732 protein-coding genes, 17 tRNA genes, 2 other RNA genes, 6 pseudogenes and 1 riboswitch are annotated in these 839,574 nt (G+C 67.0%); of the genes and pseudogenes, 242 read left to right on the top strand and 515 right to left on the bottom strand.

What is annotated here, in order from left to right:
* Positions 1 to 14: 14 nt before the first annotated feature.
* Positions 15 to 785, bottom strand: coding sequence for a PKD domain-containing protein (locus ACFQQD_RS09260; RefSeq protein ID WP_378088559.1), 771 nt, complete (start codon positions 783 to 785; stop codon positions 15 to 17).
* Positions 786 to 1,030: 245 nt separating this feature from the next.
* Positions 1,031 to 1,795 carry a DUF6318 family protein gene (locus ACFQQD_RS09265; protein ID WP_378090072.1) on the bottom strand — a complete coding sequence of 255 codons (765 nt, stop codon included), beginning with the start codon at positions 1,793 to 1,795 and terminating at the stop codon, positions 1,031 to 1,033.
* A 371-nt stretch (positions 1,796 to 2,166) separates the two neighbouring features.
* On the opposite strand from ACFQQD_RS09265, the gene ACFQQD_RS09270 reads away from it, so the two are divergent.
* The 3 genes from ACFQQD_RS09270 to ACFQQD_RS09280 are packed head-to-tail and all read left to right on the top strand — an operon-like array spanning position 2,167 to position 4,566.
* Positions 2,167 to 3,258 carry an S-(hydroxymethyl)mycothiol dehydrogenase gene (locus tag ACFQQD_RS09270; protein WP_378088561.1) on the top strand — a complete coding sequence of 364 codons (1,092 nt, stop codon included), beginning with the start codon at positions 2,167 to 2,169 and terminating at the stop codon, positions 3,256 to 3,258.
* Positions 3,258 to 3,905: an MBL fold metallo-hydrolase gene (locus tag ACFQQD_RS09275; RefSeq protein ID WP_378088564.1), complete on the top strand. Its 648-nt coding sequence runs from the start codon at positions 3,258 to 3,260 to the stop codon at positions 3,903 to 3,905. Before ACFQQD_RS09270 ends, ACFQQD_RS09275 begins: the two co-directional genes overlap by 1 nt.
* Positions 3,906 to 3,909: 4 nt before the next feature.
* Positions 3,910 to 4,566 (top strand): uridine kinase, encoded by a 657-nt coding sequence (locus ACFQQD_RS09280; protein WP_378088566.1) that lies wholly within the window; start codon positions 3,910 to 3,912, stop codon positions 4,564 to 4,566.
* Here ACFQQD_RS09280 and ACFQQD_RS09285 read toward each other — a convergent pair.
* From ACFQQD_RS09285 to nrdH, 7 genes are all read right to left on the bottom strand, one after another.
* A complete protein-coding gene (locus ACFQQD_RS09285) occupies positions 4,563 to 5,396 on the bottom strand; it encodes a biotin/lipoate A/B protein ligase family protein (protein ID WP_378088568.1) in 834 nt (277 codons plus the stop codon). The two genes, ACFQQD_RS09280 and ACFQQD_RS09285, sit on opposite strands and share 4 nt — an antisense overlap.
* Complete coding sequence (locus tag ACFQQD_RS09290) at positions 5,389 to 6,258, bottom strand: thioesterase family protein (RefSeq protein WP_378088570.1); 870 nt, start codon at positions 6,256 to 6,258, stop codon at positions 5,389 to 5,391. The genes ACFQQD_RS09285 and ACFQQD_RS09290 overlap by 8 nt, the downstream gene beginning before the upstream one ends.
* 43 nt (positions 6,259 to 6,301) lie before the next feature.
* Positions 6,302 to 9,244 carry an S-layer homology domain-containing protein gene (locus ACFQQD_RS09295; RefSeq protein WP_378088572.1) on the bottom strand — a complete coding sequence of 981 codons (2,943 nt, stop codon included), beginning with the start codon at positions 9,242 to 9,244 and terminating at the stop codon, positions 6,302 to 6,304.
* 259 nt (positions 9,245 to 9,503) lie between these two features.
* Positions 9,504 to 10,478 carry a class 1b ribonucleoside-diphosphate reductase subunit beta gene (gene nrdF, locus ACFQQD_RS09300; protein WP_378090074.1) on the bottom strand — a complete coding sequence of 325 codons (975 nt, stop codon included), beginning with the start codon at positions 10,476 to 10,478 and terminating at the stop codon, positions 9,504 to 9,506.
* A gap of 61 nt (positions 10,479 to 10,539) precedes the next feature.
* Positions 10,540 to 12,708 (bottom strand): class 1b ribonucleoside-diphosphate reductase subunit alpha, encoded by a 2,169-nt coding sequence (gene nrdE / locus ACFQQD_RS09305; protein WP_378088574.1) that lies wholly within the window; start codon positions 12,706 to 12,708, stop codon positions 10,540 to 10,542.
* The gene (gene nrdI, locus ACFQQD_RS09310) at positions 12,705 to 13,181 is read right to left on the bottom strand and encodes a class Ib ribonucleoside-diphosphate reductase assembly flavoprotein NrdI (protein ID WP_378088576.1); all 477 of its coding nucleotides are present in this window, start codon (positions 13,179 to 13,181) and stop codon (positions 12,705 to 12,707) included. Before nrdI ends, nrdE begins: the two co-directional genes overlap by 4 nt.
* Before the next feature lie 16 nt (positions 13,182 to 13,197).
* On the bottom strand, positions 13,198 to 13,440 hold the full coding sequence (nrdH, locus tag ACFQQD_RS09315) for a glutaredoxin-like protein NrdH (protein WP_378088578.1): 243 nt from the start codon (positions 13,438 to 13,440) through the stop codon (positions 13,198 to 13,200).
* Between the two features lie 482 nt (positions 13,441 to 13,922).
* Here nrdH and ACFQQD_RS09320 point away from each other — a divergent pair, with 482 nt between their 5' ends.
* The 5 genes from ACFQQD_RS09320 to ACFQQD_RS09340 are packed head-to-tail and all read left to right on the top strand — an operon-like array spanning position 13,923 to position 18,886.
* Entirely contained in the window at positions 13,923 to 14,552 is a 630-nt protein-coding gene (locus ACFQQD_RS09320; protein WP_378088580.1) for an isochorismatase family protein, read from the top strand.
* The gene (locus ACFQQD_RS09325; RefSeq protein ID WP_378088582.1) at positions 14,549 to 15,895 is read left to right on the top strand and encodes an MFS transporter; all 1,347 of its coding nucleotides are present in this window, start codon (positions 14,549 to 14,551) and stop codon (positions 15,893 to 15,895) included. Before ACFQQD_RS09320 ends, ACFQQD_RS09325 begins: the two co-directional genes overlap by 4 nt.
* A gap of 18 nt (positions 15,896 to 15,913) precedes the next feature.
* On the top strand, positions 15,914 to 16,900 hold the full coding sequence (locus ACFQQD_RS09330) for a LysR family transcriptional regulator (RefSeq protein WP_378088584.1): 987 nt from the start codon (positions 15,914 to 15,916) through the stop codon (positions 16,898 to 16,900).
* A 9-nt stretch (positions 16,901 to 16,909) separates the two neighbouring features.
* Positions 16,910 to 18,631: a ubiquinone-dependent pyruvate dehydrogenase gene (gene poxB / locus ACFQQD_RS09335; protein ID WP_378088586.1), complete on the top strand. Its 1,722-nt coding sequence runs from the start codon at positions 16,910 to 16,912 to the stop codon at positions 18,629 to 18,631.
* Positions 18,632 to 18,886, top strand: a complete 255-nt coding sequence (locus tag ACFQQD_RS09340; RefSeq protein WP_378088588.1) for an NINE protein — start codon at positions 18,632 to 18,634, stop codon at positions 18,884 to 18,886.
* Between the two features lie 108 nt (positions 18,887 to 18,994).
* Here the strand turns inward: ACFQQD_RS09340 and ACFQQD_RS09345 are convergent, their stop codons facing one another.
* The 4 genes from ACFQQD_RS09345 to ACFQQD_RS09360 all read right to left on the bottom strand — a co-directional run bounded on the left by ACFQQD_RS09345 (position 18,995) and on the right by ACFQQD_RS09360 (position 26,894).
* The gene (locus tag ACFQQD_RS09345) at positions 18,995 to 22,135 is read right to left on the bottom strand and encodes an ExeM/NucH family extracellular endonuclease (RefSeq protein ID WP_378088590.1); all 3,141 of its coding nucleotides are present in this window, start codon (positions 22,133 to 22,135) and stop codon (positions 18,995 to 18,997) included.
* Positions 22,136 to 22,333: 198 nt separating this feature from the next.
* On the bottom strand, positions 22,334 to 25,102 hold the full coding sequence (locus tag ACFQQD_RS09350; protein WP_378088592.1) for a 5'-nucleotidase C-terminal domain-containing protein: 2,769 nt from the start codon (positions 25,100 to 25,102) through the stop codon (positions 22,334 to 22,336).
* 189 nt (positions 25,103 to 25,291) lie between these two features.
* Positions 25,292 to 25,789: a DUF4282 domain-containing protein gene (locus ACFQQD_RS09355; protein ID WP_378088594.1), complete on the bottom strand. Its 498-nt coding sequence runs from the start codon at positions 25,787 to 25,789 to the stop codon at positions 25,292 to 25,294.
* A 58-nt stretch (positions 25,790 to 25,847) separates the two neighbouring features.
* The gene (locus ACFQQD_RS09360) at positions 25,848 to 26,894 is read right to left on the bottom strand and encodes a zinc-binding dehydrogenase (RefSeq protein WP_378088596.1); all 1,047 of its coding nucleotides are present in this window, start codon (positions 26,892 to 26,894) and stop codon (positions 25,848 to 25,850) included.
* Between the two features lie 165 nt (positions 26,895 to 27,059).
* On the opposite strand from ACFQQD_RS09360, the gene ACFQQD_RS09365 reads away from it, so the two are divergent.
* Positions 27,060 to 27,815, top strand: a complete 756-nt coding sequence (locus tag ACFQQD_RS09365; protein WP_378088598.1) for a hypothetical protein — start codon at positions 27,060 to 27,062, stop codon at positions 27,813 to 27,815.
* 23 nt (positions 27,816 to 27,838) lie between these two features.
* On the opposite strand, the gene ACFQQD_RS09370 is transcribed toward ACFQQD_RS09365, so the two are convergent.
* The 9 genes from ACFQQD_RS09370 to mftD all read right to left on the bottom strand — a co-directional run bounded on the left by ACFQQD_RS09370 (position 27,839) and on the right by mftD (position 37,625).
* Positions 27,839 to 28,318, bottom strand: a complete 480-nt coding sequence (locus ACFQQD_RS09370; RefSeq protein WP_378088600.1) for an aconitase X swivel domain-containing protein — start codon at positions 28,316 to 28,318, stop codon at positions 27,839 to 27,841.
* Positions 28,315 to 29,595, bottom strand: a complete 1,281-nt coding sequence (locus ACFQQD_RS09375) for an aconitase X (protein WP_378088602.1) — start codon at positions 29,593 to 29,595, stop codon at positions 28,315 to 28,317. Before ACFQQD_RS09375 ends, ACFQQD_RS09370 begins: the two co-directional genes overlap by 4 nt.
* A complete protein-coding gene (locus tag ACFQQD_RS09380; RefSeq protein WP_378088604.1) occupies positions 29,582 to 30,955 on the bottom strand; it encodes an FAD-dependent oxidoreductase in 1,374 nt (457 codons plus the stop codon). Before ACFQQD_RS09380 ends, ACFQQD_RS09375 begins: the two co-directional genes overlap by 14 nt.
* Complete coding sequence (locus ACFQQD_RS09385) at positions 30,955 to 32,661, bottom strand: dihydroxy-acid dehydratase (RefSeq protein WP_378088606.1); 1,707 nt, start codon at positions 32,659 to 32,661, stop codon at positions 30,955 to 30,957. Before ACFQQD_RS09385 ends, ACFQQD_RS09380 begins: the two co-directional genes overlap by 1 nt.
* Positions 32,662 to 33,456: an ABC transporter permease gene (locus ACFQQD_RS09390; protein WP_378088609.1), complete on the bottom strand. Its 795-nt coding sequence runs from the start codon at positions 33,454 to 33,456 to the stop codon at positions 32,662 to 32,664. It abuts the gene before it with no gap.
* A complete protein-coding gene (locus ACFQQD_RS09395) occupies positions 33,446 to 34,297 on the bottom strand; it encodes an ABC transporter ATP-binding protein (RefSeq protein ID WP_378088611.1) in 852 nt (283 codons plus the stop codon). The genes ACFQQD_RS09390 and ACFQQD_RS09395 overlap by 11 nt, the downstream gene beginning before the upstream one ends.
* A 26-nt stretch (positions 34,298 to 34,323) precedes the next feature.
* Positions 34,324 to 35,397, bottom strand: a complete 1,074-nt coding sequence (locus ACFQQD_RS09400; protein ID WP_378088613.1) for an ABC transporter substrate-binding protein — start codon at positions 35,395 to 35,397, stop codon at positions 34,324 to 34,326.
* Positions 35,398 to 35,506: 109 nt separating this feature from the next.
* Positions 35,507 to 36,247 (bottom strand): IclR family transcriptional regulator, encoded by a 741-nt coding sequence (locus ACFQQD_RS09405; RefSeq protein ID WP_378088615.1) that lies wholly within the window; start codon positions 36,245 to 36,247, stop codon positions 35,507 to 35,509.
* A gap of 91 nt (positions 36,248 to 36,338) precedes the next feature.
* The gene (gene mftD, locus ACFQQD_RS09410; protein WP_378088617.1) at positions 36,339 to 37,625 is read right to left on the bottom strand and encodes a pre-mycofactocin synthase MftD; all 1,287 of its coding nucleotides are present in this window, start codon (positions 37,623 to 37,625) and stop codon (positions 36,339 to 36,341) included.
* Between the two features lie 192 nt (positions 37,626 to 37,817).
* Here mftD and mftR point away from each other — a divergent pair, with 192 nt between their 5' ends.
* The 3 genes from mftR (at position 37,818) to ACFQQD_RS09425 (ending at position 40,100) form a co-directional block, all read left to right on the top strand.
* Positions 37,818 to 38,477 (top strand): mycofactocin system transcriptional regulator, encoded by a 660-nt coding sequence (gene mftR, locus ACFQQD_RS09415; protein ID WP_378088620.1) that lies wholly within the window; start codon positions 37,818 to 37,820, stop codon positions 38,475 to 38,477.
* Positions 38,478 to 38,592: 115 nt separating this feature from the next.
* Positions 38,593 to 39,084 carry a transporter substrate-binding domain-containing protein gene (locus ACFQQD_RS09420; protein WP_378088622.1) on the top strand — a complete coding sequence of 164 codons (492 nt, stop codon included), beginning with the start codon at positions 38,593 to 38,595 and terminating at the stop codon, positions 39,082 to 39,084.
* Complete coding sequence (locus tag ACFQQD_RS09425; RefSeq protein WP_378088624.1) at positions 39,081 to 40,100, top strand: cation transporter; 1,020 nt, start codon at positions 39,081 to 39,083, stop codon at positions 40,098 to 40,100. Before ACFQQD_RS09420 ends, ACFQQD_RS09425 begins: the two co-directional genes overlap by 4 nt.
* 76 nt (positions 40,101 to 40,176) lie before the next feature.
* On the opposite strand, the gene ACFQQD_RS09430 is transcribed toward ACFQQD_RS09425, so the two are convergent.
* From ACFQQD_RS09430 to arsB, 7 genes are all read right to left on the bottom strand, one after another.
* On the bottom strand, positions 40,177 to 40,932 hold the full coding sequence (locus ACFQQD_RS09430) for a TSUP family transporter (RefSeq protein WP_378088626.1): 756 nt from the start codon (positions 40,930 to 40,932) through the stop codon (positions 40,177 to 40,179).
* Positions 40,933 to 41,009: 77 nt separating this feature from the next.
* Positions 41,010 to 42,239: a N(5)-(carboxyethyl)ornithine synthase gene (locus tag ACFQQD_RS09435; protein WP_378088628.1), complete on the bottom strand. Its 1,230-nt coding sequence runs from the start codon at positions 42,237 to 42,239 to the stop codon at positions 41,010 to 41,012.
* 62 nt (positions 42,240 to 42,301) lie between these two features.
* Positions 42,302 to 43,162, bottom strand: a complete 861-nt coding sequence (locus ACFQQD_RS09440; protein WP_378088630.1) for an NAD(P)H-binding protein — start codon at positions 43,160 to 43,162, stop codon at positions 42,302 to 42,304.
* A gap of 135 nt (positions 43,163 to 43,297) precedes the next feature.
* Positions 43,298 to 43,957, bottom strand: a complete 660-nt coding sequence (locus ACFQQD_RS09445) for a low molecular weight phosphatase family protein (RefSeq protein ID WP_378088632.1) — start codon at positions 43,955 to 43,957, stop codon at positions 43,298 to 43,300.
* Between the two features lie 12 nt (positions 43,958 to 43,969).
* On the bottom strand, positions 43,970 to 44,437 hold the full coding sequence (locus ACFQQD_RS09450; RefSeq protein WP_378088633.1) for an arsenate reductase ArsC: 468 nt from the start codon (positions 44,435 to 44,437) through the stop codon (positions 43,970 to 43,972).
* A 3-nt stretch (positions 44,438 to 44,440) separates the two neighbouring features.
* Positions 44,441 to 44,935 carry a low molecular weight phosphatase family protein gene (locus ACFQQD_RS09455; RefSeq protein ID WP_378088635.1) on the bottom strand — a complete coding sequence of 165 codons (495 nt, stop codon included), beginning with the start codon at positions 44,933 to 44,935 and terminating at the stop codon, positions 44,441 to 44,443.
* Positions 44,932 to 46,074 (bottom strand): ACR3 family arsenite efflux transporter, encoded by a 1,143-nt coding sequence (gene arsB / locus ACFQQD_RS09460; protein ID WP_378088637.1) that lies wholly within the window; start codon positions 46,072 to 46,074, stop codon positions 44,932 to 44,934. The genes ACFQQD_RS09455 and arsB overlap by 4 nt, the downstream gene beginning before the upstream one ends.
* A gap of 81 nt (positions 46,075 to 46,155) precedes the next feature.
* On the opposite strand from arsB, the gene ACFQQD_RS09465 reads away from it, so the two are divergent.
* Complete coding sequence (locus tag ACFQQD_RS09465; protein ID WP_378088639.1) at positions 46,156 to 46,530, top strand: ArsR/SmtB family transcription factor; 375 nt, start codon at positions 46,156 to 46,158, stop codon at positions 46,528 to 46,530.
* A 7-nt stretch (positions 46,531 to 46,537) separates the two neighbouring features.
* Here ACFQQD_RS09465 and ACFQQD_RS09470 read toward each other — a convergent pair whose 3' ends face one another.
* A complete protein-coding gene (locus ACFQQD_RS09470) occupies positions 46,538 to 47,404 on the bottom strand; it encodes an alpha/beta fold hydrolase (RefSeq protein WP_378088641.1) in 867 nt (288 codons plus the stop codon).
* Between the two features lie 57 nt (positions 47,405 to 47,461).
* Here ACFQQD_RS09470 and ACFQQD_RS09475 point away from each other — a divergent pair, with 57 nt between their 5' ends.
* Together ACFQQD_RS09475 and ACFQQD_RS09480 are read left to right on the top strand one after the other, a co-directional pair.
* Complete coding sequence (locus ACFQQD_RS09475) at positions 47,462 to 47,932, top strand: MarR family winged helix-turn-helix transcriptional regulator (RefSeq protein ID WP_378088643.1); 471 nt, start codon at positions 47,462 to 47,464, stop codon at positions 47,930 to 47,932.
* A gap of 230 nt (positions 47,933 to 48,162) precedes the next feature.
* On the top strand, positions 48,163 to 48,555 hold the full coding sequence (locus tag ACFQQD_RS09480; RefSeq protein WP_378090076.1) for a VOC family protein: 393 nt from the start codon (positions 48,163 to 48,165) through the stop codon (positions 48,553 to 48,555).
* Between the two features lie 227 nt (positions 48,556 to 48,782).
* Here ACFQQD_RS09480 and ACFQQD_RS09485 read toward each other — a convergent pair.
* The 11 genes from ACFQQD_RS09485 to ACFQQD_RS09535 all read right to left on the bottom strand — a co-directional run bounded on the left by ACFQQD_RS09485 (position 48,783) and on the right by ACFQQD_RS09535 (position 60,052).
* Positions 48,783 to 48,855 (bottom strand) — tRNA-Ala (locus ACFQQD_RS09485).
* A 129-nt stretch (positions 48,856 to 48,984) separates the two neighbouring features.
* Entirely contained in the window at positions 48,985 to 49,464 is a 480-nt protein-coding gene (rsfS, locus tag ACFQQD_RS09490) for a ribosome silencing factor (RefSeq protein ID WP_378088646.1), read from the bottom strand.
* Positions 49,465 to 49,548: 84 nt separating this feature from the next.
* Positions 49,549 to 50,655 carry a hypothetical protein gene (locus ACFQQD_RS09495; protein WP_378088648.1) on the bottom strand — a complete coding sequence of 369 codons (1,107 nt, stop codon included), beginning with the start codon at positions 50,653 to 50,655 and terminating at the stop codon, positions 49,549 to 49,551.
* Positions 50,652 to 51,290 carry a nicotinate-nucleotide adenylyltransferase gene (gene nadD / locus ACFQQD_RS09500; protein ID WP_378088650.1) on the bottom strand — a complete coding sequence of 213 codons (639 nt, stop codon included), beginning with the start codon at positions 51,288 to 51,290 and terminating at the stop codon, positions 50,652 to 50,654. Before nadD ends, ACFQQD_RS09495 begins: the two co-directional genes overlap by 4 nt.
* Positions 51,291 to 51,313: 23 nt before the next feature.
* Positions 51,314 to 51,574 carry a hypothetical protein gene (locus ACFQQD_RS09505; protein WP_378088652.1) on the bottom strand — a complete coding sequence of 87 codons (261 nt, stop codon included), beginning with the start codon at positions 51,572 to 51,574 and terminating at the stop codon, positions 51,314 to 51,316.
* 113 nt (positions 51,575 to 51,687) lie between these two features.
* Positions 51,688 to 53,034, bottom strand: a complete 1,347-nt coding sequence (locus ACFQQD_RS09510) for a glutamate-5-semialdehyde dehydrogenase (protein ID WP_378088654.1) — start codon at positions 53,032 to 53,034, stop codon at positions 51,688 to 51,690.
* 10 nt (positions 53,035 to 53,044) lie between these two features.
* Positions 53,045 to 54,205 (bottom strand): glutamate 5-kinase, encoded by a 1,161-nt coding sequence (proB, locus tag ACFQQD_RS09515; RefSeq protein WP_378088656.1) that lies wholly within the window; start codon positions 54,203 to 54,205, stop codon positions 53,045 to 53,047.
* Complete coding sequence (gene obgE / locus ACFQQD_RS09520; RefSeq protein ID WP_378088658.1) at positions 54,198 to 55,835, bottom strand: GTPase ObgE; 1,638 nt, start codon at positions 55,833 to 55,835, stop codon at positions 54,198 to 54,200. Before obgE ends, proB begins: the two co-directional genes overlap by 8 nt.
* Positions 55,836 to 56,018: 183 nt before the next feature.
* Complete coding sequence (gene rpmA / locus ACFQQD_RS09525) at positions 56,019 to 56,279, bottom strand: 50S ribosomal protein L27 (RefSeq protein ID WP_378088660.1); 261 nt, start codon at positions 56,277 to 56,279, stop codon at positions 56,019 to 56,021.
* 92 nt (positions 56,280 to 56,371) lie between these two features.
* Positions 56,372 to 56,680, bottom strand: a complete 309-nt coding sequence (gene rplU / locus ACFQQD_RS09530) for a 50S ribosomal protein L21 (RefSeq protein WP_378090078.1) — start codon at positions 56,678 to 56,680, stop codon at positions 56,372 to 56,374.
* Positions 56,681 to 56,911: 231 nt separating this feature from the next.
* On the bottom strand, positions 56,912 to 60,052 hold the full coding sequence (locus tag ACFQQD_RS09535) for an Rne/Rng family ribonuclease (protein ID WP_378088662.1): 3,141 nt from the start codon (positions 60,050 to 60,052) through the stop codon (positions 56,912 to 56,914).
* Between the two features lie 449 nt (positions 60,053 to 60,501).
* Here ACFQQD_RS09535 and ACFQQD_RS09540 point away from each other — a divergent pair, with 449 nt between their 5' ends.
* Entirely contained in the window at positions 60,502 to 61,128 is a 627-nt protein-coding gene (locus ACFQQD_RS09540; protein ID WP_378088664.1) for a vitamin K epoxide reductase family protein, read from the top strand.
* On the opposite strand, the gene ACFQQD_RS09545 is transcribed toward ACFQQD_RS09540, so the two are convergent.
* A complete protein-coding gene (locus tag ACFQQD_RS09545) occupies positions 61,125 to 61,646 on the bottom strand; it encodes a GyrI-like domain-containing protein (protein ID WP_378088666.1) in 522 nt (173 codons plus the stop codon). The two genes, ACFQQD_RS09540 and ACFQQD_RS09545, sit on opposite strands and share 4 nt — an antisense overlap.
* 273 nt (positions 61,647 to 61,919) lie before the next feature.
* Between ACFQQD_RS09545 and ACFQQD_RS09550 the strand changes: the two genes are divergently transcribed.
* Complete coding sequence (locus ACFQQD_RS09550) at positions 61,920 to 63,059, top strand: hypothetical protein (RefSeq protein WP_378088668.1); 1,140 nt, start codon at positions 61,920 to 61,922, stop codon at positions 63,057 to 63,059.
* A gap of 82 nt (positions 63,060 to 63,141) precedes the next feature.
* On the opposite strand, the gene ndk is transcribed toward ACFQQD_RS09550, so the two are convergent.
* From ndk to mdlC, 8 genes are all read right to left on the bottom strand, one after another.
* Complete coding sequence (gene ndk, locus ACFQQD_RS09555) at positions 63,142 to 63,564, bottom strand: nucleoside-diphosphate kinase (protein ID WP_378088670.1); 423 nt, start codon at positions 63,562 to 63,564, stop codon at positions 63,142 to 63,144.
* Between the two features lie 70 nt (positions 63,565 to 63,634).
* Entirely contained in the window at positions 63,635 to 64,126 is a 492-nt protein-coding gene (locus ACFQQD_RS09560; RefSeq protein ID WP_378088672.1) for a DUF4233 domain-containing protein, read from the bottom strand.
* On the bottom strand, positions 64,123 to 65,760 hold the full coding sequence (locus ACFQQD_RS09565) for a bifunctional folylpolyglutamate synthase/dihydrofolate synthase (RefSeq protein WP_378088674.1): 1,638 nt from the start codon (positions 65,758 to 65,760) through the stop codon (positions 64,123 to 64,125). Before ACFQQD_RS09565 ends, ACFQQD_RS09560 begins: the two co-directional genes overlap by 4 nt.
* On the bottom strand, positions 65,757 to 69,215 hold the full coding sequence (gene ileS, locus ACFQQD_RS09570) for an isoleucine--tRNA ligase (RefSeq protein WP_378088676.1): 3,459 nt from the start codon (positions 69,213 to 69,215) through the stop codon (positions 65,757 to 65,759). The genes ACFQQD_RS09565 and ileS overlap by 4 nt, the downstream gene beginning before the upstream one ends.
* A 271-nt stretch (positions 69,216 to 69,486) precedes the next feature.
* Positions 69,487 to 70,029, bottom strand: a complete 543-nt coding sequence (locus ACFQQD_RS09575) for a hypothetical protein (protein WP_378088678.1) — start codon at positions 70,027 to 70,029, stop codon at positions 69,487 to 69,489.
* Between the two features lie 16 nt (positions 70,030 to 70,045).
* Positions 70,046 to 70,822 carry an SDR family oxidoreductase gene (locus ACFQQD_RS09580; RefSeq protein WP_378088680.1) on the bottom strand — a complete coding sequence of 259 codons (777 nt, stop codon included), beginning with the start codon at positions 70,820 to 70,822 and terminating at the stop codon, positions 70,046 to 70,048.
* A gap of 31 nt (positions 70,823 to 70,853) precedes the next feature.
* Positions 70,854 to 72,311, bottom strand: a complete 1,458-nt coding sequence (locus ACFQQD_RS09585; protein ID WP_378088682.1) for a benzaldehyde dehydrogenase — start codon at positions 72,309 to 72,311, stop codon at positions 70,854 to 70,856.
* Positions 72,312 to 72,368: 57 nt separating this feature from the next.
* A complete protein-coding gene (mdlC, locus tag ACFQQD_RS09590; protein ID WP_378088684.1) occupies positions 72,369 to 74,039 on the bottom strand; it encodes a benzoylformate decarboxylase in 1,671 nt (556 codons plus the stop codon).
* Between the two features lie 256 nt (positions 74,040 to 74,295).
* On the opposite strand from mdlC, the gene valS reads away from it, so the two are divergent.
* A complete protein-coding gene (gene valS / locus ACFQQD_RS09595; RefSeq protein WP_378088686.1) occupies positions 74,296 to 76,971 on the top strand; it encodes a valine--tRNA ligase in 2,676 nt (891 codons plus the stop codon).
* Positions 76,972 to 77,098: 127 nt separating this feature from the next.
* Here the strand turns inward: valS and ACFQQD_RS09600 are convergent, their stop codons facing one another.
* From ACFQQD_RS09600 to ACFQQD_RS09625, 6 genes are all read right to left on the bottom strand, one after another.
* On the bottom strand, positions 77,099 to 77,671 hold the full coding sequence (locus ACFQQD_RS09600) for a disulfide bond formation protein DsbA (protein WP_378090080.1): 573 nt from the start codon (positions 77,669 to 77,671) through the stop codon (positions 77,099 to 77,101).
* Between the two features lie 115 nt (positions 77,672 to 77,786).
* Positions 77,787 to 79,088, bottom strand: a complete 1,302-nt coding sequence (clpX, locus tag ACFQQD_RS09605) for an ATP-dependent Clp protease ATP-binding subunit ClpX (protein WP_378088688.1) — start codon at positions 79,086 to 79,088, stop codon at positions 77,787 to 77,789.
* A 228-nt stretch (positions 79,089 to 79,316) separates the two neighbouring features.
* Positions 79,317 to 79,985 (bottom strand): ATP-dependent Clp protease proteolytic subunit, encoded by a 669-nt coding sequence (locus ACFQQD_RS09610; protein ID WP_378088690.1) that lies wholly within the window; start codon positions 79,983 to 79,985, stop codon positions 79,317 to 79,319.
* Between the two features lie 69 nt (positions 79,986 to 80,054).
* The gene (locus tag ACFQQD_RS09615; protein WP_378088692.1) at positions 80,055 to 80,681 is read right to left on the bottom strand and encodes an ATP-dependent Clp protease proteolytic subunit; all 627 of its coding nucleotides are present in this window, start codon (positions 80,679 to 80,681) and stop codon (positions 80,055 to 80,057) included.
* 266 nt (positions 80,682 to 80,947) lie between these two features.
* Complete coding sequence (tig, locus tag ACFQQD_RS09620) at positions 80,948 to 82,363, bottom strand: trigger factor (protein ID WP_378088694.1); 1,416 nt, start codon at positions 82,361 to 82,363, stop codon at positions 80,948 to 80,950.
* Positions 82,364 to 82,468: 105 nt separating this feature from the next.
* Positions 82,469 to 82,542 (bottom strand) — tRNA-Pro (locus ACFQQD_RS09625).
* A 253-nt stretch (positions 82,543 to 82,795) separates the two neighbouring features.
* Here ACFQQD_RS09625 and ACFQQD_RS09630 point away from each other — a divergent pair.
* A tRNA-Gly gene (locus ACFQQD_RS09630) sits at positions 82,796 to 82,869 on the top strand.
* Between the two features lie 242 nt (positions 82,870 to 83,111).
* Here ACFQQD_RS09630 and ACFQQD_RS09635 read toward each other — a convergent pair.
* Both ACFQQD_RS09635 and ACFQQD_RS09640 read right to left on the bottom strand, forming a co-directional pair.
* Positions 83,112 to 84,041: an Fpg/Nei family DNA glycosylase gene (locus tag ACFQQD_RS09635; RefSeq protein ID WP_378088696.1), complete on the bottom strand. Its 930-nt coding sequence runs from the start codon at positions 84,039 to 84,041 to the stop codon at positions 83,112 to 83,114.
* Positions 84,042 to 84,068: 27 nt separating this feature from the next.
* Positions 84,069 to 84,542: a ribose-5-phosphate isomerase gene (locus tag ACFQQD_RS09640; protein WP_378088698.1), complete on the bottom strand. Its 474-nt coding sequence runs from the start codon at positions 84,540 to 84,542 to the stop codon at positions 84,069 to 84,071.
* A gap of 163 nt (positions 84,543 to 84,705) precedes the next feature.
* Here ACFQQD_RS09640 and pepN point away from each other — a divergent pair, with 163 nt between their 5' ends.
* Complete coding sequence (gene pepN, locus ACFQQD_RS09645; RefSeq protein WP_378088700.1) at positions 84,706 to 87,276, top strand: aminopeptidase N; 2,571 nt, start codon at positions 84,706 to 84,708, stop codon at positions 87,274 to 87,276.
* Between the two features lie 9 nt (positions 87,277 to 87,285).
* Here the strand turns inward: pepN and fdhD are convergent, their stop codons facing one another.
* On the bottom strand, positions 87,286 to 88,185 hold the full coding sequence (gene fdhD, locus ACFQQD_RS09650) for a formate dehydrogenase accessory sulfurtransferase FdhD (RefSeq protein ID WP_378088702.1): 900 nt from the start codon (positions 88,183 to 88,185) through the stop codon (positions 87,286 to 87,288).
* A gap of 149 nt (positions 88,186 to 88,334) precedes the next feature.
* Here fdhD and ACFQQD_RS09655 point away from each other — a divergent pair, with 149 nt between their 5' ends.
* From ACFQQD_RS09655 to ACFQQD_RS09675, 5 genes are all read left to right on the top strand, one after another.
* Positions 88,335 to 89,453: a ThiF family adenylyltransferase gene (locus tag ACFQQD_RS09655; protein WP_378088704.1), complete on the top strand. Its 1,119-nt coding sequence runs from the start codon at positions 88,335 to 88,337 to the stop codon at positions 89,451 to 89,453.
* The gene (glp, locus tag ACFQQD_RS09660) at positions 89,446 to 90,801 is read left to right on the top strand and encodes a gephyrin-like molybdotransferase Glp (RefSeq protein ID WP_378088706.1); all 1,356 of its coding nucleotides are present in this window, start codon (positions 89,446 to 89,448) and stop codon (positions 90,799 to 90,801) included. Before ACFQQD_RS09655 ends, glp begins: the two co-directional genes overlap by 8 nt.
* A 158-nt stretch (positions 90,802 to 90,959) precedes the next feature.
* A complete protein-coding gene (moaC, locus tag ACFQQD_RS09665) occupies positions 90,960 to 91,421 on the top strand; it encodes a cyclic pyranopterin monophosphate synthase MoaC (protein ID WP_378090082.1) in 462 nt (153 codons plus the stop codon).
* Positions 91,411 to 92,457 (top strand): NTP transferase domain-containing protein, encoded by a 1,047-nt coding sequence (locus ACFQQD_RS09670; RefSeq protein WP_378088708.1) that lies wholly within the window; start codon positions 91,411 to 91,413, stop codon positions 92,455 to 92,457. Before moaC ends, ACFQQD_RS09670 begins: the two co-directional genes overlap by 11 nt.
* Entirely contained in the window at positions 92,457 to 92,696 is a 240-nt protein-coding gene (locus tag ACFQQD_RS09675) for a MoaD/ThiS family protein (protein ID WP_378088710.1), read from the top strand. Before ACFQQD_RS09670 ends, ACFQQD_RS09675 begins: the two co-directional genes overlap by 1 nt.
* 53 nt (positions 92,697 to 92,749) lie before the next feature.
* On the opposite strand, the gene moaA is transcribed toward ACFQQD_RS09675, so the two are convergent.
* Genes moaA through ACFQQD_RS09690 form a run of 3 tightly spaced genes read right to left on the bottom strand, consistent with a single transcriptional unit; the run spans position 92,750 to position 94,966 of the window.
* Positions 92,750 to 93,904, bottom strand: a complete 1,155-nt coding sequence (gene moaA / locus ACFQQD_RS09680) for a GTP 3',8-cyclase MoaA (protein ID WP_378088712.1) — start codon at positions 93,902 to 93,904, stop codon at positions 92,750 to 92,752.
* A complete protein-coding gene (locus tag ACFQQD_RS09685; RefSeq protein WP_378088714.1) occupies positions 93,901 to 94,446 on the bottom strand; it encodes a molybdenum cofactor biosynthesis protein MoaE in 546 nt (181 codons plus the stop codon). Before ACFQQD_RS09685 ends, moaA begins: the two co-directional genes overlap by 4 nt.
* Positions 94,433 to 94,966, bottom strand: a complete 534-nt coding sequence (locus tag ACFQQD_RS09690) for a molybdenum cofactor biosynthesis protein B (RefSeq protein WP_378088716.1) — start codon at positions 94,964 to 94,966, stop codon at positions 94,433 to 94,435. The genes ACFQQD_RS09685 and ACFQQD_RS09690 overlap by 14 nt, the downstream gene beginning before the upstream one ends.
* Before the next feature lie 170 nt (positions 94,967 to 95,136).
* On the opposite strand from ACFQQD_RS09690, the pseudogene ACFQQD_RS09695 reads away from it, so the two are divergent.
* Both ACFQQD_RS09695 and ACFQQD_RS09700 read left to right on the top strand, forming a co-directional pair.
* Positions 95,137 to 95,478 (top strand): annotated as a pseudogene (locus ACFQQD_RS09695) (OsmC family protein); the annotation flags it as partial.
* Between the two features lie 78 nt (positions 95,479 to 95,556).
* Positions 95,557 to 96,066 (top strand): globin, encoded by a 510-nt coding sequence (locus ACFQQD_RS09700; RefSeq protein ID WP_378090084.1) that lies wholly within the window; start codon positions 95,557 to 95,559, stop codon positions 96,064 to 96,066.
* A 42-nt stretch (positions 96,067 to 96,108) separates the two neighbouring features.
* Here the strand turns inward: ACFQQD_RS09700 and ACFQQD_RS09705 are convergent, their stop codons facing one another.
* Complete coding sequence (locus ACFQQD_RS09705; protein ID WP_378088718.1) at positions 96,109 to 96,867, bottom strand: hypothetical protein; 759 nt, start codon at positions 96,865 to 96,867, stop codon at positions 96,109 to 96,111.
* 143 nt (positions 96,868 to 97,010) lie between these two features.
* Between ACFQQD_RS09705 and ACFQQD_RS09710 the strand changes: the two genes are divergently transcribed.
* Complete coding sequence (locus ACFQQD_RS09710) at positions 97,011 to 97,997, top strand: acyl-CoA thioesterase (protein ID WP_378088720.1); 987 nt, start codon at positions 97,011 to 97,013, stop codon at positions 97,995 to 97,997.
* Between the two features lie 22 nt (positions 97,998 to 98,019).
* Here the strand turns inward: ACFQQD_RS09710 and ettA are convergent, their stop codons facing one another.
* Both ettA and ACFQQD_RS09720 read right to left on the bottom strand, forming a co-directional pair.
* Positions 98,020 to 99,702, bottom strand: a complete 1,683-nt coding sequence (gene ettA / locus ACFQQD_RS09715) for an energy-dependent translational throttle protein EttA (RefSeq protein WP_378088722.1) — start codon at positions 99,700 to 99,702, stop codon at positions 98,020 to 98,022.
* A 93-nt stretch (positions 99,703 to 99,795) separates the two neighbouring features.
* Positions 99,796 to 100,341, bottom strand: coding sequence for a single-stranded DNA-binding protein (locus ACFQQD_RS09720; RefSeq protein WP_378088724.1), 546 nt, complete (start codon positions 100,339 to 100,341; stop codon positions 99,796 to 99,798).
* A gap of 206 nt (positions 100,342 to 100,547) precedes the next feature.
* On the opposite strand from ACFQQD_RS09720, the gene ACFQQD_RS09725 reads away from it, so the two are divergent.
* Together ACFQQD_RS09725 and ACFQQD_RS09730 are read left to right on the top strand one after the other, a co-directional pair.
* Positions 100,548 to 100,620: transfer RNA gene (locus ACFQQD_RS09725), tRNA-Arg, on the top strand.
* A 47-nt stretch (positions 100,621 to 100,667) separates the two neighbouring features.
* Entirely contained in the window at positions 100,668 to 102,221 is a 1,554-nt protein-coding gene (locus ACFQQD_RS09730) for a DUF2079 domain-containing protein (protein WP_378088726.1), read from the top strand.
* Positions 102,222 to 102,276: 55 nt separating this feature from the next.
* Here ACFQQD_RS09730 and ACFQQD_RS09735 read toward each other — a convergent pair whose 3' ends face one another.
* Positions 102,277 to 103,611 (bottom strand): fatty acid desaturase family protein, encoded by a 1,335-nt coding sequence (locus ACFQQD_RS09735; protein ID WP_378088728.1) that lies wholly within the window; start codon positions 103,609 to 103,611, stop codon positions 102,277 to 102,279.
* 140 nt (positions 103,612 to 103,751) lie between these two features.
* On the bottom strand, positions 103,752 to 104,813 hold the full coding sequence (locus tag ACFQQD_RS09740) for a ferredoxin reductase (protein ID WP_378088730.1): 1,062 nt from the start codon (positions 104,811 to 104,813) through the stop codon (positions 103,752 to 103,754).
* Between the two features lie 203 nt (positions 104,814 to 105,016).
* Between ACFQQD_RS09740 and ACFQQD_RS09745 the strand changes: the two genes are divergently transcribed.
* On the top strand, positions 105,017 to 106,186 hold the full coding sequence (locus ACFQQD_RS09745) for a PucR family transcriptional regulator (RefSeq protein ID WP_378088732.1): 1,170 nt from the start codon (positions 105,017 to 105,019) through the stop codon (positions 106,184 to 106,186).
* Positions 106,187 to 106,227: 41 nt separating this feature from the next.
* Here the strand turns inward: ACFQQD_RS09745 and ACFQQD_RS09750 are convergent, their stop codons facing one another.
* The 3 genes from ACFQQD_RS09750 to mptB (ACFQQD_RS09760) are packed head-to-tail and all read right to left on the bottom strand — an operon-like array spanning position 106,228 to position 110,740.
* On the bottom strand, positions 106,228 to 107,556 hold the full coding sequence (locus ACFQQD_RS09750) for a glycosyltransferase family 87 protein (RefSeq protein WP_378088734.1): 1,329 nt from the start codon (positions 107,554 to 107,556) through the stop codon (positions 106,228 to 106,230).
* Positions 107,553 to 109,142 carry a polyprenol phosphomannose-dependent alpha 1,6 mannosyltransferase MptB gene (gene mptB / locus ACFQQD_RS09755; protein ID WP_378088736.1) on the bottom strand — a complete coding sequence of 530 codons (1,590 nt, stop codon included), beginning with the start codon at positions 109,140 to 109,142 and terminating at the stop codon, positions 107,553 to 107,555. The genes ACFQQD_RS09750 and mptB (ACFQQD_RS09755) overlap by 4 nt, the downstream gene beginning before the upstream one ends.
* Entirely contained in the window at positions 109,139 to 110,740 is a 1,602-nt protein-coding gene (gene mptB / locus ACFQQD_RS09760) for a polyprenol phosphomannose-dependent alpha 1,6 mannosyltransferase MptB (RefSeq protein ID WP_378088738.1), read from the bottom strand. Before mptB (ACFQQD_RS09760) ends, mptB (ACFQQD_RS09755) begins: the two co-directional genes overlap by 4 nt.
* Positions 110,741 to 110,824: 84 nt before the next feature.
* Between mptB (ACFQQD_RS09760) and orn the strand changes: the two genes are divergently transcribed.
* The 6 genes and pseudogenes from orn (at position 110,825) to ACFQQD_RS09790 (ending at position 113,620) form a co-directional block, all read left to right on the top strand.
* Positions 110,825 to 111,445 carry an oligoribonuclease gene (gene orn, locus ACFQQD_RS09765; protein WP_378088740.1) on the top strand — a complete coding sequence of 207 codons (621 nt, stop codon included), beginning with the start codon at positions 110,825 to 110,827 and terminating at the stop codon, positions 111,443 to 111,445.
* 120 nt (positions 111,446 to 111,565) lie between these two features.
* Positions 111,566 to 111,641 (top strand) — tRNA-His (locus ACFQQD_RS09770).
* A 117-nt stretch (positions 111,642 to 111,758) separates the two neighbouring features.
* Positions 111,759 to 111,890 carry a DUF2200 family protein gene (locus ACFQQD_RS09775; protein WP_378088742.1) on the top strand — a complete coding sequence of 44 codons (132 nt, stop codon included), beginning with the start codon at positions 111,759 to 111,761 and terminating at the stop codon, positions 111,888 to 111,890.
* Positions 111,846 to 112,120, top strand: a pseudogene (locus ACFQQD_RS09780) (DUF2200 domain-containing protein); the annotation flags it as partial. The gene ACFQQD_RS09775 and the pseudogene ACFQQD_RS09780, both read left to right, overlap by 45 nt.
* Before the next feature lie 42 nt (positions 112,121 to 112,162).
* A complete protein-coding gene (locus tag ACFQQD_RS09785) occupies positions 112,163 to 112,789 on the top strand; it encodes a hypothetical protein (protein WP_378088744.1) in 627 nt (208 codons plus the stop codon).
* 72 nt (positions 112,790 to 112,861) lie between these two features.
* A complete protein-coding gene (locus tag ACFQQD_RS09790) occupies positions 112,862 to 113,620 on the top strand; it encodes a GntR family transcriptional regulator (RefSeq protein WP_378088746.1) in 759 nt (252 codons plus the stop codon).
* A 44-nt stretch (positions 113,621 to 113,664) separates the two neighbouring features.
* Here ACFQQD_RS09790 and ACFQQD_RS09795 read toward each other — a convergent pair whose 3' ends face one another.
* From ACFQQD_RS09795 to ACFQQD_RS09805, 3 genes are all read right to left on the bottom strand, one after another.
* Complete coding sequence (locus ACFQQD_RS09795; protein WP_378088748.1) at positions 113,665 to 115,248, bottom strand: GntP family permease; 1,584 nt, start codon at positions 115,246 to 115,248, stop codon at positions 113,665 to 113,667.
* Between the two features lie 13 nt (positions 115,249 to 115,261).
* Positions 115,262 to 116,470 carry a zinc-binding dehydrogenase gene (locus ACFQQD_RS09800; RefSeq protein WP_378088750.1) on the bottom strand — a complete coding sequence of 403 codons (1,209 nt, stop codon included), beginning with the start codon at positions 116,468 to 116,470 and terminating at the stop codon, positions 115,262 to 115,264.
* Positions 116,471 to 116,583: 113 nt separating this feature from the next.
* The gene (locus ACFQQD_RS09805) at positions 116,584 to 118,086 is read right to left on the bottom strand and encodes a CoA-acylating methylmalonate-semialdehyde dehydrogenase (protein ID WP_378088752.1); all 1,503 of its coding nucleotides are present in this window, start codon (positions 118,084 to 118,086) and stop codon (positions 116,584 to 116,586) included.
* A gap of 271 nt (positions 118,087 to 118,357) precedes the next feature.
* Here ACFQQD_RS09805 and ACFQQD_RS09810 point away from each other — a divergent pair, with 271 nt between their 5' ends.
* Together ACFQQD_RS09810 and def are read left to right on the top strand one after the other, a co-directional pair.
* Positions 118,358 to 119,197 carry an aldo/keto reductase gene (locus ACFQQD_RS09810; protein WP_378088754.1) on the top strand — a complete coding sequence of 280 codons (840 nt, stop codon included), beginning with the start codon at positions 118,358 to 118,360 and terminating at the stop codon, positions 119,195 to 119,197.
* Positions 119,198 to 119,239: 42 nt separating this feature from the next.
* The gene (gene def, locus ACFQQD_RS09815) at positions 119,240 to 119,869 is read left to right on the top strand and encodes a peptide deformylase (RefSeq protein WP_378088756.1); all 630 of its coding nucleotides are present in this window, start codon (positions 119,240 to 119,242) and stop codon (positions 119,867 to 119,869) included.
* Between the two features lie 84 nt (positions 119,870 to 119,953).
* On the opposite strand, the gene ACFQQD_RS09820 is transcribed toward def, so the two are convergent.
* Positions 119,954 to 121,408: a glyceraldehyde-3-phosphate dehydrogenase gene (locus ACFQQD_RS09820; protein WP_378088758.1), complete on the bottom strand. Its 1,455-nt coding sequence runs from the start codon at positions 121,406 to 121,408 to the stop codon at positions 119,954 to 119,956.
* Positions 121,409 to 121,754: 346 nt separating this feature from the next.
* Here ACFQQD_RS09820 and ACFQQD_RS09825 point away from each other — a divergent pair, with 346 nt between their 5' ends.
* Complete coding sequence (locus ACFQQD_RS09825) at positions 121,755 to 123,716, top strand: BCCT family transporter (RefSeq protein ID WP_378088760.1); 1,962 nt, start codon at positions 121,755 to 121,757, stop codon at positions 123,714 to 123,716.
* Between the two features lie 145 nt (positions 123,717 to 123,861).
* Here ACFQQD_RS09825 and rnpB read toward each other — a convergent pair.
* Positions 123,862 to 124,253: RNase P RNA component class A (gene rnpB / locus ACFQQD_RS09830), an RNA gene on the bottom strand.
* 40 nt (positions 124,254 to 124,293) lie between these two features.
* On the opposite strand from rnpB, the gene ACFQQD_RS09835 reads away from it, so the two are divergent.
* Positions 124,294 to 125,100 carry a YaaA family protein gene (locus ACFQQD_RS09835; RefSeq protein ID WP_378088762.1) on the top strand — a complete coding sequence of 269 codons (807 nt, stop codon included), beginning with the start codon at positions 124,294 to 124,296 and terminating at the stop codon, positions 125,098 to 125,100.
* A gap of 118 nt (positions 125,101 to 125,218) precedes the next feature.
* Here ACFQQD_RS09835 and ACFQQD_RS09840 read toward each other — a convergent pair whose 3' ends face one another.
* The 3 genes from ACFQQD_RS09840 to ACFQQD_RS09850 all read right to left on the bottom strand — a co-directional run bounded on the left by ACFQQD_RS09840 (position 125,219) and on the right by ACFQQD_RS09850 (position 128,067).
* On the bottom strand, positions 125,219 to 126,289 hold the full coding sequence (locus tag ACFQQD_RS09840) for a reverse transcriptase-like protein (RefSeq protein WP_378088764.1): 1,071 nt from the start codon (positions 126,287 to 126,289) through the stop codon (positions 125,219 to 125,221).
* 5 nt (positions 126,290 to 126,294) lie between these two features.
* Positions 126,295 to 127,044, bottom strand: coding sequence for a zinc ribbon domain-containing protein (locus ACFQQD_RS09845; protein WP_378088766.1), 750 nt, complete (start codon positions 127,042 to 127,044; stop codon positions 126,295 to 126,297).
* A gap of 87 nt (positions 127,045 to 127,131) precedes the next feature.
* Positions 127,132 to 128,067, bottom strand: a complete 936-nt coding sequence (locus ACFQQD_RS09850) for a Nif3-like dinuclear metal center hexameric protein (protein ID WP_378088768.1) — start codon at positions 128,065 to 128,067, stop codon at positions 127,132 to 127,134.
* A 24-nt stretch (positions 128,068 to 128,091) separates the two neighbouring features.
* Here ACFQQD_RS09850 and msrA point away from each other — a divergent pair, with 24 nt between their 5' ends.
* The 3 genes from msrA (at position 128,092) to epsC (ending at position 130,387) form a co-directional block, all read left to right on the top strand.
* Positions 128,092 to 128,727, top strand: a complete 636-nt coding sequence (gene msrA / locus ACFQQD_RS09855) for a peptide-methionine (S)-S-oxide reductase MsrA (RefSeq protein ID WP_378088771.1) — start codon at positions 128,092 to 128,094, stop codon at positions 128,725 to 128,727.
* Between the two features lie 58 nt (positions 128,728 to 128,785).
* Positions 128,786 to 129,721: a cysteine synthase A gene (cysK, locus tag ACFQQD_RS09860; protein ID WP_378088773.1), complete on the top strand. Its 936-nt coding sequence runs from the start codon at positions 128,786 to 128,788 to the stop codon at positions 129,719 to 129,721.
* An 81-nt stretch (positions 129,722 to 129,802) separates the two neighbouring features.
* Positions 129,803 to 130,387 (top strand): serine O-acetyltransferase EpsC, encoded by a 585-nt coding sequence (epsC, locus tag ACFQQD_RS09865; RefSeq protein WP_378088776.1) that lies wholly within the window; start codon positions 129,803 to 129,805, stop codon positions 130,385 to 130,387.
* 84 nt (positions 130,388 to 130,471) lie between these two features.
* On the opposite strand, the gene gndA is transcribed toward epsC, so the two are convergent.
* The 6 genes from gndA to ACFQQD_RS09895 form a co-directional block, all read right to left on the bottom strand.
* Positions 130,472 to 131,950 carry an NADP-dependent phosphogluconate dehydrogenase gene (gndA, locus tag ACFQQD_RS09870; RefSeq protein ID WP_378088779.1) on the bottom strand — a complete coding sequence of 493 codons (1,479 nt, stop codon included), beginning with the start codon at positions 131,948 to 131,950 and terminating at the stop codon, positions 130,472 to 130,474.
* A gap of 108 nt (positions 131,951 to 132,058) precedes the next feature.
* Complete coding sequence (gene ppk2 / locus ACFQQD_RS09875) at positions 132,059 to 132,970, bottom strand: polyphosphate kinase 2 (protein ID WP_378088781.1); 912 nt, start codon at positions 132,968 to 132,970, stop codon at positions 132,059 to 132,061.
* A 139-nt stretch (positions 132,971 to 133,109) separates the two neighbouring features.
* A complete protein-coding gene (gene panD, locus ACFQQD_RS09880; protein WP_378088784.1) occupies positions 133,110 to 133,526 on the bottom strand; it encodes an aspartate 1-decarboxylase in 417 nt (138 codons plus the stop codon).
* Between the two features lie 55 nt (positions 133,527 to 133,581).
* Complete coding sequence (locus tag ACFQQD_RS09885; RefSeq protein WP_378088786.1) at positions 133,582 to 134,295, bottom strand: response regulator; 714 nt, start codon at positions 134,293 to 134,295, stop codon at positions 133,582 to 133,584.
* Complete coding sequence (locus ACFQQD_RS09890) at positions 134,292 to 135,473, bottom strand: sensor histidine kinase (protein WP_378088789.1); 1,182 nt, start codon at positions 135,471 to 135,473, stop codon at positions 134,292 to 134,294. The genes ACFQQD_RS09885 and ACFQQD_RS09890 overlap by 4 nt, the downstream gene beginning before the upstream one ends.
* Positions 135,470 to 136,150 carry a DUF2306 domain-containing protein gene (locus ACFQQD_RS09895; RefSeq protein WP_378088791.1) on the bottom strand — a complete coding sequence of 227 codons (681 nt, stop codon included), beginning with the start codon at positions 136,148 to 136,150 and terminating at the stop codon, positions 135,470 to 135,472. Before ACFQQD_RS09895 ends, ACFQQD_RS09890 begins: the two co-directional genes overlap by 4 nt.
* A gap of 134 nt (positions 136,151 to 136,284) precedes the next feature.
* Here ACFQQD_RS09895 and ACFQQD_RS09900 point away from each other — a divergent pair, with 134 nt between their 5' ends.
* Genes ACFQQD_RS09900 through ACFQQD_RS09910 form a run of 3 tightly spaced genes read left to right on the top strand, consistent with a single transcriptional unit; the run spans position 136,285 to position 139,312 of the window.
* Positions 136,285 to 137,256, top strand: coding sequence for an alpha/beta hydrolase (locus tag ACFQQD_RS09900; RefSeq protein WP_378088793.1), 972 nt, complete (start codon positions 136,285 to 136,287; stop codon positions 137,254 to 137,256).
* Positions 137,253 to 138,650 carry an alcohol acetyltransferase gene (locus ACFQQD_RS09905; protein WP_378088795.1) on the top strand — a complete coding sequence of 466 codons (1,398 nt, stop codon included), beginning with the start codon at positions 137,253 to 137,255 and terminating at the stop codon, positions 138,648 to 138,650. The genes ACFQQD_RS09900 and ACFQQD_RS09905 overlap by 4 nt, the downstream gene beginning before the upstream one ends.
* Positions 138,647 to 139,312, top strand: a complete 666-nt coding sequence (locus ACFQQD_RS09910) for a DUF6320 domain-containing protein (RefSeq protein WP_378088797.1) — start codon at positions 138,647 to 138,649, stop codon at positions 139,310 to 139,312. The genes ACFQQD_RS09905 and ACFQQD_RS09910 overlap by 4 nt, the downstream gene beginning before the upstream one ends.
* 165 nt (positions 139,313 to 139,477) lie before the next feature.
* Here ACFQQD_RS09910 and ACFQQD_RS09915 read toward each other — a convergent pair.
* The 3 genes from ACFQQD_RS09915 to ACFQQD_RS09925 form a co-directional block, all read right to left on the bottom strand.
* Positions 139,478 to 139,553: transfer RNA gene (locus ACFQQD_RS09915), tRNA-Val, on the bottom strand.
* A 46-nt stretch (positions 139,554 to 139,599) separates the two neighbouring features.
* Positions 139,600 to 140,076 carry a redoxin domain-containing protein gene (locus tag ACFQQD_RS09920; RefSeq protein WP_378088799.1) on the bottom strand — a complete coding sequence of 159 codons (477 nt, stop codon included), beginning with the start codon at positions 140,074 to 140,076 and terminating at the stop codon, positions 139,600 to 139,602.
* Complete coding sequence (locus ACFQQD_RS09925; protein ID WP_378090086.1) at positions 140,073 to 140,456, bottom strand: DUF3052 domain-containing protein; 384 nt, start codon at positions 140,454 to 140,456, stop codon at positions 140,073 to 140,075. Before ACFQQD_RS09925 ends, ACFQQD_RS09920 begins: the two co-directional genes overlap by 4 nt.
* A 390-nt stretch (positions 140,457 to 140,846) precedes the next feature.
* On the opposite strand from ACFQQD_RS09925, the gene aceE reads away from it, so the two are divergent.
* The 6 genes from aceE to fabF all read left to right on the top strand — a co-directional run bounded on the left by aceE (position 140,847) and on the right by fabF (position 148,835).
* Entirely contained in the window at positions 140,847 to 143,597 is a 2,751-nt protein-coding gene (gene aceE / locus ACFQQD_RS09930; RefSeq protein ID WP_378088801.1) for a pyruvate dehydrogenase (acetyl-transferring), homodimeric type, read from the top strand.
* 144 nt (positions 143,598 to 143,741) lie between these two features.
* Positions 143,742 to 144,935 (top strand): PucR family transcriptional regulator, encoded by a 1,194-nt coding sequence (locus ACFQQD_RS09935; protein WP_378088804.1) that lies wholly within the window; start codon positions 143,742 to 143,744, stop codon positions 144,933 to 144,935.
* A 119-nt stretch (positions 144,936 to 145,054) separates the two neighbouring features.
* Positions 145,055 to 145,987 (top strand): ACP S-malonyltransferase, encoded by a 933-nt coding sequence (locus ACFQQD_RS09940; RefSeq protein WP_378088806.1) that lies wholly within the window; start codon positions 145,055 to 145,057, stop codon positions 145,985 to 145,987.
* Between the two features lie 33 nt (positions 145,988 to 146,020).
* Entirely contained in the window at positions 146,021 to 147,073 is a 1,053-nt protein-coding gene (locus ACFQQD_RS09945) for a beta-ketoacyl-ACP synthase III (protein ID WP_378088808.1), read from the top strand.
* Positions 147,074 to 147,176: 103 nt separating this feature from the next.
* Positions 147,177 to 147,422, top strand: a complete 246-nt coding sequence (locus tag ACFQQD_RS09950) for an acyl carrier protein (protein WP_378088810.1) — start codon at positions 147,177 to 147,179, stop codon at positions 147,420 to 147,422.
* Between the two features lie 165 nt (positions 147,423 to 147,587).
* A complete protein-coding gene (gene fabF, locus ACFQQD_RS09955) occupies positions 147,588 to 148,835 on the top strand; it encodes a beta-ketoacyl-ACP synthase II (RefSeq protein ID WP_378088812.1) in 1,248 nt (415 codons plus the stop codon).
* A 103-nt stretch (positions 148,836 to 148,938) separates the two neighbouring features.
* Here fabF and ACFQQD_RS09960 read toward each other — a convergent pair whose 3' ends face one another.
* The 17 genes from ACFQQD_RS09960 to ftsY form a co-directional block, all read right to left on the bottom strand.
* Positions 148,939 to 149,442 (bottom strand): DUF3145 domain-containing protein, encoded by a 504-nt coding sequence (locus ACFQQD_RS09960; protein ID WP_378088815.1) that lies wholly within the window; start codon positions 149,440 to 149,442, stop codon positions 148,939 to 148,941.
* 313 nt (positions 149,443 to 149,755) lie between these two features.
* On the bottom strand, positions 149,756 to 150,820 hold the full coding sequence (locus ACFQQD_RS09965; protein ID WP_378088817.1) for a tyrosine recombinase XerC: 1,065 nt from the start codon (positions 150,818 to 150,820) through the stop codon (positions 149,756 to 149,758).
* A gap of 29 nt (positions 150,821 to 150,849) precedes the next feature.
* The gene (gene dprA / locus ACFQQD_RS09970; protein WP_378088819.1) at positions 150,850 to 152,073 is read right to left on the bottom strand and encodes a DNA-processing protein DprA; all 1,224 of its coding nucleotides are present in this window, start codon (positions 152,071 to 152,073) and stop codon (positions 150,850 to 150,852) included.
* Positions 152,070 to 153,686, bottom strand: a complete 1,617-nt coding sequence (locus ACFQQD_RS09975) for a YifB family Mg chelatase-like AAA ATPase (protein WP_378088821.1) — start codon at positions 153,684 to 153,686, stop codon at positions 152,070 to 152,072. The genes dprA and ACFQQD_RS09975 overlap by 4 nt, the downstream gene beginning before the upstream one ends.
* Positions 153,683 to 154,087, bottom strand: coding sequence for a YraN family protein (locus ACFQQD_RS09980; RefSeq protein ID WP_378088823.1), 405 nt, complete (start codon positions 154,085 to 154,087; stop codon positions 153,683 to 153,685). Before ACFQQD_RS09980 ends, ACFQQD_RS09975 begins: the two co-directional genes overlap by 4 nt.
* A gap of 140 nt (positions 154,088 to 154,227) precedes the next feature.
* Positions 154,228 to 154,554 carry a DUF2469 domain-containing protein gene (locus tag ACFQQD_RS09985; protein WP_378088825.1) on the bottom strand — a complete coding sequence of 109 codons (327 nt, stop codon included), beginning with the start codon at positions 154,552 to 154,554 and terminating at the stop codon, positions 154,228 to 154,230.
* On the bottom strand, positions 154,551 to 155,321 hold the full coding sequence (locus ACFQQD_RS09990) for a ribonuclease HII (RefSeq protein WP_378088828.1): 771 nt from the start codon (positions 155,319 to 155,321) through the stop codon (positions 154,551 to 154,553). Before ACFQQD_RS09990 ends, ACFQQD_RS09985 begins: the two co-directional genes overlap by 4 nt.
* Positions 155,318 to 156,058: a signal peptidase I gene (gene lepB / locus ACFQQD_RS09995; RefSeq protein WP_378088830.1), complete on the bottom strand. Its 741-nt coding sequence runs from the start codon at positions 156,056 to 156,058 to the stop codon at positions 155,318 to 155,320. The genes ACFQQD_RS09990 and lepB (ACFQQD_RS09995) overlap by 4 nt, the downstream gene beginning before the upstream one ends.
* A gap of 34 nt (positions 156,059 to 156,092) precedes the next feature.
* Positions 156,093 to 156,710: a signal peptidase I gene (lepB, locus tag ACFQQD_RS10000; RefSeq protein ID WP_378088832.1), complete on the bottom strand. Its 618-nt coding sequence runs from the start codon at positions 156,708 to 156,710 to the stop codon at positions 156,093 to 156,095.
* A gap of 161 nt (positions 156,711 to 156,871) precedes the next feature.
* Positions 156,872 to 157,279, bottom strand: a complete 408-nt coding sequence (rplS, locus tag ACFQQD_RS10005; protein ID WP_378088834.1) for a 50S ribosomal protein L19 — start codon at positions 157,277 to 157,279, stop codon at positions 156,872 to 156,874.
* Positions 157,280 to 157,471: 192 nt separating this feature from the next.
* Complete coding sequence (trmD, locus tag ACFQQD_RS10010) at positions 157,472 to 158,212, bottom strand: tRNA (guanosine(37)-N1)-methyltransferase TrmD (protein ID WP_378088837.1); 741 nt, start codon at positions 158,210 to 158,212, stop codon at positions 157,472 to 157,474.
* Entirely contained in the window at positions 158,209 to 158,823 is a 615-nt protein-coding gene (rimM, locus tag ACFQQD_RS10015) for a ribosome maturation factor RimM (RefSeq protein WP_378088839.1), read from the bottom strand. The genes trmD and rimM overlap by 4 nt, the downstream gene beginning before the upstream one ends.
* Positions 158,824 to 158,995: 172 nt before the next feature.
* Positions 158,996 to 159,235 (bottom strand): RNA-binding protein, encoded by a 240-nt coding sequence (locus ACFQQD_RS10020; RefSeq protein WP_378090088.1) that lies wholly within the window; start codon positions 159,233 to 159,235, stop codon positions 158,996 to 158,998.
* 2 nt (positions 159,236 to 159,237) lie between these two features.
* Positions 159,238 to 159,699: a 30S ribosomal protein S16 gene (gene rpsP / locus ACFQQD_RS10025; protein WP_378088841.1), complete on the bottom strand. Its 462-nt coding sequence runs from the start codon at positions 159,697 to 159,699 to the stop codon at positions 159,238 to 159,240.
* Positions 159,700 to 159,873: 174 nt separating this feature from the next.
* Positions 159,874 to 161,466, bottom strand: a complete 1,593-nt coding sequence (ffh, locus tag ACFQQD_RS10030) for a signal recognition particle protein (protein WP_378088843.1) — start codon at positions 161,464 to 161,466, stop codon at positions 159,874 to 159,876.
* A 156-nt stretch (positions 161,467 to 161,622) separates the two neighbouring features.
* The gene (locus tag ACFQQD_RS10035; protein ID WP_378090090.1) at positions 161,623 to 162,933 is read right to left on the bottom strand and encodes an ammonium transporter; all 1,311 of its coding nucleotides are present in this window, start codon (positions 162,931 to 162,933) and stop codon (positions 161,623 to 161,625) included.
* A 219-nt stretch (positions 162,934 to 163,152) separates the two neighbouring features.
* Entirely contained in the window at positions 163,153 to 164,370 is a 1,218-nt protein-coding gene (gene ftsY, locus ACFQQD_RS10040; RefSeq protein ID WP_378088845.1) for a signal recognition particle-docking protein FtsY, read from the bottom strand.
* Between the two features lie 35 nt (positions 164,371 to 164,405).
* On the opposite strand from ftsY, the gene ACFQQD_RS10045 reads away from it, so the two are divergent.
* Entirely contained in the window at positions 164,406 to 165,716 is a 1,311-nt protein-coding gene (locus ACFQQD_RS10045; protein WP_378090092.1) for an MFS transporter, read from the top strand.
* Here the strand turns inward: ACFQQD_RS10045 and ACFQQD_RS10050 are convergent.
* Complete coding sequence (locus ACFQQD_RS10050) at positions 165,673 to 169,443, bottom strand: AAA family ATPase (RefSeq protein ID WP_378088848.1); 3,771 nt, start codon at positions 169,441 to 169,443, stop codon at positions 165,673 to 165,675. The genes ACFQQD_RS10045 and ACFQQD_RS10050 overlap by 44 nt on opposite strands.
* Before the next feature lie 182 nt (positions 169,444 to 169,625).
* Between ACFQQD_RS10050 and ACFQQD_RS10055 the strand changes: the two genes are divergently transcribed.
* Positions 169,626 to 170,663 (top strand): hypothetical protein, encoded by a 1,038-nt coding sequence (locus tag ACFQQD_RS10055; protein WP_378088850.1) that lies wholly within the window; start codon positions 169,626 to 169,628, stop codon positions 170,661 to 170,663.
* On the opposite strand, the gene ACFQQD_RS10060 is transcribed toward ACFQQD_RS10055, so the two are convergent.
* Both ACFQQD_RS10060 and ACFQQD_RS10065 read right to left on the bottom strand, forming a co-directional pair.
* Positions 170,644 to 171,636 (bottom strand): ABC transporter ATP-binding protein, encoded by a 993-nt coding sequence (locus tag ACFQQD_RS10060; RefSeq protein WP_378088852.1) that lies wholly within the window; start codon positions 171,634 to 171,636, stop codon positions 170,644 to 170,646. The two genes, ACFQQD_RS10055 and ACFQQD_RS10060, sit on opposite strands and share 20 nt — an antisense overlap.
* Positions 171,633 to 172,535 (bottom strand): ABC transporter permease, encoded by a 903-nt coding sequence (locus ACFQQD_RS10065; RefSeq protein ID WP_378088854.1) that lies wholly within the window; start codon positions 172,533 to 172,535, stop codon positions 171,633 to 171,635. The genes ACFQQD_RS10060 and ACFQQD_RS10065 overlap by 4 nt, the downstream gene beginning before the upstream one ends.
* 158 nt (positions 172,536 to 172,693) lie before the next feature.
* Here ACFQQD_RS10065 and wecB point away from each other — a divergent pair, with 158 nt between their 5' ends.
* The gene (wecB, locus tag ACFQQD_RS10070; protein ID WP_378088856.1) at positions 172,694 to 173,857 is read left to right on the top strand and encodes a non-hydrolyzing UDP-N-acetylglucosamine 2-epimerase; all 1,164 of its coding nucleotides are present in this window, start codon (positions 172,694 to 172,696) and stop codon (positions 173,855 to 173,857) included.
* Positions 173,858 to 173,862: 5 nt separating this feature from the next.
* Here wecB and ACFQQD_RS10075 read toward each other — a convergent pair whose 3' ends face one another.
* From ACFQQD_RS10075 to coaD, 15 genes are all read right to left on the bottom strand, one after another.
* The gene (locus ACFQQD_RS10075; RefSeq protein WP_378088858.1) at positions 173,863 to 175,062 is read right to left on the bottom strand and encodes a polysaccharide pyruvyl transferase family protein; all 1,200 of its coding nucleotides are present in this window, start codon (positions 175,060 to 175,062) and stop codon (positions 173,863 to 173,865) included.
* Complete coding sequence (locus tag ACFQQD_RS10080) at positions 175,049 to 176,245, bottom strand: glycosyltransferase (RefSeq protein WP_378088860.1); 1,197 nt, start codon at positions 176,243 to 176,245, stop codon at positions 175,049 to 175,051. Before ACFQQD_RS10080 ends, ACFQQD_RS10075 begins: the two co-directional genes overlap by 14 nt.
* A 3-nt stretch (positions 176,246 to 176,248) precedes the next feature.
* Positions 176,249 to 178,069 carry a glycosyltransferase family 4 protein gene (locus ACFQQD_RS10085; protein ID WP_378088863.1) on the bottom strand — a complete coding sequence of 607 codons (1,821 nt, stop codon included), beginning with the start codon at positions 178,067 to 178,069 and terminating at the stop codon, positions 176,249 to 176,251.
* A 146-nt stretch (positions 178,070 to 178,215) separates the two neighbouring features.
* Positions 178,216 to 179,493 carry a glycosyltransferase gene (locus tag ACFQQD_RS10090; protein WP_378088865.1) on the bottom strand — a complete coding sequence of 426 codons (1,278 nt, stop codon included), beginning with the start codon at positions 179,491 to 179,493 and terminating at the stop codon, positions 178,216 to 178,218.
* Positions 179,494 to 179,495: 2 nt separating this feature from the next.
* A complete protein-coding gene (locus tag ACFQQD_RS10095) occupies positions 179,496 to 181,472 on the bottom strand; it encodes a glycosyltransferase family 4 protein (protein WP_378088867.1) in 1,977 nt (658 codons plus the stop codon).
* A 5-nt stretch (positions 181,473 to 181,477) separates the two neighbouring features.
* Positions 181,478 to 183,247: a glycosyltransferase family 4 protein gene (locus ACFQQD_RS10100; RefSeq protein WP_378088869.1), complete on the bottom strand. Its 1,770-nt coding sequence runs from the start codon at positions 183,245 to 183,247 to the stop codon at positions 181,478 to 181,480.
* Positions 183,244 to 184,494, bottom strand: coding sequence for a UDP-N-acetyl-D-mannosamine dehydrogenase (gene wecC, locus ACFQQD_RS10105; protein ID WP_378088871.1), 1,251 nt, complete (start codon positions 184,492 to 184,494; stop codon positions 183,244 to 183,246). Before wecC ends, ACFQQD_RS10100 begins: the two co-directional genes overlap by 4 nt.
* Positions 184,491 to 185,771, bottom strand: coding sequence for a glycosyltransferase family 4 protein (locus tag ACFQQD_RS10110; protein WP_378088873.1), 1,281 nt, complete (start codon positions 185,769 to 185,771; stop codon positions 184,491 to 184,493). Before ACFQQD_RS10110 ends, wecC begins: the two co-directional genes overlap by 4 nt.
* A 3-nt stretch (positions 185,772 to 185,774) precedes the next feature.
* Positions 185,775 to 187,040, bottom strand: coding sequence for an LCP family protein (locus tag ACFQQD_RS10115; RefSeq protein ID WP_378088875.1), 1,266 nt, complete (start codon positions 187,038 to 187,040; stop codon positions 185,775 to 185,777).
* Positions 187,041 to 187,179: 139 nt separating this feature from the next.
* Complete coding sequence (gene mutM, locus ACFQQD_RS10120; protein WP_378088877.1) at positions 187,180 to 188,067, bottom strand: bifunctional DNA-formamidopyrimidine glycosylase/DNA-(apurinic or apyrimidinic site) lyase; 888 nt, start codon at positions 188,065 to 188,067, stop codon at positions 187,180 to 187,182.
* A complete protein-coding gene (gene rnc / locus ACFQQD_RS10125; RefSeq protein WP_378088879.1) occupies positions 188,060 to 188,806 on the bottom strand; it encodes a ribonuclease III in 747 nt (248 codons plus the stop codon). The genes mutM and rnc overlap by 8 nt, the downstream gene beginning before the upstream one ends.
* A gap of 7 nt (positions 188,807 to 188,813) precedes the next feature.
* Entirely contained in the window at positions 188,814 to 189,017 is a 204-nt protein-coding gene (gene rpmF, locus ACFQQD_RS10130) for a 50S ribosomal protein L32 (protein WP_378088881.1), read from the bottom strand.
* Positions 189,018 to 189,019: 2 nt separating this feature from the next.
* The gene (locus tag ACFQQD_RS10135; RefSeq protein ID WP_378088883.1) at positions 189,020 to 189,547 is read right to left on the bottom strand and encodes a YceD family protein; all 528 of its coding nucleotides are present in this window, start codon (positions 189,545 to 189,547) and stop codon (positions 189,020 to 189,022) included.
* 236 nt (positions 189,548 to 189,783) lie between these two features.
* The gene (gene galU / locus ACFQQD_RS10140) at positions 189,784 to 190,695 is read right to left on the bottom strand and encodes a UTP--glucose-1-phosphate uridylyltransferase GalU (protein ID WP_378088885.1); all 912 of its coding nucleotides are present in this window, start codon (positions 190,693 to 190,695) and stop codon (positions 189,784 to 189,786) included.
* A 35-nt stretch (positions 190,696 to 190,730) separates the two neighbouring features.
* Entirely contained in the window at positions 190,731 to 191,201 is a 471-nt protein-coding gene (coaD, locus tag ACFQQD_RS10145; protein WP_378088887.1) for a pantetheine-phosphate adenylyltransferase, read from the bottom strand.
* Positions 191,202 to 191,224: 23 nt separating this feature from the next.
* Between coaD and ACFQQD_RS10150 the strand changes: the two genes are divergently transcribed.
* Positions 191,225 to 192,475 carry an aminotransferase class I/II-fold pyridoxal phosphate-dependent enzyme gene (locus ACFQQD_RS10150; RefSeq protein WP_378088889.1) on the top strand — a complete coding sequence of 417 codons (1,251 nt, stop codon included), beginning with the start codon at positions 191,225 to 191,227 and terminating at the stop codon, positions 192,473 to 192,475.
* Here ACFQQD_RS10150 and rsmD read toward each other — a convergent pair.
* The 5 genes from rsmD to ACFQQD_RS10175 are packed head-to-tail and all read right to left on the bottom strand — an operon-like array spanning position 192,469 to position 198,923.
* A complete protein-coding gene (gene rsmD, locus ACFQQD_RS10155) occupies positions 192,469 to 193,032 on the bottom strand; it encodes a 16S rRNA (guanine(966)-N(2))-methyltransferase RsmD (RefSeq protein WP_378088891.1) in 564 nt (187 codons plus the stop codon). The two genes, ACFQQD_RS10150 and rsmD, sit on opposite strands and share 7 nt — an antisense overlap.
* A gap of 32 nt (positions 193,033 to 193,064) precedes the next feature.
* Positions 193,065 to 195,245 (bottom strand): ATP-dependent DNA helicase RecG, encoded by a 2,181-nt coding sequence (locus ACFQQD_RS10160; RefSeq protein WP_378088893.1) that lies wholly within the window; start codon positions 195,243 to 195,245, stop codon positions 193,065 to 193,067.
* On the bottom strand, positions 195,245 to 196,285 hold the full coding sequence (locus ACFQQD_RS10165; RefSeq protein WP_378088895.1) for a DAK2 domain-containing protein: 1,041 nt from the start codon (positions 196,283 to 196,285) through the stop codon (positions 195,245 to 195,247). The genes ACFQQD_RS10160 and ACFQQD_RS10165 overlap by 1 nt, the downstream gene beginning before the upstream one ends.
* A gap of 10 nt (positions 196,286 to 196,295) precedes the next feature.
* Positions 196,296 to 197,795 carry a polysaccharide biosynthesis tyrosine autokinase gene (locus ACFQQD_RS10170; RefSeq protein WP_378088897.1) on the bottom strand — a complete coding sequence of 500 codons (1,500 nt, stop codon included), beginning with the start codon at positions 197,793 to 197,795 and terminating at the stop codon, positions 196,296 to 196,298.
* Positions 197,796 to 197,822: 27 nt separating this feature from the next.
* Positions 197,823 to 198,923 carry an LCP family protein gene (locus tag ACFQQD_RS10175; RefSeq protein WP_378088899.1) on the bottom strand — a complete coding sequence of 367 codons (1,101 nt, stop codon included), beginning with the start codon at positions 198,921 to 198,923 and terminating at the stop codon, positions 197,823 to 197,825.
* A gap of 200 nt (positions 198,924 to 199,123) precedes the next feature.
* Here ACFQQD_RS10175 and ACFQQD_RS10180 point away from each other — a divergent pair, with 200 nt between their 5' ends.
* A complete protein-coding gene (locus ACFQQD_RS10180) occupies positions 199,124 to 199,609 on the top strand; it encodes a DUF3515 family protein (protein ID WP_378088901.1) in 486 nt (161 codons plus the stop codon).
* Between the two features lie 8 nt (positions 199,610 to 199,617).
* Here ACFQQD_RS10180 and ACFQQD_RS10185 read toward each other — a convergent pair whose 3' ends face one another.
* The 6 genes from ACFQQD_RS10185 to leuC all read right to left on the bottom strand — a co-directional run bounded on the left by ACFQQD_RS10185 (position 199,618) and on the right by leuC (position 206,041).
* Positions 199,618 to 200,733: a D-alanine--D-alanine ligase family protein gene (locus ACFQQD_RS10185; RefSeq protein ID WP_378088903.1), complete on the bottom strand. Its 1,116-nt coding sequence runs from the start codon at positions 200,731 to 200,733 to the stop codon at positions 199,618 to 199,620.
* A complete protein-coding gene (locus ACFQQD_RS10190) occupies positions 200,730 to 201,785 on the bottom strand; it encodes an NAD(P)H-dependent glycerol-3-phosphate dehydrogenase (RefSeq protein ID WP_378088905.1) in 1,056 nt (351 codons plus the stop codon). Before ACFQQD_RS10190 ends, ACFQQD_RS10185 begins: the two co-directional genes overlap by 4 nt.
* Positions 201,782 to 202,504: a lysophospholipid acyltransferase family protein gene (locus tag ACFQQD_RS10195; RefSeq protein WP_378088907.1), complete on the bottom strand. Its 723-nt coding sequence runs from the start codon at positions 202,502 to 202,504 to the stop codon at positions 201,782 to 201,784. Before ACFQQD_RS10195 ends, ACFQQD_RS10190 begins: the two co-directional genes overlap by 4 nt.
* Before the next feature lie 10 nt (positions 202,505 to 202,514).
* A complete protein-coding gene (gene murA, locus ACFQQD_RS10200) occupies positions 202,515 to 203,843 on the bottom strand; it encodes a UDP-N-acetylglucosamine 1-carboxyvinyltransferase (RefSeq protein WP_378088910.1) in 1,329 nt (442 codons plus the stop codon).
* 115 nt (positions 203,844 to 203,958) lie between these two features.
* Positions 203,959 to 204,561, bottom strand: coding sequence for a 3-isopropylmalate dehydratase small subunit (leuD, locus tag ACFQQD_RS10205; RefSeq protein ID WP_378088913.1), 603 nt, complete (start codon positions 204,559 to 204,561; stop codon positions 203,959 to 203,961).
* A 1-nt stretch (position 204,562) separates the two neighbouring features.
* Positions 204,563 to 206,041: a 3-isopropylmalate dehydratase large subunit gene (leuC, locus tag ACFQQD_RS10210; RefSeq protein WP_378088915.1), complete on the bottom strand. Its 1,479-nt coding sequence runs from the start codon at positions 206,039 to 206,041 to the stop codon at positions 204,563 to 204,565.
* Between the two features lie 117 nt (positions 206,042 to 206,158).
* Between leuC and ACFQQD_RS10215 the strand changes: the two genes are divergently transcribed.
* Both ACFQQD_RS10215 and ACFQQD_RS10220 read left to right on the top strand, forming a co-directional pair.
* The gene (locus ACFQQD_RS10215; RefSeq protein ID WP_378088917.1) at positions 206,159 to 206,944 is read left to right on the top strand and encodes an IclR family transcriptional regulator; all 786 of its coding nucleotides are present in this window, start codon (positions 206,159 to 206,161) and stop codon (positions 206,942 to 206,944) included.
* Positions 206,945 to 207,116: 172 nt separating this feature from the next.
* Positions 207,117 to 208,592, top strand: coding sequence for a UDP-glucose dehydrogenase family protein (locus tag ACFQQD_RS10220; RefSeq protein ID WP_378090094.1), 1,476 nt, complete (start codon positions 207,117 to 207,119; stop codon positions 208,590 to 208,592).
* A 21-nt stretch (positions 208,593 to 208,613) separates the two neighbouring features.
* On the opposite strand, the gene ACFQQD_RS10225 is transcribed toward ACFQQD_RS10220, so the two are convergent.
* From ACFQQD_RS10225 to ACFQQD_RS10245, 5 genes are all read right to left on the bottom strand, one after another.
* A complete protein-coding gene (locus ACFQQD_RS10225) occupies positions 208,614 to 209,699 on the bottom strand; it encodes a thiamine-monophosphate kinase (RefSeq protein WP_378088919.1) in 1,086 nt (361 codons plus the stop codon).
* Entirely contained in the window at positions 209,696 to 211,348 is a 1,653-nt protein-coding gene (locus ACFQQD_RS10230) for a GTPase family protein (protein WP_378088921.1), read from the bottom strand. The genes ACFQQD_RS10225 and ACFQQD_RS10230 overlap by 4 nt, the downstream gene beginning before the upstream one ends.
* Before the next feature lie 3 nt (positions 211,349 to 211,351).
* Positions 211,352 to 213,130 carry a dynamin family protein gene (locus tag ACFQQD_RS10235; RefSeq protein ID WP_378088924.1) on the bottom strand — a complete coding sequence of 593 codons (1,779 nt, stop codon included), beginning with the start codon at positions 213,128 to 213,130 and terminating at the stop codon, positions 211,352 to 211,354.
* 99 nt (positions 213,131 to 213,229) lie between these two features.
* Positions 213,230 to 213,302, bottom strand: a tRNA-Glu gene (locus ACFQQD_RS10240).
* Between the two features lie 98 nt (positions 213,303 to 213,400).
* A tRNA-Gln gene (locus ACFQQD_RS10245) sits at positions 213,401 to 213,472 on the bottom strand.
* A 128-nt stretch (positions 213,473 to 213,600) separates the two neighbouring features.
* Between ACFQQD_RS10245 and ACFQQD_RS10250 the strand changes: the two genes are divergently transcribed.
* Complete coding sequence (locus tag ACFQQD_RS10250; RefSeq protein WP_378088926.1) at positions 213,601 to 214,941, top strand: APC family permease; 1,341 nt, start codon at positions 213,601 to 213,603, stop codon at positions 214,939 to 214,941.
* Here the strand turns inward: ACFQQD_RS10250 and gltX are convergent.
* Both gltX and ACFQQD_RS10260 read right to left on the bottom strand, forming a co-directional pair.
* Positions 214,938 to 216,482, bottom strand: a complete 1,545-nt coding sequence (gene gltX, locus ACFQQD_RS10255; RefSeq protein WP_378088929.1) for a glutamate--tRNA ligase — start codon at positions 216,480 to 216,482, stop codon at positions 214,938 to 214,940. The two genes, ACFQQD_RS10250 and gltX, sit on opposite strands and share 4 nt — an antisense overlap.
* A 49-nt stretch (positions 216,483 to 216,531) precedes the next feature.
* Positions 216,532 to 217,326 (bottom strand): fumarylacetoacetate hydrolase family protein, encoded by a 795-nt coding sequence (locus tag ACFQQD_RS10260; RefSeq protein WP_378088931.1) that lies wholly within the window; start codon positions 217,324 to 217,326, stop codon positions 216,532 to 216,534.
* A gap of 123 nt (positions 217,327 to 217,449) precedes the next feature.
* Between ACFQQD_RS10260 and ACFQQD_RS10265 the strand changes: the two genes are divergently transcribed.
* Both ACFQQD_RS10265 and ACFQQD_RS10270 read left to right on the top strand, forming a co-directional pair.
* Complete coding sequence (locus tag ACFQQD_RS10265; protein ID WP_378088933.1) at positions 217,450 to 220,314, top strand: polysaccharide pyruvyl transferase family protein; 2,865 nt, start codon at positions 217,450 to 217,452, stop codon at positions 220,312 to 220,314.
* 67 nt (positions 220,315 to 220,381) lie between these two features.
* Positions 220,382 to 222,238, top strand: a complete 1,857-nt coding sequence (locus ACFQQD_RS10270; RefSeq protein ID WP_378088935.1) for an FAD-dependent oxidoreductase — start codon at positions 220,382 to 220,384, stop codon at positions 222,236 to 222,238.
* Between the two features lie 46 nt (positions 222,239 to 222,284).
* On the opposite strand, the gene ACFQQD_RS10275 is transcribed toward ACFQQD_RS10270, so the two are convergent.
* Positions 222,285 to 225,188, bottom strand: a complete 2,904-nt coding sequence (locus ACFQQD_RS10275) for a glycosyltransferase (protein WP_378088938.1) — start codon at positions 225,186 to 225,188, stop codon at positions 222,285 to 222,287.
* Between the two features lie 154 nt (positions 225,189 to 225,342).
* Between ACFQQD_RS10275 and ACFQQD_RS10280 the strand changes: the two genes are divergently transcribed.
* Complete coding sequence (locus tag ACFQQD_RS10280; RefSeq protein WP_378088940.1) at positions 225,343 to 227,121, top strand: polysaccharide pyruvyl transferase family protein; 1,779 nt, start codon at positions 225,343 to 225,345, stop codon at positions 227,119 to 227,121.
* Here the strand turns inward: ACFQQD_RS10280 and ACFQQD_RS10285 are convergent, their stop codons facing one another.
* The 8 genes from ACFQQD_RS10285 to ilvD form a co-directional block, all read right to left on the bottom strand.
* Positions 227,122 to 228,270: a branched-chain amino acid aminotransferase gene (locus ACFQQD_RS10285; RefSeq protein WP_378090096.1), complete on the bottom strand. Its 1,149-nt coding sequence runs from the start codon at positions 228,268 to 228,270 to the stop codon at positions 227,122 to 227,124. It abuts the gene before it with no gap.
* Between the two features lie 11 nt (positions 228,271 to 228,281).
* The gene (locus tag ACFQQD_RS10290) at positions 228,282 to 229,397 is read right to left on the bottom strand and encodes a 3-isopropylmalate dehydrogenase (RefSeq protein WP_378088942.1); all 1,116 of its coding nucleotides are present in this window, start codon (positions 229,395 to 229,397) and stop codon (positions 228,282 to 228,284) included.
* 155 nt (positions 229,398 to 229,552) lie between these two features.
* A complete protein-coding gene (gene metG, locus ACFQQD_RS10295) occupies positions 229,553 to 231,196 on the bottom strand; it encodes a methionine--tRNA ligase (protein ID WP_378088944.1) in 1,644 nt (547 codons plus the stop codon).
* Between the two features lie 6 nt (positions 231,197 to 231,202).
* Entirely contained in the window at positions 231,203 to 232,801 is a 1,599-nt protein-coding gene (gene serA, locus ACFQQD_RS10300; protein ID WP_378088946.1) for a phosphoglycerate dehydrogenase, read from the bottom strand.
* 156 nt (positions 232,802 to 232,957) lie between these two features.
* The gene (ilvC, locus tag ACFQQD_RS10305) at positions 232,958 to 233,986 is read right to left on the bottom strand and encodes a ketol-acid reductoisomerase (RefSeq protein WP_378088948.1); all 1,029 of its coding nucleotides are present in this window, start codon (positions 233,984 to 233,986) and stop codon (positions 232,958 to 232,960) included.
* Between the two features lie 73 nt (positions 233,987 to 234,059).
* A complete protein-coding gene (ilvN, locus tag ACFQQD_RS10310; protein ID WP_378088951.1) occupies positions 234,060 to 234,572 on the bottom strand; it encodes an acetolactate synthase small subunit in 513 nt (170 codons plus the stop codon).
* A 3-nt stretch (positions 234,573 to 234,575) separates the two neighbouring features.
* The gene (locus tag ACFQQD_RS10315; protein ID WP_378088953.1) at positions 234,576 to 236,414 is read right to left on the bottom strand and encodes an acetolactate synthase large subunit; all 1,839 of its coding nucleotides are present in this window, start codon (positions 236,412 to 236,414) and stop codon (positions 234,576 to 234,578) included.
* Positions 236,415 to 236,814: 400 nt separating this feature from the next.
* Positions 236,815 to 238,572 (bottom strand): dihydroxy-acid dehydratase, encoded by a 1,758-nt coding sequence (gene ilvD, locus ACFQQD_RS10320; protein WP_378088955.1) that lies wholly within the window; start codon positions 238,570 to 238,572, stop codon positions 236,815 to 236,817.
* A gap of 124 nt (positions 238,573 to 238,696) precedes the next feature.
* Here ilvD and ACFQQD_RS10325 point away from each other — a divergent pair, with 124 nt between their 5' ends.
* The 8 genes and pseudogenes from ACFQQD_RS10325 (at position 238,697) to ACFQQD_RS10360 (ending at position 248,304) form a co-directional block, all read left to right on the top strand.
* Positions 238,697 to 239,176: a hypothetical protein gene (locus ACFQQD_RS10325; RefSeq protein WP_378088958.1), complete on the top strand. Its 480-nt coding sequence runs from the start codon at positions 238,697 to 238,699 to the stop codon at positions 239,174 to 239,176.
* A gap of 86 nt (positions 239,177 to 239,262) precedes the next feature.
* Positions 239,263 to 239,335, top strand: a tRNA-Lys gene (locus ACFQQD_RS10330).
* Positions 239,336 to 239,625: 290 nt separating this feature from the next.
* Positions 239,626 to 241,239, top strand: a complete 1,614-nt coding sequence (locus ACFQQD_RS10335; RefSeq protein WP_378088960.1) for a M23 family metallopeptidase — start codon at positions 239,626 to 239,628, stop codon at positions 241,237 to 241,239.
* A gap of 22 nt (positions 241,240 to 241,261) precedes the next feature.
* Positions 241,262 to 241,738, top strand: coding sequence for a thioredoxin-dependent thiol peroxidase (gene bcp / locus ACFQQD_RS10340; protein WP_378088961.1), 477 nt, complete (start codon positions 241,262 to 241,264; stop codon positions 241,736 to 241,738).
* 79 nt (positions 241,739 to 241,817) lie between these two features.
* Positions 241,818 to 241,902, top strand: a tRNA-Leu gene (locus tag ACFQQD_RS10345).
* 25 nt (positions 241,903 to 241,927) lie between these two features.
* Positions 241,928 to 243,631 carry an ABC transporter substrate-binding protein gene (locus ACFQQD_RS10350; RefSeq protein WP_378088963.1) on the top strand — a complete coding sequence of 568 codons (1,704 nt, stop codon included), beginning with the start codon at positions 241,928 to 241,930 and terminating at the stop codon, positions 243,629 to 243,631.
* Between the two features lie 45 nt (positions 243,632 to 243,676).
* Positions 243,677 to 245,161: a malate:quinone oxidoreductase gene (locus ACFQQD_RS10355; RefSeq protein ID WP_378088965.1), complete on the top strand. Its 1,485-nt coding sequence runs from the start codon at positions 243,677 to 243,679 to the stop codon at positions 245,159 to 245,161.
* A gap of 13 nt (positions 245,162 to 245,174) precedes the next feature.
* Positions 245,175 to 248,304: pseudogene (locus ACFQQD_RS10360) on the top strand (efflux RND transporter permease subunit).
* Here ACFQQD_RS10360 and ACFQQD_RS10365 read toward each other — a convergent pair.
* Positions 248,274 to 251,363 (bottom strand): AAA family ATPase, encoded by a 3,090-nt coding sequence (locus tag ACFQQD_RS10365; protein WP_378088967.1) that lies wholly within the window; start codon positions 251,361 to 251,363, stop codon positions 248,274 to 248,276. The pseudogene ACFQQD_RS10360 and the gene ACFQQD_RS10365 sit on opposite strands and share 31 nt — an antisense overlap.
* Positions 251,360 to 252,565: an exonuclease SbcCD subunit D gene (locus ACFQQD_RS10370; RefSeq protein WP_378090098.1), complete on the bottom strand. Its 1,206-nt coding sequence runs from the start codon at positions 252,563 to 252,565 to the stop codon at positions 251,360 to 251,362. The genes ACFQQD_RS10365 and ACFQQD_RS10370 overlap by 4 nt, the downstream gene beginning before the upstream one ends.
* An 83-nt stretch (positions 252,566 to 252,648) precedes the next feature.
* On the opposite strand from ACFQQD_RS10370, the gene ACFQQD_RS10375 reads away from it, so the two are divergent.
* Entirely contained in the window at positions 252,649 to 253,737 is a 1,089-nt protein-coding gene (locus ACFQQD_RS10375) for an ADP-ribosylglycohydrolase family protein (RefSeq protein WP_378088969.1), read from the top strand.
* Between the two features lie 27 nt (positions 253,738 to 253,764).
* On the opposite strand, the gene ACFQQD_RS10380 is transcribed toward ACFQQD_RS10375, so the two are convergent.
* The gene (locus ACFQQD_RS10380) at positions 253,765 to 255,225 is read right to left on the bottom strand and encodes an NAD-dependent succinate-semialdehyde dehydrogenase (protein WP_378088972.1); all 1,461 of its coding nucleotides are present in this window, start codon (positions 255,223 to 255,225) and stop codon (positions 253,765 to 253,767) included.
* A gap of 84 nt (positions 255,226 to 255,309) precedes the next feature.
* Here ACFQQD_RS10380 and ACFQQD_RS10385 point away from each other — a divergent pair, with 84 nt between their 5' ends.
* Entirely contained in the window at positions 255,310 to 256,566 is a 1,257-nt protein-coding gene (locus ACFQQD_RS10385) for an aspartate aminotransferase family protein (RefSeq protein WP_378088975.1), read from the top strand.
* Between the two features lie 25 nt (positions 256,567 to 256,591).
* Here ACFQQD_RS10385 and ACFQQD_RS10390 read toward each other — a convergent pair whose 3' ends face one another.
* The gene (locus tag ACFQQD_RS10390; protein ID WP_378088977.1) at positions 256,592 to 257,974 is read right to left on the bottom strand and encodes an amidase; all 1,383 of its coding nucleotides are present in this window, start codon (positions 257,972 to 257,974) and stop codon (positions 256,592 to 256,594) included.
* Between the two features lie 53 nt (positions 257,975 to 258,027).
* Positions 258,028 to 259,386, bottom strand: a complete 1,359-nt coding sequence (locus tag ACFQQD_RS10395; RefSeq protein ID WP_378088979.1) for a Glu/Leu/Phe/Val dehydrogenase dimerization domain-containing protein — start codon at positions 259,384 to 259,386, stop codon at positions 258,028 to 258,030.
* On the opposite strand from ACFQQD_RS10395, the gene ACFQQD_RS10400 reads away from it, so the two are divergent.
* The gene (locus ACFQQD_RS10400) at positions 259,385 to 260,326 is read left to right on the top strand and encodes a LysR substrate-binding domain-containing protein (RefSeq protein WP_378088982.1); all 942 of its coding nucleotides are present in this window, start codon (positions 259,385 to 259,387) and stop codon (positions 260,324 to 260,326) included. The two genes, ACFQQD_RS10395 and ACFQQD_RS10400, sit on opposite strands and share 2 nt — an antisense overlap.
* 30 nt (positions 260,327 to 260,356) lie before the next feature.
* Here the strand turns inward: ACFQQD_RS10400 and ACFQQD_RS10405 are convergent, their stop codons facing one another.
* From ACFQQD_RS10405 to clpS, 7 genes are read right to left on the bottom strand one after another with little or no spacing between them, the layout of a single operon-like run.
* Positions 260,357 to 261,409 (bottom strand): exonuclease domain-containing protein, encoded by a 1,053-nt coding sequence (locus tag ACFQQD_RS10405; protein WP_378088984.1) that lies wholly within the window; start codon positions 261,407 to 261,409, stop codon positions 260,357 to 260,359.
* A complete protein-coding gene (gene rdgB, locus ACFQQD_RS10410) occupies positions 261,409 to 262,038 on the bottom strand; it encodes an RdgB/HAM1 family non-canonical purine NTP pyrophosphatase (RefSeq protein ID WP_378088987.1) in 630 nt (209 codons plus the stop codon). Before rdgB ends, ACFQQD_RS10405 begins: the two co-directional genes overlap by 1 nt.
* Entirely contained in the window at positions 262,035 to 262,814 is a 780-nt protein-coding gene (gene rph, locus ACFQQD_RS10415) for a ribonuclease PH (protein WP_378088990.1), read from the bottom strand. The genes rdgB and rph overlap by 4 nt, the downstream gene beginning before the upstream one ends.
* A gap of 31 nt (positions 262,815 to 262,845) precedes the next feature.
* Positions 262,846 to 263,661 (bottom strand): MBL fold metallo-hydrolase, encoded by an 816-nt coding sequence (locus ACFQQD_RS10420; protein WP_378088993.1) that lies wholly within the window; start codon positions 263,659 to 263,661, stop codon positions 262,846 to 262,848.
* Positions 263,658 to 264,584: a glutamate racemase gene (gene murI, locus ACFQQD_RS10425; protein ID WP_378088995.1), complete on the bottom strand. Its 927-nt coding sequence runs from the start codon at positions 264,582 to 264,584 to the stop codon at positions 263,658 to 263,660. Before murI ends, ACFQQD_RS10420 begins: the two co-directional genes overlap by 4 nt.
* A 31-nt stretch (positions 264,585 to 264,615) precedes the next feature.
* On the bottom strand, positions 264,616 to 265,254 hold the full coding sequence (locus tag ACFQQD_RS10430) for a DUF2017 family protein (protein ID WP_378088997.1): 639 nt from the start codon (positions 265,252 to 265,254) through the stop codon (positions 264,616 to 264,618).
* The gene (gene clpS / locus ACFQQD_RS10435) at positions 265,254 to 265,631 is read right to left on the bottom strand and encodes an ATP-dependent Clp protease adapter ClpS (RefSeq protein WP_378088999.1); all 378 of its coding nucleotides are present in this window, start codon (positions 265,629 to 265,631) and stop codon (positions 265,254 to 265,256) included. The genes ACFQQD_RS10430 and clpS overlap by 1 nt, the downstream gene beginning before the upstream one ends.
* Positions 265,632 to 265,708: 77 nt before the next feature.
* Between clpS and ACFQQD_RS10440 the strand changes: the two genes are divergently transcribed.
* Together ACFQQD_RS10440 and ACFQQD_RS10445 are read left to right on the top strand one after the other, a co-directional pair.
* A complete protein-coding gene (locus ACFQQD_RS10440; protein WP_378089001.1) occupies positions 265,709 to 267,049 on the top strand; it encodes a nicotinate phosphoribosyltransferase in 1,341 nt (446 codons plus the stop codon).
* 43 nt (positions 267,050 to 267,092) lie between these two features.
* The gene (locus ACFQQD_RS10445; protein ID WP_378089003.1) at positions 267,093 to 267,764 is read left to right on the top strand and encodes an isochorismatase family protein; all 672 of its coding nucleotides are present in this window, start codon (positions 267,093 to 267,095) and stop codon (positions 267,762 to 267,764) included.
* A gap of 8 nt (positions 267,765 to 267,772) precedes the next feature.
* Here ACFQQD_RS10445 and ACFQQD_RS10450 read toward each other — a convergent pair whose 3' ends face one another.
* From ACFQQD_RS10450 to ACFQQD_RS10460, 3 genes are all read right to left on the bottom strand, one after another.
* Entirely contained in the window at positions 267,773 to 268,627 is an 855-nt protein-coding gene (locus ACFQQD_RS10450; protein ID WP_378089005.1) for an enoyl-CoA hydratase/isomerase family protein, read from the bottom strand.
* Positions 268,624 to 269,889 (bottom strand): CaiB/BaiF CoA transferase family protein, encoded by a 1,266-nt coding sequence (locus tag ACFQQD_RS10455; protein ID WP_378089007.1) that lies wholly within the window; start codon positions 269,887 to 269,889, stop codon positions 268,624 to 268,626. The genes ACFQQD_RS10450 and ACFQQD_RS10455 overlap by 4 nt, the downstream gene beginning before the upstream one ends.
* Before the next feature lie 85 nt (positions 269,890 to 269,974).
* Positions 269,975 to 271,363 carry an SLC13 family permease gene (locus ACFQQD_RS10460; protein ID WP_378089009.1) on the bottom strand — a complete coding sequence of 463 codons (1,389 nt, stop codon included), beginning with the start codon at positions 271,361 to 271,363 and terminating at the stop codon, positions 269,975 to 269,977.
* Positions 271,364 to 271,557: 194 nt separating this feature from the next.
* On the opposite strand from ACFQQD_RS10460, the gene ACFQQD_RS10465 reads away from it, so the two are divergent.
* Positions 271,558 to 272,262 carry a FadR/GntR family transcriptional regulator gene (locus ACFQQD_RS10465; protein WP_378089011.1) on the top strand — a complete coding sequence of 235 codons (705 nt, stop codon included), beginning with the start codon at positions 271,558 to 271,560 and terminating at the stop codon, positions 272,260 to 272,262.
* Between the two features lie 2 nt (positions 272,263 to 272,264).
* Here ACFQQD_RS10465 and ACFQQD_RS10470 read toward each other — a convergent pair whose 3' ends face one another.
* From ACFQQD_RS10470 to ACFQQD_RS10495, 6 genes are all read right to left on the bottom strand, one after another.
* Positions 272,265 to 274,073 carry a DEAD/DEAH box helicase gene (locus ACFQQD_RS10470; RefSeq protein ID WP_378089013.1) on the bottom strand — a complete coding sequence of 603 codons (1,809 nt, stop codon included), beginning with the start codon at positions 274,071 to 274,073 and terminating at the stop codon, positions 272,265 to 272,267.
* 109 nt (positions 274,074 to 274,182) lie between these two features.
* Positions 274,183 to 274,533, bottom strand: coding sequence for a DUF3039 domain-containing protein (locus tag ACFQQD_RS10475; protein ID WP_378089015.1), 351 nt, complete (start codon positions 274,531 to 274,533; stop codon positions 274,183 to 274,185).
* 42 nt (positions 274,534 to 274,575) lie between these two features.
* Positions 274,576 to 276,150 (bottom strand): hypothetical protein, encoded by a 1,575-nt coding sequence (locus tag ACFQQD_RS10480; RefSeq protein WP_378089017.1) that lies wholly within the window; start codon positions 276,148 to 276,150, stop codon positions 274,576 to 274,578.
* The gene (locus ACFQQD_RS10485) at positions 276,135 to 276,941 is read right to left on the bottom strand and encodes an ABC transporter ATP-binding protein (RefSeq protein ID WP_378089019.1); all 807 of its coding nucleotides are present in this window, start codon (positions 276,939 to 276,941) and stop codon (positions 276,135 to 276,137) included. The genes ACFQQD_RS10480 and ACFQQD_RS10485 overlap by 16 nt, the downstream gene beginning before the upstream one ends.
* A 78-nt stretch (positions 276,942 to 277,019) precedes the next feature.
* Positions 277,020 to 277,985, bottom strand: coding sequence for a co-chaperone YbbN (locus ACFQQD_RS10490; RefSeq protein WP_378089021.1), 966 nt, complete (start codon positions 277,983 to 277,985; stop codon positions 277,020 to 277,022).
* Positions 277,986 to 278,032: 47 nt separating this feature from the next.
* Positions 278,033 to 279,694: a hypothetical protein gene (locus ACFQQD_RS10495; RefSeq protein WP_378089023.1), complete on the bottom strand. Its 1,662-nt coding sequence runs from the start codon at positions 279,692 to 279,694 to the stop codon at positions 278,033 to 278,035.
* Positions 279,695 to 279,845: 151 nt separating this feature from the next.
* Here ACFQQD_RS10495 and ACFQQD_RS10500 point away from each other — a divergent pair, with 151 nt between their 5' ends.
* Positions 279,846 to 281,162, top strand: coding sequence for an AI-2E family transporter (locus ACFQQD_RS10500; protein WP_378089025.1), 1,317 nt, complete (start codon positions 279,846 to 279,848; stop codon positions 281,160 to 281,162).
* Positions 281,163 to 281,176: 14 nt separating this feature from the next.
* On the opposite strand, the gene ACFQQD_RS10505 is transcribed toward ACFQQD_RS10500, so the two are convergent.
* Positions 281,177 to 281,479: a hypothetical protein gene (locus ACFQQD_RS10505; RefSeq protein ID WP_378089027.1), complete on the bottom strand. Its 303-nt coding sequence runs from the start codon at positions 281,477 to 281,479 to the stop codon at positions 281,177 to 281,179.
* 60 nt (positions 281,480 to 281,539) lie between these two features.
* On the opposite strand from ACFQQD_RS10505, the gene nucS reads away from it, so the two are divergent.
* Together nucS and ACFQQD_RS10515 are read left to right on the top strand one after the other, a co-directional pair.
* Positions 281,540 to 282,235: an endonuclease NucS gene (nucS, locus tag ACFQQD_RS10510; protein WP_378089029.1), complete on the top strand. Its 696-nt coding sequence runs from the start codon at positions 281,540 to 281,542 to the stop codon at positions 282,233 to 282,235.
* Between the two features lie 196 nt (positions 282,236 to 282,431).
* Complete coding sequence (locus ACFQQD_RS10515; protein WP_378089031.1) at positions 282,432 to 283,424, top strand: N-acetylglucosamine-6-phosphate deacetylase; 993 nt, start codon at positions 282,432 to 282,434, stop codon at positions 283,422 to 283,424.
* Here the strand turns inward: ACFQQD_RS10515 and ACFQQD_RS10520 are convergent.
* The 20 genes from ACFQQD_RS10520 to argS form a co-directional block, all read right to left on the bottom strand.
* Positions 283,418 to 283,864, bottom strand: coding sequence for a DUF2550 family protein (locus ACFQQD_RS10520; RefSeq protein WP_378089033.1), 447 nt, complete (start codon positions 283,862 to 283,864; stop codon positions 283,418 to 283,420). The two genes, ACFQQD_RS10515 and ACFQQD_RS10520, sit on opposite strands and share 7 nt — an antisense overlap.
* A gap of 1 nt (position 283,865) precedes the next feature.
* Positions 283,866 to 284,162, bottom strand: coding sequence for a F0F1 ATP synthase subunit epsilon (locus ACFQQD_RS10525; protein ID WP_378089035.1), 297 nt, complete (start codon positions 284,160 to 284,162; stop codon positions 283,866 to 283,868).
* A 4-nt stretch (positions 284,163 to 284,166) separates the two neighbouring features.
* Positions 284,167 to 285,624 carry a F0F1 ATP synthase subunit beta gene (gene atpD / locus ACFQQD_RS10530; RefSeq protein WP_378089037.1) on the bottom strand — a complete coding sequence of 486 codons (1,458 nt, stop codon included), beginning with the start codon at positions 285,622 to 285,624 and terminating at the stop codon, positions 284,167 to 284,169.
* 61 nt (positions 285,625 to 285,685) lie between these two features.
* Positions 285,686 to 286,579 carry a F0F1 ATP synthase subunit gamma gene (locus ACFQQD_RS10535; protein ID WP_378089039.1) on the bottom strand — a complete coding sequence of 298 codons (894 nt, stop codon included), beginning with the start codon at positions 286,577 to 286,579 and terminating at the stop codon, positions 285,686 to 285,688.
* A 55-nt stretch (positions 286,580 to 286,634) separates the two neighbouring features.
* Positions 286,635 to 288,272: a F0F1 ATP synthase subunit alpha gene (atpA, locus tag ACFQQD_RS10540; protein ID WP_378089041.1), complete on the bottom strand. Its 1,638-nt coding sequence runs from the start codon at positions 288,270 to 288,272 to the stop codon at positions 286,635 to 286,637.
* 86 nt (positions 288,273 to 288,358) lie between these two features.
* Positions 288,359 to 289,180: a F0F1 ATP synthase subunit delta gene (locus ACFQQD_RS10545; RefSeq protein ID WP_378089043.1), complete on the bottom strand. Its 822-nt coding sequence runs from the start codon at positions 289,178 to 289,180 to the stop codon at positions 288,359 to 288,361.
* Positions 289,180 to 289,737, bottom strand: coding sequence for a F0F1 ATP synthase subunit B (locus tag ACFQQD_RS10550; RefSeq protein ID WP_378089045.1), 558 nt, complete (start codon positions 289,735 to 289,737; stop codon positions 289,180 to 289,182). The genes ACFQQD_RS10545 and ACFQQD_RS10550 overlap by 1 nt, the downstream gene beginning before the upstream one ends.
* A 70-nt stretch (positions 289,738 to 289,807) precedes the next feature.
* Positions 289,808 to 290,023, bottom strand: a complete 216-nt coding sequence (locus ACFQQD_RS10555) for an ATP synthase subunit C (RefSeq protein ID WP_002857264.1) — start codon at positions 290,021 to 290,023, stop codon at positions 289,808 to 289,810.
* A gap of 181 nt (positions 290,024 to 290,204) precedes the next feature.
* Positions 290,205 to 291,017 carry a F0F1 ATP synthase subunit A gene (gene atpB, locus ACFQQD_RS10560; RefSeq protein WP_378089048.1) on the bottom strand — a complete coding sequence of 271 codons (813 nt, stop codon included), beginning with the start codon at positions 291,015 to 291,017 and terminating at the stop codon, positions 290,205 to 290,207.
* A 222-nt stretch (positions 291,018 to 291,239) separates the two neighbouring features.
* Positions 291,240 to 291,641 (bottom strand): hypothetical protein, encoded by a 402-nt coding sequence (locus ACFQQD_RS10565; protein WP_378089050.1) that lies wholly within the window; start codon positions 291,639 to 291,641, stop codon positions 291,240 to 291,242.
* Positions 291,638 to 292,726, bottom strand: a complete 1,089-nt coding sequence (locus ACFQQD_RS10570; protein ID WP_378089052.1) for an MraY family glycosyltransferase — start codon at positions 292,724 to 292,726, stop codon at positions 291,638 to 291,640. Before ACFQQD_RS10570 ends, ACFQQD_RS10565 begins: the two co-directional genes overlap by 4 nt.
* An 11-nt stretch (positions 292,727 to 292,737) precedes the next feature.
* Positions 292,738 to 293,388 carry an L-threonylcarbamoyladenylate synthase gene (locus ACFQQD_RS10575; RefSeq protein ID WP_378090100.1) on the bottom strand — a complete coding sequence of 217 codons (651 nt, stop codon included), beginning with the start codon at positions 293,386 to 293,388 and terminating at the stop codon, positions 292,738 to 292,740.
* Between the two features lie 2 nt (positions 293,389 to 293,390).
* Positions 293,391 to 294,260 carry a peptide chain release factor N(5)-glutamine methyltransferase gene (gene prmC / locus ACFQQD_RS10580; protein ID WP_378089054.1) on the bottom strand — a complete coding sequence of 290 codons (870 nt, stop codon included), beginning with the start codon at positions 294,258 to 294,260 and terminating at the stop codon, positions 293,391 to 293,393.
* Positions 294,253 to 295,332, bottom strand: coding sequence for a peptide chain release factor 1 (gene prfA, locus ACFQQD_RS10585; protein ID WP_378089057.1), 1,080 nt, complete (start codon positions 295,330 to 295,332; stop codon positions 294,253 to 294,255). The genes prmC and prfA overlap by 8 nt, the downstream gene beginning before the upstream one ends.
* A 128-nt stretch (positions 295,333 to 295,460) precedes the next feature.
* Positions 295,461 to 297,542: a transcription termination factor Rho gene (gene rho / locus ACFQQD_RS10590; protein WP_378089059.1), complete on the bottom strand. Its 2,082-nt coding sequence runs from the start codon at positions 297,540 to 297,542 to the stop codon at positions 295,461 to 295,463.
* Between the two features lie 231 nt (positions 297,543 to 297,773).
* Entirely contained in the window at positions 297,774 to 298,733 is a 960-nt protein-coding gene (gene thrB, locus ACFQQD_RS10595; RefSeq protein WP_378089061.1) for a homoserine kinase, read from the bottom strand.
* 11 nt (positions 298,734 to 298,744) lie between these two features.
* The gene (gene thrC, locus ACFQQD_RS10600; RefSeq protein ID WP_378089063.1) at positions 298,745 to 299,857 is read right to left on the bottom strand and encodes a threonine synthase; all 1,113 of its coding nucleotides are present in this window, start codon (positions 299,855 to 299,857) and stop codon (positions 298,745 to 298,747) included.
* A 5-nt stretch (positions 299,858 to 299,862) separates the two neighbouring features.
* The gene (locus tag ACFQQD_RS10605) at positions 299,863 to 301,200 is read right to left on the bottom strand and encodes a homoserine dehydrogenase (protein WP_378089065.1); all 1,338 of its coding nucleotides are present in this window, start codon (positions 301,198 to 301,200) and stop codon (positions 299,863 to 299,865) included.
* Between the two features lie 48 nt (positions 301,201 to 301,248).
* Positions 301,249 to 302,706 carry a diaminopimelate decarboxylase gene (gene lysA, locus ACFQQD_RS10610; protein ID WP_378089067.1) on the bottom strand — a complete coding sequence of 486 codons (1,458 nt, stop codon included), beginning with the start codon at positions 302,704 to 302,706 and terminating at the stop codon, positions 301,249 to 301,251.
* A complete protein-coding gene (argS, locus tag ACFQQD_RS10615) occupies positions 302,706 to 304,367 on the bottom strand; it encodes an arginine--tRNA ligase (protein ID WP_378089069.1) in 1,662 nt (553 codons plus the stop codon). The genes lysA and argS overlap by 1 nt, the downstream gene beginning before the upstream one ends.
* A 104-nt stretch (positions 304,368 to 304,471) precedes the next feature.
* Here argS and ACFQQD_RS10620 point away from each other — a divergent pair.
* Positions 304,472 to 304,547: transfer RNA gene (locus ACFQQD_RS10620), tRNA-Arg, on the top strand.
* 4 nt (positions 304,548 to 304,551) lie between these two features.
* Here ACFQQD_RS10620 and putP read toward each other — a convergent pair.
* The 5 genes from putP to ACFQQD_RS10645 are packed head-to-tail and all read right to left on the bottom strand — an operon-like array spanning position 304,552 to position 309,433.
* Positions 304,552 to 306,093 carry a sodium/proline symporter PutP gene (gene putP, locus ACFQQD_RS10625; protein WP_378089071.1) on the bottom strand — a complete coding sequence of 514 codons (1,542 nt, stop codon included), beginning with the start codon at positions 306,091 to 306,093 and terminating at the stop codon, positions 304,552 to 304,554.
* A gap of 29 nt (positions 306,094 to 306,122) precedes the next feature.
* Positions 306,123 to 306,914, bottom strand: coding sequence for an ABC transporter ATP-binding protein (locus ACFQQD_RS10630; RefSeq protein WP_378089073.1), 792 nt, complete (start codon positions 306,912 to 306,914; stop codon positions 306,123 to 306,125).
* The gene (locus ACFQQD_RS10635; protein ID WP_378089075.1) at positions 306,914 to 307,849 is read right to left on the bottom strand and encodes an ABC transporter permease; all 936 of its coding nucleotides are present in this window, start codon (positions 307,847 to 307,849) and stop codon (positions 306,914 to 306,916) included. The genes ACFQQD_RS10630 and ACFQQD_RS10635 overlap by 1 nt, the downstream gene beginning before the upstream one ends.
* 7 nt (positions 307,850 to 307,856) lie before the next feature.
* The gene (locus ACFQQD_RS10640) at positions 307,857 to 308,948 is read right to left on the bottom strand and encodes an ABC transporter substrate-binding protein (RefSeq protein WP_378089077.1); all 1,092 of its coding nucleotides are present in this window, start codon (positions 308,946 to 308,948) and stop codon (positions 307,857 to 307,859) included.
* A complete protein-coding gene (locus ACFQQD_RS10645) occupies positions 308,945 to 309,433 on the bottom strand; it encodes a hypothetical protein (protein ID WP_378089079.1) in 489 nt (162 codons plus the stop codon). Before ACFQQD_RS10645 ends, ACFQQD_RS10640 begins: the two co-directional genes overlap by 4 nt.
* On the opposite strand from ACFQQD_RS10645, the pseudogene ACFQQD_RS10650 reads away from it, so the two are divergent.
* A pseudogene (locus ACFQQD_RS10650) lies at positions 309,320 to 309,826 on the top strand (DUF222 domain-containing protein); the annotation flags it as partial. The gene ACFQQD_RS10645 and the pseudogene ACFQQD_RS10650 overlap by 114 nt on opposite strands.
* 64 nt (positions 309,827 to 309,890) lie before the next feature.
* Positions 309,891 to 310,559 (top strand): HNH endonuclease, encoded by a 669-nt coding sequence (locus tag ACFQQD_RS10655; protein ID WP_378089081.1) that lies wholly within the window; start codon positions 309,891 to 309,893, stop codon positions 310,557 to 310,559.
* A gap of 1 nt (position 310,560) precedes the next feature.
* On the opposite strand, the gene ACFQQD_RS10660 is transcribed toward ACFQQD_RS10655, so the two are convergent.
* From ACFQQD_RS10660 to ACFQQD_RS10670, 3 genes are all read right to left on the bottom strand, one after another.
* A complete protein-coding gene (locus ACFQQD_RS10660; protein WP_378089083.1) occupies positions 310,561 to 310,932 on the bottom strand; it encodes a PKD domain-containing protein in 372 nt (123 codons plus the stop codon).
* Positions 310,933 to 311,284: 352 nt separating this feature from the next.
* Positions 311,285 to 311,647 carry a hypothetical protein gene (locus ACFQQD_RS10665; protein WP_378089086.1) on the bottom strand — a complete coding sequence of 121 codons (363 nt, stop codon included), beginning with the start codon at positions 311,645 to 311,647 and terminating at the stop codon, positions 311,285 to 311,287.
* Positions 311,648 to 311,649: 2 nt separating this feature from the next.
* Positions 311,650 to 312,138 carry a hypothetical protein gene (locus tag ACFQQD_RS10670; RefSeq protein ID WP_378089088.1) on the bottom strand — a complete coding sequence of 163 codons (489 nt, stop codon included), beginning with the start codon at positions 312,136 to 312,138 and terminating at the stop codon, positions 311,650 to 311,652.
* Between the two features lie 343 nt (positions 312,139 to 312,481).
* Between ACFQQD_RS10670 and hrpA the strand changes: the two genes are divergently transcribed.
* Positions 312,482 to 316,519: an ATP-dependent RNA helicase HrpA gene (gene hrpA / locus ACFQQD_RS10675; RefSeq protein WP_378089090.1), complete on the top strand. Its 4,038-nt coding sequence runs from the start codon at positions 312,482 to 312,484 to the stop codon at positions 316,517 to 316,519.
* Here the strand turns inward: hrpA and ACFQQD_RS10680 are convergent.
* From ACFQQD_RS10680 to ACFQQD_RS10690, 3 genes are all read right to left on the bottom strand, one after another.
* A complete protein-coding gene (locus ACFQQD_RS10680) occupies positions 316,516 to 316,950 on the bottom strand; it encodes an HIT family protein (RefSeq protein WP_378089092.1) in 435 nt (144 codons plus the stop codon). The genes hrpA and ACFQQD_RS10680 overlap by 4 nt on opposite strands.
* A gap of 77 nt (positions 316,951 to 317,027) precedes the next feature.
* A complete protein-coding gene (locus ACFQQD_RS10685; RefSeq protein WP_378089094.1) occupies positions 317,028 to 317,948 on the bottom strand; it encodes a sulfurtransferase in 921 nt (306 codons plus the stop codon).
* Positions 317,936 to 318,607, bottom strand: coding sequence for an MBL fold metallo-hydrolase (locus ACFQQD_RS10690; RefSeq protein WP_378089096.1), 672 nt, complete (start codon positions 318,605 to 318,607; stop codon positions 317,936 to 317,938). The genes ACFQQD_RS10685 and ACFQQD_RS10690 overlap by 13 nt, the downstream gene beginning before the upstream one ends.
* Positions 318,608 to 318,665: 58 nt before the next feature.
* Here ACFQQD_RS10690 and ACFQQD_RS10695 point away from each other — a divergent pair, with 58 nt between their 5' ends.
* The gene (locus ACFQQD_RS10695) at positions 318,666 to 319,079 is read left to right on the top strand and encodes a Fur family transcriptional regulator (protein WP_378089098.1); all 414 of its coding nucleotides are present in this window, start codon (positions 318,666 to 318,668) and stop codon (positions 319,077 to 319,079) included.
* Here the strand turns inward: ACFQQD_RS10695 and ACFQQD_RS10700 are convergent.
* The 6 genes from ACFQQD_RS10700 to ACFQQD_RS10725 all read right to left on the bottom strand — a co-directional run bounded on the left by ACFQQD_RS10700 (position 319,046) and on the right by ACFQQD_RS10725 (position 325,817).
* Complete coding sequence (locus ACFQQD_RS10700) at positions 319,046 to 319,855, bottom strand: metal ABC transporter ATP-binding protein (RefSeq protein WP_378089100.1); 810 nt, start codon at positions 319,853 to 319,855, stop codon at positions 319,046 to 319,048. The two genes, ACFQQD_RS10695 and ACFQQD_RS10700, sit on opposite strands and share 34 nt — an antisense overlap.
* The gene (locus ACFQQD_RS10705) at positions 319,852 to 320,712 is read right to left on the bottom strand and encodes a metal ABC transporter permease (protein ID WP_378089102.1); all 861 of its coding nucleotides are present in this window, start codon (positions 320,710 to 320,712) and stop codon (positions 319,852 to 319,854) included. The genes ACFQQD_RS10700 and ACFQQD_RS10705 overlap by 4 nt, the downstream gene beginning before the upstream one ends.
* 10 nt (positions 320,713 to 320,722) lie before the next feature.
* Positions 320,723 to 321,733 (bottom strand): metal ABC transporter solute-binding protein, Zn/Mn family, encoded by a 1,011-nt coding sequence (locus ACFQQD_RS10710; RefSeq protein WP_378089105.1) that lies wholly within the window; start codon positions 321,731 to 321,733, stop codon positions 320,723 to 320,725.
* Positions 321,734 to 321,826: 93 nt separating this feature from the next.
* Positions 321,827 to 322,897 carry a hemolysin family protein gene (locus tag ACFQQD_RS10715; RefSeq protein WP_378089107.1) on the bottom strand — a complete coding sequence of 357 codons (1,071 nt, stop codon included), beginning with the start codon at positions 322,895 to 322,897 and terminating at the stop codon, positions 321,827 to 321,829.
* Positions 322,894 to 324,204, bottom strand: coding sequence for a hemolysin family protein (locus tag ACFQQD_RS10720; protein WP_378089109.1), 1,311 nt, complete (start codon positions 324,202 to 324,204; stop codon positions 322,894 to 322,896). The genes ACFQQD_RS10715 and ACFQQD_RS10720 overlap by 4 nt, the downstream gene beginning before the upstream one ends.
* Positions 324,205 to 324,380: 176 nt before the next feature.
* Positions 324,381 to 325,817 carry a GuaB1 family IMP dehydrogenase-related protein gene (locus ACFQQD_RS10725; RefSeq protein WP_378089111.1) on the bottom strand — a complete coding sequence of 479 codons (1,437 nt, stop codon included), beginning with the start codon at positions 325,815 to 325,817 and terminating at the stop codon, positions 324,381 to 324,383.
* Between the two features lie 201 nt (positions 325,818 to 326,018).
* On the opposite strand from ACFQQD_RS10725, the gene ACFQQD_RS10730 reads away from it, so the two are divergent.
* The 3 genes from ACFQQD_RS10730 to ACFQQD_RS10740 all read left to right on the top strand — a co-directional run bounded on the left by ACFQQD_RS10730 (position 326,019) and on the right by ACFQQD_RS10740 (position 330,704).
* Positions 326,019 to 329,855 (top strand): multifunctional oxoglutarate decarboxylase/oxoglutarate dehydrogenase thiamine pyrophosphate-binding subunit/dihydrolipoyllysine-residue succinyltransferase subunit, encoded by a 3,837-nt coding sequence (locus tag ACFQQD_RS10730; RefSeq protein WP_378089113.1) that lies wholly within the window; start codon positions 326,019 to 326,021, stop codon positions 329,853 to 329,855.
* 78 nt (positions 329,856 to 329,933) lie between these two features.
* Positions 329,934 to 330,536, top strand: a complete 603-nt coding sequence (locus tag ACFQQD_RS10735) for a GDSL-type esterase/lipase family protein (protein WP_378089116.1) — start codon at positions 329,934 to 329,936, stop codon at positions 330,534 to 330,536.
* Between the two features lie 93 nt (positions 330,537 to 330,629).
* Complete coding sequence (locus tag ACFQQD_RS10740) at positions 330,630 to 330,704, top strand: 50S ribosomal protein bL37 (protein WP_371858574.1); 75 nt, start codon at positions 330,630 to 330,632, stop codon at positions 330,702 to 330,704.
* A gap of 64 nt (positions 330,705 to 330,768) precedes the next feature.
* On the opposite strand, the gene rsrA is transcribed toward ACFQQD_RS10740, so the two are convergent.
* On the bottom strand, positions 330,769 to 331,035 hold the full coding sequence (rsrA, locus tag ACFQQD_RS10745) for a mycothiol system anti-sigma-R factor (protein ID WP_378089118.1): 267 nt from the start codon (positions 331,033 to 331,035) through the stop codon (positions 330,769 to 330,771).
* Complete coding sequence (locus ACFQQD_RS10750; RefSeq protein ID WP_378090102.1) at positions 331,032 to 331,712, bottom strand: sigma-70 family RNA polymerase sigma factor; 681 nt, start codon at positions 331,710 to 331,712, stop codon at positions 331,032 to 331,034. Before ACFQQD_RS10750 ends, rsrA begins: the two co-directional genes overlap by 4 nt.
* 165 nt (positions 331,713 to 331,877) lie before the next feature.
* Here ACFQQD_RS10750 and aroA point away from each other — a divergent pair, with 165 nt between their 5' ends.
* From aroA to ACFQQD_RS10775, 5 genes are read left to right on the top strand one after another with little or no spacing between them, the layout of a single operon-like run.
* Entirely contained in the window at positions 331,878 to 333,239 is a 1,362-nt protein-coding gene (gene aroA, locus ACFQQD_RS10755; protein ID WP_378089120.1) for a 3-phosphoshikimate 1-carboxyvinyltransferase, read from the top strand.
* Positions 333,236 to 334,312 carry a ribosome small subunit-dependent GTPase A gene (gene rsgA / locus ACFQQD_RS10760; protein WP_378089122.1) on the top strand — a complete coding sequence of 359 codons (1,077 nt, stop codon included), beginning with the start codon at positions 333,236 to 333,238 and terminating at the stop codon, positions 334,310 to 334,312. The genes aroA and rsgA overlap by 4 nt, the downstream gene beginning before the upstream one ends.
* A 10-nt stretch (positions 334,313 to 334,322) precedes the next feature.
* Entirely contained in the window at positions 334,323 to 335,144 is an 822-nt protein-coding gene (hisN, locus tag ACFQQD_RS10765) for a histidinol-phosphatase (RefSeq protein ID WP_378090104.1), read from the top strand.
* Positions 335,145 to 335,147: 3 nt separating this feature from the next.
* The gene (locus tag ACFQQD_RS10770; protein ID WP_378089124.1) at positions 335,148 to 335,597 is read left to right on the top strand and encodes a CrcB family protein; all 450 of its coding nucleotides are present in this window, start codon (positions 335,148 to 335,150) and stop codon (positions 335,595 to 335,597) included.
* On the top strand, positions 335,597 to 335,950 hold the full coding sequence (locus ACFQQD_RS10775) for a fluoride efflux transporter FluC (RefSeq protein WP_378089127.1): 354 nt from the start codon (positions 335,597 to 335,599) through the stop codon (positions 335,948 to 335,950). Before ACFQQD_RS10770 ends, ACFQQD_RS10775 begins: the two co-directional genes overlap by 1 nt.
* A gap of 25 nt (positions 335,951 to 335,975) precedes the next feature.
* Here the strand turns inward: ACFQQD_RS10775 and ACFQQD_RS10780 are convergent, their stop codons facing one another.
* The 36 genes from ACFQQD_RS10780 to ACFQQD_RS10955 form a co-directional block, all read right to left on the bottom strand.
* Positions 335,976 to 336,419: a DUF2568 domain-containing protein gene (locus ACFQQD_RS10780; protein ID WP_378089129.1), complete on the bottom strand. Its 444-nt coding sequence runs from the start codon at positions 336,417 to 336,419 to the stop codon at positions 335,976 to 335,978.
* 70 nt (positions 336,420 to 336,489) lie between these two features.
* Positions 336,490 to 336,860, bottom strand: a transfer-messenger RNA (tmRNA) gene (gene ssrA, locus ACFQQD_RS10785).
* 128 nt (positions 336,861 to 336,988) lie between these two features.
* Positions 336,989 to 337,495 (bottom strand): SsrA-binding protein SmpB, encoded by a 507-nt coding sequence (gene smpB / locus ACFQQD_RS10790; RefSeq protein WP_378089131.1) that lies wholly within the window; start codon positions 337,493 to 337,495, stop codon positions 336,989 to 336,991.
* Positions 337,496 to 337,564: 69 nt separating this feature from the next.
* Complete coding sequence (locus tag ACFQQD_RS10795) at positions 337,565 to 339,109, bottom strand: peptidoglycan DD-metalloendopeptidase family protein (protein ID WP_378089133.1); 1,545 nt, start codon at positions 339,107 to 339,109, stop codon at positions 337,565 to 337,567.
* A gap of 48 nt (positions 339,110 to 339,157) precedes the next feature.
* Positions 339,158 to 340,072 (bottom strand): permease-like cell division protein FtsX, encoded by a 915-nt coding sequence (gene ftsX, locus ACFQQD_RS10800; protein WP_378089136.1) that lies wholly within the window; start codon positions 340,070 to 340,072, stop codon positions 339,158 to 339,160.
* On the bottom strand, positions 340,069 to 340,794 hold the full coding sequence (ftsE, locus tag ACFQQD_RS10805; protein ID WP_378089138.1) for a cell division ATP-binding protein FtsE: 726 nt from the start codon (positions 340,792 to 340,794) through the stop codon (positions 340,069 to 340,071). Before ftsE ends, ftsX begins: the two co-directional genes overlap by 4 nt.
* Positions 340,795 to 340,946: 152 nt before the next feature.
* Positions 340,947 to 341,591, bottom strand: a complete 645-nt coding sequence (locus ACFQQD_RS10810) for a 3-oxoacid CoA-transferase subunit B (RefSeq protein ID WP_378089140.1) — start codon at positions 341,589 to 341,591, stop codon at positions 340,947 to 340,949.
* Positions 341,588 to 342,367, bottom strand: coding sequence for a CoA transferase subunit A (locus ACFQQD_RS10815; protein ID WP_378089142.1), 780 nt, complete (start codon positions 342,365 to 342,367; stop codon positions 341,588 to 341,590). Before ACFQQD_RS10815 ends, ACFQQD_RS10810 begins: the two co-directional genes overlap by 4 nt.
* 36 nt (positions 342,368 to 342,403) lie before the next feature.
* Positions 342,404 to 343,207 carry a 3-hydroxybutyrate dehydrogenase gene (locus ACFQQD_RS10820; RefSeq protein ID WP_378089144.1) on the bottom strand — a complete coding sequence of 268 codons (804 nt, stop codon included), beginning with the start codon at positions 343,205 to 343,207 and terminating at the stop codon, positions 342,404 to 342,406.
* Positions 343,208 to 343,240: 33 nt separating this feature from the next.
* Positions 343,241 to 344,440 carry an acetyl-CoA C-acetyltransferase gene (locus tag ACFQQD_RS10825; protein WP_378089147.1) on the bottom strand — a complete coding sequence of 400 codons (1,200 nt, stop codon included), beginning with the start codon at positions 344,438 to 344,440 and terminating at the stop codon, positions 343,241 to 343,243.
* 42 nt (positions 344,441 to 344,482) lie between these two features.
* Positions 344,483 to 345,943: a GntP family permease gene (locus tag ACFQQD_RS10830; protein ID WP_378089149.1), complete on the bottom strand. Its 1,461-nt coding sequence runs from the start codon at positions 345,941 to 345,943 to the stop codon at positions 344,483 to 344,485.
* A gap of 120 nt (positions 345,944 to 346,063) precedes the next feature.
* Positions 346,064 to 347,239, bottom strand: a complete 1,176-nt coding sequence (locus tag ACFQQD_RS10835; RefSeq protein WP_378089152.1) for a PucR family transcriptional regulator — start codon at positions 347,237 to 347,239, stop codon at positions 346,064 to 346,066.
* Between the two features lie 6 nt (positions 347,240 to 347,245).
* Positions 347,246 to 347,716, bottom strand: a complete 471-nt coding sequence (locus ACFQQD_RS10840; RefSeq protein WP_378089154.1) for an SRPBCC family protein — start codon at positions 347,714 to 347,716, stop codon at positions 347,246 to 347,248.
* Between the two features lie 9 nt (positions 347,717 to 347,725).
* The gene (prfB, locus tag ACFQQD_RS10845) at positions 347,726 to 348,832 is read right to left on the bottom strand and encodes a peptide chain release factor 2 (protein ID WP_378089156.1); all 1,107 of its coding nucleotides are present in this window, start codon (positions 348,830 to 348,832) and stop codon (positions 347,726 to 347,728) included.
* A gap of 13 nt (positions 348,833 to 348,845) precedes the next feature.
* Complete coding sequence (locus ACFQQD_RS10850; RefSeq protein WP_378089158.1) at positions 348,846 to 350,771, bottom strand: cytochrome c oxidase assembly protein; 1,926 nt, start codon at positions 350,769 to 350,771, stop codon at positions 348,846 to 348,848.
* Positions 350,771 to 351,184, bottom strand: coding sequence for a hypothetical protein (locus tag ACFQQD_RS10855; protein WP_378089160.1), 414 nt, complete (start codon positions 351,182 to 351,184; stop codon positions 350,771 to 350,773). Before ACFQQD_RS10855 ends, ACFQQD_RS10850 begins: the two co-directional genes overlap by 1 nt.
* Complete coding sequence (locus ACFQQD_RS10860) at positions 351,181 to 352,149, bottom strand: cytochrome c-type biogenesis protein CcmH (RefSeq protein ID WP_378089162.1); 969 nt, start codon at positions 352,147 to 352,149, stop codon at positions 351,181 to 351,183. The genes ACFQQD_RS10855 and ACFQQD_RS10860 overlap by 4 nt, the downstream gene beginning before the upstream one ends.
* Positions 352,101 to 352,625: a TlpA family protein disulfide reductase gene (locus ACFQQD_RS10865; protein WP_378089164.1), complete on the bottom strand. Its 525-nt coding sequence runs from the start codon at positions 352,623 to 352,625 to the stop codon at positions 352,101 to 352,103. The genes ACFQQD_RS10860 and ACFQQD_RS10865 overlap by 49 nt, the downstream gene beginning before the upstream one ends.
* Entirely contained in the window at positions 352,625 to 354,598 is a 1,974-nt protein-coding gene (locus ACFQQD_RS10870) for a cytochrome c-type biogenesis CcmF C-terminal domain-containing protein (protein WP_378089166.1), read from the bottom strand. Before ACFQQD_RS10870 ends, ACFQQD_RS10865 begins: the two co-directional genes overlap by 1 nt.
* The gene (locus tag ACFQQD_RS10875) at positions 354,595 to 354,990 is read right to left on the bottom strand and encodes a cytochrome c maturation protein CcmE (RefSeq protein WP_378089168.1); all 396 of its coding nucleotides are present in this window, start codon (positions 354,988 to 354,990) and stop codon (positions 354,595 to 354,597) included. Before ACFQQD_RS10875 ends, ACFQQD_RS10870 begins: the two co-directional genes overlap by 4 nt.
* The gene (ccsA, locus tag ACFQQD_RS10880) at positions 354,987 to 355,688 is read right to left on the bottom strand and encodes a cytochrome c biogenesis protein CcsA (protein WP_378089170.1); all 702 of its coding nucleotides are present in this window, start codon (positions 355,686 to 355,688) and stop codon (positions 354,987 to 354,989) included. The genes ACFQQD_RS10875 and ccsA overlap by 4 nt, the downstream gene beginning before the upstream one ends.
* Positions 355,685 to 356,098, bottom strand: a complete 414-nt coding sequence (locus ACFQQD_RS10885; RefSeq protein WP_378089172.1) for a c-type cytochrome — start codon at positions 356,096 to 356,098, stop codon at positions 355,685 to 355,687. The genes ccsA and ACFQQD_RS10885 overlap by 4 nt, the downstream gene beginning before the upstream one ends.
* The gene (locus ACFQQD_RS10890) at positions 356,098 to 356,466 is read right to left on the bottom strand and encodes a hypothetical protein (protein WP_378089174.1); all 369 of its coding nucleotides are present in this window, start codon (positions 356,464 to 356,466) and stop codon (positions 356,098 to 356,100) included. The genes ACFQQD_RS10885 and ACFQQD_RS10890 overlap by 1 nt, the downstream gene beginning before the upstream one ends.
* A gap of 1 nt (position 356,467) precedes the next feature.
* The gene (ctaD, locus tag ACFQQD_RS10895) at positions 356,468 to 358,978 is read right to left on the bottom strand and encodes a cytochrome c oxidase subunit I (RefSeq protein ID WP_378089177.1); all 2,511 of its coding nucleotides are present in this window, start codon (positions 358,976 to 358,978) and stop codon (positions 356,468 to 356,470) included.
* A gap of 3 nt (positions 358,979 to 358,981) precedes the next feature.
* A complete protein-coding gene (gene coxB, locus ACFQQD_RS10900) occupies positions 358,982 to 360,085 on the bottom strand; it encodes a cytochrome c oxidase subunit II (protein WP_378089179.1) in 1,104 nt (367 codons plus the stop codon).
* Positions 360,082 to 360,396, bottom strand: coding sequence for a plastocyanin/azurin family copper-binding protein (locus ACFQQD_RS10905; protein ID WP_378089181.1), 315 nt, complete (start codon positions 360,394 to 360,396; stop codon positions 360,082 to 360,084). The genes coxB and ACFQQD_RS10905 overlap by 4 nt, the downstream gene beginning before the upstream one ends.
* A 150-nt stretch (positions 360,397 to 360,546) precedes the next feature.
* Positions 360,547 to 362,316 (bottom strand): GMC family oxidoreductase, encoded by a 1,770-nt coding sequence (locus ACFQQD_RS10910; RefSeq protein ID WP_378089183.1) that lies wholly within the window; start codon positions 362,314 to 362,316, stop codon positions 360,547 to 360,549.
* 9 nt (positions 362,317 to 362,325) lie between these two features.
* On the bottom strand, positions 362,326 to 363,324 hold the full coding sequence (locus tag ACFQQD_RS10915; RefSeq protein WP_378089185.1) for a gluconate 2-dehydrogenase subunit 3 family protein: 999 nt from the start codon (positions 363,322 to 363,324) through the stop codon (positions 362,326 to 362,328).
* A gap of 156 nt (positions 363,325 to 363,480) precedes the next feature.
* Entirely contained in the window at positions 363,481 to 363,681 is a 201-nt protein-coding gene (locus ACFQQD_RS10920; RefSeq protein WP_378089187.1) for a hypothetical protein, read from the bottom strand.
* A gap of 10 nt (positions 363,682 to 363,691) precedes the next feature.
* Positions 363,692 to 364,138 (bottom strand): pilus assembly protein TadG-related protein, encoded by a 447-nt coding sequence (locus ACFQQD_RS10925; protein WP_378089190.1) that lies wholly within the window; start codon positions 364,136 to 364,138, stop codon positions 363,692 to 363,694.
* A gap of 22 nt (positions 364,139 to 364,160) precedes the next feature.
* Positions 364,161 to 364,589 carry a hypothetical protein gene (locus ACFQQD_RS10930; RefSeq protein WP_378089192.1) on the bottom strand — a complete coding sequence of 143 codons (429 nt, stop codon included), beginning with the start codon at positions 364,587 to 364,589 and terminating at the stop codon, positions 364,161 to 364,163.
* Positions 364,573 to 364,917: a TadE family protein gene (locus ACFQQD_RS10935; protein WP_378089194.1), complete on the bottom strand. Its 345-nt coding sequence runs from the start codon at positions 364,915 to 364,917 to the stop codon at positions 364,573 to 364,575. The genes ACFQQD_RS10930 and ACFQQD_RS10935 overlap by 17 nt, the downstream gene beginning before the upstream one ends.
* Positions 364,918 to 364,946: 29 nt before the next feature.
* Positions 364,947 to 365,159, bottom strand: a complete 213-nt coding sequence (locus tag ACFQQD_RS10940; RefSeq protein ID WP_378089196.1) for a hypothetical protein — start codon at positions 365,157 to 365,159, stop codon at positions 364,947 to 364,949.
* Positions 365,160 to 365,218: 59 nt separating this feature from the next.
* Positions 365,219 to 366,154: a type II secretion system F family protein gene (locus tag ACFQQD_RS10945; protein WP_378089199.1), complete on the bottom strand. Its 936-nt coding sequence runs from the start codon at positions 366,152 to 366,154 to the stop codon at positions 365,219 to 365,221.
* Positions 366,154 to 367,005, bottom strand: a complete 852-nt coding sequence (locus tag ACFQQD_RS10950; RefSeq protein WP_378089201.1) for a type II secretion system F family protein — start codon at positions 367,003 to 367,005, stop codon at positions 366,154 to 366,156. The genes ACFQQD_RS10945 and ACFQQD_RS10950 overlap by 1 nt, the downstream gene beginning before the upstream one ends.
* Positions 367,005 to 368,228 (bottom strand): CpaF family protein, encoded by a 1,224-nt coding sequence (locus ACFQQD_RS10955; RefSeq protein ID WP_378089204.1) that lies wholly within the window; start codon positions 368,226 to 368,228, stop codon positions 367,005 to 367,007. Before ACFQQD_RS10955 ends, ACFQQD_RS10950 begins: the two co-directional genes overlap by 1 nt.
* Positions 368,229 to 368,469: 241 nt before the next feature.
* On the opposite strand from ACFQQD_RS10955, the gene ACFQQD_RS10960 reads away from it, so the two are divergent.
* On the top strand, positions 368,470 to 371,559 hold the full coding sequence (locus tag ACFQQD_RS10960) for an FtsK/SpoIIIE domain-containing protein (protein WP_378089206.1): 3,090 nt from the start codon (positions 368,470 to 368,472) through the stop codon (positions 371,557 to 371,559).
* Positions 371,560 to 371,567: 8 nt separating this feature from the next.
* A complete protein-coding gene (locus ACFQQD_RS10965; protein ID WP_378089208.1) occupies positions 371,568 to 372,152 on the top strand; it encodes a dienelactone hydrolase family protein in 585 nt (194 codons plus the stop codon).
* Between the two features lie 27 nt (positions 372,153 to 372,179).
* Here ACFQQD_RS10965 and ACFQQD_RS10970 read toward each other — a convergent pair whose 3' ends face one another.
* Together ACFQQD_RS10970 and ACFQQD_RS10975 are read right to left on the bottom strand one after the other, a co-directional pair.
* Complete coding sequence (locus ACFQQD_RS10970) at positions 372,180 to 373,550, bottom strand: MFS transporter (RefSeq protein WP_378089210.1); 1,371 nt, start codon at positions 373,548 to 373,550, stop codon at positions 372,180 to 372,182.
* Between the two features lie 72 nt (positions 373,551 to 373,622).
* Positions 373,623 to 374,204, bottom strand: coding sequence for an LURP-one-related/scramblase family protein (locus tag ACFQQD_RS10975; protein ID WP_378089212.1), 582 nt, complete (start codon positions 374,202 to 374,204; stop codon positions 373,623 to 373,625).
* A gap of 139 nt (positions 374,205 to 374,343) precedes the next feature.
* Here ACFQQD_RS10975 and ACFQQD_RS10980 point away from each other — a divergent pair, with 139 nt between their 5' ends.
* From ACFQQD_RS10980 to ACFQQD_RS10990, 3 genes are read left to right on the top strand one after another with little or no spacing between them, the layout of a single operon-like run.
* Positions 374,344 to 375,501: an LLM class flavin-dependent oxidoreductase gene (locus ACFQQD_RS10980; protein WP_378089214.1), complete on the top strand. Its 1,158-nt coding sequence runs from the start codon at positions 374,344 to 374,346 to the stop codon at positions 375,499 to 375,501.
* Positions 375,498 to 376,178: a CE1759 family FMN reductase gene (locus tag ACFQQD_RS10985; RefSeq protein WP_378089216.1), complete on the top strand. Its 681-nt coding sequence runs from the start codon at positions 375,498 to 375,500 to the stop codon at positions 376,176 to 376,178. The genes ACFQQD_RS10980 and ACFQQD_RS10985 overlap by 4 nt, the downstream gene beginning before the upstream one ends.
* Entirely contained in the window at positions 376,153 to 376,671 is a 519-nt protein-coding gene (locus tag ACFQQD_RS10990; RefSeq protein WP_378089218.1) for a MarR family winged helix-turn-helix transcriptional regulator, read from the top strand. Before ACFQQD_RS10985 ends, ACFQQD_RS10990 begins: the two co-directional genes overlap by 26 nt.
* Positions 376,672 to 376,679: 8 nt before the next feature.
* On the opposite strand, the gene ACFQQD_RS10995 is transcribed toward ACFQQD_RS10990, so the two are convergent.
* Genes ACFQQD_RS10995 through ACFQQD_RS11025 form a run of 7 tightly spaced genes read right to left on the bottom strand, consistent with a single transcriptional unit; the run spans position 376,680 to position 381,310 of the window.
* Positions 376,680 to 377,537: an SseB family protein gene (locus ACFQQD_RS10995; protein ID WP_378089220.1), complete on the bottom strand. Its 858-nt coding sequence runs from the start codon at positions 377,535 to 377,537 to the stop codon at positions 376,680 to 376,682.
* Complete coding sequence (gene priA / locus ACFQQD_RS11000; protein WP_378089222.1) at positions 377,534 to 378,301, bottom strand: bifunctional 1-(5-phosphoribosyl)-5-((5-phosphoribosylamino)methylideneamino)imidazole-4-carboxamide isomerase/phosphoribosylanthranilate isomerase PriA; 768 nt, start codon at positions 378,299 to 378,301, stop codon at positions 377,534 to 377,536. Before priA ends, ACFQQD_RS10995 begins: the two co-directional genes overlap by 4 nt.
* Before the next feature lie 41 nt (positions 378,302 to 378,342).
* Positions 378,343 to 378,498, bottom strand: coding sequence for a hypothetical protein (locus ACFQQD_RS11005; protein ID WP_378089224.1), 156 nt, complete (start codon positions 378,496 to 378,498; stop codon positions 378,343 to 378,345).
* Positions 378,498 to 379,139 (bottom strand): imidazole glycerol phosphate synthase subunit HisH, encoded by a 642-nt coding sequence (gene hisH / locus ACFQQD_RS11010; RefSeq protein ID WP_378089226.1) that lies wholly within the window; start codon positions 379,137 to 379,139, stop codon positions 378,498 to 378,500. The genes ACFQQD_RS11005 and hisH overlap by 1 nt, the downstream gene beginning before the upstream one ends.
* Complete coding sequence (gene hisB / locus ACFQQD_RS11015) at positions 379,139 to 379,756, bottom strand: imidazoleglycerol-phosphate dehydratase HisB (RefSeq protein ID WP_378089228.1); 618 nt, start codon at positions 379,754 to 379,756, stop codon at positions 379,139 to 379,141. The genes hisH and hisB overlap by 1 nt, the downstream gene beginning before the upstream one ends.
* A gap of 6 nt (positions 379,757 to 379,762) precedes the next feature.
* Complete coding sequence (locus ACFQQD_RS11020) at positions 379,763 to 380,932, bottom strand: histidinol-phosphate transaminase (RefSeq protein ID WP_378089230.1); 1,170 nt, start codon at positions 380,930 to 380,932, stop codon at positions 379,763 to 379,765.
* Between the two features lie 9 nt (positions 380,933 to 380,941).
* Positions 380,942 to 381,310: a LysM peptidoglycan-binding domain-containing protein gene (locus ACFQQD_RS11025; RefSeq protein ID WP_378089232.1), complete on the bottom strand. Its 369-nt coding sequence runs from the start codon at positions 381,308 to 381,310 to the stop codon at positions 380,942 to 380,944.
* 192 nt (positions 381,311 to 381,502) lie between these two features.
* Between ACFQQD_RS11025 and lexA the strand changes: the two genes are divergently transcribed.
* Together lexA and ACFQQD_RS11035 are read left to right on the top strand one after the other, a co-directional pair.
* The gene (gene lexA, locus ACFQQD_RS11030; RefSeq protein ID WP_378089234.1) at positions 381,503 to 382,243 is read left to right on the top strand and encodes a transcriptional repressor LexA; all 741 of its coding nucleotides are present in this window, start codon (positions 381,503 to 381,505) and stop codon (positions 382,241 to 382,243) included.
* A gap of 5 nt (positions 382,244 to 382,248) precedes the next feature.
* Complete coding sequence (locus ACFQQD_RS11035) at positions 382,249 to 383,124, top strand: hypothetical protein (protein ID WP_378089236.1); 876 nt, start codon at positions 382,249 to 382,251, stop codon at positions 383,122 to 383,124.
* Positions 383,125 to 383,139: 15 nt separating this feature from the next.
* On the opposite strand, the gene ACFQQD_RS11040 is transcribed toward ACFQQD_RS11035, so the two are convergent.
* Together ACFQQD_RS11040 and hflX are read right to left on the bottom strand one after the other, a co-directional pair.
* Positions 383,140 to 385,218, bottom strand: a complete 2,079-nt coding sequence (locus ACFQQD_RS11040) for an ATP-dependent DNA helicase (protein WP_378089238.1) — start codon at positions 385,216 to 385,218, stop codon at positions 383,140 to 383,142.
* Positions 385,215 to 386,786 (bottom strand): GTPase HflX, encoded by a 1,572-nt coding sequence (gene hflX / locus ACFQQD_RS11045; RefSeq protein WP_378089240.1) that lies wholly within the window; start codon positions 386,784 to 386,786, stop codon positions 385,215 to 385,217. Before hflX ends, ACFQQD_RS11040 begins: the two co-directional genes overlap by 4 nt.
* A 264-nt stretch (positions 386,787 to 387,050) precedes the next feature.
* Here hflX and ACFQQD_RS11050 point away from each other — a divergent pair, with 264 nt between their 5' ends.
* On the top strand, positions 387,051 to 387,686 hold the full coding sequence (locus tag ACFQQD_RS11050; RefSeq protein ID WP_378090106.1) for a class I SAM-dependent methyltransferase: 636 nt from the start codon (positions 387,051 to 387,053) through the stop codon (positions 387,684 to 387,686).
* Positions 387,687 to 387,701: 15 nt separating this feature from the next.
* On the opposite strand, the gene dapF is transcribed toward ACFQQD_RS11050, so the two are convergent.
* The 12 genes from dapF to dapA form a co-directional block, all read right to left on the bottom strand.
* Complete coding sequence (gene dapF / locus ACFQQD_RS11055; RefSeq protein ID WP_378089242.1) at positions 387,702 to 388,655, bottom strand: diaminopimelate epimerase; 954 nt, start codon at positions 388,653 to 388,655, stop codon at positions 387,702 to 387,704.
* On the bottom strand, positions 388,652 to 389,584 hold the full coding sequence (miaA, locus tag ACFQQD_RS11060) for a tRNA (adenosine(37)-N6)-dimethylallyltransferase MiaA (protein ID WP_378089245.1): 933 nt from the start codon (positions 389,582 to 389,584) through the stop codon (positions 388,652 to 388,654). The genes dapF and miaA overlap by 4 nt, the downstream gene beginning before the upstream one ends.
* The gene (gene miaB / locus ACFQQD_RS11065; RefSeq protein ID WP_378089247.1) at positions 389,581 to 391,062 is read right to left on the bottom strand and encodes a tRNA (N6-isopentenyl adenosine(37)-C2)-methylthiotransferase MiaB; all 1,482 of its coding nucleotides are present in this window, start codon (positions 391,060 to 391,062) and stop codon (positions 389,581 to 389,583) included. The genes miaA and miaB overlap by 4 nt, the downstream gene beginning before the upstream one ends.
* A 9-nt stretch (positions 391,063 to 391,071) precedes the next feature.
* The gene (locus ACFQQD_RS11070) at positions 391,072 to 391,671 is read right to left on the bottom strand and encodes a regulatory protein RecX (RefSeq protein ID WP_378089249.1); all 600 of its coding nucleotides are present in this window, start codon (positions 391,669 to 391,671) and stop codon (positions 391,072 to 391,074) included.
* Positions 391,671 to 392,735: a recombinase RecA gene (gene recA / locus ACFQQD_RS11075; RefSeq protein ID WP_378089251.1), complete on the bottom strand. Its 1,065-nt coding sequence runs from the start codon at positions 392,733 to 392,735 to the stop codon at positions 391,671 to 391,673. Before recA ends, ACFQQD_RS11070 begins: the two co-directional genes overlap by 1 nt.
* 162 nt (positions 392,736 to 392,897) lie before the next feature.
* Positions 392,898 to 393,152 carry a DUF3046 domain-containing protein gene (locus tag ACFQQD_RS11080; RefSeq protein ID WP_378089253.1) on the bottom strand — a complete coding sequence of 85 codons (255 nt, stop codon included), beginning with the start codon at positions 393,150 to 393,152 and terminating at the stop codon, positions 392,898 to 392,900.
* A 76-nt stretch (positions 393,153 to 393,228) separates the two neighbouring features.
* Positions 393,229 to 393,690 (bottom strand): helix-turn-helix domain-containing protein, encoded by a 462-nt coding sequence (locus ACFQQD_RS11085; RefSeq protein WP_378089255.1) that lies wholly within the window; start codon positions 393,688 to 393,690, stop codon positions 393,229 to 393,231.
* A 203-nt stretch (positions 393,691 to 393,893) separates the two neighbouring features.
* Positions 393,894 to 394,382, bottom strand: coding sequence for a CinA family protein (locus ACFQQD_RS11090; protein ID WP_378089257.1), 489 nt, complete (start codon positions 394,380 to 394,382; stop codon positions 393,894 to 393,896).
* On the bottom strand, positions 394,379 to 395,038 hold the full coding sequence (gene pgsA, locus ACFQQD_RS11095; protein WP_378089259.1) for a CDP-diacylglycerol--glycerol-3-phosphate 3-phosphatidyltransferase: 660 nt from the start codon (positions 395,036 to 395,038) through the stop codon (positions 394,379 to 394,381). The genes ACFQQD_RS11090 and pgsA overlap by 4 nt, the downstream gene beginning before the upstream one ends.
* Positions 395,039 to 395,056: 18 nt before the next feature.
* Positions 395,057 to 398,107: a DNA translocase FtsK 4TM domain-containing protein gene (locus ACFQQD_RS11100; protein ID WP_378089261.1), complete on the bottom strand. Its 3,051-nt coding sequence runs from the start codon at positions 398,105 to 398,107 to the stop codon at positions 395,057 to 395,059.
* Between the two features lie 73 nt (positions 398,108 to 398,180).
* On the bottom strand, positions 398,181 to 399,866 hold the full coding sequence (locus ACFQQD_RS11105) for a ribonuclease J (RefSeq protein WP_378089263.1): 1,686 nt from the start codon (positions 399,864 to 399,866) through the stop codon (positions 398,181 to 398,183).
* Between the two features lie 15 nt (positions 399,867 to 399,881).
* On the bottom strand, positions 399,882 to 400,793 hold the full coding sequence (dapA, locus tag ACFQQD_RS11110; protein ID WP_378089265.1) for a 4-hydroxy-tetrahydrodipicolinate synthase: 912 nt from the start codon (positions 400,791 to 400,793) through the stop codon (positions 399,882 to 399,884).
* A 71-nt stretch (positions 400,794 to 400,864) separates the two neighbouring features.
* Between dapA and ACFQQD_RS11115 the strand changes: the two genes are divergently transcribed.
* Positions 400,865 to 402,097, top strand: coding sequence for a heparan-alpha-glucosaminide N-acetyltransferase domain-containing protein (locus ACFQQD_RS11115; protein ID WP_378089267.1), 1,233 nt, complete (start codon positions 400,865 to 400,867; stop codon positions 402,095 to 402,097).
* Here ACFQQD_RS11115 and ACFQQD_RS11120 read toward each other — a convergent pair.
* From ACFQQD_RS11120 to ACFQQD_RS11260, 29 genes and pseudogenes are all read right to left on the bottom strand, one after another.
* A complete protein-coding gene (locus ACFQQD_RS11120; RefSeq protein ID WP_378089269.1) occupies positions 402,094 to 402,540 on the bottom strand; it encodes a hypothetical protein in 447 nt (148 codons plus the stop codon). The two genes, ACFQQD_RS11115 and ACFQQD_RS11120, sit on opposite strands and share 4 nt — an antisense overlap.
* Positions 402,541 to 402,548: 8 nt before the next feature.
* Positions 402,549 to 403,319, bottom strand: a complete 771-nt coding sequence (dapB, locus tag ACFQQD_RS11125) for a 4-hydroxy-tetrahydrodipicolinate reductase (protein WP_378089271.1) — start codon at positions 403,317 to 403,319, stop codon at positions 402,549 to 402,551.
* Between the two features lie 9 nt (positions 403,320 to 403,328).
* Positions 403,329 to 404,843, bottom strand: a complete 1,515-nt coding sequence (locus ACFQQD_RS11130) for an alanine/glycine:cation symporter family protein (RefSeq protein WP_378089273.1) — start codon at positions 404,841 to 404,843, stop codon at positions 403,329 to 403,331.
* A gap of 74 nt (positions 404,844 to 404,917) precedes the next feature.
* Positions 404,918 to 406,240: a M16 family metallopeptidase gene (locus tag ACFQQD_RS11135; RefSeq protein ID WP_378089275.1), complete on the bottom strand. Its 1,323-nt coding sequence runs from the start codon at positions 406,238 to 406,240 to the stop codon at positions 404,918 to 404,920.
* Positions 406,237 to 407,736 carry a DUF222 domain-containing protein gene (locus ACFQQD_RS11140; RefSeq protein WP_378089277.1) on the bottom strand — a complete coding sequence of 500 codons (1,500 nt, stop codon included), beginning with the start codon at positions 407,734 to 407,736 and terminating at the stop codon, positions 406,237 to 406,239. The genes ACFQQD_RS11135 and ACFQQD_RS11140 overlap by 4 nt, the downstream gene beginning before the upstream one ends.
* 228 nt (positions 407,737 to 407,964) lie before the next feature.
* The gene (locus ACFQQD_RS11145) at positions 407,965 to 408,483 is read right to left on the bottom strand and encodes a DUF2809 domain-containing protein (protein WP_378089279.1); all 519 of its coding nucleotides are present in this window, start codon (positions 408,481 to 408,483) and stop codon (positions 407,965 to 407,967) included.
* 200 nt (positions 408,484 to 408,683) lie between these two features.
* Complete coding sequence (locus ACFQQD_RS11150; protein ID WP_378089282.1) at positions 408,684 to 410,975, bottom strand: polyribonucleotide nucleotidyltransferase; 2,292 nt, start codon at positions 410,973 to 410,975, stop codon at positions 408,684 to 408,686.
* 231 nt (positions 410,976 to 411,206) lie between these two features.
* The gene (gene rpsO / locus ACFQQD_RS11155) at positions 411,207 to 411,476 is read right to left on the bottom strand and encodes a 30S ribosomal protein S15 (protein WP_378089284.1); all 270 of its coding nucleotides are present in this window, start codon (positions 411,474 to 411,476) and stop codon (positions 411,207 to 411,209) included.
* A gap of 123 nt (positions 411,477 to 411,599) precedes the next feature.
* Entirely contained in the window at positions 411,600 to 412,391 is a 792-nt protein-coding gene (locus tag ACFQQD_RS11160) for a class I SAM-dependent methyltransferase (protein WP_378089286.1), read from the bottom strand.
* On the bottom strand, positions 412,388 to 413,362 hold the full coding sequence (locus ACFQQD_RS11165; protein WP_378089288.1) for a bifunctional riboflavin kinase/FAD synthetase: 975 nt from the start codon (positions 413,360 to 413,362) through the stop codon (positions 412,388 to 412,390). Before ACFQQD_RS11165 ends, ACFQQD_RS11160 begins: the two co-directional genes overlap by 4 nt.
* A 32-nt stretch (positions 413,363 to 413,394) precedes the next feature.
* Positions 413,395 to 413,775, bottom strand: a complete 381-nt coding sequence (locus tag ACFQQD_RS11170) for a hypothetical protein (protein WP_378090108.1) — start codon at positions 413,773 to 413,775, stop codon at positions 413,395 to 413,397.
* A gap of 58 nt (positions 413,776 to 413,833) precedes the next feature.
* Positions 413,834 to 414,193 (bottom strand): hypothetical protein, encoded by a 360-nt coding sequence (locus ACFQQD_RS11175; protein ID WP_378089290.1) that lies wholly within the window; start codon positions 414,191 to 414,193, stop codon positions 413,834 to 413,836.
* A complete protein-coding gene (truB, locus tag ACFQQD_RS11180; RefSeq protein ID WP_378090110.1) occupies positions 414,190 to 415,107 on the bottom strand; it encodes a tRNA pseudouridine(55) synthase TruB in 918 nt (305 codons plus the stop codon). Before truB ends, ACFQQD_RS11175 begins: the two co-directional genes overlap by 4 nt.
* Before the next feature lie 32 nt (positions 415,108 to 415,139).
* A complete protein-coding gene (gene rbfA, locus ACFQQD_RS11185) occupies positions 415,140 to 415,592 on the bottom strand; it encodes a 30S ribosome-binding factor RbfA (RefSeq protein ID WP_378089292.1) in 453 nt (150 codons plus the stop codon).
* 44 nt (positions 415,593 to 415,636) lie between these two features.
* A complete protein-coding gene (gene infB / locus ACFQQD_RS11190) occupies positions 415,637 to 418,573 on the bottom strand; it encodes a translation initiation factor IF-2 (protein WP_378089294.1) in 2,937 nt (978 codons plus the stop codon).
* 131 nt (positions 418,574 to 418,704) lie between these two features.
* Entirely contained in the window at positions 418,705 to 419,016 is a 312-nt protein-coding gene (locus ACFQQD_RS11195) for a YlxR family protein (protein ID WP_378089296.1), read from the bottom strand.
* A gap of 58 nt (positions 419,017 to 419,074) precedes the next feature.
* Positions 419,075 to 420,043, bottom strand: a complete 969-nt coding sequence (nusA, locus tag ACFQQD_RS11200) for a transcription termination factor NusA (RefSeq protein ID WP_378089298.1) — start codon at positions 420,041 to 420,043, stop codon at positions 419,075 to 419,077.
* Positions 420,044 to 420,640, bottom strand: coding sequence for a ribosome maturation factor RimP (gene rimP / locus ACFQQD_RS11205; RefSeq protein ID WP_378089300.1), 597 nt, complete (start codon positions 420,638 to 420,640; stop codon positions 420,044 to 420,046). It abuts the gene before it with no gap.
* 18 nt (positions 420,641 to 420,658) lie between these two features.
* The gene (locus tag ACFQQD_RS11210) at positions 420,659 to 421,450 is read right to left on the bottom strand and encodes a sulfite exporter TauE/SafE family protein (protein WP_378089302.1); all 792 of its coding nucleotides are present in this window, start codon (positions 421,448 to 421,450) and stop codon (positions 420,659 to 420,661) included.
* Positions 421,451 to 421,501: 51 nt separating this feature from the next.
* Entirely contained in the window at positions 421,502 to 423,271 is a 1,770-nt protein-coding gene (locus ACFQQD_RS11215) for a proline--tRNA ligase (RefSeq protein WP_378089304.1), read from the bottom strand.
* A gap of 57 nt (positions 423,272 to 423,328) precedes the next feature.
* Positions 423,329 to 424,180 carry a hypothetical protein gene (locus ACFQQD_RS11220; RefSeq protein WP_378089306.1) on the bottom strand — a complete coding sequence of 284 codons (852 nt, stop codon included), beginning with the start codon at positions 424,178 to 424,180 and terminating at the stop codon, positions 423,329 to 423,331.
* A 90-nt stretch (positions 424,181 to 424,270) separates the two neighbouring features.
* On the bottom strand, positions 424,271 to 425,194 hold the full coding sequence (locus ACFQQD_RS11225) for a GNAT family N-acetyltransferase (RefSeq protein ID WP_378089308.1): 924 nt from the start codon (positions 425,192 to 425,194) through the stop codon (positions 424,271 to 424,273).
* Positions 425,148 to 426,329, bottom strand: coding sequence for a flavodoxin-dependent (E)-4-hydroxy-3-methylbut-2-enyl-diphosphate synthase (gene ispG / locus ACFQQD_RS11230; RefSeq protein ID WP_378089310.1), 1,182 nt, complete (start codon positions 426,327 to 426,329; stop codon positions 425,148 to 425,150). The genes ACFQQD_RS11225 and ispG overlap by 47 nt, the downstream gene beginning before the upstream one ends.
* A 40-nt stretch (positions 426,330 to 426,369) precedes the next feature.
* A complete protein-coding gene (locus ACFQQD_RS11235) occupies positions 426,370 to 427,368 on the bottom strand; it encodes a hypothetical protein (protein WP_378089312.1) in 999 nt (332 codons plus the stop codon).
* Between the two features lie 10 nt (positions 427,369 to 427,378).
* Positions 427,379 to 427,693 (bottom strand): YciI family protein, encoded by a 315-nt coding sequence (locus ACFQQD_RS11240; protein ID WP_378089314.1) that lies wholly within the window; start codon positions 427,691 to 427,693, stop codon positions 427,379 to 427,381.
* Between the two features lie 33 nt (positions 427,694 to 427,726).
* Positions 427,727 to 429,079, bottom strand: coding sequence for a M50 family metallopeptidase (locus ACFQQD_RS11245; protein ID WP_378089316.1), 1,353 nt, complete (start codon positions 429,077 to 429,079; stop codon positions 427,727 to 427,729).
* Positions 429,080 to 429,081: 2 nt separating this feature from the next.
* Positions 429,082 to 430,347 carry a 1-deoxy-D-xylulose-5-phosphate reductoisomerase gene (gene dxr / locus ACFQQD_RS11250; protein WP_378089318.1) on the bottom strand — a complete coding sequence of 422 codons (1,266 nt, stop codon included), beginning with the start codon at positions 430,345 to 430,347 and terminating at the stop codon, positions 429,082 to 429,084.
* Positions 430,348 to 430,455: 108 nt separating this feature from the next.
* Complete coding sequence (locus ACFQQD_RS11255; protein WP_378089320.1) at positions 430,456 to 432,075, bottom strand: cation acetate symporter; 1,620 nt, start codon at positions 432,073 to 432,075, stop codon at positions 430,456 to 430,458.
* Between the two features lie 146 nt (positions 432,076 to 432,221).
* Positions 432,222 to 432,557 (bottom strand): annotated as a pseudogene (locus ACFQQD_RS11260) (DUF485 domain-containing protein); the annotation flags it as partial.
* Positions 432,558 to 432,784: 227 nt separating this feature from the next.
* Here ACFQQD_RS11260 and ACFQQD_RS11265 point away from each other — a divergent pair.
* Complete coding sequence (locus tag ACFQQD_RS11265; RefSeq protein WP_378089322.1) at positions 432,785 to 433,249, top strand: GNAT family N-acetyltransferase; 465 nt, start codon at positions 432,785 to 432,787, stop codon at positions 433,247 to 433,249.
* 4 nt (positions 433,250 to 433,253) lie between these two features.
* On the opposite strand, the gene ACFQQD_RS11270 is transcribed toward ACFQQD_RS11265, so the two are convergent.
* The 6 genes from ACFQQD_RS11270 to rpsB all read right to left on the bottom strand — a co-directional run bounded on the left by ACFQQD_RS11270 (position 433,254) and on the right by rpsB (position 438,563).
* Positions 433,254 to 433,898, bottom strand: a complete 645-nt coding sequence (locus ACFQQD_RS11270) for a DivIVA domain-containing protein (protein ID WP_378089324.1) — start codon at positions 433,896 to 433,898, stop codon at positions 433,254 to 433,256.
* 106 nt (positions 433,899 to 434,004) lie between these two features.
* The gene (locus ACFQQD_RS11275) at positions 434,005 to 434,913 is read right to left on the bottom strand and encodes a phosphatidate cytidylyltransferase (RefSeq protein WP_378089326.1); all 909 of its coding nucleotides are present in this window, start codon (positions 434,911 to 434,913) and stop codon (positions 434,005 to 434,007) included.
* Positions 434,914 to 434,933: 20 nt separating this feature from the next.
* A complete protein-coding gene (gene frr / locus ACFQQD_RS11280) occupies positions 434,934 to 435,491 on the bottom strand; it encodes a ribosome recycling factor (protein ID WP_378089328.1) in 558 nt (185 codons plus the stop codon).
* Between the two features lie 96 nt (positions 435,492 to 435,587).
* Entirely contained in the window at positions 435,588 to 436,406 is an 819-nt protein-coding gene (pyrH, locus tag ACFQQD_RS11285; RefSeq protein WP_378089330.1) for a UMP kinase, read from the bottom strand.
* A gap of 191 nt (positions 436,407 to 436,597) precedes the next feature.
* On the bottom strand, positions 436,598 to 437,434 hold the full coding sequence (gene tsf, locus ACFQQD_RS11290) for a translation elongation factor Ts (RefSeq protein WP_378089332.1): 837 nt from the start codon (positions 437,432 to 437,434) through the stop codon (positions 436,598 to 436,600).
* Positions 437,435 to 437,561: 127 nt separating this feature from the next.
* Positions 437,562 to 438,563: a 30S ribosomal protein S2 gene (rpsB, locus tag ACFQQD_RS11295; protein ID WP_378089334.1), complete on the bottom strand. Its 1,002-nt coding sequence runs from the start codon at positions 438,561 to 438,563 to the stop codon at positions 437,562 to 437,564.
* 450 nt (positions 438,564 to 439,013) lie between these two features.
* Here rpsB and ACFQQD_RS11300 point away from each other — a divergent pair, with 450 nt between their 5' ends.
* Complete coding sequence (locus ACFQQD_RS11300) at positions 439,014 to 439,529, top strand: M23 family metallopeptidase (RefSeq protein WP_378089336.1); 516 nt, start codon at positions 439,014 to 439,016, stop codon at positions 439,527 to 439,529.
* Here the strand turns inward: ACFQQD_RS11300 and ACFQQD_RS11305 are convergent.
* The gene (locus ACFQQD_RS11305; RefSeq protein ID WP_378090112.1) at positions 439,488 to 440,621 is read right to left on the bottom strand and encodes a glycosyltransferase; all 1,134 of its coding nucleotides are present in this window, start codon (positions 440,619 to 440,621) and stop codon (positions 439,488 to 439,490) included. The two genes, ACFQQD_RS11300 and ACFQQD_RS11305, sit on opposite strands and share 42 nt — an antisense overlap.
* A gap of 153 nt (positions 440,622 to 440,774) precedes the next feature.
* On the opposite strand from ACFQQD_RS11305, the gene ACFQQD_RS11310 reads away from it, so the two are divergent.
* Entirely contained in the window at positions 440,775 to 441,923 is a 1,149-nt protein-coding gene (locus tag ACFQQD_RS11310; protein WP_378089338.1) for an S-layer homology domain-containing protein, read from the top strand.
* Positions 441,924 to 442,146: 223 nt separating this feature from the next.
* Here the strand turns inward: ACFQQD_RS11310 and ACFQQD_RS11315 are convergent, their stop codons facing one another.
* The 17 genes from ACFQQD_RS11315 to ACFQQD_RS11395 form a co-directional block, all read right to left on the bottom strand.
* Positions 442,147 to 442,734 (bottom strand): hypothetical protein, encoded by a 588-nt coding sequence (locus ACFQQD_RS11315; protein ID WP_378089340.1) that lies wholly within the window; start codon positions 442,732 to 442,734, stop codon positions 442,147 to 442,149.
* Between the two features lie 451 nt (positions 442,735 to 443,185).
* The gene (locus ACFQQD_RS11320; RefSeq protein ID WP_378089342.1) at positions 443,186 to 443,377 is read right to left on the bottom strand and encodes a hypothetical protein; all 192 of its coding nucleotides are present in this window, start codon (positions 443,375 to 443,377) and stop codon (positions 443,186 to 443,188) included.
* Between the two features lie 765 nt (positions 443,378 to 444,142).
* Positions 444,143 to 444,757: a hypothetical protein gene (locus ACFQQD_RS11325; RefSeq protein WP_378089345.1), complete on the bottom strand. Its 615-nt coding sequence runs from the start codon at positions 444,755 to 444,757 to the stop codon at positions 444,143 to 444,145.
* A gap of 259 nt (positions 444,758 to 445,016) precedes the next feature.
* Positions 445,017 to 445,646 carry a hypothetical protein gene (locus ACFQQD_RS11330; protein WP_378089347.1) on the bottom strand — a complete coding sequence of 210 codons (630 nt, stop codon included), beginning with the start codon at positions 445,644 to 445,646 and terminating at the stop codon, positions 445,017 to 445,019.
* 59 nt (positions 445,647 to 445,705) lie between these two features.
* Positions 445,706 to 446,755 (bottom strand): phage minor head protein, encoded by a 1,050-nt coding sequence (locus ACFQQD_RS11335; RefSeq protein WP_378089349.1) that lies wholly within the window; start codon positions 446,753 to 446,755, stop codon positions 445,706 to 445,708.
* Entirely contained in the window at positions 446,746 to 447,039 is a 294-nt protein-coding gene (locus ACFQQD_RS11340; protein ID WP_378089351.1) for a hypothetical protein, read from the bottom strand. Before ACFQQD_RS11340 ends, ACFQQD_RS11335 begins: the two co-directional genes overlap by 10 nt.
* On the bottom strand, positions 447,026 to 447,787 hold the full coding sequence (locus ACFQQD_RS11345; protein WP_378089353.1) for a hypothetical protein: 762 nt from the start codon (positions 447,785 to 447,787) through the stop codon (positions 447,026 to 447,028). The genes ACFQQD_RS11340 and ACFQQD_RS11345 overlap by 14 nt, the downstream gene beginning before the upstream one ends.
* 23 nt (positions 447,788 to 447,810) lie before the next feature.
* A complete protein-coding gene (locus ACFQQD_RS11350; RefSeq protein ID WP_378089355.1) occupies positions 447,811 to 448,680 on the bottom strand; it encodes a hypothetical protein in 870 nt (289 codons plus the stop codon).
* A 277-nt stretch (positions 448,681 to 448,957) separates the two neighbouring features.
* Positions 448,958 to 449,428, bottom strand: coding sequence for a hypothetical protein (locus ACFQQD_RS11355; protein WP_378089357.1), 471 nt, complete (start codon positions 449,426 to 449,428; stop codon positions 448,958 to 448,960).
* On the bottom strand, positions 449,425 to 450,036 hold the full coding sequence (locus tag ACFQQD_RS11360) for an HGGxSTG domain-containing protein (protein WP_378089359.1): 612 nt from the start codon (positions 450,034 to 450,036) through the stop codon (positions 449,425 to 449,427). The genes ACFQQD_RS11355 and ACFQQD_RS11360 overlap by 4 nt, the downstream gene beginning before the upstream one ends.
* 4 nt (positions 450,037 to 450,040) lie before the next feature.
* The gene (locus tag ACFQQD_RS11365) at positions 450,041 to 450,238 is read right to left on the bottom strand and encodes a hypothetical protein (protein ID WP_378089361.1); all 198 of its coding nucleotides are present in this window, start codon (positions 450,236 to 450,238) and stop codon (positions 450,041 to 450,043) included.
* Positions 450,239 to 450,249: 11 nt separating this feature from the next.
* Positions 450,250 to 451,017, bottom strand: coding sequence for a hypothetical protein (locus tag ACFQQD_RS11370; RefSeq protein ID WP_378089364.1), 768 nt, complete (start codon positions 451,015 to 451,017; stop codon positions 450,250 to 450,252).
* Positions 450,995 to 451,213 (bottom strand): hypothetical protein, encoded by a 219-nt coding sequence (locus ACFQQD_RS11375; protein WP_378089366.1) that lies wholly within the window; start codon positions 451,211 to 451,213, stop codon positions 450,995 to 450,997. The genes ACFQQD_RS11370 and ACFQQD_RS11375 overlap by 23 nt, the downstream gene beginning before the upstream one ends.
* A 9-nt stretch (positions 451,214 to 451,222) precedes the next feature.
* Complete coding sequence (locus tag ACFQQD_RS11380; protein ID WP_378089368.1) at positions 451,223 to 451,402, bottom strand: helix-turn-helix domain-containing protein; 180 nt, start codon at positions 451,400 to 451,402, stop codon at positions 451,223 to 451,225.
* Positions 451,402 to 451,974, bottom strand: a complete 573-nt coding sequence (locus ACFQQD_RS11385) for a hypothetical protein (protein ID WP_378089370.1) — start codon at positions 451,972 to 451,974, stop codon at positions 451,402 to 451,404. The genes ACFQQD_RS11380 and ACFQQD_RS11385 overlap by 1 nt, the downstream gene beginning before the upstream one ends.
* A 22-nt stretch (positions 451,975 to 451,996) precedes the next feature.
* Positions 451,997 to 452,161, bottom strand: coding sequence for a hypothetical protein (locus ACFQQD_RS11390; RefSeq protein WP_378089372.1), 165 nt, complete (start codon positions 452,159 to 452,161; stop codon positions 451,997 to 451,999).
* Positions 452,158 to 452,382, bottom strand: a complete 225-nt coding sequence (locus ACFQQD_RS11395) for a helix-turn-helix transcriptional regulator (protein ID WP_378089374.1) — start codon at positions 452,380 to 452,382, stop codon at positions 452,158 to 452,160. Before ACFQQD_RS11395 ends, ACFQQD_RS11390 begins: the two co-directional genes overlap by 4 nt.
* A 112-nt stretch (positions 452,383 to 452,494) precedes the next feature.
* Between ACFQQD_RS11395 and ACFQQD_RS11400 the strand changes: the two genes are divergently transcribed.
* From ACFQQD_RS11400 to ACFQQD_RS11410, 3 genes are all read left to right on the top strand, one after another.
* A complete protein-coding gene (locus ACFQQD_RS11400) occupies positions 452,495 to 453,154 on the top strand; it encodes a helix-turn-helix domain-containing protein (protein ID WP_378089377.1) in 660 nt (219 codons plus the stop codon).
* Positions 453,147 to 454,316, top strand: coding sequence for a tyrosine-type recombinase/integrase (locus ACFQQD_RS11405; RefSeq protein ID WP_378089379.1), 1,170 nt, complete (start codon positions 453,147 to 453,149; stop codon positions 454,314 to 454,316). Before ACFQQD_RS11400 ends, ACFQQD_RS11405 begins: the two co-directional genes overlap by 8 nt.
* A gap of 110 nt (positions 454,317 to 454,426) precedes the next feature.
* Positions 454,427 to 454,993, top strand: coding sequence for a hypothetical protein (locus ACFQQD_RS11410; RefSeq protein ID WP_378089381.1), 567 nt, complete (start codon positions 454,427 to 454,429; stop codon positions 454,991 to 454,993).
* 79 nt (positions 454,994 to 455,072) lie between these two features.
* On the opposite strand, the gene ACFQQD_RS11415 is transcribed toward ACFQQD_RS11410, so the two are convergent.
* The 8 genes from ACFQQD_RS11415 to ACFQQD_RS11450 form a co-directional block, all read right to left on the bottom strand.
* Positions 455,073 to 455,146 (bottom strand) — tRNA-Ile (locus tag ACFQQD_RS11415).
* Positions 455,147 to 455,207: 61 nt separating this feature from the next.
* The gene (locus ACFQQD_RS11420) at positions 455,208 to 456,701 is read right to left on the bottom strand and encodes a lipase maturation factor family protein (RefSeq protein WP_378089383.1); all 1,494 of its coding nucleotides are present in this window, start codon (positions 456,699 to 456,701) and stop codon (positions 455,208 to 455,210) included.
* A gap of 48 nt (positions 456,702 to 456,749) precedes the next feature.
* Complete coding sequence (locus tag ACFQQD_RS11425; RefSeq protein ID WP_378089385.1) at positions 456,750 to 457,949, bottom strand: glycosyltransferase; 1,200 nt, start codon at positions 457,947 to 457,949, stop codon at positions 456,750 to 456,752.
* A gap of 51 nt (positions 457,950 to 458,000) precedes the next feature.
* Positions 458,001 to 458,918 (bottom strand): DMT family transporter, encoded by a 918-nt coding sequence (locus tag ACFQQD_RS11430; protein ID WP_378089387.1) that lies wholly within the window; start codon positions 458,916 to 458,918, stop codon positions 458,001 to 458,003.
* Positions 458,915 to 459,559, bottom strand: a complete 645-nt coding sequence (locus ACFQQD_RS11435) for a CDP-alcohol phosphatidyltransferase family protein (protein WP_378089389.1) — start codon at positions 459,557 to 459,559, stop codon at positions 458,915 to 458,917. The genes ACFQQD_RS11430 and ACFQQD_RS11435 overlap by 4 nt, the downstream gene beginning before the upstream one ends.
* A gap of 30 nt (positions 459,560 to 459,589) precedes the next feature.
* Positions 459,590 to 460,477: a phage holin family protein gene (locus ACFQQD_RS11440; RefSeq protein ID WP_378089392.1), complete on the bottom strand. Its 888-nt coding sequence runs from the start codon at positions 460,475 to 460,477 to the stop codon at positions 459,590 to 459,592.
* A gap of 217 nt (positions 460,478 to 460,694) precedes the next feature.
* A complete protein-coding gene (locus tag ACFQQD_RS11445; RefSeq protein WP_378089394.1) occupies positions 460,695 to 461,213 on the bottom strand; it encodes a ferritin in 519 nt (172 codons plus the stop codon).
* 51 nt (positions 461,214 to 461,264) lie between these two features.
* Positions 461,265 to 462,485 (bottom strand): MFS transporter, encoded by a 1,221-nt coding sequence (locus tag ACFQQD_RS11450; RefSeq protein ID WP_378089396.1) that lies wholly within the window; start codon positions 462,483 to 462,485, stop codon positions 461,265 to 461,267.
* 268 nt (positions 462,486 to 462,753) lie between these two features.
* Here ACFQQD_RS11450 and ACFQQD_RS11455 point away from each other — a divergent pair, with 268 nt between their 5' ends.
* A complete protein-coding gene (locus ACFQQD_RS11455) occupies positions 462,754 to 464,394 on the top strand; it encodes an ABC-F family ATP-binding cassette domain-containing protein (RefSeq protein ID WP_378089398.1) in 1,641 nt (546 codons plus the stop codon).
* Here ACFQQD_RS11455 and ACFQQD_RS11460 read toward each other — a convergent pair.
* Positions 464,391 to 465,929 (bottom strand): MFS transporter, encoded by a 1,539-nt coding sequence (locus ACFQQD_RS11460; protein WP_378089400.1) that lies wholly within the window; start codon positions 465,927 to 465,929, stop codon positions 464,391 to 464,393. The two genes, ACFQQD_RS11455 and ACFQQD_RS11460, sit on opposite strands and share 4 nt — an antisense overlap.
* 131 nt (positions 465,930 to 466,060) lie before the next feature.
* On the opposite strand from ACFQQD_RS11460, the gene ACFQQD_RS11465 reads away from it, so the two are divergent.
* Positions 466,061 to 466,132, top strand: a tRNA-Asn gene (locus ACFQQD_RS11465).
* A 175-nt stretch (positions 466,133 to 466,307) separates the two neighbouring features.
* Complete coding sequence (gene hisD / locus ACFQQD_RS11470) at positions 466,308 to 467,621, top strand: histidinol dehydrogenase (protein ID WP_378089402.1); 1,314 nt, start codon at positions 466,308 to 466,310, stop codon at positions 467,619 to 467,621.
* Positions 467,622 to 467,639: 18 nt separating this feature from the next.
* Here the strand turns inward: hisD and ACFQQD_RS11475 are convergent, their stop codons facing one another.
* Positions 467,640 to 468,542: a LysR family transcriptional regulator gene (locus ACFQQD_RS11475; RefSeq protein WP_378089404.1), complete on the bottom strand. Its 903-nt coding sequence runs from the start codon at positions 468,540 to 468,542 to the stop codon at positions 467,640 to 467,642.
* A 120-nt stretch (positions 468,543 to 468,662) separates the two neighbouring features.
* Here ACFQQD_RS11475 and ACFQQD_RS11480 point away from each other — a divergent pair, with 120 nt between their 5' ends.
* The 4 genes from ACFQQD_RS11480 to ACFQQD_RS11495 all read left to right on the top strand — a co-directional run bounded on the left by ACFQQD_RS11480 (position 468,663) and on the right by ACFQQD_RS11495 (position 473,874).
* Complete coding sequence (locus tag ACFQQD_RS11480; RefSeq protein ID WP_378089406.1) at positions 468,663 to 470,099, top strand: APC family permease; 1,437 nt, start codon at positions 468,663 to 468,665, stop codon at positions 470,097 to 470,099.
* A 197-nt stretch (positions 470,100 to 470,296) separates the two neighbouring features.
* Complete coding sequence (locus ACFQQD_RS11485; protein WP_378089408.1) at positions 470,297 to 471,409, top strand: NDMA-dependent alcohol dehydrogenase; 1,113 nt, start codon at positions 470,297 to 470,299, stop codon at positions 471,407 to 471,409.
* A 56-nt stretch (positions 471,410 to 471,465) separates the two neighbouring features.
* Positions 471,466 to 472,914 carry an aldehyde dehydrogenase family protein gene (locus ACFQQD_RS11490; RefSeq protein ID WP_378089410.1) on the top strand — a complete coding sequence of 483 codons (1,449 nt, stop codon included), beginning with the start codon at positions 471,466 to 471,468 and terminating at the stop codon, positions 472,912 to 472,914.
* Positions 472,915 to 473,037: 123 nt separating this feature from the next.
* Entirely contained in the window at positions 473,038 to 473,874 is an 837-nt protein-coding gene (locus tag ACFQQD_RS11495; protein WP_378089412.1) for a formate/nitrite transporter family protein, read from the top strand.
* 42 nt (positions 473,875 to 473,916) lie between these two features.
* On the opposite strand, the gene ACFQQD_RS11500 is transcribed toward ACFQQD_RS11495, so the two are convergent.
* Both ACFQQD_RS11500 and dnaG read right to left on the bottom strand, forming a co-directional pair.
* Positions 473,917 to 475,098, bottom strand: a complete 1,182-nt coding sequence (locus ACFQQD_RS11500) for an FAD-dependent oxidoreductase (RefSeq protein ID WP_378089414.1) — start codon at positions 475,096 to 475,098, stop codon at positions 473,917 to 473,919.
* Between the two features lie 47 nt (positions 475,099 to 475,145).
* Positions 475,146 to 477,035 (bottom strand): DNA primase, encoded by a 1,890-nt coding sequence (gene dnaG, locus ACFQQD_RS11505; protein WP_378089416.1) that lies wholly within the window; start codon positions 477,033 to 477,035, stop codon positions 475,146 to 475,148.
* Between the two features lie 84 nt (positions 477,036 to 477,119).
* Between dnaG and ACFQQD_RS11510 the strand changes: the two genes are divergently transcribed.
* Positions 477,120 to 477,935, top strand: coding sequence for an NAD-dependent deacylase (locus tag ACFQQD_RS11510; protein ID WP_378089418.1), 816 nt, complete (start codon positions 477,120 to 477,122; stop codon positions 477,933 to 477,935).
* Positions 477,936 to 477,948: 13 nt separating this feature from the next.
* Here the strand turns inward: ACFQQD_RS11510 and ACFQQD_RS11515 are convergent, their stop codons facing one another.
* Positions 477,949 to 478,575 carry a carboxymuconolactone decarboxylase family protein gene (locus ACFQQD_RS11515; RefSeq protein ID WP_378089420.1) on the bottom strand — a complete coding sequence of 209 codons (627 nt, stop codon included), beginning with the start codon at positions 478,573 to 478,575 and terminating at the stop codon, positions 477,949 to 477,951.
* Positions 478,576 to 479,949 carry an aminomethyl transferase family protein gene (locus tag ACFQQD_RS11520; protein ID WP_378089423.1) on the bottom strand — a complete coding sequence of 458 codons (1,374 nt, stop codon included), beginning with the start codon at positions 479,947 to 479,949 and terminating at the stop codon, positions 478,576 to 478,578. It abuts the gene before it with no gap.
* A 101-nt stretch (positions 479,950 to 480,050) separates the two neighbouring features.
* Between ACFQQD_RS11520 and ACFQQD_RS11525 the strand changes: the two genes are divergently transcribed.
* The 11 genes from ACFQQD_RS11525 (at position 480,051) to ACFQQD_RS11575 (ending at position 490,750) form a co-directional block, all read left to right on the top strand.
* The gene (locus ACFQQD_RS11525) at positions 480,051 to 480,986 is read left to right on the top strand and encodes a LysR substrate-binding domain-containing protein (protein WP_378089425.1); all 936 of its coding nucleotides are present in this window, start codon (positions 480,051 to 480,053) and stop codon (positions 480,984 to 480,986) included.
* A 79-nt stretch (positions 480,987 to 481,065) separates the two neighbouring features.
* The gene (locus ACFQQD_RS11530; RefSeq protein WP_378089428.1) at positions 481,066 to 482,043 is read left to right on the top strand and encodes a helix-turn-helix domain-containing protein; all 978 of its coding nucleotides are present in this window, start codon (positions 481,066 to 481,068) and stop codon (positions 482,041 to 482,043) included.
* Positions 482,044 to 482,151: 108 nt separating this feature from the next.
* On the top strand, positions 482,152 to 482,577 hold the full coding sequence (locus ACFQQD_RS11535) for a carboxymuconolactone decarboxylase family protein (protein ID WP_378089430.1): 426 nt from the start codon (positions 482,152 to 482,154) through the stop codon (positions 482,575 to 482,577).
* Between the two features lie 67 nt (positions 482,578 to 482,644).
* Positions 482,645 to 483,526, top strand: coding sequence for an NAD(P)-dependent oxidoreductase (locus ACFQQD_RS11540; RefSeq protein WP_378089432.1), 882 nt, complete (start codon positions 482,645 to 482,647; stop codon positions 483,524 to 483,526).
* Positions 483,523 to 484,095 carry a TRAP transporter small permease gene (locus ACFQQD_RS11545; protein ID WP_378089435.1) on the top strand — a complete coding sequence of 191 codons (573 nt, stop codon included), beginning with the start codon at positions 483,523 to 483,525 and terminating at the stop codon, positions 484,093 to 484,095. The genes ACFQQD_RS11540 and ACFQQD_RS11545 overlap by 4 nt, the downstream gene beginning before the upstream one ends.
* An 11-nt stretch (positions 484,096 to 484,106) precedes the next feature.
* The gene (locus ACFQQD_RS11550) at positions 484,107 to 485,468 is read left to right on the top strand and encodes a TRAP transporter large permease (protein ID WP_378089437.1); all 1,362 of its coding nucleotides are present in this window, start codon (positions 484,107 to 484,109) and stop codon (positions 485,466 to 485,468) included.
* Between the two features lie 164 nt (positions 485,469 to 485,632).
* A complete protein-coding gene (locus ACFQQD_RS11555) occupies positions 485,633 to 486,778 on the top strand; it encodes a TRAP transporter substrate-binding protein (protein WP_378089439.1) in 1,146 nt (381 codons plus the stop codon).
* Between the two features lie 20 nt (positions 486,779 to 486,798).
* Positions 486,799 to 488,226 (top strand): aldehyde dehydrogenase family protein, encoded by a 1,428-nt coding sequence (locus tag ACFQQD_RS11560; protein ID WP_378089442.1) that lies wholly within the window; start codon positions 486,799 to 486,801, stop codon positions 488,224 to 488,226.
* 72 nt (positions 488,227 to 488,298) lie between these two features.
* On the top strand, positions 488,299 to 489,228 hold the full coding sequence (locus ACFQQD_RS11565) for a fumarylacetoacetate hydrolase family protein (RefSeq protein WP_378089444.1): 930 nt from the start codon (positions 488,299 to 488,301) through the stop codon (positions 489,226 to 489,228).
* On the top strand, positions 489,225 to 489,722 hold the full coding sequence (locus ACFQQD_RS11570; protein ID WP_378089446.1) for a nuclear transport factor 2 family protein: 498 nt from the start codon (positions 489,225 to 489,227) through the stop codon (positions 489,720 to 489,722). Before ACFQQD_RS11565 ends, ACFQQD_RS11570 begins: the two co-directional genes overlap by 4 nt.
* A 365-nt stretch (positions 489,723 to 490,087) precedes the next feature.
* Positions 490,088 to 490,750, top strand: coding sequence for a VOC family protein (locus ACFQQD_RS11575; RefSeq protein ID WP_378089449.1), 663 nt, complete (start codon positions 490,088 to 490,090; stop codon positions 490,748 to 490,750).
* Here ACFQQD_RS11575 and ACFQQD_RS11580 read toward each other — a convergent pair.
* Positions 490,747 to 492,069, bottom strand: coding sequence for a deoxyguanosinetriphosphate triphosphohydrolase (locus tag ACFQQD_RS11580; protein WP_378090114.1), 1,323 nt, complete (start codon positions 492,067 to 492,069; stop codon positions 490,747 to 490,749). The genes ACFQQD_RS11575 and ACFQQD_RS11580 overlap by 4 nt on opposite strands.
* A gap of 40 nt (positions 492,070 to 492,109) precedes the next feature.
* Entirely contained in the window at positions 492,110 to 493,318 is a 1,209-nt protein-coding gene (gene dusB / locus ACFQQD_RS11585) for a tRNA dihydrouridine synthase DusB (RefSeq protein WP_378089451.1), read from the bottom strand.
* A gap of 101 nt (positions 493,319 to 493,419) precedes the next feature.
* On the opposite strand from dusB, the gene ACFQQD_RS11590 reads away from it, so the two are divergent.
* The 3 genes from ACFQQD_RS11590 (at position 493,420) to ACFQQD_RS11600 (ending at position 496,717) form a co-directional block, all read left to right on the top strand.
* Entirely contained in the window at positions 493,420 to 494,445 is a 1,026-nt protein-coding gene (locus ACFQQD_RS11590) for an LLM class flavin-dependent oxidoreductase (protein WP_378089453.1), read from the top strand.
* A gap of 116 nt (positions 494,446 to 494,561) precedes the next feature.
* Complete coding sequence (locus ACFQQD_RS11595; RefSeq protein WP_378089455.1) at positions 494,562 to 495,740, top strand: hypothetical protein; 1,179 nt, start codon at positions 494,562 to 494,564, stop codon at positions 495,738 to 495,740.
* Positions 495,741 to 495,823: 83 nt separating this feature from the next.
* Entirely contained in the window at positions 495,824 to 496,717 is an 894-nt protein-coding gene (locus tag ACFQQD_RS11600) for a hypothetical protein (RefSeq protein WP_378089457.1), read from the top strand.
* Here the strand turns inward: ACFQQD_RS11600 and ACFQQD_RS11605 are convergent.
* From ACFQQD_RS11605 to ACFQQD_RS11615, 3 genes are read right to left on the bottom strand one after another with little or no spacing between them, the layout of a single operon-like run.
* Positions 496,711 to 498,054, bottom strand: a complete 1,344-nt coding sequence (locus ACFQQD_RS11605; RefSeq protein ID WP_378089459.1) for a YibE/F family protein — start codon at positions 498,052 to 498,054, stop codon at positions 496,711 to 496,713. The two genes, ACFQQD_RS11600 and ACFQQD_RS11605, sit on opposite strands and share 7 nt — an antisense overlap.
* Positions 498,038 to 499,039: a GNAT family N-acetyltransferase gene (locus ACFQQD_RS11610; protein WP_378089461.1), complete on the bottom strand. Its 1,002-nt coding sequence runs from the start codon at positions 499,037 to 499,039 to the stop codon at positions 498,038 to 498,040. The genes ACFQQD_RS11605 and ACFQQD_RS11610 overlap by 17 nt, the downstream gene beginning before the upstream one ends.
* Before the next feature lie 13 nt (positions 499,040 to 499,052).
* Positions 499,053 to 500,444 carry a glycine--tRNA ligase gene (locus ACFQQD_RS11615; protein ID WP_378089463.1) on the bottom strand — a complete coding sequence of 464 codons (1,392 nt, stop codon included), beginning with the start codon at positions 500,442 to 500,444 and terminating at the stop codon, positions 499,053 to 499,055.
* A gap of 108 nt (positions 500,445 to 500,552) precedes the next feature.
* On the opposite strand from ACFQQD_RS11615, the gene ACFQQD_RS11620 reads away from it, so the two are divergent.
* Positions 500,553 to 500,807 (top strand): RNA-binding S4 domain-containing protein, encoded by a 255-nt coding sequence (locus ACFQQD_RS11620; protein ID WP_378089465.1) that lies wholly within the window; start codon positions 500,553 to 500,555, stop codon positions 500,805 to 500,807.
* A 14-nt stretch (positions 500,808 to 500,821) separates the two neighbouring features.
* Here the strand turns inward: ACFQQD_RS11620 and ACFQQD_RS11625 are convergent, their stop codons facing one another.
* On the bottom strand, positions 500,822 to 501,526 hold the full coding sequence (locus ACFQQD_RS11625) for an alpha/beta hydrolase (RefSeq protein ID WP_378089468.1): 705 nt from the start codon (positions 501,524 to 501,526) through the stop codon (positions 500,822 to 500,824).
* 59 nt (positions 501,527 to 501,585) lie between these two features.
* Here ACFQQD_RS11625 and ACFQQD_RS11630 point away from each other — a divergent pair, with 59 nt between their 5' ends.
* Positions 501,586 to 502,527 carry an SGNH/GDSL hydrolase family protein gene (locus ACFQQD_RS11630; RefSeq protein WP_378089470.1) on the top strand — a complete coding sequence of 314 codons (942 nt, stop codon included), beginning with the start codon at positions 501,586 to 501,588 and terminating at the stop codon, positions 502,525 to 502,527.
* Positions 502,528 to 502,549: 22 nt separating this feature from the next.
* Here the strand turns inward: ACFQQD_RS11630 and ACFQQD_RS11635 are convergent, their stop codons facing one another.
* Together ACFQQD_RS11635 and ACFQQD_RS11640 are read right to left on the bottom strand one after the other, a co-directional pair.
* Entirely contained in the window at positions 502,550 to 503,671 is a 1,122-nt protein-coding gene (locus ACFQQD_RS11635; RefSeq protein ID WP_378089472.1) for a homoserine O-acetyltransferase, read from the bottom strand.
* 16 nt (positions 503,672 to 503,687) lie between these two features.
* On the bottom strand, positions 503,688 to 505,052 hold the full coding sequence (locus ACFQQD_RS11640) for an O-acetylhomoserine aminocarboxypropyltransferase/cysteine synthase family protein (protein ID WP_378089474.1): 1,365 nt from the start codon (positions 505,050 to 505,052) through the stop codon (positions 503,688 to 503,690).
* Between the two features lie 71 nt (positions 505,053 to 505,123).
* Positions 505,124 to 505,238: riboswitch (SAM riboswitch) on the bottom strand.
* A 131-nt stretch (positions 505,239 to 505,369) separates the two neighbouring features.
* On the opposite strand from ACFQQD_RS11640, the gene ACFQQD_RS11645 reads away from it, so the two are divergent.
* Positions 505,370 to 506,026 carry a VOC family protein gene (locus ACFQQD_RS11645; protein WP_378089476.1) on the top strand — a complete coding sequence of 219 codons (657 nt, stop codon included), beginning with the start codon at positions 505,370 to 505,372 and terminating at the stop codon, positions 506,024 to 506,026.
* Between the two features lie 11 nt (positions 506,027 to 506,037).
* Here ACFQQD_RS11645 and ACFQQD_RS11650 read toward each other — a convergent pair whose 3' ends face one another.
* On the bottom strand, positions 506,038 to 506,862 hold the full coding sequence (locus ACFQQD_RS11650) for a CPBP family intramembrane glutamic endopeptidase (protein WP_378089479.1): 825 nt from the start codon (positions 506,860 to 506,862) through the stop codon (positions 506,038 to 506,040).
* A 57-nt stretch (positions 506,863 to 506,919) separates the two neighbouring features.
* Between ACFQQD_RS11650 and ACFQQD_RS11655 the strand changes: the two genes are divergently transcribed.
* Positions 506,920 to 507,951: an aminoglycoside phosphotransferase family protein gene (locus ACFQQD_RS11655; protein ID WP_378089481.1), complete on the top strand. Its 1,032-nt coding sequence runs from the start codon at positions 506,920 to 506,922 to the stop codon at positions 507,949 to 507,951.
* 22 nt (positions 507,952 to 507,973) lie between these two features.
* Here ACFQQD_RS11655 and ACFQQD_RS11660 read toward each other — a convergent pair whose 3' ends face one another.
* The 9 genes from ACFQQD_RS11660 to ACFQQD_RS11700 form a co-directional block, all read right to left on the bottom strand.
* Positions 507,974 to 509,596 (bottom strand): S-layer homology domain-containing protein, encoded by a 1,623-nt coding sequence (locus tag ACFQQD_RS11660; RefSeq protein WP_378089483.1) that lies wholly within the window; start codon positions 509,594 to 509,596, stop codon positions 507,974 to 507,976.
* Between the two features lie 278 nt (positions 509,597 to 509,874).
* The gene (locus ACFQQD_RS11665) at positions 509,875 to 511,911 is read right to left on the bottom strand and encodes a CocE/NonD family hydrolase (RefSeq protein WP_378089486.1); all 2,037 of its coding nucleotides are present in this window, start codon (positions 511,909 to 511,911) and stop codon (positions 509,875 to 509,877) included.
* Between the two features lie 56 nt (positions 511,912 to 511,967).
* The gene (locus tag ACFQQD_RS11670; protein ID WP_378089488.1) at positions 511,968 to 513,287 is read right to left on the bottom strand and encodes an acetyl-CoA carboxylase biotin carboxylase subunit family protein; all 1,320 of its coding nucleotides are present in this window, start codon (positions 513,285 to 513,287) and stop codon (positions 511,968 to 511,970) included.
* 120 nt (positions 513,288 to 513,407) lie between these two features.
* Positions 513,408 to 514,367: a phosphotransferase gene (locus ACFQQD_RS11675; protein ID WP_378089490.1), complete on the bottom strand. Its 960-nt coding sequence runs from the start codon at positions 514,365 to 514,367 to the stop codon at positions 513,408 to 513,410.
* A 127-nt stretch (positions 514,368 to 514,494) separates the two neighbouring features.
* Positions 514,495 to 516,009, bottom strand: coding sequence for an Asp-tRNA(Asn)/Glu-tRNA(Gln) amidotransferase subunit GatB (gene gatB, locus ACFQQD_RS11680; protein WP_378089492.1), 1,515 nt, complete (start codon positions 516,007 to 516,009; stop codon positions 514,495 to 514,497).
* Complete coding sequence (gene gatA / locus ACFQQD_RS11685; protein ID WP_378089494.1) at positions 516,009 to 517,595, bottom strand: Asp-tRNA(Asn)/Glu-tRNA(Gln) amidotransferase subunit GatA; 1,587 nt, start codon at positions 517,593 to 517,595, stop codon at positions 516,009 to 516,011. Before gatA ends, gatB begins: the two co-directional genes overlap by 1 nt.
* Before the next feature lie 5 nt (positions 517,596 to 517,600).
* Entirely contained in the window at positions 517,601 to 517,897 is a 297-nt protein-coding gene (gene gatC / locus ACFQQD_RS11690) for an Asp-tRNA(Asn)/Glu-tRNA(Gln) amidotransferase subunit GatC (RefSeq protein ID WP_378089497.1), read from the bottom strand.
* Between the two features lie 65 nt (positions 517,898 to 517,962).
* Positions 517,963 to 518,532 (bottom strand): GNAT family N-acetyltransferase, encoded by a 570-nt coding sequence (locus ACFQQD_RS11695; protein WP_378089499.1) that lies wholly within the window; start codon positions 518,530 to 518,532, stop codon positions 517,963 to 517,965.
* Between the two features lie 65 nt (positions 518,533 to 518,597).
* Positions 518,598 to 519,263, bottom strand: a complete 666-nt coding sequence (locus tag ACFQQD_RS11700; protein WP_378089501.1) for a SagB/ThcOx family dehydrogenase — start codon at positions 519,261 to 519,263, stop codon at positions 518,598 to 518,600.
* Between the two features lie 48 nt (positions 519,264 to 519,311).
* On the opposite strand from ACFQQD_RS11700, the gene ACFQQD_RS11705 reads away from it, so the two are divergent.
* Positions 519,312 to 519,455, top strand: a complete 144-nt coding sequence (locus ACFQQD_RS11705; RefSeq protein ID WP_378089503.1) for a hypothetical protein — start codon at positions 519,312 to 519,314, stop codon at positions 519,453 to 519,455.
* Between the two features lie 34 nt (positions 519,456 to 519,489).
* Positions 519,490 to 520,398 (top strand): class A beta-lactamase, encoded by a 909-nt coding sequence (bla, locus tag ACFQQD_RS11710; RefSeq protein WP_378089505.1) that lies wholly within the window; start codon positions 519,490 to 519,492, stop codon positions 520,396 to 520,398.
* A 31-nt stretch (positions 520,399 to 520,429) separates the two neighbouring features.
* On the opposite strand, the gene ACFQQD_RS11715 is transcribed toward bla, so the two are convergent.
* From ACFQQD_RS11715 to ligA, 4 genes are read right to left on the bottom strand one after another with little or no spacing between them, the layout of a single operon-like run.
* Positions 520,430 to 521,293 carry a hypothetical protein gene (locus ACFQQD_RS11715; protein WP_378089507.1) on the bottom strand — a complete coding sequence of 288 codons (864 nt, stop codon included), beginning with the start codon at positions 521,291 to 521,293 and terminating at the stop codon, positions 520,430 to 520,432.
* Positions 521,294 to 521,297: 4 nt separating this feature from the next.
* Entirely contained in the window at positions 521,298 to 521,762 is a 465-nt protein-coding gene (locus ACFQQD_RS11720) for a glutaredoxin domain-containing protein (protein ID WP_378089509.1), read from the bottom strand.
* Between the two features lie 4 nt (positions 521,763 to 521,766).
* Positions 521,767 to 522,612 carry an inositol monophosphatase family protein gene (locus tag ACFQQD_RS11725; RefSeq protein ID WP_378089512.1) on the bottom strand — a complete coding sequence of 282 codons (846 nt, stop codon included), beginning with the start codon at positions 522,610 to 522,612 and terminating at the stop codon, positions 521,767 to 521,769.
* Positions 522,609 to 525,005 (bottom strand): NAD-dependent DNA ligase LigA, encoded by a 2,397-nt coding sequence (gene ligA / locus ACFQQD_RS11730; protein ID WP_378090116.1) that lies wholly within the window; start codon positions 525,003 to 525,005, stop codon positions 522,609 to 522,611. Before ligA ends, ACFQQD_RS11725 begins: the two co-directional genes overlap by 4 nt.
* A gap of 201 nt (positions 525,006 to 525,206) precedes the next feature.
* Between ligA and ACFQQD_RS11735 the strand changes: the two genes are divergently transcribed.
* Positions 525,207 to 526,550: a DUF222 domain-containing protein gene (locus ACFQQD_RS11735; RefSeq protein ID WP_378089514.1), complete on the top strand. Its 1,344-nt coding sequence runs from the start codon at positions 525,207 to 525,209 to the stop codon at positions 526,548 to 526,550.
* Between the two features lie 16 nt (positions 526,551 to 526,566).
* Here ACFQQD_RS11735 and ACFQQD_RS11740 read toward each other — a convergent pair whose 3' ends face one another.
* The 14 genes from ACFQQD_RS11740 to ACFQQD_RS11805 form a co-directional block, all read right to left on the bottom strand.
* Positions 526,567 to 528,174 (bottom strand): arylsulfotransferase family protein, encoded by a 1,608-nt coding sequence (locus ACFQQD_RS11740; RefSeq protein WP_378089516.1) that lies wholly within the window; start codon positions 528,172 to 528,174, stop codon positions 526,567 to 526,569.
* 32 nt (positions 528,175 to 528,206) lie between these two features.
* Positions 528,207 to 528,968, bottom strand: coding sequence for a hypothetical protein (locus ACFQQD_RS11745; RefSeq protein WP_378089518.1), 762 nt, complete (start codon positions 528,966 to 528,968; stop codon positions 528,207 to 528,209).
* Between the two features lie 24 nt (positions 528,969 to 528,992).
* Positions 528,993 to 530,711 (bottom strand): serine/threonine-protein kinase, encoded by a 1,719-nt coding sequence (locus tag ACFQQD_RS11750; RefSeq protein WP_378089520.1) that lies wholly within the window; start codon positions 530,709 to 530,711, stop codon positions 528,993 to 528,995.
* Complete coding sequence (locus ACFQQD_RS11755; RefSeq protein ID WP_378089522.1) at positions 530,708 to 532,609, bottom strand: FHA domain-containing protein; 1,902 nt, start codon at positions 532,607 to 532,609, stop codon at positions 530,708 to 530,710. The genes ACFQQD_RS11750 and ACFQQD_RS11755 overlap by 4 nt, the downstream gene beginning before the upstream one ends.
* Positions 532,606 to 533,532 carry a PP2C family protein-serine/threonine phosphatase gene (locus ACFQQD_RS11760; protein ID WP_378089525.1) on the bottom strand — a complete coding sequence of 309 codons (927 nt, stop codon included), beginning with the start codon at positions 533,530 to 533,532 and terminating at the stop codon, positions 532,606 to 532,608. Before ACFQQD_RS11760 ends, ACFQQD_RS11755 begins: the two co-directional genes overlap by 4 nt.
* A complete protein-coding gene (locus ACFQQD_RS11765) occupies positions 533,529 to 534,782 on the bottom strand; it encodes an RDD family protein (protein WP_378089527.1) in 1,254 nt (417 codons plus the stop codon). Before ACFQQD_RS11765 ends, ACFQQD_RS11760 begins: the two co-directional genes overlap by 4 nt.
* A 6-nt stretch (positions 534,783 to 534,788) precedes the next feature.
* Entirely contained in the window at positions 534,789 to 537,320 is a 2,532-nt protein-coding gene (locus tag ACFQQD_RS11770) for a DUF3488 and DUF4129 domain-containing transglutaminase family protein (RefSeq protein WP_378089529.1), read from the bottom strand.
* On the bottom strand, positions 537,320 to 538,546 hold the full coding sequence (locus ACFQQD_RS11775; protein ID WP_378090118.1) for a DUF58 domain-containing protein: 1,227 nt from the start codon (positions 538,544 to 538,546) through the stop codon (positions 537,320 to 537,322). The genes ACFQQD_RS11770 and ACFQQD_RS11775 overlap by 1 nt, the downstream gene beginning before the upstream one ends.
* Before the next feature lie 58 nt (positions 538,547 to 538,604).
* On the bottom strand, positions 538,605 to 539,672 hold the full coding sequence (locus tag ACFQQD_RS11780) for an AAA family ATPase (RefSeq protein ID WP_378089531.1): 1,068 nt from the start codon (positions 539,670 to 539,672) through the stop codon (positions 538,605 to 538,607).
* A 77-nt stretch (positions 539,673 to 539,749) separates the two neighbouring features.
* Positions 539,750 to 545,962: an Ig-like domain-containing protein gene (locus ACFQQD_RS11785; protein ID WP_378089533.1), complete on the bottom strand. Its 6,213-nt coding sequence runs from the start codon at positions 545,960 to 545,962 to the stop codon at positions 539,750 to 539,752.
* Positions 545,963 to 546,117: 155 nt separating this feature from the next.
* Positions 546,118 to 552,393: an Ig-like domain-containing protein gene (locus tag ACFQQD_RS11790; RefSeq protein ID WP_378089535.1), complete on the bottom strand. Its 6,276-nt coding sequence runs from the start codon at positions 552,391 to 552,393 to the stop codon at positions 546,118 to 546,120.
* A gap of 115 nt (positions 552,394 to 552,508) precedes the next feature.
* On the bottom strand, positions 552,509 to 553,585 hold the full coding sequence (locus ACFQQD_RS11795) for an adenylate/guanylate cyclase domain-containing protein (RefSeq protein WP_378090120.1): 1,077 nt from the start codon (positions 553,583 to 553,585) through the stop codon (positions 552,509 to 552,511).
* A 169-nt stretch (positions 553,586 to 553,754) separates the two neighbouring features.
* Entirely contained in the window at positions 553,755 to 554,372 is a 618-nt protein-coding gene (locus tag ACFQQD_RS11800; protein ID WP_378089537.1) for a PH domain-containing protein, read from the bottom strand.
* Between the two features lie 45 nt (positions 554,373 to 554,417).
* Positions 554,418 to 555,263, bottom strand: a complete 846-nt coding sequence (locus tag ACFQQD_RS11805) for a biotin--[acetyl-CoA-carboxylase] ligase (protein WP_378089539.1) — start codon at positions 555,261 to 555,263, stop codon at positions 554,418 to 554,420.
* Positions 555,264 to 555,457: 194 nt separating this feature from the next.
* Here ACFQQD_RS11805 and ACFQQD_RS11810 point away from each other — a divergent pair, with 194 nt between their 5' ends.
* From ACFQQD_RS11810 to ACFQQD_RS11820, 3 genes are read left to right on the top strand one after another with little or no spacing between them, the layout of a single operon-like run.
* Positions 555,458 to 557,071 carry an acyl-CoA carboxylase subunit beta gene (locus tag ACFQQD_RS11810; RefSeq protein ID WP_378089542.1) on the top strand — a complete coding sequence of 538 codons (1,614 nt, stop codon included), beginning with the start codon at positions 555,458 to 555,460 and terminating at the stop codon, positions 557,069 to 557,071.
* Positions 557,068 to 557,316 (top strand): acyl-CoA carboxylase epsilon subunit, encoded by a 249-nt coding sequence (locus ACFQQD_RS11815; RefSeq protein WP_378089544.1) that lies wholly within the window; start codon positions 557,068 to 557,070, stop codon positions 557,314 to 557,316. The genes ACFQQD_RS11810 and ACFQQD_RS11815 overlap by 4 nt, the downstream gene beginning before the upstream one ends.
* Before the next feature lie 13 nt (positions 557,317 to 557,329).
* On the top strand, positions 557,330 to 558,076 hold the full coding sequence (locus tag ACFQQD_RS11820) for a ZIP family metal transporter (protein ID WP_378089546.1): 747 nt from the start codon (positions 557,330 to 557,332) through the stop codon (positions 558,074 to 558,076).
* On the opposite strand, the gene ACFQQD_RS11825 is transcribed toward ACFQQD_RS11820, so the two are convergent.
* Complete coding sequence (locus ACFQQD_RS11825; RefSeq protein WP_378089548.1) at positions 558,061 to 558,327, bottom strand: hypothetical protein; 267 nt, start codon at positions 558,325 to 558,327, stop codon at positions 558,061 to 558,063. The two genes, ACFQQD_RS11820 and ACFQQD_RS11825, sit on opposite strands and share 16 nt — an antisense overlap.
* 221 nt (positions 558,328 to 558,548) lie before the next feature.
* Between ACFQQD_RS11825 and ACFQQD_RS11830 the strand changes: the two genes are divergently transcribed.
* From ACFQQD_RS11830 to ACFQQD_RS11845, 4 genes are all read left to right on the top strand, one after another.
* A complete protein-coding gene (locus tag ACFQQD_RS11830) occupies positions 558,549 to 560,231 on the top strand; it encodes a DUF885 domain-containing protein (protein ID WP_378089550.1) in 1,683 nt (560 codons plus the stop codon).
* Positions 560,228 to 560,902 (top strand): Maf family protein, encoded by a 675-nt coding sequence (locus tag ACFQQD_RS11835; RefSeq protein ID WP_378089552.1) that lies wholly within the window; start codon positions 560,228 to 560,230, stop codon positions 560,900 to 560,902. The genes ACFQQD_RS11830 and ACFQQD_RS11835 overlap by 4 nt, the downstream gene beginning before the upstream one ends.
* Before the next feature lie 161 nt (positions 560,903 to 561,063).
* Positions 561,064 to 562,887, top strand: coding sequence for a biotin carboxylase N-terminal domain-containing protein (locus tag ACFQQD_RS11840; RefSeq protein ID WP_378089554.1), 1,824 nt, complete (start codon positions 561,064 to 561,066; stop codon positions 562,885 to 562,887).
* A gap of 190 nt (positions 562,888 to 563,077) precedes the next feature.
* Complete coding sequence (locus tag ACFQQD_RS11845; RefSeq protein ID WP_378089556.1) at positions 563,078 to 564,526, top strand: MFS transporter; 1,449 nt, start codon at positions 563,078 to 563,080, stop codon at positions 564,524 to 564,526.
* A 94-nt stretch (positions 564,527 to 564,620) separates the two neighbouring features.
* Here ACFQQD_RS11845 and ACFQQD_RS11850 read toward each other — a convergent pair whose 3' ends face one another.
* Entirely contained in the window at positions 564,621 to 565,970 is a 1,350-nt protein-coding gene (locus ACFQQD_RS11850) for an alkaline phosphatase PhoX (protein ID WP_378089558.1), read from the bottom strand.
* Positions 565,971 to 566,109: 139 nt separating this feature from the next.
* The gene (locus ACFQQD_RS11855; RefSeq protein ID WP_378089560.1) at positions 566,110 to 567,516 is read right to left on the bottom strand and encodes an NAD(P)H-quinone dehydrogenase; all 1,407 of its coding nucleotides are present in this window, start codon (positions 567,514 to 567,516) and stop codon (positions 566,110 to 566,112) included.
* Positions 567,517 to 567,642: 126 nt separating this feature from the next.
* On the opposite strand from ACFQQD_RS11855, the gene ACFQQD_RS11860 reads away from it, so the two are divergent.
* The 5 genes from ACFQQD_RS11860 (at position 567,643) to ACFQQD_RS11880 (ending at position 572,420) form a co-directional block, all read left to right on the top strand.
* Positions 567,643 to 568,449 (top strand): purine-nucleoside phosphorylase, encoded by an 807-nt coding sequence (locus tag ACFQQD_RS11860; protein ID WP_378090122.1) that lies wholly within the window; start codon positions 567,643 to 567,645, stop codon positions 568,447 to 568,449.
* A gap of 40 nt (positions 568,450 to 568,489) precedes the next feature.
* On the top strand, positions 568,490 to 570,289 hold the full coding sequence (locus ACFQQD_RS11865; protein ID WP_378089563.1) for a phospho-sugar mutase: 1,800 nt from the start codon (positions 568,490 to 568,492) through the stop codon (positions 570,287 to 570,289).
* A 23-nt stretch (positions 570,290 to 570,312) separates the two neighbouring features.
* Positions 570,313 to 571,005, top strand: a complete 693-nt coding sequence (gene deoC, locus ACFQQD_RS11870) for a deoxyribose-phosphate aldolase (RefSeq protein WP_378089565.1) — start codon at positions 570,313 to 570,315, stop codon at positions 571,003 to 571,005.
* Between the two features lie 78 nt (positions 571,006 to 571,083).
* Entirely contained in the window at positions 571,084 to 571,356 is a 273-nt protein-coding gene (locus ACFQQD_RS11875; RefSeq protein WP_378089567.1) for a hypothetical protein, read from the top strand.
* Between the two features lie 77 nt (positions 571,357 to 571,433).
* Positions 571,434 to 572,420: an acyltransferase family protein gene (locus ACFQQD_RS11880; protein WP_378089569.1), complete on the top strand. Its 987-nt coding sequence runs from the start codon at positions 571,434 to 571,436 to the stop codon at positions 572,418 to 572,420.
* Between the two features lie 20 nt (positions 572,421 to 572,440).
* Here ACFQQD_RS11880 and mfd read toward each other — a convergent pair whose 3' ends face one another.
* A complete protein-coding gene (mfd, locus tag ACFQQD_RS11885) occupies positions 572,441 to 576,148 on the bottom strand; it encodes a transcription-repair coupling factor (RefSeq protein ID WP_378089571.1) in 3,708 nt (1,235 codons plus the stop codon).
* 107 nt (positions 576,149 to 576,255) lie between these two features.
* Between mfd and ACFQQD_RS11890 the strand changes: the two genes are divergently transcribed.
* Positions 576,256 to 576,762, top strand: a complete 507-nt coding sequence (locus ACFQQD_RS11890; protein ID WP_378089573.1) for a DUF2505 domain-containing protein — start codon at positions 576,256 to 576,258, stop codon at positions 576,760 to 576,762.
* Between the two features lie 36 nt (positions 576,763 to 576,798).
* Here ACFQQD_RS11890 and ACFQQD_RS11895 read toward each other — a convergent pair whose 3' ends face one another.
* Together ACFQQD_RS11895 and glmU are read right to left on the bottom strand one after the other, a co-directional pair.
* On the bottom strand, positions 576,799 to 577,779 hold the full coding sequence (locus ACFQQD_RS11895; RefSeq protein WP_378089575.1) for a ribose-phosphate diphosphokinase: 981 nt from the start codon (positions 577,777 to 577,779) through the stop codon (positions 576,799 to 576,801).
* Between the two features lie 83 nt (positions 577,780 to 577,862).
* A complete protein-coding gene (glmU, locus tag ACFQQD_RS11900; RefSeq protein ID WP_378089577.1) occupies positions 577,863 to 579,344 on the bottom strand; it encodes a bifunctional UDP-N-acetylglucosamine diphosphorylase/glucosamine-1-phosphate N-acetyltransferase GlmU in 1,482 nt (493 codons plus the stop codon).
* 291 nt (positions 579,345 to 579,635) lie between these two features.
* On the opposite strand from glmU, the gene ACFQQD_RS11905 reads away from it, so the two are divergent.
* Positions 579,636 to 583,730 (top strand): DUF4082 domain-containing protein, encoded by a 4,095-nt coding sequence (locus ACFQQD_RS11905; protein WP_378089579.1) that lies wholly within the window; start codon positions 579,636 to 579,638, stop codon positions 583,728 to 583,730.
* A 5-nt stretch (positions 583,731 to 583,735) separates the two neighbouring features.
* Here ACFQQD_RS11905 and ACFQQD_RS11910 read toward each other — a convergent pair whose 3' ends face one another.
* From ACFQQD_RS11910 to ACFQQD_RS11920, 3 genes are read right to left on the bottom strand one after another with little or no spacing between them, the layout of a single operon-like run.
* Entirely contained in the window at positions 583,736 to 584,797 is a 1,062-nt protein-coding gene (locus ACFQQD_RS11910) for a hypothetical protein (RefSeq protein ID WP_378089581.1), read from the bottom strand.
* Positions 584,776 to 586,038 (bottom strand): MFS transporter, encoded by a 1,263-nt coding sequence (locus ACFQQD_RS11915; RefSeq protein WP_378089583.1) that lies wholly within the window; start codon positions 586,036 to 586,038, stop codon positions 584,776 to 584,778. The genes ACFQQD_RS11910 and ACFQQD_RS11915 overlap by 22 nt, the downstream gene beginning before the upstream one ends.
* 22 nt (positions 586,039 to 586,060) lie before the next feature.
* Positions 586,061 to 586,822 (bottom strand): hypothetical protein, encoded by a 762-nt coding sequence (locus tag ACFQQD_RS11920; RefSeq protein WP_378089585.1) that lies wholly within the window; start codon positions 586,820 to 586,822, stop codon positions 586,061 to 586,063.
* Between the two features lie 334 nt (positions 586,823 to 587,156).
* Here ACFQQD_RS11920 and ACFQQD_RS11925 point away from each other — a divergent pair, with 334 nt between their 5' ends.
* The gene (locus ACFQQD_RS11925) at positions 587,157 to 587,810 is read left to right on the top strand and encodes an acyltransferase (protein WP_378089587.1); all 654 of its coding nucleotides are present in this window, start codon (positions 587,157 to 587,159) and stop codon (positions 587,808 to 587,810) included.
* Positions 587,811 to 587,929: 119 nt separating this feature from the next.
* Entirely contained in the window at positions 587,930 to 590,764 is a 2,835-nt protein-coding gene (locus ACFQQD_RS11930) for a WecB/TagA/CpsF family glycosyltransferase (RefSeq protein ID WP_378089589.1), read from the top strand.
* On the opposite strand, the gene ACFQQD_RS11935 is transcribed toward ACFQQD_RS11930, so the two are convergent.
* The 18 genes from ACFQQD_RS11935 to ACFQQD_RS12020 all read right to left on the bottom strand — a co-directional run bounded on the left by ACFQQD_RS11935 (position 590,731) and on the right by ACFQQD_RS12020 (position 614,423).
* Positions 590,731 to 592,110 (bottom strand): hypothetical protein, encoded by a 1,380-nt coding sequence (locus ACFQQD_RS11935; protein ID WP_378089591.1) that lies wholly within the window; start codon positions 592,108 to 592,110, stop codon positions 590,731 to 590,733. The genes ACFQQD_RS11930 and ACFQQD_RS11935 overlap by 34 nt on opposite strands.
* Complete coding sequence (locus ACFQQD_RS11940) at positions 592,073 to 592,930, bottom strand: chain-length determining protein (protein ID WP_378089593.1); 858 nt, start codon at positions 592,928 to 592,930, stop codon at positions 592,073 to 592,075. The genes ACFQQD_RS11935 and ACFQQD_RS11940 overlap by 38 nt, the downstream gene beginning before the upstream one ends.
* Before the next feature lie 3 nt (positions 592,931 to 592,933).
* Positions 592,934 to 594,319: an O-antigen ligase family protein gene (locus ACFQQD_RS11945; protein ID WP_378089595.1), complete on the bottom strand. Its 1,386-nt coding sequence runs from the start codon at positions 594,317 to 594,319 to the stop codon at positions 592,934 to 592,936.
* Positions 594,316 to 595,239 (bottom strand): DUF6492 family protein, encoded by a 924-nt coding sequence (locus tag ACFQQD_RS11950; RefSeq protein WP_378089597.1) that lies wholly within the window; start codon positions 595,237 to 595,239, stop codon positions 594,316 to 594,318. Before ACFQQD_RS11950 ends, ACFQQD_RS11945 begins: the two co-directional genes overlap by 4 nt.
* A complete protein-coding gene (locus tag ACFQQD_RS11955; protein WP_378089599.1) occupies positions 595,236 to 596,495 on the bottom strand; it encodes a glycosyltransferase family 1 protein in 1,260 nt (419 codons plus the stop codon). The genes ACFQQD_RS11950 and ACFQQD_RS11955 overlap by 4 nt, the downstream gene beginning before the upstream one ends.
* Before the next feature lies 1 nt (position 596,496).
* The gene (locus ACFQQD_RS11960) at positions 596,497 to 597,627 is read right to left on the bottom strand and encodes a glycosyltransferase family 2 protein (protein WP_378089601.1); all 1,131 of its coding nucleotides are present in this window, start codon (positions 597,625 to 597,627) and stop codon (positions 596,497 to 596,499) included.
* Positions 597,624 to 599,213 (bottom strand): lipopolysaccharide biosynthesis protein, encoded by a 1,590-nt coding sequence (locus ACFQQD_RS11965; RefSeq protein ID WP_378089603.1) that lies wholly within the window; start codon positions 599,211 to 599,213, stop codon positions 597,624 to 597,626. The genes ACFQQD_RS11960 and ACFQQD_RS11965 overlap by 4 nt, the downstream gene beginning before the upstream one ends.
* Positions 599,210 to 600,265 carry a glycosyltransferase family 2 protein gene (locus ACFQQD_RS11970; protein ID WP_378089605.1) on the bottom strand — a complete coding sequence of 352 codons (1,056 nt, stop codon included), beginning with the start codon at positions 600,263 to 600,265 and terminating at the stop codon, positions 599,210 to 599,212. The genes ACFQQD_RS11965 and ACFQQD_RS11970 overlap by 4 nt, the downstream gene beginning before the upstream one ends.
* Positions 600,262 to 601,485, bottom strand: a complete 1,224-nt coding sequence (locus ACFQQD_RS11975) for a DegT/DnrJ/EryC1/StrS family aminotransferase (protein ID WP_378089607.1) — start codon at positions 601,483 to 601,485, stop codon at positions 600,262 to 600,264. The genes ACFQQD_RS11970 and ACFQQD_RS11975 overlap by 4 nt, the downstream gene beginning before the upstream one ends.
* On the bottom strand, positions 601,482 to 602,678 hold the full coding sequence (locus ACFQQD_RS11980; protein WP_378089609.1) for a glycosyltransferase family 4 protein: 1,197 nt from the start codon (positions 602,676 to 602,678) through the stop codon (positions 601,482 to 601,484). The genes ACFQQD_RS11975 and ACFQQD_RS11980 overlap by 4 nt, the downstream gene beginning before the upstream one ends.
* Positions 602,675 to 603,346: an acetyltransferase gene (locus tag ACFQQD_RS11985; protein WP_378090124.1), complete on the bottom strand. Its 672-nt coding sequence runs from the start codon at positions 603,344 to 603,346 to the stop codon at positions 602,675 to 602,677. The genes ACFQQD_RS11980 and ACFQQD_RS11985 overlap by 4 nt, the downstream gene beginning before the upstream one ends.
* A 2-nt stretch (positions 603,347 to 603,348) precedes the next feature.
* On the bottom strand, positions 603,349 to 604,533 hold the full coding sequence (locus ACFQQD_RS11990; RefSeq protein ID WP_378089612.1) for a DegT/DnrJ/EryC1/StrS family aminotransferase: 1,185 nt from the start codon (positions 604,531 to 604,533) through the stop codon (positions 603,349 to 603,351).
* Complete coding sequence (locus tag ACFQQD_RS11995; protein WP_378089614.1) at positions 604,530 to 605,561, bottom strand: dTDP-glucose 4,6-dehydratase; 1,032 nt, start codon at positions 605,559 to 605,561, stop codon at positions 604,530 to 604,532. The genes ACFQQD_RS11990 and ACFQQD_RS11995 overlap by 4 nt, the downstream gene beginning before the upstream one ends.
* The gene (locus tag ACFQQD_RS12000; protein WP_378089617.1) at positions 605,558 to 606,715 is read right to left on the bottom strand and encodes a Gfo/Idh/MocA family protein; all 1,158 of its coding nucleotides are present in this window, start codon (positions 606,713 to 606,715) and stop codon (positions 605,558 to 605,560) included. The genes ACFQQD_RS11995 and ACFQQD_RS12000 overlap by 4 nt, the downstream gene beginning before the upstream one ends.
* Positions 606,715 to 608,205, bottom strand: a complete 1,491-nt coding sequence (locus ACFQQD_RS12005; RefSeq protein ID WP_378089619.1) for a sugar transferase — start codon at positions 608,203 to 608,205, stop codon at positions 606,715 to 606,717. The genes ACFQQD_RS12000 and ACFQQD_RS12005 overlap by 1 nt, the downstream gene beginning before the upstream one ends.
* A 442-nt stretch (positions 608,206 to 608,647) precedes the next feature.
* Positions 608,648 to 611,305 (bottom strand): LuxR C-terminal-related transcriptional regulator, encoded by a 2,658-nt coding sequence (locus tag ACFQQD_RS12010; RefSeq protein WP_378089621.1) that lies wholly within the window; start codon positions 611,303 to 611,305, stop codon positions 608,648 to 608,650.
* Entirely contained in the window at positions 611,302 to 613,827 is a 2,526-nt protein-coding gene (locus ACFQQD_RS12015; RefSeq protein ID WP_378089623.1) for a LuxR C-terminal-related transcriptional regulator, read from the bottom strand. The genes ACFQQD_RS12010 and ACFQQD_RS12015 overlap by 4 nt, the downstream gene beginning before the upstream one ends.
* Positions 613,828 to 614,351: 524 nt before the next feature.
* Positions 614,352 to 614,423: transfer RNA gene (locus tag ACFQQD_RS12020), tRNA-Gln, on the bottom strand.
* Between the two features lie 182 nt (positions 614,424 to 614,605).
* Between ACFQQD_RS12020 and ACFQQD_RS12025 the strand changes: the two genes are divergently transcribed.
* The 9 genes from ACFQQD_RS12025 (at position 614,606) to ACFQQD_RS12065 (ending at position 624,013) form a co-directional block, all read left to right on the top strand.
* On the top strand, positions 614,606 to 615,193 hold the full coding sequence (locus ACFQQD_RS12025; protein ID WP_378089625.1) for a UGSC family (seleno)protein: 588 nt from the start codon (positions 614,606 to 614,608) through the stop codon (positions 615,191 to 615,193).
* The gene (locus tag ACFQQD_RS12030) at positions 615,190 to 616,308 is read left to right on the top strand and encodes a hypothetical protein (RefSeq protein ID WP_378089627.1); all 1,119 of its coding nucleotides are present in this window, start codon (positions 615,190 to 615,192) and stop codon (positions 616,306 to 616,308) included. The genes ACFQQD_RS12025 and ACFQQD_RS12030 overlap by 4 nt, the downstream gene beginning before the upstream one ends.
* 85 nt (positions 616,309 to 616,393) lie before the next feature.
* Positions 616,394 to 617,239 (top strand): SDR family NAD(P)-dependent oxidoreductase, encoded by an 846-nt coding sequence (locus ACFQQD_RS12035; protein WP_378089629.1) that lies wholly within the window; start codon positions 616,394 to 616,396, stop codon positions 617,237 to 617,239.
* 78 nt (positions 617,240 to 617,317) lie between these two features.
* Positions 617,318 to 618,175 carry an IclR family transcriptional regulator gene (locus ACFQQD_RS12040; RefSeq protein WP_378089631.1) on the top strand — a complete coding sequence of 286 codons (858 nt, stop codon included), beginning with the start codon at positions 617,318 to 617,320 and terminating at the stop codon, positions 618,173 to 618,175.
* A gap of 413 nt (positions 618,176 to 618,588) precedes the next feature.
* Entirely contained in the window at positions 618,589 to 619,644 is a 1,056-nt protein-coding gene (locus ACFQQD_RS12045; protein ID WP_378089634.1) for an ABC transporter permease, read from the top strand.
* Positions 619,645 to 619,865: 221 nt separating this feature from the next.
* Positions 619,866 to 620,651 carry an ABC transporter permease gene (locus ACFQQD_RS12050; RefSeq protein WP_378089636.1) on the top strand — a complete coding sequence of 262 codons (786 nt, stop codon included), beginning with the start codon at positions 619,866 to 619,868 and terminating at the stop codon, positions 620,649 to 620,651.
* Entirely contained in the window at positions 620,648 to 621,556 is a 909-nt protein-coding gene (locus tag ACFQQD_RS12055; protein ID WP_378089638.1) for an ABC transporter ATP-binding protein, read from the top strand. The genes ACFQQD_RS12050 and ACFQQD_RS12055 overlap by 4 nt, the downstream gene beginning before the upstream one ends.
* Positions 621,546 to 622,322, top strand: coding sequence for an ATP-binding cassette domain-containing protein (locus ACFQQD_RS12060; protein WP_378089640.1), 777 nt, complete (start codon positions 621,546 to 621,548; stop codon positions 622,320 to 622,322). Before ACFQQD_RS12055 ends, ACFQQD_RS12060 begins: the two co-directional genes overlap by 11 nt.
* A gap of 98 nt (positions 622,323 to 622,420) precedes the next feature.
* Complete coding sequence (locus ACFQQD_RS12065; RefSeq protein WP_378089642.1) at positions 622,421 to 624,013, top strand: ABC transporter substrate-binding protein; 1,593 nt, start codon at positions 622,421 to 622,423, stop codon at positions 624,011 to 624,013.
* A 24-nt stretch (positions 624,014 to 624,037) separates the two neighbouring features.
* Here ACFQQD_RS12065 and ACFQQD_RS12070 read toward each other — a convergent pair whose 3' ends face one another.
* The 5 genes from ACFQQD_RS12070 to ACFQQD_RS12090 all read right to left on the bottom strand — a co-directional run bounded on the left by ACFQQD_RS12070 (position 624,038) and on the right by ACFQQD_RS12090 (position 630,086).
* The gene (locus ACFQQD_RS12070; RefSeq protein ID WP_378089644.1) at positions 624,038 to 625,888 is read right to left on the bottom strand and encodes an ABC-F family ATP-binding cassette domain-containing protein; all 1,851 of its coding nucleotides are present in this window, start codon (positions 625,886 to 625,888) and stop codon (positions 624,038 to 624,040) included.
* Entirely contained in the window at positions 625,889 to 626,854 is a 966-nt protein-coding gene (locus tag ACFQQD_RS12075; protein WP_378089646.1) for a 4-(cytidine 5'-diphospho)-2-C-methyl-D-erythritol kinase, read from the bottom strand.
* Positions 626,851 to 627,792, bottom strand: coding sequence for a 16S rRNA (adenine(1518)-N(6)/adenine(1519)-N(6))-dimethyltransferase RsmA (rsmA, locus tag ACFQQD_RS12080; protein ID WP_378089648.1), 942 nt, complete (start codon positions 627,790 to 627,792; stop codon positions 626,851 to 626,853). The genes ACFQQD_RS12075 and rsmA overlap by 4 nt, the downstream gene beginning before the upstream one ends.
* An 85-nt stretch (positions 627,793 to 627,877) precedes the next feature.
* A complete protein-coding gene (locus ACFQQD_RS12085; protein WP_378089650.1) occupies positions 627,878 to 628,900 on the bottom strand; it encodes a transglycosylase family protein in 1,023 nt (340 codons plus the stop codon).
* Between the two features lie 178 nt (positions 628,901 to 629,078).
* Positions 629,079 to 630,086: a TatD family hydrolase gene (locus ACFQQD_RS12090; RefSeq protein ID WP_378089652.1), complete on the bottom strand. Its 1,008-nt coding sequence runs from the start codon at positions 630,084 to 630,086 to the stop codon at positions 629,079 to 629,081.
* Positions 630,087 to 630,175: 89 nt separating this feature from the next.
* Between ACFQQD_RS12090 and ACFQQD_RS12095 the strand changes: the two genes are divergently transcribed.
* Complete coding sequence (locus ACFQQD_RS12095; RefSeq protein WP_378089654.1) at positions 630,176 to 630,790, top strand: low molecular weight phosphatase family protein; 615 nt, start codon at positions 630,176 to 630,178, stop codon at positions 630,788 to 630,790.
* Between the two features lie 3 nt (positions 630,791 to 630,793).
* Here ACFQQD_RS12095 and pth read toward each other — a convergent pair whose 3' ends face one another.
* Positions 630,794 to 631,417 carry an aminoacyl-tRNA hydrolase gene (gene pth / locus ACFQQD_RS12100; protein ID WP_378089656.1) on the bottom strand — a complete coding sequence of 208 codons (624 nt, stop codon included), beginning with the start codon at positions 631,415 to 631,417 and terminating at the stop codon, positions 630,794 to 630,796.
* 9 nt (positions 631,418 to 631,426) lie between these two features.
* Positions 631,427 to 632,038 (bottom strand): 50S ribosomal protein L25/general stress protein Ctc, encoded by a 612-nt coding sequence (locus tag ACFQQD_RS12105; protein ID WP_378089658.1) that lies wholly within the window; start codon positions 632,036 to 632,038, stop codon positions 631,427 to 631,429.
* 207 nt (positions 632,039 to 632,245) lie between these two features.
* On the opposite strand from ACFQQD_RS12105, the gene ACFQQD_RS12110 reads away from it, so the two are divergent.
* From ACFQQD_RS12110 to ACFQQD_RS12120, 3 genes are read left to right on the top strand one after another with little or no spacing between them, the layout of a single operon-like run.
* A complete protein-coding gene (locus tag ACFQQD_RS12110) occupies positions 632,246 to 633,265 on the top strand; it encodes an AAA family ATPase (protein ID WP_378089660.1) in 1,020 nt (339 codons plus the stop codon).
* A gap of 26 nt (positions 633,266 to 633,291) precedes the next feature.
* Positions 633,292 to 634,473 (top strand): DUF58 domain-containing protein, encoded by a 1,182-nt coding sequence (locus ACFQQD_RS12115; protein ID WP_378089662.1) that lies wholly within the window; start codon positions 633,292 to 633,294, stop codon positions 634,471 to 634,473.
* Entirely contained in the window at positions 634,470 to 636,773 is a 2,304-nt protein-coding gene (locus tag ACFQQD_RS12120; protein WP_378089664.1) for a transglutaminaseTgpA domain-containing protein, read from the top strand. Before ACFQQD_RS12115 ends, ACFQQD_RS12120 begins: the two co-directional genes overlap by 4 nt.
* A 5-nt stretch (positions 636,774 to 636,778) precedes the next feature.
* Here the strand turns inward: ACFQQD_RS12120 and ACFQQD_RS12125 are convergent, their stop codons facing one another.
* The 6 genes from ACFQQD_RS12125 to ACFQQD_RS12150 form a co-directional block, all read right to left on the bottom strand.
* Positions 636,779 to 638,272 (bottom strand): NAD-dependent succinate-semialdehyde dehydrogenase, encoded by a 1,494-nt coding sequence (locus ACFQQD_RS12125; protein WP_378089666.1) that lies wholly within the window; start codon positions 638,270 to 638,272, stop codon positions 636,779 to 636,781.
* Between the two features lie 203 nt (positions 638,273 to 638,475).
* Complete coding sequence (locus ACFQQD_RS12130; protein ID WP_378089668.1) at positions 638,476 to 638,847, bottom strand: VOC family protein; 372 nt, start codon at positions 638,845 to 638,847, stop codon at positions 638,476 to 638,478.
* A 95-nt stretch (positions 638,848 to 638,942) separates the two neighbouring features.
* Positions 638,943 to 639,830: a 16S rRNA (cytidine(1402)-2'-O)-methyltransferase gene (rsmI, locus tag ACFQQD_RS12135; RefSeq protein WP_378089671.1), complete on the bottom strand. Its 888-nt coding sequence runs from the start codon at positions 639,828 to 639,830 to the stop codon at positions 638,943 to 638,945.
* A 215-nt stretch (positions 639,831 to 640,045) separates the two neighbouring features.
* Complete coding sequence (locus ACFQQD_RS12140; RefSeq protein ID WP_378089673.1) at positions 640,046 to 640,246, bottom strand: hypothetical protein; 201 nt, start codon at positions 640,244 to 640,246, stop codon at positions 640,046 to 640,048.
* Positions 640,247 to 640,534: 288 nt separating this feature from the next.
* Positions 640,535 to 641,572 (bottom strand): hemolysin family protein, encoded by a 1,038-nt coding sequence (locus ACFQQD_RS12145; protein ID WP_378089675.1) that lies wholly within the window; start codon positions 641,570 to 641,572, stop codon positions 640,535 to 640,537.
* Complete coding sequence (locus tag ACFQQD_RS12150; protein WP_378089677.1) at positions 641,569 to 642,993, bottom strand: hemolysin family protein; 1,425 nt, start codon at positions 642,991 to 642,993, stop codon at positions 641,569 to 641,571. Before ACFQQD_RS12150 ends, ACFQQD_RS12145 begins: the two co-directional genes overlap by 4 nt.
* Positions 642,994 to 643,336: 343 nt before the next feature.
* Between ACFQQD_RS12150 and ACFQQD_RS12155 the strand changes: the two genes are divergently transcribed.
* Positions 643,337 to 644,983: a dolichyl-phosphate-mannose--protein mannosyltransferase gene (locus ACFQQD_RS12155; RefSeq protein WP_378089679.1), complete on the top strand. Its 1,647-nt coding sequence runs from the start codon at positions 643,337 to 643,339 to the stop codon at positions 644,981 to 644,983.
* A 116-nt stretch (positions 644,984 to 645,099) separates the two neighbouring features.
* The gene (locus ACFQQD_RS12160) at positions 645,100 to 646,914 is read left to right on the top strand and encodes an AMP-dependent synthetase/ligase (RefSeq protein WP_378089681.1); all 1,815 of its coding nucleotides are present in this window, start codon (positions 645,100 to 645,102) and stop codon (positions 646,912 to 646,914) included.
* Positions 646,915 to 647,024: 110 nt separating this feature from the next.
* On the opposite strand, the gene ACFQQD_RS12165 is transcribed toward ACFQQD_RS12160, so the two are convergent.
* The 3 genes from ACFQQD_RS12165 to ACFQQD_RS12175 all read right to left on the bottom strand — a co-directional run bounded on the left by ACFQQD_RS12165 (position 647,025) and on the right by ACFQQD_RS12175 (position 650,683).
* Positions 647,025 to 648,410 (bottom strand): TIGR01906 family membrane protein, encoded by a 1,386-nt coding sequence (locus ACFQQD_RS12165; RefSeq protein WP_378089683.1) that lies wholly within the window; start codon positions 648,408 to 648,410, stop codon positions 647,025 to 647,027.
* A gap of 172 nt (positions 648,411 to 648,582) precedes the next feature.
* A complete protein-coding gene (locus ACFQQD_RS12170; RefSeq protein WP_378089685.1) occupies positions 648,583 to 649,566 on the bottom strand; it encodes a hypothetical protein in 984 nt (327 codons plus the stop codon).
* Positions 649,567 to 649,690: 124 nt separating this feature from the next.
* Positions 649,691 to 650,683 (bottom strand): stage II sporulation protein M, encoded by a 993-nt coding sequence (locus ACFQQD_RS12175; protein WP_378089687.1) that lies wholly within the window; start codon positions 650,681 to 650,683, stop codon positions 649,691 to 649,693.
* A gap of 32 nt (positions 650,684 to 650,715) precedes the next feature.
* On the opposite strand from ACFQQD_RS12175, the gene ACFQQD_RS12180 reads away from it, so the two are divergent.
* A complete protein-coding gene (locus tag ACFQQD_RS12180; RefSeq protein ID WP_378089689.1) occupies positions 650,716 to 651,519 on the top strand; it encodes an RDD family protein in 804 nt (267 codons plus the stop codon).
* A gap of 214 nt (positions 651,520 to 651,733) precedes the next feature.
* Here the strand turns inward: ACFQQD_RS12180 and ahcY are convergent, their stop codons facing one another.
* Positions 651,734 to 653,323 carry an adenosylhomocysteinase gene (gene ahcY, locus ACFQQD_RS12185; protein WP_378089691.1) on the bottom strand — a complete coding sequence of 530 codons (1,590 nt, stop codon included), beginning with the start codon at positions 653,321 to 653,323 and terminating at the stop codon, positions 651,734 to 651,736.
* 1,075 nt (positions 653,324 to 654,398) lie between these two features.
* Positions 654,399 to 654,878, bottom strand: a complete 480-nt coding sequence (locus ACFQQD_RS12190) for a DUF3499 domain-containing protein (protein WP_378090126.1) — start codon at positions 654,876 to 654,878, stop codon at positions 654,399 to 654,401.
* 136 nt (positions 654,879 to 655,014) lie between these two features.
* Here ACFQQD_RS12190 and ACFQQD_RS12195 point away from each other — a divergent pair, with 136 nt between their 5' ends.
* Positions 655,015 to 655,554: a metallopeptidase family protein gene (locus ACFQQD_RS12195; protein WP_378089693.1), complete on the top strand. Its 540-nt coding sequence runs from the start codon at positions 655,015 to 655,017 to the stop codon at positions 655,552 to 655,554.
* A gap of 3 nt (positions 655,555 to 655,557) precedes the next feature.
* Here ACFQQD_RS12195 and ACFQQD_RS12200 read toward each other — a convergent pair whose 3' ends face one another.
* Genes ACFQQD_RS12200 through ACFQQD_RS12210 form a run of 3 tightly spaced genes read right to left on the bottom strand, consistent with a single transcriptional unit; the run spans position 655,558 to position 661,669 of the window.
* On the bottom strand, positions 655,558 to 657,324 hold the full coding sequence (locus ACFQQD_RS12200; RefSeq protein ID WP_378089696.1) for a DUF5719 family protein: 1,767 nt from the start codon (positions 657,322 to 657,324) through the stop codon (positions 655,558 to 655,560).
* Positions 657,321 to 661,037, bottom strand: coding sequence for a glycosyltransferase (locus ACFQQD_RS12205; protein ID WP_378089698.1), 3,717 nt, complete (start codon positions 661,035 to 661,037; stop codon positions 657,321 to 657,323). Before ACFQQD_RS12205 ends, ACFQQD_RS12200 begins: the two co-directional genes overlap by 4 nt.
* Positions 661,038 to 661,054: 17 nt before the next feature.
* Positions 661,055 to 661,669, bottom strand: coding sequence for a WhiB family transcriptional regulator (locus tag ACFQQD_RS12210; RefSeq protein ID WP_378089700.1), 615 nt, complete (start codon positions 661,667 to 661,669; stop codon positions 661,055 to 661,057).
* Between the two features lie 373 nt (positions 661,670 to 662,042).
* Between ACFQQD_RS12210 and ACFQQD_RS12215 the strand changes: the two genes are divergently transcribed.
* Together ACFQQD_RS12215 and ACFQQD_RS12220 are read left to right on the top strand one after the other, a co-directional pair.
* Positions 662,043 to 662,876 (top strand): TIGR03089 family protein, encoded by an 834-nt coding sequence (locus tag ACFQQD_RS12215; RefSeq protein ID WP_378089702.1) that lies wholly within the window; start codon positions 662,043 to 662,045, stop codon positions 662,874 to 662,876.
* 51 nt (positions 662,877 to 662,927) lie between these two features.
* On the top strand, positions 662,928 to 663,479 hold the full coding sequence (locus ACFQQD_RS12220) for a hypothetical protein (protein WP_378089704.1): 552 nt from the start codon (positions 662,928 to 662,930) through the stop codon (positions 663,477 to 663,479).
* Positions 663,480 to 663,513: 34 nt separating this feature from the next.
* Here ACFQQD_RS12220 and ACFQQD_RS12225 read toward each other — a convergent pair whose 3' ends face one another.
* Complete coding sequence (locus ACFQQD_RS12225) at positions 663,514 to 664,164, bottom strand: GtrA family protein (protein ID WP_378089706.1); 651 nt, start codon at positions 664,162 to 664,164, stop codon at positions 663,514 to 663,516.
* Between the two features lie 219 nt (positions 664,165 to 664,383).
* On the opposite strand from ACFQQD_RS12225, the gene ACFQQD_RS12230 reads away from it, so the two are divergent.
* Genes ACFQQD_RS12230 through manA form a run of 4 tightly spaced genes read left to right on the top strand, consistent with a single transcriptional unit; the run spans position 664,384 to position 669,072 of the window.
* The gene (locus ACFQQD_RS12230) at positions 664,384 to 665,547 is read left to right on the top strand and encodes a 5-(carboxyamino)imidazole ribonucleotide synthase (RefSeq protein ID WP_378089709.1); all 1,164 of its coding nucleotides are present in this window, start codon (positions 664,384 to 664,386) and stop codon (positions 665,545 to 665,547) included.
* Entirely contained in the window at positions 665,544 to 666,113 is a 570-nt protein-coding gene (gene purE / locus ACFQQD_RS12235) for a 5-(carboxyamino)imidazole ribonucleotide mutase (protein WP_378089711.1), read from the top strand. Before ACFQQD_RS12230 ends, purE begins: the two co-directional genes overlap by 4 nt.
* Positions 666,113 to 667,762, top strand: a complete 1,650-nt coding sequence (locus ACFQQD_RS12240) for an LCP family protein (protein WP_378090128.1) — start codon at positions 666,113 to 666,115, stop codon at positions 667,760 to 667,762. The genes purE and ACFQQD_RS12240 overlap by 1 nt, the downstream gene beginning before the upstream one ends.
* A gap of 26 nt (positions 667,763 to 667,788) precedes the next feature.
* Positions 667,789 to 669,072: a mannose-6-phosphate isomerase, class I gene (manA, locus tag ACFQQD_RS12245; RefSeq protein WP_378089713.1), complete on the top strand. Its 1,284-nt coding sequence runs from the start codon at positions 667,789 to 667,791 to the stop codon at positions 669,070 to 669,072.
* 100 nt (positions 669,073 to 669,172) lie between these two features.
* Here the strand turns inward: manA and glpX are convergent, their stop codons facing one another.
* Positions 669,173 to 670,189: a class II fructose-bisphosphatase gene (gene glpX / locus ACFQQD_RS12250; RefSeq protein WP_378090130.1), complete on the bottom strand. Its 1,017-nt coding sequence runs from the start codon at positions 670,187 to 670,189 to the stop codon at positions 669,173 to 669,175.
* A 166-nt stretch (positions 670,190 to 670,355) separates the two neighbouring features.
* On the opposite strand from glpX, the gene ACFQQD_RS12255 reads away from it, so the two are divergent.
* From ACFQQD_RS12255 to ACFQQD_RS12285, 7 genes and pseudogenes are all read left to right on the top strand, one after another.
* Positions 670,356 to 670,946, top strand: coding sequence for a DUF4245 domain-containing protein (locus tag ACFQQD_RS12255; RefSeq protein ID WP_378089715.1), 591 nt, complete (start codon positions 670,356 to 670,358; stop codon positions 670,944 to 670,946).
* Between the two features lie 4 nt (positions 670,947 to 670,950).
* A pseudogene (locus ACFQQD_RS12260) lies at positions 670,951 to 671,574 on the top strand (carbonic anhydrase); the annotation flags it as partial.
* Positions 671,575 to 671,790: 216 nt separating this feature from the next.
* Positions 671,791 to 672,258 (top strand): ArsR/SmtB family transcription factor, encoded by a 468-nt coding sequence (locus tag ACFQQD_RS12265; RefSeq protein WP_378089717.1) that lies wholly within the window; start codon positions 671,791 to 671,793, stop codon positions 672,256 to 672,258.
* Positions 672,255 to 673,187 (top strand): cation diffusion facilitator family transporter, encoded by a 933-nt coding sequence (locus ACFQQD_RS12270; RefSeq protein ID WP_378089719.1) that lies wholly within the window; start codon positions 672,255 to 672,257, stop codon positions 673,185 to 673,187. Before ACFQQD_RS12265 ends, ACFQQD_RS12270 begins: the two co-directional genes overlap by 4 nt.
* 62 nt (positions 673,188 to 673,249) lie before the next feature.
* A complete protein-coding gene (locus ACFQQD_RS12275; RefSeq protein ID WP_378089721.1) occupies positions 673,250 to 673,585 on the top strand; it encodes an ArsR/SmtB family transcription factor in 336 nt (111 codons plus the stop codon).
* The gene (locus tag ACFQQD_RS12280; protein ID WP_378089724.1) at positions 673,582 to 675,492 is read left to right on the top strand and encodes a heavy metal translocating P-type ATPase; all 1,911 of its coding nucleotides are present in this window, start codon (positions 673,582 to 673,584) and stop codon (positions 675,490 to 675,492) included. The genes ACFQQD_RS12275 and ACFQQD_RS12280 overlap by 4 nt, the downstream gene beginning before the upstream one ends.
* Positions 675,493 to 675,503: 11 nt before the next feature.
* Entirely contained in the window at positions 675,504 to 676,943 is a 1,440-nt protein-coding gene (locus ACFQQD_RS12285) for a class II fumarate hydratase (RefSeq protein ID WP_378089726.1), read from the top strand.
* 97 nt (positions 676,944 to 677,040) lie between these two features.
* Here ACFQQD_RS12285 and ACFQQD_RS12290 read toward each other — a convergent pair whose 3' ends face one another.
* Positions 677,041 to 677,535 carry an NUDIX domain-containing protein gene (locus ACFQQD_RS12290; protein ID WP_378089728.1) on the bottom strand — a complete coding sequence of 165 codons (495 nt, stop codon included), beginning with the start codon at positions 677,533 to 677,535 and terminating at the stop codon, positions 677,041 to 677,043.
* Positions 677,536 to 677,591: 56 nt separating this feature from the next.
* Positions 677,592 to 678,098 (bottom strand): prepilin peptidase, encoded by a 507-nt coding sequence (locus ACFQQD_RS12295; protein ID WP_378089730.1) that lies wholly within the window; start codon positions 678,096 to 678,098, stop codon positions 677,592 to 677,594.
* Positions 678,099 to 678,155: 57 nt separating this feature from the next.
* Here ACFQQD_RS12295 and ACFQQD_RS12300 point away from each other — a divergent pair, with 57 nt between their 5' ends.
* On the top strand, positions 678,156 to 678,893 hold the full coding sequence (locus tag ACFQQD_RS12300) for a GNAT family N-acetyltransferase (RefSeq protein WP_378089732.1): 738 nt from the start codon (positions 678,156 to 678,158) through the stop codon (positions 678,891 to 678,893).
* A 9-nt stretch (positions 678,894 to 678,902) separates the two neighbouring features.
* Positions 678,903 to 679,550, top strand: coding sequence for a rhomboid family intramembrane serine protease (locus ACFQQD_RS12305; RefSeq protein WP_378089734.1), 648 nt, complete (start codon positions 678,903 to 678,905; stop codon positions 679,548 to 679,550).
* A gap of 409 nt (positions 679,551 to 679,959) precedes the next feature.
* On the opposite strand, the gene ACFQQD_RS12310 is transcribed toward ACFQQD_RS12305, so the two are convergent.
* Entirely contained in the window at positions 679,960 to 681,258 is a 1,299-nt protein-coding gene (locus ACFQQD_RS12310) for a PhoH family protein (RefSeq protein WP_378090132.1), read from the bottom strand.
* A gap of 382 nt (positions 681,259 to 681,640) precedes the next feature.
* Positions 681,641 to 682,414, bottom strand: a complete 774-nt coding sequence (locus ACFQQD_RS12315) for an isoprenyl transferase (protein ID WP_378089737.1) — start codon at positions 682,412 to 682,414, stop codon at positions 681,641 to 681,643.
* Between the two features lie 216 nt (positions 682,415 to 682,630).
* Here ACFQQD_RS12315 and ACFQQD_RS12320 point away from each other — a divergent pair, with 216 nt between their 5' ends.
* The 3 genes from ACFQQD_RS12320 (at position 682,631) to ACFQQD_RS12330 (ending at position 684,851) form a co-directional block, all read left to right on the top strand.
* Positions 682,631 to 683,290, top strand: coding sequence for a hemolysin III family protein (locus ACFQQD_RS12320; RefSeq protein WP_378090134.1), 660 nt, complete (start codon positions 682,631 to 682,633; stop codon positions 683,288 to 683,290).
* Between the two features lie 36 nt (positions 683,291 to 683,326).
* Positions 683,327 to 684,049: an MOSC domain-containing protein gene (locus ACFQQD_RS12325; RefSeq protein WP_378089739.1), complete on the top strand. Its 723-nt coding sequence runs from the start codon at positions 683,327 to 683,329 to the stop codon at positions 684,047 to 684,049.
* A gap of 136 nt (positions 684,050 to 684,185) precedes the next feature.
* Positions 684,186 to 684,851 carry an NADPH-dependent F420 reductase gene (locus ACFQQD_RS12330; protein ID WP_378089741.1) on the top strand — a complete coding sequence of 222 codons (666 nt, stop codon included), beginning with the start codon at positions 684,186 to 684,188 and terminating at the stop codon, positions 684,849 to 684,851.
* Between the two features lie 111 nt (positions 684,852 to 684,962).
* Here ACFQQD_RS12330 and ACFQQD_RS12335 read toward each other — a convergent pair whose 3' ends face one another.
* The gene (locus tag ACFQQD_RS12335) at positions 684,963 to 685,394 is read right to left on the bottom strand and encodes a hypothetical protein (protein ID WP_378090136.1); all 432 of its coding nucleotides are present in this window, start codon (positions 685,392 to 685,394) and stop codon (positions 684,963 to 684,965) included.
* Positions 685,395 to 685,449: 55 nt separating this feature from the next.
* Positions 685,450 to 686,544 carry a mycothiol conjugate amidase Mca gene (gene mca / locus ACFQQD_RS12340; RefSeq protein ID WP_378089743.1) on the bottom strand — a complete coding sequence of 365 codons (1,095 nt, stop codon included), beginning with the start codon at positions 686,542 to 686,544 and terminating at the stop codon, positions 685,450 to 685,452.
* Positions 686,545 to 686,701: 157 nt separating this feature from the next.
* Between mca and ACFQQD_RS12345 the strand changes: the two genes are divergently transcribed.
* The 3 genes from ACFQQD_RS12345 to ACFQQD_RS12355 all read left to right on the top strand — a co-directional run bounded on the left by ACFQQD_RS12345 (position 686,702) and on the right by ACFQQD_RS12355 (position 688,711).
* Positions 686,702 to 687,181 carry a DUF4307 domain-containing protein gene (locus ACFQQD_RS12345; protein WP_378089745.1) on the top strand — a complete coding sequence of 160 codons (480 nt, stop codon included), beginning with the start codon at positions 686,702 to 686,704 and terminating at the stop codon, positions 687,179 to 687,181.
* Positions 687,182 to 687,450: 269 nt separating this feature from the next.
* Positions 687,451 to 687,942: a transcription elongation factor GreA gene (greA, locus tag ACFQQD_RS12350; protein ID WP_378089747.1), complete on the top strand. Its 492-nt coding sequence runs from the start codon at positions 687,451 to 687,453 to the stop codon at positions 687,940 to 687,942.
* A 118-nt stretch (positions 687,943 to 688,060) separates the two neighbouring features.
* Positions 688,061 to 688,711, top strand: a complete 651-nt coding sequence (locus ACFQQD_RS12355; protein WP_378089749.1) for a GPP34 family phosphoprotein — start codon at positions 688,061 to 688,063, stop codon at positions 688,709 to 688,711.
* Positions 688,712 to 688,753: 42 nt separating this feature from the next.
* Here the strand turns inward: ACFQQD_RS12355 and ilvA are convergent, their stop codons facing one another.
* The 21 genes from ilvA to ACFQQD_RS12460 all read right to left on the bottom strand — a co-directional run bounded on the left by ilvA (position 688,754) and on the right by ACFQQD_RS12460 (position 713,791).
* Entirely contained in the window at positions 688,754 to 689,986 is a 1,233-nt protein-coding gene (gene ilvA, locus ACFQQD_RS12360; RefSeq protein WP_378090138.1) for a threonine ammonia-lyase, read from the bottom strand.
* A gap of 98 nt (positions 689,987 to 690,084) precedes the next feature.
* Positions 690,085 to 691,641, bottom strand: a complete 1,557-nt coding sequence (locus ACFQQD_RS12365) for an AI-2E family transporter (protein ID WP_378089751.1) — start codon at positions 691,639 to 691,641, stop codon at positions 690,085 to 690,087.
* Positions 691,638 to 692,597, bottom strand: coding sequence for an aldose 1-epimerase family protein (locus tag ACFQQD_RS12370; RefSeq protein WP_378089753.1), 960 nt, complete (start codon positions 692,595 to 692,597; stop codon positions 691,638 to 691,640). Before ACFQQD_RS12370 ends, ACFQQD_RS12365 begins: the two co-directional genes overlap by 4 nt.
* A gap of 41 nt (positions 692,598 to 692,638) precedes the next feature.
* Positions 692,639 to 693,571 carry a Bax inhibitor-1/YccA family protein gene (locus tag ACFQQD_RS12375; RefSeq protein ID WP_378089755.1) on the bottom strand — a complete coding sequence of 311 codons (933 nt, stop codon included), beginning with the start codon at positions 693,569 to 693,571 and terminating at the stop codon, positions 692,639 to 692,641.
* A 236-nt stretch (positions 693,572 to 693,807) separates the two neighbouring features.
* Complete coding sequence (locus ACFQQD_RS12380) at positions 693,808 to 694,857, bottom strand: integrase core domain-containing protein (RefSeq protein ID WP_378089757.1); 1,050 nt, start codon at positions 694,855 to 694,857, stop codon at positions 693,808 to 693,810.
* A 410-nt stretch (positions 694,858 to 695,267) separates the two neighbouring features.
* Positions 695,268 to 695,340 (bottom strand) — tRNA-Leu (locus ACFQQD_RS12385).
* An 87-nt stretch (positions 695,341 to 695,427) separates the two neighbouring features.
* Positions 695,428 to 696,843, bottom strand: coding sequence for an NAD(P)/FAD-dependent oxidoreductase (locus ACFQQD_RS12390; RefSeq protein ID WP_378089759.1), 1,416 nt, complete (start codon positions 696,841 to 696,843; stop codon positions 695,428 to 695,430).
* 49 nt (positions 696,844 to 696,892) lie between these two features.
* Positions 696,893 to 698,485: a DUF501 domain-containing protein gene (locus tag ACFQQD_RS12395; RefSeq protein ID WP_378089761.1), complete on the bottom strand. Its 1,593-nt coding sequence runs from the start codon at positions 698,483 to 698,485 to the stop codon at positions 696,893 to 696,895.
* Positions 698,486 to 698,537: 52 nt separating this feature from the next.
* Positions 698,538 to 699,479: a septum formation initiator family protein gene (locus tag ACFQQD_RS12400; protein ID WP_378089763.1), complete on the bottom strand. Its 942-nt coding sequence runs from the start codon at positions 699,477 to 699,479 to the stop codon at positions 698,538 to 698,540.
* Between the two features lie 170 nt (positions 699,480 to 699,649).
* Positions 699,650 to 700,936: a phosphopyruvate hydratase gene (gene eno, locus ACFQQD_RS12405; RefSeq protein ID WP_378089765.1), complete on the bottom strand. Its 1,287-nt coding sequence runs from the start codon at positions 700,934 to 700,936 to the stop codon at positions 699,650 to 699,652.
* Positions 700,937 to 701,043: 107 nt separating this feature from the next.
* A complete protein-coding gene (locus ACFQQD_RS12410) occupies positions 701,044 to 701,862 on the bottom strand; it encodes a MazG nucleotide pyrophosphohydrolase domain-containing protein (protein WP_378089767.1) in 819 nt (272 codons plus the stop codon).
* A 51-nt stretch (positions 701,863 to 701,913) separates the two neighbouring features.
* Positions 701,914 to 703,131, bottom strand: a complete 1,218-nt coding sequence (locus ACFQQD_RS12415) for an adenosine deaminase (protein ID WP_378089769.1) — start codon at positions 703,129 to 703,131, stop codon at positions 701,914 to 701,916.
* A complete protein-coding gene (locus tag ACFQQD_RS12420) occupies positions 703,124 to 703,780 on the bottom strand; it encodes a DedA family protein (RefSeq protein ID WP_378089772.1) in 657 nt (218 codons plus the stop codon). The genes ACFQQD_RS12415 and ACFQQD_RS12420 overlap by 8 nt, the downstream gene beginning before the upstream one ends.
* Positions 703,781 to 703,789: 9 nt before the next feature.
* Entirely contained in the window at positions 703,790 to 705,127 is a 1,338-nt protein-coding gene (locus ACFQQD_RS12425; protein WP_378089774.1) for a thymidine phosphorylase, read from the bottom strand.
* Entirely contained in the window at positions 705,124 to 705,567 is a 444-nt protein-coding gene (locus tag ACFQQD_RS12430) for a cytidine deaminase (protein ID WP_378090140.1), read from the bottom strand. Before ACFQQD_RS12430 ends, ACFQQD_RS12425 begins: the two co-directional genes overlap by 4 nt.
* Before the next feature lie 62 nt (positions 705,568 to 705,629).
* On the bottom strand, positions 705,630 to 706,946 hold the full coding sequence (locus ACFQQD_RS12435) for an ABC transporter permease (RefSeq protein ID WP_378089776.1): 1,317 nt from the start codon (positions 706,944 to 706,946) through the stop codon (positions 705,630 to 705,632).
* The gene (locus ACFQQD_RS12440) at positions 706,943 to 708,340 is read right to left on the bottom strand and encodes an ABC transporter permease (protein WP_378089778.1); all 1,398 of its coding nucleotides are present in this window, start codon (positions 708,338 to 708,340) and stop codon (positions 706,943 to 706,945) included. Before ACFQQD_RS12440 ends, ACFQQD_RS12435 begins: the two co-directional genes overlap by 4 nt.
* On the bottom strand, positions 708,337 to 709,884 hold the full coding sequence (locus ACFQQD_RS12445; RefSeq protein ID WP_378089781.1) for an ABC transporter ATP-binding protein: 1,548 nt from the start codon (positions 709,882 to 709,884) through the stop codon (positions 708,337 to 708,339). The genes ACFQQD_RS12440 and ACFQQD_RS12445 overlap by 4 nt, the downstream gene beginning before the upstream one ends.
* A gap of 88 nt (positions 709,885 to 709,972) precedes the next feature.
* Positions 709,973 to 711,127 carry a BMP family protein gene (locus ACFQQD_RS12450; protein WP_378089783.1) on the bottom strand — a complete coding sequence of 385 codons (1,155 nt, stop codon included), beginning with the start codon at positions 711,125 to 711,127 and terminating at the stop codon, positions 709,973 to 709,975.
* Between the two features lie 176 nt (positions 711,128 to 711,303).
* Entirely contained in the window at positions 711,304 to 712,650 is a 1,347-nt protein-coding gene (locus ACFQQD_RS12455) for an amidohydrolase (RefSeq protein ID WP_378089785.1), read from the bottom strand.
* A complete protein-coding gene (locus ACFQQD_RS12460) occupies positions 712,634 to 713,791 on the bottom strand; it encodes a mannose-1-phosphate guanylyltransferase (protein WP_378089787.1) in 1,158 nt (385 codons plus the stop codon). Before ACFQQD_RS12460 ends, ACFQQD_RS12455 begins: the two co-directional genes overlap by 17 nt.
* Before the next feature lie 210 nt (positions 713,792 to 714,001).
* Between ACFQQD_RS12460 and sdhC the strand changes: the two genes are divergently transcribed.
* Genes sdhC through ACFQQD_RS12480 form a run of 4 tightly spaced genes read left to right on the top strand, consistent with a single transcriptional unit; the run spans position 714,002 to position 717,522 of the window.
* Positions 714,002 to 714,409 (top strand): succinate dehydrogenase, cytochrome b556 subunit, encoded by a 408-nt coding sequence (sdhC, locus tag ACFQQD_RS12465; RefSeq protein ID WP_378089789.1) that lies wholly within the window; start codon positions 714,002 to 714,004, stop codon positions 714,407 to 714,409.
* Between the two features lie 3 nt (positions 714,410 to 714,412).
* Positions 714,413 to 714,898: a succinate dehydrogenase hydrophobic membrane anchor subunit gene (locus ACFQQD_RS12470; protein WP_378089791.1), complete on the top strand. Its 486-nt coding sequence runs from the start codon at positions 714,413 to 714,415 to the stop codon at positions 714,896 to 714,898.
* A gap of 48 nt (positions 714,899 to 714,946) precedes the next feature.
* Positions 714,947 to 716,734 carry a succinate dehydrogenase flavoprotein subunit gene (sdhA, locus tag ACFQQD_RS12475; protein WP_378089793.1) on the top strand — a complete coding sequence of 596 codons (1,788 nt, stop codon included), beginning with the start codon at positions 714,947 to 714,949 and terminating at the stop codon, positions 716,732 to 716,734.
* Positions 716,734 to 717,522 (top strand): succinate dehydrogenase iron-sulfur subunit, encoded by a 789-nt coding sequence (locus ACFQQD_RS12480; protein WP_378089795.1) that lies wholly within the window; start codon positions 716,734 to 716,736, stop codon positions 717,520 to 717,522. Before sdhA ends, ACFQQD_RS12480 begins: the two co-directional genes overlap by 1 nt.
* A gap of 105 nt (positions 717,523 to 717,627) precedes the next feature.
* Here the strand turns inward: ACFQQD_RS12480 and ACFQQD_RS12485 are convergent, their stop codons facing one another.
* From ACFQQD_RS12485 to ACFQQD_RS12510, 6 genes are all read right to left on the bottom strand, one after another.
* Positions 717,628 to 718,305 carry a hypothetical protein gene (locus ACFQQD_RS12485; RefSeq protein WP_378089797.1) on the bottom strand — a complete coding sequence of 226 codons (678 nt, stop codon included), beginning with the start codon at positions 718,303 to 718,305 and terminating at the stop codon, positions 717,628 to 717,630.
* A gap of 104 nt (positions 718,306 to 718,409) precedes the next feature.
* Positions 718,410 to 719,693: an ABC transporter permease gene (locus tag ACFQQD_RS12490; protein ID WP_378089799.1), complete on the bottom strand. Its 1,284-nt coding sequence runs from the start codon at positions 719,691 to 719,693 to the stop codon at positions 718,410 to 718,412.
* The gene (locus tag ACFQQD_RS12495; RefSeq protein WP_378089801.1) at positions 719,690 to 720,493 is read right to left on the bottom strand and encodes an ABC transporter ATP-binding protein; all 804 of its coding nucleotides are present in this window, start codon (positions 720,491 to 720,493) and stop codon (positions 719,690 to 719,692) included. Before ACFQQD_RS12495 ends, ACFQQD_RS12490 begins: the two co-directional genes overlap by 4 nt.
* Positions 720,494 to 720,668: 175 nt before the next feature.
* Positions 720,669 to 721,769, bottom strand: coding sequence for a tryptophan--tRNA ligase (gene trpS, locus ACFQQD_RS12500; RefSeq protein WP_378089803.1), 1,101 nt, complete (start codon positions 721,767 to 721,769; stop codon positions 720,669 to 720,671).
* Between the two features lie 55 nt (positions 721,770 to 721,824).
* Complete coding sequence (locus ACFQQD_RS12505; RefSeq protein WP_378089806.1) at positions 721,825 to 722,709, bottom strand: exodeoxyribonuclease III; 885 nt, start codon at positions 722,707 to 722,709, stop codon at positions 721,825 to 721,827.
* Between the two features lie 42 nt (positions 722,710 to 722,751).
* Positions 722,752 to 723,360: a hypothetical protein gene (locus tag ACFQQD_RS12510; protein WP_378089808.1), complete on the bottom strand. Its 609-nt coding sequence runs from the start codon at positions 723,358 to 723,360 to the stop codon at positions 722,752 to 722,754.
* A 162-nt stretch (positions 723,361 to 723,522) separates the two neighbouring features.
* Here ACFQQD_RS12510 and ACFQQD_RS12515 point away from each other — a divergent pair, with 162 nt between their 5' ends.
* Together ACFQQD_RS12515 and ACFQQD_RS12520 are read left to right on the top strand one after the other, a co-directional pair.
* Positions 723,523 to 724,716: an MFS transporter gene (locus tag ACFQQD_RS12515; protein WP_378089810.1), complete on the top strand. Its 1,194-nt coding sequence runs from the start codon at positions 723,523 to 723,525 to the stop codon at positions 724,714 to 724,716.
* On the top strand, positions 724,713 to 726,206 hold the full coding sequence (locus tag ACFQQD_RS12520) for an MFS transporter (protein WP_378089812.1): 1,494 nt from the start codon (positions 724,713 to 724,715) through the stop codon (positions 726,204 to 726,206). Before ACFQQD_RS12515 ends, ACFQQD_RS12520 begins: the two co-directional genes overlap by 4 nt.
* Positions 726,207 to 726,216: 10 nt before the next feature.
* On the opposite strand, the gene msuE is transcribed toward ACFQQD_RS12520, so the two are convergent.
* From msuE to ACFQQD_RS12540, 4 genes are all read right to left on the bottom strand, one after another.
* Positions 726,217 to 726,792 (bottom strand): FMN reductase, encoded by a 576-nt coding sequence (gene msuE / locus ACFQQD_RS12525; protein ID WP_378089814.1) that lies wholly within the window; start codon positions 726,790 to 726,792, stop codon positions 726,217 to 726,219.
* Positions 726,789 to 727,850 carry an LLM class flavin-dependent oxidoreductase gene (locus ACFQQD_RS12530; protein ID WP_378089816.1) on the bottom strand — a complete coding sequence of 354 codons (1,062 nt, stop codon included), beginning with the start codon at positions 727,848 to 727,850 and terminating at the stop codon, positions 726,789 to 726,791. Before ACFQQD_RS12530 ends, msuE begins: the two co-directional genes overlap by 4 nt.
* A complete protein-coding gene (locus ACFQQD_RS12535) occupies positions 727,847 to 728,221 on the bottom strand; it encodes a winged helix-turn-helix transcriptional regulator (protein WP_378089818.1) in 375 nt (124 codons plus the stop codon). The genes ACFQQD_RS12530 and ACFQQD_RS12535 overlap by 4 nt, the downstream gene beginning before the upstream one ends.
* Positions 728,222 to 728,380: 159 nt before the next feature.
* Entirely contained in the window at positions 728,381 to 728,974 is a 594-nt protein-coding gene (locus ACFQQD_RS12540) for a TetR/AcrR family transcriptional regulator (protein WP_378089821.1), read from the bottom strand.
* A 136-nt stretch (positions 728,975 to 729,110) separates the two neighbouring features.
* On the opposite strand from ACFQQD_RS12540, the gene ACFQQD_RS12545 reads away from it, so the two are divergent.
* Positions 729,111 to 730,397: an MFS transporter gene (locus tag ACFQQD_RS12545; RefSeq protein WP_378089823.1), complete on the top strand. Its 1,287-nt coding sequence runs from the start codon at positions 729,111 to 729,113 to the stop codon at positions 730,395 to 730,397.
* Here the strand turns inward: ACFQQD_RS12545 and ACFQQD_RS12550 are convergent.
* The 4 genes from ACFQQD_RS12550 to glyA all read right to left on the bottom strand — a co-directional run bounded on the left by ACFQQD_RS12550 (position 730,375) and on the right by glyA (position 735,466).
* Positions 730,375 to 732,177 (bottom strand): ABC transporter permease, encoded by a 1,803-nt coding sequence (locus ACFQQD_RS12550; RefSeq protein WP_378089825.1) that lies wholly within the window; start codon positions 732,175 to 732,177, stop codon positions 730,375 to 730,377. The two genes, ACFQQD_RS12545 and ACFQQD_RS12550, sit on opposite strands and share 23 nt — an antisense overlap.
* Positions 732,170 to 733,153 (bottom strand): ABC transporter ATP-binding protein, encoded by a 984-nt coding sequence (locus ACFQQD_RS12555; protein ID WP_378089827.1) that lies wholly within the window; start codon positions 733,151 to 733,153, stop codon positions 732,170 to 732,172. The genes ACFQQD_RS12550 and ACFQQD_RS12555 overlap by 8 nt, the downstream gene beginning before the upstream one ends.
* A gap of 74 nt (positions 733,154 to 733,227) precedes the next feature.
* Entirely contained in the window at positions 733,228 to 734,115 is an 888-nt protein-coding gene (locus ACFQQD_RS12560; protein WP_378089829.1) for a bifunctional methylenetetrahydrofolate dehydrogenase/methenyltetrahydrofolate cyclohydrolase, read from the bottom strand.
* Positions 734,116 to 734,203: 88 nt separating this feature from the next.
* On the bottom strand, positions 734,204 to 735,466 hold the full coding sequence (gene glyA, locus ACFQQD_RS12565) for a serine hydroxymethyltransferase (RefSeq protein WP_378090142.1): 1,263 nt from the start codon (positions 735,464 to 735,466) through the stop codon (positions 734,204 to 734,206).
* A 315-nt stretch (positions 735,467 to 735,781) separates the two neighbouring features.
* Between glyA and ACFQQD_RS12570 the strand changes: the two genes are divergently transcribed.
* The 3 genes from ACFQQD_RS12570 to ACFQQD_RS12580 are packed head-to-tail and all read left to right on the top strand — an operon-like array spanning position 735,782 to position 739,154.
* Positions 735,782 to 737,053 (top strand): NAD(P)-binding domain-containing protein, encoded by a 1,272-nt coding sequence (locus tag ACFQQD_RS12570; RefSeq protein ID WP_378089831.1) that lies wholly within the window; start codon positions 735,782 to 735,784, stop codon positions 737,051 to 737,053.
* Positions 737,054 to 737,081: 28 nt separating this feature from the next.
* Entirely contained in the window at positions 737,082 to 737,594 is a 513-nt protein-coding gene (locus ACFQQD_RS12575; protein WP_378089833.1) for a Fur family transcriptional regulator, read from the top strand.
* Positions 737,595 to 737,651: 57 nt separating this feature from the next.
* Positions 737,652 to 739,154, top strand: a complete 1,503-nt coding sequence (locus ACFQQD_RS12580) for a catalase (RefSeq protein ID WP_378089836.1) — start codon at positions 737,652 to 737,654, stop codon at positions 739,152 to 739,154.
* A 112-nt stretch (positions 739,155 to 739,266) separates the two neighbouring features.
* Here the strand turns inward: ACFQQD_RS12580 and ACFQQD_RS12585 are convergent, their stop codons facing one another.
* Complete coding sequence (locus ACFQQD_RS12585) at positions 739,267 to 740,040, bottom strand: hypothetical protein (protein WP_378089838.1); 774 nt, start codon at positions 740,038 to 740,040, stop codon at positions 739,267 to 739,269.
* A 237-nt stretch (positions 740,041 to 740,277) separates the two neighbouring features.
* Between ACFQQD_RS12585 and purU the strand changes: the two genes are divergently transcribed.
* Together purU and ACFQQD_RS12595 are read left to right on the top strand one after the other, a co-directional pair.
* Positions 740,278 to 741,210, top strand: coding sequence for a formyltetrahydrofolate deformylase (gene purU / locus ACFQQD_RS12590; protein WP_378089840.1), 933 nt, complete (start codon positions 740,278 to 740,280; stop codon positions 741,208 to 741,210).
* Positions 741,211 to 741,332: 122 nt separating this feature from the next.
* A complete protein-coding gene (locus ACFQQD_RS12595) occupies positions 741,333 to 741,863 on the top strand; it encodes a gamma carbonic anhydrase family protein (RefSeq protein WP_378089843.1) in 531 nt (176 codons plus the stop codon).
* Positions 741,864 to 741,869: 6 nt separating this feature from the next.
* Here the strand turns inward: ACFQQD_RS12595 and ACFQQD_RS12600 are convergent, their stop codons facing one another.
* The 4 genes from ACFQQD_RS12600 to ACFQQD_RS12615 form a co-directional block, all read right to left on the bottom strand.
* Positions 741,870 to 743,222, bottom strand: coding sequence for an ABC transporter ATP-binding protein (locus tag ACFQQD_RS12600; RefSeq protein WP_378089845.1), 1,353 nt, complete (start codon positions 743,220 to 743,222; stop codon positions 741,870 to 741,872).
* A 118-nt stretch (positions 743,223 to 743,340) separates the two neighbouring features.
* Positions 743,341 to 744,177, bottom strand: a complete 837-nt coding sequence (locus ACFQQD_RS12605) for a carbohydrate ABC transporter permease (RefSeq protein ID WP_378089847.1) — start codon at positions 744,175 to 744,177, stop codon at positions 743,341 to 743,343.
* Entirely contained in the window at positions 744,174 to 745,172 is a 999-nt protein-coding gene (locus ACFQQD_RS12610; protein WP_378090144.1) for a carbohydrate ABC transporter permease, read from the bottom strand. Before ACFQQD_RS12610 ends, ACFQQD_RS12605 begins: the two co-directional genes overlap by 4 nt.
* Positions 745,173 to 745,177: 5 nt before the next feature.
* Positions 745,178 to 746,485: an extracellular solute-binding protein gene (locus tag ACFQQD_RS12615; RefSeq protein ID WP_378089849.1), complete on the bottom strand. Its 1,308-nt coding sequence runs from the start codon at positions 746,483 to 746,485 to the stop codon at positions 745,178 to 745,180.
* A 171-nt stretch (positions 746,486 to 746,656) separates the two neighbouring features.
* On the opposite strand from ACFQQD_RS12615, the gene ACFQQD_RS12620 reads away from it, so the two are divergent.
* Both ACFQQD_RS12620 and ACFQQD_RS12625 read left to right on the top strand, forming a co-directional pair.
* The gene (locus ACFQQD_RS12620; protein ID WP_378089851.1) at positions 746,657 to 748,162 is read left to right on the top strand and encodes a glutamate--cysteine ligase; all 1,506 of its coding nucleotides are present in this window, start codon (positions 746,657 to 746,659) and stop codon (positions 748,160 to 748,162) included.
* Positions 748,159 to 749,139: a DUF2332 domain-containing protein gene (locus ACFQQD_RS12625; protein WP_378089853.1), complete on the top strand. Its 981-nt coding sequence runs from the start codon at positions 748,159 to 748,161 to the stop codon at positions 749,137 to 749,139. Before ACFQQD_RS12620 ends, ACFQQD_RS12625 begins: the two co-directional genes overlap by 4 nt.
* 114 nt (positions 749,140 to 749,253) lie before the next feature.
* On the opposite strand, the gene hrpB is transcribed toward ACFQQD_RS12625, so the two are convergent.
* Positions 749,254 to 752,034, bottom strand: coding sequence for an ATP-dependent helicase HrpB (hrpB, locus tag ACFQQD_RS12630; RefSeq protein WP_378090146.1), 2,781 nt, complete (start codon positions 752,032 to 752,034; stop codon positions 749,254 to 749,256).
* Positions 752,031 to 752,969, bottom strand: coding sequence for an SDR family oxidoreductase (locus ACFQQD_RS12635; RefSeq protein ID WP_378089855.1), 939 nt, complete (start codon positions 752,967 to 752,969; stop codon positions 752,031 to 752,033). Before ACFQQD_RS12635 ends, hrpB begins: the two co-directional genes overlap by 4 nt.
* A gap of 82 nt (positions 752,970 to 753,051) precedes the next feature.
* Between ACFQQD_RS12635 and ACFQQD_RS12640 the strand changes: the two genes are divergently transcribed.
* The 3 genes from ACFQQD_RS12640 to ACFQQD_RS12650 all read left to right on the top strand — a co-directional run bounded on the left by ACFQQD_RS12640 (position 753,052) and on the right by ACFQQD_RS12650 (position 756,765).
* Positions 753,052 to 754,077, top strand: a complete 1,026-nt coding sequence (locus ACFQQD_RS12640) for a D-isomer specific 2-hydroxyacid dehydrogenase family protein (RefSeq protein ID WP_378089857.1) — start codon at positions 753,052 to 753,054, stop codon at positions 754,075 to 754,077.
* 25 nt (positions 754,078 to 754,102) lie between these two features.
* On the top strand, positions 754,103 to 756,043 hold the full coding sequence (gene glsA, locus ACFQQD_RS12645; protein WP_378089859.1) for a glutaminase A: 1,941 nt from the start codon (positions 754,103 to 754,105) through the stop codon (positions 756,041 to 756,043).
* Between the two features lie 215 nt (positions 756,044 to 756,258).
* The gene (locus tag ACFQQD_RS12650) at positions 756,259 to 756,765 is read left to right on the top strand and encodes an Hsp20/alpha crystallin family protein (RefSeq protein ID WP_378089861.1); all 507 of its coding nucleotides are present in this window, start codon (positions 756,259 to 756,261) and stop codon (positions 756,763 to 756,765) included.
* Between the two features lie 106 nt (positions 756,766 to 756,871).
* Here the strand turns inward: ACFQQD_RS12650 and ACFQQD_RS12655 are convergent, their stop codons facing one another.
* The 4 genes from ACFQQD_RS12655 to ACFQQD_RS12670 all read right to left on the bottom strand — a co-directional run bounded on the left by ACFQQD_RS12655 (position 756,872) and on the right by ACFQQD_RS12670 (position 761,630).
* A complete protein-coding gene (locus tag ACFQQD_RS12655; protein WP_378089863.1) occupies positions 756,872 to 759,103 on the bottom strand; it encodes an NADP-dependent isocitrate dehydrogenase in 2,232 nt (743 codons plus the stop codon).
* A gap of 115 nt (positions 759,104 to 759,218) precedes the next feature.
* The gene (locus ACFQQD_RS12660) at positions 759,219 to 759,986 is read right to left on the bottom strand and encodes a MerR family transcriptional regulator (protein ID WP_378089865.1); all 768 of its coding nucleotides are present in this window, start codon (positions 759,984 to 759,986) and stop codon (positions 759,219 to 759,221) included.
* A 73-nt stretch (positions 759,987 to 760,059) separates the two neighbouring features.
* Positions 760,060 to 760,824 (bottom strand): ABC transporter permease, encoded by a 765-nt coding sequence (locus tag ACFQQD_RS12665; protein WP_378089867.1) that lies wholly within the window; start codon positions 760,822 to 760,824, stop codon positions 760,060 to 760,062.
* Positions 760,821 to 761,630 (bottom strand): ABC transporter ATP-binding protein, encoded by an 810-nt coding sequence (locus ACFQQD_RS12670; RefSeq protein ID WP_378089869.1) that lies wholly within the window; start codon positions 761,628 to 761,630, stop codon positions 760,821 to 760,823. The genes ACFQQD_RS12665 and ACFQQD_RS12670 overlap by 4 nt, the downstream gene beginning before the upstream one ends.
* A 488-nt stretch (positions 761,631 to 762,118) precedes the next feature.
* Here ACFQQD_RS12670 and ACFQQD_RS12675 point away from each other — a divergent pair, with 488 nt between their 5' ends.
* Positions 762,119 to 763,150, top strand: coding sequence for a hypothetical protein (locus ACFQQD_RS12675; RefSeq protein ID WP_378089871.1), 1,032 nt, complete (start codon positions 762,119 to 762,121; stop codon positions 763,148 to 763,150).
* Between the two features lie 474 nt (positions 763,151 to 763,624).
* Positions 763,625 to 764,131: a hypothetical protein gene (locus ACFQQD_RS12680; RefSeq protein ID WP_378089873.1), complete on the top strand. Its 507-nt coding sequence runs from the start codon at positions 763,625 to 763,627 to the stop codon at positions 764,129 to 764,131.
* A gap of 77 nt (positions 764,132 to 764,208) precedes the next feature.
* On the opposite strand, the gene ACFQQD_RS12685 is transcribed toward ACFQQD_RS12680, so the two are convergent.
* Entirely contained in the window at positions 764,209 to 764,538 is a 330-nt protein-coding gene (locus tag ACFQQD_RS12685; protein WP_378089875.1) for a recombinase family protein, read from the bottom strand.
* Here ACFQQD_RS12685 and ACFQQD_RS12690 point away from each other — a divergent pair.
* Entirely contained in the window at positions 764,514 to 765,092 is a 579-nt protein-coding gene (locus tag ACFQQD_RS12690) for a hypothetical protein (protein ID WP_378089877.1), read from the top strand. The two genes, ACFQQD_RS12685 and ACFQQD_RS12690, sit on opposite strands and share 25 nt — an antisense overlap.
* Before the next feature lie 54 nt (positions 765,093 to 765,146).
* Here the strand turns inward: ACFQQD_RS12690 and ACFQQD_RS12695 are convergent, their stop codons facing one another.
* A complete protein-coding gene (locus ACFQQD_RS12695; protein WP_378089879.1) occupies positions 765,147 to 765,788 on the bottom strand; it encodes an AbiV family abortive infection protein in 642 nt (213 codons plus the stop codon).
* 256 nt (positions 765,789 to 766,044) lie between these two features.
* Between ACFQQD_RS12695 and ACFQQD_RS12700 the strand changes: the two genes are divergently transcribed.
* Both ACFQQD_RS12700 and ACFQQD_RS12705 read left to right on the top strand, forming a co-directional pair.
* Entirely contained in the window at positions 766,045 to 766,419 is a 375-nt protein-coding gene (locus tag ACFQQD_RS12700) for a hypothetical protein (RefSeq protein WP_378089881.1), read from the top strand.
* A gap of 87 nt (positions 766,420 to 766,506) precedes the next feature.
* Positions 766,507 to 767,235 (top strand): hypothetical protein, encoded by a 729-nt coding sequence (locus ACFQQD_RS12705; protein WP_378089883.1) that lies wholly within the window; start codon positions 766,507 to 766,509, stop codon positions 767,233 to 767,235.
* 33 nt (positions 767,236 to 767,268) lie between these two features.
* On the opposite strand, the gene ACFQQD_RS12710 is transcribed toward ACFQQD_RS12705, so the two are convergent.
* From ACFQQD_RS12710 to ACFQQD_RS12735, 6 genes are all read right to left on the bottom strand, one after another.
* Positions 767,269 to 767,676, bottom strand: a complete 408-nt coding sequence (locus ACFQQD_RS12710) for a hypothetical protein (RefSeq protein ID WP_378089885.1) — start codon at positions 767,674 to 767,676, stop codon at positions 767,269 to 767,271.
* Between the two features lie 46 nt (positions 767,677 to 767,722).
* The gene (locus ACFQQD_RS12715) at positions 767,723 to 768,145 is read right to left on the bottom strand and encodes a hypothetical protein (RefSeq protein WP_378089887.1); all 423 of its coding nucleotides are present in this window, start codon (positions 768,143 to 768,145) and stop codon (positions 767,723 to 767,725) included.
* Between the two features lie 294 nt (positions 768,146 to 768,439).
* On the bottom strand, positions 768,440 to 768,841 hold the full coding sequence (locus ACFQQD_RS12720; protein ID WP_378089889.1) for a hypothetical protein: 402 nt from the start codon (positions 768,839 to 768,841) through the stop codon (positions 768,440 to 768,442).
* Positions 768,838 to 769,629 (bottom strand): ParA family protein, encoded by a 792-nt coding sequence (locus ACFQQD_RS12725; protein ID WP_378089891.1) that lies wholly within the window; start codon positions 769,627 to 769,629, stop codon positions 768,838 to 768,840. Before ACFQQD_RS12725 ends, ACFQQD_RS12720 begins: the two co-directional genes overlap by 4 nt.
* 650 nt (positions 769,630 to 770,279) lie before the next feature.
* Positions 770,280 to 772,004, bottom strand: coding sequence for a bifunctional phosphoribosylaminoimidazolecarboxamide formyltransferase/IMP cyclohydrolase (purH, locus tag ACFQQD_RS12730; protein WP_378089893.1), 1,725 nt, complete (start codon positions 772,002 to 772,004; stop codon positions 770,280 to 770,282).
* 72 nt (positions 772,005 to 772,076) lie between these two features.
* Complete coding sequence (locus ACFQQD_RS12735) at positions 772,077 to 773,798, bottom strand: CHAD domain-containing protein (protein ID WP_378089896.1); 1,722 nt, start codon at positions 773,796 to 773,798, stop codon at positions 772,077 to 772,079.
* A gap of 113 nt (positions 773,799 to 773,911) precedes the next feature.
* Here ACFQQD_RS12735 and ACFQQD_RS12740 point away from each other — a divergent pair, with 113 nt between their 5' ends.
* Together ACFQQD_RS12740 and ACFQQD_RS12745 are read left to right on the top strand one after the other, a co-directional pair.
* Complete coding sequence (locus tag ACFQQD_RS12740; RefSeq protein WP_378089898.1) at positions 773,912 to 775,294, top strand: MFS transporter; 1,383 nt, start codon at positions 773,912 to 773,914, stop codon at positions 775,292 to 775,294.
* A gap of 5 nt (positions 775,295 to 775,299) precedes the next feature.
* A complete protein-coding gene (locus tag ACFQQD_RS12745) occupies positions 775,300 to 775,878 on the top strand; it encodes a cysteine hydrolase family protein (RefSeq protein WP_378089900.1) in 579 nt (192 codons plus the stop codon).
* Here the strand turns inward: ACFQQD_RS12745 and ACFQQD_RS12750 are convergent.
* Both ACFQQD_RS12750 and ACFQQD_RS12755 read right to left on the bottom strand, forming a co-directional pair.
* Positions 775,862 to 776,983 (bottom strand): DUF418 domain-containing protein, encoded by a 1,122-nt coding sequence (locus ACFQQD_RS12750; protein ID WP_378089902.1) that lies wholly within the window; start codon positions 776,981 to 776,983, stop codon positions 775,862 to 775,864. The genes ACFQQD_RS12745 and ACFQQD_RS12750 overlap by 17 nt on opposite strands.
* Positions 776,984 to 776,988: 5 nt before the next feature.
* Positions 776,989 to 778,776 carry a gamma-glutamyltransferase family protein gene (locus ACFQQD_RS12755; RefSeq protein ID WP_378089904.1) on the bottom strand — a complete coding sequence of 596 codons (1,788 nt, stop codon included), beginning with the start codon at positions 778,774 to 778,776 and terminating at the stop codon, positions 776,989 to 776,991.
* Positions 778,777 to 778,822: 46 nt separating this feature from the next.
* Here ACFQQD_RS12755 and ACFQQD_RS12760 point away from each other — a divergent pair, with 46 nt between their 5' ends.
* On the top strand, positions 778,823 to 778,957 hold the full coding sequence (locus tag ACFQQD_RS12760; RefSeq protein ID WP_378089906.1) for a hypothetical protein: 135 nt from the start codon (positions 778,823 to 778,825) through the stop codon (positions 778,955 to 778,957).
* A gap of 35 nt (positions 778,958 to 778,992) precedes the next feature.
* Here the strand turns inward: ACFQQD_RS12760 and ACFQQD_RS12765 are convergent, their stop codons facing one another.
* Together ACFQQD_RS12765 and purN are read right to left on the bottom strand one after the other, a co-directional pair.
* On the bottom strand, positions 778,993 to 780,423 hold the full coding sequence (locus ACFQQD_RS12765) for an MFS transporter (protein WP_378089908.1): 1,431 nt from the start codon (positions 780,421 to 780,423) through the stop codon (positions 778,993 to 778,995).
* Positions 780,424 to 780,534: 111 nt separating this feature from the next.
* Positions 780,535 to 781,131 carry a phosphoribosylglycinamide formyltransferase gene (gene purN, locus ACFQQD_RS12770; protein WP_378089910.1) on the bottom strand — a complete coding sequence of 199 codons (597 nt, stop codon included), beginning with the start codon at positions 781,129 to 781,131 and terminating at the stop codon, positions 780,535 to 780,537.
* Between the two features lie 33 nt (positions 781,132 to 781,164).
* Here purN and ACFQQD_RS12775 point away from each other — a divergent pair, with 33 nt between their 5' ends.
* The 6 genes from ACFQQD_RS12775 to ACFQQD_RS12800 all read left to right on the top strand — a co-directional run bounded on the left by ACFQQD_RS12775 (position 781,165) and on the right by ACFQQD_RS12800 (position 785,648).
* Complete coding sequence (locus ACFQQD_RS12775; RefSeq protein WP_378089912.1) at positions 781,165 to 781,980, top strand: ABC transporter ATP-binding protein; 816 nt, start codon at positions 781,165 to 781,167, stop codon at positions 781,978 to 781,980.
* Between the two features lie 41 nt (positions 781,981 to 782,021).
* Entirely contained in the window at positions 782,022 to 782,660 is a 639-nt protein-coding gene (locus ACFQQD_RS12780; protein WP_378089914.1) for an ABC transporter permease, read from the top strand.
* Positions 782,657 to 783,340: an ABC transporter permease gene (locus ACFQQD_RS12785; RefSeq protein WP_378089916.1), complete on the top strand. Its 684-nt coding sequence runs from the start codon at positions 782,657 to 782,659 to the stop codon at positions 783,338 to 783,340. The genes ACFQQD_RS12780 and ACFQQD_RS12785 overlap by 4 nt, the downstream gene beginning before the upstream one ends.
* Positions 783,341 to 783,350: 10 nt before the next feature.
* On the top strand, positions 783,351 to 784,337 hold the full coding sequence (locus ACFQQD_RS12790) for an ABC transporter substrate-binding protein (RefSeq protein WP_378089918.1): 987 nt from the start codon (positions 783,351 to 783,353) through the stop codon (positions 784,335 to 784,337).
* A gap of 67 nt (positions 784,338 to 784,404) precedes the next feature.
* Positions 784,405 to 784,818, top strand: coding sequence for a hypothetical protein (locus ACFQQD_RS12795; protein WP_378089920.1), 414 nt, complete (start codon positions 784,405 to 784,407; stop codon positions 784,816 to 784,818).
* Positions 784,815 to 785,648: a spermidine synthase gene (locus ACFQQD_RS12800; RefSeq protein ID WP_378089922.1), complete on the top strand. Its 834-nt coding sequence runs from the start codon at positions 784,815 to 784,817 to the stop codon at positions 785,646 to 785,648. Before ACFQQD_RS12795 ends, ACFQQD_RS12800 begins: the two co-directional genes overlap by 4 nt.
* Position 785,649: 1 nt before the next feature.
* Here ACFQQD_RS12800 and ACFQQD_RS12805 read toward each other — a convergent pair whose 3' ends face one another.
* From ACFQQD_RS12805 to ACFQQD_RS12820, 4 genes are all read right to left on the bottom strand, one after another.
* Positions 785,650 to 786,975 carry an amidase family protein gene (locus ACFQQD_RS12805; RefSeq protein WP_378089924.1) on the bottom strand — a complete coding sequence of 442 codons (1,326 nt, stop codon included), beginning with the start codon at positions 786,973 to 786,975 and terminating at the stop codon, positions 785,650 to 785,652.
* Positions 786,972 to 788,423 (bottom strand): MFS transporter, encoded by a 1,452-nt coding sequence (locus ACFQQD_RS12810; protein ID WP_378089926.1) that lies wholly within the window; start codon positions 788,421 to 788,423, stop codon positions 786,972 to 786,974. Before ACFQQD_RS12810 ends, ACFQQD_RS12805 begins: the two co-directional genes overlap by 4 nt.
* A gap of 69 nt (positions 788,424 to 788,492) precedes the next feature.
* The gene (locus ACFQQD_RS12815; RefSeq protein ID WP_378089928.1) at positions 788,493 to 789,203 is read right to left on the bottom strand and encodes a response regulator transcription factor; all 711 of its coding nucleotides are present in this window, start codon (positions 789,201 to 789,203) and stop codon (positions 788,493 to 788,495) included.
* Positions 789,204 to 789,226: 23 nt separating this feature from the next.
* Positions 789,227 to 790,555: a DUF6350 family protein gene (locus ACFQQD_RS12820; RefSeq protein ID WP_378089930.1), complete on the bottom strand. Its 1,329-nt coding sequence runs from the start codon at positions 790,553 to 790,555 to the stop codon at positions 789,227 to 789,229.
* Positions 790,556 to 790,755: 200 nt separating this feature from the next.
* Between ACFQQD_RS12820 and ACFQQD_RS12825 the strand changes: the two genes are divergently transcribed.
* The 3 genes from ACFQQD_RS12825 to gdhA all read left to right on the top strand — a co-directional run bounded on the left by ACFQQD_RS12825 (position 790,756) and on the right by gdhA (position 794,554).
* On the top strand, positions 790,756 to 791,952 hold the full coding sequence (locus ACFQQD_RS12825) for a glycosyltransferase family 4 protein (RefSeq protein WP_378089932.1): 1,197 nt from the start codon (positions 790,756 to 790,758) through the stop codon (positions 791,950 to 791,952).
* 14 nt (positions 791,953 to 791,966) lie between these two features.
* The gene (locus tag ACFQQD_RS12830; RefSeq protein WP_378089934.1) at positions 791,967 to 793,034 is read left to right on the top strand and encodes an aldo/keto reductase; all 1,068 of its coding nucleotides are present in this window, start codon (positions 791,967 to 791,969) and stop codon (positions 793,032 to 793,034) included.
* A gap of 179 nt (positions 793,035 to 793,213) precedes the next feature.
* Complete coding sequence (gene gdhA, locus ACFQQD_RS12835; RefSeq protein WP_378089936.1) at positions 793,214 to 794,554, top strand: NADP-specific glutamate dehydrogenase; 1,341 nt, start codon at positions 793,214 to 793,216, stop codon at positions 794,552 to 794,554.
* 39 nt (positions 794,555 to 794,593) lie between these two features.
* On the opposite strand, the gene ACFQQD_RS12840 is transcribed toward gdhA, so the two are convergent.
* Together ACFQQD_RS12840 and ACFQQD_RS12845 are read right to left on the bottom strand one after the other, a co-directional pair.
* Positions 794,594 to 795,169, bottom strand: coding sequence for an acyl-CoA thioesterase (locus ACFQQD_RS12840; RefSeq protein WP_378089938.1), 576 nt, complete (start codon positions 795,167 to 795,169; stop codon positions 794,594 to 794,596).
* Positions 795,156 to 796,373, bottom strand: coding sequence for an App1 family protein (locus tag ACFQQD_RS12845; RefSeq protein WP_378089940.1), 1,218 nt, complete (start codon positions 796,371 to 796,373; stop codon positions 795,156 to 795,158). Before ACFQQD_RS12845 ends, ACFQQD_RS12840 begins: the two co-directional genes overlap by 14 nt.
* A 103-nt stretch (positions 796,374 to 796,476) precedes the next feature.
* Here ACFQQD_RS12845 and ACFQQD_RS12850 point away from each other — a divergent pair, with 103 nt between their 5' ends.
* Complete coding sequence (locus ACFQQD_RS12850) at positions 796,477 to 797,415, top strand: inositol monophosphatase family protein (protein WP_378089942.1); 939 nt, start codon at positions 796,477 to 796,479, stop codon at positions 797,413 to 797,415.
* A gap of 181 nt (positions 797,416 to 797,596) precedes the next feature.
* Here ACFQQD_RS12850 and ACFQQD_RS12855 read toward each other — a convergent pair whose 3' ends face one another.
* From ACFQQD_RS12855 to ACFQQD_RS12875, 5 genes are all read right to left on the bottom strand, one after another.
* Positions 797,597 to 798,046, bottom strand: a complete 450-nt coding sequence (locus ACFQQD_RS12855) for a hypothetical protein (protein WP_378089944.1) — start codon at positions 798,044 to 798,046, stop codon at positions 797,597 to 797,599.
* A gap of 4 nt (positions 798,047 to 798,050) precedes the next feature.
* Positions 798,051 to 799,376: an allophanate hydrolase gene (atzF, locus tag ACFQQD_RS12860; RefSeq protein WP_378089946.1), complete on the bottom strand. Its 1,326-nt coding sequence runs from the start codon at positions 799,374 to 799,376 to the stop codon at positions 798,051 to 798,053.
* A 94-nt stretch (positions 799,377 to 799,470) separates the two neighbouring features.
* Positions 799,471 to 803,115, bottom strand: a complete 3,645-nt coding sequence (gene uca / locus ACFQQD_RS12865; RefSeq protein WP_378089948.1) for an urea carboxylase — start codon at positions 803,113 to 803,115, stop codon at positions 799,471 to 799,473.
* Positions 803,116 to 803,117: 2 nt separating this feature from the next.
* Complete coding sequence (locus ACFQQD_RS12870; RefSeq protein ID WP_378089950.1) at positions 803,118 to 803,840, bottom strand: urea amidolyase associated protein UAAP2; 723 nt, start codon at positions 803,838 to 803,840, stop codon at positions 803,118 to 803,120.
* A 41-nt stretch (positions 803,841 to 803,881) separates the two neighbouring features.
* Positions 803,882 to 804,763 (bottom strand): urea amidolyase associated protein UAAP1, encoded by an 882-nt coding sequence (locus tag ACFQQD_RS12875; RefSeq protein WP_378089952.1) that lies wholly within the window; start codon positions 804,761 to 804,763, stop codon positions 803,882 to 803,884.
* A gap of 122 nt (positions 804,764 to 804,885) precedes the next feature.
* Here ACFQQD_RS12875 and ACFQQD_RS12880 point away from each other — a divergent pair, with 122 nt between their 5' ends.
* Positions 804,886 to 805,584, top strand: a complete 699-nt coding sequence (locus ACFQQD_RS12880; protein ID WP_378089955.1) for a helix-turn-helix domain-containing protein — start codon at positions 804,886 to 804,888, stop codon at positions 805,582 to 805,584.
* On the opposite strand, the gene ACFQQD_RS12885 is transcribed toward ACFQQD_RS12880, so the two are convergent.
* The 3 genes from ACFQQD_RS12885 to ACFQQD_RS12895 all read right to left on the bottom strand — a co-directional run bounded on the left by ACFQQD_RS12885 (position 805,581) and on the right by ACFQQD_RS12895 (position 808,099).
* The gene (locus tag ACFQQD_RS12885) at positions 805,581 to 807,152 is read right to left on the bottom strand and encodes a hypothetical protein (RefSeq protein ID WP_378089957.1); all 1,572 of its coding nucleotides are present in this window, start codon (positions 807,150 to 807,152) and stop codon (positions 805,581 to 805,583) included. The two genes, ACFQQD_RS12880 and ACFQQD_RS12885, sit on opposite strands and share 4 nt — an antisense overlap.
* Before the next feature lie 194 nt (positions 807,153 to 807,346).
* Positions 807,347 to 807,697 carry a DUF202 domain-containing protein gene (locus ACFQQD_RS12890; RefSeq protein WP_378089959.1) on the bottom strand — a complete coding sequence of 117 codons (351 nt, stop codon included), beginning with the start codon at positions 807,695 to 807,697 and terminating at the stop codon, positions 807,347 to 807,349.
* Positions 807,698 to 807,700: 3 nt separating this feature from the next.
* The gene (locus ACFQQD_RS12895; protein ID WP_378089961.1) at positions 807,701 to 808,099 is read right to left on the bottom strand and encodes a YidH family protein; all 399 of its coding nucleotides are present in this window, start codon (positions 808,097 to 808,099) and stop codon (positions 807,701 to 807,703) included.
* 75 nt (positions 808,100 to 808,174) lie between these two features.
* Here ACFQQD_RS12895 and ACFQQD_RS12900 point away from each other — a divergent pair, with 75 nt between their 5' ends.
* Positions 808,175 to 809,311: a VIT1/CCC1 transporter family protein gene (locus ACFQQD_RS12900; RefSeq protein WP_378089963.1), complete on the top strand. Its 1,137-nt coding sequence runs from the start codon at positions 808,175 to 808,177 to the stop codon at positions 809,309 to 809,311.
* 332 nt (positions 809,312 to 809,643) lie between these two features.
* Here the strand turns inward: ACFQQD_RS12900 and sucD are convergent, their stop codons facing one another.
* The 3 genes from sucD to pcrA all read right to left on the bottom strand — a co-directional run bounded on the left by sucD (position 809,644) and on the right by pcrA (position 814,506).
* Positions 809,644 to 810,558, bottom strand: a complete 915-nt coding sequence (gene sucD / locus ACFQQD_RS12905) for a succinate--CoA ligase subunit alpha (protein WP_378089965.1) — start codon at positions 810,556 to 810,558, stop codon at positions 809,644 to 809,646.
* Between the two features lie 16 nt (positions 810,559 to 810,574).
* Positions 810,575 to 811,753 (bottom strand): ADP-forming succinate--CoA ligase subunit beta, encoded by a 1,179-nt coding sequence (gene sucC / locus ACFQQD_RS12910; protein WP_378089967.1) that lies wholly within the window; start codon positions 811,751 to 811,753, stop codon positions 810,575 to 810,577.
* A 215-nt stretch (positions 811,754 to 811,968) separates the two neighbouring features.
* Entirely contained in the window at positions 811,969 to 814,506 is a 2,538-nt protein-coding gene (pcrA, locus tag ACFQQD_RS12915; RefSeq protein WP_378089969.1) for a DNA helicase PcrA, read from the bottom strand.
* A 113-nt stretch (positions 814,507 to 814,619) separates the two neighbouring features.
* On the opposite strand from pcrA, the gene ACFQQD_RS12920 reads away from it, so the two are divergent.
* Together ACFQQD_RS12920 and ACFQQD_RS12925 are read left to right on the top strand one after the other, a co-directional pair.
* The gene (locus ACFQQD_RS12920; RefSeq protein ID WP_378089971.1) at positions 814,620 to 815,333 is read left to right on the top strand and encodes a hypothetical protein; all 714 of its coding nucleotides are present in this window, start codon (positions 814,620 to 814,622) and stop codon (positions 815,331 to 815,333) included.
* Between the two features lie 48 nt (positions 815,334 to 815,381).
* A tRNA-Arg gene (locus tag ACFQQD_RS12925) sits at positions 815,382 to 815,455 on the top strand.
* Between the two features lie 30 nt (positions 815,456 to 815,485).
* Here the strand turns inward: ACFQQD_RS12925 and ACFQQD_RS12930 are convergent.
* The 4 genes from ACFQQD_RS12930 to ACFQQD_RS12945 all read right to left on the bottom strand — a co-directional run bounded on the left by ACFQQD_RS12930 (position 815,486) and on the right by ACFQQD_RS12945 (position 820,183).
* Positions 815,486 to 817,369 (bottom strand): ABC transporter ATP-binding protein, encoded by a 1,884-nt coding sequence (locus tag ACFQQD_RS12930; protein WP_378089973.1) that lies wholly within the window; start codon positions 817,367 to 817,369, stop codon positions 815,486 to 815,488.
* Between the two features lie 124 nt (positions 817,370 to 817,493).
* Positions 817,494 to 817,988, bottom strand: a complete 495-nt coding sequence (locus ACFQQD_RS12935; RefSeq protein WP_378089975.1) for an HNH endonuclease — start codon at positions 817,986 to 817,988, stop codon at positions 817,494 to 817,496.
* A gap of 277 nt (positions 817,989 to 818,265) precedes the next feature.
* Complete coding sequence (locus tag ACFQQD_RS12940; protein ID WP_378089977.1) at positions 818,266 to 819,129, bottom strand: C40 family peptidase; 864 nt, start codon at positions 819,127 to 819,129, stop codon at positions 818,266 to 818,268.
* Positions 819,130 to 819,382: 253 nt separating this feature from the next.
* Complete coding sequence (locus tag ACFQQD_RS12945; RefSeq protein WP_378089979.1) at positions 819,383 to 820,183, bottom strand: iron dependent repressor, metal binding and dimerization domain protein; 801 nt, start codon at positions 820,181 to 820,183, stop codon at positions 819,383 to 819,385.
* Positions 820,184 to 820,364: 181 nt separating this feature from the next.
* Here ACFQQD_RS12945 and serC point away from each other — a divergent pair, with 181 nt between their 5' ends.
* Entirely contained in the window at positions 820,365 to 821,492 is a 1,128-nt protein-coding gene (gene serC, locus ACFQQD_RS12950) for a phosphoserine transaminase (RefSeq protein WP_378089981.1), read from the top strand.
* On the opposite strand, the gene ACFQQD_RS12955 is transcribed toward serC, so the two are convergent.
* Together ACFQQD_RS12955 and ACFQQD_RS12960 are read right to left on the bottom strand one after the other, a co-directional pair.
* Complete coding sequence (locus ACFQQD_RS12955) at positions 821,489 to 822,067, bottom strand: DUF3027 domain-containing protein (RefSeq protein WP_378090148.1); 579 nt, start codon at positions 822,065 to 822,067, stop codon at positions 821,489 to 821,491. The two genes, serC and ACFQQD_RS12955, sit on opposite strands and share 4 nt — an antisense overlap.
* A gap of 7 nt (positions 822,068 to 822,074) precedes the next feature.
* The gene (locus ACFQQD_RS12960; protein WP_378089983.1) at positions 822,075 to 822,458 is read right to left on the bottom strand and encodes a cold-shock protein; all 384 of its coding nucleotides are present in this window, start codon (positions 822,456 to 822,458) and stop codon (positions 822,075 to 822,077) included.
* Positions 822,459 to 822,667: 209 nt separating this feature from the next.
* Between ACFQQD_RS12960 and ACFQQD_RS12965 the strand changes: the two genes are divergently transcribed.
* The 7 genes from ACFQQD_RS12965 (at position 822,668) to ACFQQD_RS12995 (ending at position 831,114) form a co-directional block, all read left to right on the top strand.
* On the top strand, positions 822,668 to 822,961 hold the full coding sequence (locus ACFQQD_RS12965; RefSeq protein WP_378089985.1) for a hypothetical protein: 294 nt from the start codon (positions 822,668 to 822,670) through the stop codon (positions 822,959 to 822,961).
* A gap of 16 nt (positions 822,962 to 822,977) precedes the next feature.
* Positions 822,978 to 825,404, top strand: a complete 2,427-nt coding sequence (locus tag ACFQQD_RS12970) for a helicase-associated domain-containing protein (protein WP_378089987.1) — start codon at positions 822,978 to 822,980, stop codon at positions 825,402 to 825,404.
* Complete coding sequence (locus ACFQQD_RS12975; protein ID WP_378089989.1) at positions 825,397 to 827,172, top strand: DNA repair helicase XPB; 1,776 nt, start codon at positions 825,397 to 825,399, stop codon at positions 827,170 to 827,172. Before ACFQQD_RS12970 ends, ACFQQD_RS12975 begins: the two co-directional genes overlap by 8 nt.
* 69 nt (positions 827,173 to 827,241) lie before the next feature.
* Complete coding sequence (locus tag ACFQQD_RS12980) at positions 827,242 to 827,949, top strand: response regulator transcription factor (protein ID WP_378089991.1); 708 nt, start codon at positions 827,242 to 827,244, stop codon at positions 827,947 to 827,949.
* A gap of 81 nt (positions 827,950 to 828,030) precedes the next feature.
* Positions 828,031 to 829,683, top strand: a complete 1,653-nt coding sequence (locus tag ACFQQD_RS12985) for an ATP-binding protein (protein WP_378089993.1) — start codon at positions 828,031 to 828,033, stop codon at positions 829,681 to 829,683.
* A 104-nt stretch (positions 829,684 to 829,787) separates the two neighbouring features.
* Positions 829,788 to 830,078, top strand: coding sequence for a WXG100 family type VII secretion target (locus ACFQQD_RS12990; protein WP_378089995.1), 291 nt, complete (start codon positions 829,788 to 829,790; stop codon positions 830,076 to 830,078).
* A gap of 100 nt (positions 830,079 to 830,178) precedes the next feature.
* Complete coding sequence (locus tag ACFQQD_RS12995) at positions 830,179 to 831,114, top strand: DUF4031 domain-containing protein (protein ID WP_378089997.1); 936 nt, start codon at positions 830,179 to 830,181, stop codon at positions 831,112 to 831,114.
* A gap of 138 nt (positions 831,115 to 831,252) precedes the next feature.
* On the opposite strand, the gene groL is transcribed toward ACFQQD_RS12995, so the two are convergent.
* The 3 genes from groL to ACFQQD_RS13010 form a co-directional block, all read right to left on the bottom strand.
* The gene (gene groL / locus ACFQQD_RS13000) at positions 831,253 to 832,899 is read right to left on the bottom strand and encodes a chaperonin GroEL (RefSeq protein WP_378089999.1); all 1,647 of its coding nucleotides are present in this window, start codon (positions 832,897 to 832,899) and stop codon (positions 831,253 to 831,255) included.
* Positions 832,900 to 833,129: 230 nt separating this feature from the next.
* Complete coding sequence (locus tag ACFQQD_RS13005) at positions 833,130 to 833,831, bottom strand: LytR C-terminal domain-containing protein (protein ID WP_378090001.1); 702 nt, start codon at positions 833,829 to 833,831, stop codon at positions 833,130 to 833,132.
* A gap of 92 nt (positions 833,832 to 833,923) precedes the next feature.
* Positions 833,924 to 834,262, bottom strand: coding sequence for a DUF3263 domain-containing protein (locus ACFQQD_RS13010; protein ID WP_378090004.1), 339 nt, complete (start codon positions 834,260 to 834,262; stop codon positions 833,924 to 833,926).
* A 120-nt stretch (positions 834,263 to 834,382) separates the two neighbouring features.
* Between ACFQQD_RS13010 and ACFQQD_RS13015 the strand changes: the two genes are divergently transcribed.
* Positions 834,383 to 835,069: a uracil-DNA glycosylase gene (locus tag ACFQQD_RS13015; protein WP_378090006.1), complete on the top strand. Its 687-nt coding sequence runs from the start codon at positions 834,383 to 834,385 to the stop codon at positions 835,067 to 835,069.
* 73 nt (positions 835,070 to 835,142) lie between these two features.
* Here the strand turns inward: ACFQQD_RS13015 and ACFQQD_RS13020 are convergent, their stop codons facing one another.
* Both ACFQQD_RS13020 and ACFQQD_RS13025 read right to left on the bottom strand, forming a co-directional pair.
* A complete protein-coding gene (locus ACFQQD_RS13020) occupies positions 835,143 to 837,158 on the bottom strand; it encodes a threonine/serine exporter family protein (RefSeq protein ID WP_378090008.1) in 2,016 nt (671 codons plus the stop codon).
* 282 nt (positions 837,159 to 837,440) lie between these two features.
* Positions 837,441 to 837,514 (bottom strand) — tRNA-Val (locus ACFQQD_RS13025).
* A gap of 207 nt (positions 837,515 to 837,721) precedes the next feature.
* Here ACFQQD_RS13025 and ACFQQD_RS13030 point away from each other — a divergent pair.
* Together ACFQQD_RS13030 and ACFQQD_RS13035 are read left to right on the top strand one after the other, a co-directional pair.
* The gene (locus ACFQQD_RS13030) at positions 837,722 to 838,396 is read left to right on the top strand and encodes an AzlC family ABC transporter permease (RefSeq protein ID WP_378090010.1); all 675 of its coding nucleotides are present in this window, start codon (positions 837,722 to 837,724) and stop codon (positions 838,394 to 838,396) included.
* On the top strand, positions 838,393 to 838,704 hold the full coding sequence (locus ACFQQD_RS13035; RefSeq protein ID WP_378090012.1) for an AzlD domain-containing protein: 312 nt from the start codon (positions 838,393 to 838,395) through the stop codon (positions 838,702 to 838,704). The genes ACFQQD_RS13030 and ACFQQD_RS13035 overlap by 4 nt, the downstream gene beginning before the upstream one ends.
* Before the next feature lie 38 nt (positions 838,705 to 838,742).
* On the opposite strand, the gene ACFQQD_RS13040 is transcribed toward ACFQQD_RS13035, so the two are convergent.
* Positions 838,743 to 839,471 (bottom strand): TIGR02206 family membrane protein, encoded by a 729-nt coding sequence (locus tag ACFQQD_RS13040; protein WP_378090014.1) that lies wholly within the window; start codon positions 839,469 to 839,471, stop codon positions 838,743 to 838,745.
* Positions 839,472 to 839,574: the final 103 nt, after the last annotated feature.

The raw sequence follows: 839,574 nt of genomic DNA on the forward strand, positions 1-839,574 counted from the left end.
TAGAGTTCCTGGGCTCAGTTGGCCTCGAAGGGGTCCCCGCACGCCCACCCCTCCGGGTTGGCATCACAATCCTCGGCCACATTCTTGGACTTCGAGCGCCAAATATCCGCCGAAGCCGGCTCACTGGCCACCGTCGCCATGCCCGGAATAGCAATCCACGGACCATCATTGACCGAGAACTGACCCCGATACGCCGTCGATAACGACACCGGAAACGTCCCGGTGTCCTCATACACATGACTGGTCGTGGTTTCTTGGTTGAACTCCCTCTGCGGGCCACCCGGGAACGGATTCGACACCGGCTCCGACCCATCCCCGTACTCCCAGGTCCACCGCACCGGCACCGCCTGGATCGCCACCTGCTGGCCCAACATCGTCGTGTTCAACGTCTGCGGCTCCTCAGTGGCAAAAAAGTTCGTATGCGCCCGAATCAGCCCGAATCCCCCAGAGTCCGACTCAATCGACGACGGCGCGATATCCAACGCCCGGAAATCCTCCAACGTCACCACCGGCATCGGCGGAGCATCCGGAGCATCCACGGCCGGATCCATCACGACTGGGTCGGTTGGTTCAGAACAAAATGGAGACCCTACCCGCTCCATGGCGTCGATGTTGTTCGCTGGATACTGGGCCTCAATGAGCCACTGACTAGAATCCCCACAAGCTGCCAGCTCCGCCTCAAAACAGTCCATATCGCCGACTCCCCTGAGGTCGAAGCAATACGGCTGCGTAATGGTGATGATTCGATCGGGCTTGGCCTTTTCTTGATTCGATCCAGAAATCATGCCGACGGGGCTTCCGTCATCCCTCCTAGACATTTCACCGCCTTTCGTCGGAAAGTCGTCTTGACGCCCACCGACTCCGAAATTCGGCGTTTCCTTCTCAGTATCGAAGATGCCTCCGCAGAAAGGCCCTCCACAATCATCGGCTGCAGCTCTGGGGGCTTGTACTACTGCCGCAAATATCACCAATACTGATATACATAGACTGACGGTATAAATAATTACTCGTGGCCTTATAGCCATTACGCTCAGCCCTGCGCTTCTATGTCGTCAATAGACCAATGCATAGACGACTTGTCGTAAATCGCCGAAAACACCCATGGTCGCTCATCTGAGCCGTCTCCAGTGGCAGCCGGAACACCGTCAGGCTTGTACATCTGACCCGGAGACTCCGAAACGAGCATGGCACCAGTACCGCCTGTCCCGCCGTTGTCGACACTTGTAAACTGAACTTCGACTTTGGCCGGGCCATTTTCAGCCCATCCGCCGAGTTCATACACTTCTGACCACCGATTTATTAGGCTTACACAGATACCACAATCATCAGTGGACATACTCTCGATCTCGGAAGATTCACCTGTGGCCTTGAGGTAGTACTCGGTCTCCCACCAGTACTCCACAGCAGCTTCGAGCCCCTCCTGCGTCGGCTCCTTGACCGCATCAGGCATCTCAGGCACCGGCACGTTCTTGGCCGGAGAGGTCGACGTCGCCGGCTCATACGGCCCCACGGACGGCGACCCACTCTCCGAACCAGAGCTAGAACCAGAACTAGAACCGGATTCACCAGGCTCCGGCGAACTACCGCCGGATTCACTCACTGTCTTCGTCGGACTGGCAGATTCCGAGGGATTCCCCTCGCCGCCCTCGTTGCCTTCCCCGCCATCGCCACTACACCCGGTCAGCGCCAGCCCCGCGACCAGCAGCGCGGAAACCGCCACGGTCCGACCAGCACGAATCATCGGAACGCCCAACTGGACCCCTCCATCACGGCACCAAAGCCATCGACACATCATCCAGAAAGGTGCTCCCAGATGAGCCGGCACACCGTCCCCACGGCGAAGCCTGATACAGCCATCAACAAGCGCCCAGCAATCTCGCCAGCCCGACACTGCACCACAGTCTATGCAGACGCCTTGATCTGCGTCACAGTTATCCACAACCAAGGACCGGATTCAAGCGTTGACCCGCCGCCGCCGCAGCAGCCAGCATCCACTCCGGATTCACCATCCCAGACTCGCCACGGACCACCACCACCGTGAATCAATCCGTGAGTCAACATGACCACTCTCCCTATGCATGACCGTGTCCGCCGGATGTGGTGGGATGGACTCAACCGCATCACCCAGTCCGCACTCATTGCCCAGAGCGCAAGAAGGAGCAGCACATGCCCCAGAAGGTCCAGGCCGTCGTCGCGAAGTCGAAGGACGCGCCCGTCAGCATCGAGACGATCGTCATCCCGGATCCGGGTCCGGGCGAGGCCGTGGTGGACATCCTCACCTGCGGCGTATGCCACACCGATCTGCACTACGTCCAGGGCGGCATCGGGGACAACTACCCCTACCTGCTCGGCCATGAGGCCACCGGAACCGTCTCCGCCATTGGGGCCGGCGTCACCGACGTCGCCGTGGGGGACAAAGTCATCCTCAACTGGCGCGCCGTCTGCGGTGAATGCCGGGCCTGCAAGAAGGGGCAGCTCCAGTACTGCTTCAACACCCACAACGCCTCCCAGAAGATGACCCTAGAGGACGGCACCGAGCTCGACCCGGCACTGGGGATCGGCGCTTTCGCCGAGAAGACGCTCGTGGCTGCAGGGCAGTGCACCAAGGTCGACGGAGTCTCCGAGAAACAGAATGCTGCCGCCGGACTGCTCGGCTGCGGCATCATGGCCGGCATCGGTGCGGCCATCAACACCGGTGAGGTCAAGCGCGGCGAGTCCGTGGCCGTCATCGGCTGCGGAGGCGTGGGAACCGCCGCGATCGCCGGCGCCAAACTGGCCGGGGCCACCACGATCATCGCCGTGGACCTGGACCAGCGGAAACTCGACAAGGCCATCGAGCTCGGAGCCACCCACACGGTCAACTCCAAGGACCAGGACGCCGTGGAAGCCATCCAGGAACTCACCGGTGGCTTCGGCGCGGATGTGGTGATCGACGCCGTCGGCCGCCCCGAAACCTATAAGCAGGCCTTCTACGCCCGCGATCTCGCAGGTCGAGTCGTCCTCGTAGGAGTCCCCACTCCGGACATGCAACTGGACCTCCCTCTGCTCGACGTCTTCGGCCGCGGCGGATCGCTGAAATCCTCCTGGTACGGCGACTGCCTGCCGTCCCGTGACTTCCAGATGCTGATCGACCAATACAACCTCGGCCGGCTCGATCTGGACGCCTTCGTCACCGAGACCATCGGCCTCGGCGACATCGACGCCGCCTTCGAGAAGATGCACTCCGGTGACGTTCTCCGTTCGGTGGTGGTGCTCTGATGGCACGCGTCAACAAGATCGTCACCTCCGGTACCTTCTCCCTCGACGGCGGCACATGGGACGTCGACAACAACGTCTGGATCGTCGGGGATGACGAGACCTGCGTGGTCATCGACCCGGCCCACGACTCGCAAGCGGTGCTCAAGGCGGTCAACGGCCGCCAGGTGGTCGCCATCCTGCTCACCCACGGCCACGACGATCACATCCGCGCGGTCCAGTCGTTCCGCACCATGGCGGACGCTCCCGTGCTGCTGCATGAGGCAGACCGCATGCTCTGGGACAGCGTCTATCCGAACGAGAGCCCTGACGGAACGATCACGGACGGGGACACCTTCTCCGTCGGCGGAGCCAAACTCACGGCGATCCACACCCCGGGGCACTCCCCCGGCTCCGTGTGCTTCTACTCCCCCGAGTTGGTCAGTCTGGGCGGAAACCAGGGTGTCGTCTTCTCCGGAGACACGCTCTTTCAAGGCGGCCCCGGCGCCACTGGTCGGTCCTATTCCGACTTCGACACCATCATCGACTCGATCAAGAACCGGTTGTTCACCTTGCCGCCGGAGACCACGGTGTACACCGGCCACGGAGATTCGACCACCATCGGTGCCGAGGCTCCACATCTGCAGGAGTGGATCCATCGCGGCAACTGAACCGGTGTCAGATGAGAACGCCGATGCGGCGGTGAACACCGAACTGGGCTCGACTTCTGGAGGCCTCGTCCTGTTGGGCGGGGCCTCCGGCTCGGGCAAGTCCTATCTCGCCCGCACCTACGGGCGTCCCCATCTCGTACTGGATTCGTTCTATCGCGAAGCCTCCGAGGACAGTGCCGTCGGCGGCCCCGGCCCGGAGTTCCCCCGAACGGCCTACGGAGAGATCGACTGGGACCACCCACTCACCTGGAACCTCCGCGCTGCTGTGGACACCATCATCGAGTTGCTGGAATCCGGCCGGGCGCGTGTTCCCCAGTACTCGATCGCCACCTCCTCGATCACCGGATACGAAGACTATGAGCTCGCCTCTGGGCCGATCGTGGCCGAGGGCATTTTCGCCGCCGAGCTTCCCGGCGTCCTCACGCAGCTAGGCATCGAGTTCCATGCCTGGTACATCGACCAACACCGGTTCCCGACGGCGGCCCGGCGGTTCGCGCGCGACGTCGCCGAACGCCGCAAGCCCGTTCCCTTCCTGCTGCAGCGTGGGTGGTCCCTGATGCGGAACGAGGCCGAGCTGCGCGAGCGCTATCTCCAGGCCGGATTCACTCCCGTGGCCAAACGGGAGCTCCATCAGCGGCTGAAACGGATGACGACGGCTTAGCCGGCCGGGACACTGGCCAACAAGTCCTCCCAGGGCCGGTCCACCACGGTCCCGTAGGACGCGCGCAGTCCGTCGGCGATGCACTCCACCGTCACGTCCACCTGAGCCTCCGTGGCAGCGCCGGCCGTGGACGGGTCCCAGTCGAGGCCCAGTGCGGCATAGACGTCTACCAGTACCGCCCGAATCGGTTCGGGGTCCTCCACGACGAGCGAGGAGGAGAACAGCCAGGCGCCCTTGACCACCCTCTGTGCCGTGCCGACCAGCTTGACCGGACCTCGTTCGATGTCGCCCCTGGCCTCCACGGCGCCACCGGCTCCGGGAACCCTCTGCCGCTGGGCGTGCACGGAGTACTCTCCGGCGCAATACTCGCCCGGGATCTCACCCACAGCGGCGGGCACGCCGGCAGCCCGGAACACCTCCGCGAACAGTTCACCGAACCCGGCAAAGCGGTCACGAAATCCATGAACGGCATCGGCATCACGCTGGAGGTGGTCCACCACGAGGCTTCCCCGGTGATATGCGGCGGCCCGGCCGCCCGCGCGTCGGACCACGGGGGTAAAGCCGTGCGCCAGACTAGCTTGCCGAGCGCGCTCAAATCCGGGCAGGCGCACATCACGCTGACCGAAGGCTACCGTGGGCGACGGACGATAGAGCCGGACCAGCGGCGCCGTCAGCACGCGCGACTGGAGCGCGCGCAGCAAGGTGATCCCGTAGTCCAGATCCGCCAGCGCACCCAAAGACGACTGCTGATGGACCCACTGAATCGCGGCATCGTCAGTACCCGCCTGCGCGCGGACCGGGCCGGAGGAACGGTGTCGTGGCTCAGGCATCGGACACAGGAACCCGGCGAACTGTCTGAAGCTGCTCTGCATGGCCGAACGGACCGGACTCGTCGTGAAGAACCGTCGACGTCAGGCCGATCCCGTCCGTCCCCAGATGGGAGGACGTCGCCAGGCCCAACCACCGCCCCACCGGCTCGCGGTACAGGTGGATCTGTAAATCCACGTTGGGGAAGGTGTAGCCGCCCGGCCCCGTGGGCAAGAAGGCTGCCACGCCGTTGGCCGTGTCCACCATCCCGATCAACCGCACCAAGTCCGCGGTCGGCTCACCGGCGATCATCTCGACCTCACTGGTGATCCAGCACCGGCCGTCGCCGGGGCGATGGTCATCGGCCACCCTGATGTCCAGCGACCGGATGAACCCGCCCGGCCAGCTCTGTGCCATGTCCGGATAGGAGTGGCACTCGGCCAACGGGGTCAGCCCGGGATCGCGGGTGGCACTCACCTCGGAGGTGTCCCCGGTGAGCAATCGCCACGCTCGGGCGATCAGCACGGAACGTCCCTGAGCCTCCACCGTCGACTCGATCAGCTCGATCGTGCGTCCCGGCCGGATGGTCTGCGTGCTGACGGTGAGCGGGCCATAGTGCAGGAGCCCGAGAATTTCGAAGGACAAACGGGCCAGGCGCAGCTCCGGTCGGGGTGCATGGGCGAGAATCTCGGCGGTCACCAGGCCAGAGACCGGCGCCATGTGCAGTTCATCGTCCCTCCACGCACCCTGGGCGTGGACGGTCGAGTCGAACGTCGAAATGCGGCACCCGTCCACGACGCGCGGTGGCGCGGTGCGCTGGAAGGCGGCACCGCCGTCGTCGTGCACGGGGATTCCGGGCCGCCCCGCCGCGGAGAGGGAAGTCATGGTTTCCATCTTGCCAGAGCGGTCGGAGCGGTCGCGGAGTTCCTCAGAGGAACCGCTGGGGCCCGTCGTAGAAGGACTCCAGGAAGGCCGCCGTCTCGGCTCGACTGATGGAGCGGCTGGGCTTGAACGTACCGTCCGCGTAGCCCGAGGTGATCCCCTGCGAACGCAGCCAGGTGATCGCGTCGTAGTTCGGAGACGTCGGCTTCAGGTCCTTGAACGGCGACGAGCTCGGTCCCTGGTAGCGGCTCCCCGACAATCCGTACAGGAACGCAGCCAGTTCGCCGCGACTCACAGCGCGGTTCGGGCGGAACGTGCCGTCGGTATAGCCCACCGAGATCTTCCGGGCAGCAAACCAGGAGATGGCGTTGACGTAGGCCGTTGAGACGTCCTTGAACGGCTTGCCCGTGGACTGCCGCGTCTGTTCGGTCATCTTGTACATGAACTGTGCCGTCTCGCCGCGCGTCACGTTCTGGTTCTTGCGGAAGGTGTTATCGGACGAGTACCCGACCGAGATGCCCTCGCAGGCCATCCACTGGATCGCCGTAAAGTGTCCGGAGCCGGGCTTGTTGTCCCGGAACTGCGGCCCGCAATTGCCGCGTTGGATGGCGACGGCGTCCCCGGTCTGTCCGGCCCGGGTGACTGCGGCGGACGTGAACGTGATCGCCGTGGTGCCGGACACCGAGACGCGGATGGCGCCCTGGCCTCCCGTCGGCAAGTCCACGCCTTGGTACTTGGTCCCACCGGCAGTGAACCGAAGGGTTCCATAGGACTTCCCGTCCTTGGTGACCTTGACCTTCGCGGTCCCGGAGGTCACCTTCGCACCGAGCACCAAGCGGTTCGCCGCTGCTGCGTCATTGATGCGGAACGCAACGCTATAGGTACGCGTGGGTTTCATTCCCTTGTTCCCGACGCCGCCGGACACCGTGACGCTCTTGAGTCCCGACGTGGAGATGGACGGGTTCGACCAGTACAGGGGACCCGTGTGCTGACCGAGATAGGTCTGGTCGCTGACCTCGCCCCCGCGCCGGGAACGCACCGCGAACTGGGCCGTCTCCCCCGGATCGGTGCTCAAGTTCAACGCCGTTCCCGTGGTGGTGCGGCCGGCCTTCCACGGCTGGCTGTTGATGCTGCCACCTCCGTGGGGGACAGCGCGATACATGATCTGGTAATCGTCCGCAGACCCTGCGCCCCAGGACGCCCGGGCCGTCAGTCCCGGCAGTGACAAGGAGTACGGATTGCTGGTGCGCGTTGGCTTGCTCAGCGTCCCGGGGTGCTCCCCGTGCGAACTCTTCGCTGCGGCGACCTTGGCTCCCACGTGTTGTCTGATGGAACCGAGCTTCGCGTACAGGTACTGGCCCGGGCAGGACGTGAAGTTGGTATCGCGATGGCCCAAGATCGTCCGCACGGTATGGCGAGAGCCGTCGGACCACCTCGCAGTACTCTTGCCCCTCTGGGTGAGCGTCACCGACCCCGTCGGATTGACGTCATAACGGTAGGCCTGCCACGCCAAGACCCGCTCGATGGCGCTCACCATGGCCGCCGGCGCGCCAACCTCCTCGTAGTTACCCATGGCGGAGACACCGATCGTGTCAGTGTTGAAGCCACCGGCCTGGGCACCCTGTACCGGCTTGTCGATCGAGCCCCGCCGGCCCTGGAAGATGTTGCCGTATTTGTCCACGAGGAACTGGTATCCGATGTCGCCCCAGTTCAGCGTTTTCGCGTGGTACGTGAAGATGCCCCGGATCTGGGCATAGGCTCCGGACTCCGAGTAGTTGTTCGACCCAGCGGTGTGGTGGACGTACATCGCCTGAAGATCAGTGGACGGGGTCCCCCAGTCCTGGACAATCGACTCGTCAGCGCCCCACTGGGCCCGAGTGATGATCTTGGGTTTGAGGATGTTGTCGTAATTGGTCGCGACCGGTGTCGCTTCGGCCGTCCCCGTGATGAGTCCGTCCTGCTGGTTGATCGCGGGCACGAATGTCGTTTCTGCGCCCACGGCCGGGCCCGAGACACCGGCCGCTTCCTCCACCTGTGCCAGTTGCGGTGATTCAGGGGAACCGGCCTCGAGCTTGCCGTCGGTCTCGGCCTCTCCCGGATCGATGAGATCCAGTTTCAGTCCGGCAGGCACGTCGCCGTCAACAGTGGTGATCCGCACTTGGATGGCATCCGCACCGTTCGTGACGAGCGGCTCTGTTCCGGTTCGTTCCAGACCAGGACGTTCATCCCCGTCGTGGATCTCCATGCTGTTCCAGTCGGTCCAGCCCGACTCCTCGCGGGCCCGCAATGAGACGTCGGTGACCTCGCCGGCGTCGACGATGTCCCACGTGACGCCTGCGACGACGAAATCGATCGTCTCGACCGGAAGGGTCAGAGCCGCGATGGTGGCCGTGTCCACGTCGTCCGCCAGCACGGAGTCCGCCAGCTCGGCGGATTCGGGCGCGACGGGAACATCGCTCGTCACCGCAGAAGCAGAGCCGGCGTCGGCTTCGGTGGAAGCGGTCGCCCTTTCTCGCAGTTGTTGCAGCGCGGCATCCGCAGCAGAGGCTGACTCTGGAGTGGAAGCCGAGGCCGTTACCGGCTCGACTGCCGTTGACGGCTCGGCTGGCTCGGAGGACGTGACACCCTCGGCTGAGCCGGCGTCCTCGGTCACGGCTGCTTCAGAGGTCGCTGATTCCGAGGGCGGAACCTCGGAAGATTCGGGCGCGGTTGGCTCGGGCGCAGCGGACTCGGTCGCTTCAGCGGACTCCGGTGCAGGCAATGCTGCGGCGTCGATGCCCTCGATCGCCATGGACTGCTCGTCCTTGCCCACCACCTCGGCAGCCTTCTGGGACTCGGGAAGGTCGGGCTCCGCCGTCATGGCCGGCATGCGGAGGGTATCCGTCATGGCGGGTTGCGCCGTTGCGGGTCCGACGGTGGTGGCCGTCAGCATCAGGGCCAATACTGCGGCCGCGCTGGACTTCAAAGCAGGATGAAGCGTCCGGGACATATCAATTTTCCCTCAAGAAGGTGCAAAGCGGTGGGAGCGGGCGCCATGATCGACCTCTGCGCCAGACCCAGACTAGCAAGGAAATATTGACTTCAGACCACTCCAGTCACATCTGAACCAATTTTCACACAAGGTTCACCCAATCCTGGGCGTGTCGTTGGTGCGCGATCAGAAGGCACCAAAAGAGGCCCGGAGCTGCAGAAAACTGCCGTTCCGGGCCTCTCATCTGCCCTGTCAGGACTGAGCTACATCAAGGGTCTTAGAAGTCCCAGTCTTCGTCCTCGGTGTTCTCGGCCGTGCCGATCACGTAGGACGAGCCAGAGCCGGAGAAGAAGTCGTGATTCTCGTCGGCATTCGGCGAGAGCGCGGACAGGATGGCGGGGCTGACGTCGGTCACGGCCGACGGGAACATTCCTTCATAGCCCAGGTTCATCAGCGCCTTGTTGGCGTTGTAGTGCAGGAACTTCTTGACATCCTCGGCCAAACCGACGGAGTCATAGAGATCCTGGGTGTACTGAACTTCGTTCTCGTACAGCTCGAAGAGCAAGTCGAAGGTGTAGTCCTTGAGTTCCTGCTGACGCTCAACGGACTCTTTCTCCAGGCCTCGCTGGAACTTGTACCCGATGTAGTAGCCGTGCACGGCCTCATCGCGGATAATCAACCGGATCAGGTCCGCGGTGTTGGTCAGCTTGGCGTGGGAGGACCAGTACATCGGCAGGTAGAACCCGGAGTAGAAGAGGAACGATTCCAGAATCGTGGAGGCGACCTTCTTCTTCAGCGGATCATCACCGTGGTAGTAGTCCAGGATGATCTGCGCCTTCTTCTGCAGGCTCGCGTTCTCCCGTGACCAACGGAACGCGTCATCGATCTGCTTGGTGTCGGACAGCGTGGAGAAGATCGAGGAGTAGCTCTTGGCGTGAACGGACTCCATGAACGCGATGTTCGTGTAGACCGCTTCCTCATGCGTGGTCAAAGAGTCCGGGATCAGCGAGACAGCGCCGACGGTTCCCTGGATGGTGTCCAATAGCGTCAGGCCCGTGAAGACGCGCATGGTGAGCGTTTTCTCGTCCTCGGTGAGGGTGGCCCAGGACTGAATGTCGTTGGACAGCGGCACCTTCTCAGGAAGCCAGAAGTTCGAGGTCAGGCGGTTCCAGACCTCGACATCCTTGTCGTCCTGGATCCGGTTCCAGTTGATTGCCTCGACAGTCTCGAGGGTCTTGACAGCGTCGGCCATCATCGTGGTGTCATCCTCACTTCAGGCGTAGAGATTCGGGGAACGGTACCGCGTCAGAGCGTCAGAGCATGCAAGAAACGCAGCCCTCAACCTCAGTGCCTTCCAGCGCAAGCTGGCGCAAGCGGATGTAGTAGATGGTCTTGAGGCCCTTGCGCCACGCGTAGATCTGCGCCTTGTTCAGGTCCCTCGTGGTGGCGGTGTCCTTGAAGAACAACGTCAGGGACAGTCCCTGGTCCACATGCTGAGTGGCGGCAGCGTAGGTGTCGATGACCTTCTCGTAGCCGATCTCGTAAGCGTCGTCGTAATACTCGAGGTTGTCGTTCGTCAGGTACGGCGCCGGGTAGTAGACGCGGCCGAGCTTGCCTTCCTTGCGGATCTCGATCTTCGAGGCCACCGGGTGGATCGACGAGGTCGAGTTGTTGATGTAGGAGATCGATCCGGTCGGGGGAACGGCCTGCAGGTTCTGATTGAAGATGCCGTGCTCCATGACGGAGGACTTCAGCTCTCGCCAATCGTCCTGCGTGGGGATGGTCACGCCGGCCTCGGAGAACAGCTCGGCAACTCGCGCGGTGGCCGGCTCCCAGGTCTGCTCCGTGTACTTGTCGAAGAACTCTCCGGAGGCGTACTTCGAGTCTTCGAAACCGCCGAACGCCGAGCCGGTCTCGATGGCCAGCCGGTTCGAGGTGCGCAACGCCTGGTACAGCACCGTGTAGAAGTACATGTTCGTGAAGTCCACGCCCTCTTCGGAGCCGTAGTGCACGCGTTCCCGCGCCAAATAGCCGTGCAGGTTCATCTGCCCCAGGCCGATGGCATGCGAGGAGTTGTTGCCCTTGACGATGGACGGCACCGAGTTGATCTCGGACATCGTGGACACGGCGGTCAGAGCCCGGATGGCGGTCTCGATGGACTTGCCGAAGTCCGGGGAATCCATCGTCTTCGCGATGTTCATGGACCCGAGGTTGCAGGAGATGTCCTTGCCGACACTGGCGTAGGACAGATCCTCGTTGAACTCCGATGCCTCGGAGACCTGAAGAATCTCGGAGCACAGGTTGGACATGGTGATCCGGCCCTTGATCGGGTTCGCCCGGTTCACGGTGTCCTCGAAGACGATGTACGGGTAACCCGACTCGAACTGGATCTCGGCCAAGGTCTGGAAGAAGGCGCGGGCGTTGATCTTCGACTTCTTGATCCGCGCGTCGTCGACCATCTCGTAGTACTTCTCCGTCACCGAGATCTCGGTGAACGGCTTGCCGTAGACCCGCTCGACGTCGTACGGACTGAAGAGGTACATGTCTTCGTTGCGCTTGGCCAGCTCGAAGGTGATGTCCGGGATGACGACGCCCAGGGAGAGCGTCTTGATCCGGATCTTCTCGTCGGCGTTCTCGCGCTTGGTGTCGAGGAACCGGTAGATATCCGGGTGGTGAGCATGCAGGTACACGGCACCCGCCCCCTGACGGGCACCCAGCTGGTTCGCGTACGAGAAGGAGTCCTCGAGGAGCTTCATCACCGGGATGACGCCGGAGGACTGGTTCTCGATCTGCTTGATCGGGGCACCGTGCTCACGGATGTTGGTCAGCGACAAGGCCACCCCGCCGCCACGCTTGGACAGCTGCAGGGACGAGTTGACGCTGCGTGCGATCGACTCCATGTTGTCCTCGATGCGCAGCAGGAAGCAGGAGACGAGCTCACCACGCTGGGCCTTGCCGGAATTGAGGAAAGTGGGGGTGGCGGGCTGGAAACGGCCGCCGATCATCTCCTCGACGAGGTCCACGGCGAGCTTCTCGTCACCCTGGGCCAGGTGCAGCGCCACCATGCAGACACGGTCCTCGTAGCGTTCCAGGTACCGCTTGCCGTCAAAGGTCTTCAGCGCATAGGACGTGTAGAACTTGAAGGCGCCGAGGAACGTGGGAAAGCGGAATTTGAGCTGGTAGGCCCGCTCCCAGAGCGAATGCTTGAACTCGGTGGAGTACTGCTCCAGCGTGGCCGCCTCGTAGTAGTCGTTGTCCACGAGGTAGGTCAGCTTCTCATCCAGATCATGGAAGAAGACCGTGTTGTTGTTGACGTGCTGGAGGAAGTACTGGCGCGCGGCGGCGTGGTCAGCCTCGAACTGGATCTGGCCGTCGGCCCCGTAGAGGTTGAGCATGGCATTCAGCTCGTGGTAGCCGAGATTCTGCCAAGCCGCCGGCAGCTGCTTGGCCGACTTGATCATGTCCTGTTCGGTGACTGTCATCTCCAAAACCTTTCCAATCCTTCGCGCACGGCCGTGACATCCTCCGGCGTGCCCATGAGTTCAAATCTGTACATGAGAGGGACATTGCACTTGCGCGAAATGATCTCCCCGGCGAGGCAGTACGCCTCGGAAAAGTTCGTGTTGCCTGCGCCGATGACGCCGCGGATCAAGTTCCGGTTCGACGGGACGTTCAGGAACGTGATGACCTGCTTCGGCACCGCTCCCTTGCCGTCTCCCCCGCCGTAGGTCGGCACGACGAGCACGAATGGCTCAGTGGCCAGTAGGGTGGGGTCCTTGGTTTTGAGCGGCAACCGGGCCGTGTCCGCTGCGGGCAGGTCCAGTTTGGTGACGAACCGATGGGTATAGCCGGAGACCGACGAGAAGTAGATCAGGCGGGCAGTGGTGTGACGCTGAGTGCCGGCCTCCCCGGCCTCAGCATCCACCGGCCTGCTCCGGCTGATCACGCTGCTCATGAAGCTCTGGGATTCCTCAGGCCACCGAGGAAACGGCGGAGGCCAGCTCGTCGATCTTGTCCGGGCGGAAACCGGACCAGTGCTCGGCACCGGTGATGACCACAGGTGCCTGCATGTACCCCAGGGCCCGAACGCGCTCGAGAGCGGCGGCGTCCTGGGACATGTCCACGGTCTCGTAGGCGATGCCCTTCTTGTCCAGAGCACGGTAGGTGGCGTTGCACTGAACGCAGGCCGGCTTGGAGTAAACGGTGACGGTCATGGTCATTCCCCTGTCCTCGATTACCGCGTCCGGACTGCCGGACTGGCGGGTGTTTGATGGCTGTGACGCGGTCCCACGTGGTCGTCCGACGTGGTGCCCGATGTGCTGATATCAATACTACATCTAGTGGTCGCCGAAGGGAACGACCACTAGATCCTGTTCTTACATCGATGTGATTAGTTTCCCCAACCGGTCCACAGGCGTGTGGATGAAGAGCAGGTGAACGGGGCCCCGCGAAACGGCGTGAACATGCCGATCGGCGGTTGCCTCCAAGAAAACGTCCACAGGATGTGGACCCCGAGCGGGCTGGTTGTGCACAGGCCCGAGCCGCTCTGGTCGGCACCTTCATCTCCGGCGAGCCACGGCGTGTCGCCCAGGGAACTCGCAGCGCGTCGTCCAGGGAACCCATAACTCTTCCTTATATCCACGGTGGCCCAACTCACTGTTAGCGTCCCGAAGAGTCACCCACCTGAGGAGGAACGATGTGGTCCATTGACCCCCGCCGGACGGCACATCTCGTGATCGACATGCAGCGCGATTTCGTCGAAGAGGGACGCCCCATGGAAGTCCCGATGGCCCGGCGACGACTGCCGCAGATGGCCGAGCTGCTGCAGCACTCGCGCCGGTATCAGATTCCCGTCATCTATACCCAGCACGTGCTGCTGGATTCCTTCGACGTCTCGCCGCTCGAGACGGCACGGCAGCCTCTGCTGAAGAAGGTCGGTATGCGCCACGGCACCGACGGCATCGAGATCGTCGATGAGCTCGCTCCCCTGGAGGGCGAGGTGAGCATCGTGAAGCACCGGTTCGATGCCTTCCACAACACTCAGCTCGAAACCGTCCTGAACACCATCCGTGGCTTCCGCGGCGTGGACACCCTGATCATCTCCGGAACGCTGACCGAAGTGTGCTGCGAGTCCACCGCGCGGAGCGGATTCATGCGTGATTTCAAGATCGTCTTCGCCTCGGAATCGACCGGCGCCCTCAGCGACGCCGCCCAGTCGGCGACCGAGGATGCCATGGGCAAGTTCTTCGGCCGGGTGATGACGAATCAGGAGATCATCCGCGAGACCAGCGATGAAGCCATGCGGCGTCAGGAGGGGCAGGCATGAGTGCCTCGTCGTCCCCCTCCCCTTCGTCCCCTTCGTCGCACGTCCGGCCCCGGCTGGACACCCCCGCCAAGAGACGCCGGTACGAGCAACAGGCCGTCATCGTGTTGGCCCTGGGCTTCGGGCTCGTCGGACTCGATCGTTGGATCATCTCCCCGCTCTTCCCGGCCATCATGGCGGACCTCGATCTCGGTTACGCGGACCTCGGCAACATCGTCGGCGCTCTCGGCCTGGCTTGGGGCATCTCCGCCCTGTTCATGGGCCGCCTCTCCGATCGGTTCGGCCGCCGACGAGTGATGGTCCCCGGGATCATGGTGTTCTCCCTGTTCTCCGTGTTCACCGGATTGGCCGGCGGGCTGCTGTCGCTCGTGCTGATCCGCGCCTTCATGGGCATCACCGAAGGGGCCTTCGGGCCCACTGCAGTGGCGGCCACGGCTGAGGCGTCCAGACCGGAGCGGCGCGGGTTCAACATGGGCTTCCAACAGAGCACCTTCGCCCTGTTCGGCATCGGTCTGGGCCCGATCATCGCCACCCAATTGCTCGAGGTGCTGCCCAGCTGGCGGTGGGTCTTCGCCGTGATGATCATTCCGGGACTGGTGCTGGCCTACTTCACCTGGCGCGTGATCCGCGAGCCCGGAGAACTCGAGGAAGACGCTCCCCCGCCCACGGAACTCCCCGACGCCGTGCTGGACGCCGCGGAGGAGGACACCCGGCGCTACCCCTGGTACGAGGTGTTCAAGCACCGCAACATCGTGGTCATCATGCTCGCTCTGTGCGGGGCCATGACGTGCATCTTCGTGCTGAGCTCCATGGTGCCGAGCTATCTGACGGACCACCAGCTGATGAATTTGCAGGACATGGGCCTGGCCACCTCTGGCATTGGTTTCGGCGCCTTCGTGGGACAGCTGATCATTCCCGGCATCTCAGACCGGATCGGTCGCAAGCCTGCCGCCCTCATCGCCCTGGCGTTCGGCGCCATCACGATGGTCGTGTTCCTGCTCCAGGGGCCGAATGTCTTGACCACCTTCCTCTTGCTCTTCGCGGTGGCACTGGGCGTCAACGGCACCCTGGCTCTGGTGGCGGCCACGGTCTCCGTGGAGTCGGTACCCCCGGCGCTGATGGCGACGGCGGCCGGTACCGTGATGGGCATCGGCGAGATCTTCGGTGGCGGCGTCGCGCCGGTGGTCGCCGGCCACCTGGCGGGTTCCTACGGAATCCAATCCCCGCTGTACTTGGCCATGGGCGGCATCCTGTTCGCCTTCATCATGGTTCTGTTCCTTCGGGAGACCGCCCCGTCCAAGGTGTCTCGCCGACGGCGCATCGCGGAGCAGTCGACCCCCGTCTGACCGCAGGAAGGACGACCGATGGATGCAGAGTCGCTGAGGACCTTCCTCACGGTGGCCCGGACCCGCAGCATCTCGAAGGCCGCCACTCAGCTGTTCGCCACGCAGCCCACGGTCAGCCAGCGGATCAAGCGGCTCGAGACGGAGCTGGGATTCGAGGTCCTGAAACGCAGTTGGCGCGGCGTGGAGCTCACGGCGCAGGGGCGGCACCTCCTGCCGACCATCGCGGAGTACCTCATCAGCCTCGAGACGGCGCGTGCCCTGTTGCTGACCGACGACGCCGACACGGCCGTCTCCTCCATCGCCCGCTGGCACGCCGGCCCGCTGATGGTGGGGATGGACGAGTGGCTGGTCGGGCGGCACCACGACGCATTGCTGGATCAACTGGCCGAGCGGTCGCTCGAGGTCAGCCTCACGGTGGCCAGTGCACCGCGGATCCAGGCCATGGTGCTGCACGACGTCGCTCCATTGGGAATCCAGTACGCCCCGGAAGACACCTCGGACGGCCCCATCCACAGCTCGGTCCTGTGGGACGAGCCGCTCGCGCTGGTCTATCCGTCCGGTGATCGAGCGCCAGACGGATGGACCGGCGAGGACCTGCACCACTTCTTCCAGGACAAGTCGTTCATGCTGATGGACGAGCCGATCTACACGCTGCACTCCGCGGTCACCGCGCCGTTCCTGGACACCATTCGGCCCGCCTCGATCCGAGTGGTGGACAACATCGAGGTACTCGCGAGCCTGTGCCGAAGGCCACGGCATGCCACCGTGCTCCCGGCCGGGATGCTGTTGCGACGTCCGTCCCTCGCCGACGACCGGCTGGATCATCGGATTCTCTCCCCGTCTTTCGGCCAGATCCCTGTGCGGCTGGCCGTCAACCGTCCCGTCCCGGAGGAGAAGCTCGACGCTGTCTCAGCCGCGGTGGTGGCGTGGGGTCGGCACGTGGGTGCGGAGGTGCGCGAGTCCTTTGCCCCGGACCTCTCCCCACAGCACCCGGAACAACCTTAGGGTGGCATCATGGTCACCGTTGCCGACAACCTCATCCAGACTCTGTCCCTGAACGGCGTCAAGCGCGTCTACGGCCTCCCCGGAGACTCGCTCAACGCTCTCACCGAATCCCTTCGCACGCATACCGAGCTCGAATGGGTACACGTGCGGCATGAGGAGACTGCGGCGTTCGCGGCGGGGGCCGAAGCCGCGATGACCGGCGAACTGGCCGTGTGCGCGGGCAGCTGCGGACCGGGCAACCTGCATCTGATCAACGGATTGTACGACGCTCAGCGCAGTCGCGTGCCGGTCCTCGCGATCGCCGCGCACATCCCGACCTCAGAGATCGGCACCAACTACTTCCAGGAGACCCACCCCCAGGACCTGTTCCGGGAGTGCTCCGAGTACGTCGAGTACGTCTCCGACCCGGTGCAGATGCCGCGCCTGCTGGAGATCGCCATGCGCACCGCGATCGAGAGGCGCGGGGTCGCCGTCCTGGTCATCCCCGGAGACGTCGCTTCGGCCGACGCCCAGAGCGACCGCCGCACCGTCATCCAGAAGACGCGCTCCGCCGTCGTGCCTCTGCCGGAGCAATTGGAACAGGCGGCCGACGCACTCAACGCGGCCAAGAGCGTGACCATCCTGGGTGGTGCCGGAACTGCCGGCGCGCACGCCGAGGTGATGCAGCTGGCTGAGCGGCTCTCGTCGCCGATCGTGCACGCGATGCGCGGCAAGGAATCCCTCGAGTATGACAACCCTTATGACGTGGGCATGACCGGCCTGCTCGGGTTCGCCAGTGGCTACAAGGCGATGTACGAGGCCGAGGCGATCCTCATGCTCGGCACCGACTTCCCCTATCCGCAGTTCTATCCGGAAGACGCGACCGTCGTGCAGGTCGACCTCCGGGGCGAACAGATCGGGCGGCGCCGCCCGGTCGATGTGGCCCTCGTGGGCGGAGTGCGCGAAACCTCAGCAGCCCTGATGCCGCTCCTGGACCAGAAGAAGGACAAGCACCTCAAGGACGCGCAACAGCACTACACCCGCACGCGGGAGAAGCTGGACGATCTGGCCACTCCCGCGCGCCGGGGCGCACCCGTGCACCCCCAGTACCTGATGCGGCGCATCAGCGAGCTGGCCGCGGAGGACGCGGTCTTCATTCCCGACGTCGGCTCGCCCGTGGTGTACGCCTCGCGGTACCTGCAGATGAATGGACGACGCCGGATGCTCGGCTCGTTCTCCCACGGCTCGATGGCCAACTCGGTTCCCCAGGCGGTCGGTGTGCTGGCGCAGGACCGCTCGCGGCAGACCGTGACCCTGTCCGGCGACGGCGGATTAACCATGCTGCTCGGGGACCTGACGACCCTGGTGCAGATGAACCTGCCGGCCAAGGTGGTGGTGTTCAACAACTCCTCGCTGAACTTCGTCGAGCTCGAGATGAAGGCCGCGGGACAGCTGCCGTTCGCCACCTCACTGGTGAATCCGAACTTCGCCGACGTCGCCGAGGCGATGGGCATCAAGGGCATCCGCGTGGAGGACTCCCGTGGGGTCGACGCGGCCCTGATCGAGGCCTTCGCCCACGACGGCCCGGCGCTGGTGGACGTGGTGACCGATCCGCAGGAGCTGACCATCCCGCCGGCCATCCAGTTCGAACAGGCCAAGGGGTTCGCGCTGTACACGCTGCGGACGGTGCTGTCCGGCCGGGGCGACGAGTTGTTCGATCTGGCCAAGACGAACCTGCGCCGGCTGTTCTAGGTGGGAAAGAGTGCGGAGAAGAGTCTCCCGGTCACCTATCTCTTGTGCCTCCTGCTGGGGCTGCTCGGCGCCCACAAGTTCTATCTCGGCCATCAGGCGGCCGGTGTGTCCTATCTGGTGCTGACAGGGCTGGCCTGTCTGGGGTCGTTCATGGACATCGGTTTCGTCCTGGCCGCCATCGTCATCGGCCTGTGCCTGCTGGACCTCTTCCTCATTCCACGGCATGTGCGGCAGGCCAACGGTCACTTCGGCTAGGGCCCCCGGCTCCACCAACGGCAGTGGCCCGTTCCCCGGGGAAGAATCCCTCGGGAACGGGCCACTGTCGATTCGGGCGCTAGGCCATCAGGCCGTCACACCCCGCCCTCAGCGCTGGGCCGTGAACTGATCGAACCGCTGCATGAACGCCGAGATCTCCGCACGCGTGATCTCATCCGACTGATGGAAATCACCCTGCGTGTCCCCCACCGTGATGCCCTCCGAAGCCAACCACGTGATCGCCTCGTAGTTCGCCCCACCGGCATTGAGATCCCCGAACGGGCTCTGCCCCGGAGCCACATGCTCCGGATCAGCCAACCGATACAAGAACGCCGCGAACTCCCCCCGCGTCACCGCACGCGAGGACTTGAACGTCCCATCAGCAAAACCAGCCGTCACCTGCTCGGCAGCAGCCCACGACACCGGACGGTAATACGCCCCACCGGCATTGAGATCACTGAACGGACTCTCGGACGGAGCCGCGAACTCCGGCTTCACATACCGGTACAAGAACGCCGTGGTCTCCCCACGAGTCACATCCTGCGTCTTCTTGAACGTCCCATCGGCATAACCGACCGAGATCCCGTTCGCCGCCATCCACTGCACCGGCGCATAGAACGCCGAGCCCGGCTCATTATCCGAGAACTCCGGAACCACCGGCTCACCCGGCTCCTCAGGATCGGTCGGTTCCTCCGGATCGGTGGCTTCGCCGTCGAACAGTTCAACTCCGACCAGGATGGGGTTGTGGTCCGAAGACCGCCACTGGTCCGGGGCGTAGAGATCCTCGGCGGTGTAGTTGTACCGCGAGTATTCCAAGGCCACGGACTCGTTGGCGTTGATCATCCAGATGTCGGCATCGGTGACGGCTTCGTCGGCGGTCGCGGAGGCGAACACGCCGTCCAGCGAACCGACGGCAGCGTCATAGGCGTAGCTGTACTCGCCCTCCGACTTGGCACCTTGATTGACGTATCCGGCCTCTTCCAGGACCTTGATCGGGTCTTCCTTCTCGTAGGAGTTGAAGTCACCCATGAGGAAGACCTTGTCCAGGCCGGACTCCGTCTTCAGATCCTCGGCGAAATCAACCAGAGCATTGGCCTGAGCCACGCGGTCGGCGTTGGAGTTGCCCTGGCCGTCCCCGCTGTCCTCATTGCCTTCGCCGCTGCCGGAGCCCTTGGACTTGAAGTGATTGGTGATCGCGATGAACTCGGAGCCCTCGACCGCACCGTCCTCACCGATGCCACGGAAGGTCTGTGCCAGCGGTTCGCGAGCATTCTCGAACGCCGCAGAACCGGTGAGGATGACCGACTCGCCGACCGGCTCGACCTGAGACGGCTGGTAGATGAAGGCGTTGCGAATGTAGTCCTCGTCTGCGGCGGCAGGCCGGTCTTCCGGAGAGGCGGCGAAGGCCCACTTCTCGGTGCCGGCGTCCTCGTTCAGAGCCTTGACCAAGGTGGACAGGGCCTCATCACGGTCCTTGCCGAACTTCACCCCGTTCTCGATCTCCTCGAGAGCGACGACGGACGCGTCCAGACCATTGATGGCGGTGACGATCTTCTCCTGCTGACGCAGGAAGTTCTCCTCGTTGTAGGCACCGCGCGGATCGCAGTAATCCGTGGCGACCGGATTGCCCTCGCGGTCCTCATATGCCTCGCAGTCCTCGAACTCGTCGCCGAGGGTGGTGAAGTAGTTCAGCACATTGAACGAAGCCAGGCGCACGTCGCCGCCGACGTCGTCCGGAGTCGCCTCCGACTCGCGATCGTTCTCGAACGTCGCCGGCTGGACGTCCTCGGCGTTCTCGTCAGTCAGGTACTGCTGCGGCTGGAAGTTCCAGGCATCGTAGCGGTAGTCGAGGATGACCGGCGCGACCATTTCCACGGCCGAGCCGACGCGCACCGGGTTGTCCATATCCAGGTACGGGATGGTCCCCTGGTTGGCCGGGTCGTTCATGTAGTTCGCGGAGCCGCCGTCGTCGAGGACGATCTTCTTTTCCTCGTTCTCGGCCATCACCGCCTGGGCTTCCTCGCCCGGGTTCGCGACCGACGTCGGGTTCGGCAAGGGAGAATCGCCGGGCGCCAGGCCCAGGGAACCGTACGCGTTGACGTCGTAGTTGTCGGTGATGGTCCAGTCGGTACCGGACGCATCGATCAGCATGCCCTCGTGGGCTTCCTTCGTCTCCTCGTCGGCCGGGAACTCGAGGACTGTCGGTTCCACGGTGCCTGGCTCGTCGAGCTTCTCGACGCCGCCTTCTCGCACCGTCACTTGCGTGCCACCCTGGTATTCCGACACCTCACCGGAAACCTTCACGTGGTCCCCCAGGGCGACCTCATCGACGGTGTCGCGGGAGTAGATGAACACAGCGTCTGAGGCGCCAGGGGTGGCGTCCTCGACCTCGCCGCCGGTGCCGGCGGTCTGCAGGTAGTAGCCGTTGAAGCCGCCCGTGGAATACACGGCGGCCACGACGCCCTGGGTCCGGACCGTCTCCCCGGCCATCGGAGTCTCAGCCCCGGTGCCCTGGATCTCGGCAATGGGGGTGACCTCACCGGGAACCTCGGGGTCCGGACCGGGCTCGGGGGCCGGGTCCGGTTCGACGGTGTCGCCGTCAGCGTTGGTGGGGGTGATCTCCTCCGACAAGGTGAAGTCGGCCGAGTTGTCGTCCGTGTCCGCACCTTCGGCCCGGTTGATCGAGCGCTGGTCCGAGGTGCTGCCGGGCCCTTCCGCCGCAGCGGTTTCGAAGGTGTTGGTGTCGCCGTAGCCGAGCAGATCGACGACGCCACTGTTCGTTCCATCCGCCTCGGTCACCGAGCCCGTGGCCAGTCCCTCCAGCTTCGAGGCTTGGTCCGACAACACCAACGTGCCCTTCGTCCCGGAGAAGGACACCCCGCCCGAGGCGTCCGCGGTCGGCAGCGTGTCCCCGTTGTCCGCATTATTGCTATTGCCTTCAACGAGGTAATACCCGTTCGGCTGGATGGTTCCCGACAGGGTGATGACCCCGGTGGGCGCCGCCTCACCCGTGGACGAACGGTACTGAAGGGACCATCCGTCCAGGTTCACGGGGGCGTCGGTCGGATTGTAAAGTTCGACGAATTTGTGAGCGAAGGCCGCCTCTCCCGAGCCTCCGTTGACATAGGCCTCGTTGATCACCACACCGGAGTTGTCCGGCACGGCCTGTGCTGGGACCACGACGGCGGCGGACAACAGTGCCAGTGAGGCACCGGCCGCAGCCGCTCGCAGGGAGTTCTTCTTGATCACTGTGCATTCCTTTGGACGTCAGGGACTGAGGTTGGACGGGACTGGTGGAAATCGGGCTGGCAGGAGACAGGCGCGGGCCCCGGAGCACCACAGTGGTCCGGGGCCCGCTGGCGTCAGCGTCGGTCCGTGAGGACGACGCCGGCGCAGGTGGAGAGATACATCGGTTCAGCTACCGTTCGGTCTCGTCGAGTGAGTCGATCACTCGGCGGCGGCAGCGGTGACGGTCAGCGGCGAACGCACCTCAGTGGTGGAGCTGAACTGATCGTCGTACTGGACGGTGAAGACCAGTTCGCCGTCACCTGCAGGGAGGTCGCCCGGGAGAGTGATGCCCTCGATCTGGACGGTCTCGCCCTCGGTCGGGACGTCGACTTCGCCGAGTTCGACCGGTTCGCCCTGCGCGCCCTGGAAGGCGACGGAGACCGTGGTGGCGTCACCGGCGCCGTCGGACTCCAGCTCCAGGTTGTCCAGAGTCAGCGACACAGCGTCGCCGGCTGCCAAGGAGTCGGGAGCCTCGTTGACCTCGACGGCCTTCTTGGCGAAGTCCGGCCGGATCGCCTCGTCAGCCGCGGTCTGCGCCTGGATGTACTCCTGGAAGGCCTGGTTGTCTGCGATACCCAGGTCCACATAGTTCTCCATGCCCTGGGCGAAGCCCTCATAGCCGTCCGGAGCGGAGTTCTCGGTGCCGACCCATGAGGTGTCACCCAGGAAGGAGAGGGTGGCGATGGTGTACATCTCGTCCATCTGCAACGGCTCGCCGTTGATCCAGATGCCGGTCACCTTCTCGCCCACGGGAGCGTTGTCGTCGTAGGTGTAGCTGAGTTCCTCGGACCAGCCGAGGTGCAGCTTGGAGCCGTCCTCGCGCCAGTTCTCCTCGATGACCTGCTTGATGGAGGAGCCGGGGATGTCGAAGGACACCAGCGTGTTGCCGAACGGGGCGAAGTCGAGCACCTCCCCGAGCGTCACCTTGCCCTCGAGGTCTGCCGGCTTAGGGCCGAAGGCGCCGCCCTCGGTGAACTGATCGAAGAGCAGCTCGGAGCGCAGACCGCCGGAGTTGGTGACGCCGAGGTCCACGTCCTCGTTCGTGAGCGACACGCGGTCCTTCAGAGCGTTGGCAGCCCAGTTGCCCAGGGTCGTCTCTGCGGCACGGGTGCCACCGGCACGCCAATCCTGACCATTCTCCAGTCGAGTCTGGTAGTCGGTGGTGATGGAGGCGTCGATGTCACCGATGACCGTGCCCTGGGCCTCCTCGAATTCGCCGATCGCCGAGCGCTCGATGTCACGGACGGCCTCGGTGATCTCGGAGTCCTGGTCGTCGAGCAACTGGTCGAAGGCCTCCTCGTCGAAGACCTCCTCGGCTTCCTCGCCTTCACCGACGGTCTTGGTGGGGGCGGCCTCGCGCTCGACCAGTTCGGCGGAGTAGTCGACGACCTCGTTGGTCTCCTCGTCGATCTTCAGTTCAACAGCACCCAGCAGGTTGCCGGACTGGCCGGCCTGCAGAACCGGTCGGCTGGTGCCCTCCACCTCGGTGTCATACAGGTAGGTCTGGTGGGTGTGTCCGTTGAAGATGACGTCGACCGAAGGGTCGGTCTTGTTGACGATGTCGTTGAAGCCGGAGGATGCGGCCGTCTCATCGGCCAGTTCTCCGTTGCCCACCGCGCCGTCGTGGTAAGAGGCGACGATGACCTCGGCCTCCTCGTTGCCCTCTCCCTCGACGCCGTCCGAAAGCTTCTCAGCGACAGCGTTGACGCCCTCGACCATGTCGATGACCTCGTTGCCCTGGAGTCCGGCGCCGGTGGTCGTGGCGTAGAGGTTGTTCGGCACCGCACCGATGACGGCCACGCGGACGCCGTCGACCTCCTTGATCTCATACGGCGGAAGCACCGGCTCCTTCGAATCCGGATTGACGAAGTTGGCGGCCAGGAAGCTGTAATCAGCGATCTCGGACACACGGCCGGTCAGGTCGTCGAGGCCCTTGTCGAACTCGTGGTTGCCGGCCGCGGAGACCGACAGGCCGAGCTCATTCATGATGCGGAGGGTCGGCTCGTCCTGCTGGACGTTGGACACCGACGCGGAGGCGCCGATCAGGTCGCCGGCCGAGGTCAAGAGCGTCGTGCCCTCGCCGTGCTCGGCTTCGAAGGCCGCGCGCTGCTCTTCAACCGTGTAGGCGAACATGGTGCCGGAGTACTGGTCCGAGAGGGCGCCGTGGAAGTCGTTGAACGAGTAGATCTCGATGGACTTGGTCCCGTCCTCGTCCGGTTCCTCCTCCTTCATCTGCGTGTAGGCCATCAGCATGGCCGACATCTCGGCGCGGGTGATCGCGTCCGACTGGTGGAACCGGCCCCACGTGTCGCCGACGGAGATGTCGTTCTCGGCCAGCCAGGAGATGGCCTGGTAGTTGGCGCCATCGACGTTGATGTCTTCGAAAGGCGCTTCCTCGGGAGCGGTGAACTCCGGGTCCTCCAGTCCGTACAGGAACGCAGCGAACTGACCACGGGTCACCGGCTTGGAGGTTCCGAAGTTCCCGTCATCCTGGCCGACGGTGATGCCCTCGGCCTCGGCCCAGGTGATGGGGCTGTAGTACGCGCCGCCGGCATTGACGTCACCGAAGGGGCTCTCGCTGGGAGCCTCGAAGTCGGCCGGCTTCACCATACGATGCAGGAAGGCTGCGGTCTCGCCGCGGGTGATATCCCGGCTCTTGCCGAAGACGTTCTCCGTCGGGTATCCCACGGAGATCTCTTCACACTGCATCCAGCGGACAGCCTGGTAAAAGGCGGACCACCGAGACTCGTTGTCAGCGAAGTTCGGCAGGTCACAGTCGTCAACGGCGGTGGTGACGGCGAGACCGGAATCGGCGGCCTTCTCGGTGTCAGTATGGGCGGCCGTGGCCGGCACTGCGGCGAACGGTCCGGCGAGCAGGCCTGCGGCCAGCGCTCCGGACAGAACGGCCTTGGACAGCTTGTTCTGCATTGGTGTCTCCTACGTTCCCCATGAGATCCGGCGCGAGTGCGAGTGCAACGGCCGGGTGGACGGACGACGCCGGCCACCTGAGTTCGGCACGGCCGGCAGCGTCGCGTTCACTACATCACTCCATGGTGACGTTTCAGTAACGTCAAGTGAACGTTAGGCATCCTCCCCGTCGGACGAGACGCCAGGGGCTCAGCGGCGGAGGCTCTCCTGGCGCAGGGCCTGTAGCTCGGCGACCGTTGCAGCCGTGTTCTGCGAGGTCCGCACCATGGCGATGTAGAACTCAATCATCACGCGGGCCAATACCAGCATGACGAAGCCCGGAATCCAGCCCATCAGCAGGGCGCCGAAGCCGAGCGCCGGATCGACCGCGAAGCCGGCGATGACATAGAACAGCCAGCCCAGGGCGATCAGCACGATCAGAATGATGTAGATGATCTTGGCGAAGGACACCGTGACGAAGCTGCGGAAGCTGAAGTCGAACAGTGCTCCGAAGAACCCCTTGTCCTCCACGGCATTCCCCGGCGAGGCGTATCCGCGCTGTCCGTGATCGGCGTAGGGATTCGCCGAAGGCCAGCCACCGGGCTGCTGTGGCGACTGGTGAGGTGGCTGCTGAGGTGGTTGCTGTGGTGGCGTCGGCGGCTGCTGCGGCGGGCGGGGAGCGTTCGGATCATTCGGGGTGTCGGACATGGTGACCTCCTGGTGCGACAGGGATGACGGGGCTGATGAGTATGACGGGTGCGGTTCCTCAGGGAACCAGCATCACCTTGAGCGCTTCGCGGGCGTCCATGGCGGCGTATGCGGCGGCGGCCTCGGACAGCGGCATGGACACGTCGAAGACCCGGCCCGGATTGATCGTACCCGCGACCACGTGCGGTATGGCCTGGTCCAGATAGCGGCGGACCGGCGCCGTCCCGCCCGTGATGGTGATGTTCTCCCGGAACAAGGGGTTGCCGATCGGGGCCTCCTTGTACTGCGGTACACCCACGCGGGAGATCACACCGCCGGGACGGACCACGCCCATCGCCTGTTCGTACGCCGGGAGGTGGCCCACGGCCTCGATCACCACATGGGACCGATCGCCTCCTGCCGCCTCCAGCACCCGGGCGATGCCGTCCTCGCCCCGTTCGGCGACGACATCGGTGGCGCCGAACTCGCGCCCCAGATCGGTCCGGTCGGTGTGCCGGCCCATGAGGATGATCCGCTCGGCGCCGAGTTGGCGCGAAGCGAGCACGGCGGACAGACCCACGGCTCCGTCCCCGATGACGGTCACGGTCTGCCCCGACTGCACGCGGCCCATGGTGGCGGCGTGGAAACCGGTCAGGTAGACGTCCGAGAGCGTCAACAGGCTGGCCAGGAGTTCCTCGGAACCGTTGCCGGTCTCGTCAACGTCCGGAACGGCGACCAGAGTGCCGTCGGCCAACGGGATTCTGACGTACTCCGCCTGCAGACCCACTCCGACGGCTCCGAAGAACCCGCCGTGCAGGCACGAGACGTGGAATCCCTCGCGGCAGTGGACGCAGGTGTTGTCCTGGTAGGTGAACGAGGAGACGACCAGGTCCCCGGTGTGCACCGTGGACACCGCGGACCCGGTCTCTTCCACGACGCCCAGGACCTCGTGGCCCATCGGACTTCCGGATTCGGAGTCGGGCATCGAGTGGTACGGGTGGAGATCCGACCCGCAAACACACGAGCGCACCGTACGAATGATCGCGTCCGTGGGCTCGACGATGGACGGTTCAGGGATGGATTCGACGCGGACGTCACCGGCGCCGTACATGAATGCAGCCTTCATGCGGCTTAGGCTACCCCGCGCCCACCGGGCATGATCTACTGACCTAGACCGTCCGACACGCCGACCGGCCATGCCCACCCCCAGCAGAGGCGCCTTGTGAACAGTCAGACCACGTCCACTCCTCGCTCATCGGCACCCGCACCCGCACCGCATCGTCGAACCATCATGATCAGTTCCGCGGCCATTGCCGCGGCGGCCACCATGCTCCAGATCCAGCTGCACGAATATGCTCACGCTGTGTTCGCCGTGTGGGAGACCGGGTCCGCCACCGTTCACGGCACTATGGAGACTCACCCGGAGCTGCCCGGCACCGACGAAGCGGCGATCGCCATCGCCGGCCCGGTGTTCTCCTTGACCCTGGCGGTGATCGTGTACGCCGTCTCCCGCCCTCTGCCTGGTGGATACCTGCGTGCGTTCCTCACGTGGATGTCCCTGTCCGCGGCTCAAGGAACCTTCGGTTACCTCATGATCGCCGCTTTCGTACCGGTCGGCGACACGGCCGTGGCCTTCGCCGAATGGGGCATTCCACTGGCCGGATACATCGTGGCCGGACTCATCGGCCTCGCCGGGATGTTGCTGAACTCCTTTCTGCTCTCCCGCGAGATCACCCGGTTCTTCTCCGACCCGGCCGATGTCCTCGCCGCGTCGGTGTGGACTTGGTTGCTCGCCACGGCCATCCTCGCGGTGGTGTACGTCAGCGTCGCGCTCATCTCTGGCCAGGAGGCCGAGATGTTCGTAGCGATCACCGTCGGCCCGACGACGGCGCTCGTCTTCGCCCCGATGGCCACCTTCTTCTGGCAGAAGACCCCACACCTGCGCCGGCCGTGGCGTCAGGGAACCGCGGGGGTGCAGGCGACCGTGCTGATCGTGGTCGTGGCCATCGTGCTGTGGCACGCGTTCTTCCCGGTCGCCATCGGCTGACCGTCACCGGTCAGCCATGATCGTCAGTTGCCCGTCAGGATCGACACCGTGCCGACGTCGGCGTCCACCTCCACCAGGTCTCCTGTGCGGATGATCTGCACCGGATCCTGGTCCAGCTCGCTCACCGTCGGCACCCGGGTGACCACAGCGCCCAGAACGGCCTTCGTGGTCACCGTGGTGAACACCATCGCGGCCGGAGCGGTACCTAGCAGGCGGGTGCTCTGGAAGAACCCGGCCCATCCCGAGGATCCCTTGGCTCCGGGAAAGACCAGCACCTTGTCTGTGAAACACACTCCGCACAGTGGATGGCGTCGCTCGATGACGGTGCCCTTGACCGGGTCGATGCCACCCCAGCCGGAAATGGTCTCGGACGAGACCAATGCCTCACCGCGCACCCGACCGGGCACGATGCCTCGGCCGTGCAGCACGGTTTTCGGGGCGGCGAGTTCCGGGGCGGCGAGTGGGGCTCGCGTGACCTGACCGCTCACGTTGGCAGTGCTCATGCCAGTTCTCCCTTCCAACGACCGGTCACGGCCGCTTGAACGCATTCCGCGGTGGTGCCGAACCAGGCCTCGATGCCGAGAATGGCCGGCAGGTAGTGGGCCTGCTTGGCGCTGTCGGTGGCGAACACCCGGGTGCCCTCGGGGGCAGTCCGGGACATGGCCGGGCAGGAATCGGTCAACAGCTTCCCGCCGGCGCGCTCGATGATCTCGGTGTAGCCGTTGCGGTCGGCCACAGCGCGCAGTGCCCTCGGCGTCATGATCCACAGTTCGGTGCCGGGGTGCAGCCGCCGACCGTCCAGCAGGCCGGCGATCTCGCCCAGCTGTTCCAGCGAGGCGTGCGGGCATCCCAACAGCACGAAGTCGACGTCCTCCGTGTCACCCTGGCTGTTCAGCAGCTCGTAGGCCTCTCGGCGGTCGGCCTCGGTGAACATCACGGGCTCGGGCACCCGGCCGGGGCCGAAGGCCGCCTTGATGGTGGGCGCCTCGGGGGTGACTCCGGGCAGGTGGAAGATCTCGACGCCGCCCGTCGTCGCCAAAGCTGCGCCGAGGTGCTTCAGGTCGGCTTGGCTGGGCAGTCCGAGCCGACCGGTCAACACCGGCCGTTCCTCCTGGACCACCTCACCGGTGAAGTACCCGAACAGCCCCCAGTCCTGGAAGGATTCAACGGGCACCTCTGAACGGATCAGGTGGGTGCCGTGCCGATTCTCATCGAGATGATTGCCCCAATACGGAACGCGCCCGGTCAGTCCTGCCGCTCCGGTCGACGCGGTGCCCTCACAGTTGGACTTGGCTCCGATCACCGAGTTGGCGTACACCACTGCCGACGATTCCATCCAGGCGATGTGCTCCCCGCGCACGGGCAGGTTGCCCACTTGATACGGAGTGCAGGTGGCCAGGATGTTGATGCCCCGGTCGCTGGCGAAGGACTCCGCCTCCGCCTGCAACTCCACCAGGTGCGGGTTGTACGGGGTCACGTTGAGCGCGTCCGCGCTGAACCCGTGCTGCAGCTGGCACGTGGGCACGCGCATCTTCGGAATCTCGATGTCGTCGTCGCAGTCCAGGTTGATGACGGCGTAGGCCTTGTTCCAGCCACCCTCGGCGGCGATCTTCTCCTTGGCCGGCGTCGGCTGGGTCGAGGTCCCGGCGACATTGCGCACACTGCACAATCGCTCGGCGTCCAGACCGTTCCCATACCGGATCAGGAGATCCATGGCCGCGGCCACGGCCTCGCCGTCCCGGCCGTCGCGCATGGCCTTGTCATCGTCAGTGAGCAGCATGGACCATCTCCGTATTCTCTGAGTGCTCTGGTTTGTCTGGATTGTCGGCTCCGCCACCGTCCTGGGGACGGTCCGGACCGATGTTGGCCCTGATGCGATCGCGCAGCTCGGCCGTGTCGATCTCGGCGACCGGTCCGCCGTCGGCCAGGTCCAGCGCGTGGGCGGCGGCCTCCCCCATGGCCGCGCACGGTCCCATCACGCGCACGCTGGACAAGGCCGCGGCGTCTCCGTCAACGCACCGACCGGCTGCCAAGAGATTGACGGCGCCGCGAGGAGTGATGCTGCCGAGCGGCACGTAGTGAACGTGGTCCGAGTCGAATTGTTCCCACACGTACCCTTCGGGCTGGTCGTGGAGCTCGATCGGCCACGCGGTGCGGGCGATGGAGTCCTCGAACCGGAATCCGGACCGCACCTCGTGTTCCGTCAATTGGTGTTCACCGGCGATCCACCGGGTCTGCCTTCGACCCGGAAGTCCGTAGAACCGCACCGTGGCGTTGCCGAAGGCCGCGGGATACTGGTCTTTCAGGAAGCGGATGACCCGGTCGGCTTGGTCCTTTCCGCGCAACTGGGCTTCGGAGGCGCCGACGGCTTCGAGCGGAGCCTCGATATGCGTCATGTTGAGGACGGCCGTGTCCCGTCCCGGGAAGAAGAAGGCCAGTCCGTCCCGCCGGATCAATCCGTAGTCCTCTGCGTGGTCGTGCACGCTTTGGGCCAGTTCCTTCGGCTCCGGTGCCGCGGCAGGGTTCAACCCTTCGATGCGGACTTGTTGTGAGCCCCAGATGGTCCGTTCGGGAACCCGGCACTCCAGTCCGGACTCCCAGGTCAGCGCCGCGTCTCCGGAGGCGTCGATGAAGGAGTCCGCGCTGACGCGCAGGAGACCGAAGCGGGTGGCGAACGTCACGGCACGGAGGTGGCCGGCGTCGTTCTCCACCTCAAGGATGGAGGCGCCGGTCACCGGCACCACGCCGGCCCGTTCCACTTCCTGCTCCATCCAGCGGCCCACCGCGTGCTCGTCATAGTTCACCGTGATGGTGTGCCGGTGGTTGTAGGACAGGTCCTGGGTCTGTTCCAGCGCGGGGAACATCCGGTCGAAGATCCCGTGGGTGAGCTGTCGGTAGTCCGGACCGTTGCCGTAGACGCCACAGAACAGCCCGATCAGGGAGTTAGCGCACTGGCCACCGAGCATGGGCAGGGCATCGACGAGGATCACTCGGCGTCCCAGGCCTGCCGCGGTCAGGGCGGCGGACATCCCGGCGATGCCGGCCCCCACCACGCACAGGTCGCCGTGGAGTTCTTCGACCGCTGCCGTGCGCGGCTTCGTGATCGTGTGGATTTTGACGTCGGTCAGTGGGTGAGGCATCAGGCGTCCTTGGCGTTGTGGGTGTGCGGCACGGTGGCCGGAGTGAGGGTGGCGCCGGCTTCCAGCGGAGTGACCGTTCGGGCGTACACGCCCAGCCATCCGGGAGTCCGGTTCTCTGCGGCGGCAGGTCGTTCCCGACGTCGGCGTTCGAGTTCGTCGTGGGGAACGACCAGGTCCACGGTCTGTGACGGAATATCGGCGGTGATCCGATCACCGTCCCGCACCAGGCCCAGCGGTCCTTCGAGGGCGCCTTCCGGCTTCACCTCGCCGACCACGATGCCTTGGTTGACCAGCCCGGAGAGCTGGCCGTCGGTGACCACGGCCACCTCCCCCGTCAGTCCGGCACCGTTCAGGGCGAAGACCACGTTGGAAGCCATCCCCATGCCGGGGGTTCCGGAGGGACCGAGTCCCCGCAGGACCAGGACGGTGCCCGCGGTGATCGTTCCGCCGTCGATGGCGTGGATGGCCTCGGCGGCATCCTCGAAGACGCGGGCGGTGCCGTCGAAGCGGTCCTGGCGCCGCTCGGTCGCCGAGAGCTTGACGATGGACCCGGCCGGAGCCAGGGAGCCGTACAGGATTTGAATGGTGGCGTGGGGCGCCCTCGCGCGGTCCAACGGTCTGATGACCGAGGCGTCCGGGTCAGGGGCCTCGTCGAGGAGTTCGCCGAGAGGGCGGCCGCCGATCGTGGCGGCGTCCAAGTCCAGAATCGTGCGCAGCTGGCGCAGCACACCGCGAGCGCCACCGGCGGCTTCGAGCATCTCAATGCTGTCCGGGCCACTGGGACGCACCGCAGTCAGCGGCCCGATCTGCTCACCCAGTTCGGCGAACAGCGCGCTGATGTCCACGTCCACTCCCGTCTCCACCGCGATCGCCTGCAGGTGTTTGACGCTGTTGATGGACCCGCTCACGGCCAGGACGGCAGCCACCGCGTTGCGGAAGGACCCGCGGGTCATGACGTCGCGCGGCCGCCGGTCCGTTCGGACGGCCTCGACGATGGCCCGCGCTGAGGCCTCGGCGTTGGCCCACATGGCCGGGCTGTTTGCGGCCACGGGTGCCGAGCCCGGCAGTGCCATACCGAGAGCCTCCGCCATGATGTGCATGGTGTTGGCCGTCCCCATGCCGGTGCATACTCCGGGTCCGGTGATGGCGCGATCGCTGATGGCACACAGGTCTTCCACGGAGATTCCTCCGCTGGCCACGTGGCCGGCTTTCATGAACACCTCTTCGATGTCCGCCGGCTCACCGTTGTCCAGGATTCCGCAGGGCTGGTAACCGCAGGGAACCACGATGGTCGGCACGTTGATCCGGCCGGCGGCCATGAGCTGACCCGGAGTCGTCTTGTCACACGAGGCCAGACAGATCATGCCGTCCAGCTGGCCCCCTTCGACGGCCGCCTCGATGTCATTGGCCAGCAGATCGCGGCTGGAGAGCACGTAGCCGCCCTTGCCTCCGGCGGCCATGATGAAGTCCGTGGGGGCCACGGTCCGGATCTCGAAGCCGACCGCCCCGGATTCACCGATGATCTCCACCACGCGGTCGGCGATGGCGTCCAGGTGACTGAAGCACGGCGAGAGCTTCGACGAGGAGTTGACCACGGCGATCTTCGGCTTGGCCACGTCCTCGTCGCTGAGCCCGAGGGCTTTCCACTGGGTCCGGCGGGTGGCCCAGCGGGGAGAGCCGACGGGGAAATTGCTGCGCAGCTCCATTCAGCCCACATCCTTCCGGCCGTAGACGGACTCGTGCCACGGAATCGCCACGCGTTTGAACGAGGTGACGATGAAGTACATGATCAGACCGAGGGCCGCCAACATCAGGATGACGGCGAACAGGGCCGGGGCGTTGAGCTCGTTGAGGGTCTTGACCACCATGTACCCCAGCCCTTCGTTCCCGCCGAGGTACTCACCGACGATCGTGCCGATGACCGCCAGGACGATGGCCGTCTCCATTCCGGCGAAGACGTGCGGCATCATGCTCTTGAACTCCAGATGCCGGAACGTCTGCCACCGGCTGGCGTTGATGCTCTGCATCAGGTCCCGGTGTCCCCGGTCCACGGAGCGCACGCCGAGCAGGACGTTGAGCATGACCGGGAAGAACGCCAGAAGTGCGGCGATGACGACCTTGGTGGTCATGCCGAAGCCGAACCAGATGACGAACAGGGGAATCAGCGCGACCTTGGGTACGACCTCGAGGGCGATGATCAACGGCCTGACGCTGGCCTCCACGAGGGGAAGTTTGCCCAGGATGACGCCGACCAGGACGCCGGCCAAGATACCGGCGACGAATCCGAGAACGATCTCGATCACGGTGACGCGCACGTTGTCCCAGGTCCCGGGCTGTCCGACGAGCTCCCCGAGGTTCTCGAAGATCAGCGTGGGCGGCGGAAGGATCAGCGGGGAGACCTCGAGTCCCTTCACGGTCAGCTCCCAGACCACGAACAGCACCACCAGCAGTGCCGGCGTGGTGATCCAGGGCAGGATCTTCATCAGCTTCTTACGATTCATCGGCGTCCTCTTCATTCAGGGAGGTGTGCAGGTCGCCGACCAGCTCGTGGAAGGCCGCTTCCTTCTTGATCTCGACGCCGCGGGGCCGGGTCAGGGGGACGTCCACGATGTCCTTGATGCGGCCAGGCCGCGGGGTCAGATGGACCACCCGGTCTCCCAGCGCCACGGCCTCGTCGATGTCATGCGTGACGAAGACGACGGTCGCGCGGGTGGCCAGCGCGATGCGCTGGATCTCCATGTTCATCTTTTCCCGGGTCAGGGCGTCGAGGGCCCCGAAGGGCTCGTCCATGAGCAGCAGCTCGGGATTGTCACTCAATGCCCGGGCGATGGCGACGCGCTGTCGCATGCCGCCGGAGAGTTCGCGGGGATAGTTGGGCAGGAAGTTCTGCAGGCCCACCAGTTCGGCGAGTTCCCTGGCCCGCTCCCGGCGTTCGGCCTTCTTCACCCCGCGCAATCGCAACGGAAGGGCGATGTTGTCCTCGATGTTGTACCAGGGGAAGAGGTTGGCGTCCTGGAACACGACACCCAGCCGGCGGATCACGGAGGAGTCCACCGTTTCGCGGTGCCATAGCGCCCGGCCGCCGACCTCGACCTGGCCGGCGCTGGGGGGAACCAGCCCGGCCATGATCCGCAGCAGCGTGGTCTTGCCACAGCCGGAGCGTCCGATCAGGGAGATGAACTCTTCCTTGCGGATCTCCAGGTTGATGTTGGAGAGCGCGTGAGTGGTTCCGCGTTCGGTCTTATACGTCTTCTCCAAGCCGGAGATGCGGATCTCGGCCGGTTGAGGCGCTGCGAGGTCCGCCTCAGGCGACGCCACGGTGGGCTGCGTCTGCATAGTCATGGTTGCTCCTTGGGGATCAGCGGGCATCAGGCGGACGGCAGGTAGCTGTTGTCCATCCACTCGGTCGGGTCCGCGCCGTCGTCGACCATCCCGGCGTCCACGAGCTCTGCGTATCCCTCCGACCAGTAGGCCTCATCGGTGGTGAGCAGCGGCTCGGTGCCTTTCGCGGTCCACAGGTCACGGCTCTGCCTCAGGGATTCCTTGGCCACCGCGTCGTCGTCCAGGGACCCGAAGGAGTATTTGGTCCGCATCGTCTCGATGACCGATTCCAGGGACTCGTCGTCGACGATCTCCTGAACGGCATCGTGGATGGCGGCCAGGTAGGCCTTGATGTCGTCACCGTGCTCTTCCAGGGACTGCTTCGAGGCGGTGTAGATCTGTGAGTCGGCGCGCACGGCATCGCCGGCGTCGAAGGCCTGGGCCTCTCCCTCGAATTGCTGCTGCGTGACGATGGACTGGTCGATGCTGACCATGTATCCGGCGATGTCGCCTCTCTTCACCAGCTCGAAGCTGCCCGGACCGAGGCCGACCACCTGGCGCGCGACGTCGTCGGGATTCAAACCGGCCTTGTGGAGCATCAGGGACAGAGACTTGTCACTGGTGCCGCCCTCGGACGGCACCCCGATGGTCTTGCCGAGGAAATCCTCCGGCTTCTCCAGCGGATTCTTCGTGGAGTTCAGGATGCGGATCGAGGAGCCGCGCACGATGCTGCCGACGTTGACCAGGGGCTGGCCATCGGCGGCCGCCGTCAACAGGTCGATCGCTCCCACGCGCGTCAGCGGCCCCGCGCCTGCCACCAGGGTCTGGATGGCCTGGGGCGAGCCCTTGGTCGACTGGAACGTGACTTGCAGGCCGTGATTCTCGAAGTGACCGCCGGCGTCGGCGAGCAGTTCGGGGGCCACCGAGAGCGTCTCCATCGGCAGGTAACTCAAGTAGGTGAACGCAGAACCACCGCCGGTGCTGCCGCCCGTGCCGCCAGTCGCGGCGGTGCCGCAGCTGGTGAGCAGACCGGTCGTGCCGAGGGCCGTCAAGCCCAGGGCGCCGGTGAGAAAGCCGCGCCGATTGACCTGGGGCCGCGTGCGAGAAGACTGTGGGGACATCGTTGACTCCTTGTTCGGTTGGATCACCGAACACGACTGTGCCAACCCCGGACGAGCCCGCTCTACGCCAATCCCAGCCAGTGAGATCTGGATCACACGCCGCGAGCCGTCACCGCTTCGTCTGCCCGTTCAAGGCCATCGACCTGGTGATGGCCAGTCCCGTGGTCTGCACGGCATGCGCCATGGTCTGCTCCTTCAGGCTCCCCAAGGGTGTATTCACGGAGACGGCCGCGATCACCTCTCCGCGCCCATCCCGGATGGGCGCGGCCACCGAAATCGCGTCCATCACCACCTGACGGTCACAGACGGCGAACCCGCGGGAACGGATCGAGGCCAGCCTGCGCCGCAGTTCGTGGGGACTGGTCACCGTCAACGGAGTCCGCCGTTCCAGCTCGCCCGAGAGGTACTCCTCCTGCACCTCCAGTGGTGCATGCGCCAACAGCATCAGTCCCACCGAGGTCAGGTGCAAGGGGTAATGGCTGCCCACGTACGGTCGAGCATTGCGGGCACGCCAATGGGACATCCGCTCGATGAAGACGGCCTGCAGTCCCTCCCGGACGGCCAGATGCACGGGGTGGCCGGTGATGTCCATGAGGTCCTGCATGAACGGCAGGGCGGCCTGTTGAACACCCCCGGACCGGGGTGCGTGAGCCGCCACCTCCCAGAGCCACAGACCGACGTGGTATCGGTGGTCCTCGCCGACCTCCAGCACTCCCTCCTCGGCCAGAGAGCGCATGATGCGGTGACAACTGGAGGCCGGCAGTCCGGTTCGGCGACTGACCTCCGTGGCGGTCAGCTCCTCGGACCCGCGGTCGAAGGCGCGAAGGATGGAGACCACCCTGGACAGCATGCTTCGTTGATCCTCGCCAGCCAGGGCTCCTCCTCGCGTTGTGCCTAGCGTCACACGATAGCCCGAGGAACAGCGGGTGGATTGTTTTCGGCTAGTACTTCAACGCCGGCTCCGAGCTAGGGCCCAGGCCGCCACCTGGCGCGTTCGTACCGGCCAGTCCGGAGCCGATCTCGGGAGCACCCCAGACGTGGCCGTCGTCGCCCCCAGCCGTGATGGCGAACTGCGAGGGGATCAGCAGATCGTCGGCGGAGATCTCCGCGAGAGTCGAGTGTCCGTTGCCCATCATGGCGGCCTTGAGGCCGTCCTTCATGATGTCCAGCACGTTCTCCACACCGGCCTGGCCGTTCGCACTCATGCCCCAGAGGTAGGCGCGGCCGATCAGGACTCCGCGGGCGCCCAGGGCCAGGGCCTTGTACACGTGGGAACCGCGACGGATGCCGCCGTCGAGGTAGACCTCGATGTCCTGCCCGACCGCTGCCGCGACGGCCGGCAGCAGGCGGATGGTGGCCGGCGTCGTGTCGAGGTTGTTGCCCCCGTGATTGGACACGGAGATGGCGGTGACTCCGGCATCCCGGGCGGCCTTGGCATCGTCCACGCGGGTGATGCCCTTGACCATGAAGGGACCGTCCCATTGCCGGCGCAGCCACGCGATGTCCTCCCAGGTGGGGATCTCTGTCTGCCGCCACCAGCCCATGGCTTCGAAGAATCCGGGCGCCGGCTCTCCCTTCGGCACCGCATTGGGCACGGAGAGCTCCGGGGGCCGAAGGGTCTTCGCCCAGTCCAGGGCATAGCTGAACTTCCGGCCGCCCACGATCTCCGGGGCGAACTTGAGAATCGTCTTGAGGTTCATCTCCTGCGGGATCTCCGGGCTGCCCCAATCGCGACCGTAGCCGTTGGTCCAGTCCAGCGTGATGATCAGGCCTGCCGTTCCGGCGTCCTTCGCCCGCTGTGCCAACGCCAGCATCTGGTCCCGGCCCCCGGACCAATAGAGCTGAAAGAAGGTCCGGCCAGGGTTCTCCGGCATGACGTCCTCCATGGCCTTCGAGGAGTAGGCACCGAGCCCCATGGCGGCCCCCCGATTGTTCGCAGCCCGCGCCACGGCGATCTCGCCATCGGGATGCACGGCCTGGACGCCAGTCGGAGAGATCATCACCGGCGATTCGACGGGAACCCCCATGATGGTCGTCGAGGTGTCCTGGCCGAGCGGATTGCCGGTGATCTTGGGCGCGAAGCCGAGTTCAGAGAACGCGTCGATGTTGTTCTGCACGGTCATGCCGCGCTCCGAACCCGCCACGAGCGCCATATACACGGATTGCGGCAGGCGCTTCTTCGCCCGGCGCTGGGCTTCCGCCACGCTCTCGAACCATGGGTTGGTCATAGTGATGCCGTCCTGTCTGTCGGATTGTGAGCCGAGTCACTCAACTGGTGAGAGACTAAATGACACCCGGTGCCAAAGCAATGGACCTTCGACACGGGGGAAGGCCGTGAAAGCGGCAGTGGCAGGGAGACGAGCAGGACGCGCTACGAGGGTGCAGAGTAGGACTTCACGAGGGTGAAGGGAGAAGAGGCGATGGCGAACCCCAACGAGGACGAGGGCTCGGAGCGGGTGCTCGGCAGGCCCCGAGTAACGACTCACGATCGTCTGGCCGAGGTGGGAGTGGACCTGTTCACCCGCCTGGGATACGCGAACGTGTCCGTGGAGCAGATCGCTGAGGCCGCCGGGGTGTCTCGTCGAACGTTCTTCCGTTACTTCCCCTCGAAATCTGACCTGCCATGGGGTGACTTCGAGAAGGAGGTCGCCCGCCTGCGCTCGGAACTCGCCCGGGTCCGCGATGACGTTCCGCTGATGGTGGCGCTGCGCCACGCGGTGGTGGAGTTCAACCGCGTGCCTGCTGCGGGGATCGACGATCACCGTGCTCGCCTCACACTCATCCTCACCGAACCTGAGTTGATCGCGCGCTCCCAGGTGAAGTACCAGCATTGGCGGGAGGCCGTAGCCGAATTCGTCGGCCGTCGACTGGACCACCCCACGGACTCCTTTCTCCCTCAGCTGGTCGGCGAGGTCGCCCTCGGTGCGGCGGTCGCGGCCTATCGACAATGGCTTCCTTCCCACAGCGCGGATCTGCCGGCTTTCATGGATGCCGCCTTCGAGGCAATCACCAACTTAGACAGCTTGGAGGGCGTGGAAACGGGCGACGGCGGCCAGAGACCATCGCTCCCACATGGCTGAACGTCCATCACCGGTGCTACGTTCAGTTGCGGCTGCCGCTGCGGCTATAGCCGCAGTCAGGAGGCGAGTCGGCCTGAGGCGAGTCGGCAGAGAAGAGTTGAGGAGAGAGGTGTTCATGCGAAGGGCCAGAGCGTCGATCGCGGGAGGGATGCTCGCCGGAGCGTTACTCCTGAGCGGATGCACATCGTCCGGTTATCCGGCAGATCCGGACCGCACCTTGGACCGGGCCTCGGACGGCACCCTCTCGGTGGGAGTCGTACACCATCCCCCGTACGTGGACGCCTCAGGTGCGGAGCCGACCGGCAGCGAGGTCGATCTCATCGAAGGCTTCGCTCAGAACATCAACGCAGATGTCGAGTGGACCGTCTCCGGCGAAGAGGCCCTGATGACGGCCATGCACGCCGGAGATCTCGATCTGGTGGCCGGTGGGCTGACCAGCCAGTCGCCGTGGACCTCCAAGGCCTCACTGACCCGCTCCTATGCAGAAGACACCGGGCCGGACGGCAAGACGGTCAAGCTCGTGATGGCTGTTCCTTTGGGAGAGAACCAGATGTTGAGCGAGCTGGAGCGCTATCTCGATGAGAACCACCCGGGGGCGACGCCATGACCACGACCGAGCGCCGCTTCGGCAGAACAGAGCTGACACCGGAGCTTCAACAGGCACTGCGCCGTGCCATGCGGCTGGAGTGGACCACCATCGGCGTGCTGGCCGTGACCGTAGCACTGGTGGCTCTGGTGATGGGCAGCTCTCAGGCCATGAAGGCGGCCTGGATCGAGGACATGCTCTCCTTCGTGCCTCCGGTGGCCTTCCTCGTGGCTGTGCGGATCATCAACCGGCCCCCCACGCACAATCGGCCCTATGGCAACCACCGCGCGATGGGTGTCGGGCACCTGGTGGCCTCGGTGGCCTTGCTGGTCATGGGCTCCTACCTCATCGTCGATTCGGCCATTGGATTGGTCACCGCAGAGCATCCCCCGATCGGGACCTTTCACCTGTTCGGCCACACCGTGTGGCAGGGCTGGTTCATGATCGTCATCATGATCCTGTCCATTCCAGGGCCCGTGATTCTGGGCCGCATGAAGATCAAGATCGCCGAGCAACTGCACGACAAGGTGCTCTACGCCGATGCGGACATGAACAAGGCGGACTGGCAGACCGGGGTCGCGACCGCCGTCGGCGTGGCCGGCGTGGGGCTGGGACTGTGGTGGTTCGACGCGGCAGCCGCCTTGTTCGTGGGTGTGAGCATCCTCAGGGACGGGGTGACCAACGTCGGCACGGCGATCACTGACCTGGCTGACGCCCGAGCACGCACGATCGAGGGCAATGACGAACACCCGCTCATTCGCCAGGCCGAGGAGCACGCCCAGACCTTCGATTGGGTCGAGTCGGCAGGGGCTCGGATTCGGGACGAGGGTCACGTGTTCCACACGGAGATGTTCATTGTCCCTGCGGCCGGACGTGAGCTGACCACGGCGATGATCGACGAGCTTCGGGCTTCACTGGCTGACGTGGATTGGAAACTCGAGGATGTGGTGGTGTCACCGGTCCGCGAGTTGCCCGCCGAGGTGCACGGAGGCGAACCGCAGGACAAGCAGTCCGAGGGCGGCCGCAACAGCGAGTGAGGGCCGCGCCGGTCTACTCCTCCCATGTACTCCTCCGGTCAACCACGCCGGTCGACGGCACGTCAGACTGGACAGGTCAGTTCGACGCGAGGGCGGCCACGCCGCGGACGATGGCCACGGCCGCCCCCAGGCCGGCGAGGGAGATGGCCAACGTGCGCGCCGACTCCAGGGAGACCCTCGTGCTGAGCCACGCCCCGATCCGGATGCCGACCACCACGGTGGTCACGATGATCGGGAAGAGCCACCACGGGGGCAACTGAGAGAACGTGGTGGCACCGACCATGAGTTTGGTTGCCACGGAGAACAGTCCCATGGTCATGAACGTCGGTTGCATGGTGGCAGCGAAGGAGCGCTGGTCCCACCGGGCGAATCGCGAGTACATCACCATGGCCGGCGCCGCAACGCCGGCACTGGTGTTGAGAAAGCCACCGACCATCCCGGTGGTCGCCGTCAGCGCGTGGGATCGAACGTAGGGCACCCGAGGCGCACCGAAGGTCAGCGCCAACGCCGCCAGGACCACCGAGCCGATCACGATGTTCAGCCAGGCGGGTCCGACGGCGCGCACCATGAACGCCGCGGGAACCGCGCCGAGCAAGGCCATCGGCATGAAGATGAGGTAGCGCTTCCAGTCCACGTCCTTGATCACGGCCAGCATGATCAGGAACCCGGAGACCACCGTCGTCGAGTTGGTGACGAACACCCCGAGGGCCGGTCCCATGAGCAACGCCAGAACCGGGGCCACCACCAGACCCACTCCGGTTCCTGAGAGTCGCTGCAGGGTCGAGCCGACGAGGATGGCAGCCACTGCGGCGAGGACGATCCCGACGGTCATGGGACGTCTCGCTCAGCCGGAAGGATCGCTAGAGGGCTCACCGGTCCGAGTCTAAGTCGTGCCGATGGTCTCGCGAGTCAGGCGCTCACTGCCGTACCGAGACCGGCGTCCGCGCCGACCGGCCCGTGGGGATAGGCCCCGGCACGCCCCTGAAAGGCGAGAATCGCCGGATTCTGGACGACGCCGTCGCGCACCTCGACGGCCCGCGTGATCGTCTCGCTGCCGGCCCAGGCTGCGGGGCCGCCCATGACCGTGTCCAGGAAGGGCAGCAGAGCGTCACTGATCTCCCAGCTCGCCGAATTCCACAGGTACGAGGGGCTGTGGTCCACGGAGTAGTAGGTCACGTTCGGACCGACGGTGAACATCGGATCGGCGAAACTGGTCGGCCGGGCCCATTCGAAAGCCATGCCCTCATCGCAGGACACGTCAATGATCATGCTGCCGGGATGGAACGCTTCCAGGTCGGCGGTGCGCAGATACAGCAGCGGGTCGTTGGGATCCTGCAGTGTGCAGTTCACGACGATGTCACTCTCGGCCAGGAACGGTGCCAACGGCAACCGGCCGTCGTCGGTGATGACCTCGCTGAGGTACGGGCCGCCGTCGTGATCGAACTGAATCATCTGAGCCGAGTGAATCGGCGCGGCCACGGACGCGACTTTGCGGTTCGTCAGGACGCGGACATCGGAGATGCCGTGGGCCTTCAGGGCGGTGACGGCCCCGCGAGCGGTGGCACCGAAGCCGATCACGACGGCGCTGAGCCGGCGACCGTAATCACCGGTGACCCCCGTGAGCGCCAGGGAGTGAAGGACCGAGGAGTAGCCGGCCAGTTCGTTGTTCTGGTGGAACACGTGCAGCGAAAAGCCGCCGTCGGTGGCCCAGTGGTTCATGGCCTCGAAGGCGATCAGGGTCAGCCGCTTGTCGATGGCCAACTGTGTCAGTTCGCGGTCCTGGACACAGTGCGGCCATCCCCAGAGGGTCTGCCCGTCCCGGAGCTCCGCCACATCCGCCAGCAGTGGCTTGGCCAGGACCACGATGTCCGCGGCGGCGATGACTCCGGCACGGTCGGTCACCGTGCCGTCGAGCTCCGCCAGCGCTGCATCCGAATAGCCGAACTTCTCCCCGTACCCCTCCTCGAACACCATCCGCTGCCGCACCGACGGGTCGATACGCTCCAGGTGGCGCGGGTGGATGGGCACACGATGCTCATCGGTCTTGCGCGTTCTGCCGAGGACGCCGAGCACGGCATCGCTTGCCGTGGACGCGGTTGAAGCGGGGCTGTTCGGTGTTGAGGTGTTCGGGCCTGACATGGTGCACATCCGTTCCAGGGCACCACAGTGGCACCGTACGCCTCAGGCTATACCGGTCCGCCTCAGGATTGGTCGGCGGCCCACTCCTGGACGACTTCGGCGAGAGGTGTGGTCGGACGGCCGATGAGCTGCTCGAGGTCAGTCGAATCCGAGTACAGCTCCCCCGCGGCCACGTGTGCGTCCAAGGTCACGACGAACTCGATGGTGCCGTCATCCAGGCCGGCGTCGCGGAGAGCCTGCTCGTGGGCGGCCGGGTCCAGGTTCTTGTACTCGACATCGCGGCCCAGAGCCTCGGCGAATAGGCGGGCGAATCCGGCCATCGTCGTGTCCTGGCTGCCGGCCAGTTCATAGGTCTGGCCCTCGTGACCCTGACTGAGCAGCACCGCGGCCGCGGCCTCTGCGTAATCGGCCCGAGTAGCCGGGGAAACCCGTCCGTCTCCCGCGCTACCACTGAACGAGCCTGTCGCCGCAGCCTGGTCGAAACTGCCGCGGTAGTTCTCCACGTACCAACCATTGCGCAGCAACGTGTACGGAACGCCGCTGTCTGCCAACGCCTGTTCCGTGTCACGATGCTCCGGGCCGAGGGCCAAGGCGCTCCGGTCCGCCCGCAACAGGGACGTGTAGATGATCCGGTCCATTCCGGCGTCACGGGCAGCATCGATCACGGCCGCATGCTGGCGAGACCGCTGACCCACCTCCGAACCGGAGACGAGCATCAGGGTGTCTCCAGCCGACAGCACAGCGGAGTCAGGGGCATCAAAGTCAAACCGGGCTGTGGCGACCCCCTGTGCTGAGAGGTCCTCGAGCTTCTCGACGGCGCGGCCGGTAGCCGTGATCTCAGCCGGGTCGGCCCCACGCCGCAGCAGCGATTCGACGATGAGGCGGCCCAACTGGCCGGTGGCCCCCGTGACAATGATGGACATAGCGAAACTCCTTTGGTCGGCAGATGCGGCGTGCACCCCGGGCATGAACCCCGTGTGCCTCCGCCCTACCGATCCAACACCGGGACGGCGGTTGAAACAAGCGCCTCAAGATCAACGGAGGCAACAAGAACTGGTTCAGCGAGTGACCTCACGCTGGATCTCACTCCAGAACTGGCGAACACGAACCTCCATGTCGTCGACAATGTCCCGAACACCATCAATGGTCTGATCAGCAGGATCGGAAACATCCCAGTCGAGGTAACGCTTGCCCGGGTAAACCGGACAGGCATCCCCACAGCCCATGGTGACGACATAGTCCGCGGCGCGGACGACGTCGTCGGTCAGGGGTTTCGGGTAGGCCCCCGTCAGATCGATACCCCTCTCCGCCAACACATCCACAGCGAGGGGGTGGACGTCTGACTGCGGCAGAGACCCGGCTGAGCGAACCTCGACATCGCCTGCCGCGTAGTGCGCGAGCAGCGCCGCAGCAATCTGCGAGCGGCCGATGTTGTGGACGCAGACGAACAATACTTGAGGGACCCCAGAATCGATCTTCCCCTGAGATTGGCCCAGAGCCCGGAGTCGGTTGTCAGCGAAGTGGGCGGCGATAGAGGCCAGGTGAGTGCGGACGCGCGCTGTGCGAGAGAGCGTGGCATAGGACTCGAAGACGTATCGTTCTACGGTTTCCGGAGAGAAGATTCCCGCGTACTTTTCGGCCAAGTGCTCGGCAGAGCGCTGCAGGACATGAGTGTCCAGCGCTGGAGTGGTCTGTGTGCTTTCGGCATGAGCGTCCACGGTGCCATCGCCTCAGACCGTGCTCGGACTCGTCGTCAGCAGCTCCGAGATCAGTTGCTCGATTCGAGCCCTGATCTCGTCGCGGATGGGACGGACGCCATCGATTCCCTGACCTGCAGGATCGTCCAGCTTCCAGTCTTCATAGCGCTTCCCCGGGTAGAACGGGCATGTGTCTCCGCAGCCCATGGTGACGACCACATCCGAATCCCGCACGGCCTCATCTGTCAGGACCTTCGGGGTTTCGGCTCTGAGGTCGATGCCCTCCTCGGCCATGGCTTCGACGGCGGCCGGATTGACCGAGTCGGCCGGCTCCGTTCCGGCCGAGCGAACCTCGATGCGCCCGTCCGAGAGGTGGTGAAGATACGCTGCGGCCATCTGGGACCGGCCGGCATTGTGAACACAGACGAACAGCACTGACGGGCGGTCCGTGGTCGCTTCCGGGGCAGGCGCTCCTGGGTGGTCAACTGGTTGGTCAGTCATTGTTCATCCGTTTCTCTTGGGCCGGTGATTGGCCGTGGTGGGAACGAGTTCTTCCAGCAGTGTCTGGACGCGGGCGTCAATGTCATCGCGAATCAACCGCATCCGCTCGATGCCCTCGATGCCTCGAAGCGACGGTTCGTCGGTGGTCCAGGTTTCGATCGTCCCGGTCATTTCCGCGACCGGCTTGACCTGGGCCTCCTGGCCAAGCACCACAATCCGGTCGACACGGGCCAGGAGGCTCGTATCGAGGGGCTTCGGAAATCCGGACGACATATCGGCGCCGGATTCCCTGATCGTCTCGGCGGAGAGGTCATTGATCCGCTTTCCCGGGGCCGTACCTGCGGAGTGAACCTCGACCGCTCCCCCAGCACGATGCTCCATGAGGGCGGCAGCCATTTGCGATTTGCCGCCGTTCTTGACGCAGACGAACAGCACGGAGGGTCGGCGGGTGGGGTATTCGGAGTGGTGTTCGGAAAGAGGCGATTTTGCCGACGTCATCGGGATGGATCTCCTGTCTGCACGTGCCTGCCGTCAACGCCTGAGGCGCGGGACGGAACGGTGGGGTCCCCGGGAAAGAGGGTTCTGCCGGCCCAGAGGGAGGCATAGACCAGAGCCACCAGGACGGGTACTTCGATCAACGGCCCGACGGCGCCCGCCAGGGCTTGTCCTGAGGTGACGCCGAAGGTGCCGATCGCCACGGCGATGGCCAGCTCGAAATTGTTTCCGGCAGCGGTGAACGCCACGGTGGTGGACTTGGCGTAGTTGAGTCCCACCATCTTGGAGGCGAGCAGGCTGATCCCGAACATGACCACGAAGTAGGCCAGCAACGGCACGGCGATCCTCGCCACCACCCAGGGCTGGGTGGTGATGGCTTCGCCCTGCAGTGCGAAAAGCACCACGATGGTGAACAAGAGCCCGTATAGGGCCCACGGGCCGATCTGGGGCAGGAACCTCTCCTCGTACCACTGGCGACCCTTGGCCCTCTCGCCCACGGTTCGGGTCAGGAATCCGGCCACCAGCGGGATTCCCAGAAACACCAGCACACTGAGGATGATGGACCAGACCGAGAAGTCGGCGCTGGTCGTCGGAAGGCCCAGCCAGGACGGGAGGATCTGGAGGTAAAACCAGCCCAGGCCTCCGAAGGCGAGAACCTGGAAGATGGAGTTGATGGCCACCAGCACGGCAGCTGACTCCCGGTCACCACAGGCCAGATCGTTCCAGATCAGCACCATGGCGATACACCGGGCGAGACCGACGATGATCAGGCCGGTACGGTACTCGGGCAGGTCGGGCAGTAGCATCCAAGCCAGGGCGAACATGAGGGCGGGCCCGACGAGCCAGTTCAGCACCAAGGACGTGGCCATCAGTCGCCGGTCTCCGGCCACGCGGCGGGTCTCGTCATAGCGGACCTTGGCCAGCACCGGATACATCATCACCAGGAGACCGATGGCGATCGGCAGGGAGACTTCGCCGATCCTGACGGCCTCGAGCGCGGTGTTCAACCCGGGAATGAAACGCCCCAGACCCAAGCCGGCGACCATGGCCAGCAGGATCCACGCCGGGAGCCAGCGGTCCAGAAAGGACATCTCGTTCATGACCCGTGGCCGGGTGCCCTCAGGCGCCATGGTGGCACTCATGCGCACCCACCTCTCATATAGATCTTCATCTATACGAACAGTACCGGGACATATCGACAGGCGTCAATGTATAGTGGAGTGATGGCGACGATCACCACTGTTCCTGACACCGAGGATCCCACGGCCCGGCCGACACTGCCCGCCGTCGAGTGCTGCACGCTGTCCGAAGGTCCCATCAGCGTCAACGACGCCCAGCGGGCCGCGGATCGCCTCAAGGCCCTCGCGGACCCCATGCGCCTGCGCCTTCTTTCCCATGTCGCCGCACAGGGCTGCGAATCGGTCTGCGCCTGCGACCTCACCGACGAGCTGGGGATCAGCCAGCCCACCGTCAGTCACCACCTGAAGAAGCTCGTGGATGCCGGTCTGCTCGTGCGCGACCAACGCGGCAAGTGGGCTCACTACAGCGTCGTGCCGGAGGCCTTCTCAGAGTTGCGGAAGATGCTCGAACTGGGCTGAGAGTGGGTCAGATGCCCTGTTCGCGCAAGAACTCCCGTACCTGACGGCCATAGTCCACGGGGTTCTCCAGATTGGGGCAATGAGCAGCGCCGGGAATCTCGCTGTACTGCCCATCCGGCACCGTTTCGGCGAGGCGGCGACCGTTCTCCAAGTGATCCGGAGAGTCCAGCTCCCCATTCAAGGCCAAGACCGGGACCGTGATTCCGGAAGCTCGCTCCCAGGTGTTGAGCACCGGCGTCGGGCCCTGCGGGGGCACGAGGTTGCCCTGGGGATCACGCGGCATCGCCGCGACCGTGTCGCGAACCATCGACTCCAAGAGCTCCACGACCTCCGGAGAGAGATCCCCACGATTCCGAGAGGGCCCGTAGTAGAACTGCATGAAGGCCTCAACCCATGCGTCGGGGTCATTTGCCTCTGCTGCGGCCGCCATGGCGGCGAACCGCGCGTGCGACCACGGGTCAGTGAAGGTCGGCTCGCTCGTGCCAGTCCCGCTGATAAGCAACCCCGCGCACCGCTCGGGAAATTCCAGCGCAAGATCGACAGCGGTCCCGCCTCCCATGGAGATACCGGCGACGACGGCCCGTTCAATCCCGAGACCATCCAGGAGCTCTACGAGGTCGTCTACCAGGCGATGCGACTCGGTCGCGCCCGTCGAGCCACCGTGTCCGCGAGCGTCGGGAATCACCACCCGCCGCTCAGGGAATGAGTGATACTGCCGGGACCACATGCGGTGGTCGCCGCCACCGCCGTGCAGCAAGACCAAGGGAGGCAAGGTTCGATCCGGCGATGACTGCCCCGACGAAGGTTCGGGCGGAAGATCCAGCAGGGTCACGGCATGGTCGGTCAGGCGGACCGTGTGCAATGCATCATTCATGACAACTAAGGTGTCATATTGACGGCGATTCGACAACCAAAGTGTCATGCTGGACTCATGACCACGCCACTAGATTCTCCAACCCTCGGTGCCCGGCTAGCGGAGGTTTATCTCCTCGTGGGTCCGGTGTATCGCAAGGCCTCTAAGATCGTTCAGCAGCAACAGGCCGGGATGAAGATGTCCATGGGTGTTCGGGCCGTGTTGGAGCAGTTGCAGCGCGAAGGTGACGTCACCGTCCCCAGGATCGCCGCCAGTCAGGAGTTGAGTCGCCAGTTCGTACAACGCATGGTCCATGAGGCGCACGAGGCCGGCTATGTGGAACTGGTGGAGAACCCCCGGCATCGACGCTCGTCACTCGTGCGGCTGACACCGGGTGGCCGCGCAGCCATCGAGGCCGTGATCCACCGAGAACATTCCCTCTTGGGGAACATGCCCGGCGAACTCACCCACGAGGACATCGAGACAACACTTCATGTCCTGCGATCGATGCTCCGCGGCATGGAGGACGTGGAAGCCGCCATGGAGTAGTCCATGGCGCAGGTCCCGGTGCCGAGACTGTGGTTTCGAGGCCGTCGCGTGGAGACCGTTGCTTCGAGGCAGCTGTGTCCGAACTCCAGAGCGTCCATCAGGCGTTCCAAACGGTTCGAGCAGGGTGTACTTTGGCCGCCAGGTTGGCACGACTCCACATCACGCATCCCCTTTGCTCACCCGCACGGTGAAAGGAATAGACCATGGCCGGTGTGCAAGGCCTCACCACGATGGTGCTCACAGCCGATGACGTGGACGCCGCCGCCGAGTGGTATGTCGACTTCTTCGGCATCCAGCCCTATTTCCGACGCCCGGAGTCCGGTCCGGCCGCATACGTCGAGTTTCGCATCGGACCGGACGAGGACGAGTTGGGCATCATGAGCCGCAGCTTTGCGCCTGCAGGATCGAGCGGTTCCGGAACCTCCATCACGTATTGGCAGGTGGAGGACGTGAGTGCGAGCGTGGACGATCTGATTCGGCGTGGGGCACACCCCCACACTCGGGGTCACCGATCGCGAGGCGGGTTTCACCACCGCTTCCGTGATCGATCCCTTCGGCAGGCAACGTGCTCGGCCTCATGCACAGCCCTCATTGGGCTCAGAGACACTAGCCGATCAGGCTGACGCTCCGACGATGGGTATCGTATTCTGCGGGTTTCGCGCCGTTTCTGACCGCTCGCAATCATGATGCATGCGACCCGTCAGGATCGGCACGACCCGCGAACACTGCCGCGGCGGATCGGCATGACTGCCCACAGAAACCCCGGCCCGGACCGCCCTCAGGCAAACGAAAAGCCCGGACCCATCATCGCGGGTCCGGGCTGTCCGGGATCTCTTGAGAGACCACATTGTGGAGGTAAGGGGATTCGAACCCCTGACCTTCTCCATGCCATGGAGACGCGCTACCAACTGCGCCATACCCCCAACTGGGTGTTGCCTGCGCTCTGCGTTTCCGCACCGCCCGAAGCAACTCCATAAATATACACAGGCCCTCAGTGCCTCTGCAAATCGGCCGGACGGCCGCCGTCGGCCAGTTCGGTCAGCCGACCTCGGCTAGTTCTGACCGTCGGTCTTCGGCGTCCAGTCGGCGTTCGACGAGGGTGTCCAGTCTCCCGCCGAGGCCTCGCCGCCGGGATCGACGGCCGATCCGCCCTCGTCTGCGGCCACCCCGTCGGCCAGACCGAGATCGATCAGCGGAGCGTCCTTCCACAACCGGTCGAGAGCGTAGAAGACCCGCTCTTCCTCGTGCTGAACATGCACCACGAAGTGCCCGTAGTCCAGCAGCACCCATCGGCCCCCGGCCCTGCCCTCACGACGGCTGACGTCCAGCGCGAGTTGCTGGGTGAGCACGTCTTCGATCTCGTCCACCACCGAGAGGACCTGGCGCTCGGAGCCCGCAGAGGCCATGAGGAACGCATCGGTCAGCCCCATCCGGTCGGCCACGTCGACGGCGACAATGTCCGTGGCCTGCTTGTCCGCTGCGGCTTGGCCAGCCAGTTTCAGCGCGGTCAGGGTGGTTTCGGGGACGGTCACAGGCAACTCCTGGGAGACAGTGGTGGATGGCGGTCGGCGGTAATCATGACGGGACTGCTGCGAGGTGGTCAGAAGACGAAGGTGTCAGAAAACTATGGCCAGGATGAGCGCGATCAGCAAGATCAGAACCACGATGCCGGCCACGATCATCAGCGTGCGTTCACGGGCCGACCATTCCGTCGCTTTGAGCGAGTCCAGCCCGTGGGCGGCCTGCGCTTCCACCGGCTCATGGACCACGGGAGCCTCAGATGCAGACCGTTCTGCGACCGGAGACTTCGGCCGCGGCTGAACGACGGTCTCGGCGGGCGGGACCTGACTGATGAGCCCGGTGTTGAGTTGACGCGCCTTTTCGGCCAGTCGCTCCTGTTGGCGAAGCAAATCGGGGTCCACTGCGGAAGGGTCGCCGCCGCCGGACGCCTGGATCTTCTCGGCCAGTTCGGCAGCCTCGGCCGCCAACGACTCGCGCGTGACCGGCTCGGCGTCCGTGGGGTTCGTTCCCTCGTCAGCCGTCCCCGACACGTCGTTCCCGGGAATGACGTCTTGGGGTACGACGGCGGCCGGGCCACCTGCCGGCGCTTCCGCGCGTCGGGCTCGGGTCGCCTTGCGTGGAGTGCCCTCCGTGGTGGGCTGCGAGGGGCTCGTTTCCGCTGACTCGGTTGGCGCCGCACCAGCAGACGCCGCACCAGCAGACACCGCGGATTCGGCGTCACGCTGCCGCCGCCATTCTCGAATCTCACGGCGGCTCAGTGGTTGACCGTCGGGGCCGACCGGGACGCCGTCGCGGTCCAGGGTGACATGCTCCGGCAAGCCCCCGGTGCCCGAGGCCGAGCGCGCGCGCCGTGCCCGGATGACGGGCAACTCAGCGGAATGGGCCCCCTGACTCACCGATGCGGGTCCCGAAGCGGCATGCGAGCCGACCCGGGAATTCTCCGCGCCGGTGCGCTTCAGCGCATAGCCGCCGTCGGTGGCGTCCTCTGCCGAATAGACCTGCGGAACCTGTCCGGTGAGCGGGCCGACGTCGGTGGGGCTGATCGCGTTGGCCGGCAGCTCGAGGATGGCGGCGACCGTGGTCTCGCCCTCCGGAGCACCGGCTTCTCGGTCGGCCCGGCGGTGTTGGCGCAAGGACCTCCGCGTCGGCAATGGCGGATCCGTCTTCTTGATGACCGGCTTCTTGATCTCTGGTTCCCTCATACCTCGGCCCCTCCGCCACCCAGTCCCCCACCGGGAGTGTGAGCGGTCGGCAAGTATAGGTTGTGTTTGGCAATGTACTGGACCACGCCATCCGGAACGAGGTACCAGACCGGTCTGTTGGCTTGCACTCGCGCACGGCAGCCAGTGGACGAGATGGACATCGCCGGGATCTCCATCAGCATCACTCCGGTCTCCGGACTGAGTTCCACCAGATCGTGGCCCGGCCGCGTGACCCCGACGAATTGGGCCATGTCCCAGAGCTGGTCGATGTCCTTCCACGTCATGATCTGGGCCAGGGCGTCGGCGCCGGTGATGAAGAACAAGTCCGCTTCAGGGCGCAGAGTCCGCAGATCCCGCAGGGTATCCGCGGTGTATGTCGGACCCGGTCGATCAATGTCCACCCGGGATACGGTGAACCGCGGATTGGCCGCGGTGGCCACCACCGTCATGAGATACCGGTGTTCGGCGGGGGAAACCTGGGTGGCGTCCTTCTGCCACGGCTGCCCGGTGGGCACGAAGACGACTTCGTCCAGTTCCAGCTCGGCCGCCACTTCCGAAGCCGCGACCAGGTGGCCATGGTGGATGGGATCAAAGGTGCCGCCCATAACTCCCAGGCGGAAACGACGTTGGGTCACAGTGAAAGGCGTCTCGACCGGGTTCAGTGGCCGGAGCGCTGGCCATCGCGGCCGGTGGAACCGTGGACGTCAACCGCCGTGGTCGGTGCGGGAAGACGCTCACTGACCGAACGCAGTGACATGGTGGCCAGCAGCAACAGCAAGAACACCACGAACGCCCCGACGCCGAAGACCCAAGCGGGGGCGATCAGCTCATTGACCACGTGGTGCGTCTCGGCAGCGAGGACGTTCGCGGCGGCGGTGATGTTCTGCATCAGGTGGTTCTCCTCGAAGCGGCCGGTCATTCCGGCCTGATATCGCTGTGGTCTCAGGTCGCTGTCGTCTCAGTGGGTCTTTCCGACCCATCCTAGTCCCTCCGCCGCCATCACCAGCACCTCACGGGGACGTGGCCGGGACCTCAGGGACGGACTTGTCCGTCACCCCGGAGCACCCATTTGGTGGTGGTGAGTTCCTCGAGCCCCATCGGACCACGGGCGTGCATCTTCTGCGTGGAGATGCCGACCTCCGCTCCCAGACCGAGCTGGCCGCCGTCGGTGAACCGTGTTGAGGCGTTCACGATGACCGCCGCAGAGTCGATCTCGGTGACGAACCGGTCGGCGTTGGCGAGGTCATTGGTCACGATCGCCTCGGTGTGTCCGGTGGACCACCGGCGAATGTGATCCATCGCCTCGTCCAGCGACTCCACCGTCTTGACCGCCATCTCCATCGCCAAGTACTCCGTGCCCCAGTCCTCGTCGGTGGCCTCCGTCGCCTGCACTTCGCTCGGCAGCCATGCGCGAGCGGCCTCATCGACGTGCAGCACCACGCCGGCCCGGGACAGGGCCCGCAGCACCTCCCGGCCGGCATCCTCGGCCTGGGCGTGCAGCAAGAGCGTCTCGGCCGCGTTGCACACGGAGACCCTCTGGGTCTTGGCATTCATCGCGATGTCCACGGCCATCTTCACGGGAGCAGTCCGATCGATGAACAGGTGGACATTGCCCTCGCCGGTCTCGATGACGGGCACGACGGCGTTCCGGACGACGGACTGAATGAGGTCACGTCCACCGCGCGGCACCAGCACGTCGACCGATCCCCGCTCGGACATCAGGGCAGTGGCGCCCTCGCGGCCGAACTCGTCGATCCCCTGGATGATGTCCGCTTCGAAGCCATAGGCCAGCGCCTGTTCACGCAGGATCTGAATCAGCACGGCGTTGGTCTCCCGTGCCGCAGAACCACCCCGAAGAATGACGGCATTGCCGGATTTGAGCGCCAAGCCGGCGATGTCCACCGTGACATTCGGACGGGCCTCGTAGATGGCTCCGATCACACCGAGGGGGACGCGGAGCTGGGTCATGTGCAGCCCATTGGGCAGATCGCGACCACGGACCACGTCTCCCACCGGATCCGGCAGTGCGGCGAGTTCCTCGAGTGCGGCGGCCAGTGCTCCGATGCGCTGCTCGTCGAGGCGAAGACGGTCCAGCAGCGCCTCGGACGTGCCCTTTTCCCGGCCCTGCTCCAGATCCTTCTCGTTCGCTGACAGGATCGCGGCAGCGGTGGCACGCAGGGCGTCGGCCATACCGTGCAACGTGTCGTCCTTGCGGGCGCGACGTGCGGTGGCCAGCTCCGGCCGTGCCTTGCGAGCTCGTTCGGCGACCTTTCGGACACCTTCACGGACCTCTTCGGACACGGCGTCAGAGGCAGCGTCAGACACAGCGGGCGACGCGGATTCGGCAATCCCGGAGGCGTTCTCGGCAGTCGTGGACATACCCCGAAGCCTACCGGTGGTACTGCGCCCGGCTCGAAAGACGAACACAATCGTCGGTGTGCACCACGGGACGCTGATACTCGGGACCGAGCTGATCCCGCAATTGTGCTGTGGTGCTGCCGAGCATGTCCGGCAGCTCGGACGAGGAGTAGTTCACGAACCCGCGGGCGACCACCAGTCCACGCTGATCCGCGAGCTCGATCGGGTCGCCGGCGTCGAAGACGCCATCGACTCCGATGATCCCGGCCGGGAGCAAGGATCTCTTGTTCTTCACCACGGCCGTGACGGCGCCGTCGTCGAGCACCACCCGGCCCTGCACTTCGGCGAGGAGTCCGAGCCAGATGCCGCGGGCGGAGCGGCGCTTGCCCGAGGCCTGGAACCACGTGCCCACGTCCTCACCGGCCAGCGCGGCATCCGCGTTCTCGGCGGAGGTGACCAGTGCGTGGATGCCGGATCCGCTGGCGATTCCGGCGGCATCCACCTTGGTGACCATGCCGCCCGTCCCGACGCCGGCCGGTCCGGTCCGTCCGATGGCCACATCTTCCAGATCGGCACGTGAGCCGACGAACGGAATGCGTCTGGAGTCCGGGCGGGACGGCGGACCGGTATAGAGCGCGTCCACGTCGGTCAGCAGCATCAGGGCGTCGGCGCGCAGCAGATTGGCCACCAGTGCCGAGAGGCGGTCGTTGTCCCCAAACCGAATCTCCGCCGTGGTCACCGTGTCATTCTCGTTGACGATCGGCACCACGGACAGTGCCAGCAACCGGTTCAGGGCCCGGTGGGCATTGGTGTACTGAATGCGGCGGATCAGGTCATCCGCGGTCAGCAGCACCTGCGCCACCTCGATGCGGTGCCGCGCGAAGGAGGCGGCGTAGTCGGCCAACAGTTTTCCCTGCCCGACGGCGGCCGCAGCCTGTTGCGTGGCCAGGTCACGCGGGCGTTTGGCCAAGCCGAGGGGGTGGATGCCAGCCGCGATGGTCCCCGAGGAGACCAGCACGACATCGGTGCCACGGGACCGCACGGCGGCGATCGTGTCCACGAGGGAGTTGATCGCCTCATGGTTGAGCCCCGTCGGGGTCGTCAGCGAGGACGAGCCGATCTTGATGACGAGGCGGCGTGCGCGGTGCAGGGTGTCGCGGCCCGTCACCGGGTTGGTCACATGATCAGCCATCGGCGCCGTCTCGCCGCTGCTCGCCCGCCTGACTCGTCTGGTCGGCGTCATCCGGCGCATCGTCGGCGGCGAGCCCGGCCAGCCGGTTGATCTCGCGATCCACAGACCACACACCAGTGCGGCGCTCGGCCTCGTCCTCGGCTTGAGCGGCAGCGCGGGCCGCCTTGCGCTCCTCGTACTCGCGGCGCTTCTGCTCGCGCGTGGGCCGGGCCTGTTCCTCCATTCGGAGGTCGGCGCCGCGGGGTCCACCGAGCAACTCGGCGCCGGCGGCCATGGTGGGCTCCCAGTCGAAGACCACGCCGTCGTCGTCGCTGCCGATCACCACGGCGTCGCCGGGCTTGGCACCCTGCTTGAACAGTGCCTCTTCCACCCCGATGCGGTTCAAGCGGTCGGCCAGATAGCCCACGGCCTCGTCATTCGTGAAGTCGGTCTGGGCCACCCAGCGTTCGGGCTTGGCGCCGCGGACGCGGAACAGCGGTTCGAGGTTGCGCTCTTCGCGGTGGATCTCGAAGTCCTTGCTGCGGCTCGAGCGGGCCGACCGGGGTCGGATGACGACGGGCTCGGCGACCTGTTCCGGCTCCGGCGTCCGCTCCCGGGCCTGTCGGACCAGATCGGCCATGGCGAACTTGAGCTGGTCGAGGCCCTGATGCGAGATGGCGGAGACCTCGAAGACGCGCAGACCCCGCTGTTCGAGGGTCGCGCGGACCATATCGGCCATGTCCTGGCCGTCGGGCAGATCGGTCTTGTTCAGGGCGACGATGCGGGGACGCTCGTTCAGCGGCACCACTCCACTGCCGCCCTGGGCGAAGATCGGCTCCACGGCGTAGGCGGCCAGTTCCGCCTCGATCGCGTCGAAGTCAGAGAGCGGGTCGCGGTCGGACTCCAGGGAGCCGCAGTCCAACACGTGCACCAGCGCGGCGCAGCGCTCCACGTGCCGCAGGAACTCCAGGCCCAAACCCTTGCCCTCTGAGGCACCCGGGATCAGACCGGGGACGTCGGCGACGGTGTAGCGGGTCTCCCCCGCCTGGACCACACCGAGATTCGGGACCAAGGTGGTGAAGGGATAATCCGCGATCTTCGGCCGCGCCGCTGAGAGGGCAGCGATCAGCGATGACTTGCCCGCCGAGGGGAATCCGACCAGGGCGATGTCCGCGACGGACTTCAGCTCCAGGACGATGTCCCTCTCGTCACCGGGGATTCCGAGCAGAGCGAAGCCGGGGGCCTTGCGCTTTTGCGAGGACAGGGAGGCGTTGCCGAGCCCGCCTTGTCCGCCCTCCGCGGCCACGAAGCTGGCCCCGTGGCCCACCAGGTCAGCGAGGATGTTGCCGTCGGCATCCTTGACGACGGTGCCGTCGGGAACCTTCAGAACCAGGGACTCACCATGAGCGCCGTTGCTGAAATCACCCTTACCCGGACCGCCGTTGCCGGCGTGACGGTGCGGAGCGTGGTGGAAGGACAGGAGCGTGGTGGTCTGGTTGTCCACGACCAGGGTGACATCGCCGCCGTTGCCGCCATTGCCGCCGTCGGGACCGCCCAGGGGCTTGAATTTCTCCCGACGCACCGAGACACAACCGTGGCCTCCGTGACCGCCGGAAACGTGCAGGACTACTCGGTCCACGAAAGCCGCCATGGCCGCCTCTCCTCATCAACACTGGGTGTTACTAGTGTGGCGCACGACGTGCTCCGCTGTACTCTTCAGCGGTCTGCAGTGCTGCGCCTTAACGACTCCGGCGGGGGCAGGCCGCAGTGGCCCGCCCCCGCCGGAGGGATGTCCTACTGGGGGAACATTCCCCCGGATGCCGTCAGTCTGAGATCACTCAGCAGCGGCAGGAACGATGTTCACGACCTTGCGACCGCGACGGTGACCGTACTCGACGGCACCGGCCGAGAGGGCGAACAGGGTGTCGTCCTTGCCGATTCCCACGTTCGAGCCCGGGTGGAACTTGGTGCCGCGCTGGCGGACCAGGATCTCGCCGGCGTTGACGGCCTGGCCGCCGAAACGCTTGACGCCCAGGAACTGCGGGTTGGAATCGCGGCCGTTCTTCGAGGAACTACCGGCTTTCTTATGTGCCATTGTTCAATCCTTCGATGTGTGTGCGGCCACGGGCTGTGTGCCTTGAACCGCGGGGCTGGGGCTCTGGAGTGGAACCGGCGCTGAGAACCGGATCAGGCGATCGAGGTGACCTTGACGGTGGTCAGCTCCGAACGGTGACCCTGGCGCTTCTTGTAGCCGGTCTTGCTCTTGTACTTCTGGATGACAATCTTCTTGCCACGGGACTCACCGACGACCTCGGCCGTGACGGTGACCTTGGCCAGGTCATCGGCACCGGTGGTCACCTTGTCCCCGTCCACCAGCATGACGGCGGGCAGCTCCACGGAGCTTCCGGCCTCAGCGGCGACGCGGTCAAGGGTAACGAGGTCTCCAACGGAGACCTTTTCCTGGCGGCCGCCAGCGCGGACAATCGCGTACACCACTTGGGACTCACTTCTCTCGACGTTCACGAATTTGTTCTGCTGCTGTCCCGGCCTGCCGAAACCAGCGGTGTCCGGCCGGCGAATGCGGACGGTACCGGACAGCGGGGGCAATGGCTCTGGGCGTACCGGCGGGCTTTCCTACACCCATTCACGGGGCAGACAGAAAACGACGGCGGCGCAGCACCGAGTATCCATCTTACCCGCCGGTTTGCCCAGGGCCAAATGACACACCTACTCCGAACGCGTGATGTCCTCCGCCCGAACGCCGACCCCGAGCATCATCGGTGCGGCCGAGTCGGCTGAGCTCTGCTGTCCGGCCTTCTCCGTCACCGCCGGACCGGAGACCGAGGCAGAGGCGCTGAATCGACGTCCGTTGCCAGCGTCCGCCGACGCGGCGCTGAGGTCCACCGTGCGGATGTCACCCGAGGTGCCATCCGAGGAGGCAGCACGACGCCGGCGCTGTGGCCGTGCCGTCCCGCTCGCCGGCGCGGTGGTCGCGGGTTTGGCCGAAGAGGTGCTCGCGGTGCGCTTGGCCGGCGCGCTGGTCGCCGGCTGGGCCGACGGGGTCGCGGAAGAAGTGGACTGCTCACTGCCCTGATCGCGCGGCGCCCTCTGGTCGAGCGCGCTTTCCAATGCGGCCAGATCGGGAGTGGAACTGGCACGCCGAGACTTCCGGCGTCCACGCGGCACCTCGACGGTCTCGCCACCGAAGTTCAACGTCGGTGATCCCTCGTCGCGCTTGCCGTTGTCCGGGCTGCTGTTCTCCTGGTCGGCATTCTTCTGGCCGCCCTTGTCCTGGCTGCCCTTGTCCTCGTGGGCATTGGCCGCAGCGGCCGCCATGTTCGCGAAGGCCGCGCGGGCCGCCTCGGCACGGGCCTGGCGCTCGGCCTCCTCCTCGGGGCTCAGGTTCTGCTCGGCCGAGCTGTCCGGCTGATCCTGACGATCGCGTTCGGCCTGGCGTTCGCGGCTGCGACGCCGCCGCTCACTGCGGGAGGACTTGCGGCCGCCGTCGTGATCGCCTCCACCCTGGGAGCCGCCACCGGCGGAACCACCCGAACCACCGGCGCTGTGCGCCCGAGGCTCGCCCTGGGCATGATGGGAACGGCGGTGCTCCACCGGCATGTCGTGCACGATGATGCCGCGGCCGTTGCAGTGCTCGCAGGTCTCCGAGAAGATCTCGACCAGGCCGGTGCCCATGCGCTTGCGCGTCATCTGCACGAGGCCGAGCGAGGTGACTTCGGCAACCTGGTGCTTAGTGCGGTCTCGGCCGAGGCACTCGACCAGGCGACGGAGCACGAGATCACGGTTGGACTCGAGCACCATGTCGATGAAGTCGATGACGATGATGCCGCCGATGTCCCGCAGCCGCAGCTGGCGGACGATCTCCTCGGCTGCCTCCAGGTTGTTCTTGGTGACGGTTTCCTCGAGGTTGCCGCCCGAACCGGTGAACTTCCCGGTGTTGACGTCAACCACGGTCATGGCCTCGGTACGGTCAATCACCAGCGAGCCGCCGGAGGGCAGGAACACCTTGCGGTCGAGGGCCTTCTGCAGCTGCTCGTCGATGCGGTGGGAGGCGAACAGATCTTCGCCGTCATGATCCTGGGGCTTCCACTGCTCCAGTCGCGGCAACAGGTCCGGCGCAACGTAGGTCACGTAGGCCTCGATGTTGTCCCAGACCTCTTCACCCTGGACGACCATGCTGGAGAAGTCCTCATTGAAGACGTCGCGGACGACCTTGATCGTCAGATCCGGCTCGAAATACAGCAGCTCCGGCGCCAGCGTCTTGGTCGACTTCGACTTCTCCTCGATGCCTTCCCACTGAGCGCGCAGACGGTTGATGTCATGCATCAGTTCCTGCTCGGACGTGCCCTCCGCAGCGGTGCGAACGATCACTCCGGCGTTCTCCGGAAGGTGGTCCTTGAGGATCTTCTTCAGCCGTGAGCGTTCCACGTCCGGCAGCTTCCGGGAGATCCCGGTCATCGAACCGCCGGGCACGTAGACGAGATAGCGCCCGGGCAGAGAGACCTGGCTCGTCAGTCGGGCGCCCTTGTGTCCCACCGGGTCCTTGGTGACCTGAACGACCACGGAGTCACCCGACTTCAACGCGTTCTCGATCTTCCGGCCCTTGCCCTCAAGGTTCGCGTTGTCCCAATTGACCTCGCCGGCGTACAGGACCGCATTGCGGCCGCGGCCGATGTCCACAAACGCCGCCTCCATGGACGGCAGGACATTCTGGACCTTGCCGACGTAGACGTTGCCGATCAGCGAATCCTGCGTCGTGTTGGACACGAAGTGCTCGGCGAGGACACCGTCCTCCAGCACCGCGATCTGGATGCGATGGTCCCGCTGGCGGACCAGCATCTTGCGATCCACCGACTCACGACGCGCGAGGAACTCGGCCTCCGTGACGACGTGGCGGCGCTGGCGACCGCCCGAACGCGAGTCGCGCCGGCGTTGCCGCTTGGCCTCCAGCCGGGTGGAGCCCTTCAGGGACGTGACGGCGTCCGGCCCGGTGGACGCGGCCTGACGCGGTGCGCGAACGCGGGTCACCGTATTAGCCGGATCTCCGTCGGTCGAACCTTCCAGCTCCAGGTCGGCGTCACCACGGCGACGCTTGCGACGCCGGCGTGAGCCACCGCCTCCGCCGCTGCCGTTGCCGTTGTTGCTGTCGTCGTCGTCACCCGCATGTGCGGTCCGGCCGTCATGGTCAGAGTCCTCGGTCGCGGTCTCCGCGCCGTTCTCGGCCGAGTTTCCCTCGGCACTGCCACCCGAACGGCCACGGCTGCGCCGACGACGGCGGGAACTGCGCTGGCTGGACTGACCGGCCTCGGCATCCCGGTCGCCTTCGCCGTCGAAGTCGCCGGAACGCTTGTTGTCATCGGTCTCAGCGTCAGACGCGTCCCGGTCTCGAGCGCTCTGGCCGCGTTGACCTCCACGATCGTCATTGCGCTGGCGGGGAGCGGATGCCACCGTCGACAGATCCGGCGCCTTGAAGATCAGCGCGAGCGGATCGGCGGGTATGGCGAACGGATCGTCCACGGTGCGCTCAGTGTCCGCCGAGTCCTCACCGGCCGGCGTCTCCTCAGGAGGCGAATCAGCCTCGGCGGCGGGGTTTGCCTCAGTCGCTGGACTGTCCGAGGACTCCGAGCTGTCCGCGTCCACGGGAGCGCTCTCGGCGCTGGACTCTGCCGAGTCGACCTCTGCGGTGCCGGAATCTGCGGTGCCGGACTCTGCGGTGCCGGACTCTGCAGTGCCGGACTCCGGGCCATGGGAGTCAGTATTGCTGGACTCCGTGCTGCTCGATTCGGTGTTCTGCTGTTCGTTCTGCTCGTTGTTGTCTTGTTCGTTGTTGTCTTGTTCGTTGGCTGCCATGGACAGCACCTCCTGCCCCACTGACACGCCACACTCGTGCCCGCGGAGCGGCTAGGTCCGCTCTCGGTGGCGTTTCCCCCGGTCCGACGATGCGGTACCCGGGGTGCCGCCGTCGACGGACTCCAAAAAGTCTCAGGTGAACCGTGCCTTCGGTCTCCGCTGGATGCGGGGCGCCGAACCCGGAACCATCGGCGGCCCTCTCGGTCTCACGCGTCTTGTCGCGTGCCATAGGCGGCTTTCGCAAGGCCAGGGACGCGTGGTCCGCGTCTCGCTGGCCGGGCAGTTTCCTTACACTGCCTCAGTCCTGTGCCGCCGGCCGGTGGCCGTCCAATGGACCCAGCCGACGGTGTGGCCATCGGCGGATCGATGTCCATTGTCTCACACGGGGGATCGAATGAGCGGGAAGCACGAGAACCGCGAGACCCTCACGACCGTTCTACGATGGAGCAGTGACTTCCACTGCGACGCACCGTCCCGAGCCCGATGCGGGCCATCATCTGAGTTGGTACGCCAGGCCGTTCGGCACGGCGTGGATGCTCGTGGTCACCGGATTCGTGGGCCTGTACGGCACCCTGATGCTCGTGATGGAACGGGTCATGCTCTGGAATGACCCGAACCACATCACCAGTTGCGACATCAATCCCTGGGTGTCCTGCGGCGAAGTCATGAAAACGTGGCAGTCGCAGCTGTTCGGCTTTCCCAACCAGTTCATCGGCATGGTGGCGTTCCCCATCGTCATCACCATTGCCATGGCGCTCTTTGCCCGGGCCCAGTTCTCCCGCTGGTACTGGATCGGGATGAACATCGGTGTCCTGGGCGGCTTCGTCCTGATCGTGTGGCTATGGAGCCAGGCGGTCTACGAGATCAACATCCTGTGCCTCTATTGCATGGTGGTCTGGACCGCGATGATCCCGATGTTCATTCTCTTGACGTCACGAAATCTGCAACACGGCGTCATCCCCGCCTCGGCAGGCGTGAAGAAGTTCGCCGCCGAATGGTCCTGGCCGATCATCGTCCTGCTGTACGTCGGCGTGCTGGCCTCGATCATGCTGCGTTTCTCCAACGCCTTCTTCTAGACCGTCAGGACGACCAGGTCTGTGCGCAGTGTCGCCGGATCGATGTCGGGGCTCGGCTCCGTGGTGTAGATCTCCCACAACGGCAGACCGGGCTGATGGCCGGCGTCGGCGATGGACTGCATCAATCGCTCCCAACCGGCGCCGATGCCGTCGTAGGGGCCGAAGTAGGACATGATGGCGATCCGGCCGGACGGCAGCTTGGAGGGCCGCAACGTCACACCGGAATCCGTGGAAATGGCCTCGGTCAACGGGCGGTCGACCGGCACGCCGACCTCCATGTCCACCGTCTCGGCCGGCATGCGCGTGTGCAGAGAGAATGCCGGACCCACCGGCTGGATTCCCTGGGTCCCGAGGGAGGGAAAGAGCGCGGTGAACGTCGAGTCGAAGACCTCTGCCATCTCGGACATCGGGTGATCGGCCACCGTGTTCACGACCGTCGGCACCTCTGGAGCCTCCAGGAAGGTCACCTCGCGGTATGGGTCGGCCAGAAAGTAGAGGGAGTCGGTGGTGCCGGTCATCGTGGCTCCTCGGTGTAGCGGGACTGCTCGGTGTAGCGGGACTGAAGTTGGCGGGCGATGCCCAGAGACTAGGGGCCGGCCGATACCAGTGGCCACTCCGATCGTGCGGTTCCGAACTGACCGTTCCAATCTCGCCGCTCTGCTCCCGCCGCTCCGATCGTGCAGCTACGTTGCGCTGTGGGACTCCTCCACAACCGCCCGACGCCGGCCTGCCATCCAGACTGGGTGCCGACGGTGCCCCGTCGTCCCCGGGAGGCCGACCAGGATGTAGCGGTGAGCACACTCAGAAATCCCGGACCGCTCGGAACGCCTGTGCTGTTCGGGGCTCGCGCAGCATCCGCGGCCCGCTCTGAGCGTAGTTGGCAGCGCGACGCGCGGCGGGGCCTGGCAGTGCGGCTGTCGAATGGCATCTATTGCTCGATCGACGATTGGTTTCGGCTGTCCCCGTGGGATCGGTACCTCGTAGCCGCCCTGGCTCATGCATTGTCACGGCGCCAACCGCCGGTCTTCATCGGTTTGACTGCCTTGGCGCTGCACGGACTGCCTCTCGCCGACGTCCCCGGGGCACTGCATCTCCGTGCCACGTCGGCGGGGAAATCGGGGCGGGAGAGGCAACCACTTCCCTACCTGAATCATCGCGCAGCGCTCGATGCCCACGTGAAGCACTACGAATCGCTGGGCAAGTACCCGACCGGACATCTGCCGGTATTGCCGGACCTGCGGCGCCGCTGGCTCGCAGAAGCATCGTCGCGTCCCGCTCAGAAGCTTCCGGTACAGCCTTCCGAGAAGGACTCTGGTGTACAGGGAACGGTGCTAGCCGACCCGGTTGACGTAGCCATGGCAGACCTGCTTGCCGGCGAGCCTCTGGACGTGGCGACCGTCCCGGCTGATGCCGTCAAACGTCGGCACGACGATGCGACCCGTGATCTCGTGGACCGAGCGATCGCGCGGAGATCGACATCCACTCAGCGACACAGGGCACGCGTTGCGTGGTCCTTTGCGGATGAACGGGCGGAATCGCCGGGCGAGTCCCTCAGCCGGGCCCGTGTTCATCAGCTGGGGTTCGTCGTTCCGAGTCTGCAGCACGCCGTCGTGGACGCTGCAGGGACGTTCGTTGCGCGCACTGATTGCTGGTGGGACGAGATCAACCTCGCCGGCGAATTCGACGGGTTGCCCAAGTACTCGAATGCCTATACCGACCCTGGAGAGACCTGGCGAGAGGTGCTGGAGCGCGAAAAATCACGTGAAGACGCCATCCGCCGGACCGGCGCCGGGATGATGCGTTGGGTGTGGAAAGACCTCACGCAGCCATCCAGATTCGAGAAGCTGCTTCTGCACCACGGGGTTCCACGCCGCCACGACGTCGATTCCACACCGGCACCGACCGGAGTCCCCTTTCCGCCGACAATCTGAGCTCCACAGCAGCTTTCAGCGTCGGCGGAAAGGGGAGTCACCAGAACCGCGGCGCGGAAGGGCTACTCGGGGCTCGTCGTGGTTAGGAGAACCAGAGGGCCAGTTCCCGCTCGGCGGACTCCGTGGAATCAGATCCGTGCACGAGGTTCTTCTGGACGGACTCGCCCCAGTCACGGCCCAGGTCCCCACGAATGGTGCCGGGGGCCGCAGTGGTCGGTTCGGTGGCACCGGCGAGGGACCGGAAACCCTCGATGGCGCGATGGCCCTCCACCCGGGCGGCCACCACCGGGCCCGAGCTCATGAACTCGACCAGCGGCTCGAAGAAGGGCTTGCCCTCGTGCTCTTCATAGTGCTTGACCAGCGTCTCGCGGGTCGGCACCAGCATCCTGAGGTCGGTGATCGTGTAGCCCTTGGCCTCAATGCGGGCCAGAATCTGGCCGGTGAGGTTGCGGGCCACTCCATCGGGCTTGATCAGGACGAGGGTCTTTTCAACAGAGGCGGTCACAGTCGCTCCTAGGGGTCGTGCCAGGGGGTCAGTTCTCATGGTCGCTCTCGCAACCTTTCCGGGGACCACCCTACTGGGACTCGGACTGCCACCGTGCCTCTGCCTGAGCACGGGCTCGGTTCTCGCGATCGATCTGCCGGCCCTTCGTCACGGCGTACCACCACGCCAGGCCGAAGCCGACTCCCACGAACGCCATCGAGTACTCGATGAAGGACGCCATGATCAACGCCAACTGCAGGGCCCAGCCGATCCAGATGCCGGCCGGTTTGCGGACCAATGCGCAGTCCAGGACCGCCACCACGGCCACCGCCAATGACACGGTGAGCGCCCACGGCGCCAACGGTTCACCGCGATTGATGCCGAAGACGGCCAGGCCGAAGAAGACGAGAACCAACGCCTCCATGACCAGCACGGAGGACATGAAGGTGGCCTGAATGGAACGGGGCTTCTTCTGCTGGCCCGGCCTCCATTCACGCTGGGACTTGGTCTCGCGCGCCGGACGCCAGGGCTCGCGGCCCGTAGTCTCCGGGTTCCCTTCCCCCACCGGGTTCTCCTCGCTCACGAGTCCCTGCTTCCCCGCTGATCATCGCCGTCGTCCAAACCGTCGTCCACGCCGTCATCGATGTCATCGTCGAAGATGTCCTCCTCGTCCGGTTCCTCGTCGAGGCCGTCGCCGAGCTCGAGCCCGAAGTCCTGGAGCACATCGAGCGCCGGAGGGACCGCCACCACGTCCGGTGTGCCCGGCTGGCCGGATCCAGCTTCCGGGGCGCCCAGCAGATCGCGAGCCTCGGCGACCAGGGTGACGGATCCGGTGATGAGGACCCCACCGCCGATTCCTGCCGCTCCGTCGTCCGTGGTCCCGGCGTTCTCAGCACGTCCGACGGCCCACTCGATGGCGTCGGGAATCGACTCGGTGGCGAAGAGGTCGTCCTCGGGCCAGCCGGCGTCGAGAGCGGTCTGGGCGAGCTCTCCGGCGGGGATGGCCCGTGGTGAATCCGACTGCGTGAGGCAGAGGTCCTCCACCAGGTCGCCGAACTCCCGGTACAGCTCCGTCAGCATCTCCAGGGAGTCCTTCTCCTGCAGGATCCCGACCACGAGCACGAGTTTCTCGAAGCCGAACGCCTCCTGCAGCGCTGAGGCCGTGGCCTTGATGCCCGCAGGGTTGTGCGCGGCGTCGACCACGATCGTCGGGGCACTGCGCACCACCTCCAACCGTCCCGGAGCGGACACCTCCGCCAGACCCTGGTGCAGCAGCTCGGACTCCAGCTCCTTCTCGCCGCCGAAGAAGGCCTCCAAGGCCACGATGGCGACCGCCAGGTTCTCCGCCTGGTGCTCGCCATGCAGCGGCAGGGTCAACCCCGGATACCGCCCGGCAATACCGCGGACGGTCACCTGCTGGCCACCCACCGCGACGGACCGGGATTCCACGCCGAAGTCCACGCCCTCGAAGCGGAAGCCGGCGTCCACGGCACGAGCGGCGTCGAGCAGCACCTGTGCGGCATCCGGGTCCTGCGCGGCCGACACCAGAAAACCGCCGGGCTTGATGATGCCGGCCTTCTCTTCAGCGATCTCGGCTTCGGTATCGCCCAGCAGGTCACTGTGGTCTAGCGAGATCGGCGTGACGACCGAGACGGCCCCGTCCGCCACGTTGGTCGCGTCTGTGATGCCGCCCAGCCCGACCTCGAGCACCACCACATCCACCGGCTCATCAGCGAAGATGGCGAAACCGAGGACAGTCACGGCCTCGAAATACGTCAGCGGATTCTTCCCTGCCGCTTCGAGTTCGGCATCGATCACCTGCACCACCGGCAGGATCTCGTTCCAGATCCGCACGAACGTCTCCTGTGGCACTGGCGCCCCATCGATGCTGATCCGCTCGGTGACGGAGCTCAGATGGGGCGAGGTGTAGCGACCGGTCCGCAATCCGTAGGCGCGCAGCACGGACTCGATGATCCGCGCCGTCGAGGTCTTCCCGTTCGTTCCCGTGAGGTGGATGACCGGGGCGGACTTCTGCGGTTCACCGAGGAGTTCCATGGCGCGCCACATCGGACCCATGCGCGGCTCCATCTTGTTCTCGGGCGCGCGCGCCAACAGGTCCTGATAGACGGCCTCGACGGTTTCGGGACCCCCGCTGGGCAAGGATGCTCCGTTGTCGTCCGCGGTGCTGCCGGTGGCAGACGAGTTCTTCTGGCTCATGCTTGGCTCCCGGTCGTCGAGTTCGAGGCGGCCGACTTGGACACGGCCACCTGGACGGTCTTGCTCGCATCATCCGCAGGGTCCCTCCGCGGATCCTCGGCGCCGGAATCCTCCAGCACCAGCTCCACGGTCAGCGTCTCGCCGGCCACCAGCTCACGGTGCGCCTCCACGGACTGCACGACGGCGGCCGGGCCCGTGACCGCGGTCCGCACCCGGTCCGCGACCTCCAGACCGGCGTCCTTGCGAGCGGCCTGGACCGCTCGGATGACATCGCGTGCTGTGCCCTCGGCTGCCAGCTCGGCCGGCACCCCGGTGTCCAGAACCAGGAACCCGCCGGGAATCGTGGTGACTACGCGATTTCTCATGTCCAAAGGTCCGCCGACGAATCCATTCTCTGCACCGGTGACTTGGGTCTCCAGGGAGTACTCCCCCTCGACGAGTTCGATGCCGCCGGAGACCACCGTGCCGTCCTCGGCCACGGACCAGTCACCGGACTTGGCGCCCTTGATCGCCGCCTGGACCTGCTTGCCGAGGCGTGGACCGGCGGCCCGGGCGTTGACGGCCAGCGACTGTGAGATGCCGAAGTCAGCGGCGGACACCGCGCCAGCGTCCTGCAGGTCGACCTCTTTGAGATTCAGCTCGTCCTTGATGATCTCCGTGAACGGCCCCGCCAGCCCGGCGGCGTCCGGCACGACGACGGTCAGAGACCGCAGCGGCAGCCTCACCCGCCGCTTCGCGGCTTTGCGCAGAGACGAACCGGCCGACGCGATTCGCCGCACCGTGTCCATCCGCTCCACGAGCTCCTCGGCCTCCGTCTCCGAGGCGAAGCCGGAGAAGAACGGAGCCGACTCCGGGTAGTCCGTCAAGTGCACGGATCGGCCGCCGGTCAGTCCTCGCCAGATCTCCTCCGCCACGAGCGGCATCAGCGGAGCCGCCGCACGGCAGAAGGCCTCGAGGCAGGTGTACAGCACGTCCAGGGCCTGGGTGTCCTCGTCGAAGAACCGCTGACGAGATCGGCGGACGTACCAATTGGTCATCGTGTCCATGTACCGGCGCAGGGCGTCGGTCGCGTCCGAGACCTCATAGTCGTCCAGGCCTGCCTTGACCTCGTTCAGCATCCGACCCGTGGCCGCCAGGATGTACTGGTCCAGCGGGTCGGTGGAGGCGTGCCGCGGCTGCGCACGGTAGCCCTCGGGGCGATGGCCGCCATCCACCGCCGAGTTCGCGTAGAGGCTGAAGAAGTGCCACACGTTCCACGCCGGCAGCAGCACCTGCCGGGTACCTTCGCGGATGCCCTCCTCGGTGACCACGAGATTGCCGCCGCGCAGGATCGGCGAGGCCATCAGGAACCACCGCATGGCGTCCGAGCCGTCACGGTCCAGCACCTCGGAGACGTCCGGATAGTTCTTCAGCGACTTGGACATCTTCTGCCCGTCGGAGCCCAGCACGATGCCGTGGCTGATGACGTTCGAGAAGGCCGGACGGTCGAACAGCGCGGTGGCCAACACATGCATCGTGTAGAACCAGCCCCGCGTCTGACCGATGTACTCGACGATGAAGTCGGCCGGGTTGTGGGTGTCGAACCAGTCCTTGACCGCACCGTCGTCGGCGAAGGGGTAGTGCACCTGGGCATAGGGCATCGAGCCTGAATCGAACCAGACGTCGAGCACATCCTCCACGCGGCGCATCATGGACGCCCCGGTGGGGTCGTCCGGGTTCGGGCGGACCAGCTCGTCGATCCACGGGCGGTGCAGGTCCACCTCCCCCTCGGCATTGCGCGGCAGGCGACCGAAGGCCTCCTCGATCTCGGCCAGTGAACCGTAGACCTCTTGCCGTGGGTACTCCGGGTTGTCGGACTCCCAGACCGGGATGGGCGATCCCCAATACCGATTGCGGGAGATGGACCAGTCGCGAGCGTTCTCGAGCCACTTGCCGAACTGGCCGTGCTTGACGTTGGAGGGGATCCAATTGATCTGCTCGTTGAGCTCGACCATCCGGTCCTTGAACGAGCTCACGGAGACATACCAGCTGGTGATGGCCCGGTAGATCAACGGCGTGCGGCAGCGCCAGCAGTGCGGGTAGGAGTGCTCATAGGAAGCCTCCCTGAACAGCCTTCCGGCTGCTTTCAGCGCACGGATGATCGTCCGGTTCGCCTCGAAAGCCTGCACACCGGCGATGTCCTTCAGTACCCCGCCGCCGCGCTGCTCGTCCGCGAACAGCGGCAGGAACTTCGCACCCTCATCGACGGAGAGGATGACGGGGATGCCATGGGCCTCGCAGATCCGCTGGTCGTCCTCACCGTAGGCCGGAGCCTGGTGAACCACGCCCGTACCGTCATCGGTGGTGACGTAGTCGTCCACGAGCAGTCGCCAGGCGCGTTCAGTGCCGTAGGTCTCGGCATCGGTGAAGTAGGTGAACAGCGGCTCATAGGTCAGTCCGCCCAGCCGGGATCCGAGATAGGTGGCCTCGACCGCCTCGGTTGCGGCGCCGGCGTCGGGGTATCCCAGCTCCTTGGCGTGGGCGCCCAGCAGGTCCTGCGCCAGCAGATACCGGTGGCCCGCGAGGTCCTCGGCGGCGTCCGGACCGGCGGGCACCACCGCGTAGGTGATCTCCGGCCCGACGACGAGTGCGGCGTTGGTCGGCAAGGTCCAGGGGGTGGTGGTCCAGGCGAGCACGCGCACGCCGGTGAGGTCGTCCGCCAAGGCAGCGTCCGCACCGCCGTCGGGCACCAGTGCGGGGTCCGTCGGCAGACCGGTGAGGGGGAACGCGACGGTGACCGAGGGGTCCTGACGGGACTGGTAGACGTCCTCGTCCATGCGCAGCTCGTGGTTGGACAGCGGGGTCTCGTCCTTCCAGCAGTACGGCAGCACGCGGAAACCCCGGTAGGTGAGGTCCTTGGTGTACAGGTCCTTGAAGGCCCAGAGAACTGACTCCATGAACTCGGGGTTCAGTGTCTTGTAGTCGTTCTCGAAGTCGACCCAACGGGCCTGACGATGAACGTAGTCCTTCCACTGGTCGGTGTACTTGAGCACCGAGGCACGGCAGGCGTCATTGAAGGTGTCGATGCCCATGGCTTCGATCTGGGCCTTGTCCGTCATGCCCAACTGCTTCATCGCCTCGAGCTCAGCGGGCAGGCCGTGGGTGTCCCAGCCGAAACGACGTTCGACTCTGCGGCCCCGCTGCGTTTGGTAACGGGCTACCAGGTCTTTGACGTAACCGGTGAGCAGGTGGCCGTAGTGCGGCAGCCCATTGGCGAAGGGCGGTCCGTCATAGAACACGAACTCGTTGCCGCTGCCGTCCTCGGCCACGGCGGGACGAGCGTCGATGGAGGCCTGGAAAGTGCCGTCGGCGTCCCAGTACTTCAGCACCCGTTCCTCGATCTCCGGGAACCGCGGAGAGACGGGAGTGCTGTTCTGGGTGTTCGCGTCCGGATCCGAACTGGCGAGGGGGTACACGGGCGTTCCATCCTTGCGTGAAGTCGACTGCGCTGCTCTGTCTGTTCCTACTGCAAGGACGCCGATGCGGCGCGGTACCACCCTGCTTGCCGCCCGTGCCGATAAAACACCACACCGGCGCAGGGTCCGGCGGTGCTCACCAGGGTCGAGGACGACCGCTCATGACAGCTGTGACGGGCCTACCCGTCCGGGTCTACTGGGGCGAAGGCCGGGAGGATGATCTCCTGATGGGTTCGCCTGTTCTTCCGGAAGCTCACCGGTGATGGCCGGGTCAGTGCTTTGACGGTGATTCTACGCCTTTTCTACGCCCTGTGCCCGTCCTGTGTCCGTCCTGTGCCGTGCCGTGCCGGGTTGAGGGATCGAGGTATTCCAGCACCGCGGTCCCGATGCCGGCCACCACGGCCAGAGTGGCCCGTGGCCGCTTCGCGCCCAGACGTCCGATGGCCTTCTCCGTCCAATGGTCCGTGACGGAAGACAACCACATGGACCCGGCCACCACCGAGCCGACGGCGATCCCGGTCAGCACCGGCGCACCGATACGGCGCGCCAGGCCGGTCTCCGAGACCTCCTCGCCCTGGACTCGGGCCTCCCGTTCGGCCTGGTCTCGGGCCAGGATCACGCCGGCGGTGGTGACCGAGGCCGCAACCACCCCGGTGACCGTCATCAGCGGCCGGCGTGGGATCTTCCAGAACTGGACGGCGGATCCCGCCCCGGTCACGGCGCCCAGGGTCAGGGCCCGCCGCAGTCGCGGCAACTGCGGCAACTGCGGCAACTGCGGCGAAGGGTGTGTGGATTCACGATGCTGCGGTGCCATGATCACGTCTTCCCGATCACTGTGACTTTCTGATCAATTTGAACTGAGAGGCCTGCGCCACGGGTCGCATCACCACCTGATCGAGGTTGACGTGGTGCGGTGCCGAGACGGCGTACGTGCACACATCCGCGACGTCGTCTGCGGTGAGCGGATTCTCCACGCCGGCATAGACCTTCTCCGCAGCCTGCTGGTCGCCCCGCAGCCGGTTCAGGCTGAATTCCTCGGTGTGCACCAGTCCGGGAAGGACCTCGATGACCCGCACATTGTGCTCGGCCTCCTCGAGCCGGAGTGCACCGGCCAGTCCGTGCTGTCCCATCTTCGCGGCGTTGTATCCGCCGCCGCCTTCATAGCTGGCCAGCGCCGCCGTCGACGTCAGGATCAACAGCGTTCCCCGGCCGGTGGCACGCAACATCGGCAGGAAGGCCTGGGTGACGTTGAGGGTACCCAGCACATTGACCCGGTACATCCAGTCCCAGTCCTCGAGCCGGCCGTCGGCGACTCGGTCGGTTCCGCGTGCTCCACCAGCGATGCACAGCACCGTGTCCACGCGCCCGGCGGCTTCCACCTGCTCCCGGACGCGCTCGACGTCGGCGGTGTCGGTGACATCGGCCGGCAGGGGAATGACCGTGCCGGTGCCCTCGGGCACTTCGTCTACCAGGCTCTGGAGCCGTTCGGCCCGCCGAGCGAGCGCATAGACGGTCCAGCCCTGGGCGGCGAGCCGGGCTGCAGTGGCCCGGCCGATGCCCGAGGAGGCACCGGTCACGACGGCGGCGCGATGATCGTTCTCAGTCATGCCACCACTGTAGGAGATCCTCAGGACAGGCTCAGAAGGGATACTCCGGCACATCCGCGCTGACGGTGATCCACTGCGTCTCGGTGAAGGCCTCGATGTTCGCCGTCGGTCCGCCGAATCGAGAGCCGGTACCGGAGGCTCCGACCCCGCCGAAGGGAGCGTTGGGCTCATCGGCCACGGTCATCTCGTTGATGTGGATCTTGCCCGAGTTGATCCGGTCGGCGATCTTCATCGCCTCCCCCACATCGCCGATGATGGACACGGAGAGACCGTACTCGGACCGGTTGGCCAGTTCGATGGCCTCTTCGGTGCTGGAGACCTTCATCACCGGTGCCACGGGTCCGAAGATCTCCTGGTTCCAGGCCTTCATCTCCGGCGTGAGGTCGGTCAACACGGTCGGGCGGTAGAACTGACCCTCATGCGTTCCGCCGGCAGCCACCGTGGCCCCGGCGATCAAGGTGTCCTGGACGATGGAGTCCACGTTCTTGAGCTGCTTCTCGTCGATGATCGGCCCCAGGTGGACCTGGCCCTCCCCCGGGTCACCCACGACCAGCGCGTCGGCACGCTCGGACAGCTTGGAGACGTAGTCCTCATGGACATCCGAGTGGACCACGTGGCGCCCGGTGGTCATGCAGATCTGACCCTGGTGGAAGAACGAGCCCATGGAGCCGACGCCGGCCGCCAGGTCGAGGTCGGCTCCGGGCAGGACGATGATCACGTTGTTGCCGCCCAGCTCGAGGTGGGTGCGCTTGAGGTGCTCGGCTCCCGCCTTGCCGACATGGCGGCCAGCGGCCGTGGAACCGGTGAAGGAGACCACGCGGACCTCGGGCGCATCCACCGTGGCGGCTCCGACGTCGCCTGCGCCGGGCAGGTACTGCAGGACGCCCGCCGGCAATCCGGCTTCCTCGAAAATGCGGGCGATCAGCGCGCCACCGACCACGCTGGTGCGCGGGTCCGGCTTGAGCAGCACGGCGTTGCCCAGGGCGAGCGCCGGAGCCACAGAGCGCATCGCCAGCAGCATCGGGAAGTTGAAGGGGGCGATGACGGAGACCACACCGGCCGGAACGCGACGGGCGAGGGACCAGTGGTTGTTGTCCGAGGGCAGGTACTCGCCGTGGGGATGCGTCGGCAGGGCGGAGGCCTCGAAGCACTCCTCAGCCGAGACGAAGACCTCCATGGCACCCTTGTCCGGGACGCCACCGGTCTCGGCCACCACCCAGCCGATCAGTTCCTCGGAGTGCGCCTGAAACAGGTCCCCGGCTCGGCGGAGCACAGCAGCACGCTCGGTCGGCTTCAGCGCCGCCCATTCCTTCTGCGCTGCAGCGGCCTTGCGAGCCGCGCCGTAGACGTCGTCGGGAGTGGCGAAGCCGATCTCGCCGATGGTCTCACCGGTCGAGGGATTGAGCACCGGCTGGGTTCCGCCGGAGCCGTTGACCCATCCGTCGGTGAAGATCTTTCCGGTCCAGACGGACTCGTCGATGAGTGTCATGGTGTCCTTCTTTCTGATGGTGCGTGATGTCGGAGAAGTCTAGAACCGATGAGGTCCCTACTGCGGCGCGGTCAGGGAGGTTTCGACCTCGATCAGGTACGGGCGGTCTCCCGCCATCGCCTCGGTCAGCACCGAGGCGAGTTCCTCTTCGTTGCTCACGGTGGACCCGGCGACGCCGTAGCCCTTCGCCAGGGCGGTGAAGTCGATCTCGGGAACATCCAGTCCGGGGGCGTCCGGCACACCGAGGACGTCTGCGAACCAGCGCAGCGCACCGTAGGTGCCGTTCTTGAGAATCACGAACACCACCGGCACGCCGTACTGGGCGGCCGACCACAGGGCCGTGATGCCGTAGTTGGCGGAACCATCACCGATGACGGCCAGCACCTGGCGGTCCGGCAGAGCCATCTGCACCCCGACGGAGGCGGGCATGCCGAAACCGAGGCCGCCCGAGGCCGGCCAGAAGTAGGAGGACGGCAGACGAAGGTCCATCTGCTTCCAGAAGGAGTCGTTGGTGGAGGTGGACTCGACCACATAGGTCACATCCTGCGGTGCGGTCTCCCGGAGGACCTCGAAGACCTTCTCCGGGTGGAAGACCCCGTCGGTCACCTCCGGCGCAGGCTCGGGATCCCGCCAGGCGTCGATCCGGTCGTTCGTGCGGGCCGCCACAGACCTGGCCAGAGCGGCGGTCGCCTCCGCGACGTCGGCCACGACGGCCTCGCCGAATGGCGCCCGAGTGGCGGCGCCGGTCTCCTCGGTGATCTGGATGAGCTCGACGTTCGGAGGCAGGTAGTCCCCGGGAACATGCTGGTGGTAGCGGAAGACCGGGGCTCCGAGCACGAGCGCGAGATCGTAGTCCTCCAGCGCGGAGCAGATGTCCGCGACGGCGGCCGGCAGCACCCCGGTGAACTGACCGTGGCGGTTGGGGAAGGGCAATCGGTACGGCGAGGGGGCGATCCAGACGTCCGCATTCAGCCGCTCGGCGAGGATACGGGCGTCCTCTGAGGCACCAACCGTGTCCACCGCCGAGCCGAGAATCAGCGCCACGCGGGGAGCCTCATCCAGACGACGGACGAGCTGTTCGACCACCGGAGCGGGCAGGCTGCGCGCCTCCGTCAGGGAACGGTCCAGCAGGAACCGATCATTGCTGGCCGAGGGCTGGTCCCAGTCGTCGTACGGCACCGAGAGATACACCGGGCCCTTGGTGCCAGTGACCGACTCCAGCACGGCTTCGTTGAACGCCCGGGGCACATCAGCGGCGCACGTGGGCTCACTGCTCCATTTGGTCAGCGGACGAGTCAGCTGAGTGGCATCGACATTGGACAGAAAGGACTCCAAGCCGATCGTGGAGCGCACCTGCTGTCCCGCGGTGACGACCAGCGGAGTCTGCGAGTAGACCGCGTTGCTCAGGGCGCCCATGGCGTTTCCGGTGCCGGAGCCGGCATGCAGGTTCACGAGGACAGGCCGGCCGAGGGCCTGGGAGTAGCCATCGGCCATTCCCACCACCACACCCTCGTGCAGCCCCAGGACGTAATTGACGTCGTCGGGCAGATCCTGAAGGAACGGGAGTTCGTTCGAGCCGGGGTTGCCGAAGATTGTGGTCAGCCCATGCTGAGCCATCAGCCGGTGGGTCATGGACCGCACGGTCGTTGTGGGCTGCTCCGACTCTGAGCCTGCTGTGCTTGCCGTCGGGGACGTCACTGCGTCCCGTGCTGTCTCGCTGGGAGTCATGATTCCTCCGTCAATGGCCTTCATGGATGTGTTGACACGAGAGTAGTGGCGTAACTCACGCGCGATCCAATGAATAGAATGCGGCAATCCATAGATAGCACCAATGGAAAGACAGATCTCGACATCGGCGCACGTCGGCCGGGACATGGCCCGGCCACCTGACGTTGGGCGCGTGGATTTGGCCGCCTGGTGTTGGCCGCCCGACGTTAAGCGCCCAGATTCGGGACCGACCGCGGGCCATGGGACAATCAACGTCATGGCTGAACAGACTCCGGGCACAGACGCGCCCACATCCTCGACCCCCGCCGTGACCGTTCCGGATCGTCCCGCACTGGAAGGGCTGGAGGAGAAGCTCTCGGCGAAGTGGCGTCGCGACGGCACCTACGCCTTCGACGAGAACACCACGCGCGAACAGGTGTACTCGATCGACACCCCGCCGCCCACCGCCTCGGGTTCGTTGCACGTGGGCCACATGTTCTCCTATACGCAGACCGACGTTCTGGCCCGCTATCAGCGGATGACCGGCAAGAACGTCTTCTACCCCATGGGCTGGGACGACAACGGCCTGCCCACCGAGCGCCGCGTTCAGAATTACTACGGCGTTCGCTGTGACCCCACCAAGCCCTATATTCCGGATTACACGCCGCCGGAGAAGCCGGCGAAGAATCAGCGCGATTGGGACGTCGTCTCTCGTAAGAACTTCATCGAGCTGTGCGAGGAACTGGCCGTGGAGGACGAGAAGGTCTTCGAAGACCTCTTCAGCCGACTGGGACTGTCCGTGGACTGGTCCATGACCTACCGCACCATCGACGACACCTCCCGCGCCGTCTCTCAGCGTGCCTTTCTGAGGAACCTGGACTCCGGTGACGCGTACATGGCCGAGGCGCCCACGCTGTGGGACGTCACGTTCCGCACGGCCGTGGCCCAGGCGGAGCTCGAAGACCGAGAGGTGCCCGGCGCCTATCACCGCATTCCGTTCTTCACCGCGTCAGGCGATCAGGTCATCATCGAGACGACCCGCCCCGAGTTGCTCCCCTCCTGTTCCGCCTTGGTGGCCCATCCCGACGACGAGCGCTACCAACCGCTGTTCGGCCAGACCGTGACCTCTCCCCTGTTCGAGGTGCCCGTCGAAGTGCGCGCGCACGGTCTGGCCAATCCGGAGAAGGGGTCCGGCATCGCCATGGTCTGCACATTCGGTGACCTGACGGACGTCACCTGGTGGCGTGAGCTGGAGTTGCCCACGCGCACCGTGGTGGGCCGAGATGGTCGGTTCCAAGCAGAGGTCCCGGAATGGATCACCAGCGAGGCCGGCCGTGCACAGTATGCGGCGCTGTCCGGCAAGACGGTGTTCTCGGCCAAGGAGACGGTGGTGTCAGCCCTGACCGAGGCCGGGCTGTTGGACGGAGAGCCGAAGAAGATCACCCACGCGGTGAACTTCTACGAGAAGGGCGACAAGCCGCTCGAGGTGATCTCCTCCCGCCAGTGGTACATCCGCAACGGCGGCCGCGATGCCGACCGTCGCGAGAAACTCATCGCCCGCGGTCGCCAGGTGAACTGGCACCCGGAGTTCATGCGCTCTCGCTATGAGAACTGGGTCGGGGGCCTCAACGGCGACTGGCTGGTCTCCCGCCAACGCTTCTTCGGCGTCCCGATTCCGGTCTGGTACGCCGTGGATTCTGCCGGCGATCCGGACTATGAACGCCCCATCCTGCCGGCCGACGATCAGCTGCCGGTGGATCCCGTGGCGGAACCGGCGCCCGGATTCGATGAGTCACAGCGAAATGTCCCGGGCGGATTCACCGGGGACCCCGATGTTCTCGACACCTGGGCCACGTCGTCTCTGACTCCCCAGATCGTGGGACGGTGGAGCCGCGACGAGGACTTCTTCGCCACGGTGTTCCCCTTCGATCTGCGGCCGCAGGGTCACGACATCATCCGGACCTGGCTGTTCTCCACCGTGGTGCGCGGTGAGTCACTGAACGACTCGGTGCCGTGGAACCACACCGCGCTGTCCGGCTGGATTCTGGACCCGGACCGCAAGAAGATGTCCAAGTCCAAGGGCAACGTGGTCGTGCCGACGGACGTTCTGGATGAGTACGGTTCGGACGCGGTGCGCTACTGGGCCGCCTCGGCGAAGCTCGGAGCGGACACCGCCTATGAGGTCGCGCAGATGAAGATCGGGCGTCGGCTGGCCATCAAGCTCCTCAACGCCTCGAAGTTCGTGCTGAACCTGGGCGCTTCCGTGGACACGGTGGTGAAGTCTGCCGACGCCGCCGCGGTCATCACGAATCCGCTGGACCGGGCCTTGATGGTTCGCCTGTACGAGACCATCCGGCAGTCCACCCGGGCCTTCGAGGGATACGACTACGCGCGTGCACTTAACGTGACGGAGTCCTTCTTCTGGCAGTTCACGGACGACTACGTGGAACTGGTCAAGGACCGCGCCTACGGCGGTCACGGTAGTCCCGAACAGGCCTCCGCGCTGGCCACGCTGGCGACCACCCTGGACGGCCTGCTGCGTCTGCTGGCACCGTTCCAGCCCTTTGCCACCGACGAGGTCTGGGGCTGGTGGCGTTCCGGCTCTGTGCACCGGGCTCCATGGCCGGGCCTGAACGAGGAGCTGACCGGGGTGGAGGCAGCCTCCAGCGGCGCGACCGCGGACGTCCTCGCCGCCGTGGCGCTGGCCCTGGGCGGCATTCGCAAGGCCAAGTCCGAGGCGAAGGTGAAGCAGCGCACCGAGGTGGTCTCCGCCGTCGTGACCGCCCCAGAGAGCCGGTTGGGCTCCCTGCGCGGCGGATTGGCCGATCTGAAGGCCGCCGGCAATGTTCGCGACCTGACCCTCAGTGCCGGCGCCCCGGGGGCTGACACCGAGGTCACCGTGTCCGAGGTGGAACTGGCCGCCCCCGAGGCCAGTGAGGCCCCCGCCGGCTGAATGTCGAGCGACGACTGAGATTCGACCGACGACTGAGATTCGACCGACGACTGAGGCCGGGCGCCCAGCGCCCGGCCTCAGTGCCGTGTTGTCGGTCGAACTCGATACTCAGTCGAGTTCGGGGTACTCAGTCGAATTCGGGCTTCGTGGTCCGGGACCGCTTGATCTCGTAGAAGTACGGGTACCCGGCCAGCGTGACGGCCGCGTCGAAGATCGTTCCGGCTTCCTCGCCCCGCGGGATACGGGTCATCACGGGACCGAAGAAGGCCGTGCCGTTGAAGGACACCACGGGCGTGCCGACCTCATCCCCGACCAGATCAATACCCGCCTGGTGCGAGGCACGCAGCTTCTCATCGAGGACGTCCGTCCGAGCCGCTTCCAGAATGTCCTCGGTCTCCAGACCGAGCTCGTCCAGGGCCTCTCGAACGGCGACCTCGAAGTCCTTCTGTCCCTCATTGTGGATGCGGGTCCCGACGGCGGTGTAGTACTTGCCGACCGCCTCGTTGCCGTGCCGGTCCCACACCTGGGTGGCCGCACGGGCGGGGAGCCAACCGCGCTCCACTGACTCCCGGTAACCGGCGTCGAGGTCCTTGTCCTCGTTGAGCACGCTCAGGGACATGATCCGCCAGTTCACGGTGATGGGGCGGACCTTCTCCACCTCGAGCATCCAGCGCGAGGTGATCCAGGCGAAGGGGCACATCGAGTCGAACCAAAAATCGACGGTCTGTGTTTCGGTCGTGGAGCTGTCAGTCACGTCTTGCCTCCTGGGCAGTTGTCGCTGAAATTCTGGTTCTTGCGGCTCAGTCTGGTGTCGCTCAGGCCGATTTGTTGCGGCGCTTGCGCTGAACCTCTCGGGAGATCAGAGTCGGTTCTGCACCCTCTCGAACCACGTCTCCGGTGATGACCACGGTCGCGATGTCGTCACGCGAGGGCAGATCGAACATGATCGGTTTGAGCACTTCCTCCATGATCGAACGCAGACCGCGAGCACCGGTACCCCGATCCTCGGCCTGCTCGACCACGGCGTCCAGCGCGTCGTCTTCGAACTGCAGCTCGACGCCGTCCATGAGGAACATCTTCTGGTACTGCTTCAGCAGCGCGTTCCGTGGCGACGTCAGGATGTTCACGAGCTGCTCATGGTCCAGATTGTCCACGGTGGTGATCACGGGCAGGCGACCGATGAACTCCGGGATCAGGCCGAACTTCAGCAGGTCTTCGGGACGGACGTCCGAGTAGGACACATCCCTCTTTCCAATGGTGTTGACCGGCGCACCGAAGCCGATGCCCTTGGAACCGGCACGCGAGGAGATGATCTCGTCCAGGCCGGCGAAGGCTCCGGCCACGATGAACAGCACGTTGGACGTGTCGATCTGCAAGAACTCCTGATGAGGATGCTTGCGCCCTCCCTGCGGGGGAACCGCCGCCGTGGTCCCTTCCAGGATTTTCAACAGGGCCTGCTGCACGCCTTCGCCGGAGACATCTCGAGTGATGGAGGGGTTCTCGGACTTGCGCGAGATCTTGTCGATCTCGTCGATGTAGATGATGCCCTGCTCGGCCTTCTTCACGTCATAGTCGGCGGCCTGGATCAGCTTCAGGAGAATGTTCTCCACATCCTCGCCGACGTAACCGGCTTCGGTCAGCGACGTGGCATCGGCCACGGCGAAGGGAACGTTCAGCTTCTTGGCCAGGGTCTGGGCCAAGTAGGTCTTGCCGGATCCGGTGGGCCCGACCAGCAGGATGTTCGACTTGCCCACCTCGACGTCGGCCAGAGCGTCATGCTCGGCGGCCCGGTCCACCAGCGAGCTCTCCTTGGACTGCTGCCCCGAACGGATGCGCTTGTAGTGGTTGTACACCGCGACGGCCAACGATCGCTTGGCCTCGGTCTGGCCGATCACGTACTCCTCGAGGAAGTCGTGGATCTCCTGCGGCTTGGGCAGCTCGACCTCGGCCGTCTCGGCGACCTCGGAGAGCTCCTCTTCGATGATCTCGTTGCACAGCTCGATGCACTCATCGCAGATGTACACGCCGGGGCCGGCGATCAGTTTCCGAACCTGCTTCTGGCTCTTGCCACAGAATGAGCACTTGAGCAGGTCGGCGCTTTCACCGATGCGGGCCATGCGGGACTCTCCTCGATAGGGGTCGGGCTACCAGACTGGCTGCCCGGGACACTGCCATTACAGCTTAGGGGGTGGACACGTTAGAGCCGTGGATTGCAACGGCGGCCCGCGCCCTGAGAATCCAGGGGGCGAGCCGCCGTCGGGACACCGAGTTCCTCTCGATGGAAGTGCGCCCTGTCGGCAGACGCACTTCCGCCGGACCTGCCGAGGTGTCAGCAGGTCAACGGATCAGTTCGAGATCTGAGGACGCGTGATCTTGCGGGACTCGAGGACCTCGTCCACCAGGCCGTATTCCTTGGCTCCAGCGGCCGAGAGGAACTTGTCCCGGTCGATGTCCTGACGAACCTGCTCGGCCGTCTTGTCCGTGTGGGACGCCAGGGTCTCCTCCATCCAGGTACGGATGCGGAGCAACTCGTCGGCGTGGATCTGCAGATCCGTCGCGGTGCCGCGGTCGCCGCCCATGGACGGCTGGTGAATCAGGACGCGAGCGTTCGGCAGTGCCAGGCGCTTGCCCGGGGCACCCGCGGCCAACAGCACCGCGGCGGCCGAGGCGGCCTGGCCCAGGCACACGGTCTGGATCTCCGGGCGCACGAACAGCATGGTGTCGTAGATCGCCGTCATGGCGGTGAACGAACCACCCGGAGAGTTGATGTACAGGGTGATATCCCGCTCCGAGTCCATGGATTCCAGCACGAGCAGCTGGGCCATGATGTCATCGGCTGAGGCGTCATCCACCTGCGAGCCGAGGAAGACGATGCGGTCCTCGAAGAGCTTGGCGTAGGGGTCCTGGCGCTTGAAGCCATAGGGCGTGCGCTCTTCGAACTGGGGCAGGATGTAGCGGTTGCTCGGCGCCGGCTGACCGGCACCGGAAGGCATTCCGACGGGTAACTGGTTCATGTCTGGTCTCTCCTGGGCGATGGGTCTGGGCGGTGGGGTGGACGGCTGGCCATCCGGCCTGAGGCCGGATCAGGCGTTGTCGTTCACGCCCCCGCCACCGGACACCGAGCCGGAACGTTCGGCGATGTGGTCGAAGAACCCGTACTCCAGGCCCTCTTGAGCGGTGAACCACTTGTCACGCTCGTTGTCCTTGAGGATCGTGTCCACGGTCTGCCCGGTCTGCTCGGCGGTGAGCTCGGCCATGACCTGCTTCATGTGCAGGATCAGCTGGGCCTGGATCCGGATGTCCGACTCCGTGCCGCCGATACCGCCCGAGGGCTGGTGCATCAGGATGCGGGCGTGCGGGGTCGCATAGCGCTTGCCCGGGGTGCCCGAGGACAGCAGGAACTGTCCCATGGAGGCGGCCATGCCGGTGGCGACCGTGACGACGTCGTTGGGGATGTACTTCATGGTGTCGTAGATCGCCATGCCCGCGGTGATGGAGCCGCCCGGGGAGTTGATGTAGAGGTACACATCCTTCTCCGGATCCTCGGCGGACAACAGGAGCATCTGCGAGCAGATCGCGTTGGCGTTCTCATCCATCACCTCGGAGCCCAGCCAGATGATGCGTTCTTTGAGCAGACGATTGTAGATGTAGTCCTCGCGGGACGCCGGATCAACCGACGCCATACGGGGAGCAGTGGACGATTCGGACATGACGCCCTGCCTTCCTTCGGATGGACTTCACATGCCTTGGGACACCGACGGTGCACCTGGGGCAATGGCCTGGGATCGAGACTACTGTTCCTCAGCGGCCTCCGTACCGTTCTGACGCGGCTGTTCGCTGTTGGCGTGGATCGTGCCGGTGGCGCCAACGCAGAACGCCCGGGCCTCCGTCGTCGGGTGACAACGGCCGGGCCCGGGCGTTCTGGGAACTCGGCGATCAGGTCCTGTGCGGACCGATCAGAGCTGGTGCTGACCGATCAGGACTCGGTGGACTTCTCGTCGGACTGCTCTGCGGGCTTCTCGTCGGACTGCTCAGCCTCGGCGGTCTCCTCAGGAGCCTCCGGAGCCTCGGCTTCTTCGACCTCGCCCTCGGCGCCGCCCGGGGTGACGAAGGAGGTCAGGTCGACCTCATTGCCCTCGGTGTCGGTGACCTCGGCGTACTCGAGGACCTTGGCCAGTGCCTTACGACGGCGGACCTCGCCCATGATCATCGGGACCTGGCCGGCCTGATCGAGCATCTGAGCGAACTGGTTCGGGTCCATGCCGTACTGCTGGGACGTGGAGACGATGTACTCGATCAGCTCGCCCTGGTCCACGCCGACCTCTTCGGCGTCGGCGACCTTGTCCAGGATGATCTCGTTGCGGAAGGCCTCGCGAGCGTTCTGCTCCACCTCGGCGCGGTGCTCCTCGGTGTCGTGCTCGTCGCCCTCGGTGTGGCCCTGCTGGGAGAAGTGCTGCTCCACCTGCTCGGCGACCACGGAGTCCGGGACCGGCACCTCGACCAGCTTCACCAGCTCCTCGAGAACCTTGTCCCTGGCCTCGACGCCCTGGTTGGTCACTGCGCCCTCGGCTGCCTTCTCCTTCAGGTCGGCCTTGAGCTCCTCGATGGTGTCGAACTCGGAGGCCAGCTGAGCGAACTCGTCGTCGGCCTCGGGCAGTTCGCGGTCCTTGACCGCGTTCACCACGACCTTGACGGTCGCCTGCTCGCCGGAGTGCTCGCCTCCGGCCAGGGTGGTCTCGAACACGGCATCCTCGCCGGCGGAGAGGCCCTCGAGAGCCTCGTCCAAGCCGTCGAGCATGGTCCCGGCGCCGACCTGGTAGGACAGGTCCTCGGCGTGGTCGACCTGCTCGTCGCCGACGGTGGCGGTGAGGGTGATCGTGACGAAGTCATCCGTCTGGGCCGGGCGGTCGACCTCCTTGAGCGTCCCGAAGCGGGAACGGAGCTCGTCCAGGGCCTTCTGCTCGTCCTCTTCGGACGCGGCGGCCGGCTCGACCGTCACCTTCAGTCCCTTGTAGTCCGGCAACTCGACCTCGGGGCGGACGTCGACCTCCACCGTGAACTTCAACGGCCCTTCAGCCTCGCCGTCGACGCCGGGCAGGGTGGTGATCTCCACCTCGGGGCGGGACATCGGCGTGGCCTCGGTCTGGGCCAGGGCCTCCTGATAGTAGTCGTTCAGACCCTCGTTGACGGCCGTCTCCACCACGTAGCCGCGGCCGATGCGCTGGTCGATGATCCGCGCAGGAACCTTGCCCTTGCGGAAGCCGGGGACCTGGATCTGGTTGGCCACTGTCTTGTAGGCCTCGTCCAGGCGCGGCTTGAGGTCCTCGAACGGGACCTCAACGTCGAGCTTGACCCGAGTCGGGCTGAGGTTTTCTGCGGTGCTCTTGACCACGTGGCACTCCTGTGTGGATTGTTCGTCTCGTCTGATGGGCGGATGGGCCCGGCCGCCGGGCATCCGGTGAATCAGGCCGCTCCGGCAAGCGGAGCGACCATGACGTCGGGGTGACAGGATTTGAACCTGCGGCCTCACGCTCCCAAAGCGCGCGCTCTACCAAGCTGAGCTACACCCCGCAGACGGCCCTGGCCGTTTCTGGCCAGGGACCAGTGTACGCACTCCCGTGCCATACTCCGCATTCGGGCGATTTTCAACCCACGTACGCGGCCTCTCGGGCTCACCACCGCGGTGACAGCCCGCCCGACGACGCCGCGCCGACGAGGTCTCTTTTGCGGCTCAGCCTGACGGCTTGGTAGGATCGTCCTCGCTGCCTCTGGCAATAGTCTTCTTCTGGAGCATTTTCTGGACGTCGACTCACCGGAGCGCTGCGGGGATGTAGCTCAATGGTAGAGCCCCAGTCTTCCAAACTGGCTACGCGGGTTCGATTCCCGTCATCCCCTCCACCGGCCACCTATGGGCCCGGTGAATCGTGCCGGGTCTCGCCATCTTCGCGGGACCCGGCACGATTCTCGTTTAATCAGGTCTCCAGCTCCTTGCCGATACCCCCCTTTCGTGGTGATCCTGACGGCTCGCACTGATTTTCACTGCGAGCCGTCAGGATCGGCACGAAGGCAAAGCACGAAGGCAGAGGGAGGGCCGTCACGCGAGTGCGACAACCTGAAGCGGCTGGCTCGGCTGGCTCCGGTTATAGAGACTGGCACCCCGGGCACCAGTAGAGCTTGCGCGCCTGCATGTCCGTCACCCGCACCTGAACGCCGCACACGCGGCAGCTCAGGCCATCGCGCTGGTACACGTAGTAGGCGTTGTCCGGCCACAGCGGCGCCGGCGCACCCGTCTCGTCGAGGCTGTCGCGGTGCTCGGGGCGCGTTGTGATGATCTTGCCGCGTCGCACACCGTCCCTCATCAGCGTCACGAGGTCCTCCCACAACGCCGTACCGGCCTCCTCGTTCAGGGACCGACCCGGCAGCCACGGATTCAGACCCTGCCGAAAGAGCGACTCTGCTCGGTAGATGTTGCCGACCCCGGCCACCACCGCCTGATCCATCATGAGCTGGCCGAGCGCCACCCTCCGCCGGCTCACCCGCGCCAGAAACTCCTCCGGCCCGGTGCCAGGCACCAGCGGATCCGGTCCCAGGCGAGCGACGACGGCGGCCGCCTCCTCTGGTGTGATCACCTCGCACGCCGTGGGGCCGCGCAGATCCGCCCAACCGCGGTCGGACACCAGCCGGACGCGCACCTGGCCGACGGGCGGCGGCGGGCCGGCATACGGTCGGGACGCGTCGGCGTCGTCCGTGAAGGTGTCCGTCTCCCCCATCTTCCGGGGCGCTCCGATGCTCGAGGCCCCACGGAAGGTCTCGTCTCCACCGAAGCTCCACGCTCCGTACAGGCCGAGGTGAACGCGCAGGACCGACTGGACCGCGCCGTCGTCGTGCGCTGGACCGAAGCCGAGGAACAACTGCTTGCCGTGCGCGCGGGCCTGCACCAGTGTGGCGCCGTCCAGCAGGCGAGCGCCGGCCTCGAAACGGCCTTGCGGCGAGCTGACGCGCAACCGTTCGCCGCCGAAGACGTCGGTGAACTGCCGGGCCAGGCGGTGGACCGAATGACCCTCAGGCATCCGTGGACTCCGTCGTCCGTCGGCGAATCAGTCCAGCACCTCGCCCGAGGTCTCGAAGTGAGCGATCTTGCTGATGCGGCGGACGTGGCGCTCGTCCCCGGAGAACGGTTCGGCCAGAAAGGCCTCGATGATGGCGGTGGCCTCCTCGCGGGAATGCTGGCGGCCTCCGACGGCGACCACGTTGGCATCGTTGTGCTCGCGGGCCAGTTTCGCCGTGTCCAGATTCCACGCCAGAGCAGCGCGAACGCCGCGGACCTTGTTGGCGGCCATCTGCTCGCCGTTTCCGGAACCGCCCAACACGATTCCCAGCGCATCCACTCCCGACTGCTGGTCGACCACGACGGCCTGAGCCGCCTTGATGCAGAAGCCCGGGTAATCGTCCTGCGGATCGAAGGACTGCGGCCCGTGATCGACCATCTCGTAACCCAGTCCGGTCAAGTGCTGGATGAGGTGGGCACTCAGTTCGAGGCCGGCGTGGTCAGTGGCGATGTGCACGCGCATGGGGCTGCTCCTGGTTCCGGTGGGATACGGTCGTGACCAGCGACCAGCCTACCGGCGGCGGGCCGAGCAAACCCAGCGGGATGCTGTCCCTTCCGGACAGGGCGGTGGCACAATGTCGTGATACCCAACACTTGTTTCACGCCCTGACTGCACCGGAGGCACTGTGCCCACTCTGAACATCACCCGCGCCGAGGCTGCCGAGCGCGCTGCCGCTCTATCCGTCGACTCCTACGAGGTCACTCTGGATCTGACCGACGGCGGCGACCAGTTCCGGTCCGCCACCACCGTGCACTTCTCGGCGGCTCCGGACGCGGTCGGCACGAGCACGTTCATCGACTTCATCTCCTCTCAGGCCCCGGCGGTCCGCCTCAACGGAGAGGATTTGAACGCCGAGGCCTTCGACGGCACGCGCATCACCATCGGCCCGCTGGCCGCCGAGAACGTCCTCGAGGTGGACGGGCTGGCGGATTACATGAACACCGGCGAGGGGCTGCACCGCTTCGTGGACCCGGTGGACGACGAGACCTACCTCTACACCCAGTTCGAGGTCCCGGATTCCCGCCGCATGTTCGCCGTGTTCGAGCAGCCCGACCTCAAGGCCACCTTCGCCTTCACGGTCACCGCGCCGGACCACTGGGCTGTGGTGTCCAACTCCCCCACTCCTGAACCGGTCCCCGCCACCGGCCAGACTGCCACCTGGACGTTCGAGCCCACCCCGCGGATCTCGTCCTACATCACCGCGCTGATCGCGGGTCCCTACCAGTCGACCCATTCGGAATTGACGAGCTCGGACGGACGCACCATTGACCTGGGCGTGTACTGCCGCGCCTCCCTGTTCGAGCACCTGGATGCGGACAACATCCTCGATCTGACCCGCCGCGGTTTCGAGTTCTACGAGGCCCAGTTCGGCACCCCGTACCCCTTCGCGAAGTACGACCAGCTCTTCGTGCCCGAGTTCAATGCCGGGGCCATGGAGAATGCCGGAGCGGTGACGTTCCTGGAGAACTACGTCTTCCGCTCCACCGTGCCGGAGGCCACCATCGAGCGCCGGGCCATCACCATCCTGCACGAGCTGGCGCACATGTGGTTCGGCGACCTGGTGACCATGAAGTGGTGGAACGACCTCTGGCTGAACGAGTCCTTCGCCGAGTTCATGTCCACCCTGGCCGCGGCGGAGAACACCCGCTACACCGGCTCCTGGACCACGTTCTCCTCGATGGAGAAGAACTGGGCCTATAAGCAGGATCAGCTGTCCACCACGCACCCGATCAAGGCCGAGATCCGCGATCTGGACGACGTGCTGGTGAACTTCGATGGCATCACCTATGCCAAGGGCGCCTCGGTGCTGCGCCAGCTGGTCGCCTGGGTGGGCCAGGAGAACTTCATGGCCGGCGTCCGCGCCTACTTCGGCAAGCATGCCTGGTCCAATACCGAGCTGCCGGACCTGATGCGTGAGTTGGAGGCCTCCTCCGGCCGGGATCTGGCCGAGTGGACCCGGCTGTGGCTGGAGACCTCCGGCGTCAACACCCTGTCCGTCGAGGTCAGCACCGAACAGCCCGACGGCGGCGCGATCACCTCCCTGGCCCTGCGCCAGTCCGCACCGGGAGATGACCGGCCCGGTGACGCGGTACTCCGTCCACATCGCATGGCAGTGGGCTTCTATTCCGCTGATGAGGACGGCCGGCTGGTGCGCACCGACCGTTTCGAACTGGACGTGGACGGCGAGCTCACCGAGGTGACCGAGGCCGTCGGCACGCAGCGCCCAGACCTGATCCTCCCCAATGACGATGACCTGGCCTACGCCAAGATCCGCCTCGATGACGCTTCATGGTCGTTCGTGGCCACGCGACTGAAGGACGTGGCCGAGTCCTTGCCCCGCACGCTGTTGTGGGGAGCCGCGTGGGACACCGTCCGCGACGCCGAGGCAACGGCCGGCTGGTTCGTGGATCTCCTGCTGACCAATGTGGGCTTCGAACGTGACTCCTCCGTGGTGCAGACCCTTCTCCGTCAGCTGACCACGACCCTGTCTCAGTACACGGCACCGGAACTCGCCCAACAGCGGCGCGAATCCACCGCAGACCGCCTGCTGGAGTTGGCCCGCGACGCCGAGCCGGGATCGGACAACCAGCTGCAGTTCGTCAAGGCCTTCGCACTCCACGCGCGATCGTCGCAGCAACTGGACACCCTGGCCGCATTGCATACCGGTTCCGAGACGCTGGCCGGGCTCGACCTGAATACGGATCTGAAGTGGGAGATGCTGACCGGTTTGGTCGCCGGGGGCCGGGCCGGTGAGGACGAGATCGCCGCCGCGGAGGCCGAGGATGCCACCGCGACGGGTGCCCTGGCCGCCTCTCAGGCTCGTGCCGCCGTCCCGTCCGCGGAGGCCAAGCGCACGGCGTGGGATCAGGTGGTGTCCGGCTCACTGTCCAACATGACGCAGCGCAGCGTCCTCGCCGGGTTCAACCGGGTCCACCGCACCGAGTTGCTGGCCCCTTTCGCTGAGGAGTACTTCCGCGTGGTCGAGGAACTGTGGGCCTCGCGCTCGCACGAGATGGCCGAGTCCGCCGCCATCGGGCTCTTCCCGGGTTCCCAGGTCTCTCAGGAGACCATCGACGCTAGCAACGCCTTGGTGGAGCGGTCCGCTGAGCGGCAGGCGGCCCTGTCCCGCACGGTGGCCGAGTCCCGCGACGAGATGGTCCGGGCCCTGGCCGCTCGGACCGTCGACGCCGGCTAGCGCGGACGGCTATTCAGACCCAGTCGTTCGGACCGCACCCGCTGCTACAGCGCGGGGTGTGGTCCGTTCGACTGGGTCTGCTGCGCGGATCCGGTGGTCGCCGGCGTAGATGACGAAGCGGTCGCCTCGGACGAAGCCCGCGAGCGTCATCCCGGCGTCCCGGGCCAAGTCCACCGCCAACGACGACGGCGCGGAGACCGAGGCGAGCATCGGCACCCCCGCCATCATCGCCTTCTGCGTGAGTTCGAAGCTGGCCCGGCCCGAGACCATGAGAATGTGGCCGCTGAGGGGCAGCTTTCCCTGCAGCAGTGCCCACCCCAGGACCTTGTCCACGGCGTTGTGGCGGCCCACGTCCTCGCGCACGGCCACCAGTTCTCCGGTGCCGGCGTCGAAGAGTCCGGCCGCGTGCAGGCCACCGGTGCGATCGAAGACCTTCTGCCGCTCTCGCAGCACCTCCGGCATCTCCAGGACGAAATTCTCGGAGACCTCCATCGGGTCCTCCGCCACCGGGAAGCGACTCTGGGTGCGGACGTTCTCGATGCTGGTGCGCCCGCAGAGTCCGCAGGCACTGGTCATCAGCACTTGTCGCTCGGTGTCCGGGGTCGGTGCGGCCACGTCCGGTCGCAGCACCACATCGACCGTGTTGTCCGTCTCCTCGGCGCCGGGGCCGAAGTCGCGACCGCAATACCGCACCGAGTGGACCTCCTCGGCCGCGCCGATGAGACCCTCACTGAGCAGGAACCCGACGGCCAGGGAGAAGTCCTCGGTCGGGGTGCGCATGGTGACGGCCAGCCGCCGTCCATTGACGCGGATCTCCAGCGGCTCCTCCGCGGCCAGCACATCGGCCCGCGCATCCCGTTGACCCGCCTTGACCCGCACCACCCGGACTCGTGACTCGCTTCTGGACATGCCCCCATCATCCTCCCTGCACCAGCCTCCGTGCATCCCGGCTCGGATAAAGATCCCGGCTCAGGCAAGGTTCCCGGCTCGGCCCAGCCTCTCTGCCCCCGCGTCCTCACGCTGAGTCCCGTCGGCCCGTGGCCGACTAGTGTTGAGACATGTCCACGGAACGCCTCTCCCCTGAGTCTTCTACCGACTCGCGGACCGTTCGCCAGCGGACGTTGCCTCAGATCGGGGACTCGGGACAGGAACTCCTCCGCGGAGCCACTGTCGCGGTCGTGGGAGCCGGCGGACTCGGTTCCCCGGTGATCCAGTACCTCGCGGCCGCGGGCATCGGCACGCTGCACGTCATTGACGACGACGTGGTCGAACTGAGCAATCTCAATCGCCAGACCCTGCACGGCGTGGACACTGTCGGCCGGGCGAAGACCGACGGTGCCGTGGCCGCCGCTCACCGCCTGTCGCCCGAGACCACCGTGGTTCCGCACCCCGTCCGCCTGACCGACGCCAACGCGGAGGATCTCCTGGCCGGTGCCGAGGTGGTCCTCGACGGCAGCGACTCCTTCACCACGCGCTTCGTCATCCACCGGGCCGCGACGGCTCTGGGCATCCCCGTGGTCTTCGGCGCCCTCATGCAATGGAACGCCCAGGTCACAGTCTTCTGGTCCGATCCGCCGGCCGAGGCGGGCCTGTCCCCCGTCGTGCTGACGGATGTCTTCGAGGACGACGACGCCACCCACGCCGCGCCCGGCTGCGCCGAGGCCGGGGTCCTGGGCGCCGTCGTCGGGATCACCGGCTCGCTGATGGCTCTGGAGGCCATCAAGCTCGTCTTGGGCACCGGTAACCCGCTCGTGGGCCGGATGATGGTGATCGACGGCCTCGCCGGCACTACCGCGGAGATCCCGCTCGCGGGCTCGGCCACTAGCACGTCACCGTCAGCTGGCCCGACGACGGCGGCTCACCCCGTGTCCCCGGACGCGATCGATCCGCGCGCCATGTGGATTGATGTCCGACGGACCGAGGAATCCCGCGAGCGCCCCGGCCCGCCCGGCACGGTGGAGTTGCCCCTGGACCGTCTGCTCCGCCTCGATACCGGACCGCAGACGCCTCTGCCGCACGATCATCCGCTGAGCTCCGTTTCACCAGACAGAGTGCTCTTGCCCTTCTGTGCCTCCGGACCCCGCAGTGCCGCTGCGGCGAGGCATCTCACCGCCCTCGGCTGGCCGGTCTTGGGCTATCTCGACGGCGGACTGCCCGAGGAGGCCCCGCGTGGCTGAGCTCCACTACCGCTCCGTCGAGGAGCACCAGCAGCGCATCCTCGATCGTGTTCCCCTCCTGCCGACCGAGGTCCTCGCGTTGGCTGACGCCTCCGGGCGCACGTTGGCCGCCGATGCCGTCGCGGGACTGGACCTGCCACCATGGGACAACTCCGCCATGGACGGTTACGCGGTGCGCACGGAGGACACCGCCACCGCCACTGCCGACCGCCACGTTCAGCTGACCATCACGGCTGAGCTGCCGGCCGGAGCGGACGCCGATCCCCCGCTGGCCGCCGGTGAGGCGGCCCGGATCATGACCGGAGCGCCCCTGCCCACGGACGCGGACGCCGTCGTGCCCCTGGAGGACGTGGTGGGCTGGGATCCGGCCGCTCCGACCGCCGGGAGCACCGCCCCGGAGCACGTCGTTCTGAACCGGGCGGCCACTGAGGGCCGGCACATTCGCCGCCGCGGCGAGGATGTGCGCGCCGGGGACCGGGTGGCGTTCGCGGGGGAGCCACTGACCCCGCATCGCGTCGCTGCCCTGGCGGCGGCTGGCATCGCCGAAGTGAGCGTGCGGCGCCGGCCGCGGGTCGTCGTCGTGAGTACCGGTTCTGAGCTGGTGGCGCCGGGCGAATCGGTGCGCCGTGGTCAGATTCCCGACTCCAACAGCCTGCTGCTCGCTGCCCTGGTTCACGCGACCGGCGCGGAGGTCGTCCACCGGGGTCAGGTGTCCGATGACTCTGCTGCCCTGCGATCGGTGCTTGATACCACGCGAGGGACCACCGATGCGGTCGTGCTGACCGGTGGCGCGAGCGTCGGTGCCCATGATGTCGCCCGCCTGGTGTTGGCGCCGTCTGCCCCGGGAGGGGTCCCGAAGGCCGGTCCCGACGACGGCGGCCCGGTTCCGGGCACAGTTTCGGCCCCCGTTCCCGACCTGGATGACTCGTCCGTGCGTTTCGACCGGGTGGCCGTCCAACCCGGGAAGCCTCAGGGATTCGGCGCCCTGCCCGACGGCCGCCCCGTGTGGTCGTTGCCGGGCAACCCGGTCAGCGCGTGGGTGTCCTACCTGCTGTTCGTCGAGCCGGGGTTGCTGGCCATGCAGGGCCGCACCACACCGCGGGCCCCGTGGCTGCCGGCCACCGCCGGCGACAGCTGGCGCTCACCCCACGGCCGCGAACAGTATGTCCCGGTCCGCGTGGTCTCCGCAGCCGGCGAGCCGTTGCGCGTCGTCCAGGCCACCGAGCGCGGTTCGGGATCCCACCTGGCCGGCCGCCTGGCACGGGCCACCGGACTGGCCCGAGTGCCCGCCACCACGGACGAGGTGTCCGCCGGGGACACTGTCCTGTACCGATCCTTGGAGGTCTGAGAGGTCTGATGGAACCCGCCGCGTCACCGAACCACCCGTCCAGCGCATCCAGCGAATCCAGCTCACCCCGCACATCCAGCACATCCAGCACATCCAGCATCCTTGACGATGCCGGCGCCGACGGCTTCACGCATCTCTCCGGCGATGGCTCCGCCCGCATGGTCGATGTGACTGCGAAGCAGCCGACGGTCCGCAGCGCCACTGCGGAGTCCACGGTGCTGGTGTCTCCCGAGGTCCTGACGGCGCTGGCCGCCGGCACCGTGGCCAAGGGCGACGTCTGGGCCGTGGCCCGCATCGCGGGGATTCAGGCGACCAAGAAGTGCGCGGAGCTGTTGCCCCTGGCCCATGTGATCGGTGTCCATGGAGCCTCCGTCGACTTCGAGATCGAGCAGGACCGCATCCGCGTCACCGCCACCGCCCGCACCGCCGATCGCACCGGGGTCGAGATGGAGGCCATGACCGCGGCCTCCGTGGCCGGACTCGCCATCGTGGACATGGTCAAGGGACTGGACCGATCGGTCGAGCTGACCGGCGTCAGGCTTCTGGAGAAGACCGGCGGACGCTCCGGGACCTGGCGCCGGGACGGTCTCGAGAGCCGGGACGGGCGCGGTGACTCCTGACCGCCTGGCCGCCGTCGTGCTCGCCGGTGGGGCCTCGTCCCGGATGGGCCGGGACAAGGCCTCCCTGGAGCTCGACGGCAGCACGTTGCTCGACCGGACCGTTCGGGCGGCCGTAGGGGCCGGGGCCACTCGGGTGGTGGTCGTCGGCGACCGGCCGGACCGTCCCGTGGCCCCAGCTGATGCGGAGGTGCTGTTCGTCCGGGAGGATCCCCCTGGATCGGGACCCGTCGCCGCCCTGGACACGGCACTGGCTCACGTGGAGGCGGACTGGTTGCTGGTCCTTCCCTGTGACCTCGCCCGGCCCGGGGAGGCGTGCCGGGAATTGCTGCGCGCGGCCGACATCGCCGGTTGTGAGGACAGCAGGAGCGAGGATGGCGCCCGTGAGGACGACAGGGATCCACTCGACGGTGTGGTCGCGGTGGACGCCGCCGGTCGACGGCAGCACCTCACCGCCGTGTTCCGCACCGCGCCCCTCCGCCGCGCCGCCACAGCGGGAGTCACTCGCGTGCGCGAGCGCGTCGCCGGACTGAACCTGAGGGAGGTCTCCGAGCCTGCGGACCGCCCCGGTCTCTGGGACGATATGGACACCCCCGAAGATCTGGAGCGCGTGCGGGCCGAGTCCACCCCTGCCGTTTCCTCACCAGAAGCACCACAGGAAGCACCGCGCGAAACCCCACAGGAAACCCCACAGGAAAGAGGAACCATGGCCGAGCAGGAGATTCCCGGTCTACGAGTCTGGCTGGAGACGGTGGCCACGGAACTGGACCTGCCGGAATCAGTCGTCGTGCCCGGTCCGCTGCTGGATGTCGCCCGGGATGTGGCCCGCGGCGTTGTCCGCCCGGGCGCACCGACCACCACGTATCTGGTCGGCGTGGCGGTGGGCCTGCAACTGGCAGGCGAGAGCTGGTCGGACGAGGCCGTGGCGAGCCTCATCGACCGTGTCTCCTCCCGGATCCAGGACCTTGCCCTGGACTACGATCCGTCACCGAACGAGACTTCACCGGAAAAGTCGTCAACCGAACAGGAGCGCCCCTGATGGCACGGGTTCGCTTGTTCGCCGGAGCCGCTGACATCCTCGGGGTGTCCGAGACCCAGATCGACGCGACCACGGCGGGAGCGCTGCGGCAGGCCCTCTTGGCCGACCACGGCGTCAGTGCCGAACAGGTCATCGCCCGCTGTTCCCTGATGGTGGATGGGGTACGGGCCGCCGACGATGACCACCCGGTCACACCGGATTCACTGGTCGACGTCCTCCCGCCCTTCGCTGGCGGGTGAGTGCCGCCGGCTAGCCGGACGTCGCTCGCTTCTGGCAGATCGCCACCTCAGGGTTAGCCGCCGATGGCGTTCATCCCTCGGCCCGGCTGAACGAAGCCCGGGTCGTCGATGCCGTGGCCGGCCTTCTTCGCCCCCACGGACAGTTTCATGGCCGCGGCCAGGTCTTCGTCGGGAGCCGAGGCCCCGAGCAACGTCCGCAGGTCGGTCTCCTCGCGGGCGAACAGGCAGTTCCGCAGCTGACCGTCGGCGGTGAGGCGCAGCCGGTCGCAGTCTGAGCAGAAGGGCGCTGAGACCGAGGCGATGACGCCCACGGTGTGTGGGCCGCCGTCGACGGTGTAGAGAGCCGCAGGCGAGGACCCGCGGCCGGGCACCGGCGCCAGTTCGAATCGTTCGGCCAACCGCTTGAGAATCTCCTCACCCGAGACGAGGTTGTCACGCTTCCAGGTGTGCCCGGCATCCAGGGGCATCTGCTCGATGAACCTCATCTGTGCGTCCTGCGAGACCGCGAAAGCGACCAGGTCCCCGAGCTCGTCATCATTGACCCCGCGCATGGCCACCGCATTGAGCTTGAGCGGCCGTAGTCCTGAGTCCCGCGCGGCGGCGATGCCGGCCAGCACGTCGCTGAGCCGATCCCGGCGTGTCAGTTCACGGAACCGATCAGGTTTCACCGTGTCCAAGGAGATGTTGAGCCGGGACAGTCCCGCCGCCTGCAGTGCGGGCAACCGTCGGTCCAGGGAGATCCCGTTAGTGGTCATGGACACCGGAAGCCGTCCGCCGACCGGGAGCTCGATCGCCGCGAGCCGAGCCACGATGTCCTCCAGATCCGCGCGCAACAGCGGTTCGCCGCCGGTCAGTCGGACACCGGTGATGCCGTGGTCCACGGCGATGCGCACGAGTCGCTCGATCTCGGCCGCCGAGAGCAACTGCTCCTTCGGAGTGAACGGGCCGGCGTCCTCCGGCATGCAATAGGTGCAGCGCAGGGAGCACTTATCCGTCAGCGAGACACGCAGATCGCGGTGAACGCGCCCGAAGCCATCGGTCAGATCGCGGGACGTCCCGACGCCGGCCAGCTCGTCCGCGGTGGGCAACAACCGGCGAGCCTCTGGGCCGGCTGCCAGGGCAGCGGCGGTGGTATCGGTGGCCTCGGCGGGAACGGCCCCGGGGCCACTCGCGGTCCGCGTGGCGAGGGTGATCGGCACGCCGCTCATGGAAGTCCCACCCAGTGCGCTTCGCCGGTCTGTGTCTGCTGCCTCTTCCAGATGGGCACCTCCGCCTTGATGTCCTCGACCACCGCACGGCAGGTGTCGAAGGCCTCGGCGCGATGAGCGGAGGCCACCGAGACCACCAGGGCCAGCTCGCCGACGGTCAGGTGGCCGATGCGGTGCACCGCGGCGATCCGCACCTCTCCGTCCGGGTGCTCGGGGCCGCGGGCATGATGCTCGACGATACTGCGCACGATGCTCTCGGCGTCGGGGTGGGCGGTGTAGTCGAGGGAGGCCACTGTGCCGGTGGCCTCGGGGTCATGGTCACGCACGACGCCGGAGAAGGTCAGCGCGGCCCCACAGCTCGGGCTCAGGACCGAGGCCTCCACCGCAGCTGGGTCCAACGGCGCCGTCGAGAGTCCCGAACGCTCGGTCGAATCTGCGATGGGATCTGCGGTGGAATCTGCGACCGGACTTGCGACCGGATCTCCGGTGGTCTGCTCCCGCGCGGGTGGCGTGACGTGAGACGCGTGATCAGTGGCGGTCATGGTCGCCTCCCTTGAGCTGGTTCATCAGGTGATCCAACAGTGGGGCCAGCAGTCTGATTCCCTGCTCGACGGCGCGGAGCGAACCCGGCAGGTTCACCACCACGGTCGGCTGACCGTGGACAACAGACCCGGAACCGTCGTCGGCTGGTGCTCTCCGGCCGATGATGCCGGCGCGCCCCCGGCTCAACGCGGCCGTCGGTGTCTGCGCGGCGCCCTCTCGGCGCAGCAGTTCGGCCACACCGGGCAGTTCGGTCTCGATGACTCCGTCCATCGCCTCGGGCGTGAGGTCGCGGGGCGAGACACCCGTGCCACCGAGGGTCAGTACGACGTCGGCCCCGGCCTCACGCGCGGCCTGGACCGCCCCGCGGACCGAATCCACGCCGTCGGGAACCAAGGAGTTCTCCGTCCTCGAGTCCGGCAGAAGGTCGGCGAGGAGCTCCAGCGCGCGCGGCCCTGCGGTGTCCGGTGCCCGGCCCGTGTGGGCGCGGTCCGAAACCGTCACGATGTGGATCAGTGGCATCACACCTCCAAAGGGGTCTTCTGAGTCTAGGGTTGCCTGCGCCGTCGAGCCACCGCGGGAGACCTGGGGGTACCGTGGAGGGCGTGAAACACACCTTCTCTCTGAGCGCCGAATGGACAGGGCAGCCCGGTTCCGAGACCTCCGGATACCAGGATTTCGGCCGCGATCTCGTGGTCCGGGCCGAGGGGCCAGGCGAACTCAGCGGATCCGCCGCCCGCGCCTTCCATGGCGACGACTCTCGCTGGAATCCCGAGCAGCTGTTGTTGGCCGCCCTGGCCGAGTGCCACCTGCTGTCCTACCTCCGGGCGGCGGCCCAGTCCGGGATCGTGGTCACCGGCGCGTCCGTTCGCGCCGAATGCACTCTGACCCTGGATCACGATGGCGGCCGCATCACCGCCGCCACCCTCTTCCCCGAGGTATGGCTCTCCGATGAGGACCAGCGCGACGCGGCCGATGCCCTGCACCAGAGCGCCCATGAGCAGTGCTTCATTGCCCGGTCCGTGAACTTCCCGGTCCAGATCAAGGCTCAAGAGGTCCGCCAAATGAAGCATCTGCCGGACTTCGGTCAGCGCCTGGGTGCCCCGATCGCGGTGCTCAAGCCTCGCCAGGGTAAGTCTCCGAGTCGGGTCACCGGGCTCGACAACCGCCCCGCACCGGATCCAGCCTCGGCAGCCCCGCCCTCAGAGGCACAGTCCTCAGAAGCTCAGCCCTCGGAGGCTCAGCCCGAGAACGCCAGCTTCTACGACCAGGTGGGCGGGCACGAGACCTTCGTCAAGCTCGCCCGCGTCTTCTATGAGGGCGTCGCCGCCGATCCGGAGTTCCGGGCGATCTATCCCGAAGAGGACCTGGGTCCGGCCGAGGAGCGGTTGCGGATGTTCCTCGAGCAGTACTGGGGCGGCCCGCGCACGTACAGCGAGCAGCGTGGACATCCCCGGCTCCGAATGCGGCATATGCCCTACACGATCGACTTCGCCATGCGCGATCGGTGGCTCCAGCACATGCGAGTGGCCGTGGACTCCCTCGAGTTACCGCCGCTGTACGAGCAGACCCTGTGGGATTACCTGGAGCGCGCGGCTCACTCCATGGTGAACTCCGGCTGAGGCACACCGGACTGCTCCCCGGCGATCGGAGCTGCCGAGTGATCAGAGCTGCATCGGCCGGCGGCACAGCACAAAGCCGGCCGGTCCAGTAAGCCGCACCCACGGGCCCGAGGTGTGGACCGACGTCGTTCCCTCTCGGGTGAGGAAGCCGAGCCCGTGGGCAGCGAAAGCGGCCCCGGCGGGAAGGAAACCGTCCTCGCCGTCGGGTGACGAAGCGCCCAGGAGCCGTCCCCACACCGCAGCCCGAGCCTGCGCGACCATGGAGGCCCCCGGATCCGCCGGCAACGCGTCGGCCAGTTCGCGGATGCCGTCCCGCGCGATCTGCTGCAGCTCGTCGTCCGATACCGTGGCCGCGGGCGTCCACCCCGTCCGCGGGGGCGTCACGGCAGCCCAGGCGGCTTGTTCTGCGACCGGCGGTGGGGTGAAGGCGGTGGACCCGGTCGAGGTCATACGGGCCAGGCGTTCCAGGACCGATGACAGGGCGAAGACGGCGTCGAAGCCGTCGTGACGGCCCTCCACCAGCCGGAACGTCCGCAGCCCCAGGACCACGGGTACCTGATCCCCCAGGCCACGAGGTTGCAGGACGGAGACCCAGGCCGCCAGGACGCTACCGACGACCTGCAGCCGGACGCCCGTGTCCGACATGACTTTGGCCCGCGTACAGTACCGCTCGACATCCGCCACCGCGTCCTGGTCTTCCAGGGTGATGGCTGGGCCGCCGGCCGATTCGCCGGCTGGTTCGGCGGCTGATTCGGCGCCGCTGCTTCCGGAGTCGGAGGGTTGCGCAGGAGTCGGTGACATGGGATCCATTGTCCCATTCCCTGCCCCCTTCACTGTCGCATCCCTCACCATCCGCCCCGATCTGGCACCGCGGGCCGGGAGTAGAATGCAGCAGAGGTTACCGGTCGGTAGATTCCGGCCGCGCACGACGTGAAGGGACATTCATGGGGTCTGGCAAAGTACGAAAGCAACGCACCGACTTCCCTGAGGACCCGACCGACGTCCTGCGCCAAGTCCTGGATCTGACTCCGGACGGAACCGACCCGCATACCGGGGAGACGCTCTTCACTGGAATCACGCCCCCGCAGGCCCGCGGCCGGGTCTTCGGCGGGCAGGTGATGAGCCAGTCGCTGATGGGCGCGGTCGCCACGGTGGAGGGAGACCGGGCCGTTCATTCCATGCACGCCTACTTCATCCGGCCCGGTGACGCGCTGCTGCCCATCTCTTTCGCCGTCGAGGTCTTGCGCGACGGGCGCTCTTTTTCCGTTCGGCGCGTCCACGCGCGGCAGGAGGGAAAGACCCTGCTGTCGATGATCTGTTCGTTCCAGGAGCCCTCCCCCGGGCTCGAGCACCAGTCCCCCATGCCGACGGGGGTGCCGGACCCGGAGTCCCTGCCGGCGACGTCGGAACGCCTGGGGCACCTCGGGCACCCCATGGCGCAGGAATGGTCCTGGGCGCGTCCCTTTGATATCCGGCACGTCGACCCGGCCATTGAGACCACGGCGGACAAGCGTCACGTGGCGACGAACATGGTCTGGATGAAGACTTTCTCGGCCCTGGGCGACCAGGCGAATCTCCACCGGGCGGCACTCGCCTATGCCTCGGACTACACCCTGCTGGAACCGATTCTCCGCCGGCACGGGCTGGCCTGGGTTCGTCCCGGCATGTCCGTCGCCTCACTGGATCACGCCATGTGGTGGCACCGTCCCGCTCGCGTGGACGAGTGGCTGCTGTACGTCCAGTCCAGCCCGTCTGCGCAGGGAGCGCGAGGATTGAGCAACGGACGCATCTACTCGCGCAGCGGCGAGCTGGTCGCCTCGGTCGCCCAAGAGGGTATGGTCCGAGTTCCCACGGACTTCCAGAACAAGGTCAAGGGAGCCGTTCAGGGCCTGTACCTGAAGACGTCTCGACGTCCCGGGTCAGGCTCCTGATCGGTTCTTCCCCGATGCTCGGTCAGTCGCGCGTGAGCTTCCGGTGCGTCACGCGGTGCGGTCGGGCCGCATCCGCACCGAGCCGCTCGACCTTGTTGGCCTCGTAGGACTCGAAGTTGCCCTCGAACCAGTACCAGCTCGACGGATCCTCGTCAGTGCCCTCGTAGGCCAGCAGGTGCGTGGCGACGCGGTCCAGGAACCACCGGTCGTGAGAGATGACCACGGCGCAGCCGGGGAACTCGAGCAGCGCGTTCTCCAGTGAGGCCAGGGTCTCGACGTCCAAGTCATTCGTCGGCTCATCCAGCAGGAGCAGGTTGCCGCCCTCTTTGAGCGTCAGCGCCAGATTCAGCCGGTTCCGCTCACCACCGGACAGCACTCCAGCCTTCTTCTGCTGGTCCGGACCCTTGAAACCGAAAGCGGAGACATAGGCGCGAGACGGCATCTCGACCTGGCCGACCTTGATGTAGTCCAGGCCGTCGGACACCACTTCCCACAGCGACTTCTCTGGGTCGATCCCGCCGCGGGACTGATCCACGTAGGAGATCTTGACCGACTCGCCGATCTTCAGTTCGCCGCCGTCGAGGGGTTCCAAGCCGACGATGGTCTTGAACAACGTGGTCTTGCCGACGCCGTTGGGGCCGATGACTCCCACGATGCCGTTCGGCGGCAGCGAGAAGGACAGACCGTCGATCAGCATCCGATCGTCGAAGCCCTTCTGCAGGTTCTTCGCTTCGATCACCTGGCTGCCGAGCCGCGGTCCCGGTGGGATCTGGATCTCCTCGAAGTCCAGTTTCCGGGTCTTCTCGGCCTCGGCGGCCATCTCCTCGTAGCGGGACAGACGGGCTTTGGACTTCGCCTGACGACCCTTGGAGCTGGAGCGCACCCAGTCCAGTTCGTCTGCCAGGCGACGGGCCATCTTGGCGTCCTTCTTGCCCTGGATGTCCAAGCGGGCCCGTTTCTTCTCCAAGTACGTGGAGTAGTTGCCCTCGTAGGGGTACAGGCGACCGCGGTCGACCTCACAGATCCACTCGGCCACGTGGTCCAGGAAGTACCGATCGTGAGTCACGGCCAGCACGGCACCGTGGTAGGCGGCCAAGTGCTGCTCGAGCCACAGCACGGACTCGGCGTCCAGGTGGTTGGTGGGCTCATCCAGCAACAGCAGGTCCGGCTTCTGCAACAGCAACTTGCACAAGGCCACTCGGCGGCGTTCACCACCGGAGAGCTTGGTGACGTCGGCGTCCGGCGGCGGGCAACGCAAGGCGTCCATCGCCTGGTCGAGCTGGGAGTCGATGTCCCACGCATCGGCGGCGTCGATCTCCTCCTGGAGCTTGCCCATCTCCTCCATCAGCGCGTCAAAGTCGGCGTCCGGGTTCGCCATCTCTTCCGAGATCTCGTTGTAGCGCTGGATCTTGCCGTAGATCGCGCCGACGCCCTCTTGGACGTTGCCCAGCACCGTCTTCTCCTCGTTGAGCGGTGGCTCCTGCAAGAGAATGCCGACGCTGTATTCGGGAGCCAGCCTGGCCTCTCCGTTCGAGGGCTGATCGAGCCCGGCCATGATCTTCAGGATCGTGGACTTGCCCGCGCCGTTGGGACCAACCATGCCGATCTTCGCCCCCGGCAGGAAGGACATCGTCACGTCGTCCAGAATCAGCTTGTCGCCCACTTTCTTGCGGGCCCTGACCATGCTGTAAATGTATTCCGCCATGCACCCCAGGCTAGTGGGTGGCCGCCGGATCGCCTGCATCGGTAGCGAACGGCGGCCACCATCGAAGCTCGGTTCAGCGCGGAGCGAAGAGGTTCAGGCCACCACCAGCCGATCCGCACTGTCGGCACCGTCCACATCGTCTGGTTCGGAGAGCTCTGCCACATCCTCAGCGCCCTCGTCACCGTCAGCATCGTCCAACACTTCACCGGTCTCCTGGTCGACGTTTGCCTCCAGGGACGAAGAACTCGGCCCGTGGCCGCTCTCGATCGAGTCGGCAGAACGGCTTGAAGATCGGGCGAAGGAAGCCGTGCCGAGCGAGAGATCATGGCCGATGGTCTCGGCGTCGATCTCCACGGCGGTCCCAGAACGCTCGTCGGTTTCCCACGGACGGACCTTCAACCGGCCGGAGACCACGACGGGCTGTCCCTTCTGCAGGGAGGCGCCGGCGTTCAGAGCCAGCGAACGGAACATGTTCACGGTGAACCAGTTGGTCTTTCCGTCGACCCAGGCATTGCGTTCCCGGTCGAAACGCCGGTCGGTGGCAGCCAACCGGAAGTTGCCGACGGAGAATCCTGCCTGCGCCACGCGGGTACTGGGATCGGTCGCGACGAAGCCGCGGACGGTGATGTGTTCGCTCATGATGAGGACCTTTCAGTGGACCGGCCCGCGGCCGGCAGTGACGCCGTCGGGCGGGTGCCGAGCGGCGGCCGAAGTTCGTTCTCCGGCTCTGCCAGCACATCGGTTGCACCGCCGGCACACCAGTGGGAGCACCGCCTGCAGTGGACAACGCACCGCACGGCAGTGTCCTGTGGAGCAGTGACGGCCCGATAGAATGGCCGGACCCAGCCCCAGTAGCTCAGTGGATAGAGCAGGAGCCTTCTAATCTCTTGGTCGGGGGTTCGACTCCCTCCTGGGGCACTGGCCGGCCCCGTCCCGACGGCCGCGAAAGGTGGACTGTGCAGGATGTGAGCGTGGACGCCCGCCGTCGTTCTCGGTGGGGCATCGGCCGGCAGATCGAACGGCGGGACGGGGCGGAGTCCGTCGCCCCCTTCACCACTCGGAGGCAATGGCTGCAGCTCGGAGCCATCATGGCCGCCGGAGCAGCCCTCTACCTGGTCCACTCGTTTTTGCGCTTCCGCAACTACGAGGCCAAGGGCTACGACCTCGGCATTTTCGATCAGGCCGTTCGCCAGTACGCGCTGTTCCGCGAGCCCTTGGTGCCGATCAAGGGCGTGGATTTCAACATCCTCGGTGACCACTTCCACCCGATCCTGGCACTGCTCGCGCCGTTGTACTGGATCTGGGACGACCCCCGGATGCTGAACATCGCGATGACGGCGCTCCTGGTGTCCAGCTGCGTCCCGGTCTACCTCTTCATCCGTCGCCGTTTCAGCCACACCACCGCCCTCATCGCCGCCGGCGCCCTGGTGTTGTGGTGGCCGTTCCAGGCGATGGTCAATTGGGACTTCCACGAGATCGCCTTCGGCGTGCCGATCGCCGCCTGGGTGGTGTGGGCAATCGACGGGCGCAGATATTGGTTGGCCACCAGTCTCTCTGCCGTACTGCTCACCGTGCGCGAGGACATGGGCGTCACTCTCCTGGCCATCGCGCTGGTGTTGGCGATCAAGCGGGCCTGGGCGCCCGCCGTCGTGACCGCCGTGCTGGGGGTGGCCGGCTATGTTTTCGCCACCTCCGTGGTGATCCCGCACTTCTCCCCCGAGGGTGAGTTCGGCTATTGGCAGTTCACGGCGCTCGGTCCGGACATGGGGTCCTCGATCGCGTTCATCCTGAGCCAGCCCCTGGATGCCATCGCGGTGTTGTTCGACCATCCCCTCAAGATCGGGCTGTGGCTGCTGCACTTTGCCGCCCTGTGGCTCTTGCCGTTCCTCTCCCCGTACACGCTCATCGGCGCGCCGATTCTGCTCTCCCGGCTGTTCAACGACCGGCTCAACGTGTGGAGCCCCGTCTATCAGTACGACGCGATTCTCGCCCCGATCTTCCTGATGGCAGCGCTGGAGGCACTGTCCCGCATCGGCGTGTGGCGCCAGGGCCGGCACCCACACCGAGACCCACGACGGCGGCGACTTCCGGTGATCTTCGTGAGCGTCCTGTTGGGCTGCGGCGTGGTCGGAACCCTGTTCTTTCCGCAGGTGTTCCCGTTCCAGCGCACCGTGACGGGTCAGAACTGGCAGAGAAGCGAGTGGGCGCATGCTCTCGACCGGGCCGTGAAGTCCATCCCGGACGACGTCTGTATCGAGGCCGCCGACAATGCGGTGCCGCACCTGGTGGACCGCACCTATGTGGGCCTGCACGGGGACATGGGCGACGAGTTGGCCACCTGGATGATCATCGACACCACCGTCGAGGAGCTCGGCGGCTGGGACCCGCTCACCCCGGACGAGGCCTTGGACCGCGCCGAGCGGCTCGGTTATGAGCCGGTCAGCGCGGACGACCACGGCATCTGGGTGCTGCATCGGGACCGGCCCGTCGACCCGGCCTGCGTACAGTACGTTCCCTGAAACGCTTCCTGAGCCAGCGGCCGGTTCAGTCGCGATCGAGTCCGTGGCGGCCGGTTCAGCGGCGGTTCGGCAGAGCCAGACGGAAGATCTTGCCCCACGTGGAGCCCACCTGCCGATGCAGGGGCCCGGTGTTGTAGGGCAGCCCGTAGCGCTCACAGATCTCCCGGACCTGGACCGCGACCTCGGCGTACCGGTTGGACGGAAGGTCCGGGAACAGATGGTGCTCGACCTGGTGGGACAGGTTGCCAGTCATGAAGTGCATGGCCTGTGAGCCGGAGATGTTGGCCGAGCCGATCATCTGCCGCACGTACCAGTCTCCACGGGTCTCGCCCTCCACCATCTCCTCGGTGAAGGTCTCGGCGCCCTCAGGGAAATGACCGCAGAAGATCACGGCGTGGGCCCAGATGTTGCGCAACCCGTTCGCGGCCACCGTGCCGAGAAGGGCCGACTTCCCGGAGCCGGTGAGAATCTGAGCCGCCACCGGGGTCGCGGCATAGTCCTTGGCGAACTGTTTGGCGGCCTTCAGGCCCACGGTCTTCAAGTCCCGCATCAGTTCGCTCTTGGACTTCTCCCCCGTCTTGACGCGGTCCAATTCCAGATCGTACAGGGCGATGCCCCATTCGAAGACGGGCGCCAGACCGGCGTTGATCACGGGGTTGAGAATGTGCTTGGGTTCCCAGGGCTGATCCCGGTCCACGCGGAGGACGTTGTAGCCCACGTCGCGATCCTTGCCGATGACATTGGTCCAGCGGTGGTGCATGTCATTGTGGGTGTTCTGCCAGGCTTTCGAGGGCGTGACGAAGTCCCATTCCCACGTGGTCGAGTGGATGTCCGGATCGCGCATCCAGTCCCACTGACCGTGCAACACGTTGTGCCCGATCTCCATGTTCTCGATGATCTTGGCGACAGTCAGCATCGCGGTCCCGGCCGTCCACGCGACCTTGTTGTTGGCGCCCAGCAAGCACGCCCGACCCCCGACTTCGAGGGCGCGCTGCCAGCGGATCACTCGGCGAATATAGGCGGCATCCGTGGCGCCGCGCTGGGCCAGGACCGAGTCGCGAACCGCGTCGAGTTCGCGGCCGAGTTCGGCCACCTGCTCGTCACTCAGGTGCTGGGCCGCCGGCGGACGCACTGCCGGGCTGCCGGTGGCGGCCAAGGCGCCGGGCCGGACTGTCTGTGCCTGCGTCTGAGGAGCGGTCTGCGGAGTGGTCTGCGGAGTGGTCTCGGTCGAGCCCTGCGACTCGGCCGCCTGCTCAGCCGGCGCATTGGTGTCCGGCCCGCGGCCTCGGCCCGGGGCCCAGCTCACGGTGTCGGGTTCGGTGATGCTCGCCTGGCGTGCGCCACTGAAGAGTTTCTCGGTGGCTTTCTGGTGCTTCGAAGTGACGGTCATGAGTACGGGGGTCTCCTCGGGGGTTGGAGATGAATGTTCGGAGAAGAAGGTTCGGAGAGGAACGTTCGGAGATGATTGGCGGGCAAAGAGAAAGAAGAAGTCTGGGGGGCGGCTAGGGGCTCGACGTCTCGCTGCGGACACTACAGCCCCAGGCTGACCGGCCCCGCTGCGGCACTGACGCAGGTCTGGATGAGTTCACCGGGATCCCCGTGGACCTCGCCGGTCCGCAGGTCCATGACCTTTCCGGACCGTAAAGGCACGAGGCACGCGTGGCAGATGCCCATGCGGCAGCCGCTGGGGGCGGCCACACCGGCGTCCTCGGCCACGTCGAGCAGGGGAACATCTCCGGCGGCGTCGGCCTCCAGGTCAGAGATCTCGAAGACGGCCAGTCCCCCGGCTCCGGGTTCCCCGCCGACCAGGTCGGCCTGGAACCGCTCGATCTTCAGGCCGGCGGCGTCGGGGCCGGACTCGCGTTCCCAGAGTGCCTCGGCGTCATCGAGAAAGCCGGAGGGTCCACAGGCAAAGGCCGCTCGGGCGCGCCAGTCCGGGCACAGCTCGTCCAGGGCGTGGGGTTCGGAGAGGTCCAGGCGACCGTCGTCAGCAGTGACATGGTGATGCACGCGCAGGCCCGGGAACTGCTGGGCCAACTCGGTCAATTCCTCGCGGAAGGCGGCCGAGTCCAGTGTGCGTACCGAATGAATCAGCACGACGTCGGCATCGGGGCGCCGCGGAACGAGCGTGCGGATCATGGACATCACCGGGGTGAGCCCCGAGCCAGCCGTCAGCATCAGCAGCGGTCGAGGATGTTCCGGAAGGGTGAAGTCACCTTCCGGCCGGGCCAGGAAGAGGACATCGCCGACGTCGGTATTCCTCACCAGGGCACCCGAGACTGTGCCGATGTCCGTGACGGTGATCTCCGGATCCGAGCCTGCTGCGGCGGAGAGCGAGTACGAGCGCCACTGGCGCACTCCGTCCACGTCCACACCGATGCGGGCCCACTGGCCGGCCTCGTGAGCCTGCCAGCCCGGGCCGGTGCGGAACGACACCGTGGCAGTGCCGGGAACAGGACGTTCGACTTTGGTGACCACGCCGCGCAACTGCCGGGGTGAGTGCACGGGATCGAGCAGGGACAGGAATTCCTGTGGGGACCGCGGCGAGGAGAATACCGACGTCAATAAGGAGAGGATGGAGCTTCCGGGCATGACCTCAGCCTATGGGCCCCGGCGACTAAATACTGCACCGTGGAGATACGATTAGCACCGTGAATCTATCGTCGGAAGATAACCTACCGTCACACCCTCTGGCGGGCGGCCCGCCACCTCCGAGGGTTCGGGACACCTCACAGGCCCAGCGCTCGCGCGGCACGGAGCACCCGTGGGACGCCTCCCGGCCACCGTGGTTGTCCTTGCCCCCGGAGCTGACGGAACTGCTGGCACCGGCGGTGCCGGACGTCGTCGGGCGCATCATCGAGACGGTCCCGCATCAGATCCCGGCCTATCAGATGGCCCGGAGCGAGCGATTCAGCGAGGTGCTGTTCCTGGGCGTGAAAGGAGCCCTGGAGCAACTGCTCTCCCTGCCTGGCACCTCCGATCCGGCGCTGAACGAGGAATCGCGGCAGTTGGTCGCTGCCCTCGGAGCCGGTGAGTACCGGCAAGGCCGTGGCATGGACGCCTTGCTGGCGGCCTACCGCACCAGCGCACGGATCACCTTCCGTGGGCTCTCCGAGGCCTGTGCCGAGCAGGGCATGGGGATGGATGTGGTGGTGGATCTCGGCGAGACGATTCTGGCCTACATCGACGAGCTCTCGGCCGTCAGCGTCCAGGCCTATGCCGTGGAGCAGGCTGCCCATGCCGGCGCCCTGGAGTTGCGTCGCGCCGATCTGGTGACGGCACTGGTGGGCGGCAGCACGGAGATCGGTGAGCTGCGGCGACTCGCCTCCGGTGCGGACTGGCATCTCCCCCAACGCATGGCCGCGGTGGTGATGCCACTCGAGTCAGCCTCGAGCGTCCGCACGCGGCTCGGCCCCTCCGGCATCGTGGTCGAGCGCGAGTCGGAGGCCACCGCCGTCATCTCCGTGGCTCAGCCACAGCGGATGCGGTCACGGTTCGAGGAGATCTTCGCCGGTACGTCTGCCGTGTTGGGGCCACCCGTGGAGTGGGACGGGATGGCGCACTCCCACCGGGTGGCCCAACTCGTGGCCGCGCTCCTCCCCGAGCAGGTCGGTGACGCCCCCGTGTTCGCCTCAGACCACCTGACCAGGGTCGTGCTGGCGGCCGAGCCACAGGTGATGGACGACCTGGCGGTCCGGCGCCTGACGCCCCTGAACGAGCTTCCCGACTCGAAACGACCGGTGTTGGAGAGAACCCTGCTGTACTGGCTGATCCACTGGGGCCAGCGAGTCCCGGTGGCCCGGGAACTGGGAGTGCATCCGCAGACCGTGGGGTACCGAGTGGCCAGGTTGCGGGAGCTGTTCGGTGCCCAATTGGATGACCCCACGGCCCGGTTCGAACTCGAGCTGGTGTTGCGCTCCCGGTGGATGACCGAGCACACCTCCGGCGACCCCGAGCTCAGTTGACCCGGATTCCTTGGATTCCGCGGATGGGGCCCGTCGTCGGACTACTCAGTCGACGCAGCCGGGACGCGCCGCCGACGGGATGACGGCGGTGCCGGCAACAGGAAGCGGTCGGGCTCGTCGGCCAGAACCCCGGCCGCCGGGTCGGCGTCCGGACCCGGCGCAATGGCCTCCGGAGGGCGGTTGATATCCCGGATCACCGACAGACAGATCCACAGCACCGCGGCCAGGTGCAGGACGATGCCTGAGCCGTACCAGAGCGGGATCCAGGGTCCCCCGCCGCCGAACGTCCCGTCCGAGGTGATCCGGGCGGACTCCATCCAGACGCCGGCCCAGTGGTAGACCTCCACCGCCTGCCAGATCCAGAACTGCCGCCAGTCCGGCCGGGCGAGCACGACCAGCGGGATGAGCCACATCACGAACTGCGGTGAGTACACCTTGCCGAGCACGATGAACGCCGCCACGATCAACAGGCACAGCTGGGCCATCTGCGGCCGGCGCCGGGCGGAGAGACCGAGGTAGGCGATGCCGAGGCAGCACAGGCCGAACAGCCCGTTGGAGATCAGGGAGAAGGTCTCCCCCGACCATCCGGTCCAGGTCAGCGCCAGCCACATTGAGGAGAAGGACACCTCCCGGTCCCCCGAGAAGGTGTAGAACCGGCTCCATTGGTCGAAGGCGGTGAGCATGAACGGGAGGTTCACCGCCAGCCAGGCAGCCACTCCTGCCGCCAGAGACGTGAAGAACACCCGGAGGCGTCCGGCTCGCCAGCACAGCACGAGGATCGCACCGAAGAAGAACAGCGGATACAGCTTCATGGCCGCACCCAGTCCCAGCACGACGCCGGCCAGCACGGGATGGTTCCGCGACCACAGCAGCAGCCCGAGGGCCGCGAGCATGACCGCCCACAGGTCCCAGTTCAGGAACGAGGTCAGGATGATGCCCGGCGCCACGGCCACCATGAGCGCGTCCTTGGAGCGCCCCCGGGCGGTGTAGGCGGTGGCGATCACCACCACCAGCCAGCACAGCAGCGCGCCGACGGCGTTGACGTCGAAGTAGGTCACCGTGCGTTCCAGCATCGTCCCGTCCGCGGGGACGAACCAGGACGTCACCCCGGCGACGACGGCCAGCAGGGCGGGGTACTCCATCCACTGTTCCTCCGGCAGCGGCGTATAGAACGGGAAGTAGCCCTCGGCCAGCCCTCGCGTGGAGAACAACTGCCCGAAGTCCGAGTAGCACATATGGACGTGCACATCCGGGGCCTCCCAGCCGTTGATGCGGCACCACTGCTTGGAGAGCACGGCCAGCACGGCGGCGAGGAGCGTGGCGCCCACGAGGACCAGGAGCAGTCTGCGGTCCGGTCGGGTCTGGTTCACGGAGCCTCCTGGCCGGTCGTGCGCGAAGCGAAAGGGAACAACATGGACGTCTTCGGGTCGAGAAAGACAATGAACACCATATAGGCGGCGCCGACGGCACCCGTGATCATCCGCACCCAGAACAAGGAGATCCACTGGGCCACGGACAGTTGATCGACAACCCCGACCACCACGAGCATCATGACCAGCAGGTACAGCGCCCACGCGAGCCAGCCGTGCCATCGACGGACGACCGCGAACATCGGCAGCGCCCACAGCAGATACCACGGCTGGATGATCGGCGCGAGCACGACGGCGGCCAACAGCGCACAGCCGGTGGCCATCACCGGGTGGATCGGTCGCCGGGTGAGCGCCAACCAGGCGGTGAAGGCGACCGCGATTACTTTGCCGAGGCTGTAGACGACGTCGGCCACCACCCGGATGCCGGACCCCGAGGCGGCGTCCACGGCCCAGCCGATGCCCAGTCCCAGCAGCCCGAAGGGTGCGTAGGGAAATGCGGCGTTCCCGGACGTGAGCATGGCCGGAACCCAGCCGAACCAGAGTCCCGTCACGGCCCCGACGGCGCAGAGCACGACGGCGGCCGCCCCGGCGCACCAGGCCCACACCGTGAACCGGGATCTCCAGGACGGGCGGCCGGAGAGCATGAGCAGTCCTGCGAAGGGCAGGGCGATGATCGTCAGAGGCTTGATGGCGATCGACAGTGAGACCAGAACGAGCCCGGCGAGATTCCGCGAGCGCGAGGAGTCCGGACCGAGCAGGACGAATCCGACCAGGAGCAGGCCGATCATGAGTGCGTCGTTGTGAATCCCCGCGATCATGTACAGCGCGAACAGCGGGTTGGCCACCGAGATCCACAGTGACCATCCCGGTGCGGTGCCGAATCTCCGGGCCAGGCGCGGGACCGCCCACAGGCACAAGGCCAGGCCGACCACGGAGAAGGCTCGGAACATCAGAATGGCCGGCTCCGGGCTGCTGCCGGTGACGAACCAGACGGCCCGGGCCGCCAGCAGGAACAGTGGGCCGTAGGGCGAGGGAGACTCGGCCCAGATCGAATCCGCGCCCTGCATGAACCAGCCGGGAAGCTCAGAGATCCAGTCCTGATACGGATTCAGCCCGGCATGCAGCAGTCGCCCCTGACCGAGGTAGGAGTACACGTCCCGGGAGAAGACCGGGAACGCCAACAGCAGCGGTGCCGCCCACCACCATGTCGCCCGCACGATGACGGGCGTGGCCGTCTCCCATCGGTGCTCCAGCCGCTGGCCGAGTCGCAACCAGGCTCGGACCAGCAACAGGGAGCCGAGGACCAGCAGGATCGCGCAGAGGACCACACCGACCGGTTCGACCCGCAGGGGATTGAGCACGGTGGTCCGGGCGAAGACCGACGTCGGCGTGGTTGCCAACCAGCCCACGCCCCACGAGCCGACCATGATCATCAGCGAGCCGATGAGACCCTGCCACACGGAAGGGGCGGTGACCTCGTCCTCGCCACCGATCAACCACCGTGTGGCGGCAACACTGCCCAACCGGCGGCGCAGCCCGGCGAACGGACCACGCGTTGCTGTTCCGGGTGCCGCTGTCCCCGTCACGGAGGAGTCATCCCCTGTCTCGTCTTCGTCTTCCGTGGGGATGTTTCATCCGGAGTCCGTTCGGATCGCCGAAGGCGTGCCACCGCCCGACGGAGGGCAGGGCGAACGTGCCATTCCTCCTTCATGATCGAACTCGTCCAGGGATCAAGTAACAGGATCCACACCATGCAGCCCCAGGAGAGCAGCGTGGCCAGGTGGGCCAGTTGGTCCCCGATGCCGAGGAATTGCCAGACGAACAACTGGTCTGCGGCGCCGAAGGCCAGGAAGAAGGCCACCGTGAAGACCACCCATTTCAGCTGCCAGTCATCCCGGATGCCGATCACGGCGAAGAACGGCAACAGCCACAGCAGGTACCACGGTTGGATGATCGGAGTCAGCACCACCAAGGCGGTAAAAGCCCAGGTGAGCCGCTGCATCAGGTGTTCGTGCCGGCCACGGAACATCAGCCAGATGACGATGATGACGGACAGGATGCGTCCGATGGTCTTGAAGGCGCTCAGCACCCATTCGTCGGCGAGGCCGAGGGAATTCAGAATGACTTTCGTCGCATCCGCCATGATGCCCAAGGGGGACCACGGAACAGATCCCGTCCCCGTGGTCAGCATGACGGTGAGCCATCCGTAGCCGAAGCCGTTGAGCATGCCGACCAAGACCATGATCAGCCCGGAGATGCCGGCGGTGAGGAACCAGTAGCCGAACCGTCGGGCCCAGCTGGCACCCCGGCCGGCCCACAGCAGACCGATGAAGGGCAACAGCACCATGGTGATCGGCTTGATGCCCATCGAGGCTGTCACCAACAGCACACCGAGCAGTCCGCGTCCCGTGGCCGCGTACCAGACCCCGGCGACGGCGAGTCCGGTCATCAGGGCGTCGTTGTGACCGGAGGCCACGAAACTGATGAGCAACAGCGGGTTGGCGGTGGTGATCCATTGCGCTCGCGCCGCGTCGGTGCCTAGCAGGGTGGCGAGCTTAGGCACGTAGACCATGATGAGCACGACGCCAGCCACGGCGGTGAGGCGGAACAGGAAGATCGCGAGATCGGGATCGTCCGGCCCGGCCACGGCCATGACGAACTGTTCGATCCAGAGGAACACCGGCCCGTAGGGCGTCTCCGTCTGAGCCCATGTGGCGTCCGCGCCGAGCTGGAACCAGTTGGACAGCGTGGAGATGCCGCTTTCGTAGGGATCCTGACCGGCCACCATGAGCCGTCCCTGGCCGATGTAGGCGAAGATGTCCCGGGAGAAGATCGGCAGGCACGCCAACAGTGGCAGGCTCCACGCCGCCGTCGTGATGTTGACGATTCCCAGGCCTCCCCTGCCGGAGAAGCGCACGACCTTGCCCAGACGCAGCCAGCCCCAGAACATCAGCCAGCAACCGAGAGTCAGCATGACGGTGCCGGTGATGACCCCGTACTCGGTGGTGCGCCACGGGATCAGCCAGGACCACCGGTTGACCGGAGAGATGGAGGCCAACCAACCGACGGACAGGGAGCCTGCCAACACGGCGAGTGAACCGAGAAAGCCCACGACCCCGGCAATCCACACGGCTGGGGTCCACGTCGGCGAAGCCGGTTCCGTCCGGGTGCTGGGCACACTCATCGGGGTCGGGATCCTTCCGTCCTTCGGCAGGCCGTCCGAGGGCCTTCCACAAACTACCACCGGGCGGGGGCTACTGTGGGAGGCGTGGCAGCTACTGCAGAGAACCTGGTGTGGATTGATTGTGAGATGACCGGGCTGGACCCGGTCGCCGACGCGCTCGTCGAGATCGCGGTGCTGGTGACCGACTCCGAGCTCAATGTTCTCGGCGAGGGCGTGGATGTGGTGATCAAACCCCCGCAAGAGGCGCTGGAGCAGATGGTCCCGTTCGTCCGGGACATGCACACCACCTCGGGTCTGCTCGAGAAGCTCGACGACGGCGTCAGCCTGGCCGAGGCGTCCGATATCTGCATGGCCTACATCACTGACCATTGCCCGCAGCCGGGCAAAGCCGTGCTGGCCGGCAATTCGGTGGGCCAGGACAAACTGTTCCTGACGCGGGACATGCCGGCGATCACCGACCACCTGCATTACCGCATCGTGGATGTCTCCACGCTCAAGGAACTCTCTCGCCGCTGGTACCCCAAGGCCTACTTCCAGTCCCCGGCCAAGACCGGCGGGCATCGGGCCCTCGGGGACATCATCGACTCGATCAATGAGTTGCGTTACTACCGGGCCGCCGTCATGGTGGACGCCCCGGGGCCGGACTCTAAGACCGCTCAGCAGATCGCCTCACAACTGGAGTTGGTCACCGCGCCGCAGGGCTGATCACCGTACCGGCGGGGTTGGCACTGGGTTGGTCCATCGACCGTCCACGGCGATGCGCATCAGTGCCGTGACCGTGTATGATGGAACGCGCTGTCCGGGTCGGTGCGCCGATCCAGCATGGTGGGTATAGCTCAGCTGGTAGAGCGTCTGGTTGTGGTCCAGAAGGTCGCGGGTTCAAGCCCCGTTACTCACCCCACGTGGGCGAGGTTCACTCTTTCGGTCAGAGGAAAGTCTCTGGTGAGAGGGTGAACCTCGCCCTTGTTGTTTGTTCTGTCTCCGGCGGGAAAGCGCCAACCCCCGTACCATGTGGAGCATGAAGACGGATGAGAAGACCCTGAAGCGGGTCTATGGGATGCCGTTCTCCGCGGTGTATCCCCACTACGTCACGAAGGTCGAGAAAAAGGGCCGCACGAAAGCCAGTTACACGAGGTCATCACCTGGCTGACCGGTTTCGACGACGCTGACCTTGAGCGCCACCTATCGCAGGAGACCTCGTTCGAAGCGTTCTTCGCCGACGCGCATCTGAACTCCAACGCCCCGCTGATCACGGGCGTCGTGTGCGGAGTACGGGTCGAGGACATCGAAGACCCGGTGATGCAACAGCTGCGCTACCTGGACAAACTGGTCGACGAGTTGGCGCGAGGCAAGACCATGGAGAAGATCCTCCGGTCATGACGGGTTCTGCCTCAGAGGTGCAGTCGACCGTACGCTGATTCCATGACCGACTCGTTCGATCGCACCTGTGCCGAGCTGCGCGCCCGCGGGACCGTGACATTGCCGGGGAGACCATCTACCTGGACGCGTGTACTCACCGTTTTGATGACCGTCCTGCTGGTGATGGTCGCCGGACTGGTCGTGGCCGGCATCATCACGTTGCTCGTGGTCTCTATCAATGGCGTGGCCGTGCATCCTGTCGGGTTCGCCGTACCACTGATGCTCGCCGGATTGGGATGGCTTCTTCTGCGCGCCTTCCGGTCACACCGAGCGTTCGCCACGGCGCAGACGCTGCCCGTGACCCTGTCGCCGCAAGGGTTCACCGTCCGCGGGATCGGGCCTGTTCCCTGGCACGACGTCCAACCACCGGCACATCACCTGGTGCCGTCGCAGCATGACTCCGGATATGAACGCCGGGCCGCCATGGCGCTCTCACCCTCCGGGCTTCGCAACGTGGCCGCGCTCTCGCGCGAGCAGCGAAAGCTCCTCGGCCCCGTGAAACGAAGCATCTTCGCCCGCTCGGACATGAACTACATCTATGTACCAGACGCGGAAGGCCTGAGCACCGACGAGACCATGCAGCTGTTCCGGACCGCCCACGAGATGTTCACCCGGGGTGCCGCGGTCTGAACCGTACCGCGCCCCCATGGGACAATATGGAACACTGATGCGAATGCCTCGATGCCACCAGATGTAGTTGACGTGAAGGAGCTGTCCGACGTGCCGGCCGAACTGGAGATCTTCCTCGACCGGAACTCCCCCGTGCCGCTCTATCACCAGATCGCCGAGGCTTTTGAACACGCTATCCGGACCGGTGACCTTCCGCCGGAGACCAAGCTCGACAACGAGATCGATCTGGCCAAGCGCTACAGCGTCTCCCGTCCGACCTTTCGGCAGGCCATGGACAAGCTCGTCCGGGACGGCCTGGTGGTCCGGCGCCGCGGAGTCGGCACTCAGGTGGTCGGACCGCGGGTGCGTCGCAGCCTGAAGCTCTCCAGCCTCTACAACGATCTTCGCGAGGCCGGAGTCGAACCCACCACGACGGTGCTGGCGCTGGAGGTCATTACCGCGGACGACGACGTTCGTGAGCAGCTGAGTCTTCCGGACGGTGCGGAGGTTTATCACGTCCGCCGCGTGCGCTCCATCGACGGCCAGCCTCTGGGCATCATGGAGAACTACCTGCCGCTCTCGGTGGGCACCCTCACCGTGGCCGACCTCGAAGAGGGCGGGCTCTACAACGCCATGCGCCGGCAGGGCACCGACTTTCAGATGGCTCACCAAACGGTCGGGGCAACAGTGGCCGACTCCACCCAAGCCGAGTTGCTGGACATCAGCATGGGCGCCCCACTCGTCACTGTCCAGCGGACAGCGCTGGACAGTTCAGGCACTCCCATCGAGTTCGGCGACCACGTGTACCGCGCGGACCGATACTCCTACGAGACCACCCTGATGAACCGCTGAGATTCAGGAGGGTGGTTCAGGAGTTGTGCCGCAGAAGTGGCTACTCAGAAGCTGCCGACCAGCAGCACCACCGGTACCAGAGCGGCCGTGACACACACCGGAATGAGCAGAGAGATCACGCCGACGTCCTTGTAGGCCTCGCGGTGAGTCAAGCCACAGACGAGGATCAGCGTGATCACGGCGCCGTTGTGCGGCATCGAGTCAAAACCGCCGGAGGCCATGGCCGTGATCCGGTGCATGGCTTCGAGACTGATCCCCTGGTCCACGGCCAGTTGTCGTAAGTCATCGCCCAAGGCATTGAGCGCGATCGTCATGCCACCCGAGGCCGAGCCGGTCACGCCGGAAATGGTGGAGGTGGATATCGCGGTGGCGACCAGGGCGTTGCCGCTGACGGTGAAGATGCCGTCCCGAATGAGCGTGAAGGCGGCCAGTGAGGCGATCACGGCACCGTAGCCGACCTCCGAGGCGGTGTTGAAGATGGGAAGCAACGCGCTCTTCGCACCATGGACCAAGCCGTGCCCGATCCATCGAAGATGCCTGATGTTCATCACCAGAATGCTCAGGATCGCGATGACCATCGCACAGATCACGGCCCACGTGCTCAGCCGGTCGTCCAGGGTGATGCCCCCAAACTGCTCATCCGCCAGGTAGTCCCAGTTGAGGCCCGGCAGAATGACCATGGTGAAGCTGAGATTCACCACGAAGACCAACAGAATCGGGATGAACGACAGGACGTGATGCGCAGGAACGAGCTGCTCTTCGTCGTCGCCGGGGACCTCGCGCCGACGGACCTCGCCTCGGTCCTGCTCGCGGGTCAGGATGGACGTCCGGGCCTGTCTCTGAGCCCCTCCATGGTCACCGCCACCGCCATCGCCGACTGTCCCGTCCCCGGGAGACCGCCCGTCTGCGCCAGCACCGGCCGCACCAGCGCCGTCAAGATCTCGGACATCACCGACTCCGGCGCGGCGTTCCTGCTCGGTGGGGTCGGTGAAGCTCTCCCCCGCGGCCATGAGTTTGCGCTTGCGATACTCCAGCCACAGCATGCCCAGCACGAAGGTGACGGCCCCTCCGAGGAGGCCCAATCCCGGCGCGGCGAACGTCGTCGTCTGGAACGCCTGACCGGGGATGATGTTCTGCACCTGCGGAGAACCGGGCAGGGCCGTCATGGTGAAGGTGAGCATGCCGTGGGCAATCGTGCCGGGGATCAGTCGCCGAGGAATGTCTGCAGCGCGGAACAGCTCCCGTGTCAACGGGAACATCACAAAGACGACCACGAACAGGCTGATGCCCCCGTACGTCAACAACCCCGTGGTCAGCACGGTCGCCAGAATGGCTCGTTGAGGCCCCAGGAGACGGGTCATCACTTGAGCGATGTCCTTGGCGTAGCCGGCCATGGTCATCAGCCGACCGAAGATCGCCCCTGTGAGGAACATCGGGAAGTACTGCTGGATGAACCCGGCCAGGGCCGGCATGAAGACCTCGGTGTAGTTCGCCAAGATGGGCGCGCCCGAGAACACGAGTGCCACCAGTGCGCACAGTGGAGCAGCGACCACGATGGTCACCCCACGGTAGGCCAGGGTGATGAGCAGGACTAAGGAGAGCAGGATCCCCAGCAGACCGAGAAACATGGGTGAGAGTCCTTCAGGCCAGCGAGGGGTTGGTCTCGATGAGCCCGCGCCCGAGGATCTTCCGCTCGTTGAGCAGCTGATACGCCTCGTCCGTCTGTTCGAAGGCGAAACGATGGGTGATCAGCGTGTCCAGGTCCAGTTGGCCCTCGGCGGCCAGCCTGATGACCTCGGGCATGGTGGAGGATGCTGACGCGCCGAAGGAGCCCAGGATCTGCAGTTTCCGCCGCACCACCTTGGTGATGTCGACATCCATGGTCTGGCCCGCCGGGGCGATGCCGGCCAGCACGGCTCGACCGCCGTCGTCGAGAAGGTCCACCGCGAGCTTGACCGTGGCCACCGAGCCGAGAGCTTCGAAAGCCACGTCGACCCCGTGGCCCAGGGCGTCGGTGATGTGCTGGACCGGATCGGCGTTCTGGGAGTTGATGACGTCGGTGGCACCCAGTTCTCGGGCCAGGGCCAGCTTGTCGTCGTCCACGTCGATGGCAAAAATGCGATCAGCACCGGCCGCGCGGGCCAGGTGGATGATGCTCAGGCCCACACCTCCAGCGGCGATCACCGCCACGTTCTCCCCCGGCTGGACCTGGGCGACCGAACAGACGGCACCATGGCCGGTGAACAGGCTGCATCCGAGCACCGCGGCCTCCAGCAGTGGGACGCTGTCCGGCAACGGGAAGACTCCGCGAGAGGGCACCACACAGCTCATGGAGTGCCCGCCCATGGAGTACATGGCCAGCTCTTGAGGTTGTCCTTCCGACTGACGTCCTCCCGACTGACCGTCTGATGGGCCTTCAGGGGTGCGGGTGTAGCGCGTGGTGCCGTCGTAGAGCTGACCCTTGAGCCGGTTGTAGTTGAAGAAGTTCTCGCACAGGTCTTCCAGACCCTTGGCGCAGTGACGGCAGCGGCCACACGGCATGATGAAGCTGCAGGCGACCCGGTCCCCCGGCTGCACATGCGTCACGCTCGGCCCGACCTGGCGAACGATTCCGGAGACCTCATGGCCCAGGACGGCCGGCTTGGGAAAGGCCACCTCATCCTTGATCACGTGAAGGTCGGTATGGCAGACGCCGCAGGCGGCCACCTCGACCAGCACCTCTTCTGGGCCTGGGGCGGCAACCTCAATGGTGTCAGCGTGCAGCGGCTCATGGGCCGCCTCCAGAACGAACGATGCAGCTTCCGGCATGACGAGGTCCTTCCAGGTGATGGCCGTCACAGTAACGGGCATCACGGTATTGACGGTTAGTAGTAATGTCAAGACAAATAGCGCCCACGAGAACGCATGCCGCCCAAGAGAAAAGGTGCGGCCCCAGGAAGGGGACCGCACCTTTCACTGCGAGATCAGTCGTGCGAGGGGAAATTCATCGAGGCGGCGACCACATCGTTCTGGTGCGGCCACCGCTGGGTGACGACCTTGCCGCGGGTGTAAAACCGGACGCCGTCGGGCCCATAGATGTGCAGATCGCCGAACAGCGAGTCCTTCCATCCCCCGAAGGAATGCTGTGCCGCAGGAACCGGAATGGGCACATTGACGCCGATCATGCCGACGGTGACCTGCCGCTGGAACGTCCGGGCGGCATTGCCGGAACCGGTGAAGATGGCGGTCCCATTGCCGTAGGGGTTGGCATTGATTACGCGGATCGCCTCCTCAAGGGAATCCACCCGCACCACCACCAGCACCGGACCGAAGATCTCCTCCTGATAGGCGGACATCTCCTGCTGGACACGGTCCAGCACGGTAGGGCCCACGAAGAAGCCCTCCTCCTTGCCCTCCACCACGAGGTCACGGCCGTCCACCACGACGGCGGCCCCGGCCTGTTCTGCCTCCGTGACGATGCGCTGCACGCGCTCCTTCGAGGCGGGAGTGATGAGCGGCCCCATCTCCACGTCCGACTCGGTTCCCTCACCCACAGTGATGTCTCGCGCACGCTGGCCGACCTTGTCGACCAGTGCGTCGGCGGCCTCGCCCACCGCCACCGCCACCGAGACGGCCATGCAGCGCTCGCCGGCGGAGCCGAAAGCCGCAGCGGAAAGGTGATCCGCCGCGAGGTCGAGGTCCGCATCCGGCATGACGACGGCGTGGTTCTTGGCGCCACCCAGAGCCTGGACACGCTTTCCGTGCCGAGTGGCGGTCTCGTGCACATGCTTGGCGATCGGGGTGGACCCGACGAAGGACACCGCGTCGATCGACTCGTGGGTCAGCAAACCGTTGACAGTGTCCTTGTCCCCATGGAGCACCTGGAAGACGCCGTCGGGCACCCCCGCCTCGTGATAGAGCTTGGCCAGCAACAACGCCGCCGAGGGATCGCGCTCGGAGGGCTTGAGGATGAAGGCGTTCCCGGTCGCGATGGCGATGGGCGACATCCACAGCGGGACCATGACCGGGAAATTGAACGGCGTGATGCCCGCGACCACACCGAGGGGCTGACGGAAGGAATAGACGTCGATGCCGGTGGAGAACTGATCGGAGTACTCCCCCTTCAGGGTCTGCGGCAGGGCGCACGCGTACTCGACGACCTCCAGACCACGCGCGACCTCACCGGCGGCATCGGAGAGCACCTTGCCGTGCTCGGAGGTGATGATCTGGGCCAGCTCCTGGGTATGGGCATGGACGAGTTCACGGAACGTGAACATCACGTTCATCCGCTTGGACAGCGACACCTCGCCCCACTGATCCGCCGCGGCCCGAGCGGCCCGCACGGCCTTGTCCAGGTCCTGCTCGTCGGCCAAATGGAGACGTCCCGTGACCTCGCCCGTGGCCGGGTTGTACACGTCCTGGCGGCGGGCACCGTGCCCAGGATCAGCTTCGCCGTTGATCCAGTGAGTAATCTCCGTGGTTCCCATGAGAGGCCCTTTCCTCGGTAAGTCTGTGGTGAGCGTGGTCAACACTCGAGATGTGTTTCACCCCACTCTCGGTTCAGCCTGTCCTATTGTCAAGACAAATAGCCTGTAGTCTCGCCCCGGTTCCTCCGTCAGCGAAGACGAGGCAACAGGGGTTCACAGCTCTCAGATCCGAACCCCGGAGTGGTTAGGCTGAATGCGGATTTTCTCCAGTGGGGCCGGGGCCATCCATCCCGGCCGAATCAGCTGAAGAACCGATCGAAGGAGCGCACACGTGTCTGAAGTTTCCACCATCACCCTCAACAACGGTGTCACCATCCCCCAGTTGGGCTACGGCACTTACCAAGTGCCGCCGGAGCAGACGAAGGACGCCGTCCTGGCCGCACTCGAGGTCGGGTACCGCCACATCGACACCGCCGAGATGTACGGCAACGAGCGTGGTGTCGGTGAAGCCCTGAAGGAGTCCGGCCTGGCCCGGGAAGACGTGTTCATCACGAGCAAGCTCAACAACGGCTACCACCGCCGCGACGATGCCCTGCGCGCCATCGACGAGAGCCTCGCCGACTTGGGCATCGACCAGCTTGATCTCTTCCTGATCCACTGGCCGCTGCCGACCATCGACGTGGACTACGTCGAGACCTGGAAGGCCATGATCGAGATCCAGGAGTCCGGCAAGTCCCGGGCCGTGGGCGTCTCGAACTTCCAGGTGCCGCACCTGCAGCGCCTGCTGGACGAGACCTCCCTCGCGCCGGCGGTCAACCAGATCGAGGTTCACCCCTACCTCACCAATGAAGAGGTGCGGGCGTTCGGCGCTCAGCACAACATCGCGACCGAGGCCTGGTCCCCGATCGCCCAGGGTGCCGTGCTCGACGACCCGACGCTGAAGGAGATCGCCGAGCGCGTGGGTCGCACCACCGCCCAGGTGACTCTGCGTTGGCACATCCAGCGCGGCGACATCGTCTTCCCCAAGTCGGTCACCCGTTCCCGGATCGAGGAGAACTTCGCGCTCTTCGACTTCGAGCTGACGGACGAGGACGTGAAGACGATCGCCTCGCTCAACAAGGATCAGCGCACCGGTCCGGACCCGGACACGTTCGATTACGTCCCCCGGTAACTCTTCCCTCCAGAGTTCACGACCACCAGGAGTCCGCACACCATGACCGTCCGCCCGATCACCATCCACGGTGAACCCGTTCTGCACCGCCGAGCCACGGAGGTCACGCAGATCGACGAGGAGATCCGGACACTGGTCAGCGACATGTTCGAGACTCAGGAAGCCGCTCGCGGCGTCGGCCTGGCCGCGCCCCAGGTCGGCGTCGGGCTGCGGATCTTCACGTGGACGTATGAGGACTCCGGCGATGCCCCGCCCCGCGGTCATGTGATCAACCCGGTGCTCACCCGTATCGGCAAGACCTCTCAAGAGGATCCGGACCCGGATGAGGAGTCCGAGGGCTGCCTCTCCGTGCCGGGCTACAGCTTTCCGCTCAAGCGATCGGACCACGTTCGGCTGACGGGCCAGACCGTCGACGGAGAGACGCTCGACTTCGAGGCCAGCGGTTGGCTCGCGCGCGTGCTGCAGCACGAGTACGACCACCTGGACGGGTACCTCTACATCAACCGTCTCAACGGCAAGTGGACTCGGCGATGGAAGAAGTCCCTGCGCCGCGAGGGCTGGACCGTGCCCGGAAACTCCTGGATGCCCGGCGTCGACCCCGATCCCTTCGGACATGACCACACGTCGGAGTCGGACTCGCCGGACGCGCCAGAGGCGGCGGACGCCGACTAAAAAGACCACCACCCACGACGCCGGCCGGTCACCTCGAGTAGGTGACCGGCCGGCGTCGTTGGTGGGTATGTTGGGTCTGTCAGATCATGAGCGTGGCAATGCCGGGATGGTGTCCCCGGTCATCTTCTCGATCACGCGGACGACCTGGCACGAGTAACCGAACTCGTTGTCATACCAGACGTACAACACCGCGTTCTTGCCGCCGTTGACGATGGTGGCCAGCCCGTCCACGATGCCGGCGCGGTTGGAGCCCACGAAATCCGTGGACACGACCTCCGGGGAATGGATGTAGTCGATCTGGTGGCGGAGGTTACCGGTGAGAGATTCCTCACGCAGTCGAGCATTGAGCTCCTCGACGGTGGTCTCCTTCTCGAGCTCCAGGTTGAGGATGGCCATGGACACGTCCGGGGTGGGCACACGGATGGCGTTGCCGGACAGCTTGCCCTTGAGTTCGGGCAGGGCCTTGGCCACGGCCTTGGCGGCACCGGTCTCCGTCAGCACCATGTTCAGTCCGGCTGCACGGCCGCGACGGGAGCCCTTGTGGAAGTTGTCCGTGAGGTTCTGGTCATTGGTGTAGGCGTGGACGGTCTCCACGTGACCGTGGTCGATGCCGTATTCCTCGTTGATGACCTTCAGCACCGGGGTGATGCCGTTGGTGGTGCAGGAGGCGGCAGAGAGAATCGTGTCCTCGTCGGTGATGTCATCGCCGTTGACTCCGTACACGATGTTCTTGATCTCGCCCTTGCCCGGAGCGGTCAACAGCACCTTGGCGACGCCCGGAGACTTCAAGTGCTGACCCAGTCCGTCCTCGTCACGCCAGCGTCCCGTGTTGTCCACCACGATGGCGTTGTCGATGCCGAAGGAGGGGTAGTCCACGGAGCCCGGATCGTTGGAGTAGATCACCTGGATCACCGTGCCGTTGGCGGTGATGGTGTTCTTCTCCTCATCCACGGTGATGGTGCCCTCGAAGGCGCCGTGGATGGAGTCGCGGCGCAGCAGTGAGGCACGCTTGATGAGGTCGTCCTCGCAGTTCTTCCGCACCACGATGGCACGGAGGCGCAGCGAGGAGCCTCCACCCTCGTGGGACAGGATGATGCGGGCCAGCAGTCGGCCGATCCGTCCGAATCCGTAGAGGACCACGTCCCTCTTCTCCCGGACTCCCTCGCCGCCCTGGCCGGCGACGTCGGCCAACTCGGTGTTGAGGAAATGCTGCAGGTCCCCGCCGGCGGTCCGGAACCGGGCGGCCAGCTTGCCCAGGTCGATCGACGCCGCGCCCAGGTCCATCCGGGTCATCGCCTCGACGATCGGATACGTCTCCTCGACCGGCAACACGGCCTCATCGATCTGCCGGGCGTAACGGTGCGCCTTGATGATGTCGATGACGCCCTTGTGAATGAGCTGTCGGCCGTAAATGCTGGTGATGACGTTGTTGTCCCGGTACAACGTGCCGATCAGCGGAACCATCTTCTCGGCCAGTTCCTCCCGGTGATTCCAGGTGGCGCGGTGCTCTTGCGCGGTTCCGTTGGTCTCTTCAGCCACGATGGGTCCTTCCTTTGTGCCCCTGTGTTCAGGGGGCGACGTCACTGTCGCTCACAGGTGCCGGTGGGCACGCGGTGTGCAGACGGTCATGGCCCGTCCCGGCCTTCTTATCTCTCAGGATACGGCGGCCATCAGTCTAGTGATTCAGCGGACGATTTGATGGCCGCCGCTCACCGGTGCGGCACCTCTTCCGGCACGCCCAACCCGGAATTTGTAGAATCGTAGACTGTTGACTGCACACATTCGTTTGACTCATACCCCGCCTTACTGAATGGTGGCTGGGAAAGATCAGTTCGATCGCGGCCGTTTTCGGGACCGCCATCACTTGACACATAGAGAGGCTGACATGTCGAACTCGGGTAACGAACCCACCACGGCTGCGGAGGAACCACCTCCGACAGCAGCCGCATCGACCGCGCCACCCGGCGCGGAGGTTCCTCGTTCGGCGCGCATCGAGGAGAACGACACCGACGACCAGATTGCGGAGAAGCTGCGGCGCCAGGGCGTACGCCTGGGCAAGGGCACCATCGCATCGGCCGTCTTCTGGCCGGCCCTGATCATCATCGCCGCCGTCGCACTGATCGCCATTCTGGCACCAGGGCCGACCGGCGAGGTGCTGTCCAATATCCAGGGGTGGATCACCACCAACCTCGGCTGGTTCTACATGCTGGCCATCGCCTTCTTCATCGTGGTGGCCCTGGTCGTGTGCTTCTCCAAGTTCGGCAAGATTCGACTGGGCCGTGACGACGAGAAGCCGGAGTTCGGGGTTCTGTCCTGGTTCTCCATGCTCTTCGCTGCCGGCATGGGCATCGGCCTCGTCTTCTACGGTGTCGGCGAGCCCCTCGGCTTTGCCACCACCATGCCGAAGCCCGGCTGGCCGGGCACGGAAACTGGCGCCGATGGTGTGACCACCATCCTGCCGGGTGAAGAGCACACCGTGGCCATGCTCAGCATGGCGCAGACGTTTGTGCACTGGGGCCTGCACCCATGGGCCATCTACGCGGTGATCGGCTTGGCCGTCGCTTACGCCATCCACCGCCGCGGCCGTCCCGTCTCCATTCGCTGGGCTCTGGAGCCCCTCCTGGGCGACCGCGTCAAGGGCTGGATGGGCGACGTCATTGACATCCTCGCCATCTTCGGCACCGTCTTCGGTATTGCCACCTCCCTGGGCCTGGGTGTCTCTCAGATCGCTGCGGGGCTGAGTGCCATGGGAGTCGTCGAAGCTCCGGACAACGTGCTGCTGGTGGTGTTGATCATCGTCATCACCCTGCTGGCCACCTTCTCTGTGGTGTCGGGCATCGGGCGCGGCATTAAGTGGTTGTCCAACATCAACCTCTCGCTGGCAGCCCTGCTGCTGATTTCGGTGCTGTTGCTGGGTCCAACCCTGTTCCTGTTCCAGAACTTCGTCCAGTCCATGGGCGTCTACTTGGCCGAGGTGCTGCACATGACGTTCAACGTCGGGGCCTACTCCGGCGCGCCGGGCGCCGATTGGAATGCCGGCTGGACCCTGTTCTACTGGGGCTGGTGGGTTTCCTGGGCGCCGTTCGTCGGCGTCTTCATCGCCCGCATCTCCCGTGGACGGACCGTCCGGCAGTTCATCGCCGGCGTGCTGCTGGTGCCGACGCTGCTCGGGTTCTTCTGGTTCTCCGTGATGGGCGGCGCGGGTCTGTTCCGCCAGTTCTTCTCGGATAATCCTCTGGTTCCTGAAGGCGCCGACTCCTTCGGGACCGAGGCCGCGCTTTTCGATGTCCTGGGCGAGTTGCCGCTCGGCTCCATCCTGTCCGTGATCGCCATCCTGGTCATCGCGATCTTCTTCATCACCTCGTCGGACTCCGGTTCGCTGGTGGTGGACATGCTGGCCTCCGGTGGGCACCCGAACCCGCCGATCTGGTCGCGTGTGCTGTTCGCGCTCCTCGAGGGTCTCCTGGCCATTGGGCTGTTGTTGGCCGGCGGGTTGAATGCCTTGCAGGCTGCATCGATCGCCACCGCGCTGCCGTTCAGCATCATCCTGATCGCCATGTGCTTCGCGATCGTCAAGGGTCTGACGAGGGACCAGAAGGCCCTCGACGCTCGCGAACGCCGGCTCCGTTACGAGCAGTTCAGTGAGCGGTTGTCGGAGGACTTCGACGAAGCCTTCGGTGAGCAGATCGATTCCCGCATCGACTACCGCATCTCGCGGACCACGGGAGTCTTCGACCGTCGTCGTGGCCCGGCCCGTCCAGGGACCGCGACTCAGGTGGCCGAGCCGGAAGCTCGACCTGAAGATCCCGAGCACCGCGGCAAGTTCGGCCGGCGCCGGAAGGACTAGCTGAACAGCGTGCACCGCGGCGTTCCCTGTCAGGGACGATGCCCCGGTGCACGAACACAGAACGGATCCCCGGGAGGCTTGACCTTCCGGGGATCCGTTTTTCGTGCGCACGGTGCGTGGTACGTCAGTACGTCACTGCGCGGGGTGGGACAGGTCGGTGATACGCCGGATTCTGTGCCGTGGCCGGTTACCCGGGCCACGGTGACGGCCATCCATCTAGGCCCGCCGTTGCCGACGGGCTCCAGCGACCAACCCGGATGCTCAGGCGGGCCGCCCTCGAACACATCCTGTTCGGTCTTGCTCCGGATGGGGTTTACCGAGCCGACCCGGTCACCCGGGCCGCTGGTGGTCTCTTACACCACCCTTTCACCCTCACTCGCCACACCGGTGCGAACACCGGTACGGCGGGCGGTCTGCTTTCTGTGGCACTGTCCTGCGGGTTGCCCCGAGTGGGCGTTACCCACCATCCTGCCCTCTGGAGTCCGGACGTTCCTCACGGCGCCGTTGCCGACGCCCTGCGACCGTCTGCCGACCTGTCCCGGCGAACCACTCTACGGGAATCGCTAGGCTGTCCCCCGTGCTCATTCTGTTGCCGCCCTCCGAGGGCAAGACCGCCCCGCGCTCCGGCGCACCCCTCGACCTGCATTCCTTGTTCCTTCCCTCACTGGCCGGAGAGCGCACCACGGTCATGGGCACGCTGTCCGCGGTCTCCTCGGCTCCAGACGCAGCACGGGTGCTCGGCGTTGGAGCATCAGCCCAGCCGGACATTGACGCGAACACCGTCCTGATGGAGTCCCCCACCGCTCCGGCACATCAGGTCTTCACAGGGGTGTTGTTCGACGCTCTGGACTATTCCGCGTTGCCAGAGGCCGCCCGCAGGCGCGCCCGGAAGTCCGTGTTGGTCTTTTCCGGCCTGTTCGGGGTGCTGACCCTGGGCAACCGCATTCCGAACCACCGCCTGTCCGTATCGAACTCCCTGCCCGGGATCGGCAGGATGTCGAGCTGGTGGAAGCCGCGGCTCGCTCCGCTCCTGGACGCTCATGCCACATCGTCTCGCGTGATCATCGACTGCCGTTCCGGCGGCTACGCTGCCCAGTGGAAGGCTCCACCGGCCGTGACGGCGACCGTTGACGTCTTTCAGATCCGCAACGGCGAACGCACCGTCGTCTCACACTTCGCCAAGCACACCCGCGGCCTGGTCGCCCGGGAACTGTTGTTGGCCGGTCCGCGGGCAGTGAAGTCCGTCGAGGCGGCCGCTGACGTGGTGGCCGCGTCCGGATCCGCCAGTGGGCCGTATGACTGGACGGTGGATCTGGTGCCGTCCACGGGAACGAAGCCGGCCAGCCTGCAGATCACGCTCCCGGACCAGCACACCACCGTCTGAGGTCCCCACCCTTTGCACCCCTGTGCATCTGGCGGTCGAAAGTGCACCGATTTCGGGCAAATTCCCGGGCGTGTTGGGGCACTTTCGACCGCCAGATGGGAGGGCAGGGGGCAGGAGATCAGGTGAGTGGGTCGGCGACCAGCTCGACCTGGAATCCTCCCGGAGCCTCGAGATAGGCGGCGTAGTGACTTCGGCCTCCCGCGAAGGGGTGCCGATCGGAGAACATCAAGGTGAAACCGCGCTGAGTGGCGGCCTCCACCAGAGCGTCGACGTCGGCCCGCGAACCAGCGCGGAACGCCACGTGGTTCAGTCCCGGCCGCAATCGGTCGTGACCACCCGAGGCGACATCCGGGCCCGACTCCAGCACCAGGTACTCTGCCGCACCCTGATAGCTGGTCCCCTCGGACCATTCGCCGCTGACCACATAACCGAGTTCCTCGAACAGCCAGCCCAGGGTTTGGCGTGCCCGTGCCAGGTCGTCGACCCAGATCTCCACGTGGTGCAGCCGCCCCGGTCGCCGTGATGTCCCGACGTCGGCCGCGGCCGGTTGCACCGTCGGTGCGGGTGCTACTTCGGCCGCCGCTTCGGGCACCGATGCCTCGGCGAGCTCGGGCTGTGCCGGTTCAGGCTGTGCTGGCTCAGGATGTACTGGTTCAGGCTGTGCCGATTCAGAGCCCGCCAGTGCAACGGCGATGCCCGAGTCAGCTCGCGCCCACGGGACGCCCTTCGCTCCGGCGTCCATGGCCTCGTTCGAGAGCAGATCGGCGTCCTTGTTCTGTGCCCGCGGGATCCACTGATAGGTGACCTTCTCGGTCGGCAGGATGGCTCGGGCCCGGGTGGCGAGCTTCTGCATGTCCGCGTGCTTGATCTTCCAGCGACCGCTCATCTGCTCTACGACCAGCTTGGAGTCCAGCTTGACGTGCACTCGGGCCTCCGGGTCGATCCGACGAGCCATCTCCAGTCCCGCGATCAGTCCCGAGTATTCAGCCACATTGTTCGAGGCGGTGCCCAGGGGGCGGGCGTCAATATCGAGCACCGCTCCCGTGCGTGGGTCCCGGACGAGGGCACCGTATCCGGCCACGCCCGGATTGCCGCGCGAGCCGCCGTCGGCTTCGACCTGCAGCAGCCGTTCTCCGGAGTCCTGGCCGGCGGATCCGGCAGCGGTGTGGGAACTGACTCCCTCAGCCATGCCGCTCACGCCGACTGGCCGTCGTCGTCGGCACGGACCAGGATGGCTCCGGAATCCGGACAGAACACCAACGTCTCCACCGGGGTCTGCTCGATCTCCGCCAGATCGGCCGGGCTGATCGGCATCCCGGAGGCCTCGGAGCGGTTGCCGATCAGCCGTGCGGCGCCGATGCCCCCGTTGCGGCTGCGGATCTTGTCATAGCGGGCGACGAGGTCATCCGGCAGGGTCGCCGCGAGCGCCTTGCGCCGGGCCGTCACATCATTGCCCTGGGCGGCGACCTCGGAGGCTTCCTGCTTCAGGACGGCGCTGCGCTCTTGAGCAGCGGCCTGGGCTTGAGCCAACGACCGCTGCGCCGCCGCTTCGGCGACCTCGGCCTGTTCGGCCGCGTCCATGGCTTCGAGCTCAACCTCCTCGTGCTGATTCTGCAGCTCCGTCAGGGTGGAGATCTCATGCATCATGTTCTCCAGGTCTCGGGCCGAGCCCTGGCCGGCGTCCAATCGCTTCTGATTGCGCTCCCGGCGGTCCTGCACGGAGGCGACCTCGGCTTCGGCCGCGGAGACAGCGGCGCGAGCCTCGGCCAGGGCAGCGGCCGCTTGGTCCGCGGACTCCTGACGCTCGGCCAGCGTCTTCTGCAGCGAGGCATAGTCGGCGTCCTGCCGCAGCTGCTGCATCCGGTGGCGAGCCTGGTCGAGAGCGGTGTCCAGGGATTGAAGCTCCAGCAGGCGTAGCTGGTCTTCACGTGAAGCAGTCGTCATCGTGTTCTCGATTCGTCGAGGGTGTGGTTCAGAGAGCGCCGCGAAGCGCTCGAGTTCTCAGGTGCCGGACTTCTCTCGCGCGAGTCCTCAGGTGCCGGGAGTCAGGACGAAGTCCCAGGGATCGGTGTTCCGAGAGCTCACGGCGATCTCAACGCCGAAACCACGGTCGGTCAGCAGGTGGTCGAGTGCCTCCGCAGCCGCGGGAAGCCACAGCCATTCGCTGCCGAAGTGCGAGACCTCGACCAAGTACGGGCGGCCACCGGTGAGCCGCGCTGCCTCCCGGAACTCCGACGCGGGGTGGTGGCGCAGATCAGCGGTGACGTACACGTCGGCACCGGAGGCACGGACCTCGTCGAACAAACCATCTCCGGCGCCACCGCAGACTGCCACCCGGCTGACGATGCCGTCCCGGTCTCCGGCCACGCGCACTCCGCCGGCCACCGACGGCATGGCGCCGAAGACCCGAGAGCCGAACTCGGCCAGGGTCATGGATTGCGGCAACCGTCCCACTCGGCCAAGGCCCTCTTCCGACAGCCCGCCCTCGGCCGGCGCCAACGGAACGACGTCCTCCAGGCCGAGGACATCGGCGATGACGTCCGAGACCCCACCGACCGCGGAGTCGGCGTTGGTATGGGCCGTCAGCAGGGCGCAGCCACCCTCCACGAGGGTATGGATGACGTCGCCCTTGAACCCGGTGGCAGCCACTGAATTCACTCCGCGTAACAGCAGCGGATGGTGGGTGACCAACAATTGCGCCCCGGCGCCCACGGCTTCCTCCACCACCTCGTGGACCGGGTCCACGGCAAAGTGGATGCGCTCCACGGCTCGCTCCGGCCGTCCTGCCACCAGCCCGGTGGCATCCCAGGACTGGGCCAAGGACTCTGGCCACAACTCCTCGAAGACCTCCAGGACCTGGGCAAGGGTGGGAGTGGTCAGGTCCCCCGTCGTCTGCTCAGTTGTCTGCTCAGTCGTCTGCTCGGTTGTCTGCTCGGTCGTCGCATCGCTCGGGGTCTCGGCAGTCATGGCCCTATTGTGCCCGACCCGGGAATGAACGCGCGCCCCCTGGTGCTGTACGCGAATGTGAGTGATTTCAAGGACTCCGCAGTCAACGCAGACCACGCAAGCCACCACTCTTCGTCGCACCGGGTGCTGACCGTGGCGGGCGGATGCTTCTGGTGCCTGGACGCCGTCTACCGGCGAATCCGGGGCGTCACCGCCGTCGAATCCGGGTACACGGGTGGAGACTGGCCGAACCCGGATTACGAGGCCGTCTGCTCCGGGCAAACTGGACATGCCGAGGCCGTTCGGGTGACCTTCGACGAGTCCGTCGTCGGAGCAGATCTGATCCTGGACCTGTTCTTCACCGGCCATGACCCCACCACGTTGAACCGTCAGGGGTACGACGTCGGCACCCAGTACCGCTCGGCGCTGTTCGCCGCGGACGCTCAAGACGAACAGCTCTTCCGCGCGGCCATCGAGCGGAACCAGCAGAATTGGGACGACCCCATCGTCACGACCATCGAGCCGCTCGGTCAGTGGTACCCGGCCGAATCCTTCCACCAGGATTTCTACTCGAATCGTCCTGAGGTGGGCTACTGCAACGTGATCATCACACCGAAGCTCGCCAAGGTGCGTCAGCGTTACTCGTCGTGGCTGGTGGAGCCCTCGGAGACGGTGCACTGACATAGGCTGATTCCAGTACCGACTCATCTGTCTACAGCCTCCGGAAGGAACCCCTGACATGGCCAAGATGCTCAACAACATCACCGAAGCTGTCGGCAATACCCCCTTGGTGTTGCTCAACCGGTTGACCGAGGGGCTCCCCGGCACCGTCGCCGTCAAGCTGGAGTTCTACAACCCGGCCAATTCCGTCAAGGACCGCATCGGCCGTTCGATCGTCGACGCGGCAGAGGCCTCCGGCCAGCTCCGTCCGGGCGGCACCATCGTGGAGGGCACCTCGGGCAACACCGGCATCGCCCTGGCGATGGTCGGGGCCGCCCGCGGCTACCAGGTGGTGCTGACCATGCCCGAAACCATGTCCAATGAACGCCGGGTCATGCTCCGGGCCTATGGCGCCGAGATCGTCCTGACTCCGGGGGCGGACGGCATGAAGGGCGCCCTGGACAAAGCCCAGCAGATCGTGGCCGAGTCGGACAACGCCGTCTGGGCCCAGCAGTTCGCCAATGAGGCCAACGTCCAGGCGCACTATGACGCCACCGGCCCCGAGATCTGGGAGGCCACTGAGGGCAAGGTTGACATCTTCGTGTCTGGCATCGGTACCGGCGGAACCATCACGGGTGCCGGCCGGTACCTGAAGGAGCAGAACTCGGATGTGCGGCTGATCGCCGTGGAACCCTCCGACTCCCCGATCCTCTCCGGTGGCAACGCCGGCCCGCACAAGATTCAGGGCATCGGAGCCAACTTCGTTCCGGAGATCCTGGACACGGAGATCTACTCCGCGGTTTACGCCGCCACCCTCGAGGAGTCGGTGGCCACCGCCCGCGCCCTGGGCACCCAGGAAGGCATTCTCGGGGGAATCTCCTCGGGGGCCATTGTGGCCGCTGCCCTGGAGGAGGCCGCCAAGGAGGAGAACCGGGACAAGCTGATCGTGGCCGTCGTCGCCGACTACGGTGAGCGCTACATCTCGACCGTTCTCTATGAGGACATCCGCGGCTGACCGAGCCGGTCCACTCCTCCGGCCACCCCGGCCAGTCACCACGAACCGTTAGACCATCGCCCGCCTACCGAAAGGCCACCAGTGGGTTTCCTGTCCCGACTGAAGGAAGACATCGCCAACGCCCGGGCTCATGACCCGGCAGCGCGCGGCGACTTTGAAGTGGCCATCGTCTACTCGGGCCTGCACGCCATCTGGGCGCATCGGCTGACCCACCGGATGTGGAAGGTCGACAAGCTCAAGACCCCGGCACGGATGATCTCACAGGCGACTCGTACGCTCACCGGGATCGAGATCCATCCCGGCGCGACGATCGGTCGACGGTTCTTCATCGATCACGGGATGGGAGTGGTCATCGGTGAGACCGCAGAGATCGGCGACGACGTCATGCTCTATCACGGAGTGACTCTGGGAGGCCGGTCCCTGGCGCAAGTGCGCCGCCATCCCACCCTGAAGAACGGCGTCGTGGTCGGAGCCGGCGCCAAGATCCTCGGCCCGGTCGAGATCGGCGAGGACACGGCCGTCGGTGCCAACGCCGTCGTCGTCAAGGACACCCCGGCCGGCGCTATCGCCACCGGTGTCCCCGCCACGTGGCGGCTGCGCGCGCCCAAGGAGCGCCAGGCCGCCGTCGATCCGGCGGAGTACGTCGACCCCGCCATGTGGATCTAGCACTTCCCCATCTCCCCTCCCCTCACACTTTGCGGGCAGAACGAACCGGTTCGTTCTGCCCGCAAAGTGTGAAAACGGAAGGGGTCAGGCGTCGGTCTCGGACCGGTCGCCGGACCACAGGGTGTGGAAGGTGCCCTCGCGGTCAGCGCGGCGATACGTGTGCGCGCCGAAGTAGTCTCGCAGGCCCTGGGTCAGCGCGGCGGGCAGGCGCTCGCGTCGCAGACCGTCGTAGTAGGACAGCGCCGAGGAGAACACCGGAACGGGTACCCCTGCGGCCACGGCCGTGGCGACCACCCGCCGCCAGGCCGGCAGGGCCGAGGCGATCGCGTCGCGGAACTCCGGAGCAAAAAGCAGATTGTCCGGCTGCCCCGGAGCCGTGGTGCCCGGTACCGGGTGACGCGTGGTGTCCCGTCCCCCGTAGGCCTTCATGATGACGTCGAGCAGGTCCGCACGGATGATGCAGCCGTCACGCCACAGGGAAGCGATGGTGCCGAGGTCCAGTGACCATCCGTACTCGGCCGCCGCGGCGGTCAACATGTCCAGGCCCTGAGCGTAGGAGACCAGCTTGGAGGCGTAGAGCGCCAGGCGGACGTCCTCCACGAAGGCCTCACGGTCCGCGCCCTGAGGAGCCTTCACGGTGGTCGTGCCGGCCGCCAGCACTTGTTGAGCGGTGTGCCGGATCTCCGGCTGGCTGGACAGGGATCGGGCGAAGACGGATTCGGCGATGGCTCCGATGGGCGCGCCGAGGTCCAGTCCGGAGATGGCGGTCCACCGGCCGGTGCCCTTCTGGCCGGCCTGGTCCTCGATGACATCCACCAGTGGTGATCCGGTGGCGGCATCGCGGTGACCCAGCACCTCGGCGGTGATCTCGATGAGGTAGCTGGCCAGCTCCGTGGTGTTCCAGCGGCGGAAGACCTCGGCCTGTTCCTCCGGTTCGATGCCGGCCACGGAGCGCAGCACGTCGTACGCCTCGCCGATGACCTGCATATCCGCGTACTCGATGCCGTTGTGCACCATCTTCACGAAGTGCCCGGCGCCGTCGGTGCCGATCCAGGCGCAGCACGGTTCACCGTCATAGTGCGCTGAGATGTCCTCCAGCAGTGGCCCCAGCGCCTCGTAGGACTCCTTCGGCCCGCCAGGCATGATCGCCGGTCCGTTGAGGGCGCCCTCCTCACCGCCGGAGACGCCGATGCCGACGAAGTGCAGATCCCGTGCCGCCAGTGCGGCCTCCCGGCGTCGAGTGTCCTCGTAGTGGGAGTTGCCGGCGTCAATGACGATGTCTCCGGCGTCCAACAGCGGTACGAGCTGATCGATGACGTCGTCCACCGCCTGGCCGGACTTGACCATGATCAGCACCCGACGCGGAACGGCCAGGTTCTCCACCAGCTCGGCCAGGGTCTCCGTGGGGATGAACGTCCCGTCGGCACCGTGCTCGGCCACCAGGGCGTCGGTGCGGGCGCGGCTGCGGTTGTGCAGGGCCACGGTGTAGCCGTGCCGGGCAAAGTTCCGGGCCAGATTGGCCCCCATCACCGCGAGTCCGGTAACGCCGATGTCAGCCTTCATGCCGTTCCTTCCCAGCACTCCTCGGTGCTGCCGCCAGACCTGAGGGGACCGGGGCCGTCTCGCCCGGGTCGTTCGATGCTGTCCAGCCTACGTGGTCGCGGCCCCAGGTCAGTCCCCGACGGCGTCGCGACCGCGGCGCACGATCAACGGGTCCGGGGTGCCCACCACCTCGTGGTCCTTGCCCTCATATTCGAACTTCGAGAGGAAATACCGCATGGCGTTGAGCCGGGCCCGCTTCTTGTCATTGGAGCGGATCGTGGTCCAGGGCGCATGGTCGGTGTCCGTGTGCAGGAACATCGCCTCCTTGGCGGCGGTGTAGTCCTCCCACCGGTCCAGGGACTCCAGGTCCATGGGCGAGAGCTTCCACTGCCGGACGGGGTCGATCTGCCGAATGGCGAAACGGGTGCGCTGTTCGGACTGGGTCACGGAGAACCAGAACTTGGTCAGGTGGATCCCGTCGTCCACGAGCATCTTCTCGAACAGCGGCACCTGGTTCATGAAGGTGTTGTACTGCTCGTCCGTGCTGAAACCCATCACCCGCTCGACGCCGGCCCGGTTGTACCAGGAGCGGTCGAAGAGCACGATGTCGCCCTCCGTCGGGAAGTGGTTGATGTAGCGCTGGAAGTACCACTGTCCCATCTCGCGGTCGGAGGGCTTGTTGAGCGCCACCACCCGGGCCGTGCGCGGATTGAGGTGCTCGGTGAAGCGCTTGATCGTGCCGCCCTTGCCGGCGGCGTCGCGGCCCTCGAACACGATGATGTGCCGCTGGCCGGTGTCCTCGCCCCAGTACTGCAGTTTGAGCAGCTCGATCTGCAGTTTGTACTTCTCCAGCTCGTACTCCTCGCGGGAGAGCCGCGTCGAGTAGGGATAGTCCTCTTGCCACGTCTCCACCGCCCGGCCCTGCGGGTCGATGAGGTCCGGGTCCGGGGTATGGCCATCCGCAATGGTGTAACCGCCGTTGCGCAGATTGTCGATGAACTCGCGCAGGTTCTCGCGGGGAGCATCCGGGGTCAACAACATGGGGTCTCTCCTTCTGGACCGGTGCTGGGGCTCGTTGTCCATCATCGGACCATCTCGCCGTCGTCTTCGACCGCAGAGCGGAATTCCCGGGTGAACAGGCGTTGAACACTCACGGGCCGCACGGCGGTTTCACCCCCGGTCAGGGTGTGACCGCAAACGGTGGGCGCCGCAGTCCCTCGACCACGGCCTCGCCAGCGTCGGAGCCACGCCCGACGATGCGGTTGTTCGCATCCACATGGATCACCGTCGGCGTGAAGGACCGTGCCTCTTCGGTGGTCATCTGTCCATAGGCGATCAGGATGACCGTGTCACCAATGTCCACCAGGTGCGCGGCGGCACCGTTGATGCCCAGCACCCCGCTGCCCCGCTCACCCACGATGGTGTAGGTCTCGAGTCGGGCGCCGTTCGTGACGTCGACAATGGAGACCTGCTCGCCGGGGAGAATGTCCGCGGCGTCCAGCAGGTCTTGATCCACCGTGACGGAGCCGACGTAGTGCAGGTCGGCGTGGGTGACGGTGGCCCGGTGGATCTTGGACGTGAACATGGTGCGCATCATGGCACCTCCATTATGCCCCAGTTGTCTACGCCCTCGTTGGTCTACGCCCCTGCTGTCACGTTCGAGAGGGCGGGATCGGCATCCGTCCGGTCTCGTAGGCCCACATCGCCGCCTCCACGCGGTTGCGCAGCCCCAGTTTGGTCAGCACACCGCCGATATGGGTCTTGACGGTCCCCAAGGACAGGTGCAGCGCGGCGCCGATTTCGGTGTTGGTCCGTCCCGCGGCCAGCTGCGCCAGGACGTCCTCTTCGCGGGCTGTCAGCCTCGGCGCGTCCGGCACGCTCGACGCCGCTCCCCCGCCGGAACCAGAGGTGCCCGACGCCGGTCTTCCTCCCGGCGGTCGGTTGCGGGCGAACTCCGCCAGCAGTCGCGTGGTGATCTTCGGTGAGATCAGCGCGTCCCCGGCCGCAGCCGCGCGAACCGCCTCACCGATCAGCGCGGGGCCCGCGTCCTTGAGCAGGAACCCGCGGGCTCCGCTCCGGAGGGCCTCGTGCACGTATTCGTCCAGGTCAAAGGTCGTGATCACGACGACGGCGAACGGCTCGCGCTCGTCCGGCCCCGCCAGTGCGCGGGTGGCCGCCAAACCATCCATCCCGGGCATACGGATGTCCATCAGCACCACATCCGGCCGCAGACTTCGGGCCAGTCGCACCGCCTCGGCGCCGTCGGCCGCCTGGCCCGCGACCCTGAGTGCCGGATCGGCCTCCACGAGGAGGGCCAGCCCCTCGCGGACCGGAGACTGGTCGTCGGCGATCAGCACGGAGATCACCGCGGTGTGCCTTCCATGGAGGCTGGCTGCGACGATGAGAGCGGGATCTCCGCCCGGAGAGTCCATCCCGCGCCGTCAGGGCCAGCCGAGAACGTCCCGCCGAGCAAGGCGGTGCGCTCGGCAGCGCCGGGCAATCCGTACCCGGCGCTGTCTCCAATACTGGCTCCAACGCTGGCACCGGTGCCGGGACTGGCGACACGGCCGTCGTCGTGCACGGTCAGGACGGCGACGTTCCGACGGACCGAGACCTCCACGGTGATGGTGCTCGCCCCGGTGGCGTGTCGGCGCGCGTTGGTGACCCCCTCCTGCGCCAACCGGTACAGAGTGCTGGCGATGGTCGCGGGTAGCTCTGCAGCCTTCATGCGGACCGTCACGGCCGGCGGCCCCGGAGTCTCGAGGGCAGCGATTGCCGCCAACGTGGTCGGCGCGAGTTCGGCCGGGGCGCGCAGAACCCCCACCAACTGGCGCATCTGGGTCAACGCCTGCTGGGCCTCGTGCTCGATCACCCGCAGCCCCTCGGCGACGGGGCCGCCGTCGGCGTGGAGTCCCGCCGCCTGGGCACGGATGGCGATCGCCGAGACATGGTGGGAGACGGTGTCGTGCAGGTCCCGGGCGAGGGCTTCGCGCTCCTGGGACCGGATCCGCTCGGCCTCTCGACTCCGCGCGTTGGCCCGCTCACGATTGAAGGCGCCGAGAACCGCGGTGGTGCCGACGATCGAGGTGCCGGCCAGCCCAGCGGCCACCGCGTCCGGGCCGGATGACAGCACCGTCGCGAGCACGACCCCCAGGGCCAGCAAAGGCGCGCCGCACACCCGTGCACGTCCGGATCCCCAGCGAAACAGGGCGTAGGGAAAGGCCAGCAGGACCACGGTGGTGCCCAGTGAGTCCGGCCCGACGCCGGCGCTGCGCTGCGCGATCTGCAGGGCAGAGGTCGTCACGAAGATCGCCGCCACCCCCACCAACGGGTGCGTGCGACGCCACGGCAAGAGAGCGAGGAGCGCCACGGTGACCACGGCGACGGGCACGGGCCAGTCGAGATCCGTGCGAACGATGGCCTCGAACACCGCCATCGCGATGACGACTCCGGTCAGCCACAGGTCTCCGCCCCGCGGTCCGGTGCCGATCGCGGCGTCCTGCCGCCACAGATCGCCCAGTCGAGTACCCCTGGCCGTGGTCATACGCTCAGTCTAGGAGCGGGGCGTCGAGCCGGGGTCCGGGACTGACGGCGGGCCCGGATGATCAGTTCGGCGGCCACCACGTTCAGCAGCCAACCGGCGTCCATCTGGAGCAGCCGTCCCAGTTCGTCCGGTGCTCCGAAGATGATGAGGAACGGCGCCGAGGTCAGCACCTGAGTGCCGGCCCCGAGAGCCAGGGCGTAGGCCCGGATCATCCACTCGCCGTGTGCTCGGTACCGGTGCTGTGTCACGGCGACGACGGCCAGGGCCAGAAACGCGAGCATCGCGAGACCGACGACGTACCGGGAGGCTGCCAGCGCCGGTCCGTCGACGAGAGGCGTCTGATAGGCCGCGGTCATCCACAGACCGGTGACCCCCACGAGGACGCCCGAGGGCAACACCAGGTACTGACCGGCGAGAACATGCCAACTGGTCCGGCGGCGGCGCAGGGTGGGCAAAAACTGGAAGGCACCGACAATCGAATAGATCAGTGCGGCGATGATGTGTACGACGACGGGCAGGGGCAACTGCAGGAACCGGCTGTTGGCCGGCGTTTCCGGGGCACCGGTGGCGATCTCCGATATGCGGAACACGCCGGCCACCGAGGGGATGACGGCCAACAGGATGAGGCCTGCGGCGATCATCCACTCTCGATTGCGACGTTTCTGGGCGGTCTCCATGCACTGAAACGTACGGGCGCGAGGCGGGGCGCCGCTTCGGCCGAACGGATTAACTTCTCCGTCAATGGACCACCCAGGCGAGGTCTCTAAGCTGTGTCCATGGAATCGCATGCCCACAGCCCTCTGAAGTCTCGGTGAACCGTCTGTCTCGAGCGGTGCTCAGCCTGTTCGCCGCACCCCGGGTGAACATGCGCGAGGACTACGCGAAGGTGCGACGTTTCCAACGTCGGCTGGCTGCGTTCCCGGCTCCTCGGTATCGGTACCGGGAGACGGTGTCGGACGCGGGAGACCACCAGATCCCGGTGCGGATCTTTCAGCCCAAAGAGAAGCGCAGCGATGCAGTGCTCCTGTTCTTTCACGGAGGCGGCTGGGTCACCGGGGACATCGAAAGCTATACCCCGGCATGCGCGACCATGGCGGACCTCACGGGTTGCGTGGTGGCCGCCGTCGACTACCGGTTGGCACCGGAGGATCCCTTTCCCGCGGGTCTTCAGGACTGCTATCACGTGACCCGGCAACTGTTGGACCATCCGCAACGGGCGGGCATCGAGAAGGCCTCCGACATCGTCCTGGTCGGCGATTCCGCGGGAGGCAACCTCGCTGCCGCGGTCTCGTTGATGCTGCACGAGCGTGGTCATCGCGGGGCCGACCGGCAGATCCTGCTCTATCCGGTGACCCATTGGGATCACGACCCCGAGACGTCACCGTTCGCGTCGGTGCGTCACCATGGTCAGGACTACCGGCTCACCAACACCGAGGTCCAGGACTACATGGAGCTCTACGTTCCCGATCCGGAGCAACGCCGAGACCGGCTGGTCGCGCCGCTGATGGCGACCGATCTCGCCGACCAGCCCCGGACTCTGGTGATCACCGCAGAACTGGACCTGCTGTGCGATGAGGGCGAGGCCTACGGCCGGGCTCTGCAGGAGGCCGGGAACGACGTGCAGATCCACCGGGTGCTCCGCGCCCTGCACGGTTTCATCGTTCTGCCCCGGTTTTCCCGGCCCCTTCGAGACGCCTACGCCGTGATCGACACCTTCCTCACCGACGACCCGGCGGTCCGCGAGCGCCCGGAGACGGACCGCCACGGGGAGGCACCGACGTGACCCGCCGCAGATGGGTGCGGCTGGACAACGCCTCCAACATCTTCCTGGCGGCCCGGACCAGTTCCGATCCGAAGGTCTTCCGCCTCAGTGCGGAGATGGATCACGAGGTGGACCCACAGCTGCTCCAGCGGGCCCTGGACCTGACGTACGACCAGTACCGACTCTATCGCGCAGTGCTCCGGCGAGGGGTGTTCTGGTACTACCTGCAAGACAGCGACCTGCGTCCGGTCGTCACCGAGGAGAACCTGCACACCTGTGCCCCCATCTATCAGGCAGACCGGCGCACTCTGCTGTTCCGTGTGGAGCATCATCGCCGCAGGATCGTCCTCGAGGTGTTCCACGCGCTCTCCGATGGCACCGGTGCGCTGTGGTTCCTCACCGACCTGGTGACCGCGTACCTGCGGTTGCGGTATCCGGAACAGCCGCCCGCGGCAGAGCCGGTGCATGAACTCAGCCTGGACAGCTTCGCACATTATTTCCGACGACGGCGGGACGCGGCACCCCGGCAGGCGCCGGTATCCGCGCTCGGGTCCGGTGCCGAGCGCGACCCCGGTGCCGACGTCGATCGCCCGGCGCCCTGGGGGCTCGGCCGGCTGCGCCGCGCGTCGGGAACCAGGGTGTACCGGGTACGGGGAACCCGCACCCCGGACCACCGCACTCGCGCCGTCGAACTGACCATGCCCGCACCGGATGTGCTCGCCCTGGCCCGCGCCGAGGGCGTCAGTCTCACGATCTATCTGACGGCCCTGTTCTTCGAGTCCGTCCGCCGTTCCTCCGGGGACCTGGGCCGGGCCCGCACCCTCGCCGCCTCTGTGCCGGTGAATCTCCGCCAGTTCTTCCCCTCGACCTCGCCGCGGAACTTCTTCGCCACCGTCCGCGTGGAGCACACCTACGGGGACGGCCCAGACGACCTCGGTGCCATCTGCCGAAACCTCGAGAGTCAGTTCCGCCCGAAGGCCGCTCCGGAAGCCCTGGAGACGAAGCTGCGACGGTTCATCCAGTTCGAGCGAACGCCCGCGCTGAGGATCGTGCCGCGGCCGCTCAAGGATGTGATCCTGGGAGTGGTCAACCGGATCAGCAACCGCAGCTTGACCGTCGCCGTCTCGAATCTGGGTCGGGTGACCCTGCCCGAGCCCGCGGATTCCCACGTGCGGCGGATGCTGTTCCACGTCTCCGCGGCGCGTCCCCAGTTCTGCGCCATCTCCCACGCCGGTCTGCTCACGGTCACCTTCACCTCACCGTTCTCGGAGACCGATCACATCAGGGAGTTCGCCCGGTCCTTGACCGCCAACGGGATTGACGTGGTGGTGGCGGCGGCCCGGGTCACTGAGGACGAGCTCGCAGAGGCGGAGGCGGGGACGGACGCGGGGACGGACGGGGAGGAGAAGCCGTGAGGCGATGCGCGGAGTGCTCCATCAACCTCGAGGGTGACTGGTCCCGTTGCCCGCTGTGTTCGACGCCCGTCACGGGTGAGGCGGCGCCCAGCCCGTTGCCAGCGGTGCCGCTGACCTTTTCCCGACGGCGGGTGATCCGGGCGCTGTCTCTCACCTCGATCGCGGTGGTCCTGGCCTCGTTCGTCGCCCCCGTGTTGTTCAGCCGAGAGCTCGCCGATTTGGGCGTCCTTCGCTCCATCTGGCTCGGGGTCAGTGCCATGTGGCTGGTGGTGCTGATGGCCGTGCGCAAACGACGCAACGTGGCCAAGGGCACCGTGTACCTGGTGGTCGTGGTGGGGCTGGTCTGCGTGTACTGGGACTACCTCACCGGCTGGCAGGGGTGGGCGCTGACGTACGCGGTGCCGATCGTGTGCGTCTTCGCCATGCTGGCCTTGCTGATCACGGTCCGGGTGATGCGCATCGAGGTCGGGGAGCACATTCTCTACAGCGGACTGACGGTCCTGCTGGGGCTGGCACCGATCGGCTTCCTCGCCTTCGACTGGGTCACCGATCCCGTGCCCTCTGGAATCTGCGGCGCGCTGAGCGTCGTCGCCCTCGTGCTGTTGCAATGGGCCCAAGGCCGTCAGGTCCGCCACGAACTCGCCAAACGGCTGCACCTGTAAGCTCCGACCCACCGCCTTCATGACACAGTGGAAGACCACCATGCGAACACTCTCTGAGGCCGACCCGACCATCCGCCGTCCGACCGTTCCGGCGTGGGTGTCTCTGCGCGGCCGAGGCTCGCGCTGGTTCCGTCTCCCGTGGCCAGGTACGGAGCGAGAAACATCTGGTGGGCCCTGCCGGGATCGAACCGACGACACCTGCGGTGTAAACGCAGTGCTCTACCAGCTGAGCTAAAGGCCCTGGGATCCGCCGTGCCACACCGGTCTCGGCGTGGTGGCGGTCCGGATTATTTTACGGCATCCAGGTGGGCTTGCCGTTCGCGCTCACTGCCGGGCTCCGCCCTGATCCGGGACAGTACGGCTCCGGTGGCATCCACGAGGACGCTGGAGCGGTGGGGACGGCCGGTGTTCTCGTTGAACTCCCCCACTGCCTGCGCGGCGGCACCGTGCGGCCAGAAATCGGACAGCAGCGGCGTGTCGATGCTCAGATCATCCGCCAGCGCCCGCAGGACGGCTGCGGAATCACAGGACACCACCCGAAGCCCGACGCCGGCCGGTGACAGTTGCGCGCCCAGTTCGTCGACCCAACTCAGTTCGGCCGTGCACACCGGGGTGAAGGCTCCCGGCAGAAAGAAGAGCCAACAGCGCGAGGGGACCGGGCCGACGTCGTGCGTGGCAGGGTGCTGGCCCACGGGGGCCAGGGGCGGCCACGGCCAGTCCTGACCGAACTGGTCACGCAGTGCCGGTCCGGCGGGAACCGTCACAGGTTGCGCTTGGCCACCAAGCGGGTCGCGATCCAATCCGCGGACACTCCGGCGGTGGTCGTGACATGGAGTCCGGCGGTCGGTGCCGCCTCGGCGACGTCGGCCGGTGGCACGTACCCGTCGCGGCCCTTGCGCGGGGTCAACAGCCACAACAGTCCGGAGGAGTCCAGAGAGGTCTGGGCATCGAGCAGGGCGTCCACGAGGTCTTCGATGTCCCCGTCGCCCTCGCGCCACCACAAGATGACGGCGTCGACCGGCTCCTGGTCCTCTTCGGTCAGCAGTTCAGTACCGAGCTCGTCTTCCAGGGTGTTCCGGAAATCGAAGTCGATGTCCTCGTCGAAACCGAGTTCCTGGACCAGGTGGCCTTCGGCCAGGCCCATCTTGGCGCTCGGTCCGTCACTGGTCTCCGCGGTACGCCCAACGGCGGGGGCGGAGTCTGGCTGGTTCACATCTCTCCTTGGCTGTTGCGTTGCACCCATATATATAGGGCATCTCAAAGGCATCTCAAAAGCATCCTTTCATCCAGATTACTGCGTCAGCGCCACAGCGGGCCATGCCGACCCCGTCCGCTCTCCGTTTCCCCTCTCCGTTCCGCTCTCCGTCTCCGCGCGCCGTCATGCGGCGGGAAGGGGCCTGCAGCAGAGGTCGCTGAGGTTATACAGTCGTGGGTGGAAGCAAAGGACCCTCATCGTGACCCGCCCGGACGATCCCGGGAAGGACCAGGGTCCTGGAGAACAGCGGAACACCCTTCCGCCAACAGAGAGGTTGCCGTGAGCGCAGCTGAAGAGAGCTCCCACATCCTGAGCGGCCTGACCGACCGGATTCCGGACAAGGATCCTCAGGAGACGGCCGAGTGGATCGAGTCCTTCGACGGACTCGTGGAGGAACGCGGCACGGAGCGCGCCGAATACATCATGCGCCAGCTCCTGCAACGCGCCGGGACCAAGTCCGTGGGCGTGCCGATGGTCACCACCACGGACTACGTCAACACGATCCCCGTGGACCAGGAACCGGACTATCCCGGCGACGAAGAGCTTGAGCGCCGTTACCGCAACTACCTGCGGTGGAATGCGGCCATGATCGTCCAGCGCGCCCAGCGCGACGGCGTCGGCGTCGGCGGTCACATCTCTTCGTACGCCGGTCAGGCCACCCTGTACGAAGTCGGACTGAACCACTTTTTCCGCGGGCAAGACCACCCCGGCGGCGGCGACCAGATCTTCTTCCAGGGCCACTCCTCCCCCGGCAACTACGCCCGCGCCTTCCTCGAGGGCCGGCTGACCGAGGAAGAGCTGAACGGTTTCCGCCAGGAGAAGTCCACCGCTCCGAACGGCCTGCCGTCCTACCCGCACCCGCGCATGCTGCCGGACTTCTGGCAGTTCCCCACGGTGTCCATGGGCCTGGGTCCGATCAACGCCATCCACCAGGCGCAGTTCAACCGCTATCTGCACAATCGCGGCATCAAGGACACCTCCGACCAGCACGTCTGGGCGTTCCTGGGTGACGGCGAGATGGACGAGCCCGAATCGCGCGGCGCCCTGCACGTGGCCGCCAATGACAAGCTCGACAACCTCACCTTTGTCATCAACTGCAACCTGCAGCGCCTCGATGGCCCGGTCCGCGGCAACGGGAAGATCATCCAGGAACTGGAGGCCTACTTCCGCGGGGCCGGCTGGAACGTCATCAAGGTGCTCTGGGGCCGCGAGTGGGACGACCTGCTGGACAAGGATGACCAGGGCGAGCTCGTGCGCATCATGAACGAGACGCTCGACGGCGACTACCAGACCTACAAGGCCGAGTCCGGCGGATTCGTGCGAGACCACTTCTTCGGTCGCTCTTCGGTCACCAAAGAGATGGTCGCCGATATGTCCGACGACGAGATCTGGGGCCTCAAGCGCGGCGGTCACGACTACTACAAGGTCTACTCCGCCTACAAGGCGGCCCTGGAGTACAAGGGCAAGCCGACCGTCATCCTGGCCCAGACGATCAAGGGCTACGGCCTCGGCCCGCACTTCGAGGGCCGCAACTCGACCCACCAGATGAAGAAGCTCACGGTCGAGGACGTCAAGCAGTTCCGTGACCGGCATCGGATTCCGATCACGGACGAGCAGATCGAAGCGGATCCGTACAACGTCCCGTACTACCACCCGGGCCCGGATGCGCCGGAGATCAAGTACATGATGGAGCGCCGCCGCCAGCTCGGCGGGTTCCTGCCCGAGCGGCGCAGCGACTATGACAAGATCGCCATGCCACCCGAGTCCGCGTACAAGCACGCGCGCAAGGGCACGGGCAAGCAGCAGGCCGCCACGACGATGGCGTTCGTCCGGCTGCTCAAGGATCTGATGCGGGACAAGAACATCGGCAAGCGGATCGTGCCGATCATCCCGGACGAGGCCCGCACCTTCGGCATGGACTCGTTCTTCCCCACCGCGAAGATCTACAACCCCAAGGGACAGAACTACCTGTCCGTGGACCGGGACCTGTTCCTGTCCTACAAGGAGTCGAGCTCCGGCCAGCTGTACCACGTGGGCATCAACGAGGCAGGGGCCGCCGCGGCCATGACCGCCGTCGGGACCTCGTACTCGACGCACGGCGAGCTGATGATCCCGGTGTACATCTTCTACTCGATGTTCGGCTTCCAGCGCACCGGCGACGCCTTCTGGGCAGCCGGCGACCAGCTCGCCCGTGGCTTCGTCATCGGCGCCACCGCGGGCCGGACCACGCTGGCCGGCGAGGGCACGCAGCACATGGACGGTCACTCACCCGTGCTGGCCGGCACCAACCCCGCGGTCAAGCACTATGACCCCGCGTTCTCCTACGAGATCGCCCACATTGTGCGCCAGGGACTGGAAGACATGTACGGCGACCATGACCGCGGAGACGACGTCCGCAACGTCATGTACTACCTCACCGTCTACAACGAGCCGATCACCCATCCGGAGGAACCGGAGAACCTGGACGTCGAGGGCCTGCTCAAGGGCATTTACCGCTACAGCCAGGGCCAGGGCGAGGGACCGAAGGTTCAGCTCATGGGCTCCGGCGTGTCGCTGCCCTGGGCCATCGACGCGGCCGCCGTTCTCGCCGAGGACTGGAACGTCTCCGCCGATGTGTGGTCCGTGACCAGCTGGAACGAGCTGCGCCGGGACGCGGTGGCGGCCGAGCGCTCGTCCCTGGAAGAGCCCGACGGCGGCGCCCGGGTACCCTACATCACCCAGAAGCTCGAGGGTGCCGAGGGACCAGTCGTCGCCACGACCGACTACGCCACCCTGGTGCCGGATCAGATCCGCCCGTTCGTGCCGAACGAGTTCGCGACCCTGGGTGCGGACGACTTCGGTTTCGCCGACACGCGGGCGGCGGCCCGTCGATACTTCCTGATCGATACCCACTCCATGGTCGTGAAGGCGCTGCAGATGCTGGAGCAGTCCGGCGCGGTGGAGGCCGGCACCGCGGCGAAGGCCTACGAGAAGTATCGGATCAACGAGGTGAACGCCGGAACCACCGGCACGGTCGGTGGCGACTCGTGACCGAGTGTTGACCGACTACTGACCGGTCGTTGATCGACAGTTGACCGGTCGTTGAGGGACACAGAACGGCGGTTGTGGGTTTCCCACAACCGCCGTTCTGTTCACGTGCACCGGAAACCGACGGCGCGGGCCTATGCTCGGGGCATGTCCGAGGTACGTCTGAATCCCCCACCGCGGCAGGTGTCCGCCGAATCCCTGCGCCGATTGAGGGCCCACCTCGGAATGCTCAACACCGCCACCCTGCAGCGACTGGACAGCACACTGCCCTGGTACCGGAAGCTGACGCCGGACGAGCGGTCCTCCCTCGGCCTCATCGCCCAGCGCGGCCTGACCGGCTTCTTGTCCTGGTTCGAACGCCCCTCCACCACCATGAGCACGGTGCTCGGCGAGGTCTTCGGTGGCACGCCCACAGAACTGACCCGGTCCATCAGCCTGCAGCGCGCTCTGCAGCTGATCCGCACGGTGGTGGATGTGGTGGAGGCCCAAGTCCCCGGGATCGTGCAGGACCATGACCAGGCGCTGGTGCGCGAGGCCGTCCTGCGGTACTCGCGCGAGATCGCCTTCGCCCTGGCCGACGTGTATGCCCGTGCCGCCGAAACCCGAGGAGCGTGGGACAGCCGGAACGAGGCCGTCCTGCTGGACGCGGTGCTGCGCGGTGAGGCCCCCGACGAGATCCTCTCCCGTGCCGCCGCCTCCGGGTGGAAAGGCGGCAAGGGCGTCATGGTGATGGCCGGTTCCACGCCCTCCGTGGAACTGCCCACCCGGCTGGCCGGCGTCCGCCGGACCGCGAACCGGGCCGGGCACGACCTGCTGGCGGGCGTCCAGTCGGAACGGTTCGTCCTCGTCGTCGGCAGCGTCACGGACCCCAGCCAGACTGCCACGGCGCTGACGGCGTGGTTCGGTGAGGGAGCCGTCGTCTACGGCCCCTTGTCTGATTCCCTGGTGGACGCCCATCGCAGCGGCCGAGAGGCGCTGGCTGGGCTGGCCGCCGCGCCCGCATGGCCGCGGGTTCCCCGGCCCGCCCACGCACAGGACCTGCTGCCGGAACGATCCCTCCAGGGTGATCAGGCGGCCATCGAGATCCTGGTGCATCGGGTGTTCGTTCCGCTGCAGGCCGCCGGCAATTCGCTGCTGGAGACGGTGGACACCTATTGCGAACTCGGCCACTCGCTCGAGGCGACCGCCCGGGAGCTGTTCGTCCATGCCAACACCGTGCGCTACCGTCTGCGGCGGGTCAGCGAGGTCACCGGCTGGGATCCGCTGGTGGCCCGCGATGCCTACGTGCTCCAGACCGCGTTGGCGGTGGGGCGGCTGCGCCCGGTGCGACGAGAGGATTGACCGGAGGACTGGCTAGAGGCGACTGGAGGAACGACTGTAGGAATCCTCCAAAAGGGGGTGCCGAGCTTGGTGCCCCTGGTGCCCCGGAACTCGGTCACGGCTTTGACACAGTTAACGGCATGCTTGCAATCGTGTGTCCCGGCCAAGGTTCTCAGACCCCGGGGCTATTGACCCCCTGGCTCGAACTGGACGGCACCTCCGGGTTGCTCGAGGAATGGTCGACCGCCACCGGAGTCGATCTCACCGCCCACGGCACCGTGTCCGATGAGGCCACCGTCCAGGACACCGCAGTGGCCCAGCCGCTCATCGTCGCCGCAGGCCTGCTGGCCGCCCACTCCCTGCACCTGGACTCCCTGCCCACCGATGGGTGGATCGCCGCAGGACACTCCGTCGGAGAGATCACCGCCGCGGTGCTGGCCGGCGTGTTGCCGGCGTCGGAGGCCCTGGAGTTCGTGCGGATCCGCGCAACCGGGATGGCGGAGGCTGCCGGGAGCCAGCCCACCGGAATGGCTGCCGTCCTCGGGGGCGATCCGGACGAGGTCCTCGCGGCCATTGAGGCCCACGGATTGGTCCCGGCCAATGCCAACGGTGGCGGCCAGGTGGTCGCCGCCGGGTCGTCAGAGGCTCTCGCCGCCCTCGCGGCCACTCCGCCGGCCAAGGCCCGGGTGATCTCCCTGAAGGTGGCCGGCGCCTTTCACACCCCCTACATGGCCTCCGCGGTTCCGGCGCTGAAGTCCTACGCCGAGACCCTGCAGCCGAACGACCCCCAGGTGACGCTGCTGTCCAACCGCGACGGCCGCGCCGTGCCGACCGGACGCCAGTTCCTCGATCAACTCATCGACCAGGTGACCCGCCCGGTGCGCTGGGACCTGTGCATGGACAGCCTCCGAGAGGCCGGTGTGACCGGACTGATCGAACTGTTGCCCGGCGGGACTCTCACCAAGCTGGCCAAGCGATCCCTGAAAGGTCTCCCCTCCCTGGCCGTGACGTCCCCGGCCGATCTCGACGCTGCTCGTGACTTCGTCGCCGAACACGCCGCCCCTGCCGAATAACTCCAGAGATCACCTCAGATCACCAAGGACACTATGACTGTCACCCTGAAGCAGTACGAGCCCGTCGCGGGCAGCCGCATCCTCTCCGTGGGCGCGGCCCGCGGCAATCTCGTCGTGACCAACGACGACGTCGCCGGACCGATCAACTCCTCGGACGAATGGATCCAGCAGCGCACGGGCATCGTCACCCGTCGCCGAGCCGACCGAGACACCTCGCTGCTCGACCTGACCACCACGGCCGCGGAGGAAGCCATCGAGAAGGCGGGTCTGACCGGGGCTGACATCGATGCCGTGATCGTCTCCACCGTCACCTCGCCCTATGCGACCCCCTCGGCCGCCGCGGCCCTGGCCCACAACATCGGTGCCACTCCGGCCCCGGCGTTCGACATCTCGGCCGCTTGCGCCGGGTACTGCTACGGCGTCGCGCAGGCCGACGCCCTGGTGCGCTCGGGCATGGCGGAGCATGTGCTCGTCGTCGGTGCCGAGAAGCTCTCCGATTTCATCGACAACTCCGAGCGCTCCATCTCCTTCATCCTGGGCGACGGCGCCGGCGCCGTCGTCGTGGGCCGGTCGGACGAGACGGGAATCGCCCCGAGCGTCTGGGGCTCTGACGGTGAGCGCTGGGAGACCGTGAGCATGACGCGGTCCCTGCTGGATGTGCGCGACGCCGTGGAGAAGGCCCGGACCACCGGGGACGCCTCCGCGCTCACCGACCCGGAGAACAAGCTGTGGCCCACGCTGTTCCAGGACGGGCCCAGCGTCTTCCGGTGGGCCGTGTGGTCGATGGCCAAGGCCGCCCAGGAAGCCATGGACCGCGCCGGCGTGCAGGCGGAGGACCTGGCGGCCTTCCTGCCTCACCAGGCCAATGAGCGGATCATCGACGAACTGGCCAAGCAACTCAAGCTGCCGGATACAGTGACCATCGGCCGGGACATCAAGGAGACGGGCAACACCTCCGCCGCATCGATCCCCCTGGCCATGCATCGAGTCCTGCAGGAGGACCCGTCCCTCAGTGGGGGCCTGGCCCTCCAAATCGGTTTCGGCGCCGGGCTGGTCTACGGCGCCCAGGTGGTCCGACTCCCCTGAGCCGGACCACCTGACCCGACCTCCACGTCCGCAGGATGATGGATGCTGGATCAACCACCACGGGGATCCCTCCTGGACCCCGGACACCAACGAAGGAGACACCATGGCAAATAAGGAAGACATCCTCGCCGGCCTCGCCGAGATCGTCAACGAAGAGACCGGTCTGGAGACCGAAGAGGTCCAGCTGGACAAGTCCTTCACCGACGATCTGGACATCGACTCCATCTCGATGATGACCATCGTGGTCAACGCCGAGGAGAAGTTCGACGTCAAGATCCCGGACGAGGAAGTTAAGAACCTCAAGACCGTGGACGACGCCGTCGAGTTCATCGCCAACGCGCAGTCCTGACGGCCCACCCGCACCCGGGGGCCGAGGAGGGGCCAGGCTGACGGCGGAACCCGCTGTCCCGACGTCGGCCCGGCACCTCCCGGTCCCCTGTGCTCCGGGTGCTCCCGCACCCGCCCGAACCACCCCGACGGGTCCGCCGACCCCCTGACGACCGAAGGCAGAAACATGAACCGCAAAGCCGTGATCACCGGACTCGGTGCCACCACACCGATTGGCGGTGACGTCCCGACTTTCTGGAAGAACGCCCTCGCCGGAACTCCCGGCGCGCGGACTCTCGACCAGGAGTGGGTCGCCGAGTATGAACTGCCCGTGACCTTTGCGGCGCAGGTCTCCTCCCCCGTGGCCGACTCACTGTCCAAAGTCGAGATGAAGCGCATGGACCCCAGCACCCAGTTCGGTGTGGTCGCAGCCCGCGAGGCCTGGGCCGACGCCGGATTGAACGGTGAGGAGTCCGTGGACCCCGAGCGCTTCGCCGTGTCCTTCGGTACCGGAATCGGGGGTGTGTGGACGTTGTTGGACGGTTGGGACACGCTGCGGAACAAGGGACCTCGCCGCGTTCTTCCGATGACCGTGCCGATGCTGATGCCCAATGGCCCGGCCGCTGCCATCAGCCTTGATCTGGGCGCCCGTGCCGGCGCCCGCACGATGGTCTCAGCGTGCGCCTCCGGAACCGAGTCACTCGACATCGGTCTGCATCTGATCCGTACCGGCGAGGCCGACGTCGTGATCTGTGGTGGCGCGGAGGCGGCGATTCACCCCCTGCCGATCGCCGCCTTCGCCTCGATGCAGGCGTTGTCCCGCCGCAACGACGAGCCTGAGCTCGCCTCGCGTCCCTACGACCGGGATCGGGATGGCTTCGTTCTCGGTGAGGGAGCCGGCGCCTTGGTCCTCGAGTCGGAGGAGCACGCGCGGGCCCGTGGCGCCCGCATCTACGCCGAGCTGGCCGGCTCCGGTGTGACCTCTGACTCCTTCCACATCACCGCTCCTGAAGAGAGCGGACTGGGCGCTGCCCGGGCCTTGACGGCTGCCCTCGAGTCGGCCGAGGCCTCCCCGGAGGACGTGTCCCACGTCAACGCCCACGCGACGTCCACTCCGGTGGGAGATCGTCCGGAGTATCTGGCCATGAAGTCGGTCTTCGCCGATCACTTGGACTCAGTGGCGGTCTCCGCGACCAAGAGCCAGACCGGGCACTTGCTGGGGGCCTCCGGCGCCATCGAATCCGTGCTCACCGTCCTGGCGGTCTATCACGGCCAAGCGCCGGTGACGATCAACCTGGAGAACCAGGACTCGGAGATTCCGCTCAATGTGGTGAGCGGATCACCCCGCGACCTCCCCGAGGGCCAGCGCGTCGCCGTCAACAATTCCTTCGGCTTCGGTGGCCATAACGCGGTGTCGCTGTTCCGCAGCGTCTGACGACCCCGGCAGTTAACGACAGAACCCGCCAGGTGATCCTGGCGGGTTCTGTCGTGGACGACCAGTTCTGGGAGGAACGTCGAACAGTGAGGTGGTGGGTCTTCTAGCCGACCTGGTGCAGCCAGCGCACGGGGGCGCCGTCGGCGGCCTGGCGGAACGGCTCGAGTTCCTCATCCCAGGCTTCACCGAGGGCCAGGCTGAGCTCGTGGAAGACGGCCGAGGCATCGCCATGGGCCTGTTCATAGGCGTAGCGGATGCGGTCCTCGGAGACCATGATGTTGCCGGTGACATCGGTGGTGGCGTGGAAGATGCCCAGTTCCGGGGTATGTGACCAGCGGCTTCCATCGCTTCCGGTGGAGGCTTCTTCGGTGACCTCGTAGCGCAGATGCGCCCATCCGCGCAGTGCTGAGGCCAAGCGTGCACCGCTGCCCTGGGGCGCGGTCCACACGATCTCGGCACGATAGCTGCCGTGGGCCGCGGGCTGCGACTCCCACTCGAGGCGCTCTTGGGCGCCCAGGACCGACCCCACCGCCCACTCGATGTGTGGGCATAGCGCGGCCGGGGCCGAGTGGATGTAGAGAATTCCACGGACCATGGTTTCAGACATACGTTCCTCCCAGTGCTGTGCGGTACGTCTTCCCCAACGTCCCCACAGGCGATCGAACCGAAACGGTTCTTGGGAGGCGGCGGCTGGCGCCGGATGCCTCGTTCTCTTCACTCGTTCTTGAGTTCACTGCGTGGCTCACGGCGTCATGGCGGGCAAATCGCCGCAAATGACACGCGTGTGCTTCCGGGCACCATTGTGCACTACGAAGACGCCCAGAGCCAAGAACGACACCAGTGGTCTGCAACGTGTCGGGGGTGTTTGGACGGCAGGCGTGGCGGGCTGGCGTAGTGGGCGGGGGGTGGGTGAAAGCGCCTCACGCCCGAGGATGCGCCTGACGGTAGCCGTCGCGCAGACGTTCGATGGAGATGTGGGTGTACAGCTGCGTGGTCTGGAGCGACGAGTGGCCCAGCAGTTCCTGGACGCTGCGCAGGTCCGCTCCCCCGTCGAGCAGGTGCGTCGCCGCGGTGTGGCGCAACACGTGGGGGCCGCGGGCCGAGGTGTCCCCGAGTTCGGCCAGGGCCTTGTTCACCACGTCGCGAATCTGCCGGACTCCCATCCGGCCACCGCGGACGCCGACGAACAGGGCTCGCTCTGCCGCTGTCCCGTCCCCGGTCGTCCCTGCCGCCGCCAGATGCCGGCGGCCCTGGTCCAGCCACCGATCCAGTGCGCTGGCGGCAGGGCCACCGAAGGGCACGGTGCGCTGTTTGTTGCCTTTGCCGGTCACCCGCAGGGTCCGTCGTTCATAGTCGACGTCGGTTCGGTCCAGTCCGGAGAGCTCGGAGACGCGCAGGCCGGTCGCATAGAGCAGCTCGAGGATGGCGGCGTTCCGCAGGGCCACGGCTCGGGTCCGCGTGCGCTCCTCTGATTTCTTCTCTGACGGCGCCACGTCGGTGTGCTCGGACGGGGAGTCCGCCCGCGTGCCGATGGAGGTCAGCAGTCGCTGCGCCTGGTCGGCGCTGAGGGCCTCCGGCAGTGACCCCGTGCGTTTCGGCGAGCTCAGGCGCAGGGACGGGTCAGCACTCACGTGGCCTTCTCGGACGGCCCAGGCCATGAACACGCGGACCGACGCCGCCTTGCGAGCCAGGGTCGAGCGGGAGCGGCCGGCCGCGGACAGTCGGCCGAGCCAGCCACGCAGATCGGCCAGGTCCAGACCGGAAAGCACGTCCGGCCAGGCTCCGCCGTGCGGCTGCAGATGCTCGTGCTGGGCCACGTCCCGAATCAGCCCCTCCAGGTCGGAGACATAGGCGCGAACCGTCTGCGGGGACCGGTTGCGTTCGTGGGCGAGGTGCTCGGCAAACCCCTCCACCCACTGCCGGTCCGTGGCCGAGAGACGCGGTGGCGCGCTCGGCTGCTCGGCTGACTGTTCGGTGGCGGGCATGCCCTCACTCTGCCACTGTGCACCGGTGGCTAGGTGGAACAACGCCGCCAACCATTGCCACGCTGTTCGGCCATCGATTGCCGCTGAAGCCTCTTCAGGGTTCCCATGACCGTGCCCGGGCCCAGGCCGGCGACACTGCAGAGCTTGTCGATCGGCGCTGCACTGCGCAGCGGAAGAGCCTCGTAGACCAGCAGTTCCTCGATGGTGAGGTGATCGTGGGGACGCTCGGAACCTGATCCTGAGTCTGGGTCAGGGCCAGATCCAGAGTCTGAACCACGGCCCGGGGTGCCGACCCCCGGCATCAGTGCCATCGCCTCCTCCACGTCCGTGACGACGGACGCCGGAGATTCACGCAGCAGACGGTGACAGCCGGCCGACTGCGGGGAGGTGACCGGGCCGGGAACCACACCGATCTCGCGCCCCAGTCCCAGAGCGTGGCCGGCCGTGTTCTGCGCCCCGGAGCGCCATCTGGCCTCCACCACCAACACCGCACCCGACAGCGCAGCGATGAGGCGATTGCGATGCAGGAAGCGATGTCGGGTGGGACTGCTCCCGGGGGCCAACTCGGAGAGCAATAAACCGTGCCGGGCGACGTCCCGCAGCAACTCCTCGTTCCCAGCCGGGTAGTAGCGGTCCAGTCCCCCGGCCATCACGGCCACGGTGGGCGGCTCTCCCGCACCCGAGGCCAAGGCCGCCCGGTGGGCCATGGCATCGATGCCGTACGCGCCGCCGGAGAGCACCGTCAGGCCACGGGCGCCCACCCCGCCAGCGAGGGTCCTGGTGACGGACTGCCCATAGGCCGTCGCATCGCGGCTGCCGACGACGGCGACCGTGGTGGACAGCTTCGGAACGGCGCCGACACCTCGGTACCACAACGCCAGAGGCGCCGCGGGGCCGAGATCATCCACCGCGACCGGCCAGTCCGGGTCGTCGGGGACCAACAATCCCCCGGACATCCGCTCCATGCTCATCACATCCCGTTCCGGCGCCACGGTACGCGACCGGGCGCTCCAGCCCTCCATGGCTTTGGCCCACACGCGTTCGGACAGTGCCATCCCTTCGCCGTGGAGCACCAGGCTCAGTTCCTGCCGCTCATCCGCACCCGGGCGATCCTGACCGGAGAGGATCTGCAGGGCCCGAACTGCGCCCCAGACTCTCACTGCGGTCGTGCCGAGCGCCGACCCGGGCTCCACGATCCGCGTCAGTGCAGCGCGAGCGAGCCGGTCGTGGTCGATGTTCAGGGTGGTGGTCATGAGGTCTCCTCGCCGTCCCCGCGTCGTCTCAAATACAGAGCTGTGTCCACGTAGTCGGCGTCCGGGCGTTCGTTGCCCCGGAGATCTGCGACCGTCCATGCCAGCCGCATCACGCGGGCGTGACCGCGGGCGGTGAGCTCTCCCCGGTCCACGGCCATGTCTGCTCCGCCGCGCGCGTGACGGTCGAGAGCCAGGGGCCCGTCCCGCAACAGGGCAGCAGGTACGTGAGCGTTCCGGGACAGCCCGAGTGGACCGAGTCGTTCTTCCTGCCGGGCCACCGCAGGCATGATGCGCGCGCGTACCGTGCCCGAGTTCTCACCGCCGTGCCCCGACGTCAAAGCCGCAGCATCCACCGACGGCACCGTGACCTGGATGTCGACCCGGTCCAGCAAGGGCCCGGAGAGTTTGGCGGCGTACCGACGCCGCTGCACGGAGGTGCACCGGCACTTGCTGCCCCGGCCGCCGCCCCACCCGCAGGGGCAGGGGTTGGCGGCCAATACCAGTTGGAATCGGGACGGGTATCGGACTGTTCCGGAGGACCGGTGAAGGGTGATGGCCCCGGATTCGAGAGGTTGCCGGAGCGCGTCCAGTGCCCGCCGGTCGAATTCGGGAGCCTCGTCGAGGAAGAGCACGCCGCCGTGGGCCAGTGAGGCGGCGCCCGGCCGCGCGATACCGGAACCACCGCCCACCAGGGCGGCCATGGAAGCGGAATGGTGTGGTGCTTGAAACGGCGCGCGACGGATCAGTTGCGCGGCATCGCGGGACCGGCCGGTCAGTGAGCGCACGGCTGTGGCCTCCAGAGCAACGCGATCGGGTAGCGGTGGGAGAATGCCGGGTAGCCGTTCCGCCAGCATCGTCTTACCGGCGCCCGGGCTGCCCTCAAGTAGGAGATGGTGACCTCCGGCTGCGGCCACCTCCAGGGCGAAACGGGCCTCGAATTGCCCGGACACCTCGGACAGGTCGGGTGCCACATCCGATCCATCCGTGGTGAGGCCGTCTCCGTTGTTCCCGTGGAGCCCGCTCTCGGGCGCGCTTGCCGCTCGGGTCACCTCGTCGCCCCGATCTGCCACTGCACTGGCGAGGGGAGGTTCAGGATCTCCGCCGAAGGCCCGGATCACGTCATGCAGGGACCGGAAGCCGCGGACCGTGGCACCGGGAACCAGAGAGGCCTCGTCCACCGATTCCTCGGCGACGATGACGTCCGGACGGCCGGCCTCGACGGCGGCCATCACCGAGGGGAGAATTCCAGGGGCGTGGCGCAATCGCCCGTCGAGTCCGAGTTCGGCCAGGAAGACCGGCCCGTGGACGCCGAACACCTGACGGTCCGCGGCATAAGCGGCCAGGACGATACCCAGATCAAAACCGGGCCCACGTTTGTGGAGCGCAGCGGGGACCAGATTGACCGTGAGGTGCCGTCGAGTCAGCGGCAGCCCCGAGTTGCGGGCCGCGGCTTTGATCCGGTCACGGCTCTCCTGCAGGGCCTGATCCGGCAGTCCCAGCAGCACGAATCCCGGCAGCGTCTGACCGATGTCCGCCTCGATCTCCACGAGGTGGCCGTGCATGCCGGTCAGGGCGACGGCGAGGGTCCGGCCCATCACCGCTGGCGCGCTCATGGCTGGATGTCCTTGAGGAGTTCGACCTTCAGCCCTCCACCGGCGGGCACGAGGACCGAGACGGCGTCCACGCGCCAGCCCGCGGACCGACCCGCGTCCGGGTGAGCGGCTGCCCATTGGTGGGCCAGTCGGTACAACCGGCGCAGCTTGCGCGGATGAATGGCTTCAAAGGGATGGCCGTAGCCGGTTCCCCGCCGCGTCTTGACCTCGACCGCGACCCACCAGCCCTGGTGCATCGCGACGAGATCGAGTTCCCCATCCGAGCAGCGCCAGTTGCGGTCGACGATCTGATAGCCCTGGTCCTGTAGCCAACGAGCGGCGACGTCCTCACCGAAGCGGCCGAGGGCCGTGTGAGCTGATGATGGCCTCGGCCGGTGTTCAGCCGTTGCGGATTGATCCATTCCTGCACCTCCGCGTCCCAGCCTGCGCCACCGCGGACGGCAGTGGGGCCCGGGGATGGTGCCATGTGGAGGAAACCCAGCCGTCGGCACGCTGTGGAGGAACGGTGAAGCGCCCTGACCACGAGGTCAGTCAGGGCCGATCAGGACAGTTCGGGCCCGTCCTGGGGCAACTGAAGGTCGTCCGTCGGCGGCAGTTCCTCGACGTTGACGTCCTTGAAGCTCAGGACCCGCACACGTTTGACGAACCGGGCGGTGCGGTAGATGTCCCAGACCCAGGCGTCTTCCATGAGAACTTCGAAAAACACCTCACCGCCCTCGGTCCGGGCCGTGACCTCGACTGCATTGGCCAGGTAGAACCGGCGCTCGGTCTCCACCACATACCGGAAGAGCCCGACCACGTCGCGGTACTCGCGATAGAGCTGCAGCTCCATCTCGGACTCATAGTTCTCGAGTTCGTCGCCGCTCATGCCGTCCATTGTGCCCCCGCCGGCGGGCAGGGGTCTTCCCGTGACAGGTTCCAACTCATCCGGTGATACGGGCTGGGACCGTGCTCCACAATGGCCTGCCGATGGACGGCAGCGCCGTACCCCTTGTTGCCGTCCCAGCCGTAGGCCGGAAACGCCTCGGCCAGACCGGTCATCAGGCCATCTCGCTCCACCTTGGCCAGCACCGATGCGGCGGCCACGCTCGCGCAACTGGCGTCCGCCTTGACCTGCACGTGCACCGTCCCGGGACCCGGAGCCAAGTCGACCATGGCCGCCTGGGGTGCCCGAGGCAACCAATTGTCACGCCCGTCCAGCACCAACACGTCGGGTTGGCAGCCGAGGTCGGTGACCACGCGGTGCCAGGCCCGCCGGCCGGCCAGCGCCAGGGCGGCAGACAGTCCGTACCGGTCGATCTCCCCGGGTTCCGCGTGCCCGACGGCGGCCGCGGCACCCCAGGCGAGGATCTCCGGGACCAGCGCCTCACGGCGAGGCGCGCTGAGGACTTTCGAATCACGCACGGCCGGGTGGGGGCCGGCGTCGGGAAGGGCCACGACGACGACACCGACACTGACCGGTCCGGCCAGGGCGCCCCGGCCGACCTCGTCCATGCCGGCTACGAGCGTCGTCCCGGAACGGTGCGCCGCAACGAGTGAATGCTCCACCGAGAGATCGGGCACGACGCCGGCCGGCCGCCGCTGGCCTGAACTGCGGAGGCTTCGGGCGGTGCCCTGAGCCGGGGAGACGGTCATTCGGCCCGGCTCCGGGCGGAGTCGGGATCCGGCACCTCGTCGAAAGCGTCGCGGTTGCTGCCGGCATCGCCCCAATGGGCCACGGGCCAGGCGATGATCTCGGCCCTCCCGGTCACATCATCGAGGCTGATGAAGCCGTTTCCGGGCCCGTCCTGGTGCATGCGGGAGTCGGCGGAGGCGTCGCGATGATCCCCCATGACCCAGATGTGCCCCTCGGGAACCGTGACGTCGAACGGCATCTCAGACGGCGCGGAACCCGGATGAAGATACGGTTCCTGGACCGCCGTGCCGTTGACGATGAGCTGGCCGTCATCACTGCAGCACTCGACCCGATCGCCGGGCATGCCGATCACGCGTTTGACGAGATGCTGCTCGGAGGAATCCGGCATCAGACCGATGAACTCCAGTGCCTCTTGCACCGCATTGTTCGCCGCCGGAGCAGGCCGACCGAGCCAGCCCTTACTGTCCTCGAAGACCACCACGTCACCGCGGTCCAACTCGAAGGGTCCCGGCACGAGGAGATTGACGAAGATGCGGTCGTTGATCTGCAGCGTCTGTTCCATGGAGCCGGACGGAATGTAGTACGCGCGGAAGAGGAATGTCTTGACCAGGAAGGAAGCCAGAATGGTGATCAGGACGATCAGAACGATCTCCCGGACGGCCAGCCACGCCCTGCGTCCGCCGGAGGGTTCCGCATTCGGGGGCACCTGTGCCTGCTGGCCACTGTCCTGCGCCATCTAGCCGTCCTCTCCGCTGGTCCGGCTGACCACTCTACCGCTCGGCGGCACCCGGGTCCGCCTCCACCCGGGTGCGTCGGTCGAGGGGCCACGCGATTCCGGTCACCTTCCCGATGACCTGGGTTTCTCTGATCATGCCACCACCGGGGGCCCCGAGCAGTCCGCGGGAGTCGACGGAATGGTGGCGGTTGTCCCCCAGCAGGAACAGACGTCCGGCGGGAACCTCGGCGGTGAACTCGATGCGAGAGGCAGGCAACCCCTCGGCCAGGTAGTCCTCGTGGAGTTCCTGTCCGTTGACCTCGAGACGGCCGGAAGCCGAACAACAGGACAGGCTGTCCCCACCCACGGCGGCAACCCGCTTGACGTAGGCGGTGGTGTCCGGGGCCAGGCCCAGCCACTGCAGCGCGCCACTGCCCCACTGCACGAGTAGCGGCCGCGAGTCATAGGGGACGAAGCTGCCCTCCCCGTTCACCACGACCACGTCCCCCCGGCGTACGGGCTCTGTGGCATACGCCTCTCGGTCCACGATGATGCGGTCACCCTCCTGCAACAAGGGCTCCATGGACCCCGAGGGAATACGGTACGGATCCCCGAGAGTGCTCCGCAGCAGTGCGGAGGCGAGCACGGCCACCACTGCCACGGCAGCGATCATCACCGTCCACCGCAGCGCCGGAGGCCAGACACCACGACGCCGCGGGGACCGGCTCCCCGAACGGAGCCGGCGCCCGCGGCGCGTGTGGTTCGACGTGGCAGACGGGCGGTCGGAGGAGGCCTCCAGTGAGCCGTCAGACGTCATGGCCGACCGTGATCCGGTCAGGCCTTCTTGGACTTGGCGTTGCCCTTCGCGTTGGCCTTGGCGTTGCCCTTGGCCGTGGAGAAGTCGCGCTTCTCACGGATCTTGGCGGCCTTGCCGTGGCGATCGCGCATGTAGTAGAGCTTCGCACGGCGGACATCACCGCGGGACACGGTTTCGATCTTGTCGATCACCGGGGAATGCACCGGGAAGGTACGCTCCACGCCGACGCCGAAGGAAACCTTGCGAACCCGGAACGTCTCGCGGACGCCCTGGCCCTGGCGGCCCATGACGAAGCCCTGGAAAACCTGGACACGGGCAGTGCGGCCCTCGACGATGTTGACGTGGACCTTGACGGTGTCGCCGGGCCGGAAGTCGGGGATGTCGGTACGCAGCGAACCGGCATCAAGAGAATCGAGAATATGCATTGAGCTACTCCTGGTGAACGCCACAGGTCGTCCACGTACTAGATGGCACACCGGCCGGGCCTTCCGAAGAGAGGCGCCGGGATGGGTGTGCCCACACTGGTGACCGGCGGAGCCCTGATGGGTGCCGGTGGGTCGTCCTGTCGACATCCGCCCCCTGTGGCAGGTCAGATGTCCAGTCGACACAGCTGACCATTATGCCAGATCGGCACCGGCCTTGTCTTCTGAGCCTGCTGAGTCTGCTTCGCTTTCCTCCAGCAGGTCCGGCCGTCGCCCCCTGGTTCGGATCAGCTGCTGTTCGCGCCGCCATGCCGAGATTTTGGCGTGATCCCCGGAGAGCAGGACCTCAGGGACGTCCCGACCGCGCCACGCGGAGGGCTTGGTGTAGACCGGGTATTCGAGCAGGCCGTCACTGTGGGATTCCTCGACCAGTGACTCGGGATTGCCCACAACGCCGGGCACCAATCTCCCCACGGCCTCGATCATCGCCAGTGCCGCCACTTCTCCCCCGTTGAGGACGTAGTCACCGAGGGAGACCAACCGGACGTCGAACAGCTCCTGTGCCCAGTCGAACAGCCGCTCGTCGATGCCCTCGTACCGCCCACAGGCCACCACCAGGTGTGGCACGGAGGCCAACTCCTGAGCCAGGGACTGCCGGAACACCGTTCCCGACGGCGTCGGGACCAGCAGGACCGGCCGGTCGCCTTCGGTGCCGGCAATGGATTCCAGCGCCAGGGCCCACGGCTCCGGCTTCATCACCATTCCGGCGCCACCGCCGTACGGAGTGTCGTCGACCGTGCGGTGACGATCCGCGGTGAAGTCGCGCAGATCGTGAATGCGGATGTCCAGCAGTCCTTCTCGACGGGCCTTGCCGATCAGCGAGACGTCGAGCGCCGAGAGATACTCGGGGAAGATCGTGACGACGTCGATCCTCACGGTTGATCTCCTCGGGTGCGACCGCCGGCCGATGGTTGGGCGAGGCCGCCGTCGTCGTTGTTGAGGGTCAGCAGTCCGGGGGGCGGGGTGAGGGTCACCGTCTTCTCCTCGAGGTCCACCTCCGGCACGATCTCCTCGACGAAGGGCACCAGGGCGTCTCCCCCACCGTCCAAGGCGACCTCCAGCAGGTCCTGGACCTCGCCGGTGATCAGCCCGGTGATCGCTCCGACTCGTTGGCCGTCGACCAGCACGGTCAGATCCACCAGGTCCTCTTCGTACCAGGCGTCATCGTCCCCGGCCTCGTCCGGGGCGGCGAAGAGCTCGGTCCCCCGGAGCTGTTCCGCAGCGTTCCGGTCGGCGACCTCGTCGAAGCCGAGCAACAGGATGTCCTTGTTCCACCGGGCACGGGACACCGTCAGCCGACCGTCGCGGCCACCACCGGACGCGCTGCGGGCGTTCAAGACGGCACCGGTCACGAATCGCTTGTCCGGCTCGTCGGTGAACAGCTGCACCGTCACCTCGCCGCGGATGCCATGGGGTTTGCCGATGCGCGCGACCCGGACCTGGTCATCAAGATCCTGTGCTGAGTGCTCAGCCTCTGACTGCGGCATGCTCGGGGTTCCTTCCAAGGGTGACGTGCGAACGAGAGGGCAACACTGAACGGAGGGTGAGACGACAATGGCCCGCACCGGACGGTGTCCGGCACGGGCCATCATGCCACGGTGCCTCTGCCCCGACCCGGACCGCTGAGGGTCCGTGCGACAGGAGGCTCCCGCGATACTGCTAGCGCCGGCGGTCTGTGTCGACGACGTCGACGCGCACCGGATGGCCGGCCAGGCCGTCCAGCACGGTGCGCAACGCGGTCGCCGTACGACCCTGGCGGCCGATCACCCGACCGAGGTCGGACGGGTCGACCCTGATCTCCAGGACCTCACCGCGGTGCTTGGTGCGCAGGTCAACCTGGACATCGTCCGGGGAATCCACGATTCCCCGGACCAGGTGTTCCAGCGCTTCTTGGAGCATGGTCACTCGGACTTCTCTTCGGCCGGGGCCTCGGTGGTCTCCGTGGAGGCCTCCGCTGACTCAGCAGGAGCCTCGGTGCTCTCCGTTGCCTCTTCCGAGGCGTCCTTCTTCGGAGTGATGGCCTCGGGGATGATGACCGAGCCCTTGTCCGGTGCCACGAAGGCGTCCTTGGGCTGCTTGGATTTCAGGGTGCCCTCGGCTCCAGGCTCGCCCTTGAACTTCTGCCAGTCACCGGTCACCTTGAGGATGGCCATGACCTGCTCGGTGGGCTGAGCGCCCACGGAGAGCCAGTACTGGGCACGCTCGGAGTTGACCTCGATGAACGAGGGCTCCTCGGTCGGGTGATACTTGCCGATCTCCTCGATCGCCCGGCCATCCCGGCGGGTGCGGGAATCCATCACGACAATGCGGTAGAACGGTGCGCGAATCTTGCCGAATCGCTTCAAACGAATCTTAACGGCCACGGGTGTGGTAGCTCCTGGTTCTTGGTTTGAGGCGCAGTGCACGCTCCGGCCGTGGGGTTGGCGCGGGCGGGACCCTGCTGACAGAACGACCGGCCGGAGTGATAGAGGGTCGCCCGGGCGGCGGTTCAGTACCCCGCTATTCTGCCAGACCCGGACCGAATTCTCCTAGTCGGCTCAGTTGCCGCCGAGGTACTTCTCAAAGCCCTTCGGCAGATTCAGCGACGACGGATCGAACTCCTGATCCTGCGCTCCCTGCCCGAAGGCCGAGCCACGTGCCTGGGTGGCCGAACGCTGACGGCGCTCCTCCATCTCGCGCTTCTCCTGCGCGGCCTTCGCGGGATTGCCCGACTTGGGCTTGGACTTCTTGCCCTTGGATTTGGACTTCCGGGATCCGGCGCCACCACCGGCACCTCCGCCGGGCATTCCGGGCATTCCCGGCATTCCGCCCCCGCCGGCCATCTTCTTCATCATCTTCTGGGCCTGGCCGAAGCGTTCCAGCAGGCCGTTGACCTCGGACACCTGCACGCCGGAACCCTTGGCGATGCGCGCGCGACGGGAGCCGTTGATGATCTTGGGCGCCACGCGCTCGTGCGGCGTCATGGAACGGATGATGGCTTCGATCCGGTCGACCTGCCGGTCGTCGAATTGCTCCAGTTGCTGACGCATCCCCTGGGCGCCGGGCATCATCATCATGAGCTTCTTCATCGAGCCCATCTTCTTGATCTGCTGCATCTGATCAAGGAAGTCGTCGAGGGTGAAGTCCTCCTGGTCGACGAACTTCTGGGCCATCTTCTCGGCCTCGGCCTTGTCCCAGTTGCGTTCAGCCTGTTCGATCAGGCTCATCACATCGCCCATGTCCAGGATGCGCGAGGCCATCCGGTCCGGGTGGAACACTTCGAAGTCGTTGAGATTCTCGCCCGTGGAGGCAAACATGACCGGTTTGCCCGTCACCGAGCGCACCGAGAGCGCGGCACCACCGCGCGCGTCGCCGTCGAGCTTGGACAGCACGACGCCGGTGAAGCCGACACCCTCGTTGAACGCCTGGGCCGTGGCGACGGCGTCCTGGCCGATCATGGCGTCGAGGACGAACAGGACCTCGTCCGGCTGGACGGCGGCGCGGATGTCCGAGGCCTGCCGCATGAGCTCGGCGTCGACACCGAGACGGCCGGCCGTGTCGACGATGACGATGTCGTTGTACTTGGCCTGGGCCTCCGCGACGCCGTCGCGCGCCACCTGGACGGGATCGCCGGTGGCGTCCTCGAACTCGCTGGACACGCCCGGGTGCGGGGCGAAGACGGGCACTCCGGCACGTTCGCCGTTGACCTGGAGCTGTTTCACAGCGTTGGGGCGCTGCAGGTCAGCCGCGACGAGCATCGGCGTGTGACCCTGACCCTTGAGGTGTTTGGAGAGCTTGCCGGCCAGCGTGGTCTTACCGGCGCCCTGGAGGCCGACGAGCATGATCACCGTGGGCGGGTTCTTCGCCAGGTTCAGCCGGCGGGTCTCTCCACCGAGGATGTTGACCAGCTCGTCATTGACGATCTTGACGACCTGCTGGCCCGGATTCAGCGCTTGGCTCACCTCGGTGCCGAAGGCGCGTTCCTTGATGTGAGCAATGAACTCGCGGACGACCGGGACGGCGACATCGGCGTCCAGCAGTGCCCGACGGATCTCGCGGGCCGTGGCGTCGATGTCCGCCTCGGACAACCGGCCCTTGCCCTTCAGGTTCTTGAAGGTGGCGGCCAGACGGTCGGACAGGGAGTTGAACACTGCGGTGCTCTTCCTTCGGTGGGATGAGCGGACGGTGGCGTCCGCGCTTCTAGTGGTTCCTCATGCGGTGCTCCGCACGCCGCTGGGGGCGTGCCGCAGTTCGCGGCACGCCCCCAGCGGAACCCTCAGAGCGGCCGTGACCGCGGTGAGCGGAAACTACCGGTTTCCCAGGGTATCAACTTTGCTCCGGTCCGGGGTCCCGACTCCGGTGCCGTCAGCCCTCGCACTCACAGCCTCGCCGCCGTCCGCTCCGGCGTAGGCGGTGCCCAGTCCGCCGCCGCCGAACTCGTAGGCGACCTCGGCGTGCTGAGCCTGGTCGATGCCGAGTTCCTCTTCCTCAGCGGAAACGCGCCAGCCGATGGTGGCCTTGAGGATCGAACCGATGATGAACGTCATGACGGCGGCGAACACCACTGCGACGACCACGGCCACGATCTGTGCCAGCAGCAGCGAACCGTCGCCGCCGTAGAACAGACCGGAGCGGCCGTCGGCCAGGGTGCGGCCGAGGAAGCCGATCATGACGGTGCCGATGATGCCGGCCACCAGGTGGAGACCGACGACGTCCAGCGAGTCGTCGAAACCGAGCTTGTACTTCAGGGTCACGGCCAGCGCACAGGCGATACCGGCCAGCAGGCCGATGATGACGGCGCCCACCGGATCGACGTAGGCACAGGCCGGGGTGATGGCCACCAGGCCGGCGACGATGCCCGAAGCGCTGCCGATGGACGTCGGCCGGTGTCCCCGGACGGCTTCGGTGACGACCCAGCCGAGCATGGCGGCGGCCGGTGCGGCAAGAGTGTTGACCCAGATCAGGCCGGCCTCGGTGGCGTCACCGGCGGCACCGCCGTTGAAGCCGAACCAGCCGAACCACAACAGGGTGGCGCCGAGCATGACGAAGGGGATGTTGTGCGGCTTGTGTCCGGGATCGGTGCCGAAGCCCTTGCGCTTGCCCAGCAACAGAGCCAGAACCAGAGCGGCCACACCGGCGGAGATGTGCACCACCAGACCACCAGCGAAGTCCACGGCCTCGCCAATGGCACTGCCGATGGCACCGTCGGCACTGAACAGGCCACCGCCCCAGACCATGAAGGCCAGCGGGCAGTAGACGAGGGTGACCCAGACCGGCACGAAGATGAGCCACGTGCTGAACTTGGCGCGGTCGGCGATGGCACCCGAAATCAGCGCCACCGTGATGATCGCGAAGGTCGCGCCGAAACCGATGCTGATCAGGTCTTCGGTGCCGAGGGCGCCATAGAGGCCGAAGTCCGCGAAGGGATTGCCGAACAACTGCAGCACTCCGTCGCCGCCGGTCATGTTGTATCCCCACAGGACCCACACGACGGCCACGAGGCCGATCGAGACGAAGGACATCATCATCATGTTCAGGGAGGCCTTGGCCCGGGTCATGCCGCCGTAGAAAAAGGCCAGTCCCGGTGTCATCAACAAGACCAGTCCGGCGCACACCATGACCCAGACGTGTCCGGCCGTCAGTTCGACGGCGTTCGCAGTATCCACAGCTCGTTCCTCTCTACCCAAGTCGACCGGTGCCGGGGGCGGCGTTCCGGACATGGTTAAAAGCTTGCGGGCACCGTATTTCACGGTGCCCGCAACGCTGTTTCGGGTAGGTAACAAGAATGGCCGTTCCGTTAACGGAACGTTTCAACGCCGTTCAGGGGTCGAGTCGATCTACTCGGCCAGCAGAGCGTCCACGAAGCCTTCGGCGTTGAACGGTGCGAGGTCGTCCGGCCCTTCACCCAGGCCCACCAGCTTCACCGGCACGCCGAGTTGGCGTTGGATGGCGACGACGATTCCGCCCTTGGCTGTACCGTCCAGCTTGGTCAACGCAATGCCGGTAATGTTCACCACCTCGGCGAAGACCTTGGCCTGGGCGAGACCGTTCTGACCGGTGGTGGCGTCCAGGACCAGCAATACTTCGTCCACGGCGGCCTGCTTCTCGATGACGCGCTTGATCTTGCCCAGCTCGTCCATGAGGTTGGCCTTGTTCTGCAGGCGTCCGGCGGTGTCCACGATGACGACGTCCGATTCCTGTTCGATGCCCGTCTTCACAGCTTCGAAGGCCACGGACGCCGGATCGGCTCCGTCCTCCTCGGACCGGACGGTGTCCACGCCCACCCGGGCGCCCCACGTGGCCAGCTGTTCGGCGGCCGCGGCGCGGAAGGTGTCCGCCGCGCCGAAGACCACCTGACGATCCTCGGCCACGAGCACGCGGCCGATCTTGCCGACGGTGGTGGTCTTGCCCACACCATTGACGCCGACGACCATCATGACGGCCGGACGCCCGTCTTTGCGAGAGGCGTCCAGTCGGCGATCCATGGTCGGGTCCACCATCTTGACCAGTTCCTCATGGAGCATGGTCTTGACCCGAGCCGGGTCCCGGGAGCCCTCGACCCGGACGCGTTCACGCAGATTGTCCACGAGTTCCATGGTCGGCTCGGTGCCGAGGTCGGCCAGCAGGAGGGTCTCCTCGACCTCGTCCCAGACGTCCTCCGTGATGTTGTCCGTGGACAACAGCGCGAGCAGCCCCTTGCCGAAGATGTTGTTCGATTTGGCCAGCCGCGCCCGCAGTCGGGCCAGACGACCCGCGACGGGCGCCGGGGTCTCCAGGGCCGGGGCCTCGGCGACCTCCGGCTCGGCCGTGGCGGTGGTCTCGTCCTCCAGGAGCTCGGTCGCCGAAGCGGCGTCGCCGACGATCTCCTGGTCCGCTCCGGCCGGCGGAGCCTCGGGCCTCTCCAGCACAGCCGTGCCGCCGGGGGCCGGGTCATTCGCGTCTCGGGTCGTGGGGTAGGTGCCCTTCGGAATCCTGGGCTTCCGGTCAAGGAAGGCCAGCAGCACGACGCCGATGATCAGGACAGCAGCAAGAGAAATGAGAATGATCGGATCCACCGCTCCAGTCTGTCACAGCTCTCCAGCGTGGGATGATGTCCCCTGTGTCCCGAGTGAAGACCGGCCGGCAGGCCAACCGCCCCCCGATCCCCCGGGAGATCAAGGTTCTCATTGCCGCCGCCTTCGTCATCGCCATCGGCTTCGGCATCATCGCTCCGGTCCTCCCCCAGTACGCCCAGTCCTTCAATGTCTCCGCCACAGCGGTCTCCGCCGTGGTCTCCGCCTTCGGACTGACCCGCCTGGTGTTCGCTCCGGTTTCCGGCCGGGTGACGAGCAAGTTCGGCGAGACGCCCGCCTATATGACCGGGGTGCTGGTGGTGGCGGCGTCGATGTTCCTGATCGCCTTCTCGCAGGAGTACTGGCAGTTGCTCGTGTTCCGCGGCTTCGGAGGGATCGGTTCGACCCTGTTCACCGTCTCGGCGATGGCCTTTCTCGCCCGCAAGTCTCCACCGTCCATCCGCGGTCGAGTGTCCGGTGCCTATGCCTCTGCCTTCCTCATCGGCAACATCGCCGGTCCGGTCGTCGGCTCGGCCCTGGTGGTGTTCGGCCACCGGGTCCCGTTCTTGATCTATGGAACCTCGCTGGTGATCGCCGCCGGACTGGTGTTCTTCCTGCTACGCGCCTCTCGGCTGGCCGACCGTGGCCGACCGGACGAACGGCCCGAGATGAAGCTGGCCGAAGCGTGGGAGCGACCTGCCTACCGGGCTGCGCTGACGTCGTTCTTCGCCAATGGCTGGGCGACCTTCGGCGTGCGCAACTCGCTGACGCCCCTGCTGGCGGCCACGACGTTCACGGGCGCCGGTTTCTGGCTGGACGGACCACAAATCGCCGGTGCCGCACTGTCCCTCTTCGCGCTGGGCAACATCACCGCCGTCACGCTGTTCTCCCGGTTGTCGGACATCTACGGGCGCAAGCCGTTGATCGTCATCGGCCTGCTGGTGGCCGCCGTGGGAACCGCGTTCATCGGCTGGATGGACAACCCCTGGTTGTTCCTGGCTCTGTGCGTCGTCGCCGGCGCCGGGACGGGAATGCTCAACTCCCCCCAGCAGGCGGCAGTGGCGGACATCGTCGGTCAGGACCGCAAGGCGGGGCCGGTCATGTCCACGGCGCAGATGTCCTCCGACCTCGGCGCGATTTCCGGTCCGCTGGTGGCCGGCGCCGTGGTCGACATGGCCGGATTCGGCTGGGCCTTCGTGCTGACCGGAGGGATCCTGGCCCTGGGCGCGGTGTCCTGGACCTTCGCTCCGGAGACGAATCTCCAGGTGGATCGGGGCGCGGCTCGGACCGGTGTTCTTCCCCGGTTCAGGCGTCCGACGAGGTCGTCGCAGCGTCCAGACGCTGGCTGATCACCGTCGTCACGCCGTCGCCGCGCATGGAGACGCCGTAGAGCGCGTCCGCGACCTCCATGGTCCGCTTCTGGTGCGTGATGATGATCAACTGGCTGTCCTGCTGCAACTCACGGAAGATCTCCAGCAGCCGGCCGAGATTCGTGTCATCCAACGCGGCCTCGACCTCGTCCATGACGTAGAACGGACTCGGCCGGGCCTTGAAGATGGCCACCAGCATCGCCACGGCTGCCAGGGATCGCTCGCCACCGGAGAGCAAGGACAAGCGCTTGACCTTCTTGCCCGCGGGTCTGGCCTCGACCTCGATGCCGGATTCCAGCAGATTGTCCGGATCCGTCAGGCACAGCCGTCCCTCGCCCCCGGGGAACAGGGTGGCGAAGACGTGTTGGAACTGCGCCGCCGTGTCCTCGAAGGCGGCGGAGAACACCCGGAGCACCGTCTCGTCCACGTCTCGGATGATGTTCAACAGGTCTCGGCGGCTGGAATCGAGGTCCTCGAGCTGCTCGGTGAGGAAGCGATGACGCTCCTCCACAGCCGCGTACTCTTCCAGCGCCAGCGGATTGACCCGCCCCAGAGCCGCGAGCTCGCGTTCGGCCCGCCGCAACCGCTTCTGCTGTTCGGCACGGTCGAAGGGCTCCGTCTGCTGTTCCCGGTCCTGCTCGGGCTCGGTGTCCGGTTCGGATGCCGACACGTTCTCTGAGGTGGTCTGCGCCTGGGCTGCGGGTGCTTCAGACGGGTCGGTATCGGCCGGCGGCCCCACGGGTACGGGGACGTCCGGACCGTAGTGCTCCAGAAGATAGTCCGGCGTCATGCCGAGGTCCTCGAGTGACTTGTCCCGCAGTTGGTCCAACCGCAGTTGCTGTTCCTGCCGGGTCATGCGGGCGGCGTGCAACTGATCCTTGGCTTTCGCCGCCGCCGCGCGATGCTGGTCAGCGGTCTGCTGGAGTCTCTCGCGCTCGGCCGTGAGCTCTTCTCCGCGCCGGTCCAGTTCCGTGCGATCCCGTTCTGCCCGGGCGACAGCGCCCTCCACCCGTTCCAGCGCTTGGTTCAGCCCCTGAGATACCGCGGCAATCCTGCCCAACCAGGCCGTGCGTTTCTGCTCGGCGCGCTCACGCTCCTGATGGGCCACCGTGGAGGCGGAGGCCTGTCGCCGCGCTTGCTCGGCGCGCGAGGCTAGCTGCGCCTGGGTGTTCTCCGCCGCGCGCAGTGCCAGCCGCGCCTCGGTCTCCCGGTGGCGGGCCTCGCCGGCGCGTTGCTCCGCAGCGTCACGCTCGCCCGGATCGGGCTCGGCGGCACCGGTGTTGGAGGCAGCGTGATCGGATGCACCGGGCTCAGCCGCATCAGCCTCAGTCTCGGCCGGCTCAGCGGGCGCCGTCGCGAGCTCGGCCTGCCGGGCTTGGTCCTCAGCCTTCCCGACGGCGGCCGTCGCCTCCGCGAGCCGGTCTCGCAAGGCGGCGAGCTCACCGCGTTGGCGCTCGACGCCGTCGTCGGCATGAGCGAGCTGCTGATTCAACCGGGCCAATTCCTCGGTGACCGCGGTGAATCTGGCGTCAGAGTCGTTCAGCGCGTCGAGGGCGGTGGTCTCTTCGGCGCTGGCCTCTTCCACTTCCCGGCGAAGACTGGTGTGCTGGAACCGCAGCCGTTCGACCTCGTACGTGGCCTCCGTGGCCACCCGAGCGGCCTCGTCCGCGGCCGCTTGACGCTCCAGCCGGCTGCCGGACCCGGCGCCACGCGCATCCGTCCAACCGGCTCCCACCACATGCCCGTCCCGCGTGGCCAGACGCAGTGGCGCTCCACGGTGGACGGCCGGCACGGCCCCACTGTCCATCAAGGCGGTGGCCGTCTCCAGGTTCTCCACCAACACAGTGCCGGCCAACAGGGAGTGCACCGTGCGGGACAGGCCGGACGGCACCGGAAGCTCGAGCACCGCGAGCGCATCGATCGCGCCCTCCGGCAACTCACCGCCGTCGGTAGTGGTGTCGGTTGTGGAGTCGGCCGTGGGGTCGGCTGCTGGGTCGGCTCCGGACCAGGGATACAGCAGCCGCGCGTCCGCGGCACCGGCGTCGGCGAGTCGGCCCGCCGCCTGCACGGCCGGGATCTGACTCTCGAGCACGAGTTGCTCCGCGGGACCACCCAGCGCGGCCGCGATGGCCGCCTCCCAGCCCGACTCCACGTGGAGCGTTTCGGCGAGGGTGGCCGGGTCCAGGTCACCCAGCACGGTAATGGCGGCCCCGGCCTCGGGCTCGAGCGCCTCAGCGAGCGCGTCTCGCCGGGCCACGGCCGCCCCCTGAGCGGATTCAGCCGTGGCCAGCGCCTCCTCGAGCTGGCGCAGGCGGTCGCGGAGCTCCTCGGCGCGCTGGGCCGTCGATTCATAGGCGCTGTCCAGTTCCTCTTCCGAATCAAGCGACCCGGCCAATCGATTCTGCTGATCGGCGAGTTCGGCGCGCAGGGACTCGGCGGCGGCCTCGCTCTCGGCCAGACCGGTCTCCGCCTGCTGCAGTTGGGCGCTCAGGGACTGTTCGGTCGCCTTGGCCGCTTCCACCCGTCCGGCGGCGACGGCGGCGGCCTGGCGCCGGTCTGCTGCCGCCTGCAATTGGCGGGTGTAGGTCTCGGAGGCTTCCCTGGCGGCGAGTTCGGCCCGCTGACGCTCTGCGCTGGCGTCGGTCAGAGCCTCTTGAGCCGTGGTGACGGCCTCTTCCGCTTCCCTCGCCTCGTCGGCCGCGCGCTCGGCCTGCCGCCGGGCCGCCTCCGGATCGGGGCCCGACGGCGGCGGGACGGGTTGGCGGCGGGCGCGCTCCCGCTCCACGGCCACGGCCGCCAGCGAACGGTACCGTTCGGCCAGCGTGGAGAGCTGGTACCAGTGATCACGCGCCGCGGCGGAGGCCTCGGCAGCGGTCGCGGCCTGAGCGGCGATGCCACCGGCCGCCTCCTCGGCACGGGCCGCTTGTTCCTCGGCGCTGGCCAGTGCCGTCTCCAAGGCCTGGTCGCCCGCCCCAAGACGCTCGACCTCGGCTTGTTGCCGGAAGAGCTCATCGGCCAGGAGCCGGGACCGGGCGTCACGGACGTCATACTGGATGCGCTGGGCTTTGCGCGCGGTCTTGGCCTGCTTGGACAGCGGTCCCAGCTGACGCCGGACCTCCTCGGAGAGGTCCCGGACGCGGTCGAGATTCGAGCGCATGGACTCGAGCTTGCGGACGCTGCGCTCCTTGCGACGACGATGCTTGAGCACACCGGAGGCTTCCTCGATGAAACCGCGGCGCTCCTCCGGGCTCGCCTGCAGAATCCGGTCGAGCTGCCCCTGACCGACGATGACGTGCATCTCGCGGCCGAGCCCGGAGTCGGAGAGCAGTTCCTGAATGTCCAGGAGACGGCAAGACGTGCCGTTGATCGCATACTCGGAGCCGCCACTGCGGAACAGGGTGCGGGAGATCGTGACCTCGGAGTACTCGATCGGCAGAGCGCCGTCCGAGTTATCGATGGTGAGTGAGACCTGGGCACGGCCTAGCGGCGCGCGTCCGGAGGTGCCGGCGAAGATGACGTCCTCCATCTTGCCGCCGCGCAGGTTCTTGGCGCCCTGCTCCCCCATCACCCACGCGAGCGCGTCGACGACGTTGGACTTGCCCGAGCCGTTCGGCCCCACCACCGCGGTCACGCCCGGCTCGAAGTGGAACGTCGTGGCCGAGGCAAAGGACTTGAAGCCACGGACGGTCAGGGTCTTGAGGTACATGGTCCTGTTCCGGTCCAGGCGACCGCTGGGCGGTGTCTGGGCACTGTGTTGTACATGCGGTTCGACCTCCATTATCCCTGTCTGCGCCGTTGACTTGGTAACCTCAGGCGTCGGACCGCCGTGCAGTCCTCATTCCGAGGTCTTGTGGAGCCGGTCCGGCGTCGAGTGGAGGTCAGGACAACATGGCGACGACCCGTGAGCGGAGTCTGAAGCGGTACGCTCCGCGGCCGAACCATCAACACTCCTCCCTCGAGGCCTTCGAGGCTCAGGACGTGGTGGAGCCCGGCGTCCACACGATCGCGGCCGGTGAGTCCACCGTGGACCTGCTGCTCGATGAGAACGGTGACGCCGACACGTTGCTGGTCTTCTTCCCCTCGGCGGTCACCCCGGAGATCACGTGGCCGTTCTTTCAGGGCGCGGACGCCGCCAAGACCCTCGGGCTGTCCTTGCTGGCCATCTCGGATCCGACGATCGCCCGCTCCGCCAAGATCCGCACGGGATGGACCCTCGGCGACGACCGGTATTGGCTGCATCACGACATGACCCGATACATCGACGCGGTCAGCCGGGGCCGTCGCCTGCTGTTCGTCGGCGCCTCGGCCGGCGGCTTTCCCGCCCTGTACTACGGGTCGATGTACCCGGATTCGATCACCGTGGCGATCAATCCGCGCACCCACCTGTTCGCTCCGCCGACCCACCTGCAGATCGACCCGTCCCGGCAGTTCGGTGACGTCCCGGTCAGCGCCATTCCGGACCTGGTGCCGGTCCGCGCCGGTTCACCGGGCAACACCGTGGTCTACTTGCAGAACTCCGGCGACCACCGGTATTTCGCCGGCCATATGATCCCCTATCTGCACCGGGCGGAGCCCGGGGCACGGATCTGGACGCGGATGGGCCATTGGGGCACGGGGCACAAGACCCCGCCGAAGGAGTTTCTGCATCGTGTGCTGGGCACCTTGGCGGGGCCGAAGTCGTTCGAGCATGCCGTCCGAGCCCTGAGGCTGCAGCCGTTCTCCGATGTGGACGAGCTCCTGATGGAACAGGCCACCATCAGTGTCTCGGTGCACCGGAACCGACGGCTGACACTCGAGGCTCGCGAAGCCGGGCGAGCCGCATCCCCCGGCCAGCGCCCCGCCCGCACCTGGAGTGAGCGTCTCCGGCTGCGCCGCGGTCAGTCCTGGCGGAACCGGTTGCGGCGCTTCAGATCTTCTCGATCGTGACCGGCCGGTGTTGGCGCCGGAGTCCCCTGATGAGGTCTTCGGCCTCAGCCAACCGCTGCTTGGCCAGCAGCCAGTTGTACTTTCGATAGTTGTACATCGTCTCTTCCGTGTCACCGTCGGCGATGACCCGGCCGGCATCCAGCCACAGCACTCGAGTGCACGAGCTGGTGATCTGCTTGGCGTTGTGGCTGACCAGCACCACGGCGCCGGCCTGTTCACGCAGCTTCTCCATCCGGGCCTTGGACCGATCGCGGAATTGGGCGTCACCGGTGTTGAGGGCCTCATCGAGCACGAGGATGTCAGGGTTCCGGCTCGTGGCGATGGCAAAGCGCAAACGCCCGCCCATACCGGACGAGTAGGTCTCCATGGGCAGGTGGATGGCGTCTCCCAGCCCGGCGGCCTCTTCGATCTCGGGCAGACGCTCCTTGACCTCGGAGCGGGGCATGCCCATGGCCAGACACCCGAGCACGATGTTCTGCCGCCCGGAGATGCTCGGGACCAGGGCTGGGGACACGCCGAGCATCTCGGGAGTACTGCGCGCCCATACCTGTCCGGTCGTGGGAGTCAGTTTTCCGGCGATGATGCGGCTGAGAGTCGTCTTGCCCGAGCCGTTGCGGCCGACGACACCGAGGGACTCCCCCGTTCCCACCACGAGGGAGAAACGTTCCAGGGCGTACACGGAGACCCTGGGCTCGCGCCGCACGGCACCGTAGACGATGCGCTTGTGCCAGGGCAGCTTGCTCTGCAGCTCATTCTTGGTCGAGGAGACCTTGAAGGTCATCGAGATGTCGTCCAGCACCAACGCGGGTGCGCGCGTCCGGTCCACGTTCATCCGTGCCGGTCCGGGCCGAGCCTGCTCGGCATCCTGTCCGGACGGGCCCGCGGCACCGGTCTCTTGGTCCGGATCGACGATGTCGTCATCGTCCTCGTCGTCGTCGGACAGTTCAAAAGGCTTCTTCGGGACCGAGGTCATCGGGTCTCCTCCTTGCCGTACTTCTCGTCGGCTTTCCAGAACACCAGGGTGCCGATCAGGGTGAGGCCGACGGCCCATCCTCCCAGGATGAGCCAATTCTCCCACCCGGGAGCGGTGGCATAGAGCACGGAATTCCGCGTCATCTCCAACACCTGGTGCATCGGATTGAGCTCCAGAATCGCCAGGATGTCCGGGTCGCTCACGAACCGCTCCACCGAGTAGAAGACTCCGGAACCGTACAACCAGAGCCGATTTCCGAAGGTGATCAGTTGGGAGATGTCTCGCACGCGGGAGACCCAGCGGGCCAGGATCAGACTGATGCCGAGGCCCATGAGCACCTGCAGCAGAAGGATGGGAATCACCAGGAGCCATAACCAGGTGACCTGTTCGGCCTCCGGCAGCACCAGGATCAGGATGATCATCATGACCAAGGCGGGGATGAAGGCCAGCAGCTCCTTGAGGACCGTGGAGATCGGCATGACTGCTCGAGGAAAGTCGAACGCCTTCACCACCGAGCGATTGGAGACCAGACTGTTGGCGCCCTGCGAGACGCAGCGTGAGGTGAACTGGAACATGAACACGCCGATGACAAGGAAACCCAGATAGTTCTCCACGCCGCGACTGGTCTGGAGCAGCACGCCGAAGACGAGGAAATAGGTCAACCCGTTGAGCAAGGGCGTCAGGACGAGCCAGATGTTGCCCAGCAGATTGTTCTTGTTCCGGGTGCCCACGGAAGCGCGGGCCTCGAAGTAAATGAAGTCGCGGAACCGCCACAGCCTGGCCAGGTAGTGGTGCAGTGCCAGCCGGGCACCGACGCGCTGCAGCCCGGACATCTGCACCTGCACCCGTTCGGGTCCTTCCGCGACCGTCGTTCGCGCGTCTGCCCGATCGGTGCTCATTGACAAGTGGTCTCCAGTTCGTCTCCACGGAACACCGCCACCAGGACACGGAGCGGTCGTCACTGCCGAACAGTATAGAGCGGAGCGACGGTAGCATCGGTGGTGACGCCCCGAAGTACTCCCCCCGGAGTACGCCCGACCCTGCAAGGATGCTTTCGATGACGCTCCAGAAGATCATGCCGATCTATGGCACCCGGCCGGAGGCCATCAAGATGGCCCCCATCGTTCGGGCGCTGAAAGACGACGACCGCTTCGAGTGTTTCACCACGGTGACCGGACAGCACCGCGAGATGCTGGACCAGGTCAACGAGCTTTTCGACATCGTTCCAGACGCCGATCTGAACATCATGCGCCCGAATCAAACGCTCAACGGCATCATGGAGCGCACCCTGGCCGGTCTGGACAGCCTCCTGCAGCAGGAGCGGCCCGACGCCGTCGTCGTCCAGGGAGACACCACCACCTCCACGGCCGGCGCCATCGCCGCGTTCTACCTCGGTATCCCCGTGATCCACGCCGAGGCGGGACTGCGCTCCGGGAACCTGTTCTCCCCCTTCCCGGAGGAGGCCAACCGCAAGATCACCTCCCAGATCACCTCCTTGCATCTGGCGCCCACGGCCACCTCGAAGGCCAACCTGGTCGCCGAGGCCGTCAACCCCGCGGACATCGTCGTCACCGGCAACACGGTGATCGACGCCTTGCTCACCACGGTGGAGAAGCGCGTGCCCTTCACCGACCCACAGCTGCAGGAGCTCGCCGACCGGACCGCCGCCGATGCGGCCGAGCAGGTGCTGCTGGTCACCACCCATCGCCGCGAGAACCAGGGCGACGCCATGCGAGGAGTGGGCCGGGCACTGGCGCGACTGGCGACCGAGTTCCCGCAGTTGACGATCGTTCTGCCGGCTCACCGGAACCCCGTGGTGCGCGAGGCCGTGCTGCCCGCGCTGGAGGGCTTGAACAACGTCCTGGTGACCGAGCCGCTGGCTTACGGCGAGTTCACGCATCTCATGGACGTGGCCGACGTCGTGCTGACCGATTCCGGTGGCGTCCAGGAGGAGGCGCCGTCCCTCGGCAAGCCAGTGCTGGTGATGCGCGAGAACACCGAACGGCCGGAGGCCGTGACTGCCGGCACAGTGAAGCTCATCGGCACCGATGAGGAACGCATCGTCACGGAGACCTCCACGCTGCTGAAGGACACGACGGCCTACAACGCCATGGCCCACGCCGTGAATCCCTACGGTGACGGTCGCGCCTCTGCACGGACCGCGGCCGCGATCGCGCAGTTGCTGGGTGTCGGCGAGCGCATCGACGAATTCGTCGCCTGACCGGTTCAGTGCCGCTGGGCGCGTTCGCTCTCCCGGTCCATCCGGGCCAGTCGTGTTCGGCGGCGGGCCAGGTCCACCGCCGTCGGGAGGGCTTCTCGCACCACGGAGTCCCAGGCCGCACCGGTGTCAGCGAAGGAGCGGGGCCGGAAGGATCCAGGGTTCAGTTGCACGCGCAGTTGCCTCACGAGGGCGTCCACGGCATCCGCGGCGTCCGCACTGAGGCGCCGGATCACGGTGGGATCCAGCGGCTGCTCCAGTGATCGGAGGCGCGGGGCCAGGTCCTGCCCCCCGTCCAGGTCCGCGATCAGGTCCGGACGCCCGATGTCCGTCAGCACATGGGAGTTCTTGGTGTTGGCCGTCAGCGCGAGGGCCGGCACGCCGTAGCGCAGGGCCACCAGCAGCCCGTGGAATTTCATGGAGGCGAAGGCCGTCAGCGATCCGATCGCCGCGGAGATCTCGTCGGGTGTTCGGCCCGAGACCACCGAGTCGAGGGTGAAGGGCAACTGGTTCAGGGCCGGGGCGTCGCGATGCCGCTGGCGCCCGTTGCCCAGCTCCACCGCGCTGATGGCGTAGCCACGCTCGCGCGCCGCCCGGACCAGGCTGGCCAGTCCCGTGTAGTCGTTGTCCTGGCCGAACTTGCCCTGACGCACGCTGATCCCCAGCGTCGGCTGTCCTGCCGTGCCCATCAGCGACGGGTCCGGCGCCGGCAGCTGCAGGCCGAACACGAGGTCGGGATGCACCAGCACGGGAACCCGTGGCCGCAGATGACTGCGGATCCACGCGGCGGATTCCTCATCTCGTGCACTGATGTACTGCACGTTGGGGTGACTGAAGAAACGGGCCATGGTCTCGATGACGGGTGGCCGCTGCAGACGGTCGTGCAGCGGAACGCCGACGCCGCAGATGTAGACCGGTTTCTCGAGCCACTCCGGCCGCCAGTACAGCTCGGAGACCCGGTCCGTGAGTACCAGATCTCCGCCGCCGATGACGAAGGCCTCGTAGCGGTCGGCCACCGTCGCCGGCTCTTCACTCAGGTAGGGCGGAACGAGGAGATCATGGACCACCGAGACGTCGAAATACCGTGAGAGGGCCCGCCGCCACAGCTGCACGAACAGCTCGTCCCCGTAGTTGCCCCAACCGAAGAAGCCGACCAGACCGACTTTCGGTCGGTCCCGATAGGCCGCGACGAGGTCATGACGACGCATCGGGCCGCTCTTCCTCCAGGTTCAGACCGTCCCGGACGGCGGCCGCCAGCTGCGGAGAGATCACGCGGGTGTGGTGGCGTTCGGCGAAGGCGGCAGCCGCATCCCGCGCAGCAGGAGCCGTCAGCCGGTCGGCACGCTCGAGAGCATCGGCCCATTCCCCGGCCGAGGTGCCGTTCGCGAACTCCGTGAACTCCTCAGACAACAGGCCGGGCAGCACGCCCACCCGTCCGGCCACCAGCGGCAGCCCGAAGGACGGCCCCAAGAGCGCACCGCCGGAGTTCAGGGCCCGTTCGTGTGGCAGCACCATGACGTCGGCCGCACGCAGCAGTCGCTGAACGTGATCCCCCGGCACGCGGCGATCCTGCACCAGGACGTAGGGGTGCATCCGCAACTGCCGGATCAGTTCCCGCGTCGAGCGATCTGAGTCCGCACCGCCGGCGATGATCAGCCGTCGTGGGCGATCGGAGCGCTCCAGTGCCAGGTTGAACGCCTCCACCAAGCGCTCGATCCCCTTGTAGGCCTTGATGGCTCCCACGACCGCGTACACGATCTCATCCGGCTCCAGGCCCAGCATGATCCGAGCGTGGTCCCGCGGCAGATAGTCCTCGTACGAACCGAGATAGGACGGATGCGGAACGCAGATGACCCGCTCTCGCGGCAGCCGCAGGAAGTCCTGGACGAGTTCCGGGGTGTCCTCGCTCATGACGTGGATCAGGTCCGCGGCGTCAGCGATCGCTTGTTGCAGCCGGAGCTCCTCGTCCAGGAAGGCCGCATCGTGGTTGATCACATTGTGCACGGTCCAGACGAGCTTGCCACCGGCCTGCCGGAAACGGTCGATCTCGGCGAGGAAGCGGTCGATGTTCGCCCTCGCCTCTGCCGCCGTGGCCGCCCCCTGCGTGATGAAGGCCAGCCAGTGCAGGTGATAGACGACTCCACGGGTCTGCCCTTGCAGCGACATGAGCGCACGGAAGGACCACGGATCCGTGACCGGAGTGACCGCCAGCCCGTGCTCGCCGAAGGCGGAATAGCACAGCGCCTGAAAGGGGTTCATCCGCGCGACGGGACCGTAGGCGTAGAGCCAGGGCTCCGCGTTGTCCCGCACGGTGTAGTACCGCGCCGCCGAGACCGCCTCGTGCACCGGCGAACCCTCTTCGGGCACCAGCCCTGTGAACTGCAGCTCCACGTTTTACGCTCCTTCGGTTGTTCCGGCCGCCGGGTCGATACCGCGCGCCCGGGCGATCACCGCCTCGAACACGTTCTGGTACCGAGGCCCGTTGTGCTTCCACTGCCGTTCGGCCTCCACCCACCTCCGGCCGGCTTCACCCAATCGCTGCCGTTCGGCCGGGTCCTCGAGCAGACCCTGCACGACGTCGGCCAGCGACACGTGATCTTCGGGCTCGAACAGCGCTCCGCGGTGCGGAGCGTCCACGATCTCGGCGAGCGCGGGCAGATTCGAGACCACGACGGGGCGTTCCAGGACCATGGCCTCGAACGGCTTGAGCGGAGTCACATAGGTGGCGGCGCGCTCGCGTACGCGAGGCACCACGAAGAGGTCGATCAGTCGGTAGTAGTCCGGGACCTTCTCGTGGCGGACGGGGCCGGTGAAGATGACACGGTCGGTGACGTTCAACTGTGCGGCGAGCTCCTGAAGGGCGCTGACGCGGTCTCCGCCGCCGACGAGGACGCATTGGGCCTGGACACCGCGAGACATCAACAGGGCCGTGGCCCGCACGAGCAGTTCCTGGCCCTCGCGATAGTGGTCCATATTCGAGACATAGCCGAAAGTGGGCATGGTGATCCCGTGCTGAGCGGCCAGCTCCGGGTCCCGCTCTGCCTGGGTGAAGTTCTCCAGATTGACGCCGTTCGGCACCAGGCTGATCTTCTCGGCCGGGATGCCACGAGAGGCCAGCTCGTCGCGCATGGCCTCTCCCAGGGTCAACACGTGGTCGGCCTCCTGCATGCACAGATTCTCCACCGCGATGCGTCGGCGGTAGATCTCGGAGGACTCCTCGACTTCCGTCTCGGAGGTCCAGTTGGCCTCGAAGAATGACCTGACCTCATACACCACGGGGATCCCGGTCTTCTCCTTGAGGGCGAGCGCGACCAAGGCCGTCTCGAATCCACGCCGGCCCGAGGAGACATGGATGACGGCCGGACGAATACGTCTGACCTCGCGGTAAGCCAGCCAGGCGAAGTCCTCGAGCCAGCGATCACTGGGCACCGACTGGTAGTCGATGCCGGCATCCAGCCGATAGTGAGTGATTCCCTCGAATTCCTCGACGGCGGAGAAATCGTCGCCGACCACGTTGCGCGGGAAGCCCGGTTCCGTCAGCACGACCGGCTCGAGCCCAGCCAGCTTCTCAGCTTTGAGGTTCTCGTGACTGCGCGAGGTGAAGCCGTTGGAGAAGTACGGGCGGGATTCCTTCAACAGGTGCAGCACGAGGTTGTCGGCGACCGGCACCACGGGATCCACCGGCCCGGGTATGCGAGGAACCCAGCCCGAGAGCTCCTTGGCCCGGCCGTTCACGTTGGCCAGGTCCCGGCGGAAGGCGGGATCCTGTCCGGCGAGTCGCGCCGTCGCATCCAGTTGCTCGCTGATCTGTCCGGCCCGAATGGCGAGTCTGCGCGATGCCATCTCGAATCCGCGTTCACCGCTGCGGTCCTCGGCCAGAACGTCTTGCCACAGCAGGCCCGTCCCGTACTCCGCGGGGCGCTCGGGCTTGAGCGCACGGTCGCCGGCCAGAGGAGGTGCTGCCGGGGCCAGCCGACGAGCGTTTCGAAGTTCGGTGACCCAGTCGAGGGGTTCCTTCAGGGTGTTGTAGTAGCCGATGCGGACGATCTCCCGCCCTGCTCTCAGGGTCGACAGCTCTCCGTCCCGGTAGCGGCGGCGAAAACGCCCCAACTGCTTCTTGAGCTTCTTGGCCCGGCGCTTCAGTTCACGCCGCGGCCGCAGACTCTCCATTCCCAGCGGGTGCTTCCAGGCGGCGGTCAGGGCGTTGCGTTCCACGGTGACCTCGGTCAGTTCCGCGTGGGTCCGGCGCAACTGCTCGCGCAGCAGACCGTTCTCCTCGTCCGCCGACCAAGAGTCCTCGTCGGTGATGATGTGGTGCTGAATGGTGGGCTCCCGGTCTGGATGGTCGGCTCGAGAGGATTCTACTGATCCGCGGGCCCGGCGACGGTGAGGTCGTGACGGGGCCTTGCTGAACCCTCGAGCCGGGCGCGCATCTGGCGGGCCAGATCTGCACTGACCAGTTCGGGATGATGCCGGCGGGCGAACGCTCCGGCGGCCTGCCGCGCGTCGGGGGTCAACAGGCGATCGGAGCGCTCCAGGCCGGCGGCGACCGCCTCCGGTTCGGCGCCGGGGAGGAACTCGGTGAACGAGTCCTCGAGGAGACCCGGCAGCACCCCCACCCGGTTGGCGACCAGAGGAAGGTCGAAGGTCGGTCCCAGCATCGCCGCCCCCGAGTTGAGTGCGACCTGATGTGAGAGCACCATGAGGTCGGCCGCGCGCAACAGGTACTGCACCTGGTCATTGGGGACTTTGACGTCGTGCAGCAGCACGTGGGGATGCATCCGCAGCTTCTTGAGCAGTCGCCGGGTCCGGCGGTCCCGGTCAGGCCCGCCGGCGATGATGAGCCGCCGCGGAACGGTCGAGGTGGCACGGAGCCGATCAAAGCCGGCCAGGAGGCCCTCAATCCCCTTGTACGCCTTGATGGCCCCGAAGACGACGTAAACGACCTCGTCCTCCGCGAGCCCCAGCATGCTGCGGGCCTGGTCCCTCGGTACGACGTCGGGATAGGCGCCCAGATAGCTCGGGTGCGGCGACACGACGGTCCGCTCCGGGTCCAGCTGCAGGAAATCCGCCACGAGCTGCGGCGTGTCGGCGCTCATCACATGGACGACGTCGGCCAGGTCGGCCACGGATTGCTGCAGCGCCCGTTCGGCGTTGAGGTAGACCGCGTCGTGCGGGGCGAGGTTGTGCACGGTCCAGGCGATGTACCCGCCGGCGTCCTTGAACCTCTTCAGTCGCTGCAGGTAGCGCGCCATCAGGTCCTCGGCCTGGGCCTGGCTGGTGGCGCCTCGCAGCACCGTGTTCAGCCAGTGCAGGTGAAGGACGATGCCCTGTTTCCCTGAGGGCTGATCCATCAGCGGGATCAGGGCCTCGAAGGACTCCGGGTCGAGGACCGGGGAGACGGCCATCTGCTCATCACCGAAGTGGCGGTAGGTCAGCGCCTGATACGGGTTCATCCGGGCGACCGGTGTGTAGGCGACCAGCCACGGCAGCCGCCCGGTTGGGCCGTGCTGATCTGACTCGTGCCGGGCTGACTCGTGCTGATCTGAGGCGCGGACTGTGGCGTTGCGCAGGGCGGCGAGCGCCTCATGGACCGGGGAACCGGGCTCCTTGCGGAAGCCCTGCAGTTGAAGTTGCACCTCTACGCTCCTTCGGTCGGTCGGGCGGCTTCGCTCACGCCTTCGCCCACAGCGGAGGCGCTGAGCCGGTCGAAGACCTCGGCGTACCGCGGCCCGTTGTGCTTCCACTGCCGCTCATCCTCGATCCACGTCCGGCCGGCCCGGCCCAGCCGCTCGCGCTCGGCCGGATCGGCGAGCAGTTCGGCGACGACGTCGGCCAGGGAGTCCACGTCCTCTGCCCTGAACGTCCGGCCGCGGGCGGGAGCCTCGACGATCTCGGTGAGCGCCGGCAGATCGGACACGACGACGGGCCGTTCCATCGCCATCGCCTCGAAGGGCTTGAGCGGGGTGACGTACTCGGCAGCTCGCTCGTGGATGCGCGGGACGACGAAGACGTCGATCAGCGCGTACAGCGACGAGATCTCCGCATGGTCCACGGGGCCCGTGAAGACGACCCGGTCCTCGACGTCCCACCGGGCGGCCAGGCCCTGCAGGGTGCGGAGGCGTCCGCCGCCGCCCACCAGGACGCACTGGGCCTCGATGCCCCGCTCCTTGAGCCGGGCGGCGGCCTCGATCAGGTAGTCCTGGCCCTCGCGCCGGTGGTCCATGTTGGACACATAGCCGAACGTCGGCATGGTGATGCCGTATCGGTCGGCCAGCTCGGGGTCGCGGGGCGCCGGACGGAAGTTCTCCAGGTTCACGGCATTGGGCACCAGGCTCACCTTCTCGGCCGGAATGCCGCGGGAGATGATCTCGTCCCGCATGGCGGTGCCGAGCGTGAGAACGTGGTCGGCCAGCTGCATGCATCGAGTCTCGACCTCCATGCGGCGGCGGAAGATCTCACCGGACTCCTCCAGGTCCAGCTCCGGAGTCCAGTTAGCCTCGAAGAAGGACCGGACTTCGTAGACCACCGGGATCCCGGTCTTCTCCTTGAGCGCCAGTGCCACCAGGGCGGTTTCGAAACCGCGTCGCCCGGAGGACACGTGGATCACGTCCGGGCGGATCTGACGGACCTGTTGCCAGGCCAGCCACGCGAAGTCCTCCTGCCAGCGGTCCGCGGGCACCTTGGCGTAGTCCACCCCGGTGTCCAGCCGTCGGTGTTCGATCCCGTCGTACACCTCGACCTTCTGGAAGTCAGCGCCCACCACGGATCGGGGAAAACCGGGTTCGGTGAGAACCACCGGTTCCCAGCCGGCGTCCTGCTCCGCCTTGAAGTTCTGGTGACTGCGGGAGGTGAACCCGTTGGAGAAGTACGGCCGCGATTCCTTCACCAGGTGCAGCACGGTTTTGCGCCCTCCGGGTCGGGCCGGCGTCAGCGGCTCGGCCGGACCGGGAAGGCGCGGCAGCCAGCCGGAGAGTTCCATCGCCCTGCCGTTGAGCTCAGCGAGCATCCCCGCCATGCGCGGTGATTCGTGGGTTGCGCGGGCCACCGCGTCCAGGGAGGTGGAGATGGACCCGGAACGCTGGGCCAGTCGCCGCAACTCATCGAGATAGGCGGAGTGCACCGGGGAGGTGGCGTCGTAACGGTCGGCGAGCAGGTCCAACCACAGCTGCGCCCTCGGTCCTTCCATTTCCTTCGGGTCGAGCGAGGTCAGTGGTCCGGCACCGGCATACCGGCGTTCCCGGCCAGCCCGGCGCAGCCGGATCATCTCCGCCAAGGCAGCCGCCGGGACACTGCCGAGCTGGTCGTAGCCGATCCGTAGCGCCTCGATCAGCGCCGCCTTCGGTCCCAAGCGGCCAGAGGCGGCGTCCTTGACGACGCTGATCCCCCGCCGGCGAATCTCCCTCGCGCGGCCTTTCAGGGCACCGAGGGCCCCACCGGGGATGTCGAGGGTCAACGCGCTGAGCCGGCCGGACAGCGCCTGACGTTCCGCGGTCTGCCGAGTCAGCTCGTCATGGACCGCCAGCAGCTCACGCCGCAACAGATCCACTTCCGCCTGCAGATCGGCCTCGGACGGCATCTCCTCGATCGGCTCGGGCTGCACGGGCGGCTCCTTCATGGTGTTCAAGCTGCTGAGACGGGGGCGACCCCCAGATCGGCGTACATCTGAGTGTACGTGCGGGAATTCGCTTCCCAGGTCCGGGTGTCCAGCGCCCACCGCCGACCAGCCGCGCCCAACCGGTGGCCTTGCTCAGGGTCGGCCAGCAACTCCCCCAGGACGGTCGCCAATGCGGCGTCGTCGTCGGGCGGAACCAACTGTCCGGTGACGCCGTCCTGCACGAGCTCTGCGAGTGCCGGCAGCGCCGAAGCGACCACGGGACGCCCGGTGGCCGAGGCCTCCACCGACTTCATCGGCGTGACGCTGCGCGTGACGGGCAGGTCCCGCCGGGGCACCACGAAGACATCGAGCGCGGCGTGATTCCAGATCGCCTCGGACCGGTCCACCCTGCCGGTGAACTGGCAGCGGTCCGCGATCCCGAGACGCTCGGCCAGCACTTTCAGTCCCGGCAGTGCCACCCCGTCGCCGACGATGCGCACCTTCAGGCGCGGATGTGACGGGGCCAGTCGCGCCGCAGCTCGCACCAGCAGATCCAATCCCTCATAGTCCACAACGGAGGACACGGTCCCGACCAGAAGATCCTGTGGATCGAGTCCCAGCCGGGCACGGGCTTCGACTCGTCCGGGCGGCTCGGGGAGGAACTGTTCGGCGACGGCATTGGGACAGAGCCGGATCGAGGCCGCGTCCACGCCGGCGTCCAGGAGGACACGGCGCATCTGCTCACCCAGGGTGACGACGGCGTCTGCTCGCCGCGCGCTCTCCGCCTCGCGGGCGGTGAATGCCCGGTAATACTCCGAGTCCACGGCCTCCGGCGCCCGGGTGGCAGCCCAACTGTCGGCGCGCTGCCCGCGGACCTCATAGACCCAGGGCAGTCCGTGCGCTTCGGCGACGGCGGCCACCACGAGAGCATTGGTGTAGTGAGTGGTGGTGTGCAGCAGAGCCGGACGGAGCCGTTCGACCTCGGTGGAAAGCAGCCGGGCGTACTGATCGACTCTGCCGACGGCGTCCTGGTCCAATCCTGCCGGCAGCAACCGTCGGTACGTAACGCCGTCCACGGAGTCTTCGCGGCGCGCCCAGGGGATGCCCACTTCGACGGGGTAACCGGGACGGGTCACCGCGTGCACGTCGAATCCGGACTCGGACAGAGCGCGCAAGGCGCTGTGGCTGCGCTGTGTATAGCCACTGCTGGTGTGCGGCAGCGAGCTGTTGAGCACGTGGAGGACCCGTCCCGGAACGGCCTCACCCGGGTGGACCGGTCCGAACTGCGGTCGGTAGCCGTTCAGTGCTCGGCGCTCGGCGTCCAGCCGGCGAGCGAGGATGCGATTGCTCCGGTGCCGGCGCGCGAGATCGACCGCTGCGGTCAGCTCTCCGCGGTACAGGGCGAGTCGAGCCGCGGCCGCGTGCCACCCCGCTCCGCGGTGTTCCGCGGGGACGGCGTCCAAGAGCGCTGCGGCGGTGCCGTCGTCGTCCGAGCCGAGCGCCGCCGTCGCCAGCAGTGCGGTCCCACGGGATCCGCGGCCCCGGCCGCCGAGTGAATGCCGTGCCGCCTCATCGTCACCGAGGATCTGATGACCGACGGCGGCCAGGGCGCCGTCCGCGAGACGACCGGTCGTCGTCAGCAGACGCGCGGCCGGAGTGGAGACGGCGTGAGGCAGCCGCCGGGAGACCTGCAGGGCGAACTGGACGGGATCGTGCGCCAGTTCGGCGCGGACCGTCTGGGCGGTCACGAGAGCATTGGCCAGCCAGGGAACCCCGGAGGGACCCCGATCGGTCACCGGTCTCGCCATTGCCCCCGGGTGTCCACGACCCGCTTGCCCGCGACCCGCGGACCCAGATCAGCGAAAACCCGGTGATCGACCAGCAGCACGACGATATCGGCCGCTTCCAACGCCTCGTCCACACCGGCCAACTGCAGATTGTCCCGACCCGCCAGAGACTCCGGAAGCTCCTCGATATGCGGCTCGACCGCCAGAATCCGGCTACCCGTGAACTGCTCAGCCATCTTCGTGGTGATCCCCAACGCCGGCGACTCCCGCAGATCATCAATATTGGGCTTGAACGCCAACCCCAACGCCGCGATCACCGGAGCCCGCCCGGTGGCCTGCTGAACATCGAAAGCCTCCGCCTTGACCTGCCGAATCACCCACTCCGGCTTGGCATCATTGATCTCCCGCGCCGAGCGAATCAACCGCGCCGCATCGGGCGCGGCATTGACGATGAACCACGGATCCACCGCAATGCAATGCCCACCCACACCCGGACCCGGCTGCAGGATATTCACCCGCGGATGATGATTGGCCAACTCAATGAGCTCCCACACATCAATGCCGATCTGTTGGCAGATCATCGAGAGCTCATTGGCGAACGCGATGTTCACATCCCGGAAGGAGTTCTCCACCAGCTTGGCCATCTCCGCGGTCCGGCAATCAGTCAGCAGGATCTCCCCGACACAGAACCGCTCATACAACCCCTTGGCCCGCTCAGCCGCCTCCGGCGTGGACCCACCCACGATCCGGTCATTGCTCACCAGCTCGGCCATCACCTTGCCCGGCAGCACCCGCTCCGGGCAGTGCGCGAACTGCACGCTGCGCTCCCCCGCCAGATCCGGGCGCTCACCATAGACCACCTCGGCCAACCGCTCGGTGGCCCCCGGAGGCGAAGTCGACTCCAGAATCACCAACTCCCCACCGGACAACCGCGGGGCCAACCCCCGGCCGGCCGCCTCGATATAGGACAGATCCGGGCTCTTGTCCTCGTGGAACGGGGTCGGCACCGCAACGATGTAGGCATCCGCCGCAGGAGTGTCCTGAGTGGCCGAGAGCATCCCCCGCTGGACAGCGCGGGCCACGAAATCATGCAGCTCCGGCTCCACGAACGGAACCTCTCCGGCATTGACCGCATCGACCGTGCGCTGGCTGACATCCACGCCGTGCACGCGGACACCGTTCTCAGCAAGGATCGCCGCCGTCGGCAACCCGATGTAGCCCAGGCCGATCACGGCGACGCTGGCAATGTCCGTCATAGAGAGAGTCCTTCGTTGAATGTTCCAGGGTGGATGGTCCTGCGACGGCAGAACGACACCTGGCGATTATAGGCTCGGCCCTCGGCCACGTCCCGTGCCAAGGACACGAAGCGGCGGCCGAGCCCGGGTAGGTCGGCGTGTTCGGCCACCCATTGGCGGCCGGTGCCGTCCTTGACCGTCGACGTCGGGTCCGCGGCCAATCGCGTCCAGGTCCGGGCCAGTGCCTCGGGCGTGGCGTCCACGATGTCGGCGGCACCGGAGTCCCGGAGAATGCGTGCAGCCTCTCCGGTGACGACTCCGGTGATGTGGCGGCCCACCGCGAGGAGCTCGTACGTCTTGGAGGGAACGGTCCACTCGAAGCTCGGCCAGTCCGGCCGGAGCGTGACCAGGCAGGTGTCCGCCCACGCGTACTGTTCCCGCAGCTCGGCCCCATAGACCGGACCGAGCATCTCGACCGGACCGCCCAGCCGATCGTTGAGTTCCGCCAGAGCCTCGAATTGGGTACCGGAGCCGACCAGCCGAACGCTGATGCGCTCGGGTCCGGACTGCACCAGAGAGGCGGCGCGGATGACCGTCTCCAACCCTTGGCTTTCCCCGTGATTGCCCAGATACAGCACGTGGAGCTCACCGGCTGTTCTCGTCCTGGGCGGCACTGGTTCGATGTCGGCCAGCGACACCCCGTTGCCGACGACCTCGACCGGTCCGACGCCTCGTTCTCGCAGACGCTCTCCGAACCCCTCGGTCACCGTGACCACCAGGTCCGCGGCCTTCTGCGTGCCAGTCACCAGGGATTCCATCAGCCGGCTCAGCGCGCCGGCCTTCACGCCGGATTCGCGGGCCAGATCCGGCCAGGCGTCGCGCATCTCCACGAGCAGCGGTGCAGCGCGCAGTCGCGAGACCGCCCAGCCGGCGACCACCGTGGGCAGCGCCGGCACGGTGATCACGACGACGTCCGGTCGCCCGGCACGGAACGAGGCCGGGACGGCTGCCAGAGCATGCGCGATGTGACCGAGAAACCGACCGTCGCGCGTCCTTCCCAGGCCGGGTATCCGCCGCGTGCGCCAGAGGCGTTCGCCGGCCGGGCCGGTTTCCCACGACGTGCGGCGCTGATTCCCGAGGTCACCGCCCTCGACCGGCATCTGATCGCGGTCCGGTTCCGGAACCACCACGTCGACGTCCCACCCGGCCTCGCGGAACGAGCCGATGAACGCTTCCCAACGTCGTTGCGGCGGGGTCCGTTCCGGGCGGTAGGAGTGGGTGATCAGCAGCAGCCGCACGGCTCAGGCCCCCGCGCAGGGCGCCGGTGGCGGGGCCGGGGCCTGGGCCGTGGCCGAGGCGGTGCCGGAAGTGGAGGCGGCGTCATCAGGTGCGGAGGACGTGGAGGAGGAGTCAGGCGACGACGGCGAGGCGGACGCGCCCGGTGGCGTGCCTTCGGGGTCGGAGGCGGCCGTCTCCCCCGGTGACTCGCTCTGCGTCGGGTCGTCGTTGCCGCCGTCGTTATTACCGCCGCTGTCGGCCTCCGAGTCTTCCTGCAGGAACGACTCCAGGTCGTCCCGCTGCAGAGCGGACCGCAGCTCCGCCATGCCCTCGGGATCCTGTTCCACGATGGAGGCGCCGCCCGGGCCTTCGGCCGGCGGCCCGTGCGGGATGGTGAACGTGTTGATGTCATTGGAACGGATGCCGTTGAGCTGAATGGCGTAGCCGGCGATGGTCGCGGCGTCCAGACCGTCGTCCACGGAGAGGAACGGAACGATGCTGTTGACCACATCCATCACCCGCTGAGGGTTGGCCAGGGTGTCCACGGTCAGGACCTGGTCCACGATGGCGGAGACGAAACGCTGCTGATTGGCCACCCGCTGGAAGTCTCCACCCAGGAAGGCCTTGCGTTCACGCACGAAGCGCAGTGCGTCCGGGCCCTGGAGCAGGATCTCACCCTGGGGGAAGTAGGACGGGTTGACCTGGCCGGAGGAGAAGACATTCGGATTGCAGACCTGCACGCCGCCGAGGGCGCTGGTCAGTCCGTTGAACCCCTCGAAGTCGATCACGGCCAGATGATCGACGTTCAGGCCCAGGAGGTTCTCCATGGTCTTCGTCACCAAGGGGTATCCGCCCAGGGACAGGGCCGCGTTGACTTTGCGCTCCCCGTGTCCGGGGATCTCCACCCACAGGTCGCGCACGATGGACATCACGTAGACGTCCTGGCGGTCCTCGGGGATGTGGACCAACATCATCGTGTCCGAACGGACCCCGTCTTCGCCCTTGTTCTCGGCCGTGTTCTCGCCCTCACCCCGGGAGTCCGAGCCCATCACCAGGATGTTCAGCGCGCCCTCCTCGGCTGCTGCCGACGTCGCGATGCCCGCATCGACCGTCTGGCGCTGGTCGTTGAAGGTGGTGGCGACGGAACCGACGTAGATCCCGACGAACACCAGGACGAGCACCAGCAGTGCAGCGGCCACGATGAAGGCGTTGCGGACGGTATGGCGTTTCCGCCGCGGGCGGCTACTGGCCCGGCGCGGCGCATATTCGTGGTTCTCGTTACGAGACACAGGGGTTCCCATCGACACAGAAAGATCCGTCCCATCCTAGACCGCTTCTCTGGTCTTCCCGTCCTCCGACGTGCCCGGACGCTCCTGTCCGGGGAAAGCGCGCTCTGATGTCACCGATGGACCGGCGCCGCCACTCACATCACTGTCTCCGCTGGCAGCGCGGGCAAAAGTGGCTCGAGCGGTTCATGAATTTCTCCCGCACGATCGGCCCGCCGCAGCGCTGGCAGGGCTGCCCTGCGAGCCCATAGACTTTCAGGCTCCGAGAAAAGTAGCCCGATTCGCCATTGACGTTGACGTAGAGGGAGTCGAAGCTGGTCCCGCCCTGTTCCAAGGCCTTGGCCATGACCGCGGTGACCGCCTCGAGCACTCCGACCGTATCGGTGCGGTCGAGAGTCCCGGTGGGCCGGTCGAAATGCAGGCGAGCCTGCCAGAGGGCCTCGTCCGCGTAGATATTGCCAATGCCGGAGACGAGGGTCTGATCCAGCAAGGCCCGCTTGAGTCCGGTCCGTCTCCGCACCAGGCGCTGATGAACCGCCTCCGGTTCGAACCACGGATCCAGCGGGTCGCGCGCCACATGCGCCACGGGCGCCGGGAGCGACTGTTCCGGATGGTCTGTCGCCGGTATCAACGGGGCGAGGAACATCCCGCCGAAGATCCGTTGATCCACGAACCGCAGCTCTCGTGGTTCCTCGCCCTGTTCAGCGTGGAGTCCGATCCGGATGCGCAGGTGCTTCGGATCTGGATCCGACGGAGCGTTGACGAGCAGCTGACCGCTCATGCCCAAGTGCACGACGACGGCCAGCGTTCCGGACCCCTCGGGCCCGGTCAGGGGAATCCAGAGGTATTTGCCGCGCCGCTCCGGGGCGGCCAGGGTCATTCCCGTCAGCGCGTCCGCGAAGGCGACGGGGCCGCCGTCGTGCCGGCGGGTGGAGCGAGCGTCCAGGACCTCGACGTCCGTCACGGTCCGACCTGCCGCCCACCGGCTCACTCCGCGGCGGACGACCTCCACCTCGGGGAGTTCAGGCACCGGCGGCTGATTCGGCGGCCGCCGAGACCTGCGGCCAGGACTGGGCCGCTGCCTCGCGCTCGGCTTCCTTCTTCGACGATCCGGTGCCGGTGGCGTATGCCTTTCCGCCGATCAGGAGCGTCGCGGTGAAGACCTTGTCGTGATCGGGGCCGGTGGAGTCGATGGAGTACTCGATCGAACCGAGTCCGCCCGTCGCAGCAGCTTCTTGGATATGGGTCTTCCAGTCGGTACCGGCGCCCATCGCCAGTTTGTCCTGGAACAGGGGCACCACCAGGCGGTGCACCAGATCGTGAGCGGCCTCCGGCCCCTGATCCACATAGGTGGCGCCGATCAGCGCCTCCATGGTGTCGGCCAGAATGGAGTCTTTGTCCGCACCGTGGGTGCGCTTCTCCCCCTCGCCGAGCAGAATGGAGGAGCCGACTCCGATGGTGCGCGCCACCGAGGCCAGGGCGCGCGTGGAGACGACGGCGGCACGCATCTTGGCCAGGTCGCCTTCCGGCAGGCTAGGGTGCTGGCGATACAGGTGGTCGGTGACCACGAAACCCAGCACAGAGTCGCCCAGGAACTCGAGCCGTTCGTTCGTCGGCAGTCCGCCGTGCTCGTAGGCGTACGAACGGTGCGTCAGGGCAAGGACAAGCGTCTCGGGGTCGATATCGACCCCGAGACGCTGGCGCAGGTCTTCGGTTCTCGCTCGGTGCTCGCGCATCGAGCGGTTCTCAGCTGACGGAGTGGGTGCCATGGGCACCTCAGGCGTCGGCGACCTTGCGGCCCTTGTATTCCAGGAACAGCGCCGTACCAGCGGAGTCGGTCACGACCTTGGCCTGGTGCGGCAGGCTGTAGGTGACGCGACCGTTTTCCACAGACTTCACCAGCGGAGGCACGGTGGCCTTCCACTGGGAGCGGCGGGAACGGGTGTTGGAACGGGACATCTTCCGCTTCGGAACTGCCACGGCTATCTCTCTTCTGTCTCGTCGGATGAGGTCTTCTGGTCCGGGCCGGCGGCGCCGGTCTCGGCTGAGTCCGTCAGTGCAGCCAAGGCTGCCCAGCGCGGGTCAATCTGTTCGTGGACGTGGTCATCGGGAGCCTCGTCCAGCCGGATGCCACATTCGGCACACAGTCCCTGACAATCCGGCCGGCAGACCGGCTGGAACGGCAGGGCGGTGACCACGGCATCCCGCAGGACCGGTTCCAGATCCACCGTTTCGTGGACCACCAGGCGCTCTTCGTCGCTTCCACCATCAGATTCTGACGGAGACGCGAGGAACAACTCCTGCAGGTCAACGGTGATCCCGTCCCGAATCGGGTCCAAGCAACGACTGCATTCTCCCACCAGCTCGGCGTGCGCCTCACCCGTGGCCAGAATGCCTTCATGGACCGATTCCAGACGCAGATCGACGTCCACGGCTGAACCAGCCGGAATGCCGATGAGCGGAGTGGACAGTGCCTCGGGGGCTGGCCACTGCTCTTCCAGAGTCCGCATGGACCCTGGGCTGCGCACCAGGTCTCTGACAGGTACTACCCAAGCACCCGCTGCTCCGGCTGCGGCCGGGGAGGATGGCGTGGACATCAGCATTCCTTCCGGACGGACAGTGGTGGCGGCAGGGATTCCGTCAGAAGCGATCCAGCGGAATCCGGGCAGGGAAGAACCCTCAGGACCGACTGACCAGTCTAGCGGCTGCAGCCCCACCCACCAAATGGTCTCTGGTGATGCCGGCGTCAGAGCTCGGAGGCGAACTCCTTGAGCCAGGGACGCAGCTCGGGGCCCAGATCCTCACGCGCACTGGCCAGCTCGATGACGGCCTTGAGATAGCTGAGCTTATCCCCGGTGTCATAACGCTTACCGCTGAAGACCACCGCGTGGACCCCGTACCCCTCGCCTTCGCCCTCGGCCATCACCTGCAGGGCGTCGGTCAACTGGATCTCGTTGCCGCGACCGGGGCCCGTGCGCTCCAGGATGTCGAAGACGACCGGATCCAGAACGTATCGACCGATGATGGCCAGAGTGGACGGTGCCTGGTCTGCCGAGGGCTTCTCCACGAGCCCGTTGACCCGCACCACGTCCACGGGCCCACCGGACACGGTGGACACCTCCGCCACGCCGTAGGCGGAGATGTTCTCGCGGGGCACCTCCATCAGGGCCACCACCGAGCCGCCCTTCTCCTGCTGGACATCGATCATGCGCGTGAGCAGGTCGTCCTGCTCGTCGATCAGGTCGTCACCGAGCAGGACGGCGAACGGCTCGCGGCCGACGTGTTGCTTGGCGCACCACACAGCGTGCCCGAGGCCTTTGGCGTCGTTCTGGCGGACATAGTGGATGTTCCCCAGGTTGGTGGCCTCCTGGATCTTCTCCAGCTTGCCGAAGTCACCCTTGAGTTCGAGGCTCCGCTCCAGCGCCGGCACCCGATCGAAGTGATCCTCCAGGGCGCGCTTGCTGCGGCCGGTGATCATCAGCATGTCCTGCAGGCCGGCGGCCTTGGCCTCCGCGATGACGTACTGAATGGCGGGCTTGTCCACCACCGGCAGCATTTCCTTGGGCATGGCCTTGGTGGCCGGCAGGAACCGGGTTCCCAACCCCGCTGCGGGGATCACGGCCTTCTTGGTACGAGGATTCTGGGAGCGCTCAGTCATGGGGGAAGAATAACCTTTCCGGTTTCCGGTGGGACTCAGGACTCGTTCAAGCGCCGCATCACGGCACGTGGAACAAACTCGGAGACGTCTCCCCCGAGCTGGCCGATTTCCTTGATCAAGGTGGAGGACAGGTGTGCGTAGCGTCCGTCAGTGGGCAGGAACACCGTCTCGACGCCGGTGAGGTGCCGGTTCATCGCCGCCATCGGCATCTCGTAGTTCAGGTCTGCGGTGTTGCGCAGGCCTTTGATGATGGCGTTGGCGCCGGCCTTCCGGCAGAACTCGGCCAGGAGACCGTCCCCCATCGGAACGACCGAGATGCCCTGGAGGGAGGAGACGGTCTCGCGGATCATCTCGATGCGGGTGTCGATGTCGAAGCGGTGGTGCTTGGCGTAGTTGGTGGACACGGCCACGATGACGTCGTCGAAGAGGTTGGTGGCCCGGGCGATCACCTCGACATGACCGTTGTGCAAGGGGTCGAAGGATCCGGGGCAGACGGCTCGGCGCATGAATCGAACATACTATGGGGCTCATGCCCGCCGCACGACGAGTTCACCCTGACGTCACACCAGTCCTGCCGGCCGACCGGCCCGCCGTCCACGCAACAACGATCTTCGAGACGATGACTCAGCTAGCGCAGCACCATGGAGCGGTCAATCTCGGGCAGGGCTTCCCGGACGACGACGGTCCCGAATGGGTCCGGCGGCTGGCCGCCGAGGCGATCCTGTCCGGCCGGAACCGGGCCAATCAGTACGCCCCCGGAGCAGGGCTGCCCGCGCTGCGCCGTGCTGTGGCCGAACACCAGCAGCGCCACTACGGCATCGGGCTGGATCCGGACCGCCAGGTCGTCATCACGACTGGTGCCACCGAGGGGATCGCGGCCGCGCTGCTGGCCTTGACCGGTCCGGGCGATGAGGTGGTCAGCTTCGAGCCCTTCTACGATTCCTACGCCGCGGTCACCGCCGTCTCGGGGGCCGCGTTCATCACCGTCCCCCTGTCCGCACCCGACTTCCAGCCGAGCGCCACGGCTCTGGAGGAGGCGATCACCGAGCGTACTCGGGTTCTGCTGCTGAACTCCCCGCACAATCCGACGGGCACCGTGGTCCCGCCGGAGGTGCTCTCCCGGATCGTCGAGGTCTGCGCCCGGCACGATGTGCTGATCCTCAGCGACGAGGTCTACGAGCACCTCGTGTACGACGGCGTCGACGGTCGCCACCACTCGGTCGCGGCCGTGCCGGGCGCCTCAGCACGCACGTTGACGGTGTCGTCCGCCGGGAAGAGCTTCTCGATGACCGGATGGAAGGTCGGCTGGGTCACCGGTCCGGCCGAACTCGTCACAGCGGTCCGGGCGGTCAAGCAGTTCTTGACCTACTCCTCCGGACCGGCCTATCAAGGGGCCATCGCCGAGGCGCTGGGTGAGGGGGATGCATTCCTCGCCGAGCAACGCGATCGCTACCGCGCTCTGCGCGATCGACTCGTCTCGGGACTGCGCCGGGCCGGACTGGACCCCGTCGTCCCCGCCGCCGGTTACTTCACGGTGACGGACCTCGGTGTACTCGGGGTGCCCGATGCCGCGGCGGCCGCGGAAGAACTGGCCGAACGAGCCGGCGTCGTGGGTATTCCGGTCAGCGCCCTGTGCCGGCCGACGGGAGAGTCCGACGGAGCCGTGCCGTTCCGGTCCTGGATGCGCTGGGCGTTCTGCAAACAGCCGGCCGTCGTGGACGAGGCCGTGGTGCGATTGCAGGGGTTGCGGGACCTCGGGGATGTGGTTGGCCGTCAGTGACGGCAGTAGTACAGCACCGTCTCGCCATACGTGCGGGCCTCCAGCAACTCCAGTCCGTCCGGCCACACTGGCTCGGCGCTGCGTACCGAGCGCTCGAGCACCAGCAGCCCGTCCGGAACCAGCACGGCGGCGATCCCCTCCAGGGTTCGGCGCAGTTCCTCCCCGTCCACCGGATACGGCGGGTCGGCCAGGACCAGGTCCCACGGCCCGGCTCCAGTGGGACCGGCCAGCACGCGCTCCACGGATCCCATCTCGACCTGCACCACGGTGTGTCCCACGCTGCGGTTCACGGCGTCGGCGTTTTTGCGGCAGACTCCGGCGGCGCGCCGGTCCCGCTCCACCAGCAGCACCCGGTCGGCTCCCCTGCTGGCCGCCTCGGCACCGAGAGCTCCCGAACCGGCATACAGATCGACGACGGCGGTGCCCTCCAGCCAGCCCCGGGTCTCGAGCCACGAGAACAGGGCCTCCCGGGTCCGGTCGGTAGTCGGGCGAGTGGCGTCGCCCGGCACCGAGGTCAGTCGCAGTCCCCCGGCGTGGCCGGCAATGATCCTGGGCATATGGTGTCCGTCTCCCTTCGGGGTGGCCTCGCTCAGCCCTTCACGATGTAGTCGCCGGAGCCCTCGTGGCCGGCCTCCCAGGCCCGCACGGCGTCAGCGAGTGCGGGATGCTGGTCGAATCCGTGCTCACCGTGGTGCTCGGCCATCCACCCGGCGGCCAGATCGATGAGATCGGCGTGTTTCAGTACCCGCAGTACCTTGAGTCGGCTGCCTCCGTGCTGAGTGGCCCCGAGGACGTCACCCTCACCGCGCTGCTGCACATCGGCCCGGGCGATCTCCAGTCCGTCCTGCGTTCCGGCCACGATCTCGAGACGGTCGACCGCCGGGTGTCCCTCCGGCAATCGGGTGGCCAGCAGGCAGATGGAGGCGGCGGTGCCCCGGCCGACGCGCCCGCGCAACTGGTGCAGCGTGGAGAGCCCGAACGCGTCAGCGTCCAGAATGGCCATCACCGTGGCGTTCGGCACGTCCACACCGACCTCCACCACGGTCGTCGCCACGATCACGTCCAGATCGCCATCCACGAAGCGGCCCATCGTCTGGGCCTGGGTCTGTTGGTCCTGGCGGCCGTGGAGCCCGGCGATCCGCAGGCCCTCCAGCGCGGGGAGCGATTGCAGCCGCGGCACCATGTCCTCCACGGCAGCACCGTCCACGCCCGATTCGGCGCCGGCACTGGCGTCACCTACGTCAATGCGTGGACACACCACGAAGGCCTGATGGCCCGCCGCCACCTGTTCGGCGATGACTTCCCAGACCCGGGCGATGATGCGCGGCCCCTGAGCCATGCGGGCCACATGCGTGGTCACGGGCTGCCGTCCCGAGGGCAGCCCCGGCAACAGCGTCAGATCCAGATCGCCGAAGACCGTCATGGCCACCGACCGCGGAATCGGGGTCGCACTCATCACCAGCAGGTGGGTACCGGGGTTGTCCCGGCGCAGAGCCTCTCGCTGGTCCACTCCGAACCGGTGCTGCTCGTCCACCACGGCCAGACCGAGGTCGGCGAACTGCACCGAGTCGGAGAACAGTGCGTGGGTGCCCACCACCAGGCCGGCCTGCCCGGAGGCGATCTTCAGCAGCGCCTCTCGGCGTTGAGCGGCACTCAGCGAGCCGGTCAGCAACACGATCTCCGTGGCCGGTCCGTCGGGCGCGTCGAGCCGGCCGGCGTGGCCCAGGGGACCGAGCGCTGCGCTCAGCGAACGGTAGTGCTGCCCGGCCAGCACCTCGGTGGGAGCGACCATGGCAGCCTGCCCGCCGGCGTCGACCACCTGCAGCATGGCCCTCAGGGCCACGAGTGTCTTGCCCGAGCCCACCTCACCCTGCAGGAGTCGGCTCATCGGCCGGTTCCGGGCCAGATCAGCGGAGATCACCTCCCCGGCGGACACCTGGCCCGCGGTCAGGGTGAACGGCAGACGCTCGTCGAGAGCCTGTCGCAGACCGTTCCCGACGGCGGGCCGTGCCACCGCGTCCAGCGTCGCCGCCGCCTGGCGACGCACGGCCAGAGCGCCCTGCAGGATGACGGCCTCGTGCAGCGCGAAGCGCCGCCGGGCCCGCAGCGCCTCGGTCAGCGTGACGGGGCGGTGAATCTGCTGGTAGGCCTCGGCCAGTCCGGGCAGAGGGCTTCCGTCGGTCGAGGCAGCCTCCAGCAGCTCGGAGGGAACGGGGTCGTCCACCGCGTCCCAGTTGACGGCGTCCAGGACCGTGGAGATGCTCGCGCGCAGCACCCAGCTGGGGACCTTGGCGGTGGCCGGGTACAACGGCACGGGCGCCAGATCCGCCTCACCGGGCGACTCGGACTCGTCCAACACCGAGAAATCGGGGTTGTTCAGGGTCAGCTCGCCTCGGTACATCGCCGTCTTGCCGTGGAACATGGCCCGATGTCCGGGCTTCAGGCGGCGCAGAGCGTCATAGCTGTTGAAGAAGGCCATGTCCAGGCTGGCCGGTCGTTGCGAGTCGTCATCGGTGACGGTGACGTCGACGATGAAACCTCGGCGGGAATGCATGTTCCGGCGGTTCACCGAGGTCACTTGAGCCACGATGGTCACATGGTCGCCCACTGGCAGCGAGACGATCGGGGTCAGTTCCCCGCGCTCGACCCAGCGCCGGGGAAAGTGATCCAGCAGTTCGCCGACCGTGTCCAGGCTCAGTTCCCGGCTCAGACGCTGGCCGGTACGCCCGCCCAGGAGCCGCTCCAGCGGCTGGTTGAGCGGACCTGACATCACCCGTCGGCCTCCGAAGCCTGCAGGGCGGTCACGACTAGGTTCTCGGGTTCACCCGCTTGGCGGAGCAAGGCTTCGGCCGCCTCACGATCGTCCACATGGACATGCAGCCGCCAGCGCACGGGCCCATTGGTGTCCGCGGGGTTCTCTCCGGGGTGTCCGGCCTGGTCACCCGGGTGCTCCCCCGGCATACCGACGGGGCTCATGATCACCGACTCGCCCATCTCGTTCAGTTCGAACCGCAGGGTCGCCGCCGTCAAGGGGTCCAAGGAGATGCTGCAGGTGATCTCGAATCCGACGTGAGAGTTCAGGCCCTCGTGGATGTGCGGCGCGGCGGCCGCGAATCCGTGCAGACCGTCGAGCAGTCCGGGGTCGATGCTGGTGCCCATGATGGTGGCCCGCAGCGAATCCAGCACCAGGAGCAGTCCCATGCCGCCGGCGTCGACGACGCGCGCCGCGGACAGCGCGGGCAATTGCCCCTCGGTCTGGACGACGGCCTGCCACGCCGCTTCCACGATCGCATCGAGAGAGGCACCGAGTTCGCGGCGACTCATCGCCTGATCCTCGGGCTGGCCCTGCAAGGTGGCCGCATGCTCGGTGGCCGCCTCGGCCGCGGCGGCCAACACGGTGAGCATCGTGCCGTCCTGGGGATCGGACAGCGCCGCCCAACAGCTGGTCCGGGCCCGCTCAAGGGCCGCGGCGAGGGTGGGGGCCGCAATTCGATCGTGGCCAGTGAGCGGCTCAGACATCCCGATCAGCATCACCGCGAGCAGGGTGCCGGAGTTACCCCGTGCCTGGTCCAGGGCCGCTCGGCCGGCTACCGACATCAGCGTCCCGACGTCGTCCGTGGACTCCCCCGCGACCGCCGCACGGGCCGCACAGACGGTTCCGTAGAGATTGCTGCCGGTATCACCGTCCGGAACCGGGAAGATGTTGATCGCATCCATCCGGTCCGAGGCGTTGCCCAGGACGGTCTCCGCCAGCTCCAGCCACTGGTGCACCCGTGAGGGCGCGCGCTGAGGGGTGGTCTCCGCGGTCATGCCGGGCACCTCACCGGAATCGCATACCCGTCAGTGCCTTCTCGCTGGACTGACCCCTGCTGCCGGAGCCGGAGCGGCCGGAGCCGTTGCTGGACGACCGTCCGCTCTGGGACCGCGAGCTGTGAGATCGGCGGGTCGACGTCGGCTCGATGGCATCGGACTCGTAGGCGTACTGATAGGCGTAGTAGCTGCCCCGCTTCTGAGGCACACGGGTCAGCACCAGGCCCAGGAGGCGGGCGTCCACGGAGGCGAGGCTGTCGAGCCCGCCCTGAAGCTGGTCGCGGTGCACGAACCCGTCCACCCGGTTGACGAGCATGACGCCGGAGGTCATGGCGGCCAAGACGGACGGATCCGTCACTGGCTGCAATGGCGGGGCATCAAGCAGAACAACGTCATACCGGCCCTCCAGCTGGCGCAACAACCGGCGCATCGCGTCAGAGCCCAAGAGCTCGGACGGGTTGGGCGGGATCTCACCGGAGGTGATGACGTCCAGTTCCCCGTCCGGGCCCCACGTCTGAATGGCGTCGTCCAGATCGATCTGTCCGGACAGGATGGTGGTCAGGCCCACCGCCCCTTCCAGGCCCAGCGTCTTGGCCACGCGCGGGCGGCGGAGGTCGGCGTCGATGAGCAGCACACGGCTGCCGGACTCCGCCATCATGATGCCCAGGTTGCACGAGGTGGTGGTCTTTCCCTCGCCGGGAATCGACGAGGTGACCACCACGGACTGGGTGCCGCCGTCGACATTGGTGAACTTCAGGTGCGTCCGCAGCTGACGGTAGTTCTCCGCGCGCGGATCGAAGGTGTCCTCCAGGGAGATCAACGGCTCTTCCTCAGCCGACTTGTGATCGGCGAAGGCGCCGAGCACCGGAGCGTCGGTCACCCGCTCGACGTCCTCCTGGTTGCGGATGCGCGAGTCCAGCAGCGTCCGCAACAGGGCGAAGGCCACGCCCAGTGCTGCACCGACGACGAAACCGAGCACCAGGTTCAGGGCCACCCGGGGGCTCGACGGAGACAGGGGGACGGAGGCTTCCTCGACGACCGAGAGATCGACGAGGGGGTCACTGGATCCCTCGGGGTCCTCGACCTCGTACACGGTGCTGATGAGCGAGTCCGCCACGGCGTTGGCAATCTGCGCCGACCGGGCCGGATCCTCGGCGGTCGCCGAGAGGTCGATCAGCACCGTCTGCGGCGGCGCGGTGGCCTCGACCCTGGAGGCCAGCGTGGTGACGGTCTCGTCGAGACCGAGGTCCTCGATGACCGGCTGCAACACGCGGGGGCTGGTGGCCAGGCTGACGTACGACGTCACACGCTTCTCAGAGAAGCTCGATCCCTGCAGGATGTCGCTGGCCGTGTCACCGGAGTTCACCGCCACGAAGATCTGCGTCCGGGCGGTGTAGCTGGGCTTCGTCACGACGGTGATCGTCGCTGCCAGTGCCACCCCCAGGAGGGTGACCAGCAGAATCGACAGCCAGTTGTTCCGCAGGATCCGGATATAGTCGCGCAGGTCCAAATCGCGATCCTTTCTGAGTGTTGCCGGTCACCGACCGGAGAGATACGAAGACAGATCGTCGTTGCTCAACGCTGAGCCGATCTCCTCAATCGCCTGTTCGTCCGGCCAGACAACAGACTGGCCTCCAGCTCGGCCGACGCCGTTGGTGGGCACCGTGAACATTTCCAGGTCGTCTGCCCGGATATGCGTCATCGTTCGACCGATGGAGACCAATTTCCCCGAGTTAAGCGTTTCATCCACCGTGAGGTATGGACTCAACTCGCTCACCATATCGGAAACCTTGCCGGGGTTTGTCAGCGTCTCCCCAGCGAGGACCTTTTGGGCCACCGCTTTCAGGAACAGCTGCTGGTGCTCGACTCGCGAGTAATCGCCGTCGGAGAACGCATACCGCTCGCGGACGAAGGCCAGTCCGGTGTCTCCGTCCATGTGCTGCATCCCGGCGTGGAAGGACTTGCCGCCGTTCCCCGCCTGGAACGACTCCGGCACGTTGACGTCCACGCCGCCCAGGGAATCCACGAGTCCCTCGAAGCCGGCGAGATCGATGGCGGCCACGTGATCGATACGGGTGCCGAAGAGTGATTCCAGGGTCTGCACGGCCTTCGGGACGCCGCCGAAGGAGTAGGCCGCGTTGAGTTTGTGCGTGCCCTCGCCGGGGATGTCCACCCACAGGTCGCGCATGACGGACATCACGTAGACTTTCTCGCGGTCACCGGGGATGTGCACCCACATCATCGTGTCCGACCGACCGGACTGCGGCACCCCGGGCAGGTTCTCCGTCTCGCCCGAGCCGCCACCGGAGTCGGATCCGAGCAACAGGATGTTCAGCGGTTCTTCGCGCCCCTCTTCGGCGGGGGCCTTGGTGGGCCGGGACTCCGCTTCAGGGAACGCTGTCTCGAATCGCGGGGAGTTGTCGAAGGTCGAGGCCAGATTGGCCAGATAGCCGACCGCGACGATGGCCGCACCGATCACCAGGACCAGTGCCACGCCCAGAACCACCCACACAGCACGGTTCTTGCGCTGTGGGCGGGTTTTTCCGTTCTGGCCGTCGGGACCACGACGGCGATTCCGGCGATCACCGGTACCACCCTCGCCCGTGCTGCCGAGAGAGTGCGGCGAAGGTTCAGACACGTAGGTCCTCCGAGATTCGGGCGATGTCAACGGCAGGTGGCACGGTCCACGGCGATTCCTGCCCGTGACGACCCCTCGCCTGTGGTGCACATCCCATGATAAAGCACCGTCGGAGGTAGTCGACGTAGGCTGGAGCAATGCTTTCTGTCGGTGAGTCTGGCGGCCCCCGGTCCGCATCCCTGCCCAGACGGGCCCGCATTATGGCGGCTGTCGCCCTGCTGGGCGCCACAGCCCTGGCGTCGGGCTGCGGCGCTCGGGTGGCCGACGTCGAACCCGCTCCCGAGGCCACCGATCCGGTGTGTGCGGAGGCGATGGTCTCACTGCCGGACGCCGTCGCCGGATTCGAGCGGCGGGAGACGGACAGTCAGGCCACGGGGGCGTGGGGTTCACCCTCGGCCGTCATCCTGCGCTGCGGCGTCCCCGAGCCCGGTCCCACCACTGAGCACTGCGTGACCGCCAACGGCATCGACTGGGTGACCCGGGACGAGGGGCAGTACTGGAGACTGACCACCTACGGTCGGTCCCCCGCCATCGAGGTGCTGTTCGATGACACTCGCGCGGCGTCCAGTTCCGTCATGGTGGATCTGTCCTCGGCCGTGGGTCGCATCCCCGCCACCGGCGGGTGCACCACCACGGCCCCCACCCAGGAGCCGATACCCGAGAGCGGGGCCGACGACGGCCAGTGACGGCTGGGCTAGTGCAGTCCCGTTCCGCGTTCGAGAGCGAGGGACAACAGTTCGTCCACAAGCTCTCCGTAGGCGAGTCCGGAGCGTTCCCACATGGCCGGATACATGCTGATCGGCGTGAACCCGGGCATGGTGTTGATCTCGTTGAGGATGAAGTCACCTTCGGGCGTGTAGAAGAAGTCCACCCGGGACAGGCCCTCGGCGTCGACGGCATCGAACGCGCGCACCGCCAACTCCTGCACCCGCTCGATGGCCTCGTCCGGCAGCTCCGCGGGACAGGACAGGTCGGCCGCGCCACCGTCCTGGTACTTGGCCTCGAAATCATAGAACTCGTGGCCGCTCGAACCGTCGTGGACGACGATCTCCCCGGGGAGGGACGCCCGTGGGCTCTGTGATCCGTGACCGTCGAGCACGGCGCATTCGATCTCCCGGCCGACGATGCCGGCCTCGACCACGACCTTGGGATCGAAGCGCCGGGCCTCCTCGATCGCCGTGGTCAGCTCCGTCCGGTCACCGACGCGCGAGATGCCGAACGACGAACCGGCGCGGGCCGGCTTGACGAACAGCGGAAAGCCCAGCCCGGCCACCCGGTCCAGGACCGCTTCCCGCTGCGTGGCCCATTGCCGGTCGGTAATGGTCTCCCAGGGACCGACCCGCAGGCCGGCGGCTTGGAAGGCGATCTTCATGAAGTGCTTGTCCATGCCCACCGCTGACGCCAGCACGCCGGCGCCGACATACGGCACCGCGGCCATCTCCAGCTGGCCCTGCAGGGTGCCGTCTTCTCCGAACGGTCCGTGCAGCAGCGGGAACACGACGTCGATGAACCCGCGGGACTCCCCGCTGGCGGCCGAGACGAGTTCGTGCGTGCCCTCGGCGGTCACGTGCAGCGAAAGCGGGTCGGAGGGCTCCGGCACGTGCGGCAGCTGGCCGCCGGGCAGGTTCCAGGTTCCGGGATCGGCCTCGAAGCCGGTCCATTGTCCGGTGGTCGTGATGCCCACGGGGATGACCTCGTACCGGGTCGGATCCATCGAGGTCAGCATGCTCGAGGCGGTGATACAGCTGATCGGGTGCTCACTGGAGCGTCCCCCGAACAGCACCAGCACGCGTAGGCGTTCCCTCATCATGGTTGTCCTTCCGGTTTGAGGTCGCGGGCCAACAGCAGCCCGGCCAGCGTGTCGACGTCGAGCGTGCCGGTGATGACGGCGTTCATGGCCTCGCAGATCGGCATCTCCACCCCGTGCCGACGCGCCAGATCCACCACGGCGGAGACGGACTTCATGCCCTCGGCCGTCTGTTTGAGTTCGGACGTGGTCCGCTCCACACTCAGCCCTTGGCCCAGGTGACGGCCGGCGGTTCGGTTGCGGGACAGCGGGGAAGCACAGGTCGCGACCAGGTCACCCAGTCCGGCCAGCCCCGCCAGCGTCTCGGCCTGCCCGCCGAGCCGGACGGACAGCCGCGTGGTCTCGGCCAGGCCGCGAGTGATCACGGAGGCCTTGGAGTTGTCCCCGAAGCCGAGCCCGTCGCAAATCCCCACAGCCAGCGCGATGACGTTCTTCACCACCCCGCAGATCTCCACGCCGGTGACGTCGGTGTTCGTGTAGGGCCGGAAGTACGGCCCCGCCGTGCGGACGGCAATCCATTCCGCCGTGGCCGGCTCCGTGGAGGCCACCACAGTGGCGGTCGGCTCTTCCCGGGCGATCTCCATCGCGAGATTGGGCCCGGAGACCACGGCGAATCGGCCGGCGGCCAACCCGAGCTCCTCGGCGCACAGCTCGCTCATGCGCGCGTCGGTACCCCGTTCCAGTCCCTTCACCAGCGAGACCACGACGGCGGTCGGGTCCAGTTGGGCGCGGATGGCCGGCAAGTGCCCCCTGACCTCCTGGGCGGGAATGGCGACGACGACGACCCCGGCGCCCGAGACGGCGTCCTCGAGGCTCGTGGTCGCCGTCAGGGTCTCCGGCAGACTGATGTCCGGCAGATAGTCGGGGTTCCGGTGCTGGCCTGTGATGGCGTCGGCGACCTCGGCGCGGCGGGCCCAGAGGACGATATCCGGATCAGTGACGCCGCGCTCGGCGGCGCTGTCGGCCAGTACCTTGGCGAAGGTGGTGCCCCAGCTACCCGCCCCGATGACCGCGATCCGTTCAGGACGTTCGGCTTCTGCGTTGGCCTGGCTCATGCCGATCCCCTCTCCCGCTGCCCGGTTCGAGGATTCCAGCGCCCCGCAGGTGCCTCCTCCCCGCGGAGGATCTCGAGTTCGTCCGTGATGGCCTTCATGATCCGTTCACTGGCGGTGTCGAGAACGGACCGGGTCAAGGCGGCATCACGCAAGTCGTCCAGGGCCACGGGAGCGCCGATCCTGACCCGAGCGCGTCCGCGGGGCCGGATGGTCGGCGTCTTGGCCGTCTTGGGAAGGACCTCGTGGATGCCCCACTGCGCCACCGGGATGACCGGCACCCCGGTCTTCAGCGCCAGGCGGGCGGCCCCAGTCTTGGCTTTCATGGGCCACAGGTCCGGGTCGGACGTCAGCGTGGACTCGGGGTAGATGACGATCGCTCCGCCCTCGGCCAGGACCGCATCGGCGGCCAGCAAGGACTCATTGCCGCCGCGCGCCCGGTCCACCGGAATCTGTTTCATCCGGGTGATCAGTCCGCCGATCACCGGAATCCGGAACAGTTCGGCCTTGGCCAGGAAGTGCGGCAGGTGACCTTGGTTGTAAACCAGGTGACCAATCGCGAGAGGGTCCAGATTCGAGACGTGGTTGGCGCACACGATGAAGCCGGAGTCGGGAAAGTGTTCGGTTCCCTGCCACTCCTTGTCCATGAGGGCGTTGAGCACCGGGCGGACCAGCGAGGCCGCCGCGAGGTATCCGGCGCGGAGGCCGGCGGATTCGGTCACGGCGTACCTCTCAGCGGTCGATGCTGCTCAGTTCGACATCTGCGCCGAGGCCGGTCAGCTTGTCCATGAACTTCTCGTATCCGCGGTTGATGATCTCGATTCCGGTCGCTCGCGAGGTGCCCTTGGCGGCCAGCGCGGCGATCAGGTGTGAGAACCCGCCCCGCAGATCGGGAATGTCGAAGTCGGCGCCCCGGAGTTCGGTGGGTCCGGAGATCACGGCCGAGTGCAGGAAGTTCCGCTGCCCGAAACGGCACGGAACCGAGCCCAGGCACTCCCGGTGCAACTGGATGGAGGCGCCCATGCGGACGAGGGCGTCGGTGAAGCCGAACCGATTCTCGTACACGGTCTCGTGCACGATCGAGACGCCGTCCGCCTGCGTGAGCGCCACCACCAACGGCTGCTGCCAGTCGGTCATGAATCCCGGGTGGACATTGGTCTCGAGGACGAGCGGCTTGAGCTTGTCGCCGGCATGCCAGAAACGAATGCCGTCGTCATCGACCTCGAACTCACCGCCGATCTTGCGGTAGGTGTTCAAGAAGGCGGTGAGGTCGCGCTGCATGGCGCCCTCGACGTAGATGTCTCCCTGAGTGACCAGCGCAGCGGAGGCCCACGAGGCCGACTCGTTGCGATCCGGGATCGCCCGGTGGTTGAAGCCGGTCAGCTCATCCACGCCCTCGATCCGGATGGTCCGGTCCGTCTGAACGGAGATGATGGCGCCCATCTTCTGCAGGATGGCGATCAAGTCGTGGATCTCCGGCTCGACGGCGGCGCCCTTGAGCTCGGTGATGCCTTCGGCCTTCACCGCGGTCAGCAGCACCTGTTCGGTGGCGCCGACCGAGGGGTAGGGCAGCTCCAGTTTGGCTCCGGTCAGGCCCTTGGGCGCCGAGATGTGGATGCCGCCCGGCCGCTTCTCGACCACGGCGCCGAAACTGCGCAGCACGGTGAGATGGAAGTCGATGGGGCGGTCACCGATCTTGCAACCACCCAGGTCCGGAATGAAGGCCTCCCCGATGGAGTGCATCAGCGGGCCGCAGAACAGGATCGGGATCCGCGAGTCACCGGCGTGGGCATCGATCTCGGAGCTCGTCGCCGATTTGGTGGCCGCCGGGTCCATGGTGAGGTCGCCCGTCTCCGGGTCCTTGGTCACCTTGACTCCGTGGACGGACAGCAGCCCGGTGACGATCTCCACATCCCGGATCTCGGGGACATTGCGCAGGACCGACGGTTTACTGCCCAGCAATGAGGTCACCATCGCCTTCGGGACCAGGTTCTTGGCGCCGCGGACGGTCACGCGTCCCTTGAGCGGCTTACCGCCGTTGATCGTCAGCAAATTTCCCATAGACAGTGGCAATCCTTCATGGCCCGCCGGGTCGGGCCGTCGCTGTGATAGGGATCCGCTGGTGGGCAAGCCCGGACGGCGCGGATCCGCACACCAGCATACGTTCTTACCCGGCTCAGGCGGTGCGGGCGGGGAGCGTGGCGGGCTTGTGCTGTGGCCGGGTCGCCTCGAAATCGGAGATGTCCTGCTCCGTCCGCAGAGTCAGACCGATGTCGTCGAGGCCTTCCATCAGCCGCCAGCGGGTGTAGTCGTCCACCTGGAAGGTCGTGCTGATCGAACCACACGTGACCGTGCGCTCGGCCAGGTCCACGGTCACCTCGGTGCCGGGGTGGTTCTCCAGCTCCTTCCAGATCAACTCGATGTCCTGCTGGGCCACCTCTGCCGCCACGAGACCCTGCTTGCCGGAGTTGCCGCGGAAGATATCCGCGAACCGGGAGGACAGCACGGCTCGGAAGCCGAAATCCTTCAGGGCCCAGACCGCATGCTCGCGTGATGAGCCGGTGCCGAAGTCCCGCCCGGCCACCAGGACGGAGCCGGAGGAATACGGCTCCCGATTGAGGATGAACTCCGGGTCTTTGCGCCAGCCGGCGAACAGGGCGTCCTCGAACCCGGTGCGCGCCACGCGTTTCAGGTAGACGGCCGGGATGATCTGGTCGGTGTCCACGTTCGACTGTTTCAGGGGGACCCCGATGCCGGCGTGGCGGATGAACGGTTCCATGTCAGGCCTCCTGGAGGTGGAACGGGGTGGTCGTGAGGTCGGACGGCGAGGACAGCGTGCCGCGGATGGCCGTCGCCGCGGCCACCACCGGGGAGACGAGGTGCGTCCGGCCACCCTTGCCCTGACGGCCTTCGAAGTTCCGGTTCGAGGTGGAGGCGCACCGCTCGCCGGGGGCCAGCTGATCGGGGTTCATACCCAGGCACATGGAGCAGCCGGCGAAACGCCACTCTGCACCGAACTCCGTGAACACCGCGTCCAGCCCTTCGGCCTCGGCCTGCAGACGGACGCGGGCCGATCCGGGGACCACGATCATCCGGACGTTCTCGTCCTTGGTCTGGCCCTTGATGATGGAGGCGGCCGTGCGCAGGTCCTCGATGCGCGAGTTAGTGCAGGAGCCCAAGAAGACGGTGTCCACGCGGATGTCCTTCATGGGCATGCCCGCCGTGAGGTCCATGTACTCCAGAGCGCGCTGGGCGGCGGCCTGTGCGTTCGGGTCCTCAAAGTGACTCGGATCGGGAACCGTCTCGTTGAGCGAGACCCCTTGACCGGGGTTGGTTCCCCAGGTCACGAACGGTTCGAGCTCGTCGGCGTTCAGGAACACCTCTGCGTCGAAGGTGGCCCCCTCATCCGTGGGCAGCGATGACCAGTACTCGACGGCGGCTTCCCAGTCGGCCCCTTGAGGAGCATGAGGCCGGCCCCGGAGGTATTCGAAGGTCGTCTCGTCCGGGGCGACCATGCCGGCGCGGGCCCCAGCCTCGATCGACATGTTGCAGATGGTCATGCGAGCGTCCATCGACAGTGACCGGATCGCGGAGCCGCGGTACTCCAGCACATACCCCTGTCCGCCGCCGGTGCCGATCTTGGCGATCACGGCCAGGATGATGTCCTTGGCCGTGACCCCTTCGCGCAGCGTTCCGTCGACGGTGATGGCCATGGTCTTGAACGGTTTCAGCGGCAGTGTCTGGGTGGCCAGGACGTGCTCCACCTCAGAGGTGCCGATACCGAAGGCCAGGGCACCGAAGGCGCCGTGCGTCGAGGTGTGCGAATCACCGCAGACCACGGTGGTGCCGGGCTGGGTCAGGCCCAACTGAGGGCCCACCACATGGACGATCCCCTGCTCCGCGTCGCCCAGGGAATGCAGCCGGATACCGAACTCGCGGGCGTTGTCCCGCAGCGTCTGGATCTGTTTCGCCGACGTCGGATCCGCGATCGGCTGATCGATCGCCAGCGTGGGCGTGTTGTGGTCCTCCGTGGCGATGGTCAGATCGGGACGCCGGACCGGCCGGCCCGCCAGACGCAGCCCCTCGAAGGCCTGCGGGCTCGTCACCTCGTGTACCAGGTGAAGGTCGATGTAGAGAAGGTCGGGCGTCTGGGCGTCACCCGCACCGTCGCCGGGGACCACCACGTGGTCCTGCCAGACCTTCTCGGCCAGGGTTCGCGGAGCCGCTGACTGACCGTCCGAAGTTGAGTTGCCTACCATGTGGTGTCCTTCCGCCAGAGCCACAGATCCTCTCGCACCGTTACTCTGGCACCGCGATTCCAAGGGCGGCCAGAAACACCGAGAATGTCTCAGATAATGAGACGGTAGTATCACACTATGGACACTTCGGATTCTGTTCGTGGCGACACTCCCCCTTCGGCGACTGCCGAACACGTGGTCCACGCTCTACACGGGCCCAGTGGTGTGGGTGTGGTGGACAAGGCCGCGGCCATCCTCGACGCCCTGGAAGGCGGACCGACGTCGTTGGCCCAGTTGGTCTCCTCGACCGGCATTGCCCGCCCCACACTGCACCGGCTGGCCTCGGCCCTCGTCCATCACCGTCTGGTGGGACGCGATTTGCAGGGCAAGTACATCCTCGGCAGCCGGCTCACCGAACTCGCCTCCGCCGCGGGTGAGGACCGGCTGACCTCGGCCGCCGGTCCCGTGCTGGCCCGGCTCCGAGACACCACCGGGGAGAGCTCGCAGCTGTTCCGGCGCCAGGCGGACAGCAGAGTCTGTGTCGCCAGCGCGGAACGACCGGTCGGGCTGCGTGACACCATCCCGGTCGGCACCCGTCTCTCCATGAAGGCCGGCTCGGCCGCTCAAGTGCTTCTGGCGTGGGAGGACAACGAGCGACTGGTCGAGGGGCTCACGGGAGCGGTCTTCACTCCGACGGTTCTGGCCGTCGTCCGACGTCGGGGGTGGGCACAGTCTTTGGGTGAGCGCGAACCCGGCGTGGCGTCCGTGTCCGCCCCGGTGCGCGGCCCCAGCGGCCGGGTGGTCGCCGCCGTGTCCATCTCCGGCCCCATCGAACGACTGACGCGCCAGCCCGGACGGGTGCATGCGGAGACCGTGAGCCGGGCCGCCCACCAGCTGACGGAACTGATTCGTTCGGCCCCGTGAGTTTGCGTGCCGTTGGCCCGACGTTCGCCGTGGAATCTCTCGACGCGGCACCGAGAGGCCTAGCCTGCGCTTCAGGGACCGATAGAGTCCGGATCGGTGTCAGACGATTCCGGACCGATTCACACCCGGCCCGGACCGATTCCCCACGCTGATAGGACGAAAACCGACCGTGATGACCAGTGTTGCCTCGAACCAGTCTGCTAGCTCCACCGTTGCCCCACTCCGGATCTCGGTGGTCGGTACGGGGTATCTGGGGGCCACGCACGCGGCGTGTATGGCCGAACTGGGCTTCGAGGTCCTGGGCCTGGACGTCGACCCGGCCAAAGTCGAGGCCCTCTCCCGCGGCGAGCTGCCCTTCCACGAACCCGGACTGCCCGAACTGCTGATCAAGCACGTCCAATCCGGCCGGTTGCGCTTCACCACCTCCTACGAAGACGTCGGCGCCTGGGCCGATGTGCACTTCATCGGCGTCGGTACTCCCCAGAAACCCGGCGAGTCCGCCGCGGACCTGCGCTACGTCGAAGCCGCGGTGAGATCCCTGGCCGAGCACATCACCCGTGATGCGCTGATCGTGGGCAAATCCACCGTCCCGGTCGGCACCGCCACCACCTTGAAAGACCTCCTGGCCACTACCCGGGCCACTGCCTCCCTGCCCGGTACCGTGGAACTGGCCTGGAACCCCGAGTTCCTGCGCGAGGGCTACGCCGTGAAAGACACCCTCACCCCGGACCGGCTGGTCGTCGGCGTCGAGTCCGAGCACGCCGAGAACCTCCTGCGCCAGGTCTATGCCCAGCCCTTGGCCACCGGCACCCCGTGGATCAGCACCGACTTCGCCACCGCCGAACTGGTCAAGGTCGCCGCCAACGCCTTCCTGGCCACCAAGATCTCCTTCATCAACGCCTTCAGTGAGATCACCGAGACCGTCGGCGGAGACATCGGCACCCTGGCCGACGCCATCGGGCACGATCCCAGGATCGGCCGGAAGTTCCTCAACGCCGGCGTCGGCTTCGGCGGCGGCTGCCTGCCCAAGGACATCCGCGCCCTGCAGGCCCGAGTCTCCGAGCTCGGCCTGGACCGCACCATGCGCTTTCTGGCCGAGATGGACGACATCAACCTGCGCCGCCGTGACCGCGTGGTCGATCTCGCCGTCCAGGTCCTGGCCCACGACCGCGGCGATGCCACCGGCCCGGCCGGCCACGGCGGTGCCGGGGCCGTGCCCTCTCCGGCCGCCGTCGAGGTGCTGCACGGACGGAAGATCGCCATCCTGGGGGTGGCGTTCAAACCCCACTCCGACGACGTCCGCGACTCCCCCGCCCTGGATGTGGCCAACCGGCTCTACACCGCCGGGGCCGACGTCGCGGTCTACGACCCGCAGGGCAACGCCAACGCCGCCAAACGCTTCCCCCGGCTGGGCTACGTCGACACCCTGGCCAAGGCCATCGTCGGCGCGGACCTGATCGTGCTGCTGACCGAGTGGGACGAGTTCAAGACCATGGACCCCCACGACGTGGCCCGGCTCGTGGACCGGCCGAACATCATCGACGCCCGCAACGTCCTGAACCCCGCCGCCTGGATCGAGGCCGGCTTCACCCACGCCGCCCTCGGCCACCGCTTCCGAGGTCTCGCCCAGGGCCCCGCCGACGCCTGACCCAACCCGGCCTCCGGTGCCCTAGGAGTCGAAGTGGTCCCAGCCGCCGTCGGGGTTCCCGTCACGACCGGGGCCCTCACGACCGGCACCAACCGCGGTCAATCGACCGATACGACGGAACCCCGGCGGAATGACCGCACCGGAAGGCAGGGCCGCCAGTAGCCCGTAGTCCTCTCCCCCGGCCGTCACCCAGTGGTGAGCGTCCTGGCCCAGTGCCCGCGCCAGCACCTCCAGCGGCTTCGCCTCCCGAGCGACCCAGTCCGGGTCCAGTTCTGCTTGCATTCCATTGGCGTCGGCCAGCCGCCCGACGTCCCTCTGCAGCCCGTCGGAGACGTCCATCATGGCCAGCGCACCGCCCTGGGCAGCAGTCCGTCCAGCGCCGAGGACGGGGCGGGGCCGCAGTTGGGCGGCGGCCGCGAGCGCCGCGAGCCGACGGACCGACGCGGCGTCGAGTCGGTCCAGCAACTCGCGCCGCGGCGTCTCCAGCACGGCAAGTCCGGCGGCCGCCCAGCCCGCGCGGCCACAGAGCACCAGATCCGCGGACTCCACCGGGTCATGGATGGTCCGGAGCATGGCCGGCCGGCCTTCGAGATCCCCGGTCGCGGTGACGGCCAGGCCGATCTGTTCGCCGGACCCGAGGTCGCCCCCGACGATCCGACAGCGGACGGCCCCCAAGTGCTGTACGGCCCCGGCCAACCCCGCGGCCAGCCCGTCGACCCACGTCACCGGAGTGCTCGGCGGCATCGTCAACGCCAGCAACAAACCCGTGGCCACTCCGCTCATGGCATTGAGGTCGGAGAGGTTCTGGGCCGCCGCTTTCCAGCCGGTCGAGTATCCCGAGGCGAATCCGGCTCCCACTCTCCCCGACGCGTCCGGCACCGCCGGCCATGCCAGACGGAAGTCCCGGTCCTGGGCCATGGCATCGATGGTGATGACGTAGCGCCCGTCCGGCGCAGTGACCACCGCGGCATCGTCCCCGGGCCCGACCGTCCCGGCCGGCCAGTCCTGCGCACCTGGCACCGTGGCGAAGCGCCGGTGGAGGATCCGCAGGATGCCGGCCTCGCCCAGACCGCCGACGCTCAATGTCGTCCGCTGGGCCGCGCTCAATGTCGTCCGCTGGCCGAGGCCAGCGCCTCCCGGAACCGCCCGTAGCGCTCGATCTCCTCGCGCACCGGGTCGGCCACCCTGCTCGTGGCCACCGTCGAGATCGACCGGTGGAGCCGCCGTCGGGCCCGCCGGGCGCGGCCGCGTGCGGCGAGACGGACCAACGGGGTCATCACCAAGGCCAGCAGCAGACCGAACACGAGCCCGCCGAACACCAGCAGCGTCGGAATCGGGATGCCCTCGATGTCGGGGGCAGGGGGCATCTGGAACTGCAGGTAGCCGGCGAGCGACAGCGCGCTGAGCCAGGCGATCCCGGCCACGGCGGCCAGCAGGGCCAACCACTGCAGCACGTTGACGAGGTGCCACCACCAGGACGTGGCACCGGCGCGCAGATCGGTGGAGGTGATCGCCTGATCCAGCTCGTCGGGAAGAGCCTCGGCATGACGGCGCGCCGCCTGGCGGATCGAGGAGCGCCAGCGGTCGGGGGCCCCCTCGCTGGCCGCATCGGCGAAGGCCCGGATCGCCCCCGCGGCCCGGGCCTGCTGGGCAGGACTGCGCTCGGGCAGCGAGGTCCGGTGCAGCCGTGGATCGTCGCCGGACTGCACGGCACTGCGACCACTGCGATCACTGCGTCGCAGCCCGAGCCGGCGCAAGGGGTCCTGGCGCAATCGGCTCATCCACCGCAACAGCGGCCACCCAGTGCGGCGGCCCGCCTCGAGCCGGTAGGACTGCTCCACCGCCCTCGCCACCGCCGGGACGCCGGATGCCTCGCTCAGATCGTCCACCAGACGGGACTCGGCACGTTTCCCGACGCCGGCCGGCACCCCACCGGCGTCGTCCGCGCCCAAGGCCTTGGCTGCGGTTCGCACGTCCGAGACCAGCCGTTCGGTCGCGGCAGTGCGGCGGGCCGCCACCTCGTTGATCGCCTGACGGACGGCCTCGATGCCCTGCCCGGTCGTGGCCGACGCCGGGTACACCGGGACGCGTCGCAGCCCCTCTTGGGCGAGGATGTCCTTCAGGGACTTCACGACGGCGCCCACGTCCCGCTCGGCCAGCCGATCGACCTGGTTCAGCACCAGGAGCGTGACGGCGCGGTGCGCGGCGAGGGGCTCGAGGAACTCACGGTGCAAGGCGGCGTCGGCATACTTCTGCGGGTCGACCACCCACACCAGCACGTCCACTTGACCGGCCAGCCGATTCACCACGTCCCGGTGCTCGGCGGCGATGGAGTCGAAGTCGGGCAGGTCCAGCAGAATCAGTCCCCCGGCCCGCTTTTCCTTCCCGACGTCCTCGAGGTGGTGGCGCTGGTCGACCTCGAGCCAGTCCAGCAACGGCCCCGGGCCCTCGGCTCCCCGGATCGCGGCCAGCGGCTCGGACGTGGTGGGACGCGTGGCCGCCGTGCGGGCCAGGGTGTGCCCGGTCACCGCATTGAACAGACTCGATTTGCCGGACCCGGTCGCGCCGAAGAACCCGACCACCGTGTGTTCGGCCGAGAGCCGGCGTCGTGCCCCGGCGCGTTCGACGACGGTGCGGGCACCGGCCAACGCCTCCTCGGGGAGCCGGCCCTCACCCAGTACGGCAGCAGTCTCCAGCGCATCGAGCTTTCGGTTGAGCGGACCGGAGCTGGTGCTGGAGCTGGTGCTGGTCGCCATCCCTCAGTCCTCCCGGCCGGTGAGTCGACGCAATGCGGGGACGAGTTCGCTGAGCCGCTGGGTCTCTTCGGTCTCCCGGACCGCGTCCAGCAGGCTGGTGAAACGCCGGGCATCGGTTCGGAGCAGTTCAGTGACCCGCTCCACGAGGTTCTCCTCCGAGCGGCGGGCCAGACGCCGTACCGCCTCTTCGCCGAAGATGGATTCGAGTAGTTTCTGCGCCACCACGGCAGTGCCGCCGGCGATCCCGACTTCGATGCCGAGCAAACCGCCCGTCGAGGCGAAAGAGACGATCATCAACGTCACGGCGACCCCGTTGACACCGAGAGCCGAAATGCGCGCCATGGTCCGCTTGCCGGCGCCCTCCTCCTGAATGAGTGTCATCAGGTCCCGTTGCCAACCGCGGATCTCCGCGGCGGCCCGGTCGTTGAAGTCAGCGGGAAGCCCGGCCAGGTCACGACCTTGGACGAGGGCGCGTCCAGCCGTATCCTGGCGCCAGCGCTGGTCGGCTTCCTCCGCGGCCGCGGCGGCCTGCTCCACCAGGACGGCATGCAGACCGGATTCGATGGCCGTTTCCACCTCTTCCGGTGGGGCCGGCCGTCCCGTCAGGAAGGCTGTCAATCGGTCTCGCAGCCTCCCGATACCGGACTCCACAGACCGGAAGAACTCGCCGGTACCCACGAAGTCCTGCCAGCGGGACAGCACCTCCCCCCGCAGCAGTGTCCCATCACGGGTGGCGGCCAATACCCCCTGCACAGCCTGGTCATAGGCCGAGTCGACGTCCCCGCTCAATCGCGCCGCCGCCCGACGCTGATCCTCCTCCGCCTGAACGAGACCGACAGCCTTGTCGGCGAGCTGGCCCACCACCCCGTTCAGGGTCCGCCGTGCCACGTCGGAGCGCGAGCCGGCGTCGGCGGCGATGGAGTCCAGCCATGCGCGCAGGGACCGGACGCTGTCGGCGGGCAGCATTCCCTCGGCGTCCAGTGCTGATTCCGTGACGACGAAGAGCTCGGCCGCGCTCAGGCCTCGGCGCTCGAGCAGCCCCCGCAGGTCCACCGCCACTTCGTCCTCGACGCCGGCCGGCACGCGGTCGAGTACCACCGCGACCGTGATGTCCCGCGCGGCGGCGTCCAAGAGCAACTCCCAGGGAACGGCGTCCGCATAGCGATTGGCCGTCGTCACGAAGATCCAGAGGTCCGCGGCCGAGAGCAATTGCCCAGCCAGGCGACGGTTCTCGTCGGCGATCGAGTCGATGTCCGGTGCGTCGATCAGGGCCAGTCCCCGCGTCAGTGCCGGTTCGGCCACCATGAGCAGAGTTCCGACCGCCTCGGGATCCTCCGCGGAGCGGTCGCCGGTGGAGAGGTACGCGGTGGAAAGATGCACGGTGGAACGGGACAGGTTCGGAAGCACCCTCGGAGTGGTGAACCAGTCCACCTCGTCCGGATGGTGCAGCAGGATCGGTTGCCGCGTGGTGGGCCGGATGGCTCCGGACCGCGTCACGGGGTGCCCCACGAGGGCATTCACCAGGGTGGATTTGCCCGCACCGGTGGATCCCCCGACGACGGCCAACAGCGGGGCGTCCAGGTTCCGGTAGCGCGGCAGCACGTAGTCGTCCACTTGGTTCACGGCGGCGTCCCGCATGCGGGCGGACTCGGCTGCGCCGTCGATGCCGAGAGGCAGGGCGACCTGAGCGAGCTCGGTTCGCAGGCGGCCGAGCAGCTCGACCGCATCGGCGGCGGCTTTCGCCACGGCAGCGTCGGGTCCGGGCGTGAAGGGAGTACTCACGGACCCATCATGACACTGACGTGATTCTCACCTCTAACGGCTCGATCGCACCGGGAACGACGAAGGGACCCGGTCCAGTAGACCGGGTCCCTTCCAGGGTGACCCCAGCGGGATTCGAACCCGCGTTACCGCCGTGAGAGGGCGGCGTACTAGGCCGCTATACGATGGGGCCGTCACCGTTGCCCGGGGCCTCACCGACTGGCCAGACCGTTTGGGCAACCCCAGTAGTGTTTCACACTCGGGGGGTTTTCATCAAACTGACGAAATCCGCTGGGGTACCAGGACTCGAACCTAGAACGACGGTACCAGAAACCGCTGTGTTGCCAATTACACCATACCCCAAGGCTTGTCAAACGCTCTTCGGTAGACCGAGTTCTGAACGTCGACACACGCGCCGAATCTCTTCGGCACGGGTGTTCACTATACCGGCGGCCCGCCCGGATGACAAAACGGCGAACTACAGTGGGCCCATGTCGGCATCCACCTCTGCGCAAGCGCCTTCCCTGCGTCGCACCGTCACCACTGCGGGCCTGTTCTTCTTCATTCTGGGCGACGTCCTGGGCGCGGGCGTCTATGTCCTGGCCGGGGAGATCGCCGCCACGGCCGGCGGCGCCGTCTGGGCTCCCCTGGTCACCGCCCTGGCCCTGGCCCTGCTGACCGCGGGCTCATATGCCGAGCTGGCCACCAAATATCCCCAGGCCGGCGGCTCCTCGCACTACGCCACGCGCGCGTTCGGACCGTTCGTCGGGTTCGTGGTGGGATTCTGCATGCTCTCGGCCGGCATCGTCTCCGTGGGTGCCCTCGCGCTGGGCTTTGCCGGCGACTATCTCGCTGAGTTCGTCACGCTCCCCACCGCAGTGGTGGTCGTCGTGTTCCTGGGACTGTTGGCGGCTTTGAATGCCCGAGGGATCGCCGAGTCTCTGGGCGTCAATCGCGTCGCGACGATCATCGAGGTCTCTGGTCTTCTGGTGATCATCGCTCTCGGCGTGATCGTCCTGGCTCGAGGGGACGGAGACCTCGGGAGACTGACCGAGTTGGGGACTGCCGAGAACGGTCCGTGGTCCGCCGTGTTCGCCGGTACGGTCCTGGCCTTCTATTCCTACGTCGGCTTCGAGACCAGCGTGAACATCGCCGAGGAGACCAAGGACCCGGCCCGGTCCTACCCGCGTGCCCTCTTCGGCGCGCTCATGGTGGCCGGCGTCGTCTATGCCCTGGTCGGCGCGGCCGCGGCGGCGGTGATACCCACCGACGAGTTGGCCGACAGCACCGCTCCCCTGCTTCAGGTCGTCTCGGCCGCGGGGATCATTCCCCCGGTGGTGTTCAGTGCGGTCGCTCTGGTGGCGGTGGCCAATGGGGCACTGTTGACGGGCATCATGTCCTCACGCCTGGCCTACGGCATGGCCAAGGACGGATTGCTGCCGGGCGTGCTCACGCGGTTGCTGCCACAGCGGCGGACGCCGTGGGTCGCCATTCTCGCCACCACGGGATTGTCTGTGGTGCTCGCGCTGACCGGAACCCTGGAGGTCCTGGCCAGCACGATGGTGTTGCTGCTGCTCGTGGTGTTCGTCGCGGTGAACGCCGCCGTGCTGATGCTGCGCCGGGACACCGTGGATCGGCGTCATTTCCGCGTGCCGATCGTGCTGCCCATCGCCGGAATCGTCTCCTGCGTGGGACTGGCCACCCAGGTCGAAGGGGAGGTCTGGCAGCTGGGCCTCCCGCTCCTCGCCGTGGCCGCCGTCCTGGCGGGTATGGCCGCGTGGCGCCGCCGCGTCACCACAAGCAGGGCCGATTCAGGCCCTGGGCGCAACTAGGACCCCGAGGCCAGCTGCTGTTCGGCGGCGAAGCGGTCAAGCCGGGCCAGGGTGGACTCCTTGCCCAGGATCTCCAGGGACTCGAACAGCGGGGGTGAGACCTTCTTGCCGGACACGGCGGTGCGCACCGGTCCGAACGCCTGCCGCGGCTTGAGTTCCAGTCCGTCGATCAAGGCACTGCGCAGGGCGGCCTCGACGGACTCCGCCGACCAGGCATCGGAGCTGACTGACTCCACGGCAGCCCGAGCGGCGGCCACGGCACCGGCCAGGTCGGCGGGCATCCCCTTCAGGGCACCGTCCGCCGTCGTGATCTCCTCGTCGGCCTGGAAGAGGAAGGCGAGCATCTCCGCCGCCTCGCCCAAGAGGGCCACGCGCTCCTGGACCAACGGTGCGCCGGCGTCGAGAATCCGGTCTTCTTCGTCGGTCAGCTCCTGGCCCACGAGGCCGGCGGCCTGCAGGTAGGGCACCAGGCGCGCCCTGAAGTCGGCGCCGTCCAGCATCCGGATGTGCGTGCCGTTGATGGCCGTGGCCTTCTTCTCATCGAAGCGGGCCGGATTGGCGAGCACGTGGTGGATGTCGAAGGCGTCGATGAACTGTTCCCGAGTGAAGATGTCCTCATCGGCCGAGAGCGACCAGCCCAGCAGGGCGAGATAGTTGATCAGGCCCTCGGGGATGAAGCCGCGCTCGCGGTGCAGGAACAGGTTCGACTGCGGATCGCGCTTGGACAGCTTCTTGTTGCCCTCGCCCATGACGTACGGCAGGTGACCGAACTCCGGCATGTACTTGGCCACCCCGACGGCGTACAAGGCGCGGTACAAGGCAATCTGACGCGGTGTGGAGGAGAGCAGGTCCTCGCCGCGGAGCACATGGGTGGTCTCCATCAGCGCGTCGTCCACCGGATTGACCAGCGTGTACAACGGCGAGCCGTCGGCGCGAACCACCACGAAGTCCGGCACGGAGCCGGCCCCGAAGGTGATCTCGCCGCGGACGGTGTCCGTGAACGTGATCTCCTCGTCCGGCATCCGCAGCCGCAGCACGGGCGAACGGCCTTCAGCCCGGAACGCGGCCACCTCCTCCTCGGTCAGTTCGCGGTCGTAATTGTCGTAGCCGAGTTTGGGGTCCCGGCCGGCGGCCCGATGGCGGGCCTCGACCTCTTCGGCCGTGGAGAAGCACTCGTAGATGTAACCGGCGTCCTTGAGCTGGGCAATGACGTCCTGATAGATCTCAGCGCGCTGAGACTGTCGGTACGGACCGTGGGGCCCGCCGACCTCCACACCCTCGTCCCAGTCGATCCCGAGCCAGGCCATGGCCTCGAGCAGCTGCTGGCAGCTCTCCTCCGAATCGCGCTTGGCATCGGTGTCCTCAATCCGGAAGACCATGGTGCCGCCGGTGTGCCGCGCCCAGCCCCAGTTGAACAAGGCGGTGCGGATCAGCCCGACGTGCGGCGTCCCGGTCGGTGATGGACAGAAGCGGACGCGCACGGGGGCGTCGGCGGGGACAGCGGGAACATCGGCAGGGGCCGGTCGGGAAGTGTGGCTCATGATGGCCACCATCCTAGTGCGGCGGCGGGGTGGGGGCCGCCAGGGTGGATCAGCGGCGGTAGACGGTGCCCAGGGTGCCGATGCCCTCGACCGTCGCCTCGGTGCGCTGACCGGATTCCACCTGGCCGACGCCGGCCGGGGTCCCCGTGAGGATGATGTCGCCCGGCAGCAGAGTGAACGCCTCCGAGGCGGCAGCGACGATCTGGCGGACTCCGAAGACCATGTCTGCGGTGGTGCCCTCCTGGACCGTCTGCCCATCCAGGGCCATCGTGATCGTGAGGTCCTCGGTGTCGGAGGTGCTCAGCTCGGTCTCGATCCACGGGCCCAGGGGGCACGCGCCGTCGAAGCCCTTGGCCCGCGCCCACTGCAGGTCCCCGCGCTGGGCGTCCCGAGCGGTGAGGTCGTTGGCCACGGTGTAGCCGAACACCACGTCGTCCACGCGTTCCAACGGCACGTCCTTGCAGATGGTGCCGATGACCACGGCGAGCTCGGCCTCGTAGGAGACCTCCTCGGACCAGGCCGGAAGGGTCACCGGCTCGCCGGGACCGACCACCGAGGTGTTGGGTTTGAGGAAGAACTGCGGTCGGTCCGGGACCTCGTTGCCGAGTTCAGTCGCGTGATCGGCCCAGTTGCGCCCCACGCCGACGACCTTCGAACGGGGGATGATCGGGGCCACGAGCCGCACCTCCGCGAGCTGATGCCGCGTGGAGGTGGGCTGAATGCCCTGAAAGAAGGGATCGCCGTGCAGTTCGGTGACGACGAGTTCCTCAGCCGGGGCATCCGGCTCCCCTTCGACGATTCCGTAACGAGGTTCGGCAGTGGTGACAAAACGGGCGATGCGCATGGCCACCACCCTAATGGCACCATGGGCCAGCCGGGCGCGTAGTCCCGCACCGGGCGCGACCCCTATGGGATACTGTCGACGGCCGCGAGAACACGCCCCCGGCAGTGACTGAGCACTCTGAGCATGACTGAAAGCAGGACCGTGAACCCCACCATCGAGCGTCTCCGCCAGGAACTGTCCACGAAGGTCTTCGACCAAGGCTTCCACTGGCGGATCATGTTCTTGGGCAAGTCGATCAACGGCACCACGGACATCGTGTCCTCGTTGCACCGGTCCCTGAAGAACCTCGGACACCACGTCCTGGAGATGGACACCTCTCGGCATGCTGTCCTGGACAATCCGCACTGCGTCATGGGCGGCATGGGGCCGATCTATGTACGGTACGACCGAATTCGGCACATGGTGGACGAGTTCCAGCCCCAGATGATCATCCTCTGCGCCGGCGGCATGGTGTTCACCGAGGAGGACGCCCAACTCCTCAAGGACCGCGGCATCATGCTCGTGGGCACCACGTTGTCCGACCCGGACGTCTTCCCCACCGTCAAGGACCACATCCACACCTTCGACGTGCACACCACGAACTCCCAGACGGCTCTGCAGATGTACCGGGACGCCGGTGTGACCAACACCGTCTACCTGCCCTTCGGCATCGACCGCGGATTCGTCACGCAGGACGTCAAGACAGACCCGCAGTTCGAGCACGACGTCATCTGCCTGGGCCACGCCCACGACCGTCCGGACCGCAACAAGGTCATGACGGCCCTGGATGAACACTTCGACGTCAAGACCTACGGCCGCGGCTGGGATCTGCCGGACTCCGAACCCGTGGCCGGAACCGAGATGGTGCAGGCGCTCAAGGGCGGCAAGATCCACGTGAACTTCCCACTGACCCGGGCCGGCTTCATCAACATCAAATGCGGTGTCTTCGAATCAGCCGGCCAGGGCGCGCTCGTGGCCACCGGCAACTTCGACGAGATGGCTGACTTCTTCGAGTACGGCGAGGAGATCATCGGGTACGACGACGAGGCCGACCTCGCCGAGAAGATCCGCCAGCTGTTGGCCGATCCTGACGAGTACGACCGGATCGCGGAGAACGGCTTCCGCCGGGTCATCACCAACCACCTGTACGAGCATCGATGGATGGACTTGTTCGCCAGCTTCCGCGAGCTCGACGAGCAGACCTTCCCGTGGCTGGACGCCGAGCGCCGCCAGACGCTGACCCGGACCCTCTCGGCCTCCCTGCCTCGGGCCAAGAAGGTCATCCTCTCCGGCTTCTACGGTGCTGGCAACCTCGGTGACGAGCTGATCCTCCGGTCGGTCTCGCATGCCCTGCACCGTGCCGACCCGGCCGTGCAGGTCCAGGTGGCCGCCGAGAGCGCCACGAAGGTCGAAGCCGCCCATGGACTGCAGGCCTTCCTCCGGCGCAACCTCAACGCCGCCGCGTACGAGGTGCACACCGCCGCGGCCGTCGTCGTGGGTGGTGGTGGCCTCTGGCACGACTACACCTTTGCCCGTGCCGGCGGACTGCAGGGCCTGTTCACCGGATCCACGATCTCGATGGCCGGGTTCGGCATTCTTCCCCTCATGGGCAAGGTGCTCGACAAGCCGTACCACGTCGTCGGCATGGGCGTCGGCCCCCTGACCGACGAGGACGCCCGCGCGACCGTCCGGTTCCTCGCCGAGCAGACCTCCTCGCTCTACGTCCGCGACCCGGAATCGGCCGAGCTGTTGCGTTCCCTGCCCGTCGACGCCGAACGCATCACCACCGGACCCGATGTCGTCCATGCCGTTCCGCTGCCCGCGGCCGAGACCGTGGCCCCGCAGGTTCCGGCCGTGATCGCCGAGGCGAAAGCCGCGGGACGGCCGGTCATCGGCGTCAATCTGCGTCCCTGGGCGCACGAGGACATGGGACCGGTCATCGAGACCGTCGCCGCGGCCTTGGCCGACGCCGTGCCCGCGGAGGCGACCGCGCGGCCGCTGTTCGTGTCCGTGCCGATGCAGGCCGGTGAATCGTACGACGTCGGCACCGTCGCCCAGGTGTTCGCCCAGCTGCCCGCGGGCGCGGAGACCTGGACCCCGGAGGCCCCTCTTGATCTGGAGACCCTGGCGGCCCTGTATCAGTCCATGGACGTGCTCGTGGCGATGCGGCTGCACGCAGCGCTCGTGGCTCATCGCTGCGGTGTGCCCGTGGTCGGTCTGGGCTACGACCCGAAGGTCGGCCGTCACTTCGAGGAGATCGGCCGCGGCGACTGGTGCCTGCCTCTGACGGTGGACCGGGCGACCCTGGCCGACCGACTCCGCCGGGGCCTCGAGTCGGAGTTGCCGGCCAGCACCCGCGATGCCCTCGACCGACTCGGCGAGGAAGCCTCGCGAGCCCTCGCCGTCTCCGCCGAGATGATCGCGGAATCGCCGGTTCCGGACGCCGTCTACGAGGTTCCCGCCGAGAATGCGGTGGGCACCGGACTTCCTCCGGAGACCAACACCAAGCCGACGCGGTTTGTGGGACTGCAGCCGGCCGGCGTCGGGCTCTCGGTTCCCTCCGGCCGACCCCACGGACGGTTCCGGGCCAGCGCCTTCGAGATCGATCTCAGCCTGCCCGTGACCAAACCCGAGAAGGGCATGGAGCTGCGCTGGGACGGTGAACTGCACATCGAGGGCGAGGGAGTCAAGGATCTTGGCTTCACGCTGTCCTCGCCGTGGTCGAATCCCAAGGCCACTGGACGACTGTTCGCCGAGATCGAGGTGGCGGGCAAGACCTTCTCCCTGGATCTGGCTCAGGACCACGGCACCGTGTTGCTGCATCTGGTGCACGAGGCTGGAGAGGCCCTGCCGTTCACCTTCCGACTGCGCGTGGCCCGCAGCGCCTTCAGCGCGTCCTCGTGGCCGAAAGCCTCCGCCACGAACCTCGCCCTGGTGTCCGTGGCTGATACCGCCGCCGGGCTCGGTCCGTCGCTGATGGCCTCGGCGGGAACCGTCAAGGACTCCTGACCGTTCCCACTCCCCCAAGGTCAGCGGTGCTGGCCAGGGGGCGGTCCGCTGCCTCCACGTGTGTTAGTTGGCATATCGCGTTTTGCCGTTTTCGACGTTTTTGATTCAAGACAATTTGCTGCGTCCCGTTGTTGTGAATATGATACCTCTCTACATCTCGTTCCGAACGAGAAGCTGGATAGTTGTGAGAGAGGGGGCGGGTGACATTCGGGGGCGTCAGATCTTACGTGTTTTCACTGTCTCAGTTATAGCCCTTTTCGGTCTGACGGGCTGCTCGGGCGGTGAAGGCGGCGTCGACGTTCCCAGCGGATCAGCACAGCCACCCACCTCCACGGTTGGGTCCGATTTTGACGTCATTGTTTTCGGCGGTTCACCCTCTGGAGTCGCCGCCGCGGTCACCGCTGCGGAATGGGGCCAGAAGCATGGGCACCGAGTCGCGTTGATCAGCCAGTATCCGACGGTTGGCGGTGCCATCTCCAACGGCCTCGGGGCTGCCGATATTGGTGCGAAGTCCGCAGTGACGGGCTATGCTGACCGGTTTTTTCAGCAGATTCGGGATACCTATGATGACCCTGGAGCCTGGAACGTGACTCCCAGCGATGCAGAGAACATCTTTCGTGGGCATTTGCGCGAGGCCGGGGTCGAGATCTTTACGGATGAGACGCTGGAATCGGTGGCGAGAACTGGCGAACAGATCGACTGCATGACCACCACGCGAGCTGAGTATTGCGGCCCCGTTTTCGTCGATGCGACTTATACCGGCGAACTCGCCGCCGCTGCCGACGTTCCCTTCCGTTTGGGCTACGACGACTGGTTCGACTATGACGAGCCACGGTCGGACCGCGTCTGGAAAGTCCTCTCCGCATTAAGACCGGAGGACGTTCCGGGCGCCGAGGCCGCGTTCGAGGAGAACCCCTATGTCACGACTGGTGTCCGACCCTCCGAATCCTGGAGTGAGGACGCCGGTGAGGGCGGGGTGTCCATGACCTACCGCCTCTGCGTGACCAAGGACGACGACAACAAGATTCCGTTTGCCAAAACAGAGAACTACGAGAAGTACGCGGACGGATGGAGGCGTTGGCTGGGCGGGTTGTCCTGGGGAGCCAAGCTCGCCGATCACGGAAGCATTGTTGGCGCCATCCAAATTGCCCCGACCCATGATGGGAAATGGGACTTCAATAACGGACACGGATTCGCCAATGTCCCGGCGCCGGACGGGCTGTTTAACGGTGAACGTGAAGCGGTCTTCGAACAGATGGAGGACTATCAGCGCAACTGGATGTGGTTCGTTCAACACGAGACTCCCGAAAGCCTTCGTGAATCGATGGCCGGCTTTGGTTTATGTTCTGACGAGTTCGCGGAAAACGACAATTGGCCGTACGAACCTTACATCCGTGAGGGGCGCCGCATCGTCGGCGAGCAGACGCTGACGATGCACAACATTGATGATCCGACTCAGCGCGTTGCCGACGAGAGCATTGCGATCGGCGCCTATGACATCGACAACAAGCCGAGCGAGTACCGCTACTGGGACGGTGTCATGTACCGGGACTCCGCTTCCTACGCGGACGTGCCTTGGTACGAAATACCGCGCGGGGTGATCCACCCGGTCAATCTCAACAACCTGATGGTGACGGTCAACGTCTCAGCGACCTCCCGAGCGCACGGCTCGCTACGCATGGAGCCGCAGTACATGGCGATGGGCGAGGCCGCGGGTGCGATCGCGTTTTCAGCGCTGCTCAACGGGACGACGCCAGCTGACGTTGACTGGCAATCGGCTGACTACGCACTCCGCATGAACGGTAACGTGCGGAAGCTGTCGCGGTTGTGTGAGGGCATGGCCGAGGACCGACATCGCATGGCCGCAGGCCTCGACCCAGTGACGTGTGAACCGACAGCACGCCAGGACACCGACCGCTCATGAAGACCAGCACACAGAGAAAGCGCCACGCGTTGGTCCACACCAGTACCTACTGGCCGGTCAGCACCGCCAAGGTTCCGGCGGATTGAGCACGCTCTTCGAGTCGCGCCACGAATCCATCCCAGATGTCCTGATGCACCACGTACTCTTCGCGCCAGGGCTTCGCCGGGCCGGCCCAGTGGATGAGTTTGGGCTCAATCCCCACTTCTTGCTGAGCGATCGCGTTCCAGCGGATGTCCAGCGCCGTCCGCTGGGGACCAGTGTAGAAGTTGAGGATCTCCTGGTCATTCATCCCGAAACCGCCGGCCATTCCGAGGTACCGGTGGCAGAAGTCGTCCGAGCGCATGCGCTCCAGATCCATCACCATCACGCCCGCGTTGAATGACGTGAAGTCGTACGGCAAGAGGTTGTGTATTCCGCGGCGCATTTCCGCTGCGGTCTTGGCCTCCAGTCGCACCGACGCTCGGTAGATGTTGCTGAAGCCGCTCTCCGCCCACGATGCCGGCGCCGAACGTCCGCCAATGGCGTTGCCGTTCAAGTCGGTGTCGAAGAGCTCGCCGATGTCCCCGACGGTCACGGCGTCAATGTCGTGATAGATGACGCGATCGACATCCGGCATCAGCAGGGGCAACAGCAATCGGTCCATGGTCGAGACGGTGATGTGCCGCAACATGCCGGCGATCTCGCCATAGTGCACGTCATCGCAAGGAAGGAACGTGAACGAGGCGTCGGGGAACGTAGCCGCCAGCGCGTCGAAGTAGTCGCGACCCAGCCCGCGGGTGAGGACCTGGAAATGCACTGGTCGCGAGGTCCCGGACAGGATGCTCTGTACGACCACAGGGACCTCTGCCCGGAGGTTCTGATCGGACGCCAGCGCAACATAGACCGTGCCGTCGGGAGATTCCGAACCGCGAACTGCCGCGGTGGACGACACGGTGTGGCTTCCGGCCAGGATGGTCGCAATCGCCTCTTCAACGTCGAACTGAACCGCAGGCAGCTCGAATGGACGGGCACAGTATTCTTCAGCGGCTGCGACGTCCTCAGCGGTGAGTTCGCGCCACCGGCTGTACACCGCCTCGGTGGATTCTCCCGCCGCAATGAGCCGGTAGATGGCCTCCAGTTTGGTGCGGAGGCCTTGCTGGATCGCTTCCAGCCCCGGAGCTTCCGGAGTCATCCCCAGGAGCCCGTCGAAGCGCACGTCGCCCATCCGGCCGGGAACGAAATCGACGTGACAGCCCAAAGACGTGGCGGGAAGGTAGCAGTGCAGGCGAGACGTGATGATGCGGTCGTAGTGTCGGTAGCCCTCGAGCAGGTCGAGAGCATCCGTGACGTTCCGGCTCAGCGTGGATCGACTGATCTCAGCCGAGGCCTGAGTGATCGTGTCCACTGGCGTGCCGACCGGAACGAGCGCCCCGACGGCATCGCTCATGCCTTTGTCCACAATGGCCACTCTGCCGTGGCGCGACGCGGAATCCGCGTCCGGGAAGACGGCGTTCACGGTGGTGGTCAGGCAACCCGAGAAGAAGGCTTCGACCCCCACGCTGCGTAGCAAGTACACAGTGGTCCAGTCACGGCAACCGATCGGCCCGTGGTCACGCAGGTAGGAGATGGCCTCATCCGTCAGCATTTCGCGACGATTGATGTGGAAGGAGACGAACAAGGGGTTGACCTGCTCTGGCCAGGGGAAGTCGTACCGGCCCCGGAACGGCGCATGCATGTACCAGCCGAACGCCACCAACCACGTGTTGTCCGGAATGGCATTGCGATGCATGTCGTCGCGGTCTACGCGTACCACGTTGACGTCCGCATCACGGTCTAGTTGCTTGCGGAACGGTTCGGCCGTGCGCGACTGGAGCAGCTCGACGGTGGACGTCAGACCCTCTTCGCCGTGGACCGTGAGGTTCTGGAATTGGGCCAGATGCGTCAAGGAACCAATGGTCTGAATGTAGTCGCCGATGTTGGCGGACTGCCGAGTGAAGTCAGGATGCTTGTAGTCCAAGATCCCGATGTTCACGGCATCCGGCAACCACGATTCCTGGCCGCGCGCCTCCCGGCGAGTCATCTCGTACCACTGACGCAACCACTCATATTCCTTCAGATCACGATCCTCCAGCTGCGGCGCGTCCCCGCAGTCCGCTTCCAGGGCATCGAAGTGTTCCCGGGCGAAGTCGTCTTCCCGTTCACGCAATGCGAGCTTGACCACCTGGAAGCGAACCTTGTCGGTCGTCAGCAGTTCCGAGCGGCGTTCCTTGACGATGCTCATAGCCCGCTGGGAATCGCGACGAAACTCGAAGTCGAGCCATTCGGCGGGAACGAGCTCGGCGGCCACCTCGGGCTCGAGCGCCCCGAAATGATGTTCCGCCAGGTCGTACAGATCCTGATACATGGCCACCAGGCCAATGGCGGCGTGGCCGGCCTGAGCTGTGCCCTCATACTGAATCAGAGAGTGCCCGACCGACCGGGCGCGCGCGTGCATGCTTCGGGCCAACAACGTGCGGACGAGTCCGATGGCCGCATGGTCGATCCGCAGTCCGTTCTCCAGGTTCTGCGTGAGCTGGGCGAAGGCGTTCAGCGCCTGAATGGTCTTCAGCGCATGCCGCCGTGATTGCTCTGCGTTCATCTCTGGGTCGATCGGATGGCCGGCCTGCTTCAGGCCCAGGCCGACGGCCGAGCGAAAGAGCTTCGCGTGCTGTAGCTCCTGCTCCAGCTCGTCGATGCGCCGCTGAAGCACAGCGGTATCGGTGGGACGTGTTGCTTGACGATCCGCCGCGGTCGCACTGGCCTGGCTGGCCGCCGTCGGGCCTGTTCCTCCCGTGTGCATGAGGGAACGGCTGGCGCGGGCCGCTTTGCGGGCCCATCGCAGCGCTGGCGTCCGACGTACTACTGAGCGAATCTCGTCCTTCATACCCATCCCGATCTTGCCGGAGACGTCACGTTCTTGGGCGCGACGCATGACCCGGCACTGTGTTCTCAGTCCACGCTACCGTTTCGACTGGTCTAGTACCGGCACGCCGCACGGCGACTAGTGTGACGGTATGCACGATGGGATCCCCGATTCTCTCCCCTCCCCCGGCCTCGAGGCGAAGCACGAAACCGCTCCAGGGCCGATGCCCACGTTGGTCAGCTTCTACGCCGGTGGTCAGTACTACTATGACGCCGCGGCCGCCCTGCGGCGGGATTGCGAGCGGCTGGGCATGCCGCACCATATCGAGGAACTGTCCGAAGACCTTCGTGACTGGGGCGCCATCACGCGCTTGAAGATCGCGTTCTATCGGCGCATGCACGAGAGGTTCGGAGCAATCCTCTGGGTCGACGTGGACACACGCCTCGTCCGTCTGCCGGAGCGGTTGCGAGGATGCACCTTCGACCTCGTGGGATTCGCCGGACGATACCGCTACATCCGCGACTATGACCCGTTCCAAGTGGCCCGCTTCTGGATTCCGTCGTTCCTGTTTTTCGGGGCTACGCCGGAGGCCCGACGATTTCTCGACCTCATGGTCGCGATCGAGCAGCAAACCACCGAGTCGGTGACGGACGACTACGTCTTACAAGAGGCCTGGGCTCGTCACGACACCCCGTTGGCGGTCGGGCTCTTGCCTCCAGGACTCGTGGCCCGTCCATCGGACCCACTGAACGACCACCACGTCTTCGTCCACGGTGACAGTGGAAACGTGTCTGCGTTCAAGAGCGGTCTCGTTCAGCACGACAAGATCGGCGACAGCCCTGCGGTGCGAAGCCAGGTTTTGGGCATGGAAGCAATAGACGCCATGAAAGAACGAAACCGCCCGTTGGCTCTCGAACTGGCCAAGCGTGCATTGGCAGTCGCGCCCCATAATGCCGAGGCGGCCGTTCGGCTCTCCCGGTATTTCAAGATCAACCAGGAATCGTCGAAATCCCGAGACGTCCTCACACAGCAACTGGACCTGGACCCGACGCTTGAGCTGACACGAGTGGAGCTGATCTCGCGATTGGCTGAGGACGGCGATTTCGAGGGCGCTCGTCGCGAAGCAGACTATGTCCTGGCTGAAGGATCACCTCAAGCCGCGGCGCAGACGCGGTCAATCTGCGACGACCTCGGTAGGGACGAGCGGGCTCTGTCCCTGGGCCTGCGCCCCGAACAGCGTCCGCGCATGTGGTGGAAAAAGACTCCCTACCCGGGAGACTTCGGAGACGTGCTCGGCCCGTGGATGGTCGAATGGATCACCGGTCGTCCGCCGAGGTTCGGCCGGCGGAATGACAGCCTGCTGGGGATCGGCTCGGTCATCAAGTTCGCCACGGAGAAGTCCGTCGTGTGGGGAGCTGGCACGGTGCGCCGTGATGACCTGCTCTCTGCCGAAGCCCGGTACCTCGCCGTCCGCGGACCACTGACGCGAGACGCCGTCCTGGCGGCTGGCGGTTCGTGTCCTGAGATCTACGGCGACCCCGCTCTGCTGCTGCCCCGATACGTTCCCGCCCACGAAGGCCCGAAGACGCACGACGTCGGCTTCGTCCGACACGTCACTCAGGAGAACCTGCAACTGGAATTCGACGGCGTCGCCGATATTCGGCTGTCCGGGGTGGGAGAGGACTTTCTTCGCTCAGTCGTGGAACAGATCACGTCTTGCCGGCGCATTGTGTCCACGTCACTCCACGGCGTCATCGTGGCCCATGCCTACGGGATCCCGGCGCGCTGGGCGGTCCTCGGCGATGCTTCCGAAGCCGTCAGCGGTGACGGCACCACGTTCGAGGATTACTTCCGTTCCGTTGGCCTGCCGACCCAGACGCCGTTGGAACTCTCCACAGACACGGTGATCAGCCCAGCATTGGCCGAGGGACTGCCCGAGTCGGTGGAGGTGGACTTCGACGGTGATGCTCTGTCCGCGGCCTTGGCTGAGGCTTACCGGTAACTAGGCCAGCCGGTAGAGCCAGCCGTGGCGGTCGTCGCCGTGGCCGGTCTGCAGCGCCAGCAGCTCACGCCGGATATCCAGGGCGATCGAATCGCCGGGAGTGATCGTCGGCGAGTCGAAGGCGTCCTCGCCGTCCACCAGGGTGCCGATCGGGGTGATGACGGCGGCCGTGCCACAGGCGAAGACTTCGGTGATCTCCCCGCTGGCCACGCCATCGCGCCACTCGTCCAAGGTGACCGTGCGCTCGGTCACGGTCAGGCCCCGGTCACGCCCCAATTGGAGAATCGACGACCGGGTGACGCCATCCAGGATCGTGCCCGTGAGTTCCGGCGTCACCAGCGATCCGTCCTTGAAGACGAAGAAAACGTTCATGCCGCCCAGTTCCTCAACGGCGTTGTCCCGCACCGGATCGATGAACAGCACTTGGTCGCATCCGTGGGACGAGGCCTCGAGCTGTGCCGCCAGAGACGCGGCGTAGTTACCGCCGAATTTGGCAGCGCCGGTTCCCCCATGGCCGGCTCGAGCGAGCTCTCGTGAGACCCAGATGGACACGGGCTTGAGATCGCCGCCGAAGTAGTTTCCGGCCGGGGAGGCGATGACGTGGTAGCTGACCTGGTTGGACGGCCGCACCCCGAGAAACTCCTCCGTGGCGATCATGAACGGGCGAAGGTACAAAGACTGTCCTTCAGCGTCCGGAACCCAGGAGACGTCGGTGGAGACCAACGCCCGCAGCGATTCCAGGAAGTCGTCTTCCGGGAGTTCCGGCAAGGCCAGACGCTTCGCAGACCGGTTCATCCGCGCAGCGTTCATTCGGGGGCGGAAGGTCCACACACTGCCATCGGCATGGCGGTAGGCCTTGAGCCCCTCAAAGACCTCTTGCGCGTAGTGGAACACTGCGGCGGCCGGCGACAACGTCAGCGGGGCGAACGGCTCGACCCGAGCATTGTGCCACGTGCCACCGCTCTGCAGTCCGTGCTGCGCGTCTCCACGAGTCCAGTCGATGGACACCATGTGATCGGTGAAGTGCTGGCCGAATCCGGGATCCTCCAGAATCTCCTGTCGCGTCGCCTCCGATGCAGGCGAAGGGTGGGAGTGGACGGCAAATTCCAAAGTCACGGCAGCTTCTTCCTTCCGATCACGTTCATCCATCATAGGGCCGGTCAGACGGCCCGAGAGATGGCGTCGCCGATCTGCGCAGTGGTGCGAGTGGTGGTCTCTCCAGCGGATTCGCTGCGGGCGCTGAGATCGGCCCAGACGGCCTCGTTGATGCGCCGGGCGGCGTCGACGCGCCCGGCATGTTCGAGCAGCAAGGCTGCTGACAGGATGGCCGCCGTGGGATCCGCCTTCTGCTGACCGGCGATGTCCGGCGCGGAACCGTGCACGGGTTCGAACATGGACGGCCCGGTTCCTGAGATGTTCACGTTGCCGGAGGCGGCCAGTCCGATGCCCCCGGTCACGGCTGCCGCCAGATCCGTCAGGATGTCCCCGAACAGGTTGTCGGTGACGATCACATCGAATCGGCCGGGGTCGGTGGTCAGGAAGATGGTCGCCGCGTCCACGTGCAGGTAGTCGTGTGTGACGTCCGAGTACTCGGCGGCCACCGTCTCGACGGCGCGGCGCCACAAGTGGCCAGCATGCACCAACACGTTGTGCTTGTGCACCAAGGTGACGTGACGGCGCTCCCTGCTGGCCGCGAGGGCGAAGGCATGGCGGACGACCCGGTCTACCCCGAAGGCCGTGTTGAGCGAAACCTCGGTGGCGATCTCCTGCGGCGTGCCCACACGAATGGAACCACCATTGCCGACGTAGGGTCCTTCGGTGCCCTCACGGACCACCACGAAATCGATGGTCCCGGGGTTCGCCAGCGGGCTGACCACCCCGGGATACAGCCGGGACGGACGCAGATTCACTCCATGATCCAAGGAGAACCGCAGCCTCAGGAGCAATTCCCGTTCGATCAAGCCGGAGGGAACGCGGGTGTCTCCGGGTGCGGCGCCCACGGCACCGAACAGGATGGCGTCATGGCCGCGCAGCCGGTTCAGCGTCTCCTCGCTCAGGGTCTCCCCCGTCTGAAGCCAATGTGCGGCCCCCAGGGAATAGTCGGTGGTGCGGATCTCCGCATCTCCCGCCGACGCCGTGGCCGCGCGCATCACCTTCAGCGCCTCTGCGGTCACTTCCGGGCCGATGCCATCACCACCGATGACGGCCAGGTCAAGGACGCCGGCAGGGCCGGACGTCGGCACGGTGGGAGCGGAAGCGGGAGCGACGTTGTCCATGGCGTTAGGCTAGGCCGACGTCGAGAGCACCGTCCACCATGTGGTCCCACTGTCCATATTCCGGACACCCGATCCCTGACCCCCGACACTTTGCGGGCAGAACGAACCGGTTCGTTCTGCCCCCACAGTGACACGGGGTTGAAAATCGGGTCGGGTTAGGCGTCGGTGGGGTCTTCGTGGCGAGGGAAGACGGGGCGCGGCGCGGGCAGGGGGCTGCCCGGCACCAGAGCCTCGTCCCAGGCGGCGAAGGATCGCGGGCCCTGGCCGGAGGCCACCGTCCGGCCGGCGTCGCCGCTGTCGCTCACGCCGAGCAGGTCCAGCAGTTGGCTGGCCGAGTCGGGCATCACCGGCTGGATCAGCAGGCCGACTCGCCGAAGGGTCTCCAGGGTGACATAGAGGACCGTGGCCATCCGCGCCGGATCGGTCTTGCGCAGCACCCAGGGCTGTTGCTCCGCGAAGTAGGCGTTGGCGTCCCCGAGGACGGCCCACGTCGATTCGAGGGCGTGGTGATAGTCCTGCACGGCGTAGTCAGCCCGCGAGAGGTCCAGCAGACCGGACACGGCGTCCAGCAGGGCGCGGTCAGCCTCAGTGAACTCGCCCGGCTCCGGAACCGCGCTATTCAGGTTCTTCGCCACCATAGACAGTGAGCGCTGGGCCAGGTTCCCGAGATTGTTGGCGAGGTCGGCGTTCTTCCGCGCGACGACGGCGTCGTGGTTGTACGTGCCGTCCGCGCCGAAAGGGAACTCCCGCAGCAGGAAGTATCGCACCGCGTCGAGGCCGTACTGCGCGGCCCAGTCGTCCGGAGACACCACATTGCCCAAGGACTTGGACATTTTCTCGCCGTTGTTGTTGAGGAAGCCGTGGATCATCACCCGCTGAGGCAATTCGAGTCCGGCGCTCATCAGGAACGCGGGCCAGAACACGCAGTGGAACCGGGAGATGTCCTTGCCGATGACGTGCAGATCGGCCGGCCAGAACCGGCGGAACTGCTCCGAATCGGTGTCGGGGAATCCTGCGCCGGTGAGGTAATTCGTCAGCGCGTCGACCCACACGTACATCACGTGGTGATGCGCCGACTGATCAGCCGAACCGCCCTCGGGCGCCGGGACGTCGATGCCCCAGTCGAAGGAGGTGCGCGAGATCGACAGGTCTTCGAGGCCGGACTCCACAAACCGGATGACCTCATTGAAGCGGTACCGCGGCGCGGCGAAGTCGGGACGGGTGCGGTACAAGTCCAGCAAGCGGTCCTGGTACTGCGAGAGGCGGAAGAAGTAGCTCTCCTCCTCCGTCCACGTCACCTCGGTGCCGGTCTCGAGGGCATACCGCAGCCCGTCGTCCCGGGTCTCGACTTCATCCTCGGCGAAGAAGCGCTCATCTCGCACGGAGTACCAGCCGGCATACCGGCCCAGGTAGATATCACCCGCGGCCTCCATCCGGCGCCAGATCTCCTGACTGGAACGGTGGTGCTGTTCCTCCGTTGTCTGGATGAACCGGTCGTGGGAGATGTTCAGCACCTCCTCGTCCATCCGCTGGAACGCCGCGGAATTCCGGGCGGCCAGTTCAGAGGGGGTGATGCCCTCGCGTTCGGCCGTCTGCGCCATCTTCTGACCGTGCTCATCCGTGCCGGTCAGGAAGTACACGTCCTTGCCGTCCAGCCGCTGGAAACGAGCCATCACGTCGGTGCCCACCATCTCGTAGGCATGGCCGATGTGCGGTTCCCCGTTGGGATAGTGGATGGAGGTGGTGAGGTAGTACCGGTCGTCACTCACAGGCGTCGCACGTACAGGTGTCTCGCTCATAGACGCTCAGTCTTCCAGGTCGATGCCGGCAACCTTGGAGGCGCCGATGGCCTGGCCAACCTCGTCCGCCACGCCGGCGGGCAAGGCGGAGTCCAGGGTGAGCATGGCCAGCTCCTCGCCGCTCTCCGGCTGACGGGAGACGTCCATCCCGGCGATGTTCACGCCGGCGTCGCCCAGGATCCGGCCGATGGTGCCGATGACTCCCGGCCGTCCGGCGTAGCGGAAGACCAGCAGGTGAGTGGCCAGCGGGACCTCGAGCTCGTACCCGTCGATGCCGATGACCTTCTGCACCTGCTTGGGACCGGTCAGCGTACCGGACACGGACAGCTGCGTGCCGTTCGAGGTGGCGCCCTTGACCGTCACCGTGTTGCGATAGGCCGGCGACTCCGGCGTGGTGGTCAGCCGAGACTCCACCCCGCGCTGTTCAGCCAGCACCGGAGCGTTCACATAAGAGACCTGATCCGAGACGACGTCGGTGAACACACCCTTCAGCGCCGCCAACTGCAGAGACTTGACGTCCTTGTCCGCGATCTCGCCGGCGACCTCGAGCTCCACCACGGTCAACGAGTCCCCGGTGGAGAGCGCCGTGAGGATCCGACCGAGCTTCTCGGCGAGCGGGATGCCGGGGCGGACGTCCTCATCGATGAGGCCACCGGCGACGTTCACCGCATCCGGCACGAGCTCGCCGGCCAGCGCCAGGCGGACGGACTTCGCCACAGACACGCCGGCCTTCTCCTGTGCCTCGGTGGTGGAGGCGCCCAAGTGCGGGGTGACCACGGCCCGGTCGTGCTCGAAGAACGGCAGACCCACGGCCGGTTCGGAGGAGAACACGTCGATGGCCGCGCCTCCGATGGTCCCGGCCTCCAGGGCACGGTGCAGAGCGTCCTCGTCGATCAGGCCGCCGCGCGCCACGTTGACGACGAAGGCGGTGTCCTTCATGGTCGCGAACTGTTCGTCCGAGATCATGCCGATGGTCTCCGGCGTCTTCGGCATATGAATGGTGATGAAGTCCGACTGCGCCAGCAGCTCATCCAGGCTGAGCAGCTGTGCGCCGATCTGCTGGGCGCGAGCGGAGGTGACGTACGGGTCGTAGGCCAGGATCTCCATGCCGAACGAGCGCATCCGCTCGGCGACCAGGGAACCGATGCGGCCCAGACCGATGATGCCCAGCTTCTTCTCGTACAACTCGACGCCGGAGTACTTGGAGCGCTTCCACTCCCCGTCCTTGAGGGCGCGGTTGGCGGGAGCGATGTTGCGGGCCACTCCGAGGATGTGCCCGCAGGTCAGCTCGGCGGCGGAGAGGATGTTCGAGGTCGGCGCGTTGACCACCATCACGCCGGCCTGCGTGGCGGCCTTGGTGTCCACATTGTCCAGGCCGACGCCGGCACGGGCGATGACCTTCAGACGGGGCGCCGCGGCGATGGCCTCGGCGTCCATCTTGGTGGCCGAGCGGACCAGTACCGCGTCCGCCTCACGCAGGGCGGGGAGCAGCTGGGCACGGTCGGCGCCGTCTGTGTTCCTGATCTCAAAGTCCGGACCAAGCGTGTCCACGGTGGCCGGGGACAGTTCTTCAGCGATGAGGACAACGGGCTTGGTTTCAGACACGGGTCAATCACCTTCGTTTTAGTCAGTGGTGCCGACGGTTCACTGGGGTCGGCCGTTCTTGATTCTAGAGGTCTGGAGCGACGTCGGCTCCCCGCCCAAGGCGAGGAGCCGACGTCGTGCTGTCCGGTGACGTGATCATCCGGGCGGCGTTTCCGCTCAGCGGGCGGCGGTGCCCTCGGTGTAGTCGTCGTCCGAATCCTTCAGCCAGGAGAACATTTGGCGCAGCTCACGGCCGGTCTTCTCGATCGGGTGCGACTCGCCAGCGGCGCGGAGCTTGGAGAACTCCGGAGCGCCGTTGGCCTGATCGTCCATAAAGCGCTTCGCGAAGGTGCCGTCCTGGATGTCCGCGAGAACGGCCTTCATGTTCTGCTTGACGTTGGGGTCGATCACGCGGGGGCCGGAGACGTAATCTCCGTACTCAGCGGTGTCCGAGACGGACCAGCGCTGCTTGGCGATACCGCCCTCGACCATGAGGTCGACGATGAGCTTGAGCTCGTGCAGCACCTCGAAGTAGGCGATCTCCGGCTGGTAACCGGCCTCCGTCAGGGTCTCGAAGCCGTACTGGATCAGCTGCGAAGCGCCGCCGCAGAGCACGGCCTGCTCGCCGAAGAGGTCCGACTCGGTCTCCTCGGTGAAGGTGGTCTCGATGACTCCGGCGCGAGTGCCCCCGATGCCCTTGGCGTAAGACAAGGCCAGGTTCTTGGCGTCGCCGGAGGCGTCCTGCTCCACGGCGATCAGGGCCGGCACACCGCGTCCGGCCTCGAACTCGCGGCGGACCACGTGCCCCGGGCCCTTCGGGGCGACCAGGGCGACGTCGACGCCGGCCGGCGGCTGGATGTAGCCGTACCGGATGTTGAAGCCGTGGGCGAAGAACAGGGCGTCCCCGTCCTGCAGGTTCGGGGCGATGTGCTCCTGGTAGACCTTGCCCTGAACCTGGTCCGGGGTGAGCATCATGATCAGGTCGGCCTCGGCCGCAGCCTCGGCCACGGACACAACCCGCAGGCCCTCGGCCTCGGCCTTGGCGCGGGATGCCGAGCCCTCAGCCAGGCCGATCCGGACGTCCACGCCGGAATCGCGCAGACTCAGTGAGTGGGCATGGCCCTGGGAGCCGTAGCCGATGACGGCGACGGTGCGCCCCTGGATGATCGAGAGGTCTGCGTCGTCCTCGTAGTACTTCGTGGTCACGGGTGTTCTCCTCTGGTCAGATGTATCTGTCTGAATCTTCTGTATTGGTCTGCGTCGGTCTGGACGTGGTGGGCTACGACTTCGGCAGAGCGCGGTCGGTCATCGACTTGCCCCCTCGTCCGACGGCGATGGTGCCGGAACGCACGAGTTCGCGGATCCCGAAAGGCTCCAGTACCTCCAGCAGGGCACTGAGCTTGTCGGCGGCCCCGGTGGCCTCAATCGTCACCGAGTCCGTGGAGACGTCCACCACGGAGGCCCGGAACAAGTCGACGGCCTGGACGACTTGGGGACGGACCGAGGCATCCGAACGGACCTTCACGAGCAGGTGGTCTCGCTGGACAGACGCGCCGGGGGCGAGCTCCACGACCTTGATGACGTTGATCAGCTTGTTCAGCTGTTTGGTGACCTGCTCCAGCAGGTCTCCCTCGGCGTCGACCACCACGGTGATGCGGGACAGGCCCTCCACCTCGGAGGTGCCCACCGCCAGCGAATGGATGTTGAAGGCGCGGCGGGCGAAGAGGCTGGCGACGCGCGTCAGCACGCCCGGCACGTCCTCGACCAGTACGGACAATGTGTGTCGTGCCATGGGTCAGTCCTCCTCGTCCCAGTCCGGCGTCAGGTCTTTGGCGACTTGGATTTCGCTGTTGCTCACTCCGGCGGGGACCATCGGCCACACCATGGAGTCGCGGGAGACCACGAAATCGACGACGACGGGCCGGTCGTTGACGGCCATGGCCTGTTCAATGGTGGCGTCCAGATCTTCGTCCCGATCGCACCGCAGACCGAGGCAGCCGTAGGCCTCAGCGAGCTTGACGAAGTCCGGCACCCGGATCGTGTCATGGCCCGTGTTCAGGTCCGTGTTCGAGTAGCGGGACTCATAGAACAGCGTCTGCCACTGGCGCACCATGCCCAGGGACGAGTTGTTGATCACCGCGACCTTGATCGGGATCTTGTTGATCATGCAGGTGGCCAGTTCCTGGTTGGTCATCTGGAAACAGCCGTCTCCGTCGATGGCCCACACCACCCGGTCCGGGCTGCCCACCTTGGCCCCCATGGCGGCCGGCACCGAGAAGCCCATGGTTCCCAGACCGGCGGAGTTGAGCCACTGGTGGGGCCGCTCGTACTTCACGAACTGGCTGGCCCACATCTGGTGCTGGCCGACGCCCGCCACATAGACCGCCTCCGATCCGGAGTGGGCCGAGATCCGCTCAATCACCTTCTGCGGAGACATCAGCCCGTCCTCGGTGGGGGTGTAGCCGATCGGGTAGGTCTCGCGCAGGCGGTTCAGCACTGTCCACCATTCGGCCAGATCGGGGGTGCCGCTCTGGCTGAAGGACTCGCGCACGGCCTCGGTCAGTTCGGGGATGATCTCCTTGACCGAGCCCACGATCGGCACGTCGGCGGCCCGATTCTTGGAGATCTCCGCCGGATCGATGTCGGCGTGAATGACCTTCGCCTTCGGAGCGAATGAGGACAGCTGTCCGGTGACCCGGTCGTCGAACCGGGCGCCGAGGGTGATCAGCAGGTCGGACATCTGCAGAGCCGAGACGGCGGAGACGGACCCGTGCATGCCAGGCATGCCGACGTGCTGTTGATGAGAGTCCGGGAACACACCGCGAGCGGTCAGCGTGGTCACCACGGGAGCGCCGGTGAGCTCGGCCAGCTCCTTCAACTCGATGCTGGCGTGACCACGGGACACTCCCCCGCCCACGTACAGCACCGGGCGTTCGGCCTGCTGGATGAGCCGTGCGGCCTCGCGGACCTGCTTCGAGTGTCCACGGACGACGGGCCGGTAGCCGGGCAGATCGATCGTGGGCGGCCACGAGAATTCCATCTGGGCCTGCTGGACGTCCTTGGGGACATCGATCAACACCGGTCCCGGCCGGCCCGTGATGGCGATGTGGAAGGCCTCGGCGAGTGCCTGCGGGATGTCGTTGGCGTCGGTCACCAGGCGGGAATGCTTGGTGATCGGCATGGTGATACCGACGATGTCCGCTTCCTGGAACGCGTCCGAACCGATGGCCGCGGAGGCCACCTGACCGGTGATGAACACGCAGGCCTCGGAGTCCATGTGGGCGTCGGCGATCGGCGTGACCAGGTTGGTGGCGCCGGGGCCCGAGGTGGCGATGGCTACTCCCGGACGGCCGGTGGCCAGGTAGTAGCCCTCGGCCGCATGGCCGGCGCCCTGTTCATGACGGACCAGAATGTGCCGGATCGCCGTGGAATCCATCAGGGGGTCATAGGTCGGCAGGATCGTCCCGCCCGGAAGACCGAAGACGTCCGTGACGCCCAGTTCCTCCAGGGAGCGAACAATGGCCTCCGAGCCGGTCATGACCACCGGCTCGACCACACGGTTGGGGCCGGGGACGAGGCTGTCCGCCGGCGGATCGGCCCGGTATCGCTTCTCCTGCGTTGCGTGGGATGGCATCACCGCTGGGGTGACACGGGATCCGTTACTCATGTCGCTGCGCCTTCTTCATCACTGGCTTGTCCGATTACGGCTGAAGTACTTCTCGTGCCCGGACCGGGTGTCCCCCGGACCGTCCGCTGGTGGCGGAGGAGTCAGTCTGCTGATGTGGTGGCCAGCTTCGTGCCGCATCCCCAACAAAAAAACCCCGACGACGGCCGGTCGGCCCGCTCGGGGTTTTCGCGCCTGGCAGCGGGCGAACCCGCTGATCCGAACCATAGTTCAGGCCAGGCGCTGAATAACGACGACTAGTCGCATGTTGGACATGCGTCCAGTATCCCCGAGAGGCCGCTTCCGGTGTCAATCGGCCGTCCCCCTGTCTCATATGGTGAGACTGGGGTCCAACCTGTGGACATCCTGCTCAGCCGAGGAACGCTCCCTCTGCCGCCGAGTGCACCAGCTTGGCGTACTTGCCCAGCACACCGGTGGTGAACTTCGGCGGAAGCGGCTCCCATCCCTCCTGGCGGGCCTGCAGTTCTTCCGGCGGAACCAGGAGGTCCAAGGTGCGGGCGGCGATGTCCACCCTGATCGGGTCCCCGTCGCGCACGAAGGCGATGGGGCCGCCGTCGGACGCTTCCGGGGCCACGTGACCGATGCACAGCCCCGTGGTCCCGCCGGAGAAGCGGCCATCGGTGAGCAACAGGACGTCCTTGCCGAGACCGGCGCCCTTGATCGCCCCGGTGATGGCGAGCATCTCGCGCATGCCGGGCCCGCCCCTCGGGCCCTCATAGCGGATGACGAGGACGTCCCCGGCCTGCAGCTGGCCGGCCTCGAGGGCCTCCATGGCCTGATTCTCGCGCTCGAAGACCCGAGCAGTGCCCTCGAAGACCTTGGCGTCGAAACCAGCCGACTTCACCACGGCACCGTCCGGAGCCAAGGAGCCCTTGAGGACCGCCAGGCCGCCGTTGTGGTGCAGCGGATTGTCCAGGGCGCGTAGAACCGTGCCGTCCAGATCGGGAGGGTTGATGCCCTCGAGGTTCTCCGCCACAGTCTTACCGGTCACCGTCAGCGCGTCACCATGGATCAGCCCCGCGTCCATCAGGGCCCGCATCACCACGGGAACACCGCCGACCTTGTCCACATCCGTCATGACGTACTGGCCGAAGGGCTTCAGGTCGCCCAGGTGAGGCACCCGGTCACCGATGCGGTTGAAATCGTCCAGCACCAAGTCGACGCCGGCCTCCCGCGCGATGGCCAACAGGTGCAGGATGGCGTTGGAGGAGCCGCCGAAGGCCATCGTCACCGCAATGGCATTCTCAAAGGCCTTTTTGGTCATGATGTCCCGAGAGGTGATTCCCAGGCGCAGCAGGTTGACGACGGCCTCACCGGACTTGCGGGAGAAGGAGTCCCGACGGCGATCAGCCGAGGGCGGGGCGGCCGATCCCGGAAGCGACATGCCGAGCGCTTCTCCAATGCACGCCATGGTGTTGGCCGTGTACATGCCGCCACAGGCGCCTTCACCGGGGCAGATGGCCCGCTCGATGGTGTCCAGGTCCTTCTCGCTCATCAGCCCGCGAGCGCAGGCGCCCACAGCCTCGAAGGCGTCGATCAGGGTGACCTGCTTCTCAGTGCCGTCCTCGAGCGTCGCGTAGCCCGGCATGATGGAGCCGGCGTAGACGAACACGCTGGAGAGGTCCAGCCGGGCGGCAGCCATCAGCATGCCGGGAAGCGACTTGTCGCAACCGGCCAACAGGACGGAACCGTCGAGGCGCTCGGCCTGCATCACGGTCTCCACCGAGTCGGCGATGACCTCGCGGGACACCAGGGAGTAGTGCATCCCGTCGTGGCCCATGGAGATGCCGTCGGACACGGAGATGGTGCCGAATTCCAGAGGGAAGCCGCCACCGGCGTGCACCCCGTCCTTGGAGGCCTGCGCCAGCCGGTCCAGGGAGAGGTTGCACGGGGTGATCTCGTTCCACGAGCTGGCGATGCCGATCTGTGGCTTGGCGAAGTCGTCGTCGCCCATACCGACCGCGCGGAGCATGCCCCGCGCGGGCGCCCTCTCCATGCCGTCGGTGACCGCACGGGAGCGCGGCTTGATGTCCGGGACCGAGGAAGCAGAGTTGCCTCGACCCTCCGGGCCGCCGGGAAGAGTGGTGTCAGCGCTGGGGGTGGTCATGGGGACATCCTAGAACCGGCGTGGAGGGCGTGTGATGCACGTGACCGCCGGTGTCGCCGCGCGCCGCCGTCAGACGAGGATATTGAGGATACTCAGGCGCGAGTCACCTCCGTAGACTCGGCCCATGAACGGCGAGGACCTCAAGCAATTGCTCCGAGGGACCTTCGACTCTCGTGTGTTCAACCACGGGGACTTCAATCTGGTCTACGGGCAGCCCTCCGGCACCGGAGACGCCTGGATCATCGGGTATCGGTGGCAACCGCTGGAGCTGCTGTTGTGTCCGGTGGACCTGCCGGCCGTCGCAGCCCAGGAGGTGGCAGCCCCGCCGGAGACCCCACCTGAGGGCGTCATCTATTCGATCGACCTCAGCAATGTGGCCACCGTGGCGGACACGGGCACCGGATATCAGGTCGAGACCGTCACCGGTTTCCGGACCTGGTTCGAGGTGACCGACTCCCCCACGATGCCGGTGACCGAAGGCCCGGACGCGATCGGTCTGGCGCAAGCGGAGGACGCCGAGGACTTCCACCAGTTCATGTCCCACTTCATGGACGTCCTCGAGTCCTATTACACCGACCGCACGCACCCCGACCGGAACGACTGAGCGATTTCGCACCGTTCACGGTTCTCTGGTAGAGTTTTTCCTCGTTGCACGGGCCGGTTGCCGGTAGAGATCAGCCCAGAATGCATGCGCCTCTAGCTCAACTGGCAGAGCAATTGACTCTTAATCAATGGGTTCCGGGTTCGAGTCCCGGGGGGCGCACAGTTCGACTCTTGAGCACCACCTCAGAGGACGGCCCCGGTCTGTCGACCGGGGCCTTTTTCGTGCCCGCCGCTGCGCCTGGTCGGGCGGTTTGGTCAGATACCCGACCAGCGCCGGGAGCGGTGCACCTTCTGTTTACTTCTAGGTCTACCTTCCGTGACCAAAGCGTGCCACGATATCGGTATCAGTTCTGGGGGCGAAACGGGGAGAACACCGTGGTGGGTTTTCGTGGTTGGACACGCACAGGGGCGGCAGGCACTGCCTTGATGCTCCTGGCCGTGTCCGGTGGCATGAGTTCGACTGTTGCCGGCGAGACCGCCGAGGCCTCCGGCCCGTCGTCGACCTCACCGACTCGAGCCGCGGAGTTGCCCCAGATCGACCCAACCAGCACGCTGCTGTGGTCGAACCTGCTCTCAGCATCCACGTCGGCTCAGACGGCGGACGCGCAGGCCGCCACCGCCTCATACACGTCGCGCACCTCCACGGTCACGCCGGCCATCGGCGGTCACTTCGCCACGGCGCACGGCTCCCTGTCCGGGACCGTCGTCCTCTCCCCCGCACAACAGGAGCTGCTGAGGAGGAAGGCCGGCGAGGATGTTCCCGGCGGTGTTCACCAGGGCTCGCTCGAGGGCGTCGACCTCGTCATGGAACATCCGGTGGCGGGGCTCTTCACCCTCAGCTCGTCGTTCGGTTGGCGTATCAACCCCACGAACGTCGGCCCCGCAGTCCAGTTCCACATCGGCCAGGACTACTCCGTGCCGTGCGGCACCCCGGTCCGAGCGTCGACTTCGGGGACCGTGAGTTTCGCCGGTGACCGGGGAACGTCCGGCCTCCGCATCGACCTCCAGCACGACGGCGGCGTGGGCACGGCCTATCATCACAATTCCGTGCTCTTGGTCGAAGAGGGCGACACCGTCGAGCGCGGCGATGTGATTGCCCTGGCCGGCACGACCGGCAATTCCACCGGCTGTCACGTCCACTTCGGCGTCACTCTGGATGGCCAGTACGTCAACCCGGCGCTGGTGCTTCCCGCCAGCGGTGGCGCTCCCCAGGCACTCACCGCCGAGGACATCCAACGAATCCGTCAGTCCGCTGAGAAGAGCCCCGCCGGAGCCACTTTAACGTCGCGCGGCGGCCAGCGTTCCGAGGACCCGGGCACCTCGAACCCGACGAAGTCCCCCCACTCGTCACAGCCCGGGAAGCAGAGCAAGCCAAGCGCCACACCACGCAAGACAGACAAGACAGACAAGACAGACAAGCCAAGCAAGCCAGCCTCCACGGGGTCGACGAAGCCGTCCTCGTCGCCCGGCACGAAGCCGGACACCTCGTCCGGCCAGAAGACGGAAACCACGCCGACGCCGGTCAAGCCGAGCAAGCCGTCGTCGCCGTCCTCGAAACCGACGCCAACTCCCAAGCCCACGCCGACTCCCAAGCCCACGCCGACTCCCACACCAACGCCCACGCCGACTCCCACTCCGACGGAGCCGGCGGAGCCTGAGCCCACCACACCAGCTCCAGAGCCCAGTGAGTCACAACCCACCGAACCGGCAGAGCCCACGACTCCGGCCCCGAGTGAGCCGGCACCAGAGCCGACGGAGCCGACGCCGGAACCGGAACCCAGCCAGCCGGAAGAGGACACTCCGGTGACGGCACCGGAGTCACTGACGGCGGCCGAGGCCGCGCAGTGGTGCCGAGTCCTCGACGCCGACGACGAGCCGACCATCACGGTCGACACGATCCTGACCGAGACCGTCGCCGTCCTCGGTGCCGACGGTCAGCCGGAGTTGGTGGACGCCACGACGCTGGATACGGTCGGCCCGTCCACCGCGTGGCTCGAGTCTCTTCCGGCGTGTTCGGACGAGGAGTTCCAGGCATCGGCCCTCGAGGTGCAGAAGGCCGGTTGATAGACGCCCTACAGTGGTGCGCATGACTGATCAGCACCGCCTGGCCCCGGGCGACACGGCCCCCGCGTTCACTCTCGAAGACCAGAACGGCAACACCGTCTCACTGAGCGACTTTGCCGGTCAGCAGGTCATCGTGTATTTCTACCCGGCTGCCGCGACGCCGGGGTGCACCACTCAGGCGTGTGACTTCCGTGACAACTTGGAATCGTTCACCGCGGAGGGGTTCTCCGTACTGGGCGTCTCTCCGGACGGTCCTGCCAAGCTGAGGAGTTTCGCCGAGAAGGAAGGGCTGACGTTCCCTTTGTTGTCTGACGAGGACCACGCGGTGGCGGAGGCCTACGGTGCCTGGGGAGAGAAGAAGAACTACGGCCGAACCTACGAAGGCCTGATCCGTTCGACCGTGGTCGTCGGACCCGACGGCACCGTGCAACTGGCCCAGTACAACGTCCGGGCCACGGGTCATGTCGCCAAACTCCGCAGGGATTTGGCACTCGCCTGACCCGGCACGGCCCAGACCGGCTAGCGGGTAAGATGGGCCGTTGTTGTCCCTGTCCGCCGCCTGCGGAGGACCGGGGCTCGCGGGCGTGGCGAAATTGGCAGACGCGCTGGATTTAGGTTCCAGTGTCCTCGGACGTGGGGGTTCAAGTCCCCCCGCCCGCACCAGTCGTACTTCAGGGAGGCTCGGACGGTGGACATCTCACGCCGGACCGTCATCTCCTCTCTCGCCGCCGGTCTGGCTCTGCCGCTGGCCGGGTGCGCCGCGGAGATCCGCAGCGAGTCTCTGCCGGACACGGCCGACCCCACCCCGACGCCCACGGCTCCGCCCGCACCCGACACCGTTCCGGTCACGATCGGTGTGCCCGCACTGCCGCAATCGCTCGACCCCGCTTTGGCCGTGGACGCCGAATCGCATCGTAGTTCCCGTCAGGTCCTGGAGACCCTGCTCGGGGTGGACCCGAACACCGGCGCCCCGATTCCTCGACTGGCCAGTGACTGGACCGTCACCAAGGATGGTCTGCGCTATACCTTCTCCCTGACGCCAGACGTCGTCTTCCACGACGGGACGCCCCTGACTGCAGAGCTGGTGGCAGCGAATTTCGATCGGTGGTTCCGTCTGCCTCAGCTGTTGGGTGAGGAACGGATGGCGCAGCTGCCGCGCCTGCCCTTCGCCTCCGTGTTCGGCGGCTTTGCCGGCGATGAGGACTGCCGCTACGTCGAGTGCCAGGCGATCGGCGATCGGACCGTCACACTGCTGCTGACGGAACCCATAGTGTTCCTCGCGGCCGCTCTCACCTCTCCGGCCTTCGCCTTGAGTTCCCCGGATTCCTGGGCAAGTTTCGACGATGCTCTGGACGGGACACCGGCCGATGAGCTGCCTCCGGCCGCACCCGCCGGAACGGGACCCTTCCGGTGGAGTGACCGGGAGGGTCCACTCGAGGATCGACTGGTGCTCGAGGCGGACCCGGGCTATCGCGGTAAGCCGTCCATCATCGGACCAGTGGAACTGTCCGTGGTGGCCGGAGCCCGCCAGCGTCTTCGTGAACTGCGCCGGGGCCGTCTGGACGCCTTCGATTACGTCACTCCGGAAACGCTGCGTCCGCTCGTGCAGGGCGGCGCCCAGGTGCTGCAGCGTGACCCCTTCTCGGTGCTGTACCTCGGGATGAACATGAACCATCCCATTCTGAGTCAGCTCTATGTCCGGCAGGCCGTGGCCCATGCCGTGGACCGCCGTGCCCTGGCTCAGGAGTATTTCCTGGAAGGCTCCTCGCCCGCGGACGAATTCGTGCCGCCGTCGTTGGGAGTGGCGAACCCGGAGCTGACCACGTACGACTACGACCCGGACCAGGCCACGGAGTTGCTGGGACTGGCCGGGTACCGCGGGGAGCCGTTGGACTTCCTGTATCCTGTGGAGACCTCACGGCCCTATCTGCCCTCCCCCGAACCCGTGTACGCCCGGCTGGCCGAGGACCTCGCAGAGGCGGGCTTCGTGCTCAATCCGGTGCCCATCCCGTGGAACGAGGACTACCTGAAACGGGTGTCCTCCAGCACTGACCACGCCTTTCACCTGTCCGGAAGAACGGGCGAGTACCGCGATCCGCACCACTTCCTCGAGCCGCTGTTCGGTCACCACTCAACCGAGTTCGGATACGAGAACGCCTTGGTCGTCGAATCACTGCACCGAGCCGTGTCCAGGACCAATTCGGATGCGCGCACGGCCCAGTACCAACGCGCCGCGGAGTCGGTGGCGTTGGATCTTCCCGCCCTGCCACTCGTGTATCCGATCTCGGCTGTCGCCTCGGGTCACACGCTGATGTCCTACCCGACCTCCCCCGTACTGGACGAGCGCTTCGATCACATCGTCCCCGTGGAACAGCCGGGCTCGAGCCGGTAGTAAAGTCGGGGGAGAACCCCATTTCCGCCACCCTGGGAGAGAAACGTGAGCCAGCAGTCTGCCGCAACCACCTACGACGTAGTCCTGGTGGGAGGCGGCATCATGAGCGCCACGCTCGGGACCTTCTTGAAGCAGCTTCAGCCGGACTGGTCGATCGCCCTCTACGAGAACCTCAATCAGGCCGGCCTCGAGGCCTCTGACCCCTGGAACAACGCGGGCACCGGCCACGCCGCGCTCTGCGAGCTCAACTACTCGCCCATGGGCCCTGACGGGAAGGTCGACCCGACCAAGGCCGTCGGCATCAATGAGCGCTTTCAGATCTCGCGCCAGTTCTGGTCCTATCTCGTCAACGAAGGCAAGCTCGGCGATCCCAAGACCTTCATCAACCCCCTGCCGCACATGAGCTTCGTCTGGGGCGACGAGCACGCGGATTACCTGAAGACCCGCCATGAGTCGCTCAGCCAGCAGCCGCTGTTCGAGACCATGGAGTACTCCGAGGACCCGGACACCATCCGCGACTGGGCGCCGCTGCTGATCGACGGGCGCCAGGGCGGCCAGCGCATCGCCGCCTCCCGTCAGACCAACGGCACGGACGTGGACTTCGGATCACTGACCCGCCAGTTGACCACCAACCTGGCCAACTCCGGCGTGGACGTCCGCTTCGGCCACAAGGTCACCTCGGTGGATCGCGGGACGGACGGACGCTGGGAGCTGAAGGTCAAGAACAAGGCCGCCGGCGAGACCTTCACCGCCCGGGCTCGTTTCGCCTTCCTCGGGGCCGGCGGTGGCGCCCTGCATCTGCTGCAGTCCTCCGGCATCCCGGAGGCCAAGGGCTTCGGCGGGTTCCCCGTCTCCGGACAGTTCCTCAAGTGCACTGACGAGTCCGTCATCAACCGGCATATGGCCAAGGTGTACGGTCAGGCGGCGGTGGGAGCACCGCCGATGTCCGTGCCCCACCTGGACACCCGGTTCGTGGACGGCCGGCGTTCGCTGCTCTTCGGGCCCTACGCCGGATTCTCGACCAACTTCCTGAAGTCCAGTTCCTACCTCGACCTGCCGTTCTCGGTGCGGACCCACAACCTGTTGCCGATGCTCAACGTGGCCAAGGACAACGTGGACCTGGTGAAATACCTGCTGACCGAGCTCACCAAGAACCAGGCCAAGAAGGTCGAGGCCCTGCGCAACTTCTACCCCGAGGCCGACGGCGGCGACTGGGAGATGATCACCGCCGGACAGCGCGTTCAGGTCATGAAGAAGGACCCGAAGAAGGGCGGCGTGCTCCAGTTCGGCACCGAGGTGGTCACGGCCGCCGATGGAACGATCGGAGCCCTGCTGGGTGCCTCACCCGGCGCCTCCACAGCGGCCCCGATCATGGTCGACCTGCTCAAGAGCTGCTTCCCGGCACAGACGGACGCCTGGACTCCGAAGCTGAAGGAGATGATCCCCTCGTTCGGTCGCAGCCTCAACGAGGACCGGTCCCTGATGAACGAGGTCGAGCAGGCCACTTCCGCAGCGCTCAAGCTGGGCTGACCCGCCGCTGCTGATGGGTGCCTTGGCGCGGTTATCACTGTCCAATCGGGCACTCATCGCCCTGGTCACCGTCTTCACGGCGGTGTTCGGAGCACTCACGGTCGGTCAGCTCAAGCAGGAGCTGATTCCGTCTCTGGAGCTGCCGGTCGTCTCCGTGTCCACGGCCATGCCCGGCGCCACGCCGGATGTGGTCGACAAACAAGTCGGCGAGCCCCTGGAAACCTCCCTGCAGGCCGTCGAGGGTCTCGAGTCCACGTCGTCGACGTCGGTCACCGGCCTGAACACGATCGCCTTGCGGTTCGAGTACGGCACCGACTTGGACCGTGCCCGCGCTCAAGTGGACCGGGCCGTCGCCAACACCGCCGAACAGTTGCCCGAGGACACGGAGACGACGTCGTTCGCCGGTTCGATCTCCGACTTCCCCGTGGTGTTCATGGCCGTGGGGTCGGCCGATGAGGACCGCGAGCTCAATGAGCTGAGGTCCGAGGCCGAGCGCCTGATCGTCCCACGGCTGGAGAAGATCGACGGCGTGCGCAGCGCTGCGGTGACCGGCGGCACCGACCAGCACATCGCCGTCCTGCCGGATCAGGCCGAGCTTGCCGCGGCGGGGCTGACGACGTCGGACATCTCCACCGCCTTGGAGGAGAACGCGGGGCTGTTCCCCATCGGGCAGATCACCGGGGACAGGCTGACCCTGCCGGTTCAGGCCGGAGCGCCGATTGAGTCGCTCGACGACGTCCGGGACGTGGTGCTCGTCGCCGAGGAGTCCGACGCCCCCTCGACCGGGACTGAACCCGTCCGGCTGGGTGACGTGGCCGGCGTCGAGATCCGGGATGACGAGCCGGACTCCATCACCCGGACCAATGGCGTCGACACCCTCGGGCTGTCGGTGACCAAGACCCCCGATGCAGACACCGTGACCCTGTCCCATGCCATCAATGACCTCATCCCCGAGCTGGAGACCCAACTCGGTGGGCAGTCGAATATCACGGTGGTGTTCGACCAGGCTCCGTTCATCGAGGAGTCCATCGACACGCTGGCGGTCGAGGGGCTGCTCGGACTCTTCTTCGCGGTGCTGGTCATCGTCGTCTTCCTCGCTTCGGTCCGGTCGACCCTCGTCACCGCGGTCTCCATCCCCCTGTCGCTGCTGGTGACTCTGATCGGGATGCGGGCCTCGGACTACTCACTGAACATTCTCACCCTCGGCGCCCTGACGATCTCCATCGGACGAGTGGTGGACGATTCCATCGTGGTGGTGGAGAACATCAAGCGGCATCTCGAGCTGGGCAAGGACAAACGCACGGCGATTCTCGACGGCACCCGTGAGGTCGCCACCGCCATCACCGCCTCCACCCTGGCCACGGTGGCAGTCTTCGCCCCGATCGCCCTGGTGGGCGGCATGGCCGGCGAGCTGTTCCAGCCCTTCGCCCTGACCATGACGATCGCGCTGGTCGCTTCGCTACTCGTCTCGCTGACGATCGTTCCGGTGCTGTCCTGGTGGTTCCTGGGCCGTGTTGCCGAGAACAAGCCACAGCCCGCTCGGAAGCACGCCGCCCACGCATCCGCACAGCCGAACTCGCTCGGAACGCCCAGCCGGCTCGGCCCGCTGCAGCGCATCTACCTACCGGTCCTGCGATCCACCGTGAAGCGTCCGGCGATCACACTGGTCACGGCAGTTCTGGCTGGGTGGGACCGCGGCCGCCGTGCCATTGGTCCCGACGAATCTGTTGGGCGACACCGGACAGAACACCTTCACGGTCACCGCCACGCAGCGACCGGGATCCTCGCTCGAGACCACCGCTGCGGCGGCCACGAAGGTCGAACGGGTCCTGATGGACGTCGGCGGCGTGCAGGACGTGCAGTGGACCGCCGGATCCTCCGGCGTGATCCCCGGGATGAACGGCAGCTCCGACGAGGCGACCTTCACCGTGCTGACGGACAGTGATGCCGACCAACAGACGATCCAGCATCAGGCCCGGTCCCGGCTGAATGACCTCCGGGGCGCGGGCGAGATCGCCGTCTCGACGGCCAGCGGGATGGGTATGTCATCGGATGTGGAGGTGGAGATCTCGGCACCGACCCCCGACCTGCTGCGCCAGGCCAACGATGCCGTCCTGGAGGCCATGACCGGGATCCAGGGCGCTCGGGAGGTCTCCTCCAACCTCTCCTCTGCCCGCCCGGCCTTCGACGTGGATGTGGACCGACTCGCTGCCGCGCGCTACGGGCTGACCGAGGAGGCGGTGGCCGGACAGGCCGCCGCCGCCCTGAACCCAGTACCTGCCGGCACCGTCCGTCTGGACTACAGGGACTTTCCCGTGCAGATCGGCGATCCCGAGCCCGTCACCACGCTGGGACAGCTCCGAGAGGTGGAGATCGCCACCGCAACCGGTCCGGTGCCGCTCTCGGACGTGGCCGAGGTCACTCAAGAGCAGGTGTTGTCCTCGGTGTCCTCCTCGAACGGGGACCGCATCGCCGTGGTCACCGTCACCCCGGACGGCAGCGACCTCGGCACCGTCTCCGCCGAGGTGGCAACCATCGTGGACGACCTGGAACTTCCCGAGGGGGCCCAGGCAGACCTGGGCGGTGCGGCGACCCAGCAGGCGGAGACCTTCCAGGACCTGTACCTGGCCCTGATCGCCGCCGTCGCGATCGTTTACGTGATCATGGTGGCCACGTTCAAGTCGCTCATTCAGCCGTTGATCCTGTTGGTGTCCATTCCGTTCGCGGCCACCGGGGCCATCGGGCTTCTGCTCCTCAGCGGGATCTCCCTGGGCCTGCCCTCGCTCATCGGCATGCTGATGCTCGTCGGGATCGTGGTCACCAACGCCATCGTGCTCATCGACCTCATCAACCAGTACCGCCGCCGCCCCGGCTACACACTGCAGACGGCGCTCGAACACGGGGCGTTGAATCGTCTGCGGCCGATCGTGATGACCGCCATGGCCACCATCCTCGCGCTGATCCCGATGGCGCTGGGCATCACCGGCAGCGGTGGGTTCATCTCCCAGCCGCTGGCCGTTGTGGTGGTCGGCGGCCTCGTGTCCTCCACGCTGTTGACGCTCATCCTCGTGCCGGTGCTGTACCGGTTGGTCGAGGGATTCCGTGAGCGACGTCAGGCCCGGGCGGCCGGGGAAACCGGATGATCCGGCACCACCACCCGGAGCCGGGAGCCCTGTTGTGACTTGAGCACTTCGAGTCGATAGCCGATGTCCTGCTTCATCCGGTCCACGTGACTGACCACCCCGATGGTCCGTCCGCCGGCTTGCAGCCCGTCCAGGACGTCCATGACGTCGGCCAGGGTCGCGGTGTCGAGGGAGCCGAATCCCTCGTCGACGAACAGGGTGTCCATGTCCACTCCCCCGGCCTCGGCCTGCACCGTGTCCGCCAGCCCGAGGGCGAGGGCCAGCGACGCCATAAAGGTCTCGCCGCCGGAGAGGGTGTCCGCGGCCCGCTCGTCCTCCGTGTACCGGTCGAAGACAGTGATATCCAGTCCGCGCACGCCCCGGCCACCAGCGGAGTCGTCATGGCGAAGTTCGTAGCGTCCCTGGGTCATGCCCAAGAGCCTTTCGGTGGCCGAGGCGACCACCTCTTCCAGCCGTCCGGCCAGGACGTAGCTGCCCAGTGGCATCTTGAGTGAGTTCTCTCCGGCGCCCCGCACGAGCTTGAGCAGGGCCTCGGTCTCCTGTGACGCGGCCACCAGCTCAGAGGACCGTTCGGCAACCTCGTCCAGGATGCCGGTCTGCCGGCGCACCAGCTTCTGCAGAGACTCGAGGGCTCCCGCGCGCTCTGCGGCACTATCGCGTTGCAGCGCGGCCGCCTCCACCTGCTCCGAGTGCCGTCGCAGGTCCTCTGCGGACGGCGTCTCGGTGCCGGCCTCGACCAGCTCATGACCGCGCGTCACGGTGTCACTGCCCTGCAGCTCCGCCAGGGCGGCCGACTCCTGATCCCATGCGCGAATCCGTTCGGTCCGCTTCGTGGCCTCGTCCGGAGCCAGGATCGCCGCCCGCACCTGCTCCACGCTCTCGAATCGGCTCTCGTCGAGTTCCTGGGTCAGACTCTCGCTGGCCTGGCGCCCAAGGGAATCAGCCGTGGATTCACGGCGGACGGCGTCCAGAACGGCCTCCACGAGTGTTTTCGCTGTCTCCAGTTCCCGTCGCAGTGCGGCCAGCGAGTCACGGCTCCCCAGCGTTTCGGCCAGGGCGGTGGAGAGTCGATCGCGTTCTTCGACGGCTCCGGCGAGTTCAGTCCGGACGACGGCCAGCCGATCCCGCGCCGATTCCCACTGGGTGGCCAGTTCGCGTTGCTCGGCCTCATTGCGCTGCTGCTCGGCACGGGCCGACTCCAGCTCTTGGTGCGCCTGCTCGGCCTCGGCCACGGCGGCGTGTGCCCGGTTCAGCGCCTCCTCGGCGCCGGCGGGATCGAGGCCGCCGGCGCGCAGCCGGCTGTCCTCGGCCGTGCGACGGGCCCGGTCGACGTCGGCCTGGGCCTGTTCTCTTGCTGCCGTCGCCTCCTCCATGTGACGACGTGCCCGTTGATGCGCCGAGGACGACATCTCCTCACCCCCGGGGGCCGCTGGTCGGGGATGCTCGGGCGACCCGCACACCAGGCAGGGTTCACCCGGCTGCAGTTCCGCCGCCAGCAGGGATGCGGCGCCGGCCAACCGCTGCTCCACCACGGCATGCCAGTCATCCACCGCCTGGTGGGCGCGGTCTGTGGCAGCGTGTAGGGCCTTCTCCGCGGCCTGTGCTGCCGCATGGTCCTGCTGATGCGCCACCGCTGCCTCATGCCGTGCGGCGGCCTCCTGCGCTGCGACCCGGGCGGCTTCCAGGCCAGCCGCGGGCGAACTCAGGCGCTCGATTCGGGCAAGGAGTTCCTCGTGCTGAGCCAGGAGCGTCTCTCGGGAGGCCTGCGCGTCCTCGCTGACACGGGTCAGGTCCTCAAGGGACTGGTGCAGGCTCTCACAGCGCTGCTGCGCCTCCGCCAGTCGGGTGGCGTCATGTTCCCGGTCGGACAACCGGGACAGCTCCCGTTCGGCCTGCTGCAGCATGCCGGCGAACTGTTCTGGGGTCTGGACCTCCGACGGGCCGGTCGCGGCCCACTCGGCGCAGAGGGGATGAGTCAGCGCGTCCTGGATGGCCTGGTCGAGGAGCTCCCGCTCGCGTCGATGCGCCGCGGTGGCCCGGTCGGCCTCCGTGGCCCGCCGTTCCAGAGACCGGGCGGCCTGGTGGCGTTCCACCGCTGTGCGGTCCGCCTCCACCTGGCTGCGGAGGGTCTCATGCTGGTCGCGTCGGCGTTTCCAGGCGGCATAGGCGTCGAGGTCCTGTTGTTGCCGCACGAGGGCGTCGAGCCGACCCTGCGCCGCGGCGAGCTCGGTGACCGCCTGCTGCCGTTCGGCGTGTGAGGATTCCACCGCTTGGGCCACCACCGCCAGCGACCGCTCCGAGAGCCGCTCATCCGTCCACTCCTCCGGCCCCGAGAGGTCGTCCGTGTCCGGGCCGGTCTCCGACCAGTCCCGGCCGAGAGACTCGGTGAGCGAGGTCAGCAGTTCGGTGCGGGCTGCGGCCACCAGATCGCGGTCTCGCTGCACCGCCTGGACTTGCCGACGGTGCTGTTCGGCCAAGTGGGTCTCCACGCTGTCATACCGGCCGGTGCCGAACAGCTTGCGCAGGAGCGCTTCCTTGTCTGCGGACTTGGCTCGCAGGAAATTGGCGAACTCTCCCTGCGGCAGCATGGCCACCCGCATGAACTGATCGGCGTCCAGGTAGAGCTGCTGACGCAACAGGTGACCGATCTCGTCCGCGCGGACGGACACACCGACCCACTCGCCCGACCGGTGCTCCCGCAGCACGGCCCCGGCCTTCTCCTCGGTGAGACTGACCCCGTTCTTCGCTTTGCGCTTCGCCGGGCGCCAGTGCTTCGGCCAGCGACGGACCTCGAAGCGGCGGGCGCCGATGGTGAAATCGAGCAGTACCTCGGGCCGGGAGCCCAGTGGGGCCTGAGTGCTGGCCAGGGACTCAGCACTGCGACCGCCGGGCACCGAACCGTAGAGGGCGAAGCAGATGGCCGCCAGGACCGTGGACTTGCCGGCACCGGTGGGCCCGTCGAGCAGGAACAACCCCGCCTCATTCAGCTCGGCGAAATCCACGGTCTCCTGAGACGCGAAGGGACCGAAGGCCTGCAATTCCAAGCGGTGGATCCTCATGGCTGACTCCCCTCGCGCGTCTCCTCGAGGGCCGTGCGCAGCAGAGCCGTCTCCGACTCGCTGGGCGGCCGTTGGCGGACATGCTCCACAAAGCCCGTGCAGACGTCCAGCTCGGACCTCGCCCGCGCCAACCGGGCCGCGTACGTGGATTCCGCCCGGGGTGAGCCGCCCTCGGGTTCCAGAATGAAGTTGAGCAGCCCGTCGAAGCGCTCCTTCAGCCGCTGATAGGCCTGCGGCGGACGTACCGGGTCGGTCACCGTGACCTGACACCAGCAGTCCTGTGCCCAGGCGTGGTCCGGGCTGTCCAGCAGATCATCGATCCGCCCTCGCAGGACGGCCAGTTTCCGCCCGGCATCCCAGTCCACGGGCTCCACCCCGGTCACCTGGCCGTTGGCGGTGGACACCAACAGCCCGCCCTTGGTGTGCTCGGCCTCGGAGAAGGAGTACGGCAGGGGCGAACCCGAATAGCGCACGGTCTCGGCCATCCGCTGACGACCGTGCAGGTGCCCCAGAGCCGTGTAGTCGATCCCATCGAACACGGTCACCGGCACCTGCCCGAGGGTGCCCACGGCCATCTCCCCAGCTGCCGCCTCCCTGCTTGCCGTGTCCTCAGCGCCGATGTCCCGTTCACTGTCCGAACCGGTCCCGCCGGCCGCGAAGAGGTGGGCCATGGCGATCACCGCCGTGGCGGAATCGTCCTCGAACCGGGACCCGGCGTCCTGGCGCAGTCGCCGGACCGCCTCGGTCATCACCGCGGTGTGGTGGGGCTCCACCTCCCAGGCGGGTCCGGCGTGCCGCGGTTCCAGGTACGGGATGCCGTACACCGCGACCGTGCCGCCGTCGGGATCCTCCAGGACCACTGGAGCCCCGATCTGGTCCATCCGGGTCCGCACGTGCACCCCGGCTGCGGCCATGAGACGCCCGCCGAAACCGAGTCTGATCGCCGAATCGTGATTGCCGCTGGTGAGCACCACCTGTGCCCCCGCGTCGATGAGCTGGGCCAGGGTGGCGTCGAGCAGTTCCACTGCGTCCGCGGCCGGCAGCGCACGATCGTAGACGTCCCCGGCCACGAGCACCAGATCGACCCCTCGCTCCCGCACGGTGGCGGCCATCTGGTCCAGCACCTCGCGTTGCGCGTCCAGCATGCCCGTGCCGTGGAACGACCGTCCGAGGTGCCAGTCGGAGGTGTGCAGGATCAACATGACCACCACGTTATCGGCCACACCGGACGACATACGCCGCCGTCCACAGCCGGCGGACGTCCCGGATCCCTACGATGGCATTCATGAGCGACTCCCCCGCGTACCCCTCCCGCATCCTGGGCCTGCTCGCCGGCGGCGCCGCCGGAGACGCCCTCGGCTACACCGTGGAGTTCTCCACCCTGGCGCAGATCCAGGAACGGTACGGCGAGGGCGGCCTGACGCACCCCGTGCAACTCGAGGCGATTCGCTCGGGCCAGACCATTCCGGTCAGCGACGACACCCAATTGACCCTGTTCGTGCTCGACGGCCTCCTGGACTGGATCGAGTGGTCCAATGAGGGCTCGATGGCCGACCCCGCGGCGTGCGTGTGGCTGTCCTGCCTGCGGTGGTACCGGACGCAGACGGGACATCTCCCCGAGGGGGCTCCCGAGCCGCCGTCGCGATGGCTCGAGGACCACCGTGAGTTGCAGGTGCAGCGCGCCCCAGGCCAGGCATGCCTGTCCGGGCTGGGCTCGAAGGACATGGGTCTGCCGAGAAAGCCGCAGAATCCCCAGGCACGAGGCTGCGGAACGGTGATGCGGTCGGCGCCGTATGGGATGGTGCCCGGCCTGGAGGAGTCCACGGTGGTCTCACTGGCGCACCAGGGCGCCGTGCTGACCCACGGCCACCCCGCCGCGTGGACGTCCGCCGCCGCCTTCGCGCTGATGATCTCCCGCCTGATGGCCGGTCACGGATTCTCCGCAGCCCTCACCGCCGCGCTGGACTGGCTGGAGACCCTTCCCGACGACGGCGGCACGTCCGCCGCGCTCAGGATGGCCGGGCGGCTGGCCGGGCAGGTCGCCGGGCAGCCGTCCGGACAGCAGCAGTCCTTCCCCGTACCGGCCGAACTCGGCGCCGGATGGGTGGCCGATGAGGCGTTGGCCATCGCGGTCTACTGCGTCCTGGTGACCGAACCCGAGACTGCTCCGGAGCCGAGCGTCCATTTCCGCACCGCGCTGCACCTGGCCGTCAATCACGACGGGGACTCCGATTCGACCGCCGCCCTGGCCGGACAACTCCTCGGAGCCCGCTACGGCATGGAGATCTTCGTGGAGCGCTCGGTGCCGACGTGGATCGGCGAGCGCGACGTCGTCTCCGAGGCCGCCGAACGCTGGATCACCGCCACGACCTGAGAGCCAGCCGGCCGGTCACCGTCACGATCACAGGCCGACGCTGATGTACTTCGTCTCCAGGAACTCGTCGATGCCGACGAACCCGCCCTCGCGGCCCACTCCGGACTCCTTCACGCCGCCGAAGGGCGCCGCCGGGTTGGAGACCACCCCACGGTTCAGGCCGACCATGCCGGCGTCCAGGGCGTGGCTGACCCGGAAACCACGGGCGAGGTCGCTCGTGAAGAGGTAGGACACCAGGCCGAACGGGGTGTCATTGGCGCTGGCGACCGCCTCCTCCTCGGTGTCGAACGTGGTGATCGCGGCAACCGGGCCGAAGATCTCTGTGCTGCACAGCTCCGCCTCCGGCGGGACACCGGTCAGCACGGTGGCCGGGTAGAAGTGGCCGGGGCCCTCGGACGGATCCCCACCCAAGCGCACTTGCGCACCGCGGTCGGCAGCATCACGCACCAGCTCCTGGACCTTGTCCACGGCTGAGGAGTTGATCAGCGGACCGACGACCACGCCCTCGTCCACCCCTCGGCCCTGTGGCAATTCGGCCAGGCGCCGGGTCAGGCGATCAGCGAACTCGTCGGCCACGGAGCGCTGGACGAAGATCCGGTTGGCCGCCGTGCAGGCCTGGCCGATGTTGCGCATCTTGGCCTGCACCGTGCCCTCAACGGCGACGTCCAGGTCGACGTCCTCGAACACCAGCAGCGGAGCATTGCCGCCCAGTTCCATCGAGGTGCGCATGACCGTCTTGGCCGCCAACTCCAGCAGGCTCTTGCCGACGGGAGTGGATCCCGTGAAGGAGAGCTTCAGCGAGCGGGGATCCAGGATGAGCGGCGTCATCACGTCGTTGCTGCGACTGGTGGTCACCACGTTCACCACCCCGTCCGGGACCCCGGCCCGCTGCAGGATCTCGGCCAGGGCCAGCATGGACAACGGCGTGTGCGAGGCCGGCTTGATGACGGACGCGCAGCCGGCGGCGAGCGCAGGACCGATCTTCCGGGTTCCCATTGCCAGCGGGAAGTTCCACGGTGTGATGAGCAGGCACGGTCCGACGGGCTCTTTGGAGACGAGGAAACGGGAGTCCCCGGCCGGTGCCGTCATGTAGCCGCCGTCGTTCCGCACGGCCTCTTCGGCGAACCAGCGGAAGAACTCCGCCGCGTACGTCACCTCACCGCGGGACTCGGCCAGCGGCTTGCCCATCTCCAGCGTCATGATCAGGGCCAGCCGATCGGTCTCCTCGATCATCAGCTGATAAGCGCGGGTGAGGATCTCGCTGCGCTCGCGCGGCGCCGTCGCGGCCCAGGAGCCCTGTGCGGCCACCGCGGCGTCGAGGGCGGCTAAGGCCTCGTCGGGACTCGCGTCCGCCACCTCGGTCAGGACCTCACCCGTGGAGGGGTCCTCCACCGGCATGGTGCGGTCTGTGCTGGTCCACCGACCACCGACGAACAGTCCGGTCGGGACGGAATCGATGGCTGTCTTCTCCTGCTGCTGTGCGTTCACGAGTGACTCCTGACGGGATCCTTGCCGGTGCGACCATCGTAGAAGTACTGTCAACATCCAACCGTCCCCGTCGTGAGGAAGCCGATGACCGCCTTGTCACCCCACCTCAAACAGGCCAGTCCCGTGGTGGTGGACCACGGCCTGGGCAGCGAACTCTACGACGTCGATGGCCGGCGTTATCTCGACTTCACGGCGGGCATCGGCGTGGTCAGCACGGGGCACTGCCACCCGCGCGTGGTCGCTGCGGCCCAGGAGCAGGTCGGATCCCTCATCCACGGCCAGTACACCACCGTGATGCACCGGCCCCTGCTGGAACTCACGGAACGTCTCGCCTCGGTGCTGCCGCCCCACCTGAACTCGCTGTTCTTCGCCAACTCCGGCAGTGAGGCCGTCGAGGCCGCTCTGCGCCTGGCGCGCCAGGCCACCGGCCGGCCCAATGTGGTCGTGTTCCACGGTGGCTTCCACGGGCGGACGGTGGCCACCGCCACCATGACCACCTCGGGCACGCGGTTCTCCGCCGGCTTCAGCCCGCTGATGTCCGGCGTGCACGTGGCCCCGTTCCCCACGGCGTATCGCTACGGCTGGAGCCAGGAGGAGGCCACGGCCTTCGCCCTGCGTGAGCTGGACTACCTCTTCGCCACGGTCACCGCTCCCGGGGAGACCGCGGCGTTCATCGTGGAACCGGTCCTCGGAGAGGGCGGCTACGTTCCCGGGAACACGGAATTCTTCGCGGGACTGCGCGAACGGGCGGACCGGCACGGCATCCTGTTGGTGATGGATGAGATCCAGACCGGATTCGGCCGCACGGGACGCTACTTCGGGCACCAGCATTTCGACGTCGAGCCGGATGTCATCACCATGGCCAAGGGCATCGCCTCCGGCTTCCCGCTGTCGGGTATCGCGGCCCGCGAGGAGCTGATGGCCCAGGCATGGCCGGGGTCCCAGGGCGGCACCTACGGAGCCAACGCGGTGTCCTGCGCGGCCGCCGTCGCCACCCTCCAGGTGATCGCCGAGGAAGGCCTGGTCGACAACGCCGCCGAACGGGGCGCACAGTTGCTCCAGGGCGCACGGGCCGCGGCGACGGCCGACGCCGGTCACTCCCCCATCGGTGACGTGCGGGGGCTCGGACTGATGGTGGGCAGCGAGTTCACCACCGCCGACGGCGCACCCGATCCGGACCGCGCGAAGGCGGCGTTGACGGCGGCCGCCGAGAAGGGGCTGTTGCTGCTGACGTGCGGAGCCCACATGAACGTGGTGCGCATGATCCCGCCGCTGGTGGTCTCCGCGACCGAGGTCGACGAGGCCCTGGCCATCTGGTCCGAGGTCCTCGCCGAACTCTGACCGGTCCGCCTAAGTACCTCGATTCTCAGCTCATCACCGGTTGTGCGACCAGCGACTCCACGAACCGGGCCACCGCCAGCACGCGATCGTCGGCGTACCGCGGTCCCACGATCTGCAGTCCGACCGGCAGCCCGGCCGCCGTCGTTCCCACGGGAATACTGATGGCCGGTTGCTGGGTGAGGTTGAACGGGAAGCTGAAGGTGGCCCACTGCGGCCAGTGGTCCAGGCCGCTGCCCGGAGGGACCTCGTGGCCTGCCTCGAAGGCGGGGATCGCCACCGCCGGGGTGAGCAGGACGTCGTGGGACTCGTGGAAGGCGCCCATGGCCATGCCCACCTCGGCCGCCACAGCGCGAGCGTGGAGGTAGTCGACGGCGCTGTGCTGGGTACCCTGGTCCCATAGCCGGCCCAGTCCGGGGTCGACGGTGTCTCGGGCGCCGGGCATGGTGTCCAGCAGGGCGGCGGCTCCACTGGCCCAGAGCACGTCGAAGGCCTCGATCGGGTCACTGAAGCCCGGATCCGCCGCGCTCACCCGCTCTCCGGCCCCCTCGATCCTCGCCACCACGTCGTCGATGATGCCCGCGACCTCGGGGTCCACCGTGGCGTACCCCAGGTCCCGTGAATAGGCGATGCGCAGACCCGAGGCACCGAGTGCGGGCTCGTCACGATAGGAGCGCTCCGGCGGTGCCAGGCAGCTCGGATCCCGAGGGTCCGGCCAGGCCAACACGTCCAGCAACAGAGCGGCGTCCTGAACCGTTCGCGTCATCGGGCCGGCGTGGGCCAGTGGACCGAACGGACTGGCGGGATACATGGGGATGCGGCCATGGGTGGGCTTGAACCCGACGATGCCGCAGAAGGAGGCCGGAATGCGCACGCTGCCGCCGCCGTCCGTTCCCACCGCACACGGTCCCATCCCCGCGGCCACGGCTGCGGCCGAACCACCGGACGAGCCACCCGCCGTCAGGGCGGGGTCGACCGGGTTGCGGGTGACTCCCGTCAGCGGGCTGTCGGTGACGGCCTTCCAGGCGAGTTCCGGCGTCGTGGTCTTGCCGAGGAACACCATGCCGTCGGCACGCAGCCGCGCGGTAACCGGAGAGTCGGCGTCCCACCGTTGGTTCGGGTCCACGGCGCGGGAGCCGCGCAGGGTGGGCCAGCCGGTGGTGAGGAAGGTGTCCTTGATGGACACCGGCACCCCGTCCAGCAGCCCCTGGGGACGCTCGTGCAGCCACCGGGACTCGGACGCCCGGGCCTGTTCCAGGGTGACGTCCGGATCCACGAGGCAGAACGCCCCCAGCTCTCGGTCCGTCCGTTCCACGTGGTCCAGGACGGTCTGCGCGACCTCGACCGGGGACAGTTCCCGCTGCCCGTAGGCCCGCACCAGCTCTGCGGCGGTCATCTGCGTGGGGTCCATCTCAGCTCCCTGTCATCGTCCTGCCATCGTGGATCGGTTCCCTCGGGCTGGCCTCACGGGATCGAGATCTCGCGACCGGCCAGGGCCTGAAGATTCGCCGCGGCAAAACCCCAGGCGCTACGACGAGGCGTGACCCCGGAGTCGTTCCATTCGGCGAGCATATGCGCCACCTTGCCCCGCATCTCCGTTCGCAGCCGCTGAAAAGAGACCTCCGGGTCCGTGCCGACCTGGCCTTGCAGCAGCCACCAGGCCCACGCGGCCGCGCCGGCATTCGCCACGAAGTCGGGAATGACCGGGATGCCCCGGGCCGCGAGTTCTTCCTCGGCCTCCGGTGTGGTGGCGGAGTTGGCCGCCTCCACCACGGCGCGGGCTCGGATGTCCGGCGCCGAGGCGGACCGAACGGCGTAGGACACCGCCGCGGGGACCAGGATGTCGGCCGGCATCGCCAGCACGGCGTCCCGCGGCAATTGCACGACGTCGGCCGGCACCGTGGACCGGTCGATCTCGCCGTAGTGGTCCCGGGCGGCCAGCAAGGCCGGCACGTCCAGGCCTTCGGGACAGAACAGGGTCCCGGCGGCGTCGGCGATCGCGACGACCGGAACTCCGGCCTCGTGCAGGTACCACGCGGCTCCGCCGCCCATCGTGCCGATGCCCTGGATCGCCACGGAGGTCAGTCGGGGATCCCAGCCCTGGGCCGTGGCGGTGCCCAAACACGCCTGGGCGACCCCGTAGCCACCGATCACGTCACCCAGCGGTACGCCGTCCGGAGCCAGGGCGGCGAGACCGTCGCGGACGCGCTGCAGGGTCCGGTCCGGGTCGGCGGCGCGGGAGATCGCCGCGTGGTAGGACTGGCCGAGTCCGAGCCGGGCGAAAGCCTCGTCGATATCCGACTGAGCGACGCCCAGGTCTTCGGCGGTCACCCACGAACCGTCCAGCCAGGGCCGCATATCGGAGAGGAAGCGTTCCAGCACCCCCAGCGCCTCCGGCGACCGGGGATCGTGGTTGATACCGGCCTTGGCACCGCCCACCGGCAAGCCGAAAGCCGCCGTCTTGGTGGCCATGCACCGGGCCAGGTCGGCCACCTCGTTCCGGGTGCAGCCCGCACGCATCCGCGTGCCCCCGGTGGCCAGACCGCCGACCAGAGTGTGCACCACCAGCCAGCCGGTGGAACCGGTGACCGGGTCGGTCCAGGTGATCTCGTGCTCGGGAGGCCGGTCGAATGGGTCGAGGCTTTCGACCGGGCTCTGCCGCAGAGGGTGTGTCAGGGTCACGCTCGCCACCTCAATCAATCGTCTGGATCCGTCTTCCCCAGCGTGGGCGGTGGCCTGTTCGGCGTCTATCTCCAGTTCGTGCACGATGCCGTGAACGGGTTCTGCACGGTGCCGCGCACGGGACCCTATGCTGACGAGCATGGAGTTGTCCTTGCGCCGCTTGAGGATGCTGCGCGAATTGCACCGTCGCGGCACCGTGACGGCGGTGGGCGCCGCTCTGCACTACAGTCCCTCCGGCGTCTCGCAGCAGCTGGCGCAGTTGGAGCGCGACGTCGGTGTCCCTCTCGTCGAGCGGCATGGTCGCCGTCTTCAGCTCACCGAGTTGGGCTTGGTCCTGGCCGAACACGCCGAAGAGATCCTGGGCTCCGTGGACCGGGCGACCATGGCGCTGGAGGAGGCTCAAGAGGGAGTCACCGCGCGACTGACCGCAGGGGTGTGGGCGTCCGTGGCCTCCGGCCTGCTGCCACAAGCGCTGACCATCCTGGCCACGAGCTACCCGGGGATCGAGGTGCGCACCGTCGAACTGGATCCGGAGGAGACCGCGGGGGCGGTCAAGGACGGCACTCTCGATTTCTCGTTCGTGATCGACTATTCGGTGGCCCCGGAGGATTGGGACCCCGCGTTGACACGGGCCGGCATCGCCGTCGAGCGCCTGCATGCCGCCGTGCCCGCGGGGATGATTCCGACCGAGACCGTGGGTCTGTCCCAGCTGGCCGACTATCCCTGGATTCTGGCCGGCCCCCGGTCCCAATTCGGCAATGCCGTCCGGCTCGCCTGCCACCGCCGCGGATTCGACCCCCGGATCGCCCACACCGTGGCGGAACAGCCGACCGCGCTGGCCATGGCGGCCGGTGGCCTCGGCGTGACCCTGGTGTCCGACCTCGCACTGGAACTCTTGCCGCCCGGCGTCGACATCGTCGCCCTGGACGAGCCCGTGATCAGGACGGTGTCACTGGCCTACCGCAAGACCCCGACCCGGCGGCCGTCGATCCAGCTCGTCCTCGATGCGGTCCGCACCGCCGCCGCCGAGAAGGGGCTCGCGGGCAGCTCCACGTTGCTGATGCCCGGTATTGCCGACTGAACCACCACGAACGGAGCCGGTGGACCTCGATTACCGGGCGCGTTCGGGCCAGTTGCCGTCCAGCATCTGCAGGAACTCCGGTTCTGACACCAGCTCGACGTGCTGTCCCTGGCTCCGCCGGGCCAGGGCATCCTGGGCCTTGCGATGTCCGGTGGCGCCGCCCCGAGTCCCCGAGGCCAGGTCCTCAGCGCGGAAACCGTCACCGATCACCAGCATGCTCGTCTGACCGTTGACCCGGCTGGCGGGCTTGGCTCCGCAGGCCGCGGCACGGTTCTTGGCCTCTTGCCGCGGGATCCCAAGATTGCCGGTGAAGACGGTGACGTGACCGAACAGCGGGTGGCCGGGATCGGCGTCGGGCGCCGGATCCGGGTTCGTCCCCTCGTCCGGCCAGTGCAAAAGGTCGGGCATCCGTTGGGTGTGCGGCAATGGCGCCGTCGCGTCGAAGACCGGTCCGAGACCCCGGGCCTGCCGCGTGGCTCGTGATTCCGGCCCCTCGCCGGCCCGCCGGGCCTGCAGTTGGCGCAAACGCATCCCGTCCCCGGCCAGCAATTCGGCCAGACCTCGCTCCAGGACCGTGCCGGAACGGGCCGCGACGTCGATCATGATCCACGCGCACGCCTCGGCGTCGGCCAGGGCGTCGTGGTGGTTCTCCAGGGGGTGGCCGGCCTCCTGGGCGGCCATGGGCAGCGCATACGAGGCCAGTTGGTAGGAACGACGAGCCACTTGGAGGGAACACGCGTAGTCGAAGCGCGGGATGTCCCGTCCGGAGACCTCCAGGGCCGACTCGATGACCCCCATGTCAAAGCCCGCATTGTGCGCCACCAGGGGATCATCACCGATGAAGTCGGCCAGGTTCCCGAAGACCTCAGCGAACCGTGGCGCACCGGCGACCTGCTCGGCGGTGATCCCGTGGATCTGCACATTGCGGGCGTCGAAACGATCGAATCCCGACGGCGGCCGCATCAGCCAGTAGGCCCGTTCCACCGGTTGTCCGTTGCGCACCCTCACCACTCCGACCGAGCAGGGCGAACCGCGAAAACCATTGGCCGTCTCGAAGTCCAGCGCCGTGAAGTCCAGCGCCATCAGCGCCCTCCCGACAGGACCCGGATCAGCTCGGGGAGCAGTTGCCGGAAAGCCTGACCACGGTGGCTCAACGAGTTCTTGACCTCGGGATCCAGCTCCGCCACGGACAGATGCATTCCATGGGGTTGGAGGATCGGGTCATAGCCGAAGCCGTTGGCTCCGCGCGGTTCGGTCAGCAGGGTACCGGCCAAGTATCCGCGCTCGACGGCCTCCGCACCGGAAGCCGTGGCCAGCGCCGCAGCACAGACGAAAGCGGCGTTGCGGTGTTCGGCTCTGACATCGGCCAACTGATTCAGGAGCAAACGCAGGTTCGCCTCGTCATCGCCATGACGGCCCGCCCACCGTGCGGAGAAGATGCCGGGGGCTCCACCGAGGACCTCCACCGAGAGACCGGAGTCGTCCGCGACGGCGACCAGACCCGTGTGCTGAGCCACGGCGTGAGCCTTCTTCAGCGAGTTCTCCTCGAAGGTGGTGCCGTCCTCGACCACGTCCGGCGCACCGGCCGCGGCGGCGTCGATGACCTGGGAGTCGACGTCCAGTCCCGGCACCTGGCCACGGAGCAACTCACGCAGTTCGCGCAGCTTGCCCTGATTGCGGGTGGCCAGGACGAGCCGAGGCTCGGGGCTCACCGGTCCTCCGCCAGGGTCTCGCGCTGAATCCGCGCCAGCTCGGAGGTGCCCTCGACGGCCAGATCCAGCAGTGCATCCAGTTCGGGACGGTTGAAGGGGACCCCCTCGGCGGTGCCCTGGACTTCGACGAAGTCGCCGGACCCGGTCACCACCACGTTCATGTCCGTCTCGGCCCGCACGTCTTCCACATAGGGCAGGTCCAGCATCGGGGTGCCGTCGATGATGCCCACGGAGACTGCGGCGACGGAGTCCTTGAGCGGTTGCGCCGACGCGGCGACGGCTCCTTGGCGCTTGGCCCAGGTGATCGCATCCGCCAGAGCCACGTAGGCCCCCGTGACAGAGGCCGTGCGGGTGCCGCCGTCGGCCTCCAGAACGTCGCAGTCCAGCACGATGGTGTTCTCCCCCAGCGCCTTCAGATCGATGACGGCACGCAGTGAGCGGCCGATGAGCCGGGAGATCTCGTGCGTGCGGCCGCCGATCTTGCCTTTGACCGATTCGCGCTGCGAGCGGGTGTTCGTGGCCCGGGGCAGCATGGCGTACTCGGCGGTGACCCAGCCGGTGCCCTCCCCCTTGAGCCACCGCGGCACGCCCTCGGTGAAGGAGGCGGTGCACAGCACGCGGGTGTTGCCGAACTCGATCAGGGCGGAGCCCTCGGCCTGGCGCGACCAACCGCGGGTGATGCTGATGGGGCGCAATTCGTTGACGGCTCGCCCGTCCTGGCGAGAGGCGGAGCGGTTTTCGGGCAGGCCGGAAGCTGCGGAGTTCGGTGAGGTCATGCTCTCCATCTTACCGAGGGCCCCGGACACGCTAAACGCGGTAGGTGACCCCGGAGACGGCCACGGCCAGGTCCCCGGGATAGGTTTCACGAGCCTCGATCGAGGAGGTCAGCGGGTCGGTCCAGACGGGAAGATGTGTCAGGAGCAGGCGGCGCGCGGCGGCGTCGCTCGCCATCTGTCCCGCCCGCTTCCCGGTCAAGTGCACCCCGTCGATGCCGTCGTCGCGCCCTTCCTGGAAGGCGGCCTCACAGAGAAACAGGTCGGCGTCACGCGCAGCCTCCACGAGGCCCTCGCACGTGTCCGTGTCACCGGAGTAGGTCAGGACTCGGTGGACGGGTTCGCCGTCGAGACCCGGCTCGGTCGTCTCGACGCGCAGCGCATACGTCTCCTCGATGGGGTGACGCACGGGCACCGGTGTCACCGTGAAGGGGCCGACCGTCACCGCGACGCCGGGCTGCCAGTCGCGGAAGTCGAACTCGCCGCGCATCCCCGGATCGGGATCGAGGCCGTAGGCGGTGGCCATTCGATCGGCCGTGGCCGCGGGACCGTACACGGGGACGTGGATTCCGCTCCAGCCATGGGGGTTCCACTTGATGGCCACATGCAGTCCGCACAGATCCATGCAGTGGTCGGGGTGCAGGTGGGACAGCAGCACGGCGTCGATGTCCTCCAGTGCCATGTACCGCTGCAGGGTGCCGAGAGAGCCGTTGCCCAAGTCCAGCAGGATGCGCCAGGTCTTGGTTCCGTTGCGGTCCGGCGCGGGCCCCTCGGCCGTGACCAGATAGCACGACGCCGGCGAGCCCGGCCCCGGGAACGACCCGGAGGCACCGATGATCGTGAGCTTCACTCTGCCACCGTACCCGTCCACACCGCTCCTCGCGCGGCCGCCAGCATTTCCGGGGTGATCCGGGCCAGGACTCCCGTGGGATAACGCTCGGCGATGTGCTCCACCTGCTGCACGCCGCCCACCTCGGGTCCGAGGAAGCGGCGGGCCAGAGACTCGAACTGTCCGGGGTCGCCCGTCGCCATGAACCGGTGTCCCGTCACGGCCCCCGCCGGAGCCGGACTCTGCAGCCCGTGCTGGACGAGGGCGCGATAGACGTCCTTGGCGGTTTCCTCGGCCGAGGACACCAAGGTCACGCTTTCGCCCATGACCAGCGAGATGACGCCAGTGAGCAGGGGGTAGTGAGTGCATCCCAGCACGAGCGTGTCCACACCGGCGGCCTTGAGCGGGGCCAGGTACGCCTCTGCGGTGGCCAGCAGTTCCGGGCCGGTGGTGATGCCCGCCTCCACGAATTCAACGAATCGGGGGCACGCCACCGAGGTGATCTGCAATTGGGGCGCGGCGGCGAAGGTGTCCTCGTACGCCCGCGAGCTCACGGTGGCCTCCGTGCCGATGACGCCGATCCTGCCGTTGCGCGTGGCCGCCACGGCGCGGCGCACGGCCGGCTGGATCACTTCGACCACGGGGATCCCGTAGCGGGTCGTGTACCGTTCCCGGGCGTCCCGCAGGACCGCGGCCGAGGCGGAGTTGCAGGCGATGACCAAGGCCTTCACGCCGGCGTCGACCAGCTCGTCCATGATCCCCAGGGCAAAGGCCCGCACCTGGGCGATGCTGCGGGGACCGTAGGGGCCGTTGGCGGTGTCCCCCACGTAGGCGATCAGTTCGCCCGGCAGCTGGTCGATGATGGCGCGGGCCACGGTCAGACCGCCCACACCGGAGTCGAAGACGCCGATGGGGGCTGTGGAGACAGGTGTGGGATCGGTCATGATGCTTCCGAGAATACGACCGGGACTGCGCTCAGTCGCGAAGGCGCGTGGAGAGGGCGGTCATCAGTGACTCCAGCAACCAGGTGGTGAAGTTGTACAGCAGCGCCATGTAGGAGTCCACGTCCGTGGCTGCGGACGAGTCGTCCACCGCGTGCACGCGCTCGGCGTCCTCCTCGGAATCGATGCCCAGCCGGGCCGAGAGCACCAGCCGGACGTCATTGAGCGCACGACTGAAGGCCACGGCGTTCTGCTCATCCAGCACCACCGGGTCGATCTGCAGCGCGGCCACCGCCCGCTGCAGGTCCGCGGTCTTGGCTCGCCGGACGCCGTCCTCGGTCATCGCCCGGAACTCCGCCGCCGCGTCCTCGTCGCCGTGGATTCCCGGCGGCAGCAGCCGGGCCATGGCCTCGTCCGTCGGGGCCTCACGGGAAGCAGGAGCCTCCAGCGGGCCCAGCTCGGAGACGATGTCCCAGAAGGGGTCGGCCTCGCTCGCGGTCTCAGGATCGTTCGCAGCCTCGCTCTGAGCATCGCTCTCCGGGGCCGCCGGCGCGGAGTGATCGGCCTCCAACAATTGGATGACGTCGTTGAACAGCGTGCGCAGCAGCCGTCGCTCCGGTTTCTCCAGATGAGCGACGAAGCCCTTGGGAGTGCTCTTGAAGGCGCGGGCCATCAGGAGCCCTCGCCCTGGTCGTGCTGAAGAGTCGCCCACAGCCCGTAGCCGTGCATCGCCTGGACGTGGCGTTCGGCTTCCTCGCGGCCTCCGGAGGCGACGATGGCCTTGCCCTCTTGATGGACCTGGAGCATGAGGGCATCGGCCTTCTCACGACTGAAGCCGAAGTAGGAGCGGAAGACATAGGACACGTAGCTCATCAGATTGATGGGATCGTTCCAGACGATGACCTGCCACGGCCGGTCGGCCGCCGCCCGGAGGTCGGTGTCCTCCCGTTCCAGGACGTCCGTCGCAGGACCTGCTCCGCCGTCGGGGACGCCGGTGCCGCCGTCGGGCACGTCGGCGGCAGCCCAGTGGAGGCTAGTGCTCGAGAACATGCCCTCCATTCTACGGGCCCATACCGGCCGTGACGATGCAGCGGGATGGGGAAGCGGCGGGTTGTAGGGTATCTGACGTGACCGAGACGAGAACCACCGGTAACGCGGGCCGACTGCAGCCGACGGCCCTGTTCACGGACCACTACGAACTGACCATGCTCGAAGCGGCCTTGAGGTCCGGAGCCGGCCACCGCCGCAGCGTCTTCGAGGTCTTCACCCGCAGGCTCGCCGACGGCCGGCGCTACGGCGTGGTCGCCGGGACGGGACGGCTCCTCGAGGGACTGGCCGGATTCCGTTTCGACACCGAAGAACTCGACTTCCTCTCGGATCACCGCGTGGTGGACGACGCCACTCTGACGTGGCTCGCCGACTTCCGCTTCTCGGGCAACATCTACGGTTACGCCGAGGGAGAGGCCTACTTCCCGCACTCCCCCGTGCTCCAGGTCGAATCGACCTTCGCCGAAGCGTGCATCCTGGAGACCTATGTGCTCTCCGTGCTGAACTACGATTCCGCGGTGGCCTCCGCGGCCTCCCGGATGACCTCGGTCGCCAACGGCCGGCCGTGCGTCGAGATGGGATCGCGCCGGATCAATGAGGAGTCCGCCGTGGCGGCCGCCCGTGCCGCCATCATCGCCGGATTCGACGCGACCTCGAACCTGGCCGCCGGCCTGCGCTACGGCGTGAAGACCGTGGGCACGGCGGCGCATTCGTTCACTCTGCTGCACGATTCCGAGCGGGAGGCCTTCGAGGCCCAGGTCGCGTCTCTGGGCAAGGACACCACGCTGCTGGTGGACACCTATGACGTCGAGACCGGTGTCCGGACCGCTGTCGAGGTGGCCGGTCGAGAACTGCGCAACGTCCGGCTGGACTCCGGTGATCTGATCGATCAGGCGCACTGGGTTCGGTCGCTGCTGGACGAACTCGGCAACCAGGACACCGGCATCATGGTCACCTCCGACCTGGACGAATACGCCATCGCCTACCTGCAATCCGCCCCGGTGACCTCGTACGGGGTGGGAACTCGCCTCGTCACCGGATCCGGCGCCCCCACGGCCTCCATGGTCTACAAGCTGGTCAGTCGGCAGGACAGCAACGGCGAGTGGACCGACGTCGCCAAATCCGCGTCCGGGAAGAAGTCCCTGGGCGGCCGGAAATTCGCGGCCCGCGAGCTCAACGACGCCGGACGGGCCACCGCGGAATTGGTCGGCGTCAACGAGCCGCCGGACCTGGACTCCCACGACCGCGCCCTCCAGCACACGTTCGTCCGGGACGGCGAACTGATGCCCGGATGGACCGGGCCGGAGGCCGTGGTGAAAGCCGCTGAGCGGCACCGGGCCTCCCGTGCCGAGTTACCCGCTGCAGTGCGTAGACTGCAGCCCGGCGAGGCCGCCATTCCCACGCGCTTCTCCGAAGCCTGAAACCCGTCTCTACCCCCGTCTAGAAACAGGACAAATCCTTCCCATGCGTGCCTTGATCATCGTGGACGTACAGAACGACTTCTGTGAGGGCGGTGCCCTGGCCATCGACGGCGGCGCCCGCACCGCCGGCCGGATCACCGCCTTTCTCGACGAACAGGCCCAGGACTTCGACGCGGTCGTCGCCACCCGCGACTGGCACGTCGACCCGGGACCGCACTTTGCGCCCGAAGGGACCGACCCTGACTTCACCGAGACCTGGCCCGTGCACTGCGTGGCCGGGACCTCCGGGGCCGAACTGCACCCCGCATTGGACTCTGAATATCTCGACGCCCAGTTCCTCAAGGGGCGTTTCGACGCGGCCTACTCCGGCTTCGACGGTCAGCTGGGCAGCCCGGATCTGGTCCGCTCCGGAGCGCCGGAAGGCACCGCAGGTCCCTTCGGGGCGACGGCCGCAGCGGCCACGGCGGTGGAGGACGGCGCCGCCGGCCTGGACGACTGGCTGCGGTCCGAGGGCATCACGTCCGTGGCCGTCGTCGGCATCGCGACCGACCACTGCGTCCGCGCCACGGTGCTCGACGCCATCGACGCCGGTTACGACGTCACCGTCTACACGGACCTGGTGGCCGGCGTGGACGCCGCTCGCTCCGAGGAGGCCCTGGAGCTCATGGAGGACAACGGCGCGGTGCTGCAGCGCTGGGGCGGCTCGACGGAGTAACGCCGCCGTCAATCGCGCGGGCGGCGGTCCCGCCAGAACTCCTCGCCCGACCACTCGAAGTCCGGAGCCGCTTTCTGACGGAAGGCCGTCAGGCCGATCTGCGCGTCCGGCCCGGTGAGGACCTCCCGGTACAGGGCCGCCGACGTCTCATCCCGACCGACCGGCACCGCGCCGCCGTGATCGACGACGGATTGACGGATCAGATGTTTGTGCGCCTGCATCGTCAATTGCGAGCGCCGGGAGAGCGTGCTGACCAGATCGCTCACGGACTCCTCGAATTCTCCCTCCGGCACGACCTCGGTGAGCATGCCCCAGTCCAGGGCCACCGGCGCCGTGACGGTGTTCCCCGTCAACAGCAGGTATGACGCGCGGCCGGGTCCCACCAGTCTCACCAAGGATTCCACTCCGGAGGCGGGGAAGATGATCCCCAGTTTGGCGGGAGTGAGTCCGATCCGGGCCGACGCGGTCGCGATCCGGAGGTCACAGGCTCCGGCCAGCATCCAGGCACCGCCCATGCAGTGGCCTTCCAGTGCCGCCAGCGTGGGTTTGCGGGTCTGGTGCAGCGCCTCCTCCGCCGCGGTGAGCAGTCCGCCGCGGGGAAGACCGGTGTCCGGCTCACCGAGGCAGTCGAAGGTCTCGGACAGGTCCGCCCCGGCGGAGAATGTCCCCTCGGCTCCCCTCAAGCCCACCACGCGGACGGTGGGGTCTTCGTCCAGTTCCCGCAGCAGACCCGGCAGCGACCTCCACATCTGCGGGGACAAGGCGTTTCGCCGCTGTGGCCGGTCGAGGATGATCCACGCCACGGCTCCCTCGCGCCGTAGCCGGAGCGTGCCGCTCGCGTGGTCGCAGGCGGTGACGCTCACGAGGTCGCCTCCTGGGCGGTGTCAGTGTGGGGCGACTCGGCGAGCCAGGCCCGGATCTCGGCCTCGTGCTGGTTGAGCACCGGTGGAGCGACATGGTCTCTCCGCGTGGTCTCCCGGTCCCCGGTGCCGCTGAAGAACCGCAGTGGTGATCCGGGAAGCGTCACCTCTCCGAGGACGGGATGCTGGACGTCCACCAGGAGCCCTTGGGAGGCCACCTGTTCCCATTGATACACCTCGTCCAGGCTCCTCACCTTCCCCGCGGGAATCCCGAGCTCCGCCAGTCGTTCGAGCAGCGGTTCGGCCTGCCAGACGGCGAACACCCGCTCGACGGCGGCGATCAACGCCTCACGATGGCCCACCCGGGCGGCGTTGGTGGCGAACTGCTCCTGCTCGGGATCGAGCCCGAAGGCCGTGGCGAACGTGGTCCACAACCGCTGGCTGCCGACGCTGATCTGCACCTTGCCGTCTTGGCAGGAGAACAGGCCGTACGGCGCGATGGAGGGATGATGGTTTCCCTGGGCCTGCGGCACCTCTCCGGCCACGGTGTAGCGAGTCCCCTGAAAGGCGTGCACGCCGACCACCGAGGACAGCAGCGAGGTTCTCACCACTGACCCCTCGCCGGTCCACTCTCGCTCGTACAAGGCGGCCAAGACTCCGCTGACGCCGTTCATTCCGGACAACAGGTCCGCGATCGGCACCCCGACGCGTTGCGGAGTGTCCGGTCCCGGCCCGGTCAAGGACATCAGCCCGGCCTCGCCCTGCACGATCTGGTCGTAACCGCTCCTCGACGCCTCCGGCCCGTCGTGGCCGAAGCCGGTGATCGAGAGCACCACGAGCCTGGGATTGATCTGATGCATGGTCTCGACCGAGAAACCCAAGCGGTCGAGGACGCCCGGCCGGAAGTTCTCCACAACCACATCGGCACGCTCGACCATTCTGCGCAGGCTGTCCCGGCCGTCGTCGGACTTGAGGTTCAGGGCGATGGACTCCTTGTTCCGGTTGCAGGAGAGGAAGTAGCTCGCCTGGGGATCGTCGTGCGGGCCCACGAACGGCGGGCCCCACGACCTGGTGTCGTCCCCGGTCTCGGGCGTCTCCACCTTGATCACGCGTGCCCCCAGGTCTCCCAGGGTCATCGCGGCGTGCGGTCCGGCCAGGGCGCGGGACAGGTCGATGACCGTGATGCCCTGCAGTGGCCCGGTGCGGTCGGCGGGCGTGTTGGTCGTGTTGGTCGTGTTGGTCGTGGCAGTCGTGTTGGTCGTCATGGGCGTCTCCTGCAGGGGGTCTCTTGATGAGCGGTCGTGGGCACGGCGGTCGGCATCGCAGCCGTCGACATCGCAGCCGTCGACATCACAGCCACCCGGGAACGACCATGACGCCCCAGACGATGAGCGGTCCGACGACGACCACGCCAGTGGCGTACGTGAGGATCTTCTTGTAGAAGCGGTCTCGATCGACCTCCTCGGGAGCATTGGCCAGCACGAGGGCGCCGTTCGTGGAGAACGGTGAGACGTCGACGATGGTGGAGGAGACGGCCAGGGCGCAGATCAGTCCGGTCGCGCCGATCTCCCCGGCCATCAGGAAGGGCACGGCCAGCGGAATCAGGGCCGCGAGGATGGCCGTGGAGGAGGCGAAGGCCGAGACGACGGCACCGATGTAGCAGATCAGCAGTGCGGCCAGCAGCGGAATGCCCAAGTTGGCCACGCCGTCGGACACGTAGTCGATGGTTCCCGCTTCCTGCAGCACACCCACGAACGTGAGCATGCCGCCCAACAGCAGGACGGTCGACCAGTCGATCTTGTTGACGGCGCCCTTCTGCGCCTTCGGGGACAGCAGGGCCAGGATCACAGCGACGGTGATGGACACGAAGCCCACGTCGATGCCGAAGCCCAGGGCGAAGACCACCAGCACGGCCAGCCCCAGCAGCGTCGCGACCTGCGGGAAGGCGATGGCTGTTCCACGGCGGCCGGCGTCGGCAGGCGGTGCGGAGGAGCCGGCCGGGTCGGTGGGGCCGTACATCCCCGAGCCGAAGCCCTTGAAGTCCACGTCCTTGCCTCCACCGTGGGCCGTGGCGACGGCACTGCGCGACATCCTGGCCTCGGCGGCCTGTTCCACGAAGTTCTCCGCGCGGGACGAGAGCAGCCCGCGACCGCCCAGCGCCAGGAAGAGCACCACGGCGATCAGGAGGTTGAACACCAGGCTGGAGAGGAAGACGGCGAGGGGACTGACCTCGAGCCCGGCCTCGGCCACGATGCCGTTCACCGTGACGCCGTAGACGGCGATCGGCGAGAAGCCGCCGCCCTGGGCCCCGTGGATGACCATCATGCCCATCATCAGGGGGCTGATTCGGTACTTGGCGGCGAAGTTCAGGGCAATCGGCGCGATGATCGCCACCGCTGCCGGGGACAGCGCGCCCACGGAGGTGATGGCGGCGGTGATGAAGAACATGATCCACGGGATCAGCGCCACGCGGGACCCGACCAAACGGACGGCGCCGTGCACCAGGAGGTCCACAGTCCCGTTCTTCTGGGCGATGGCGAACAGATAGGTCACGCCCACGATGGTGAGGAACAGGCCGCCGGGAAAGGCGGCGATGATCTCATCGGGGCTCATACCGAGAACGGCGGCACCGAGGATGAAGGCGCCGACGAACGCCAGAGCACCCATGTTCACGGGTGTCAGGGTCGCGACGACGAACATAGCCGCCAAGATGAGGATGGACAGGAGTTCTGGGCCCACGGGATCTTCCTTTGAGCTAGACGAGGTGGTTCTGGTCGGACGACGAGGACCTCAGCGAGGACCGGCTATGATCCACATCACATCCGCCGAACATGTGGACTAGCCAATAGGACACTAGGTGTCTGTGTCAAGAATGGCTCTCGATCAGTACGATGGATCGACAGGCAGATACGACACACACCAGGAGAATCACCATGGCTGACCTCGATCGCATGGAACGGGTGGAGCGGCCGCGCCTGTACGAGCACGTGGTCCAGCGACTGGTGGACTTCATCCACGACCGCGATCTGGACGCCGGAGACAAGCTCCCCCCGGAGCGGGACTTGGCGCGCTCCCTCGGCGTCTCGCGAGCCACGGTGGCTCAGGCCCTGGTCGCCCTGGAGGTTCTCGGAGTCATCGACGTCCAGCACGGCAGCGGCGCGGAACTGAGGTACCGCCCCTCCGAGAGCATGGTCCTGCGCGACGTACGAGCCCACACGAGCCGCCTGCCGGACATCGTGGACGCCCGGAATGCCGTCGAGACCAAGATGGCCGCGCTGGCCGCGGAGCGACGCACCAGCGAGGATCTCGAGGCCATCGACCGATCGCTGACGACCATGTCCGAGGACATCGCCCGGGGCGGCCGTGGTCTGCGGGGAGACGAGTTGTTCCATGCCGCGATCGCCCAGGCCGCGCATTCGGCGGTGCTCGCCCGCATGATGCAGCACATCTCCGATCTGGTCCGGGAGACCCGCATCGAGTCACTCAGCCAGGAGGGTCGTCCGGAGCGGTCCGTGGAATCGCATCGCGTGATCGCTGCGGCCATCCGGGCTCAGGACAGCGACGAGGCCTTCCGGGCGATGGAGGAACACATCGCGCTCGTGTCCGACGTCGCCATGTTGCGCGAGGACGTCAGTTAGGGCTACTTCCGGCCGACGAACCAGTTCTGCAGTGTCTTCAGCCGGATCTCCAACTGTTCCGCTGTGGCCTGCGCGACCGGTGGCCCGCCGCTGATCTCTCGAAGCCGGTTGTGGATCATCCCGTGCGGAGTGCCGGACCGCGCCGACCACGCGGCCACGTTCTTGGACAGCTGGGAGCGCATCTCCTTCAGGCGCCGGTGATCCACCACGTCTGGCCCCTGTGCCTGCGTCTGCGACTGCGGTGACTGCGGCCGTCGCTTCAACTGCTCGCTCTGCCGCTGGCGCAGCAGCTGACTCACCTGTTCGGCATCGAGCAGGCCTGGAATGCCGAGGAAATCCAGTTCGTCCTCGGAGCCGATCGCGCCGCCGGTGCCGAATTCCGAGCCGTCAAACAGCACCTTGTCGAACGAAGCCTGCGATTCCAGTGCCTTGAACTCAGATGCCGTCAGTGAATCCGAGGCCTTCTCCTGCCGATTCGCCGCCGCCAGCAGATCCTCCTCCGGGGACTGGGACAGATCCTCCAGATCCTCGACGCCGGCCGCGGACTCCGGCCGGTCCAGGGCGTGATCCCGCTCGGCCTCCATCTCGTTGGCCAACAGCATCAGCTGCGGCACGGACGGCAAGAACACGCTGGCCGTCTCCCCCCGACGTCGGGAACGGACGAAGCGTCCGACGGCTTGGGCGAAGAAGAGGGGGGTGGAGGTGGAGGTGGCATAGACGCCGACGCAGAGCCGGGGCACGTCCACGCCCTCGGAGACCATGCGCACCGCCACCATCCAGCGCTGCTCACCGTCGGAGAATTCCTCGATCTTCTCCGAGGCCCCCTTGTCGTCGGAGAGGACGACGGTGACCTCTTCGCCCGTGATGGACTGCAACTGTGTGGCATAGGCGCGGGCGTCGTTGTGGTCGGTGGCGATAACGAGTCCCCCGGCATCCGGCACATTGCGCCGCACCTCGGTGAGCCGTCGGTCGGCCGCGCGGAGCACGGACGGGATCCACTCCCCCTCGGGATTCAGCGCGGTACGCCAGGCCTGGGCCGTGATGTCCTTGGTGGCGGCCTCCCCCAGCTGGGCCTCCATGATGTCGCCCGTGGTGGTCTTCCAGCGCATCTGGCCGGAGTACGCCATGAAGATCACCGGCCGGACCACGTGATCCCTCAAGGCCGGACCATAGCCGTAGGTGTAGTCCGCGCGGGACCGGCGAATGCCGTCGTCGTACTCCACATAGTCGACGAAGGGAATGGCCGCGGTGTCCGAGCGGAACGGGGTACCGGTCAGCGACAGGCGTCGGGCGGCCGGCTCGAAGGCCTCACGAATGCCGTCTCCCCAGCTCAGGGCGTCTCCGCCGTGGTGGATCTCGTCCAGGATCACCAGGGTGCGGGCATTCTCCGTGCGATTGCGGTGCAGAATGGGCTTGGAGGCGACCTGCGCGTACGTCAACGCGACGCCGATGTACTCGTCCCCGTGCCGGCCGTCCGCGTTCTTGAAGTTGGGGTCGATGGCCACCCCGACGCGAGCGGCCGAGTCGGCCCACTGTCGCTTGAGGTGCTCGGTCGGCGCCACCACGGTGATCCGGGTGACGGTGCCCGCCTCCAGCAGCGACTTGGCCACGCGCAACGCGAAGGTGGTCTTACCCGCACCCGGCGTGGCGACGGCCATGAAGTCCCGCGGCTGCGTGGAGAGATACTGCTCCAGCGCCTCCTGCTGCCACTGGCGCAGCTTGGGTGCGGTGCCCCACGCAGCTCGCTCCGGCAGGGCCGGGGGCAGATCGTCACCGATATGGAACAAGGGGGCGGCGTCAGTGTCGGACACGGAGCTTCACTGGCCTCCTCAGGGCGTGGTCGAGTACGGCGGAAACAGGGAAACGTATCACTGAACCGGAGGAGTTCAGCGGTTCAGGAGTGCGCGGAACGCGAGGTGGTCAGTTCTTCCCGCCCCGGCCGAACCAGCCGCGGCCGCCACCACCGGAGCCGCCCTTGCCATCGCCACCGGCCTGGAGGTCCTCGTAGATCTCCTTGCACTCAGGACACACGGGGAAGCGCTCGGGATCGCGGCCGGGCGTCCAGACCTTACCGCACAGGGCCACCACGGGATCACCGGTCACGGCGGACTCGGTGATCTTCTCCTTGCGAACGTAGTGCGCGAAGCGCTCGTGGTCGCCCGGCTCGGCTTCCTGAAGCTGCTCTTCGCGGTCAAGGACGGCAGCTCCGCCACCACCGGGACCCTGAGGGGTACGGGGTTCGTTCACATCAGGTTCGGCTGGCAAACTCATGCACACCAGTCTAGCGCGCCCGTCCTGACGGCACGCCAGCACTTACCCGGCGTTGAGCACCGCTTGATACGTCTCGGCCTGCGCGCGATCGAACCACGAACCGCCGAGCCGAATGCCGAGCCACACCAGGAATCCTCCGAGAACGAGCCCGACGATCAAGGTGAGCCAGTGGAACAGTATGTCCCCGGTGGCGAGGGCTGCGATGTACAGCGCCACTTCGGGAATCACCAGGGCACCGACCACGATCATGGCTCCCAACGAGACCACCATGATGCGCATGGTGGCGCCTTCGGGCGTCGCGAATGGGCTGGCTCCCGGAGGCGGCACCGGATAGATGAATCGCGCCGACACCAGGGCGGAGACGCCGGCTCCGGTGAGCAGCGCGCCGAGTGCCAGACCGGTCAACCCCGGCAGCAGCATCCATTCCCCGGACATCCAGACCGTCACGATGGTGAACAACAGCGTGACCGGGATGCCCCACAGGAGCAGGGAGGCCACCCGTCCGACTCGATCGTCCCGGCCGGACACACCGGAGGTGACGTGGAGGGCGAAGGCGGAGCCGTCGTAGCTGATGTCCGCTGAGATGGAATACCCCAGCAGGTAGCCCGTGATCGGCCCCATCAGGAGCACCATGGTGTAGTCACCCGACTGATATCCGAGGAACCAGAACAGCACGAGCATCAGCGGGATGACCACGAGCGAGGAGGAATACCGCGGGTCTTTGAGCCAGTAGATGATCGATCGCGCGGCAATGGCTCCGGCCGGTGTACCGGGCAGGACACCCAGCAGGCCCAGACCGGACTTGGTCTTCTGGCTGGCCGGACCGGCACCCCGCACCTGCGTGTAACTGCGATTGACGGCCACCTGCCAGAGCAGCACGGCCCCGGCCAGCCACACGAGACACAGCACAGCTTGCCCGACGGCATCCAGATACCGCCCCTCGGCCAGAGCCCATGGAGCGGCGGTGAAGGAACCGAGAGGAGTCCACGCCAGCACCGCGGCGATGCCCGGAAGCTGATCGATGGCGGACTCCACCGAATCGGCGACTCCCCCGATGATCACGCCGCTGAGCATCAACGGAACGAAGGCGACGATGGACATGATCTCGCGAATGCGCCGCTGCCCGGTGTAGGCCGCCAGCAATCCGGTCACGGCGTATGACATGCAGATACAGAACAGCGCCCCGACGACGGCCGTCGGGATGGCCAGCAGGAGGGCGCCGGCGATATCCCGCCAGGCCAGGACCGACAAGAGATAGCCCAGCAACGTGGCGGCGCCGGGCAGGGTCACCAGTCCGGCCATGGCCAGGCCGGGGACCAGCTTCCGCGACGGAATCCCGAAGGTGGCGAAATTGGACGGGTCCAGTGTCAGGTCCACCCCGGTGAAGAACACGGGCAGGACGATCCACAGCACGACGGCGACCGCTCCGACCAGCGTCAGGATGGTTCCCCGCGTCTGAACGTCGAGCTCGGGCAGGAAGGATGCGCCCACGCCGAGCATGACCAGCACGAAGGCGATATAGGCGACCCCGATGATGGACATCACCAGTTGAAAAGTGCTCTTCTTCCACCCGTTGAGAGTGATGGCGAGCTTCATCCGCATCAGGTGCGCAACCACGACAACCCCTCTCCGGTCGAGCGTCCACCCACGAGATCCACAAAGCGGTCCTCGAGGCTCTGGCCGTTCCTGACCTCGTCCACCGTGCCGGCCGCCAGAAGATTGCCCTGAGCGATCACCGCGACGTGGTCACACATGCGTTGGACGAGATCCATCACGTGGCTGGAGACGATCACGGTTCCGCCGGTCGAGACGAACTGGGCAAGGATCTCCCGGATGTTCGCCGCCGAGACCGGATCCACCGCTTCGAAGGGCTCATCCAGGACCAGCACCTTCGGAGCGTGGATCATCGCAGAGGCCAAGGCGACCTTCTTGGTCATGCCTGCCGAGTAGTCGACGACGAGCTTGCCCGCGTCATCGCTCAGATCCATGACGCGCAAGAGATCCTCGGTGCGCCGAGCGACCGTTTCCCGGTCGAGTCCCCGTAGCAGCCCCGAGTAGGTGACGAGCTGCTCACCCGTCAGGCGATCGAAGAGCCGGACGCCATCGGCGAGCACACCCATCCTGCGCTTGGCCACCAGGGGTTCCTGCCACACGTCCGTGCCGTGAATGAACACCTGGCCGTGATCCGGGCGCAGCAGCCCAGTGGCCATGGACATGGCGGTGGTCTTGCCCGCGCCGTTGGGGCCGACCAGCCCGTAGAACGACCCGGCCGGCACGTCCAGCGAGATGCCGTTCACGGCGATCTTCTCGCCGAACCGCTTGGCCAGGCCACGGATGGCGATGGCCGTCGTCGGGTCCGGTAGCGACGGGGCGGGTCCGGAGGGCTCGGTCGACTCGGGAATGCTCATGGGTGAAACGCTAGCAAGGCCGCCACCATGGCCGCGCCTGCGCCATGGCATTCCCACCCGTGACTTAAGTCAGAAGATCTAGAACAGTGCCAGCGCCAAGGCCTTGCGGGACGCGGCGGTGCGCGGGTCCTGGTCTCCGACGACCGAGTAGAGCTCGACGAGGTGCTCACGCGCGGTGTTGCGTTCCTCCCCCGGATGGGCCGCGATGAACCTCACGAGCCGGTTGAACGCGTCGTCCACGTGCCCGCCGAGCAGGTCGAGGTCCGCCACGTCGATCTGGGCCTGGACGTCGTCCGGATTCTCCGCAGCCTGTTCACGCACCGCTGCCGCATCCATCTCGGCGGTACGGGCGAACAGCCCGGCCTGGGTCAAGCCCACCTTGGCGTCGTGGTCCCCGGGATTCTCCGTCAGGGCGCGGCGATAGGCATCCATGGCCGCCGCGTAGTCACCCCGCTCGATGGCGTCATAAGCCTCTTGATGCAGGGGCGGAAGGGAAGGCTGAGACGGCTCCGCGGCGTCGGCGCCACCGGCTCCATCGGCGCGAGCGGGGGCCAGCGGCGGCACCGTACCGGACACGCCGTTCTGGGCGGCGGCCGTCAGCAGCTCGTCCAGCAATTGGTTGAACTGTGCCGCCGGCACCGGCTGGTTCAGCACCGGAATCGGCTGGCCGGCAAGGACGGCCACCACCGCGGGCCCGGCCTGCAGGCCGAACACCTGCAGGAACTCGGGTTCGGCTTCGGTGTCCACGCGGGCCAGGATCAGCTTTCCAGCCCGCTGATCGACGGCGGGCGCCATCAGGTCCTGGATCTGCTGGCTGCTCGGGTCGGAGGGCACCGCCAGGTGCACCAGGACCGGCACGCGGGAGGACAGCTGGATCAGCTGTTGCAGATCGCCCTGGCTGGCACGGTCCAGGACCCAGCTTCCCGCGCCGGCCTTCCCCGCTCCAGCGGCGTCCCCCGAGCCGGCCGGCGCGGCAGGTTTCTTCAGCGAGGACAGATCGAGTGCACCACGCAAGTGGGACGGCATGGCGGGTTGCTGAGACATTCCGGGACGCTCCTACTCTTCGGTTGGCTTCAGCTGATGGGGCGCCGTCAGTCGAACGACACCGCCTGAAGTTCGTCGGTCATGCCCACCAGGGAGACCTTCGCGTCGTCGCCGCTGCTGCCTTCGGCAGGCACTCGGACAGCCACGACCTCACGGTACGTCATGCGCACCGGAGCCGTGGTCTCCACACTGTCCTCACCCGCCCGCTCAGCGGCCAGCTCGTCCACCACGATCCGATCCCCGGGAGACCGCGGAGCAATCGTCATGCGCGCGTCAATGTGGCCGATCACCAAGGCCGATCCATCGGCCAGACGGAGGGTGATGGAGGCATCCGGCACCGACCGTCGGGAGATGTACATCTTGGCGTCCGGCGCGTCCTCTTCCACACTGGCCTGGTATTCGTGCACACCGTCGATCACCGGGTTCTCGACCATGCGATCGGCGAAGTCGGCCTCCGGGTCCGTCAGATATCGGGCCAGGCCGGCCACGGCATTTCCCGGCGACATCGCCAGACCGGTGGTGTCGTCCGAGGCCACGGACTCCACGCTCGTGTCGGAGAGATCACTGGCGGGCAACTCGGCTCCCGGAGTCATGGGTGTGTTGGCCACCAGCCGGTACTGGTCCCTGGCGGAGTTCTGACGCAGCACGAGGAACTGCGGGGTGCTGTTGCCCTCTCCCTCCGTCACCGCGGCGATGGTCCGGGGAAACTCCGGATCCGCTTCTGCCAGTACCGAGACCACGGGCCCGGCCGACACCGGTTCCTGCGGCTGCACCTCGTCTGACACGGCGCGATTGGTGTAGTTGAACGAGCGCAACTGCAAGGCTTGGCTACCGACGCGTGGACGCAGGGTGTCGACGTCCTGTTCCTGGTCGCCTTTGCGGACCACGTAGGAGATCTTGGCCAGGATGCGTTCCAGCTGGGATTCCGTCACCAGCGGATACTGCTCACGCTCCGCCGCGTCGGCGCGGGCCGGACTCGCTCCCAGGACCATGGACGGCGCCGTCAGGGAGGCCGTCACCACCGCGAGCGCCACCACCGAGGCGGTGGCCGTCGTCCCCGGGGCGGGACGGTTGCGCCGGCGGTTCCGAATCATCAGCGCCCAGACCAACAGGGCGATGCCGATCAGCGCCAACAGTGCCCCGATGATGGCCAGCGGGACGATCCACGGGCTGTCCCCCACGGTGTTCGTCCACGTCACGCTCATCTGGGTGGGAGCGGGCTGCGTGCCGTCCGCGGCGACGAGCAGAGCCCATTCGCCCTCGGACGGGACGGACCACCGCTGCTCGATCGTCCCGGACGCGCGCTGGACATCGACCCACAGATCAGAGCCAGCGGGATCCGGCACGGTGGCCTCACCGTCGGTATGCTCAACCACCACCCGCGGGGCCTCGCCGTCCGGGACGTCCGTCTCGATGCCGGAGATGGTGTTGTGCGCGGCGTCCCCGACCCACGCCTCCACGTCCCGCTTCTGTCCGAGCATGACGGTGTAGTCGCCTTCGCCGCTCAGCGAGTATTCGACCGGCTTGTCGTCGACCTCGTCGATGCCGCCGGTGATCACGGTGAGGGGCGCCTCGGCAGGCGCCGCAGAGGCAGCCCCCGTGGACGCCGTCAGGGTGGCCGGTGGAGCCCAGACGGTCTGCAGGCCGAACGCCCCCGTCATGGCGGCCAGGCCCAACACCAGGGCTACTACTCCGGAAACTACTCGCACTCGCTCACCTGTTCATGGGGGGGGTTGCACCCGATGGGGCTGACATCGGCCGCTAGGCCAGCCTCCAGTATACCGAGAAGGTCACTAACTGATAACGGCTCGACGGGGCGGCGCCAGGAACCACGAAGGTCGGTGACGTAGCCTATCGCTTGTGCAGGACCAATCCCCCCACCCCGACGCCGGCCACGGTCCCGAGGACGTCCCGGAACCGAGCGCCGATTCCGGCGCTCCGGCCGATGCGACCTCCGGTGCGACTGCCGACGCCGGTACAGGGCGACCCTCGGCCCTGCTTCGGCGCTGGCTGACGAACCGCCGGCTGCCGGGCGCCCGCCCGCGTCCCCGATTCGAGCTGCGACCACCCTTGAGCGCATCAGCCACCGCGGACGGAGACGAGGAGGGCGCCGAGAGCGAGGGCCACGGCGTCGCTCTGGTCAGCTGGGCGCATCCCGTCCAGACCGGCTTCCTGTTCACCGCCGGCGTCGGCATGGCGCTGCTGGTCTACGGCATCCTCTCGGCCAACACGCAGCTCTTGGTGTGGATCGGCGCCGCCCTGTTCATCGCCCTCGGACTGGACCCGATCGTGCGGCGGCTCGAGAGCTGGGGCGCACCGCGTGGAGTGGGCGTCGCCGCGGCGGTCCTGATGCTCGCCGCCATCTTGACCTTGTTCTTCTCACTGCTCATCCCCACCGTGGTTGAACAGACCAGCGCCTTCGTCGAGGGCCTGCCCCAGATGGTGTCCGACTTCCTGGAGTCGCAATTCTTCCACGACCTGGACACGCAGTTCGGCATCCGGGAGATTGCCGAGACCGAGATGAACAAGTTCGTCGCCGACTCCTCCAACGTCACCGCCGTCTTCGGTGGGCTCTTCGGCGTCGGCACGGCCATCATCAACACCGGATTCTCGGTGCTGATCGTGCTCGTGCTGACGCTGTACTTCCTGGCGACACTGCCGTCCATGAAGTACTGGGCCTACCGGCTGGCCCCGCAGTCACGCCGAGCTCGCGTGGAGTATCTGGGCGAGGAGATCACCTCGTCGGTGGGGCACTATGTCATCGGCCAGTCGGTGGTCGCCGGCCTCAACGGCCTGGTCGCGTTCATCGCGATCGCGATCGCCGGTATTCAGTATGGCGCGCTGCTCGCCTTCTTCGCCGGGCTCATGGCCTTCATCCCCTTGGTCGGCGCCATGACCGGAGGCATCATCCTGACTCTGGTGGCCCTCACGGGTGGCTGGCAGCAGGCGTTGATCTTCGCCGCCATCTATTTCGTCTACCTGCAGGTGGAGACCTACTTCGTCTCCCCACGCGTGATGAGCCGTGCCGTGGCGGTGCCGGGTTCGGTGGCCGTCATCGCCGTCATCGCCGGGGCCGCGCTGCTGGGCGTGCTCGGGGCGCTGATGGCGATTCCGTTCGCCGCCGCCGTGATGCTCGTGGTCAAAGAGGTGCTGATTCCCCGGCAGGACCGGCTGTAGGGCCAGTACTCCGGTCAGTACGGCCCGTCCTGTTGGCGCGTGCTCCAGCACTTGGGGTGCCAGTGCCGGCGGTCGGCCGCGGCGGCGTCGTCTCCGAAGATGAGGTCACTGCGCCAGGCCACCAAGTGCGGCAGGCCGGGCGGTATCGTCCGGCCGCATCCGGGACAGACGTAGTCCTTCACCGCGCGCCAGGCGGGAATCTGCCGGACGTGCCAGCCGCCGTCGTGCCCGTCCTCTTGACGGTAGCCGGGGTCCCAGACCGGGCCCGTTCCCCGCGGAGGACCGCGACGGCGGCGAGGGCGGTTCGAGCGGGGCACGCCACCATGGTGTCATATTCGGTGTCAGGCCAGCCTCCCGGGACCAGTAGACTGCCGGATGTGCGTTTGGTGATTGCCCGGTGTTCCGTGAACTACGAGGGACGATTGCGCGCCCACTTGCCGCAGGCCACGCGCCTGCTCATGGTCAAGGCCGACGGCTCGGTGCTGGTGCATTCTGACGGCGGATCGTACAAGCCTCTGAATTGGATGAGCCCGCCGGCCACCCTGCGTGTCAGTGCACCCTCAGAGGATTTGGCCGAGGAAGGCGTCACCGAGATCTGGACGGTGCAGGCCGCCAAGTCCGATGACCGGCTCATCGTCCACCTGTTCGAGGTCCTGCACGACTCCGCCCACGACCTGGGGGTCGACCCGGGACTCGTCAAGGACGGCGTCGAGGCCGACCTGCAGCGCTTGCTGGCCGAACAGATCGAGTTGCTCGGCGAAGGACACTCTCTGGTCCGCCGGGAGTACATGACCGCCATCGGTCCCGTGGACATCCTGGCCCGCGACGCCGCCGGCGGCACCGTTGCGGTGGAGCTCAAGCGGCGCGGTGACATCGACGGCGTCGAGCAACTGACCCGCTATCTGCAGCTGATGAACCGCGATCCCCTGTTGGCTCCGGTCCGGGGCGTCTTCGCGGCGCAGCAGATCAAGCCGCAGGCCCGCACCCTGGCCGAGGACCGCGGCATCCGCTGCGTCACCCTGGACTACGACGCCATGCGCGGCGTGGACGATGCCGAGTCCCGCCTCTTCTGACCCAGGCCAGCCGCCCGCCGTAACGGCGTTGGCCTGCCGCCTGCATGACGGGCGCACCTATCACGACGACGGCCTGGCCCTCTGGCACGGCCGTCACCTGGCGTGGGTGGGTCCGGCCGCGCAGGCGCCTGACGTCCAGTACTCTCGGGCCGAGCCGGCACCGCTGACAACCCCACCGCTGACAACCCCACCACTGATGACCCCCGGACTGGTCGATCAACACTGTCACGGTGCCCTCGGCGTGGATTTCGCCACGGCCCCCACGTCGGAGATCCGTGGGGCGCTGCAGCAGCTCTCCGCACGGGGCGTGACGCGCGTCGTGGCGTCGGTGCCGACCATGCCGCCGGACGCCATGCTCGCCGCCGTCCGCCGGCTCGCCACCCTCGTGCAGGAGGACTCGCTCGCGGGAATCCACGTGGAGGGGCCCTTCCTGGCCGAGAGTCGCTGTGGCGCCCAGTCCCCCACGGATCTCCGCCGTCCGGACGCGCCGGGCGCCGTGCAGTGGGTCTCGGCTCTGCTCGAGACCGGAGGGCGTGCCCTCACGGCGATGACCTATGCGCCGGAGTTACCGGGAGCCGAGCGCCTGGAGGAGATGCTGCTGGCCGCCGGCGTTCTGCCCTCACCCGGACACACCGAGGCCTCCTCAGCGGAGCTCGCGGCAGCGGTGGAGCGGATTCATCCCGGCCGGCTGGCGGTGACGCACCTGTTCAACGCGATGCCGCCGTTCCATCACCGAACGCCCGGCCCGACGATGCGGGCCCTCGCCCTGGCCGCACAGGGGCGGTTGAGACTGGAACTGATCGCGGACGGTCACCACGTGGATTCGACCGTGATCCAGGATGTCTTCACCCTGGCGCCCGATGCGGTGTGCGTGGTCTCCGACGCGTCTGCGGCCACGGAGGCCGCTCCGGGACACTACGCTCTGGGGGCGGTCACGGTCACCGCAGGGACGGCGACGCCGGCCAGCACCGACCACGCGGTCCTGGCCTCCGGGGCGGTCTTGCTGGACGGCGCCTTTCAGCATCTGCTGCGCTGGGGCATCCCCGTGGAGGACGCAGTCCCCACCGTCACGTCAACTCCGGCGGAGGGACTACCGCACTCTCGCCGGGACTCGGGCTGGGTGGTGTGGAATGGCGACGGCCGTGCGGCCGTCGTCGTGCCTCCGGGGTCTCAGCCGGTGCCTCAGTGACTCCGGCGGCGGTGGCTCCGGCTCGGCAGCTCCCGCCAGGTGCCGAACCCGACGGAGGGACCCGACTCGACCCAGGCGGACAGGCCGGCGCAGGCATCGCCGTCGATATTCAACTCGATCGGTGACGGCCCGCCATCCACGCGCACCGTCACCGTACCGTCCTGACGCGCCGGCTCGACTCGCTGCAGCCGAAGCTGGTGGCGAGAGGCCTTCCATCGCGGCCGAGGATCCACCGAGGCCACCGTCATCAGGTCGAGACCGGCCTCGTCGTAGCGTCCGATCACCAAGACCCCTCGAGATTCCTGACCCGGCTTCCGCACCCGGGCCGTGAACGTCCCCGGGGTCCGCACCAGCGTGCGCCAGCGCCACCACACCATGAAGGCGATCACCAGCGCGGCCGCCACCACGGCAGCGACGACGGCGGACCACCAGGGACTCACGTCAGGCTGCGCTCTCCCCGGCAGAATCGCCGTCGAGGGTCGCTGCGCCCGCCACAATAACCACACGGTCGTTGTCGACGGAGAAGAAGCCGCCTTCGGCATGAGCCGTGACGGTCGAACCGTTGACCTGCTGGACGACGACGCCGCCGTCGCCCAGCACGGCCAGCATCGGACTGTGCCCGGGCAGGATGCCGATCTCGCCGTCGATGGTCCGGGCGCTGACCGACAGTGCCGGTCCGGACCAGATGAACCGGTCCTCCGCCACGATCTCCACTTCGAGCTCGCGCTGCTCAGCCATCAGCTCAGTTCTCCGACTGGATCTTGGCCCAGTTGCGCTCGACGTCGTCCAGGCCGCCGACGTTGTAGAACGCCTGCTCGGAGACGTGGTCGAGGTCGCCGTTGACGATGGCGTTGAAGCCCTCAATGGTGTCCTTGATCGACACCGTTGACCCCTCGACGCCGGTGAACTGCTTGGCGGTGTAGGTGTTCTGCGACAGGAACTGCTCGATGCGGCGCGCACGGGACACGACGATCTTGTCCTCTTCGCCCAGTTCGTCCACACCGAGGATCGCTATGATGTCCTGCAGTTCCTTGTTCTTCTGCAGGATCTGCTTGACGCGGGTCGCGGCGTCGTAGTGCTCCTGGCCCACGTACTGCGGGTCCAGGATGCGGGACGTCGAGGCCAGCGGGTCCACGGCCGGGTACAGACCACGAGAGGCCAGCGAACGGGTGAGGTTCGTGGTGGCGTCCAGGTGGGCGAACACGTTGGCCGGGGCCGGGTCGGTGTAGTCGTCCGCGGGAACGTAGACGGCCTGCATCGAGGTGATGGAGTGTCCGCGAGTGGAGGTGATGCGTTCCTGCAGCACACCCATCTCGTCGGCCAGGTTCGGCTGGTAGCCCACGGCCGAGGGCATACGGCCCAACAGCGTGGAGACCTCGGAACCGGCCTGGGAGAAACGGAAGATGTTGTCAATGAACAGCAGGACGTCCTGGTTCATCTCGTCGCGGAAGTACTCGGCCATGGTCAGGCCGGTCAGGGCGACGCGCAGACGGGTTCCCGGCGGCTCGTCCATCTGACCGAACACCAGGGCGGTGTCCTTCAGCACGTCGGCCTCGTCCATCTCGACCCAAAGGTCGTTGCCCTCACGGGTCCGCTCGCCCACGCCGGCGAACACCGAGGTGCCGCCGAAGTTGCGGGCCACACGGGTGATCATCTCCTGGATGAGCACCGTCTTGCCGACCCCGGCGCCGCCGAACAGGCCGATCTTGCCGCCCTTGATGTACGGGGTCAGCAGGTCGATGACCTTGATGCCGGTCTCCAGCATCTCGGTGGAGCCCTCCAGAGCGGCGAAGTTCGGCGCCGGGCGGTGAATCGGCCAGCGCTCCGTCACCTGCAGCTCGGAGGTCGGCACGTCGAGGGCCTCGCCCAGGACGTTGAAGATGTGGCCCTTGACGACCTCGCCGACCGGCACGGAGATCGGGGCTCCGGTGTCGGTCACGGCAGCGCCGCGCACCAGGCCGTCGGTGGACTGCAGCGAGATCGCGCGAACCAGGTTGTCGCCCAGGTGCTGTGCGGTCTCGAAGGTGATGGTGCGCGTCTCACCGTTGATGGTGAGCTCTGCGGTCAGAGCGTGGTAGATGCCCGGCATGGCATCGGCGGGGAATTCGGCGTCGATCACCGGCCCGATCACGCGGGCGATGCGACCAGTGGCGCCACCGGTGGTGGTACCGGTCCCCTGTTCGTTCGTGGTAGCAGTCATCTCTCTCACTTCTTTGGTGTGGATGGCGGTAGGGCTGAGGTGCTGGTCGGACTCGTCTGCGTCAGGACGCATTGAGCGCGTCTGCACCGGCGATCAGTTCGGTGAGCTCCTGGGTGATCTCCGCCTGGCGGGCGTTGTTCATCATCAGGGTGTACTCACGGACGAGCTCCTTGGCGTTGTCACCGGCCGCCTTCATGGCGCGCTGGCGGCTGGCCAGCTCCGATGCCGCGGCCTGGAGCATGGCGGAGAAGATCCTGGACTCGATGTACTTCGGCAACAGAGCGTCCAGGACGTCTTCCGGTGCCGGCTCGTACTCGTAGAGCGGGAACAGTTCCGACTCGTCGGTGACCTCTTCCTCCACGACCTCCAGGGGCAGCAGGCGAACCACGGTCGGCACCTGGACGATCAGGGTGCGGAACTCGGTGAAGACGAGGTGAATCTCGTCGACCCCACCCTGGTCGGTGTCCTCGAGGAACGACTCGACCAGGTGCTCGCCGATCTCACGAGCCCGGAGGAAATCCGGCTTGTCCGTATTGTCCGTCCAGACCTTCTTGTACTCGCGGTCCCGGAAATCGAAGTACCCCTGAGCCTTACGGCCCACCAGGTAGATATCGGTCTCCTTGCCCTCTGCGTGCAAGGTCTCGAGCAGTTCCTCGGCGTGGCGCAGGATGTTGGCCGAGTAGGCGCCGGCCATGCCACGGTCCGAGGAGAGGACCAGCACGGCGGCACGCTTCGGGTTCTCGACCTCGGAGGTCAGCACATGCTCGATGTCCTGCTGTGATGACACGGCGGACACCGCGCGGGTGATCGCGTTCGCGTACGGCAGCGACGCGGACACGCGGTCGCGCGCCTTGCCGATGCGGGACGTGGCGATCAGCTCCATCGCCTTGAAGATCTTCTGCATCGACTGGGTCGATGCGATCTTCTGGCGGTAGACCCGAATCTGGGCTCCCATGGTGGTCCTTTCCTTACGTGTCGGCCCGCCGGTCCCGCCGGCAGGCCTCAACGAGTCAGCGCTTCTGCTTGACGATCTTTTCCTGGGTGACCTGGTCGGCCGCCAGCGGATCGTGCTCCTCGTGGCCCGCAGCCACGAGTTTGTTGTCGCCTTCGCCGAAGAAACCCTTCTTGAAGGCCTCGACCTCGGTCTTCAGCGCCTCCAGGGTGGAGTCCTCGATCTTCCCGGACTCGCGGATCGGTCCGAGCACCAGGTTCTTGTGGCGCAGGTGATCGAGGAATTCGCGCTCGAACCGCAGCACGTCCTCCACCGGCACCTCGTCGAGGTGACCGTTGGCACCGGCCCAGATGGACACGACCTGCTCTTCCACCGGGTACGGGGTGTACTGCGGCTGCTTGAGCAGCTCGGTCAGGCGCTCACCACGGGCCAGCTGGCGACGGGTGGCCGGGTCCAGGTCGGAGGCGAACATGGCGAAGGCCTGCTGGTCGCGGTACTGCGCCAGGTCGAGCTTCAGGGTGCCGGAGACCTTCTTCATGGCCTTGATCTGGGCCGAGCCGCCCACGCGGGACACCGAGATGCCGACGTCCACAGCGGGACGCTGGTTGGCGTTGAACAGGTCCGACTGCAGGAAGATCTGGCCATCGGTGATGGAGATGACGTTCGTGGGGATGTAGGCCGAGACATCGTTGGCCTTCGTCTCCACGATCGGCAGTCCGGTCATCGAGCCGCCGCCCATCTCGTCGGACAGCTTGGCGCACCTCTCCAGGAGCCGGGAGTGCAGGTAGAACACGTCGCCCGGGTAGGCCTCGCGTCCCGGCGGACGGCGAAGCAAGAGCGAGACCGCACGGTAGGCCTCGGCCTGCTTGGACAGATCGTCGAAGATGATCAGGACGTGCTTGCCGCCGTACATCCAGTGCTGGCCGATCGCCGAACCGGCATACGGGGCCAGGTACTTGAAGCCGGCCGGGTCGGACGCCGGTGACGCCACGATGGTGGTGTACTCCAGAGCGCCGTTCTCCTCGAGCGTGTGGCGCACCGAGGCGATGGTGGAGGCCTTCTGGCCCACCGCCACGTAGATGCACCGCACCTGCTTCTCGGGATCGCCGGACTCCCAGTTCTCCTTCTGGTTCAGGATGGTGTCGATGCCGATCGCCGTCTTGCCGGTCTGGCGGTCGCCGATGAGCAGCTGGCGCTGCCCGCGACCGATCGGGATCATGGCGTCGATCGACTTCAGACCGGTCTGCATCGGCTGATCGACGGACTTGCGCTGCGTCACGCCCGGAGCCTGAAGCTCCATCGCGCGGCGGGCCTCGGCCTCGATCGGTCCCATGTCGTCCAAGGGGGCGCCCAGGGGGTCCACCACTCGGCCCAGGAAGGCGTCACCCACCGGCACGGAGAGAACCTCGCCGGTGCGCTGCACCTCCTGGCCTTCCTCGATGCCCTGGAAGTCCCCGAGCACGACGACACCGATCTCACGGGTGTCGAGGTTCTGGGCCAGGCCCAGCGTCCCGTCCTCGAAGCGAAGCAGCTCGTTGGCCATGACGGAGGGCAGACCCTCCACACGGGCAATGCCGTCAGCGGCGGAGACGACCTGGCCGACCTCCACACGTTCGGTGCCGGCCGGTTCGTAGGATGCCGCGAAATCCTTCAGGGCATTGCGAACATCGTCAGCGTTGATGGTCAAGTCGGCCATCTGCATTCCCTGCTCTCTCAGTTGGTGATCATCGAGATCCCGATGACCGAAGGTGTCTAGTGGGTTCGTCAGTTCGTGGGCCGGTCTCAGCCGGCCATCTTCCGCTGGAGGTCGTGCAGTCGGGACTGCAGGGAGGAATCGACGACGTCGTCCCCCACCTGGACCCGAATGCCACCCACCAGCTCGGGATCGACGGCCACGTCCAACGTCAGGTCGCGACCGAAAAGGCCCTTCAGTGCGGCAGCAAGGCGCTCCTGCTGTCCCGGAGTCAGTGGGCGGGCCACCGTGACTTCGGCGATCCACTGCTTCTGACGCTGCGCCACGACGTCCACGAACTCGCGGATCAGAGCCACCGGCTTGTGGCCCCGGGGAGCTTCGACCGCCTGGCGGACCAGGAGACGGGCCTCGGAGGAACCGTTGCTCAAGAGCCGTTCGGCCAGGTTTCCCTTGGCCGAGGCGGGGGCCTGCGGATCCGTCAGTGCACGCTGGAGATCGTGGGATTCCTCGACCGCACGGTTGAAGGACAACAGCTCATCGGAGAGTCGCCCCAGACCGTCGAGCCCACCGTTCGAGCCACCGCGTTCGGCTGAGGCGGCCACGGCAATCGTGGCCAGCTCCTCCAGGGCGTCCCCGTAGTCGCGGGCACGGGACCATTTGCGTTCCGCCAACGAGTTCAGGACCGTCAGGGCCTCCGCGGAGACCTTGTCACCGAACAGCGATCCGACCACTGCCGTGCGGCGTTCCACCGGCCACGAGGGGTCGGTCAGAGAACGACGCAACGGGGCACTGGAGTCCACCGTGCGCAGGGCGCTGAACAGCTCGGAAGCCAAGGGCACGCCTCCGGAGACCAGAACTGGGTCCAAGTCCCGACGGACGGCCGCGAGCGAATCGCTTGATGCACCTGCCATTACTCAGCCACACCTGCCGAGTCGCGCTCGAGGTCCGCGAGGAAGCGGTCGACCACGCGCTGGGAGCGGGCGTCGTCCTCCAGGGCCTCTCCCACGATGCGGCTGGCCAGGCTGGTGGCCAGCGTGCCGACGTCGGCGCGCAGCGAGGACTCGGCCTGGAGCCGTTCCGCGGCAATCTGCGCCTCGGCCTGCTCGATCATTCGAGTGGACTCGGCGGCAGCCTTCTCCCGGGCCTCGGCCAGGATCTGGGCTCCCTCCGCGCGTGCTTCCTCGCGGATGCGGTTCGCTTCGGCGTAGCCCTCCTGCTGCTGCTGCTCGTAGTCGGCCTTCAACGCATTGGCCTCGGCCTGCGCCTTCTCGGCCTTCTCGAGCCCGCCCTCAATGGCCTCGACGCGGTCCTGATAGGACTTCTCCAGGGCCGGGGCGATGTACTTCACCACGATGAACATCAGCACGGCGAAGCCGACAGCGGTAACGAGCACTTCCCACCAGTTGGGAAGCAGGGGGTTCGCGCCTTCCTCGCCAGCGGCGAGCAGGATCGCTTCGGACCTGATCATGTTTCAACCATCCTTTGGTGAAGTTTCCTGTCATGGGTGGCCGGCATTCCGGCCGGCATGGCAGGAAGGATCAAGCTCCGATGACGAAGGCGAAGACCAGGCCCAGAATGGCGAGGGCCTCGGCCAGAGCGAAGCCCAACAGGGCGATCGGCTGCAGAATGCGCTGGGCCTCGGGCTGGCGGGCCACCCCGTTGATGTAGGCGGCGAAGATCAGACCCACGCCGATCGCGGAGCCAATGGCGGCCAGTCCGTAGCCGATCATGTTCAGAGAACCGTGCAGTTCCATTATGTTCCTTTCAAGATGCCAGTCGGCAGGTTGTGAGGGTATCCCCGGTGGAGTCCGGCGGTTGCCGGCACCGAGAGGTGGTGCGGGTGGCGGACGAGGTCCGCCGATCCGGTCCCGAGTTCCGTCCGAGGGCGGGCCCTCGTCCACACGGTCACGGACAGTTCAGTAGCTTCAATACAGCTCAGTGGTCGTTCGCGGCCAGTGCCCCTTGGATGTAGATCGCGGTCAGCAGAGTGAAGACGAAGGCCTGCAGGTACATGATCAGCAGTTCGAGGAAGTACATCGCCACCGAACCGAGAATCACCAGGACACCGGTGCCCTGCAGGGCGAGGTTTCCGGTCTCCATGATGAGGAACTGCGCACCGGCACCGGCCAGCATCACGATCATGTGGCCCGAGAGCATGGTGGCCATCAGACGCAGGGAGTGGGTCAGCGGCCGGACGATGAAGTTCGAGATGATCTCCAGCGGCACCAGCAGCGGCAGGATCCAGCCCGGGACGCCACTGGGCACTACGGCGAGCTTGAAGTACTTCAGGCCGTTGCGCCGGATGCCGACGCCGATCCAGATGATGTAGACGATCAGCGCCAGGGCATAGGCCGATCCCGCATGCGAGAAGCTCGGCATCTGCAGGAAGGGGATTGCCCCGAAGAGGTTGTTCAACAGCACGAAGAAGAAGATGCCGAAGAGCAACGGCACCCAGGCCTTGAACTCCTTCTCGCCGATGATGTCCCGGCCCATGCCGTTGCGCACGAAGGCGTAACCGGACTCGGCCAACCACTGCACCTTGCCCGGGACCAGGCCGGGCTTGCGCATGGCGAGCATGAAGAACGCGGAGATGAGGATCACCGAGAGGATGATCATCAACATCTGCTTGCCAAAGCCCGTGCCGTACTCGGCCATCCAGGGGAGAATCTCCGGCAAGTGGGTTTGCTCGATCGTGGGCGGCGCGAATCCGCCCTCGTCGGCGGAGCTGGCGAGCACGATCGGTAGCACGCTGATCCTCTCTACAGTGTCCGTCAACGGAACGCGTTCGGCGCGCTCCCTCCCGCGGGCAGGCAGGCGGCACAGCGCTGTCCCGTCCGTTGTTAGTGATTGTGATGAGCCTATCAAACGAGCCACGGTGCTCTTGACCAAAAGGACCCATTTGAGCCCTGATATGTGGCTGTCTGCACAAATATTTCTACGTTGTGTCGAACTCGGGCCCGCTGAGGGGTCTCAGTCGTCGTAGATCTGCTGGCGCGTGCGGGCGAAGACGATGACTTCCGTGCTCTGCCACACGATGATGACCATCAGCGCACCGATGCCGGCCGCCATCGGATCGAGCCATTCCGGCACCGGCACCACGGTGAGCAGGACGGCCATCAGCACGATCTTCAGCACGAAGGCGAACAGCGAGACGAAGATGGCCTGATCCCGCCAGCGGTCCCAGGACCACGCCGTCACCCACAGGGTCAGCCCGGACAGCAGCACGACGGCGGCGCCGGCCAGTCCCAGCGACCCAGCGGCGTCGGCGTCGATCGCGATCCAGGCGACTCCCGCCGCGACGATCAGCGCGGCCACAGTGCAGATCAGGCAGGCCTGGAGGATCCCCCACCAGCCGCGCTTGTTCGTCCTCATGAGGGTGACCTCCTGGCCCGAGCCCAGGGGTGCATCGTCAGGTATGCCGCCCCCACCAGCAGGACGCCGAGGATCGGCAGCACGATTCGCCAGTCGAAGAAGTTCAGGGACACCACTCCGTAGGCGATGAGGAACGTCCAGAGGTAGAGCAGCAGCACCGCCTGACGGTGAGTCCAGCCGCCGTCGACCAATTTGTGGTGCAGGTGCCCCCGGTCCGCCGAGAAGGGGCTCGCTCCGCGCACCGTGCGCCTGATGACCGCCAGGCCCAGATCCAGCAGCGGCAGGGCCACCACGGCGATGGGCAGCAGGACCGGCATGTATGCGGGAACGTTCCGGAACCGGAAGCCTTCTTCCATGTCTCCCACGGTGGCAGTGACCGCCACGCCGGCGGTGGCCAGCAGCAGTCCGATGAGCATGGCGCCGACCTCGCCCATGAAGATCCGGGCCGGGTTGAAATTGTGGGGCAGAAAGCCCAGACACGAGCCCACCAGCACGGCCATCAGCAGGGTGGCCAGGTTGGAGTAGTCGAACTCGTTGATGGTGCGGGTCAACAGATAGGTGTAGATGAAGAACGCCGAACCGCCGACCACGGCCAGCCCGGCGGCCAGCCCGTCGAGCCCGTCGACGAAGTTGATCGCGTTCATGGTGAGCACGAGGATGAAGATGGTCAGTCCGATCTGGATGGGCTCGCCGCCCACCGGGATCCAGCCCACCGGCATCTCCTCGACGCGGATCCCGTGGAAGGCGACCAACGCGGCCGCGGCGACCTGACCGACGAGTTTGAGCGTCCAGTGCAGGTCCCACAGGTCGTCCGCGACTCCCATGAGCAAGACGACCGACAAGGCCAGCAACAGGCCCCGCATGGGCTGGGGGTCCGTATAGATGCCCCCCAGGAAAGGGACCGTGGCACCGAGTCCGAGGGCCACCAGCACTCCGGCGATCATCGCTAATCCGCCCAGCTTGGGCACCGGTGCACGGTGGATGTCCCGCTGTCGTTGGGGCGTGTAGACACCGCCCTTGAGGGCCAGCATCCGCACCGCCGGCGTCACTGCGAAGCTGACGACGGCGGACAGCGCCAGCAACATCAGATAGACCTTCATGAATCGGTCGGCAGATCCACCAGGTCCGGAACCACGTCGGCGAGCTCGCTGAACTCCAGTGCCCCGCGGCGGACCACCTGGAAGGGCGTCGTGGTGCAATCGACGATCGTCGATGGTTCGGCTGTGTTGCGTTCACCGTCATCCAGGTAGACCGAGACGGTCTCCCCCAGCTGTTCACGAGCGTCGTGCGCGGTCGTGGCGGCGGGTTGTCCGGTGCGGTTCGCGCTGGAGACGGCCATCGGGCCGAATTCCTGGAGCAGTTCGCGGGCCACCTGGTCATGCGGAACGCGCAAGGCCACGGTGCCGCGGGTCTCCCCCAGGTCCCAGGTCAACGAGGGTTGGGCCTTCAGAATCAGGGTCAGCGCGCCGGGCCAGAAGGCCTCGGCCAGTTCCCGGGCGGCTGCGGGGATGTCGAGCGCCAGCCCGTCCATCACCTGGATGCCGCCGATGAGCACCGGTGGCGGCATGGACCGTCCGCGGCCCTTGGCGGCCAGCAGTACGGCCACGGCTTGCGGGGAGAACGCGTCGGCGCCGATCCCGTACACGGTGTCCGTGGGAATCACCACGCACTCTCGGTTCGACAGCGCCGCACGGGCAGCCTCGATCGCTTCGTCCATTCCGGCTTCGGTGGTGCAGTCGATCAGCATGCTCACGCCGTCATTGTCCCATCCGTGCGCACGGCCACCGTGCAACGCGGCCGGTCGTTGAAGTCCTCCAGCGTGCGGATCGCGGTGAACAGTCCATTCTGCTGCAGCAGTTCCGTCACCGCATCGGCCTGAGTCTCGTCGTGCTCCATGACGAACACGCCGCCTTCTCGCAGCAGACGTGCCGCGGTGGCGGTCACCACGGCGGGCATCCGCATGCCGTCCGGCCCCCCGCCGTACAGGGCCAGTCCGGGATCGCGGCGCGCCTCGGCCTGCTCCGGGACCCGGCCGTCCGGCACGTAGGGCGGGTTGGACACCACGACGTCGACGCTGCCGTCAAGTTCGGGCAGTGCGGTGGCGGCGTCAGTCACCTGGAGATCGACCCCGAGAGGCTCCAGATTCGCCGCGGCCCACCACGCTGCCTCGGAATCCAGCTCCACCGCGTGAACGCGCGCACCGGGCACCTCCGTGGCCAGTGCTGCGGCAATCGCGCCCGAGCCGGTGCACAAGTCCACGGCCAGTGCCGGTGGCTGTGCAGCGGCCAGTGCCTCGATGGCTGCCCCGGCGACCATCTCCGTCTCAGGACGGGGCAGGAACACGCCGTCGCCGACCTCCAACTCCACGGTGCGGAACGTGGCCGTGCCGGTGAGGTATTGCAGCGGGGTGCGCGTGGAGCGGGAAATGGCCAGGCGGCGCAGGTCCACGGACTGCACCGGGGTCACGGTCCGTCCGGTCACGGCTCCGGCGGCGACGTGGCCGCGAGAGGTCCCCAACACGTGAGCGGCCAGCAACTCAGCGTCGGCCCGAGGGGAGTCGACGCCGGCGGCGGCCAGCAGCTCGGTGGCCGAACGCAGGAGGGTCTCCAGCTCAGTCATGCTGCCCCAGCGCCTCCAGTCGGTGCTGCTCGTCCATCTCGATACAGGACTGCAGCACGGGGCCGAGGTCTCCGTTGAGCACCGCGTCCAGGTTGTAGGCCTTGTATCCGGTGCGGTGATCGGCGATCCGGTTCTCCGGGTAGTTGTAGGTCCGGATGCGCTCGGAACGGTCCATCGTGCGGACTTGAGAGGCGCGGGTGGCGGCGTTCTCGGCATCCAGCTGCTCCTGCTGGTGAGCCAGCAGCCGGGAGCGGAGCACCCGCATTCCCGCTTCACGGTTCTGAATCTGCGACTTCTCGTTCTGCATGGACACCACGATCCCCGTGGGCAGGTGCGTGATGCGCACCGCGGAGTCGGTGGTGTTCACCGACTGGCCGCCGGGCCCGGAGGACCGGAAGACATCGATCTTCAGGTCGTTGGCGGCGATGGCGACTTCCTCGGGTTCATCGACCTCGGGAAAGACCAACACTCCCGCGGCGGAAGTGTGGATGCGGCCCTGGGATTCGGTGACCGGAACCCGCTGCACTCGGTGGACGCCGCCTTCGAACTTCAGATGGGCGTACACGCCCTCGGCCGGATTGGTCGAGTTGCCCTTGATCGCCACCTGGACGTTCTTGTACCCGCCCAGATCCGACTCGGTGGTGGAGAGGATCTCCGCTTTCCACCCCTTGGTCTCGGCGAAGCGGAGGTACATCCGGAGCAGGTCGGCCGCGAACAAGGCCGCTTCCTCGCCGCCTTCACCGCCCTTGATCTCGAGGATGGCGTCACGGGCGTCCGCGGGATCGCGGGGAATGAGCAGCCGTCGCAACTTCTCCGTGGCCTGTTCGGCGTTCTGTTCGAGCGTCGGCAGCTCCGCCGCGAACTCGGGGTCGTCCTCGGCGAGTTCGCGAGCATCGGCAACGTCGGCCTGAGCTGCTGCCCACGCTTTGTGAGCTCCCACGATGCTGTTCAATTCTGCGAAACGGCGACCGAGCCGACGGGACAGCGCCTGATCCTGATGAACTGCGGGATCGGCCAGCCGGTCTGTGAGCTCACGATGCTCATCCAGCAGGTCCTGAACGGACTCGAACATGTTCTACCTTTTTTCTGCTTTTCTGCTTTTTCTGCTGTTCTGGTTCTTCTCTTCGCGGCAAAAACTCCTGTGAACGACTCAGCCCCCGCCCTCCGCTGAGGCAGCGGAGGGCGGGGGCCGGCGTCATGCTACTTCTCGCCCTTGGGTCCCAACGTGGTCTTGGAGACTAACATGAGGAATTCGGCGTTGGACTGGGTGTCCTTGATCTTGTTGGTCAGGATCTCCAGCGCCTGCTGGGTATCCAGACCGGACAGCACCCTCCGGAGCTTCCACATGATCTTGATCTCTTCGCCCGTCAGCAGGTTCTCCTCGCGGCGCGTACCCGAGGCGTTGACGTCAACGGCCGGGAAGATCCGCTTGTCCGCCAGCTGACGGGACAGGCGCAGCTCCATATTGCCGGTGCCCTTGAACTCCTCGAAGATGACCTCGTCCATCTTGGAGCCGGTCTCCACCAGAGCCGTGGCGAGAATGGTCAGCGAGCCGCCGTTCTCGATGTTGCGGGCGGCACCGAAGAAGCGCTTCGGCGGGTACAGGGCCGAGGAGTCCACACCGCCGGAGAGGATACGGCCCGAGGCCGGGGCGGCGAGGTTGTACGCACGGCCCAGACGGGTCATCGAGTCCAACAGGACCACGACGTCGCGGCCCATCTCCACGAGGCGCTTGGCCCGCTCGATGGCCAGCTCGGCGACGGTGGTGTGGTCGTCGGCGGGACGGTCGAAGGTCGAGGCGATGACCTCACCCTGGACCGAGCGCTGCATGTCCGTGACTTCCTCCGGACGCTCGTCCACCAGCACCATCATCAGGTGCACCTCGGGGTTGTTGGTGGTGATCGCGTTGGCGATGGACTGCAGGATCATCGTCTTGCCGGCCTTCGGGGGCGAGACGATCAGGCCGCGCTGGCCCTTGCCGATCGGCGAGACCAAGTCGATGACGCGGGGGCCGACCAGCTTGGGATCGGTCTCCAGCCGCAGTCGCTCCTGCGGGTACAGCGGCACCAGGTCGTTGAACTTGGTGCGCTGTGGGTCCTCGTTCTCGGCGGGCTGGCCGTTGACCGAGTTCAGACGCACGAGCGCGTTGAACTTCTGACGGTTGCCACCGCCGGATCCACCGCCCTGGGACTCACCATCGCGCGGCGCACGAATGGCCCCGACGACGGCGTCGCCCTTGCGGAGCCCGTACTTCTTGACCATCGACAGCGAGACGTACACATCGTTCGGCCCCGGCAGGTAGCCGGAGGTGCGAACGAAGGCGTAGTTGTCCAGCACGTCGAGGATGCCGGCGACGGGCAGCAGCACGTCGTCCTCGGTCACCTCGGTCTCGTCAACCTCAGGGCCGCCCCGCCCGCGGCGATTGCGGTTGCGGTCGTTGCGGTTGCGGTTCCGGCGATTGCGACGGCTGTTGTTGTCATCGTCGCGGTTGTTGTCGCGGTTGCCGTCCCGGTTGCCGCGGTTGTTGTCGCGGTCCTGGCCGCCCTCGCGGTTGCCCTCGGACTTGTCCTGTTGACGGTCATTGCGGTTGCCGTCCCGGTTGTCGCGGTTGCTGTCCCGGTTGTCGCGGTTGTCTTTACGGTTGTTGCGGTCATTCCGGTTGTTCCGGTTTCCGCGCTGACCGTTGCGGTCCTGTTGACCCGCAGTGTCGTCGGAGTCCTTGTTGGATTCTTTGTTGGAGTCCTTGGTGGATTCCTTGTTCGAATCCCTGCTCGAGTCCTGCTTCGCCGGCTGGGCAGCGGGCTCAGCGCTGGACTCGGCGGACTGCGTCGATGCATCATCGCCAGCGGCACCCGCCGGGGACTCGGCACGGCGCGAACGGGACCGGCGGCTCGGACGCTCAGCAGCGGCTGGGGCAGCGGTATCGGCCGGCTGGGCGCTCTGCTCGGCCGTCTCCGCAGCGGGCTCCTCGGTCGAGCGCTTGGCCCCACGAGATCCGCGCTTCGGTGCGGCAGCGGCGCCGCCGCCGGTTTCTTCAGAGGTCTTGTCTGCCTGCTCCGCGCTCTCCGCCGGCTTGCGGTCGGCCACCGAGCCACCGCGCTGGTGGCTGGAGATGGCGGCGACCAAGTCGGATTTGCGCATCCGGGATCCTCCGGTGATGCCCAACTGCGACGCGAGCGCCTGCAGCTGAGCGAGCTTGAGGCCAGCCAGTCCGCCACCGGTGGCTGGTTCCTGGGTGGCATCGCCCACGGAAGCCGTGGGTAGTTCAGTGGTTTCGGTCACGAAGGTTCCTTCTCCCTCGTCACGCAGGATCCAACGAGAGGGACCCTGCTGAGTGTGTACCGGCCGCCACCTGAACAGGTGGCCGAGAGCCGGATTTCAATGCCGCACACCGTCATGATGGCGGGCGGGTTGGCGCCGATGGCCGATGCTCTGCGACGCAGAGATGGACCACTCGGAGTCTGGATTCCCACCGGCATCGGGCTCCGAAGATACAGCGGAACCCGGTCGGCATCAGCCCGAAACGGGCTGGCCTGCGCGGTGTGATTCCACCTTAGCACCCAGGGCGTCCACGGGAAGAATGCTGACACGCCACGACTGGCCGGCTTCACCGTGGACGGATATCAACTCCGTCTGCATCGCACGGCGGGCCGCCTCTGCACCGGCCACTCCGGCCGCCAGAACCATCACGGTGGGCCCGGCCCCGGACACCACCGCGGCCAGACCCTGGTCCCGCAAGGCACGCACCAGAGCGATCGACGCCGGCATCGCCGGTTCTCGATAGTCCTGGTGCAACCAGTCTCGAGTGCCGGGCAACAACCAGGCCGGGTCCCGGGTCAGCCCGTGCACCAGCAGCGCCGCCCGACCGGCGTTCGCGGCGGCGACCTGATGCGGCACCTGGTCCGGCAGCAGCCCGCGAGCAGTCCTGGTGCTCAAGGGCTGCTCCGGGATCGCCACCACCGGCACCACGCCGGAGTGCGGGTCCATGGCCACGGAGCGGTAGCGGCCGTCGTCGTCCCACGAGACGCTCAGCCCACCGGACAGCGCCGGGGCGACGTTGTCCGGGTGTCCTTCCAGGGCGGACGCCGCGTCCAGCAGCTCATCGGCCGTGGCTCGCTCGTCCTCGGGCAGCAACGCGTCGGCGGCCAGCACGGCGGACACATGGGCCGCGGCGGACGACCCGAGTCCCCGGCCATGCGGGATGCGGTTGCTCGCCACCAGTTCGATTCCGGGGACTTCCCAACCTCGTTGCCGCAGGAGTTCCCGCACGGTCGCGATCACCAGGTGGGAGGCGTCCGTGGCCACGACGCCGGCTCCCTCGCCGTTGACGACGGCGGAGAATCCTTCGGGCACGGTGGTCAAGACGACGTCGTCCCGCAAGTCCAGGGCTAGCCCCAGGGAATCGAAGCCGGGGCCAAGATTGGCCGACGTCGCCGGCACGGACACCGACACGGTGATTCCGGCCGGAACCATGCCGCCGACCATCAGGACAACCCCAGCGCCTCGGCCACCGCGACGACGTCGAACGGCACCTTCTGCGGTTCGATGTCCGAGCCGTCCGCATTCTTCAAGGCCCACTGCGGGTCCTTCAGCCCGTGTCCGGTGACGGTGATGACCCAGCGTTTGCCGGCGGGGACGTTGCCCCGGGCATGGTGCTTGATCAGTCCGGCGACGCCCGCTGCCGAGGCGGGCTCCACGAAGACGCCTTCCCGCGCGGACAACCAGCGATGGGCGGCCAGGATCTCTTCGTCCGTCACGGAGTCGATCATTCCGCCGGACTCGTCCCGGGCCGCCTCGGCCTGCTCCCAGGACGCCGGATTGCCGATGCGGATGGCGGTGGCGATCGTGTCCGGCTCGGTGACCGGGTGGCCGAGCACGATGGGCGCGGAACCGGCCGCCTGGAAGCCCCACATGACGGGGGTCTTCGTGGACACGGGAGCCAGCTCGGCGCCCTCGGCGCCGGGATGGGGGTTCGTATAGGGCTCCGAGTACTCCCGATATCCCTTCCAGTACGCGGTGATGTTCCCGGCGTTGCCGACCGGCAGCAGGTGGTAGTCCGGGGCGTCGCCCAGGGCGTCCACCACCTCGAAGGCTCCGGTCTTCTGCCCCTCGATCCGATTCGGATTCACGGAGTTCACCAGGAACACCGGATAGTTCTCGGAGAGCTTGCGGGCGACGTCGAGGCAGTTGTCGAAGTTGCCGTCCACCTGCAGCAGGGTGGCCCCGTGAGCGATGGCCTGGGAGAGCTTGCCCATGGCGATCTTGCCCTCGGGCACGAGCACGGCACAGGTCAGTCCGGCCTGGGTGGCGTAGGCCGCGGCCGAGGCGGAGGTGTTCCCGGTGGAGGCGCAGACCACGGCCTTCGCGCCCTGTTCCACGGCGGCCGTGATGGCCATCGTCATGCCGCGGTCCTTGAACGACCCCGTGGGGTTCATGCCCTCGAACTTGACCCAGACCTCGCCCTCAACGAGCTCGGAGAGGGCCGGCGCCTCGATCAGCGGCGTCCCGCCCTCACCCAGGGTGACAACCCGGGTCGATGCGGTCACCGGCAGCCGATCGGCGTATTCGCGGATGACCCCGCGCCATTGGTGTGCCACTGTGTTCAGTTCCCTTCGACTCGCAGGACCGAGACCACTTCGGTCACGACATCCAACTCTTGGAGCGCGGAAACGGTGGCCGCGAGGTCCCGTTCCTTGGCGCGGTGGGTGATGACGCGCAGCAGGGACTCGGGCACGTCCTCGATGTACTCTTCGGAGGACTCCTCCACCACCGTGTCATCCTCGTCCAGTGGAATCTGCCGCATGGTCTCGATCGAGACCCCGTTCTCGGCGACGACCGAGGCGATGGAGGCCAGCACACCCGGCCGGTCCGAGACCCGGATGACGACCATGTAGCTGGTGCTCGCCTCACCGACGTCCAGGGCGGGAAGGGTGGCCTTCGGGGTATGGGTCCGCCCCGGACCGCCGCGGACCAGCCGCCGGGCGATGGACACGGTGTCCCCCATGACCGCGCTTGCGGTGGGGCTGCCGCCGGCCCCGGGACCGTAGAACATCAGCTGGCCGGCGTTCTCCGACTCGACGAAGACGGCGTTGTAGGCGCCTCGGACGGCCGCCAGTGGATGTTCGCGCTGCAGCAGCGTCGGGTGGACCCGCAGCACGGCACCGTCCCCGATGCGCTCCGCGATGGCCAGCAGTTTGATGACGTAGCCGGCCTCGGTCGCGGCCTCATGATCGGCCGCCGTGATCTTGGTGATGCCCTCGCAGTACACCTCGTCCAGGGAGAACGAGGCGTGGAAAGCGAGGTTGGCCAGGATCGCCGCCTTGGCGGCGGCGTCATGCCCCTCGATGTCGGCCGTCGGATCGGCCTCGGCGAAACCGAGCTGCTGAGCATCGGCCAAGGCGTCGTCGAAGGCCGCCCCAGTGGTGGCCATCTGGTCCAGGATGTAGTTCGTGGTGCCGTTGGCGATGCCCATGACCCGGTTGACGGTGTCACCGGCCAGCGAGTCCCGCAGGGGGCGCAGAATCGGGATGGCACCGGCCACGGAGGCCTCGAAGGACAGCTGGGTCCCGGCTTTGGCGGCCGCGTCGAACAGCTCGGGACCGTTCTGCGCCAACAGCGCCTTGTTGCCGGTGACCACGGCGGAGCCGTTGCCGATAGCCCGTTCGATCAACGACTTGGCCGGCTCGATGCCACCCATCAGCTCCAGGACGATGTCCGCGGAATCCACGAGCGCCTCGGCGTCCGTGGTGTACAGCTCGCTGGGCAGCTGGTACTCCCGGACGCCGTCGGGATTGCGGACGAACACGCCGGCCAACTCGAGCCTGGACCCCACACGGGCCGCGAGCATCTCGGCGTCCTCCGTGAGGATGCGTGCCACTTGCGAACCGACGGTGCCGGCCCCGAGCAGCGCGATCTTCAGGGGCGGGGGTGTGGCGGTCATGGTCCTCCGATGGTTCTGTGTGCTGAAGAATGCTGAAAAGTGCAGAAGCTACAGGCCAGTCTCGCGGGCGAAGAGATCGTCTTCGGTCTCTCGCCGGATGATGACGCGAGACGTCCCGTCCTTGATGGCGACGACGGCCGGCCGGGTGAGCTGGTTGTAGTTGCTCGACAACGAGTGGCAGTACGCGCCGGTGGCGGGCACGGCCAGCAGATCACCGCGGTGGACGTCTTCCGGCAGATAGGCGTTCTGCACCACGATATCCCCGGATTCACAGTGCTTGCCCACCACACGCGAGAGCACCGCCGGCTCGTCGGAGGTGCGGGATGCCAGGGCAACCGAGTAGTCGGCCTCGTACAGCACCGGCCGGGGGTTGTCGCTCATCCCGCCGTCCACGGACACGTAGCGGCGCGGGTGGGTGGCGGAACCACCGTCAGGGGCGTCGACCGTGACGGTCTTGCGCACTCCCGCCTCATAGAGGGTGAATCCCGCCGGTCCGGAGATGGCCCGTCCCGGTTCGATCGAGATCCGCGGGCAGCTCAGGCCGTGTTTCACGACGGCGGCGCGCACCACCGCGGACAGCGTCTGAGCGATGTCGGCCGGGGTCCGCGGGGCGTCGGCCGCGGTATAGGCGATGCCGTGGCCACCGCCCAGATCGAGCTCGGCCAGTTCGACCCCGTACTCCTGCTTGATCTCGGCGAGGAAGCCCAGCAGCTTCTCGGCGGCCAGGCCGAATCCCTCCGGCTCGAAGATCTGGGAGCCGATGTGGCAATGCAGTCCGAGCAGTTCGATGGACTCGGCGGCGAGCGCGTGGGCGACCGCGGCCGCCGCCGGCGAGCCGGACACCCCTGCCCCCGGACCGGCCATGGACAGGCCGAACTTCTGATCCTCGTGCGCGGTGGCGATGTACTCGTGCGTGTGAGCGTGCACACCGGGGGTCAACCGCAGCATGACCGGAGCCGTGGTCCCGGCCTCCGCGGCCAGCTCGGCCAGGCGCTCCAGTTCGTCGAACGAGTCGACCACGATCCGCCCGATACCGGCGCTCAGCGCTCGGCGCAGTTCGGCATCGGACTTGTTGTTGCCGTGCAGCCCGATGCGGGCCGGATCGACGCCGGCGCGCAGGGCCATCGCCAGCTCACCGCCCGAGGCGGTGTCCAGGCACAGCCCCTCTTCGCTGATCCAGCGGGCCGCGGCGGTGCACAGGAACGACTTGCCCGCGTAGTAGACGTCCACTCCCCCGCACAGGTCCTGAAACGCCTCGGTGAAGGCCTCACGGAAGGCACGCGCCCGGGAGCGGAAGTCGTCTTCGTCCAGGACCAGCAGCGGGGTTCCGTACTCCCGGGCCAGCTGGGAGACGCCGATCCCCTGGACGGCGATCTCGCCGTCGTCGTTCCGGGCGACGCCGGCCGCCCAGAGCTGGGGCACGAGGGCGTTCGAATCCTCGGGGTAGTCGAGCCAGTCGGGGGCGAGTGGCGAGGGTCCGGCCTGAGGACTGGTGTGGTTCACCATCACATCCGTTCCGGGGCGTTCACGCCCAACAGGTCGAGTCCATTGGCCAGCACTTGAGCGGTGGCCTCATTGAGCCACAGCCGGGTGCGATGGAGATCGGTGATCTCGGCGCGGGCTCCGGGGCCTTCGTCGGTGGACACCGGAACGATCCGGCATGCACCGTACCAGGCGTGATACGCGCCGGCGATGACCTCGAGGTGGCGCGCCACGCGGTGCGGCTCGCGGAACTCGGCGGCCTGGGCCACGATCGACGGGAACTCCCCGAGCCGGGCCAGCAGGTCCGACTCCGTGGCATGCGTCAGCAGCGAGGCGTCGAAAGCGGAACGGTCGACGCCGGCCGCCTCGGCCGTGCGAGCGGCGCCGCGGGAGCGGGCGTGGGCGTACTGGACGTAGAAGACCGGGTTGTCATTGGTCTTGGAGGTCAGGATCTCAGGGTCGATGGTGATCGGCGAATCCGCGGGATACCGGGCCAGGGAGTACCGCAGGGCATCGGCGCCGAGCCAGTTGATCAGGTCCTTGAGCTCGATGATGTTGCCGGCGCGCTTGGAGAGCTTGGCCCCGTTGACGGAGATCAGCTGACCGATCAGTACCTCGATGTTCCGCTCGGGGTCATCGCCGGCGGCGGCGGCGATCGCCTTGAGCCGTCCCACGTAGCCGTGGTGGTCGGCGCCGAGCAGGTAGATCTTCTGCTCGAAGCCGCGGTCCTTCTTCGACAGGTAGTACGCGGCGTCAGCGGCGAAGTAGGTCGGCTCGCCGTTGGCGCGGATCAGCACCCGGTCCTTGTCATCACCGAAGTCGGTGGTCCGCAGCCAGACGGCGCCCTCCCGGTCGTCGATGTGGCCCTGGGCGCGCAACCGTTCCACGGCCTCGCCCACGGCACCGGACTCGTGCAGTTGCTTCTCGGAGAACCAGACGTCGAAGTGGACGCCGAAGGCCGCCAGCGTGTCCTGGATGTCCTGGAGCTGGAACCGGTAGGCGGACTCCCGGATCACGGGCAGGGCCGCTTCTTCGTAGAGCTCCCGCACCTCGGGGTGTTCGGCGAGCACCTGCTCGGCCAACTCCTGGATGTAGGCCCCGGGATAGCCGCCGTCGGGCACCGGGAGTCCGTGCATCCGGTGGTGCACGGACTGGGCGAAGACGTTCATCTGGTTGCCGGCGTCGTTGATGTAGTACTCGGCGGTGAGTTCGGCCCCGGAGGCACGCAGCAGCCGCGCGATGGAGTCACCGAGGGCGGCCCAGCGGGTGTGGCCGATGTGCAGGGGGCCGTTGGGGTTGGCGGAGACGAACTCGATGTTGACGGTCTGTCCCGCCAGGGCGGCGTTGCGTCCGTACTCCGCCCCGGACTCCACGATGGTGCGGGCCAGTTCTCCGGCCGCCGCAGCGTCCAGCGTGATGTTCAGGAAGCCCGGACCGGCGATCTCGACCGCGGCGATGCCCGGTCGCCTCCGCAACCGCTCGGCCAGCAACGCAGCCAACTCCCGGGGCGCCATACCAGCCTTCTTGCCCAGTTGCATGGCCACGTTGGTGGCCCAGTCACCGTGCTCTCGGTTCTTGGGTCGCTCCACCTTCACCTGGGTGGGCATCTCCACCGAGATCTCGCCTGCGTCGACGGCGTCCTGCAGGCATGCGGCCAGGGCTGTGGAAAGGTCTTCGGGGGTCACCCGCGTCAGTCTAATGTTCCGGGAGTCCCTGCCTGTAACCGGCCCGGGATTTCCGCCGTCGGACGCCCATGCGGTAGGGTGATGAAGTCCCGAACGGGACCCCCGCCTCCGTAGCTCAGGGGATAGAGCGTCTGCCTCCGGAGCAGAAGGCCGCAGGTTCGAATCCTGCCGGGGGCACCAACACTTAAACCTTCGAGACCGCCACGGCCTCATCGAACTCAGCGTCGATCTGCGCGGTGAGGTCCGGATCATGGCGGGCCGTGAGCAGCGAGACCGCGATGCCCACGATGGTCGCCAGCACGAAGCCCGGCACGATCTCGTACATCTGGAACATTCCGCCCCAGGCATCGTCGGGCATATTGCCCCACCAGAAGACGACGACGGCGCCCACGACCAACGCGGACAGCCCGCCCCAGGCGTTGGCCTTCTTCCAGAACAGGGCCAACACGATGATGGGTCCGAACGAGGCGCCGAATCCGGCCCAGGCGAAGCCCACGAGATCCAGCACGCTGGCCTCGGGGTCGAAGGCGATGAGGATCGCGACGATGGCCACCACGACCACGGCTCCGCGCCCGAGCCACAGTTCGGTCCGCGGGCTGGCCTTGCGCCCGGCGAGCTTGTACAGGTCCTCGACCAGGGCCGAGGAGCACACGATCAGCTGCGAGGAGATCGTGGACATCACGGCGGCCAGCACGGCTGCCAGCACGAAGCCGGCCACCATGGGGTGGAAGAGGATCTGCGACAGGACCAGGAAGACGGTCTCCGGGTCATCGAGCGAGACGCCCGGGTTGGCCTGGAAGTAGGCGATGCCCACCAGCGCCGTCATCACCGCGCCGAAGGCACAGACGGCCATCCAGGCGATCCCGACCCGGCGACCCATCACGGCGTCCCGGGACGACCGCAGGGCCATGAACCGGACGATGATGTGCGGCTGACCGAAATAGCCCAGGCCCCAGGCCAGGGCGGAAACCACGCCGACCCAGGTGGTGTTGGCGAGGAAGGACGTGCGGTCTGTGCCGTCACCGAGGACCTCGTCGGCGGCCTGGATCGAATTGACCACCTCGCCCCAACCACCCAGGTGGATGATGGCGACCAGCGGCACGGCGATCAGCGCGGCCAGCATGAGCAGTCCCTGGACCACGTCCGTCAGGGAGGCTCCGAGGAAGCCGCCGAACAGGGTGTAGACGATGGTCACCCCGGCCACGAGCAGCATGCCGGTGAGGTAGGTGGAACCGAAGGAGGACTCGAAGAACTTGCCACCGGCCACCACTCCGGAGGAGACGTAGAAGGTGAAGTACACCAGGATGATGGCCCCGGCCACGATCCGCATCAGGTGAGTGCGGTCGCGAAAACGGTTCTCCAGGAACGAGGGGATCGTGATGGAGTTCTTCGCCACCTCCGTGTAGGAGCGCAGTCGCGGGGCGACGAATTTCCAGTTCAGCCACGCACCGATGGTCAGCCCGACGGCGATCCAGGCCTCCCCCAGGCCGAACGCGAAGACCGCGCCGGGCAGCCCAAGCAGGAGCCAGCCGGACATGTCGGAGGCGCCCGCGGACAGGGCCGCCACGGCCGGCGGGAGCTTGCGCCCGGCCAGCACGTAGTCGTCGAGGTCGTTGTTCTTGCGGGAAGCCCAGAAGCCGATGGCGAGCATCGCCCCGAAATACAGGGCAATGGCTATGAAGGTGAAGGTGTTGTCCATCGTCTCCTCGTCCCCAAGGCGCATCATGGCCCGGGACGTCTAGTGACTACAGCGACCTACTGCAGCAGCGTCTTGTCGTCCAGGGTCAAGCCCTTGATCCGCTCGAACTCTCCCAGCAGGTCCCGCACGGTCTTGCCGCGCTTCTCCTCGCCGGAGATGTCCAGAATGATCTTCCCATCGTGCATCATCATCAGCCGGTTACCCACCCGCAGTGCCTGCTCCATGTTGTGGGTGACCATGAGGGTGGTCAGATTCTTCTCGGTCACGACTCGCTCGGTCAGCCGGGTCACCAGCTCGGCCCGCTGAGGGTCCAGTGCCGCCGTGTGCTCGTCCAGCAACAGGATCCTCGGCTCCGAGAACGTCGCCATCAGCAGGCTCAGAGCCTGCCGCTGGCCACCGGAGAGCAAGCCGACCTTCGCCTTGAGACGGTTCTCCAGCCCCAACTCGAGGACCGAGAGTTCCTCCGCGAACCGCCGGCGCTTGGCCGACGTGACGCCAAGGCCCAACCACCGTGCCGATCCCCGCTTGTCCGAGATCGCCATGTTCTCTTCGATGGTCAGGTGCGGCGCCGTACCCGCCATCGGATCCTGGAACACGCGGCCCACAAAATCGGCACGGCGATGATCCTTGATCCGGGTGACGTCACGGCCGTCCACGCTGACCGTGCCGGTGTCCGGCGAGAGTTCGCCCGAGATGACGTTGAGCACGGTCGACTTGCCGGCGCCGTTGGAGCCGATGACCGTCACGAAGTCGCCTTCGTCGAGGTGGAGGTCGATGCCTCTGAGGGCTCTGCGCTCGTTGACGGTGCCGGGGAAGAAGGTCTTGTGGACCTGGGACAGGGACAGCATCAGCGGGCTCCTTCCGTCGTCGAGACCGCTTCAGCGCCCGTGGCCGCGCCGCCGTCGGGATCCGCACGGCTCACCAGAGCCTTGCGCCGCCGGAAGAACGGCAATTGCGGGACCACCAGCGCGATCACCACGAGGATGGCCGAGATCAGTTTCATATCGTTCGGGTTCAGGCCGACCGTCAGCGCCAGTTGGATCGCCACTCGATAGAGCACCGAACCGGCGACGACGGCCAGCGCCGCCACCATGATCGAGCGGGTTCCGAAGATGGCCTGGCCCAGAATGACGGAGGCCAGACCCGCGACGATGAGGCCGATGCCCATGCCGATGTCCGCGAACCCCTGGAACTGCGCCACGATGGCACCGCTCATGCCGACCAGCCCGTTGGAGAGGGCCAGTCCGAGGATCTTCTGATTGTCGGTGTTGACCCCGTAGGAACGGATCATCTTCTCGTTGTCGCCCGTGGCCTGCATCGCCAGACCGGTGTCCGTGTGGAGGAACCACACCAGCGCCAGTGCCAGCAGGATCGCCACGGCCGCTAAAAGACCGATGGAGCCCCAGCCGCCCAGCAACCCGGCACGCTGCAGCGGCGTGATCGCGGTGTCCTCGCCCAGCAGAGGGACGTTGGCCTTGTCCATGATCCTCAGATTGATCGAATACAACGCGATCTGAGTCAGGATGCCGGCCAGCAGTCCGTTGATCCGTCCCTTCGTGTGCAGCAGTCCCGTGATCGTGCCGGCGAGGAACCCGGCGATGAAGGACAACAGGATCGCCAGGAAGGGATTGACCCCGTTGACAATCGAGATGGCGGCGACGGCCGCACCCGTGGTGAACGAGCCGTCCACCGTCAGGTCCGGGAAGTCGAGGATGCGGAAGGTCACGTAGACCCCGAGGGCCATGATGGCGTAGATCATGCCCAGTTCGATGGCGGTCGTCATAACGGAGTTACTCTGAGTCCCCTTCGCCCTCTGCGTCCTCGGTGGCTTCGGCATCATCGGCACTGACCACGTGGTCGGCCTCGTCGAGGATCGACTGCGGGATCTCCACTCCCAAGGCCTCGGCGGCGTCCGGGTTCACGTACAGCTCCGGTTCCGCGTATGTCTCCACCGGCATGGAGGCCGGGTCGGCGTCCTCGGTGAGGATGCGGATGGCCATGTCGGCGGTCTGTTCGCCCAGCTTCTCGTACTGGATTCCGTAGGTGGCCACACCACCCCGGGCCACGGAGTCCCCCTCGGCCGGCACGACCGGGATCTGGCGGTCGCGGGCGACGCCGATCAGGGACTCGAGGGCAGAGACGACGGCGTTGTCCGTGGGGACATAGAAAGCGTCGACGTCGGAGAGCGAGTTGGCCGCCTGCTGCACCTCGGAGGAGTTGGAGACGGTGGACTCGACGATCTCCAGATCCAGCTCCTCCGCGGCCTCCTTGGCCCACTGCACCTGGATTTCCGAGTTGGTCTCGCCCGAGGAGTACACGATGCCGACCCTCTTGACGTCGGGATCGATCTCCTTCAGCAGCGTGAGCTGCTCAAGCACCGGGTTGGCGTCCGAGGTGCCGGTGACATTGCCGCCGGGAGCCTCGTTGGACTCAACCAGATTGGCGCTCGGAGGATCCGTCACCGCGGTGAAGAGAATCGGGGTATCCGTCACGGCCTGAGCTGCCGTCTGCGCCGACGGGGTGGCGATGGCCAGGATGAGATCGTGGTCGGCTGAGGCGAAGGTACCGGCGATGGTGTTGGCCGTGGACTGGTCGCCCTGGGCGTTCTGCACATCCAGCGAGATGTCCAGCCCCGACTCCTCGAGCTTCTTCTCGAACCCGGTGCGAGCAGCGTCGAGCGAGGGGTGGGTGACGTACTGGGAGACGCCGATCGAGTAGGACTCGGAACCGGCGTCGTTGCCGCTTCCGCCCTCACCCTCGTTGCCGCCGTTGCCGCAAGCCGTCAGCGCGAGTGCGGCGACGGCCAGCGTCGCCCCGGCGCGGAGCACTGTGCGATTTCCCGTGCGGGCCTCTGTGGGGATACCGAGACTTCCGAGCTTCATAGTGGTCCTTTCACACCGCGTGCTCCGGCGTGACGCTGGTTGCGCCGGCGCGAGAGATAACCGGAGCGCGCCAGAATCCTAGAATAGGTGGAACGAGTGCGATGTAGGTCACGTTGGCCCGTGTCGAGGTGGATCTGGAGACGATCGGTACTCCACAGGCTTCTTGGGTGCGGAAGTTCTCCCCACACCCCGCCAGAGACCTTACGGTGTCCGGGATCCTCCCTAGAGTAGTACACATGTTCGAACCAGACGTGGAAGCCAACCAGGAAGCCCCGCAGGACGCCCCGCAGGACGCCGACCAGGAAGCCCCCGAGCCTGCCCCACCAGCCTCCGCCCTGGACCTCGTCAGGCTGCGGAATGCTCTGGCGACCATGGCCCCGGCGGCCACGAACGGCATCGGAGACATCGACGGAGACGTCGAAGCCGAAGCCATCAACCGCATCCACTTCCTCGAACACATCAAAGCCGCCTGCGCCGCCGCTCAAGCCGAGGAATCAGCAGCCCTGTTCTCCCACCGCTGCCACACCGAAGCCACCCGCGGGATCGAGCCCGAACACCGCGGACGCGGACTCGGCGGAGAAATCGCCCTCGCCCGCTCCGAATCCCCCAGCCGCGGCACCACACACCTGCGACTAGCCCGCCACCTCGTCAACGACCTGCCCCACACCCTCGACGCCCTACGAGCCGGCCGGATTTCCGAGACCAAAGCAGCCATCATCGAACGAGAGACCTTCTGGCTACCCGCCGCGGCCCGCCGCCACGTCGATGAACACCTCACCGATCGCCTCGGCATCATCGGCGAACGCCAACTCATGCGCGAGGCCCGCGCCGAAGCCATGCAGTGCGACCCGGACGCCGCAGCAGAACACTTCACCCGCGCCACCCAGACCCGCCGGATCACCCTCCGGCCCACCGCAGACGGCATGGCCCACCGCAGACGGCATGGCCCACCTCAGCGCCCTGCTGCCCATGAACCAGGCCGTGGCCTGCCACTCCGCCCTGGTGGCCGAGACCGCCAGCCAGATCGCCGCCGGACAGGCCGAGGGCCGCACCCCCAACCAGGTCGGCGCCGATGTATTCGTCGAGCGACTCACCGGCCAAACACAGGCCTCCAAGGTGGCCATCGAGGTGCAACTGGTGATGACCGATGCCACCCTGTTCCGGGACGATGCCGCCCCTGGCTGGTTTCCCGGGCACGGACCCGTACCAGCAGACACCGCACGCCACCTGGTCTCCAACCCCGAGGCCGAGGCGTTCCTCCGCCGCCTCTACACCCACCCGCACGACGGTCAGCTGGTCGCCATGGACTCTCAGCGCCGAGGCTTCTCCGGACTCCTACGACGCATGGTGCTCCTGCGGGACGACGTCTGCCGAACCCCTTACTGTGATGCGCCCATCCGGCAGATCGACCATGCCACACCCCACCAGCACGGCGGACCCACCAACTGGGAGAACGCCTCCGGACTCTGCACCCGGTGCAACCTCGCCAAAGAGCGGCCCGGATGGAAACACCACGCCACACCCGAACAACTCGACGTCACGACCCCCACCGGACACCACTACCGTTATCGAACCCGACCACTGACACGCGAGACCGCCAACAGCGCGTGAGTCAGTTCTCTTCGAAGGGGTCCCCGCACGCCCACCCCTCCGGGTTGGCGTCACAGTCCTCGGCCACGTTCTTGGACTTCGAACGCCAAATATCGGCCGAAGCCGGCTCACTGGCCACCGTCGCCATGCCCGGAATGGCAATCCACGGACCATCATTGACCGAGAACTGACCCCGATACGCCGTGGACAACGACACCGGAAACGTCCCGGTCTCCTCATACACATGACTGGTCGTGGTTTCTTGGTTGAACTCCCTCTGCGGGCCACCCGGGAACGGATTCGACACCGGCTCCGACCCATCCCCGTACTCCCAGGTCCACCGCACCGGCACCGCCTGAATCGCCACCTGCTGACCCAACATCGTCGTGTTCAACGTCTGCGGCTCCTCAGTGGCAAAAAAGTTCGTACTCAAAAAGCACTCGCGTACAAGCTAGAGTCATCGCCGGAACACGCAGTTCGCACTACGTTTCCAGTTCGGTTTTTCATTTGAATGACGCGCCATGGCTGACACCGCCGGTCCCCCTGCCGCCATCGAAGTCGACAAGCCAGACGAGAATGTGGCTTCGCATAGAGCCACGGATAGCGATGCGTTGTATTCAAAGGTGCCCCAAGGCAACGTCCATGTCCCAACCATCGCTCCACGTGCTAAGCCCGCTCATCACTACGGAACTTCAGTAGACGTTATGCGGCCTAGTTAGGCCAAGAGCTCGCGGTAATCTGAAAAATCAGAAATCGTCGAACTGATCGAACTCTCTGAATACGTCATCAACAATACGAGTTAGTCCCAACGCGCGCCGCTTGACCGTTTTATATAGAGCCTGAAGATGCTCATTATAATTAGCGTATTCCGAAGTGTCTATCACTTCAACTGGCACACGCAAAGACGGAGTATGAGTATCAATTACAGCGAGCTCATAAGGCGCAAAGTCATCTTTGTCACGCGAGGATATTTGGTAAGCAAATCTGCCTATTTGCGTACGAAACTCGAAATTGTCATCAACTGGTGCCCACTGGATTTGCCCTCGCCTCTCGAGCATTGCAAGGCGACGAATGAGGTCAGCCTTTTGTTCTTCAGTGAAAACCTGCACGCTTATCCCACTTTCGTTTGATACCTAGTTGCTAGTCCAGCAGCGAACGTGCTCATGGAGCCAATCTGCTCCGCAGCACTTTTTACCACTAGACGAACAGGCTTTGTGGCACCAGATACAAGGGTCGCCTTCGCTGAACTCGCGGCTGACGCACTGGAGCGAAGTTGATCTACCAACTCGGCCTCTTCCCTACCTTCGCTTGAGGATTCAAGCAGAGCCGCAACCTGTTGAGCTGCATGGCTATACGACACAAGCGCACGAATCGCTTGCTTCTTGTCGTCGTCGGCTTGGGCCGCATCAAGTTCGGACTCGTAAATCTTCAGTTGAGGCAACAGTACGAGGAGGTGGTTCAAGTGCATCCGGCGGGTAGCCGCCTTTAGTGCTTCGGTCGCCTTTTCACTCGCATTGGCCGTGCGCCAGATCTGCCACACCGTTAAGGAAAAGCCCACGGTCGTCACGACCAACCCGATGATCCCGATTGTGTCGTTCAAGCCAGGCCCCTTCCTATAGTTACTGACCATGGTACGCGGATCGCGACAAGCTGCTCCCGGCTGGGCTCAGTAGCGAAAAGATGACCATTGCGTAGGACTTCCTTGGGCCAAGTCTTCTGGCTTCGCGTTTAGTCGAAGTTCGCATTCGAAGGGATCAGTCCGAAACCCCGGAGTCCGACACAATCCTCGATGGCACCTGCATTGAACCTGGGCCCCTCCATCACGGCATCAAGCCATCGACATGTGCCGCAGACTTCCCGCCAGCCGGACACTGCACCACAGTGTAAGCAGAACCTCATCGACGCCGTCCTGGTCATCCACAACATCTAGACTGGCCGGTGCCATGTCCGACTCTCCCGCGGCTGAAACCGACACCCCGACCAACACCCCCACCGACACCCAGACCACCTTCCGCTTGGAATACCCGCCGCACCTTCCCGTCTCGGGCGAGCGGGACACCATCATGGAGGCCATTCGGGCCCACCAGGTCGTCGTCGTGGCCGGGGAGACGGGGTCGGGCAAGACCACCCAGTTGCCGAAGATGCTCCTCGAACTGGCCGGCGAGGGTGTGCTCGACCCGGATCGCATGGTCGGCCACACGCAGCCGCGCCGCCTGGCCGCTCGTTCGGTGGCCGAGCGCATCGCCGAGGAGCTGAACACCCCGCTCGGCACCGACGTCGGCTATCAAGTCCGCTTCACGGCGCAGACCTCAGCGGACACCCGCGTCAAAGTCATGACCGACGGCATTCTTCTCGCCGAGATCCAGCATGACCCGACCCTGGCGAAGTACTCCGCGATCATCATCGACGAGGCCCACGAACGCAGCCTCAACATCGATTTCCTGCTGGGGTACCTCAAACGCATCCTCGCCAAGCGGCCGGAGCTGAAGGTCGTCATCACCTCGGCCACCATCGACCCGGACTCCTTCGCGGCGCACTTCGCCGAATCCGACGGCGAACCGGCTCCCATCATCGAGGTCTCGGGCCGCACCTTCCCCGTGGAGATCCGCTACCGTCCGCTGGACTCCCCCGCGGTCGGCTCCACCACAGACACCGACGCAGACGCCGACTCCGAAGAGGCAGAAGAATCACGCGACCCGGTGGACGCCGTCTGTGACGCCGTCGACGAACTGTCCCGGGAAGCCCCCGGCGACATCCTCGTCTTCTTCTCCGGCGAGCGCGAGATCCGCGACGCCGCCGAGGCACTGACCCCGAGAGTCGCTGCCAATAGACGTCTGGGACCCACCGAGGTCCTGCCCCTCTACGGCCGCCTGTCCATGTCGGAGCAGCACCGCGTCTTCTCCCCCGGCGCCCAACGCCGCATCGTGCTCGCGACGAACGTGGCCGAGACCTCCCTGACCGTGCCGGGCATCAAGTACGTCATCGACACCGGCACGGCACGCATCTCGCGATACTCCCACCGCACCAAGGTTCAGCGCCTGCCGATCGAACGCATCAGCCAGGCCAGCGCCAATCAGCGCTCGGGCCGCTGCGGACGCACCTCGGACGGCATCGCCATCCGGCTCTACTCCGAAGTGGACTTCGAGTCCCGCCCCGAGTTCACCGACCCGGAGATCCTGCGCACCAACCTGGCCGCCGTCATCCTGCAGATGTGCTCCATGGGCGTGGCCCGCACCCCCGCCGACGTCGGCGATTTCCCCTTCCTGCAGCCGCCGGACTCCCGTCAGGTGACGGACGGCGCCACCGCGCTGACGGAACTGGGAGCGCTGAACAGCGGTCGGCCGGACGCCAAGGGACGGACCTACCCCAAGGGCACCATCACCCCGATCGGTCGCAAGCTCGCCCGCTTGCCCGTGGATCCGCGGCTGGGCCGGATGATCGTCGAGGCGGGCAACCGCGACTGCGTGCGCGAAGTGATGGTGCTCGCCGCCGCCCTGACCATCCAGGACCCCCGCGAACGACCCACCGAACAGCGAGCCCAGGCCGACGAGCAGCACGCTCGGTTCGCGGACGAGAACTCCGACTTCTCGTCACTGCTCAACCTCTGGGCATACCTGCAAAGCCGTCAGAAGGAACTGTCCGGGAACCAGTTCCGCAAGATGTGCCGCACGGAGTTCATCAACTACCTGCGGGTGCGCGAGTGGCAGGACCTCGTCCAGCAGTTGCGTCAGCTGGCCAAGCCGCTGGGCATCTCCGTCTCGCCCGGTCCCGTCCATCCCGTGAGCCAGCACGAGCCCGTTCACCGTTCCCTGCTGACCGGTCTGCTGTCCCACATCGGCGCCTGGGATGAGCGGAAGCGGGATTACCAGGGCGCCCGCAACACCCGCTTCGCGATCTTCCCCGGTTCGGCCCTGTTCAAGAAACGGCACGCCTTCGTGATGGCCGCAGAGCTCGTGGAGACCTCCCGGCTCTGGGCCCGCATGGTCGCCAAGATCGACCCCAACTGGGCCGTGGACGCCGCCGGACCGCTGGCCAAGCACACGTACAGCGAGCCGCACTGGTCCAAGCGGTCCGGCTCGGTCGTGGCCCGGGAGAAGGTCACCCTGTTCGGTGTCACGCTGGTGGCGGACCGGCAGGTCCAGTTCTGGAAGATCGACCCCGCGCTCGCGCGTGAGCTGTTCATCCGTCACGCCCTCGTGGAGGGTGACTGGAAGACCCGGCACCACTTCTTCGCCCGCAACCGCCAAGCCCTGGCCGACGTCGAAGAGTTGGAGACCAGGCTGCGCCGGCGCGACCTGCGGGTCTCCGACGAGGACCTCTTCGCGTTCTATGACGCTCGCATCCCCGAGTCTGTCGTGTCCGAGCGGCATTTCGACTCGTGGTGGAAGAAGGCGCGGCAGACGTCGCCCGAGCTGCTGGACTTCGACCCACAGTCACTGCTGGCGGTGGACGAGGAGGAACTGGACACTGACCAATTCCCCACGGTGTTCCATCACCCCACGGCCGGGGGCAGCATCGAGCTGGAGTTGTCCTACGACTTCAATCCCGCAGCCAACCCCGCAGCCAACCCCGCAGCCGAACAGTCGTCCGACGGCATCACCGTCATCATCCCCGTGCTGCTGCTGAACCAGATGGATCCCGAGCGGTTCCGCTGGCTGGTGCCCGGTCTGCGCGTCGAGTTGGTGACCGCCTTGATCCGGTCCCTGCCCAAGGCGGTGCGCAAGAATTTCGTGCCGGCCCCGGACGTGGCCCGAGCCGCCGTCGAGCAGATGGAACAGGACGCTGACCCGGCCACCGATGACCTGCTGCCCACGCTGGAACGCACCCTGCGGCGGCTCAAAGGCGTGGTGATCCCGCCGGACTCGTGGGATCTGTCCGCGATTCCCGCCCATTTGGTTCCCGACTATCGAGTGGTCGACGGTCGCGGCGCCGTCATCGGGACCGGCCAGGACCTGGGTGCGTTGCAGGACCGTCTGGCCACCGAGAACCGATCGGCCATCGCCGCCTCGCTCAGCTCAGGCGCCGCCCCGAAGGCCGCTTCCGCAACCCCCGGCCCGACGCCCGGCGCGGCTCCCACCGGAAGTCCCCTCACCGAGCGCCACGGCATGACGGACTGGGAGATCGGGGACCTTCCCCGCAAGCTCGACACCACGGTCGCGGCCGGCGGCGGCCAGCAGAGGATCACCGGTTATCCGGCGCTGGTGGCAGAATCCACGCCCGACGGCGGCCCGGCCGCCGGCACGACGGTCTTTCGCACCGAGACTGATCAGCTCGCGGCGCACCGGGCCGGCGTCGTGAATCTGCTCTTGGCCCAGGTGCCCAGCCCGCAACGCTACGTCCTGGACCACCTGGACAACCGGGAGAAGCTGACCTTCACCCAGAATCCGCACGGATCGGTGGACCGGTTGATCTCCGATAGCACTCGCGCCGCGGTGGATCGGCTGGTGCCCGAGGAGCTGCCGTTCACCGAGGCCGAGTTCCGCCAGTTGTTCACCACGGTGCGCGCCGAACTGATCGACACGGTGTTCGCCGTCACGGCCGTCGTCGAGAAGATCCTGTCCCGGGCCACTCAGGTCCGCAAGGAGCTCAAGGGCTCGGTCTCCCTGGCCATGGCCCCGGCCCTGAACGACATCAAGGCTCAACTCGAGCAGTTGGTCTTCCCCGGCTTCGTCGCCAGCACCGGATGGGCGCATCTGCAACACTTGCCGCGGTATCTGCAGGGCATGCTCCGGCGGATCGAGAAGCTCAAGGCAGGCGGGAACGTCCAGCGCGATGCCCGGGACCTGAGCGTGATCCATGAGCTGGAAGACGCTTTCGACGATGCCGTGCAGAAGGTGCCCGCCGGCCGACCCGTTCCGCCGGCGCTGGAGGCCGTGCGGTGGCTGATCGAGGAACTGCGGGTCAGTTACTTCGCCCAGGATCTGGGCACCGCGGTGACGGTATCCGAGAAGCGTGTCCGCCAAGCCCTGAAAGCAGTCTAGGTTGAGGAGGCTGGGACGGAGTCTCCGTGCCCGGCGACCCGCAGTCCGGCGCGGATCTTCTCGGCGGCCTCGTCCAGGTCTTCCGGCTCGGGGTTGTTGTCCACCTGGTCTAGGTCGAAATCCTCCAGGGAGTACGACGGCCAGACGTGGACGTGCAGGTGCGGGATCTCGTAGCCGGCGATCATCAGGCCGGCGCGGTGGGCGTTGAAGGCCTCCACCTGCACCTTGCCGATGGCCTGGGCCACGGCCACCAGGTGGGAGAGCAGTTCGGGATCGGCCTCGGTCCACCGGTCCACCTCGGCGCGCGGCACCACCAGGGTGTGGCCTTGCGTCAGGGGGCCGATCGAGAGAAATGCGGCGCAGGTCTCATCCGTCCAGACGAAACGACCGGGCAGTTCCCCGTTGATGATGCGGGTGAAGACAGTGCTCATGGTGTGGTCTCCTCGATCGGCTAGGGCTAACTCCATCTTCCCCCGTGGGACCGGCAACGGTCCACGCGGGGCGGGCATCATGGCCGGTCTCCGGTCGCCACCGGACGGCCGGGGGTGTTGGACCAGGCCGACCATGACCCCGGATACAGAGCGGCGTCCAGGCCCGCGAGATGCAGGGCCGCGACCTCGTGAGCAGCGCTCACTCCGGATCCGCAGTACACCCCGACCGAAGCGGCACCGTCCACGCCGAGTTTCCGGAAGCGCTCCTCGAGCTCGTCGGCAGGCCGGAAATGCCCTGTCGCGTCCAGGTTCTCGGCGGTGGGAGCGCTGAGAGCGCCGGGGATGTGTCCGGCCTGCGGGTCCAACGGCTCGCTGTCACCGCGATAGCGTTCGCAGGCACGGGCATCCAGAAGGACCCCCCGCTCCGGCAGTGCCGCGGCGTCGTCCATGTCCAGCACCGGCATCTGACCCCACGTGGTGCGGGCCCGGCCCGGCACGGGGATCACATCTCCGGGCTGCAGGGGCAGGTTGGCGTTGCGCCAGGCCGTCAGCCCGCCGTCGAGCAGATAGGTCTTCTCGAATCCGGCGTGCCGCAGCAGCCACCACGCCCGTGCGGCGGAGGTGGCCTGTGCGTCGTCGTAGACCACGATCGTGTCACCGTCGTTGATGCCGAGCATGCGCACCGTGTCCCCGAACCGTCCGGGGTCCGGCAGCGGGTGCCGGCCCTCGCGGGGACCGTCATGCCCGGCCAGTTGACTGGCCATGCTCACGTAGACGGCACCGGGAATGTGCCCGCGGAGGTACTCATCGTGGCCGTCGCCGGAGCCGAAGACGGTCCAGCGCACATCCAGGATCTTCAGTGCGCCGTCCTCCGGAGCAGGGTCGCGCGGGACGAATCCGGGCCGCTCTGTGTCCTGTCCGCGCTCGCCGCGCTGCCAGGAGGCGAGCACCTCGACGTCGACCAGGACCGGGAGCTCGCTCTGCCTCAACCGATCCACGCGGTCTGTCCCTCCTGGAGTACCGTGAGCTCGGATCCGTAACGATCGGCGAACGTGGTCGCGTGCTTGCGGTACGTGGGCAAGCCCTGATCGTTGAGCAGGCCGTCGTGGACCGGGATGACCTGGCGAGCCCGCAGCGCCGTGATGAAGTCCAGGGTTTCCGAGAGTTTGCTCCACGGGGCGTTCAGAGCCACGAGAACGGTGTCCGGGGCCGGCCCGGTGGGCACGATGTAACTGTCGCCGGGGTGGTAGATCAACCCGTCGAGGATGTAGCCCACATTGGCCACCACGGGAATCTGCGGGTGTATCACGGCGTGCTGGCCGCCGAGGGTGCGTACGGAGAATCCCGCGCCGTCGAACTCCTCACCGGGCCCGGTGACGATGATCTGCTGCTCGGTCTCGGCAGAGGCCTCGGTGAGTCTCGCGGCCGCTCCGGCGGGAGCACGAAGAGTCACGGACGGGTGGGCAGCCAGAAACTCCAGAACAGGGCCGTCATCCAGGTGATCGGCGTGCTCGTGGGTGATGAGAATGTGCTCAGCGCCCTCCAGAGCCGCCGGAACATCGGTGAAGCTCCCGGGGTCGATGACGAGACGGCGACCGGCCTTCTCCAGCCGCACGCAGGCATGGCCGAACTTGGTCAGTGCAATCTGGGTATCCACCCCGTCAGCCTATCTTGAGTACAGCCGACTGATAAGCCGGCTGATAACCTGTTGCTCGATGAATACCGATCCAGCCCGCCCGGTCAAGGGACGCTCGACGCGGCAGAAGACCGCCGTCAATCGGGCCCTGAATGAGCGGGAGGACTTCGTCAGCGCCCAGGACCTGTTCTCGATCCTGAAGGACCGAGGCGAGCAGGTGTCCTTGGCCACCGTGTACCGGATCCTGCAGCAACAGCAGCAGGACGGTCAGGTCGATGTGCTCAACCCGGACGACGGCGAGTCGCTCTTCCGCCGCTGCCAGGCCCAGACCCACCACCATCATCTGCTCTGCCGTCAGTGTGGCCGGGCCGTGGAGATCGAGGCCCCGGACGTGGAACAGTGGGCGGCCACAACGGCCGCGGAACACGGGTTCACGGCGGCTGAACACACGGTGGAGATCTACGGCATCTGCCCCGACTGCTCGCGAGGCTGAAGCTCGTCCGGCGTACAGTCCGGATCGACCAACACCGGTTCGTCCCGTTCGGCCGAGCTGTGCAGTGAGCCCAGACCGTAGACAGCTTCCAGATTCGCCCTGGTCATCACCCTTTCGGGCGGCCCCGAGGCCACCACGGTGCCGTGGACCAGGATGACGTGGTCGGCGGCCCGCGCCTCGTCGAGGTCGTGGGTGGTCAGGACGACCGAGTGGCCATGGTCCGTCTCTGCGTGGATGATGCGGTCGATGGTCCGGGCCGAGTTGAGGTCCAGCCCCGTCATGGGCTCGTCCAGCATCAGCACCTCATGCCCCTGAGCCAGCCCCTGGGCGACGTACACGCGCTGACGCTGACCTCCGGAGAGCTCGTCGAGGTGCCGCCCCGCGAGGTCCTCCACCTTCATCTTGCGCAGCGCCTCGTCCACCGCTTCGCGGTCCGTCCGGGTCAGGGGGCGCAGCCAGCCCGCCGCCGGATACCGGCCCATCCGCACCACGTCCCGCACCGTCATGGGTGTCCCCACCGGGAACACGACGGACTGCATGACGTAGGAGATGCGCTGCCGGCTCTGCCGCGCGGAGCCGCCCAGGACCCGCAGCGTTCCCGACGTCGGCTCGAGCACCCCCGCGATGGCCTGCAGCAACGTGGACTTGCCGGACCCGTTGGGTCCGATCACCGCGGTCACGCCCCCGAGCGGGACCCGAAAGGACGAGGCATCCAGCGCCACGTGATGACCGTGCGCCAGCACCAGATCCTGGGCCTCGACCAGTGCCCCCGTCATCGAGCCACCTCGACTTTCTCGGTCTGGGTGTCCTGTGCCCGGAGACGGCGGACGATCTCCCGGACGGCGAGGACCACGAAGAACAGCACGATCGGGACCAGGGCCATGGTCGCGGAGCCGGCGGTGCCCCAGTGGAAGCTGAGCGTGAGCCCGCACCACACCGAGACCACGGAGATCGCGATGGACCAGGCGAACATGACCGGCACGGTCCGGGAGATCAGCGCCGCGGTGGCCGGCGGGCCGACGAGCAGGCCGAACACCAACAGGGTGCCCACGGCATGGAAACTGCCGATGACCGACGTCGCGATGAGCACCAGCAGCAGGCCGTGCGTCAGCCGGGGATTCATGCCCAGCGACTGCGCCTTGGCCGGGGAGAACGACAAGGCCATCAGCGGGCGGTACAGCACGCCCGCGAAGATCACCACGACGACGGCCATGATCAGTTGCATGCGGATGTCCGCCCACCCGACGCCCAGAGCATCACCGAACAGAATCGCGGTCAGTGAGCCGGTATAGGACTCGGACTTGGAGATGAGCACCACGCCGAGGGCCATCATGCCGACGAAGAGCAGGCCGATCGAGGTGTCTTCCTTCAACGTGGTGGTCCGGTAGATCAGCTGCATACCGCCCACCATGGCCGCCGCGGCGATGGCGGCGCCAAGATAGGGCGAGAAGCCGAACAGCACGGACGCCGCGATCCCCGGAATCACCCCGTGGACGAAGGCGTCGCCGAAGAAGCTCATGCCACGCAGCACCAACCAGACGCCGACGACGGAACACATCAGCGCCGCCACGAGGCCGCCGATCAGTGCCCTCTGCTGAAAGCCCAGGGCAAAAGGCTCGGTCAACCATTCCACGGCGTACACCCTAGCGCGGCAGGGCATCGGCCAGCGTCTCGGCGCTGACCTTCATGGCCTCGGCGTAGGTCTCGGCGCCGGAGCCCTCTGCCCCGAGCGCACCCTCATAGAGCTTCACCACCGGGACCTCCCCGCCGGTCTCGGCAGAGAGCGCGTCGACGAGCTTGTTGTCCGAACCGGCGCCCGTGACGAGGGCATCGGCGCCCTCCTGTTCCATCTGGTCCACGAGGCTCGCCATCTCTTCGGACGACGGCTCAGCATCCGTCGAACCGCCGGGAATCACCACGCCGGCGATCTCGAAACCATAGGCGTCGGCGAAGTAGTTGTAGGCGGCGTGGTCCGTGACGAGGGTCCGGCGATCCTCGGGAATCTCGTCCAGGATCGCCGTGATCTCCTCGTCCACGGAGGACAATTCGTCCGCGGTCTCGGTCCCGCACGTGGCGTACTGCTCATCACCGGTGACCTGCTCCAGCTTCGCGCCGATCAGCTCAGCGGCCTTCGCCATCCGGGACACGTCCATCCAGAAATGGGGGTCGCCGTCGGAATGCTCGTGGCCTTCGTGCTCGTGCTCGTGCTCGTGTTCTTCGGCGTGGTGATCCACGGCCGTGAACGGCAACGGGTCGACCTCGGGGGCGACCTCCATGATCTCTGCACCGTCCGCGGTGGCATTGTCCAACGCCGTCTGCATCCCGGACTCCAGGCCCAAGCCGTTGGTCACCACGAGGTCCGCCCGGGTCATCTCGGCGATCTGCTGCGAGGACGGCGAGAAATCGTGCGGATCGTCTCCGGGACCCATCACCGTCGCCGACTCGGCGCCGGCACAACGGGTGATCTCCTCGACGATGCTGCCCAATTGCGTGGTGGTGGCCACGGCCACTGGATCCCCACCGCCGGCCGAGCCCCCGCCACCGTCACCGCCGCCCGAGTTGCCGGCGGAGCAGGCCGTGAGCGCGATCAGCGCGACCGCGGTCAGGCCGGCAGTGAGAAAACGGGGAGGCTGGGATGAGCGGGAAATGACCAAGAGAGGTCCCTTCACGAAGTTCGGAGTGGCCGGTAATTGCGAATGACTAGCAACATACCATGTTGAGAACCGTTACAAATAACGGCTCGGGCCTCAGGCCTCCGGAGACCGCATCCGAACGGGGTTGTTCGACTGGGTCGCGTCGTGGATCTCCCCGACGAGAACCTCGAGCACGTCCTCGAGGAACAGCACTCCGACAGTCTCTCCCGCCGCCGAGATGACGCGGGCGACGTGGGAGCCGGTGCGCTGCATCAGCGTCAGTGCGTCCTCGATCTCATCGGACACGCTGACGTTGGCCATCGACCGCACCTTGGTCACCGGAACGGGTTCGGCGTACCGCTCCCCCGGCACCGTCATGACGTCCTTGAGGTGCAGGTAACCGGTATAGGAGCCGTCCGCGTCCTCGAGAACGAAACGCGAGAACCCGGTCCGTCCGACCGCCTTCTCGAATGCCTTGGGCGTCACGTCGGCGGCCAGGGTCACCACATCCTCCGCCGGCACCATGACTTTCTCGGCGGTGTAGTCGGAGAATCCGAGCGCCCCGGAGAGCAGCCCCGAGCCGTCCTCCACCAGACCGGTCCGGGTGGACTCGGCGACGATCGACTGGACTTCCTCCAGCGTGTAGGAGGAGTTGACTTCGTCCTGAGGTTCGACCTTCAGCGCCCGCAACACCAGGTTGGCCGTCCAGTTGAGCAGCACGATCACCGGATGCAGGATCTTGTTGAGCCAGACCAGCGGGGTGGCCAGCAACAGCACCGCCCGGTCGGCCATCGAAACCGCGGCGTTCTTCGGCACCATCTCGCCGAAGGTGACGTGCAGGAACGTGACCACGAACAGGGCGAGGGCGAAGGCCACGACCCCCGCGAGCGCCGCGGGGATCCCCACGGTCTCCAAGGGGCCCACCAACAGGTGGTGGATGGCCGGCTCGGAGACGTTGAGGATCAATAGCGAACAGACCGTGATGCCCAGCTGGCACACGGCGAGCATCTGACTCACGTGCTCCATGGCGAACAGAGCCGTCTTGGCAGGACCGGAGCCGGCCTCGGCCTTCGGCTCGATCTGACTGCGCCGCGCGCCCATCACCGCGAACTCGCCGGCCACGAAGAAGGCGTTGGCGATCAGCAGGACGACGAGCCACAGCATGCCCATGACGTCGGGATTCATCGTGGGGCACCTCGCGATTCGGGGACGAATTTCACGCGATCCACTCGGCGGCCGTCCATGCGTTCGACGACGAGCGTGCCGCCGTCGGCATCGACGAGGTCACCGGTCTCGGCCACCCGGCCGAGCATGGCCATGATGTAGCCGCCCACGGTGTCATAGGCGCCGTCTTCGGGAACCTTCAGGGCCGGGATCTGGGCGCCGACCTCGTCCGGGCGCATCAAGCCCGGGAAGAACCACTTGCCGGAGGCCGTCTGCAGGACGCCGGGAGTGACCCGGTCGTGTTCGTCGGAGACCTCGCCGACGATCTCCTCGACCAGGTCCTCGAGCGTGACCATGCCGGCGGTGCCGCCGTACTCGTCCACGACCATCGCGACCTGCAGGCTGGCCGAGCGCAACTCGGTGAGCAGCTGGTCGAGGTGGACGGTCTCCGGGACGCGGCCGACGTCGGTCATGATCGTTGCCGCCACCAGTTCCGACCGCTTGGCGCGGGGCACAGCAACCGCCTTCTTGACGTGCAGCACTCCGCGCACGTCGTCCGGAGAGTCCCCGATCACCGGGAACCGGGAGTAGCCGGTCCGCCGTGCCGTCTCGATGACGGCGTCGAGCGGCTCATCGACCTCGATGGACTCCATCCGGATGCGGGGAGTCATGACATCGGCGGCTGTGCGGTCCGAGAAACGCAGGGTACGGTCCACGAAGACCGCGGTCTTCTCGTCCAGAGTGCCCATCTCCGCCGAGCGGCGGACGAGCGAGGAGAGTTCCTCCGGCGTGCGGGAACCGGAGATCTCCTCTTTGGCCTCCATGCCGAACAGGTGCAGCACCTGGTTGGAGAAGCCGTTGAGCAGAAAAATGACCGGCCGGAAGATGGCGGTGAAGATCAGCTGCGGACGAGCCAGGGCGCGGCCGATCTCCATGGACCGCGCGATGGAGAGGTTCTTGGGGACCAGCTCGCCGATGAGCATCGACGCCAGGGTGGCCAGGGTCATGGCGACGACGACGGACACCGCCGAGGCGGCCGTCTCGTCCAGTCCGAGAGACTGCACCGGTCCGGCGAGCAGTGCCCCGAGGGACGGCTCCATCAGGTAACCGGTGAGCAGCGTGGTGAGAGTGATGCCGAGCTGACACGCCGAGAGCTGCGTGGACAGCGACTTCAGACACTTCAGCAGCGGCTCGGCGCCCTTGTCACCGCCGTCGACGAGTCGCTGGACCGTGGGGACGTCGAGGGCGATGAGCGCGAACTCGACGGCCACGAAGAATCCGGTGCCGAGGACCAGCAGCAGACCCAGTGCCAGGAGTATCCATTCCACGCTCAGCACCCACTCCCGCTGCTGTCAGACCGAGAAAACGGCCGAAGAGAGGAGGGGCACGTACTAGAGGGCTCCGTTCCGGCCGAGGCAGAACCCTGTGCGGATTCCCTGCGGCGGACGGTGGCACCGGATCGGTGTCTGTCCATGGTGTCTTCAGTATACGGAAAGAATCCGCCTCACCACGACTGCTGAACCGGCCGTCCCTCCTCGTATCCGGCGGCGGACTGCACGCCGACCACGGCTCGCTCGCGGAACCGGTCCAGATCCGTGGCCCCCGCATAGGTCATCGAGGACCGCACGCCGGAGGTGATCATGTCCAGCAGGTCCTCCACGGACGGCCGCTCCGGATCCAGGTACATCCGGGAGGTGGAGATGCCCTCTTCGAACATCGCCTTGCGGGCCCGCGAGTAGGCGTCCTCGCTCTTGGTGCGGTTCTGCACGGCCCGTGCCGAGGCCATGCCGAAGCTCTCCTTGTACTTGCGCCCGTCGGCATCGACCACCAAATCGCCCGGGGACTCGACCGTGCCGGCGAACCAGGAGCCGATCATCACCTGGCTGGCCCCGGCGGCCAGCGCCAGGGCGACGTCCCGCGGGTAGCGGACGCCGCCGTCGGCCCAGACGTGCTTGCCCAGATCCCGGGCTGCCGCGGCGCAATCCAGGACGGAGGAAAATTGGGGCCGGCCCACGGCCGTCATCATCCTCGTGGTGCACATGGCGCCAGGTCCCACACCCACTTTGATGATGTCCGCTCCGGCCGCCGCCAGTTCGCGCACGCCACTGGCCGAGACCACGTTCCCGGCCACCACGGGCACCGGCAGGTCCAGGGACTTGACTGCGGCGAGGGCGTCGAGCATCTTCTGCTGGTGGCCGTGCGCCGTGTCCACCACGAGCACATCGACGCCGTACTCCACCAGGGCGGCGGCGCGTCCGGCCACGTCCCCGTTGATCCCGACGGCGGCCCCGACCCGCAGCTTCCCGGCCTCGTCCACGGCGGGCGTGAACATGCCCGAGCGCAAGGCACCGCGCGGAGTGAGGATCCCCGCCAGTCCCGTTCCGTCGAGCACCGGGGCATAGAGAGCACCGGCGGCGTCCATCTGACCGAAGGCCTCGACGAGGCTGGGGAAACTCTCCACCTGGAAGGTGACCCCCGGCTGACGCATCACCGACTCCACTGAGGAGAACCGATCCACGCCCTCGCAGTCCTCCTGGCGGACGATGCCGGCGAAGGTCCCGTCGTCGTGAAGGACCGAGGCCGCCGGATGATTGCGCTTGCCCAGCAGGTGCAAAACGTCCAGCACCGTGTCCGAGGGGCGGACCTTCAGCGGCGTCTCGAACACGGGATGCCGGTCCTTGACCCAACTGGCCACGCGCTCGATGACGTCCAGCGGCACATCCTGGGGCAGGATGCCCAGGCCGCCACGCCGGGCCATGGTCTCGACCATCCGTCGTCCGGTCACAGCGGTCATGTTGGCGGCGACCAGCGGAATCGTGGCCCCCGTGCCGTCTCCGGCGGAGATGTCGACGTCCATCCGGCTCGTGACCTCAGACTTCGAGGGAACCAGGAAGACGTCAGAGTAGGTCAGATCGGTGGTCGGCGTGGTGAGGAATTCCATGTGTCCATCGTCCCACCCTCTGGGTGCCGAGAAAATCCGCGTCCTGTTGGAACCTGGTGCTGAAGTATCACTATGCTTGGACGAGGCGCGCCAACGGGCCGGACCAGATCGTCCGGCGCCCACCGGACCGGGGCGGGGCGCGTGCTGAAGAGTTGCATCCGCCGGTGAATCAGAGATAACTACGGAAGAGGCGTTACCACCGTGCCAGAACTCACGTCCGACCGGCTTTCCGAGGAATTTCCCGGAAACGAATGGCTCGTCGCGGAAATCTACGACAAGTACAAGGCGGACAAGTCCTCAGTGGATTCCAAGTGGGTCCAGATCTTCGAGCGTCTGGAAGCCGGTGGTCCCTCAGCACAGCCAGCTCAGTCTTCTCAGTCAGCCAGCCCGGCCAAGCCGGCCGTGAAGAACACCCCAGAGGATGCCGGCAAGCGCACCTCGGCGGCTCCGGGACAGTCGCAGAACGCATCGGCTCAGCAGCCGGATAAGTCAGAGAAGTCCGCTCAAGCCCAGCAGGCTCACGCGAAGAGCACTGAAACGGCCGAGACTCCTTCCAAGCCGGCGGCCCAGTCAGGCACCGCCTCCCCCGCGGTGAAGAAGTCCGGCGCCCCGGCCACCGCACCGGTGCCCTCAGAGCCGGAGAAGTCGAAGAAGCAGGGCAAGGGCTCAGAAGCGGCGGAAGACAAGGTCACCCCGTTGCGCGGCATGTCCCGCGCCGTGGCGAAGAACATGGACGCCTCCCTGTCCATGCCGACGGCGACCACCGTGCGCGACGTCCCCGCCAAGCTGATGATCGACAACCGCGTGGTCATCAACAACCACCTGCAGCGTGGACGTGGCGGCAAGGTCTCTTTCACGCACCTGATCGGCTACGCCCTGATCCGGGCCCTGGCGCAGTACCCGGACATGAACGTGATCTACCGGGAAGTCGACGGCAAGCCGTCCATCGTCCAGCCAGCCCACATCAACTTCGGCCTGGCCATCGACCTGCCCCAGAAGGACGGTTCGCGCACCCTCGTGGTCCCGAACATCAAGGGCGCCGAGTCGATGAACTTCATCGAGTTCTGGCGCGCCTACGAGGACGTGGTCAAGCGCGCTCGGGACAACAAGCTGGGGCTGGAAGACTACGCTGGCACCACCGTCTCGCTGACGAACCCGGGCGGCATCGGCACGGTGCACTCCGTGCCGCGGCTCTCCGAGGGCCAGGCGGCCATCATCGGCGTGGGCGCCTTGAACTACCCGGCCGAATTCCAGGGAGCCTCCGAGAAGACCCTGAACAAGCTGGCCGTCTCCAAGACGATCACCCTGACCTCCACGTACGACCACCGAGTCATTCAGGGCGCCGCCTCCGGTGAGTTCCTCAAGATCATCCACGGACTGCTGCTCGGCGAGCAGGACTTCTACGACGAGATCTTCGAGTCACTGCGCATTCCGTACGAGCCGGTCCGCTGGAAGCCGGACGTGCAGGTCAACCCGGAAGACCAGATCAACAAGGTGGCCCGCATCCAGCAGATGATCCACGCCTACCGGGTGCGCGGTCACCTGATCGCGGATGTCGATCCGCTGCAGTACACCATGCGCAAGCACCCGGACCTGGACATCCTGGAGCACGGGCTCACCCTGTGGGACCTGGACCGCGAATGGCCCACCGGTGGCTTCGGCGGCCAGCCCATGCTGCCGCTGCGCAACATCCTCGGCGTGCTGAGGGATGCCTACTGCCGCAACACCGGCGTGGAGTACATGCACCTCCAGGACCCGGAGGAGCGCAAGTGGTTCCAGGACGAACTGGAGCACCCCTACGCCAAGCCGACTCGTGAGGAGCAGCTGCGCATTCTCGGCCGGCTCAACGCCGCGGAGGCCTTCGAGACGTTCCTGCAGACCAAGTTCGTGGGCCAGAAGCGCTTCTCCCTCGAGGGCGGAGAGTCGCTCATCCCCCTGCTGGATGGGGTGATGTCCGGCGCCGCGGACGACGGCCTGGACGAGGTCGCGATCGGCATGGCCCACCGTGGCCGACTGAACGTGCTGACGAACATCGCCGGCAAGACCTACGCCCAGGTGTTCCGTGAGTTCGAGGGAACTGCTGTTCCGGGCGCCGTCGAGGGCTCCGGTGACGTGAAGTACCACCTGGGGACCGAGGGCACGTTCACCTCGGACCGTGGAAACCGCACCAAGGTCTACCTGGCCGCCAATCCCTCCCACCTCGAGGCCGTCGACCCGGTTCTCGAAGGTGTGGTTCGCGCCAAGCAGGACCGGCTGGATCGCGGCGGGGAATCCGTGAACTCCTACTCCGTGCTGCCCATCCTGGTGCACGGCGACGCGGCCTTCGCCGGACAGGGAGTGGTGGCGGAGACGCTGAACCTCTCTCAGCTGCGCGGCTACCGCACGGGCGGCACGATTCACGTGGTGGTCAACAACCAGGTCGGGTTCACCACCCCTCCGTCCTCGGCGCGTTCCTCGGTGTACGCCACGGACGTGGCCAAGACCATCCAGGCGCCCGTGTTCCACGTCAACGGTGACGATCCCGAGTCCGTGGTCCGGGTGGCCCAGCTGGCCTATCAGTACCGGCAGCGGTTCAACAAGGATGTGGTCATCGACCTGGTCTGCTACCGCCGCCGCGGCCACAACGAGGGCGACGATCCCTCGATGACCCAGCCACGCATGTACAACCTCATCGAACACAAGCGCTCGGTGCGCAAGCTGTACGTGGAGAACCTGGTCGGGCGCGGTGACATCACCCAGGACGAGGCCGATTCGGCCCTGAAGGACTACCAGCAGCGCCTGGAGCGGGTGTTCGCCGAGACGCACGAGGCGCAGACCTCGCCGATCCCGGTGGTGGGCTCGGGCCTGGAGAAGACCGAGGAGGCAGCGGATCGCACTCCTCAGGCTCCCGACGGCACCAAGATCTCCGAAGACACGCTGCGCAAGATCGGTCAGGCCCACCTGGAGATCCCGGAGGACTTCACCGTCCACCCCAAGCTCAAGTCCCTGCTGGAGAAGCGTGCCAAGATGGCTGTCGACGGGGACATCGACTGGGGCTTCGCCGAGTTGGCCGCGTTCGGGTCGCTGCTCATGGAGGGCGTGCCCGTACGCCTCGCCGGTCAGGATTCGCGCCGGGGCACCTTCGTGCAGCGCCATGCGGTCTTCCATGACCGGATCACCGACGACGAGTGGACTCCCATTCGGAACCTGTCCAGCGACCAGGCCAAGTTCTGGGTCTACGACTCGCTGCTGAGCGAGTACGCCGCGATGGGCTTCGAGTACGGCTACTCGGTGGAGCGCTCGGACGCCCTGGTGCTCTGGGAGGCTCAGTTCGGCGATTTCGTCAACGGCGCCCAGATCATGATCGACGAGTTCATCTCCTCGTCCGAACAGAAGTGGGGACAGAACTCCTCGCTGGTGCTGCTGCTGCCGCACGGCTACGAGGGGCAGGGGCCGGACCACTCCTCCGCTCGCATGGAGCGCTTCCTGCAGATGTGCGCCCAGGGCAACATGCGAGTGGCCAACCCGTCCAACGGGGCCAACTACTTCCACCTGTTGCGCGAGCAGGCCTACGCCCGCCCACGGCGTCCGATGATCGTCTTCACGCCGAAGCAGCTGTTGCGCCTGAAGGCGGCGGCCTCTCCCGTGGAGGACTTCACGCAGGGTCGCTTCCAGGCGGTCATCCCGGATGAGAAGGCCACGTCCTCGGTGGACAATGTGCTGCTGGTCTCGGGACGCCTGTACTACGACCTGCTGGCGCGGCGCGAGAAGGAGGGCGACTCCAAGACGGCGATCGTCCGGGTGGAGCAGCTCTACCCGCTGCCCACCGAGGAGATCCGGGCCGAGCTGGCCAAGTACCCGAACGCCAAGGTGTCTTGGGTCCAGGACGAGCCGGCCAACCAGGGACCGTGGCCTTTCATGGCCCTGAACCTGCTGCCCGAGCTGGACCGTCAGGTCACCGTGGTCGCCCGGCCGGCGTCGGCGTCCACCTCTGCCGGTTCCAAGGGCCGTCACGATCAGGAGGCGGACGTCCTGCTGGATCAGGCCTTCGGCCGCTGAGCGCGCTCGAGACCCTCGGTCAGGTCCCACCCCGGGGGCCTTGCTAGAGTGGCCGGCACCGCAATCGAAAGGTTAACAGTGGAGATTCGTCGGATCCGCATCGCCTCGCTCGGCAATGAATTGCTGGCTGGCGTGGGCGATCCTCGGGCGCTGGGGTGGCTGGGCAGAGTCCTGGCCAAGACCTCGGCACCCGGGGTTCAGCTCGAAAGCTATGTTCTCGCCGCTCCGGGCGAGGGCACCGAGACCCTGTCACAGCGCTGGCAGTCGGAGACGGCGCTGCGCTACAGCCCGGAGACCGAGAACCGGCTGGTGATCGGCCTGTCCGACGTCGATCTGGACCGCGAGTCCTCCACGGCCCGCGCCCGGCTCAACCTGGCCAACATCCTGGACCGGGCGGCCCAGCTGGAGATCGCCACTCTCGTGGTCGGTCCCGTGCCGTCCCTGGACGGCGAACGCAATGCCCGCCTGCAGGAACTGAACACGGCGTACATGGACGTGGCCGACCGCCGCCACCACTACTACGTGGACACCTTCACGCCCTTGGTCAATCACGAACAGTGGCGGAACGATCTGGCGGCCGGCCAGGGGCTGCCCGGTCAGGCCGGCTACGGGCTCATCGCCTGGCTGGTGCTGCACCGCGGCTGGTATCAGTGGCTGAATCTGCCGGAGCCCACTGCCTAGACCGGCCAGACCGCTTTGGCCGGCGCTACCGGTCTGTGCGAAACTTGACGTCACTGCGGCATTCGTCCGCATCCATCACCGGAAGGAACCGCGATGAGCAAGCGTGGACGCAAGCGCAAGGACCGCCGTAAGAACAGCGCCAACCACGGCAAGCGGCCCAACTCCTGAGGCCAGCACTCCTGAGACAGCAACAGACCCCGCCGATCCGGCGGGGTCTGTTGCGTTAAGTCGGTTAGTGGTCCGCTTCGACCTTGATCTCGCTGATGCGAGCCATGATGTTGACCTTGAGAGTGGTCGGGGCCTTCTCGTGGCAGCTACGCCGGACGACCGAGCGGATGATGCACTCCAGGTCGTACTCGTGCGCGCATTCGGTGCACTCGTCCAGGTGGTCCTTGACCTCCACCAGGTCCCGATGTGTCAAAGCACCGTCGAGGTACTCGTAGAGCCGCTGGATGCGGGCGTCCTCACAGTCGCCGATCTTCTGGCAGTCCTCGCTCATCTGCCCGCCTCCTTGTCTGCCGTCGTGGTGGTGTTCTTCTTCCGGTCCGGGACCTTGATGCCCCGGTCGTGGGCGTAGTCGGTCAGCAGCCCACGCAACAGCTTGCGCCCGCGGTGCAGACGGCTCATCACCGTTCCGATGGGGATCTCGAGAATCTCGGCGATCTCCTTGTAAGCGAAACCCTCCACATCGGCGAAGTACACGGCCAGCCGGAACTCCTCCGGAATCGACTGCAGGGCGTTCTTCACGTCTGAGTCTGGCAAGTGGTCCAGGGCCTCGGTCTCCGCCGAACGCAGTCCCGAGGACGTGTGCTCGGCCGCTTGGGCCATCTGCCAGTCCTCCACCGTGTCCGTGGTGGCCTGCTGGGGCTGCCGCTGCCGCTTGCGGTACAGATTGATGTAGGTGTTCGTCAGGATCCGGTACAGCCACGCCTTGAGGTTGGTGCCCGGTCGGTACTGATGGAACGAGGAATAGGCCTTGGTGTAGGCCTCCTGCACGAGGTCCTCGGCATCCTGTGGATTACGGGTCATCCGCATGGCCGCCGAGTACAACTGGTCCACGTACTCCAGGGCGTCCCGTTCGAAACGCTGGCGCCGGGCGCCATCCGATTCCGTGGCAAGATCCACGTCCGGGTTGTCGCGTGCCGCAGACAGCTGGGCAGTGTCATGAGGTTCCATTGCGGACCAGTCTACGGCCGCGGACACTGCGGTCGCGTTGCGTTCGGCGAGGGCCTGAGCAGCTGGAGCCATGGAGCCGTCCTTCCGTTGTCGCGTCACCCGTACAGCAATCCACGGGACACGGTTATTCCGCAGCCGGACACCCGGCCCGGTAATCTGGGGCGGGTGAACACAGCAGAGGCACCCAGCACGACGCCGGCCCTCCCCGATCCGTGGCCCGCACCGGAACCTTCGGGACCGGTGCGCGGCACCGTGCGCGTGCCCGGCTCGAAGTCCCTCACGAATCGGTACCTCGTCCTGGCCGCTCTTGCCGACGGACCCAGCCGCCTGCGCGGAGTGCTGGACAGCCGCGATTCCCGGCTGATGATCCGCGCCCTGATCTCCCTGGGCGCCGAGATCGACGACCTCTCCCCCGGCATACTCCAGGCCACTCCCCTTCCCACCGGTGCTGACGCTGGCGGTTCACGAGAACTCACGATCGACTGCGGACTGGCCGGCACGGTCATGCGGTTCCTGCCGGCCGTGGCCGCGCTGGGATCCGGAACCGTGCACTTCACCGGTGATGATGCCGCTCTGGGCAGGCCCATGGGCCCAGTGATCCAGGGCCTGCGGGCCCTCGGCGTCGAGATCAGCGGCCCCGGTGCGGACCGAGGTCACCTGCCGTTCACGGTGCATGGACAGGGCTCGGTCGGCGGTGGCCGGATCGAGGTGGACGCCTCCGGCTCGAGCCAGTTCCTCTCCGCGCTCTTGCTGGCGGCCCCGCGCTTCCGGGACGGTCTGCACCTGGTGCACACCGGGGGCTCAGTGCCGAGCCCGGAGCACGTCGGCATGACGGTGGCGGTGCTGCGCCGGTGCGGTGTGGACGTGGACGACTCCGTCCCCGGAGAATGGAAGGTCGCCGCGGGCCCGATCCATGCCCTCGACACCGCGGTGGAGCCGGATCTGTCCAATGCCGGCCCGTTTCTCGCCGCCGCCGTCGCCACCGGTGGGCAGGTCTCCATCCCCGACTGGCCGTCCAGCACCACGCAGATCGGCGACCGCTGGCGGACCATCCTGCCGGCCTTCGGGGCGTCCGTCGAGTTCACCGCGGGCACCCTCACCGTCACCGGTTCACTGGATGAAGCCGGCCAACCGCTCATCGCCGCCCCCGGCGAGATTCCGGACACCGGTGAGCTCGCCCCCACCGTGGCTGCGCTGTGTCTCCTGGCCGACGGTCCGGGCCGGCTCACCCGCATCGGTCACCTCCGGGGGCACGAGACGGACCGGCTGAGCGCTCTGGCCACGGAGTCGCGACGGGTGGGCGGCGCCGTGGAGGAGGGCGAGGACTTCCTCGCCTTCGACCGGCCTGCCACCTCACTGCACGGCACCACGATGGACACCTACGAGGACCATCGGATGGCGACCTTCGCCGCCGTCGTGGGTCTGGCCGTGCCGGGAGTGAACATCCGCAACATCGCCACCACCGCCAAGACCATGCCCGACTTCCCGGATCTCTGGACCCGGCTGGTCGGCGGCGCGCTCGCATGAGCCGGCCCGGGCGGGGCTTCGACCCGAGCCGCTGGGACGAATCCGACGTCCGCTCCCGGCCCTCCAAGAAGGGGTCCCGTCCCCGGACCAAGCTCCGGCCGAAACACGAGGGAGCCGTCACCGGGCGGGTCATCACGGTCGATCGGGGCCGGTACACGGTCTATGTGCCGGAGGCCGGCGAGGGCTTTCACACCGTCACGGCCATGCGAGCCAAGGAATTGCGACGCAGCCCCGTGGTCACCGGAGACCTCGTGGGCCTCGTCGGGGATCTCTCCGGCCGGGACGGCACCCTGGCCAGGATCGTGCGCGTCGAAGACCGTTCCACCGTGCTCCGCCGCTCCGCGGACGATTCGGACGCCTTCGAACGCGTGGTGGTGGCGAACGTGGACACGCTGGTCATCATGGTCGCGGCCGCCAATCCGGAGCCACGGACCGGCTTCATCGACCGTGCGCTCGTCGCGGCCTATGACGCCGGGATCCACCCGGTCCTGTGCATCACCAAGACCGACCTGCGTGATCCAGGTGGACTGCTGGACCACTATCGACACCTCGATCTCGAGGTGCTGACCTCGGCTGCGGCCGAAGACGGCCGGCTCGATCCGGGTCTGCTCTCGGCCTTGCGGACTCGCCTGCAAGGCCACCTCTCCGTGCTCGTGGGGCCCTCCGGCGTCGGGAAATCGACGCTGCTCAACGCCCTGACCGGCACCGAGCGGGCCACCGGCCACGTCAACACCGTGACCGGGCGGGGACGGCACACCTCCTCGTCCACGGTGGCGATTCCATTGCCGGGCCCGGATGATAAAGCAGACGCGGCAGGCGACAAGACGGCGACGTCCTGGCTCGTCGACACCCCCGGCATCCGCTCGTTCGGGTTGGGGCTGGTAGACCCGGACCGCGTGGTGGAGGCCTTCGACGACTTGGCTCCGGCCCTGGCCGACTGTCCCAAGGGATGCACTCATGCCGCGGACGAGCCGGGATGCGCCCTCGACGCCTGGGTCGCCAGCGGCCACGCCGGACCCTCCGGCCCGGAAAGGCTCGCCTCCCTGCGCCGGCTGCTGCCCGAGGACCGGTAGCGTGGCCACCATGACCGATGCGCCGAAAAACTACACGGATGACCTGAGATTGGCCCACATCATGGCCGATTCAGTGGATTCTCAGACCATGTCCCGCTTCAAGGCGCAGGACTTGACGGTCAGCACCAAACCGGACCTGACCCCCGTGACCGATGCCGACCGTCATGCCGAGGAACTCATCCGCGGCAACCTCGCCCGCGCGCGCCCGCGCGACGCCATTCTCGGCGAGGAGTTCGGTGAGGCGGGGCATGGGCCGCGACGCTGGGTCATCGACCCCATCGACGGCACGAAGAACTTCGTCCGGGGCGTGCCCGTCTGGGCCACGCTCATCGCCCTGATCGACGACGGCGTCCCGGTCGTCGGCGTGGTCTCCGCCCCCGCATTGCACCGGCGGTGGTGGGCAGCCAAGGGCACCGGGGCCTACACGGGGAAATCGCTGGCGTCGGCCACCCGCATCCAGGTCTCCGACGTGTCCCGGATCGAGGACGCCTCCTTGTCCTACTCGTCCCTGGAGGGCTGGCGCGAGCGGGGCAATATCCGCGAGTTCCTGGAGCTGACCTCCACCGTGTGGCGCACCCGCGCCTACGGCGACTTCTGGTCCTACATGATGGTCGCCGAGGGCGCCGTGGACATCGCGTGCGAGCCGGATCTGGAGCTCTACGACATGGCGGCGCTGGTCCCCATCGTCACGGAGGCCGGCGGACGCTTCACCTCCCTGGAGGGCGAGGACGGACCTTTCGGCGGTAACGCCCTGGCGACTAACGACCTGTTGCACCCCGAGGCCATCGAGTCGCTCAACCCAGACCTGGTCGGACAGCACCAGGCGCGGTAGCCGATGATGGCTCGACCGCGCACCTCTCCCGCTGAAGCGCCGGGATGGCCCGTCGTGCTGGCCGTGGCGGCCGGCGGCGCCGTGGGGTCGCTGGCGCGCTGGTGGCTGACCGGCATGCCGGGGCCAATGGCTTCTGATGCATCTCCCCTCCTCGGCTGGCTGGTCCTGGGCCTCGTCAACCTCTCCGGGTCGTTCCTGCTGGGAGCCCTGGGCGGATGGTCCTCACGGCGGTCCGCACCGCGCTGGTTGGTGTCAGGGCTTGGCGTGGGCGTGCTGGGCTCCTACACCTCGCTGTCCGCCGTGGTCCTGGCGGCGTCCGTGGCGATGGCCCCGGGCGTGGACGGTTCCATCGCTGGCGCGGTGCTGGCGTTGCTGGCATTGGTGGTCGGCGCGGCCCTGGGCACGGCCGCCGCGGCGGCGGGTTTGTGGGCCGCTGGCTGGAGGCGGGCCTGATGGGGGCGGGCCTGATGGTCGGCATCGCGCTGGCGGGCGCGATCGGGGCGGTCCTGCGCCTGTTGGCGGACCACTATCTGTATCCGCGCGGCATTCTGGTGGCCAACGTGGTCGGATCCTTCATCGCCGGACTCGCCACGAGCTGGGCTGAGGGCCCGCTCGAATTGGTCTGGGTGGCCGGTCTCGCCGGGGCGCTGACCACGTTCTCCACGGTGTCCGTCTCCACGGCGCGCGACGTCCTGTCCGGCCGATTCCGCGCCGCCGCCCTGACGTGGGCCGTCCACGTGACGTGCGGTCTGGCCGCCGTCGTCCTCGGACTCGCGGCCGGGGGCGCGTTGACAGTTCTGGGATGAGGTCTGGGGTGAGGTCTGGGCCCGTTCAGCGGGTGGCGGCCCGGCGGCCCGACCTGCGTCGCCCCGTGGCACTGCCCCGCTCGTCGCGGGCACGCTGTGACTCGGCGGCCAGCCGGCCGCGGTACAGGACCGCCAGGACGATCGAGACGAGAATCAGACCGAGGTAGATCCAGCCCAATACGGGCCAGCCCGCCAGGAACAGCACCACGGCGCCGATGACGAACAACACATGCCCGGCGATGACGTGCCAAGGCCAGGGCGGACGCCCCGGCGCTTTCGGTGAGAGCAGCAGGCCCCAGATCACAGCTACCACGACGACGGCCACGATCGCGGCCACGGCGCTGTCCAGGACCGTCAGGGCCCAGAACCCGGCGGAGCCGAGCAGGCCCAGCTCCAGCAAGAACATGAGGACCGCCTGGACCGTGGCACCGGCGCCGAGCGCACGGACGGGGTCGCGGGGGTCTTCCATACATCCAGTCTAAGCGACCACAGAAAAGGCCCCGGGACACCGACTGGCGGTGTCCCGGGGCCTTCATGGGGAGTGGAGATGGCGGGAATTGAACCCGCGTCCGATGCAGTGTTGCCAGGTCTTCTCCGGGCGCAGTCTGCTGTGGGTGTTACTCGGCCCTGGCTGTCCCGCAGACAGGCAGCCAACCCGGGCCCAGCCGGATTAAGGTCTCCACCACGACCCCCGGCGAGGGTGGTGGACATTGGCTATCTAAACGACGCCAGGTCCTGGGGCGATAGCAACCTCAGGTTGACGGACTCGTTCACTGATCAGGCAGCGAGAGCGAAGTCAGTGCGCTTAGAATTGGCACTTATTGTTTTGCAGAGGACGTTTACGAGATGACTCTGCCTTCTCGGCCCGCTTCCCCTGTCGCGACTCACATCGTCGAAACCGATCATCCCCATGTTCTGTTATCAATCAACCGTTCCCTGCGAGGCTTCACTGATTCCCCGCCTGGTCCGGACTGTCCAGTGTAACGCATGGCCTCCCCGGGGTATTCCTGCTCGGGCACTTCCAGCAGAGGGAACAGATCACGCCGCGCGGCGGTTGCGGATCCGCATGGCTCGCTGGGCCTCGCGGTTGTCCTGCTTCTCCCTCAGGGCATGGCGCTTGTCGTAGTCCTTCTTGCCCTGAGCAACGCCGATCTCCACCTTGACCCGGCCGTCCCTGAAGTACAGCTGCAGCGGCACGATGGTGTGCCCGGCCTCCTGGATCTGGCGGGCGATCTTCGTCAGTTCCTGGCGGTGCAGCAGCAGCTTGCGACGACGCCGGGCCGCGTGGTTGGTCCACGAACCGTTCAGATACTCGGGAATGTAGACCTGTTCCAGGTACAACTCGTCACCGTAGAACACGGCGAAACCGTCCACCAGCGAGGCGTTGCCCTCACGGAGCGATTTGACCTCGGTGCCCATGAGGGAGATCCCGGCCTCGTAGGTGTCCCGGATGAGGTAGTTGTACCGGGCCTTGCGGTTGGTCGCGATGACCTGCCGGCCGTCCGCCGTCGGCTTGGCCGACTTGCCTGCAGACTTCTTGGCCATGGCTGGCACACTCCTCCCTGGCTACTCGATATGCGCCGTTGCCGTTGCTGGAAACACGGCTGATCAATACTACAGGAGTCCGGCCGGATTGACAGCCTGACCGTCCAGGATGGTCTCGAAGTGCAGGTGACAACCGGTGGAGTTGCCGGTGGTGCCGGTGTAGCCGATGACCTGGCCCTGCTCCACATGCTGGCCCGGGGAGACGATGGACCGGGTCAGGTGGTGATACTTGGTGGCCAGGGCCCGCCCGTTGACCGCTCCATGAGAGATGACCACGCGATTGCCGGAGGTCCACACGGCCCAGTCGGCGTTCCACACCTCGCCGTCGGCAGCGGCCTTGACCGGAAGACCGCAGCCACCGCCGAAGTCGATGCCCGTGTGCACGTAGCCGCCGGCTCCGCCGTAGTCGAAGGTGCCGGCCGGCGTCGGGCGCCACCCGAAACCAGAGGTGATGTAGGTGGCCAAGGGCCACTGCAGACCCCAGCCGCTGGAGCTGATGCTGGCCTCTTTCTGTGCCTGGTCGGCGCGGTCCTCGGCCTCGTTCGCCTCACGGTTCGCCCGGTCGGAGGCCTCTTGAGCTCGCCGAGCGGCTTCGCGGTCCTCCCGCGCGGCCGCTTCGCGGGCTTTGCGCGCCGCTTCTTCCGCTGCGCGGCGCTTGCGCTCGGCCTCGGCGACGGCTTCCTGGTGCTTCCGCTGCAGCTCACTCTGACGGTCGCTCGTCTCCGTCAGCGCCCGCTGTCGCTCGGCGATCTCTTGATTGACCTTCTCCTGTTCCTCGCGATTGGCATCGATCTGCGCCTGGATGATCGGGCGCTGAGCCTTCAGCTCGTCCGTCAGGCGAGAGGTGGTGGAGACCATCTCATCGAGTTCGCGCTTGGCGGCGGCGGCCTCGTCTCGGGCATTCTCCTCGCGGTGCAGCGCCTCTTCGGCCTGAGCCTTCAAGTCGCGGATCTCGGCCTCGACGGCGGCCAGACGCACCTCGGCATTGACGTCCGTGGACTTGTCCTGCGAGACCGAGGAGATCCGACTGTTCTGGATGCGCATGGCCTGGTTCGCCAGCCCCATGGCATCCGGCAGCGAAGACTCTTTCAGCCCCAGGATGAAGGCCAGATCGGAGGAGACACCGCCCTGCTTGTAAGCCTGGTTGGCGATCTGTCCCATCTCCGCGGAGGCCGTGTCCAGTTCCTTCTCGCTGGCGGAGATCTCCGCGACGATCTCGGAACGGCTGGATTCGGCCTTCTGCACTCGCTGCGTCAGGGACTGCACTTCGGCGGTGGCCGCGGAGACCCGGCTCTCCGCGGCGGCCAGGGCATCCTGAGCGCCGGGCAGCTGACTTTGGAGGTCGTTCAACTTCTGGATCTTGGCGGCGATGTCCGAGTTGAGGCCCTCGAGCGAGGAATCGAGGTGGCCCTCCTTGCTCTTCAGCTCGGACTGCTCGCCGCCCAGGTTGCCCAGTTCATCATCGAGCCGGGACTGCTCGCGTTCGGCCTGCTCGATCTGCTGTTCCAGATCGTCGATGGAGTCCTGTGCTGTTGCGGTGCCGCTCATGGTCAGCGTCAACAGACTCACCAGTCCCGCGGCCATGATGGCTTGGGATAGCCGGCGTCGCTTCACAGTGTCCTCCGTTTTTTGGTCACGTCAGTAACATCAGTCACAGGCGTCTCACACTCTAAGGTATCGCCTGAGCGTCAGAATCGACGACAGCGCCGCCAGGATCACGGCCACGCCCAGCAGGATCGGGATCAGAATGAGGGTGTCCCCGCCGGCGATGAAACCCGTCCCGGGGTACTGGGTGGTCAACCAGTCCCCGATGAAGAACTCGGCGATCGCCCACGTGGTCACGCTGGCCAGCACCGCTCCCGCGAGCGCGGCGATGACCCCCTCAAGCAGGAAGGGCAACTGGATCATGGTCTTGGAGGCGCCGACCAAGCGCATGATGCCCGTTTCCCGTCGTCGGGAGAACGCCGAGAGCCGGATGGTCGTGGCGATCAGCAGCACCGCACAGGCCAGCATCACCACCGCCACCGAGACCGCGATGGCCGAGGCCATGTTCATCAGCGAGAAGATCTGCTCCAGCAGGTCCCGCTGGTCGGACACCACTTCCACGCCGGGCATGGAGGAGAACAGTTCGTTGACGACTTCGTATTGCTCGGGATCCACCAACGCCACCCGGAAGGACTCGGGCAATTGGTCGGCGGTGACGGTCTCGGCCATCGAGGAGTTCTTGAACTGCTCCTGGAAGATCTCCAGCGCCTGTTCCTGGGACTCGTGCTCGTAGCTCTTGACGTAGGGAGCGGCCGTCGGCGATTCGAGCAGGTCCTGAACCTCTTGGCGCTGCTCATCCGTGACCGGTCCGGAGGCGCAGGAGGCCGTGGTCGAGGTGTCGGTGCACAAGAAGATGGCGACCTCGACCCGGTCGTACCAATAGCCCTTCATCTGGTTGATCTGCAGCTGCAGCAAACCAGCAGCACCCACGAAGGTCAACGAGATGAAGGTGACCAGCACCACCGAGACCACCATGGAGAGGTTGCGGCGAATGCCGGAGAACGTCTCCCCGAGGACGAAGGCGAATCTCATCGCGTTTCCTCCTCTGGTTCCAGCTCGGCGTCGACCAGCTCGGTGCGGTAACCGCCGCCGGCCTCGTCACGGACAATCTCGCCCTCACTGAGTTCCACCACGCGCCGGCGCATCTGGTTGACGATGTCGTCGTCGTGCGTGGCCATCACCACGGTGGTGCCGTTCTGGTTGATCTTGTCCAAGACGGCCATGATGCCCAGGGAGGTCTCGGGGTCGAGGTTGCCGGTGGGCTCGTCGGCGAGCAGGATCTCCGGCTTGTTCACGATCGCGCGGGCAATGGCCACGCGCTGTTGCTCACCGCCGGACAGCTCATGGGGCATGCGCCGCTCCTTGCCCTCCAGCCCGACGGTCTCGAGAACCTCGGGCACGGTCTGGCGAATCTGCGCACGGCCCTTGCCGAGCACCTGCATGGCGAAGGCCACGTTGGCGTGGACGGTCTTGTTCGGCAGTAACCGGAAGTCCTGGAAGACCACACCGATCCCCCGGCGCAGTCGAGGCACGCGCCACGAGGGCAGGCGCGCCACGTTCCGGCCGACGACGTACACCGCTCCGCTGCTGGCGCGCTCCTCACGCAGCATCAACCGGATGAACGTCGACTTTCCCGAGCCGGAGGCGCCCACCAAGAAGACGAATTCGCCGCGCTCAAACTCCACCGTCACCTCCTGCAAGGCAGGACGAGAACGGCGGTCATAGATCTTGGTGACCTGTTCGAACCGAATCATGTTTCACCCGTGCCCCTGGACACGGCTGTCCCACGGCACCCGGGGCGAGATAGGGGAAGACTCGGTGCCGACTTCTCCACGGTAGTCACGAAGTGATAACAGCGGTGGGAGGCGGGGCCGTAGTCGGCGGTGTGTCTCGCGGACCGGTCGTGCTAGTGCAGTGCGACGCCCGTGGTGGCGCGCACCTCATCCTCGCTGACGTCCGGGGCGGTCTCCACGAGCACCAGTCGAGGGACGGCGGGGTCCGTGTGCCGGTCCACGTCGATGACGGCCAGGTCCGTGATGATCCGGTCCACGACCTCCTGGCCGGTCAGGGGCAGCTCGCACCGGGAAACGATCTTCGGGGATCCGTCCTTGGCGGTGTGGTCCATCAACACGATGACCCGGCCGGCGCCGTGGACCAGGTCCATACCGCCGCCCATGCCCTTGACCATCTTGCCCGGCACCATCCAATTGGCCAGGTCCCCGTTCTCGGCCACCTGCATCCCCCCGAGGACGGCCACGTCGATCTTGCCTCCGCGGATCATCCCGAAAGACACCGCTGAATCGAAGAAGGAGGCTCCGGGGCGGACCGTCACGGTCTCTTTTCCGGCGTTGATCAGGTCCGGATCGACGTCCTGCTCCAGTGGATAGGGCCCGACGCCGAGGATCCCGTTCTCCGACTGCAGCACCACGGTGCGCCCCTCGGGGATGTGGTTCGGGATCATGGTCGGCATGCCGATGCCGAGGTTGACGTAGGCCCCGTCCGGCAACTCGTCAGCGGCGCGGGCGGCCATCTCGTCTCGGGCCCAGCTCATCGGGTCTCCTCCCGTACCGTGCGCTTCTCTATCGGCTTCTCGATATCCGGCCCGACCTCGACGATCCGGTGCACATAGACCCCCGGCAGGTGGACGTGATCCGGATCGATCTCCCCCGGCTCCACCAACCGTTCGACTTGAGCGATGCACACGGTGGCGGACATGGCCGCCGGCGGGGCGAATTGACGCGTCGCCTTGGTGAAGACCAGGTTGCCGTGACGGTCCCCCAGCGCCGCGTGCACCAGGGCGAAGTCGGTGACGATGGACTCCTCCAGCGCGTAGCGCTTCTCACCCGTCCGGCCCATCGTGAACGTTCTCACGTCCTTGGGCCGGGACACCTTGGCCACGGTGCCGTCGGCGTGGTACTTCATCGGCAGCCCACCGTCGGCCACCTGGGTCCCGACGCCGGAACGCGTGTAGAACGCGGGAATGCCGGCTCCCCCGGCACGCAGCTTCTCGGCCAACGTGCCCTGCGGAACGAGTTCGACCTCCAGCTCGCCCTCGAGGTACTGCCGGGCGAACTCCTTGTTCTCGCCGACGTAGGAGGAGGTCATCTTGGCGATCCGCCCGGCGCTCAACAGCACGCCCAGACCCCAGCCGTCCACCCCGCAATTGTTCGAGACGATGGACAGCTCGGCCGCCCCCTGGTCCTTCAGCGCCTGAATCAGCTGCATCGGGTTTCCGGAGAGCCCGAAACCCCCGACGGCCAGTGAGGCCCCGTCTGGAATGTCGGCCACGGCCTCAGCCGCCGTCGCTCGTGTCTTGTCGAAACTCATGGTTCGTCCTTCTGAATGGTGGTGAGAGTGTGCGTGCTAGCTGGCCGTCCAGCCGCCGTCCAACGCATAGGCGGCTCCCGTGGCCATGCCGGAGGCGTCCGAGGCCAGCCAGAGGACCAGTGAGGCGACCTCTTCCGGCTCGACGAGGCGTTTGACGGCGGACTCGGTCAGCATGATCTTCTCCACGACCTCGTCTTCGGAGATCCCGTGGGTCGCGGCCTGATCGGCGATCTGTTTCTCCACGAGCGGGGTGCGCACGTACGAGGGGTCAACGCAGTTCGAGGTCACGCCGTGCTCGGCGCCTTCCAGAGCGGTCACCTTGGACAGCCCCTCCAGCCCGTGCTTGGCGGCCACATAGGCGCTCTTGAAGGCCGAGGCCCGCACGCCGTGCGCGGAGGAAAGATTGATGATCCGCCCGAAGCCCCGCTCATACATGCCCGGCAGCGCGGCACGGATCAGCAGGAAGGGGGACTCCAACATCAGCCGGTGAATGAATCGCCAGGCGGCCGGATCGAACTCGTGGATCGGGACGACTCGTTGGATGCCGGCGTTGTTGACCAGAATGTCGGTGTCCAGCGTCAGTCCATCCAGGGATTCGGTGTCTGACAGGTCCGCCACCCAAGCCTGGCCGCCCACCTCCGCGGCCAGTGACTCGGCCGCATCGGCATCGAGGTCGGCCACGGTCACCTCGGCTCCGGCCTCAGCCAGTGCGCGGACGCAGGCCGCGCCGATACCGGAGGCCCCGCCCGTCACCACCGCTCGGCGGCCGGCGAGGATGCCGTCACGGAAGACGGCGGCTCCCCCGGCGGGTTTCGGGTCCTCAGTCACGTCTGCGGTCATCAGTTGCGCTCCCTTTCCTGCATCTCAGGTGAATTACCGGCTCAACAACAAGGCTTCGCCCTGTCCGCCACCACCGCAGAGCCCGACGGCGGCGCGACCGCTTTCGCGCCGCGACAGTTCCAGCGCTGCGGTCAGGGCCAACCGAGCTCCCGACGCCCCGATGGGGTGGCCCAGGGCGATGGCGCCACCGTGGATGTTCGTCTTCTCCAACGGATACTCCAGATCCTTCAGGGACTGCGCCACGACCGCACCGAAGGCCTCATTGATCTCGATGAAGTCGAGCTCGGCCACCGACCATCCGGCTCGGGCGGCGGCGGCTTGGATCGCCCGAGAGGGCTGGGAGTGCAGTGAGGAATCCCCGGGACCCGCGACCTGCCCCGCGGAGCCGACCGTGGCCAGGACGGTGAGGCCCCGGGCATCGGCGTAGTCCCGAGAGGTGACCACGAGGGCGGCGGCGCCGTCCGTGATGGGTGAGGAGTTACCGGCGGTGATGGTGCCGTCGTGGGCGAAGGCCGGCCGCAGTGCGGCCAGGGAATCCACGGTGGTCTCCGGACGGATTCCCTCGTCGGAGGAGACCATGATGGGGTCCCCCTTGCGCTGAGGGATCTCGATTGGCGCGATCTCCTGATCGAACACGCCGCTGGACTGCGCCCGGGCGGCGCGTTGGTGGGAGGCGGCCGCCGGCTCGTCCTGCTCCACGCGGGACAAGTGACGTTCGGTGTTGCCGGCCTCGGTCAGCTCGCCCATCGACTCGTGACTGAGGGCGTCGGTCAGCCCATCGTGGGCAACCGAGTCCTGCACCGTCGTCGGGCCGTATTTGTAGCCTTGGCGAGCGCCGATCAGCAGGTGCGGAGCGTTGGTCATGGACTCCTGACCTCCGGCCACCACCACGTCGGCCTCCCCCAGTCGGATGAGTCGGGAGGCGTCGATGACGGCGGTGAGCCCGGAGAGACAGACCTTGTTGACCGTGGTCGCCGGAACGTCCCAGCCGATGCCGGCGGCCAAAGCGGACTGCCGCGCCGGGTTCTGGCCCTGACCGGCCTGGATCACCTGCCCCATGATGACGGCCTCGACGGTCCCCGACTCCACGGAGGACCGCTGCAGCGCGTGCCGGATGGCGTGGGCGCCCAGCTCCACGGCGGACAGGGACGATTGCTGGGACAGCAAGCGGGTGAACGGCGTCCGCGCCCCACCGACGATGACGGCGTCCCGGCCGGAAGATGTGGTGCTCATGGAGTGCTCTCCTCAAGTAGGTGTCAGGCGGGTGAGAATCGGTCAGAAGGCGCCGAACAGGGCCACGACGCCGAGCAACAGCGCCACGGTCACCACCGGGATGGCGAGGGTCACCATGGCGATGTCCTTGTACGACTGCCGGTGGCTCATGCCGCAGACCAACAGCAGGGTCACGACGGCGCCGGAGTGCGGCAGGGTGTCCAGGCCTCCGGCCGCCATGGCCGTCAGCCGGTGCATGGCCTCGGCGCTGACACCCTGCTCCACCGCCATGACGTTGAGGTCGCTGCCGAAGGCGTTGAGCGCGATGGTCATGCCGCCGGAGGAGGAACCGGTGATGGCGGCGGTGATCGAGGTGGACACCACCGAGGTGACGAGTGCATTGCCACCCATGGTGAAGACGGCGTCGCGCACCACGGCGAAGGCGGCCACCGACGCCACCACGGCCCCATAGCCGACCTCGGAGGCCGTCGAGAAGATGGGGAGCATGGAGCCTTTCACCCCCTCGGTGAAGCCGTTCTTGAGATCGCCGAAGCGGCGCGCGTTCAGGGCCATGATGAGCAGGATGGCCACCACGAGGGCCACGATCACGGCCCAGATGCCGGCCCGGGTGGACAACTCCACTCCACCGTACTTCTCCTCCTGCAGGTACCCCCAGTCCAGTGCCGGAAACACGAACAGGGTGCAGGTGAAGTTGACCAGCACCACGGCCAGCAACGGCAGGAAGGGGACCACGGGATGGAGCTGCCTCAGCGCAACGGCGGGGCTCTCCGTGGTGGCAGGCGCGGCGCCGGGTCCCTCGCCGCGTCGACGAGTGTCCGGGGCACCCGAGGTATCCGCAGTATCCGCAGTATCCGGAGTATCGCCGAAGTGCTCTCCCTGACCCATCAGGGACTTGCGGCGGTACTCGAGCCAGACCAGCCCACCGCCGAGGATCATCAGACCACCGAGCAGGCCAAGCCCCGGGGCGGCGAACGTGCCGGTCCCGAAAAACTGGCCAGGAATGATGTTCTGCACCTGGGGCGTGCCCGGCAGGGCGGTCATGGTGAAGGTGAAGATGCCCAGCGCGATGGTGCCCGGAATCAGCCTCTGGGGGATGTCGGCGGCACGGAAGAGTTCGCGGGCGAGCGGGAACATCACGAAGGCAACCACGAACAGACTGATGCCGCCGTAGGTCATCAGAGCCGAGGTCAGCACGGTGGCGGCCAAGGCATTGCGTGCTCCGATCCACCGGGTCACCGTGCGGGCGATGGATTCGGCATAGCCGGTGGTGGTCATCAGCAGGCCGAAGATCGCCCCCAGCAGGAACACGGGAAAGTAGCTTCCGACGAAGCCGGCCAGGGCGGGCATGAAGATCTCGGTGTACGAGGCCAGGAGCGGGGCACCGGAGAACAGCAGCGCGACGGCGGAGGCGATCGGCGCCGCGATCACCACGGGCATCCCGCGATACGCCAGCGTGATGAGCAGGGCCAGGGACAGGATGATCCCGGCGATCCCCAGAAGCATGGGAGGTACCCCTCAGAGTGGTGGCAACAGCCCGCCGGAGAGTGATCTGCATCACGTTGCCGACGGAGCGACATCCACCAGAATGACCGCTGGGAGGTGATCCCGGCTACGTTCGCAGGTTCAAGTTCCGGACGCAGGTTTTGTAGCTGGCGACGAACCCCGGTGGGCGGCCAAGGCCCACGAAGCCTCGATCAGCGTCTCCAGAGCATGCACGTTGCCACCGGTCAATTCGGCGTAGCGTTTGAGGCGGTACCGCAGAGTGTTAACGTGCACGGGGATCGAGGCGGCCGCCTGCGGCATATTCAGACCGTGGTCCAAGTAGGCACCGAGGGCTTCCAGGACCAGCTCGCCGAACGGGCCCTCGGCCAGCACGGGAGCCACGTGCCGGTCCATGAGCAACTGCGTGGTCTCGTCGCTGGCGTAGACGCCCATCCGCCAGGACAATCGCTCGGCATCGACCACCCCGTCCCAACCCACCCGGTGGGCGGCTTCCAGCACGCGATTGGCCCCCGCGAAGGACTCGGAGATCTCGGTCAGCGGGCGCAACGGTCCCACGGCGATGGTGAGCCCGGCCACCGGGCTGGCGGGGCCGACGTCGTCCATCAGGATTCCGACGGCTCCCTCACCACGCGGCGCGGCCAGCACCCGCGCGCCGGTGCCCAGCGCCCAGCTCTCCAGCAGAGCGACCGGGTCGGAGGCCGCGCCGGAGACACTCGCGCGCACCACCCGGACGGGACGATCCAGCGGAAGGTCATAGGTACCGGCTCCGGCCAGCAGAGCCGTGCGGTCGAGACCGCCGATGACGGCGTCCCGGATCCAGTGAGTGCGCCGAGCGGAATCGGCCACGGCCTGAGCGATGGAGTGGTCCCGGTGCACGACGACGGCCCGAGTAGTGAAGGCGTCCCCGAGGGCCCAGAGCAGGTTGCTGAAGTCCAACGCCCGTTCCGGCGGGATGTCATGGCGTGGGGCGAGGTCCAGCAGGCGGCGCAGAATGACGGACATGGACAGGCGGAAGCCGGCCAACACGCTGGCGATGGAGATTCCCTGACGCATCCGCTCTTCCATCAGCGCACGCGGCTCATCGATCTCCTCGGGACCCGGTGCCCAGCCGTTGAGGATGGTGCGGACGCTCAGTGACCGATTCCGGCGGGCAGAGGCGCGCACCGAGTCAGCGGGGATGTCCTCGTATCCCGGGATGGTGGCGCGCAACTCAGCGACCGTCTCGTCCAGGATGGCGTCGTCCGACTCCAATTCCGCCAGCAGGTCACGCAGGCGCCGCTCTGGGTCACGGGGCACGGTGATCTACTGTCCGGACTCGGCCAAGAACGCCAGCTGATCCATCGAGGCCATCAGCTTCTCTTCGGTCGTGACCAGTGCACGGCGAAAGCGAGCCTCATCGGTCAGTTTCGTCCAGTCATAGGTCTGGCGCACCAGGGTGCGGCCCTCCCCGGTGGGCTCGAGTTCCCAGCGCCAGCGGTGGCCGGCGGGCTCTTCGCCTGCGGTGGCGGGCTGCCAGGCGATGCGCCGACCCTCCTCGAACTCCACCACGTGGTTCTCGCGCACGGCGCCGTCCTTGGTCAGGGCCATGGTGAACACGTCCCCGACGGCGGTGACCCGCTGTCCGGGGGCTGCCTCGGCCAGGTTGTCATTGCCGTCCCATTCCGGTTGCCGGGCGGGGTCGGCGATCAGCTCGAAGAGGACGTCAGCCGGTGCGTTGATGACGCGTTCTGCGGTGACGATCCGCTCAGTGACCGGGGGCAGGGTGTCGTCCATGGAGTTCCTTCACTCGCGGGCGCCGGCACGCCAGCGGATGCCGGCGTCGATGAAACCGTCGATGTGTCCGTCGAACACGGCGGCGGGGTTGCCTTCCTCGTGGTTGGTCCGCAGATCCTTGACCATCTGGTACGGATTCAACACGTAGGAGCGCATCTGATCGCCCCACGAGGCCTTGACGTCCCCGGCCATCTCCTTCTTCTTCGCGTCCTCTTCGGCCTTGCGCACCAGCAACAGCCGGGACTGCATCACCCGCAGCGCGGCGGCCCGGTTCTGGATCTGGGACTTCTCGTTCTGCATCGAGACCACGATCCCCGTGGGAAGGTGGGTCATGCGCACGGCGGAGTCGGTGGTGTTGACCGACTGGCCACCGGGCCCCGAGGAGCGGAAGACGTCCACCTTCAGTTCGGACTCCGGGATCTCGATCGAGTCGTCGGACTCGATCAGCGGAATGACCTCGACGGCGGCGAAGGAGGTCTGCCGACGGCCCTGGTTGTCGAAGGGGCTGATGCGCACCAGCCGGTGCGTGCCGGCCTCCACGGAGAGCGTGCCGAAGGCGTAGGGGGCCTTGACCTCGAAGGTCGCGGACTTCAGCCCGGCCTCTTCGGCGTAGGCGGTGTCCATGACCTTGGTCTCCCAGCCGCGCTGCTCGGCCCAGCGCAGGTACATCCGCATCAGGATCTCGGCGAAGTCGGCGGCGTCCACTCCGCCCGCGCCGGCGCGGATGGTGATCACGGCGTCGCGCTCGTCATACTCACCGGAGAGCAGGGTGACGACTTCGAGCTCGGACATCGCCTTGCGGAGGGCCTCGAGTTCGTGGGCGACGTCCTCGCGGGCGGCGTCGTCATCCTCCTCGGCGGCGAGCTGGACCATCACCTCCATGTCATCGATCCGCTCTTCGAGCCGGTTGATGCGTTCCAGCTCGGTCTGGCGGTGGGAGAGCTTCGAGGTGACCTTCTGGGCCGCTACCGGATCGTCCCAGAGGTCCGGCGCACCCGCCTGTTCACTCAGTTCGGCGATGTCCGCCCTGACCTTGTCCATGTCCGACACCTGTTCGATGTTGGACAGGGTGGAGCGGAGCTCCTTGATTTCAGCGGTGTAGTCAGTCTCAGCCATGGTGCAGTCCAGCCTACAGCGGACTGAGTTGTTCCCCGGATTCGGAACGCTGCTGGTGCCTGCGCTGGGCCCGCTCTTCCTGGCCGGCCCAGCGGGCGGCCACGATCATGGCCAGGCTGACGGCCGGAATCTCGCCGATCGCCCAGGCGACCGCCCCGGCCAGCTGCTGGTCCGCCAGCGGGTCCACCCACGGCAGTCCCGTGCTGGTGAAGTAGTCAGCCGCCAGCAGGGTCGTGGCGCTGATCAGGAACAGTCCGAAGAACGTGTGGAACACCATTGACGGCAGTAGGAGCACCAATCGCACCGGATAGGGCGGACGCCGGGGGCCCGGGTCGGTACCGATGACCGCGTTGACGAACAGGTACCCGACGATGGTGAAGTGCACGATCATTGCCGTGTGCACGACGTGGTTGTCCAGGGCCAGCCCGAACAGCGGCGTGAAGTACACCACCGCCATCGAGAACACGACGTTCAGCGCCGCCACCGCGGGATGGGCCAGGAACATGGCCCACCGCGAGTGCAGCACCGTCAGCAGCAGTTCTCGCGGACCGGCGGTTCCGTCCTGACGCCGCGGCAGGGCCCGCAGGGCGAGCGAGACGGGAGCGCCCATGACGAGAAAGATCGGCAACACGGAGATCAACAGCATGTGCTGGAGCATGTGCACACTGAACTGCGCAATCCCGTACGCTCCGGGACCGCCGTTGAGGACCCAGACCATCAGCAGCATGCCCACCAGCCAGCTGATGATCCTGGAGGTGGGCCAGTCATCTCCGCGCCGCCGGAGTCGCAGCACCCAGCACAGGTAGACCCAGGCGCCGGCCCCGGTCAGGAACAGAAAGAGCGGATCCACGCTCCATTGCGTGATGATCCCGCTGAACCACGGTGGCGGCAGACTGAGCAGTTCGGCGTTCTCCACGGCTCTGGCCTGCGGCACCGGCGGAACCGAGGAGCCCAGGGCCACCGAGACGCCCACGACCGCGGCCATGATGAGGGTCTCGACGACGATCAGCCGGAAGAACGGACCGCGGTGCCGTCCTGAGCTGCGGCCCAGCAACGGCACTGTGGCGCGCCGGTGACACCAGCCGGCCACTGCGAGGAGAGCGAAAGCCAGGACTTTGAGCACCAGCAGTTGTCCCCAGAGAGAGGAGAACAGCTCTTGGGGGCTGGCGACGCGGATCCAGGCGTTGACCGCTCCGGAGAAGACGACCATGGCGACCGCCCAGCCGGCGACCGTCGAATAGCGGCCGGCCGCCACCGAGAGACCGTCCGTGGTGCCGGCCAGGGCCACGGCGAACACGATCAGACCCCCGGCCCACCAGCCGATGCTCAACAGGTGCAGCCACATCGCGGAGACGGCCAGCTCGTGGTTGCTGGCGCTGCCGGCGTGACCCAGTCCGGCGCTGGGGATCATGGCCACCCCGGCCGCGATCGTGGCCCATCGGGCGCGCACCGGCGTCGTCGCCAGCACGGCCAGCACGGCCGTCACCCCCGTCAGCACGACTGCCCAGGCCAGCAGGGTGCCCAGTTCGATTCCGCTGACGAACTCCACCAGCAGCCCGGGATACCCGGGACCGCCGAGGGGCGACCCCATCATCGAGCCGTGGGACAGCGGCAGGTGCAGCGCCTGGAACAGTGCCCAGGCGATGGCGGACATCGCACTGAAGGACGAAGCGCGGTGCCAGGCCGGGGTGCCACCGGGCAGGACCACCGCGCACAGCATCAAGCCACCCAGGGTCAGCATCCCGGAGAGGTGAACGAGGACGGAGGTCACCGGCAGGCCCCAGCGCACCATCACCCCAGGGTCGAGCATGGCTCCGGGCGAGGCCGATCCGTTCAGCAAGACTCCGGTCACGGCCGTCGCGATCGCCACCGCGACGACGGTCGTCACCAGCACGGCACCGGAAACCGCCCGCCGTCGCCCCACCGCCGCGGTGCTCATCAGTCCTCCACCACGGCGATCCAGGTGTGCATCCCCTGCTCGTCATGGCCGGTGAGCGTGCACACCAGTTCCAGTTCTTCTCCCGCCACTGCCGTGATCGTCATGTCATGCCGTTGTCCGGGACCCAACACCGGTGATGCCCACGTCCCCTCCTCACCCTGAATCACGACGTCGTGGCGCGTGCCGCCGGTGTTCGTCACCTGCACGGTGACGGTCCCCGGGCTGAGCCGGACTCCGCCGGTCTCGATACTCCACTCGGTCAGGCCGAGCCGCAGCTCACTGACGGCCTGGCCGGTGTGCTGGCCGGCGTGCTGGCCGGCGTCGATCGGTTCGGTGGCACTGCAGGCCGTCAGGCCGACCAGACCGGCCATCAGGCCAACGCACAGACCAATGCTCAGGCACAGCTTTCTCACGAGCCGACCTCCGGAAGCTCAACGTCGGCATCGTGGGGTCTCAGCTCCTCGTAGCGCTGCAGCAGTTCGGCGGCACGCTCAGGCTCGTCCTCCCGGAGCAGGGCGCCGAGCAGCAGGACGCTGGCCGCATGACGGTCCTCGACGGAGACGGTCTCCTCCAGAACGTCGATGGCCCGGTCGACTTGAGCACTGCGCACCAAAGCGAAGGCGTAGCGGTAGCGTACGTCCGGGTTGAGCGGCTGTAGACGGACCGCGGCCTCGTACTCGTCCGCCGCTGCGGCCGGATCACCCGATTCCTCCAGGGCCGCGGCGAGGGCGAGGCGGCGCTGCAGATCTCCTGGCGCCTGATCGACCGCGTCCCGCAGCACAGCGATGGTGTCAATCGTGTCGGCTGCTCCGGCGTCGTGCCGTGGCTGTTCCCGAGCGACGCCCGAGGCCGAGACGGCCGGCTCGTTCTGCACGGTCAGCACCCAGACACCGGCGGTGGCACCCACCACGGCAACAGCCAGTGCCGGTCCGAGCCATCGGCGGTGGCGGGGCCGGCGATCATGGACCAGGAACACCACGGCGAGCGCCACCAGGATCAGCGGGATCCCCCACAGCAGCCACCCGTACCCGTTCCCCGGGGGTTCGAGCAGCACCTCGTCGCCGTAGCGCTCGGCGAACCAGGACCGCACTTCATCCGCCGATCGTCCCTGTTGCACCTGCTCCAGGACGATGTCCCGCATCGCGTCCGACAGCAGCGCCGAGGAATCAGCGATGCTCTCGCCCGCGCAGGTCGGGCACCGCAGACTCTGCGAGATCTGGCGGGCAGCCTCCTCGGGCGTGGTGGTCTGCGGCCGGGACAGGGCCGAGATCACCGCGATGACGGCGAACAGCCCGACGACGACCGGCACCAGCCAGCGCAGCGCCCGCTTCATGAGGTGTCCCCGCGAACGACCGGTTCGACCGTCGTCTCGATCCATGCGGCGTCCACCGCGCCGAACCGATGGGCCACGATGGTGCCGCTCCGGTCGACGACGAACGTCTGCGGCATCCCGCTCACACCCCAGTCGACGGCCATCCGGCCTTGCGCGTCCACAATGCTCGGGAACTGCACTCCGGTCTCCTCCACCAACGCGGCGGCCGCGTCCGGGCGGTCTCGGACGTTGAGGCCGAGCACGTGCAGTCCCTCATCGCCCAGCCGTTGACGGGCCTGGGCGAGCACCGGCATCTCGTCCCGGCACGGCCCGCACCACGAGGCCCAGGCGTTGACGATGACCACGTTCCCGGTCAGCTCGGCCAAGCTCCGCTGGTGACCCTGCAGATCCTCTCCAGACAGTTCGGGGGCCGGCCGCGGCCCGTCCGTCTCGACGTGGCAGCCGCTGACGAGCGATCCGAAACAGACCACCAGGCACACCGCCAAACACGCCCTCAGACGCGCACGCCTCCGTGGCTCCATCAGCGCACCCCCTCGGCAGGCACCGTCTCGGATTCACTCGACCGGACGATCGACCCAGGAGTCCTCCGCGCACCCCGCGGCCACCCGGCGACGACGGCACCGAGGACGATCAACCCCGCAGAGGCCCAGATCCACCCGACCAGCGGCGTGACGGCCAGCCGGAGAGTGGCCACCCCGTTCTCCTCGTCCACATCCAGCAGCGTCAGGTAGACGTCGCGGAGAGGGCCGGTGAGGATCTCGGGACCGGCCAGCATCGTGCGTTCGGCCTCATACCACCGCAGTTGAGGTTCGGCCACGGCCAAGAACCGCTCCCCCTCTCCGAGAGCCACCCTCGCGGTGGCCACCGTCCGGCGCCCCTCGTCGCTGCCATCCAGTCCGAGGACGGTCGCTGTCGTGGTGCCGGTGGTCACCGTGCCGCCGACCGGAACGCTGTCCTCGCTGACCGAACCCAGACCGCCGCCCAGCACCGCCACGGCCGCCACGGCCATGCCGGTATGGGAGATCCAGGATCCGATGGCCAGGCGATCACGGCGCTGACCACGGCCCTGACCAGTGCCCTGACCACGGCCCAGGCTGACCAGGATCAGGCTGGTCAGCGCGAAGGCGGCGATCCCCGAGGCCACGGCCAGCCAGATGTCGGCGAGGGCTAGTGCCACGCCACCCAACACGAGGGCTCCGACCACCGCCGGGATCCGGACGCGCCGCGCCAGAGTGCTCCAGTCGAGGCCCTGCAGCGGAATCCACGGGCCGAGGGCCATGGCCACCAGCAGGACCACGGCCATCGGCGCCAGGGTGCGGTGGTACCACGGTGGGCCGACCGAGAGACGCTCCCCCGTGACGGCCTCCAGGACCGAGGGCAACAGGGAGCCGACGATCACCACGAGCATCACGAGTACCAGCAACACGCGGTTCAAGCGCAATAGAGCCGCCCGCGAGATACCAGGAGGCTCTGGCGTCGGTGCCGGCCCCGGACGAGCGTGCCCGATGCGCATGCACACGGCCCAGCACGCCAGGGCGGTCAGCAGGATGACCAACAATGCTGGCCCCAGGGTGGAGGTGGTGAACGCGTGAATGCTCTCGACCACGCCGGATCGGGTGATGAAGGTGGCCAGCAGCACCACGATGAACCCCGCACCGGCCAATCCGGTGGCCCACACACGCCACCGTCCCACGCGGGCCCGCGGCGCCACCGTGTGCAGCAGGGCGGTGGCCGTCAGCCACGGCAGGAATGAGGCGTTCTCCACCGGATCCCAGGCCCAGTAGCCACCCCACCCCAGCACGGCGTAGGACCACCAGGCGCCCAGGACGATCCCGATGGTCAACAGAATCCAGGACATCAGCGTCCAGCGCCGGACGCGGTCGGCCCACGCGGCGTCCAGGCCTCCGGTGAGCAGACCACTGATGGACAGCGCATAGGGCACGGCCAGTCCGAGGAAGCCGCCATAGAGCAGCGGCGGATGGATCCCCATCGCCACGTGGTCCTGCAGCAGCGGGCTGGGGCGTGCGGCGATCTCGGCGTCCGGCACCGTGAACGGTGAGGCCATCAACGCCACGACGGCGAAGCACGCCACGGCCGCGCAGAGCACGGCTCCCACCACGGCGCGGGCCTGAGGAGACGCTGCCGAGTGGCCCCGCAGCGCCAGCACCGTCACGGCGGTCAGGATCAGCAGCCACAACAGCAGCGACCCCTCCAGAGCGGACCACAGGGCTGTGATGCGGTAGTAGACCGGCATTTGGTCCCCACCGACCTTGGCGACGTAGTTCAGCGTGGTGTCATGGATCGCCAGGGCCGTCACGACCATGGCGACCGCCAGTACGGTGCCGGCCAGGGCGGCAGTGGCTCCCGAGCGGCCGATTCGTTCAAGCGCGCGCTGACGACCGGTCGATGCCCGGGCCGCCCCGCCCCAGGCCAGTGTGCCGGCCAGCGATGCGGCCAGCACACAGGACAACAGCACGGTGCCCAGCATGCTCATGGGGCTCGGTACTCATTGGAGTGGCGCAGCACGATGGACTCGGCATTGATGGTGCCGTCGGGACCGACCGTCCCATCGACGACGGCGCCCTGGCCCTCGCGGACCACGTCCGGGAACCGGCCCGGATACCGCACCGAGACGTCGAGCGCCCCGTCGGTCATCACCAGCGAGGAACCGGTGCGCGCCTCCTCGACGGAGCCCTGGACCACCATCCCGCCCAGGCGCACCCCGTCACCCGGCTCCACGGTCCCCACGAGCTCGCTGGGCGTGCGGTAGTAGGAGATGCCGTCGTCGGCGGCTGCGACCCCCAGGCCGACCAGTCCGAGACAGGCCGCAGCGAGCACGCCCACGCGGAGCAGACGGGCACGGCGCGCGGAGAACTCCTGGCTCATCGCAGCGCCTCTGCGCGGACTGCCGGCTCGCGTTCGGGAGCTCGGTCGGGCTCAGGTGCCAGCGCGGTGGCCCGGGTGTCCACGGCCCAGACCGTCAACAGCGTGAAGGCCAGCGTCGTCGTCGCCAGCGCCAACAGCATGAGCGGATCGATCGGTGGGTCCACACTGGGAGCCAGGATCGTCGGCGGCTGGTGCAGAGTCCGGAACCACAGCACGGAGAAGTGCACCACCGGCACGGTGAGGAACCCGGCCACCCCGATCGCCGCGGGCACCCTGGACCCCTGCTCTCCCGGGGTCAGGCCCTCCACGCTCAGGTACACCACATAGACCAGCCCCATCGCGACCGTGCTGATGACCCGCGCATCCCAGGCCCACCAGGTTCCCCACGTCAGCGCGCCCCACAGGCTGCCGGTGGCCAGCGTGAGCGCGGTCAGCCCCACCCCGATCTCGGCAGCGGCCCGCGCGACCCGGCGGGAGGCGCCCGTCCGGCGGATCAGGTGCCACAGACTCGCCAGCAGCACCAGGGTGAAACACAGATAGGCGCTCCAGGCCGAGGGAACGTGCAGGTACATCAGCCGCTGGGCCTGTCCTTGGACGGCATCGGGTGGGGCGATGACCAGCGCCAGCGGAACGGCGATCACGGCGACGATCACGCCGGCTGCCAGGGTGTTCCGGTGCCGGTGGTTCCGGTGGTTCATTGGTCGTAGAGGAACGCGGCGATGTCCCGGGCGTCCTGCTCGGTCACGCCGAGGTTCGGCATCGCCGTGCCGGGTGAGATCTCTTGTGGGTTCTGTATCCATCGGATGAGCTCCTCGGGGCGGTTGGGCAGTTGGCCGGCGATGTAGGTCTTCTCGTCGAAGCCGGTCAGGTCGGGGCCGATCGACTCGGACGCGCTCTCCACGCCGGGAATGGTGTGGCACGAGGCGCAGCCGTGTTGAAGGATCGCCGCGCGTCCGGCCTCGGCGTCACCCTCCGGAACCGGGCCGGCGTCGGGCGCCGTCTCTGTGCTGTCCCCGCAGGCGGACAGCACCACGAGCGCCATGGCGGCGACGACTCCGGCCGCAGCGCGTCGGCACAGGGACTTTCCGGGCAGAACGTGACGGTTCATCAGCAGACCTCCAGGGCGAGCGGCGTCATCCCGATGAGCAGGATGCCGAAGGCGAACACGACGGCGAGGATGATCCCCGTCGTGCCGAGAAAGGTCGTCAGTGTCACGCCCGTGCTCCGTCCGGTGCGCAGCGTCCGTCCACTGACGAACCCGCTGGACACGGTGAGGGCCAACAGCACCGCGTTCATGACCAGCAGCGTGATCCACAGTCCCGTCTCCGGCGGAGGTGCACCGGCCGTCATCGACGCGGTGCAGGTGAAGTCCTGGACCATCCAGGACATTCCGAGGGAGATCAGCCAGGCGAGCGGGGGAACGAACAATCCAAGAATCGCCAGCCGCGTCGGGGCCTGCTGCGTCGTCGTCGTCATCTCACCTCACCACCACGGGCAGCAGGTCGGTGGTCACCCAGGTGATGATCCACCCGAGCAGCACGGCGATCCAGAGAATAGAGGAGTTCTGCAGCAACAGGGCCGGCCGGGAATCTCTGGCGTGTCTCACCCGGGACAACAGCGCCGCCACCGTGGCCCCGGCGGCGAACAGCACGGCTAATCCCAATGCCGCCAGCAGCAGCATGATCGAGGATCCGTAGGCGTGGGCGGTGGGGTCCACGCCGGCGCTCGCCCAGATCGCCAGGAGAAGGACGAGCACGATCGCAGCGGCCAGAACCGACAGGCCCCCTGCCATCAGGTGTTGCCGGCGAGCGACGGTGGCAATCCGGTCCTGATCCGGATAGTGGCGTGCACCCCAGCGGCAAGCGAAGAATCCCACCCCGGACACCACCCCGACGGCGGCCATGAGCAGTGGCGCTCCCAGGGTCTGGTCGGTCCAGCTGCCGGCGTTGACCTGGAGGAAGAAGGCGCTCAGGGCCATGGTGGAGATCCCCACCACCAGTGCTGCCGTGGCGGCCCAGGCTCCCCACCAGCCGATTGCCTGGGAGCCTCGAGCTTCGAAGGGGTAGCGACCGCCGATCGGTGCGGTGTCAGCCTCGTTGTTGTCCCGGTCCACCGCGCCGGACCAGCCCACGAGCCCGGCGATCACCACGAGAATGCCGATGATGCTGACCGCATAGACGCTGATCAACAGCCCGACGGCGATCAGCACGAACCCCGCAGCTGGCAGGATCGGCCAGAACGTCGGCTCGGCCAGCCGCATCGCGCCTTGGGGGGCGGCCGTCAGAACGCTGGTCAGCGGTGTGACACGGGCCGTGGCCGGCTGATGGTCGAAGGCGGCGACCATCTGATGCTGGGCGGGAGTGGGACGGCCTCCCAGATCCCACAGCGGATGGCGGTCGGTGACGATGGGGATCGTGGGCCAGTTCGACGACGGCGGCGGGGAGTCGATGCCCCATTCCAGGGTGTCTGCTCCCCAGGGGTCCGCCGGAGCCCTGGGCCCGCGACGCCAGGCGTACAACAGGGCCAGCGTCGAGATCAGCACACCGGAGGCCAGAATGAAGGCGCCGACGGTCGAGAGCAGATTCACCACGTCGACCCCGAGATACCGGTCGTAGGTGTAGACACGGCGCGGCATCCCCCACAGACCGGTCAGGTGCATGGGGAAGAAGGTGATGTGAAAGCCGCCGAAGATCAGCCAGAACGCCGTGAGTCCGGCGGTCCGGTTGACCAGGCGTCCGGTGAACTTCGGCCACCAGTGATACAGGGCGGCGAAGACGGGGAAGAGCAGTCCGCCGATGAGGACGTAGTGGAAGTGCGCCACCACGAAGTAGGTGTCGTGCACCTGCGAGTCGAAAGCCGCCGAGGCCACCATGACGCCGGTGATGCCGCCGGCCACGAAGGTGATGATGAAGCCGATGGCGAAGAGCATTGGCACGGTGAAGCGCGGCCGGCCCTGCCACAGTGTCGCGATCCAGGCGAACACCTGGACGCCGCTGGCGATGGTGATGGACATACTGGCGGCCGTGAAGAAGGAGAGGGTCAGCGGCGGCAGGCCGGTGACGTACATGTGGTGCACCCACAGACCTAGGCTCATGATCGCGGTGGTGATGACGGCCACCACCACGAAGGGGTAGGCGGCCAGCCGGTGATTGGAATGCACGGGGATGACGTGGCTGATGATGGCCGCTCCGGGCAGGAACATGACATAGACCTCCGGATGCCCGAAGATCCAGAACAGGTGCTGCCACAACAACGGATCCCCGCCGGCGGTCTGGTCGAAGAACACCGTGCCCACCGAGCGGTCGAGCTCCAGCAGCACCGAGGCCACGATCAACGGAATGAACGCCACCAGGATCAGCACCGCCACGGAGAGCATCGTCCAGGCCAGGATCGGCATCTTCTCCAGAGACATCCCTGGCGCGCGGGTCTTGAGCACGGAGACGATGATCTCGATGGCGGCGCCGACACCGGCGATCTCGGCCATCGTCAGGCCGTAGAGCCAGATGTCCATCGACTTGTCGGCGAACTCCGGTCCGCTGAGCGGCACGTAGGCGAACCAACCGGCGTCCGGCACCATGCCGACCAGGAAGCTGCTGTAGAGCAGCAGACCGCCGAATACGTAGCACCAGTAGTTGAAGACGTTGAACCGGGGGAACGGCATCTCCCGGGCACCGAGCTGCAGGGGCAGCAGGTACGTGGCGAGCCCTTCGAGGAACGGCACCGCGAAGAGGAACATCATCGTGGTGCCGTGCATGGTGAACAGCTCGTTGTAGCTCTCAGCACTGAGGAAATCGTTGTTCGGCTTCGCCAACTGCATGCGGATGAACATGGCCTCGATGCCGCCGATGAGGAAGAAGGCGAACGCCGTCACCATGTACCGCGTGCCCACGACCTTGTGCTGGACACTGCTGAACAGCCCACGCAACCCCGGGGGCTTGTCATAGATCCGGTCGAAGTCGGCCGTGCTGAGTGCCGTGTCCTGGGCCATGAACTACTCCAAGCTCTCCAGGTAGGCCAGCAGGGCCTGCAGCTCCTGACCTTCCAGATCGGTACCGGGCATCTCGTTTCCAGGCTTGATCGCCTGTGGGTCCACGATCCACGCCGCCAGGTCGCCTCGGGTGTTGGGCAGCGTTCCGGCCGCCAGGGTTTCACGGCTGGCCACGTGCGTCAGGTCCGGTGCGGCACGGCCTTGGGCCTCCGTGCCGGCGATGGTGTGGCAGTACACGCAGGACGAGGACATGAACACCTCCCGCCCCTGGGCCACGAGCTCATCCTCTTGCTGATCAGTCGGCTGATCAGTCGGCTGATCAGTCGGCTGGTCAGTCGGCTGGTCCGGGGGCTGCTGGGGTTCCTTCGCGGGTTCGGCCTGGGCGGCCAGCCATCCTTCGAATTCGGCCGGCTCATGGGCCACGACGACGAACCGCATCAGCGCGTGCTGCGCGCCGCAGTACTCCGCGCACTGCCCCCAGTATGTGCCCGGATGGGACGCCTCCAGCGTCATGGTGTTCGTACGGCCGGGGATCAGATCCGTCTTGCCACTGAGCTCGGGGACCCACAGGCTGTGCACGACGTCGTCCGAGGTCAGCTCCACCTGCACGGGTTCGTCCGTGGGGATGTGGATCTCGTTCGCGGTGATCACCCCGTGCTCTGGATACTCCACTTCCCACCAGAACTGGTGCCCGCGGACCGAGACGGTCGTCGCGGCCTGGTCCTGACCGTCCTCGGCGGCCTGGTCGGGATTGATGTCCTGCAACACCCACACGGACTGCGCCATGATGCCGACGACGATCGCCCCCGGAATCACCGCACCGGCCAGGGCCACGAACAAGGTGACCCGACCGCCGCTGCCCTCGCGCCGACGTCGCCGGATGAGGGTGGCCAGGGTCATGGCGACCACGATCACCCAGACGGCGCCGCCCACCCACAACATGGTCTGCCAGTGCACGTCGATGGCCTGAGCGCTGGGGCCGGCGGGGTTGACGGCCGACTGTTCCTCGTTGGCGACGGCGCAACCACTGAGCGCCGCCAATGAGACCACAGCGGCCACGGCGGCCAGCCGTGCCAGCACCGCGCGTCCTTCTCTGAATCGGCTCACGGATCCTCCACCCGGATCGTCCCCACCATCTGTTCCTCGCCGTGGTATTCGCACCAGTAGTAGTACTCCCCCTCCACCTCGACGACGTGAGCGAAGGTCTCGCCTTCCAGCAGGCGTCCCGAATCGAACGTCTCGGCACCCTGTGGCACGGGCTGTTGTTCGGGCAACATCGGTCCCCCACTGGTGACGGTGTGCGCGCGGGAATCGCTGTTGGTCCAGCGCACTTCGGTACCGGGTGCGACGACGAGCGTGGCCGGAGAGAAACCGGTCTCCGTGACCTCCACGACGGCGACCTCCGTCGATCCAGGCATCGCGCAGCTTCCCAAAACCAGTCCGCTCAGCCCAGCGACCACCACGAGGCGACCGATCGACACAGCGGCGCCGGGTACGGGCCCATGGGTTGCAGGTCCATGCACGGCCGGTCCCTCCTTCCTCTCTGCGGTGAGCGCTACGGTGGATACTTAGGCGAGTAGTTCTCCTGGCGCGGTGAAGTACCGGTCTCGGATGGCCTGGGCCGTGCGGATGGCCAGGGCCCCGGCAGTGTCGGTCGGATTGGCTCCCGGATTCTGCGGGAACAGCGCAGCACCCGTGACGAAGACGTTCGGGGTGTCCCAGACTTGCCCGTAGCTGTTCGTGACGCTGTTGCCCGGATTGCTGCCCATGATCGCTCCACCGGTCGGATGCGTGCTCTGATATTCATCAATGCGGTAATCACCCAGCTCGGTGTCAACATTCATCCGGTCCGGATTCATCGCCCGCATGATCCTTCCCGCCTGCTCGGAGATGTACCGGACCATGTTGCGTTCGTTGTCCCGCCAGTCGAAGGTGAGTCGCAGCAGCGGGCGCCCCCAGGCGTCCTTGAACGTCGGATCAAGATCCAAGAAGTTCCCGGCGTAGGCGGGACTTTCGCCTTGGAATCCCAAGGTGCCGATGCCGTCCCACGAGCGGCCCAGCATGGCTTTCCACTCAGCTCCCCACTGGCGATCTGCGAAAGGCTCCAACAGGGTGGGGATGGATCCCACCGGCTCCCGCTGGCCGGCGTCGCAGGACAAGTCGCCGCCGCCGATGAAGTCCAGATCCGTGTGGTCGAAATCGTCTCCGTAGAAGTCGTGCAGGCGAGGCGCGGTGCAGCCGTTGCCCATATAGAGCTGGAATTTTCGGTTCTCCCAGAGACCTTGCGCCGGCGTATGCAGGACCTGATAGCTGTAATTGCGCCCCACCTGACCGCGATCGTTGCCGATACCGTCGGGGTGGGCATCGCTGCGCGCCAGCAACAGGTTCCGCACATTCTCCAAGGTGAAGGCTGAGCACACCACGATCTCTGCCGGCTGGAAATGTTCCTGACCGCGGGAATCAAGGTAGGTCACGCCAGTGGCGCGGCCGTCGTCGGCGGTTTCGATGCTCTGCACCACGGATTCGGTCCGCAACTCGTAGCGGCCGGTGTCCAAAGCCGGAGGCAGCCAGGTGGTGATGGGGCTGGATTTGGCTCCGACCTCGCAGCCGTGACGGGTGCAGAAACCGCAGTACAGGCAGCCGGCACGAGTATGGCCATAGGGGTCGGTGTACCCCCGGGAGAGGATGCCCGACGGCGTCGGGAAGGGATGCAGTCCGATGCTCTCCGACGCTTCACCGAACAGCTCACCAAAGGCCGTGTACTCCAGGGGCGGATTCGGGTAGGTCCGGCTGCGCGGATTCTCGAAAGGATTCCCGCCTGGCAGAATCCGCCCGTTGAGGTTTCCGGCCCGCCCTGAGGCACCGATGTCATACTCAAAATCGTCGTAGAACGGCTCCAGGTCGGCATAGTTGATCGGCCAGTCCTGAACCGTCATCTCCTCGGGGATGCGGTCCGCCCCGTACCGCTCCTCGTGGTGGGTTCGGTAGTTGAAATCGCTGTCCTTGAACCGCCACAGCACCGCCGTCCAATGCACCATGGCGCCGCCGATGCCCTGCCCCGGGTGGAAGGATCCGTACTGCCGCATGGGCAGACTGGCCGCCGTGTTGTTGGGCCGCCACGTCCAGGAGACCTTGGAGAGATCCTGCATCATCGCGTACCGGTTGCTGAACCGCAGTGTGTCGTGATTGTGCGCGAAGTCCGGATACGTCCACTGTGCTGGGCCCTGTTCGATGGACACCATCCGGTGGCTGGTGTCGGGCAGGATGCGCGCGGCCAGGATGGAGGCCGTCATTCCACCGCCGATCGTGACGATGTCGACCGGATCGTGCGTCTTCATGAGCCTCCCTCAGTGGTTGTGCACGCCGTGCTGCGGTTGTTCGATCGCGTCCTCGCCCAGTCCGGCTCGATCGGGATTCATGGGTGTCAACCCCTTCATCGAGGTCGGTTGTTTGTCCGTGCCGTGCAGCATTTCCTGTGGCGAGTAGGACCGTTGCGCGCCAGGCCAGCCGATCAGGGCCCAACCGACGAGATTGCGGTTGCCGCCGTACTCAGGGTCGGCGAACATTCCCTCGATCGTGTCCGTCCGTACCGTACTGAAGAACCCGCCCGGATCCGCTTCCCGGAACAGCTCCTCCGCTTGGTCCATCTCGGCGTCCGTCGGGCCGGATCCGCCACCGCTCTCGCCGCCGCCACCAGTGCCGCCGCCGCTGGTATCGCCGCCGCCGCCCTCGGCACGTTGCTGCACTCCGTCGAGAACCATGAGCAGTTCGTCCTGGCGTTGTTCGCTCAGCTCGGCGAAGCGACGGCCGTATCGGGTCTGGGCGAGACGGTCCAGACCGGCCAGGCCGGAGCGGTACAGCTCCTGCGGACGCATCTGCGACTGGAAACCGTACCGGTACATCTCTGCCGCCGGCACCGCGACGGAGGACTCGTCCTGTGAGACCGGTTCCTGACCGTTCTCGTATTCGCTCGCGAACGGCCCCTCGGTATACGTCGGCTCGGCGAAGGTCTCGAAACCGTCCAGCTTTCGGTCGATGTAGGTCGGCACCCCGGCCTGTAAGGCCCCCGGGTCATCGTCATCGCCGGGAATGATCCGGGCCACCATCGCCCGCAGGGTGCTGGACTCATCCTCGCTGAAGAACAGCAGCTCCTCGTCGTCCTGCAGACTGGCCGGTGGTACGGGTGTCCGTTCGGGATCGAGGATGGACCCTTCCTCGGGGACCACGCCCTGCTCGTCCGGTGAGCATCCGGCCAGGGCCAGCCCGCCGAGAACCATCGGCGTCGACAGCATGGATCGGCGGGAGATAGTGGCTCCCAAAAAGGTGCGATTGCGCTCTTCGGCCATCGTCCGGTCCCCTCTGCCCCAGGGAGGTGCGATCCCTGTGAGCGACCAGCGTTGTTCCTAGATTCGTTCCTTCTTCTTGCGGATTTCCCCGTAGATTACTGTCCTCAGCCTGGTCATCGTCAACAGCTCAGGCGTGGACCATCCGTCTACCGTTCCTCAGTCACGCTCCTGACAATGGGCCAAGAGCCGCGGGTCAGAGGAGGTGATCACGTCCATCTCTTCTCCGCCGTCGCACGTCAACAAGGCCACGGAGAGAGAGCTCCTGCGCACGTGTTTCACCCGCCAGGTGCCCCCGGACTCCTCCCACCGGAGCAGTCGTTGCAGGTCGTCTCGGCAGGCGCAGTCGCTGGCATTCATGCGGAGCACCTTAACGCGTCAAAGCCGTGCGTGAGGAGCTGGTGGCGACGACCCTGACACCCTCGGGGACAATCCAGTTGACGACCGGCGGATGGGCGCTGGCCGTCAGGACCACCTCGACCGTCTGGCCGCCGTCGGTCACGGCGACCGATTCGACCCTGAGGTCATCGAACCGTCCCTCGGCACCCGCAGCCGCTAGGTAGCCCGACGCAGCCTCTGCGGCTTGCTCGTCGGCGAGGATGAGGGCGTTGGCGTCGCCGGAGGACTCCTCGCTGGACACCGTGAAGCTGTCCGCCGCGGCCATCGTGGCACCGTCAGCCGCAGACAACAGCTGGCGGGCTTCGATGTTCACTGTGGTCACGGCCAGAATCACGGTGGCCATCAGCAGACAGACCACCGTCAGGCCGATAACCAGCACCGTCGTCTGGCCCTCATCGTTGTTCACCGAGTCCCTCATTCGAGCTCCCTCATCCGAACCCTCACCCAAACCGCGGCACCGGTTGCTGGGAAGCGCTGGTCACCGTCGCTGCCGCAGCGTCCCAGCCCAGTCCTTGGGGGAGCAGGGGTACCGGAACGCGGATGGCCACCTCGACGGTCACCGACGATCCCGGCTCGAGGCATGGTGACGCCGAGCAGTTCACCGTGGACTCAGCGACGGCGGGATCCAGGCCGTAGTCCTCCACGGTGAGCGCTACGACCCCGTCTGCGCGCTGCGCGGCCGACGCTTCGTGGGGCGCGGTCACCATCGCTTTGGCAGCTTGGTCGGCGGCAGCCACCGCGGCATAGGCGGCGGCCTGGATCTGGCTGGTCAGCATGAGGAAGTAGATCACCGGGATGAGCAAGAGCGTCGCCAACAGCACGAACTCGACCGTCGCGGATCCATCCTCGTTCTCAGTATCGATACGCATGACCGTCGGCCTCCAGCCCCACCGGCCCACCCAAGAACCCGATCATCGGCATCTGCGTATGAACAGTGACCCGGACCAGGGTGGTGCCGTCTCCGCCCACGAGCTGAGCCGAGACCTCCGCCTCCTCGCCTCCGGGAATCGAACCAGCCAACAGGTCTCGGGTCCGGGCCGCACCGTCGTCGGGCACTTGGTCCCCCAGCGCGCCGTACCGGGCACCGGCGCTGGCCGCGTCAATCAGCGTGTTGCGGACATGGATGATGATGCAGAACTGCAGGATCGCGGCGAAGAGAATGGACAACAGCGCCATCACCATGACGGATTCAGCCACCGCCGATCCGCGTTCGCCTGCACGCACGATCAGTTCGTGGAAACCTGGCTGATGGCCTCGTTGAAGAGGTCGGTCAAGGCCGGACCGGCAACAGCCAGCAAGCCGGCCACCAGCAACGCGGACATCAAGGTGATCATCACCCAGCCAGGCACATCTCCCCGGTCGTCATCGCCGGCGTCGGACAGAAATGCCTGCAGGGCCAGCCGGGCTCGGTACAACAGTGATGCCTTCTCGTGGTTCATGGTTTCCCCTTCTCGGATTCGAATGATGCTGTCGGTCGGTGATCGCTTGGAGGAACGGGTCAGAACCCGAGATTCATGATGGAGATCCCGGGATACACAGCGAAGATGACGGTGAGCGGAAGAATGCCGAAGACCAACGGGGCCATCATGCCGATCTCTTTGCGGCCGGCGGACTCAAGCAGGTCGCGTTTGGCGAGTTCGCGGACGTCTTTGGCCTGCGCACGGAGCACGTCCGCCAAGGGAGTTCCGCGCTCCAATGCGACCAGGACGCCTTCGATGAACCGTTCGACGGGCGCCAATTGGATCCGGCGGGCACACGACTTCAGAGCGGTGTGGATGGAGGAACCGGCCCGCATGTCCCCCAGGACGACGGCGAACTCACCGGCCAGCTCACCTCTGGCCGACGTCGCCACTCGCTCCAGAGCCCCCGCGGCACTATCCCCCGCGCTGACGGAAAGGGCGAACAGCTCGGCGACCGTGGGGAACTCGCTGAGGATCGCCGACCGGCGACGCGTGATCCTGCTGGTCAGGAAGTTGTCTCGCACGAAGAACCCCACGACGGCCAGCACCGCCACCAGGACGACGCCGAGGAACGCATTGAGTCCGCCGTTGACGGCGAGCGCGACGCAGGCCACCATTCCCGCCGCAGCGCCCACCGCAGCAGAGATGAGTTGCTGCGCACGGTAGTCCTGGACCGTCAGTCGAGATCCCGCGGCCTGCAGTTTGCGCTCGAGAGCCTCATTGCCCAGATTGAACCGATCCAATTGGCGCACCCCTTCGGCCAGCACCGGTTGCATGATCCGGCCCAGGGCGCCCCACGGTGAGACCACCTGTTCGTCCGCCAGCAGGGACGACGCGGGGGCATGGTGCCGGAGCTGGGGTTCCACTCGGCGCATCAGCGAGGGCCTCCATCCCCACGGCATCGCGATCACCACCAGGGCGAGTCCGGTCCCCAGCGCCAGCCCCAGGATCAGGGCCATGGTCATGTTCGTCATCACAACACCCGCCGTTCCTCGGGCAGGGAGCCGATACGCAGCATCAGTTGATAACACACGACGGAGACGACCAAGCCGCCGGCCAAGACGAACAGTCCCGTGAACGACTGGTAGACGCGCACGGCCTCGGGTTGCGTGCCCAACAACAGCAACACCACCCAGGGCGCCGCGACCGCTAGTCGCGCGGCGTTAACCGTCCAGGACTGGCGCGACTCCAGCTCACTGCGCGTGCGCGCATCTTCCCGCAGGAACTCCGAGAGCGTGGACAACAGGTTGCCGATATCGGCGCCGCCGACCTCTCGAGTCATCCGCAGCGCCGCGATGAGGCGATCTGACACCGGATCGGCCAGACGGAATTTGAGTTGATCCAGGGCGTCGGTGAACCGTTGGCCGGAGCGGTAGTCGCGGGCGAATTCGCGGAAGGCCGGTTGCAGCTCTTCCGGGCCCTTCTCCCCCAACTGGATGAGGGCCTCGGGCAGCGTGAGCCCGGCACGGATGGCCGAACGCAAATGATCGACGGCGTCGGGCCAGACATCGCGCAACAGGGTGCGCCGTTTCTTGGCCTGCCAGGTCAACACCACCCACGGCACCAAGGAGCCGAAGAGTCCGAAACACAAGGCGATGGGCACGGCCCGGGTCAGGATGAACACCAGCAGGAGGACGATGACGCCGCAGCCGATCATGGCAGCGACCACTCCCGCCGGTCCCACCCGTTCGATGCCGGCCTGGGCCAGCAGTTGCCGCAACCGGCTGTCCCGCCGGGAGGAGGCCGGCTTGGGCTCGCGCGGCCAGAAGGACCACCACACGAGAAACAGTCCGGCGCCCAAGGCCAGCCCGAGCAGCAAAGCCATCAGACTACTCCCACCACAGAGCGCACGTCATACCCGGAGGCTTCGAGTTTCTGATTCTCCAGGGGCGCGGACGGACTCAGCACCAGTTGCCCGTCGACGCGACGGAACACCGTTGACGACTCGATGATCCCGTCCTCGACCCGGGTACCGACGGACAGGATCTCCTCGACGTAGCGGCGGCCGTGCCGGTCCCGGGCGCAGTGGACCACAAGGTCGAAACAGGAGGCGACCGTGGGGACGACGAAGTTCCGTGAGATGTTCTCCCCGGCCATCAGCGGCAGGGTGCAGATCTTGGTCAAGGCATCGGAGGCACTGTTGGCGTGCAAGGTGCACATGCCGGGCATCCCCGAGTTCAGCGCGACGAGCATGTCCAGGCTCTCGGCCTCACGTACCTCTCCGACGATCAGCCGGTCCGGGCGCATCCGCAGCGCCTCCTTGACCAGCCGTCGCAAGGGAATCTCGCCGTGCCCCTCCAGGTTGGGCTGACGGCACTGCATCTGCACGACGTCCCGCAGCGGGAGCTTGAGCTCGAAAATCTCCTCCACCGTGACCACGCGCTCTCGGCTCCCGATCGAGGCGGAGAGGCAATTCAGCAGGGTGGTCTTGCCGGCCTGGGTGGCGCCGGAGACGAGAATGTTGAGGCCGGCGTCCACGCTGGCATCCAGATAACGGGCGGCGTCTGGAGTCAGGGAGCCGGAGCGGACGAGATCCTCGACGCGGTGCGCTCGCACCACGAATTTGCGGATGTTGACGGACCAGTGCCGACGAGTGATGTCCGGTATGACCACATGCAAGCGCGAGCCGTCCGGTAGGGCGGCATCCACGAACGGAGAGGACAAATCCAGACGACGTCCGGAGGATTTCAGCATCCGCTCGACGAGGTCCCGAACTCCCTCTTCGGTCAGCGTGATGTTGGTGAGCTCAGAGACACCACCGCGGGCACAAAAGACAGCGGTCGGCGAGTTGATCCAGATCTCCTCGACCGAGTCGTCGTCCAGCAACGGTTGCAGGACCCCGAAGCCGGCCACGGAGTCGAACACAGTGCGAACGGCGTCGTCCCGATCAGACAACAACGGAAGGGAGCCGATGAGCGAGCGCGCGTCGTAGTCCGCCGTGGCATCCCGCACCAATCGGCGAACATCGTCGGCCTCTCGCTGCGGATCCATGCCGCGCTGGCGGATCAGCTCGCGTACTTCGTCCTCAAGAATGCGGACCGCATCCATGGTTTCCCCCCAACGACTGCCCCGGAAGGGCCTCATCCCTGCGATTGAGAGTACCGATATATTCGTCCGGCGCACACTGCCCTCGGCCTCAGCTGTGGATAACGGCACCCGAGAGCCCCCGCCGTTGCGCCCCCAACACGAGTTATCCACACCCGTTGATGCTTCGCCTCCCCGCATCACCGATATGGGGCATCGTGACCCTCAGACGGTGCGTGGAAAACGATCGGGAGGGTCTTCCGGAGTGTGGTTGCAAATCCTGGGATTGCCGGAGGCAGCGGGCCAGTGGTGGTTCGCCGAGAATCTCGACCATGAACGGGACGGCGGCTCGGGTCGCCAGCTGACGGACCTGCTGCGTCAGCAGTTTCCCGGCTACCAATTCTTCGTCGACGGCCGTGCCTTGAGCGAGCAATGGTGGCCATCCTCGCCGGGCGAACCCCTGACGGTGCTGGCTCGTCCGGGCGACAGTACCGCGCCCGCGTCCCGGCGGCTCGGACCAGAGGTCACGGTCGTCACCGATGACGGGCCCGACGCCGGCCGCCTGGCGCCGTTGCCCCGCTCCGGGCTCACGGTCGGCCGCAACCGAGCCGATTGGCGCCTCGCCGATCCCTTTCTGTCAGCGCCGCATTTTCGGCTCGGTGTGGAGCCCGAAGGCGTCCGCATCACCCCGACGGTTCCGGAACCAGTCCGACACAGTATGTACTGGACCGCCGACCGACCGTACGCAGCGGGCAGTTCCACGTTTCGGCTGTTCCGGGGGCGGCCGAAGCCCTTGCCTCCCTCCTCGCCGATTCCGGCCCCGGCCGTGAATTCGGGGCCGGAGCCGGCGAGGCCCAACCCTCTGTTGCAGATCATCATGGCCGCCGGGCCCCTGGTCATCGGCATCGTCATGGCCGTGGTCACCGGGCTGTGGTACTTCCTGTTGTTCAGTCTGGTCTCCGTGGGCGTGGCCGGCGTGATGTGGGGCCAGCACCGTTCCGCCACTCGGCGCCACGGACAGGCGATCCGCCGCCTTGCGCTCGCCTTGCGGGACACGATCGACGCTGCGGCTCCCACTCCGGGTCGAATGGCGCTGGCCGTGCGATCCGGCGTCCGCGATCGCTTCGGCTTGAGCGGCGTCCAGAGCGGCGTCCAGAGCGGCGTCCAGAGCAATGGACCAACGGTTCGCTGGGGCACCGGAACCACCCGCGTCCGACTCGCTTCCGGTCAGGAAGAACAGCATCACTCAAAGTGGCAACGCTGGACCGAGGTGGACCTGCCCGTGACCTCGACTCTGGAACCGGCCGACACCACCCTGGTCACGGCCCAACGCGCCACCCTGGACAGCATGGCTCACTGGCTCGTGGTCCAACTGTGCCGCGATGCCATGAAGACGGGACGCGGAGTCAAGGTGTGCTCGCCCGCCGGCGAGAGCTGGTGGGGCGGAGGCTCGACGGCGGCCACGGGCACCGTGGTCTGCACTGCCGGTACCCCGGTGGGACACGTCCCTCAGTCCTGGCACCGAGTCCTCCTCGTGGAAGCCGGAGCATCCCGTGAACCCGGTGATCGTCGGGACGTCGCCGACCGGTTGGTCCCGGACGAGGGAACGGCCCGTGTGGGCGGCCAGGAGTACACCGACCTGAAGTGGCACGGCATATCAGGTCCTACTGCACAGTTGCTCCTGGACGAGTTGGGGGCTTCATCGAGACCATCGCTCACCTCCACGGCTAACCGACTGGCCCTGCCCCGCGCCATGATGTCCGGACAGGCCATCGACTCCGTCCGGGTTGAGCTGTCGGCCGAGGCGGACCCTGTCGCCGTCGACCTGGTCGCGCAGGGCCCGCACCTCTTGATCGCCGGAACCACGGGATCAGGCAAATCCGAACTGTTGCTGACCCTGCTGACGGCAGTGGCCGCCACCTATCCGCCCACCGAGGCATCGTTCGTGCTGATGGATTTCAAGGGCGGGTCGTCGTTCGCCTCGCTAGCCGGACTGCCTCACACCATGTCCGTCGAGACTAACCTCGCGGTGGCTGAATCTCTGCGGACCTTCGATGCTCTGGCGGCCGAACTGCGCCGCCGGGAGGAAATGTTCCTCACGGCGGGCCAGGCTGATTTCCGGTCCTATCGGCGAGCGCACCCGGACCACGAGCTGCCCCGGCTGGTGGTGGCCATCGATGAGCTGCGGGTCCTCATCGACGATCATCCTCAGTCGGCCGCGTTGCTGGCGCGGCTGGCCGCCACCGGACGGTCGCTCGGGTTTCATCTCGTCTTGGCCACCCAGCGCGCCCAGGGAGCCGTGGGCCCGGACGTCCGGTCCAACCTGGGAACGGTGATCTGCCTCCGCACGGCGACCGAACAGGAGTCGTGGGACCTGTTGGGTTCCTCCGATGCCTTCGCCATTCCCGCAGACACTCCCGGGCGGGCGTTCATCAAGCACGGTGGACAACCCCCGCGCGCCTTCCAGACGGGGCAGTTCACGGTCCAGGACGGTCCGCCGGCACTGCGTCCCTGGACCGGCGACGAATCCCGCAGTGGCCCCACAGCATCGTGGCCGGCCCTGGTGCAGCGCGTGCGCGAAGCGTCGGGTCGGCGTGGGTTGGCCGTCCCCGAACCCGTGGTCACCCCCGGATTGCCGGAACGGTGGAGCCCGACGCCGGCCGAACGGTCGGCGGTACCAGGCGCCGTCGTCGTGGGGCTGGCCGACCTGCCGCGCCAGCGCGCCCAGGAACCGATGCGGTGGTTCCCGGGGCGCGACGCCCCGGCGGCGTGGATCGGCACGGAGGCCGGCGGACTGAGCGATGCGGCCCGGTGCGTCATCAGGCAATGGACGCAGGTCCAGCCGGACCGACGGGCGCCAGACAATCCCACGGTGTCGATCGTGCTGGACGGTTCCGGCGTGATGGACGATGTCCCTCCACACGAAGCCGCGGACTGGTGGGTGCTGGCGGCACAGCACAGTTCATCGGAGGACCTCGGGCGAGCCTTCGACCAGATCCGCACGGCCCTGACGGCGAAAGAGGCGGTCCGCGTGGTGGTGACCGGTTGGGGGCGTTGGTCGACCCAGCGGGTGGGTACGGGCTACGAGACCGTCGAGGAACAGCTGGGCACCCTGATCCGCGACCACAGCCCCACCGTGCTGAGCGTGGCCCTGTTCGGGGGCCGCGAGCTGGCCGGCGGACGGGTTCTCGGGCAGGTTCCGGTGCGGTTCTATGTCCCGGCCGGTTCCACTCCGGAGCACCGGATGGTCTGGCCGACCCTCCAGCGGATCACCGAGGTTCCGGGACGAGCTGTCATGGTTTCGCCCGAACACCCGGCCCCAGGGGTGGCCATCCAGCTGGCCACGGGCGAATAATCCTCACCATGACGGAGATCGTGTTGTTCCACCACGCCCTGGGACTGACCGACGGCGTCCGTTGGCTGGCCGGACGCCTCGCCGCAGACGGCCATACCGTGCACACCCCGGATCTCTTCGCCGGTCGGACTTTCGCCTCGATCCAGGAGGGAGTCACTCACGCCGAGCAGGACGTGGGAGTGGAGAGCATTCTGCAGCGCGGGGAAGAAGCTGCCACCGCCCATCCGGAGGCCACAAGTTTTCTCGGCATCTCGCTGGGTGCCATGCCGGCCTACCGGCTCTCGCAGACCCGGCCGAGGGCCCGCGCGTGCATCGCCATCTCGGCGGCATTGCCCGTGGACTATTTCGCACCCCAATGGCCGGCCGGCGTCGAGCTGGACCTGCACCTGATGACGGAGGACCCGTGGGGTGAGGAAGACCTCCCGGTGGCCAGACAGCTGGCTGGTGAGGAGGCAGGTGAGGTGGCCGAGCTCTACGAGTACCCGGGCGGCCAGCATCTGTTCACCGAGTACGGGCACCCGGACTTCGATGCGGCCGCCACCGAGCTGGTGATTGCCCGCACCCTGGCCACCCTGGAGCGCGTCTCCGCCTGATCTGCGGTCCACGCCGGCCGCACAGTGCTAGCGCACGGCTCGACGCCGCCGCATGACGGACCGGGCCATCACGGCCACCGCGACCATGGCCAGGGAGATCAGGGCGGCGAAGACGTAACCGGCTTCGGGGGCGATGCCGTCGATGAACGCACCCGAGACCGGAGCTCCGAGAGCGGCGCCGGCGGTCATCGCCGAACCGTAGTAGCCCATGGCCTCCCCGCGTCGGTCCTCGGAGACCACGCGCGCCATCACGGCGGAGGCCGAGGCCAGCGTGGGAGCCGTGAACAATCCCCCGATCACCGAGACCACCGCCAGTGGCCAGGTGCCGTCCACGAGCGCCATCGGCAGGGTGCCCACGGCGAAGACGGACAGCAGCAACAGCGGAGACAGGCTCCGGCCCATCGCCCCGTAGAGGATGCCGCCCACCGCCGAGGCACCACACCAGAAGGCGATGACGATGCCGGCCTCAGCAGCCACCCCGGACTGCTCCAGTTCGGCGACGATCGCCACCTCGGTGCCGGCCATCAGCATCCCGGAACCCAGGGACACCGCCAGCACCGCGAGCGCCGAGCCGCTGAGCCAGCCGAACGACGCCCGCAACCGGGCGCCCAGGGTCGCCGGGGGTGCCGAGCGTGCCGGAGTGGAGCCGCCGTCGTCGTGGGGTTTCTCTTGGCGCACCACCGGAATGGCGCCGGTGGACACCTCCGTGGCAGTCAGATCCAGGTGCGCGGGAGCGCCGTGCACGGCACCGTCTACGGCGCGCTGGACGTCTTCCTCGGCGGTGTACTCCCGCGGCGAGCCGGGACGGGCCAGTTGGGACGACCGCGTCGGCGGGTTGAACCACATCAGGTAGAAGCCCGCGGCGGTCGCCGACCAGCCGACGATGGCCAGCCCCCACGCACTGGACCACCCGGTAGCGATCACGGCGCCCAGCGCGGGACCGGTCATGAAAATCGTCTCGGTGATGATCGAGTCCAGCGCGAACGCGGTCTCTCGCCGGGAGCCGTGCGTCAGCACGCCGATGGACTGGCGCACCACGGAGAAGACGGGCAGGGAGAACAGGCCACCGAGGAACGTGCCGATCAGCAACCAGGGGAACGGCAGATACGGCACCGCCGTCCAGACGATCCCGAGCGTCGCCACGGACGGCACCAGTGCCCGGCGCAGACCGACCCGGTCCACCAATCGTCCGCGCCACGGGGAGCCGACGGCCATGCCCAGGGTCATCGCTGCCACGGCGAGGCCGGCGGCACCGTAGCCCTCCCCCATGGTCACCGCCACGTGCAGCGTCAGGATGATGCCGGTGGCCGCATTGGGGAATCGGGCGATGAATCCCACGCCCAGGACCCGACGGATCGGCCGCTCGCGCAGCAGGTGTCCGTAGGCCGCGAAGTTCACCTCACTAGGCTATCGGCGTTCCGCGGGGCCGCCGACCATGCCGGAAACCTGCCGGGAAGGGGAGGCGATCGTTCAGTCGCTGCGCCGGCGGTTCGCCTTGGCACGGATCAGATCCAGGGCGATCACGCTGCCGAGGGTGGCGTACCGGATGGTTTCCGGCATCTCCGGATCCAGTTCCAGTGCGTAGGTGCTCCGTCCGAGCAGGGCGCGCCCCAGCCCCGACCACTTCCGACTGACCGTCGCCACGCGGCGCTCTTCCGCCAGGATCTCGAAATCGAAGCCGAACAGGTCCCCGCGCAGCCGCAACGTGGTTCCGTCCACGACGGAGACGTCCACCTCCTTGCGGAAGAAGGTGATGCGCTGGACGATCTGGGCGAGGCTCTGACCGTCCGCGTCGGTGATCTGAAAACGGTCACGGCCGAAGGTGACGGTGTCCTGCACCTGGAACAGCAGCCGGTCCTGCAGGTCGGTGATCTCGAAGCGTCGGCTGCCCAGGAAGAAGCGAGAGAGACCCGAGCCGCGCGTGTGTACCTGCGCCACGGGCTCGCCGTGCTGGTCCTCGATGGTGAAGTCGTTGGACAGCAGGCCGGTGATCTGCTGCAGGACGAGCACGCGGCCACCGGTCGGCCCCTGGGCGGCGGAATCCATAGTCATGCGCCCAGTCTTCCTCATGTCGTACTCATGCCGAAGCCCTCGGGAATAACGGGCCAACTGCTCCGGTTGAACGAGCTAGTTCAATTTTGAAATACTGTGGCAAGGCGTCACAGCACCGATCACCACCCCAGGAGCGAGCATGCAGTTCGGCATCTTCACCATCGGAGACGTCACCACCGACCCCACCAACGGCACCACGCCCACGGAGCACCAGCGGATCAAAGACACTGTGAAGATCGCCCAGCGCGCCGAACAGGCCGGCTTCGAGGTGTTCGCCACGGGCCAGCACCACAATCCGCCGTTCGTGGCCCCGGGCAATCCGCCGACGCTGTTGGCCTACCTCGCCGCCCAGACGGAGAAGCTGACCCTCTCCACCGCCACCACGCTGATCACCACCATGGATCCAGTGCGCCTGGCCGAGGACTACTCCTATCTGCAGCACCTGGCCAACGGCCGCGTGGACCTGACGATGGGCCGCGGCAACACCGGACCGGTCTACCCCTGGTTCGGCAAAGACATCCGCCAGGGCATTCCGCTGGCCGTGGAGAACTACCACCTGTTGTACCGACTGTGGCATGAGCAGAACATCGACTGGCAGGGACGATTCCGCACACCGCTGCAGGACTTCACGCTCACGCCCCAGCCCCTCGACGGCGTCCCGCCGTTCGTGTGGCACGGCTCGATTCGCTCCGCCGAGATCGCCGAGCAGGCCGCCTACTACGGGGACGGTTTCTTCCACAACAACATCTTCTGGAACAAGGAGCACATCATTCAGATGGTGCAGCTCTACCGTCAGCGCTATGAGTACTACGGCCACGGGCAGGCCCACCAGGCCTACGTGGCCCTGGGCGGTCAGGCCTTCATGCGCAAGAACTCCCAGGACGCCGTCCGCGAGTTCCGCCCGTACTTCGACAACGCCCCGGTCTACGGCCATGGACCATCCTTGGAGCAGTTCACCAGGATGACCCCGCTGACGGTCGGGTCCCCGCAGCAGGTCATCGAACGCACCCTGGAGTTCCGGGAGTGGGTGGGCGACTATCAGCGCCAGATGTTCCTCATGGACCATGCCGGCCTGCCGACCGACGTGGTTCTGGAACAGCTCGACATCATGGGCGAAGAAGTCCTGCCCGTGCTGCGTCAGGAGTTCGCGGCGCTGAAGCCGGCCGACATCCCGGAGGCGCCGACGCACGAGTTCCTCGTGGAGCGGGCCCGTCGCGGCGAGGCACCCGTGCCCGGCGGGCGCGAAGGCTCACCGGCATGGAAGGACGCTCAGAACAAGACTCAGGAGGCACAGTGACCACCGCATTTGAGGCGACCGATCCCAACACTGCCCAGGCCCGCCACCTGGTGGTGGTCTCCGGCGGACTGGGCGAGCCGTCGTCGTCCTTGATGTTGGCCAACAGGATGGCCTCGGCCACTGCAGACGCGCTCTCCGCCGAGGGACTCGTCCCGGAGGTCCACGTGGTAGAGCTCCGGCTCTTGGCCACCGACATCGCCGAGGCCATGGTCAATCCGGCCCGTTCCGAGGCCCTGACCGCTGCCCTGGCGGAGGTGGAACAAGCCGACGGCATCGTCGCAGTCTCCCCCACGTTCAAGGCCAGCTATTCGGGTCTGTTCAAGGCGTTCTGGGACCTCGTCGACGACGATGCCCTGCGCAACGTCCCGGTGTTGCTCGGCGCCACCGGTGGTACGCCGCGGCATTCGCTGAAGATCGACACCGCGATGCGTCCGCTGTTCAGCTACCTGCGCACCAAGGTGCTCTCGTCGGCGGTGTATGCCGCCTCGGACGACTGGGGCGAGGTCACCGGTGGACAGGAGTCGGCCCGGACCACTCCCCTGCAGACCCGCATCGAGGCCGCCGGCGCCGACCTGGCCTCCGTGGTCGGCCGGCTGCCCGCCCGGCCGCGACGCGAGTCCGGCGAGGCGAAACCCCTGGAGGTGATCCCCTTTGACCAGCTTCTCCGGGGACACTGACGGCTGGTCCCGGACGGCCGCGACACACCGGCGCGAGACCGACGTCCCGCGTCAGGCCTGGCGTGCCTACTTCGAGGCCACCGCTCTGCTCCAGGACCGGCTGGACCGAACACTGCGCGAGCAGACCGGATTGCACCTGGCCGATTACAACCTGCTCTTGCTGCTCTCCGAGGCTCCCGAGAACCGCTTGCGCATGGGCGAACTCGCCCGGCTCATGGTGTTCTCCCCGTCACGGGTCACCTATCAGGTCAAGACGCTGCAGCACCGCGGACTGGTGGAACGGTGCGCCGCCGAGCGGGACCGCCGCGGCGCCGAAGCGGTGCTGACCGACGACGGCCGGAGCCTCTTCCGCCGGGCTGCGGCGTTACATTCGCGCCAGGTCAGAAACCTGTTCCTGGACCGGCTCCAGGACGGCGAAGCCGAAACCGTGCTCCGGGTGTTCTCCCGGTTGGGGTGCGATCTGGAGGACGAACGGGCCGAAGGCGCCAACTAACGTGCCAGCTAGGTCCGGCCGACGGTGATCTCCACCGAGTCGGCCTTCTCGGCCAGCGTGGGCACTTCGGTCAGCATCTGCCGGAGGGTAGCCACCATCAACCGCAGCCCGGGCTCGTCCTGGGTGGCAGACAAGGCAGCATCCGGGTAGGCCACCAGTTGCAGTTCCGGCCCGGAACCGCCGCCGGGCAGCACCGCGCCGGAGGCCGTCCGGGAGGCCACGCCCTGGCCCGGCGCCAACCCGAGACGGTCCAGGCCGGGAACCAGATCCACGACGCCCGCCAGTTCCCCCGCCAGCGCCTCGTCCGCGTAAGAGGGGGTCCAGTCCTGTTGCTGGCCCAGCGCCCACACCGCCGGACGGCGCACCACGAAGGTGCGCTCGACACCCGGGTCCACCACCACGAGTTCGGCTCCCTCGTCCACGGCGGACAGGCACGCTCGCGGCATCCAGGTGGCCACGGGCCGGGCTTGCGGATGCCACGCCGTCAGGGCCGGAACGTGCGTGAAGACGGGCATGGCAGTGCGGCCATCGGGGGCCTTGAGGGTCACGATCGCCACGTCGGCTTCCGTCGGCAGCACCGCTGCGAACACTCGCATCCGGGAGAGCGTGTCCACGACCTCAGCCTCACCGGCGTCACCGGCCGCCAGTCGATCCAGAATAGAATTCCACGCGGGATCGGCCGTACCGTCATCCGCGTCGAAGGCGTGCAAAGGATTCGCCGAGCCGTCGATTCCCTCACCGCTGAGGTCCCGACCCTCCCAGGCGATGCCTGCGGAATCCGCGGGACGGCCAGCGTCGTCCCGCTGGTGGCTCTCGAGGTTCCGCTGAATGGCGGCCTGGATATGGCCCGGGAGGTGCTTCGTCATTCCACGCTGGCCCCGCCGGCCACGGCGAGGGCCTGCTCCAGGGTGAAACGGCCGGCGTAGAGGGCCTTGCCCATGATGGCGCCCTCGACCCCGACGCCGTCACCCACCCCGACCATCTCGTACAACGCGGCGATGTCCTCCAGCGAGGAGATGCCGCCGGAGGCGACCACGGGCTTGGCTGTCCTGGTGCAGACCTCGGTCAGCAGGTCGGTGTTCGGGCCGCGCAGGGTGCCGTCCTTGGTGACGTCGGTGACCACGTAGCGAGCGCAGCCGGCGTCCTCGAGCCGAGCCAGCACCTCCCACAGGTCACCGCCCTCCTGCGTCCAGCCGCGGGCGGCCAGCGTGGTTCCGCGGACGTCCAGCCCGACGGCGATCTGCTCGCCGAAGCGCCCGATGACCCGCTCGGTCCACTCCGGATCCTCCAGGGCCGCAGTACCGAGGTTCACGCGTGTGGCCCCCATGGCCAGTGCGTTCTCGAGAGAGGCGTCGTCCCGGATGCCGCCGGAGAGCTCGATCTTCACGCCGAGCTCCTCGACCACCCGGGACATGACCTCGCGGTTGTTGCCCCGACCGAAGGCGGCGTCCAGATCCACCAGGTGGATCCATTCAGCACCAGCACTCTGCCAGGCCATCGCCGCCTCCAGCGGGTCGCCATAGGAGGTGGCGGAACCGGCCTCGCCCTGGACCAGGCGCACGGCCTGCCCGTCCTGAACGTCGACGGCGGGCAGCAACTCGAGCTTCTTCTCGGACGGGTTCTCAGTCATCAGGTTCTCTCAGCAGACAGGGGTGTAAGGGCAAGTGGGGGCTAAAGAGCCAGCACGATGCCGGCCACCACGGCCAGCACAGCGCAGAGGACGAAGCCGATCTGGGTCCACAGCGGAAACTCTTGCTTCCGCAGCGACCAGGCGCCGCCGAGCAGCAGTCCGCCCAGCGCAATCAGCAGGGTGGTCCAATAGGGCATCAGAGAGTGCCCAGCCAATTGGTGAGCAACTGCATTCCGGCGTCGCCGGACTTCTCCGGGTGGAATTGGGTGGCGGCCAACGGACCGTTCTCCACGGCGGCCACGAAATCGGCGCCGTGGTTGGCCCACGTCACCTTCGGCGGAACCATGCTGCTGTGGGTCTGATCGAAATCCCACCCCAGCACCCCGTACGAGTGCACGAAGTAGAACCGCTCGTCCTCGAGGCCGCGGAACAGCTCAGAGCCCTCGGCCGGACGGACCGTGTTCCACCCCATGTGCGGGACGATGTCCGCCGGCAGCGCCTCCACGACGCCGGGCCACTCCCCCATGCCCTCGGTACGCACGCCGTGCTCCACACCGGCCTCGAATAGGATCTGGTGGCCCACACAGATGCCGAGCACTGGACGCCCACCGGCCACGCGGCGGCCGATCCAGCGGGGCGCACCCAAGGCCTGGAGGGATTCCATCACGGACTGGAAGGCCCCGACGCCGGGCACCACGAGACCGTCGGCGTTCATCACCGCATCCGGGTCGGCGGTGAGCTCTGCATCAGCCCCGGCGCGTTGCACGGCGCGCAGGGCCGAGTGCGTGTTGCCGGAGCCGTAGTCGAGGACGGCCACGACCGGTCGAGAAACAGCCATCACAGGGCTCCCTTCGTGGACGGCACCCCGGTCACCCGCGGATCATCTTCCACGGCAGCGCGGAGCGCTCGGGCGAATGCCTTGAACTGAGCCTCCACGATGTGGTGGGGATCCCGGCCGCGGACGAGGTCCATGTGCAGGCAGATCGAGGCATGGTACGTGATCGCCTCGAAGATGTGGCGCGTCATGGACCCGGTAAAGTGCCCGCCAATGAGGTGATACTGCTGTCCTTCGGGCTCGCCCTGGTGGACGAGGTACGGCCGGCCGGAGACGTCGACGACGGCGCGCGCCAGGGCCTCGTCCAGCGGCACCGAGGCCTCGCCGAAGCGGCGGATGCCCCGCTTGTCGCCCAACGCCGTCTTGAGTACCTCACCGAGCGTGATGGCGACGTCCTCGACGGTGTGGTGCACGTCGATCTCCACGTCCCCGGTGGCCCGGACGGAGAGGTCGATCTGCGAGTGCCGGGACAACGCCGTGAGCATGTGGTCATAGAACGGCACGGAGGTCGAGATCTCCGAGGTGCCGGTTCCGTCCAGATTCATCTCGACGTAGACATCGGATTCACTGGTGGTGCGCTGCATCCGGGCTGTGCGTCCGGAGATCAGCTCTGCGCCCATGGCGGCTCAGCTCCTCGCTGGTCGATCAGTGGTGGGGAACGGTTGTGGGGACCGGTGGTCCAGTCTACCGATCACGTCGGCCATGGCGTCGAGAAAGGCCGTGGTCTCCGCCTCGGTCCCGGCCGTGACGCGCAAGTGGTGCGGGATGCCGACGTCGCGCACCAGGACTCCGCGATCCAGCAATGCCTGCCAGGTGGCGTGGGCGTCATCCAGTCCACCGAAGAAGACGAAGTTCGAATCCGAGACCGCTGGCTCGAGGCCGATACCCTTGAGCCCCTCGACGATCCGGTCGCGCTGGCGCTTGATGTCCTCCACGTTCTCCAGCAGCACCCCGTAGTGCTCCAGGGCGGCGATGGCGGTCGCCTGCGTGACAGCGGAGAGGTGATACGGCAGTCGGACCAGCCGCAACGCGTCGGAGACCTCGGGGGCGGCGGCGAGGTAACCCAAGCGGGCTCCAGCCAGGGCGAATGCCTTGGACATGGTGCGGGTGACCACCAAGCGCGGCCGTCCCGGCAGCAGTGACAGCGCTGATTCGGTTCCAGCCAGGGCGAATTCCGCGTAGGCCTCGTCCACGATGACCATGCCTTTGAATGACTCGGTGGCGGCGTAGACCGCCTCGACGACGTCCAGGCCCAAGGCTGTGCCGGTCGGGTTGTTGGGCGAACACAGCAAGACAAGATTCGGCTCACGCTCCGCCACCTGAGCCGCAGCCGATTCGGCCGTCAGCGAGAATCCCGGTCCGCGCAGCCCAGACAGATACGAGGTGTCCGTCCCCGCGGCGAGCAAGGGATACATCGAGTAGGTGGGGGGAAAGCTCATCACCGTGCGCCCCGGGCCGCCGAACGCCTGCAGCAACTGCTGGAGGATCTCGTTGGAACCATTGGCTGCCCAGACGTGGTTCTCGGTCAGCCCGTACCCCAGATATTCGGCCAACCGCTGGCGCAGTCCGGTGAACTCTCGGTCCGGATAGCGATTGAGGCTGGATGCAGCTTGGGTGACGGAATCACGGATGGCCGCCACGACCTCGTCCGGCACCGGATGGGTGTTCTCGTTGGTGTTCAACGTGACGGGCACATCCAACTGCGGAGCACCGTAGGGACTCAGTCCGCGCAGGTTCTCTCGCAACGGTAGTGCGGCCAGGGCATCTGGCGTGGAGGGGGCGTCCGAATAACTCACCGACCCATTCTAGTTGGCCGCAGACGACACCGGCACGAACAGCACCTGTCCGGGCTGGAGCTCGGATCCGTTGAGGTCGTTCAACTCACCGATGCGCAGAATGGTCTCGTTCCGGGGTGCCTCCGGTGCCGTTCGCCCGGCGATCGTCCACAACGTGTCCCCGTAGTTCACGGTCACCGACTCGACCGCGGTACCGCCCGCGCCGTCCGAGGCCGCCGCGGGCGCCATGCTGTTGGCGCCGAAGAAGACGGCCGCAGCTGCTGCAAGTGCGGCCACGAGGAGCACGGGGATGCCGAGGAAGAGAAGGCGGCCACGGCGATTCAGGTGGAATCCGGTGAAGCCGGCGGTGCTGGTCGATGCTGATGCTGCAGTGCTCATGCTCTTCTGCCTTTCCGCCCGGCGATCGGGCCACCTAGAACGTGTGTTCGAGTGCTCTGTGTTCATGTCTAGCACGCCTGTTCGAAACACGCCAAGAAAAATTCGAACATATCTTTGAATCGACGATCCGACTCCGGTACCGTCAGAAGCACTCCACCAAGCCCGACGGACACGATAAGAACGGATGGTCGTATGGCCCCCCGGAACGCCTCTCCCGAACCGGCATCCCCGCACGAGCCGAGCGTCCGCCCCCTGACGGCACGCCAGCGGACGATTCTCGCCTCCATCCGCACAGCCATCTCCGAACACGGCTATCCGCCGTCCATGCGAGAGATCGGCGATGCCGCCGGCTTGGCCTCACTGTCCTCGGTCACCCACCAGCTCGGTCAGTTGGAGCGGATGGGATACCTGCGCAAAGATCCGGGACGCCCGCGCGCCATGGAGGTGCTGCTTGACGAGAACGGTGTGGCGCTGAACGCGGACCTTCAGCCGTTGGAGTCACCTGCTGCTGACCACACCGCGACCGTGGCCACCCTGCACACCGGCGCCTCCGAGGGCGATGCCGTGCCCGTTCCGCTCGTGGGCCGGATCGCCGCCGGTGGACCGATCCTGGCCGACCAGCAGGTGGAGGACGTCATGTCGCTCCCCCGCCAGCTCACCGGTGAGGGCGAACTGTTCATGCTGAAGGTCTCGGGCGATTCCATGGTGGACGCGGCGATCTGCGACGGCGACTGGGTCGTGGTGCGGCAGCAGAAGAACGCACAGAACGGGGACATCGTGGCCGCACTTCTGGACGACGAGGCGACCGTGAAGACCTTCCGCCAGCGTGACGGTCACACGTGGCTGCTCCCGCAGAACTCTGCGTATGAGCCGATCCTCGGAGATGACGCCACCGTGATGGGCAAGGTCGTCACCGTCCTGCGAGCCCTCTGACGCCAGTGAATCTCCGTCCTTTTCCGTCGGGAATCCGCGTCGCGGACGCCGAGGAGTTCGTGTTCACCCACGGCCGGCTCCTGGAGCGGCGTCGGATCGAACTCCTCTTGCACGGCGGCGGTCACGAGGGCGTCCTGGCCGCCTTGGGGGCCCATCGGAATCCCGACGGCGGGTTCGGCCATGCGCTGGAGCCGGACGTGCGCTCTCCGCGCAGTGAACCCCTCTCGACGCTGGCGGCACTGGACCTGATGGCGGGATGGGGGCTCGTCGATCATCCGTGGGTCAGAGCCGGCCTCGAGTGGGCGGCCTCCATCGCCGAACAGGACGGGTCCATCCCCTTCGTGACGACCCCGTCCTTGGAATGGCCACACGCACCGTGGGTGACCGCTGCCCCCGGAGGCTCCCACCTGACCTTCGGTTTTGCCGCGGCCGCGCTCTTGACCGGTTTCACGGGCGGCTGGTCAGCCGCAGCGGCGGACTGGTGCCGTCATCGTCTCTCCACGAGCGGGAGTCTGCCGGCGTACGAGTCCAAGTACGCATTGCGCTATCTCGCGGCGGATCCGTCGCTGTCCCGCCCCGTGCTGGATTCACTCCGTGCACGGCTGGAGACGGACGGAGCCCTTCCCGTCGAGGGCGGAGCTGCGGACGAGAAGATCCTGCCACTGGACCTGCTGCACAACCCCTGGCAGGTTCCCTATCCCTCAGATCTGCCCGAGAGACTGCTGCCCCGCGATGCCCTCGTGGCTGATCGTTACCGACTGGCGTCCGGCCAGCGGCCCGACGGGGGCTGGACCGTGGATTGGCCCGCGTGGAGCCCGGCTCAGGGTCTCGAATGGCGGGCCATCCGCACCGTCGAGGCCCTCGAGGTGCTGCAGTCCTGATCACTCCTGACGGCGTCAGTCGCCGGCCTTGTGGAGTCGTGACAGCACCCCGCGCACCACGGCGGGATCGGTGGTCGGCCAGAACTCGGGCAGGGTCGAACGCAGGAACGAACCGTACCGTTCACTCGCCAGCCGGGAGTCCAGCACGGCAACCACACCGCGGTCGGTTCCGGTCCGAATGAGCCGGCCGGCTCCCTGGGCCAGGCGGACGGCGGCGTGAGTGGCCGAGACGGCCATGAATCCGTTTCCACCGTGACGGCTGATGTCACGGGACCGCGCCGTGGCCAGCGGATCGTCGGGCCGCGGAAACGGAATCCGGTCGATGACCACCAGGCGACACGCGTCGCCCGGCACGTCGACTCCCTGCCACAGGCTCATCGTCCCGAACAGGCAGGTGTCCCTCTCCTCGGCGAACTGCCGCACCAAGGCGCTGAGGGTGGTGTCCCCCTGACACAGGATGGTCGGCTTCGGGCCCAGACGCGTGCGCATCTCGGCCGCCGCATCCTCGGCGGCACGTTTGGAGGAGAACAGGCACAGCGCGCCGCCACCGGAGGCGCTCAAGAGGGCCTCGAGTTCGTCGTAGCTCTCCGGCGCGGCGAAGCGCCCCGGCTTCGGCAAGTGGCGGGCCACGTAGAGGACTCCTTGCCGCGGATAGTCGAAGGGGCTGCCGACGTCGATGGCGGTCCACCGTGGCGCGCCGTCACCGAGCAGACCGAGGGACCCAGCCACCGGGTTGAATGATTCGCCGATCGCGAGGGTTGCGGAGGTCAAGACGGCGGTCGCCTGACCGAAGAGTCCTTCGCGGAGCTTCCCCGCCACGGACAAGGGAGCCACATAGAGCACCGGGGCAGCCGACTCGTCCCCGGGCACCCATCCGGTCCCGGGCTCGAAATGGCCGGGACGAGAGGCCCACAGCACCTCCGGGTGTGAGGTCTCCGGCACGGCGTCCAGCATCCGCTCGGCGACGTCGAGGACCTCCTGCATGCGGGAACGCGCCATCTGGCGGCCGCCGTCGGCGCCGGAGTCCGAGGAGCCCCCGCTGGGTTTGGAATCACTCAGTCCCTGCCGGGCCGCGTCCCGCACGGCACGCAGAGCGTTCTGCTGCACCTCGTCCGGGCCTCGCGGTACCAGCCCGGTCGGTGTGGCGGTGAACGCGGCGTCCAGGGCCACACCGGCCTGCATCAACGGCTCAACGGCGATGGCCGTGTGTTTCCGGGCCGAGGCCGCCGCTGCCTGGACGATGCCACCGGACAGTTGTCCGGTCACGGCTCCGGTCACCCGGTCTTGGAGCTCATGGGCCTCGTCCACCACCACGGCGTCATACTCGGGCAGCACGGCCAGTCCCTCGAAGGCGCTGATGGCCAGCATGGCGTGATTGGTCACCACCACGTCGGCCTCACCGGCCTGGCTACGAGCCTTCTCCGAGAAGCACTCTGCGGCCATCGGGCACTTCTGGGCGCCCAGACAGTCGACGGCGGAGACCGAGACCTGGCGCCAGGCGCGGTCGGTGACACCCGGGTCCAAGTCGTCCCGGTCTCCGGTGTCGGTCTCCTCCGCCCAGCTGCGCAGACGCAGGACTTCGCGGCCCAGCGGACTGCTCGGGCCGCTGTCACCGGCGGACAGGACGTCGCCGTCGTCGGCCAGACCGAACAGCGTCTGACCGTCCTCCTCCGGGAAGCCGCCCTCGATCTTGTGCTTGCACAGATAGTTCGAGCGCCCCTTGACCAGCGCGACGGACATCTCTCGGGGCAGCTCGTTCTCCAAGGCCGTCAACAGTTTCGGCGCGTCCCGCCGCATGATCTGCGCCTGCAGGGCGAGCGTCGCGGTGGCCACGACCACGGGCTGGTCGGCCTCGAGGGCGTGCTGCAGCGCCGGGATCAGGTAGGCCAACGACTTGCCGGTGCCGGTGCCGGCCTGGACGAGCAGGTGGTGGCCCGTTTCGAGGGAGCGCATCACCTCGACGACCATGCGCCGCTGACCTTCGCGGTGCTGACCGCCGGTGGCCTCGACGGCGGCGTCCAGCAGGCGCAGGGCCTCCCGTTCGCCGTCGGTGCGGGGCTCGGCGACGGCGACGTCCTGGACCGTCTCCGTCATGCTTCGGCGCGCTCCTGTCCGCCAGCGGACTCACGGACGGCGAACCGGCGCAGGTCGTCGGCGATGTCCTCCCGCACCAGCACTCGCAGACGCGTTCCCTCGGCTTCATAGCTTTCGGAGATGATGTCCGCGTCGGGTGAATGCAGCCTCGAGACCACCTCACCGTGAGTGAACGGGATCAGCAGATCCAGGGCCACATTCGGTCGAGGAATGGCGTCCGCGATGGCTTGCTGCAGTTCCTCGATGCCCTCGCCGGTCCGGGCCGAGACCACCACGGAACGCGGTTCGCGTTGGCGCAGCCGGGCCAAGACCACGGGGTCGGCGGCGTCGGCCTTGTTCAGCACCACGATCTCGGGGATCTGACGAGCATCGACGTCCGCCAGCACGGTCCGCACCGCGGCCAGCTGCCCCTCGGGATCCGGGTGGGCGGCGTCGACGACGTGCAGGATCACATCGGCATCGGCCACCTCTTCGAGGGTGGAGCGGAAGGCCTCCACCAAGTGCGTCGGCAGCGACCGCACGAAGCCCACGGTGTCGGAGAGGGTGTAGCCGATACCGTCCGGAGTGGCGGACTTGCGCACGGTCGGGTCCAAGGTGGCGAACAGGGCGTTCTCCACAAGGACTCCAGCGTGCACGAGCCGGTTGAGCAGCGAGGACTTCCCCGCGTTGGTGTACCCGGCGATGGCCACGGACGGCACCCGGTGACGACGGCGGTTCGCCCGCTTGGTCTCGCGGGCCGGCTTCATCGCGGCGATTTCCCGCCGCAGTTTGGCCATCCGGGTCCGGATGCGGCGCCGGTCCAGCTCGATCTTGGTCTCACCGGGACCGCGCGAGCCGATGCCCTCACCTCCGGCGGCGCGACCGCCGGCCTGACGGGACATCGAGTCACCCCAACCACGCAGACGTGGCAACAGGTACTCGAGCTGGGCGAGCTCCACTTGGGCCCGGCCCTCACGTGAGGTGGCGTGCTGCGCGAAGATGTCCAGGATCAGGGCGGTCCGGTCGATGACCTTGACCCGGACGACGTCCTCCAGGGAACGACGCTGGGAGGGAGCCAACTCGGAGTCGACGATCACGGTGTCCGCGCCCGTCACGGCGACGATGTCCCGCAGTTCCTCGGCTTTGCCCTTGCCGAGGAACGTGGCGGGGTCGGGATTCTGGCGACGCTGGATGACACCGTCGAGCACCTCGGAACCCGCGGTCTCGGCGAGCGCCGCGAGTTCGCGCAGGGAGTTCTCGGCATCCTCGACAGTGCCCTCGGTCCAGATGCCCGCCAGCACGACGCGTTCGAGGCGCAGCTGCCGGTACTCGACCTCGGACATGTCCTCCAGCTCGGTGGACAGACCGTTGATGCGTCGCAGGGCCTGGCGTTCGGCCAGTTCGAATTGGTCGCCGTCGGCGTCCGTGTGTCCGTCGCCGCCGTTTGCGAGCGCCAGTGCTCGGCCGGAGGTGGCGGTGGTGCCGGTGGTACGAGGGCTGGCCGCATCGGCAGCCAGGATCCGGTCGATGACGTCCTGGATCTGATTCTCGTCCGGTCCGGCGGCGTTTTCGTGGGAGTTCTCGGTCATGGTCTCCTTGGAAGAGGCGTGTTCTCTAGGGTAGTCGGTGGTCGGGAACGCCGACGACGGCCGACGAAGCGGCCCACAGGCTGACAAGAGACTGGAGTCGGGCGGTGGCCCGGAAAAGGATGAAATGAGACAGACGCGCCATCAACCCGCTAGCGGGGAAGCGCAGTCCATAGCGCGAATCAGCGCAGGAAAATCCACATGCAAACCAGTATAGGGCTCGTGTCAAGTCGAGTGGGCACCGAATCCCGGTAGCATCGAGCGGTGATGGACTCTGCACGCGATTCCCCGCACTACTTCTCGGCCGAACCGGCCGGTCCCGAACAACGACGCCGGCTCGAGGTCACGTTGGCCGGGCGCTCGGTGACCGTCGAGACCGCTCCGAGCATCTTCTCTCCCGACGGGGTGGACAAGGGCACCGCGGCCATGTTGCGCACGGTCCCGGAGCCGCCGTCGTCGGGCGCGTTTCTGGACATCGGTTGCGGCTGGGGGCCATTGGCCCTGACCTTGGGACTGTTGTCTCCAGAAGCGGAGATCACGGCCGTTGAGGTCAACGACCGTGCCGCCCGGCTGTGCCGGGACAACGCCGCTCGGCTGGAGCTCCGCCATATCTCCGTGCAGCGTCCGGAGGAGGTGCCGCCGGAGCGCACCTTCGATCTGATCTGGTCCAACCCGCCGATCCGCGTGGGCAAGGAGGCGCTGCATGCCCTGTTGCTCACCTGGCTGCCGCGGTTGGTTCCGGGTGGAGAGGCCTACCTGGTGGTGCAGAAGAACCTGGGGGCCGACTCCCTGCTTCCCTGGATCGAGAAGGCCCTCGAGGAGCGTCATCCCGGCGCGTTCACGGCATCGCGATTCGGCACCGAGAAGGGGTTTCGGATCCTGCGGGTTCAGCGAACCCTCTGACGATCGCAGAGAACCTCACAACACCGTGACGTCGGCGACCAGCTCGGCCGGCCCGGACAGGACCACGCGCTCCGATCCGTCCGGCTGAGGGACGAAGTCCACGCCGACGGTCCCCCCGGGCAGACCGACCTGCCACGTCAGCGCCTGATCCTGGCCGGACCAGATGCGCACGGCAGTGGCCGCGGCACAGGCGCCGGTACCACAGGCCATCGTCTCCCCCACTCCGCGTTCGTGCACGCGCATGTCCAGGCGGCCGACTCCGTCCAGGAACAGCGGGTCGGCGGCCACCACGAATTCCACGTTGGTGCCGTTCGGCGGGACGGGGTCCACATTGGGCTGTCTGGTCAGGTCCAGGTTCTCCAGGTCCGCGGCCTCGGAGAGAGCGACCACGGTGTGGGGATTGCCCATCGACAGGCTCAGCCCCGGCCGCGGGTCCGTCAGCCCGGCGGTCAGCACGAGGGAGTCCGAGGCCCGCTCGAGAGCGAGTTCGGGATCGATGTAGCTCCACGGGCCCATGTCCGTCGCGTAGCCGCCGTCGAAGCGGGTGACCGTCCGGAGGCCGGCCCGGGTCCCGATGGTGAGGGATTCTCCCTCGGCCAGCGAGACGAGTCCGCGCTGGACGAGGTAGTGCACGAAGACACGGACCCCATTGCCACACATCTCGGCGACGGAACCATCGGCGTTGCGGTAGTCCATGAACCAGGTGGCCTCGGGGTGATCGGCGAGCAGATCTCGGCCTTCGATGAGGTGCGTGGACTCCACGACCCGGATCAGTCCATCGGCACCGAGACCGAAGTGCCGATCGCAGAGCGCCTCAACGTGGTCCGGGGAGAGCTCCGTGGAACCGTCGGGATCGTGGACGAGCACGAAATCATTGCCGGTGCCGTGACCTTTGGTCAAGGTGAGTCCGGACAGCTGGTCGAAGGCGGTCCGCAGGCGGTCGGGGTCCTGGGCGATCGGCGCGGTCATGGTGACAGTCTAGGCGGAGAAGATCTCTCCAGGTGAGCCAGCACATCCTCGGTCACACCGGGCTTCGTGGGGTCAAACCAGGTGACCCGCGGGTCGGCACGGAACCAGGTGAGCTGACGCCGGGCGAAACGGCGGGTGGCCGTGACGGTGTTCTCCCTGGCCCGCTCCACGTCCACCTCCCCGTCCAGGACCCGGAGGAACTGGGCGTAGCCGATGGCCCGGGAAGCGGTCTTGCCGCGGCGCAGTCCGACCGCGTCCAACGCGCGGACCTCCTGGAGCAGACCGGCGCGCTCCATGGTCTCGACCCGCGTGCGAAGCCGCTCGTGGAGTTGTGCCCGGTCCAGGTCGAGCCCGATCTGGACCGTGGGCCGCAGATAGCTCCGCTGCGGAAGGTAGGAGGCGAAGGTCCGGCCGGTGAGCTCGTAGACCTCCAGCGCCCGGACCAGACGGCGAGTGTCCCCCAGACGCTCGGCGCTGGCAGGGTCGACCGCCCGGAGCCGCTCGCGCAGGCCCTCGACGCCCAGCTCGTCGGCCAGGGTTTCAAAGCGGCGCCGGACGGCCGGGTCCGTGGGCGGGAACTCGAGCTCGTCCACGGCCGCCCGGACGTACAGTCCCGAGCCGCCCACGAGCACCGGAAGCTTCCCGCGGGACTGAAGATCGGCGATCGTGGCGTGGGCCTCGGCCTGGAACCGCGCCACGGAGGCCTCCTCGGTCACCTCGAGGATGTCGAGCAGGTGGTGTGGGATCCCGCGCCGCTGATCGACCGGCAGCTTGGCGGTGCCGATGTCCATCCCACGGTAGAACTGCAGGGCATCGGTGTTGACGATCTCCCCGTCCAGGCGCTCGGCGAGTTCGACGGCCAGGTCCGACTTTCCCGTCCCTGTGGGCCCGACGACGGCGATGACCGGCCGCTGGTCGGCCTCGGTCACGTAGCCCGCAGGGACGGCATGCCGAGACTGACCCCGGAGCCGGCGGAGGTGCCACAGGATTCAGCCTGGGCGAGGTCCCAGGCGTCCCCGGCACGAGAGCGCCGCAGTCGATAGTCCTCGGGCGCCGGATCGGCCACCAGGTGATAGGGATGTGTCTCGGTGACGGTCACGGTGACGAAGTCTCCGGGCCGCGGTTGCTCCTGACCGGCGGGGACGCTGAAGTGCACGAGCCGATGATCCGGCGCGCGTCCCGCTAACCGACCCGTTTCCGCGCCCTTGCTGCCGGACTGCTCGGTGACCAACAGCTCCTGCCTGGTGCCCTTCAAGCGAGTGCTCTCCTCGGCACTGATCCGGTCCTGCAGCGCGGTCAGACGCTCGAAGCGCTCTTGCACGACGGTCTTCGGAATCTGGTTCTCCATCTCACCGGCGGGGGTGCCGGGACGAATCGAATACTGGAAGGTGTATGCCGAGGCGAATCGGGAGGCCTCCACCACATCCAGGGTGTCCTGGAAATCCTGCTCGGTCTCTCCCGGGAAGCCGACAATGATGTCCGTGGTGACAGCCGCGTGCTGCATACGCTCCCGGACGCGCTCCAGGATGCCCAGGAACTTCTTCGAACGGTAGGACCGGCGCATGCTCTTGAGAATGGTGTCCGACCCGGACTGCAAGGGCATGTGCAGTTGCGGCATCACGTTGGGCGTCTCGGCCATCGCGTCGATGACGTCGTCGGTGAAGGACGCCGGGTGGGGGCTGGTGAACCGCACCCGCTCCAGGCCCTCGATGGATCCGCATGCACGCAGCAGCTTGGCGAAGGCGCCGCGGTCGCCGAACTCGACACCGTAGGTGTTCACGTTCTGTCCCAGCAGCGTGACTTCCACGACTCCGGTGTCCACCAGGGCCTGAATCTCGGCCAGGATGTCTCCGGGCCGACGGTCCTTCTCCTTGCCGCGCAGTGACGGCACGATGCAGAAAGTGCATGTGTTGTTGCAGCCCACCGAGATGGAGACCCAGCCCGAGTACGGCGAGTCCCGCTTGGTCGGGAGGGTGGACGGGAAGGTCTCCAGGGACTCCAGGATCTCCAGCTCGGCCTGTTGATTGTGGCGAGAGCGCTCCAACAGCACCGGCAGTGAACCGATGTTGTGGGTTCCGAACACGACGTCGACCCAGGGGGCCTTCTCCACGATCGTCGCCTGGTCCTTCTGCGCCAGACAGCCGCCGACGGCGATCTGCATTCCGGGATGGCGATCCTTGACGGCGCGCAGGTTGCCCAGATTGCCGTAGAGCCGATTGTCTGCGTTCTCGCGGACGGCACAGGTGTTGAACACCACCAGGTCGGGCTCGGCACTCGGCTCGGCGGGGACGTATCCGGACGACTCCAGCAGGCCGGAGATGCGCTCGGAGTCGTGCACGTTCATCTGGCAGCCGTACGTGCGGACGTGGTAGGTCCGTTCGCCGGGGGTCTGAGCGGTCGCAGTCACCGAAGCATTCTAGTCGTCGACGTCCTCGATATCATCCGCCGGACCGTCGGCCTCCTCGACGGCACCGATGACCTCTTTCACCACGCCAATGGCCATCCCCGGAGGATAACCCTTGCGCGCCAGCATGCCGGCCAGCCGCCGCACATGCTTCTCGCGTTCGGCGCGGTCCTCAGGAGAGCTGCCGGACGGAACAGCGCGGCCGCGGATCTTCCGCTCGACCAGCTCAGCAGCGGCCGCACGTTCGCTGTCTTCACTGATCTCGGCCAACGCCTGTTCAGCGGCCTCGCCACTGACGCCCTTCTGCTGCAGTTCGCGGCGCAGGGCACCACGAGCCAGGCCCTTGGTGCGGTGGCGAGTCCGGACGAAGGTCTCGGCGTACGCGGCGTCATTCACCAGGTTGACGTCCTCGAGACGGTCCAGCACCGCCGTCGCGACGTCCTCGGGCACATCCCGTTCGCGCAGGGTGTCCTCGAGTTGCTTGCGCGACTTCGGCGAGGCAGCGAGCTGGCGCAGCACGATCGTCCGCGCCACTTCCACAGCAGCCGGCTCGGGGTCCTCCGCGAGGTGCCCGGGAACATCCGGTACCGCGCGGAGATGGCGGGCGGCCATCACGCCGGGGAGTTGCCTGAGACCGCCCGCAGTTGTGGTTCGCCGGTCTCGGCCTCATCCTCAGGCACCACGCCGATGCCCAGTTTCTCCAGAATGCGGGTTTCGATCTCGTCGGCCAGATCCGGGTTGTCCTTGAGGAACCGGCGGGCGTTCTCCTTGCCCTGACCCAGCTGGTCGCCGTCATAGGTGAACCAGGCGCCGGACTTCTTGACGATGCCCTCTTCCACACCCATGTCGATGAGGCTGCCCTGACGGGAGATCCCCTCGCCGTAGATGATGTCGAACTCGGCCTGTTTGAACGGCGGAGCCATCTTGTTCTTCACGATCTTAGCGCGGGTCCGGTTGCCGACCGGATTGCCGCCTTCCTTCAGCGTCTCGATCCGGCGCACGTCGATCCGGACGGAGGCGTAGAACTTGAGCGCCTTGCCACCGCTGGTGGTCTCCGGGCTGCCGAAGAACACACCGATCTTCTCGCGCAGCTGGTTGATGAAGATGGCCGTGGTCTTGGACTGGGACAGCCGTCCCGTGATTTTGCGCAGCGCCTGGGACATCAGTCGAGCCTGCAGGCCGACGTGACTGTCTCCCATTTCGCCTTCGATCTCGGCCCGCGGCACCAATGCCGCGACGGAGTCGATGACCACGATGTCCAGCGAGCCCGAACCGACGAGCATGTCCATGATCTCCAGGGCCTGCTCACCGGTGTCCGGCTGGGACACCAACAGCGCGTCCGTGTCCACACCGAGCTTCTTGGCGTAGTCCGGATCCAGCGCGTGCTCGGCGTCGATGAAGGCCGCGATGCCGCCTTCACGCTGGGCATTGGCGACGGCGTGCAAGGCCACGGTGGTCTTGCCGGAGGACTCGGGGCCATAGATCTCCACGACGCGGCCGCGCGGCAGACCGCCGGTTCCCAGGGCCACGTCCAGGCCCACAGACCCGGTGGGGATCACCTGCGTGGGAGCGCGGACCTCATCCCCCAGCCGCATCACCGATCCCTTGCCGTACTGCTTGTCGATCTGGGCCATTGCGGCTTCCAGTGCCTTCTCGCGGTCAGTGGCTGGCGCCATGATTCACCCCTACGTGTGCTGGTGGTGGGCGGCTTGCGGGCCGTTCCCTTGTACTGCTGACGAACCTACTGGGTGGTCCGGACGAGATAGCGGCACGCCGCTTCTATTGTGGATGACACGCCCGAGACAGGCCCGGGCGACGTCCTGTGTAGGAGCTTATCGCTATTCGAAGATGTTTTCGAAGACATCATGATCGGCGTGTCTTGCCGGTGGGATGTCCCGGCCCAGCCTGCGCTCCTCGGGAACGTCCTGGAGGTCGCAGACGTCCAGCCACACGCGCTTGGGATCCACGCCGGCGTCGATGGCCTGGTCGGCGGTGGTGAGGAGGGTCGGCAGGACCAGCGAGGAGGCGATCACACCGGCGTTGGCCGCACCGAACTCCTCATTCATCAGCCGTCGGAAATCGCTGATCTTCATGTGTCACTCCAAGATCGGCCCAGGGCCACAGACCTTTCGGTCTGCGGCCCTGGGCGCATCGATGAACGAGGTGAGGTCAGTGGCTTCCGGCCAGCTGGCCGAAGTCGTCCGGGACCTCGTCCGGAATCGACGAGCCCAGACCCTCGTGCGGGTCGTGCGAGTAGGAGTTCTCCAAATCGACCGGCACCGTGTCCGGGATGTGCACACCCTCCTGGAGGGCAACGCGGTCCGACACCTCGCGAAGCATGAGGGACATCGGGACGTTCAGGGCGCTGCAGATCGAGGACAGCAGTTCGGAGGATGCTTCCTTCTGTCCGCGCTCGACCTCGGACAGGTAGCCCAGGGAGACGCGCGCATGGTGGGACACTTCACGGAGCGTCCGGCGCTGGCGCTGCCGAACATCACGCAGGACGTCTCCGATTTCCTGGCGAAGGACTGGCACGGCGTGCTCCTTGGTCTCGATGGTGTCGGTAGGGACGTGTTCACCGGCCTCCATCCAACGGGTGATGCCGTTGATGGTCACCGGATGCTTCATCATGTCTACTGGTCTCTCCTGTGTGAGTCCGGGAAAAGCTCATCTGACCGATTGGCCAGCTGTCCGGTACAACGGTCCTCGGGAGGATTTTTGTTCCCGGGACGCCCGCGAATGGACCGGATTGCCAGCCGATTCCCAGCTATCGGCGCGACGTGCTTCTAGCCTACCGACTTCCCCGGACCCGATGGCAAGATTCCTTCCCACCCTTATCGAAGGCGTTTCAGAACCTCCGCCAGGGCGGCCCGCACGGTGTCCCGCCGGATCGCCTTCCGGTCACCGCTGAGGTGCAGCCGCAGCACCGAACCGGCCTCCGATGCGGCCGAGTCCAGTCCGGCCAGTCCCACGTAGACCGTCCCGACCGGGTGACCCTGGTGAGGCTGCGGTCCGGCGACGCCGGTGGTGGAGATCCCCACGTCCGCCCCCGTGGCCTGCCGGGCGCCCACGGCCATCTGGCCCGCCACCTCCGGATCCACGGCCCCATGGCTGGACAGCCGCGCTGGATCAACCGCCAGCAGGTCTTGCTTGAGGTGGTTCTGGTACGCCACGATCCCGCCCTGGAGCGTTCCGGAGGCTCCCGGGACATCGGCGATCGTGGCGGCCAGCAGCCCCGCCGTCAGCGATTCGGCGGTGGCGATCGTCAGTCGCCGTTCCAGGAGGGCCCGGACGACGGCGGCCGGCAGGTCCTCGTCGCTCACGACTGACCCCTCTCGCCGGACTGAACCTGCCCGTCACGCCGCAAGCGGACGGCCTTGACCACATAGTCCACACCGGTGACCAGGGTGACCACCAAGGCCGCGGCCATCAGCGCCCACCCGGCCCACAGCCAGGCCTGACCGAAGAGCTGCCCGTACGCGGCCGCGAACACCGTATTCAACGGCGCCAGCAGCCAGAGCAAGGCCGCGGCCTGCAGGACGGTCTTGAGCTTTCCGCCGCGGGAGGCCGGCATCACGCCGTACCGCAGCACCACCAGACGCAGCAGGGTGATCCCCCACTCGCGGACCAGGATCAGGACGGTCACCCACCACCAGAGCTCACCGAGGACGGAGAGCACGATGAATGCCGCGCCCGTCAGGAACTTGTCCGCAATGGGGTCGGCGATCTTGCCGAAGCTGGTGACCAGTCCCCGGGAACGGGCGATGTCGCCGTCGAGCTTGTCCGTGTACATCGCCACGGCGAACAGCGCGAAGGCCGTCCACCGGAGCCCGACGGCGTCCGATCCCCACAGGCCGCCGGCCACGAGAGCCCAGATGAAGAACGGGACCAACAGGATCCTGACGGTCGTCAGAACGTTCGGCAGGTTCCAGTTCGAGGCCTGGTGGCCGAGGCTCTCGGAGCCGGGTTCCGTGGTCATTTCGTCAGTCTACGGAGCTTAACGGCCGGTGAGCTTCCAGGCGTCCTCGGAGCCGTCATCATCTTCGGCCTCCTCGAGACCGTCGTGCCACTGTTCGGCAGCGTCTCTCGAGCCCAGGTCATCGGCGACCAGGTCGCGGCCGTACTCCCCGCGATCGTCCTCCTCCGGCAGCGAGCCCCGGACGAGTTCCTGATCGGAGGGCGCCTGACCGGTCCGCGGCGGGATCGTGCCCATGGTGTCCGTGACGTCGGCGTCGGAATGCACGACCTCTTCGGCATAGGCTTCGGGGGCGTTGTCACTCGGTGCCGCCGGTGCGGGGGTATCCCCACGGATCGTGCTGAGCAGCGCAGCCAGGTCGTCCGGCCGGACCAGCACATCGCGGGCCTTCGATCCTTCGGAGGGACCGACCACGCCACGGGATTCCATCAGGTCCATGAGCCGTCCGGCCTTGGCGAAACCCACGCGCAGCTTGCGCTGCAGCATCGACGTCGAGCCGAACTGGGTGGTGACCACGAGTTCGGTGGCCTGCAACAGCAGGTCCATATCGTCGCCGATGTCCTCATCGATGACCTTCTCGGTCTTCTCCGGCACCACGTCGTCGCGATACTGGGCGGTCATCTGGCTCTTGACGTGTTCGACGACCGCGTGGATCTCGGACTCGTTGACCCAGGTGCCCTGCACACGCATCGGCTTCGACTTGCCCATCGGCAGGAAGAGAGCGTCACCCTGGCCGAGCAGCTTCTCGGCTCCGGGCTGGTCGAGGACCACGCGGGAGTCGGTGACGGAGGACGTCGAGAAGGCCATGCGCGAGGGCACATTGGCCTTGATCAGACCCGTGACGACGTCCACCGAGGGACGCTGGGTGGCCAGCACCAGGTGGATGCCGGCGGCGCGGGCGAGCTGGGTGATCCGGACGATCGCGTCCTCCACGTCGCGCGGTGCGACGAGCATCAGGTCGGCGAGCTCGTCCACGATCACCAGCAGGTACGGGTACGGCTTGAGCACCCGCCTGGAATCCGGCGGCAGATTGACCTTGCCGGCCCGGATGGCCTTGTTGAAATCGTCCACGTGTTTGTACCCGAAGGCGGCGAGATCGTCATAGCGGGTGTCCATCTCGCGCACGACCCACTGGAGCGCCTCGGCGGCCTTTTTCGGGCTGGTGATGATCGGCGTGACGAGGTGCGGAACCCCCTCGTAGGCTGTCAGCTCCACGCGCTTCGGGTCCACCATGACCATGCGCACCTCGTCCGGGGTGGCGCGCATCAGGATCGAGGTGATCATCGAGTTCACGAAGGAGGACTTACCGGCGCCGGTGGCACCGGCCACAAGCATGTGCGGCATCTTCGCGAGGTTGGCCATAACGTAGCCGCCCTCGACGTCCTTACCGACGCCCATCACCATCGGGTGGTCGGTCTTGCGGGCGGCGTTGGACCGCAGCACGTCACCGAGCGCCACGACCTCCTTGTCCGCGTTCGGGATCTCGATGCCGATGGCGGACTTGCCGGGGATCGGCGAGAGGATGCGCACATCCGAGGACGCCACCGCGTAGGAGATGTTCTTGGACAGCGCCGTGACCTTCTCCACCTTGGTGCCCGGCGCAAGCTCGATCTCATAGCGCGTGACGGTCGGGCCACGCGAGAATCCGGTGACCTCGGCGTCCACCTTGAACTGCTGCAGGGTCGAGGTCAGGGCCGCGACGACGGCGTCATTGGCCTCGGTGCGTTCCTTCGGCGGCGGACCGGCCGGCAGCAGACTCGAGTCGGGCAGCGTGTAGGTGATGTCCCCACCCAGGTGCAACTGCTCCGACCGCGCCGGCATCGGCGGAAGGTCGGCCGGTTTGGCGACGGGATTGGACTGCACCGGCGGAGGCACCGTGCCGATCGGCTCGGTGGCCGGTCCGGCAGCGGAGGAAGCATCGTCCTTCCCGACGCCGGCCGCCTCCTTGGCGCGGGCGATGGCCAGTTCCCCGGCAGTCGGGCGCTTCACGCCCGGCGGGACGGCGGGGTCGGCAGCCTCCGTCTCGGCCGTCTCGGTGGAGCCTGCCGAGTCGGTGTCGACGTCGTCGATGACGGCCGTGTCATACGCCGCTGCGGTGGCGTCCTTACCGCCGTCACGCTCGCCGTCTCGCTCGCCGTCACGCTGTGGCTTGTCATCGCGACCGAACAGCCGGATGCCCTTGCGCTTCTTGTGAGCGCGCTCGTGCTCCGTGAGGTAGGACTGATCGTGCGCCGATTCACCGTCGCGGTCGGCGCGGGAATCGGTACGGCGGGAATCGGTGGCCCGGGAGTCGGCGGCGCGCGACTCAGCGGTGCGGGCGTCGCCGTCGGGCTGGCCGGTGAGCCAGGCATAGGCGTCCTTGGTGCGCTGCGGGATCTGCCCCACCGGCGTGGCGGTGACGATCAGCAGGCCGAAGATCACCAGGACGATCATCAGCGCCCACACCGGCCACGGGGTCAGCAGCGAAGCCAACGGGCTGGTGGTCAGGTAACCGACCATGCCACCGCCGGAGAGCAGGTTCTCGAAGGAGTCAGCGACGGTGGGCACTCCGGCGACCAGGTGGGCGATGCCGGTCACTCCCACCGTCATCACCAGCAGACCGATGGAGATGCGGCCGTTGTCCCGGTGTTCCTGTGGAGTTCGGAAGTAGCGGACGGCCATGACCAGCAGCACGACCGGGAACAGCAGGGCGGCCCAGCCGAGCGTGCCGGCGGCCACGTGGTGGACCACCGTACCGTAGCCCGGCGTGCCGCGCAGGCCCCACCATTCCACCGATCCGATGACCATCGCCAGGACCACGAGGAAGAATCCGGTGCCGTCACGGCGGTCTTCCGGATCGATCTTGGCGTCCCGGCCGATCTTGCGCACACCGGCCCCGACCGGAATGGCCATGGCCATCCAGAAGCCGCGCAGGGCGCGCACGAGCAGGTTGCCCTGCGGCTCCGGGGGAGGCTCGGGCGCGGTTCGTTTGCGCGCAGTCGAGGTATCGGCTTTGGATCCCGTGCCCTTGCGGGCCGTGGAGGTCGAGGACCTGGTGGACTGCGAACGCGTCGGGGAAGTACGGGTCGCCATGCTACGTACGGTACCGTCCGCGGGTCCCGCTGGCCCGGACCAACACAGGGAACCGCTCAGTCGGCTGCTGCGCTCACGCCTCCAGGACCACCGGAACGATCATCGGGCGGCGGCGCAGTTTGCGGTTGACCCACGTGCCGATCACGCGGCGGACGACCTGCTGCAACTGGTGCGTGGTGTGGTCGGCGTTGGACTGCACGGCTTCCTCCAGGGCGCGGGCGATCCGCGGTTTGACCTCGTCGAACACCGCATCGTCCTCGGCCACGCCCCGGGCATGGATGTCGGGCCCGGAGACGATGGTCCCCGTCTGCCGGTTGACCACGGAGATGATGGAGATGAAGCCCTCCTCGCCGAGCGTGCGGCGGTCCTTGAGGTCGGCGTCGGTGATCTCACCGATCGAGGATCCGTCCACGTAGACGTAGCCGCACTCGATCTGGCCGCTCACCCGCGCGACGCCGTCCTGGAGATCCACCACGGAGCCGTCCTCGGTGAGCAGGACATTGCTGCTGGGCACCCCGGTGGACTCCGCGATCCTGCCGTTGGCGATGAGGTGACGGGTCTCGCCGTGGACCGGCATGACGTGCGTCGGTTTGACGATGTTGTAGCAGTAGAGCAGCTCTCCCTCGGAGGCGTGACCGGAGACGTGCACCTTGGCCATCCCCTTGTGCACCACCTCGGTGCCGAGCTTCATGAGTCCGTTGACCACTCGGAACACCGAGGTCTCATTGCCGGGGATGAGCGAGGACGCCAGGACGACGAGGTCGCCGGAATCGAGCTGAATCCGGTGGTCCCCGTTGGCCATCCGGGACAGGGCCGCCATCGGCTCCCCCTGGGAACCGGTACACATCAGGACCACCTGATGATCCGGCAACTGGTCGACCTGCTTGAGGTCCACGAGAATGCCCTCCGGAACGTCCAAGTACCCCAGCTTGGCGGCGATCCCCATGTTGCGCACCATGGAGCGGCCCACGAAGCAGACCTTGCGTCCGTGCAGTGCCGCGGCGTCCAACACCTGCTGGATGCGGTGCACATGCGAGGCGAAGGAGGCCACGATGACCCGCTTCTTCGCCCGGGCGAACAGCCCCTCCAGGACCGGCCCGATCTCCTTCTCCGTGGTGGTGAAACCGGGGACCTCGGCGTTGGTGGAGTCGGTGAGGAAGAGGTCCACCCCTTCCTCACCCAGTCGAGCGAACGCCCGCAGGTCCGTGATGCGGCCATCGAGCGGCAACTGGTCCATCTTGAAGTCGCCGGTGTGCAGGATGGTGCCGGCCTCGGTCTTGATGGCGACCGCGAGCGCATCCGGGATGGAGTGGTTGACCGCCACGAACTCGCACTCGAAAGGCCCGAGCTGCTCGGTATCCCCCTCGGTGACGGCCAGGGTCAGCGGGCGGATGCGGTGTTCTTCGAGCTTGGCCTCGATCAGCGCCAGGGTGAGGGTGGAACCGATTAGCGGGATGTCCGGCTTCATCCGCAGCAGATACGGAACGGCGCCGATGTGGTCCTCGTGACCGTGGGTGAGGACCAGCCCGACGACGTCGTCGAGTCGGTCCTCAAGGTAGCTGAAGTCCGGCAGGATCAGGTCCACACCGGGTTGGTACTCCTCCGGGAACAGCACTCCGCAATCGACGATGAGGATCTTGCCGTCCAACTCGAAGACGGTCATATTGCGGCCGACCTCGCCGATGCCGCCGAGCGGCACGACCCGGCAGGTGCCGGGCCGGAGTTCGGGCGGGGTGGACAGGCGAACGCCTGAGGCCATGGTTCGGGGTCCCTTCTACCAGGAGAGTCCGGCCTCCGCGAGGTCGGCACGGATGATGGTCTGTTCGTCCTCGGTGGCTTGCACCAGCGGCAGCCGGACCACCGAGGTCGGCAGGATGCCCTGCCACTGGAGAATCGTCTTGACGGAGACCGCGCCCTGGATATGGGTCATCACCGCCCGCTGGTAGGGATCCAGCTCGAAGTGCAGGGCCCGCGCCGTGGCCAGGTCCCCGGCGTGCATGGCATCGACCAGGCGCCGGTAGAGTCCGGGCGCCACGTGGGCGGTCACGGAGACGACGCCGACGGCCCCGAGAGACATCAGCGGCATGGTCAGCCCGTCCTCACCCGAGTAGATGTCCAGATCGGTCCGGGCGGCCACGAGCGTGGTGGACTGGAAATCCGACTTGGCATCCTTGAGCGCCACGATGTTCGGATGCTCCGCCAGAGCGATGATGGTCTCCGGATGGATCGGCATGGCCGAGCGGCCCGGGATGTCGTACAGCATCACCGGCAGGTCGGTGGACGAGGCGATGGTCTCGAAGTGCGCCTTGATCCCGGCCTGGTTCGGCTTGTTGTAGTACGGCGTGACCAGCAGCAGACCGTCGACGCCGGTCTTCGCCGCCATCTGGGACAGGTGCACCGAGTGCCCGGTGTCATTCATTCCCGTGCCGGCGATGACCTTCGCTCGGTCACCGACGGCCTCGACGACGGCCTCGAACATGGCCACGTTCTCCTCGTCCAGGAGCGTGGAGGTCTCTCCGGTGGTGCCCGTGACGACCAGTCCGTCAGCCCCCTCGTCGACGAGGTGAGTGGCGAGCTTCTGGGCGGCGTCCAAGTCCAGGCTGCCGTCTTCCGTGAACGGCGTCACCATGGCCGGGACGACGGTGCCGAAAGTGACGTCGGAGCGCGGAGCAGAGGTCTCGATCATGGCGTCCAGCCTACCTGCGACAATGAGCTGCGGACGTACTGACAGGCGGCAATCAACGCGGGGAGTGATCCATGGCCGGACCGGTGAACACTCAGCGCCGTATCGCCGGAGTCGACGCCGCTCGCGGGATCGCCCTGCTGGGGATGATCGCCACCCACATCCTCGCCCTGGTCGCCGACAACGGGACGGAACCGACCGTCGTCGGACTGGTGTTCGCCGGCAAGTCCTCCGCTCTCTTCGCCACCCTGGCCGGCGTCGGACTGGCGTTGCTGACTGGCGGGGCGGGGTCTCGCCGGGCACCGCATCAGGGTCCCGCGCTCGGGTGGGACCGGCGCCAGGTGGCCGTTCGAGCGGTGCTGTTGTTCGTCGTCGGGCTCGGGTGCGGGTTTTTGGACATGAATGTGGCCGTGATCCTGGCTCAGTACGCCCTGCTCTTTCTGTTCGCGCTGCCGTTCCTGCGACTCGGAGCGCGTTCCCTGGGCGTGTGGGCCGTCGGCTGGATCGCCCTCTCCCCCGTGGTGGCGAGCCTGCTGTCCGGAAGGATGCAGTCCGCCGTCGGCGCGAGCACCTATGTGAACGACTGGCGACTGTGGTCCAACCCGAACGTCCTGGACCTGCTCACCAAACCGGGCCTGCTGGCCTGGGACCTGCTGTTCACCGGCTATTACCCCGTGCTGCAGTGGCTCGGGTATCTGCTGTTCGGCCTGTTTCTGGGACGGCTCCGGCTGAACAGGTCCTCCGTGGCCGGTCTCCTGGCCGTTGGCGGCGCCGCATTGGCCGCCGTCGCGTTCTTCGTTTCCCGCGGCCTGCAGTCCATGCCCGGCGTGCTGACCACCATCGCCTCCGGGACGGGCACCGCTTCGAGCGCGCTGGAGGCGGAACTGCTGACCGGTGACTCGATCAGCACCGAGTCGATCCAGCACCTGCCCGTGTGGTTCACGCTGGCCACGCCCCACTCCGGTGCACCCCTGGACCTACTGCTCACCTGTGGGACCTCGGCGATGGTGCTGGGGGTGTGCCTGATGCTGTGCCAGCTCGGGCGAGGCCTGCTCGCCCGGCAGTTCATGCCCCTGATGCCGCTCATCGGGGCCGGTGCCATGCCGCTGACCCTGTATGTGGGTCATCTGGTGGCCTTGGACGTTACCGAATCTGCGACCGCCGATTGGCCTGGGCTCGGGCTGCTCATCGCTTACTGGGTGGGCTGCCTCGTGGCGGGAACGGTCTGGCGCGGCTTCGGGTGGAAGGGCCCGCTCGAGTGGCTACTGTCCCAGGTCTCGACGACGGTGGCGGGACCGCGGCCCTAGCGGGTGCTATCAGCGTGGAGGCGGATCGCGTCCCGCATGGCCCGGCGAGCACGACTGCGGTCCCCTGAGGCGTCATACCCCAGGGACAGGCGGTACCAGGAGCGCCAGTCATCCGGGGCGGCCTCCGCTTCGGCCCGGAAGACCTGGAACTGGGCGTCGGCCGCGGTCCGGTCGATGCGTCCGGCCGGAGTGCGCGGCAAGTCATCCTCTGGCAGGCCCCCTTCGGATTCGAGGGTGCGGCCCAGCTTCTCCATGGCGAGGCCGAACCGCACCTCGCGCCACAGCGTCCACAGCCCGACGGCGACGATGCCCAGCACCGCGACCCCGAGAACCTTGGCCACGAGTTGAGGCGCCTGGAGGAAGCCGATGGCCGACCAGATGGCAAGGATGGCGAACACCACCATGAGGGCGGCGATGGCGACGACGCTGAGTTTGGTTCTCATCGGGCCGATCAGTCCAAATCCAGGTAGCCGTCGAGGCCGTAGGTCAGCCCCGGTCTGGAGGCGACCGTGCGCAGCCCGAGCAGCACGCCGGGCATGTACGCGCCGCGATCGAAGGCGTCGTGCCGCACGACGAGCTGTTCGCCCGGGCCGCCCATCAGGACCTCTTGATGTGCCTCGAGTCCGCGCAGACGCACGGCATGCACGTGAATTCCGTCCACCACGGCTCCCCGAGCGCCGTCTGGATCGCGGGTGGTGGCGTCCGGCGAGGGCCCGACGCCGGCCTCAGCGCGCGCGTCGGCGATCAGTCCCGCGGTGCGCACCGCGGTGCCGGAGGGTGCGTCCACCTTGTCCGGATGGTGCATCTCCACGATCTCGACCGAGGGGAAGTGCTGGGCCACCTTCGCGGCGAAGGCACTGGCCAGCACGGAGCCGACGGAGAAGTTCGGGGCGATGAGAACCCCCACCTGCGGCTGCCCGGTCAACTGGTCCTGCAGCGTTGACCGGCGCTCCTGGGACCAACCAGAGGTCCCGACGACGGTGTGCAGGCCGTGCTCGACCGCGAACGCCACATTGGAGGGCGAGACCTCGGGGACGGTGAGGTCCAGAACGTGGCTGGCGCCGGCGTCGAGAATCGACTCCTGGGGGTCTCGCGAGCCGAGTTCGGCCACCAACTCCATGTCCGGGGCCGTAGTGATCGCTTGGACGGCGTGGCGACCCATCTTTCCGGAGGCACCGAGAACGGCTACACGGATGGGAGTGGCGGCGGGTGTCTCGGTCATCGCTCCAGTTTAGGCGTTGTGGGTGCCCGAGGAGTCCTCGCTGCGCACGTGGACCGGCACGCGGCCCGTGTGGGTGCGCGACGAGCCCACGACATTGCCGGACTTCCAGTCGGCCCAGCCCGGTTCCGCGGCCATGAAGGTCTCGATGTCGTCAGCCGAGGCCGTCAAGGACGGGTCGTGCTTGAGGTAGTGGCGCGTCTCGCGGGCGATCAGACCGGAGAGGACGAGCAGGCCGATGAGGTTCGGCAGCGCCATCAGGCCGTTCATGATGTCGGAGAAGTTCCACACCACCGCCAGCGGGATGGTGCAGCCGACGAACACGATCAGCGAGAACAGCACGCGGTACGGCATCACCAGTCGCTGCCCGAAGAGACGCTCCACGTTCCGCTCGCCGTAGTAGGACCAGCCGAGGATGGTGGAGAAGGCGAACAGCACCAGGCCGGCAGTGACGATCCAGTGACCCCACTCTCCGGGGAGACCGTTGGCGAAGGCAGCGCCGGTCATGGTGCCGGCGGCGTCCTCACCCAGGTCCCAGACCCCGGTGGTGATGATCACCAGACCGGTGAAGGAGACGACGATGATCGTGTCGATGAAGGTCTGGGTCATGGACACCAGCCCCTGGCGCACCGGGTGGGTGGTCCGCGCGGCCGCGGCGGCGATGGCCGCTGAGCCCAGACCGGACTCGTTGGAGAACATGCCGCGGGCCACGCCGTACTGGATGGCGATGATCAGGATCGATCCGGCGAAACCACCGACGGCGGCCGTGCCGGTGAAGGCGTCCGTGAAGATCAGGGCAAAGGCGGCCGGGATCCCGTCGATGTTGACGATGAGGATGTAGAGGGCCGCCACCACGTAGAAGACGATCATGAACGGCACCAGACCGGCGGTCACGCGGCCGATGGCCTTAATGCCGCCGAGCAGCACCAGCATGGTCAGTACCGTCAGGACGAGTCCGGTGATCCACGGGGCGACGTTGAAGGAGCTCTCCACGTTCGCGGCGATCGAGTTGCCCTGCGTCATGTTGCCGATGCCAAAGGAAGCCAGGAAGGCGAAGACGGCGAAGGCCAGGGCGAGGATCTTGCCGAAGGGGCCCTTGATGGCTTTCTGCAGGTAGTACTGCGGTCCGCCGGACTTGTCGCCGGCCTCGTCCGTGGTGCGGAACCGGACGCCCAGGAAAGCCTCGGAGTACTTGGCGGCCATGCCGAGCAGACCCGTCACCCACATCCAGAACAGGGCGCCGGGGCCGCCGATGGCAATGGCCGTGGCGACGCCGACGATGTTCCCGGTGCCGACCGTGGCCGCCAGCGCCGTCGTCAGTGCCTGGAATTGGGAGATGTCACCCTCACGGGTGTCGTCCTTGCGCCGCAGGAGACCCAGCTTGAGAGCGGAGCCCAGCATGCGGAACTGGACGAATCCCAAGCGGATGGTGAGGTACAGACCGGTGCCCAGCAGGAGCGGAATGAGGAAGAAGGGCCCCCAAACGAAGGAGCCGATGTCTCCGAGAGTGGTTTCCAGCTGTTCCATGGCGCACCCGTCCTTGCTTGTCAGCGCGTATCAACAATTGATGACGTCAAGAGTGTTGCACCGGCCACGGAGAGTCAAGCCGAGTCTGCGTCCGGTCCCACCATGACCGTGGCGCGCGGAGACTGGGCCAGTCGTTGAGCCACCGCTTGGACGTGATCGGCCGTCACCGAGCGGAGCCGGTTCAGGGCCCCATTGAGGTCCACGAATTCGCCGGTCACCAGTTCCGCGCGGCCGAGCCGGGACATCCGCGATCCGGTGTCCTCCAGGCCCAACACGGTGCCGCCGGAGAGCTGGCCGCAGGCGCGGTCAAGTTCCTCGTCCGTGAGGCCGCACTCAGCCAGGCGTTCCAATTCAGCGACCATGAGTTCTGCGACATCCGTCGCCCTGTGCGGGGAACAACCGGCGTAGAGCCCGAAATAGCCCACATCTGAATATGCCGCGGAGAACGAGTAGGTGTTGTAGGCTAGGCCGCGTTTTTCCCGGATCTCTTGGAAGAGCCGGGAACTCATGCCCCCACCCAGTGCAGAGTTCATCAGCGCCAACGCGAACCGGTCCGGATCGAGGGTGTGGATCGAGCGGCCACCGACCAGAACCGATGATTGCTCCACCGGCCGCACGATCCGGTGCTCCCCCTCCACGATCTGCGCCCCGTCGGAGGCGTGACTGCGGCGGGGAGCCGGATCCTCCCCGTCCGACAGGTCCCACCCGGAACGTTCCAACGCCTCCAGCACCAGGCGACTGACCTCCTCGTGGTTCAGTCCACCGGCTGCCGTGACCACGAGCTCGTCCGGGCGATACCACTGCCGGTAATACTCCAGCACCCGTTCGCGGCTGACCTCTCGGATGGCCTCGGGAGTGCCGCCGATAGGGCGGCCCAATGGATGGTCATCCAGGAGCTTGGCAGCCAGGGCCTCGTGCGCGGTATCGATCGGGTCATCCGCGTCCATGGCCAGTTCTTCGAGGATGACGCCGCGCTCTGTTTCGAGTTCCGCAGGATCGATCAAGGCGGAGGTCACCATGTCCGTGATGACGTCGATGGCCATCGGCAGGTCGGTGTCCAGCACCCTGGCGTGATAGCACGTCGACTCCTTCGCCGTGGACGCGTTCGACTCGCCGCCGACACGGTCGAACTCAGTGGCAATGTCCATGGCGGTTCGGCTGGGGGTGCCCTTGAAGAGCAGGTGCTCCAAAAAGTGGGTCGACCCATAACCGCCCTCGGCCTCATCTCGTGAACCGACAGCAATCCAGAAACCGATCGTGACCGAACGCTGTTCGGGCATGGACTCGGTCAGCACGCGCACACCACCGGGCAGAACCGAGCGCTTGACCACGGATCCGTTCCCGGCGTCATGGATGGTTCCGGAGAAGTCAGCAGGGATCGGCACAGCGGGAGTCATGTCCTCGAAACTACCAGCGACGACGCGGCTCCCCTGGCGGCCACGGCCCGTATCACCGGTGTTTCCGGCACCACCGTCATGCCGGGCATGGCAGGTCTTGGCGGCGCCAATGGAGTCAATGGATCAGTCGGTTGACGATACCGGTGCCCCGTCGGCGTCTTCACCACCAGTCCGCCTTCGGTGGCCTCGTGCTGCCATCCTGGGTTCTCCTTGGTGTAGTTGCAGCGTTCGCACAGCCCCGAACCGTTGCTCAACGTCGTCTTGCCACCCTCGCGATACGGGACCACGTGATCGATGTGCTTGATCTGTGCGTCACACCACGGTGTCCGGCAGGTGTCCTCGCGGAGAATCACCATGCGCCGCAGCAATCCCGAGAATTCGCGTCGCTGGGAATCCATCTGGACGAGTTGACCCGTCTCCGGTGCGGTGTACAGCCGGCGCAGGAAGACATCGGCCGTCGATTCGGACAGCCAACGTCGCGCACTCTCTGCCGGGATCGGTCCGTGGCCGACGCACCAGGCCGGTGTTTCCGCCGGATCAGCCGACGCGCCAGTCTGGTTCGCCTGGTTCCTCCGGTCCGTCCAACCCGTCTGCTGGCCCTGCTGGTCCGTCCAACCCGTCTGCGCCGTTGCGGCTGACGTGCCCAGGAGTGCTTGATCGGTAATGATCAGATGGACCTCGACCGGAACCGCGTCCGCCTCAGCCTGCCCGGTGACGCGTTCAACCAAGAGGTCGGCCACGACCTGGTCCTGGGTGCGCTCTGCGGCGCTCCCCGTACCGACCGTGGTGGCTGCCGTCTTTTTCAGTGCACCGAGGCACCCCACGGCTTGCCGCATCGGCAGCAGCGCCGTCAGATAGGCCATGCCACCCGGTGCGGGCCGTACGGAGACGCGACGCTCACGCTCATGCCGCTCGGACTGCGCCACCGCTGACGCTGGATCGAGTTGTTGTGCCAGTCGTCGCGCCTCACCGCCGAGGCGTTTCACGCCCCAGGTCTCCAGGCGTTCGGCGAGGGCAGCGTCCACCTGCTGCCGAGCCTCCACGGGAAGCCAGGCGGTTTCTTTGCACATGATGATGGCTTTCCACTCCGAGATGGCACCCCGGGTCAGCGCGGTCATGGTGTGCGGCATCTCGCCGACGAGTGCCCGTGCCAGGCCGACGTCGCGTGAGCCCGAGTTCGGCGATTCTCCTCGCGCCAGGGCGATCTCCGCTGCCACACCACGGCCACGCTCACGGGCCGGCATCCCGGCGTCGCTCTCTGCCTGACACCGCAGGGAACGAAACTGCTCGGTCTCGCGGGCTTGGGCCGCGGCGCAGGCTGCCTTGAGTCCTTCGAGTATCCGCACCCGGTCAATCGCGGCCTCTTCCGTCCCAGCCACCGGCATCTCGGCCAGCAGGTCGATGTACCGGGCCAGATCGATCTCGTGATCAGCGCATCGGCCTGAGTCGGGTGCGGGTGCGGGTGTGGGTGTGGGTGAGGGTGAGGTTGAGGCCATCGGCGGGCCCAGACCATCGGGCAGCGGTACGTCGGCACGTCGACGGCTTGGTCCGTTTGGTCCGCTTGGTCCGCGCGGTTCGCCTGGTCCACTTGATTCGCTGGGTCTTTCGAACATGTGTACTACTCTACGGAGACGGTCGGACACGATAAGTCCCTGCCGCAGATCTGTGGACGGCTGGCCGCGCCACTCAGAGTGTGGAGGAATCCGGAGCGTGCCTTGACGCGCTCAGCCTGAGTCCGCAGTTCGCTTGAGGCCGGCGTCGACGCGCCTGTCGGTAGTTCGCCGGGCACTACCAACGGCAACACCAACGGTAGCTCGCCGGGCAGCACCAACGGCAACGCTACTGACCACCCCGGCGACCACACCGGCCACCACACACCCGAGAACATACGCCAGGAGGTCCGACCAACCGAACGTCGTTCCCAGGACCAGTCGAATCGGCGGCCACGTCTCCGCCCACTGGAGGGGAAGGCCACTGAGCTGGAAGAGCTCGACGAGTGCACAGATGACCACGGCGATTCCGGCGACGAGCATCGGCGATCGGCGGGGAATCGCCAGGGACACCAGCAGGTAGATGAGCACTGCGTAGAGCGCGTCACCCACAGGACCCGTCCAGGCGCCGTCACCGAACCACCGGACGCCGAGTCCCAGAGCAACGGTCGTCAGGGCGACCACGCCGATGGCCAGACGGACGCTCTTCGCACCGCGGGCGCTGGGACTGCCTGTGGCATCCAGCTCGCTCATGTCGTCCTCATGTCATCATGTCATCCGGAACGGTCACGGTGCCCATTGAACCGCAGATCGACCATTGAACCGCAAATCGACTATTGAACCGCAGGCGCCCCCTTAAACGACCCCTTAAACAACCGGTGGCCCGCACCGAAGTGCGGGCCAACGGCCGTGGACTCAGAACCGGTACCCGGCCCGATCTACCACTGCGGAGATTAGTCCTGGACAGTGGCCTCGGTGCCGATGGCCTCGTCCTCGGAGGCCACAGACTCACCGTTATCGGCAGCAGTCTCGTCTGGGCTCTCCTCGACCACGGGGGCCAGGGACAGCTTGCCCCGGTCATCGACCTTGGTGATCTCGACCTGGATCTTCTGGCCCACCTCGACGACGTCCTCGACGTCCTCGACGCGCTTGCCGTCGTTGATCTTGCGGAGCTCGGAGATGTGCAGGAGCCCGTCCTTGCCCGGCGTCAGCGAGATGAACGCACCGAAGGTGGTCAGCTTGACGACGGTGCCGAGGTAGCGTTCGCCGACCTCGGGAACCTGCGGGTTGGCGATGGCGTTGATGGCCGACCGCGCGGCTTCGGCGGCCGTGCCCTCGGTCGCGCCGATCAGCACCGTGCCGTCGTCCTCGATGGAGATGTCCGCGCCGGTGTCCTCCTGGATCTGGTTGATCATCTTGCCCTTCGGGCCGATGACCTCGCCGATCTTGTCCACTGGGATCTTCACGGAGATGATCCGCGGCGCGTACTGGCTCATCTCGTCCGGAGCGTCGATGGCCGCGGCCAGGACACCCAGGATGTGCAGTCGAGCCTCACGCGCCTGGGTGAGGGCGGCCGCCAACACAGAGGCCGGGATGCCGTCGAGCTTGGTGTCCAGCTGGATGGCGGTGACGAACTCGGAGGTACCGGCGACCTTGAAGTCCATGTCGCCGAAGGCGTCCTCGGCGCCGAGGATGTCAGTCAGGGCGGCGTAGCGCGTCTGGCCGTCCACGGTGTCCGAGACCAGACCCATGGCGATGCCGGCGACCGGAGCCTTCAGCGGCACACCGGCGTTCAGCAGCGACAGCGTCGAGGCGCAGACCGAGCCCATCGACGTCGAGCCGTTGGAGCTCAGCGCCTCGGAGACCTGGCGGATCGCGTAGGGGAACTCCTCGCGGGACGGCAGCACGGGCACCAGTGCGCGCTCGGCGAGGGCACCGTGACCGATTTCGCGACGCTTCGGGGAGCCCACACGGCCGGTCTCACCGGTCGAGTACGGCGGGAAGTTGTAGTGGTGCAGGTACCGCTTGTGACTCTCCGGAGCCAGCGAGTCGATCTGCTGCTCCATCTTCAGCATGTTCAGCGTGGTGACGCCCATGATCTGGGTCTCGCCACGCTCGAAGATGGCCGAACCGTGGACTCGCGGCAGGACCTCGACCTCGGCGGTGAGCTTGCGGATGTCCGTCAGACCACGGCCGTCGATGCGCAGCTGATCGGTCAGGATCTGCTGGCGCACGGCCTTCTTGGTCACGGCGCCGAAGGCCTTGGCGATCTCCTGGCGACGGTTCTCGAACTGAGTGCCCTCCCCGGCCAGGGCCTCGATGACCTCGGCGTGGTAGGCGTCGGAGGCGTTCTGGCGCTCCTGCTTGTCAGCGATCGAGTAGATCTCCTTCAGGCGGGCGACGGCGAACTGCTCGACGGCCTCGTAGGCGTCCTCTTCGTAGTCCTTGAAGACCGGCACGTCGACCGGGGCCTTGGCGGCACGCTCGGCCAGGTCGGCCTGAGCGTCGCAGAGAGCCTTGATGAACGGCTTGGCGGCCTCGAGGCCCTCGGCCACGATCTCCTCGGTGGGGGCGGTGGCGCCCTGCTCCTTGATGAGGCTCCAGGAGTTCGGGGTGGCCTCGGCCTCGACCATCATGACGGCGATGTCGTCACCGGAGACGCGGCCGGCCACGGCCATGTTGAACACGGCGTTCTCCAGCTGGGAGTGCTTCGGGAAGGCGACCCACTGGCGCTGGCCGGCGCCGTCGTCCACAAGGGCGATGCGGACGCCGCCGATCGGGCCGGAGAACGGCAGACCGGAGAGCTGGGTGGACATCGAGGCGGCGTTGATGGCCACCGTGTCGTACACCTCGTCGGGAGCGATCGAGGTGACGGTGATGACGACCTGGACCTCGTTGCGGATGCCCTTGGTGAAGGCGGGGCGCAGCGGGCGGTCGATCAGGCGGCAGGTGAGGATGGCGTCCGTGGACGGACGGCCCTCACGGCGGAAGAAGGAGCCGGGGATGCGGCCGGCGGCGTACATCCGCTCTTCCACATCCACGGTCAGCGGGAAGAAGTCGAAGCCCTCACGCGGGGACTTGCCGACGGTCGTGGCCGACAGCAGCGAGGTGTCCTCGTCGATGTAGACCATGGCCGCACCGGCGGCCTGCTGGGCCAGTCGGCCGGTTTCGAAGCGCACGACGCGCTGGCCGTAGGCGCCGTTGTCGATGACGGCTTCGGCGGATTTGATTTCGGGACCCTCCATGGGCGGGTGTCCTTTCAGATGGCCCGTGACGTTTCCACCCGGTCTTCGATCGAAGCCTCCGGACACACGTTCCGGAAGCCACTGTCGAGGACCGCGAATGGAGTGGCGGTCGGGCATTGATGGTGATTTGGTACTGCGCGGAGACGGAACAGTAGACGTCCGTCCCCCGATAAGACTAAGGGCGGCGCCCGGGTGGGGAAAACCCACACGCGGTACGCCGCCCCTAAAGCATCAGCGTCGCAGGCCGAGACGCTCGATCAAAGCGCGGTAGCGCTCGATGTCGGTCCGGGAGAGGTAGCTGAGCATACGACGACGGCGACCGACCAGGGCCATCAGGCCACGGCGGGTGTGGTGGTCGTGCTGGTGGGATTTCAGGTGTTCCGTCAGGTCCGTGATGCGACGGGTCAGCACAGCGATCTGTACTTCCGGTGACCCGGTGTCGCCCTCATGGGTGGCGAAGTCCTTGATGATGTCCTGCTTGACGGCGGGGTCGAGTGCCACGCGAACTCCTTATGAGTTGTACCGCGATCATGATCGGTGATCCCGCCACCGCGGACTACAGCGGGCACCAGCGATCAAGTCTAACAGTCACGCCCGCACGGTCAGTCACGCCCCAACAGTCGGTCACGCCCGCACAGTACGGATCGCGAAGGTCAGGTAGGGCAGGTCGATGGTCTCGTCCGCGGCGTAGCCCAGGTGCTCGTGCAGATACCAGTCGAGGTTCGCCGTCATGGTGGACCGGATCCGCTCCCCCGACCGCAGCCAATAGGACCGGGAGGCCATCAGCGCATGGAGTCCGGCCGGCGTCGTGGTGTCGTTCCACCTCACCTCGTGGTGCTCCTCGGCGCCGAACGGCGCCCGCGTGCGGCGGCGCCCGGGGTTCGCGGCATGGACGTCGCCGGCGTGCATGATCCGGGTCAGCCGGTGCACCCACGCCACGGTCGTGTCCAGCTGGTTCCAGACGAGGGCCAAGGTCCCGCCGGGCCGCAGCAACCGAGCGGCCTCTGCCGAGCCGGCGTCGGGATCGATCCAGTGCCAGGCCTGCGCACAGGTGACCAGATCAGCACTGCAGCTCGGCAGACCGGTGTTCTCGGCGGTCGCCTGGCGCACGGTCACGGGCTCACCGCTGCCCGTCACCGCGCGCCGCAACGGTTCCAGCATGGAGGCCGAAGGATCGACGGCGGCGACCTCCAGGCCTCGCGCGGCCAGTTGGCGCGTGAACAGCCCCGTTCCGGCGCCCAGGTCCACGGCGGTCCGCGCGCCGTCCGGCACCATGAAATCAACGATGGCCTCGGGATACGACGGCCGAACGGCGTGATAGTGCTCTCCGCCGGCGGTGAAGGCGGAACCGAGAAGTCGGCGGGTGTCACCGGAGAGCCGGGGCTCGCCGGATGGTCGAGAGGGCTGCGTGTTCACGACACGTCGGCAGCGGTCTCCGCCGGGACGGAGGCCAGGATCTCGCGCGTCTGCTCCACATCGTGGGTCATCTGGTCGATCAGTTTGGGGATCCCCTCGAAGGCGACCATGCCGCGCAGCCGCTCCACGAATTCGACCGTGACCGGCTGGCCGTAGAGATCGAAGTCCTCGACCTGCTCTTGAGGCCGGTCGATGACGTGGGCCTCGACCACTCGAGAAACGCCCTCGAACGTCGGATTGGACCCGACGGAGATGGCCACCGGCCAGCGACGGCCCGGCTCATCGTGGAGCCAGCCCGCGTAGACCCCGTCGGCGGGGATCATGCCCTGGACCTCGTCCGAGAGATTGGCCGTGGGAAAGCCCAACTCACGGCCGCGGGCCAGTCCGTGCACCACTTCGCCGTGGACGCGGTGGTTCCGGCCGAGCACGCTCGCGGCCTCCCGGACGTCACCGTCGCGCAGGGCCTCGCGGATCCAGGTCGAAGACCAACGGCGGTCCTCTCCGACGTCGGCGACGGAGATCACGGAGAAGCCGTACTTCTCCCCCAGGGCGACCATGGTGTCGAAATCACCGGCGTTGCGGTGCCCGAAACGCACGTCCCGGCCGACCACCACGGCCTTGGCGTTGACGGCGTCGACGATGACGTTCTTGACGAATTCCTCCGGGCTCTGCCGGGCGAACTCGAGGGTGTAATGGATGACGAGCAGCGCGTCGATCCCGGTCTGCTCGATCAGCCGGGCCTTCTCGGCGTAGCCGGTGATCGCCTCTTGCAGATCGTTGGGGCGGTGGACCAGTCGAGGATGCGGGTCGAAGGTGATGGCCACGGAGGTCAGCGAGGCCTCGCGCGCCGCCGTCACCACCTGGTCCAGCACCTGGGCGTGACCGCGATGGACGCCGTCGAAGTTCCCGATGGTCACCACGGACGGCTCGGGCTCCTCCGGCACGGCGGCGAGCCCGTCCCAATAGTGCATGGTGCTCCCTCCGCTACGGTCTCTGGCCCCGGTCACTCATTATCCATCTGCTCAGCGGCGGGTCGCCACATCGGGTGCATCAGCAGCCAGATCAGGCCGATCACCGGCAAGACGAGGGGAACATAGCCGTAGCCGGAGCCGAAGTGGCTCCAGACCGTGTCATCGGCGAAGAGCTGCGGGTCCAGGACCGTCCACAGTCCGACGCCGATCACCCCCACCAGCTCGATGCCGACGGCGATGACGGCCACTCGCCAGGCGGTCGCGCCGGAGCGGGCGAGGGACAGGGTGGCGACGATGTAGACCGCCGCAGCGAAGGCTGACAGCAGGTAGGCCAGCGGCGCCTGATCGAAATGGGCCGCGATCTGATACACCGAGCGCGCGAAGGAGGACAGGGCAAAGATCGCGTAGACCATGACCAGGATGCGCCCGAGCCCCTGGTTGCGCTGGCGGGGGTTGTTCGAGGGCTGGTGCTCAGCCAAACCAGATCACCTGCATTCTGTGCAACATCACGAAGATGGTCGGCCCCACGGCCGCCATCACCAGATTCGACCAGCGGGTCTTGTCCGTGACGGCCCAGACGAACGCCACCACGGGCACCACCAGGGCGGTGATCACGTAGCCCCAGAACTCCCACAGTTCCCCGCGGATCGGCTCGCCACCGCCTCGGACGATCGAGCCTGCTCCGTACACGAGCAGGAACAGCTCCACGGCGGCGATCGAGAGGATCGAGAGGTCGTCGGGAAAGGTCCGCACGATGGTCATGACCACACAGACCACGAGGGACACCGCGCAGATCACGGCGCCCGTCCAGAACCAGGCGTCGAGGATCATGTCCGGCCGCCTCCCACAGCGGGGGCGAAGACGATCTCGGGCTTGGCCGCCGAGTCCTGATCGCTGATCAGTGCCACGACGGTGCCGTCCGGGGCCTGACCGGCCACGGTACCCTCACGACCGGTGGGATCGATCCGCCGGCCGAAGGACAACTCCTCGGCTTCCTCGGCCGTCAGCCGGCGGACCGGGAAGAGCCCGGAGGCCGCCTCGGAGAGCTCGGTGGCGGTGAATCGCTCGGCCAGCTGCTCCAGGGTCACCGCGTCGTCCACGGAGAAGGGACCGACGGCGGTGCGCCGCAAGGCGGTCAGATGGCCGCCGGTCTCCAGGGCCTCCCCCAGATCCCGGGCCAGAGCCCGGATGTAGGTTCCCGAGGAGCAGTCCACTTCGACGTCGAGGTCGACGGTCCGGCCGCCGTCCCCACGGCGGTAGTCGGTGACCTCGAAGCGATGGACGATCACGGTCCTGGCCTGCAGTCGCACGTCCTCACCGGCGCGGACCCGGTGGTAGGCGCGCTGTCCGTTCACCTTGATGGCGGACACCGCCGAGGGGACCTGCTCGATCTCGCCGGTGAGCTCGGCGATGGCCGCGGCCACCCGCTCGGGGGTGACCGCGTTGGCCAACCGAGTCTGGACGACCTCGCCCTCGGCGTCGTCCGTCACCGTGCTGACACCGAGACGAATGGTCGCCAGATAGGTCTTGCCCGTGCCGGTGATCGCGGTCAGCAACCGCGTCGCCTTGTTGAACCCGATGACGAGCAGACCGGTGGCCATCGGATCCAGGGTTCCGGCGTGACCGACCTTGCGGGTACCGGCCAGCCGGCGGACCCTCCCGACGACGTCATGAGAGGTCCAGCCGGCCGGCTTGTCCACGAGCACCAGACCGGACGTCTGGGAACCGGGAGCGCCCGGGGGCAACTCGCGCCCCCGGGACTGCCTGGAGGAACTGCTCAACGCGAGGTGTCCTCGTCTCCGGCGCCGCCGTCGTCGTCCTTCCGGTACGGGTCCGACTCACCGGCGAACGAGGCGTTCTCCCGCAGCCGGGCCAGCTCGGCATCCCGCTCCCTGGCCTGGGCGAGCACCTCTTCGAGATGTGCCGCGGCCTCGGGCACCTCATCCGCCACGAACTCCAGCGTCGGCACCAGCCGAATGGTCAGCTGCCGGCCCACCTCGTGCCGGATGGCACCGTGGTGGGCTTCGAGCACCTCTCGGGCGTCCTCGGCCGCCGTGGCGTCACCGAGGACCGTGTAGTACACGGTGGCGTGCTGGAGGTCATTGGTCACCCGCACCTCGGTGAGGGTGATGGCCTCCGTCCGGTCATCCTTGACCCGCTTGCGCAGGGCCTCGGCGACCAGGACCTTGATGCGCTGGGCCAACCGGGCCGCGCGTGCCTGATCCACCATGGGACTCCGTCCTTTCTCACATGTTGACGACGGTGACACGACGGTCAGTCGCGCGGCTTCTCCCGCATCTCGAAGGTCTCGATGACGTCGCCTTCCTTGATGTCATTGAAGCCACCCAGGCCGATACCGCACTCGAAGCCCTCGCGAACCTCGGTGGCATCGTCCTTGAACCGACGCAGGGACTCGATCTTGAGCCGGTCCGCCGCCACTGTACCGTCGCGCACCAGGCGGGCGGAGGCGTTGCGGCGGATGAGCCCGGACCGGACGATGGAGCCGGCGATGCTGCCCCACTTGGAGGACCGGAAGACCTCGCGGACCTCCGCGGTGCCCAACTGGACCTCTTCGTACTCCGGCTTGAGCATGCCCTTCAGCGCGCTCTCGATGTCATCGATCGCGTCGTAGATGACCGAGTAGAAGCGCATGTCCACGCCCTCCTTGTCGGCCAGATCGTTGACGCGCTCAGCCGGGCGGACGTTGAAGCCGATGATGATGGCGTTGTCCACCGTCGCCAGGTTGACGTCGTTCTGGGTGATGGCACCGACACCGCGGTGGATGACGCGCAACTGCACCTCGTCACCGACCTCGATCTCCAACAGCGAGTCCTCCAGCGCCTCGACGGCACCGGACGCGTCGCCCTTGATGATGAGGTTGAGCGTGTCGATCTTGCCTTCGGCCACGGCCTGGTCGAAGTTCTCCAGGCTGATCCGCTTACGGCGCTTGGCCAGCATGGCGTTGCGCTCGGCCGCCTCACGCTTCTCAGCGATCTGGCGAGCGGTGCGATCGTCCTGGGTGACCAGGAAGGTGTCACCGGCGCGCGGCACCGAGGACAGGCCCAGCACCTGGACCGGACGCGACGGCGGGGCCTCGTCGACCGTGGTGCCGTCGTCGTCGAACATCGCCCTGACACGGCCGTGGGCGTTGCCCACCACCATCGTGTCGCCGACGCGCAGGGTGCCGGACTGGACCAGCACCGTGACCACAGCGCCGCGACCCTTGTCGAGGTTCGCCTCGATGGCCACACCGCGCGCGCCCTTGTTGGGGTTGGCGGTGAGTTCCAGGGCGGCGTCGGCGGTCAGCAGGACCGCCGAGAGCAGGTCCTCGATGTTGAGGTTGTTCTTCGCGGAGACGTCCACGAACATCGTGTCGCCGCCGTACTCCTCCGGCACCAGTCCGTACTCGGCCAGCTGGCCGCGGATCTTCTCCGGAGAGGCCTCGGGCTTGTCGATCTTGTTGACCGCGACCACGATCGGCACCTCGGCCGCCTTGGCGTGGTTCAGCGCCTCGATGGTCTGCGGCATGACACCGTCATCGGCCGCCACCACGAGCACGGCGATGTCCGTGGCCTTGGCACCACGGGCACGCATGGCGGTGAACGCCTCGTGACCGGGGGTGTCGATGAAGGTCAGGCTGCGCTCGTCACCGTCATGCTCGACGTCCACCTGGTAGGCACCGATGTGCTGGGTGATACCGCCGGCCTCGCCCTCGGTGACCTTGGTGGAGCGGATGGCGTCCAACAGGCGGGTCTTGCCGTGGTCGACGTGACCCATGACGGTCACGACGGCCGGCCGCTTCTCGAGGTCCTCCTCGGTCTCCGCCTCGGCCTCGGCCTCGAGGTCGATGTCGAAGGTCTCGAGCAGTGCCTTGTCCTCGTCCTCCGGGGAGACGATCTCGATCTTGTAGCCGAGCTCCTCGCCGAGCAACGCGAACGTCTCCTCGTCCAGGGACTGATTGGCGTTCGCCATCTCGCCCAAGTGGAAGAGCACGGTCACGAGTGAGGCGGGGTTCGCCTGGATCTTGTCCGCGAAATCGGAGAGCGAGGAGCCACGGCGCAGACGCACCGCGGTGCTGCCGTCGCCACGCGGGACGCTGACGCCACCGACCGAGGGCGCCGACTGCTGCTCCAGCTCCTGACGCTTCGCGCGCTTCGACTTGCGCTGCTTGCGGCCTCCCGGACCGCCGCGACCGAAGGCACCCTGGGTGCCACCGCGACCGCCACGGCCGCCACGGGGGCCACCGCCGCCTCCACCGGGACCGCCGCCGGGGCCTCCGCCACCGGGACGGCCACGACCGCCACCGCCCGGACGAGCGGAGGCAGGCTGCGGCTTGTTGATGTGGCCCGGCATCATGTTCGGGCTGGGACGGGCGCCACCGGGCTTCGGAGCACCCGTGCCCGCACCGGCGCCAGCACCGGCACCGGCCGGACGCGGGCCACCCGGACGAGGACCGCCGGAGCGCTCACCGGCGTCGGGACGTCCCGAGCGCATGCCCTGCTTGGGCGCGAACGGGTTGTTGCCCGGACGCGGGCCACCCGGACGAGGACCGCCCGGACGGGGGCCCCCGGGACGCGGCGCGCCGGAGCGCTCGCCACCGCGGTCCGAGCCGCGCTCATCGGAGCGCGGAGCGGACTGCTTGGAGGTGTACGGGTTGTTGCCCGGACGGGGACCGCCGGGCTTCGGTGCTCCACTGCGGGCCGGGGACGCCGGCCGTGGCGCGGCGGATCCGGGCTTGGGGGCACCGGACTGCGGGGTCTCCGTCGTCGGGGCGTCAGTCTTCGGGGCTTCAGTCCTCGGAGCGTCGGACTGTGGCGCCTCGGTCTGCGGAGTCTTCGCCTGCGGAGTCTCTGCCTTCGGAGCAGGGGCGGCCGGTCCGGGGGTCGGAGTCTTCCCGACGGCGGCCGGCGACGGGGCGTCGGTGGCCGGGGCAGACGGCTTCTCGGCCGGCTTCTCGGCCGGCGTGGTTTCGGCATTTGCCGTCTTCGAGGGCGTCTTCGAGGCCGTCTTCGAAGACGCCGGTGCAGAAGTCTTCGGGGCGGTCTTGGGCGCGGCATCCGCGTAGGCGGAGCGCAGCTTCTTGACCACGGGGGGTTCGATGGTAGAGGAGGCTGAACGGACGAATTCGCCCATGTCCTGAAGCTTGTTCAGGGCCTCCTTGGATGAAATTCCGAGCTCTTTGGCGAGCTCGTGGACGCGGACCTTGGCCACGGTTCTCCTGTTCTGGTCCGCGTCGTGGCCGTGAGGGGACTCTCAGTCCCCCTGGGCCGCCACCAGCGGACCGTAATGACGGGTGGTGTTCATCGTTGGGCACTCATTGCGTAGTGCTCATCGGGTTTCCATCAGATCTCTGACCCGCTTTCGTCGTCGGTGTTCAGCGCTGGTGCATCCAGGCGCCCAGCCAGCAGTCCCGCTAGGGAAGTCACATCGACCCGGCCACGAAAGGCCCGGTTGAATGCGCCCTTCTTCAGGGCGGTCTGCAGGCAAGCGGTCTCCGGGTGGAGCCAGGCCCCTCGGCCCGGCATGCGGCGGCGCCAGTCGGGAACCACGGATCGGGAATCCGCCTCTCCAACCAACGCCAGTCGCACCAGCTTGGTGTCGTCCTCTTTCCGCCGGCATCCGACGCAGGTGCGCACCGGGGTGTGTGCCTGCATGGGGTGCCTATTCAGCCAGGGAATGGAAATGGACCAGACCTAGTCTACCTCAGTCGGCTCAGGAGCCGGTGTCAGCGGAAATGTCGATGCGCCAACCCGTCAGCTTGGCGGCCAGGCGGGCATTCTGCCCCTCCTTGCCGATCGCCAGGGACAGCACGTCACGAGGAACGACGACGCGAGCGGAACGGGCCGCCTCGTCGATGATCTCCACGGAGCTGACTCGGGCCGGAGAGAGCGAGCTGGAGATGAACTTGGCCGGATCCTCGCTGAAGTCGACGATGTCGATCTTCTCGTCGTTCAGCTCGCTCATCACCGCCCGGACGCGAGAACCCATCTCGCCGATGCAGGCCCCCTTGGCGTTGATGCCGGGCTGAGTCGCCCGGACCGCCATCTTGGTGCGGTGTCCGGCCTCGCGGGCGAGCGCCAGGATCTCGACAGTGCCGTCGGCGATCTCCGGCACCTCCAGTTCGAAGAGTTTCCGGACCAGCCCGGGGTGGGACCGGGACAGGGTGATCGAGGGGCCCTTCAGTCCGCGGTGGACGTCCACCACGTAGGCACGCAGGCGATGCCCGTGCGAGTAGTCCTCCCCCGGAACCTGCTCCGGGGGCGGCAGGACGGCCTCGACGGAGCCGAGGTTCACTTGGATCATGTGCGGATTGGTGCCCTGCTGGATGAGTCCGGAGATCAATTCGCCTTCGCGCCCCTTGAACTGACCGAGCACATGGTCGTCCTCCGCGTCGCGCAGCCGCTGCAGGATGATCTGACGGGCGGTGGAGGCGGCGATGCGGCCGAAGCCCTGAGGGGTGTCGTCGAACTCGCCGACGGCCTGACCGTTCTCGTCGACTTCAGTGGCCCAGACGGTCACGTGGCCGGTCTTGCGGTCGATCTCGGCCCGAGCCTGGGGCAAGGCTCCCGGTGACTTGTGATACGCCATCACCAGAGCCTGTTCGATGGTGGGCACGAGCCGGTCCAGCGGGATCTCACGCTCGGTTTCCAGCATCCGCAGGGCGCTCATGTCGATGTCCACTCAGACCTCCGAGTTCAGTTCTTCACCGGAGGCAACGATGCCACCGCGGGTCAACTCTACCTGCACCTGAGCCGGACCCAAGCGGTCATAGGCATGGCGTTCAGGCGCTCCGACCTTCGCGGGCATCCCCTTCTTGGCCCCCGGCCTCACCGGAACCAGGACGACGCCGTCCTCATCCACGGACTCGATTCGCCCGGTGACGACGGCGGCGGATTCCGTCCCGGGCTCGACCTCCACGGTGACCAGGCGGCCGACGTTGCGGCGCCAGTGCCGGGGTTCCGTCAAGGGCCGGGAGACCCCCGGGGAGGACACCTCGAGCTGATAGGGCTCGGTGCCGAGCTCGGGAAGGTCGTCGTCCGCGGCATCCAGCGCGGTGGAGACCGCCTGGGTCACGGCCGCGATCTCGTCCAGGTCCAGCCCCTCAGTGCCTTCGGTGCGGTCGACAATGACGGTGAGGACTCGCTCGCCGGGCTCGCCGCCGACGGTGACGGCCTCACAGTAGAGTCCGGTGGATTCGACGGCGGGGGCGACCAGGCCGGCCAGACCGGCGGAGCCGGCTGAACCGGTGGTGGAGTGGGGATGTTGCTCTGCGGGCATGATTTCCAGGGTACAGACTCAGGACCATTCGATGATGAGGTCGTAGCCGAGCTTGGCGATGAGCACGAAGACGACGACGAGGAACACGATGCGAATGAATCCCGAGCCGCGGCGGACGGCCATCCGCGCTCCGACATAGCCGCCGATCATGTTGGCGACGCCCAGGAGCAGCCCCAGACCGAGCAGGATGTGGCCGGACGGCCAGAAGAAGGCGATGGCTCCCAGGTTCGTGGCGAGGTTGACGATCTTCGCCTTGGCCGAGCCCTGAAGGAAGTTGTAGCCGAGGATGGCCACGAGTGAGATCACCAGGAAGGTGCCGGTGCCTGGGCCCAGCAGCCCGTCGTAGAAGCCGATGACCAGCCCGATGAGCATGGCCACGGCCACGTGCTGCCGGCCTTCGTAGCGCAGACCGGCGTCGCGGCCCAATTGCGGTTTGGCCGCCGTGAAGATGGCCACGCCGATGAGGGCCAGCACGATGACGGGCTTGATGACTTCGGCCGGCAACAGCGTGGCGACCACGGCACCGCCGAAACTGCCGCCGAGGGCCACCACCGCCATGGGCAGGGCCGTCTTCAGATCAGGGTGCACCCGACGGGCGTAGGTGACTGCGCTCGTGGTGGTGCCGAAAATGGAGCCCATCTTGTTGGTCGCCAACGCCTGGACGGGAGTGATGCCCGGAACCATCAGAATGACCGGGAGCTGGAGCAGCCCTCCGCCGCCGACGACGGCGTCGATCCACCCCGCGGCCAGGCCGGCCAGCACGACCATCACCACGGTGGCGGTGGTGATGTCCTCCAGTCCGGTCAGCACGGCCCGTCCGCCCGGCTGAACACCGCACCGAAGACCGGACCGAACACCAGATCAGCCGGCACGGACGATGTCCGTGATGGACTCCGCTGCGGAGGTTACGTCCAGGTTCTGCGTCTCGCCGGTGGCCCGGTCCTTGACCTCGACGACACCGTCGGCGAGCCCACGGCCGACCACCACAGAGGTCGGAATGCCGATCAACTCCACGTCGGAGAACTTCACGCCGGCGGAGACCTTCTTGCGGTCGTCGTACAGCACGGTCAGCCCGTTGGACTCCAACTCGGTGACGAGCTGCTCGGCAGCCGCGAAAATCTCCTCGCCCTTGCCCGTGGCCACCACGTGCACGTCCGCGGGAGCCACGGCGCGGGGCCAGGCGAGACCCTTCTCATCGTGGTGCGATTCGGCCAGCGCGGCCACGGCCCGGGTGACGCCGATGCCGTAAGAGCCCATGGTGACCACGACCTGCTTGCCGTTCTCGTCCAGAACCTTGAGATCGAGCGCCTCGGCATACTTCCGGCCGAGCTGGAAGATGTGGCCCATCTCGATGCCGCGACGGGTGTGCAGGGAGCCGGAACCGTCCGGAGCGGGATCGCCGTCGCGGACCTCGGTGGCCTCGATGACCCCGTCCCACGTGAAGTCACGGCCGGCCACGAGTCCGAAGACGTGTTGCTGGGAGGCATTGGCTCCCGTGATCCACGTGCTGCCCGAGACGATGCGCGGGTCGACGAAGAAGGGCAGACCGGAGGTGTTGTTGGGTCCGATGTAGCCCTTGACCAGACCGGGGTGCTGGCGCAGGTCATCATCAGAGGCTTGTTCGACGCCGGGCTCTCCGGTGACCTCCAGCAGCGCGCCGATGCCGGCCTCAAGGCGCTTGAGGTCGACCTCGCGGTCGCCCGGGACTGCCACGATGAACTGACGGCGCTCGCCTCCGTCCAGCACGGCGGTCAGGACGACGCACTTGAGGGTGTCGGCGGCATTCCACGGTCGGTCATCTCGCGGCACCAGCTGATTGGAGACGTCCACCAGGGTGGCGATCGTGGTCGAGTCCGGGGTCTGACGGACCTCGGCCGGCGGTGCGTCGGTGTAGTCGCTCTCCGCCGGGGGCACCGTGGTGACGGCCTCCACGTTGGCGCGGTAGCCGCCGTCGGACTCCACGAAGGTGTCCTCGCCGATCGGCGAGGGATGCAGGAACTCTTCCGACCGCGAACCGCCCATGGCCCCGGCCTGGGCCCGGACGGGGACGACCTGAAGGCCCAAGCGGGCGAAGATCTTCTGGTACGCGGCCCGGTGGTCGGCATAGGCCTGGTCCAGGCCGGCGTCGTCCACGGTGAAGGAGTACGAGTCCTTCATGATGAACTCGCGCACACGCAGCAGCCCCGCCCGCGGACGTGCCTCGTCACGGTACTTGGCCTGGATCTGGTACAGATACGCCGGCAAGTCCTTGTAGGAGGAGTAGTGGTCCTTGACCAGCAGGGTGAACATCTCCTCGTGAGTCGGCGCGAGCAGGAAATCGGCGCCCTTGCGGTCCTGGAGACGGAACAGGGCATCACCGTAGTCCGCCCAGCGCCCGGTGGCCTCGTAGGGTTCGCGGGGCAACAGCGCCGGGAATTCGACCTCCTGGCCGCCGATCGCGTCCATCTCCTCGCGGACGATGCGCTCGACCTTGTTCTTCACCCGCAGGCCCAGCGGCAGCCACGTGTAGGCGCCGGGGCCGGAACGGCGAATGTATCCGGCACGGACGAGCAGCCGGTGGCTGGCCACCTCGGCGTCGGCCGGGTCGTCGCGCAGAGTACGCAGGAACAGGGTGGACATGCGCAAGGGCACTTCGGGCTCCGATCGGTGGGGATGAGAATCTGGGATGTTCTGCGGCGAGGAGTGAGCTCAGCCGTCGAGTTCGGTGCGCAGAGCGTTGATGAGCTCCACGCCGTCGTCGGTGGTCTTCGTCTCCCCGCCCGCTGCAGTCCCGGCGCAGGTGATCAGCCGCTCTCCGTCCTGAACGTAGACCGTGGTGGAGGTGCTGTCGCCCTGGCCGGGCGGCAGTGAGCCGCCGTCGACGGAGACCGTCGTGTTGATGGTCAGGCCGAGCACCGCGTCACCGTCTGCCTGGACGTCGGCGACCTCCATCGTGGCGTCCGCTTCGATGCCCTCGGCCATCTCGACCGAATAGCTCGGGCACGCATCGGCGTACTCCTCGTACCCGGCGATGGCCTCACCGGCGGCCGCGGCGTCCGGGTAGAGGGCCACGCTGAGCAGATCCGAGGCCGCCGAGGTCTCGGTGGTGTCCACCACGACCCCGCCGGTCAGTTCGGTGCCCTCCGGCAGTTCTCCGGAGGCGGCGAATCGGCCTTCGGGGCCGCACTCCTCCGGGGTGATGGTGACCGAGTCGCTCAGCCCCTGGCTGGATCGCTGCAACTCTTCGAGTTGAGCTCCGGTGACGATCTGGGTCTGATCGCCGAGCACCTCTCGCAGGGCGTCCTTGACCCGGCCGGTGTCGTTGGAGTCAGATGCGGACGGTGATCCAGACGCGCTCTCGCTGCTGGCCGGAGTGGTGGCCGGGGTGGCGGGCGGAGTGGCGGTCTGGGCGGTGGTCTCGGGGCTCCCGGAGGAGCCGTCGGGATCATTCTCCGAGCCGCCGCATCCGGCGAGGCTCAGGGTGAGCAGACCCGTGAGCAGTCCGGTCCCCAGGACGGCTGACAGGGTTCCGCGCCGGGTACGGGCGTGCTGGCGGTTCATGTGAAAAGCATAGGTCACCGCCCCGGCCTTCCGGCGCCGGGCAGCGCACGTGGCGACAACGGCGACAACAACGCGGTTATAGCAACGCAGCTATAGCAACACCGTGGCGAAGGTGCCCACCTGATCGAACCCGACGGTACGGTACGTCCGCAGCGCGGCGGTGTTGTAGCGGTTCACGTACAGGCTCACGTGCGGGGCGATCGATTGGGCATACTGCACGACGGCGGCCACGGACGGGGCGGCCAACCCCTGGCCGCGCTCTGAGGGGTCGACCCAGACTCCCTGGATCTGGGTGCAGTCCGAGGACACCACCCCGAGGTCGGCCTTGAACCGGACGCGACCGGCGTCGTCACAGTCCACGAGGGACCAGCGGTTCCGGATCAGCTCCTCCACGCGCAGCCGGTACTGGGCGGCGCCGTTCTGCAGCGGAGAGAACCCCAGCTCCTCCTCGAACATGGCCACGCACGCGGGCAGCACGGCGGAGAATTCCTCGGGGACGGCCGGCCGCACTCGCGGGGAAGGTTCGACGGCGGGCGGTCCGTCGAGCACCATCAGCGGCTGGTCATCCCGCACTTGGCGCGCTCGCTGCGCGCCGCGGGAGAGTTCTGACCAGAGCGCCAAGACCGCCTCGCGCGGACCGTAGACGGAGGCGAATCGACGGCGCAGGGCGGTCAGGGCCAGACCGAAGAGTCGACCGGCCTCGGCGTCGGCAGCGACCGGGACCACGTTGGCTCCGACCCAGCAGGCCGCTTCCAGCACCGGCGCGTCAGTGGCTCGATCAGGCCCGAAGATGCCGAGGAAGAGCGAGCCGCCGGCACGGATGGGCCCGGCGTGCCGCCCCTTCTCGAGGGTCGACTGGACGAAGCAGTTCGCCACGGGATCTTGCGCCACCAGCGCGGACAGGGCCGGGGTGTCGTCCTGGCTCAGGACCCGAACGGCCCCTCCGGAGGCCCGGCGGACGGCCTCGTCAGGAGACGGTGACCATGGGCGAGCCCTGGACAGGATTCTGGCCATCGGTGCCCTCCTCGCCGCCCTCCAGTCCGGACTCCGCGGCGATGCGCCGGGCTTCCTCGAGCAGGGTCTCCACGATCTGGTCCTCGGGGACCGTCTTGACGACCTCGCCCTTGATGAAGATCTGGCCCTTTCCGTTGCCGGAGGCCACGCCGAGGTCTGCCTCGCGTGCCTCTCCGGGGCCGTTCACCACGCAGCCCATCACGGCCACGCGCAGCGGCACGGTGAGGTCCTTCAGGCCCTCGGTGACCTCGTCGGCCAGGGCGTACACGTCCACCTGGGCGCGTCCACAGGAGGGGCAGGAGACGATGTCCAGCTTGCGTTCGCGCAGGTTCAGGGACTGCAGGATCTGCAGTCCGACCTTGACCTCCTCCACCGGAGGGGCGGACAGCGAGACCCGGATCGTGTCACCGATGCCCTTGCCGAGCAGATAGCCGAAGGCGGTCGCGGACTTGATGGTGCCCTGGAACGCGGGTCCGGCCTCGGTCACACCGAGGTGCAGTGGCCAGTCCCCCTCTTGGGCCAGCAGCTCGTACGCGCGGGCCATCACCACGGGGTCGTTGTGCTTGACCGAGATCTTGAAGTCGCGGAAGCCGTGCTCCTCGAACAGGGACGCCTCCCAGACGGCGGATTCGACGAGCGCCTCCGGAGTGGCCTTGCCGTACTTCTCGAGCAGCCTCTTGTCCAGGGAGCCGGCGTTGACGCCGATCCGCAGCGAGGTGCCGTGCTCGGAGGCGGCTTGCGCGATCTCCTTGACCTGGTCGTCGAATTTCTTGATGTTGCCCGGGTTCACCCGCACGGCGCCGCAGCCGGCCTCGATCGCCGCGAAGACGTACTTGGGCTGGAAGTGGATGTCCGCGATCACCGGGATCGTGGACTGCTGGGCGATGACCTTGAGGGCTTCGGCGTCCTTGTCCGTGGGACAGGCCACGCGCACGATGTCACAGCCGGCGGCAGTGAGTTCGGCGATCTGCTGCAGAGTGGCGCCGATGTCGTGCGTCTTGGTGGTGGTCATCGACTGCACGGACACCGGGTGGTCGGAACCGACGCCGACGCGCCCCACCGACAACTGCCGGGTGGTACGGCGCGGTGCCAGGACCGGCGGTGGTGCGGCGGGCAGGCCTAAGCTGACGGGCACGGATGACTCCTGTGAGGTTCGGGGCTTCCTTCTCCCCAGTCTACTGGTACGAGACGAACCACGGCTGGGGGGTGACCTCCGTCATGGTGCGTTCCGGGGTGAACGTCGGGGCGTCCTCATCGATGAAGTTCTTCCATCCCAAGTGCGTCCCGGACGGCAGGTCCTTCTTGAGTGAACGCCAGGTTTCCAGTTTCTGTTCCGCGGACCCATTGCCGTCCGCGTGGACCATCAGCGCCAGCCCCTCACGGGGCTTCACCGCTGCTCGATCCGGGATCATCTGCGTCCGGAATTGGTGCAGGATCACCAGCTTCTCGGGCAGTCGGTGCTCGGCGACCAGCTCAGCGAGCCAGGCGGTGGTCTCATTGATCTCCGCGGCGGAGACCTGACCGATCTGCTCCATATGCCGCTGCCCGGGCTGCAGTCGCCACTCCGGGTCCAGTGCCAGGCCCACGTGAGGCTGCCGCAACAGGGACTCGAACGATGCGGCCTGCGTGGGGAAATCCTGGGTGCCCGGTTGCAGGTCCAACACCACGTAGGTGTCGGCCTTGCCGGCGGCCTCGACCCAGACGGCCAAGCGATCCGGGTCGACCGGGGTGGTGTAGTCGCCCGTGGGCCCTCCCGCAGAGGAGGCGACGGTGGCGATGACCTCGAAGGCCGGAATCACCGGTTCCTCGCTGTACTGCTGGTATTCCTTGGCCAGGTCGGCGACGCGCGTCAGGGCCTCGTCCACGTCCTGCTCCCCCAGCACGCCGAGTGAACCCGTCCCCGGAGTGCCGTACAGGGCCACCATGCGGCGGTCCGGAAACAGCGTGGTGCCGCCGCCCGGGAGCTCGGGCACCGGGGGCGGAGTGGGAGTCGGCGTGGTGCTGGGAGTGGAGCCCGACGGCGGCGTGGCACCGGAGGCGGACGAGCCGCCGTCGCTCGGGCTCGGTTCGACGGTCGGTGTGCATCCGGCCAAGACCGTGGCGGCGCCCAATCCCCCGAGCCCGGTCAGCAGCCGGCGTCGGGACAGACCGGTGGCGTCAGAGCTATACAGCACCACAGCGGTGTCAGGCGCCTTCCCCGCGGATGGTCGCAGCCTGGTCGCCGACGGCGCAGGACCACTCGTGGACCTCGACCGAGGAGATCAGCCCCTGCTTGTTGAAAGGATCGGCCTCGAGCAGATCGCGGACGGTTTCCGGCGAGTCGACCTTGAGGAGCAACAGGGCCGCAGCCGGATCGTCGACGTAGGCGCCGGCGGCGACCAGGGTCGAGCCCAAGCCGACCAGGAAATCGCGATGGGCCGGACGATGAGCGTCGCGCTCGTCCCCCATTCCGGCGAGGTAGAAGTACTGAACGGCATAGATCTTCTGGGATTCGGCCATGACTCCACCCTAAGCCCGAAGCGCCGGATCGATTCAGAACACGCGGATCGGATCCACAATGTCCGCGATGATCAGCAGGACGCCCATGCCCAGCAGGGCGATGCCGACCACATAGGTCAACGGCAACAGCCGGGCGATGTCGAAGACCCCAGGGTCCTTGCGCTTGGTCAGCTTGGCCCAGCTCCGGCGGATGGCTTCCCACAGCGCCCCGGCCACGTGCCCGCCGTCCAGCGGCAGCAGTGGGATGAGGTTGAACACCATGAGGGCGACGTTCACGCCTGCCACCAGGGACAGCAGCATCGAGGACTTGTCCTGCAGCGGCACGTCCTCCAGCGCTGCGGCCTCTCCGGCGATCCGACCCACGCCGACCACGGACATCGGTCCGTTGGGATCGCGTTCCTCCGGACCGAAGACGGCGACGGCGGTGTCCCACAGCTTCACGGGCAGCACCACGACGACTTCCGCGGTGGCCTGGAGCTGTTGGCCCATCACGGGGAAGGTCTCGGTGACCGGTTGCGGAACGTTCGCCATCTGTGAGCCCATGCCCACGAAGCCGACCTTCTCCGTGACCGTGCTGCCGTCCGGTGCGGTCTCCACGCGGCCCATCGAATCCGTGACCGGCCGCTCGGTGAGCTTCGGGGTGATGGTGCCGTGGTGTTCGGTACCGTCGCGCTGCCAGGTGATCTCCGTGGGCTGGCCGGCACGCTCGCGGATGGCCGAGGACAACTCGTCCCAACTCTCGACCGGCTGCCCGTTGAAGGCGGTGATGGTGTCCCCGGGTTGCAACCCGGCCTCGAAGGCCGGAGCGGGCGGATCGTCGGACTGGCAGTCCTGCTGCCCCGCGGCGGCCCGCTGCTGCTGAGCGGCGGCTGGGACCACGCACTTGAAGACCTCGGACACCGTGGTGGTGCCGGTGGCCACGCCGGTGGTCGTCACGAGCACGGCCGTCAGCACGAAGGCGATGAGGAGGTTCATGAACGGGCCGCCGAGCATGATGACGATCCGCTTCCACACCGGCAGGGAGATGAACATTCGCTTCTCGTCGCCGGGCCGCAGCTCTTCGGCGGACATCTGCCGCGCGTCCGAGGCCATCTGCTGGAACAGACCGGTGCTGGCGCTGCGCGGCTTCTCCCCCTGCTCGGGATGCTCGGGCGGATACATCCCCACCATGGAGACGTAACCGCCCAGGGGAATCGCCTTGATCCCGTACTCGGTCTCACCGCGGCGACGCGAGAACACCGTCGGGCCGAAACCGACCATGTACTGGGTGACGCGGACGCCGAAGAGTTTGGCCGGCACCAAGTGCCCGACCTCGTGCAGGGCGATCGACAGCGCGATCCCGATCGCCACAGCGAGGACACCGAGCACGAACCAGAGGATCTCCATGGTCAGATGCGTCCTTTCTGTCCTGACGGCCAGCGGGCCTGCGCGGTCGACCGGGCCCACTGCTCCGCGGCGGCCAGCGAGTCGACCGACAGTTCCTCATCGCCCAGCACGGCACGGGGGTCATAGTCCTCGACGACGGCCCGGACCGTGTCCACGATGCCGGGGAATGGGATCAGACCGTCATGGAACGCCTGGACGGCCTCTTCGTTGGCCGCGTTGTAGACGGCCATATGGGTCGCGGAGGCACGGGCCGCCTCCTTGGCCAGGCGCACCGCGGGAAAAGCGATCTCGTCCAGGGGCTCGAAAGTCCAGGTGGCCGCCGTCGTCCAGTCACAGGCCGGGGCCGCCCCCGGGACGCGCTGCGGCCACCCGAGGCCCAGGGCGATGGGCAGTCTCATGTCCGGCGGGGAGGCCTGGGCGATCGTGGAACCGTCGGTGAACTCGACCATCGAGTGAACCACGGACTGCGGGTGGACGACGACGTCGATCGCCTCCAGCGGGACGTCGAACAACAGGTGCGCCTCGATGACCTCGAGGGCCTTGTTGACCATCGATGCCGAGTTGGTCGTGACCACCGAGCCCATCGTCCACGTCGGGTGGGCCAGGGCCTCGGCCGGGGTGACGCGCTGCAGCTCGTCCCGGCTGCGTCCTCGGAACGGGCCTCCCGAGGCCGTCAGCACGAGCCGCCGCACCTCACCCGCCGTCCCGGAACGCAGAGCCTGTGCCAGGGCGGAATGCTCGGAGTCCACCGGGATGAGCTGGCCGGGAGCGGCGGCCTGTTTGACCAGGGATCCTCCGACGATCAGGGATTCCTTGTTCGCCAGGGCCAGCAGATGCCCCGCACGCAGAGCGGCGAGCGTCGGTGCCAGTCCGATGGAACCCGTGATGCCGTTGAGCACGACGTCGGCCCCCTCCCACGCGGCCACGTCCGCCGCCGCGCTGGGGCCACAGAACAGCATCGGCTCGGGCGTGGGCACCCCGGCCCGGCTGGCCGCGGCCGCCAGGGCGGCGGCGAGGTCGTCACGGCTGGCGGTGGCACTGCCGAGAACCTGCGCACCGGTCGCCACGGCCTGCCGGGCCAGCAGATCGGTGTTGGACCCTCCGGACAGCGCGACGACCTCGAAGCGATCCGGCGCGCCGGCGATGACCTCCAGGCCCTGGGTGCCGATCGATCCGGTCGAGCCGATCAGGGTGACCCGGCGTCGGGCACCGGGGTCTGCGGCGGGATGCTCTGCGGCAGCGACAGTGGCTGAGGGGAAGGGCGTCACCGCTCCATTATGGCCGCTCGCGCTGAGAGCCGGCTCCACCCCGAGGCGGACAGCCGAAAACCCCGGAACACTCCCAGCTGGGAGCGTTCCGGGGCCGGCGTCGGGACTCTAGTGGTCCACTGCCTTTTCGGCGCCGACGCCGGTGAGCGAGCGGACTTCCATCTCCGCCTGCTTGACCGGGTCCTCCGTGCGACGGTCCAGCGTGGAACCGAGCCAGCCGAGGAAGAACGCCAGCGGGATCGAGATGAGCCCCGGGTTCTTCAGCGGGAACCAGGCGAAGTCCGCCGTCGGGATCATCGACGTCTCCGAGCCGGAGACCACCGGCGAGAAAGCGATCAGAATGATCGCCGCCGCCAGACCGCCGTACATCGACCACAGTGCTCCGCGGGTGGTGAAGCCCTTCCAGAACAGCGAGTAGAGGATGGTCGGCAGGTTGGCCGAGGCCGCCACCGCGAAGGCCAGCGCCACCAGGAAGGCGACGTTCTGGCCCTGAGCGCCGATGCCGCCCACGATCGCCAGGATGCCGATGACCACCACGGTGCGGCGGGCGATCTTGACCTCCTTCTCCGGGGTGGTCTGATCCTTCGCCAGGACGTTGGCGTAGATGTCGTGCGCGAAGGAGGCGGCCGCGGTGATGGTCAGGCCCGCCACCACCGCGAGGATGGTGGCGAAGGCCACGGCCGAGATGAGACCCAGCAGCAGCGGACCACCGAGCTCGAACGCCAGCAGCGGTGCCGCCGAGTTCACTCCGCCCGGTGCTGCGTTCACCCGGTCCGGACCGATGAGCGCGCCGGCGCCGTAGCCCAACACGAGGGTGAACAGGTAGAAGGCGCCGATGAGCACGATGGCCCAGACCACGGACTTGCGCGCTTCCTTGGCCGTGGGCACCGTGTAGAACCGCATCAGCACGTGCGGCAGACCCGCGGTGCCGAGCACCAGGGCCAGTCCGAGCGAGAGGAAGTCGAGCTTCGTGACCTCACTGATGCCGTACTGCAGCCCCGGGTTGAGCAAGGCTTCGTTTCCGCCGGTCTCCACGGCGGCCCCCAGCAGTTCCGAGAGGTTGAAGCCGTACATGGCCAGGACCCAGATGGTCATGACGAAGGCGCCGGCGATCAGCAGGCAGGCCTTGATGATCTGGACCCACGTGGTGCCCTTCATGCCACCGATCAGCACGTAGACGATCATCAGCGCGCCGACCACGGCGATGACCACGGACTGACCGAGCCGGGAATCGATGCCCAGCAACAGCGAGACCAGCGCGCCGGCGCCGGCCATCTGCGCCAACAGGTAGAAGAGGCAGACCATCAGTGTGGCCAGGGCCGCCGCGATCCGGACGGGACGTTGCCGCAACCGGAAGGAGAGCACGTCCGCCATGGTGTATTTGCCGGTGTTGCGCAACAGTTCGGCCACCAGCAGCAGGGCGACCAGCCACGCGACCAGGAACCCGATCGAGTACAGGAAGCCGTCATATCCGTTGATGGCAATGGCTCCCACGATTCCGAGGAACGAGGCCGCGGAGAGGTAGTCCCCGGCGATGGCCGTGCCGTTCTGGGTGCCGGAGAAGGAGCGGCCGCCGGCGTAGTAGTCCGCAGCGGTCTTGGTGTTCTTCGAGGCCCGCAGCACGATCACCAGGGTGATGGCCACGAACAGTCCGAAGATCGAAATGTTCAACCACGGCTCGCCGACGTTGGTCGAAGCCGCTGTTGTCAGGACGGGAAGGGAATTCACAGCTGGCCTCCTCGGGCTCGGTGAGCTGGATCGGTCGGATCAGCCGGGTCGGCCGGGGTGGCGGGGGTGACCGGAGCATCCGGATCGGTCGGAACGCTCGGATCGGTTTCCCGCGCCAGGCTCTGGTTGGCGATGGAGGGGTCGAGGGCCTCGATCTCCTCGCGAATGGCCGTGGCCTGGGGATCGAGCTTCCGGTTGGCGAAGCCGACGTAGAGCCCGGTGATCACGAAGGTGGAGACGAACTGCAGGAGGCCGATGAGCAGCCCCAGGTTGATGTTGCCCACGACGCGGATCGACATGAACTCGGGGGCGTAGGCCGCGAGGATGACATAGAGGAAGTACCAGACGATGAAGACGACAGTCCACGGGAAGACGAAGCTTCGGTGCGAACGGCGCAATCCCTGGAACTGTGGAGTGGCCTGAACGGCCCGGAAATCGACGTGACCGTTGTCGGCCAGGTCAGGATGTGGTGCAGAAGACACGAATCCCCCTGTCAGGTGGGTACGTTGCGGTTACCGAAGAGTATGACTCGGTCATCCTATGGGCAGAGTGACAAGGATCACAGCCCCACGCGCGATCTTTCTTCGTGGCGGCCTCGTCACCGGCCCTCAGGACGGCGTGATCGGGTACGGCCCGCATTCCGCGTACAGTGTCTTCGAGGGCCCTGGTGATTCCGGCTCCGTACCGTGACGAGGAGGTCACCGTTTCCGTGCAACTTCGTGAAGTCCGATCCGAGGACCTGGACCGCTTCTTTGAGCACCAGCAGGATCCCGAGGCCAACCAGATGGCCGCTTTCGCCCCGCGCAATCCACAGGATCGCGGCGTCTTCGATTACCACTGGTCACGACTGCTCGACGACCCGTCCACGACAGTCCGGACCATCGAGCAGGACGGCCAGGTGGCCGGGGCGATCATCGTGTCCGGCATCGGCAGCTCGCCCGAGCTCTCCTTCTGGACGGCCCGGGAGTTCTGGGGCCAGGGCATCACCACCTCGGCCGTCGACGCCCTCTTGGAGACGTTCACGGACCGCCCGCTGCAGGCCCACGTGCCCGCCGACAACATCGGCTCTCAGAAGATCCTCACCCGGCGTGGGTTCGCCGTGGTCGGCGAGGACAAGAACTTCTCCAACGCCCGGTCAGAGGTGGTCACCGAGCTCATCATGCAGCTCGGCTGACCGGTTAGTCCTCCAGGACCGCCAGAACATCGATGGCGGCGTCCAGGAAGGCGTCCACCTGGGCCTCGTCGTAGCCGTTCGCGCCCTCACCGGCAGAGAAGACGGCTCGGCGAAGGTCGTCGGCGCGCACGTCATCGCGTCCCATGAACCGGGCCGAGAGCCGGTGGCACAGCGCATCCACTTCGGCTATGTCGTAACTGGCGCCCGTGGAGGAGCCTGTTTTGCCCCGCCGACCGTGACCGGACGTCGACGGACGACGGAACCGCTCGCCGTCGGGACGGTCCAGGCGGCCACGCAGAACGTCGATCGACGCGTTGACGCGGGCGTTCCACGCGTCCTCGCCCTCGGCCTCGATCCGCTCGGCGCGCTCCGCCTTGGCCAGCGCGTCCTCTAACCGGTCCAAGACGTCGTCGACCTGGTCGGCACGGTAGCCACCCTTGACCGCGTCGAAGGAGACGTGGCGAATGTCCGACGACCGCAGTCCCCCGCCGCCCTCATAGGCCAGGCGGGCCCGGGCCATAAAGTCGTCGACCTGCTTGCGGTGATAGCCGAAGGTGCCGCGATCGGCGAGCTCGAAGGGCTGCCGGTCGGCGGAGTCCATCACCTGCTGCTGCAGGCCGTCGGTCTCCTGCCGTGTGCCGTGGTCCATCGGGGAGGCTCCTTCGCGCCGAATCCGTGTGCATTCTCATCGTAGCCAGCCGGCCGATCAGGATCGGTGAGGCGGCGGGAGTGTCTGCCTCAGACGAACGGCAGGCTCAGACGAACGGCAGGGCGAAGACCATGTACGCCACCGGAGCGGAGAAGACGAGTGAGTCCAGGCGGTCCATCGCCCCGCCGTGCCCGGGCAGCATCGAACCCATGTCCTTGATATTGAGTTCGCGCTTGACCATGGACTCGGCGAAATCGCCGGCGGTGGCCGAGGCCACCGTCAGCAGCCCGAGCAGACTGCCGACCCACCAGGGGTGTTCCAACATCAGTTGGACGGCCACGGTCCCGACGACGACGGAACCGACCACCGAGCCGGCGAAGCCCTCCCAGGACTTCTTGGGACTGATTTTGGGGGCCATGGGGTGCCGGCCGAACGAGGCACCGAGGATGTAGCCGAAGGTGTCGTTCGAGACCACCATGAGCAGCATGCAGGCGACCATCAGATTGCCCTGGTCCTGGCCGAGCAGTGCGACGGCGAAGGACAGCAGGAACGGCACCCACATCACGATGAACGCCGAGGCCATCACCGATTCTCCGCGCGCCGGCAGGTCCTCGACCACCGCCCAGACGAGGATCAGCAGCACCGTCCCCAGCAACGCCAGGACCAGTGCCTCGGCTCCTCCGCTGAAGGCTCCGAGGGGCATCGCGATGGCGCCCGCCCACAACGGCACCATGGGGATGTCCAGGCCTCGGCGGGAGATCGCTCCGGCGGCTTCCGTCACCCCGAGCAGCAACAGGGCGATCACCAGGATCGCCAGCACGACCGGAAGCCAGATCAGGCCCACCAGCGCCCCGCCCAAGAGCAACAGCCCGACGACGATCGCGGCCGGGAGGTTGCGCCCGGCCTTGGCCTGACGAGCCTGGGCGGCTTCCTGTTCCCGCCGCTGTCGCCGCGTCAACGGCGGTTCCGAATCCGGAACCGCCCGCGGATCGACGAGTGCGGAGGGATCGGTCATGGCAGGTTCTTCGGCGTCACTCAGACCTCGAGGAGTTCGGCTTCCTTGCGCTTGGCCATCTCGTCGATCTCGTCGGTGTGCTTCCGGGTCATGGCGTCGAGTTCCTTCTCGGCGCGGGCGCCCTCGTCCTCGCCGATCTCGCCGTCCTTGACCATCTTGTCCAGGGCTTCCTTGGCCTTCCGGCGCGAATTGCGCAAGGAGACCTTGTGGTCTTCGGCCTTGGTCTTGACGAGCTTGACGTACTCCTTGCGGCGCTCCTCGGTGAGCTCCGGCATGACGATCCGGATGACCTTGCCGTCATTGGACGGGTTCGCTCCGACCTCCGAATCGGACAGGGCCTTCTCGATGTTGCGCAGCGCCGAGGAGTCGAAGGGGGTGATGAGCAGGGTGCGGGCGTCCGTCGTCGTGAAGGAGGCGAGCTGCTGCAGCGGGGTGTACGAACCGTAGTAGTCCACCATCACCTTGGAGTAGAGCCCGGGATTCGCCCGGCCGGTGCGGACCGAGGCGAAGTCCTCGCGAGTGGCCTCGATGGTCTTCTCCATCTGCTCGGCGGCAGCCTGAAGGGTTTCCTGCGTCACGTTGTCTCCTGAGGTCTGAACGGGTTGGTGTCAATCCTAGGACACCGGCGGTTGCGCCGGGGCCAGCGGGCGCCGCTCGTCGCGGCCGCGCACGTCTCAGACGGTGACGGTGGTGCCGATACGCTCGCCGAGCAGTGCCCGAGTGACGTTGCCGTGGCCTTCCATGCCGAACACCATCATGGAGAGTCCGTTGTCCTTGCACATGGTCATGGCGGTCTGATCCATCACGCGAATGTTGTTCAGCAACGCCTCGTCGTAGGTCAGGTGGGCGTACTTCTCTGCGGAGGGGTCCTTCTTCGGGTCTGCTGTGTAGACCCCGTCGACGCCGGATTTGGCCATCAGGACCTCGTCCGCGCCGATCTCCAGCGCCCGCTGGGCGGCCACGGTGTCCGTGGAGAAATACGGCAGACCGGTACCGGCGCCGAAGATCACCACACGGCCCTTCTGCATGTGCCGCACGGCGCGCAGGGGGATGTAGGGCTCGGCGACCTGTTCCATATGGATGGCCGACTGGACGCGGGTTGAGACACCGGCCTGTTCCAAGAGGTCTTGCAGAGCCAGGCAGTTCATCACCGTGCCGAGCATGCCCATGTAGTCCGCCCGACGACGGTCCATGCCGTTCTCGGACAGCTCGGCGCCGCGGAAGAAGTTGCCGCCGCCCACCACGATGGCGATCTCGACTTCACCGCGCGCGTCGGCGATCTGCTGGGCCGTGTTGCGGACGGTGGAGGGATCCACGCCGACTTTGCCGCCGCCGAAGACCTCCCCGGAGAGCTTCAGCAGCACCCGCCGCTTGCCGGTGCGGCCCGTGTTGCCGTGCGTGTCACCCGCCTGGGCCTGTTGCAGATCGCGTGACTCGTTGAAGGACTGGGCTTCGCGGATGTCCGGCGTCGTGCGGGATTCTGGGCTCTCCATGGGCTGGCCTCCTGGGCTCATCGATGAGGCGGATGTGGCAGATCGGCCCGAAGGGCACCGGGATCTGGTCAGGGAAATGGGCAGAGAAAAGGGGGTGGTCACCCATAGTGGATGGCCACCCCCTCTCAGGTCGTTCCGCGCTGCGGTCTATGCGATCCTACAGCGTGGCGACAAGGCGGAGTGCCGCGTGATCAGTTGCCGACGCGGAACCGCGCGAAACCGGCCACGGAGGTGCCGGCCTCGGACAGCACCTTGCCGACGCTCTGCTTGGGATCCTTGGCGAAGGGCTGGTCCACCAGCACGGACTCCTTGTAGAAGCCCGTCAGGCGCCCTTCGACGATCTTCGGCAGTGCCTGCTCCGGCTTGCCCTCGGCGCGAGCGGTCTCGTCGGCGATGCGGCGCTCATTCTCCACGGTCTCCGCCGGCACGTCCCCGCGAGAGAGGTAGCGCGGGGCGAACGCGGCGGTGTGAACGGCCACGTCGTGCGCAGCGGTCTGAGCGGCCTCGGAATCGGCGTCCACGGCCAGCAGGACTCCCACCTGAGCCGGCAGGTCCTTGGAGGTGCGGTGCAGGTAGGCGTCCACGAAGGCGCCTTCCACACGGGCGATCCGGCGCACGACGACCTTCTCGCCGAGAATGGCGCCCTCGTCGGTGACGTGGTCGGCCAGGGTGCGGCCGTTGTACTCGGCGGCGAGCAGCGCCTCGAGGTCGGCAGCGCCGGAGGACACGGCCACGTCGAGGACCGTGTTGCCGAGTTCGATGAACTTCTCGTTCTTGGCCACGAAGTCGGTCTCGCAGTTGATCTCGATCATGACGCCGACGCCGTTGTTGACGGCAGCAGTGACCAGGCCCTCGACCGCGGCGCGGCCTTCACGCTTGGTGACGCCCTTGAGGCCCTTGACGCGGATGATCTCGGTGGCCTTGTCGGCATCGCCGTTGGCCTCGTCCAGTGCCTTCTTGACGTCCATCATTCCGGCGCCGGTGCGCTCGCGCAGGGCCTTGATGTCAGCGGCGGTGTAGTTCGCCATGCGTGGTACCCATCCTTACCTGTAGCGGGGTTGTCCCTCAGTGGTGTTGTGGCGGTCAGTGGTTCTGGGCCCGGGCGGCCCGGGCAAACGCCGGCCGGCCCCACGGAGGGGCCGGCCGGCGTTCGGGTCACTTGGCCTCGGTGGCCTCGGTGGCGTCCGCTGCCGGAGTCTCGGCTGCCGGGTTCTCGGCGGCCTCGGGGCTCTGGGTGGCCGGGGCCTCCGGGTCCTCAGCGGCTGCGGCGACGTCAGCGGCGTCGGCCGACTCCGGCACGGACTCGGCGGCCTCGACGTCTGCCCGAGAAGCCTGCTCGCCCTGCGGCGAGGACATTCCGCCCGTGGCCGAACCAGCCTCGGCCTGCTCGGCCTGGTGCTGCTCGAGCAGCTCGCGCTCCCACTCGGCCATCGGCTCTTCAGCCGCCTCGGAACCGGACTTGCCCTGGTTGCGGGCGATGAGGCCCTCGGCCACGGCGTCGGCGACCACCCGGGTCAACAGGTTGACGGAGCGGATCGCGTCGTCGTTGCCCGGGATCGGGTAGGTGACCTCGTCCGGATCGCAGTTGGTGTCGAGGATGGCGACGACCGGGATGCCCAGCTTCTGGGCCTCGTCCACGGCGAGGTGTTCCTTCTTGGTGTCCACGATCCAGACCGCCGACGGCGTCTTGGTCATGTTGCGGATACCACCGAGGTTGGCCTCGAGCTTGGTGAGCTCGCGCTGCAGCAGCAGCAACTCCTTCTTGGTGTGGCCGGAACCGGCGACGTCCTCGAAGTCGATCTCCTCGAGCTCCTTCATGCGCTGCACGCGCTTGGAGACGGTCGCGAAGTTGGTCAGCATTCCGCCGAGCCAGCGGTGGTTGACATAGGGCATCCCCACGCGGGTCGCCTGCTCGGCGATCGCTTCCTGGCCCTGCTTCTTGGTGCCGACGAAGAGAATGGTGCCACCGTGGGCCACCGTCTCCTTGACGAATTCGAAGGCCCGGTCGATGTAGGACAGGGACTGCTGCAGGTCGATGATGTAGATGCCGTTGCGCTCGGTGAAAATGAAGCGCTTCATCTTGGGGTTCCAACGGCGGGTCTGGTGTCCGAAGTGGACGCCGGAGTCCAGCAGCTGGCGCATGGTGACGACAGGCATGTCGCTCCTTGGTGAGGTTGTCGGTTGTCGACCGTCCCGGTGTGGTTCGGTCCCTGGCATGGGCTGCGGGCGGACCCGGCATCCCCGACGCTGACCCGGCCGCACCCGTGAGTGCGATCGGGACCGATGGTGGGGACCTGCCGTACCCGAGGCGGAACCATCAAGGGTTCCGCTGGGCCGGCATCAGTCATACGCGTAGTCAGCGGTGCGTCTCCGGCCAGATGGCCAGGCACACAACTGCTGGGCCAATCTTACCTCAGCCGCCCCAGTGCTCTGAACCGGTTCCTCCACAGGGATTCCTCCTCCACAGAGCCCCAACGCGGCCGCGTCGTCCACCTCCGGCCCGGACACCACCGGCACGCACGACGGCGGCGCGGCAGTCTGGTGTGCATGTCACTGTGGTTCTCCTCCCCCGGACGCCTCCGCCCCTGGGCGCCGCGGCTTGCCCTCATGTCCACCCTTCTCCTGGCGCCTCTGCTCACCGAGCATGTTCTGTGGGCCCCGCCGTCCGGGTCGGGTGGATCGGTGGACCGGTCGTCAGTGCTACGCGACTTCGAACCACCGCCAGAGCCGTGGGCCGCCGGTCACCGGGGTGTCGATTGGGCCCTTCAGGACGGCCGGGTGCTGGCACCGGCAGCCGGCACGGTCCGCTTCGTCGGCGACGTCGCCGGTCGGCCGGTCATCACCGTGGCCCACACGAACGGGATGCTCTCCAGCCTGGAACCGGTGGTCGCCGCCGAAGGCCTGGCGGTCGGCGACCGGGTGGACACCGGCGATCAGCTCGGCACGGTGGACGCCGACGTCCACCACTGTGAGACCAGATGCGTCCACTGGGGCGTGCGCATTCCGGACGGCTGGATCGTGGAGGGCACGGCCTGGGACCGGTATGTGGATCCGCTGATGCTGCTGGGATGGACGGGACCGTCAGTGTTGTGGCCCCTCGAGGGAGATCCTCCGGCGACGTGAGCGACGCACGGCGATGTCCTCGGCCAAGGAGACCAGAGCGCGGGCGGAAGCCTCCCAGCTGAAGGCCTCGCTGCGGGCCACGGCCGCACGGGAAGCAGCTGCGAAGACGGCCGAGTCCTCCAGTTCCCGCACCCGTTGGGCGACGACTGCCGCAGAGCGATCATCCTGACCGAGGGGCACGAACCGGGCGGCGCCGCCGTCGGGCCCTCCGATCTCGCGGAAGATCTCCAGGTCCGAGACAACCACGGGGGTGCCGTGGGCCATGGCTTCAGCCAATGGCAGCCCGTAGCCCTCGGCGCGGGACATGGTCACCAGCGCGGTGGCCGTGCGCACCAGCTGCTGGTAGTCCTCATCCGTGGTGCCGTGATGGAAGATCACCAACCCGTCCGGGACACCGGCGGCTCGGGCCACCGCCGTCAGCTGGCTCTCACGGTCGGCCGAGATCCGGGACAACAGGTGGAGCTGATACCCCGGCAAGTGGGCCATGGCCCGCACGAGCGTCTGGACGTTCTTGTAGTCCATGAAGGAGCCCATGTAGACGAGGGACTTCTCTGGCGCCACCTCGGGATCACGGGGCTGCGCCACCGGCTGCGGCGCGTTGCCGATGATCCGGATCTCCCGACTGGTGAGCCGGTGCCGGCGCATCAGGGTGCGGGTGGTGGCGGAAACGGTGGCCACGGCGTCGGCCCGGTCCAGGACGAGTCTCTGTGGCCAGTAGGCCAGGTGGAATCCACGCCACAACAGCTTGACCGGTGCGGGCATGTCCGCCGGCGGTGTGCGGTACTGGTAATAGATCAGATCGTGCAGCGTCAAGATCAGGCCGTACTCCCGGCCCACCGAACCCATGGTCTGCATGGGCGAGAAGACGACGTCGGGCCGGTACCGGTTGAGCTGGCGGGCGATGAACGGCTCCGCCGGGGATGTCGGGTCCGAGACCTTCACCCAGTCCACGCCCTCCGGAAGCATGGTCAACTGAGCCTCGTCCGAGATGATCATGGTGACCTCGGCCAGCGGCGCGACGGCGGCGATGAGGCTGGCCCCGTACCGCGAGATGCCGTCGTGGAATCCGACGCGCGTGTAGCGGGCATCCATGAACAGGCGCAGGGGCCGGTCCACGGTGGCTTCGAGTGACGACTGGGGCACGCTGCCACGCTACCGGCCGACCGCGGGCACCGCGATTCGGATCACGGTCCCATCACCAAAAGGTGACGGTTCAATAACGGTCGGGTATCGTCTGTGTCCATCATGTCGACGATTCCTCGCCGGGCTTTCCCGGCCCGCTCTTCGCGCCGCCTGACCGCCGGCGTCATGGTGGCGACCACGCTCGCCGTGGCCACCCTGGGCTCGCTCGGAGGGCTGAGCACGTCCCTGGTCACCGCCACATCGGCGGTCGCCGCGGACTCCTGCGGCAAGGCGGATTTCGTCGACAACCCTACCGGAAGCGGTCATTACGCGCCGATCACGTGGATGAACTGCCGAGAGATCTCCGTCGGCTATCCAGACAACACTTTTCGGAAGAACCGGCAGGTGACGAGGGGCGAGATCGCCGCCTTCCTCTACCGGCAGGTCCGGCCTTCCCACCCGAGCAACGGTCAGCGCTACTTCACGGATGTGAATCCCGGCGGGGCCTACTACGACGCCATCACGTGGTTCGCCCAGAAGGGCATCTCGGTGGGTTACAGCGACCACTCTTTCCGCCCCGGTCAGGCCGTCACCCGCGGTGAGTTGGCGGCGTTCCTGCACCGGCTGGCGGGGAATCCACAGGCCGCGGCAGGCTCCTTCGCCGACATGGGATCCGGAACGGACTACTACTCTGCCGCGTCGTGGCTGTTGAGCGCGGGGATCACCAGCGGCTACGGCGATGGCACGTTCAAACCACGGGCCAATATCTCGCGCGCGGAGACGGCCGCATTCCTGTACAAGGCGAATGGCAGCATCGCCGGACGCGGCAATGTCACCACGCCGGTGGCCAAGCCGCTTCCCGCTGACTCCGGCACTTCGCCGGTCACCGCCTGGAAGACCAAGGCAGCCCAATGGGCCAAGACCAAGGCCACCAGCTCGAGCACGTACTACCAGTACGGCGGCACCGGACCGAACGGCTTCGACTGCTCCGGGTTCACGAGCGGCGCCTTTCAGGCCGGCGGCAAGTCACTGCCTCGAACCTCCTCCAGCCAGTACGGGGCGGCCGACCAGCATGTTCCCGTGTCTCAGGCGCAAGTGGGAGACCTGGTGTACTGGTCCAACAACGGTAGTTCCTCCGGGGTCTACCACGTGGCGATCGTGGTCGACGAGGGCACTATCGCCCATGCCCGCAATCCCTCCAGTGGCGTGACCCTCACGGACATCGACTACAGCCCCTACAACATGCTCGGCATGGCGGGCCGCTTCGACTGACGGCACACGGGTGCTCAGGAAGTGGGGCGTGCGGGACTTGAACCCGCGACCAAAAGATTAGTAGGGCGTTGTTTGCGCTGACTTCCCTTGTCCCTCGTTGGCCCCGCCATTGCAGGGACGCGGGCTCTTCGACGCGGGCGGTTCTACTCGCTGATAGCCGTTGGTTTTCGTTGTTTCCGGTGGGTAAGCGGTGGGCCAGGACGGACTCTTTGTTGAGCAAGAACTACTGATTGCCCGTGAGCGCCAGGTACCTCTGAAAAGCCGCTTCATCCTGCGAAAGCTTCGCCATCTCCGTCTGAAATTCAATGTACGCCCGCTGCGTCTCCATCTCTGGAGATTCAGAAGTCTGCGCCTTTGAGCGAATGACGCTCGCCAGCAGATCGGTCAGCGGCGCGCCGACGGCTTCTTTGAAGTTAAAGCCGACTAGTTGAAGGACGTTTACCGCGTCCGCAGAGAGAAGCGCCTTGAGGGCATCCAAGTTGTCTTGAGTTGCTTGAGCTTCGCCTTCTCCCGTTGTGCTCAACGCAAACTTCTCAATCAAGGGAACAACTGTTTCGGTCATGAAGGTGATGTCGTCATCGGAGATCCGCTGCGCAACGAGCTCCTGTTCGAAGGCCGACGCAATCCTCATTGCTTCCGCCTTGTCGGCGGCTAGTTCATCAACGAGTTCCGCTAGAGCATTGAACGTCGCTTCATCTCTCTTGGATGCACGAAGACGCGAGACTCTGTCTGCAACATATGCGGCACTGTTCTTGGCAGCCAGAGCTGCCAAGTTTGCTACAAGGCTTTGGAACTGAGGTTCGAGATCCATGGTTGGTCCCTGTTCATTCGTCCGTGGAGCACTCAAGGCACTCTTGGGAGATCGGAATTCGCGTTCCGTCTGCCCGGGTCGTTTGGGAGTAGGTGACACGCTGCTTCGTGTTCCTTGCGCACTTGGGGCAGTACTCGGTGATTTCTTCGGTTGGTGTATTGGCCATGCCGACAGACTAGAGCCGGCTCTGGTCGTGGAATAGCCCCAGTGGATCCCTGTTGCTCGGGTCCGTGGAGTCGATGATGGGCAGTAGCGTCATCGCCCGGCTTCCAGACTGATCCTCGCCAACGTCTGCGGCACCTCTCGTCTCGTCGCTCAACCGCTCGATATAACTAGCGGGAACTATCCGCCGGCATAGGCATACGTGGGATCACCCGGTACACCATCCATCGGATCTGATCCGGGCAACGGCTGTGCCCCGACCGCGCTTGCCGGCCGGGGCACAGTGCAGTCAGGACTTCACGTGTACTTTGGTGCCGCCTGTGTAGCTTCCTGCAACAAGTGCATAGGATTCTGCCAGATCCCGAACATCGCTCGGGGTGTCGTAATCTTCCAGCTGCTCCATGATCTTCTTCAGTAGAGCTGTCGCGGCGGACTCTTTCGCCTTCCCATAGTCGGTATGTGTCCGATCATCGAGTGCCATTGGGAATCCTCTCGTTTGTGTCGCCGGACTGTCCGGCTGTGCTCACCGTAGTCCGGAATGCATAGGCCCTGCGGTTCCCGCGTATCCCAGAATTATTTGGTTGACTGCCGTCCAACTCGTCGCCGAGGCGGGACGTCCCGTTACTCGTGTACCGAGGCTTCGCTAATGGACAGGCCATCAGTGTTTACGACGTACTCCAAGCCGTTGCCGACCCAGTTGCCTACTGCGTGCGCTCCTGGCAAAAGGGCAAGCAACCGCCACGGTTCCACTACCGCCGTCCATACAGCGCTGTCACCCCATCGGTTCGCTCCTACTGCGGCGAAGCCGTGGGCCAACTCGCGGTCATCTGTCCATGACCAGCTGTCACGGTACTCAGCGGGTGCACCTCGCCAAAGCTGGAGTGGAGCGGATGGACGAGTGGCCGGCTTTCCATCAACCGTGTAGCCCACATGCTCGAATAACTCCACCCACCGATTCCGCGGCAGTGTGAGCATGGGATTGCGGCAGCGGGCGTAGAGCTTGCCCATGATCGGCCGAAGCTCATCCGCCGGGAGGCCGCCTACCGCTTCGTCTAGTTCAGATATGAATACGGGAGCTCCGTTGGGGCCTACCTCTTGAATGGCGGTCACCAGGTGTGCTGTGGTCCATAGTCTCGGGTGGCGGGAGTAGAAGCCCGCGAAGGCGTCCGCCCTCTCCTGTGAGAAATTGGACGAGGCTGCCAGTAACGCGGCGAGGGCAGCGGCGTTTCGCTCGTCATGCGGCCGGTCAACCACGGTTCAGGCCCCGACCGTCATTGTCCTCCACGATTTCCAGTCCCCACGTGTCCGTCACGTACTCAGTGACTAGCTCAGAAGTGGGAGGGTAGAGCAGGCTGGTCCCGGCCCAGATTCGGTCTGGGTCAACGACAGCCGTCCAAAGTGCTCCTTGCCTGCCGTCCTCGTACAGAGGGTTGACTTCGAACGCAAAGCTCGCGGCCAAGTCTCGGCTGTCAGTCCACGTCATGTTGTCCCGATACTCCAGAGACGACCCGCGCCACAGTCTCACCGGTCCGGCCGGAGGTGTGTTGTCGTGACCATCCAGGGTGTAACCGCCCGCCCGGTTGAACAGCGTCACCCATCGATCACGTTCCAACGCGAGTTCAGGCGACCAACTCCGGTTCCAGAGTTCTCCCAACAACGAGCGCAGCACATGCGTCGGCAGGCCCACCTGCTCGTCCAGTTCCGCAATGAATGTCGGGGCACCGAGACGGCCGATTATCGCTGTCGATCTATAGAGCTCGTCGTAGGTCCACAAGTCCGGTCGATCGATGTACTTCCGTAGCTGCTCATCGATCCGCGTGCGTGAAAACTCGCCCGCAACCTCGAGGGCTATTCGTGACATGCGAGCCGCTGTTCTTGGTCTGGTGTACCGAGAGGGCAGTACAACATCAGGTTGATGAGAGCATCCATGTCTCCATACTCCGGTCCACACTGAGACATCGACGACGCTTCCGGAAATAGCGGAAACGGTGGAAATCTACTGGTTGAGAACAGTTCGTTCTCAGTCCAGTGACGCCCACTCCCCCGCTTTCATGCGGGCAGTGACGCCCGAATAGGCCCTGAGATGGGTCTGATCCACCGTTTACCCACCGGAATGGAGGTCAGAATGCCCATTCCCACTTGAGGTCAGGGGCTGCGTCTGACTCGGTGAGCAGGACGCCGGACTCGACGGGCACATCAAAGACAACCTTGCCGCTGGACTTCTCCCCCGGTCCGATGTCGTACCTGAGCTTCTCCTCGTCCGGGAGGCACGTGTGCGCGTCATTGGTGTTCGGGCTCTCCCCCATCGTGTTGCCATCCGCATCGATGACCCGGTAGGCCGCCGTGTTGAACATGTTGCTCGGCGTGGAAAGCACCCCTGCGGCTGCCTCGGTGATTGCGAAGTCCACGTCAAAGACGACAAAGTGCCCGTTCTCCGCCACGCCGCTGCCATTGCCCGTGCACCCCGGATCCACCTCGATGGAGTTGACGGTGAAGTTCAGCAGTTCGGTCCCGTCAGCATCGATTAGACCGTCACTGTCACCGGCTTTCATCACCCGGGCGCCGCGAGCGCTGGTGTCCATGTCCTCCGGCTCGGCAGTTTCCGAGGGCGTCGGCGATGGGGTGGCAGTAACTGTGGCCGTTGCCGTCACAGTGACCGTCTCAGCGGCTTGCGGTTCGCCTTGGGCGCATCCAGTGAGTACGAGGGCGGCAGTGGCCAGGGTCAGGGCGGCGATGGGGGTGCGCTTCATGATGGTTTTCCTCTGAACGGTGCGGTGATGCCGTCACGATAGTGGAGCGACGAGACGAGTTAGCGGGCGGTCAAATTCTTGACGGGGGTCTCGTAGTGGGCCGGCCGCCAATCTGGGTTCTCCTTGCGAGTGGTGAAGTCGTCCCAGCCAACCTGCCCCGCGTTGAACAGTTCGAGGCGGGCGGGGCCCATGATGTCGCGTTGGGTGTCGTCCGTGAGGTTTGAGAACCAGTCGTCGCGCTCGCCCTGGTAGTCCGGGTCCTCGTCTTCGATTCCAGTGAAGCCGAGCTCGGCCCAGCTTTTCGTCTTTGGCAGCCGGGCGCAGCGTCCGTTCTGGTGGTCGGCTGGCCCGAACTCGTCCACGTCGTGGAACGTGCCGTGCATTCCGAGGCAGCTGGTACAAACCCTGGAGTCCAGGGTGGCGTACCAAATCCATCCGGTCACGATGTGCCGGTTGTTCTTGTCCGCCTCGAGGTGTGCGGTCCTCATGGCGTCCAAGAGTTCGGTGCGGGCGATGCGGGTGGCTCGGGAGAGGCCGCCGTTGAAGTGATGTTCGAGCCGCCGCATGATCTTGCGGGCCACCGTATTGGGGTTGTCACCGGTACTGATCCCGTTGGAAAGTTCGGCTCTCATGCCCGCGACCATCGCTGTCGAGAGAGGAATGCTCGAGGCGTGGATCTGCTGGGTGGTGCGGGCGACGATGGCGGTGAGGGCGTCCTCGTTCAGGGGCGCCCATACCGGGTACCGTGACGCCTCCGGCGGGAGTTGCGCGGTGGTGAGATCGCGGGCGGCACCGGCACCGTACTGGACGGCCGTGAGCACGTCGGCGGCGATGTTGTCGGCCGCGTACTGCCGGAGGCGTTCAGCTTCGGCCTCAGCGGCAGCGAGGGCGGCTTGCAGGCGTTGAGCACGGGACACCTGCCAGGCGGTCACCCGGCCGTCGTCGGCCGCGGCCATGAGTTCGTTGAGGGCGTCCCGCATTTCGGTGGCGAGGCTGTCCCAGCTGTCCACCCAGGCACCCACCAAAGCGATGACCTGCTGGTCGGCAAGCTCGCCAATGGCACCACGGGAGGCCGCGAGGATCTGCAGGACTTCATCGGTCACTGCCATGGCGGTAGAAGACCCGGGAGGCTGTCGCCCGCGATGCGATCGGCAAGCTCGCTGAGGATGTCCTGGGCGTCCATCAGCGTGGAGGACTGGTAATCCTTGAGCTCGGCGCCCAGGTTTCCCTGCAAGTTCAGGTAGACGATCTGCCCGATGGCGGATCCGGCCTCCTGAGCGAGAACCGCTGGGTGGTCCCGTGGGTCCGGGTACGGCGCCGGTTGCCACGTGCGCTCGAAGATGTCTGCGGCCTGATTCATGATCCTGGCGAACTCGCCATCAGAGTCGGCCATGAGTGGAGCTTTCCGGTTCCGGGTCGGGAGTAGTGCCTTCCATCTCTCCGTCCCATGCGCTCACGCCGCCCGTGTCATCGAACCGCGGGGTGGTTCCGGCGGTCACTCGGCCTAGGAGCTCGCTAACGTGATGGGCCTGCAGGTGCATGGGCATAACCGTCACGCTGTACTTACTCCCCAGTTCGGCGTTCAGGTCTTGCTTGCCGAAGGCGCGTTTCCCGGTCGCCAAGAAGAAGCGATTATTGTCCGCCTTGATTCGGATCGTCTCGGCATCGTTGCGGAGCTTGGTGGCCACGGAAGCGCCCAGATTCTGAGCTACCCAATCGCCGCCGTCAGTCTTGACTCGGTCTCGGGGCCCGTATTCCAGGCCGTCCAGTTCGCGGAGCTTGGTCAGCAGGTCGTCCACCCGTGCGGTGTGCTGTTCGGCTTGCTTGTCCAGCTTGTCCGCTTCACGGTGCAGTTCTGTGGCCTCAAGGTCCAAGGCTTCTCGGTAGAACTCCGTGGCTTTGCTGCGGTGTTGGTCTGCCTTGGCGGTGAAGGCGCGGGCCATGCGCCACTGCGCGGTGATCTCGGCGTCGATCTTCTCGGCCTGCCGGGGGTCGGCCACGATGGCGTCCACGGATTCAGCCTCCATGCGCTCGATCGTCGTGGCCGAGTCAGTGGCCTTGACCTCGAGCTCCGCGGCTTTGGCCTCGTGCCCTCTGGCATCCTTCACGGCCTCGGCGGATGTGCGCTTGGTGATTCCCATGGGTGAGTCCTCTCGTCGGTCGGTCAGTTGTTGCGGGCTGCTTCGAGCAGGGCTTCCACGCGTCCGCCACGTCCAGCGACGGTAACGAGGTCGACCCGGTTGAACGGGTCGGGGACCAGGCGGGCGATGGTGCCGGTGTGGTCTACTTCGGCGGCGGCATTGATGGACACCCCGATCACGTCGTGGAACTCTTCGATCAGGTGACGCCATTTGGAGCCGATGCGGGCCCGGGCGAACAGGGCACCGTTCTGATACCGGGCGTCCTCTAGGAGGGCGCCAACCATGTTCCGCAGGCTTCCCCCGGGGCGTTCCATGAGCTCGGTCTCGGTGTCGTGGTTGAGGTGCATGGCCGTGTTCTTCGGAAACACCTTGTCCTTAGCGGCCTGCTCGAGGATGGCGCGGGTGTAGGTTCCGGAGCTGCCGACACCCTCGTCAATGATGCGGACGAGTACCTCACCAGGGCCGTCCTTGGCCGTGGCGACGGTGGCTGTGGCGGTGGCGGATTCGGTGACTCGGCGAGTCACGGTACCGCCGGACTCCCGAACAGACCCAGCGGTCCGGCCGTGAATCAGCTTGGCGTCTTTCGCGTCGGCGGCAGGGTCCTTGACCCCGTTCCAGGCTCGGCTCACGGTGGCATTGACCGCTCGTGCAGTGAGTTCGGAGGTCGAGCGGCCGTTGAACGCGTCATGTACCTGCTTGTTCGCGGCGGCTTGCTCTTCCGGCACGTTAGGGCCAGTGAACGATTCGTGTACCTTGCGGGCGGCTTCGGCTGCGGGTGTTCCCTTCGCGGGACGGCCTGAGAATGCTTCACGGATCTGGCGGTCGGCGTCTGCCTGTTCCCGCTTACGGGCTTCCTGTGCGGCGTAGACGTCCGCAAGGGTCCTACTGGTCATGGTTCCCACCTCGCTTGTGCTGGTCTGTGTCGGCCATCGGGAACCGGGACTCTTTGCCCCGGTTCCCGTGGATCCGGCCGGACCGACGGAAGGAAGAAGGAGAACAGAACCTCCGACGGTCTTGCACCACCCACATTCCTCCGTTTGGGGCGCTCGGCCGGCGACCTTCCGTAAATGGTGGAAACGACGGAAATCCAAGGTGTTTGCGCCGGGTAAGCGGTGGATTCAAGACCTCGGTACCGTTGACACTGGACCGTTGACAGGACATCAAGCCATGTCAGGCCGCCTTGGTGTCGCTCTCTGACTCATTGGGACCCGCGACCCGGCTCTTATCGAGTGCACGTGAGGCTGCCAGTTCAGCAACTTCGGCGGGGTCGTATAGGTCCGCGCCGCTTCTCCTGCCGACCGGTTCAATCCCCTCGTCCTTGCGGATCTGGCGGAACCTGGCGCCAGTCACACCGAGGCGGCGGCCGGCCTCATTCGCGTCGATGGGCACCTCAGTGGTCTCGTCTGTTGGCAAGGCTTCCACCGGCGCCGGGACGGCGGCACCTAGCGCCTCAGGCACACGGCCGGTGGTGTGCAGGGCATCCCAGGTTTCGAGGATCCTGCGGCGCAACTCCCCTTGAATCCCACGGCTGTCGAGCTTGACGACCAGAGCCTCCCTCGGAAATAGCGTGGTGATCGCCTGGCATCCGACAGGGTGCACGATGGCCGTCAACAGGTCTGGGCGGAACACGTTATAGCTCATGCTGCGCTACCCTGCTCGGCCTGGTCGAGTTCGCGGAGAACGCCGGCCATGATGTCGCGGGCTTCCGAATGGCGCTCCGGGGTTAGCTGCAACCGGTTGATGAACGTCTCGAGGATGCGGACAATCATCGCCGCTTCGGCTTCCGCTATCTGCAGACGGCGCTCGTCCACGCCAGCCTTGGCTGCGGCGATCGTCCAGGATGCGAGCTGGTTCTCAGCTTCACGGAGAAGCCTCCACCAGACGTTCTGCTCTGTCTTCCGGGTCTCCACATCCACAGGTCCCTCCGGGCCGATGCCGGTGCGGTGCTCGGCCAATCCCCAGATCAACTGGTCCTCACTGAATCCACGGACCACGGATTGGAGCCACATAACCTCGGCCCGCTTCTGGCGGATCAGTATCAGCAGCGTCTCCACGGGATGCTCGTCGGGGGCATCCGGGTCGATGGTGCCGAGGATCTCCCGGGCACTGTCTTCTGCGACACGGCGCTCCGCTGCAGCCCGAACCCTTGGCGACGATCCTCCGTGCATGCGGCATACGGTGGCGCCGATGATGGGGCGGTTCTTACACCGGGCGCCTGAACGGGTGTGAGCCTTGCAGGTCGTATGCATGGGGTCAGTCCTCCAGGGCCTCGTGTACGGGGTCGTCAGTCGGCAAGTCGTTGGGCAGGGGTTCCTCTTCGGCACCGTCGGCAGCGGTGAGGCCTCGGGCTTCGTGTGGGCTCCATGGAAGGGCCTCGGGGTATCGGGGTCCGGTTCGTGCTTGGCGGGTCCAGAACTCGGCCATTTCGAGAGGGGATTTCTTGGGGCTCATGGTGGTGTCTCCTAGAACGGTGAGTCGGTTCCGGTTGCTGTCCACGGATCGGTGTCGGCTGATTCGTCTGTTCCCCACGGGCCCGGGTTGTTGGCCTGCCAAGCGCGAAGCGCGGCGGCCTGTTTGTTCTTCCGGTCCTCTAGGCTCTCGTCGTCATCTGCAGCGAAATCAGCCGCGGGTGCAGGTGAGGTGGTGCTGGAACTGATGCCGTATTCCTCTTGTGGTTCCTCGTGTATTCCTCCCTGTGGTTCCTGAGTACTCCTTGGGGTGTGCGTGAGAGACACCCTTTTTGGTGCGTGAGGCACACCCTTTTGGGTGTGCGTGGTGCACACAGGTGGGTGTGTCTGAGGCACATCCTCTGGGTGTGCGTCTTGCACACCCTTCGCCAGCTCAGAGTCCTTAGATTGGGTGTGCGTGAGAGACACCCTTTTGATCTCTTTCCACTGCACGTTCCGACCACGGCCGATCGGTTCATAGAGATGATCGGGATCAAGGTTCAACGCATATTCGGCTCGCACGCCGGAGTGGGCGCTGCCGCTCGAAGTGATCGCGCCGGCGTCAGAGAGCTTGGAGAGGACTTGCAGCGTGGCCCGCTTGGCCGTGGTGGGCTTACCTCCGAGATCCATGGACCTTGCCACGTCCTCCCAGCCTGCGAAATAGACGGGCGGGCAGTCCGCGTCCAGGGCGGTGTTCGACATGAACAGCAGCGCGCACATTTCCCGATGCGAGAGGTGGGGCCGCCAGTGAATGAAGGCCTTAGCGACGTTCTGCGATCCCATGGCCCTCCTCTCCGCTGACAGCTTCATGGATCATGGCGTTGACCCGGGGGTCGGTGATGTTGCCGTTCTCGTCGGCGTACTGGGAGAGCCACAGCAGCGCTTTCTTCTCGTCCAGGGAGAAGCGCGGGTCATCGACGATTCCCTGAACCCAGCGTTGCTTCCGCTTGTAGCGGGCACGGCGGTTGAGTTGGGCCAAGGCGGCCTCCTACCGGGTGTTCTTCTTGATGAAGTGCTCCAACGCGCTTTCAGTTATGAGCCACTTCGATCTCGAGCCACCGAACTTGGTGCCCTTGATGTCACCGCGGCGCAGACGCTCACGGGTGGTGTACTGGGATTCGCGCAGTATCACGGCGGTCTCGGCAACGGTGTAGAGCTTCGTCACCATCAAGCTGCTGTTTTCAGTTCGCGATCGTCCTCAGTGCGTGCGTCGAGTTCGTCGGCGATTTGCAGCAGGTAGGCAGCGAGTGCGCGGGCCTGCGCTGCGTCCATGCCGACCTTGGCTTGCTCCACGTGGTCATCGTCGTAGACCGTCAGGTCTGCCCAGCCGTGAAGGTCCTCTTGGGGGGTGCCGGTGATGGTCAGCTTTGTGCTCACTCGCATGTCAGCGGCATACATCCCGGGAAGAACCTGTTGCACGAGGCCCAGCTCGGTGGCCTGGTCGAGGACGTAGAGGCGAGTGGTCTTGCTGGCGGTGGTGGTCATGGTGTTCTCCTTGGGTGATCGTGTTGTGGTGTCCCAGTGGGCGCCGGTGGCGGTGAATTGTCCGAAGGTCTCGTTGGCTGGGTCTGCGGCGTACTGGACCAATGCCTGCATGGCGTGGGGAAAGTCAGTAGCCGGGAGGCCGTCGCCGGTGTTGCCCCGTGCCAGCACGGTGCCGCAGCCTTCGGGGGTCCATTCGGGTCGGAGTGCGGCGGCGGCATGGGCGAGGGCGTTGCCTTGGTGCAGGGTGAGGTTCATCAGGTGCTCCTGGTGGCGGGGTTCAGTGCCAGTCGTCGGTTGCGGCGACTCGGCGGATTGCTTCGACGGCGATGTCATGGTCGACTCCGCGGCCGGAGAGTTTGTGGGCGACGTTTTCCCACAACAGGTCCTCGACGTCGTGGTCGAGTTGGTTGGTGTCCTGATAGATGCCGAGGTCGCCCATCACGCAGACTCCTTGGCTAGCTGTTCCTGCTCCCAGGCCTGAATATCGGCCAGCAAGAAGCGCAAATGTTTGCCCACGCGGTACCCACGAGGCCCCTTGCCTTCGGTGCGCCACTTGTAGACGGTCGCCAGCGGAATGTGCTCTCTACTCGCGAACTGCTGTGGTGTGTATACGGGTGACGATTCTGAATCTGCCAGACTACTGGTCATATTGTCCGCTTTCATGACATGTTTAGGAATTGGTTGTCCGTTCTAGACGGCATGGCATCACGCTAGCAATGCTTTCGTTGCTTGGCAACTGGATTTTGTCGAGTCTGGACGTGTATTGTCCTGATTCATGGACAACACCAAAGACGGCTGGCAGGAACGGCTTGCCGCCCATGTGGGCTCCAGGGTCAAAGCCCTACGGAACGCGCAAGGGAAGTCTGCTCAGGACGTAGCCGACCACTGCACAAACGAACTCGGCTTCAAACTGCTTCGGACGACGCTGGCCAACCTTGAATCTGGTGCTCGCAAGAATGTCACGCTGGGTGAAGTAGTTGCTCTGGCAGCCGCTCTAGACGTTTCTCCGATGGTCTTAATGTTTCCCCCCGAAAGCTCGGAGACAATTGAGTACCTGCCGGGATGGTCTCTTTCTCAGTGGGAGGCATGGCAACAGTTCGCCGCGCCCTTACCCGAAATCCTGACCGCCGGCCCACCCATCTACTGGAAAGACGACTCTGTGGCCACGTCCATCATTTCCACCATCGTCTCCCTGGAAATGGCAGGGACCGGATGGAGGATCGCCGGCGGCACCTCCAAAGATTCACGTGCGCCAGAGGAGTATAGGGAGCTCAGTAAGAAGGAAGCCACCAAGATGGCTCGGCAGTCCCTGTCTCTCTACGAAGAATTATTGGACAAAGGCGTTCCGCTCAGCGGTATAGATCAGGAGTGGATTGCCGCCCTGGAGGCCGCTAGAAGTGCGGCCGGCAAAGAGAATGGAGAGAGGGATGCCTAGGCCACCACTCCCCCTCGGCTCATGGGGCAAGATCAGCAGGGACCAGCCAGCGCCGGGTGTGCACCGTGCGATGTGCCGGTTCCGCGACTTCGACGGCGTCACCCGGAAGGTGGAGGCCCGTTCCACGACCGGGGCGAAGGCTGAGCGTGAGTTGATCACGAAGCTGCAGGACCGTTCCGCGCCGGCCGGCCAGGACATTGCTTCCAGCATGAAGGTATCCGCGCTGGTGCCGTTGTGGTGGGCCGAGTTCGAGGACCGGGATAGGGCGATCAACACCCGGAAGCGCTATCGGGAAACGCTGGACCTGCACATCCTCCCGGCGTTGGGGAACCTGCGGATCCGGGAATGCACGGTGAGCCGTGTAGATCGGTTCCTAAAAGCCTTGCGCGCCTCGGCTGGGGACGCGTCCGCGAAAGTCGCCAAGACGGTCCTGTCGGCCGTGCTGAGCCTCGCCGTGAGGCATGGGGCACTGGACTCCAACCCGGTTCGCGACGTCGCGGCCATCCCCTCGAAGAAGACCACCGTGCGCGCTCTGACCGTGACTGAGGTTGTCGCGCTGCGCGCCGGGCTGGATCAGTGGCAGAAGGCGGAGCCAAAGAACGGGCGTCACCGGAGGCCGACGGACCTGCTGGACGTTGTCGACATGATGCTGGCCACCGGTGGACGGATCAGCGAAGCCCTGGCCGTGCGCTGGAAAGACGTCGACCTTGGCGACAATCCGACAGTCACGATCGGCGGCGCGGTCATCTATGATCCGGGCACCGGGCTCATCCTGCAGGACCATCCGAAGTCGTCGGGGTCACGGCAGACGTACCGACTCCCCCAGTTCGCTGTGAACATGCTGCTGCGTCGCCAGGTGCAACAGCTCGAGGGCAACCCCTACGACGTCGTTTTCCCGTCCTCCACGGGGACACTCAGGGATCCGAGCAACTTCCGCAAACAATGGCGGACCGCCCGCCAGGAACTCGGCTTCGACTGGGTCACCCCGCACACCTTCCGCAAGTCCGTCGGCACCGTCCTGGCCAACACCCAAGGACTCGCTGCGGCATCACGTCAGCTCGGTCACTCATCGGAACAGATCACCAGCCGGCACTACGTACAGCGCACCCTCGAGGCGCCTGACATGTCTGCGGCGCTCGAAGCATTTGGAGGGGCACATTGAGTGACGAAGATGCAGGCCAGGTACCAGGCCGGAATGGGGCGAACAACCGTCGCCGGGTTCGACTAGAGGACATCCAAAAGCAAGTCGATGAGCGCATGAAAAGTTACGGGTTGACAAGCGAGGACGTCGGAAAGATCAAAAGTGCCCAAGATGCAGGTGAGCGCCCCGACGTTCCGGCAGAAACGCTTGCCGCTTTCGAAAGAATGAGGGAAGACGACGGCCAGCGACTGCGGAAAACTATCGCCGGCCTTGACAAGACTCTCTGGGATGACCCCGTTGAGAAGCTCGGAAAGACCATTCTGGACAACCTACAAATCCCAAAAATAGAGCCGCCCGGTGAAGCTGAGAAAATGCCTCTCACGCCTAAGTACACGGCTCCCAGGATCCCACAGCCGGACTACGCAAGCCTCTCGGAATCCATGGAAGAAAGCCAGAGGGAACGGGAGCAAGCTGCGGCCGACGAACGCAATCGCGATCAGATGATGCTTGAAGCCACGATCGAGCTCGCCAAACTCACTAGGCAACAGAATGCTCGGCACAAAGCCCAAGCCCGCCTGGATGGCATCGCTCAGAAGAAGGCACGAACGGCTACATGGTGGAGTGTTGCAGCGGGTGGACTTGCTGCTGCCATTGCAGGTCTGGGAGTTTGGGCGACTTGGGCCGTTTCCGGTGGGTAAACGGTGGATGAAGCATTGGACACCCTAATGCGACGGCCTCGCACTATGGCATCGCACCTAGTCAAGCACTGGTTTTCGGTGGGGCGTGCGGGACTTGAACCCGCGACCAAAAGATTATGAGTCTTGTGCTCTGACCAACTGAGCTAACGCCCCGCGACGCATACTCGGACGGTGCCGTACCAAACTGGCCCGGCCGTGCGCGCAAGTCACCATCTTAGCGGGCGGGCACCTCTCGGGCGGCCACCGGCCCGATGACCGTCTGGCCGCCGTCGCGCATCCAGTACTGCCCCGTCTCGCGGCGCTCCGCGCCCGTGGCGAACCGGTACTCGAAGGTCCGCACCCGAATCTGCGCCGGACGGCGGCCATCAAAGGGGTCAGAGCGCAGCAGCCTCAGCACGGCCGGGTCGGCCATCAAGAGCCGGCTCAGCAAGACGTGGAACCAGCGCTGGTGGATGCCGCTGAGCGGCAGGAACCACATCATCCAATCCAGGCGCAGGTGGTACGGCGCGTACTGGCGGGGCCGGCGTCGGACGTCTCCGGGTTTGCCCTTGAACTCATAGGGGTGCCAGCTGGACTCCGGAACGTCCTCGGCCGCCTCTTCGGTGCCCTCGATGATGATCTCGATCCGCCGCTTGGTCACCGAGCCGAAGGCCCCGTAGGCATTGCCCAGCTGCCACTGGTTGAAGGAGGCGTTCATCAGTTGCCGAGAGGAGAACAGGTTGCGCAGCGCGGGGATCCCCGCGACGACCAGCCCGAGCGAGGCGATCACCACGATCAGCGTCCAGTACAGCGGCACTCCGGCATCAACGGCTTGGACCGCGCCCAGATCCGCCGGCACGGCCGGGAAGAGGGTGTGCAGCACAGAATCTCCCAGACCACAGCAGGCGAGGACGATCGTCGCCCAGTTCAGCCAGGCGTAGTTGCCGGTGAGCACGAGCCACAGCTGGGTCACGATGATGATGCCGGCTCCCACCGAGGCCACCGGCTGCGGCAGGAACAACAGGAACGGCACCGCCAACTGGGCCACATGGTTGCCGAAGACCTCGCAGCGATGCCACCACCGCGGCTTCAGGTGTGCTTGCCGGCTGAGGGGATTCGGCATCGGCTGCGTCTGATGGTGATAGTCCATGGCTGTCAGGTCGCGCCATTCCGACCCGCCTCTGATCTTGATCATGCCGGCCCCGAACTCCAGCCGGAACACCAACCAGGCGATGAGCACCAGCACCGGCGTGGGCGGCGGAACCTGGTTCGAGCCGAGCAGCCCGACCGTGAACCCGGCCTCCAACAGCAGCATCTCCCAGCCGAAACCGTAGAACGTCTGCCCGATGCTCACCACAGACATGTACAGCCCGTACAGCGCGAGGAACAGTGCCAGCGGCAACCACGGCGGCCCATACTGAGGCACCCCGGCCACCAGCAGGGCCGAGACCACCATCCCGACGACGGCCACGCCCACCAGCTTGCGGTCGGAGTAACCCCAGCGAGCGAAGACCGTCGGGCCGCGCTGGCGTCCGGCCTCCAGCAGCGCCGGGGCGGGTTGCAGTCCCCTTTCGCCGAGCAGGACCCGGAACTGATTCAGGGTGGACAGGAACGCGACGAAGTACAGCGCGGCCACGCCGCGCTGCAGGATCTGCCGCGCCCACTCGGCGTCGGGCGCGACGAGCCACGTCGAGGGGGCTTGCGTCACCCAGTCAGTCAGCCACTCCACGGGGCCGATCTTAGGCGGCGAGGCCAGACGACGGCACCCGCGACGAGCTCAGAGCAGTTCGCGCACCTCAGCCGGGGTGGCTCCGCGATAGAGCTTCTCGAAGAGCCCGATCGTCTTGTCCTGCGAGTGCTGCACAGCGCGGTCATGCGAGGCCCGCCCCATCCGAGCGCGCTCCTCGTCACTGGCCGTCAGCACCGCGGTGAGCTTATCCGCCAGGTCCTGCGGGTCGTTCGGGGTGAAGAGATAGCCGTTGTCCCCGTCGGTCACCAGGTGGGGCAGGGCCAGGGCATCGGCCAGCACCACGGGCCGCGAGGCGCTCATGGCCTCGAGCGAGACCAGGGACTGCAACTCTGCGGTGCCCGGCTGGCAGAACACCTCGGCGCGCAGGTAGGCCCGGTGCAGGTCGGCCTCGCTGACGTGGCCCAGGAAGTGGACCCGATCCTGCAGGCCGAGCTCGTCGACCAACTCGCGCAACGGTGTGCGCTGTTCGCCGTCGCCCACGATCTCGAGGTGCACGTTGAGCGCAGGATCCAGCAGCTGCAGGGCGCGGATGAGCACGTCGACGTTCTTCTCCACGGCGAGCCGCCCCACGAAGAGCACCACGGGATACTCAGCTCTCTCCACCACCTCCCCCGGCGCACGTTCGTAGGCGGCGGAATCGATGCCGTTGGAGATCGGCAGGACGTCGTCCAGACCGGCGTGCTCCATCATGGTCTTGGCGGCCAGAGCCGTGGGCGTGGTGACCGCCGCGGTTTTGCTCATCAGCCGGCCCATGTCACGCCACGAGTTCTTCGAGACGATGTCCCTGAACCATTGCGGGAAGGGCAAGAACGGCTCGAGATTCTCCGGCATGAAGTGATTGGTGGCGATGGTGCGGATGCGGCGCTGATCGGCCTCATTGATGGCCGCCTCACCGATCATGTAGTGGCACTGCACGTGCACCACATCTGGACGCAGTTCATCGAGCAGCGCACCGATCGACTTCCTGGCATGCCAGGGAAAGACAATGCGGTAGTACTCGTGCGTCGGCGCGGCGACCGACTGCAGCCGGTGGACCGTGGCCTCGTCCGTGTACTGCACCGAGTCCGGCCCGGCCTCATTCCGGGCCGCGATCACGTGCACCTCGTGTCCACGTTCGTGCAGGGCCCGGGCCAGCCGGTAGCAGAACACTGAGGCCCCGTTGACGTCCGGCGGATAGGTGTCCGCGGCGATCAGGACCTTGAGCTTGCGGTCGGAGGGTGCCGTCACGGGGAATGGGCTCCTGTCTGGTGGTCGTCCCGGAGCCGCAGCAGGACCGGATCAGTCCTCGGCGGCCGATGCACTCGCCTTGCGCTGGGCCACTTCGCGGCGCTGGATCACGTCCGGGTGGTGACGTGACAAGGCGATGACACCGAGCGTAGCAACGGCGGCCGCCGCTCCCATGCACAAACCCACCCACCAGGGCAGATGGGGTTGAAGCTCGTGGAGCACGATGATCCCGGTGAGCACTCCGACCATGGGATCGATCACGGTCAGCCCGGCGACCACCAGATCCGGCGGCCCGTGCCGGTAAGCACTCTGGACGAAGTAGACACCGAGCAGTCCCACCGCCGCCATGATGCCCAGGTGATACCACGGGATACCGAACAGACCGCCCGGATCGCCGCGGAGGAAGTGAATGGACGCCATCCGGACGAACACGGCGACGAAGCCGAACATCACGCCGGCCCCGAGGATGAAGACGAAGGCGCTGGGCCGGCGTCGGACGATCAGGCCGATGACGGCGAAGAGCACCGCTGCCGACATGGCCAGGATGGCGGTGAGTCGTTCCTGGTCGGGCGTGGGCGCCGGGTTCTCCTCCGTCGCGACGATCGCCGTCAGGACGAAGCCGGCCGACCCGAGCACGCACGCCAGGATGGCCCAGATGGTGAGGGGGTTGAGCCGGAAGCGTTGGATGCGGGCGTTGAGCACCGTGGTGATGACGACGGCGATGGCACCGATCGGCTGCACGACGGTGAGGGGCGCGGTCGCCAGGGCGTACACGTTCAGGACGATGCCCAGGACCATCAGCGCGCCCCCGGCGAGCCAGACCGGAGACGAGAACAACGCCAGGAAACCCGACCGCGGGTGCAGACGCAGATGCGCCTCTCGGCCACGGACCCCGACCGACTGCCGTTCGCTGCCCAAGGCGAGACAACAGGCCGCGGCCAGGGCGGCCAGAATGGACAACCACTTCATGCCTGCGACCAGCTCGCACGGTCGCGCGGGTCGATGCCCTGGTCCGTCAGGGCGCGGTGCTTGCGCAGACAGCCGCGCAGATAATCGCCCGCCGCCCAGACATGGCCGGCGCACCCCAGCGCCAACAGCGCGTGGGCGACCATCGTCAAGGTCTCCTCGGCCAGTCCGGGGATGCGCCCCAGCAGGAGCACGGGAGTGCCCAACAGCAGCAGGGCCGTACGGACCTTGCCCAGCACGGTCACCTCAAGCTCGGGGCTGCCCCGGAACAGCGCGACGGCGGCCATGGCCAGGATGAGATCCGGCACCAGCAGGCTGACCAGGAGCCACCACGGTGCGATGCCGGTGACCACCAGGGTCATGGCCACGACGACCAGCGAGAGGCGGTCGGCGACCGGGTCCAGCCACTGACCCACCGTGGAGATCTGGTTGAACCGACGGGCCACGTAGCCGTCGATCCAGTCCGTGCTGGAGAGGACGGCGAGCACGATGAATGCGGCCAGATACCGCTCCGAGAGGACCAGCCAGACGAAGACCGGAACCAGGCAGAAACGCAGGACCGTGATGACGTTGGGGATGGTCCAGAACCGGTCCGTGACAACGTAGACAAGGTCATCACGGGTTCCTGCACCTATGAGCCGCATGGTCCCGGTTCCCGCGCGCGCTGCGCGCTGTTACTTCTTGAGCTGGCGGGCAAAAACGGTGATGGCGGTGGAGGCGGCGCCGAGCAGAGCGAGCGGCTGCCACTTCTCCTTGACGTACCCGCTAGCGTCGTTGGCCTTCTGTCCGGCGCGCGCGCCCGTGTGGTACGGGGCGGTCGGCGAGGTGGACTCCGTGCCCCCGGACGAGTGAGGCTGTCCGCCCTTGAACTGCGAGGTGAAGGCGGAGAACTGCGACTTGACGTCCGTCTTCTCTTCAAGGCCGGAGCGGATGTCGCCCAAGTGCTGCCGGCGCAGCTGCGCGCGCCGAGCCAGTTCGGCGTACGAGGGGCTCTGCACCGTGGCATGCGAGGGGGCTTCGCCGCGCTTCTTGGCGGCCTTGTCCTCGGCGGCGACGGCCTTGCGACGCTCTTCCTCGCGTTCGGCGGCGACCTTCTTGTCCTCGGCCTTCTGGGCCTCGAGGCGGTCGAACTCGGCCGGGTCGAAGGCGTTGCCTTCCTTCAGGTAGCCCAGGTCGTATTTGATGCCCTTGACCGTTTCCGCCGGCACCAGAGGCATGGCCGCCTTGATGCGGAAGACGCCGATGAGTATGAGGATCAGAGCGACCACCAGGGCGCCGGCTGCGACCATCAGCGCGGAGAACCAGACCGGCCGGTCCTGGGCGAAACCACCGATCATGGCCACGATCAGCGAGACGACCATGATGAACAGGAACACCAGACCGACGACGGCCAGCCCGGCACCGATGCCGACGGTGATCCCCTTCTTGGTCATCTGACTCTTGACCATGGACAGCTCGTCCTTGAGCTGCAGAGGAAGCAAGCGAGCACCCGTGGACACCAGATCGGTCAGTGAACTGGAACGGGTCTGGTCCGATACGCGGGGAGAACCCTGGTTCGCCATGTGAGCGTGCCTTCCCTGTGGTGTGCGGTGGGATTGCGGTGGTCTGCAGTTGCCGGTGGTGGAGCGTGCCCGGAGCGGTGCGGGCAGGTCAAACCTACCACCGTCGAGCCGACCCACGTGAGGGCTCAATTGACAGTTCAACTGCCACGAGTAGAGTCCACCAGGCCGGCGCCGCCATATCCCCCCTCCATGACGGCGCCGGCCTTCTCCTTACCGGTCAGTCCCGGTTTTCTGTGGTCCCCACGGATCGCGAGCCCAACTCGGCGTCCAAACGCAACAGGCCCGCGCCGTCGTCGCCGATCAGTTTGATCCGGCCGACGATCTCACTGACGGTGGCCTCCTCCTCGATCTGCTCGTCCAGGAACCAGTTCAGCAGCGGGCGGGAATCCAGGTCACCGGCGGCATCGGTCTCGCGATACAGATCGCGGATGGCGTTGGAGACCTTGGTCTCGTGCGCCAGGGAGGCCTCGAAGATGCTCAGCGGAGACAGGCCCCGCTCCACCTCCGGGGCGTTGATGGCACCGATCTCCGCGTGGTTGTCCCGGTCGACGACGTGATCGATGAATTTGTTCGCGTGGACGATCTCCTCATCCGCCTGGTGACGAAGCCAAGCGGCCATACCGGTGAGGTCCTGTTCGTCTGCTTCGATGGCCAACTGCCGGTAGACCATGGACGCCTCGAGTTCGAGGGTGATTTGCTCGTTGAACTTCTTCACAAGATCGTCTGAAAGCTTCATGGCTTCACTGTAGAACCGCCTAGTCGCCCTGTCATCGAAGGCAAGGCTCGGCTAAGACGCTGTGGGCGCACTCACGCGATGGCTCAGCACGAGCTGAGCGACCGAGACCAACAGCATCACCACGATGGCGGCGGTCCAATCGCCCAGCACCCCGTTCATCAGGCCCAATCCGAACGGGCCGACGGCGGCGACCAGGTACCCCAAGGACTGCGCGAGCGTGGACAGCGCCGTGGTCTCCTCCGCGGTCTCCCCGCTCTTGCTGATCAACAGCATCAGCAAGGGGAAGACACAGAACCCGACGCCCATGATCACCGAGGTCACCGGCGCCCACTCAACCGGGGCGAAGAGCAGACAGAGATAGCCGGTGACCGATGCCGTGCAGGTGATCATGAACGCCGGCCGCAGCAGCCAGGGTCGGCCTGCCATGGTCAGCAGCACCATCATGGTCGGCACGCCCACCAGTTGCAGCAGTCCCAGCATGAGACCGGCGGTGGTGGGATCCAGGCCTTGTGAGATGAGCATGTAGGGATACCAGCCGATGAGCCCGTACACCAGGAACGATTGAGCGGCGAACAGTCCGGTGAAGAGCAGGCCCTTGCGCGTGGTGATCATCCGCCAGGGCGAGACGTACGGAATCGGCGTCCGCGCCGGTTCACCGCGTGGTTGTCGGCTGTGCAGGGCCAGCGGCAGAAACACCAGGAACCCGACGGCGGCCGGCAGCGCCCACGCGGCCAGCCCGAGCGTGGGGGAACCCAGGCCCTGGGCCACGGGAACGGTGATCGCCGCAGCGGTGGTGGCGCCGATGGTCATGGTGACCGTGTACATCCCGGTCATGCTGGCGGCCCGGCCCGGATGGTGCTGACGGATGTAGGTCGGCATCGCGACGTTGCACACGGCCAAGCCGCTCATGCCCAGCACGGTGCCGACCAAGAGCAGCACTGTGGACTCCGCGGCGCGGACGGCCAGCCCCGCCGTGAGCATGAGCAGCGCCACGGCGATCGACGTTTCCATTCCGATTCGGCGGACCACCATGGCCGTGGCGGCTCCTGCCACGGCGAAGCACAGGACGGGGATAGTGGGCAACAGCGAACCGACGAGCGGCCCGTAGCCCAGTTGAATTTGCAGGTCATGAAACAGTGGGCCGGCGGAGGCGATGCCCGCGCGGAGATTCAAACCGACCAGGACGACGGCGGCCACGGAGATGAGCGCGATGGGCCACCTGCTTCGCGAAGACGCCTGGGGGCGGGGCGTCCCCGGGAGCGTGCGCGTCATTCCCCGAGGATAGCCGTCGGGCGGGCCGCCAGACGGTGGCCGGTACACTCCGCGTCTCGCACGCGTATGATGGGCATCATGTTCACCCAAGGCATTGCTTCGATGAGGTTGCGTCCCGGCCGCTGACGGCGGCCGGTGAATTTCAGCAATCTGTCGGGATCTTCTCGATCCCCCGAAGATCCGCGTGATCCACACCCGCTCGCCGTCCCGGTACCTGCCGGGCGGTCCCCTTGGCGCGCCCGGCTTCCTGACGAGCCGAAAGAGCACCGTGAATCACCCTCATCTTCCTGAACACTCCCCTCTACCCGTCGGCAGCGCTGCACAGCTGCGTGCCCTGAATATCCGCATTGTCCGCGGAGGCCGAGAAATCCTCCGAGACGTCAGTGTGACCGTTTCGTCCAACTCACGTCTGGCGATCGTCGGGGAAAACGGCCGCGGCAAGAGCACCCTCCTGCATGTCCTGGCCGGAACCTTGATTCCGGACGACGGCGTGGTCACGCGCGCGGGCACCGTCGGCCTCGCCGAACAGACCCTTGAGACCGGACCGGGCCAGACGGTGGGCGCGCTCGTGGATGAAGCCATCAGTGCCGCCAAGACAGCCCTGGCCGACCTCGATGTTGCCTCCACTGCACTGGCGAGCGGAGACGCCGGAGCTGATAGCGCCTACTCTTCGGCGCTGGAACGAGCCACCTTGCTGGATGCCTGGGACGCAGAGCGCCGAGTCGACGTGGCTCTGGAGGGGCTGGATGCGGTCACGGACCGTTCACGATTACTCAGCGAGCTGTCCGTGGGCCAGCGGTACCGCGTTCGACTCGCCTGTCTCCTCGGTGCCCGGTACGACCTGTTACTGCTGGACGAACCGACCAACCACCTCGATGCCGATGCACTGGAGTTCTTGACGGCCCGACTGCGAGCGCACTCCGGCGGGCTGGCCCTTGTCACCCACGATCGCGGCCTGCTGCGGGACGTCGCCGAGGAGTACCTGGACCTGGATCCCAGTGAGGACGGGCGCCCGGTTCGCTACTCCGGAGGCTATGAAGGCTGGCAAACGGGACGCCAGACTGCCCGCGAACGCTGGCTGCAAAACTATGCGAACCAACAATCCGAGCATGAACGCTTGGCGGCAGCCGCAGACGAAGCCCGGGATCAATTGGAATCCGGCTGGCGGCCGGAGAAGGGCCATGGCAAGCACCAACGCCAAACCCGCGCGCCCGGCGTCGTGCAAGCCGTGAAACGCCGCCAGGCGGACCTGGAGGCGCACCGGATCTCGGTACCTGAGCCGCCCACCGAGCTCACCTTTCCCTGCCTGGATGTCCGTCCGGGGAGACCTCTATTGCGGTGCCGCGACGTTACTGTGGCCGCGCGTCTAACCCGGCCGGTCGACCTGTGGATCGATGGTGGCGACCGGTTATTGGTGACGGGGCGCAACGGGGCGGGCAAGTCCACCTTGCTCGGCGTACTGGCCGGAGACATCGCTCCCGATGCGGGCGACGTCCGTCAATTGTCCGGAGCGCGCATCGTCCTCGTCGGCCAGGAGCCACCATGGTGGCCGGCGAAGATGCTGGCAGAAGACCTTTATCGCGACCGCGTCCACCGATTGGTGGCCGCGGGGATGCACAGGGCGGAGGACCTGGTGCCGTTGAGTTCGACCGGCCTGTTGGACCGGGAAGCCCGTCGCACCCCGGTGGGGAGCATGTCCGCCGGACAGCGCAGTCGTCTGCACTTGGCCCTGCGCTTGGCCGAACGGCCGGACCTGCTGCTGCTGGACGAGCCGACCAACCATCTCGCCGCGCCACTAGTGGACGAGCTGACTAAGGCTCTGTTGAGCACCCGGGCGGCCGTCGTCGTGGCGAGCCACGATCGGCAGATGCTCCGCGACCTCAACGGGTGGCCGCGACTGGAGCTTTAATGATTCTCCTCGTGCGCGCTGGCCGCCGTTCCGGGCCCGTAGTGGCGCAAGAGCCACCCGGTGAGAATGGCCACCGCCGCGATGACGGCCGCCACGATCGCCAGGACCGTGACGAAGGCGACGTCATAGGCGACTCCGGCCGCTTCCAACACGGCCGGGTCTCCCCCGGCCAGCTCGACCGCTTGCGACATGCTGTCCGACGCTCCGGAGGGTGCGCCCGCCGGTAGCTCGACGGTCACGGTATACATCAGGGTTGCCAGACTGCCGAGGATCGCGACGGCCAACAGGTTCCCGAACTCATAGGAGACCTCTTCCACGGAGGACGCCATCCCGGCCTGGCGTGCGGGCACGTTACCGATGATGGCCGTCGACGCCACGGACATCGTGGCGCCGAGGCCGACTCCCGTCAGCCCCAGCCCGACGACGAGCAGAGGCACGTGGGTGGTGGCGGCGAGAGCGGAGACAACCATGCCGAGGGCAGCGAGGGTGAAGCCACCGGCGATCAGCGTCCGCAGTCCGAGGCGGTGAAGAGTGGCACCGGCGGCGAGGGAGGCCGACAGCGATCCCATGGCCAGCACGGACACCAACAGTCCGGACTGCAGCGGCGTGTAACCCTCCACGAGTTGGAACCGTTGCGTGGCGACCAACTGAACACCGCCCAGGACGAGCATGGCGCAGGCCGCCGCCAGGACACCGGCCGAGAAGGCATGGTTCCTGAAGACGGCGAAGTCCAGCACCGGATCCCGGAGGCGGCGCTGCCGACGAGTGAACAGGCAGCCACCGAACACGGAGACGACGGCAGCGAGTGCGAACCAGGGCCACGAGGGCTGTGGCCCGGTGGCCTCCTTGATGGCGAACACGGCTCCGGTCAGCGTGGCCAGTGCAAAGAGAGAGGAGGGAGCGTCCCATGCTTTCGACCGGTCAGGGTTGGCGCGGGGAGTCACCCACGGGGCCACGGCCAGGGCTGCGAGGACGACCGGCACGTTGATCAGGAAGATCGAGCCCCACCAGAATGACTCGAGCAGCACTCCCCCGATGATCGGCCCGAGTGCTGCGCCGACCAGGGAGATGCTCCCCCACACCCCGACGGCGACATTCCGCTCGCGGACGTCATCGAAACCGATGCGGATCAGCGCCAGGGTGGCGGGCATCATGCAGGCCGCGCCGACGGCCAGCAGAGCACGGGAGGTGATGAGGATGCCGACGTCGGGAGCGAAAGCGGCCAGCAGGGACGCCGCGCCGAACAGCGCCAGGCCGACGACGAAGAGCCGGCGATGGCCGTAGCGGTCCCCCAGCGTTCCGGCGCCGAGCAGCAAGCCGCACATCACCAGCGGATAGGCATTGAGAATCCACAGGGATTCCGCGGCGGTGGCGCCGAGTTCGGTCGAGAGAGTCGGCAGAGCCGTGTACAGGATGGTGTTGTCCAGCGTGATCAGCAGGACGCCGGCGCTGACCGTGACCAGCAGCAGCCATCGGCGGAGCGGGGACAACCCGGTTGACGGCGCTGATGACAATGGCGCGGCGGACTCACTCACGCGGGAACTCTAGCGGCTGACCGTTCCGGCGCTGGTCGCCGTTTCTCGGCCGTCCACGCTGACATCACCCGATTTCAGCCGATTTCACTGTGCCTGGGAACTTCGGTAGAGTAGAAGCCGCTGTTACGCAGTCCCCCGTAGCTCAATGGCAGAGCATTCGACTGTTAATCGAAGGGTTACTGGTTCGAGTCCAGTCGGGGGAGCTTCTTTGACCCCTCGTCCCGCATCGCGGGGCGGGGGCATTTCTTTCTCGCTATTGCAACGCTCATCTCATGGGTCTTCGCAACCGACCGCGCACCAATCCATAGGCTACGCCTATGTGCTTGAGAGGTATGTACCGGGTTGTCCTGTAGTACAGCCCTCATTACTGTCAGCACCATGCGATTCACACCTCGGGTCCTCACCCAACACGACGGCCAGTTCCGCTTCCTCAAGGCACCTAGCGACTCCCCCGCCGCTCAGCATGACCCCCGGGTAGCTGAGACGGTCAGTCGCATGCTCAGCGACATCGAACGACGCGGGTTGGACGCTGTGCGTCAGTACTCCCGGGATCTGGATGGTTTTGACGGGGAGTTCGTTCTGGACCCGGAAGACATCGCGCGCAGCGGTTCACGCCTTCCCGCCGAGCTGGCGCAAGCCATTGAACTGGGCTCGGAGCGAACCCGGGCGTTCGCGGCCGAAACACGGCGCCACCTCCAGGACTTCGAGGTCGAGACCGCCCCCGGCATCACGTGCGGCGTTCGATACGTGCCCTTGAGGCAGGTGGGCGCGTATCTGCCCGCCGGGCGATTCCCGCTCACCGCCAGCGCCTTCATGTCGGTCGGCGTCGCCAAGGAGGCCGGCGTCGATCTGGTCACGGCAGCAACGCCGCCGCAGCCCAACGGCCGCGCCAACGATGCGGTGCTCTACGCCGCACACCTGTCCGGCGCCGACCGGATCTTCCTCCTCGGCGGGGTGCAGGCCCTGGCCACCATGGCCTTCGGACTGCTCGACGAGCTGCCGGCGGACATGATCGTCGGCGCTGGCAACGCCTTCGTCGCTGAGGCCAAGCGCCAGCTCTTCGGCCGGGTTGCGATTGACCTGCCGGCAGGTCCCTCCGAGGTCGCCATCATCGCCGACGAGACCGCCGATCCCGAGATCGTGGCCGCCGATCTCCTGGGTCAGGCCGAACATGGCCCCACCTCACCGGCCGCTCTCATCACGACCTCCGAGGCTTTGGGCCGCGCCGTGGCCGCCGCCGTCGAGGTTCAACTCGAGACCTTGTCGACCGCGGAGATCGCCGGGCCGGCGTGGCGGAACTACGGTTCCATCACTGTGGCCGACACCCCGGAGGTCGCTGCGACACTGATGGATGACCTGGCGCCCGAACACCTGGAAATCATCACCGCGGACGACGCCTGGTACCACGACCGGTTGCGCAACTACGGGTCCATCTTCCTCGGCCCCTGGAGCACGGTCGCCTACTCGGACAAGGGCATGGCCGGCACCAATCACACTCTGCCGACGGCTGGCGGCGCCAAGCATTCCGCCGGACTCTCAGCGTCTCGTTTCCTGAAGCCGCTGACCTTCCAGAAGGTCGAACGGGATGCAACGGTGCAGGCCGCCGAAGCCGTGCAGGTCATTTCGGACTCCGAGGGCATGGAGGCTCACAGTCGGACCGCGACCTACCGGTTGGACCGTTTCCGCGGCTGACCGTCGAGCGGCGAACTCCTATGCGGTTTGCGAACCGGCCACGAGACGACGGGTCAGATCCATGATCTCCCTCGTTGCCAAGGAGACCGGGGCGTCATCACGACTGATCAGAGCCAAGGTCTCCGTCAGCGGCTCCCGGAACGGGAAGACCTGGACGTTCTCCGGGATCCGACCCGCCCGAACCAAGGAACCACTCACGATCGTGGCACCGGTCCCCGCGGAGACGAGGGTGAGGGCGGAGTCGGCCTGCTCCACCTCGATGATCGGTTCCAAACGCATGCCCTCCCCCTGGGCACGGTCCAACAACTGCCTACGGGTCGGGTCGTTCCACCCGCTGTGCGCGTCGTACAGCACCATGCCGGCCTCCACCAGGTCCTCCAATTCGGCTCGCCCCTGGGACGGCCGGGGACCGGCGGTGGCGAAGAACACCTCGTCGGTGAGCAGCGGCTCGTACCGCAACCCTTCGAACGGCACCGGCAGAATGACGAGCCCGGCTTCGGCCTCCCCCTCGTTGACGGACTGGGCCACGGCGTACGAGTTGAGGCCGACCATCCGGATCCGCACCCCGGGATGCAGGGCATGAAACTCCTGGACGAGATTCGCGAGCCCGTAGAAGTTCGCATTTCGCGAGACACCGAAGGTGGCCACTCCCGTCTCCAGGGACGTGATGGACCGCATGGCGGAGACGGCGTCTTCAGCAGCACGGAGGGTACGGCGGGCGTGGACGGCCAGTTCGTCAGCCGCCGACGTCGGCACCAGTCGCCGAGAAGCGCGGACAAACAGCGGCGCACCGATCTCCGACTCAAGCCGAACGATGAGTTCCGAGATCGAGGCCTGCGACACGTCCAGTTCATCGGCAGCTGCCGTGAACGTCCCCTTATCCAAGGCCGCGAGGAAAGCACGTAGCTGTGTCAGCGTCATAGGGTAACCCTATCAATTTCACGCGTTGATGTCGGGTTGTTCTATGGCGGTGGCCGTTCTATCGTGACTCTGACCACATGACCGACGTACTCCTTCCCGAAGATTGGATGGCCCGGAGCCATGACACAGACCCCCAGTCCGACGCTTGAGGCCCCGCGCCTGAAGAAGGCGCTCAGCTCTGTCGACGCCTACGCCATGGGATTCGGCGCCATGATCGGCTTCGGCTGGGTGGTGCTGACCGGTTCGTGGCTCGAGGGCGCCGGCACCCTGGGGGCCGTGGTGGCCCTCGTCATCGGCGGATTCATCATGGCCGTCGTCGGGCTGGTCTACGGCGAGATGACGGCCGCCATGCCCCGCTCCGGGGGCGAACATCACTACCTCATGCGAGGCATGGGAGCCCGATGGTCCTTTGTCGGCTCATGGGGCATCACCGGCGGGTACATCACCATCATCGCTTTCGAGGCGGTGGCCCTGCCGCGGACCTTGGAGTACATCTGGCCGGACATCGGACAGGTTCACCTCTGGAGCATCTTCGAGTCCGAGGTCACCCTGACCTGGGCCCTGATCGGCACCATCGGCGCCATCATCATCACTGTCGTCAACTACATCGGCATCAAGACCGCGGGCATCGTCCAGACGTTCGTCGTTCTCTTCTTGCTGGTCGTCGGCGTACTCCTGATCTTCGGCTCCTCCACGAGCGGCACGGTCTCCAACATGGAGCCGTTCTTCACCGATGCGGCCGGCATCTTCACCGTGTTGATCGTCGTCCCCTTCCTATTCGTGGGCTTCGACGTGGTCCCCCAGACGGCCGAGGAACTGCGCATGAGCCCGAATCGAATCGGCCGGCTCATCGTGATCTCCGTGCTCATCGCCACCGCCTGGTACGTCGTCACCGCTGTGACCACCGCCTCTTCCATGCCGGTGGACGCACTCCTGAACTCCGATCTCGCGACGGCGGACGCCATGGGCGCGCTCTTCGACAGCCAACTGATGGCCAACGTCCTCATCGCAGGCGGTGTCGCAGGCATCCTCACCTCGTGGATCGCGATGCTGGTCGGTGCCTCCAGACTCATGCAGGCCATGGGTCAGTCAGGCATGCTGCCCCGGTGGTTCGGCAAGATCCATCCCCGCTTCCACACCCCGTCCAACGCGATCCTGTTCATCGGTGTGTTGTCAGCCGCCGCCCCCTTCCTCGGCGAGGGAGCCATCGGCTGGCTGGTCGACTCGGGATCACCGAGCATCGTCATCTCCTACTTCCTGGTCTGCGTCGTGTTTCTCCTCCTGCGTCGTCGCGAGCCGGATATGGAGCGGCCCTTCGTGGCCGGCAAGGGCCGGATGGGCATGGCCGTCGGCATCGCCGGGGTCGTCCTGACCCTCGCCCTGATCTCGCTGTACATCCCCGGCATGCCGGCGTCGATCCACCCGGTCTCCTACATGCTCTTCGGAGCATGGTGGCTGCTCGGAATGTTCTTCCTGTTCCGCATCCCGCGAGGAGTGCGCGGAGGGCTGCACGCCGAAGAAGACCTGCTCCGAGCGCTCGAGGTGCGGAACCGGTAGAGGCGGAAATCCCTGTGCGTTGACCGAGCCTCCTTTCGTGCCACGGAAGTGACTCACCTCTCAGTGCCCGCCGTCCCATACCGTCGCGATCACGGTTGCAGATCCGGTGATGGTGAAGCGTAGACGACGGACCCGCGGCCGTTCGATGAAGATCACTTCGATCGGTCGACGTGGTTCGGCCGTGGCAGGGAGGCTCCGTGAAGACGCAAGCAGCAGTGCTGTGGGATTACGGCCAGGACTGGAAGATCGAGGAACTCGAACTCGACGATCCACGCAACGATGAAGTGCTCGTTCGCCTCGCGGCGTCGGGGCTGTGCCACTCGGACGAGCATGTGCGCGTCGGCGACATGCCCTTTGACGCCCTACCGGTGATCGGCGGCCATGAGGGCGCCGGCGTCGTGGAGAAGGTCGGTCCGCTGGTGACCGATGTCAAAGAGGGCGACCACGTCGTCCTGAGCTTCGTCCCGGCGTGCGGGCGCTGCGAATACTGCGCCAAGGGATACCAGAGCCTATGCGACCAAGGCGCCGGGATCGCCGTCGGGCTGCAGGGGGACGGTACGTCGCGCCACCACGTCGGCGGACGGGACGCGCGGCTGATGTGCATGCTCGGCACCTTTTCGCCGTACACCGTCGTCCGAGAATCCTCCGTGGTCACGATCGACCAGGACATCCCGCTGGACAAGGCCGCGTTGGTGGGCTGCGCCGTTACCACCGGCTGGGGCACCGCCATCAACGCGGCGAAGGTCAGTGCCGGAGAGACGGTCGCGGTGATGGGCGTGGGCGGCGTCGGCGCCAACGCCGTGCAGGGAGCCAAGATGGCCGGTGCGAGCCGCGTCGTCGCGATCGATCCCTCCGAGTTCAATCGTGACCAGGCTCGGCGCTTCGGAGCCACCCACACCTACGCGAGCGTTGACGAGGCGCGCGAAGCACTCACCGACCTCACGCGCGGCAAGATGGCCGACGCGGCCCTCATCACCGTCGGCGTGGTGCACGGCGAGATGATCGGCGAAGCCCTCTCGCTCGTCGGAAAGCTGGGCCGGGTCGCTCTGACCTCCCTCGGTTCCGACACCGAGGACGACGTGAAGATGTCCATGTTCGAGGTCACCGCCTATCGCAAGACCATCATCGGCACCTTGTTCGGCAACGCGAACCCACGGTCCGACATCCCCAAACTGCTCGAGTTCTACTCGCGCGGTGAGCTGTTGATCGACGAACTGATCACCCGCACCTACTCCCTGGATCAGATCAACCAGGGCTATGACGACATGCGCGAGCACCGCAATGTGCGCGGCATGATTCTCTTCGACTGAACCACAGACCCACCAGACCCGACAGACCACAAGACCACACTGTTCAAGGAGAACGCATGACGACACAGGGACAACTCTTCATCGGCGGCGAGTGGACCAACGGTTCCGGCTCCGAGACCTTCGACACCGTGGACCCCTCGAATGGCTCCGTCATCGGCACCGCGATCGAGGCGACCTCGGCCGACGTCGACGCCGCCGTGGAGGCCGCTCAGCGAGCTTTCCACGATGACGCCTGGCGGGGCATGTCTGCCTCGGACCGCGGCAAGCTGCTGTGGCGCCTGGCGGACCTGCTGGAGGCGAACGCCAGTGAGCTCGGCGAGCTCGAGAGCCGCGACCAGGGCCAGGGTGTCGGCTTCGCCACCGGCAGCATGGCCGGTGCGGCGGATCAGTTGCGCTACTTCGCGGGCTGGACCACGAAGATCACCGGCACGGTGAGCCCGGTGTCCATTCCGGGGATGCTGCACTACACCCGCCGTGAGCCGGTCGGTGTGTGCGCGTTGATCACGCCGTGGAACTTCCCGCTGACCATCGCCGTGTGGAAACTCGCCCCGGCGTTGGCCACCGGCAACACCGTCATCATCAAGCCCGCCGAGCAGACTCCGCTCACTACGCTGCGCTTCGCCGAGCTCTGCACGGAGGCCGGTGTCCCGGCCGGTGTGGTCAACGTGCTGACGGGCGGTCCAGAGGTGGGCAAGGCACTGGTGAATCACCGCGGTGTGGACAAGGTCTCCTTCACCGGTTCCACCGAGGTCGGCCGGGAGATCGTCCGGGGCTCGGCGAGCAACCTGAAGCGCGTCTCCCTCGAACTGGGCGGCAAGGCGCCGAGCATCATCACCCAGGAGGCCGATCTCGATTCGGCCGTGGCCGGCAGCATGTTCGGTGGGCTGTTCAACAGTGGCCAGGCCTGCGCGGCGTACAGCCGGTTCTACGTCCACAGCAGCCGTGAGGCCGAGTTCACCGAGAAGCTGGCCGCCGCCATGTCCGAGGTGAAGATGGGCCCCGGCAGTGACCCGGACAGCCAGCTGACACCCCTCGTCTCAGCGGAGCACCAGAAGCACGTGGAGGACTACATCAGCTCCGGCCGCGAAGAAGGGGCGGAGGTGGTGCTGGGCGGCGAGCGCCCCGGTGGCGAATACGCGTCCGGCTTCTACGTTCCGCCAACACTGTTCACCGGAGTCAAGCACGATATGCGGATCGCCCGTGAGGAGATCTTCGGGCCGGTGCTTCCGGTGATCACCTATGACGATCCGGATGAACTCGTGGCGCTGGCCAATGACACCGATTACGGCCTGGTCGCCTGTGTCTGGACGAAGGATGTGGCAGCCGGACACCGGCTGGCCCACGCCATCCGCGCCGGTGAGGTCTACGTCAACGCTCCGCCACTGCTGGACCCAGCCGCACCGTGGGGCGGTTTCAAGTCGAGCGGCTGGGGCCGTGAGATGACCGGCGAGGCGCTGGACTCCTACACGGAGACCAAGGGGGTGTGGGTCAGCCTGGGCGAGTAATCACCCAGAACGGCCACACCGGACACGGGGTGCGCCGGGTGCAGCGACAGCTCACCCGGCGCACCCTTTCTGTGCTCTCCTCTACACTGAGCCACCAACGGAACCGGCGCGGGAGGGGCGGCCATGAGCGAGGAACGACGGCGGGAACTCGGCGACAACGACTTCCCCATCGAACAGCACCTGCAGGAAGCGTTCGAGAGCACCATGGAGGAGGGGGCCGAACGGCTCCAGCGGACGTTCCGTGCCGTGGTGATCACCGGACTGTTCGGTGGCATGGAGATCGGCCTCGGCGTGATGGCCTACCTCGGTGTACTCCACGAGACGGACAGTCATCTGCTGGCTGGACTGGCCTTCAGCATCGGCCTGATCGCCGTGCTGCTGGCCCACAGCGAGCTGTTCACCGAGGACTTCCACATGCCGCTGATGGGGCTGGTCACCCGGCAGGCCAGCATCTGGCAACTGGGCAAGCTCTGGGCTGGAACCCTCGTCAGCAACCTGGTCGGCGCGTGGATCTTCATGTGGCTGGTGACCCAGGCCTTCCCCGAATGGCATGCCCTCCTCGAGGAGTCGGCACGGCATTTCGTCGACGCCCCGTTCTCTCTGCAGACAGTCTGCCTGGCCATCCTCGGCGGCAGCACCATGACGTTGATGACCCGGATGCAGAAGGGCACGACGTCGGAGATCGTCCAGGTGGTCGCGGCCGTCGGCGGCGGGTTCCTGCTGGCAGGCCTCCAGCTCTTCCACTCGATCCTGGACTCGCTGCTGGTCTTCGGCGCGATGTTGTCCGGTGCGGATATCCCCGTGCAGCAGTGGTTGGGCTGGTTCGCCTACACCCTGGTGTTCAACATGGTGGGCGGGATTCTCCTGGTGACGGCGCTGCGGATCGTGCGGACCAAGGAACTGGTGATGCACTGGCGGCGCAAGTCCCCGGAACACCCGGACGCGCCCCACGGCGGGTGAGGTGCGAAGTCCCCTGAGGCCTCCGCATCGTTCTGCAGTCTCTTAGGCCGGTGCCTTCCAGGAGAGGGTCGACGCGCCGGCCGCGGCGGCCGGGCCGGCGGGGACGCTCTTCATGGCGAGGTTGCGAACCGCAACCGCCCACCTTCCGCGGAGATCCGCTCCCAGCCGTCCGGTCAGTTCTGAACGGCGCGCGATCTGTTGGGTACGCGGGCGACGAGTAGCGTCAAAATGCTCCAGCGCGGCAGCCACAGGCGTGCCGGCATTCACCGATCGGGCCATCTCACCGATGCAGACGCCATCCTCAAGGGATGAGTTCGCGCCCTGCCCCATCGTGGGAACCATGGCGTGCGCCGCATCGCCGATCAGGACCGTGCGGCCGTAGACATACGCCTTCAACGGCGGCGCCAGAGCGTGCACGTCGTGCCGCATCAGGCGTTCGGCCGGGGTGCGCCTGATGAGAGAGGGCACCGGTTCTGCCCAGGTGCAGAAGTGTTCGACCGCCGCCGCCTTCTCATCGCGCCACCGCATATCCGCCGGCGAGTGGATGTAGCCGTACCAATACACCTGGCTGTCGCTGATCCGCACGGCACCGAACTCTGCGCCTCGTCCCCATCGGACGATGAAGTCCTCCGAAATCAGCGAATCATCGTTGACGATGCCCCGCCAGGACGACTTGCCGGTGTATCGAGGTGATGAGGCCGGTGCCAGCTGGGTACGCACGCCACTGCGCAATCCGTCAGCAGCCACGAGAAGGTCTGCTCGGAACTCCTCAGTGCCGCGCCTCGACATGCTCTGCACCACTGCTGGGCGACCGTCCGTGGTCCCCGGGTCAACGGAAACCACGCGCGCTCCCGAAACAAGGCGCGCGTCGCCGGCAGCCTCGAGAAGTATGCGATGAAGCTCCTGCCGGTGGATCCCGACAACTTCCTGCGAGGAATCCGGTTCGGTGCTGCGCGGGATGCGCATGAGCCAGTTCCCACTCTCGTCCATGGTTCCGGCCACGTGTATCCGATAACCGGCATCTCGCACGACGCTCTCGAGACCGAGCGAGGCCAGCGCAGACAGACCATTGGCGGTGATAGCCAGGCCTGCTCCTACTTCCCCGAACTCTGCTGCCTGTTCCACCACGGTCACGGTCCAGCCTCGATGGAGTAAGGAGGCCGCAGCGGTCAGACCGGCGATACCTCCGCCCACGATGACCGCTGACGTATGGAGCTCGCTCATGCATGTTCCTCTCATAGCGGGGAATGCTCGTGGTGGTCAGACGTCGTTCAGTCCCGCGCCCGGAGCGCCCGCCGCCTCTTCTCGAGTTCCAGCAGCTGCCGGTTCAGGGATTCGAACTGTGCGGGATCACCCTCGGGGCCCAGGCGCTGCAGGCGTCCCATCAGGTCGGCTTTCTGGTGAGTGATCTGCAGTTCGAACAGGCGGTTCATGATGTCCCGGCTGTAGCGGATCAGATCTTCTTCCGTGCGGGCGGGCAACGGCGTCACCGCCAGTTCGCTGACCAGTGATCCGAGCTCCGCGGGAACCTCCTGGCGCACCTGCTCCACCCACTGAGAGGGGGTCGCACCGGCCATCCCCGCCGCACGGATTCCGGAGTGCACCACGGAATACGCCGGAACCTTGAACTCAGCCGCATAGAAGGCCTGCCATTGCTCGGCGGAGAGCAGGGTGGGCTGCTGCAGCACCACCTCGAGGGCCTCCTTCTCCATGCGGGCGGCCGGATCCCTCGCGTCCGGGCGCTGGTAGCCGGACTCGGCGGCGTCTGTGCCGCGGCCGCCGTCGGGACGAGCTTGGCGGGTGGTATTCCCCGGGCGCGACGACGGCGAGGCTCCCGCGCGCTGCGCCTCCTGCACCGCTCGGTGCACGGTGCCGGGATCCATGCCGAGCCAGCCGGACAGCTCCCGTTCATAGCCCGGGCGGACGACCGGGTCCTTGATGCCGGCCACAATCGGGGCGGCGTGACGCAGGGCTCCGGTACGGCCCTCGACCGTGTCCAGGTTGTAGTTCTTCAGGCCCACCTTGATGGCGAACTCGAACAGTGGCCGCCGCGCGTCGATCAGCGCCATCACGGCTTCCGGGCCCCGCTCCTGGCGCAGGTCACAGGGGTCCATGCCGCTGGGTTCCACGGAGACGTACGTCTTGGCCAGGAACTTGCTGTCCTCTTCGAAGGCGCGCAGGGCGGCCCTCTGACCGGCCTCGTCACCGTCGAAGGTGAAGATGATCTCCCCGCCCGTGCCGTCGTCGGAGATCAGCCGGCGGGCGATCTTCACGTGGTCGGAGCCGAAAGCGGTGCCGCAGGTCGCCACCGCCGTGTCCACGCCGGAGAGGTGCGCCGCCATCACGTCCGTGTACCCCTCCACCACCACCAGTTGGCGCTTTTTGGCGATGTTCCTCTTGGCGACGTCGATGCCGTAGAGCACCTGGGACTTCTTGTAGAGCTGCGTCTCCGGGGTGTTGAGGTACTTCGGTCCGGGATCGTCCTCAAAGAGCTTGCGGGCGCCGAAACCAATGGTGGCCCCGGTCATGTCCCGGATCGGCCAGACCAGCCGGCCCCGGAAGCGATCGTAGATGCCCCGCTGCCCCTCGGAGAACAGACCGGTGAGCTTGAGCTCGTCCTCGCGGAAGCCCTTGCGCTGCAGGTGCTTGAGCAGGTTGTCCCAGCCCTGGGGGGCGTAACCGACACCGAACTGGCGGGCATGCTCGGCGGTGAAGCCGCGACCGGAGAGGAACTGCTGACCCGTGGCGGCACCTCGGGTGCCGAGCTGTTCGCGGAAGTACTCATCGGCGATCTTGTTCGCCTCGAGCAGTCGCTGGCGGCGGCCGACCTGCTCCTGGTCCGGGCCGGTGCCGCCGTCCTCATAGTGCAGCTCGATGTTGGCCTTGGCGGCGAGTCGCTCGACCGTCTCGGCGAAGGTGGTGTGCTCCATCTTCATCAGGAAGGCGATGACGTCCCCGGACTCGCCACACCCGAAGCAGTGGTAGCTGCCGACGGACGGACGGACGTGGAAGGACGGGCTGCGTTCATCATGGAAGGGGCAGAGTCCCTTGTAGGAGCCGACGCCGGCGCTGCGCAGCGTGACGAAGCTGTCCACGATCTCTTTGAGGTCCGAGCGTTCACGGACAAGATCGATGTCCTCGCGCTTGATCAGACCCGCCATACCGACAGTCTAGGCGGCGGGGCTGATCACCGCGGCGCTGGTCCACAGCGGCGCCGGTCCACTGCATTGCCTACAGTGGACGCCATGACGGACGACGACGTACCCGGCCTGGCGGAAGCCGCCGAATTGGCCCGCCGCGCCCGGCGGGTGGTGGTGCTGTCCGGCGCCGGCATGAGCGCCGAGTCCGGTGTGCCGACCTTCCGCGAGGCTCAGACAGGTTTGTGGGAGCGATTCAGTTCCGAGGAGTTGGCCACCGAGGAGGCCTGGCTCGAGAACCCCGCGCTCGTCTGGTCCTGGTATCAGTGGCGTGCCCGCCTAGTGCGCGGCTGCTCACCGAATGCCGGCCACCGCGCCATCGCCACGTGGCAACGGCGCTTGGCCCAGCAGCCCGACGGCGGCGCGGCCGGCTCGCTCGTCATCGCCACCCAGAACGTGGACGACCTGCATGAACGTGCTGGCGCCGAGGTGAAGGCCCACCTGCACGGTTCCCTGTTCGACTATCACTGCGCGGAGTGCGGAACACCGGCTGAGCACGACCCCAGCGAGGATGACCCGCACGAGCAAGAGCCGGCGGACGGCCCGCCGCTGTGCACCGTCTGTGGGACCGGACGGATACGACCGGGCGTGGTCTTGTTCGGCGAGATGTTGCCGGAGGAGGCCTTCGCGCAGACCTCCGCGGCACTGGAGCACTGCGATCTCGCCGTCGTGGTCGGGACCTCCGCCCTCGTCCAGCCGGCCGCCACCCTGCCGTATGTCGCGCTGGGCGCCGGCGCCGCCGTCGTCGAGGTCAATCCAGAGGTGACCGAGTTCTCCACTGCCGCGACCGTCCACGTCGCCGGGAACGCCGGAACGGTGCTGCCTGCTCTGGTGGACGCGCCGAACCGGTCTTCGTCGGTCTAGTCGGGGAGTCGGTCTAGTCGGGAAAGTCGGTCTGGTCGGAGAAGACCGCGGTGGCGGACTCCGGGACCGGCGGATCGAACACGCGCAGCGCTGTGGCCAGCATGGTGTAGTAGCCGTGCAGCCAAACCAGCTCGGCCACGGCGGACTGGCCCAGCTGGGACACCGCGTCGGCAAAGGTCTCGTCAGCCAGAGTCCCCGTGCGCGCCAGCGACTGGAGCAGGCGTTCGACACGGCCCAGGTGCGGGTCTCCGGACCGCCTCCCTGCCAGCAAGGACTCGACATCCCCGGGCGAGAGACCGTGCTGCCGCCCGGCGCGGACATGCGCGATCCATTCGAAACCGCTGCGCTGCTCGGCAGCCACCACCAGGATCGCGAACTCGCGGGTCCGCGGGTCCAGTGTCCCGCGGAACCGCAGCGCCTCCCCCAGACGCTGCACCGCATCGCCCACGCCAGGGCTCAGCACCATGGGACCGAACGGGCCGATCAGGCGTCCGTCATGATCGACGATCGGCGTCACCGCCGCCGCACTGGCCCGGCTGCCGCCGGTGATCGACTCGTAGACCGCACGTGAGTCGGAGTCCAACTCGGCGGGCAGCTGCGGAATGAACCGTTCGGTCACCATGGTCCTGTCAGCCGTCAATCAGTCCTGGCGGTAGGCGGTCCTGGCCTGTTCGGTCAGCGGAGCCGGCTGCACCGTCACGCGGATGGAAACCTGCTCGTGGTCCTCCACCTGGACTTTGGACGAGGGCGTGTCCTCACCCCAGACCACCGTCAACTCAGTTCCGGGCTCGGCCAGGTCGGCGTCGATGACGGCCAGCGAGAGCATGGACTGCTCATTGGCCGAATAGCCGGTCCATGTTGACACCCCGACGGTGCGCCCGTCCTGCTCGACCCGGTCGAAGTGGAACGTGTCGTAGAGCGACATCGGCAGGTTGATGAACTTCGCCTTCGGGCCGGGCTTGAAGATCGACCCGAAGGCCTCAGCGGTGTCGTCGCCGTTCCAGACGAGGGTCACCTTCTTGCGCCGACCCGTCTCGCCGTTCTGCTCCATCTTCTGCAACGCGTCCTTGCCGATGAAGTCATGGTCGAACTTCACGATCCGCCCGTAGTCGAGCTCGTACGGCGTGACGTAGTAGTCCTCGATGTTCTCGGAGTGGAACGAGCCGCCCAGCGGCGCCGTCGTCTCGTACGCCCGGTCGGTGAGCCACTCGCGGTACCCGCGGAGCTCCTCGCCGGAGTAGATGGCCGGCAGGGGCCGGGGAAGCCAACCGGACTCCAGGGCATTGGTGTGGTAGGCCCGGCCACCGACCTGAGTCAGGCCGAACTGCTGGCCGGCCTCCAACAGTGCGGAGTGCACTGCTTCCTGGTCTTCCCAGGGTCCCCACATCTCCAACCCCGGCTCCCCGGCCATGCCGTGCCGCAGGGCTCGCACCTCCTTGCCCGCGATCGTCAGGCGGGTCATATGGAAGAACTTTAGCTTGGGCGGCTCCTGGCCGGACGCTGCGGTGATGACGTCCATGGCTCCGGGGCCCTGGATCTGGTAGCGGTACAACACCGGATCGCCCTGGCGGTAGAGGGAGTTATCATCGCGCCAGATCTCCACGTCGTAGCCGCCGGTTTCGACGTGGTAGTGCAGCCAGTTGATCGACGGCGGGATGCCGACGGCCTGGTACTCGTCCTCCTCGAGGTGGAACAGGATGTTGTCCCCGATCACGTGACCGGACGGACCGACGGCCACGTACTGTTTGGCCACGTCCACGGGAAAGTTCTCGACCGAGTTCACGGCGGTGTCCCGGATCAGCTTCAGGGCGTCGGGGCCTTTGATATTGAGATCGGCCATGTGGTGGGACTGGTCGAACAACACGGCGGTGCGGCGCCACGCCAGCTGCTCGTCACGCCAGTTGGAGAACTCCTGCACCACCCGGGGCACGACGGCGGGCGGAGTCTGTGACTCCCACAGCAACTCCACCGGGTTCCCGGCTTCGGCGATGGCTTCTTCCAAGTTCTTGGCCATGATTCTCCTCGTTCTCTTGGATTCGATATGGTCGAGCTTGGCCGCAGGCGACTGTGATGTAAAACATATTTTCACGACGATGCAGGCAAGGAGAACTGAGGATGGCCCCGGTTCCGTTCACACTGCGACAGCTCGAGTACTTCGACGCCATCGCCACCGAGGGCTCCTTGAGCGCGGCATCGCACCGATCGCATGTCAGCGCTTCGGCTCTGGCCCTGGCCGTCGACGAGCTCGAACGGAACCTGCAACTCCAGCTGTTCATTCGCCGTAAGGGACGAGGCGTGACCCTGACCTCGGCCGGCTTGCGACTGCTGTCCGTCGCCCGCCGGGTGCTGGCCGAGGCGGAGAGCCTGGCCGGAGACGCGGTCTCCACCAAGGGTTCACTCACCGGGTCTTTCGGCATCGGCTGCTTCTCCACCCTCGGACCGTTCTTCCTGCCGGCGGTGCTGGAGAACTTCAGCACCATGCACCCCGGACTGGATCTGAGCGTCCACGAGTCGAGCGCTCCGGAGCTCACCGACCTCTTACTCCACGGGCGCCTCGAGGCGGCGCTGATGTACGAGGTGGACGTCTCGCCACAGTTGACCTCGGCACCGGTGGGACACATCAGACCGCACATCATCATCAGCGCCGACCATCGACTGGCCGCCGCCAGACGGGTCAGCCTGTCCGAACTCATCGAGGAACCACTCATCGTCCTGGACGTTCAGCCGACGAAGCAGAACACCAACCACCTCTTCGATCGGTTGCACCTCTCCCCCACCGTGGCCCACACCGTCGGCAGTTATGAGTTGGCCCGGTGCCTGGTCGGTCGCGGACTGGGATGGGCCGTGATGTTCCAGCGCCCCAGGACCACGCGGAGCTATGACGGCCGGGAGCTCGTCGAACTGGAGATCGCCGATGACGTGCCGGACACCACCGTCTGTCTGACGCGGACCACCGGCTCACCGCGGACGGCGAAGTTCGACGCACTCGTTGACTACCTGGTTCAGCTTCCACGAGGCACAGAAGTGGACAGCGCCAGCGACCTCCCGTAGATCCTCTGTAGTATGACCTAGATCACACGGACGGATGCTGCAGTTCGCAGCATGTCCCTTGAGGGGAGGATCCATGGTCGTGGAAGCAGTACTCCACAATGAAGATCTGACCGCCAACCAGGCACAGTCGCTCGACGAATGGCGGCAGATCGCCGGCAACAGATTCGTGCCGCTCCACGTCACCGCCCCCAACGCTTCGACCTTCAAAGCCACCATGCGGTGTCGCGTCATCGAGGGGATCACCATCAGTGAGATCGTGGCCGATGCCCACAGCGTGCATCGCGAACCGCGCCTGATCTCGCCGGCGGATGCCAACCACGTCAAATTGACTCTGCTCGTCGAGGGTAAGGGCGAAGTCTCTCAAGATGGCAGATCGACGCAGTTCCACGCCGGCGACATCGTGCTGCATGACACTGCTCGGCCGTACACGCTCGACTTCACCGGTGCCGTGAGCTGCCTCGTCCTCGCCTTCCCTCAGCACGTCTTCGAAGTCCCCTCACGACTGATCCAGCGCATCACCGCCCGGCGACTCCCCGGCGACGACGGCATCGGCAGCATCATCTCCCCGTTCATCCAGCACATGGCCGCCAACCTCGATCTGCTCCAAGGGGTGAACGGCGAACGCATTCTCCGCTCCGCTCTGGACCTGTTGACCACACTGGCGTACTCGGAGATCGTCAGTACGGAACGTTCCGCCGAGCAGATGCGGCTCGAGGAACTCCACGCGGTGAAGCTGTACATCGAGGATCACTTGGACGACCCCGAGCTCGGGGCCCGGAAGGTCGCCCACGAGCATCACGTCTCGGTGCGCTACCTGCAGTACATGTTCCACAACGAAGGCACCACGGTGAGCTCGTTCATCCGGAGCCGGCGGTTGGCGCACTGCCGCCGCGACTTGCTGGATCCGGCTCAGTCGACGTTGTCGGTCTCTCACATCGGACAGCGCTGGGGCTTTCTGGACGCCAGCCACTTCAGCAAAGTGTTCAAGGCGGAATTCGGAGTGTCTCCCCGGTCCTTCCGAGAGCGTCAAAGCTCATCGGTGCGCCAGTTGACCTGACGTGCACGCCAGGTCCATCGAGGTGCGCCGACTGACAAGAACTGAGCGCTTTCGCGGCGGTAGCTTCAAAGCGTCAGCACGAACAGTTCCGGTCAGGACGGAGACAGCATGGTCATTCGAGACGCGCAACACGACGTGGGTCTGGAGCAGCGGCGAAAGATGTTCGGCATCGAAGGCGCGGAAGACCAGGTGCACCACACCACGGACCTCAATGACAAGCTGCAGGACTTCGTGACCCGATACTGCTTCGGGGACATTTGGCAGCGCGAGGGGCTGTCCATCCCCGACCGCAGCAAGATCACGATCGCCATGCTCATCGCCCAGGGCAACGAGCAGGAGCTACGAGTGCATCTGCGCGGCGCGTTGGCCAACGGCCTGACTCCTCTACAGCTGCGCGAGATCGCCGTGCATGCCGTGCTCTACTGCGGCATCCCGGCCTCGAATGAAGGACTCCGCGCCCTCGCGGAGGTTCTGGAGGAGAAAGGCCTCCCGTTCGAGATGGACGGGGAAGCACAACGGACGCCCCGGCTGTAATCCCGGCCGGCGGCTTATCAGGCGCCACGTGGCGCACCACATCATGTAGTCATCCTGGAGGATCTCCATGCACGACGTCGTCGGGTTCATCGGATTGGGCACCATGGGCCATCCCATGGTCACGAACATCGCCCGCCACGGATACGACCCGGTGGTCTACGACGCCGCCCCCGGCCGGGCGGCGGAGGTGGCCGCCGAGATCAACGGTCACGCCGCCGAAACGCTGGACGGTCTGGCCGAGTGCACCGTTGTGGTGACGATGCTGCCCACCAGTGCGATCGTCCGGTCGGTGCTGCTCCACCCGGACGGCGCGTTGGCGATTCCGCTGCGCGCCGGTTCCGTGGTGATCGACATGAGCTCATCGGATCCCCGCGAGACCGTGGAGACGGGGGCGCTGCTCTCCGAGCACGGGGTCACTCTCGTGGACGCGCCCGTCTCCGGCGCGAGGGAACGAGCGGTGCAGGGCACGCTGTCCATCATGCTGGGCGCCGACGACGACGAGGCGGCCAGCCGAGCGATGCCGGTGCTGGAGACGATGAGCCGGCAGGTCTACCGCACGGGCAAACTCGGCACCGGTGACGCCATGAAGGCGTTGAACAATTTCGTGGCGGGCGCAGCCTTCGTGGCCTCGTGTGAGGCTCTGCTGGCGGGTGAACGGTTCGGGCTGGACCGTCAGCTCATGGTCGACATCCTGAACGACTCCACGGGCCAGACCTTCTCCAGCTCTCACGTGCTCGGACCGCACGTGGTCGAAGGGCAGTTCGCCAGCGGATTCGCCCTCCCCCTCCTGACCAAAGACGTGTTGATCGCCCAAGGCCTCGAAGCCTCCACCGGCGTCGACGCCATCGTCTGTGAGGCCACCGCCTCAGCCCTGAGCCAGGCGCTCGAGTCACTGGGCAATGTCGACCATTCTCAGGCTTATACCTACTGGGAGGCGAAGGGATCATGATCGAGACCGCCGTGATCGCGGTGAGCCGCGTCTTCGGCATTCTGGCCTCCCTGGCCGTCGTCGTGGTCATGTTGGCCATCGCGCTCGACGTGGTGACCCGGTGGATCACCGGTGCCAGTCTGCCGTCGATGGTGGAGATCTCGGAGTCCGCGCTGGTCGTCTCCATCTTCCTGGGACTGCCCTGGGCCGCCGTGACCGGCGCGCATGTCTCCGTCTCGCTGCTGACGGACCGATTGGGTCAGCGTGCCGGCCGAGTGGTGGCGACCATCGCGTGGACGCTGTGCTCCCTGACAGCCGCGTGGTTCACCTGGACAACCTGCAGCCGAGCCCTGGCCTCCACCGGACTCAATGAGGTCCGCATGGGACTAGTCCAGTGGCCCCTGTGGCCGTTGCGCTGGGTCATCGCCGTGGGCTTCCTGGTCCTCACCTTGGCGTGTGTGGTCAATCTCCTGCGCATCAACACCGGTCGCCGGCCCTTCGGCGCGGACGGTGACGTCACTGATGACGACAACGGCGACGACAACGGCGACGACAACCGTGGGGCGCCGCTACCGGCGCCCGGAATCTGAGAACGGACATCATGCAGATCTGGCACGTCGTTGTCCTCACGCTTGCCCTGATGATCGCCCTGCTCGCGATCCGGGTGCCCGTGGGATTCAGTCTCGGGCTCTCCGGCGGAATCGGGCTGGTCCTGCTGCAGGGCACCGACTATGCGAGCAACACCCTCGGCTCAGTCCCGTTCGCCAATACGGCGACGTTCACCCTGACGATCATCCCGATGTTCATCCTCATGGGCATGCTCGCCGTCAGGGCCAACATCGCGGACAACGTCTTCACCGTGGCCAACCACTTCGTCCGCCGGGCTCCCGGCGGTCTCGGAGTCGCCACAGTCATGGCCTGTGCCGGATTCGCCGCTGTCTCCGGCTCCAGCATCGGCACGGCTGCCACCATGGCCAAGCTCTCCGTCAACCAGATGCGCGGCAACGGTTATCCGGCACATCTCGCAGCCGGCATCGTCGCGGTGGCGGGCACCCTCGGCGTGATGATCCCGCCGAGCACGTTCCTGGTGCTCTACGCGGTACTGGCCGAGGAGTCGGTGGCCCAGATGCTCGCCGCCGGGATCGTGCCCGGACTGCTCTCTGCGGCCGGATACATCACCTACATCATGGTCGTCGCCCACCGACAGGTCCCTCGAGGCCAACCGACCGACCTCTCGGCCAGCATCGATGGAGCCCGCACGGAACTGGCCGCGAAGAGAACCAGCAGCACGGTCCGCTCACTGCCGTGGCGCGGGATACTGCACATCGGCATCCTCTTCACCGTCGTGCTCGGGGGCATGTACTCCGGGCTGTTCACCTCCACCGAATCCGCCGCCATCGGTGCACTGGCCGCCCTGGTCATTCTGATGGTCGAGAACCGCAGACTCGGCTGGGCGGGGATCTGGAAACACTTCCGGCAGTCCCTGCTGGACACGGCGGAGTCCACGTCCATGGTGTTCTTCGTGGTGGTGGGATCAGCGGTCCTCTCAACCTTCTTCGTGGCTGCGGGCGTCACCCAGGCCATCGCCGAGTGGGCCGGCAATCTTCCGCTCCCACCGATGGTCGTCCTGGGAATCCTGCTGATCTGTCTCATCCCGCTGGGCATGTTCCTGGAGTCGATGTCCATCCTGATCATCACCGTGCCCCTGCTGTATCCCATCGCCACGGATTTCGGTTTCAGCGGTGTCTGGCTCGGCATCATGATCGTGAAGTTCATCGAGATGGGCATGGTCACCCCGCCTGTGGGAATCCTCGCCTTCGTGGTCTCCGGCGCCACCGGTGTGAAACCGGAGCAGGTTTTCCGCGGAGTCACCCCCCTCGTGGGGATCGATCTGATCACCTCGACCATTCTCTTCCTGTTCCCAGCGATCACCTTGTTCCTGCCCTCGCTGGTGGTCTCATAGCCGGCTGCTCAACCGCCGGTGCACATCCGGACAAGAAGCGTTCACCGAGCGACTAACGTGCCCGTCCCAGGCGGCGCACAGTGGAGACACGACACTCAGACACACCCAGACGCATCCAGACACACACCGAATGGCCCCCCATCCCCCTGGAGAGGACACCCATCATGAACATCGCACCTTCCCGTTGGCTGGCGGCCGTCGCCCTGGCCGGCGCCGCGTCTCTCGCCCTGTTGTCCGGATGTTCCGATGGAGTGGTCCAGGACGACGGCGGCGGTAACAGTTCGGCGGACGCAGAACCGGAGGTGACGCTGACACTGGTCACCTCGGCCATCGAGGGGACTCCGAACCAGGCGTTTCAGAACCGGTACCTCGACATGATCGAGGAGAAGAGCGATGGCCGGATCGCTGTCGAGCGGACCGAGGCGTACTCGCTCTGCAACGCCCAGGAGATCGCCGACTGCGTGCGAGACGGACGCGCAGACATCGGCGTGACCATCCCGGACTACACTCCGCAGTACTTCCCCACCACGAGCTTGGTCAGCATTCCCTTCATCGGCAACGACTGGCAGGCCATCACCAAGACACTCCACGACCTGCACGTGGAGAATCCCGATGCCAAGGCCATCATGGATCGCAACGGCCTGCACCACATCGCCACCTGGCCCGTTGGCAAGCTGCTCATCGGCAGCCCGGAGGAAGTGGACGGGCCGGAAGACCTCAAGGGTCTGTCCCTGCGCGTGTCCGGCCCCCTGGGCCAGCAGCTCTTCGAGGGGGCCGGGACGAATATCGTCGCCCTGCCGGCCAATGAGGCCTACGAGAGCGTGGAACGCGGCGTGGTCGACGGCGTCGCCGCCGGTATGGACTTCCCGGTCAATTACGGGCTGAGTGAGATCCTGCCGTACTGGACGGATCCCGGGCTGGGCGAGTACTCGTCCTTCGGGATGTGGCTCAACAAAGACGTGTACGACCAGATGCCGGACGACCTGAAGGCGGTCGTCGACGAGGCCGCTGCCGAGATCTCCGACGGCGAGGGGGCCACGGTGTTCAAGGAACAGGCCGAGGCTCAGTGTCCCGAGATGCTGGACTCACCCACGGTCGAGAAGCTGGATTCCTGGGACGAGTCCGTCACCGCCGAATGGCGTGAGGAGCAGGAATCCTCCCTGCTGGACGGATGGGTCGAATTGTCCACCAGCCAGGGCCTGGAGAACGCCGAGGGCGTGCTGGAGGACTACCAAGCCGGCCTCGAGGCCAACAAGTCGGACTTCGAAGACGCCACGGCGGCCTGCGTCGCCACCTACGAGAACCAATGATTCCCACGATGGAGACGACCATGTCACTCGAGACGACCAACGCCCTGCTGGACGCTGTTTTGGCCCCGGCCGCATCACAGCCCACCGCACGGCCTGTGCCGGATGCGGCCACCGACGAGATCATCGGTTATGCGCCCCAGCACAGCGTCGACGATCTCAACGCTGCGGTGGAGGCGGCTCGGTCCGCCCAGCCCGGGTGGGCCAGCTTGGGCCACCAGGAGCGCTCCCGGCTATTGCGCCTGGCCGCCGACGAGGTCGACGCGCACGCCGGTGAACTGGCGAACATCATCTCCCGCGAACAGGGCAAACCGCTCAATGGGGCCGGCTCCCGGTTCGAGGCCGCGGGTTGCGCCGTCTGGCTTCGCAGCGCGGCCGATGCCGTCGTCGAGCCTGAGGTGGTGTTCGAAGGTCCGGAGGGCCAGCGCAGCGAGATCTACTACGACCCCTTGGGCGTGGTGGGTGCGATCAGCCCGTGGAACTGGCCGGCGCTGATCGCCATTTGGCAGATCGCGCCCTCCCTGCGGATGGGCAACACCGTGGTGGCCAAGCCCAGCGAGTACACCCCGTTGAGTGTGCTCGCCGTGGTGGAGCTGATGAATCGGCATCTGCCCCAGGATGTTCTCACGGCCGTGTCCTCCGGTGATCGTGAGGTCGGTGCGGCCCTCGCGGCGCACCCCGATGTGGACAAGGTGATGTTCACGGGCTCGACGGCCACCGGCCGGAAGATCATCGAGAGCTCGGCGCACAACCTCGCCCGGTTGACCTTGGAACTCGGCGGAAACGACCCGGGCATCATCCTGCCGGGCACGGACATCGAGCCGCTGGCCGAGGGCTTGTTCTGGGGCGCGTTCATCAACACCGGACAGACCTGCGCGGCGATGAAACGCCTGTACGTCCACGAGTCCCAGTACGAGGAGGCCGTCCAGGCCTTGGCCACCGTCGCCTCGTCCTTGCCGATGGGCGCCGGCGTCGAGGAGTCCACGGCGCTGGGCCCGCTGTCCACGGACGGCCAGTTCCGCATCGTCAGCGATCTCGTGGACGATGCCCGCCAGCGCGGGGCGCGCATCGTCACGGGTGGCTCGCCGGAGCCCGCACTCGGACCGCGATTCTTCCAGGCCACGATCGTCGCCGATATCGACGACGACGCCCCGCTGGTCACCGAGGAGCAGTTCGGACCGGTGCTGCCGGTGGTGCCCTACCGCACCGTGGACGAGGCCGTGGACATGGCCAACCGCCTGGATGCCGGGCTCGGCGCCTCGGTCTGGGGCGAGCGCGAGGAGGCGCTGGAGGTGGCCGGGCGAATCCGCTCCGGCACGGTCTGGATCAACCAGCACGGCACACTCAACCCCGAGGTGCCGTTCGGTGGCACCAAGGCCTCCGGCTACGGCCTGGAATTCGGTCTGCACGGGCTCAAGGCGGTGGCCAGCCCCAAGGTGGTCACCGTGTGACCGGCGGTCGACCGGAAGAGCCGGAAGGGTCAGAAGAGTCAGAAGAGTCACAGGGCAGTAAGGAATCATGCGATGCATTTAGGCACCATCCAGCTCGACGACGGCACGACGGCCGTGGTGGTGCGCTCCAGCGAGTCCGAGGCGGCCGTGATCCCCGGCTACCGGGATCTTGACGACCTGCTGGAGCGCCATGTCAACGGGTCGTCGTGGAGGGGTGAGGCCGAGTCCGCCCTGCACGACGGGCAGCGAGTGTCACTGCACGAGGTCTCCTGGTTGCCTCCCGTGCGACGGCCTCGGAAGATCCTGGGCGTGGCGCTCAACAACAGCGCCAATCCGGACCGGATCATCAGTGGCCCCGAATCCCCGGCGATGTTCGTCAAGCCGTCCTCCTCGCTGGTGGGGTGCGGCCAGCCCATCCGACTGCGCCCGGAGATGGGGCGGGTCCACCCCGAACCGGAGCTAGCCGTCGTCGTCGGCCGTGAAGGTGCCGACATTCCCGCGTCCTCGGCGCTGGAGCACGTCTTCGGCTACACCGTCTTCAATGACCTCACCTCCCCCACCATGCGCGGCGAGGACACCTTCCACTACCGCGCCATTCACCCCGATCCGGACGCCGCCGACGGGATTCGCTACGTGGAGAGTTGGGTGAGCTACCCGGCCCGGTACAAGGGCTCAGACACGTTCGGACCGATGGGCCCCTGGGTGGTGGACGCCGGTGAGGTGCCGGATCCCCATGATCTGCGCATCACGTGCACGCACGATGACCGGCTCGTCACGGACGACAACACGATGAATCTCCGCTTCAGCGTGGCCGAGGTGGTGTCCTACGCTTCCTCCTACATGAGCCTTGAACCAGGGGACGTGATCGCGATGGGCACGGCCCTGAAGAAGTCGGCTCGGGGCGGCGCCGTACAGAACGTGGACCTGAACCGGCTCCGCGGCCGGATCGACGTCTCCATCGACGGGATCGGCACGTTGTGGAATCCGGTGGAGGCCCGATGACGGCCGAGGACCTCCCAGTTCCCCCTCCCGCCCCGGTGTCCGCCGAGACCCGCGCGGCCATCGCCGACCTGGATTCCCGCTGGGCCTGGGCCGTGGACCGCCATCAGTACGAGGCCCTGCGAGAGATCCTGGCCCCTGACGTCACGTACTCCGGACACCACGGCGAGCTCCGTGGCGCGGAAACGGTGATCGCCTCCTATCGTGCCCGCACCGGCACCCGGACCACCCGCCATGGCCTGGGCAACCAGGTCCTGGGCCAGGTGGACGAGACCACCGTCCGCGGCATCAGCACCTGGCACAATTTTGCGAGCAATGACCCCTCGCCCGGCGTTCCGCAGGTGTACCTGATCGCGGACTTCGCCGACACCTACGTGCGGCTGGAGAGCGGCTGGCGCCTGGGCGAACGCGTGATCCGCGGGGTCTTCCGCGACCCTCGATTAGCCCCGGACGCTGTCCCGGGCCCGATGATGAACGGTGGCGATCTTCGTGGCTGACACCGACATGGCTCATACCGACATGGCTCATACTGAATCCCGCCACGAACTCGCCCACCTGGGCGTGCACGCGGTGTACTCTCCCAGTCCTGAGGAGACGGTCGCCTACTGTCACGACCTGCTGGGGATGGACGTGGTGGGCACGCACGGCGCCAGCACGTATCTGCGGTCCTTCAACACCTACGAGGAGTGGACCGTCAAGGTCACCGCCGCGGAGCATGCCGGGCTGGAGTACCTGTCCTGGCGGATGTCCAGTCCGCAGGCGCTGGAGCGTGGTGTCCAGTGGCTGGAAGAGCACGGGCACGCCGGTGAGTGGCTCGAGCCGGAAAACGGCATCGGCCCGTTCTACGCCTTCAAGGACCCGGATGGACGCCTTTCGGATCTACTGGGAAACCACGCACTATCGCGCTCCGGCGGACAAGGCGCCGGTCATCCCCACCAACTTCCAGGCCTACGCCGGCCGCGGCGCCAACGTGAAACACCTGGACCATGTGAACCTGCTGGCCCAGGACGTCCGCCGCTGCCGCCGGTTCTGGGAGGAGGGCTTCGGCCTCCGCACCTACGAGGTGATCCTCATGCCCGAGGACCGTGGCGAGGCCGGAGCCTGGATGAGTTCGAGTCTGCAGGGCCACGAGCTGATCTACACGGCCGAGAAGACTGTTGGCTCGGGACGACTGCACCATTTTGCCTACGCCGTGGAATCCCGCGAGGAGGTCCTGCGGGCTGCGGACATCATGGCCGACGCCCGGATTTACATCGAAGCCGGACCGTCGAAGCACACCGCCATCCAGGGCTTCTATCTCTACACCCACGAGCCGGGCGGCAACCGCATCGAGGTGGCCAACGGCGGATACTTCCGGTTCGCCCCGGATGCGGAAACGTACGTGTGGACCCCCGAGGAATGGAGCCTGAAGCCGGGATGGGGCGCGCCGATTCCTCCGGAGTTCCACGTCTACGGCACGCCCGTGGTCGAAGAGCTGGCCGAGGATTCGGCTGCCGTGCCGTCGTTGGGCCCCGGAGACCTCTAGTACCAGGCCCGGCGGAACGGTTCGCCACGGACCAACGTGGCGTACCACTCCAGCGCCGTGGAGTCGGTCAGCGAGGCCACCTGGTCAATGACGGCCCGGCGGCGGGCACGGTCATCAGTGGCCTCGCGCCAGTCCCCGGCGAACATCGGGTCAAGAAACTGCTCGCCGGTGGCCCACAAGAACTCGACGAGCTCGGTGAGCAGCTCGCGCTGACGCGCATAGAGTGGCTGGCGGGCCTCGGAGCTCATCACGTAGGCCGCGGCGATGCCCTTCATTGTGGCGATCTCGATCTCGGTCTCCAGCGGGACCACCACGTCGGCGGTGTGGCGGGTCAGGGGATCGTTGCCGTAGACCTCACGGGTGGCATCGAAGGCGGCGTTGGAGAACCGGCCGATGAGCTGGCTCGTCATGTCTTTCAGGGCCGCTCGGGATCGGCGGGTGCCGTCAGCCTCGGCGACCCAGACGTCTGTGGCTTCCAGCCGCGCCAGAGCGGCGTCTACGGCGTCGGGTTCCGTGTCCGGCAGATACCACTGGCGGGTCCGGTCGATCACGAGGGCCCGCTGTTCCGGATCGGTGAGCCAGCGCAACTGGAACTGACCGTTGACGATCCCGTCCTCCACGTCATGCACCGAGTATGAGATGTCATCGGCCAGGTCCATGACCTGGGCTTCCATGGATTTGCGGGTGCCGGTGATGCCCCGGCGGAACCAGGCGAAGACGTCTAAGTCGTCGGTGTAGACGCCGAATTTCCCGGTGGGCCGACCGTGGGAGTCCACGGGGGCGTCGTCGCGGGTCCAGGGGTATTTGCAGGCCGCGTCGAGGGAGGCCCGGGTGAGGTTCAGTCCGGCCGAGGTGCCGTCCTCGAAGAACTTCTTGGTTTCCAGCCGGGCGAGCAGCCGCAGCGTTTGGGCGTTGCCCTCGAATCCGCCGATGTCCTGGCTCAGGGCGTTCAGGGCGCGCTCTCCGTTGTGGCCGAAGGGCGGGTGGCCGAGGTCGTGCGAGAGGCACGCCGCGTCCACCACATCCGGGTCACACCCCAGTGATCGCCCGAGTTCCCGGCCGACCTGGGCCACCTCGAGGGAGTGGGTCAGGCGGGTACGGGCAAAGTCGTCCTCGTCCGGGGCGACCACCTGCGTCTTGGCCCCGAGCCGTCGCAGGGCCGAGGAGTGCAGGATGCGGGCCCGGTCGCGTTCGAAGTCGGAGCGGTAGGAACTCTTGCTCGGCTCGGGCAGCCACCGTTCGCGGTCGGCCGGTGTGTAGCCGGGCAGTTCGGCCGCACGGCCGGCATAGGGCGGACGCCCCTCGGGCCCGAAGAGCACGGCTTGGTGGTGCCGTACGCGCCGCGGGAGCGACGCCGGTTCAGCCACCGGAGACGTCCAACTCGGCCGCTCGGATCATCGCCTTCTGGTCCGCGTCGAGTTCGCGGGAGTTCAGCCACCCCTCGGGCAGGTGGGGACGCTTGGGTGAACCGGCGCGCCCGCGCGGGCCTTCGGCGTCGGGCCCGGGGTACGGGGCGGTGGGGTCGAGCTCGTCCAGCAATTCGCGCAGCGTGGCCAGATCGGGCACCTGCGCCAGCCGAGCCCGCAGCTCGCCGCCGACCTGGTAGCCCTTGAAGTACCAGGCCACATGTTTGCGGATGTCCCGCAGGGCCTTGCCCTCATCGCCGCCGAAGGTGTCCACGAGCAGCTCGGCGTGACGGTAGAAGGTGTCGGCCACCGTGGCCAGTCCCGGACGGAACCGCTGGTCGGAGCCCTCGAAGGCGTTCTGCAGGTCCCCGAACAGCCACGGCCGACCCTGACAACCACGGCCGACGACGACGCCGTCGATCCCGGTGCGCCGCACCATCGCGATGGCGTCCTCGGCACTCCAGATGTCCCCGTTGCCCAGCACGGGGATGTCCGGCAGGGCCTCGCGCAGCCGGGCGATCGAATCCCAGTCGGCCTTGCCGGAGTAGTGCTGTTCCATGGTGCGCCCGTGCAGGGCGACGGCGGCGACTCCCAAGTCCCGGGCGGTTCGGCCGGCGTCGAGGTAGGTCAGGTGGTCCTCGTCGATGCCGCGGCGCATCTTGACGGTGACCGGGATGTTCTTCTTCGAGGCCTCGCGCACGGCCGCCGCGACGATCGAGGCGAACAGGTCCGACTTCCAGGGCAGCGCCGATCCGCCGCCGCGCTTGGTGACCTTGGGCACGGGGCAGCCGAAGTTCAGATCAATGTGGTCCGCGTGGTCTTCCTCGACCAGCATGCGCACGGCCTGTCCGGTGGTGACCGGGTCCACGGAGTACACCTGGACCGAGCGCGGGATCTCGTCCGGATCGTGATGGATGATGCGCAGTGACTCCGGCCGGCGCTCCACGAGGGCGCGGGCGGTCACCATCTCGGAGACGTAGAGTCCACCGCCGTATTCCCGGCACAGTCGCCGGAACGCGGTGTTGGTGATCCCGGCCATGGGAGCCAGGACCACCGGGACGTCGATGGTCAAAGGGCCCAGCTGCAGGGCGGGCAGGTTGAGGCGCTCTGGGGTCTGGGCCGCGGATTCGGTGCGCTGGGAAGCGTCAGTCACGGCAGTCATTTCACCCATTATCCCAGAACGCCGTCACTCCTGCAGGCGGGGCCTTAGTCGTGTGGCAGAGGGCACGGAAGAACTCGGGCGTTCCCGGCGTTGTTCAAAATATGAAGAAGATTGGATTCCTGAATTTCGGGCACTGGAGTGCCGTGCCCGGAACCCGCACGCCCGACGCGGCCGGTGCCCTGACCCAGACCATCGAGATGGCGGTGGCCGCCGAGGAGGCCGGACTGGACGGAGCCTGGGTCCGTTCACACCACTTCCAGAACATGCTCTCCGCGCCCTTCCCCCTGCTGGCGGCTATGGCGGCCCGAACGAAGACCATCGATCTGGGCACCGGTGTCATCGATCTGCGGTATGAGAATCCGCTCTACATGGCCGAAGAGGCCGCGATCGCCGACCTGATCTCCGATGGCCGACTGCAACTGGGCATTTCGCGTGGCTCCCCCGAGGCGGCCCGGGACGGCCAACATCAGTTCGGCTATGACCTGGAACCGGGACAGACGTGGTCCGAGCTCGCCCAAGAACGCGGCCAGCGGTTCCGAGAGGCGATCTCCGGGGCGATGGTGGCCCATGCGGATCCGACGTCCGGCTGGGCCCAGCCCGGTCAGGAGAAGCTGGCGATCCAGCCGCAGTCGCCTGGCCTGATCAACCGCATCTGGTGGGGGTCGGGCAATACGGCGTCCGGAATCCGGGCCGGCGAGCAGGGCTACAACCTGGTCTCCTCCACGCTGTTGCTGCAGGACGACGGCCGGCCCTTCCACGTCCAGCAGGCCGACCAGATCGCCCAGTACCGCCAGGCCTATGCCGCATCCGGCCACACCACCGGCGGTTTGACCGCGGTGACGCGCTCGGTGTTCCCCATCGTCTCCGCTCAGGACCAGAGGTACTTCGGTGGCCACCAGGAACGCTCTGATTCCTCGGGACACCTCGAGGGAGGCAAGGCCCGCAGCGGCCCCACGTACTCGGGATCGATCGACGAGGTCGCCGAGCTGTTGCGCCGGGATGAGGCCGTTCAGGCCGCCGACTACGTGCTGATGGCCAACCCGAACCAGTTGGGGGTGGAGTACAACGCCCACTTGTTCCAGCAGTGGGTCGAGGTGGCGCGGGTCCTGGGGTGGAAAGAGCAGTAACGGCCCGACGCCGGCCCCGGCCGGACATCGCGCTCGCCTGCCTTGATAACCTGAGTCGGCGGGCCTGACGGCCCTCATCACGGCTCTAGAGGGACACCCGGGAGGAGCACTGCCGCATGGAGATCTGGCTGATCGTGCTCCTCGTGCTGGCCGTGGTCGTCGGTGCCGGCGGCTGGGCCGGCGTCGTGGGTCTTCAGCGGCGGATGCTGGCCAGCCGGCAGCAGCGCTGGCGTGAGCTCGAATCTCGCTTCAACCGGGTCACCCTGGACGTGGAACGGTACGAGCACAGCCCGGGAGACGCCCTGGCCGCCCCCGGCTGGCTGGACCGGTCGAGTCCGGTGATTCGCGGCTTCTCCGGGACGCTCAAGCGCGCCCACCGCGAGCGCGGCGAACTGGAGCGCTCGATCGAGCCGGCTCCCGGTCGAGCGGTGCGCCCCCGTGGCAGCGAGAACCGGGATGCGGCGTCGCGGCTGAATCCCAGCGCCGAGGATCTGCAACGATTCGAGTTGCTGGTCGAACGGCTGGAGGACGCCTACCGGGATGCCGACCGGGCCGTGCGACTGGCCGGCTGGAGTACTCCAGACTCGTTGCAGGTGCCCCATCCGCAGTTCCTGCTCGATCCCCGCTGGGGACATCCGGCAGTGCTGCCCCGCCTGGGCACGGTGGATCCGAAGGGGGCTCGCCGCAGCGTCAAGGAGTTCCTGGATTGCGCGTTCCCGCTGCGCAAAGATGCCGCGCTCAAGGCGCTCAAGGAACGTGCCGGTAGCGGACACAGCGCGTATCTGGCTCAGCAGGCGCTAGAGCACCTCATCAAGTCCGGGCGGTACACCATGGATCGCCAGGGATTCCTGTGGCCCGCCTCCACCGTGGTGGAGCACTGGGGAACGTATCGGACCTTCGGTCGCACCGCCCATCTGAAGCCGCAGGACGTGCCACCCGTGGAGTTCGCCAATGCCCTGTGGGCGTTGTTGCCGGCCGACGGCGGGATGCGCGACGAGGAGTTGCTGACGGCCGCCGTCGATCATCTGGATCTCAACACCCCGTGGGGCGCCGGACTGGCGCAGAACCTGAATGAACGCATCGCCCGCGCCGTGGACTCGCTGCCCGACGCCGTCCGGCGCACCGTCAACGACGCCGTTCCTCACCGCAGCTACCTGCCGTCCCCGAAGCTCCGTGTCGACCAGCTGCTGGTGGAGGGACTGCAGGAAGGGCTGATCACCGGCCGACTGCAACGCCAGCCCGATGGCCTGATCCGCCGATTGCGGGTCGACTGGCCCAGCACGTACCGGTACTGACGGCGAGTGGTGCGGCAGCCGATCGCCAGCGTGGGTAGCGTGGTGAGCACACGCCGCCGACCTGCGAAGGAAGCCCTGTGCGCTTGACCCGCCCTCCCGCCAGTGCGTCAGCCGGCCGCTGGGCCCTGGGTGCCGCTGCCATGGCTGGGGTGATTGCCTTGGCCGGTTGCGGTACCTCGAGCCCGGAGAACTCCTCGACTCTGCCGATAGGGTCGGGGCCGACCTCTGCTTCATCCACCTCATCCGCCTCATCGGAGCGGTCACCGGAGAGCCCTTCAGCCGCACAGGACCTTCCCTCCCCTGACCTGCAGCGGACGGCTTATGACGGCGAGCCGCGCCCCACGGAGGAGATCTACCACCTCCCGTGCCTCGAGGCGCTCGCCGGAGATGACGAGGTGCCGCCGACCGAGGGCACGGGTGAGAACGAGGACGGCGATCTTGAGCTGACTCCCTGGTCCATCCTGGCCAACGAGGCCCTGACCGAGGGATGGAAGTACTGCCCCACCGAGACACAGGGCGGGCTGGCGGTTCCCGCCTCCTTCGAGGTCACTCCGGACGGCGAGAACGGGTCCATCACGGGGCTGTCCATCGCCGACGCCACCGGTGAGCAGGTCGGCGGGTTCCGCGCTGACGTTCCCGGCGGCCCTCCTGAGGGTGCCGAGGTGGTCGAGGTGCTGGAGGTCACCGAGCAGCCGGACTTCACCGGCGCCGGTGATGAGACGGTGTACTTGCGGTCCCTCGTCGTCGAGGCGAATTCGGGCGCCCAGGTCATGGTGGATCTCGTCTCAGCACCGGAGGGCGCCGACCCGGAATCCCTGACGGTGTGGGACCTCGCGATCCACGACGGCACGGAGCGCGTCGTGATCTATGGAACGATCCCGCTCGACTCGGCCAAGGACGCTCCAGATGCGGCCGACTCCGAGTTGCACCGGGTACTCCGGGCCATGGTCGGCTCCTACCAGCCGGCAGTTCAGTAGGTCGCCGGCCGACTCTCCCGCTCGCTGACCGCCTTGGCCACCGCCACGGCGATCCCGGTGGTGACCGGGATGGCCAGCACCAGTCCGATGGAACCGACGAGGATGCGCACGATCTCCTCCACCAGTTCCCCGGACATCAGGGTGTCCCACAGACTGCGGTCGTAGAGGGACACCACCATCAGCACCGGTAGAGCCGCACCGGCATAGGCGAAGGCGATGGTGTAGACGGTGGAGGCGATGTGGTCGCGGCCGATGCGCATCCCGGAGGCGAAGAGCTCTCGCTTGGTGGCTCGCGGGTTCGCGCCGTGCAGCTCCCAGACGGCGGAGGCCTGCGTGATGGTCACGTCGTTGAGCACACCCAGACCGGCCACCAGCAACCCGCACAGCACGATTCCGGACAATCGCACCTCGGGAGCCACAGTGGCCAGCACGTAGGAATACTCATCACCGAGCCCGGTGAGGTAGGCGGCGTCGGTGCCCCACAGTGCCAGCACGGCGGTGAGGGCCAGGCCGATCAGTGTGCCCAGCAGCGCCGTGGTGGTCCGTAGGGAGAATCCGTGGGCGAAATACAGCACCACGAGCATGATCAGACAGCAGCCGACCAGACCGACCCAGAGCGGCGGTCCGCCCTCGAGCAGCGCCGGGATCATGAAGACGAACAGCACCGCGAAGGCCAGCCCCAGGCCCACGATCGCCCGCAGTCCACGCCACCGGGCGACGGCCACCACCACGAGCGCGTACAGCAGCGCCAGCAGCACGACCGGGACGGTGCGCTCGAAGTCGACGAACACGTAGTCCGCTCCCGCGCCGGCACCCTCACCGCCCGTTCCTCCGGGCAGCCCGGAGAGATCGAGGGCCTTGATCCGGTCTCCGGCCGCGACTTCCACCGAGGCGCTGACCGACGTCGGGATGGGGACGAGCGCGCTGTCGGTCCCGCCGCCGTCGGGATCCACGACGGCGTCCACGCACTGCACCTGGGCAGCCGACGGGTCACCCACGACCCCGCCATTCGGGGTCTCCAGGGTCCCGGCCTCCGGATTACATTCCCGGGGCTGCACCCCGGTGACCGTCCCCGAGATCATCTCCACGCCCTGACTGGTGCCGTAAGGATCGGCGAGGGAGAGTTCGCGGTGCTCGCCGCTGGGCCACAGCACGATCATGGCGACGATCAGCACCGCGGCCAGCGGCACCAGGATCGCCGCCAGCGCCAGGACGACCCGAGGACGGCCGGACCCGTCCCGGCCGGTCAGCGCCTGGTCGGCGGCTGGGCCCGCGGAAAGTCCGTGGCCGTGGCCGTCGCCGTGACCGTCACCGTGGCCGTCAGCGCTGTGCGGCATCGGGCGCGTCGGTGGCCCAGATCCGGGTGTCCAGCAGCACCTGGGCGTGGCCGGTGGCGACCATCTGATCGAGGATGGGGGTCAGGACCTCCATCGAATCGTCGACCTCCAGCTGCACCGGGTACTGCGTGGTCAGCAGGGCCAGCAGCGCGGCCGCGGCGGCCTGAGCATCGGCCGGAGCGAGTTCCGGGTTCCACCCCAGCAACACATCGGTCGGATCCTCGGTGCGCTCGGGAGTGTAGGAGATGGCGAAGGCCGCGATCGTTCCACCCTGGTCCTGGGGGCGGGGCCGCAGCACCACGGCGCCGGAGGCCCCGGTGGCGGGACCGAGCAGCAGCTGCTGGACCTGGCCCACCGAGATGACCGCCGGGTCCCAGTCGTGTGTGGCCTCGTAGAAGGCGGCCACCGCCTGCGTCAGCTCGACCGAACCGGTGGCCAGATCCTCCACGGACAATCCGGTCCCGTCCAGCTCCGGAGCCTTGATCACCCCAGGCCCGACGGCGATGCGCCGGGACCGCTGTACCGGCGCGAATCCCTGCCCCCTCAGGAACGAGGCGGTGGCGCTCTCGGTCGGTTCGGCCGCCGCGAAGCGGGTCTTGAGCTCGGTGGTCACGATGGCGCCCTCAGCCCGGGCCGCCTCGGCTTCGGCGCGCAACGCCGCCAACAGGGCCGTGGCGATGCCCCGGCCACGCTGCTCGCGGGCGGTCTCCGCGTAGAACCAAAGGCGCTGCGGATGCACCGAGGAGGCGTACACGACGGCAGCGGCCACCGGAATACCCTCGTCTTCGGCCACCAGGCACCGCGCCCAGGGCTCTGATGAGCCGGTGCTGCCGGTGCTGGAGGGCCGGAGCATGGCCCGGTCCTGGTGTTGCTGGGCATCGGCGGGATCGCCCCAGACCTCAAGCAGGCGCAGGTCGTCGCTCTCCATCCAGGGGCGCAGGGTGACGCCCTCGGGAAGGTGGGGGCCGGCGTCGGGAATGCTCATGGTGTTCGCCGCCCTACTTCGCCAGCCGCTCGATGAGCCAGCCGCGGACCTGGTCCAGGGCCACCCGCTCCTGCGTCATGGAGTCGCGTTCGCGGATGGTGACGGCCTGGTCATCCAATGAGTCGAAGTCCACGGTGATGCAGTACGGGGTGCCGATCTCGTCCTGGCGGCGGTAGCGTCGACCGATGGCGCCGGCGTCGTCATAGTCGATGTTCCACACCCTGCGCAGCTCGTCGGCCAGCCGTTTGGCCGTGGGGACGAGCTCCTCCTTGCGGGACAGCGGCAGCACGGCGGCCTTGACCGGAGCCAACCGCGGATCCAGCCCGAGAACGGTCCGCACGTCGGTGCCGCCCTTGGTGTTGGGCGCCTCCTCTTCGCGGTAGGAGTCGACCAGGAAGGCCATCATGGAGCGGGTCAGCCCGAAGCTCGGCTCAATCACGTACGGGGTATAGCGCTCGCCGGTGGCCTGATCGAAGTACTGCATCTTGGTGCCGGAGGCTGAAGTGTGCGAGTTCAGGTCGAAGTCGGTGCGGTTGGCGATGCCCATCAGCTCGCCCCATTCGGAGCCGGCGAAGCCGAACTTGTACTCGATGTCGATCGTGGCATCGGAATAGTGGGCGCGTTCACCGTCCGGCACATCGAAGCGGCGCATGTGGTCGGGATTGATGCCGAGGTCCGTGAACCAGTTCCAACACGCCTCGACCCAGTCGTCGAAGTGCTCGGTGACCGCGTCGGGATGAGAGAAGTACTCGATCTCCATCTGCTCGAACTCGCGGGTGCGGAAGATGAAGTTGCCCGGGGTGATCTCGTTGCGGAACGCCTTGCCGATCTGGCCGATGCCGAACGGAGGCTTGCGGCGGGAGGCGTTGACCACGTTGAGGAAGTTCACGAAGATGCCCTGCGCGGTCTCCGGCCGGAGGTAGTGCAGGCCTTCCTCGTTGTCCACGGGCCCCAGGTAGGTCTTCATCAGCCCGGAGAACATCTGCGGTTCGGTCCAGGCCCCGCGGGTTCCGCAGTCCGGGCAGACGATCTCGTCCATGCCGCCGACTCCGCCGCTCGGCGGACGGCCCTTCTTGGCCACGAATCCCTCGATCAAGTGGTCCTGGCGCTGGCGTTTGTGGCAGGAGGTGCACTCGACCAGCGGGTCCGTGAAGGTGTCCACGTGCCCGGAGGCCTGCCACACCGCCGAGGGCAGGATGATGGCCGAGTCCAGTCCGACCATGTCTTCGCGGCCGCGCACGAAGGTGTTCCACCACTGGGTCTTGATGTTGTCCTTGAGCTCCACGCCCAACGGCCCGTAATCCCACGCCGAGCGTGAGCCGCCGTAGATCTCTCCGGCCTGGAAGACGAAGCCACGTCGCTTCGCCAGGGAGATGACCGTCTCGAGGGTGGTCTTGGGGGCCATGGAGGCATCACATCCGTCTGATATCCGTGTCTGATACTGGGCCGCTGGCAGCGGTCAGCGCACTTCGGTTATGCGTACTGGTGAGGGTTACCGGCCTAGTCTAGGACCATGTCAGAACAGCCGGCTTCCGAAGACCCTGGCCACCCCACCATGCCCCTGGAGATCCGCGATGAGATGATCCGCCTCGGTCAGGCTCTGAAGCTGGCCAACCTCGTGGAGGACGGCGCTGATGCGCGCGAGGTCATCGACGCCGGACTGGTCCAGGTCAACGGCGAACCCGAGACCCGGCGGGGACGCCAACTGCACCACGGAGATGTCATCGAGTTCTCCGGTGAGACCATGACCGTGGTCCCGGCGACGTGACAGCTGAGTGACTGCTACGTGACGATGTAGTCGAGGAACTCCCCCACGTGGCGCAGCTCCTGGGGTCCGATGCTGTGTCCGATGCCGGCGTAGAGCACCTTGGTCAGGTTCACATGCTCGTTCATCCAGGCATGGGTGTATTCGACCTTGTCCGCCGAGATGATCGGGTCCTCTTGATCACGCCCCCAGAACACCTTCGGCTTGAGCGCCTTGACCTGCTCGTCCTGGAAGAAGCCGGCGAGCGGGCCGGTGGTGGATTCTGCGGCTGATTCCGGGGACGTCTCCGGGTCGGCCGCCGGGTCCACGACGAATCCGGACAGGCCGACCAGGCACGCATAGGCCTCGGGTTCCCGGCGCAGCAATGAGGTGGCCATGGCCATGCCCATCGAGAATCCCAGCAGGGAGGTACTGGCGAAGTTCGGCCGCTGAGTCGCGACCCATTCCTGGAGGTCCTCGATGGCCGCGCGGACCGCCAGTGGGGAGGCCTGCATGGTGGAGGACACCGGGAACCACGTGTAGCCACTGGGCTCCATGGCCAGGGGGGCCCGCACGGAGGCGATGGTGAACTTGTCCGGCAGCTCGGGAACCAAACCGAACAGATCGTTCTCATCGGCTCCGTAGCCGTGCAGCAGCACCAACAGATGAGTGCCGTCGCGCTCGGCTTCGGGCCGGGACCAGCGGACGTACGGGGCAAGGGGCTGGGCTGCGGTGTCAGTCATAGTCACAGGGTAGAGGTCCTGTCCCTCCGGCGGACAACCGGTGCCTCTAGGATCAAGGAATGGTGTCTTTCTCCCCGGACTCTGCTGTCACCACGGCCACATCCGTCACCACTGATGCATCCGAATCTTCCGCTGAGGGCTCGGCTCCACTGCACCCGGTCCATCCCTGGCGCCGGTATGTGGCACTCGGCGATTCCTTCACGGAGGGCATCGGAGACCCGGACCCCGACCGGCCGGGCTACCACCGCGGTTGGGCCGATCGAGTGGCCGAGGAACTGGCACACCGGGTCCCGGACGAGGAGGACTTCTCCTACGCCAACCTGGCCGTTCGCGGGCGCCTGATCAATCAGATCATCGCCGAGCAGACCGAGGCGGCATTGGAGCTGACTCCGGACCTGATCACCGTCTGCGCCGGCGGGAACGACGTCATCCGTCCCGGCGGCGACCCGGACGCCATTGCCCTCCGGCTGGATGAGCTGATCTCTCACCTGTCCACCACGGGAGCCACCGTGGTGCTGTTCACCGGTCCGGACATCCGGGACACCCCCGTGATGGGCCGCATCCGGGGCAAGGTCGCCATCTACAACGAGAACGTCCACGCGGTGGCCCTGCGGCATGATGCGCTGGTAGCTGACCTCTGGGCGCTGCGCGACCTCACCCGTCCGGAGATGTGGGCGCCGGACCGGCTGCACTTCTCCCCCACGGGCCACCACACCATCGCCGCGATGGTACTGGAGACCCTCAACGTCCCCCACGATCTGGTACCGCTGCAGCCCAAAGCCACCGTGCCTCGCACCTGGCGGCGGGTCCGGGCTGAGGACGCGCTATGGGCCCGTGAACACCTGATGCCCTGGGTGCTACGGCACCTGCGCCGCCAATCCTCGGGCGACGGCCTCGGACCGAAACGGCCTTTGGCCGAGCCCATGTTCGGGCATCCGATGCCGCCCGGCTCCACCTCCGCCGACGAGACCGCGGTCCGGCGGGTCGGCCCGGAGGACTAGCTCGAGTCCTGCAGTTCGAGCTCTACAGCCCGAGATCTCGCCGCAGCGCTTCACCGAGCTGCTCCATGTCGGTCAGAAAGCCGTCATGGCCTACGGCCGAGTCGATCATGTGCACCGTCACCTCGCCCGGCAATTGACGGGCGAGGTTCTCCGACTGCACCGGAAAATACAGCCGGTCGGACTCGACGGCGGCGATGAACGGCGCCGCCTCGATCTCCGCCAGCACGGATGACTCCGCACCGCGGCCGCGAGAGACGTCGTGACTCATCAGGGCCTCGGTCAGCACCCGATAGCTGTTGGCGTCGAACCGCTTGGCCAGTTTGGCCGCCTGATAGTCCAGATACGACTCAATCTGGTAGCGGCCATGGCGACAGACCGGATCCCCGAAAGGGTCTTCGTCCAGTTGCGGTTTACGGCCGAACCGCTCCCCGATGTCCGGTTCGGACCGGTAGGTGATGTGGGCGATCTTGCGGGCGATGCCCAGGCCGCCGTCCGGCGTCGGGCCTCCGTAGTAGTCCCCGCCGCGGAAGTTCGGATCCAGGGTGATGGCTTGGATCTGCGCTTGCGCGAAGGCGATCTGCTCGGCGGTGGAGTGGGCGCCGCAGGCGATGACGCCCATCCCCGCGACCCGTTCGGGGTAGGTGGCAGCCCACTCCAGGGCTCGAGCGCCGCCCATGGAGCCACCGATGACGGCCTGCCACCGCTCGATGCCCAGGGCGTCCGCGAGCCGGACCTCGGCGCGCACGGAGTCCCGGATGGTCGTGAACGGGAACCGCGACCCCCAGGGGGTCCCGTCCGGATCCAACGACGACGGCCCGGTCGTCCCGTAGCAGCCACCGAGGATGTTCGGCGCCACCACGAACCAGGTGTCCGTGTCGATCGGGCGGCCCGGACCGACCATGCCTTCCCACCAGCCGTCCTCCGGAATCTCGGAGGACGAGGCCACATGGGTCGAACCCGTGAGGGCATGCAGCAGCAGTACGGCGTTCGACTTCTGAGCGTTGAGCGTGCCCCACGTCTCGTAGGCGATGTCCACGGCGGGCAGGTGACCCCCGGACTCGAAGTCGAAGGCACCGGTCCGCAAGGAGTGCAGGCCGCCGTCGGCCAAACCTGTGCCGGATCGCTGAGGGGTGATGGTAGTCATGCGGATGGCTCCGGCCCTAGGCGCTCACGTCTGCAGCGGCGAAGCCGTTGTCCAGATCGGCGAGGATGTCATCGATGCTCTCGATGCCCACGGACAACCGGATCAGTCCGGGGGTGACGCCGGCGGCACGCTGTTCGTCCTCGGAGAGCTGCGAGTGCGTGGTCGAGGCGGGATGAATGACCAGTGAACGCACATCTCCGATGTTGGCCACGTGGTGGTGCAGACGCAGCGCATCCACGAACCGCGCCCCGGCCTCACGTCCGCCGGCGATCTCGAACGAGACGAAACCGGCGGGACCGTCCGGGAGGTATCGCTTCGCGAGGTCGTGCCAGGGGCTGGACTCCAGGCCCGGATAGATCACGGTCTCGACCAGGGCGTGCCCGTCGAGGTACTCCGCCACGCGCCGCGCGTTGGAGACCTGGCGCTCCATCCGCAGAGACAGTGTCTCCAGACCCAGGTTGATGAGGAAGGCGTTGAAGGGACTGATGGCACTGCCGTAGTCACGCAGCAGCTGCACCCGGGCCTTGAGCACGAACGCCAGATTGGCGCCGAGGATGCCGTTGACGCCGAGGTCACGGGCGAACACGATTCCGTTGTAGCTCTCATCCGGGGTGTTGAATCCGGGGTAGCGCTCCGGCTGTGAGGCGAAGTCGAAGGTGCCCGCGTCCACGATCGCCCCGCCCATGGCCGCCGCGTGGCCGCCGAGGTACTTGGTGGCCGAGTGCACCACGATGTCCGCTCCGTGCTCGATCGGGCGCAGCAGGTACGGCGTGGCCAGGGTGTTGTCCACGATCAGCGGCAGACCGGCGTCGTGGGCCAGGTCGGCGATGGCGCGGACGTCCATCACGTCACCGCGGGGGTTGCCCAGGGTCTCCCCGAAGAGAGCCTTGGTGTTGTCCTGGATGGCATTTTTCCACTCGTCTTGATCGTCCGGATCCTGAACGAAGGTGGTGGTGATGCCGATCTTGGCCAACGTGTGCTTGAACAGGTTCTGAGTGCCGCCGTAGAGGGAGGCCGAGACCACGATGTGGTCTCCGGCACCGGCCAGGTTGAGCACCGAGAAGGTGGTGGCGGCCTGCCCCGAGGCGAGCAGCAGGGCACCAACGCCACCCTCGAGTGCGGCGATCTTGCCCTCGACGGCTTCCTGGGTCGGGTTGCCGATGCGCGAGTAGATGGGACCGAGGTCCTTCAGCGCGAAGCGATCCGCGGCGACGTCGGCGCTTGGGAAGTCGAAGGAGTTCGACTGAATGATCGGCAGCACGGTGGCCCCGAAGGCATTCTCCTCCGGGATCCCCGCGTGGAGTTGACGGGTCTCGAAGCCCCACTCGCTCTGGGGGTCGGCGTCGGGGGTGTTGTCTGGCGTGTTCGGGGTCTCAGTCATCTGACGGCTCCTGTCTATCCAGGGCCACCCACTGGTGCCGACTGACGTGGTGCAGTCCATGCCGGCATGGTGGCCCGCGCTTGCCGGTGCCGGTTGGCACCTGCCTGGTCTTCACCCGGGGCACCCCACCGCGAGCTGGAGGGTTGCCGGCCAGCAAGCCGGGGCTCAATGCTGGCGCTCATGACCTGGGCCCAGTTTGCCAGATCCTCCGCACCGTTTCATCCCCGCCGTCATCGCCGGTCATCCGGCTGTCATTCCGCCCGTCATGTCGAGTGAGGTTAACCTAACCAATTCACCCCGCGAGAAAGTGCGACGATATGCACATGATGCGCCTGGATCACGTCTCGTACGCCGTTGGACCCGATGAAGGGCTCACCGCCACGGTGGCCCGCCTGGCCGATGCCCTGGGCATCGAACGGGTCAAGGGCGGAGTTCACCCCCGTTTCGGGACGCGCAACGCGATTTTCCCGCTGCGCAACCGGCAGTACCTCGAGGTGGTTGAAGTTCTGGACCACCCCTCCTCGGAGAAGGCCCCGTTCGGCCAGGCTGTCCGTGCTCGCTCTGAAATGGGCGGCGGCTGGATGGGCTGGTGCGTCACCGTCGACGACCTCGGACCGTTCGAAGAGCGCCTGGGCCGTCAGTCTGTGCCCGGTAACCGCAAGTTCCCGGATGGCCGCGAACTGACCTGGCGCCAGATCGGCATCAAGGGTCTCATCGCGGACCCCCAGGTGCCCTATCTGCTCCGCTGGGACGACGGCACGGAGGACCTGCATCCCTCGCTGGCCGCCGAGCCGCAGGCGGAATTGTCCTGCATCACCATCGCCGGATCTCGCGAGCGCGTCCGCGACTGGCTGGGGCTGGACGATCCTCAGGAGCGGGTCCAGGACCTCAACGTGGAGTACGAGGCACCCTCCGGCACCCCGGGCATCCTCTCCGTCACCTTCGACACCCCGAAGGGCAACGTCACCATCTGACGTTGGGGTAGTTAAGTGCCGAACAGGCCCAGCTCGGCCAACAGGGGGTAGGCCACGAAGCCGGTCGCGTCCAAGAGGAAATGCGCCACGACCAGTGGCATCACGCGTCGGTACCGCAGATACACCGCGCCGAAGATCAGCCCCATGATCAGATTGCCGATCCCTGGCCCCGCCCCCTGGTAGAGGTGGTAGGTGCCCCGCAGGATCGCACACCCCACCAGCACGGTTACCGGATGACCAGGCACGACGGCGCCGCTGGCCCACGTGCGCAGCTCACCGAATCCCGCCCGCAGCTGCTGCAGGTACCCGAGCCGGTCGAACAGCCAGGCCACCACGATGATCTCTTCCAGCAGACCGTGCCGCAGCGCGGAGAACAGCAGCACCGGGGTGGTCCACCAGTACTCGTTCAGATCGCTGCCGACGATGGCCGTCGTGACTCCGGCGGCACGGCCGGCGGCGTAGACGGCGAGCGTGCCCAGGCCCATCGCCACGAACAGTCCGATCCCCCACGCGAGATCCCGGCCCGGCCGGCGAAAATCCAGTCCGAAGGTGCGGAAGGGATTGCGGCCGCGAATCCATACCAAGTGCATCACGAGCAGCACGGGGACCAGAGCGAAACCAATGTCCAGCACCTGATACGTCAGGTCGAAGTACTGCCGGTCATCGAGGGCGGGATTCAGGGTGGTGGTCTGTCCGGACAGTGGTGCCTGGCTCATCTTGTCCAGGAGGTTGACGACCGCGTACACCGCCGACTTGCCCAAGGACAGCGCCAGCACGATCACGATCTCCCAACGAACCGTCTTGGCAGATGGCACGGGAGCAGCGGTCAACGTCACCGCTCCAGTGTAGGAGTGGAACGGTGCGGACGTGGCGGGTCGCGCTACCGTGGTGGCATGGCCTCCGCTCCGAGCTGCGAGGATGTGACCCTCGCTCGTGCTGCTGCCGCGCTGCCGCTCGAGGATGCTGTGGCCACCGATCCAGACTTGTTCCGACGCCTGGCCACGGCGGACTGGTCCACCGGGGTCGTCGAGGAAGGCGGTCAGTTTCACCGCGTCCTCGTGTTGCCGGGCATCGGTGCGGTGCGGATGGCCCGCACCGCCGAGGCGGCGGACCGTCTGCCGGTGCGCACAGCTCTGGTGCAGGCGCTGGCCGCGACGGCGGAGCTGCCGTTCGCGCTTCCGGTACCCCTGACTGAGGTGACTGTCGGGCCGGACGGGAGGGCCGCCGTCGTGCAAGAGTATCTTCCCGGCCAAGCGCACCCGCCGCACCAGGGCGACCCGGCCGTGCTGTGCCGGGTGTGCGAGGTGCTGCGGAACATCGAGACCGCACCGCTTGAACCCTATCTGGCGCCGCCGTTCGCGTTCCGGGGGCCGTGGACGCCGGACAAGGTCTCGGCCGTGCAGACACTCCCCGACCGGTTGCGCAGCGTCCACGGAGAGGATGTCTGGCCCGACGCTGACTTCGCCGAGACGGTCCGGCGACTGACCGAAGCGGTAGTCCGGTGGACGGAGGATCCGGTGGTGCCGCCGTCGTTGGTCCATGGGGACCTGGCGGGACACAACATGCGGTGGGAGCCGGTCGATCTCGCTGCCGTTGGGAGACGTTCGCCTGCCATGGCGGGCAGCACGGGGTGGCAGTTGACCGGGATCCTTGACTGGGACTTGGCCACCGTCTGGGATCCGGCCCTGAATCCGGCCTACCTATGTCTCTGGCACGGCGAAGACCTGGTGGACGACGTCGCCCGGGACCGTTTCGAGGCGCAGCGGGCCCGCGTGTGGCTCGGTGCGATGGCCTTGGAATTGCTCTACGACGCCTCGCTGCGCGAAGGCACCCATCATCCGGCGAACTGGACCAAGCTGTTGCGCAAGGTCTTGCCACGCCTTGATCGCGCGGATGCCGCCCTCGAAGAGCTGACCGGTTCCTGAGCCGCCTCAGCCTGCAGCGTGGTTAGTCGTTGAACACCGTTTCGACGAACTTGGCCATCTCACCGCGCGTGATCTCCCGACTCGGACGGAAGGTACCGTCCGTGTAACCGCGAGTCGCACCGGTGCCGTACAGATAGCTGATCGCCTCGAAGCGGCTGTATTCGGCCGAGATGTCCGCGAACGGGCTTGTCGTCGGAGGCGTCCAGCTCTCATCTGCCATATCAGCCAGATAGATGAACTGTGCCGCCTCCACCCGGCTCACGGGGCGGCTCGGCTTGAAGGTGCCGTCGGCATAGCCGGCGATGCCCATGGACCGCAACCACGTGGCGGCGTCGTAGTAGGCCGATCCGGGCTTCATGTCCTCGTACGGGCTCGTCTTTGGGGCGAACCAGTACAGACCGTATATGGGATCCGAGTGCTTCTCTTCATAGGCCCACATCAGGAAGGTGGCCAGCTCGCCACGAGTGATCTCACGGTTCACGCCGAAGGCGCCGTTGGCCTGACCGGCGGAAACGCCTTCGCAGCCCAACCAATGGATGGAGCTGAAGAACGCCCCTCCGGGGCGTGTGTCAGAGAAACTGACGGGGCACAGGTCCCCGAAAGCCACCGGGGCCCACGGACGATCGAAGGAGGCGGTGGCCTCGCCGAGCTCGACGGTGAGCTCCAGTCGGTGGTACTCCCCGTCGAGATTGATGGTGGTCCGGCCCGTCACCGACTCCCCGGGTTCGATACCCGAGGAATCCCGGGCCTCAACGGTGAACCGCTCGTCCTCAAACAATCCACCGTCCAGCCGGGCGTACACCATGCCCTGGGCACATGACACCCAGCCTTGTCGCCAGTTCTCAGTGTTCGCCCCTGCGCTGGAGCTCATCCCTGCCACATCGCTGCACTGGCCCGGAAGGTCCAGGGTAAGCGACACCGACTCGGCTGGGCCCTCGGCGGTGGTGGAGTACCACTCGACCTCCCCGTACCAGATGAGATCGGCTTCCAGATGCGGCTCGTCCGGCCCAGGGCCACTTTCGTCGCCACCGTTCACGGTGAACGTGTCGGAGAACGTGTTTCCGACCCCGTCACCGGCCTCGAAGGACTTGGTGAGCGACCTTGCACCCCAGTACGAGGGAGGAATCTGCGCGGGCAACTCCACCGTGCCGCAACCGCCTTTTGACGTTGCCGGGCCGGCCACCGGATAGATGGAAATCACAGATCGGGCCAAGGGCACCTCAGTCTCCAGCGGCGCGGCCACCATCTCGACCTGGAACGTGTTCTGGCCCGTGGAGTCCTTGACGGTCGTCTCGGCCCTGTACAAGTAGCCGTTGACGGGCCCTTCCCACGAGGCAATGGGTGTGGCGGTGCCCAGGCTGATGTCTTCGACGCCGCGGCGGCCGGTCGATCCCGGAGCCAGACAGAAATCGACGGCCACCGTCATGGTGTCGGCATCGGCGGGGAGCACATCTTCTACGATGGAAACGTCTTCGACGTAACCGCCGTATGGAGCAATGGTCTCGGCGTCGGTGGCCGCCGTAGCCGGTGCGGCGGCCAGTGAGGAGCCCATGAGGGCGAGGCCCACGGCAGCGACCGTGACCGCCGTCGTCGGTTTCTTGCGGGTGACGGCGCGCCCAGGCGCGGCCGGTGAGGTCCGATTCATGGATCGAATCCTTTCGAAGAGGGCGAGTGATGCGGCAGAAACAGGACCACCGTTCACACGACGGTGGTCCCGCGACATCGCCATCAGGCGAGTCCCCCTACTGCCGACGGACACAGCGAACCTAACCCGCCGATCTCGAAAGTCACCGGGAGATATGGAACCGGAACGGAACCGTGACCGGCTCGGAATGAGCCGGCGAGGTGAACCGGCTTACGCCGACCTCCGACGACGGACCCGACACCGGTCCGTTACCCCGTTGTTCCGCTGCACCCTTGCCGCTACACCAAGTCCCGCGGAATCCGACGGTGCCAGCTCTGCGCATAGACACGAGGATCACCGCGTTGGGCGTCCAGCTCGTAGGCATCGAGCTCGGCGTCGACGATGAACTCGGTGGGAGTGGAGGTCAGCACCGTGTTGGTGGTGACCATAGCTCCCCAGTCCGCACGCTCCACCCGGCGGACCGTGCGGGTCTCGCCGCGCACGGAGTTCACGTCATTCCAGCGGAAGCTGTACCACTCCTCCGTCCCCCTGCGGATATGGGTGTCCGTGTCCTCGATACGGAAACTCCCCTGGTCATTCGCGACTTCCAGGGTGGAGACGTTCGTGGCCAGGTCACGGGTGACGCGCCAGTGGTGCTGTCCCGGCTGAGTCTGGGTCGTTTGCAGGGGCGCGGCGGACTCGGGCTCCCCGAACGGACGGAGCCGGGCGTCCTCATCGCGCGGCTGTCGCACCGGAACGGTGAAGCGGCTGACGCCGGCGGTCAGCGAGACGGTCGGCGACTCCGGAGACGGCCACGCCAGCGGCCAGTACGACGTCGAGATGGACAGCCGCAGCCGGTGGCCGGCCGGGAAGGACTGCGCGATGCCGTTCAAGGGGACCGAGACCCGATACTTCTTCCCTGGCTCCAGCGGTCGGGGATCTTCACTGCCGTCTCGATGCGTGAGATTGAGCAGGCCGTAGGTCACCCGTGTGGCCTCGCCGTCCAGATTCACGTCTGAGAGGCGCACGGCCAGCATGGCCACCGGCTTGTCTGCGGACACTTCGAAATGACACTGCGGCTGGCCGAGAATCTCCAGGTCCTCCGTCAGCGGCCAGGACTCGAAGAAGATGGCACCGCCGTCTTCTTCGCGCTGGTCGAACGGAAGGTCCGGCACGGCCGCATAGGACGCCCACTTACCCGCGAACATGCCGACGCTCAACGGCGACTTGACGGCGATCTCGGCGTGCGGCTCGTCATGCCGGTCCACCACGGTCCCCTCTACGGAACCGGCCACGTCACGCTGGGTCGCCTCTTCGGCTTCCGGCGGCACCAGATGGTGCCCCCGCAGCACGAACTCCCGATTCTCCAAGTCGGGGTCGGGCCACTGGTCCTCCGCCACCCAGCGACCGGGCCGGTCCTCGTAGGAAGAGGCGGGCGTGACGCTGTCCTGCATCCACACCCGCAGCATCGGCTCATCCATGATCCCCGTGTCCAGACCCTTGAGCCAGTGGTCCCACCACCGAACCGCCTCCTGGAGGAAGCCGATCGCCGGCCCGGGCACACCCAGATGCGGATACTTGTGACCCCAGGGACCGATGAGTCCTTTACGTGGCACGTCGAGGTGCTCCATCAGCCGGAACACAGCGTTGGTGTAACCATCGGCCCAGCCGCCGACGGCCATGACGGGACACTGCACCTGACTGTAGTCCTCGCAGACGGAGGCCGGTTTCCAGTAGTCATCCCGGCGCTGGTGCTCGAGCCAGGTTTCCAGCCAGAGGCCACTTCCGGACAACCGCTCCTGCCACATGTCCCGCCAGCGTTCACCCACGATCTGCGGATCCGGCGGCAGACTGTTGAATGCGAACATCACGGTGGCTTCGGAGAGGTTGTCCGCCAACAGACACCCGCCCATGTAATGCATGTTGTCCACGTAGAGGTCGTCGGTGGCTGAGGCGCTGATGATCGCCTTGAGCTCCGGTGGGCGACGGGCGGCCAGCTGGAGGCTGTTGAACCCGCCCCACGAGATGCCCATCATCCCGACGTTGCCGTCACACCATGGTTGGCCTGCCAGCCACGCGATGACATCCTCGGCGTCCTCGTGTTCTTGTGGCCGGTACTCGTCCACCAACACACCGTCGGAGTCACCACTGCCCCTCAGATCCACGCGTGCGCAGATATACCCGTGGCCGGCGATGTACGGATGGTTCAGCTCATCCCGGCCACGGCTGCTGTCCCGTTTGCGGTACGGGATGTACTCCAGCACTGCCGGGACCGGTTGGCTTTCGGCGTTGACCGGCAACCAGATCCGTGCGGCCAGTCGAGCGCCATCCCTCATGGGGATGAAAACGTTCTCTATGACCTGTACGTCGTGCGGAAATTCGGTGATGGTCTTCACCGGCGGCTCCCCTCTGTATCTACGTCAGCGTCTACGTCAGCAAACTCGAATGGAATCTCTCCGGCGATCTCCGCGTGCAGCCGGCCCAGTTCCTCGTGACTGCCAGCCCCCAGATAGAACTTGGCGACAACGTACCGATAGCTGTCCTGCCCCGGCAGTTCGGACAGTCGGTCGCCCTCATGCACTTGCGATGTCAGGACCAACCCGGGGTACCGCTCCGCGAGCGCCTCCTTGTCATCTTCGGTGGGCACCCGGGTAACCACGGCGTCCTCGTCGTGGAACACCATGCACTGCCCGGCCACCGCGAACACACCTTCGCGGTGGGGCATCCGCGGTTCGCGCCCCAGAGCAATATCGATGGCCACCTCGTGATTCGAGGCACCGTCAACCTTCGCGAACAGATCGCTGTGAGATTGGGAGATCCGGGTGTTGACCTCGATGATCCAAATCTGATCCTGGTCTTCGTCCCACATGAATTCCGCATTGAAGCAGCCGTTGTCGAATCCGATGTGGTGCATGTAGCGCTCGGTGAGATCGATCATCCGCTGCTGCACATGCTCCGGGACACTGCTGGCCGGATAATCCAAGCGGTCGAAACTGGTTCCGTACGCATCCTTGTGCATGTCCAGCACGCCGTGGACCTGGAACCGCCCTCGGAACACCGTGCCCTCCGGAGCGGCCTGAGTGCCCTGGACGAACTGCTCAGCCAGACACGTGTTACCGCCCCATTGCTTGAGCTCGGGCGGCATGTCCACCATGGACAACGCCACGTCAAAGGCGTCGCCGATCTCCCCGATGTGCTCACGGATCTCCGCCAGGGCCTCATTGAACCCCTGCTCGTCCTCAATCTTGAACCCCAGGTTGGAGGAATGAGCCTTGACCGGCTTGACCCAGAACGGAAAGTCCAAGTCGATCGTCGCCAGCGCATTGTCGTCGAACGGATCAAAGGCGGCGAAGCCCGGCACACACTCGGGGATGCTCGCCCGTTGCTCCAGACGGCTCCAGTACTTGTGTTCACACTTCAGTACGCTCTCCAATGACGGTGCCGGCAGCCCACGCTCTGCGGCGAGGATGGGGGTTATGACACTGACGGGAAAGTCCCAGTGGGCGATGATCGCGTCCACCGATCCGTCAAAGGCGTCCAACTCCTGCCGGGCCGCTGTCAAGAGTCCGCCGAAGTCGACCTCGGTGGTCTCCGCCACGCTTTCGTAGTCCAGGACGTTGTGGAACGCCAGGTTCTCGGCATCCGAAACGGTCTCGAGTTCTTGCCGCTGAACCTCGGTCATGCCGAGTACGTGAACATTGGCCTGAGTCATCGAATGCACCTATCGTCGTCGAACAGCTCCGGGCGAGCCTGCGGACACCGTATGCATGGTCGCCTGCCAATCACAACGTAAGGGCTTGCCGGGCGCGGCTAGGCCCTCGCCACCCGGAGCTCAGGCCAACGCTTTCCTCCCGAGCGGACGCAAGGGCTCGTCGGCGGACTGACCGGCGTAGATCACGGCGTAGTACACGGCCCAGCCCCGCGCACGAGCCCACAACGCTGCGTCCGGGCCACGGCCGTCGTCGTAGGCGTTCATGAACGTGCTCGTGCCTGCGGGTGAGAAATGCAACAGCGCCGACCCGAGATCGGAGGCCGGGTCGCCAGCACACAGGTCGCCGAAGTCCACCAGCATCGGTTGTCCCGTGCCAGTCCCGACGCCGGATAGCCCGAATGGGCCGGATGGGCCGGATGGCGCGGCTATAACCGTGTTGTTCGGGTGCGGATCCCCGTGTAGCCAGACGCGCGGACCCGAGTACCGGTGCGCGGCGAGGGCGTCGGACCAGATGGTCCTGAGCTCTGCTTGTCGCTGGCTGGAGAGGTCGGGGGCGACGGTGACCCAGCGTTGCTCGAATCGGTCAGCAACCGTGCGGATATCGATGCCGCGGAAGGCGCTGGCAGGGGCTTCTGCGGGAGCCGGCTGGTGCAAACGGCGCAAGGTTTTGGCGAGCAACTCCGCGTATTCGTCCCGGGCCTCCGCACTGGCGAGCGCCGCCGGGGCGCCCTCGAGCCACGGGACGATCGCCCAGCGGAAGGGATAGCCGGCGCCCGGAGCCCCGGACCGGACCGGCGTCGGGATGTCCGGACGACTGGCTCGCGCGCCGACGGGCAGCGAGGCCAGTTGCGCCGCGAGGACCGGTAGCCAGGTGACCTCGCGGTCCAGAAGCTCTTCGGCCTGTTGATGCCGGGGCAGGCGGAGGGCCAGGTCATCCCCGAGCCGCACCATGGTGTTGTCCCAGCCGCGGACACTCGTCCCGATGGGCAGCGTCGCCAAGTCCGGGTGCTGCTCGGTCAGCAACGCACGCACCAGGTCGGTGGTGATGACCGGCTCCCCGTCACGCAGCTCCCATGGCATGCGGCTCTCCCTTCCCCACGCCCCTTTCCCACGTGCCTGCAAACTAAAGGTCGAAAGTGCCCCAAACTGGCCCGAATTCCCGGGCGTGTTGGGGCACTTTCGACCTCCAGATGCAAAGGGGGTGGGGCTATTCGCTGACGCCCAGCTGCTCCATCACGATCTCACGGACCCGAGCGGCGTCGGCCTGGCCACGAGTGGCCTTCATGACCGGACCAATCAGGGCCCCGACGGCCTGCACCTTGCCGCCGCGAATCTTCTCGACCACGCCCGGATTCTCGGCGATGGCGGCCTCGACGGCCGCGGTGAGGGCGCCGTCGTCGGACACTACGGCCAGCGAGCGGGACTCGACGATGGCACGCGGCCTGCCCTCGCCCTCGGCGACGAAGCCGAGGACCTGCTTGGCGATCTTGTCATTGATGGTCTTCTCGGCGATCAGCGCCTCGATCTCCACGACGTCGGCCGGGGACACGCCCAGTTCGGCGATGTCCTTGTCCGCAAGGTTGGCCAGACGGGCGATCTCGCCCATCCACCACTTGCGGGCGGCCGACGCGGTGGCGCCGGCCTCGATGGTTGCGGCGATCTCGTCCATGACGCCGGCGTTGACCACGTCACGGAACTCCTCGTCCGAATAGCCCCACTCGGCCTTCAGGCGCTTGCGGCGCTCCGAGGGCGGCTCCGGCAGCTCGGCGCGCAAGCGTTCGATCCAGTCCGCCGTCGTGTGGATTGGCACCAGGTCCGGCTCGGGGAAGTAGCGGTAGTCATCAGCGTCCGACTTCGGCCGGCCCGAGGTGGTGGTCCGGGTGTCCTCGTGCCAGTGCCGGGTCTCCTGGGTGATGGAGCCACCGGCCGTCAACACGGCGGCCTGGCGCCGGATCTCATAGGTCACGGCCTGCGCCACGGCGCGCGTGGAGTTCACGTTCTTCGTCTCGGTCCGTGTGCCGAACACCGTGGAGCCCTTGGGCATCAGGGACAGGTTGGCGTCACAGCGGACGTTGCCGCGTTCCATCCGGGCGTCGGAGATGCCGAGGTTCTTCACGATGTCACGGATCTGGGTGACATAGGCCTTGGCCAGCTCGGGGGCCCGTTCCCCGGCACCGGTGATCGGCTTGGTGACGATCTCCACCAGCGGCACGCCGGCCCGGTTGTAATCCACCAGCGAGGAGGCCGCGTCCTGGATGCGCCCGGAGGCCCCGCCCTGGTGAGTCAGCTTGCCGGCGTCCTCTTCCATGTGCGCCCGCTCGATCTCCACACGGAAGACCGTGCCATCCTCAAGCTCGACGTCCAGCCAGCCGTCGTGGGCGATCGGGTCGTCGTACTGAGAGGTCTGGAAGTTCTTCGGGGTGTCCGGGTAGAAGTAGTTCTTCCGGGCGAAGCCGCAGACCTCCGCGATCTGGCAGTTCAGGGCCAGGCCGAGCTTGATGGAGTACTCCACCGCGGTGCCGTTGACCACCGGCAGCACGCCGGGCAAGCCGAGGTCCACTTCGGTGATGTTGGTGTTCGGCTCATCCCCGAAGCCGTTCGGCGCCGAGGAGAACATCTTGGTCTTCGTGTTGAGCTCTACGTGGACCTCGAAGCCGAGGACCGGGTCGAACTGGGCCATCGCCTCGTCGAACGTGAGCACTTCCTCCGTGACGGCAGCCATCAGTTCACTCCTCCAGCAGTCGGTTCGAGTTCGGGCGCCTGGGACCAGAGCGGTGCGCCCCAGGACTCCTCCAGTCGGCGCTCCAGGGCGGCGGCAGCCCGGTACATGACCGCGTCGGCGCGGGCCGGCGCCAGGAACTGGATTCCCACGGGCAGCCCCTCGGCCAGTCCGGCCGGCACCGAGATGCCGGGGATGCCGGCCAGGTTGGCGGGAATGGTGGCCACGTCGTTGTTGTACATCGCCACCGGGTCATCCAGCTTCTCGCCCAAGGGGAAGGCGGTGACCGGCGAGGTGGGTGAGATCAGCACGTCCACGTCCGCGAACGCTGCCTCGAAGTCGCGCTGGATCAGCGTGCGGATCTTCTGCGCCGAGCCGTAGTAGGCGTCGTAGTAGCCGGCCGACAGGGCGTAGGTGCCCAGGATGATGCGGCGCTTGACCTCGTCGCCGAAGCCGGCCGCCCGGGTGGCGGCCATGACGTGCTCGATGGTGCCGCCGCCGTCGGGAACCACGCGGTTGCCGTACCGCACACCATCGAACTTCGCCAGGTTGGAGGAGACCTCCGAGGGCATGATCAGGTAGTAGGCGCCCAGGGCGTAGCCGAGATTCGGACAGGACACCGTCACGACGTCGGCTCCGGCCTGTTCCAGCGCCGCGACGGCTTCGGTGAAGCGGGCCAGCACGCCGGGCTGGAAGCCCTCGCCCTCCAGCTCGGAGACGATGCCGATACGCAATCCGGAGATGTCCCCGGTGCGGGCGGCCTCGAGCAGGCCCTCCATCGGCTCGGGCAGGGAGGTGGAGTCGCGGGGGTCGTGGCCGCCGATCAGTTCTTGGAGGGCGGCCGCGTCCTGGATGGTGCGGGTCACAGGACCGACCTGGTCCAGGGAGGAGGCCATCGCGATGACCCCGTACCGGGAGACGGCGCCGTAGGTCGGCTTGGCGCCGACCGTTCCCGTGACGGCACCGGGCTGACGGATCGAGCCACCGGTGTCCGTGCCCAGGGCCAGCGGGGCCATGAACGCGGCCACGGCCGCGGCCGAACCGCCGCCGGACCCGCCGGGGATGCGGTCCAGGTCCCAGGGGTTGCGAGTGTCCCCGAACGCGGAGTGCTCGGTGGAGGAGCCCATGGCGAACTCGTCCAGGTTGGTCTTGCCCAGGATCGGCAGCTTCGCCGCCCGGATCTTCGTCACCACGGTGGCGTCGTAGGGGCTCATCCAGCCCTCGAGCATCTTCGAGCCGGCGGTGGTGGGCTGACCGACGGTGACGATGAGATCCTTGACGGCGATCGGTACCCCGGCCAGCGGGTGCAGCTGATCGGCCTCGGGACCACCGGCGGCACGGATGGCATCGACCTCAGCGGCGACGGCGAGCGCCTCCTCGGTGTTGACGTGCAGGAAGGCGTGCACTCCACGGCCCGCACCGTCAGCATCAACACCGCTGCCGTCCACGGCGGCGATGCGGTCCAGGTGGGCCTGGGTCAACTCCACCGAGGTGATCTCACCGGAGCGCAGCCGTTCGGCCATCTGCAGCGCGGTGAGCTTGATCAGTTCTGTGGGAGCCACGTCAGTGGTCGCGGTGGTCTCGCTCATCCCGATCACTCCCCTTCCAAGATCGCGGGAACCTTGAACTGACCGTCCTCGGCGTCCGGTGCCATCGCCAGCGCCTGCTCCTGAGTCAGCAACCCGGAGGGCACATCCTCTCGGAAGACGTTGCGCAGCGGAATCGGGTGGGAGGTGGGCGGCACGTCCTCACCAGCGACTTCGCTGACGGAGGCGACGGCGTCCATGATGACGGCGAGTTCCCCGGACATCTTGTCCAGTTCGTTCTCGTCCATCCGGATGTGGGCCAGCCGCGCCAGGTGGGCGACTTCCTCACGGGTGATGGCGGACATGAATCTCCTGCGGTTGAAGCGGGAAGGCGGTTCGATCATCCAGTCTAGTGCGGCTCAGACGGGGCTCACACGGGGCGCCGGTAGACCCAGAACAGTTGGTCCTCGCCCGACGCCGGCACCTGGCCGATGTCGGAGAGGCGCCAGTCGCGCTCGGGAACCCGGACGAAACCCTCGGACTCATAGAGCCGGTGGGCACCGGTCATGGTCTTCATGGTGGTCAGCACAATGGCGTGGATACCGTCGAGCAGCTCCGCTCGGGCGATCGTCGCCCGGACGAGCGCCCTGGCCACACCGCGGCGCTGGACCTGTGGATCCACCGCCAGCATTCTGAACTCCAGCTCACCCTCGCGAGAGGTCTCGGACATCGGCATCCCCGGCAGCGTGAGGACCACCGAACCGGCGACGACGGTCCTGACCGAGTCTCCGTCACTGACCTCGACTTCGCCCACGAGTACCCGGGCGTTGCGGGCGCGTCCGGCGACGTCCCTCAGTTCATCGAGGTACTCGTCCTCCGGATGAATGTGCCCACCATCAACATATGAGGTGACGGTCAGATGGGCGATGTCCGCGTGGTCCTCTTCGCGCGCATCGCGCACGCTGACGGACTGGTCCAGGGAGAGTTGGTCGTGAAGCACGGCAGGATTCTACGCCGGAACGTGGACGCGGCCGGCGGGGTTGAGAGGACTCGGGGTGGAGAGGACTACCGTCCTCGTTCTCCTGCCTCCTCCTCCGGTTCACCCAACGCGATGATGGCAACGGCGCGGCTGCCCCGCGGAAGGGTGGGCACCAGGGACGTGGTGACGGCCGAGAGCCGGTCGTCGTCGAAGCCCGCGATCAGCACCACAGCGAGATCGAGATCAGTTGCTGCCAGGTAGATGGATTGGCTGATATGACCGGCCTCGAGCCACGCGTAGCGTTCGCCGCGAAGACCGTGTGGCGGCTGGTCCGCGAAGTGAGTGTTGAGCACATCAAGGTCGGCCGTCACCACCAAAAGCGCGGCTGCCGTTGCACTCCATTCCCGGTCCACCAGCGTGGTCGCGGCGATGGCATCACGGTGATCGCCGTGTGTTCCCACCTGAAGCTGGTGGTCTTCAGGCCCATAAAGATAGGCGCCCGCGGAGAGGTCACTCACGTTTCCCGCGAGGACGGTGATGGACAATTGATGCAGTCCGTGCGCGGACGGAACCACGCGGCCAGCGCCTGATCGACGGCCAGACCCAGACCACAACACCCTGGCGAGATCCTGGAGAGCGATGCCCTTCCGGCCGAAAGCTCGCCTACTCCTCCGCCGATCAAGCAGGGACGCCAAACCTGTTTGCAGACCCATCGAACCCGTCGGAAGGGGCACTGCATCCGCGTCGTTCATGGCCCGATCCTCTCAGAACGCGAGCCCGGGCGACGTTAGAGTCGGGGCATGGGACAACTGAACGGGCTGGGGCTCTACGTCGTCTTCTTGGCGATCTTCCTGTACGTGCTGTACTTCGTGATTCGCTCGGGCGTACGCGATGGCATTCGCGCAGCCGACAAGCGCCGGGATCAGGACGGCTTGTCCGGTTAGCACGGTTGCGCAGAGGCGTGCTAGGCCTGAACCAATGCGCACTTCCTTCCTTCTTCCGGTCCTTCTGGCCCCGCTGCTCCTCACGGGCTGCAGCCCTACTGCGGAGGCTGAGCCCGCGGCCTCCAGCGCTTCGCCCACAGCCTCCACTGTTCCGTCCACAGACGGCGCCCTGGCCGACCTGGAGGAGCGGTTCTCCGGGCGGGTGGGCGTCTATGCCGTGGACACGGGGACGGGTGAGGAGGTCCAGTACCGCGCGGACGAACGTTTCGGTTACGCCTCGACGCACAAAGTGTTCTCCGCCGCCGCTGTCCTCGCCCAGAGCGAGCCGGCGGACCTGGAACAGCGGATCCACTACTCCCCCGAGGATCTGGTGGCGAACTCTCCGATCGCCGAACAGCACGTGGAGACGGGAATGACCCTGGAGCAGATCATCGGGGCCGCCATCAGCCACAGTGACAACACCGCCGGCAACCTGCTCTTCGATGCGCTCGACGGCCCGGAAGGCCTGCAGGCCGCCTTGGCCGGCAGCGGGGACGAGATCACCTCGGTCGACCGGGAGGAGCCAGAGCTGAACGAATGGGCCCCCGGGGAGACCCGGGACACCACGACGCCGCGCCAGGCCGCCGAGAACCTGCGCGGATATGCCCTGGGTGACGCCCTGGAGCCGTGGGAGCAGGACAAGCTGCTGACGGCCATGCGGGCCTCGGAGAACAGCGAGGGACTGATCCGGGCCGCTGTCCCGGAGGGCGCCTCCTGGACGGTGGCGAACAAGAGCGGGGCCGGGCTGGGCCACGGCACCCGCAATGACCTCGCCGTCATCGAGCGTGCGGAGGGAGCGCCCTTGGTGGTGGCCGTCTACACCAACCTCGATGACCCGGAAGGGACGTTCCAGGACGAGTTCGTGGCCGAGGCCGCCACCGTGGCTGTTGAAGAACTGACCTGAGACACCTGGCCAGCGCCGGCACCGGGACGGTCTATCCGGATACGCCCGCCGGGGACTCCATCGGCCGGGCCGGCCAGGCCGAACCGTCCAAGAGAGTGCGAGTACCGAGCGGTTCATCAAGGGTGAGGGTACGTTTCACCCAGGGATTGCCGGGGCAGGCCGCGCCACCGGTGACGCTTTCAGAAGTCCAATACACCGTGACGTCGTCGTCGGTCTCGACGACCACCGGTTCGGCGGCCAGGTGCGGATCGGGATCTCGAGCACTGGCGCATTGCTGCTCTGAGACCACCACCTCCACGGTCGTCGACTCCGGATCCGGAGCCTGCTCCGGCACACCGACCCGAACCCAGGACCGGTCGGGCGCCAAGGCCGGCCGAGGCTGGCAGCTGTCCGCCCATCCCGTGGCCTGCAGCCGACCGTCGTGACGACTCAACGTGAGGATCCAGTCCGATGCCAGGGAAAACTCGTCAGAGCCCGGACTGGCCAGAAGCAGTTCCACCCGTGTCGGAGCAGCAGCGTCGTCCTGCCAGAGTACGGCCCACTCGACCTCATCGGCGGACGCCTTCTGCAGCGGCTCCGGCGTCTCAGCGCCGGCCTTCTCCTGGAGGTCCGCCAAGGCCAGCGTGATCTCCTGGGAGGTGTCCGGGCCGACGTCGAGCCCTCCTTCGGCGACCGTGGACACCGGGAAGGCCGGCGTGGACAGACAGCTGACCAGCACGTCCCCCTCAGCGGTACGCCACGGCTGATCGGCCACGACCGTCGCGCTCTGGTGCGGAGCCCCACTCGTCGAAGCCGTGGCTGCCGGGACCGGCTGAGAATCCGCCCCGCAGGAGGCCGTGGCCACAGCGAGACCGATGGCGGCGAACGCCGCGCCGGATCTGCTCCACGGGGACACCAGGTCAGCCCACCGCTCGGGCGCTCTTGATGACGGACTTGGCGCGGTCATAGCTCTCGGGATCTTTGGCCACGAAGTGCTCGTCCGCCGTGAGTACGTTGGGCACCGTCTCATTGCCCTCGTTGTAGGGGCGGAGCCGGGCGGCCGCTTCGGGGTCGTCCCAGATGTTGACCCAATACGGTCGCCTGCGGTCTTCGGCCCCGAGCTCACGGATCAGTCGGGCGCAGAACTGGCAGCCGGGGCGCCAGAACACGACGACGCCGCCGGAGGCCACGTGCTCGTCGATGCCGGAGACGGGATGAGAGGTGATGCTGGTGCTGGAGACGAAGCGCACCGCGAAGAACAGCAGAATGGCGGCGGCCACATAGTTCATCACACCCCGGCCGATCACACCCCAGTACAGGAACAGCAGGCCGACGAGGGCCATCAGGGCTGGCAGGAGCCACGGTTTGGAGAACAGCCGACGCATGGCCTCAGTCTTCCACGGATTCGCCACGCACAGAGGTCGGCCGACGAAGTTCTGTGCCACCGGCCTGCTCGGGATCCAGGACTCCGGCCACCGTCCAATCGGGGTGGTTCGTGCCGTCACCGGAGAACGGCCGGCGAACCGGTACCCCCGCTTCCTCGGCGATCAGTGCTCCGGCGGCCCAGTCGTGCTCCTGGGTGCCGAACTCGGCATAGGCGTCCAGCGTGCCGTCGGCCACCATGCACAGATCCAGCGCGGCCGAGCCAATCCGCCGGACATCACCGAAGTGAGGCATCAGCTCGGCGAGCACTGCGAGCTGAAAATCCCGACGGTCCCCCGCATAGGCGAAGCCCGTGGCCAACAGTCGCCCAGAGCGTCCCAGCACCGGGCCGTTCAGCCGGACCGGTTCGGCTCCCTCGACCGTCGAGTAGGCACCGCCTCCCGCAGAGGCATACCAGGTCCGGCCCAACGCGGGCGCGACGACGGCTCCGGCCAGCCAGCCGTCCGGTCCCTGCACCGCGACGGAGGTGCAGAACTGCGGGATCGACCGGATGAAGTTCGTGGTCCCGTCCAGTGGGTCGATGGACCACCGGTAGTCCGAGGAATTCTTCGGTTGCGTGTGGCCGAACTCCTCCCCGGAGATCGCATCATCGGGGCGGTAGGCGGTGATGATGTCCCGCACAGCCTGTTCGGCGCGGCGATCATAGTCGGTGACCCAGTCCGACCCTGAGGATTTGGTGTCCGCTCCCAGTTCGGCCTGCGTGGCCGGCGTCGGGGTCATGGTCCGTTCGGCCAAGACCGCGGCACCGGCGCGGGCGGCTGCCCGGGCGACGGCCAGCAATCCCTGGCTCATGCCTCACCGCCTGACTCGCCCCCGGTGGCCACCGCACCGGGGCCCTCGGCCAGCAATCGTCGGAATCCCTCCTCGTCCAGGACGTGAACTCCCAGGGATTCGGCCTTGTCGAGCTTGGTCCCCGCGTTCTCACCGGCGACCACGAAGTCCGTTTTCTTTGACACCGATCCGGAGGCTTTACCACCCCGGGTGATGATGGCCTCCTTGGCGGAGTCCCGGCTGTACTCCTCCAGGGCGCCGGTGACCACCACGGTCACCCCCTCAAGCGTGCGCGGCGTGTTCTCATCCCGCTCGTCCTCCATCACGACGCCGGCCGCGCGCCACCGCGCGATGATCTCCCGGTGCCACGGGTCATCGAACCAGTCGATGACGGCTTCGGCGATGATGGGTCCCACTCCGTCGACGTCGGCCAGTCGCTGTTGGGCGGCCGCGCGGCGTTCCTCCGAGGAGACGTCGGTGGCCACCTCCTGCAGTGCTTCCACGGAGCCGAACGCGGTGGCCAGCGCTCGCGCCGCCGTCGGGCCGACGTGCCGGATGGACAAGGCGACCAAGGCGCGCCACAGCGGCTGGGACTTGGCCTTGTCGAGCTCATCGAAGAGTTTGCGGGTGTTGGCGGTCGGTTCCGCGGGTTTCTTGGCGGTGCCCCGCGTCCAGAAGTACGGCACCAGTTCCCATTGTCCCGAGGGGACGCTCTTGCCCTCCACGCGGGTGCGCTTCTCCCGCCAGACCTGCACGGAGGCCAGTTCACGCTGGATGGACGTCAAACCGTCGTCACCGACCTCGGCCTGCGGATGGTCTGCCGGCAGATTGTTGGCCAGGTCGAACAGCTGGGCGTCATCGGTGATGATCCCGGGCCCCTCCGGATGTACCCGCTGGTTGTTCTCGGCAGGATTCGGCCCAGGGCCATTGGTCAGCCAGAGAGCGGCCTCCTCCCCCAGCGCCTCGATGTCGAAGGCGCCACGGGATCCGGCGTGCTCGATGCGGCCGGTCAGCTGGGCCGGGCAGGACCGGGCGTTGGGACAGCGCAGGTCCACGTCGCCCTCCTTGGCCGGAGCCAGGGCGGTGCCGCAGGACGGGCAGGCGCTGGGCATCACGAACTCGCGCAGCTCATCCGCTCCGACCGGTCCGGACCCCTCCACCTTCTTCTTGCCCTCGCGGAGCGGCAGCACGGGACCAACGATCTCCGGGATCACGTCACCGGCCTTGCGCAGCACCACGGTGTCGCCGATCAGCACATTCTTGGCGCGGACCACGTCCTGATTGTGCAGTGTGGCCATTGAGACGGTGGAGCCGGCTACCACCACCGGCTCCATGACCGCATACGGGGTGACGCGGCCGGTGCGGCCCACGTTGACTGGAATGTCCAGCAGCCTGGTGTGAACCTCTTCGGGCGGGTACTTGTAGGCGGCGGACCAGCGAGGCACCCGGGAGGTGTGGCCGAGGGCGCGTTGCAGGGCGAAGGAGTCGACTTTGATGACGATGCCGTCGATCTCGTGGACCAGGTCATGACGCCGGTTACCGAAGTTCTCGATGAAGCTGAGAATTCCGCTGTCACTTTCGAGGCTGTCGACAATCTCCGTGTACGGGCTGACCGGCAGGCCCCACTCGGCGAGGCGTTGATAGGCGGCGTGCTGCGATTCGGCGTCGAAACCGGTGTGGGCACCGACTCCGTGCACGAACATGCGTAGGGGGCGCTTGGCCGTTTCGGCGGGATCTTTCTGCCGCAGAGACCCGGCCGCCGAGTTCCGTGGATTCGCGAACGGGGCCAGACCTGACTCGACGCGCTGTTCATTGAAGACCCGGAAATCGGCGCTGGGCATGAAGATCTCTCCGCGAACCTCCAGTTCTTCTGGCCAGCCGGAGCCGGACAACCGCTGCGGGATGTCTTGGATGGTCATCACATTGTGCGTGACGTCCTCGCCCGTGGTGCCGTCCCCGCGAGTGGCCGCCCGGACGAGCCGACCGTCCCGGTAGAGCAGGTTCACGGCCAGTCCGTCGATCTTGACCTCGACGAGCCACCGAGGAGTGACACCCGGCGCGATCTCCTGCAACGCAGCGGTGGTCCGCTCATACCAGGTGCGCAGTTCCTCGATCGAGAACAGATCGTCGAGCGAGTACATGCGCGCCAAGTGCGTGACCGGAGCGAAGGCCGCCGAGACCTCGCCGCCGACCTCCTGCGTCGGGGAATCGTTCGAAACGATCTCCGGATGCAGGGATTCGAGATCCTCGAGGCGACGGTACAGGGCGTCGTACTCGACATCCGAGACCAGTGGCGCATCGTTCTGGTAGTACGCCGTGCGGTGCTTCCGGACCTCGTCCATGAGGTCCTCGTACTGCTGCCGAAGGGACTCCGTGGGGACGTCCTCAGCCTCAGGTTGCACGGCGGCGTCCATCCCCTGGTCACGATCCGTCTTCTGGGTGCTCACCGCCCCAGCCTAGAGCGCATTCGCTGATTTCCGGGAGTCGGGAGAAAGCCCTTCTCTCAACCCCTGAGGCCCACAGCGCGTACTCCACAGGCTCCTTGGGTGCGGAAGTTCTCCCCACACCCCGCCAGAGACCTTACGGTGTCCGGGATCCTCCCTAGAGTAGTACACATGTTCGAGCCAGACGTGGAAGCCAACCAGGAAGCCCCGCAGGACGCCGACCAGAAAGCCCCCGAGCCTGCCCCACCAGCCTCCGCCCTGGACCTCGTCAGGCTGCGGAACGCTCTGGCGACCATGGCCCCGGCGGCCACGAACGGAATCGGAGACATCGACGGAGACGTCGAAGCCGAAGCCATCAACCGCATCCACTTCCTCGAACACATCAAAGCCGCCTGCGCCGCCGCCCAAGCCGAGGAATCAGCAGCCCTGCTCTCCCACCGCTGCCATACCGAAGCCGCCCGCGGGATCGAGCCCGAGCACCGCGGACGCGGACTCGGCGGAGAAATCGCCCTCGCCCGCTCCGAATCCCCCAGCCGCGGCACCACGCACCTGCGACTAGCCCGCCACCTCGTCAACGACCTGCCCCACACCCTCGACGCCCTACGCACCGGCCGGATCTGCGAGGCCAAAGCAGCCATCATCGAACGAGAGACCTTCTGGCTACCAGCCGCGGCCCGCCGCCACGTCGATGAACACCTCACCGATCGCCTCGGCATCATCGGTGAACGCCAACTGGTACGCGAGGCCCGCGCCGAAGCCATGCACGCCGACCCGGACGCCGCAGCAGAACACTTCACCCGCGCCACCCAGACCCGCCGGATCACCCTCCGGCCCACCGCTGACGGCATGGCCCACCTCAGCGCCCTGCTGCCCATGAACCAGGCCGTGGCCTGCCACTCCGCCCTGGTGGCCGAGACCGCCAGCCAGATCGCCGCCGGACAGGCCGAGGGCCGCACCCCCAACCAGGTCGGCGCCGATGTATTCGTCGAGCGACTCACCGGCCAGACACAGGCCTCCGATGTCGCCATCGAGGTGCAACTGGTGATGACCGACGCCACCCTGTTCCGGGACGACACCACCCCTGGCTGGTTTCCCGGCCACGGACCCGTACCAGCAGACACCTCACGCCAACTGGTCTCGAACCCAGAGGCCGAGGCATTCCTCCGCCGCCTCTACACCCACCCGGACAACAGCCAGCTGGTCGCCATGGACTCTCAGCGCCGAGGCTTCTCCGGACTACTACGGAAGATGGTGCTCCTCCGGGACGACGTCGGCCGAACCCCTTACTGTGATGCGCCCATCCGGCAGATCGACCATGCCACACCCCACCAGCACGGCGGACCCACCAACTGGGAGAACGCCTCCGGACTCTGCACCCGATGTAACCTCGCCAAAGAGCGGCCCGGATGGAAACACGAGGCCACACCCGAACAACTCGACGTCACCACCCCCACCGGACACCACTACCGCTATCGAACCCGACCACTGACTCGCGAAACCGCCAACAGCGCGTGAGTCCGGCCTAGTGGTGCTACTCGGGGGTGCCTGTGCCGAGCACGTTGCCCTCGGCGTCCAGTGCCTCCACGGCGATGTACGCAGCGTCCTCGGGAACGGGGATCGAGGTCTCGAAGGACTCCCGGTCCACGGGCTCTGCCGCCGTGGCGCTCTCTTCGTCCTCGCCGGTAACGAGCCGCCACTGAGCGACCTCCGTGGCCCCGTTCCAGGAGACGTAGGCGGTCTGCTCGCCGTCCTCGTTTTGCACGGTCACGTCCGGCGAAGCGGACGGCCGGCCTTCCCATGCCGCCTTGTAGGCGCGGTAACTGCCGCCGCCGCCCTCGTACTCATCGCCATAGCATTCGTCACCGTGGCAGACGTCGTAGATCAGCTTGCCGTCCGGGGTGTATTCGGAGTAGTGCGGCCGCGCGCCCCAACCGATGACCATGTTGCCGTTGTCCAGCTCCTGGGCGTTGGCCATGCTTCCGGACTTCCGCTCCTCCGGCGGAAGGTACTCCGTAGCCACCTCGGCCGTCATCGCCTCCTCGTCCAGACTCAGACGCAGCCCGCGGGACGACTTGTCGTCGAGACCACCGTGGGCGTGGTTGTCGAACAGGGTCAGGGTGCCGTCCGGCGCCCGGTGAGCGTCGTGCTGCCACGCGAATTCGGCACCCCCACCCATCTCGAAATCGCTGGCCTTCCCGCCGAGGGTCCAGTCCACCTCTCCGGTGGTGCGGTCCAGCCGGTACACCGCGCTGGTGTGGCGGGCCGAGACCAGCAGTGAGCCGTCGTCGTCCTCGGTGATCGAGTTGAGGTGGAAGTAATCGAAGGGGTGCTCCTCAGTGCCGAGCTTGACCTCGTCCGCTCCTTCGTCCTTCTCGAGCCTCTCCTTCAGGTCCTTCTCCTGATCACCGAAGTCATCCTTGGTGTCCGTCACGGGGACATGGTCCAGCGCGCTCCACTCGAAGACCACCTCCCCCGTGGCGATGTCGATCTCCTGGATGATCGCGTTCTCGGCGTACCCGTCCTCGGGGCCGCCCACCTCAGAGAGGTCCGCCGGCGTGGGCTCATAGGCGGAGATGAGCATGGTGCCATCCTCCGTGATGGTCGAATCATGGAAGTCCGCGTGACCTGGCTCCAGAGAACCGCCCGTGGTGACCCGCGCGATCTCCTCATAGGACTGATCGAGGATGATGATCTCGCCGTCGCCCCGGCCGCCTTCGCTGCTGCCCTGGTAGACCGTGAGCACCGGTTCCCCTTCGTACTCCTGGACTCGGAGGTCGAAGTAGTCGTCTGTCTTGTCCTCGTCGCTCGCCGGGCTCATCCAGACCAGTTCGCCCTGCGCGTCCAGAATCATGGCGCCGTCGGAAGGGGTCTTCGAGCCGTAGTTCGGAGCCAAGAAGGTGAGTTCGTCGGTCTCGGCGTATTCGGGGCTCCACGCCTCACCTTCGGTGATCTTCACCTCGGGCGGCAACAGGTCCGGACGGGAGACGAAGCTCTGATGCGGAATCGGCTTCTTGCCCTCGTCCTGTTCATCGCCGGCCACGGAACACGCCGAGACGGCGACCACCAGGGCTCCCGTGATGCTTCCGGCCAGCACTCGGCGGACCGTTCGTGGCCGGTTCGTCATATCTGTTGTCGCCATGTCCATCCTCGTCATCCTACGTACTCGGGTCCTCAATCATCTTCGCCCAGCGCCTGGTCCAGCAACGGCAGGTCGTCCGGGGTCACGAGGTGAGAGGTCACCGCATGTTCCACCAGGCGCGCCCGCCGGTTGGTCGCGAGTTTCCCGCCGACGCCGCGCAGACCGGCCACGCCGACCCGGTCCAGTTTGTCGCAGACGTTGTCCAACTTGCGGTTGAAACGCGTCAGCGGCCAGCCCAGGCGCTTAGCGGCATTGGAGGAGGACGGCACCGTGGAGAATCCCGTACCGCCACGGCGCAGGATCGGTTCGGCCAAGGCCACGATGAGCGCCTTCTGGGACGGGGTGAACACCACGGGGCCGATCGTGGTCTCCCCCACGGCGTCCTGACCGTTGGACTGCTGCATGAAAGAGGGGCTCTTCAGATGCGCCGAGAACTCATACGTGGTGGGCCCGGCAGTGAACACCACGTTGAGCTGGCCGAATACCAGCGGAATCCGAGAGCCCGGCGAGACCCAGGCCTGCATTCCACCGGAAGAATCGGCCACGGTGGCAGAGATCATCGATCCCACGTTGGACAGCCACCACAAGCCGTCGATGTACTGGATCTCCATGAATCGGCGATGCAGGTACGGATTGTCGTCAATCTCCAGATCGCCCTCCCGGCCGATGGTGAAGACCCGGTCCGGGGACACCTCGTACCACTCGCCGACGAAATCGATCGTCAAGGCGCTGGGCGCGTTGGCCTCGTTACCCTTGGCCGAAGGCTCGCTCTGCTGGTCTGCCGTCTCGTTCATCGACCCATCCCCTGATCATTCCCTTCACTCCAGACATCCCACTGCTGGATCGGATTGCTTCCCGTTGGAACGTACGACCACGACCTCGATACAGGTCCGATCGTCCTTCAACACCGGCGTGGCAGCCCGTTCCTTCTCGACGGTGGTGATTCGGCCCTTGCCCGTGGCAGCGGTGGTCCGCCACAAGTACGTGTCCCCCGATCTCGGATCGGGGTTGTCCCACGTGAAGACGGCCTTACCGCTCTGCTTCTTCGCCTTGAGGTTCTGTGCCGCCTCCACGGATTCCTCCGGTTCGGGCACGGGCAGGCCCGGCGACTCACTGATGAAGGTGGGATCCGGCTCCTCGACCGGCTGGGCCGTGATGCTGTTGGCCATCCAGACCGCCCCGACCGTGCCCAGGATGAGCACCAGAAGGGACGCGATGACGCCGACCCGGTTCTCCGCCAGCCAGGCCATCGCCGGTGAGGAGCCGGTCTTCTCCTCGACGCGATGCGCTGTGGCGCCCTCGGGCTCCCACTCTCCGCCGGCGTCGGGAAAGGTCCTCGCCGGGCGTGAGGGCGCCCGGGAACCAGCCAGGCCGCCTCCGACGCGGCCGCCCATCATCGTCGGATCGTCGTCCGGTGACGGCCCGACGGCGGCACCTGGCCGTCCGGTGTCCGGTTGGAAGGACCGAGTACCCGGGGCCGGACGCATGACGGTGGCGCCGTCGACCTCGTCCGCCGCCCGCCCCGGTGTGGCGGGCGGCGGCATCGGCGGGAAGTGGCGAGAGGTGTTGGTGGAACCGCGCTCCGGGTCGATCGAGACGATCTGACGGACGCGGGTGGCGTCACCGCCCTCGTCCTCGCTGTCCTCCTCGGCTTCCAGAGAACCGGACTCGTCCATGACCTCGAAGGGCGTCACGGACAGTCCCAGTTCCGTCTGGACACGCTGCAGGGCCAAGGCGAAGGCGTGGGCCGAAGGGAACCGGGAGGCAGGGTTCTTGGCCATCGCCGTGGACAGCACCAGCTCCAGCGACGCCGGCATGTCCGCCCGGTTCAGTGGCGGCAGCGGTGCCTTGGAGATCCGGGAGATCAGTTCCTTCTGCGAATTGTCCGCCCCCGGGCGCACGAACGGGGACCGCCCGGCCAGCAACGTGTACAGCGTGGCGCCGAGGGACCAGACATCCATCGCGAACCCGTCGGGACTGCCGCCGGTGAAGGCCTCCGGGGCCGACCACGGGATGGACATGCCGGCGTCGTCGTCCAGCATGTCCGTGGTTCCGGAGATGCCGAAGTCCGTGAGTGCCGGACGGTTGTAGTCGGTGGTCAGAACGTTGGCCGGTTTGATGTCACGGTGGACGATCCCCGCACGGTGGGCGGTCTCCACGGCCGAGGACACCTGGATGCCGATCGCCAGCACCTCGTCCACCCCCAACCGGGACCGGCGGTACCGCACGTCCAGCGAAGGCCTGGAGCAGTACTCCATGGCGAGGTACGAGTGGCCGTCCTCGGTGATGTCCGCCTCGTAGATCGTCACGATGTACGGGTGCGAGGACAGCTGCGCCATCAGGTTGGCCTCGGACTCGAAGGACTTGCGCGCTCGTTCCGTCCTCAAGCCGGAGAGCAGCACTTTGACGGCCACCTTGCGGCGCGGCCGGTCCTGCTCATAGAGGTAGACGTCCGAGAACCCGCCGGAGCCGAGCAGGCTCACATAGCGGAACCCGTCGATGTGCGGCGGCGGGGCCGGGGGACGCTTAGCGCTCACAGAAGACCCTCGAAGCGCAACGAGACTCCATCGCCCAGGTCAGCGATGTCCCCGTCCAAGACCATGACCGATTCGCTCTGCCCCAAACGCCGGGGAGCCTGACCCTCGCGGATGAGCACGGTGCCGTTGGTGGCCTTGAGGTCACGCAGCTGGACGTGCCATCCTTCCAGGACGACCTCCACATGGGAGCGAGAGACGTCACCGTTCGGGCTGCGGACCTGGATCATCCGGGGCATGGTCCCGGAGCCGACGCGATGTGCCTGTGGCTGGCGACCGATGACGGCCGGGCGGTCCAGTTCCAGCACCTCGCCCGTGGACATGCGGATCCGTCCCAACGAGGGCCGGCGAGTCTGCTGCGCCTCGCCACTCAGAGACTGACCGCAGACACCGCACTTCGAATTCGTGGGCGGATTGGCATGTCCGTCGGAACAGAGCCGCGCCAGCACGACCGGCCCCGTGGCCGGTGGCGGGGGCGGGACCTGCGCGGGCGCCGCCTCCTGGCCGGCCAGATCAAGATCCGATTTCATGACGGTCTGCCCGTCGTGATCGGCGTCCGTTTCCAGCCCCTGGGGTCCCGACGTCGGCGCCGCAGGATGGATTGCCGAGGGCCCGGTCGGCGGTGCAGCTCCCGCGGCATGGACGCCGGGCGAGAGCACGGTGTCCGCGTCGTCCGCCTGTTCGGCATCCTGATGCTCGTCTGGGGAGACGGTCACGTTCAGGTCGGACGGGGCCGGTTCAGCGGACTGCTGCGGGACAGTCTTGCGGGCCGCAGCCAGCCACGGCACGGAGTCGATCAGCTCTTGAGGACGCGGTACCGGACCGGCCGCTCGAGGTGAGGACGGTTCCGGTGCCTGTCCCTGCTCCGGAACGGGTGATGGAGCGGGGGCCGGTGGGACCGAGGGTGCGCTGGCGATCGTGCGATCGTCGGCGTCGTCGGTGGTTTCTTCGTGCTGGTCGGAAGGTGTGGGCTCAGACGGCTCAGCGCCGAGATTCGTGTCACCGGGCGCGATGGTCGCGTCGATGTCCTGCTCCACGTCGTCGTGGTCGGGGCTGTCCTCGTCGGCGCTGTCCTGGTCGGCCTCATCCCGTTCCTCAGGACGATCGGCTGCCGGTTCCTCGGTGTCGCCGGTCTCCGGCTCGTCGCCGGCTACTTTGACAGAGCTTTCGTCGACGGCATCCTCGGCGACATCGCCTTCGGTGTCGGCTTCCTCGCCACCGTCATCGTCGCCGTTGCCATCGCCATTGTCATCGCCATCGCCGACCGGTTGAACCATGGTCGTCGGGTCGGAGACGGGCTCGGCCGCCGGCTGTTCGTCATCAGCATCAGTGTGCGCGGGCGCTGCCTCAGCCTCGGCGTCAGGCTGCGCTTCAGGCGCGGCCTCGCCAGCGGCAACAGCCTCGGTAGCGGCCACGGCGTCATCGGCTTCGGCGGCGGAATCGGTGTCCGCCAGATCCGCGTTCAGCGAGGACAACCGGACGACCCCGGCCTCCAGAGGGAGGTTCTCCGAGTCGGACAGGGCGCCTTCGGCGAGCAGTTCGAACGACGTCACGTCCTGGACGATCCGCTCGTTCCAGGTCGCAACGCCCGTGCCGTTGAGTTCGGTCTCCTGCCGCTCTGCACCCGTCATCCGGAGGGAGACCTCCCCCCGCAGGATGGCGTGCACTGTACCGCCCTCGCGGAAGGAGACGATGGCGAAGGACGGCAGTCCGGTCAGATCCAACCGACCCGAGAGCACGGTGGCGAGCACCTTCTCCACTCCGGGAGTTCCCGCCAACAGGTCCCAGGCTACGGAGGCCGTCTCCTCACTGGCATCCGCCGGCAGGGCGACCAGGCAGCGGCCGCGCACCAGGCCCAGCCACGGTCCCGCGCTGTATCGCACCCTCGCCGTCGCGCTCATCGTCCTTCCCCTTCTTCTGCAGTGGATTCCTCATCGGTGTCGAAGACTCTCTTCCCACCCACCATCCGTCCGCCGCTGTCGCCGTTGAAACGAGGACGCGTGGTCTGGTGCTCGTCACCCTCGTCCTTCTCGGTGGACCGGGGCGAGGTGATCACCCGCTCGTCTTCCGCCTCAGTATCCTCCACGTCAACCACGATCACCGTGATGTTATCCCGGCCCCCGCCGTCCAGCGCCCGGCGGATCAAGACGTCCACGGCATCCTGCGGAGAGTGGTTCTCCGCCAGTTCTTTGCGGATCTCCTGATCCGTGACCTCCGACGTCAGTCCATCGGAGCAGACCATGAGCCGATCGCCGTCATGGACGGAGAGCATCCAGAAGTCGGCTTCGGACGCCTCGCCGGTGCCCAGCGCCCGCGTGATGACGTGCCGGCGAGGATGGTGCCGAGCCTCCTCACTCGTGAGATAGCCCTGGTCGACCATTTCCTGGACCTCGGAGTGGTCCACGCTGACCTGGGTGAAGTCGCCCTCGGACAGCCGATAGGTCCGGGAGTCCCCCACGTTGAAGACCATCCAGTAGAGACCCTGCAGTTCACGCACGATCGCCGCCCCGGCCAGGGTGGTGCCGGCCCGAGAGCCGCCGACCTGCCGAATGGCGTCATCCGCGGTCACCATGAGTTGTTGCAGTTCGTCGGCCGTGAGGTCGTTGCGGACCTCTTTGACGCCGGCGGCCAGTGTCTCCACGCAGATCCTGCTGGCCACTTCCCCGGCCTCGTGACCGCCCATGCCGTCGGCAACGGCGAAGAGGTTGCCCGTCACCACCAGCGAATCCTCGTTCAATTGCCGTCGCAGACCCCGATGAGACCCGAATCCGTAGTTCAGGCGAAAGGGCTTCTGGGGCGTGTCCACGGTGGCTCTCAACGTCATGCAGCCGACACCGTGAAGGAACGATCGCCGAAATGTACTGTCGCCCCCGCTGGCGCCAGCACTGGTTGGCCGGGTTCGAGGCGCTGGCGCTCTCCCCCGCGCGGGGTCACGCCCGAGCCGTTGGTCGAATTGCGGTCGGTGACCCACACGCCCGCCGCGTCAACGGTCAGGTGCAGATGGGTCTTGGACACGGACCGTCCCATGTCCGCGAACGGGATCAGCAGGTCAACGCTCTCTCCGGCGGTCGGCGCGGGGTTACGGCCCACCAGGGCCGAACCGGTCAGCTCGTGGCTCTGGCCGTCGTCGAACTTCAGCTTGACGTGCTTGATGGCTGCCGGTTCGGCGACCTGGCTGCGCAACTGCGTCGAGCCCATCTCCTGATCGGGGTCGGCCGCCTCCGCGGCCCCGCCGACGAGGACGACCTGATTCTCGCTGTATCCCGACGACGAGTGTCCGGCACCCGAGGTCGAGGGCTCACCGACGACCGGCGGCGCGGCCGGTGCCGGTGGGGTGGCCGGAGCGACGGCGGGCGGTGCTGCCGGTGCGGAGGGAACGGCTCCCGACGACGGCTGAGCGGGCTGGTCCTGACGGGCGCCACCCTCGGTGCCGGGAACAGCGGTGATCGGACCGGCGGCGACGGCGGGATTGAAGGCGGGCCACCGCGAGGCGGGCGGCACCGAGACCCCCGTCTCCGGGTGACCGGGATCGCCCGGCTCCAGCGCCCCCGGAGCAAACGTGGACGGGCCGTACAACCCGCCGGTGGTCAGGGGGTTGCGGCCGGCGTTGACGTCCACCACCAAGGTGCGAGCCACCTTGTCATGCCAGCCCTGGCGCTGATGGTTGGTGTCCCAGATGTTGGAGAGCAGCATCAACACCGGACCGATGACCGGAACCAGGCCACTGACGGCAATGATCACCCAGCGCAAGAAAATCGTTCCCCAGCCGGCTGGTGTGCCCTCCTCGGAGGTCACCCGCAATCCGAGCACCAGGTTGCCAGGCGTCTTGCCCGCGGATGCCTGCCATCCCCAGAGCCACACGGTGTAGGCCAGGCAGACGACGCCGGCCACCAGCATGGCCATCGAGTAGCTGGCCAGCGCTTCTTGCTGCGCGCTGCCGGTGGACTCCAGCACGGGCGGCAGCGTGACACCGCTGGCGATGGCGACCACTGCCACCGGAATGATCTGGTCGATCAGCCAGGCCGCCAATCGCTTGCCAGCCGGTGCGTTGACCAGGTTGAGGGTTTTCTGCACGATTTCCTAGTTCCTGTTCCGGTTTACTTGCTGGTCCACTGTACGGACTGCACCCTGACCACCGCCACGCTCGGCGGCGCGTTGCTCGGCCCTGGCGGCCCGATCGGCAGCCCGCCGTTGACGGTTGAGCTGACGGCGCTGACGGTAACGAGCCCTGGCCTCGAGCACGAGAGAGCGCGGCGAGTATTTCGCCCGGAAGCGTTTCCACCCGCTGACGGAGCCCCGAATGCCGGAGATGTTCTCGTCGACACGCGACCAATAGTCGGCGACCTGCGCCTCGGTGGGCTCTCCCGGCCCGAAGACGGCCTGGTCCGCACGCCGCGCCAACAGCGTCGTGCCACTGGCGACGGACGGGAACGTGCCCGCCAGTTCATAGGCGTGTTCGCGACGCGTGCCCGAACGTTGGGGTTCGGCGCCCAGGTCGGTGGCCAGGCTGAGCACCTCGGACCAGCCGCCCGAGACCTGACCGGACGGCGTCTCCGCCGCTCGCCGGCGTTTGCGGCGCCGGGCTTTGAGCGCGGCGATGATCAACAACGGGATCATCAGGATGATCAACGGAATCACGGAGTAGACCCCGATCATCACGAGCGCGCCCCACTGGTCCCACCAGCTGCGCTCCTCCTGCTCGGCGTCCTGGGGTTCCGGCGCCGTGTCCGGGGGCAGATCAGCCTGTTCCTGGGGCGGTGGTGGCGGCTGCAGGACTTGCGGCTTCGGGGTCGACTTCGGCTCCTGCTGCGGCGGCGTCGGCACATTGTCCTTGTCCGGCGTCGGGTCCAGGGGAACCCAGCCGACGTTCTCGAAATTCACCTCGACCCACGCGTGGACGTCTTTGCCCTTGATCTGGATCGGGCCGCCGTCCGCGGGATAGTTCTCCGGGTAGAAACCCATCACCACACGTGCCGGAACGTCCAGCGAGCGCGACATCAGGGCCATCGCCACGGCATACTGCTCGTCGTCACCGATCCACTGTTCCGCGTCCAGCAACTGGGTGATGCGGCCGGAGTAGTGGCCGGACAGTGAGGTGACCTCGCCTTCACGACCGTTGGAGAACGCCCCGGACTCGTGCAGCGTGGACGCCAGTCCGCTCGCGATCTCGAAGGGCTGGTCCTCATTGCCGGTGAGTTCGGCCACCTTCTCGGGGACGATCTGCGGGACGCCGGTGAGCTCGGGCATCACCACCTCGCCGAAGTTGTGGCCCTCGAGTTCCTTCCCGTCCACTTGGACGGGGAAGATGACATCGGCGGTGTACTTGTCTCCGGACTGCAGGGGGATGGTGGACAGGGCGGTCTCGTTGGCGTCGTTGTAGTACAGGCTCCTGGAGAGCTGATCGGCTCGCGGTCCGCCCAGTACGGCGCCGTTGAGCTTGCCGCCACCGGGCAGCCAGACGCCGTTGTACTCCTCGATGGTGATGTCCAGGGTGCCGTGAGCCCGGTTCGGGATCGTCGTCTCGGCGGTGTCGGAGAGTCTGGAGGCGTCCCCGACGGGCGAGAAGTTGCCGCCGGCCCGGGGATTCACGTTGTAGACCATGCCGTCATAGGCGTCGAGGGCGGCCAAGCGCACGCGTTGGCCCTCCGGGAGTCCGTCCACGGTGAACAGCACCTCTTCGTGCTGGTCCTTCACGTACTGACGGAACTTCATCAACGGGCTGGGATAGTCGAACAACTTGATGGGCGGATCGACCACGTCGCGCAGCACCTTGCGATCCTGTCCCTGCAGCAGCAACGGTGAGGCGGCAGCGGTCAGCAGCCCGGCGACCACCAACACGGCCGCCCCCAGACCGAGCCGGCGGAACAGCATCTTGCGGGCCGTCTCCGGGCTGCCGACCGTGGTCGTCTCCGCGGAGGCCTCCGTGCCGCGCACGCGCATCCGGTGGCGTCGCCAGGCCAACCACGCCACCGTGGCCATGATCAGGATCATGCCCCGCACCAGGGCCATGGGCGCGTCCTTGGTGCCGAACAGAATCCCGACGGCGGTCATCACCAGTACCGGGATGACCGTCCAGTACGGCATCCGCACGCGCCAGGCCAGCAACCCGGCGACTACGGCGGTCAGCAGGCCGGACAGATAGGGGGCCACCAGCATGCCGCCATTGACGCCCACCGGCGCCGCGACGGTCAGGATGTCCTTCCACGCCGTGACCGGCGCGGTGATCAGCACCAACAGCGAGTCGAGGCTGGGCAGGAACCCGGCGGCGGACTCCGCAGGCGTGGCCAGCAGGAAACCGAAGACCAGGTACACCAGCACGAACACGCCCGTCGTGATCCAGATGCCCCACCGGTAGTAGGCGCTGGCCAGAGCGATCCCCAGTCCGAGGACGATCCCCCCGAACCCGGCCAGCAGGTAGTGCCAGTCCCCCGCGAAGGTGTCCTGGAAGCCGAGCATGCCCAGGCCCAGCAGGACGAGCAGGACGGCGGCGTCGACCCCGACTTGGGCCCATGAGTAGCGCAGGCGCAGACCCCTGGGACGCGAGGCCTTCGGCAGGTGCTGTTCCGAACGGGTCTGGCGGCTCTGGCGGTTAGCCCGTTTGCCTCCGGCCATCAGGCGGCCGCCTTCCGGAGCGCGAGGCCCAGATCCTGCAGGTCACCGATCGAGACCACGGTGAGGTCGCCGATATTGGCGCGCTGGGTCTCCAAGCCGTGGGCGCAGCGTAAAGCGAAGGCGCGCACGCCCGGAGGCACGTTGTTGGTCGCTCGGCGCAGATCGCCGGCACTGGGCTGTTCGCCGGTGACCAGGAAGAACACGGAGGCGTTGGGAACGTTGTCCGCGGTCTCCCGCGCCACGTCCACGCTCGTCTTGCGCAGTGGTTTGCCCTCGATGCGGGTCATGTCGTCGAGCATGTTGCGTCCGGTCTCGGTGTGCAGGGGTCCGGTGTGAGTGCGGATCGAGAGGTTGCGCTGCTCTTTGAACGCTTCCAGGCCGATGGAGGCGGCCACCGAGATGGCCAGCTCGAAATCGTTCTCGGTGCTGTATTCATTGGTGTTCGTGGACAGCGCGATCGCCAGATGCGCGCGCCGGGTCTCTTCGAACTGACGCACCATCAGCGTGTTGGTCCGGGCCACCGTCTTCCAGTGGATGTGGCGCCGATCGTCCCCGGGCACGTAGTCCCGCAGGGCGTGGAAGGAGACGTCCGCACTGGAGAGCTCGCGAGTGGGCAGTCCTTCCAGGTCACGGATGAATCCAGCCGACGATCCCTGCAGGGCCACGGTCCGGGGATGCACGTACAGGTCCTCGGGCTCGGTCCACTTCAACTGGCGGCGCAGCAGCCCCAACGGATCCTGACGCACGGAACGCACCGGCCCCACGGTGATCACGGCGCGGCGGTGGGTGGGAATGGTGAAGAGATCCTCGTGGGCGGCCCCGGGACGCATCCGGGGCAGCTGGAACACCGCGGTGGCCCGGCCGACGGGCAGCTCCATGGCCGCCGGCATCAGGGCGCGATCCGCTGTGTTGGTCACTTCGATGGCACCCACGGCGCGATCTCCCACGGCCACCCGGGAGCGGGCCAAATCGAGTTCCACCCGGTAGGACGAGCGGCCGAGAATGAAGCCGATGCCCAGCAGCAGCAGGAAGATCCCGACAAGGCCGGCCACGATCGCCTCAGCCCAGCCGAACACCAGTCCGACGATCCAGGCGCCCACGGTGATGGCCAGCACCAACCATCCCAAAGGCGAGACGATCTCCGCGACGGGCTGGACGTTGCGTCCCCACCAGCCCGTGGCGGCGGTCCGGGCCGGTTCGGTGGTGACGGCGGTCGACTCGCGCAGGCGCCGGAACCGCTCTTGAAGCTGGGCGGCGGTTCGAGGGGCCGTTCGCGCCGCCACGTCAGGCCCCGGAGGCGGAGGAACCGCCGCGGGCCACGGTGTCCTCGGTTGCCGCCGCTGCCCCGGTGGAGGACGCCATGGCCGTGCTGGCCGCCGTCGGGGCCTGGGCCCGCTGCTGCGGGGCACCCACTTGAGCCAGGACGCGCTGGAGGACGGCCGACGCGGTGGAGCCGGCGAACTCGGCCTCCGGGTCCAGCACCAGACGGTGGGTCCAGATGTGGGGTGCCAAGTCCTTGACGTCGTCCGGCAGCACGTAGTTGCGTCCCTGCGAGGCGGCCCGGACCTTGGAGGCACGGACCATGGCCATGGCTCCACGCACCGAGACGCCGAGACGCGTCTCGTCCGCGAGTCGGGTCTCCTCGGTGAGCTCGGCGATGTAGTTCAGCACCGCACCGTCCACATGGACCGTAGAGGCCAACTCGGTCATGTCCCGGATGGCTTGCGTGGTGATGATCGGGGTCAGAGCACCGGAGCGGTCCTTGGTGGCGGCTCCGGAAAGCAACTCCACCGTGGAGGCGCGGTCCGGATAACCGATCGAGGTCATGATGAGGAAGCGGTCCAGCTGCGCCTCGGGCAGCTTGTACGTTCCGGCCTGCTCGATCGGGTTCTGGGTGGCAATGACCATGAACGGGCGCTCATTGGTGTAGGTGACGCCGTCCACGGTCACGCGGGACTCTTCCATGACCTCCAGCAGCGCGGACTGGGTCTTGGGCGAGGCACGGTTGATCTCATCGGCCAACACGATGTTGGCGAAGATCGGTCCCTGGTGGAACTCGAACTCCTGAGACTTCTGGTCGTAGATCGTCACACCGGTCACGTCGGAGGGCAGCAGGTCTGGAGTGAACTGGATTCGGGTGTGAGTGCCCTGCACGGTGGCCGCCAGCGAACGGGCGAGCATGGTCTTGCCGGTTCCCGGAGCGTCCTCGAGCAGCACGTGACCATCGGTCAGCATGGCCGTCAACACCAGGGAGATGACGTCTTCCTTGCCCAGGATGGCCTGGCCGATGTTGTCCGAGATCTTTTCGAACGTCCCGGCGAACCACTCGGCCTGTTCGGTGGTCATGGTCATGGGTGCTGCTCACTTTCGTGGTGCTTCAATGGTGGTTCTCACAGATCTCTGGCTTGAGGTGCGAGGGTGCGTCGGTACTACCAGGGATTGACGCGGTTTGAATCGTGACCGGCTACCTTGGCCCAGACCTGCGACCCGTTGGACATGGCTCCGTGCCAGCAATTGATCATTTTGCGGGAACTGCCTCCGGAAGGAACGGAGATGTAATGCGTGCTGTTGTTGAACTGGTGTGCACCTCCGTTGTTCGTCCAGCACTGGACCTCATGGGTGCCCTGTGGGAAATCCTGCACGGCGACGTCGAATTTGTGGCAATCGACCGTGCAATTGCCCGGGTCGTTGACCGGGTCCCCCCGGCGCAGAGTGACCTTCGGATCCGGCGGCGGCGGCGGAGCGGGGTCGGACGTCGCGGAGATCGTCCACGACTTGGTCTCACCCTCGCTCGGGTTCGCGGTGAGTTTCAGCGTCCGCTTGTCCGAGTACCCCGTACTCACCGTCTGCGAGCCGTCATTGGACGTGCTGCCCACACCGGAGATGCTCACCGAGATCTTGACCGGCCGCCCGTTGGCGTAGGCGCTGGCATTGGAGTTCCAGCTGAAGCTCACCTTTTGCTTACCGCCGGAGGCCTTGAGATTGGGAACACTCTTGACGGGTCCGTAGGCGCTCTCCTGGTTCGACGCCGACGAGGGATCACCGGCGCCGGCCGCGTTCACCGCACGAACCCGGACCGTGACGTTCCTCCCGTTGCTGCCCACGTTGATGGTGCTGCCCGAGCCGCCGAGCGACTGCCAGTTGCCCCCACTCAACGAGTACTGGTACCCGGTGATCGGCGAGCCATTTGCAGAACCGGGCTTGAAGCTCACCTTGACCGTGTTGTTCCGTCCGGTGGCCTCGATGGACGGCCTGGACGGAGCCTTCGGCTGGCCATAGGGCGTCACGGCGGTGGATCGTGGCGAGGACTCGGAATCACCAACCCGGTTGCGGGCCACCACTGCGAACGAGTACGAGGACGTCGTCTTCAGATCCGTCACCTGTTGCGAGGTGCCGCTGATTCCATTGATTCTCCGTACCTGGGAGCCGCCCTGGTAGACGAACAGGTCATAGCCGGAAATGGACGCGCCGTTGTTGTTCGGTGCCTTCCAGCTCACATTGACCACGCCTCCGTTGACCTTATTCTCGGCCCGGGAGGCCGCGGGGGCCAACGGACGCATCGGCTTGCCCGCCGGGGTGATCGAGGACGACCAGCCGGAGAACTCGCTGGGCCGGTCGGCGTCGTTCACGGCCTGGATCCGGAACTGGTACGCGGTGCCGTTGGTCAGTCCCTCCCAGCTCGTGGAGGTGCCGGAGACCGATTTCTGGGTCACGCCATTCGGCGGTGCCGGGGAGATCTCGACCGTGTAGGACGTGATCGGTGAACCCCGGTTGGCCGGAGGCGTCCAGTTCAGATTCACCGTCTTGTCACCGTCCGTGCCCTTCGGGGGAGCCGGCTGTTCCGGCTCCACATCCGGACGGGCCGGAGCCGAGGCCACGGACGGATCGGACTCGCCGACGTCGTTCGTGGCCGTCACGGTGAAGGTGTACTCCTGATTGTTCGTCAATCCGGAAATGGTGCACGTGGTGGCGGCGCACTCCTGGTTCACACCGGCCGCGGACACCGTGTATCCCGTGATGGGAGACCCGTTGTTGGCCGGAGCGTCCCAGGTCAGGACCACTTCTTCGTCCGCGACGGAGTCCACCCGAGGAACACTCGGTGGTTCGGGGGCGCCCTTGACGTTGAGCGTGATGGTGCCCTGGACGTTGCGGTCCGGGTCCCCGGTCATATCCTCGAGCGTGTACTGCACCGTCATCTGGCCCACGAGGTCTTCGTTGGGCGTGACGACCACGTTGTCACCGGAGACCACGGCCTCGCCCTGGTCCGGAGAGACCTGGGTGCCGACGATCTTCAACGGCCCCTCGCCCTCGAACGGGTTGACGTCATTGGCAAGCACCGGAACGGTCTCGGAACGTCCCTGATGGGCGTCGGCCACGGTGTCCGGGTTCGCCACGGCCAGAGGCCGGTCGGAAGCGTTCACGGTGATGGTGACCTGCGCCGTCACGGGATCGGACTTGCCGTCCGTGACGGAGACCTGGACGGTCCCGCGGGTGCCCTTGGGGGTGTCGGCACCGGCTTTCGCCGTCAACACGGAGCCCTCAAGGTTGACGTCGACTCCGTCGATCGAGGACTCCCCCACCTCGAAAGTGAGGTTCTCGTTGTCCCCGGGATCGGGATCGGAGGCCGCCTGGGCCAGATCGAGACTCGCCGGATCGCCACCGGCGGCGACCTCCATGGTGTTGGACTGGAACACCGGCGGCTTGTTCTCGTCCGGCCGCGGCAACACCTTGATCGGCTGGGTCAGTACGGACTTCAGACCCTCCGGATCGTCCGGGCCGGAGCCGTCGGTCACCTCGAAAGTCACCGATGCGGCACCGGAGAAGTCCTCCGGGGCGGTGAAAGTCATCTCCGTGGCGGAACCGACCAGCTCGCCCTCGGACTGCGGCGACGAGGTGACCTTGTCCTCTTCGGTCAGCCGCGGAGACTTGCCGTCCCGCACCACCACGAGGTCGTCAAGGTTCAGCGGAAGCTCCTCGCCGGCGGTCACCTCGATCGGTGCCTCCGAACGCAGGGACGGCCGGGCCTCGCCCGCTCCGGGGACGATCACGAAGGCGTACGAGGAGAGCTCATCAGCATCGGTCAGCCGATAGGTGATGATCTGTGGATTGGCTCCGACGGGAACGACCAACTGGTTGTCATCGGTCAGTCGCACGCCCTCCGGGTTGTCCGGCAGGTCGACGGTCAGATCATCGGGGGTGCCGTCCGGGTCCTCATCGTTCTTGAGGATGTCCACCGTGACCTCGTCCTGGTCCACGGTCTCCTGGAAGGAGACACGGTCATCCCGCGCGATCGGGGCGCGCAGTGGCGCGTTCGGATCGGACTCAACGGTGAGCGTCCCGGTATCGGTGCCGCCGCGGCCGTCAGTGATCGTGTAGCGCACGGTGGCGAAGCCCGCCTCAGAGGGCGAAGTCAACTGGATCCGTCCGTCCACGAGCGCCGCGTCGGAGCCTTCCGAGGCCTCGAGCTTGTCCACGAATTTCAGTTCATCGCCGTCGGCATCGGTGTCATTGGCCAGCACGTCCACGGCCACTGGCCGGTCCGGGCGGACCCGAATCGAGTCGTTGACGGCCACGGGCGGGGTATTCTCCTGGGCCACCGGAGCGATACCGACCATGACGGTGCCGGTGGCTCGGGCGCCCAGGCGGTCCTCGACCACGTAGGTGAAGGTGTCGGTGCCCGACGATCCGTCCGTGGCGGTGTACTCGATCGAGTTGGCCGTCACCTTGGCCGAGCCCTTGGTCGGTGGCGTCTCCAGCTGGACCAGGGAGACCGAGTCCCCGTCCGGGTCGATCCCGTCCAGGGGAATGGGCATGGCCACCGTCTCCCCCGCGAACACCCGTCCCTCAACCTTCTTGGGCGAGGGTGGAGTGTTGTTCTCCAGATCCAGCGCGTTGATGTGGAACGTGACCCGGGAAGAGGCTTCCTGTCCGTCCGGGCCGGAGACCGTATAGACGGCGGAAACCGTCTTGTCCTCCTGCCCGGCACGGAAGCGGATCTTGTCATCCGCCACGGACACCAGCCCGTCCTCCGGATCCACGCCCTCGGCCAGGTCCGGTTCCAAGGTGAGCTCGGCGCCGTTGGGATGAACGTCGTTCTCCAGCACCGGAACGGTCACCACGTCACCGGCCCGCACGACGGCGGTGTCCGGGTTCGGGCGCGGCGGTTCCATCGTCTCCGGGGCCGGGATGGGGATAACCGTGACCTCGCCCTTCGAGGCCGCTGTGCCGTTGGTGACGGTGTACGTGAAGGTCACCGGCTCGGTCAGTCCTTGCTGGTCGGTGACCCGCAGCACGGCATTGCGCTCCACCGACACGTTGAACGGCGCGTCCTCCGGCACATCGACCTGCTGGGCGACCAGCACTCCACCCTCGGGATCCGTGTCGTTGCCGAGAATATTGACGAGGACTTCCCCATTGGCCGGCAACAGGGCGACGTCGCGCACGGCCACGGGCGCTCCGGGATTCTTGTCCGGGTCCCGCACGTCCACCCGGATCAGACCCGGCGCCGACGAGGGCCCATTGGTGGCGACGTACTTGAGATAGAACGTCTTCTCCTGGTCGGAGCGGAAGGAGACGGTGCCGGTATCACTGTTCAGATCCACCTCGACACCGGAAACGGGATCCACATGCGCCAGTCGCAGCTCGGATCCGGTGGGGTCGAAGTCATTGTCCAGCGGAGAGAAGGTGGCCTCCTCGCCCACATTCACCGTCACGTGGTCCGTCGCCGTGATCGGGGGCGCCGAACCCTCAGGCAACACTTCGATCACCACACGGCCGGTCGTGGACTCGCGGCGGTCGGACACCGTGACCTCGAGTTCCTTGGTGCCGTCCGTCTTGCCGACGTCCTCGAAAGTCAGCACGCCATCGGGCCGGGTCCGGACCACGTCCCCGTCTTCGGAGACGGCGCTCATCAACTGCAGGTCGTCGCCGTCAGGATCCTTCCAGTCGGTCAGAATGTTCTGCGAGACCTCGGTGCCGGCTTGGACCCGGAGCGTCGTAACGCGTTCCTGTTCCGGCGGACTGTTCTCCTCCTCCGGCACCACCCGCACGGTGGCCTTGGCCTGGTCGGTACCCCCGCGACCGTCATTGGCCTCATACGTGAAGGATGAAGATCCCGTGGCATCCTCCGGGACGACCATCTGGAACCCCGTGCCGTCATAGATCTCCTGGAGCGTCCCCGTTTTCGGTTGGTCGCCGACCAGCTCCGCGGTCAAGAGGTCCCCATCCGGGTCGACGTCGTTGAAGAGCACGGGCAGGGCGGTGGTGCGCCCGGCACGGACACCGAAACTGTCGTCCTGGGCGACCGGCTTCTGGTTCTCCTCCTGGCGGTCGGGCAGTTCGATGGAATCGGTGATCTCGTCCGATTCCTCTTCCTCCTGCTCGCCTTCGCCCTTCGGCGGCTCCAGATCGGACCAGTTGTTGACGATCTTCATGCCCTCGGACACCAGCCAGGTGTTGCCCTCGGAGATGTCGTTGAGGACGACCACATCACGGTTGACGCGGAACTTCATCTCCGCTTCGGCAGGAATCTCCGGAATGCGCTCGCTGGAGTCCTGTGAGTCGTCATCACAGTCGCGCTGGTAGAGGCCAGAGCCCTGCCAGGCGGCGTGGGTGCAGTTGCCCACGCGGACCGGCTGAATCGGAGTGCCGGTCGCTTCCACGGGGGCGTATTGGGCCTCCCCGCCACCGAGGGGCACCGTGGCCGTCTTGTTGGCGAGTGCGACGACGGCACCGTTGGCCTCGGGACCCGGAGCCTGGAGTTTGCCCTCCGCCGGATCGACGACGGACGAGGAGTCTCCCTCACTCGTCACCAGGGTGCCGGACGCGGGGTCGAACAGGACACCGACGTCCCCCACCGCCGAGATCTGCGGCTCGGACATGCCCTGCAGACCGTCGACCTCCGTCGAGACGATCTCCCGGAATCCGGCCGGATCGGTGTCCTCGCCGTCTTCCTCGGCGTTGTTGTTCTTGTCCTCGTCCTTGTTCTCGTTCTTGTTCTCGCCGTTGTTGTCTTCGTTGGCTTGACCGTCACCGACGGCCTCGGTCTGATCGGCCGCCTCGCGGCGCTCCTCCTCCGTGAGCGGCCGGAAGCCCTTGATCAGATTGGCATCCAGGTCCGCGACCCAGACCGTGTCATCGCGACCAACGGCGGTCACCACACGTCCCTCGGCCTCGTAGAGCGGGTCGGCGGACTCTGAAGACATGGCGCCGAGATCATTCGTCCTAGCGGCGTAGACACGCCCTTTTTCCGCGTCGGCGACGGAGACGACGTCCTCCCCATAGGAGAATTCGGAGTTGGCCGGCAGCACGGTTTCATCTCCGAGCTCGAAGGCAGCCGGGTCCACCGTGGTCAAGGCACCCGCCTTGAGGTCGCGGAGGTAGACTCGGTCTGCGTGCTGGGCCAGGTCGTATTCGGTCATGGTGGTGGTCACGCCGCCGTCGAGCGTCTGTGACTGGTAATTCAGGTGGGCGACCTTGTGTTCGGCCCGGTTGACCACCCAGACGCCGCCGTCGTTGAGGTCCACGTCCGCGGTCTCGAAACCCGGGTAGAGGACGGCACCGGTGACAGCCACGGCAGAGACGCCGACGAAGGCCGTGGCCTTCAAGGCGCCCTGGTGCCGGGCACCGAAACCTGTACTCACATTGCTCCCCAGATAGTCACTGCGCGTGAGGTCACGGCGCACTCCGTCATGGCCGCCCCGCGGCGAGTCTACCGTCTACAGCATCTCAGCGGAGGTGGCAAGGATGGGTAGTTCTCCCCATCCATTCCTCGATCCACCCCTGTCAGACAGCGGGTCTAGTACGTCCAGGCGCCGTCCGCCCGGATGGTGCTGTAACCCCCCGGCACGGACGTGCCGACCGGGAAGTTCCCTTCAACACGGAAGCTGTTGCCGCTGGTGTACGGCTCGAACTTCCGGTAAGTGCACACCGAGCCGGTCCAATTGCCGCGGGCGTCGGTCGTGAACCCGCTGGTGGTGTAGTAGTTCTGACCTCCTTGTGAGAAGCAGTCCATCCTGTACTGCGTGTTGGGTTCGAAGTCCTCCGCCACGAACACGGAGGTGGTGCATTCGGGCTCGGGCCGCTCACATCCCGCCGGGCCACCGCCGTTCTCACTGAGGTTCCACTTGGCCCTCGGGGCCGTGGGCGGGGCGCTCGACGACGGCGAGCTGCTCGGGGCCGGCCGGGTCGGCGTCGGGCTGGGTTTCGGTGGCGGGGCCGTCGAGCTGGCCGTGCCGGCGAAGGTACGGCACCGACTGTCTTCGGCGCACACGGTGATCTGCAACCGGTGGACGGTGCTCGCCGAGGACGAGGACACGGTCGTGGAGCCGGAATTAGCCACCGTACGACCATCGGCTTTGACGGTCATCGACGTGATCGGCCGCCCGTTGGCATAGTCGGCGGCGCGGGAGTTCCAGCTGAACACCACACTGCCGACCCGAGGACTGCTGCGGATCTGGGCGGCGTTCTTCAGAGGACCGAAGGCGGAATCCGTGGTGGTCGCGGCCGACGCCGGACCGGGGCCCGAGGCATTCAGCGCGCGGACCTTGATGCGGTAGGCCGTGCCGTTGGCCGGCACCGGAATGATCGACCCGGAAGACCCCAAACTCTGCCAGTTCCCTCCGTTCAAGGAGTACTGATACCCGGTGACCGGAGAACCGTTGCCCGAGGCCGCGGAGTAGCTGACCTTCAATTGCCGGTCCTTGCCCGTGGCCGAGGTGCTGACCGAGGACACCGCCGAGGGCCGGCCGTAAGGGGTCACCGCGCGGGAACTGGCCGAGGGCGGCGAATCACCCACCCGGTTCGTGGCCCTCACCGTAAACGTATAGGAAGCCGAGGGGTCCAGCCCGGTGAAGCGCGCCGTGGTGGTGGTGCCGCTGACGCTGCGTGAACCCGACGTCGAACCGCCCCGATGGGCGGTGACCGTGTACCGGTCGATGGCCGCGCCGTTGGTGTTCGGCATCGCCCAGGACACGTCCACGGCACCGCCGTCGATCACAGACGTCACGTGCGTCGCCGAAGGCGCAGACGGACGGTCGGGGGCTCCCGCGGGTGCGGCCGCCGATGAGTACGGTCCCCAGTCGGAGGGCTCATCAGCGCCGTTGAGAGCCTGCACCTGGAAGCGGTAGCGCACACCGTTCTGCAGGCCGTCCCAGCGCAGCGAGGTGGCCGCACCGGTACTGCGTACCGTGCCGCCGCCCGGCGCCGCCGGAGAGACCCGCACCCGGTAGCCCGTGATGGCCGATCCGCGGTTCTCCGGCGCAGCCCAACGGAGGTCCACGACGGCGTCCCCCGGCGTGGCCTCGGGTGCTCCCGGGGCATCGGGGCGGACGTCCGGGGTGACCGGTGCAGAGGAAGCCGAGGGGTCGGATTCACCGATCTCGTTGACGGCGGTGGCGGTGAACCGGTGTTCCGTCCCGTTGGTCAGTCCGGTGATCCGGCAACTGGTGGTGGCGCACTGTGTGGTCTCACCGGTCCCCACGGTGGTCACCACATAGTGGGTGATCGGTGAGCCTTGGTCCGGTGGGGCGGTCCAGCTCAGATCGACGGCGCCATCAGAGACCGCATCCGCCCTCGGCGCGCCCGGCGTCCCCGGCGTTCCGGCCACGACCACGGTCACCGTGGCCTCCGAGGTGCGGGCAGGGTCGCCGGTGGCATCACGCACTTGGTACGTGGCCCGGAGGCGGCCGGAGAAGTCTTCGCCGGGGGTGATGGCCAGCTGGTCGCCGCGCTGAAGAACCTCAGCTGTGCCGGTGGCCAACCCGACCGAGGAGATCCGCAGCGGTTCCTCCCCCTCGAAAGGATTCACATCATTGGCCAAGACGTCCACCAGCACCTGTTCGCCCGGTCGAGCCTCATCCACGACGTCGTCGACAGCGCGCGGCAGTGGACGGTCCGAACCGACCACGGTGACGGAGACGGTGCCGCGGACGGCGTCGGCTTGGCCGTCGCTGGCGGTGAACTCGACGGTGCTCTCGGTGCCCTGCACGGCGTCGGCGGGAGCTGCGATGGTCACCACCGCCCCGGACAGTTCGACGTCGAGTTCCTCCGGGGTTTCGCCGAGTTGGAGGGTGAGGTCATCGTCGTCGGGATCGCTGGCGAGCAGAGACAGGTCGGCAGTGGCCTCGCCGCCGGCCTCCACCCTCACCGCACTGGACCTCACGGTGGGCGGGCGGTTCGTCTCGGGTGCGGGCAGAACCATGACGGGGATGGTGAGGGTGGAGGTGAGCCCGGTGGGGTCCTCGGCGCTCTCGCCGTCGGTGACGGTGACATTCAGCGAGGCAGCACCGGCGTAGTCCTCCGGAGCCCGGAAAACCAGCTCCGTGCCCGAGGAGACCTCCACCGACGCCGCGGACGGAGCAGCCGAGGCGGAGTCCTCACGCAAGAGCCGAACCGCGCGGCCGCCCCGGGCACCGATCGCCTCGTCGAGATCCACGCTGAGCGGCTCGCCTGCCCGGACCTCGCGGGGAGCGCCGTCGATCAACCACGGCGGAGTGGTGGCATTGCCCGGGACGAAGATGAACGCCGTCGCGGACTGATCGTCCTGATCGGTGACCCGGTACGGGATGACTTGGGCGGAATCGGTGACGGTGATCCTCACGCGCTGGTCATCGAGGACCTCGGCCGCGCCCGCGGAACCCTCTCCGGCGCCCTCCGCGCCCTCCAGCAGCGACACCGCAAGGTCGCTCGCCGATCCGTCAGGATCCTCATCGTTGGCCAGCACGTCCACCACCACATCGTCCTGTCCGCGGATCTGCTCGGCCCCGACCCAATCGTCGCGAGCCAGGGGAGGCAACAGGACGGCGTCCTGATCCACGGCGACGGTGAGCGTACCGGTGTCGGTGGCTCCATACGGATCCGTCACTCGATACAGGATGTTGGTGAAACCGTCTTCCTCCGGGGCGGTCACCGAGAGCCGTCCCTCCACCTCTCGCACGGTCACGTCCGAGTTCGGGGTGGACACCCCGCCGGCCACCAGGGCCACCGGGTCGCCGTCGGGGTCCGCGTCATTGTCCAGCACGTCGACGGTGAAGGTGCGGCCCGGTCGGACCTCCACACTGTCGTCGACGGCCACCGGTGGGTGATTCGTGGCCAGTGGCCTGGCCACGCCGACAGACACCGAGCCCACGGCACGCGCCCCGAGCCGATCCTCCACGACGTAGGTGAAGGTGTCGGTGCCGCCGGCGCCATCGGACGCAGAGTACTCCAGGAAACCGCCGTTGACGGTCACTGAGCCCTGCTCGGGAGTCGAATCCAGCGCGACCAACTGGACGGAGTCGCCGTCGGGATCCGTGCCGTCAAGGGGAACCGGAATCCGCACCGTCTCCCCGGCCAACACCCGAGCCTTCAGATGCGGTGGCACCGGAGGCGCGTTGGTCTCGCGGTCCACCGGCATCACGGTGAATTCGACCCGCGCCGAGGCCTGCTGGCCGTCCGGTCCCCTCACGGTGTAGACCGCCGAGGTGCGTCCGGTCTCGGCAGAGGCCAGGAACCGGACCTTGCCCTGGGACACCGCGGACAGGCCTCGGTCGGCAAGCACGGACTCCTCGAGCTCAGGCGCCAGTACCAGTTCCGAGCCGTCGGGGTGGGAGTCGTTGGCCAGAACGTCCACGGTCACCACGTCGCCCGCGCGCACGACGGCTTCATCCGGATTCGCCACCGGCGGTTCAACGGTGGCCGGCTCGGGCAACGGGACCACGGTGACCTCGCCGTCGGTGGTGCCCTCCGCGTTGGAGACTTGGTAGCGGAAGGTCAGCGGCGACGACAGACCACCGGCATCGACCACGCGCAGCACCGAGTAGTTCTCCACGGCCACCTTGACCGGTGGTGCGCCACCGTCCGCTCCCTCCAGGCCCTCGATCCCCTGGACCACGAGGACTCCCCCGCCGGGATCAGTGTCGTTCGCCGTGACGTCCACCAAGACATCGCCCCCGGCCGGCAGGAGGGCGGTATCCGCCACCGCGATCGGCCTTCCGGTGCCACCGCCTTCGGGGCGGACGTCCACCCGGATCAGCCCCGGGGCGGAGTCGGCCTCATTGGCGGCCACATAGTCCAGGTAATAGGTGCCCGGGGTGTCCGAGGTGAACTGCACCGTACCGGCTTCGGGGTTGAATGCCGTTTCCGAGTTCGGCGCCATGCCGGCGTAGGCGAGACGCAGAACACCGCCCAGCGGGTCTTCGTCGTTGTCCAGGGGGCGGATGATCGTTTCCTGGCCGGCGACGGCCACCACATGGTCCGCGACGGTCACCGGCGGCTCGGACTGTCCCCCGATCACTCTGACCTGCACCTCTCCGGTCGCCGTCTCACGTCCGTCCGTCACCGTCATGGACACCGTCCGTGTGCCGGTGTCTCCCGTACCGTCTTGAAACGTCAGCTCACCGTCCGGGCGGACGCGGGTGGAGTCTGGCTCCTCGGCCACCGCATCCACCAGGCGCAGATCGTCCCCGTCAGGATCGAGCCAGTCGGTGAGCACTGGTGCTGTGGCCGACTCACCGGCTCTGACCGTGATGGTCGGCACGCGCAATTGTCGCGGGGCGTCATTGGCCGTCTCCGGCACCACCCGGAGGGTGACCGAGGCCGTGTCCGTGCCGCCGCGGCCGTCGTCGGCGGTGTAGTCGAACGTGCTCGTTCCGGTCGCGTCGGCGTCCGCGGCCACCTGGAATCCGACGCCGTCATGGATCGGTTGGACGTCGCCCAGCCCCGTCCTGTCCAGGCCGGCGTCCTTCTCGGCCGACACCGTGAGCACATCACCGTCCGGATCGGAGTCATTGACGAGCACCGGCAGGGCCGTCATGCGACCGGCACGCACGCCGAAAGTATCATCCTGAGCGACCGGCGGACGGTTCTCCTCATCGCGGTCCGGCAAGGTGACGTCTCGAGTGATCTGGTCGGAGTCCTCTTCGGTGTCTTCACCCTGGGACGTCGGCGGCTTCAGGTCTTCCCAGTTGGAGATGACCCGCAGATCCTCGTTGGCCACCCACGAGTCGCCGGAGCGCATGTCATTGAGCACCACCGACGAGCGATTGGTGCGAAAGATCAGTTCGGCGCCGTCGGCCAGATCCGGGATGGAGAGCAAGGCGTCCTGTTCGGTGCCCTCACAGTCCCGCAAGTACGTCCCGGTTGCCGCGGACGCCGCATGCGTGCAGCCCTCCACCACCACCGGCTCAGCAGCCGAGTCTCTGGAGCCCGCGGTCGATTGCGCCTCGTCCGGGGCGGTCAGATCCGTGACCTGGGGTGTGCCGCCGGACAACGGCACCGTCACCGTACTGCGCGGACCCGTCAGCACGACGACGTCGGCCTCGGGCCCGGGCGCCTGCAGCCGGGTTCCGGCCAAGACCGGATCCTCCAGCCGGCCGCCGTCCCACAGGACGGTGCCGGATCCGGCATCGTGCACCACACCGGTCTTCCCGACGGCCGACAAGGCCGGCTCGCTGAGATCTCCGACTCCGGGCAGCTCGGCCGTGGAGGTTTCCTTCAAGGGGCCGGAATCGCTCGGGGCGTCCGTGCCAGCGGTCGAGGGGGTGAATCGGTGCAGGGTCTCGGTCTGCACGTCGACCACCAGCACCTCTCCGTCCTCGGTGGTGGTGGACAGAACCGCGCCGTCGCCCTCATAGAGCGGCTCGGACTCGTCGAACGCGGGGAGGGGGTCGGCCAGCGCACCGAACACGGTGCCGTCTTGGGGATTCGCCGCCGAGGCAGTACCGCCGGCCAGTCGGAAGTTCTGCGTGCCCGGGAGCATGACCTGCTCGCTGAGGGCCATGGTCGCCGGATCGATTCGAGCCAGGACTCCCGAGGAGGGCTCCAGCGCCAGGACCACCGAGTCATCCTGATGCAGTTCGTAGTCGGTGAAGGGTGATGACAGCCCGCCATCAAGGAGACTGGATTCGACGTTGAGGTGGCCGATCGAGTCCTCGACAGCACTGGTGACCCAGATTCCGCCGTCGTGGAGGTCGAGGCTAGCGGTTTCGAAGCCGGGATACAGCAGCGCTCCCGCTGCCACCACGCCGCCCAGCGAGGCCAGAGCGGCCCCCTGGCGCCAACCGGGTGCTCGCCGTGATCCCCCGTTCTTCCCCACGGCGATCCTTCCCTTTGTCCTTCTCAGCAAAGTCCTGCGCGGGATCAGAGTAGTGACGGGGAGAGAACAGTGAATGAACTCCAGGTGGACCGATGCAGTCGACTGCATCGGAAGATCAGTCGATGATGAGCCCGTTTCCGCTGCCGGGCATGAGGATCGACGGCCGGATCTCTCCAAACCCACGCACCATCTGCGGGGGCTGGGGCACCAGGACGAACCGCTCGTCCTCGTCCAGGGCCATGGCCGTCATCGCGTCCACGAGCACTGTGCCCGGGTCTGCGAGCGCGGTCAGCCGGGATGCCAGGTTCACGGTGGGTCCGTAGATGTCACCGAGGCGGGACAGCACCCGGCCCCACACCAGGGAGACGCGCGCCGAGGGCAGCACCGAGTCCTCACTCATGGCCTGGGCCAGGGCCAAGGAGATCTGGGCACCGGCCTCCGGCGTCTCGGCGTTGAAGAGCACCTCGTCCCCGACCGTCTTAACGAGCCGGCCACCCCCGGTGGAGATGATCTCGGCGCATTTGTTCTCGAAGCGCTGCACCGTCTGGGCCAGGGTGCGCTCGTTCATCCGACGTGAGAGGGAGGTGTAGGAGACCATGTCGGCGAAGCCCACGGCACGGGCGAGCGGCAGCGGAGCGTCGTCCTCGGAGCCGTCCCGGCCGGCGGCGCTGGCTGCGAGTCCGGCCTGGACACGCACCGTGAGCCGTTGCAGCGCGGAGTTGAGCTGGCGTCGGTAGGAGTACGCCATGACCTGCTCGAGGGGTTCGATGATCTCCGGCAGCATCCGGACCACCTCGCGCCGAGCCTGCGGATCCGTCATGCCCTGCTCGCCGATCTTGTTCTCGACCAGCGCCTCCAATTGCCAGACGACCATCCGGTCCGTCATCTGGCCGATGGACCGGGTCAACGAGACGGCGGTCTCCTCGTTGAGAATGCCGCGGCGGACCAGGTCGATCATGGTGCCGATCGCGTCCGTGTCCTGCTGGGTGAAGACCCGGTCGCCGTCGTCCACGTTGGGGAAGCCCAGCGCGCGCCACAGCTTGCGGGCCGAGATCAGCGAGACGCCGAGCTCGCCGGCCATTTCGCGACGCGTCAGGGACCGTGGACCGCCGAGCAGCTCCCCCTCCAAGGCGGAGATGGCCTGTGTCCAGGACGCCTGATCGCCCGAGTCCTCGGCCCGCTGGATGGCCATGGCCGCCGTCGACGTGTTGTCCGGCAGTCCTTCCTGGTCGTCTTCCGCGGACTCGTGGGGCCGCTCGGAATCCGACGTCGGCTCGGCTTGCTCGGCTTGCTCTGCTTGCTCGGCTTGCTTGGCCTGAATATCGCGCTGGGCCCGGAGCGCTTCTTCTAGCTCGGTGTCGTCAGCCATGGTGTCCACCCCTCATGCTCGGTCCCGGCTGCGCAGGCTGATGGTGCTGCGCGGGCTGATAGGTCTCAGAGGACTCGGAGCCCTGGTACGGCTGAGCCTGCGCGGCGATGTCACGGCGCAGAGCCGCCATCTCCGCCACGATGAGTTCCCGGAATCGGGCCGCCTCCGGCATGTTCGCCAAGACCCATTGGCTGCCCGAGCCGTGGTCGACGACCACGTCACCGGCGCGGGCCATCTTCTGGCCTCGGCGCTGGCGCAGACGGACGTCGTAGATCGCCAGCAGGTGCAGAGTGCGTTCGCGAGACTTCCCCAGTCCCGCCCGCTGGATGATGCGGCGCGTGGTGAGGATGGTACGGCGGAACAACCAACGCCACGCCGGACGCACGCAGCCGAACAGAACCGCCAGTGCGGCCAGGACACCGACAGCCCAGACCAGCCAATGACGAGCGTCGGCGAGGAGATCGGGCAACGAGGAACGGGCCAAAAAACCCTGGGCGTAGCCGGTGACCAGCGCGATCAGCAGCAAGCGGATGACCGGGCCGGCCAGCGCGCGCGGGTGCGCTCTGGTGCGCACTCGCACCTGCTCCCCCGGGGCCAGCTTCAGTCCCACATCCGCTCCGTCCGCTCAGTCTTCCTCAGTCTTCCTCAGTGTTCCTCAGCGGCGCAGATGCACCACATCGGCGGAGGAGATCTCCCGCAGGTTGCCATTCCGGACACCGCCGGACACCGTCCCATCCATCTTCCCATGCTCTCCTTCTGCGCTCGGGCTGCCTTCTGTGCCGGGATCGACCAGCAGGGTCCCCCCGGACCCCAGTCCGGCAGCGAGCCCCGTCAGCTCGGAGCCGTCGGGCAGCTGGAGGGTCACCTTGCTGCCCAGAGTGCCCAGTCTCCCGACGACGGCACGGGCTGCAGGGTGCATTCCGTCCACCGCCCCCGGATGTTCGCGCACCGAATCGGCGAACTCCTCGAGCCCGACGCCGATCGCCTCCAAGAGCGACGAAAGCAGTTCTGCGGGATCCACGGGAGTTCTCGCAGGCAGCCACTCCGCGATCGAGGTGGCCGTGTCCACCGGCGCCCCGTGGGGGCCGAAATCCAGGTTCAGGCCTAGACCCAGGACCAGCCCCGGAGGCGCTTGGTCGCTCTGAGGCAACACCGTGGCGAGGATCCCGCACAGTTTCCTGCCGTCTTCAGCGAGGATGTCATTGGGCCATTTCACCTGCGCCGGAACGCCTCTCCGTTCCAACTCCCGGACGGTGGCGGCCGCGGCCACCAGCGTCACCCAGCTGAAGTGCTCCGGGGAGAGCTCTGGGCGCAGGACCACCGAGACGGACAGTGCCGTACCGGCAGGGGTGGTCCACTGGCGTCCACGGCGCCCACGTCCGGAGCGCTGGTCCAGGGTGGCCAGCGCCGAGAGATGAGGCCACCGTTCAGGCTCCGCGGCAGTGGCGTCAAAGAGGGCGTCCTGGGTGGAGTCGGTGTAGTCCAGCCACGTGATGGTCATATCTCCAGGTATAGCCGCTGCGGAGAGGGGCTCCGCCCGACCGGCCCGGCGCGCCGGCCGCTGGACCTATTCGGTGTGACGACGACTCAATATTGTTCGGTTCCTACAAACTGCTCTCCGCGGGGCCTCATTAGACTGGGGCTCTGGCCAGCAGCCTGGCGCGCGGACGGTACGCCACCCGCTGACGTGCTTGTATGAATGTTCCAAATGACGGAGGACCTGTGACCGAACCGGATTTGACCACGACGGCCGGCAAGCTGCAGGACCTGGCGCGACGCCGAGCTGAAGCCACCATGCCGTCCGGTGAGGCCGCCGTCGAGAAGCAACACGCCAGGGGCAAGCAGACGGCGCGTGAGCGTGTCGAATTGCTGCTGGACCCGGACTCCTTTGTGGAGTTCGACGCCCTGGCCGTGCACCGGACCACCGCGTTCGGCATGGACCGGAAGAAGCCGGTCGGTGACGGTCTGATCTCCGGGTACGGCACCGTGGACGGGCGTCTGGTCGCGGTCTACTCGCAGGACTTCACCGTCTACGGCGGTTCTCTGAGTCAGGTCAACGGCGAGAAGATCGTCAAGGTCCAGGAGTTCGCCGCCCGCAACGGCTGCCCCGTCATCGGGATCAACGACGGCGGCGGGGCTCGCATCCAGGAGGGCGTGGCCTCGCTGGCCATGTTCGCGGACATCTTCCGCAACAACGTGATGTCCTCGGGAGTCATCCCGCAGATCTCGATCATCATGGGACCCTCCGCCGGCGGCGCCGCGTACTCCCCCGCGCTCACTGACTTCATCATCATGGTGGACAAGACCTCGCACATGTTCATCACCGGTCCGGACGTCATCAAGTCGGTGACCGGCGAGGACGTGGACATGGAGACCCTCGGCGGCGCGCGCCAGCACAACACCACCACCGGTACCGCGGCCTACCTCGCGGCTAACGAGGATGATGCCCTCGAGTACGTTCGCGAGTTGCTGGAGTTCCTGCCCGCCAACAACTTGGCCGAGAGCCCGGTGGAGCCCTTCGAGGAAGAGCTGGAGGTCACCACCGAGGATCTCGAACTGGATTCACTCATCCCGGACTCGGCCAACCAGCCCTACGACATGATCACGGTGATCGAGCATCTGTTGGACGACGCTCATTTCCTGCAGATCCACGAGTTGTACGCCCCGAACGTCATCACCGGCCTGGGCCGGATCGAGGGACGCACCGTGGGTGTGGTCGCCAACCAGCCGATGCAGTTCGCCGGAACCCTGGACATCAACGCCTCCGAGAAGGCGGCCCGCTTCGTCCGATTCTGCGACGCCTTCAACATCCCGATCATCACCCTGGTGGATGTGCCCGGCTTCCTCCCCGGCACCGACCAGGAGTTCTCCGGCATCATCCGCCGCGGCGCCAAGCTGATCTACGCCTATGCCGAGGCCACGGTGCCGAAGCTGACTGTCATCACCCGCAAGGCCTACGGCGGGGCGTACATCGTGATGGGCTCCAAGAAGCTCGGCGCGGACATCAATCTGGCGTGGCCCACGGCGCAGATCGGCGTGATGGGAGCCCAGGGCGCCGTCAACATCCTCTACCGACGAGACCTCAAAGTCGCCGAAGAGTCCGGCGGGGATGTCGAGGCCAAGCGCCAGGAGCTCATCGAGGATTACGAGAAGGAACTGCTCAACCCCTATCAGGCGGCCGATCGCGGGTACGTCGATGCCGTCATCACCCCGTCGGAAACGCGCACCCAATTGGCCCGCGGCCTGCGAGCGACGTTCCACAAACGCGAGGCCCGGCCCGCCAAGAAGCACGGGAACATCCCGCTATGAGCAGAGACCCCCAGAGCACAGACTCTGCCACTGAACCGGTCCTGGTCATCAAGGGCAGTCTCGACGCCGAGGAGACGGCCGCCCTGGCCGCCGTCCTGCAGGCCGTGGCCGTTCAAGCCGAACACCACCGGCGAGAGAGTGCCGGCCGGCACGATCGCGACCGCACGCTGGACCGGCGTCGGCGATTGGGGCTCTGGGCGCGCCCTGGCTCGGATTCCTGGAAGCACGCCGCCGGGCGCAACTAGGGAGGATCCGATCATGCCGGAATGGTTGTTGGCCGGCGGGGCCGGCTTGTTCGCCGGCGCGGCACTGTTGCTGGGCAGCGCGGTGGGCTGGATCGTCCACGTGCCGCGGACCGTGGTGGCAGCCGTGATGGCCTTCGGCTCCGGCGTCTTGATCTCCGCCCTCACCTTCGAATTGGTGCAGGAGCCGCTCGACGTCGGCGGGTTGCCCGCCACCGTGTCGGGGTTCGCCGTCGGTTCGGTGACGTACGTGGGCTTGAACATCGCCTTGGCCCGTTTCGGCGCCCGTCACCGCAAACGCTCAGGTAACCAGCCGTCGTCGTCGGAATCAGGTAGCGGCGGAGCGATCGCCGTCGGCGCTCTGTTGGACGGCATTCCCGAATCGATGGTCCTGGGGCTGAGCGTCCTGGCGGGTGGAGGCGTGAGCGTGCCGATGTTCGCCGCCGTGTTCATCTCCAATGTTCCCGAGGGACTGTCCAGCGCGGCCGGCTGGAAACGGACCGGACGCGGACCGGGCTATATCTTCTCGGTGTGGGGCTCCATCGCCGTGGCCTCCGGATTGGCCGCCCTAGCCGGATATCTGCTGCTCGACGGAGCGCCGCCCTCCACCCTGGCCTTTGTCAACGCGTTGGCGGCCGGAGCCATCCTCGCCATGATCACCGACACGATGATTCCGGAGGCCTTCGAATCAGCGGCGCTCTACTCGGGGCTGCTCGCCACCTTCGGTTTCTTGGCGGCCTTCTGTCTTCACGCGATGGGCTGAGCCGTCTCGATCTGACGGTTGTGCCACACGTTGAGCACCACGGTCGGGAGGAACGCCGCGGCAACTAATCCCACGGACCAATAGCCGATGCTCTGCCCCCAGGAGGCCGCGGACAGCAGCAACGGAACCAGGCCGAGGGCTCGCAGCAGGTAGATGGTCCCGGGGTGCTGGCGCGGCCGGCCCCACAGCATCGGGATCTTCTCGTCGGCATTGGCCAGGCGCAACTGGTGGAAGGCGACCGTCAACATCACCGTGCCCACCACTCATGCCACTGTCGCCCACACCCATCCCATGCCTGCAGTCCATCTCACTGCGCCCGTTTCAGCAAGGGGCATGGGATCGAAGGCATCAGTTGTTGAATTCCACCCAGTGTTGAGCCTTCACACTGGGGGCAGATCCGACAACTGATGGGCGCCACGTTGTGCGTCGCCGCCTTCCTGCCCGCGAAACGGCAAAACAGTAGTGTTCTGTCATGACTAATTCCTCCCGCGCCGCCCGCCAGCTGAGTCCGATCGACGAGCTGGCGAACCGCTACTTCGCCGTCACCCTCGCTCTGCATCCCGAAGAGGCCACCGCACTCGGCCATCCGGGTCACGAGACGGAGTACTCCGACTACTCCCCCGCCGGGACCGCGGCCCAGGACCAGCTGAACCAGCAGCTGCTCGAGGACCTGGACCGGCTCGACCCCGCCGACGACGTGGACCGGGTGACCGCCGCAGCACTACGCGAGCGCGTCGGCCTGGAACGCCGGATCCACGCGACCGGCCGCACGGAGATGAACAACATCGCCTCCCCGGCGCAAGACATCCGGAGCATCTTCGACCTGATGCCCACGGACAGCGAAGACCAGTGGGCACAGATCGCCGGACGACTGGCCAACGTCCCTTCGGCCTTGGCCGGCTACGTCGCCTCCCTGCGCGCCTCGCGCGACGCCGGCCAGGTCCCGGCTCGGCGCCAAGTGGACATCATCATCGAACAGTCCGAGGCGCATTCAGCCCACGGCGGCTTCTTCCCGGGGCTGGTCGAGCGGGCGTCCGCGGCCGGCGTCGTGCCCTCTTCTCTGCTGACCGAGCTGGAGGCCCAGGCGCTGCGCGCCGGCGAGGCCTACCGCGAGCTGGCCACCTTCCTGCGTGAGGAACTGCGCGCGGCAGCCCCGGTGCAGGACGCCATCGGACGGGAGCTCTACTCGCTGTATTCACAGCGGTTCCTCGGCGCCCAGATCGACCTGGAGGAAACCTACGCCTGGGGCCAGGAGGAGCTGGCACGCATCATCGAGGCGCAACAGCGCGACGCCGAGCGAATCCGCCCCGGGGCCACGATCGACGAGGCCCGCGAGGTGCTCAACACCGATCCGGCTCGCCGGCTCGAGGGCACCGGAGCGCTGCAGGCCTGGATGCAGGAGACGACGAACGCGGCCCTTCAGTCCATGACCCGGTACTTCGAGATCCCCGCTCCGATGGACCGTGTCGAATGCATGATCGCTCCGACGCAGGAGGGCGGCGTCTACTACACGGGCCCCAGCGACGATTTCTCCCGCCCGGGACGGATGTGGTGGTCGGTGCCGGCGGGTGAGGAATCCTTCACCACCTGGCAGGAGAAAACCACGGTCTATCACGAGGGTGTGCCCGGGCATCACCTGCAGATCGCCACCGCCATGCTGGCCGGCGACCAGCTCAACGACTGGCGGCGCAACGGACTCTGGACCTCCGGTCACGGCGAAGGCTGGGCCCTCTATGCCGAACAGCTGATGGACGAATTCGGGTTCCTCACCGATCCGGGCGACCACCTCGGCATGCTGGACGCCCAGCGTATGCGCGCCGCGCGCGTGGTCTTCGACATCGGCGTGCACTGCGGTTTCGAGGCCCCGGAGTCAGAGGGCGGCGGAACATGGACGCCCGAGCAGGGATTCGCCTTCCTCAACAAGCACCTCAACGACTCCCCCGGCCAGATCCGTTTCGAGTTCATCCGCTATCTCGGTTGGCCCGGACAGGCTCCGGCCTACAAGGTCGGCCAACGCATCTGGGAACAACTGCGCTCCGAGCACGCCTCCCGTGCCGCCGCTGAGGGCCGCGAGTTCGATCTCAAGGCTTTCCACACCCGCGCACTGCGCCTGGGATCCATGGGCTTGGACACCTTGCGCGAGGCCATGGCATGAGCGTCGGCGGAGCTGCGGCAGACCGAGCAGATCACGTTGGCTCACCCGCACCCCGGCTGATTCTGGCCTCAGCGTCCCCGGCACGCGCGCGGCTCTTGTCAGCCGCCGGGATCACGTTCGAGGTCATCGTCTCGGACGTGGACGAGGACGCCGTGACCGCGGCTCGCCCCGAGGCCGGGCCGGCGGAGACGGCGCAGTTGCTGGCCCGGGCCAAGTGCGAGGATGTGGCCCGCCGTCCGGAGGCCGCCGGCGCTCTGGTGTTGGGTTGCGATTCGGTGTTCGAGTTGGACGGCGTCGCGTACGGCAAACCGTGGAAGCCCGACGTCGCCCGCGAACGTTGGCGGCTGCAGTCCGGCCGGACGGGGCAACTGCACACCGGCCATTGGCTCGTGGACGCCCGCTCCGGCGAGACAGCCCCGCCGGCGGCCGGGGCGCTGGCCACTGCCTCGGTCACCTTCGCTGAGGTCACCGATGAGGAGATCGCCGACTACGTGGCCACGGGCGAACCGTTGGAGTGCGCGGGGGCCTTCACCATCGACGGCCGCGGCGCCGCGCTGATCTCGGCGGTTAACGGCGATCCCAACGCCGTCATCGGGCTGTCCGTCTCCACGTTGCGGGGCCTGATGACGGAGTTCGGGACGTCACTGACCTCGTTCTGGCCGCGCGGTTGAGTTGTGGGGTTCCTACAACTGATTCCGTTCGGCGCGGGGATATCGCCCCGGATCCTGTAGGAAGCCCACCGTCACGTCTAGGCTCGGCAGGTGGGCTCGCGCGCGCCGGCCGGAACGCGCCTGCCGAGAACTGCACCAGCTTGTGAAGGAGTTTCGCCTCGATGTCCCAATCGACCCAGAATGCCACCACCGCACCCCGCCCCTTCTCGCGGGTCCTGGTGGCCAATCGCGGCGAGATCGCCGTCCGGGTCATTCGGGCCGCGCACGACGAGGGACTCACCGCCGTGGCCGTGTACGCCGAGCCCGACCGCGAGGCGCTGCACGTGCGCCTCGCGGATGACGCCATGGCGCTGGGCGGAACCTCTGCCGCCGACTCCTACCTGGTCATCGACAAGATCCTGAACGCCGCCCGGGCCTCCGGCGCCGACGCCATCCATCCCGGCTACGGGTTCCTGTCCGAGAACGCCGACTTCGCCCGGGCCGTGGAGGCAGCCGGCCTGGTGTGGATCGGCCCGCCGGCCGCGGCGATCGAGCAGCTCGGCGACAAAGTCTCCGCCCGACACCTCGCCCAGCAGGTCGGTGCCCCGCTGGTCCCGGGCACGGCTGACCCCGTCTCGAATGCCGATGAGGTCGTGGCCTTCGCGGACGAGCACGGTCTTCCACTGGCCATCAAGGCGGCCCACGGCGGTGGCGGCCGCGGCATCAAGGTGGCCCGGACCCGCGAGGAGATCCCCGAACTGTTCGACTCGGCCGTGCGCGAGGCCACGGCTGCGTTCGGTCGCGGCGAGTGCTTCGTCGAGCGTTTCCTGGACGCTCCCCGGCACGTGGAGACGCAGTGCCTGGCCGACACCGCCGGTCACGTGGTGGTCGTCTCGACCCGTGACTGCTCCTTGCAGCGGCGCAACCAGAAACTGGTGGAAGAGGCCCCGGCCCCGTTCCTGACCGAGCAGCAGCAACAACGGCTGTACGTATCGTCCAAGGCTATCCTGACCGAGGCGGGCTATGTGGGCGCGGGAACGTGTGAGTTCTTGGTCGGCGCGGACGGCACCATCTCCTTCCTCGAGGTCAACACCCGACTGCAGGTCGAACACCCGGTCTCCGAGGAGGTTACCGGCCTTGATCTGGTCCGTGAGCAGTTCCGCATCGCTCGCGGTGAGCAGTTGGACTACACCGATCCCGAGCTGCGGGGGCATTCCTTCGAGTTCCGGATCAACGGCGAAGACGCCGGACGCAACTTCATGCCCTCCCCCGGCACGCTGCAGCGCTTCCGGCTGCCGACCGGCCCCGGCGTCCGCGTGGACACGGGCGTTGAGGAAGGCGAGACGATCACCGGAGACTTCGATTCAATGGTCGCCAAGCTCATCGTCACCGGAGCCACCCGCGAGCAGGCGCTGCAGCGGTCCCGCCGCGCCCTGAGTGAGATGCAGGTGGCCGGCATGCCCACCGTGCTGCCCTTCCACCGCGCCGTGGTCAGTGATCCCGCCTTCGCTCCCCAGGACGGGTCACCCTTCACCGTGCACACGCGGTGGATTGAGACGGATTTCCACAACGACATTCAGCCCTGGTCCGGGGCCACCCCGACCTCCCCGGGGACCGACGCCTCCGTGGAGAACCGCCGCTCTGTGACGGTCGAGGTCAACGGCAAGAGGGTGGAGGTCACCCTGCCCGCCATTCTCGGTGCCATCTCGACCGCCAGCCCCGCGGCCAAAGCCGGTTCCCGACGGCGGAAATCCCGCGGTTCCCGGACGGCCACCGCGACCGCCGTCGACGGGGACACCCTGACCTCGCCCATGCAGGGCACCATCGTCAAGGTCGCCGTCGGCGTGGGTGACACCGTGGCCGAGGGCGATCTCATCGTGGTGCTGGAGGCCATGAAGATGGAACAGCCCCTCACCGCCCATAAGTCCGGGACGATCTCCGAGCTCCACGCCGAGCCCGGTGCCACGGTCCCGGCTGGAGGGGCCGTCGCGGTCATCGCGGACTGACCCGGGCGCTCAGCCGCCGCCCCACTCAGCCGCGGCCCCGCCCAGCCTCGACCGCGCGCCGTCTCACTATTTGGACACGATGTCCGCATAGTGGCACATCTGCGTAAAGTCAGGCTCGCGTTTTCGCGCCGGCGCCGGCCGGCCACCTGTCACTTCCGGCCACTGTCACTTGCTGTGCACGAGGAGAACCATGACCACTGATATGTCTACCGGCAGCTCACGCCCGGATCCGCGGACCGAGCCTGCAGACCTCAAGGACGACGGCACCCGGGAGCTGGGAGTGCCCCGGTCCCGCGTGGTGATCGCGTCGCTGATGGGCACCTCGATCGAGTTCTATGACTTTTACGTCTACGCCACAGCGGCGGTCTCGGTCTTTCCGCTGATCTTCTTCCCCAGTGGCGACGACGGAGCAGCCCTGTTGGCCTCCATGGCCACCTTCGGCGCCGCATTCGTGGCCCGTCCGGTCGGTTCGGTACTGTTCGGCCACTTCGGCGACCGGATCGGCCGCAAGGCCACCCTGATCGGCTCCCTGCTCACCATGGGCATCGCCACGTTCCTGATCGGCCTGCTCCCCACCTATTTCCAGATCGGTCTGTGGGCCCCGGCACTGTTGACCATCCTGCGGTTCTGCCAGGGCCTCGGCCTCGGCGGTGAGTGGTCGGGTGCGGCTTTGCTGGCCACGGAGACCGCCCAGAAGGGCAAGCGCGCCTGGGCCGCCATGTGGCCCCAACTCGGCGCCCCCATCGGCTTCCTGCTGGCGAACGGCCTGTTCTTGATCCTGGCTCTGGCCTTCAACCACGACTCCACCAACCCGGATATGGACGGCTCCTTCCTCTCCTGGGTCTGGCGCTTGCCGTTCCTGCTGTCCCTGGTCATGGTGGCCATCGGTTTGTATGTTCGTGTGCGACTGCAGGAGACTCCCGTCTTCAAGCGCGCCGTGGAGAACAACGAGCGCGTCAAGGCACCGCTCGGGGAGGTGTTCCGGGAGAACTGGTGGGAGCTCATCCTGGGCACCTTCATCATGCTGGCCACGTATGTGCTCTTCTACCTGATGACCACCTGGATCCTCTCCTACGCGATCGGCTCCGAGGCAGCCGGCGGCCTGTCCGTTCCCTACTCCGAGTTCCTCGTGCTCCAGCTGATCGGCATCCTGTTCTTCGCCGCGTTCGTGCCCGTCGCCGGCCGGCTCGCCGACCGATTCGGCCGCAAGCCGACCCTGATCGTCATCACCGTTCTGCTGGTGGCCTTCGGACTCAGCTTCGGCTGGTGGCTGGACGCCGATTCGATCGGCGAGGGTTCCGGGCTGAACGTCACGCAGATGGTGATCTTCCTCATCGTGGGAATGGCGCTGATGGGCCTGACCTTCGGCCCGATGTCCGCCGTGCTGCCCGAGCTGTTCCCCACGAACACCCGCTACACCGGCTCCGGCATCGCCTACAACGTCTCCTCCATCCTCGGCGCGGCGCTGACTCCCTTCGCCGCCGCGTGGCTGGTGCAGAACTATTCCGTGGCGCACGTCGGTTACTACCTCGCCTTCGCCTCGGTGCTCACCCTGGTCGCCCTGGTGCTCGCCCCCGAGACCCGGACCAAGTCCCTGGACTCGGAACTGATCTCCACGGAAGTCACCTCCGAGCCGTAACCGGTCTCCCACCCTGCACGACGCCGGCCCGGCACCTTCCGCTGAGAAGGTGCCGGGCCGGCGTCGTTCATCTGGATGGTGTGTGGGTGTCTCCTTACAGGGCGCCGTTCTTCCAGGGACCCGTGATGGCATACGTGATGCCGGGGGTCTGGACGTTGAAGAACAAGATCTGGCCGTCAGGGCTGAAGGTGGCCCCGGCGAGCTCGCTGGTGTTGTCGGAGGCCAGTTCGGCCAGATCGAAGATCTGCCCGTCGGTGGTCACACCCCGCAGCAGGTCCTTGCCGCCGCCGTCCTCACAGAGCACCAGTCCACCGGTGTTCGGGGAGACGCAGATGTTGTCCGGGCTCTGCAGGACCTCCGGGTCGGTGGACTCGTAGACCAGCACGAGCTGCCCGCCGGAGTTCCCGCGCGGACGGTACTCCCACACCTGGCCGAGGCCGGCGTCGCCGCCGCTCGTGGAGTTGATGTAGATGGAACCGTCGCCGTACCACGCGCCCTCGAGTCGGTCGAAGACCGCGCCGCCCTGCTCGAAGCCCTGGTTGAACACGGCCAGGCTGTCGCTGCTGTCCGGGTCCGGATCCGTGATGTCCACCCATTCGACCGGCAACGGCTTGCCGACGCGCTGCCCTGAGCGGGTGTCGTACTGAGCGCGGGCCTTGATGGCCAGCATCTGCAGCTTTCCGCCGGCGGTGAGGTCGTCACGGTCGTTCGGCAGGAACCGGTAAAGGCCGGAAGTGCCACGGTCTTCCGTCTCGTAGACGATCCCGGTCTGCGGGTCGATGGCGATGGCCTCGTGGGTGAAGCGGCCCATGGCCTTCAGCGGGACGGGATCCACCGGCGAGGTGGCGTCGGCGGGGACCTCGAAGATGTAGCCATGCGGGCGCTCGACGTCCAGTCCGGTGAACGTCTCCTCGCAAGAGAGCCACGTCCCAGCCGGCGTCGGACCGCCGGCACAGTTGCGGATGGTGCCGGTCAGCGAGGGGTACGCGCTCACCAGTTCCATCGCCTGGGGATCGAAGACGAGGTTGGTCGTGCCGCCGGCCGCGCTCGGGTCGTAGGGGTTCGCGCCGAACGCCGCACCCTGCGAGTTCTCGTGGTTGCGCACGAGATTGATCATCCCGTTCTGGCCCTCGAAGGTGGCCATGCCGTCATGCATGGCCGGCGTCGGCGTGCCGTCGCTCAGCGGGGTGCCGGCATGGCCGAACGCCACGTAGGTGAAGCCGGCGGGCAGCAGCAGTTCGCCGCCCGGAGCCGGTTGCAGCGGGCCATAGCCGCCATTGTCCGGGGCCTGCATCGTGTCATCGCCACGGCGGCGACCCTCAGCGGCGTGTGCGGTGTTGCCCATGAGTCCGGACAGCGCTGCTGCCGCACTCGCGGTGCCGCCGATGGCGAGGAATCCTCGACGGCCGACAGTGCTCGTCTGGTGTGTCTGGGATACGGACATGGTGCTAGAACCCTCCTGAACGAAACGGTGGTCTCCAAGAAGACCGGACCGCACCAGTCCATCGCCGGGGAGTGAACAGGGTCGCTAGTCGGGGTTAAATCGCCATGGCCATGACGGCAATTCAGGTTCGTCGGACGCGTCAGAGGTGCACGTGCAGCCGCCGCGCGGCCTCGGAGATCGAACCGGAGATCGAGGGGTACACCGTGTAGGTGTTGGCCAGATCGTCCACGTGCAGCCGCTGACTGACCGCCAGGGCCAGCGAGTAGATCAGTTCGGAGGCACGTGGCGCGACGACCACGCCCCCGATGACGGTGCCGGAACCCTTACGCGCGAAGATCTTGACGAAACCGCGCGTGACGTTCTGCATCTTCGCCCGGGGATTCGTGCTCAGGTCCAGCTTGAGGATGTCCGCCTGATACTTCCCGGAGGCCACCTGCTCCTCGGTCACCCCGACGGTGGCGATCTCCGGCGAGGTGAAGATGTTGGAGGTGACCAAGTGCGGCTGGAAGGGCTTGACCGCATCCCCCAACAGGTGGGCCACGGCCACGCGGCCCTGCATGGCGGCCACGGAGGCCAGCGCGAACACGCCCGTGCAGTCGCCGGCCGCGTAGACCCCGGGCACGGAGGTTCGGGAGACGCCGTCGACGGCGATGTGGCCGGAGTCCTTCAGCTTCACGCCGGCCTCCTCGAGGCCGAGGCCGGCGGTGTTCGGGATGCCCCCGACCGCCACGAGGCAGTGACTGCCCTCCAGAATCCGGCCCCCGGTCAACTGGACCCGGACACCGTCCGCGGTGCGCTCCACGGATTCGGCCCGCGTCTTGCTGACGAGGTTCACCCCGTCTTCCACGAAGGCTTCCTCCAGCACGACGGCGGCGTCCGGATCCTCGCCCGGCAGCACTCGGTCACGCGAGGAGACCAGCGAGACCTTGGCTCCGAGCTGGTTGTACGCCGAGGCGAACTCGGCGCCGGTCACGCCCGAACCGACCACGATCATGTGCTCGGGCACCTCGGTCAGCGAGTAGACCTGCGTCCAGTTGAAGATGCGCTCGCCGTCCGGCACCGCCGTGGGCAGCTCACGCGGGCTGGCGCCGGTGGCGATGAGAACGTTCTCGGACTCGATGATCTCGGTGCCGCTCTCGGTCACGGCCTCGACGGTCGTCGGGCCGACGAGCCGTCCCTGACCGATGACGATCCGGACCCCCGAGCGTTCCAGCCCTCGGCGAATGTCATTCGACTGCTCGGAAGCCAACGCCAGGAGCCGACGGTTGGCCACGCGCATATCCGCTCGCGCCGGCTCGTCGCCCAACTCGACACCCAAGCCGGAGGCCCCGGACGCACGTCGCATGGAATCAGCCGTGGCGATGAGGGTCTTGGAGGGGACCACGTCGGTCAGCACGGCGGAACCGCCCATGCCTTTGGACTCGACGATGGTCACGGCGGCCCCCAGCTTGGCAGCGACCATGGCCGCTTCGTAGCCACCGGGGCCACCACCGATGATGGTGAGGGACGGACGCGAGTGGATCTGGGTCGTAGTCACGGGCACCATTCTGTCTCACGGGCACCGCTCCTGCCGAATGCCGAGGACGTCTTTGCTCGTCATGCCCACTAGGCTGTGGCCGTGACTGACGCCATCCCCTCCCCCGACGCACCCACTTCACTTTCTGATTCCCCGCTGCGGGGAGACCATCCCGGATTCGCCGAGGCGCGTCAGGCGGCTGCGGCACTGCGGGAGGCGACCGGGATCGGCACGCACCGTGTCGCCGTCGTGCTCGGCTCCGGCTGGGGAGGTGCGGCCGAACTGATCGGCGAGACCACGCACACCGTGCCGACGGCAGAGCTGCCCGGCTTCGCGGCGCCGTCGGTCCCCGGGCACAACCCGACGGTGCGCTCGGTGCGCCTGAAGGACGGGAGCCAGGCTCTGGTGTTCGGTTCCCGTACCCACTACTACGAGCACCGCGATGCCGGCGCCGTGGCCCACACCGTGCGCACCGCCGCAGCCGCCGGCGCGCAGACCGTGGTGCTGACCAACGGATGCGGCTCACTCGTCCCGGAGTGGGGGCCGGGCACTCCCGTGCTCATCGCCGACCACATCAACCTCACCGGGGCCACCCCGCTGGTCGGCGCGGAGTTCGTCGATCTGACGGACCTGTACTCCCCGCGTCTGCGCGCCCTCGCCCGCGAGGTCGACGCCGAGCTCCCCGAGGGCGTCTACGTCCAGTTCCCCGGGCCGCAGTATGAGACGCCCGCCGAGGTTCGGTACGCCAAGACCATCGGTGGGGATCTGGTCGGGATGTCGACCGCCCTGGACGCCATTGCCGCTCGCCATGCGGGCCTGGAGGTCTTCGGCATTTCCCTGGTCACCAACGCCGCCGCCGGCTTCAGCGGTGAACCGCTCAGTCACGGCGAGGTCGTGGAGGCCGGCCGGGACGCCGGCCCGCGCATCTCCGCGTTGCTGGCCGGCATCATCGACCGCATCTGATCGTCGGCCGTCCGCACAGCCGATGAGAGTGGAGCCACACATGACTGATCCCAGGAACCTCGCCGAGGACGCCGGTCTCGACCCGGTGGTGCTGGCGGCCGCCGTCGAGTGGGCCCGGCAGGATCCCGACGACGACGATCGCCGGGTGCTGCAGGACGAGATCGCCGCGGCCAAGGCCGGGGACGCCGCCGCGATCGCCTCCCTCGCCGACCGCTTCGCCGGACCGCTCGAGTTCGGCACCGCCGGCTTGCGTGCCGAGGAGGGGCCCGGTCCGGCGCGGATGAACCGCACGGTGGTCCGTCGTACCGCCGCAGGGCTGGCGACCTACCTGCTACAGCGGCTGGACTCGCAGGAGAACCTGGACTCGCCCGGGAATACAGAGGGCACCACTCCCCCGCGCGTGGTGGTCGGCTACGACGCCCGTCGCGGCTCCGAACGGTTCGCCCTCGATTCGGCCGCCGTGTTCACCGCCGCAGGACTCGACACTATCCTGTTGCCCACCGCGTTGCCGACCCCCGTGCTCGCCTTCGCGGTGCGTTCGATGACCGCCGACGCCGGCGTGATGGTCACGGCCAGCCACAATCCACCGGCCGACAACGGCTACAAGGTCTACCTTGGCGGCCGGATGACCGATGAGGCCGGCCGCGGAGCTCAGATCACCACGCCGAGTGACCGCGAGATCGCCGCGTGCATCGACCACACGGCGTCGCCGGACTCCATTCCACTGGCCTCCAGCGGCTGGACCGTGGCAGACCGCGGGATCGTGGCCGCCTATCGTCTGGCCGCCTGCCGGGCGTTGGATGCTGGCCGCGTCAGTCCTCGCCGGCTCGAGATCGTGTACACCCCTCTGCACGGCGTCGGGGGTGCGGTGCTGCCGGATTTGTTCGAGGACGCCGGATTCAGCCGGCCCTTCGTGGTGCCCGAGCAGGCCGAGCCGGACCCAGACTTCCCGACCGTGGCCTTCCCGAACCCGGAAGAGCCCGGCGCCATGGATCTCGCGCTGGCCGCCGCCCGGGAACGAAATGCCGACCTGGTCATCGCCAATGACCCCGACGCCGACCGGCTGGCCCTGGCCGTCCCGGACCGCGAGCACGGCTGGCGGGTGCTCACCGGTGATGAGGTGGGGGTGTTGCTGGGCCGTCACCTGATGGACCGTCTGGAGCGCGGCCAGGCCGTCGTCGCGAACTCTGTGGTGTCTTCCCGCTTGCTGTCTCGCGTGGCGGCAGACCGCGAGATTCCCCACGAGACCACTCTCACCGGATTCAAGTGGATCGCTCGCGTGCCGGGGCTGGGCTTCGGTTATGAGGAGGCTCTGGGCTACTGTGCCGTTCCGGAGATGGTGCGGGACAAGGACGGCATGACGGCGGCACTGGTCGCGGCGCAGCTGGCGGCCTCCCTGGCTGACGAGGGTTTGACGCTGCTCGGCGCCCTGGACGAGATCGCCCTGCACTACGGGGTGACCGTCACCGGGCAGCTCTCCGTGCGTGTGGACGACCTGTCGCGGCTGGAGTCGATGATGACTCGGCTGCGGGTTGATCCGCCGAGCACGGTGGCCGGGCAGACGGTCGTCGAGTCGGTGGATCTCACCGAGGGATACCGGGGGCTGCCGGGCACCAACGCCCTGATGTACACCACGGCCGATGACTCGCGTGTGGTCGTTCGGCCCTCGGGAACTGAGCCGAAGCTCAAGTGCTACCTCGAGGTCGTTCGCCCCGTGTCCTCCGGGGACATGCCGGCCTCTCCGGGAGCCTTTCGAGCGGCGTTGGGCGCCGTCCGGGCCGAGGCCGCCGTCGCGCTCGACACCCTGAAGGCTTCCATGAGTGCAGCGCTGGGTCAGTAGCGCCAGACGGTACGCTGGAGCGCATGCAGAACGGCCCTGATTCTTCTCTGTCCTCCCTGTCCACCGCGGAGCTCGCCGCCTACATCGACCACACCCTGCTCAAGCCGCAAGCCTCGCGCCAGGACATCCTGGATGTGTGCGCCGAGGCCGCCGGGGCCCAGGTCAAGAGCGTGTGCGTCAACCCGGTGTGGGTCCCCGCCGTGAACGAGGCGCTGGCCGGCAGTGGAGTGCTGACCTGCACCGTCGTCGGGTTTCCCCTGGGGGCCACCACCACTGCCGTCAAGGTCGCCGAGGCCAGCGGTGCCGTGGCCAGTGGAGCCCAAGAGGTGGACATGGTCATCAACATCGCGGCCGTGTTGGCCGGCGAGCGGGACACGCTGGTCGAGGACATCGGCGCCGTGGCCCGGGCCGTGCACGAGGGCGGCGCCATGCTCAAGGTGATCATCGAGACTTGCCTGCTGGACGACCCGGCCAAGGAACTGGCCTGCGCTGCCGCCGTCGAGGCCGGAGCCGACTTCGTCAAGACGTCCACCGGGTTCTCCACGGGCGGGGCGACCGTCGAGGACGTCGCCCTGATGCGCCGTGTGGTCGGACCGAACGTGGGAGTCAAGGCCTCGGGCGGTGTTCGCTCCCGCGAGGACGCGCTGGCCATGATCGACGCCGGCGCCACACGGATCGGCGCGAGTTCAGCCCTTGCTATCCTGAAGACTGACTAGTACTGACTAATACCGCACCACCGGCACGCGGGCGACCCGCCCACCCCGCCCGCCGAACGCCCCGCCTGAGGAGACATCGTGATCGTTAACGGACAGCCGAAGAACTACTCCGGTGAAGGCAACTTCTGGGGCAACTTCCTCATGACGGTGGTGTGCTTCCTGATGTTCGTCGGCAGCCTCTACGCCATGAGCTGGTGGGACTTCGAGCTCGTGTGGCTTCCGGGCCTCATCGCCCTGGGTCTGGCCGTGCTGACGTACCTGCTTCCGCAACAGCTCATCGGCCGCAGTGACTCTGTGGATCACGACGTCATCCACGTGGAGGAGACCACCTCCCGCCACGCGGGGCACTGATCTCGGAGGGTCGTATACTTCACGCACCCTCCCCGGCCGCGTCGAAAGCCCGTTCACACCGCAACACCGGAGTGGACGTGCTGCGAGTCGTCTCCATCGTCGCCGTGGTGGTCGGGCACTCTTACGGCTCGCGCCTGCCCGGGGGCGAGTACCTCGAGATCTGGCGCATGCCGCTGTTCTTCTTCCTGACCGGCTACTTCTGGACTCGCGGACGCTCCGTCGGCCACGAGATTCAGGGCCGGTGGAAGACTCTGGGCGTTCCGTACCTGGTGTGGGCCGTGATCATGAGTGTGGCTGCCTGGGCGTGGACTCAGGGTTCGCCGGATGATTTCTGGCCGTTGATGGCGAGCGGTTGGTACGGCGGCTCTGGCCAGACGCCGCCGTGGTGGGCCTTCTGGTTCATCTCCGTGTTGTTCTTCGTGGCCGTGCTGCGCCGTGTGCTGGAGCAGGTGCCGGTCCAGGTGGCCTGGGGCGTCGCCGTCGTCGGTCTGGTGTTGTCCATGCTCCCGGACAGCATGCTCGGCCGGACGCCGTTGGGGATGGGGCTGGCCCTGCCGTGTCTGTTCTTCGTGTTGGCCGGCGAGTTCTTCCGCTACGAGATCCAACCGCGCATCCCCCGGTACCGGGCGCTGACCGGAGCCGTGGCCGTGGTCCTCGGGCTGACCGCCGTCCGACTGGGGGTGGAGCCACTGAACATCAAGTTCTCCGGCTTCGGCACGTTCCTGCTCAGCCCGGTGGTGGGGATCGTGACCGCCGCCGGCTTCGTGCTCATCTTCAGCACGGTGGTGAATCGGCTGGTGCAGGGCATGACCCGGCCGGTCAACGCCCTGGTGCGCACGGGCACCGTGGTGGTCCTGTTCCACGGCTGGCTGCTGGCAACCCTCGTGGATGAGGGCGTCACACAAGACGGCGCCAAGTTCGTCCTCACCGTGCTGATCAGCTGGGCCGTGGGGCTGGCCATCAACGCCTCGCCACTGTCCCCCTGGCTCTCCGGCGTCCCGCAACCGTCCTGGTGGACGCGTTTTGCGGGCAGAACGAACCGGTTCGTTCTGCCCGCAAAGTGACGGAGGGGGCAGGCTGAGCGTCAGGCCGGCTGGTCCGGGAGGAAGATGGCCTTCAGCACTTGGGCGGCCCAGTCCAGCAGGGGCAGATCCACGAGATCCTGGCCACCCACGGGGGCCGTCTTCGGCCGGGGAATCATCACCGCGTTCAGCGCCGGCTTGACCGAGGCGCCCTTGTACATCCGCTTCAACCGCATCTCGCGGGACTCCGGCAGGTCGGCCGGGGCGAACTTCACGTTCGGGCCCATGAGCATCACCTCAGTGACCCCGGCGGCGCGGGCCGCATTGCGGAACCGGGCCACGGCCACCAGGTTCTGGGCCGCGTCCGGCAGCTCGCCGTAGCGATCCTGCAGTTCCTCGACGACGGCGTCGACGGCCTCGTCGTCGTTCGCCTGGGCCAGATTGCGGTAGGCCTCGAGGCGCAACCGCTCCCCCGGCACATAGTCGTGCGGCAGGTGAGCGTTGATCGGCAGCTCGACCTTGACCTCGGCGGGGACCGTGTCCTCACCGCCCTTGAAGTCGGCCACCGCCTCGCCGACCATCCGCAGGTACAGGTCGAATCCGACGCCGGCGATGTGCCCGGACTGTTCGCCGCCGAGCAGATTGCCGGCGCCGCGGATCTCCAGGTCCTTCATCGCCAGCTGCATCCCGGAGCCCAGCTCGTTGTGGGCGGCAACGGCCTTGAGGCGTTCCAGGGCGGTCTCGTTGAGGGACTTCTCCGGGTCGTAGAGGAAGTAGGCATAAGCGCGATCCCGGCCACGGCCCACGCGGCCGCGCAACTGGTGCAGCTGGGACAGTCCGTAGGCGTCGGCGCGATCGATGATCAGCGTGTTCGCGTTCGCGATGTCCAGGCCGGTCTCGATGATCGTGGTGGAGACCAGCACATCGAACTTCCGCTCCCAGAAATCCACCATCACCTGTTCCAGACGGGCCTCGCCCATCTTGCCGTGGGCCACCACCACGCGGGCCTCGGGCACCAGCTCGCGGATCCGGCCGGCCACGGAGTCGATGGAGGAGACCCGGTTGTGCACGAAGAAGACCTGGCCCTCACGCATGAGTTCGCGGCGGATGGCGGCGGTGACCTGCTGATCCGTCTTCGGGCCCACGTAGGTCAGCACGGGATGGCGCTCTTCGGGGGCCGTGGCCAGGGTGGAGGTCTCGCGGATGCCGGTCAGGGACATCTCCAGGGTGCGCGGGATCGGGGTCGCGGACATGGACAGGACGTCCACGTTGGTGCGCATCGTCTTGAGCGCCTCCTTGTGCTCCACACCGAAGCGCTGCTCCTCGTCCACGATCACCAGACCGAGATCCTTGAACCGGATCTCCTTGGACAGCAGCCGGTGGGTGCCGATCACCACGTCCACGGTGCCGTCGGCCATGCCCTCGAGAGTCTCCTTCGACTCTCGCGCGTTCTGGAACCGGGACAGGGGCTTGACGGTCACGGGGAACCCGGCGAACCGCTCGGTGAAGGTCTCGTGGTGCTGGCGGGTGAGCAGCGTCGTCGGGACCAGCACCGCCACCTGCTTGCCGTCCTGGACGGCTTTGAACGCGGCCCGGACGGCGACCTCGGTCTTGCCGAAGCCGACGTCGCCGGAGACCAGCCGGTCCATGGGAACCTCGGCCTCCATGTCCTTCTTGACCTCGTTGATGGAGGTCAGCTGGTCGGGCGTCTCGATGAACGGGAACGACTCCTCCAGTTCCCGCTGCCACGGGGTGTCCGGAGCGTAGGCGTGCCCGCGCGAGGCCATCCGCGCCGAGTAGAGGCGGATCAGCTCGCCGGCGATCTCCTTGGTGGCCTTCTTGGCCTTGGACTTGGTGGATGCCCAGTCCGAGCCACCCATCTTGGACAGGCTCGGCGACTCCCCACCCACGTAGCGGGTGACCTGGTCCAACTGGTCCGTCGGCACGAACAACCGGTCCCCCGGCGCACCGCGCTTGGAGGGCGCGTACTCCAGGACCAGGTACTCGCGGTAGGAATCCGCACCAGAACCGCTGGCGACCTTGCGCCGCTGCAGTTCCACGAACCGGGCGATCCCATGCTGTTGGTGCACCACGTAGTCGCCCTCGGCGAGGGACAGCGGGTCGACGGCATTGCGTCGCTTGCGCGCCAGGGATTTGGTCGCGCCCCGCGCACTCGAGACGCGATTGCGGCCGAAGAGCTCCTGCTCGGTCAGCAGCGCGAGCTTGGCGCCCGGCAGCCAGAAGCCGGAGCCGGCGACGGCGGTGGTGATGGTGATCGAGCCCGGCTGCGGTTCTTCTGGCACGGCGTCCACCACGACGGCGGGAAGCTCGGCCTCACCGAACAGTTCCGCCAGGCGCCGGGCCGGGCCGGGACCGTCGGTGGCGATCACGACCTGCCAACCGTCGCGGCAGAGGCCGGCCACATGGTCCTTCATGGCCTCCACATCACCGGCGAACCCCTGAGGTTCGGCCAGCGTGGTCCGCAGCGCCGAGGCGTCCGGCAACAGCTCGACGTCGGCCCCCAGAGCGGTGAGCTGCCACCAGCCCTGGAATCGGCGCAACGCCGCCGTCCGGGTCTCGGCGAGCGTGGCGAACCCGCCGGCTCCGGCCTGGCCTGCGGAGTCACTGCCGCCGTTCTCGGCGGTATGCATCCCGAGGGCGGCGGTCACGGCATTGCTGAGGTCCACCGGCGCCGCACCGCCCTGGGACGCAGTAGCCCAGGCGGCACTGAGGAACTCCTCGTTGGTGCTGAGCAGATCATCGGCGCGGTGGCGGATCTTCTCCGGCTCCACCAGCACGGTCAGGGACCCCTCGGGCAGCAGATCGACCAGCGGCACCATGCCGTCCGCCAGGATCGGGGCCAGGGACTCCATGCCCTCGACGGCGATCCCCTGGGAGATCCGCTCGAGCATGTCCGTAGCGCCGGGCAGAGACGGCATCAGCTCGGAGGCGCGGCGCCTGACCGCCTCGGTGAGCAGCAGCTCGCGGCACGGCGGCGCGTACAGCGTGGTCGGATGAGCCGAGTCGTCACCGGAGGTGTCGGTGAGCGAACGCTGATCGGCCACCGAGAAGTACCGCATCTGTTCGACCTCGTCGCCGAAGAACTCGATGCGCAGCGGATGCGCCTCGGTCGGCGGGAAGATATCCAGCAGGCCACCGCGGACCGCGTACTCGCCGCGACGGGACACCATGTCCACGCGGGAGTAGGCCGCGTCGGACAGGGCCCGGACCACCTCGTCGAAATCGTGCTCCTCGCCGACGGAGAACCGGACGGGCGTGAGGTCGCCGAGGCCGGAGACCAGTGGCTGCAGGACCGAGCGGACCGGGGCGGTGACCACGGACAGCGGCGGTCTGCCGTCCTCTCCGGGGTGGGCGAGCCGACGCAGAACCGCCAATCGAGCGCCGACGGTGTCGGAGCGGGGCGAGAGCCGCTCATGCGGGAGGGTCTCCCACGAGGGGAAGTGCGCGACGGCGTCGGGATCCATCCACCCAGCCAAGTATGTGGCCAGGTCCTCGGACTCGCGTGAGGTCGCGGTGACCAGGAGCACGACGCCGGGCCGGGACAGTCCTGCCCTCTCTCCGGAACCCGCCTCGCCCGAACCGCCCTGCAGCACGGCCACGAGCGGTGCCCGGGCGCCGTCGGGAAGGCTGATCTCCAGGTCTTCAGTGCGGTCGGCACCGGTGCGGGCGGCTGACTGAGCGGCCGCCGCGACGGCCTGGTCCTGCAGCAGGGCGGGGAGCAGCCCTGCCAACGGATGGGGTGTCGTCATTCCTCCCAGCATACTGGCTCGATATAGGCTCGGGCGTGGTGTCCGCCCGCAGCGGAGGCCTCACCCTTCGAACTCACAGCACTCACAGCACTCACAGGAGGATCCCCATGGCGTTCAAGGAATCCACGACCATCGCTCATCCGCCGGCCGACGTGTTCTCCGCGTTGGTGGACGAAGACTTCAATCGCGCGGTGACCGAGAAACTGGGAGGCGCGCTCGTCGCCTTCGAGCGCCAGGGCGAGCTGTCCGGACCGGTGACCCTGACCATGGTGCGCTCCGTGCCCGTCAACAAGCTGCCCGACGCCGTGCAGAAGTTCGCCGGCCGCTTCCTGGGAGACAAGCTCAGCGTGGAACAGCACGAGACCTGGTCCGCTCCCGGCGCCGACGGTTCCCGAACAGGACAGTTGGTGGTCACGGCGTCCGCGGCCAAGGCGAGTGTCACGGCCGAACAACTGGTGCTGCCGGCCGAGTCCGGCACCGAAGTGCAGGTCACCGGCACCACGGAATGCAAGATCCCGCTCGTGGGCGGCAAGATCGCCCAGGCCGCCGAGCCGCGCGTGGGCAAGGTGCTCGCCCGTCAGGCCCGCGAGGTCACCGCCTGGTTGAACAAGTAGTTGACCAAGTAGTTGACCAAGTAGGCCTGCACCGGCTCAGGAGTTGCCGTCGAACAGGCTGGTCACGGAGCCGTCCTCGAAGATCTCGCGGATGGCCCGGGCCAGCAGCGGCGCGATGGACAGCACGGTCAGGGAGTCGAAGCGCTTCTCCTCCGGGATCGGCAGGGTGTTGGTCACCACGACCTCCCGGGCTCCACTCTCGGCCAGGCGCTGGGCGGCCGGCTCGGAGAAGACCGCGTGGGTCGCCGCGATGATGACGTCCTTGGCGCCGGCTTCCTCGAGCACCCGGACCGCGCCGGAGATCGTGCCGCCCGTGTCGACCATGTCGTCGATGAGCACGCAGGTGCGGCCCTCGACCTGACCGACGACCTGCTTGGACACGGCCTGGTTCGGGACGGTGAGGTCGCGGGACTTGTGCACGAAGGCCAAGGGGGCGCCGCCGAGGCGTTCGGCCCACTGTTCCGCCACTCGCACGCGGCCGGTGTCCGGGGAGACCACCGTGAGTTCGTCGCCCTCGGTCTTGTCGCGGATGTAGTCGCTCAACAGCGGCACCGCGAACAGGTGATCCACGGGGCCGTCGAAGAAGCCCTGGATCTGGGCGGTGTGCAGGTCCACGCTCATGATGCGGTCAGCGCCGGCGGTCTTGTACATATCCGCCACCAGTCGCGCGGAGATCGGCTCGCGGCCGCGGCCCTTCTTGTCCTGACGGGCATAGGGATAGAACGGCGAGACCACCGTGACCCGCTTGGCCGAGGCGCGCTTGAACGAGTCCAGCATCAGCAGCTGTTCCATGAGGTGGTTGTTCAAGGGAGCCGGGTGGGACTGGAGCACGAAGACGTCCTTGCCCCGCACGGATTCGCCCGAACGCACATAGATCTCTCCGTTGGCGAAGTCGTAGGCGCTCATCGGCAACAGTTCGGTGCCGAGTTCCTCGGCGACCTCCCCGGCCAGCACCGGGTGCGCACGCCCAGCAGCCAGGACCAGCTTCTTCTCGCCGTGCAGAGTGATCTCGTTCATAGGGGTGTACTTCCTGATTCGTCGATGGGGTGGCCGGCGTGAGGTGCGGGGATGGGGTGCGTGAGGTGAGTGTATCGGCCGGCTCAGGCGCCGGCGTCGGGCTTCTCGGAGCGGGCGCGGGCGGCCGCCTCAGCCGCCGGTGAGCCCGGACGGCGCTCCTCGGTCCAGCCCTCGGAGTTGCGCTGCGGCGCCACGGTGAGGGCCAGCGCGCCGGCGGGGACGTCCTTGCGGACCACCGCGCCGGCACCGGTGTAGGCGCCGTCGCCGATGGTCACCGGGGCGATGAAGACCGTGTTGGAACTGGTGCGGACGTGGTCGCCGATGACGGTCCGGTGCTTGTTGACGCCGTCGTAATTGGCGGTGATGTTCCCGCAGCCGATGTTGGTGTGCTCGCCGATCTCCGCATCCCCGGCATAGCCCAGGTGGGAGAGCTTGGAACCCCGACCGACGGTGACGTTCTTGGTCTCGTAGAAGGCGCCGATCTTGCCCTCCTCGCCCAGCACCGTCCCGGGACGGATGTAGGTGAAGGGCCCGACGGCGGCCCCGGCACCGATCACGGCACCGGCCGCCTGGGTGCGGGTCACCCTCGCACCGGTCCCCACCGTGGTGTCCACCAGCGTGGTGTCCGGACCGACGACGGCGTCCTCGGCGATGTGTGTGGCACCCTGCAGATGCGTGTTGGGCAGGATGGTGGTGTCCGGCTCCAGGGTCACGGTCGCGTCGATCCAGGTGGTGGCCGGATCCTGGACCGTGGTCCCGGCCCGCATGTGTGCGATGACGGTGCGGCGGTTCATCTCCGCGCCCAGGGCTGCGAGCTGCACCCGGTCGTTGGCGCCCTCGACCTGCCAGCGGTCCTGCGTGGCCACGGTCGCGACCCGGCCCCCAGCAGCTCGGGCGATGGAGAGGACGTCGGTCAAGTACATCTCGCCCTGGGCGTTGTCCGTGGTCACCTGGGCCAGGGCGCTGGTCAGGACGGCGCCGTCGAAGGCGTAAATCCCGGAGTTGACCTCGTTGATGAGCCTCTGCTCGTCGGTGGCGTCCTTGTGCTCCACGATGCCGGCCACCGAGCCGGCCTCGTCCCGCAGGATCCGTCCGTAGCCGGTGGGGTCGTCCAGCAGTGCGGTCAGCACCGTGACGGCGTTGCCTTCGGCTTCGTGACGGCCGACGAGCTCGCCGAGCAGCTCGGTGGTCAGCAGCGGGACATCGCCGTAGGTGACCACGACGGTGCCGGTGACATTCTGCGCTGTCGGCAGGGCCTCCAGTCCGCACTGCACCGCGCGGCCCGTCCCGGGGACCTCGTCCTGGTCCGCGATGGTCGGCGTGGTGCCCAGGGACTCGGACAGGGAGGTGATGTGCTCGGCCACCAGGTCCCGCTGATGGCGCACGACGGCGACCAGTTCCCGGGGGTTCAGCCCGGCGGCGGCGGCGAGCGCGTGACCGATCATCGAAGTGCCGCCGAGCGGGTGCAGGATCTTGGGGGTCTTGGACTTCATCCGGGTCCCTGCGCCTGCGGCCAGAACAATCACGGCTGCCGGCGGTGCGGGCGCCACGGTGGATTCGGTCAAGGATCTGCGCTCCTGCTTCGATCGTCCAGTGGTCGCCAGTGCTGGAGGACGGGTCTCCAGTGGCGAACGGCAGAGTGTCGAGAAATGGATGACTGCCGCGGGCCAGTCTAGACGCTCGGTCGCGACGGCTCCGAACCGGGTGACGAGTGGCACCGTGCGAGGAGGCTCAGCCGTACTCGTACTCGCCTCGTACCGACGGTGGCCGATCGAGCCGGGTGCTGGTACCCGTTCACCGCGTGTTCGGCCGCGTTCCTCTGTCGAGCCCCCGCAGCAGCTCTCTACGCTAAGGCCGTGAAACCCGCATTCCCCTCCCCTCGCGACCGTGTGCCGCTGATGCTCGTGAAGCCGCTGCAGCGACCGCATCGTCGTCACCGGCCGGGACCACGACGCTGGTGGCCCATCGTGACCATGGCGCTGTTCGCCGTCGTCGCCGTGGTGATCCCCTTCGGCTGGGCGCCCGTGGTGTCCGCCGCCGATCCGTGCGGGCCCGAGCAGAACGCCATCGTGTGTGAGAACTCGAAACCCGGCGCTCACTGGTCGGAGTGGGAGATCAACGGAGCCGGTGCTGCCTCGATTCAAGGTTTCGCCACCGACATCTCCGTGAACGCCGGGGAGACCATCGATTTCAAGATCGACACGGACGCTGCCGACTACGACGTCGACATCTACCGCACCGGTTGGTACCAAGGCCTGGGGGCGCGCAAGGTCGGTTCCACGGAGCCCAGCGCCTCCTTGCCCCAGGTACAGCCGGAATGTCTGACTGATGCCACCACCGAGCTCACGGACTGCGGCACCTGGGCGGTCTCCGCCTCGTGGTCCGTGCCCGCCGACGCCGTGTCCGGCGTCTATCTCGCCAAACTCACCCGCAAAGACACTGGTGGCGCCAGCCACATCACCTTTGTGGTGCGCAACGACGGTTCCACCTCCGAGGTGCTGTTCCAGACCTCGGACACCACGTGGCATGCCTACAACGCCTATGGCGGATCGGATTTCTACCAGGGTGCCGATCACGGCCGTGCCTACAAGATCAGTTACAACCGGCCCTTCGCCACGCGCGGCGGAATCGAGGCGCGCGACTTCTATTTCGGGAACGAGTACCCCTTGGTCCGCTTCATGGAGCGCAACGGCTATGACGTCACGTACTTCTCCGGGGTGGACACCGATCGCTTCGGTGACCAGCTGACCCATCACAAGGTGTTCCTCTCCGTGGGTCACGACGAGTACTGGTCCGGACAGCAACGCGAGAACGTCAAGGCAGCCCGAGATGCCGGTGTGCATCTGCAGTTCCTCTCCGGCAACGAGATGTACTGGCGCGTTCGCTACGAACCCTCGCCCACAGACCCCGCCGGAGACGACCACCGGACGCTGGTCAGTTACAAGGAGACCTGGTCCGATGACAAGATCGATCCCGCCGAGGAGTGGACGGGCACCTTCCGCGACCCCCGGTTCGCCTCCGTGGAGAACGGCGGCGGGGTCCCGGAGAACGCCTTGACCGGAACCGCGTACATGGTCAATTTCAGCGACCTTGCGGTGACGGTGGATGATCGCGAAGGTGGCCTGCGCTTGTGGCGCGATACCGGGCTCGACGCCCAGCCGGCCGGATCCAGCGAGGAACTGGCCCCTCACACGGTGGGCTACGAATCGAACGAGGACGTGCTCAACGGCTTCCGTCCACCGGGATTGATCCACTTGTCCACCACGACCGGTGACGTTCCCGAGTACCTGCAGGACTTCGGCAACACCGTCGCACCGGGCCAGACGAGTCACCATGTGACCCTCTATCAGGCCGATTCCGGTGCGCTGGTCTTCTCCGCCGGCAGCGTCCAGTGGACGTGGGGGCTGGACGAGTGGCACGACGGCGATGGCGCGGCCGCGGACCCCCGGATGCAGCAGGCCCAGGTCAATCTGTTCGCCGATATGGGTGTTCAACCCGCCACACTCATGGATGGGCTGCAGAGAGCGGAGGCGTCCTCCGACACCACGCCGCCCACCGTTCAGGTCACCGAGACCCCCACAGACACCGTGCGTCACGGTACAGAGGTCGCGCTCTCCGGGACGGCCACCGACGGTTCCGGCCCGGAGGCGGGCGAGGTGGCCGGTGTCGAGTTCTCCGTGGACGCCGGGGCCACGTGGACGCCGGCGGACGGCCGGGAGAACTGGTCTTTCAGCTACTTCCCCACCGGCCTCTCCCAGCACACGGTCCTCGTTCGGGCCATCGACGACAGCGGCAATTATCCGGACGACGGCACCCCGGTGACCACCACGGTCGCCGGCCCCTACAGCGCCCTGGGCGAACGGGAACCCGAGACTCCGGATACGGGCGATACGGCTAGCGTCGAGCTCGGCCTCCGGTTCAGCCCCACCGAGGACGGCGCCATCACGGGCGTGCGCTTCTACGGCAGCGCCGCCAACATCGGCCCCCATACCGGGACACTGTGGGATCTGGACGGCACGCGGTTGGCGACGGTCACCTTTGACGAGGCCGGTTCCCAGTCCGACCCCGAGGCCCCCGCTGACGGCTGGCGCACCGCCGAGTTCTCCGAGCCCGTGCCCGTCACCGCAGGTGCCGACTATGTGGTCTCCTACTCCGCTCCCGCCGGCCACTATGCCGCTGAGCCCCACGCGTTTGCCTACCGCGGCACGGACGGCCCTCCTCTCCGCGTGGCCGGAGGATTCGGTGTTCCGGATGCCGGCGTCTACGGCCGGCTGGGCGAGTATCCGACCAACTCCTTCCAGAATGCCAACTACTTCGTGGACGCTCTTTTCGTGCCCAGCGGCGAGATCCCCTTGAGTGCCGGAAACCCTCAACCGGCCGACACGGCGGTGAGCGTCCCGGTCACCACTCCCATCAGTGCGACGCTGTCGCGCGATGTAGCGGCCTCCAGTGTGGACATCACCGTCACCGTCGGCGAGGAGGGGCTGGGCGGCACGGGCGCCGACGTCGGGACCGAGATCGAGGGGACCACGTCCTATGATCCGGCGACGCGGACAGCGAGCTTCACCCCGGCGGAGCCCCTCTCGGAGAGCACGCGCTATTCCGTGACGATCGCCGCCGAAGACGCCGCAGGGCACTCCCTCGAGCACGGTGATCACTGGACCTTCCGCACGTGGAGGACCGCCACGGGCGATTGCCCGTGCGGCCTGATGGACGAGACCTTCCTGCCGGCCCTGTCGCTGATCGACGACGGTCAACCCGTCACCGTGGGCACCCGATTCACCACCACCGAGCCCGGAGTGGTGAACGGCATCGAGGTCTACCGAGCCGCCGGAACCACCGGGCAGCGTGATGGTGCTCTGTACACCGGCGACGGCACGCTGCTGTCCGAGGTCACGTTCGGTGCAGGATCCGTCTCGGGCTGGCAGTACGCCTCGCTGGCCGAACCGATCCGGCTGGAACCCGGCACGGAATACGTGGTGGCTGCCACGGCCGACCAGTATTCGGCGACACCGGGGTACTGGGCTGCCGCCACGTCTAGCGGCCCGCTGCGGGTGGACGAGCGTTCTGGACGATACAGCTACGGTGATCCGTTTCCGGATCACTCGGTCTCGACGAACTACCTCGTCGACGTCCGGTTCACGCCGGATGCGACCGCACCACAGATCGTCGACCGTTCACCGGCGGCGGGGTCCCTCGCCGTGGACGCCCACGACCCGGTCACCGTCACCTTCGATCAACCCATTCACGCCGACGCGCAGATGTCCCTGGCCACGGAAACGACTGCCATCCCGGGCGAGACGACGCAGACGGCCGACGGGAGGGGTCTGCTCTTCACTCCGGCCGCCGCTCTTCCGGCCGGAGAACTCATCACCGTCACGGTGACCGGCGTGTCGGCCGCCGGCACGGATGCCGGGGACGACGAGAGCGCACCACCGGAGAGGCGTTGGACGTTCCGCGTCGCGGACCCCGCTGCCGGCACCGTCCAGTCCTTCTTGGGCGCCAGCGAGCCGGCGGCGTTGACCTCCGGCGATTCCTCCGCCGTCGAGCTGGGGGTCCAGCTGACGACGGATCGGGACATCACCGTTCAGGCACTGCGCTACTACCGCGGCCGGGATGCGGGCGAGGCGGGCACCGGGACCCTCTGGGACGAGAACGGCACTCGGCTGGCCCAGGCACCCTTCGCGGACACGGCCGGCACCGGCTGGCAGATCGCGCTGCTGGACGCGCCGATATCGCTGCCCGCCGGGACGACCTTCACCGTCTCCCGCCATGCTCCACAGGGTGGTTATACCTATACCTCGGGCGGGTTCAGCACGCCGGTCACCAACGGGGCGCTGTCTCTGGCGGGTGAGAACGGCCGGTTCATCTACGGCCCCGGCGGGCTAGTTCCGGATCAGACCTGGGGCGCGACGAACTATTTCGTCGACCTGCTGTACACCGAGGACTGAGCCGGTCACCGCACGACCGACGGCGACCAGGCGTGCTCGATGAACAGTTCGGGCTGTGCTCCGGCCTCCGGCGCCAAGCGATAGACGTCGGCGTCCCAGCCGGCGTCCTCACGAGGCGCGCCGTAGAGCAGCGTGCCGTCGTCCAGCCACTCCAGTTGGTCGTCGATGCCCCGCTCCAGTTCGATGACGGTCCGCTCGCCGGTGGCCAGATCCAGCACAGCGGCGTCCCAGTGCACGCCGGTGGCCCCGACGATGTCCATGACCCCGCCTCCGCCGTCAGCTCCACGACGAACTTTTAAGGCCACCCGGGTGCCGTCCGGTGAAACGGAGGGGCACTCGGCATTGGTCGCCAGGGACGTCATGGTGCGCTCGTCGAGATCTCCCTCCACCAGCCAGGAGGTCCCTCCGGCGGACACGGTCGCATAGAAGCGGTGCTCCCCGGAGAAGGTCACGCCCCAGACGTTCCTGTCGATGGCCGTCAACGGCCGTCCGTCCACGGTGATGACGAAATCCTGCAGATTCCCGTAGTCCCGGCCGTCGGGAGCCTTGACGGTGGTCTCGGTCGAGAACGAGTCGGCGGCATACGAGTGACCCGTGACAAAGGCCGTCGTCGCGATCAGACCGTCCTCAGACACCCGGGTCCTGCTGGGAATACCGGCGAGGGGCCACGTGGTGACAGGACCGCCACCGGTCTCGTACACCTGCGTTTCGAAGGTGGTGGGGATCCCGCGCACGGTCCGTAGACACGAGAGGTAGTCACCGGCCACGTCCACTCGGTCACACGGTTGACTCGTCACGTCGCGCGCCCCGTCCGGGTCGGACAACGCCACCGAGGCCACCATCCCGTAGCCCTCGCCGGCGGCGGTGTTCCGAAAGGTGATGTGCGGACCTGTTGGCAGGCTCGCCGAGACCCTGGCAGTCGAGGCGCCCGTGGTGCGTTGCTGGTGCTCGTGCGCGGCGTGGACGCCGTAGAGTCCGGCGCCGCCCACGGACACGGTCGCGATGGCGCCGAGGACCAACCACCGACCGCGCCCCGAGAGCACCGTCACGGTCGGGTCACCAGCCACCACGCCACCGGCAGAACCAGCAGAAGGACGACGGCGGCCCCCACCATGGTGGGCACCGGACCGAACAGGACCCACAGGACGCCGAAACCGGTTGACGCCAGCAGCCGGGTGACCGCGACGACCGTCTGGGCCGCCCCGATGCCGGTGGCGGTCCGCCCCGGAGCCGAGAACTGGCCCGCGAGCGCCGCCAGGACACCGTCGGTGGCGGCGTAGAAGCCGCCCAGCATCACCAGGCTCAGGACCACAGCGATCCAGGTGGAGCCCATGGCCGCGGCCAGATAGGCCGCGGCGAGGAACACGTGGCCGATCACCAGGACCGCGCCCCGCGAGGTCCGGTCGGCGATCCGGCCCACCGGAACGGCCAGCAGCAGAAAGACGGCGTTCGTGCCGACGAACAACAGGGGGAACCACAACGGGGCGAGGTTCCCGTGAGACATCAGCGCCAGATAGATGAAACCGTCCCCGACGGTGAGCAGGCCGAGTGCGCCCGCGGCCAGCAACAGTCTCTTCAGCGGTCTGCTCCAGGTCGCGAGGCCGGCGGAAACCGGCACCTCCGACGTCGTGCGCGGCGCTCTCCCGATGCGCACCGCCGGAACGAACAGTGCCAGCACGGCCACGCCGATCAGCGCGGAGGCCAGAGACAAGGCGAACACCACCCGGTATCCCTCCGGCACGATCAGCAGCACCACGAAGGCGAGCAGCGGACCGATGGTGGCGCCGATCGTGTCCAGCATGCGGTGCACGCCGAAGGAACGGGCTAAGTGCTCCGGCTGGGAGACCTGCTGAATCATGGCGTCGCGAGGAGCCGTTCGAATTCCCTTCCCGAGCCGGTCGATTCCCACGAGGACAGCTATCCCGGCGAAGCCCTGGACCAGGAGCAGGCCGCAGCGCGTCAGCATGGACAGTCCATAGCCGGCCATCGCGAGCGCCTTCGGACGGTCGGAACGGTCTGCCGCGTAGCCGGCGGCGATCCGCACCACGGCGCTCGTCCCCTGGTGCAGTCCCTCCAGAAAGCCGTACGCCACCATGGACAGCCCCAGGGTTCCCGTGACGTACAACGGCAGCACCGCGGCGACAGCCTCCGAGGAGACGTCGGTCAGCAGACTGACCATGCCCAGCGCCACGACGGTGGGCGCCACCCGGAAGGCCACGACTCGGCCCCGGACTGCACCGGTGCTAGTGGAGGCCTGTGTCTCGGTTCCGGCGTCAGGACCGCGGAATCCGGCCAGGGAAATATACATTCGGTCCTCTTGTGGTCGGCGACTAGTGGTCGGCTGTGGCGGAAATTCCAGTGTCGAACGCGCCCATGAGGGTGACGTCCACCCTCCCCGTCGGTAGCGGCATCGCCGTCACGGTCAATGAGTCCGTCCCGATCCCGCAGTGCAGTCTCGACGCGGCTGGGCTGGTCGGGGCGGTCGTCGGGGTGTCAATGACAGGCCAGCCACGGTCTCCGCAGTGCTGGGTGTAGAAGCGGACAACGGATCGCACGTCGTCACCGGTCACGGCGCGAACGCCGACCAGAACCCGCTGGCCCTGTGGCGACACGGAGGAGGACCGAATCTCGGCACCGGGGGTCACCGGCATCAAGTCCTCGGGAAATCCCTCGGCCAGCTTCCCCTCTGCGTCCGCTGCCACCAAGGCCTCCGTGAGGACCGGTGGCCGATCCGCGGGGTGAGGAAGCCGGTACGGGCTCGCACCGAGACCGAGGGGGACCTTGGGTTGCACGTCGGCACCCTCCGGGGCTTGAGCGGCCGGGTCCCAGGTCGGTCGATTCCTCCCCTCGGCATCCTGTGATTCGCCGGGGCTCTCCGGCAGCGCGGCGGCGGACGGCGCAGGGATTGGTGCCTGGCTCAACCCGGACGACGGAGACGGAGACGGCGAGGGTGTCGGCGACGCCGGATGTCCCGAATAGTCGTCCATCACCCTCGTCGGTGAGGGGCGGGAAAGTGTCAGCACGAGAATGCCCACGACGGCGGCCACGATCACCATGACGGCGATACCTCTGGCCCAGCGACGGACAGTCATGCAAGCTCCCGAAGGCAGACGTGGCGAATAGCGGCTTCATCGCCAGATTATGGGGATCCCGGGGGCCGACCCAGAGTGATGGGCTCCTGCTCCAGACGCCCTTCCCGCTCCCGCACGGGTGATCGGGGCGAACCGGTACGCGGAGAAGCACGTGGTCCCGTCAACCCTCTACTCGACTGCTGCGCGATTCGTCTCCGAGACACGATCCTCTGTTGCCGCCCAACCATCCGGACCCTAGGTTGAGGTTCACGGTCCGCCCGTTACCCCCGACGCGGCAGAGACATCGCCATCCCCGGTGACCGACTGGTGACCGATACTGTCCGGGAGCACCTTGATGACCATCCTCCATACCGAACCATCGTGGCTGTCCGCGCGCGTCGAGCCCTCGGCCGACGTCGGCCCCGGAGCCGAACTCGGCGCGGGTGCCGTGGTGTGGCACCTCGCCCAGGTGCGCGAGAACTGCGTCATCGGCGCCGGTTGCACCATCGGTCGTGGCGCCTATATCGGTCCGGGCGTCGAACTGGGACGAAACTGCAAAATTCAGAACCACGCCCTCGTCTACGAACCGGCGCGGTTGGCGGACGGCGTCTTCATCGGTCCCGCAGCTGTGCTGACCAACGACGAATTCCCGCGCGCCACCAACCCGGACGGCAGCCTGAAACGCGGCGACGACTGGACACGCGTCAGCGTCACCATCGGCACCGGCGCCTCTATCGGCGCACGCGCCGTCTGCATCGCCCCGGTGACCATCGGCGCGTGGGCCACGGTGGCCGCCGGCGCCGTGGTCACCAAGGACGTCCCCGATCACGCCCTCGTCTTGGGTGTGCCGGCCCGGCAGGTCGGCTGGGTCGGCAAGGCCGGACGACCGCTCGTGGCCGACGGCACCGACTGGCGCTGCCCCCTCACCGGCGAGCGCTACCGGGAGACCGCGTCAGGGCTGGAGACTCTGGAGCCGGTGGAGACTGCGGAGACGGCGGAACGACCGTGACGACCGACCCGCCACTCGAGAGTCCAGGTGAGAGTCCGCGTGAGTCTCCACGTGAAACTCCGCGCCGTGCCACGGCACCGGACCACCACTCGCCACCGGAAGCCCTGGAGGACCAGGCCATGACCCATGCCGAGACACGCGTCGACGCCCGTATCGATCTCGGGGGCCTCGTGATCGACCTCATGGACGAGCAGGCCGCCGTCGAATCGATCCTCTCCCGTACCGCCCAGCCGGCGGCGGCCGACCGGCCGGCGGACCCGGGGCGGGCCGGTGACCCACCGCTGGCCGTCGTGTCCGCGAACCTGGACCATGTGGTCCAGTTCGGTCACGACGGCCGATGGCGGCGCACGCTGGGCGACTCTCTGCGCCCCACCCTGACGGACGTCCGCGGTGAGGCGGCCCGCGTGGACTGGCTCACGCTTCTGGACGGGGCGCCGTTGGTGGCCCAGGCTCAGCGACTCACCGGCCGCCCCTGGCCGCGACTGGCCGGGAGCGACCTGATCGGGCCCTTGCTGGATGCGGCGGAGGCAGAGGGCGTCACCGTCGGTTTCCTGGGAGGCTCCTATCTGGTCCAGCGCCTGTTGTCGCGGCAACTCGTCCGCACCCGCCCGGGCCTGGTCATCGCCGGCATGTGGTCTCCGGACCGCAGTGAACTGGCGGATGAGCGGGCGTCCCTCCGGTTGGCGGCGTCCATCGCCGACGCCGGTGTGCAACTGCTCATCGTCGGCCTCGGCAAACCGCGGCAAGAACTCTGGATCTCCCGCTACGGCCCCTCGACGGGAGCCACGGTGCTGCTCGCTTTCGGGGCCGTCGTCGACTTCCTGGCCGACGCCATCCAGCGCGCTCCTCGGCTGGCCAGTGAGAACGGTCTCGAGTGGGCCTGGCGGCTGGCCCGTGAACCCCGGCGGTTGGCCAGGCGCTATCTTCTGGACGATCCTCCTGGTCTGGTCCAGATTCGACGGCACAGCAGGCTGCTCTCACCGAGCGACACCGCTGACGGTGCCCGTGAACCGGTGACGACGGCGACCGCCTTGGTTCCGCAGCGGCGGGCAGAGAGCCACACCACCGCAAGCATGGGGTCGTTCGTCTCACCGGGGCGCCGAGCGGAGGTCGCCGTCGTGACGGTGACCTATAACAGCGAGTCCGCCATCGATCAGTTCGTGGCGAGTCTGCGCCGCGAGGCCTCGAGCATCCGACTGCGACTCATCGTGGCCGACAACGACTCCACGGACCGCACCGTTGAACGACTACGCGCCCATCCCGACGTCGTGGTGGTCCCCACGGGTGGCAACCTCGGGTATGCGGCCGGCATCAACACGGCGAACCGCGCCGCCGGGGAGTCCGAGGCGGTGCTCATCCTCAACCCCGACCTCGAGGTGCTGCCCGGGTCGGTGGCCAGACTGCTCGCCGAGATCCGCTCCGGTGAGGCGAACGTGGTGGTGCCTCGGCTCGTCGATCCGGACGGCGAGACGCAACTCTCGCTGCGCCGCGAGCCCAGCGTCACTCGGGCTCTCGGCGATGCAGTTTTCGGTTCGTGCTGGCCTCAGCGTCCTTCCGCCCTGGCCGAGATCGATGCGGCCCCGGAGAGCTACCAGTTCGGTCACGAGGTGGACTGGGCCACGGGTGCGGCCGTGATGGTCGCGAGCGAAACGGCCCGGCGCATCGGCGACTGGGATGAACAGTTCTTCTTGTACTCCGAAGAGGTCGACTTCTTCAGGCGGGCGCGGGAGCTGGGCGCAGTGGCACGCTATGAGCCCTCCGCGGTCATGATGCACGCCGGCTCCGGCTCGGGATCGTCGCCCCAGCTCACCGCTCTGATGGCCGTGAACCGCCTGCGGTACGTCGCGAAGTATCACCCAGAGCCGATTCCGTCGCTGTACCGTCTGGCGATCACCCTCCACGAGACGCTGCGCAGCCATCGTCCGGAACGACGAGGAGTGCTGCGAGCCGTCTGCGACGAAGCCCGCTGGGACACCCTTCCGGGCCCGACGGCCACCCAGTACCCCGCCAAGGTGCTGACCGGATTTCCCCGGGGCGCCGTCATCATTCCCGCGCACAACGAGGCGGCCGTGATTTCGCGAACCCTCGCCGCTCTGGACCCCGTCCTGCGCACGGGGCGAGTCGAAGTCATCGTGGTCTGCAACGGGTGCACGGACGCCACGGCCGAGTTGGCGGCCGCTGTTCCGGGCGTCCAGGTGATCGAGTCTCCCGTACCGTCCAAGACGGCGGCGATGAATACCGGAGACGACCGGGCGACCCAATGGCCGCGTGTGTACCTGGACGCCGACACGGAGATCAGCCCGACGGCGTTGCGCAAGCTCCTGGAACAGCTGCGGGATCCCGTGCTGGCCGCCCGTCCGTCCTTCCGATACGACGACACCGGGGCCTCGCTGCCCGTCCGAGCGTATTACCGAGCGCGGCGTCGGTTGCCGAGCACCACACGGGCACTGTGGGGAGCCGGCGTCTTCGGACTGACGGAGGCCGGTCACGCCAGGTTCGGACGCTTTCCGGAGGTCACGGCCGACGACTACTTCGTGGACCAGCAGTTCTCCGCCCAGGAGAAAGCCATCGTGGCCACTCCGCCGGTCCTGGTGCGTACGCCCCGGAACGTCTCGTCGCTGCTGCAGGTGCTGCGCCGAAACCATCGCGGCCCCGCTGAGCAACGAGAAGCTCAGGAGGCGGACGTGGCGGTGACCGGCCGTGGGGACTCCGCCTCGGTGTCGACCACCGGCACCAGCCGATCGACAGCGTGGGAACTGGTGCGGTCCGTCAGAGGTCCCGTGAGCATCATGGATGCGCTGTCCTACGGCTCACTGGCGATGGCCCCGCGCCTTCATCACCGCTCACGCCATCTCCGGACGGCCGCAGAGACGGTCTGGGAACGTGACGAGAGCAGCAGAGGGGCCCAGCCCGGGGTGGCTCAGGGTTCGCAGGAGTCAGCGGCGATCTCGTAGAGATGCACCGTCGTCTCGTCCGGGAACCCGTCGGTGAACTGGCCATCGTGGACGGTGAGACGCCGATTCTCACCGACGACGTTCACCGTCGCGTCCCGCACGCAGTCAAGACGGAACCTCGCGCCTCCGGGTTCGGGGCTGGCAGCAGTGCTGAGGATGTAGAGGGATCCCTGATGCCAGGTGACCGTGGCGTCCACATCGCCCTCCACCTGCACGGCACCCTCGATGGTCGGCGCATTGAGCACCGGAGCCATCGACGTGACCTCCGCGTTGATGTCACTCACTCCCTCGAGGAGTGCTGATCCGCAGTCCCGGAGCACATGGAACGTGGGACAGGGCCCCCCGAAGCTGTGACCGAAGTAGACGATTCCCCGTGCTCCGTGAACGAGGCTGCTCCAGACGGCCGCGCGGATCTGAGCCACACTGGGAGGGGCTTCCGTCCCGTCCTGGAACGGTTGGCCGATCTCGATGAACGCCCAGACCGGCTTACTGCCGCGGGGCTCCATGAGGTTCCTCAATCGTTGAACCGTCCACCCGTAGTTGGCTGGAAGGCGACATTCCGACGCGGTGAGAGCCCGTGGCTCCGGCAGCGTGGTGCCACCTTCGTGAACGGCGCAGATGTTCGGGTCCGTGAACCAGTAATTGTCCGCCGAGACCACATCCTGGGGTCCGCTGACGAATCGACTGGCCTCGTGATCCGAGAACCAGAACGTCACGCCCTTGCCGTAGTTGGCATAGGTCATCACGCCCGGTTCGACTCCTGAGGCGAGTTGTTGTTGAACGGTCAGTCCACAAGGCCGCTTCTCATCAAGGCAGATGGGCCCCTGGCCCGGGAAATTGCCCGTCCATTCCCCGCTGCCGGCGCCGGCCCACATGTCGACCTCGTCCCCGAGCACGGCACCGGCCGAATCCGGTGACGACCACGACGTCAAAGCACGTTGCCGCTCGTCGTCCAAGAAATCCAGGTTCGAATCCTCGGTGAGATCCACATAGAGGTTGAGTCCGGCCTCCCGTTCATGGCGCGCCTGGCCCTCATCAGTGACCGAGCTCAGCCACAGTCCGATGGGGAAGTACTCCTCACTCGTGGGCAGTCCGTGCTCAAACCTGCCGTAGTAGTCCACACCTCCGTCCGGTTCGCTCACGGACTTGCCAGCCGAGGAGCCGTCTCCCGACACTCCGGCTCGTCCGTCTCCTTCTGCAGGGCCTTCCGGCGCGTGGCAGCCACCGGCCACGAACGCCATCGCCAAGACCACGGCCGCCATCGAAGGGCGGACCAGGCCATAGAGACGGGTGCCCGGCGACTCCCTCTCAGCGGGCGGCGTGGGCCGGGACCTTGGGTGATTCACGTCCGTGAGCCCTGTCGTCCGGTACCGGGGCTACCGGCACCGGCACGCTAGCGGTCTGGCGCCCCAGTACAGGGAGGTCAGGGGCGTTCCCGCGCAACGCGGGATCAGCCGCCGTGACCCACGTGCCGGTTTCCTTGGTCGACTCGGTTGCCCCGGCGGCGCGCTGCTCGGCTCGAGAACGTGACCGCTGCCGTGCTGCTCGAACGGACTCCGCGAGAGAAACGACTCCGAACAGCACCACGAGTCCGGCCGCCCCGATGAGCAGGGTGGACCGCAGACGGGAGGAAAAGATCTCCTCCGCCGGGGTGGGGCCGCTCACCGGCAGCGCGTCGATCACGTAGAGATCGTCCGCCTGGTTGACCTTCTGGACCTCATACAGGATGCGGCTGAACTCCGCGCTGAGGAAACCAACGGTGTCCCTGGCTGACTGCTTGCTGTCAGCGGAGACGGTCAGCTTCATCAGTCCGGAACTCGTTCCGTCGGGCGGCGAGAGCTCGTATTCGCCCTCCAGCCCGCGTTCCACCAGCCCCTCGTGGACTTCCGCCGAGTTGACCCGGTCGATGACCACTTGGGCCAACAAAGAGGTGTCCTGCCACCGCAGGTAGGGGTTGTCCGCGTTCAGTTTCGCCAAGGAGGGCTCTTCCTCCAGTTCCTGCTCCGTGGGGATCTTCGGCATCGCGAGCGCGAACGTTGCCGTGGATTCGTAGGTGCGCGGCGCCCACAACATGCTGTATGCACACGCGAGCCCGATGAGGAGCACCATGGGCACGGTCACCCACTTGTGCGTCCACATGGTCTTCAGAACGGAAAGCGGATCCATGATTCACCTCTGAGTAGTCGGTGTAGAGAAGGCCCGCGCCGCAATCGGCCCGGGTGGTGGTGTGTTCTGCCGCTTCACCAGCAACCACGCCGTTCCGCCGAGGCCCACGAACAAGGGAGTCAGCAGGGCATAGGTCGAGAAGGACATGGCATCGAAGGTGCCGGCGGACACCGCCGCGACGAACATCGCCGCCGCGACACTGCCGGCCAGGAGCCGCAGCTCGGGGTCATGAGCGTGTTTGGCGGCGAGCAACGACGTCGCAGCAGGCACCAACAGGTAGACCAAGAACGCGACGACGCCGGCGGTCCCCATGGTGACCGCCGACAACAGGTACTGATTGTCGAAGATGTCGAAGACGTTGTCCGGTATCCAGGTCCCCGGGCCGTGGCCCAGGATCGGCCGTTGGACCAACATCTCCCACGCGAGCGGGTAGTCGTCGGTCCGCGTCGAGATGGAGGGATCGCTGTTGCCCGCCGTGGCGGCCCCGGTCAAGGTGGACAGCATCCCGGGTACGGCCAGGAACAACAGAACCAGGACGGACGGGGCGATGATGAGAGACCACCTTCTAGCCACTGTTGGCAGGTGAGGGATCATCACCATCGCGGTCACGGTCAGACCGAGAATGGCCGAGCGGGAGACGGTGACCACATTGCCCGCCAGCAGCAGCGCCGCCGGACTCCACCGCAACCACGGTGAGATCACCGACGAATACAGACCCCACCACACCGACAGGGGCAGCAACATGCTGCACACCACGCCCAGTTCGATGGGATGCATCGTGGTTCCGGCCACCCTGAAGAAATCACCACGAGGCTGAAACACGGTGGCCGAGCCGTCGTTCTCGAATCCGACCAGGAAGGGCTCGAACCAGTCGAGTGGATTGCTGACGGTGGTGAACTGGATCACCGCGACCACGCAACACACCGAGGATCCGGTCAGGAGCCACCCCACCGCCCTGCGGACATCCTCTTTGGAGGTGAGCACCTGCGTCACCGACAGGGTCAGGCCCATTCCGGCGAAGATCAGGAGAAGCCACCGGTCGGCGGAAGCCCGGCCCACCGCATCGGTGGCACCACTGAGCCCGGCGAACATGACCGCATAGCTCAGACATGAGACAACGACCCAGCACATCAGCCCGACCCGTCCCGGGTGGCGGGAGTCCCAGGCGTTGAAACGACCCAAGACTGCGGAAACCAGCCACAGTGCCGTGAGCGCCAGCGCCAGCAGTTGGGGCACACTCCCCGACGCTCCGACGGGGGCCAACACCAGGTAACCGGGAAGACCCAGGAGGGAGAACAGTTGAAGACGCAACAGCAGCGACCCACCCCCGTGAGTCGTTCTCCCGGCCAGCGATCCTCGGTGCAGGACAGCCCGATGGGTGATGGTCATGATGAGGCCGCCGCCCTGAGCTGCGTCAGGACGCGTTCCACCACGGAGCCGTCCGTATCGGAGTTCGACTGGATGTGAACGGCGACGTGGTCGTCGTCGAAACCGGAGATGAACCTCTCCGCCTCCGACACCCCCATGGGGGTCGGTGCCCAGTAACTGTGGCAGAGCGTCGAATCACGCTGGAAGCTGCGGTCCGCCTCGGATCCGGAAGCGCGCACGAAGGTGCCGTACAGAATGTCCTCACTGAAGTGGAGGTGCGTCGCGACGGCCACCGCCCAGGGCTCTCCGGTGACGGCCTCGATGCGCGTCAGGCACCGGCGCAACACCTCGCTGTCCCAGGTGACGAGGCCCGCCACATGGTCCGGGTAGGTCGCACGACCCTCCCACGGCAATCCCAGGAGTTCGTGCGCGGTCCGGCACCACCGATAGTGGCGCTCCATGGCCGGTGATACGGCGTCCTCCAGGGTGTAGAGCCGGACGGCGCCGTCCCGCATCAGTCCGCTCACACTCAGGGGCCGGACCAGCACGACGTCGGAGTCCACATTGACGAAGACGTCCGCCTCCAGGACATGGGCCATGCTCATTTTGACGATCTGCTGCAGTACCCATCCTCGAATGGGCTTCCACGGGCGGCGCCGGCTCAGGGCCGCACAGTTCACCGACGACGGCCATCCCGGGATCTTCCTCATCCGGTCTGCGATCCGGTCGGTGGCCACCAGTCCGGGAGGAATGACCTCCTGGTAGGTCCACACGCGCAAGCGGTCGGAACCAATGGACCGGAAATGCTTGACGTCGAGAGCGGGAACGATCACATGGTGAGTCACCGCGTCATCGGTGAAGCGGCGGACGGATTCGTGCAGTCTGCGGAAGCCCTCCAGATCCGGCCGGTACGAGGGGGTGATCAAGGCGAGCGTGCTCATGACCGTGCCGCCGTCCAGAAGCGGACACGGCTCTCGATGAACTCCGCTGTCCGGGCCTGGGTGTGGGCCCAGGACGACTGCCGGTCCTGAGCGATACGCCGAGCACGCTCCGCGATCGTCGTCTCGCTCACGCTCACGGTGGTCGCCAGTGCCGCGGTAAGTCCCTCTGGCGTCCCCGGCGCCCAGACGGCGTGCGGAGAGTCCAGATCGAGTCGAGGGCCGGGGGCATCGTTGAGCACGGGGACGTTGCCGGCCGCCAACAGCTCGCCCGGGACCAGGGATACGTTGGTGAAGGACATCGCCAGGCTCGCCACGGTCCGGTTGTACAGGCGATTGAGCTCTTCCGGAGGGACCGAACCATGCTGGATGACCGGAATGGTCCAGCCGTGGACGCTGTCTCCCACGATGTGGATGGGCTCGTCCGGCAGCACCTCGTGGAAGCGCTCGAGTGCGGCGCGAGCGAGCAGATACCCACGGCGGTCAACGGTGCGCTTGGCGTAGTACACCACTCCTCGGCGCGGTGTCCGCTCGCCGTCCTCGTCCGGCAACAGTCGATACGTGTCGATGTCGCAACCGAAAGGGACCACCAGATCCGGGGCCACGTTCGCCTGGACCTCCAGCTCGGTGGCCACCATCCGTCCCAGTGCAATGGTCTGGAGGCCGAATGAATAGCTCGCCTCGGCCAGGCCGTACAGATACCCGCGGGGGTAGAAAAAGGGCTCGTAGTCCTGAATGAAGTAGAACGGCACCGCGGTACCGTGCCGGCCGGCCACCACGTGCGCCGTGGGCCAGCCACTCGCCACAACGGCATCGAAGTGGTCGAGTCCATCCGCCGCGCTGGCGATGCTGGCCGTCAGGCCCGGCCAGCTCTGCCGCAGCGTGGACTCATGGCGGGACACATCATCCGAGTGGGGGTCGTACAGCACCACCGTGCAGTCGTGCCCTCGGTCCTCCATCGCTGAGACCATCCGGAACAGCGTGGTGTGGCCTCCGGAGCCGCGGCTGGGCGGAAAGCAGACCCACCCGATCCGCAGTCGTTCTGCCGTTCGTCCCTGTTCGACGGGCAGCGCTGGCAACTCCGGCAGCGCTGGGCCGGAGTACACGTCTTCCGGTCGCATCGGCAGGGTCGGTTCATCACCGCCACAGGCTTCGTTGATGCTCTTCAGTCCGCGCCTGGCCACAGCTTGGCCCGCGCGTCGCCAGCCCTCGTTCTTGATCCGGGACCGGACTGCCGCTGCGTACGTGGTCATCGACATCTCAGAACTCTCCATTCCTATGCCAGTTCCGCCAAGCGGCGTCATTCTTCACCCGTGCCCGGAAACGCCGGACCAGGGAGGCGGCGTGGTCCGCCAGGGACCGGTCACGTGCTGCCCGCGCCAGGATGCGCTCTCGACGCACCAGGTTCTCCCGGGTCTGTTCGACGGGAAGCGCCCGAAGACGGTCGAATCGCGGTGAACGGCCCCCGTCGACGTCGATCTCGTGCTCGAGGAGGTCGAGCACCTCTCGGTCCAGAGTCCGCCGGACCGTGCGGTGTGCGTCGTCTGCCCAGTCGAGCTCTCCGGCCAGACCGGCGAAGAGCGTCTCGAACGCCAGCCGACGTTCGATCAGGTCCACGACCACATCCACTTCTCGGGCGGACAGGCTGGCCGGGTGGTCTCGGTGCCATGCTTGGTCGGCCCCGTGGACATAGCCGACATCGCTGAACGAGGCGAGCCGCAGCCACATCTCCATGTCATGGGTGTGAGCGAGATCCTGCTGTCCACCCACCCGGTCGACCACCGACGTGCGCATCACTACTTCAGCCGACGTGATGACGTTGCGGGCGTCGGCGCAGCGATCCCGCACCCACTCGGCACCCGGCCACAGGATCCACGAGGTGGCGCGCTTTCGAGCCGGGGGCAGCGCGTGGCCGTCGATGAAGTGGACCGGGTGTCCGTACACCAAGCCCACGGACGGGTACTCCCGAGCCAGTCGGATGGCTCGGACCAGTGATCCGGGCGTCAGGAGGTCGTCGGCGTCCAACCGGACGAGGAATTCTCCGTCGGCCTCGGCGATTCCCCGATTGAAGGCCTCGACCGGGCCTCGGTTCGTGTAGTGCCGGACCAGGTGAACGCGTGGATCCGCTGACGCGAGTTGCTGAGCCACCTCGGCGCTGTCATCGGTGGAGCAGTCGTCCACGACCACCACGCTGACCTCCACGCCGGGTTGCTGGAGCGCGCTGCCCACGGCACCCGGAAGAAAGCGCCCATAGTTATAACAGGGAATGACGACCGTCACCGTGGCCAGGGGAACCGAGGCCTGCGTCGGGACGTCCCGCGTCTTCTCGTCCTGCCACAGGGCGGGGACCGGGATCCGCCGTCGGCAGCTCAGGGTGGTGTCGATGCTCATGGTGTTCCTTCCAAGGCGCGTGAAGAGCTTGCCGACGTGCTGGAGGTGCCCTCGTGGCGAGGTTCGATAGGGGGTTCGATCAAGTCCTCGGAGCCCAGCTGCCGTGCTGTGGCGATGCGGGCCACCATCCATCGCCACAGCAAGCCGGCGTAGACGGCCGTGCCGACCAGGCCGCCCAGCAGCAGTTCGATCAACGGCGCTCCGGCGAACCCGGCGACATCAGCAAACCCAGCACGCTCACTGAGCTCACTGAAGGAGGTCACCAACCAGACGGCTGCGCCTGCCGGAACGGAGGCAGCCAGGGGCGGCCAGAACGAGGACCACCCTGCTCGGAGATCCACACCGACACGGCCCAGCGCTCGCGCGTAGAGGCCGAGCAGGACCACACTGACGATCAGCTGCGCCAGGGCCGCGCCGTGGATGCCCCACCCGAGAATGGACACCACCAGAGCCGGTATCAGCAGGGCCATCCAGGCCACCTGTAGCCAGAAGACCCGGCCGGACTCACCCCGGGCCAACAGGTACGACGTCGCCAAGTCCAGAACCGTTCTCAGCGCCCCGAAGCCGCCGAGCATCATCAGCAGAGGGGCGGCCGCCAGCCAACGGGCGCCGTACAGCAGTTCGATGGCCGGCGCGGCCAGCACGATGAGCATCAGTCCGGCCACCGCCGCCACACCCCACACCGGTGCCAAGGTGATGGCCAACGACCGGTCCCGGTCACCGCCCGCGACCCGGGAGAAGGCCGGAAGCGAGACCGAGCGGACCACTTGTCCGAGTACGCTCATGGGCCAGTTGGCCACGTTGAACGCCAAGAAATAGAACCCCAGGGCGGTGGCGCCCGCGAGTCCGGAGACCAGGATTTTGTCCGCGCCGAGCAACGCCCACGACAAGAGGTTGGCTCCGGCGACCGGTACTCCGAAGGCCACCGCGCCGCGGGCTATCGTCCCATCCCAGCCGAACCGCGGACGCTCCCCCACGAGGACGAACTGAACGATGACGGCGGCGAGCTGGGCGGCAACTCGGGAGACGGCCAGCGCCATGACACCCCAACCGTCCATCACCAGCACGACGATCACCGCGGTCCCGACGACGAAGTCGACGACGGCGACCAGGAACACCTGCTTCTGACGGAAGGTGCACTGCAAGGTAGCGTAGGGCACCACTCCGGCGCCGGCGATCAGCAAGGTCAGAGACATCACCGCGAGCACGGGACCGGCGTCCGAGGCGCCCAGGACGTCCGCCAGGGGCTGTGACACGCTCATCATCGCCAGCGTCAGGACCGCCGAGATCACCAGTGCGAACGTTGCCACGGTCGGTGCCTTGCGACGGTGGTCGGCGGACCGGATCAAGTCCGTGCTGAGCCCGAAGTCCGCCAGGGTCATGAGCACGGCCTGGACGGTGAGCACCACGGCGTACAGACCGAACTGTTCGGGGGTGAACACCCGAGCCAGAAAAATGCCCAGGGAGAAGGTTCCCAGTCGCAGAACGATGCTGCTGACGGTGCTCCAGGCCAGCCCTCTCCGAATGCCCTGCCCCACATTCGCGGAGCCCTGCACGGACGTGCGTGGCGAACGATGGCGTCTCATATCCCGAACCGCCTCCACCGTCTCCAGCGCAGGCTCCAGGTGAGCCGGTAGAGCGTCTCGTCAACACGGTCCGCCCAGCCGTACTCGGAGTCATCCCGCTGTTCCAGGGCGGCCCAACCACGGGCGCGGCGGATCGTGGGATCACAGTCGGCGGCCAACTCCATGAGCTGCCGGACGACGGGGTCATGACCGTCCCGGCGTCGCCAGGATCTCTTGGCCTCGCGGTACATCTCCCGGGACAGTCTGCTCATGGCCAGCTGGACCAGGCGCCGGCGCTCGTGGTTCGGCAACGTGGGCAGGTCAGCGATGCTCCGGAACACCTCGAGTCGAGCAGTGGTCTCCCGCACCACTCCGCTCAGGCCGGTGCGGTGCATATTGTTCCCGTGGACGCGGTAGTAGGCCTGTGCCGGCCCATTGACCCGCCCGACGTCGGACATCGCCGCCGCTCGAATCCAGAGTTCCATGTCCGCTGCCTGAGGCATGTCCTCCCGGTAGCCGACCAGTTCGGCCATCACCGTGGTCCGCAGAACGGCCTCAGGGTTGACGATCAGATTGTGCCCGCGACGGCACATTCGTTCGATCCACTCGAGCCCGTCCCACACGGTCCACGTCTCCCGTCGGCGGCCCATGGTCGGCGGCACCGTCTCGAACGCCGGTGCGTATCCGTACACCAGGCCGACCGAGGGCTCGGCTTCCATGAGGTTGGTCGATCGCCGGAGCGATCCCGGAGAGAGCACGTCGTCGGCCGAGAGCAAGACGACGTAGTCGCCCCGGGCCTGTGCCAAGCCGTCGTTGTACGTCGTGATATGCCCTTGATTGACCTCGTGCAGGACGGTGTGGACACGGCGGTCCAGTTGGCTGAGAGCCACGGCCACGTTCTGGCTGCCGTCGGTCGAACAGTCGTCGACGATGATCACGTCGACCTCGACGCCCGGCTGGTCCAGGGCCGATGCCACGGCCTGAGGAAGAAAGTGACCGTAGTTGAAACAGGGAATGACGACGGTGACTCGGGGCGACGACGGCGCCGGAGACGGCTTGACCCGCCGGCTCATACCGACGCACCGCTCTCCGGGAAAGAGGTCGCTGAACCCGCATGGATCGCTCCGGTCAGCACCGCGACCACTCGTTCCTGCTGTGCCGCCGTGATGTGCGGCGAGATCGGCAGAGAAAGCAGCCGGTCGGCGGCGGCCTCCGTGACGGGAAACGCCCCGCGGGCGAGTCCCAAGTGCTCATAGGCCTGCGTGAGATGGACGGGCACCGGATAGTGGACACCGGCACCGATTCCGGCCGCCCGCAGTACCTCCAGCACCCGGTCACGGTTCTCGACGTGGACCGTGTACAGATGCCACACGTGATGGTTGCCCTCCGCCTCGCTCGGCAGCTGAACGGTGCCGGCGGAGGCGAGCTCGGAGAGCAATTCCGCGTACCGGTCAGCGGCGGCCCTGCGTTGGGCGTTCCATCGTTCCAGTCGCATCAGCTTGGCCCGCAGCACGACGGCCTGAACCGTGTCCAGTCGCGAGTTCATGCCCACGGTCGTGTGCTGATATTTGGCCGGGCTGCCGTGTTCCCCGAGCACGCGCACTCGGGCGGCCAGGCCGGCGTCGTTGGTCACCACGGCGCCCGCGTCCCCGGCCGCGCCGAGGTTCTTGCCGGGATAGAAACTCGTCCCGGCCGCGAGCCCGAGCCCACCGGCGCGCCGGCCCAGCCGCGAGGCGCCGTGCGCCTGAGCCGCGTCCTCAATTATGACGACGCCGGCCCGTTCGGCCCCATCGGCGAGCTGCTCCAGGAACGCGGTCTGACCGTAGAGGTGCACCGGCATGATCGCTTGAGTCCGGCCGGTGATGGCCTCGATCGCCGCGGCGGGATCGATGAGCAGGTGGTCCGGATCCACATCCACCAGGACCGGCACGGCCCCGATCCGGCTGACCGCCTCGGCCGTGGCGATGAAGGTGTTGGCCGGCAGAATGACCTCTCCCCCGGCACGAACTCCCGCGGCGCGCAGTGACAGCTCGAGCGCATCCGTTCCATTGCCGACCCCCACGCATTCGGAGACCCCGAGGAAGGACGCGAACTCGGATTCGAAGGCCTTCACGTCCGGACCGCCGATGAAGGCCGTCGACTCGAAGACCCGGCGGAGTCCTTCCTGGACCTCGTCATCGATCTCCCGCTGTTGGGCCGAGAGATCGACGAAGGCAAGAGGCGGTTCTGTTCCAGGGTCGGGCGCCGGGACGGTCGCTGTGCTGCGGGTCTGGGTGGTGGTCTGAATGCTCATGCGATTGCTCCTTCTCGGGCCCATTGCTCGCGGGCCACCACGGACCCGAAGCGCATGGAGGTGTAATATCTGGCGCTCCCCGCAGCGGACCGGACCAGCGATCGGACCATGGTGCTGCGATCGCCGGCGCTGTGGGCCGTGTCCTCATAGATCGCCGCCAGGCGGTCTGCCGCCGTGTCCAGGCCGTAGCGGCCGACCACGAGCTCACGTCCGAACGAACCCAGGCGGGCCCGCAGTTCAGCCGACTCCACGAGCTGATCGACAGCTCGGGCCAGATCGCCGGCACCGGCCCCGCCCCGGCCATACCAACCGCCGTGCAGGAATTCGGGTGCCGATTCCTCCGTGAGCAGTCGCCAGAATCCGGCCTCGCCGTGCACCACGAGTGGCTTGGCGTGCGCGAGGCCTTTGAGAGCCGAGGAACCCATGCCCAGCACCACGTCCGCTGCCTCGTAGACCGGTGAGCTGTCGAGCTGGAAGCCCAGGGCGTGCACCACCGTCCGGCCGTGACGGTGGTTGACGGCCGCGGCCCGCTTCTCGACAGCCTCCCGGCCCTCGCCATCGCCGGCAATGAGCAGTCGTACCGGCCGAGCGGCCGCCATGCGGTCCACCACACGGATCGCCTCCAAGACGCCTTGGACCTTCTCGAGAGCGGTGGTGAGCATCGAGACCACCGAGATCACCAGCGTCTCGTCGGGGATATCCCATCGTCTCCGCGCGGCAGGGACGTCCGTGCTGCGGTAGCGGGTCATGTCCACGGGCGGTTCCACCAGATACGAGGTGCGGCCCTGATCCCTCATCCGCTGCTGCAGTTCCGGGGTCCCGACGACGATCGGCACGTGCGTGGGCAGAAAACGCGGGATCTCCATGGACATCACGGACATCAACAGCGGGATCCGCCGACCGCTGCCGAACGCCGCCTGCAGGCACGGTCGCCACTCGTAGGCGTGGATCAGCTCAATGCCGTGTCGGCGCACCGTCTCCGCCATCTTTCGCGACCAGGCCAGCGCGGGAGCCTCCGGCGCGGGGGCCTCGACCCATTCGAGATCGACGCTCCGCAGGAGTCCGGTCAGCAGGCCCGGAGCCGCGAAGACCACCGGGTCATGACCGTACCGACGCATGGCCATGGCCAGTTCGATGGCATTGAGCTGGCTGCCTCCCATGCCGGACTGGTGAGGGCACACGAGGATTCTCATGATCGCACTCCTTCCGTAAGCGGACTGTTCTGCGGCAGTTGCCGGGCCGGGTTGCCCGCCCAGGTCTGGCCGTCCGGAACATCGTGGAGCACCACGGATCCCATCCCGACGACGGCGTCCCGTCCCACGCGGACGTCCTGCCGGACGGAGGCCTGCATCCCGAGATAGGACCGCGAGCCGATGTGGACGCGGCCGGCGACGGTGACCCCGGCCGCGGTGGTCACGTGGTCGCCGAGGACATCGTCATGGGTCAGTACCGTGTTGGGCATGAGCACGGTTTGACGCCCCACGGTGACGTCACCGGTGAGCACTGAGCCGGCCAACACGATAGAGCCCGCGCCGATGCGCGATCCCCCGCCGACCATCACGGAGGGATGAACGTGCACGGCGTACCGGCTCTCGTCCACACCCAGCTTCACCAATCGGTCCTCAAGAGCGGCCCGGCCACGGCCCTGTCCGGCGCAGAGCAGTAAGCGCTCCGGACGGCGGGCGGCGACGCCCACGCCGCCGAGCACCGGCACCCCGTCGAGTACCAGCCCGTGCAGTGCCTCGTCGTCGTCGAGGAATCCCACCACGTCATCCCCACCGGAGTTCCGCCGGGATGACCTGATGGAGGCGAGTGTTTCCCGGGCCAAGCCGCTGGCGGCCACCAGAAGAATTTGTGTCATGGTCACGGGCACCCGATGGGCGTGGAGCGATGCCTCACAGTGCGGGGAGACTCGGACGCCGCCCGAATACTGTCGGTCACCTGTCGGTGCTCGCTCTCCGTCATGGCGTGGAAGACGGGCAGGATCAGGGTGTTGTCGGTCAGCCGCTCCGTCACCGGCAAAGCCGTCACCACACCGGAATGCCCGGCATATGCTCCTTGACGATGGGCTGCCATGATGCCGCGACGGGCCGAGATGCCGTCGGTCGCCAGCCATTCGAGCAGCTCTTCCCGGTTCAGGGGGAAGTCCGGCAGCACCTCGATCCAGAAGGACTGGAAGTTGGAAGTGCCGTAGTCCGGGTCGGTGATGTACCGAAGCCCGGGCATCGTGGACAGGACCGCTCGGTAATCGTTCGCCAGGGCGCGCCGCCGCCGGACCATCTCCGCCAGCTTTCCCAGTTGGACCAGTCCCATCGCGGCCTGGAGATCCGTCATCCGGAAGTTGAAGCCGACCTCCGGATAGCTCTCCTGGACCGGGAGGATGGAGGTATGCCGTTCGGCCGCGGAAACGTCCATGGAATGTTCACGCAGTCGGCGGGCGCGGGCAGCCCATTCCGGGTTGTCCGTGGTGAGCATCCCTCCTTCGCCGGTGGTGAGGATCTTGCGCGGATGGAAGGACCAGGCCGTGACGTCCGCCCCTGCGCCGACGGGCCGTCCCCGGTACGTCGATCCGGCACCACAGGCCGCATCCTCGATCAGGGCCAGCGAGTGGCGGTCGCACAGGTCGCGGATGGGATCCAGATCCACGGGCATCCCACCCTGATCGACCGCAATGACAGCGGTCGTCAGAGGGGTCAGCACCGCTCCCAGAGTGTCGGCGGTGACATTTCCCGTGAGGAGGTCGACGTCGGCGAATACCGGACGCGCTCCCAGATACGTCACCGCGTTCGCGGTGGCGATGAAGGAGAACGACGGAACGATCACGTCATCACCGGCCTTCACTCCGGCGACGACCAGGGCGAGGTGCAACGCGGTGGTGCAGGACGAAGTGGCCACTCCGTGCGAGACCTCATGGGCGGCGCTGAAGGCACGTTCGAATTCGGTGGTCCGCGGTCCCTGGGCCACCCACCCCGAGGCGATGACCCGGGAGACGGCCTCGATTTCCTCCGGGCCCAGCCAGGGCTTCATCACGTTGATGCGTTCGCTCATGCCGGGATCGCCGTTCCAGACCAGTTCGTCGCGGCGACGTCGGCCATCAGGTCCTCGGGCGACCTGCCGCAAGCGCGGAACCAGTCGACGAGATCCGCGATGCCCTCGGAGAAGTCGACCTGAGGATTCCAGCCCGTCAGTTCGGTCATTCGGCGGTGGTCCACGACGAGTCGGCGAACATCCCCGGGACGATCCGGCAGCTGGACGGGCGTCACCTCCGGACGCCCGACGGCAGCGGCGATGACCTCGCACAGCCTCCTCATGGAGACCTCGAGTCCGGTGCCGAGATTGACCGTCTCGCCCACAGCGTCGGCGCACTCGGCCAACGAGATCAGTCCGGCAGCGGTGTCCTGCACGTGCATGAAGTCACGCGTCTGTTCCCCGTCGCCGTACAGCACCGGGGCGCTGCCGTTCAGCAGGCGCACGATTGTCCGCGGGATGATCTCTCCGCTGTCCCCCTCGTGGTGACTCCGCGGTCCGTAGGTGTTGAAGGGGCGGGCCACGATCGCCGGCAGACCATAGGTGCGGTACATGGCCCGGGAATACGCTTCCCCGGCAAGCTTGCCACCGCCGTACACCGTCTCCGGCCACGTCGGGTGCCGTTCATCCATCGGTGCGTACTGCGCGGTGCCGAAGACCTCGCTGCTGCTGACATGCACGAGCAGTCGCACGCCGGCATCGCGGGCGGCCAGTCCGACGGTCAGGGATCCCTCGGCATTGACCGCGTGGTTCTCCTCCGGCGCATGCAGACTGTGCCGCACACCCAGGCAAGCGAGGTGGAAGACGACGTCGGCCCCCGCCATGGCTTCATCCATCGCCCGCCGGCTGCGGATGTCGGCCACGCGGAGAGTCAGCCGCGGATCGTCTGCCCACTGGGACAGGTTGTCTTCCGTGCCGTTGATCAACGTGTCGACCACCGTCACGGATACCGGTTCACGATCGCGGAGCAACGCGTCCACGAGATGACTGCCGATGAATCCGGCACCACCGGTCACAACGATTCTGGCTCCGTTCAGGTCAGAGTTCACAGTGCTGCCTCCACAGGTGCTGAAGTCTGGGCCTGGACCGTCATATGTCGGGCAGTCACGGCGTCCACCACCGCCGTCCTGGCGGACTCACCCACGGAGGTCCTGGCTCCACCGGCGCCCAGGCTGGAACTGGCGGCTTCCAGGACGGACAGCACGCGGAGGGCGGAGCGTCCATCAGTGGGGGCGGGCCGGCTGGTGCGGATGGCTCCGGCAAAGGACGAGACCATCAGTCCCAGCGGTTCGAACTCGGACAGCGCCGGAGACCACGTGTCGCCCAGGCGGTAGGAGATGGCCGCGCCCTTGCGGGAGGCCGCGTCCCCGAGCACCTGTTCCTGACGTCCCAGGTCCACGCCGCGGTCGAAAATGCTCAGCCGCTGCTGCGGGTTCAGGTCGTCCCACACCAGCGTCTTCTTGCTGCCCCCGACCACCATCTGGCGAATCTTCGTTGGTGAGAGCCAGTTGACATGGATGTGTGCCAACGCGCCGTTGGCCAGAGGCAAACCGAGGTACCCGACGCAGGCCTTCCCCGATCGCAGCGGATCTGCACCCTGGGCCGAGACCGAGAGCGGTTCCAGACCTCCGGGCAGAATGAAGTCGAGAATGGACAGGTCATGCGGGGCGAGATCCCAGAAGACATCCACGTCCGGCTGCACGAGCCCCAGATTGATGCGCACGGAGTCCACATACAAGATCTCCCCCAGCTCGCCGGAGGCGATGAGGTCACGCATCTTGATGACGGCCGGCGTGTAACAATACGTATGGTCCGCCATCAGAATGGTGCCTGCCGCCCGGGCGGCCTCGACCATCTCGAGACCCTTCTCGCTGGTGTCCGCCAGAGGCTTCTCCACCACTACGTGCTTGCCGGCGGCGATGGCCTGCATGGCGATCGGGTAGTGGGTGCGGGCCGGCGTCGCGATGGCGACCGCGTCGACGTCGTGCTTCGCCAGCAGCTCGTCCACGGAGGCGACCACGGCCGGGTTGCCCGTCTTGCGCGACAGGTCCACGGCCCGTTCCTGGTCCATGTCGCAGATGGCGACCAGCTCCCAGTCGGTGCTCATGGCGAAGTTGCGGGCGAGGTTCGGCCCCCAGTAGCCGGCACCGATTACGGCGACGCGGAGGGCGGGATGGACGGTGGCGTCGGCGGCGATACTCATCAGTACGCTCCTTCGGGTTGGATCATGACTTTGAAGGTGCGCCACATGATCTGCAGATCGCCCGTGACGGACCAGTTTTCGACGTAGTACAGATCGAGGCGGACACTTTCGTCCCACCCCAGGTTGGAGCGGCCGTTGATCTGCCACAGCCCGGTCAGCCCGGGTTTGATGTAGAGACGGCGGCCTTCGTGCCCCGCATAGGTGGCCACCTCCGCCGGCAGCGGAGGCCGGGGGCCGACCAAGGACATGTCCCCCTGCAGGACGTTCCAGAACTGAGGAAGTTCATCCAGCGAATGGCGCCGCAGGACCTTTCCGATCCGCGTGACGCGAGGGTCGTCCTTGAGCTTGAACAGCGGCCCCGCTCCGTCGTTGCCGGTGACCAGTTCCTGCTTTTCGTCCTCTGCCGTGGCCCGCATGGTGCGGAACTTGTACATCCGGAATCGCCGGCCTCGCCGGCCGATGCGGGTCTGCGTGAAGAACACTCCCCCGGGCGAATCGCGGTGGATGAGCACGGCGAGGACGGCGAAGAGAGGCGAGAGCACCGCCAGGGCCAGCGCGGCGACGACGACGTCCATCGTCCGTTTGATCAGGTGTCGGCCCCCGTCGAAGGTCGGCTGCTCCACATGCATCAACGGCAGACCTTCGACCGGGCGCACGCTGATCCGGGGACCGGCCACGTTGGTCAGAGAAGACACCAGGATGATCTCGGTCTTGGATTCCTCCAGCGACCAGGCAAGGTCCCGAATCGTGCGGCTGCCACCGGAGAGCTGCCCGGCCACGATCACCGCGTCGGCGCGCAGCCGATCCACCGCGGTATTGACCTGCGCGGTGCCCATGAAACTCGGCGCGTGGAGCGCCAGCGCGTCGATGCCTGCTTCTTCTTCGGCATTTTCGGCATCTCCGGTAGGGGCGGGGCCATCCAGGACAACGCCGACAACCCTGTAGGCAGCCCCGGATTTCCGCTCGATCTGATGCAGCACATAGCGGACGTCGGCCGACTGGCCCACCACCACGACGTCGGACAGCGCCCGGCCGTGGATGCGGCCCCGGTGCAGCCACGTCCGCCAGAGCCACCGGTTCACCAGGAGCCCGGCCAATCCGGCGGGGAAAGCGATCAACAGGTAATACCGGCCACCGATGCCATCGATCAGCAGAGCCAGGATGGCGTACACGCCGGCGGTGGCGGCCGTGGCATCGATCACGCGTTTGTACTCTGCAGAGCCGACGGCCATACCGCGTGGTGAGCGAGTACGGAACAGCTGAAGCAGGATGGTCCAGAGGACCACCACGACTCCAGCGACGACGACGGCCGGCCGGTCCGGGTCGGTGAACGCCTGCATGGAGACGTATCCCGCCAGGGCGCTGGCGAGAACCACCACCGTGACGTCCGTCAGCAGGACGCCGCGGCGGTAGCGGTCACGCCAGTACGTGGCGGTGCGCGATGCTGACGCGACCGCAGGTGCGGAAGAGGCTGGGCCAGCTGAAGACACTGCACCAGCTGCGGAGACGGTGGACGGAGACGGTGCACGGAACGGCGGTTCGCTGTCGTGCGGGGGGACGGTTACGCGCTCGAGGGCCTGGGACATGGTCAGATCCCGGACCCGTGCCGGCGCGCGGCAAAAGAATCATCGTGCATGGAGAACTCCCACCGGGGGTTGGTGGGGGACCCGCCCATGAGCGTGGCGACTGGTCCCCGAGGTGGGTTGCCGGGGATGGACAACCCGTTCGGACACCTCGAGCGTAGGTTCGCCACCGCTCGTTCCACACCCGTATCGGCGTACTCGATTCGCTCCCGGGAAGCACGTGCGAGGTACCTGTCGGCTCCCTACGGTTACCCGTGTGCCGCACCGAAACCGCCCTACCCGCGAAGTACCGGTACTGACCGGTACCCGTCAGTACTGGTCAGTGCCTGTCAGTACTGGTCTGTGCCCGTCAGTACTGCAGGTCGCGCAGTTCGGACCGGTCCGTGATGCCGAGCTTCGTGAACACCCGGTACAGGTGACCCTCCACGGTCCGCTGGGAGACGAACAGCTGATCGGCCACGGCGGCGTTGCTCATACCGCGGGCAGCCAGGTCGACGATCTCCTGTTCCCGGGCGGTCAGCTCACCCAAGGCCATGGCTCCGGCCACGAACGGCGGAAACACCACGCCGGCCTGGTTCTGCAAGCGTTTCAGCCGGCGCAGTACCTCGCCGCGACGACGGAGGTCGCCTGCCTGATGGTGCACCAACACCAGGCGAGCCCAGCACAACGCTGCGGGCAGGAGTTGGCCCTCCGCCGTCGTCGTTTCGGCCGCCGCTGCCAAGGCCCGAGGGTCCTGCCCCAATGCGGGATCCATAACCCGGGCGATGGCGGTGGCCCGTGGCCCTTCGGTGACCGCGGCTACCGCATGCAGTTCCTCGAGCAGCGTTCGGTCCACCGCCAATGGATCCCGGAGCAGGATTGCCGAGTACAGGATCTCCTGGCGGATGACGGGAAAGATCTCTAAGGCCGGATCGTCGAGGATGCGACGCCACATCGGGATATCCTCTCCCGCCGCGTCCGCGTTGAGCTCCTCCACAATGCTGAAGCGGGCCAACGCCAGCAACCACCGGCTCCGGGCACCGTACTGCGGCTGGCGAGCACGTTCCTCCACGGTGGGATTCGGCGCGCCAACCGTCAATGCTGCCAGGTCCGGGGCCAGCAGCGCCTCTACGAACGGCAGTAGCTGGCACGGGTCGGAGGCACGCAATTCGATGACGGCGTCCTCGCGACGACGAGGCCCGTGGGCCGGCTGTCCAGTTGCGGACTCCACCAGGTCCCGCAGCGCCAGGACAGTGCCGGAGCGGTGGTGCCATTGACGTGGTTCCAGGTCGTCTTGAGTTTCGAGAACACGAGTCGCCTCCTCCAGGTGTCCGCTCACCAAATAGCCGATGACCAACTGCACCAGCGCGTGAAGGCCGAATCGTGCCGAGAGCTTGGGGGCGGCCGAGGCCCGGTCATAGGCCTCCATAGCTGCCGGCATCGCCGACGTCGCCCGTCCCTTCATCGCCAGAACGTCAGACTGCAAGAGCAGCATGATGACTCGCATGCCGTCCGACGTGGCCGGATCGTCCATAGCCCGCTTGCAGGCGTCGAGCAGGGAGTCCCTCTGTTCGACTGTGCCATCGTCCACGAGGAGTTCGACGACGCCCGCCACAGGGCCGTCCATCACCGTCGGCTCTGGATGCTTCGCCAGCATGCGGGAGATCAGCATCGGCAGTGCCTTCCCGGGTTCCGCGACTTCCCCGCTACGCACGTGTTCCACTGCCAGAAGAGAAAGCACTTCAACGGTGAAGTCTGCGTCCACCGATCGGACGGCCAGATTCTCGAGCTCCGTCCGGCCCGCCCACGTGCGTCCGCCCATCAACATCAGTTCTGCCATCAACAGTGCGGCCCGAGGGCTGCGATCCTCTGCCAGGGCCGGGGCCAGAGCACGAGCCGTGGGCCAATCCTTGAGCTGCAAGGCACGGTAGCCCGCATCGATGATCGTCTCGACCGGAAGGACGTGTCCGCATTCCAGAGCCCAGAGCACGCTGCGCGCAGTGCGGTACTCCGGCGCGTTTCCGCCCACGGCTCGCCATCGATTGAACAGAGCCACACTCCGTCCCGGAGGAATGCACGCCCGCAGGACTTCGGCGTGGATGGCCGCAGCCAGCCCCACGGAGTCATGGCCAGTCTCCCGGAGGAATCCCGCCGCCAACAGTCCCTGGACGTGCTCCCCGGTCACCGCGCGCACCACGCCCCGGGTGAGCTGACCGGCCAGTGCCACGATGTCCAGCGTCTCCCGTTCTCCCGGTAACAAGGTGGCATGCATCGATTCCACCGTGTCGATCAAGCGGGCATCCGGGTCGGGGGCGGGCTCCAGCAGGATCCACGGCGCCGGCCGGCCTGGCAGCACCGCTCCCCCGGGCGCACGTACCAGAATGCCCTGCTCCCGAGCCGAGGCGAGGTAGGCATTGATCAGTCTGGGGTTGCCTCCGGTCATCCCGTGGATCGTCTTCACGGTCCCCTCCGTGAGGGGACCTTCCAGTATCTGTTCACATTGGCGGCGCACGCGCTGTGGGTCGGCCGGCTCCAGGTGAATGGTTCTGAGCACTCCGGTGTCCGCCAGAGCGGCGATCCCTGATTCCCGCCCGAGAGATCCGCTGCCGATGGCCACCAGCTTCGCAGCACGGTTCTGCACCAACTGGGCCAGGACGAAGGCGCTGGCCGCGTCCAGGAACTGGGCATCGATGACGACGATGACCGGTTGGGCACCCAACTGCTGGAGGGCACGCAGCACCTCGACCGGCGCTGAGAGCTCGGGCAGGGCCGTCAGCAGTGGTGACAGCGCCCCGTAGGACACCTCTCGCAGGTTCAGACTGCACTGCACTGAGAGCACGTCCGAGGTTCGGTCAGTGAGGGCCAGTGCCGTCTGCACCAGGGACGATTTGCCCATCCCAGGTCCCCCGAGGACCACCGCGCCGGCATAGTGGTCGCCTTCAAGAACCTCCACGAGTGCTGAGACATCCGGCGTGCTGCGGGGCAGAACTCTGGCTTCGGCCATTCGACCGGACTTCTGCGCCGTCATGGCACCTGCCGACTGGATGCGTGGGCGGCGGCCAACCGGGTGAGCTCGACGCGGCCCTTGAGCTGAAGTTTCGCGTAGATCTGGTACAGGTGTCCCTCGACCGTTCGAATCGAGATACCGCTGACGCGAGCGATCATCGCGTTGGTCTTGCCCTCCACCACCAAGCGGGAGATCTCCCGTTCGCGCCGGGTCAACTCCCTCATCCACACCGGATCGGCAGTATCGGCGTCAACGTCCGGCGCGTCCGGACGCCGGCCCGGCACTGCAGGGACGGAATCACCGATCCGGCGCAGGACCTGCGGCGGGAGGTCCCGCAACAGCTCGCTGTCCAGTTGGACGAGATGGCCGGGATACCCGGCTGCGGCCAGGCCTTCCAAACCCTGGATCAGCAGGTCCTGGTCCCGCTCCAGCACGGACCGTGCCAGCAGCAGGTTCGGCCCGGAGTAGGCGGTCTGCGTCGAGGCCGCGACGTCGGCCAGCCGGGGGGCCAGTCGCAGGTCGCCGAACTCGAAGGCGCTGGCCACAGCGGCGAACTCGACCGCATACACACCGTCGGTCCCGGCACGGTCGGCGAGGGCCAGCATCCGTGCGGTACGGGCCTCGTCCGAATGAATGTCACCTGCGGAATAGGCCAACAGCAGTTCAGCCAGCCAGCCCAACCGACCCAGTGACTGATCCGCCGACTGGCCCAGGTGGCCACCGAGCTGGGCGTCCAGCATCTGGGAGGACTCCACAGCGCCGCCGTCGTGCCGACGGGCCCTGCAGAACACGGTGACGGCACGGGCCAACTGCAGGTCGTGCGGATCGCCGACCACTTCGAGCTGGGCGACCAACCGGCGGGCCCGTTCCTCCGCTCGGTCGAGCCGACCCGTCAAGGCCTCGATGGTGGCCAGAACGAGGTCGGCGAACTGGACCGCGTGGGCATTGCCGTGCCGCCCGTCGATCACGGCTTCGGCGACATCCCAACAGGGCTTGAGGTGTCCGCTGACGAGCAGGATGGCCATCATGGACTCGGCGAACAAAGCCCGCTCGAAGCTGCTGACCACATCATTGACAATGCCTCGGGTCCGGAAGCCGCTGAGTTCCCGGTCCAGCCACCCGATGATCTCCAGAGCGCCGCTCTGGTCGTCGGACATGGCCAAGACCTCTGCGCGGGTGAGCTGAGCGCGGCAGCGGATGGCCTCGCTGGTGAAGCCGGGGCCATGGGTTCCAAGGAGCTCTGGATGATGTTCGGACGGGACCAGGTCCAGGCGCGCTTGGGCCTGACGCAGGTCCCCACGAGCCAGCGCGACGCAGGCTCCCAGGACGTGCAGAGAGGCCGAGCCGACCATTGGAGAGTTCTGCACCACCGATTCGGCCCCCTCGAGATCGCCCACGGCGATCCGAGCACGGGCCTCTGCCCAGGCCAGATGGCGCAGAGCGGGCCGGTTAGCCGTCAGGCTGCTCGCGTCCGAGCGTGATTTCGTGGTCCAGCGGGCTTCCGTGAACAAGGACACCGCCTCATGGACGTTCCCGTTGGCCACCAGTTCGTCGGCTCGGCGCAGTACTCCGAGATAGCCGGGGTCGAGCGCTTCGAGGGTGGAATCGAACTCTCGGCGACGGTCCGGCTCGATGGCCGCCAGCACTTCGGCCGCTTGCGCCGCGGAGACCTGGGCGAACCGACCGCTGTGGTCGTTGCGAAGCTCAAGGGCGCCGTCGCGGTGCAGTTCGTCGATCTCCGTGGCGTAACCCGTGTGGATGAGGTCGCTGATGCGCATCGGTCCGCACACCGACAGCATCTCCAGTAGAGCTCGCTGCCGGGGTGGAACGTCCTTGAGCAGCATGGAAGCCAGCCCACCGGATACCGGCCGTGGCAGCGGACCCGGAGCCATGACCCAGCAGGCGTCCGTGCGGCGGAGTTTGCCCGAACTCATGCAGTCAAGAGCCAGCTGACGCAGCCGACTGACGGACCCCTCACTGTGCCGCCACAGAATGGTCGCGGCGAACCGGGACACGGAGCCACCGACGATCTCGTCCAACAGGCTCTGAGCCGCAGTGGGGGTCAGGGGCCGGACCGTGATGCCCGCGAGTATTCCAGAACGCATCAGCGCCGCCAGATCCACCGGAAGGTCCGTCGGCCGGTCACAGTGCACCACCAGGGTGAGGCGATTGATCTGAGCCAACTGGGTCAGCACCGTGATGGTGCCCGCATCGATCTGGTCTGGGTGAGAGACGATGACGATGGCCGGTGGTTCATGAGCCGGACGCAAGAACTCCGCAAGGGACCGGACCATGCCGTGCAGAGTGGGCGCCGGCGGCTCCGCCAGCCCGGAGAGCAAAATCGACAGCGCCCCGTAGTCGGTCGCGGCGGCGAAGGGGCTGCCGTGGAGTCGGTAGATGGAGCGCTCCGGTGAGACGTCGGCCAGGGCAGCTTCGATCGTCTCGCGGCGGTCGCCGACCTCTCCGGTCAGAATGGCCCCGCCCGGGCCACGTCCACTGAGGATCGTCCCCAGTGCGCGGGTCGCTTCATGAGGCGTCTCCATCCAGCGACCGTCGCTGCCCGGGTCCAACCACGTCAGATCCAGGGGTGAGGTCTTTGGAGCGGGCGCAGAGATGGCTGACGTGGTCGGCGTTGTGGTTCCTGCGGTGGTGGGTGCTGTGGTCGTCGATGCGGGGGCGGGTGCTGTGGTCGTCGATGCGGGGGCGGGTGCTGTGGTCGTCGATGTAGCGGTCGATGAGCGGGTGAGATCGGTGCGAGCGAGTGCGGTTTGAGTATGAGACGAGTGCATGCCGGGGCCTCGAGATAGATCGATTGAGGGGATGGTGAGGGGATCGAAAAGATGCCAGACAGAGACAAAAGGGAGCACAAACCGGAGGGGGATCCGGACTGGCCGCAGGGGGATACGGCCGAAAAAGGGGGAATACACCCTAGCGTCAGATCTTATGGATCACCCCGGCAAAGGGGAAGGGTGTCCTCACCGAGAGTCATATTTGCCGGCGAGGTCGAACCTCGGCGACGGCTAGGCCATGAGCCGTGGACGGCAGTCGCTGGACAACGGCGCAACAGTTCCGCCCATAGGATTCGAACCTATACTGCACGGCTCCAAAGGCCGGCGTGCTGCCGTTACACCAGGGCGGATCGGTCAACGGGGGACCAGCCCCCTATTCTTCCACAGAGTCCGCCCCTGCTCAGCTTCGGGCCGCGGGGGTGCTGCCGGGTCCACTTTCCGTCGCGTGGAATCACCGACGCAGGATGGCTGCTCGCGGGGACATAGTGGCCGAACGAGACCGCGGCAGAGGCCGCGAGGACGGAGGAGCGCCATGACCGCTGGAATCCTTGACCCGACCCTCAGCAGCGCCGACGCCAACGCCGGCACCCCAGACCACACCACGTCCGCCAGCCGGCACGCCCCGGCGGCGATCCAGCCGAGGCGCATCGACAGTCTCGATGGACTGCGGATCGGTCTGTTGGAGAACACCAAGCGCAACGCTGCGCAACTGCTCGACGCGGTCGGTGCGGTGTTCGCCACCGAGGACCACGCCGAGTTGACCCGCTTCACCAAGAAGGACTTCGCCATGCCATTGTCCGAGGACATGATGGCTCGGCTCACCGAGGAGTGCGACGCCGTGGTGATCGGCATCGGCGATTGCGGCTCCTGCAGTGCGGCCGCCGTCGCCGATGGGATCGCTCTGGAGGCTCGCGGCATTCCTGCGGCCGTGGTGTGCACCGAGGCCTTCGAGGTCACCTCCCGGGCCATGGCCAGGATCAAGGGTCACGAGGATTACGACTTCCTCCTGATGCCGCACCCCATCGCGAATCTCACGGCTCAGGACATCACCGACCGCGGCCGAGTCTTGGCCTCTGAGGTGCGTGGCAAGCTCGTCGGCGTCGTCGGCGCGGCCGCATGAGCGCATCGCACGCCCCTGTCTCGGCCGATGAACTCGCGGGGCTCCGTGCACGCGATGCCTCCACGTCCGGAGCGGACGGCACCTCCGTACCCGAGGCTCTGTTGAATCCGGAGGTCGCTCGTGCTGTGGCCGAGTACTTGTTCGAGCGTGGCTGGTCGGATGGCTTGCCGGTGTTGCCGGCCACCGAGGCCGTGGTCGACGAGTTCCTCAAACACACCGATCGTGACCCGGAGGAGATCCTGGCCGGCCTGCCGCAGCTGGACCGGGTGGCCACCGTGCGGGACATCGCCCTGCATGCGGCCATGGCGGGATGCCGCCCCGACTATCTGCCCGTCGTCCTGAGCGCGTGGGAAGCCTTGTCCCACGAGCGCTCCGCGCGCGGCGGCGGGTGGCAGTCCACCAGTGGCCCCGCTCCCTTGGTGATGGTCAACGGACCCATTCGCCACCGGCTCGGCATCAACTCCACCGGCGGAGTGTTCGGTCCGGGCTTTCGCGCCAATATGACCATCCCCCGGGCCCTCGGCCTGACCGTCCGCAATGGCTTCGGGGTCGTGCCCCAGGAACTCGAGCAGGCGACCCAGGGCGTCCCCGGACGGTGGACGATGTGTCTTGGAGAGGATGAGGAGTCGAGTCCTTGGGAACCGCACAGCACTGAGGCCGGCGTCGCCTCGGGGCAGGACGCGGTCAGCGTGATGCTGGTCCGCACCAGCGAGTTCATCGACAACCGGTCCTTCCGCACCGTCGACGAACTCTTGGAGGACTTCGCCGACACTCTGCAGCGGATGGGCCCGTGGATTTTCCGGAACAGCTCCGCGGTGATCGTGATGAACCCCGCCCACGCCCAAGCACTGGCGGACGCGGGGATGTCCCGCGACGACGTTCGCACCTGGCTGGCTCGTCGATCCGGACGGACGGAGGCCGAGCTGTCCCGCGTGGGCAAGGGCCTGAGTGACCGCCCCTTCGGCCCCTTCGATCCGGATCACTTCCACCCGGTGCTCGCCGAGCCGACCGCCACCAACCTGCCGATTCTGGTCGCCGGCTCGCCCAATGCGGCGATCTCCATGGTCGTCCGGGTCTTCAGCACGTGGTCGGGCCGGGCCTTCCCGATCCACTGACATTCCCTCAGCACGTTCCATCACCCGTCGTCACCGCACCTATGCCCCTGTGCACCCACACACCCGCCCCGAGGAGTACCCCACTGTGAGCACCACTGAGACCTGGCCCGCCCCCGTTCAGGATGAGATCGCCCAAGCCGAACTCACTCCCTGGTTGAAGGACAAGACCGCGGTGGTCGCCGGCGGCGGATTGAGCGGACCGGAGGGCGGGGTCGGTTTCGCCATGGCGTGGCTGTTCGCCCGTGCCGGCGCCCGGATCGCGGTGCTAGACCGCGATACCGACGCCGCCCAGCGGACGGTCGAGGCCATCGAAGACGCCGGTGGACAAGCCCAGGCCTTCGCGGTCGACCTCACGGACGAGGCCGACGTCCTGGCCACAGCGGACCGGGTGCTTGACGCGTTCGGCGGGATCGACGTCGTCGGGAATTCCGTGGGCGGTGGCGGTATCACCGGCATTTTCGAGACCACTATGGAGGACTACCAGCGCGCCTTTGACGTGAATCTGGGCACCGCCCTGCTGCTGATGCGCGCCGTGCAACCCCATATGAACGACGGCGGCGCCATCATCCACGTCTCCTCGGGCGCCGTCGAGGGTCGCGGCCCCGGATTGCCGTACACGCTGGCCAAGACGGCGTTGGAGAAGCTCTGCGTGGGGGCGGCCGCGACCCTGGCGCCCCGGGGCATCCGCGTCAACTGCATCCGGGTGGGCATGATCTGGGGAGCGTTCGCCGCCCGAGGTCTCACCCAGGAGCGGCGCGAACTCCGTGCTCGGAGCGTGGCCATGCAGAAGGAGGGGAACGTCTGGGACATCGCCTCGGCGGCCCACTTCCTCTGCACGCCGGCGGCCCGCTGGATCACCGGTCAAGTGCTTCCCGTGGACGGCGGCGGCACCGTGGCGCCGAATGCCGGGCAGGCCGGCTCGTCGTCCTGATCATCTGCCCTGAAATGAGGTTTCGGGTGATGGAAGTTCGCTGACATCCCCGGCATCGGGCGGTAATCTTTCGGCACCATGAAGCACCGTCCCGTCGATATCAACAGCGTACGCAGCAGACTCCAGGCCGCACCGACCGGGGCTCCGAAGCGGACGGCCGCTTCTCGCGTCCTGTCACTGCTCGATGCTTTCGGCGATCGTGGCGAGCCGATGACCCTGTCCGACATCGCCCGGCGTGCCGACCTGAGCCTGACCACCACTCATCGCCTGGCCCACGAGGTCCTGGAGTGGGGCGGTCTGGACGTCGACGAAGACGGCCGATACCGGCTCAGCCGGAAGATCCTGGCGCTGGCCAGCGCCTCCACGGAGGACCTGCGCATCCGAGAGCTGGCCCTGCCCCACTTGGTGGAGCTGCATCAGCGCACCGGCCTCACCGTGAACCTCTCCGTCCGCGAGGCGGACGACGTGATGTACCTTGAGGCGCTGCGGGCACACCCGAACTACACGGGACAGAACAGAATCGGCGGGCGGCTGCCCCTGCACGCCACCGCGACGGGTCTGGTGCTCTTGGCCTACGCCGACGCCGAGGAGCAAGACGAGTACCTGACCAAGCCCCTGAAGCGGTACACCGAGAGGACCTGTGCTCGGCCCGAGGATCTACGCGCCACCTTCGAACGGGGCCGGCGCGACGGCTTCATCCGAACCGACGGCGCCCTGGCCCCAGGAGCCGGCTCACTCGGGGCACCGGTGCCGGATGCGACCGGGACGGTGGACGTGGCCGTGGGAGCCATCTACTCCCTGAAGAATCCCGAGCCCCATTGCCTGGCCGACCTGGTCCGGGCGACGGCACATCGGATCTCCCGGGCCCGCATCGAGCGCCCCACTCTGGACCAGCGCACCATCAGGTTCAACCGAGTCCAGGCCGGACTGGCCTAGCCCCGGCTACCTCTCTCCCCTCCACGGCCATTGCCCCGCGGCGGTGCGGCGGCCGCGTTATTCGTGCCCATCCTGGCCCCTCGCGCGGATAATACGTGCGAGCGGTCAGGATCGGCACGAATTGGCGTATCCGGACGCGGCCAGACGCACGGCCAGCCGCACTGAGGCGTCGTGATACAGCACAGTGAACTGCCCGGTCGACCGCCGCGGCCAGTCCAGCTTTTCCAACGCATGGAAGGGCTTGAGTGGCCCGCGTCACACCTCCCCCAGACTGTGAGGACACCCGGTCCGGACGGCTCAGGTCCACCTCAGTCGACAGGCTGGGGCGGCCTGCTGCTATGTAGCACTGCGCAGAGCTGTGCAGAAACGCGCCTGTCCAGGACCGGCCGAGGACCACCGCCGAGGAGATGCCGATGAAGGCTCGACTGATCCACTACGGCAGATTATTGCTGTCGTCATTCATTTTGTTCATAGCCGTGATCACCGTGCTGTTCTTCTTGTTGGAGATGGCACCGGGTGATCCGATCCAGACTCTCGTCGGAGACGTTCCGCTCTCCGAGGCATTCCGGGAGCAGATCACGGCGGCCTATGGCCTCGACCGGCCGGTGTGGGAGCGGTACTTCCGGTACCTGGGCAATGTGCTCAGTGGAAACCTGGGGTACTCCTTCGGAACCAACAACGAACCGGTGCTGGGTCTGATCCTGGATCGGGCCGGGAACACCCTGGCCCTGGCGGTCCCCTCCTTCCTGATCTCCACCGTGGGCGGCATCGTGCTCGGCTCGATCGCGGCTCGGACCCGCAAGCGGTGGCTGGACGGCGGCATCTCCGGCGGCTCCGTCGGCCTGTTCTCGGTACCCAACTTCTGGTTCGGCATGCTGCTGATCCTGGTCTTCTCCATCTGGCTCGACTGGTTCCCCACTCAGGGCAAGAGCTCGTACGGGATGCCCGGCATCGAGCTGGAGTATCTGGTGCTTCCGGTGATCACCATGGCCACCACCGAGCTGGCGTACAAGACCCGCATCATGCGCTCCTCGATGATCGAGTCCCTCGGCCAGGACTTCGTGGACACCGCCCGCTCCAAGGGGCTGTCCTCCTCGCAGGTGCTCTGGCGCCATGCGCTGCCCAACGCTCTGCTGCCCATGGTCACGGTGTCCGGTTACAGCCTCGGATTCATCCTGGCCGGTTCGGTCCTGGTCGAGCGGGTCTTCGGCTGGCCCGGCATGGGCCTGCTGTTCATCGACGCCATCAACCGCCAGAACAACATGGTGATTCTGGGCGTGGTGATCCTGCTGACGGTGGTGATCATCGTGGTGAACATCCTCACGGACGTCGTCTACGGCCTCGTGGACCCACGGTTGCGAGCCCAGTTCGCGCCCTCACGAGCCAAGCCGAGGCAGGAGAGGCAGGACCGGGACGGCAAAGACACCAGAGACCCCGCAGACCAGAACAGCGATGAGGTGACGGCATGACCCAGCAGGAAACCCGAGCGGTCCCCGAGCCCCGGGCGGGCGCGAGCGCAGTCGCAGCCGACCCAACGAATCCCGTGGATCCAGTGAGTCCGGGACTCTATTCGGCAGACGCGGCGAGCACAGCGGTCCAGCCGCCGTCACCGCCGGCGGCTGCGGGCCGACGTCGTACCGGCGCCCAGGAGCGATCGCCCTGGCGAGTATTCCTCCGCAAGCCCAGCACCATGGTTTTCGTCCCTCTGCTGGCCGTCTTCGTGCTCATCGCCGTCGTCGGCCCCTTACTGGTCGGAGATCCCGCTGCGACCGGGTTCGAGAAGCTGCTGCCGCCCACTGCGGAACATCTCCTCGGCACCGATCATCTCGGTCGTGACTATCTGGCCCGCGTGGTCCACGGTGGCCAGATCTCCCTGTTGGTCGGCTTCAGCGTGGCCGTGCTCTGCATGACCATTGGTCTGGTGGTGGGCGGTCTGGCCGGCTTTCACGGCGGGTGGATGGACACGGTCATGGTCAAGCTCGCCGAGTTCTTCCAGGTGCTGCCCGGCATCGTGCTGGCCCTGGTCGCCGCGGCCCTTCTTGGGGCGAACGTCTTCATCATCGTGGCCATCCTCTCGGTGACCATGTGGCCAGCCGTGGCGAGGATCGTGCGCGCCGAAGCCATGCGGATCTCTCAACTGGGGTACGTGGAATCCTCCAAGGCCGCGGGTTTCCGTAGCGTGCGCATCATCTGGTCGGACGTGATCCCCAACGCCATGCCTCCCGTGCTGGTGGCCACCAGCATGACCGTGGGACGGGCCATCCTCATCGAATCCGGACTGGCCTACCTGGGCATCGGCGATCCAGGCCGACCCTCGTGGGGCGCACTGCTGAACTCCGCGCAGGCCTACATGCGCGACGGTTGGTGGTTGGCCGTCGCCCCCGGCCTGTGCATCTTCCTGGTGGTCCTGGCCGTCAACATGCTCGGCGATTCCCTCAATGACGCCTACAACCCGACCGTGGGGAGAGTGAAATGACCACCTCGGCACATGAGTCCACCGGCACGCCCGGCCACCCCCTCGTGGAGGTCACCGGACTGAACGTGGTGCTGCCCACCGGCGAGCGCAGCGAGGTCGAAGCCGTCAGCAACGTGAACCTGGTGATCCACGACGGCGAACGGGTGGGTCTGGTCGGCGAGTCCGGTTCCGGCAAGTCCGTCACCGGCCGCTCGATCGCCGGCCTGCTGCCCACCTCCCCGAACGTCCGGGTGACCGGTTCCATCCGGATCCGCGGCAAAGAGATGGTCGGCGCCCCCGCGCGTGATTGGGAAGAGGTCCGACGGCGGACGGTCGGGATGATCTTCCAGGATCCGCTCACCTTCCTGAACCCGACGATGCGGATCGGGCGGCAGGTGGCCGAGTCCATCCCGCCGAGCCGCCACCACAAGGACCGCAGCGCACGCGAACAGGCGGTCCACCGATTCCTGAGCCAGGCAGGGCTGCCGGATGCGGAGCACGTGGCCGCTTCCTTCCCCCACGAGCTCTCCGGCGGTATGCGGCAGCGGGTGTTGATCGCCATCGCCATCGCCAAGCTCCCCTCGCTCGTGCTCGCCGATGAGCCCACGACCGCCCTGGACGCCACGGTGCAACAGCACGTGTTGCGCACCCTGGACGAGTCCGTCGCCGAACTGGGCACGTCTCTGATGCTCATCTCCCACGACTTGGCCGTGGTGGCCGGGATGACCGATCGCGTCTACGTCATGTACGGAGGCCGGATCGTGGAGGAAGGGCCCACCGAACGAGTGCTGGCCGAACCGCAGCACGCCTACACCCAGGCACTGCTGCGCAGCGTGCGCAGCCTCACCGACGACGACACCGAGCTGTATTCCATCCCGCTGGCCCTGCGCCGGCAATTCTCCGAAGAGGTGCCCAGTGCTACTTGAGGCGGTTGAAGTCTCCAAGACCTTCCGGTCGCGCCGGACCGCGGCTCCGGTCCATGCCGTCCAGAACGCGTCCCTGCAGGCGCGGCCGGGCGAGTTCATCGCGATCGTCGGTGAGTCCGGTTCGGGCAAGTCGACCCTCGCCCGGATCCTGCTCGATCTGATCGAGCCCACCTCCGGGTCCGTGCAGTGGGACGGGCAGGAGATCAGCAGCATGGACCGGGCCGAGCACCAGGCCTACCGGCGGAATGTCCAGGCCGTCCTGCAGGACCCGGCCGGCTCCCTCAATCCCCGCAAGCGTGTGGTCCAGGCGATCGGAGAGGTGATCCGCCTGCACGGCATGGCCCGCTCCAGCGCCGACGTCGGCCGTCGAGTGGCCGAGGTCCTGGACCTGGTGGGCATGACGCCGGGCCGGGACTTCATGGACCGGTTTCCCCATGAGCTCTCCGGCGGCCAGCGACAGCGCGTGCTGATCGCCCGGGCCATCGCGCTCGATCCGAAGATCATCGTGGCCGACGAAGCCGTCTCCGCGCTGGACGCCTCCGTGAAGGCCGGCGTACTGGCCATCATGGCCGACCTGAAGGAGCGACTCGGTGTGGGCTATGTGTTCATCACCCACGACCTGCCCGTGGTGCGGAAGGTAGCCGACCACGTGTACGTCATGCGTCACGGACGGATCGTGGAACACGGCCCCAAGGACGCCATCTTTGCCGATCCCTCCCATCCCTACACGCAAGAGCTTCTGGCTGCGGCCCCCGCTCTGCCCTGACGCGGCTATCCACCAGCACGACCCATCGCTCCAACCAGCACAACCTCCAGCTCAAACCAGCACGACCCCCATGCACGACACTGCAGAGAGGCAGCACCATGCAGACAGCACACCAGAGACGGTTCGGCCTGACGGCCATGCTCGCCGCCGGGGCCCTGGCCCTGAGCGCGTGCGGCGGAGGATCCGCCGGAGGCGGCGGCGATGGCGACCGCGTGTACGTCCAGGCGATCGCGGATGACCCGATGGGACTGAACGCCCAGTTGGTCAGCGGGGCCACCCCCTCGATGTTCAGCGCACAGATCCTGGATCCGCTGATCTTCATCTCCAAGGATTTCGAGCTCTCCCCCGGCCTGGCCGAGAGCTGGGAGCTCAGCGAGGACGAACTCGAGCTGACCCTGCACCTGCGCGAGGGGGTGAAGTGGCACGACGGCGAGCCCTTCACCGCGGAGGACGTCGCCTTCAACTTCGAGGAGATTGTGCCGCTGCAGTCCTTCGGCGCGCAGATCGGTGAACGCCTGGAGGGGGCGGAAGTCGTCGACGACCACACCGTCATCGTGAAGTTGAGCGAACCCTACGGTCCCTTGCTCGAGACGGTGGCGGCCCAGTTCATGGTGCCCAAGCATGTCTACGAGGGCACCGACTACGTGACGAATCAGGCCAACATGGAGCCGATCGGCACCGGCCCGATGAAGTTCGCCTCCTATGACTCGGGCGAGCAGATCACGCTCGAGGGCAACGAGGATTACTGGGGCGGTGAGGTCCAGGTCGACCGGGCCGTCTATCCCATCATGACGGACCCGAACAGCCGTGCTGAGGCCCTCTTCGCCGGCGAGGTGGACCAGGCATCTCTCGACGTCTCCCAACAGGATCGCGTGACGGATGACCCGAACACCATGTTGCTGGAGGACAGTAATTTCCCGCAGGACGTCACGGTCATGTTCAACGCTCAGAGCGAGTACCTGGAGGACCCGGAGGTACGTGCGGCGGTGTTCTCCGCCCTGGACCGTCAGGCCATCGTGGACACCGCCCTGGGCGGTATCGGCACTCCGGCCAACGGCTTCTTCCCGGAGAACATGGACTGGGCCCTGAGCCCCAACGTCGATTTCTCGGAGGACTTCCCTCGGGACGTCGAGGCGATCAACGAGACCCTGGACGAGGCTGGTTTCGAGCGTGGCTCGGACGGAACCCGTTTCACCTTGAACGTGCGGTACATCAACGAGCTCTCTGATGTGGCCGCCACCGTGGAGATGGCTCAGTCCATGTTGGAGGAAGTCGGCATCGACATTGAGATGCAGGGCACCTCCGGCGCCGTGTTCACCGAGAAGGTGTACACGGAGAGCGAGTTCGACGTGGCCTTCCTGCGCTCCACCGTCGGCGCCGATCCCAGCATCGGCATTGTCCGCTGGTATGAGTGCAACGATCGGAAGGCGGCCGCTGCGAACCCGTCCGGGCTGTGCGACCCGGAGATCGACGAGGCGGCGGCGGACGCCCTGGCGACCACCGATCAGGAGGAACGCGGCGAAGCGTTCATCAGGTTGCAGGACCGTGCCGAAGAGCTAATGTACTACGCGCCGGTGGCGTGGTTCAACGGGGCCTTCCCCACCGTCAACACCTCGCGGTGGCAGGGCCAGGATGAGCCCGGGCCCATGACCAACCGCATGCCCTGGACCACCATGACTTTGGCGGAGTGAGGTAGCGGACGAGCCGGAAGCGGCCTAGCTCTCGGCGGTCTCCCCCGCTTCGAGCCAGGCCGTTTCCGTCTCCTCCTGGCGTTCGTGGAGTCTCTGCAGCTCCGCATTGGCTGCCGCGAGGGCCTCGAAGTCGCCCGACTCGGACAGGGTGGCCATGCGCTCGTGCAGTGCGGCCTCTTCTGCGGCCAACTTCGCCAATTGCCGTTCGAGTTTGGCCGCTTCCTTGCGAGCGGCCCGTTTGTCCGCCTCGCTGGGTCCGTGGGTGCTCGCACCCGCGGACCCAGCAGTCTTCGTGGCCGAGTTCGCGGGCGAGTCCCGGGAAGAGTCCTGGACGGAGTCTTGGGCGGAGCGCAGCTGGAGATACTGTTCCACTCCCCCGGGCAGATCGCGGACCTGTCCGTCCCCGAGCAGCGCCAGCTGATGGTCGGTGACGCGTTCGAGCAGATAGCGGTCGTGGCTGACGACCACCAGGGTTCCGGGCCATCCGTCGAGCATATCCTCGACCGCGGCCAGGGTGTCTGTGTCGAGGTCGTTGGTCGGCTCGTCCAGCATGAGCACATTTGGAGATCCCACCATCAGCCGCAGCAGCTGCAGCCGCCGGCGTTCACCGCCCGAAAGGTCGGCCACCGGCGTCCATTGCCGGTTGGTGCCGAACCCGAGTTGCTCCAGGAGTTGGCCCGGGCTCTGTTCCTTGCCCCCGACCTGGAACGTGTTGCCCTCGCGGGCCATCACCTCGGCCACGCGCAGGTGCGAGACCTCGTCCAGCTCGGCCACGTCCTGAGTGAGGATCGCCGTCTGCACGGTCTTCCCGCGCCGCACGCGCCCGGCCTCCGGCGCGATCTGTCCGTCCAACAGTCGCATCAGGGTGGACTTGCCCGCTCCGTTGACCCCCACGATGCCGACTCGCTCTCCCGGAGCCAGCCGCAGCGTGACGCGGTTGAACAAGGTGCGCCGGGCATCGCCGTCGGGCTCGGAGTCCGGGACGGGCACGGAATAGGTGACGTCCTCCAAGTCCAGGACGTCCTTGCCCAGCCGGGCGGTGGCCATCTTCGCCAGCGAGACCGAGTCGCGTGGCTCCGGCACATCGGCGATCACCGCGTTGGCGGACTCGATGCGGAACTTGGGCTTGGACGTGCGGGCCGGAGCACCACGGCGCAGCCAGGCCAGCTCCTTCTTGACCAGTTGCTGCCGCTTGTTCTCGATCACGGCGGCCGCCCGGTCGCGCTCGGCACGGGCGAGCATCCAGGCCGCGTAGCCGCCGTCGAAGGGCTCGACCGTGGCGTCGTGGACCTCCCAGGTGCGGGTGCAGACCTCGTCCAGGAACCAGCGGTCGTGGGTGACCACCAGCAGTCCGCCGTCACTGGCCCGCCAGCGCCTCTTCAGATGCTGGGCCAGCCAGGCCACGCCTTCCACGTCCAGGTGGTTGGTGGGCTCGTCGAGGAAGATCAGGTCATCGTCGCCGGCCAGCAGCCTCGCCAGCGCGGTGCGGCGTCGCTGACCGCCCGAGAGGGTGCCGACGGTGCGATTCCAGTCCAGGCCGCCGAGCAGGCCCTCCATGACGTCGCGGATCTTCGGGTCCGAGGCCCACACATGGTCGGCCACATCGCCGACGACGGCGCGGCGCACCGTGGCGTCCGAGTCGAGGTCGTCGCGCTGGTCCAACACTCCCAGGGTGGTGCCACCGCGGCGAGTGACGCGGCCGCCGTCGGGATCGAGCTGGCCGGCCAGGATGCGCATCAGGGTGGACTTACCGTCTCCGTTGCGACCGACCAGGCCGATCCGGTCTCCCTCGTCGATCCCCAGGGACACGGAGTCCAGCACGGTGCGGGTGCCAAAGGACATGCCGATGTTCTCGGCGCCGAGCAGATGAGCCATCTACAGCACCCTAGCCCCGTGAACGGGACCGTGAACCGCCACGGCCGCGACCCCGGTGCGGTCCTCGATGCGGGTGGCCAGCTGGAACGACTCCTCGGCATTGCGAGCCAGGAACATGAGGGTCGGTCCGGAACCGGAGACCTGCCCGGCCAAAGCGCCCTCTTCCAGACCGATGTCCAGCATCCCGGACAGCTCGGGCACCATGGTGGCGGCGGGCACCTGCAGGTCGTTGGCGATCAGCAGCGCGAGTTCCTCCGCATTGCCCGTGGTCAGTGCTTGAACGAGTTCACGGTCGACCTCCGGATCGGATTCCGGCACCGGCAGCGCCTCCTCCTCGCGCAGCCGGTCCAACAGCCCATACACCTGTGGCGTGGCCAGACCGGTGGTGGCCGGCACCAGGACGAAGTGGAGGGGATGGCGGGCCAGCAGGGGCGTGAGCTCATCGCCCACCCCCAGCCCGACGGCGGCCCCACCCATCACCGCGAAGGGCACGTCCGCGCCCAGGGGCGCGCTGATCTCGGCCAGGGCCTGACGGGAGAGTCCGGCATCCCACAGAGCGGCGCAGGCGACGAGGGCGGCCGCGGCATCGGCGGAACCGCCTCCCATTCCGCCCGCGACCGGGACCTGCTTGGTGATCTCCAGGTGTACTCCGTGCTCGGCAGGATCCAGTTCCAGGTGTTCACGGAGCCGGACCGCCGCCTTCACGGCGAGGTTGGAGGAGTCGACCGGGAAGGCGTCCGGGTCCACGAACGCGCTGGAGGACTCGCTCAGGGCGACCGTGATCTCCCCCTCCGAGCGCGGGGTGGCTGTCACCTCTTCAATCATGGACACCGCGAGATACACGCTGGCCACCGGGTGGTAGCCGTCTGCTCGCGGAGCCCCGACGCGCAAGGACAGATTCACTTTGCCCGGGGCTTGGGCCGTGGCATGGCGGAAGAGCCGGCCGGTCGTCGCGGGCTGGCTCACGGGGCGACTCCTTCGGAGGTGCTGTTGGAGGTGCTGTTGGACGTGCTGTCGGATCGGTGCGCGGCGATGCGGGCGAAGTCCTCGATGCCCAGGACTTCACCGCGGGCTCGGGGATCCACATCGGCGGCCCGCAACGCGGCTTCCGCGGCGGCCGGACTGCCCGCCCACGTCGTCAGGGCGGCGCGCAGAGTCTTGCGACGTTGGGCGAAGGCGGCGTCCACGACGGCGAACACGTCCCGGCGGTCGGCCGCGGTCTCGGGAGGGGTGCGTCGGGTGAAGGACACCAGCCCGGACTGGATGCTCGGGGCCGGCCAGAAGACGTTCTTGCCGATGGTTCCGGCCTTGCGGACCTCGGCATACCAGGCGGCCTTGGCCGAAGGGACTCCGTAGGTCTTCGACCCCGGAGGCGCTGCCAGCCGGTCCGCGACCTCCTCCTGCACCATGATGAGGCCGTGCTCCAGCGTGGGCAGTTCCGCCAACAGGTGCAGGAAGACGGGGACGGCCACGTTGTAGGGCAGGTTCGCCACGAGCGCGGTCGGGGCCCCGGCGGCTTGGGCGGGCCGCACCGCATCGAGCTCCGCGGCGCTCACCTGCATCGCGTCGGCGGTCAGTACCGCCAGCCGAGCTCCGGCCCCCGGACGGAACTCCTCGACCGTCGCGGGGAGCCGACCGGCGGGAACGGGATCGATCTCCACGGCGGTCACCGCTGCGGCGGCGTCCAGCAGACCCAGCGTCAGCGAGCCGAGACCGGGCCCGACCTCCAGCACGTGTTCGCCGGTGCCCGTGTTCGACGCCGCGGTGATCCGCCGAATGGTGTTCGGGTCGATGACGAAGTTCTGGCCCAGAGTCTTCGTGGGTCGCAGGTCCAGTTCCGAGGCCAGCCGCCGAATATCAGCGGCGGAGAGCAGGGGGGCATCGGGAACAGTCACGCAGTCCATCCTACGGTGAGAGCGGACACCAAGAGCCCGCCGTGGCGGGCCCTTGGGGAAAACACAGCCGGTGCGACCGGCGCAGCCAGTGCGATCAGCGCAAGCCGAGGCTCGCCGAGCATGCCGGCCAGTGACCCCAGCCGCCGTTGGCGCGCAGCACCTCGGCGGTGGCGACCTGCTCGGCGGGCGTGGCCTGGTGCGGCAGCGGGGCGTACTGCGTACCACCGGCGCCGGCCCACGAGGAGGCGGAGAACTGCAGACCGCCGTAGTAGCCGTTTCCGGTGTTGATCGACCAGTTGCCACCGGACTCGCACTGAGCGAGGGACTGCCAGACACCGGAGCCGGACGGCGTCGAGGATTGTGTGGAGGACTGGGAGGAGGACTCAGACGGCTCGCTGGAGCTCTCGGCCTGCTCCGGTTCCGCGGCGGGCTCTTCGGCCGGCGTGGGCTCCTGGGTCCCGACGGCGATGCGGCGGTCGACCGGTTCGCGGACGATCTCGGTGGAGGCCACCTCGCGGTCAGTCTCCTGACCGTCCACAGTGGTGATGGTCCACGTGGTGTTCTTCTGACCCGCGCGGCCCTCGTCCAGAACGGTGGTGCGACCCTCTGCGAGGTCGTCGTCCTCGACCTCAATGGTCTCGAAGGGGACGTCCTCGGTCGTCGTGGTGGTGGAGGTCTCCACCCGCTGGACGGTCACGTCCACGTCCTCGGTGATCTTGGTGTCCCGGGAGGGGCTGACCTTGTCGTTGTCGTCGACGTCGACCTGGCCGTCGCTCAGGGCCTCGCCGATCGTGCCGGCCACCGTGGCGAAAGACCGCTCGTAGCCCCCGGAGGTCACGGTGACGACCTTGGGCAGCTCAACAGCAGTCACCTCCGAGGCACGATCGAGGTTCAACACTGACGAGCTGAGATCTGCGGCGGCGCTGGACTCGCCCTCGACGCTCGAGTCGCTCACTGTCGTCGTGCTGTGCCCACCGGCTGCAGCAGCGGAGAGCTCGGCTCCGCGCTGGGTGGCCACGAAGGCCACCAGTCCGCCGACCACCAAGGCCAGTGCGGCAACCTGCGCGATCACCACGGCGAAGCGCCGCGTGGTTGTTCGTGTCCTGACTCGTGCCATGAAAGTGAATATCCAGTCGTCGTCTTCTCCGGCTGCGAGCGCGGAGTCCGGGCTCTGAGGGCCCTGGCGCGGGCACCCGATGAGACCCGATCCGGCCATTGAAGACTCAAGGATAACGGCCAGATAACGAAGATATCAAATCGGTTACGGAGGCCCGGATGATCGCGGGCCGACCTGATCAGCTGGCGACGGTGGAGAAGTCGCCGTACACCCTTTCAGTATTGGCGCTGATGGAGGCCGCGAGAACGTCGGCGTCGACGCCCCTCGTCTCGGCCATCCCCCGCACGGTGTTCGGCACCAGATACGGGGCGTTCGGCCGGCCTCGCCACGGGTGTGGGGTCAGGAACGGCGCGTCGGTCTCCACCATGATCAGGTCATCGCGGGCCGCGGCCAAAGCCTCCCGCAGCCCGTCGTTGGCCTTGAACGTCACCGGACCGGCAAAGGACATGTACCAGCCGTGCTCATTGCAGAGCCGGGCCAGTTCGACGTTTCCGGAGAAGCAATGGAACACCACGGTCTCCGGGCGGTTCGGCGTGTCCAGCAGGATGCGAACGACGTCCTCGTGCGCGTCGCGATCATGAATCTGCACGGCCTTGCCCAGCCGATGTGCCAGATCCAGGTGCCAGCGGAAGGACTCCTGTTGCGCACCCACGCCCTCGGGACCCGTGCGGAAGTAGTCGAGCCCGGTCTCTCCCACGGCCCTGACCCGAGGGTGTGCGGCCAGTCGTTCGATCTCGTCCAGGGCGGCCTCGAGGTGTCCGCGTTCGGCGAGCCGGGCGGCGTCGTTGGGATGGATGGCGACGGCCCCGAGCAGGCGGGGCTCGGCCTCGATGGCCTCAATGGTGAAGCGTGCCGACTCCACGTCGCAGCCGACCTGGACGGCCCCGGACACCCCTACCGCGGCGGCCGCGTCCATCGCCTGATGGACATTGACCGAGACCAGACCGTCGCGGAAGTCCAGGTGCGTGTGATTGTCGACCACGGACACCCGGAGCGGTTCGGGCGCCGGCGGGTATTCCAGGCGGCGTTTGCGCCGAGTGTTCTCCTCGGCCGGGTCTCGCCGTCGTTCCCCCGGATGCGCAGCACCGGCCGTCTCTGGGGTTGTCGCGGGTCGGTACGCGGTGGGGACGTCCTCGGAGCCGGTCTCGCGGCCGGCGTCGGGACCGGATTCACGGTCTGGGGCCATGGTCCTCATGCTAAACGCGCCGGCATTAGCATGTGGGAACAAGACTCGCGTCCTCCTGAGCCTGCATCCCCACGCGAAAGGCGCACTGAATGACTGATCCGCACGCCACGGTGCTGTTTGTCTGCACGGGAAACATCTGCCGCTCCGCCTATGGCCATCACCTACTGACCCAGCAGTTGGAGCAGTCCGTTCCCGGCCGGTACCAGGTCACCTCGGCGGGTACGCAGATCAATCCCCGATTGGTGGTGCCTCCACAGATTACGGCGCTGCAGCGGGCCTCGACGCTGCAGTCGCTCGCCGCGCACTCCCCCACTCAAGTCTCCGGGCGCACGGTGCAGAAGGCAGATCTGGTGCTGGCCGCCACGGCCGACCATCTGCGCTCGGTCCTCGGGGAGACACCCGGCGCCCTCAGCCGGTCCTTCACGATGCTGGAGTTCGGAGCCGCAGCTCAGGCCGTGGCCGAGGGGACGGTGCCGGCATGGCCCGGCCCCGAGTCGGACTCCTCCACGCTGCCGGAGAACCTGCGTTCGCTGGCCCGCCATCTCTCGCGTCACCGTCCGACCGTGCGGTCGTCAATGGATTCGATCGACCTTCCCGATCCCTATGGGCGCGAAGACGCCGCATACCCGGCCATGGCCGCGGCGCTCGAGCCGGCCGTCGATCGGATCACCGACCTGCTGGTGGACGTGGCTCGGCGGAGCTGACGCCTAGCGGCTCGGAGCCGGGTGGAAGCGCTGCTGCGCCTGCTCGAGCGATGAGCCGGCCAGCTCGACGACGGCGTCGGCCGCGCGGTCCAGGTGCAGGGGCAGCACCTCGCGCTCGGTGGAGGAGAAGGGCCGCAGCACGAAGTCCGCGGGCGGCTGCCGTACGGGGGGCCGGCCGATGCCGACGCGAACCCGAAAATAGTCCTTGGTGCCGAGCACCTGGGAGATCGATTTCAGCCCGTTATGGCCGCCTTCGCCGCCGCCGCGTTTCAGCCGGAGGGCGTCGAAGGGAATGTCCAGTTCATCGTGGACCACCACGATGTGCTCAGGGGTGATCGAGTAGAACCGAGTCAGGGCGCCCACGGGACGCCCGGAGACATTCATGTAACTGGTCGGCTTCGCGAGAACCAGTTTGGGACCACTCGGCTCGGTGCGCGCGGTCCCGACGGCGGCGCCCGCCTTGTGCGCCGTGAGCCGGACACCGAGGCGCTCGGCTAGGGTGTCGACCACCATCGCTCCGACGTTGTGCCGGGTGCGGGCGTAGTCGGGCCCGGGATTCCCGAGCCCGACCACGAGCCACGTGGACGCCGACGGAGACGGGCTCCGTTCCGCATCCGATGTTGTCATCGTGAGAGATCAGCCCTCGGAGGACTCGTCGGCCGATTCCTCGGCGGCCTCGCCCTCGTCACCCTCCGTCTCGCCCAGGTCCTGGACGGCGAGCTCGGAGACGGTGGCGATGACGTGGTCGTCGTCCAGCTCCAGGGTGGTGCCGGCCGGCAGCGTGACGTCGGCGGCGTAGACGTGCTCGCCCGCCTCGTGGCCCTCGATGTCGATGGAGACGTACTCGGGCAGGTGCGTGGCCTCGGCCAGCACCGGCACGGTGGCCTCTTCGAGGTTGAACGTGGTGCCGGGCGCGGCCTCACCGTTGACGTGGACGGACACATCCACCACGACCTTCTCGCCGCGGGTCACGGTGATCAGGTCCAGATGCTCCACGGTCTGCTTCAGGGCATTGCGCTGAATGTCCTTCGGCAGGACCAGGTACTCCTGCCCCTCCCGCACGAGCGTCAGCAGCGCGTTGGGGTTACGGACGGCCAGCGTGGTCTCCTGGGCCGGCATCAGCAGGTGCACCGGGTCTCCGCCGTGGCCGTAGACGACCGCGGGGATCAGACCGTCGCGGCGGGCCTGCCGCGAGGCGCCCTTGCCGAAGTCTTCGCGCAGGGTGACGGGGATCTTGGTATCGCTCATGGGTATTCCTCCTGTACTTCATCTTCCGTGGCCACCGTTGGTGACCATGGGCCTTCCAGGCAGGAATTCGCCGAACTTGCGGCGGCCTCGTCGATCACGGAGCTGAGAGCTCCCTCGCCTGGGCAACGCCGACCATCCTACCAGTAGGCTGACTATCACGGGGAGTACAGCACCATCATCGCACCGGCCATCGCACCAGGAGGATTCGTGGACCAGCCGAACGAGCCCATTGGCCCGGAAGAGAGTTGGTCGGACGAGAGTTGGTCGGCCGGAGGCGAGCGGCTGACGGCCACGACCCAGGCCATGCTCACAGCCATGGACTCCGTGATCGACGGGAAGCACCAGGCCGTCAGGACCTCTCTGTTGGTGTTGTTGGCCGGCGGTCATCTGCTGGTCGAGGACGTTCCCGGCGTCGGCAAGACCCTGCTCGCCAGGGCCCTGGCCAAAACCGTGGGCGGTGTGGTGAACCGCATTCAGTTCACCCCGGACCTGTTGCCGGGCGATGTCACCGGCGTCTCCGTGTTCAATCAGGACCGCCACACCTTCGAATTCCGGCCCGGACCCGTCTTCGCGAATGTGGTCATCGGAGACGAGATCAACCGGGCCTCGGCCAAGACCCAGTCGGCCCTGCTGGAATGCATGGAGGAGCACCAGGTCACCGTGGACGGGACCACCCACCCCCTGGAGGAGCCCTTTCTGGTGGTGGCCACCCAGAACCCCGTGGAATCAGAGGGAACCTACCCACTGCCCGAGGCTCAGCGTGACCGCTTCATGGCCCGGATCGCCCTGGGCTATCCGGACGTGGAGGCCGAGATGCAGATGTTGCGCACCCACCAGAGTTCTCTGCCCTCGTCCGCCCCGGTACACCGACTCGCCCCGGTGACCTCCACCCGCGAGGTGCTGGCCATGATCGACGCCGTCTCCCGAGTCCACGTCGCGGAGCCGGTGGCCCGCTACGTGGTGGACCTCGGCCGGGCCAGCCGTGAGCACCCGGACGTCCTGGTCGGCGCGAGCCCGCGATCATTGCTCCAGCTGCTGCGAGCCGCCAAGGCGGAGGCGGCGGTCAGTGGACGCTCCTACGTCACACCCCAGGACGTCGCCGAGGTGGCCCCCGTGGTCATGCCGCACCGTCTCATGCTCCGGCGCCGTTCCATGGAGGAGTCCGCGCAAGCGGAGGCCATCACCGCGCGGATCCTGCGGACCGTTCCGGTTCCGGCCGGGTCCTGAATCCAGACACGGGAATCGGGCACCCCATGGCACTCCTGACCCAAAACCGGCTTCGACCGACACCGCGCGGGATCGGCCTCGGCGCGGCCGCCGTCGTGCTCGTCATCGCAGGGCTGCTGCTGGGCCGCCGCGAGGCGATCGCGCTCGGACTGTTCCTGGCCGCCGTCGCGGTGGCGTCCGGTGCCGCGCTCGCCGTCCGACTGTTCCTGGCGCGCGGCACCCGGCTGGAGCGGCAGGTCTCCCCCAGTGCTGTGGTGACCGGTGGGGCCGTGCAGGTGGATTTCACCACCGTGGTGCCCGGCCTGCGGGACGCCCTCCCCGGCCGGGAACCGATATCGGTGGGGCCGGCCGGTTACCAGTGGGCGGCGGCCCGGCGGGGTGTGTACGACGTCGGCCCGGCCCTGGCCCGGATGATCGGTCCCTTCGGGCTGTGGTCCGGCCGCGCAGAGGTGGCCGGCACCTCGCGGATCGAGGTGTTCCCGGAGCCGCTGAGCGACGACGATCTGGACCGCGTGTTGCGTGCGGGCACGAGTGAACGCGATGCCGCCGACCTGCTCGACAGCATCACCTTCGCCACCGGTTCCCCGGACGACCTGCTGGTGCGCGAGCACCGGGAGGGCGAGGCCATCACCCGAGTGCACTGGGGTGCCACGGCCCGCACCGGCCAGTTGATGGTGCGTCAAGAGGAATGGGCCCACGAACCGTGCGCCGTGGTGGTGCTGGATATCCGGGCGGTCTCCTTCTCCGCCGGACGGTTCCGCGTGGACGGCGGCGGTGGCCGGAACTGGACCACCTCCCCCGGATTCGAGCGGGCCGTCCAGACCGCGGCGGCCATGATCGAACGACTGCACGGTGCCGGACACCGTGTGCTGCTCATGGACCAGGACGGACACTCGCTGGATACGGCTTTGGCGTCACCCGTGCTCGGGTCCTCACAGCGTGAAGCGGCGTGGCCACAGTCGTTGCCGGCAGACGCGACGGCGGTGATCGCTCTGCTCGGCTCCGCCGTGGAGCGGGACCTCCCGGTTCTCGACTCCGTGCCGCACGGACTGCAGCGGATCGCGGTCCTCTTCGGGGCCGGGCTGGCCGGGGCCGGGCTGGCCGGGGGCGACTCACAGCCGGGCAGCTCCGAGGGGACGGGAGCGGTCGGCGAAGCGGCTCGACGGCTCGAAGCCGATGGCTGGCTCGTGGCTCGGGCGGGATCATGACACCGACGCGCCGGCACGATCACCAGCTGGGCCGACTGTGGTTGTCGACGGCGCTGGTCGCGGTCCTGGCGATCGCCGCCGCGGTGTCCCTGAACGATGCGTTTGCCGTGCCGATGGACGTGTGGGTGCCCCCGGCGTCCGTCCCCGCGGTCGTAGGTTTGGTGGCCGCCGCCCTGGTGCGAACTCTGGGTGCGCGGATGCTCCGGCCGTTGGCCGCGGGGCTGGTGGCCGCCCTGCTCACCTGGTGCTGGCAATGGTGGCCCGAGACGCTGATGGTCGGCCTGATTCCGCAGCCGGCCACGGTTGAGGCCATCAACGACAGCACGGCCTCGCTCCGCGAGATCATCTGGACCGACGTCATTCCGGTCACGGCCTCTGCACCCGTGTTGGCCGGCGTCGGGGCCGCAGTGGCACTGACCGCTTTGGTCACCGATGCCATCGCCGTGGGCCTGCGCTCACCGGCCATCGCGGGGATCCCCCCGCTGGCCCTCGTGAGCGTGGCAGCGGCCATCATCGCCGCTCCGGGCCCGTGGCCGGCCGTAGCCGTGGCAGCGGCGGCGTGGCTGGGTCTGCTCGCTCTCGGGCCCGAACCGGAACACTCCCCCGTCGACACAGCGTCGGACATCTTCGGCCGTCCGGCGGCCAGACTGGGCACCCTGGCGACCGGAGTCGTCGCCGTGCTGGCACTGGTGGTGTCCCTGACCTCCTTGCCATACCTCTCCTCCGGATTCGCCCCGGACGGGCAGCGCTTCCTCCTCGGACAGGGCTCGGGACCGGTGGATCCTGCGGCGGATCTGGGCCAGGTGCTGCGGAGCAATTCGGGCTTTGCCGGGATCACCTATGACACCGACGACGGCCGGGGCGTTTATCTGCGCACGGCCGTGGTGGACGATGTGACGGCATCACCCTGGGATTCCAGTCCGCCGCGGAATACCGCCGAACCGGGGCGCGTCGGTTTCGTCCCCGCAGCTGCGAGACTGCGCAGCGAGCTCGAGAATGAGCTCGAATCCGACGTCGTGTCCGTCACGCTCGACGGCTGGACGGGAAAATGGGCTCCCCTGCCGGACCAGGTGTTGGAGGTGGCCGAATCGGTGGGCGACGTGGGCTGGCAGGTGGATCCGGCCACCTCGACCGCCTTCCGCCCGGAGGCTCCCGCCGTCGACCTCAGCTTCCGGGCCACCATGATCCCACTTGATCTGACCCTGGAAGAGATGAGCCGGGTGGCCGGTGATGAGGCCCCGCAGAGCGTCTCCGAGCGCTGGGGTGCCGACCCGGCCCTAGCGGACTCGACCATTCAGGAACGCGCAGAAGAGGTCACCGAGGACGCCGACGACCCGGTGGAACAGGCGGTGGCCATCCAGGACTACCTGCTCTCCGACGCGTTCGTGTACTCGGAGACCGCACCCCAGGAGCAGGGGTTCGACGGCTCAGGCATCGAGATGACCGAGCAGTTCCTCGAGGCCGGAGCCGGGTACTGCATCCACTTCGCCTCGGCCATGGTGATGATGGCGCAGGCGGTGGACATCCCCGCGCGCGTGGTGGTCGGCTACGCTCCGGTCGCTGCCGTGGGCGGCGTTCACCGGGTCACGTCGGACCGTGCCCACGCCTGGCCGGAACTGTACATCGACGCCGTCGGTTGGGTGCCGTTCGAACCGACCCAGGGTGTGGGTCGAACTCCCGAGTATTCCCGCGAGTTCAGCAGCACCACCCCCGTCGCCTCGGACGATCCCACGGTGGGTGACTCAGAGCCCTCGGATGCGGCAGAACCGGAGGAGACGGAAGAACAACCGGACGACGCCGGAGCCAGCCCCGACGCCGGCCGGGACAGCTCCGCAACGGCCGGCCCGGTGTTCTCACCGGTCGTCGCCATCCTGGGTGGTCTGCTGGTGCTCCTGGCCGCCTTGGTGCTCTTGCTGCCGCAGTGGTGGCGACGGCGGCGACGGCACTCACGGCTCGCCTCCGGAACCGTGGAACAGGCCTGGGCCGAGCTGGAGGACAGCGCCGTCGACCTCGAGCTCGGCCGGCAGCCGCATGAATCGGAGTCCGCGTTCGCCGCAAGGCTCGACAGCCGGACGGCGGCGGGCGACGCCAGCGCCGTGGCCGACGCCGGCGCCGTAGCCGAGGCCGTGGCGTGGGCTCGTTACGCTCCCGAGGGAACGCCGGCCCCGCCACACGCCGACGCAGCGGCAGAGTCGGTCCGGGCGATCACCGCGGATCTGTTCGCGGGCGCCGAACCGGCCGTCCGGCGTCGGGCCCGGTGGTTCCCGCGCTCCGTGCTGCCGGGTTTCCTCCGCCGCTGACCGGGTTACTTCTGGGCGGCGTACGGGTCGGCCATGCCGATGTACTGCACCGTGGTGTACTCCTCGATGCCCTCGGCACCGCCCTCGCGGCCCATCCCGGACTGCTTCACGCCGCCGAACGGGGCCGAGGCATTGGAGATCACCCCGGCGTTGAAGCCGATCAGACCGAACTCGATCTGCTCCGAGACCCGGAACATCCGGTTGACGTCCCGCGTGTAGAGGTAGGAGGCCAGCCCGTACTGCGAGGCGTTGGCCAGCTCGATGGCCTCCTCCTCGGTGGCGAAGGTGGTCACCGGGGCCACCGGGCCGAAGATCTCTTCCGACAGGATCGGGTTGTCATTGCCGACCTCCAACAGCGTCGGGATGTAGAAGAATCCGTCGCCGTCTCCGGGCTTGCCACCGGTGACGACCGTGCCGCCAGCGGAGACGGAGTCCTGCACCAGGGTGTGGATGTCGTCGCGGGCACCGCCGTCGATGATCGGCCCGACCGTGGCGTCCGGGTCCGTGCCGCGAGCCGGGTTCAGCTTCTGCAGCGCAGCGGCGAACTTGGCCTTGAACTCGGTGGCCACGTCCTGGTGGACCAGGAAGCGGTTGGCGGCGGTGCAGGCCTCACCCATGTTGCGCATCTTGGCGGCCATGGCCCCCTCAACGGCAGCGTCCAGATCAGCATCCTCAAACACCAGGAACGGGGCGTTGCCGCCGAGCTCCATCGAGGTGCGCAACACGTTGTTGGCCGCGTCCTGCATCAGCTTCACGCCCACCGCGGTGGACCCGGTGAAGGAGATCTTGCGCAACCGGGAGTCCTTCATCAGCGGTCCGGAAATGGCCGAGGCGGAGGAGCCGGCCACCACGTTGAGCACCCCGGCCGGCAGCCCGGCCTCCTGCACCACCTGTGCGAACAGCAGGGAGGTCAACGGGGTCAGCTTGGCCGGCTTGAGCACCATGGTGCAGCCGGCGGCAATGGCCGGGGCGACCTTGCGGGTGGCCATCGCCAACGGGAAGTTCCACGGGGTGATCAACAGAGAGGGGCCCACGGGCTTGTGGGTGACGATCATCTTGTTCTTCCCCTCGGGAGAGGTGAAGTAGCGACCGTAGTGGCGCACCGTCTCCTCGGAGAACCAGCGCAGGAACTCCGCACCGTAGGTGACCTCACCGCGGGCCTCGGCGAGCGGCTTGCCCATCTCCAGGGTCATCAGCAGGGCGAAGTCCTCGCTGCGCTCGATCACCTTGTCGAAGGCCCGGCGCAGGATCTCGGCCCGCTCGCGCGGAGCCGTCAGCGCCCAATCCCGCTGAGCGGCCGAGGCGGCGTCCAGGGCCGCCATGGCGTCGTCGGAGTTGCCGTCCTGGATGGACAACAGAACCTTGCCGGTGGCCGGGTCATGGACATCCAGAGTCTTGCCGGAGCTGGCATCGCGCCACTCTCCGTTGATCAACAGGCCGGTAGGCACGGACTGCAGCAGTTCCTGCTCACGTTCAGCGGTGACAGTGGTGACAGTCATGGGGAACCTCTTTCCGGTCGGCCGGCTCGGTCGGGCCAGCGTCGGTGGAATACGCACGGCTGGATACCGTCGGGGACAGCCTACTGGCCGGGGCGAGGCGTGAGTCCAGCAGGTCGCAATGCGACACTCGCGCCCCGAGCACTGCACTTTGCGGGCAGAACGAACCGGTTCGTTCTGGCCGCAAAGCGGGTCGTTGGTGGGAATCAGGCCTGGCAGAGGCAGAAGGGGTGACCGGCCGGGTCCAGGAAGACCCGGAAGGACTCTCCCGGTTGGGTCTCGGTCTTGGTGGCGCCGAGCTCGACGACGGCCCGCTCACCGGCATCGAGATCGTCCACCATCACGTCCAGATGCATCTGTTGCGGGTACTGCTGTCCAGGCCAATCCGGGGCCTGGTACTCCTCGACTCGCTGGAACGAGATGCAGTTGCCGCCGTCAGCGGGACGGATGTCGACCCACTGCTCCTGCTCGCCCGTGGCCGCCTCGACGTTCCAGTCGAGAACGGCGCCGTAGAACCGGGCAAGGGCCTGAGGATCGGGACAGTCGATGACGAAACTCGGATCACGTGCGATAGCCATGATCGTCACCGTAGTCCGGTCCCGCCCGCCTGCCGAGGGTCGGCCGACGGCTGACGTATCCGAGCGAAAGGTGGCGGGCGAATCTATCGTCCGCTCTATCGTCCGCGCTGGGCCAAGACCGCTTCATAGAGTTCCCGCTTGGGCACCCCGCGGGCGGCTGCCACGGTGTTGACCGCTTCCTTCAGCCGGGTGCCGGAACCCACCAGCACCTCGACGTCGGCGACCTGACCGGCCGTGTCCGTGTCCGGTTCTGCCTGGATCCCGCCGGTGACGATGACGATCTCCCCGCGGATCTCCTTGGAGTGCGCCCAGTCCACCAACCCAGCCAGGGTGTCCCGGACGACCTCTTCGTGCAGCTTGCTCAGTTCACGGGCCACGCAGGCGGGACGGTCGGTCCCGAACGCTTCACCGAGTGCGGCCAAGGAGGCCGCCAATCGGTGCGGGGATTCGAAGAACACGAGAGTGCGGGAGTCCCGGGCCAGTTCGGTCAGCAGCCGTTGCCGCTCCCCCTCCTTGCGCGGCAGGAACCCCTCGAACGCGAAGCGATCCGTGGGCAGTCCGGACAGCGCCAGTGCCGTGGTGACGGCGCTCGGTCCCGGAGCGCAGGTCACCGCGACGCCCTCTGCCGCGGCGGTGGACACCAGGCGGTAGCCAGGGTCCGAGACCAGTGGCATGCCGGCGTCGGTGACGACGGCCACCACCGCACCGTCTCGTGCTGCGGTCAGCAGTTCCGGGGTGGATTCCCGCTCGTTGTGCTCGTGGTGGCTGACCACCTTCCCGGTGATCTTGACGCCCAGCGCGTGCGCCAAGTGGTGGGCTCGGCGGGTGTCCTCGGCTGCCACGATGTCCGCCGTGGACAATAGGTCCCTGAGTCGCTGGGAGGCGTCGGCCAGATTGCCAATCGGCGTGGCCGCCAGGACGATCTGGCCTGCCATCCCGGTTGTTTCGTGAGACCGGTCATCGACGATTTCTGAGGCGGCCATGCCTACATGCTACGACCCACACCGGTGCTGCTACGGATCCCCATGAAGGCCAGACCCAACATCACCACGATGACGGCCAGGGGCACGAGCACGAGCCCACCGAAAGTCAGAGCCGGATAGACCCGCGCAGTCGGATCCGGGCACGGGCGGTTGACTATTGCGGTCGCTCAGGCGGGATGCATGGTCGCGTTTCTGTGAGCCTGCCGCGTTACCGATTAATCCTTTCGTTCGAGGGCACGTGTGATGCGCCGGAGATATCCGACGATGATGAGGAGCATGCCCAAGACCATGATCGAGTTGACCATGCCGTTGGCCATGTACCCCAAGACGAAACCGACGATCGTGAGAACGACTCCGATGCTGATCATCACGCTGTACTTGGTGTCGGCGATCGCACCACCTTGTTTAGCTTCCATGCGCGCAGACTATCCGTGCGCGCGTCTGTCGAGATAAGACTGCGAGAGCATCGAAAACGCACGTGATCCCGCCTCAGCCGCCCCCGTATATCTCCACGTGATCGTTCGCCCCCGCTGGTGGATGACTGATCACCCAACGGCTGTTCAGCTCCGCGCCTCGCGGCCGCGGCTGACCAGCATGACGCGGTGCCGCCGTCGTCTCTTGTCGGACGGTGATTCTGGCCGGGATGGCGCCGCTAACGTCCGCGAGGTGGCGTAGAGGACGACTAACAGCAGCAGTGTCCCGACTTATGCTTCACGGGCGCCGAGCGCAGGCGCCTCAGTGTCCGGCAGCACCTTACGCAGCACATCCGCGAGGGTGATGACTCCAATGAAGCGGTCTTGGTCCATGACCGCCACCAGCTGTTCGCCGGCACGACGGATGTGGGCCAAGGCCTCACCCAACGAGGTCTGCGCGGGCAGGGTGAACGCTGGCCGAGCCAATTCCTGGACGTCACGGTCCAGAGGCTCCATCAGAGTGTCGCGGACATGGACCACCGAAGGAACCCGACCTTGAGGATTCTCCACCAGGACGCGCAGGTGCCCGGATCCCATGGCCGCCGCTTGCAGGTCACTGACGGTGGCGTTCGCCGGAACGGCGGTGGGACGAGCACCCGGTTTGATCAGGTCCGCCACGGTCGTCTCCTGCAGGTCGAACACCCCCGAGAGCTGGTCATGGAACCGGGTGTCCAAGGTGCCGGCAGACGTCGAGTGTTCGACGAGCTGGCGGATGGTGTCCACATCCTGACCGCCGACCGCAGCGCGATCCACGGGCGTGATGCCGCTGGCGGACACGAGTCGGTTGGCGATGTGGTTGACCCAGACCAGCAGCGGGCGGACCAGCCAGATGTAGGCGCGGGTCGGCAGCGCGGTGAATTTCGCCGAGAACTCGGGGTGAGCGATCGCCCACGACTTCGGTGCCATTTCGCCGACGACCAGGTGGAGGAACGTGACCAACAACAGGGACAGCACGAATGCCGCCGTGTCGGCCACGGGGGCGGGAACACCCCAGCCGGTGAAGACCGGTCCGAGCCAGGCGTCGACGGCGGGTTTGGTCACGGCCCCGAGGGCGAAGGTGCAGACGGTGATGCCCAATTGGGCGCCAGCGAGCATGATGGTCAGCTCATTCACGCTGCGCAGCGCGGAACGAGCAGGGCGGCTGGTCGCCGCTTCGGCCTCGAGCCGGTGGCGGCGTGCCCCCAGCAGGGAAAACTCCACGATGACGAACAGGGCGCTGAGCGCGATCAGGGCTACGGTCGCGGCGATGACGACCAGTGGGTTGCTCATCGGTCGTCCCCCGGTTCACCGTTCAGTTCGGCCTGACGTCCGGGAGGAGCGTCCTGATCGTCCGGCTCTTCACTGCTCTCGACGAGATGGACCACGAGCTGACTGGGAACGTGCCGGGAAACCTCGGCGATCTCGACCCTCAAGTGACGGTGCACCGGTGTGTCGAGGCCGAAGTCCCCTGGATCGCCGGGCAGGTCAATCGTGACCGTCTGTCCGGCTTCCGGCAACAGTCCCAGCTCGGCGATGACCATCCCGGAGACCGTCTCGAAATCTCCGTCCGGCAGGTGGTGGCCCACGGTTCGTTCCAGCTCATCCACGTGGACGTCTCCGGCCATGCGCCAGACACCGTCCTGTTCGATCTCGATGTCCTGGACCGCATCGGCGTCATGCTCGTCGGTCAGCTCACCCACCAGTTCCTCGGCCAGATCCTCGACGGTGATGACCCCCGTGAAGCCGCCGTACTCGTCGATCACGCACGCCAACTGGTTGCGCGTGCGGGCGAGTTCTCGCAGGGCGTCCGGAAGGGGCATCAGGGTGGGAATCAGCAACGGCGGCCGCATGATCGAGTTGACCGGTGCAGGGTCGTCGATCGGCCGCTTCAGCACATCGGTCAGGTGGACCACACCGATGGGTTCGTGTTCGCCGGAGAGCACCGGATATCGAGTGTGCTCCCGAGCCATCCGTTCCCGGACCTCAGCGATCGTCGCGTCCGCCGTCACGGTGTCCACCTGTGTTCGCGGGATCATGGCGTGCTCGACGTCCTCGTCGGGAAAGTCCAGGATCCGGTCGATCAGGACGGACAGCTCTTCGGGAAGATCCCCACTCTGGCGAGACTCGGCCACGATACGGTCCAGGTCCTCGGCCGTTGCCGTGGTGTCCACGTCATGAACCGGCTCGATCCGTAGCAACCGCAGCAGACCGTTGGCGGACTTGTCGAACACCACGATCAGCCATCCGAACGCGGCCAAATACAGTTGGGTGGATCGGGCCAAGCCCCGCGCCAGGGGTTCGGGACTGGCGATGGCCAGGTTCTTCGGGTACAACTCGCCGAAGACCATCTGCACCACCGTGGCCACCGCCAGCGCCAGCACCGTGGCCACCGTGATACTCGTCGCTGCGGGCACCCCGACGTCCCCGAGGAGGGCTCCCAAGGCTTGGCCGATCATGGGTTCGGCGACATAGCCGACCAGCAGACCCGTGACCGTGATGCCCAACTGGGCGCCCGAGAGCATGAACGAGGTCCGCCGGGTGACGGCCAGTGCGCGCTCGGCGGCGGAGTCCCCCGCCTTGGCCAGGGCCTGCAACCGGGATCGGTCCACGGACATGTAGGCGAACTCCTGAGCCACAAAGTAGCCATTCGCCGCGATGATCAATCCGACGACCACCATCCCGGCCACCAAGAGCAGAACGGCCTCGATCATCGACTCCTCCCCACCACACCAGCACCGCCGGCGACAACGCCGAGCACTTTGCTGGCCGAGGCCAGAGGAGAACTAAGAGAAGAAAGGAACGAGTGGCAACAACTGTCGCCCGGGTCATCAGACGACCCGGTGCTAGGCAGAGAGCGGCTCATGCGGGGATTCACATACTCCGTGGCTCGATGAAATTGAAATGAGTGCATCGTACAGCGCGGGCATTCTTCGCGGAATACCACCCACCCGCCGGGAGAGCCATCCGCACTCTGACGGGCTCTCTAGATCGCCGTGCCCGCTGTGTCCGGCAGCCAGCAAGGACCTCCAGGTCCTCTCCACGTAACATGGCAGGGTGCTCGAGTCCCCGCCCACGGCGCAGCCGGTGCAGCCAGCGCCCGCAGCAAAGCAACACCGCTGGCTGGAGACCCCGCAAACCTTTTATACAGACGCCGTCCTGCGTCTGCGCCTGCTCGGTGAGCACTTCGACCCGGGCCGCTGGGGATGGATCGTCCCGCTGGTCATCACGGTGCTGGCCGGAATCCTCCGCTTCACCCGGCTCGACCAGCCACACCAGCTAATCTTCGACGAGACGTACTACGTCAAGGACGCCTTCACCCTGCTGCAGTCCGGCTTCGAGCTGAACTGGCCGGACGACCACAACGACGAGTTCGTCGCCGGCAACCCCCAGCCCGAGGGCACCGCCGAGTACGTGGTGCATCCCCCGCTGGGTAAATGGCTCATCGCCCTCGGCATGGCCGTCTTCGGCGCGGACAACGGGACCGGTTGGCGATTCTCCTCCGCAGTGGCGGGCACGCTGTCGGTGCTGCTGACGGCGCTGATCGCCCAACGGCTGTTCCGCTCCGTCTTCCTCGGCGGCATCGCCGGACTGCTCCTGGCCGTCGAAGGCCACCACCTGGTCATGTCTCGCACGGGCCTGCTGGACATCTTCCTCTCGTTCTTCGTGCTGGCCGCCTTCGGCGCCCTGGTCCTGGACCGCACCGATGGACGACGCTGGTTGGCCGCGCGGCTTTCGGCCGCCGCCCACCAGCATGGCGGGGTGCCGCCGTCGTCGTTGTTGGACTACGGCCCGTGGTTGGGATGGCGACCCTGGCGGCTGGTGGCCGGCATCCTGCTGGGCGCGGCCTGCGGCGTGAAACTCTCCGGGCTGGCCTTCGTGGCGGTCTTCGGGCTGATGACGGTGCTCTGGGACGTCAACGCCCGCCGTGTGGCCGGCATCCGACACTGGCTGCGGGCCGGCATCACCCGCGACGGGCTCTATGCGTTCGTGGCCGTCGTCGGCGTCGGGGCCGTGACGTACCTGGCCACCTGGACGGGTTGGCTCCTCACCAGCGGGGGCTACAACCGGCAGTGGCACACCACTCATCCCCCACAAGCCTGGTGGGAACACCTGGTGCCCGGACCTCTGCGCTCCCTGGCGGATTACCACCACCAGTCGACGCAGTTCCACAGCGGGCTGTCGTCGGGGCACGACTACGCCTCGAACCCGTGGACCTGGCCGTTCATGGGCCGGCCGACGTCGTTCTACTACGAGGGCTACGACGACGGCGCGAACGGCTGCCCGGTGGACACCTGTTCCGCGGCGATCACCGACCTGGCCAACCCGATCATCTGGTGGGCCGGCACGCTGGCCGTCATCGCGCTCGTCTTCATCTGGCTGGGCCGCCGCGACTGGCGGGCCGGGGCGATCCTCGCCGTCTACACCGCCGGACAGCTCGTCTGGTTCCTCTGGCCGCACCGCACCATGTTCTTCTTCTACACGATCGCCTACACGCCCTTTCTCATCCTGGCGATCGTCCTCTGCCTCGGGGCGCTGATGCGCTTCGGCGGCCCGGCCCGCCGGCAACGGAACACGGTCCTGGTGCTGGCCTTCGTGCTGCTCGCCGTGCTGGCCAGTGCCTTCTTCATGCCCGTGTGGACCGCGGAGATGGTGCCGTATGACCAGTGGCGGCTGCGCATGTGGATGAGCAGCTGGATCTGATACGGCTAGCATCGGAGGCACCGACACCGGTACCACCAGCGCCCAGCAAGTACCCCAGCCAGCCCCCAAGCAAGCATCCTCGCGGCCACGCGCCCCGGCGATGTGGAAGGCGAATCATGCAGGAAGCCCACACGGACCAGGTCGCCGACCTCCCCGCCGAGACCAACCTGACCGACCGGTTCCTGGCGGTGGCCGCCGCCCAACCGCACGCCCCTGCCTACGCGGTGCGCAACGGGGCCGGCGGGTGGGTGGACGTCTCCTACGCGTCCTTCCTGGGCCAGGTAAGAGACGCGGCCAAGGGACTGATCGCTCTGGGCGTGGAGCCGAAATCCATGGTCGGCATCATGGCCCCCACCTCCTACGAGTGGGCCGTGATCGATCAGGCCATCTGGTTCGCCGGGGCCGTGTCCGTCCCCGTCTACGAGACGTCGTCGCCACTGCAGGTCCAGCACATACTCGCTGACTCCGGCACCCGGCTGTGCTTCACCGCAGCCGACCGGCACGGGAACGTGGTGCAGCAGGCCGCGGAACGGGGCGGCTTCGAGGTCTCCCTGCTGCCCCTCGACCACGCCGGAATGGCCGAGCTGACCCGCGCCGGACAGGATGTGACGGACGAGGCGCTCGAGGCGGCCCGGTCCACGAACACCATGGCCGACGTCGCCTCCATGGTCTACACCTCCGGCACCACTGGAAAGCCCAAGGGCGCCCGGATCACCCACGGCAATTTCGCCATCGGCGCGGTGAATATCCTGCCGTTCGCCGAAGGGATCGTCGGCGGCGGAGAACAGCGCACGCTGATGTTCCTGCCGCTGGCCCACGTGCTGGCCCACGCCGTGCAGTACATCTGCCTGGTCGGTGGAATCCAGATCGCCCATTCCTCCGACCTGAAGACGCTGACCCCGGATCTCGCCTCCTTCCATCCCACCTGGCTGCTGGCCGTACCCCGCGTATTCGAGAAGCTCGACGCCGGTGCTGCCGCGGCCGCGCGCGACGGCGGCAGCGCACGGATCTTCGCCGCCGCCCGGGCCACCGCCATCGCCTACTCCGAGGCCCTCGACGCCGCCGCCCGTGGTGAAGGCCCCGGCCCGGGACGGGTCCTGCGCGCCCGGCATGCCGTCTTCGACCGGCTCGTGTATCCGAAGATCCGCACCATTCTCGGTGGGTCCGCCCGGTACACGGTCTCCGGTGCCAGCACCCTGAACCCCGAGCTGGCACACTTCTTCCGCGGCGCGGGGCTGGGCATGCAGGAGGGCTATGGGCTGACCGAGACGACCGCCCCGGCCACCCTGAACATCCCCGGCCACACCCGCATCGGCTCGGTGGGCCTCCCGGTTCCCGGCAATACGGTCCGCATCGCCGACGATCAGGAGATCCTGATCCGCGGCCCCATCGTCTTCGACGGGTATCACGGCCAGCCCGAGGCCACGGCCGACTGTTTCGACGACGAGGGATTCTTCAAGACCGGGGACATCGGCCACCTCGACCCGGACGGATTCCTCTACGTCACCGGCCGCAAGAAGGAGATCATCGTCACCGCCGGGGGCAAGAACGTCTATCCCACTCCTTTGGAAGAGACCATTCGGTCCTCCGGCGTCGTCTCGCAGGTGGTCGTGGTGGGCGACGGGCGTCCCTTCGTCGGCGCCCTCGTCACCCTCGACCCCGACGGACTGGCCCAGTGGGCCGCCGACCGCGGCATTCCCGTGCCATCCCTGAGCGACGCGAGTGACGATCCGGAGGTCCGAGCCGAGGTCCAAGCGATCGTGGACCACGCCAACGAGTTCGTGTCCCAGGCCGAGTCCGTGCGCAAGTTCGTCATTCTGGACACCGAACTCACGGAGGACTCCGGTCACCTGACACCCTCGTTGAAGCTCCAGCGCAACACGGTGATGGCCGACTACGCGGCGGTCATCGAGGACCTCTACCGCCGCTGATCACCACCACCTGGAGTGACGATCACGCTGCTCGGGGCCCCTATCGGCGTGTCTCCACATCCGGCGAGATCGTCACTCGGGCGGTCAGGCGGGTTCGGGTTCAGGGAACCTCAGGCGGCCTCGTACCAGTCGTTGCGACGACGGATCAGGTCAGCCTGGGCGGTCCTGGAGTCGTGGCGGCGGCGCCGGGTAGGCCAGGTGCACACCAGGGTGATCAGCAGGGTCAGCAGCACGAGTGCCCCGAGAACGATTCCGGCGTCCATCCAGAACTGGCCCGGGTAGAGCCGGATCAGCGAATCGGTGGCCTGGAAGGTCCAGGTGCCGTCTGCGAAGAACAGGCTGTGGAAGCCGGCGAAGAACTGCTCCCAGCCCAGCACGGCCAGGACGGCCAGCACGATCAGGACCACGAGCATCCAGATCGATCCCGCGAACAGCGACCGGCGGATCCCGCCCTTGGCCGCCCGCGCGAGAGCGACCATGAAGACGATGCACAGCAGTCCCAGCAGCACTCCGACGCCCATCGTGATCAGCATGACGAGCTTGACGTCGGCCATGTGGGAGACCTCGCTGCCGGAGAACAGCGCGCCGCCGTCGTGCTGCAACTCCGCCAGGTACCGCGGTGGGGCGGCATTGAACAGGTAGTCCATGCCGGCGGAACCATAGGTCAGGCGGTCCTCGGTGGTGAAGCCGTTCGGATCGGCCGGGAAGCCGGGACGGTGGTACTCCAGCCAGAGGAAGACCGGGGAGGCCACGAACCGGACCGCGGCGATCAGCACCACGATCGGGAAGAAGATCGCCAACAGCACCTGGAGCACCTTCGGCGCCGTCGAGGGACCTTCCAGCGCCTCGTCCCGGGCCGCTGCACGGGCCTCCGCCTCGCGCAGATCACGACGGCGGTCCTCCGGGTCCTCACCGGGTGCACCGGAAGAGAAGCCCCGGTAGTCGTCTTCCGGCCGCCGGCGTCCGGCAGTGGCTCCGGCGGCGGCACCGGCTGCTGGTGCGGCGGTTCCGGCTGTCCACGCCGTGGTCGGTTCCGAGGTGGTTTCCGGCTCCGGCGTGGACGTGGCAGTCACGACGCCGGCCCGCTCCCCAAGGGCGCGAGCAGCCGGCCGATCCTTCGCGGCCGAGGGCGACTCATCCGAGTTCTCCGCGTCATCAGCCCTCACTGAGCGCTGAGCCCCACCCTCGCTCGTGAAGTCGCCGGCCGCCAGCGCGTCGAGCTCGCTGCGGTCGATCGACTGCGTCGATTGGGTGGGCGTCGGCTCGGACGCCGCGGAGTGTGCCGGCGTCTGGTCCGAGGAGATGGACTGAGTCGGCGTGGATTCTGCGGAGTGCGCGGGCGCCGGTCGCTCCGAGCCGTCCACGTAGTCGGCGTCGTCATCCTCGACGAACGCCCCGTAGTCCAGTCCGCTTTCGAACTCAGCCGACTCGGAAGAAGAACCGGGCACGCCGTCGCGCTTCTGGTGGTTGCCGTCGCTTGACTTGTCGTCAGCCATCGTCCCGCTTTCTGATTGTGCCGGATTCGCCATCTCTGCCTCCGAGACTAGTGCCGGACCTCGCACGGGCGGCGGGGGCGCACCGGGCCTGGACCGCATTCCTGGGAACCCGCCGGGACATCGAGTGGAGGAACGAGATCAGAGAGATCAGCCGGGACTGAAGGCGATCAGCTCAGCTGCACGTCCCGTCCTCATCGACCTCTCCACTGCACAGCATGGTCGACTCCACGGACGACACGGTGAACTCTCCACCACTCTTCTCCACCTGGACGGCCAGGCGCTCGCCGTGGGTCCTGTCCTCCGGGTTCTCCTCGGTGTCCCGGTAGCCACCGATCAGGTCGACCGTCCATTCGCCCACGCCGGCATCCGGAGTGGCGACGATGCTCCGTTCGGTGCCCTGGGCTCGGTGTTCTGGCTCCGGTTCATCCGCTGGAGCACGGACGTCTGCCAACTGCGTGACGAGTTTTTCGGGGTCGGATCCGGAGCCCAGGTCCGAGAACTCATCAGTGACGTCGGACACCGGGCCGAACGTGGCGATGTACTTGAGATTCACCCACCCGTAGAGGTCTCCGCCGTTCTCGGCCTCGGTGACGATCTCTGCCCAGCTGCCGCCTTCGTCGACGTAGTAGCCCTCTCGTCCGGTGAGCGTGAGGGTTTCCTGGGGGCTGGCACTGTCGATGATGTCGCCCTCCCGGCCCACCCCCGGTGACAGCCGAATGTTCAGGCTGCTGCCCTGTGGCACGCCGACCACGTGGACCTCGTCCGTGTTCGGGAACGTGTGTTCGGCGTCGTCATGCTCACTGGGCAGGAGCGCGTTGATCTCGTCCGAGGGCAGCGGCGCTGAACCAGGACGGGTCTGGCTCCCGGTTGGGCTATGGCTTCCGGTTGTGCTCTCTGTACTGGACTCCTCGCCAGGAGTCGCCCCCTCTCCCGAACCGGATGTGGGGTTCGAGGTGGACTCCTCTCCGGATCCGGGACTCAGAGGGGTCTCGGTGGTTTCCGGCTGGGCCGAGACTGATGCGGATGTACCGGATCCGCTAGCGCTGGAATCCGGTGACTCGTTCTGCCCACATCCGGTGGCCACCAGCATGAGAGCGGCCACCAGGCCGGTGGCTTTCACAGTGGTTTTCACCACGGGTTTCGGGATGGTCGTCATAGCGTGGAGCGCCCCCTCATGATACGAGTTCAAGGATCTGGCATCCTTCTTTCATCGTTGCATATCGACTCGCCTCATCAACGGGTTCACTCGGTCCACCGGGCTCCACCGGCATGGGCCAGGATCACGCAGTGAGCTGGCGGGCGCCGGCGTCGTGGGATTCCAGGTCCCCAGTGGCACCCGCACGGACCGCCCGCCCGCCCAGGACGAGCGTGTACGTCCAGTAGCCGGCCAGCACGAGGGCGCCGATGCCCAGTCGTGCCCAGTGGGGCAGATCCGAGGGCGTCACGAAGCCCTCCACGACGCCGGAGACCGCCAGCACCAGGACCAGTCCGCCTGCCACCGTGATCAAGGCACGACCTTCCGTGGCCAGCGAGTCGAGCCGGGTCTGTTGGCCGGGCGCCACCCAGGCCCAGAAGATGCGCAGTCCGGCTGCTCCGGCGATGAAGATCGCCGTCAGCTCCATGAGACCGTGCGGCAGGATGTACAGGAAGAAGGTGTCCAGCTCGCCGTGGGCGGCCATGACGCCGCCGGAGATCCCCACTGATTGGGCGTTGCTGAACAGAATGAGCGGCACGAAATAGCCGGTGATGCCGAATGCGACCTCTTGGGCGGCGATCCAGGCATTGTTCGTCCACACCTGCCCGGCGAAGGAGGCCGCGGGGTTCTCGGAGTAGTACCCGACGAACTGCTCCTCGACGAATTGGCGCCTCTGTTCGTCGGTGCCCAGCGAGGCCAGCACCTGCGGTTCGTTCGCGACCCACCAGCCGAACCAGACGGCCACCAGGCAGAACGCCACACCGATGATCAGGGTCAGCCAGCGGATCCGGTAGAACGCCGCCGGCAACTGTTCCAGAAAGAACCGGGAGAATCCCGCGGAGGCGTTCGAGGGCGCTCCGGTGATGCGGCTGCGCGCCCGCGAGAGGATCATGGAGAGCCCGGAGGCCTGCGGACCGTCGGGGTCGTGTGCCTGCACCACGGACAGATGCGTGGAGACCCGGCCGTAGAGTTCCAGCAGTTCATCGGCCTGCTCCGCGTCGAGCCGCCGGGTGCGCGCCAAAGCATCCAACCGTTTCCAGGCGGGTTGATGCACGGAGGCGTAGGCGTCCAGGTCCACGTGGACAGGCTACCGGCCGTTACGCTGGGCACGTGAGCGCAACGGTGGTGACGGGCGAGGCCGTGGTCCTGCAACTGCGTCCGGCGTCGTTCGTGGTCCGGGCCGCCGGCGCACTCCTGGACGGACTGGTCCTGGTGCTGGTCTTCGTCGGGGCGGGCTGGGCGCTCGGCGCCACCATTTTCAACGAGCTCGACGAGGCCGCCGCTCAGGCCGTGCTGCTCGTCCTGGGCATCGCCTGCCTGATCGGGATCCCATCCGCCGTGGAGACCCTCAGCCGCGGCCGTTCGGTGGGCAAGTTGATCTTCGGCTTGCGCGTGGTCCGTGACGACGGCGGCGCGGTTCGTTCCCGGCACGGACTCGTGCGCGTGCTGTTGGGCGTCTTCGAGCTATGGATGACTGCTGGGTCTGTCGCACTCATCGCCACAATGGCCAATGAACGAGGCAAGCGACTGGCCGACATGGTCGCCGGAACTCGCGTGGTCATCGAACGCCAGCGGAAGGTGCCCGCCCCGCTGCCCGGGGTCCCGGCCTCGATGCAGCACTGGGCCGAGGTGGCCGACGTCGGCCGTCTCCCGGATGCTCTGGTCGCCTCCGTGACGCAGTTCCTCCGGCACTCGTCCACCGTGCCGCCGGTGACCCGGCAGCAGACGCTGCAGCGGCTCGCCGCGCAGGTGGCGCCGTTCGTGGCACCCGGTCCCCCGGCCGGCGTCGGGCTCGAGGATTTCCTGCTGGCCGTGGTGGCCGAGCGGCGGAACCGCGACTACCGGCTGCTGTCCCGCCACCACGAGATAGCCGAAGCCTCCGCCGACCGCCTGCACACTCTCCCGTTCACCTGACCTGCCCACTCACCCGCCCCACGCGCAAAGCGACTCTGCCCCCGCCGTTGTGACGCCTGCTGGTCACTTTGTGCCCAGCAGTACGCAGCGAAGTGCCAACAGGATGAGCGCGGTGAAGCGCCCCACCAGCGGGGCACCCCGCCGGGCACAAAGTGACGAAACCCTGTCACAACGGCGGGGGTGGGGTCACTTTGCGCCCAGAGAGAGGGGGGGGTTAGTAGCGGTAGTGGTCTGGTTTGTAGGGGCCGGCGACGTCGAGGCCGAGATATCCGGCCTGGTCCTTGGACAGCTCGGTCAGGTGCGCGCCCAGAGCCTCGAGGTGCAGGCGCGCGACCTTCTCGTCGAGCACCTTGGGCAGCACGTAGACCTGGTTCTCGTACTCCAGCCCCGTCATGGAGCCGTGGCGGGCGAAGAGTTCCATCTGGGCCATCACCTGGTTGGTGAAAGAGGCGCTCATGACAAACGAGGGGTGGCCGGTGGCATTGCCCAGGTTCAGCAGCCGTCCCTCGGAGAGCACGATGATGGAGCGCTCGTTGTCCCGACCGGCATCGAAGGTCCATTCGTGGACCTGCGGCTTGATCTCCGTCTTGACCACGCCGGGCACCTTGGCCAGTCCGGCCATGTCCAGCTCGTTGTCGAAGTGGCCGACGTTGCCGACGATGGCCTTGTCCTTCATCTTCACCATGTCCTCGGCCATGATGATGTCCTTGCCGCCCGTGGTGGTGATGAAGATGTCGCCGGTGTCGATGACCTCGTCCAGACGCACCACCTGGAAACCGTCCATGGCCGCCTGCAAGGCGTTGATCGGGTCCACCTCGGTGATCACCACCCGCGCGCCCTGACCACGGAAGGCCTCAGCGGCGCCCTTGCCGACATCGCCGTAGCCGCACACCACCGCGGTCTTGCCGCCGATGAGCACGTCGGTGCCGCGCATGATGCCGTCCGGCAACGAGTGGCGGATGCCGTACTTGTTGTCGAACTTGGACTTGGTGACGGAGTCGTTGACGTTAATGGCCGGGAAGAGCAACTGGCCGGTCTCGGCGAGCTGGTAGAGCCGGTGCACCCCCGTGGTCGTCTCTTCCGTGACCCCGCGGATCTCCTTCGCGATGCGAGTCCAGCGCTGCGGATCCTGAGCCAACGACGCGCGGAGTGTCTCGAGGACGACCTGGTACTCCTCGGGATCGTCCGCGGTCGGACTGGGGACGGCGCCCGCGGACTCGAACTCCACGCCCTTGTGCACGAGCATGGTGGCGTCGCCGCCGTCGTCGAGGATCATGTTGGGGCCGAGCTCGGGATTCTCATCGGCACCGGGCCAGATGAGGATCTGCGAGGCGGTCCACCAGTAGTCGGTCAGCGTCTCGTTCTTCCACGCGAACACCGGAACCCCGTTGGGCTGCTCCGGGGTGCCATCACCCACGACGACGGCCGCGGCCGCCTCGTCCTGGGTGGAGAAGATGTTGCAGGACGCCCAACGCACCTCGGCGCCGAGGGCGGTGAGGGTCTCGATCAACACCGCGGTCTGCACCGTCATGTGCAGCGAACCGGCGATGCGGGCCCCCTTGAGCGGCTGGCTCTCGCCGAACTCCTCGCGCAGCGCCATCAGACCGGGCATCTCGTGCTGGGCCAAGCGGATCTGGTGCCGGCCGGCCTCGGCCAGGGACAGGTCGCGGACCGCGAAGTCGAAGCCGGCGCCCGGCACCGTCACCCGGTTGGCGAAAGCAGGACTGCTTGCGGGATGACTGCCGGGATTGCTGGCCGGAACACCGGACTGGCTGGGGGCACTGTCAGCAGAATTCTGGGTCATGGGTCCATCCTAGGCGCAATGTACCTACCGTTCTGGCGTGCGGGTCAGAGGCACGAGTTGGAGCCAGCGGTTGACACGCAGACACGGGTTCACCGCAAAGGACCTTACGCCGGAGTGACGCGTTGACATACTCATAAACTCCAGGAGAGGACCGCAAAGAGCAGACAATCTAGCGCGCACGCTAACGTCTGGACCGTCCTCAGTGGTCGCCCACACTTCGGGGCCACCACGTCATACACTCGTCTAGCCCTCGGCAACAATCGGCCGAGGGCTAGACGCCGATACGCGCGCGAACTGAGCGTTATCGATGGACGTTCTTAGCTGAACGCGGTCACGCCGGGCCGTTCAAGGCCGGCTGATGGCTACCTTTTGGTCTCTTCAAGTTTCATCGCCACACCGAGGGCAAAGAACGTCGGGGTCCATTCCCCCACGAATAGGCCCCAACGGTCGGACTGTGACCTGGAATCATCTGGTTTACCCCGGGAGATGGCCCAAGACAGGAACGTCATTCCGATGGAAGCGAAGCCGGCGGTGTAGAGGTGTTCCGATTTGATGCCCATCTCAGACATTTTCTTCAACATGACTCTCTCACTTTCCTAACGAATCGACACTGCAACCAGGGTCTACGCATGTATGTCAACGCAGTTTGTGCCGGATGCTCTGGTGCCGCCCATTCAAACATGACCCACGCGGCATGTCAGGGCTTGGATGCCGAAATCTTCTCGAATAGACAATGAGGACGGCGGATCCAGTCTGGCCATACTGCACGTTGTGCTGTCGGTCGGGAATCCAGCGCGCCTCCACCCTCATGGACAAGGTTGATATCGGTTCATGGTTGTTCACCGCCGTGGTAATCGATCTGTGCAGTCCCGTCGGCGAAGGTCATTGGCTGGTGACGCCTGAACCGGGCCATCCGGCCCGGCACTTGCTGTACGACTCGTTCTGCCATGGCCCGAACTCTCGTACCGGTGCGGTCCAGCGTTCCCCATCGACGAACGTACCGGCCAGCTCAACAACAAACCACTCGCGCGCACGGTCAAGGGCTGGAGCTTAGCGCGGCCACACCCTTGACCTCTCAGTCGCGCAGCAGTCGCAGTGTCGGCCGGCCTGGACGTGCGGAGGATTCGCCGTTGACGGACCCCAGCGAATCGGGGCGCGGGCCGGTATTTGGCTCGGTGCCCCGGCTGATCCGCGGACGCGACGGCGGCGCAGAGACGCTTCCCGTGTGACCACCGTGATGACCCGAGCCACCCGAACCGCCCGAATCAACCGGAGCCTCGTTGCCCTCTCCCGGTTCCTGGACCGCGTGCGCCAAGGCGAGCAGATCGTCGGGCTCGGTCGGGGCCGGCGGCTCAGCACTCTCCGGCGCCTGGAGGCGCAACAGCTCCCAGCCCTTCGGGGCGGTCATGCTCCGGGAGTGCTTCTCGCACAGGTCGTAGGTGTGCGGTTCGGCGCGTTGGGACATCGGTCCGAGCACCACCGTGGAGTCGGCATAGTTGTACGTCAGCGTTGCCACGGCCGCAGATTGGCAGCTGGTCTTGGAGCACTGTCGCATCGATCCCACGGCAGACCACCCTACCGCTCGCTCCGAGCGATTCCCCGCACACACCGGCACGGACGCGTGTCCGGTCCGTGTCCACTCCCATGCGTGTCCAGTACACAGTACGTCCGCACGGGTCTAGCATCGAACTATGCATTCCTTCGAACCGGTTGCCGTTGAACCAGTAGTCGACGGCGGCATGGCGTCGACCAGCAGCTCATTCAGTACATCGACCAGCAGGTCACACAGCAGATCGCACCCCAGGACACCCCGGCGGGACCGCCGCGGACGGGGACTGCGCGGCCCGCTGTTGCCGGCCGGCCTGCCCGGGGCACGGACCCGCCAGGAGCAGTTCGCAGAGCATGTGGAGGCCGCGGCGTCCCGGCTGGCCGAGGTCTGCGGACCGTCGGTGGATCGGGCCAGTTTCCGCGCCACCATGGTGCCGGACGACCTGGAGTACCGGCTGGACCAGTTCCGGGTGTGGGGAGCCGAACTCGCCGACGATCCGACGGGCTCCGTCCGTCGTGGTCCGGACGGCACGGCGATCATCACGATCCACCGCCGCCCGATCGAGGCCCGGTGCCCGTCACCGTCGATGTTGCCTGACCTGGTGTACAGCTCCGTGGTGGAACAGTGGGCCTCACTGACCGGCATGGCTCCGGAGGCCGTGGACCCCGACTACCACTGGTAGACCTCAGTACCCCACGCGCACCGGCAGCCCCGACGATTGCTGCGTTTGGGGCACCACCGGATACGTGGAGATGCCCTCACTGGTCCGCACGGCCACACCGGCGTGGACCTGCCCCTCCACCGTGTCCAGCAGCACGCCGACCACCTCGTGGTCTTCGTCACCGAGGCCGTCCATGTCCACGGTCTGTGACTGTTCCGGCCCTATCTCCTGGACGGTTTTCTCCCCCAGACTGCCGTCCGCGTAGACGGGGGTGAGTTCGGCCGACCCGCCGGCGGAAGAGTACAACACGAACTTGGACGTCACCCCGGTGGGCCGGGCGACCAGTCGCTCCAATCCGAAGGCGCCCACGGCGGGCACATTCGAGACGTCGATCGACTTACCAGCCTGGCCGCTGAGTCCCTGTCCGCTGGCGACCACGGGGGCGTCTGCGGTGACGGTGACCGTGTAATTCGCCCGATCAAGGCCCTCCAGCGGGTAGCGCACGGTGGAGCCGGACTTGAGGGTGACCACGCCGCCGTCGGGCAACTCCACCGGCCCGTCCGGCCCGTTCACGCTGACCTCGGCGGTGACTTCCGCACCGGTGCCGGAACCAGCGTCCGCACTCGATCCCGAGCCCAGCGCCGAGCCCGGCGCGGCGATCGAGACGGCCGGCCCGGCCTCCTCGTAGCCATCCTGGCTGACGATCTTCTCCGTTCCCTCCGGCGTGGGGACCACGAGTCCGGGCATCACCGCGGTCCTGGAGGGGGCCGACGTCGGCTGGATGATCTCCACTCCCCCCGGGGTGATGCCGAAGAGCCGGTGCTGTTGCACGGTGGCGCCCACGGCACCGCCCTGAGCGCTGACCCGCACGGCGAGATGGTCCTCGTCCGGGGCCATGCCGCCCAGCACGAAGGACTGCGTCTGCCCTGGAGCCAGGACGATGCCACTAGTGCCGGCGGCATCGACCGGTCCTTCGGCGCCGTACAGGGACAGGTCCACGGTGCTGGCCGACGCGGACGGGTTCGACAGCACCAGAACCGCGGTGGAACCCACGGAGGTGTTGATACCGCTCAGCCACTGTTCATGGGCGGGAGTCACGCACGAGCTCACGTCCAGGCCCGCCAAGTCGCCGTCCGCGGCCGAGTACACCGAGACGGTGTCTGCCGGTGCTGCCTGGCCGCCGATCGGTTCGACGGCGACCACGGAGGCCTGACCGTCGTCACCGCCCGGAGCGTCGATGGTCTCCGAGAATGCCTCTCGCACCGGGACGCCGTCCTCACCGGCCGCCGCCGGCTCGCCCTGCTGAACGTCCTGGGGCAGTGAGTCGGTCAATTCCTCGACGTCCGCGCCCGACCCACCGTTCGGATCAGCGGTGAGCTGACGGAGGGTGCTGCCGGGGAAACGGCCGGCCAGATCGGACAACAGCACCGAGTCCAGCTTCGCCGAGGCCGAGGTCGAGACCGGACTGAACTCCGTGTCGGCCCCTTCCGTCGCACCGGCCGGCAACCGTGGGGGGCCGGGGCAGACGCCCTGAGCCTCCGCCGCCTTCAGGCTGGCCGGGGCGGCCGTGCCGTCGACCTGGGGTGACTGGGGCGCCGCGAGCGTTCCGGCCGTCACGGCCACAGCCAAGACCACCACGACGCCGGCCCCCGCCAGTCCCGCGGTGATGTGATCCCGGCGACGAGTGCCGCGGTCGTGGGCGTCCAGGGCCGCCTGGCGTTTCCGGTCCCGGGCTTCGGCCGCCCGTTGACGCTTCAGCTGGCCCCGGGAAGTGGGTTCATCGCTCGTCATGGCCTGGTCCAATCCGGGTCGTCGTCAGGGGCGCCGTGGAAGCCGTGATCGTCAATGGATCCGTGGAGCGGGCCCGGCTCGCCGAGACCGTCCGCGGTCAGGGTGCGCTGCCGGGTATCGGTTCGGCGGGCCGGCGAGGGGATCGCCAAGAGGGCCGCCAAGAGCAGCAGAATCCCGGGAATCCACCAGATCCAGCCGGAACCGGTCGACGAGTGCCACACTCTGAGGTGCCCGCCGTGCTCCGGCAACTCGAAGACTTGGGCCCAGGCGGCGTCGCCGGTGTCCGCAGCGTCTCCGTTGCCGGCGGAGGACACGGGTTCCAGGTCATTGCCGTCCAGAGTGGCGTGCCAGCCCGCGTCGGCTCGTTCCGCCAACACGAGCCGGCGGGACCCGGCAGAGTCCTCAGCGCTCGGAATATCGGTGTCCACGGTGGTGCCCTGGTCTTGAACGCGGGTGACGAGGTGGGTGGGGTTGCCGTACCCGTCCTCGATGCGCACGCGGGCCGTGGAGAACCCCATCCGGTCCTCGAGGCCGAGGGAGCCGGCGACCGGGACGCCGCCGTCGTCCTCGGGAACCACCCGCCAGAGCCAGCCCGAATCGGTCAGCCCGACCGGGGCCAGACCGGGAACCGCGTCGATGGAGGCTGCGGTGCCGAGTTCTCCGCCGCTGGGATCCCGCAGCACCACGAACGCCGCGCCGAACGATTCCAGGGCCGGGCGCGGGTCCGAGTTCGCCCCCGAGACCAGCTGGGCGGCCAGGCTGCGCAAGGCCTCGTCCGCACGGTCCGGTGCGGCCGCCGTCGGGCTCGTCAGGGAACCGGACAGGGAGCGAGCCGCCCAGCCGGCGCTCAGCCGGTCCAGAGTGGGGCCCGTTCCGCTGGCCAGACTGACCTGCAGTTCATCGGCCTGGCGTTCCAGGAGCACGGTCCGGGTGCCCAGCGGGCTGGTGCCCTGATCAGCCGCGGTGGCCGGGAGCAAGCGCACCGGACTCGATTCCACCCTGCTGTCGGTCCCCAGGGTGGACAGGGTCGGATCGCTCTCACCGTCGGCGGCACGCTGGTCCAGGGCTTGCGTGCCCGCGGTGTCCATCGTCTCCGCCGGCACGGTTCTCGGGATGACCCACAGCCCCGCGGAGAGCACCACGGAGCAGCAGCCGGCCACGGCCAGCACCACGGCGACGATGCGCCGTACCGGACCGTGCCGCTCCTCGGTGCCGCGTGCAGTCCGGCCGGCCCTGAGCCCGGCGCCACGCGGCCCGCGCAGTCCGAGCAGGCCGTTGAGTCCGCACACGGCGGCGATCAGCAAACCCATCAGCGCCGTCGAGGTAAAAGGCCCGGTGAAGAGGGTGGCCAGTCGGCCGTTCTCATCCAGGGCGATACCGATCATGGGCGCGACGGCGGTCCCGGCCAGCGCCAGCACCGAGACGCCCAACGACGTCCGGGCCAGCCAGCCGACCCGGCCGGTCAGGATGCCGCCGATGACGGCCAGGATCACGACCGGGACGCCGATCACCAGGGCGGCCACGAGCGCCCACGGAGAGCCGGCCATTCCCGGCAGGGCGGTGTCGAGCCACGGCAGGGCCAGCAGACCGGAGTCGGCGGCGAAGGCGACCGGGAAACCGAGGACCTGCTGCCACAGCGGTGCCGGATCATAGGCCTGCGGGACCCCGGGATCACCCAGCAGGGCGCGCAGATCGGTCCAGTGGTTGAGCAGTGCCGGTAGGAACAGGGCGATGGCCGGCAGCGGTGTCCACCACAGGGCACGGCCGCGGCGGCGCATCAACAGGGCGATCAACAGCACTACGAGCACCAGGACAGGCAACAGCGCCGGTGCGGCGGCGCCGAGGCCGGCCAGCAGCAGTGCGGTCCAGCCGGAGGCCGTCCAGGAGACCACTCCACGATGTCCCGGGCGGTTCCGGGCACCCAGGGTGTCCACCGTGGTTCCCTCGGGGTCGGGACGACGCAGGGCGGCCGATCCGGTGGCACGAATGAGGGCCAGGGCCAACCAGGGCAGCGTCAGATGGACGATCAGGGCACCGGGGCGGCCTTCGCCGACCGCCGTGAACAGTGCCGGTGACAGGCCCCAGAGCAGGGCCGCCAGGAGGCGAACGCCGCGGTTGCGGGCCACGGCTCCGGCGGCCGTCCACGCTCCGGCGGCGGCCAACGGCATGGCCAGGATGCTCAGCCACAGCAGAGCCAGCGAGCCCTGGCCGGTGATGCCCAGGACCGCGAGAATCACGCCGAACGGTCCGGGCTGCACCGGGGCGCCGACGCCGGACGGGGACCAACTGCCGAGGGCGTGGTTCCAGAGTTCGGCCGGGGAAGCGGACACCGGCAGCAGTGACCCGCCCGACAAGGCCGGTGCCCCGAGCAGATGGCGCAGTCCCACCACGGAGAGCCCGCCGAGCAGGAGCAGAATGAGGACCAGGCCGGTGCCGACCCAATTGCGTTCCGGGGTGGCCAGGGCGGCGAAGTCATCGTGTCCGCCGGTCGCCTCGCTGTCGGACCGGGTGGAGCCGGTGCCGTCGCCGATGACCTCGTCGGCCGATTCCAGATCCAGGACACTGCGCCGGTAGTGGCGAACATCCCGTCGAGGAGCCCTGAGAGGCGCAACGATCGAGCGTGATGCCGTCCGGGTGCGGCGGGCCCGGCTGCGAGCGCGGGACAGGGGAAGAACCCTGGCGAGGGCCCGCATGGTTCCGGCCACAAAAGCGCCGCCACGGCCCGGTTCCTTGGCCAGCAGTGCGGCGGCGAATCCGCCGAGTCCGGTGATCAGTCCCCACACCCACACGAGGGGGACCGCCCACCACGCGGCGTGCTTCAGGCGCAACCACAGGGAGGACTCCCGCACAGCCGCAGTGCCGGCGAACAGGCCCTCTCCGTGACCCAGATGGCCCACCACCGCGCTCGGCACCACCACCACGCGATGCCCCGCGAGTCGGTTGCGCCAGCACAGATCCACGACGGCGGCCGACTCCGGTCCGAAGGGATCGAACCCTCCCAGCTCGGTCCAGACGTCCGAGCGGACGAGCATGCCGGGTTCGGACACAGCAAAGGTGTCCGAACGGGCGTTGTACTGCCCCTGATCGAGCTCGCCGGGCTCGATCAGACTGACGGGCTCGGCGGCCTCCGTGACGGACAGGCCCACATCCAGCAGATGACGGGGCCGGTCCAGTTCAACCTGTTTGCAGCCGGCGATGGTCACGGAGGGGGAGGTCTCCACGACCGTCATCAGCTGATGCAGGGCGTCCGGGGCCGGACGGGCGTCATCATGAATCCACCACAGCCAGCTGCTCTCCGGGGAGGAGGAGACGGGCAGCCGGTCCGCGACCTCGGCGAGCCGTGCGTGGAGGGATTCGTACGCGATGCCGGCGTCGTCGGCGAGACGAGCGACGACGCCGAGCACATGGGGCAGGTCGGGCACGTCACGGGAGGTTTCGCCGGCATCGGCCTCGTCCAGACCGACAGCGTCGTCAGCGCCGCGGGTGTCCTCGGGATTCACGGGGCCCTCGGGACCCTTGATCGCGTTCTCGCCGGCGTCCTCGGGGGTGAACGCAGTCTGGCGGGCGACGACCGTGACAATGCGGTCGGGGGTGCGGTCCTGCTCGAGCAACGCCTGGACGGCGTCGACCGTCAGCTCGGGCCGCCGGTCGACGACCACGACGGCGGTGACGTGCTGAGCCGTGCGATCGGGAGCGGTGGTGGGGCCGGGCACGGTGGCAGGAGCAGTAATCAGATCGCCCGTTTCCGCAGCCGGCGCCTTTCACGCTCGGACAGACCACCCCAGATACCGAAGCGCTCGTCGTTGCCCAGGGCGTACTCGAGGCACTCGCTGCGCACGGTGCAGGCCGAGCAGACCTTCTTGGCGTCACGCGTGGAGCCGCCCTTCTCCGGGAAGAACGACTCGGGGTCGGTCTGAGCGCACAGCGCGTCCACCTGCCAGGCAAGCTCACCCTCGACCTCGAGGGGGGCCGCGAGACCGGGCAGACCCAGCCACACGTTGGGCTCGAAGGCTTCGGAGGCACGCTCGGGCGCCGTGGTGCCCGGGGTCAGCAGATCGGGAGTTTCGGTTCCGGGATGCAGCGCGGTCACGGTGGCTCCGGCAGCGGCCTCCGCACCCGGAGTGTCGGCGTCATCGGCGACGTCGTGTTCGGAGAGGAAGGCGGTGGCCTGGTCCTCGAGAGTGGTGCCCGCCTGCAGGCGGCGGGCCGCATCCGGATCCGCCGGGTCCAGGAACCAGTCGGCGGGCACACCCTGTCCCGGGTACGGACCGTCCGGTCGTGGCTGACCGGCTGACCGGTCGGCCCAAGTGTCGTGGATGTCGTCTATGGCCTGGGCATTCTCCATGTGAATCCTCCCCGTTCTCACGCTGGTCATCCCGTCACCGGCGTCTCCGGTGCCTGCGGACCGGGCAGGGGTTCCTGACACCTCTCCGACCATCCCCCGCCATACCCGGGCACGCCCGAGCACGAATCCGTCTGGTCGAAACAACCGTGACGGCAGCGGGGAACTGTGGTGGGCGGTGGGAAGCGCCGTGGTCACCATGACCGTTCCTCAAGTGAATTACAGCCGTGTAACTCGCCGTTCGTCAAGCGGAGACGGCACACTGGGAGGCGGTGAACAGCCAGGGATGAGCCGACACGCCGCCGCAGCGACACGCGGCGGTGGGCGTGTTGTCACCCCCGGCCATCCGCAGTGACCCACGGTGAAAGGACACCCCATGGTTTCCCTCGGCACGAATGTACCTCCCGGCGGCGGGAGGCCCGGTCAGTGGTTCGACGCCATCGCCGCCTCACCTCGACCGGCGGTGGTGGACTACGCCGCCGATGCGAGCCGGGTGGAGCTCTCAGGACGAGTCCTGGCGAACTGGGGCGCCAAGACCGCCAACCTCTTCGATCTCGAGGGCCACGGCCCCGGGTCGACCGTCGTCCTCAATCTCCCGCTGGAATGGAAGTCACTGGCGCTGATGCTGGGAGCCGCACGGGCCGGCGTCGGGGTGGTCTTCGCTGGCCGGGCAACAGCAGCGGATGGCAGTGGCCGGGATACCCTCCCGGAGGGCGCGATGGAGGTGGCCGCCGATCTCGTGGTGTCCGCATCCCCACACGACTGGTCGGCCCATCCGGCGGAGCTGTGGGCTGTCTCCACCAGTGAGCTGGCCACTGAGAGCAGCGACCAGAACGCGGAACTGCCCTCGCATGCGCTGGACTATGCCGCCGAGGTGCAGATGCAGGCCGATCAGTGCCCCTTGCCGCTGCCCGGAACGGACCTGCGTGAGCTGGTCGCCGCATGGCGCGATGCGGAGAGCAATGGGGCGGAAAGCCGAGAACCAGAGCCCGACGGCGGCACGCCAGATTCGCGGTCGTCTCGCCACGAACGAGGGCTGGTGATCTCCACCGCCGGCGGCGCCCTCAATCAGGCCGTGGCCGGCGGTGCCGCGCAGACGTGGCAGGCAGGGTTGCCGGTGGTCCTGGTCTCGTCAGAACTGGGCGACGCGGAGGTCGCCAGAATCGTTGCAGCCGAGCGGCTGGGTCCCGAGAGAACAGCTGTACCATGAGCCCATCCGGGGCTCAACGGAACGCCCCCATGCCCGACAGGGGTACCGCGGATGGCGGCAACACATCGCACCAAAAGCATGGTCACGGTGGTCTGCGCCGGATTGCTCACCGGAGCTGTCCTTTCCCCTCCGGCTCTGGGCGCTCCCGGCACTGCTGCCACCACTCCGGCAGCAGCCGTCGACCACGTCGGCCTGGATCTGGCGGCGGCGCTCGAATCGAGTGAGAAACAGAACTGGAGAGTTCCCGCCACCGCGTCCACGATGAGGATGAATTTCTCCAGGGCCGCCACACGGCAGTGGGACACCATCCAGGCGAACCTGCGGGCCCGTGCCCTTGATAGCCGGGGACTTGTCCACGTGGCCGGTGTTGAGGTGTCCATCGCGAACAGCGCTGTGATTTCTTCGGCCTCTTCGGCTGCGGGTTCGTCTGCGGGTTCGTCTGCGCCGAGCACCACGGCGGTAATCTACGACGTCCACTTCAGTCGCGATGTGGCGGAGCTTTCCGCCCGTGAGGACTGGGAGGAAGTCGTTCCCTACACACTGGAATTGTCACCGACCGGTCAGGTGACCGCGATGACAGTTCAGGAGGTCGACGGAATCTGAGGAACGCCCCCGAGTGATTCTCCGCTGGCCATTCTTAGTCGGCGGAGCGAGGCTCGGCGGGGGTGCGCGCCGAGGGAGCCTGTTCATCCGAAGCTCGACGTGGTGCCGCCGGACCCGATTCAGAGCGGTCTGCAGTGGAGCGACTCGACCGGCGGTGGCGTCGCGGGGTCTCCGACGTCCGGATGACCGGCAGCTCTCCGGTGAGTCGTTCGCGATCCTGGGCGAAACTCGGATCGGCGTCCATCTCCTCGGTGAAGACCCAGAACCGGTAGGCGAAGAACCGGAACACCGTCCCGAAGAAGAGCCCCACCACGTTGCCGGCGATGAAGATGCCCGTGGTGGAGGTGATGCCCATCCCATACTGAGCAATGAAGACGCAGCCGGCAGCGATGCCCATACCAATGACATTCATCACAGCGAAAAGCAGGAGCTCGCGCATGACATTGCTCTGCCGCCGGTGACGGAAGGTCCAGAACCGGTTTGCGGCCCAGGAAACGATCGTCGCAACGGTGCTGGCGACCACCTTCGACTTGACATTGCTGCCCTCCATGGGGCCGGACATCAGCCACAGGAACACGGCAGAGTCGACGACGAAAGCAGCCGCTCCCACCGCGCCGAACTTGGCGACCTCGCGCCACAGCATGGCGACCAGGGCCACGAAGCGTTGCCACAGGTTGCTGAACATGGGGGTGGGCGGTCTCCTCACAAATAGGCGGCGGGGATCCACGGCGCCTCGGGCTCCCGCATCTCGGGCCCGGCACGGCGGTTCAGAGCACGCCGAACGGATCCACGCGCAAAACGTCTTGGAACACTGTAGACCCGCTTCCTGCCCGTTTCCTGACAACTCATACCCGGCGGGCGGTTCCTGCCGAGCTGCCGATGATCGGCTGGTTACCCTTGGTCCGTGAGTTTTCCAACGATCGGAGTAGTGGGCGGCGGCCAATTGGCGCGCATGATGGCCCCGGCGGCAACGAACCTCGGCCTGCGATTAACGGTGTTGGCGGAAGGCGATGACGTCTCTGCCACCACCGCTGCGCAGTACACCGTGGGCGACTATCTCGACCTGGAGACCCTCCGGGCCTTCGCGGCCGAGGTCGATGTGGTGACTTTCGACCACGAACATGTCCCCGCCGACCATCTGCGCGCCCTCGAATCGGCCGGAGTGAACCTGCAGCCGGGCCCACAAGCCCTGCAATATGCCCAGGACAAATTGCTCATGCGGCAACAGTGCGACCGCCTGGGCCTGCCCAACCCACCGTGGGCGGCCGTGTCCTCAGTGACCGAACTGCTGGAGTTCGGCGACCGCAACGGCTGGCCCGTGGTACTCAAAACCCCGCGCGGCGGCTACGACGGCAAGGGCGTTCGGGTCCTGCGGTCCCCGGAAGAGGCACAGGACTGCCGCGACTGGTTCGAGCTGGACTTCGAGGCCCTGCTGGTCGAGGACCTGGTGCCGTTCTCCCGCGAGCTCTCCGCACAGGTCGCCCGCACTCCCTCCGGCAGGACGGCGACCTATCCCGTCGTGGAGTCCGTTCAGACCGACGGCGTCTGCGATCTGGTAACGGCTCCGGCCCCCGGTCTCGATCCGCGCATCGGTGGTGCTGCCCAAGAGGCCGCCGTGGCCTTGGCGGAAGGCCTCGACGTCACGGGGATGCTCGCCGTCGAGCTGTTCGAGACTCCGGGCATCGGCCCCGGCTTCATGGTCAACGAGTTGGCGATGCGCCCGCACAACTCCGGCCACTGGTCCATGGACGGCGCCGTCACGGGACAGTTCGAGCAACATCTGCGTGCGGTCCTGGACCTGCCCCTCGGTTCGACGGAACCCGTCGGCGCCTACACCATCATGAAGAATTGCCTCGGCGGCGCGAACCAGGACCTCTATTCGTCCTACCCCGGCGCCATGGCCGCGTACCCGCAGGCCAAGATCCACACCTATGGCAAATCCGTGCGCCCCGGCCGGAAGATCGGGCACGTCAACGTCATCGCGGCCGCTGAGAACGAACTCGACGAGGCCCGTGCGGCGGCCACCGCCGCAGCCGCGATCATCACCGAAGGACAGGAACACGAATGACCACCACCGATTCCGACGACGGCGCAGCGCGTCCCGCAACGACGGCTCGGGTATCCGTGGTCATGGGCTCCGACTCCGACTGGCCGGTGATGGAGGCCGCGGCCACGGCACTAGAGGAATTCGGCATTCCGTATGAGGCCGACGTCGTGTCCGCCCACCGCATGCCGCATGAGATGGTTTCCTTCGGTGCTGAAGCGCACGAGCGCGGCATCCAGGTCATCATCGCCGGCGCGGGCGGGGCGGCTCACCTGCCGGGCATGATCGCCGCGACCACTCCCCTGCCGGTCATCGGTGTACCGGTCCCCCTGAAGACCTTGGACGGGCTGGACTCCCTGCTGTCCATCGTCCAGATGCCCGCCGGCGTCCCCGTGGCGACGGTGTCCATCGGTGGCGCCCGGAACGCGGGCCTGCTCGCCGCGCGGATCCTCGCGGCCGGTTCCGGTCCGGAGGCCACCTCCCTCCGCGAGCGCTTGGTCGATTTCGCCGGCGAACTGCGAGAAGTGGCCAGCGGCAAAGGCGATCGACTCCGCGAGTCCCTGGCCGGCCGGCCCGGGTATCGCCCGTGATGGCCCGCCCGTCGCCGATGCTCACGGCCGCCGACTCGAGCAGCAACCCCGTCCGCGACCCGGAATCGGCCGCGGCGCCCCAACGCACCAAGCGGGGCTGGATCCTGCTCTTGCTCACGCTGTTCGTGCCCGGCGGCGCCCAAGTGGTCGCCGGCAACCGCGCCTTCGGTCGTGCCGTCCTCCGGGTGACCCTGACCGTGTGGGTGCTGATCGTCGTCGCGCTGGTGCTGCTGCTGGTCAACCGGGATCTGTTGATCCAGACCTTCACCACCTCGTGGGTGCAGCTGACGGCCGTCGTCGTCCTGGCCGCGCTCGCCCTCGGGTGGCTCGTGGTCTGGGTGGACACCTTCCGATTGCTGCGGCTCAGACTCGTGGCGCCGGGAATGAAGCCCCTGCTCGCCTTCGCCACCGTCCTGCTGCTGGCGCTGACGTCCGGGGTCCTCGGTTACGGCTCCTACGCCATCAATCTCGGGCGCAATGCCCTCAATGAGATGTTCGAGCCCGGGCCGGCCATCGACCCGGTGGACGGTCGGTACAACTTTCTGCTGCTGGGCGGCGACGCCGGCGAGGGCCGGATCGGCCTGCGCCCGGACTCCATCCACGTGGCCTCCGTCAACGCGAAAACGGGCAAGACGATCATCTTCTCGATTCCGCGCAACTTCCAGAACGCCCAGTTCAGCGAGGATTCCCCGCTGTGGCAGACGTACCCGGAGGGTTACAACTGCGGGGACGAGTGCATCATCAACTCCCTGTACGTGGACGTCACGCAGAACCATCAGGATCTCTACCCGGACGCCGCTGATCCTGGGGCAGAGGCCATGATGGACGCCGCCGGCGGGATCCTCGGGCTGGAGATCCAGTCCTACGCCATGGTCGACCTGGGCGGCTTCGCCCAATTGATCAATGCCATGGGCGGAGTCACCGTGACCTCGGGCGGCTGGACCACCCACCGCGGTCACCGGCCGGACGGACAGTGGGGCAACGCCTGGTGGGGGCCCGGGACCTACACCTTCGACGGCGACGACGCCCTGGCCTTCGCGCGTTCGCGCCACTTCTCCTCCGACTACTCCCGTATCCGCCGCCAGCAGTGCATCCAGGAGGCGATGCTGGCCCAGTTCAATCCGCGGACCCTGGTGAGTCGGTTCGAGGAGATCCTCAACGCCGGTGAACAGATCGTGGAGACCGATCTGCCCGGCCAGCAATTGGGCACCTTCGTCTCCCTGGCCACGAAGGGACGCTCGCAACCGATGGGACGTCTGACCATCGGCGCTCCCGACTTCGGCGATCAGGGTGACCAGTTCACCACCTACCCGGACTTCGACGAGATCCACGAACGCGTGGACGGCATGCTCGCCGAGGATGGCACGCCTCAGGCCGGGGGCGCGCCCGGGGACTCTCCGGTGGCACCGATGCTGTTCGTCAACGCGACGGCCTCGTTGTCGGCGACCGGCGGAGCCTCCCAGGGTGCTGAAGGGGCGACCCAAGGTGCTGACAGTGAGAACCCCGAGGACTGGCCGGAGCCCCCGACTCAGCCGGATGGCAGTCCGATCACCGAGGAGTACCTCATGCAGCTCGAAGACGCCGGCCAGACCGGAATGTTGGAAGAAGCCGCGAAGACCAATCACCTGTGCGTAGCCGGTAACGGCTGACCGACCCGCTGGTTAGGCTGAACACCATGTACCTGCTGCGCGCCGCCATCCGCGACTATGCCTGGGGGTCCGCCACCCTCCTCGCCAAACTCCAGGGCCGGGTGCCCACCGGACGACCCGAGGCGGAGATGTGGATGGGTGCTCACCCAGGAGCTCCCGCCGGGGCCGTACCGGTCACGGACCCACAGGCCGAGCCCGTCCCGCTGGATGCCCTGCTGGAGCGTGATCCGGAGGCGATGCTCGGCGAGGCGGCACGATTCGGCCGTCTGCCCTACCTGGTGAAGCTGCTCGCCGCGGGACGGCCGCTCTCCATCCAGGCCCACCCCACGATCGAGCAGGCACGCGAGGGCTTCGCCGCGGAGGAGGCCGCGGGGATTCCCCTGACGGCTCCTCACCGCAATTACAAAGACGACAATCACAAACCCGAGATGATCGTCGCCCTCACCCCTTTCACCGCCTTGTGCGGATTCCGGTCGCCCGAGGACGCGGGAACCTCCTTCACCCGGCTCGCCCAGGTCTTGACCGAGAACGCCGACGGCGACGGGTCAGGCCCCGCTGCCGCAGCGGCCGCGTACGCTGAGCGGCTCGGAGCCGACGGTCTGCGCCAGGACGACGGCGCAGAGAGAGAAGCTGCCGTCAGCGCATTGGAGTCGGTGTTCACGGAACTCCTCGACCCCGCCGGGGACTGGGCCTCGGGCGACTGGGTGCGGGCCGTCGTCGCCGCTGTGAAAGCCGCTCCGCAGGCGATGGAGGACGATCTGAACCTGGCGACCGCCGTCGGGATCGCAGAGCACTATCCGGACGACCCGGGAGTGCTCGTCTCGGTTCTGCTCGATCGGGTGGATCTGGCTCCCGGGCAGGCCCTGCACCTGCCGGCCGGCAATGTCCACGCGTACGTGCACGGGCTGGGCTTCGAGGTCATGGCGGCTTCCGACAACGTGTTGCGCGGTGGACTCACGCCCAAGCACGTGGATGTGCCGGAACTGCGCTCCGTGGTGCGGTTCGAGGCCTTGCCGGTGCCGTACTGCTCACCGTCCAGCGAGGGCGACGGGCGCCTGCTGTTCCGTCCGCCCTTCGACGAGTTCCAGGTGGAACGCCTCGATCTGCCCTCCGCCGACGGCCAGGCGCTGACCGCGCGCGGGCCAGTCATCGCCGTGTGCACCGCCGGGAGCGTGCGGATCGATTCCGGTTCGGAGAGTGCGGTGCTGGCCCCGGGGGAATCCGTGTTCATCGCCGCAAGCGACGCCGACGCGGTGGTCCACGGGGACGGTCACGAACCCGCCACGCTGTTCTCCGTCACCCTGCCCTGACCACCCCAGCCTCGCCTGGACAACTGGCGGTCAAAAGTGCCCCGATTTAAGGGGTTACTCCCCAGTATTCGGGGCACTTTTGATCACTAGATGAGGGGGGTTAGCGGGTCGGGGCGGTCTGGCCGATCCACTTCTCCCACTTGCGGGCCTGGTGCTCGGCCTCGACCACGCGGACCGTGCCCGACTTCGAGCGCATGACCATGGATTGGGTGACCACGCGATCGTTGTAGTAGCGCACTCCGCGCAACAGGTCGCCGTCGGTGATGCCGGTGGCGGCGAAGTAGCAGTTGTCGGTCTTGACCAGATCGCCCGTGGTGAGGACCGCGTCCAGGTCGTGGCCGGCGTCGAGGGCCTTCTGCCGTTCGGCCTCGTCAACAGGCGCCAACCGTCCCTGGATGACGCCGCCGAGGGCCTTGATGGCGCACGCGGTGATGATGCCCTCGGGGGTGCCGCCGACACCCAGGAGCATGTCCACATCGGTGTCCGGACGAGCAGCGGCGATGCCACCGGCCACGTCGCCGTCCATGATGAACTTCACGCGAGCGCCGGCCGCCCGGATCTCCTCCACGAGGCGCTCGTGGCGCGGACGTTCCAGCACGCAGACGTTGATCTGGCTGACCGGCTTGTTCAGTGCCTTGGAGACCAGGTGGATGTTCTGCTTGATCGGCAGACGCAGGTCGACGAAGTCCGCCGCTTCAGGGCCAACCACCATCTTGTCCATGTAGAACACGGCCGAGGGGTCGAACATGGCTCCATGCTCGGCCACGGCGAACACGGACAGGGCGTTCGGATAGCCCATCGCGGTCAGTCGCGTGCCGTCGATCGGATCCACCGCAACGTCGACCTCCGGACCGGTGCCGTCGCCGACGCGCTCGCCGTTGAAGAGCATCGGGGCTTCGTCCTTCTCGCCCTCACCGATGACCACGATGCCGTTCATCCGCACCGTGTCCATGAACGCCCGCATGGCGTCCACGGCGGCGCCGTCGGCGGTGATCTTGTCCCCGTAGCCCACCCAGTGGCCCGCAGCGATGGCCGCTGCCTCCGTGACGCGCACCAGCTCCAGTGCCAGGTTGCGGTCCGGCTCGGTTCCCGACACAGCCAGGTTGCGGTTCAGCATGTTGTAGTCCTGGTGGTCGGACTGATGGCCGGCCTCGGGCTTGAGGGCCGGAACCCCGTTGTTCTCGGGCTGGTCAGTGGTCACCGAATCACTCCGTCTGTGGGCCGTCTCTGAGGGAATCTCTCCCGGCCCATCCTAATGGGCCCGCCAGTGGCAGAATGGATCAGTGACCTCACTCCAGCCCGAGCCCGATCTGGCCCCCAAACCACGGCTGACGCAGCAGCAGGCCAAGCGCGCCAGTCAGTCCGCCGTGGCCATGGTGATCTCCGTGCTCGCGACCCTCGCCGTCGCTCTGTTGGTGGTGTGGCTGAACCCGGCCAGCACCGAACAGACCTATGGGCAGGACGTGGACGTCGTCTCCACCGCCGAACAGGCCTCGGACACCGCCGGCTTCACGGCCGCAGCGCCGGACGTCCCCGAAGACTGGAACGCCAACTACGCCCGCTGGAACGCCGCCGGCACCGACCAGGTCGAGTTCTGGGAAGCCGGCTATGTCACCGCAGACGAGGAATTCGCCGGATTCAAGCAGACCGCCCAGTCCAACCCCACGTGGCTGTCGCAGCAGACGGACAACGCCCCGCAGACCGGCACGCGCGCCGTGGACGGCACCACCTGGGACTTGTACGAACCAGCCAACGGTGATCGCCATCTGGTGACGGATCTGGACGGGGTCACCGTCATCATCAGCGGCTCCGGAGACCTCGCCTCGCTGGACTCCCTCGCCGCTGCCGTCCAACAGTCCATCGAGGAGTCCTGATCAGGTGACCAGTCAGCCGAATACCCCACTCACCCCCGCCGGAGCGTGGGCTGCACTGCGCGCCGGAAATGAGCGTTTCGTCTCCGATCAGTCCCGCCATCCGAATCAGGATGCGGTTCGGCGCACCGCGCTCGCGAACGAGCAGCACCCCATCGCCACGATCTTCGGCTGTTCCGATTCCCGGTTGGCCGCCGAGATCATCTTCGACGTCGGCCTCGGAGACGTCTTCGTGGTCCGGACAGCCGGGCAGGTCATCGACGACGCCGTACTGGGTTCGCTCGAGTACTCGGTCGACGTCCTGAACATTCCCTTGATCGTGATCCTGGGTCACGACAACTGCGGGGCGGTCACCGCCGCCGTCGACGCCTATGCCACCGGTGACATGCCTCCCGGGTTCATCCGCTCCCTCGTGGAACGCATCACCCCCGCCGTCCTGTCCGCCCAGCGCGCCGGCGTGACCGATGTCAACGGCACCGTGGCCGAGAACGTGCGTCAGACCAGCGCCCGGCTGATGGAATCCTCCATGTCCGTGGCGAAGGCCGTCAACGAGGGGCGCACGGCGATCGTCGGGCTCACGTATTCCCTGGCCAACGGCACCGCCAATCCGGTCGAGACCATCGGGGATGTGGACCCCGCCGACGTCGGCACCGTCACCGGGAGTCGTCCGCGCACCGGCGGCGAAACCGGCACCGAGGCCGGTGCCGACATCGGCGTTGCACCCGGTTCCTAGACCGCTTCCTAGACCGGCACCCCGGTCAGTCCCGGCAGCCCCGGCATTCCCGCCAGCCCCCGACAGCCACCACGACCCCTTCCACGGATCGCCACACAGCGCTATCATCGCCCTATGGCGATGAATCTGGAGTCAACGGTGGACACCGACACCGATGCGGCGGCGCAGCGATGGCCGACCGCTGAGGCGACGACGCCCCTAACCGGGTTGACGTCCGTGGGTGACCTCCACGCCACGCTGTTCCACGCCCTGTCCGAACCGACCCGGCTCACGTTGCTGCAGCACCTGTCCAATGGTGAGCACCGGGTCCGCGATTTGGTCGAGCACCTGCACCTGGCGCAGTCGACGGTCAGCAAACATCTGGCCTGCCTGCGGGACTGCGGCGTGGTCACGGTCCGTAGCGAGGGCCGGTCATCGTGGTTCTCGATCGCCGATCCGGCCGGACTGAACCACCTCATCCTCAGCGCGAACGCCGTCCTGTCGGCCTCCGCCCGAACGCCCTCCCTGCGCGCCCACCGCGAGTCGCTCGCCGAACAGGCCACAGAACTGGCCACAGAACAGGCCACAGAGGAAGCGCCATGACGGCCGGCCACCACCAGCACATGCCGCAGCAGCCGGACCGGGGTCTCCGCCGTCGCCTGTTGACGGTCTTCATCCTCACGGCGGTGATCGCCCTGGCCCAAGCGGTGGGCAGCGCGGTCACCGGCAGCCTGGCCCTGTTGACCGACACCGCGCACGCCATCAGCGACGCCTCAGGCTTGCTGGTGGCAGTCCTCGCCGCCACCATGATGCTGCGGCCGGCGAACAGCAGACGCACATGGGGCTTCGCCCGGATCGAGGTGATCGCGGCCCTCGGTCAAGCCGCCCTGTTGCTGGTGGTCGGTGGCTATGCGGCCATCGACGGCGTTCGCCGCCTGTTCGATCCCCACGACGTCCCGGGCGCCGAACTCCTGTGGTTCGGCCTCATCGGGCTGGCCGCCAATATCGCTGCCATCGCCATCCTGGCCTCGAACCGGGGCGCGAACTTCAATCTGCGCGCAGCGTTCCTGGAGGTTCTCAACGACGCCCTCGGCTCCCTCGGCGTCATCATCGCGGCGATCGTCATCTCCACGACCGGTTTCCACCAGGCCGACAGCATCGCCGCGTTGCTCATCGCCGCGCTCATCGTGCCGCGGGCCTACTTCCTCTTACGCGAGACCATCGGGGTGCTGATGGAGTTCACGCCGAAGGGGGTGGACCTCGAGGAGGTTCGCGAGCACATCCTCGGCCTGGAACACGTCCGGGACGTCCATGACCTGCATGCCTCGATGATCGGCACAGGCATGCCGGTCATCTCGGGCCATGTGGTCGTGGACGACCGGTGCTTCGAATCCAGCCACGCCCCGCAGATCCTGGAAGCGATACGAGGCTGCGTGAAGGACCATTTCCCCGTCTCCTTCGACCACGCCACCTTCCAACTGGAGACGGCCGCCCTCCACGAGCAGGAGTCGAATCCCGCGCACCACTCCTGACCATGCCCGATCCGAGACCATGCCTGGTCCGAACAGGTCACTGTTCGCTGTATAGTCAGCGTATGCTGACCATTGCTTCGCGACTGGACGCGATGAACCGACTGGGCCGGGCGATGGCTGATCCGACCCGCTCGAGAATCCTATTGTCCCTGTTGGAATCGCCCAGCTACCCGGCGCAGCTGGCCCGAGACCTCGGATTGACCCGCACGAATGTCTCCAACCACCTGGCCTGTCTGCGCGGTTGCGGGATCGTCGTCGGTGAACCCGAAGGGCGCCAAACCCGGTACGAGATCGCTGACTCACGGGTCGCCGTGGCACTCAGCGCCCTGCTGGACGCCACGCTGGCCGTGGACGAGAACGAGATCTGCCTGGACGCGGACGGAGACACAGCGCCGTGAGCGGCGAGTGCTGCACAGACAAGACACCCGTCCCGACGTCGGCCCGGGCCAGCCCGCGGGAGCACACCTGGTCCCCGGAGGACGCCAGTCTCTGGCTCGCGATCCTCTCCGGCGTGGCACTGGCCGTCGGCTTCGGACTGAACTGGAGCGGGGCGGAGATCCCGGGTCTGCTGCTGCAGTGGCTCGCCCTGGCCGCCGGTGCCCTCACCTTTGTCCCCGGCGCACTCCGGGGTCTGCTGCGTGGTCGACTGGGCGTGGGACTGCTGATGACCATCTCGGCGGTCGGCGCGGTGCTGCTGGGCCACGTCGGGGAGGCAGCGGCACTCGCTTTCCTGTTCTCTCTGGCCGAGGCCCTGGAGGACCGGGCCATGGACCGCGCGAAGGGTGGTCTGCGCGCGTTGCTCTCGCTGATGCCCGAGACCGCCCGCATCGCCCGGGACCAGGGAGTCGCCACCATTCCCGCCGCTGAGGTGCGCGAACAGAACGTGCTGTTGGTCGGCGCAGGCGATCGGGCGGCCACGGACGGGGTGGTGCTCCAGGGACACTCGAGCCTGGACCTCTCGGCCGTGACGGGTGAGTCGATTCCGGTCGCCGTCACTCCCGGTGATCCGGTTCCGGCCGGCGCCATCAACGGCTCCGGGACGCTGCGGATCGAGGCGACCGCCAGCGCCCGGGACAATTCCCTCACCCAGATCGTCTCCCTGGTGGAACAGGCGCATGCCCGGAAGGGAGTGCGCGCCCGGCTGGCCGACCGGATGACGAAGCCCCTGATACCCGCCGTCCTCGTCATCGCGGCCGTCATCGCGCTCTTCGGACTACTGACCGGAGATCCGGCCACCTGGATCGAGCGGGCCCTCGTGGTCCTGGTGGCCGCCTCGCCGTGTGCCTTGGCCATCGCCGTTCCGGTGACCGTGATCAGTGCCATCGGCTCCGCGTCCACGTACGGGGTGGTCATCACGTCCGGCCAGGCCTTCGAACAGTTGGGCACGATCCGCACCGTGGCCTTCGACAAGACAGGCACCTTGACCCGCAACGAGCCCCGAGTGGTGGAGGTCCGCACCGCCCCGGGGCACGATCAGGCCGAGCTTCTGCGCAACGCTGCCGCCCTGGAGTCCTCCAGCAGCCATCCCCTGGCCGCCGCCATCATCGCGGCCGCCCCCGGAATCGCACCGGCACAGGAAGTCACGGAGGAACCCGGATTCGGGCTTCGGGGCCGGGTGGGCGCGGCGCACCTCCGGCTGGGCACCCCGCGCTGGCTGTACCCGGGCCCACTGCGCGCCGAAGCCGAGGAGATGGCGGCGCGCGGGATGACCGTCGTCGTGGTCGAGATCGACGGCGGCACCGCGGGCGTGATCGGGATCCGCGACGAACTGCGGCCGGAAGCCGCCGAAACGATCCGCCTGTTCTCAGCCAGGGGCATTCGGACCGTCATGGTCACCGGCGACCACAGCACCACGGCACGAGCCCTGGCCGCCGAGGCCGGTATCCAGGACGTCCGGTGGGAACAGCTGCCGGCGGACAAGGCGGCGGTCATCGAGGAGCTGGTCGCCGAAGCGCCGACGGCCATGGTGGGTGATGGCGTCAATGACGCCCCGGCGCTGGCGGCGGCCACGGTCGGCATCGCGATGGGATCGAGTGGTTCCCGGGCCGCCGTCGAGTCGGCCGACGTCGCGTTCACCGGGCATGATCTGCGGCTGATCCCGGGCGTCCTGGCTCACGTGCGCCGCGGGCGGCGCATCATGACCTGGAACATCGGTGTGGCTCTGGCCATCATCGTGGTGCTGTTCCCGCTGGCGCTGTTCGGCATCCTGGGGCTGGCCGGGGTGGTCCTGGTCCACGAGATCGCCGAAGTGCTGGTGATCGTCAACGGGGTGCGGGCGGCCAGGCGGCCCCGCGGAACGGTCTAAAGTGGGGAAACATGACCGCACAGTCTTCCTCTGAACACTCCTCTTCCGAACCGCAGTTCCGCATCGAGCATGACACGATGGGCGAAGTCAAGGTCCCGATCGACGCCCTGTACCGCGCCCAGACCCAGCGCGCCGTGCAGAACTTCCCCATCTCCGGCAAGACCCTCGAACCGGCACACATCCACGCGTTGGCGCAGGTCAAGAAGGCCGCCGCGAAGGCCAATGCCGAGCTGGGCGTGATCGACCAGGAACGCCGTGACGCCATTGTGGCCGCTGCGGACGAGGTCATCTCCGGACGGCACGACGGCCAGTACCCGATCGATGTGTTCCAGACGGGCTCCGGCACCTCCTCGAACATGAACACCAACGAGGTCCTGGCCACGCTGGCCACCCAGTCACTGCAGGCCAGCGGTTCCGAGGCAGAGGTCCACCCGAACGACCACGTCAACGCCTCCCAGTCCTCCAATGACGTCTTTCCGACCTCGGTGCACATCGCCGTCACCGCCGGTCTGATCAATGACCTGAAGCCCGCCCTCGAGCACCTGGCCACGTCGCTGGAGAAGAAGGCCGGCGAGTTCGAGAACGTCGTCAAGTCCGGCCGGACGCACCTCATGGACGCCACACCGGTGACTCTTGGCCAGGAGTTCGGCGGTTACGCCGCGCAGGTCCGGTACGGCATCGAACGCATCGAGGCCTCACTGCCCCGCGTGGCCGAGGTGCCCCTGGGCGGCACGGCCGTCGGCACCGGCATCAACACGCCGAAGGGCTTCTCCGCTCGCGTCATCGAGTTGCTGGCCGAAGAAACCGGGCTGCCGCTCACCGAGGCGCGCAACCACTTCGAGGCTCAGGCCAACCGCGACGGGCTCGTGGAGGCCTCCGGCCAGTTGCGCACCATCGCCTACTCCTTCATGAAGATCAACAATGACCTGCGCTGGATGGGTTCCGGCCCGAACACCGGCCTGGGCGAGATCTTCATCCCCGACCTGCAGCCGGGCTCCTCGATCATGCCGGGCAAGGTCAACCCGGTGATCAGTGAGGCCGTCATCCAGGTGGCCGCCCAGGTGATCGGCAATGACACCACCGTCTCGTTGTCCTCCACCAACGGCGCCTTCGAGCTCAATGTCGGCATCCCGGTGATGGCGGCCAACCTGCTGGAGTCCATCCGCCTGCTGTCCAACTCGGCCCGCACCATGGCGGACAAGATGATCGACGGCATCGAGGCCAATGTGGAGCGCTGCACCTTCCTGGCCGGCGCCTCCCCCTCGATCGTGACCCCGCTGAACAAGGTCATCGGCTACGAGGCGGCCGCCAAGATCGCCAAGCACGCCGTAACCCAGAAGATGACCGTTCGCGAGGCCGTCCTCGATCTCGGCTACGTGGAGCGCGGCGAGATCACCGAGGAGCAGCTGGACACGGCCCTGGACACCATGTCCATGACCCACCCGGCCTGATCCAACTCACCCACCCCTCGCACTGTGCGGGCAGAAAACACCGGTGTTTTCTGCCCGCAAAGTCGCCTGTGGGAGTAGGCACCCGGGGAGGAAACGGTCAGGGGGCGACGAATTGCGCCTCGGGTGATTCCGCCAGTCCCCACTCCAGCGCGCGAGCGTGCAGCGGTGGCAGTTCCGGCAGAGCATCGAGCGCGAACCAGCCGACGTCCGTGTTCTCATCGTCATTGACCCGCGCCTCGCCGGAGACGTACTTCATCGCCATCACCACGTCGAGATACTGAGCACGGTCACCGTTCGGGTACGCCACCTCGAGCGTGGTCCCGACGCCGGCCAGCCGCTGGGGCGCGCACCGCACATTGGTCTCCTCGTACGTCTCTCGCACGGCCGTGGCGGCCGGCTCCTCGCCCGGCTCGATGATTCCGGCCGGCAGGGTCCAACGGCCGTTGTCCGCTCGGCGCACCAGCAGCACCTCTCGGGTCTCCTCCGACGCCGGCTCACGGTCACGCACGACGACGGCCTTGCACCCGGGCAACCACAGGTGATCGGTGCCGATCTTCTCGCGCAGCGTGAGGACGAATTCCGGAGTGGGCATACACCCACGCTAGCGGCCGCCAGTCCGTGGCCGGAATCCGGCCACGAATGAAACAGCTACAGCAGGAACGCCAGCGCCGCACCCATCACCATGGCCGGACCGAAGGGCAGGTGCGTGGATCCGGTGGCCCGCCGGGTCAGAACGAGCGCCAGCGCCACCACTCCCCCGGCGATGAAACCGAGGACCACGGCACCCCAGAGGTGATCCCAGCCCAGCCAGCCGGCATAGATTCCCAGGCCGCCGCCCAGTTTCACATCCCCCATGCCCATGCCGGTGCGGCTGATCAGATGCAAGACGAGCATGAGCGCCAGGTAGGCGGCACCACCGCCGACCATGGACCACAGACGTGACCATCCGGCGTCGTCCGCCAGACACGCCACACCCAAGGTGACAGCACCGCCGCCGGCCAGAAGGCCGGTCCACCGGTTCGGCAGCCGATGCTCCCGCAGGTCGGTGACCACCAGGACGACGGCACAGAGCACGAAGAGCAGCAGGGCGGCGGTGACCGCGGCCAGTAGCAGCCAGTTCCCTGCGCGGGCGGCCTCGGCCAGGATCGTCGGCATTCCCTCAGCCTAGAGTGACCGCGGCGCTGGCACGGCGCGGAACCTTAAGCTGTGGATATGTCCGAACAGACTCCGCTCGAGCGGTCCGAGCTGCTGCCCGTTGAGTTTCCCGTGCCGGGGTCGGGCGCTCTGGAGGACTGGTGGCCGCTGTTCAGTCTCCGCCTCGAAGCCGGGCCGTTGACCCTGCGACCGGTGACCGACGGCGATCTGCCCGCACTCCTGCAGTGCGCGCGCGCCGGTATCCATCCGCGGGGCCTGAACCCCTTCGGAGCAGTCCCGTGGTCTGAAGCACCGGCGTCCGATCTGGCCAAGAACATGCTGCAGCACATCTGGGAGGCGCGGGCCGAGGCACGTCCGGACCAATGGCGCATCCACTTCGGTGTCTGGGAACACCAACCGGACAGCGCGCCGGCGCTGATCGGCATGATGGATCTGGGCGCCCGCCACTTCGCGCAGACTCGAACCGTCTCCACCGGCTCCTGGCTCCGGTACGACGCCCAGGGCCGCGGACTGGGCACCCTGGCGCGGTCGATTGTCCTGGTGTTGGCGTTCGATCACTTCGGGGCACTGGCCGCCACCACGGACTGCGCCTCATGGAACCAGAGCTCGGCCGCCGTCTCGCTGGCCCTCGGCTACCAGCACAACGGGGTCGAGGTGGAGGCGTGGGGGCGCACCGCCGAGGTCGTGCTGCGCTTCCGGCTGGACGCCCGGGAGTTCACCCGCCCAGAGACGGAGGTCATCGCTACGGGTGTGGAAGCCTCCCGCCAGCTCCTGGGCATCCGGGACGAGACCTAGACTGGTCTCATGCCCCGTCCCACGGAGACGTCCCCCGCTCATCACTCCGTCATCGACCAGTTCCGTTCGTATCCCGGTTGGATCCAGCGCGCCCTGCCCGTCTTCGGCCTCGTGGTTCTCATGTGGGTTCTGGAGATCCTCGATCTCTTCCTCGGCGGCCGCCTGAATCAATTCGGCGTCCAACCCCTGGACGTCTCGGGATTACCGGGCATCCTCTTCGCCCCGCTGTTGCACGCCGGACTCGGGCATCTGCTCTCCAATACCATTCCGTTCCTGGTGATGGGCTCCATGATCGCCTGGATCACCCGCCGCTGGTGGATCATCACCGCGGGCATCTGGATTCTCGGCGGGTTCGGCACCTGGCTCATCGGAGGGCTGGGCACCAACCACATCGGGGCCTCGGTGATCGTCTACGGCTACGCCGCGTTCCTGGTGACCTATGGCATTCTTTCCCGCCGCCTCTCTGCCATCGTGGCCGCCGTCGTGACGGTGTTGCTGTACGGCGGCATTGTCTGGGGCTTCCTGCCGTTCAATCAGCGGATCTCGTGGCAGGGCCACTTGGCCGGTGCCGGCGCCGGCGTCATCGTGGCGTTCGCAGACACCCGCCAGGCTCGCCGCGACTGGAGAGACCGCAGCAGCGGACAACACCCGCAGTAACCCCCGTCACCCGCAGCCACCGAGTCGCCGAGTCGCCGAAGGAACTGTTCGAAAGTGCCCGGAAAGTCCGGCTGAAAATCTGTCCAAAAGTCGATGGTGCCATTTTCGTGAAGGTGGTAGGCAAATCGACGCCTCGGGGAGTATGCTCGAACTTGCTTCCATCCGTGCGGCACCGACTCAGCACTCGTGGACCGTCGTGGAAGCCCGAACTCCATGGCCTCCATCCCGTTTCAAGGGGCCATGGCTACGGTGGATCATCCCCGGTCCCCACATCCCCCCTCCGCGGGGACTCGGACGGATCCACCCCCCAGGGGCCGCTGCCATCAAGTGCAGCGGCCCCTGGTTCTTTTAAGGCGGTCCCTCAAGACCCGGTTCTCTGACCACCCAGGTCCCAGGGAGGACCCCGATCTCAGATGCTGGCGTCCTCGAGCAGCTCCGTCACCAGGGCGGCGATCGGCGAACGTTCGGAGCGGTTCAGGGTGACGTGCCCGAACAAGGGGTGCCCCTTGAGCGTCTCCACCACAGCCGCGACGCCGTCGTGCCGGCCTACGCGCAAATTGTCGCGCTGAGCGACGTCGTGGGTCAGGATGATCTTGGAGTTCTGGCCCATGCGGCTCATCACCGTCAGCAGCACGTTCTTCTCGAGTGATTGGGCCTCGTCCACGATCACCCAGGAGTCGTGCAGGGAGCGGCCGCGAATGTGGGTCAGCGGGAGCACCTCGAGCATGCCTCGGTCCACGACCTCGTCCAAGACCTCCGTGGAGACCAGGGCGCCCAGGGTGTCGTAGACGGCCTGGCCCCAGGGGTTCATCTTCTCGGTCTCGGAGCCGGGGAGGTAGCCGAGTTCCTGGCCGCCGACGGCGTACAGCGGACGGAACACGACCACTTTGCGGTGCTCACGCCGCTCCATGACCGCCTCGAGCCCCGCGCACAGCGCCAGCGCCGACTTGCCGGTGCCGGCCCGGCCGCCGAGGGACACAATGCCGACCGTGGGATCGAGCAGCATATCGATCGCGAGTCGCTGCTCGGCCGAGCGACCGTGCAGTCCGAAGACGTCCCGGTCCCCGCGGACGACCTGGGTCTTACCGTGCCGGTCAATGCGTCCCAACGCCGAACCACGCGGCGAGGTGATCACCAGACCGGTGTTGACCGGAAGCTCCGCCGCTTCGGCCATGGCGACCGGTTCGTTGTTGTAGAGCGCGTTGACCTCTTCTTCGGTGGCCATGATCTCCGCGGTTCCGGACCAGCCGGAGTCCTTGACGAGTTCATTGCGGTACTCATCCGCCTGCAGGCCCATGGCCGAGGCCTTGACGCGCATGGGCAGGTCCTTGGACACCACGGTGACGTCGCGGCCCTCATCGGCGAAGTTCTTGGCGACGGCGAGGATGCGTGAGTCGTTGTCCGTGGACCGGAATCCGTGCGGGAGCACGTCCACCGAGATGTGGTTGAGCTCCACTCGCAGTGCCCCGCCCTCGGAGCCCAGCGGAATCGAGGTGTTCAGGGAGCCGTGCTCGAGGCGCAGTTCGTCCAAGAGCCGCAGTGCCTTACGGGCGAAGTATCCCAGATCCGGGTCGTCCCTCTTCTTCTCCAGTTCGGAGATGACCACGATCGGGAGGATGACTTCATGTTCGGCAAAGCGCAGAATCGCCCGCGGGTCGGACAGCAGAACGGAGGTGTCCAACAAATAGGACTTCTCCCCTGTGCTCATCCGCTCAGTGGACTGGGCGGCTGCCGGGGTTTCGGTGGCCAGAGTGGTCGTCAGATTCTCCACAGGAACTCCAGACCGGGGCGCACGCCCCGATGATCGAGGGTGGGTGGGACGGACCGGCCAAGGGCCGGAACGGCCCCCCGCTGCGTGCTGTCTGGAGTGACGGCATACGGCTTTGGCCTTTCCGATCAATCCGCAGGGGGTGAACCGAAAGCCTCGGTCCATTTCTGCCGGTGACTGATACCCCCACGGTAGGACGGCCCGGAGGATTTGTGGGGTTGCCGCTCGAAGTGGCGCGATTAATTTTGGGTGAACCCACGACCAGGGAGAGCTCAGAGCGTTAACGTGCGGTGGCCAACGTGGGGTGGCCGCGCCCTCACCGTCAATTGCCGAAGCGGCGCTGACGTGAGGCGAAATCCCGGAGAGCTCGGACGAAGTCGACCCGGCGGAAGTCAGGCCAGAGAGCCTCACAGAAGTAGAACTCGGAATAGGCCGACTGCCACATCAGGAATCCGGACAGTCGCTGTTCTCCAGAGGTGCGGATGACCAGGTCAGGGTCGGGCTGCCCGCGGGTGTAGAGCCGAGCGGCGATCTGCTCGTCGGACAGTTCACCGGCGACCTCGGCGGCGGTGCGCCCCTCAGCATCGGCTTCCAGCAAAAGTTCCTTGACGGCGTCCACGATCTCGCGGCGACCGCCATAGCCCACCGCCACGTTCACATGCACGCCGTCCGCGTCCGCGGTACTGGCCTGGAGACCGTCCAGGGTCTCCGCCAAGCCCGCCGGCAACAGCTCCGAGGCGCCCACTGCCTGAACGCGGACGCGCTGCCCATTGGCCAGTCCATCCCCGAGGCGCTTGAGCGTATTGTCGATGATGCCGACCAATTGGTCCAGTTCCTCCGGCGGGCGGCCCATGTTGTCCGTGGAGAGCATGTAGAGGGTGACGACCCTGATGCCGAATTCGTCGCACCAACCGAGGAACTCGTGGATCTTCTCGGCCCCCGCCAGGTGACCGTCCGCCGTCGTCGCGCCGGAGGCCTTGGCCCAGCGGCGGTTGCCGTCCAGCACCACGCCGATGTGCCGGGGCAGCCGTTCGTGGTCGAGACCGGAGGCCAGCCGACGTTCGTAGAAGCTGTAGAGGACGTTCGGGAGCTGCATGGTCGTCCCCTTCTGGCCGGTGCGCGCACCGCGATGGTCCGCGGCGCCTGTTCAGTCCCTACGGTATCGAACCGGAGGTCGAGCTCGTCGATGCACTCCGAACGGTAATCTGGCCGCATGGTCCTCTTCCCCTCCGGCGGCCCCTCCGACGGCCCTTCCGATGGCCTCTCCGACGGCCCCACCAGCGCGTCGGCCACCACGTCGTCCCGGTGGCGGATGGACCGGATCACCGACCCGGACCACCCCGATTTCAAACCCAGGCTGCGCGGGCTGAGTCACGCCGTGATGACGCCGCTGGCGCTGATCGCCGGAATCGTCCTGGTGATCATGGCACCCGATCCGGGGCTCAAGTGGGCCAGCGGGGTCTACGCGATCACCGGCCTGCTGTTGTTCGGCGTTTCCGCTACGTATCACTTGTTCCAGTGGTCACCGCCGGTGGCACTCGTGCTCAAACGACTCGACCACACGAACATCATGCTGGTGATTGCTGGCACCTACACCCCGCTAGCAGTGGCCTTATTGACGCCGGACCGGGCCACGGTGCTGCTGGCCGGCGTCTGGATCGGCGCGCTGGCCGGCGTCGCCTTCCGCCTGTTCTGGACCTCCGCGCCGCGCTGGCTGTACACGCCCGTCTATGTCCTGCTCGGTCTGGCCGCCCTGCTGTACATCGGGGATTTCTTCGCCGCGAATGCCGTGGCCGCCGTTCTGGTCTGTGTCGGCGGCGCCTGCTACATCATCGGTGCGGTGTTCTACGCCCTGAAACGCCCCAATCTGCACCGGGAATGGTTCGGCTTCCACGAACTGTTCCATGCCTTCACCGTGGGCGGCTTCGTGTGCCACTACATCGCGATCATGGCCGCCGTGCTGCCGGCCTGATCACCGAGGTGATGTCGCGAATGGTTGGATAGAGCCATGCCCGATCCGCTGTCCACACCGCCTCGTGCCGGCGTCATCGCTGCCATCCGTGTTGGTCGCGTCAGTGAGGTCACCTGGCGTGGTGAAACCGTCCGCACCGGTGCTTTCAAGGAGGCCGTAACCGGGGACGTGGCCGTTGGACCCCTCGGCTTGGCGGGGGACGAGCAAGGCGACCTCGTCAACCACGGCGGACCAGACAAGGCGGTGCTCTGCTACGGCCGAGCGCACTACGCCGACTGGCGGGACGAGGGAATCGACCTGCCGGAGGGCGCCTTCTTCGAGAACCTGACCGTGGACGGGCTGACCGAGGCCGACGTCTGCCTGGGCGACCGCTGGCGTGCCGGTGACGTGCTCTTCGAGGTGAGCCAGGCCCGCCAGCCCTGCTGGAAACTGTCCTCGCGGTGGTCCATCCCGGATTTGGCCCGGCGTGTGAAGAGCACCGGACGCTCCGGCTGGTATCTGCGCGTCGTGGAAACCGGGGACCTCCGCGCCGGGACGCACCTGGTTTTGGTGGATCGATGGCCCGAGGCCGTGGACCTCGCCGAGATCGCTCGGGTGATGAACGTGGACAAGCACGATGCGCCGGCTATCGAGCGCGTGATGAACTCTCCCGGGCTGCCCGAGGGCTGGCGAGCGGCGCTGCGCAAACGGCTGGGCGAGCGGGTGGGCGAACGGCGGCAGTCGCTGCGGGTCACCGATGAGGATGCCGCAGGCCGCTGACGGGAAAACCACCCGACTCGGCCAGTGAAGCGCACCACATCGCCGCCCGTGGAGGAATACTTTCCGCTCGAATCCTTGTTTCCGCCACCGGGCCCCTGCGCGGGGGACCGACGCAGCATCGACGGCGAAGGACCTCATGACCACCACGGCAGCCAGTATTCGGACGATCGGCATTCTCGGCGCCGGCCGGGTGGGGGCCGCAGTGGCCAGGCGAGCAGTCGCCGTCGGGTTCGAGGTGTGCATCGCCACCGCCAAACCCGCCAGAGAGATCGAACCGACCTTGCGGCGCGTGGTTCCGGGGGCTCGTGCTGTCGAGCCGACCGAGATCACCGAGACGGATCTGACGGTGGTGGCGATCCCCTTGCGCAACTACCGCGAACTGGAGCCCACCCTCTTCGACGGGCAGACCGTGGTGGACGCCATGAACTACTGGACCGCCACAGACGGCGAACTGGCCGCGTTCGACCGAGACCACCGCACCACGAGCGAGATCGTGCAGGAGCATCTGGCCGGAGCCCGCCTGGTCAAGACGCTGAACCACATCGGATACCACGATCTGGAATCCGACCATCGGCACCCGGGCGCCCCGGACCGTCGGGCGCTGGCCGTCGCCGGAGACCACGTCGATACGTGTCAGGAAGCCGCATGGTTCGTCGAGCAACTGGGCTTCGACGCCGTGCAGGCCGGCCCGTTGGCGGCGGGGCGGATTCTCGAGCCGGGCACGGAGATCTTCACCGGCCGACACTCCGCCGAACGGATGCGCTCGCTGGTCGCCCAGGCCTGCGCGAACGTCAGCGCCTAGAGCCGCACGCGCCGGACTCGGCCCTACTGAATCAGTTGTCGGATTCCACCCCAGTGTGGAGACCCCTGACTGGGGCCGAATCCGACACCTGATGTATGGGCGAGACGTCGATCAGTCGCGGCCGGAGTCCGGAGCCTGGGGCACCGGCGGCGGACTGTCGAGATACCCGGGGTACTTCTGCTGCAGGCATGAGCGCTGCGAGTCCAGGTCGGATGCGGGCCGCGCGTCGGGATCCCGGTCCCGGTCCGGGCGCCGTTCCTCCTCGGGCAAGTAGGCCTGGTAGCGCTCAACCAGCATGTCCTCGGCCTGCTCGGAGCGGTACTGCACGCGCCGGACCGAGCGAACCATCAACCGCAGCACCACGATGGCCATCGCCACCATCAGGGCGGTGAACAGGAACCCCTCGATACCGGGCGAGACATCGGCCTGGTCCAGTCCCGGGCGCAGAGTGGGTTCCTGGACTCCCGGTGACGGCTGCGCGGTGGTTCCCGCCTCTGGGCTGGGGGCAGCAGAGGCGGACACAGCAAGCGAAAAGTAGGCCATCACGGTTGACCAGTCTACCGGGACAGCTGGACGGCTCGTTCGGCAGCGACCGGCCTCAACGCAGTCCGGTGAACAGGTCCGTCTCCGGCAGAGTCGTCTCCACGCGGGAGTCGATCAGCACGTAGTCCTCCCACGGCCAGGTGCGCCGCAGCAGGGCGTTCGGTGCGGCGAAGAACTGCCCCTCCGGATCGACCTGCGTCCGGTGAGCTCGCAGCGCCGCATCTCGGTGCTCCAGGTAGTCCGCCACATGGATCTGCGTCGTGACCTGGTGGTTCGTCAAGCGGAACCGCACCGGCCTGCTCGCCCGCTGGACGGAAGCGTCGGCACCGGCGCCCTCACCGTCATCCCTGCCGTCGTCGTCCTGCTGGCTTTCGGCCTTCATCTTCTCGAACCACTCGAGTCGTTCGGTGAAGGGCGACTCCTCCCCCGCCGTCAGGAACGCCTCGTGCAGAGCCAGGTACTTGTCCGGGTTGAAGGCACGGTCGTAGTACAGCTTGGATGGCGTCCACGGCTCTCCGGTGCCCGGATAGCGGTCCGGATCGCCGGCGGCGCGGTAGGCCTCCACGGTGACCTCGTGAGATTTGATGTGATCCGGGTGGGGGTAGCCACCGATCTCGTCGTAGCTGATCAGCACGTGCGGCCGGAACTCACGGATGAGCCGGATCAGCGGGGCCGTCACCTGTTCCAGGGGCAAGGAGCCGAAGCAACCGTACGGCAGGGGTGGCAGCGGGTCGCCCTCGGGCAAGCCGGAGTCCATGAACCCGAGCCAGCGGTGCTCGACGCCCAAGGCCGCCCCGGCCTCCTCCATCTCCGCCCGCCGGACACCGGTGATGTCCCGGTCCAGGCGGACGGTGTCCCCGTATCCGGGATTGAGCAGGTCGCCGCGTTCCCCGCCCGTGCACGTCACCACCATGACCTCGGCCCCGGCGGCTTCGTAGGCGGCCATCATCGCCGCTCCCTTGGACGATTCGTCGTCGGGATGAGCGTGAACGGCCATCAGCCGCAAGCCGTGGGAGTCAGGAACGCCCTGGGCTTCTGCACTGGTGCGGGCGTCCTCGGCATCCAGCGAGCCGTATGACGTCTGCCCCACGGAGACGCCGAACTCGGGTGCACTGTTTCCGTCTCGGTCCTGGGGAGAACTACTGCTCACGTGGCCTTGACTGCTTTCTGCCGCCGGGGCCGTCTGCCATGGGAAGGCGGGCGTCCGGGACGGCGTGCTCGGGAAAGATGACTGAGAAAAGATCGATGCGCGGCACCAAGGAACTCACAACAGTTCCTCTCGGCAGCCCGGGATATCATGGAGTGACATGACTTCGACACCCCAGTCAACGGCGGACCGCGCGCCAGACGACATCTTAGCGAACCGGTATGGGCGCCCCCAACAGACCGGTCGTGCAGAGCCTGCGCGCTGGGGCGGCCGGCGCGGTCGGTGGATCGCCGTCGTCGCCCTGATTCTCGCCGTGGCCACGGTGGTGTGGTTCACCGCATCGGCCACGGCCCAGACGTTGCACTGGAAGGACGTCGGGTACGAGATCACCTCGGACAGCGCAGCGTCCGTGACGTTCCAGCTCACCAAGGAACCGGAAGACACGGTGCAGTGCGCCGTCCAGGTGCTGTCCGAGGAGTATGCCGTGGTGGGTTGGGACACCGTGACCATCGGACCCGAGACGCCCGCCCAACAGATCTCGCCGTCGGAGAAGACGAAATACTACGACGTCGACCTGCGCACCGATGCGCTGGGCGTCAACGGCGGCGTGAACACGTGCTGGATCCCGGAGTCCTCCTAGCGTGACCTTCTGAGACCCACGTCACGAGCAATATGACGTTTCTGAAGCACATCCGTTAGAATTAGCGGCAATAGGTTTTTGGTCCCCGCCTGTCGGAGCTTCTCATCCACCACGAGAGGCTCCGTCGGCGGGGTTCTTGCATGGTTGCCCCCTCGGGCCGCAGTCAGCGGCACAGCAGCATGCATTCGGCGGGATCGGCATGCCCTCGTGGCATCTCGAACTGCTGTTGTTGGCAATTCGGAAGCATCTCGATGAAGGAGACTACGTCCATGAGCAACACCGACAGCGCTCCCTGGCTGACCCAGGAGGCCTACGACCGCCTGAAGAAGGAACTGGATTACAGCTCCGGACCGGGGCGCCAAGAGATCATCGACCGCATCGAGCAGGCTCGGGAAGAGGGCGATCTCAAGGAGAACGGTGGATACCACGCCGCTCGCGAGGAGCAGTCCAAGAATGAGGGCCGCATCCAGGAGCTGAAGCAGCTCTTGGAGACGGCCAGCGTCGGCGACTCCCCGGAGGACAACGGCGTCGTGGAACCGGGCAAGGTCGTGGAGGCCAAGATCGCCGGGGACCTGGAGACGTTCCTGCTGGGCAACCGCGAGATCGCCGATGACAAGGACTCCATCACCGTCTACTCCGAGCGGTCCCCGATCGGTGCCGCCATCCAGGGCGCCAAGGTCGGCGACACGTTGACCTACGCCGCCCCCAACGGCAAGGACATCACGGTGGAGATCGTCTCCGCCACGCCCTACAAGCCCTGACACCACCTATCACCGCGGGGCCGCGTGGGAACCACATCAGCGCGCACCCCAGGCCAAGAACGACGGCGGCGCACCGGTTCTCCGGTGCGCCGCCGTCGTGTCTTGATAGGTTGAGTTCATGCTCATCGTCGAAGAAGTGTTCCTGCTGCTGACCAAGGACAACGGAACCGCCGACCGCGCTTGGGGTTATCGTCGCCATGGGCTGGTGGCGGCGGCCCTGGTGGATCTGGCCCAGCTCGGAGTCATTGACATCGCCGAAGGCCGCGACCCCAAAGTGAGCGTGGTGAAGGCCGGCGTCACGGGCCATGCCTCGCTGGACGTGATCCTGCCCGCGCTGGACGGAATGTCCGGCAAGAAAGTCTCGCGCTTGGTGGCCAGCAGCAAGCTGAATCCCGCCACCGCCGTGGGCCATTCTCTGGCGGAGCAGGGCATCGTGACCGAAGAGTCCCGCATGTTCGGCGGACCGAAGTTCGTCACCGTGAACCCCGCCCCGGAAATCGCGGTGAGGGAGCGGCTGGGCCAGGTCTTGGCCGGCACCCGTGAGCCCACGATCGCCGATGCAGCCGAGCTCGGGATCCTCAAGGCGCTCAACGTCGCCTACGGATTGCTGGGCCCGGCGCGCGGGGACCTGGACCGGCGCGGGCTCTCCCGCCGCATCGAGTCCGTCTCCCGGGATGTTCCCTCCGTGGAGGCCCTCAAGCGCATGGTCGACTCGATCACGGCCTCCACCGTGACCGTGGCCGTGGCGGCGGGAAGTAGCTCTAGCTAGCGTAGCTCTGTTTAGAGCAGCTCCAGCCAGAGCCGCACGACTCTAGTGCTGCACCACCGGCTGATAGCCGGAGGAGCGCAACTTGCCGAGGACCTGTTCCGAGTGCTCGTGCCCGCGGGTCTCCATGTCGATGGTGATGGTGACATCTCCCATGCTCAACGATCCCCCCAGGCGGCTGTGGTCGACTCGCGTGACGTTGGCTTCCGTCTCGGAGATGATCCTCGCGATGTTGGACAACTCGCCGGGACGGTCGCGCAGTGAGATCTTGACGGTGAGGTAGCGACCGCCGGCGGCGAGTCCGGACTGGATGACCTTGAGCATGAGCATCGGGTCCACGTTCCCGCCCGAGAGCAACGCCACCGTGTTCTTCGACTGGATCCCCAGTTCGGCCAGTTTGCCTTCCAGCAGTGCGGCCACGCCGACGCCACCGGCCGGCTCGACGACCATCTTGGAGCGTTCGAGCAGGAACACCAGGGCGTTGGCGATCGCGTCCTCGGAGACCGTGACCACGCCGTCCACGAGTTCCCGCACGATCTGGAAGGGAATCTGCCCCGGCTTTCCCACGGCGATCCCATCCGCGATGGTCGAGACATGAGACAAGGGCACCACGGCGTCGGCGGCCAAGGACGGCGGATAGGCCGCCGCGTTCTCTGCCTGGACCCCGATGATGTTGATGTGCCGGCCCTGTTGGCGGGCCCGCTCCTTCACGGCCACGGCGACGCCGGCCAAGAGCCCGCCGCCGCCGATCCCCATGACCAGGGTGTCGACGTCGGGCTCCTGCTCCAGGATTTCCAGGCCGATGGTGCCCTGGCCGGCCACCACGTCGGCACTGTCGAAGGGGTGGATGAACACCGAACCGGATTCTTCGGCGCGACGCTGTGCTTCGGCGAGCGCCTCGTCCACGTTGTTGCCGTGTAGCACGACCTCAGCCCCGTGATCCTTGGTGGCCTGCAGTTTGGGCAGGGCCACACCGCGCGGCATGAAGATGGTCGCCCGGATACCCAGCTTGGAGGCGGCCAGTGCGACACCCTGGGCGTGATTGCCGGCCGAGGCGGCCACCACTCCCCGGGACTTCTCCTCGTCACTGAGCTTGGCCATCCGCACGTAGGCCCCGCGGACCTTGAAGGAACCGGCGCGCTGGAGGTTCTCGCACTTGAGGTGGACCACGGAATCGGTGAGGCGGCCCAGGGCGCGGGAGTGCTCCAACGGCGTCGGTACGATCACGCCGTCCAGGAGTCTGCGGGCCTCCTCGATGTCCGCCAGGGTGACCGGCAGGCCCGCCGACGATTCTGCAGCCGCGCTGGTGTCGGCGCTGGTGCCGGTGGTGGTGGAGCCGGGAGTGTCGGTGTCCGCACTGCTCTGGGGTGTGGTGGTCACTGCGTTCCTCCGTCCTGGTCCGGCCGGCGGCCGGAGTGGTCCAACTCCGTATTGTCCTCCTCCTCCGAGGCACCGCCGTGAAGATTGCCCGGGGTTCCGGCGGGAGTTCCGGGAGGCTCGTCCTCTGCCCCACGGACACCACGACGACGGCGCGGCAAGAACCGCGAACGCGTCTGCGAACGCTTCAGTTTGCGTCGCGCCTGACGCCGGGCCGCCGCGGTGGTCCCGGCCTCGGCCGAGGCGGGGCCGGCCGAGGCGGGGTCTGCGGAGCCACCGGCGGCTTTGCGCACCACCCCGTCGATCGTGACGTACGCCCGCCCCCACGGGCCTCCGAGGTCGGCAGCACGTTGCTTGAGGTTGCTCTGGCCGGTCGACCTCGTCCCGGGTGGGGCGCCGTCGTCGGTCTCTGGGTGGTCCTCGAGCCATGGCTTGGCATGGAGGTACTTGACGGTGGCGTTGAGGAAGGCCAACAGCGGCACGGCGAAGATGGCGCCGACCAGGCCCAGTACCGCCGTACCTCCGGAGACCGCGAGGAACACGGCCAGGGGATGCAGGTTCACCGCTCGCCCCATGACCAGCGGCTGCAGGACGTTGCCTTCGATCTGCTGGACGAGCAAGACGATGCCGAGCATGATCAGCGCATTGACCCAGCCATTGGCCATCAGCGCCAACAGGACGGCCACAGCCCCGGTCAGCACCGAGCCGACGATGGGGATGAACGAACCGAAGAACACCAGCACTCCCAGCGGCAAGGCCAGGGGCACGCCAAGGACTGCCGCACCGATGCCGATGCCCAACGCGTCCACGAAGGCGACGAAGATCTGGACACGGACGTAACTGCCGAGGGAGCTCCAGCCAGCGAAGGCGGCCCCGTCGATGGCCTCGCGGTGGCGCCCCGGGATGAAGTTGAGGCAGAAGCGCCAGATCCGCTTGCCGTCGTAGAGGAAGAAGATCAGCGTGAAGATCGCCAGCACGGTGCCGGCGGCGATGTTGCCGGCGGTCGATCCGAAGCCGAGGGCACCGGAGAGGATGGTCTGGCTGTTGTTCCGAACGGCGTCACCCAGGTCGGCGAAGATGTCATTCCACTGGTCGGTGGTGACGCCCAGGGATTCCAGCCAGGCGATGATCCCCTCGATGCCCAGCACGATCTGGTCGCGCATGTCCGCGAAACCGATGGCCAGTTGTTGGCCCACCAGCGTCAGCAGGCCCACCACGATGAGGATGAATCCGAGGATGACCACCGCGACCGACACCCCGCGCGGGACGCCGGTACTCACGAATCGCCGAACGACCGGCGAGAGGAACGTGGTCAGCAGTGCCGCGACGATCAGCGGGATCACCAGGAGCGAGACGTGGCTCAACAACCAGATCCCCGCAGCGGCCATCGCCAGCACCAACAGCAGCCGCCAGGACCACGCGGCCGCCACTGTCAGGCCATAGGGAACGTCCGCTGAGACCCGATCGGCCTGCTGTTCTGCCGTCGACAGCTGTTCGATGGCAGCCGGCTCGGGAACCGGTGCGTCGTCGGCTCCCGGCTGCGGACTGGTGCTCAACGTCCGTGCACCGTTCCGGTGATGCCCCAGGAAGCCGCCAACTGCTCCCCCGGGTCCAACCACGTCAGGCCGTCTCCACTGTTCAGCGCGTTGGCCGGAGCCGTCATCGGCTCCACCGCCACCGCCCGGTGGCGTCCCGGGAATCGATCCGTGAAGAAGACATGGACGTAACCATAGGCACGCTCCGCCCACAGTTCCACGCGACGACCATCCGGGGCCGTCAGACGGTGACGGTACCGCCCGTCCTCGTCGGCCTGCAGTCCGGTGAACGCGGAGTCCATCAGCTCGGTTCCGACGCGACGGCCGGCACGGAAATCCTCGGCCGTGCCGTCGACGGCGACGGAACCGGTGGGAATCAGCCGATCGTCCGCGGTGAGCCGGGTGTCCGCCTTCAGGGTCAAGGTCAGGTCCTCGCTGGGCGTGTCCCCGACGCGCAGAAAGGGGTGGGCGCCGAAGGCGACCGGCGCCCTGCCGTCCGAATGATGGGTGAGTTGTTGGTGCACGGTGAGTGCGCCGTCGTCGTTCAGGCTGTAGGTCACCTGATGGGTGAGCCGGAACGGATAACCGTGCTGGGGGTGGATCTCACCGCGCAGCACCACGTGGCGGCTGCTGTGCTCCACGGGAACGAAGGCAGTGTTCCGCAACAGGCCGTGGCTGGCATTGGAGCGAGACGGCTCCGTGAGATCGAGCTGTTGGGCGGCGCCGTTGAGCGTCCAGCGCCCGTCCCGCACCCGGTTGGGCCACGGCGAGAGCTGGATCCCACAGGCCGAGGGCGGGATCTCGTTCTCCCCGTAGGTCTCGACCAGGGCCGTTCCGCCGACCTCGTACCGGCGCAGTGCCCCGGCGAGCGAGGTCGCGGTGACCTCGGCACCGGCGTGCCGCAGGGTGTACTGGGTCCCCGTGGCCGCCGGTCCGCCGAAGGCCCCTGCGTCAGCCGGTGTGGTGGGTTCGATCATGGTGAGGTGACGAGCGGCAGGTCACCGCCCGTCGTCGCCGATCAGTTGTTGCCGCGCAGGATGGCCAGGATGCGCAGGATCTCCACGTACAGCCAGACCAAGGTGACGGTCAGTCCGAAGGCTGCGGACCAGGAGTATTTCTGCGGGGCACCGGCCTGGACGCCCTGGGTGATGGCGGTGAAGTCGACCACCAGGGAGAAGGCGGCGAGGAACACGGCCAGCACGCCAATGCCCAGGCCGAGCAGCGGGAACTCCCCGCGCAGACCGAACATGGCGTCGGTGACCCCGAAGAGCATGAGGAAGAGGTTGACCACCGAGAACAGCGCGTAGCCGATCATGGCGATCATGAAGATCTTCATGGACTTCTTGGTGACCCGCCACTTGCCCGAGGCGTACAGTGCCAGCGTCACGGCGAACACGCAGAACGTGGCGATCACGGCCTGGACGGCGATGCCGGGCCACATCTGCTCGAAGATGTTGGAGATGCCGCCGAGGAACACGCCCTCGGCTGCGGCGTACAAGAGGATCAGCGGCGCCGAGGGTTCACGCTTGAAGGCGTTGACGAAACCGAGGACCAGTCCCACGAGCATGCCGGGGACCATGAGGGAGGGCATCATCCAGCCGACGGCGGCACCCACCACCACGAGCAGCAGGGTGATGACCGTCTTGGAGATGACGTCGTTGTAGCTCATCCGCCCCGTGTCGGCGGGCCCGGCTGCCGGCTGGGCGTACATCTGCTCCAACTGTTCCGGCGTGTACTGCTGGCCCTGCTGACCCGGCCGCCCCTGAGGGGCCTGCTGCGTCTGCTGGCCCTGCTGACCCGCGTACCAGCCGTTGCCCTGCTGCGACTGACCTGGCGCGCCGGCACCGCCCTGGTACCAACCCGGCGTCTGCTGAGTCGCCGCGCCTCCACGTCCGTCACCGGAGTGCATCTGCTGCTGGAAGTTCTTGCTGTTGAAGACGGGGTTGGCCACTGGCCATCTCCTCTACTGGTCGTCGCAGTCCACGATGCTGCTGTCCGGCCTGGTTAGTCCGGTGTGGACCTGCTATGGGGACTGTCACTAGTCTATCCGCCACAGCTGAGAATCAACTGGTCCCAGGAGTATGATCCCTCCGCTCCGAGCGAAAAACGTCACGCTTCTGCGTTGAGCCAGGACCGTTGTGCGTTTCACGCGCTGTCATGTCTCACGTGTGCGTGGACTTTTCTGTCTCAGGTAGGTGTGGGCGTTTCTGTCTCATCAGCTGTGGACCGTTTGTGGCGGTGGTAGTCGTCGTAGCGGGGTAGGGCCATGAATCCACTCGGGATGTTGTTACCGACGTAGCGGGTGCCTCTGGGCGCTTTGTTGAACGCGGCAATCTCGGTGCCCTCGGCATTGAATATTTGAATGTGAGCGTGGTTGTGCATCACGATCACCTCGGCGCCGGCATGGGCCAGACCGAGTTGGTAGGTGGTGCCCATGATGGTTAGGGCACCGGCTGCTTCGATCCGTCGGTGGGAGGTATCCCATTCAGCAGCGGCTTGAGTGGGTTCAGGCGGTTGCGGGGGTTCGGCGTGCTCAACGGCGGCCCACTGCTCGGCCGGGGTGGCCTGGTTGATGCCTTGGTGCGGGCGTTCGGTGTTGTATTCGTGCTCGAACCGATCTAGCAGTGCCTGCAGTTGCACCAAGTCTGCGGCCCGGGGATGGGCCGCCAGGAAACGTGCCAGTGTCGAGTGACTGCGTTCGTTCTTGCCCTGCGTGGTCGGGTGCCCGGGTCGTCCAGTCAGACATTTGACGCCTTGGGACTCCAGGTAGACGGTGAGCTGCCCACGGCGGCCCCGGCGCGTGGTGTTGAACGCTGAACCGTTGTCCGAGAGCAACCGCACGGGGACCCCGTGGCGCTTGATCGCGGTGCTGACCACCGTGATCGCCGACAACGAGTTCTCACTCTGGCAAGCCAGCGAGGCCAGAGACATGCGGGTGCAGTCGTCCAGGACCACGATCACGATGGCCTTGGACCCGCCGGCCAGAGCGTACTCGGTCCCATCGATCTGCCACATGTCATTGGCCCTGGGCCAGACAAACCGGCGATAGGAAGAGCGCGGTCGTTTCTTCGGCTCCGGAGCCACGACTCCGGCGGCCAGGAAGATCCGGGCCGTGCTGGCCCGTGAGGGCAGCCCGTTGATGCCTTGACGGCGCAGACGCTCGAGCACGCTGAGCGGACCGTGGTCCCAGCCGGTCTTCTTCAGCTCGGTCCGTTTGGCCAGTAGCAGCTCAACCATCGCTGGCTCAATGGTGTCCGGACGTCGATGACGGGCTCTGCTGCCTGGGCTCAGAGCTACCGAGGCCCCGCGGTCCCGGGCTATGGATCGAACCTTGTAAAACCACGCCCTCGAGACCCCGTGGCGACGGCAAAACTCCGCCACCGCGCCCCGGGGAGACCTGGAGGGAAAGTTCACCACCTTCAGGCGGATGTTCGGATCCTCAGTCGGGTCATATTCGTAGGGCATCCTGCCAAGACATCACGAACGTCCACGATGACGTGAGACATGCTGTCCACGATGTCGTGAGACACAACTGTCTACGAAGAGCTGAGACTTGACAGTGCGTTTCACGCGCCTGAATCGCACATCGCTCCTGGCTCACCATGATGGACGCACGAAACGAAAGCTCAGGAGAATCAGAAAAAAGGTGCCCCCGGTGGGACTCGAACCCACAACACAGAGATTTTAAGTCTCCCGCCTCTGCCATTGGGCTACGAGGGCCAGCACCACCGGGACGACGACGGCCCGGAACCCCTCAAGGGTACCGGGCCGCCGTCGTCATTCAGCCCAAAAAGCTGCGTCTGTGAGTCAGGAGTTCGAGGACTCCAGGACCTTGGGGTTGTCGAAGCGGCCCGGCTTCATTTCGCCGCCGGCCGCCTCGAGGAACGGGTTGTGCGGGTTCTCGAGGCCTTCGATCGGCGTGGTGTCGCGGCCGAAGACGCATTCCATGATCCAGCCGCTGATCACACGGGCCTTGCGCTCGTACATCGGCATGGCCAGGCCGTGGTACCCACGGTGGGCCAGCCAGGCCGGCACGCCGCTGAGCTTCAGGCCCAAGGGGTTGCCGACGCCCTTGCCGTAGCCGAGGCCGGCCACCGCGCCGAGGGACTTGTGCACGTATTCCTCCACGGCACCTTCACCGAAGCGGACGGCCAGCAGGTTGGCGGCCAGGCGGCGAGCCTGGCGCACGGCGTGCTGGGCGTTGGGGACGCAGAATCCGCCGGGGCCATCACCCGTCAGGTCCGGCACGGCGCACACGTCGCCGGCGCCCCAGGCACCCTCGAGGACTCCGCCGTCGCCGTCGGCAATCTGCAGGGTGGGGGTGACCTCGAGGCGGCCACGCTGCTCGACCGGGAAGTCGGTCTGCTTGGCCACCGCGTTGGCGGCGACGCCTGCGGTCCAGACCAGGGTGTCCGCTTCGAAGGAGCCGGCGTCCGACTTGTCCTGCATGTTCATCAGCTTCAACACGCCACCCTCGGCGCTGGCGAGCGAGGTGTTCAGCAGGACCTCGATGCCGCGGGTCTTCAGGTGCTCGACGACCTCGACGGCCTGCTCCTCGGTGACCTCCGGCATGATGCGGCCCATGGCCTCAATCAGCACGATCCGGGCGTCCGACTGGGCCAAACGCGGGTTCTTCTTGATCGCGGAGCGGATGAGATCTTCCATCTCGGAGATGGTCTCGACGCCGTTGAAACCGCCGCCGACCACGGCGAAGGTCAGGGCGCGGGAGCGCGCGGCGGCGTCGGTCATGGTGGAGGCGATCTCGATGCGGTCCAGGATTTGGTTGCGCAGCTGGACGGCTTCCTGGACGGTCTTCATACCGATGCCGGCCTCGCCCAGACCCGGGATCGGGAACACGCGGGTGGTGGCACCGGCGGTCATCACGACGTCCTGGTACGGGATCTCGAACTCGGCGCCGTCCTGCGTCTGGACGGTCGCGGTCTTACGGGCGTGCTCGACCTTGATGACCTTGCCCTGGACGATCTCGGAGTTCTTCAGGTGGGTGCGGTGGTCGACCACGATGTGGCGGGGCTCGATGTGCCCCCCGATGACCTCCGGCAAGAACGGCTGGTAGGTCATGTACGGCAGCGGGTCGACGAGGGTCACGACCCCGCCACGCTCCTTGACCTTCTTCTCCAGGTTCTTGGCAACGTACAGGCCGGCGTAACCTCCGCCGACGATCAGGACACGGGGCTTCGGAGAGAGCTGCGGAGTATTTGCCATGGCACCAACCCTAAACCCCTTTCCGTACTTCGTGAAACTTTTCACAAAGTCACAAAGTGACGTCCTCGAACTGCGAGAGCGCGATGCCGTCCAGGATGTCGTGTTCCGAGGTCACGGCCGAATCCACGGCGCCCTGGCTCACCTGGGCGACCCTCCGCACGATCGCCGACCAGATCAGAGCACCGGCGCCGATCACGTCCACCCGGCCGGGATGCATGTACGGCAGGGCGGCCCGCTCCTCACGAGTGGAGGACAGCAGCCGGTCGGCCGTGCTGGTGATGGCGTCCACGCCCAGTTCGGTGCCGTGAATGACGTCCGGTTCGTAGGCGGTCAGGTCCAAAGCGGCGGCAGTCACCGTGGTCACCGTTCCGGCCACACCGACGACGGCGGCCGCCTCCCCCAGCGGAAGGCTCACCTCGACCTCGTCCAAGACGGCCTCGATGTCCGCGACGGCCGCCTCAATCTCGGCCTCGGTCGGCGGATCGGTCCGCAGGTGGCGTTCCGTGAACCGGACGCAGCCCATCTTCACGCTGATGGAGTCGGTGACCCGGGGGCCGGCAGTCTGGCCGAGCGACCCGAGGACGAACTCGGTGGACCCGCCGCCCAGATCGACGACCAGCACGGTGCCCGACTGCTGCAGCACCGACGCCGCGCCGGCGAAGGACAGGGCGGCCTCCTCGCGACCCGAGATGACCTCGGGTTCCACGCCCAGTCGTGCGCGGATGCCGGCGGTGAACTCGGCGGAGTTCTCCGCATCCCGGCTGGCCGAGGTGGCCACGAACCGGACCGAGGTGGCGCCCAGGTCCCGGATGATCGCGGCGTAGTCGTCCGTCGCGGCGAAGGTGCGTTCCATGGCGGCGTCGGTCAGCCGCCCGGTCGCGTCGACGCCCTCGCCCAGGCGGACGACCCTCATCTCACGATGCAGGTCCACCAGGCGCGGCTTCCCGTCCACCTTCTCTCGTCGAGCCACGAGCAGCCGGATGGAGTTGGTGCCGCAATCGATGGCGGCCACGATGCCACCGGGTCGTTGTGCCGGCGTCGGGTTCTGCTCTCCGGCGAGTCGTTTCACGTGCCGGCTGAGGTCCTTGCTGGGCACCGGCGCCTCCGGATCCCACGCGCCTTCGCACCAGCACGTCTCGGGAGTCCAGTCTTCTCGGATGCTCTCGAGGGCCTCATCGCCCAGGGGATTCACGCCCGGACCGGCGGCCAGAGAATGACCCACGAGCACGTGCAGGCATTTGACGCGTTCCGGCATGCCACCGGCCGAGATACCGGCGATCTCGGGTACCTCGCCCGTGCCGGCGACCTGCCCGACCCGGTCGCGTTCCTCCAGATAGGCCTCGTGGGCTGCCCGGTAGCGTGCAGCGAGATCCTCGTCGTGTGCCAACCGTTCCGTCATCTCGGCCATCCGGCCGGCGGCCTCGAGCCGGGATATCGCCGCCGTCAACACCGGGTGGGTCACATAGAACGTGGTGGGGAACGGGATGCCGTTGGACAACCGGGGCGCCGTGGTGGCCACCAGAGGGTTTCCGCAGACGCATCGCGCACCGATCTCGACGACGTCCCGGGCCGGACGGTTCAGTTGCCGGCTGATGGTGTCCAGGTCCTGCTGGGTGGGCGTACGGTCCAGGTTGTGCTTCACGATGTCCTCTTGCCTCGGTCTCTTCGCCTGGTCTCGGCCCGCAGGCGCCAGGTCAGTCAGTGCCGGCTCGCACCACGGAGTCCCACAGGGCGTCAGCCCACGGCAGGTCCTGATTGACCTCGCTGGGGCTGGCCGGCGGCGGAACGGGATCCTCCACGGTCTCGTCCCCACCGACGACCATATAGGTGCGCTCCCCCGGCATGACGAGATTGAACCGCTCGCGCGCCTGCTGCTGAATGTAAGCCGGGTCGTCCCAGCGAGCGATCTCCCCCGTGAGCTCCTTCTGCAACTGCTGCTCGGCGGCGATGTCCTCCCGCACGGTGCGGAGTTCGGCCTGCTGGTCGAGGAAGACCCGAAGCGTGGGGGCCAGCAGGGTCGCCGCCACGAACAGCACGATCAGGAAGGCGATGGAGCGGCCGGTGAAGTGACGAGCTGGAACGGGCTCGACCGCCACCGGCGCCTCGGGCTCCGCCGTGCTGGCACCGGCCTTCCCGGCCGGAGTGGCCTTCCCGGTCGAGGTGGTTCCCGCCGCGCCCTTCGCTCGCGTCGATGCCGGGCCCGTGCCGGCAGCGGCGCTGGTGGTACCTGTGGCGTCTGCTGTGCCGGCCTTGCGGGACCGCGGCGACGACGGCGCGCGCGGCGGACGCTGCTTGGACCGGTGCAGCAGTTCCCGGCGTTCAGCAGCGCGACGTTGTTCCGGAGACGGCGCAGGAGCCGGAGCTGGAGACGGTGCCGAGGACGCTGAGCCCGCGCCGGCCGGCGACGACTCCGGTCCGGACACGTCCGGTCGAGCCGCCTCCGGTCGAACCGCCTCGGGTGCAGGGTCCCGGGTCGCTTCGGAGTGACGCGAAGGGGCAGCATCCAACGGGATGATTTTGGCCGAATGCCCGCCGACGGCACCGGCGCTGGTGCCGGTACCGGTGCTGAAGCCCGTGCCGACGTCGACCAATTGACGCTGCGAGGTCTTGGGTACGCGGGGTCGCCGAGTTGCCACCTGTACCTCCCGGTTGCCCTACCGTGTGCGTGCCGATTGCCAAGCCGACCAGGTCTCTAGCAGAGTCCCGACGGCGGTGGACCCAGAGCCAACCTCCGGGATCCTTCTGACGATAACCGGTGGACACGCCGCGACCGGGACAGCGCGCCGTGCAGAGTGCAGAGCATTTCTCAGGAGGCGGCGCGGAACCTCGGGAAGGCGGAGGCACCCGCGTAGACGGCCGAGTCACCGAGCTCCTCCTCGATGCGGAGCAGCTGGTTGTACTTGGCCACCCGGTCGGAGCGGGCCGGGGCACCGGTCTTGATCTGCCCGGCGTTGACCGCCACGGCCAGGTCGGCGATGAAGGTGTCCTCGGTCTCGCCGGAGCGGTGGGAGATCATGCTGCGGAACTGGTGCCGCTGGGCCAGGGAGATCGCGTCGAAGGTCTCGGTCAGGGTGCCGATCTGGTTGACCTTGACCAGCAGGGCGTTGCCGGACTTCTCGTCGATGCCGCGCTGCAGCCGCTCGGGGTTGGTGACGAAGAGGTCGTCGCCCACCAGCTGCACCGTGGCGCCGAGTGAGGAGGTCAGCTGCTGCCAGCCGGCCCAGTCGTTCTCATCCAGTGGGTCCTCGATCGAGACCAACGGGTAGTGCGCGGCCAGTTCCTCGTAGTACGCGATCATATCCGCGGCCGACTTCTGCTCGCCCTCGAAGGAGTAGCTGCCGTTCTCGCAGAACTCGGAGGAGGCCACGTCCAACGCCAGAGCGATGTCCGCACCCGGGGTGTAGCCGGCCTTCGTGATGGCCTCGGTGATCAGATCCAGGGCGGCACGATTGGACGGAAGGGAGGGCGCGAAGCCGCCTTCATCGCCCAGGCCGGTGCCCAACTCCCGCTCCTTCAGGACCTTCTTCAGCGTGTGGTAGACCTCGGCGCCCCAGCGCAGGGCCTCGGAGAAGCTCGGCGCACCGATCGGCGCGATCATGAACTCCTGGATGTCCACGTTGGAGTCCGCGTGGGCGCCACCATTGAGGATGTTCATCATCGGCACCGGCAGCACGTGCGCGTTCGGTCCGCCCAGGTACTTGAACAGGGACAGATCGGACGAGGCCGCCGCGGCGTTGGCCACGGCGAGGGACACGCCCAGGATGGCGTTGGCGCCGAGCTTGCCCTTGTTCTCCGTGCCGTCGAGATCGATCATCAGCGTGTCGATGAGGCGCTGATCGGTGGCGTCCTCGCCCTCGATCTCCTCGGAGATGTTCTCGATCACGGCATTGACCGCATTCAGCACGCCCTTGCCGAGATACCGCGACTGATCGCCGTCGCGGCGCTCGACGGCCTCGAACTCGCCCGTGGACGCACCCGAGGGCACTGCGGCACGACCGAGCGCACCGTCCGTCAGCAGCACTTCCACCTCGACGGTGGGGTTGCCGCGGGAATCGAGAATTTCACGGGCATGGATGGCGTCGATCAGGGCCATGTGCGGTCTCCTTCGAAGACTGATGAGGGGCAGTGCAGTACAAGCGTGAAGGCCAGCGCCAGAGCAAGCACAGGCCTACGGTACCGACGGTGCGGCGCGGGGCCAGCCTAGCCCGTTCCCGGCGACCCGGACTCGTCGTGACGGAGCAGCCCCAACTGACGGCGCAGGGCTCGCTCCGGATCCAGGCCCGCGGCTCGGGCCCGCTGGACCAGCCGGAACAACTCGGCGCCGAGCTCACGCTCATTCTCCAACACGGCCGGGTCCTGGCCCGACGGCGGAGGGCCGGGTTCCGGAAGCGGGTCCACCGGTTGCCGTGCGGCCCGGTCGATGACCTTGGCGGCCGCCGCCAGGGCCGGCAGGTGTGCCGGCACGGCGGCGAACGCCGCCGCTGTCGGAGCCGACGGAGCTGACGAGACTGACAGAGCAGCAGGACTCTCCGAGCCGGCGTCGGGCCCGGGTTCACGCTGCGGCTCACCCTCCGATTCACCCTCTGACTCGCGCTCGGCGCGCTTGATCCGTTCCCAGTTCTTCTCGATGTCCTCCACGATCGCGGCCGCGAGATCCTCGGGATCGCGCAGAGTTCCATCGGGATGGAAGACATGCGGGTTGCGGCGGATCATCTTGGCCGTGATGGCCTCCACGGTGCCGTCGAAGGTGAAGCCCCCGGCTCCCTCGGCAATGGCGGAGTGCAGCACCACCTGAAACAGGACGTCGCCCATCTCTCGGCGCAACCGCTCGTACGTGCCGTCGGCCAAGGCGGCCTCGGGCCACTGCTCCGGATCCCGGGATTCGATGACCTCCACGGCCTCGTAGGCCTCTTCGATGAGGTACTCGCTCAGGGCGTCATGGGTGAGCCGGCGCGTCCAGGGGCAGTGTTCCCGCAGCTGGGCGACGATCCACAGCAGCCGGTCGACGGAGGCGGTCACGCGATCAGTTCTCTCTCGTCACGTCTCTCACGCGTCGTCAGAGTCCTCGGCTCAAGAATCCTCGGCATCGGGGAATTCCTCCAACGACTCCAGGCGCACCGGGCCGTCACCGTTGTGGTCGGCGGAGATCGCCTCGCCCCAGGACTCCACCAGCAGTTCCGCGAGGGACTCTCGCTCCTCGAGCGGCAGGAAGGCGGCCTCGGCGGCGTTGAGCTGGAAATCCAGCAACTCTTCCAACGAGTAGTCGAAGGCCTCGGCGAGCAGGTACAGCTCGTCGGTCAGGGAGACTCCGCTCATCAAGCGATTGTCCGGATTGATCGTGACGCGGAATCCGAGTTGAGCGAGCATATCGATCGGGTGCGTGGAGATGGTGCCGCCGTATCCCGCGACGGCGCCGGTCTGCAGATTAGAGGACGGGCAGATCTCCAGGGCGATGCCCCGGTCACGCACCCACGCGGCGGTGGCCCCGAGCTCCACCACGGCGTGGGCCTCACCGGCGGGCTTGTTCTCGCTGGCGTCGAACTCCACGGTGATGTCATCGGCGATGCGCACGCCGTGGCCCAGTCGCAACGCGCGGCCGTTGACCAACGCGTCGTCGATGGACTCGACGCCGTCGGACTCCCCCGCGTGGACGGTGGCCGGGAACTTCTGGGCGGCCAACCAGCTGAAGGCCTCGGTGAATCGCGACGGAGCGAATCCGGCCTCCGGTCCGGCGATGTCGAAGCCCACGGCGCCGGAGTCACGGTGCCGCACGGCCAGTTCGGCGATCTCCTGTGAGCGGTCGTTCTGGCGCATGGCGCTGATGAGCTGACCCACCCGGATGGGGGTGCCGTCCTCCTGCGCTCGGGCGACGGCCTCGTCCAGTCCGGACTGCACCGCCTCCACGGCCTGGTCCAGGCTCAGTCCGCCGGACAGGTGTTGCTCGGGCGCCCAGCGGATCTCGGCGTAGACCACACCGTCCTCGACCAGATCCTCGACGAATTCCCGGGCCACTCGCTGTAGCCCCTCGGCCGTCTGCATCACAGCAATGGTGTGATCGAAGGTCTCCAGGTAACGCTCCAGCGTGCCGGCATTGGCGGATTCGGTGAACCAGTCGGCGAGCTCGTCGGCGTTCTCGGCCGGAAGGTCATGGCCGATCTGGCGAGCGAGGTCCAGAACAGTGGCCGGTCGTAATCCGCCGTCGAGGTGGTCGTGGAGACTGACCTTGGGCAGTGCGGCCAGGTCGACGTCAAGGGGCGAGGGTGCGGAGAATTCGATGTCGTCAGTCACGTGGCGAGTCTACGGCGTCCGCTTCGCCGGGCTGACGCCGTGCCGCCATCCTGGCCATGATCTTCTGCAGGATCACGTCGACCAGCCATCCGACAGCGGCGGCGGCGATGACGGCCACCACGATCTGCAGCAGGGTGTTGTCGAGCCAGCCGGACGTGGCCCGAGCGATGCCGATCGAGTAGGCGGACCACAGGAAGGCAGCGAAGACGTCCAAGAGAGTAAACCGCAGTCGGGAGTATCCGGTGGCGCCGGCGGTGTAGTTCACTGCGACTCGGCCGCCCGGAATGTAGCGGGCGGTGCAGATCACCAGGGCTCCGTGATGCGCCAGCGCGGTTTGGGCACCCTGGACGGCACGGCGGAAGTGGCGGATCCGCATCCAGCGAAAGCGCTCGACGCCGATGCGCCGCCCCATCCAGTAGGCGATCTGGTCTCCGGTGACGGCCCCGAGTCCACCCAGCAGCCACACCCACCACAGTGAGACCGTGTTGTCGCCGTCGGAGATCGCCGCCAGGGCCACCAGCACCGACTCGGACGGCACCACGGGAAAGAACCCGTCGATGGTGCACAGCAGGTAGACCGCCACGAGAACCCACCACTGCCCCGCGGCGTGGAGGATGAGGTCCTCCAGGGCCCCGATGACGTCCGGCAAGGCCAGACCTCAGTCGATCCGGTCGATGATCAGCGGACGCGCGGTGAACGCCTCCGCCTCATCGGTTCCGGCCGCGGCGATGTCCACGCCGTTGTCCAGCGCGGCCAGGGCCCGGTCGAACTGCTCCGGGGTGTCTGTCAGCAGGGTGAGCAGCGGCTCCCCAGCCTGCACGGTGTCGCCCGGTTTGGCGTGCATCCGCACGCCGGCCCCGGCTTGAACGGGGGCGCCCTGACGAGTCCGTCCGGCACCGAGCCGCCAGGCCGCCAGGCCGACCGCCATCGCGTCCAGCCGGGTGAGCACGCCGGAGTTCGGCGCCGTTACCACGTGGGATTCGCGGGCGGTGGGCATCGGCGCGTCCGGGTCTCCACCCTGTGCGCTGATCATCCGCCGCCAGACGTCCATCGCCCGGCCGTCGGCCAGGGCTTCGGCCGGGTCCACCCCGGTCACCCCTGCGCCGGCCAGCATGGTCCGGGCCAGTTCCACCGTCAGGTGAACGACGTCGGCCGGTCCCCCGCCGTCGAGCACCTCCACGGATTCGGCCACCTCGATCGCGTTGCCCGCGGTCAGGCCGAGAGGGGTGTTCATCTCGGTCAGCAAGGCGGAGGTGTTCACGCCCGCGTCCCGACCGAGATCGACCATGGTGCGAGCCAGTTCCCGGGCCTCGCTCTCCTGCTTCATGAACGCGCCGGAGCCGCACTTCACATCGAGCACCAGAGTGCCGGTTCCCTCGGCGATCTTCTTGGACATGATCGACGAGGCGATCAGGGCTATGGCCTCCACGGTGCCCGTGACGTCGCGCAGCGCGTAGAGCTTCTTGTCCGCCGGGGCCAGTCCGGTTCCGGCGGCGCAGATCACGGCTCCGAGGGAGTCCAGCTGGCTCATCATCGCCGTGTTCGACAGGTCGGCCTGCCAGCCGGGGATCGACTCAAGCTTGTCCAGGGTGCCGCCGGTGTGTCCCAGTCCCCGGCCGGAGAGCTGGGGCACGGCGACCCCGTAGACGGCGACCAGCGGGGCCAGCGGCAGGGTGATCTTGTCTCCCACTCCCCCGGTGGAGTGCTTGTCTGCGGTGGGCCGGGGGCCGCCGTCGGGAGTGCGCAGCGCGGAGAAGTCCATCCGCTCGCCCGAGGCGATCATCGCGGCCGTCCAGCGGGCGATCTCTTCCCGGGACATGCCGTTGAGCAGGATGGCCATGGCCAGGGCGGACATCTGCTCATCCGCGACGACGCCGCGTGTGTAGGCATCGACCACCCAGTCGATCTGTTCGCCGCTCAGCGCCTGCCGGTCGCGCTTGGCGCGGATGACCTCGATCGCGTCGAACGGCTCCGCGGCAGAACGCTCGGGGCTCATCTGGTCCTCTCGAAGTACTCGGTCATGTGCTCGGGGCCGAAGGCCTGCGGCAGGACCTCTTCCATGGTCAGCTGGCCCTCCGGGCTCATCAGGAGCATCCCGGGAGCGTGGAACTCGTGCAGCAGCTGGCGGCACCGTCCGCAGGGCATCAGGATCTCGCCGTCACCGTTGACACAGTAGAAGGCCACGATCTTCCCGCCGCCGGACATCTGCAGATGGGACACCAGGGAGCACTCGGCGCAGAGGGTGAGGCCCAGCGAGGCGTTCTCGATGTTGCACCCGGAGACCACCCTGCCGTCGTCCACCAGTGCGGCCGCGCCCACCGGGAAGGAGGAATACGGCACGTAGGCCCGTGTCATGGCGGCCCGCGCCGCCGATTCCAGCCGTTTCCAGTCGATACCGGAACCGTTCTGCCCGATGCGCGGAATCGATGCGGTCAGCGGAATGTCATCGGTGAACTCGTCGTCGGCCCCCGGAACGGGGGCATCAGTCGCCTCCACGGCTACTCCTTCACGTAGGGTGACCCGGCCGCGGCCGGGCCTCTGGATCTGCCGACCAATCCTGCCACCACCAGCACGGTGACGAGGTACGGCAGCATCGCCATGAACTGGCTCGGCACCGGAGTGCCCAGGATGGCCAGGACGAACTGCATGTTGGTGGCGAACCCGAACAGCAGGGCCGCGAAGAACGCTCCGATGGGGTTCCAGCGGCCGAAGATCACGGCGGCCAGCGCGATGAAGCCCTGCCCGGCGGTCATCTCCTTGGAGAACGAGGAGGAGGACACCAGGGTGAAGAACGCACCGCCCATGCCGGCGACGGCGCCACCCAGCAGCACGTTGAGGTAGCGGGTCCGCACCACGTTGATGCCCACGGTGTCCGCCGCCTTGGGGTGCTCCCCCACGGCGCGCACGCGCAATCCCCATTTGGTGTGGAACAGCCCGATGTACAGCACGGCCACGATGACGTACATGCCGTAGCCCAGGATCGTCTGTTCGAAGAGGATGGGCCCGATCACCGGGATGTCTGCCAGCACGGGGATGCGCAGGTTCGGGAAGTGCGGCGGAGAGTTCAGCACGGACGAATTCGAGGAGAGCACGGTGCTGAACAGGAAGCTGGTCAGCCCGGCCACCAGCACATTGAGCACGACGCCGACGATCACCTGATTGACCATGTACCGGATGGCGAACACGGCCAACAGCACCGAGACGAGCACCCCGGCGACGACGGCCGCCAACAGCCCGGCCCAGACCGAACCGGTCACCGAGCCGGTGATGGCAGCGGTGAAGGCACCGGCCAGCAGCTGGCCCTCGATCGCGATGTTCACGACGCCGGCCCGTTCCGAGAGCACTCCGGCCATCGACCCGAAGATCAGCGGCACGGCCAGCACGAACGAACCGGAGATCAACCCGGTGAGGAACACGGTGGTGGTGTCCGCGGCGCCGACCACCCAGACGAGGAAGCCGACCACGAACAGCACGGCGAAGACCGCCGAGACCCAGCCACGGACGGAGCCGGACGCGCGCACCAGCAGGAACCCGAGGACAGTAAGCGCGGCCAGCAGAACGGTGATGATCCAGCCGACGGCCACCGTGGGGGCCACCAGGTCGGGGATGTGGACGACGTCGTTCTCGGTGGAGATCCGGAAGGTGGCGGACTTTCCGGAGGCGGCGAGCGCGAACACCAGCAGTGAGACCAGCGTGAGCACGGCGAAGGCGGCCGGGGTGGTCCAGTGACGGACGATGTCCTTCTGCGGTTCCGCCGCGGCGGCACCTCCCGAGGGGGCACCGGGGCTGGTGGGCGCGGTGACGGTGGTGCTCATCGCTGTTCGCCTTCCGCCGGTGTGGTGGTACTGGGTTCAGGTTCTTCCGCCGCGGCGTCGCCGAGGGCCTCGCCGCCCGCGTCGTCCGCGGCTTCGCCCGTGGCGTCCGCACTGGCGTCTCCGGCCAGGACGGGCTGGACCACCGGGTCAGCGGTGCGGCGCTCCTGCAGCGCACCCGGCTTCGGCAGCCGGAAGATGGTTCGGACCAGGGGCGGCGCCGCGATGAACAGCACGATCAGGGACTGGATGATCAGCACGATGTCGATCGGGACGCCGGTCTCCGTCTGCATGGTCACGCCACCGGCGCGCAGAGCACCGAACAGCAGTCCCGCCGCGAACACGCCGACCGGACTGGACCGGCCGAGCAGGGCCACGGTGATCGCATCGAAGCCGAAGGATCCGGCGACGTCCGTGTTCAGCATGCGTTCGGTGCCGGCGACCTGGCTCATGCCGGCCAGCCCCGCGAGGCCGCCCGAGGTCGCCATGGCCACGACGTACATGGTCTTCACGGACACACCCGCGGTGCGGGCGGCGTGCGGGTTGGCACCCACAGCCCGCAGCTGGAAACCGACCGTCGAGCGCCGCATCAGCCACCACGCGAAGACGGTGGCCAGCACGGCGACGACGAATCCCCAGTTCAGCCGGTAGGCCTCGCCGAACAGCAGCGGGAACTGCGCCGTCTCCGGCAGGAAGGCGGACACCGGGTTCGTGGAGCCCTCACGCTGCAGCACCGGTGTGTAGAGCAGGAACGTGACGAAGTGGACGGCCACGTAGTTGAGCATGATGGTCAGGATGACCTCGTGAGCGCCGGTCAGGGCCTTGAGGACACCGACCACCGCACCCCAGACCGCGCCGCCGAGGATGCCCATGATCAGCACCAGCAGCAGGTGCAGTCCGAAGGGCAGCTGCAGATGGACGCCGAACCAGGTGGCGAAGATGGCCCCGAAGATCATCTGGCCCTGACCACCGATGTTGAACAGGCCCGAACGGAACGAGATGGCGATACCCAGGGAGATGATGATCAGCGGCGTGGCCACCGTCAGGGACTCCATCAAGGGATAGATCGCATCGCCGAAGGAGTCGTCCTGGTAGTTGAAGACCGCTCCGCGGAACAGGGCCGCGTAGGCCGCGGCCACCGCTTGCCAGGCGGCGGCGATCGTGTCTGTGGGACGGGCGAAGAAGTACCCGGCCGCCTCCGTGACCTCCTCGTCGGTGACGATGATCAGGATCGCGCTGATCACCAGCGACAGGACGATCGCCAGGACGGTGACCATGCCGTTGCCGGCGACCACCTCGCGCAGCGAGAACGATCCGGACCCGCGGGAGCCGCCGTCGGGCGTCGGTGGTGCCGGCTGGCCGGAGTCCGGGGTGTCCTCGGTGGTCACGGCGCTCATGCCGTCACTCCCTTCGGGGTCTCGCCCGAGTCGGGCGCGGTGGCGGCGGTCGGCATGACACCGGCCATCATCAGGCCGAGGTCGTCACGCGAGGTGTCACCGGGCACAATCCCGATGATCCGTCCGTGGTACATCACCGCGATGCGGTCGGCGAGTTCGAGCACTTCGTCCAGTTCTGTGGAGACAATCAGCACCGGGGTGCCGGAATCACGTTCGCGGATGATGCGATCGTGGAGGAATTCGATCGAGCCGACGTCGACGCCGCGGGTGGGCTGGGAGGCGATGAACAGTTTGAGGTCGTCCACCAGTTCACGGGCCATCACGACCTTCTGCTGGTTGCCTCCGGAGAGTGTGCCGACCGGAAGGTCGACGCCCTGGGTGCGGACGTCGAACTCCCGGACCCGGCGCTGCGCCAAGTCGCGGATCGCGGCCAGGTTGAGCTGGAATCGGTTGCCCGCGGGAGCGCGGTCGAAGCGGTTCAGCACCAAATTCTCCGCGACCGTGAAGGAGCCGATGAGCCCGTCCGTGGAGCGATCCTCGGGAACGAAGCCGACGCCGGCCCGGATGATCTGCTTGGTGGTGCGGCCCAGCAGTTCCTCACCGTCGAGCCGGACGGAGCCGTGGGCCTTGCGCAGCCCCGTGATCGCCTCGGTCAGTTCGGTCTGCCCGTTGCCCTGGACGCCGGCCACCGCGAGCACCTCGCCCTGCCGGATGCCGAAGGAGACCTGGTCCACCAGGCGCACGCCTTCCGGGCTCACCACCGTCAGGTCGGAGACACTGAACGTCTCCTCGCCGAGATTCGGCGCGGACTTGGACAGGCTCAGACCCACCTCACGGCCGACCATCAGGGCCGCCAGCTCCGACTGATCGGCGTCCGGATCGGCGGTGCCGACCAGTCTGCCGCGGCGCAGCACGCTGATGACGGTGGAGATCTCCTTGACCTCACGCAGCTTGTGGGAGATGAAGACGACGGCGGTGCCGTTGTCCCGCAGGTGACGGATGATGTCCAGCAGCTCGTCGGTCTCCTGCGGGGTGAGCACGGCGGTCGGCTCGTCCAGGATGAGCACGCGGGCGTCTCGGACCAGGGCCTTGATGATCTCCACGCGCTGCTGGACGCCGACCGGAAGGTCCTCCACGATCGCGTCCGGGTCCACCCTGAACCCGTACTCGTCCGAGATTTCCCGGATGCGACGGCGCGTGGCCTCGAGGTCGAGGACGCCGGCGGCGCGAGTGCGCTCGTCCCCCAGAGCCACATTCTCCGCGACGGTGAACACCGGAATCAGCATGAAGTGCTGGTGCACCATGCCGATCCCGGCCGCCATCGCGTCGCCGGGTCCGTGGAACCGCACGGGCTTCCCGTCCACGAGGATCTCCCCCGCCGTCGGCTCGTACAGGCCGAATAGCACGTTCATCAACGTGGACTTGCCCGCCCCGTTCTCCCCCAGCAGGGAGTGAACCTGGCCGGACTCGACCGTCAGGTCAATCGAATCGTTGGCCGCGAAGGTCCCGAATTTCTTGGTGATGCCGCGCAACTCGAGTTTCACCGTGCTCCAGCCAATCTGATCCTCCGTTGACCCGCCCGGGGTCCTTCTGCCGTGAAGCCCCGGGGTCTGCCGGCGGCCCGTCGATGACTCAGGTCTCGGGTGAGTAGTCCGAGTCGACCTCGATGGAGCCGTCGATGATTCCGGCCTTGATCTCGTCGAGCTCGCTCTTCATCTCGTCCGAGACCTCGGAGTCGAAATCGTGGAACGGCGCCAGATCGACGCCACCATTTTCGAGGGTACCGACGTAGGGCTCGCCGTCGAATTCGCCGGCCAGGTCGGTCTCGATGACGTCCTTCACGGCCTCACCCATCAGCTTCACGACCGAGGTGAGGATGAGCTCGCCGTGGTCGGTGGTCTCGTAGCCGTCGGAATCGACCCAGATCACCTTGACGTCCTTGCCACCGGAGTTGGCCGCGGTGACGGCATCCAGCGTGCCCAAGCCCACCGGCCCGGCCACGGGCATGATGATGTCCGCGCCCTCATTGATGAAGTTGGTGGTGTTGGTCTTGCCGGCAGCCTGGTTCTCAAAGTCACCGGTGAAGGAGCCGTTGGCGGCCTCGCGGTCCCAGCCCAGCACCTCGACGTCGGCGTCCTTCTGCTCGTTGTAGTAGTCCACGCCGGCGGCGAAGCCGTCCATGAAGATGGTGACGGTCGGGATCTCGGCGCCGCCGTAGGTGGCGACCTTGCCGGTCTCCGTGGTGCCGGCGGCGAGATAGCCGGCCAGGAAGGAGGCCTGTGACGTGTCATAGACCAGCCGCTTGACGTTGTCCGAGAAGTCCGGGTCGGTGACGTCGACGCCCATGAAGTGCGTCTCGGGGTTCTCTTCGGCGATCGGCTTCATGGCGTCACCGAGCAGGAATCCCACACCGATGATCATGTTGCAGTCCGCCCGGAGCATGGAATCGACGTTGGGCGTGTAGTCCGAGGGGCTCGTGGATTCAGCCTGCTTGTGCTGGATGCCGAACTCCTCCTTGGCCGCCATCAGCCCTTCATGAGAGGACTGGTTGAAGGAACGGTCGTCGAAGCCGCCCGCGTCGGAGACGATGCATCCGGTGTAGTCGGAGTTGTCCGAGCCCACAGCCGGGGCATCGGAGGCCGTCTCAGCGCCCGAGCCACCGCCGCCTTCCTCCGGGGCCGCGCCGCAGCCGGCCAGCAGCAGAGCGGAGACGCCGAGCATGGCGGCCGGGAGAAGACCCCGGCGAGATCCGGAGCGGGAAGGGCGGGACAGGGAGGTGATGGCCATAGTGATCCTTCGGTGCGAGAGGTGGGTGCGAGAGATGGGTGCGAGGGGAGGACAAGAGTAGGGCGGAGGACAGTTACCCGGGAGTTTACCCAAAGTTAGGAGTAGTCGCTTCACATCGATCCGAGCACCCTCCGGCCCACCGGCACGGCGGGACTCTGGCCGCTCGTGAATTGCCGCTACTGTACTCCGGCAAGGGCGCGCAGGCAGGCAGCGGTGAAAATCCGCATCCCGACGCCGATGGCCCGCTCATCGGGTGCATAGTCGCCCATGTGCAAGTCGTAGACGGGGCCACCGGGAGTCCGGGTGCCCAGGCGCAGCATGGCCCCGGGGACCTGCTTCGTCATCCACGCGAAGTCCTCCCCGCCCATGGACTGGTGCGTCAGCTGGATGGCGCGCGAACCCAGTTCGCGGCGTGCGGCGTCCTCGATGAGGTCCGTCTCGGCTTCCGTGTTGACCACCGGTGGCACACCACGGATGTGTTCCAGATGGACCTGGCCACCGAAGGGCTTCGCGACCTGCTGGACGATCTCGTCCAACAGATCGCCGGCCGATTCCCAGACCTCGGCGTCCAGGCACCGCAGCGTGCCGGCGAGATAGCCGGAACCGGGGATGGCGTTGGGAGCCGAGCCGGCATTGATCTGTCCCCAGACCACAGAGACGGAGGACCGGACGTCGATCCGCCGGGACAGCACGGCCGGAACCCGGACGGCGATCTCGGACAGGGCATAGACCAGATCCTCGGTCAGGTGCGGACGCGAGGTGTGGCCGCCGCGGCCGGTCAGGCTGATCTTGATCGTGTCCGCGGCGGAGGTGATGGCACCGATGCGCGTGCCGATCGTGCCGACGTCGAACCGGGGTTCGCAGTGAGCGGCCAGGATGCGCGGGACTGACGTCAGCACGCCCTGTCGGATCACGGAGACCGCCCCGCCGGGCAGACGTTCCTCGGCCGGCTGGAAGACGATCCGGATCCGGCCGTTCAGGGGAATGCCGGTCAGATCGGGCACGGGATTCGGGTCCGCATCAGGCAGCGGGTCCATCCCGGGAACGGTGTGGCCGGAGATCAACGCCTGCAGCGCCAAGGCCGTACCGACCATCACCGAGGTGTGGATGTCGTGTCCGCACGCGTGGGCGACACCCGGGGTCTGGGACGCGTAATCCAGTCCGGTGAGCTCGGTCAGCGGCAGGGCATCGATGTCGGCGCGCAGACCGAGCACGATCGGACCGGTGCCGATGTCCACATAGGCGCCGGTGTTCTCGAGCTTCACCGGCGAGAGCCCGGCCGCCCTCAGGGTCTGCAAAATCCGCTCGGTGGTGCGGTGTTCGTCATCGGAGAGCTCCGGATGCGCATGGATGTCCCTGCGGAAATCGACGACTGCCGGCTCAAGCCGGTGAACCAGCGGGGTGACACTCGGCAGACCGGGGTCGTCGGCGACCGACGACGACCGTGCCGAGTGAGAGGACGATGATGAGTCCGACGGGTTGGGCGGGTTGGGCGGGTTGGGCGGATTAAAGGACGTCGTCATCGCCGTGGGCCTTGAGCGATTCCACCGCCTGCTTCACCGACTGCGCGTGTTCCGTCGTCGTGACCAACAGGGCGTCCGGGGTGTCCACCACCACGATGTCCTCGACTCCGATCAGGGCGATCACGCGCTGGGTGTCGGTTACCACCACGCCGGAGGCCTTGGAGGAATACACCCGTGGCGTCTCCCCGATGACGGTGATCCCCGAGGCGCGCTTGGCCGGGTTCAACCGGGCGATGGCGGCGAAGTCACCAACGTCGTCCCACGTGAAGTCGCCCGGGATCACCGCGACGTCGCCGGCCGCGGCTGCCGGTTCGGCGACCGCGTAGTCGATCGCGGTCTTCTTCAGCCCCGGCCACACCCGAGCCATGGTCTCGGCCTGGGAGTCGGTGCCCCACGCCTGAGCGATCTCCACCAGTCCGGCGTGCAGCGCGGGCTCGTTGGCCTTGAGGTGCTCCAGCATCAGTGCCACCGGGGCCACGAACATGCCCGCATTCCAGAGGTACTCCCCCGAATCCACGTACTGCTGGGCCACGTCCTCGGCCGGCTTCTCCACGAAGGCGGCGACATCTTTGGCATTCGGGGCGCCCTCCACCGTGAGCGACTCTCCCTGGCGGATGTAGCCGAAGCCGGTGGCCGGGTGCGTGGGCTTGATCCCGATGGTCACGATCTTGCCGGTGGCCGCCGTCGCCACGGACTCCGCCACGGCGGCCTGGAACGCCTCCACCGGGCCGATCACCTGGTCCGCGGCGAAGGAGCCCATGATGGTCTCCGGGTCACGTTCGAACAGGATCGCGGCGGCCAGGCCGATGGCCGCCGCCGAGTCCTTCGGCTCCGGTTCCAGCACCATGTCCTGGCGGTCCAGATCCGGCAGCTGTTCCCAGACGGCATCCTCGTGGGCTTCACCGGTGACCACCATGACTCGATCGCTGGCCAGGCCGGCCAGCCGGTCATACGTGGCGCGGATCAGCGTCTGGCCCGACCCCGTCAGGTCGTGGAGAAACTTCGGAGCCGCGGCGCGCGAGAGCGGCCACAGGCGGGTTCCCACGCCCCCGGCGGGAATCACACCGTAGAAGCGATCCAGTCCGGGAATGTTCGCGGGATCCACGGAGGGCAGGCCAGTTGGTTCAGGGTCAGTCGTCACACGGGCCAGCATAGGTGACCGCCGTCCCGGTTCCCGGTTGCGCATCGCCCCGGGTGACACGCGCCACAACCAGTGCCCGCCGGGTCAAAAGTGGGGAACACTGCCTCAAGAAGGACTAGTCTGTCACGGAGGAATGCACTCGCACCGGCGTTCCCTTTGTGCGCACCGGACGTGGCACAGGCGCCCTTGCGATCCCTGGGAGGTTTAACAGTGTCAACTGCGACATCAGCGCAGGCCCCGGCGAAGTCCGGCCGTGGGACCCTGTACCGCGGCACCGAAGGACAGTGGTCGTGGGTCATCCACCGGATCACTGGCGTCGTCATCTTCTTCTTCTTGTTGGTCCATGTGCTGGACACCTCATTGGTGAGAGTGTCCCCGGAGGCCTACAACGCCGTTCTCGGCACCTATAAGAATCCGCTGATGGCTCTCGGCGAGGTCGGGCTCGTCGGTGCGATCGTCTTCCACGCCTTCAACGGTGTGCGGATCATCCTCGTGGACTTCTGGAAGGGCGGCACGCAGCATCACAAGAAGATGCTCTGGGCCGTGGTCATCCTGTCGATCATCACCATCGCCGCCTTTGCCATCCGTCACCTGATGCTTGCCCTCGGAGGTCACTGAGCCATGAGCGCCCCCGCTGAAACCACCATCGCCGCGCCCCGCACCGGCCGCATCGATCCCCGCTTCACCCGGGACCGTTCCGCCAGCGGCAATTTCGAGATGTCCGCGTGGCTGTTCATGCGCCTGTCCGGCGTGGTTCTCATCGTCCTGATCTTCGTTCACCTGTTCTCCAACCTGATGGTGGGCGACGGCATCAATGGGCTCGACTTCGGCTTCGTGGCCGGCAAGTGGGCCGATCCGTTCTGGCAGTTCTGGGATCTGGCCATGCTGTGGCTGGCCATGCTGCACGGCACCAACGGCGTCCGCACGATCATCAACGACTACGCCGAGCGTGATGGCGTGCGGTTCTGGCTCAAGATGGTCCTGTACTCGGCCACCGTCGTCATCATCGTTCTGGGCACCCTGGTGATCTTCACCTTCGAGCCCTGCCTCGTCGGCCCCACAGGGAACCTGCTGGAGTCCTCCCCGGCGTTCTGCGCAACGGCCTGACGCACACCCCTCGACCCACCGAGACTTCCAAGCAGAAAGAACCCACGAATGCAGGTACACAAGTACGACGTCGTGATCGTCGGTGCCGGCGGCGCCGGCATGCGCGCGGCGATCGAGTCCGGCCAGCGCGCTCGCACCGCGGTACTGACCAAGCTTTACCCCACGCGCTCCCACACGGGCGCGGCCCAGGGCGGCATGTGCGCCGCACTGGCCAATGTCGAAGAGGACAACTGGGAATGGCACACCTTCGACACCATTAAGGGCGGCGACTACCTGGTGGACCAGGACGCCGCCGAGGTGATGGCCCAGGAGGCCATCGATGCAGTGCTCGATCTGGAGAAAATGGGGCTGCCGTTCAACCGCACCCCGGAGGGCCGCATCGACCAGCGCCGCTTCGGCGGCCACACCCGCGACCACGGCAAGGCGCCGGTGCGCCGCGCCTGCTACGCCGCCGACCGCACCGGTCACATGATCCTGCAGACCCTGTATCAGAACTGCGTCAAGCACGATGTCGAGTTCTACAACGAGTTCTACGTTCTGGATGTGCTGCTGGTGGACGAGCCGGGCACTCGCCCGGACGGGACCGCGTACACCCAGAAGCGCGTGGCCGGCGTCGTGTCCTATGAACTGGCCACCGGCGAACTGCACATCTTCCAGGCCAAGTCCGTGGTCTTCGCCACCGGCGGTTCGGGCAAGGTCTTCAAGACGACCTCCAACGCCCACACCCTCACCGGTGACGGCATGGCCATCGCCTACAGCAACGGTCTGCCGCTGGAGGACATGGAGTTCGTCCAGTTCCATCCCACCGGCCTGGCCGGGCTCGGCATTCTGCTCTCCGAAGCGGCCCGCGGTGAAGGCGCCATCCTCAGGAACTCCGAGGGCGAGCGGTTCATGGAACGCTACGCCCCGACCATCAAGGACCTGGCGCCCCGCGACATCGTGGCGCGGTCCATGGCCGAGGAGGTCCGGCAGGGTCGCGGTTGTGGTCCCAACAAGGACTACGTGCTGCTCGACCTGACCCACCTGGAGCCGGCGCACATCGACGCCAAGCTCCCGGACATCACCGAGTTCGCCCGCACCTACCTGGGCGTGGAGCCGTACACCGAGCCGGTGCCGGTCTTCCCGACCTGTCACTACGTCATGGGCGGGATCCCGACCAACATCAGGGCCGAGGTGCTCCAGGACAACGAGACCGTGGTTCCGGGCCTCTACGCCGCGGGCGAGGTCGCCTGCGTGTCCGTACACGGTTCGAACCGCCTCGGCACCAACTCGCTGCTCGACATCAACGTCTTCGGTCGCCGGGCGGGCATCTACGCCGCCGAGTACGCCGCGACCGCCGACTTCGTGCCCCTGCCGGAGAACGGCGAGGCGCCCACGGTCCAGCACATCGAGAACCTGCGCTCCGCCACGGGCACCGAGCGCGTGTCCGACCTGCGGGCCCGCCTGCAGGAGGTCATGGACGCCGACATGCAGGTGTTCCGCACCGATGAGTCGATCCGCCGTGCCCTGGCCGAGATCGCCAGCCTGCGCGAGCGCTACGAGAACGTCTCCGTGCAGGACAAGGGCAAGCGGTTCAATCTGGACCTGTTGGAAGGTCTCGAGCTGGGCTACCTGCTGGACATGGCCGAGGCCATGTCCGTGGCGGCCCTGCACCGCAAGGAATCCCGCGGCGGCCACTACCGCGAGGACTACCCGGACCGTGATGACGAGAAGTGGATGAAACACACCATGCTCTACCGTGACCCTGAGTCCGAGATGGAGGGCATCAAGGGCATCCGGTTCGAAACCAAGCCGGTCGTTGTCACCCGTTACCAGCCGATGGAGCGTAAGTACTGATGAGCACCACTGAAACCGAACCAGCAGAGGCCCCCTCCAAGATCGATCTGGGCGAGCAGGGTGGAGGCGGTGACATCCCGAGCTTTGAGGTCACCCTCAAGGTCCGCCGCTACCTCCCGGAGACCACGGAAGATTCCTATTGGGACGAGTGGACGATCACCATGTACGGCACCGACCGCGTGTTGGACGCCCTGCACAAGGTCAAGTGGGAGATCGACGGCACGCTGTCCTTCCGCCGTTCCTGCGCCCACGGCGTGTGCGGTTCCGATGCCATGCGCATCAACGGCCGCAACCGTCTGGCCTGCAAGACCCTGCTCAAGGACTTGGACCTGTCCAAGCCCGTCATGGTGGAACCCATCAAGGGCCTGCCGGTGGAGAAGGACCTGATCGTGGACATGGATCCGTTCTTCCAGTCCTACCGGGAGATCATGCCGTTCCTGGTCAACAACGGCCCGGAGCCGACCCAGGAGCGCCTGCAGAGTGCCGAGGAGCGCGAGCGGTTCGATGACACCACCAAGTGCATCCTCTGCGCCGCCTGCACCTCGTCCTGCCCCGTGTTCTGGACCGATGGCCAGTACTTCGGTCCGGCCGCCATCGTGAACGCCCATCGGTTCATCTTCGATTCACGCGATGACGCCGGAGACATGCGGCTGGAGATCCTCAACGACAAGGAGGGCGTGTGGCGCTGCCGCACCACCTTCAACTGCTCGGAGGCCTGCCCGCGTGGCATCCAGGTCACCAAGGCCATCACTGAGGTCAAGCAGGCGGTGCTCGCCGGCCAGTTCTGATCGGCCAGTTCTGGTCTCGACCGCAGACGTAGAAAGCCCCCGGGAGGAATCCTCCCGGGGGCTTTCTGTTGTATCAGTTCAACTGCTCTTCTGGTTCAGAGCCGATCAGTTGGCGGAACGGGCTTTCGCGTAGGCGGCAGACTCCTTCGAGAACGCCGTCAAGAGCCACCAGATGTTCACGACCACGAAGACGATGCCGATGACGATGCTGGTGATGGTGATCCCTGGCGCCACCTCCATGCCGACCCCCAACTGAGTGAGGCTGTACAGCACGGACAGCGAACCGATGATGGCCATGACGATGCCGAGGATCCTCGCCCAGTTCTTGCCCTTTCGCAGGCCGAAGAACACCACCAGGTACAGCACGATGGCGATGATCAGAGAAATGGCGGACATCAGATAGGCCGCGCCCGCACCGAAGGCGATCGCGTCCTGGATCTGCTGCTCGGACAGGCCGCTCGTCGTGGCCTGCGAGCGCATCGTCTCTTCGAGGATGTCCCGGTTGCCGGCGCTCACGAAGCTGACGATGCTGGAGATCACGTAGACCGCGAAGGACGCCAGCGTCAGTTTCTTCAGCAGAGCCCACTTGGGCGGCTCCGACATCTCCTGGCCGACCGCACCGGGGTTGTAGGCATCGGTGCCGAATTTGGATCCCTGCTGGGGAGCGCCCCCATAGGGCTGCTGGCCGGGTTGCTGGTACGGCTGACCCGGCTGCTGGTAGGGCTGCTGGCCGGGCTGATCCGGCGTGCCGGCACCGTAGGGCTGCTGTGGATTGTCGGTCATGAATGGTCCCCTCTCATCGTGAAGTTCTGCTTCGAAGTCTGGAACAGTTTGCTCGCGCTGTACAGGTGTCGTTTCCGTGCTGACAGGCGGATTGCTCCAACAGCCTATTCGTACCGCAGGGCCTCGATCGGATCCTTCTTGGCGGCGCGAGCGGCCGGCATGGTCCCTGCCAGGAAAGCGATGACGAGGATCAGCGCGACGATCAGCAGGATGGACAGCGGGTCGACGGCGAACAGGCTCAGTCCGGCCACACCGCTGAGCGGTCCGTTGACGAGCGCAGCGTTTCCGACCACGCCCAGGAGGACCCCGAGTCCGACGCCGATCACGGACCCCATGACGCCGAGCATCACGGCCTCAGTGGAGAACAGACCGAACACCTTGCCGCGGCCCATACCCAGGGCCTTCATCAGACCGATCTCGCGAGTACGCTCCTGCACGGACATCAGCAGCGTGTTGATGATGCCGAAGCTGGCCGCGAGCAGCGCGATGAGCGCAAAGCCGTTGAGCACCCAAGTCACGGTGTCGATGATGCCGGTGATGACGCCCAGTTGGTCCTCCAGGGTCATCCCCATCAGCCCTTCCTCGGACAGGGCCTGCTTGATCTCCGTCTCGTTGGCCTCGATGTTCTCCACCGTGGCGACGGCCTGGGCGTAGGTCTGCGGCTGGTCCACGTCCAAACCGGAGTTCTGGATGTCGTTCAGTTCCCGGTTCAGCGCGCTGGAGGGCATCGGGCTTCCGCCCACACCCGAGATGGCCTGCTCGGAGACGCCGACGACCTCGGCCCCGACGGTCTGCTCCTGCTGGGCCAGGTCCTTCAACCCGATGGTGACGCTCTCGCCGATCACGTCCTCCGGATTGTCCGTGTCAAAGGCCGGGAGCCAGGACTCCGGAATGGTCATCTCCATGGCCTCCGGGTCGGGTTTCTCCCCCGCGGCCACCTCCATACCCGCGGCGTCGGACGGGAAGCCCAGATCGGACAGCACGAACTGGTCACCGGACTCGGTCTCCAGGTAGTCGGCGGAGACGAAGACGATGGGTTCCACCTTCGTGATCCCGTCGATGCCCTCGATCGTGGAGATGTCGTCCTCGGTCAGCATCTGCATGCCGAACTCGCCGGTGGCCTCGGCCTCCTCAGGGTCGTACTCCTGGGGCTCTCCGCTGCCTGGCATCTGCTGAGCGGGATCGATCCCGGGCATGACATACATCTGGTTCGTCTCGCCGAAGCCGGAGACCATGGAGTCCACGTACTTGTTGATGCCGGCGCCGAGTCCCGAGGTCAGGGTCAGGGTGAAGGCGCCGATGACAATGGCAATGACGGTCAGAAAGGTTCTGGTCTTGGACCGCATGGTGTTGCCCAATGCGGTCCCGACGACGTCGACGGCCCTCATGCCTGCTCCTCCCGTGCGCGGCGGGGGCCCTGGTCCGACGTCGGAGCCGGAGCGTGACGCGGTGTGTGACGGGGAGCCTCGCCGACGCCGGCCCCGGCGGCCTTGGCCGTGTCACCTCGATCATCGGCGATGATCAACCCGTCCTGCATGAGCAGGCGACGATCACAGCGCGAGGCCAAGTCGTCGTCGTGGGTCACGATCACCAGGGTGATACCGCGCTCGCGGTGCAAGCCGAAGAGGATGTCCTCGACGACCTCACCGGTGGAAGTGTCCAGGTTGCCCGTGGGCTCATCCGCGAAGAGGACCGTCGGATTGTTGATCAGGGCACGGGCGATGCACACGCGCTGCTTCTGTCCGCCGGAGAGGTCCGTGGCCTTGTTCTTGGCCTTGTCCGCCATCTCGAGCTGCTCGAGGACCTCCATGCCGCGGCGCTTGCGCTCTGCCTTGGAGACGCCGGCGATCTTCAGCGGCAAAATGACATTCTCCAGCACCGTCTGGTTCGGGTTGAGGAAGAACTGCTGGAACACGAACCCGAAGGTCTCGTTGCGCAGCCCGGAGATCTGCGCCGGCTTCAGCTGACTGACCGGCCGCCCCTCCATCGCCACCACACCGGAGGTGGGCTCATCCAACAGCGCCAGCAAGTGCATCAGGGTCGACTTGCCCGATCCGGACTTGCCGACGATCGCCAGCGATTCGCCCGGGTGGATTTCGAAGGTCAGCCCTTTGAGGGCATCGAAGCGGGCCTGGCCACGCCCGTAGACCTTGACCAGGTTCTCTGTCTCGAGAACGGGTGATGACATGCGGGACCTTTCCTTGTGACTTTCGTCGGGGCGGAATTCCCTGTCAGTATGTCAGGTCGCCGCGCCGTGTTGACGCCGGAAACAGGCCCCCTGGCCAACAGATGACAGGTGTCATGGGTGTCCGGGCAACGGTGCATCGGTCCGGCGGCCAGTGCTGTCAGGACGGCCGGTGCGGTCAGCGACTAGGCGTCAGGAAACCCGACTTCGAGTAGACCTCCGCCAGCACCGGTGCCGCCACCGCGCGGGCCTTGGCCGCACCATGGTCAAGCAGCCGGTCGAGCTCGGCCGGGTCGTCCAGCAGCTCCAGCGCGCGCGTGCGGATCGGGGTCAGTCGCTCGACGACGGCCTCGGCCAGATCCACCTTGAGGTGGCCGTACATCTTGCCGACGTAGGCCTCTTCCAGCTCCGGAATCGACCGGTCGGTCACGGCGGCGAAGATGGAGAGCAGGTTCGAGACCCCCGGCTTGGCCTCACGGTCAAAACGGACTTCGGTGCCGTCGTCGGTCACGGCGGACTTGATCCGCTTGGCGGTGACCTTGGGCTCGTCGAGGAGATTGATCAGGCCGTTCGGAGAATCGGCCGACTTGGACATCTTGGCCGTGGGGTGCTGCAGGTCGTAGATCCGGGCACCGTTCTCCGGATAGAAGCCGGACGGGACCACGAAGGTCTCCCCATGCCGAGAGTTGAACCGCTGCGCCAGGTCCCGGGTGAGCTCGACGTGCTGACGCTGGTCGTCACCCACCGGCACGCCATGTGGCTGATACAGCAGGATGTCGGCCGCCATCAGCATCGGATAGGCCAGCAGCCCGACGCCGGCCGATTCCGTGCCCTGCTTGGCCGCCTTGTCCTTGAATTGCGTCATCCGCTCGGCCTCGCCCATACCGGTCATGCACATCAAAACCCAGGCCAGCTGGGCGTGCTCGGGCACCTGCGACTGGACGAACAGCACGGATTTCTCCGGATCGATGCCGCCGGCGATGAACTGGGCCGCGGTGTTCCGGGTCCGGTGACGCACGGCTTCGGGATCCTGCGGGGTGGTGATGGCGTGCAGGTCCGGGATGAAGAAGAAGGCGTCGAACTCCTCTTGAACCTTCACCCAGTTCACGAGCGCGCCGAGGTAATTGCCCAGGTGCAGGGAATCGCCAGAGGGCTGCATGCCGGAGAGCACACGGTGCTTGGTGCCGGCACCGGGCAGGTGGGCGGTATTGGAGGTGTCCTGGGCCAGGACATCCGCCGGGGAGATCCGGCGCGGCGGGCGATGGGTGGGTTCGGTCATGCGAAAGTCCTCTGGTGCGTCAGGGCGAAGATCTCAGTCGGCGATCAGACCGAGATCAGAACTGGTAGTCGATCACGAGCGGGGCGTGATCGGAGAAGCGGGTGTCCCAGCTCGGGGCACGGTCGACGACGGCGCCGGTGGCCTTGGCGGCCAGTTCGGGGGTGGCCATCTGGTAGTCGATGCGCCAGCCGGCGTCGTTGTCGAAGGCCTGGCCGCGCATGGACCACCACGTGTAGGGCCCGTTCACGTCTCCGGCGAGCTCACGGTGCACGTCCCGGTAACCGATCTCCTCACCCAGGAACCGGTCGAAGTAGACTCGCTCCTCCGGCAGGAAGCCGGCCTTCTTGACGTTGCCCTTCCAGTTCTTGATGTCGCGCGTGGTGTGCCCGACGTTGAGGTCTCCCGTGATCACCGCATAGTCCCGCGACTGCTTCAGCTCGGGGAGGCGACGGGCCATCTCGTCGAGGAAGCGGTACTTGTCGACTTGCTTCGGGGTGTCCACCTCACCGGAGTGCACGTAGGCCGAGACCACGGTGAGCACTTTGCCGTCCGGAGCGGGCAGGTCTGCTTCGATCCACCGGCCGGCGTCGTGGAAGTAGGGATCTCCGATGCCGACGCGGACCTCGCTGGGCTCCAGGGTCGTGGCGATGGCGACGCCGGCCCGGCCCTTCGCGGCGGCCTCGGTCTCGACGACGTGCCAGTCCTGGCCGGTGATCTCCTCGAGGAGCTTCTCCACGATGTCTCGCGGCGCCCGGACTTCCTGCAGGGTGAGGATGTCCACACCCCGGCCGGCGAACCACTGGCCCATGCCTTTGCGGTGGGCTGCGCGAATGCCGTTGACGTTGACCGTCGCCAGGCGAAGAGCGCCCTCAGCCTTCGGGGCATGAGCGTTGGCGTGGACGACGGCGGGCTGCTGAGCTGCGGTATCGGCGGAAGTCACGCGCTCCAGCCTATCGCCGTTCCACCCCACCACACACCGGGATTAGTTGATGACTTCGCCCGAGATCGGTCCGTCCGGGTTCTGGCCCGCGCCAGGCTCCTTGAGCATGTCCCGGGCGTTCGATGAGGTGACCTCGATGGTCTCGAGTGCCCGGGCGACCATGTCCGTGTCCGCGTCCGCACCCTTGTCGAGTTCCTCCGTGACCACGCGCGCCTGGACCTGGACGATCTTGAACGAGTGGTCCAGCTTGGTGTCCCGCAAGGAGTCGCCGGTGGATGGCGAACCGCCCGACGTCGGGCCGGTGCCACTCGCGCTGGGGCCGGTCGCGTCCGTGCCGCCGACGCGCGGGGCGAGGGACGCGGAGAAGTTCTTCATCCGGCGGTCCACCGACTTGGCGCCGCGGCGCACGCCGAGGACCACAAGGATGGCCAGGATCAGCCAGCCCGCGGAGATGACGACGAGCAACCAGCCGATCACGTCGTTCTGATTCGCGGCAAAGAGCAGCGCGACGAGCAGGATGACCACCATGACGGCGAACGTGACACCACTGCCGCGGGAGGCCCACCCGGTGAACGCTGAACCGGCCGAGCCGTCCTCGGACTGACCGGGGCGGCGGCTGGATGGATTCTGGCCCTTCTCGACTGACTGCATACCGCCGATTATTCCGCATCGGAGACACAACTGGTCGCAGCGAGGGCCCCTGATCGCCACCGGCTTACCCTGTACCTCATGCCACACCTCCCGCCCAGGCCACCACTCGGACCCACGCAGAGCCGATCTCCGCTGTGGTCCCGGAGTTTCGTGCTGGCGTGCATGGCGAATATCGCGATCTTCTTCAACGTCCATTTCCTGCTGTCCACCGTGGCCGGCTACACGGTGGGACGATTCGCCGTCGGGGACTCCGTGGGCGGCGCCGTGGCCGCCGTGTTCATTGCGGGCACCCTGGTCTCCCGACTGCTGGCCGGCCCCCTGATCGAGCGCTTCGGCTCCCGTCGGTTGTTGTTGATCGGGTTCGCCGCCTTCGTCGTGGCACCGCTGCTGTACTGGGCCTCGGGATGGGTCTGGATGCTCCTGGTCGTGCGCGCCGTCCACGGGCTGACGTTCGGGGTGTCGTCATCCGTGATCGCCGCCGCTGCGGTGAACCGCATCCCCGGAACGCGAATGTCGGAAGGGACCAGCCACTTCGCCTCATCGACATTGATCGGTGTCGCGGCCGGTCCGATGGTCGGGCTGGCGCTGTCCACGACCGGCTTCGGCACCGTCGCCGTGATTGCCTCCGCGGTCTCCCTGGTGGGCCTGGTCATCGCGTGGTTCATGGACGTGCGACCCCGCCAGGCGGAACCTGCGCCAGAACCCGCCCAGCCGGCGTCGTCCGCCTCAGTGAGCACCCCCTCCGCCGCTGAACCCGCGAGACCCGCCTGGGGCCGGTACATCGAACCGGGAGCGGCACCGGCCGCTGCCATCGGCACCCTGTACTCACTGGGCTATGCCGGCATCGTCACCTATCTGGCGACCCTAGCGGTCGAGCGCGGATTCGGCGGCGTGGCCAGCCTGTTCTTCGTCGTCTACGCGCTCACCGTCCTGGTGTCCCGCCTCTTCACCGGCCGGCTCATGGACCGCCGCGGCATCAACGTGGTGATGCTCCCGGCATTTGTGCTCTTCGCCGCGGGCCTTGCCGCCATCGCCGCCTCTCCCTCGGTGCTGGTGCTGTTGCTGGCGGCGGTGCTCGTCGGCCTGGGATACGGCCAGTTGCAGTCAGCCGGTCAGGTCATCTGCGTCACCCAGGCGCCCCGCGAGCGGGCCGGCATGGGGGCCTCGACCTACTTTCTGGGGATCGACGCCGGCATGGGACTCGGCCCATTGCTCGCCGGAGCGCTCGTCCAATGGTGGGGCACCACCGGAATGTTCTGGATCTTGGCCGTATTCCTCGTGGCGCTGATTCCGGTCTACTGGCTGGTCCAGGGCCGCCAACTCCACCGGCGACGACGGCTGGAGACCGCCCGATGACCCAGCCACCCGCGCCCTCCCCGCACCGGCCGACCACCTCTCCCGCCGGAGGCAACCGGATCCTGGTGATCCTGCTCGTGCCGTTGTTCATGTCCTTGATGAGCGTGAGCGTGGTCAATGTCGTCCTTCCGGCCATCGAGGACGGCCTGGGGGCCAGCTCCGCCGACCTGCAGTGGGTGCTGGCCGGCTACGCCCTGGCCTTCGGTGTCTCGCTCGTGGCGGCAGGACGGGCAGGAGACCTCTGGGGACGCAAACCGGTCTTCATCGCCGGCATCCTGGTCTTCACGGCGGGATCCCTCGCCTCTGCGCTGTCCGCGGACCCCACCCTGCTGAATGTGTCCCGCGTGGTGACCGGCCTCGGCTCGGGGCTGCTCAATCCCCAGATCATCGGCATCATCCAGAACGTCTTCCACGGCCGGGCCCGCGGCCGCGCCTACGGGCTGTTCGGCACGGTCATCGGCCTCGGCGTGGCGATCGGGCCGACGATGGGCGGGCTGATCCTCGCCGCGCTCGGGCCCGAATGGGGTTGGCGCATGACCTTCCTCGTGAATGTCCCCATCGGGCTGGCCTCCGCTGCGTTGGCGTTCTACTGGCTCCGCTCCCCCGGCCGGGACCCGGCAGAGGTCTCCGCCCGGTCGCTCGCCGCGCTGGATCCCGTCGGCGCGCTGCTGCTGGCCTCGGCCGTCGTCGGGCTGATGGTCCCGTTCATCCTGCCGGGCACTTGGTATCTGCTGGCGCCGGCGGTACTGCTGCTGGGGCTGTGGTGGTTCTGGGAACAGCGGATGAAGGCCCGATCGGCGGCGACGGGGCACGAACCCATGGTGGATCCCAGCCTGTTCCACATCCCCTCGTTCAGTTTCAGCACCGTGGCCACGGCCTTCTTCCTGGGCGCCATGCCAGGGCTCTGGGCGGTTCAGGCCATCGTGACCCAGCAGGGTCTCGGTCTTTCCGCCCTCGCCGCCGGTCTCACGACCCTGCCGGCCTCCCTGGGCGTCATGGTGCTGTCCCCCACAATCGGTTCATTCGTGCATCGGTTCGGACCGGTGTTCGTGGTGGTCGGCACCGTGGTCGCGTTGACGGCGGTGTCCCTGTCCGGGGTGGCGTTCCACCAGATTGCGCTCGGCGCGTGGCCGTACTGGTCGCTGGCGGCGTGCATGTTCCTGTTCGGCCCGGCGCAGGCCCTGGTGATGACGAGCACCCAGGTCCTCACCATGAACGATGTCCCACCGCGCTCCGCCGGCGCCGCGGGCGGCGTGTCCCAGACGGCTCAGCGCGTGTTGACCGCGATCGGCCTGGCCGCGGTCACCGGCGCCTTCTACTCGTCCCTGGCCTCGTCCGAGTCAGCGGGCGGTGCGAGTGCGGAGGCCTACGGTGGCGCGGCGGTCATCTCGGTGCTGGTGGTCCTGGGTTTCCTGCTGATCACCTTGGCTGCGGGCGTGGCCGATCTGGTGCGCCGGCACCGGAACGGCACGCTCTCCCTCGAGGAGTGAACGTGGGCGATCACCGGCCCGCCTCTTCTGCGGCGCCGGACATGGCCAGGTCACGGTTCAGTGCCGGGGTGATGTCCTCCACGGCGGTCCGAATGCGCGCGTGGACTTCCGGGTTGAGCACCTCCGTGCCGCCGAAATCCCCGGAGGAGGCATAGATACCCACCGGAACAGTGGCAGCCTGGAAGAATCCGAACAGCGGCCGCAGAGCATGTTCGATCACCAGCGCATGGCGCTCGCTACCACCCGTGGCCACGAGCATGACGAACGTGTTCGCCAAGGCATACTGATCGACCAGGTCGAAGAAGTGCTTGAACAATCCGGTGTAGGAACCTCGGAACACCGGCGTGGCGGCAATGACCAGGTCGGCAGTCTCGACCTTCCGGATCATCGCCTGCAGTTCTGCGCCCAGATCCTCGCGAGCGCGGGCGGCGGCGAATTCCGTACCGACGTCGGCCATGTCAAGGTGATCCGCCTCGACGTCGAATCGATCACTGAACTCCTCGGTGATCAGTGTGACGAGCGCGCCGGTCTTGCTCGGGACACTGTAGCTGCCGTTGACGCTGGCGATCCGCAGCCGGGCCCTCACTCGCTGCTCCCGGCGTTTCCGAGAGCTTTGCGGACCTCCGGAAGAACCTCGGTGCCAAGTAGCTCGATGGCGCGCAGGGATTCCTTCTGGGGCGTATTCCCATATCCGAGCTGCATGATGTAGCGCTCATGACCGTAGGCCTCATGCTGACGCAGGATCTTATCGGTGATCTGCGCCGGACTGCCGATGAACAGGGCACCGGCCTCTGAGGCGGAGGCCTCGTAGGCGCGGCGCGGCATCTCCACGCCCCGCCCGCGTTGATGGAAGTTGTCCATCATGCCGCGAGCGAAATACGGGTAGGAGATATCGAGGGCCTCTTGCGACGTGGGGGCAACGAAGCCGGGACCGTTGACACTCACGCGCAACTGATCGTCCGGGACACCTGCCTGCTTGCCCGCCGAACGATACAGTTCCACGATCGGCGCGAACCCGTCATAGCGGCCGCCAAGAATGCCCAGTGCCATCGGCATGCCACGCGTCCCTGCGCGCACGGCTGAGGCTGGGGTTCCTCCCACGGCCACCCACGTCGGGATCTCCCGGTTCTGATACGGCCGCGGAGCGATGTCCGCCCGGTCCAGGGCCGGACGATGACGGCCTTTCCACGTCAGAGGATGCTCCTGCTGAATGGTGCGCAGCAGGTCCAACTTCTCTTCGAACAGGGAGTCGTAATCGGCCAGGTCATACCCGAACAGGGGGAATGACTCCGTGTAGGAGCCGCGACCGACGATCATCTCCGCGCGACCCTGGGAAAGGTTATCGAGAGTGGCGAACTGCTCGAACGCGCGGACCGGGTCCTCGGAACTGAGAACCGTGACCGAACTGGTCAGGCGGATCCGTGACGTCTGCATCGCCATCCCGGCCAGCACCACTGCCGGTGCAGAGACAGCGAAGTCCCCACGATGGTGCTCGCCGACGCCGAAGACGGAGAGGCCGGCCTCATCCGCGACCCGGGCCTGTTCAATCAGTTCCGCCAAACGCGTCGCCGCCGTGGCCCGTTCGCCGGTCTCCGGAGAGGGGGTGATCTCTCCGAAGTGGTAGATGCCGATATCAAAACTCATGGACGGTGGCCTGCTCTCTGCTGGAGGTCTCTAGTGGAGGGGGTGTTGTTTGTGGGCGCCGTGGACGGAACCCACCGTTCACTCCACGCGGTGAGGGCGTCGAGCACCGGCAACAGGTCAAGTCCTTTCGCCGTCAGTCCGTAGACACACCGGCTGCTCGAACTCGATACCGGTGTCCGTTCGATCAGCTCGCACCCGACCAGCTCGTTCAATCGAGCGGTCAGAATCGCGTCGCTGATCCCGGGCAGACGATCACGCACGTCGACGAATCTGAGTTCACTGGTGCCAACCGCACGCACGAGGGCACCGTTCCATCGTTTCCCGAGGATCTCCATCGCCGCCAGGAAGGAAGGGCACGCGTTCGCGTCCATCCGCACCCGTCGATTCTCCGGTTCGGGCAACGTCCGCGGTACCCCTTGCTCAGACGTGGGTGCTTCGCTCATGGCAACAGCTTACTCATAAAAACAGAGTAATGTATCCGCGCGGTGGCGTCCGGCAACATTCCCAGGGTCAGCGGCACGGCCGATCAACTACACGCCACAGGGCGGCTCATCGTGGGGACTGGGCGGTCTGGGAGCACTGAGCAGTTCGTTCACGAGGCGTTCGGCATAGCCCTGCAGCGGCCAGGTGGGGGCGAAGAGGATGCGGTAGATCAGCGGAGCGATGACGCGTTCGAGGACCTCGTCGACCGTGGGGGCCGGTTCGTCGGGGAAGCGCTCGAGAATCAGACTGATCGAGTCGACCGAGTGGTCCGCGCACTGTCTGGCGTTGTCCCCACTCGGGTCACCGGCCAGCGCCTCGGCGAGATAGCCCCGGCCGGGTCCGGAGGAGAGTTCTTCGCCGTACACCCGCGCCCACGCCGTGAGGTCTCCGCGCAGCGACCCGGTCGACTCCGGGACCGAGGCCTCTCGGATCCGGTTCGCGGCAACATCCGAGAACAACTGCGCGACGGTCCCCCACCGCCGGTAGATCGTCGTCGGGTCCACCTCTGCTCGCTCGGCGATACGGGCCACGGTCACCTCATCGCGCGGCAGCTCGGAGAGCAGCGCCGATGCCGCCTCGTGCACGGCGCGCTGAATCCTGGCGCTGCGACCACCGGGACGCGGAGCTGATCGATGTGACATGCCACCCAGTTTAAGGTCTCTAACGCCACATTGTTGCGTTTAGTCCAGGCACTGCCTACTGTCTACTCGGCAGAATAATTGCGTTAGTGCAACGTTTGAGTACTACTGAGTACTACTCGGTGAAGCATGACACAGCATGGGAGTGGCGATGGGACAGCGGGCACCTCGCGGAGCGGGACCACAGGCCCCGTCCTGTCGCACAGGACGGCGGCTGCTGGGTCACCGCGGGGCACTGGCCGTCTATGCGCTCATCGCGGTGGCCTTCATGGCCTCCTCGAGCGCTCCGACACCGTTGTACGCCGAGTATCAAGAAACCCTGGGCCTCAGCCCGGTGGTGATGACGCTGGTCTTCGCGACCTACCCCGTGATCCTGATGCTAGCGCTGTTGACCACCGGCTCACTGTCCGACTTTCTGGGCCGACGAACCGTCGTGGCCGGGGCCATCGCGATGCAACTCGTGGCCCTCGTCGTCTTCATGGTCGCCGACTCCGCACCCACCCTGATCGTGGCCCGGGCCCTGCAGGGAGCGGCGACGGGCATCGCCACCACAGCGTATGCCTCCGCACTGGTGGATCTCCATCCGGCTCGGGGGCCGATGATCAACGGGCTGGTGCCCCTGGTCGGCATGGCCATCGGCGGGCTCGGCAGCGGCCTGATCTCCACGGCGACGTCAGCACCCGCCATAGCCGTCTTCACCTGCTTACTGGTCATGTTCTGCCTGTTGCTGGCGGCCCTGGTCTCCGTCCCCGAAACCGTGACCCGGCGCCCCGGCGCACTGACCTCACTCGCGCCCCGAATCAGCATCCCGGCCAGTGCCCGCCCGATGGTGCAGGCGACCGCTCCGGTACTCGTGGCGGTCTGGGCGGTCGGCGGCTTCGTGCTCTCGCTCGGCCCCAATCTGGCCCGAGACCTCACCGGTGACAGCTCTCCCCTGCTCGGAGGGTGGTTCGTCTTCGCACTGACCGGAACGGGTGCGGTGGCCGTGCTCCTGGTCATGCGCCTTTCGCCGAACTTCGCCTTCATCAGCGGAACGCTCGCGTTGGCGGTCGGACTGGGCCTGATCATCACCGCGACGTTGACCCACGCCGCGTGGCTGGTCTTCCTCGGGGCCTCCGTGGCCGGCTACGGATTCGGCGTCGGATTCCAAGGGGTGCTGCGCACCGTGGTGCCGATCGCCGCCCCCGTGGAGCGAGCGGGGCTGTTGTCCGGCGTCTACATCATCTGCTATCTCTCCAACGCCCTGCCCTCACTGGGTGCCGGCATCGTGGCGACCACGATGGGCCTGCACGCCAGCGTGGCGGTGTTGGGCAGCACCGCGATCGCGCTCGCCCTCATCGGACTCATCGCGACCCTGCGGACCGCCGCGGCGCGCCAGCGGGCACCAGTCTCGGGTCCAGAACTCAGCTCAGGAACAGCGCCCTGAGCCGACGTGAGGTGAACAGCATGCCGAGGCCGATCATCGCCGCGAAATACAGCAGGTGCACGATCGTCCACTCGGTGAACACGCCGGCCCCGAGCTGGCGCAGCAGCTCGACCCCGTGCCACAGCGGCAGCGCCTGGATGGCCCACTGAATCGGTTCCGGATAGACGCTCAGCGGGAAGAACGTGGCGGAGAACAGGAACATCGGCATCAGGGCCACCGTGATCCAGTCCATCTGCTGGAACGTGCTCATGTAGCTCGTGACGGCCATGCCGATCGACGCGAAGGCGAAGGCGATCATCAGGGCAGCCGGGAGCAGGAGCAGCGCCCACCAACTCGTCACCAACCCGAGCGCGGACATGATGATCAGGAACGCCACGGAGTACAGGCCACCGCGCATCAGCGCCAGCGTGATCTCACCCAGGGCCACGTCGATCGGACCCAGCGAGGTATTGAGCATGGTCTCGTACAGCTTGGACATCTTCATCTTGAAGAAGACGTTCCACGTGGAGTCATACACGGCACCGTTCATGGCCGAGACGGCCAACAGCGCCGGAGCGATGTACTCCCCGTAACTGACCGGTCCACCCGGGCCCTCGACGTCCCCCACCAGTCCGCCCAGCCCGATGCCCAAACTCAGCAGGTACAGCACCGGCTCCAGAAACCCGGAGATGAACACCGCCCAGTTGGAGGTCCTCAGGGCCTTCAGGCCACGCTCGACCACCACCGAAATCCGGCCCCCGTACATCCCTGCCGCAGGCCCGGTTCGCACTGAGACCGGAGGCATCGGCGGCACCGGCACGACGTCGGCCGAGGCGGGCCGTCGTCGGGCTGTGCGTTCCGGACGTGACCGGCGGGCGGAGCCGGTCGCCTCGCGATCGGGACGTCCCGGCACCCAACCCAGGCGACGGGTGTAGGTGCGGGCGACCAGGCACCAGCCCAGCACCGCCAGGGCCACCAGGTAGATCACGTGAACCGCCGTCAGCCAGGCGGGATTCGCCATCCCGTACGAAGCCATCCGACCTAACTGGGCGGCGTGCCATTGAGGCGAGATCCAACCGATCCACTGCAAGGACACCGGTAGAGAGTCCAGCGGATAGAACGTGGCCGAGAACAGGAACAGCGGCATGATGATGAACCGCTGGACCAGGGAAAGCTGTCCACCTTCACGCGTCAGGGTGGCCGTGTAGGCCATCAGGGGCAGACCCACGGCCAGACCCCCAAGGCACGCGGAGAGAATCTGCAGCGAACCCCACGGGCTGGACACCCCCCCGAAGGCGAGCATGACCAGGAAGAACAGCACAGACTGCACCACGTACCGCAACAGCACTGCCACGACGTGTCCGCCGGCGATCTGACGGGGCTGGATCGGGCTCGCCTGTGGGCCGTAATAGAGCCGGTGCCATTTGAATCCGTCCAATACCGGATACGTGAACTCCGTGGCCGAGGCCATCAGGGTGCCCGCCGCCAACAGCGCCGGAGCGATGAACTGGAGATAGCTGACCCCGGACGTCCCCTCGGCCATCGGTTGACCGCCGTCGATCAGGGTGGCCAGCCCCAGACCCATGGCCAGCAGATAGATGAGCGGTTCACCGATGGCCGAGACCAGGATGACTGAGCCATAGCGGCGCATGCTCTGCAGATAGTGCTCCGCGTAGTACCAGGCGCCGAACCGTCGGACGCGGGCGGCTGACACGATCGGATCGGTCACGGCGGGCGACTCGGTCGTCAACGGTGGCTCGGCGGACGGAGGCGGCTCGGTGGAGACGGACGACTCACTCAATGAGGCTCCTCCCCGTCAAGGTCAGGAAGACGTCCTCCAGAGAGGACCGGCGCACGAGTGAGGTGATCGGTGCGAGCCCGAGCCCGGTCACCGCCTCGAGGGCGGCTTCGCCTTCATGGGCGTACACCAGCACCCGGTCCGGCAGCGACTCGATCCGCTCCACGAGGGGCCGGTCCGCGGGCGTGGTTCGCCCCGGCAGCTCACGTTCGAGTTGACGGGCCACCTCCTCGTTGCGCTGGGCACCGAAGCGGACCTCCAGGACCTCGCGGCTGGAATGCTCCCGGATCAGCGAGGACGGAGAACCCTCGGCCATGATGCGTCCGTGGTCCACCACGATGAGCCGGTCGCACAACTGCTCGGCCTCGTCCATGTAGTGCGTGGTCAGCACCAGGGTGGTACCGCGCTCCTTGAGCCGGAACAGCCGGTCCCACAGGGTGTGGCGAGCCTGCGGGTCCAGTCCGGTGGTGGGCTCGTCCAGCAGCAGGATCTTGGGGTCGTTGACGAGCGCGCGGGCGATCACGAGCCGGCGCTTCATGCCGCCGGAGAGGTCGTCGACCCGGACGTCGGCCTTCTCGGTGAGCTGGGCGAACTCCAGAAGTTCCCACGCCTTGGGGCGCAGATAGCTGAAAGGCAGGCCGAAGTAGCGGCCGTACACGATCAGGTTGTCCCGGACGGTGAGTTCCTCGTCCAGATTGTCCTGCTGCGGGACCACACCGAGGTGAGCGCGGACCTCGGGGCCTTTGCCGTCCGGGTCCAACCCCATGATGCTCAGTTCGCCCGAGGAGCGTTGGGAGACCCCGCCGATCATCCGCATGGCGGTGGACTTTCCCGCACCGTTAGGACCCAGCAGACCGAAGGACTCACCCGAGCGAACAGCAAAGTCGATGCCGTCAACGGCGGTGACGTCGCCGTAGCGTTTGGTCAGGGAACGGGCCTCGATGACCGGCGTGACGGGGTTTTCCTGTTCAGGGAGCACTCGCGGCAGTGTAGCGCGCCGGGCTCGGGGCCGGTAGGCAGGGGCGGGACGATCTGCGGATCACCCCGCCGCGTTCACTTCGCTCGTCCGACAGCCCGCTCGGCGGATTCCACCACGTTGGCCAGCAGCTCCACGCGGGTCATCGGTCCCACACCGCCGGGGTTGGGGGCCATCCAGGAGGCCTTCTCAGCCACGGCCGGGTCGACGTCGCCGGTGATCTTGGCCTTGCCGTCCTCACCCTCAACGCGCGAGACGCCGACGTCCAGCACGATCACATCGTCCTTGACGTCCTCGGGCTTGACCATGTGCGCCTGACCGGCCGCGGCGATGATGACGTCGGCGCGGGCCAGCTCGGCCTTGAGGTCCTTGGTCCCGGTGTGGGCCAGCACCACGGTCGCGTTGACGTCACGGCGAGTCAGCACCAAACCGGCGGGGCGGCCGATGGTCACGCCACGGCCGATGACCAGCACGACCTTGCCGGCCAGCTCGATCCCGTAGTGCTTGAGCAGCTCGACGCAGCCCTTGGGGGTGCAGGGAAGCGGTGAGTTCAACTCCCCGCCCACCGAGGCGACCAGGCGGCCCAGGTTCATGGGATGCAGCCCGTCGGCGTCCTTGTCCGGGTCGATGGCCTCGAGGACGCGGTCGGTGTCGATGTGCTGGGGCAGCGGCAACTGGACGATGTACCCGGTGCACTCGTCATTGTTGTTCAGCTCCTCCACCACGGCGAGCAGCTCTTCCTCGGTGGTGGACTCTGGCAGATCGCGGCGAATCGAGGTGATGCCCACCTCGGCGCAGTCGCGGTGCTTTCCGGCCACATAGGACTGCGAGCCGGGATCCTCGCCGACCAGGACGGTACCGAGTCCGGGGACCACGCCCTGCTCCCGGAGCGCCTCGACGCGCTGAGTCAGATCCTTCTTGATGGCGGTGGCGGTTGCACGGCCATCGAGCTTTTGTGCAGTCACAGCGGAATCACGCTTCCTTGCGGGGGTCGGCCGAATAATTACCTATCACCATAGTGATTGAAGTGGTCACTGTCACGAGCCGCGAGGCTCACCAGCTCTCCAGTCCGTCATACAGCGGGAAGTCCGCGGCGAGCTTCTGCACGCGAGCGCGCAGGGCCTCCACATCCGGTCCGGGCTTGAGAGCCTGGGCGATGACATCGGCGACCTCAGAGAACTCGGCCGGCCCGAAACCCCGCGTCGCCAGAGCGGGAGTGCCGATGCGCAACCCCGAGGTGGTCATCGGCGGGCGCGGGTCCCACGGGACCGAGTTGCGGTTCACGGTGATGCCGACCTCGTGCAATAGGTCTTCGGCCTGACGGCCGTCCACCTCGGCGTGACGCAGGTCGACGAGGATCAGGTGGACGTCGGTGCCACCGGTCAGGATCGAGATCCCGTGCTCGGCCACATCGCTCGCGGTGAGCCGCTCAGCCAGGATCTGGGCGCCCTCGATGGTGCGGCGCTGGCGCTCGGCGAACTCTTCGGAGGCGGCGATCTTGAAGGCCACGGCCTTGCCGGCGATGGCGTGCATGAGCGGACCGCCCTGCTGCCCCGGGAACACCGCCGAGTCGATCGCCTTCTGGTACTCCTGCCGGGACAGGATGAAGCCCGAGCGCGGTCCGGCCAGCGTCTTGTGCGCGGTGGAGGTGACCACGTCCGAGCACGGAACCGGGTTGGGATGCAGCCCCGCGGCGACCAGCCCGGCGAAATGCGCCATGTCCACCCAGAGCTTGGCCCCCACCTCGTCCGCGATGGACCGGAACGCGGCGAAATCGAGCTGACGCGGGTACGCGGACCAGCCGGCCACGATGACGGCGGGACGCTCGGCGAGGGCCTTCTCGCGGACCGCGTCCATGTCGATCCGGTGCGTGTCCGGATCCACCTCGTATGCGGCGATGGTGTAGGTCTTGCCGGAGAAGTTCAGCTTCATGCCATGGGTCAGGTGCCCGCCGTGCGCCAGGGACAGCCCCATCAGCGTGTCCCCGGGGTTCATCAGGGCGGTCATCAGTGCCACGTTGGCCTGGGCGCCGGCGTGCGGCTGGACGTTGGCGTGTTCGGCGCCGAAGAGCGACTTCGCGCGCTCGATCGCGAGATTCTCCGCCACATCCACGTGCTCACAGCCGCCGTAGTAGCGGCGGCCGGGATAGCCTTCGGCGTACTTGTTGGTCAGGACGGACCCCTGAGTCTGCAGGACGGCCCGGGGAACGAAGTTCTCGGAGGCGATCATCTCCAGGGTGTCCCGCTGACGGCCCAGTTCCTGGCCGAGGACGGAGGCGATCTCCGGATCGACCTCGGACAGCGGGCGGTTGTTCATCTCCACGGCTGCGTGGCTCGATGCGGGGTGGCGGGATGCGGTCTGGGAAGCGGGCGTCGGGGAGGGCGTGGTGCTCGACTCGGTCACGAAAGGCTCCTGCTGGCGTAGTCACGTTCGTTGGCCGCCGCCGGACCCAGGCGGGCGGTCCAGTGGCCTTTCACGGGTCGGTGGCCCCGTGGGCGCACCGTGGTCCGTGTTCGCCGCTTCCCGGTGGTCATCCACCTTCGCCAGTCGCGGCCTGCGCCGTCCATCCTACCGTGGGGCGGCCCACCGCCGGCCCGGAATACCGACGACGGCGGCGACGCTGATCCTGCTGTGACTCCCACCCCTGCCTCCTTGCACCCCTCACCTGCGGAGCCGCTCGACGTCGTCGTGATCGGAGCCGGTCAGGCCGGCCTCAGCGCGGCCGGCCAACTGCTGCGCAAAGGACTGCGACCGTGGCGGGACTACGTCGTCCTGGACGGCAATGACGGCCCGGGCGGAGCGTGGCGTCATCGCTGGGATTCCCTCACCCTGGACGCCGCCCACGGAATCCACGATCTTCCCGGGATGTCCTTGAACGCCCCGGATCCGGGCATACCCGCCAGCAGGGTCGTCTCCGATTACTACGGCACCTACGAGAGCGAGCTCGAGTTGCCGGTGATCCGGCCGGTGCACGTCGAGTCGGTCGCCAACGAGGACGACGAGACCTTCACGATCAGAGCGGATGACGGACGACTCTGGCGAACCCGCACCGTCATCAACGCCACGGGCACCTGGAACAGCCCCTACGTCCCCTACTACCCGGGGATTGCCGAGTTCATCGGCCGTCAGTTGCACACGCGTGAGTTCACCTCGGCCGAGGAGTTCGCGGGTCAGCGGGTGCTCGTGGTCGGCGGCGGCACCTCCGCACTGCAGTTTCTGCTGCAACTCGACGAGGCCGGGGCCCACACGGTATGGAGCACCCGGCGCGCACCGGACTGGACGGACCGGTTCTTCGACTCCTCGTGGGGAACGGACGTGGAGGCCGCTGTCTCGGCCCGCACCACCCTGGGACTGCCGCCGCTGTCCGTCGTCGCGGCCACGGGTCTGCCCGTCACCGATCAGTACCTCACGGGGTTGAGGTCGGGAGTTCTCATCAGTCGCGGTCCGTTGCGCCGGATCACGTCCACCGGGGTGGTTCTGGACGGTCCGGGACCCGACGGCGGCGCGGTGCCGTCCCAGGGACCGGTGGCCGACCGGTTGCTGGCGCCGGGTGGTGCGGCGGCCGGTGGTCTCGAACGGGTGCCGGCCCTGCCGGGGCACTCGGTGCAGCCGGGCCAGGCGGGCCAGGCGGGCCAGCCGGACACCCGGTGGGAGACCCCGACGGACACGATTCTGTGGGCCACCGGGTTCCGCGCCTCGCTCGACCATCTCTCGCCACTGCGCCTCCGGGAACGCGGTGGTGGAGTGCGCATGGACACCGACGGAGTCAGCGTGACTGCTGTGCCAGGGCTGTATCTGGTGGGCTACGGTGCGTCGGCCTCGACCATCGGCGCGACTCGGGCCGGACGGAGAGCAGCGGTGGCGGCGGTGGCGACAGTCAGGGCAGCCACGCCCTATTTATGAGTCACTCAAAACATGTCATACTGGGGTCATGACCCGCTCCGCCGCTTCCACGACGCAGGACAGTACCGGCACCGCGTCCCTGATCTGGGCCGGGCGCCTGCGGGCCGCGGGATTGCGTGTGACCAAGCAGCGCCTGGCCGTGCTGGATGCTCTGCATCAGATCCCGCACGCCTCTGCCGATGAGGTCCTGGCTCACGTGCGGCAGACTTTGCCCGAGATCACGGTCCAGTCGATCTACACCGTGCTGCACTCACTGACCGATGTCGCCCTCATCCGGCAACTCGACCTGGCCAACTCGCCGGCCCGGTATGAGACCCGCGTGGCAGACAATCACCACCACGCCGTCTGCACTCAATGCGGCCGGATCGAGGACGTGACCTGCGCGGTCGGCCACGCTCCGTGCCTGAGCCCCGCGGAGACGCACGGCATGACCATCCAGGTGGCCGACGTCGTCTATCAGGGCCTCTGCGCCGACTGCGCGGCATCCACTGACAGCCCCACAGAAGAACCTACAGACCCCCGGGAAGCCCACCAGGGCTGACCGGTCTTCCACCCATCCCGAATGCATCAGCAACATCCCCCGATCAAGGAGACTGTGATGACGGAAACGACTCCGCACGGCACCGGTTCGACCACCCAGGCAGGCATTCCCGCCGTCAGCGACCGCAACTCGCTGACCGTGGGCAACAACGGCCCCATCGTCCTGCACGACAGCCACCTGGTGGAGACGCTGCAGCACTTCAACCGGATGAACGTCCCGGAGCGCCGCCCGCACGCCAAGGGCGCCGGTGCCTTCGGCGTCTTCGAGACCACCGAGGACGTGAGCGCCTACACCAAGGCCGCCCTGTTCCAGCCGGGCGTCAGCACGCGCATGCTGGCCCGCTTCTCCACCGTCGCCGGCGAGCTGGGCTCCCCGGACACCTGGCGGGACGTGCGCGGCTTCGCCCTGAAGTTCTACACCGAAGAGGGCAACTTCGACCTGGTCGGCAACAACACCCCGATCTTCTTCGTGCGCGACCCCATGAAGTTCCCGCACTTCATCCGCTCGCAGAAGCGTCTGCCGGACTCCGGCCTGCGTGACGGCACCATGCAGTGGGACTTCTGGACCCAGAACCCGGAGTCCGCTCACCAGGTGACCTACCTGATGGGTGACCGCGGACTGCCGAAGACCTGGCGCCACATGAACGGCTACGGCTCCCACACCTACATGTGGATCAACGAGGCCGGAGAGCGCTTCTGGGTCAAGTACCACTTCGAGTCCCGCCAGGGTGCCGAGTCGCTGAGCAACGAGGAGGCCGAGCGGCTGGCCGGCGCCAATGCCGACATCCACCGCCAGGACCTGTTCGAGTCGATCCAGCGCGGCGAGTTCCCCCAGTGGGATCTCTACGTCCAGGTCATGCCGTACGAGGAGGCCAAGACCTACCGGTTCAACCCCTTCGACCTGACCAAGACCTGGTCCAAGAAGGACTACCCGCGCATCAAGGTCGGCACCATGACCCTGAACGAGAACCCGGCCAACTTCTTCGCCGAGATCGAGCAGGCCGCCTTCTCCCCGGCCAACATGGTCCCCGGCATGGGCATGAGCCCGGACAAGATGCTGCTAGGCCGCAACTTCGCCTACCAGGACGCCCAGCGCTACCGCATCGGCACCAACTTCCAGCAGCTGCCGGTGAACAAGCCCGTCAACGAGGTCCACACGTACAACTTCGAGGGCCACATGCAGTACGAGCACTCCGGCGCTGCACCGGTGTACGCGCCGAACTCCTTCGGCAGCTCGTGGTCGGATGAGACCGGCACCGTGGACGCCAGCTGGGAGTCCGACGGCGACCTGGTTCGCTCGGCCTACGATCTGCACCCCGAGGACGACGACGTCAGCCAGCCCCGCACGCTCCTGAACGAGGTCTTCGACCAGGCCCAACGGGATCGCTTCGTCCAGACCGTGGCCGGTGCCCTGGACGGCGTGAAGGAGCCGGTGCTGTCGAACGCCTTCCAGTACTGGAAGAACGTGGACCCGACCATCGGTCAGCGCATCGAGGACACCGTCAAGGCCGACGCCGACGGAGCCGACGTTCCGGGCATGGGCGTGGATCAGGACCGGTAATCTCCGGTAGCCCTGGTTCTTTCAGGGCACCAGGTCCGCGAAGGCCCCCCGTTGCCGTCACTGACTCGTGTCAGCGGCGGCAACGGGGGGGCTTCCGCTTTCAGGTCAGGATTCAGCCACGACCGGGGTCGCCGTCAGTTGGGGTCGCTGCATGGCTTCCCCTCCCTGAGGCGGGCGGCGCTGGCTTCCCGGACGCCGATGGCTTTTCGGACGGCGATGCTGGGGATCTCTGGCCTTCAGTGGACTCCTCCTCGGGCAGTTCTTCCTGGCCGGAACGGAGTGGCGGTCCTGCCGCCACCGAATCGCGCGGCTCCTCTGACGGGTCCAGAGCAATTCGCCGTTCCACGATCTCGTGCTCGGCCTCCGACTCGTCACGTTTGTGCCGGGCATGAACCGAGGACTCCTGCGCACGTGGAGGGGAGTCGGCCCGCTCTTCGTCAATGCCGACTCCGGTCCCCGCGCTGCCACCAGCGCGACCAGAAGTGTTGTGTGGATCAATTTCGTCGACCGGATCGGCACCGTCCTGACGGTGGCCCTTCCGGTCGGTCTGGACTTCGGGATCAAGCCGGTCCGCTTCCCGCAGCTGGGAATCCAGCGCACCACGGGAGGTACCGGCCGCGCGCTCCCGCTCCTCGGCCTCGGCGCGCAGGCGCCGGGCCTCTTCCTCAGCTGCCTCCGCCTCCTGTCGCGCGGCGGCGGCCTCCTCCTCTTCGGCCCGAGTGCGCCCATATTGCCGGGCCGCGTCCTCGCGGAGCTGCTCCGCAGCGCGGTGGTCTTCCTCGCGCCGTCGGGCACGGCGTCGGTTCCCCAGGACGACGGCCACGGCGATGATGATGAGAAGCACCACCACGCCAATCACCAACCACAAGATCTGCTGGTCGTTCATCGCGCATCCTTTGCTCTAGCTGACATTGCACCTAGCGAGTCCGCGACGGCGCTTTTCGGATCGCCTCCACGTGACACCGACACCGGACTGGTGACGCCCACTGTTACACATGAGACCTTCCCAGCCGAGGTTTTCTGGCCCACTGTTTGGTGGAGGCGTTAACCGCCGATCCGGCCGTCCTCACTCGATTTTTTCTCTGGTGACACGAATCACTATGGAGATAGGTATGCTGTCGGCATGAGCAATTCCACTCCTACCCCCAGCGCTTCCACCGCCACTGGCACCACTGCTGCGTCCGCCAACGCGTCCGACAACAACGCCATGGTGCTGACCCTGTCCTGCCGAAACACCCGCGGTATCGTCCACGCCGTCTCCGGCGCTCTGCTCGAGATCCAGGGCAACATCACCGAGTCCAAACAGTTCGACTCTCCGGACACCGGCAACTTCTTCATGCGCGTGGAGTTCACCACTCCCGAGAACCAGGAGGCCGTCGAGGCGGCACTGGCCCCGGTCCGCGACGAGTTCTCCATGGAACTGACGGTGTGGGCCAACAGCCGCAAGACCCGCACGCTGATCATGTGCTCCAAAGACGGACGCACCCTGAATGACCTGCTCTTCCAGCAGCGCTCCGGCACCCTGCCGATCGAGGTCCCCGTGGTGGTCTCGAACCACCGGGACCTGGAGCCCATGGCCGAGTTCTACAACGTCCCCTTCATCCACGTGCCGATCACCAAGGACGCTGACGGCAACTCCAACAAAGCCGCCGCCGAGGCACGGCTGATGGAGCTGGTCGATGAGTACGACATCGAGTTGGTCGTCCTCGCCCGTTACATGCAGATCCTCTCGGATGACCTGTGCCGCGAGCTCAGTGGCCGTGCCATCAACATCCACCACTCCTTCCTGCCCGCCTTCAAGGGGGCCAGGCCCTACCACCAGGCCCACGAGCGAGGCGTGAAGCTGATCGGCGCCACCGCCCACTACGTGACCGCCGACCTCGACGAAGGCCCGATCATCGAGCAGTCTGTCCAGCGCGTCACCCACGCACAGACGGCCCGCGAGTTCGTCGTCCTCGGCCGGGAGGTCGAAGGCTTCACCCTCACCCGCGCCGTGAAGTGGCACGCGGAGCACCGGGTGCTGCTGGACGGCAAGCGCACCGTCGTCTTCAGCTGACCCCGCCCGCTACCCTATAACCCATCGACGTAGCACGAATTGCCCCTCTCAGCCCCGCTTAGCGCCAATTCGTGCTACCTCGTTGTGAGGGGATGGTGGGGCGGGGCTCGTACGCTGGGGGCATGGCTCATCTGATCACGATCGGCGGCAACGCGCCCGTCGCTCACGAATCCGCCTTCCTCGCCCCAACGGCGTGCCTGTCCGGCGACGTCGTCCTGGCCGCCGAGTCCTCCGCCTTCTATGGGGTCTCCGCGCGCGGGGACAGCGCACCGATTCGCGTGGGCGAGCGGACCAACCTTCAGGACAACGTGGTGCTGCACGCGGACGCCGGCTTTCCCTGCACTCTGGGCCGGGGCGTCTCCGTGGGTCACTCTGCCGTGGTCCACGGCGCCACCGTGGAGGACGAGTGCCTGGTGGGCATGTCCGCCACCGTGATGAATGGCGCCGTGATTGGCACACAGTCCCTTGTGGCCGCTGGCGCCCTCGTGCTCGAGGGCACCGTGGTGCCGCCACGTTCCCTGGTCGCCGGGGTGCCCGCCAAGGTCCGCCGTGAGCTCACGGCAGACGAGGTGGCCTCGCTCCAGAAGAACTCAGCGACGTACGTGCGCCTGGCCGCAGCCCACCGCGAGGCCACGTCCTCAGCAGGCGGCTGAGGCGTTCTAGACGGACCGGCTGTCCTGGGTGTTCTGGGTGTTCTGGGGGGACCGAGCTGACGCAGCAGCCAGCTCGATCTCGTGTTCGCGTTCTTGTGCGGCGATACGCGTCAGTTCGGCTCCGGCCTCCGGATCACGGGTCAGGTTCTCCCCCGTTTCCGGATCGAAGATGTGAATCCGGGACGCGTCCACCCACAGCTCCGCCGGCTCACCGGGCCGCACGCGGGATTCGGCGGACAGCGTGGTGACGACCTGTGGTCGCAACTCGTCGGCATCCATCTCGGACGCGAGATCGGACAGTAGCCGGCCGACTCGCTCGTCGGGCTCGAACTCGATGTAGCCGTACTGTTCGTGTCCGAGCCACTCCAGGTGGGACAGTTCCGCGGTGAACACGGAGCCCCGGGCCATCTTGGCCTCGTCCACCAGTGAGGCGTCTTCGAAGTACTCCGGGCGCAGCCCGATCATGACGAGCTCCCGGCCCTGCGCCACGGCCGCCTTCTCCGCCGAGATCGGAATGTCCCCGATCGGCGAGGACAGAATAGCTCCTCCAGCTCCGCCCGTTCCCCCGGCTCCCTGGCTGCCCTCCTTGAGGGTCGCGGGCAGGAAGTTCATGGACGGCGAGCCGATGAATCCCGCCACGAAGAGGTTGACGGGCTGTTCATAGAGTTCCCGCGGGCTGGCGACCTGCTGCAGCAGTCCCTTCTTCAGCACCGCCACCCGGTCCCCCAGGGTCATGGCCTCGGTCTGGTCGTGCGTGACGTAGACGCTGGTGATACCGAGCCGGCGCTGCAGCCGGGCGATCTCGGACCGCATCTGTCCGCGCAGCTTGGCGTCCAGGTTGGACAGCGGCTCGTCGAAGAGGAACGCATCGGCCTCCCGGACGATGGCCCGGCCCATGGCCACCCGCTGACGCTGACCGCCGGAGAGATTGGCGGGTTTGCGATCGAGATGCTCGGTGAGCTCCAGCATAGCGGCAGCCTTCTGGACTCGGTCGTCCACGGATCCCTCACCGTTGCCGTTGCTCTGGCCGTTGCCGTTCTTCTCCTTGGCCAGCCGCAGCGGGAAGGCGATGTTCTCGTACACCGTCAGGTGCGGATACAGCGCGTAGTTCTGGAACACCATCGCGAGGTTCCGGTCCTTCGGTGCTGCCTCGTTCATCCGTTGGCCGTCGATCAGCAGCTCGCCCGACGTGATGTCCTCGAGTCCGACGATCATCCGCAGCAGCGTCGATTTGCCGCAGCCGGACGGTCCGACCAGGATCACGAACTCACCGTCGGCGATGTCCAGGGACACGTTGTTCACGGCGGGAAAGCCGTCGTCGTACTTCTTGACGATGCTGTTCAGGGTGATGGAGGCCATCGGTGGTCCCTTTCGTTGCTGCCTAATCTTTCGCTGTCCTGCGATGTCCTGCGAAGTCCTGCGCTGATCCTGCTGTGGTCCTGTGAGCCAGTGGTGCCTCTGCCGATCGCCGGTGCCCTCAGCCCTTGACCGCGCCCGAGGTCAGGCCGGCCACGATCTGCCGCTGGAAGAGCATGACCAGCAAGACCACGGGAATGGTGACGATGATGGCCGCGGCGGAGATGGCGCCGGTGGGCGACTCGAACTGTGAGGCGCCCGAGAAGAACGCCAACGCCGCCGGCACGGTTCGGGCCGCCTCGGTGGACGTCAGCGAGATGCCGTAGACGAAGTCGTTCCATGCGATGAAGAACGCGATGATCGCGGTGGTGAAAACGCCCGGCAGAGCCAGCGGGACCACCGCCTTGCGGAACGCCTGCATGGGCGTGGCCCCGTCCACTTGGGCGGCCTGCTCGAGTTCCCACGGAATCTGCTGGAAGAACGCCGCCAGCGTCCAGATCGAGATCGGCAGGGTCAAGGACAGATACGGGATGATCAGTCCCGGCCAGGTGTCATACAGTCCCAGGGTCCGCCACATGTTGAACAGCGGTGTGACCAGCGAGATCACGGGGAACATCGAGACCATGAGGGAGACCGTCAACACGACCTTCTTGCCGGGGAAGTCGAGCCGCGCGATCGCGTAGGCGCACAGAGTGGCCAGCACCACGGCGATCGCGGTGGCGATGATGCAGATTCCGATCGAATTCCACAGGGCCGAGAGGAACAGCTCCCGGGAGTCGCCGACCAGGATCTCCTCATAGTTGATGGTGGAGGGCGTGGTCGGCAGGAACTGACCGTTGGAGAGGTCCGCCGGAGTCTTCAGGCTCGTCGCCAGGATGGAAGCCACCGGGAAGAGGCACCACACGGCAACGATGACGGTGATCACCCACCAGCCGATGGCGGTGTTGCGCTTGCTCATTTGCGTCCTCCTCGTCCGCCGGCCAGATCAACGTTGAAGACCTTGATCGCCGTGAAGGCGATCAGCGCCACGCACAGGAACAGCACCACGGAGATGGCTGAGCCGAGGCCGATCTCCAGCCTGCCGATCGAGGTGCGGTACGCCAGCAAGGACAGCACTTCGGTGCCGTAGGCGCCCTTGGTCATCACGAAAATCGAGTCGAAGACGCGGAACGCATCGAGTGCCCGGAACAGCACGGCCACCATGATCGCCGCCTTCATGTTCGGCAGCACCACTCTGCTGAGGCGCTGCCAACCGTTGGCGCCGTCCACGGCCGCGGCTTCGGAGAGGTCGTCGGGCACCTGGGCGAGGCCGGCGAGCAGCAGCAGCGAGATGAACGGCGTGGTCTTCCAGATCTCGGAGAACATGATGACCACGATCGAGGTGCCGCCCTGCGCGAACCAGTTCAGGTCGTCGCTGACTCCGGGTAGCCAGCCCAGCCAGCTGTTCATGTATCCGGAGTCGATGCTGAACATGTAATACCAGGCGTAGGCGGAGACCACCGTGATGATGCCGTAGGGCACCAGGATCACCGTGCGGACCAGGCCCCGGGTGGACTTGATGGCTCGGTGCATGATCATCGCCAAAGCGAAGCCGAGGACCAACTCGACCAGCACGGTGACCACGGTGATCAGCGCGGTCACACCCAGGGCGCTCCAGAACACGCCATCGCTGAGGATCGTTCCGTAGTTCTTCAGGCCGATGAACTCGCGTTCGCCGGGTGCGGTCAGGCGGTAGCTGAACAGTGAATCCCAGAGGGCCTGCACCACGGGGTAGAAGATGACCGCCACCATGATGACGAAGGCCGGGCCGGCCAACCACCAGCCCAAGCGGGTCTCGGCCTTGGACCGCTCAGAGCGAGGCGCCCGGCGACCGCGGCGGGCACGGCCGCCGTCGGGGTCCGTGGACTTCGCCGTCCCGGGACTCGAACTGACGGCCGGTGCATTGGACGGAATGGCGCTCACAGCAGCGACTCCCCTCGCAGGACTTGAGTGATGAACTGGCCGGTGCCGGCCGGGGTGGATTCGGGATTCACGGACCCCGGCGGGGCGAACCGCTGTTGGATCGCGGTGGAGACCTCGTTGTAGTACGGCGTCTGCGGTCGGGGCACCGCCAGGTCCAGAGACTCACGAATGGCCGGGGCCATCGGGAACTGCTCCTCCACCGCAGGATCGTCGAAGGCGCTCGCACTGGAGGGCGGATTGCCGTTGGTGACGAAGTATTCGGCCTGATGCTCCGGGGTGACGATGCACTGGATCGCGTCCCAGGCCAGATCCGGGTGCTGCGAGTGAGCACCCACGCCGAGGTTGATGCCACCCAGCGGTGGAGCCGGTTCCTCGTCCTCGTTCATGCGCGGGTACTGCGTCCAGCCGATGTCCTCGGGCAGATCCTCCGGCAGTGCCCCCTCCTCGACGGAGGCATTCGTCGCGGGCCAGACGAACGGCCAGTTGACCATGAAGGAGCCGCTGTCTCCCTGGAAGAGCAGCAGGGACTCGTTCTCCTGCTGGGTGGCCAGCCCGGGCCCGCCCAGCCCCTCCTGGCCGATGACGGAGATGATCTCCGCCGCGTGTTGAGCCGCCTCGGAGTCCAGACCGGTCTCGACCTCCTCCGCGGGGGCCTCCGGATTCTCCACGATCTGACCGCCACCGGATTCGATGAGGGCGTTGAGCCAGACGGTCATGGATTCGGCCCGCGCTCCCTGCACCCCGAGCTCCTTGTCCTGTTCCCGGGCCACCTCGATGAGCTGATCCCACGTCACGGGCTCGTCCATGTTGAGCCCGGCTTCTTCGGCCACCGACTTGCGGTACCACAGCAGCTGCGTGTTGGCCCAGAACGGGATGGCGACCACGTTCTCCTTCCACGTGGCACCGGCGAGGGCTCCGTCGAGGGTGTCCTGCGTGGTCGCCTCCACCACGTCGTCCGGCACCGGCGCCAGGAACCCGGGCTCGGCCAGTTCGGGAATGAAGGGTGGGTCCAGGGACATGATGTCCATCGAGTTGTCCCCGGCGGCCAAGCGGCGGGTGAGCTGCTCGCGCTGGGAGGCGGCGTCCGTGGGAAGGACCGACGTCTCGATCCGGTACTCCCCGCCCGCTTCCTCGGTGCACTGCTGGGCCAAGGTGGCCTGGCCGCCGTCATCCGGGTTGGTGTACCAGGTCAGCACCGGCGTCTCGTCCGCCGGCCCACAGCCGGACAGCAGCAATGCCGCTGATGCCATCATCGCGCCGGCCACCGGCCTGGCGAACCTGCCACGCGGTCGGGATTCCCTCATCTGTCGCCCACCTCCGGTCCGTGATGCCACGCGAGACCCCTGCCCTGTGACCCTGTGACCCAGGTCTCCGTGACGGAAGCCTATGCCTGATGTGGGCGTTTCCCAAGAGTTCCGGTCCTCTTCGGTCTCAGCGCGTGTCGGCGGCGTCGTCCATGCCTTACTCTTCATCCCATGGGTAGCGAGGTCGAGTCGAGTACGTACACGCGGTCGGAGCGGACGCAGTATCGCGAGCGGCTGCAATCGTCGCTGCAGGAGCTCAAGACCTACCTTGCCGAGCACGAGCTCACCGGCACCGGACGCGTGGGACTCGAGCTGGAGCTGAACCTCGTGGACCAGCAATCGCAACCCGCCGCGCTGAACCGAGAAGTGCTGGCAGCCATCGACCATCCGGCGTTCCAGACCGAACTGGGCCGGTACAACATCGAGCTGAATCATCCGACCTTGACGTTGCGCGGACGCGGCCTGGCCGAGTTGGAGGAGTCGCTGCGCTCGGAACTGGACCGAGCCGAACAACGGGCCGTTCGCGCCGGAGCACACCTGTACGCGATCGGCATCCTGCCCACCCTGGACGGGGACGACCTGGCCGGCGAAGGGTGGATCAGCGAGGGCAATCGCTATGCGGCGCTGAACGCCGCGATCCTGGAGGCCCGCGGTGAAGACATCCTCATCGACATCGACGGCCCTGAGCACCTGTCCTATTACGCCCGGGACATCGCCCCGGAGTCGACGTGCACCTCAATGCAGTTGCACCTCGAGGTCTCTCGCGAGCAGTTCGGCCCGGTGTGGAACGCCGCCCAGGCGATCGCGGGGCCGCAGACGGCTCTCGCCGCGAACTCTCCCCTGTTCCTGGGCCATCTGCTGTGGTCCGAGACCCGCATCGCGGTGTTCCAGCAGTCCACGGACACGCGTGGCCCCGAGCTGGCACGCCAGGGGGTCCGTCCGCGGGTGTGGTTCGGGGAACGCTGGATCAACGGCATCGAGGACCTGTTCGAAGAGAACATCGCCTTCTTCCCGGCGCTCTTGCCGGAGATGTCCGGCGAGGCCGGATCTGCGACCGACGCCGGCGCCCCCAAACTCTCGGAGCTGCTGTTGCACAACGGCACGGTCTACCGCTGGAACCGCCCGATCTACGATCCCGGACGGGATGAGGACTCCGGCGACGGCGGCACCACACCGGCGAAACCCGCCAACCTTCGCGTGGAGAACCGCTTGCTGCCGGCCGGTCCCACCGTGGTGGACATGGTGGCCAATGCCGCCTTCTTCTTCGGCCTGGTGAAGTACCTGGTGGAGACCGAGGAGAACCCCTGGGAGCGGATGTCCTTCGCCGTGGCGAGGAAGAATTTCTACGAATGCGCCCGTCACGGGTTGAATGCCTCCGTGTACTGGCCCGGATCCGGCGACGTCCCCGTCACGGAGCTGCTCGACCGGCACCTGGTGCCCGCCGCTCGCGAGGGACTGCAGTTGCTGGATGTGGACGAGCAGGTCGCCGAGCACTATCTCTCCGTGCTGACCGGACGCACCCGGAACGGCCAGAACGGTGCCACCTGGATGGCCCGAACGCTGGGTCGGTTCGAGGACTCGTGTCTGCCGCGGAAGGAAGCCCTGGCCCGCCTGGTGGATCGCTATGGCGAGCACATGCGCGGTGGTGAACCCGTCCACACCTGGCCGCTGCCATGATGGATCCCGCCATTCACCGCGGAGAGCTGCCTCCCTCCGAGGTGTACCGCCGCTTCGCCCTCGAAGCCCGCGGCACCTCGGCGGTCTATGAGCACTGGGCCGAGAGCGTCGCCGATGACGTCCCGGTCCTCGACCTGTTGACGGAGCTGCCGCCGTCGAAGCGGCAGCCGAATCTGGTGTTCGCCGCCGCCCGGCTCCACGGCGCCGGAACGTCCTATTCCTCTTTTCACGAGACCCTGCGGGGCCAGTGGGCCGCGGTCCGCACCACGATCTTGGCCCGCTCGACCCAGACCAATGAGGCCGCCAGGTGTGCCGTTCTCCTGCCGTTCCTGGCCGCACTGCCCCAACCCTTGGCGCTGATCGAGGTGGGTGCCTCGGCCGGGCTGTGTCTCCTCCTGGACCGGTATTCGTACCGGTACAGCGATGGCACGGTCGTGGATCCCGACGACGGCGTATCGGAGGTGATCATCGAGTGCGAGCTGGGCCCGGGCATCACGCCACCGAGCGTCATGCCTAAGGTGACGTGGCGGGCGGGCATCGACCTCTCCCCGGTGGACGTCAACGACGCCGAGGACCGCACCTGGTTGGAGGCCCTGGTCTGGCCGGAACACCATGATCGCCGGGCCCGTCTGCACGCGGCGATGGATCTGGCCCGCCACGACCCTCCTCGTCTCGTCCGCGGTGATCTGGTCCAAGAGTTGCCGGCCCTGGCGGCCGAGGCGCCTGTCGATGCCACCCTGGTCGTGTTCCATACCGCAGTGCTGCCCTACCTGGATTCCGCGTCCCGGAGCCAGTTCGTCGACGTCGTGAACCGGCTCCCGGGGTATTGGATCAGCAATGAGGGCCGCGGCGTGGTGGCCCTGAACTCACCCGTGCCCGGCCCGGAGCCGGACCACCGTTTCGTGGTGGCGGTGAACGGTCAACCGCGCGCCCTGGCCGACCCCCATGGCCGGTCGGTCACTGGCCTCCCCCACTAACGGCGGTCACTTTGCGGGCAGAACGGACCGGTTCGTTCTGCCCGCAAAGTGCCTCCGCACCCGCCGGCCCGGCTGTCGGTGTCTCCGCGCGAGAGCCGCAGCCACGCAGCTGTGTTACCTGCCCTTTGCCGTCTTCGGAGACTGCGTCGCCTTCGTCGTCTTCGCGGTGGCCGGGGCCGTCCACGGGTCCTCCGGCCAGGGATGTTTGGGGTATCTGCCCCGCATCTCAGCCCGGACTTGAGCGTACGGCCCGGACCAGAACGAGGCCAGATCGCCCGTGACGGCCAGGGGTCGGCCCGCCGGCGACAGCAGATGGAACACCACGGGCACACGCCCGTCCACGAGTCGAGGGGATTCGGCCAGCCCGAAGCACTCCTGCAACTTGACCGCCACGACCGGAAATCCGTCGTCGGGCCCGGTGACGCCGTCCACGGGTGGGTAGTCGATACGGACCGCCCGCCCACTGGGGACCGGCAGACGCTCGGGGACCAGCTCATCGAACCGGACGGCCTCGGGCCAGGGCAGCAAACGCCGCAGAGCAGCCGCCACGTCCAGTGAACTCGTCGTCGCCCCGCTAGCAAGCTTCTCCACCTCCGGGGCCAGCCACTCCTGCCAGCGATCAGCGAGCTCGGGATCGGACACATCCGGCCACGGCGAGCCGAGTACTCCGTGCAGCAGCGACAGCCGTCGGCGCAGCAGCTCCGCCGACGGCGAGAGCCCCAGCTCGGCCACGCCCTGGGAGCGCAGTCGGTCCACGACGACGGCCCGCCCCTTCTCCGGGTCGGGCGCGACGGGAGTCTCGGAGAGCACGATGTGCCCGATGGCCTTGGTGTTCCGGCCGACCACCCGGCCGTCCTGCCATTCGGCTCGGTGCTGCTCGGTCAGCAGTGACCCGGCGAGGGTGCCGGCGAGTTCGGCCTCCACGGGGGCCGCAGAGCGGATCACGGCGCCCGTTCCGGCTGCGGCTCTGCCCTCGGCCCTCGAGACCTCGGCCACGGCCAGCCAGTCGGTGCCGGCCAGCGCACTGCCGGGCGGGAGGGCGGCCCGGGTGCCGGAGGCCAGCAGATAGGTCTCGGCGTCGGTGCCGGACACGCGGCGGGCCAGCCGCTCCGGCCACGCCAGCCCGACGACGGCGCCCGCCGGATCGCGCGGCCGGTCCCGCCGGCCGTCCCGGGGCTTCATACCCGCCGAACCACTCTCCAGACCAGCCTGCGAACGTTCCTGAGCGGCGGCGATGTCCTCGAACCGTCGCACATCACGCTGCCATCGAGATCTGTCGCCACCCCCGGAGCTGGAACCCGCCCCGGAACGCAGTCCGGACAGGGCCGCGGTCAGGTCGGCACCGGCCGGGCGGATGTCGGAGGCCACCAGCGCCACCACCTCCGCGGCGTTCCGCGCCCCGACGAGCGAGCTGCCCTCGAGCAATGCGCGGGCCAGGCGGGGTTCGGCGGGGACGCGGGCGAGGCGCCGTCCATGATCGGTGGCCCGGCCGGCGTCGTCGATGGCACCCAAGGCGGTGAGCACCTCCAGCGCCGCGTCGAGAGAGGCCCGCGGGAGCGGGTCCGGCAGCACGAGGCCCTCGCCTCCGGGGGCGTCCCAACAGGCCAACACGAGGGCGGCCCCGGTCAGATCGGCGACGGCGGCGGCTGGAGTCGGGTGCGCCGGTGCGGTGCCATAGGTGGTGCGGTCGTAACAGCGGACCACCGTTCCCGGACCGAGGCGACCAGCGCGACCGGCTCGCTGATCGGCCGAGGACTGGGCGCAGGCCACGGTCACCAGCCCGGTCATCCCCCGGGCCGCATCTCGCCGGGGTTCTCGGGCCAACCCGGAATCGATCACCAGCCGCACTCCGGGCACCGTCAAGGAGGACTCGGCCAAGGAGGTGGACACGATGATCCGGGGCGCCCCGCCTGGTTCACGTCCGCCGACAGCAGCGTCCTGCTCGGCTGGTGTCAGTTGGCCGTGCAGGGCTCGGACGTCCGTGCCCGAGGCGAGTGACCGCAGGCGGGAGACGGTTTCCTCAACCTCCCGAGCGCCGGGGACGAAGACGAGGGCGTCGGTGCTGGGTTCGGCGGCCACGGCTTCAGCATGGGCTCGAGCCGCAGTGCGGGCGACGTGGTCGAGGAAACCGCGCGTCACGCCGTTGAAGTCCTGACGCCGGTCCGTGTGGGGTTGGTACCGGACCTGCACCGGGTGCAGGGCCGAGGGGCAGTCGATCACCGGCGCGGGAGCCTCTCGGCCGGATCCCTCGCCGAGGCGAGCGGCGAATCGTTCGGCGTCCAAGGTCGCGGACATCGCCACCAGCATCAGCTCGGGCCGCAGTTGACTGACCTCTCCGAGCATGCCGAACAGCAGGTCGGTCTCCAGGTCACGTTCATGGACCTCATCGAGGATGACGGCGCCCGTGCCGGTCAGTTCGGGGTCGGCCAGTAACCGATTGACCAGCACGCCGGGCGTCACGAACTCCACCAGCGTGCCCGGGCCCGCGGTCCGTTCGCCGCGGACCACATACCCGGCTCGCGTCCCGACGGCGGATCCGTCCAGGGACGCGAGCCGGTGGGCCGCCGCGCGCGCCGCCACCCGGCGCGGTTGCGTGACGACGACCCTGGGTGCAGCGGTTCCCTGTCCAGACGTCTGACCGGACGCCTTTCCAGACACGCCGGTGCCGCCGGCCGCCAGGAGATTTGCGGCGGCCGGCGGCACCAGGGTGGTCTTACCGGTCCCCGGGGGCGCCTGGACCACGGCCACCCGATGCTCGCTCAGCGTCCGTTCCAGGCTCGCCAAGGAGCGGGTGAAGACGAGTCCGGCGCCCAGCCGCTCGAGGTCGAACGGAGCGGCGTCGGGACGTCCGGGGTCGGTGGGGCCGGCGGCGGGACGGTGGCTCGGAGCGGTCAGGGCGTCGGCATCCCGCCGTTGGCGTTGAGCGTGTCGCCGGTGACGTAGCTGGACTCACCGGAGGCCAAGAAGACGTAGGCCGGGGCCATCTCCACCGGCTGGCCGGCGCGGCCCAACGGGGTGCTCTGACCGAAGTTCGGCAGCTTCTCCTTCGGCTGGCCGTGCGAGACCTGCAGCACGGTCCAGACCGGTCCCGGCGCCACCCCGTTCACGCGGATGCCGCGCGAGGCCACTTGCTGCGCGAGGCCCTTGGTGAAGTTGTTGATCGCGGCCTTGGTGGCGGCGTAATCCAGCAGTGTCGGCGAGGGCTCGTAGGCCTGCACCGAGGTGGTGTTGATGATGGTCGATCCAGGACCCATGTGCTTCAGCGCCGCCCGCGAGAGCGTGAACATCGAGATGATGTTGACCTGGAATGTCTTCTCGATCTGCTCATCGTCCAAGTCTTCCAGAGATTCGATGGCGATCTGCCGGCCGGCGTTGTTGACCAGGATGTCCAGCCCGCCCAGCTTCTCGACGGCCGAGTCCACCAGTCCGTTCCGGTACTCCTTGTCCATCAAGTCACCGGGGAGCGCGACCGCCGTGCGGCCGGCGTCCTCGATCGCCTTGATCACCCGCTGGGCGTCCTCTTCCTCCACCGGCAGGTAGGCGATGGCGACGTCGGCCCCCTCACGGGCATAGGCCACCGCGGTGGCGGCGCCAATGCCGGAGTCACCACCGGTCACCAGGGCTTTGCGGCCCTTCAGCCGATCTCGGCCCACGTAGGAGTCCAGACCGATGTCCGGGATCGGATCGGTCTTGGTCTCCAGTCCGGGCTCGGGCTGGTCCTGCTTCGGGGGCGAGACTTTCGGGTGGCGCGTCGTGGGGTCGTCGGCGGCCAACTGGCCCTGCCCCTCGGCAGGTGTGCTGTTCGGGGTGTCATTCTCAACGGGTTCCATGGTGACGACTCTAAGAACGTCCACCGGGGTATTGGCAAGTACCCAATGACTCGCGTGTGCCAGCTTGTGCAAGCATGTCCCTATGACGGACGCCACCCCAGCAGACCAGCATTCCACGGGAACTCCTCGCGCCGGCCGCGCCGATCGAGTCCTGTTCTATCCGCCGAGTGATGCCCGCGAGTCGACCCCCTATCGGCAAGCCCACCTCGAGCCTGCGCGCGTCGCGTCCGACGTCGGGGGCTCCGTCCTGACCAACGATGCCGATGCCCCTTACGGGGATGGGACCGCCACCGCCGTCGTGGTGTTGTTTCCGGTGCCCGTGGATCAGATGGAGGCCCTGCTGGCGGCCAACCCCTCGGTGTCTTGGGTGCAGTTGCCCTTTGCCGGCATCGAGCGATATGTGCCGCTGATTCGGGCTCGGCGTGACATCACCTGGACCTCGGCCAAGGGCTGCTACGGGCCGCCCGTCGCCGAACACGCCCTGATGCTCACCCTGGCCCTGCTGCGAAATCTGCCCGAACGCCTCCGGGCCACCAGTTGGGGGGCCGGCAGCGGGCGCACGCTGAACGGCCTGCACGCTGTGGTGGTCGGCGGTGGCGGCATCGCTCGCGAATACCTGCGGCTGCTCAAGACCTGGGACACCACCGTCACGGTCGTGCGGCGCACCGCCGACGAGGTCCCCGGAGCCGACCGCACCGTCACGCAGGACCGGCTGGACGAGGTGCTCCCGGAGGCCGATGTGGTCATGCTCGCCGCCGCGGCCACCGATCAGACCCGTGGCATCATCGGGCGCCGGCAACTGGAGCTGATGGACTCAGCGGCCGTGCTGGTGAACATCGCCCGCGGGACGCTGGTGGACACCGATGCTCTGGTCGAGGCCCTGTCCGCCGGCGCCATTCACGGGGCCGGACTGGATGTCACCGACCCGGAACCGCTGCCGGACGGCCACCCCCTGTGGACCGAGCCACGGTGCATTGTCACGCCCCACACGGCCGACACCCCTGAGATGTGCATCCCCCTGATCAACGCGCGAACTCAGCGGAATCTGGCCGCCCGCGCCCAGGGGGGCGAGCTCGAAGGTCAAGTCGATCCGGAATCCGGATACTGACCTGCCGCCCCCTTAGGCTGAACGTATGAGATCTCCCGTGCAGGACTACCTCGATCGATTGGTCGACCAGCTCCGTTCTGTGGACGAGGGCACCACCCACCAGGTCATCCCGGCCACCGCGGCCATGGACCCCCAGTTGTTCGGCCTCGCGCTGACCACGGTCGAGGGCCACAGTTATACCGCCGGAGACGCCGAGCACTCCTTCTCGATCCAGTCGATCTCCAAGGCGTTCACCTACGCCCTGGTGCTGGACGACCTCGGACCGGAGCGGGTCCACGAGAAGATCGACGTGGAGCCCTCGGGGGACCCCTTCAATGAGATCTCGCTCCAGCCCGGCACCGGCCGGCCGGACAACCCGATGATCAACGCCGGGGCCATCGCCACCACATCCATGATCAAGGGCCGGGGTGGCCGCGACCGGCTCGGGCGGATCGTCAACGCCTTCTCCGACGCCGCCGGGCGCGAACTCAAGATCTCCGAGGGAATCTTCAAGGCGGAGGACCGTTCCGGCCACCGCAATCGGGCATTGGCCTGGCTGCTGCGTTCCTTCGGGATCCTGGAGTCGGATCCCGAGCCGGCCCTGCAGGACTACTTCCGCCAGTGCTCCATCCTGGTCACCGCGAAGGACCTCTCCATGATGGCCGCCACCCTGGCCAACCAGGGCGTGAATCCCCGCACCGGTGAGCGCGTCTTCTCAGCCCGGACCGTGCGTTGGGTGCTGTCCGTCATGTCCACCTGCGGGATGTATGACGACGCCGGCACCTGGGCCATCGAGGTTGGCCTTCCCTCCAAATCCGGAGTGGGCGGTGGCCTGCTCGTGGTCGTCCCGGGCCAGATCGGCATTGGCGTGTTCTCGCCTCCGCTGGACGAACACGGCACCTCGGTGCGCGGGGCGGCCACGGTCAAGCAGATCGCCACGGACCTCGGCCTGCACTACGGGGACGTCCCACCCCTGGGCCGTTCCACCATCCGCTCCAGCTACCACCTCGCCGATGCCCCCTCCGGAGTGCCGCGCGGCGCGGAAGCCCTGCAGACCCTCGAACAACACGGACCCGAGTGCCGGATCATCGAGATCGGCGGCGACATCGGCTTCGCCGAGTCGGAGACCCTGTCCCGCGCGGCCGCCGATCTGCCCGAGACGGTCCGCACGCTCGTGGTGGATGTGCGGAAGGTCGACGACTTCGGCCAAGCAGCCACGCGACTGCTGACCGGAGTGGTGCGCGGATTCCTCGCCGACGGCCGAGATGTGATCCTCGTGGACGAGAATCGAGTGCTCACCGAGGCCTTGACCACCTATGCCGAGACCGCCGAGGAGAGTCCGCTGCCGGACCCGATGTCCGAGGTCACCACGAAGGCCGTCAACACGGAGGCTCCTCTGGACGAGCTGATCCCCACCGCACTCGACGACGGCACGGCCACCGCCGACGTCGGGCCGGAATTCCGGTTGTTCCTCTCGCGGTCCATTGCGCTGGAATGGGTCGAACAGCGGCTCTTGGCTCGGCACGCTCCCGGCCTGGTGCCCACGGGCGAGCAGGAGCCGATGCGGTCTCCACTGCTAGAGCGGCTCAGCCACGATGACGCCCAGACGCTGGCGGCCTTCATGGAGCCGCGCCACTACCGGGCCGGGCAGGTCATCCGCCGTGCGGGACAGCCCTTCGGAGGGATCTACTTCATCTCCTCGGGCCAAGTGGAGCTGACCAGTCAGGGCTCCGGTGGTCGGCGTTATCGGCAGGCATTCCTCTCCCCCGGCATGATCTTCGGCGAGATCGCCCTGGGGCAGGCCGGTCGGCAGCTCACCACGGTGCGAGCCGTCGGTCCGGTGACCACACGGGTGCTGACGGCGCAGGTCATCTCCGCCCTCGAAGAGTCGGACCCCCAGTTGGCCATCAAGCTGTGGTCAGCCCTGGCGCGGGACGCCTACACGAGCGTGGAGCAGATGAGCCGGGAGTCCGGAGTCAGGTCCTGAAGTCGTGAGGTCCTGAAGTCGTGAGGTCCTGAAGTCGTGAGGTCCTAAAATCATCCAACCTGAGAATTCGCTGGGAGTTCACTCAACCTTGAGAAGTTGAGTGAATAAGACTCATAGTGTGATTGTTGTCTCGGATGCACGGCCCACCACGGTGGACCGTGGAAGAACACTGAACCGTTGACCAACAATCGCTGACCAACGAACGAGGAGAAGAGATGGCTACCCGAATCGACCCCTTCCGTGAACTCGACCGCCTCGCCGGACAGCTGTTGACCCCGGTGCGCGGCCTGCGCCAGATGCCGATGGACCTCTACAAGGACGGAAACACCTACGTGGTGGAGGCTGACCTCCCCGGCGTGGATCCGTCCTCCGTGGACGTCGACGTGGACGGCCAGTTGCTGACCATCCGCGCCGAACGCAAGCCCGCTGTCGCAGACAACGAGTCGGTGATGTGGATGACCCGTGAACGCGAGACCGGCAACTACGTGCGCCAGCTCAACCTGGGCCAGGACGTCGACTTCGAGAACATCAGTGCGAACTACGACCACGGCGTCCTCAAGGTCACCATTCCGGTGTCCGCGAAGGCTCAGCCGCGCAAGATCAAGGTCGGCACGGGCAACGGCGCCCAGGCCGTCCAGCCCACGTCCTCCAGTGACGGCTCTGGCTCCCGTGAGACGATCTCCGGTGAATCCACCCCGGCGGCCGTCGGATCCAACAGCTGATCCGTCCCGCCAACTGAGGCATCTATAGGTCAAAAGTGCCCCGGTTTTGGGCCCTGAGGGCCCAAAACCGGGGCACTTTTGACCACCAGACGTGGAGGGAGTGGGGTCAGCTGCTGGCGTTGGCCAGGGTCTCCACGATGGTGTTGAGCGTGGAGGACGGGCGCATGGCCTCGAACACCTTCTCCTTGGACGGGTAGTAGTAGCCCTCGATGTCCACCGGAGACCCCTGGACACCGTTCAGTTCGTCCATGATCTTCTGCTCGTTCTCCGCCAGCTGGGCCGCGATGTCCTTGAAGGCGGCAGCCAGTTCGGCGTCCTCCGTCTGCTGGGCCAGTTCTTGCGCCCAGTACAGCCCCAGGTAGAAGTGCGAACCGCGGTTGTCGATCTCGCCGACCTTGCGGGAGGGGTTGCGCCCCTCCTCCAGGAAGGTGCCCGTGGCGCGGTCCAGGGTGTCGGCCAGCACCTGGGCGCGGGCATTGCCGTTGGAGACCGCTTCGTGCTCGAAGGAGACGGCCAGCGCGAGGAACTCACCCAGGGAGTCCCAGCGGAGGTGGTTCTCCTCCAGGAACTGCTGGACGTGCTTCGGAGCAGAGCCACCAGCGCCGGTTTCGAACAGGCCGCCACCGTTGATCAACGGCACCACCGAGAGCATCTTGGCCGAGGTGCCGAGTTCCAGGATCGGGAACAGGTCCGTCAGGTAGTCGCGCAGCACGTTGCCGGAGACGGAGATGGTGTCCTCGCCGCGGCGGAGGCGCTCCAGAGTGAAGGCCGTGGCCTCCTCCGGAGCCATGATCTCGATCTGCAGGCCTTCGGTGTCATGCTCCTCGAGGTACTCGGTGACCTTGGCGATGAGGTTGGCGTCATGGGCGCGGTTCTCATCCAGCCAGAACACCGCAGGCGTCTTCGAAGCACGGGCGCGGGTGACGGCCAGCTTGACCCAGTCGCGCACCGGCACGTCCTTGGTCTGGCACGCGCGCCAGATGTCCCCTGCTTCCACCGCGTGCTCGATCAGCACAGACCCGGAGCCGTCCACGATCTGCACGGTACCGGCGGTCTCGAGGATGAAGGTCTTGTCATGCGAGCCGTACTCTTCGGCCTTCTGAGCCATCAGGCCGACATTCGGGACGGTTCCCATGGTGCGCGGGTCGAACGCTCCGTTGGCGCGGCAGTCGTCGATGACCACCTGGTACACCCCCGAGTAGGAGGGGTCCGGAAGCACCGCCAGCGCGTCCTGCTCCTGATCGTCCTTGTTCCACATGTGGCCCGAGGTGCGGATCATGGCGGGCATGGAGGCATCCACGATCACGTCCGAGGGGACGTGCAGGTTCGTGATGCCCTTGTGAGAGTTCACCATGGCCAGGTCCGGGCCGGTGGCGTAGGCGTTGTCGATCTCGGCCCGGACGCCGTCGGCCACCTGGGGATCCAGGGAGTCCAGTCCGGAGAGGATGGATGCCAGTCCGTCATTGGCGGAGAGACCGGCTGCGGCCAGCTCGGCACCGTACTTCTCGAAGACGCCGGGGAAGTAGGCCTTGACCACGTGACCGAAGATCACCGGGTCGGAGACCTTCATCATGGTGGCCTTCAGGTGAGTGGAGAACAGGATGCCCTCGGACTTGGCCCGCTCAACCTGGGCGGCCAGGAACTCGTCCAGCGCCCGCGCGGACATGAAGGTTCCGTCGATGATCTCTCCGGCCAGCACGGCGAAATCGTCCTTCAGCACGGTGGTCTCGCCATGGGCGTCCACGAACTGGATACGGATGGTGCCGTCCTCGGGGATCACCACGGATTTCTCGTTGTGGAAGAACGCGTCCGCGTCCATGGAGGCGACGTTCGTCTTGGAATCCGCCGACCAGGCGCCCATCGAGTGCGGATGCTTCTGGGCGAAGTTCTTCACGGCTCGTGGAGCGCGACGATCCGAGTTGCCCTCACGCAGGACCGGGTTCACCGCGGAGCCCTTGACCTTGTCGTAGCGGGCGCGGGCGTCCTTCTCCTCCGGGGTCGTCGGCTCGTCCGGGTACGGCGGCAGGGCGTAGCCGTCTGCCTGGAGTTCGGCGATGGCGGCCTTGAGCTGCGGAACGGAGGCGGAGATGTTCGGGAGCTTGATGACATTGGCATCGTCACTCTTGACGAGCTCACCGAGCTCGGCCAGGTCGTCGTTCACCTGCTGGTCCTCGGGCAGCTGATCCTTGAACACGGCAAGGACCCGGCCGGCCAACGAGATGTCGCGGATCTCCATTTCCACACCGGCAGTCGAGGCGAAAGCCTGGACCAACGGCAGGAGGGAGCCGGTGGCCAACATGGGGGCCTCATCGGTATAGGTGTACATAATCGTCGACATGGACCGAGGTTCTCCTTGCAGGGCTCGCCGGTAGGCGCCGCCCGAGTCGTACTGATGGGTCAACCGCGCCCCAATCTACCGGAACGTCGGTGGCGATGAGCCCACGATGACCGGGCTACCCGGCCACTCGTTCGGTTCGGCTCCAGCCGTTCCAGCCGCGTCGACGCATCAGTTCCATCAGTCGTTCGGACCGGGGATCGGCCTCCAGGGCCAGGCCCTCCAACAGATCGTGGGCCACGTCCCCCGGATCTCTGCCCGGCTCGTCGACGGCCTCGGCCTCGTGTTTGTCCAGGATCGACGTCATCAGGTCCGCGAGCTCCTCCAGCAGGTCCTCGGCGTCGCTTTCGTCCTCGAACACCTGCGTCATCAGTCGGTACATCCGCACCATCTCCGGGTCCTGCAGCGAGGCCATTTTGGCCGGCATCCACTGCGGGACCCGTTCGGGCCAGCGAGCCGTGACGAGAATCCAGCCATCCCGTTCGCCCTCCAGCACCGGCCCCGTGACCCCGAGATCTCGAAGTCCATCGAGGTACTGCGTGACTTCGGACGGCAGACCGGTGGGGTCTCCGGCACCGAGATCGGCGATCCGGCCGCGGGTCGCCTGCAAGCGCTCGATCTCCTGCTGCAGTTGCTCGTCGATGCGCTGAAGCTCGGCGCGAAAGGCGACCGGGCCGGCGTCGAGCAGCTCGGCGACACGGGACAACGGCACGCCGGCGTCGGCCAGGGTCCGGATCCGGATCAGGGCCACGGCATCGCCGGCCCCATACCGCCGATACCCGGAGGCATCGCGTTCGGGCTCCGGCAGCAGTCCGACGTGGTGATAGTGCCGCACCGCCCGCGTGGTGACGCCGGCGTACGCAGCCAGTTCTCCGATCGTCAGCATGCGCTCATCCTTCCACGGTGGTGCACTGTCGGTGCCGGCACCAGCCTGGGCAACAACCTCTGCCAGCACCGCCTCACGACGAGATCTTCTTCCGGTACCGCGCGTTGGCCAGGAGGAAGAACAACACGAGCAGACCGACGCACCAAGCCAGTGCGACCCACAGTTCACCGCCGGGCTGCGTGCCTTCCAAGAGGGAGCGCAGGCTGTTGACGATCGAGGTCACCGGTTGGTTCTCGGCGAACCAGCGCACCGGGCCGGGCATCGTGTCCGTGGGCACGAAGGCCGAGCTGAGAAACGGAAGGAAGATCAACGGGTAAGAGAAGGCGCTGGCACCGTCGACCGTGGTGGCACTCAGGCCCACCAGGATCGCAATCCACGTCAAGGCCAGCGTGAACAGCACCAGAATGCCGACCACTGCGAGCCACTCCCCCAGCCCTGCCGAGGAGCGGAAACCCATCAGCAGTGCAACCACCACCACCACCAGCAGGGAGACGAGTTGCGAGGCCACCGATGTCAGCACGTGCGCCCACAGGACGGCGGACCGGGCGATCGGCATCGAGTGGAACCGCTCGAAGATCCCGCTCTGCAGATCGAGGAAGAGGCGATAGGCGGTGTAGGCGATGCCGGAGGCCACCGTGATCAGCAGGATTCCCGGCAGCAGGTAGTCCACGTAGCGATCCGTTCCGGCGTCGATGGCACCACCGAAGACGAAGACGAAGAGCAACAGGAACATGATCGGCATGATCGCCGTGGTGATGATGGTGTCCGGGCTGCGCATGATGTGATTCAGTGAGCGGCCGGTCAGGGTCAGCGCGTCCTTCAGAAAGTACTTGTTCATCGCGTTGACCCCTTCTCGGACTCGGTCTCGGTGCGGCCCACGAGGGACAGGAAGATCTCCTCGAGGCTTGGCTGCTTCTCCACGTACTCGATCTCGGCCGGTGGCAGGAGCGCCTTGAGTTCGGCCAGGGTGCCATTGACCAGGATTTTGCCCTCGTGCAGGATCGCGATTTGGTCCGCGAGCTGCTCGGCCTCCTCGAGGTACTGCGTGGTCAGGAGCACCGTGGTCCCGCCCTGGGAGAGGGTCCTGATCTCCTGCCAGACCTCTTGGCGCCCCTCGGGGTCCAGGCCCGTGGTCGGCTCATCGAGATAGATCACCGCCGGGTTGCCGATCAGGCTCATCGCGATGTCCAGCCGGCGGCGCATGCCGCCGGAATATGTCGAAGCCCGACGCCGGCCCGCCTCGGTCAGCGAGAAGCGGTTCAGCAAGTCGTCGGCGACGGCGGCTGGGTTGCGTTGGTGACGCAACCGGGCCACGAGGACGAGGTTCTCCCGTCCGGTCAGGTTCTCGTCGACGGCGGCGAACTGCCCGGTGAGGCTGATGGTTTCGCGTACCGCCTCCGGTCGGCGGGTGACGTCGATGCCGTTGACCTCCGCAGTGCCGGCACTGGGCTTGGCCAGGGTGGACAGGATTCTGACCAGGGTGGTCTTGCCGGCGCCATTGGAACCGAGCAAGGCAAAGATGGTGCCGGGTGCGACCTCGAAGTCGACTCCGCGCAGCACCTGCTGTTTATTGAATGATTTCTGGAGTCCGGCAACGCGGATGGCGGGTCGAACCGCATTGCTCGGAGGGGTCTGAATGCTCATGGACATCAGTGTCGAAGGTTGACCCTGCGTTAAGGTCAAATGCTGCTTCGGCCCCACCTGCCGACGACGAACTCCCGGCGTCCGAGGCCGTACAGCGACGACTTGACGTGATCCTCGCAGTGCCGCGCGGCTACAGGCACGCGTGAGGATCAAAAACGCATCCAACACTCGCTGCCGCGGGGAGGCGCAATACTCAGGAAAAAGACGGTTCAGACACGCCAAAACGCGCCGCCTCAGCAAAAACTTTGCACTCAGGAGCGCTGAATCGACACCTGTGGAGGACAGCCCGAGAATCGTCTACTTCCCCGTGATATAGGCGAAGTCCTCATCCACAGCTCCTGTGGAGCACTCGGTGGAGAACTACATGGGTGCAAGTACAACATCTAGTGTCTAGTGATATCTCTGAACCCAAGATGTAGAATTGAGGCATCGCCGAAGCGAAGGCTGGAGCGAGGTTAGACACTTCCGCTATCAACCGGAGGCAGGAAATGGAAACCGTAAGTGATCTTCTTGACGATGTTCGGACCCAAATCGAGGCGGACGATGCCGCACTCAAAGAGGCGCGAGAGCGACTGGCGTTCGTGCGTTCAAAGGCGGAAAGCTTCTACGGGGCCCTTCGCTCCTATCAAAGCGGATCGCTGGCCGCGCACACGATGAATGAGCCCGTCACCGACGGTGACGGCGGCCTGGTCCTCAATCGGAACTATTACCCAGGACTCGGACCGGAAGGGACCGGGACCGAGGCCCCCGGAGAGATCGTCAGTGAGCTCATCGACCATCTCAGGCCATTGATCCGCGAGGAGTATCCCGACGCGAAGATGCACACGTCGAAACGTGGTCCGAAGATCCATTTTCACGCGCCGCTCGATGACGGTACAGACCCGACGGTGGACTTAGTACTGGCTCTCACTCGCAAAGAGGGTGAGGGAATTTGGATCCCAAACCTGGAAGCGGACACCTGGGAGCCGTCCGACCCGGAGCAGCACATCGCTCTATTCAACGGCGACGCTGCAGGTTTCCGTTCGACCCGTCGAAAGATCATGCGACTCGCGAAGGCGTGGAATAAGCAATACGTGACTCCCGGGGCATCTTCATTCGAGATGTGCGTCTGGGGGTATGAGTTCACTGAATCCGGGATGGGCGTCCCCAAGGGATTGCAAGCGCTTTTTGACAACGCAGCAGCCCGACTCGAGGCAGGGAAACCCACCCCCGACCCAGCCCACGTCTCGAAAAACCTTAAGCTACTCATCGAGCCCGCTACGATGGCGGTTCGACTGCGAAAGGCTGCCACTCACCTGCAAGACGCCCTAGACGCCTCCACCGACGAGGATGCAGTTCGTGCTGGTGTGAGCGGAGCGTTTTGGAAATACATCGACGCACCAGAGACATCGGCGCTATCCTCGGCGGCGACCTCACTGAAAGCCAGCACACCAGTCGCTGCTACCGCTCTGGGAATACCCGTCACGGGGAACACGGCTGGAGCGAGTGCCGCCCGTGCTTACGGAGACTCCCGCCAGTGAGAAGTGCAGGATGGAACCCTCCCCCCTGGTTCGACATCCCGGCTCGGAGAATATCCTTCCTGCATGATTTGCGAGATCTAGACGATGCTCATACGAGGAGACAGCGTAAGCATCGCAGCGGATTCGTCGTGACAATCAGCCTGCGCCCGACCGGCGTCCCTGCACGGCAGGTGACTATTCAGTTCTTGCCCCGCTCACCAAACGTGCCCCGCGTCTATGTGGACGGCCCCATCGAGTCGCCACATCGCTATCCTGACGGAACCCTCTGCATGTGGCACCCCCGCGACCCACTCGAACAGCGATGGACTCCCGCAGCTGGGGCGGCTGACCTGATAGTCCGCATAGGTGTCCACCTCATTAAAGAGGAGTGGTACCGCCAAACCGGTGAGTGGATTGGCCTAGAGGCGGAACACTCACCGCAAATCGGGCTAGCCGAACAGAGTCGCTGTGACTTCTAACCCCATGCCACCCTCAATGGACTCCACCGAGAACTGGTTCGCCGGCGACGGTTTCGCAACGATCCTTGCAGCGATTATCGGTGCGCTATTCGTCGTGGGCGGCTACTTCATCCAGCAGGGCTTCGTGCGGCGCCGTCATCGGGCGGAGATCTACAGCGAAGCGGTGAGGGCGGTCGAAGAATATATGGAGGCGCCGTTCTTGATTCGACGCCGAGACGGCACCCTCCTTGCACAACGTGAGATCACCAATCACATCAGCGATGTTCAATCACGCCTTGCCTACTACCAAGCCCAGCTATCGATCTACGCCGCACAATCCATCGCCCGCTCTTATTCGTCGGTGGTCAAGGCAGCTCGCCGCGAAGCCGGCGGAGCGATGACCGCTGCGTGGCGAGCGTCGCCCACTCGGAAGGGAAAAAAGGTCCCAGTAGGAGCACGGTACTCGAGGAAAGAGACCGACCAGGCACTAACGTTGCTCGTCAAACAGATGCGACAAGACGTATACCGGCCCCGCAATCGGTAACTCGGACCTCCTCTTAACGACCGACATGAGATCCCAAGTGGACGAACCATGCAAACTAACGTCGACGTCTCAGACACCTACAGGCTCGCGCCGCTGGCAGTCTCGGTGAAGACTCGCACGCAGCCTGTCGCGGTCAAGGCATCGGACTGCGCAGCTACCTGCTGATCGGCGGTCGATACTCGTACATACCCAACAGGCTCCCCGGCGCGTTTCATCGTGGTTTCCATGGCCGCAAACCTACTCAGCCGCCATGTGGCCCTCGCAGGTTTAGGCCCGTACTTTTGGCCCATCCCTCGTCGGCGTGTCGTGAGTGCGGCCCATACGGGCCACAATCGACCGTTTTCGGGTGCTGTCGACGCTAGGTTCCTTCTAGGAGGCGCAAATGAGTACACACAACTTCGAAACATTGCGCGGCGCTGTCATCGACGCCTCGCTGTCGAACAAATGGGCGAACGCTGTCCAGGAATGGCAGGTCGTCGGCGTCGAGGAAGACCAACGCGCCACCGGGATCTGCGTCTGCGGCAAGACCGGACTTGTCTATCTCTACACAATCCGCAACCAGCAAACCCAGCAAGCTCTATTCCCGATCGGCAGCAGCTGCATCAATCACTTTGGGATCGAAGAGCTGAACACCAGCGTTTCAGCTCTCTATCGGCTCTTGGAGCTACGAGCTGCATTCGCCGACCAGAAGCACGTCGACCTCACGAGCGAATACTTCTCGCGAGCGATGCTTGCCTACCTGTGGGAAAACGGGGCATTCCCTCCAAACAAGTACAACCAGCTAAACGGGGAAAACGACTACGATTTTCTCGTGGATATGTTCAACCGGCACCGTGAGTTCACCAAGATGCAAAAGAGCAAGGTCTGGGTGCTTCTGAACAGAACGATCAAGGATTTCGTTATGAATGACGAGCGCCTGGGGCAGTTGGTTCAACAACCGCAGGGCGACGACGAGGTGTAGGCCCCGGAATGGAAGACCTCCTGATCATCGACCGCTCGATTTAGCAGACACGCCCTAGTCGCGAGCCTCGGTCCATTCCTCGGGGTCGTGCGCCAGGACGGAGTCGAGTTTCGTGGCGATCGAGTCGGACGAAGTCCTTGGCCTGCGAACAACGCTGCACAGCATGTGGTCGTCATCGAGGGACCACTTGATCATGTCTGCCGCTGCCCAGATCTCAGTCCTCAGGAGCGGCCTGTCGACCTCATGGGGCACCGTAAAGGTGCCATCTTCTTTGAGGTCGACGTAGAAACCCTTCTGCTTCGCCTGGTTGTCCTCTAGAGCGGTCTGCTTCAAGTAGGCGACCACGAGCTCGGGGGCATGGGCCTTCACCACTTCGATATCCACGGGCTGGGTACCGCCTGGAACTTCCAGCGCCGCGGTGTAGTAGTCGGTGGCAGCCATCAGTTTCGCGCTGTGAGCACGCCACTGTGAGTGCAGTTCAGGGACCTCGCGGGACGTCTCGTCGTCACCGTACCAAGCATCCCAGAAGGCATTGCGGACCCAGATCGCTTTGCCGACTTCCTCCTGCGCTAGGACGACCAGCGACTGGGCTCGTGGCGAGGGAAACAGTGCGTCCGCCTCGACGACGATCCGCGCAGCATTGTCCAGCAGCGCCAGCCAGAGGGCGCGGGCGGCGATTGGGGCCATGGTGGTCATTTCGCCAGACTAGGGCTTCTGGCCCCGCCTACGAAGGCCCGCGATCGGGGGACCGTCCAGAGTCGATCGTTTTCGGTTCCTTGACTAGGGACCTCACCAAGCTCGGCGGTGGTGACGTCCCTGCCCGGATCCCCACTTCCAATCCATGTTATTCACATACTTATCACAACTTTTACTTGCTCGTACGATCGTATGGTACACTGATATCATCGCCAACGAACGGAGGTGGTACCGAGAATCTAACAAAGGAGAAATAGTGACTGACTACGAAAACATTGAACAGCTGGGCCAAGAAGTACGTGCAGACGGGATCGTTCCCGTGACGCTGCAGAACCTGCGAGAGATGTTGGGATACAAGAAGCTCGGAGTGAGAGTGCTGGCGGAGATCGCGCAATCACTACAAGCCGACGGCTTTGGGTATTTTCCGTTGGAGACGTTGGAGAACAACGAGCAGCCACGACAGGGGGAGGAAGTTCGCATCTTCGAACTGTCCTCTCCTGTGGGCAAGGTGGTGACAGCGGTTCAGAAGCCGAGCGTCAAGAACGACACCTTCCTCAAAGAGATAAGTGATTCCAAGGGCAGCGAAGCCGCGAGCATCCTCGATCAGATTCGTACCCTCATTGATGGATAAGACCATGCGGGCCTTAGAAACCGGCGCGCTGCCGAATAGGATCAGCGCCAACTGTCGCCTGAACTTCCGTCGCCGAGGAGCCTGAACGTGAGCCCTGACGAACCGGCTTCCCGACCATCCCTTAGGGAACCACCACCGAAAAAACCCTTTATCCACCGCTGGCAAAGTGCATCAGTCGTCGAAGTGATGGATGCGATGACCGTCGCACTCGGACCCGACGAAGAGGCAAGAGGCACGTCCCTCACGGTCGCCTGGACCAATGGACGAGAAAGCAAAATCGATCGTCTCGACGAGCTCCAGCACAGCACCGACCTGTCACGCATTAAGCGCATCACGGGATACCGGCACTTCTCAGATGGCTCAAACCTTTTCTGCTTTGCGACTCCGGCCGGACTGCGGGCTGAAGAAACGAGTAGCGATGCATCACAGACGAACACTGCCGCAGATACCCAGCTGAGGAAGTTGCAGATCCACGTCGAGGAAACCTCTCCAGGCGCCCCCTGGCCACCGTTCTACTTAGACAGAGCCTTCTTGTGGCCATTCGCCATATGGTTCGTAGGCTTATCCGCGATCCAGTGGCTTATCCCGCATACTCCTGCGCCGCTATGGCTGATCGTCCCGGCTCTGATCACAACTGGAATTTCGTTGTATCTCACCGCCCGGATCATCGGGCATAGGCAAGAGCGTTGGCTCACGCGCAAGCCCGCTGAGCGGACGACACCTCGCGAGCAATATAGAGACATCATCGCTCCAACCATCGGCATCCTTGCTGCAATCCTGGGCCCCCTCCTCATTACTTGGATCGAAGGTGCGTAGTCACCGCAGACGACCAGATCTCACTCGGTCCCGCTATCCGCCATCACGGAAGCGCCCACCTGCGACTGTCCGCTGGTAATGAGCTCCCGCGCCGCACTGGCCCTGACACGCGGCCGCCAAGTGCGCCGAGGCCGGCTCGAAAGCCTCCACAGCGTCGGCATAGAGCATGCTTGCCTCCGGCTCGTTGCGTTCCTTGACCCAGTGAGCTAGGACGTCAAGGATGATCCGGTTATCGCGCACGTCCTCCCAGCGGCTCGGCCGAGAGGCCGGCGCGATGATTTGTGGCTCGGCCGGGTCCGGGGAGGCAAGTACTCCCCCGCTGTGGTCATCTGAGGACCGCGACTCGTCGTCTGCACCCGGCCGGCCGGTGGTGCCGGCCGCCGCCAGGCCTTGGCCGTAAATGCCAACTCCGGAACCGCCACCACGCTTCACCCATGCCATCCGTCGAGCGTAGTCCCGCCCACAGACGCAACGCCCAGTCGGCCGTCTACGGTGCAAGTGAAACTAGCCAGCTCAGCGGTCCGATCAGAACCGCAAGTAAGCCAACCGCCATAAGGGTGGGCATCTGCCACTCGCCCCCGGCGTTCCGGTACTCCCGAAGGAACATGACCTGTTTGGCGAGGGGCGGCAGGATCACTCCCAGCAACCCCGAGAGGAGCGCGAGCACCACGAAAGCATCCACGATGGGGAGGGTGATTCGCTGCCATACACCAAGGAGAGCAGCGATCTCTCCCATACCCATCAGGAGGACCACGGCGGCTCGGCCGATAGCCTGAGTCGCGTTCCACTGCCCCGGGTCGTCGTCCCGCCCGAAATATGAGTCAGGGCGCCGGGTGAGAAAGCGCGATTCAAACAGCATGGCGAGGTACAACACTGGAATGATTTGGGCTGCGGTGACGTAGAAATCCATAGCCCGAGGGTAGGGCCGGCCCTCTCTCCACCAGCTAGAACCGTTCGTTATCGGTCGTCGCTGCTGAACACTGCGGGTCCTTGCCGTCGTAGCGGGTTCCACTGACCGCCACAGCGTGCCAGCCGGCGAGCTGACGGCACACCTGGGCCAGGCGGTCCGTGGTCGCGTGCAACTCGCCCAGAAGGGTCTAGCAGCCCTTTGAGCTGGGGCTGGTTCGGATGGAGTGTGCCAGGGTCCGAGCAACGGCCTCCATCTCGGCGGCGGTGTCGATTTGGCGAGATTCTTCGTTGATGCTCACTGGTGTTCCTCTCGTGCCGCGGCAGCGCCACCCTGGGGTATCTCACGGGCCCCGACCGAGGGAAACGGGCGGCCGTCGTTGTATTTGGCTTCCAGCCGTTCAACTTCGGCCATGACGGCCCGGTTCACGAACTGCCATAGGTTGCGGTTCCCCTCGGTGGTCATCGTGTAGAGGATCGCTCCTCGCACTCGGGCGGTGTCCTGGGGGTCCTGGTAGAACGACACTTTGTGGGGGTATTTCTTGCCCGCACTGCGGCGTCCGCTGTCAGCGGTCGTTGCTGCGGACACGGCAGGCCCTTCGGTCTGCACTGTCGGAGTGGCAGGCGGCGGTCCAGCGTGCGCCGGGGCGATCGGGTTGGTGCCGGCGAGGGAGGATTTGCGCGCGGTGGGGCGAGTCATGGGGTGTCTCCTTCAAGGGCGGTCAGGTGGTCGGCGTAGAGCTGGGCAAGTTCTTCGGCCTCGGCGGTCCCCCATTCGTCGAGCCCGCGGGCGGCCTCGGCCGCGTCCGCGATGACGACTTTCTTCGGAATGGGCGGGGTGAGCACGTGCAGCCTCCGGGCCTGAGCAGCGGCGTGCAGCTCGTCGTGCCAGGTCTTGCCTGAGACGGTCCGTTCCTCGTGCATGTTGATGATGACGCCGGCCACGCTTAGCGCAGCGTTGTAGTAGCTGCGCACGCTGTCGATTGTGTCCAGCAGTTGGGCCAGGCCGTTGAGGCTCCATTGCTTCGACTGTGTGACGATGACGACGCCCTGGGCGGCAGTGAGCCCGTTGATGGTGAGTTGGTCCAGGCTTGGTGCACAGTCGATCAGGATCACGTCATAGTCCGAGACCACGCCGGCCAGGGCCTCGCGTAGGCGGCCCTCGCGACCGGCCCCGGCGATGACCAGTTCATCACGGACGGCCCCGAGGGTGACGCCTGACGTTGGTACGACGTCCAGGCCTGGCCAGAGTCCTGGGACGATGACCTCGCGGATGGTCTCGGGGGCACGGGCGCTGAGGACGTCGGCAAGGCCGGCCTGGTCCTCCCCCACGGCTTCGGAGGCCGCGGCGGCGGCGATGTTGCCCTCGGGATCGTTGTCGACGATGAGGATGCGCTGCAGGTGGAACGTAGTCGTCGACTTGCTCACGCCCCCCTTCTGGTTGCAGAGGGACAAGATTCGAGCACTCACGAGTTTACCTCCGACCACGCCAGGAGCAGCAGCTGCTCGTTCGACGCTCCCTCTGCTCTGGGCGGGCGTCGGACTGACGCTGCTCTACTTCGGTGCCGAGGCCTTCGGGCTGCACGCGATCGCGATCGCCGACGATGAGTCGATAATTCTGGAGATCTCGGAAGCGATCCGAAACGGCCTAATCCAGGTCACGGCGTTCGGAGTAGGGCTTCTCCTTGTCGCAGCAGGAGCGATCACCTTGGCAATCTCGGTCTGGCGCGGTGGCGTTCTTCCCCGGTTCTCCGCTGCACTGCTCGCCGCGATGATCGCACTGTATCTGCCCCAGTATCTTCCTACCTCCGGCCGGTCGAATAGCCCACGGTCTCGTCACTGCCGTCGCCGCACTCTGGCTCGCCGCGGCACTGTGGCGAGCCAGAGCATCCGACCAGCAGGTAGAACGCACGGATTGAGACTGACGACTGACACCGTTGAGCTTCCGGGACTTCTCGATCGGGTTGCTCCCCACGTCGCTAGCGCTTCGCAGGAGGTGCCCCCTGGATGTGAACCTGCGACCCCTTGACCTTCCCAGACCCTGATTCTCTACCCCACGTTCACGGGCCTGTTCATCCAGGAGAGACAGAAAGGCCCGAAATAACACCGCCGCTCGCCTTACCGGAGAACGCACCTCGTCAGTGGAAGAAGTGCCGGGTGCCGTTGGTGAAGTACATGGTGATGCCGGCAGCGTTGGCGGCGGCGATCACCTCGTCGTCGCGCATGGACCCGCCGGGCTGGACCACGGCCTTCACGCCGGCGTCGATGAGGATCTGCAGTCCATCGGCGAAGGGGAAAAAGGCATCCGAGGCGGCCACGGAACCGCGGGCCCGCTCGGGGGCACCGGCACCGGATACGTTCTCGGCCCCACCCGCCGTCGTGATTTCGGCGCCGACGTCCTGGGCACCGGTCATCGCGGCACCGAGGGTGTTGGCGCGCTCGACGGCCAGGCGGCAGGAGTCCAGTCGGTTGACCTGACCCATGCCGATGCCCACAGTGGCTCCGCCCGAGGCGAGCAGCACCGCGTTGGACTTCGCGGCGCGCACGGCCCGCCAGACGAAGGCCAGTTCGGCCAGCGTCTCGTCATCCGCGGCTTCACCGGCAACCAGGGTCCAGCCGCTCGGGTCATCGCCCGGGGCGTCGACGGCATCGCGGGACTGCAACAGCATGCCGCCGGAGATCTGCTTGTACTCGACTGAGTCGCGGCCGTAGCCCTCGGGCAGACGCAACAGGCGCAGATTCTTCTTGGCGGAGAGAATCTCCAGGGCCTCGGCGGAGAATGACGGGGCCACAATGACCTCGGTGAAGATGTCCTTGACGGCCGTGGCCATGCCGGCAGTGACCTCACGGTTGGCGGCGATCACCCCACCGAAAGCGGAGACGGGATCGCAGGCGTGGGCCTTGCGATGGGCTTCGGCGATCGGGTCCTCCCCGGCCTGCCCTGAACCTTCCTCAGCCACGGCCACACCACAGGGATTGGCGTGCTTGGCGACGGCGACGGCCGGCTGGGCGAAGTCGAACGCGGCGCGCAGCGCGGCGTCGGCATCGGTGTAGTTGTTGTAGCTCATCGGCTTGCCGTGCAGCAGCTCCGCCTGAGCGATCCCCGGCACCGCGCCGTCCTCGACGTACAGGGCCGCCTTCTGGTGCGGGTTCTCGCCGTAACGCAGCGTGTCAGCGCGCTGCAGCGTCACCCCGGCGTAGGGCGGGAAGACCGAGGCGCCGGACTCGGCGGCGCCTTCGGCGTCGCTCTCCTCATCGGTGTCGAACTGCGCGGCGGTCCAGGACGCGACGGCGTTGTCATACGCGGCGGTGTGCGCGAACGCCAGGGCGGCCAGCCGGCGCCGGGACGGCAGGCTGAAGCCGCCTTCCTGCGCGGCGGTGACCACATCGCCGTACTTGGCCGGATCCACGACGACGGCCACGGAGGGGTGGTTCTTGGCGGCGGCACGGACCATGGACGGTCCGCCGATGTCGATCTGTTCGACCACCTCGTCCTGCCCGGCGCCGGAGCGCACGGTGTCTACGAAGGGATAGAGATTGACGACCACCAGGTCGAAGGGCTGCACGTTCAACTGCTCCAGCTGCGCCACGTGATCCTCGCGGCGACGATCGGCGAGGATGCCGGCGTGGACCATGGGGTGCAGGGTCTTCACGCGACCGTCGAGGCACTCCTGGAACCCGGTCACCTCCGAGACCTCGGTCACCGGCACTCCGGCGTCCGCGATGCGGCGGGCGGTCGAACCGGTGGAGACGATCTGCACACCGGCGGCGTGCAGGCCGGTGGCCAGCTCCTCGAGCCCGGTCTTGTCATAGACGGAGATCAGGGCCCGCTTGAGCGGGACGCGGTCGAGCTGAATGGTCACGGGTGTACTCCTGTGGCTGGGGTGAGGCTCAAAGCCTGCAGTTCACGGTGCCGGACGGGCCGGACGCCGGGTCTAGTGTATTCCGGCGCCGTCCTCGTCCGGCGGGGATGACGGCTCCGGTTGGGGCGACGGCTCAGGTTCGGATGGCGCCTCCGAGCCCGCCAGCTGGTCCACCAGCGCCGCGGCTTTCCGCTCGGTGCGCTCCTGCACGGTGAACTCGGTGGCGAACAACAGTCCGTAGCCGAAAGTGTCCTCGCCCTTGCGGCCCGCGACCTTGGCGGTTTCGGCCACATGCTCCTGGAACATCACGGAGTCCCGGTGCTCGCCGAGCACGTCCTGCAGCTTCTTCGCGGTCTTCATCCGGTCGACCAGTTCGGCGCCGAGGTCGAGACCGGTCGCGTCTTGAACGGCCTTGACCGCGTAACGCAGCCGCTTGGCCTCCTTGCGGACATCGTGCATCAGCTCGATGCGGTGGGCCGGGTCATCCTCACTGCCGACACTGGCCGCGAGCGCCAACACCGAGTCCACCTGCTCGGCCGCCAACGGCACCATGGCGTGCGCGGCGTCGACCCTCTCGTCCGCTGCGAGATCCGGATGTTCGGAGTTCATCGGTACGTCGGCGGCGAAGGCGTCCAGCCGGTCCAGCACCTCGAAATACCAGTCGGACCGCATGCGTTTGACGAGCTTGGCGTGGGCGGCCTCGTAGGCGGAGGCTTTGGAGTCCCGCAGACGTTTGACGGTCTTGCCCGGCACCATCGCCGCGACCGGGCCGTTCTTGCCGCCGGGAAGAGCAGCGACCTTGTCCTTGACCTGATCGCGGACCACCTCGGCGTCGCGAGCCGTGGACAGCAGCGTCCCGAGCTTCTTGAGATCCTTGATGACCTCCGACGACCGCTCCTGCTCCAGCAAAGCCGAATAGGTCTGGAGCGTGGAGCGCAACGTGCGGCAGCAGACCCGGTACTGATGAACGGAATCCTCCACGTCGCGCCGCACCAGCGGATCCCACCCCTTGAGCTTCTGCACCTGCGCGCGCACCGTGGCGGTGAGCACCGCGCGCACGTCCGGCTGCCCGACGTCGGGCCCTGGGTTCTCGCTGTCCCGCAGCGGAGCGTTCGGATCCAGCGGGTCCGCCGCCCTGCCCACCACCTTCTCCACCTTGGAACCGGAGGCGGAGGGCCGGGCACCAGCCGATTCCAGGACCGTCCCGACGGCGTCCAGAAACGGATCCGTGCTGCCCACCAGGGCGGAGACCAGGTCCGCGTCGATGATCTCCACTTCCCATTCGCGCCAGTGCTGCACGCGGGACTCTGTCCGGAGACCGACGGCCATCGCCGCGACCTGGTCATCGCTGACCTCGGCCAGCCGACGGCCTTGGGCGTTCATCAGATCCACCACCGAGCGCAGGGTGTTCAACCGGGCGATGGGAATCAGCGTCTTCGACCGAACATGAGCCCGCACCAGGTCCAGGATCTGCTCCGGAACCGTCACGGACACGGAGCCGCCCACGATGTCCAGGGCCTCGTCCTTGCCCAGCGGAGCCTGCAACTCCAGCCGGCGGTCACCGCGGCCGATCTTGACGTGCCAACCGGCGTCGGTTCCCCCGGTGCGGCGGCGCAGCGTGACACTGTTCGCTGACAGGTCCCGGTCCGTGGTGTCGAAGTAGATGGCCTCCAGAGACATCGGCGGGCGGTAGCGCACTTGGGCCACACCGCCCACGCCGTTCAGCCGCGGCAGGGAGGCCTGACCGTCGACGTCATACTTCCGCTCGATTTCCACGTGGACCGTCGCTGTCATGACTTCATGGTCCCAGATGGGGCTGAGAGTCAGGTCCTCGCCTAAGGTTCTTTCTTAACGCTCGCTCCGTTTCGACACTCGCTCGGCTTCGATACGCCCTCGTACCGGAAGACATGATGACACCTCTCGCCAACTCACACTCCTCAACTCTGCCCACCGGGGAAGAAGTCGTCCAAGACCTGCCCTGGCGGTGGAACACTCAGGGACGGATCTTCCTCATCGGTGGACTCGGGTTCATGTTCGACGCCTGGGACGTCTCCCTGAACGGCGTACTGATCCCCCTGCTGCGCGAGGAATGGGCCTTGTCCGCCGGGCAGGCCGCCTGGATCGGCACCGCCAACCTCATCGGCATGGCCCTCGGTGCGTTCATGTGGGGCACGGTGGCCGACCGGATCGGACGCAAGAAGGCCTTCGCCGCGACTCTGTTGGTGTTCTCCCTCTTCACGCTGGCCGGTGCCCTCAGCGGAGGGATCGGCTGGTTCGTGCTGTTCCGCTTCCTGGCCGGCTTCGGCCTCGGTGGCTGCATTCCCGTGGACTACGCACTCGTCGGGGAATTCACTCCGCGCAAGGCACGCGGCACCGTGTTGACGGCGATGGACGGGTGGTGGCCGATCGGCGCGGCCGCCTGTGGTTTCCTCTCCGCCTGGCTGGTCGCTCAGTGGGGTGACTGGAGGCTGCCGATGCTGGCGATGATCCTGCCGGCCCTGCTCGTCTTCTTCGTCCGACTCCTGGTCCCCGAATCCCCGCTGTTCCTCATCCAGCAGGGCCGCGAGAAGGAGGCACGGTCGGTGATCGACACCCTGGTGCGCCGGACCGGAACACCGCAACGCGACTACGTCTTGCCTCCGGTCCCCCAGCCCAAGCCGCTGACCGTGGCATCCATGGGAGAGCAGCTGGCCGACCTGTGGCGATACTCCTGGCGGATCACCACGGTCGCCTGGTCCCTGTTCTTCACGCTCATGCTCGTCTACTACATCGCCCTGCAGTGGCTGCCGACCTTCCTGATCGACGCCGGCTACGAGCAGTCGCGGGCGTTCATCATGACCGGGGCGATGGCCGCCGTCGGCCTGCTGGGGGTGATCGTGGCGGCGTGGCTCGTCGAGAAGACCGGCCGCAAGTGGCTGCTGGCGGTCACCGCCGTCGTCTCGTCCTTCCTGCTGGTCGCCCTGGCCGCCCTGCTCGATGTGCCGGCTGCCGTGCTGCCGCTGGTGCTCGGCTTCGGTTTCGTGGTGCAGGTGGCGATTCCGGTGCTGTACGCGTACGTCTCGGAGCTGTATCCGACCAAGCTGCGTGGCTCGGGCTTCGGCTGGGCCTCGGCCGTGTCCCGGGTGGCCGCCGGCGTCGGACCGCTGGTGTTCGTTGCGGCCCTCGTGCCGGCGCTCGGCCTGACGGTGGCGTTCGTGGTCACGGGTGTGCTGGTGGTGGTGGCCTGTGTGCTGATGTTATTCATCGCACCGGAGACCAAGGGGCGCGAACTGGAAGTGACGGAGGCGTGAGGGACATGACGGAGAGTTCGAGCGGTGTTGCCGTGGTCTTCATCGACCTGCAGGAGGGTTTCTTCGAGTTCCCGGAGATGCAGGACAGCCGGCAACGGCTCGTCAGCGAGTCCACCTGGCTGGCCGGCGTCGCCCGCTCTCACGGGCACCGGGTGTTCGTGGTGCGCACCGTGCATGCCCGGGACAAGTCGACCTGGACCCTGAAGATGCTCGAGGACGATCAGGGGTTCAACTTCGAGGGCAGCCACCAGGCGGAGCTGCTGAACGAGCTGGAGCTGGAACCGGCCACGCACCTGCAGAAGATTCGGGACAGCGCCTTCCACGGAACCTCCCTGGCCCAACGGCTCCGGACCGGCGGGATTCACACGCTCGTGTTGGCCGGGGTGACGGCCGAGTCCTGCGTGGGCGCCACCGGTCGGGACGCCTTCGCCCATGACTTCCAGGTGGTGTACGCCCGGAACGCCATCGCCTCCTCCGACCCGGACAGCGGGTGGTCCGAGCTCGAGGGAATCTGCGAGAACTTCCGTCAGCGGATTCTCGACCGGCCGGACCTGGAACGGCTGCTGACTACGACCTCCGGCTAGGCAGTCGCAGCAGCGTCTCCAGCGGCCCCGTCCGGAATCGGCGGGTCCACAACCACGCGAAGACGATGGACACGCCGATCAGTAGCACCGAGACCAACACCCCGGCGGCGAGCGAGTCCGGACCGGGCCGGACGAACGCTGCGAGCGCCAGCAGATGGCCGACGTAGACGGTCAGGGACAGCCTGCCCATGGCTACCAGGGCCGGCAGTCGCCTGGCTAAGACGTCTTCCGTGAGCAGGCTCAGCCCGAGAACGAACACCGCCGCCCCCATGCTGGAGATCAGCCAGAGGGGCATCTGAGAATGTGCCGTGGCCGAGACGAGCCGATCCCAGCCGATCGTCTGCCCCGGTTCTCCGAACACCAGGATCAGCAGGTGAGACACCACGAACGCCCCGACGGCGGCCGCCGCGCCTCCGCCCACTAGCCGGCGGCGCAGTGCCGGGTCTCGTAGGTTGAGGCGGCCCAGCACCATCCCGAGGAGGAAGGGCGCCGCCCAGACCACCGCCGGATAGGACCCGGAGAACAGGATGTCGTCCAGAATCACCGCGGGCGAGTCCAGCAGCGTCGGCTCTTTGACGCGAAACGCGTCTGCTCCGGCTCGCACGCTCAGCCAGATCAGCGGGCCGACGACGGTGGCCGCAGTACCCAGTCCCGCCACGAGCCACGTGGGAGCCTTCAGCAGGGGCAGGCACACCAGGAAGAGGACACCGTACAGCGGCAGGATCACGCTGGCTTCGTGGCCGGCCATCTGCAGGGCGAGCCCGCCGACCAGCAACAGCACGGCTCTCCACACGATGGTTCCCCATGGAAGGCGTCCGCCGGCCAGGCTGGAGCGGGTCATGATCGACATTCCGACGCCGGCCAGGAGCATGAACAGCACCGAGGAGCGTCCCAGCGGGACGTCGTAGAGGGTGCCCACCATCCCCTCTTCGCCTCGGGGGCCGACGTTCACCATGATCATGCCGATGATCGCCAGGGCACGGGCTGCGTCCAGCCCCGCCATGCGTCCCCCACCGCCGCCACCGCGCGGTTGCTCACCCCGGGAGCCGCCGACGTGGGGATGGCCATCGTCGACGGGGTGTCCGGAAGGAGGGACCGATCCCATGATGATCATTCTTCCCCGTTCCCGGCACCGGAGTCGGCATCCGCGTCGGCGATCTCCACGTCCGCCTCACGCCGACTGTCCGCAGCACCGGTGAGGTGCCCGGTGTCATAGTCGATTTCCAGGGCCTGCACGGAACCGAAGATCGCCTGTTCACGGGTCGTCGGCTGCACCGACCATCCGCGGGCGTCGATCAACCGGGTCAGTTCGGCTGAGGGCTCTTGTTCCACGGCGAGCACGCCGTCCTGCAGGTGATACCGCGGGGTGTCCACCGCCTCTTGCAGTGAGGCGCCCTGCAGTCCCCAGGCCACGAGGACCGGTGTGAGGATGTTCGGGATCTGATGGCCGCCCGGACTGCCCAGTCCCAGCACCGGCCGCTGCTCGGAGTCCAGGACCATGCTCGGCGCCGACCAGCTGACGGATTTGCGGCCGGGCTCCGGCTGGTTGCTCTCCGACTCCTCCGTGGCGAAGCGGGAGAGCTGATTGTTCAGGAAGAAGCCGCCGACATGCTCCGATTCGCTTCCTCCCCAGAAACTGGTCAGGGTGTTCGTCATTGACACCGTCAGCCCCTCCGAGTCGACCACCGTCAGGTGAGTGGTGTTGCCCGCCGTCACCGGCTGCTGCGCCGCCTGGGCGCCGGCACTGTGGACGCTGCTGACGCCGCCGCCGCTCGTGCTGTTGGCGCTCCTGCTGTTGGCACTCACGCCCTCGGCCTCGAGAGTCAGCTGGTCCGCTCTCTGGGCGTTCTGGCCGGCATCGGTCAGTGCGTCGACCGGCACGTCCACGAAGTCCGGATCACCGAAGAATCGATGGACCGATTCCTCGGCGGCAAGCCAGGCTTCGGACATCCGATTGACGTAGCCGGCGCTGCCGGGTTCATGCTCGGCGATGCCCAGGGCCTCGCTGAGCTGCAACTGCTGGACGAGCGCCGCCCCGGGCAGGGGCGGGGCCGCCGAGACGACCTCGTAGTCTCCGAACTCTCCGCTGACCGGAGCGACCTCCTCGGATTCATAGGCCGCCAGTGAGTCGGCATCCAGACCGTCCACCTCGCTCAACTCTGAGGCCAACGGTCCGTCATAGAACGCCTCTGGCCCCTGGTCGGCGAGCGTGGTCATCGTCTCGGCCAGTTCGTCCTGGACAAGGGTGTCCCCGGCACTCAGCGGTTCACCGGAGGCGGAGTGGTAGTGCTCCAGACCCTCGATGGAGCTGGGTCCGAAATCCGCACGCAGCCGTTGAGCGAGGAAATCGGAAACCGGGAAACCCTCCTCCGCGAGGTCGATGGCCGGCTGGAGCACCTCGGCCCAGTCAAGCTCGCCGTGCTCGGCATGGATGTCAGCCAGTCCGGCCACGAAGCCGGGGACTCCGGTGCCGGACGCCGGGATGTTGCCGTCCTGGGCCACCACCTCGCGATAGTCGTAGCCTGTGGCGTCCATACCGGGGGCGGCCAGGATGGCTGACCCACCACCGCCGATCCCGGAGGCGAAGGGCTCGACGACGGCCACGGCGAAAGCAGTGCCCACGGCGGCGTCGACGGCGTTGCCGCCGTCGACCAGTAGGTCCATTCCGGCGTCCACCGCCAACGGGTGCGCCGCGCTCACGCCGTACTGGTCCAGCGAGCCCGAGGGCTCCGGCGTTCCCGCATCGGACGGGGTGGACGAGCTGGCGGAATCGTCCTGGCCGGGCTCCGGCGGCGCACTGGAACCTCCGTTGCCGGCGCTGCCGGTCTCACCGGACCGCGGAGAACCGTCCGGATCCGGTGTGGTGCACCCGGCCAGCATCAGGGCAGTGGCCAGCACGGGGACGGCGAACAGCCGTGGAGCTGTCCCATGATCACGTCGAATCGTGGACTCCTTCGCGAAGGGCGGGGAGATCCGGAGCCGTTCGCTGTCGGCTCCGGGTCGGGCTCGGTTCGACTATCCCACACCGTCCTCCACGAGCGAGGAAGCCCCGCCCGACGAGGTCGTCGAGCGGGGCTAACGCCCAGCCGGTCTGAGGGCTGGCGGAGCTGACGTTCAGCTGGCGGCGCCCTCCGAGATCCGACGGTCCGGGGCGTGGTTGGCCTCGACGTCGGCGGTGCGCAGCAGGAACAGCGCCACCGTGGCGATCAGGACCACCAGGCCGACGCCGATGTAGATCGACTGAGGCGTCCAGCCGCCGTCGAGCAGCGCACCGGTGATCATCGGGGCGAGGATGGCGCCCACGCGGCCGATGCCGATGGCCCAGCCGGCGCCGGTGCTGCGCACCTGCGGGCCGTAGGACTGCGGGGTGAGCACGTACAGCCCGGCGATGCAGCCGTTGATCAGCATGCCGACCACAATGCCCAGCGCGAAGACGGCCCAGATGATCGAGGCCGAAGAGATGAACAGCGTCATGGCCACGGCCGAGGCGATGGTGAACCAGAACAGCACCCCGCGGGTGGACCAGCGAGCGGTCAGGACGCCGAACAGGATCGAACCGATGGTCCCGCCCAGGGTCAACATGATGCCGGCGATGACACCCTGGTTCTGGGTCAGACCGGATTCGGTGAGCAGCTTCGGCGTCCAGGAGTTGACGAAGTAGAAGCCGAACATCACCGTGAAGAAGGCGATCCACACGAGCACGGTGATCTTGAGGTTCTTGCGGCTGAACAGCGCGCCGATCCCGGCCTTCTCGCTGCGTCCGGCAGCCACGTCGGCGGCGGCCTCGGCCTTCGTGCGCTCCGCGGGCAAGGCCTCCACGGCCGGCTGCCCGACCCTGCGGGCCACCCGGTTCAGCTTCTGAAGCGCGGAGGCAGGACGGCGGGTGTAGAGGTACGCGGCGGACTCCGGCAGCAGGGCGAACACCAGAACCAGGGCGACGACGGTCAGGGCACCGCCCAGCACGAACACGGAGCGCCAGCCCAAGGACTCGATCATCCCGACGGCGGCCGTGCCGCCCAGCGAGGCCCCGACACCGTAACCGGCGGCGTAGATGCTCACGGCCAGTCCCCGCCGCTTGCGCGAAGCGTATTCGGAGGAGAGCACGTTGGTGCCCACGAGGATGCCGCCGATGCCCAGCCCCGTGACGATGCGCCACACGCCGAGCTCGGCCGCGCTGTTGGCGGTGGCGGACAGGAACAGCCCGGCGGCATTGACGATCAGGGAAATCAGCGTCATGGGGCGCCGGCCGATGCGGTCAGCCACCGGGCCCAAGGTCAGCGATCCGATGGCCATGCCGATCAGGCCCGCGCTGAGCAGCAGGCCCAGGGTGGTCCCGGAGAGGGCGAACTCCTCGGAGACGGGGTTGGCCGTGAAAGCCATGGCCAGGACGTCGTAACCGTCCAGGGCGTTCAGAAAGGTGCAGACGCCGATGATGAGCCACTGATAGGCGCCCATCGGCGAACGCTCAATGCGATCTCGGAGATCGGTGCCCGGCGACCCGTGGGTGCCCTGGGCAGCGGGTGAGGCGGTGGAATGCTGTGCCATGTGTTCTCTCCCGGATGGCGGCTCCACATGGAACGGCCATACCTATGGTGATAGTGAGTGTGTCTTGCGACATACGTTAGCTGTGAGGGCGGCCACCGGCCAAAGTGAGCCTCACCGCATCCGGGGCCGGTAGTCCTCGGGCCGTTTTCCGGCGGCGAGTTCTCCCAGCACCACCAACAGCAAATGCCGTTCCTGCACCTTGATCCGCTCGTGCAGGATGGCCTCGTTGTCGGTGTCCAGCACCGGCACGGCGGCCTGGGCCAGGATCGGCCCGGTATCCACGCCGGCGTCCGCCACGTGCACCGTGCACCCGGTGACCTTGACCCCGTACCGCAGGGCGTCGCGAACGCCGTGCGCCCCCGGGAAGGCCGGCAAGAGGGCGGGGTGGGTATTCAGGTACCGGCCGTCGAACGCGTCGATGAACTCCTCGCCGACAATCCTCATGAACCCGCTGGAGAGCACGTAGTCCGGAGCATAGGACGAGATGGTGGCGGTCAGCGCGTGGTTCCACGCGGCCCGGTCTGAGTACTGGTCGAAGTCGACCACGAACGTCTCGATCCCGGCGGCCGCCGCCCGGGCGAGCCCACCGGCGTCGGGCCGATCAGTTCCCACGGCCGCGATCTCGACGTCCAGTGTGCCGGCTGCAACGGCATCGATCACCGCCTGCAGATTGGACCCGGAACCGGAAACGAGGGCCACGATGCGCATAGCCACCATGGTAGGCCCGCGTACTCTGGTCGCATGATTTCCTACGGGTCGGTCACCAAGCGTTTCCGGGACGGCACCGTGGCCGTGGACACGTTCACCCTGGAGGTCCCCCGGGGCTCGCTGACGGTGTTGGCCGGCTCCTCCGGCTGTGGCAAGACCACGCTGCTGCGGATGGTCAACCGCATGGTGGACCCCTCGCAAGGCCGGGTGGCCGTGGACGGTCAGGACGTCGCCGGCCAGGATCCCGTGGCCCTGCGCCGGCGGATCGGTTACGTCATGCAGAACTCCGGGCTACTCCCCCACCGCACGGTGGGCCAGAACATCGCCACGGTCCCGCGGCTCAACGGCATGGACCGCGCCGGGGCCCGGCGCAAGACCGCCGAGATGATGGACCTGGTCGGTCTGGCTCCCGAACTGATGGACCGCTATCCCGCTCAGCTCTCCGGCGGACAACAACAGCGCGTCGGTGTCGCCCGCGGGCTTGCTGCCGACCCGGACATCCTGTTGATGGACGAGCCGTTCGGTGCGGTCGACCCCTTGGTGCGCTCCGAACTCCAGCGCCAGCTCGTCTCGCTGCACCGGACCCTCGGCACCACCATCCTCTTCGTCACGCATGACATGGACGAGGCACTGGCCCTCGGGGATCACATCGTGCTGCTGCAGAGTGGCGCCCGCATCGCCCAACAGGGTTCGCCGAAGGAGTTCGTCTCTGACCCCGCCAACGACTTCGTCCGGGAGTTCCTCGGTCTCGACCGCGGCCGGCGCACACTGCACCAGGAGACCGCTGCGGACGGGTCGGTGGTGCTGGTCGATTCCCGGGGACGGCCCGCCGGCATCCTGGCGGAGTGATGGCCGAATGATGATCGAGTGACGATGGGGACAATGACTCCATGACGTGGGTTCTGGACAACCTCCCGATGATCGGCGAGCGACTGTGGGCTCATGTGGCCACCAGCCTTCCGGCCATCCTGCTGGCCCTGCTGATCTCCGTGCCACTGGGCTGGATCGCACACCGATACCGGCCTCTCAACGGGCCGGTTCTCACGGGCGCCGGCCTGCTCTACGCCTTTCCCTCGCTGCCGTTGTTCATCGTGCTGCCGGTGCTGATCGGCACCGGCGTGCGAGACGTGATCAATGTCGTGGTCGCCCTGACGCTGTACGGGGTCGCCCTGCTGGTGCGCAACGTCGCCGACGGCCTGGACGGCATCGCTCCCGAGGCCCGCAACGCCGCCGTCGCCCTGGGGTATTCGCCGCTGCACCGGTTCTTCGCCGTCGATCTGCCCCTGGCCGGGCCGGTCATCCTGGCCGGACTGCGCGTGGTCGCGGTGTCCACGGTGTCGCTGTGCACCGTCGGAGCCGTCCTGGGCATCCCCTCTCTCGGCCTGCTCTTCACCGACGGCTTGCAGCGAGGTCTGCTGGCGGAGGTCCTCACCGGCATCGTGCTGACCGTCCTGCTCGCCCTGGCGCTGGACCGGCTGCTCGTGCTCGCGGGGCGGTTGGCGATGCCGTGGACGGTGTCCGCGGCATGAACCAACTCCGAGACGCGCTGCTGTGGTGCCTGGACCCGATGCAGTGGAATGGCCCCACGGGAATCGGCGCACGCCTGCTGGAGCACCTCGGCTACACGGTGCTTGCACTGATCCTCGCCAGTGCGATCGCCATCCCGGCTGGCTGGTGGGTAGGGCACACGGGCCGTGGTCGAGGCCTGGCCGTCGCGATCTCCGGTGCCGCGCGCGCCCTGCCGACCCTCGGCGTCGTGACCTTGATGGCGCTGTTGATCGGCATTGGCATCGCGGCGCCGATGACCGCGTTCGTCATTCTGGCCATCCCCTCCATCCTCGCCGCGGCCTATGCCGGCGTCGAGGCCGTGGACCGGCAGATCATCGATGCGGCCCGGGCCCAGGGCATGACGGGCGCTCAGATGTTCACCCGCATCGAGGTGCCGCTCGGACTGCCGCCCTTGATCGGCGGTTTGCGCTCGGCGGCATTGCAGGTCATCGCCACGGCCACTCTGGCCGCCTATGTGGGGGCTGGCGGACTGGGCCGGTACCTGTTCCTCGGGTTGAAGACCCAGGACTACGCGATGATGCTCGGCGGATCTCTGCTGGTGGTCGTGCTGGCCATCGCCCTGGACGCGGTCTTCGCCGGACTCGGCTGGGCCACGGTGCCGCGCGGTGTGCGGGTGGCACGTCGCGGCCAGTCGACGTAAGTTCATCATCATGACAGCGTTCACTCGACGTTCTGGTTCTGACCGCCCGGCACGGATGTCGTTACTGGCAGCGGCCGCCGTCGCGACCCTCGCCCTGGCTGGCTGTGGAAGCTCGGATCCGCTCGGTGGCGGGTCCTCGGCCTCCGGTTCGGCGGGTGGGGAATCCGGCTCTGCAGCCGGAGGTGAAGGTGGCGCGGGCGACAGCATCGTCGTCGGCTCTCAGCAGTACTACTCGAACGAGATCATCTCCGAGCTGTATGCCCAGGCGCTGGAGGCCGAGGGGTACAGCGTGGACCGCCAGTACCAGATCGGCCAGCGCGAGGTGTATCTGCCCGAGGTGGAGTCCGGCGCGATCGATGTCATGCCCGAGTACTCGGGCAACCTGCTGCAGTACTACGACAAATCGGCCACGGCCACCACGCCCGAGGAGGTCCACGCGGCCCTGACCGAGGTGCTGCCGGAAGGACTCAGGGTGCTGGAGGCGGCCGAGGCGACGGACCAGGATTCCTACAACGTCACTCAGGAATTCGCCGAGGAGCATTCCTTGACCTCCCTGGCCGACCTGCAGAACGTGGACGAGCCGCTCAAGGTGGCGGCCAATGCCGAGTTCGAAACCCGACCGTACGGGCCGGAAGGGCTGAAGGAGACCTACGGCGTGGAGGCCAGCGTCGTCCCCGTGGAGGACTCGGGCCGCTCGGTGACGGTCAAGGCCCTGGTGGACGGTGACGTCCAGTTGGCCGACATCTATTCGGCGGACCCCTCCATCGAGTCCGAGGGGTTGGTCACGTTGGAGGATCCGGAGAATCTGATCCTGCCGCAGAACGTCACGCCCCTGGTCTCCGATGCCATCGACGAGGAGGCCGCCGCCGTCATCAACGAGGTCAATGCCGAGCTGACTGCCGAGGAACTCATCGGACTCAATCGCCAGTCCGTCGAAGAACAGGCCTCCAGCGGCGATCTCGCTGAGGAGTGGCTGGCCGAGCACGATTTGGTCTAGCGCGTCGACGGAGGTGGGTGGCGGGTCCCCGGCGGCTCCCCGGAGCGCGGCCCAGTAGGGTGGGACGGTGAGTCAGACTGAAGCGCCCCCGAACGATCCCGAGCTGAAGAAGTACCGTTCACTGCGGGACGCGCTGATCTGGCTGGCCGGCATGCTCGTGCTCACCTACCTCGCCTCGGTGCTGACCCTGCCGTGGAAGGTCGTCACTCTTCCCTGTGCCGCTGCCGGTCTCGTCTGGGGCGTGGTCGCCCTCACCCGCACCTCCCACGTCACCTCGCCGTGGATGTTGCGCCTGGCGGCCGTGGCCGGAATGGCCGGGTGCCTGCTGTTCGGCGTCATCGCCTCGGCCCAGATCGTCTTCTGGGATGCCACGGAGCAGTTCGAGGACTGCACCTCCGGCGCCCTGACCGACCGCGCGCTGGAGAACTGTAGCCGCGTTTACACGGAGCAATTGGGCGGGACGCCCGCAACGGATTCATGACCGGCAAGCGCGCTCACCTTCCCTCCGGGCGGAGCGTTCAACTGAGCGTGTCCGGCGAGCAGGCCCGAATCGTTCCGGACGAGCATGGCGAGGGTTGGGTCTTGGAGATCGGTGGGGCGCTTCAGTCGCACGTCGATCTGCAGAATCCCGGTGCGATCAGATACGAGTACTTGCGCCGCATGGCGAACGTGCTCGACGTCGGCTGGTCACCTGCTCAGCCGATCAGCATCCTTCACTTGGGCGCCGGCGCGCTGACGCTGCCGCGGTACGTGCAGTGGACTCGCCCCGGTTCCGGACAGACCGTGGTCGAGCTCGAGCGAGAGTTGCCTTCCCTGGTCCTTGCCGAACTGCCTCCACCGGAAGGAACTGACCTCACGGTGGTGATCGGTGACGCCCGAGCGGAACTGGAACAGCTGCGAGAGCCGCGTTTCGACGCCGTCGTGCTGGACATCGGCACCGACGCCGACGCCGCGGCACATCTGACCGGCGCGGAGTTCTACGGGGAACTGCTCAATCAGTTGACCGAGACGGGAGTGCTGCTGATCAACATCGGCGATGAGAAGGGGCTGCGCTTTCTCGCGCAGCAGGCGCGCGCCCTCGAGAAGGCGGCCGCCGACGTCGGGCTCTCCGGTGCCTGGACCCTCGCCGACACGAGCATGCTCGACCGGCTGCAGACCGACAATGCGGTTCTGGCCGCGGGGGGCGCGGTGACTGAGTGGGAACAGGAATCGCTGCGCTCTGAACTCCTGGCCGCCGGACCGCATCCGGCCGCCGTGCTCGATCCAGCTCAGACGATGGCGCTGGCTGAGCGGATTCAGAGCCGGGATTAGCTCAGGCCCTGGCACTCACTGCTGCATGAACCTCGTCCGCCACCTTCAGGGTTTTCCGGTCCTCCCAGCGTTGGCCTTGCACCGTCAGGCCTACGGGAAGGGCGTCCGGCATGACGGGGAGAGGGATGGTGACCATCGGGGCGGCGAGCATCGTCCCCTGCCCCGTGTGCCGCGTGTGGAGGAGGAAGGCGTTCTCGGTCTGTCCTCGGTGCTGCACCGTGTCGAGGGTGTCCAGGGGAGGAGCCGGCGCCGGAACGGTGGGGAAGACCAGTGCGTCAAGGCGCTGGTCTTCCATCAGGGCGGCGTAGTCGGCACGCGCTCGGACCGTGGCCTGCTGTGCCGCGGAGTAGGCGGCCGCCGTGACGGGACTCTGACACTCACCCTGGAGGATGGCCCCCACGTCCGGGCTAGTCACCTGGTGGGCCAGTCGTTCGAAGCCCTCGGTGGGCGTGGTGTCGAGTACCTCAGCTGCCACTGCCCCGAGCAGCTGTTTCGCCTCCCAGAGCACAGTGGGCATTTCAGCCGGACCCGTCAACGCCAAGACCTCGGCAAGATCGACGTCGACGACCTCGACGCGTTCGCGCAAGGCCACCACGGAACGGTCGAAGACGGCCGCGGTGTGCGGATCGAGATCGTCGACGAACTGCCGTGGCAAGCCCAGACGACGGCGGCCGCCCGTGTTCTGCCCACCCGTTTCCCCGGTGATCCAGGTATCCGCGCGGACGGCGTCATCGAGGGTGCGAGTGAGCACTCCCGGAGTGTCACGGGTCCACGACAATCCGACGAGACCCGCGCTCGGCCAGCGGCCCGTCGTCGGACGGAAACCGAACACTCCGCAGTGGCTCGCGGGCACCGACACCGAACCGCCCGTGTCCGTTCCCAGAGCGATCGCCACGGACCCCTCGGCCACGGCGGCGGCACTGCCCCCGGACGACCCACCCGCACTTCGCGATTCGTGCCCCGGCAGAGGTACCTGTCCGTAAGAGACATTGTTCGAGGTGATCCCGAAAGCCAGCTCGTGCATGTTCGTGGTGCCGACCACCACGGCACCGGCTGCCCGCAGAGGCGTGATGACGGGTGCATCGGTTGATTCCGGTCGAACCGCCAGGGCCTCACACCCGGCAGATCGGGTGAAGCCGGCGACGGCGATGTTGGCCTTCACCGCCACGGCGAAAGCGCCATCAGCCGAAGTGTCGCCAGAAGGCGAGCCGGCGCGCTGGTCTGGTGGCACTGGCGTCGACGTTTGAGCGAGGATCTGTTGCTCGGAGGCGATCTCAGTCCAGACGCCTGCAGAGGGCTCCTGAATGGTGAGTGATTCCGGGTTCACTGCGAGATTTCCTCCAGGGTCTTGTTGCGGGTCTTCGGAGCCAAGAAATTCACCAGGGCTCCGAGCACCAGGAAGCTCACCAGTGCCAGCATCGACGCCATGATGGGCAGCGGTGCAAGGAGGCCCACGAGCAGGAAGACTCCGAGGCCTCCGCCGACGTGTCCGATGCTGTCCGCCAGAGCATAGGCGCTGGTGCGGAAACGCGTGGGGAAACTCTCGGCAGTCAGTGCGTACTGTGCCGGCACCCACAGGTTCTGCCCGAAGAACAACACCACGGCGCCGACGAAGACCGTGACCGGATTGCCCCCACCGGCTGCCACCAGAATGGCACCGAACACCGCAATCACCGCCCCGATGAGCATCCAGGAACGCCGCTCCAAATGCTCCACCACGTATCGCGCCACGACCGCCGCGGCGATGAATCCGAACAGGCCCACCGCAGAGACGATTCCGGCTTCGCCCACGGAATATCCCTGCCGAACGAGCACGGTGGTCAGCGCACCGGCGAACGCGTAGATGGTGAGATATCCCAGCGTCCAAGCAGCTCCCAACACGAGCAGTCTGCGCCGGTACAGGGGCGAGGTGAACAGCTCCATCACGGCCCTGCCTCTGGGTTGGACAGCGCTCGGCTCGGGAAGGATGGTCACGTCCACGACTGCGTCGTCGGGCAACAGTGGTGCTTTCTTGGTCGCGATCACTTCCATGCCGTCGATGACGGTTCCGGCCTCGTCCGTGCGGCCATGATCTGCCAACCACCGTGGAGACTCGGGTAGTGCCACGCGCAAGCCAATGGACACGACTGCGAGGAGCGCTCCAATGCCATAGACCCAGCGCCAACCGGTGTCGAAGTCCTCCGATGCCAAAGCGAAGGGCAGGCCGCTGGGCCAGGGACCCATGGGCGTCGTGAGGAACAAGCCCAACCAGATACCGAGGGCAGAACCGATGGCGGCCATGATGAACAGCATCCCGGTGTACCGGCCTCGCTGCCGTCGGGGTGCTACTTCGCTGATGTAGACGTTGATGATGGCGAGATCAGCACCCACACCGATTCCGGTGACCAGCCGAGACAGGACAAAGTTCAACTGGTCCATGGACAGGGTCGAATACAGCGACCCCAGTCCCGTGATGAGCATGGCCACAATCAGCAACCGGTGCCGACCAAACCGGTCGGACAGCGGACCAAGGGTCAAGGCGCCGATGCCGTACCCCAAGAGGCTGGCGAACACCGGCAGACCGATGAACTGATCGGACGAGCTTCCGGTACAGCCATCGACGATCTGAGTACACGTCTGCACGAAGGAGACGTTGATGTTGAAGATGTCGTACTGCACGAACAGCATGCCCAAGCCGATGGTCAGGGCAGAGGTAAACGAGAGGCCCCACTTCGGAAACCTGTCGATGCGTTGCAAAAGGCGAATACGTTCTGAGTGCACCGGGGAAGCAGACATCGAGACTCCTTCATGAGTGTGGTAGATCACTCTCAGTCTCGAAGCTCGGTCAGGCCGGCGCCATCGTCATTAATGATGATGACGTGTGTAGTACGCAGCTAAACCCGCTCGGTTTTGCACACCCACCTTGGCGAAGAGATTCCTGAGATGTGTGCGCAGAGTCGCCAGAGAAAACGCAAGACGTGAGCAGATCTGTTGGTCACTCAGCCCAGCGGCAACCAACTCGGAGACCTCCAACTCGCGCGGGGTGAGAGTGACCTCAGCCGCCGGTGTTTTCGCTGACCACAAGCGTTCAATGAGTCCGCCGACTCCTTCGAGCAGGCGCACATCATCGTCGGTGAATTCCCCCGCGGATCGATCCCGCCAGATGCGCAGATCCACCTTTCCCGGAGCGGGAGACCGCGCGAAGAAATTCATGCCGTGATGCATCTGTCGGCGATGAAGGAAATCCCGGGTGAACTCATCCTGAGAATTTCGAGGAGGACTGATGCGAGCCGCTCCGAGCCGATTGAACAGAGCTGGAGTGATTCCGTCGACGTACCGGAAGTGCTCGTCGTACGCCTGGAGGGATTCGACCCCGAGGTTGATGTCCACCGGATCGCCAAACGGCCCCTCAGGCTTTTGGACGTAGGACACGAACGTCTCGGCACGCAGCAATTGCAATAGTCGTTCTCCGACGCGCAATCGCCGCTCAGTCAGGGAGGCATCGGACTGGATGATCTCGACAATCTCCAGCAACGAGCGTTCCCGGGCAAAGCCGCCTGTCGACGTTACTTGCATCACACAATGGTGCCACAAGGAGCCTAGAGGCTGTCGTCGTCGTCCGGGTCCTCCCACTCATCGGGGGCCACGTAGCGGTACCGCTCCCACGCCGGGGCGATCAGGTAGCCGAACATGGCTCCCAGTCCGGCGAATCCGCCGAACATCAGCGCCGCCAGCCACGCGGTCGGCCCCAACTCGGTCAGCCGCCCCACCCCGAGCGTTCCGCCGGACAGCCAGAACGGAATCACGGAGAGGACAGCGGTGGCCGCCGCCACGAACAGCCCCAAGGCCAGGGTGGACAGCGTCAGCGACGCCCACCGGGTGCTGATCTTCAACGAGAGCCACTCATCGAAGTGGTTCTCCCCCTCGCGCAGCAGCCACCAACCGGCCACGAAGCCACCGATCACGGGCAGCAGCAGGAACATCCACGACCAGGCCGGTTCCAGCCCCACGGGCAACGCGGTCAGCAGCGGCACAGCCGGTTGCGGCCCGACGGCGGTCTGCAAGGGGGTGACCACCGAGCCGGCTCCCAGCGAGAACCCGGCGCCGGACGACCACGCCAGTACCCACATGACCAGGTTCGGCAGAATCCCCAACTGCGCCACCGTGATGGTCGCACCGCCCCAGATGCCGGCATTGAGCTCTTGGTAGACCTGCGCGATCTCGGCCCAGTGCACCGCGATCTGGACGGACATCACGGCAGCCGCCAGCCCGAAGGAGGCGGTCAACGCCACGAAGCCGGCGCGGACCACAGACCACACATAGGAACCGGCCCACCGTGAGTGCTGAGACAACGTCGAGATTCTCTCGGCCAGGTCGACGCCGATGAGTCGCCCCCAGGAACCGGCCTCCCGGCGAGCGCCGGCCAACAGCGCGGCCACCATGATGGCGGTCGGAATCAGCGTGCCCCACAGGGGGTTGATGCCGACCGTCTCGTTCTCCATGAGCAGCGACGTGAGCAACCCGAACAGGGCATAAGCACCGGCACCGCCGGCGAGCGCCTGCCAGATCTGATCCTGGTAGGACGCCCGCGCCAGTCGCCGGCCCGCCCGCCAACCGAGAAGCAACGGCAAGAGCACCAGGCCCCAGGGCAGGAACCAGAACGTTCCCGTGATGGTGTCCGCCGAGGTGGTCGGCACCTCCAGAGTCAGGTGCAGCGGAACACCATGGATCAACAGCCAAGCCTGACCGCCCAGCCGCACGATGAAGTCGACCCCAGTCGCGGCGAAACCATTGGTGGACCAGACGGCCACCAAGGGAATCAGGATGATCAGCGCGGAGATGATCGCGGCGATGAGTGCCTCGATCGCCCCCTGGACCCAGAGGGGCAACGGCAGGGGTTTGAGGGAGCGGCGGGTTCGAGCGTTCATGTCATCGTCCATGGTGCCACCCGGCTCCGGCCGTGACGGCGACCGGCGCGGCCCCACAGGAGACCCGATGCGGCCCGCACGGACACCGTCGGCACCTCGGCGAGACGAGACACCAGATGTACCAACTGTTCACCCGGCCGCCACCTGGCTTAAACCGTGCCGCGAGTGCGTGGATGCTCGGCGGCAGTAAAAGTAACAGTGTGAGAATTGCTGTGGTCGCAGAGTCCTTCTTGCCGCACATGAACGGCGTCACCCATTCCATCCTCCAGGTGCTCCGACACCTCAAGAGCCGGGGCGACGACGTGCTGATCATCGCCCCGTCCTCCTCGTGGATGGATGACGAGGCCCCCGCCGAGGTGGAGGGTTTTCCGGTCCACCGCCTCCCCTCCATCCCGCTCAAGGGCTACACCAACGTGCGCGTCGCTGCCGGCACCGTCAATCGGGTCCGCCGCATTCTCGCGGACTTCGCTCCCGACGTCGTGCATATCGCTTCGCCCTTCGTGCTGGGCTGGCGCGCGGTGCAGGCTGCCAACGCTCTCGGGTTACCGAGCGTGTGCATCTACCAGACCGAGGTGCCCAACTACGCGGCCCGCTACGGGTTCCCGTGGCTCGAAGAGGTGCTGTGGCAGCACGTCGAGCGAATCCACGACCTGGCCACGCTCACCGTGGCTCCGTCGAGCTTCTGCATGGACCAACTGCACGAACGCGGCGTCCAACGCGTGCACCTGTGGCGCCGCGGCGTGGACACCACGCGATTCCATCCGTCCAAGCGAGACGAGGCCCTGCGGGCAGAGCTCGCGCCGAACGGCGAAAAGCTCATCGGCTTCGTCGGCCGGCTCGCCTCGGAGAAACAGGTCGAGGACCTTGCCGTGCTCAATGACCTGCCGGACACTCGCCTGGTCATCGTCGGATCCGGGCCCCTGAAGGACTCCCTGCGGAAGCGATTGCCCGGCGCGCACTTCGCCGGCTTCCAGGGCGGGGAGGATCTGGCACGACACGTCGCCAGCCTGGACCTGTTCGTCCATCCCGGCGAATCCGAGACCTTCTGCCAGACCATCCAGGAGGCCATGGCCTCCGGAGTGCCCGTCGTCGCCGTCGGCCGCGGCGGGCCGATCGACCTGGTGGACGTCTCCCGCACCGGCTGGCTGTACCGTCCCGGCGCTCTGGATGAGCTGCGGGACCGCGTCCGCGACCTGGTGTACGACGACGTCAAGCGCACCGCCTTCGCCGAGGCCGCCTATCAGACGGTCCAGGGCCGCACCTGGCCAGTCCTGTGCGAACAGCTCGTGGGCTATTACGAGCGAGCCATCCGAGTGCGTCATCGGCAGAACGACGTGTATGTGCGCACCTACCTGCAGCAAAGCTCCGGTTGGGACGGTTGGTTGCTGCCGCGCTGACCTAGGCTGGAGACATGAGCAACACCCCTTCTGACGCTGCTGGCGCTGTCGGTATGGATGCCGCCACCGCCACCGCAGCCCTCGATCTGTCCACCTCCCGCCAGCTGGCCGGCCGCTCCGTGCGTCCCGTCGGCCTGGGGTGCATGAACCTCAACCACGGGTACTCCCACTTCCTCTCTGACGACGACGCCGTCGCCCTGGTGCGCACAGCCCTGGACGAGGGCGTGGACCACTTCGACACGGCGACGCTCTACGGTGCGGGCCACAACGAAGAGGTCGTCGGCCGCGCCCTGGGTTCACGCCGACAGGACGTCCTGTTGGCGTCCAAAGGTGGACTGGTCGGTGGTCCGGAGCGGGGCATCGACGGCCGTCCGGAGTCGCTGCACCGGCAGGTCGACGCCTCCCTGCGACGGCTCGGGACCGACTTCATCGACCTCTACTACCTCCACCGGCTCGATCCGCAGGTTCCTGTGGAGGACAGCGCGGGTGCTCTCAGCGAGATGATCCAGGCCGGCAAGATCGGCGCCTACGGCTTGTCCGAAGTCTCTGGAGCCACCCTGGAACGCGCCCACGCCGTGCACCCGGTGGCGGCCGTGCAGAACGAGTACTCGCTGTGGACCCGCAACCCGGAATGGGGCCTGCTGGACGCTTGCCGTCGCACCGGAACCACCCTGGTGGCCTTTTCCCCGCTGGGCCGAGGTTTCCTCACGGGCACCCTGGAGGATCCCGCAGCGTTGCCGGCCGAAGACCTGCGCCACCGGATGCCCCGGTTCACCGCCGAGAACTACCCGGCGAACCTCGCCCTTCTGGAGCCCTTCCGCGCCGAGGCCGACCGCCTCGGCACCACCCCCGCCGCGCTCTCCATCGCCTGGATCCTAGCCCAGGGCACGGACGTGGTCGCCATCCCGGGAACGACGTCGGCCGCCCACCTCGCCGAGGACCGCTCCGCCGAGCAGGTGATCCTGACCGCCGACGATCTCGCGCGGATCGACGCGATCATCAACCAGGAGACGGTCCACGGCCATCGCTATGCCGAGGCCCAGCGGAAGTCCATCGACACCGAGGAGCCGCCGGCCGGATAGTCGGCGGTACTGTCTGTTACTTGCTGAGGGGCGCCCTCGTGGTATGTGACTGTGGTGTGGCCTGAACTCTTCACGCTTGCTCCTGGTATCGATAAGGCCGGTACAGTGGTCGCGGCCGCTCCCTGTCCGGGGATGACCACCCCGTTAGAGAGACGCCAGTGAGGAAAGCGAGGACGGATATGGAACGAGGTCTGGAGAATCTGCGGGATGAGGTCTTCCGCCGCAACCCGGGCGAGAGCGAGTTCCATCAGGCCGTCACCGAGGTGTTCGAAGCGCTCGGGCCCGTGGTGAGCCGCCACCCCGAGTACGCCGATGCTGGGATCCTGCGGCGCATGTGCGAACCGGAGCGGCAGATCATCTTCCGCATCCCGTGGGTGGACGACGCCGGGACCGTGCAGATCAACCGCGGTTTCCGCGTGGAGTTCAACTCCGCCCTGGGGCCGTACAAGGGCGGTCTGCGGTTCCACCCGTCGGTGTACCTCGGGATCATCAAGTTCCTCGGTTTCGAGCAGATCTTCAAGAACGCGCTGACCGGTATGCCCATCGGCGGCGGCAAGGGTGGCTCCGACTTCGATCCGGCCGGCCGGAGCGATGCCGAGGTCATGCGGTTCTGTCAGTCGTTCATGACCGAGTTGTACCGCCACATCGGTGAGCACACGGATGTCCCCGCCGGGGATATCGGCGTGGGCGCTCGCGAGATCGGCTACTTGTTCGGTCAGTACAAGCGGATCACGAATCGCTTCGAATCCGGAGTCCTCACCGGCAAGGGCATCACCTGGGGTGGGTCGCTGGTCCGCCCGGAGGCCACCGGCTATGGCGCCGTGATGTTCGCCGACCGGATGCTGCGCACTCACGGCCGGTCCATGGAGGGACAGCGAGTTCTCGTCTCTGGTTCCGGAAATGTGGCCTTGAACGCGATTGCCAAGGCCGAGCAGCTCGGGGCCGTCGCGGTGACGGCGTCGGACTCGTCCGGGTACGTGGTGGATGAAGCTGGCATTGACCTGGAGCTGTTGCGGGAGATCAAGGAGGCCCGGCGCGGCCGCATCTCCGAGTACGCGGAGCAGCGCGGGGGCACGGCACGATTCGTGGCCGGCGCGTCCGTCTGGGATGTGCCGGGCACCGTGGCCATCCCCTCAGCGACGCAGAACGAGCTCGATGAGAACGCCGCCCAGACACTGGTGAAGAACGGGCTGATCGCGGTGGCCGAGGGCGCCAATATGCCCTCCACGCAGAAGGCCACGGAGCTGTTCCTTCAGGCCGGGGTGCTGTTCGGACCGGGCAAGGCCGCCAATGCCGGCGGTGTGGCCACCTCAGCGCTGGAGATGCAGCAGAACGCCAGCCGGGACACCTGGAGTTTCGAGAACACTCATGACCGCCTCGAGACGATCATGACCGGCGTGCACGACCGGTGTTTGGAGACCGCCGACCAGTACGGGGCCCCCGGAAACTACGTGGTCGGCGCCAACATCGCCGGCTTCATCAAGGTCGCCGATGCCATGCTTGCCCAAGGCGTCGTCTAGCCCCTCTCTTTTACATCTGGCGGTCAAAAGTGCCCCGATTTACGTCGAATTCCCGGGCGTGTTGGGGCACTTTCGACCGTCAGACGCGGGGGTGGGGGAGGTGAGGGAGTTCAGGGTGGACTTCTGGGCCTCGGTGAGTCGGGCGGGCCGACCGGTGGCGGCGTCCACGAACACCATGGTGGTGGCGGCGGTGACGCATTCGGTGCCGTCCCATCCGTCCCGCACAGAGTAAGCGACCTCGATCGAGGCGGCTTTGACGGCGTCGATCCACACCCACACCTCGGCCGGGACCGTGCGGTACTCCAGTGGGCGCCGGTACCGGATCCGGTGCTCGGCGATCAACACCTGCACCGTGTCCGGGACGGCGTCCAGCAAAGACACCGGCGCCGGAAGCCCATCGGCCCCCGTGCCGCCTGGGACACCGAAGGCGTGGATGCGCGCCTCCTCCAGAAGAGCGGCCACCCGGACATTATTGATGTGCCCATAGGCGTCCATGTCTCCCCACCGCAGGGGAATCTCCACGCGGACGCCGACGCCGCCGTCGGGCCGCTGAGATACCTGGCCGGTGAGGTCCCGCGCTGTACCGCCGCGTCCAGCGTCGTCAGAGAGAGTCATCGTCACCCCTCTCTTCGGGGGCGGCCCCCGGCTCCGCCCCCGGCCACGCGCCGAGCAGTTGGGCGTTGCGGGGCCAGGTCTGCGGCTGGGCGGCGGAGCGCTCCGAGTCCAGGATTCCCAGGTCCTCGAGTTGCCGGGACAACAGGGCGCCATCCGGCCCGTAGCACCACGGCACTCCGGGAGTGGTGTCTCGCGGATCAGTGGCGCGACCACCGGCGAGCACCGCCTGGGACGGCGTCAGCTGGCGGATGACGATGGCCCGTACCTTGTCCGGATGACGGCGCGCGAAATCCGCGTAGATCTCCGGATCGTGCTGACCGTCGTCCCCGATCAACAGCCATTTGATGCCGGTGAACTCCCGGGCCAATCGGTCCAGCTGGGCCACTTTGTGCTCCTTGCCGGAACGGAACCACCGGTCCTCCGTCGGCCCCCAACTCGTCAACAGCAGTGGACCGAAGGGGTACAGGTTCCGAGACAGAAAACGGGAGAGCGTCTGCGCCACATTCCAGGCGCCGGTCGAGAGGTAGATCACCGGGGAGGACGGTTGCTGATCCAGAATCCGGTGCAGCAATACGGACATCCCTGGCGTCGGGGTGCGGGCATGCTCATCCAGGACGAAGGAGTTCCAGGCGGCGAGCAGCGGACGCGGCAGGTACGTGACCACCACGGTGTCGTCGACGTCGGACACCACACCCGTGGCCACGTCATCCTCGACCACGTAGATGTCCGCGGTGGCCGGCTCACTTCCGCTGGCCTGCAGGGTCACGGTCCGCCAGCCGGGTTCCAGTTCCACCTCGACGACGGCGTCCACCACTCCCCCACGATCCGCCCGGACGCCAAATGTCTGGCCCCCCGCGGTCACCTCCACGAGCGCATAAGGCACGGGCGGGGACGTGAAGTTGTGCCAGCCGCGCACTCCGTCCTCGACCATCCGGGCCAGCCGCCGGCCGTCTTCGAAGGCCTCACCCGGAGCCATCACCACTCGAGAGAACAGCCGGACCCAGCGGGTCGTGCCGTAGCCGGTGAAGGACATCACGGTGGGCATGTGACCGCGTCGGATGGAGACCTTCCGCCGGAAGGCGTGCCAGCGGTCCTGCAACAGCGTCGCGACATGTTCGGTGACGAAGGTTTCCCGGTCTTCGATCAGTGGGGATGGCGGGGTTTCCACGGCGTCAGCGTCGGTGTCGGGATTCCGTTCGGCCATACCCCACAGTATTCACCACACCGCCGGGATGGTTCACCGCTGGTCCGATGACGTTCATCTGTTATCCGCCCTGACACGCGACGGCGGCCGATAGGCTGGCGGCATGCCAAGTCCCGTGCCAGAGCCCGGTGAGTTGCGCCGCATCGCCATCGAGTCCGCCGTCGCCTGTTCTCCCCGACTGACCCGAGCGTTCCGCTCCACTCCGACTGACCTCAACCTCACGACCAAGCGCAATACCCACGATCTGGTCACCGTGCACGACCGAGCCACCGAGAATGAGCTGATGCGGTTGCTCCTCGCGGCCGTTCCGGGGAGCAGCTTCATCGGTGAGGAGGGCGGTTCCCGCAGTGGCGCAGACACGGACGGCCCGGAAGCCGAACTCGAGTGGATCGTCGACCCCATCGACGGCACCGCGAACTTCGCCCACGGTTTCGCGATGTTCTCCATCTCCATCGCGGCGGCCGTCCACGGCGTGGTGGTGGCCGGCGTCGTGCTGGATCCGGTGAACGGGCTGGAATTCTCCGTGGACGACGCCGGCGCCTACCTCAACGGTGAACGCTTCGGCCGGACGGCTCCCGGCCTCCGCGCGGACCCGGGATCAATCGCAGCCGAATCAGCGGCGCTCGAGGAGAGCACGATGAACCTCGTGACCTCCTATCCCTCGGCCGAGGCGCTCGACGTGGATGGGCCGAAGGCCCTGGAGCGATTCGCCCGGCTTGTGGACAGCTACGCCACGGTCCGCCGCACTGTCTCCGGCGCCCTCGAACTCGCCTATACGGCCATCGGCTGGGCGGACGTGACCCTCGGGGTGGACACTCATCCCTGGGACGTGGGCGTGGGCCAACTCCTGGTCCGCCGCGCCGGCGGCCAATACCTCTCGCGGTTCTATGACACCGACGGCCCCGAGCGGCGCGAACCTCACCTGGCACCGTGCTATGTGGCGGTGGCACCGGGACGCAGAGCCCCGACGGCGGTGCGCGTGGTGGAAGAGCTGGTCACCGCCCGCCGTGCCGCCGGCTATCGCGGGAAACCCGACTCTTGACCCCGGCCCGTCGAAGGCACACAATTCTGAGCAACAGAAAACATCAGATCTTTGGTGAGCATCCCGTGCACTTTGACTAGCAGCCGGACGCCTCACCACTCCACTCGACCCCCGGCAGCTGACGCTTTCGCCGGGGGTCGAGTGCGTGAGGCTCACGTGCGTGTTCGCGAAAGTGTGAGGCTCAGGCGCGTTCTGCCGACAGGGCCTTGCGGTAGGCCCGCCATCCACCGTGATGAGTGATGTCCTCGGCACCCTCCACGGCGTACGGCTCCACCAGGAACCCGGGGACCGCGCGGCCCTCGGCGAGCGCGACCGTTCCGATGCACATGGGAGCGGGCAGTCCAGCCACGAACCTCCCGAACGCCGCGGGGGTCAGCGCCCAGATCTCGACGTCCAGCGCGGCGCCGCCGTCCGGAGTGCGGACGACGCCGGGCTTGGGCGGATCCGTGGCCAGGGCGAACAGCCGGTACTGCTCGGCGGTACGGGTCTCCTCGACGAATCGGGCGGACAGCTCCAGCAACTGACCGTTGAGCGGCTGGCCGCGCAGATGGGCGCCGGCCACGACCAGCAACAGTTCGCCTGCGTCCGACGCAGCCTCGGTCGTCCCTGCGGCCGTCCCTGCGTTTGCCATCCCGTCAGCAGCCACCGAATCCGCCCTCCCGGGCGGCGTCGACCAAGCGAGCATCCTCAAAGACGTCACCGATCAGCTGAATGCCGAACGGCAGACCGTCCACTCGCCCCGCCGGAACGGCCAGCGCGCTCAGATCCAGCAGGTTCACGAAGTTCGTGAAACGGCCCAACCGGCTGTTGGTCCGCACCGGGTCCGCCGCCACCTCGGCCAGAGTCGGATGGAACGTGGTGGTCGGTAAGACCAAGGCATCGATCTCACGGAAGACGGTGCGAGCGGTCCGGGTGCAGCCGGCCACAAACTCCAGGTCAGCGAACACCCGGTGGGCGGGAATGCTGGCGGCAGCGGTGATGATCCCGGCGACCACCGGGTCCACGTCATCGGGATGGGCCTCCACGAACTCCCCGACCGCCGTGTACCGCTCGGCCACAAAAGCGCCGTCATAGAGCAACGAGGCCGCGGCCAGGAATGGCTCCACGTCGACGGGCACGGTGCGGAATCCGCGCTGTTCGAAGGAGGCGATGGCCTGGTCGTAGGCCTCCGCCCACCCGGGGGCCAGCTCCCCGAGCTGCACGGGATGGACGTAGCCCACCACCCGGTCCAGGCCGGCCGGACGCATTGGTGCGGCCTGACGGGAACCGGGGTCGCCGTCGTCGGGCCCGGTCATGAGATCGAACGCGAGCCGGGCCAGGTGCAGGTCCCGCGCCATGGTGGTCACCACGTCCTGGGACCGGCAGGCCGGAACGATGCCGGTGGTGGGCACCAGTCCCTTGGTCGGCTTGACGCCGTACAGACCGTGCAGGGCCGCCGGCACCCGGCCTGAACCGGCCGTGTCAGTGCCGAGGGCGAAGTCCACCAGGCCCAGGGCCACGGCGACGGCCGATCCACTGCTGGACCCGCCCGAGATCCGCGTCGGATCCTCGGCATGGCGGACGGCGCCGTGGGGGCTGCGGGTTCCGACCAGCCCGGTGGCGAACTGGTCCAGATTGGTGCTGCCCAGCACCACCGCTCCGGCGGCCCGCAGCCGGCTGACCACCGGGGCGTCACGTTCGGGCGTGTACCCGAAAGCCGGGCAGGCGGCGGTGGTACTCAGTCCGGCGACGTCGATGTTGTTCTTCACCGCAAAGAGGGTTCCCGCCAGGGGCCGGTACTCGCCGGCCTCCCGCTCGGCCAGCGCCGCGGCCACCTCCTCGGTCACGTCCTGCTGCGGTCGCAGTCCGATCCAGACCTCCGGACGGTCCGCCTCCGCCAGTCGCCGGAAGCGGCTCTCCACCAGTTCGTGTGCGGTGGTGGTGTCCAGTGCGGTGCTCGTCTCAGGTGCGGTGCTCGTCATCGCGTTGTCTCCTCGGTGAATCTGTGCGGCTGTGGAATCTGTGAAGCTGTGGTTCTGCTCCGTGACTGCGGTTGAATTCGGCGTTCATCGGCGTTCAGACGGTTGCCCCGGCGGGCATCCCGCCAACGGGCTCCGGCTGGTCCGACTCTGCGGGGGCCGTCCGCAGCACCACCAGCACCGCTCCCGGTGCCACCTGCGCCCCTGGCTCCACCACCACGCGTTCGACGACGCCGTCACTGGCGGCCTGCACGGGGGCCTCCATCTTCATCGCCTCGACCGCCATCAGGGTCTGCCCGGCGCTGACCCGATCCCCGACCTCCACCTCCACGCGGACCACGTTGGCGGCGAATGGGGCCTCCATGCCCTCGCAGCCCTCCGGGATCTCCACTGCCGTGTCCTCAGCCGGTGGCAGCGCCTCGACGGAGGCGGCTCGTTCGAACTCGCCGGCGTCCTCCCAGGCCTGACGTTCGGCGTCGAAGGCGATCTGCTGACGGTCCTTGAACGAGTCGATGCTGTCCTGGTTCTCCGCGAGGAACCGTTCGTAGTCCGCCATCGAGAACTCACCGTCCTCGATCTGCAGAGGCAGTCGACCGGCGGCCATGTCAGCCCGCATGGTGTCCAGCTCCTCGGTGGAGACGGGGTACCACTTGATCCTGTCGAAGAAGCGCAACAGCCACGGCGTCCCCTCCTCGAAGGGACCACGCTGGCGGTGCGTGGACCACACCTGGGTGGTCCGGCCGACGAACTGATAACCGCCCGGGCCCTCCATCCCGTAGATGCACAAGTACGCCCCACCGATCCCGACGGCGTTCTGCGGCGTCCAGGTCCGGGCCGGGTTGTATTTCGTGGTCACCAACCGGTGGCGCGGGTCGACCGGCGTGGAGACCGGGGCGCCCAAGTACACGTCTCCCAGTCCCAGGACCAGGTACTCGGCGTCGAACAGCACCGAGCGGACGTCCTCCACCGAGTCCAGTCCGTTGATCCGGCGGATGAACTCGATGTTCCAGGGACACCACGGAGCGTCGTCCCGCACGCCCTTCTCATACCGGCGGATGGCCTCTCGCGTGGAGGGGTCATCCCAGGAGAGCGGAAGGTGAACGGTGCGGCTGGGCAGCGTCAGATCCTGCGTCGCCGGCAGTTGCGCGTCGGTCTCGAGCACGTGGTCCAACGCCTCATCGAGGCCGAGCACGTCCGGGTCCAGGTGCACCTGCAGGGAACGGATGCCCGGGGTCATCTCCAGCACGCCGGCCAGCGTGCCGGCGTCGATCTTCTCCTGCAGTCCGCGGCGCAGCGCCTCGATCCGCATCCGGGAGGCGATGTCCAGCGTCATCTCGCCGTACTCGACGAGCACATTGGAGTCACCGCTGCGGCGCACGGTCATCTCCGGACGGCCCTCGGCGGCGGGCACGGAGGTGACGATGCCGCCGTCGACCACGGCGTCCCGATCGGCCACGACCTGCCCGCGGGGATCGGCGCGCAGGTCCGCCGCTTGGGCCTGCGTAATCGGGACGAAGCGCACGCGGTCGCCGGCGCTGAGCTGGCCGAGCTTCCACTTCTGGCCCTCGGCCACGGTCGCGGGACAGGTGAATCCGCCCAGGCTCGGACCATCCGGGCCCAGCAGGATCGGCATGTCACCCGTGTAGTCGACGGCGCCGACGGCATACGGGGTGTCGTGGATGTTGGAGGGATGCAGACCGGCTTCGCCGCCGTCGCGCCGGGCCCACTGCGGCTTGGGGCCGATCAGTCGCACCCCCGTCCGGTCGGAGTTGAAGTGGACTTCCCAGTCGACGGCGTAGAACTCCTCCATGCCGGCCTCGGTGAAGAACTCGGGAGCGGCGTGCGGACCCTCCAGCACACCGATCTGCCACGTCGTCCCCAGCTGGGGGCGCTCGCTCTCCGGGACATCGGCCACCTGGTGCGGCACCTCTGGCGTGTTCAGGCCGAGGATGTCGCCGGTGGCCAAGGCGCGGCCGGTGGCCCCGCCGATCTCTCCCTGCACGAAGGTGGCGGCCGAGCCCATCACCAGCGGGACGTCCAGCCCGCCCTCGACCACGAGGTAGGACCGCATCCCCTCCGCGGCCCGGCCGATGCTCAGTACATCCCCGCCCTGCAGCTGCAGCACGGTCCAGGGCTCGGCCGGCCGATCGTTGACGAGAACTTCGGCCTGGGCACCGGTGACCATGACCCGGCTGGCGGTGTGGAAACGCAGCGTGGGACCACTGGCGGTGATCTCCAGCCCGGCGGCATGCTCGTGATTGCCCAAGGCCTCATTTCCCAGCTGGAAGGACAGCTCGTCCATGGGACCCGACGGCGGGATCCCCACGGGCCAGTAGCCGACCCGTCCCGGACGGTCCTGGATGGTGGTCATGATCCCGGACTTCAGCACCTCCATCCGGGGTGCGGCGCTGCGGACGCCGTCCAGCGTGGCCGTGGAATGCTCGACGGCGGCCACGGCCGGAAGCGCGGTGATGGTGCGCAGCAGGCCCAGGTTCGTGGCCACGCCGTAGACGCGGGCCTCTTCGAGCGCGCCGGCGAGCGCGGCCCAGGCCTGGTCGCGATCGTCTCCGCGGGCGATGAACTTGCTCAGCAGCGGGTCGTAGTGGGCGCTGACCTCGGTGCCGGCCTCAATCCAGGAGTCGATCCGGATCCCGTCCGGCTCCACCAGCCCGGTCACCGTTCCGGAGCTGGGGACGTTGTCCAGGTCCGTGTTCTCGGCGTAGACGCGGGCCTCGACGGCCGCTCCGCTCGGGACCAGGGCCGCCTCCATCATCTGCCGGTCGCCGCCGGCCAGCCGGACCATCCACTCCACGAGGTCCACCCCGTACACGGCCTCGGTGACGGGGTGCTCCACCTGCAGCCGGGTGTTGACCTCCAAGAAGGCCACGTCTTCGCGGACAGGGTCGTAGATGAACTCCACGGTGCCGGCAGACCGGTAGTTCACCGAGGCGCACAGTGCGCGGGCGGATTCGTGCATGCGCTCGCGGACGGTGTCCGGGAGGCCGGGCGCGGGCGCCTCCTCGATGACCTTCTGGTGGCGGCGCTGCAGAGTGCAGTCGCGGTCGCCGAGGACACGCACGGCGCCGAGACCGTCGCCGAACACCTGCACCTCCACGTGGCGGGCCTTCTCGACCAGCCGTTCGAGGAAGACCCCGGCGGAAGAGAAGTTGGCCCCGGCCACCCGGAGCACGCCGTCCCACGCACGGCGCAGTTCGTCCGGGGTACGGCACTCCTGCATGCCGATCCCGCCGCCACCGGCCGTGGCCTTGAGCATGACCGGCCAGCCGATGGCGTCGGCCTGGGAGACGGCCTCCTCCACCGAGTCCAGCAGTCCGGTCCCCGGCAACAGCGGAACCCCGGCGGCGACGGCGGCATCCCTGGCGGTGTGCTTGGTGCCGAACACTCGCAAGTGCTCCGGTCTGGGGCCGATGAACTCCATCCCAGCGGCCTCACACTTTTCGGCGAACTCGGGGTTCTCGGAGAGGAAGCCGTATCCGGGGTGGATCGCCCCCGCCTTCGTTTGGCGGGCGGCCTCGAGAATCCGGTCCACGTCGAGGTAACTCTCGGCGGCGGCCGCGGGGCCGAGGTGCACGGCCTCGTCGGCCAGCAATACGTGGCGTGAACCGCGGTCGGCATCCGAGTACACGGCCACGGCCCGCAGGCCCAGTGCCTGGACGGAGCGGATGAGGCGGACGGCGATCTCGCCGCGGTTGGCGATCAGCACGGTGTCGAAAGCGATCATGCTCAGCCCTCTTGCTTCTGTGTGTCGGTGGCGCCGGCGGAGATGATCATCTCGGTGCGGGAGGGATTGAAGCCGTTGCAGGGATTGTTGATCTGGGGGCAGTTGGACACGATCACCAGGGTGTCGCGCTCGGCCCGCAGGCTCACGGAGAGTCCCGGGGCGGAGATCCCGTCGACGATGCCCAGGGCTCCGTCCGGGTCCACGGGTACGTTCATGAACCAGTTGACGTTCGAGACCTGGTCCCTCTTGCCCATACCGTACTTGGAGAGCTCGGCGAGGAAGTTGTCGGCGCATCCGTGCTGTGACCACGTGTGGTGGCCGTACCGCAGGGTGTTCGACTCCTTGGAGCAGGCGCCGCCGAGGGTGTCGTGGCGCTCGACGTCCGTCGCGACGACCGTCATCAGCGGATCGTACTCATGGGTGCGCAACACCGAGCCCGCGGTGAGGTAGACGCTGTCCTGCCCCTGGAGGGTGGCCTGGACGCTATAAGCGCGGGCGGTGTCCTCGGCGTCGTAGGCCAGGAAGTCGACGGCCTGGTTGCCGTCCAGGTCCACGATCGTCAGTACCTGGCCGGCCGGGATGCGGGCGGACCAGGGAGCGCGGGGTGCCACGGGTTCGCGCCGCAGCTCCGTGCCCAGCACGGCCGGCTCGGCTGTGAAGGGGGCAGAAGCGACGGAGGCGGAAGGGGCGGAAGTGGTGCTGGCGGGGTCGGTCATGGTGCTCATCGGATGTCTCTCCATCAATACGTCTGAGGTTTCGTGAGTTTTCAGGCCAAGCCGCGGGAGCGCAGGTACTCGGCGGTGTTGAGATACGCGCGGCGACGTTCGGGCGCCTGGTCCATCGCGGCCGGATCCTGAACCGCATCACCGGAACGCCAGGCGACGACGTCGAGCTCCGTGCAGGTGTACTCCTCGCGCGGATCCAGTGGGTGGGCCGCATTGGCGACGAGCAACGTACAGGGCATCTCCGTCACGAAGGCGACGCTGCCGCCGGCTCCAGCCGAGCCGGTGAACTCCGGGTGGCCGCCGTCGTCGATGTTCACGCCTCGGAAGAAGGACAGCGCGGCCGGAATGTCACGGCGCTGCAGTCCGTGCTTGGCTCCGGCGACCACCAGCAGTTCCCGGCCCGCGGGGCTGGGACCGTGGATCTGGCCGGCCCCGTAGCGCTCCTCATTGCGCGCCAGGGGGCTGGGCCCGTACAGCCCGTCATGATGTCCGGAGGTGTCCTCGAGCACGGTGGCCATCGCCCGGCCCTGGTCGGACAGCAGCACCTGACCCGCGCTGCTGTAGACCTGCCACTGGATCTTCATGGTGTCGGCGACGTTGAGCCGTTCCCAGGGCTCGGTGGTGTTGTACAGCAGCACCGAGGCGCAGGCATCACCGGCAACATCGGTGAGCCTGACGGTGACGCCCCGGTCAAGGACCCGGTGGGTGTAGTTGCCACCGGCCACACGTTCGGCCCAGACGACGTCGGCCGGCGCCACCCCGGCGGGCGGCTGCGGGAGATCGGTGGCCGGCACCCGGGGCATGGACTCGACGACGGTGCCCTCCTGGGCGCGAGCGTGCTCACGGGCACCGGCCGTGGTCGCCGTGGTGGACGGGCTGGACGAGCTGGTTGAGACAGTGGGCTGACTGGTGGCAGTGGTCATGACCGGCTCCTTCGGAGTGGTTTTCTATCGGCTGACAGAAAGAACACCAGATGGGCGTTTCGGCGACGTGTGACGACTGTTTCGGTCAGATGAACCCGAGAGCCTCTTGGTAGGTTCGAGTCATGACGAAACCCCGTGGCCGGCCGCGCAGGAACCCCTCCTCCCCCACGGGGCTCGGCGCCGAACAGGACATTCTGCACGCCGCCGGCGAGCTGTTCGTCCAGCACGGATTCAGCGCGACCAGTACTCGCGCTGTGGCAGAGCGTGCCGGCCTGCAGCAGGCCAGCGTGTACCACTACTTCGCCTCGAAAGAAGACATCCTGCTCCGGCTGGTGCTGCTGACGGTGCGTCCGTCGCGCCGCTTCGCCGAGCTGCTGGCCACCGTCGACGCGCCTCCACACGTCAAGCTCTGGGCACTGTGCTTCGCCGACACCCGGTTGCTGATCGACGACCCCCAGAACCTCGGAGCGCTGTACTTCTGCCCGGAGCTGCGCGCACCGGCCTTTCAGGAGTTCCACGCCGATCGCGACGCCCTGGAAACGGTCTATGCCCGGTTGGTCGATGAGACCACGGGGCAGCTGGATCACCACCTCGACGCGTCCTTCACCGGGGCGATCGTGATGGGACTCGCCGAGAACGTCATCGTCCTGCGGCAACGCACCCGTCCTCTGCCCGAGGACGCGGCCGAACGCATTGCCGACGACGCCCTCTACCTCGTGGGAGCGGGCCGCAAGGTGACCGAGCAGAACCGCCTGCAGGCACTGGAGCTGGTCCAGCACCTGCAGGCGGAGCGAAGTGATTCAGTCGCTGTGAGCGGTTAACGCGACGACGAGGACGCCGGCACAGACGCCGGCACAGGATCAGGCGCGGGGTCCGTCACAGGTTCCGGCGCCGGCGCAGACACCGGAGTCGCCGCCACCTCCGGGCTCCGAGCCGAGGTGGCCGACGTCGCCGGGAAACCGTCCGGGCGCCTGCGATGACCGGCCATACCGATCGCCAGGTAGGCGACCGCCGACACAGCCGCCGCCATGAAGGTCGACCAGCCGTCCCATTCCACGCCGATCAGATCGTTGGGCAGGTAGAGCAGGGTGTTGTCCACGCCGTAGATGGTCGGCGTGAGCACGAAGAACACCATGCGCAGTCCCAGACCCAGAACCGTGGAGATCATCAGTGCTCGAGTGCTGGCCATCCGCGTCCAGAGCGAGAACAGGAACGGCGCCACCAGGCTGGCACACAACAGGTCGAAGGCCAGGGTCAGCAGGATTCCCGTGTGGTTGACGCGCAGTGCCACGATGATGCCGATCACCGCGACCGGCACCATGGCGTAGCGCGAGGCGCTCAGCAGACCCGTCCGGGAGATCATGGCGGTCGCCCGGGCTCCGGTGAAGATGTTCGTCACGATGATCGAGGACGAGGCCAGGAAGATCCCGCTGACCGTCGTCAGGGACGCCGCCACCAAGGCGGCGATGACGGTGATGGCGATCGGCTGCGGCACCGGGCCGGTGAGCAGACCGTAGAGCAGCGGCCCCTCGAAGTCTCCGAGCATGTCGGCACCCGTGACGGCGACCGCTGCCAAAGGCACACACAGCACCACCGTCCCGACGGCGGCCAAGACACCCGCGGCCCTGGCTCCGCCCGGGCTCCGCGACGAGGAGATGCGCTGGAAGACGTCGATGGCCACGAGGTTGCCCAACCCGAGAGCGAAGATGGTGGCCCAGTTGATCACGGAACCGGCCGAAGACTGCGTCAGTTGCTCGAAGTCGAGCACTCCCAGGCCCTCGGGCGCCGAGTAGCCCGGACCCATGAACATCCACAGGGACAGCCCGACGAAGCCGACGGTCATGACCCCCATCAGGAACACTCCCGTGTACACCGAGGCGAACATGCCTCCCACCAGCGTGTACACCAGGGCCACTCCGGCCACGATGATGACCGAGAGCCAGTACGGCACCCCGGCGAAGTACTCCATCAGCAGCCCGAGTGCGACGAGGTTGCCGGCCATCAGGATGCCGAAGCAGACGATCGCCAACACCGAGCACAGCAGTTCACCGGAGCGCCCGAACCGTTGCAGGAAGTACGAGGGCAGGGAGGACAGCTCCATGGCCCGGACCTTCTTGGCGACGAAGAGTCCGAGCAGCAGCATGCTCAGCGCCAAGCCGATGGGCATCGCGGCGCCGGCCCAGAATCCGAAGCCGCCGGAGAGATCCGCGGCCCCGACGGTGGCATTCGAGTCGATGACCTGAGACATCAGCAGGATGGCGACGATCGGTGCCGTGAGCGTCCGCCCCGCGAGGGTGAAGTTTCCGGCCTTGCCCCGCACCCGCCGGGCAGACCAGAACCCCAGTACGAGCAGGACGGCGACGGTGACCAGAATGCTGGCGCCGATCATGACTGGCCTCCCACCGACGGCGGGTTGGTCGTCTCGGTCACGGGTCGGTGCATCGACTCCACTCGGCTCTCCTTTTCGATCAAGCGAACGATAAGAGTCAAGTGGGTGGATGTGTCCGCCCTGTTTCTGGGGCGTCAAATCTGGAGATCGACTACTTCACAGCCGGTCCTGGGCTAATCCTCGGCCAGTCGTGGTCAGAAAGCCCAGACCATCGCGGCGATGCCCAGCACCGCCAGGAGCACCACGAGCGCGACCATCCAGAGCACGGCGAACACGTCCGCTTCCACCCGTTCCCGGGCGATGCCGGTGGCCTGGAGTGCATAGCGGCGTCGCTGCGTGAGATGGATCAACAGCGCAGCCGCCCCGCACAGCATGGCGGGCGCCAGCGCGCCCAGTCCCACGGTGGCGTACCAGCGCAAGAACAGCGCGGCGACCACGAACAGGGCGAGCAGGGTCCGGTCCCAGCTCATGACGGTGCGCTCGGGCTGCAACCCGGGGTCCTGGTGCAGGGTCGTGGCAAACGACCGGTTCAGAGGCCGGCGCATCTCTCAGGCCGGCCGGAGGAGCAAGAACACCAACAGCACGACGGCGGAGGCGGCCCCGGCCGTGGCGAGTACCGGGACCAGCACCGGCAGCGGGAGCGGCCGTCCGTGGCGCATCGCCCGCTCGACGCGCACCCAGCGGAAGCCGGCGGTGATCGCCAGCAGGGCTGCCATGAACAGCAGGAGCGCCCCGAGGACAGTGCGGGTCAAGGCATCGAAGACTGAACTGGTGAACGCCTCGACGGCGATCCCACCGGCGATCAGGGCCAGCGAGGTGCGGATCCAGGCCAGAAAAGTCCGTTCGTTGGCGAGCGTGAAGCGCGGGTCCGGCTCCCGGCCGCCGTCGAGCACTCGGCCGGCCACCCGACCGCGGGCAACGGGCTCGTTCGGCTCACTAGTCGTCATGAATCCCAGCGTAGACTGGATGGGACCGGCAGATCGGTCTGTAACCCTCCCGATGAGATGGAGTCTCACCCCCCGATGTCCGCTTCACCGACGTCGTCACACCCCGGGGACCAGAGCACCGGTCCGACCCGGGATCAGATTCGCCGTTGGCGCCGCTACTTGGCAGACGAGATGGCCGAGGGCGAGATCTACCGAGTCATCGCCGATCGGCGGGAGAGTCCGGAACGCGACATCCTGCTGGAGCTGGCGGCGGCGGAGAAGCGGCACGAGGACCATTGGCGGATGCTGCTCGGCGAGCATGCGCAGGATCCACCCCGTCCGTCACCGCACCGGATCCTGTTGAGGTGGTTGGCACGCGTCTTCGGCTCCGTGTTCGTGCTCGCCTTGGCCCAACGGGCCGAATCGGATTCTCCTTATGCCCAGGACAAGCACGCCACGCCTGCCATGGTCGCCGACGAAGCGATCCATGAGGAGGTCGTCCGCGGGCTGGCCTCCCGTGGCCGGGAGCAGTTGGCCGGGAGTTTCCGCGCCGCGGTCTTCGGTGCCAACGACGGGCTGGTATCCAACCTCGCCCTCGTGATGGGGATCGGCGCCACGGGCGTCAGCAACGAGGTCGTCCTCTTCACCGGCATCGCCGGGCTCTTGGCCGGAGCATTGTCCATGGCCGCCGGGGAGTTCGTCTCCGTGCGCTCTCAGCGCGAGCTCCTGGAGGCGTCCACGCCCACCCAGATCACCCTGGAGGCCGCTGAGCACCTGGACTTGGATCAGAACGAACTGGTCCTGGTGTATCGCGCCCGCGGCATGAGTGAGGCGGACGCCGTTCACCGCGCCCAGGAACGACTGGGTTACTTCACCTGCGACTGCGACCCGTCCTACTCGGCCCACCCCGACGGTTCACAGGGCCCCGTGGACCACTCGGAGAGCCACCAGGCGATCGGCAGTGCGTGGACGGCGGGATTGTCGAGCTTCTGCTTCTTCGCCTCCGGCGCCATCATCCCGGTCCTTCCCTACCTGTTCGGCATGGAAGGGCTCGCCGCCGTCGTGCTCTCGGCCGCCCTGGTGGGCGTGGCGCTGCTGTCCACCGGTGGGGTGGTCGGTCTGCTCTCCGGTGGCTCACCGCTGCGGCGCGGACTCCGCCAACTGTTCATCGGCTTCGGCGCGGCAGCAGTGACGTATATGTTGGGCCTGTTGTTCGGCACCAACCTGGCTTAGGATCTGACGGTCCTAGGGGGGGGAAACGCCCAAACTGGAAAACGGGCGCCTGATGTGCGCATACTAGGGGGCCGTAATCGACACGAATCGGAGGATGCACCATGCGTGGAAGCAATCTTGTGTGGACCATCGTTGGGATTTTGGCAGCCATTGCGCTGATCATCTGGATCGTTTCGGCTCTCTGAGGAGATCCTCCGATCAGGTCTGACGACCACCAGTAGCAGCCGCTCTGCTACTGAAACCACGACGTCGGCCCCCTCCCGTTGGGGAGGGGGCCGACGTCGTTGTACTTCGATATCTCCAGGCCGGTCAGGCCGAGAGTATCCGGTTGATCAGCCCTGGAGCAGCTCGCGCATCAGCTGAGCGGTCTCGGACGGGGTCTTGCCCACCTTGACGCCAGCGGCCTCGAGGGCTTCCTTCTTCGCATCAGCCGTGCCGGAGGAACCGGAGACGATGGCGCCGGCGTGGCCCATGGTCTTGCCCTCCGGTGCGGTGAAGCCGGCCACGTAGCCGACGACCGGCTTGGTGACGTTGTCCTTGATGAAGTCGGCGGCACGTTCCTCGGCGTCGCCGCCGATTTCGCCGATCATCACGATGGCCTGGGTCTCCGGGTCGGCCTCAAAAGCAGCCAGCGCATCGATGTGCGTGGTGCCGATGACCGGGTCGCCGCCGATGCCGATGGCCGTGGAGAAGCCCAGGTCCCGCAGCTCGTACATCATCTGGTAAGTCAGGGTGCCGGACTTGGAGACCAGTCCGATCGGGCCCTTGTCGGTGATGTTGGCCGGGGTGATGCCGGCCAGGGCCTCGCCGGGGGTGATGACGCCGGGGCAGTTCGGGCCGATGATCCGGGTTGTCGGCTTGCCGTCGGCATCCGTGCGGGACTCCGCGAGCGCGTAGAACTCGGCGGTGTCCTGGACGGGGATGCCCTCGGTGATGACCACCAGCAGGGGCATACCGGCCTCAACAGCCTCGATGGCGGCGTCCTTGGCGAACTTCGGCGGCACGAAGACCACGGAGACGTCGGCTCCGGTCTTCTCCATGGCCTCGGCCACGGTTCCAAAGACGGGCAGTTCGACGTCGTTGCCGGACTGGTCCTGGTGGGTCACGGTGGTGCCGGCCTTGCGAGCGTTGACGCCACCGACGATGTTGGTGCCGGCCTTGAGCATCAGGGCGGTGTGCTTGGAGCCTTCGCCGCCGGTGATGCCCTGGACGATGACCTTGGAATCCTTGTTCAGGTAGATCGACATGGTGTGGTGTCCGTCCTTACTTTCCGGCCTGCGCGGTGTTGGCGAGTTCTGCGGCCTTGTCGGCGCCTTCGTCCATGGTGGTGGCGAGGGTGACGAGAGGGTGGTTGGCCTCGGAGAGAATCCGACGGCCTTCCTCGACGTTGTTGCCGTCCAGGCGCACCACGAGGGGCTTGGTGGCGGCGTCGCCGATGATCTCCAGGGCCTTGACGATGCCGTTGGCCACCGCGTCGCAGGAGGTGATGCCACCGAAGACGTTGACGAACACGCTCTCGACCTGATCATCGTTGAGGATGACGTCCAGGCCGTTGGCCATGACCTCGGCCGAGGCGCCACCGCCGATGTCCAGGAAGTTGGCCGGCTTGACGTTGTTGTGCTTCTCGCCGGCGTAGGCGACGACGTCCAGCGTGGACATGACCAGCCCGGCGCCGTTGCCGATGATGCCGACTTGGCCGTCCAGCTTGACGTAGTTCAGGTCGTTCGCCTTGGCCTTGGCCTCCAGCGGGTCTTCGGTGCGCTTGTCGACCAGCGCAGCGTGGCCCTCCTGACGGAACTCTGCGTTCTCGTCCAGGGTGACCTTGCCGTCGAGGGCGAGGATCTCGCCGTCGCCGGTCTTCACCATGGGGTTGACCTCGACCAGGGTGGCGTCTTCCTTTTCGAAGACGTCCCACAGCTTGACGATGACGTCAGCGACCTTGCTGCGCAGCTCTTCCGGGAAATTGGCCTCGGCCACGATCTTCTCGGCAGTCTCGGCGTCAATTCCGGTCAGCGCGGAGACGGGGATCCGGGCCAGAGCCTCGGGACGCTCGACGGCGAGCTGTTCGATCTCCACGCCGCCTTCGACCGAGCACATGGCCAGGTAGGTGCGGTTGGAACGGTCCAGGAGCACGGAGAAGTAGTACTCCTCGGCGATGTCGGCGCCCTGGGCGATCATGACCTGGTGGACGGTGTGGCCCTTGATGTCCATGCCCAGGATCTCCTCGGCATACCGGAAGGCCTCATCGGCGGTCTTGGCGACCTTCACGCCGCCGGCCTTGCCTCGGCCTCCGACTTTCACCTGGGCCTTGACGACGGTGACGCCGCCGATCTTCTCAGCGGCCGCTTTGGCCTCTTCCGGAGTCTGCGCCACGATGCCGGCCAGCACGGGAACACCGTGTGCCTCGAACAGATCGCGCGCCTGGTATTCATACAGGTCCACGGGTTGCAGTCCTTCTACGTCGAAAACGGGGACGGTCGAATTCCGCAAGCGGCATCAGGCACAACATCGCCCTGTGGCGCCATGAGTTTCCACTACTGGCGTAGACCGATGTGTGTCCGGCACGGCGGAAGCCGGCCGGAAGTCCGGGGATCCCCCGGGCATTCCATCCCATACCCTAGTCCACCCTGCGCTCCCAGAGTTATTCCGCAGGGCGGTTACTCCACACGGGTCAACGGCGCGTACCGCAGCAGCAATCTCTTCTCGGTCCCGCCGAAATCGACTTTGGCCACGGTCTTATCCCCCTGGCCTTCCAGAGTCAGGACGGTTCCCCGGCCGAAACTCTGGTGTTCGACCTGGTCACCGGGGTTCAGCGAGACGATCTCCCGGTTGGGCTGGACCCGGCTCGGAGCAGCGCCGCGCCGCGGCACCGTCAGTTCGGCGTCGTCGGCATAGGAGCCCGACGCGCGGGCCGGCCGGTTGCCGGATGATGTTCCGGCACCCCAGTGGGAACCGGAGAAGCGCTGGGGATACCGGGATCCTCCTGACCCACCGTGGCCTCCGATGGACCCGCCTCCCCATCCGTTCGACATTCCGCCGCCGAATCCCATCGACCGGGTGGAGCCCTCCCGTTCCCAGACCAGGAGCGTCTCGGGGATCTCGCTCAGGAACTGGCTCGGCGGATTGAACTGATGCTGCCCCCACAGTGACCGTGCCTCCGAGCGGGAGACAAACAGTCGCTTCCGTGCCCGGGTCAGTCCGACGTAGGCCAGCCGGCGCTCCTCGGAGAGCTCTTTCTCATCCGTCATGGAACGCGAGTGCGGGAACACCCCGTGTTCCATGCCGGTCAGGAACACCACGGGGAACTCCAGGCCCTTGGCGGTGTGCAGGGTCATCAGCGTGACCTGGCCCAGGTGCTCGGCCAGTTCGGCACCTTCGGTGTCCGAGGCGTCGGGCAGCTGATCGGCGTCGGCCACCAGGGCCACCTGTTCCAGGAAGTCGCCCAAGGTGCCCTCGGGATTGTTCTTCTCGAACTCGCGGACCACGGCCACCAGTTCGCCGAGGTTGTCTGCGCGGGACTCGTCCTGCAGGTCCTCGGAGGCACGCAGCGCGGCCAGCATGCCGGTCTGCTCCAGGACGGCCTCCAGCACGGTGGCGGTCCTCGAGGTGCTGGCCACCTGCGCGAGATCGTCCATCATCTGCACGAAGGCCTGGATGGATTTCAGCGAGCGGGTGGCCATCGCCGGGGCGTCTTCGGCATGGCGCAGGGCCTCGAAGAAGGTGGAGCGCTGGCGCTGCTGCAGTGCGGCGACGGCGCCCTCCGCGCGGTCGCCGATGCCGCGCTTGGGCTCGTTGAGGATCCGGCGGAGGTTGACGTCGTCGTCGGGGTTCTCCAGCACGCGCAGGTACGCCAGGGCGTCCTTGATCTCCTTGCGGTCGTAGAACCGTGTGCCGCCGATGACCCGGTACGGAATGCCCTTGGTGACCAGGCGTTCCTCCAGTGACCGCGACTGGGCGTTGGTCCGGTAGAACACGGCCACGTCCGAGGGGCGGATGTCCTCCTCGTCCTGGAGGCGGTCAATGGTGGTGGCGATCCATTCGGCCTCAGCGGATTCGTTCTCCGCGGCGTAGCCGACGATCTTCTCGCCGCTGCCCTCGGCCGTCCACAGGTTCTTGAGTTTGCGCTGCGGGTTCTTGGAGATCACCGCATTGGCGGCGTCCAGGATCGTCTGCGTGGAGCGGTAGTTCTGCTCGAGCTTGATGGTGGTGGCCTGCGGGTAATCCTGCTCGAATTCCACGATGTTGCGGATGTCCGCGCCGCGGAACGCGTAGATCGATTGATCAGAGTCGCCGACCACGGTCAGCTCTCCCCCGTCGGTCTCCACGCCCTCGGGATCCTGCGCGGGCCCGGTGAGCAGGCGGACCAGGCGGTACTGGGCGTGGTTGGTGTCCTGATACTCGTCCACCAACACATGCCGGAAGCGCCGGCGGTAGTTGTCCAACACGGCAGGGAAAGCCTCGAACATGTTCACCGTCATGCCGATGAGATCGTCGAAGTCCATGGCGTTGGCCTGGCGCAGACGCTGCGTGTAGTCCAGGTACACGGAGGAGACCGCCTGAGCGAACGGCTCGGACGACGAGACACTCGCGGCATGCTCCTCGGCGTCCACCAGCTCGTTCTTCAGGGCGCTGATCTTGTTCAGGATCGCCTTGGGCGCGAACCGCTTGGGGTCCAATTCGTGCGCCTTGGCGATGGACGTGACTAACCGTAAGGAGTCTGCGGAGTCATAGATGGAGAAGTTGGACTTCAACCCGACCGTGGTGGCCTCACGTCGCAGGATCCGCACGCACGACGAGTGGAACGTGGAGATCCACATCTTCTGGGCCGCCGGCCCGACGAGCGCTCCAATCCGTTCCCGCATCTCCGCGGCGGCCTTGTTCGTGAAGGTGATGGCCAGGACCTCATGAGGCCGGGCGCGGCCGGTGGCCAGGGCGTAGGCGATCCGGTGGGTCAGTACTCGTGTCTTGCCGGAACCGGCGCCAGCCACGATGAGCAGCGGGCCTCCGGTGTGCTCCACAGCCTGGCGCTGCTGATCATTGAGGCCCGTCAGCAACTCATGGGCCATCGGACTCCGCCCGGGGGCTCCCATGCCGGCGACAAGAGCCTCCGGGTCGGTCTCCGGGTCAACGGCGACGGAAGCGGAGGGTCGGGAGGTCAGGAGTCCGGGCAGAGAAGTCTGGAAGTTCTGGGGCATGGTTCATCAAGTCTATCGACCACCGCGGACACGAACGGCCTCGTCCACAGCCCCGCTGTCGCCCTGTCCATCGCCTGTCCTTCCGGCTGGGATAATGGACGGTGGAGGTTCCGGTGTCCCAGAAGAAGTCGCAGAAGAAGTCCCCGAGGAAGCGCCCGGCAGCGTCCGGCCAGAAGAGCCCGACGTCGAAGGGTTCCGGCGCTGCGCCCGCGTCGCGCCCCGACCAGCGCCCTGCAAAGCGCCCCACCAAGCGTCCTGCCCTCTCGGTATCCCAGGCGAAGCAGGACCTTGAGGCGTCCGGTCAGCAACAGGGCAATCCGGGGATTCTCATTGCGGCACTGCTCGTCACCACCGCCTTCATGTTCTTCTACCTGCACATCGTGGCGCTCCCGGAGATGTCGGCGCTCTCGGGCGGGTTGCCCATGCCCGACCACCGGTTCTCCTATGGCGCCACCGAGCTGGCCGAGCTCAATGCCGCCATGGACAGCCGGGCACACGGTCAGCTGAACTGGGTGCACAAGACGGCCGGCGTGATCTTTCCACTGGCCGTGTTCGTCTCCGCGTCTGCCGTCGCCGCGTGGTGCCTGCCCCGCGGTGCGGGCCGATGGCTGAGCTACGCTGCCGCCGCCGTGTTCGCCGGGGTCGACATCGTGGAGAATCTGCTCATCGAGTCGGCTCTGAACTCCGGAGGTGACCAGGCCGGGCTCGCCTCGGCGTTCACGTCCGCTCGCTGGGTCCTGTTGGTGGCGATCACCCTGTGGGTGGTGCTGCTGCTGGCAGGAAAGGTTCGCCGGTCAGCCAACGAGAACCGGGCCCACCGGCGCTGACCGCCAACTTTGCGTAAGATGTTCGGGTGACCGGGGCACCGGTCCCTCGCCTCCGTAGCTCAGTAGGATAGAGCGGCCCTCTCCTAAAGGGCAGGTCGTCGGTTCGATTCCGGCCGGGGGCACCCACTCAGGGCCGCCCGCCCAGCAGATCCTCACCAGGCCGAACTCGGCGAGGGATCATCGAACTGAGTCCGGTACAACTCGGCGTAGCGACCCCCGGCCGCCACCAGCGCCTCGTGTGGTCCCTCCTCGACCACGCGACCGCCTTCCACCACGAGGATCCGGTCGGCCGAGCGGATCGTGGAGAGCCGGTGGGCGATCACGACGGCGGTGCGCCCCTCGAGCGCTTCGGCCAGCGCCGCCTGCACCGCCTTCTCGGAGGTCGAGTCCAGTGCGGCAGTGGCCTCATCGAGCAGGACCACTCGAGGCTCGGCCAACAGCAGCCGGGCGATCGTCATCCGCTGCCGTTCACCACCGGAGAGCCGGTACCCGCGTTCGCCCACCACGGTGTCCAGACCGTCCGGCAGGCTCTCCACGACGCCCCGCAACCGGGCTCGGTCCACGGCGTCCCATATCTCTTCCTCACTGGTCTCAGGACGGGCCAGGGTCAGGTTGCCCCGGATAGTGTCGTGGAACAGATGCCCGTCCTGCGTCACCATCCCCACCGTCTCCTGCAAGGAGGCGAAGGTGGTCTCCCTGACGTCGACGCCGTTATAGCGGATGGCGCCGGAGCCGACGTCGTACAACCGGGCCAGCAAGGAGGCGATGGTGGACTTGCCGGCTCCGGAGGTGCCCACGAGGGCGTAGGTCTGGCCCGGCTCCACGGTGAAGGACACCCCGTGCAGTACCTCGCTGCCTCCCCGCCGATCGAGGACGGCGACCTCCTCCAGCGACGCCAAGGAGACTTGATCGGCACTCGGGTAGGCGAAACGGACGTCGTCCACCTCGAGGGTGACCGGCCCTGCGGGGATGGCCCGCGCGTCGGGCTGTTCTTTGATCAGCGGCTCGAGGTCCAGCACTTCGAAGACCCGGTCAAAGGACACTAGGGCGCCCATGACCTCTACGCGCGCGCTGGCCAGCCCCGTCAGCGGCGCGTACAGCCGGGTGAGCAGCAGCGCCAGGGTCACCACGTCGCCGGGCTCGAGGCTGCCGGCCAGGGCCTGCAGTCCGCCGACACCGTAGACCGCCGCCAATGCCAACGCCGAGACCAGGGTCAGCGCGGTCATGAAGACGGACTGACGAACCGAGATCCCGACGCCGGTGGCCCGCACCCGATCTGCCCGGCCGGCGAACTCAGACGACTCACGTTGCGGGTGGCCGAAGAGTTTGACGAGGGTGGCCCCCGGGGCGGAGAACCGCTCGGTCATCTGATCGCCCATGGCCGCGTTGTTCTCGGCCTGATCGCGGCTGAGTTCAGCGATCTTGCCGCCCATGAAGCGGGCCGGAATGAGGAACAGCGGCAACAGCACCAGCGCCACCAGAGTGACCTGCCAGGACGTGGAGAGCATCACGATCAGCGTCAGCACCAGAGACACCACGTTCATCACGACGCCGGAGAGCGTGCGTGAGATCGCGGTCTGCGCCCCGATGACGTCATTGTTCAATCGTGAGACCAGGGCGCCGGTCCGAGTGCGCATGAAGAACGCGATCGGCATGGTCTGCACGTGATCGAAGACCGCCGTGCGCAGATCGAAGATGATCCGCTCCCCCAGTTCCGAGGACAGCCATCGGGTGGTCACAGCCAGGACGGCATCGGCGACCGCCACCAGTCCGATGAGCAACGCCAGGCGGACGATGCGGGCGGCCTCACCGTTGCCGACGATCGCGTCCACCACGTCACCGGCGAGGATCGGCGAGGCCACGCCCAGGAAGGCTCCCACCACGGAGAGCACCAGGTAGAAGATCAGCTTGCCCTTGTACCGCCCGACAAACGCGAGGGTGCGCTTGATCGTGCCGGGCCGCAGCCGTTCCTTTGTGGAGGGATCGCCGTGACTGGCCCGCCGCATGGCCATCATGGCCGCACGTTCCATGCTCATCGGGTGGGGCCTCCAGGCCGGGAATCAGTCACCGCACCAGCTTAGGGCGGCAGCCGATGCTCGCGGTCAACTACCTCGGGCCATCAACTCCCTCTCACCATGACCGTCTCAAGCCACGACCGTCTCAGGCCACGGCGGCGAGGAAATCCGTCCACTGCTCCGCGGGCTTCTCCAGCTCTCGGATGCGCCACTGCGGTCCGCGGGGCCGCGTGGGCGTGATCCGCAACGACCAGCCGAGCTGGGCCAGGGACCGGTCGCCCTTGGCATTGTTGCACCGCAGGCAGCAGGCCACGAGGTTCTCCCAGGAGTCCTCTCCGCCACGGGACCGAGGGTGGACGTGGTCCACGGTGGTGGCCGATCGCCCGCAATAGGCGCAGATGTGGCCATCGCGGCGCAACACTCCCCGCCGGGACACGGGGGTGGAGTCCGAATGCGGGATGCGGACATAGCGCGTCAGGAGGATCACGGCCGGTCGGCGCACTGTGGACGAGGGCCCGACGACGGGTTCCCCACCATCAGCGAGCACACTGGCTTTGCCGGTGCCCACCAGCAGGATGGCACGCCGGTAACTGACGACGGACAAGGGCTCGTAGCCGGCGTTCAGGACCAGAGTGCGCATGGGCGTACCTCGCAGCTCGCGTGTACCGCGGGCACCGGACCGTCAGCCGGGTAGCTACCCGGCCATCCGGCGACTGCGGAATGTATCGGGTTGACGATCAGTCTCAGGATACGCGCCGCCGGAGTGGTCCCGAGCACAAGCACCCCCGGTTCCGGGCGTGTCGCCGGACTGTTCACGGGTGCTTCATGTGCCATTCACGACCGAGGGCCCCTCCGTAGCGGAGAGGCCCTCGTAGCAGTCGTCACTGGTCCGCTGGAGCGGACGGTGGTGTCGGTCGTCAGCCGACGTAGGTGTAGTAACCCATCAGCGGGTTGCGGGTCACTGAGTGCTGGAAGGTGCCCACGGAGGGGTTCTGCGCGCCGATCATCTGGCCGTTGCCGACGTAGATACCCACGTGGCCGCCACCGTTCTGGAACACCAGGTCGCCCGGCTTGGGGTTGCTGGTCGGCACGAAGAGCCCGGAGCCGCGGATCGCAGACGTGGAGGACGGGATGCTGATGCCGGCCTGGGCGTAAGCCCAGGAGACGAACCCGGAGCAGTCCCAGCCGCCGGGGCCCTTGCCGCCGTAGACATAGGGAACGCCGACGCCGGAGTAGGCCGCGCCGACGACGCCGCCCACGCTGGAGCTCTGCGGGGCCGGCTCGGGCTCCGGAGCGCTCTGCTGGGCCGGGGTGTACTCCTCAGCCGGCTCTTCGGCCTGCTGCGAGACCTGCTCCTGGCTGGTCTCCTGCTGTGAGTAATCGGACTGCGAAGCGGTGGTGACCTCGGCGGCCGGCGCCTCTTCCTCGACGGGGGCCTCGACGACCGGCTCCGGCTCTGGTTCCGGAGCCGGCTTGGAGGAGACCGGCGCCCGGTCGAGCTCGACCTTGACGTCCTTGGCGGCCGCCACGTTCACCGTGGTCATCGAGGTGCGCTCGATGTCCAGGCCGGGGGCCGGAATGCTGGTGGTCTCGCGCACGGCCGGGGCGGCACCCTGGGCCGGCATGCCGATGGTCAACACCAGACCAGACGCAGCAGCCACGACGGCGGCCTGGCGACCGACAGTACCGGCGTTCGAGGAGACGGCCTTGGAGATCGTCTCCAGGGGATTGGTGTTCGCCGGGACGGCACGGTGGCGTGCTGCGGAGCTGCGCTTCGACAACGTAAATACCTCTCTCACGTACCTCCGGGCAAAGCCCGCCCCCGCCATGATGGACGACTGCTTGGTGACACCGTGATCGCGGGGGGTATGGCAAACCAACGGCTATTCGCTTCGACCGGGACCGTCCGAAGCGCTGGATCCAAGGTATATCAAACGTTTATAAATGTCACGTTGAGGTCACGAGAACGGTGGAAAACCCTGCACGTTGGCCCTGAATCCGCACAACGACGCGGATTTCACGGTTGCGTCAAGGTCACGACACGGAAGCCGATTCGTGACTATTGCCGCCGTCGACGTCACCGTCCACACCACGCTCCGCACCGGCCTCCGCGGTTGGCTCCACGGTTCCTTCCACCGCGCCTTCCACGACGATGTGCGAGGCGGTCTCCTCGGAGACCTCGAGAGCCACGCCGCCCTCGGCCGCATCGGCCGCCCGGACGGTGACGTATCCGTCCCCCTGAGCGATCTCGATGTCCTGCCCGGGGCGGACCCCGGCCAGCGCGAGCTCCCCGAGCAGTTCGGGGTCCGTCTGGATGGCCTCGGTCAGCCGCACGACGGTGTACCGCCCGGGTTGCTGAGCGGCGAGTGACAGCCGTTCGCCGCGAGCCAGCGCCAGGCCGGTCCCCAGCGGCGGGACGTGGAGGTGGCCGAGTCCGGGGATGGGATTGCCGTAGGGAGAGTCGACGGGATTGTCGAGCAGTTTCAGCAGACGCAGCTCCACCTGCTCGCTCATCACGTGCTCCCAGCGGCAGGCCTCCTCATGCACATACGCCCAGTCGAGTCCGATCACGTCGGAAAGCAGTCGCTCAGCCAGCCGATGCTTGCGCATCACGCCGACCGCCTTCTCCCGGCCCTCATCCGTCAGCTCGAGATGGCGGTCGTTGCCGACATGGACCAGGCCGTCGCGCTCCATCCGCGCCACCGTCTGGGACACGGTGGGACCGGAATGTTCGAGGCGCTCGGCGATCCGGGCGCGCAGGGGGACGATGCCCTCCTCCTCCAGATCGAGGATGGTGCGCAGATACATCTCGGTGGTGTCGATCAGGTCCGTCACGGCCGATGTTCCTCTCCAGGTCCCCATTGATTCGCCGCGTCCGGGCCATCCCTTGCCAGGAAAGTCAAGGCAAGTACTGCGGACGGGGAGTCCGTCCTCCATTCTAGTCACGTAGCCGGACCACCTCTCTGAGTGCGGGAGAATGGAAGCCGCTGCCGGATCAGAGATGTCAGGAGAACCCATGAGCACACCCGAGGTGACCATCCCCCAGACCATGCTGCCGAGGGACGGGCGATTCGGTGCAGGACCGTCGAAGGTCCGCGAGGACCAGGTCCAGGCCGTCGCAGCCGCCGGTGGTCGGCTCTTGGGCACATCTCACCGACAAGCGCCGGTCAAGAACCTGGTCGGCAGTGTCCGTGAGGGTGTGGCCCAGTTGTTCTCCGCGCCGGAGGGATACCAGGTCATCCTCGGCGTCGGCGGCTCCACGGCGTTCTGGGATTCCGCCAGCTTCGGTCTGGTCCGCAACAAGGCCCAGCATCTCTCCTTCGGCGAATTCGGTTCGAAGTTCGCCAAGGCGACCAACAATGCGCCCTTCCTGCAGGAGTCCTCGATCCTCACCGCTGAGCCGGGGACCCGTCCCGAACCGCGCGCGGAGGACGACGTGGACGTCTACGCCTGGCCGCAGAACGAGACCTCGACCGGTGTGGCGGCTCCGGTGCGGCGAGTGGACGGAGCGGCGCAGGACGCGCTGGTGCTCATCGATGCCACCTCGGGCGCCGGCGGGCTGCCCGTGGACGTTGCGCAGAGCGACGCCTACTACTTCGCGCCGCAGAAGAACTTCGCCTCCGACGGCGGCCTGTGGTTGGCCCTGTTCTCTCCCGCTGCGCTCGACCGGGTCGAGGAGGTCAAGAACTCCGGCCGTTGGATCCCGGACTTCTTGGACCTGAAGACCGCAGTCGACAACTCGCTGAAGAACCAGACGTACAACACCCCGGCCCTGGCCACCCTCGTGATGCTGGACAGCCAGCTGCAGTGGATGAACTCCAACGGCGGCCTGGACTTCACCACCGCGCGGACCGAGGACTCCTCGAACCGCGTCTACACCTGGGCCGAGGCCTCCAGCTACGCGACGCCGTTCGTCGCGCGTCCCGAAGATCGTTCCGCGGTGATCACCACGGTCGATTTCGACGACCACATCGACGCCGCCGCCGTGGCCTCGATCCTGCGCGGCAACGGCATCGTGGATGTCGAGCCGTACCGCAAGCTCGGCCGGAATCAGCTACGCATCGCCACCTTCGCCGCCATCGAACCGGACGACGTCAGCGCGCTGTTGGACTGCATCGACTATGTGGTGGAACGCCTGGGCTAAGCCTCAGCGGCCGACGGGTCCGAGGATTCGTCCGCGGCCGGCTCAGTGGAGTCCGGCTCAGTGGAGTCCTCAGTGGAATCCTCCGCAGAGGACTCGGAAGACGCTTCTGACGGCTGGTCCTCGTCCTGCGGCACTCCGGCCGCACGGGCGAGGGCCTTCTCCGGGTCTTCTCCCGCGGCGATGGCCTCCAGACGAATCTTCTCCTCCTGGCTGACCCGCTCTGACCACGGCACCCAGTCGGGAGCCACAATGGCGTCAGCACCTGGCAGCAGGCCCGTCTCGCACACGGTGACCACTTTGCTGCGCGGCGCCCGGGACAGGGTGACGAACCATTCCCAGCCCCGATAGCCGGAGAGCTTGGCTGTGAACCGGTGCGTCACGAGTCGGTCATCGTCCGGCTCGGCGCCCACGTGCTCGCCGATCTGTGCCGGTTCGGCCAGGCCCTCGAGGGCGTTGCGGGCCTCATCGACGGCGGCCGCCAGAACCTCGTCCAGCTTGGGGGCGCGCTTGCGCGGCGCCCGGGTCGGCTTCGGTGGGATGCGCACCGCTGGTTCGGTGGTCGCTTCTGGGTCCATCACGGAGTCAGGCTTCAAGGTCGTCTGCCACCTTGCGCAACGCCATGGCGATCTTCTCCGCCTGCGACTTCTGCGGATACTTGCCCTTGCGCAGATTGTTCGAGGCCATATCCAGCCACTTGATCAGGTCCTCGACCACCGCTGCCATATCCTGCGGATCGCGACGGGTGGCGCGAACCACGGACGGACCTTCGCTGATGATGCGGGCGCTCAGAGCCTGCGGACCCCGGCGCCCCTCGGCCACTCCGAACTCCAGCCGGGTGCCGGCCCGGACCTCGGTGACCCCGGAGGGCAACGCCGAGGAGGGCAGATGAACCTCATCGCCGTCATCGGTATGAATGAACCCGAAACCCTTGGTCGAGTCGTAGAACTTCACTTTGCCTGTGGGCATTCCTCATGTCCTCATCTCTCGTCGGTGCACTCTATGCAACCCTGCCGGGGCGGGCCCTCGTCGCCGGTCGCTGAACAACTCGTGTGCTGGACGGAAGGGAAAATCTGTGCTGACCCAGGATACGCTCTCCTTCCGTGCTTCCCCTGCTCAGCCCTGTTGAGCCAGCCCTCGGCCAGAGGCCGTTTGCACGCCCGCGTATACTGGAATCCATGCCCGCTCGACCTGCGTCCTCCCTCCACACCGGTGTCCACGGTTCACCGTCCGACGCTGACTTTCCGCCACACCACCCGGAGAACTCCCCGTGGCTGCGTGTTCTGCTCGTCGCCGGTGCTGCCCTGACTGCGGTCTCCTTCGCCTGCCTGGTCCTGCTGTTGGCCTCCTACTTCCTCACCATCACGGCGTGGCCGGTCTTCTATTGGTTCGGACTCTACGGATTCCCCCTCGGTTTCGCCTTGATGCTGGCCTTCGTGGTCACCAAGGCCGTGCTGAGGCGTCGCGCCTGATCCGGCTTCCGCACTCATGACGGCCGCCACCCTGACGGAGCGCTTCTCTCGGTGGACCGATCAACGGCTCCGGCGCCTGTTTCTGCTGCGCCCGGATCTGTGCCATCCGCCCGTTCCGGATTTCGCGGCCCTCGCCGCCCGCGCCAGCACCCAGATGTCCGTCCTGCACGCCCTCGACGGACTGGATCGAGCGCATCTCGACGTCCTCGAGGCCCTCTCCGTCCTGAGTCACCACCAACGGTCCGACCCCGGCCCGGCCGCCTCGATCGAAGAGCTCACCGCTTTCTTCTCCGCGGGCCCGGATCTCACCACCGTGGTGACCGACCTCGCGGATGCCGCCCTCGTCCTGGAGCACGACGACGGCTGGCACCTTCCGCTGCCGGTCTCGGCGGCGTTGGGCCGATATCCCCTGTCTTTCGGACGCCCGGCGGTCGCCCTCGGCGTCGACCACCAGTCCAACTACCCAGCGGATCGCGAAGGCCTCTTGGAGCTCGTGCGAAGCCACCTCGGTGCGGACCTCGATGCCAACACCGAGCAGGTTGAGCAAGTCGAGCAGGTCCTGGACCACGTCGCCTCGGCCCTCGACGCGCTGCAATCCTCTCCCGTGGCGCTCATTCCCGAACCTCCGGGACGCATCCATGGCCTGTTGTTGAGCACCGAGCTGCTGGTGCCCGCTGGCCAGGACGGTGAGGGACGGACCGTCGCCGAGCACCCGCTGGAGGCGGGCCTGGCCTGGCGGAACGGCACCGCCGGGCGCAGCATTGACACCAGTGCGCCGACTCCCGAGGCCGGCGCCGTGCCTGCTGCCCTGTCCCGCAATGCCGCTCTGGCGGCCATCGGCGACCTGTTGCGCGGCGCCGACGACATCTTGACCGCGCTCAGCAGTGCTGGTGTTGCTGGCAGTGCAGCTGGCGCTGGCAGCGCTCTTCGCGGTCTGCCCACGCTGCGCTCCGGCGGGGTCGGCGTGCGCGAGGTGAAGCGGCTGGCCGACGCCGTGGGCTCTTCCCCCGAGGAGGCCGCCTGGCTCCTGGAGCTGCTGGCCGCCGCAGGGCTGATCTTCCTCGATCCGGACACCTCCCACTGGGTTCCGGGCACCGAGTCGGCAGCCTGGCGGCGCAGTGAACGTCACCGGCAGTGGGAAACACTCGTGCTGGGATGGATGCGCAGCGGCCGCGCACCGATGCTCGGCCCCGTACCCGGGTCGGACGCCGCCGGACGCGCCCTCGCCGCCGACCGGGACCGTCCCGACGCCCCACGGCTCCGCACCGCCGTCCTCGACACGGCACGGGAGTTGGAGGAGGAACGCCCCGGCATCGCTCTGGACCGTGCCGTCCCGGACCGTCAACGGTGGCGTCGGCCTCGTTCATTCACCCGCACTGCCGCGTTCACCGCTCCTCTTCTCGCGGAGGCCGCCCGGCTCGGGCTCACCGGCGCCAGTGCTTTGACCCCCGCGGGCGCGCTGGTGGCCGCCGACCGTCTCGAGGAGGCCGCGGCCGACGTCGGGAATGCTCTTCCGGCCCCGCTCACCCGGGTGCGTCTGCAGGGAGATCTGACCGCCGTGGCACCGGGGTATCTCGATCCGGAGGTGGCCCGCCGACTGGCCACCATGGCCGATGCCGAGGGTGATGGCACTGCCCGCGTCTACCGATTCTCGGAGGCTTCCCTGCACCGAGCTCTGGAGACGGGGGCCACTGCTGAAGAGCTCGAAGAGTTCCTCACGGCGCACTCCGAGGATGAGATTCCGCAGTCGCTGCATTATCTGCTGCTGGATACCGCCCGCCGCCATGGGAGACTCACTGTCGGAGCGTCCGGAGCGTGGCTGCGTTCCGAGGACACCGACCTGCTCGACGTGATCGTTGCTGATCCGGCCATGGCCCCGGCCCGGCTGGAACGGCTCGCACCCACGGTGGTGGTGGCCGGCGTCGGGCAGGACGAACTGCACCGACTGCTCACCGCGGCCGGCCACCGAGCCGCCCGGACCACCGCCCACACCACTGACCCCAACGCCCACACCCCTGACCATGTCGCCCGCCGTGACGTCACTGATGACCCCGGTGCCGACCCGAGCGAAGCGGCGCCGAACCCCTTCCCCGAACCGGTCCGGGCGGTGCGCCGGGTCCCGTCCGACGACGAACTGAGCGCTCAGGTGGCCCGGCTGCGCTCGACTCCCCGCCCCGCTCCCACCGGACCCGGAACCGAGGAAGCCGTGACGGTGCTGCGCCATGCTGCCCGCCACCGGCTGACCGTCGATCTGGTCACCGTGGATCCACAGGGCCAACGCCACTCCCGCAGCGTGGTGCCCCTGGCGGTCGCCGGCGGGCGGGTCCGTTGCCTGGTTCCGGACCGCGAGGCGGAAACGGTCGTGCCACTGCACCGCGTGGTCTCTGCGCAGTACATTCACGAGGGGAACCTGACCCAGATGCGAGGAGAATCCCGTGGCTGACGGCCCGCTGATCGTCCAATCGGACAAGACTGTGCTGCTCGAGGTCGACCACCCGGCAGCGACCGAGGCACGCCATGCCCTGGCCTCCTTCGCCGAGCTGGAGCGAGCCCCGGAACACGTGCACACCTACCGGATCACGCACCTCGGCCTCTGGAACGCCCGGGCCGCCGGTGTGGATGCCGAGCGGGTCCTGGACGTGCTGCTGACGTACTCGCGCTATCCGGTACCCCACGCGCTGCTGATGGACATCGACGACATCATGTCCCGGTACGGGCGACTGCGCCTGGAGAACGATCCCCTGCACGGGCTGGTGATGCGCACCGACGACTACCCCGTGCTCGAAGAGGTGCTGCACGCCCAGAAGGCCGCAGCGATGTTCGGCCCACGCATCGACGGTGAGACCGTGGTGGTGCACGCCGCCAGTCGCGGCCAGCTCAAACAGCAGCTGCTCAAACTCGGTTGGCCGGCCGAGGACCTCGCCGGCTATGTGGACGGGACCCCGCACCCCATCGGCCTCACCGAGGTGCCGGAAACCGGGGAGTTGCCGGAAACCGGGGAGTTGCCGGAAACCGGGGAAGTCCCGGAAACCGGGGAGCTGCCGGAAACCGGGAAGGTCCCGGAAACCGAGCAGGCACCCGACGACGGCGCGGCCGAGCCGTGGCAGTTGCGTCCCTACCAGCGCATGGCGGTGGAGAATTTCTGGGCCGGCGGGTCCGGCGTCGTGGTGTTGCCGTGCGGTGCGGGAAAGACCCTGGTGGGCGCCGGTGCCATGGCGACGGCGAACGCCACCACGCTGATCCTGGTCACCAACACCGTCTCCGCGCGGCAGTGGAAGGCCGAGCTGCTGCGGCGCACCACCCTGACGGAGTCCGAGATCGGTGAATACTCCGGCTCGGTCAAGGAGGTCCGGCCGGTCACCATCGCCACGTACCAAGTGTTGACCCTCAAACGCGGCGGCCTGTACCCCCACCTGGAACTGGTCAATGGGCACGACTGGGGCCTGATCATCTATGACGAGGTCCACTTGCTGCCGGCCCCGATCTTCCGGATGACCGCAGACCTTCAGGCCCGCCGCCGCCTCGGACTGACCGCCACCCTGGTCCGCGAGGACGGCCGGGAGTCCGAGGTGTTCTCGCTGATCGGCCCCAAGCGCTATGACGCCCCCTGGAAGGACATCGAGGCCCAGGGATACATCGCGCCGGCCGAATGCGTGGAGGTGCGAGTGGAACTGCCGCGGGACGAGCGGGTCGCCTACGCGATGGCCGAGGACGCGGACAAGTACCGGCTGTGTTCGTCCTCGGAGGTCAAGCTGCCGGTGGTGCGCTCGATCGTGGACCGCCACCCGGGTGAGCAGGTCCTGGTGATCGGTCAATACCTGGACCAGCTGGCCGAACTCGGGGAGATGCTCGGCGCCCCCGTGCTGACCGGTTCCACGTCCGTGGCGGAGCGCCAGCGGCTGTTCGGCGAATTCCGAGCGGGCACCCTGGAGGTGTTGGTGGTGTCTAAAGTGGCGAACTTCTCGATCGACCTGCCCGAGGCCTCCGTGGCCATTCAGGTCTCCGGCTCCTATGGGTCCCGCCAGGAGGAGGCCCAGCGGCTGGGCCGGCTGCTGCGTCCCAAGGAGGACGGCAAGTCTGCCCACTTCTACACGGTGGTTTCCCGCGACACGCTGGACCAGGAGTACGCGCAGAAGCGGCAGCGGTTCCTGGCCGAGCAGGGCTACGCCTACACGATCATGGACGCCGGGGACCTACCGACGGTGCGTTGAGCGACAACACCGACAATGCGTCCAGCGGACGTCCAGCTACCACCCAGCGAACGGGTGGACGATAGACACATGATGTCTAAGGAATCCGAAGCCAAGCTCTTGGTCGTTGACGATGAGCCGAATATCCGCGAGCTGCTGTCCACCTCGCTGCGGTTCGCCGGTTTCGACGTCGTCGCGGCGGCCAACGGACGCGAGGCGCTGGCAGCTGCGGAGAAGGAACAGCCCGATCTGGCCGTTCTCGACGTGATGCTGCCGGACATGGACGGGTTCACCGTGACCCGCAAGCTGCGCGCTGCCGGCCGTCACTTCCCCGTCCTCTTCCTCACCGCTCGGGACGACACCGAGGACAAGGTCACCGGCCTGACCGTCGGCGGTGACGACTACGTCACCAAGCCCTTCTCACTGGACGAGGTGGTCGCCCGCATCCGCGCGGTGCTGCGGCGCACCGCGCCGGATGAGGGAGACGAGGCCATCCTGAGCGTGGATGACCTCGAGCTCGACGACGACGCGCACGAGGTCCGCCGCGCCGGTGAGGTGGTGGAGCTCTCCCCCACCGAGTTCAAGCTGCTGCGCTACCTGATGATGAACCCGAACCGGGTGCTGTCCAAGTCGCAGATCCTGGATCACGTCTGGGAGTACGACTTCAACGGAGACGCCTCGATCGTGGAATCCTACATCTCGTATCTGCGCCGCAAGATCGACCGCCCGGAGCTGCCGGACATGATCCAGACCAAGCGCGGCGTCGGGTATCTGCTGCGCTCGGCCGACAAGCGCTGACGGCCCGTTGACGGCGGTGCCTGCGGTGCTGCCTGCGATGCTGGCGCAGACCGCGCCCGTCGGGCCCGTATCCTTGAACGCATGCCTGCATCCGTGAATCTCCGGCAGGGCTTCCGGCCCTTCCGCGAGCTCATCCGGCTGTGGAAGACCGCTTCTCTGCGGACGCAGCTCGTGGTGATGACCAGTGGGCTGATGCTGCTGGCGGTGATCGTCACCGCCGCGCTGACAGCCTCACTGTTCCGGCAGGAACTGGTGCGCCAAATCGATGAGGACCTCTTCGTCAACCGGAACAATGTCTCCCGCTACTTGACCAGCCTGGGCACCAACGTCGATTTCTTCTCCTCTCCTCAGTCGATTCTGCGGTTCTACGGCGAGCTGCAGGACAACGAGGGCAACACCACCACCAACTCCGCCTTCACCGGGGCCAATGAGGATCAGCCGGACATCCCGGCGATGACCGCTGAGGAAGTCGTCGAGCGCAGCAATGAGGCCTTCGAGGTCCCGGGCACCGCCGAGTCTTCCCGCGGCTGGCGCGTGCAGGCCTACCGACTCGAATCCGATGAGGGCTCGCTGATCATCGCCCTGCCCCTGGCCCCCGTCCACGACTCGGTGGATCGCGTCACCTCACTGGTCGCCACCATTGGACTGCTCGCCACCGCCGGCGCCTCGGTCATCGCCTATGGCGTCACCACCCGCGCCTTCCGGCCCCTGCTGCGCGTCGAACGCACGGCTGCCCAGATCGCCGCCGGAGACCTCTCTCGGCGTGTGGAGATGGGCGCCCCGGACACCGAGGTCGGCCGATTGTCCCGTTCGCTCAACGCCATGCTGGCCCACATCGAGACGGCGTTCCGGTCCAAGGAGCAGTCGGAGGAACGGATGCGCCGTTTCATCCAGGACGCCTCCCACGAACTCCGGACTCCTTTGGTGACCATTCGCGGCTTCTCCGAGCTGTACCGGCACGGTGGGATCACCGATGAGGACGACGTGGCCGCCGCCATGGGACGCATTGAGGGCGAGGCCCAGCGGATGGGGCAACTGGTCGAGGATCTGCTGACGCTGGCTCGGCTCGACGAGCAGCGCCCGCTGGAGCACCGACCGGTAGATCTGATGCTGCTGGCCAACGACGCCGTCCTGGACGCCCGCGTGAACGCGCCGGACCGTGAGGTGCAGCTCGAGGGGCTCGACGGCGGCCGAGCGACGCCCGCGCCCACGGTCGGCGACGAGGACAAGCTCCGGCAGGTGGTGGCCAACCTGGTGACGAACGCCCTGCGCTACACCCCGGACGGTTCCCCGCTGGAGATCGCGGTGGGTACGGTGGACGTCCTACCGGGATCGGTCCACGCTGACGGCCGCCAGGTTCACGGCTCTCGCGATTCCGTCATCGAGATCCGCGATCATGGTCCCGGCATCGACGAAGAGGACGCCGCGCGGGTCTTCGAGCGTTTCTACCGGGCCGACTCCTCGCGCCAGCGCGAGACCGGTGGCACGGGGCTCGGTCTGGCGATCGTCGCGGCCATCGTCGCCCAGCACGATGGCACCGTCCGCCTGCATCCCACTCCCGGCGGCGGGGCCACCATGTCCGTGCGTCTGCCCTGGGTTGAGGCGCCACCGGCTGAGGAGGGTGAGGGGTCGACCGAATCCTCCACCGAAACGGATGCCATCCCTCCGCGACCCACACAAGCGCCGCGTCCTACACAGGCACCCGAGACCGGCCCGGTGTCCACAGACGAGTAGTGGGGCCGCCCGCGCGGCTCAGGGACCCTCCTAACGTGAGAGGCACCGGTGATCACCGGCCGGACCACCGGGTCCGGATCCGACTCCACGCCCTAGGAGAGAACATGGCGCTCGTCCAGATCGACACCGAAGACCTGATGGCCAAGAGCCAGGCGGTGGAATCCTCCATCGGCCGTCTGCAGACCGAAGTCAATGCCATGGAGGCGAACCTGCGCCAGCTCCAAGACACCTGGCGTGGTCAGGCGGCCAACAACTTCCAGTCCATCCTGACCGAATGGCGCACCACCCAGGCTCGGGTCGAGGAGTCCCTCGTCTCCATCCGCGGGGCCATGACGCATGCCGCCCAGCAGTACCTCGACGCCGAGACGGCCAACGCCTCCATGTTCCGCGGCTGAACTCCGCTGCTGAACCCCGCTGGGGGTCTCCGCTGCTGAACCCCGCTGGGGATCTCCGCGGGTGCAGCCGACTGCCAGGAGGCATCGTTAGGCTGGGCCCATGGCGATGCTGATCGATCCGGCGCGTTGGCCGGCCCACGGCACCGTGTTCTCCCACCTGGTGTCGGACCGTTCTCTGGAGGAACTGCACGCCTTCGCCGCCGCTGCCGGAGTGTCTCCCCGGGCCTTCGACGGCGACCACTATGACGTCCCGGTGGAGCGCTATGACGACCTGGTCGCCCGTGGTGCGGAGGAGGTCAGCGGCACCGAGTTGGTCCGGCGGCTCGTGGCCTCCGGGCTGCGCATTCCCGCCGCTCAACGTTCCGGCAAGCTGGACAAGGTCCTGATCCAGCGGTTCAACCGGCTGTTGCCGGGCCACTCTCCACTCGAGCGTGAACCCGTCGTCGCCGACCTTCTGGGGCGGTGGTCCCAACCGCACCGCCACTACCACGACCGCTCCCACCTGCTCGCGGTGCTCAAAGCCATCGACCTGCTGTTGCGCCACGGGGAAGAGTGCGGCCGGTGGACGCGCAGCGTCAAGTTGGCGGCGTGGTTCCATGACGCCGTCTATATCGCTGCTCCGGAGCGGGCACCGGGCCAGGATGAAGAGGACTCGGCCGTTCTCGCCGAGACCACCCTGTCCGAGCTCGGACTTCCCGAGGCCGAAATCGAGCAGACCTCGCGGCTGGTGCGCATGACCGCCCACCATCAACCACGGGACCCCGCCGACCGAGCCGGAGCCGTCCTCAGCGACGCCGACCTGGAGATTCTCAGCCGGCCACGCGGCGACTACGGCCGCTACCTCTCCGCCATTCGTGAGGAGTTCGCCCACGTGCCGGACCCGGACTTCGCGGCCGGCCGCGCCGCCGTCGTGCAGTCCTTGCTGGACTCCCGCCCGCTGTACCGCACCCGCACCGGGGCCCGATTCTGGGAGAAGGCGGCCCGGAGAAATCTCTCCGCCGAGCTCCACCCCACCTCCCGCCACTGGACCCCTTAACCCCCTCACTTTGCGGGCAGAACGAACCGGTTCGTTCTGCCCGCAAAGTGGGATGGGTAGAGAGGGTGCGGGTTAAACGCCGGAAGGCCCGGTCCTCTCGGGACCGGGCCTTCCGTGGTGTAGCGGGTGATCAGATGATCACATCATGCCGCCCATGCCACCCATACCGCCCATGCCACCCATGTCGTCGCCGCCGGGTGCAGCCGATGCCGGCTCCGGCTTGTCGGCCACGACGGCCTCGGTGGTCAGGAACAGGCCGGCGATCGAGGCGGCGTTCTGCAGAGCAGAGCGGGTCACCTTGACCGGGTCGTTGACGCCGGCAGCCAGCAGGTCCTCGTACTCACCGGTGGCGGCGTTGAGGCCGTGCCCGGCCGGCAGGCCCTTGACCTTGGCAGCCACGACACCCGGCTCCAGGCCGGCGTTGAAGGCGATCTGCTTCATCGGGGCCTCGACTGCGACCTTGACGATGTTCGCGCCGGTGGCCTCGTCACCCTCCAAGGAGAGCTTCGGGAACGCCCGAGCGCCGGCCTGGGTCAGGGACACGCCACCGCCGGCGACGATGCCCTCTTCCACGGCAGCCTTGGCGTTGCGGACGGCGTCCTCAATGCGGTGCTTGCGCTCCTTGAGCTCGACCTCGGTAGCGGCACCGGCCTTGATGACGGCCACGCCGCCGGCCAGCTTGGCCAGGCGCTCCTGCAGCTTCTCGCGGTCGTAGTCGGAGTCGGTGTTCTCCATCTCGGCGCGGATCTGCTTGACGCGTCCGGCAATCTCCTCGGCGTCACCGGCGCCTTCGACGATGGTGGTCTCGTCCTTGGTGATGACGACCTTGCGGGCGGTGCCCAGGGTCTCCAGTCCGGCGTTCTCGAGGGTGAGGCCGACCTCTTCGGAGATGACCTGGCCACCGGTGAGGATGGCGATGTCGGCCAGCATGGCCTTGCGGCGGTCGCCGAAGCCGGGTGCCTTGACGGCGACGGACTTGAAGGTGCCGCGGATCTTGTTGACGACCAGCGTGGCCAGAGCCTCGCCCTCGACGTCCTCGGCGATGATCAGCAACGACTTGCCGGACTGCATGATCTTCTCCAGCAGAGCGACCATGTCCTTCACGTTGGAGATCTTGGAGTTGACGATGAGGATGTAGGGATCCTCCAGCACAGTCTCCTGGCGCTCTGCGTCGGTGACGAAGTAGCCCGAGATGTAGCCCTTGTCGAAGCGCATGCCCTCGGTCAGCTCAAGCTCCAGGCCGAAGGTCTGGGACTCCTCGACGGTGACGACGCCTTCCTTGCCGACCTTGTCCAGCGCCTCGGCGATGAGGGAGCCGATCTGGGTGTCAGCGGCGGAGATGGAGGCGGTGGCGGCGATCTGCTCCTTGGTCTCGATCTCCTTGGCGGAGCCGACGAGCTCTTCGATCACGGCGGCCACGGCCTTGTCGATGCCGCGCTTCAGGGACAGCGGATCGGCGCCGGCGGCCACGTTCCGCAGGCCTTCCTTGACGAGGGCCTGAGCCAGCACGGTAGCGGTGGTGGTGCCGTCACCGGCAACGTCGTCGGTCTTCTTGGCGACCTCCTTGACGAGCTCGGCACCGATCTTCTCGTACGGGTCGTCGAGTTCGATCTCCTTGGCGATGGAGACGCCGTCATTGGTGATCGTGGGGGCGCCCCACTTCTTCTCCAGCACCACGTTGCGGCCGCGCGGGCCGAGCGTGACCTTGACCGCGTCGGCCAGGGTGTTCAGACCCCGTTCCAGGCCGCGGCGAGCCTCTTCGTCGAATGCAATGGTCTTGGCCATGTGTGCACTGTCCTTTCTGGACCTTGGCGTTGCTTGGCAGTACTCAACTGACCTGTGCAGTGCCCGCGACGGACGGCCCACAACCGGACCTCACCACGTTCAGGTCTGCCCCGCGATCACGACCACCCGCATGCCTGCGGGCTTGGCAGTCGGAACCTCGGAGTGCTAGTCCATATTTAGCACTCGCCACCTGAGAGTGCAAACATCGCTTCGGCCCGACGCGGGCTCTCTCAGCCGGCGTAATCCGCGTTGAGAACCACCGCGATCCCCGGAACGCGGGGCTCGTAGATCAGCGGCAGGCCGAGGTCGCTCGCCACCGCCTGAGCGGTGGTTTCGTTCACGGAGTAGTAGACGCCCGACGACGGCACGGAAAACCCCTGCCAGTTCCCGGTTCCGGCGACCGTGTACCCGGACGAGGACAGCGTTCCGGAGACCTGACCGGCGAGGCCGTTGATGGAGGACGCGTTGTAGACCTCAACCGGAGCCGAGGTGTCTCCGGTATCAGGAGTTGCCGATTCCGCTGGTGCCTCGGAGGCCGAAGGGCTCTCTGATGATTCCGGCTCCTCGGTCTGCTCTTCGTCCGAGCCGGCTGTCTCGGAGGGCTCGCTCGGTTCGGACGGGGCAGAGGACTCCGGCGATTCGACCGCTCCGGACAGCGCGGTGGAGGATTCGGCCGCCCTTGCCGGGCTGGAGTCCGGGCTCTCCGACGCCGAGGCACCGGCGGGCGCGCCGGACGTGGGGGCTCCCGCGGGTAACAAGGACGGCAGGACGAGGAAGCAGAAGGCGCCGACGATCAGGGCCAAGGCGGCGGCCACGGAAATCGAGAGCAACCCTGAGGAGGCGGACACCACGACGGCGTTGGCGCGGTGGGTTCCCTTGCGGTCGCGGTATTCGGGCACGTCGTCGAACTGATCGCGCGGATACTGAGTCATCGGCCACCATCACGAGATCTTCGGCAACGTGCCGCGCCGCCTCAGGGCGTCGCGGCACGGCCATGGACACGGCCCGGCAGGTACTGCGGTGCTCAGGCCTCTTGCCGCCGCGCACTGCGTGCACGGTGGCGTGTGGTCCGTAGTCTACGCAATCTCTTGACCAGCATCGGCTTATAGGCCAATGCCTCTTGGCGGTCGAGCAGGCCGTTGAGCACTTGGTAGTACGTGGTCGCCGAGAAGGAGAAGCGGTCCCGGATCGCCTGGTCCTTCGCCCCGCCGAACTTCCACCACTGGTCCTCGAAATCGAGGATGGTCCGTTCGCGCTCGGACAACTCGGATGACGCAGACAATTCGGACAGCTCAGACGACCCCGACTGTTCCGTCACAGAGGTCTCCGAATGATCCGCCTCGGCGGAGTGTGCTGCAGTCATGAGGTGGTCCTTCCGACGTCCTGTTCCGGCACGGCCCAGACGGGCCTGAAGCGGAGTACTCCACAGTCTAACGGGCCAAACTACATGCATGTTATTCCGCCGGCGGGTAGTCTGCCAGCGATGGAATTGATCAGCCCCCTCGACCCCGGTTGGGACCGCGCCCTGGCCCCACAGCGCGAGACGCTGGCCGCCGTCGGGACCGAGATCCGGCAACGACGCGCGGGCGGCGAGCAGATCCTGCCGGCCCCTGAGAATATTCTCCGGGCTTTCCGGCAGAGCTTCGACGAGGTCAAAGTCCTCATCCTCGGCCAAGATCCCTATCCGACCCCGGGCCATCCGATCGGCATGAGCTTCGCGGTCGACCGGCACGTCACGCCGCTGCCCCGGTCCCTGGCGAACATCTATCAGGAACTGGAGTCCGATCTGGGCATTCCGCCGGCGCCTCATGGTGATCTGACGGCGTGGGCCGATCAGGGCGTGCTAATGCTCAATCGGGTCCTGACCGTGACGGCTGGGCAACCAGCCAGCCACCGTCGCCTGGGCTGGGAAGCCATCACCGAGACGGCTGTGGCGGCGCTGGCGGCGCGGGGCACACCACTCGTCGCCATCCTGTGGGGCGCGGACGCACGGAGGATGGCTCCGGTGCTGCGCGGACCGGCCTCCGTCGGCATCGTCGAGTCACCGCACCCGTCTCCCCTCTCGGCTCACCGTGGCTTCTTCGGTTCGAGGCCGTTCAGCCGGACCAACGAGTTGCTGGTTCAAGCGGGCGCCGAACCGATCGACTGGCGAGTGGATCGAGGCGCCTGAGTCAACCACCGGACCCAGCAGCACCCATCGGCGCGCAGCAGCGCCTGGTGCCGGGCACCGCGGCAAGGTTGCGCTAGCGGCGACCAATCCGTCGTCGTTCGTTGGCTTGGAAGGCCTTGGTCAGCGGGCGGGCGATGGTGTCGCCCAGCACGACGCCGGCGGCGATTGCCATGATCACCGTCGCAGCGTTGAACAACCCGATCATGCCTTCTTCCATGGCCCCTGAGTCCATCGCGATCTTGTACATGGAGCGGAAAATGGTCAGACCGGGCAGGAGGAACAGGATGCCCGGGACGGCGACCACCAGCTGAGGAGCGCCCATCCGCAAAGCCACGTAACGGCCCAGCGCACCGATGGCCGCAGCCGCGATGGCCGGCGACAGTCGGGCGCCGGTGCCCACATACTCGGCCGCCACATAGACGACGTAGCCGAAGAGGGACACCACGGCGGTCGGCAACAGCAGTCGCCATTCGGACTGCTCGAAGATTGAATCCCAGATCGCGGCGGCGAACACCAGGATGCCCATCACCCACACCGGGTAACTGAAGCTTGGTTCGACCGCCAGATCCAGTTCGGGCACACCGACCAGAGAGGCGAACACGACGGCGGCCACGATCCCGGCGATCAGGGCAGCGAAGACCAGGAACGCCGAGACGAAACGCCCTGCCGCAGTCACGGGGAAGCCGTTGATGGCGTCCTGCACGGCGGAGACGAACCGGCCGGAGGGAAGCAACAGCATGATCCCGCCGGCAATGACGAGTGAGGGCGTGAGATCCACGTCCAGCGTGTACAGCACCAGGGTGATGAGCGTGGCCAGAAAGCCACCGACCATGATCGAGAAGAACTCGGGAATCCGAGCCCGGCCCAACTGGTCCACCACGGTGATCAACAGGCACGTGGAAAGCAGGGACACCCCGGCGCCCACCAGTCCGCCTCCGATGAACAACACGAAAGTGGCGGCGAACAGGCCGGCGGCCAGCGTGGACATCCACCGTGGGAAGGGCTTGGGCCGGTGCCGGATGTCCGCCAGCGTCTGCTGGGCCTCGTCGCGATCCATGTCACCGGCGGCCACGGCGGCGACCAACCGGTGCAGGTGTGCCAGCCCGGCATAGTTCTGAGACCAGGACCGGACCACCCGGTGAAGGGAGTACGGCATCTTGGCGCTGGGCGCGTAGTTCAGGGTGATCGACTGGTTGGTGATGTCGACCTCGGTCTCGTGGATGCCGAAGGCCTGGGTCACCACGATGATCGAGGTCTCGACCTCCAGAGCGCCGGCACCGAAGCGGAACATCGTCTCCCCCAGCTTCAGCGCGAAGTCCAGGGTGGTGCGGGCGTCGGCGTCGGCATTGTCCCGTGCCCGCAGGAAGGGGTTGACGTACGGGCTGTGCGCGAGCCGCTCCACGATGGACAGCGACTGCGTGGGCAGTGGCTCCGAGTGCATGATCCGCCGGAAGGCCGAACCACCCGGGAACCGCATGCGGCCCTTGGATGGTTTCTTGGGCTTTTTGTCGGGCGCAGCCGTCGGGGTCTCCCCCGTGGTCGGCTCGGAGGGCGCCAGAACAGATTGAGGCACGGGGTCCGACGTCGCAGGTTCCGTCAGGGACGACTCGGCAACTCCTCCGGTCGCCTCGTCCTCGCCTGCGGCGAGGGTCGGATGGCCTCGTTCCCGGCCGGTGTCCTGGCGCAGACTCTCTCCCGCCGGGGAGGAGGACAGTGAGGCAGTCTCTGTGCTGGATACCCTGATCCCGCCGGTGACCACCGCCTGGCCACCCGTCTGGCCGGCCGCTTCGGCAGCCGGCCCCAGGGCGAAATCGATGGCGGAGGTGGGAGCGGCGACCTCCTCGCCGGAATCTGAGTCGACGCCCTCGCCGGAGTCCGGGGTGCCGCCGTCGGCGTGCTGAGTGCCGTCTTTGAGGCCCTGCGGGCCGCCGTCGTCCGGGTTCTGGGCACCACCGTTGACGTCCGAGGGCCGATCGGCGGATTCCTCTTCGGAGCGCCGGGAGGGCTTGATGACGGGGATCTGGGCCAGGTCGGTCGGCGGCTCCTGAGCGTGCCGAAATCCAGACCGGGTCCCGGGGTTTTCCTCCACCGCCGCTCCCTTCAGGGCAGAACCGAAACACTCCCACCATGGTGTGCCACAGATACTTTACTGGCCCGCGATGAGGCTTCCGTACCAACTGTAGGTGCCAGTCCTCACGGCCTACGATCGGGTGGCCCCAGCCGCTCCTCGGACCATCGGAACCTCAACCGCCAGCGGGCAAAAGTCTCAGGGTTGATGGGCCATTCCCGCCGGCAGCCCCTGACAAAAGGTGTTCTGACGCAAACATGCCCCGCACTCTGGCGGGGCATGTTGGGAACTTCTCAACGTGGGTGGATCTTACTGGACTCGAACCAGCGACCTCTCGCGTGTGAAGCGAACGCTCTAACCAACTGAGCTAAAGATCCAGCGCTGCGCCAGCGATCCTACAAGGGGCTGACAGCTGTGAAAGCCTACCAGAACAGACGGTCAACGGGAAAACTGCCCACTGTGCCGAACGGCTCTAGGATGACGGGCATGCACATCACTATCCGGCCGACTCGAGCGTGCCCTGACGGAGACGGCGTGCAGTGGGTTCGCTGAGTTCTGAGCCGGCCTTCCGGACCGGTCTCTCGGTGGCGATCGCGACAGGACTGTACGGAATTTCCTTCGGGGCGCTGGCCGTGGCCGCCGGTCTGAGTACGTGGCAGACGATCGTGCTGAGCGCCTTCATGTTCACCGGCGGATCCCAGTTCGCGTTCATCGGTGTGCTCGCCGGTGGTGGCGCCGGCGCAGCCGCCACGGGAGCCGCCAGTCTGTTGGGCCTGCGCAACGGTGTCTACGGGATGCAACTGAACGCCATGCTGCGTCCCCGGACGGCCTTGAAACCCTTGGCGGCTCAGGTGACCATCGACGAGTCCGCGGCCACGGCCATGGCCCAACCGGACGCCCGCGGTCGCCGGGTCGGTTTCTGGACGGCCGGCGTCGGGGTGTGGGTGTTGTGGACGGCGTTCACGGTGGTGGGCGCCGTGACCGGAGACCTCCTCGGAGACCCGAAGACGTGGGGGCTGGACGGTGCGGCCGCCGCCGCCATGCTGGGCCTGCTGTGGCCGCGGCTGAAGTCCGCAGACGCGTGGGCTCTGGCCGTCGTCGCCGCGCTGATCACCACGCTGACCCTGCCGCTGCTGCCGTCTGGTATCCCCATTCTGGTCGCGGCGGCGGTCGCCGGGCTGTGGGGTTGGTTCCGGCCACGAAGAGTGTCTCCCAGGCACGAGGCACGCACGGCGCAGGACAAGGAGGATCGGTCATGACCATGTGGGGATGGGTGCTGTTGGCCAGTGCCGTCGCGTTCGCCACCAAGATGCTCGGCTACCTGGTCCCGGCGCGCTGGCTGGAGGATCCCAGGATGCTGCAGACGGCCAATGCCGTGACGATCGGGCTGCTGGCCGCGCTGGTGGTGATGAACTCGGTGGGTGACGGGCAGGGACTCCTGCCGGATGCGCGGCTCGGGGCCCTGGTGGCGGCGGCGGTGGCCTTGCTGTTGAGGGCGCCATTCCTCGTGGTGGTGCTCGTCGGGGCCGGGACGGCGGCCGGGTTGCGGCTGCTGGGGTTGCCCTAGGCACGACGTCGGCGCGGAGTCTTCCTGCCGCCGAGACCTCAGTGCCTGGTCGTCAACCCGGATGGAGCCGTGACGACGGCTTCGCGGCTCGCGGGCCAGCGCCGGGACACCTGATATCCCAAGCCCATGAGGGCCAGCGTGGCCGCACAGGCCGCCAGCCAGTAGACCGGATCCGGCAGTTCCTGGAAGAACGGGCGGTACTTGAGGTAGAAGTAGTTGCCATCCGTGAGCCGGTTGACACCCAGGATCGCCACGAAGTAGACGAGGAACCAGCGGTAGGACCGCCATAGTCCCGCCCGCGTGGGCCGCCAGCCCTCGGCGATGCCCGCGTAGATCGGGACCAGGATCGTCACGGCATGACTGATGAGGAAACTCCACCCCATGAGATGGTCCATGGGCTGGATCCGTTGCGGATACAGGAACGTGGCATAGGCATAGAGCCCGAAGTAGAACCCGACCTCCAGCACGGCGTGTTTGCCGGTGATGAGGTAGGCGATGAGGATCAGCGTGGTGACACGAGAGATATGCAGAGGCATCGAATCGCCCCAGTCCCAGCCGGCCACGAAGGCCTGATAGGAGTACAGGCCCACCTGTTGCAGGATGGCCAGCGTCAGCAGTGCCCATCGGAGGTACCCGGCATGGTCCCGGACGGAGCGGCGGAACAGGAGCATCGACACCAGCACCGCGACGACGGTCCCGAGGGCCAGCAGATGGTCCGGGCCGAACAACCGGATGAACGGCGCGTCCGGGTCCATGAACGAGGTCATGGGCACAGATTATCCAGTCCCTCTCGCAACTGGAGGTCAAAAGTGCCCCAACACGCCCGGGAATCGGTGTGTGTCAACCTGTTTGGAGTCAGTGATCGGGTTG

It is taken from the genome of Citricoccus sp. GCM10030269 (genome assembly GCF_042665635.1).
In the GTDB taxonomy this organism is placed as follows: Bacteria; Actinomycetota; Actinomycetes; order Actinomycetales; family Micrococcaceae; genus Citricoccus.

Coding starts and splice junctions, on each gene's coding strand:
- ACFQQD_RS09260 (WP_378088559.1), bottom strand. CDS start 785: ATGATTTCTGGATCGAATCAAGAAAAGGCCAAGCCCGATCGAATCATC.
- ACFQQD_RS09265 (WP_378090072.1), bottom strand. CDS start 1,795: ATGATGTGTCGATGGCTTTGGTGCCGTGATGGAGGGGTCCAGTTGGGC.
- ACFQQD_RS09270 (WP_378088561.1), top strand. CDS start 2,167: ATGCCCCAGAAGGTCCAGGCCGTCGTCGCGAAGTCGAAGGACGCGCCC.
- ACFQQD_RS09275 (WP_378088564.1), top strand. CDS start 3,258: ATGGCACGCGTCAACAAGATCGTCACCTCCGGTACCTTCTCCCTCGAC.
- ACFQQD_RS09285 (WP_378088568.1), bottom strand. CDS start 5,396: ATGCCTGAGCCACGACACCGTTCCTCCGGCCCGGTCCGCGCGCAGGCG.
- ACFQQD_RS09290 (WP_378088570.1), bottom strand. CDS start 6,258: ATGACTTCCCTCTCCGCGGCGGGGCGGCCCGGAATCCCCGTGCACGAC.
- ACFQQD_RS09295 (WP_378088572.1), bottom strand. CDS start 9,244: ATGTCCCGGACGCTTCATCCTGCTTTGAAGTCCAGCGCGGCCGCAGTA.
- nrdF (WP_378090074.1), bottom strand. CDS start 10,478: ATGGCCGACGCTGTCAAGACCCTCGAGACTGTCGAGGCAATCAACTGG.
- nrdE (WP_378088574.1), bottom strand. CDS start 12,708: ATGACAGTCACCGAACAGGACATGATCAAGTCGGCCAAGCAGCTGCCG.
- nrdI (WP_378088576.1), bottom strand. CDS start 13,181: ATGAGCAGCGTGATCAGCCGGAGCAGGCCGGTGGATGCTGAGGCCGGG.
- nrdH (WP_378088578.1), bottom strand. CDS start 13,440: ATGACCGTCACCGTTTACTCCAAGCCGGCCTGCGTTCAGTGCAACGCC.
- ACFQQD_RS09320 (WP_378088580.1), top strand. CDS start 13,923: ATGTGGTCCATTGACCCCCGCCGGACGGCACATCTCGTGATCGACATG.
- ACFQQD_RS09325 (WP_378088582.1), top strand. CDS start 14,549: ATGAGTGCCTCGTCGTCCCCCTCCCCTTCGTCCCCTTCGTCGCACGTC.
- ACFQQD_RS09330 (WP_378088584.1), top strand. CDS start 15,914: ATGGATGCAGAGTCGCTGAGGACCTTCCTCACGGTGGCCCGGACCCGC.
- poxB (WP_378088586.1), top strand. CDS start 16,910: ATGGTCACCGTTGCCGACAACCTCATCCAGACTCTGTCCCTGAACGGC.
- ACFQQD_RS09350 (WP_378088592.1), bottom strand. CDS start 25,102: ATGCAGAACAAGCTGTCCAAGGCCGTTCTGTCCGGAGCGCTGGCCGCA.
- ACFQQD_RS09355 (WP_378088594.1), bottom strand. CDS start 25,789: ATGTCCGACACCCCGAATGATCCGAACGCTCCCCGCCCGCCGCAGCAG.
- ACFQQD_RS09360 (WP_378088596.1), bottom strand. CDS start 26,894: ATGAAGGCTGCATTCATGTACGGCGCCGGTGACGTCCGCGTCGAATCC.
- ACFQQD_RS09365 (WP_378088598.1), top strand. CDS start 27,060: ATGATCAGTTCCGCGGCCATTGCCGCGGCGGCCACCATGCTCCAGATC.
- ACFQQD_RS09370 (WP_378088600.1), bottom strand. CDS start 28,318: ATGAGCACTGCCAACGTGAGCGGTCAGGTCACGCGAGCCCCACTCGCC.
- ACFQQD_RS09375 (WP_378088602.1), bottom strand. CDS start 29,595: ATGCTGCTCACTGACGATGACAAGGCCATGCGCGACGGCCGGGACGGC.
- ACFQQD_RS09380 (WP_378088604.1), bottom strand. CDS start 30,955: ATGCCTCACCCACTGACCGACGTCAAAATCCACACGATCACGAAGCCG.
- ACFQQD_RS09385 (WP_378088606.1), bottom strand. CDS start 32,661: ATGGAGCTGCGCAGCAATTTCCCCGTCGGCTCTCCCCGCTGGGCCACC.
- ACFQQD_RS09390 (WP_378088609.1), bottom strand. CDS start 33,456: ATGAATCGTAAGAAGCTGATGAAGATCCTGCCCTGGATCACCACGCCG.
- ACFQQD_RS09395 (WP_378088611.1), bottom strand. CDS start 34,297: ATGACTATGCAGACGCAGCCCACCGTGGCGTCGCCTGAGGCGGACCTC.
- ACFQQD_RS09400 (WP_378088613.1), bottom strand. CDS start 35,397: ATGTCCCCACAGTCTTCTCGCACGCGGCCCCAGGTCAATCGGCGCGGC.
- ACFQQD_RS09405 (WP_378088615.1), bottom strand. CDS start 36,247: ATGCTGTCCAGGGTGGTCTCCATCCTTCGCGCCTTCGACCGCGGGTCC.
- mftD (WP_378088617.1), bottom strand. CDS start 37,625: ATGACCAACCCATGGTTCGAGAGCGTGGCGGAAGCCCAGCGCCGGGCG.
- mftR (WP_378088620.1), top strand. CDS start 37,818: ATGGCGAACCCCAACGAGGACGAGGGCTCGGAGCGGGTGCTCGGCAGG.
- ACFQQD_RS09420 (WP_378088622.1), top strand. CDS start 38,593: ATGCGAAGGGCCAGAGCGTCGATCGCGGGAGGGATGCTCGCCGGAGCG.
- ACFQQD_RS09425 (WP_378088624.1), top strand. CDS start 39,081: ATGACCACGACCGAGCGCCGCTTCGGCAGAACAGAGCTGACACCGGAG.
- ACFQQD_RS09430 (WP_378088626.1), bottom strand. CDS start 40,932: ATGACCGTCGGGATCGTCCTCGCCGCAGTGGCTGCCATCCTCGTCGGC.
- ACFQQD_RS09435 (WP_378088628.1), bottom strand. CDS start 42,239: ATGTCAGGCCCGAACACCTCAACACCGAACAGCCCCGCTTCAACCGCG.
- ACFQQD_RS09440 (WP_378088630.1), bottom strand. CDS start 43,162: ATGTCCATCATTGTCACGGGGGCCACCGGCCAGTTGGGCCGCCTCATC.
- ACFQQD_RS09450 (WP_378088633.1), bottom strand. CDS start 44,437: ATGACTGACCAACCAGTTGACCACCCAGGAGCGCCTGCCCCGGAAGCG.
- ACFQQD_RS09455 (WP_378088635.1), bottom strand. CDS start 44,935: ATGACGTCGGCAAAATCGCCTCTTTCCGAACACCACTCCGAATACCCC.
- arsB (WP_378088637.1), bottom strand. CDS start 46,074: ATGAGTGCCACCATGGCGCCTGAGGGCACCCGGCCACGGGTCATGAAC.
- ACFQQD_RS09465 (WP_378088639.1), top strand. CDS start 46,156: ATGGCGACGATCACCACTGTTCCTGACACCGAGGATCCCACGGCCCGG.
- ACFQQD_RS09470 (WP_378088641.1), bottom strand. CDS start 47,404: ATGAATGATGCATTGCACACGGTCCGCCTGACCGACCATGCCGTGACC.
- ACFQQD_RS09475 (WP_378088643.1), top strand. CDS start 47,462: ATGACCACGCCACTAGATTCTCCAACCCTCGGTGCCCGGCTAGCGGAG.
- ACFQQD_RS09480 (WP_378090076.1), top strand. CDS start 48,163: ATGGTGCTCACAGCCGATGACGTGGACGCCGCCGCCGAGTGGTATGTC.
- ACFQQD_RS09495 (WP_378088648.1), bottom strand. CDS start 50,655: ATGAGGGAACCAGAGATCAAGAAGCCGGTCATCAAGAAGACGGATCCG.
- ACFQQD_RS09505 (WP_378088652.1), bottom strand. CDS start 51,574: ATGACCGGCCGCTTCGAGGAGAACCACCTGATGCAGAACATCACCGCC.
- ACFQQD_RS09510 (WP_378088654.1), bottom strand. CDS start 53,034: ATGTCCACGACTGCCGAGAACGCCTCCGGGATTGCCGAATCCGCGTCG.
- proB (WP_378088656.1), bottom strand. CDS start 54,205: ATGGCTGATCATGTGACCAACCCGGTGACGGGCCGCGACACCCTGCAC.
- obgE (WP_378088658.1), bottom strand. CDS start 55,835: ATGGCGGCTTTCGTGGACCGAGTAGTCCTGCACGTTTCCGGCGGTCAC.
- rpmA (WP_378088660.1), bottom strand. CDS start 56,279: ATGGCACATAAGAAAGCCGGTAGTTCCTCGAAGAACGGCCGCGATTCC.
- ACFQQD_RS09535 (WP_378088662.1), bottom strand. CDS start 60,052: ATGGCAGCCAACGAACAAGACAACAACGAACAAGACAACAACGAGCAG.
- ACFQQD_RS09545 (WP_378088666.1), bottom strand. CDS start 61,646: ATGACCGGCACCACCGACTCCCTCTACTTTCTGGCCGACCCATACCGC.
- ACFQQD_RS09565 (WP_378088674.1), bottom strand. CDS start 65,760: ATGAGCCAGAAGAACTCGTCTGCCACCGGCAGCACCGCGGACGACAAC.
- ACFQQD_RS09575 (WP_378088678.1), bottom strand. CDS start 70,029: ATGGCACCGCAGCATCGTGAATCCACACACCCTTCGCCGCAGTTGCCG.
- ACFQQD_RS09580 (WP_378088680.1), bottom strand. CDS start 70,822: ATGACTGAGAACGATCATCGCGCCGCCGTCGTGACCGGTGCCTCCTCG.
- ACFQQD_RS09585 (WP_378088682.1), bottom strand. CDS start 72,311: ATGACACTCATCGACGAGTCCGTCTGGACCGGAAAGATCTTCACCGAC.
- mdlC (WP_378088684.1), bottom strand. CDS start 74,039: ATGACTCCCAGCGAGACAGCACGGGACGCAGTGACGTCCCCGACGGCA.
- valS (WP_378088686.1), top strand. CDS start 74,296: ATGGCTGAACAGACTCCGGGCACAGACGCGCCCACATCCTCGACCCCC.
- ACFQQD_RS09600 (WP_378090080.1), bottom strand. CDS start 77,671: ATGTGCCCCTTCGCCTGGATCACCTCGCGCTGGATGCTCGAGGTGGAG.
- clpX (WP_378088688.1), bottom strand. CDS start 79,088: ATGGCCCGCATCGGTGAAAGCGCCGACCTGCTCAAGTGCTCATTCTGT.
- ACFQQD_RS09610 (WP_378088690.1), bottom strand. CDS start 79,985: ATGAACCAGTTACCCGTCGGAATGCCTTCCGGTGCCGGTCAGCCGGCG.
- ACFQQD_RS09615 (WP_378088692.1), bottom strand. CDS start 80,681: ATGTCCGAATCGTCCACTGCTCCCCGTATGGCGTCGGTTGATCCGGCG.
- ACFQQD_RS09635 (WP_378088696.1), bottom strand. CDS start 84,041: ATGCCTGAGGGTCATTCGGTCCACCGCCTGGCCCGGCAGTTCACCGAC.
- ACFQQD_RS09640 (WP_378088698.1), bottom strand. CDS start 84,542: ATGCGCGTGCACATCGCCACTGACCACGCCGGCCTCGAACTGAGTGCC.
- fdhD (WP_378088702.1), bottom strand. CDS start 88,185: ATGTCCAGAAGCGAGTCACGAGTCCGGGTGGTGCGGGTCAAGGCGGGT.
- ACFQQD_RS09655 (WP_378088704.1), top strand. CDS start 88,335: ATGTCCACGGAACGCCTCTCCCCTGAGTCTTCTACCGACTCGCGGACC.
- moaC (WP_378090082.1), top strand. CDS start 90,960: ATGGTCGATGTGACTGCGAAGCAGCCGACGGTCCGCAGCGCCACTGCG.
- ACFQQD_RS09675 (WP_378088710.1), top strand. CDS start 92,457: ATGGCACGGGTTCGCTTGTTCGCCGGAGCCGCTGACATCCTCGGGGTG.
- moaA (WP_378088712.1), bottom strand. CDS start 93,904: ATGAGCGGCGTGCCGATCACCCTCGCCACGCGGACCGCGAGTGGCCCC.
- ACFQQD_RS09685 (WP_378088714.1), bottom strand. CDS start 94,446: ATGACCGCCACTGATCACGCGTCTCACGTCACGCCACCCGCGCGGGAG.
- ACFQQD_RS09690 (WP_378088716.1), bottom strand. CDS start 94,966: ATGCCACTGATCCACATCGTGACGGTTTCGGACCGCGCCCACACGGGC.
- ACFQQD_RS09705 (WP_378088718.1), bottom strand. CDS start 96,867: ATGTCACCGACTCCTGCGCAACCCTCCGACTCCGGAAGCAGCGGCGCC.
- ACFQQD_RS09710 (WP_378088720.1), top strand. CDS start 97,011: ATGGGGTCTGGCAAAGTACGAAAGCAACGCACCGACTTCCCTGAGGAC.
- ettA (WP_378088722.1), bottom strand. CDS start 99,702: ATGGCGGAATACATTTACAGCATGGTCAGGGCCCGCAAGAAAGTGGGC.
- ACFQQD_RS09720 (WP_378088724.1), bottom strand. CDS start 100,341: ATGAGCGAACACATCACCGTCCGCGGCTTCGTCGCGACCGATCCCAGT.
- ACFQQD_RS09735 (WP_378088728.1), bottom strand. CDS start 103,611: ATGACCGTCACTTCGAAGCACCAGAAAGCCACCGAGAAACTCTTCAGT.
- ACFQQD_RS09740 (WP_378088730.1), bottom strand. CDS start 104,813: ATGCCCGGAAGCTCCATCCTCTCCTTATTGACGTCGGTATTCTCCTCG.
- mptB (WP_378088738.1), bottom strand. CDS start 110,740: ATGAGTGTGCCCAGCACCCGGACGGAACCGGCTTCGCCGACGTGGACC.
- ACFQQD_RS09775 (WP_378088742.1), top strand. CDS start 111,759: ATGAAGACGGATGAGAAGACCCTGAAGCGGGTCTATGGGATGCCGTTC.
- ACFQQD_RS09785 (WP_378088744.1), top strand. CDS start 112,163: ATGACCGACTCGTTCGATCGCACCTGTGCCGAGCTGCGCGCCCGCGGG.
- ACFQQD_RS09795 (WP_378088748.1), bottom strand. CDS start 115,248: ATGTTTCTCGGTCTGCTGGGGATCCTGCTCTCCTTAGTCCTGCTCATC.
- ACFQQD_RS09800 (WP_378088750.1), bottom strand. CDS start 116,470: ATGCCCGTTACTGTGACGGCCATCACCTGGAAGGACCTCGTCATGCCG.
- ACFQQD_RS09805 (WP_378088752.1), bottom strand. CDS start 118,086: ATGGGAACCACGGAGATTACTCACTGGATCAACGGCGAAGCTGATCCT.
- def (WP_378088756.1), top strand. CDS start 119,240: ATGACCGTCCGCCCGATCACCATCCACGGTGAACCCGTTCTGCACCGC.
- ACFQQD_RS09825 (WP_378088760.1), top strand. CDS start 121,755: ATGTCGAACTCGGGTAACGAACCCACCACGGCTGCGGAGGAACCACCT.
- ACFQQD_RS09840 (WP_378088764.1), bottom strand. CDS start 126,289: ATGGCTGAGGGAGTCAGTTCCCACACCGCTGCCGGATCCGCCGGCCAG.
- ACFQQD_RS09845 (WP_378088766.1), bottom strand. CDS start 127,044: ATGACGACTGCTTCACGTGAAGACCAGCTACGCCTGCTGGAGCTTCAA.
- ACFQQD_RS09850 (WP_378088768.1), bottom strand. CDS start 128,067: ATGACTGCCGAGACCCCGAGCGATGCGACGACCGAGCAGACAACCGAG.
- msrA (WP_378088771.1), top strand. CDS start 128,092: ATGAACGCGCGCCCCCTGGTGCTGTACGCGAATGTGAGTGATTTCAAG.
- cysK (WP_378088773.1), top strand. CDS start 128,786: ATGGCCAAGATGCTCAACAACATCACCGAAGCTGTCGGCAATACCCCC.
- gndA (WP_378088779.1), bottom strand. CDS start 131,950: ATGAAGGCTGACATCGGCGTTACCGGACTCGCGGTGATGGGGGCCAAT.
- ppk2 (WP_378088781.1), bottom strand. CDS start 132,970: ATGTTGTTGACCCCGGATGCTCCCCGCGAGAACCTGCGCGAGTTCATC.
- panD (WP_378088784.1), bottom strand. CDS start 133,526: ATGATGCGCACCATGTTCACGTCCAAGATCCACCGGGCCACCGTCACC.
- ACFQQD_RS09890 (WP_378088789.1), bottom strand. CDS start 135,473: ATGACCACGGCCAGGGGTACTCGACTGGGCGATCTGTGGCGGCAGGAC.
- ACFQQD_RS09895 (WP_378088791.1), bottom strand. CDS start 136,150: ATGGAGACCGCCCAGAAACGTCGCAATCGAGAGTGGATGATCGCCGCA.
- ACFQQD_RS09925 (WP_378090086.1), bottom strand. CDS start 140,456: ATGGGCCTGGCCGAAGGCCACCTGGTCCAGGAACTCGGTTTCGACGAG.
- ACFQQD_RS09935 (WP_378088804.1), top strand. CDS start 143,742: ATGTCCGAGGTACGTCTGAATCCCCCACCGCGGCAGGTGTCCGCCGAA.
- ACFQQD_RS09940 (WP_378088806.1), top strand. CDS start 145,055: ATGCTTGCAATCGTGTGTCCCGGCCAAGGTTCTCAGACCCCGGGGCTA.
- ACFQQD_RS09945 (WP_378088808.1), top strand. CDS start 146,021: ATGACTGTCACCCTGAAGCAGTACGAGCCCGTCGCGGGCAGCCGCATC.
- ACFQQD_RS09950 (WP_378088810.1), top strand. CDS start 147,177: ATGGCAAATAAGGAAGACATCCTCGCCGGCCTCGCCGAGATCGTCAAC.
- fabF (WP_378088812.1), top strand. CDS start 147,588: ATGAACCGCAAAGCCGTGATCACCGGACTCGGTGCCACCACACCGATT.
- ACFQQD_RS09960 (WP_378088815.1), bottom strand. CDS start 149,442: ATGTCTGAAACCATGGTCCGTGGAATTCTCTACATCCACTCGGCCCCG.
- ACFQQD_RS09965 (WP_378088817.1), bottom strand. CDS start 150,820: ATGCCCGCCACCGAACAGTCAGCCGAGCAGCCGAGCGCGCCACCGCGT.
- dprA (WP_378088819.1), bottom strand. CDS start 152,073: ATGACCACCACCCTGAACATCGACCACGACCGGCTCGCTCGCGCTGCA.
- ACFQQD_RS09975 (WP_378088821.1), bottom strand. CDS start 153,686: ATGAGCGCGCCAGCGGTGATGGGCCGGACCCTCGCCGTCGCCCTGACC.
- ACFQQD_RS09980 (WP_378088823.1), bottom strand. CDS start 154,087: ATGGATCAATCCGCAACGGCTGAACACCGGCCGAGGCCATCATCAGCT.
- ACFQQD_RS09985 (WP_378088825.1), bottom strand. CDS start 154,554: ATGAGCGGCGACGAACTCGAGAACTATGAGTCCGAGATGGAGCTGCAG.
- ACFQQD_RS09990 (WP_378088828.1), bottom strand. CDS start 155,321: ATGACCGTCTCCCCGGCTCAGGGCACCGCCCGAAGCCTCCGCAGTTCA.
- lepB (WP_378088830.1), bottom strand. CDS start 156,058: ATGGCGCAGGACAGTGGCCAGCAGGCACAGGTGCCCCCGAATGCGGAA.
- lepB (WP_378088832.1), bottom strand. CDS start 156,710: ATGATCGCTGCCGTGGCAGTGGTGGCCGTGCTCGCCTCCGCACTGCTG.
- rplS (WP_378088834.1), bottom strand. CDS start 157,279: ATGCATATTCTCGATTCTCTTGATGCCGGTTCGCTGCGTACCGACATC.
- rimM (WP_378088839.1), bottom strand. CDS start 158,823: ATGCCGCAGTCAGAGGCTGAGCACTCAGCACAGGATCTTGATGACCAG.
- ACFQQD_RS10020 (WP_378090088.1), bottom strand. CDS start 159,235: ATGCTCCAAGAAGCGCTGGAACACCTGGTCCGGGGAATCGTGGATTCC.
- ACFQQD_RS10035 (WP_378090090.1), bottom strand. CDS start 162,933: ATGGTGTGCGCCGGACTGGTCTTGTTGATGACACCGGGACTGGCCTTT.
- ACFQQD_RS10045 (WP_378090092.1), top strand. CDS start 164,406: ATGTCCCCTGTGTCCCGAGTGAAGACCGGCCGGCAGGCCAACCGCCCC.
- ACFQQD_RS10050 (WP_378088848.1), bottom strand. CDS start 169,443: ATGTACCTCAAGACCCTGACCGTCCGTGGCTTCAAGTCCTTTGCCTCG.
- ACFQQD_RS10055 (WP_378088850.1), top strand. CDS start 169,626: ATGGCGACGACCCGTGAGCGGAGTCTGAAGCGGTACGCTCCGCGGCCG.
- ACFQQD_RS10060 (WP_378088852.1), bottom strand. CDS start 171,636: ATGACCTCGGTCCCGAAGAAGCCTTTTGAACTGTCCGACGACGACGAG.
- ACFQQD_RS10065 (WP_378088854.1), bottom strand. CDS start 172,535: ATGAGCACCGATCGGGCAGACGCGCGAACGACGGTCGCGGAAGGACCC.
- wecB (WP_378088856.1), top strand. CDS start 172,694: ATGACGCTCCAGAAGATCATGCCGATCTATGGCACCCGGCCGGAGGCC.
- ACFQQD_RS10075 (WP_378088858.1), bottom strand. CDS start 175,062: ATGCGTCGTCATGACCTCGTCGCGGCCTATCGGGACCGACCGAAAGTC.
- ACFQQD_RS10095 (WP_378088867.1), bottom strand. CDS start 181,472: ATGAAGGAGCCGCCCGTGCAGCCCGAGCCGATCGAGGAGATGCCGTCC.
- wecC (WP_378088871.1), bottom strand. CDS start 184,494: ATGACGGACATTGCCAGCGTCGCCGTGATCGGCCTGGGCTACATCGGG.
- rnc (WP_378088879.1), bottom strand. CDS start 188,806: ATGGCACCCACTCCGTCAGCTGAGAACCGCTCGATGCGCGAGCACCGA.
- ACFQQD_RS10135 (WP_378088883.1), bottom strand. CDS start 189,547: ATGCGGACTCTGGAAGAGCAGTGGCCAGCCCCCGAGGCACTGTCCACT.
- galU (WP_378088885.1), bottom strand. CDS start 190,695: ATGACTGAGCGCTCCCAGAATCCTCGTACCAAGAAGGCCGTGATCCCC.
- coaD (WP_378088887.1), bottom strand. CDS start 191,201: ATGCGCCGAGCCGTCTGCCCCGGATCCTTCGACCCCTTGCACAACGGT.
- ACFQQD_RS10150 (WP_378088889.1), top strand. CDS start 191,225: ATGCCCGCCGCACGACGAGTTCACCCTGACGTCACACCAGTCCTGCCG.
- rsmD (WP_378088891.1), bottom strand. CDS start 193,032: ATGCCCAGGATCATTGCCGGCCACGCCGGGGGACTGCGACTGACCTCG.
- ACFQQD_RS10160 (WP_378088893.1), bottom strand. CDS start 195,245: ATGTCAGGTCCGCTCAACCAGCCGCTGGAGCGGCTCCTGGGCGGGCGT.
- ACFQQD_RS10165 (WP_378088895.1), bottom strand. CDS start 196,285: ATGACCGCGGAGACCACCCCTCAGCGCGCGCCCTCACGGGTGCACCAG.
- ACFQQD_RS10180 (WP_378088901.1), top strand. CDS start 199,124: ATGGCGGCTGTCGCCCTGCTGGGCGCCACAGCCCTGGCGTCGGGCTGC.
- ACFQQD_RS10185 (WP_378088903.1), bottom strand. CDS start 200,733: ATGATGAGGGAACGCCTACGCGTGCTGGTGCTGTTCGGGGGACGCTCC.
- ACFQQD_RS10190 (WP_378088905.1), bottom strand. CDS start 201,785: ATGAGCCAGGCCAACGCAGAAGCCGAACGTCCTGAACGGATCGCGGTC.
- murA (WP_378088910.1), bottom strand. CDS start 203,843: ATGGGAAATTTGCTGACGATCAACGGCGGTAAGCCGCTCAAGGGACGC.
- leuD (WP_378088913.1), bottom strand. CDS start 204,561: ATGGAACCGTTCATCCGCCACGCCGGCATCGGGGTCCCCCTGAAACAG.
- leuC (WP_378088915.1), bottom strand. CDS start 206,041: ATGGTAGGCAACTCAACTTCGGACGGTCAGTCAGCGGCTCCGCGAACC.
- ACFQQD_RS10215 (WP_378088917.1), top strand. CDS start 206,159: ATGGACACTTCGGATTCTGTTCGTGGCGACACTCCCCCTTCGGCGACT.
- ACFQQD_RS10220 (WP_378090094.1), top strand. CDS start 207,117: ATGACCAGTGTTGCCTCGAACCAGTCTGCTAGCTCCACCGTTGCCCCA.
- ACFQQD_RS10230 (WP_378088921.1), bottom strand. CDS start 211,348: ATGGCGACCAGCACCAGCTCCAGCACCAGCTCCGGTCCGCTCAACCGA.
- ACFQQD_RS10250 (WP_378088926.1), top strand. CDS start 213,601: ATGTCGGCATCCACCTCTGCGCAAGCGCCTTCCCTGCGTCGCACCGTC.
- gltX (WP_378088929.1), bottom strand. CDS start 216,482: ATGAGCCACACTTCCCGACCGGCCCCTGCCGATGTTCCCGCTGTCCCC.
- ACFQQD_RS10260 (WP_378088931.1), bottom strand. CDS start 217,326: ATGCGCATCGCCCGTTTTGTCACCACTGCCGAACCTCGTTACGGAATC.
- ACFQQD_RS10265 (WP_378088933.1), top strand. CDS start 217,450: ATGACTGAAAGCAGGACCGTGAACCCCACCATCGAGCGTCTCCGCCAG.
- ACFQQD_RS10275 (WP_378088938.1), bottom strand. CDS start 225,188: ATGCGTCGCGCCCAAGAACGTGACGTCTCCGGCAAGATCGGGATGGGT.
- ACFQQD_RS10280 (WP_378088940.1), top strand. CDS start 225,343: ATGCCCACGTTGGTCAGCTTCTACGCCGGTGGTCAGTACTACTATGAC.
- ACFQQD_RS10285 (WP_378090096.1), bottom strand. CDS start 228,270: ATGGATGAACGTGATCGGAAGGAAGAAGCTGCCGTGACTTTGGAATTT.
- ACFQQD_RS10290 (WP_378088942.1), bottom strand. CDS start 229,397: ATGGACAACGTCGCTCCCGCTTCCGCTCCCACCGTGCCGACGTCCGGC.
- metG (WP_378088944.1), bottom strand. CDS start 231,196: ATGAGCGAGACACCTGTACGTGCGACGCCTGTGAGTGACGACCGGTAC.
- ilvN (WP_378088951.1), bottom strand. CDS start 234,572: ATGGCACGACACACATTGTCCGTACTGGTCGAGGACGTGCCGGGCGTG.
- ACFQQD_RS10315 (WP_378088953.1), bottom strand. CDS start 236,414: ATGCCATCCCACGCAACGCAGGAGAAGCGATACCGGGCCGATCCGCCG.
- ilvD (WP_378088955.1), bottom strand. CDS start 238,572: ATGACCACCCCCAGCGCTGACACCACTCTTCCCGGCGGCCCGGAGGGT.
- ACFQQD_RS10325 (WP_378088958.1), top strand. CDS start 238,697: ATGAACGGCGAGGACCTCAAGCAATTGCTCCGAGGGACCTTCGACTCT.
- ACFQQD_RS10335 (WP_378088960.1), top strand. CDS start 239,626: ATGAGTTCGACTGTTGCCGGCGAGACCGCCGAGGCCTCCGGCCCGTCG.
- bcp (WP_378088961.1), top strand. CDS start 241,262: ATGACTGATCAGCACCGCCTGGCCCCGGGCGACACGGCCCCCGCGTTC.
- ACFQQD_RS10365 (WP_378088967.1), bottom strand. CDS start 251,363: ATGAGGATCCACCGCTTGGAATTGCAGGCCTTCGGTCCCTTCGCGTCT.
- ACFQQD_RS10370 (WP_378090098.1), bottom strand. CDS start 252,565: ATGTTGATCCTGCACACCTCCGACTGGCACCTCGGACGGTCGTTCCAC.
- ACFQQD_RS10375 (WP_378088969.1), top strand. CDS start 252,649: ATGAGCGACTCCCCCGCGTACCCCTCCCGCATCCTGGGCCTGCTCGCC.
- ACFQQD_RS10385 (WP_378088975.1), top strand. CDS start 255,310: ATGACCGCCTTGTCACCCCACCTCAAACAGGCCAGTCCCGTGGTGGTG.
- ACFQQD_RS10390 (WP_378088977.1), bottom strand. CDS start 257,974: ATGGACCCCACGCAGATGACCGCCGCAGAGCTGGTGCGGGCCTACGGG.
- ACFQQD_RS10400 (WP_378088982.1), top strand. CDS start 259,385: ATGGAGTTGTCCTTGCGCCGCTTGAGGATGCTGCGCGAATTGCACCGT.
- ACFQQD_RS10395 (WP_378088979.1), bottom strand. CDS start 259,386: ATGCTCGTCAGCATAGGGTCCCGTGCGCGGCACCGTGCAGAACCCGTT.
- ACFQQD_RS10405 (WP_378088984.1), bottom strand. CDS start 261,409: ATGGCGCTGGACTTCACGGCGCTGGACTTCGAGACGGCCAATGGTTTT.
- rph (WP_378088990.1), bottom strand. CDS start 262,814: ATGACCTCACCGAACTCCGCAGCTTCCGGCCTGCCCGAAAACCGCTCC.
- murI (WP_378088995.1), bottom strand. CDS start 264,584: ATGACCGATCCCACACCTGTCTCCACAGCCCCCATCGGCGTCTTCGAC.
- ACFQQD_RS10430 (WP_378088997.1), bottom strand. CDS start 265,254: ATGGCCCGCGCCTTCAAGAGCACTCCCAAGGGCTTCGTCGCTCATCTG.
- clpS (WP_378088999.1), bottom strand. CDS start 265,631: ATGTTCTCGAGCACTAGCCTCCACTGGGCTGCCGCCGACGTGCCCGAC.
- ACFQQD_RS10445 (WP_378089003.1), top strand. CDS start 267,093: ATGCGTGCCTTGATCATCGTGGACGTACAGAACGACTTCTGTGAGGGC.
- ACFQQD_RS10455 (WP_378089007.1), bottom strand. CDS start 269,889: ATGACGACCAACACGACTGCCACGACCAACACGACCAACACGACCAAC.
- ACFQQD_RS10465 (WP_378089011.1), top strand. CDS start 271,558: ATGGCTGACCTCGATCGCATGGAACGGGTGGAGCGGCCGCGCCTGTAC.
- ACFQQD_RS10475 (WP_378089015.1), bottom strand. CDS start 274,533: ATGAGTTTGCCAGCCGAACCTGATGTGAACGAACCCCGTACCCCTCAG.
- ACFQQD_RS10485 (WP_378089019.1), bottom strand. CDS start 276,941: ATGAGCATTCCCGAGTCGACCGAGCCCTCCGGACCCGCCCCGTCGCTA.
- ACFQQD_RS10490 (WP_378089021.1), bottom strand. CDS start 277,985: ATGTCTCAGCAACCCGCCATGCCGTCCCACTTGCGTGGTGCACTCGAT.
- ACFQQD_RS10515 (WP_378089031.1), top strand. CDS start 282,432: ATGACCCCCGGACTGGTCGATCAACACTGTCACGGTGCCCTCGGCGTG.
- ACFQQD_RS10525 (WP_378089035.1), bottom strand. CDS start 284,162: ATGGCTGAGCAGCGCGAGCTCGAAGTGGAGATCGTGGCGGAGGACCGG.
- atpD (WP_378089037.1), bottom strand. CDS start 285,624: ATGACTGCTACCACGAACGAACAGGGGACCGGTACCACCACCGGTGGC.
- ACFQQD_RS10535 (WP_378089039.1), bottom strand. CDS start 286,579: ATGGGAGCCCAGATTCGGGTCTACCGCCAGAAGATCGCATCGACCCAG.
- atpA (WP_378089041.1), bottom strand. CDS start 288,272: ATGGCCGACTTGACCATCAACGCTGACGATGTTCGCAATGCCCTGAAG.
- ACFQQD_RS10545 (WP_378089043.1), bottom strand. CDS start 289,180: ATGGCAGGTGCATCAAGCGATTCGCTCGCGGCCGTCCGTCGGGACTTG.
- ACFQQD_RS10550 (WP_378089045.1), bottom strand. CDS start 289,737: ATGATCAGGTCCGAAGCGATCCTGCTCGCCGCTGGCGAGGAAGGCGCG.
- ACFQQD_RS10555 (WP_002857264.1), bottom strand. CDS start 290,023: ATGGAACTGCACGGTTCTCTGAACATGATCGGCTACGGACTGGCCGCC.
- ACFQQD_RS10565 (WP_378089050.1), bottom strand. CDS start 291,641: ATGAGGACGAACAAGCGCGGCTGGTGGGGGATCCTCCAGGCCTGCCTG.
- ACFQQD_RS10570 (WP_378089052.1), bottom strand. CDS start 292,726: ATGTTGCTGGCGCTGTCCGCCGTCGTCAGCTTCGCAGTGACGCCGGCG.
- ACFQQD_RS10575 (WP_378090100.1), bottom strand. CDS start 293,388: ATGCTGATCGACTGCACCACCGAAGCCGGAATGGACGAAGCGATCGAG.
- prmC (WP_378089054.1), bottom strand. CDS start 294,260: ATGACTGAGCTGGAGACCCTCCTGCGTTCGGCCACCGAGCTGCTGGCC.
- prfA (WP_378089057.1), bottom strand. CDS start 295,332: ATGTTCGAGTCCGTTCAGGACCTGCTGGATGAGCATCGTGAGCTCACA.
- thrB (WP_378089061.1), bottom strand. CDS start 298,733: ATGGTTCCGGCCGGAATCACCGTGTCGGTGTCCGTGCCGGCGACGTCG.
- ACFQQD_RS10605 (WP_378089065.1), bottom strand. CDS start 301,200: ATGACCGCCACACCCCCGCCCCTGAAGATCGCGCTGCTCGGGGCCGGC.
- lysA (WP_378089067.1), bottom strand. CDS start 302,706: ATGGTGAACCACACCAGTCCTCAGGCCGGACCCTCGCCACTCGCCCCC.
- putP (WP_378089071.1), bottom strand. CDS start 306,093: ATGATGCGCCTTGGGGACGAGGAGACGATGGACAACACCTTCACCTTC.
- ACFQQD_RS10630 (WP_378089073.1), bottom strand. CDS start 306,914: ATGCTGTCCCTGTCCCAGGTCCACAAGACCTTCTTCCCCGGCACCGTC.
- ACFQQD_RS10635 (WP_378089075.1), bottom strand. CDS start 307,849: ATGACGACCGCCATCGAACTGGGCATGATCTACGCCATCATGGCCCTC.
- ACFQQD_RS10640 (WP_378089077.1), bottom strand. CDS start 308,948: ATGAAGCTCGGAAGTCTCGGTATCCCCACAGAGGCCCGCACGGGAAAT.
- ACFQQD_RS10655 (WP_378089081.1), top strand. CDS start 309,891: ATGGCCCACCTCAGCGCCCTGCTGCCCATGAACCAGGCCGTGGCCTGC.
- hrpA (WP_378089090.1), top strand. CDS start 312,482: ATGTCCGACTCTCCCGCGGCTGAAACCGACACCCCGACCAACACCCCC.
- ACFQQD_RS10680 (WP_378089092.1), bottom strand. CDS start 316,950: ATGAGCACTGTCTTCACCCGCATCATCAACGGGGAACTGCCCGGTCGT.
- ACFQQD_RS10695 (WP_378089098.1), top strand. CDS start 318,666: ATGAATACCGATCCAGCCCGCCCGGTCAAGGGACGCTCGACGCGGCAG.
- ACFQQD_RS10700 (WP_378089100.1), bottom strand. CDS start 319,855: ATGACGGGGGCACTGGTCGAGGCCCAGGATCTGGTGCTGGCGCACGGT.
- ACFQQD_RS10715 (WP_378089107.1), bottom strand. CDS start 322,897: ATGAATCCCGACGTCATGGGCATGCTGTGGCTCGTCGTCCTGCTGATC.
- ACFQQD_RS10725 (WP_378089111.1), bottom strand. CDS start 325,817: ATGGAATTCCTCACCACGCCGACCACCGATCTGACCTACTCTGACGTC.
- rsrA (WP_378089118.1), bottom strand. CDS start 331,035: ATGAGCGAGGACTGCCAGAAGATCGGCGACTGTGAGGACGCCCGCATC.
- ACFQQD_RS10750 (WP_378090102.1), bottom strand. CDS start 331,712: ATGGAACCTCATGACACTGCCCAGCTGTCTGCGGCACGCGACAACCCG.
- rsgA (WP_378089122.1), top strand. CDS start 333,236: ATGAGCCGGCCCGGGCGGGGCTTCGACCCGAGCCGCTGGGACGAATCC.
- hisN (WP_378090104.1), top strand. CDS start 334,323: ATGACCGATGCGCCGAAAAACTACACGGATGACCTGAGATTGGCCCAC.
- ACFQQD_RS10770 (WP_378089124.1), top strand. CDS start 335,148: ATGATGGCTCGACCGCGCACCTCTCCCGCTGAAGCGCCGGGATGGCCC.
- ACFQQD_RS10775 (WP_378089127.1), top strand. CDS start 335,597: ATGGGGGCGGGCCTGATGGTCGGCATCGCGCTGGCGGGCGCGATCGGG.
- ACFQQD_RS10780 (WP_378089129.1), bottom strand. CDS start 336,419: ATGGAAGACCCCCGCGACCCCGTCCGTGCGCTCGGCGCCGGTGCCACG.
- smpB (WP_378089131.1), bottom strand. CDS start 337,495: ATGGCCAAGAAGTCTGCAGGCAAGTCGGCCAAGCCGACGGCGGACGGC.
- ftsX (WP_378089136.1), bottom strand. CDS start 340,072: ATGAGATTCGCCTTCGTCCTCGGGGAGACGTTCTCCGGCATTCGCCGC.
- ftsE (WP_378089138.1), bottom strand. CDS start 340,794: ATGATTCGGTTCGAACAGGTCACCAAGATCTATGACCGCCGTTCTCGT.
- ACFQQD_RS10810 (WP_378089140.1), bottom strand. CDS start 341,591: ATGAGCTGGGCCCGAGACGAGATGGCCGCCCGCGCCGCTGACGAGTTG.
- ACFQQD_RS10815 (WP_378089142.1), bottom strand. CDS start 342,367: ATGAGTTTCGACAAGACACGAGCGACGGCGGCTGAGGCCGTGGCCGAC.
- ACFQQD_RS10820 (WP_378089144.1), bottom strand. CDS start 343,207: ATGACCGCAGACGTGACTGAGGACCCGAAACCCGCCGGGGGAGCCGCC.
- ACFQQD_RS10825 (WP_378089147.1), bottom strand. CDS start 344,440: ATGAGCACCACATCTTCCGGCCGGGACGCCGTCATCGTCGGTGGGGCG.
- ACFQQD_RS10830 (WP_378089149.1), bottom strand. CDS start 345,943: ATGCTTCTGGGGATCGCCGGGATCATCCTGTCCCTGGCCCTGCTCATC.
- ACFQQD_RS10840 (WP_378089154.1), bottom strand. CDS start 347,716: ATGGACGACACCCTGCCCCCGGTCACTGAGCGGATCGTCACCGCAGAA.
- prfB (WP_378089156.1), bottom strand. CDS start 348,832: ATGGCTGAGACTGACTACACCGCTGAAATCAAGGAGCTCCGCTCCACC.
- ACFQQD_RS10850 (WP_378089158.1), bottom strand. CDS start 350,771: ATGAGCACCGCGGCGGTGGGGCGACGGCGGGCGGTTTCCGGTGCCGTG.
- ACFQQD_RS10860 (WP_378089162.1), bottom strand. CDS start 352,149: ATGGATCGAGACGACGGTCGAACCGGTCGTTCGCGGGGACACCTCATG.
- ACFQQD_RS10865 (WP_378089164.1), bottom strand. CDS start 352,625: ATGGAGCCACGGAGGCGTGCGCGTCTGAGGGCGTGTTTGGCGGTGTGC.
- ACFQQD_RS10870 (WP_378089166.1), bottom strand. CDS start 354,598: ATGAGCATGCTGGGCACCGTGCTGTTGTCCTGTGTGCTGGCCGCATCG.
- ACFQQD_RS10875 (WP_378089168.1), bottom strand. CDS start 354,990: ATGAGCCAGGAGTTCTCCGCGCGCCGTGCCCGTCTGCTCCGCGTGGGC.
- ccsA (WP_378089170.1), bottom strand. CDS start 355,688: ATGAACCACCGGAACCACCGGCACCGGAACACCCTGGCAGCCGGCGTG.
- ACFQQD_RS10885 (WP_378089172.1), bottom strand. CDS start 356,098: ATGAACCGTCACGTTCTGCCCGGAAAGTCCCTGTGCCGACGCGCTGCG.
- ACFQQD_RS10890 (WP_378089174.1), bottom strand. CDS start 356,466: ATGACGACGACGACGCAGCAGGCCCCGACGCGGCTGGCGATTCTTGGA.
- ctaD (WP_378089177.1), bottom strand. CDS start 358,978: ATGGCCCAGGACACGGCACTCAGCACGGCCGACTTCGACCGGATCTAT.
- ACFQQD_RS10905 (WP_378089181.1), bottom strand. CDS start 360,396: ATGCCTGGATCGACGGAGGTCGCCGTCGTGGAGGTCACGGAGACCGGT.
- ACFQQD_RS10910 (WP_378089183.1), bottom strand. CDS start 362,316: ATGAAGACGCACGATCCGGTCGACATCGTCACGATCGGCGGTGGAATG.
- ACFQQD_RS10915 (WP_378089185.1), bottom strand. CDS start 363,324: ATGGCCGAAGAGCGCAATCGCACCTTTTTGGGAGCCACTATCTCCCGC.
- ACFQQD_RS10920 (WP_378089187.1), bottom strand. CDS start 363,681: ATGAATGCCAGCGACTGCGCCTGCCGAGACGACCTGCAACGACTGCTC.
- ACFQQD_RS10925 (WP_378089190.1), bottom strand. CDS start 364,138: ATGAGGGACTCGGTGAACAACGATGAGGGCCAGACGACGGTGCTGGTT.
- ACFQQD_RS10930 (WP_378089192.1), bottom strand. CDS start 364,589: ATGCGTATCGATACTGAGAACGAGGATGGATCCGCGACGGTCGAGTTC.
- ACFQQD_RS10940 (WP_378089196.1), bottom strand. CDS start 365,159: ATGAACCACGAGAAGGCATCACTGTTGTACCGAGCCCGGCTGGCCCTG.
- ACFQQD_RS10945 (WP_378089199.1), bottom strand. CDS start 366,154: ATGACGAACATGACCATGGCCCTGATCCTGGGGCTGGCGCTGGGGACC.
- ACFQQD_RS10950 (WP_378089201.1), bottom strand. CDS start 367,005: ATGGCTTTGCTGCTCGGGCTGGCCTTGGGCGCCGGACTGTTTCTCGTG.
- ACFQQD_RS10955 (WP_378089204.1), bottom strand. CDS start 368,228: ATGGATGCGGTCCGCATTCTTGAGGACGAAGTACGCGAGCTGATCCGC.
- ACFQQD_RS10965 (WP_378089208.1), top strand. CDS start 371,568: ATGACGGAGATCGTGTTGTTCCACCACGCCCTGGGACTGACCGACGGC.
- ACFQQD_RS10975 (WP_378089212.1), bottom strand. CDS start 374,204: ATGACTATGGATTCCGCCGCCCAGGGGCCGACCGGTGGCCGCGTGCTC.
- ACFQQD_RS10980 (WP_378089214.1), top strand. CDS start 374,344: ATGCAGTTCGGCATCTTCACCATCGGAGACGTCACCACCGACCCCACC.
- ACFQQD_RS10995 (WP_378089220.1), bottom strand. CDS start 377,537: ATGACGAAGCACCTCCCGGGCCATATCCAGGCCGCCATTCAGCGGAAC.
- priA (WP_378089222.1), bottom strand. CDS start 378,301: ATGACTGAGAACCCGTCCGAGAAGAAGCTCGAGTTGCTGCCCGCCGTC.
- ACFQQD_RS11005 (WP_378089224.1), bottom strand. CDS start 378,498: ATGCCCTATTGGACCACCCTGCTGATTGCGCTGGGCGGACTGCTGCTC.
- hisH (WP_378089226.1), bottom strand. CDS start 379,139: ATGGCTGTTTCTCGACCGGTCGTGGCCGTCCTCGACTACGGCTCCGGC.
- hisB (WP_378089228.1), bottom strand. CDS start 379,756: ATGGGCGCAGAGCTGATCTCCGGACGCACAGCCCGGATGCAGCGCACC.
- ACFQQD_RS11025 (WP_378089232.1), bottom strand. CDS start 381,310: ATGAGCACTGCAGCATCAGCATCGACCAGCACCGCCGGCTTCACCGGA.
- lexA (WP_378089234.1), top strand. CDS start 381,503: ATGGCCCCCCGGAACGCCTCTCCCGAACCGGCATCCCCGCACGAGCCG.
- ACFQQD_RS11040 (WP_378089238.1), bottom strand. CDS start 385,218: ATGACGGAGACGGTCCAGGACGTCGCCGTCGCCGAGCCCCGCACCGAC.
- hflX (WP_378089240.1), bottom strand. CDS start 386,786: ATGACCGAGAACTCCCACGAAAACGCCGCCGGACCGGACGAGAATCAG.
- ACFQQD_RS11050 (WP_378090106.1), top strand. CDS start 387,051: ATGGACTCTGCACGCGATTCCCCGCACTACTTCTCGGCCGAACCGGCC.
- dapF (WP_378089242.1), bottom strand. CDS start 388,655: ATGACCGCGCCGATCGCCCAGGACCCCGACCGCCTGCGGACCGCCTTC.
- ACFQQD_RS11070 (WP_378089249.1), bottom strand. CDS start 391,671: ATGGCCGCCCGCCATCTCCGCGCGGTACCGGATGTTCCCGGGCACCTC.
- recA (WP_378089251.1), bottom strand. CDS start 392,735: ATGGCGCCAGCCACTGACCGCGAGAAGGCACTGGAAGCCGCAATGGCC.
- ACFQQD_RS11080 (WP_378089253.1), bottom strand. CDS start 393,152: ATGAAGATCAGCGATTTCCGACGGCTGATGAATGAGGAGTTCGGTGCG.
- ACFQQD_RS11085 (WP_378089255.1), bottom strand. CDS start 393,690: ATGATGAAGCATCCGGTGACCATCAACGGCATCACCCGTTGGATGGAG.
- pgsA (WP_378089259.1), bottom strand. CDS start 395,038: ATGACCACGGAACCCGGCTCCGAGAGCCTCGGCCACCAGGCCTCGAAC.
- ACFQQD_RS11100 (WP_378089261.1), bottom strand. CDS start 398,107: ATGGCGACCCGTACTTCCCCGACGCGTTCGCAGTCCACCAGGTCCTCG.
- ACFQQD_RS11105 (WP_378089263.1), bottom strand. CDS start 399,866: ATGGCCTCAGGCGTTCGCCTGTCCACCCCGCCCGAACTCCGGCCCGGC.
- dapA (WP_378089265.1), bottom strand. CDS start 400,793: ATGATCGAGACCTCTGCTCCGCGCTCCGACGTCACTTTCGGCACCGTC.
- ACFQQD_RS11115 (WP_378089267.1), top strand. CDS start 400,865: ATGGCCGGACCGGTGAACACTCAGCGCCGTATCGCCGGAGTCGACGCC.
- ACFQQD_RS11120 (WP_378089269.1), bottom strand. CDS start 402,540: ATGAGAACCAAACTCAGCGTCGTCGCCATCGCCGCCCTCATGGTGGTG.
- dapB (WP_378089271.1), bottom strand. CDS start 403,319: ATGACCGAGACACCCGCCGCCACTCCCATCCGTGTAGCCGTTCTCGGT.
- ACFQQD_RS11130 (WP_378089273.1), bottom strand. CDS start 404,843: ATGGAACAGCTGGAAACCACTCTCGGAGACATCGGCTCCTTCGTTTGG.
- ACFQQD_RS11135 (WP_378089275.1), bottom strand. CDS start 406,240: ATGACTCCCGCTGTGCCGATCCCTGCTGACTTCTCCGGAACCATCCAT.
- ACFQQD_RS11140 (WP_378089277.1), bottom strand. CDS start 407,736: ATGGCCTCAACCTCACCCTCACCCACACCCACACCCGCACCCGCACCC.
- ACFQQD_RS11145 (WP_378089279.1), bottom strand. CDS start 408,483: ATGAGCGAGCTGGATGCCACAGGCAGTCCCAGCGCCCGCGGTGCGAAG.
- ACFQQD_RS11150 (WP_378089282.1), bottom strand. CDS start 410,975: ATGGAGGGTCCCGAAATCAAATCCGCCGAAGCCGTCATCGACAACGGC.
- ACFQQD_RS11165 (WP_378089288.1), bottom strand. CDS start 413,362: ATGCACTATTGGGACGGGCTCGCCGCCGTGCCGGAGGAGCCCGAGCCG.
- ACFQQD_RS11170 (WP_378090108.1), bottom strand. CDS start 413,775: ATGGTCTACGCGATCTTTGCCCTGTCCTCCTTCGCGCGCTCGGTGTAT.
- ACFQQD_RS11175 (WP_378089290.1), bottom strand. CDS start 414,193: ATGATCCTCGACGCCTGGTTCTGGACGGGCGCCGTGATCTGCGCGGTG.
- rbfA (WP_378089292.1), bottom strand. CDS start 415,592: ATGGTGGATCAGGCACGCGCGGCCCGGTTGGCCCAGCGCATCAAGGTC.
- ACFQQD_RS11195 (WP_378089296.1), bottom strand. CDS start 419,016: ATGCAGGCACACACCCCGGTGCGCACCTGCGTCGGATGCCGGCGGAAA.
- rimP (WP_378089300.1), bottom strand. CDS start 420,640: ATGCCCGCAGAGCAACATCCCCACTCCACCACCGGTTCAGCCGGCTCC.
- ACFQQD_RS11220 (WP_378089306.1), bottom strand. CDS start 424,180: ATGAACCGCCAGCACGCCCGTACCCGGCGCGGAACCCTGTCAGCCGTC.
- ACFQQD_RS11225 (WP_378089308.1), bottom strand. CDS start 425,194: ATGGCCAGAATCCTGTCCAGGGCTCGCCCATGGTCACCGTCTCCTGAC.
- ACFQQD_RS11240 (WP_378089314.1), bottom strand. CDS start 427,693: ATGGCCGAATCCCAGAAGATCTATGCCGTTCAGTACTTCTACCTCGCC.
- ACFQQD_RS11245 (WP_378089316.1), bottom strand. CDS start 429,079: ATGGAGATCCTCTGGTTCGTGCTCGGTGTCCTCGCTGTGGCGATCGGG.
- ACFQQD_RS11270 (WP_378089324.1), bottom strand. CDS start 433,898: ATGGACCACGGCACACGGCAGGAGACCGACGGCCTGCAGCAGCAGGTG.
- ACFQQD_RS11275 (WP_378089326.1), bottom strand. CDS start 434,913: ATGACCGATCCCTCCGCACTCGTCGATCCGCGGGCGGTTCCGGATTCG.
- pyrH (WP_378089330.1), bottom strand. CDS start 436,406: ATGGAGAGCCCAGAATCCCGCACGACGCCGGACATCCGCGAAGCCCAG.
- tsf (WP_378089332.1), bottom strand. CDS start 437,434: ATGGCGAACTACACCGCCGCTGACATCAAGGCCCTGCGCGAGCGCACC.
- rpsB (WP_378089334.1), bottom strand. CDS start 438,563: ATGCCTGTCGTCACCATGCGCCAGCTGCTGGACTCCGGCGTCCACTTC.
- ACFQQD_RS11300 (WP_378089336.1), top strand. CDS start 439,014: ATGTCCACCCTTCTCCTGGCGCCTCTGCTCACCGAGCATGTTCTGTGG.
- ACFQQD_RS11305 (WP_378090112.1), bottom strand. CDS start 440,621: ATGGATGCCCGCTACACGCGCGTCGGATTCCACGACGGCATCTCGCGG.
- ACFQQD_RS11310 (WP_378089338.1), top strand. CDS start 440,775: ATGTCGACGATTCCTCGCCGGGCTTTCCCGGCCCGCTCTTCGCGCCGC.
- ACFQQD_RS11315 (WP_378089340.1), bottom strand. CDS start 442,734: ATGGATCTCGAACCTCAGTTCCAAAGCCTTGTAGCAAACTTGGCAGCT.
- ACFQQD_RS11320 (WP_378089342.1), bottom strand. CDS start 443,377: ATGGCACTCGATGATCGGACACATACCGACTATGGGAAGGCGAAAGAG.
- ACFQQD_RS11325 (WP_378089345.1), bottom strand. CDS start 444,757: ATGTCACGAATAGCCCTCGAGGTTGCGGGCGAGTTTTCACGCACGCGG.
- ACFQQD_RS11330 (WP_378089347.1), bottom strand. CDS start 445,646: ATGAAGCGCACCCCCATCGCCGCCCTGACCCTGGCCACTGCCGCCCTC.
- ACFQQD_RS11335 (WP_378089349.1), bottom strand. CDS start 446,755: ATGGCAGTGACCGATGAAGTCCTGCAGATCCTCGCGGCCTCCCGTGGT.
- ACFQQD_RS11340 (WP_378089351.1), bottom strand. CDS start 447,039: ATGGCCGACTCTGATGGCGAGTTCGCCAGGATCATGAATCAGGCCGCA.
- ACFQQD_RS11345 (WP_378089353.1), bottom strand. CDS start 447,787: ATGGGAATCACCAAGCGCACATCCGCCGAGGCCGTGAAGGATGCCAGA.
- ACFQQD_RS11350 (WP_378089355.1), bottom strand. CDS start 448,680: ATGACCAGTAGGACCCTTGCGGACGTCTACGCCGCACAGGAAGCCCGT.
- ACFQQD_RS11355 (WP_378089357.1), bottom strand. CDS start 449,428: ATGAGCTATAACGTGTTCCGCCCAGACCTGTTGACGGCCATCGTGCAC.
- ACFQQD_RS11360 (WP_378089359.1), bottom strand. CDS start 450,036: ATGCATACGACCTGCAAGGCTCACACCCGTTCAGGCGCCCGGTGTAAG.
- ACFQQD_RS11365 (WP_378089361.1), bottom strand. CDS start 450,238: ATGAGCCCCAAGAAATCCCCTCTCGAAATGGCCGAGTTCTGGACCCGC.
- ACFQQD_RS11370 (WP_378089364.1), bottom strand. CDS start 451,017: ATGGGATCGCAGAACGTCGCTAAGGCCTTCATTCACTGGCGGCCCCAC.
- ACFQQD_RS11380 (WP_378089368.1), bottom strand. CDS start 451,402: ATGGTGACGAAGCTCTACACCGTTGCCGAGACCGCCGTGATACTGCGC.
- ACFQQD_RS11385 (WP_378089370.1), bottom strand. CDS start 451,974: ATGAACCTCACCCTGCACCAAGGCAACGCCCTCGCCCATGCCGCCGCC.
- ACFQQD_RS11395 (WP_378089374.1), bottom strand. CDS start 452,382: ATGAAAGCGGACAATATGACCAGTAGTCTGGCAGATTCAGAATCGTCA.
- ACFQQD_RS11400 (WP_378089377.1), top strand. CDS start 452,495: ATGGACAACACCAAAGACGGCTGGCAGGAACGGCTTGCCGCCCATGTG.
- ACFQQD_RS11405 (WP_378089379.1), top strand. CDS start 453,147: ATGCCTAGGCCACCACTCCCCCTCGGCTCATGGGGCAAGATCAGCAGG.
- ACFQQD_RS11430 (WP_378089387.1), bottom strand. CDS start 458,918: ATGAAGTGGTTGTCCATTCTGGCCGCCCTGGCCGCGGCCTGTTGTCTC.
- ACFQQD_RS11435 (WP_378089389.1), bottom strand. CDS start 459,559: ATGCGGCTCATAGGTGCAGGAACCCGTGATGACCTTGTCTACGTTGTC.
- ACFQQD_RS11440 (WP_378089392.1), bottom strand. CDS start 460,477: ATGGCGAACCAGGGTTCTCCCCGCGTATCGGACCAGACCCGTTCCAGT.
- ACFQQD_RS11445 (WP_378089394.1), bottom strand. CDS start 461,213: ATGAAGCTTTCAGACGATCTTGTGAAGAAGTTCAACGAGCAAATCACC.
- ACFQQD_RS11450 (WP_378089396.1), bottom strand. CDS start 462,485: ATGACGCGCACGCTCCCGGGGACGCCCCGCCCCCAGGCGTCTTCGCGA.
- hisD (WP_378089402.1), top strand. CDS start 466,308: ATGCGATTCACACCTCGGGTCCTCACCCAACACGACGGCCAGTTCCGC.
- ACFQQD_RS11475 (WP_378089404.1), bottom strand. CDS start 468,542: ATGACGCTGACACAGCTACGTGCTTTCCTCGCGGCCTTGGATAAGGGG.
- ACFQQD_RS11480 (WP_378089406.1), top strand. CDS start 468,663: ATGACACAGACCCCCAGTCCGACGCTTGAGGCCCCGCGCCTGAAGAAG.
- ACFQQD_RS11490 (WP_378089410.1), top strand. CDS start 471,466: ATGACGACACAGGGACAACTCTTCATCGGCGGCGAGTGGACCAACGGT.
- ACFQQD_RS11495 (WP_378089412.1), top strand. CDS start 473,038: ATGAGCGAGGAACGACGGCGGGAACTCGGCGACAACGACTTCCCCATC.
- ACFQQD_RS11500 (WP_378089414.1), bottom strand. CDS start 475,098: ATGAGCGAGCTCCATACGTCAGCGGTCATCGTGGGCGGAGGTATCGCC.
- dnaG (WP_378089416.1), bottom strand. CDS start 477,035: ATGGCGGGTCTGATCAAGCGCGAGGACATCGATCTTGTCCGTGAACGC.
- ACFQQD_RS11510 (WP_378089418.1), top strand. CDS start 477,120: ATGACGGACGACGACGTACCCGGCCTGGCGGAAGCCGCCGAATTGGCC.
- ACFQQD_RS11520 (WP_378089423.1), bottom strand. CDS start 479,949: ATGGCCAAGAACTTGGAAGAAGCCATCGCCGAAGCCGGGAACCCGGTG.
- ACFQQD_RS11525 (WP_378089425.1), top strand. CDS start 480,051: ATGGCCCCGGTTCCGTTCACACTGCGACAGCTCGAGTACTTCGACGCC.
- ACFQQD_RS11535 (WP_378089430.1), top strand. CDS start 482,152: ATGGTCATTCGAGACGCGCAACACGACGTGGGTCTGGAGCAGCGGCGA.
- ACFQQD_RS11540 (WP_378089432.1), top strand. CDS start 482,645: ATGCACGACGTCGTCGGGTTCATCGGATTGGGCACCATGGGCCATCCC.
- ACFQQD_RS11545 (WP_378089435.1), top strand. CDS start 483,523: ATGATCGAGACCGCCGTGATCGCGGTGAGCCGCGTCTTCGGCATTCTG.
- ACFQQD_RS11550 (WP_378089437.1), top strand. CDS start 484,107: ATGCAGATCTGGCACGTCGTTGTCCTCACGCTTGCCCTGATGATCGCC.
- ACFQQD_RS11555 (WP_378089439.1), top strand. CDS start 485,633: ATGAACATCGCACCTTCCCGTTGGCTGGCGGCCGTCGCCCTGGCCGGC.
- ACFQQD_RS11560 (WP_378089442.1), top strand. CDS start 486,799: ATGTCACTCGAGACGACCAACGCCCTGCTGGACGCTGTTTTGGCCCCG.
- ACFQQD_RS11565 (WP_378089444.1), top strand. CDS start 488,299: ATGCATTTAGGCACCATCCAGCTCGACGACGGCACGACGGCCGTGGTG.
- ACFQQD_RS11570 (WP_378089446.1), top strand. CDS start 489,225: ATGACGGCCGAGGACCTCCCAGTTCCCCCTCCCGCCCCGGTGTCCGCC.
- ACFQQD_RS11575 (WP_378089449.1), top strand. CDS start 490,088: ATGGACGCCTTTCGGATCTACTGGGAAACCACGCACTATCGCGCTCCG.
- dusB (WP_378089451.1), bottom strand. CDS start 493,318: ATGACTGCCGTGACTGACGCTTCCCAGCGCACCGAATCCGCGGCCCAG.
- ACFQQD_RS11590 (WP_378089453.1), top strand. CDS start 493,420: ATGAAGAAGATTGGATTCCTGAATTTCGGGCACTGGAGTGCCGTGCCC.
- ACFQQD_RS11595 (WP_378089455.1), top strand. CDS start 494,562: ATGGAGATCTGGCTGATCGTGCTCCTCGTGCTGGCCGTGGTCGTCGGT.
- ACFQQD_RS11605 (WP_378089459.1), bottom strand. CDS start 498,054: ATGCCGCACAGCGCTGACGGCCACGGTGACGGTCACGGCGACGGCCAC.
- ACFQQD_RS11610 (WP_378089461.1), bottom strand. CDS start 499,039: ATGAGCATTCCCGACGCCGGCCCCCACCTTCCCGAGGGCGTCACCCTG.
- ACFQQD_RS11615 (WP_378089463.1), bottom strand. CDS start 500,444: ATGGCCCCCAAGACCACCCTCGAGACGGTCATCTCCCTGGCGAAGCGA.
- ACFQQD_RS11620 (WP_378089465.1), top strand. CDS start 500,553: ATGTCAGAACAGCCGGCTTCCGAAGACCCTGGCCACCCCACCATGCCC.
- ACFQQD_RS11625 (WP_378089468.1), bottom strand. CDS start 501,526: ATGACTGACACCGCAGCCCAGCCCCTTGCCCCGTACGTCCGCTGGTCC.
- ACFQQD_RS11630 (WP_378089470.1), top strand. CDS start 501,586: ATGGTGTCTTTCTCCCCGGACTCTGCTGTCACCACGGCCACATCCGTC.
- ACFQQD_RS11635 (WP_378089472.1), bottom strand. CDS start 503,671: ATGACTACCATCACCCCTCAGCGATCCGGCACAGGTTTGGCCGACGGC.
- ACFQQD_RS11640 (WP_378089474.1), bottom strand. CDS start 505,052: ATGACTGAGACCCCGAACACGCCAGACAACACCCCCGACGCCGACCCC.
- ACFQQD_RS11645 (WP_378089476.1), top strand. CDS start 505,370: ATGCACATGATGCGCCTGGATCACGTCTCGTACGCCGTTGGACCCGAT.
- ACFQQD_RS11655 (WP_378089481.1), top strand. CDS start 506,920: ATGGCCTCCGCTCCGAGCTGCGAGGATGTGACCCTCGCTCGTGCTGCT.
- ACFQQD_RS11660 (WP_378089483.1), bottom strand. CDS start 509,596: ATGAATCGGACCTCACCGGCCGCGCCTGGGCGCGCCGTCACCCGCAAG.
- ACFQQD_RS11665 (WP_378089486.1), bottom strand. CDS start 511,911: ATGAGGGATGGCGCTCGACTGGCCGCACGGATCTGGTTGCCGGTCAAC.
- ACFQQD_RS11670 (WP_378089488.1), bottom strand. CDS start 513,287: ATGACTCAGGCCAATGTTCACGTACTCGGCATGACCGAGGTTCAGCGG.
- ACFQQD_RS11675 (WP_378089490.1), bottom strand. CDS start 514,367: ATGCCATGGGAGCTGCGTGACGGGGAGCCGGTCATCACCACCGACCTG.
- gatB (WP_378089492.1), bottom strand. CDS start 516,009: ATGGCTGCCGTCACGGAGGAAGTGCTCACGTTCGACGAGGCGATGGCC.
- gatA (WP_378089494.1), bottom strand. CDS start 517,595: ATGAGCGAGACCACCGCGACCACTGACGTGGCTCCCACAGAACTGATC.
- gatC (WP_378089497.1), bottom strand. CDS start 517,897: ATGTCCGCCATCACCCGTGAGGAAGTCGCCCACCTGGCGCGGCTGGCC.
- ACFQQD_RS11700 (WP_378089501.1), bottom strand. CDS start 519,263: ATGAACGACGCGGATGCAGTGCCCCTTCCGACGGGTTCGATGGGTCTG.
- ACFQQD_RS11705 (WP_378089503.1), top strand. CDS start 519,312: ATGGGACAACTGAACGGGCTGGGGCTCTACGTCGTCTTCTTGGCGATC.
- bla (WP_378089505.1), top strand. CDS start 519,490: ATGCGCACTTCCTTCCTTCTTCCGGTCCTTCTGGCCCCGCTGCTCCTC.
- ACFQQD_RS11720 (WP_378089509.1), bottom strand. CDS start 521,762: ATGCGTCGGCTGTTCTCCAAACCGTGGCTCCTGCCAGCCCTGATGGCC.
- ACFQQD_RS11725 (WP_378089512.1), bottom strand. CDS start 522,612: ATGAGCCAGGGATTGCTGGCCGTCGCCCGGGCAGCCGCCCGCGCCGGT.
- ligA (WP_378090116.1), bottom strand. CDS start 525,005: ATGGACGCCGCCGTGCAACCTGAGGCTGAGGACGTCCCCACGGAGTCC.
- ACFQQD_RS11735 (WP_378089514.1), top strand. CDS start 525,207: ATGTTCGAGCCAGACGTGGAAGCCAACCAGGAAGCCCCGCAGGACGCC.
- ACFQQD_RS11740 (WP_378089516.1), bottom strand. CDS start 528,174: ATGGCGACAACAGATATGACGAACCGGCCACGAACGGTCCGCCGAGTG.
- ACFQQD_RS11745 (WP_378089518.1), bottom strand. CDS start 528,968: ATGAACGAGACGGCAGACCAGCAGAGCGAGCCTTCGGCCAAGGGTAAC.
- ACFQQD_RS11755 (WP_378089522.1), bottom strand. CDS start 532,609: ATGAGCGCGACGGCGAGGGTGCGATACAGCGCGGGACCGTGGCTGGGC.
- ACFQQD_RS11760 (WP_378089525.1), bottom strand. CDS start 533,532: ATGACGTTGAGAGCCACCGTGGACACGCCCCAGAAGCCCTTTCGCCTG.
- ACFQQD_RS11770 (WP_378089529.1), bottom strand. CDS start 537,320: ATGGCCGGAGGCAAACGGGCTAACCGCCAGAGCCGCCAGACCCGTTCG.
- ACFQQD_RS11780 (WP_378089531.1), bottom strand. CDS start 539,672: ATGACCATGACCACCGAACAGGCCGAGTGGTTCGCCGGGACGTTCGAA.
- ACFQQD_RS11795 (WP_378090120.1), bottom strand. CDS start 553,585: ATGGCCATCCAGCGGGCCGAGGACTCGGGCGATCAGGCGTCCTGGACA.
- ACFQQD_RS11805 (WP_378089539.1), bottom strand. CDS start 555,263: ATGACCATCACGTGGCTGGACTACACCGACTCCACCCAGGACGCCCTC.
- ACFQQD_RS11810 (WP_378089542.1), top strand. CDS start 555,458: ATGAATGTTCCAAATGACGGAGGACCTGTGACCGAACCGGATTTGACC.
- ACFQQD_RS11815 (WP_378089544.1), top strand. CDS start 557,068: ATGAGCAGAGACCCCCAGAGCACAGACTCTGCCACTGAACCGGTCCTG.
- ACFQQD_RS11820 (WP_378089546.1), top strand. CDS start 557,330: ATGCCGGAATGGTTGTTGGCCGGCGGGGCCGGCTTGTTCGCCGGCGCG.
- ACFQQD_RS11830 (WP_378089550.1), top strand. CDS start 558,549: ATGACTAATTCCTCCCGCGCCGCCCGCCAGCTGAGTCCGATCGACGAG.
- ACFQQD_RS11835 (WP_378089552.1), top strand. CDS start 560,228: ATGAGCGTCGGCGGAGCTGCGGCAGACCGAGCAGATCACGTTGGCTCA.
- ACFQQD_RS11840 (WP_378089554.1), top strand. CDS start 561,064: ATGTCCCAATCGACCCAGAATGCCACCACCGCACCCCGCCCCTTCTCG.
- ACFQQD_RS11845 (WP_378089556.1), top strand. CDS start 563,078: ATGACCACTGATATGTCTACCGGCAGCTCACGCCCGGATCCGCGGACC.
- ACFQQD_RS11850 (WP_378089558.1), bottom strand. CDS start 565,970: ATGTCCGTATCCCAGACACACCAGACGAGCACTGTCGGCCGTCGAGGA.
- ACFQQD_RS11855 (WP_378089560.1), bottom strand. CDS start 567,516: ATGGTGCCCGTGACTACGACCCAGATCCACTCGCGTCCGTCCCTCACC.
- ACFQQD_RS11865 (WP_378089563.1), top strand. CDS start 568,490: ATGACTGATCCCAGGAACCTCGCCGAGGACGCCGGTCTCGACCCGGTG.
- deoC (WP_378089565.1), top strand. CDS start 570,313: ATGCAGAACGGCCCTGATTCTTCTCTGTCCTCCCTGTCCACCGCGGAG.
- mfd (WP_378089571.1), bottom strand. CDS start 576,148: ATGACGACACCCCATCCGTTGGCAGGGCTGCTCCCCGCCCTGCTGCAG.
- ACFQQD_RS11890 (WP_378089573.1), top strand. CDS start 576,256: ATGGCGTTCAAGGAATCCACGACCATCGCTCATCCGCCGGCCGACGTG.
- ACFQQD_RS11895 (WP_378089575.1), bottom strand. CDS start 577,779: ATGAACGAGATCACTCTGCACGGCGAGAAGAAGCTGGTCCTGGCTGCT.
- ACFQQD_RS11915 (WP_378089583.1), bottom strand. CDS start 586,038: ATGTATATTTCCCTGGCCGGATTCCGCGGTCCTGACGCCGGAACCGAG.
- ACFQQD_RS11920 (WP_378089585.1), bottom strand. CDS start 586,822: ATGACTGTCCGTCGCTGGGCCAGAGGTATCGCCGTCATGGTGATCGTG.
- ACFQQD_RS11925 (WP_378089587.1), top strand. CDS start 587,157: ATGACCATCCTCCATACCGAACCATCGTGGCTGTCCGCGCGCGTCGAG.
- ACFQQD_RS11930 (WP_378089589.1), top strand. CDS start 587,930: ATGACCCATGCCGAGACACGCGTCGACGCCCGTATCGATCTCGGGGGC.
- ACFQQD_RS11940 (WP_378089593.1), bottom strand. CDS start 592,930: ATGGATCCGCTTTCCGTTCTGAAGACCATGTGGACGCACAAGTGGGTG.
- ACFQQD_RS11945 (WP_378089595.1), bottom strand. CDS start 594,319: ATGACCATCACCCATCGGGCTGTCCTGCACCGAGGATCGCTGGCCGGG.
- ACFQQD_RS11950 (WP_378089597.1), bottom strand. CDS start 595,239: ATGAGCACGCTCGCCTTGATCACCCCCTCGTACCGGCCGGATCTGGAG.
- ACFQQD_RS11955 (WP_378089599.1), bottom strand. CDS start 596,495: ATGTCGATGACCACGTACGCAGCGGCAGTCCGGTCCCGGATCAAGAAC.
- ACFQQD_RS11960 (WP_378089601.1), bottom strand. CDS start 597,627: ATGAGCATCGACACCACCCTGAGCTGCCGACGGCGGATCCCGGTCCCC.
- ACFQQD_RS11965 (WP_378089603.1), bottom strand. CDS start 599,213: ATGAGACGCCATCGTTCGCCACGCACGTCCGTGCAGGGCTCCGCGAAT.
- ACFQQD_RS11970 (WP_378089605.1), bottom strand. CDS start 600,265: ATGAGCCGGCGGGTCAAGCCGTCTCCGGCGCCGTCGTCGCCCCGAGTC.
- ACFQQD_RS11975 (WP_378089607.1), bottom strand. CDS start 601,485: ATGAGCATTCAGACCACCACCCAGACCCGCAGCACAGCGACCGTCCCG.
- ACFQQD_RS11980 (WP_378089609.1), bottom strand. CDS start 602,678: ATGAGAATCCTCGTGTGCCCTCACCAGTCCGGCATGGGAGGCAGCCAG.
- ACFQQD_RS11985 (WP_378090124.1), bottom strand. CDS start 603,346: ATGACACAAATTCTTCTGGTGGCCGCCAGCGGCTTGGCCCGGGAAACA.
- ACFQQD_RS11990 (WP_378089612.1), bottom strand. CDS start 604,533: ATGAGCGAACGCATCAACGTGATGAAGCCCTGGCTGGGCCCGGAGGAA.
- ACFQQD_RS12000 (WP_378089617.1), bottom strand. CDS start 606,715: ATGAGTATCGCCGCCGACGCCACCGTCCATCCCGCCCTCCGCGTCGCC.
- ACFQQD_RS12010 (WP_378089621.1), bottom strand. CDS start 611,305: ATGACGGCGCAGAAGTCCGGTCGAATGGCCGAAGCCAGAGTTCTGCCC.
- ACFQQD_RS12015 (WP_378089623.1), bottom strand. CDS start 613,827: ATGGAGACGCCTCATGAAGCGACCCGCGCACTGGGGACGATCCTCAGT.
- ACFQQD_RS12025 (WP_378089625.1), top strand. CDS start 614,606: ATGACCGCTGGAATCCTTGACCCGACCCTCAGCAGCGCCGACGCCAAC.
- ACFQQD_RS12030 (WP_378089627.1), top strand. CDS start 615,190: ATGAGCGCATCGCACGCCCCTGTCTCGGCCGATGAACTCGCGGGGCTC.
- ACFQQD_RS12040 (WP_378089631.1), top strand. CDS start 617,318: ATGAAGCACCGTCCCGTCGATATCAACAGCGTACGCAGCAGACTCCAG.
- ACFQQD_RS12045 (WP_378089634.1), top strand. CDS start 618,589: ATGAAGGCTCGACTGATCCACTACGGCAGATTATTGCTGTCGTCATTC.
- ACFQQD_RS12050 (WP_378089636.1), top strand. CDS start 619,866: ATGGTTTTCGTCCCTCTGCTGGCCGTCTTCGTGCTCATCGCCGTCGTC.
- ACFQQD_RS12055 (WP_378089638.1), top strand. CDS start 620,648: ATGACCACCTCGGCACATGAGTCCACCGGCACGCCCGGCCACCCCCTC.
- ACFQQD_RS12065 (WP_378089642.1), top strand. CDS start 622,421: ATGCAGACAGCACACCAGAGACGGTTCGGCCTGACGGCCATGCTCGCC.
- ACFQQD_RS12070 (WP_378089644.1), bottom strand. CDS start 625,888: ATGGCTCATCTGCTCGGCGCCGAGAACATCGGCATGTCCTTTGGCACC.
- rsmA (WP_378089648.1), bottom strand. CDS start 627,792: ATGGACTGCGTGACTGTTCCCGATGCCCCCCTGCTCTCCGCCGCTGAT.
- ACFQQD_RS12085 (WP_378089650.1), bottom strand. CDS start 628,900: ATGGCACGAGTCAGGACACGAACAACCACGCGGCGCTTCGCCGTGGTG.
- ACFQQD_RS12090 (WP_378089652.1), bottom strand. CDS start 630,086: ATGGCCCCAGACCGTGAATCCGGTCCCGACGCCGGCCGCGAGACCGGC.
- ACFQQD_RS12095 (WP_378089654.1), top strand. CDS start 630,176: ATGACTGATCCGCACGCCACGGTGCTGTTTGTCTGCACGGGAAACATC.
- pth (WP_378089656.1), bottom strand. CDS start 631,417: ATGACAACATCGGATGCGGAACGGAGCCCGTCTCCGTCGGCGTCCACG.
- ACFQQD_RS12105 (WP_378089658.1), bottom strand. CDS start 632,038: ATGAGCGATACCAAGATCCCCGTCACCCTGCGCGAAGACTTCGGCAAG.
- ACFQQD_RS12115 (WP_378089662.1), top strand. CDS start 633,292: ATGGCACTCCTGACCCAAAACCGGCTTCGACCGACACCGCGCGGGATC.
- ACFQQD_RS12120 (WP_378089664.1), top strand. CDS start 634,470: ATGACACCGACGCGCCGGCACGATCACCAGCTGGGCCGACTGTGGTTG.
- ACFQQD_RS12125 (WP_378089666.1), bottom strand. CDS start 638,272: ATGACTGTCACCACTGTCACCGCTGAACGTGAGCAGGAACTGCTGCAG.
- ACFQQD_RS12130 (WP_378089668.1), bottom strand. CDS start 638,847: ATGGCTATCGCACGTGATCCGAGTTTCGTCATCGACTGTCCCGATCCT.
- rsmI (WP_378089671.1), bottom strand. CDS start 639,830: ATGGCCGCCTCAGAAATCGTCGATGACCGGTCTCACGAAACAACCGGG.
- ACFQQD_RS12140 (WP_378089673.1), bottom strand. CDS start 640,246: ATGGAAGCTAAACAAGGTGGTGCGATCGCCGACACCAAGTACAGCGTG.
- ACFQQD_RS12145 (WP_378089675.1), bottom strand. CDS start 641,572: ATGAGCAACCCACTGGTCGTCATCGCCGCGACCGTAGCCCTGATCGCG.
- ACFQQD_RS12150 (WP_378089677.1), bottom strand. CDS start 642,993: ATGATCGAGGCCGTTCTGCTCTTGGTGGCCGGGATGGTGGTCGTCGGA.
- ACFQQD_RS12160 (WP_378089681.1), top strand. CDS start 645,100: ATGCAGGAAGCCCACACGGACCAGGTCGCCGACCTCCCCGCCGAGACC.
- ACFQQD_RS12165 (WP_378089683.1), bottom strand. CDS start 648,410: ATGGCTGACGACAAGTCAAGCGACGGCAACCACCAGAAGCGCGACGGC.
- ACFQQD_RS12170 (WP_378089685.1), bottom strand. CDS start 649,566: ATGACGACCATCCCGAAACCCGTGGTGAAAACCACTGTGAAAGCCACC.
- ahcY (WP_378089691.1), bottom strand. CDS start 653,323: ATGACCCAGAATTCTGCTGACAGTGCCCCCAGCCAGTCCGGTGTTCCG.
- ACFQQD_RS12190 (WP_378090126.1), bottom strand. CDS start 654,878: ATGCGACAGTGCTCCAAGACCAGCTGCCAATCTGCGGCCGTGGCAACG.
- ACFQQD_RS12195 (WP_378089693.1), top strand. CDS start 655,015: ATGCATTCCTTCGAACCGGTTGCCGTTGAACCAGTAGTCGACGGCGGC.
- ACFQQD_RS12200 (WP_378089696.1), bottom strand. CDS start 657,324: ATGACGAGCGATGAACCCACTTCCCGGGGCCAGCTGAAGCGTCAACGG.
- ACFQQD_RS12210 (WP_378089700.1), bottom strand. CDS start 661,669: ATGGAGAATGCCCAGGCCATAGACGACATCCACGACACTTGGGCCGAC.
- ACFQQD_RS12215 (WP_378089702.1), top strand. CDS start 662,043: ATGGTTTCCCTCGGCACGAATGTACCTCCCGGCGGCGGGAGGCCCGGT.
- ACFQQD_RS12220 (WP_378089704.1), top strand. CDS start 662,928: ATGGCGGCAACACATCGCACCAAAAGCATGGTCACGGTGGTCTGCGCC.
- ACFQQD_RS12225 (WP_378089706.1), bottom strand. CDS start 664,164: ATGTTCAGCAACCTGTGGCAACGCTTCGTGGCCCTGGTCGCCATGCTG.
- purE (WP_378089711.1), top strand. CDS start 665,544: ATGACCACCACCGATTCCGACGACGGCGCAGCGCGTCCCGCAACGACG.
- ACFQQD_RS12240 (WP_378090128.1), top strand. CDS start 666,113: ATGGCCCGCCCGTCGCCGATGCTCACGGCCGCCGACTCGAGCAGCAAC.
- manA (WP_378089713.1), top strand. CDS start 667,789: ATGTACCTGCTGCGCGCCGCCATCCGCGACTATGCCTGGGGGTCCGCC.
- glpX (WP_378090130.1), bottom strand. CDS start 670,189: ATGCTGAACCGCAACCTGGCTGTGTCGGGAACCGAGCCGGACCGCAAC.
- ACFQQD_RS12265 (WP_378089717.1), top strand. CDS start 671,791: ATGGCGATGAATCTGGAGTCAACGGTGGACACCGACACCGATGCGGCG.
- ACFQQD_RS12270 (WP_378089719.1), top strand. CDS start 672,255: ATGACGGCCGGCCACCACCAGCACATGCCGCAGCAGCCGGACCGGGGT.
- ACFQQD_RS12275 (WP_378089721.1), top strand. CDS start 673,250: ATGCTGACCATTGCTTCGCGACTGGACGCGATGAACCGACTGGGCCGG.
- ACFQQD_RS12285 (WP_378089726.1), top strand. CDS start 675,504: ATGACCGCACAGTCTTCCTCTGAACACTCCTCTTCCGAACCGCAGTTC.
- ACFQQD_RS12290 (WP_378089728.1), bottom strand. CDS start 677,535: ATGCCCACTCCGGAATTCGTCCTCACGCTGCGCGAGAAGATCGGCACC.
- ACFQQD_RS12295 (WP_378089730.1), bottom strand. CDS start 678,098: ATGCCGACGATCCTGGCCGAGGCCGCCCGCGCAGGGAACTGGCTGCTA.
- ACFQQD_RS12300 (WP_378089732.1), top strand. CDS start 678,156: ATGTCCGAACAGACTCCGCTCGAGCGGTCCGAGCTGCTGCCCGTTGAG.
- ACFQQD_RS12305 (WP_378089734.1), top strand. CDS start 678,903: ATGCCCCGTCCCACGGAGACGTCCCCCGCTCATCACTCCGTCATCGAC.
- ACFQQD_RS12310 (WP_378090132.1), bottom strand. CDS start 681,258: ATGAGCACAGGGGAGAAGTCCTATTTGTTGGACACCTCCGTTCTGCTG.
- ACFQQD_RS12315 (WP_378089737.1), bottom strand. CDS start 682,414: ATGCAGCTCCCGAACGTCCTCTACAGCTTCTACGAACGTCGGCTGGCC.
- ACFQQD_RS12320 (WP_378090134.1), top strand. CDS start 682,631: ATGGACCGGATCACCGACCCGGACCACCCCGATTTCAAACCCAGGCTG.
- ACFQQD_RS12325 (WP_378089739.1), top strand. CDS start 683,327: ATGCCCGATCCGCTGTCCACACCGCCTCGTGCCGGCGTCATCGCTGCC.
- ACFQQD_RS12330 (WP_378089741.1), top strand. CDS start 684,186: ATGACCACCACGGCAGCCAGTATTCGGACGATCGGCATTCTCGGCGCC.
- ACFQQD_RS12335 (WP_378090136.1), bottom strand. CDS start 685,394: ATGGCCTACTTTTCGCTTGCTGTGTCCGCCTCTGCTGCCCCCAGCCCA.
- ACFQQD_RS12345 (WP_378089745.1), top strand. CDS start 686,702: ATGACTTCGACACCCCAGTCAACGGCGGACCGCGCGCCAGACGACATC.
- greA (WP_378089747.1), top strand. CDS start 687,451: ATGAGCAACACCGACAGCGCTCCCTGGCTGACCCAGGAGGCCTACGAC.
- ACFQQD_RS12355 (WP_378089749.1), top strand. CDS start 688,061: ATGCTCATCGTCGAAGAAGTGTTCCTGCTGCTGACCAAGGACAACGGA.
- ACFQQD_RS12370 (WP_378089753.1), bottom strand. CDS start 692,597: ATGATCGAACCCACCACACCGGCTGACGCAGGGGCCTTCGGCGGACCG.
- ACFQQD_RS12380 (WP_378089757.1), bottom strand. CDS start 694,857: ATGGTTGAGCTGCTACTGGCCAAACGGACCGAGCTGAAGAAGACCGGC.
- ACFQQD_RS12390 (WP_378089759.1), bottom strand. CDS start 696,843: ATGGCAAATACTCCGCAGCTCTCTCCGAAGCCCCGTGTCCTGATCGTC.
- eno (WP_378089765.1), bottom strand. CDS start 700,936: ATGGCCCTGATCGACGCCATCCATGCCCGTGAAATTCTCGATTCCCGC.
- ACFQQD_RS12425 (WP_378089774.1), bottom strand. CDS start 705,127: ATGAGCCCCGAGCGTTCTGCCGCGGAGCCGTTCGACGCGATCGAGGTC.
- ACFQQD_RS12435 (WP_378089776.1), bottom strand. CDS start 706,946: ATGAGCACCACCGTCACCGCGCCCACCAGCCCCGGTGCCCCCTCGGGA.
- ACFQQD_RS12440 (WP_378089778.1), bottom strand. CDS start 708,340: ATGAGCGCCGTGACCACCGAGGACACCCCGGACTCCGGCCAGCCGGCA.
- ACFQQD_RS12450 (WP_378089783.1), bottom strand. CDS start 711,127: ATGGCCATCACCTCCCTGTCCCGCCCTTCCCGCTCCGGATCTCGCCGG.
- ACFQQD_RS12455 (WP_378089785.1), bottom strand. CDS start 712,650: ATGACGACGTCCTTTAATCCGCCCAACCCGCCCAACCCGCCCAACCCG.
- ACFQQD_RS12470 (WP_378089791.1), top strand. CDS start 714,413: ATGAGCGCCCCCGCTGAAACCACCATCGCCGCGCCCCGCACCGGCCGC.
- sdhA (WP_378089793.1), top strand. CDS start 714,947: ATGCAGGTACACAAGTACGACGTCGTGATCGTCGGTGCCGGCGGCGCC.
- ACFQQD_RS12480 (WP_378089795.1), top strand. CDS start 716,734: ATGAGCACCACTGAAACCGAACCAGCAGAGGCCCCCTCCAAGATCGAT.
- ACFQQD_RS12485 (WP_378089797.1), bottom strand. CDS start 718,305: ATGACCGACAATCCACAGCAGCCCTACGGTGCCGGCACGCCGGATCAG.
- ACFQQD_RS12490 (WP_378089799.1), bottom strand. CDS start 719,693: ATGAGGGCCGTCGACGTCGTCGGGACCGCATTGGGCAACACCATGCGG.
- ACFQQD_RS12495 (WP_378089801.1), bottom strand. CDS start 720,493: ATGTCATCACCCGTTCTCGAGACAGAGAACCTGGTCAAGGTCTACGGG.
- trpS (WP_378089803.1), bottom strand. CDS start 721,769: ATGACCGAACCCACCCATCGCCCGCCGCGCCGGATCTCCCCGGCGGAT.
- ACFQQD_RS12510 (WP_378089808.1), bottom strand. CDS start 723,360: ATGCAGTCAGTCGAGAAGGGCCAGAATCCATCCAGCCGCCGCCCCGGT.
- ACFQQD_RS12515 (WP_378089810.1), top strand. CDS start 723,523: ATGGCGAATATCGCGATCTTCTTCAACGTCCATTTCCTGCTGTCCACC.
- ACFQQD_RS12520 (WP_378089812.1), top strand. CDS start 724,713: ATGACCCAGCCACCCGCGCCCTCCCCGCACCGGCCGACCACCTCTCCC.
- ACFQQD_RS12530 (WP_378089816.1), bottom strand. CDS start 727,850: ATGAGTTTTGATATCGGCATCTACCACTTCGGAGAGATCACCCCCTCT.
- ACFQQD_RS12535 (WP_378089818.1), bottom strand. CDS start 728,221: ATGGACGCGAACGCGTGCCCTTCCTTCCTGGCGGCGATGGAGATCCTC.
- ACFQQD_RS12540 (WP_378089821.1), bottom strand. CDS start 728,974: ATGTCACATCGATCAGCTCCGCGTCCCGGTGGTCGCAGCGCCAGGATT.
- ACFQQD_RS12545 (WP_378089823.1), top strand. CDS start 729,111: ATGGGAGTGGCGATGGGACAGCGGGCACCTCGCGGAGCGGGACCACAG.
- glyA (WP_378090142.1), bottom strand. CDS start 735,466: ATGAACAACCGCCCGCTGTCCGAGGTCGATCCGGAGATCGCCTCCGTC.
- ACFQQD_RS12575 (WP_378089833.1), top strand. CDS start 737,082: ATGACCCGCTCCGCCGCTTCCACGACGCAGGACAGTACCGGCACCGCG.
- ACFQQD_RS12580 (WP_378089836.1), top strand. CDS start 737,652: ATGACGGAAACGACTCCGCACGGCACCGGTTCGACCACCCAGGCAGGC.
- ACFQQD_RS12585 (WP_378089838.1), bottom strand. CDS start 740,040: ATGAACGACCAGCAGATCTTGTGGTTGGTGATTGGCGTGGTGGTGCTT.
- purU (WP_378089840.1), top strand. CDS start 740,278: ATGAGCAATTCCACTCCTACCCCCAGCGCTTCCACCGCCACTGGCACC.
- ACFQQD_RS12595 (WP_378089843.1), top strand. CDS start 741,333: ATGGCTCATCTGATCACGATCGGCGGCAACGCGCCCGTCGCTCACGAA.
- ACFQQD_RS12600 (WP_378089845.1), bottom strand. CDS start 743,222: ATGGCCTCCATCACCCTGAACAGCATCGTCAAGAAGTACGACGACGGC.
- ACFQQD_RS12605 (WP_378089847.1), bottom strand. CDS start 744,177: ATGAGCAAGCGCAACACCGCCATCGGCTGGTGGGTGATCACCGTCATC.
- ACFQQD_RS12615 (WP_378089849.1), bottom strand. CDS start 746,485: ATGAGGGAATCCCGACCGCGTGGCAGGTTCGCCAGGCCGGTGGCCGGC.
- ACFQQD_RS12620 (WP_378089851.1), top strand. CDS start 746,657: ATGGGTAGCGAGGTCGAGTCGAGTACGTACACGCGGTCGGAGCGGACG.
- ACFQQD_RS12625 (WP_378089853.1), top strand. CDS start 748,159: ATGATGGATCCCGCCATTCACCGCGGAGAGCTGCCTCCCTCCGAGGTG.
- ACFQQD_RS12635 (WP_378089855.1), bottom strand. CDS start 752,969: ATGGAACCCGTTGAGAATGACACCCCGAACAGCACACCTGCCGAGGGG.
- ACFQQD_RS12640 (WP_378089857.1), top strand. CDS start 753,052: ATGACGGACGCCACCCCAGCAGACCAGCATTCCACGGGAACTCCTCGC.
- glsA (WP_378089859.1), top strand. CDS start 754,103: ATGAGATCTCCCGTGCAGGACTACCTCGATCGATTGGTCGACCAGCTC.
- ACFQQD_RS12650 (WP_378089861.1), top strand. CDS start 756,259: ATGGCTACCCGAATCGACCCCTTCCGTGAACTCGACCGCCTCGCCGGA.
- ACFQQD_RS12655 (WP_378089863.1), bottom strand. CDS start 759,103: ATGTCGACGATTATGTACACCTATACCGATGAGGCCCCCATGTTGGCC.
- ACFQQD_RS12660 (WP_378089865.1), bottom strand. CDS start 759,986: ATGCTGACGATCGGAGAACTGGCTGCGTACGCCGGCGTCACCACGCGG.
- ACFQQD_RS12665 (WP_378089867.1), bottom strand. CDS start 760,824: ATGAACAAGTACTTTCTGAAGGACGCGCTGACCCTGACCGGCCGCTCA.
- ACFQQD_RS12670 (WP_378089869.1), bottom strand. CDS start 761,630: ATGAGCATTCAGACCCCTCCGAGCAATGCGGTTCGACCCGCCATCCGC.
- ACFQQD_RS12675 (WP_378089871.1), top strand. CDS start 762,119: ATGGAAACCGTAAGTGATCTTCTTGACGATGTTCGGACCCAAATCGAG.
- ACFQQD_RS12680 (WP_378089873.1), top strand. CDS start 763,625: ATGGACTCCACCGAGAACTGGTTCGCCGGCGACGGTTTCGCAACGATC.
- ACFQQD_RS12690 (WP_378089877.1), top strand. CDS start 764,514: ATGAGTACACACAACTTCGAAACATTGCGCGGCGCTGTCATCGACGCC.
- ACFQQD_RS12685 (WP_378089875.1), bottom strand. CDS start 764,538: ATGTTTCGAAGTTGTGTGTACTCATTTGCGCCTCCTAGAAGGAACCTA.
- ACFQQD_RS12695 (WP_378089879.1), bottom strand. CDS start 765,788: ATGACCACCATGGCCCCAATCGCCGCCCGCGCCCTCTGGCTGGCGCTG.
- ACFQQD_RS12710 (WP_378089885.1), bottom strand. CDS start 767,676: ATGGCATGGGTGAAGCGTGGTGGCGGTTCCGGAGTTGGCATTTACGGC.
- ACFQQD_RS12715 (WP_378089887.1), bottom strand. CDS start 768,145: ATGGATTTCTACGTCACCGCAGCCCAAATCATTCCAGTGTTGTACCTC.
- ACFQQD_RS12720 (WP_378089889.1), bottom strand. CDS start 768,841: ATGACTCGCCCCACCGCGCGCAAATCCTCCCTCGCCGGCACCAACCCG.
- ACFQQD_RS12735 (WP_378089896.1), bottom strand. CDS start 773,798: ATGACAGCGACGGTCCACGTGGAAATCGAGCGGAAGTATGACGTCGAC.
- ACFQQD_RS12740 (WP_378089898.1), top strand. CDS start 773,912: ATGATGACACCTCTCGCCAACTCACACTCCTCAACTCTGCCCACCGGG.
- ACFQQD_RS12745 (WP_378089900.1), top strand. CDS start 775,300: ATGACGGAGAGTTCGAGCGGTGTTGCCGTGGTCTTCATCGACCTGCAG.
- ACFQQD_RS12750 (WP_378089902.1), bottom strand. CDS start 776,983: ATGGGATCGGTCCCTCCTTCCGGACACCCCGTCGACGATGGCCATCCC.
- ACFQQD_RS12765 (WP_378089908.1), bottom strand. CDS start 780,423: ATGGCACAGCATTCCACCGCCTCACCCGCTGCCCAGGGCACCCACGGG.
- purN (WP_378089910.1), bottom strand. CDS start 781,131: ATGCGCATCGTGGCCCTCGTTTCCGGTTCCGGGTCCAATCTGCAGGCG.
- ACFQQD_RS12775 (WP_378089912.1), top strand. CDS start 781,165: ATGATTTCCTACGGGTCGGTCACCAAGCGTTTCCGGGACGGCACCGTG.
- ACFQQD_RS12780 (WP_378089914.1), top strand. CDS start 782,022: ATGACGTGGGTTCTGGACAACCTCCCGATGATCGGCGAGCGACTGTGG.
- ACFQQD_RS12785 (WP_378089916.1), top strand. CDS start 782,657: ATGAACCAACTCCGAGACGCGCTGCTGTGGTGCCTGGACCCGATGCAG.
- ACFQQD_RS12790 (WP_378089918.1), top strand. CDS start 783,351: ATGACAGCGTTCACTCGACGTTCTGGTTCTGACCGCCCGGCACGGATG.
- ACFQQD_RS12800 (WP_378089922.1), top strand. CDS start 784,815: ATGACCGGCAAGCGCGCTCACCTTCCCTCCGGGCGGAGCGTTCAACTG.
- ACFQQD_RS12810 (WP_378089926.1), bottom strand. CDS start 788,423: ATGTCTGCTTCCCCGGTGCACTCAGAACGTATTCGCCTTTTGCAACGC.
- ACFQQD_RS12815 (WP_378089928.1), bottom strand. CDS start 789,203: ATGCAAGTAACGTCGACAGGCGGCTTTGCCCGGGAACGCTCGTTGCTG.
- ACFQQD_RS12820 (WP_378089930.1), bottom strand. CDS start 790,555: ATGAACGCTCGAACCCGCCGCTCCCTCAAACCCCTGCCGTTGCCCCTC.
- ACFQQD_RS12830 (WP_378089934.1), top strand. CDS start 791,967: ATGAGCAACACCCCTTCTGACGCTGCTGGCGCTGTCGGTATGGATGCC.
- gdhA (WP_378089936.1), top strand. CDS start 793,214: ATGGAACGAGGTCTGGAGAATCTGCGGGATGAGGTCTTCCGCCGCAAC.
- ACFQQD_RS12840 (WP_378089938.1), bottom strand. CDS start 795,169: ATGACTCTCTCTGACGACGCTGGACGCGGCGGTACAGCGCGGGACCTC.
- ACFQQD_RS12845 (WP_378089940.1), bottom strand. CDS start 796,373: ATGGCCGAACGGAATCCCGACACCGACGCTGACGCCGTGGAAACCCCG.
- ACFQQD_RS12850 (WP_378089942.1), top strand. CDS start 796,477: ATGCCAAGTCCCGTGCCAGAGCCCGGTGAGTTGCGCCGCATCGCCATC.
- ACFQQD_RS12855 (WP_378089944.1), bottom strand. CDS start 798,046: ATGGCAAACGCAGGGACGGCCGCAGGGACGACCGAGGCTGCGTCGGAC.
- atzF (WP_378089946.1), bottom strand. CDS start 799,376: ATGACGAGCACCGCACCTGAGACGAGCACCGCACTGGACACCACCACC.
- uca (WP_378089948.1), bottom strand. CDS start 803,115: ATGATCGCTTTCGACACCGTGCTGATCGCCAACCGCGGCGAGATCGCC.
- ACFQQD_RS12870 (WP_378089950.1), bottom strand. CDS start 803,840: ATGAGCACCATGACCGACCCCGCCAGCACCACTTCCGCCCCTTCCGCC.
- ACFQQD_RS12875 (WP_378089952.1), bottom strand. CDS start 804,763: ATGACCACTGCCACCAGTCAGCCCACTGTCTCAACCAGCTCGTCCAGC.
- ACFQQD_RS12880 (WP_378089955.1), top strand. CDS start 804,886: ATGACGAAACCCCGTGGCCGGCCGCGCAGGAACCCCTCCTCCCCCACG.
- ACFQQD_RS12885 (WP_378089957.1), bottom strand. CDS start 807,152: ATGATCGGCGCCAGCATTCTGGTCACCGTCGCCGTCCTGCTCGTACTG.
- ACFQQD_RS12890 (WP_378089959.1), bottom strand. CDS start 807,697: ATGCGCCGGCCTCTGAACCGGTCGTTTGCCACGACCCTGCACCAGGAC.
- ACFQQD_RS12895 (WP_378089961.1), bottom strand. CDS start 808,099: ATGACGACTAGTGAGCCGAACGAGCCCGTTGCCCGCGGTCGGGTGGCC.
- ACFQQD_RS12900 (WP_378089963.1), top strand. CDS start 808,175: ATGTCCGCTTCACCGACGTCGTCACACCCCGGGGACCAGAGCACCGGT.
- sucD (WP_378089965.1), bottom strand. CDS start 810,558: ATGTCGATCTACCTGAACAAGGATTCCAAGGTCATCGTCCAGGGCATC.
- pcrA (WP_378089969.1), bottom strand. CDS start 814,506: ATGCCCCAGAACTTCCAGACTTCTCTGCCCGGACTCCTGACCTCCCGA.
- ACFQQD_RS12930 (WP_378089973.1), bottom strand. CDS start 817,369: ATGAGCATGGAACGTGCGGCCATGATGGCCATGCGGCGGGCCAGTCAC.
- ACFQQD_RS12935 (WP_378089975.1), bottom strand. CDS start 817,988: ATGCGCACTCTGGTCCTGAACGCCGGCTACGAGCCCTTGTCCGTCGTC.
- serC (WP_378089981.1), top strand. CDS start 820,365: ATGAGCACACCCGAGGTGACCATCCCCCAGACCATGCTGCCGAGGGAC.
- ACFQQD_RS12955 (WP_378090148.1), bottom strand. CDS start 822,067: ATGGACCCAGAAGCGACCACCGAACCAGCGGTGCGCATCCCACCGAAG.
- ACFQQD_RS12960 (WP_378089983.1), bottom strand. CDS start 822,458: ATGCCCACAGGCAAAGTGAAGTTCTACGACTCGACCAAGGGTTTCGGG.
- ACFQQD_RS12965 (WP_378089985.1), top strand. CDS start 822,668: ATGCCCGCTCGACCTGCGTCCTCCCTCCACACCGGTGTCCACGGTTCA.
- ACFQQD_RS12970 (WP_378089987.1), top strand. CDS start 822,978: ATGACGGCCGCCACCCTGACGGAGCGCTTCTCTCGGTGGACCGATCAA.
- ACFQQD_RS12980 (WP_378089991.1), top strand. CDS start 827,242: ATGATGTCTAAGGAATCCGAAGCCAAGCTCTTGGTCGTTGACGATGAG.
- ACFQQD_RS12985 (WP_378089993.1), top strand. CDS start 828,031: ATGCCTGCATCCGTGAATCTCCGGCAGGGCTTCCGGCCCTTCCGCGAG.
- ACFQQD_RS12990 (WP_378089995.1), top strand. CDS start 829,788: ATGGCGCTCGTCCAGATCGACACCGAAGACCTGATGGCCAAGAGCCAG.
- ACFQQD_RS12995 (WP_378089997.1), top strand. CDS start 830,179: ATGGCGATGCTGATCGATCCGGCGCGTTGGCCGGCCCACGGCACCGTG.
- groL (WP_378089999.1), bottom strand. CDS start 832,899: ATGGCCAAGACCATTGCATTCGACGAAGAGGCTCGCCGCGGCCTGGAA.
- ACFQQD_RS13005 (WP_378090001.1), bottom strand. CDS start 833,831: ATGACTCAGTATCCGCGCGATCAGTTCGACGACGTGCCCGAATACCGC.
- ACFQQD_RS13010 (WP_378090004.1), bottom strand. CDS start 834,262: ATGACTGCAGCACACTCCGCCGAGGCGGATCATTCGGAGACCTCTGTG.
- ACFQQD_RS13015 (WP_378090006.1), top strand. CDS start 834,383: ATGGAATTGATCAGCCCCCTCGACCCCGGTTGGGACCGCGCCCTGGCC.
- ACFQQD_RS13035 (WP_378090012.1), top strand. CDS start 838,393: ATGACCATGTGGGGATGGGTGCTGTTGGCCAGTGCCGTCGCGTTCGCC.
- ACFQQD_RS13040 (WP_378090014.1), bottom strand. CDS start 839,471: ATGACCTCGTTCATGGACCCGGACGCGCCGTTCATCCGGTTGTTCGGC.